Raw genomic sequence first — 922746 nt, 5'->3', positions numbered from 1 at the left:
GTCGGCGTCGACGCGTCCGCGGAGATGATCGCCGCGACGCCGGCCGACCCGCCCGCCGGGGTCGAGTTCGTCCACGCCGACCTGCGCGACTGGACGCCGTCGCGCCCCGTCGACGTGCTGCTCAGCAACGCGACGCTGCAGTGGGTGCCCGGGCACCTCGCGCTGCTGCCCCGGCTGGCCGGACACGTCGCCGACGGCGGCTGGCTCGCCTTCCAGATCCCGGGCAACTTCGCCGAGCCGGCGCACGTCCTGCTGCGCGAGCTGGCCGCCGGCGACCGGTGGCCCGAGCTGCACGACCTCGAGCGTCCGTCGGCGCATGAGCCGGTCGCCTACCTCGACGCGCTGCTCGACCTCGGGTTCGGCGCCGACGTGTGGGAGACCACCTACGTCCAGCTGCTCCAGGGCGAGGACGCCGTGCTGGAGTGGATGAGCGGGACGGGGCTGCGGCCGTACCTCGCCGCGTTGTCCGACGCCGACAGAGACACCTTCGTCGGCGAGTACCGCGACCTGCTGCGGGGTGCCTACCCGCCCGGCGCGCACGGGACCGTGCTGCCGTACCGCCGGATCTTCGCCGTCGGCCGCAAGCCCGCCTGAGCGCGCCCGGGGTGGGGCTGTCCCCCGGGCGAAGCGGGGTGGTGCCGGGATGTCGCCGGGGCACCCTCGGCTCCGAGGATCGAACCATGACCACCGACACCGACATCCCCGCTGCTCCGCGCCCCGGCAGCGACTACGCCCGGCTGTCCCGGAAGATCGCCGACGCCGGGTTGCTGGACCGCCGGCCCGGCTACTACGCCGCCCGCATCGGCCTCGTCGCCGTGGCCTACGGGGCGGCGTGGAGCGGCTTCGCCGCCGTCGGCGACTCGTGGTGGACGCTGCTCTTCGCGGCCGTCCTCGCTGTGGTGTTCGCCCAGGTGGCGCTGGTCGCCCACGACCTCGCCCACCGGCAGGTGTTCCGCCGTCGCCGGCCCAGCGAGATCGCCGGGCGCATCGCCGGCAACCTCGGCATCGGCATGAGCTACGGCTGGTGGATGGACAAGCACACCCGTCACCACGCCAACCCCAACCACGAGGAGCTCGACCCCGACGTGTCGCCGGACATCCTCGTCTGGTCGGAGCGGCAGGCGGGCAGGGCATCGGGGCTGACCCGGATCATCGCCGCGCGGCAGGCGTTCCTGTTCTTCCCGCTCCTCACGCTCGAGGGGTTCAACCTGCACGTCGCCAGCGTCCGCGCGACGCTCGACCCGCGGCTGAAGCGGCGACGGCTCGAGCTCGGCCTGCTGCTCGCCCATTTCGCCGGCTACCTCGCGCTGGTGCTCGCCGTGCTGCCGCCCGGCAAGGCGCTCGCGTTCGTCGTCCTGCACCAGGCGCTGTTCGGCATCTACCTCGGCTGCACCTTCGCGCCGAACCACAAGGGCATGCCGACGCTCACTGAGGAGGACGAGCTGGACTACCTGCGCAAGCAGGTGCTGACCTCGCGCAACGTCAGCGGCGGTCCGGTCATGGACGTCGCGCTCGGCGGTCTCAACCACCAGATCGAGCACCACCTGTTCCCGAACATGCCGACGCCGAACCTCCGGAAGGCGAAGCCGATCGTCAGGCAGTACTGTGCGGAGCTGGGCGTGCCGTACGCGGAGACCGGGCTGATCGAGTCCTACCGCATCGCGCTGCGGCACATGCACGACGTCGGCGAGCCGTTGCGAAGCCACGCACAGTGACGTCCTTCCGGCCAAACAGCAGCGCATCGGCACGAGTTCCGCCAAAACGCCACGCAGAGTGATCGCCGGACGCTACCTTCTCCTCTCGTGGGGGGACACAAACGGGCGCCCAGCGGCGCCGTCCTGGGGCTGCAGCGCGTCCGCCGGCACGTCCTGAAGTTCGTCGCGCTCGCCGCGCTCGCCGTCCCGGTCGCCGCCGTCGTGGCCGACCAAGGGGAGCCGGCGGCCTCCAGGCGCGACGGGACACCGGATGACTCGGAGGGGCAGTATCCGGGGTTCCAGGATCGGGACGGGGGCGCGCGTACGCCTCAGGAGCCGGCGCCGATGTCCGCCACGGGCACCCCGTCACCCCAGCCGACGGCAGGTCGGCCCGGTGTGGACGGCCTGTCGTCGGACCCCTCGCCCACCTCGGCCGGGGGCCCGACGGGGTCCGGGTCGCCGTCCGATGACGGTGGCGCCGGCAGCGCCGACGAGCCGCCGGGGTCGCCGTCGCAGCGACCGCCCGGATCGCCGGACGACGCGCCGCAGGACCCCCCGGCGGGCGAGACCCCCGGCCGGCCCGACGACCCGCCGTCGCCGCCCGGTGAGGACGACGAGCCGCAGCCGTCGCCGTCGTCGCCCGGAACGCCGTCGGACGAGCCGGAGCCGGAGCCGTCGGCCACACCGAAGCCGCCGAAGCCCCCCGCGTCGCCCGAGCCGACCCCGTCGGAGACCCCGAAGCCGTCGCCGCCGTCGGAGCCGCCCACGGACGACGATGACGACGACGGCTCGCTGGTCTGCGTGGTCCTGCTGGGGATCGAGATCTGCCTCTAGGTGCCCGGCCGCTTCACCATCACTCGCCGGTGAGGCGGGGCTTGTGCTCGAGGCCGGACAGGCCGTTCCAGGCCAGGTTGACCAGGTGGGCGGCGACGTCGGCCTTCTTGGGTGAGCGGACCTCCAGCCACCACTGGCCCGTCAGCGCGACCATGCCGACCAGCATCTGCGCGTACATGGGCGCGTGCTTGGTGGCGAACCCGCGGGCCTTGAACTGCGCGGCGAGGATGTGCTCGACCTGGCTGGCGGCGTCGGAGATGAGGCTGGCGAACCCGCCGGTGGAGTGGGCGACCGGGGAGTCGCGGACCAGGATGCGGAAGCCGTCGGTGGACGTCTCGATGTAGTCGAGCAGGGCCAGCGCGGCGCGTTCGAGGATGACCCGCGGGTGCGTGGCCGAGGCGAGCGCCGTCGTGATGCGGTCGAGCAGCAGCTCCATCTCGCGGTCGACCACGACGGCGTACAGCCCCTCCTTGCCGCCGAAGTGCTCGTAGACCACCGGCTTGGAGACGCCGGCGCGGGCCGACACCTCCTCGATGGACGTGCCGTCGTAGCCGCGCTCGGCGAACAGGGCGCGGCCCACGTCGAGCAGTTGCTCGCGGCGTTGCTTGCCGGTCATCCGGACGCGGCTGGGTGTGGCGCGCGGCCTCGTCACGACATCGTCGGTCACGCGCCCCATCATGCTCCCGTGGTGCGACAGTTACGGTCCGCGAACCTCGTCGAATGTCCTCAGTCGGCGATGAGCGTGGCTTCGCCGCCGTAGTCGTCGACGCGCTTGGACTCGATGCGCTCGGGGCTGGGCCAGCGGACGTCCCACGCCCAACCGGCCTTCTCGAGGGCCCAGATGACGCGGGCGCTGGAGTCGATCTGGCCCTTCAGAACGCCGTGGCGCGCGCAGGTCGGGTCGGCGTGGTGCAGGTTGTGCCAGGACTCGCCCATGGACAGGAACGCCAGCCACCACACGTTGCCGGACTTGTCGCGGCTCTCGAACGGCCGCTCGCCGATGGCGTGGCAGATGGAGTTGATCGACCAGGTGACGTGGTGCAGCAGGCCGACCCGCACCAGCGTGGCCCAGAAGAACGCCGTCAGCGCGCCGTGCCACGACCACGTGGCCAGCCCACCGATGATCGGCGGCAGCAGCAGCGACAGCGCGACCCAGAGCGGGAACAGCTTGCTGATGCGCCGGATGTCGTCGTCCTTGATGAGGTCCGGCGCGAACTTGCGCGCGTCGGTCTGCTCGACGTCGAACAGCCAGCCCATGTGGGCGAAGAACATCCCCTTGATGAGCGCCGGCACGGTCTCGCCGTAGCGCCACGGGGAGTGCGGGTCGCCCTCCTTGTCGGCGAACTTGTGGTGCCGGCGGTGGTCGGCGACCCAGCGGATGACCGGCCCCTCGACGGCCATGCTGCCGGCGATGGCCAGCGTGTTCTTCACGCCGCGGTTCGCCTTGAACGCCCGGTGGGTGAAGTACCGGTGGAAGCCGACGGTGACCCCGTGGCCGGTGAACGCGTAGAAGGCCACGGCCAGCACGACGTCGAGCCAGCTCAGATAGCCACCCATCCACGCGATCGGGATCGCGGCCACGAGGGCGACGAACGGCACGGCGATGAAGACGCCGATGGTGATCCGCTCGCCGAGGGTCTGAGTGTCACCCGACAGCGTGCCGCGAGGGAGGTCGCTCTGCGCCGGGGACTGCGGGCTGTTCGCCGTGTCCGTGGAAGCCATGGAGTCTCCGTGTGTAAGGGGAACCTTCCTTACGGCACCGTAACCTACGATGCCGTAGGTCGTATAGTCCGGATCTCCTGATCTGTACCCGCATGATCGGTGGAGATGTGTCCGGAATGTCCGCCATGATGTGTGACATGGCGGAGCTGAAGACCTCGCGAAACGACGACAGCGTCGAGGCGTTCCTGGCCGAGGTGCCCGACCCCGGCCGCCGCGCCGACGCCGTCGCCGTCTGCTCGCTGATGGGTGCGGTGACCGGCGCGCCGCCGGCCATGTGGGGGGTCGGGATCGTCGGCTTCGGTTCCCGGCGGCTCCGCTACGACAGCGGGCGCGAGCTCGACTGGTTCGTGATCGGCTTCTCGCCCCGGAGGCAGGCCCTGACGATCTACCTGCCCGACGACCTCGACGTGTACGCCGACCTGTTCGCCCGGCTCGGCAAGCACACCGTCAGCAAGAGCTGCCTCTACGTGAAGCGTCTCGGCGACGTGGATGGGGCGGTGCTCGAGCAGGTCCTCCGCAGGGCTGTCGACCACGCCGCCGACTGAGGTTCTTCTTCGGTTCGTGTGGTTGCGCTGGGTTCCCCCGTCCCCCTGATGCCCATTCTTAGGCCGCGGGGACCCGCCTCAAGTCGGCGCCCTCTGTGATGCTGTCTCGCTGTGGCTTCCGGGGCTTCGACTTGACCCGGGTCCCCGCGGCCTAAGAACGGGCAGTGATCAGGGGGACGGGGAGAGTCTGGCGACGGGCCGGTGGTTGCTCGCTGGTTGCGGTCGTCCTCGATGTCAGGAACCGTGCTCTGTGGGTCTCGAGGACGGGTTTCGCCATCGAGGACGGTTCCGGCTGTCGACGTCGGGTCGTGGGCGGTGTGGGGAGGGACTTGTCCTCGCTATGGCGGGGAGAAGTCCCTCCTGACGTGTGACGTCCGCGATGCGGCACGGGTTCCTGGTGAACGTGATCATCTCGGCCCGGGCGGACCGCCGGAGAACACGGCGAGGCGTGCCCAGAGTTTCCCCGTCCCCTTGATGGCTGCCAGGTTCTTGGCCGCGGGTGCGCGGGTCAAGCCGAAGCCTCCCAACCACAGCGGCGTAGTGACCACAGAGGGCGCCGGCTTGAGGCGTGTGCACGCGGCTAAGACACTGGGCAGCAGGGGGGACGGGGAGCCGACCTCATCACCCCGGCAGAACCTCGAACCCCCCGGCGGGACGTCCGCCCGGCGAGCCGGAGCGAGCGTCGCGATACCGTAGAGGGGGCGGGCGGCCATGTGACAGCCGAGCGCCGTCTTTCCGCCGTAGTGTAATCGGTTAGCACGAGGGCCTTTGAAGCCCTTTGTCCAGGTTCGAGCCCTGGCGGCGGAGCTCTGAGCGGCATCCTCCGAACGGTCTCGGGCGAAGTTCTCGTCGCCGACCAGGGGCAGGTAATGTCGTGTCCGGACCCGCCACCGAAGCCGAGGAGCACGAACGCGTGACTACGCGCCCGGCCGCCGTCGTTGTTCTCGCCGCTGGCGAGGGCACCCGGATGAAGTCGTCCATCCCGAAGGTCCTGCACGAGGTCGCGGGCCGCAGCCTGGTCGGGCACGCCGTCGCCGCGGCGCAGGAGCTGAAGCCCGACCACCTGACCGTGGTCATCGGGCACGGCCGTGACCTCGTGGCCGCGCATCTCACCGAGACCGCGCCGGGGGTCACCACGGCGGTGCAGGAGCAGCAGCTCGGCACCGGCCATGCCGTCGGGGTGGCGCTGGAGCAGCTGCCCGAGCTCGACGGCGTCGTCGTCGTCACGTACGGCGACGTGCCGCTGCTGACGGGCGACACCCTGCACGCGCTGGCCGACCGGCACGTGGCCGACGGCAATGCCGTCACGGTGCTCACCGCCGAGGTCGCCGACCCCACCGGGTACGGCCGCATCGTGCGCGAGGCCGACGGCGCGGTGCGCGCCATCGTCGAGCACAAGGATGCCGACGCGCAGACGCGGGCGATCAAGGAGATCAACTCCGGCATCTACGCGTTCGACGCCGCGGTGCTGCGCGACGGGCTGAGCCGCATCACCACCCAGAACGCGCAGGGCGAGCTGTACCTCACCGACGTGCTCGGGCTGGCCCGACAGGACGGCCGCCGCGTCGGCGCCGTCGTCACCGACGACCCCTGGCAGACCGAGGGCGTCAACGACCGCGTCCAGCTGGCCGCCATGAACCGCGAGCTGAACCGCCGCGTCGCCGAGAAGTGGATGCGCTCCGGCGTCACCATGATCGACCCCGCCACCACGTTCATCGACGTCACGGTGGTGCTCGAGCGCGACGTCGTGCTGCGCCCGGGCGTGCAGCTGCGCGGCGCCACCGAGGTCGCCGCCGGCGCCGAGGTCGGTCCCGACTCCACGCTCATCGACACCGTCGTCGGGCCCGGCGCCAGCGTGGTGCGCACCCACGCGGACGGCGCGCAGATCGGCGAGGGCGCCACCATCGGCCCGTTCACCTACCTGCGGCCCGGCACCGTGCTCGAGGCGAAGTCGAAGGCCGGCGCCTACGTCGAGATCAAGAAGTCGACCGTCGGCGCGGGCGCGAAGGTGCCGCACCTGACCTACGTCGGCGACGCCACCATCGGCGAGGGCGCGAACATCGGCGCCGGCACGATCTTCGCCAACTACGACGGCGTCGACAAGCACCCGACCACGGTCGGCAAGCACGTCTTCGTGGGCAGCGACTCGGTGCTCGTGGCGCCGGTCGAGCTCGCCGACGGCAGCTACGTCGCCGCGGGGTCGACGGTCGTGTCGGGCACCGAGCCGGGCGAGCTCGCCGTCGCGCGGGGCCGGCAGCGCAACATCGCCGGGTGGGTGGCGCGCAAGCGCCCCGGCAGCAAGACCGCCGCGGCAGCCGAGGCGGCCGCGAGCGACACGGGCGACGGCGACAAGGGGGAGCAGCCGTGACGGGGATCCGCGCGACGGGCACGAAGACGCTGATGCTGTTCGGGGGCCGCGCGCATCCCGAGCTCAACGCGGAGGTCGCCGACCACCTCGGCGTCAGCCTGGTGCCCAGCAAGACGTTCAACTTCGCCAACGGCGAGATCTACGTGCGGTTCGAAGAGAGCGTGCGCGGCAGCGACGCGTTCGTCATCCAGAGCCACACCGCGCCCATCAACGAGTGGATCATGGAGCAGCTGATCATGGTCGACGCGCTGAAGCGGGCGTCGGCCAAGCAGATCACCGTAGTCATGCCGTTCTACGGGTACGCGCGCCAGGACAAGAAGCACCGCGGCCGCGAGCCCATCTCCGCGCGCCTCGTCGCCGACATGTTCAAGACCGCGGGCGCCGACCGCCTCATGGCCGTCGACCTGCACACCGCGCAGATCCAGGGCTTCTTCGACGGCCCGGTCGACCACTTGTGGGCGCTGCCCATCCTGGCCAACCACGTCCAGGACAACTACGCGCCGGCGAACATGACGGTGGTCTCGCCCGACGCGGGCCGGGTGCGGGTCGCCGACGTGTGGGCCGACCGCCTGGGCACGCCGCTGGCCATCATCCACAAGCGCCGCAGCCCCGACGTCGCCAACGAGGTCAAGGTGCACGAGGTCGTCGGCGACGTCCAGGGCCGCACCTGCCTCCTGGTCGACGACATGATCGACACCGCCGGCACCATCACGCAGGCCGCCGAGGCGCTCATGGAGGCCGGCGCGGCCGACGTGCTCGTCGCGGCCACGCACGCCGTGCTGTCCGGCCCCGCGGTCGACCGGCTGAAGAACTCGGCCGGCATCAAAGAGGTCATCGTCACCAACACGCTGCCGATCCCCGAGGACCGGCACTTCGACAAGCTGACGGTGCTGTCCATCGCACCGCTCATCGCGCGGGCCATCCACGAGGTCTTCGAAGAGGGCTCCGTTACCAGTTTGTTCAACGGGAACGCCTAGCGACGACGTTCGGGGCCGGTTTCACATCGGGGCTGCTCGGGGGCTAGACTTGGCGGGTTGCCTCGGCGAGGGTGCGTCTTTCTTGACGACACCGTGATCGACGCGGTGCGCAGTCGGTGCGCGCCCTTGCCCGAGCCCGACGTGCCGCTGACCGCCCACCGCGCTTTCCGAGGAGTTCTCCCGTGTCCGACGTCAAGATCGCCGCCGAGCTGCGTACCGAGTTCGGCAAGGGCGCCGCGCGCCGCCTTCGCCGCGCTGCCAAGGTTCCCGCGGTCCTCTACGGGCACGGGACCGACCCCGTCCACCTGGCGCTGCCGGGCCACGACACCATGCTCGCCCTGAAGACCCCGAACGTCCTCCTCACGCTCGACATCGAGGGCCGGGGCAGCGAGCTGGCGCTGCCGAAGCACGTGCAGCGCGACCCGCTCAAGGGCTTCATCGAGCACGTCGACCTGCTGCTGGTCAAGCGCGGCGAGAAGGTCACCGTCGAGGTGGCGGTGCACGTCACGGGCGAGGCCGCGCCGGGCACGCTGGTCAACCTCGACCAGTCGACCGTCTCCATCGAGGCCGAGGCGACCCACCTGCCCGAGGGCATCGAGGTCTCCGTCGAGGGCCTCGAAGAGGGCACCCAGATCCTCGCCAAGGACCTCACGCTGGCGCGTGGCTCGTCCCTGGCCGGCGACCCCGAGCAGCTGGTCGTCAACGTCACCGCTGCTCCCACCGCCGAGCAGCTCGAGGGCGAGGTCGAGGAGGCCGCCGCCGAGGAGGCGCCGGCCGACGAGGCTGCCGCCGCCGAGGGCGAGGCCGCGGACGCCGAGGCGTCCTCCGACGAGTCCTGAGCTCACTCCGCCGGGCCGGGGAGCCTGTCGATGTCCGACGCGTGGTTGGTGGTCGGGCTGGGCAACCCCGGCCCGACGTATGCCGGCACCCGGCACAACGCCGGGGCCATGGTGGTCGACCTGCTCGCCGAGCGGGTCGGCGTCGCCTTCAAGTCGCAGCGCAAGCACCGGGCCGATGTCGCCGAGATCCGTCTCGGCGGCGTGCCCGGTGTCCGCGCCGTGCTGGCCAAGCCGCACTCGTACATGAACGAGTCCGGCGGGCCGGTCGGGCTGCTCGCCGACTTCTACAAGATCGAGCCGGACCGTCTGCTGGTCGTCCACGATGAGCTCGACCTGCCCTTCGGTACCGTCCGGCTGAAGCGCGGCGGGGGTGACAACGGTCACAACGGGCTGCGGTCGGTGCGGGCCCGGGTCGGCACCGGCGACTACTGCCGGCTGCGCTTCGGCATCGGCCGGCCGCCCGGTCGCATGGACCCCGCGGCATTCGTGCTCAAGCCCTTCTCCACTGTTGAGAAGCGTGAGATCGATCTCGAGATCGACCGCGCGGCCGATGCCGCCGAGGCCGTCGTGGTCGACGGCCTCACGTATGCGCAGAACCACTACAACGTGTAAGCATCCGGTGTCACCGTCGCCCGCGGCGGAGCCGGTTTCGAAATCGACCGATTCGACTGGTCCCATTCGGCCCCACAGCGTATAGTCCGTCCCAGTTTCGCTGGCTTGATGATGAGCCGGTGGGGGGTATCGGAGCCTTGGGGGGGCCATGGCTACGGTCGATCTGTCGTCGGCTGGCGCGCGCACACGTTCGCACGGAACCACGTCCACATTCGATGGGCGCGGTCCCTTGGTGCCGCCTGCGACTCGTCCATTTCGCTATCGTCGGATCACCGCCGCGGGTGACCTGCTGACCGGCGCTCTCGCCGTCGGCACCACCTGGGCGCTCAGCTGGTCGGCACTCGACGTCGCCATCGCCGTCAGCGTCATGGCGCTCGCGTGGCCGTTGGTGCTGACCGCCAAGACCGGCCGGCCCGACCGGCTGTTCGGCGTCAAGAACACCTACCGCGACATCTTCCAGGGGCTGGCCGCCGTCGTGGCCGTCCTAGCCGTCGCCGGTGCGGTGTTCTCGATCCCGCTGCTCGGCACGACGTTCCTCGCGGCGGCCGCGGTGCTGGCCGTCGGCTCGATCGCCGTGCGGGTCGCGGTCCGGCGCAAGCTGCGCCGGCTGCGCACGCTCGGCCGGGCCACGCGGCGCACGCTGCTGGTGGGTCCGGCGGCGGCCGTCGCCGACACCGTCGAGCGGTTCGCCCAGGACGGCGAGCACCCGCTCTCCGTCGTCGCGGCCTGCGTCGAGGGCGACGCCGCCGAGGCGCCCGGAGCGGTCCCGGTGGTCGGCAGCATCGTCGGCGGCCTGCCCGGCCACGACGACGCGCTGCGCGACGAGGAGATCGTCCACGCGGTGCGGCTCGCGGCCCAGCGGGTCCGTGCCCGCACGGTCTGCGTCACGCCCGGCTCGGAGTTCACCGGCGACCGCCTGCGCGCGCTGAGCTGGATGCTCGGCGACATCGGCATCGACCTCGTCACCGACCTCGGGCTGTCCGACGTCGCCGCGCACCGCATGGGACTGGGCACCATGGGCTCCGGCGTGCTGCTGCACGTCAAGCAGGTCCGCCCGACCGGCCTGCGGCTCGCGGCCAAGGTCGCGACCGACCGCGTGCTGGCGGGGTTCATCCTGCTCATGCTGTCGCCGCTGCTGCTGACCATCGGCCTCGCCGTCAAGGTCACCGACCCGGGTCCGGCCATCTACCGGCAGGTGCGGGTGGGCCGCGACGGCCTGTTCTTCACCATGCTGAAGTTCCGGACCATGTACGTCGACGCCGACCTGCGCCGCGCCGAGCTGCTCGACTCCGCCGACGGCGACGGGCCGATGTTCAAGATGCGCCACGACCCGCGCATCACCAGCATCGGCCGGCTGCTGCGCAAGTACTCGCTCGACGAGCTGCCGCAGCTGATCAACGTGCTGCGCGGCGACATGTCGCTGGTCGGCCCGCGGCCCGCCCTCCCCGAGGAGGTGGCCACGTACGACGGCACCGCCCGCCGGCGGCTGGCCGCGATCCCGGGCATGACGGGCCTGTGGCAGGTGAGCGGCCGGTCCAACCTCACCTGGGGCGAGACCGTCCGGCTGGACCTGCGCTACGTCGACAACTGGTCCTACACCGAGGACCTGCAGCTGCTGGGCCGCACGGCCGGGGCGGTGGTCCGCAGCACCGGGGCGTACTGATCTCCCCGGCCGGGGACGAGCGCCGGCTCATGGCCGGTGTATCGTCCTGACGGCCTCTGAGGGGAGTCGGTGTGGCGACGTGGCTGGTCACCGGGGCCGACGGCATGCTCGGCCGCGATCTGGTGACCATGCTCCGGGCGGTTCGCCAGCGGGTCATCCCGGCCACGCGCACGGTGCTGGACCTCACCGACCGCCGCGCGGTCGACGCCGCCGTCACGACCATTGCCCGCATCGGCGCGCACGGCAGCGGCTCGATCGTCGTCAACCTCGACAGCTGGGCCGACGTCGACGCCGCGGAGGTCGACGAGGGGGCGGCCCGGGCGATCAACGTGCACGGTGCCGCCAACCTCGCCCAGGCGTGCGGCCGGTCCGGCCTGCGCCTCATCCACCTGTCGACCAGCTACGTGTTCGACGGCGTCAGCACGGAGCCGTACGCCGAGGACGCGCCGGTCTCGCCCGCCACGGCGTACGGGCGCACCATGGCCGACGGCGAGCGGGCGGTGCTCGAGGCGCTGCCCGAGGCCGGTGTGGTGCTGCGGACCGGCTGGCTGTACGGCGAGTACGGGCGCAGCTTCGTCCGGACCGCCGCCACCGCGGCCACGGAGCGGCCCTTCACCGACGTCATCGACGACCAGTGGGGCCAGCCGACCTGGACCCTCGACGTGGCCGACCGCATCGTCGACATCGGCCGGGCGGCCGGCGTCTCGGGCGTCCTGCATGCCGTCAACTCCGGTGCGACGACGTGGTTCGGGCTGGCTCGCGCCGTCTACGCCGAGCTGGGGCTGGACCCGGAGCGGGTGCGGCCGGTCGCGGCGGACCAGGTGCCGCGGATCGTGCCGCGGCCCGCGCACTCGGTGCTGTCGCAGGAGCGGTGGGCGCGGTTCGGGCTGGCGCCGCTGCGGCCGTGGCGCGAGGCGCTGCGGGCGGCCGCGCCGAGCGTCCTCGGCGTCGAGTGACCGGATGCTGGACGCCTCGTCTCGGATGATGGGCGAGCGCGTGATCGTCCGCCGGTTCGCCCTAGGCTGGGACGTTCGAGACCGGCTTCGAGGAGTTCCGTGGCATCCACCGATGCGATCCTGGCCGCCCGCCTCGCCACCGAGGCGGGCGCGCTGCTGCTCGCACTGCGCCGCGACCACGACCCGGTCACGGGCACTCAGGCGCTGCGCGACGCCGGGGATCGCGCAGCCCATCGACTCCTGGCCGACGCCCTCGCGGCGGAGCGGCCCGGCGACGCCGTCCTCAGCGAGGAGGCGCCCGACGACGCCGCCCGGCTCGTCTCGCGGCGGGTCTGGATCGTCGACCCGCTCGACGGCACCCGCGAGTTCGGTGACGGTCGCGACGACTGGGCCGTGCACGTCGCTCTCTGGCAGGACGGCGAGCTGACGGCGGGCGCCGTCGCCCTGCCCGGCCTGGGCGCCGACGGCGTCACCCTCGGCTCCGACCCGGCCGCCATCGTCCCGCCGCGCGACCCCGCGGCGCCGCCGCGCATCGCCGTCAGCCGCAGCCGTCCGCCCGCCGCCGCGCAGCGGGCCGCCGAGGCCCTCGGGGCGGACCTGCTGCCCATGGGCTCGGCCGGCTTCAAGGTCGCCGCCGTGGTCCGCGGCGAGGCCGACGCCTACGTGCACGCCGGCGGCCAGTACGAGTGGGACTCCGCCGCACCGGTCGCCGTCGCCCGGTCCGCCGGCCTGTTCGCCAGCCGCCTCGACGGCTCGCCGCTGCGCTACAACCAGGCCGACCCGTATCTGCCCGACCTGCTCGTCGCCCGCCCGGAGCTCGCCGACGCGCTCCTGACCGCCGTCGCCGACGGCGCCGTCGCTCAACCGGTGAGGTCTTCATGACGATCCACGAGTACCAGCTCTCCCAGCTCGACTACCTCGAGGCCGAGGCGGTGCACGTCTTCCGCGAGGTCGCCGCCGAGCTGGAGCGCCCGGTCCTGCTGTTCTCCGGCGGCAAGGACTCCATCGTCATGCTCCGGCTGGCCGAGAAGGCGTTCTGGCCGGCGCCCATGCCGTTCCCCGTCATGCACGTCGACACCGGCCACAACTTCCCCGAGGTGCTCGAGTTCCGCGATCGCCGGGTCGCCGAGCTGGGCGTCAACCTCGTCGTCGCGTCAGTGCCCGAGGCCATCGAGCGCGGTCTGGTGGCCGAGGAGCCGAACGGCTCGCGCAACCGCATCCAGACGCCGGTCCTGCTCGAGGCGGTCGAGAAGCACCGCTTCACCGCGCTGTTCGGCGGCGCCCGGCGCGACGAGGAGAAGGCGCGGGCCAAGGAGCGGGTGTTCTCCTTCCGCGACGAGTTCGGCCAGTGGGACCCGAAGAACCAGCGCCCGGAGCTCTGGAACCTCTACAACGGCCGCATCCACCTGGGCGAGAGCATCCGGGTGTTCCCGCTGTCGAACTGGACCGAGCTCGACGTCTGGCACTACATCCAGCGCGAGAACATCGCCGTCCCGTCCATCTACTACGCGCACGACCGCGAGGTGTTCGAGCGCGACGGCATGCTCTTCGCCGACAACGAGTTCTGCCGGCCGCGCGAGGGAGAGACGACCTTCGTGGCGAAGGTGCGCTACCGCACGGTCGGCGACGCGTCGCTGACGGCGGCCGTGAAGTCCGACGCCGACACCGTCGAGAAGGTCATCGAGGAGATCGCCGCCACCCGGCTCACCGAGCGTGGCGCCACCCGCGGAGACGACCGCGTCAGCGAGGCCGCGATGGAGGACCGGAAGAAGGAAGGCTACTTCTGAGATGGATCTGCTCAGGTTCGCCACCGCCGGCTCCGTCGACGACGGCAAGAGCACGCTCATCGGGCGGCTGCTCTTCGACTCGAAGGCGATCTTCACCGACCAGCTCGAGAGCGTCGAGCGCACCAGCCAGCAGCGCGGTGACGAGTACACCGACCTGTCGCTGCTGACCGACGGCCTGCGCGCCGAGCGCGAGCAGGGCATCACCATCGACGTGGCGTACCGCTACTTCGCGACGCCGCGGCGCAAGTTCATCATCGCCGACACCCCGGGGCACATCCAGTACACCCGCAACATGGTCACGGGGGCGTCCACCGCCGACCTCGCGATCGTGCTGGTCGACGCTCGCAAGGGCATGGTCGAGCAGAGCCGCCGGCACGCGTTCCTCGTGTCGCTGCTGCGGGTGCCGCACCTGGTGCTGGCCGTGAACAAGATGGACCTCGTCGGCTGGTCGCAGGAGGTCTTCGAGTCCATCGAGCGCGAGTTCTCGTCGTTCGCCACCAAGCTCGAGGTGCCCGACCTCACCGTCGTCCCGATCTCGGCGCTGCACGGCGACAACATCGTCAGCCGCTCGCCGAACATGCCGTGGTACGAGGGCCCGTCGCTGCTGCACCACCTCGAGCACGTGCACATCGCCAGCGACCGCAACCTCGTCGACGTCCGGTTCCCGGTGCAGTACGTCATCCGGCCGCAGTCGCTGCAGAACAGCGACTACCGCGCCTACGCGGGCCAGGTGGCCGGCGGCGTGATGAAGCCCGGCGACGAGGTCATGGTGCTGCCCAGCGGCTTCACCACCCGCATCGCCGGCATCGACACCGCCGACGGCCCGGTGGCCGAGGCGTTCGCGCCGATGTCGGTCACGGTCCGGCTCGAGGACGAGATCGACGTCTCGCGCGGGGACATGATCTGCCGGCCGCACAACCAGCCGGCCGTCGCGCAGGACATCGACGCCATGGTCTGCTGGATGGCCGAGACGCCGCTGGTGCCCGGCCAGAAGCTCGCCGTCAAGCACACGACACGGTCGGCGCGGGCGGTGGTCAAGGAGCTGCAGTACCGCCTCGACGTCAACTCCCTGCATCGCGACGACACCGCGACGCAGCTCGGCCTCAACGACATCGGCAGGGTGCGGCTGCGCACTACGGTGCCGCTGCTGGCCGACGAGTACCGCCGCAACCGGCAGACCGGCGGGTTCATCCTCGTCGACGAGTCCACCAACCGCACGGTGGGCGCAGGCATGATCACGGCGGCGAGCTGAGCGGAGCGTGGACGGCAAGATCACCGGCCGGGATGCGATAACGCCCCTCGGCGGCTATGCTCGACCCGATTCGCGTCTCGTGGTGGCACCGAGACGCGTGGGGTGATTCGCTCGGGGGGGCCGAGAAGTGCCGATGCGCCGTTGTGCTGCTCGAACGGCGATCGCGTCGTGACCGCGATCAGGACCGGCTTCCACGATCTGCTCGGTCAGGCGGCTGCCGCCCGGCCGGACGCCCCGGCGCTCACCTACCGCAACCGGACGGCGAGCTACGCCGAGGTCTGGCGCACGGCGCAGGCCGCGGCGGCGCAGCTGGCCGGGCTCGGGCTGCGGCGCGGCGATCGCGTGGCGATCTACCTCGAGAAGCGCATCGAGACCGTGGCGGCGTTCGTCGCGGCGTCGGCGGCGGGCGGGGTGTTCGTCCCGGTGAACCACGTGCTCAAGGCCACGCAGGTCGGGCACATCCTCGCCGACAGCGGTGCGACGGTGCTGGTCACGTCGGCCGACCGGCTCGGGCAGCTGAACGCCGTCCTGGCGGGGACGGCGGTCACCGACGTGGTCGTCGTCGGCACGGGACTGCCCGCCGACGCCGCGCACGGGTACCGCGTGCACGGCTGGGACGCCGGCCAGGAGGCCGATGCTGAGCTGGAGCCGTCGCCGGCCATCGACGTCGACCCGGCGGCGATCCTTTACACGTCGGGCAGCACCGGCAAGCCCAAGGGCGTCGTGCTGAGCCACCGCAACCTCATCGTGGGCGCCGAGAGCGTCAGCAGCTATCTCGAGAACAGCGCCCACGACGTCATCCTCAGCGTCCTGCCGCTCAGCTTCGACGCCGGCCTGAGCCAGGTGACGACGGCCTTCTCGGTCGGCGCGCACTGCGTGCTGATGAACTACCTGCTGCCGCGCGAGGTGCCGAAGCTGTGCGAGCGGTACGGCGTGACTGGGCTGACCTGCGTCCCGCCGCTGTGGCTGCAGCTGGCCGAGGTGCCGTGGCCCGAGGAGGTGGCGCGCAAGCTGCGCTACTGGGCGAACACCGGCGGGCGCATGCCGCGGGTGACGCTGGACCGGTTGCGCGGCATCTTCACCGAGGCGCGCCCGTTCCTGATGTACGGGCTGACCGAGGCGTTCCGCTCGACCTACCTCGACCCCGCCGAGGTCGACCGCCGGCCCGACTCCATCGGCAAGGCGATCCCGAACGCGGAGATCCTCGTGGTGCGCCCCGACGGCACGCCGTGCGCGCCGGGCGAGGAGGGCGAGCTCGTGCACCGGGGCGCCCTGGTGGCGCTGGGCTACTGGAACGACCCGGTCCGCACGGCCGAGCGGTACAAGCCGCTGCGCCGCCCGGGCCAGGACTGGCGCACGCCCGAGCTCGCGGTGTGGTCCGGCGACACCGTCGTGGCCGACGACGAGGGCTTCCTCTACTTCGTGGGCCGCAAGGACGACATGATCAAGACCTCCGGCTACCGGGTGAGCCCGACGGAGGTCGAGGAGGCCGCGTACGGCACCGGGCTGGTGCGCGACGCCGTCGCCGTCGGCGTCGAGGACCCCGCGCTGGGCCAGCGGATCGTGCTCGTGGCCACGCCGCCGCAGGGTGAGCTGGACGTCGCGGCGCTGCTGGCCGCGCTGCGCCAGACGCTGCCGCTGTACATGGTCCCGGCCGGGGTCGAGGTCCGCGCCGAGCTGCCGCGCTCGCCCAACGGCAAGTTCGACCGCGGCCTCATCAAGGGGGAGCTGGTCCGGTGAAGCCGCACGAGCACGTCGCCGCCTTCGGCACTGCCGAGGGCGAGCTCCGCGTCGGCGGGATGCCGCTGAGCCGGCTGGCCGAGCGGGTCGGCTCGACGCCGTTCTTCGCCTACGACCGCGGGCTACTGGACGCCCGCATCGACCGGCTGCGTTCCGCGCTGCCGGCGTCGGTGCAGCTCAGCTACGCCATGAAGGCCAACCCGATGCCGGCCGTCGTCCAGCACCTGGCGCACCGGGTCGACCGCATCGACGTCGCCTCGGCGCTGGAGATGCACGCCGCCCTCGACACCGTCATGGCCGCCGGCCGGGTCAGCTTCGCCGGGCCGGGCAAGTCGCCGGCCGAGATCCGCCAGGCGGTCGCCGCCGGCATCATCGTCGAGGTCGAGTCGGCGACGGAGCTGGCGCGCGTCGTCGCGGCCGGCGACGACCTCGGGCTGACGCCGAACGTCGCGGTGCGCGTCAACCCCGACTTCGCGGTCAAGGGCTCCGGCATGCGCATGGGCGGCGGCCCGCAGCAGTTCGGCATCGACGCCGAGCAGGTGCCCGGCGTGCTGCGCGAGTTCGCCGCGGCCGGGGTGAACTGGCTCGGCTTCCACGTCTTCGCCGGGTCGCAGAACCTCAACGCCGAGATCATCGCCGAGGCGCAGCGGCGAACCGTCGACCTCGTCGCCTCGCTGGCCGAGCACCTGCCGGCGCCGGTGCGCTACCTCAACCTCGGCGGCGGCTTCGGCATCCCTTACGTCGGGAAGGACCAGCCGCTCGACCTCGGCCTCGTGGCGGCCGGGCTGGGTGAGCTCGTCGACGGCGCCCTGGCCGACCGGCTGCCCGAGGCGGTCCCCGTCATCGAGCTGGGCCGCTACATCGTCGGCGAGTGCGGCGTCTACGTCACCCGCGTCCTCGACCGCAAGGTGTCGCGCGGCAAGACCTACCTCGTGGTCGACGGCGGCATGCACCACCAGCTCGCGGCGTCGGGCAACTTCGGGCAGGTCATCCGCCGCAACTACCCGCTCGTCGTCGGCAACCACGTCGAGAAGCCGGGCGCCGAGACCGCCACCGTGGTCGGCTGCCTGTGCACGCCGCTGGACCTGCTCGGCGACGACGTCGAGCTGCCCGCCGCCGAGATCGGCGACCTCGTCGTGATCTTCCAGGCCGGCGCCTACGGCCTGACCGCCAGCCCCACGGCCTTCCTCGGGCACCCGGCCCCGGTCGAAGTCCTCGTCTGATCCATGGAGCAAGGAGCGCACATGACCGACACCCTGGACACCGTTCGCACGGTGCTGATCGAGTCGCTGGACCTCTCGCAGGCACCCGACGACCTCCAGGAGGACACCGCGCTGTTCGGCTCGCTGCCGGAGCTGGACTCGCTGGGCGTGCTCTCGCTGGTGTCGGCCATCGAGGAGCGCTTCGACATCACCATCGACGACGACGAGTTCGACGCCGAGCTGTTCGAGACGCTCGGCAGCCTGACGGAGTTCGTCGAGTCCAAGCTGGCCGCGGTCTGAGACCGGCTACCAGCGGACCAGCGTCAGCTCGCTGTAGAGATGATCGATCGACTCGGCGCCGACGTCCTTCGCCCGGAACATCCGGGGGCGAGGACCGGCCAGCTCGACGCCCGGACCGCCGGGCGTGAACCCGAGGACGCGCCGCTCCGCGAGCGTCAGCGGGAGCCCCTGCCGCAGCAGGTGGGCGCTCACCGCCGGCCAGGCCGCCTGCAGGACGCCGGGGTCGCCGCCGGCGTACAGCGGGGTGGCGAAGAACGGCAGTCGCTTGCGCCGGTCGCGGCGGTACACGAGGTAGCCGTGCTCGCCGCCGCGCTCGACCAGCACGTGCTGCGCGGCCGGGGCCTGCCGGTGGTCGCGGTGGATCTCGGCGTCGCGGCCGGTGAGCACGTGGTCGAGGGCGGCCGGCGCCGTCGTCACGCGAGTGCCCCGCTGCGGGCGCGGCAGGTTGGCGACGAGCCTGGTCGCGGTGTCGAGGCGCTGGAAGCCGAGACGCTCGTTCAGGGCGATGACGTTCCCGCTGGGCGACAGGTCGGTGAAGACGTAGCCCTTCTGCCCGAGCAGCGCGCGCACCAGCCGCAGCGAGTGCGCGCGGTACTCCTCGAGCACGCAGAACGCGGCCAGGTTGCAGAACGGCACCCGTTCGCCGGCGATGTCGCGGTCGGAGTAGACGGCCGCGTACACACCGACGACGGCGCCGTCGTCGGACAGCAGCTGGAAACCGCGGTTGGGCGCGTCGGCCTTCCACGGCGGGGCGAGCAGCCGGCCCCACGCGGCGGCGGAGACCCGCTGGTTGAGGTGCTGGTGCAGGAACCGGCTCGCAGCGCCGGTGTCGGCGTCGGAAATCGGCCGCACGACCACGGCGGGCGCTCCCATTCGGTCACCATAGCGCAGCTGATGAGGGGGGAGGTGCGGCGATGCCCAGCGTCGTGATCGCGGCCCACAACGAGGCCAACGTCATCGGGAGGTGCCTGGACGCGCTGGCCGCGCAGCGGTTCTCCGAGCCGATCGACGTGGTCGTGAGCGCCAACGGCTGCACCGACGACACCGCGGCGCTCGCCGCGCGCCCGGGCGTCACAGTGGTCGACCGAGCGGAGGCCGGCAAGCCCGCCGCCCTCGACGCCGGCGACCAGGTCGCGACCGGCTTCCCGCGCGTCTACCTCGACGCCGACATCGTCGTGCCGCCCGACGGCATCGCGACGCTGGTGGCCCGCTTCGGCGTGCTGCCGCGGCCGCTGGCCGTGGTGCCGCGGCGGCGGGTCAACACGACCGGCCGGCCGTGGCCGGTGAAGGCGTACTTCTCCATCAACGACCGGCACCCGGCGTTCCGGACCGGACTGTTCGGCCGGGGAATGATCGCGCTGTCCGAAGAGGGACGCGCGCGGTTCGAGACCTTCCCTGCGCTCATCGCCGACGACCTCTTCCTCGACTCGCGATTCTCCGCCGCGGAGAAGGCCGAGATGAGCGAGGTCGAGGTGGTGGTCGAGGCGCCGCGCACGACCCGCGACCTGCTGCGCCGCCTGGTCCGCGTCCGGCGCGGCAACGCCCAGCTGCGGGCCGCCGCGGCCAGAGGCGAGCTGGACCTGCCCGTGCGCCCGGCCGACCGGTGGGCCTGGCTGCGCGAGGTGGTCCTGCGCGAGCCCCGCCGTGCGCCGGCCGCCGTCCCGTACCTCGTCATCACCGTCGCGGCCGCCCTGCTCGCCCGCCGTCCGGCCAAGGACGGCGACGCCTGGGGCCGCGACGACAGCACGCGCACGGCCTCGCCCGCGGAAGGGACACCCACGTGACCGTCAACCTGTGCTTCCACGGCATCGGGACCTGCGAGCGGGAGCGCGAGCCCGGCGAGGCCCGCTACTGGGTCGCCGAGCCGATGTTCCAGCGGATCCTCGACGAGGCCGCGAAGCACCCGCACGTGCGGCTCAGCTTCGACGACGGCAACGCCTCCGACACCACGGTCGCCCTGCCGGCCCTGAAGGAACGGGGCCTGCGGGCCACCTTCTTCGCCCTCGCCGGGCGGCTGGACGACCCGGTCAGCCTGAGCGCGGCCGACCTGCAGGACCTGCGCGCGGCCGGCATGGAGATCGGCAGCCACGGCTGGGACCACGTGCCGTGGCGAGGGCTCTCGCCCGCCGACGCCCGCCGCGAGCTGGTCGAGGCGCGCGCCGCGATCGCCGAGGCCAGCGGCGGGCCGGTCGCGGAAGTGGCGCTGCCGCTCGGCCGTTACGACCGGCGGCTGCTCGGGCGGCTGCGCGGCGCCGGCTACGACGCGGTCTACACCAGCGACCGCTTCCCGGCCCGCTCCCAGTGGTGGCTGCAGGCGCGCTACAGCGTCACCGCGACGGACACCGTCGAGTCGGTCCGGGCGTTCATCACCCACCGGCCCGGCCCTCGCGACGCCCGCAACGCCGCGGTGAGCGTGATCAAGAGGCTGCGCTGATGGAGGCGTACATGGGTGCTGGGTCCGAGGAACTCGACGTCGCCGTGGCCGTCGTGACGTACAACAGCGAGCGCCACGTCGCCGACCTGCTCGACAGCCTGCCCGCGGCGATGGGTGAGCTCAGCTACTCCGTCGTGGTGGTCGACAACGGCTCGGCGGACGGCACCGTCGCACTTCTCGACGCCCGCACCGACTGCACCGTGGTCCGCTCGGTCAACGACGGCTACGCGGCGGGCATCAACCGGGCGGTGCGCTCGTCCCCGCCCGCCTCGACGGTGCTGGTCCTCAATCCCGACGCGACCCTCGACCCCGAGGCGGGACCACGCATGTTCGACGTCGTGCGCAAGCCGGGGGTCGGGATCGTGGCACCCCGGACGCGCGAGGCCGACGGCAGCCTGTCGCCGACCCTGAGGCGCACACCGACGCTCGGCCGGGTCGGCGGGCTCAGCTTCACTGGGCTCGCGATGTTCGCCGAGCGCATCGAGGACCCGCGCGCGTACGAGTCCGAGCACGAGGTCGACTGGGCGATCGGCTCGATCCTGCTGGTCGACCGCGAGTGCTTCGATGCGCTGGGCGGCCTGGACGAGTCGTACTTCCTCTACTCCGAGGAGACCGACTTCTGCCTGCGCGCCCGCGACCTCGGCTGGGCCACGGTCTACACGCCCGAGGCCGGCGGCATGCACGTGGGCGGCGGGTCGGGCGAGAACGCGACCACCCACACGATGCAGATGATCAACCGGATCCGGCTCTACCGGCGCCGCGCCGGCGACCGCCGGGCGTGGGGCTATTTCGCGCTGACGCTCCTGGTCGAGCTCCGCCGCGGCATTCTCGGCCACCGGAACTCGTGGACGACCCTGCGCGCACTGGTGCGCCCGTCGACCCGGCCGCCGATGCTGGGTGCGAGTGACGCCCTTCTGCCCCGATGAGTACCGTCATGATCAGCTCTGCGAGTTCTGCATGCTTACGCTAAAGTTCGCCCTAGCAGGATTCTTGGGGGGGCCGATGAAACTGCGCACCGAAGGCGTCAGCTGGCGTGAGATCGACGGAGAGACGGTCATTCTCGACCTGTCCTCGTCGACGTATCTGAAGACCAATGCCGCGGGTTCCACGATCATGCGGCTGCTGGCCGACGAACGCACCTCGGACGAGCTCGCCGACGGCCTCGTCGAGGCCTACGGCATCCCTGCCGACCAGGCCAAGGCCGACACCGAGACGTTCATCGCGATGCTTCGCGAGCGGAACCTCCTCGACACCGCAGATTCCTAGAGTCCGTCCCGGCATCGCTCTCGGGCGACCGCCGGAACAGCACCACCCATCCGCAGAAATGAATGAACTGGGGGTTTCCCATGGCGTACGAAGCGCCGACGCTCGAAGAGATCGGCTCGGTCCGCGATCTCACCCTGGCCGACAGCGGTCGTGGCCGCTCGGACCAGGTGCAGTGGTTCCGCTACAACAACGACCCCGGTGGCGTCCTTTCCTGACGCTCCGGCATGCCGGATACTCCGCCGTTCGGTCCGATCTCAGCAGAATTCATCAGAAACCTGTCTGAATCCCCGCAAGGGACGGTAGGCTCCGGTTCGTTACCAGTGGGGGGCATTGGTGGATGCTCCCTTGATCCGTCCTCGTCTGAGGGCACGAAGTAAGGGGGGCAGGGGCATGGCATACGAGCCGCCTGTTTTGGAAGAGGTCGGTTCCGTCCGCGACCTGACGCTGGCGCTGAACGGCTGGGGCTCGTCGGACCAGTTCTTCTGGTTCACGAGCAAGCCCGGCGGTGGCGGCGGCGGGGGGATCTCCTGACGTCAACCGCTCGGCGCGGCGGGACCCACCGTGAGGAGGGTCCCGCCGCGCCACGGTGACGCAGCTGAGTCCGTCGTGGATCATCCGCAGCCCAGATCCGAGTACTACCGGCTGTCCGCGTTCGAACTCGCCACGTCGTGGGTGCACGGGGTGCGCGCGGTGCCGGCCATTCCTGCTGTGCCGGCGACGCCGGTCGCCGCGCTCGAGGACGCCATCCGGCCCGCGCTGCTGCGCGCGCCCTGCTTCGTGTCGTTCTCCGGCGGGCGCGACTCCTCGGCCGTCCTGGCGGCCGCCACGGCGCTCGCGCGGCGCGAGGGCCTGCCGGACCCGGTGCCGATCACCGAGGTCTATCCCGGTGTCGCCGACGCCGACGAGTCCGACTGGCAGCGCCTGGTCATCGAGCACCTGGACATCACCGAGTGGGTCCGGCTCCCCGTGGCGGGCGAGAGCGACCTGCTCGGCCCCGGCGCGCGCGCCGGCCTGCTCCGGCGCGGCGTCGTGTGGCCGCCGGCGTTCCAGGTCAAGGACCCGCTGTTCGCCGCCGTCAGTGGCGGCTCCATGCTCACCGGCGAGGGTGGCGACGAGGTCATCGGCCCGCGCCGCATGACGCCGGTCAACCTGCTGGTGCGGCTGCGCCGGCGCCCGCGTCCGATCCTGCTGGCCGCGGTGGCCTCGTCGCTGCGCCCCGCGCCGGTCCGGCGCGCGGCCGTGCGCCGCCAGATGGTCGCCGACGACCAGCAGCCGTGGCTCCGTCCGGCCGTCGCGCGCGAGCACCGCCGGCTGCTGGCCGTCGACGAAGCGGCCGAGCCGCTGCCCTGGGACCGGTCCATCTGGTGGATCCGGCACCGGCGCGCGGTCGACGCGGTGCTGACCAACTACGATGCGCTCGGCGCCGAGTTCGACGTGCGGGTGGCGCACCCGCTGCTCGACGACGCCTTCCTCGCCGCGCTGGCACGCTTCGGCGGGCGGTGGGGCTTCGCCGGGCGCACCGACCTCATGCGCATCCTCTTCGGCCACCTGCTGCCCGAGGCGATCCTGAGCCGCGCCAGCAAGGCCAGCTTCGACCGCGCCTACATGGGCGAGCCGACCCGCGAGTTCGCGCGCACCTGGGACGGCTCCGGCGTCGACACCGCGCTCGTCGACCCCGAGGCGCTGCGGGCGTCCTGGCTCTCGGACCGGCCCTCGACGCTGTCGGGCACCCTGCTGCAGCAGGCCTGGCTGTCGGCGCGGGCCGTCCCGGCCGGAGGCGTCCGATGAGCGGGGCGGGCTGGTGGCGGGCGGTGCGCTCGGTCCGCGACTGGCCGGTCGCGGCCCGGGCGGTCCTGGTGACGGTGGTAGTCGAGGCCGGGCTCCGGCTGGCCACCCTGCCACGGCTGGCGTCGCTGGTCGGTGTGCCGCTGCGCTTCGACGACGACCCCGTCCCGCCGGCGGCGCCGTCGTTGCCGGCGATCCTCGGCGCGCGCGAGGTGCGGGCGCTGTACGTGAGTGAGCGGGTCGTGCGGCACTCGCCCTTCGGCGACACCTGCCTGCGCCGGGCGCTCGTCGGCGGGCATGTGCTGCGCCGTCGCAAACCGGCGCTGCGCGTGGGCGTGGCGAAGATCGACGGCCGCATCCAGGCGCACGCCTGGCTCGAGATCGACGGGGTCAGCCTCGACCCCGTGGGTGCGGCGACGTACCGGACGTTCGAGGCGATGGGCGGGTAGCGATGAGCACGGAACTGCAGTTGTTGTACGGGCTGCGGGTGGCCTCCGAGGTCCCGCTGCACCAGGAGCGGGCCGACACCGCCGAGGGCGAGCCGGACGTCGACATCCGCTGGGGCGACCCGGTCCCGCTGACGCTGGAGCCGCCGGCCGGGCAGGTGCTGGCGCACCTCGAGACCGACCAGCCGTACTACACGTTCACGCGCACCGACGACGGCGGCTGGGCGCTGCGGTTCTACCGGACCTGCGACTTCGTGGTGGCGCCCGGTGGCCGGTCGGCCCGGGTCCACGTGGTCGAGGGCGCTGACCCCGGCATCGCCGGCATCCTGACGGCCGGTGCCCTGCTGTCGTTCCTCGTCACCGTCCGCGGCGACATCGTGCTGCACGCGAGCGCCGTCCAGGTCGGCTCCGGCGCGGTCGCCTTCGTCGGGCGCTCGGGCATGGGGAAGTCGACCATGGCCACGCTGATGTGCGCGGCCGGCGGCACGCTGATCACCGACGACGTCCTCCGGCTCGACGACGACGGCGACGGCCGGCTGCTGTGCCGGCTCGGAGCGACGGAGCTGCGGCTGCGCAAGTCCGCGGCCGAGCTGGTCGAGCAGTTCGCCGTCGCACCGGCCAGCCGGCTCACCAGCGACGCCCGCGACGCGCTGAGCGTGGCGGCGTCGCACACCGACGCCCTGCCGCTGGCCGGCATCGTCTTCCCGCTGCCGGACCGCGAGCGCGAGACCATCGAGCTGACCCGCATGGGACCCATGGACGCGCTGATCACGCTGCTGCGCTTCCCGCGGCTGCTCGGCTGGTCCGACCCCGAGATCCTGGACCGGCAGTTCCAGCAGGCGGGCGAGATCGTCGAACGCGTGCCGGTGTTCATCGCGCACGTGCCGTGGGGTCCGCCGTTCTCGGCCGCCATCGCGCCAGCCATCGCCGACGCCGTCGGCCTGGGCGCGCGCGTCGGCTAACCCTGCCGGTACAGCGGGGCGGCGCCCGAGGTGGCGCCGGGCCGCACCGGCTCGGCGGTCGTGGTGTCGGCGCGGTTGCGGCTGTGCGCCTGGCCGAGCCACTCGCCGACTTCGGGATCGTCGCCGTCGCGGGCCGCCTGCCGTTCGTGCCGGGCGACCTGCTCGCGCAGGTACTCGACCTCTTCGCGACGGGCCCGCGCCCGGTTCGCGCCGGCCACGATCGCCATGATGCCGAGCAGCAGGAGCAGGCCGGTGCCGATGCCCGCCGCGAAGACGCCCCAGACGGGGGAGTCGAGGTCGTAGCCGAACGCGTCGAGCGCGACGGTGGCGTCACCGCCGGCGATGACGGCGACGACGACCACCGCTGCCGCGGCGGCGATGAGGATCAGTCCGAGCACGATCATGCCGGGTCCCTCCGGGAGGCAGGCTGCGTGTCAGTACACATCTCTTCCCGCCCCCACATCGGGGCAAACCAGGCGTGTCAGCATGTGACAGGGAGGCGAGGACGATGACGACACCCGTGAGCGACCGCAATCTCGACGGCTACGGCGCACCGCTGATCCCGTGGGAGAAGGTGCGGGAACGTCTGGACGCGGGCGTGCCGCAGGCGCCCGGCACCGGCGGGCCGAACCGGCACACCTGCTGGCTGGCGACGGTCCGCCCGGACGGACGGCCCCACGTCATGCCGCTCGGACTGCTCTGGCTGGACGGCGCGTTCTGGTTCAACGCCGGTCCCGGCACGCGCAAGGCGCGCAACCCGGCGGCCGACCCGCACTGCGTCGTCACGGTGGCGCTGGACCCGTTCGACATCGTCGTGGAGGGGACGGCGCAGAAGGTGACCGACGACGCGACGCTGCGGCGGGTGGTCGACGCGTACGCGGCCGACGACGGCTGGGAGGCGACCATCGAGGACGGCGCCCTGACCGCCCCCTTCAGCGCGCCGAGCGCCGGCCCGCCGCCGTGGGAGGTCTACCGCGTGACGCCGTCGACGGTGTTCGCCCTCGGCGCCGAGGACCCGCTCGGCGCGACGCGGTTCACGTTCTAGTCCTCGCCGACCTCGCCGTCCTCACCTTCGCGCATGATGTCGAGGTCGACGTCGCCGTCGATGCCGTCGACGTGCGCGAACGTGTTGACCTGCCAGACATGCCAGCGGTCGTCGGTGGGCCGGCGGAAGAAGCGGTAGTCCCAGAGCCGCCGGTCCAGGCCGTCGCGCACGGGGTAGACGTCGTCCCAGTCGGGGCGGACGTAGAACAGCAGGTGCCGGCCCCAGGCCTCCTCGACCAGCTGCACGAATGCGTCGACCTCGGCGGAGACGTGGTCGGTGGGCGGCCGGTCGCTGCAGTTGCCGGTCAGCTCGAGGTCGATGACCGGCGGCAGCGCGTCGTCGTCGGGCGGGGCCGCCGCCAGGAAGTTCTCGGCCTGCGCCTCGCCGGGCGCGCAGAGCGTGAAGAAGTGGTAGGCGCCGCGGTCGAGGCCGGCCGCCGCGGCGCCCTCCCAGTTCTCGGTGAACCACGCGTCGACCCAGCCCTGGCCCTCGCTGGCCTTGATGTAGGCGAACTGGATGCCGTCGTCCGCGACCGCCTGCCAGTCGATCTCGCCCTGGTGCGCGGAGACGTCGATGCCGTAGCGCTCGCCGTCCTCGAGCGCCGGCCGCCAGTGCGGCACCGCGCCGAACCAGAGGGCGGCGCCGAGCCCCAGCCCTCCGATGACCACCGCGGACACGGTGACGATGATCCTGCGGCGCATGGCCTCACTTTAACCGGCAATCCGGACGTATCGTCAGCTCATGGCACCGGATGTGTGGGCCCGGGGGGACGCGTACGAGGCATACGTCGGACGGTGGAGCCGCCGCGTCGCGGCCGCGTTCGTGCCGTGGCTCGGCGTGCCGGCGGGCATGCGATGGGTCGACGTCGGCTGCGGCACCGGCGCGCTGACGCAGACCGTGCTGGAGCTCGCCGCCCCCGCCTCGGTCCTGGGCGTGGACCCGTCCGAGGGCTTCCTCGAGACGGCGCGCGCCGAGGTCCCGGGCGCCTCGTTCGAGGCCGGCACGGCGGCGTCGCTCCCCGTCGCCGACCGGGCCGTCGATGCCGTCGTCAGCGGGCTGGCGGTGAACTTCGTGCCCGACGCTCCCGCCGCCGTGGCGGAGTTCACGCGCGTGGCCGCGCCGGGCGCCGTCGTCGCCGCCTACGTCTGGGACTACGCCGACGGCATGCAGATGATGCGGCACTTCTGGGCCGCCGCGGCCGACGTCGACCCAGCGGGCGCCCGCCTCGACGAGGGCACCCGCTTCCCGCTCTGCCGGCCGGAGCCGCTGAGTCACCTCTGGCTGGCGGCCGGGCTGGTCGAGGTCGACGTGCGCGGTATCGAGATCCCGACGGTGTTCGCCTCGTTCGACGACTTCTGGCGCCCGTTCCTCGGCGGCCAGGGCGCTGCCCCCGGCTACCTGGCCGCGCTGCCGCCGTCGCAGCAGGAGGCCATTCGCACGGCGCTGCGGGCCCGGGTCCCGGCGATGGCGGACGGCTCGGTCGCGCTCACCGCCCGCGCCTGGGCGGTCCGCGGCCGGCGGATCAGCCGCTGAGGGAGCCGCGACGCACCTGGCCGGGGCCTACCCCGTCGTTCGCGCTGCCCCTGACCGACGAGCCGTGGGGACAGCGCCGATTCGGACTGGTCGATCCCGCGGGCATGTGGGTCGACGTCGTCGAGCAGATCGAGCCGGCACCGGGCTGGTGGGACCCCTACGTCAGCTAGAACGTGTCTGGCGGTCGTCGGCGGTCCGCCGTGGGTCACCCCTGCGGGTGCCGCGCCCTGGTGTCGCTGCCGCCCCGATCTCCATGATCGTCCAGGATTGGTGGGGTCATGACACCACCGATCCTGGATGATCATCGCGGCCGGACACGGGCCGCTGATCAGTCAGGCACTCACCTCCGTGCCAAGGCCCGGTGCACGCTCGAGCCACGTCAAGGTGAGATCTCTGCGGGCAGCGGCACGCCCGCGGTGACCAGGTCCCGTCAGAGACTCCCTAGCGGGACAGGGCGTCCTCGAGCTCCTTCAGGAGCCGCGCCTTGGGACGCGCCCCGACGAGGGCCTGCACCGGCTCTCCGTCGACGAACAGCATGAGGGTGGGCAGCGACATGACGCGGTAGCGGGCGCCGAGGTCGGGGTGCTCGTCGGTGTTGACCTTGCGGATCGCGACGATGCCGTCGAGCTCGCGGGCCAGCTCGTCGAGCATGGGCGCGATCATGTGGCAGGGCGGGCACCACTGCGCCCAGAAGTCGACCAGCACCGGCAGCTCGCTGCGCAGCACCTCGCGCTCGAAGGTCTCGTCCGTCACCGTGACCGTCATCGGCCGCCCTCACCCTCGTGCCGGGCCTGCGCGTCGTGGAGCTTGGCCTGGATGCTCGCGCGGACCTCGGTCAGCCGCGCGAGCACCCCGTCGACCTCGGCCAGCTTGCGCCGGTAGGTCTCGAGGGAGTCCGCGCACGCGTCGCCGGAGTCGTGCCCCGAGCGCAGGCAGTCGACGAACGGGCGGGTGTCGTCGAGGCTGAACCCGATGCCCTGCAGCGCCTGGATCTCCGCGACCAGTCGTAGGTCGTCATCGTCGTACTCGCGGTAGCCGTTGGGGGCGCGCTGCGCCATGAGTAGGCCCTGTGACTCGTAGAACCGCAGGGCCCGGGTGGTGGTGCCGGTCCGCTGGGCGAGGTCGCCGATACGCATGTCTCGACGGTAATCCTTGACGTGTGCGTCAAGGCAAGAACGGCCGTCAGGACGCGGCGCGGCGCTCGCCGGGGATGGCGCTGAGCAGTTCGCGGGTGTAGTCCTCGCGCGGGTCGTCGAAGATCTGGGCAGGCGTGCCGCTCTCGACGATGCGGCCGCGCTGCATGACGTGCACCTGGTGCGAGAGCATCCGGACGACGGCGAGATCGTGGCTGATCAGCAGGTAGCTCAGCCCCAGCCGCTGCTGGAGCCCCGCGAGCAGCTCGAGGATCTGGTTCTGCACGATCACGTCCAGCGCCGAGACCGCCTCGTCGAGGATGACCAGCTCGGGCTCCAGCGCCAGCGCCCGCGCGATCGCCACGCGCTGGCGCTGCCCGCCGCTGAGCTCGTGCGGAAGCCGCTCGGCGGTCTCAGGCGGCAGCGCGACCTGGTCGAGCAGCTCGTGCGCGCGCTGCCGCCGCGACCGCGCGTCGCCGATGTCGTGCACCTGCAGCGGCTCGGTGATCGAGCGCAGCACGGTGTAGCGGGGGTCGAGCGACGAGTACGGGTTCTGGAACACCGGCTGGACCCGGCGGCGGAACGCGAACAGCTCCCGCCGGCTCATGCCGACCAGCTCGGCGCCGTCGAACCGGACCGACCCCGAGGTCGCGTCCTCGAGCCCGAGCAGCAGGTTCGCCGTCGTCGACTTGCCGGAGCCGGACTCGCCGACCAGCGAGACCGTCTGGCGCCGCGGGATGGTGAAGCCGACATCGTCGACGGCGAGGAAGGACTGCTTGCGGCCCCGGCCGGAGCGGATGGCGAACTCCTTGGACAGCCCGCTCACCTCGACCAGCGGCCCGATCTCGGCCGGACGACCCTCCGCGGGGCGGACCAGCTCGCGCGAGCTGAGGCTCGGCGCGGCGGCGATCAGCGCCTTCGTGTAGTCGTGCTGCGGGTTCTCCAGGATGTCGCGGGCCGGCCCGGTCTCGACGATCTCGCCGCGGTACATGACCACGACGGTGTCCGCTCGCTCGGCGGCGAGGCCGAGGTCGTGGGTGATGAGGAAGACGGCGGTGCCCATGCGGTCGGTCAGGGTGTCGAGCTGGTCGAGGATCCGCCGCTGGACCGTGACGTCGAGTGCCGAGGTCGGCTCGTCGGCGATCAGCAGGGACGGCTCGCAGGCCAGCCCCATCGCGATGAGCGCGCGCTGGCGCATGCCGCCGGAGAACTCGTGCGGGAACTGCCGGGCCCGCCGCTCCGGCTCGGGGATGCCGACCAGGTCGAGCAGCTCGACGACGCGCCGGTCGGTCGCTCGGCCGGTGGTGCGCCCGTGCACCTCGAGCGCCTCGGCGATCTGGGTGCCGATCCGTTGCATCGGGTTGAGGTTCGACATCGGGTCCTGCGGGATCAGCCCGATGCGGGCGCCGCGGATCGCGACCAGCTCGCGCTCGCTCGCCGTGGTGAGGTCGCGGCCGTCGAAGTGGATCGAGCCGGAGGTGATCGTGCCGTTGCCCGGCAGCAGGCGGTTGATGGCCGCGGCCGTCGTCGACTTGCCCGAGCCGGACTCGCCGACCACCGCGAGCGTCCGGCCGGCGGCCAGGTCGAGGCTGACCCCGGTGACGGCGGGCACCGGGCCGGCCGGCGTGGCGAACGTGACGGAGAGGTCGCGGATCGAGAGCAGCGGGTCGGTCGTCATGGGTACCTCGTCGGTGTCGTGACGGGGGCGTACAGCAGGTCCTCGACCGCGGCGGCGGTGACCTGGCGGAGGTGGTCGTTGGTCGCAGGCTCGCCCGGCGTCACCAGCCGGTTCGTCGCGACGACGAACGCGATGGCGTGACCCGGGACCATGGCGACGGTGGTCCCGGTGTAGCCGGGGTGGTAGCGCAGCTCGACGGTGTCCGGCCCGGCCCGCAGCGTGTCCGTGCGCCAGCCGAGCGCCTGTCCGGCATCGGGTCCCTCGGCGAGCAGCGCCGGGTCGGTCCCGGCGGCCGCGGCGGCGAACGCCAGCAGGTCCGGCGCCGAGGCGAACAGCCCGGCGTGGCCGCTCACGCCGTCGAGCGCGTGGAACGCGTTGCCGTCGGCGGCGGTGCCGACGACGAGTCCGTCGCGCCAGCGGTCCATGTCGCCGAGCCCGAACGGGACGGGGTACGGCGTCGACGTGGCGAGCATGCGGCGCTCGACGGCGTCGCCGTCCGCACCGGCCGCGAGTTCGTCGTCGGTGCGCGGACCGTAGCCGAGGGTCGGCAGGCCCAGCGGCTCCGCGACCAGGTCGCGGACGGCCGCGCGCAGCCCGCCGCCGGTGACCGCGGCGACGATGCGCCCGAGCAGCATGAAGCCGAGGTCGGAGTAGTGCCGCCCGGTGTCCGGCGGGTAGCGCAACGGCAGCGTGTCGAGCTCCGCGTACGCCGCCTCTGCGTGGGCCGCACGGACGTAGAACGGCCACCACTCCCACAGCCCGGCGCGGTGCAGCAGCAGCTGCCGGACGGTGACGGCGTGGGCGAACGACGGCAGGTGCGCGCGCACGTCGTCGTCGAGCCCGAGTCGCCCGGACGACACCAGCCGCAGGCACATCGCGGTCGTGACCAGTTTCGTCACCGAGGCGAGGTCGTGCACGGTCGCGACGGTCATGGGGGCGCCGGTCAGCCGGTCGCCGGCGGCGTGGGCGTAGGTGCCCGCGGACGTGCGCACCATGACGACGGCGCCGCCCGGTGGCGTCCACGTCGGCCCGGGTTCGAGGATCCGTTCGACGGCGCCGGTGACGGCGGGATGCGCGGCGGGGCCGGGGACCGGCCGGGTCAGCTGCAGCTCGGGCTCGCCGAACTCGTCCTGCACCCGCTCCGCGCCGTCGGCGGCCCAGCCCTGCGACGCGTAGAACCGACGCGACGGCGTGTTGTCGCGGAACACCCAGAGCCGGGCCACCCTCACGCCGCGCTCGCCCAGCCGGCGCACCGCCTCGGCCAGCAACCGGGCGCCGGCGCCGCGGCCCTGGGCGTCGGGGTGCACGTACAAGGAGTGGACGGCGCCCTCGCCGGAGCCGGTGGCCGCGGAGCGCGTGACACCCACGGTCACGCCGTCGTCGACCGCGACCAGCAGCTCGCCGGGCCGGGCGGACTCGGCCGCGCGGCGCCACAGCGCCCGGGCACGCTCGTCCGTCATCGACGCGACCAGGCGCGCCGGCAGCGTCTCGGCATAGCTGGTGCGCCAGCAGGCCAGGAAGACCCGGACGACGTCGTCCAGGTCGGCGGCGGTGGCGGCGCGCACGGATGGCGTCATGGCGTCGCCGCACCGCGCAGCGTCACTGCCGACGGCATCGTCGCCAGCGGGTCGGGCAACCGCAGCGGACCGGCGCCGGGCGTGAACGTGCCGAGGATCCGCGGCGCGGTGGCACCCGTGCCGCCGGGCACCGTGCCGGGCAGGCCGTGTGCGCTGCACCAGCCGATGAGGGCGAACGCGATGGCCTCCTTCTCACCGGCCGGCGCGCCCAGGTCGTCCGACGGGATCAGCCGCGTGTCCGGCAGCGCCCGGCGCAGGCCCTCGACGAGCACCGGGTTGCGCACGCCGCCGCCGGACACCACCACAGTGGTGACGCCCTCGGCCCGGACCGCGTCGGCGACGGTGCGCACGGTCAGCTCGGTGAGCGTGGCGACGAGGTCGGCCGGCTCCGGGGTCAGGCCGGCGCGCGCGACCGCGTCCTCGATATAACCCAGGTGGAACAGCTCCTTGCCGGTGCTCTTGGGCGCTGGGAGCCGGTAGTACGGCTCGGCCAGCAGCACGTCGAGGAGGGCGGGGTCGACGGTGCCCGCCGCGGCGATCCGGCCGCCGTCGTCGTAGCCCGCGGGGTGCAGCCCGTGCGCCGTCACCACGGCGTCGACGAGCGCGTTGGCGGGGCCGATGTCGTACGCGTGCAGCCCGGCGGGGCCCAGCACCGTCACGTTGGAGATGCCGCCGAGGTTGAGCGCCGCGGGGACGCCGTCGAGACCGCGCAGCAGCAGGTCATCGAGGATCGACACCAGCGGCGCGCCGTGCCCGCCGGCGGTGATGTCGCGGATGCGCACGTCGGACAGCACCGGCGTGCCGGTGCGCTCGGCGATCCAGGCCGGCTGGCCGAGCTGCAGCGTGCCGAGCGCCTTGGTGCCCTCGACCCAATGGAAGACCGTCTGGCCGTGCGAGGTGATCAGGTCGGCCGGTCCGCCCGCGTCGAGCGCCGCCGCGGCGGCGTCGGCGAACGCCTGGCCGATGAGGGTGTCGAGGACGGCGACCTCGGCCAGGTCGACCGGTGCCGGCGGCAGCGCCGCCAGCAGCCGGGCCCGCAGCCGCGGCGCGTACGGCGTCGACGACAGGTGCACGACGCGGCCGTGCAGGATGTCGTCGTCGACGGTGAAGTCGACGGTCGCGGCGTCGATGCCGTCGTGCGACGTGCCGGAGATCAGACCGAGGACCCTCATGCGTGTTCTCCCAGTGCGTCGCGCAGCCGCCCGTCCGCGGCCCGCAGCCGCTCGGTGGCCGTCTCGTGGTCGAGGCCGAGCCGCAGCCGAAGGACGGCGGTGCGGACGTCGTAGCCGGAGCTCGCGAGCATCGCCCGCGCCTGGTCGGGGCGGGCGCCGGTCAGCGCGGACACGATCCGCGTCGCCCGGCCGCGCAGCTTGTCGTTGCTGGCCCGGAGGTCGACCATGAGGCCGCGGTAGGTCTTCCCGAGCCGGACCATCGTGATGGTGGAGATCATGTTGAGCACCAGCTTCTGGGCGGTGCCTGCCTTCAGCCGGGTCGAGCCGCTCAGGACCTCGGGTCCGACGACGACCTCGACGGGGTGGTCGACGGCCGCGCTCAGCTCGGTCTGGTGGTTGCACGACACCCCGACGGTCAGCGCGCCGAGCTCGCGGGCCCGCTGGACCGCGCCGAGCACGTACGGCGTCCGCCCGCTGGTGGCGAGGCCGACCACGGCGTCGGCATGACCGATGCCGGCGTCGGTCATGGCCTGCGCACCCGCGTCGGCGTCGTCCTCGGCCCCCTCGACGGCGCCGGCGATGGCCTCCGGCCCGCCCGCGATGACGGCGATCACCTCGTCCGGGCCGACGTTGAAGGTCGGGCGGGACTCCGAGGCGTCCAGCACGCCGAGCCGGCCGGACGTGCCCGCGCCCACGTAGACGAGCCGGCCGCCGGCGCCGACGCGCTCGACGATGGCCTCGATGGCGGCGCTGATCCGCGGCAGCTCGCGGGCGACCGCCGCCGGCACCGTCGAGTCGGCCTCGTTCATGAGCCGCGCGAGCTCGGCCACCGGTGCCTCGTCGAGAGCGGCGTAGCGCGGGTCGATCGCCTCGGTGTCCGGCGGCGTGCGGCCGTCTCCGTCCGTCATCGCGCGCCCGCGCCCCGGCCGCGCCGGTCGTACCGGTCGCGCAACCCGTCGCCGAGCAGGTTCAGTCCTGCGATCAGCGCCACGACCACCAGGCCGGGCGCGAGCATGGTCCAGGGTGCCACGGTCACGAGTGTGCGTGCCTCGAAGATCATCGAGCCCAGCGACGGCGCCGGCGGCGGTGTGCCCAGCCCGAGGAAGCTCAGTGACGCCTCGGTGAGCACGGCCCACGACAACGAGAGCGTGACCTGCACGATGATGATGGACGTGATGTTCGGCAGGACGTGCTTGAGCATGACCGCCGGCCGGCTCTGCCCCGTGCTCACGGCCGCGCGGACGTAGTCGATCTCGCGCAGTGACAGCACCGGCCCGCGGGTGACCCGGACGAAGATCGGCGTGTAGACGATGGCGATGGCCACCGCCACGGTGAACCAGGTGCGCTGGAAGACCGAGGCCAGCGCCAGCGCGAGCAGCAGCGGCGGGAAGGCGAACAGGATGTTCGTCACGCCGCCGATCGCGGTGTCGGAGAAGCCCCGGTAGAAGCCGGCGACCAGCCCGGCCGCGGTCCCCACGATGGCCGAGATGGCCACCGCCACGACGGCGATCCGCGCGGAGTTGCCCACGCCCGCGGCCACCCGCGAGAAGACGTCGCGGCCGAACTGGTCGGTGCCGAACCAGTACTCGGCCGACGGCGCCAGCAGCCGGTTGGGCGGGTCCTGCGCGAGCGGGTCGTGCGGCAGCGCGCCGAGCAGCGCCAGCACGGCGACGACGGCGAGCACGCCCGTGATCACCAGGCCGGCGAGCGTGACCCGGCTGCGGGTCAGGGCGCGCAGCAGCCCGCGGGCGCTGACCCGGGTCGGTGCGACGTCGGGGATCTGGTCGGTGGTGGTCATGCGGCGCGCACCCTGGGGTCGATGATCCGGTACAGCAGGTCGGTGAGGAGGTTGACCAGCACGAAGGCCAGCGCGATGACCAGCACGGTGCTCTGCACCAACGCGTACTCGTTCTGCTGGATGCCCAGCAGAACCTGCCGGCCGATGCCGGGGATGGAGAAGATCTGCTCGACCACCACGGCGCCACCGAGCAGGTAGCCGAACTGCAGCCCGGTCATGGTGGCGATCGGCACCAGCGCGTTGCGCAGCACGTGCCGGATCTGCAGCCGCCGGGCTGGGACGCCCTTGGCGCGGGCGGTCCGGACGAAGTCGTCGGAGGCGACCTCGAGGACCGCCGTCCGGGTGGTCCGCAGGATCGGCGCGGCGACGCCGAACCCGAGGACCAGCGACGGCAGCAGCATCTGCTGCAGGTTCAGCAGCGGGTCGTCGAAGAACCGCGCGAACGGCTCACCGTTGGGGTTGAAGCCGAACCGCGACGCCAGCACCGAGGTCAGCGTCGTGGCCAGCAGGAACGCCGGGACCGACAGTCCGGCCAGCCCGACGACCTGACCGGTGGCGTCGCGTGCGGAGTTCGGCCGCGATGCCGACAGCATGCCCAGCGGGATCCCGATGACCAGTGCCAGCAGGATCGACAGCACCGCCAGCTCGAACGTCACCGGCAGCGCCTGCAGCGTCAGGTCGGCGACGCTGGTCTGCGCCCGCGCCGAGAAGCCGAGGTTCCCGGTCAGGATGTTGCCCAGCCAGCCGAAGAACTGCGTGAGCAGCGGCTGGTCCAGCCCGTAGTACGACTCCAGCGCGGCCCGCTGGTCCGGCGTCAGCGCGGCCGCCTCGGTGCCGAGGTTGGCGGTGATCTGGTCGCCCGGGATGGCCCGGAGCACGACGAACACCACGACGGCCACGCCGAACAGCGTGAACACGGACTGGGCGACGCGGCGGACGACGCCGTTGTGGAGGAGGGTGTCGAGCATGCCGTCGGCCCCGGTCAGCCGGTGAAGCCGGCTGTCCGGAGGTACTGCAGCGAGCCGTTGGCCATCGGGACGAATCCCTGCAGCGTGTTCGTGGTGACGGTGTAGGTGTAGCTGGTGAACAGCCAGACCCAGGCGGCATTGTCCTCGAGGTGGCGGGCGACCTGGTCGTAGATCTCCTTGCGCTTGCCCTCGTCGGTGGCCTGCAGGCCCTGGGCGAAGAGGTCGTCCAGCTCCGGCGAGCTGTAGCCGGCGACCTGGTTGAGGTTGCCGTCGCTGGTGAAGTAGCGGCCGTACATGCCGTCGGGCTCCGGGCGGCCGCCGTTGAGGGCGACGGCGGCGTCGAAGTCGGCGGCGATCCAGCGGTCGACGTAGGCGCCGGACTCCAGCGGGGTGAACGTCAGCTCGATGCCGACCTCGGCGAGCTGGGCCTGCAGGTTCTGCGCCTCGTTCACCGACGTGGCGTACTCGCCCTGCGACACGATGGTGTCCAGCGCGAAGCCGTCGGCCAGCCCGGCGTCGGCGAGGTACTCGCGGGCCTGGTCGAGGTCGCGGGTGGGGCAGGGCCGGGCGTCGGGGTCGGACTTATAGGCCGGCGACGTGATGGGGCCGGTGACCTCGCCCTCGCCCAGCGCGGCGGTGTCGAGGACCTGCTGGCGGTCGATGGCGCACTGGATCGCCAGCCGGGCGTTGACGTCGGCCAGCGGCCCACGGCGCGCGTTGAGCTGCAGGACGTGGTAGCTGAGCTGCGGCGTCTCGGCCACGGTGAGGTCGGGGCCGGTGGCGGTGTCGGCCACCAGCGGGTCGTCGAAGACGGCCATCTGCACGTTGCCGGACTGCATCGCGGAGACGATGGACGACTCGTCCGGGATGACGCGGAACTCGACGGTGTCGAGCAGCGCCGGCTCGCCCCAGTAGGCGTCGTTGCGGGCCAGCGTGACCGACTGGTTCGGGACCCGGGCCTGGAACGTGAACGGCCCGGTGCCGTTGGGCTGGGTGTTCAGCGCCTCCTCGGTGTCGTCGGAGGACAGGATCGCCATGTTGACGGTGGAGAGGTTGGCGAACAGGCCGGAGTCCGGCGTGCTGAGGGTGAGCTCGACGGTGCTCGGGTCGGGCGCGGCGACGGCGCTGACCCGCGCGAGCGTGCTGGCGGCGACGGCGGCGGTCGCCTCGTCGCGGATGGCCTCGAGCGAGTACACGACGTCCGCGGAGTCGAACGCGCTGCCGTCGGCGAAGGTCACGCCCTCGCGCAGCTGGAAGGTGACGGTGAGGCCGTCGGGCGAGACCTCCCACGACTCCGCCAGGCCCGGGACGACCTCGAGGTTCTCGTCGAGCTCGGTGAGCGTGCCGTAGACGTTGCCGAGCAGCTGGACGGCCTGGAACTGGGTGGCGCGCCACGGGAACAGCGTGTCCGGGTCCGACGTCGCGCCGATGACGAGGTCGCCGCCGGCTTGCGCGTCGGCCGTGCCGGCGTCGCTTCCACCGCCGGAGCCCGTCTCGTCGCGCGGCGCGTCGGAACACGCGGCGAGCGTCAGGGACATCGCCACGACGGCGCCGATCGCCGTCGTGCGCAGACCGTTCGACATGACCGTCCTCCTCATTCGCCGATCAGACAGGTATAGACCATACGTCCGAGCCGTCTGATGCGTAAAATTGGTACGCACTCACGCGACGAGGGGGAGACCGATGCCGAGCACGCCGTCCGCCCGCATGGTCCTGGTCGACATCCGGGCCGCCCTGCCCTCGCTGCCGCCGTCGGAGCAGCGGGTCGCCCGGGCGATCCTGGCCGACCCGGTGGGCGTGGCCGGCTGGTCGATGCACCGGCTGGCGGCCGAGGGCGAGACCTCGACCACGACGGTGGTGCGCTTCTACCGGCGGCTGGGCTACAGCCGCCATCAGGACCTGCGGCTCGACCTCACCCGCGAGGTCACCCGCGAAACGTTCGCCCACGCCGGAGGCGCCGCTGCCTCCGGCGACATCGACCGCGACGACCTGCTGTCCGACATCGTCGCGAAGGTCGCGCGGAAGGAGGCGCTGTCCATCTCCGACACCGCCGAGGCGCTCGACCTCGACGCGCTGTCCCGGGCGGTGGCCGTCGTCGCCGCCGCCCGCCGCGTCGACCTGTTCGGGGTCGGGGCGAGCGCCTTCGTCGGACTGGACCTGCAGCAGAAGCTCGTCCGCATCGGCCGGACGGCGCTCACCTGGTCGGACCCGCACTCCGCCTGGACCTCGGCCGTCGTGCTCGACAGTTCCTGTGTGGCGGTCGGGGTCTCGCACACGGGGACGACGGCCAGCACCGTCCGCTTCCTCAGCCTGGCCGCGCGCGCCGGCGCCACGACCATCGCGATCTCCAACCACGCCGACGCCCCGGTCGCCCACGCCGCCGACATCGTCCTCACCACCGCGGCCCGGGAGTCACGGTTCCGCCCGGGAGCGCTGGGCAGCCGGATCGCGCAGCTCATGGTCGCGGACTGCCTGTTCACCGCCGTGGCACAGGCCTCATACGACCGCTCGATCACCGCACTCGGCCAGACCTACGCCGCCGTCCGCGGCGAGCCGGCCGACGCCTGAGGGCCACCACCGCTGCTCATGCCTCCCGCGACCGCGGGAGGTCGCCGTCGGAACCGTCAGGCGGTCTGTTGGGCGGCGGTGGCGCAGCGCGCACGGCCGCTGAGCACCGTGACGCCCGTGGGGTGGGCGCTGGTCGTCGCCGGCTCCGTGGAGAGCGGCGGGTCGATCCAGCGGATCTCGGTGAGGCCGCCGTGGCCGTGGATGGCCGTGACGTGGTCGATGTCGTCGTAGACGGCGACCGACTGCACGTCCGAGCAACACCAGGCGAGCGTGGTGCGGCCGGTCGGGTACTGCGTGCCGTACGCGACGATGCCGGTGCCGGAGACGCCGGTGACGTCGTAGCGGCGGTGCAGGGCGAAGCGGCGCGGGAGTTGAGCGGGCTGGCTCACTTTCTGTTTCCCCGTTCGTTGATCAGGCGTGGCGGCCGGGACCTGGCTGGTCCGACCGGCCGCCACGCCGGCCTGTGGTGTGCGACGACGGCTGCTGCGGCCCACCCCAGCCGACCATGTCCGCCCTCCGCACTCTCTAGGAGATGTCACCAGAGTGACACCGTCCGAGCCCTCGTGCAGCGTCACCGCGTGACGTGTGACACGTTGAAACATCGGCTGGCATGAGACGCGCACCAAAAGCGACATACCGGGGCATCCGTCGTGGCTTGGCTCCAGATGCCGCGGTCAGCGGCCTGGGACGACCGAATGCCGGGTTCACTGATCGAAACACGGTCTGTGCTGCGACAACGAACTGCGGGGGCGCTGCGGGCCCGGTCCGGCGCGCCCACATGTCTATCGGGTGCGGGTGGCTCTCGTCGCCCGCAAGGCCTATCCCGTGACATCCGGGCCGCGACTGTGACGCCGTCGGCTGTGCCAACGGCGCCGCCGCGGCGCGTGCCGGCCGGACGAGGGCACCGGGAGCACCCTCCACACCAGGTAGGCGACGAGCCCGGCCAGCAGGCCGAGACCCAGCAGCACGTGGAAGAGGTGCGGCCGCGGGAAGGCGAGTTGCACGACGAAGCCGACCAGACCGACCAGGAACAGCAGCCACCACCGGTCGGGGCCGTACCCGTGGCCCGGCGAGTTCGCGAACCAGCCGCCGCGCCGGCCGCGGATGCCGGTGACGACGGCGGTGATGCTCGGCCCGGCGATCATCGCCGCGATGCTGAACGCCCCCGCCCACGTGTACTGCGGATGCTGGTTGGACTCGAGGACCGCTCCGGACGGCAGCCGCAGCCAGGCCGGCTCGTGCTCGATGAACACGACCGTGACGCGCTGGTTCGTCGTCAGCTCGTCGAGGTCGTCCTGCGGGCGGAAGTCCACCCACAGTCGGGTCCCGTCGGTGGGTTCGGGTCCGTCGCCGTGCAGCGCCAGCCGCCAGCTCGGGTCGGGGTCCCAGCTCCGCCCATGGTTCACGACCCGCTCGGCGACGGTCGCCTCGCGCTCGGTCAGGCAGATGCCGCTGAAGTCGCGCTCGCATACCGACGCCTCGCCGAGGCGGGCCAGCAGGACCAGCGACCAGACGCCCAGGCCCACCGCGACCAGAGCGAACAGCAGGCCGGCCGTGCCGAGCAGCACCAGGACGGCCGGCCGGTCGAGGGCGCGGCGCAGCAGGTCGCCCACGGGTCAGCGGGAGGCTTCGGGGGCGAGGTAGGCGGCCGCCTGCAGGCGGAACAGTTCGGCGTAGTGGCCGTCGTGGGCCATGAGATCGTCGTGCGAGCCGTGCTCGGTGACCCGGCCGCCGTCGAGGACGTAGATGCGGTCGGCGGTGCGGACGGTGGAGAAGCGGTGCGAGATGAACAGCACCGTCCGCCCGCCCAGCAGGTCGCGCAGCGACTGGAAGAGTGCGTGCTCGGCGCGCGGGTCGAGCGACGCCGACGGCTCGTCGAGGATGACGAACGGGGCGTCGCGGAAGAACGCGCGCGCGAGGGCGATGCGCTGCCACTGGCCCAGTGAGAGGTCCTGGCCGCCCTTGAACATGGTGGACAGATAGGTGTCCCAGCCGCCCGGCAGGGTCTCGATGACGCCGGCGATGCCGGCCCGGCGCGCGGCCGCGTCGATCGCCTCGGTGTCGCCCATGCGGTCGGCGTCGCCGAGGCCGACGTTCTCGCGGGCGGACAGGTGGTAGCGGACGAAGTCCTGGAAGACGACGGCGACCGACCGGCGCAGCCCGGGCCGGGAGTAGGCCGACACGTCGACGCCGTCCCAGCGGATGCTGCCGCGGTCGGGCTCGTAGAGCGCGGCCAGGAGTTTGGCGAGCGTCGTCTTGCCGGAGCCGTTCTCGCCGACCAGCGCGACGATCTCGCCCGCGTTCAGCCGGATAGACACGTCGTCGAGGGCCGGCGTGGCGCTGCCCGGGTAGCTGAAGCGGAGCCCGTCGGCGGTCAGCGTGGTGAACGACGACGGCGCCGGTGCGCCCGCCTCGGCGGTCTCGGCCTCCGGGCGCAGCGCGACGAAGCGGTCGAGGTCGTCGAGGAAGAGGCCGGACTCGAAGATCTGCTGGGCGCCCTTGAACAGCGTGGTGACCTGGGTCGCGAGCAGCCGGATCGCGACGATGGCGGCGCCGGCCTCGGCCAGGGTCACCCGGCCCTGCCCGACCAGCCAGACCAGCGCGATCAGCGTGGCCGCGAGGAACGCCGCGGAGGCGAGGTTGCCGGCCACGGCGAGGCGGGTACGGCGGCGCAGGTGGTGGCGCAGGTCGGTGGTGTACGCGGAGTAGACGGCGTCGAAGCGCTGGCGCAGCGCACCGGTGAGGCCGTAGGCGCGCACCTCCTTGGCTTCGTCGCGGCCGGTCTGCACGAGGCCGAGGTACTGCCGCAGCCGCAGGGCCGGCGTCTGGGCGACGGCGAAGTCGAACTCGAGCCGGCTCTCGCGGCGGCTGGTGAAGAACAGCGGGACGCCGGCGAGCAGCAGGATCGGCAGCAGCGCGGGCTCGAAGCTGATGATGGCGACAGACAGCCCGACGCAGCCGGCGAAGCCGCCGACCATGCCGATGAGGCCCTGCGTGAGGGTGTACGGACGGCTCAGCGCGTTGGTCTGCACCCGCTGCAGGCGGTCGTAGAACTCCGGCGACTCGAACGCCCGCAGGCCCACCGCGCCGGCGACGTCCAGCATCTGCTGCCACGTGGAGCGCAGCACCAGCTCGGCCAGCAGCCGCTGCTGGTTGACCTGCACGGCCGTCGCGACCGCCACCAGTGCCGTCACCGTCGCCAGCAGCACGACGGGGAGCACCACCGGCCCCACACCGCCGCCGTCGCCGACCACCAGGATGGCGTCGAGGACGGCCTTCACGATGAGCACCTGGGCGGCGATGATCGCCGCGCCGAGCAGCTGCAGGGCCGTCGTCACGATGAACGCGCGGTGGTCGGCGGACCACGTGAGCCGGATGCTGTGTCCGAACAGCGCGCGCAGCCGGCCGACCGACCGGCGCTGGCGCCGGGCCGAGGCCGCGAGCTCGACGGGGTCGTCGCTGATCGGGGCGTCGTCGGCCGCACGGCTCCGCGAGGCGGCGCCTCGGGCGTGCCGCGGCGTCGTCATGTGGCCCCCCACGCGAGTCGTCGCCGGTCACCCCCCAGTCACCGGCGTTGCCTCATGGTAGTCCGAGCCGGTCAGCGGCGCACGGCGACGCAGTCGTACTCCACCAGCGCCAGCCGCGGGTCGAACGTCACCGGGAACATGCCCGACACCGTGAAGCCGGCGGCCTCGAGCGCCCGCAGCGTCTCCAGGTGCGTCGGCATGCCGTCGTAGGTCGGCTGGACCGCCGCCTCGGTCTGCAGCGCCAGCACCTCCCGGAGCTTCTCGCCGGTGCCGGTGAGGACCTCGAGGTCCCAGCCCTGGGTGCGGAGCTTGAGGTAGACGCGCGGTGCGTCGATGCCGGCGAGCACGCGGTCCCAGAGGTGGTCGAGCCGGCGGACCTGCACCTGCTCGATGCGCGCGGTCTCGATGACGTCGCCGAAGTCGCGCTGGCCGTACTCGCTGGCCGAGCGCAGGGACGACAGCGAGGTGTTGCGGGCGACGTTGATGCGCGAGGTGGTGTCCGACGTGCCCAGCGCGACCGGCAGCACCCGCCACTTGTCGTCGCCGCGGGCGACGCGGGTGAGCACCTCGCGGTTCTCGGCGACCGGCTCGAACGACACGATCCAGCCGCGGTAGCCGTTGCGCCGCAGCTGCCTGCCGAACTCGCCGTGCCGGGCGCCGACATCGAGGACGACGGTGATGTCGAGGTGTGCGAAGAGCCGGCTCAGGTGCAGGCTCAGCAGCCCGGCCTCGCGCCGGCGCCGGGTCGGCACGACCTCGACCCCGAACCGGCGTAACAGATTGCGCGTCCTGTGCTCGATCAGCGATGCCATGTGCCCCCCAGGCCGGACCGGGGAAGATCGTAGACCCGGTGCACCCGCCTGACTAGGGGGTCCGTGCCGTCTACACTGGCCGCCGGGGGGATGGTCATGACTCATGCGCGCACGCTCGGCGTCACCTGGGGCGACCCGTACGCGGCGTTCACCTACAGCGGCGTGCCGTGGCACCTGTTCGCCGAGCTCGACCGCATGTCGGCGCTGTCCGGCCGGGCCGACGCGAACCAGACGCGGCTCACCGACGTCCTGCACGGCATGGTCGACGTGCGGCGGACGCTGCAGGCCCGGCGGCCGCGGCGCAACGCGCTCTGGCGCTACCTGCCCGCCAACATCGAGCGGCTGAGCCGGCGCTTCGCCGCGCTCACGCCGCAGCTGCCCGAGCACGACGCCGTGCTGCAGTTCGGCGTCGCGGGCATCCCCGAGGGCGTGCCGCTGGTGGCGCACGTCGAGATCCCGGTCGAGGCGGCCGTGTCGACGCCGGTGTTCGCCCGGTCGTACGGGTTCGACCGCTTCACCGACCGCGAGATCGCCGCGGCCATCGCGGGCGAGCGCGAGTTCCTGCGGGCCTGCTCCGTCGTGTGGACCAATTCGCCCTGGACGGCGGCGCAGCTGGTGTCCGAGGACCTCCCCGAGAGCAGGATCCGCTGGTACCCGCCGGGGTGCGGCATGGCCGACCCGGGCGAGATCGAGCGGACCTGGGACCACCTCTCGGTGTTGTTCATCGGCAAGGACTGGGAGCGCAAGGGCGGGCCGGAGCTCGTCGAGGCGTTCCGGCAGGTGCGTGCCGCCGACCCCGAGGCGGAGCTGACCGTCGTCGGCGCCGAGCCCGACGTCGACGAGCCGGGCGTGACGGTGCTCGGCTACCTCGACAAGGACGTCCCCGCCGACGCCGCCCGGCTGGACGCCGCCATCCGCCGCGCGACGGTGTTCTGCCTGCCCTCGGTGTGGGAGAGCACCGGCATCGTCTACATGGAGGCGGCGCTCTACGGGCTGCCGGTGGTGATGCTGGCGGGTCAGGGCCGCGAGGCGCTCTTCCCGGCCGACGGCGGCGTCGTGCTGCCCGACGGCGACCCCGGCCGGCTGGCCGCCACGCTGCTCGAGCTCGGCGCCGATCCCGACCGCATGCGGGCCCAGGGCGCGGCCGGCCGGGCGTACGTGCTCGAGCACTACACCTGGCCGACGGTGGCGGCGCGCGTGGCCGGCTTCGTCGACGAGGCGGTCGCCGCCGTCGCCTAGCAGCTGGACTTCGCCTTGACTGCGTCCACCCATGCCTTACGCTGGGTGATCGGACATTGGTCCATGTTTGCCCGCTTCGGGCGAACCGCCGGGTGGGGGCCCGGCACCGGGGGGATTCTCGTGGGGGGCACGATGATCTGCACAGTTCCGCACGACGGCGGGCCGCCGCGTCATGCCTACTCGGCAGGCACGTGAGCCCGGGCCGTCGCACATGGCACGGGTGAGGGTGCTCCACCTCCTGCCGGACCTGCGGGTCGGGGGAGGACAGACGGTGGTTCTCGGGCTGCTCCGGCAGCTCGACCACGACCGGTTCGACGTCCGTGTGGCGTCGCTGGGCGGTCCCGCGGAGCTGCGGGCCGAGTTCGCCGAGGCGGCCGGCTCGCCGCCGGTCGAGCTCGGCGCGTCGGCGGGCGGCACGGCCGGCGCCGTCGCCGCGGTCACCCGGCTGCTGCGGCGTGAGCGCGCCGACGTCCTGCACGTGCACAGCCCGCCCGATCGCACCGCCGGGCACCTCGCCGCGCTGGCCACCGGGGTGCCCGTCGTCGGCCACCTGCACTCCGAGTGGGTGCACCTGCGCCCGTCCGGCCGTCTCGGCGCCCGGCAGCGGCTGACGGGGTCCGTGCGGCTGGCCGCCGAGCGCCGCGCCGTCCGCCACTACGTCGCCGCGTCGGCCCACGTCGCCGCGTTGTTCGCGGCGGCGACCACGACGCCGATCACCGTCCTGCCGCCGGCCACGGACGTCACCGCGCCGCCGCCGGCCGAGCGCGCCCGCCTGAGAAGCGAGCTCGGCCTCGACCCCGACGTCCCGGTGCTGCTGCACGTCGCCCGCATCGTCGAGGGCAAGGGCCATGACGACCTCGTGCCGCTGCTGCAGGACGTCCGGGCCCGCTTCCCCGGCACGGTGCTGCTGCTCGTCGGCGACGGCGACCGCTCGGCGGCGTTCCGGAGCGCGGCCGACGCGGCCGGACTCGCCGACGCGGTCCGGCTGCTCGGCCGGCGCGAGGACGTGCCGGCCCTCATGGCCGCCGCGGACCTGCTCGTCTTCCCGTCCGCCAGCGAGGGCCTGGGCCTGGTCGTCCTCGAGGCCATGGCCACCGGGCTGCCGGTCGCGGCCTACGACCTGCCGGCGTTCGGCGAGTTCGCCCGCGACGGCGAGACCGGCGCGTTCGTGCCGCCGGGCGCGCGCGAGGAGCTCACCAAGGCGGTCATCGAGCTGCTGGCCGACCCCGCCCGGCGGGCCGCCATGGGACGGGCCGGCCGCGACACCGTCGACCACAGCTTCCGCTGGCCGGTCGCCGCCGCGACGCTGGCCGGCGTGTACGAGCGGGTCGCTGCCGAACGGCGGCGCCGATGAGCACGGCGGACACCCTCACCTCGCTGCCGGTCATCCGCGAGGAGAACGAGCACCACGTCGAGTCCGGCCGGACCACCCGCGTCATCCGCGGGCTGTCCTGGACGCTCGGCTCGCAGCTGTTCTCCCGCGGCGTCAACGTCCTCATGGGCATCGTGCTGGCCCGGATCCTGGTGCCCGAGGACTACGGCGTCTTCGGCCTGGCCATCCTCGTGGTCAACATCCTCATCGGCATCAACGACGTCGGCATGACCATGGCGGTGGTCCGCTGGACCGGCGACATCCGCACGGCCGCGCGCACCGCCGTCACGCTCTCCGTCCTGTTCAGCCTCGGCCTGTACGCGCTGGTGTACGCGGGCGCGCCGGCCTACGCCGCCTACATGAACGCGCCCGACGCGACCGCCATGCTGCGGGTGCTGGCGCTGGTGCTCGTGCTCGACGGCGTCACCGCGGTGCCGTCGGCGATCCTCATCCGCGAGTTCCAGCAGCCGAGGCTGGCGCGGGCCGAGCTGGTGACGCTGCCGATCGGCGTCGGCGTCACGCTCGCCTTCGCGTTCGCCGGGGCCGGCGGCTGGAGCCTGGTCGCCGGGCAGCTGGTCGGCAACGTCACCATGGCGATCGCGCTGGTGGTGCTGGCCGGCCAGTGGCTGCGCCCCGGGTTCGACGCGGCCGCGGCCCGCTCGATGATCGTGTTCAGCCTGCCGCTCGCCATGACGTCGCTGATCGAGTACGTGCTGCTCAATGCCGACTACTTCATCGTGGGCCGGGTGCTGGGGACGTTGTCGCTGGGCTTCTACGTGCTCGCGTTCAACGTGTCGAGCTGGCCGGTCACCGCGGTGACGCAGTCGATCCGGCGGGTCTCGATCTCCGAGTTCGCGTCCATGCAGGACTCACCGGGGCAGCTGGACAAGGCGTTCCGGGCCGGCTTCGTCGTGCTGGTCAAGGTCATGCTGCCGCTGGTCATGGGGCTGAGCCTGCTGTCCGGCCCGTTCCTGCGGCTGGTCTTCGGCCACCAGTGGGCGCCCGCCGCCCCGGTGCTGGCCTGGCTGGCCGTGCTCGGCGGCGTCCGGGTGGCGCAGGGTCTGGTCTTCGACGTGCTGGTGGCCGTCGGGCGCTCCATGGCGACGCTCGTGGTCAAGCTGGTCTGGCTCGCGGCGCTGGTGCCGGCACTGGTCGCGGCCGCGCACTACGGCGACATCAAGACCGTCGCCATGGCCCACGCCGCGGTCGCGGTGCTGGTCAGTCTGCCGATGTTCCTGCTGGCCAGCCGGCTGGTCGGGGTCCGGCTGTCGGCCCTGTGGCCGCAGCTGGTGCGCCCGGCCGTGGCCGGCGTGTGCGCGGGCGTGGCGGCGACGCTGGTGCAGCTGGTCGCCGGCTCGGACCTGATGAGGCTGCTGGCCGGCGGCGCGGTCCTGCTGTTCGTCTACACCGCCATCGCGTTCCCCGGGCTCATGTGGACCTGGCCCGCGGACGCCGGCCGGCACCGGCGGCGGCGCCGCCGGACCCGCCGGGCGGGTCACCGATGAATGGCGACGACGTGCCGGACCTGCCAGCCACTGCCCTCGTACGACGGATCCAGCATGCGCACGCTGTAGGCCAGGCCCGCCAAACGGCCCCGGAACCGCGCCACCGCCGTCGCGACCGTGGCGTCGTCGGGCCCGTCGAACTCGCAGATCAGCGCCGGGCGGTGGGTCTCGAGGATGCCGGCCATGCCGGCGAGCACCGCTGCCTCCGCGCCCTCGACGTCGATCTTGACGACCTTCGGCGGGCGGACGCGGTCCTGCGCCAGCAGCGTGTCGAGGCGGACGGTGTCGACGGCGCGCCGGCCGCGGAGGTCGGGCGGGGTCTGCCCGCCGGCGAGCGTCGCGCCGCCGGGATGCGTGGTCAGCAGCAGCTCGGCGGTGCCGTCGGTGTCGCTCACGGCGGCCGTGACGACCGTGACGTTGCGCAGGTCGTTGAGGGCGGCGTTGCGCTCGGCCGCGGCCGCGATCTCGGCCACCGCCTCGAACGCGTAGGCCGCGCCGTCAGGTCCGACCTCGCGCGCCGCGAGCAGTGCGAAGAAGCCGATGTTCGCGCCGATGTCGTAGAACACGTCGCCGGGCGACAGCAGCTCCTGGACGGCGCGCTGCACCGGCAGTTCGTTGTCGCCGGCCGCATAATCGGCACTGGCCCCCGCCGGATGCAGTTTCAGCCCCGCCGCCGGACCGGAGCTCACGGTGTACGCCCGCCGTCTGCGGCCGCGAAGCCGCTCCACCACACCCACCGCGTCAGACTACTCCGTCCCGATTCGTCCCCCACCAGCGCAGGGAGCCCGCATCGTGCCTGTCAGCCCGCGTGACCTGATGAGGCGTGCCCGGCGGGCCGTCCGCGCGGCCCGCCTGCGGCGATGGCGGCGCGCGCTGCGCCGCCGCGCCCTGGACGTCACGGCCGACTCCGCACTGCGCACGGCGCTGGTCGTCGCGCCGCACCCGGACGACGAGACCCTCGGCTGCGGCGGCACGGTCGCGCTGAAGCGGCTGCACGGCACCCGGGTGCGCGTGCTCGTGGTCACCGACGGACGGCGCTCACACACGTCCGCGGTGATCTCGCCGGACGAGCTGGCGGCCATCCGGGCCGACGAGGCGCGCCGGGCCACCGCCGCGCTGGGGCTGCCGGCCGACGAGCTGGTGCTGCTGGGCGTGCGCGAGGACGAGCTGTCCGCGCACGCCGACGCCGTCGCCGATGCCGTGGCGGCCGAGCTGCGCACCGGCGCCTTCGCCGACGTCCTGGTCACCAGCGGCTGGGACTGGCACGAGGACCACCAGCTGGTGTCCGCCGCGGTCCGCGACGCGGCCGAGCGGGCCGGCGGCACCGTGCGGGTGCTGGAGTTCCCGGTCTGGTCGTGGGTCGACGGGCCGGCCGACCCGAGGGCGGCGCTCGACGGCGTGCGCGCCGGGCTGGTCGACGTCAGCGGCGTCCTCGAGCGCAAGCGCGCCGCCGTCGCCGAGTACCGCAGTCAGACCACGCGACTGTCCGGCGAGGACGACTGGGCGGTCATGGACGAGGCGCTGCTGGGCCGGTTCCTCGGCGATGCCGAGATCTTCGTCGAGCCCGCGGCCGACCGTGCGGGAGCGGGCCGATGACCGGCGGGCACCTCTTCGACGACGACTACACCGACGCCGTGCCGCTGGGCAGTGCCGTCGGCAGCAGTGCGCCCGCCGGCTGGGAGCGGGCCGGCACCGACGTCGAGGGCGTCGTGGGCGTCGACAACGGCGCCCTGCGGATCCGGCCGCTGGCCCGGCCCGGCTGGGGCCGCTCCGGCGTCGCGTACGGGCCGGTCGACCGGTGGCCGGGCCGCGTACTGGGCGTGCACCTGCTCAACGGCCACCACTCCTCGCAGACCTACTACGACGCCGAGACGCTGAAGAAGAAGCTGCGGCGCTGGGCCGGCAACGTCGTCAAGCGGCGCACGGTCAGGCCGCGGCCGAAGCACTACGAGAACCTCGCGGCCGGGTTCTTCGCCGGCCCGGCCGGGCGGCGCCCGCTGGCCGGCGGACACGGCCTGGTGGTGCACGCGGCCACCGGCGACAACGGCGAGCTGTGGCTCGCGCACGACTCGCGGCCGCTGGTTTCGCTGCGCGGGGTGCTGAACACCCCGCTGGCCTTCTACGTCGTGCTGCGCCGGCACGGTGCCGTGTACTACGCGGCGACCATGGCCGGCGACTCCCTGCTGCCGGCGCTGCCGTGGGTGCGGCCGCTGGCGATCGACCCACGCACGGCCCGCGGCCCGCTCTGGCCCGGCGTGCAGCAGCGCATCCTCGGCGAGGTCGGCTACCGCGTCGACACCCGCGTCTACCACCTCGGCGTGGCCGACGTGCCGGAGCTGGCCGAGTGGTACACGACGGCGCACGCCTGCGACCCGCTGACCGGTTCGGGGCCGCTGCTCGACGGCGCCCCGGCGGTCCGCGGCGGCGCCTGGCGGGTGCTGTCCGGCACGGCCACCCGGACGGCGGGCGGCCTGCTCGCCGGCGCCGGCGGCGTGCTGGCCGGGCTGGATCCGGACGAGCCGGCCGGACTCGTGCACGCGCTGGTCACGACCGGGCTGCGCCCGTCGCCGATGCGGCTGGGCTGGCGGGCCGGCAACGGCCGGCGCTGGGAGCTGCGGCTGGGCACCGGCGGCGCGCGGCTCGAGCACGTCGACGGCGACACCCGCACCACCGTCGCCCGCAGCCGCCGGCCCGCGCTGCGCCCGCTGCGCCGGCACAGCGTCCAGCTGTCCGACGACGGCGCGTCGTTCTCGTGGTACCTCGACGGGCGGCGGCTGTTCGGGCGCTCCTTCGACGACGCCCGCGACGGCGACCTCCAGGGTCTGGTCGTCGGGCTCGACGGCGCCGGCAGCCGGCTGCGTGAGCTCGAGGCGCATCCGCGCGCCGTCGCCGCGCCCGGCTGGGCCGAGCCGGCGTGGCCGGAGCTCGCCGAGCCCGGCGCCGAGGTCTTCACCGACACCTTCGACGACCTCCCCGACGGCGTCGTGCTGGCCGGCTGGCGCACCGCGGCCGGGGAGTGGGAGCGCACCGAGGGCAAGGGGCAGGTCCTCGCGGCGCCCGGCGGAGTGCGCGTCGACGCCGACGTCGACCGCCCGAACCCCGGCCGCACGCTGCACACCGTCGCCTGGCCCGAGCCCGGCTACGCCGACCTCACCGTCACCATGACCCCGCCCGGCACCGCGCGCGGCCAGGGCCACGAGGGCCGCTGCGGCCTGGTGGTCTGGCAGGACGACCAGAACTACGTCATCGTCAACCTCTGGCTGGCCAACCACTTCCAGGGCGGCTCACTCAGCAGCTTCTACCGCATCGGCGGCCACGAGGACATGTACGACGCGGTCTGGACGCTGACGGCGGACATGTTCCGCTGGGGCGACCCGTGCACCCTGAACCTGCGCTTCGACGGCGAGCGGTTCGTCGCGTCGATCGACGGCCGGCCCACGCTGTACCGGGCCCTCACCGACGTCTACCCCGACGCCGGCCGGCTGACGGTCAACCGCGTGGGCCTGGTGGCCAACGAGGAGTGGGGCGACGACACCGGCACCGTCTTCCACCGCTTCACCGGCCGCGGCCTGGCCTGACGGCCGCGCCCGACCGAACGACTCAGCGGCGGGCGAGGTCGCGCGCGGCCAGCTTCAGCTCGCCGCCGATGTGCCGCCAGTGTGGCAGCGCCCACCGCTGCAGCACCATGCGGGCCGCCCGGGCCTTCTCGCCGGGCTGCAGCGGCACCCGGCGCACCCCCGCCAGCAGCTCCTTCGTGAGCTTGACCTGTGGCAGCACCAGCTTGGCGCGGGCCTTCGGGTTGTACCAGGCCACCTGCTCCTTGAAGCTCGGGCCGGCGGCGATGCTGCGCTCGTCGTGGTAGCGGCGCAGGAACAGCCGCTCCGGCACCTGGTGGAACTGCCCGTACAGCGACAGCTCGGCCAGCAGGCTGATGTCGGCGCTCGGGTAGGCGCCGATGCCGGGGGTGCGGCGCAGCACGTCGGTGCGGACGACCCCGAACACCGGGTGCCACTCGACCCGGTGCCGCAGCAGCTGCCCGATGCGGTCGCTGGGCCGGCGCGCCCGCAGGTCGAGGTCGTCGTCGTCCAGCTCGCCCGCGACCGCGGAGCTCTCGTCGATCAGCGTCGTGCGCGGGTAGGCGAGGACGGCCGCCGGCCCGGCAGCGTCGAGCAGCTCGACGCAGCGGGCGACGAACGTCGGCTCGCAGAGATCATCGGCGGCGGCCCACTTGAACAGCGGCGCCGTGGCCAGCTCGAGGACGCGGTTGTAGTTCCAGGCCGCGCCGCGGTTCTCGGGGCTGCGGTGGTAGCGGATGCGCTCGTCGGCGGCGGCCGCGGCCCGGCACAGCTCCTCGGTGCTGTCGGTGGAGCCGTTGTCGGAGACCACGATCTCGAGGTCCGGCCCGGTGAGCGCGGTCAGCGAGTCGAGGGTCTCTTGCAGGTAGCGCCCGCCGTTGTAGACGGGCACGCCGATGGAGACCCGTGGCGTGGTTGTCATCGAAGCCGGTGCCTCAGAGCTCTCTCGGTCGGACCGCGAAGTCGTCGAACCGCGCGTCGTCGGTGGACGCGGTCAGACCGTAGTGGCCGCCGCGCAGGTTGGTCGTGGTGTCCTCGAGGGAGTACACCAGCACGTCGTCGACGTAGTACTCGATGGTGCCGTCGAGCTCCTGCCGCACCTCGAGCCGCTGGTCGTCGGCGGGCGCGACGGTGGCGTGCGCCGTCAGGCCCGCGGCGGTGGCGGCCGAGAAGTAGCCGGTGACCCGCTGGACGGTGTACCCCGCCCCGCCGAACCGGCCGAAGCGCAGGAACGTGCCGTTCTCGGAGAACCGGTGCACGACACCGAAGTCGCCCTCGGCCTCGGCCACCGTGACCGCGACGTCGGCCGACTCGCTGCTGGTGTCGAGCATGAGCACACCGTAGTCGTCGGCGGAGTTGTACAGCTCGCCGTCTGCGATGCTCCACTCGTGTCCCTGCCAGCGGTGCCACGGGTAGCGCACGCCGGACGACGGGACCCCGGGCTCCGAGGTGTCGGGGCGGTCGAAGTCGTCGTCGACGTCGAACGTGGAGGTGACCGAGGAGATGACGAGGTCGTCGGCGCGGACCCCGGTGCCGCCGAAGGCGACGCCGTAGGACGTCTCGTGCATGAGGTGCTGGTCGCCGGCGTCGATGACGTGGTCGCCGTTGACCGAGATGAAGATGCTGTCGTCGGGGCGCTGCACGATGCGGACGACGTCGCCCGGCGACGCCTGCACCTGGCGGCGCACCAGGCCGAACGCCAGGCCCTGCGGCTGGCCGTTGACGACCTTCTGCACCCGGTAGTGGCCGCTGGCGCCGGGGTCGGGGCCGAAGCGGTAGTAGTTGTTCTCGTCGACCACCCGGAAGACGGTCCAGAACTGGCCCGTGACCGCCGGCCAGGTGACCTCGAAGGTGCCGAACGCGTAGTCGGTGTCGACGACCGCCATGGTGAAGGCGCCGCCCGCGGCACGGGCCTGGCCGTCGTCGACGGCGGCCGCACCGGTGACGGTGCGCCAGGTCTCGCCGGTCTCGGTGCTGCCGAGGCCGCTCTGGTCCGGCCGCTCGAAGGCGTCGGTCACGCCGCCCGCGCCCGGCGTGACCGGGTTGCGGACCTTGATGGTGCGGCTGTGCGTGTTGTCGGCCGGGGTGCGGTCCTCGCCGGAGAGCGTGGCCGTCACCTCGATGTCGACGTCGTCGGGCTGAGCCGGCAGGTCCAGCGTGAGCTCGACGGCCGCGGTCGCACCCGGCGCGAGGTCGGGCAGGTCGCAGGTCAGCTCGTCGCCGTCGGCCTGGCAGGTCGCGGCGCCGTCGTCGACGGCGGTGATGGCTGCACCCGTCGTGCCGGTCAGCTCGACGCCGGTGGCCGTGGCGGTGCCGTTGTTGCGGACGGTGGCAGTGACCTCGGCGGTCGCGCCGACCAGCCCGCTGGACGGCGCCGTCACCCGCGCGGAGAGGTCCGGCGAGGTGGGGACCTCGCCCACGGCGAAGTCGTCGAAGCGCAGCGACGCGGGCTGGTAGCCGGCGACGCCGTGCGACGTGGCCTGGTGGTTGAAGGTGTCGTCGGTGCTGACGACCAGCTCGCCGTCGACCGAGCAGGCGATGCTACTGGCGGTGGTCGTGCAGGACACGACGTCGCCGGCCTGCGCGCTCACCGTCCGGCTCACGTCGAGAACCGGGTTGCCGAGCGTGTTGGACTGCACCTTCTGCAGCGTGTAGGCGCCGTTGTTCACGCGGCCGAAGCGCCAGTAGTTGGCGCCGTCGGAGAGCCGCAGGACCATCCAGAACTCGTGGTCGGGGTGGGCCACGGCGACCGACGTGGTCGACTCGGCCAGCCCGCTGTCGACGGTGGCCAGCGTGTAGCCGCCGCCCAGGCTGAGCCGGCCGTTGCTGGTGCCGGCCGAACCGGCCAGCAGCTGCCACGGGTGCTCGGTGACGGTGGTGCCGGGGGTCGAGCCGGTGCGCTCGAAGTCGTCGAAGACCACCAGGTCGCCGAGGTCGGCGCGCGCCGTGGCCTGGTCCGACGCGGTGGCCGGCTGCGCGAGTCCGGTGGCGGTGACCGTGACGTCGGCGCGGACGGAGCCCGCGGCGTTGGCGGTGAACGTGGCCGCGGCCCCGGCGTCGGCGCCGGCCGCGATGGTACCCAGCGCGCAGCTCAGCGTCGTGGCCGACGTGACGGTGCAGCCCGGCGTCGTGCTCGCGAGACCGCTGACGGGCGCCGTGCCGCTCAGTTCGAGCTCGGCGGTGACGCCGGTGGCCGTGGCGGCGGAGCCGTTGTCGACGGCGACCGCGACCGTGGCCGGCGCGCCGATGACCGGCGTGCCCTGGACGTCGACGGCGGCGGTGAGGGCGGCGGCCGCGGGTGCGGCGGTGACGAGGTAGTCGTCGAAGGCGGCCGCGGTGCCGTTCCAGGCGGCCAGTCCGGTGCGCGTGGCGGTGGCCTCACGGGTGTCGGCGGAGCGCACCACCTCGACGCCGTTGACCGAGCAGGTGACGGCGGAGGCGGTGCTCGCGCAGCTGAGGACGTCGCCCGCCGCGGGGCTCACCGTCGCGCTGGTGACCAGCGCCGGAGAGGCGAGCTGGTTGTTCGCGACCAGCTGCAGCGTGTAGGTGCCGCCGAAGGAGCGGCCGAAGCGCCAGTAGTTGGCGGCGTCGCGGAAGCGGAGGACGAGCCAGAACTCGTCGGAGGGAGTGGCCAGCACCGTGCGGGCGACCACGTCGGGACGGCCGGCGTCGGCCGAGACGAGCGCGTAGCCCAGCGACGGTGAGGCACGGCCGCTGGCCGCGCCCCAGGCGCCGGCGTGGGTGACCCACGGCTGCCCGGTGCGGGTGGCGGCGAGTCCGCCGGTGCCGCCGAAGTCGTCGTAGACCAGGGCACCGTCGGGCACGGGCTCCTGCTGGGGCTCCTCGGCGGGCTCCTCGGGCTCGAGCGCGACCACCGCGAGGTCGTCGAAGCGGCCGTTGGCGCTGTTCCAGCCGGCGATGCCGACGCCGCGCGCGGCGGCGTTGTAGGTGTGCGTGGTCGACGCGACCGCCGAGCCGTTGACGCTGCAGCGCAGCCCGTCGGCGCTCGACGAGCAGCTCAGCCGGTCGCCGGGCGCGGGCGCGACGGTGGCGTGGTGCTGGACGGCGCCGTCGGCCAGCTGGTCGCCGCGGATCAGCTGCAGCGTGTAGCTGCCGGTGCCGACGACGCGGCCGAAGCGCCAGTAGTCGCCGCCGCCGGACAGCCGCACGACCAGCCACTGCTCCTGCGCCGGCACGGAGACCGTGACGGCCGCCTCGACGTCGGCGGTGTCAGCGGTGACCGCGGCCAGGGCGTAGCCCATGCCGAGTGCCGCCGACTGGCCGGCGACCGTCGAGCTGCCGCGGTGATCGGTCCACGCGTGGCCGCTGTCGGACGTGCCGAGCGGACCGTCGGCGCGGTTGAAGCCGTCGCTGACCCCGGCCGGATCGGCCGTGACCGTCTGAACCGGCAGCGTCGCGACGATCAGCGCGCCTGCCATGACCGGCGCAATGCGCCGCAAGAAGTTGTGCCCCACCCTGACCCCACGCCCCCCGCGTTCGAGTCGACCCCCCAGTCGGACCCCTCAATGGTGGGACCACTGTACTGGTGAAGTGGGATTAGTGCGAGATTTCGGACTCGTCCCCGCGCTGGGGCTCGTTCGAGGCACGTCGCGATGCGCGGGAGCCTGCGCCCAGGCCGAGCCCGTTGCCGTCGATGGCACGGAACAGGTTGTCCGAGGAGTGGTGCGGCTCGACGACCGGCGGCGCGGGCGAGACCGGGCGGGTGGTCTCGGCCGGTTCCTCGGTGGTCTTGGCGGCCTTGCCGTTCTTGGCCCGCCGCTTCGACTTGCCCCGGGCACGGGCCCGCACGATGGCCTCGACGAGGAAGGCCATGCCCACCGAGAACAGCACACCGACGCCGGTGACGCCGACCAGCATGCGGATGCGGCTGGCGTTCTCTTGCAGGACGTCGGTGGCCGGCTGCACGATCTCGCTGGTGATGAGCGTGTTCTCGGGCGCCCCGGCGTCGAGCTGGCGCTGCTGGAGCGTGGTGTTGAAGAAGTCGACGACGTTCTGCGCGCCGGCCACGACGGCGTCGGGCGTGGGGCCGTTGACGGTCAGCATGACCAGCGGGGCGCTGGTGGTGGTGTCGAGGCCGATCTCGAACGTGGTGCCGGTGTCGCGGGTCAGCTCGTGGTACGTGCTCGGCGTGAGCGCGATGTCGGTGACGACACGGGCCGGCACGGCCATGTTGCCGTAGTCGAGGTACGGGTTGCGCTGCCCCGTCTCCTCGTCCTGGCTGACGCTCGGCCCGCGCAGCAGCAGGCTGCCGGTGACGGTGTACTCGGGCTCAGTGGTCGAGTAGAGGTTGAACGCCCCGAACGCCGTCAGAACGAGAAGAGGCACCACGACGACCCACCGGCGTGCGAGTACCCGCAACGCCTCCCACAGGTCCATCCTCAACCCTTCTCGGCCCCACACGGATGACGAGCGAACTCTAGTCCAGCGTAACGAGTCTAGGCCGTGGCGGGTTCCGGGCCGGCCGAGTCGTCATCGCGGCTTGCTCGGTGGCCGCCGCCGGCCGGCGGAGTGACGCGCCGTCTGCGGCGCTCGGGCGACCAGCCGCTCGTAGAACGGCGCGACCGCGGTGAAGCCGTGCTCGGCGACCGCGATGCGCCAGACCGCGGCGGACAGGCCGATGAACAGGAACAACGCGTTCGCGGCTGCGGCGAACCCCAGGCCGTCGAAGGTGCCGAAGCTGACCGCGAAGACGGCGACGGCCGCCGACACCCCGATGCTCAGCTGCCCCTCGGGCGTCGTGGCGCCGCATCGCAGTGCGGCGCCGCGGCCGAGGAACAGCGCGGTGACCAGCAGCGCGACCAGCGCGACCAGGCCGATGAACCCGACCTCGATGAGCATGCCCAGGTACTGGTTGTCCAGCAGCCGGTAGAGCTCGGGCGTGAACGTGGCGAAACCGCGGCCGAACCACGGCGAGCTGGTGATGAACTTGTCCGCCGCCGCGTAGTCCTCGGTGCGCCCGGAGATGCTGGGGTCGTTGCCGATGTTCTCGAACAGCGCGAGGATCGTGCCGAGCGCGCCGGGCAGCACCAGCCGCAGGCCCACCAGGATGAACGGCGTGGCGGCGAGCGCGATCATCCGGCGCCGCCAGCTCCACGACAGCCCGACGATCAGCGCGCCGACGGCGATGGCGACCATGGTCGACCGCGAGATGGCGGTCGGCAGCGCGAACACGATCAGGCCGAGCAGCACCCAGTCCAGCTTTGGGCCCCGGCTCATCGCGCTGACGAGCGCCAGCGGGAAGACCGCGGCCAGGCACACGCCGTACTCGATGGGGTGGATCATCGGCCCGGCCACCCGCCGCAGCCCGGACCGGTCGCCGATGTAGCCGAGGTCGCTGCGGGTGGACAGGCCGGGGAACTGCAGGAACTGGGAGAGGTCGAAGCCGGCGAAGTACTGCAGCAGGCCGATGGTGGCGACGCAGGCGCCGGCCAGGACGACGGCCCGCACCACGAACGACACGTCGCGCCAGGTGCGCAACCGGTCGGCGCAGTACAGGGCGATGCCGCACCAGCCGACGAGGAGCATGAGGCCGCGGTCGGCGCTGCGGATCTCGAGCGGCAGCCGCTCGGCCTGGGTGTGCATGATCGCGTAGCTGAGCAGGATGGCGGCGCCGAAGGCCAGCAGCGCCCAGTGCACGGGGGTGGACCGGCCGGGCAGTGCCGGTTCGCCGATGGCCCGCCAGGCGCACCACAGCACGAACAGCCCCATGCCGGCGATGGTCGCGGGCGTGGCGCTGGAGCCCAGCGGCTTGAAGACCAGCATCGACGGCATGACGAGGATCAGGAACACGAGCAGGCCGACGAGGTAGGGAGGGCGCCGTTCGACGGCGGCCTGCTCGGCCTCGTGTGCGACGACGTTGGTCGTCACGTCCCCGCCCCCCTCGCGAGCGTCCACCTGTGCGGTGGCCATCCGTACCTTGACTATCATGCAGCGCGTGCCCCTGCCGCCGCACACCGAGCCGCCGGTCGTCGTGTACGCGGGCGGCACCGCCTGGGACGCACTGCGCGGCACCGACCAGCAGCTGGCGGGCGCACTGAGCGAGTGGTGCCACGTCGTGTACGTCGACCCGCCGGTGTCGCTGACCACCCTCGTGCGGGCCAGGACGCGGCCGGGGGCGACGGTGACGCGCGTAGGCCCGTCCCTCACCCGGGTGTCTCCGGTCGGCCCGCCGCTGCAGACCAGGCCCGGTGTCCGAGCGCTCACCCACGTCCTGCACCGGCGCGCGATCGCGCGTGCGGTCCGGCCGCTCGGCGGGCGGGCCGACGCCGTCGTCGTGGCGTCGCTGGAGCCGCTGCTGGACGCCGTCCCGTCGGGCACCGCCGTCCTGTTCGGCACCGACGACTTCGTGGCCGGCGCCCGCCTGATGAACCGCGATGCCACGTGGCTGGCCGAGCGCGAGCGGCGGCAGTTGGCGCGCGCCGACGTCGTCGTCGTGGTCTCGTCCGTGCTCGCGGAGCGCTGGCGGTCACTGGGCGCCGAGCCGCACGTGGTCGAGAACGGCTGCGACACCCGCGCCTTCGCCGGCTGCGAGGACGCGGAGCCGGCGCCGGGGCTGCCGGACGGGGGCCACGCCCTGTACGTCGGCAACATCACCTCGCGCCTCGACATCGAGATGTTCGAGCGGGTCGCCGCGTCGGGCGTGCCGCTCGTGCTCGTGGGTCCGGTCGACCCGGAGTGGCAGGCCGAGCGGTTCCGCGCACTGACGGCGCTGCCGAACGTCGTCTGGACCGGGCCGGTGCCGTACGAGGAGCTGCCGCGCTACTACAGCCGCGCCCGCGTGGGCCTGCTGCCGTACGTCCGGTCCGACTTCAACTCCGCCAGCTCGCCGCTCAAGGCCTACGAGTACCTCGCGGCCGGGCTGCCGGTGGTGGCCAGCCAGCTGCCGGTCGGCGCGTCGGTGCTCGCCGAGCACGTGGTCGCGGCGCCGGACGCGGCCGGGTTCGCTGCCGCGACGGCTGCCGCGGCGGAGGCGACGCCCTCGCCCTCGGAGCGGGCCGCCCGGCGCGCGGTCGCCGCCACGTGCGACTGGTCGGTGCGTGCGGCGCAGTTCGCCGCTGCCGCCGGGCTGCCCGCGGCCGGATAGACTTCGCCGGTGGACGTGCTGTCCGCTCTTCTCATCCTCGTGCGTCGCTGGTACATCACCCTTCCCGCGCTCGCGCTGGTCGGTGTGCTCGCCGTCTCGGCCTACTCCGAGTCCGACCAGCGGATGAGCGCGTACGGCTCGGTGCTGGTGATCAAGCCGAACATCGAGGTCACCGACGAGATCCTCGCCCAGAACAGCTATCTGCAGCTGGGCAGCGAGCGGGCACCGGCGAAGCTCGTCATGGACGCGCTCGGGACCGACGGCCGGCGCGCGACACTCGCCGAGGACGGCGCCACGTACTCCGTCGGCTTCGACCCCTCGCCGTTGCAGCTGCCGGTCATCGACGTCTACGCGCGGGCCGGCTCCGCCGAGGCCGCGGTGGCCACGGCGCAGAACGTCATCGACGCGTTCCGCACCGACCTCGAGGCCATGCAGTCCGCCGTCGGCGCGCCGGAGCAGACCTGGCTGCGGACGCAGGTCATCAGCGAGCCCACCCTCGCCGCCGAGTCCGACTACGTCGGCCGGACCCTGACCGTCGGGCTGATCGTCGCCGTCGGGCTGACCGGCACCGTCGCCCTGGCCTTCTTCACCGAGGGCGCGACCGTGCAGCTGGCCGCGGCCCGGGGCCGGGAGGCGACGGCGCGCGTGCGGCGTGGCGGCCGCCGCGCCCGCAGCTGACGGTCCGCCGGCGACGCCTCAGCAGTCGCGCTGGACGATCAGCGCCTTGGGCAGGGCGCCGTTCTCATAGATGACGCGGTAGACCCGGTCGAGGAACGACTCCGGCGCCGTCACGTACTGGACCTCACCGTCGTAGCAGCGGCTGAGCCGGAGCCGCGCCCGGACGCTCTGACTGGCCGTAGAGACGGCGATCAGATGGTCCCAGCCGCGCTCCCGAGCGAGGTCGGCGAAGGCCCGCGCCTCGCCCCGAGTGGTGGGCGGATCGGGGGTGACACAGATCTGTTCGATATCCGGTCGCTCGGGGGTGCATTTGGAGGTGTCATCGATCGAGACGACCACATACGACGCATATCCCATATCGGCCAACTCCCATGCACGATCAATTCGATCGCCGGGTCCGTCGAACATCACGATGGCGTCCGCGGGAGTCGGTTCATCGGTCGGCGGGATGACGAAGAGTACCGCTTCGAGAGTTGCCAACAGGATGGCGGCAATGGCGAACCATGGCCATCGGCGCAAGGTACGAGGCTTCGATCGATCCTGGTCAGCGTCGCGCTCTGGCGAATCCACCGGCTTCCCCCCTCGGCACAAGTTGCCAGACTGTGCCCATATCGCGGTGTTTTTTGCCTTATCGGTGTCGTGTCTACTTCCGTGGGTAGGATAAGCCCTGGTCGCAGCCCGGGCTTGGCCGGCCCGGCCGCCTGAGAAGACCTCAGAGGTGCTGACTTGCGGGCGATTGCGAACCATCCCTGGTGTCCAGCGGAAGGCTGATACATGAGTGCGAACGGCCGATACAAGGCGCGGAATGGTGCCTCCGAGAAGCGGTACTCCGCGCGATCGGTTCGAACCGTCCTCCTGTCCACCGTACTTCTGGCGTCGGCCACCATCATCGGCTCGGCCGCGCCCTCTCCCGACGACACCTTCTCCGCCGAGCCGGTGGCGCGCATCCGCGCCACCGCGGCGACACCGTGGGTCGACTCCTCGGGCGCGACGTGGTCCCCGGACGCCGGGTACGTCGGTGGCAGCACCCACCTGGGCGGGGTCGTCCCGGTCCGCGACACCGCGGACCGCCTCCTCTACTCCTCGCACCGCTGGGGCATGTCCGACTACGAGGTGAAGGTGCCCTGCCCCGCGCGCTACCGCGTCGAGCTGCACTTCGCCGAGGTCATCTTCGACGAGCCGGGGCAGCGGGTGTTCGGCGTCTCCCTCGAGGGGAAGCCGCTGGCCCGCGAGCTCGACGTCGTCGACGCCGTCGGCCCCATGCGCCCGCTCGAGCTCGACCGCGTGCTCGAGGTCAGCGACGGCCTGCTCGACATCGGCTTCACGAAGATCGTCGAAGACCCCATGATCTCCGCCATCAGCGTCGACCGCGTGTCCAGCTGCACCGGCGACGCCAGTCCCGGCACGCCCACGCCCAACGGCGACGTCGTCTACCGCATCTCCGCGGCCGGCAGCGGCTACACCGCGCCCGACGGCAGCAAGTGGTCGTCCGACCGGTACTTCGACGGCGGCCACACCAGCGGGCAGGTCTCCGAGCACGTCGCCGGCACCGACGCCGACCGCCTCTACGGCCGGCACCGCTGGGGCATGTCGGGCTACGCGCTTCCGGTGCCCGAGAACGGCACCTACAACCTGGTGCTGCACTTCGCCGAGACCATCTTCACGGCGCCGGGCAAGCGCGTGTTCGACGTCAGCGCCGAGGGCGACACCCTGCTGTCCGACCTCGACGTGCAGGCCGAGGCCGGCACCGGCCGGGCCTACACCCGCTCGTTCACGGTCGACGTCGAGGACGGCACACTCGACGTCGGCTTCGACGCCGTCGTCGAGGACCCGATGATCTCGGCCATCGAGGTCATCCGCGTCACGGGATCCGACCCGGACCCGGAGGAGCCGACACCGACTCCGACGCCCACCCCGACCCCCACGCCGACTCCTACTCCGACGCCCACCGAGACGCCGGACCCGGAGCCGACCGAGACGCCGGACCCGGAGCCCACCGAGACCGAGGAGCCGCCGGCGCCGCCGGAGGACGACGGGCCGTCCAACGGCGACTACCCCAACGCCTCCAACACCGGCATCAAGCCCGGCAGCACGCTGAAGCCCTCGGGATCCGTCACGGTCAACGAGGACGGCGCCGTACTGAAGGATCTCGACATCACCGGGTCCATCGTCGTCAACGCCGACAACGTGACCATCAGCAACGTGCGCGTCCGTCAGCCGCGGGGCATGGCGATCTTCTTCAACCCCGAGAACCACGGGCTGGTCATCGAGGACGTCGAGCTCGACGGGCGCGGCAACCCCGACGGCATCGAGGCCATCGGCTATGCCCGGTACACGCTGCGACGGGCCAACATCTACGGCTTCGGCGACGGGCCGCGGGCCAACGGCGACGTTCTCATCGAGGACAGCTGGATCCACGACCACGGTGAGTACGCCGACCAGGGTGCGCACCAGGACGCCATCCAGTCGACCGGCGGCAGCAACATCACCATCCGGCACAACGTGCTCGAGATGGACGCCGAGGTCGGCAACGCCGCCATCATGATCGGCACGTCGCACGGCTCCAACCTGCTGATCGAGGACAACATCGTCTCCGGCGGCGGGTACGCGGTCTACGGCGGCGCCTACGAGGGCGGCGGCTCCGAGAACTGGACCAACGTCCGCATCGTCAACAACCGCTTCAGCACGGCCATCTTCGACAAGTCCGGCTTCTACGGCCCGCTCACGAACATCGTCGGTGTGACGCTGTCCGGGAACGTCTGGCACGAGACCGGCGAACCGCTGTAGTTCGGGATGCTCCATGACGACCCGGACGGTACTGTTGCCGTCCGGGTCGTCTTTGGGGGGTGTGGCCGGTGGGGAGTAGTGCGCGCGGCGCGGCCGCCGCCGTGCTCGCCGTCTCCCGGAGCGAGACGCCGCGGGTCGGCGCGTCGCCCGAGGCCGAGGCCGGGTTCGTCGCCGCGGTCCGCCGGCACCGCGTGGCGCCGCTCGCGCACGTGGTCCTGCGCCGGGCCGGCCTGCCGTTGGCCGAGGCGCTGCGCCCCGACCGCAACGCGGCCATGGCCCACCACCTGCGGGCGGTGGCGACGCTCGGCGCCCTCGGCGAGCTGTTCGACGATCTCTCGTGGGTCGCGTTCAAGGGGCCGGTGCTGTCCGAGACGGCGCACCCGGTGCCGGGCATCCGCACCTACCAGGACCTCGACATCCTGCTCGACCCAGCCGACCTGCGCCGCGGGGTCGACCGGCTGCTCGATGCCGGCTGGCAGGTGGTCGACCCGCCCGAGGCGCTGCGCTACCGCGCCACGCCCGGCGAGATGCACGTGCGCACGCCCGCCGGCCTGATCATCGACCTGCACTGGGCCATGCTCAACATGAAGACCGAGCGGGTCGAGTTCTCCATCGGCACCCGCGAGCTGCTGTCCCGGCGCGTCCAGGTGCCGGTCGGGCTCGGGGTGGCCTGGACCCTCGACCCCGTCGACTCCCTGGTGCACGCCTGCCTGCACGCCACCCTGACCGGCGCCGACCGGATGCTGCTGCTCGTCGACGTCGATGCGCTCGCCCGGCGGGTGCAGCGCTGGGACGACGTCGTCGAGCGGGCCCGCGACTGGGGTGCCGGGCCGGCGCTGGCCGTCGTGCTCGGCCGGGCGCGGCGGCTGCTGGGCACGCCGGTCCCGCGCGAGGCCGAGGCCGAGCTGCTCTCGTCGGCGCCCTACCGGCTGGTGCTGCGCGCCACCGACCGGCTCTCGCCCGTCCCGGCGTTGTCCCGCGAGGCCACGCTGGCACGCATCGTGGCCCGCTCGGCCCGCCGCACGGGCGGCGCGTCACTGCGCGAGCTGGTCAGCCGGTTCGGCCACGGCGTGGTCGACCGCGTCGGGCCCGAGCAGCGGCCGCCCGGGCCCACCGACACCGCCACGCGCGCCGACCTCGACGTCTACCTCGCCGGCGTCGAGACCGAGGCCGGCCGCGTCACACCGTGACGACGGCGGCCGGCACACCCAGCTCGGCCAGCGAGCGCGCGATCTCGTCGCGGTAGACCGGGTTGGTCACCGCGACCGTCGACACGTCGAGGTCGCGCAGCGACTCCGGAGCGACGACGCGGTGCCCGCCGCCGGGCAGGTACCTCCCGTGCTTGCGGGGGTTGATGTCGACGGCGGCCAGGGCGCCCTCGGGGTCGACGGCGTTGAGGAAGTTGACCCCCTTGGACCCGGCGCCCCACACGACGACGGTCTGCCCGCGCTCGCCCGCGGCGGCCACGTCGGCGCGCCAGCGCTCGACCGCCTCGTGGTGGCGGCGGCCGAACTCGCCGACGACGGCCAGGTGGCCGCTCGGGTTGCCGAAGCCGGCCGCACCGCTGCCGCCGTCGCCGACGCGCACCTCTGCGGACAGGAACTGGCCGTGGAAGGAACGCTCCAGCGAGACGATCTCGAAGCCGGAGCGCAGCAGCAGCGCCGCCAGCGACTCGGCCGAGAAGTAGGAGACGTGCGGGTAGATGCAGTCCCAGAGCCCGTCGGGGCCGAAGTTGAACTCCGCCGACGGCACCTCGACGTAGTACAGCGCGCCCGCGGGCGCGTCCGGCACCAGCGAGGCCAGCAGCGCGGCCGGGTCGTCCAGGTGCTCCAGCACGTGCCGGCAGGCCAGCAGGCCGTACGGCTCGACCTGGTCGCCGGGGCGGAAGTAGTCCTGCACTAGGCGCACGCCTTCGATCCGGGTCTGCGGCTCCACCGTCGGGTCGTAACCGGTCCCGGTGTTGCCGCCGGCGGCCGCGAGCGCGGCGAGGAAGTCGCCCTTGCCCGAGCCGATCTCGACCACGTGGGTGCCGCGGACGTCGTACTGGCGCACCAGCCGCTCGACCAGCTCGTCGGCATAGGCCTGGAACGTGCCGGAGAAGTGCAGCGAGTTGTCGTAGCTGACGTCGTACTCGACCAGCTCCGGGTCGAACGCCACGTTCTGGACGTGGCCGCAGTCGAGGCAGGCGGCGAGGTCGAGCCGTCCGTGCACGGCGCCGCGGGCGCGCTCGCGGTCGTCGAAGAGCGCGCCCGTGAGCACCGGGGAGGCGCCGAGGTCGGCGACGCCCTTCAGGCGCTCGCCACCGCAGGCCAGGCAGGACGTCAGCCCGCTCACACCGCCTCCAGCGTGGTGGCGACGTCCATGGTCGTGAGGTCGCGGCCGATCTCGTCCAGGTAGGCGGAGTTCATCGCGATCACGAGGTCCGGCCGCAGCTCGATGAGCTCCTTCGGCGCGATGATGCGGTGCCCGCTGCCGGCCATGTAGCGGCCGTGCTTGAACGGGTTGATGTCGACGGCGGCCTCGACCAGTCCGGCGTCGGCGCCGAGGGCGGCGAGGAACGCGACGCCCTTCGAACCCGAGCCCCAGATGACGCTGCGCCCGCCGCCGTCGGCGACGTGCCGCAGCCGCTCGCGCCAGCGGTTCATCATCGCGGCGTGCGCGGCGGCGAACCGGTCGGCGGCCAGCCCGACGGCGTCGAGGTCACCCTCGACGGCCTCGGGCGTGCCCGGCGCCGGCGCGGCCGACGGCCGCGCCTCGACGATGAGGTACTGGTCGTCGTAGGCGGTCCACTGGTTCAGCACCTCGAAGCCGGTGCGCCGGAACAGCCGGGCCAGCGAGCCGGTCGAGAAGTACGAGCAGTGCTCGTAGTAGACGTCCCAGAACGCGCCCTCCTCGAGCACCCGGCGAACGTCGGGCAGCTCGAACAGCACCGCCGTGTCGGTGCGGTCGCCGATGGCGGCGCGCACCGTGCGCATCCAGTCGGCCACCGGGGCGATGTGCTCCAGCGTGTGCCGGCAGATGACGGCGTCGGCGTGCAGCTCCGGATAGTCGCGGGGGAAGAACCCCTGGACCCAGGTGGTGCGGTCGACGACGTCGTCGGGGATCCGCTCCGGGTGCACGCCGGGGTCCACACCGATGCCGTGCGCCGCGCCCGCGCGCACCATCTCGGTGAGGAACTCGCCCTTGCCGCAGCCGATCTCGATGACCGTCTTGCCGGTGAGGTCGTAGCGGTCGACCCACTGCCCGGCGAGGTCGGCGATGAAGTCCTGGAAACGGGCCGAGAATCCCTGGGTCTCCTCGTAGTCCGACGAGTACGCGTTGTGCGCCGGGTCGAACAGCCGGTTGTAGACGAAGCCGCAGGCCGTGCAGAACATCAGGTCGAGGTCGCCGCGCGGGAAGTCCAGCGCCGTCCGCTCGTCGTCGACCAGCAGGCAGCTGTGCACGGGCACGTCGGCGCACTGGTAGAACGAGCGCGCGTCGCCGGAGCCGCAGGCGGGGCAGGCGGTGCTCATGGCAGGATCTCCGGGGCCGGGACGGGACGGATGAAGCGGCCGCCGCGCTGCCGGTACTCCTGCTGCTGCTCCAGGATCTCGGCGAGGAAGTTCCAGGCCAGCACCAGCACGTAGTCGGGCTGCTCGTCGAGCAGCGCCTCGACCGGGCGGATCGGCACGTGCACGCCGGGCATGTACTTGCCCTGCTTCCAGGTGTTCCGGTCGACGACGAAGTCGATCAGCTCGGTGCCGAGGCCGACGTAGTTGATCATCGTGCTGCCCTTGGCGGCGGCGCCGTACGCGGCGATCGTCGCGCCGCTGCCCTTGAGGTCCTCGAGCAGCGAGCGCAGCCCGGAGCGGATGCTCTCGACCCGGTTCGCGAAGTCGGCGTAGTAGCCGAACGTCGTCAGGCCGGCGGCCAGCTCGGCGTCGAGCATGCGGCGCGCGTCGGGCGAGACCTGCTCGCGCTTGCCGATGTGCCAGCGCAGCGTGCCGCCGTGCAGGTCGGGGAAGTACTCGACGTGGTTGAGGAACATGCCGTGCCGGCGGACCAGGGCGTCGACCGACGTGCACGAGTAGTAGCAGAGGTGCTCGTGGTAGACCGTGTCGAACTCACCGTGGTCGACGAGGTCCTTGACCCACGGGTTCTCGACGGTGATCAGGCCGTCGTCGGCGAGCAGCTCGGCCATGCCGCCGACGAAGTCGTTCAGCGCCGGCACGTGCGCCATGACGTTGTTGGCGATGATGACGTCCGCCGGACCGTGCTCGGCCCGGATGCGCCGCGCCGACTCGACGCCGAAGAACTCCTCGATGGTCGGCACGCCGGCCTCGCGGGCCGCGTTGGCCTGGTCCGGCGCGGGGTCGACGCCCAGCACCTTGACGCCGTGGGGCAGGAAGTTGCGCAGCAGGTAGCCGTCGTTGCTGGCCAGCTCGACGACGAAGTTCGACTCGTTGAGCCCCCGGTTCCTCACCAGGCCCTCGACGTGCTCGCGGGAATGGCGCAGCAGGTGGTCGGAGAACGAGGAGAAGTACAGGTAGTTGTCGACGAACAGCTGCTGCGGGGGGACCTCTTCGAGGATCTGCACCAGCGTGCAGCCGGGGCAGAACGCGACGTCGAGCGGGAAGGTCGGGTCGGTCCGGTCCAGCCGGTCGGCGGTGACCAGCGCGTCGGCCAGCGGCGTCTTGCCCAGCGACAGGAACGGCCGCAGGTCCGTGGAGCCGCAGGAGCGGCAGGGGATCGGGTCAGGCATGGGTGGCTCCGTTCAGGGTGGTGACCCGGAGCTGCTCGTCGACGAGACCACTCTCCTGCTGGGCCTTGATGTGCTTGATCCGCTGCAGCCGCGAGCCGGTGAGGTCGTCCTCGGTCAGGCCGGTCTCGAGGTAGGCGGCGTACAGCTCCTCGACGCCGCGGCGCACGGTCCACTGCGGCTGGAAGGACGGCAGCTCGCGGGCGATCAGCGAGCAGTCGACGCGGTAGTTGCGCTTGTCCGGGCCGGCGCCGGGCGCGAAGCTCACGACGGAGTCCGGCACGACCTCGGCGACGATCTCGGCGACCTCGCGGATGCGGTACGTCTCGTCGGTGCGCCCGACGTTGTAGGCCTTGAGGTGCACGAGGTCGCGCGGCGCCTCGACGACCGCCAGGAACGCGCGGGCGATGTCCTCGATGTGCACCAGCGGGCGCCACGGGGTGCCGTCGCTCTTGAGCAGCACCTGGCCGGTGGTGACGGCGTACCCGGTGAGGTTGTTGACCACCAGGTCGCCGCGCAGCCGCGGCGAGACGCCGTACGCCGTCGCGTTGCGCAGGAACGTCGGGCTGAAGTCGTCGTCGGCCAGCGCGGTGAGGTCGCGCTCGCTCAGCACCTTCGACTCGCCGTACGGCGTGACCGGGTAGAACTCCGCGGACTCGTCGAGGACGTCGTCGCCGTGAGCGCCGTAGATGCTGCACGAGGACGAGAACGCGAACCGCGGGACGCCGGCGGCCTTGGCGGTGCGGGCGACGTGCACGGTGGCGAGGTGGTTGATGTCGTAGGTGGTCGACGGGTTGAGGTCGCCCACCGGGTCGTTGGAGATGCCGGCCAGGTGGACCACCGCGTCGACGCCCTCGAAGTGGTCTTCGCGCAGGTCGCGGATGTCCAGACGCAGCTCGGCGTCGGGCTTGGCGCGGTCCGGTGCGAACGCGCAGGTGGAGAAGAGCCCGTTGTCGACTCCGACGACCTCGTGCCCGGCCTGCTGGAACAGCGGGACGAGGACGGTGCCGATGTAGCCGTCGTGGCCCGTGACGAGAATGCGCATCGAGGTGTTACTCCCAGATCTTCCAGGGCGCGTTCCCGCTGCGCCACAACTCTTCGAGGATGTGCTTCTCGCGCACGGTGTCCATGCACTGCCAGAACCCGTGGTGGTGGTAGGCCATGAGCTGACCGTCCTTGGCCAGCTGCTCCAGGGGCTCCTTCTCGAACTGGGTGTCGTCGCCCTCGATGTAGTCGAAGACCGCCGGCTCGAGCACGAAGAAGGCGCCGTTGATCCAGCCCTCGCCGATCTGCGGCTTCTCGGAGAACTCGACGATCTGGTCGCCGTCGGTGACGATGTGGCCGTACCGCGCCGGCGGGCGGACGGCGGTCAGCGTCGCGATGCGCCCGTGGCTGCGGTGGAAGGCCAGCAGCGCGTCGAGGTCGACGTCGCTGACGCCGTCGCCCCAGGTCAGCATGAACGTGTCGGTGCCCACCCAGGGGGCGAGCCGCTTGATGCGCCCGCCGGTATTGGTCGTCTGCCCGGTGTCGACGACGTCGACCGCCCAGTCCTCGCTGACGTCGGAGCGGTGCACCGTCACCTCGCCCCGGCGCGGCCGGACCGTGACGTCGGCGCTGAGCGTCGCGTAGTCCAGCATCCAGCGCTTGATGACCTCGCCCTTGTAGCCGCAGGCGATGACGAACTCGTCGTGGCCGTAGTGCAGGTAGTGGCGCATGATGTGCCAGAGGATCGGGCGCTCGCCGATCTCGACCATCGGCTTGGGCCGGACGACGGTCTCCTCGGCCAGCCTGCTGCCGAGTCCGCCGGCCAGAATGGCGGTCTTCACTGGTTCCCCCCGTTGGTGGTGCCGTTCGCGTTCAGCAGTCCGTGGTAGAGGTCGACGTAGGCGGTGGCCTGCAGCTGCCAGGCCAGCTCGGTCTCGATGCGCTGGCGCCCGGCGGCACCCATGTGCGCGCGGCGGCGCGGGTCGTCGAGCAGCGCGGCGATGGTCTTGGCCATGACGACCGGGTCGCCGTCGGGCACGTACTCGGCGGCCGGCCCGGCGCAGCGCATGGTCTCGCGCAGGTCGGTCGCCACCACGGGCACGGCGTGCGCCATGTACTCGAGCGTCTTGTTCATGGTCGAGCGGTGGTTGAACTCGCAGGGCGGGTCCGGCGTGACGCCGATGTCCGCCGTCGACAGCCAGCGGCCCAGCTCGACCTGGTCGACACGCCCGGTGAACGTCACCCACTCGTCCAGCCCCAGACGGGTGGACTGCGCGCGCAGGTCGTCGAGGCTGTCGCCGTAGCCCAGCAGCGCGAACCGGGTGTCGCGCCGGCCCAGCACGTGCACGTAGTGGGCGGCGGCGTCGAGCAGGCGGTCGACGCCGTCCTGCGGCCCCATGATGCCGATGTAGCAGACCAGGAAGTCGCGGCCGCCGCGCAGTTCCGGATGCGCCTCGCCGCGCTTCATCAGCTCCGGGTCGGGCGAGCTCATGACGACGGCGGTGCGCCCGATGGGCAGCTTGCCGCGGGTGAGGGCGATCTCCTGGTACGACGGGTTCGGGCTCACCACGCGGTCGGCGGTGGCGTACGTGGCCCGCTCGAGCAGCAACAGCGCTCGGTGGAGCAGGCCGCGCTTGCCGAAGCGCGCCTCGTAGACCTCGGGGCACAGGTCGTGCTGGTCGTACACGAACCGCTTGCCGCGCACCTTCCACAGCAGCCCGAGCAGCCAGTAGGTGTCCGGCGGGTTGCACGCCTGCAGGACGTCGAAGCCCTCGGCGCGGGCGGCGCGCAGCGACAGCCGGGCCGTGCGCAGCCAGCAGACGATGAACTCGACCAGGTAGCTGACCAGCCCCGACGTGGCCGGCGGCGGCTGGTACGACCGCACGACCACGCCGTCGAGCACGTGCTCGTCAGGCTCGTCGGCGGTGTCCTTCGGGCAGATGACGGTGACGCCGTAGCCGGCGTCGAGCAGTGCCCTGCACTCGTTGCGGACCCGCCGGTCGTAGCGCAGCGGAATGTTCTGAACGACGATCAGTACCCGCGTCGACGCCCCTGCGCGGCGTCGAGCGACCCCACCGAACACCCCCATGACCCCCCCAGGCCTTTGGTCTCAGTGCGCCGAGCTAGGCCGGGGTCCCCTGCCCGGGCTCGTCGGCGGACTGCTGGCCGTCCTTGGACGCGACGTAGACGGCTGAGGCGCCGGCCGCCGCGAGCAGGCCGCCGACCGCCACCGTGCGGGCGACGTCGCCCGGGCCGGTGTTCGGCAGCTCCGGGCCACCCACGGGAACGTCCTCGTCGTCGCCGGGCGGCGGCTTGGGAGCCGGCGTCTCGGCGGGCGGGCTCGGCTCCGGCGTGTGGTCGTCGGGCGGCGTGGTGGGAGGCTGCGTCGGAGGCTTCTCCGGCGGGGTCTCCGGCGGCTTCGGCGGCTCGGACGGCTCCGGCGGCGGACCGCTGGGCACGGCCGCGTTGGCCTGGGACAACGTGATGGCGGTGACGGTCGGAGCGGCCCAGACGACACCGCCGAGCGCGGCCCCCTTGGCCAGCATCTGACGGCGGTTCAGGCCGGTGGACTGGTTCTGCTGCATCAGCAACGCCTCTCGGTGCGCACGCCCCCCGTGCGACTGGCCAGGATGATACCGGCCAAATGACCGATCTGTCTTGTCGAAGGTACAGAGAGCGGTCACGAGGTCGTTACGATGGCGCCCGTGACTCGATCTGCGCCGGTCCCCGCGCCCGCGGTCCGCGAGATGGACATCGACGGCGAGGTCACCCTCTTCCACGAGCCCACGCAGACGGCCCTCGTCCTCAACGAGACCGCCGGCGACGTCTGGCGCCTGGTCGACGGCGAGCGCACCGCCGACGACATCGTCCGGCTCCTCGCCAGCTCCTACGGCGCCGGTCCCGACGACGTCCGCGGCGGCGTCGAGGCCGCCCTCGCGCAGCTCGCCGCCCACCACGTCGTCGACCTCCCGTCGCCGGGATGACCGAGCGGCTCGTGCTGGACGTCGTCGGCGTTCCCGTCGAGGTGTCCGCGCCCGACGGCGCCCCGGCCGAGGAGCTCTACGCCGCGGCCGCCCTGGTGGCCATCGAGCGGTCGCCGCGGCTGCTGCTGCACGCCGGCGCGGTCGCCCGCGACGGGCGGGCGGTCCTGTTCCCCGGCGAGTCCGGCACGGGGAAGAGCACCATGGTCGCCGCGTGCCTGCGCCGCGGGTTCGACTACCTGAGCGACGAGCTGGTCGCCGTCGAGACGGACACCGGGTGCGTCACCGGGTGGGCCAGGCCGCTCATGCTGACCGCCTGGGCACAGGGCGCGCTGGGCCTCGGCCCCGTCGGACCCGGCACCGCCCTGGCCACCGCCGCGCACGCCACGAAGGCGGCGGTGCCCTGCGACCGCCTCGGCGCCACCGCCGTCGCGGCCACGCTCCCGGTGGCCCACGTCGTCGAGCTGCGCCGCGGCGCCCCGCAGACCCGGCTGGTGCCGCGGCCGGCCGGAGAGGTGCTGGCCCAGGTGCTGAGGGCCGGGTTCAACCACTACCGCCTGGGGGCCGGCGCCTGGGCGGCCGCGGCGGCGCTCGCCAGGGGCGCGCGCGGCTGGCGGCTCGAGGTGTCCGGCCTCGACGAGGGCGCCGACGCGGTGCGCGACCTGCTCAGCCGACGTTCGGGATGAGTCGGCGGACCAGGTCGTCCATCTCGTCCACGACCTCCCGCCAGACCGAGGCCCGCTGGCCGTAGGGGTCGACGATGTCGTCCTCGGGGCTCTCGCCGGCGACGTCGTCGCGGGTGCGGCCCTCGCCGATCTGCTCGAGCCAGTCGGTGAAGCGCTGGTGCCGGCCGCGGGGCGCGGCCTTCTCGACGCGGCGCACGAAGTCCTTGAGCGTGAACGTCTTCACCCAGGCGTCCGGGTGCTCGCCGACGACGGCGCGGACGTGCTCGCGCTCCATGCCCAGCACGAGCGCCGCCGACGCGACCGACGCGGCGGTGACGGGCAGGCTGCGGTGCCCGCCGAGCTCGAGGCCGCGCTCGCGCATGACGGTGATGCCCACCGGCGGCACCGACCCGTGCGCGCCCACCAGCGCGCCGGACCGGCCGGCGAGCGGCGACCCGGCCCGCGGCGCGTAGGCGTCGAGCATGGCGGCGGCGATGGGTGAGCGGCAGCGGCCGGCCGTGCAGACGAAGAGAACGTCGATGCTGGCCCCCACCAGTGCCCGATCCGGTCAACGACGTCCTGAATCCTACGACCGCACGACGAGCCGGTATGCACCCTGGGTCCCGAAGGTGAAACCCCTCATGATCGTTCTCTCATGTGACTTTCACCATACATTGGCCGAATGTGCGCTACGGTCCCGCGCGTCGGCGGCAGGCAGCTGCCGCCGTCCGGCCAACGAAAGGATCGACCGTGCGCAAGCTCATCGGTGCGGCGGTCGGTGCGGTGGCCCTCTCCATCGGGGGGCTGGCACCGGCGGCATTCGCTGAGGACACGGCGGGCGAGGGCTTCATCCTCGCGACCGCTCCATGGAAGACACTCGACACCGGCCCGGGCACCGTCTGGGCGCCCGGGCTGGAACACGACTCCGAACTCTCCGAGTTCACCGGGGCGACTTCGGTGGACCTGATCTGGTCCGCTGACGTCGAAGGCGCCTCGCTCGGCACGTCCGCCGAGACGACGAACCTCGGCGCGGCCGTCACCGCCGGCGCCGAGATCAGCGTGCAGTACGAGCTGGTCGGTGGCGCCGACCCGGCCGCGGGCGCGGTCCGGCTCTTCGCCGTGGTCGGTGCGGCGCCCCTGGCACATGACGCTGCGCCGGACGACGGCAGCACCTCCGGCACGCTCTCGCTCACGGCTGCGGCCGACGGCACCATCGGCCACCTGGGGCTGGTCTACGACACCAGCAACGGCGGCGTCGAGGGCACCGTCCGCTTCAGCGACCTCAGGGTCGGTGGCGAGCCGGTGATCTTCGTCCCCCCGGTCGAGCCCACCCTCGTGCAGCCGACGTGCGAGGATCCGGTCGGCACGCTCACGATCCCGGCAGCGGCCGGCTACGCGTACACCCTCGAAGACGCCCCCGTGGACGCCGGCGAGTACGACGCGGCGCCCGGCGACCACGAGGTCATGGCCTGGCTGGCGGCCGACGACACCGTCCTGGTCCACGGCTGGGTCCTGACGGCGGAGGAGCCGACCGGCTGCTCCGGCGACGACGACGGCACCGACGACGGCGGCGAGTCCGGCACTGACGACGGCGGCACCGAGACCGGGGCCGACGACGGCGGCACGCCCAGCCCGAGCCCGAGCCCGAGTGCGAGCCCGAGCCCGTCCCCGTCGGGCGACGATGACGGCTCCGGTGGCGATGACGGCTCCGGTGGCGACGACGGCACCGGTGACGGCGACGGTGACGAGCTGCCCGACACCGGTGCCGGGGGCTCGCTGCTCTGGGCCGGCGCGGCCCTGCTGGCGCTGGGCGGGGGAGCGGCTCTGGTCGCTCGCTACCGTCAGCGCCTGACCAGCTGATCGCACCACACAGAAGGACGCCCCCGGCACCGCGGCGCCGGGGGCGTCCCCTTGTGCGAGGACGGGCCGGGTCAGTCGACCACGACGGTCTCCTTCCGGTAGTTCGAGCCGCCGCGGACCGGGTCGTACCGGTTCTCGACGTTGCCGGCGACGTCGACGGAGAACCAGTGCACCCGCGTCGACCCGGCGCTCACCGGGATGGGCGCCGCGTCCTCACGCAGCCCGGCCGACTCCACCCGCGGCGACGCGTACGTCGGGCGGCTGCCGTCGAGCGTGTAGTGGATGGTGACCGGCTCGGTCGACTCGAACGTGACGCCCTCGTCGGTGAGCTCCAGCATCGTGCGCGGCGGGCGGCGGTCGTTCTGGTAGGCGCGGGCGACCTCGAGCATGCCGACGAGGCCGTTGGAGAACTCCATGGCCTGCTCGTAGCCCTCGGCGAACGGCGGCTGGAAGCCCTGCTGGTCCCACTCCTGCTCGACCGGGTCCCACAGGTCCGCGCCGACCTCGAAGTCCCAGCCGAAGATGCCCCGGTTGTACCAGTGCTCGTCGGCGGAGTTGCCGGCCGCCGAGTACAGCACGTCGCTCACCGGGCCGGTGCGGCCGGGCCAGACCGCCGTGCCGCGCCAGTCCTGCACGGCGGACAGGATGTGGCTGGACGCGGCCCAGAAGTAGTTCTCCTCGCCCAGGGTCGGGCGGGGCAGCGGAATGCGGCCGTTGGCGACGTACGCCCCGGGCGGCCACATGAAGTAGCCGCCGTAGGAGTGCACGTTCATCGCGAACTTGATGTTCGGGTACTCCTCGGTGAGCCACACCTCGTTGCGCGCCTCCGGCTCGGACAGCTCGGCCGGCCCGGAGTAGGTGTCGCTGATGCACGACGCGGACGCGCCGCTGTAGCCGTCGAACCGCGACCCGACGCTGAAGTTGCGGTTCAGGTCGACGCCCCAACTGCTGGCGGCGCGGGCGGGGTCGGAGTCCTCGGGGCCGCAGTGGTTGGTCATGTTGCGCCGCTGACCCGCGCGGTCGTAGAAGGAGAAGTGGCCGCCGTCGGGGTTGACCGACGGCACGATGAAGATGTCGAGGTCGTCGACCAGCTTCTTCGTCTCGGCGTCGGTGGCGTAGTTGCGCAGCAGCCGCTCGGCCGTCTCGACCGCGACCAGCGGCGTCACCCACTCGCGGGCGTGCTCCTGGCTGTAGGCGAACACGCCGGTCTTCGATCCGTCGCGGTCGCTGCCGATGCGGATGGCCCGGAGCGTCCAGGGCTCGCGCGAGATGTGTGCCGGGGCGTCCAGGCCGTCGGTAAGGTCCTGCGCACCGGCGACGGCGACACCGGTGCCGCCCGTCAGGCGGTAGGTCGACGCCGTCAGCAGCGCCGAGGCCGCCGGCGAGGCGTTGAGGGCCGCGACGACCTGCGCCGCGGTGCTGCTGGGCGCGCCGGCCGCGTCGGTGGCCAGCGAGACCCGGACGGTGCCGCCGTCGACGGCGACCGAGAGCGGGCTGTTCGCCACGCCCGGGTTCGCCGACTCCAGTCGCAGGTCGTTGCCGCCCTCGTGACCCCAGGCGCGCGACGTCACGTAGAACGCCGTCGCGCCGCTGCCGATCATGGCCTGCGCCTTCCGGCGGTAGCCGTTGGACTGGTACGGCAGCTCGATGATCTCGGTGAGCTCCGGGAACTCGGCGGCCAGCGCCTCGATCCGGTCGTACAGCTCGGTCGGGTCCATGTAGTGGTCGACGAAGCCGGTCGCGTAGTGCGGGCCGGGGTCCGGCCGCGGGTCGCCGAGCCACTCGACGACGGGGACGGTGATCGAGCCGCCGCCGCTGCTGGTGATGGTGACCTCGGCGGGGACGTCGTCGACCGGGACCGGCGCGTTGAACGTGTGGTAGATGTACTGGCCCGCGTCGACGAACTCGTCCATCGTGACGCTCTGGCCGTCGTAGCTCACGGTCAGCACGGCGGGGGCGCCGAGTGAGCTCTTCACCTCCACTCCGATGTAGGTGTGGCCGCCGACGCTCTCGAACCACTCGGCGCGCAGCGGGGTCAGCGTCTCCGCCTGGCGGGCGAGCACCTGGTTCGCCCGGCGGACGGCCGCGTTGCGTTCGGCGACGACGGCGGCGGTGTCGGCGGCGCTGACCACGACCTCGCCGACGGCGTAGCCGAGGTCGCGCAGCGCCGCCTGCTCGGCCGGGGTGGCGACGACGTGGACGACGAGGCCGCCCTCGGTGGGACGGGTGTACTCGGTGACGTCCGCGCCGGCCTCGATGAGGCCGACGACGGCGTCCTGGTCGGCGACGGTGACCTCGACGATGTCAGTGGCCTGGCCGGCGGAGTCGACGGCCGAGAGCGGCACTGGGGTGTCGTCGGGATCGGGCTCGGCGCCGGCGGCCAGTGGCAGCCCGGCCAAGAGCAGGGGCAGGGCTGCCAACCAGGCCAGCCGACGGCGGGGGCGGGGGGTCTGCGGGGCCATGAGCCACTCCCGGGGCAGGACTATATGACGTTGTACGCCACATAGTGGCCGCCCTTGTCACAGTTCGCTACCCTTCGCCCCGCTTCAATTTTCACACCGTGTCACCGGCTGAGTCGCTGGAACCTCCGGACCGCCAGCGGCACGAACACCAGCGTCAGCACCAGCGGCCACACGATCGCCGCCGCCATGGCGTTCTGCTCGATCCAGCTGTCGCCGAGCGCCACCGGGTTGCCGAACAGCTCGCGCGCCGCCGTCACCGTCGACGACACCGGGTTCCACGCCGCGATCGCGCCCAGCCAGTCCGGCATCTGCGACGGGGCCACGAACACGCTGGAGATCATCGCGAACGGGAACGCGACGGCGAACAGGCTGCCGGCCGCCTCCTCGTTCGGCGTCAGCAGCCCGATCCAGATGCCGATCCAGATCAGCGCGAACCGCAGCCACAGCAGCAGCGCGAACGCCGCCAGCGTCGCCCAGAACCCGCCGTCCGAGCGCCAGCCGATGACCAGCGCCGTCACCGCCAGCACCGCCAGGTCCAGCGTGGCGCTGACGATGTCGGCCAGCCCACGTCCGGTCACCGAGGCCGACGGCGCCATGGGCATCGAGCGGAACCGGTCGGTGACGCCCTTCGTGGTGTCGAGCACGACGGCGTAGGCGGTGTTCATGAAGCCCATCGCCATGGTCATGCCGAACATGCCGGGCATGAGGTACTCGCGGTAGTCGCCGCCGCCCGGCACGCTCATCGCGCTGCCGAACACGTACCCGAACAGGAGCACCGACACGATCGGGAAGCCGAGCTGCCAGGCGATGTTGGCGGGCTGGCGGACCAGGTGGGTCAGCGTGCGCCGGGCGACGGTCCAGCCGTCGGTCATCGCCCAGTACATCCGCCGCTCGGGGGCATCCAGGGTGGTGGTGCTCATGCCGGAACCTCCGTCTTCTCCGTCTTGTGACCCGTGAGGCGGAGGAACACCTCGTCGAGCGTGGGCCGGCGCAGCCCGATGTCCTCGACGCCGATGCCCTCGTCCTGCAGGGTGCGCGCGACCTCGGTGAGCGCGCTGACCCGCTGGTCGACGGCGGCCGTCACACGCCGGTTCTCCTCGTCGACCTCCGGCTCGCCGGCCGCGACCTTCGCGACGGTCTGGACGGCCACCGGCAGGTCGACCGCCTCGTCGAGGACGACCTCGAGCTGGTCGCCGCCGATGCGCCGCTTGAGCGCCGCCGGGGTGTCGTCGGCGATCACCCGGCCGTGGTCGATGACGGCGACCCGCTCGGCCAGCTGGTCGGCCTCGTCGAGGTACTGCGTGGTGAGCAGCACCGTCGTGCCGCCGGCCACGAGCGACCGGACGGCGGTCCACACCTCGCTGCGGCCCCGCGGGTCGAGCCCCGTCGTCGGCTCGTCGAGGAACAGCACCGACGGGGCGAGGATCATGCTGGCGGCGAGGTCGAGCCGGCGCCGCATACCGCCGCTGTACTCCTTGGTGCCCTTGTCCGCCGCGTCGGTGAGGTCGAACCGCTCGAGCAACTCGTCGGCGCGGGCGGCCGCGCGCGCCGGGCTCAGGTGGAACAGCCGGCCGAACATGCGCAGGTTCTGCCGGCCGGTGAGGATCTCGTCGACCGCGGTGAACTGGCCGGTGAAGCCGATGCGCCGGCGCACCTTGCGCGCGTCGCGGGTGACGTCGAAGCCGGCGACCTCGGCGCGGCCGCCGTCGAGCCGGACCAGCGTGGCCAGGATGCGCACGGCGGTGGTCTTGCCGGCGCCGTTGGGGCCCAGCAGGCCGTAGACCGTGCCCTGCGGCACGGCCAGGTCGAACCCGTCGAGGGCGTGTTTCTCGCCGTATCTCTTCTGCAGTCCCTGGGCGAGGATCGCGTGGCTGGAGGCGCTCAAGGGAGTCCCTTCCGCTGAACCGGGTACGTTGTACGCATTGAAGCGTACACCCTGCGCAGTTCATTCGCGGACTAGTGTTTCCCCTGATGACAACCGACTACAGTGGCGGCGGCGACGTCTCGAAGAGCCTCGAGCTCCTGTGGGGGATGCAGCAGCGTCCGACCCGCGGGCCGAAGCCCGGGCTCACGCTCGAGCGCATCGTCGAGGCCGCCGTCGAGGTGGCCGACGCCGAGGGGCTGGCCGCGCTCTCGATGCGCCGGGTGGCCGCGCACCTGGGCGTCGGCACCATGTCGCTCTACCGGTACGTGCCGGGCAAAGCCGAGTTGCTCGACCTCATGCTCGACTACGTCGCCTGGCCGGACGAGGACGATGCGGGCGGCGCGGGCGAGCCGGCCGACGCCGGCGACTGGCGTGCGGCGCTCGACGAGATGGGCCGCGGCATCTGGCAGCTGTGCCTCGCCCACCCCTGGTACCCGCTGGTCGACCAGGTGCGCCCGCTGCTCGGGCCCAACAACATGGCCGGCATGGACGCCATGCTGCGGCGGCTGAAACCGACCGGCCTCGACGACACGCAGCTGGTCCTCATGATCTCGGTGGTCGACGGCTTCGTGTCCGCGGTCGCGCGGTCACAGGTCAACGCGCTGCAGGCCGAGCAGCGCACCGGCATCTCCGAGGAGGACTTCTGGGCCGCGCAGGAGCCGGTGCTCGTCAAGGTCATGGAGTCGGGGCGGTTCCCGACGCTGGCGAAGCTGCACGAGGACACGTTCACGTTCAGCTACGAGGACGTGTTCGAGTTCGGCCTGAAGGTCGTGCTCGACGGCCTGGCCGTGCTGGTCGAGGGGAGCGCGCCCGCTACGGGTTGACCGGCGGGGCGTCGAGCCCGTGGTCCGGGTCGTGCTGCCAGCGCACCCGGTGCGTGCCGAAGCCGGCGGCGTGCACGCCGTCGTGGCCGTGCGGCCGCCGGCACCGGTACGTCAGCGAGTAGAGATCTCGGCAGGAGTCGGCGTAGCTGGTGTACGCGAACTCCAGGTCGAGCCGTTCATCGATGCTCATGGGATCACCACGCCATGGGGGCTGAGGGTCTGACGCGCCGCCCCGTTGCGACGGATCCATTATCCCACGAGTGTCAGGACATCGCCGAGCCCAGCATCCCGTGCGGGTCGATGACGTACTTGCGGGCCGCGCCGTGGTCGAACTCCGTGTAGCCCTCCGGAGCCCGGTCCAGCGGGATGACCGTGGCATTCACGTTCCTGGCGATCGGTGCGCGGTCGTGCAGGATCGCCTCCATGAGGTAGTTGTTGTACCTCATGACCGGGCACTGACCAGTCGTGAACGACAGCGATTTCGCCCAGCCGAGACCCAGCCGGATCGACAGCGAGCCGACCTTGGCCGCCTCGTCGCCCGCGCCCGGGTCGCCGGTCACGTACAGCCCCGGGATGCCGACGGCGCCGCCGGCCCGAGTGACGTCCATGACGGCGTTGAGCACCGTCGCCGGCCGCTCCGTCTGGGCGTCGGCACCGTGCCCGCGGGCCTCGAAGCCCACGGCGTCGACCGCGCAGTCGACCTCCGGCTCGCCACTGAGCACCTGGGCGATCTGCTCCTTCGGGTCGCCCATGGAGACGTCGATGGTCTCGCAGCCGAACGAGCGGGCCTGGTCGAGCCGCTCCTTCTGCAGGTCCGCGACCATGACGACGGACGCGCCGAGCAGGAACGCCGACGTCGCGGCGGCCAGCCCGACCGGCCCGGCGCCGGCGATGTACACGGACTTGCCGGGGCCCACCCCGGCCGTCACGCAGCCGTGGAACCCCGTCGGGAAGATGTCCGCGAGCATCGCGAGGTCGAGGATCTTCTCCATTGCACGGTCGCGGTCCGGGAACTTCAGCAGGTTCCAGTCGGCGTACGGCGTCAGCACGTACTCCGCCTGGCCGCCGACCCAGCCGCCCATGTCGACGTACCCGTAGGCCGACCCCGGCCGGTCCGGGTTCACGTTCAGGCAGACGCCGGTCTTGCCCTCCTTGCAGTTGCGACAGCGCCCGCAGGCGATGTTGAACGGTACCGATACGAGGTCACCGACCTGGATGAACTCGACACCCGGTCCGACCTCGACCACTTCGCCGGTGATCTCGTGACCCAGGGCGAGTCCCTCGGGTGCGGTGGTGCGGCCGCGGACCATGTGCTGGTCGCTGCCGCAGATGTTGGTGGCGACGACCTTGAGGATCGCCGCGTGACCCAGTTGCCTTCCCACGTTGGCCGGGTTGACGCCCGGCCCGTCCTTGAGCTCGAAGGTCGGATAGTCGATGGACTCGACCTCGACGTGACCGGGTCCCCGGTAGATGACTGCTCTGTTCGCAGGCACGACCCTGCTCCCCTCCTCGAGTGGCGGATGTGACGGAGTTCGGCTGCCTTCCCGGCCACGGTGGCGGGGCCGTCCGAACTCGTCACCGTGCCCCCTCGGGAATCAGGGCGGACGGCACGGACGAGGGATCGCTTCGCAGGCGCTGGGCGTCTCCTGCCCGAATTTTCAACGTAGACCCGCCCCGGGGAGGGGTCAATCGGCGCGGGCCGACTGGTTCGGTTCAGGCCGCGTCGAGGGTGTCGCCGCGGGTGTCGTCGACGGTGTCGGCGCGGACGGCGAGCGCGATGCGGCGCACCGCGCGGCTGGCCCGCTGGCGGGCCGCGGCCCAGCTGATGCCGGCCCGTTCGGCGGCTGCCGCGCCTCCGGCCACACCGGGCGCGGGGGCGTAGATGTCCAGCAGCAGGCCGGCCTCGGCCGCGGTGATCGCGCCGGCGTCGGCCGCCCACGCGAGCAGCTCGGCAAGGCCGACGTCGCCGCCGTCCGCGTCGCCCGGGTCGCAGCCGAGGGCCGCGGCCAGCGTGTCCGGCTCGGTCGGCGTCTCGGCCCGGCGGTGTGCGAGCTCGCGGCTGACCGCGCCGAGGGTGTCCATGGCGATGTTCGCCGCGACCTTGGTGGGCCGCCGCTCGGTCGGGTAGGTGGCGATGACGGTCCACAGGGCGGCGACGGCGGCCTGCTCGAGGCTCTCGCGGCTATCGCGGCCGGTGTGCCCGCCGGCGATGCGGATCGCCTTGCCGAGCATCAGCTGCAGCACGGTCCGTCCCGCCAGCGCGTCGCCGTCGTGGGCGAGGCGCAGGAGGGCGAGCAGGACGGCGTCGGCGGCCGCCCGGCCGGCACCCGCCCGGGAGGCAGCGCCCGCCGTCACCGCCGCCTCGACGTCGCTCAGGTCGCGGCAGCCGGCCAGCGCCGGGTGCCCGGCGGCCCAGCGCGCGACGGCGGCGGCCGAGCCGGAGCCGTCGGCGCACAGCCGGTCCCACTCGTCGTTGAGCCGGCCGGCCACGCCGGTCCCGGTCTGCCGCCGCGCTCCCGTGATCGTGACGCTCATGCGCCCCACGATCACCGGGCACCCTTGCCCGCGGACTTGCCCGCACGCTTGCCCTCACGCTTCTGAGCTGCGGGGCAATGGTTGCCCGGACGGAACTACGGGCGACCGCCCTGGTCCTGCGCGCCCGTGCCGCGAGTCGAGACTCCCAAGTCTCGTCCATTGCTGGATGATGTTGAGGTGGACTGGGGCGACGCTGTGGAACTACGCGGTTTGGTGCAGCGGCTCCGCGCCCTTGCCTCAACGGAGTTGATGCTCGACGCCTAGAAGCGCACGGGGATCTGCCGATGAGCGGGGAACTCTTGATGGGCGTCGCTGGCTACGCCAGCAGGGCGTGGACAGCGCCGACGATGGCGGCGCGGTCGCATCCGTACAGGTCGGCTCCGCCGAACGGGTTGAACTCCAAGAGGCGCAAGCCTGCATCGGTTTCGCACACGTCCAGGACGAACACGGGATCGGGTGGCTCCACTTTGGAAGCCAGATCAGCCGCGTAGCCCCAGGCCGGATGCTCGGGTGAGAGCGCCGCCCCGGCGGTTCGACTCAGGGATGTGTAGTCGCTCCCGGCCACGACCGTCGCTCCAACGACCACGAACCGCCACTCGTGTCCGATGGTGATCTCGGGAGCGACGACTACGGGAAGGGAATCGTCGTCGTAGAAGAACCCATGGTCCAGCGCACGGAGGGTGATCTGGTCGCGCTCCAGCACGCGTCCGCTGAAGGGTTTGAGTGCGCTGTCAGGGCGGACGAAGACGCGTTGTCCGAACTCCGAGGGCGGTCCGGTCTCTACGAGGTCCCCGACTGTCGTGAGCGTATAGCGAGGCGTCACCAGGTATCTCTCAGCCCGAGGCCACCATTCGCTGCATGCGAAGCGAGCGGTTGAGCAGTACGCTCCCGGGGCCCACGGCAGCTCTCTGCCGATCCTGTCGGCGTTCCCCAACGAGCCGTGGAAGACGACGGGTCCATCCGGTCGGGGCCATCGCCCGTCGGACCACCAATCGTCATGCCACGAGACAACCCTTCCTCCGGCATCGGCGACCGCCGTAGCCAGACCTTCATGACCGTCCCGAAAGACGTCCCGCTCCAGAACCCAAGCCGTCACGGAGCAAACCGTATGGGAGTCCGGGCTCGCCAGCCCGTTCTGGAGCGAGCCGACTCCCGTCTTCGAACCCAACCATGGCTCGTCCGTCCGATGTCACAGGCGGCCGCCCTGGTCGAGCAGGGTGATGACGGCGTCGCGGGCGGCGGTGACGGTCAGGCCCGTCGTGTCGAGCACGAGGTCGGCGTCGTCCGGCTCCTCGTACGGGCTGGAGATGCCGGTGAACTCGGCGATCTCGCCGGCCCGGGCCCGCGCGTACAGGCCCTTGCGGTCGCGCCGCTCGCACTCCTCGAGCGGGGTGGCGACGTGGATCAGCAGGAAGTCGCCGTGCGCCTCGACCATCGCCCGGACCCGGGCCCGGGTGGCTGCGAACGGCGCGATGGGCGCGCACACCGCGAGGCCGCCGTGCTTGGCGATCTCGGCGGCGACGAAGCCGATGCGCTCGACGTTGCGGTCGCGGTCCTCCTTCGAGAACCCCAGCCCCGCCGACAGGTTGCGCCGCACCACGTCGCCGTCGAGCAGCGTGACGGTGCGGGTGCCGACCTCGGCGATGCGGTCGGCAACCGCCCGCGCGACCGTCGACTTGCCCGACCCGGACAGCCCGGTGAACAACAGCACCAGCCCGCGCTCCTGCGGCAGCGGCCGCCACCGGCGCCAGGCGTGCCGGCTCGCCGACGGCCAGTCGGCCGGCTCCGCGGCGGTGCCGTCGAGCCACTGTGCCAGCGCCTCGGTCCGCGGCGGCGTGGCCGGCACGACCCGGGTGGCGCCGTAGGCCACGGCGATCCGCTCGGCGAGCTCCTCGTCGCGGCCGTCGCCGTACTGCGGCGCGCGCACCACGACGACCTCGGCCCTGCGGCCGTCGCGGCGCAGCCGGTCGCGCAGCGTCAGCGTGGCCGCGACGACGTCGGCGGCGTCGGGCCCCGGCACGACCCGCGGCCCGTCGAGCACGAGCAGCAGCACCGGCTGGCCGGCCTTCGCCGTCGCCGCCTCGAGCGTGCGCAGGTCGACCGGGTCGCGGGCGACGACGGCGGCTGGGCCGGTCATGGTCACCTCGCCGGGGGCGCGCCGCAGCTCGGGGTACGGCCCGCGCGGCTCGTCGTCGTCCGCGTCGGCGACCGCGCGGCGGACCGGGCCGGTGACCGCGAGGCGGCGCTTGCGCGTGGCGGCGGTCTCGACGGTGAGGACGGCGACGGGCGCGCCCTCGGGGTCGGTGAGGGTGAGCTCGGTGCCCGGGGCGGGCTTCTTGCCCGGCAGCGGATCGAGCTCGACGGCGACGGCCGGCGGTTCCGGGGCGGCGCCGGGGACGGCGATGCCGAGCAGCGCGAGCTCGATGGTGGTGAGGGTGATCGGATCGGGGGTCAGAACAGGACCGGGGGTCGGTTCGGCGGCCACGGCGCACAGCTTAGGGCCGTCGTACGGCCGAGCCCGAAACCGTCTCAGCCCACCAGCGCGCCGACCGCCTCGTCGACCGGGGTGTCCCCGCCGACGAGTTCGAGCGTGAGCCGCGCGGTGCGCACGTCGTCCAGCAGCGCGACCAGGACGGCGGCCACGTCGTCGCGACTCACCCTGCCGCGCGGGACCGACGGCGCCAGCGCCACCGTGCCGGTGCCGGGGTCGTTCGTGAGGCCTCCGGGACGCAGCACGGTCCAGTCGAGGTCGCGGCGGCGCAGGTCGGCCTCGCTGTCGCCCTTGGCCTTCAGGTAGACCTGGAACACGTCCTCGGGGTCGGCCGGTGGCTCGGTCGTGGCGTTGATCGACGACACCAGCAGGTAACGCCGCACCCCGGCCCGCTCGGCGGCGTCGGCCAGCAGCGCCGCCGCGCCGCGGTCGACGGTGTCCTTGCGGGCCGTGCCGCTGCCCGGCCCGGCGCCGGCCGCGAACACGACGGCGTCGGCCCCGCGCACCTCGGCGGCCACCTCGTCGATCGTCGCCTTCTCGAGGTCGAGGACGACGGCCGTGGCGCCCGCGGAGGCGAGGTCGCCGGCCTGCTCGGGGTTGCGGATCAGCCCCACCGCGCTGTCGCCGCGCAGCGTGAGCAGCCGTTCCAGCCGAAGCGCGATCTGGCCGTGTCCGCCTGCGATGACCACCTGCATTCGGCGTAGGTTAATGCATCGCCTACGCTCGCGCGGGTGAGAGCACTCGTCAAGGCCGGACCCGGCGCCGGACTGGAGCTGACCGACGTCTCGATGCCGGTGGTGGGTGCGGGTGAGGCGCTGGTCCGCGTGCTGCGCACCGGCATCTGCGGCACCGATCTGCACATCGTGAACTGGGACCCGTGGGCGCAGGCGAACATCACGCCGCCGCTCGTCGTGGGGCACGAGTTCGTCGGCGAGGTGGTCGAGGTCGGGCCGGGCAGCCGCGGCGTCCAGGTGGGCGACGTCGTCAGCGGCGAGGGCCACATCGTCTGCGAGCGGTGCCGGCACTGCCGGGCCGGACAGCGGCACCTGTGCCCGAACACCGAGGGCATCGGCGTGCACCGCGACGGCGCGTTCGCCGAGTTCATCGCCATGCCGGCCGGCAACCTGTGGCGTCACCCCGACGGCATCGACCTCGACGCCGCCGCCATCTTCGACCCGTTCGGCAACGCCGTGCACACCGCGCTGAAGTTCCCCGTGCACGGCGAGGACGTGCTCGTGGCCGGCGCCGGTCCCATCGGCATCATGGCGGCGCTGGTCGCCAAGCACGCGGGCGCCCGCAACGTCGTCATCACCGACGTGAACCCGTACCGCCTCGAGCTGGCCGGCCGCCTGGGCGCGGGAACCACCGTCGACGTCCGGAAGACCACGCTCGAAGAGGTCCGCCAGCAGCTCGGCATGGCCGAGGGGTTCGACGTCGGCATGGAGATGTCCGGCGACCCGACCGCGCTGCACGACATGATCGAGGGCATGGCCAACGGCGGGCGCATCGCCATGCTCGGCCTGCCGTCGAAGGAGAGCACGGTCGACTGGTCGCGCATCGTGCTGCGCATGCTCACCATCAGCGGCATCTACGGCCGCGAGATGTACGAGACCTGGTACCAGGCCTCCGTCCTCGTGACGGCGGGCGTCGACATCTCGCGCGTGGTGACGCACCGGTTCCCGGCGGCCGACTTCGAGGCGGCCTTCGAGGCGGCCGGCAGCGGGCACAGTGGCAAAGTCATCATCGAGTGGGCCGCGAAGTAGGACGGAGGCAGTCGTCATGGTGTACGGAGCGATGCGCGACGAGCTGCGCAAGAAGCTCGACGAGATCCGGTCGGCCGGGCTCTACAAGCCCGAGCACGTCATCGGCAGCCCGCAGAGCGCCCGCGTCACCCTGGCCGACGGGCGCTCCGTCCTCAACATGTGCGCCAACAACTACCTCGGCCTGGCCGACGACCCCGGTCTCATCGCCGCCGCGAAGGCGGGGCTGGACCAGTGGGGCTTCGGTATGGCGTCGGTGCGGTTCATCTGCGGCACGCAGACCATCCACACCGAGCTGGAGCGGAACATCTCGTCGTTCCTGGGGACCGAGGACACCATCCTGTACGGCTCCTGCTTCGACGCCAACGGCGGACTCTTCGAGACGCTGCTCGGCCCCGAGGACGCCGTCATCTCCGACGCCCTCAACCACGCCAGCCTCATCGACGGCATCCGGCTGTCGAAGGCGCGCCGGCTGCGCTACGCCAACGCCGACATGGCCGAGCTCGAGGCGCGGCTGAAGGAGTCGGCCGATGCGCGGTTCCGGCTCATCGCGACCGACGGCGTGTTCTCCATGGACGGCTACCTCGCGCCGCTGGACAAGATCTGCGACCTGGCCGAGCAGTACGACGCCCTGGTCATGGTCGACGACTCGCACGCGGTCGGGTTCATCGGCGAGAACGGCGGCGGGACACCGGAGCACTTCGGCGTGCGCGACCGCGTCGACATCGTCACCGGCACCCTCGGCAAGGCCCTCGGCGGGGCGAGCGGCGGCTACACCTCCGGCCGCGCCGAGATCGTCGAGTACCTGCGGCAGCGCTCGCGCCCGTACCTCTTCTCCAACTCCGTCGCGCCGTCCATCGTGACGGCGGCCTCGGCGGTGCTGGAACGGCTGGTGTCGGGCGGCGACCTGCGGGCGAAGCTGCGCGAGAACACGTCGTTCTTCCGGGCCGAGATGACATCGCTGGGGTTCGACGTCCTCCCCGGCGAGCACCCGATCGTGCCGGTCATGATCGGCGACGCGTCGCGGGCCGCCCGGCTGTCGGAGCTGCTCTTCGCCGAGGGCGTCTATGCGGTCAGCTTCAGCTACCCCGTGGTCCCGCACGGTGCCGCGCGCATCCGCACACAGGTGTCGGCGGCGCACTCGTTGGACGACCTGCGCGCCGCGACGCAGGCCTTCGTCCGCGCCCGCGCCGCGCTGGACTGAGCTCTTGAGGTTCGTGGTGTTGGGTTGGGTGGCCCCGTCCCCCTGCTGCCCAGTGTCGTAGCCGCGAATCCGCGCCTCAAGCGGACCGGTGGGCGCTGCGCGCCCCGGGGGTCCGCTTGACCCGCGGCTCCGCGGCCAAGAACCTGGCAGCTATCAGGGGGACGGGAGTCTGGCGACGGGTGGGTGGTCGGCAGGTCTGCTTGGTCCTGGGTGTGGCGCGCGTCCTGGGTGTGAGTCGCGCTGTTGGGGCCGATTCGGCTGTTTCGCGCGCGTCAGACCCAGGAGGTGGCGGTGTGGGGAGGGAGTTCTTCCCGCTATGGCGGGGAGAACTCCCTCCTGACGTGTGTCGTGGGCGGGTTACTGCTGCCAGAGCGGTAGTAACTCTCCCGCGACGCCTCGTGGCGGTCCGCGATGTGGGATTTCGGGGCGTTTTCTGGGCCGCCCACCACGATTACCCGAGCCTCGACACGCCTGCAATCGTGTTGGGGCTCGGGTAATCGTGGTGATGTAGCGGATCGTTGATGATCATCGCTGGCCACAGGCCACCAAAACGGGGCGAAACGGACACGGAGGGGGAGGGAGGGGCGAGGCGGAGCCCACGTCGCCACCCCGGCAGAACCTCAGCCCCGAGCGCCGGGGCCGTCCTCGACGTCGACCTCGTCGCCGTGGAGCAGCTCGCCGCAGTGTGAGCACCGGACCTCGGCGTGCACGTGCTTCCCACACGAGCGATGCCGCAGCAGCGTCGGCGGCCCGGCCTCCCCGGCCGTCCAGCGATCGCCCCACGCGCTGATCACCATCAGGACCTCGGTGAGCTCCAGCCCCTTCTGTGTCAGCACGTACTCGTAACGCGCAGGGCGGTCGGAGTACGGCCGCCGTTCCAGCACACCGTTCCGGACCAGCCAGGACAGCCGCTCGGTGAGCACCTTCCGCGAGATCCCGAGGTCTCGCTGGAGCTCGTCGAAGCGGCGGATGCCGACCCAGACATCGCGGATGATCAGCGGCGACCAGGGTTCGCCGGCGATGTCGAGCGTCCGCGCGATCGAGCACACCATGTCGCCGAAGTCGGTCCGCTGCACGGCGCCACCTCCAGACCAGTCAGTTGCTTCAAGGAACTTACTCCGTTAGCGTCAGTTTCTTCAAGGAACTCACGAAGGAGGACGGACGATGCAGTTACCGCCGATCGTGACCCAGGACGCCTGGCAGGACGCCCGCGAGCACCTGCTCGAGAAGGAGAAGGCCGCCACCCGGGCCCTCGACGCACTGGCGGCGGAGCGTCGTCGGCTGCCGATGACCCGGTTCGCCGGCGACTACGACCTGACCGGCCCGGATGGCCCGCGCACACTGCCGGACCTGTTCGAGGGTCGCCGCCAGCTGGTCGTCTACCAGATGATGGACAACGGCCCCGACGACTACTGCGAGGGCTGCGCGGCCGTCATGGACAGCGTCGGGCACCTGGCCCACCTGAACGCCCGCGACACCACGTTCGCCGTGGTGAGCGACATGCCGATCGAGCAGCTGACGGCGTACTGGCGGCGTATGGAGTGGGCCATCCCGTTCTACTCGTCGCGCGACAGCACGTTCGCGGCCGACTGCGGCGCCGCCAGCGGATTCGCGCTGACGGTGTTCCTGCGCGACGGCGACGACGTCTACCGGACCTACAGCACCACGGCCCGCGGCGTGGACCACCTGCGGTTCGAGTTCACCATCCTCGACCTCACCCCGCTCGGCCGGCAGGAGACGTGGGAGGACACGCCCGCCGGCCGGCCGCAGACCGCGCCCTACGAGTGGTGGCGCCTGCACGACGAGTACGCCTCGGCCGAGGTCACCCCGTGACGCCCACGACCGAGTTCCTGTTCCGGCCCGAGGACGCCACCCCGATGAGCACCGACGAGGCCGACCTGATGCCGTGGCCGGCCGCCGCCGAGCAGTTCGCCGCCGCGCCGAAGTACTGGCTGGCGACGGGGCGTGCGGACGGCCGGCCGCACGTGATGCCGGTGCTCGGCGTCTGGCTCGGTGCCACGCTCGCCATCAGCTGCCGGCCGGGCTCGGTCAAGGGCCGCAACCTGCTCCGCGACGGCGCCGGCGGCGGTGGTCATTGCGTCGTCACCGCGGCGACGGACCTCGGCGACCTCGTGCTCGAGGGCACCGCCCGCCACGTCACCGGCCTCGCCCGGCAGGACGCCGTCGCCGCCGCGTTCGCCGCGACGTACGACTGGCGGTTCGCCCTGCGCGACGGCCGGATCTTCGACGACAGCCTGCCGGGCTCGCCGGAGTACGCGTTCTTCGAGATCACGCTGGCCAAGGCCTTCGGTTACGGCCCCGACGGGCTGACGGCGACCCGCTGGCGGTTCTGATCGTCCTCGAGGGCCCCGGTCAGCCGGGCGCCCTCGATGTCGACGTCGGGCAGCAGCCGGTCCAGCCACCGCGGCAGCCACCACGCCCGCTCGCCGACCAGCGCCAGCACCGCCGGCACGATGGTCATCCGCACCACGAAGGCGTCGACGGCGATCGCGACGGCGAGGGCGAAGCCCAGCTGCCGGACGTCGGCCGCCTCGTGGAACACGAACCCGCCGAAGACGCTGATCATGATGATCGCCGCCGCGGTGACCACACGCGCGCCGTGCCCGAACCCCGTCGTGACGGCCCGCAGCGCCGGCTCGCCGTGCACGTACGCCTCGCGCATCCGCGTCACCAGGAACACCTCGTAGTCCATGGCCAGGCCGAACACGATGCCGACCACGATGATCGGGAGCATGCTGTTGATCATGCCGACCTCCTCGACGCCGAGGCCGGTCAGCCAGCCCCACTGGAACGCCGCGACCATCGCGCCGAACGTCGCGGCCATGGTCAGCAGGAACCCGAGCGTCGCCTTCACCGGCACGACCAGTGACCGGAACGCGAGCATGAGCAGCAGGAACGACAGGCCGACGACCACCAGCAGGTACGGCAGCAGGGCCGCGGACATCCGCTCGGAGAAGTCGATGAAGAGCGCCGTCATGCCGGTCACCAGCACCCGCGCACCGTCGGGGGCGTCGTCGCCGCCGAACGAGGACCGGATCGCCTCGACCAGCCGCTCGGTCTCCGGACTGCTGGGACCGCCCTCGGGGACGACGGTGACGACGGCGGTCCGGCCCGCCTCGTCCGGCTCCGGCGGCGTGACGAGCGCGACGCCGTCGAGACCCTGCAGTCCCTCCGCCACCGACGCGGCCGCTGCCTCGACGCCGACGGAGCCGCCGCTGCCGCCGTCGACCAGCACCAGCAACGGCCCGTTGAAGCCCGGCCCGAAGCCCTCGGCGGTGAGGTCGTAGGCCTGCCGCTGGGTGGAGTCGGCCGGGTAGGTGCCCTCGTCGGGCAGGCCGAACCGGACGTCCAGCATCGGTAGCGCGAGCACGGCGAGACCGGCGACGCTCGCCGTCACCGCCACGACCGGGTGCCGGGTGACCAGCCCGGCCCACCGGGTGCTCAGGCGCGGCGCGTCGTCGTCCTCGGGGTCGGTGGCCCGGGACCGCAGCCCGGGCAGGCGCGCCAGCATCCGCCGTCCGGCGAAACCGAACAGCGCCGGCAGCAGGGTCAGCGCGATGACGACGGCGATCGCGACGGTGACGGCCGCGGCGAGGCCCATCTCGGTCAGCATCGGGATGCCCACGACGGTCAGCCCGGCCAGCGCGATCACGACCGTGAGCCCGGCGAACACGACCGCGGTGCCGGCGGTGCCGATGGCCCGGCCGGCGGCCTCGTCGCCGGGGAGGCCCGTGGCCAGCTCGTGCCGGTACCGCGAGGCGATGAACAGCGCGTAGTCGATGCCGACGGCCAGGCCGAGCATGGTGGCGAGGATCGGAGTGATGGTGCTGAGGTCGACGAACGCCGTGGCCGCGGTGACCAGTGCGACGCCCACGCCGACGCCGACGATGCCGGTGAGCAGCGGCATGCCCGCCGCGATCAGCGACCCGAACGTGATGACCAGCACCAGCGCGGCGACGGCGATGCCGAGCAGCTCGCCGCCCAGCTCCGGCTCCGGCTCCGCCGCGGTGCCGCCCAGCTCGACCCGCAGGCCGGACTCGCGGGCGGTCTCGACGGCGTCGTCGAGCGTCTCGCGGGCCTTCGGTTCGAGCGAGAAGAAGTCGACGGCGTAGGTGACCTCGGCCAGCGCGATCCGCCCGTCCTCGGAGACCAGACCGGCCGTGAACGGATCGACGACGGCGGCCACCTGCGGCCCGGCGTCGATCCGCGCGACCGCGTCGGTGATCGCCTGCTCGTGGGCGGGGTCGGTGACGGTGCCGCCGTCGGGCGCCGCGAACACCAGCCGGGCCGCCGCGCCGTCGGGGGAGGAGCCCGGGAACCGCTCCTGCAGCAGGTCGAACGCCTCCTGCGACTCGGTGCCCGGGATCGCGAACGAGTCCGACGTCGGGTTGGACAGCGTGGCCGCCGCCAGTCCGGCCAGCACGATCACCGCCAGCCAGATCGCTCCGACCAGCCGGCGGGAGCGGTAGGAGAACCGCCCGATCCGGTACAGCAGGGTTGCCACGACATCCTCCGACAGTGACTCGGTGTAGAAGGTTCCTTGTTTCTGAGAGTAACTGTCATAATGCGGGTCGCACAAGACCGATCAGATTTCGAGAAGCGGTGGTCGCCGCTGGGTCCGTAGCGTGAACGTGTCACCAGGGAACGCGTCGAGGGAGAGTCCGATGAGCACCGAGAAGAGCTACGACGGCTTCGACGAGGCCGAGCGCGCCGCAATGAAGGAGCGGGCCAAGGAGCTCAAGAAGAAGAAGGGCAAGGTCGATCCCGAGGCCGACCTGCTGGAGAAGATCGCCGAGATGCCCGACGAGGACCGCGTGCTCGCCGAGCGCATCCACGCCCTCATCAGCGCCGAGGTGCCCGAGCTCACGCCGCGGACCTGGTACGGCCAGCCCGCCTACGCCAAGGACGGCAAGGTCCTCTGCTTCTTCCAGGCGGCGGCGAAGTTCGGCACCGACTACGCGACGTTCGGCTTCAACGAGGCGCCGCTGCTCGACAACGGCACCATGTGGCCGACGGCGTTCGGCCTGCGCAAGCTGTCGGCCGAGAACGAGAAGCAGCTGGTCGCGCTGGTGAAGCAGGCCGCCGGACTCTAGAGCTCGGCGAGCAGCGCCGCGACCAGCCGGGCCCGCTCGGCCATCGACGCGACGACCACCTGCTCGTGGACGGCGTGCGCGCCGGCGCCGCGCGGGCCGAACCCGTCGAGCGTCGGCACGCCGAGCGCGCCGGTGGTGTTGGTGTCGGCGCCGCCCGCGGCCGGGGCGCCGTCGATGTCCTGGCCGACGCTCGCTGCCGCTTGTCGCACCGTGGCGAGCAGTGCGGCCGTCGCCTCGCCCGCCGACCACGCCGGCCGCCGCGACATGACCTCGGCGGTCACCGCGGCGCCGGACCTGATGGGGCGCAGCGACGTCAGGCCGTCGAGCACCACCCGCTCGGACTCGGCGTCGGCGAAGCGCAGCCCGATGTCGGCGCGCGCCGCGGCCGGGACGACGTTGGTGCGTCCGCCGCCGGCGACGGTCCCGACGTTGCACAGCACGTTCCCGGGCGCGTGCCGGACGATCGAGCGCACCAGGATCAGCTGGTCGACCAGCTCGTCGACGGCGGAGACGCCCGACTCGGGGTCGAGCGCCGCGTGCGACTCGACCCCCTCGACCGCCAGCCGCAGCCGCGTACTGCCGCGCCGGCCCGCCTTCAGGGTTCCGTCCGGGTGCGGCGACTCGAACCCCAGGGCGGCGACGGCGTCAGCTGCGGCCTCGGTGACCAGGGCGGACGACGTCGGCGAGCCGACCTCCTCGTCGGCCACGACGACGACCCGCACCGGTGGGTGGGCACCGGCGGTGCCGGCCAGTTCGAGCGCCGTCTCCATGACGACCAGGCCGCTCTTCATGTCGTAGGCGCCCGGCCCGTGCGCGACGCCGTCGTCGACCCGCCACGGCATGACGCCGTCGAGCTGACCGGCCGGCCACACCGTGTCGTGATGGCCGAGGAACAGCACCGGCGCCGCGCCGGCCCTCGCGCCCCGCCCGGGGTGCTCCATGACCAGGTGGTCGCCGGTGTCCGACGCGACCCGGCGCACCGTCGCGCCCAGCTCGCGGTGCCGCGCCAGCAGGACCTCACCGAACGCGTCGAGGCGGGCGGGGTCGCCGGTGGGGGTCTCGTGGCGGACGTAGGTCTCGAGCCGGGCGAGCATCGCGCCGAGGTCGGGTGCGGTACCGTTCATCTCGCCACTATACGATTCGTATCCGTGGTCATGGCGTCGTCAGTAGGGTGTTCAGTAGATGACTTACGAATCAGATCACCCGCAGGTTGAGCGGCTCACGTCCGCGGCCGACCTCGCCGGCGCCGCCCGCCTCTACCGCGAGGTCTTCGGCTACCAGGACCCGGCGCACTCGGTGAACCCGCGGCTGCTCGCCTCGCTGGCGGCCAACGGCGGCTCGGTGGTCGGCGTCCGGGGCGACGACGGCGCACTGGTGGCGTTCGCGTACGGGTTCGTCGGCATCGACGGCGGCGAGGTCTACCACTACTCGCAGGCCGCGGTCGTCGACGCGAAGCACCAGGGGCTGGGCCTCGGCCGCGCGCTCAAGCGCGGCCAGCGCGAGGTCGCCCTGGCCTGCGGGCAGACCCGGATGCGCTGGTCGTTCGACCCGTCGGTCACCCGCAACGCGCACTTCAACCTCGACGTGCTGGGAGCGGTCGGGCGGTGGTTCCGGGCCGACTTCTTCGGGCTGCCCGGCACCGACCGCCTCATCGTCGACTGGGACCTCGACGACGAGCGGCGCGCCCGCGAGGCGCCGGCCCCGGCCGGGCTGCCCGCCGACCTCGCCGACCCCGCCGGCTGGCTGCGACCCCGTCCGTCCGGCCCCGACACCTGGCTGCCGCTGCCGATCGAGGCCGGTCCCGAGCAGCGGCGTGAGCTGGGCGCCGTCGTCGGCGGGCTCATCGACGACGGCTCCGTCGCCACATCGTGCGTGGTGGTGTCGCCGTCGACCGCCGCCTATCGCTTCGCCCGGGTCGCGCCATGAGCGCCGCCGAGGAGCTGACCAGCCCGTCGCAGCGCTTCGGCGCGCGGCTGCAGCGGCCGTCGTCGTCGGCGGCGCTGCAGGCGCGGGTCATCGAGCAGGAGACGCGGACGCTGGCCGAGGCGCTCGAGAAGGTGGCGGCCGACGGGTCGGTGGCGGCGGCGGCCGCTTCGGTCGTGGCCGCGCGGCGCCGGTTCGTCGCGGGCACCGGCAAGTCGTTCGCCTACGCGTCGCTGCTGGCCGTCGACCTGTCGGCCGGCCTGTCCAACGTGACGCTGGTCGACGGCACGCTGGTGCGGCACCTCGACGTGCTGGCCGACGTCCGCGACACCGACGTGCTGGTCGCGGTGTCGCTGCGCCGGTACCGCCGCGAGACCGTCGCCCTGGCCGAGCGGTTCGCGGCCGCAGGGGGCGCCGTCGTCGCCGTCACCGACAGTGCTTCGTCGCCGCTGGTTCCCGTGGCCGGCCAGTCGATCGTCGTGCCCACCGCCAGCGCCTCGTTCGCCGACTCGCCGACCGCCGTCGCCGCCGTCCTGCACCTGCTGGCCACTCTCACGACCGCCAGCGCCAAGGGCGCCCGCCGCCGGCTGGCCGAGCGCGACCGGCTCGCCCGCGACCTCGACCTCTACTGGGAGGACTGACCGTGCGCGTCACCCATGCGTCGCTGCACCTGGTGCGGCTGCCGCTGGTGCACCGGTTCCGCACCAGCTCGCACGCCAAGGACCACCTCGAGCACATCCTGGTGCGGCTCACCGACGAGTCCGGCGCCGTCGGCTGGGGCGAGATCGCGTCGCCGTCGGATCCCTTCTACTCGCCCGAGACGGCGGACACCTGCTGGCTGGTGGCGTCGCGGTATCTGCTGCCGGCCGTGGTCGGTTCTCGGTGGGACGACCCGGCCGAGGTGGCCGGGCTGTGGACGAAGGTGCGGGGTCACCGGTTCGCCAAGGCCGGCGTCGACATGGCGGCCTGGGCGCTGTGGTCGCAGTCCGGCGGGGTGTCGCTGGCCCGCGCGCTCGGCGGCGTTCGCGGGTCGGTGGTCGCGGGGGTGTCCCTGGGCATCGAGCCGTCCGTCGACGACCTGCTCGCGGAGGTGGCCAAGCAGGTCGAGGCCGGCTACCCGCGGGTGAAGCTGAAGATCGCGCCCGGCTGGGACGTCGAGCCGGTTCGGGCCGTGCGGTCGGCGTTCCCGTCGCTGTCGCTGCACGTGGACGCGAACGGCGCGTACGGCGAGTCGTCGGCTGAGTTGGCGGCGTTGCGGGCCCTGGACGACCTCGGGCTGACCATGATCGAGCAGCCGTTCGCGCCGCGGAACCTGCTCGCCCATGCGGCCCTGCAGCGCGACATTTCGACGCCGGTCTGCCTGGACGAGTCCATCGAGGTGCTCGACGACCTGCGGGTGGCGGTCGTGCTGGGCGCGCTCAAGGTGCTCAACATCAAGGTGTCGCGCATGGGCGGGCTGGGAGCGGCCGTCGCCGCGCACGACCTCGCGGCCGAGCACGACATCCCGGTCTGGTGCGGCGGCATGCACGAGTTCGGCATCGGCCGGGCCGCCAACGTCGCGCTGTCGAGCCTGCCCGGCTTCACGCTGCCGTCCGACGTGTCGGCGTCGGACAAGTACTACGAGCGTGACGTGGTGGTGCCGCCCATCACCGCCTCCGCGGGCGTGGTGGAGGTGCCGACGGGGCCCGGCCTCGGCCACGACGTCGACGAGGACTTCCTCGCCTCGGTCACCGTCCGCTCGACGACGGTCTCGGCCTGAGGTTCTGCGGGGGTCGTGGGGTTGTGTTGGGTTCCCCCGTCCCCCTGCTGCCCATTCTCTTAAGCCGCGCGGGTGCCCTCAAGTCCGCGCGCTCTGGTGTTGAGTCGCTGCTGTGCTGGGGGCGCTTGGACTTGACCGCACCCGCGCGGCCCAAGAACTCTGGCAGCTATCAGGGGGACGGGGGAGTCTGGCGACGGGTGCGGGGTCGGCGTGCCTGCTGACGTCCACGATGTGGGATTTGGGGGGCGTTTTCTGGGCCGCCCACCACGCTTACCCGAGCCTCATCACGCCTACAACCGTGTTGAGGCTCGCGTAAGCCTCATGATGTAGCGGATCGTTGATGATCATCGCTGTCCACAGGCCACCAAGGCGGGACGAAACGGACACGGAAACCGCGAGGCGTGCCCAGGGTCTCCCCGTCCCCTGATAGCTGCCAGGTTCTTGGCCGCGGGACCGCGGGTCAAGTCCGTCTCTCCGGCGCGAAGCGCCTCTATCGTCGGACTTGAGGCGCGGTTGCGCGGCTAAGAGACTGGGCAGCAGGGGGACGGGGAGCCCCGCCACCACCCGGCAGAACCTCATCACCCCGGCCTGCCCTGAGGCAGAGTGAAGAACTAGCTGGTCAGGGCCCGGTCTCTGGGTTGTCCCCAGCAAGGAACCGGGGGATTCCCCCAGGGCGAATCGGGGGCTTTCCGGGTTACCGCGAGTTCCCGTCCCGGCGAGAGTGAGACCGACCTCACCGACTCTGCCGACGGGACGCACCATGACCACGACCCTGCCGCTCGACCGGCCACCCGCACCGACCCCGCCACTGCCTCCGCCGCCCAGCCGCGGCCTCGTCGTGCGCGTCGCCCGCTGGAGTGCGACCCACAAGTGGCTGGCCCTCGTTCTCTGGCTCGCCTTCGTCGCCGCCGCGATCGTCGGTGGCGGCGCCGTCGGCACGAAGGAGGTGGAGGACGGCGACAGCGGCGTCGGCGCCTCGGCCGGTGCCGACAAGGCGCTCATGCAGGCCGACTTCGACGACCCGGTCACCGAGTCCGTGCTGGTCCAGTCGGCCGGCGGGGGCGCCGTCGACACCGGCTCGGACGCTGTCGGCACGCTCACCGCGAACCTGGCCGCCGCACCCGGCGTCGCATCCGTCGGCGAGCCGCAGGTGTCCGAGGACGGCACCGCGGCCCTCTACGAGGTGACGCTCGACGTCCCCGAGGGGACCGACGCCGAGGAGGAGGACGCCGCCAGCGCGGCCGCCGCCGAGATCGGCCAAGCCATCGACGCCAGCAGCGATGAGAGCCTCGTCGTCGGCCAGGTCGGCGACGCGAGCCTGGGCGACGCGCTGGACAAGGTCTACGAGGACGACCTGCAGCGCGCCGAGTACCTGTCGCTGCCGGTCAGTCTGCTCATCATGCTCGTCGTGTTCGGCGCGCTGATCGCCGCCGCGGTGCCGGTGCTGCTGGCGCTGTCGTCGGTGGTTGCGGCCATGGGACTCTCGGCGTTCGCGTCGTACGTGGTGCCGTCGACCGACATCCTGGCGTCGGTCGTGCTGCTCGTCGGCATGGCCGTCGGCGTCGACTACTCGCTGTTCTACGTCCGCCGCGAGCGCGAGGAGCGCGAGAAGGGCCGCGGCACCATGGACGCGGTCGCGGTCGCCGCCGCGACGTCCGGGCGCGCGGTCGTCGTGTCCGGGCTCGCCGTCATCATCGCGATGGCCGGCATGTTCTTCGCCGGCGAGGCGACCTTCCAGTCGCTGGCCGTGGGCACCATCCTGGTCGTCGCGGTGGCCGTCGTCGGCTCCGTCACGGCGCTGCCGGCGCTGCTCTCGATCTTCGGCCGCTGGATCGACCGGCCGCGGATCCCGCTGCTGTGGCGGCTGCGCAAGCGCGACGGCAGCGAGCCGCGCGTGTGGCGCGCCATCCTCGGCCCGGTGCTGCGGCACCCGAAGACGGCGCTGACGGCGGGCCTGCTGGCGCTGCTCGCGCTGGCCGCCCCGGCGATCGGCATGAAGCTCTCGCAGCCCGGCATCTCCGACCTGTCCAAGGACGTGCCGGCGGTGCAGACCTACGACGCGATCACGACGGCGTTCCCGTCCGAGGGCGCCGCGCACGACATCGGCGTCTGGACGCCCGACGGCTCGCCGCTGGACCAGAACGCCGTCGACGCCGCCGTCGCGCAGCTGAGCGACACCGTCGCCGCCGACCCGGAGTTCGCCGCGGCCGACGGCCTGGTCGCCGACTACTCGGTCGACGGCTCCGTCGCCGAGATCACCGTCCCCGTCCCGTACGAGCACGACGACGACCGCGCCGAGGCCTCGCTGCAGACGCTGCGCGACGACCTGGTCCCGGCCGCCTTCGACGACCTGCCCAACACGGAAAGCGGCGTCACCGGCATGACGGCGGGCAACGTCGACTTCCGCGGCCTGCTGGCCGACCGGATGCCGATCGTCATCGGGTTCGTCCTGCTCATGACCATCGTCGTGCTGGTGATGGCGTTCCGGTCGCTGGCCGTGGCGCTGACCGCGGCGGGCCTGAACCTGCTATCCGTCGCCGCGTCCTACGGTCTGCTCACGCTGGTGTTCCAGAACAGCTGGGCCGAGGGGCTGCTGGGCTTCGAGTCGACCGGCGCGATCATCACCTGGCTGCCGCTGTTCCTCTTCGTGATCCTGTTCGGCCTGTCGATGGACTACCACGTGTTCGTCGTCAGCCGGATCCGCGAGGGCGCCAAGGCCGGCATGACGACGCGAGAGGCGGTGCGCACCGGCATCATCCGCTCCGCCGGCGTCGTCACCAGCGCTGCCATCGTCATGGTCGCCGTCTTCTCGATCTTCGCGACGCTCGGCGCCATCGACTTCAAGCAGATGGGCGTGGGCCTGGCCGCGGCGATCCTCATCGACGCGACCATCGTCCGGGCAGTGCTGCTGCCGTCGATCATGGTGCTGCTGGGGGAGCGCAACTGGTGGCTCCCGAAGCCGCTGAAGCGCCTTCCGGCACTGGATCACTGACGCCGTTTCCATGATCATGTCCCCTCGCGGTCGCTGCGGCGCCGCGAGGGGACATGATCATGAGTCGAGGGTCGCGACTCTGTCGGCGAGACGTCGTAAGCTCGTAGTACCCCCCACCCCAGCAGGTGTGGGGGGCATGTCTGCGTGCCCGGAAGGTCCACATGAGTCTCAGCGGCCTGCTGTCCGCCCTGCTCGGCGACGACGGCGACCCCACCCTGCGCTCGGCCGTCGCCGACGCGCGCACGGGCGCGGTCACCGCCCTCGACCTCACCGCGCCGCCGGCGCTGCGCCCGTTCGTGGCCGGCGCCATCGCGGCCGACGGCGTGGGTGCGGGCCGGACGGTGCTCGCCGTCACCGCCACCGGGCGCGAGGCCGAGGACCTCGCCACCGAGCTGCGCTGCCTGCTGCCGCCGGAGTCCGTCGTCGAGTACCCGGCCTGGGAGACGCTGCCGCACGAGCGCCTCTCGCCGCGCAGCGACACCGTCGGGCGCCGGCTGGCGGTGCTGCGCCGCCTGGTCCACCCCGATGACGAGTCCGGCGGGCCGGTCAAGGTGGTCGTCGCGCCGGTGCGCAGCGTGCTGCAGCCGCAGGTCGCCGGCCTGGCCGACCTCCGTCCCGTCGCACTGCGCCCCGGCGACGACGTCAGCCTCGACTCCGTCGTGGAGCAGTTGGCCGCGGCCGCGTACGTGCGCGTCGACCTCGTGGAACGACGGGGCGAGTTCGCCGTCCGCGGCGGCATCGTCGACGTCTTCCCGCCCACCGAGGAGCACCCGCTGCGGGTCGACTTCTGGGGCGACACCGTCGAGGAGGTGCGGTACTTCACCGTCGCCGACCAGCGCTCGACCGACGTCGCCGAGCACGGCCTGTGGGCGCCGCCGTGCCGCGAGCTGCTGCTGACCGACGACGTCCGCCGGCGTGCGGCCGCGCTCGCCGACGCCCACCCCGAGCTGGGCGAGATGCTCGAGAAGATCGCCGCCGGCATCGCCGTCGAGGGCATGGAGTCGCTGGCGCCCGTGCTGGTCGACCGCATGGAGATGCTCGTCGACCTGCTGCCGGCCGGCACCCACGTGCTGGTCTGCGACCCCGAGCGGGTCCGAACCCGGGCGCACGACATGGTCGCCACCAGCCAGGAGTTCCTCGACGCGTCGTGGGCGGCGGCGGCCGGCGGCGGCAAGGCACCCATCGACCTCGGCGCGGCGGCGTACCACACGCTCGGCGACGTCCGGGCGCAGGCGATCCGCCAGGGGCTGCCGTGGTGGAGCCTCAGCTCGTTCGGGCTGGGCTCGGCCGACGGCGTCAGCGGTCCCGACGGCGACGGCGCGCGTCCGGCGCGTGCCGAGAAGGAGGACCTCGACGCCGACCTGTACGCCGTCGACCTCGGCGAGGACATGGTCACCGCCGGCGCCGTCGACACCCGCGAGCTCGACGTCCGCCCGGCCGAGACCTACCGCGGCGACACCAAGCGCGCCGTCGCCGACCTCTCCGGCTGGCTGGCCACCGGCGGCCGCGCCGTCCTCGTCACCGGCGGCCACGGCACCGCCGAGCGCGTCGTCGAGGTCCTGGGCGAGTCCGAGGTGCCCGCCCGCTACACCGAGCACGTCGACACCGCGCCGGAGCCGGGCGTCGTTCTCGTCACCACGGGCGGGCTGAAGCACGGCTTCGTCGCCCAGGCCGCAGCGCTCGCCGTCCTCACTGAAGACGACCTCACCGGCCAGCGGGTGTCCACCAAGGGCACCACCCGCATGCCCAGCCGCCGGCGCAACCAGGTCGACCCGCTCCAGCTCAAGCCAGGCGACTACGTCGTCCACGACCAGCACGGCGTGGGGCGGTACGTCGAGATGACCAGCCGGACGGTGCAGGGCGCCACCCGCGAGTACCTCGTGGTCGAGTACGCCGCGTCCAAGCGCGGCCAGCCGGCCGACCGCCTGTACGTCCCGACCGACCAGCTCGAGCAGGTCACCAAGTACGTCGGCGGCGACGCCCCGCACCTCGACCGCATCGGCGGCAGCGACTGGGCCAAGCGCAAGGGCCGCGCCCGCAAGGCGGTCAAGGAGATCGCGGCCGAGCTGATCAAGCTGTACGCCGCGCGCCAGGCCGCGCCGGGGCACGCGTTCGGCCAGGACACCCCCTGGCAGCGCGAGCTCGAGGACGCCTTCCCCTACGTCGAGACCGCCGACCAGCTGTCGACCATCGACGAGGTCAAGGCCGACATGGAGCGCGAGATCCCCATGGACCGCGTCATCGCCGGCGACGTCGGCTACGGCAAGACCGAGATCGCCGTCCGGGCCGCGTTCAAGGCGGTGCAGGACGGCAAGCAGGTCGGCGTGCTCGTGCCCACCACGCTGCTGGTCGGGCAGCATCTCGCCACGTTCTCCGAGCGGTTCGCGCCGTTCCCCGTCACCATCCGGGCGCTGTCGCGGTTCCAGTCCGACAGCGAGGCCGCCGAGACCATCGAGGGGCTGCTCGACGGCAGCGTCGACGTCGTCATCGGCACCCACCGGCTCATCACCGGCGACGTCCGGTTCAAGGACCTCGGCCTGCTCATCGTCGACGAGGAGCAGCGCTTCGGCGTCGAGCACAAGGAGAAGCTGAAGCACCTGCGCGCCAACGTCGACGTGCTGACCATGTCGGCGACGCCGATCCCGCGCACGCTCGAGATGTCCATCACCGGCATCCGCGACATGAGCGTCATCACCACCCCGCCCGAAGAGCGCCACCCCGTCCTCACCTACGTCGGCGGCTACGACGAGAAGCAGGTCGGCGCGGCCATCCGGCGCGAGCTGATGCGCGACGGCCAGGCGTTCTTCGTGCACAACCGGGTCGAGACCATCGAGAAGGTCGCGGCCCGGCTGCGCGAGCTGGTGCCCGAGGCGCGGGTGGCGACGGCGCACGGCCAGATGGGCGAGCACGCGCTCGAGCAGGTCATCAACGCGTTCTGGCACCGCGAGATCGACGTCCTGGTGTGTACGACCATCGTCGAGACCGGCCTCGACATCTCCAACGCCAACACCCTCGTCGTCGACCGGTCCGAGCGGCTCGGCCTCTCGCAGCTGCACCAGCTGCGCGGGCGCGTCGGGCGTGGCCGCGAGCGGGCCTACGCGTACTTCTTCTACCCGCGTGAGACGCCGCTGACCGAAGAGGCGCACGAGCGGCTGGCCACCATCGCGCAGCACTCCGACCTCGGCGCCGGCATGCAGGTCGCCATGAAGGACCTCGAGATCCGCGGCGCCGGCAACCTGCTGGGCGGCGAGCAGTCCGGCCACATCGCCGACGTCGGGTTCGACCTCTACGTGCGGCTGGTCGGCGAGGCGGTCTCGGACTACCGCGGCGACGGCGCCGAGGCGATGCCCGAGGTCCGCATCGAGCTGCCGGTCGACGCGCACATCCCGCACGACTACGTCGCCAGCGAGCGGCTGCGGCTCGAGGCGTACCGGCGGCTGTCCGAGGCGGCCGACGACGCCGCCGTCGACGCCGTGCTCGAGGAGCTGGCCGACCGTTACGGCCCGCCGCCGGAGCCGGTCGAGAACCTGCTGGCCGTGGCCCGGTTCCGGGCGCACGCGCGGCGGGCGGGACTCTCCGAGGTCACCGTCCAGGGCACCTACATCCGGTTCGCGCACGTCGAGCTGGCCGACTGGCAGCGGGTGCGCCTCGGCCGGCTGTACCCGAAGTCGCTGGTCAAGGACGCCGTCGGCACCATGCTGGTGCCCCGGCCGCGGCCGACCCAGATCGGCGGGCCGCAGCTGCGCGGCGTCGAGCTCCTGGCCTGGGCGAAGACCGTCATCGACGACGTCATCGCCCACCAGCCCGACCGGGCCGGAAGCAGGGCTGGATAGGATGCGCGCGGGCATCGTCCATCCGCGTAGCCGAACTCGAGTACCGACGAAGAGGATCACCGTGTCGACCATCCGACGCATCGTCATCGCGTCCCTCGCCGCGGCCAGCGCCGTCGCGCTGACCGCGTGCGACTCCGAGCAGATCGGCTCCGCCGTCGTCATCGACGGCGACCGGTTCACCGTCGACGACCTGCAGAACGAGGTCGAGCACGTGCAGCGACTCGAGGGCTTCGACGTCGAGGCCGCGGGCGGCATGCCGGCGTTCCAGCGGACCCTCCTCACTCGCCACATCCAGCACCAGATCTTCCTGCGGCTGGCCGAGGACGAGGACCTCGAGGTCACCGAGGCCGACATCGACGACGCCATCGAGGGCATCGCGGCCCAGGCCCCCGGCGGCGACCTCGACGCGGCGATCGCGCAGGCCGGCTACACCGATGCCGGCTTCCGCGCCGCCGTCGCCGACCAGCTCATCGCGCAGTCGTTCGCTGAAGAGACCGGCGCTGACAACGCCGTCCTCACCCAGACCCTCGCCGACCTCGGCACCGAGATGGGCGTCGAGGTCAACCCGCGCTTCGGCACCTGGGGCGACGACATCGCCGTCAGCGCCGACACCGGGTCGATCTCCGAACCGGCTTCGTGAGCCTGGTCCTGCTGGTCACCAGCCCGCGGGTCGCCCCCGGGCTGTTGTCGGCGGACGCGTGGGAGGTGCTGCGCTCGGCCGCCGCGGTCTACGTCGCCGACGAGTCGCACCCGCAGGTCGCGCCGTTGCGTGCGGCCGGTGTTCCGGTGACGGTGGCAGCTGCGCCGCCCGCTGACGGTGTGTGGCTGCTTCCGCCGGGTTCCGATGGTGCCGAGTTCGCGGATGCGACCGTCGTGGTCGGGTCCGAGGACTTGCCGGGGTCGCGGCTGCTCGACCTCGTCGCCGTCATGGACCGGCTCCGCTCGCCCGGCGGCTGCCCCTGGGACGCCGAGCAGACCCACCGCAGCCTGGCGACGTACCTGCTCGAGGAGACGTACGAGACCCTCGAGGCCATCGAGTCCGGCAACGACGACGACCTGCGTGAAGAGCTGGGCGACCTGCTGCTGCAGGTGGTGTTCCACGCGCGGCTGGCGCAGGAGCGCCCGTCCGGTCCGTGGGGGATCGACGAGGTCGCGGCCGGCATCGCCGACAAGCTGGTCCGCCGGCACCCGCACGTCTTCGGCGACGCCGAGGCGTCGTCCGCCTCCGACGTGGGGGAGCGCTGGGAGCGGCTGAAGCGCGAGGAGAAGAACCGCTCCTCCGCCGTCGACGGTGTGCCGCTCGCCCAGCCCGCGCTGTCGCTTGCCGCGAAGCTCGTCCACCGGGTCGAGAAGGCCGGCGTGCCGGTGCAGGTCTCGTCTCCGCCGGTCGTTCCGTCGTCAGCGGACGAGCTGGGGGACGCGCTGTTCGCGCTGGCCGCGGCCGGGCGCGAGCACGGACTCGACCCCGAACAGGCCCTCCGCGACGCCGCCCGCCGCTACATCGACGCCGTCAAGGCCGCGGAGTCTGTCGGTCGCCCCGTCTAGGGTGCTGTTCATGGAGACAGCGCTCGTCGCGGAGTTCAGTGATCCCCAGGCCGAGGCCCTGCCCTGGGAGCGGGCGCTCGAGGTCATCGAGTCGGCGGAGATGTTCTGGCTGTCCACGGTGCGCCGCGAGGGCCGCCCGCACGTGGCCCCGTTGCCGGCCATGTGGCTGGACGGCAGGCTGCATTTCTGCACCGGGGCGCACGAGCAGAAGGCGAAGAACATCGAGGTCAACCAGGACGTGGCCCTGACCACCGGTACCAACGCGTTCCGGTCGGGCATCGACGTCGTGGTCGAGGGCCCGGTGGCCCGCGAGACCGGCAACGACCAGCTCGCCCGCCTGGCCGCGCTCTGGATGGAGAAGATCGGCTGGCACTTCACCGTCGGCGACGGCGTGTTCCTCGACGAGGGCAACCCGGACCACCAGGCCGTGGTCTTCGCGCTGACCCCGGCCAAGGTGCTGGCCTTCACCAAGCAGCCGTACAGCCAGACCCGCTACACCTTCTGACCGTTAGCGCTCGCCGGGGGCGGCAGAGTACTTGTCGCACGTGTAGACGCTGATGCCAACAGCTTGGCCTCAGCGTCTACACGTCGATGATGGACTCTGCTGACCGGAGCGCGGGCTCGACTAGCGCTCGCCCGGCTGTTCGGCGCGCAGCCCGCGCGCGGTGAGGTCGTGCAGCCGCTCCAGCCACCCCTCCGGCGCCGGTCGTGCACTCGCGAACTGGCCGCTGAGTGAGATACCGATCCCGGCGTTCGCATCATCGAAGGTCAGGCCGCGGGCTTCTAGCCAGTCCGGCACACCGGGCGAACTGAGTTCCGGCCGCCGGTTGACGGCGTACGTCATGTAGGGCGTGCGACGGCGACGGCCCCAGTCCTCCGCGGGCACGGGGTACGGGTCGCCGGGCGATGGTTCCGGACCGAACGCGTCGTACCAGATGTTGCGGAGCCACTCGTCGGTGATCCATTGCGAGTCGGCGACGCGGTGCGGCGGATAGGACGAATCGCGGATGTGGCGGGCGAACTCGTCAAGGAAGGCGTGGAACGAGCCGTCCTCGTCGTCCTCCAACCTGGCGGCGGCCTCTTCGCACTCCTCGATGTAGGCCTCCGGCGTCTCATCGGCCAGGCCGAATCCTCCGCCGAAGTGTTCCTTGAAGTTCTCGCTCGGCGGGGTCATGTGAGGTCCTCCATGCGTTTGCAGTTCGGGTTTCGCTCGCCGACCGGGTAGCACGTCACGAGCGCCCAGCTCGTCGTCCCGAGTCGCTTGAACTGGAGAAATACTCCCGGATCATCGCCTTCGGCGATGGGGTCGTAGGGCACCGCGTACACGGGTGGTGCACCGTGGGCCATCGCGTACGTGCGCGCATCCAGCCAATCGTCCGCCATGGCACGGCTCGATGTCGCCGTGCCTCGGTATCCGTGCGTGTCGCCGGCTGCGAGGCCGGCCGATGTCGCGCTCACGTGGATGCTGATGCGCTTGGTCTTCGCCTTGGTGTTGTTCGTGAGCAGCTCGTCCAAGCCACCGGCGTGGACACGCGCCCATCGAAGGATCGCCTCGAGTGGTTTGGCCATCGCCTCGGCGGAGGCGAATCCACCCGCGATGGGTCCACATCGGTGGTCGGACTCAGCGCCACCGTCCGGCAGGAGCTGCCATGGCCCGTGCCCCGATGGATCCTTCAGCCAGAGCAAGCGTGCGAGCTGGGCCTGCAACGGGATGTGGGGGCCGTGCCGTTCCACGGCGTGACAATCGCTGCCTTTGAGCATCGCGATGCCCTCCAGCCGGTCGGTGTCCGGTAGGTGACCACCGACCGATCCCGGCACGGCATCGATGAGTTCTTCTGACGGCACGGAAACCTGGTTGGCCGTCTGTGCGGTCAGGGTGACGCTGGTATCGACGGTGCCGAGCAGGTCGTCGACGTAGTCGTGCGCGAAGCCGGGCGGAAAGTGGTCGGGGAGCTGCGCGAGCGGGCCGGCCGGGACCAGCGGCGGCGGCGCCGTCAACCCGTGCCAGGGAGCGAGCAGGGCGAGCAGGGCGTGGATCTCCGTCACCAGCGGTCGCCGGGCCTCGGCGAGCTGCCCGTTCAGGTCCGCGTCCAGTTGCCGGCCGACACCGCTGATCTCCTGCACGAGAGCGGGAACGTCGAGGACGGTCCCGGGGACGTGCACGGCGGACAGCGTCTCGGCGATGCCGCGCACCCGCTTCGCCGCGTCGGCGCTCGCACCCTCCGCCTGGCGCTCGAGGTCGACGCAGGTGCGGAGGAGGCCTTCGATGGCCGCACGCAGGGCACCGCGCTCCGGCGGCTGCGCGGGAGGCTGCGTCACCTCCGCCACGCTACCGGCCACCTTGCGCCGATGCAGTCCGGACGGCCCGGAACCCTGGCCAGACCGGTAGCGTTGTCACCAGATAACGACTATCAGCTACGACGACGACGTCGTCGGCGAAAGGACGAGATCCGTGACCTGTCCGAAGTGCAACGGCCAGATGAAGACGTATGACCGGTTGGGCGTGCACGTCGAGCAGTGCGACGACTGCAAGGGCATCTTCCTCGACAAGGGCGAGCTCGAGCAGATCGTCGCCGCCGAGGAGCAGTACAACGCGCCGCCGCCGCCCCTCGACTACGGCGGCCGCCAGGCGCCCCCGCCGCAGCACCCGCAGCAGCAGTACCAGCAGCCGTACCGCGGCCGCCCCGACAGCCCGTCCCCGTACGGGCGCGGCGGCTACTCCGACTCGCCCAGCCCTTACGGCTACGGCAAGAAGCGCAAGCGCAGCATCTTCGACCAGCTCTTCGACTGATCGAGACGTGAACCTGCTGATCTGCGAGCGCTGCGGCGAACGCGCCGACCACCCGCAGGTCGAGAAGACGGAAGCGGTCATCCGGTGCGCCCATTGCGGCCACCGGTGGCCCATCCTGCGCCTCCCGCTCTACTGCCTGACGGGCCCGAGCGGCACCGGCAAGTCCACCGTCCAGCGCCTCCTCGCCGCTGAGCCCGGGCTGGCCGACCGGTTCGTCGTCCTCGAGCAGGACGTGCTGTGGGTCGCCGGGCTGCGTGACGACGGCGCCGAGCACCGGCCGTTCCGGTCCACCTGGCTGCGCATGGCGGCGATGATCAACCAGAGCCGCCGGCCTGTGGTCTTGTGCGGGACGGTGGTGCCGCCGGAGTTCGAGCCCCTGCCGGAGCGGGCGCTGTTCGAGCGCATCGACTACCTGTGCCTCACCTGCGATCCCGACGTGCTCGCCGAACGCCTCCGCGCACGACCGAAGTGGCGCGAGTGGGACGAGCCCCGGATCACCGAGACTCTCGACTTCGCCGCCTGGATCGACGCGAACGCGGCCACCATGGACCCGCCGATGACGCTGCTCGACACCACCGGCGTGCCGATCGAGCAGACGGCGCGCGCTGTCAGTGAGTGGCTGTCGGCTCGGGAGTGACGCCGAGCTCGGTCGCCAGCACCAGGTACATGCCGTGCGACCAGAGCAGCGGCCGGGCACTCGGGCCCCACCGCTCGAGCCACTCCGGCAGCACGTCCGGCGCGAGGACCGGCGGCATCTGCTCGGGCAGCCAGCCGGACGAGTCGGCGGTCGAGGCGATCCACCGCAGCAGCTCCGTTGCCCGCCCTCGCGACCCCATCACCGCGTGGTGCCAGCCCAGGAACGCCGCCAGGATCGGCCACTGCCCGCCGCCGTAGAAGGTGTCGGCAACGTAGCGGTGCACCCCGCCGCCGGGCGTCGTCAGCTCCGACTCCACCCGCGCCACCGTCGCCGCCATCACCGAGCCCGACGGCGAGTACAGCTCGAACGGCACGCCCGCCACCACGAGGCTCGCGTCGACCGCCGTCGACCCCAGCCACTTGCGCAACGCGCCCTCGAAGGTCCCCGACCGCGTGACCAGCTCCGCGATATCGGACGCCGCCCGCGACGCCTCCGGCGCCAGCACGCCCAGCGCCTCAGCCGCCCGCAGGCCGCCGTACACCGAGGCCAGCGTCGAGACGTGGGTCTGGTCGCGGTGCTCCTCCCACCAGTCGCGGCAGGTCCGGGCGCCGACGGCGACGAGGTAGCGCACCGCGGTCTCGGCCGCCGGCGCGTACGGCTCCACCGGAAGCCCCCACCGCGTCAGGTGTGCCCGCAACGCCCACAGCCAGGTGCCGTAGCCGTCGACCTGGTAGTTCCACCAGTCGTCGTCGTGGCGCTCGCCGGCCAGGGTGTAGCGCGCCGGCAGCAGCTCACCGTCCGCCGGCTGCGACCCGGCCGACACCCGCGCGACCAGAGCGGACACCGTCGGCGCCTCCCGCGACAGCACGCGCGCGCACCAGTCGTGAAAGGCGGTCGCCGATTCGACGGCGCCCGCCCGGCTCATGCCCTCCGCGATGAACGCGCCGTCGCGGAACCAGGAGAACCCGTACGGCGTGAAGCCCACCGCCGCGGGGTACGCACCGGAGGCATCCTGCGCCGCCGCGATGGTCGACACGCTGACCCGAGCGAGTCGTCGCAGGTCAGCGGCATCGGCTACGGACAATGGGTTGACAGGCTCGGCCATGATGCCCGAATGTAGCCGATGTAACCGGTTTATGTAACCGGTACCAAAGGAGCGACCAGACCATGGACAGCGCGGAGCAGAAGAGCACCGGACAGCGTCGCCGCACGTCCGCTCGCGCCAGCGTGACCATCCGCGACGTGGCGCGGCACGCGGGCGTCTCGGTGGCGACGGTCTCGCGCGCGCTCCGCGGCAGCGACCTCGTCCACCCGGCCACCCGCGAGCGGGTCGACGCCGCCATCGAGGAGCTCCGGTTCACGCCCAGCCAGCTCGGCCGCTCCTTGGCCGAGCGCAGGCACGCCGCCAACGGCATCGTCTTCCCCGACCTGTCCGGCCCGTTCTACGCCGAGGTCGTCCTGGGCTACGAGGAGGTCGCCGCCACGCTCGGCCGCTCGGTGCTCATCCTCAGCACGCACAACCGCGAGTCAGCCGGCGACATGGTGCTCGACCTCGCCGGCCGGGTCGACGGGCTGGCCGTGTTCGGGCGGACGGTGCACGACGACGTCGTCGCCGAGATCGTGCAGCGCGGCGTCCCCGTCGTGCTCATGGCCCGCACCGAGATCGAGGGCGCCGACTCCGTCCGCACCGAGAACGTCGTCGCCGCGACCTCCGTCGTCGACCACCTGCTGGCCGACGGGCACCGCCGCATGGCGTTCCTCGGCGACCCGGTCGACTCCACCGACGTCGCCGAGCGCTGGGCCGGGTTCCGCGGCGCGCTCGCGCAGGCCGGGGTCGACGTGCCGGAACGGGCCATCCCGGCCGGCTTCAAAGAGGACGACGGCGCCCGCGTGGCGGCCGCGCTCATCGCCGACGGCCTGCCGGACGTGGTCGTCTGCGCGAACGACGAGCTGGCGCTCGGCCTCACGGTCGCGCTGGCCGAAGAGGGGATCGAGGTACCGGGGGAGGTCGCCGTCACCGGGTGGGACGACGTCATGGCGGCGCGCTATGCGGGGCTGACGACGGTCCGTCAGCCGATGCGCGAGATGGGGGCGAGGGCGGCGCAGATGCTCGACGCCCGGATCAGCGGGGACCGTTCCGAACCACGTCACGACGTCCTGACCACCCAGCTCGTGGTCCGCCGCAGTTGCGGGCCGCACTCGAAGGAGGCTCATCGATGAGTCGACGACCCATCATCACCGCGACCGCCCTGGCCGCTGCCACCGCCCTCGCCCTCACCGCCTGCGGCCGCGACTCCGACTCCGGGTCCGGCGGGGACGGCGGCGACGGCAATGCCGCCCCGTCCGCCGACATCAGCGACGGCCCCGCCACCGGCACCATCGAGGTCTGGGCCATGGGCACCGAGGGCGAGCTCCTCGGCGACTTCCTGGCCGACTTCGAGGAGGCCAACCCCGACGCCACCGTCGAGGTGACCCCGGTGCCGTGGGAAGGCGCGCACGACCGCATCGCCACCGCCATCGCGGCCGGCGAGACCCCCGACGTGAGCCTCATCGGCACCACCTGGATGGGCGAGTTCGCCGCGACCGGCGGCCTCGAGGCCACGCCGACCGACGTGTTCGCCGAGGACGACTTCTTCCCCGGCCCGTGGGCGTCCACCGTCGTCGACGGCACCTCCTACGGCGTCCCCTGGTACGTCGAGACGCGCGCGCTGTTCTACCGCACCGACCTCGCCGAGTCCGCCGGCCTCGAGCCGCCGGCCAGCTGGGACGACCTCAAGGCGTTCGCGCAGGGCCTGCAGGGGGCGGGTGCCCAGCAGGGCATCTACCTGCAGCCCGGCCAGGCCGGCTCGTGGCAGACGTTCATGCCGTTCGCCTGGCAGAACGACGCCACGCTGACCGACGGCGACGCCTACACCCTCGACAGCCCCGAGATGACCGAGGCGCTCGAGTACTACATGTCCTACTTCTCCGAGGGCCTGTCGCAGGACACCGTGCTGCAGCCGGGTGCCCTGGAGCAGATGTTCGCCGACGGCGCCATCGGCTCGTTCATCTCCGGGCCCTGGCACATCGGCCTGGTCCGTGGCGCCGGCGCGACGGACAACTTCGACGTCGTCCCGCTGCCCGGCAAGGACGACGCGCCCGGCACGTCGTTCGTCGGCGGCGGCAACCTGGCCGTCTTCACCGACTCCGACAACAAGGACGGTGCCTGGAAGCTGGTCCAGTACCTCACCGAGTCGCAGGTGCAGCAGAGCTGGTACGAGACCGCCACCGGCCTGCCGTCGCGCCCCGACGCTTGGGAGGGCGGCCCGCTGACCGAGGACCCGCTGGTCGCGGTCTTCGGCGAGCAGCTCGAGCAGACCGAGGCGCCGCCCGCCGTCCCGACGTGGGAGCAGGTCGCGACGGTCATCGACGGCAACGTCGAGGCAGCCGTGCGCGGCACCATCCCCGCTGCTGACGCCGTCGCCGACATGCAGTCGCAGGCGTCGTCCATCGGGACCGGGCTGCAGTAGGAGCCCCGGCCATGGCCACCGCCACCACGGCTCCGGCGAGCCGCCCGTCCCCCGTGGGCGGCTCGCCGGGCACCAAACGGCGCCGGTCGCTGCTGCAGCGACGGCAGACCCGCACCGCCTGGCTGCTCGCGCTGCCGTTCCTGCTGCTGTTCGCGGCCTTCACCGTCGGCCCGGTCTTCGCGTCGCTGGTGATGAGCTTCACCGACATGCGCAGCACCGACGTGCGCACGCCGTTCGCCGTCGACCTCGCCGGCATCGACAACTACACGGCGCTGTTCCAGGATCCGCTGTTCCGCAAGGTCGCGCTCAACACGGCGATCTTCGTGGCGGTGGGCGTGCCGCTGACCATGGTGCTGGCGCTGGCGGCGGCGGTCGGGCTGAACCGCATCACCCGGCTGCGGGCGTTCTTCCGGCTCGGGTTCTACCTGCCGGTCGTCACCAGCATCGTCGCCGTCGCCGTCGTCTGGCGCTTCCTGTTGCAGCCGGACACCGGGCCGATCAACCAGCTGCTGGGGGTCGTCGGCATCGACGGCCCGGACTGGCTGGGCGAGCCGTCGCTGGCGCTGCCGTCGGTCATCGCCATGGCGACCTGGCGCAACCTCGGCACGCTCATGGTGATCTTCCTGGCAGGGCTGCAGACGGTGCCGCGTGAGCTGCTCGAGGCGGCCGAGGTCGACGGCGCCGGGCGCTGGCAGCGGTTCCGGCACGTGACGCTGCCGCTGCTGCGCCCGGTGCTGCTGTTCGGCGCCGTCATCACCGGCATCGGCTACCTGCAGTTCTTCGAGGAGTCGTTCGTCATGACCAACGGCGGGCCGCTCAACGCGACCCGTTCCGTGGCCTACTACACCTACGACCAGTTCAGCTTCGGGAACTACGGCTACGCCTCGGCGGCCAGCTACGTGCTCTTCGTGGCCATCGTCGTCCTGACGGCGATCCAGTTCCGCGTGCTCCGGCCGAAGACGTGAGGGGCCGGCGATGACCACCTACACCCCACCCCCGTCCACCATCGACGACGGCGACAGCCTGCGGCCGGGCGACGCGGAGCCGGCCGGGCGGACCAACGCCGAGCGGGCGCCGTCGCGCTGGCTCTATGTCGTGCTGTCCGTCGGCGTGCTGGTCATGGCGCTGCCGTTCGTCTGGATGCTGCTGTCGTCGGTGAAGCCCGAGGCCGAGGTGCGGTCGATCCCGCCGACCTGGCTGCCTGAGACGTTCACGCTGGAGAACTACGGCGAGCTGTTCGACCGGCTGAGCTTCCCGACCTACTTCGTCAACTCGATCGTCGTCGCGGTCGTCGTGACGCTCGGGAACCTGGTGTTCGGCTCGATGCTCGGCTACGCGCTGGCCAAGCTGGAGTTCCGCGGCAAACGGCTGGTGTTCGTCATCGTGCTCGGGACCCTGATGGTGCCCGGCATGGTGACGTTCGTGCCGCTGTTCGTGCTGGTCAGCAACATGGGCCTGACCAACACGTACCCCGGGCTGATCCTGCCGTACCTGGTCGGGCCGCTGGGCGTGTTCCTCATGCGGCAGTACTTCCTGGGGCTGCCGGACGAGCTGATCCAGGCCGCCCGCGTCGACGGCGCCGGCGAGCTGCGGATCTTCTGGAGCGTCATGCTGCCGCTCACCGGGCCGGCCCTGGCGACGCTGGGCATCCTGACGTTCCTGACGTCGTGGAACAACTTCCTCTGGCCACTGGTCGTGGCGCAGACGGAGGACAAGTACACCCTGCCGGTCGCGCTCGCGCTGTACTCCGTCGGCCAGAACGCCACGCAGTACGGACTGCTGCTGGCCGGCGCCGTCGTCGTGGTCGTGCCAGTGGTCGTGCTGTTCCTCGCGGTGCAGCGGTACTTCGTCCAGGGCATCGCGATGACCGGCATCAAGTGATGGTGGAAGGACAGACGCGTGAGCAGTGAGACCGACGCCCGTACCGACTTCGAGACCAGGCTCGGCCGGTCCAGCGGCGTGGCCGGCTCCGACGGCGCCGGCGTGGCGCTCGCGGCGCCCGCGGGCCTGACGGCGAGACCCGGGCGGGCGCAGGTCACGCTGTCGTGGGAGCTGGTCGAGGGCGCGGCCGGGTACCTGGTGCACGTGGGCGCATCGGCCGACGGCCCGTTCGAGCCGCTGGACCACCAGGGCCGCGACGTGCTGTCCGTCCCGCACGGCCCGTACGCCGACACCACCGGCGAACCGGGCGTCGAGCGCTGGTACGCCGTCGCCGCCGTCGCCTCCGTCGACCACGTCGGCCCGCTGAGCTCCCCGGTCGTGGCGGCCCCGCTCGCGGACCCGGGCGCGACGGCAGGTGAGCCGGTCGCCGTCGTCGTCGATGCCGGGTCCGACGAGGGCGAGCTGGACCGGCCCTGGGCGCCGATGATCGGCAGCGAGCACCTCTCGCACGCGCTCTCCACCGACCGCACCGGCGGGCACGAGATCGGCGCGGAGCTGCGGGCGGCGCTGCGGGCCGCGCACGAGGAGCTCGGCGTCGAGACGGTGCGCGCGCACGGCATCCTCTGCGACGACCTCGGCGTCTACCGCGAGGTCGACGGCGAGCCCGTCCACGACTTCACCGGCGTCGACCGCGTCTACGACATGATCCTGTCGCTGGGGCTGCGGCCGATCGTCGAGATCTCCTTCATGCCGCGCGACCTCGCCTCGGACCCGTCGGCGACGGTGTTCGAGTACGGCGCGATCATCTCCCCGCCGAAGGACTGGGACCGCTGGTACGACCTGGTGCGGGCGTTCGTGGCGCACCTGGTCGAGCGCTATGGGCTGGAGGAGGTGCGCGACCGGTGGGCGTTCGAGGTGTGGAACGAGGCCAACCTCGAGGTCTTCTGGTCCGGCACGCCCGACGAGTTCTTCCGCCTGCACGACGTCGCGGTCCGCGCGGTGAAGTCCGTGGACGACGGGCTGCGCGTCGGCGGGCCGTCGTCGGCGGCGGCCGGCTGGGTCGACCAGCTGCTGGCGTCGACGAAGGAGCCGCTGGACTTCGTGTCGACCCACACGTACGGCTCGCCGCCGCTGGACCTGCGGCCGGTGCTGTCGCGGCACGGGTACCAGGGGCTGCCGCTCTGGTGGACGGAGTGGGGCGTCACCCCGACGCACTTCAACGAGGTCAGCGAGTCGGTGTTCGCGGCGGTGTTCCTACTGCGGGGCATGCGCTCGGCCATGGGCCGCATCGAGGCGCTGTCGTACTGGGTGGTGTCGGACCACTTCGAGGAGCTGGGCCGGCCGCCGGCGCTGTTCCACGGCGGGTTCGGCCTGCGCACCGTCGGTGAGCTGCGCAAGCCCCGGTGGTGGGCGCTGGCGATGCTGGCGGCGCTGCCGTCGCGGCGACTGTCGGTGCGGGCGTCGGGGGACGGCGCGGACTCGCTGGTGGAGTCGCTGGCTTCCCTGGACCCCGGCGAGGGCCGGGTGGCGGCGCTGGTGTGGAACGGGACGCTGGACCAGTCCAAGGCGGCCGGGTCGGCCGACCTGGGGCGACGGGTGTCCCTGCGGTTCACCGGCCTGCCGGACGGCGACTACGAACTGCGCCACCGCCGGGTCGACGACGACCACTCGTGCGTCCCCGCGGTCTGGCGCCGGATCGGCGGCGGGGCGGCGTGGCCCACCGACGCGCAGTGGGCCGAGCTGCGTGCCGCGGACCGGCTCGACGAGCTCCACCCGCCCCGCCCGCTGACGGTGGCCGGCGGCGCCGTCGACGTCGAGTTCGACCTGCCCAACCCCTCGATGTCCCTGGTCGAGCTGGTCCCCGTCGTGGGCTGACGCCCGGGGTGTTAGTCCACGCAGAGACAGAACGGGTGCCCCGCGGGATCGAGGAACACCCGGAACGACGTTCCCGGCTGGTGCTCGTGCTTGGTCGCGCCGAGCTCGAGCACCGCCGCCTCGGCGACGTCGAGGTCGTCGACCATCACGTCGAGATGCGTCTGCTGCGGGATCTCCTGGCCCGGCCAGCGAGGCGGCGTGTACCCCTCGACCTGCTGGAAGGAGATGCACTGGCCGTAGTCGGCGCGGACGTCGGCCCAGCCGGGGGAGAGCTCGACCTTCCAGTCCAGTAGTGAGCCGTAGAAGGTGGCGAGAGCGGTCGCGTCGGGACAGTCGATCACGAGACTCGGGAAGCGTGCGATGGCCATGTAGGCACTGTAGGAGCGGTTCCGGACGATCCGCGTCCGGAACTCGTGGATCTTCGATGGCGGCCACGCGCGGCCCGTCGGTCCGGGATCGGGTGCTTGGTCCGGGTAGGCTGCGGTCGTACGAGCGTGCAGCGCCGCCGTCGTCACTGCACCCACGTACGGAGACGACAGCGACCCACCGCAGGAGACGATACGTGGCCACGATCGAAGCAATCGGAGCACGCGAGATCCTCGACTCCCGGGGCAACCCGACGGTCGAGGTCGAGGTGGCTCTCGACGACAGCACCATTGCCCGCGCCGCCGTCCCGTCCGGCGCCTCCACCGGCGCGTTCGAGGCGGTCGAGCTGCGCGACGGCGACCCCGCCCGCTACCTGGGCAAGGGCGTGGACAAGGCCGTCACGGCCATCATGGACGAGGTCGCGCCCGAGCTGCTGGGCTTCGAGGCCAGCGACCAGCGCCTCATCGACCAGGCCCTGATCGACCTCGACGGCACCCTGAACAAGGGCAAGCTCGGCGCCAACGCCATTCTCGGCGTCTCGCTGGCGGTCGCGAAGGCCGCCGCCGAGTCGGCCGAGCTGCCGCTGTTCCGCTACCTGGGCGGCCCGAACGCGCACGTCCTGCCGGTGCCGATGATGAACATCCTCAACGGCGGCGCGCACGCGGACAGCAACGTCGACATCCAGGAGTTCATGATCGCGCCGATCGGCGCCGAGACCTACCGCGAGGCGCTGCGCTGGGGCGTCGAGGTCTACCACACGCTCAAGGGCGTGCTGAAGGAGCGCGGCCTGGGCACGGGCCTCGGCGACGAGGGCGGCTTCGCGCCGAACCTGCCGAGCAACCGCGACGCGCTCGACATCATCGTCACGGCCATCGAGAAGGCCGGCTTCACGCCGGGCGCGCAGATCGCGCTGGCCCTCGACGTCGCGTCCACGGAGTTCTACGCGGACGGCACGTACTCCTTCGAGGGCAAGAGCATCTCGGCCGCAAAGCTCACGAAGTACTACGAGGAGCTGGCCGGCGCCTACCCGCTGGTGTCCATCGAGGACCCGCTGTCGGAGGACGACTGGTCCGGCTGGGCGGCGCTCACCGACGTGCTGGGCTCGAAGCTGCAGATCGTCGGCGACGACCTCTTCGTCACCAACCCCGAGCGGCTCGAGCGCGGCATCAAGGAGCACGCCGCCAACTCGCTGCTGGTCAAGGTCAACCAGATCGGCTCGCTGACCGAGACGCTCGACGCGGTCTCGCTGGCGCAGCGCTCCGGCTTCACCTGCATGATCAGCCACCGGTCGGGCGAGACCGAGGACACCACCATCGCCGACCTCGCCGTCGCCACCAACGCCGGCCAGATCAAGACCGGCGCCCCGGCCCGGTCCGAGCGGGTCGCCAAGTACAACCAGCTGCTGCGCATCGAGGAAGAGCTCGACGACGCCGCCCGCTACGCCGGCTCGTCGGCCTTCCCGCGGTTCCAGGCCTAGGAGCCGCCGTGGCCACGTCGCGTCGTTCGCCCAGCGCCCGCCCCGCGGCGGGCGCTGGCACGGCGCGACGTCCCAGCGCGGGCCGGGCCGGTCGTCCGGCGGCCCGCGCGCCCAAGGGTGGCACGACGGCGGCAGCTCGGCCCCGCGCCGACTCCGCCGACGGCCCGCCACCCCCACCGCCGCCGCGGCGGCCGCAGCCCAAGGGCGGCCGCCCGTCGGTCACCGGCCGGGCCGCCGTGCTCGCGCTGGTGCTGGCGGTGTTGCTGGTGTCCTACGCGTACCCGCTGCGGGCCTGGTTCGACCAGCACCGCGAACGGGTCGAGCTACAGCGCGAGCAGCAGGAGCTGACCGCGTCGGTCGAGCAGCTCGAGCAGGAGCTGCGGCTCTGGGAGGACCCCGCCTACGTCGCCGCCCAGGCGCGTGAGCGGCTCGGGTTCGTGCTGCCGGGCGAGCAGAGCTACATCGTGCTGCCCGACCCCGACGCCGCCGAGGAGACCACCGCCGGCGCCGCCGACGGGTTGCCGCCGGCCGGGCAGGGCGCCTGGTACGAGCGGCTCTGGGCGTCGGTCACCTTCGCCGACAGCCCGCCGCCCGACCCCGACGCACCGGTCGACGACGGAGACAGCGGCGAGTGAGCGCCACGCCACCCACGCAGACCGACCTCGACACCGTCACCCAGCAGCTCGGCCGCCCGGTCCGCGGCGTGCGAGCCGTCGCGGCCCGGTGCGGGCCCGACGGCGCCGGCCATCCGTCCGTCGTCGAGACCGAGCCGCGGCTGCCCGACGGCACGCCGTTCCCGACGCTGTACTACCTGACCTGCCCGCGCGCCGTCGCCGCGACGTCGACGCTCGAGTCGGTCGGCGTCATGCGCGAGCTGACCGAGGAGCTGGCCGCCGACCCCGAGCTGGCCGCGGCCTACCGGGCGGCGCACGAGTCCTACCTCGCGCAGCGTGAGGCCGCCGGACACGTCGAGGAGATCGCCGGCGTCTCGGCCGGCGGCATGCCCGACCGCGTCAAGTGCCTGCACGTCCTCGTCGCGCACAGCCTGGCGGCCGGCCCCGGCGTGAACCCGCTGGGCGACCGCGCGCTGGGGCTCATGGCCGCCACCTGGACGCCGGCCACGTGCGACTGGAGGCCCGAATGACCCGCGTCGCCGCCATCGACTGCGGCACCAACTCGATCCGGCTCCTGGTCACCGACCTCGACGTCGCGGCGAACAAGCAGCACGACCTCGACCGCCGGCTGCGCATCGTCCGCCTCGGCAAGGACGTCGACCGCACCGGCGTGCTGGCCCCGGAGGCACTGGAGCGCACGTTCGAGGCGCTGGCCGAGTACGCCGCCGTCATCCATGACCTCGGCGCCGACCACGTCCGCATGGTCGCCACCAGCGCCACCCGCGACGCCGCCAACCGCGACGAGTTCGTCGCCGGCGTCGTCCGCGTCCTCGGCGTCGAGCCCGAGGTGGTGTCCGGGGCGGCCGAGGCCGGGCTCTCGTTCGACGGCGCCGTCCGCGGGCTCCCCGGCAACGGCACGGCGCCCTTCCTGGTGGTCGACATCGGTGGCGGGTCGACGGAGCTGGCGCTCGGGTCCACCGGCGGCGTCACGGCGGCGCGTAGCGTCGACATCGGCTGTGTCCGGCTGACCGAGCGGCGGTTCCTGACCGACCAGCCCACCGCCGAGCAGATCGCCGCCGCCCGCGCCGACATCGAGGCCGCCCTCGACGAAGCCGCCGCCGTCGTGCCCGTCGCCGACGCCCGCACGCTGGTCGGGGTTGCCGGATCGGTCACCACGGTCGCCGCGATCCATCTGGGGCTGGCCGAGTACGACTCCGCAGCCATCCACCACAGCCGCATCCCCGCCGCCGAGGCCCGCGCCATCAGCGACCACCTGCTCACGCTCACCCACGACGAACGGCTGGCCATCGGGCCCATGCACCCGGGCCGGGCCGACGTCATCGGCGCGGGCGCGCTGGTGCTGCGCTGCGTGGTCGACCGCGCCGGCGTCGACGAGGTGCTGGTCAGCGAGCACGACATCCTCGACGGCATCGCCTGGAGCATGGTCAGCGGCTGAGCGCCCCGATCAGCTGCTCCCACTCTCGCAGGTAGGCCGCGTAACCGTCGGCGAACCGGTCCAGCTCTGCCGCCGCCTCCGGGGTGAGTGCGGTCAGCTCGTAGGTGACGGTCACGTCACTGCCGCCGTCCCCGCCGGGCCGCAGTGACACCCGGACGACCCCGGCCCGCGAACCCGGCGTCACCCGCGCGTAGGAGATGCTCCGGCCGGGGTCGCGCTGCAGGACCACCCAGATCGTGTGCTCGCCGTGGGCGCCGGTCTCGAACGCCGTCCCGGGCGCGGTGTCGTCATCGGTGGGCAGAGCGAACCGCGGCTCCCACCCGGGCGCCCACGCGATCTCACCGCGCGGCGTGAAGAGGACGAACGCCTCGGCCGGCGGCAGGGCGACGTGCAGGGTGCCGGTCAGATGGTGCTGCGCGCCGGTCATACGTGGAACGGTAGCGAACGATCGGCCGGGGCAGTCTTCAACCTCCGTTCAGCTCGACTCTGCGTGTCGGTTCATGCCATACCGTGATCATTCGGACGTGACACGGGGGTCGACTCCACGAGAGAAAGGCCATCACATGCCCGGACCATTGACCCGACGCACCCTCATCGCGGGTGCCTCCGCAGCGGGTCTGGCGCTGACGCTGCCGTCGGCCGCCACGTCCGCCGAGCCCACCGCGTACGCCGCGTTCCGCGTCGTCCGCACCCGGCCCGACACCCCGAGCGTCCCCGAGATCACGCTGCCGGCGGGCTACAGCATCCTGGCCGGCACCCGCTACTCCGTGGCCAGCCGGGCCGAGTACTACACGTTCGTCGTCGGACCGCGCAGCCCCGGCATCGAGATCGCCGTGCGCTGGCCGGACGTCGCCGTCGAGACCGTCGTCCACCAGGACACCCGCCTGGCGCTGCGCCCCGACCCCTCCGACGGCGACCGCTTCACGTTCACGCTGCCCGTCACCCAGACGTCGGCCGACGCCAACCAGCCGACGCTGCAGGTGTGGAGCTTCCCCGAGAACGTGCCCGGCATGAACTGGCGCATCGAGCACAACGACGCCGACCGCGTCGCCGGCCCGTGGACGACGGTGCCGTGGCCGGCCGGCGAGGTCCGCTCCGTCGTGCACCAGCTGGTCGCCGCGAACTACATCTGCCATGCGTCGGGCCTGGTCGCGACGGCGGCCGCGAAGGGCCACCGCTGGGTGCTGATGGGCTTCGAGACCAACAACACGCTGCACGCCGACAACCCGCCGCACTGGCACATCTCGTACAACTCCGGCCGCGACTTCAACGCCAAGACGCACAACCCGCACCTCTGGTTGGACCGCGAGGGCAGGAACTTCTACAACGGCATGGACGTGACCGGTCTGGGCCGGCTGCGGTACTACCCCGGCGACCCGGCCCCGCTATATGACTTCATCGGGACGGCCAACGGCGGCCGCGGCAACCTCACCTGCACGATGACGCTGCGCGAGGACGGCGGCATCGACATCGCCGCGCCCGAGGGCCCGACGTTCGCCATCGCCGCCGGCCGCGACGGCACGCTGGTCGAGGAGGTCACGGTCCTGCGCGACCAGCAGCCGTGGCTGCGCATCGCCACGGTCGACCGGGTGCGCCACGGCGTCACCGCGTTCGAGGTGACCGGCCTGGCCGACCCGCGCGAGAGCGTGTCGACGGTGATCCGCTACGACCGCCTGACCGGCGTCATCACGCGCTAGGCACAATGTGGGGCGTGCTCCTGCCCCATCCGCTCACCGGCCAGCCGTTCCCCAGCCCCGTTGCGCCGGGGACCGGCTGGCCCGGCGACCCGGCCGACGCCGCGACCCCGGTGGCGGCGTCGCCGGACGACGTGGTCCGGCTCGCGGGCGGCGCGACGCTCGCGCAGATCGAGGCGCGCTCGTCGGTCTGCCGCGCCTGCCAGCGGCTCGTCACCTGGCGCGAGGACGTCGCCCGCGAGAAGCGCAAGTCCTTCGCCGACCAGCCCTACTGGGGCCGCCCGACGGTCGGCTGGGGCGACCCGCGCCCGCGCGTCCTGGTGTTCGGGCTGGCGCCGGCGGCGAACGGCGGCAACCGCACCGGCCGCGTCTTCACCGGCGACCGCAGCGGCGACTGGCTCTACGCCGCCCTGCACCGCGCCGGCCTGGCGAACCAGCCGACCGCGACGCACGCCGGCGACGGCCTGGAGCTGACCGGCGCCCGCATCATCGCCGCCGTCCGGTGCGCGCCGCCGGACAACAAGCCGACCCCGCAGGAGCGCGACGCCTGCTCGCCCTGGCTGGACCGCGAGGTGGAGCTGGTGCTGCCGACGGTGCGCGCCGCGGTCGCGCTCGGGTCGTTCGCGTGGGCCGCCGCGCTGCGTACGCTCGGCCGGGCCGGGCTGGCGGTACCCCGGCCGCGGCCCGTGTTCGGGCACGGCGCGGAGGTGACGCTCACGCCGTCGGGCGACTCATCGACGACGGCGTCAGCGGTGCGGCTGATCGGGAGCTACCACCCGAGCCAGCAGAACACCTTCACCGGCAGGCTCACCGTCGGCATGCTCGACGACGTGTTCCGGCGGGCGGCGGCCACCTGATCAGGGCAGGTCGACGCCCAGCTCGCGGGCCAGCGCCGCCTCCGCCATGAGGGCGGCCGCGGTCAGCCGCTCGATCAGCTCGGCGGCGTCGTCGGCGAGGCGCAGGTAGCGGTGCCGGCCCAGGCGCTCCTCGGCTAGCAGTCCGCCAGAGACCAGCAGGTTCAGGTGCTCGGTGGCGGTCGACGGCGCGACACCGGCGGTGCGCGCCAGCTCGGCCGCGGTCCACGCGACGGCCGAAGCGTGAGTGTGGTCGAGCGCACCGTGAAAGGGCTTGTGAATGCGTTCACAAGCGCATAGGCTGGAGACATGAACGGGAGAGCTGGACGCACCGGAACCCCGCACATCCTCATTGTCGGCGGAGGTTACGTCGGCATGTACACCGCGCTCGGGTTGCAGCGCTCGCTCAAGCGGAGCCAGGCCCGCATCACGGTGATCGATCCACGTTCCTACATGACCTACCAGCCGTTCCTGCCCGAAGCGGCAGCCGGCGCGCTGGAGCCGAGGCACGTCGTCGTGCCCCTCCGGCGGGTGCTGAAGCGCTGCAACGTCATCACCGGCGAGGTCACCTCCATCAGCCACGCGAACAAGTCCGTCACCGTCAAACCGGAGATCGGCGACGAGTACGAGCTCGGCTACGACATCATCGTCGTCGCCCTGGGTTCCATCTCGCGGACGCTGCCCATCCCGGGCCTGGCCGAGGTCGGCATCGGCTTCAAGCAGATCGAAGAGGCCATCGCGCTTCGCAACCACGTGCTGGACCGGCTCGACGTCGCGGCGTCCACCACCGACCCCGAGGTGCGCAAGCGCGCGCTCACGTTCGTCTTCGTCGGCGGCGGGTTCGCCGGCGTCGAGGCGCTCGGCGAGCTCGAGGACATGGCCCGCTACGCGCTGCGCTACTACCCGCAGCTGCAGCCGCGCGACATGCGCTGGGTCCTCGTCGAGGCGGCCGGGCGCATCCTGCCCGAGGTCGGCCCCGAGATGGGCGAGTACACCGTCGTCGAGCTGAGCAAGCGCGACATCGAGATCCGCCTCGAGACCCTCCTGAAGTCCTGCGTCGACGGCCACGTCGTGCTGTCCAAGGGCAAGCCGTTCGACTCCGACACCATCGTCTGGACCGCGGGCGTCAAGGCGAACCCCGTCCTGGCCAACAGCGACCTGCCGCTCGACGAGAAGGGCCGGGTGCGCTGCCTGCCGGAGATGCGCATCGACGGCGTCGACGACGCGTGGGCGGCCGGCGACAACGCGGCCATCCCCGATCTCACCGCCGGAGAGCCCGGCGTCTACACGGCGCCGAACGCCCAGCACGCGGTGCGGCAGGCGAAGCTGCTGTCGAAGAACATCATCGCCGACCTCGAGGGCGGGCTGCCGAAGCCGTACAAGCACAAGTACATCGGCTCCGTCGCCAGCCTCGGCCTCTACAAGGGCGTGGCGCACACCTACGGCATCAAGGTCCGCGGCTTCGCGGCCTGGTTCATGCACCGCACCTACCACATGAGCAAGATGCCGACGTTCAACCGCAAGTTCCGCGTCGTGGTCGACTGGACGCTCGCGCTGCTGTTCAAGCGCGAGGTCGTCACGCTCGGCCGCATGCGGATGCCACGCGAGGACTTCCGCCGGGCAGCGCAGCCGATCCCGCTCCGGCCGGCCGAGACGCCGGCCCCGGGATCGGCGGGCGACCGCCCGGAGGAGCACGCCGCCACGGCGGGTGGCCGGCTCCCGCGCGGCTGAGCTACCGCGCGGGAGCACGGCACGGCGCCGGGTCGATCCGGCGCCGCCCGCCGTGGACCTTCGAAGACATGGCAGCCGCCCGGCCGTCTCGCTAGCGTGGCAGACGGGGAACGGGAGGTCGCCATGTCCACTGGGGGAGCGGCCGGACGCATCGCCGGCCTGGTCGAGCGGCTGCTGGGACGGTCATTGCCGCTGGCCATACGCACCTGGGACGGGGCTCAGGCCGGACCCGAGGGCGGTCCGGTCCTGGTCATCCGGTCACGTCGCGCGCTGCGCCGGCTGCTGTGGCAGCCCGACGAGATCGGGCTCGCGCGGGCATGGGTCGCCGGCGAGGTCGACGTCGAGGGTGACCTCGACGAGGCGCTGATCCGCCTGGACGGCACCCTGCGCGACCTCGGCGACCGCGGCCGGTTCACCTCCGCCGACCGCGCCGAGGTGATCCGCCTCGCCGTCGTGCTGGGGGCGCTCGGCCCGCCGCTCAAGCCGCCGCCCGAAGAGGTCGTGCTGGCCGGCGACCGTCACTCGCGCGGCCGCGACCAGGCCGCCATCAGCCACCACTACGACGTCGGCAACGAGTTCTACGAGCTCGTGCTCGGCCCGTCCATGGTCTACTCCTGCGCCTACTGGGCGGGGGCCGACGACGAGACCGCAGCTGACGCCGTCACTCTCGAAGATGCGCAGCGGGCGAAGAACGAGCTGATCTGCCACAAGCTGGGCCTCCAGCCGGGCATGCGCCTGCTCGACGTCGGCTCCGGCTGGGGCTCGCTGGTCCTGCACGCCGCCCAGAACTACGGCGTCGAGGCGGTCGGCGTGACACTGTCGGTGCCGCAGGCCGAGTACGCCAAGCAGCGGGTCGCCGACGCCGGCCTCTCCGACGCGGTCGAGATCCGCGTGCAGGACTGGCGCGACGTCACCGACGGGCCGTACGACGCCGTCGCCAGCGTGGGTATGGCCGAGCACCTCGGCGCCGCCCTGTGGCCCGAGTACGCGGCGCTGCTGTACAGCCTGCTGCGGCCGGGCGGCCGGCTGCTCAACCACCAGATCGTGCGGTCCGGGCGGCCGCGCGCCGGTGGGCTGGCCCGGCCTCGGCGCACCTTCATCGACGCCTACGTCTTCCCCGACGGCGAGCTGATCCCCGTGGGCGACGTCCTGGAGCGGCTCGAGGCGGGCGGGTTCGAGGTCCGCGACGTGCAAGCGCTGCGCGAGCACTACGCCCGCACGCTGCGCGCCTGGGTACGCAACCTCGAGCGCGGCTGGCACCGGGCGATCGAGCTGGCCGGCGAGGGCCGGGCGCGGGTGTGGCGGCTCTACATGGCCGCGTCGGCGGTGTCGTTCGACGCCGCGCGCATCGGGGTGGACCAGGTGCTGGCCGTTCGCCCGTATGGCGACGGCCGGAGTGACCTGCCCCTGGCGCGTCCGGTTGGATGGAGCCTGTGAGCCTCATCGCCGTCACCGTCATCGGGCACGACCGCCCCGGCATCATCGCCGACGCCACCGCCGGACTCGCCGCGCTCGGCCTCAACCTCGAAGACTCCACCATGACCCTGCTGCGCGGGCACTTCGCCATGATGCTGATCTGCTCCGGCGACCGGTCGCCGTCGGAGGTCGAGGGTGCGCTCGCGCCCCTGGCCGCCGACGGACGGCTCCAGGTGTCCGCCCGCGCCGTGCCCGAGGAGGACGGCTCGGGTCATGGTTCGCTGCGGCCCTATGTGCTGACGGTGCACGGGGGCGACCGGCCCGGCATCGTGTCCGCCGTCACCGGCGTGCTGGCCGCGGCCGGCGGGAACATCACCGACCTCACGACCCGGCTGACCGGCGACCTCTATGTCGCCATCGCCGAGGTCGACCTGCCCGCGGACGCCGATGCCGACGATGTCGCCGTCCGGCTGCGCGCGGCGGGCGAGGAGCTGGGCGTGGGGGTCACCCTGCGGCCGCAGGAGACCGACGTCCTGTGAGCATCGCCGACTGGACCGAGGCCGACCTCGGGGTGCCAGGCCACGTCCTGACCGTCGTCCGCGCCCCCTCTGCCGTCTTGTCCACGCCGTCGCCGCTGGTGGACCCCGCTTCGCCTGAGGTGGTGCAGTTGGCCGCCGACCTGGTCGCCACCATGCGGGTCTCGCCCGGCTGCGTCGGGCTGGCGGCCTGCCAGGTCGGCGTCGCGGCGCACCTCTTCGCCGTCGACGTGAGCTCCCACCCCAAGACCCGCACGTCGCACGGCACGTTCGTGCTCTGCAACGCCGAGGTCGTCGAGGCGACGCGCAAGGAGAAGGGCCGCGAGGGCTGCATGTCCGTCCCCGACCTCACCGGCGACGTCAAGCGCGCGACCCGGCTGACGGTGCGCGGCCTGCTCCCCGGCAGCGGTGAGGAACTCGTCGTCGAGACCGACGCGTTCGAGGCGCGGGCGCTGCAGCACGAGATCGACCACTGCGGCGGCTTCCTGTTCCTCGACCGCGTCGCCGGCGCGCACGCGATCTTTCCGCGGCAGACCTACCAGTAGACCCGGCCGCGCGGCCGGGCCGCCGGCTCGGCCCGTCGGCTCGGTCCGCCGGTCCGTGCGCTCGCTTCGTCGCAGGCGGGGACCGCGGGGACGGCTGGTCGGGTCGGTCGCGGGACGGCGGTCGGCACTCGCGGCGGATGCACCTCACCCGCCGGAACGCCGGATGCGGCGCTGATCCGGGGCCGGATCCGGTCTCGACGCGGGTGAGGTGCTCCTCGCCCGGGGCGAGGAGCACCTCACTCAGGGCCGGGTCAGCGCAGCGGGGGCGCGTACGGCGGCAGCGGGCGGTGGTGGGTGGCCTGTTCGTAGGCGTAGGCGAAGCCGAGCAGCTCCGGCTCGCTGAACGCCGGGCCGAGCAGCTGCAGTGAGAACGGGTCGCCGTCCTCGTCGACGCCGGCCGGGACTAGGACGCCGGGGTAGCCGCTGAAGCTCTGCAGCGCCGAGCCGCCGCTGCTCATGAGGATCGCGTCGAGGTCGTTCGCCTCCAGCATGGCGTCGATCTCCGCGCGCATCGCCGCCGGGGCGTAGGCGGCCGCGGCCAGGTAGTCGGGGTCCAGCATGGTGCCGCGGGTCGCTTCGCGCTGCAGCCGCACCAGGACCGCGTCGGCGATGCCGAAACCGGGCTGCGAGCTGGCCGCCAGCACGTCCGCGTGCGACTGCACAGCCGCGTCCGGCCGGTAGGCCTGCAGGTACTCGCCGAGCTGGGTCTTGAACTCGGTCTCGGAGATCAGCTGGTAGTACTGGCCGTTGAGGTTCTGCATCGGCGGCGTCGCGCGCAGGTCGTCGACCACCTCAGCACCCAGGTCCCCCATGACGTCGATGACCGGCTCCAGGTCGGCGTTGAAGTACGTGCGCAGCACACCGATCCGGGCCCCGTCCAGCGCGTCGGTCGTGAGCCCGTCGGTGTAGCTGTCGGGCACCTGCCCGATGCTCGCGGCGGTGCGCGGGTCGGCCGGGTCGTAGCCGGCGATGACGTCGAGCATCCGCGCCGCGTCGGTGACCGTCCGCGTCATCGGCCCGGCGACGTCGAAGGTGAGCGCGAACGGCACCACTCCGGTCCCCGGCACCAGCCCGAGCGTCGGCTTCACGCCAGCCAGGCCGTTGGTGCTGACGGGGCCGCGGATCGAGCCGAGCGTGTCGGTGCCGAGGCCGAGGACCGCGAAGTTCGCCGCCACTGCCGCGGCCGGCCCGCCGCTGGACCCGCTGGGCGAGCCCAGGTTGTACGGGTTCTTCGTCTGCCCATTGACGGAGCTGTAGCCGCCGGCGCCGCCGTGTGCCCACTCGTCCATGTTGCCCTTGGCGAGGATGATCGCGCCGGCCTCGCGCAGCCGCGCCGTGATGGTCGCGTCGACCGCCGGGACCGATCCCTCCAACGTCCGCGACCCCGCGGTCGTCGGCATGTCGGTGGTGTCGACGTTGTCCTTCAGCACGACGGGGATGCAGTGCAGCGGGCCGACCGGGCCGCGGTTGCGGGCGTACGCCCGGTCCAGCGCGACCGCCTGCTGGAACGCGTCGGGCGCGACGGTGATCAGCGTGTTCAGAGCGGGCCCGCGGTCCTCGTAGGCCGCGATACGGCGCAGGTACTCGCGGACAAGCGCGTGGCAGGAGACATCGCCGTCGGCCAGCGCCTCCTCGACCTCCGCCACCGTCGTCTCGTCGACGGTGAACTTCTCCTTGCTGACCGCCGGCGCCGCGGCGGCGGCTGTGACGGCGGTGACGAGCGTGATCGCGGCGGCGACGGCGGCCGCCCGGGACCTGCGAGACATCCGCTGACCTCCTGAGGTCGATTCGTTCGAGCTCGGCGAGAGGAGGCTAGGGAGCGGATATGTCCGGATCATTGCGCCGGTGATACGTGATCCAATCGGCTGCATCCCCGGATTCCCAAGTGCAGACAGCGGCCTCGCCAGGCGCGATACTGATGGGCGGCCCCCGTAGCCCAACTGGCAGAGGCATCAGCCTTAAAAGCTGAAGAGTGTCGGTTCGAACCCGACCGGGGGCACAGACAATATCCACACGTCTGAGTCCGAGTCGTCTGCTCGAGGCCGTTCGCCGGTGGCCCGGCCAGCGCGGCGGCGGATTCTGTCTGAGGCCGGACGTAGCATGACGAACTAATGACTCGCCGCCCAAGGGGAAGAGGCCGCTGAGGGTGAGGTACGAAGACATCACCTTTCTCCGGGATCATGACGCCGCATGGCGCCTGCTGCGTGCCGGCAACGCACCGCTGGTCCTCAGTTTTCTGCACCGGGTCTTCGTGGATGGCAACGCGCGTTCGGTCTCAGCTACCGTGCTGATCAGCCAGCTCGACGATGAGCTCTACGCACTCAACGACCGGCTAGGGGCAGGGACGTTCCCGAAATCCCCCCGTGAGTACCTGAACGACTGGTCCACTCCTGAACTCGGCTGGTTGCGCAAGTACTATCCGGCTGGATCGGATGAGCCGCACTTCGACGCCACTCCCGCAGTGGAGAAGGCCCTGTCGTGGCTTCGTTCACTCGAGTCTCGCTCGTTCGTCGGTACGGAGTCGCGGCTGAACACTCTGTTCGACCTGTTGCGCCAGATCGTCTACGGCGCCGAGGAAGACCCCGACGTCCGCCTGGCCGAACTGCACCGGCGCCGGCACGAGATAGATCTCGAGATCGCACAGGTCGAACGCGGCGACGTCTCCGTACTCGATCCATCGGCGCAGCGCGACCGGTACCAGCAGTTCGCCGACACGGCGCGCGAGCTACTGTCCGACTTCCGTGAGGTCGAGGCGAACTTCCGCCGGCTCGACCGCGATCTGCGGGAGCGCATCGCGGCGTGGAGTGGCTCGAAGGGCGGTCTGCTCGACGACGTCCTGGGCGATCGCGACGCCATCACCGAGTCCGATCAGGGACGCAGCTTCCAGGCGTTCTATGACTTCCTGCTCTCCCCGCAGCGACAGGCGGAGCTGACCGACCTCCTCGATCGGGTGCAGCAGCTGGCGGCGATCGAGGAGCGGGATCCGAGGATCCGGCGGATCCACTACGACTGGCTCGACGCCGGCGAGCAGACCCAGGGGACCGTACGCGTCCTGTCCGACCAGCTCCGCCGGTTCCTGGACGATCAGGTGTGGCTGGAGAATCGGCGGGTGATGGACCTGCTGCACAGCATCGAGTCGAATGCGCTGCGGGTGCGCGATCACGGCACGCCGTCACTGACGTTCGAGCTCGACGCTACCGCGCCGGCCATCGTGCTACCGCTGGAGCGGCCGTTGTACGCTCCAGCAGCGAGGACACCCATTGACAGCCGCGTTGATGCGGGTGACGCCGAAGCGGATCCAGCCGCGCTCTTCGAGCAGGTGTATGTCGACCGCAGCCTGCTGGCGTCCGGCGTCAGGAGGGCGCTGCAGAACCGCAGCCAGGTCGGGCTGGCGGAGCTCGTTCGCACTGCCCCGCTGGAGCATGGGCTCGCCGAGCTGATCGGCTACCTGTCCCTTTCCGACGATGCCTTCTCCGTCGTGTTCGACGAGGACGCGCGTGAGCAGGTCAGTTGGCACGACGACGGCGGCCGCGAGCGGGTTGCCAAGCTTCCACGAGTCACCTACGTCCGGCCTACCGGCGACGACGGAGGCGAGCAGTCATGACGACAGCGGCCTCTGTGCGGCGGGATGAGCCTGACCTCTCAGTCGTGGTCACGCAGCTCATGAAGGGCGTCGTGTACCGAGACGTTCATGAGTCACAGTGGGGCCAGCTGCTTCAGCTGCAGCCACAGGTCCGCGATTACGTCGGTGTCATCGGGCTGACCGTGGTGGTGGACGAGGCGGAGGGCTACGCGTTCCTGCGGTCGCGTCCCGATCTCGGCGATGACGATGGTCCCGGCATCCCGCGGCTGATCCCGCGCCGGGCGCTGTCGTTCCACGTCAGCCTTGTGCTGGCGCTGCTGCGCAAGAAGCTGATCGAGTTCGACGCCACCGGCGGTGACGCCAAGTTGGTCCTTTCCCGTGATCACATCGTCGAGATCGTGCGGGTGTTCATGCCTGCTGGAAGCAACGAGGCGCGCCTGGTCGACCAGATCGACTCCACCATCGGCAAGGTCGTCGACCTGGGCTTTCTCCGACGTATCAAGGGTGCTGATTTGCATTTCGAGGTGCGCCGCATCCTGAAGGCGTTCGTCGACGGACAGTGGCTGGCCGAGTTCGACCAGCGACTGGCCGAGTATGCGGCGGAGTTGCTCGGCGACGAGCCTGAGGAGGTCTGATGCCGGGCCTGTTCAGCGCCGTCGAGCTGCAGGGTTCGGCTGCTCGCCGGACCGGCTTCCGTCTGACCCGGCTGGAGGTCTACAACTGGGGGACATTCCATCGCCGTGCCTGGAGGCTCGATCTCGACGGCGACAACGCCTTGCTCACCGGCGACATCGGCTCGGGGAAGTCCACCATCGTCGATGCGATCACAACGCTGCTCCTGCCGGCCAATCGCATCTCCTACAACAAAGCGGCCGGCGCAGAGGTACGCGAGCGCAGCCTGCGGTCGTACGTCCTGGGCTACTACAAGGCTGAACGCAGTGAGACGACCGGCACGTCCCGTCCGGTCGGGCTGCGCGGGCCCGGCTCCTTCTCCGTCGTGCTCGGCGTCTTCGGGAACGAGGGGTACGACATCGCGGTATCGCTCGCCCAGGTGTTCTGGACGAAGGAGGGCAACTCCGGTCAGCCGGAGCGGTTCTACGTCGCAGCCGACCGGCAGCTGTCCATCACTGAGGACTTCGCCGACTTCGGCAGCGATCTCATTGCCCTGCGGCGGCGGCTGCGCGGTTCCGGTGCACGAGTCCACGATCACTTCCCGGAGTACGGCAGGGACTTCCGCCGCCGCCTGGGTATCGAGTCCGAGCAGGCCATGGAGCTGTTCCACCAGACCGTGTCCATGAAGTCGGTCGGCGACCTGAACGATTTCGTGCGCAGCCACATGCTCGAGCCGTTCGACGCCAAGACATGGATCGAGAAGCTGGTTGGGCACTTCGACGACCTCACCAAGGCCCACGACGCCGTGGTCAAGGCCCGCTCACAGCGCGACGAACTAGAGCCTCTGCTGGCCGACTGCGCAGCATATGACGAGCTGGTCGCAGAGATCGCCGCGCTGACGGCCGAGCGCGACGCGTTGCCGTTCTTCTGCGCCGACCGCAAGGCAAGCCTGCTTCAGCTGCGCATCGGCGAACTGGACAGAGAGATCGCCACGAAGCAGAGAGAACAGGCGGTGCGAGAAACCGCGTTGGCCGAGCTCGATGCCCGCAAGCGGGCCCTCGAGCTCGAGCGGGCCGGCCGCGGTGGCGACCGACTGGCCGATATCGAACGCCAGATCGGGGAGAACGAGAAGCTCCGCGATGAACGGCAGAAGCGGTGGGACCGGTTCAACGACCTGTTGCGCCAGGCCGAGCTTCCACTGCTGGAACAAGCGGACCAGTTCCAGGATCGCCTGAGTCAGATCGCCGTGCTGTCCGAGTCGGCGGACACCGCCGATGCCGAGGTACAGAACCGCCTGGTCGAGGTCGCGACCGACCAGAAGGAGTTCGGACGGGAAGCCAAAGACCTCAACACCGAGCTGGTGAGCCTGCGAGAGCGCCGCACCAACATCCCCGCCCGCAGCCTTGAGCTGCGCTCATGGATGTGCGGCGAACTCGGCGTCGCCGAGGCTGCGCTGCCGTTCGCCGGTGAGCTGATCCAGGTCCGGCGTGAGTGGTCGCAGTGGGAGGGCGCCGCTGAGCGGCTGCTTCGCGGCTTCGGCCTGTCGTTGCTGGTACCCGACGAGCACTATCGAGCGGCGTCGAGTTGGATCAACGGCCGCCACCTGGGTGCCCGGCTGGTGTACTACCGGGTACCGCGGACGCCCGCGCCGATGCCGGCCGACGACCTGTCCGATCGCGCCCTCTTCCACCGGCTGGAGATCGCCGACTCCGACTTCTACCCCTGGATCGAGCGGCAGTTGGCGCACCGAGCCGGGGTCGAGTGCGTCGATTCGATGGACGAGTTCCACCGCGCACGTCGCGCGATCACCCTGGCAGGGCAGATCAAGGAGGCCGGCCGCCACGAGAAGGACGATCGCAGGCGTCTCGATGACCGCAGCCAGTACGTGCTCGGCTGGAGCAACGAGGAGAAGATCGACACGCTGCTCGACCGTGCGTCCAAGGTTCAGCGTCGCATGGGCGAGCTCGCAGGGGAGCGCCAGCGGCTCGAAGCGGCGCTCGCCCGCGCTAGCGAGCGGCGCGGCGTCCTGGCGAGGCTGGACGAGCTGCGCGACTACACCCAGCTCGACTGGGCCGAAGTCGTGACCAAGATCGCGACGCTGGCTGCCGAGCAACAGCGGATCGAGTCCTCTTCCAGCGCGTTGGAGCGGCTTGCGAACGAGATCGAGGGCATCAAGCGAGCGATCGGCGAGGCGGGGACTGCTCGCGACGCCTTGCTTGCTGCCGTTGCACGGCTGGAGGACCGGCGCGGCCGCGACCGGAAGGCGCTCGAACAAGCCCGGGTAGTGCTCGCCGACTCCGGCTACGTGGCCGCGGTGACCATGTTCGACCGATTGGCTGCGCGAATCGGCGCCGAAGCGCTGACCGATGCCGACGTCATCGATCGGTTGGAGGCCAACACGACGAGCGAGGTCACGTCGACGATCGGCGTGCGCACTGCCAAGCAGAACACGGTCGGCAACCGGGCCGTACAGAAGATGACCGCCTTCCGGCGGAGGTACCCACTAGAGACCGGCGAGTTCGATGACTCGATCGAGTCCGCTGGGGAGTACCGCGAGCTCCATCAGCGGCTCGTCCACGACGACCTGCCGCGCTTCGAGAAGCAGTTCAAGACATATCTCAACACCAACACGATCCGGGACGTCGCGGGCTTCCAGGCACAGCTCAACAAGCAGGTCGATCTCATCAGGGAACGAATCGACATCATCAACCAGTCCCTGGTGAGCATCGACTACAACCCCGGCCGCTACATCCGGCTCGAGCAGCACCCGACGCCGAACACCGACGTCCGTGACTTCCGGGCTGAGCTTCGGGCGTGCACCGAGAGTACAGCCGCCGAGGACGACACCGACCAGTACTCAGAGCAGAAGTTCTTGCAGGTCAAGTCAATCATTGAGCGGTTCCGGGGTCGCGAGGGCCACACCGATCAGGACACCGCGTGGGCGAAGCGGGTCACCGATGTGCGCAACTGGTTCGTGTTCTCCGCGTCGGAGCGCTGGCGCGAGGACGACACCGAGCACGAGACCTACACCGACTCAGGTGGCAAATCGGGAGGACAGAAGGAGAAGCTGGCCTACACCATCCTGGCGGCGTCGCTGGCCTACCAGTTCAAGCTCGAGCTGGACGCGGCGCGATCGAAGTCGTTCCGGTTCGTCGTCATCGACGAGGCGTTCGGTCGAGGCTCGGACGAGTCGACGCGCTACGCGCTCAAGCTGTTCGGTCAACTCGGGTTGCAGTTGTTGATCGTCACGCCGCTGCAGAAGATCCATGTGATCGAGCCGTTCGTGAAGGCCGTCGGATACGTGGACAACACCCAGGAAGGTGACTACTCACGGCTGCAGTGCATGACCATCGAGGAGTATCGCGAGCGGCGAGCCGCGCATCTTCTGGCCCAGGAAGCCGCACGGACATGACGTCGTGGACCACGCCGGACGATGTCGAACGCAAGCTCCGGCGCCGATGGGAGTCCGGCGGCCCGCTGCGTGCGTTCGCCGAGGACGTGTCGTGGGAACCGGTCGGCGTACTGCTGCGTGGCCCGACGGCCGGTGAAGTGGCCGCCGGCCTGGACCAAGTGCAGGCGTGGGTCCGAGTCTGGCAACGCGTCGGCGGGCGGCTGGGCCGGCTGGAGTACCGGCGTGTCGGCGGGCGGCTGGTCGGGACGAACGAGCTGCCCGCCCGGCTGTGGGTTGACAGCTACGACGGGCTGTGGTCGGCGGTCGGTGCAGAGAAGCAGGTGCGGCGATTCACTGAGCTGGTGGCGGCTGCGCGGACATCCACTCCACGGCTCGTGGAGTGGATGCTCGGGCATCCACTGCGCGTCCTGGAACTCGAGTCCGAGTGGCCGGCGATCACCAGGACCATCCAGTGGATCGACGTCGGCTCCGATCACGGGCGCTACCTCCGCCAGATCGATGTTCCCGGAGTGGACACCAAGTTCATCGAACGCCACCGCATCGTGCTCGCCACGCTGCTCGATCACCAGCTCGACGTGAACCGGATCGATCTGAGCAAGCCGCGCGCCGATTTCGCTGGACGGTACGGCTTCCTGCGGCGACCGAGGTACGCACGGCTGCGATCGCTGACACCTGGCCGGGCGCTCGTCGACGGCTATGGCGAGCTGATGTTCCGGACGGACGAGCTTGCGCGCCGGCCTCTGCCCGGCGCAACCGTCTACGTCATCGAGAACGAAACGACCTATCTCGCGTTCCCGGCTGTCGACGACGCTCTCGCGTTGTTCGGTGGCGGCTATGCGGTATCCGTACTCGAGTCGCTGAGCTGGTTGAGTGAGCGTGACGTCGTCTACTGGGGCGACATCGACACGCATGGATTCGCCATTCTGGATCGGCTCCGACGCCACTTTCCGCAGGTACGTTCGATGCTGATGGACCGCGCGACGCTTCTTGCACATGAAGGGCAATGGGTCACCGAAGAAGCTCAGCATGTCGCACACCTGGAGAACCTTCGGCCTGATGAGACGGACCTGTACAGCGACCTGGTCGAGGACGTCCTAGGACCGTCGATACGGCTTGAACAGGAGCGCATCTGGTACCCGCTGATCGAGCGCGCTATCGCTGCCGCAGCCACTGGCGTCAACCGCTGACACATCGTCGATAGCTGGGCTCGGCAGCCCGAAAGCAGTGGTGCCCTGGCTAGTCGTCGGCGGCAAAGGTAGATCTTGACGCGGTCGGTGGTCCAGGTGGGGACACCAGTGCCGAAGAAGTCCTGGTCCTCGGTCCAGATTGGGCACTGCAGGACGATCGCGGTGGCAAGGATCGGCCAGTCGTCGGGGTCGCGTTGCTCGATTCGGGCGAGTGCCGTCCGGCGTAGCGGCGAGTAGGTCTCCTCGCCGACTGCATGGACGATGCCGCTGAGTCGTTCGAGAATGGCGAGCGCGGGCCCGGCGGCGACTCCTCGCTTCTCCAGCAGCGCGGGCAGGTAGTTCAGGGCGTCTTCGAAGGCGACTTCAGGCGCGAAGAACGCGGCCGCGCCAGCGTGCTCGGCGATGATCTCCCGCACCCAGCGGCCAAGGACGGCGCGGATGAGGATGTTCGCGTCGAGCACCAGCCGGCGTTCGATCTCCACTAGCGCGCCGTCTTGCGCCGGGCCGCCTTGAAGTCCTCGACGATCTCGTCAGCGTCGACGTGCTCGGCTTCCAGCAGTTCGTCCAGTCGCGCGGCCGCGGTCCGTAGGGCGGCCACTTCCGCGGACAGGTCGCTCTTGGCCGGGATGAAGAATCCGACCGTCTGGCCGTGCCGTGTGACCACGACCGGAGTGTCGGAAGCGATGTAGTCGGCCAGCCCCGCGCGGAACTCGCGGATGCCCACCTTGGTCGTCGCCATCGGAGCCTCCAGGTTGTGTATCGGTGTGTACACAACCTTACGCTTTGCGGTCGTCCTCTGCTACGTGCTGTCCGCCGCTGACGTTCGTGCGTATATCTGCAGGCTACTCAGCGTCGGCTGGCGTGTGGATGTTGTTCGAACCGGACGGGGGCACCGACGGCTGCGGTGAGTCTCTTCGCGTCGCAACGGTGCGAGATCACTGCGCTGACGGTGTGAGGGAACTGTGGTCGGAGCGACAGCATCGTCACACCCATCACGCAGAGATCTCACATCGATGCCGTTCGTACGCACTCCATCGAGCCTTTGACGATCTGGTCAATGCCGACGTGCCCGCGTGACGGATTGGACGGATGCGTCGAAGGTCACGGGACGAGCATGAGCACGAGCGCGAGCAGTACGTGCGGGACGCCGACGAAGAAGGCCAGGAAGAGCAGGATCAGCGGGATCGCGCTCGCGTCGGACGACCGCGCCGCCGCCCGGCCGGGGCCGGGCGGCGGCTGAGGCGGGTGGGGCGGCCGGGGTGGCCGGGGTGTGGCCGTGGTGGGACCGGCGCCGCCGGTGCGCACTCCCATCGACGACGGCGTCACCTGCGGTTGCGCGAGCAGGGCGTCGCGGGCGACCACCAGGCGCCGGAAGGCGAGGGCGTCGCCGCCGGTGTCGGGGTGGCCGCCCCGCAGTGCCTCGCGATGGAACGCGCGGTTCACCTGCTGCGGGCTCGCCCCGACCCGCACGCCGAGCACGTCGTGCGGGTCGGCCCCGCCGAGGCCCGCGATGTCAGCCTTCACGATCCTTCACCTCCACCCATACGACCCCGTGCGGCGGCGGATTGTGACATCAGAGGATTCTGATATGCGCCATTTATGATCGTGATCATGCGGAGCCGTCGTCCTCGCCTCGTTCTCGCGGGAGGCATCGCAGCGGCCGCCGTCATCGCCGGCGCGCCGCTGCCGGACCACCGCGACGAGCCGGTGCCGACCACGGGCGGGCCCGAACGTCCGCTCGCCGCCCCACCGGACCCGCTCGACGACCTTCCGGTGACCCCGGCCCCGGACGACGCGGCAACCGACGACACCACCGACGGCGACGCAGCAGACGGCGACACCCCGACCATCCAGCTCGCGTTCGCCGGCGACGTCCACTTCGAGGGCGCGTACACCGGCGTTCCGGCGCTGCCCGGCTCCACCCTCGGCCCGATGTCGGAAATCCTCACCGAGGCCGACCTCGCCATGGTCAACCTCGAGTCGGCGCTGACGCTGCGGGGCGAGCCGGCGGCCAAGGAGCTCGAGGACCCCACCAACCGGTTCTGGTTCCGCACCGGCCCGGCCGCGCTCGACCTGCTGGCCCGCTCCGGCGTCGACGTCGTGTCGATCGCGAACAACCACGGGGCCGACTACGGCCGGACCGGCCTCGCCGACACCGTCCAGGCGGGCGAGACCGGCGCCGTCGCCGTCGTCGGGGTGGGGCGGAACGACCGGCAGGCGTACGCGCCGCACCGCGTGAGGGTCAAGGGCACCGACGTCGCCATCCACGCCGCCGACGCGTCGCCGCTCGAGAGCGCCGACCCGACCTGGGCCGCCGCGCCCGGCACCGGGCTGGGCATCGCGTCGGCGCGCGGCCCGCAGGAGGCGACGCTCGCGGCCGCCGTCGCCCGGTCGGCACAGGTGGACGACGTCGTCATCGTCTACCTGCACTGGGGCGAGGAGTTCAACGCCTGCCCGACGCCGGTCCAGCAGGACCTGGCCCGTACGCTCGCCGAGGCCGGCGCCGACATCGTCCTGGGGAGCCACGCGCACACCCCGCTCGGCGGCGGCCTGCAGGGCTCGACGTACGTCAACTACGGGCTCGGGAACTTCTACTGGTACCACGGCCGCGAGCCCGACACCGGCGTGCTGCGGCTCGCGGTTCGCGACGGCGAGGTCGTCGGCGACGAGTGGCTGCCGGGGCGGATCCCGCCCGCGGGCGGCGGCCCCGGCCTGCTCACGGGTGACGCCCGCACCGAGGCCGTGAACGAGTGGCACGCATTGCGCGGATGCACCGGTCTGGCGCCGGGACCCGGCGCCGATCCGGCGGCGCCCGCCGAACCGCCCGGCACGCCCACGGCCGCCGACGACGCGCTGCCCGACTTCGCGTCGTCCGTCGAGCCGATCGGTCCCTCGGTGGCCCTCGCCATGCAGAGCCACGACCCCGCGACCTGCCCGGTCCCGCTCACCGACCTGCGCCACCTCGTCGTCACCCACGTCGGGTTCGACGGCCGCGCCCGCCGCGGCGAGCTGGTCGTCCACGCCGACGTCGCCGAGGACGTCGTCGGCGTGTTCCAGGCGCTCTACGAGTCGCGGTTCCCGATCGAGCGCATGCTCCTGGTCGACGAGTACGGCGGCGACGACGACCTGTCCATGGCCAACAACAACACGTCCGGCTACAACTGCCGCCGCGTCGCCGGCCAGCAGCACTGGTCCGACCACGCCTTCGGGCGGGCCATCGACATCAACCCGGTCCAGAACCCGTACGTCGTCGGCGGCGAGGTGCGACCCCCGGCCGCCGCCCCGTTCGCCGTCGTCGACCGGAGCGGGAGCACACCGGCCCTCCCCGGTGTCATCACCGACGGCGACATCGTGCGGCAGGCGTTCGAGCGGGCCGGCTGGGAGTGGGGCGGCGACTTCTCCGACCCCGACTACCAGCACTTCAGCGCGCCCGCGGGACCGTAGGGCGCGCGCTTCGCGAACACTGGCCGAACAGCCCGGAACCACCGGGCATCCGGCCCGGAGGTGCCCCTTAGGCTCCCCCCATGAGGCGTGCGGTGCCCACGGTCGTGTGGCTGATCGCCGTGGTGCACCTGGTCGTCGCGCTGGCGCAGACGGCGGTCTTCCCGAACGCGCGCTCGCCCGACGAGCGCCAGCAGGTCGACCTCGTGCTGCAGGTCGCCGAGGGCGATGCGTGGCCGTGGCCGGACCCCGGGACGGCGTTCCTGACCGAGGGCATCGAGGCCGGCTACTTCATCGCCGCGGACAGTCTCTCCGGACCGCAGCACCTGGCCGACCGCGACGACCTGCCGCCGCGCGGCCAGCGGCTCTCGTACGACGAGGCCGGCGGCGACTCGGCCCCCGTCATCACCTCGGCCGGTGAGCCGGTCCACAACCAGCTCATCCAGCACCCGCCGCTCTACTACCTGCTGGGCGGTGCCGTGGTGGCCGCGGTCCCGGGCTGGGCCGACCAGCCCCTCGACGCCGTGTGGATGCTGCTGCGCTGGGGCAACGCGCTGCTCGTCGCCGCGCTGCCGCTGCTGCTGTTCCTCACCGCGCGTCGCCTGGGGCTCGCGGACCCGCTGCCCGTGGTGGCCGCCGCGACGCCGCTGCTCGTCCCCGAGCTCACGCACATCGAGTCGTCGGTCAACAACGACACCCTGCTGATCGTCCTCTTCGCGGCGGCGACCTACCTGGTGGCGCGCGTCCTCACCGGCGACCTGCGCTGGACGACCGGGGCCGCGCTGGGCGCCGTCACCAGTCTGGCGCTGCTGACCAAGGGCTTCGCGCTGCTGATGCCCGCCTGGATCCTGCTCGCCTACGTCGTGGCGGCGGCGCGGGAGCGGCAGCGCACGCCCGACGCGGCCCGCGGGTTGCTGGTGGCGGCCGCGGCCAGCGTGCCGGGGGCGCTTTGGTGGCTGCGGAACAAGCTCGAGTACGGGACCATCCAGCCGCACGGCACGCAGACCGAGCCGCCGGACCTCACGGCCGTCTACGGCTGGTCCGACGGCGGCTGGGACTGGCTGTCGCGGTTCGCCGAGCGCATGGTGACGCTGTTCTTCGTCAACGACCACGACGCCGACCGCGCCATGGACGCCTCGTGGTGGATGGCCCGGGTCGCCCTCGTCGCGGTGGTCGCCGGCATCGGCGTGACGCTGGCCCGGCGCAGCCTCCCGCGGACGGTCGCGCTCGTCCTGCTGTTCCCGATCCCCGCGCTCGCCGCCATCGTCGCGCGCGGCTCGTACGAGCAGTTCGCCGCGTTCGGCGACGTCGCGGCGGCTCAGCAGGGCCGTTATCTGTTCCCGGGCATCGTCGGGCTGATGGTCGTGGCCGTCGCGGGCGCCGCGGCGCTCGCGCCCGCGCACCGGCGCTGGGTGCTCCCGGGCCTGCTCGCGCTCGCCGTGGCGATCCACGCGGCGTTCTGGCACGACGTGTGGACGCTCTACTGGCTGCCCGCCGACACGGGGGTGGGCAACCTCGGTGGAGTCACCCGCGCCGCCCGGGCCATGGTGGAGTGGTACCCGTTCCCGCCGGCGGTGCTGGGTGTCGTGCTGCTGGCCGGGTCGGCCGCGGCGGTCCTGCTCGCGCGGCACGCGGTCGTGGCGGCCACCGAGCCGGTCGAGCCGGTGCGGACCCGGGAGCCCGTCGCGTGAGGCTCCCGATCCGCGCGCTGCTCCCGCTCGCCGTGCTGACCGCCCTGCTGCTGTCGGCGGTGGCGGCGCTGGTCCAGGCGCCGTACGTGACCGGCGACGAGGCCCCGCACATCGACTACGCCTACCAGGTCTGGCAGGGCGATCTCCCGGTCTTCGAGGACGGTCTCGAGCACCGGCCCGACGGCGCCTGGCTCGCGCCCGTCCAGTGGACGGCGCAGCACCCGCCGCTGTACTACCTGCTCATCGCCCCGCTGGTCGGGCCGCTCGCCGAGGCGGGCCATCCGGAGGCTGCGGTGTACGCCGCGCGGGCCGTGAACGTGCTGCTCTCCGGCCTGCTCGTGCTCGTCGCCCACGGCGCGGCCCGGCGGATCTGCCGGCCGGGGAGCGCCGTCCCGGCCGTGGTCGCGTTCGTGGTCGCGCTGATGGCGGCGAAGTCGCTCGTCGGCGGCTCGGGCTACAACGACCTGCTCGCGGCGGTCTTCGTGACGGCGATGTTCGGCGTCGCGGGGACGGCGGTCCGGCGCGGCCTCGACGCCCGCCTGGTGCTGGCGCTCTCGCTGCTCGCCGGCGGGGCGGCGCTGACCCGGCTCTCGGCCGGAGTGGTCGCCGTCGTCGTCGCGGGCGTGGCGGGGCTGGCCGGAATCGTCCGCGCGCGGCAGGGACGGGGACGGTGGGCGCCGGTGGCCGGCCTGGTCCTCGGCGGCCCGGCGATCGTGCTGGCCGCGGCTGGCTGGTTCTACGCCCGCAACCTCGAGCTGACGGGGAACCTGACGGGGTCGCACTTCGACTGGTCCTACGAGAACCAGGGCCGGTCCCCGAAGCCGCTGCTGCAGGTGCTGGTCGAGGCCGTCACCTGGCTGCGCATGCCGAACCTGTTCTGGTGGTCCGGCCAGCAGCCCCCGCGCACCACCTACGTGATGACCGCCATGGTCGTCACCGCGCTGGTGCTGGTCTGGATCCCGGTTGCGCTCGCCGCCGCCCGCGCCGTCCGCCACCACGCCCGTCCCGCCGACCTCGAGGCCACCGACCGGCGCCTGCTGTGGCTGCTGCTCGTCCTGCCGACGGGGGTGCTGGTGGCGACGCAGGTGGTGTTCGCCTCCAACGGCGGCGGCGTGTACCCGCGCTACCTGCTGCCGGTGCTGCTCCCGATCTGCCTGGCCGTCGCCGCGGGCCTGGTCACCCGCCCACGGCTGCTGGTCCCGGTCTGGACGGCGGTCGCGCTCGCGGACCTCGCCGGCTGGGTCGCGAAGGAGCTGACCACCCCGCCGGCCGAGCCCTGGTACTACACCGACGCGCCGGTCCCGTCCGTCGTGGCCGCGGTGCTCGCGGTGGGCGCCGCCGTCGCGACGGCCCGGGTACTGCTCGACTCGACGGCGAACCGGACGGAGGCGCCGACGGCGAGCGCGCCGGCCAGGAGCGCCAGCACGGCGGCGACCACCAGCTGACCGGACGAGAGCGGGCTCCACCCGGCCAGGCGAGCCGCCGCGTCGGCCGGGCTGTCCTGGTGGCCCCAGTACATGCCGTGGAACGCGAACAGCAGCGCCGCCGCCGCGACCATGCCGCCGCCGGCGACGATCCACGGCACCGCCCGGGCCGGTGGCCGGGCGCCGAGCGCCGACACGACGGTCAGGGCCGCGAGTCCGGCGAACAGGTATCGCCCCTGGACCGCGCTGATCCAGCCGGTGTCGACGTAGGACCGCCACGCGTTGAGCACGACGCTCCACCAGAGCGCGACCGGCAGGAGCAGCAGCACGGCGACGTATCCGCGGGAGTCGCGCCGGACCAGCGCCGCCACGCCCAGCACCGCCACCACCGTCGCGCCACCCCAGAACGCCACGCCCGGAATCCGCAGCTCCAGCCAGCCGAAGTCGCCGAAGAAGGAGCGGGTGAACGCGGTGACGACGGTGGTGGCGAAGTGGCCGATGCCCTCGCTCGGCACCGGCTCCCAGCGCTCGGGGATCCCCACGGGCTGGACGGCGCCATAGACGAGCAGGTTGCGCAGCCACCACCAGCCGCCGACGGCGAACGTGACCACGCCCACCACGAGCACCCGGCTCGCCCGCGGCCACCACGTCCTGCGCAGCTCGGCCAGCAGCGGCCGGGCGACCACGCCGGCGAGGACGTAGGCCAGGACCACCATCGGCACCGCGAACGCCGCCATCACCTTGGTGAGCAGGCCGACGCCGAGCGCGGCCCCCAGCCCGATCGCCGTCGGCCACCGCAGGTCGCCCGTCAGGACCCGGGCCACGAGCCAGGTGATCACCGCGCCCGTCAGCGTCACCAGCGCGTCGTTGGTGACCGCCGAGAGGATGTGCCCGGACATCGGGACGAAGAGCACGCCCGCGGCGGCGACCAGCGCGGCCGGGCGGGCCCGGGGCCGGTCGCCCATCAGGGTGCGCACGGTCGCGGCGGCCAGCAGCGGCAGCGGCGCGAGCAGCAGCAGGTCGAACAGCCGCAGCGACAGCAGCAACTGGTCCCAGCGGGCGTCGGCGGTCCCGGTCGCGTGCAGCCAGGCCGCTGCGGCCGCGTAGTAGAGCGGCGGGTGCTGGGTCATCTGGTCGACGGTGTCGACGGAGGTCGCCGTCATCCCCGGCCAGGGCAGCGCGTTCTCCGCCGTCACCCGGAGTCGCTGCTCGTCGGGGAGCGGGTCGACGTCGGTGTACGGGATCAGGCCGATGCGGATCCAGTGCCGGCCGGGGATGTCGGACTGCAGCGCCGCCTCCTGGCGGGCCAGGATCATCGCGGGCCCCATCAGCGCCTCGCCGGGAGCCGGCCAGCCGCCGCCGTAGGCGAGCCGGAGCACGCTGTTGACGTGCTGCGGCTCGTCGGGGGCCCGGAACGCGGGCGTCAGTACGGCCCAGCAGCCGGCCACCGTCACGACCAGCAGCGCGATGGCCGCGAGCGCGGCCCGGTAGCCGGTGGTCTCACGCATGGGCCGGCCGTCTCCTCCTGGCGGCGGCCGCGAGGCCGAGCGCGACGTCGGCCACCGTCATGAGCACCCGCGACGCCAGCACCGCCACCACGACGGAGCCGCCGGAGAGCTGGCCGGCGAGGACCAGGCCCAGCACGGCCTCGCGCACGCCCACCCCGGCCGGGACCACGATGACGAGGAAGCCCACCGTCCAGGCCAGGGCGTACCCGCCGGTCGCCAGCGCGGCCGTCGCGAGCGTCGTCTCGGCCCCGAGCGCGGTGGCGAGCAGCCAGACGTGCAGCCCCGCCAGCAGCCAGGCGAGCAGCGCCCAGGCCGACGCGCGGGCGACGCCGGCGGCGCTGACCGGGTACTCGAGCGGCGGCCGTCCCAGCAGCCGCAGCGCGACGCCGAGGAGCCGGTTCAGCACGGGCGGCAGCAGCAGCACGACCAGCACGGGCAGCGCGATCAGCGCCGCTCCGTAGGTGGCGCGGACGTCGGCGGGGCCGGCGAGCACCGCGACGACGGCGACCAGCAGTCCGGTCACGATCGAGACCAGCAGCGCCACCGCCATGGCCGTCACAGACCGCCGCCGCGGGATCCGCAGGTCCGCCCCGATCTCCGCCGCGGCGACGAGGTTCCAGATCCCGCCGGGCACGTACTTGCCGAGCTGGGAGACGAGGAACATCCGCGCCGCCGGGCCGGGCGGCACCGGCGAGCCGAGGTCGGCCAGGACCGCGCGCCACGAGGCCAACGTGGCGAGGACGTACACCAGGGCGACGGCGAAAGCGGCCAGCACCGTCAGCGGCGGCAGCTCGGACCAGGCCGCGCGGACGTCGTCCCAGCGGCTCGCGATCGCCCAGACCGCCGCCGCGAACGCCAGGACGAGGAACGCCCGGCGCACCCACGGGTGGCGGGTGAGCGCGAGCAGCCGCCTCATCGGGCGGCCGTCGCCGGCGCCGCGCCCAGAGCGCCGACGAGCGGTGCGACGACCTCGCGGGCGGTGAACCGCTGGGCCGTCTCGCGCCCCGCGGCCCGTGCCTGGGCGAGCTCGACGGGGCCGGCGAGCGACTCGATCGCGGCGGCCAGCGCCTCGGGGTCGCCGGGCGGCACGAAGGTGGCGCCGCCGGCGAACGCCCGCCGTTGCGGCGCGGTGTCGCTGGTGACGACGGCGCACCCGGCGGCCGCGCCCTGGTAGACCTTGTTCGGGACGACGGCGAGCGCCTTGCTCGTCGTGCCGAAGATGCCGAGGCAGACGTCGTGCGCGGCCACCAGGCCCGGCAGGTCGGCGGCATCGACCCAGTCGCGCCAGGTCACCTCGACCGTGCCGTCCGGGTCGATGCCGGCCAGCGTCGCCCGCACCGCCGCCGCGTCCTGCCCCGACCCCGCCAGCGTCGCCCGGACCCGGACGTCGCGGCGGGCGAGCAGCCGCAGGGCCTCGGCGATCACCGTCGCGCCCTGCAGCGGGGTGAACAGGCCGAAGAACACCACCGTCAGCGCAGCACCGTCGGGCCGCGACCCGGCAGCGCGATCTCCCGCGTCGAACCAGGCCCGCGTCGCTCCGACCGGGACGACGACGGCGTCGGCCTGCCTCCGGGCGGGCACCTGCGCGGCGTGCTCGGCCGTGTCGGTGACGACGACGTCGGCCGCGGCGATCGCGAGCCGGTCGAGGCCCGACAGCAGCCGCGTCCGCAGCCCGCCGGAGACTCCCCGGTCGCGGGCGGTGCCGGCGGCGAAGATCAGATGGTCCAGCACGATCGTGGCGGAGCGGAACAGCACCCGGGCGAGCAGCACGTCGAAGTGGCCGAGGTACCCGACGAGCACGTGGGTCGGGCGCTCCTCGCGGCCGAGCCGGCGGGCCCGGCCGGTCAGCGTGAGCCAGCGGCGGCCCAGGCGCGCGACGAGAACCGGCAGCAGCCAGGGCTTGCGGAGGATCTCGACCCGCCGCGCGGTGTCGAGGCCGAGCGGCTCGGCGAGCTCGCGGACCTCGATGCCGCGCTCGCGCAGCCCGTCGATCAGGACCTGCACCCGCGGGTGCGCCGTGGCGTCGTAGGTCCCGAACGCCACGACCCTCACGACGCGACGGCTGTCTCGCTGGCGGCGAGGTCCTCGGCCTCGCGCAGGAGGTCGGCCGCCCCGCCGGACGGCAGCGGGTCGCGCCGGGTGTCGCGCCGGCCGGCGCCGTACTGGAGGGTCTTGATCCGCTCGAGGGTCTCCTCGAGCAGGATGCGGTTGGTGCGCTGCAGATCGACGATGACGAGGAGCGCGAAGCACAGCAGCGCCCCCACGAGCATCGCGCTGCCGAAGACCAGCGACTGGATGTGGCCGTCGCCGTCACCCATGAACCAGTAGGCGAGGAACCGCACGAACGGCACCAGGCCGGCGACCAGCATGGGCACGCCGATCCAGCCGAGAATGACGTTCGGCCGGTACATGAGGTACGACCGGGCGATGGCCCGGCCGGACAGGTACATGTGCTGCCAGTGGTTCTTGAACAGCCGCGACTCGCGGGTCTTCTCGTTCGTCACGATCTGCAGCGACGTGATGGCCAGGCGCTTGTTGCCGGCTTGGATGATCGTTTCCATGCAGTAGCTGAACTGGGTGACGACGTTGAGCCGCAGCAGGGCGGCGCGCGAGTAGGCGCGGAACCCGCTCGCGGCGTCGGGTAGATCCGTGCCCGCGGCGTAGTTCACCACCCGCGACCCGAACCGCTGCATCGCCTTCTTGAACGGTGAGAAGTGCGCGATGGTGCTGGTCTGCCGGTCGGCGATCACCACGTCCGCCTGGCCGGCGATGACCGGCCAGACCAGGTCGGGGATGCGCTCCTGCGGGTACTGGTTGTCGCCGTCGGTGTTCACGACGATGTCGGCCCCGTGCTCCAGTGCGTAGTCGACGCCGTCGCGGAAGGACCGGGCGAGCCCCATGGTGCGCGGGTGCCGGAGCACCTCGGCGCCGTAGGAGCGGGCGACCTCGGTGGTGCGGTCGGTCGAGCCGTCGTCGATGACCAGCACGCGGACCTCGTCGATGCCGGGGATCTCGCGCGGGATCGACTCGAGCACCAGCGGGAGAGTCTCCTCCTCGTTGAGGCACGGGACCTGGACGTACAGCTTCATAGCATCCTCGAACGGGGATTGCAGGGGGAGAAGTCGCCTGCAGGCTAACCACGGTCCGCGGTGCTCACACGGGCGTCACGGCCACTGTTCCCCCAAGGTTCACGACGGGTATACGTACGGCTCATGCGGGCCGAGCGGACGTCGTCGCGCAGCCCGGTCCCGGAACGGCCCGTCGATGATCATGGAGAAGATCGGGTTCCGAGCGACCTGGAAGCCGCCTTTCGCCATGATCAACAGTGCCGGGCCGTGCGCGGTGGGCTGACGTGGTGTCTCTTCGGCCATCTCGGGTCCGTCGTCGGGCCGCTGAGCTGCGCCGACAGGAGCGGACAAGGTCAACATTCCTGGATACATATTGCCGGAAGGGTAGCCTCACCTCTCTGCGGCCCTGAAAGTAGCAGCCCTGTGACCTGCAGGTTTCGGAGATATACAAAATCTGATTTCGCCGCTCAGAACTATGGACAAGCAGATTGGATACCTAATACGCTCGCCGCCACCAACCACCGAGTGGGGTGACAGTGACGGCGGACGAACTCTCGATCGCCCGGGCCATCCAGGCCGGGTTGATCGCCGGGGGCGCGGGTCTGGTGACCTACCTGCCCGACAGCCGGTTCGCGGCGCTCGAGGGGCTGCTCGAGCAGGACCCGAGGCTGCGGGTCGTGCGGTGTGCGCGCGAGGACGAGGGCGTCGCCGTCGCCATGGGCGCGGCGCTGGGTGGCCTGCTGCCGGTCGCCGTCATGGAGGGCACCGGGCTGGGCCTCTGCGGACTCGTCCTCGCCCGCGCCCGGGTCCAGCACACGCCGTTGCTGCTGCTGGTGTCGCACACCGACGGGCCCGGCGAGTCGCGGCCGTTCCACTCGACGGCGATCGCCGCGAGCGCCGCCGTCCTCTCCGGATTCGCCATCCCGGCCCGGGCGCTGGACGACGCGGACCGGATCACCGACGTCGTGGCGCAGACGCTGGTCACCGTCGCGACGCAGCGCTCGATCCACGCGCTCACGCTTCCCGGCCTCGTCCACACCGGGGACGACCAAAGGGCGGTGACCCATGCGACGCGTTGACGCCCTCGCGGCTCTCGTCTCCGAGCTGCCCGCCGACCACCTGGTGGTGGCCGGAGTGGGCGCCACCTCGGGCGGGCTCTGGAGCCTCGGCCCGAGCCCGGCGCACCTCTACAACATGGAGTTCGGCTACCCGTCCGCCGTCGCGCTGGGCCTGGCGCTCGCCCGGCCGGAGCGCACCGTCGTCTCCGTCGAGGGCGAGGGGTCGGCCGTGGCCGGCGTCGCGAACTGGTTCACCATCGCCCGGCTCCGCCCGCCGAACCTGTGCGTCGTCGTCTTCGACAACGGCGTCTACGGCACCGGCCCGGGCACCATCCCGAGTCCGGCCGGCGACGGGGTCCGGGTCGACGACCTCGCGGCGGCCAGCGGCTTCGACGCCGACGCGATCGCCCGGCCCACCACGCCGGACGAGGTGCGCGCGCTCGGCAAGGAGGTCGCGAGCACCCCGGGGCTGAGGTTCGCCCACGTCCGGGTCGGCCGTGACGACGTCCTGTCGAAGGGCCGCGCGGCGGTCGGCGTCACGTTCACCGAGGCCGCCATCGCGTTCGACCTGCACCTGCGCGGCGTCTACAGCACGGAGTCCGGCCAGCAGAACGGAGGCGCCCGATGAGCACGACCACCCAGGACCGGGGGCGGATCTCGCGGCGCCGGCTGCCGTGGCCGAAGCTGCTCATCCTCGTGCTCGTCGGCGTGCCGGTGCTGGTGCCGATCCTCTACGTGGTCGTGTCCAGCTTCAGCGACTCCTTTCCCGGGCAGGCGCTGAACTGGTCGTGGGCGCCCTGGGAGCGGGCCTTCGACAGCGGCCGGACGGTGCAGTCGCTGCTCGTCTCGCTGGTGCTGACGCTGCGGGTGCCGATCTCGATGGCCGTCGCGCTGTGCTTCGCCTGGTTCCTGGTGCGCGTCGACGTCCCCGGCCGCAAGTTCGTCATGTACGCGCTCTGGACGGCGTTCTTCCTCCCGGTGCTGCCCATGACGTTCGGCTGGATGCTGCTGATCAACGGCAACTCCGGCCTGCTGAACCAGCTGCTGGACCGGTTGCCGTTCGTCGACGGGCCGATCTTCAACCTGCAGACCATCCCCGGGATCATGTGGGTGCACATCACCCTCACGACGATCCCGATCATGACGATCCTGCTGGTGCCGGCCATGCGTGCCATCGACGCCAGTTACGAAGAGGCCTCGGACATCGCCGGCGCCCGCACCTCGACGACCATCCGGCGCATCACGCTGCCGCTGCTGGCCCCGGCGGTACTGGTCGCCCTGCTGGCCGGGTTCATCCGCAGCCTCGAGACGTTCGAGGTGGAGCAGATCCTCGGCACGCCGGCCGAGATCTTCGTCTACTCCACCCGCATCTTCAACCTGCTGCGCGCGTCGCCGCCGGACTACGCGCAGGCCATGGCGCTGAGCACGCTGCTGCTGGTGATCCTGGTGGCGGTGGCGCTGCTCTACCAGCGGGTCCAGTCGCGCTACGCCGACAACGCCACGCTCGGCGGCAAGGGCGTGCGGGTGCGGGAGCGCCCGCGCACCGCGAAGTCCTGGCTGGCCGCGATCGCCCTGTACGTCGCCGTGGCGGTGTGCATCGTCGGCCCGCTGGCGATGCTGGTCGCGGGCTCCTTCACCAAGCTGTTCGGGTTCTTCTTCCTCGACCAGCCGTGGACGCTGGCGCACTGGACCTCGGTCCTGACCGACTCCGACTTCGTGGGCGCGGTGAAGAACTCGGCGATCGTCGCGCTGACGGTGGGCCTGGTCGGCACGTTCGTGTTCGCTCTGCTGGGCACGGTCTTCGCCCGCAGCCGGGACCGGCTGACGCGCTGGATCTCGCTGGCCGCCTGGCTGCCGTGGGCGGTGCCGGGGCTGCTCATGGGCGTGGCCTACCTGACGGTGTTCCTCATCGTCCCGGGCCTGGCCTCGTGGCTGCAGACGCTGCTCCCGCTGATCATCGTGCTGCTCGTCCAGAGCCTGCCGCTGGGCAGCATGATGATGCAGTCCGCGGTCACCCAGGTCTCCCCGGAACTGGAGGAGGCCTCGTACGGCACCGGCGCCGGCTGGTGGCGGACCTACTTCCGCATCACGCTCCCGCTGGTCGCCCCCATGGCGGTGACGGTGTTCGTCATCACCTTCATGTCGGCGATCCGGGACATCAGCTCGACGGTGCTGCTGGCCGCGCCCGGCCACTCGACGCTGTCGCTGCTCATGTTCGAGTACGCCAACGGATCCGAACCGGAGGCGGCAGCCGTCGTCGGCGTGATCATCGCGATCATCTCGCTGGCCATGACCGCCGTCGTGCTGCGCATCGGCGAGCGCCTGAGCGTCAACTGACTGATTGCCGAAGTACGTACCTCAGCTGAGGCTCAAGGGGCCGGGAAGGAACGGGAGATGACGGAGACCGCGCAGATCGCCACGTCGCCGAAGGCGGCGGTGCATGACGTGCTCACGGTCGACCGGCTGGTCAAGACCCACCGCGGTCCCGGCCGGCGCGACGACCCCACCGCGGGGGTGCGCGCCGTCAACGGGGTGGACTTCACGGTCCGGCAGGGCGAGATCTTCACGCTCCTCGGCCCGTCCGGGTGCGGGAAGACCACCTCGCTGCGGTGCATCGCCGGATTCGAGGAGCCCGACTCCGGGCGCATCACCGTCGGCGGGCGCACGCTCTACAGCTCCGACGACGGTGTCGCCCTGCCGGCGAACCGGCGCGGCCTGGGCATGGTGTTCCAGAACTACGCCATCTGGCCGCACATGACGGTGCGCGACAACGCCGCCTACCCGCTCACGGTGCAGCGGGGCAAGGCGAAGGTGCGCCGGTCCGAGGCGCGCAGCCGGGCCGACCGCGTGCTCGAGGCGGTCGGTCTGGCCGACCTCGCCGGCCGCCGGGCGACGTCGCTGTCGGGCGGTCAGCAGCAGCGCCTGGCGCTGGCCCGGGCGATCATCATGGAGCCCCCGCTGCTGCTGCTCGACGAGCCGCTGTCGAACCTCGACGCGCGCACCCGCGACGACATGCGCGGCGAGCTCAAGCGCCTGCAGGCCGACATCGGCGTCACCATGCTCTACGTCACCCACGACCAGAGCGAGGCGCTCTCGCTCTCCAGCGCGGTCGCGGTCATGTCGAACGGCGTCATCGAGCAGATCGGCCGCCCGCTCGACGTGTACGAGCGCCCCGCGTCGCGGTTCGTCGCCGAGTTCATCGGGCACTCCAACCTGATCCTGGCCACCCTGTCCCAGGCCGCCGCCGACGGGCATTGTGAGGTCGACACCGTCCTCGGCCGGGTCCGGGGCCGCACGTCCACCGAGACGGCGCCGGGCAGCGAGTGCGTCGTCTGCGTCCGCCCCGAGAGCCTGGCGTTCGTCGACGCCGGGACGCCCGCCGGGCCGGAGCTGAACGTCTGGTCGGGGACGGTGAAGTCGACCACCTTCCTCGGCGAGCTCGTCGACCACGTCATCGACGTCGCCGGGCACGAGTTCTCGCTGCGCGGCAAGCCGTTCGAGGCGCGGGCCATCGGCGCCGAGGTGCACGTGGCGGCCCCAGCCGAGCTGTGCGCGGTGCTGCGGGGCTGATGACCGTGACCACCACCCAGGACTGGCCCGCCGAGGTCGTCGCCAAGATCACCGGCCGGGGCCGCTACCCGTCGGACTACGCCGTGCCGGGCTGCCGGTACGCGAGCGTCGTCCGCAGCAGCGTGCCGCACGCCGAGGTCTCGGCCGGCCTCGCAGCCGCGCGGGCGCTGCCCGGCGTGCTGGTGGTGGCGGACCGGGCGGACCTGGGGCTCGACGGCGTCGTCCGGCAGGTCGGCGACGTGGTGGCGGCGGTGGTCGCCGACAGCCAGGACGCGGCCGACCGGGCGGCGCGGGCCATCGAGGTGGACTACCGGGCGCTGCCGTTCGTCGACGACCCGTTCGCGACGGCGTCCGTGCGGATCGACGATCGGTTTGAGGACAACGTCGTGCGCGAGGTCACGCGGAGCCACGGCGACGTCGAGGCCGCGCTGGCCGCTGCCGCCGTCACGTATGCCGCCGAGTACGTCACCGGCCGGCCGGTGCACTACAACCTGGCCCGGCGCTGCTGCGTGGTCACCGTCGACGCCGACGGCGGGGTCGACATCCTGACCTCGGCCGACGCGCCCTACTTCGCCCGGCACGAGCTGGCAGTGGCGGTGGGGCTGGCCGACGACGACGTCCGGCTGACGGTGTCCGAGCTGCCCACGTCCAGCTTCGGCGGCCGGACCAGCATCAACCCGCTCTTCGAGCCGATCGCGGTCCGCCTCGCGCGGCTCTGCCCGGGGACGCCGGTGCGCCTGGCGTTCTCGCCGGCCGAGGAGCTGGGCGTCAGCCACTCGCGGCACCCGGTGCACTTCGCGCTCACTGCCGGCTGCGACGCCGGCGGCCAGCTCACCGCGCTGAAGGTCCGGGCCACGGTCGACCACGGGCCGTTCCCGTCGTTCGTCACCGACGTCGTGCTGTCCAACTGCCGCGACCGCGCGCTGGACCTGTACGCCGTCGACCACTACGACTTCGCCGGCCGGGCCGTCCTGACGCACAACCCGACGGCGGGCGAGATGCGCGGCATCGGCGTCACCCAGATCCTCTGGGCGGTCGGGGTGCACCTGGACGAGCTGGCCCGGCGGGCCGGCGTCCTGCCCGAGCGGTTCCTGCTGCGCAACGCGACCACGAAGGCCGCCTCGCAGGAGAAGGTCGTCGGCGACGCGAGCGCGACGGTGCGAGCCTGCCTCGACGCCGCCCGCGCGGCGGCCGCGCAAGCCGACGCCGTCGACCATGAGGAGACGGCGTCCTGCCGGCACGGCTGGGGCGTCGCGGCCGGGCTGCACACCAGCGGCCTCGGCACCTTCCACGGCGGCGACGCGTCCGCCGCCACCGTGCGACTGCTCGAGGGCGGCGACGTCGAGCTGGCCGTCGCCGCGCCCGACAGCGGCCAGGGCGCCGCGGCCGCCTACCGGGCCGTCGTCGCCGAGGTGCTGGACCTCGTGCCTGGACGGGTCCGGCTGTCCGCCATCTCGACCCAGACCTCGCCGTACGACCGCTGGGGGTCGGTGGCCTCCCGCGGTGCCTACGTCGTGGCGCCGGCCGCCGCCGCGGCAGCACGGGCCCTGCGCGACCGGGTGCTGGAGGTGGTCGCGGCGCACTGGGGGGTGCGTGCCGCGGACCTGCGGCTGCGGGAGTCGCGCGTGCACGCCCACGACGGCCGGTCGATCGACCTGGCCGGAGTCGCGGCGCTGGCCGGCGCCCCCGTCGAGGCGGCCGGCACGCACACGAGCGAGCAGAACCCCCCGACCTACGGCGTCTGCCTGGTCCAGGTCTGCGTCGCCGCCGACACCGGCGTGGTCCGCGTGCTGCGCGGCATCTCCGCCTACGACGTCGGGCGGGTGCTCGACGAGACGCAGTGCCGCGGCCAGCTGGTCGGCGCGTTCGCCATGGGCTGGGAGTACGCGCTCGGCAGCCAGCTCGCCGTCGACGCCGCGATCCCCGGCCCGGCCGACCCCTACGACTTCCGCTTCGCCCACATGGAGGACCTGCCGCAGGTCGAGGGCGTCCTCGTGACGACCCCCGGCTCCGCGGGCGACGCGCCCGACGCGCCGGCCCGGGGCATCGGGACGCCGGCCATCGTGTCGGTGGCCCCGGCGATCTGCAACGCGATCCGCGACGCCGTCGGGGTCCGGGTGCACCGGCTTCCGGTGTCGGCCGAGGACGTGCTGCGCGAGCTGCTGGAGCCCGCCCATGGCTGAGCGCGAGACCGCACTGACGGTGAACGGGCGGGAGTGCACGTTCGCGGCGCCCTCCGCGGCACTGGTCGACGTGCTGCGCGACGAGCTCGGGCTGACCGGGCCGAAGCTCTCGTGCGGCCAGGGCTTCTGCGGCGCCTGCACGGTCCTGGTCGACGGCGCCGCCGCCAGCTCCTGCTCGGTCCTGGTCGCCGACCTCGACGGCAGCGACGTCACCACCGTCGAGGGGCTGGCCGACGGCGACCGGCTGCACCCGGTCCAGCGCGCCTTCGCCGAGCAGTCCGGCTTCCAGTGCGGCTATTGCACGCCGGGCATGGTCATGACGACGGTCGCGCTGCTCGCGGAGCACCCCGACCCCACCGACGCCGAGATCGCCGCGTACTTCGAGGGCAACCTGTGCCGCTGCACCGGCTACGCCGCCATCGCGGCCGCCGTCCGCACCGCCGTCCGGACCGCCGGGGAGGTGCGCCGTGCTGACTGACGCCGAGGTGCTCACCGTCCCCGACCTCCCGGCCGCCCTGGCCGAGCTGGCCGCGCCGGTGCCGGCGACGGTGTGCGCCGGCGGCACCGACCTGGTGCCGCGGCTGCGCCGTGGCGAGGTCGTCACGGGCCGCGTCCTGCTGTGCCGTCGCCTCGAGGAGCTCGGGCGGATCGACGCCGACGGCGGCAGCCTGCGGATCGGCGCCGCCGTCACGTACCGCCGGATCGCCGAGTCGGCGCTGCTCACCGAGGCGCTGCCGGTGCTGCGCGACCTGTCGGCGCACCTGGCCAACCCGCGCGTACGCAACCGCGGCACCATCGGCGGGCACCTGTGCGCGGCCCGGTCCCGCTACGACGTGCTCACGCTGCTCGCGGCGCTGGACGCCCGGGCCCACGTCGCGTCGGTCCGGGGCACGCGCGTCGTCCCCGTGGCCGACGTCGTGCTGGCCGAGCGGCGGACCGTGCTCGCGCCCGACGAGCTGCTGGTCGACGTCGAGATCCCGGTGGTCCCGGCGGCGCACGAGGTCGGCTTCGAGCGCGTCGGCACCAGCCAGGGGCCGATCGTCAACGTGGCGGCGTGGGCGCGCCCGGAGCGGACGACGCTGGTCGTCGGCGCCGTCGGGGCCCGGCCTATCACGCTCGAGGTCGCCGACCCGCGCGACACCGACGACGTCGCCGGCCGGGTCCGCGCGGCGGCCCTGTCCGACGAGCCCGGCCTGGCGAGTCCCTGGTACCGCGCGCAGGTCGCGCCCACCCTGGCGGTGCGCCTGCTGGGCCGGCTGCGCCCCGCGGGGAGGGCGGGCTGATGGCGGCGCCGTCGTCGCTCACGCACGCGCTGGCCGAGCTCGAGCGGCTGGACGCGGCCGGGCTCCTGACCGAGCTGATCGAGACGCCGTCGCCGACCGGTGCGGAGCGCCCGCTCGCCGAGCGGCTCGCGGCCCGGTTCCGCGCCGCCGGACTGCCGGCCGACGTGCGGCCGGTGGGCGGCGAGTCCGCGAACGTGGTGGTCGGAGGCGAGCCCGACGGCCGGCCCTCCCTGCTGATCTACGGGCAGCTCGACACCACGTTCAGCGGCGACACCGACCAGGACCGGCCACTGCTCGCCGGCCGGGCCGACCCCGAGTTCCGGCCGGTCGCGGAGCGGTCGGGCGACTGGATGCTGGGCCTGGGCGCGGAGAACCCGAAGGGCTACCTGGCCGCCGGGGTGCTGGCGATGCTGGCCCTGGCCGCGGCCGGGCAGCCGCGGAACGTGCAGGTGGTCGGCGGGTTCTGCGCCGCCGGCATGCCCGCGCTGCCGCTCGGCTTCGGCCGCGGCGTCCGGGCGCTGCTGGCCGGCGTCGCGCCGGTCACCGCGGCGATCGTCCCGAAGCCGGGCTTCGCTGCCAGCTGGGAGGAAGTGGGCATCGCGGTCTACCGGCTCACCGTCGAGGGCGGCGTCGGCTACACCGGCATCCGCGGCTACGAACCCGAGGAGAACACCGTCGCCCAGGCCGCCCGCGTGGTCGGCGCGCTCGAGCACTGGTTCGCCGACTACGGCGACCGCTTCGCCACCGAGTACTGCCGGCCGCGCGGCGCGGTCGTCGCTATCAGCGGCGGCGACCCCGCGCGGCCGGCGTTCTGGCCCGAGACCTGCACCATCGACGTCGACCTGCGGCTGCCGCCCGGCGTCGCGGTGCAGCGCGTCGACGACGAGCTGCGCGCGGAGGTCGTGCGGATCGTCGCGCGGCTGGGCGTGGCGGTGTCCGTGGAGCGGGTGCAGGCGGTGCCCGGCGCCACGACGTCGCCCGGCGCGCCGGTCGTGCGCAGCGCCGTCGCCGCCTGGGAGGACCTCACCGGCGACACCCACGAGCCGCGCACCGCGACCAGCGGCTACACCGACGCCGTCGTCCTGCGCGCCGCCGGAGTCGACACCGTCCGCGCCGGCATGCCGCGACCGCCGCGGCGCGACGGCGGCCCGCCGTTCTCGATGGGCGCTGTGCACCTGCCCAGCCTGCTGACCCTCGCCGAGTGGCTGGTCCGCACGGTGACCACCTACGACCAGCACGAAGGAGCGCACCCGTGACCGCGACCACTGCGGACCTGGCGATGAGCGAGCACGACGTCGACGTCGCCGGCGACCTGACGATCCACTACGCCGAGGGCGGGTCGGGCCACCCGGTCATCTGCCTGCACGGCACCGGGCCGGGCTCCAGCGGGCTGGCCAGCTACGTGCGCAACGTGCCGGCGCTGACCCCGCACTACCGCACCCTGGTGCCCGACCTGCCGAGGTTCGGCAAGTCGTCGAAGGTGTTCGTCACCGAGCCGCGGCTGGACTTCACCTCGCGGGCCGTGCGCTCCTTCATGGACGCCCTCGGCATCGAGAAGGCGCACCTGATCGGCAACTCCATGGGTGCCCAGACGGCGATGAAGGTCGCCATCGACGCGCCCGAGCGGGTGGAGCGGCTCGTGCTCATGGCGCCCGCCGTCGCCGGCCACAGCCTGCAGACGCCCATGCCGACCGAGGCCGTCCAGCTGATCTCGGAGTACTACGGGGGCGACGGGCCGTCGCGGCAGAAGATGCGCGACGTGCTCGAGCGACTGGTGTACGACAGGGCGTTCGTCACCGACGAGGTCGTCGAGGAGCGCTACCAGGCCAGCGTCGACCCCGAGACGATCCGGGTCAACGCGAAGGGCCACTGGGGCCGGCAGAGCCTCGAGGGCGAGCTCACCAAGGTCGTCGCGCCCACCCTGCTGGTCTGGGGCCACGACGACCGCGCGACCCCGTTCGACCACGCCCTGCTGCTGCTCAAGAAGCTGCCCGACGCCCGGCTGCACGTCTTCGCCCGGTGCGGCCACTGGGCCAACGTCGAGCGCGCCGACGAGTTCAACGCCGTCGCGCTCGACTTCCTCGGCCGGCCCTGACCGCGCACCCGACCCGAAAGGACCCGACATGGAGATCGCCCTCGGCATCGCGTGCTCGCACGCGGGCCTGATCGCCACCCGGCGCGACCAGGGGTCGCCGGACCAGTCCGGCCGCTACTTCGCCGCCGCCGACCTGCTGCGCGAGCAGATCCGCGACCTCGCTCCCGACGCGATCGTCGTGCTCGGCACCGACCACATGAAGGCGTACACGCTGGCCGGCGGCATCCCGCCCGCCGCCATCGGCGTCGGCACCGTCGCCCACGGCCTCGGCGACGCCGGCGTTCCGGCCCGCGACATCCCCGTGCACGCGGACCTGGCGGCCGGGCTGCTCGAGGCGTACACGGCGGCCGGTGGCGCGCTGACGTTCGCCGAGGAGATCCGCATCGACCACTCGTTCGTGGTGCCGCTGGACTTGTTCGACCCCGAGGCGAGCTTCCCGATCGTGGCGATCACCCAGAACTGCAACGTGCCGCCGCGGCCGACCATGCAGGCCGGCTACGACCTCGGCACCGGCCTGCGGGCCGCGATCGACACGCTGCCCGGGCGGGTGGTCTTCATCGCCACCGGCGGGCTCTCGCACTGGGTGGGCGACGAGCGGCGCCGCGCGTTCATGCAGCGCCAGCCGGGGTCCCGGCTGGCCGACCTCGCGCAGCACCCGGTCGAGCTCGAGGAGACCGGGCCGGTCAACGAGCGGTTCGACAAGGAGTTCCTCGACGCCGTGCAGGCCGGTGACATCGCCGGGTTCCTGCGGGGCTGGCCGGACGACCGGCTCGAGCAGGAGGCCGGCAACGGCGCACACGAGCTGCGGAACTGGGCGACGGCCGCCGGGTTCCTCGGCGACGCGCCCGGCGAGGTGCTGGCATACGAGCCGATCGCGGAGTGGCTGACCGGAGTCGGCATCGTCCGCTTCACGCCGTCCGGGAACTGAGAGGTAGTCCATGACTCTGTCGGAACAGGCCGCTGACCAGACGTCCCCGCGACGCCGCGGCAAGGCGAGCCTCGGCCGGCTCGACTGGTCCACCTGGCCGACCTACCAGGCGGCGGGCCTCGGCCTGCGCGACCACTGGTACCCGGTCATGTGGGCGAAGGACGTCGGCCAGCGGCCGATTCCGATCGTCGTCTCGGGCGAGAAGATCGTCATCGGCCGCAACCGCGGCAAAGTCTGGGCGCTCGCCGACCGCTGCCCGCACCGCGGCGTTCCGCTGCACCTCGGCTCGGTCGAGTTCCCCGGGACCATCAGCTGCGCCTACCACGGCTGGACGTTCGACACCTCGAACGGCGTGCTGTGCGCGGCGATCACCGACGGCCCGCGCTCGCCGATCGTCGGGAAGGTCAGCGTCGCCCGCTACCCGGTCGAGGAGCGGCTGGGCCTGGTCTGGATCTACATCGCCCGCGACCCCGACGACCGCGACCAGCCGGTGCGGCCGCTCGACGAGGACCTGCCGGCCGAGCTCGTGTCGAACGCCACCACCGTCGTCGGCCGGATCGAGCCCGGGCGCGGCGGCAACTGGCGCTACGCCACCGAGAACGGCTTCGACGAGGGACACGCGAAGTACCTGCACCGGCACGCCCTGTGGACGCTCTTCCGCGAGCTGCCGGTCTGGAACGAGACCAAGGTCATGCGCTCCGACGACGGCCGCTGGGTGATCCGCCGGCAGGTCAACTCGTACTGGGAGGAGTCGTTCCCGGGCCTCGGCACGTGGACGCAGCGGCGCTGGTGGAAGTTCAAGCGGACCTCGCACGGGCCGTTCAAGGGCAAGCGGGCCGAGCCGGTGCTCGCGTCGCTGGACCTGCCGGCGAAGGCGTCGGTGGGCCTGCCCGGCGTGGTCCGCATCGCCTACGGCCGCTACGTGCACTACGAGTGGGCCGTCGCGGAGGGAGCCGACTCGCACCGCTACGTGCAGCTGCTGGTCAGCTTCGCCCGCAGTCCCATCGAGCGGCTCTGGTTCCGGCTGAAGTACCGGCTGTTCATCCGCTGGGTGTTCCACGGGCAGTTCACCGGCCAGGACGCCTGGATGGTCGACGTCATGGAGGTTCCGCCGGAGCGGCTGTACCGGCCCGACTCGTCGGTCCTCGAGTGGCGCCGGTTCGTCGAGGACGAGGAAGCCGGCCGTCAGGGCACCGAGTCCGCGGAACCGAACGACTGAGCGGAGGGAGACACGATGCCGCGCAAGAAGACCGAGCTGGCCGTGGACTCGCGGTTCCACGGCGTCGTCGCCGAGCTCGCCTCGACGTTCGACAGCACCGGTGACGCCGTCTATCACGTGCTGCGCGAGAGCATCATCCGCGGCGCGCTCGCCCCGGGCGAGTGGCTGCGGCAGGAGGCGATCGCCGAGGCCATCGGCGTCTCGCGGGTGCCCGTGCGCAGCGCGCTGATCCGGCTGGAGGCCGAAGGGCTGCTGGCCATGCACGGCCGCCGCGGGGCCCAGGTCCGGATGCTCTCGGTGGCCCGCGTCAACGAGATCTGCCGGCTGCGCGTCCTGCTGGAGTCGCACGCCCTGAAGCTCTCGATGGCCCGCATGACCTCTGCTCGCATCGAGCGGCTGCGCGGCCTCGCCGGTGAGCTCGACTCCGGCATCGGGGGCGCCGAGCTCAACGAGGTCCGCGACCGCTTCTACCGCGAGCTGTACGACCACGATCACAACCCCGTCCTCGTCGAGACCATCGAGGGCTTCCGCGGGCAGGTCAGCCGGCCCTGGCCGAACTACCGGCTGCCCGGCGCGACCCCGGACCGCTACCAGGACCTCGTCGCCCTGGTGGGCGACGGCGACCTCGCCGGCGCGGACGCCTGGGTGTACGCCCACGTCGAGAAGGTGCGCGGCCACCTGCACGCGATCGCGGAGACGGAGGAGCAGGCATGAGCGCGTCCACCGCCGTCGAGGAGGCGGCCGCCCGGCTGCGCGGCGCGGAGCACAGCCGCACGCCGTGCGCCCCGGTGCGCGACCTCATCGGCGCCGACGACGTCGAAGCCGCCTACGCGGTCCAGGCCGTGAACCTGCGCCGTCGCTACGACGCCGGCCGGGTCCGGGTGGGCCGCAAGATCGGCCTCACCTCGCCCGCGGTCCAGCGTCAGCTCGGCGTCGACAGCCCCGACTTCGGCGCGCTGCTCGACGACATGGTGGTGCCCGACGGCGGCGCCGTCCCCGCCGGGCGGCTGCTGCAGCCGAAGGTCGAGGCCGAGGTCGCGTTCTGGCTCGCCGCGGACATCGACGCCGAGGTCGCCGACCCGCGGGAGCTGCGCGACGCCGTCGAGGCGGTCGGGGCGGCCATCGAGGTGGTCGACAGCCGCATCGCCGGGTGGGACATCACGCTCGGCGACACCGTGGCGGACAACGCCTCGAGTGGCATGTTCGTCGTCTCCGGGACCCGGGTGCCGCTCACCGAGGTCGAGCCCGCGGGCGTCGTCATGAGCCTGACGCGCGACGGCGACGGCGCCGTCGTCTCCGAGGGGACCGGCGCCGCCTGCCTGGGCGACCCGCTCGCGGCGCTGGCCTGGCTGGCCGCCGCCGCGATGCGGTTCGGCGACCCGCTGCGCGCCGGCGAGGTGGTGCTCAGCGGCGCCCTCGGACCCATGGTCGCCGCGTCGCCCGGCGACCGTTTCACCGCCGGCATCAGCGGCCTCGGCCCGGTGTCGGTCTCCTTCGCGGACAGGGAGGACTGACCATGGCCACGACGGTGGCGATCATCGGCTCCGGGAACATCGGCTCGGACCTGATGGTGAAGATCATCCGCACGTCGCCGGTGCTCGAGGTGGGTGCGCTCGTCGGCATCGACCCGGCGTCCGACGGGCTGGCCCGGGCCGCGCGGCTCGGCGTCCCGGCGGTCTCCACGGGCGTCGCGGGCCTGCTGGACCTGCCGAACGCCGGGGACATCGAACTCGTCTTCGATGCGACGTCCGCGGCGGCGCACCTGCGCAACGCCGAGCTGCTGCGCGACCACCCGGCCCGGATCGTCGACCTGACGCCGGCGGCCATCGGGCCGTACGTGGTGCCGCCGGTGAACCTGCGCGAGCACCTGCACGAACGCAACCTCAACATGGTGACCTGCGGCGGCCAGGCGACCATCCCGATCGTCGCGGCGGTCGCGTCGGTGACCCCGGTGCGCTACGCCGAGATCGTCGCTTCGATCGCCTCCCGCTCGGCCGGCCCCGGCACGCGGGCCAACATCGACGAGTTCACCGCGACGACGGCGCGCGCCATCGAGATCGTCGGCGGGGCGGAGCAGGGCAAGGCGATCATCGTCCTGAACCCGGCCGAGCCGCCCATGGTCATGCGCGACACCGTCATCTGCATCGTCGACGAGGCCGACCGCGAGGCCGTCGACCACGCCGTCACCACCATGGTCGAGAACGTCCGGCAGTACGTGCCCGGCTACCGGCTCAAGCAGCCGGTGCAGTTCCGCCCGATCGACGAGCGGAGCACCGAGTGGGACCTGGTCCGGGCCCGCAAGGGCGGCCCCGGCTGGGTCGTGACGGTGTTCCTCGAGGTGGAGGGCGCCGGGCACTACCTGCCGGCCTACGCCGGCAACCTCGACATCATGACCTCCGCCGCGCTGCGCGTCGGCGAGCGGCTGGTCGAGGAGGTGGCCGCGCGATGACCGTCGACCTCTACATCCAGGACGTCACCCTGCGTGACGGGATGCACGCGATCCGGCACCGCTACTCGCTGGAGGACGTGCGCACCATCGCCGCCGCGCTCGACGCCGCCGGCGTCGCGGCCATCGAGGTCTCGCACGGCGACGGGCTCAACGGCAGCAGCGCCACCTACGGGCCCGGGGCGCACACCGACCTCGAGTGGCTGGCGGCGGCCGCGTCCGTGGTGACGAACGCCAGGCTGACAACGCTCCTGTTGCCCGGCATCGGCACCATCGAGGACCTCGAGCGGGCCTTCGACGCCGGCGCCACCTCGGTGCGCATCGCGACCCACTGCACCGAGGCCGACATCGCCGAACAGCACATCGCCAAGGCCCGCGACCTCGGCATGGACGTCGCCGGGTTCCTGATGATGTCGCACATGGCCGAGCCGGCCGAGCTGGCCCGGCAGGCCGTGATCATGCAGGGCGCCGGCGCGCACTGCGTCTACGTCACCGACTCCGGCGGCCGGCTGACCATGACCGGCGTCCGCGACCGGGTCCGCGCCTACCGCGACGCCCTGGATCCCGGCACCGAGATCGGCATCCACGCGCACCACAACCTGGGGCTGGGTGTGGCCAACAGCGTCGTCGCCGTCGAGGAGGGCACCGTCCGCGTCGACGCGTCGCTGGCCGGGCAGGGCGCCGGTGCCGGCAACTGCCCGATCGAGGTCTTCATCGCCGTCGCCGACCTCACCGGCTGGCGGCACGGTTGCGACCTGTTCGCCCTGATGGACGCCGCCGACGACCTCGTGCGGCCCCTGCAGGACCGGCCCGTCCGCGTCGACCGCGAGACGCTGACGCTCGGCTACGCGGGCGTGTACTCGAGCTTCCTGCGCCACGCCGAGAACGCCGCCGAGCACTACGGCCTCGACGCCCGCTCGATCCTCGTCGAGGCCGGGCGGCGCAAGCTGGTCGGCGGCCAGGAGGACCTCCTCGCCGACGTCGCGCTCTCAGTGCTCGCGAAGAAGGAGGGCACGTGAGCGGCGACGTCGTGAGCGACCTGCTGATCGTGGGGGCCGGGCCGGTGGGCCTGTACGCGGCCTACTACGCCGGCGTCCGCGGCCTGACGACGACGGTGGTCGACTCGCTGCCCGAGACCGGCGGCCAGATCTCGGCGATGTACCCCGAGAAGCCGATCTACGACGTCGCCGGCTTCCCGGCGGTCCGGGGCCGCGACCTCGTCGCCGGGCTGATGGAGCAGGCGGCGGAGTTCGCGCCGGCCTACCTGCTGTCGCGCCGGGCCGAGACCCTCACACGTGCGGACGGCGCGTTCGTGGTGGGCCTCGACGACGGTGTCACCGTGCGGTGCCGCGCGATGGTCATCACGGCGGGGATCGGCACCTTCACCCCGCGGCCGCTGCCGGCCGGCACCGACTGGCTCGGCCGCGGGCTGTCCTACTTCGTCCCGTCCCTGCAGGCGCACGCCGGGCAGGACGTGGTCGTCGTCGGCGGCGGGGACAGCGCCTGCGACTGGGCGCTGAGCCTGCTGCCGATCGCGCGGTCGGTCACCCTCGTGCACCGCCGGGCGGAGTTCCGGGCGCACGAGCACACCGTCCGCCAGCTGCACGCGTCGCCGGTCGAGGTGATCCGCGACGCGGAGGTCACCGGCCTCGCCGGCGCCGAGCGGCTGGACCGGGTCGAGATCTCGGTCCGCGGCAGCGAGACCCCGCTCGTCCGCCGGGCCGACGCGGTCATCGCCGCCCTGGGCTTCACGGCGAACCTCGGGCCCCTGCGCGCGTGGGGGCTGCGGTTGAACAGCAACCGCTTCATCGCCGTCGACACCACCATGTCGACCGGCGTCGAGGGCGTCTACGCGGCCGGCGACATCACCGACTACCCCGGGAAGGTGCGGCTGATCTCCGTCGGCTTCGGGGAGGCCGCCCTGGCGGTGAACAACGCCGCCGTCCACCTCGCCCCCGATCAGCAGCTGTTCCCCGGCCACTCGACGGACGCCGTGCCGGCCCTGGCCGGCCAGTAAGGGAGGCACGCCATGGCCTACGTCATCGGTTCCTCGTGCATCGACGTCATGGACCGCTCCTGCCTGCAGGAATGCCCCATCGACTGCATCTACGAGGGTGCTCGCAAGCTCTACATCAACCCCGTCGAGTGCATCGACTGCGGCGCCTGCGAGCCGGTGTGCCCCGAGGAGGCCATCGCCGCCGACCGTCGCATCGCCGCCGAGCAGCGGGAGTTCGTCGAGGACAACGCCCGGTTCTTCACCGAGGCGCTGCCCGGGCGGAGCGAGCCGGTGGGGACGCCCGGCTCCGCCGCCGCCGTCGGCCCCCTGGGCGTGGACACCCCGCTGGTGTCCGGTTTCGGAGCGCCCTGAGTACGTCAGCACAGCCAACCCACAACCCGATCGGTCCACAGGAGGTCACGATCATGAAGGGTTCCATCAGAAGACGAGGGCTGGCCGCCGTCGCGGCCGTCCTGGCTGCCGGCGTGGTCGCCGCCAGCTGCTCCTCCGGAGACGACGGTTCCACCGCCAGCGAGTCCACGCCCGACGAGGCCACCGCCGAGTGGCTGGAGGGCGCCGACGCCGAGTGGGACGCCGTCATGGAGGAGGCGCGCGAGGAGGGCACGGTCGTCGTCGCCGGCCCCGCGCCGCTCGCCGACGCGATGACCGAGGCGTTCAAGGCCGACACCGGCATCGACCTCGAGTGGGTCGGCGGCAGCGGCAGCGACCTCTCCTCGCGGTTCGAGACCGAGGTCCGCGCCGGGCACGCGTCGATCGACCTGCTCTTCGGCGGCGGCAACGAGCTCGAGACCCTGCTGCCGGACGGCCTGCTCGAGCCGATCAAGCCGCAGCTCATCCTGCCGTCGGTGCAGGAAGGGCCGAACTGGCGCGAGGGCACCTGGCACTGGTACGACAACGCCGGGCAGTACCTGTTCCAGGGCACGACCTACGTGTTCGGCTACGTCACGGTGAACGGCGACATGGTCGACGCGTCGGCCATCGAGACCTGGGACGACCTGCTCGACCCCGAGTACAAGGGCAAGATCATCGCCTACGACCCGCGCAGCAACGGCCCGGGTCAGGGTGCCGTCGGCGCCATGGCCCTGGCGCTGGACTACCCGTACCTCGAGCAGCTCTTCACCGAGCAGGACGTCACGTTCGTCGCCGACAACGACCAGCTCGCCCAGGCGGTGGCGCGCGGCGACCAGCCGATCGCGCTGGCGCTGATCCAGCAGCAGATCGAGAAGTTCGTGGCCGAGGGCATCAACCTCGAGGTCGTCCTGCCCGAGCCGATGCCCGGCTACCTGACCCCCGGCTTCGGCGTGGTGCGCCAGGCCAAGGGCGCGCCGCACCCGGCCGCCGCGCAGGTCTTCCTCAACTGGTACGCGAGCAAGAACGGCCAGCAGACCTACCAGGACGTCATGCTCGAGTCGAGCAACCGCCTCGACACCGACAAGTCGAAGCTGCCCGACTACACGGTGCCGCAGGAGGGCGTCGACTACCTCAACGACGGCCTCAGCGAGGACTACTACGTCACCGATCGCAAGGTCGTGATCGAGCAGGTCACCGAGCTCATCGGCGGCCGCTGACGGGGCCCGCGCCCCGCGGGCGCTACGGCGTGGCCGTGGCGCCCGCAGGGGCGGTCTCGCCGGACGCCGGGGTGGCGTCCCCGTCCTCGGCGGGGGAGCCGGCCTCGACGGCGTCGACCTGCTCCTGGGTGTAGCCGCAGTAGTTGATCGCCTCGCGCTGCCAGTAGCTCACGAGGCGGTCCTTGCCGTCGGCGTGGGCGTCGGCGACGGTGCCCTCGTAGATGCGCCCGTCCTGGGACTCGCGGTTGACGTCGGGCACCTCGGCGCAGACGTGGAAGACCGAGCCGGACCGGGTCCAGTAGACGAGGTTCTCGCCGGTCAGCTGCTCGACGATGTTCGTCTCCTCGGCGTACTGCTCCGTCGACGGTGCGTCGAGGTCGGCGCCGATGAAGCCCGCGATGCCGAGGACGACGATGGCGATGCCGCCGGCGATGCCCTTCTGCTTGCCGTCCATGTCCTTGTTGGTGAAGATCAGGACGATCAGCGGCAGGAACGCGATGACGGTGATGATCGCGCCGAGCTGGTTCTGGACGAAGAACCGGACCGTGTCCTTCCTGGACGCGGGGTCGAGCCGGTTGGCCTTCTTCCACAGCAGCGAGCCGCCGATGGCGAGCGCGCCGATGACGACGATCATGATGATGAGCAGGACCATGTTCACCGGGTCCTGCTGGAGCACCCAGAAGATCGCGAACGCCTCGCCGGCGATGGCGAGCGCCCACAGCCCCGCGGTGAACAACCGCAGACGCGTGGCCTGCTTCTTCGCCTCAGGGGTCGGTGTCCAGGTGGGCTCGTCGGGTAGGTCGGACCCGGCGCCGGACCCGCCGCCGGACGACCGGCCGGTCGCGGCCTCGGGAGCCGACTCGACCCGGACGACTTCCTTCTTCTTCCTGCTCCGCTGCGCCACGATGCTCCTCCCCACGCCGTGATTGGCGGCATGAGCGTAGTGGAGCGGCGGCCCGCGCGCCCGTCAACGCGGGAAAGTGCTCAGCGGGTGATGCGCATGCGGACCAGATCGGTGCGCTGCAGGGACACGCCGTGCGCCACGGGCTGGCCGCGGCGCTCGAACGTGGTCTGGGTCGCCTGCAGCACGGGCGCGCCGTCGGTGAGGTCCAGAGCGCGGGCGTCGGGGCCGTGGACGCACACCGCCTCGAGCTCCGTCGAGGCGTGCACGGCCGAGCCCGGCGCGTGCTGGTTCAGCAGGTCGTACAGCGAGGTCTCGATGCGCAGCATGGGGCTGGGGTCGATGGGCCGGCCGAACAGCTGGGCGGGCACGACCTCGCTCATCAGTGCCGACGGCGAGCCGTCGACCGCGAACAGCCGGCGGATGTGCCAGGCCTTGGCGCCGCCCTCGAGCTGCAGCGCCAGGGCCGCGCCCGCCGGCGGCGTCACCAGGTCGCAGGACGCCTCGAGGAGAGTGACGGCCCGGCCGCCGGTGGCCACGCGGTCGCGGTAGGACTCGATGGTCGACATGTTCAGCGACGCCACCTTGGGCGGCGCGTTCACGAACGTCCCGGACCCCCACTGCCGGGTGACGATGTCCTCGGCGGCGAGGACCACCAGCGCCTCGCGCACCGTCGTCCGCGAGACGTCCAGCGCCTCGGCGAGGTCCTTCTCCGGCGGCAGCCGGTCGCCCGGCGAGAACTCGGACGCGATGAGGTGACGCAACCGCAACAGGGCGCTCTGCGCCGCGGAGTCCCGCCTCATGCTCGACTACCGCCCTTGTGCGAGGTCATCGCTCATCATCGCCGGACCGCCACACCGCCTCCAGCACCCGCAGCGTGTTGCCGCCGAGCACCTTCGCGATGTCCGCATCAGAATATCCGTGCCGGACCAGCCAGCCGGTGATGTTGTGGAAGCTTTCGCCCGGATTCTCCACCCCGTCGACGTACTCCACCAGAGGGTGCTCGAGCCGGCCCTCGTCCTTGTGGGCGTAGTTGCCGGCGTAGGTCCGGTGCACGGCGACGTGGTCACCGAACATGGTGTCCGGGCCGAACGTCACGTGGTCGACGCCGACCAGGTCGACGCAGTACTGGAAGTGGTCCATGAAGGACTCCAGCGAGTGGTGCGGGTGCGCCTCGGACAGCGTCGTGTGCGGCGCCGCCTCGATGCCGATGACCCCGCCGCGTTCGGCGCACGCCTTGATGACCTCGTCGGTCTTGAGCCGCGCGATGGGCCAGACGGCGCGGGCGCCGGCGTGGGTGATCATCACCGGGACCGACGACTCCTCGATGACCTCGAGGCCGGTGCGGTCGCCGCAGTGCGAGATGTCGATGGCCATGCCGAGCTTGTTCATCCGCTCGACCGCGCGGCGGCCGAAGTGGGTCAGGCCGGCGTCGGAGCGCTCGGACAGGCCGGAGCCGAGCATGTTGGCCTGCGAGTAGGCGATGCCCATCTGGCGCACGCCGAACCCGTAGAGCATGTCGATGCGGTCCAGCTCGTTCTCGATCATCGTCGCGCACTCGAGCCCGGCGATCAGCGCGATCCGCCCCGCGGCCTTCGCGTCGCGGATGTCCTGCACGGTGGTGGCGTGGACGACGAAGTCCTGCTTGGCGAGGTCGGCCAGCCGGAAGCCGAGGGCGTAGATCATGTCGTCCCACTTCCAGCCGTGCTGGCTGGTGACGCAGGACGCGCCGGCCATGAAGTTGTCGACGACGGCGGTCAGCCCGGAGTGGGCGAGGCCCTCGTACGCGGTGCGCTGCCGGCCGGTGCGATTGTAGCGGCGGATCTGCTCCGGGTCCTCCGGCAGCACGACGGCGTGCTCGTGCAGCGAGATGACGATGTTCTCCTCGAGCAGCCGGGCGACCCGAGCCCGCTCCTCCGGTCCCAGCCCGCCGTCGTACGCCGGGACGCGGCCGACCTCGGCCGCGAGCGCGAACTCCTGGTAGTCGGTGCCGGCCTTCAGGTAGGAGTAGGCGCGGTAGCCGTCGTATGCGGCGGCGGGGGACGTGTCGGTCACTGTGCTCCTCGTGGTCATGCGGTGGCGGGATCGGCCTGCACGGGCATCGGGTGGTGGCAGGCGAAGGCCTGCCGGTGCCGGTCGTCGGCGGCGAGCAGCGGCTCGACCGTCGCGCACTCCTCGGTCGCCTTCCAGCACCGGGTCCGGAACCGGCAGCCGGACGGCGGGTCGACGGGGCTCGGCGGGTCGCCCTCGAGCAGCCGCCGGGTCCGCCGGCCGCGCAGCTGGGGGTCCGGCACCGGCACCGCGGACAGCAGCGCCGACGTGTACGGGTGCCGCGGGCGGTCGTAGACGTCGCGGCGGGCGCCCAGCTCGGCCAGCTTGCCCAGGTACATCACGCCGACCCGGTCGGAGATGTGCCGGACCACCGACAGGTCGTGGGCGATGAACACGTAGGCCAGGCCGAGCTCGCGCTGCAGGCGCTGGAACAGGTTGACCACCTGCGCCTGGATGGACACGTCGAGTGCTGAGACCGGCTCGTCGCAGACCACCACGTCCGGCGCCAGGGCCAGGGCCCGGGCGATGCCGATGCGCTGGCGCTGCCCGCCGGAGAACTGGAACGGGTAGCGGTCGAGGTGGTCCGGGTCGAGGCCCACCAGCTCCATGAGCTCGCCGATCCGGGCGCTCTGCTGCCGGCGCGGCAGCAGGTCGCGGTGGATCTCGAACGGCTGACGCAGCAGCTCGCGCACGGTCCGGCGCGGGTTGAGCGACGTGTACGGGTCCTGCAGCACGATCTGCACGCGCCGGCGCAGCTCGCGGGCCCGGCGTCCGCGCGCGGTGTGCACGTCCTCGCCGCGGAACCGGACCACGCCGGAGGTCGGCGTCTCGAGGCCCACGATCATGCGGGCCAGGGTGGACTTGCCGCAGCCGGACTCGCCCACGATGCCGAGCGTCTCGCCGGGATGCAGCTGGAAGCTGACGCCGTCGACGGCACGGACGACCGGTGTGTGCCGCCCGGGCAGGACGGCGCGGCGTCCGGCGAAGTGCCGGGTCAGGTTCTCGACCGACAGCACGGGGTCAGACACGGCCATGGAGGACCTCCTCACGACGGTGGCACGCGCTGCCGCGGGCGACCGAGCTGCCCGACGCCCCGCCCGGCGAGGGTGACACCAGCTCGGGCCGCGACGTGCGGCACAGGTCGATAGCGACGTCGCAGCGCGGGGCGAACGCGCAGCCGGCCACCCGGCTGAGCACCGTGGGCGGCGAGCCCGGGATCGCCCACAGCGCCTCGTCCTCGCTGTCCACGCGGGGGATCGAGTGCAGCAGGCCCCTGGTGTACGGATGGGCGGGCCGGGCGAACACGTCATCGACGCGGCCGCGCTCCACGACCCGCCCGGCGTACATGACCGCCAGCGTGTCCGCGGTCTCGGCGACCACGCCGAGATCGTGGGTGATGAGGATCATCCCCATGCCGGACTCGGCCTGCAGGTCCAGCAGCAGGTCCATGATCTGGGCCTGGACCGTCACGTCGAGGGCGGTGGTCGGCTCGTCGGCGATGAGCACCGTCGGGTCGAGCGCGAGTGCCATGGCGATCATCGCGCGCTGGCGCATCCCGCCGGAGAACTGGTGCGGGTACTCCTTCGCCCGCCGCTGCGCCGCCGGGATCCGCACGCGCGCCATGAGGTCGACGGCGCGCGCTGCGGCCTCACGCCGGCGCAGGCCCCGCCGGGTGCGCAGCAGCTCGGCGATCTGCTCGCCCACGGAGAAGACCGGGTTGAGGGCCGAGAGCGCGTCCTGGAACACGATCGCGATGCGCTCGCCGCTGATGCGCCGCCGCTCCTCGGCCGACGTCTGCAGCAGGTCCGTGCCCTCGAACAACACCTGGCCGCCCGTGACCCGGCCGGGCGGGTCGATGAGCCCCATGACCGACCGGGCCGTCACCGACTTGCCAGACCCGGACTCGCCCAGCACGGCCAGCGTCCGGCCGGCGTGCACGTCGAGGCTGACGTCCTGCACCACGGGGCGCACCCCGTCGCGGGTGTCGAACTCCACGCTCAGGTCGCGCACGCTCAGCACCGGCTCAGTCATGGGGGTCCACCCCGGCGTCGCGGAGGAACTGGCGCACCGTCGCCTGGAACAGCTCTGGCTCCTCGAGCTGCGGCGAGTGGCCGGAGTGCTCGAACACGACGAGCCGGCCGTCGGCCACCCGTTCGGCGATCAGCTCCGACGCCGGGACCGGGGTGCGCCAGTCGTGCCGGCCGACGGTGACGAGGACCGGGCAGGCGATCTCGGGCAGCCGGCCGGTGAGGTCGTAGGCCGGCATGTTCACGCCGAACGCGGCGTTGTGGGTGGCGTAGTGGTACTGGGTGCTCGCCGCCTTCCGCTCGACCGCGGCGGGGTCGTAGTGGTGGTCGTAGAGCGGCAGGATCGCCCGCCAGTACCGCTCGAACTCGGTGTTGTCGGCGAAGTTCCCCGTGCCGATGCGCTCGATGGCCCACGGGTCGATCGGCACGACGTCGAAGCTGCGGGCCCGCTCGACGGCGAGGTGGTCGTGCGAGGTGTCCGCCGCGGTGTCGCGCAGCACCAGCGCCCGCACCCGCTCGGGATGGGCGAGTGTGTACTCCATGGCGAGGAAGCCGCCGTACGACCCGCCGGCCATCACGATGTCGCCGAGGCCCAGGCGGCCGCGGATCGCCTCGATGTCGGCGACCCACTGCTCGTGGCTGAACGGGCCGTCGTCGGACGACGAGCCGGAGCCGCGGGCGTCGAACGTCACGATCCGGTAGGCGTCGGCGAACGGGCCGAACGAGCGCAGCGGCTCCGCCCGCGAGCCCAGGCCGGGCGCGCCGTGGTGGACCACGATGGCCGGCGCGTCCTCGGGGCCGAGCTCCTCGATGACGATCCGCGCGCCGTTGATCGTCTCGGTGTGGGTGCGAGAGGTCGTCATGCCGCGATCACGTTCTCCTCGAGGGTGCGCGGATAGGTGGTGAGCCGCTCGGGGCCGTCGTCGGTCACCACCACGGTGTCGGAGATCCGGTATCCGCCGTGGCCGGGGACGTAGACGCCCGGCTCGCTGGACAGCACCATGCCGGGCGCCAGCGGCGTCGGGTCGCCGTCCTCGACCCACGGCGCCTCGTGGTTCTGCACGCCGATGCCGTGGCCCTGCCGGTGGCGCAGGTACTCGCCGAGCCCGGCGTCGCGGATGACCCCGAGGCACTCGGCGTTGACGTCGGCGCACGCGCGGCCCACGCGCATCGCCTCGGTGCCGACGTTCTGGGCGGTCCGGGCGACCTCGAAGTAGCGCCGCTGGTCCGCGCTCGGCTCGCCGATGACGAAGGTCCGCTCGCTCTCGACGAACCGGCTCAGGACCGCGGCGCCGAGCGACAGGATCAGCGTGTCGCCGCGCTGGACACGGCGGCTGCTGGGCAGGCCGTGCGGGTTGGCGGCGTTCGGGCCGGCATAGACCAGACCGCCGGCCAGCTTCGTCGTGAACACCACGCGGTCGTAGCGCTGGTAGACGAGGTCGGTGCCGTGGCCGATGACGTGCCGGGCGATCTCGCCCTCGCGCGGCAGCTCGCCGCCGGCTGCCAGCGCCTCCTCGATGTAGGCGCGTCCGGCCGCGAGCATGGAGTCGCAGATGTCCGCGGCCTGCCGGTGCAGCTCGATCTCCTCCGGCGCCTTGGTCAGCCGCAGCCCGGCGACCACGTCGGAGGTCGCCCAGGTCGCGTCCGGCAGCGCGGCGCGCAGCTTCGCGAACGTGCCGACCGAGACCGACGACGTGTACGCGATGCGGGCGGACCCCAGGCCGCGGCGGCGCAGCAGCGCGGCGAGGTGCTCCTCGGGGCTGGTGACGCCGGGGTACTCGAAGTAGGTCTGCACCGGGGCGTGGCTGCGCTGCTGCTCGGCGTACTCGCGGTCCAGCTCCGGCACCAGGAGGAACCGGTCGTGGTCGGCGCCGATCCAGAGGTACACCGGTCGCTCGGTGACGGCGTAGCAGAACCCCACGAGGTAGGCGACGTCGGCGGGATGGGTGACGAGGAGGCCGTCGTGGCCGCCGGCGCCGAGCCGCTCGACCACACGGTCCAGGGCGCCGAGGTAGAAGGAGTCGGGCAGGTGCACGGTGGCGTCACACTCCTCGGGTGCGCGGGTCGCGCGAGTCGTTGTAGCGGATGCCGGCGATGGTCGCGGCGAGCACGAGCAGCAGGATCGCCAGCGACGGGAAGAGCGTCTGCCACCAGGCCGACGCGATGGTCCCGGAGCGCTGGGCGTTGAGCAGGATGCGTCCCCACGACCACGACGACGGGTCGCCCATGCCGAGGAACGAGAGGCCGGCCTCGGCGATGACGGCCCGGGCCGCGGTGAGCAGCACGTTGACCACCACCAGCGGCATGACCGCCGGCAGGATCTCGCCGGAGATGATGCGCGTCGCGCCGGCGCCGAGGACCCGGGCGCCGTCGATGTACGGCATCGCGGCGACGACCATCCCGTTCGCCCGGATCATCCGAGTCACCTCGGGCCAGGACAGCAGCCCGATGACGGTGATGAGGGTGGCGACGCTGGGCCCGGCGAGCGCCGTCACGAGGATCATCAGCGGCAGCATCGGCAGCGACAGCATGACGTCGGTGGCCGTGGTGACCAGGGGGTCCAGCCGCTTCACGTACGCCGCGACCAGGCCCAGCATGGTGCCGATGAGGATCGCGATGAGCGACGCGACCACGCCCACCAGCAGGCTGATCCGGGCGCCCCAGACCACCTGGGCGAACACGTCCTGCCCGAGGTCGTCGGTGCCGAACCAGTGCGCCGACGACGGCGGCTGCAGGATGTCGGTGCCCAGCCCGCTGGGCGAGTCGACGACCATCGGTCCGAAGACCGCGACCAGCGCGAACAGGCCCAGTGTTCCGACCGACAGCCAGCCTGACGGCGCGGAGAAGAACCCGCCGCCCCGCCGCTTCCTGGGGGCGGCCAGCGCCGCTGCCTGCGGGTCGGCGGTGGGGAGCTGCGACTCGGTGCTCATGTGCGGATCCTCGGGTTGAGAGCCATCGAGAGCAGGTCGGTGAGCAGGTTCGCCAGCACGACCGTGACGGCCAGCACGACGAACGCGCCCTGCAGCACGGGGAAGTCGAGCTGCTGCACCGACTCGAAGATCAACCGGCCGACGCCCGGGTAGGCGAAGACGGTCTCGGTCAGCACCGCGCCGCCGATGAGCGTGCCCAGCTGCAGGCCCATGAGCATCAGCGCCGGCAGCACCGCGTTGCGCAGCGCGTGGCGCCACACGACCCGCCGCGGTGTGAGGCCCCGGGCCCTGGCACTGGTGATGTAGTCCTCGCCCAGCACCTCGGCCATGTTGGTGCGCAGGGTCAGGGCGTACGGCCCCAGCTGGACGAGGACGAGGGAGAACAGCGGCAGCGCCAGATGGTGCAGCAGCGAGGCGTAGGCGGCAAGCCCCCGGGTGTCCGGGTCGATGGCCTGCCCGATGGGGAACCAGCCGAGGTTGGACCCGAACACGACCAGCAGCAGGATCGCGACGCTCGGGATGAACAGCGCGTTCGACGTGATGCCGAAGAACTGCACGGCTCGGTCGACCGGGCCGCCCCGGCCGACCGCCGCGTACACGCCGAGCGGGATGCCGATCAGCAGGGTCAGCACGAACGCCGACCCGGCGAGCAGCAGGGTCCACGGCAGCCGTGACAGCAGCAGGTCGGTGACGGGGACCAGCTGCCGGAACGAGACGCCGAGGTTGCCCTGGACGAGCTGGCCCAGGTAGAGCAGGTACTGCTGGAGCAGCGGCTTGTCCAGGCCGTACTGGCTCCGCAGCGCGTCCTGCATCTCCGGGGTCATGTCGCCCTCGACCACCAGGAGGGTGGGATCCGCCGGCAGCAGCCGCAGCAGGAAGAACGTCACCGTCACGGCGATCCAGATCGTCAGGATCGCGCGGGACCCTCGACTCGCGGCGTACCTCAACACGGTGTGCTACCCACCCTCCGGGTGTGTGTGGACCTGGTGGTCACGGACGGTCCGGGCTCAGCCGGCCCGCTCGACCTGGGACAGCGAGTAGCCGGTGACCATGCCCAGCAGGTCCGACGGCGACGGGTCGAATCCGGTGAACCGGTCGCCGCGGTACGCGAACCGGAAGTTCTCCACGTACAGCGGGGTGAGCAGCGCCTGGTCGTGCACGTAGGCGTCGATGCCCTTGATCTTCTCGACGAACTGGTCCGGCTCGGCCGTGACCGCGGCGTCGTTCACCAGGGCGTCCAGCTCGGGGTCGGCCACCAGGTTGTAGTTGATGCCGCCCGGGTTGGTCGACAGGTAGGTGCTGCGCAGCTGGTCCATCGGGTTGTCGAAGACGCCCCACTGCGACAGGTCGATGTCGTACTCGCCGCCGCGGGTCCGGGCGAGGAACGTGTTCCGCTCGATGCAGGCGAGGTCGAGCTGGATGCCGGCCTCGGCGGCGTCGTCGCGGACCACCTCGGCCACCCGGGTGAGGTTGGCGTTGGACTGGTCGCAGACCACCTCGAAGGCGAGGTCGTCGAGCATGCCGTCACCGTCGGCGTCGGCGTAGCCCGCCTCCTCGAGCATGGTCCGTGCACCCGCCGGGTCGAACGGGTAGGGCTCGAGGTCGGTGTTGTCGTAGTCGGCGAAGGTCGGTGAGATCGGGCCGACCATCTGCTCGCCGTCGCCCTGCAGGATCGTCTCGATGATCGACTCGGTGTCGACCACCATCGACAGCGCCTGCCGGACCGTCTGGTCGGCCAGCACCGGGTTCTGCATGTTGTACGTGAGGTGGGCGAAGCCGAGCGAGCCCACCGTCTCGATGGCGATGTTCTCGTCGCCCTCCAGCGAGGCCACGGCGGACACCGGGACCGGCGTGCCCATGAGGTCGATGTCGCCGTTGCGCAGCGCGAGGATCATCGTGTTGACATCCGGGTAGACGACGTACTCGACGGTCTCGACGGCGGCGCCGCCCTCGGGGGCGTACGGGTAGTTCTCGTTCGCCTTCAGGGTGTAGCGCTGGCCCTTGGTGGCGGACTCGAGGATGTACGCGCCGGCGCCGACCCAGTCGGAGTCGTTGGCGAACTGCGAGAGGTCGCCGGCCTTGCTGAAGATGTGCTCCGGCACGACCCGCATCCAGAAGCCGAGGCCCTCGGCGAACGGGGCGTACGGCTCGCTCAGCGTGAACGCGACCGTCTGGTCGTCGCGCACCTCGATGCCGGTGACCCAGGTGAGCTTCGCCGCCACGTTGCCGAGCTGGTAGTCCATGATCGACTGGGCGGTGAACGCGACGTCCTTCGCCGTCACCGGCGTGCCGTCGGACCACTCGAAGTCGTCACGCAGGTGGAAGACGACGACGCTGCCGCCGTCCTCGGTGGTGTAGTCCTCGGCCAGCTCCGGGACCTTCTGCGCGTTCTCGTCGATGCGCAGCAGGCTGGGATAGGTCGCGTTGAGGATCCAGCTGTCGGTCTTCGAGAGCGACTGCAGCGGGTTGAAGTTCTCCATGTCCGTGGTCGTGCCGATGCGCAGCGTCGCGCCGCCGGCCTGCTCGCCCGAGTCGCCGGAGCCGGTCGACTCGCCGCCGCCCTCGTTGAGCGAGCAGCCCGTGACCGCGACCAGCGTCGCGATCGCGAGTGCCGCGCCGGCCTTCCGGATGCGTCCGATCTTCCCGTTCACCAGACCTCCTTGAGTACGCGCAGGATGTTCAGGCCGATGGCCTTGCTGATGTCCTCGTCGGACCAGCCGTTCTTGACCAGCCAGCCGACGATGTTGGTGAAGTTCTCCGCCGGGTTCTCCACGCCGGCGACGTACGGGACCCGCGGGTGCTCCACGTGGCCGTGCGCGCTGGCGATGGTGAGGTGACCGGTGAAGGAGTCGTGCAGCCCGACGTGGTCGCCGAAGTTGGTGTCCGGGCCGAACGCGACGTGGTCGATGCCGACCAGGTCGACGCAGTACTGGAAGTGGTCCATGACCGACTCCAGCGAGTGCTCCGGGTGCTCCGGCGACAGCGTGGTGTGCGGTGCGGCCTCGATGCCGATCACGCCGCCACGCTCGGCGCAGGCGACGATGACGTCGTCGGGCTTCATGCGGTTGGTGGGCCAGACCGTCCGGGCGCCGGCGTGGGTGATGAACACCGGCACGGACGACTTCTCGATGACGTCTCGGCTGGTGCGGTCCGACGAGTGCGAGATGTCGATCGCGATGCCGAGCTTGTTCATCCGCTCGACCGCCCGGCCGCCGAACGCCGTGAGCCCGCCGTCCCGCTCCTCGGCCAGTCCGGACCCGAGCTGGTTGGCCATGGAGTAGGCGATGCCCATCTGACGCACGCCGAGGCCGTAGAGGACGTCGAGGCGGTCCAGCTCGTTCTCGATCATCGTGGCGGCTTCGAGCCCGGCGACCATCGCGATGCGGCCCTCGGCCTTCGCCTTCTCGAGGTCGGCGACGGTGCGGGCGAGGACGACGTGGTCCTGCTGGGCGACGTCGGCGAAGCGCAGGCCGAGGTCGAAGACGACGTCGTTCCACTTCCAGCCGTGCTCCGACGTCACCGTGTTGGTGCCGTTCATGAAGTTGTCGAAGAACGCGGTCATGCCCGACCGGGCGATGCCCTCGAACCCGAACGCGTTGCGCCCGGTGCCGTTGTACTCCTTCAGCAGCGAGGGGTCCGTCGTCAGGATCTTCGGGTGCTCGTGCAGCGAGATCACGTGCTCGCGCCCCAGGATCTCCGTCACCCGCCGCGTCTGCTCCTCGTCCAGCCCGAGGTCGTACGCGGGCACGCGCCCGATCTCAGGGGCGAGGTCGAACACGCGGTAGTCGGTGTGCGGTTCGAGGTAGTCGAAGCTGCGGTAGCCCCGGTAGCGCGTGCCTGGTTCCTGCATCGGCATCTCCAAGTGGTCCAACCTCTTTTGGTCGGAACCATAACGAGAGGTTGGACCTCTTGTGTGCGGCGTTCGGAAATCGAGAGAAGATCGAATCACGGGTCTCGCCTGCGCTGCGGGCGGTGGCAACCCCTCTGAGCTGCTGCTTCGTCCGTTGACGCCGGGGGCTGGGCGCGGCTCGCGGCGACGAGGAATGTCGTGTGATCGTTACGAGAAGGAAATGCAGCATCCCGCATCATGGGAATTTCTGTGGCGAAATGTCCGCCTCGGCGCGCGGGGCCATGGCCCGGCCGGAGCTCCGTCCCCGCACCCGCGCGACCGGCCGCGTTGGTCCGGCCTTAACCCGGGTGTCCGGATCGGATACAAGATGCCATCTGCGTGGCGAAACCTGGATGAACGGTCTCTTTCGGGCATTGAGCCTGCTCGATCACCCTCCTCACACTGGCTCCCGGCAGGCACGAGACACCGGCTCCCGGAGGACATCAGATGGCGGACCCCACGCGGCGTACGACCCTGCCGTTACGAGGTCTGCTGGTCGCCGGCCTGGTGGCGCTGCTCGCCGCGCTGGCCTCCGTGCTCGCGGCGGCGCCGGCCGGCGCGCACGTCAAGACCACCACCGGCTACTCGGTGATCCGCTCCGACGGTGACCGCATCAGCTACGAGCTGCGGGTGGAGTACGACGTGCTCGCGCGCTCCACCGGCATGGGCCGCGCCGCAGAGGAGGCCTCGACCGACGAGGAGCGGCGCGAGGCGCTGCGCACCGGGAACCGGGCGGTGGCCGACTACGTGGACGACCGCGTCGTCATCTACCTCGACGACGTCGCCTGCGACGGCGAGCTGGAGCGCTCCGACGTCGAGTACCAGGACACCGTCACGTACGCCGTGCTGGACCTGGACTTCTCCTGCTTCGGCGAGAAGGACGGGTCGTACCGGGTGCACTACGCCATGTTCGCGCTGGACGAGGGCATCGTCGACGACCACGTGAACCTGGTCGACTACGAGCTGGGCGAGGCCAAGGGGCAGGCGGCCGTCGACAGCTACGTCACCGAGTTCGTCGCGGGGGAGCGGTCGTGGCTGTCGTCGTCGGCGCGCTTCGTCGAGCTGGGCTTCGAGCACTTCCTCAGCGGCCTGGACCACATCCTGTTCGTGGTCGCGCTGCTGCTCGGGGCGACCTCGGTGGCGTCGCTGGCCAGGTCCGTCGGGGTGTTCACCGCGGCGCACAGCCTGTCGCTCGCGCTGTCCGTCCTCGGCGTGGTGCACGTGCCCGCGCAGTACGTCCAGCCGCTGATCGCGCTCTCGGTCGCCTACGTCGCGATCGACAGCGTGCTGGCCGGCCGGGTCCGGCACCGGATGCTGGTCGTCTTCGCCTTCGGCCTGCTGCACGGGCTGGGCTTCGCCAGCGCGATGCGGTTCACCGACGAGCTGAGCTGGGGCCTGGTGGGGTCCCTGGCCGGCTTCAACCTGGGCATCGAGGCCGGCCAGCTGCTGCTGGTGCTGGTCGCGTTCCCGCTGCTCCTGGCGGCCCGCAGGCTGCCGTCGATCCGACGTCTCCCGCTGTCCACGGCAGTCCATCTCGGAGCCACCGGGGTCATCGCTCTGCTCGGCCTCGTGTGGTTCGCCCAGCGGGTCTCGCTCGTCGTGTGAGCGAGACCCGACCCACCCCTTGCCTGAGGAGGCAACCGCAATGACGATCACCGACCGTCTCTCGCCCGAGGCACTCGCCCGGGCCAGACGGCTCCTGGTGCTGGCGACGGTGCTCATGGTCGGCCTCGTGTTCGTGGCGCCGGTCTCCCGCGTCATCGCCGAGACCGTCGACCCGTCGCGCGCCATCGTGTCCGGCACGGTCTTCGACGACCGCGACGGCGACGGCGTGCGCGACCAGAACGAGCGCGGCGTCCAGGGCGTCCTGGTCTCGGACGGCGCCAGCATCGTGCAGACCGACGGCCAGGGCGGCTACCGCCTCGAGGTCGACCCGGAGCGGCGCATCACCGACCTCGTCTTCATCACCCAGCCGTCCGGCTACGCGGTGCCGAACGACGAGTTCATGACGCCGAAGTTCTGGGCCGACCTCGGCGAGCTGGCCGCCGACGACCAGAAGACCGCGGACTTCGCGCTGACCCGCGTCCCGGGGTCGGAGAGCGCGGAGTTCTCCTTCGCCAACATCGCGGACCCGCACGTCAACCCGCAGCTGCCGGAGCAGATCCGCGAGATCAACGCGACCAAGGACGAGCTCGACTTCATCCAGGTCAGCGGCGACCTCACGAACAGCGCCACGAACGCCGAGTTCGAGGCGTACCTGGCCGCGACGGCGGAGTCGGAGCTGCCGGTCTGGCCGGCCGTGGGCAACCACGAGTACCAGAGCAGCGCGGGCACGAGCTACGCGGCGCGGATCAACAACTACCGCCGCTACGTCGGCCCGGAGTGGTACTCGTTCGACTACGGCAACCGCCACTTCGTGGTCATCGAGAACAACGGCCAGGCCAGCCAGGCGGACCAGTTCGAGCAGCAGCTGCAGTGGTTCCGCCGCGACCTCGAGCTCAACGCCCAGGACAAGCGCGTCGTCGTCATCACGCACCAGCCGATGAACCTCACCTTCGGCGGCAACCGGGCGTACGACGTCTACGGTGACCTGCTCGAGCAGTACGGCGCCGAGCTCGTCCTCGTCGGCCACGCGCACTCCAACGACGCCGAGGCGAACAGCGAGTTCATCCCGACGGCGAAGCACGTGCAGACGAACTCCAGCTCCTACACCGTGGACCAGACGCCGCGTGGCTTCCGCTACGTCCACATGCAGGGGAACCACTTCGAGAACCCGTTCCGGGTCTATGGCATGGACCACAGCCTGGTCCTCACCAACCCGGCGCCGGGCTCGAGCGTCGCCGCAGCCGGTCTGGACGAGATCCAGGTCAACGCGTACCACACGTCCGACGAGGTCACCCGCGTCGTCTACAGGATCGACGGCAAGGGCCCGTGGCACCGCATGACGTCGTCCGGCGAGATGTCGTGGTTCAACAAGTGGAGCGGTCCGCGTCTGAAGCCGGGCGCGCACAGCATCGAGATCCAGGCGCACGGCCCCGGCGGCGCGCTCTGGTCGAAGACGGAGACGTTCACCGTCACCAACGAGAAGCCCGTCGTCCCGTCGGCCACGAACGACTGGCCGCAGCACCAGGGCAACGAGCAGCACAGCGGCATCGCGTCCGAGAACCTCGGCCGTGACCTCGACCTGGCCTGGATCTACCGGACGCCGGGCACGTTCCTCACCGGCTCGCCCACGATCGTCGACGGCGTCGTGTACGCCGGCACGCGGGACGAGAACGCCGAGGACATCAGCGCGGTCCACGCCGTCGACCTCGCCACCGGCACGAAGCTCTGGGAGTTCCCGACCGACTCGTCGGTCAGCCGGACCGTCGCCGTCTACGACGGTGTGGTCTACGCCCAGAGTCTGCGCGCGAACCTCTACGCGATCGACGCCGCCACGGGCGAGCTGCTGTGGAAGCGTTCGCCGGAGGCCGCGCCGGAGCCCTACGTCCAGCGCAAGTGGGGCGGCTGGGGTGTCACGGTGTCCGACGGCAAGGTCTTCTGGACCCACGCCGAGCGCTTCGGCCCGGGTGCCTCGGGTGCCCTCGAGGCGCTGGACCCCAAGACCGGCGAGACCATCTGGCTGGCCCCGATGGTCAACAACGAGATGGCCGGTGGCACGCCCGTCGTCCAGGACGGCCGGGTCTTCGTCGGCAACGGCGGCGGCAACGGTGGCAAGATCCTCGCCTACGACGTCGCGACGGGCACCCGCCTGTGGCAGTCGTCGAACGCCCTCGGCGGCACCGGCGGCGGCGTTCCCTCGGTCGGCGGCGGCCGGGTCTACGTCGGTGAGGACAACTCCGTCGTGGCCCGCGACGTCGTGACCGGCGCGGACCTGTGGATCCACCGCAGCACCGGCCCGTCGCTGCAGTCCAACGACGCGGTCACGTCGACGGCGGCCATCGCCGGCGACACCGTCTACATGGGCTTCCCCGACGGCCGGGTCACGGCGCTGAACGCGGCGTCGGGCGCGGTGGTCTGGAGCACCATGCTGCCGGGCGACATCGACCAGGGTGGTGTGTTCGGCTCGCCGCTGGTCACCGGTGACACCGTCTACGTCGGCGCCAACAACGGTCACATGTACGGCTTCGACCGGGCGACCGGTGCGATCGTCTGGGACTACGAGACCGGTGCGTGGAACGCCACCGGCTTCGCGGCCACCGGCAACACGCTGGTGTTCGGCTCGTGGGACGGCAACCTGTACGCCTTCACGAAGAGCAGCTGATCCATCGCTCCACCCGGAGGGCCGGCCACCGTTCGCGGTGACCGGCCCTCCGGCCGTGAGTTCACCGCACGGTCACCTCCCGTCGCCTCGGGCACCAGGTTCGGGTCACCCGGGACGGGCAACCTGTCGGACAGCTTCGTGCCGATTCACGCCGTCTGTCCGAGGAGTCGCAGGTGCCGTTCTCTGCCCGATCTGCTGGTGTCCGGCTGGTCCCCGCGCTGGTCCTGATCGTGTCCGCGCTGACGACGGGACCGGCGGCAGCGGCTCCAGCGGGGGAGGACCGGCCGGAGTACCTGGGCCGGACCTGGTTCACCGGCGAGTTCCATGCGCACACCGAGGTCAGCGACGGCGTCGAGACCCCGCAGGACGCGTTCGAGCACGTCGCCGGCAACAGCGACGCCGACTTCTTCACGCTGTCCGAGCACGACGTGCTCTACGACCGGCGCAACAGCGACGACTTCACCACCGACTGGCGCGACGCGGTGTCCGACGAGTGGCGCTACCTGCACGAGGTCTCCGACGCGTTCAACGCCGCGCAGGACGACCTGGTGACGATCCCGGCCGAGGAGATCACCTGGTACGACACTTCCGGCCACATGAACCTGTTCAACACCGACTGGTTCACGACGGCGCGCAGCGAGGGCGACTCGCTCTCGTTCGGCGCCGCGACGGGTGACCTCAAGTACGACCTGCCGACGTTCTACGCGCGGCTCAAGCAGGCCCCCGAGGCGATCGCGCAGTTCAACCACCCCGACCCGGCCGGCAAGGGCGACTTCGCCGCCTTCGCGCACCTGGACCGCGAGGTCGACGACCGCATCGACCTCATCGAGGTCAAGAACGCCACCAACCTGGCCCAGTTCCAGATCGCGCTGGACAAGGGCTGGCACCTGGCGCCGGTGTGGAACGGCGACGAGCACGGCGCGAACTGGGTGACCGGCGACGAGTCGCTCACCGGTGTGTGGGCGACGGAGAAGAGCCGCGACGGCGTCTACCGGGCGATGCGCGAGCGCAGCATGTACTCGACGCAGGACCAGAACACCGTCCTCGAGTACGGCGTCAACGGGCAGCTCATGGGCTCGGTCCTGCCGGCGGACACCGGCTCCGTGGCGCTGGACATCGGGCTGACCGACCCCGACGGCGCCGACGCGTTCACGTCCGTGCGGGTCCTGACCAACGGCGGCGCGGTCGCGTACGAGGCGCTGGCGGTGTCCGGGCGTTCGGTGCGGGTGACGCACGAGCTGCCCGCGGCCGACGGCGACTACTTCTACGTCGTGGCCACGCAGGCCGACGGCGACACCGTCGTCTCGGCGCCGGTCTGGGTCGGCGAGACCACCCGCGGCGCCGACTACGCGCCGGTCATCTCTGTCGACCCCGCTGTGCCCGACGCGGCGGCGTACGGCGACACCGTCGCGCTGCCGTCCGTCAGCGCCGTCGACGACAGCGGCGAGCAGCCGGCCGTCACCTACGAGGTGTGGGACGACAACGGGCAGGTCCCGGTCGTCGACGGCCGCTTCACCGTCCGCGGCTACTCCGACCACGTCGTCGTCGTGAAGGCCACCGACGACGCCGGCAACGTCGGCGCCGAGCTGCTGCGCATCCAGGTCGACCAGGACGCCGCGGACCCGGCCGGGGTGTTCCAGTTCTTCGGCACCGTCGCCACGGTCGGCGCCGAGCCGGGGACCGCCGGCCTCAGCGTCACCACCGACGCGACCGTCGGCACGGTGTACGCGCAGGTCCGCCCGGCCGGCCACCGCACCTGGCGCAGCGCCCCGGTGCTGACGTCCACCGGTGACACGACGTACGAGCTCAACACCGTCGGCAAGCCCGGCGAGGTCTACCAGGACACCGTCACCGGCCAGCCGCTGCGCAGCCACGAGTTCGCGCTGACCGGGCTGCGCGACACCACCCGCTACGAGTACCGCTTCGGCGTCGCCGTCGACGGTGCGGCGCCGAGGGCCCAGGACGAGGCGGCGTGGTCGGACGTGCGCGGGTCGTTCGTCGCGGGCGGGAAGCAGAACCGCCCGATCTACCTGCTCGGCTCCGGGCTCCAGCGCGGCGGGCTGGACGCGATCCGCACGCAGGTGCCCGGTGGCGACACCGTCGTGCAGACCGGGGACATGGTCGCGAGCGGCGTGCACCGCGAGTACTGGGAGGACGTATTCGACGACGTCTACGCCGGGCTGGACCTGCAGGTCGCGCCAGTCGTCGGCGACGCGGAGAGCGACGGCGACCTGGAGTACAACCTGACCTCGGCGGACCGCAACGCGATCACGTCGAGCATGTACGCGCTGCCCGGCGGCGGACCTGTCGGCGAGACGAACTACTCGTTCAACCGTGGCGACGTGCACATTGCCGTCCTCAACACGACCCAGGAACTCGACGCGCAGCTGGACTGGCTGGTCGAGGACATCCACGCCGCCGACGAGCCGTGGAACGTCGTCGTCGGGCACGAGTCGTTCTTCGGCGCCGGGACGCCGGGGCCGGGCCAGAACGCGCGGCGGCAGCAGGTCGCGGAGCTGTTCGGCCGGCTCGGCGTCGACGTCTACGTGGGCGGCCACGACGAGGTCTGGTCCCGCACCGAGGTTCACGGCGTCACGTTCGTCACGCTCGGCGCCGCCGAGGCCCGGCAGGGCACCGCGCTACAGGTGACGCGTCGCGGGCTGGAGCTGTCGACGTACACCGTCGACGGCCGGCAGGTGGACCATGCGGTGCTGGCTCGTCCGTCGGGGTCGTGGTCGGTGAGTCATGCGGTGCTCGACGGCGGTGAGCTGGACGGCGTCGGCCTGATCAGCCACCCGGGCGCCCCGCGCTCCGTCACCGTCGAGGCCGTCCGCTCCGACGCCGCCGGCGCCGAGGTGCTCGACTCGCGGCTGGTCGAGGTGACGCTGGACGAGCGTGGCGCCGAGCAGTGGGTCGCGTTCGACCCGCCGCTGGCCGCCGGCGCCAATGACACCGTGACGGTGCGCTTCTGGGACAGTCCGCGGCGCGAGTCGGAGCTGCGCCCGGCGCTGGTGCTGCAGGAGGGCGTGGCCGGCGCGGGCACCGACGAGGACCCGTACCTGCTCGACTCCGCCGACGACCTCGGCAAGATCGCGACCGATCCGGCCGCGTCCTACCGGCTGACCGCCGACCTCGACCTGACCGGTGTGGCCGGCGCGCGGATCGCGGAGTTCGGCGGCGACCTGGACGGCGCCGGGCACGTCGTCACCGGGTTCGTGAGCGCGGCCGGCGGACTGATCGGCGTCAACCGGGGAACCGTGCACGACCTCGGTGTGGTGGGTGCGGACGTGGCGACCGCGACCGCGCGCGGCGGGATCCTCGCCGACAGCAACGCCGGCACCGTCGAGCGCGTCTACACGACCGGCCTGGTCACGGCCGGCTCGCGGGCCGGCGGCATCGTCGGCGACAACGCGGGCGTGCTCCGCGACGCGTACTCGACGGCGCGGGTGCAGAGCTACGGCACCGAGGCCGGCGGCGCCGTGGGCGTCGCGCTGGCCGGGTCGACGACGGAGCGGGTCTACGCCGCCGGCCCGGTCGGCGCGTCCACGCGGAACACCGGCGGCGTGGCCGGCTACGGCTACACCGGGACCGTGCTGCGCGACACCGTCGCCCTCAACCCGACGGTGACGGCGCCCGACTACGCCCACCGCGTGCTCGGCCGGGTGCTCGCCGGCAACACGGCCACCCTCGGCAACAACTGGGCGTCCGAGGGCGTGGTCGCCGCCAAGCAGACGGTCCTCGACCCGCCGGCGGCGACCAACCTCATGGGCGCCACCGCGACGGTCGAGCAGACCCGGGACCCGGCGTTCTTCCGCGACACGCTCGGCTGGGACCTCGACACCGTCTGGGCCTGGTCCGCCGAGGGTCGCCGGCCGGTGCTGCGCGCCGTCGCCGAGGACGTGCCGCCCGGCTCGTCGGAGCCCGGCGTCCCGTCGCTGCCGCAGGATTCTGACGGCGCCTATCTGGTGGCGTCGGTGGCCGGGCTGGTTCAGCTCACCGCGTTCCCGGACCAGCGGTTCCGGCTGGCGGCCGACCTCGACCTGAGCGACCACCCCGGACTCACGCTGGCGCGGACCGGCTTCTCCGGCTCGCTGGACGGCGCCGGGCATCGGCTGCGCGGGTTCACCTCGCCCTCGGGCGGGCTGTTCCCGCTGGTGGCGGCCGGCGGGCGCATCCACGACCTCGCCGTCGACGGCGCCGCCGTCGAGACCGCGGCCGCGAACGTCGGCATCCTCGTCAACACCAGCTACGGCGTCGTCGAGCGGGTCGCGACGTCCGGCATGATCGCCGGCGGCTCCACCGTCGGCGGCGTCATCGGCTACACCTACGGGCAGTTCCGCGACAGCTACTCAACGGCGGACGTGTACGCGACCGGCGGGCGGCAGGCCGGCGGCGTCGCGGGCATCACCGGTGTCGGCTCGCTGACCGAGCGGACCTACGCCACCGGCCACGTCGAGGTGGTCGGCGACGCCAACGCGGGCGGCGTGAGCGGCTACGCCTACACCGGCACGACGCTGCGCAACAGCATGGCGCTGAACTCGGAGGTCGTCGCCACCGGCTACGCCCACCGCGTCGTGGCCCGGGTGCTGGCCGGCAACACCGCGACCCTGTCCGGCAACGCCGCCGCTGACACCGTCGTCGCCGCGACGCAGTCGGTGCCCGCGACCGGCCCCGACACCCTGAACGGCGCGACCGTCACCGCCGCGGCGGCCGCGAGCCAGGGTACCTACGAGGCGATGGGCTGGGACTTCGCCACCGTCTGGTCCTTCGACGCCGCGAAGGGCCGGCCCGTGCTGCGGTAACGCCGGACATCGGCGGCGTGAACAGGGCCGCGTAAGGGGTTGCGGGAGGGCCGGGCGGACGAGGACAGTCCGGACATGCGGTTCGCCGACGATGACGGAGTGGACTCGGGCCTGGTGCCCGACCCGGAGGACTCGCTGAGCCGGACCCGGATGCACCTCGAGAACGGTGTGATGGCCTGGCGCTCCACCAAACGCGCCAGCGTGCCGTCGACCCGCCCGGGCGACCTCGACCCCTGGATCCGCGCCATCAAAGAGTTCTTCGCCGCGCTGCCATACCGGCTCGTCGACGAGTTCGTCGGCCCGGACCCGGATCGCCCGAGCGACACCACCGCGATCCTGCGTTTCGAGCGGACCGATATCGACCGGCTCCGTGTCGGGCTTCGTGGACGGGGTGACGGCGAGCGCCGTGGCCCCGCCGGGCCGGCGCGCACCTCGCCGGCCGCCACCGAGCCGGCGTTCGAGGCGGGGGACGGGCCGGACCTCGAGTTCGTGGCGCTCAGGGAGTCGCTGATCTTCCACCGGTCCCAGCTCGAACGGCGGCTGCCCGGGTACGCGCCGCGATTCTCCGCCCCACGGCCCAAGCGGCACCTGCTCGACGAGTGGGAGCGCGCCGTCGTGCGGCTCTTCGCCGATCACGGCTACCGGCTGACGGGCAAGGACGTCACCGACCACCCGACCCAGCCGGGCTGGCTGTCCTGCGAGCTCCGGTTCTTCCGGATGGACCCGGACGGCGGCGACTGACGCGTCACCTGGCGTTCGTCGGGCGCCGTTACAGTGCGGCCATGGAGTCCGAGGAGAGCCTTCGCCCGGCGCCCGATGCGGCGCTGCTGGCCGGGTCGCTGATGGCCGTCGCCGGGTATCTGCTGCCCTGGTTCAACCAGGACGGCTACGCGTGGTCGTACTCCGGGTGGGCGTACGCGAGCCTCAGCAGCGGCGGCGGCTGGACCCTGCTGACCCTCGCCTTCCTGGCCGTCGCCGTGGTGGCGAGCCTCTGGGCGGCGCGCAGCCTGACCGCCGCCATGTGGGCCGTCGTCGGGACGGTGGGCGCCGGCATCTTCGCGCTCGCGGTGGTCGCGGCCAGCTTCTCGCACGTCAGCGAGGGATCGGCGCTCAACTACCTCGCAAGCATGCCGTTCAACATCGGGCTGCCGCTGCTGGCCGTCGGCCTCGGGCTGGCCTTCGCAGGCGGCTGCCGCGCCATCGCCGTCGCCGTCCTGCGCGAGGCCAAGGAGCCGGTGTCCGAGTGACCACCCTCCAGCAGCAGGTCCAGTCGGCGATCGACGAGCTGGTCGACGATGGCAGTGAGGTGGGTCTGCAGGTCGCCGTCCTGCACCGCGGCGAGCTGATCGTCGACGCCGTCGCCGGCACCCGCGACGCCGCGCGAGCCGAACCCGTCGGGCCGGACACGCTCTTCTGGTCGGCGTCGACGGTGAAGGGCATCGCGTCCGCGGTCGCGCACGCGCTGGTCGAGCGCGGCGAGCTGACGTACGACCTGCGCGCGGCCGAGGTCTGGCCGGAGTTCGCGCGGCACGGCAAGGACGGCGTGACGCTGCGGCACGTGCTGCTGCACACCGCGGGGGTGCCGGCGCCGCCGTACGACACCACCCTCGAGCAGCTCTGCGACTGGGACCACATGTGCGCGGTCCTCGCCGACGCCGAGCCGTGGTGGCCGGCCGGCACCCGATTCGGCTACCACGCGCTGACCTTCGGCTTCCTGGTCGGCGAGCTCGTCCGCCGGGCCACCGGCCGGAGCATCACCGACCGGCTGCGCGACGCCGTCACGGAGCCGCTCGGCGTCGCCGCCGACGTCCACTTCGGCGTGCCCGAGCCGCTGCTGGGCCGGGTCGCGCACCAGCACCGGCCGGTCGCGCCGCTGCCGCGGCCCAAGCCTGGCTCGCCGGGCGACCGCGCGATGCCGCCCGGCCTGCGCATGGACGCCGACGCCGCCAACCGGCGCGACGTGCTGACGTCGGACATCGTTTCGATGGGAACCGTGACGGCGCGTGGGGCGGCCACCGTGTACGGCGGGCTGCTCGGCCCGGTCGACGGCGTCCGGCTCGTCTCTCCGGAGCGGCTGACGGCGCTGGCAACGCCGGCGTACGAGGGCCTGGACGAGGTGATGAACGTGCCGACGGCGTGGGCGTTCGGGTTCGGCCCGCACCGCCCGCCCGGCGGCGCGCCGGGGCGTTCGGGCTCGGTGTTCGGCATGCTCGGCGCCAACGGGTCCGCCGCCTACGCCGACATCGACTCCGGCGTCGCGGTGGCGGTGCTGCGCAACCTCTTCAGCGTCGACTGGAGCGCCGCGGCCACGGTCGACCGGCTGGTCGCCGAGGCGCTCAGCCGGTGATGGCGTCGAGCAGGCCGGGCAGCGCCCGGTCGAGGTCGGCACGGCGCAGCGCGTTCAGGCGGGCGACCCCGACGTAGTACTGGCGGATCAGCCCGGCCTCGCGCAGCACGGTGAAGTGGTGGGTCGCCGTCGACTTGCTGACCGGGAGGTCGAAGTCGCCGCACTTGATGTCGTGGCCAGCGGCGTCGAGCTGCGTGACGATGCTGCGCCGGACCGGGTCGACGACGGCCTCGAGCACGCTCTGCAGGTCGATCTGCGACACGTCGGGGTGCGGCGGCGTCCGGCTCACGCCGTCATAGTACGACAGCTATCGAAGTTTGACAGCCATCGAACAACGGCGCAGAGTGGGCGCATGGCGCTCACGGTGCGGTTCCACGAGCACGGCGGTCCCGAGGTGCTCCGGCTCGACGACGTCGACCCCGGCCGGCCGGGGCCGGGCGAGGTGCTGGTCCGCGTCGACGCCATCGGGATCAACCGGGCCGAGGCGCTCTTCCGCGCCGGGCAGTACATCGAGCCGGTCAAGCAGTTCCCGGCCCTGCTCGGCACCGAGGCGGCAGGCGTCGTCGAGGCGCTCGGGCCGCGCGTCGGCGGGCTGGAGCCCGGGCAGGCGGTGAGCGTCGTGCCGGCGTTCTCGCAGAACGACTACGGCGTGTACGCGGAGCGGGCGGTCGTCCCGGCGCGGGCCCTGCTCCCGCGACCCCAGGATGTCGACGCGGTGTCCGGCGCGGCGGTGTGGATGCCGTACCTCACGGCGTACGGCGCGATGGCCGAGGTCACCGGGCTGCGCCCGGGCGACGTCGCGGTGGTCACCGCGGCCTCCAGCGGCGTCGGGCTGGCGGCGCTGCACACGGCCGCCCGGCTGGGCGCCACGCCGGTCGCCGTCACGCGCACCCCGGCGAAGGCGGACCGGCTGCGCGCCGAGGGCGCGGCCGAGGTCGTCGTCTCGGCCGAGCAGGACGTGGCGCGCCGGGTGCTCGAGCTGACCGGCGGCCGCGGCGCCGCCGCCGTCTTCGACGCGGTCGCCGGGCCGGGCGTCATCGACCTCGCCCGCGCCGTCGCGCCCGGCGGCACGCTGCTGCTGTGGGGTGCGCAGAGCGGCCGGCCGACGCCCTACCCGGGGTTCGAACTGGGCATGCCGGCGCTGAACGTGCGCACGTACACCGTGCACGAGACCACCCGCGACCCCGACCGGCTGCGACGAGCGGCCGCCTACGTCGCGTCCGGGCTGCGCGACGGCGCCTTCCGCGCCGTCGTCGACCGGCTGTTCCCGCTGACGGAGGTCGCCGTCGCGCACCGCTACCTCGACTCCGGCGAGCGCTTCGGCAAGGTCGTCGTCACCGTGCGGCACTGACCCGGGGTGTGTCTCCCGCGGCGTACGGGCCGAGCATCTCGATGCCGTGCTGCTGGGCGAGGGCGAGGGACGTCTTCAATGGCCGGCGTCCCACCGGCGGCCGCGGCCAGGGCGGCGGCCGCGCGCGAGAACCCCTCCATGGGCGCGCCGGGGGAGTGCACCACGAACGCGACCGCGTCGGTGGTCCCCTCGTTGCGGATGGTGTGCGGCGTCTGCCCCGCCAGCGGCACGACGTCGCCGACTCCGGCGACCACCCGCCGGACCGCACCGCTGACGCCGTCGCCGATGTAGAAGGAGAACTCGCCCGCGAGCACGTGGTAGACCTCGCCCGGCGCGTGCCGGTGCAGCACGGGCACACCGCCACCCGGCGGCATGCGGATCTCGACGGCGAAGATCGCGCCGCCGGTCTGGGCCGAGGTGGCGAGCACCGTGAGCTCGTCGGCGCCGAGGGTGAACCGCTCGACTTCGCTACGATCGACAGGTAACTTGTCCATATTGCCGAAACTAGACAGGGAGCCTGTCGATGTCAACCCCGCGGCCCGTCACGGCCGGGCGGCAGCGCCCCGTCAACGTCGCCGTCCTGCTGCGCGACGCCTTCACCACGCTCAACGACCGTGTGCTGCGGCTGCTGGCCGAGAGCGGTCACGACGCGGTGCGCGCCGCCCACGGCGCGATCTTCCAGCACCTCGACGACGGCGGGACGACGGTGAGCCGGCTCGCCGAGCGGGCGCAGATCACGAAGCAGGCCGCCGCCGAGCTGGTCCAGCACCTCGAGGCGCACGGCTACGTCGTTCGACGGCCGGACCCGTCGGACCGTCGCGCGAAGCTCGTGCTGCCGACGGTGAAGGGCCGTGAGGTGGTGGCGATCGCGCAGGGGGCCGTGCCCGAGATCGAGGGGCGGCTGGAGCGCGAGCTGGGCGCCGCCCGGCTGGACCAGCTCCGCGCCGACCTGCGCCGGATCATCGAGCTCGGCTGAGGTCGTCGGAGTGTGCCGCCGGGAGCGGGCGGCGGAACAGTACGACCAGGTTGACGACGATGGCCGGCACCAGCACGGCGAGCGCGGCGACCAGGACGCCGCCGCCGAGCGACGGCCCGCCCGACAGCTGGTCCCAGCGGCCGACCGCGACGGCGCCGGCCAGTGCGGACCAGAGTGCGGTCTCGAGCGCCGGCAGCCCTTCGGCGGCGCGCACGTGGAACCCGCTGGCCATCAGGGAGATGACGGCGATGCCGAGCGCGGCGAGCGGCGTCGTCCACTCGCCGGCGCCGACCGCCATCGGCGCCACGAGGGTGACGGCGGCCACGACCTCGGCGACACCGATGAGGACGACGAGCGGACGGGCGACGTCGTCGAAGCCGACCCAGCGCTCGATGCCGCCGCCGGCCACCTTCGGCAGGCCGGCGGCGAGGAAGAACAGTGCGAGGAAGATCTGGGCGATCCACACGGCCACGTCCACCACGAGACACTCCTGTTCCGACGGGCTAGGCTGTTGATACAGAACCCGTACGATATGAGAATCGGATTATATGGAAACCGTATCTTCTGAGGATCAGGGCGTCAACCGCGGGCCCCTGCAGGCCGCCGTCCGGCGCTCCTTCAACGACGTCGCGCTGCAGATGTCGCTGCTCAACCGCCGGGTCGGCACGCGGCTGGAGCTGAAGGACGCCGACCTCGAGTGCTTCAACCTGGTCTTCACCGAGGGTCCGCTGACGCCGACGGGGCTCGCCCGGCGCTCCGGGCTGCATCCGGCCACTGTCACCGGCGTGGTCGACCGCCTCGAGCGGGCCGGCTGGGTGTCGCGCGAGCGCGACCCGGACAACCGGCGCGCGGTGCTGGTGCGGGCCCTGCGCGACCGCAACGGCGAGCTGTTCGGGCTGCTTGCCGGCATGAACGACGCGATGACCGGCATCCTCGACGACTACAGCACCGAGGAGCTCGAGCTCATCGTCGGCTTCCTGCATCGCACCCTCGAGGCCGGCCGGCGCGCCACCGACGACCTCTCCGCCGACGCCGAGCGATCCTGACTGAGTACGATCCGAGCTGAGGTGATGCACGTGGCGGCCGACGCCGAGGTGGGTCCGGCGCGGGCCCCGTTGAGCAGGGATCGCGTGCTGCGTGCCGCCGTCCGCATCGCCGACGACGGCGGGCTCGGGGCGCTCACCATGCGCCGGCTGGCCGAGGACCTCGGCGCCGAGGCGATGTCGCTGTACTACCACGTGGCCAACAAGGACGAGGTCCTCGACGGCATCGCCGACGCCGTCGGGCGCGAGATCAACGAGGTCGTCGAGTTCCTCGACGTGCCGTCGGCCGGACCGCAGTGGAAGCACGCCGTCCGCCGGCGCATCCTCGCCGCCCGCGAGGTGCTGCTGCGCCACCCGTGGGCGCCCGCCGTCTTCGAGACACGAGCGAGCATGAGCCCCGAGATCCTGCGCTACCACGATCGCCTGCTCGGCCTCATGCGCGACGGCGGGTTCTCCTACGACCACTGCCACCACGCGCTGCATGCGCTGGGCAGCCGCGCGCTCGGCTTCAGCCACGAGCTGTTCAACCCCAGCGGTGGCGCCGCGGCCGCCGCTGACGACGACGCGCTGGCGGGCCTCGCGGAGCGGTTGCCGAACCTCGCCGGCATGCTCGCGCACATCTCGCACGACGACCCCGACTCCACGCTCGGCTGGTGCGACGACCAGGAGGAGTTCGAGTTCGGGCTCGACCTCCTGCTCGACGGCCTCGACCGCCTCCGCGAGCGCTCCTCCTCCTGACTCCGCTCATCCATGGCGATGGTTGAGGGATCCGTGTAGTCAGGGCTGCACTGATCCCTCAACCATCGAGCCGTCACGAGGTCTTTACAACCTTACGTCGTATGGCTACCTTACGACGTAAACCTTACGACGTAAGAACAGCCGCGAGGGGGCGACCATGAAGGCGTTCGTGATCCACTCGTACGGCTCGCCCGACGTGCTGGAGCCGGCCGATGTCGAGACCCCGGTCCCCGGCGATGACGAGGTGCTGGTGCGGGTCCGAGCCACGTCGGTGCAGCCGTACGACTGGCACCACATGCGCGGTGAGCCGCGGATCGCCCGGTTGATGCCCGGCACCCTCGGGCTGCGCGCACCGAAGCTGACCATTCTCGGCGCCGACGTCGCGGGCGAGGTCGCCGCCGTCGGCCGCGACGTCACCGGCTTCGCGCCCGGCGACCGGGTGTTCGCGCTGGTGGCGGGCGGTGGCTTCGCCGAGTACGTCAGCGTCCCGGCCGCCGGCCTGGCGCCGATGCCGCGCACCCTCTCGTTCGAGCGAGCGGCCGCCGTTCCGCTCGCGGGCATCACGGCGCTGCTGGCGGTGCGCGACGACGGCAGGGTCCAGCCGGGTCAGCGGGTGCTGGTCAACGGCGCCTCTGGCGGAGTCGGCACGTTCGTGGTCCAGCTGGCGACGGCCATGGGCGCCACGGTCACGGGCGTCTGCGGAGGCCGCAACGCCGAGCTCGTTCGCGGGATCGGCGCCGTCGACGTCGTCGACCACACCACCGCCGACGTCACGCGCGGCGGCGGCCGTTTCGACCTCGTCGTCGACATCGCCGGCGGGCACTCGGCGCGGGCGTTCCGCCGGATCCTGACGCACGACGGCACGCTGGTCGTGGTGGGCGGGCCGGCCGGGCGCTGGGTACAGCCGGCCGGGCACACGCTCGCCGCCGTCGCGCTCAACGCGTTCGTGTCGCAGCGGATGCTGATGACCGACGTCGTCGGCAGCAAGGACCGGCAGGCGAACCTGCTGACGCTGACGGAGTACCTCGACGACGGGCGGGTCGTCCCCGTCGTGGGCCGCACCTACCCGTTCGCCGAGATCCCCGACGCCATCCGCTTCCAGGAGGACGGGCGCGCCAGCGGCAAGGTCGTCGTCACGTTCTGAGTCACGCTCTGAGGTAGGCGCGGGCGCTGGTGACCAGGCCCTTCGGGTCGTCGGCGTAGAAGCGCAGCTCGGTGAAGGTCACCGGGCCGCTCAGCAGGGTGACGGTCATCGGCTCGAACAGCACGAGGTGCACGTTGACCTGGCTCGACACCCCCACCTGCAGGACGGTGCCGTCCTCGCCGTCGGCGAGCTGCACGGTCTTCGACTCCGGCAGCGTCAGCTTCTGCACCCGGATGGCGTCGATGTCGTTCCAGGTCAGTGCGATGTCGACGGTGACGGCGTTGCGCACCCGCAGCCCGGAGGGGCCGACGGCGTGCGGGTGCACCTTGAGCGCGGCCCAGTAGCCGATCATCCAGATCAGCCCCCAGACGCCGATGACCAGCGCGATGATCTGCGCCGGCGGCCACGGGACGAAGTGCCCGATGAGCAGGTGCGCCACCGGTACCTCGATGGCCGAGCCGATGATGAAGACCCAGATCAGCAGCGAGACGGGTTCGAGGTAGCCGAACGCGACGGCGCCCGGCTCGGGCACCCGCGGGCGGCGGGCGATCAGGACGTACAGGCTGCGCCACACGCCGGCCTCGAACGCGGAGGCCTTCTGGAACAGGCTGGCCTCGCCGGTCCGGGTCGTCTTCGTCATCGGCCGTCCTCGCTCTCGTGAGGGCTGTCGGTGCCGGTCGGGTCGTCGGCGACGGGGTCGGCGGCGGCCGCGCTCGCCGCCTCGATGGAGACGCCGTGGGCGCGCAGCCGCGCCAGCACGTCGTCGAGCCCGTCGACCAGCGCGGTGAGGCGGTCGTCGGGCATGTCCTCGAACAGGATGCGGGCGAACTCGTGCTGGTCGCGCTCGAGTCCGGCGGCGATGGCGGCGCCGTGCTCGGTGAACGAGACCAGGGTGGCGCGGCGGTCGGTGGGGTGCGGCTCACGGGTGACGAAACCGGTCGCGACCAGGGCGTCGACGAGCCCGGTGATGTTGCGCGGGCTGACTCCCAGCGCCTCGGCCAGCGCTCGCTGCGTCGACGGCCCGCCCTCGTGTAGCACCCACAGCAGGTGCGCCCGGGCGTCGGTGAGCCCCTGGGCCGCAAGGCTGCGACTCATGTCGTCGCTGAGGACCACGACCAGCTCGAGGATCCGGCCGAGCGCCTCGGTGTGCTTCTGCGGCGAACTCATTGTGATGCACCTTCACTATGTCGGTGCTTCAAGAGTAGCGAACCGGGCGCGGTGAACGCGAACCAGCACGTCAGAGGCGTGACTGAAATGACCAGAATGACACCGGATAAGGCGTCCGAGAAAGATGTGACAGACATCACCGTCACGACAGGTTTGAACCGCCGAAAAAGTCAGCGGGCAAGAAAAGGGCCACCCTGCCAATTTGGGGGGCAAAACGGCAGGGCGGCCTCGTGGACCAACACTAACCCATGGAACCGGGTTTGTGCATCTGGATCCAGAAAAATTGCTCGACGAGTCTCCGACCAGCGAGTCTTCGACTACGGCGTGATCAAGGTTCGGTACGAACCGGGATCAGCCGCCCGTGCGGAGATCATTCGGCCCGAATCGCCGCAATCGCCTCGGCCAGCCTCGCGACTCCGTCTGCGACTGCGCGTTCGTTCAATGCGGAATATCCGAAGATCAATCCGCCGCGGCCGGTCCGGGAAAGGCGGTAGGGCGTCACCCCGTGCACCCGCACCCCGTGGCGTTCGGCGGCCGCCACGACCGCCTCTTCGTCCAGGGTCGCGGGCAGCCAGGCGACCAGGTGCAGGCCGGCCGAGATGCCGGCGGGCTTCAGCTCCGGCAACCGCGTGGCGAGCGCGTCCAGCAGGGCGTCTCTGCGGCGCCGGTAGATCGGGCGCATGCGGCGCAGGTGCCGGTCGAACTCGCCGTGCACCAGGAAGTCTGCGAACGCCAGCTGGTCCATGACGGGCGACCCGCGGTCGGTCACGATCTTCGCGGCGGCGACCTCGTCGACCAAGTGCCGGGGGAGGAGCAGCCAGCCAAGACGCAACCCCGGCGCGAGCGTCTTGCTGGCCGAGCCCGCGTAGGCGACGAGGTCCGGCGCCAGTCCCTGCATGGCACCGACCGGCGACCGGTCGTAGCGGTACTCGGCGTCGTAGTCGTCCTCGACGACCAGCGCGCCGCGGTCGGCCGCCCAGCGCAGGACCGCCGCCCGGGCCCGCGCCGGCAGCACCCCTCCGGTGGGCCACTGGTGCGACGGCGTCAGCACCAGCGCGTCGGCGTCAAGCCAGCCGAGGACGTCGGTGCGGACACCGTCGTCGTCGAGCGGCACGCCGACGACCTCGAGACCGGCCGCGGCGGCCAGCGGGCGCAGGTCGTCGTCGGCGGACGGGTCCTCGACGGCGATCCGCCGGGCCCCGCGGGCGGCCAGCACCTGGACCAGCAGCGCGATGCCCTGGGCGTAGCCGTTGCAGACGACGACGGCGTCCGGGGTGGCCGCCGTGCCGCGGACCCGGTTGAGGTAGTCCGACAGCGCCTCGTGCAGTTCCGGGACGCCGCGGCCGGTCAGGTAGCCGAACCGCTCGTTCGGCGCCTGCGCGAAGGCACGGCGGATCGACCGGAGCCACGCCGCGCGCGGGAAGTTCCCCACGTCGTAGCGGCCGTAGCCGAAGTTCACCACCGGCTCCCGGCCGGTGGGAGGTGCCGGCCGCGGCGGGTCCGTCGCCGGGGCGGCGGCCACCTCGGTGTACCCGCCGGTCCGGCTGGTCAGGTAGCCCTCGGCGACCAGCTGCTGGTAGGCCTCGACGACGACGCCGCGGGACACGCCGAGCTCGCCGGCCAGGCGGCGGGTGGGCGGCAGGGCCGTGCCGCGTCGCAGCCGGCCGGAGCGGACTCCGTCGCGAACGGCGGCCGCGAGCTGACGATGCAGCGGCTCGGCGGCGGCGCGGTCGAGCGTGACGAGCAGGCTGTGGCCCGTGGAATTGGTCCGGGGTTCCGCCATGCCATTGGACCTTATCGCGAGGTCCGATCGCTGTGAGGCTTCACCCCATGACGACTCACGCGCACCTCCGGGAACAGCTCGGCGACCGCCTCGTCCTGCCGGGCGACCAGCAGTACGACCGTCACCGCACGGTCTGGAACGCCATGGTCGACCGCCGCCCGCGGATGGTCGTCCGCTGCGCGAGCGCCGACGACGTCGTCGCCGCCGTGCGGCTGGGTCGCGACCTCGGCCTGGAGATCGGCGTGCGCTGCGGCGGGCACAGCGTCCTCGGCATGTCGGTCCCGGAGGACGGGCTGATGATCGACCTCACGCCGATGGCGGCCGTCACCGTCGACCCGGCGACGCGGCGGGCCCGCGTCCAGGGCGGCGCGCTGCTCGGCGCGCTGGACGTCGCGGCGCAGGCGCACGGGCTCGCGACCACGGCCGGCAACGTCTCGCACACCGGAGTCGGCGGCCTCACGCTGGGCGGCGGCATGGGCTGGCTGGCCCGGCAGTACGGGCTCACCTGCGACAACGTCATCTCCTACGAGCTGGTGACGGCCGACGGCGAGCGCCTGCGGGTCAGCGCCGACGAGCACCCCGACCTGTTCTGGGGCCTGCGTGGTGGCGGCGGCAACTTCGGCGTCGTCACCGAGTTCGAGTTCCAGCTGCACCCCGTCGGCACCCGCGCCTATGTCGCCGAGCTGACCTATCCGCTCGAGCAGGCCGCGGCCGTGCTGCGCGGCTGGCGCGACCTCAGCGCCGAGGCGCCGCGCGAGGCCACCTTCGCCGCGTCGGTCGGCCGCGGGCTCGCCACCGTCGGCTACGTGTGGGCCGGCCCGACGGAGAAGGCGGCGGACCTGCTGCCGGAGCTGCGCGCCCTGGGGCAGCCGGTCACCGAGAACATCGGCGAGCTCTCCTACGTCGAGCTGCAGACCCGCGAGGACACGCCCGAGGGGCACGCGTACCGGCGCTACTGGAAGGGCCACTACGTGCGCGGGCTGCCCGATGACGCCGTCGACGCCCTGGTCGAGCACGGCGACGCGGACATGGGGATCAGCCTGCAGGCCTACGGCGGCGCGATCGCCGACGTGCCCGACGGCGACTCCGCGTTCAGCCAGCGCGACGCTGTCTTCGAGTACGTCGCCGCGGCCCGCTGGACCGACGCCGCCGAGGACGCCGACCGCATGGCCATGGCCCGTCGCACGGCGTCGGCCATCGAGCCGTTCGCCAGCGGCGCGTACGTCAACGCGCTCAGCGACGAGGGCGCCGCCGGGGTCCGCCGCGCCTACCGGCCGGAGAAGCTGGCCCGGCTGACGGCGTTGAAGACGGCCTACGACCCCGAGAACGTCTTCCACCTCAACCACAACATCGTCCCGGCCGCGCGGTCATGAGAGCGGCGCGCGAAGGGTTCACAGTGTCCGGAGTGGGTGCGATCATGCCCTGTGCACTTCGAAGAGCGGACCCTGGCGCAGTCTGCCTACAGCGACATCCGCACCATGATCGTCGACGGCGAGCTGCCACCCGGGACCAAGCTGATCGTCCGGCTGCTGTCCGAGCGGCTCGGGCTGTCCGCCACGCCCATCAAGTCCGCGCTGGCCGCGCTCGAGCGTGACGGCTTCCTGGTCGCCATCGCGCACCGCGGCTTCCACGTGCCCGAGGTCGGCCTCGCGGACATGCGCGAGATCTACGAGCTGCGCGAGATGCTCGACGGCATCGCCGCCCGCAAGGTCGCGGCCACGCCCGACGCCGCCGGCTTCGTCCGGACCGTCCTCGACCCGCTGCTCACCAAGCAGCGCGAGCGCGGCGGCGACGGCGACCTCGCCGGCCTGCGCGACCTCGACATCGAGTTCCACCGCGCCATCTGGCACGCGTCCGGCAACGGCAGGCTCACCCAGGTGACCGACAACCTCAGCGGCCAGATCCGCCTCGCCTGGTCCGGCCGGCCGTCCGGCGGCGTGCCGCGGACGCTGCGCGAGCACGAGGCGATCATGGACGCCATCGCGGCCGGCGACCCCGCCCGCGCCGAGCGCGCCTCGCGGGCGCACGTCCGGCACTCGGCGGCGGCCTACGAGAAGGCGGTCACCCGGCGCGGCTGACTGAGTCATGGCGCTCTTTCTGCTGCCCTGACCGTCGAAAGAGCGCCATCAGGCGTCGGCCTAGCGCGGGCGGTGGGCGATGAAGAGGTCCCGCGGCGGCTCGTCCTCGTCGCCCTGCCGGGTCAGGACCAGCGCCTCGAATCCGGCGCCCGTGAGCAGCCGGTGCCAGACGTCGCGGCTGAACATGCCGGTGCGGTGCGTCTCGTGGATCGACTCCGTACTGCCGTCCTTCTCGCGCAGCAGCAGCACGTACTCCGTCTGCACCCAGGTGTCGGCGGTGTTGGGGTCCCAGGTCCAGCCGAGGAACCGGGCGCCGCGGCCGTCGTCGGCGTCGTCGCCGCCGTGCTCGGTGCTCTCCTCGAACGTCTCCGTGGTGTGGTCGGGGACGAATACCGCCGCACCGCCCGGCCGGCAGTGGGCGAACGCCGTCGCCACCGTCAACGCGAGGTCGTCCTCGGTGAGCATGTAGTCGACGGCGTCGTGGACGAAGACGGCGTCGAAGTCGCGGCCCAGCCGGAGGCTGCGCATGTCGCCCTCGACGTGCTCGCACTCGGGGTTGAGGCGGCGCGAGACCTCGAGCATCTGCGGCGACAGGTCGACCAGCGTCAGCGCGAACCGCCGCTTCAGGTGGACGGCGTTGTGCCCGCCGCCGCTGCCCAGCTCGAGCACCTCGTGGACCGGGAGCTCGGCGGAGTCCAGTGCGGTCGCGGCGAAAGCGGCGTCGTCGGCGTACTCGTCGGGCGGCGAGATGAGCGGCCACCACTCGGCGAGATCACCGTAGAACCGGTACTCCGCGGTCATGGCGGAATCTTCGCATCAGGCGGCCTCGCCCGAGGTGGGTGGAAGCTTCCGGCGTGGCGCCGGCGGCGGATCGTCGTGCTCGACCTGGGGCCCCTGCGTCGCGAGGAACGCCTCGATCTCGGCGATGCCCTCGGCTGCCTCGCGGCTGACCTCGTCGTTCCTGCGCCGGGCGGGCGGACCCGCCTTCTGCCAGACGGCCGCCACTCCGGCCCCGCCGTAGAACGCGGCGCCGACGACGGCGAAGCCGCTGACGACGACCCACAGGACATAGCGCATCGCGTCGAACATCGCGTGCATGAGGTGTGCCGACCCGTAGCTCACGTTGCTCACCTCCGCGTCATTGCGGCTGCGGTACTCGCTGTTCCCCTTACCCAGCGGGAACGGCTCGTCACCTCTAGGTTACGCCGATTTATATAGCAGGAACAGCGCCAGGCGCCAGGAGGTGTCCGGGATGTGCCCACAGATCGAGGATCATCCAGGATCGGTGGCGTCCTGACCCCACCGATCCTGGACGATCATGGAACAGCCCTTTCGCGGTCGCGTTGGAGCACACGTGGGCCAGGATGACTGGGTGCTCGAAGCCCAGCGCCATCGTTCGACGGTCGCCCCCGAGTTCACCGCCGCCGTCGGCGGATTCCTGACTCGATGGCCGGCGTCTGTTCAGAACAGCTTGTCGACGAGCTCGGTGAGGTGGCGGAGGAGCGGCACGACGAGGGCCTGCTCGGCGGGGGAGAGGTTGTCCCAGGCGCCGGCGAGGTGACCGGCGACGACGGCGCGTTTGGCGGTGAGCAGCTCGGTGCCGCGCTCGGTCAGCTCGAGGACCCGCCGCCGGCCGTCGCCGTCGACCTGGCCGTACTGCACCAGGCCGTCCCTGACGAGGGCGCCCGCGCTGCGGGTGACCGTGGGCTGGCTCAAGCCGGTGAGCTCGGCGACCGCGCCCACGCCGTCGGCGCCGCACTCTTCGATGGCGTCGAGCAGCACGAGCTGCGGCACGGTGATGTCGTCGAAGAGCGGCTGCAGGCGCCCGCGTGTGCGCCGCGACGCGGACAGGAACCCCATGAGCGCGTCGGCGAACTCGCGTGCCTGCCCGTCCGCCGCCACCGTCGCGCCGACGCTTCGCCCGAGCGCGCCGCTGGTGTGGGTGTGGTCGTCCACCGCACCTCCCCCGAGAGCCGTGAGCCGAACCTACCTCGCCCCGCCCGCGACGAGCACGGGCGGGGCGAAGGGCGCAGGGTTCACCGGCGCAGCGCGTACGCGTTCTCGATGGTCTGCTCGACGGTGTTGCCCTCGGTGTCGCCGGCGTGCACCCGCAACCACACCGACCCGGGGCGAGGGCCGGCTTCACGGTGGTCGACGGTGACGGAGAACGTCCCGCCGCCGGTGGCCTCGACGGTGAGCGGCGTCCAGGTCGCACCCTCGTCGAAGCTGGCCCAGGCGGCGAGCTCGACCACCTCGAGCGGCTTCGTGTCGTCCTCGTAGTAGCCGGTGACCTCGACGGTGTGCTGCCGGCCCGCCGGTGCGGTGTTGTCCAGGTCCAGCGCCAGCTCGTAGCCGAGGAAGATGAGCGGCTCGGCCTCGCAGGGGCCGCCGAGACCGACCTCCGGCACGTAGTTGCCGAAGCACATCGTGCCCTCGGGGGTGTCGTCCTCGACCACACGCGCCGAGGTGAACTCCCAGGCCGTGTGGACGGTGCTGGCCCCGTTCTCCTGGTCGAGCGTCATCCGGTAGCGCTGCGCCTCGGGCGCGAGGTCGAAGGCGATGATGCGGCAGCCCGTCGCCAGGAGCAGCAGGGTCAGGACCGCGGCGACGACGGTGGCGCGGCGTCGCCGACGAGCAGTGGTCGTGGTCATCGGTCCTCCTCCGTCCCGGTGGCGCCCGCCGAGAGCGGCGGGATCATCGGCGCGTCGCTGACCAGCCGCGGCTCGATCTCGGTGCCGTCGGCCCGGTAGAGGTGCACCTCGCACCGGTACCGGGGCGGGCTCGACGGCGGATGCTCCGGGTCGTCGGGCCGGCAGATGTGCGACGACGGCGCCAGCATGCCGCCCTCGACCAGCCCCAGCAGCCCGGACTCGTGCCGGCGCGACGTGCCCAGGTACATGAACGGCAGGAACACGTCGCCCATGCGGCAGCCCGAGCAGGCCCGCATGGGCCCGGCCTGGTCGTCGAGGCCGGACCAGCCCGACGACGCGCCGGGCACCTGGGGCCCGCTGTTCCAGGCGACCACGTGCGGTCCCGGGGGACCGTAGACCCGCCGCGTCGACTCCATGAAGAGCCCCAGGTCGGAGTCGTCGTCGTCCTGCAGGTCGATCGCGTGCAGAGCGTCGGCGTCGGCCGATCCCACGAGGACGGTGAGCCGCCGCGGCGTGGTGACGTATGGCAGCTGCAGCCCACCTCCGTCGACCGTCCACACCAAGCGCCGGGCCTCGCCCGCGTCTGCGGCGCCGGCGTGCAGGTCGTGGTGCACGACCGTCAACTCGTCGTCGGCGACCTCGTAGGTGAGGTCGGCCGGCACGGCGCCGGACTCGCGGTAGGAGAGCAGCCGCAGCGACGGCACGGTCGGGTCGCCCCCGACGCGGACCCGCACCGGCCGCAGCGCCAGCTCGGCTTCCAGGGCCGCACCCTCGGACGGCGGCAGCGTGGCGACGGGCAGCGCGAGCTCCGCGTCCCCGAGCGACGGCCGCGCCGTCGTCCCGGCGACGAGGACACCGGCGGCCCCAGCCGAAGCCGCGGCGGCCACTCGGCCGGCGAGTTCCGGCCCGCAGCCGGGTGTGCACAGGTCGTCGGGTGTCATGAGCACCAGCGCGCCCTCGGCGTCGACACCGCTCAGATCGTCGCCGCGCCCGCCGTCGACGACGGGGAGCGGGCGGCGCCGGTCCAGTCTCGGCTCGGTGGCGTCGGCCGAGCGGTAGCGTGGCGTCAGCGTCAGCGGCCGGGCGCCCATGGTCTGCAGGGTGAGTGGCGGCGGGCCGAGGACCAGCTGCGACGTCAGCTCGAGAGTTCCGGTCCCGACCGGCGCCGTCGGCGTGATCCAGAAGTTCTCCGCGCCGTAGTCGCCGGTCAGGGTGGCCTCCAGGCTCCACGTGTCCCCGGGCCCGCCGCGCAGGTAGGCGAGCCGGGTGTCGTAGGCCTCGGTGGGTGACGGCGTCGCCGCGCCGAGCCGGGTCGCCTGCCCGAGGTCGAACCGGACCGCGGTGTCGGCGTCGAGCCGGGCCTGCGGCTCCAGCGGCAGCCCCACGTGCGTCTCGCCGGCCGCGTCCTGCCAGGACAGCTGGGCCGCGACGGTGTAGCTGCCGCGCGGCAGCGTCACGGTCGCCTCCGGGTCGCCGGGGAGCCGGACGGCGTTGGCGCTGAAGTCGATCCAGCCGTCGTTGCGGATGACGAGCCAGCTCTCGATGTCGAGGTCGCTGCTCCCCTCAGGGGCGACTGCGGACACCGTCAGCTCGAACGTCTCCGGCTCGACGAACACGCCGACCACCGTGGTCACCCGGACCGCGCCGCCGTCGCCGGTCGCAGTGACCCGGCCCTGGTAGAGGCCGACGGACTCTCCGGCGGTGGGGTCGACGGCGACCGTGGCTGTCGCGGTGCCGCCGGCGGGGACGGTCAGCGTGCCGGGCGAGACGCCGATCATCCCGGCCGGGGCGGGCGCTCCGGCCGCCGTCGACAGCGAGGCGGCGAGGTCGAGCACCACCGGGTCGGCGCCGGTGTTGGTGTAGGTGACCGTGCGGGTCACCGGCGCCGTCTGCGGATACGGCAGGTGCCCGAACCAGACGCCGCCGTCGGAGAACACGCCCTGGCCGGTGGCGCGGTCGACGTCGAGCCGGCCCGCGCCGGTCTCGTAGGCGGTGCCGCCCACGTCGGTGGCGGTGCTGGTGAGCGCGGCCTTCAAGTCGGCGCCGGTCCAGTCGGGGTGCTGCTGCGCCAGGATCGCGGCCGCACCCGCGACGTGCGGCGTGGCCATGGAGGTGCCGTTGGCCGAGGTGTACAGCTCGTCGACCGGCTGGCCCAGGGAGGTGCCCGCGCCGCGTGCGGCCGCGATGGCGACGCCGGGCGCCGCGATGTCCGGCTTCGTCGCGGCGTCACCGACGCGCGGGCCGCGGCTGGAGAACGAGGCGAGCTCGTCCTGCTTGTCGACGGCGGCGACGGTGAGAGCGGCGTCGGCGGCACCAGGGGCGCCGACGGTGCCACCGTCCGGTCCGGCGTTGCCCGCCGCGATGACGAACAGCGCACCGGACTCGTCGCTGAGCCGGTTCACGGCCGCGCTCATGAGGTCGGTCCCGTCCGTCGGGTCCCCGCCCAGGCTCATGCTGACCACGCGGGCGCCCTGCTCGACCGCCCATTCCATGCCCTCGATGATCCCCGTGCTGGAGCCCGAGCCGCCGTCGCTGAGCACCTTGCCCACCAGCAGCCGCGCGCCCGGTGCGACCCCGGTGTAGCGTCCGTCCGACCCGGCGCCGCTGCCGGCCACGGTCGACGCGACGTGGGTGCCGTGCCCGTGGCCGTCGGTCACCTCCTCACCGGGGACGAAGCTGCGGCTTCCCACGATCCGGTTGGCGAGGTCCGGGTGCTGCGGGTCGATCCCAGTGTCCAGCACGGCGACGGTGACGCCCGTGCCGTCGAAGCCGGCTGCCCACGCCTCCGGGGCGCCGACCTGGGCGACGCTCTCGTCCAGCACCGCCTCGACCGGCCGGTCCAGCCAGATCCGTTCGAGGCCGCGGTCCAGCCGCGCCGCCGACGCTCCGGTCGCCCCGTCGACGGCGGCCCAGAAGTCGGCCGCCCGCGCCGGGTCGACCCGCACCCCGGAGGCGTCGATGCTCTCCAGTTCGGGACCGCGGGTGGCGCCCGGCAACTCGGTCGCGGCACGCCGCTGCCGTGCGCCGCCGTACTGCACGATCAGCGGCAGCCCGCCGGCGCCGGTGAGGCCGTGCTCGGCCAGCAGGGTGACGTTGAACAGCTCCGGGTCCAGCCGGTCCGCCGCCAGCAGTGCTGAGGCGTCGGACGGGACGACGTGGACGTCACCGTCGTGCCGGAAGGTCTGGAAACCGACGGGGGCGCCGCCGGCTCGCGGCGCGGGCTCGATGCGGGCCACCTCGGGCGTGCTGCCCGGCTGGGTGCGCAGGTGCACGCGGTCGCCGGTCACGAGGGTGAGCGCGACGGTGTCGCCCGGCAGCGCCGTCACCGGCTCGGCGGCCGCGGGGGTCAGGGGGATCGCCGCGGCCGGGTCGTCGGCTCGTGGCGCCATGGTGGCGAGGACGACGCCCGTGACGGCGACGGCCGCCAGTGCGGCGCGACGGCGGGGGCGGGGCGGACGGGTGGGGCGATGGGGGGTCATCGTCGCCTCTCCGGCCCGGTCAGAGCGGCTCGTAGCCGTCGTGGCCGGGGCCTCGGTCGTGGGCTGGCGAGGGTTCGGTGCGCTCCGCCGGGTCCGGCGCCGGATCCGGCGGCGGCACGGGGTCGTGCGGTCGCGGCATGGGTCCTCCGGGGCTCGGCACGTAGCGGGTGCCAGTGAGTGTCGACCGGGGCGAATCGGTTGTCACCCGGCAAATGACCTAAAGAATGGCTGCGCGTGGACGGGGGGACGGGGTCAGCGCTGGGTGTCGGCGCCGACCAGTCCGGCCTCGACCGCCAGCACCGCGAGGGCGGTCCGCGAGGTCACCCCGAGCTTGCGCATGGCCGAGTTGAGCTGCGCGGCCACCGTCTTCGGCGAGCGCGACACCGCCCGGGCGATCTCGCGGTTGGTCCGTCCGGTGACCACCAGTCGGACCACCTCGAGCTCGCGGGGCGACAGCTCGTCGCCGTAGCCGCGGCGGCCGCGCCGGGCCGGGACGACGCCGGGCGCCGGCGCCCCGTGCCGGTCCAACGCGCGGGCCACCCGGGCGGCGTCGGCGCGGGCGCCCAGCTCGGCCAGCCGTTTGTGGGTGCGGGTGAGGAGCGCGACGCCGTCGTCCGTCCGGCCCGCGTCGAGGAGGTGCCCGGCCGCGGCCTCGGAGGCGAGCAGTTCCTCGAACGGGCGTGGCAGCCGGGCCCAGCGGGTGGCGGCGGCCGCGGCGAACCCGGCGGCGCCCTCGTGGTCGCCGCCGGCGGCGGCGAGGGCCGCCCGGCACGACGCCAGGGCGGCCGCCGGTGCCGGGGCGTCGCGGTCGCCGAGCCCGCGCTCGAAGGCGGCGACGAAGCCGGTCGCCGCGTCCTGCCGCCCGGCCGCCAGCAGCGCGTCGACCCGCACCGGCGCGATCTCGGCGGCCCAGATCCAGGTGCCCGAGGTCTGCACCGTCGTCGTCGCCGCGTCGGTCAGCTCGAGCGCCGCGTCGGGGCGGCCGGCGGTGAGCTCGCGCCGGGCCAGCGCGGCCGCGGGGATCAGCGGGATGGCGGCGACGCTGTCGGGCCGGACCCGTTCCAGCAGTCCGCGCAGCTCCCGCTCGGCGCCCTGCCGGCCGGTGACGACGCCGAGCATCGCGGTCACCAGCAGCGCGCCCTGCTTCGCGTTCGGCTCCACGTCGTCGTCGGCGGCCAGCGCGGCGGCCCGCTCGGCGAGCCCGTGCCACTGTCCGGACAGCCAGTCGGCCAGCACGACGAGCTCCTGGACGGTCGCGCTCAGCCGGGCGAACCGGGCCGCCTCAGCCAGCTCCAGCGCGCGGTCCAGGTGCCGGCGCGCGGTCGCGTCGCGACCCCACAGCAGCGCGGCGTAACCGACGTTGGCGTGGCCGCGGGCCAGCTGGCAGCGGCCTTCGACGGTCGGCATGTCGCGGGGCAGCCGGGTCACCACGTCCCAGCCGTCCGGCTCACCGAGCACGAGCAGTGCGGCGGCCCGGTCGGCGGTGAGCGACAGTCGGTCGAGGTCCGACCGCAGGTCCGCGGCGGCCCGTTCCGCGCGCTCCAGCCAGCCCCGGTACTCCGCCGCCGGCCGCGGACCCGGCAGCGGGTAGCCGAGCAGGGTCATGGCGACGGCGGCCTCGGCCGGCCGGGGCGTCTGGTGCGGGACGGCCCGCTCCAGCTCGGCGCGGCCGGCCTCGAACTCGCCGGACTGCAGCAGCAGCCGGCCGAGCGGGATCCGCAGCTCCGCCTGGGCCAGCGGGGCGAGACCGCCGCCGTCGAGGATGCCGCGCAGCACCCCGATGACCCGCGCGTGCACGGCGTCGACCGACTCCCGGCGCGCGGTCGCGGCGGTCGCGAGCTTCGTGGCCAGCCGGGCCAGATCCGGTGCGGCCAGGCCACCGGCGGTGACCAGCGGCTCCAGCACGGCCACCGCCGTCGTGTGGTCGTCCGAGGCGGCCGCGGCATCGGCGGCCAGCTCGGCGTTCCGGGCCCAGCGCGCCAGGTCGCCCGCGGTGCGGAAGTGCCGGGTGAGCTGCATGAGCGGCGGTGGGCGCAGGTGCTCCAGTGCCCGCCCGGCGTCCTGGTGCAGCCGCCGCCGCTCGACGCCGGCCATGGCGTCGTACACCGCCCGGCCCATGAGGACGTGCCGGAACACCGCTCGCCCCCGTGGGTCCTCGCCGAGCAGGCCGGAGCGGGCGGCCTCGATCAGCGCCGCCCGGGCCTGCGGTCCCGACAGGCCGGCCGTCGCCGCGATGACGTCGTCGCCCGCCGGCTCGGCCAGGACGGCGGCCGCGTCGAGGACCCGCCGCGCGTCGCCGCCGAGTCGCTGGACCCGTTCGAGGACGGAGTCGCGGACGGTGGGCGGCACGCTCAGCTCGGTGAGGCTGCGCCGCACCCACTCGCCGTCGCGGCGGATGACGTCGTCGCGCTGGCTGAGCAGGCGCACCGACTCCTCCAGTGCCAGCGGCAGCCCGTCGGTGCGGTCGTGCAGGAACGTGGCGAACGCCTCGGAGACCGGCTCGTCGCCCAGCATCGACGAGACCAGCCCGGCCGTCGCCTCGACGTCGAGCAGGCCGAGCGTGATGCGAGCCTGGGCGAGGCCCGCGCGCGGACGCGACGTCAGCCGGCGCAGCAGCGAGCCCGCCGCGACGTCGTCGGGCCGGTAGGTCAGCACCAGGCCGAGGTCGCGGACCGGCCGGTCCGACATCAGGAACAGCAGGAACTCCAGGGTCGCGTCGTCGGCCCAGTGGACGTCCTCGATGACCAGCAGCTCGACCCCGGAGCGGTCGACCAGCTCGAGCAGGGCGCGGAACATCCGGTGCCGCGAGGCGAGCGGGTCGGTCAGCGGCTCCGGCGCCGGCGGGAGGTCGCCGGCCCACTCCGGGAACAGCGGCCGCAGCGCGCCGGCGAGCGGGCTCAGCCGCCGGTCGGCGACCGCGGGGCGGGCCGAACGGAGGGAGTCGACCACCGGGGCGAGGGTCAGCGACTCCCGGAACGGCGGACAGCCGGCGACGAGGGCGCGCCGGCGCTGCCCGGCGGACCCGGCGAGGTACTCCTGGACCAGCCGGCTCTTGCCGACCCCGGCCTCGCCCTCGACCAGCACCAGAGCGGGGCCGCCGGCCAGGGCACGGGCCAGTTCGGCCGACTCGCGCTCGCGCCCGACCAGCGCCGGCGACGCGATGCTCTCGGGCTGGTCCACGACGCACCCCTTCGCTGCGCACCGGGCTGGCGGGTCACAGGAGCCTACCGGGGCGCGCAACCGGGCCTTGCCCGTCACGGCGGCCCGGCGGGCTAGGCTGACCGGAATCGGTGGGGCGGACGGACAGCGGGTGGCCGGCGGCGGGAGGATCGGTGGCACGTCAGCACGCCGATGCCGCTGCGCCCTGCCCCGCCTTCGTCGGGCGCGAGAGTGAGCTGGCCGCCGTCACGTCCGCCCTGGCCAGGCCGGGTCAGCCGGCGTTCGTCCTCGTCGAGGGCGAGGCCGGTATCGGCAAGACGCGGCTGGTGCAGGAGGCGCTGCTCTCGCTCGACCCCGCCACCACGCTGGTCGCCGCCTGCCCGCCGCTGGCCGAGCCGTTCCCGCTCGGCCCGCTGGTCGACGCGCTGCATCGGCTGCCGGTCGACGGCGTCGAGCTGAGTCCGCTCGCGGGGGCGCTGCGACCGCTGTTCCCGGAGTGGGCCGCGCACCTGCCGCCCGCGCTCGAGCCGCTCGAGGACCCCAGCTCCACCCGGCACCGGCTGTTCCGCGCGCTGGCCGAGCTGGTCGAGCGGTCCGGCATCGAGGTGCTGGTGCTCGAGGACGCGCACTGGGCCGACGCCGCGACGCTGGAGTTCCTGCCGCTGCTGCTCGCGTCGGCGGGGCGTGACCTCAGCCTGGTCGTCACCTACCGCGGCACCGACGTCCCGGCCGCGTCGCCCCTGCTGCGGCTGACGGCGCGGCCGCCGGCCGGACTGCGCCGGCTGGAGCTGGCGCTCGAGCCGCTCACCGTCGGCGAGACCACGGCGCTGGTCGCGTCGATGTTCGCCACCGACGACATCTCCACGGAGTTCGTCACGTTCCTGCACCGCCGCACCGAGGGGGTGCCGCTCGCGCTCGAGGAGAGCCTGTCGCTGCTGCGCGACCGCGGCGACATCGTCCGCCGCGGCGACGAGTGGTCGCGCCGCGCCCTCGACGACCTGCAGGTGCCGCCGACGGTGCGCGACTCCGTCCTCGAGCGGGTCGACCGGCTGCCACCGCCGGCCCGGCGCATCCTCGAGGCCGCCGCGGTGCTGGCCGAGCCGGCTGACGGCGTCGTCCTCGCCCGGGTCGCGGGGCTGGGCGACGACGACGCGCGGGCCGGACTCGCCGGGGCGCTGACGTCGGGGCTGCTGCGCGAGGCCGCGCCCGGGCAGTTCGTGTGCCGGCACGTGCTGGCGTCGCGGGCCATCGAGGAGGCGCTGCCGGTGTCCGAGCGGCGGCTGCTGCACGCGCATGCCGCGGCGGCGCTCCAGGAGCTGCCGACCCCGCCGGTGCTGCGGCTGAGCCGGCACTTCCGCGAGGCCGGCGACGTCGCCGCATGGAGCCGGCACGCCGAGTCCGCCGCCGAGCTCGCGCTCGAGGCCGGCGAGGACCGCGCCGCCGTCGTCCTGCTCGCCGACCTGCTCACGGCCGCCGAGCACCCGCCGGAGCGCGAGGCGCGGCTGGCCCAGAAGCTCGGCCAGGCCGCCACCTGGGGCGTGGCGGCGCTGGGCGAGCTGGCGCTGGCCGTCACGACGGCGCTGGCCGCGGCGCTGGAGCGGCTCGACCGGCCGGACGTTCCCGCCGACCGGCGTGGCGAGCTGCGGCTGCTGCTCGGCCGGCTCTGGCTGCAACTGGGCGACTTCGACACCGGCATCGAGCAGGTCGAGGCCGCGGCCGGTGAGCTGGCCGGGAGGCCCGAGCTGGCCGTGCGGGCGATGATCTCGCTGGCGCACCCGCGCGGGCAGGTCTGGCCGGTCACGCGGCACCGCGAGTGGCTGGACCGCGCGACGGAGCTGTTCCCGCAGGTGCCGGACGAGGAGCGGACCTGGCTCGCCGTCGACCGCGCCAGCGCGCTGCTGATGATGGGCGAGGCCGAGGGCTGGACGGCGGCGCGGGAGCTCGACGTCGCCACCGACAGCCTGTTCGAGCGCCGCCAGCTCGGCCGCTGCCGCATGAACGTCGGCCACACCGCCATCGGCTGGGGCCGCGACGCCGTGGCACGACGGCAGCTGGACGGCGCCGTCGAGCTGCTCGCCGCCACCGGCTACCAGCGGCTGATGAACTCCGCGCTCATCACGCGGGCCAACCTCGACTGGCACGGCGGCGCCTGGGAGGGGCTGGCCGGGCAGGTCACCGAGCTGGCCGGGTCCGCCGACACGCTGCCCGAGGCGTTGCTCGAGGCGCGCATGATCCTCGGCCTGCTCGACCTCGCCGCCGGCCGCCGCGACGACGCCGCCGACCAGTTCCGCGTGGTGGTCGCCGAGGCCGTCCGGCGCGGGCTGGTCGACGTGCAGACCGGGCCGGCCGGCGCGCTGGGCCGGCTGTTCCTGGCCGACGACGCCGTCGGCGACGCCCTCGGGGTCACCGAACCGGCCATGACCATGGTGGTCCGCAAGGGCATCTGGCTGTTCGCCACGGAGCTGGCACCCGTGCACACCGACGCGCTGGTGCGGGCCGGGCGCATGGACGACGCCGTCGCGCTGGTCGAGCGGTTCGCGGCCGGGCTCGGCGACCGGGCGGCGCCCGCGCCCCAGGCCGCACTGCTCGTCTGCCGCGGCATCATCGCCGACGGTGACGGCTCGCGTGCCGCCGAGCTGTTCGCCGCCGCCGCGGCCGCCTGGGCCGAGCTGCCCCGTCCGTACCAGGAGCTGCTCGCGCTGGAACGGCAGGGACTGGCGCTGCTGCCCGACGGCGCCGCGCTGGAGCTGCTCGGCACGGTGCAGCAGCGGCTGCGCGACCTCGGCGCCCGCTGGGACGCCGACCGCGTCGCCCAAGTGCTTCGCGCGCACGGCGTCGAGGTCGCGCGGGCCTGGCGGGGCGGCCGCCGCGGCTACGGCGACCAGCTCTCGCCGCGCGAGCTCGAGGTCGCGCTGCTGGTCGCGCAGGGCCGGACCAACCGGCAGGTCGCCGAGGCGCTGTTCCTGTCGCCGCGGACCGTCGACCGGCATCTCAGCGCCGCCATGCGCAAGCTCGGCGTGGCGTCGCGGACGGCGCTCGCGGTGGCGATCTCGACCGACTCCGTGGAGGACGACTCCGCATTGAATGGGTGATCCACCCACTCGCGAACGCGGGTCGCGGCGGCGACCGTGGCCTCATGCACGACACCGAACCGTCCGGCCCCGCCGACCTCGACCCTGAGGCCGCGGCCGACACCGTCGTCGCCGCCGAGCCGGAACCCGCCGACGGCGAGCACTGGGAGCCGCTCTGACGCCCGCCGGCTCCGTGGCGCGGCACGCCAGCGGTGTGAGACTGCTGCGCCGATGATGTGAGATCACTGTCGTGTCCGCGACAGCGACGCCGCATCGTTCCGCAGCGATGCCACAGCCCGCGTCACCAGGGTCGGGCCGACACCGTCGCCGCCGACCCGGAACCCGCCGACGGCGAGCACTGGGAGCCGCTCTGACACCGTCCGCCTGCACATAAATGGGTGATTCGCCCAATCGCAACGGACGGCGGCATACGGGACGGTGGGCGCACGGTGATCCCCCGCCGCGAACCCCGCCGCCCGCCACCCCCGTCGGGCGGCGGGGCGCGGCCCGAGGAGACGAGGCCCCATGCCCCGCACGATCCTGTCCTGGCGTCGCACCCGCGCCCGGCTGCTCGTCCCGATGGCCGCGACCGCCCTGCTGGTGGGGGCCGGAGCCGCGACGGCGCCGGCCACGACCGGCCCGGCGGTCGATGCCACGACCGGCGCCGCAACGTCGGCCACCGGGTCCGCCGCGACCGGTCACACCTACCAACTCACGCTGCTGACCGGTGACGTCGTCGTGCTGCACGTCGCGCCCGACGGCCGGCAGGCGGCGTGGGCGCAGACGAACGCCACCGCGCGGGCGCCCCGGTTCGTCGAGCGCGACGGCCACGTGCTGGCGCTGCCGGACGAGGCCGTCCCGTACGTGCAGGACGGCGTGGTCGACGAGCGGCTGTTCGACCTCACGTACCTCGCCGAGTCGGGGTACCACGACCTCGCCCGCACCGACCTGCCGCTGGTGGTGGCCGCGCCGGACGGTCCCGGGATCCGCAGCGTGCCCGAGGCGCCCTCGGGCACCCGGGCCGAACGCCCCCTCGCCAGCATCGGCGCCCTCGCGGTCAGCGCCGCGAAGGACGACGTGCGCTCGGTGTGGGAGGACGTCGTGGCCGGCGAGGTCGGCCGGGTCTGGTTGAACGGCCGGGTCGAGGCGACGCTCGACGAGAGCGTGCCGCAGATCGGCGCCCCGGTGGCGTGGGAGCAGGGGCTGGACGGCACCGGCAGCACGGTCGCCGTCCTCGACACCGGCTGGGACCCCGCCCATCCCGATCTCGAGGGCCAGGTGGCCGGCGCGCGGAACTTCACCGAGGACGCCGACCCCGAGGGCCAGACCGCGGTCGACCGCCAGGGCCACGGCACGCATGTCGCCGCGACCGTCGCCGGCACCGGCGCGGCGTCCGGCGGCATCCACCGCGGCGTCGCGCCGGGCGCCGACCTGCTGATCGGCAAGGTGCTCGGCGACGACGGCTCCGGCTACGAGGACTGGATCATCGCCGGCATGGAGTGGGCGGTCGCGCAGGGCGCCGACGTCGTCAGCATGAGCCTGGGCACCGACTGGGCCAGCGACGGAACCGACCCCATGAGCCTGGCCGCCGACCGGCTCAGCGCCGAGTCCGACGCGCTGTTCGTCATCGCCGCGGGCAACGCGGGGCCGGCCGAGGGCACCGTCGGCTCGCCCGGAGCGGCCACCTCCGCGCTCACCGTCGGCGCCGTCGACAAGCAGGACCGCGCCGCCGCGTTCTCCTCGCGCGGCCCGCGGGTCGGTGACGGCGCCGTCAAGCCGGAGGTCGTGGCGCCGGGCGTGGGCATCGTCGCGGCACGGGCGGCCGGCACCTCGCTGGGCAACCTGCTGGACGAGCACTACACGTCGCTCAACGGCACGTCCATGGCGACGCCGCACGTCGCAGGCGCGGCCGCGATCCTGGCGCAGCAGCACCCGGACTGGGACGACGAGCAGCTCAAGCAGCGGCTGGTGTCGTCCAGCCTGCCGCTCGACGACGAGCCGGTCTCGTTCCGGGGCGCCGGCCGGGTCGACGTGGCCGCGGCGGTGGGCGAGACGGTCACCGTCGACCAGGGCGTCGTCGACTTCGGCCAACTCGCCATGGACGCGCCCGCCGTCAGCCGCACCCTGACCTACCACAACCCGACCGACCGGCGGGTCACGCTGCGCATCAGCGCAGACGTCACCCGGCCCGGCGGAAGCGGCCACGGCCGGCCGGCGATGCGCGTGCGCAACCCCGTCCTCAGCATCCCGCCCGGCGGCAGCGCCAGCACCCGCGTCGAGGTGTCGGCCGAGGCCAGCACCGGCGGCAGCTACAGCGGGCAGATCGTGGCCCAGGACCCGCGCGACCGCGACACCGCGGTCCACAGCGTCACGACGTTCAGCATCGAGCGGCCCGTGCACACCGTCACCGTCAATGCGACCGGCCACGACGGCGCTGCGGCCACCGGCCCGGTGGACCTGTGGAACATCGAGACCGGTGAGTCGGTGCGCAGGTTCATGCGCGACGGCACGGTCATCGCCGAGGTGCCCGAGGGCGACTACACCGTCGTCACCGCCATCGAGACCGAGGGACCCGACCTCGCCACCGACAGCGTCGTGCTCGCCGCCGAGCCCGAGCTCCGCGTCGACGGCGACCTCGTCCTGGCCTACGACGGGCGCGACGGCGAGCCGCTCGAGGCGGTGACCCCTCGCGACGGCGCGGACAACGGGTTCGACGTCATCTGGGAGCGCCGGGTCGGCGAGCTGTCGATCCGCGAGACCATCGCCCAGAGCTGGGGTGGCACCGACCTGTACGCGATCGAGTCCGATCCCGTCCGTACCGGCACGTTCGAGGTGACGACGGCCTGGCTGCGCACCCAGCCGCTGCTGGAGCTGAGCCTGGACGGCGAGCACCTTCCGGACCCGCGGCCGGCCACTCCGTCGGACCCGTACACCGGCTCGGCGAGCTTGCCGGTCGCCGACGCCGGCACCGGCACCGCGGCCGAGTTCGCCGCCGTCGACGCCCAGGGCGCGGTCGTACTGGTCACCCGACGTGGTGACAGCGCCGAGGCGACGGAACAGCTGGAGCTGGCGGCCGCTGCCGGCGCGGCGCTCGTGGTGCTGGTGGACAGCGGGCCGGGACCGTGGCTGCCGTCGTTCTGGACCGCGCCGCTGCCGGCGTACGCCGTCGACCGCGAGGTGGGCGCGCGGCTACGCGCCGCGCTGGCCGCCGATCCCGGGCTGGAGCTCGACGTCACCGGCCGCAGCGACGCCGAGTACGCCTACCACCTGGTCCACACGGAGGACGGCCTCCCGGACGGCGTCACCTACGAGCCGGACCACGACCAGCTGGCCACCGTCGAGTCGGAGTACCGGCAGGTCTCGGAGCGCCAGGGCACGCGCGAGGGCTGGATCCCGTTCACCGGCACCACCAGCTTCGGGACGACCCTGGGCCTGCAGCGCAACGGCCCGGTGCGCCGCACCGAGTACCTGAGCACCGACGGCGTCGAGTGGCAGCGGTTCGGCCAGCCGCACCAGGAGTTCCTCAACATGTACTGGACCTGGTCGGCCATCGAGCCGTACGCGCCCGGCAGCACCGGCGAGCAGGTCTGGTGGGGCCCGCTGACCGCCCCGGGCATGCCGGCGCTCACCGGCTCCGAGGAGTACGGCCTGCCCGCCGCCCGGTTCCGCGACGCCATCCGCGTGTCCGTCCCGCAGTACCTCTACGGCCCGTCGACCTACGGGTTCATCCAGGAGCAGATGGGCGACACCTCGGAACTGGTGCTGCGCCGCGACGGCGTCGAGGTCGGCCGGGCGGCGTGGTCGGAGGCGCAGTTCACCGTGCCGGGCGCCGCGGGCGACTTCGAACTGTCGCTCACGACGACGCGCGGGCCGGGCAACTTCTCCGACCTGTCGACACGCACGGAGACGACGTGGGGCTTCCGGTCCGCGCGGCCGGAATCGTCGGTGCGTGAGGTGCTGCCGCTGATCCAGCTCGCGTTCGGCCTGGAGACCGGGCTGTACAACGAGGTCCCGGCCGGGACGGCGTACCCCTTGGTCATCCGGCCCACGTACCCCGCGGGCGCCGACGGCCCGGGCGGGTTCACCGCGACCGCCGAGGTGTCGTTCGACGACGGCGTCAGCTGGCGGCCCGTGCCGGTGGCGCCCTCGGGCGACGACGTGCTGACGGCGCAGGTCCCGGCATCCGACGGCGGGTTCGCGTCAGTCCGCGTGAGCGTCACCGACGCCGCCGGCACCACCGTCCGCCAGGAGGTCGACCGGGCCTGGCGCATCGGGACGACGGACCCGGAGTAAGCCGCCCCTCAGCGTGCCCGGCAATGGGGTGTGCCACGTTGTCCCTCCCCAAGGCCCCCATTGCCGGGCACCGTCACGCCCGCGAGCCGACGCTTCGGTCCCACGTCCTCACTCGCGCTCTCCTCGCGCAGGCCGATCGACGTCAGTCGGTGGTGACTCGCAGGCTCAGCTCCATGTGGCCGTCCTCGAGCTGCATGGACATGCCGAACGCCTGCAGCGCCTCGATGGACTGCGTCTCGGCCTCGGTGAGATTGCCGCCGGCGGCCGCGAGGACGTGCTCCTCGATGGCGTCGAAGTTCAGGAACAGCACGGAGTCGGCCTCGGTGACGCCGCTGACCGCCGTGCGGTAGGCGTCGGTGTCGGCCAGGCCGCCGCCCTCGAGCAACTCTGCCGCGTAGTCCTCGGAGGTGGCCAGGACGTAGCCGTCGTCGGTGGTCTGCAGCGGCAGGTCGTCGAGGGGCAGGCCGGAGTCGGCGGCCAGACCCTGCACCCGCTCCCACAGGTCGGCGAACGCCTCGGGGTCGGTGACCACGCGCATGCCGAGGTCGATGCTGGAGAAGTCGCCGTACTGGGCGAGGCCCTCGAGGTCGAGGTCGCTCGCGTCGACGGCGACGGTGAGGTTCTCGCCCAGGGCGGTGGCGATGTCGTCGGGCAGCACGAGGCCGGTCTGGTCCTGCAGCTCGGCCAGCATCTCCTCGGCCTCAGGGACCGACGCGATGGTGGCTTCCCAGTTGTCGCGGATGTACTGGGCGGTGTTGTTGCTGCCCACGAAGAACGTGGTGGAGTCGGGCACGTCGGCCTCGACACCGCCGCCGCTCAGCGCCTGGTACGCGCTGCCGGTGACGACGCCGGCCAGCTCGGCGAACCGGTCGTCGAAGCGGACGGAGAAGGCGACGCTGCGGTAGGTCTCGTCGACGAGCTCGCGGGCCTCCTCGACCGACGGCAGGCCGTTGCCGGACGCGCCGGCGCCGATGCCGAAGGCGCTGGCCGAGCCGTCGAACGCGTCGAACATGGCGGTGCCGGAGAACCAGGCCGACGCGATGCCCTGCTCGCCGAGGAGGTCCATGGCCTCGGTGAACTCGGCGTTGTCGGCCAGCGACGAGTCCGCCGCGGCGGCCGCGTAGGCGTCGGCGTCGTCCTGGGTGTCGGTGAGCAGCAGGTAGCCGTCGACGTAGGCACGGCCGATGGCGCCGCCGTCTCCGGAGCCGCCGGACCCGCCGCAGCCCAGGATGCGGTCCATGGCGGCCGTCGCGTTCTCCTGGTCGCTGGCCTGCAGCGCGACGACGTAGCCGGGCTCGCCGGCGTCGCCCGACGGCGGGAGCATGGCGGCGCCGACGCGCTCGCCCACCCAGGGCTCGACGTCGGTGGCGAAGTCGATGTCGCAGCCGGTGGACGAGGCGAGCTCGTCGATGAACAGCTCGCGCAGGTCGACGTTCTCGTCGGTGATGCCGGTGGCCTCGGAGAACAGCGGGAACTTCTGCAGCAGCCGGAAGGCCTGGATCTTCTGCCCGGCGGACGGGTCGAGGTCGAGGCGGACGTAGCCGATGGCGTCGGCCGGCAGCACCTCGTGGGGCTGCGTGCCGCCGCCGTCGAGCGCCTGCCACGCGAACACGGCGCCGGACCCCGCGATCAGGACGGCCGCCGCGATGCCACCCGCGAGCAGGCCGCGGCGCTTGCGCGGCACGATGGCCGGCTCGGCGGCGGCACCGTCGAGGTAGGCCAGCGGCCGCGTCGGGTCGCTGGGCGGAGTGGCGTCGAACGGCGGCGGCGGCGGCGGGACCGGGCCGGGCTCGTGCCCCTCGGGACCCGTGGGCGGGCCTGGATACGACATGCTGACCTCCGCGATTCCCCCGTGGCGGCGGACCTGACGGCCGCCTTGCCGGGCCCATCGCCCGGTCGCGGGCTCAGGGTAGCGGAAAGTCCGGAATGTTGCCTTGTGGCAACGTGTACGGCACATGTCGGCCGCGCGGCCGCCCGGCCACCGGCTCGGGCCACCGTCCGGACCGCCGATCGGACCACCCCTGTTGAAGATGAGAACTGTTGTGGCAATGTCCCGGGGACTCGTCCATACCGCTCGTGAACAGTAGACTTGCCGAACGAACCTGATTCGCCCCGCCGTGGGGCGTTGGAGGAGAACGATGCAGGGAAACAACCCGATCTTCAGCCGGGCTGAGGGCTTCAACGGACGGCACGCGACCTATGACGCCGCCGCGCCGAGCGCTGAAGAACTACAGAACATGTACGCCGCTCCGTCGGCGACGCCCGTGCAGACCGGGCGGATGACCTACGACGACGTCATCATGAAGACCGGCATCACCTTCGCGGTGCTGCTCGTCGGCGCCGTCATCGGCTGGATGAACACGGGCCTGACGTTCATCGGTCTCATCGTCGGCCTGGTGCTCGGCCTGGTCAACGCATTCAAGCGCAACCCGTCGCCGGCGCTCATCCTGCTCTACGCGGGCTTCGAAGGGCTGTTCGTCGGCGGCATCAGCAACTTCTTCGAGAACACCGCCATCTCGGGGCGCCCGCTCGACGGCATCGTCGCGCAGGCGGTCCTCGGCACGCTCGGCGTGTTCGCGGCCGCACTGTTCGCGTACCGCAGCGGCCGCGTCCGGGTGACGCCGAAGTTCCGGCGCGGCGTCCTGATCGCGCTGGGCGGCTACGCGATCTTCAGCCTGGTCAACCTGCTGTTCATGTGGTTCGGTTCGTCCGACAGTGCCTTCGGCTTCCGCGACGGCTGGTTCGGTGTGCTGATCGGCCTGTTCGCGGTCGGCCTGGCGTCGTTCTGCCTGATCCTCGACTTCGACTTCATCGAGCAGGGCGTCAAGCAGGGCCTGCCGGCGAAGTTCGCCTGGACGGCGGCGTTCGGCCTCACCGTCACGCTGGTCTGGCTGTACCTCGAGATCCTGCGCCTGCTCGCCATCCTTCGTGGTGAGTGAGCGTCCGTAGGCAGTACCACCTGAGCACACCAGAGCGGCCCGCCCCCTGCAGTAGGGGGCGGGCCGCTCTCGTTGGTGTCCGCCCGGCCGACGGTCCGGGGCCGCGTTCGGGCGCGGGCGGACGACTGGGCGTCCGCCTCAGGAGCGCTGAAGGGCGCTGCTCAGCCGAAGTTGCGAGCAGCGCGGCGCAGGTCGGCCTCGTGCACGATGGCCGTGGCGTGGCCGTGGGCCAGGCCGTGCTCGTCGCGGAGCCACCTCACGCGATCGTCGAACCTCAGGAAGGACGGTCCGGCCTCCAAGGCCTTGAACCACTCCGGGAGTTCTCGTCCGGTGACGCTCGGAACCCGGGCGAGAAGATTGCGATGGGTTTCGTCGGAGTGGTTCAGGCTCATGGCTGCCTCCGAGGGCTATAGAGGTCTCCGTACATCGACTGTGCCGCAGGACTCCGCAGGGCACAACCCCTATGGGCAAGACCATCTGCAGATCGGACCCGCTCGTGATCAGCAACGATGCCGCAGGGCTCGCCCGCGAGCTGGATCTGGTCGGCCGTGACCTGCGCCGCCGTCGCCTCGGCGGAGCCGATGCCGGTACGGTCCACCGGCTGGCGCAGGCGCTCGCCGACGCCGCGGCCGATGCTCGCGGCGAGCCGCGCCGGCCGGTGCCGCGGCTGGGCGATCACGCGCTGCCCGACCAGGTCGCCGTCACCGGGCGGGACCTGCTCGACGCGCTGGCGGAGCATCCGGCCGAGGGGCGCCCGGCCGAACTGGACGCCGTCGCCGCCGTGCTCGCGGAGGTCAGGCGAGGCGCTCGAGGATGATCGCCATGCCCTGGCCGCCGCCGACGCACATGGTCTCGAGGCCGAGGGTGGCGTCGCGGGTCTGCAGCCCGTTGACCAGCGTCGTCATGATGCGCGCACCGGTGGAGCCGAACGGGTGGCCGAGCGCGATGGCGCCGCCGTGGACGTTCAGCTTGTCGTAGTCGATGCCGAGCTGGCGCGCGCTGGGGACGACCTGGGCGGCGAATGCCTCGTTGATCTCGACCAGGTCGATGTCGTCCATGGTCAGGCCGGCCCGGGTCAGTGCTCGCCCCGACGCCTCGACCGGGCCGAGTCCCATGATCTCGGGCGAGAGCGCCGACGCCGCCGTGGCGACGATGCGGGCCAGCGGCGTCAGGCCCAGCTCGCGGGCGCGGGTGTCGGACATGATGACGACCGCGGCGGCGCCGTCGTTGAGCGGCGTGCAGTTGCCGGCCGTGACGGTGCCGGCGGGCCGGAAGACGGGGTCGAGCGCGGCCAGCTTCTCGAGCGTGGTGCCCGGCCGCGGGCTGTCGTCGGTGTCGACGACCTGGCCGTCGGGTCGCGTGATGGGCGTGATCTCTCGGGCGAAGAAGCCGTCCTTGATGGCCTGCTCGGCCCGCGACTGCGACAGCAGGGCGAACTCGTCCTGGTCGGCGCGGGTGACGCCGACCGAGGTGGCGACGTGCTCGGCGGTCTGGCCCATCTGGATGTAGATGTCCGGCAGTCGTCCGTCCGCGCGGGGGTCGTGCCAGGTGTCGTTGGACTCCGCGTACCGGACGGTGCGCGCCTGGGCCTCGGCGAAGACCGGGTTCTGGGTCTCGGCGGGGTCGACTCCCGCACCGCCGAAGCCGACGTAGCGCGACACGCACTCGACGCCGGCCGACACGAACACGTCGCCCTCGCCGGCCTTGATGGCGTGGAAGGCCATGCGCGCCGTCTGCACCGACGAGGCGCAGAACCGGTTGATGGTCGCCGCGGGGACGCCGTCGAGTCCGAGCTGGACGGCGATGCGACGGGCGACGTTGCCGCCGTGCTCGTCGCGCGGCTCGGCACACCCCACGTAGAGGTCGTCGATGGTGTGCGGATCGAGGGCGGGGATCTGGTCGAGCGCCGCCCGGATGGTTGCAACGGCGAGGTCGTCGGGCCGCACGTCGACCAGCGAGCCCTTGAACGCCCGGCCGATGGGCGAGCGCGCGGTGGCGACGATGACTGCCTCGGGCATGGCGGGCTCCTTCGACCGGTGTTACTCGCGGGTAACCGTCAGCATACCGCCGACTGTCGGTGCGCACGCCTAGGGTGGACACCCACCCAACCGGGCGGGGTGGTCCACCCGATGGGCGGCACGCCCACCCTCACGGGCGGGCGGCGGGCACCCCACGCGCCGGCTCCGGCGGTTCTCGCCGCCGTCAGACCCGCCCGGTCGGGCCGAGGAAGCAGTCGCTGGGCGACCCACCCCGTGCCCGACGGTGTGAGATTGCTGCGCGATGCGGGTGGCGTTGCTGTCGCTCTGGCGACAGCAACGCCACACCGTTTCCGCACCGAACCCACTCCGTTCACGCAGGCGAGCCACGAGGCCCGCGCACCCAAAGTTGATCATGGAGAAGGTCAGCTATCCAGCGCCGAGCCCCGACCCTCCCCATGATCAACATGGGGTTGGTGTCTCAGGCACCCCCGGCCGGAGGCTGCCGCCGTCAGACCCGCTCGGGTGCGTCCGGGAGCGGCCGGCGACGGCGGTTGCGCAGCTGGACCCAGCGCCCGCGCGGGCCACGGGCCTTGCCGCCGACCGTGGCCGCCGCGACCTCGGTGCCGGCGTGGTCGGCGGCGGCGACCGCGGCGATCGCGATGGGCAGGACGCTGTCGCCGCGGACCATCTCAAGGGAGTCCTCGCCGGGCGCCCACAGGCCGAGCGCCCCGATGAGCGACGGCAGCGCGGCGGCGGCCGCGTGGGCGTAGCCGGCGGACGACGGGTGGAACTGGTCCTCGCTGAACAGCTCGCCCGGTGCGGCCGCGAACTCCGGGCCGAGGATCGAGCCGAGCGACACCGTCCGGCCGCCGGCCTCGACGACGGCGACGGTCTGGGCTGCGGCGAGCTGCCGGCTGGCGCGCCGGGCCAGCCAGCGCAGCGGCGGCCGGATGGGCCGGATGGTGCCGAGGTCGGGGCATGTGCCGACGACCACCTGGCAGCCGGCGTCGCGCAGCCGGCGCACGGCCCGGTCGAGCAGCGCCACGGAGTCGGTGAGTTTGACCTGGTGGGTGATGTCGTTGCCGCCGATGATCAGCAGCGCGACGTCGGGCGCGGCCACCAGCGCCTTGTCGAGCTGGTCGGCGAGGTCGGCGGTCTGCGCGCCGACCTGCGCGACCGTGGTCAGGGCGACCGGCCGGTGCGCGACCTCGGCCAGCCCCGCGGCCAGCAGCGCGCCCGGTGTCTCCTCGGCGGTGTCGACGCCGTAGCCGGCCGCCGCGGAGTCGCCGATGACGACGAAGGAGAGCGGCGGACCGTCGCCGGTGCCGTAGAGGCCGTCGGGGTCGGGCGGGCCGCCGAGCGGGCGCCCGGTGATGGTGCGCCGGGCCAGCTTCGCCTGCAGCCGGAGCAGTCCGTATCCGGCGGCGCCGAGCAGGCTCAGCCCGCCACCCCCGTATGCGGCAGCCGCGGCGAGACGTCGTGCCGTCCGAGCGCTCAGCATGCCGACCACCATTCGACTTTAGCGAACCCGCGAGCGATCCTCTGGCAGTCCATCGGCTCGGCTAATGTCAGCAACGTGGAGTACTACGAGAACGTCGTCGACCTCATCGGCGACACCCCGCTGGTCCGGCTGGGCACCGTCGGCGCCGGGCTGCCGGCCACCGTCCTGGCCAAGGTCGAGTACCTCAACCCGGGCGGCTCGGTGAAGGACCGCATCGCCTCGCGGATGATCGAGGACGCCGAGAAGGCCGGGCTCATCGGCCCCGGCGGCACCATCGTCGAGCCCACGAGCGGCAACACCGGCGTCGGCCTCGCCCTGGTCGCGCAGCGCAAGGGCTACCGGTGCATCTTCGTCTGCCCCGACAAGGTGAGCGAGGACAAGCGCAACGTCCTCAAGGCCTACGGCGCCGAGGTCGTCGTGTGCCCCACGGCGGTCGCGCCCGAGGACCCCGACTCGTACTACTCCGTCTCCGACCGGCTGGTCCGCGAGACGCCGGGCGCCTGGAAGCCCGACCAGTACTCCAACCCGGCCAACCCGCGCTCGCACTACGAGACCACCGGCCCCGAGCTGTGGAAGCAGACCGACGGGCGCATCACGCACTTCGTGGCGGGCATCGGCACCGGCGGCACCATCAGCGGTGTCGGCCGCTACCTCAAGGAGGTGTCCGGCGGCCGGGTGCAGGTCATCGGCGCCGACCCCGAGGGCTCGGTGTACTCCGGCGGCACGGGCCGGCCGTACCTCGTCGAGGGCGTGGGCGAGGACTTCTGGCCCACCACGTACGACGCCGACGTCTGCGACGAGATCATCGCGGCGTCCGACAAGGACTCCTTCGACATGACCCGCCGGCTGGCCCGCGAAGAGGGCCTGCTGGTCGGCGGCTCGTGCGGGCTCGCCGTCGTGGCGGCGCTGCGGGTGGCCGAGCGGGCCGGGCCCGACGACGTCGTCGTGGTGCTGCTGCCCGACGGCGGCCGCGGCTACCTCTCCAAGGTGTTCGACGACGAGTGGATGACGTCGTACGGCTTCCTGCCGCCGGTCGAGGGCGTCACCGTCGGCGACGTCCTGCGCGCCAAGTCCGGCGCCATGCCGGCGCTCGTCCACACCCACCCGGCCGAGAGCGTCGCCGACGCCGTCCACATCCTGCGCGAGTACAACGTCTCGCAGATGCCGGTCGTCCGGGCCGAGCCGCCGGTCATGGCGGCCGAGGTGGCCGGCGCCGTCGTCGAGCGCGACCTCCTCGACGCGCTGTTCACCGGTGCCGCGCACCTCACCGACCGGGTCGAGCAGCACATGTCGAAGCAGCTGCCCATGGTGGGCGCCGGCGAGGCGGTCACCCGCGCGGTCGACGCCCTCCGCTCGGCCGACGCGCTGCTCGTCGTCGACGACGGCAAGCCGGTGGGCGTGCTGACCCGCACCGACCTGCTCGGCTACGTCGCGACGACCTGACGCTCAGGCCTCGTCGAGCACCATGGCCGTGGCGCCGCGGATCTCGACGACGCCGACCGTGACACCGGCCTCGAAGGTGGAGCGGCCGTCGTAGCTCTTCGCCGACCACGTCTCGCCGGCCAGCCGGATGAGGCCGCCGTGGCCGTCGACCCGCTCGATGACGACGCCGTTCTGCCCGACCAGGGCGGCCACCCCGAACGACGACGGCGTCGGCTTCAGCAGTCGTCTCTTCGCGATGGGCCGCACGACGCCGAGCAGCGCGACGCTGACGCCGACGGCCACGAGCAGCTGCACGATGAACTCCGCGCCCATGCCGGCGGCGACGGCTCCGCTGGCGGCGCCGATGGCCAGCATGAGGAAGAAGAAGTCGAGTGTCGTGAGCTCGATCGTCCCCAGGACGAGGGCGGTGCCGGCCCACAACAGCACCCACGCGTGCTCGCTGAACCAGTCCCACAACGACTGCATGGCCGCAGTTTATTGATCCGCGCCGGATTTGTGTCCATTGCGACGATGTCAGGGTGTCGCGGGGCCAGTCGCGGACGAATCGTGACATTGCTCCACGAGCCGCCTCGGGACCGAGAAATTCCTGGTGAGAACCGTGATGTCGGGGTCGCGACGGCGTCGGCTTCCGGTACCGTTCCGGGCGGTTCCGGGGTGGGGCGAATTCCGGTGGGTGCCGTTCTCGCACGCCCGTCGCGCCGCTCCGGTGAACAGTGATCATCGAATGTGAATCCTTGCGCCGAATCGGAGAGAATCGTTGCGTTACCACCTGCGCCACAGCGCCCGCGCCGCGGGCGTGCTGCTGGCCACCGCACTGGCCGGGGCCGGCCTGCTCGGCACCGCCCAGGTCGCGTCGTCGGAGGAGACTCCTGACACCGCGGTGAACCTGCTCGACCAGACCTTCGAGGCCCTCGACGTCCTGCCCCGCATCGTCGGCGGCGAGCCCGCTGCCGAGGGCGACTACCCGTGGATGGTCCGCCTCGACATCGCCGGCGGGCTCTGTGGCGGCGCCCTGTACGCGCCGGACCTGGTGCTGACGGCCGCGCACTGCGTCTCGCCCGGCACCGGCCCGAACACCGACATCACCGCGATGATCGGCTCGGTCGACCTCGAGAGCGAGGACATCGTCGAGGTCGGCGGCAACCACGTGTGGTCCGGCAACGCCGAGGGCATCGGCGGCGGTTACCCGGACTGGGCGCTGATCCAGCTCGACGAGCCGGTCGAGGGCGTCCCGACGCTGCCGATCACCACGACCGGCGAGTACGACGAGGGCGACTTCACCGTGGCCGGCTGGGGCGCCGACGCCGAGGGCGGCGACCAGCAGCAGTTCCTGCTCGAGGCGGAGGTGCCGTTCGTCGGCGACGCCGAGTGCCTGGCGTCCTACCCCGACGGCGAGGGCTGGGGCTTCGTCGGCGAGATCGAGCTGTGCGCCGGCTTCGCCGAGGGCGGCATCGACAGCTGCCAGGGCGACTCCGGCGGCCCGCTGTTCCGCGAGGACGACGAGGGCGAGACCGTCCAGGTCGGCATCGTCAGCTGGGGCAACGGCTGCGCCCGGCCGGACTACCCGGGCGTCTACACCCAGGTGAGCGCTGTCGCGGCGGCCATCCAGGAGACGGCCGAGCTGCGCACCGAGCCGGAGGTCGACGCCACCTCGGCCGAGACCACCATCGACACCCCGGTGCGGATCGAGCTGTCGGGCACCGACCCCGAGGGCGACGACCTGGAGTTCAAGGTCTACGCCCCCGAGGTCGGCGAGCTGACCTACGAGGACGACCCCAGCGTGCTCACCTACACGCCGGCCGAGGGCTTCGAGGGCGAGGACACGTTCTACGTCGTCGTCAACGACGGCAAGATCGACTCCGCGCCGGCCGCCGTCACGGTGACCGTCGAGGGCCAGGCACCGACGCAGGAGCCGACTCCGACGCCGACCGAGGAGCCGACCGCCACCCCGACCGACGACCCGGGTGACGACGACGGCGACGACCAGGGCGAGGAGCTGCCCGACACCGGCGCCGGCGCCGGCCCGGGCGTCGCGCTGGCGCTGCTGCTCGCCGGCGGTGCGGCCGTGGCGCTCGTGGCGCGGCGGCGGCTCGCGGTCCGCAGCTGACCCCGTCACGCCCGAACACGCTCCGCTGAACGACGGCGGTGACGCCCACTCCGGTGGCGCGTCACCGCCGTCGTTCTGTGCGCTCCCGCACTGAGATCGGTCCGAGAACCGTGTGAGAACATGATCCGCATGGGCTCCGGAGTGCGTCGCGCCGGTCATGGTGATCGGGGACGGCGCCGGGTGCTACCTGCGCGTTCCGGCAGCGTCCGCCGCGGCCGGCTCGGGGGCCTGGTGCTGGGGCTGGCGACGCTCGGCATCGTCGGCTGGGCGGTCGCTCCCGACGGCGCCCCCGCACCCCAGCGGCCCGCGCCGCCGCTCGCCGGACTGCCCGCCGACACCGCCGACGCTGCCGGCCCGCCCAAGACCGTCGTCGGGGTGCCCGTCGCCCGGCCCGCCCCGGACGCCACCCCGACACCGTCCGTCACCCCGCCCCCTGAGATCCCCGCCACCGGGCCCGGCACGTTCACCGTCACGCCGGGACAGAGCGCCCAGGCCGGCACCGAGGGGTCGCTGCTCACCTACACCGTCGAGGTCGAGACCGGGCTGCCGTTCGACCCCATCGAGGTGGCCGCCGTCGTCGACACCACACTGGCCGACCCTCGCAGCTGGATCGCCGACGGCCGGCACTCCTTCCAGCGGGTGCCGGCCGGCGGCGACCTCCGGGTCCTGGTCGCCACGCCGGGCACCACCGACGAGCTGTGCGCGCCGCTGCGCACCCGCGGCGAGGTGTCGTGCCGCAACGGCCAGAACGTCGTCCTCAACGCGCTGCGCTGGGCGTCCGCCGTCCCGCACTACGACGGCGACGTCGACGGCTACCGGCAGTACGTCGTCAACCACGAAGTCGGCCACGCCCTCGGCGAGAGCCACGTCGACTGCCCGGCGCCCGGCGAGGTGGCTCCGGTCATGCTGCAGCAGACCTACGGCCTCGAGGGCTGCGTGGCCAACAGCTGGCCCTATCCCTGAATGAGCTTCACCTCTGAAACCTGGTTTTAGCAGCGCCGATCAGATAATCTGACTTTCATGAGGACGATGACTGCGACCGAGGTGTCGCGCAACTTCGCGTCGGTGCTCGACCGTGCCGCGCACGGAGAGACGATCGTCATCACCCGGGGTGGACGCCGGCTCGCGACACTCTCGCCGGCTCCTGTCGGCAATGGCGCCGCCGTGAAGGAGTTCTTGGCGCTTCACGCCCCGGACGAGGACTTCGCCTCAGACGTCGCCGCCGTCCGCGAGCTCGTCACCGAGGACGTGAGTTCGGCATGGCCCGACGCCTGATCCTTGACACCGGACTGCTCACCAACGTGGAGCGCGGCGGTGACGGGCTGAGGGCGGTACTGGCGAACGACGACGACGTGGCGGTGGCGGCGGTGACGATCGCTGAACTGCAACTCGGTGTCGAGCTCGCCACCGACGAGTATCGCCAGAGTCGGCAGGAGTTCGTCGACGGAGTGCGTGCGCTGATCCCGGTGGAGGACTACACCACCGATGTCGCAGTGGTTCACGCCCGGCTTCTCGCTCACGTACGGAGGATCGGCAAGCCGAGGGGAGCACACGACCTGATCATCGCCGCGACGGCCGCCGCGACCGCGCGGGTGCTCGTGACCCGCGACGACCAGGCTCGATTCGACGATCTACCCGGCGTTCACAGCTTCCAGCCCTGACAAGGGAACCGGCCCTGACGACCTGACGGTCGCGGGGCCGGGGATGGGACGTCAGGCTGCGGTAGTCGTTCGGGTTCGTCGCGTCGCGGTCAGGCGACGGCGCCGACGGGGTCGGCCGTGTCCCCGCCGCCCTCTGCCACCGTCCGGAACGCCTGCTCGAGGGAGCCGACGGCGGATGCGAGGACCTCGGCGGGGTGGGCGTAGGGGAGCCGCAGCCGCTGCTCGAACGCGCCGTCGACGCCGAAGCGCGGGCCGGCCGCCAGCCGGATGCCGTGTCGTTCCGCCGCGACCACCAGCCGGCTCGACACCGGGCGGCTGAGATCGCACCAGAGCACCAGCCCACCGTCCGGTACCCGCGCCCGCCACGACGGCAGCCGCTCGGCCAGCGCCGCCAGCAGCGCGTCGCGCCGGACCCGCAGCTCTGCCCGTCGCTCCGGAAGCAGGGCGTCGAGACCGCCGAGCAGCTCGGCCGCCGCCAGCTGCTCCACTACCGGCGATCCCATGTCGACGCCGGCGCGGACGGCCGCCAGCCGGCGGATCAGCGCGCTGCTCGCCCGCGCCCAGCCGATGCGCAGCCCGCCCCACAGTGTCTTGCTGGTGCTGCCGATGGTCACCGTCAGGTCGCCGGCCAGGTAGGTGGCCAGCGGCGGCGGCACCGGCCCGTCCAGCGAGAGCTCGGCGAGGGTCTCGTCGACGACGGTGAGCGTGCGGCCGTGGGTCAGCGCGGCCGCCAGCGCCCGCCGTTCGCCGTCGGACGCGAGCAGGCCGGTGGGGTTGTGGAAGTCGGGCATCAGGTAGGCGAGGCGCGGCGCGGTCTGCCGGACGGCGGCGGCGACGGCATCGAGATCCCAGCCGTCGTCGGCCAGCGGGACGGGGACCGCGCGGGCACCGTGCCGGCCGATGGCGTCCAGCGCGTTCGGGTACGTCGGCTGCTCGACCAGCACGCGGTCGCCCGGGCCGGTGACCAGCTGCAGGACCAGCGAGAACGCGTGCTGGGCCCCGTTGGTGACGAGCACCTGCTCGGGCACGGTGGGCAGGCCGCGCGCCGTCAGCCGGTCCGCGACCGCCGCGCGCAGCTCCGGCAGCCCGAACAGGTGGTAGCCGGAGCCGGGCAGGTGCCGCGGCAGCTGGTCCAGGGCGGCGTCGTAGGCGCGGCGCACCTCGGCCGGCGCCTCGGGCGCGGCGTGCGCGAGGTCGAGCAGGTCCGACCCGTCGGCCGCCCAGGGCGTCCACGTCGGCCCGGTGCGCGACGGCGGCAGCGTGGTCCGCGTGCCCGATCCTTGCCGGCTGACGGCGTAGCCGCCGGTCCGCAGCTCGTCGTAGGCGGCGGTGACCGTCGTCCGGCTGACGCCCAGCGCCGTCGCCAGCTCGCGCTCGCCGGGCAGCCGCGTCTCCAGCGGCAGCCGGCCGTCGAGGACCAGCAGCCGGACGGCCGCCGCCACCCGCGCGTACGCCGGGCCGCCGGCGCCGGACCAGTCGCCGAGGAGCGTCGCCAGTTGCGATCCACTCAGAGTGCGCACCAGTCCACTGTTCCACAAGTGGCTATGGATTCACAGGCCACTGATGGCTGAAGATGGGCCCGTGATGACGCGACGCCTGATCCAGCTCTTCGCCGGCCTGCTGCTCTACGGCTTCAGCATGGCGCTGCTCGTCGAGGCCGGCCTGGGCCTCGACCCGTGGGACGTCCTGCACCAGGGCATCGCCGAGCGGACCGGGCTCAGCATCGGCACCGTGGTCATCATCGTGGGCGCGCTGGTCCTGCTGCTGTGGATCCCGCTGCGGCAGAAGCCGGGCTTCGGCACCGTCGCCAACGCCATCGTCATCGGGCTGGTCGCCGACGCGTCCATCTGGCTGCTGCCGGCCCCCGACCCGATGGCCGCGCGGATCGCGTTCGTCGTCGCGGGCGTGGTGCTCAACGCCGTCGCCACGGCCGCCTACATCGGCGCGCGGCTCGGGGCCGGCCCGCGCGACGGGCTGATGACCGGACTGGTCCGGCGCACCGGACGGTCCGTGCGGCTGGTCCGGACCTCGATCGAGGTGACGGTGCTCGCCACCGGCTGGCTGCTCGGCGGCACCGTCGGCGTCGGGACCGTGGCCTACGCGCTCGCGATCGGCCCGCTGGTGCACGTGCTGCTGCCGAAGTTGCAGGTCCGTGAGCCCATTCGCGTCGCTCCCGTGACCTCGGCAACGTAGAGTCGCATGTCGTGCACGGATTCGAGACGCGAGCCATCCACGCGGGCCAGGACCCCGACCCCCGGACCGGGGCGGTCATCACGCCCATCTACGCCACCAGCACGTACGCCCAGGACGGCGTCGGCGGGCTGCGCGAGGGGTACGAGTACAGCCGCACCGCCAACCCCACCCGCACCGCGCTCGAGGAGTGCATCGCCGCGCTCGAGGGCGGCGTGCGGGGGCTCGCGTTCGCCAGCGGCATGGCCGCCGAGGACACCCTGCTGCGGACGGTGCTGAAGCCGGGCGACCACGTGGTCATCCCCGACGACGCCTACGGCGGCACCTTCCGGCTGGTCAGCAAGGTCTTCGAGCCGTGGGGCATCGGCTGGACCGCGGCCCCGGTCACCGACACCGCCGCCGTGCGCGCCGCCATCCGCCCCGAGACCAAGGTCATCTGGATCGAGACGCCGACCAACCCGCTGCTCAGCGTCGCCGACATCGCCGGACTCGCCTCGGTCGCCCGCGACGCCGGCGTGCTGCTGGTCGTCGACAACACGTTCGCGACGCCGTACCTGCAGCAGCCGCTCGCGCTCGGCGCCGACGTCGTCGTCCACTCGACCACGAAGTACTGCGGCGGCCACTCCGACGTGGTGGGCGGCGTGCTGGTCGTCGCCGACGCCGCGCTCGGCGAGGAGCTGGCCTACCACCAGAACGCCATCGGCGCCGTCGCCGGCCCGTTCGACGCCTGGCTGGTGCTGCGCGGGCTGAAGACGCTCGCCGTCCGCATGGACCGCCACTGCGACAACGCCGAGCGGGTCGTCCAGCTGCTCGAACGGCACCCGCGGGTCTCGCAGGTCCTCTACCCGGGCCTGCCCGGGCACCCCGGCCACGACGTCGCCGTCAAGCAGATGAGCCGCTTCGGCGGCATGGTCTCGTTCCGGCTGGCCGACGGCGAGCAGGCCGCCCTCGACGTGTGCAACCGCGCGAAGCTCTTCACGCTGGGCGAGTCGCTCGGCGGCATCGAGTCGCTCATCGAGCACCCGGGCCGCATGACCCACGCCAGCACCGCGGGCAGCCAGCTCGAGGTCCCCGCCGACCTCGTGCGACTGTCCGTCGGCATCGAGACGATCGACGACATCCTGGCCGACCTCGGGCAGGCGCTGGGCTGAGACTTTCCCCGGTGGCCCAAGGCCAAGTAGGTTGAGCCGTCGCCGTTTGGATCGGGGGAATGCATGAGCTACTACGAGCAGCCGGGCCAGCAGTGGGACAACCCTCAGTGGGCTCCCCAGCCGCCGGTCGGTGAGCCGTCCGGTCTGCGTGGTCTGCGGATCGCGCTGATGGTGCTGCTCGCGCTCATCGCGCTGGTCAGCCTGCTGTCCGTCTTCGCGTTCGCCAGCCGTGTCGTCTTCATCACCGACTACCTCGACACCGGGGTGTTCGACTCGTCCGCGGCCCAGGACGCAGACGCGTTCGTGAACGCGAGCGAGGTCATCTGGGGGCTGGTGTTCGTCGCGACCGCCGTGGTGTTCATCGTGTGGCAGTACCGGCACGCGAAGAACGCCCGCTTCCTCGGGCCGGCCCAGGGCGGGGTCGCGAGCCCCGGCTGGGCAGTCGGCGGCTGGTTCATCCCGCTCGCGAACTGGGTCATCCCCGCCCGCAACCTCTACGTCAACGGACGGGTCTCCGACCTCGACGGGCAACGGGCCGGCACCGGCGGACGGGCACCGGGCATCGTGATCGCGTGGGCCATCTGCTTCGCGCTCGCGGCCCTGCTCAGGGGCGTCGCCAACGCCGCCCGGCCGCTCGACGGCGACCCCGACTTCACCGAGCTGCTGCGTGCGTCGGACGCCTTCTCGCTGATCGCACACCTCGGGCTCGTCGTGGCGGCCGCCCTGGCCATCGTCATGGTGCACATGCTGACCTCGCGGCAGGAGGCGGCGCTCGCCGCCCGCGCGTCGATGATCGGCGGGCAGCCGCAGTACGGCGCCTGGCCCGCGGCCGCGTACGGTCCGGGCCCCTACGGCCAGCCGCAGTACGGTCAGCAGCCCTACGGCCCCGCCGGGCAGTACGGCCCCGCGGGACAGTACGGCCCGTCCGGTCAGTACGCCCAGCCGCAGTACGGGCAGCAGGCCTACGGGCAGCCCCAGTACGGTCAGGCGCCCTCCGGTCAGCAGGCCACCGGCGACTCTCCCTACGCGCAGCCGCCCAGCGGTCAGCAGCCCACCAGCGACTTGCCCTACACGCAGCCCCCGGCCGGCGGCGGCTACAGCCAGCCCTCGTACAGCCAGCCGTCCTACAGCCAGCCGTCGTACGGCCTGCCCGAGTACGGCCCGCCGCCGTCGGGGTCGCCCTCCGAGCAGCCCGCGCCGCAGGACCAGTCCGCGCCACGCGCCCAGGAGCCGTCGAGCCCGAACCCGCCGCCGTCGCCGTTCGCGCCCGCCGCCAACGGGTCGCCGTCGGACCCGCCGGCCGCCGACACGCCGTCGGACACCGACGAACCGCAGGCTCCGCCCGCGCCTCCGCCGCCGGTGCCCCCGTCGGCGCCGCCGGCGTGACGACACCGACGTAGCTGATCCGGGGGGACCACGTTGAGCTTCTACGACCAGCCCGACCCCGGGCAGGGTGGGGTCGCCTGGGCGCCGCAGCCGCCGGCCGTCCAGGTGTCCCACCTGCGCGGCCTGCGCACCGCGCTGACGGTGCTGCTCGGCGTCTCCGCGCTGATCAGCGTCGTCACCATCGTCGCCCTCCTGCTTCGCATCCAGGTCATCGACGACTACGTCGGTGGCACGGCCGATGCCGAGCGGCTCGGCGCCGCCGATGACTTCGCCGTGACCAGCAACCGGGTGTGGCTCGTGATGCTGGTGGTCAACGCGTCGGTGTTCATCGTGTGGCAGTACCGGCACGCCAAGAACGCGCGGATCCTCGGCTCGACGTCGTGGGGGCCGGGCTCGGCCATCGCCGGCTGGTTCATCCCGATCGCCAACGTCTTCCTGCCGGTGCGGCAGCTCTGGGTGGCCAGCAAGTTCTCCGATCCGCGGCAGAACGGCGCCGGCATCGTCATCGCCTGGTGGCTCACCGTGTTCATCGGCGGGATGGTGATGCGGGCCTCCGGAAGCCAGGAGAGCAACACGATCGAGGACTTCCGCTCCGCCGACACCGCCGCCGCCGTGGGCGAGGTGCTGAGCATCGTGTCGGCCGGGCTGGCGATCCTCATGGTCCGCGAGCTCACCCGCAAGCAGGAGACGAGGCTGTCCGAGCGGCTCGCGCTGCTCGGCGGTACGGCGCAGACCGCTTGGCCTGCGTCGTACGGCCAGCAGCTGCCGCCGTCGTACGGCCAGCCGCCGCAGGGTGCGCCCGAGCCGCCGCCGGTGCCGCCGCAGCCCTGACACGCCGACGGCCGGCGACCCGGTGAGGGTCGCCGGCCGTTGCCGGTAGAGCTGCGGTCAGGCGGACTCGGCGGCCTTGCGCAGCACCGGGAGCACCTCGGCGCCGACGCGCCGGATGGTGTCGGCCGGGTCGGCGCTGGCCACCTGGATCGCCACGTAGTCGGCCCCGACGTCGGTCACCAGCGGCAGGTACGCCTCGGTGAGCTGGTCGAGATCGCGGACGATCGTGTACTTGCTCAGGATCTCCTGGCGGTCCATGGCGTCGGCGCGCTCGCGCAGCACCGCGGGGTCGGCCACCTCGAGGCGGCCGGGGGCGCGCAGGCCCCGCATGGAGACCAGCGACTCCCACGCCTCGTCGTCGTTCGCGGCCAGGACGACCCAGCGGGTCGCCATGACCGTGGTGTCCGCGCCGCGGGCCGTGGCGGCCTCGCGGTACGGGTTGATGATGTTGGCGACGGTCTCGGCGGGGTCCTTGACGCTGGTGATCAGGCCCTCGCAGGTGTCGCCGGCGAACGTCGCCGACTTCGGGCCGCCGGCGGCCATCCAGACCGGCACGCGGCCGGTCGGCGGGCTGTACAGCTTCGCCGTCCGGGCCTCGTAGTACTCGCCGTCGAAGTCGAGCTTCTCGCCGTCGAGCAGACTGTGCATGATGGTCAGCGCCTCGCGCATGCGCGCGATCCGCTCACCGTAGCCGGGGAACGCGTACCCCAGTGGTGCCTCGTTGATCGCCTCGCCGGTGCCGACACCGAGGATGAACCGGCCGTTGGAGAGCCGGTCGACGGTGGCGGCGGCCTGCGCGATCAGCGCGGGGTGATACCGGAAGAGCGGGGCCGTGACACTGGTGGCCAGCTCGACCCGGGACGTGGCCTGCGCGACCGCGCCGAACCAGGTCCAGACGTAGCTGGCGGCCGAGACGTCGTCGACCCAGGGGTGGAAGTGATCGGCCCCGGTGACCACGTCGAATCCCACCTGTTCGGCGAGGACGGCGTGCTCCAGCAGGACCTCGGGCTGGTAGGACTCATGGCTGCACAACCAGGCTAGTTTCACAGGCTCACTCTATATCTAATATCTACGCGCGACTAGATGCTCGCGCCGGGCATGGGGCTGGGGCGATCATAGGCACGCAGGTGACAGGATCGACCCCATGAGTACTGTCTCGATGGCGGACGTGGAAGCCGCGCGCGAGCTGCTGCGCGACGTCGTGCGGCCCACCCCGCTCGAGGACTCCCGCTGGCTGGCCGGTCGGGTCGGCGGCCGGGTCCATCTGAAGTGCGAGAACCTCCAGCGCGCCGGATCGTTCAAGATCCGCGGCGCCTACGTGCGCATCGCGCGGCTGTCCGAGCAGGAGCGCGCCCGCGGCGTCGTCGCGGCCAGCGCCGGCAACCACGCCCAGGGCGTCGCGCTCGCGGCCAGCATGCTGCACACCAAGGCGACGGTGTTCATGCCCGAGGGTGCGGCCATCGTCAAAGAGAAGGCCACCCGGGCCTACGGCGCCGACGTGCGCTTCGCCGGCACCAGCATCGACGACGCCCTGCTCGAGGCGCGCGCGTTCGCGGCCGAGACCGGCGCCGTCCTCATCCACCCGTTCGACCATCCGGACATCGTCGCCGGTCAGGCCACCGTCGGCATGGAGATCCTCGAGCAGTGCCCCGACGTGCGCACCATCGTCGTCGGCACCGGCGGCGGCGGGCTGACGGCGGGCATCTCGCTGGCCGTGCACCACCTCAAGCCGGGCGTCCGCGTGGTCGGCGTGCAGGCCGAGGGCGCCGCGGCGTACCCGACATCGCTCGAGGCGGGCCGGCCGATCGCGCTGGAGCGCATGTCGACCATGGCCGACGGCATCGCGGTCGGCTGCCCCGGCGACGTCCCGTTCGACATGATCCGGCAGTACGTCGACTCCGTCGTCACCGTGTCCGAGGAGTCGCTGTCGCGGGCGCTGGTCCTGCTGCTCGAGCGGGCCAAGCTGGTCGTCGAGCCCGCCGGAGCGGCCGCCGTCGCCGCCCTCCTCGACGACCCCGGCGCCTACGAGCCGCCGGTCGTCGCCGTCCTGTCCGGCGGCAACATCGACCCGCTCCTGCTGTTGCGCGTCATCCGGCACGGCATGGCGGCCGCGGGGCGGTACCTGGCGCTGCGGGTCCGGGTGCCCGACGCCCCCGGCGGGCTGGCCCGGCTGCTGTCCGAGCTCGCCGCCGTCGACGCCAACGTGCTCGACGTCGTGCACGAGCGCACGGGGTCGACGCTGTCCATCGAGGAGGTCGAGATCGCACTGCAGCTCGAGACGCGCGGTCCCGAGCACTGCGAGCGCGTGCTGGCCAAACTGCGCGAGTCGGGCTACTCGATTGCCATTTCAAGCAACTGACCTATCAATCTGTGAAGTCGTCTTGACGTTTTGATAGATCTGGCGCCACCATGGGGGCATGAACACGCTCAGTGTGCGCGAGATCCTCGAGCAGGTGGCCGACGGCCGGCTCGACCCCACCCGGGCGGCCGTCCTGCTCGACCGCATCGAGGACGAGAGTGCGGGCGCGCCCGCCGACGCCGTGACGGAGGACCCCGTCGACGCGTCGGTCACCGCGGCGGCCGGTGCTCCGGGGCCGACGGCGTCAGCTGCCGGTCCCGCCGGGGCCCGGTCCGCGGGTGCCCGGTCCGCCGGCTCGGCGGGCGGGGCGGTGACGGCGCAGCAGATCACCCGGGTGCAGGTGCGGGCCACCTCGCGCCGGGTGGTCATCGTCGGCGACCCCAGCGTCGCCACGGTGGCCGTCAACGGCCAGCACACCGTGCGGCGCGACGGCGACGTCCTGCACGTCACCGGCGAGTCCGAGCTGGTGCCGGCCGACGGCGCGTTCGTGCTGCTCGCGGGCGGCCGGTGGCGCGACTTCGCCAGCCGGCTGCAGAACCCGGGCCAGCTGCTCGACCTGCACGTGCGGGTCAACCCGGAGCTGGCCCTGGGCGCCGAGGTCATCGCCGGCTCGCTCCAGGTCGACCACGTGCCGGCGCTCGACCACGTCCGGGTCACGGCCGGCTCGCTGCGGGTGCGCGGCCTCGAGAGCCCGGTCGACCTGCTGGTGCAGGCCGGCTCCGCGCAGGTCGAGACCCGTCAGCTCGCCGGGCACTCGCGCATGCGGTGCGAGTCCGGGTCATTGCAGCTCACCCTGCTCGAGGGGTCCGACGTCCGGGTCCGCTCCGACGTCCAGCTCGGCCGGTTCCGCTCGGTGCCCGAGCGCACCGGCCGCGACCGCGACCGCGACATCGTCCTCGGCACCGGTGCCGCGGAGATCGACGCCGAGGTCGTCATGGGCGACGTCACCGTCCGGCTCCCGGGCGGTGACCGGTGATCGGCGGCTACCCGCAGCACCTGCACCAGGCACCGTCGGACTGCCCGGTCTGTGGTGTGAAGTTGCACGTCACCAGGCTCGGCTGCGAGTCCTGCGGCACGGAGCTCTCGGGCCGGTTCGCGTCCTGCCCGTACTGCTCGCTCGGCGCGCAGGACCAGAAAATCCTTGGCACCTTCCTGGTGTCTCGGGGGAACATGAGGGAGCTCGCACGCGAGCTGGGGGTCAGCTACCCCACCGCGAGGCAGCGGTTCGCCGAGCTGCTCGAGCGGCTCGGGCTCGAGGCGCCGGCCGACCCGGGGGCAGGGCGGGCCGACACCGTCGACCGCGAAGAGGTCCTGCGCCGGCTGGCCGCCGGCGAGCTCGACCTCGACGAGGCGACCACGCTGCTCAGCTGAGCGCTTGAAAATATCAGGCTTGACTTATATAAGTAGTCATTGGCCGTGGTGGCTGGCGGGGTCGGAGTGCGCGGTGCGCCGCGCCGACCTTGTCAGGGGCGCCTGCCACGATGCCTCCACCCAACAGGAGAGGACACCACCGTGAACGCCATCACCGCCGAGGGTCTGGTCAAGACCTTCGGCTCCGGGGAGAAGGCCGTGAAGGCCGTCGGGGGCGTCGACCTCGTCGTGCCCGAGGGCACCGTGGTCGGTCTGCTCGGGCCCAACGGCGCCGGCAAGACCACCACGGTACGCATGCTCACCACCCTGCTCGCGCCCGACGCGGGCCGGGCGGTCGTCGCCGGTCACGATGTCGTCAGGGAACCGCAGGCGGTACGGTCCAAGATCGGCCTGTCCGGCCAGTACGCCGCGGTCGACGAGAACCTCACCGGGCGCGAGAACCTCTGGCTGTTCGGCCGGCTCTACCAGCTGTCCAGCAAGGAGGCGTCGAAGCGCGCGGCCGAGCTGCTCGAGCAGTTCAACCTCGCCGACGCCGCCGACCGCACGCTCAAGACCTACTCCGGTGGCATGCGGCGGCGTCTCGACCTCGCCGGCAGCCTCATCGTGCGGCCGCAGCTGCTGTTCCTCGACGAGCCCACCACGGGCCTCGACCCCAGCAGCCGGCTCGACCTCTGGGACGTCATCCGCGAGCGGGTGGCCGAGGGCTCGACCATCCTGCTGACCACGCAGTACCTCGAAGAGGCCGACGCGCTGGCCGACGACATCGTGGTCATCGACCACGGCGTCATCATCGCCCAGGGCACGGCCGACCAGCTCAAGGCGCAGATCGGCGGCGAGCGCATCGAGGTCATCGTGCACGACCCCGAAGCGCTCGGAAAGGCCGAGCAGGTGCTCAACCTCGGCAGCGGCGGGCAGTGCCTCCGCGACGACCACACCCGCAAGCTCACCGTGCCCACGCACACCGGCTCCAAGGGCCTCATCCAGGTCATCCGCGACCTCGACGAGGCCGGCGTCGCCATCGACGACATCGCGCTGCGACGCCCCACGCTCGACGACGTGTTCGTCAAGCTCACCGGCCGGCACGCAGAGGACGAGGACACGCAGGCCGAGACGGCCCAGGGGAGGGCATCGTGACCACCGACGTCATGCCTACAGCCGCCGCGCCCAGCCGCGTCGGCCTCAACCAGGCGTTCACCGACGCCATGACCATGACGTGGCGCAACATCCGGGCCGGCTGGCGGGTTCCGGACAACCAGATCTACATGTTCATCCAGCCGATCATGTTCGTTCTGCTGTTCGCGTACGTGTTCGGCGGCGCCATCAACGTGCCGGGCGTCGACTACGTCGACTTCCTCATGGCCGGCATCTTCGTGCAGACCATGGCGTTCGCCTGTGCGCCGGCCAGCGTCGGTCTCGCCGACGACATGCAGAAGGGCCTCATCGACCGGTTCCGCTCGCTGCCCATGGCGCGGTCCGCGGTCATCGCGGGGCGGGTCATCGCCGACTTGGTCAACCAGCTCATCGTGCTGGTCATCATGATCGTCTGCGGCTTCATCGTGGGCTGGACGTTCCACAACGGGTTCGGCCAGTTCCTGGCGGCCGTCGGACTGCTCCTGCTGTTCGCGTTCGCCATGCTCTGGGTCGGCGCGTTCATCGGCCTGTCGGTCGGCAGCCCCCAGGTCGCCGCCTCGGCCGGGCTGATCTGGCTCTTCCCGGTCGTCTTCATGTCCAACGTGTTCGTCGACCCGTCGTCCATGCCGTCGGTGGTCCAGGCCATCGCCGAATGGAACCCGGTCAGCGCCATCGCGTCCGGCGCTCGTGAGTTGTTCGGCAACCAGAGCCTGGTCGACTCCGACGCCTGGCCCATGCAGAACCCGGTGCTCGCCTCCCTGCTCTGGTGCCTGCTCATCATCGCCGTCTTCGCACCGCTGGCCGTGCGCAAGTACAAGAAGGCGTCCAGCAAGTAGGTCCCGCACGACGACGCCGCCCGCCCGGTCATCTCGACCGGGCGGGCGGCGTGTGCGCGTGCGGGTGGTGTCAGGAGCCGTAGGGCTTCGCGCTGACGACCTCGACCGTGATGGTGCTGCCGTTCGGCGCCTGGTAGGACGCCTTCTCGCCGACCTTCTTGCCGCTGATGGCCGCGCCCAGCGGCGACTTCAGCGAGTAGACGTCGATGTCGACGGAGTCGTCGAGGGTGGCCAGCTCGCGCGAGCCCAGCAGGAACCGCTCGGAGTCGTCGTCGCCCTCGAACTTGACCTCGACGATCATGCCCGGCTCGACGACGCCGTCGTCCGGCGGGTCGCCGACCTGCGCCCGCTGGAGCAGCTGCTGCAGCTGGTGGATGCGGGCCTCCTGCTTGCCCTGCTCGTCCTTGGCCGCGTGGTACCCGCCGTTCTCGGACAGGTCGCCCTCGGAGCGGGCCTCTTCGATCTGCCGCGCGATCTCGAGCCGCGCCGGCCCCATCAGGTGCTCGAGCTCCTGCTTGAGGCGGTCGAAGGCTTCCTGGGTGAGCCAAGCAACGTTGTCGCTGGTAGTGGTCACGGCAACTGCTCCTCGGGTGTCTATCGGTGGCGCCGCACGCCGTGTGGGTGTGCTTCGCCGCCGGGCGGTTCGCCCGGTCCAAGTGCTGACGGGGAAAGAACTAGAATACAAGCAATGTGGCAAGCCGACGATTGTCGCAGGTCAGCGGCGCGGTTCGCGCCGCGCCGGTGTCATTCGGCCGGGCTACAACCGCGTAGTTCGGGGACCACGCCGTCGCCCTCGAGGGGGATGTCGGCGGGGACGACCAGGTGTTCGTCGGGGCCGGCCGGGACCTGCAGCTCGAGCTGGCCGACGATGATGCGCCGCAGGTCGACGGCGACGAGGTCGCAGGTGACGGCCAGGCCGGCGTCGCGGCGGATCTCGACCCGGGCGGTCAGCACGCCGTCGCGCGGCTCGTCCCAGCCGCGCAGCTCGGCGTCGAGCGTGGTGCCGCTGGAGCGCACGATCAGCCAGACCACCACGGCCGCCACCAGGGCCACGCCGGCCACGACGCCGATGAGCACGCCGCGCGACTCGCGCTGGGTCCGCCGGCCGTAGCGTTCGGCCAGCAGGTCCTGCTGTGCGGTGTCGTTCTCGGCCATGCGGGAATGTCCCCAAGGGGCTGGACGCGTTGTTGTCAGTGTCGTGCGGCACCATTATCCCCGTCGGCGGCGGCCGCGATGAGCCGCCCCGTGCGGGTGGCGCGGTCTCGGGCAGCGGAGACCGGCCGGTGACCGCCGGCGCGCACAGAAGTTTCCGACCACATGGGGTTTCCGGTGTCCGAGCAGCTGCGGCTGATGCACGTTCACGCTCATCCCGACGACGAGTCCAGCAAGGGGGCCGCGTCGACGGCCCGCTACGTCGCCGAGGGCGTCGACGTCCTCGTCGTCACCTGTACCGGCGGCGAGCGCGGGTCCATCCTCAACCCGAAGATGGACCGGCCCGACGTCCTGGCCAACATCACCGAGATCCGCCGGCAAGAGATGGACGCGGCGCGCGAGATCCTGGGCATCCGGCAGGAGTGGCTGGGCTTCGTCGACTCCGGGCTGCCCGAGGGCGACCCGCTGCCGCCGCTGCCCGAGGGGTGTTTCGGCCTCATGCCGGTCGAGAAGGCCGCCGAGCCGCTGGTCGAGCTCATGCGCCGGTTCCGACCGCACGTCGTCACCACCTACGACGAGAACGGCGGCTACCCGCACCCCGACCACATCATGTGCCACAAGATCACCGTCGCGGCGTTCGAGGCTGCCGGCGACCCGGACCAGTACGCCGGCAGCGGCGAGCCCTGGCAGCCGCGGAAGCTGTACTACCACCACTCCTTCAGCCGCATGCGCCTGCTGGCCCTGAACGAGGCCATGGAGCAGCGCGGCCTCACCTCGCCCTACACCGAGTGGCTGGCCGAATGGGACGGCGACAAGAGCTGGGACGACCGCGTCACCACCCGGGTCGAGTGCGCCGAGTACTTCCCGGTGCGCGATCGCGCGCTGCTGGCGCACGCCACCCAGATCGACCCCGACGGCTCCTGGTTCGCTGTCCCGCTCGAGGTGCATCAGCAGGCCTGGCCCACCGAGGACTACGAGCTGGTCACGTCGCACGTGGCCACGCAGCGCCCCGAGGACGACCTGTTCGCGGGACTGCGGTGAGCACGACTCGCGCCGGCGGTGCGACAATGGAACGTCGGGGGATGACGCGAGGAGAAGACGGGTTCTGACGATGGGCATCCTGCAAGCGGTGGCGCTCACCGCGGCGGAGTCGGAGGCGGAGGACTCCGGGATCGGCCCCGGCCTGTACGGCTTCCTGGTCCTGGTCTTCCTGATCGTCGCGCTGGTCGTGCTGTACCGGAGCATGCGCAAGCAGATCCGCAGGGTCGACTTCGACCCCGAGGGCGCCACCGACTCCGAGCGCATGCGCGGGCACCAGGAGCCGCCGGAGCGATGACGGCCGGGTCCGGCGCCGTCGACACGCTGGTCGCGGTGCGGCGCGCCCGCGACTTCATCGACCGGTGCTACGCCGAGCCACTGGAGTTGGCCGACATCGCGGCCGCCGCGGGCTACTCGCGGTTCCACCTGGTCCGGGCGTTCAAGGCGGCCTACGGCGAGACGCCGGGCCGCTACCTGCAGCGCCGCCGGGTCGAGCGGGCCCAGGAGCTGCTGCGCGTGGCCGACCTCAACGTCACCGAGATCTGCCACGTGGTCGGCTTCAGCAGTCTCGGCTCGTTCAGCAGCCTCTTCTCCGAGCTGGTCGGGGTGTCGCCGTCGCAGTTCCAGCGCGACGCGCACGCGGCCGGGCCGCCGTTGATCCCCGGCTGCTACATCCTCATGTGGGGCCGGCCGCTGCCGAGGAAGACGGCAACCACGGAGAAGCCGCCGCCCGCTCCCGCGCCGTAGCGTCGAGTCGACGAGACGACACGCATCGACCGGAGGAGCGGATCATGATCACCAAGCTGGGCGTCGCGACGGCGTACGTGAGCGACTACGACCAGGCGCTCGACTTCTTCATCGGCAAGCTCGGCTTCGAGCTGCGCTCCGACGTCACCATGGAGAACGGGTTCCGCTGGCTGACGGTGGGCCCGCCGGCCAGCCCGCAGTTCCAGCTGAACCTGACGGTGCCCGGCCCGCCCATGCACGACGAGGCGACGGCGGCGGCGTTGCGTGAGCTGATGGCCAAGGGCGCGCTCAGCGCCGGCGCCTGGAACACCGACGACTGCCGCAAGACGTTCGAGGAGTACTCCGCCCGCGGGGTCGAGTTCATCCAGGAGCCGGCCGAGCGTCCGTACGGCGTCGAGGCGGTCTTCCGCGACGACTTCGGCAACTGGTACAGCCTCAACGAACTCAACGACAAGGCACTGGACCAGAAGGCGATGGCGGAGGCGTTCGAGCCCGGCGGGAAGTGAAACGCGCCGCTCAGAACCCCTTGACGCACCCCGGACCTGCTGTTAGGCATGGACGGGTTCGCGCCGGAGGACCAGCCTCACGGGGGGCGCGAGCCGACGAGAAATCGGGGGGTTTCTCATGGTGCAACTGTCGCGTGCACGCACAGCAGCAGCAGTCCTGGCCACGGGGGTGATGGCCGTCTCGGCCGTGTTCACGGCACCGGCCGCCGTCGCGAAGGGCTCGTCCACGCCGAAACCGGTGGCGTCGTTCGACGGCCCGAGGGGAGTGGACGTCGACCGGGACGGCCGCATCGTCGTCGGCGCGGCCGACGGCACGGTGAGCCTGGTGACCGACCGGGGCCGGCACCCGAAGGTCCGCGAGATCGGCTCGGTGCCGGCGACAGGACTCGCGCCGGCGGTCGCGGCGGGACGGCACGACAAGTTCTACGCCCTGACCGGCGGCGGCGAACCGGGCACCGGCGCGGCGACGCTGTACCTGCTGCGCAAGGGCAGGGACGCGAAGCCGATCGCGGACATCGCCGCCTACCAGCAGCGCGACCCGGACCCGTTCAACCAGGAGGGCGAGCCCACCGAGTCGAACCCGTTCGGCGTCGCCGCGCTGAAGGACGGCAGCGTCCTGGTCGCCGACGCGGCGGGCAACGACCTGCTCCGCGTGTACCCGAACGGCCACATCGTCACCGTCGCCCGGCTCAAGCCGCGCACCGTCGAGGTGCCCGCGGGCCTGCCGCCGGAGTTCGACGGCAACCCGATCCCGCCGGTCGGCACCGAGATCACGGCCGAGGCCGTCGCGACCTCGGTGACCGTCGGCCCGGACGGCTACTGGTACGTCGGCGAGCTGCGCGGGTTCCCGGCCACGCCGGGCACGTCGGAGATCTGGCGGATCAAGCCGGGCACCCGCAACGCGGTGTGCAACCCGGAACGCCCGCACAAGGGCGACTGCCGGCGCTTCGCCGACGGCCTGACGTCGATCGTGGACCTCGCTCCTGGCAGCCACGGCAGCATCCTGGCGGTCGAGCTGGTGCAGCAGAGCTGGTTCCAGTGGGAGCTCGAGCTGGTCGACCCGCCCATCGGCGGGCTGTTCCGGGTTCGCCCCGGCGGCTCGATCAGGGAACTGGTGCCCGGCACGCTGATCCTGCCCGGTGGCGCGGATACCGCACCGAACGGAAAGATCTATGTCACCGGACCGGTATTCGGGCCGGGTTCGCTGTCACGCATCGGGTGAATGGATGAATCACCTCTAAGCACGTGCATTGCATGATGAAGCAATTGCGCTTTCGTCATGAGCCGCGTCATATGGGGGTGCCTGAAGAGCCGCGCGAGTTCGCGTTGACAGGTCTGCCCCGATGGGTGCATGCTCTGCGTTGGCCGAGGTCGACGCGGCGAACGCGGCGGCTCCGGCAGGTCAGACTTCACGTGTGATGCAGCTGTCACAGGCCGGGGGGCACTCGCCCTTCGGTGCCGGGCTCTCGACATTGTCGAGTCGCCCAGGCGCCGAAGGGCGATTGACCTTTCTATGGGTAATGTGCCCCGGGCCACTCGCACCGGGCATTCTCTTTTGGGGGCGGGACGGGTATGCCCGGTTTGCGACGGTCTTTCGCGCGGGTCGCGATGGTTCTCCTACTGGTCGGCGCGTCGACGACGGCTGCCGGTACGAGCGCGCTGGCGAACGACGACGACAACGAGCTCGTCGGTGGCTTCGAGATGGACGGCAACGTCTACGAGGGCTTCGACAACGACACGACGGCGACGGGTCCCGACGGCGACCCGGTCGACTGGGGGAGCGCCGAGGTCCTTCCCGGCGTCGACGTGGTCGAGGACCCGCTCGGCGGCACCGACACGACCGTGTTCGACCGCGGGAGCAAGGAGAACGACCTCTCGACGTGGAACGACGACGGGTCCGCGGCGGCGCCCGGCAAGGGTGACCTCGGCCGCGCCTACACCTACAGCCGCGTCTCCGGCGGCGACCAGTACCTGTTCGCCGGCTTCGAGCGCGGCACCGACAACGGCAGCGTCCGCTGGTACGTCGAGCTGAACCAGCAGCCCAACACCGTCAACGGTGAGGACACGGTGGTGCCCGACCGCACCGTCGGCGACCTGCGGGTGAGCTTGTTCAACCAGGGCATCCGCGCGATCCGGGTCGACGCCTTCGAGCGCTGGGACGGCGACAGCTGGGTCTCGGCCGGCGCGACGGGCGACGTCACCGTCCTCGCCAACGACTCCGCCATCACCACGCCCAGCGACGAGTCGCCGCTGGACCGCGAGCAGTTCGTCGAGCTCGCCTTCGATCTCACCGCGCTGATCGGCGAGCAGGACGACTGCGCGTTCGGCGGCTTCGGCGCGCTGTGGGTCCGCAGCGCGCCCGGCGTCAGCCCGAGCTCGGAGCTCAAGGACTACGTCACCGGCGATGTCGATGTCGCCGACCCGTGCGGCGCGCTGGTCATCGAGAAGCAGGACGCCGAGGGCGAGCCGCTGGGTGGCGCGACCTTCACCGTCGAGCCCAACCCGATCCCGGACGCGGCCGACCCCGGCTCGCTGACCATCGTCGACAACGACGTGAACGACGCCGACCCGGCCGACGGCGTCATCGTCGTCGACCCGGCGCTGCCCGGCGACTACACCGTCACCGAGACCGCCCCGCCGCCCGGCTACGTCCCCGACGGCGAGCCGCAGGACGCCACCGTCGAGGCCGGCGGCACCGCCACGGTCACGTTCGTCAACGGCCTCGGCTCCCTCGCGTGGGCCAAGCTCGACGCGGAGTCCGGCGACCCGGTCTGCTGCGCGACGTTCACCGTCGAGGGCACCGGCGGCGCGGCCGACGGCGTCAGCCTGACGGTCGTCGACAACGGCGAGAACGACGCCGACCCGGCCGAGGGCGCCGTGCTGGTCGAGGACCTCCCGACCGGCACCTACACCGTCACCGAGACGGAGCCGCCCACCGGCTACGACCTGCCGGAGAACCCGGTCCGCGACGGCATCGTCATCGACCAGGACACGCCGGACGCCGCCATCGACGCGGCGTTCGAGGACCCGCGGCTGCTCTCCGAGCTGACCGTCCGCAAGCTCGACGCCGACACCCAGGAGCCGCTGGCCGGCGCCACGTTCGAGCTGTACCTCGACGACGGCGACGGCGAGATGGAGGCGCCGGACGGCGACACGCTGATCGGCGACTGCACCACCGGCGACGACGGCACCTGCACCGTCGGTACCCTCGCGTGGGGCACCTACTACTGGTACGAGGCCGAGGCGCCGGCCGGGTACGAGCTGCCCGCCGACCGGCTCAGCGGCATGACCACCATCGACCGCGACAACGCCGGCACCGATCTCGCCGTCTCGACCCTGGCCGACCGTCAGGTCCGCTCGGCGATCCGGATCGTCAAGACCGACGCGACCACCGGCGAGGCGCTGGCCGGCGCGACGTTCGTCGTCCGCCTCGACGACGGCGACGGTGAGTTCGAGACCGGCGACGATGCCGTCGTCGACCCGCCCGGCGAGGTGACCACCGACGCGACGGGCGCGGTCACCGTCGACGGCCTCCTCTTCGGTGACTACTGGGTCGAGGAGACCGGCGCACCGACCGGCTACCAGCTGCCCGACCCGGCGTTCCAGGGCCCGGTGTCCATCGGCCCGGACAACGCCGGCGACACGGTCGAGGTGGCGGTCGAGAACGAGCAGCAGCTCACCGACCTGTCGGTGCGCAAGCTCGACGGCAACTCCGACACCCCGCTGGAGCTGGCCGGCGCCACCTTCGAGCTGTACCTCGAGGACGACACGCTCGTCGGCGAGTGCACCACGGGCGACGACGGCACCTGCACCGTCGAGGACCTCGGCTTCGGGTCGTACTACTGGCTCGAGACCGCCGCGCCGCCCGGGTACGACCTGCCGGACGACCCCACCAGCGAGCTCGTCACGATCACCGCCGAGAACGCCGGCACCGAGATCGAGCCGCTGACGTTCTTCAACCCGCGCAAGCCGGGTGTGCTCTCGGTCCTCAAGCTCGACGCCGACGACGACGCGCCGCTGGCCGGCGCGCAGTTCGACCTGGTGAACGAGGACGGCGACGAGGTCGTGGGCAGCTGCACGACCGGCGAGGACGGCACCTGCTCGATCGGCGACCTCGGCTTCGGCACGTACCACTGGGTCGAGACGGCGGCGCCGCAGGGCTACGACCTGCCCGACGACGTGACGAGCGACTCGATCGTGCTCGACGCGTCCACCGTCGACGACCCGGCCGTGTTCGAGATCCGCGACCCGCGGCTGCTCTCGGAGCTGTCGGTGCTGAAGGTCGACGCGTACGACGGCACGACGCTCGCAGGCGCGGAGTTCGAGCTGCGCGCCGGCGACGAGGACGGCGAGGCCGTCGGCAGTTGCACGACCGGTGACGACGGCACCTGCACCGTAGGGGACCTCGACTTCGGCAGCTATGTCTGGGTCGAGACCGCCGCGCCGCACGGCTACGCGCTGCCCGACGACGCCACGAGCGACCCGGTGGTCATCGACGCCTCGAACGCGGGCGGCGAGCTCACCCAGGTCGTCGTGCACGACCCGCGGCTGCTGTCGGACCTGAGCGTGCACAAGGTCGCCGAGGACACCGGCGAGTCGCTGCCGGGCGCCGTGTTCGACCTGGTGCTCGAGGGCGACGCCGACTTCGTGGTCGGCACCTGCACCACCGGCGACGACGGGCTGTGCTCGGTCGGCGACCTCGACTTCGGCGACTACCACTGGGTCGAGATCACCGCGCCCGAGGGCTACCTGCTGCCGGACGACGTCACCAGCGACACGATCTCGATCACTGCGGACAACGCGGGCACCGACATCGCCGCGGTGACCTTCGTCGACCCGCCGGCCGACGAGCCGCCGACGCCGTCGCCCACGCCGACCCCGTCCCCCACGGAGCCGGGGGCGTCGCCGTCGCCCACTCCTGGTGAGCCGGGCGAGCCGGACCTGCCCGACACCGGTCTGGGCGACCCGCTCCGGCTGGTCGCGCTGGTCGCGGCGGCGCTGCTCGCCGCGGGCGCGGCGGTGCGCTGGCGGGTCCGGCGCACCTGATCGACGACGGACGGCGGGATCTAGGCTGGGGGCACCGGCCCGAGAGGAACCCGATGCCCAACCGCCTCCGCGACGCTCGTAGCCCGTACCTCCTGCAACACGCGGACAACCCCGTGGACTGGTGGGAGTGGGGCGACGAGGCGTTCGCGGAGGCCCGGCGCCGCGACGTCCCGGTGCTGCTCAGCCTCGGCTACGCGGCCTGCCACTGGTGCCACGAGGTTGCCACGTAGACGATCATCGACGAATCTTGACGAAGCCGCAGGTCAGAGGGGTGATCGCGGTTAATTTCGGTTCACGGCGTGCCGCTGCTGGACGCCGTTTCCGCTGCTTGGTGAATCACTTTCGTGTATCACTCGGGCTGGTCCCTCGCGCAGCGTGGAGCGGTCACGTGGACTTGCGAGGGTCGGGGAATCCGAGGCTGACGTAGCCGGGGGCTCTCTTGGTTAGCGCTGCGGCGAGGACAGGCACCTGGGTGTCGTGGTAGTCGTGGACCTCGGCGGTCTGCTTGCCGGGATGGGCGCGGAGCACGCGCCCCGCGTACTGGACGAGTCGTCCCTTGAACGAGACCGGACCGGCCAGGAAGAGGGTGTCGAGCGCGGGACAGTCGAAGCCTTCGCCAACGAAGTGACCGGTTGCGACGACCAGGAGGGGCGGCCCGTCGTCGGCTGGACCAAGTCGTTGGTTGGCCGCGGCGCGTTGCTTGGCGCCCATCCCGCCTTTGAGGATGACGGGGTCCAGTCCCCGCTCGGTGAGTGTGATGGCGAGGTGGTCGACATGGCCGGTGCGTTGAGCGAGGACGAGGCAGTGCCGACCGCGATCCAGGGCATCAACGACATCAGTGAGGATCTGCTCGTTGCGTGCGTCGTCCTCGGCGAGTGCGCGATGGACGCCTGCGATGGCACCCGGCACTGACAGGTCGATCGGATCATCCAGCCGGAACGACGTCGGGTGGACGACAAGGACCGGGCGTGGCCGGTCGGCGCCGGCTCCTTCGAGGGTGTCGGGATCGGTATGAGTAAAGGTATGTCGCACGGGGCCGAGTTGGAAGCCGATCAGGTCGTCGAGGCCGTCGCGTCGGTAGGGGGTGGCGGTGAGCCCGACCCAGTAGCGGGCGGGGATTGCGCGGACGGCGGTCTCGAACGCGGCTGCCGGGACGTGATGGCACTCGTCGACGATGACCTGGCCGTAGGTGCTCAGTTTTTCGGCGAGGTCGGTGCGTCGTGCAAGGGTCTGCAAGGTGGCGATGTCGACGATGCCAGTGAGCTTGGAACGGCCGCCGCCGAGTTGCCCGGGTTTGAATCCGAGCAGGTTCTGGATCTGGCGGCGCCACTGGTCGGCGAGCGTCTTGCGGTCCACGAGCACGAGCGTGGAGACGGCTCGCTGGGCGATGACGGCGCAGGCCATCACGGTCTTGCCGGAGCCGGGTGGTGCGACCAATAGTCCGAGTTCGTGCGGGACCAACGCCCCCACAGCTTCCTGCTGCTGCGGCTTGAGGTCGATTGAGGGCGAGAGTTGCACTGCGTCACCGGTGACTCGCTGGTCGTCGACGTCGATCTTGCTGCCGACTTCCTCGATGAGCTTCGTGGCTGTGTCGCGTAGTCCGCGTGGGATAACGAGGTCGTCATCCAGCGTCTCGTCGTAGGAGGTGATGATGCGCGGGACGTTCCAGGTCGACTGACGGCGGCGCTGGCGATCGTAGAACTCGGGGTTGTACGTGGACGCTGCGTGCTTCAAGGTCGCATAGAGCGAGGGGCTCAGTTCCGACCCGGGAATCCTCACTGCGCCGGCAAGGGTCAGATGCACGATCGGAGCCGGTCTGGGTTGGGTCTTGGTCGACCGGGCGGGCTGCGCGCGGTCGACCCGCGCCCCGACGGTCGGTTCCCGAAGCGCGGAGGAGAGTTTGGCGACTTGCTTCGGGGTGAGGCGCTCCAAGGTGGAGAGGTAATCCCACTGGTCCTCGAAAGGCTCAAGTGTAGCCAGGTCGAGGAACACCGTGGTTCCGAGCCTGCGTGACTTGCCGTGCAGCGGGGCCGCGATCAAGTTGCCAGGGCCTTGCCCGGGCAGTACGTCCTGGGACGGGAACAGCCGGTCGTAGCAGCGCAGGTCCATGCGGCCACGAATCGCGATCGCTTCGCGGACGAGGGCTGTTCCGAGCTGGCGTGCTGTGACTGCCGGAACGGCATCCGTGAAGAAGACCCACACGTGCGCTCCGATCCCGGAGCGGGACACCTCCAGGGCGGCGGGTGCACCCACGGCGCGTGCTGCCTTCAGGTAGGCGAGCGCGTCGAGCATGGCGGCCTGTCCGTCGAAGTCTGCGGTGAGCCAGCAGGTCTGGTCGCCGGGGAGCATCGGGTAGAGGCCGATGTGGACGTCGCCGGTCAGATGCGCGGTGAGCACCTCGGGCGTCAGCGACAGGTAGCGTATGTCGGAGGCTGGTCGGCCCTTGCGCCAGCCACCCTCGACGGCGGGCATCCACCCCGCCTGGCCGGTGCGGGCGTTCTCCCAGCGGACGGCATAAACGTCGCGTCGTGCGCCGAACAGGGTTGCGTAGAACTCGACCTTGGCTCGTGACGAGGAATGCGCGTCCACCGGTCCTGAACCGCCCCGGGGTTTCCGGACACTTGGGATCGTGTCTCTACCCGGTTGGGGTGAGACGGTTTCGTGCAGCGTAGTGGGCGGCTTCGACCTCGGCTGGTGTGAGGTCGTCGATGGACTCGTGGGTCCGTTCGTGGTTGAACCAGTGAACCCAGTTCAGGGTTTCGATCTCGACGTGTTCGAGGTCGCGCCAGGGCCCGTCGGGGCGGATCAGTTCGGTCTTGTAGGCACCGATCTGGGACTCGGCCAGGGCGTTGTCGTAGGCGTCACCGACCGAACCCACCGATGCGTCGACGCCGGCTTGGAGCAGCCGGGTGGTGAACGCGAACGAGGTGTACTGGGAGCCGGCGTCGGTGTGGTGGACCAGCCCGGTCAGGTCGGTGATGCCGGCTTGGCGGCGTGACCAGATGGCGTGCTCGAGGGTGTCGAGCACGAGTTGTGTGCTCATGCTGGTGGCGGCGCGCCAGCCGACGATCATCCGGGAGAACACGTCGAAGACGAACGCCACGTAGACGGTGCCGGTCCAGGTCGCCACGTAGGTGAAGTCGGCCACCCACAGCTGGTTCGGGCAGGTCGCGGTGAAGTCCCGATCGACCAGATCAGCCGCCCGCGCGTCGCGCGGGTCGCCGATCGTGGTGCGCACACGGCTGCCGCGCAGGGCCCCGTGCCAGCCGTTTGCTGTCATCAGCCGCTCGATCGTGCACCGGGCCACGTCGTGACCGGCCCGGCGCAGGTGCAGCCACATCTTGCGCGCACCGAAGCGGGCGATGAACCGCTGCTCACGCGCCGCGGCGATCAGTTCGACGATCTGCGTGTCGCGCAGCGCCCGCTTCGACGGCCCCCGGCGCAGGTTGTCGTAGTAGGTGGACGGGGCGATCTGGACGCCGTGCTCGGACAGCACGCGGCAGATCGGCTCGACCCCGAACCGGTCCTTGTGCTCGCTGATGTAGTCGATGATCACCGGTGTGGGCGGTCGAGCTCCGCCGCGAAGAAAGCCGACGCGCTCTTGAGGATCTCGTTCGCCCGGCGCAGCTCGGCCACCTCGCGCTTGAGCTCCCGGATCTCCGCCAGCTCCTGCGTGGTCCTGCCCGGCCTAGCACCGCCGTCGATCTCGGTCCGGCGCACCCACTGACGCAGCGTCTCCGCCGAGCCGATCCCGAGCTTGCCCGCGATGGTGCGGATCGCTTCGAACTCACTCGGGTAGTCACCCCGCTCCACAGCCTCGCCAACCATCCGGACCGCCCGCTCACGCAACTCCCGCGGGTACTTCGAGGGACGTGCCATGACCTCATCCTCCAACTAATGAAGTCTCCGGACACCCCGGGGCGGTTCAGTCCTGGTGCCTTGTCGAACCAAGCTGTCTGGGCGCCAAGAGCAGGAGCGGCTTCCGCGTCGGTCAGTTTGAGGAGCTTGCGCAGGCGTGCGTTCTCGCGCCTCAAGCTCTCGAGTTCGGCGTGTATGTCGCACATGTGTCAATATCTCCCGGTTCAGAGCCGCGGGGCCCGTCGCCGATCACGCCAATGCTGACAGCAGGTCCTGCGCCAGGAAGCTGACTGAGACCGAAACAGTGTCTGGCTGGCCGACTCCCTCCTCGGCGCGTCCGGCCATCGTCGAACCGAGAGCCTCCGGGCTTGCGAATAGGTCCTTCAGGTAGTTGAGCGCTCGTGTCGTGACCTCCTGGGACAACTCGTCGGAGAGGAGTTCGCGAACGGTCGCGGCGATGTCGGGCGTCTCGGTCGCGACCAGCAGTCGGTAGATGTCGTGGGCGTCCTTGTCGTTGAGGCGGTCGGGAGTGTTGACACGCTCACCGATCTTGTGCAGCTTCGCGACCAGGAGCGCGGCCGATCCGGCGACATTGATAGTGGCACTCCGGCCGTCTCCATTGAGGGACTCGACGGTCATCGGAGACAGGTCGATGATCACCGCCTCAAGGCCCGCCGCGCGGCGGGCCGAGCGCTTGTCATGGGGCGGGATGCGGACACCGCGCCGACTTCCCGAGCCGGCGAGGTGTTCGGGGACCATGAGGTCGACGGGTATTCCGTTGGGCGACATCCAGGCACCGGGTTGCTGGCTGACCGGATTGAGGATGAAGCCCGCTCCGGTCATTGCTTCTTCGAGACGAGGATCCTCGCCGAGCTTCCGCGGGTCGATGGCCAGGTCGGAATCTTTCGTTGCTTCGGCCAGAGCGAAGGCGGCACTGCCGGTGCGCAGGTAGATCGCTTGGGCGCCGATGAGGATCACCGAGGCCTTGTGGGCTTCGAGAGCTGCCACTGCGTCTAGCAGCGCGGCACGTGCCTCAACGATCAAGTTGTTGGCGCCAGGCATCCTCGTTCTCCTTCATCCAGCCCAGCAGATAGTCGCCTTCGGCAGGGTTTCGGCCTGGCCCACCGAGGAGGTCGGCGACAGCCTGACTGGGGGCAACGATGGTGACGTCTCGCCAGGTCGAGGTGCGCTCGAAGACCGCCGGGGAGCGTGGCGCGGCGAGGATGACGTTGGCACCAGTCTCCACGGGCCGCAGGCCGAGGTCCGATGCGATCTTCACCGGGTCCTGTGCGTAGATGAGCCCCATGCGAGCTTCGGCGTACGGCGCGTACGGCTGGGTGGCCAAGGAGCCGCTGACTGCGTAGCGCTGCGACGGCGTCTGGTTGCCGAGTTTCTCGACGAGGTTGTCCAGCCCACGAGGTTCGAGGAAGCCACGCGTCGTGCTGGTGTCGAGGTATCGAGCTTCCTGGCTCCATCGCCGGAGCAGTTCGGGCCAGTCGACGTCCGTGATCGGCCCGCGTTCGACGCGGGTGAGCAGCCTCTCGCCGGCGAGATAGTCGCAGAGGCGGTAGGCCGCGCCCAGCGAGGCGCCGGCCAGGTCGGCGAGATCGGCGACGGAGTACGGCGGAACGAAGTCAGCAAGTGCGCGCACGAGCTTGGCGGCAGGGAGGCCCTTGAGACTGGTCGTTGGCCGTCCGGGACCTCTCCACGGATCGGCGCTCGCACCCCGATCGGACAGCAGGATCAGTGGGTCATCCGATGTCAGCCTTAGGTTCCCTGTTGCGTCGGCGTAGGCGATGCCACGTTCCTGCAATACGCGCTGTTGCTGGGAGCTGAGGTAGCGAGCGATCAGCATCGGCCGCATCCGGGCCGATTTGTCGCTCCGCAGGGCGAGAAGCTGATTGATGGCGGGAAGCAGGCTGTTCGACGTCAGGACGCGTTTGACCTCGACGACGTATGTCACCACGATCTTCCCCTCGCGTACGAGCGCGAGTCGCGAGTCGGCACGGCGATAGGTGTTGGTTGAGTCGTCTAGCCCGCCGACCTCAGTCCTCGTCTTGAGCGTCCAACCCGAAGGGAGGGCTGCCTGCACCCGCGCAGCGGCCGTCAGCAGGACGTCGGCCTCGCTCTTGGGCTCATCGCCGTACCCCTCGGAGGGCAGGATGAGCGTGCGCTGGACTCCAGCCATTTCTCGATAATAGCCGAGTTCCGCACTTAGCGGAAGGTCGCTATTTTCGAGAACTCTCCTCGGTGCATGTCCCTCGCCCGCCGTGGTCGCTCGGGTTGGGGAAGCAGCTCGGTGACGCTCACTTCCTCCTGGTCGGGGGTGGGTCATCACGGGCGGTGGCAGCAGTTCGCGGTCTTGAGATTCTGATAGCCCTTGGCCTTGCCCCAGCCGTATCGGGCCATCACGTCGTGTGCGCCGAGGAGGACGTGGCGAGCGTCGTCCATGATCGTGGTCCGCTTAACCCGGCCCGTTCTCGGTTGAACGTCACCCACACTAGCGCCGGCCCCTCCTAGGGTTGGAGACGTGGGCTCGAATCGCGGCCCGCGAATCTGCTTCGCGTATCACTCTCGTGCACCATGAGGGACGAAGTGTGATAAGCGTGCCACTCGTCAGGAGTTATGGGAATGGCCAACCGCCTCCGCGACGCTCGTAGCCCCTACCTCCTGCAACACGCGGACAATCCCGTGGACTGGTGGGAGTGGGGCGACGAGGCGTTCGCGGAGGCGCGCCGACGCGAGGTCCCGGTCCTGCTCAGCGTTGGGTACGCCGCCTGCCACTGGTGTCACGTCATGGCGCACGAGTCCTTCGAGGACGCCGAGGTGGCGGCGTACCTCAACGCGCACTTCGTCGCCGTCAAGGTCGACCGCGAGGAGCGGCCCGACGTCGACGCCGTGTACATGGAGTCGGTGCAGGCGCTCACCGGGCAGGGCGGCTGGCCCATGACGGCGTTCCTCACACCCGCCGGCAAGCCGTTCTACGCCGGCACCTACTTCCCGCCGCGGCCGCGGCACGGGCTGCCGTCGTTCCGCCAGCTGCTCGAGGCGGTCGACGACGCGTGGACGCAGCGGCGCGACGACGTGACGGAGTCGGCCGAGCGCATCGGGGCCGCGCTCGGCGGCGTCGCGCAGGTGGCCGCGGGTGACGGCCCGCCCGCGGCGGAACGGCTGGACGCCGCGGCCGCCCGGCTGGCCGCCGAGTACGACCCGGCCGCCGGCGGGTTCGGCGGCGCGCCGAAGTTCCCGCCGTCCATGGTGCTCGAGTTCCTGCTGCGCCACCACGCGCGCACCGGCGATCCCCGCGCCCTCGCCATGGCCGGGACGACCTGCGAGCAGATGGCTCGCGGTGGCCTGTACGACCAGCTCGGCGGCGGGTTCGCGCGCTACAGCGTCGACGCCGGCTGGGTGGTGCCGCACTTCGAGAAGATGCTGTACGACAACGCGCTGCTGCTGCGGGTCTACACCCATCTCTGGCGTACGACGGCGTCAGCTGTGGCCGCGCGGGTGGTGCGCGAGACCGCCGGCTTCCTGCTGCGCGAACTGCGCACGGCCGAGGGCGGCTTCGCCAGCTCGCTCGACGCCGACTCGCCGCCGGTCGCCGGTGCCACGCCGGTCGAGGGCGCGTTCTACGTGTGGACGCCGGACCAGCTGCGCGAGGTGCTCGGCGACGACGACGGCGACTGGGCGGCGGCGCTGCTGGCGGTGACGCCCTCCGGCAGCTTCGAGCACGGCGCGTCGACGCTGCGGCTGCCGCGCGACCCCGACGACGCCGAGCGCTGGGAGCGGGTGCGCGGCCAGCTGTTCGACGCACGGCTGCCGCGGCCGGCGCCGGGCCGCGACGACAAGGTGGTGGCCGCCTGGAACGGCCTCACCATCGCCGCGCTGGCCGAGGCCGGCGCCCTGTTCGACGAGCCCGGCTGGGTGTCGGCCGCCGTCGACTGCGCGGACCTGCTGGTCCGGCTGCACCTCGACGAGCGCGGCCGGCTGGTCCGGGTCTCGCGCGACGGCGTCGCCGGCACCCACGCGGGGGTGCTCGAGGACTACGCCGACGTCGCCGAGGGGTTCCTGGCGCTGGTCGCGGTCACCGGCGACCCTGTCTGGCTGTCCTTCGCCGAGCAACTGCTCGACGTCGTGCTCACCCAGTTCCGCGACCCGGCGGGCGGGTTCTTCGACACCGGTTCCGAGACGACCGACGCACGGCTGGCCGAGCTGCGGCGACCGCAGGATCCCACCGACAACGCGACGCCGTCGGGCTGGTCGGCGGCGGCCGGCGCGCTGCTGTCCTTCGCCGCGTACACCGGGTCCGCGCGCCATCGCGACGCGGCGGACGACGCGCTGCGCATCCACGACGCGCTGGCCGAGCGGGCGCCCCGCTTCGCCGGCTGGGGCCTGGCGGTCGCCGAGGCGAGGCTCGCCGGGCCGGTCGAGGTCGCCGTCGTCGGGCCCGCCGACGACGCCCGCACGGCGGCGCTGCACGCGGTGGCGCTGAGGGCGACGTCACCGGGCGCGGTAGTCGTGGCCGGCGACCCGGACGATCCGGCGGCCGCGTCGGTGCCGCTCCTGCTCGACCGGGGTCTCGTCGCCGGAGCGCCGGCGGCCTACGTGTGCCGCAACTTCGTCTGCGAGCTGCCGACCGCCGACCCCGCGGCGCTGGTCCGCCAGCTGGGCGGCTGATTCCGGGCAGTTGATTCCGGGCGGTTGATGAGAACACGCTCATCCCGCCCTCATCCGCAGGCCACGCTCGGCGGCAACCGTGGTGCGGATGAAGCGGATCACAGCGGAGCCTGCGTGAGACACCCGCACCACGCGCGCCCGGCCGACCGCGTCCGGCACCCGGACCGGCTGACCCATCCCGTCACCGGCGCCGAGCTCACCCTGCGCCGCGCCTGGCCGCACGACGACTGGCACGTGCTGCTGGAGTTCGAGACGCCCGGCGGCGGGCGTATCGCCGGGCAGTGGTTCGCCGACGCGATCCGCCGGGCCGAGGTGTTCGCGGCCACGCGCGGCGCGCTGGACGTGCCCGGCCACGGGATCGTGCTGCATCCCGACGGCGCCGACCGGCGGCTGACGGCACCGGCCGGGCTGGTCTCGTGGCCGGGCAGCCGGATACTGGCGCACCGCCCGGAGCAGCGGGCGGTCGTGCGGCTCAGCGGCGACGGCGACGTGTACTACGCGACGGTGGTCCGTCCCGGCGTCGACGCCGGTCTCGGCCGCCGGCTCGGCGGACTGGCCGGGCTGCTGCACGGCACGGCGACGCTGCCCGCCGTGCAGGACTGGCCGCTCGGCGACGGCGTCCTGGTGCTGTCCGCGGTGCCCGGGCCGACGCTGGCCGCGGCGGGCGCGGACCGGTCGGTGGCCGCCGGCGAGCTCGCCGCGGCGTGGCAGCGGCTCGGCGCGGCGCTGCGGCTGCTGCACGACGCGCCGCGGGTGCTGGCGCTGACCAGCGCCGGCACGCACGACGCCGCGGCTGAGGTCACGCTGGCGACCCGCTGGCTCCGCCCGGCCGCCGAGTACGGGCTGCTGCAGCCGGTCGACGTCGAGTCGGTGCTGGCGGACCTGGTCGCCGGCGCGCCGGGGCCGGCTGGGCTCACCTGCCCCGATGTCACCGACGCGCAGGTGGTGCTCCTTCCGGGCGGCGGCATCGGCCTGTTCGGGCTCGAGGCGGTCGCCGTCGGCGAACTGGCCCGTGGCGTGGCGAACCTGCTGGTCCGCATCGAGCTGCGGGTCGCCCAGGGCGAGCTGACGCCGTCGCGGGCCCGGGTGGCGCGGACGGCGGTGCTGAAGGGGCTGGGGCCGGACGAGGCAACGCTGGCGCGGGTGCCGGCCTACGAGCGCGCGGCCAGGCTCCGGCTGGCCGGCGAGTACGCGTTCCGGCCGCGCTGGCGGGGGCTCTCGCGCGCCCTGCTGACGGCCGCTACGCCGTGAGCGGACAGCCCTGGTCCGTTGCTGCGTAATTCTGTAATCATCGCAACATGTGCAACCGCAGTGATGACACCGTCGAGAGGATCCGGGGCTGGCTCACCGGCCGGCTCCCGGACGACTGGTTCGAGGGCCCGCTCGAGGTCACCGTCGACCGCGAGGAGATCACCGTCGTCGGCCGCATCCCGGCCCCGAGCACCGAGGGCGTCTCCGACGTCGAGCGTGAGGCGGCGCTGTCCGGCCGCATCAGCGCGTTCCGCGAGTCCACCCGCGAGCGGCGCATCGAGATCGCCCGCGAGCTCGAGCACCGCAGCGACCGCAAGGTCGCCTGGGGCGTCGACTGCGGCGACCGGCGCGAGCTGTTCACCCGGCTGGCGGCGCCCGTCATGACCCGCCTGCGCCAGCCCGAGCGGCAGGTGCTGGACACCCTGGTCGAGGCCGGGGTCGCGCGGTCGCGTTCCGAGGCCCTGGCCTGGTGCGTCAAGCTGGTCGGGAAGAACGCCGACACCTGGCTCACCGACCTGCGCGAGGCGCTCACCCGCGTCGAGGAGGTCCGCGCCACCGGCCCCGTCACCGAGTGACGGTTCGAGGCGCCCGGGATCAGGTAGCGGCGACCGCGCCGACGCCGAAGGCGGCCAGCCAGATGCCGACGTGGTGGCTGGCGAACCCGGCCAGCGTGAAGGCGTGGAAGACCTCGTGGAACCCGAACCAGCGTGGCGACGGGTTGGGCCGCTTCATGGCGTAGGCGATGGCGCCGAGGGTGTACATGAGCCCGCCGACGATGATCAGCGTGGCCACCGCCGCGCCGCCGTGGCTGGCGAACTCGGGCAGCCAGAACACCGCCGCCCAGCCCAGCGCGACGTAGATGGGCACGTAGAGCCAGCGGGGCGCGCCGGTCCAGAACACCCGGAACAGCACCCCCAGCAACGCACCCGCCCACACCAGCCAGAGCAGCACCGTCGCGTCGTTCTCGGGCAGCACGAGCAGGGTGAACGGCGTGTACGTGCCGGCGATGATCAGGAAGATGTTGGCGTGGTCGAAGCGCCGCAGCACGGCGTGCGCCCGCGGCGACCAGTGGCCGCGGTGGTACACGGCGCTGATGCCGAACAGCAGGGCGGCCGTGACTGTGTAGATGGCGGCGCTGACCCGCACCTGCGTGGTCGGCGCCAGGACGATCAGCACGATGCCCGCGAGCACGGCCACCGGGAACGTCCCGGCGTGCAGCCAGCCCCGCAGGCGCGGCTTGACCGCGGCCACGACCTCGCGCACCTGATCGTCGAACGTCATGAACCCCACGGTACTGCCTTTCCTGGCGTGGGGGACTTGCGCGACATTCGACCTCGCGGTCAGCGTTAGCCGTGCATTCACCGCACATGGGGCGCGGGAGAGTACTCTCTGGCGGGGAAGAAGGGACATCCGGCGAGCAGCCACACGATGCTGGAGGTGCATCGGTCGATGGGTCTGCCCGACCTGGTCTACCGCATCTACGAGAAGCGCATCCAGCGGCACCTCGACCGCGGTCGGCTGCCGCAGCACGTCGCCGTCCTCATGGACGGCAACCGCCGCTGGGCGCGGGCCCTGAGCGCGCCGACCTCCAGCGGCCACCAGGCCGGTGCCGAGAAGGCGCGCGAGTTCCTCGGCTGGTGCGACGAGCTCGACGTCCGCGTCGTGACGCTCTGGATGCTCTCGACCGACAACCTCGAGCGCCCCGAGGACGAGCTGGTGCCGCTGCTCGGCATCATCGAGAACCTCATCGAGGACATCGCGGCCAGCGGGCGCTGGCGGGTCTACCCCATGGGGGCGCTCGACCTGCTGCCGCCGCGCACCGCCACCGTCATCAAAGAGGCCGCCGACCGCACCCGCGAGATCGACGGCATGCACGTCAACGTCGCGGTCGGCTACGGCGGCCGGCGCGAGATCGCCGACGCGGTCCGGGCCCTGCTGCACGAGCACGCCGCGCGCGGGGCTTCGGTCGAGGAGGTGGCCGAGGTGGTCACCGTCGAGGGCATCGCCGAGCACCTCTACACCAAGGGGCAGCCCGACCCCGACCTCGTCATCCGCGCCAGCGGCGAGCAGCGGCTCTCCGGCTTCATGCTCTGGCAGAGCGCGAACTCGGAGTTCTACTTCTGCGAGGCGCTCTGGCCCGACTTCCGCCGGGTCGACTTCCTCCGCGCGCTGCGCTCCTACAGCGAGCGCGAGCGCCGCTACGGCCGCTAGGGCGTGTCCTAGGCCGCCACGGGGTCGCGGCCCAGGAAGGCGAGCAGCCGCGGGCCGGGGCCGTCGCCGTCGGGCACGAGGACGGGTGGCGCGAACCGGACCGGCCGGTCGGCATCGTCGACGAGCAGGGCCGAGACCTCGAGCAGGCGCAGCGCGAACGACGGCGGCAGCGGCCGGTCGGCGCCGCAGGCCCGGGCGACGTCCCAGCCGTGGACGGCGATCTCCAGCGCCCCGGTGACGGCGACGGCCCGTGCGGCGAGCTGCCGGTCCCCGACGGCGACGACGTCCGGCCCGGTGGCCGCGGCGACCCGGCCGAGCAGCAGACACGCCCGTTCCCGCAGCGTCCGTACCGGGTCGGACGCCCCTCCGGCAGCCTCGGACCCAAGCCCGAGTCGCACCCGGCCGGTGCCCGTCGCCTCGATGAGCGCGAGCAGGGAGTCGTCCATGTGCCGCAGCAGCGCGCGCAGGTCCCAGCCGGCGCACGGGGTGGGCCGCGCCAGCAGCGCCGGCCGGACCAGCCCGAGGCTGACCGTCGTGTAGGCGAGGGACCGTTCCAGCAGCTCGAGGGCGTCGCCCGGCGCCGGCGGCCCGGTCATGTCAGGACGTCCGGCAGTCCGAACAGCGGGAACAGGCTCGTGTCGAAGAACTGCGCCACGTGCGTGATGCCGGCCGCGCCGACGGTGACGACCTGGATCGCGAACGGACGGTGGACGCCGTCGTCGCCGCGCAGGTACTGGGCGAGTGCCGGCTGGCCGTTGGCGGAGGTGGGCACGATGCGGAGGTCGCCGGGGGCTTTCATGGGGCACTGGACGAGGATCAGCTCGCCAATGTCGGCCGGCCCGACGAACCAGGCGGCGAACGGCGGCATCTCCCAGACGGCGTCTTCGGTGAGCTGGCGCACGATGGCGTCGACGTCGTAGTTCTCGAACGCCGTGGCGTAGCGGTCGAGCAGTTCTTGAAGCTCCGGCGTCAGCGGCTCGACGACGTCGTCCTCGGAAGGCGCGACCTTGTCGAGCTGGGCGTGCGCCCGCTGCAGCATGCTGTTGACCGCCGCCGGCGACGTCTCGAGCAGGTCGGCCACCTCGGCGGCCTTCCACCTCAGCACGTCGCGCAGCACGAGCACGGCCCGCTGCCGCGGCGGCAGGTGCTGCAGCGCCGCGACGAGCGCCAGACGCACGGTCTCGCGCGACGTGACGACGGTGGCGGGGTCGGGTAACGGCTCCAGCCATGGCACCTCGGACCGTTCCAGCAGGTCGCCGGCCGGTTCGGTGCTGGGCCCGCCGAGGCCGGTCGGCAGCGGCCGTCGGTTGCGGCCCTCGAGCGCCGACAGGCAGGCGTTCGTCGCGATGCGGTAGAGCCAGGTGCGCAGCGACGACCGGTCCTCGAACCGGTCGTAGGCGCGCCACGCCCGCAGGTAGGTCTCCTGCACGAGGTCCTCGGCGTCGTGGACCGAGCCGAGCATGCGATAGCAGTGCGCGAGCAGCTCGCGCCGGTAGGGCTGGGCGAGCTGCTGGAAGTCGCCGTGCGACTCGTCCGTGGTGGTGGTCTGCACCTGTCGCCTCCTGATCCTGTCCCGACCCTACGCCGCCGACGGCGTCCGCTGAGGCGCCGTCGTGGTCGCCTCCGGGGTTCGCCGCCGCCACAGCAGGGTGATGGCCGCCAGCGCGCCGAGCGCGGTGATCCCTGCGGCGACCAGGAACCCGGTCTGCGCGCCCGCCGTCAGGGCCTCCAGCGGGTCGGTGCCGCCGGCGGTGAGGTCGTCGGCCCGGGCGACGGCGACAGCGGTCAGCATCGCCACACCCAGCGTCGAGCCGATGGTGAACGACGTCTCCTCCAGCCCGGACGCCAGCCCGGACTCCTCCGGCGCGACGTCGGCCAGCGCCGCGATCTGCGAGGCGACGAACGCGCCGCCCATGCCCACGCCGAAGAGGAGCAGCCCGGCCAGCAGGTCGCCGGCGAACGTCCCGCCGGCCGAGACCCCGCTGAGCAGCAGCAACGCGACCCCGAGGGCGATCGTGCCGCCGAGCGCGACCGGACCGAACCCGGCCTTCGTCACCAGGTGCTGGCTGAGCGCGACGCTGCCGACCGACGCGACCGTCATGACCGCGACCGCCAGCCCGAACTGCAGCGCGGTGAAGCCGAGCACCTGCTGGGCGTAGATGGTGACCAGCACGAGCATGCCGTCGACCGCGACCCCGGCCACCAGCACGACCAGATTGCCGCCGACCAGCGTCCGCGACCGGAAGATCCGCAGCGGCACGAGCGGCGCGGTCGCGCGCGCCTCGATCCGCACGAACAGCGCGCCCAGCGCCACCGCGGCGGCCAGCAGGACCGCCGTCCGCGCCGTCGGGCGGCCGGACTCCGCGGCGTCGAACATCGTGTAGACGAACAACGCGAGCGCCGCCGTCACCGTCACCGCGCCGGCCAGGTCGAAGCGCCGCGGCACGTCGCGGTCGCGGCTCTCCGGCAGCAGCGCGGGGCTCAGCACCAGGACGAGCACGCAGACCGGGACGTTGACGAAGAAGATCCACGACCAGCCCGGTCCGTCGGTCAGCACGCCGCCGAGCAGCAGGCCCGCCGTCGCGCCGACACCGCCGAGCCCGCCCCAGACGCCCAGCGCCCGGTGCCGGTCCGTGCCCTCCGGGAACACCGTCATCAGCAACGACAGCCCGGCCGGCGTCAGCACCGCGGCGCCGACGCCCTGCAGCGTCCGCGCGGCGACCAGCACCTCGGCCGACCACGCCAGCCCACACAGCAGTGACGCCGCCGCGAACGTCGTGACCGCGGCCATGAAGACGCGGCGGCGGCCCAGCAGGTCGGCCAGGCGTCCGCCGAACAGCATCAGCCCGCCGACGGTGACGCCGTACGCCGTCACCACCCACTGGATGCCCGCCGCCGAGAAGTCCAGGTCGTCGGCGATCGACGGCAGCGCCGTGAACACGCTGGTGGAGTCGAGAACGCCCATGAAGAACGCGGCCGCGACGACGGTCAGCGCGAGCCAGCGCCGATCCGTCGCCGCCGTCATGTCGCGTCCCTCGCCGACGCGAGCTGCGCCCGGTGCTCCGCGCTGATCTGGATGAACTGGACGTAGGTGCCGTCCGGGTCGACCGCCGTGGCGAACAGGCTGCCGTCGCGGTCCTCCAGCGGGGACAGCCAGGTCGCGCCCATCTCGTCCAGCCGGGCCACGACCGCGCGCGCGTCGTCGACGTCGAAGTTGAGGATGATGCGGCCGGGCTCCGGGTTCTTCGGGCCGACGTCGTCGCGCTGGTCGATCATCAGGTGGAAGTCGCCGTAGCGCAGGATCCGGTAGGTGTCGACGCGTGCGTCGTCGGCGGGCGTGACCGCCGCGGCGTACCAGGCGCCCAGCCGGTCGGGGTCGGTGCTGGACAGCAGGATGCTGGCGAGGGTGGCGCCACTCATGATGAATCCTCTCGTCGGGTCTCTCACTAGGACAGACCCGGCGAGCGGCCGAGAGTCATCGGTCGCGGGACGAGGAGATCAGTGAATCGGCGTGACGGGGCCGGATGCCGTCACGGCTGGGGATCGCCGCCCGGGCGCTGGACGGAGCCGATGACCCGGATGCCGTACTGGTCGAGCACGTAGGTCGTGTGGATGTGCTTGCCCGCATGGCCGCGGGCGGCCTCTTCGGCGTTGCCGTACGACGTGAACTCGCGTCCGGACTTGTGACAGGTGGGGCAGTGGGCACGGTAGGCCGGTGCGAAACGCTGCTCGGCCGCCTCGTTCGCCGCACTCATGGACAGGCCTCGCCCGCGAACCCGCCGACCCGTTCGGCCGGCCGGCCGACGGGGTGGTGCAGTAGTGCCGTGAGCATCTCGTCCTCTCAGATCGCCGGTGATCCCCCGCGGAACGGCCGCGCGGTGGGTCACCCTGAGCGGCGAGTGGTGCCGGCCGTCTCGTCCGGCACGGCGGGCATGGTCAGCGACCGGCCCAGGTAGGTGCTCAGCGCGGTGTGGACGGAGCACTCGTTCTGCCGCGACGGCCAGCGCCGCGACTTCGTCCGGCAGATGGTGCAGTGGCCGTTGCTGTCGACGCGGTGCAGCTGCTGGAGCTGGGCGACGCCGCTCAGCAGGCGCACCAGGCGCTCCGAGGAGTCGCGGTCGAGGACGGTGTCACCCTCGAGCAGCCGTCCGGTCAGGTTCTCGAGCTCGTTGCCGATGGCCTGGTAGCGCGGCGGCGTGTTCTCGTCGACCCAGGACGTGGGTACCTGCGGGGCCTCGGACGCCGGCGTGACATCGAACTCGCCGGCCTTGGCGCCGTCGACGAACGCCGTCATCTCGTCGGGCGTGAAGATCAGCGCGGGGCCGTCGGGGTGGCGCGAGTTGCGCACCGCGATGGTGCCGGTGGGCAGCGGAGCGACCTCGACGCAGTTGCCCTGCGCGCCGCTCTTGCTGCTCTTGCGCCAGACGGCATGGGGGATCTCCGAGGCCGTGATGCCATTGACGATCGAGTCCATGCCGCTCATCTCCCAGGGCCGCGTCGACCAAGCAGAAACGTGCACTTGCCGGTGCATACGAATGTAGCACTGATCGCGTGCATGTGCAGATGCACGCGATCATCCGTTCGTACGGTTTGCGCGTGGGGCGTGCGGGTAGCGCAGAGGGCGTGGAGGTGGCGTGAGCAAGATGATCGTTTCGCTGCCGGCGTGCACACGATGTGCGTCGCGGGCGTGCGCCGCGGGCGCGAACCCGAGCAGCGGAATCAGATGTCGCTGCGGAGCTTCGCGAGGATCTGGCGGCTGTCCTCGGGCGTCTCGGCCTCGACGGCGAGGGTGTCGAGGACGCGGCCGTAGGTCTCGACCTCGTCGAGGCGGTCGAGGTAGAGCGCGCCGGTGAGGTGCTCGATGTAGACGAGCGTCGGCAGTTCCTTCTCGGCGAACTTGAGCATGGTGAAGGCGCCTTCGGCGGCGTTGGAGTTGCGCTCGAAGGTGACGATCTGCACCGTGATGTGCGGCAGGCTGCTCGCCTCGAGCAGGGCGGCGATCTGGCCGCTGAGCACCTTGCGGCCGCCGACCGGGCGGTGCAGCACCGACTCGTCGAGAACCACCCACAGGTGCGGCGCGCCGGGGCGGGCGAGGATGCGCTGGCGGCGCCGGCGCACGTCGATGCGCTGCTCGATGTCGTCGGTGGCGTGCTGCGGGCGGCCGTGGGTCATGACGGCGCGGGCGTAGTCCTCGGTCTGGAGCAGGCCGGGGACGAACTGGTGCTCGTAGGACTGGATGAGCGACGCGGACTCCTCGAGCCCGACGAAGTCGTTGAACCAGCCCGGGATGACGTTGTTGTAGCGGTGCCACCAGCCCTGCTGGTTGGACTGCTTGACGAGGTCGAGGAACGCCTCGCGCTCGACGGGGTCGTTGACGCCGTAGGTGGTCAGGAGGTCGGCGACGTCGCGCTCCTTGAAGGAGACCTTGCCGGCCTCGAGGCGGCTCATCTTCGACTCGGAGGCGCGGATGGTGAAGCCGGCGTCGGCGCGCGACAGCTCGGCGGCCTCGCGCAGGCGGCGCAGCTGGGCGCCCAGGACCATGCGACGTGCGGTGGGCGCGCTCGTCCGCGCATCGACCGGGCTGTTGCCAGCCGCGTCAACGCTCGCCATGTGCGCGCCTTCCTCGTCCGATCCACCGCAACCACTCCATCTTAGGGAGTGGCGGCGTCATGATCCAGGCTCACAGGCGGATGCGGGTGACCGTGACACGTTGTGGACGACGCCATTGCGTCGATGATCAACCACACCTACGCTATGGGCGATCGAAACCCGGGTCTAGAGCAAGGACTGACCAATGCCTGATGCTCCTCGAGCAGCTCGCGTACCCGTCGGCGTGGATCCCAGCCGCGCGAGCATCGCTCGCGTGTACGACGCGTTCCTCGGCGGCACCGACAACTACGAGATCGACCGCGAGGTGTTCCGCCGGGTCGCCCAGGCCGCGCCCGAGGCGCGCGACCTCGCCATCGACAACCGCGGGTTCCTCAACCGGGCCACCCGGTTCCTGGCCTCCCGGGCCGGCATCAAGCAGTTTCTCGACTGCGGGTCCGGCCTGCCGACGGCTGAGAACGTCCACCAGGTCGTCCAGCGGTTCGACCCCGAGGCGCGGGTCGTCTACGTCGACAACGACCCCGTGGTGCTGGCGCACGGCCGGGCGCTGCTCGAGGAGAACGCCTACACCCACTTCGTCGCGGCCGACATCTTCGAGCCCCAGGAGCTGCTCGAGAACCCGGTGGTGCGCAAGCACCTCGACTTCTCCGAGCCGATCGGCTTCCTGCAGTTCGGCACGCTGCACCACTTCGAGGGCCCGAAGGAGGGTCCGGCGGAGCTGATGAAGACCTACATCGACGCGCTGCCCACTGGGTCGTACGTCGCGATCTCGCACTTCCTCGACCCCGAGAACCAGTACAGCTCCGTCGCGCGGCACATGGAGGAGCACTTCCGGGGCAGCCCCATGGGCTCGGGCACGTTCCGCACCCACGATGAGATCGTCGAGCTGTTCGACGGCCTCGAGCTGATCGACCCGGGCGTCACCCGGTGCGCCGACTGGTGGCCCGACGGCCCTCAGCTCGAGCCGCTGAGCCAGGCCCAGGAGTGCATCGCCGGTGGTGTCGGCATCAAGCGCTGATCGCCAGTCCCTCTCACTGCCCGTTGCGCCGGCCGGTCCCACCGGCCGGCGCAACACATCGTTCACGGGGCGTTCAGGCGTGTCCTATCGCTGGGGTCATGCCTGACGGTAATCTTGGGAGTGGCGGACGGTGGGTAGCCGGCCGCTCGGGAGGCCCGTCCTACGTGCTGACACCATGGCGCGAACGGAGGGCCGGCACCCGGCCCAGTGGGCTCGGTCCCGGCACTCCGCGCGACACAGACGCCTGATCCATCAGGGTGCATTCAGGCGTGAGGGAGACGGACGTGGCCGCTTCCAAGAACCAGACCCCCCGTCGTCGCACCACCCGGCAGGAGCCGGCTCGCCGCACCTACGTGCTCGATACGAGCGTGCTGCTGGCCGACCCGTACGCGATCCTCCGCTTCGCTGAGCACGAGGTCGTCCTGCCGATCGTGGTGATCACCGAACTCGAGGCCAAGCGCCACCATCCAGAGCTGGGTTATTTCGCTCGAGCGGCGCTGCGGCTGCTCGACGAGCTCAGGGTGGAGCACGGCCGCCTCGACGACCCCATACCGGTCGGCGACGACGACGGCACGGTCCGCGTGGAACTGAACCACACCGATCCCGAGGTGCTACCGGCCGGTTTCCGGCTCGGCGACAACGACTCCCGCATCCTCGCGGTGGCGCGCAACCTGGCCGCCGAGGGCAACGACGTCACGCTGGTCTCCAAGGACCTCCCGATGCGGGTCAAGGCCTCGTCGGTCGGCCTGCACGCCGAGGAGTACCGCGCCGAGACCGTCATCGAGTCCGGCTGGACCGGCATGACCGAGCTCGAGGTGGCCGGCAGCCTGCTCGACGAGCTGTACGAGAACGGGTACGCCGACCTCGAGCAGGCGCGTGACCTGCCCTGCCACACCGGACTGGTGCTGCACAGCGAGCGCGGCAGCGGGCTGGGCCGCATGACGGCGGACAAGCGGGTCAAGCTGGTGCGCGGCGACCGCGAGGCGTTCGGCCTGCACGGCCGTTCCGCGGAGCAGCGCATCGCGCTGGACCTGCTGCTCGACGAAGAGGTCGGCATCGTCTCGCTGGGCGGCCGGGCCGGCACCGGCAAGTCGGCGCTGGCGCTGTGCGCGGGCCTCGAGGCGGTCATGGAGCGCCGGGTGCACAAGAAGGTCGTCGTGTTCCGGCCGCTGTACGCCGTCGGCGGCCAGGACCTCGGCTACCTGCCGGGCAGCGAGTCCGAGAAGATGAACCCCTGGGCGCAGGCGGTCTTCGACACCCTCGGCGCGCTGACCACGCAGGACGTCATCGACGAGGTGGTCGAGCGGGGCATGCTCGAGGTGCTCCCGCTCACCCACATCCGCGGCCGGTCGCTGCACGACTCCTTCGTCATCGTCGACGAGGCGCAGTCGCTGGAGCGCAACGTGCTGCTGACCGTCCTGTCGCGCATCGGCAGCAACTCCCGCGTCGTCCTCACCCACGATGTCGGCCAGCGCGACAACCTGCGCGTCGGCCGGCACGACGGCGTCGTCGCGGTGGCCGAGAAGCTCAAGGGCCACCCGCTGTTCGCCCACGTCACGCTGACCCGTTCGGAGCGCTCGCCGATCGCTGCTCTGGTCACCGAGATGCTCGAGCGCATGCCCGGGTGAGCGAAGTCTCATTTCGTTGATTCGTCAGCTATATCCGGTACTCCCGTGCTACCGCCCCGCCGAGGGTGGTGGCACGGGAGTTTCCGCTGGTGAGCGCATATGAACCTGCCTGGTGACGACGGCGTCAGCTGCGGCCTGCGTGGGTGGACGCGCCCGGGCCTGGAAGCGTCACGATCGCCCGTGTGACACGCCGCGGAGTTGGCAGAGGTCACGATTCCATTGCAAGGTGTTGGGGCCCTACAGGAAAGGTATGCCCCCTCGTGCATCGAAGACGCAGGCGTCTGCGCCGGGTCTCCGTCGGACTCGGCATCCTCGCATCGATCACCGTCCTCGCCACCCTCTTCACGGGGTGGCTCGTCGATTCCACCGGCTCCGCCACCACCGCTGTGACCGCCGAACGGCACCAGCAGGCGGCACTCCCGGAGGTCGGCGCCAAGGCCCAGGCCCCCGAGCGCCCGTCGCTCGAGCGTGATCTCGCCGCGGCAGCCGAGGCCCAGGTGCAGGCCGAAGAGGCCGCCGCCCAGGCCAAGGCGGAAGCCGAGGCGAAGGCGAAGGCCGAGGCCGAAGCGGCCGCCGCCGCGGAGGCCGAACGTCAGGCCGCGGCCGAGGCCGCCGCCCGGTCGCTCGAGCGGGCCATCGACGACCCGCAGTCCGCCGCCCGGACCCTCATGGCCGACTACGGCTGGGGCGACGACCAGTTCCAGTGCCTGGACAACCTGTGGACCCGCGAGTCCAACTGGCGTCACACGGCCGAGAACCCGTCGTCCGGCGCGTACGGCATCCCGCAGTCGCTGCCGGCCGACAAGATGTCCCGGTTCGGCGACGACTACCGCACCAACCCGGTCACCCAGATCGAGTGGGGGCTCTGGTACATCGAGGGCCGCTACGGCACGCCCTGCGGTGCGTGGGCCCACTCCGAGGACGTCGGCTGGTACTGAGCCGACCCGCGCACGACTAAACCTCGCCCCCGTCACCGATGACTCGGTGACGGGGGCGAGGCGCGTCCAGCGTCAGGCCGACGGCGGGCGGGTCATGCTCAGCACGTCGAGGGCCTGGTCGAGCTGCTCCTCGGTGAGCTGGCCGTTGACGACGTAGCCGCGCTCGACGACGACCTGCCGGATGGTCTTGCGCTCGGCCAGCGCCTGCTTGGCGACCTTGGCCGCCTCTTCGTAGCCGATGTAGCGGTTGAGCGGCGTGACGATGGACGGCGAGGACTCCGCGTACTCGCGGCAGCGCTCCTCGTTCGCCTCGATGCCGGCGACGCAGCGGTCGGCGAACAGCCGCGCGATGTTGGCCAGCAGCCGGATCGACTCGAGCACGTTGCGGGCCATGACCGGCAGCATCACGTTGAGCTCGAAGTTGCCGGCCGCGCCCGAGAACGCCACGGCGGCGTCGTTGCCGATGACCTGCGCCGACACCATACACATGGCCTCGGGGATGACCGGGTTCACCTTGCCCGGCATGATCGACGAGCCCGGCTGCAGGTCCGGCAGCGCGATCTCGGCGAGGCCGGCGCGCGGGCCGGAGCCCATCCAGCGCACGTCGTTGGAGATCTTGTAGAGCGAGACCGCGATGGTGCGCAGCTGGCCGGAGAGCTCGACCAGGCCGTCGCGGGCGCCCTGCGCCTCGAAGTGGTTGCGCGCCTCGGTGATGGGCAGCCCGGAGTCGGCGGCGATGCGGCCGATGACGGCGGCGGCGAACCCGGGCGGGGTGTTGATGCCGGTGCCGACGGCGGTGCCGCCCAGCGGGACCTCGGCGACGCGCGGCAGGACGGCCTCGAGCCGCTCGACGCCGTAGGACACCTGCGCCGCGTAGCCGCCGAACTCCTGGCCGAGCGTGACCGGCGTGGCGTCCATGAGGTGGGTGCGTCCGCTCTTGACGACGGCGGCGAACTCGGCGGCCTTGCGGGACAGCTCGCGCTCGAGGTGCTGCAGGGCGGGGACGAGGTCGCGCACGACGGCCTGCGTGGCGGCGATGTGGATGGCCGACGGGAAGACGTCGTTGCTCGACTGCGACGCGTTGACGTGGTCGTTCGGGTGCACCGGCTGGCCGAGCCGCTCGGTGGCCAGGGTCGCGATGACCTCGTTGGTGTTCATGTTGCTCGACGTGCCGGACCCGGTCTGGAAGACGTCGATGGGGAAGTGGTCGTCGTGGTCGCCGGACGCGATCTCGGTGGCGGCGTCGTGGACGGCCTTCGCGAGGTCGGCGTCGATGACCCCCAGCTCCGCGTTGACCTGCGCCGCCGCGCCCTTGATGGAGGCCAGCGCATGGATGAGCGCTCGCTCGATGCGCGTCCCGGAGATCGGGAAGTTCTCGACGGCGCGCTGGGTCTGCGCGCGGTACTTCGCCGCCGCGGGAACCCGTACCTCGCCCATGGTGTCGTGTTCGATGCGGTACTCCTGGTCGCTCATGACCCCATCATGGTGGGTCGTACGCCGGCGGGAGTAGGCGGGGTCAGGGCTGAATCAGGGGAAAACCGGGTGATCAGGGGCACATTGCCTGGGCACTATGTGAACAGGCATACTCCACCTATAAAGAATGAGCCTCCGTTTTACGAGGACCAAGGGAGGGACGGGGCGAGGACCCGACCCGGCGCCCCGGCACGACATGGCCTTCGACATCCGCGACTACACCCGAACGTCCCAGGCCGTGCAGTGGCAGGACCTGCCGCTGGACGAGTTCAGGACGAACCCGCTGCCGCCGGACACCCTGCGCAGCCTCCGCTACATGTGCGACGTCGAGTACCACACCGTCTGCTACCTGCGCGACATGCTCGTGACGCCGTCGCACAAGGACCCGCAGGTCACCGCGTTCATGACGATGTGGAACATGGAGGAGTTCTGGCACGGCGAAGCGCTCGCCGCCGTGCTGGCACTGCACGGCGTCAGCGTCGACTACGACGAGCTCAAGGCCACCCGGCTCAAGCTCGGCTGGCGCGACAAGCTCGACCCGATCAAGCAGTCGCTGCTGGCCAACGTGGTCGGCCAGGACTTCGTCGCCGTCCACATGATCTGGGGCGCGGCCAACGAGTGGTCGGCCATCACCGCCTACAACCGGCTCGCCCAGCTCGATGAGCACCCCGTCCTGACCGAGCTGCTCCAGCGCATCGCCAAGCAGGAGGCGCGGCACGTCGCGTTCTACGCCACCCAGGCCCGCGACCGGCTGGCCCGCAGCCGCAAGGCGCAGAAGATCGCCCGGTTCGCGCTGCGCAAGTTCTGGGGACCGGTCGGCTCCGGCGTCATGGCGGAGACCGAGGTCCGGCACGTGCTGCGCCACCTCATGAGCGGTCCCGACGGACGGCGCGCGGCCCGCACCATCGACGACCACATCGGGCGGATGCCCGGGCTCGAGGGCCTGCGCATCGTCCAGGACGCGCTCGACGCCCGGGGGGTGCTCGCCTGACGTCGTCGCCGTGAGTCAGGGGTGGCGGGCGACGTAGACGTGGTAGTCGACGTCGCGGCCCTGGCGTGGCACCGTCCGCACCACCTGCTCGACCGAGCCGACGGCGTCGGCCAGCACGCCCGCCAGCACCGGCGCCGGCGCCGCCGACCACACCGCGAGCACGCCGCCCGGGCGCAGCGCCCGGGCGGCGAGCGTGAGCAGCGGCCGCTCGTACACGTCGGCGTTGGCCTCGTGCACGAGGAAGTGCGGGCCGTTGTCGACGTCGAGCAGGATGCCGTCGTACGACGACGGCGTCAGCCCCGGCAGGACGGCGCGCACGTCGTCGACGACCACCCGCACCCGCGGGTCGCCGAGGACGGCGTCGAGGCCCGGCACCAGGCCGCGGCGCACCACGTCGACCAGCGTCGGCTCCAGCTCGACGACCTCGACGCGCCGCACGCGGGAGTCGGCCAGCAGTGCCGCGACGGTGCACCCGAACCCCAGTCCGGCCACCAGCACCGTCTCGGGTGACGGGTGCCCGTCGAGCAGCACCTCGGCCAGCAGCCGCTCCGTCGAGGTCTCGGCGGTGTCCATGAGGAAGGTGCCGTTGACGATCAGTTCGTAGACCGGTCCGGAGGGTGTCGAACGACGGCGTACGACCACCTCGCCGTCGACACCGTCATGTCGGGCGAGTGTCTCCGGGGTGTCGAACACGAGAAGAGGGTATGTCCTCGACCGAGGGCGCTCGATGTCGTAGGTTCGACTCACACCCTGACGCTCCGATGACGCAGCGGTCACCTGGAGCGGCAGTCTGCTCCAGGGAGGCGATGTGGGCAGAAGGACCGTCAGCATTGCAGCGGCCGCCGTCGTGCTGGCCGGGCTAGCCGCGTGCGGGGGTGACGATTCCACCCCCACCCTGACCTGGTACATCAATCCGGACAACGGCGGCCAGACGGAACTGGCCGCCCGATGTACCGAGGCCGCCGACGGCGCATACCAGATCAAGACGTCGCTGCTGCCACGCGAGGCGTCGGCGCAGCGCGAGCAGTTGGCGCGGCGACTCGCGGCCAACGACTCGTCGATCGACATCATCAGTCTCGACCCGCCGTTCATCCCCGAGCTCGCCGAGGCCGGTTTCCTCGCCGAGATCCCCGACGACGTCGCCGAGGCGGTCACCGAGAACGTCGTGCAGGGCGCCATCGACGGCGCCACCTGGCGCGACAAGCTGGTCGCCGTCCCGTTCTGGGCGAACACCCAGCTGCTCTGGTACCGCAAGTCGGTGGCCGAGGCGGCCGGTCTCGATCCCGAGAACGAGCCGGTCACCTGGGAGCAGATCATCGAGGCGGCGCAGTCGCAGGACAAGTACCTCGGCGTGCAGGGCATCCGGGCCGAGGCGCTGACGGTGTGGATCAACGCACTGGTCACGTCCGCGGGCGGCGAGATCCTCGACAACCCCGAGGCTCCGGCCGACCAGGTCCAGCTCGGCCTCGAGACCGACGCCGGCCGTGCCGCCGCGGAGATCATCGAGAACATCGCCCGCAACGGCCTCGGCGGGCCGGGGCTGGCGAACGAGGACGAGAACGCGTCCATGCTGCTCTTCCAGGGCGACCGCGGCTCGTTCATGGTCAACTGGCCGTTCGTCTGGGCGGCCACGCTGGCCGGCGTCGAGGCGGGCAACCTCGACCAGTCCCTCGTCGACGACATCGGCTGGGCTCAGTACCCCGCGGTCGCCGAGGGCGAGGACTCGCGTCCGCCGTACGGCGGCATCAACCTCGGCATCGGCGCGTTCAGCGAGCACCCCGACCTCGCCATCGAGGCCGCGCAGTGCATCGTCACGCCGGACAACCAGGCGTACTACATGGTCACCAACGGCAACCCGGCGTCCAACACCGAGGCCTACGACGACCCCGACGTGCAAGAGACCTTCCCCATGGCCGACCTCATCCGCGAGTCGCTCGAGGCGGCGGCGCCGCGGCCGCAGACCCCGTACTACAACGAGGTCTCGACCGGCCTGCAGAACACCTGGCACCCGCCGAGCTCCGTCACCCCGGACTCGTCGCCTGAGGAGGCCACCGTGTTGATCACCGAGGTGCTGAAGGGGGAGAGGCTGCTATGAGCACGACATCGGCGGCAGCCGGCGAGACCAGCGCGGCAGCCGGGGGCGGCGACGGCGGCAACGGCCGGGTCCCGATCAGCGACCGGGCCCGGGCCGAACGGCGCCTCGGCTGGTACCTCGCCGGCCCGGCGTTCGTGGTGATGCTGCTGGTCACCGCCTACCCCATCCTGCAGGCGTTCTACGAGTCGCTGTTCAAGTACCGGCTCACCGACCCCGACGCCCGCGAGTTCACCTGGCTGAACAACTACGTCGTCGTGCTGACCGACCCGATCTGGTGGCGGGCCGTCGGCGTCACGGTGCTGATCACCGTCATCACCGTGGCCATCGAGGCGGTGCTGGGCTTCGCGCTGGCGCTGGTCATGCACCGGGCGCTCAAGACGCTGCGGCCGATCCTGCGCACGGCCATCCTCATCCCGTACGCGATCATCACCGTCGTCTCGGCGTTCGCCTGGTTCTACGCGTTCAGCATCGACTCCGGGTTCGTGAACTCCTGGTTCGCCTGGGCGCCGGGCATCAGCGAGGACACCAACTGGTTCGGCCAGTTCGGCACGTCGGTGTTCGTCATCATCGCGTCGGAGATCTGGAAGACGACGCCGTTCATCTCGCTGCTCCTGCTGGCCGGCCTGGCGCAGGTGCCCGAGGACCTGCAGGAGGCGGCGAAGGTCGACGGCGCCACCTGGTGGCAGCGGCTGTACAAGGTGACGATCCCGAACATGAAGGCCGCGATCATGGTCGCGCTGCTGTTCCGGACCCTCGACGCGTTCCGCATCTTCGACAACGTCTTCATCATGACCCAGGGCGCCAACAACACCGAGGTCGTCTCGTTCCTCGCCTACAGACAGACGATCAGCCGGCTCGAGATCGGCCTCGGCTCGGCCGTCTCGGTGCTGCTGTTCCTCTGCGTCGTGCTGATCAGCTTCCTGTTCATCAAGTTGTTCAAGGTCGATCTGGCCAGCGCGAGAGGGGAGCGGTGATGGACGAGGGTCAGCTCTCGCGCGGGACCAAGGTCTGGTGGTGGGTCGCCGGCGTCGTCGTCATCGTCTACGCGCTGTTCCCGGTGGCGTGGATCGTGTCGCTGTCCTTCAAGACCCCCAGCGACCTCGCCAGCCTGCGGTTCCTGCCGACCGACTGGGTCACCGACAACTACGACAGCATCCTGCGCGGCGACGCCCAGGACCTGTTCCTGTCCTCGCTGCGCAACTCCGTCGGCATCTCGCTGATCGCCACGTTCATCTCCGTCGTCCTGGCGATGTTCGCGGCGTACGCGATCGCGCGTCTCGACTTCCCGGGGAAGCGGCTGATCCTGACGACGGCGCTCGCGGTGGCGATCTTCCCGGTCATCTCGATCGTGACGCCGCTGTTCAACCTGTGGCGCAACATCGGGCTGTACGACACCTGGATCGGCCTGATCATCCCGTACCTCTCGCTGACGCTGCCGATCTCGATCTGGACGATGTCGGCGTTCTTCCGTCAGATCCCGTGGGAGCTCGAGCAGGCCGCGCAGGTCGACGGCGCCACCACGTGGCAGGCGTTCCGCAAGGTCATCGTCCCGCTCGCGACCCCGGGCGTGTTCACCACGGCGATCATCTCGTTCTTCATCGCGTGGAACGACTTCATCTACGGCATCTCGCTGACCTCGACCGAGGCGGCCCGGCCGGTCCCCGCGGCGCTGGCGTTCTTCACCGGCGCGTCGCAGTTCGAGGAACCGACCGGCGCCATCGCGGCGGCCGCGGTGGTCGTCACCATCCCCGTCGTCATCCTCGTCCTGCTGTTCCAACGCCGGATCGTGTCCGGCCTGACCCAGGGCGCCGTCAAGGGCTGACCCCGCTGCAACTGGAGGAGATCCCATGGCTGCCATCACGCTGAAGGACATCAACAAGCGCTACGGCGACGGCTTCCACGCGGTCAAGGACGTGAGCCTCGACATCGCCGACGGCGAGTTCGTCATCCTGGTCGGGCCGTCCGGCTGCGGGAAGTCGACGCTGCTGCGCATGATCGTCGGGCTCGAGGACATCACCAGCGGCGAGCTGCGCATCGGCGACGAGCGGGTCAACGAGAAGGCCCCGCGCGACCGCAACCTGTCGATGGTGTTCCAGAACTACGCGCTCTACCCGCACCTCACCGTCTACGAGAACATCGCCTTCCCGCTGCGCCTGGCCAAGACACCGGACAAGGAGGTCGACGAGCGGGTGCGGCGGGCCTCGGACCTGCTGGAGCTGAACGAGCACCTCGACCGCAAGCCTGCCAACCTCTCCGGCGGCCAGCGCCAGCGCGTCGCCATGGGCCGGGCCATCGTCCGCGAGGCGCAGGCGTTCCTCTTCGACGAGCCGCTGTCCAACCTCGACGCCAAGCTGCGCGGGCAGATGCGCACCGAGATCTCGCGGCTGCAGAAGCGGCTCGGCATCACCACGGTGTACGTCACGCACGACCAGGTCGAGGCCATGACGCTCGGCGACCGCGTCGTCGTGCTGCGCCGCGGCGTCATCCAGCAGGTCGCCACGCCGCGCGAGCTGTACGAGAACCCCGTCAACCTGTTCGTCGCCGGGTTCATCGGGTCGCCGCCCATGAACTTCATCTCGGCGACGGTGTCCGGCGACAGCCTGCACACGCCGTTCGGCGAGTGGAAGCTGCCCTCGTCGCGGGCGGTGGACCTCAGCGGCCACGAGGTCGTGATCCTCGGCGCCCGGCCCGAGGCGTTCGAGGACGCCTCGGTGGTCTCCGACTCCGTCCGCGAGCACGGCGCGGTGTTCGACGCCACCATCGACGTCATCGAGTGGCTGGGCAACGAGCAGTACGCCTACGTGCCCTACGAGGCGCCCGAGGACATCCGGGCGCAGCTGGCCGAGCTCGAGCGCGAGCTCGACAGCGAGGCGCTGCGCACCCAGCTGGTCGTCGCGCTCGACGCCAGCAGCCGCATTCCCGAGGGCACGCCGGCCAGCCTCTGGCTCGACCTGCGCCGGGTGCACGTCTTCGACCCGGAGTCCGGCGAGAACCTCACGGTGTCGGCGCTGGCGTCACGGGGTGAGGCCGAGCCTAACCAGTCCGCGGCCGCGGCCGACGGCGGCCGGCCGGCTCCGGGCCCGGGCACGACGGACCAGCCGGCCGCAGAACCGTCCTGAGGGGTGTCCCGGAGGTCTCCCCGATCCTTCTTCAGGGGTAGATCTCCGGGATTTCTCCTCCGCCCGGACGGCCGGGTCATTGCTAAGGTCATCTGTTGTGGACGAGACACGTGACCAGCGGGCGATGCGGGCCTCCGATGCCGACCGCGAGCAGGTCGCCGACGTCCTGCGGCAGGCCGCCTCGGACGGCCGGCTGAGCCTGTCCGAGCTCGAGGAGCGCATCGAGGCGCTGTACGCCGCCAAGACGTACGCCGACTTCGAGCCCGTGGTCCGCGACCTCCCCGGCGACCTTCCGCTGCCGCCGTCGGCCGCCATCGTGCGCCGTGCCAGTGCCGCGGCGGCCCCGTCGTCCTCGACCTCGCCGTCGGCCCGGGTGGGCGGCGTCGCGTCGGCGCGCAGCGCCAAGGTCGTGTTCAGCGGCATCCAGCGCCGCGGCGACTGGGTGGTTCCGCAGCACTACAGCATCAAGGCGGTGCTCGGCGGCGCCGACCTCGACCTGCGCGAGGCCTCGCTCGAGGCCGCCGAGGTCGAGATCAACATCAAGGCCGTCTTCGGCGGCGTCAACATCGTCGTCCCGCCCGACATCCGTGTCCAGGTCGACGGCGACGGCGTCTTCGGCGCGTTCAACGACGACACCAGCGGCGCCGGGCGCCCCGATCCCGGCGCGCCGCTGGTCCGGGTCACCGGCAAGGCGGTCTTCGGCGGCGTCAACGTGCAACGCAAGCCGGTGGGCCACTGATGAGCCAGGTGCCCGACCAGCCCAAGCCGGCACCCGACCCCGAGTTCCCCGCCGTCCACAGCGCCGCCGACCTGCGCTGCTCCGACGTCGATCGCGAGCGGGTCGCCGAGGCCCTGCGCCAGGCCGCGGGCGACGGCCGGCTCACGCTCACCGAGCTCGAGGAGCGGCTCGAGGCGACATTCAAGGCCCGCACGTACGGCGAGCTGCAGCCCATCACCCGCGATCTTCCTCAAGGTCCGTACCCGCTGCCGGGCGGCAACGCCGTCGCCAACTGGCAGCAGGGCCGGCCGGCCGGTCCCGCTGGTGCCGTGGCCGGGGCCGGCGTCCAGCCGCCGCTGCCGCCGTCGGGCGGACCCGTGCGCCGCTCCGAACGCATCACCAGCGTGCTCAGCAACGAGAAGCGCCAGGGCCGCTGGGAGGTCCCGGCCCGCATGGACATCACCGCCGTGCTGGGCGAGGTGGTGCTCGACTTCTCCGAGGCGGTCGTGCGTACCCCCGAGGTCGAGATCCAGACGGCCATCGTGCTGGGCAGCCTCACCCTGATCGTGCCCGAGGGCATCGAGGTCCGCCTCGACGAGGGCACCAACGTCCTCGGCGAGCGGAAGATGAAGCTGCGCGAGCCGGTCACGCCGGGCGGCCCCGTCTACCACGTGCGCGGTTTCGTGCTGCTGGGCGAGGTCACCGTCCGGCCGCCCCGCGACAAGCGCCGTTTGCCTTTCGGCCACTGACCAGAGGCCTGCACGACCCGGGGGGTTCACCGTCGTGGACGATCGTTTCTCGGTGAGTCCCGTTCGCGTGGTGCGGCGCCTCCTCGTGGGCGTGGTCCTGGTGGCCGCCCTGGCGGTGGGCGCGGGCGCCCCCGCCGCCGCCGAACCCTGGCGCCCCGCCGCCGCGTCGAACATCACGGTCTCCGCCCGGTCCGCCTCCGCCTCCGACCCGTTCGCGGCCGACCCGTTCGCGGCCGACCCGTTCGCGGCCGACCCGTTCGCGGCCGACCCGCTCGCGGCCGGCGCCGCCGCGAGCGACTCCGACGACCGCGACGACTCCGCCTTCGGCTGGGGCCCGTCGGGCATCATCTGGGCCGGCTTCGGCTGGCTCGGCCTCGTCCTCGTCGCGGCCCTGCTCCTGCGCCGTCGCGCCTCCCGCCGCCGCTGAAGATTCGTCGTCGGCGGTGGCTCACTCGTCATTGCCGCACCGCCTCCTCATTCGGTGTGGGGTGTGGGTGCCGGGGTTCGGGATGCCTTGGGTAGCGCAGCGGGTGCCCTGCGAGGGTGCCGAGGCCTTGGGCGCGGTCGGGTGGTGCGGCGCGGCGGGGTTCAGAACGGCGCCACCTCCTCGTTCGGCGTCGGCGGAGGCTTGGCGGCCGGGGTGGCGGGTGCCGGGGGTCGGGTGGTGAGTACGGTGCCGATGGTCTCGGGTTCGACGCGGTAGCGGAGTCCGGCGGGGGTGATCCACCAGGTGGTGCCGGTGGTGTCGGTGACGATGCGGTAGCCGTGCCAGGTCTTGGCCTTGTGGTGCCCGCCGTGCAGCGCCCAGGTGTTGTCGGGGTCGGTGGTGCCGCCGTGGGCGTAGGGGCGGATGTGGTCGATCTCGGCTTCGGTGGCGGGGCGGTGGCAGGTGGGCAAGCGGCAGGTGCGGTCGCGGGTGACGACGTGGGCGGCGAGGTCGGCGGGTGGGGTGTAGGTGGTGCGGCCGTATTCGAGGAGGAGCCCGTCGGCGGGGTCGGTGAGCAGCCGCCGCAGGGTGGCGTCGGCGGCGATGCGGCGGGCGGTGGTGGCGGGGATGGGGCCGTATCCGTCGAGCTCGCCCGGTGCATCGTCGGCGCCGGCCAGTGCGGTGATCGGGACGGTGATGTGCACGGTCGCGGCCCGGCCCCGGCGCTGCCCGAGGACCACCGGCCCCGCCGCGTGGGCGACCTCGGCGTGTGAGGGTGCCTCGTTGCCGGCGTCGGGCGGGCTGGCGGTGGGCGGGCTGGCGGTGGCAGGGCTGGCGGCGGTGCCGGGGTTGGTGCAGGTGGGGTTGCAGCAGCCGAGGTGGCCGGTCTCGAGGGCGGTCCAGGCCAGCCCGGTGAGTAGGTCGAAGCGCAGCTGATCCAGGGTGCGGGGGTCGCCGGTGGTGCGGGTGTGGCGGGCGGCGGCGTCGGCGGCGACCCAGAGCGCGGTGAGGTCTTCGGCCGGGCCGTAGAGGGTGATGGTGGCCATGGCGTCGTCGCCGCCCGGGCTGGCGGGTTCGGGGCGCCCGACCCGGCGCTGGAGGGCGGCCGTGGCGCGGCGTTCCTCGGCGGCGGCGGGGTCGGCGGTGATGACCTCGCGGCGCAGGGTCTGGTCGAGCACCCACCGGGTCCGCGCCGCGGCAACCGGCAGTACGACCTGCTCGACCCGGCGGCGCAGCGCCGGTGAGGGGAGGCAGCGGGTGCGTTCGGCGATGAGGCGTGCCTGGTCGGCGTCGATGAGGCCGGTGTCGAGCGCGGTGAGGGTGTCGGGGAGGTCTTCGAGGAGTTCGAGAGCGAGCGCGACCCGGCTGGTGGCGCGGCCCGGGGTCCAGCGCAGCGCCAGGGACACCTCGTCGCCGGCGGCCTGGACCGGGCGGTGTGCATGCCCGGGGGCGAGGTCGTCCGGGGCGGTGCAGGCCTGGTACTGCGGGCGGGCGGCCAGTTCGGCGAACACGCGCAGCAGGGCGGCCTCGTCGTGGGCGAGTTGGCGTTGCCGGGCCTGCGCGACCGCGACCAGCCCACCGGCGGGCAACCCCGCGAGATCCACCGCCGCGAGCGCGGCGGCCAGGTCCGGGCCTGGCGCCAGCCCCGCCAGGCCTTCGACGAGTTCAACCAGATCAGCAGTCACAGCAGTCCTCCGTCCACGAGCGCCTGCCACCGCCTTGAGCCCGATCGAGGGGCTGGGGTGGACGACCGCGAAACCCGATGACGGGTGCGACCGTGGACGAGGTGAGAACACCTGGCGTGATGTCCTGCTTCGAGGCCCGGGAACCCACTGCTGCCGCTCCCGGTGACGGCTGATCCAACGAAATGATCTTATCGAACACCCGTCCGACCCGCAACCCGAGCCGGGTCACCCGAGCGGCGTCATCTGAGGCAATCCCGAGATGACGCAGCCGCATCTGCGGGTCTATGCTGTCCTTTGTGCCGCAGTTTCGGATATCTGATGCGGCTCGCCTCTTGGGGGTGAGCGACGACTCGTTGCGACGGTGGGCCGACGGCGGGCGGCTGCGGCTCGACCGCGACGACGCCGGGCGCATGGTGGTCGACGGGGCGGAGCTGGCGCGGGTGGCGCGCGAGAACGTGCCCGACGAGTCCGCTCTTCCCACGCCGCGCGAGTCGGCGCGCAACCACTTTCCCGGCATCGTCATCTCGGTGAAGAAGGACGGAGTGATGGCTCAGGTGGAGATCCAGGCAGGTCCGCACCGCGTCGTGTCGCTGATGAGCCGCGAGGCCGCCGACGAGCTCGGGCTCGAGGTCGGCGTCGCCGCCATCGCGTCGGTCAAGGCGACCACTGTCGTCGTCGACCTGCCGGCGGGTCGGGCGTGAGCCGGCGCCCGCGCCTGGGCGCGATCGCTCTCGCCGTCACCGTGGCCGCTCTGCTCACCGCCTGCGGGGGCGACGACGGCGACAGCAGTGCGGCGCCGTCCGAGGACGCGGCCACCAGCGAGACCCCCGCTGCCGAGGAGGCGCCCAGCGGCACGGTCACCGTCCTGGCGGCGGCGTCGTTGACGGAGTCGTTCGAGACCCTCGCCGACCAGCTGCAGGACACCTACCCGGAGCTGGAGATCGTGTACTCCTTCGGCCCGTCCTCCGGGCTGGTCGAGCAGGTCCTGGCCGGCGCCCCGGCGGACGTGCTGGCCACCGCGGACACCAAGACCATGGACCAGGCGGTCGCGGGCGGGGTGGTCGACGGCGAGCCGGAGATCTTCGCCCGCAACACCCTCGCGCTGGCGGTGCCGGCCGGCAACCCCGGCAACGTGACCGGGCTGGCCGACCTCGCCAACCCGGACCTGCGCATCGCGATCTGCGAACCTCAGGTCCCCTGCGGCGGCGCGGCCCAGCGCCTCCTCGACGCGGCCGGGGTGACGGCGGCTCCGGACACCCTGACCACGGACGTCAAGGAGGCGGCGTCGCTGGTCGCGCTCGGTGAGGCCGACGCGGCGCTGATCTACCTGACCGACGCCGCGGCCGAGGGTGACGCCGTCGAGACCGTCGACGTCCCGGAAGCGGACGCCGTCGTCAACGACTACCCGGTCGCGGTGCTCTCCGAGGCAGCGAACGCCGAGGGCGCCCGGGCCGTGCTCGACGCCATCACCGGCGAGCCGGGCCGGGGCATCCTCACCGAGGCTGGTTTCCTGGAGCCGTGAGCCGCACCCGTCGCAGTCAGGACCTGCGGGTCCCGGCGGGGCTGCTGATCCCCGCGGCGCTCGGCGTCGCGATCCTGGTCCTGCCCATGGTGGGCCTGATCGTGCGCGCGCCATGGGGCGACCTCCCGTCGATCCTCGGATCCGACGAGGTCCTGACGGCGCTGCGGTTGTCGCTGGTCACGGCGACGGTGTCGACGGGGGTCGCGCTGGTGTGCGGCGTGCCGGTCGCCTGGCTGCTGGCCCGCACGGACCTGCCCGGACGGTCGGTCCTGCGCGGTCTGGTGACGGTGCCGCTGGTGCTGCCGCCGGTGGTGGGCGGCGTCGCGCTGCTCATGGTCTTCGGCCGGCGCGGGCTGGTCGGCGGCTGGCTCTACGACACGTTCGGGATCAGCCTGCCGTTCACCACCGAGGCGGTCGTGCTGGCGCAGGTCTTCGTCGCGATGCCGTTCCTCATCGTCGCCGTCGAGGGGGCGCTGCGCACGGCCGACCGCCGCTACGAGGACGTCGCCGCCACGCTCGGCGCCAGTTCGTGGACGACGTTCCGCCGGGTCACGCTGCCCGGGGTCGCGCCCGGCGTGCTGGCCGGCGCGGTGCTCTGCTGGGCGCGGGCGCTCGGCGAGTTCGGCGCCACGGTCACGTTCGCCGGCAGCTTCCCCGGGACCACCCGCACGCTGCCGTTGGAGGCCTACGTCGCCATCAACTCCGGCAACAGCGACGTCGCCATCGTGCTCAGCCTGCTGATGATCGCGGTGTCGGTGACCATCCTCGTCGGGCTGCGCGACCGCTGGATCGGTGCCGCATGAGCCTCTACGCCGACCTCGCGCTGACCCGCGGCGACCTCGAGCTGCGCATCGGGCTCGCCGTCGGCGCCGGTGAGGTGGTCGCGCTGCTCGGCCCGAACGGCGCCGGCAAGTCGACGACGCTGCAGCTGCTGGCCGGGACGCTGGTGCCCGACGGCGGGCGCGTGGAGCTCGACGGGGTGACGCTCGACGACGCCGCCCAGGGCGTGCACGTGCGCCCGCGCGACCGCCGCGTCGGCATGGTCGTCCAGGACTACCTGCTGTTCCCGAAGATGAGCGTGCTCGAGAACGTCGCGTTCGGGCTGCGGGCCCGCGGCGTCCCCCGCGAGAAGGCCCGGGCCGAGGCGCGCGGCTGGCTCAGCCGCATGGGCCTGGACGGGTACGAACGACGGCGTCCGGGCCAGCTCTCCGGGGGGCAGGGTCAGCGGGTCGCGCTGGCCAGAGCGCTGATCGTCGAGCCGCGGCTGTTGCTGCTCGACGAGCCGCTGGCCGCGCTCGACGCGGGCACCCGCCCGGCGGTCCGGGCGGAGCTGCGCCGGCACCTCGCGGGCTACGGGGGCTGCACGCTCGTCGTCACCCACGACCCGCTCGAGGCCATGGTGCTCGGCGACCGCGTCGTCGTGCTGGAGCGCGGCCGCGTCGTGCAGCACGGGCCGCCGGCCGAGGTCGCCCGCCGGCCGCGCACCGACTACGTCGCCCGGCTGGTCGGGCTGAACCTGCTCACAGGCGTGGCGTCGGGCCGCACCGCGGAGCTGCCGTCGGGCGCCGTCGTCGCGCTGGCCCACGAGGCGACCGGCCCGGTGCACATCGCGTTCGCGCCGGTCGCCGTCACCCTCAGCCCGCGCCGGCCCGAGGGATCGGCCCGCAACGCCTGGCCGCTGGTCATCGCCGACCTCGAGGCGCACGGCGACCTCGTCCGCGTGACGACCGACGGCCCGGTGCCCGTGCTCGCCGACGTGACCCCGCTCGCCGTCGCCGACCTGGGCCTGGAGCCGGGCGGGGAGGTGTGGGCGTCGGTCAAGGCCAGCGAGATCAGCGTGTACCCGGCGTGACACCATGCTGTCCGTGGCCACCTCGACTCGCGGCAACCCGTCGCTGGGCGACATCCTGCGCAGCGTCGGCGTGCTGGCCGGCGTCATCGCCGCGATCGCCATCGTGTTCAACCTGCTCAACGACCCCGAGCCGCGGCTGCCTCCGCCCGTCGACTACGAGCAGGCGCTTCAGACCATCCGCGGCGAGTACGACTACCCCGTGCTGGCGCCCGAACCGGTGCCCGACGGCTGGCGCGCCACCAGCGTCGACGTCTCCCAGGACAGCAGCGGCGACCGCTGGCGCCTCGGCTTCCTCATCGACGGCGAGCAGTTCGTCGGCATCGAGCAGTCCGACGGCGAGATCGAGAGCTACCGCGACGACCGCCTCGCCGACTTCGTGCCCGACGGCGAGAGCACCGTCGACGGTGTCACCTGGGAGCGCCTGCTCGAGGACGACGACGCCCCTGACCGCGCCCTGGTCCGGGTCGACGGCGGCGCCATCACCATCGTCCGCGGCACCGTCACGTACGAGGCCCTCGAGGAGTTCGTGACGCTGTTGCGCTGACCGGCGCGGCGCGGCATCGTGGGGCGCGTCCCGACCTGGGAGGCTGCCATGAGCGCGCCCGACGACCCCGCCGCGACCCCCGTCGACCAGCTCAAGGAACGGCAGCGGGCCATGTGGGCGGCCGGCGACTACGCGGCGGTCGCGGTGAAGCTCGGCGACGTGGGCCGGCGGATCGTCCGCAGTGTCGGCGTGGGGCCGGGCGACGACGTGCTCGACGTCGCCTGCGGCACCGGCAACGCGGCCATCCCGGCCGCCGTCGCCGGAGCGCGGGTCGTCGGGGTCGACCTGACGCCGGAGCTGTTCGCCGCCGGGCGCGACGACGCGGCGGCCGCCGGGGTCAGCGTCGACTGGCGCGAGGGCGACGCCGAGGACCTGCCGATCGCGGACGCGTCGCAGGACGTGGTGCTGTCGACGTTCGGCTGCATGTTCGCGCCGCGCCACGAGGTCACGGCGCGCGAGCTGGCCCGGGTGCTGCGTCCCGGCGGGCGGCTGGGCCTGTGCAACTGGCGCCCCGACGGCCGGGCCGGCGGCTTCTTCTCCGTCATCGGCCGGCACGTGCCGCCGCTGCCGCCGTACGCCTCGCCGCCACCGCTGTGGGGCGACCCGGACCACGTCCGGCGGCTGTTCGACGGCACCGGGGTGACGCCGGAGTTCGAGCACGACGTCGTCGACCTGCGGTTCGGCTCGGTGCCTGACGTGGTCGAGTTCTACGCGACGCGCTTCGGCCCGATCGTCGCCGCGCGGCGGCTGCTGGAGCCGCAGGGCCGCTGGCCGGCGCTGCACGACGACCTGGGGACCTACTTCGAGCAGGCCACGGCGGCGCGCGACGGCGGCATCGTCTGGGCGCTGGAGTACCTGGTGGTGCTGGGGCGGAAGACCTGACTCAGCCGGCCGCGCCGGAGTCGGGCTCGGCCCGGCCCGCGGCGTCGAGCTTCTCGCGCGCGCCGTCGAGGTACTTCTCGCACAGCGCCGCGAGCTCTTCGCCGCGCTGCCAGAGGGCCAGCGACTCCTCGAGCGTGCTGCCGCCGGCCTCGAGCTTCGCGACGATCTGGATCAGCTCGTCGCGGGCCTCTTCGTAGGTGGGTTCGGCGGCCTGCATGGGCAGCCAACCTACCGGATGGTCGCGGAGATCTCGCCGCCGGACACCAGGATGCGCACGTGGTCGCCGGCCGTGACGTCGGCGGGCTCGCGCACGACGGTGCCGTCGTCCTTCTGCACGACGGCGTACCCGCGCTCGAGCGTCGCGGCGGGCGAGAGCGCCCGGATGCGCGCCCGCGTGTGGTCGACGTCGACGGCGGCGCGCTCGAGCAGGTGCCGCACGGTGCGCCGGGCCCGCTGCACCAGCGCGTCGACCTCTTGCGCGCGGAGGCGCAGGCCGTGGTGCGGATCGGCCAGCGCGGGGCGGGACCGCAGCGACGCGAGGCCGTGCCGCTCGCGGTCGAGCCGGTGCCGGACGGCGGAGCGGATGCGCTCGCGGGCCCGGGCCACGCGGTCGGCCTCTTCGGCGACGTCGGGGACCACGCGCTTCGCGGCGTCGGTGGGCGTGGACGCGCGCGCGTCGGCCACGAGGTCGAGCAGGGGGGAGTCGGCCTCGTGCCCGATGGCGCTGACCACCGGCGTCGTCGCCGCGGCGACCGCCCGGATGAGGGCCTCGTCGGAGAACGGCAGCAGGTCCTCGACCGACCCGCCGCCGCGGGCGATGATGACGACGTCGACCTCGGGGTCGCGGTCGAGCACCCGCAGCGCGTCCATGACCTGGCTGACGGCGTTCAGCCCCTGTACCGCGACGGGCTCGACCCGGAACCGCACGCCGGGCCAGCGGCGGCGGGCGTTCTCGAGGACGTCGTGCTCGGCCTTGGAGTCGCGGCCGCAGATCAGCCCGACGACCCGGGGCAGGAACGGCAACGGGCGCTTGCGCGAGTCGGCGAAGACCCCCTCGGTGGCCAGGATCTTCCGCAGTCGCTCGACCCGGGCCAGCAGGTCGCCGAGCCCGACGGTGCGCAGCTCGTCGGCGGCCAGCGAGAGCGTGCCGCGGGTGAAGTACCAGGACGGCTTGGCGTGCACGACCACACGGGCGCCGTCGGCCAGCGGCACCTCGAGCGTGTCGAGCAGGGCGACCGGGCAGGTCACCGTCAGCGACACCTCGGCGTGCGGGTCGCGCAGCGTGAGGAACGCCGTCGACGTGCCCGGACGGCGGGAGTACTGCGCCACCTGCCCCTCGACCCAGACCGGGCCGAGCCGGGCCACCCACTGGCCGATCAGCTGCGAGATGACGCGGACCGGCGCGGGCTTCTCCGGCGATGTGTCGAGGGCCACGATGGGCACCGTACCCGCTGGGACCGACGTCGTCGGCACCTACCATGGGAGACATGACTGATTCGGGACGAGTGCTCCTGGCCGCCCCGCGGGGCTACTGCGCGGGCGTCGACCGCGCCGTGGTCACCGTCGAGAAGGCGCTGGACCACTACGGCCCGCCGGTCTACGTGCGCAAGCAGATCGTGCACAACAAGCACGTGGTCGAGACGCTCGAGCAGCGCGGCGCCATCTTCGTCGAAGAGCTGTCCGAGGTGCCCGAGGGCGCGCTGGTCGTGTTCTCCGCGCACGGCGTGTCGCCCATGGTGCACGCCGAGGCCGGCGAGCGCGGGCTGCGCACCATCGACGCCACCTGCCCGCTGGTCACCAAGGTGCACAACGAGGCCCGCCGCTTCGCCAAGGACGACCTCGACATCGTGCTCATCGGCCACAACGGGCACGAAGAGGTCGAGGGCACCGCCGGCGAGGCACCCGAGCACATCCAGCTCGTCGAGAGCCCGGCCGACGTCGACAAGGTGCAGGTCCGCGACCCGTCCCGCGTCGTGTGGCTGTCGCAGACCACGCTCTCGGTCGACGAGACGTACGAGACGGTGAACCGGCTGCGCGAGAAGTTCCCGGCGCTCATCAGCCCTCCCAGCGACGACATCTGCTACGCCACCCAGAACCGCCAGGTCGCCGTCAAGGAGATCGCCCGCGAGTCCGAGCTGGTGCTGGTGGTCGGGTCGGCCAACTCCTCCAACTCGGTGCGGCTGGTCGAGGTCGCGCTCGACGCCGGCGCCGACGCCGCGTACCGCATCGACAACGCGTCCGAGATCGACGAGGCCTGGCTGTCGGGTGTGTCGACCGTGGGCCTGACCAGCGGTGCCTCGGTGCCCGAGGACCTGGTCGACGGCGTCGTCGCGTGGCTGGGGGAGCGCGGGTTCCCCACCGTCGAGGAGCACCGCACCACCGAGGAGTCGCTGATCTTCTCACTGCCGCGCGAGCTGCGGCGTGATCTCAAGGCTGGGGCGTCGGCGCCGGAGTAGTCAGCTCTTGCCGTCGCCGCGCTTGCCGATTCCGGAGACCAGCAGGATCGCGCCCCAGATGCCGATGGGCCAGAGGGGCCAGAAGTTCTGCAGCTCGCCCGACGCGATGCTGCTGATGCCCCAGATGGCGAGCATGATGACGGACGCGCCCAGCCACGTCTGCCACTCGTCGAGGTACTCGCGCAGTTCGCGCTTCTTGCGCTCGGCGACCGCCTGCTGCTCCTGCTCCTCGGCCTGACGGCGCTCGCGCTGCAGCGGCTGCGGGAGGTCGGCGGTGAGGCGGTCGAGCTCGCCGTAGGTGCGGGCCGACCAGACCGCCTGCATGCGGCGCTCGTACTCGTCGTTGTCGAGCCGCCCCTCGGCGAACGCGTCGCGCAGATCCTCGGCGACGAGGTCGCGGTCGGTGTCGGCGGCGCGCTGCTCAGGGCGTCGCGCGGGCAGATCGTTCATCCCATCCCCTCCCGTCGGCGTGCCCGCAGCAAGGATACGACCAGCGCGGCCCTGCTCCCATCCGCTGGCGACGGCGTGCGCATGACGTGGTGCTGACAACCGGTCACGACCCCCTTGGCAGACCTGAACGCTTCTGCTAACTTTCTTTCCAATTCGATTCGAGCCTATTTGGCCCGTTAGTCACACCCCCTGTCAACCTGCGCGCGAGCCTGCGTGCGCCCTCGTGGAGGTGATGCGTACCCGCGATCGGATCCACGCGATCCGAGCCCCGTCACGGACTTTCATCACGCGAGGAGTCAGCCCATGAAGACTCGATGGCGTACCGCGGTGGCGTACGGCGCCGCCGCAGGTCTGCTGGTCACGAGCGTCGCGGCGGCGTTCGCCGTCCCGGCGTCGGCCCCTGAGGACGACCCGGCCGCGACGACGGCGGCGGAGGCCGCGTCCGTCCGAGCGACGGCCACCGCCGAGAACGGCTACCGCAACGTCGGCTACTTCACCCAGTGGGGCATCTACGCCCGCGACTACCTGGTGCAGGATCTCGACCTCACCGGTGCGGCGGGCGACCTCACCCACATCAACTACGCCTTCGCCAACATCCACCCGGACACACTGACCTGTTTCTCCGCGAACCGGCCGAATGGGCCGAAGGACTCCCCGGCCGAGGGCGACTACGCCGGCGACGCCTGGGCCGACTTCGGCCGCGGCTTCACCGCCGCCGAGTCCGTCGACGGTGTCGGCGACACCTGGGATCAGCCGCTGGCCGGGAACTTCAACCAGATCCGGGAGGTCAAGGCGAAGTACCCGCACCTCAAGGCGATGGTCTCGATCGGGGGCTGGACCTGGTCGCGGCACTTCTCGCGAGCTGCCGCCACGCCGGAGTCGCGGCAGCGGTTCGTCTCGTCCTGCATCGACCTGTTCCTGCGCGGCAACCTGCCGGTGATCGACGGGCGCGGCGGTCCCGGGTCCGGCGCCGGCGTGTTCGACGGGTTCGACATCGACTGGGAATGGCCCGGCGTGCCGGAGGAGCTCCAGCATCCCGGCAACCACTGGTCGGAGAACGACAAGGAGAACTTCACCGCGCTGCTCGCGGAGTTCCGCCGCCAGCTCGACGCGTACGGCGCGCAGACGGGGTCGTCGTACGAGCTGAGCGCCTTCCTGCCGGCGAACCCCGTCCTCATCGACGCCGGCTGGGACGTCACGCAGATCTTCGACTCGCTCGACTTCGGCAATGTGCAGGGTTACGACCTGCACGGCACCTGGCGGCCGGACCTCTCCGGACACCAGGCCAACACCTTCGACGACCCGGCGAACCCGCTCGAGGAGGCGCAGCGGTTCAGCGTCGACGCGGCCATGAGCTACTACGTCGACCGCGGGGTGCCGCCGTCGCAGCTCACCGTCGGCATCCCGCTGTACGGCCGTGGCTGGACCGGGGTCACGGACGGCGGCAGCGACGGTGCGTGGCAGTCGGCGACGGGCGCGGCGCCGGGGGAGTTCGCCGAGGAGCCCGGCACCGACCGCTACCGGAACCTGCGCGGCGGCCAGATCTTCCACGACGAGGAGGTCCTGGCCTCGTGGTCGTACGACGGCACGGAGTTCTGGTCCTTCGACGATCCGTGGCTGGTGGACAAGAAGGCCGACTACATCACGGCCGGCGGCCTCGGCGGCGCGATGTGGTGGGACCTGGCCGGCGACCACCAGAACGAGCTGGTCGGGCTCATGGGGTCGCGGCTGGCCACGGGCGGCCCGGGCGATCCCGGCGGCGGTGACGTGTCCGGCGGTGACGTGTCGGGCGGGGATGTCTCTGGCGGCGATGTCTCCGGTGGCGACGACGGGGAGCCGCAGGCCTGCTCGGCGCCGGCCTGGGAGCGGACCACCGTCTACGTCGGCGGCGACCGGGTGTCGTACAACGGGCACCACTGGACGGCGCGGCACTGGACCCAGGGCGACACCCCCGCGCCCAGCGAGTGGGGACCCTGGCGCGACGACGGCCCGTGTGCCGGCGGCACAGAGTCCGGCTCCGACACGGGCGCCGACTCCGGCTCCGATTCCGGCTCCGACGACGGCACCGACGCGGGTTCGGAGACCGGCACTGAGGACGGCGGCGATCCCGGCGATCCGGGCGACCCGCCCGGCCACCGCTGGCTGACCGGCTACTGGCACAACTTCAACAACGGATCGACGGTGCTGCGGGTCTCGCAGGTGCCGGCGGCGTACAACCTGCTGGCCATCGCGTTCGCCGACAACCAGCCGGGCACAGCGGGCGGGATCACCTTCACCCTCGACTCCGGCGGGCTCGGCGGCTACACCGTCGCCCAGTTCAAGGCCGACGTCGCCGCGCGCCAGGCCGCCGGTGGCACCGTCGTCATCTCCGTCGGCGGCCAGAACGGCAACGTCAACGTCACCAACGCCACCGAGGCGGCGAACTTCGCGCAGAGCACCTACGCCCTGATGCAGGAGTACGGCTTCGACGGCGTCGACATCGACCTGGAGCACGGGATCAACGCGACGTACATGGAGCAGGCGCTGCGCCAGCTGCGGAACCTGGCCGGCTCCGACCTCATCATCACGATGGCGCCGCAGACGATCGACTTCCAGGCGCCGACGTTCGAGTACTACAAGCTGGCGCTGGCGATCCGCGACATCCTGACCATCGTCAACATGCAGTACTACGACTCCGGCACGATGCTGGGCTGCAACCAGCAGGTGTACGCCCAGGGCACGGTCGACTTCCTGACCGCGCTGGCGTGCATCCAGCTGCAGGCCGGACTGGCGCCGCACCAGGTCGGCCTCGGCCTGCCGGCGACGTCGCAGGCCGCGGGCGGCGGCTACCAGTCGCCGTCGAACGTGACGGCCGCGCTCGACTGCCTGGCGACGGCCACGCGGTGCGGCGGCTTCGTCCCGTCGGATCCGTGGGGACCGATCGGCGGGGCGATGACCTGGTCGGTCAACTGGGACGCCACCAATGGGTACCAGTTCGCCAACACCCTGGGTGCCTATCTCGGCACCGGCTGACCCGGTCAGGGGATGGGTGAGCGTCCGCTGGTGCTCTGGCGCCGGTGGACGCTCACCCATCGCCGCACTCGCCCCGTCGCACGCCGACCGAGTAGCCCTCGACTGAAGTCGATCTTGGAGTTCTTCGGCCATCCAACGGACATTTCGCCCCGCCGGCCACACGCAGCCGACGGCCGTGCTCCAGCCCGCCGCGCTCACCCGCCGGCCGCGCTCACCCGTCGTCGCGCGGGCGGCCGGGCGGCTCAGCCGTCGGTGCCGCTGCGCCGTCGCGACCGGGACCCTTTGCCGGTGGCGGGACCGAGGCCGAACCGGGGATCGACCTGGATGTCCTCGAGGGCGATGAGGGCGTCGTCGACCATCTCGGGCGCCTGGAGCTGGCGGGCGGCCCGCTCGACCTGCGGCGGTGCCTCGATCTCCTCGTCGACCACCTTGAGGTCGGCCATCTTGCGGGCGCTGACCAGGACCCGGCTCTCGAGCGAGCTGACGCCGTCGTTGTAGGCCTTGACCGCGCCGTCGAGCTGGCGGCCGAGCCGGGCGAGGTGGCCGCCCATGGTGGCGAGCCGGGAGTGCAGCTCGCGGCCGAGCGTGAGCACCTCTTGCGCGTTCTGCGCCAGCGCCTCCTGCCGCCAGGTGTAGCCGACCGTGCGCAGCAGCGCGACCAGCGTGGACGGCGTCGCGATGACGACGTTGCGCTCGAAGGCGTGCTCGAACAGCGTGGGGTCGCGCTCCATGGCGGCGTTGAGGAACACGTCGGACGGCACGAACATGACCACGAACTCGGGCGTGGGCGTGAACTGCTCCCAGTACTGCTTGGCGGCCAGCGAGTCGATGTGGGTCTTGAGGTGCCGGGCGTGCGCGGCCAGCCGCTTGTCGCGGGTGGCCTCGTCGCGGGCCTCCATGGCCTCGAGGTAGCCGTTGAACGCCACCTTCGCGTCGACGACGACCTTCTTGCCGCCGGCGAGGCTGACCACGAGGTCGGGCCGGAGCTTGCCGTCGCTGGTGTCGGCGGTCGTCTGCTCGGAGAAGTCGACGTGCTCGACCATGCCGGCGGCCTCGACGACCCGGCGCAGCTGCAGCTCGCCCCAGCGGCCGCGCACCTGGGGCGCCCGCAGCGCCGTCACCAGTTGCTGGGTCTCGAGGCGCAGCTGCTCGGAGCTCTTGCCCATGGTCTCGAGCTGGGTGCGCAGCTCGCCGTAGGCCGTCGCCCGGGCCTTCTCGAGCTGGTGGGCGTGCGTGGTGACCTTCTCGAGCTGGTCGTTCAGCGGCTTGACCATGGCCTCGACCGCCTGGCGGCGGTGCTCGAGCTCGGTCTTGACCCGCTCTTCGGAGCCCTTGAACTGTTCCGTCGCCAGCTCGAGGAACTCGGCGCGGTTCTGCCGCAGCGCGTCGGCGGAGAGCCGCTGGAACTCCTGCGTCAGCCGCTCCTGCTCAGCCCGCAGTAGGGCCAGCTTCTCCTCGCCGCTGGTGCGGGCGTGCGCGAGTTCGGTCTCGAGCCGGGTCTGCTCGGCCTGGGCGTCGAGCATGCGCTCGCGGTCGACCTCGCGCTCGGCGACCAGGTCGTGCTTCTCGCGCCGGACGGTGTCGAGCTCGGTCCGCGCCGCGTCGCGCTCGGCGACGACGGTGGCGGTGGCGGCGGCCGTGCGGACGCGGACGACGAGCGCGCCGACGGCGCCGCCCAGCACCAGGGCGACGAGGGCGATGAGGAGGCCGGGGACGGTCATGGGGATTACTTTGCCGGGGACCTCCGACAAAGTCGGGGAGGCACGGCGAGAACGGGCCCGGATCAGGTGTTTCGTCCGTTTCGGAGATCCACTTCGTGTGGTGGGTCCGGGGCACGTACCCTTGGCACTCGTGAGTCTCACCATCGGCATCGTCGGCCTGCCCAACGTCGGCAAGTCCACGCTGTTCAACGCCCTGACGAAGAACGACGTGCTGGCCGCGAACTATCCGTTCGCCACCATCGAGCCGAACGTCGGCGTCGTCGGCGTGCCCGATGCGCGGCTGGGCAAGCTGGCCGAGATCTTCGACTCCGCGCGGCTCGTTCCCGCCACCGTCAGCTTCGTCGACATCGCCGGCATCGTGAAGGGCGCCTCCGAAGGCCAGGGGCTGGGCAACAAGTTCCTCGCCAACATTCGCGAGGCCGACGCCATCTGCCAGGTCATCCGCGTCTTCAACGACCCCGACGTCGTCCACGTCGACGGCCGGGTCGAGCCCAAGGCCGACATCGAGACCATCAACACCGAGCTCATCCTCGCCGACCTCCAGACCATCGAGAACGCCCTGCCGCGCCTGGTCAAGGAGGCGCGGATGGCCAAGGACAAGCAGGCGACCGTCGACGCCGTCGAGCAGGCCAAGGCGGTCCTCGACGGCGGGCAGACCGTCTTCGCCGCCGGCCTCGACCTCGAGCTGCTGCGCGAGCTGCACCTGCTCACCGCCAAGCCCTTCCTCTACGTCTTCAACATGGACGACGAGGAGCTCGGTGACGATGCGCTGAAGGCCGAGCTGCGCGCCCTGGTCGCCCCGGCCGAAGCCATCTTCCTCGACGCCCAGATCGAGGCCGAGCTGTCCGAGCTCGACGAGGCCGAGGCGCTCGAGCTGCTGCAGTCCATGGGTCAGGAGGAGTCCGGTCTCGACATGCTCGCCCGGGTCGGCTTCGACACGCTGGGCCTGCAGACCTACCTCACCGCTGGCCCCAAAGAGGCGCGCGCCTGGACCATCCGCAAGGGCGCCACGGCCCCCGAGGCGGCGGGCGTCATCCACACCGACTTCCAGAAGGGCTTCATCAAGGCCGAGGTCGTCTCCTTCGACGACCTGGTCTCGACCGGCTCGATGACGGAGGCACGCTCGAAGGGCCTGGTCCGCATGGAGGGCAAGGACTACATCATGGCCGACGGCGACGTCGTCGAGTTCCGCTTCAGTCCAACGTCTAAGTAGCACGTAGGGCACTGGCGGTTCCGACACAGCGGGACCGCCAGGAGGTCGCATCTCCGGACGGTCCCTCGACCGCCTACGCAGGAGGCGACCGTGTCCAAACTGTCCCACACCAGCCCGCCCACCATCGATGTCGAGCCGTTGCTGCCGATGCGGGAGCCGCACTGGTCTGACGGCATGACCGAGGGCGAGCGGGCAGACATGTACGCCCACCTGGCCGGCTGGTTCCGCGGTACCGACCCGGCCGAGTTTGAGAAGGCCCTGGCCGCCGGGCGTGAGCAGTTGAAGGCCGACCGTGCCCGCTGGGCTGCGCTTCGCGCTGCCGCCGAGCGTCGCGCCGCCCGTGAGGCGGCGACCGCGGTCGACGACGAGCCGCACATCGGAAACGCCTACTGGCTCGGCCGCGCCGACGGCATCGCAGCTGAGCGGCGGGAGGCCGGACGATGACTTGCCGTCTGATCCACCTCGACGAGGTGCTCGTGCACCACCACATCCCGCGCAGCGACTGGGAGATGACCCTCGGTAAGGACCCGCGCATCAGGTACGTCTTCGAGTCCGGCGACGTGGTGCTGATCTATGCACCGGACAGCACCGACCCTGACGACGTCGAGTTGCACGTGCCCGACGAGACGAGCGACGAGGGCATCGTCGATGCTGTGCGTCGCGCGGCGCTGGCGGTCGGCCTGTTCGACCGCCAGACGCCGGAGGGCGGTGCGGTGCCGGGGTGGGCGAACTGGACCAGTAAGTGGGATCACGACGACGCGGACGGTTCGTTCGCGCGGGTGCACCGCTGGACCGACGGCCGCGTCTCGGTCGAGCTGCTGGAGGTCATCGACGCCGACGGCACCAGGCGCGTCCAGGACGTCGAGCTCGACCCCGGCGAGGGCAACGACCGGCTGGAGCGGCGCGGCGACCTCTCCGGCTATGCGGCGTCGCTGCGGGCTGCTGCTGACGTGCTCGACGTCATCGGAGGTGATCTCCGGTGACCAGGCTGCCGAAACGCGTCCCTGGCGCGCAGGCGCCGCTGTGGTGGGCGTCGGAGGTCACGCCCTGGGACGTCGACCTGGACGGGTCGCGGTCTCGGTGGCACCAGTGGATCCGCCGCGCTGACGACGGCTCGGTCCTGGCGCAGCTCGACCTGTTCGAGAGCGTCGAGACGGACGGGCAGCGGACCCTCGGCGAGGCCCTGTTGTTCGAGTCCGACATCGAGGCCAACGCCAACGACCCGACGGACATCCGCGAGGTCGCCGAGGTGCTGGAGGCCGCGTCGAGCCTGATGTACGCGATGGCCGCCCTCGGTGTGGACGGGGTGGCGTCATGACGGCCCCGAGCAGGTCCCGCTTCGTCGCCGAAACGATCCGCGCCATGGCTGCCGAGCGTGGCCTCGACCTTGAGGAGCTGTGCGCGGCCACGTCGGACAAGGACGCGGCCGGGCGCGAGCTGTTCGACATGGAGCCGCTGACGGTGCCGCGGCTGTGTGAGTTCGCCGCAGTGCTCGACGTCAAGGCGTCGGACATCGTGGACCGCGCCCTCGGGGACGGCGCGCCGTGAGGCGCCGCGACGCCATCATCACCCTGGTGGTGACACTGGTCGCGATGGCAGTGTTCGTCGTCACCACGCTGCTCGTCGATGGCCGCGAGACCGTGCTCCCAGCGCCGGCGCCGACCGCCGGTGAGGCGCGGCCATGAGCGGGCAGCGCACGCCGGACGCCTGCCCGGTGAAGTGGTGCGACGAGACGCCGGCCGACCACTTCGGGCGTCACCGGCAGTACGTCGGCGAGGTCCAGTTCGACGGCCGTCAGCCCGTCACGAGCATCCACGTGGGCCTGGAGGCACCGCAGGATGCCGCACGGCCGGTCCTCGTCGTCACCGTCGCCGCCGCGCGCCCGTCCCGCTACCAGGCCGCGGAGCTGTCCTGGGAGCAGGCCGACGAACTGGCCGCGATGCTCACTGGCGCCGGGAAGAGGTGGCGAGCCTGAGCCCGCCGAAGCTGACCCGCTGGCTGGGAAGTTCACACGCGCCGCCAATCCGATGAAGCGGCCCCGTGGTCGATACGAGTTCTGTCCGACCCCGAGCACACAATCCGACCCCATAGGAGGGGGAACATCATGCGAAAGACCATCGCGATCATCGCCACAGCCATGCTGGCTTTGGCGGGCTGCTCGTCATCTGGTGACGACGGCGGAGCGACAACCACGGCAGAGCCCCAGGCGGCGCCCAGCGAGCAGGCCGAGACACCGGCCCAGGAGACCGAGGAGCCTCCGGTAAAGCCGACCCCGACGCCAACGCCCGAGGCTCACCCGACCAATGCTGCGGACCGGATCTCGGCCTTCGGCGAGTCCTACGCGTGGAACACGGGAGTGGAAGTCACGGTCTCCCCGCTGCGAGCCTTCGAGCCCGGCGAGTACGCGTCCTTCGAGGACGCGCCGGCCTACATCGCCTACGACGTGACGATCCTGAACAACAGCGAGGACGTGTTCGACGCTGCGACCTACTACGCCACGCTGCTTTCCGGCGGGCGTGAAGGCTCCCAGGTCTTCGACACGGACCAGGGTGTGGACTACCCCACAGCTCAGGTGCTGCCGGGTCAGAGCGTGACGTTCACCGACGCGTGGGGCGTGCAGGACCCGGCGGACATCACGCTGTCCATCGCCCCGTCGTTCGACTACATGGAGTGGCACTGGCAAGGAGGACTCTGATCGTGACTCAGAGCCCCCGCCACGCCCCGAGGGGTGGCGGGGGCTCTGTCATGCTCAGCTACTGGTTGAGGCCTCGCCCGCCCCAGGTGCGGTGCTTCTCGAACAGTGCCCTGGTGTTGTCGATGACGGTCTGCCAGTCGTCGCGCAATGGAGTGACGCCGAGGTCGGTGATCGCGAACTCGACCACGTCCTCGAGCGAGACGCGACCGCTCGGCAAGTGGTTGCGCCGAGTCAGACGACCGTCAGCGGCGAGCAATTCCGTACCCATGTGGATGTGTGGGCGCTGCGGGAGACCAGCCCGGTCCTCGGCTTCACCTGGATGCCAGTGGAACAGGATCACCTCGGCGAACTCGTCGGTGACGATCTGATGCTTGTAGCCGTGCGTCCGGCACCGGTACTTCATCTTGCCGGTGTCGCCTGTCTTGTAGATCTCGTACTCGAATGACACGGTCAGGGCGAGACCGCCCGATCCACCGAGCCCCGCCGGGTCGCCGGGGAACGTTAGCGTGCGCTTTCCCCCGGTTTTGCGGCTGTTCTCTCGGCCGATCAAGGGCTCGTTGGTGATGCAGCTCAGCGCCTTCTGTAGTGGTTCAAGGAAGGCGTCGTACGCCTCTGCGGGCTTACTGCCGGGCAAGGTCGAGCAGGCTCGTCACGTGCATGGTGCGCGCGTCGTCGCTCAGCTTGCCCTTGTCGTGCCGCCTCGCGAACTCGTCGGCGGAGATGCCGAGCCACTTGTGCGCGGCCTCGTCGAGCAGTTCCCATGCCTCGTCGCGGGTCACCACAGCCGGACGGTCGTCGAAGTCGATGCTCATGACCGAACTCCTCTCCTGCCTCTGATGATCCCCTACGCGTCCCACTGTCCCAGGTGGGTCTGACAGTGACAACGCTCGGGGACCGTCTAGTTGTTTCGAATGGGTAACGCTCGCCGGACGAACGGTCAGGTCCACACTTGACCGCTGCGCTTTCGCGGACGGTCCCAGGTGACGGAGATCTCGATGTTCGGCGGCACGGCGCTGACCGATACCGAGCACGAAGACGCATCTAGTTCCGGCAGTAGCGGCCGTAGGCGTTCGGCGAGTTCGAGCGCCTTGCCAGCCAGCCTGCCTGCGACACGCGAACTGGCATCAACGTAGTCGATGCCCTCGCTGTCTTGCCGGGTCTCGGCTGAGTAGTGGATCGCCTCCTGGACGATCTCTGCGTACGCTGCGTCCGCATCCATCCCTTGCCCCCTGGAGTCCGTCAACTCGGGTGCCGGACGCTACCAGGAGGCACGGACACTTCCCTGTCGTCGCAGTTCTGTCACCCCCTGGGAGTAGCGTCCGCCGCGCCAACGACCGATCCTGCCAAGGGGGGCACATCATGACGAAGGTGACGCCGTACCACTCAAGCAACCCGACGGACCCGGACGTGTACCACTGGCACGACAACTGTCCGGCCGGCTCGCAGATCCCGGCCAGGAACAAGGTGTCGGGGAAGGGTTACGGGAACCGGCCGTGCAGGCTCTGCGAGCGCATGGACTGACGGACGGCTGTGAGGATGTCGAGATGAGCGCAGAGGCGTGGTCGGCTCTCGGGAGCGTGCTCGCGGTGCTGGCCGCCGGCGTCAGCATCGGCGTCGCCATCCGCGCGAACAAGCGCTCCAACGAGGCCAACCAACACGCGGATCAGGCGAACAAGATCGCCCGCGAGGCACTGGACATGAAGAAGGAGGCTGTCCGTGAAGCGGCCCGCCCCGAGGTCCGCGTGCTTCTGGCAAGTGCCGGCGCCGCGAAGCCCGAGATCATGTTCTTCGTGGAGCACGACGGCCTAGAAGATCTAGAGGATGTGAAGCTCACCGTCGTCGCGCGACCGAAGGTCGGCTTCTACCCCGACGGGCGGATCGGAAATAGACCGCTGGCGGACGGCAACTTCATCGGCACCGTCCGGGCCGGTACGCCGTGGCGGGGCATCCTCGTGTGGGACGACCCGGACCAGTCGCCGGTCACCGTTCGGGCGGACGTGCGGCAGGGCGACGACGCATGGCTCGTTCGTAGCGTCCTTGACCTGTTCGATGATCGTCGATTCGACAGATGACCTAGTCAGCTGGACTCGCCGAAGCGGCGTCGCCATTTTCGAGCAAGAACCAGAGCCGCTCCTCAAGCCGCGCGTGCTCGGCGGTCCACCGATGAGCCGCTCGGCGTCGCGCTCCCCAGAATCCCAGACCCGTAGACGGCCCCAGCGCCAATGCGGAACGTCCTTGGCCGGGGCCCCAGGGGGAGGGGTGGGTGACCCCCTCCCTACCGCTCCGGGCTCGCTTCTCCCGTCATTGGCAGCCTGAGAGGGAGCCCGTTTTTTTCGCGCCGGGAGGCGACGGGGCCCGCGCGCATCAGGCACCGCCGATGGCGTAGATGCCGCGAGCTGGCGCAGCCTCCGACGGCACCCCAAGCGCGGCCAGCAGGCGCGCCAGCACGATCCTCTGCTGCCGCAGCTCCGCCGCCGCCGGATGCACGCGCACACCCTGCGACGACTCGCTCATCGGCCCCTCCTTGTCGAACACTTCGGCCAGTCGGTCGCACAAGTCGGCGGTGCGGCACGCCTGCAACAGCTGCAACCTGTCCTTCTCGGCCTCGATGACGAACCTGCCCGCGACGTCCGTCCACAACGCGCGGCCGGACTCAGCAAGGCCCGCCGGCGGGTCAGGCGGTCGGTAACCCATATCGGCCCTCCTACAGGGGGTTTCGGTTCAGTCTCGGGAAAACTGCGTGGGGGGTACTCGCCAATGCGAGTGAACGGCGAGGCTAGGACCGGGGGTGGGGGGTGCCTGACCCCCCTTGCCGTGGTGCCGGGCGGCGTGGCCGTGGTGGCGACCACGCCGCCCGGTTGTGTGCTCGACCCGGAGGGCGACGCTGGCCGGTCGACGGCGTGGCGCCGAGTCGCTGTGTGCCTCGCGACCATCGCTCCGCGTGCAGTGCTCGCATCCGCTGAGCGTTGCCGCGGTGACGTTGACGTCGCGCGCTCCGGGTCGAGCGGCTCATGCGGCGTCGGGCCCGTCGCTCCGCAGATCGATCAGCGGGTCCTTCTTCCGCGCCTGCTTGGCTTCGAATGCTGCGCGCCCGCGCTCGAGGCCGCCATTGGACTCGCGCGGGGTCTGCTCGGTCTCCTGGCCGCCGTCGCCGCGCCACTTCCGGAGCGTCGCGCGGGCTCGCTGGTCTCCGTGCTTGGCCGCGTGGCGCATCCGGCCGCGGGTCAGCGGGTCGTCGAGGTCGACGTCATAGGGCTGGTCGAACATGTCGGTTCTCCGTTCAGAGGGTGACGACGCGGGTCGCTGCGCCGTCGCGGTCGGGGAGGTCGGCGTCGCCGGGCAGTAGCGCGGGCTCGGTGCCGGGCTTCTGGGCGCGTTCGATGGTGAACGCGGTGGACTTCTTGCCGTACCACCGCGCGCCGGCCTCGGTGTTCGATGCGGCGTAGGTCTCACGCAGCTGGCGCAGCGTGGGCACCCAGAGGATCGCGCCGGCCTCTCTGGCCCACGCCAGGTATGCGAGACCAGGCTCAGCCGGCATCGGCGGAACGATGCGGTGCTGCTCGCGAGTGCGCACGTCGACCATGACACCGACGCCGCGATACACAAACCACTCGGGCCAGACCTCATCGAGGTTCTCGATCGCGAAGTGCTGCTCGGTCCAGGGCCGGTCACCTGCGGTGTTGAAGGCGTGGGTGGCGAGCTGCTGCGCCTCGCGGATGGCCGCGTAGTCCTTGCCGACGAGCTGCGCCTCTTGCCAGGCGTCGGCGAGCCCGGCGGTGATGGCGCCCGACGGGCTGGCGACGTCCAGGACCCGCGGCTCGAGCTTCTCGAAGCGGGTGATGACGTCCTGGAGCTGGTCGTGCAGGGACCCGAACACCGCGTCGGCGCCACCGCGGATGACGGTGTCGAGCTCCTCGTCGAGCCGGCGGTGTGCCTGATCGAGTAGCTCGATGACGGCCTTGCGCTGCTGCGGTGCCAGGGTAGCGGCGTGTGCCCGCTCGGCAAGGTCGGTGGGGACCTCTTCGCCTGCGCGCAGGACCTCCATGACCTCGGAGACCAGGTCGTCCTGTGCCGCCGGTCGGCGTGCACTCTCGGCGTTCAGCGCGGCCTTGGCGGCAGCGACCGCTGCCTTGGTCTCGGTGTAGTGCGGGATGTCGTCGAGCGCGCGCTTCAGCGCGGGGTTGCCGGACGTCAGGATCGTTGCGAAGGTGGTGGTCATCGGCGGGTTCCTTCCGGTTGGCGCCCAGCTCGGGAGATGCGGGCGACGGTCATGGGGTCGGCGAGGCATTCGTCGCAGAGGTTTCGGTAGCCGCGGATCGAGGCGCCGCAGCCGCGGCACGCAGCCCCGATGGGGCGGCGGGTTACGTGCTGGCCGCAATCGGGCCGTGCGACAGGCTTCGGACCACGGGCAGGCAGCCAGACACCGCACCACGGTCGGCTGCACTGCACGACGTAGACGCTCATCGGGTCGGCTCGCCCGTCTGCGGGTCGCGGCCGTCGGCGATGGCACGCAGGCCCTCACGGAGGTCTGTGCCGTGTGCGGCGGCGACGTCGAGGACCGGCGAAAGGATGTGCTCGACGACGATGCGCAGTGCGCTGGCGCAGACGTAGCCGATGGAGTCGACGCCGACCCGGGCGAGGGTCTCGGCGTTGATGCGGTCGAGTGCTGCCGGGTCGTCGCTGGCTGCGGCGAGGGCGTGGGCGTAGCGGGTGGCTTCGGTCTCGACCTGGTCGAGGTTGAAGATGCCGATCGGCTCGTTGTCGTCGCTGACGACGAAGTAGGTGTGGTCGCTGGTCACTGGTCCTCCAAGTTGCTGATGGTGACGTCCTTGACGGCCGCGATGGCCTCGCAGCGTTTGCCGGCTGTGCAGGTGCAGAACCAGCCCTCGTGGCCGAGGTAGCCGACGCGGTGGGTCCGGCCGTTGTCGTCGGTGACGAGGGCGTCGAGGACGCGGTGCGCGAGCACGAGGTGGCGGAGTTGGATCTTCATCGGGCGCTCTCCGGGTACCTCGAGCGTGTCCATCTGGAGGCCACCCGTGTCCCGTGTCCATCTGTAAAGCGATGGACACGGTGGACACGGGGTTGACCAGCGTGTCCATGGACACGGTTGGACACGCCTTGGACACGGGGACACGGGGTCACTTTTCGGACCCCGATTCGTAGGTCTTGAGCAGGGTGTGCGGGGTGCTCTCGGAGACGAATCCGTCGAGGATGAGGAAGTCGAGTGCCTCGCGGATGGACTTCGCGTTGCCGCGCACGGCGGCGCAGATGCGGCGCTGAGAGAGCGGCCCGTGGGTGTTGAGCGCCTCAACGACCCGGCCCATCAGGACGGTCGGCCGGAAGTCGCCGGTCGTCTTCTCCGTGGGCGGTTCGATGTCGGCGAGGACGAAGCTTTCGTGCTGCGAGTCCAGGACCAGGTCGGCGAACCAGTGCATGCCGCCGGACGACGGCTTGCCGTGTCGGCGGAGCTGGCCCGGGCGGTCCTTGCCGATCTTCACCGTCGACCGTCCGGTGAGGCCGATGCCGAACGGTGTCCTGTTCTCGAGCACGTATGCGGCGCCGTCCAGCCCGTTCAGCTTGTGCACGGCGCCCAGGCTGTACCGGCCGCGCCCCTCTGCCGCCTTGGTGACGTGGTCGAGTGAGCAGACCGCGGGGCCCATGTTCGCGATGCCGGTCGGGAGCATGCGCCCGAACGTGGCGGCGTCCTTGTTCGACAGTGGGTCCAGGCCGTGCAGCACCATGGCCTCGGTCACGCCGTCGATGACGACGAACGTCGGGTGCATGTCTCCGAGGGCCTGCGCTAGGTCCGAGCGGCCCACGACGTCCAGGGGCTGCTCGGGCCGGACGTAGGCGAACCGGTCGCGGATGGACTGCGCCGGGAGCTGCATCGACATGAGTCGGCCGACGACGCCGCCGGCTTCGTCCTCGAAGTCGAGGTAGACGACGCTGTTGCCGCGTTCGATTTCTGTGATCGAGGTGGCGAGCAGCAGCCAGGTCTTGCCGCCCTCGGACTCGCTGGACACGGTGTGCTTGCGGCTGCGGTAGAACATGCCGATGCCGTCGCTGCGGGCGCCGACGGTGGCCTGTGGCGGCTCGTAGGTGCCGTCGAGGACGGAGCTGATGTCCTGGGGCCGCCAAGACCGCACCTTGTCGGCCGGCTCGCTGCTGTCCTTCGGCAACTGGCCGTTTGGGTCGAGCTGCCACTCGGGCGGGTCCGGGTGGTCCGTGCCGTAGGACAGGACGTCGCTACTGCCCGGCGGCGTGCAGCGGATGCAGACGGCGACCGAGTAGCCGTGCTCGCAGGTGTCTGTCTTCACTCGACCACCGCCGTGACAGCAGTGGTTCGCGCGGTGTTCTCGGTGTAGAGCGCCATCCAGAATTCGAAGTCGCGGCCGCGGATGGGTCGGCGCCAGAACGCGTCGATGCGGGTGACGTACTCCTCGAGGGCGGTCATCGGGCGTCACCAGCCATCCGCCGGAGGAGATCCCGTTCAGACCGCTCGTAGGCGCGGGTGAGATCGAGTGCGTGCTGGTCGATGTGGCCGACGATGGTGTCTTCGACCAGTTGCCGGAGCTGGGTCGTTGGGATGGCGTCGACCTCGACCGAGTCGCCGACGAAGGACTTGGCGCGCGAGTCCGTCGTCTTGGTCGGCCGGGTCGGCAGTGACCAGGCCGAGATCTGCTCCTCGGTGACGGCTAGTCGCCGGAAGTTGATCTCGGCGTTCGGGGCGAACTCCCGCAGCCTGGTCTGCACGTGCTGCCAGGCCGCGACGCCCGATGGGTCGTGGTCGCCGAGCTGGTAGACGAAGGTGGGCTTGCCGACCCTGCGGATCGTGGACGCGGTGGACCACAGGAACGACTCCGAGGCGAACCTGCGGGCGATCATCAGCGGCACGTCCCAGGACCTCGTGATCGGCGAGACGATCGAGGAGATGGCCTCCTTCTCCGACCACACCTCGACGTAGACGTCCTGGTCGTTCCACAGCGCCCGCCGGTAGGACGCCGCGGCATGGTCGAGCATCTCCTCGACTCGATCCCACGTGCTGCCCTTGATGTGCCAGCGGGTGCCGTCGGCGATCCACTCGTACGGCAGGTCGCCGGCCCGCCGGAGCTTGAGCACCTCGCGTTGGACGGCGGCGTAGCCCTTCTCCGTCTTCGGCACCGCGCCGAGGGACATGACGCGGTAGAACACGCCGCGAACCGACATCGGATGGTCGGTGGTGCAGACGCGGATGATCGCCTCGTCGAGCGCGGCGAGCTGGTCCTTGGTCCGCCGGGGACGCTTTACCGGACTAGTGCCGTAAACCGTCGCCGTCATCGCACCCACCCCGTCCGGACGGGGACCAGTCGGGCGAGCACGATCGCGACGTCGACACCGCGCTCGCTGGCGCGCTGAGCCGCCTTCTCGGCTGCGGGGAGGTTGAGGTACACCCGGCGCTTGAACCGGTCGTCCAGCGAGCGGCAGACCACGACGTAGGCGCCATCGACGATGCCCTCGAACAGCGCGGCATCAGTGCTGTCGCCGGTCGTCTCGCCTATGCTGAAGGGGACTTCCGCCGCCGTGGTAGTCATCGGAGCGCCGCCCTCGTCCACGGGGCGGCGTTCTCTTTCAAGCGGCAACGCCATGAGCGCCACCGCCGTTCCGTGCGACGGATGGTCGTAGCAGCTGTGCGAGTCGGTCCCGCTGCTCGGTGGTCAGCGGCGGCGCCTGGTCGACGACCTTGCGGATGTGGTCTTCGAGCGCGGCGGCGCGCAGCTCGCGGCGGGCAGCGACCACTTCCGGGTCGTCAGGTGCGCGGTGGCGGACCAGCGCGTTGTGGCGCGCCCGCGCGGAGTACATGGATGGCACGTGTCGGGCCTCCGGGCATGCGAAACTCGCACACCCGCCCCGACGGGGAGTGGCCTACCTCCGGGATGACGCCGCCCGGTCGACTTCGTGCCAGGCCAGTTTAGCTGGTCAGCGGTACGAGATGTCCAAGGACTCGATGCCCCGCGCGTCGCAGCCCTCGACCATCGTGGCCACCTCGGCCTCGGAGAGCGGCCAGTTCACCTGCCGGCGACGGAGCTTGCGGCAGGTGGGGCACGTGAACGTGAACGTGCGGTTCCCACTCGGGTTCACGGTGACGCTGAGCGACTTGCGGTTGATGACCTTCTTTCCCGCGCCGGGCTTCGGCGAGCGACGCAACTCCTGCGCCATCGTGTACTTCACGGTGCGCCGCTCGTACAACGGCCCAGGCGGCGGCTGGCTCTTGACGTAGTTCTCGCGGATCTCCGCCGCCCATGCGGCATCGTGGGGGGTTACCTTCTCGATGACGTCGGCCATGAGGTCCACGTCCGCCTGGGTGAGACGGCGCTCCATCGTCACCACACCAAGCTCCCGCGGTGAGTCCTCGTGGCTGCCGCGACCGGTGCAGACGATGGTCAACTTCACGGCCGCCTCCACTCAATGCTCACGCTCTCGGGATCGAACGTACGCCGCCCGCGCGGTGCTGGGTGGAGTGTGAACTCCGCGAACAGGTCGACGACCGCTCGGCGAATCATCAACGAGGTCAGCGCGTCGAACGCCGCAGCGGGGTCCGGTGCCGTCAGTACGGCCGCCGCGGGACCGGCCGCTCTGGTGAGCCTGGCGCGCCGCGCGTTGACGTCGTCGAGATCGGCCCGCAACTTCTCGACCTTGACTCTGTGCCGCCGCGCGTCGATGAGGTCGGCGTCATAGTCCTCATCGGTCTTAGCGATGCGACGCCGGAGCGTGGTGGCCTCCTTGCCGAGCCGCTCGGCCTCGGCGTCGTCCTTGGGCGACACGAGCAGCTGCGCCAGGTCGGGACGTCGCAGCCGCTCGCGGATGACCCTGAGCACGTAGTCGTCGATGGGACCCTGAGCACGCGTGAGACACCCCCTGGAGCAGCGGTAACGGTCGCCGCTCCACGACACGACGCGCTGGCCACACTGGCATCGGTATAGGCCGGCGCCGAGGTGCTTGCGGTCCGTCCCGACCTGTGTGCGGCGGCGGGGGTCGGAGAGGCGGGTCTGGACGATGTCGAACAGGTCATCGTCGACGATCGCGTCCCAGCCGCCGCGCTGGCCTGTCTCCTTGCCCTGATAAACGGTGCGGCCGGCGTAACGCGGGTTGGCGAGCGCGGTGCGGATTGTCGACGGGTTCCACGGCCGCCCGCTGCGGGTCGAGACTCCGGCCTCCGTCAGCTGGCTCGCGAGCCCGCGCAGCGATTCACCGGCGGCGAACATCTCGAACATCTCCCGGACGACGACGGCCTCCGACGAGATGACGGTGCCGTCGATCTCGTACCCGGTGAGCCGGACACCGAGCGGCGGCCGGCCGTGCTCCGACCGTTGCAAGGCCGCGCGACGTTGCCGGGCGCCCTTTCGCTCGACCTCGGCGCGCGCCACAGATGCCTTGATGCGCGCGAAGAGCCGGCCCGCGTCGGTCGATAGGTCGGCCTCGCCGTTGGCCGTGACGAGGATGAGGTCCCGGTCGGTGGCGGCGTCGATCCAATCCTCGAGTTGGCGTGGCTGACGCGTGAGTCTGTCCAGGTCCCAGCACACCAGGGCATCGAATTCGCCGCGGCCGAATGCGGCGACCATCGCGTCGTAGTGGGGCCGGACCTTGGTCGGCTTGCTGGCCGAGACCTTGTCGATGAACAACGGCTGGATGACGTCCCAGCCGCGCTCGGCCGCGATGCGCAGGCAGTCCTCACGCTGGCGGTCAATGGCCAGGCCATCGCCGTTGGCGTCGAGCGAGATGCGCAAGTACACCGCACATCGGGTCGTTCGGGGTCTTGTGCTCACCGTCGAAGTGTTGCATAGTGACGCCATCAGGTCGAGTTCCGCTTCAACGTGTGAGCTTCCGCCACGACGGCGGACGGGGCGAGCCGACCCTGTGGCTTCATTCGTCCGCGTCGAGGTCGGGAAGGGGCGCGTATTGGCGCGCCCTGACGTCACGGATCATCCAGACCCGGAACGCACCCTGTTCTTGATCTTGGACGAAGAGTTGAGCGAGCGCCGGAACGCGCCAGCCGGTGGTTCCGAATCGCTGGACGACGGCGGCGATGTCGGCATGGTTGAGCACACCGGCCCAGAGCAGTGCTTCGGGGAACTTCCAGCCGCCCCATGCGTCCGGGTGGTCGTGCAGGGCCCGGAGAGAACCGACGCCTCGGACGTCGGGCTGACCTTGCCGTGGGGCCTCGGTCTGCAGCCAACGGTCGAAGTCGTGCACGAGCGCTCGGTCCTCGGCCGTGTCGACCGACAGCAGTACGTTGGTCACCCAGCTCATGGCGTCATCGTCCAGCAGACTCGGGCCTTGTGCCCGGGGGTACATCGGCGACGGGTACGGCGTTCGCGGCCGCCCGGGCGATCTCGATCTGCCGGACGAGGAAGGCCTGCTCGTCCAGCTTCTTGCGGCGCATCCAGGTGGTGACCTCAACGTTGCACTTGCTCGCGTTGCACGAGCGACAGGCGGGCACGACGTTCGTCAGCGTGTAGCGGCCGCCGCGGGAGATGGGCAGCATGCAGTCCTTCTGCAGCTTGGGCTGCGGCTCCGGAGCGCCGCAGTAGGCGCAGCCGCCCCAGGCGGCGACGAGGGCCGACCACTGGTCGTCGGTGAGGTCGTGCTCGACCTTGCCCATGCGACGCTTCCGGCGACGCGCATAGGTCGCGGCTCGGCTGCGAGACGGCACGATCCGAGCGTAGGGCCGCGGATCGTCCGATCCCGGGATTGAGCAGCCATGATCATCCAAGATTCGTGGGGTGATGGCCCCATCGATCCTTGATGATCATGGAAGGAGGGCGGATATCGACACTCAGTCGCCGAGTAACCACAGGTAGGTGTGCGGGCGCCGCATGTGGGTCGCGACCAGCACGGTGAGCGCGCCACAGATCGCGCGGACGTCCGCATTGCCGGTCTCGTCAGCCCACCGCCTGAGCTCGCTCATCAGAACGACCGTCTGGCCGCGATTGAAGCAGGTGTCGCCGACGGGGTCGATGTGAGCGAGCAAGGGGTAGCGGTCGGCGCGGCCTAGCGGCAGGTGGCTCTCGAGGAGGACCCGAGGCTCACCGGGCAGCGTGTCCTCGACGTCCTGGAGTTGCGCGATGTCGCGGAACCGCTCGTCCCGCACCCGGATCGCGATCGGCACTGGGGCTACGCGTCCTCGTCGTCGAGGTCGGGCGGCGGGAGGAGACCGATGACCTTCAGGAGCTGGACCGTCCTCTTCTCGACCACGACGTCCACCGAGGCGAGGAGGGGGAGGATCTCGTCCGGCGACGCCTGTACGCCGGTCACGTCCGCCGCCCAGACGATCAACGCCTCGGTCTCGACGGAGACGGAGACCGGGACGGGGTCGCCGCCGTCGGGGCGGCCGAGGTGGAGCAGGCCGCGGGCGGGCGGCTCGACGGGTGCGAACCGGAGGGTCGCGTGGTCGCGGTCGTGGAGGTCGATGGAGAGGAACCGCTCCGAGACGGCCGAAGTATCCCATCCGCCGTCGCTGTAGACGAAGGTCGCGAAAGTACCCACGGCCGGCAAGCCTAGCCACAACATAAAAAGACCGCGGCGCAGCACCGGTGTGGGACTGCGTCGCGGCCGACCGGCATCAAAAGTGGTGGAAGCACCTCCGCCGGCACGACACAGCATAGCGCCACATGAGGTCAGGTCGCGCGCCGACGGTGACCGCGCACCTTGGCAAGGTTGCCGCAGCGCTGCATCGAGCACCACCGCCGCTGCCCCGGCCGGGAGGTGTCGACCAGCAGCAGCCCGCAGTCGGCGGCCGCGCAGACCCGGATGCGCCCGGCCCACGGGCCGCTGAACAGGTCGATCGCGTCTCTCGCCAGGGTCGAGAGCGCGGCCGCCGCCGTCGGCGCCTCGAAAGACACGCCCATGCCCGATGGCGTCAGCTGCGGCACCAGCGGGGGCGCCGCGGCGGCCGCGTTCAGCACCGCCACGTCGGAAGCGGACACGGATCGGCCCGCCGCCAGCGACCGAGCCCCGACGGCGATGGCCATGCGCACCGGCCGGGCCGCCGCCAGGTCCGGCCCGCCGGCCGACAGACCGTCGACCGACAGGATGACGCCGAGCCAGTGCGACAGGTCGGCGGGCGTGTGGAGGATCTCCCACACCGCCCAGTCGCCGTCGCCGCCGGTGTGGCTGAAGTCGAGCGAGACGCGGCCGGTGAGGAAACGCCGTCGCACGTCGAGGGGGAGATCGGCCCGTCCTTGCATGACACCACTATAACTGGTTACAGTCCCTCCATGACCCACATCACACACATCAACCCCGAGTCCATGCACTCCAACCCGGCGTTCTCGCAGGTCGTGCGGGTGCCCGCGGGAAGTGACCTCGTCTTCGTCGGCGGCCAGAACGGTGTCGACGCCAGCGGGCAGGTCGTCGGGCCGGACCTCGCGAGCCAGACGCGGCAGGCGGTGAAGAACCTGCTGACATGCCTCGACGCGGCCGGCGCGCAGCCCGAGGACGTCGTGAAGTGGACCATCCTCATCCAGGCCGGCGAGTCGGTCCAAGAGGGCTTCGCCGCGTTCGGCGAGGTGTGGGGGCAGCGCCCGAACCCGCCCGCCATCACCGCTGCTTTCGTCGCCGCGCTGGGTGTGCCCGGCGCGCTCGTCGAGATCGAGGCTGTCGCCGCCGTCGGCTAGCGTGACGGCCATGCCGGACGAGAAGGACACCCTCAAGCGGTACCTGCAGGCTCAGCGCGACGGGTTGCGGTGGAAGCTCGACGGGCTCGGCGAGCGCGACGCCCGCTGGCCCATGACGACCACCGGCACCAACCTGCTCGGGCTGGTCAAACACGTCGGCAGCATGGAGTACGACTACTTCGGCCTGGTCTTCGACCGCCCCAAGCCCGAGCCGATGCCCTGGCTCGAGGACGACGCCGAGGTCAACGCCGACCTGTGGGCGACGGCGGAGCAGTCCATCGAGTGGGTTCTCGCCTTCTACGACCGCGCCGTCGCGCACGCCGACGCCACCATCGACGCCCTCGCGCTCGACGACACCGGCAGCGTCCCCTGGTGGCCGGAGGACAGACGGCAGGTCACGCTGCACCAGATCCTCGTCCACATGATCGCCGAGACCGCCCGGCACGCCGGCCACGCCGACATCGTGCGCGAGCAGATCGACGGCACCGCGGGGCTGCGGCCCGGCAACTCCAACCTGCCCGACCAGGACGCCCAGCGCTGGGCCGACTACGTCGAGAAACTGAAGCGCCTCGCCGAAGAGGCCGGCGCCAAGGGCTGAACCTCAGTCCTGGCCGTGCCACGACCGCCAGAGCGCGGCGTAGGCGCCACCCGCCGCCACCAGTTCGGCGTGCGATCCCAGCTCGACGATCCGGCCGGCCTCCATGACGGCGATCCGGTCGGCGTCGTGGGCGGTGTGCAGGCGGTGCGCGATCGCGACCACCGTCCGGCCCGTCAGCACCGCCGCCAGCGAACGCTCCAGATGCCGCGCCGCCCGCGGGTCCAGCAGCGACGTCGCCTCGTCGAGGACCAGCGTGTGCGGGTCGGCCAGCACGAGCCGGGCCAGCGCGAGCTGCTGCGCCTGCGCCGGCGACAGCTCGACCCCGCCCGCACCCACCGCGGTGTCCAGCCCCACGGAGGCCGCCCAGGACCACGCGTCGACCGCGCGCAACGCCTCCTCCACCGACGCATCCGAGGCCGACGGCCGCGCCATCAGCACGTTGTCGCGCAGCGACGCGCGGAACACGTGGTGCTCCTGCGTCACCAGCGCGACCTCGGCCCGCAGGTCCTCCAGCGACAACGACGCCACCGGCACGCCGCCGACGGTGATCGTGCCGGTCCGGGGCGCGTGCACGCCGGCGAGCAGCTTCCCGAGCGTCGACTTCCCGGCCCCGGACGGCCCGACGACGGCGAGCCGCTCACCCGCCGCGATGGTGAGGTCGATGTCGTGGAGGACGTCGTGGCCCGGCCGGTAGGCATGGCTCACGCCATGCAGCTCGAACCCCTTGTCGACGACGGCGTCAGCCTGCGGCCCGTGCGACTCACCCGGGGCGCTCGCCGGAGCCGCCGACGGCCGCACACCCCGCAGCCGGGCCATCGCCGCGCCGCCGACCTGCAGCTCGTTCAGCCAGAACAGCAGGGTGTCGACCGGGTTCAGCAACTGCTGGGTGTACAGCGTCGCGGCGGTCACCGCGGCCAGCGTGACCACGCCGTCGAGGTAGAGCAGCCCGCCGAACACGAGGGTCGCGACCACCGGCAGGATGAACGACACGTCGACGTGCGGCAGGTACACCGTGCGCAGGTACATGGTGAAGCGCTCGGCGCCGTAGGACGTGGCGATGTCGGACTGGACCCGGGCGAAGCGCCGGTCGCCCAGCCGCAGCGCCTCCACCGTCCGGGCGCCGTCGACGGTCTCGGCCAGTCCTTCGGCGAGTCGCGAGTACGACGCGTTCTCGCGCAGGTACGCGTCGCGCGCCCGGCGCAGGTACCAGCGCGTCGCCACCCCCAGGATCGGCGCGCTCACCAGCGCGAACGCGGCCAGTAGCGGTCCCAGCAGCACCAGCCCGCCGAGCGTCAGCACGATCGTCACGACGCTGAGGAACGTGTCCGGGACCGCGTAGCGCACCGCGCGGGCCAGCAGGTCGACGTCGCGGGTGGTGCGGGTGATCAGGTCGCCGGTGCCGGCTGCCTCGACCGTGCCGAGCGGCAGCGCCAGGACCCCGTCGACGAACTCCTCGCGCAGCTGGGCCAGCACCTTCTCGCCGAGCCGTGCCGACGCGAACATCGCCAGCCCGGTGAGCACGGCCTGCGCGACGACGAAGAAGCAGATCAGCGCCGTGATGCGCCCCACGTCGTCGACGCCGGCGCTGACGTCCTGGACCAGCCGGCCGATCAGCCAGGGCCCGGCCAGCCCGGTCGCCGCGCCGAGCGAGTGCAGGACGACGGCGACCGTCAGCTCACGCCGGTGCCGCAGCGCGAGCCGGCGGGCGTGCCGGCGCACCTCCCGCGCCGTCGCGACCGGCAGGCCGGCCGACGACCCGGCCGACGACCCGGCCGGCGAGGTGCCGCTCATGCCGTCCCCTCCTCACGAGCGACCAGCGCCCGGTAGCGCGGGTCGTCCAGCACCGACGCATGCGTGCCGGTGGCGACCACCGTGCCGCCGTCGACCAGGACGACGTCGTCGGCGTGGTCGAGCAGGATCGGGCTGGTCCCGACGACGACGGTGGTCCGCCCGGCCCGGGCCGCGGCCAGCCGGGCGGCGATGCGCGCCTCGGTGTGCGCGTCGACGGCGCTCGTCGGCTCGACCAGCACCAGCACGTCCGGCGAGCTCAGGACGGCCCGAGCCAGCCGGAGCCGCTGCTGCTGGCCGCCGGAGAACTCCTTGCCGCCCGCGGTCACGACGGTGTCCAGCCCGTCGGGCAGCGCCTCCAGCACGTCGGCCGCCGACGCGACCTCGATCGCGGCGAGCAGCTCTTCGGCGGACGACGACGGCGACAGCTCGCTCCGTAGCGGTCCGGCGAACAGCCGCGCCTCGTTGCCGGACACGAGGATGCGCCGACGCACCTCGTCGAGCCCGGCCGCCCGCAGCGGCACACCGTCCCACGTGACGTCGGAATCCACATAGAGGCCCAGCCGGTCGGCCAGCTCGGCCCCGTCGGCCGGCACCGTGCACGCCACCGCGGTGACACCGCCACCCTTCACGACCAGGCCCGACACCGGGTCCACCAGATCGCCACCCGCCGAGGGCAACCGCGCCGCGCCACCCGGCCCGATCGACGGCGTCAGCGCCAGCAGCTCCACGACCCGGCGCGCCGCCACGAACCCCTTCATCGTCGTGCTCGCGAAGAACGTGACCCGGCGGATCGGCGTCGCCAGGAACACCGCGTACCCGTAGAACGCGACCAGCTGGCCGGCGGTGAGGTCGCCGGCCAGCACCGAGCGCGCGCCGAGGTACACGATCACCGCGACCAGCAGCCCGGGTAGCAGCATGCGCACGCCGTCGAACACCGCCTCGGCACCGGCCAGACGCACACCGGCGTGGCGGACCCGCTGCGACTCCGCGTGGTAGCGCCCGGCGAACAGCTCCTCGCCGCCGATGCCGCGCAGCACCCGGAGTCCGCCGACGATGTCGACGGCGTGCGAGCTCAGTTCGGCCTGCTGGTCGCGTAGCCGCGCCTGCCGGTCGTGCAGCGGCCGCAGCAGCAGGGCGACCGCCGCGACCATGAGCGGCACGCCGGCCAGGACGACCAGCCCGAGCTGCCACGACGTCGCGAGCATGACGGCGGCCACCACTGCGATCGCGACGACGGAGCCGATGCCGCGCGAGCTGAGGTCCAGCACGCGGCCGATCTGCAGCACGTCGGCGACGCCCACGCTCATGACCTCGCCGGCCGACGTCTTGCGCGGCAGCGTCGCGCCGAGCCGGGCCGCCTGCCGGGTGACCAGCTGCAGCGTCCGGTACCGCGCGCCCAGCGCGTTGGTCAGCGCGCACCGGTCCTGCAGGATGGCGGCGGCGGCCTGCAGCAGGCCCAGGGCGAGCACCACTCCGCCCCACAGCACCAGGTCGCCGCGGTCGCGTCCGGTCAGCCCGTCGTCGATGGCCCGGCCGACGCCGTACGGGATCAGCGCCTGCGCCGTCGGCCAGAGGCAGCCCCAGAAGGCGCCCAGCAGGACGACCGGCCACTGGGTGCGGGCCAGCCACAACAGGTACCGGCCGGGCGTCAGGCGGCTCGGCTCACCGGGATCCGCATCGGGGAAGCGCCGCACAAGACAGGGGAGCCTAGCCCGGCCCGCACCCGGCGGCAATGCGATTACCGGCCGCGACCTTGACCGGCACCGACCACAGCACCCACGATCGACGGCGATGGAGAAGATCAGACGCTGGCCGATCGAGTCGTCCGCGGTGCGGACCATGGGCTACGACCCCGAGTCGTCGACCCTCGAGGTCGAGTTCAGCTCCGGCGACGTGTACCGCTACTACAGCGTGGCTCCCGCGGACGTCGAGGCGCTCATCCTGGCCGACAGCAAGGGCACCTTCATCAACCAGGTCATCAAGGCCAGGTACCGGTTCCGGCAGATCACGGGGTGATGAGGGCGTCGAGGGCCGCCGGCACGGGCGGGCGGGGCGCGGTGTCCGGCGTGGCGGCGCGGAAGGCGCTCGGGGCGAGGCCGTAGACCGCACGGAACCGGCGGGAGAAGTGGTAGGCGTCGGCGAAGCCGCACTGCACGGCGATGGCCTGCAGCGACAGGTTGCTCATCCACAGCAGCGGCTCGGCGCGGGCCAGCCGCAGCCGTTCCAGCGCGGCGACCGGGCCGACGCCGAACTGCCGCTGGAACACCCGGCACAAGGTGCTGACGGAGACGCCCGCGGCGGCGGCGAGCTCGCCCAGCGGCACCGGCCGGGCCACGCCCGCGGCCCAGGCGGACCGGACGGCGGCCATTGCGGCGACGACGGGTCGCGGCAGCCCGCCGTCGGCGCCCGGATCCGAGGACGGCGACGGCGGCGGCGCGAGGAACGTCAGCACCAACAGGCGCAGCGTCTCCGCGGCCTGCTCGCGCCAGGCCGGGGGACAGGCCGCGCCGAGCCAGAGCAAGTACTGGCAGAGCGCGCCCATGGGATCGGGCCGGCCGCCGAGGTCGCGCACGACCGGCCACATCGCGCCGTCCAGCCCGGACCCCGACAGCGTGAAGTGCACGTACGCGTGCCGGGTGGGGCGGCGCGGGTCCCACCGGAACGAGTCGCGCATGCCCGGCCGGACCAGCAGCAGCGTGCCCGGCGCCAGCGGCACCCGCATGTCGTCCCAGTGCCAGGTCGCACTGCCGGACAGCAGCCAGACGAACTCGTAGGTGCGGGCGTCGCGCGGGCCGAACGTCGAGCCCGGAGGGTAGTCGGCGACGGCGGGCCCGAGGCGGGACACCAGCCCCACCTCGAACCCGCCGGAGACCCCGGACCCGAACGCAGCGACCTCAGCGGTCACAGCCACCGTCGCGATCGGGCCGGATCCGCGGAGTGCGCAGCTGCTCGACCCCCTTGTAGGCATACGGGTCGTCGCCGGCCACCAGCACGACGTCGCGGAAGTCGGCCTGCGCCATGTTCTGGCCCTCGTACGGCAGCGCCCACGGCAGCAGCGACTCGGCACTCATGTAGTGGTCGGCCAGCGCCCGCCGGTAGCCGTGCGCGCCGGTGTTGGGCAGCGACTTGTGCAGCAGGTAGCCGTTGAACAGCAGCACCGACCCGGCCTTCAGCTCGACCGGGACGGCGTCGTCGTCGGTCCACGGGAAGTCGTAGGACTCGACGGTGCAGTCGTAGCGCGGGTCGTCGTGCTCGCGGTTGGGGTAGATGACGCCGCGGCGGTGCGAGCCGGGCAGCACCCAGAGGCAGCCGTTCTCGACGGTGGCGTCGTCGAGAGCGATCCACGCGGCGGTCAGCGAGCGGTCGCGCGTGGGGATGAACATCTCGTCCTGGTGCCAGGCCTGGCCGGGCTTCCCCTCGGCCTTGACGAACAGCATCGACTGCATCGCCTTGACGTTCGGGCCGATGACGCGGGTGAGCGGACCGACGATGCCGGGATGGCGCATCGTGTCGAGCATCAGCGACGACAGCTTGTGCGGGTAGTGGATGCAGAGGAACCGGCGGATCACTTCGTCGTCGGTCTCGTCCGCGGAGGACGCGACCGCACCCTCGATGGCGCCGAGCTCGCCGCGGCAGATCCGGGCCGTCTCGGCTAGCAGTGCGTCGAGTTCAGCGCGGCTCAGCACGTCCGGCAGGATGGCGAATCCGTCCTGCTCATAGCGCTCTTCCAGGACACCTGGCGCCGAGACATCGACGGCGGGCAGGACGACGGCGGCAGCTGGGGTGACGGTCACGGCACACTCCCGAGGACGAGGGACGGACGACACCAGCGTGGCGTCGTCCACCCCGCCGCGGCCATGGCTCCACCACGCAGCATGATGGCGAATCCTGTCACAACGACTCCTTGCGCGCTATGCCTTGACGATTCGCGAAACGTGCGCGTAATCTCGACGCCACCGTACCTAATACGTATGAATTGGAGGACGGGACGTGCCACCCCAGGGGCGACGACGCCGGCCGACCCAGGTCGACATCGCACGCCGCGCCGGCGTCTCGCAGGCCACCGTCTCGCTGGTCATCAGCGGCGGCGCGGCCAGCGACCAGATCGCCGCGTCGACGCGACAGGCGGTCCTCGCGGCCGCGGCGGAGCTCGGCTACGCGGTCAACGTCGCCGCCCGCAGCCTCAAGGGCGGCCGCAACCGGCTGCTCGGCCTCTACACGTTCGAGCCGGTGTTCCCGACCGATCTGCGCGACTTCTACTACCCGTTCCTGCTGGGGGTCGAAGAGGAGACCGCGTCCCAGGGCTACGACCTGCTGCTGTTCAGCTCGGTCACCTCGTCGCCCGACCGGTCCATCTACGCCGGCGGGACCAATCGGCTCAAGCTCGCCGACGGCTGCGTCCTGCTCGGCCGCAACGTTCGCCGCGAAGAGCTGAACGCGCTGGTCCAAGAGGACTTCCCGTTCGTCTTCATCGGCCGCCGCGAGGTCGACGAGGGTGAGATCAGCTACGTCGGGGCCGACTACGTCGCCGCCACCAGCGCCATGGTCGCCGAGCTGCACCGCCTGGGCCACCGGCGCATCCTCTACCTGCGCGCCATCGAGGACACCGAGCCCACCCGCGACCGCGAGCAGGGCTACCGCGAGGGCCTGGCCGCCGCCGGCCTCGAGGTCGACGAGCGGCTCATCCAGGGCCTCGCCGACCCCGCCGACCTGTCCGCCGAGCACGTCCAGCACTGGATCGGCGCCTACGGCGTCACCGCGATCCTGGTCGAGCCGACCGAGGACAACCGGCTGGTCGACGCGCTGACGGCGATGACCGACGGCGAGCGGGTGCGTTTTCCCGAGGACTGCTCGATCGCCCTGCTCGGTGAGCCGCCGTCGTGGACGCCGGAGCTGCGCGACTGGACCCGGTTCTCGCTGCCGCGGGCGGAGATGGGGCGCGAGGCGGTGCGCATGCTGGTCGACCTGCTCGGCGACCCACAGTCGTCGTCGCGCCAGGTCAGCATCCCGTGCACGTTCTTGCCCGGCGACTCCATCGGCCCGGCCCCTGAGGCGGCCGCCCCGTGATCAAGCTCATCCTCCGCCGGCTGCTCATCGGCGTCTTCGTCATGTGGGGCGCCGCCTCGCTGATCTTCGTCATCGTGCGCGTCGCGCCGGGCGACCCTGCCACTGTCATGCTCGGCCCGGACGCCGACCCGGAGCAGGTCGCGCGGCTGCACGAGACGCTCGGACTCGACCGGCCGATGTTCGCGCAGTACCTGAGCTTCCTGGGTGACGCGGTCCGGCTCGACTTCGGCGACTCGCACCGGCTCGGCCGCCCCGCCATGGAGGCGGTGTTCGACCGGCTGCCGGCGACCATCGAGCTGACCCTCGCCGCCACCGCGATCGCCGTCGTCGTCGGGCTCACGCTCGGCCTCGTGGCGGGTGGCCGGCCGGGTGGCGTCGTCGACCGGGTCGTGTCGGCGGCCACCATCGCGCTGCAGTCGTTCCCGACGTTCTGGGTCGGCATCATGCTGATCCTGGTGTTCGCGCTGGGCCTGCGGCTGCTGCCCAGCGCCGGGGTCGGAACCCCGCAGCACATGGTGCTGCCGGCGGTGACGCTCGCGCTGCCGTTCACCGCCATCGTCGCCCGGCTGACCCGCAGCTCCGTCGCCGAGGCGATGCGCGAGCCGTACGTGCAGACCGCCCGGTCCAAGGGCCTGACCGAGCCGCAGGTGCTGGTCGGCCACGCTCTGCGCAACTCGCTGATCCCCGTCGTGACGGTGGTCGGCTTGCAGATGGGCGCGCTCATGGGCGGCGCCGTGATCGTCGAGAACGTGTTCGCCTGGCCCGGACTCGGGTCGCTGGTCGTCGACGCCGTCGCCAACCGCGACTACGCCGTCGTCCAGGCCGTGACGCTGCTGATCGCCGGCATCGTCATGGTGCTCAACCTGGTCGCGGACCTGCTGTACACCCAGCTCGATCCGCGCATCCGGATGGAGGGCGCGTCGTGACCGCCACCGCCACCCTGTCCGCGCCCCTGGCCACCGGCAAGCGGACCAGACGCCGCGCCGGCTGGCTCGGCACGGTCCCCTACGTCGTCATCGGCCTGTACGTGCTGGTGGGGATGGTCGGGCCGCTGCTGCTCGACTACGACCCCGTCCACACGCCGCTCGAGGACCGGCTGCTCTCGCCGGGCTCGACGACGGCCGACGGCGGCACGGCCTGGCTCGGCACCGACGACCTCGGCCGCGACGTGCTGGCCCAGATCGTCTACGGCGCCCGCACGTCGGTGCTCATCGGCGTCGCGACGGTGGGCATCTCGAGCGTCGTCGGGCTGCTGCTCGGCGCCGTCGCCGGATTCGCGCGCGGCTGGCTCGACGCCGTCCTCGCCCGCATCTTCGACGTGCTGCTGGCGTTCCCGGCGATCCTGCTCGCCATCGTCATCGCGGGCGCCTTCCAGCGCAGCGTCCTGCTCGTGGTGGTCGCGCTGTCGGCCACCGCATGGATCTCGTTCGCCCGGGTCACCCGCAGCGTGGCCCTGTCCCTGCGGGAGCGGGCCTGGGTCGACGCGGCCCGCGTGCTCGGCGTCCCGAACCGCTCGATCCTGTGGCGGCACGTCCTCCCGTTCACCGCCGGACCGATCGTCGCGCTGGCGACGCTCGAGTTCGCCCTGGTCGTGCTGGCCGAGGCGGGCCTGAGCTTCCTCGGCATCGGGCTGCCCTCGTCGACGGTGTCGTGGGGCCAGACCATCGCCAACGGCAAGACCTACCTCGAGACGGCGTGGTGGATCTCCACCCTCCCCGGCATCGCGCTGTCCCTGCTGATCATCAACGTCGGGATCCTCGGCGACCAGCTGACCGCCCGGTACGGGCGCGGACGCCGCGACCCCTGAAGCACACACGAAGGAGCCAGACCCATGACCCGATCCAGGGGCCGCCTCGCGGCCGTCGCCGCGGCCGCCGCGCTGCTGCTCGCGGCCTGCTCGACGACGTCGGGCGGCGGTGACGACACGGCCGACGCCGGCGACTCCGGCGAGGCGGCCGGCGGCGACGTCGTCGCTGCCGGCACGTACCCCATCGAGAGCCTCGACCCGCACGGCGCCCAGGGCGCGTCCACCGGCACCCAGTTCGCCGGCCAGGCGATCTTCAGCCGGCTGGTCCGCCCCGCGCCCGACGGCTCGCTGACCGGCGACCTCGCGGAGTCGTGGGAGCCGAACGCCGACGTGACGGCGTGGACGTTCACCCTGCGCGACGACGCCACGTTCAGCGACGGCGAGCCGGTGACGGCCGACGACGTCGTGGCCTCGTTCGAGCGGATGATCACGCTCGACGGCCCCAACGCCGGCAACTTCCCCGAGTACACGATGACGGCCGCGTCGGACACCGAGGTGACCATCACCGCGCCCGCTCCCGACGCCGCCGTCCCGGGCAAGCTGCTCATCTTCTACGTCATCCCGGTCGGCGTCGCGCCCGACGACACCGCGTTCTTCGCCGAGCCGGTCGGCTCCGGGCCGTTCACCGTCGGCGCCTTCACGCCGGGCGACTCGCTCGAGCTGGTGCCGAACGAGAACTACTGGGGCGACGTCCCGCAGGTCGACTCCGTCACCGTCCGGAACATCCCGGAGCTGTCGGCCCGGCTGACGGCGCTGCGCACCGGCGAGGTCGACGTCGTCTGGGGCATCCCCGACGACCAGCTCGGCGCGCTGCAGGGCGAGGACACGCTGACCGTCGAGACCGTGCCCAGCACCGCCGTCTACACGATGTGGTTCAACTCCTCGATCCCGTCGCTGACCACGCCGGAGGTCCGCCGGGCGCTCTGGCAGGCCGTCGACTTCGACACCATCATCTCCACGCTCTACCCGGAGACCGGGACGCTGGCCGAGGCGCCCGTCTCGCCGCTGGTGCTCGGCTACTCGCCGCAGGAGCCGGTCGGCTACGACCCCGAGGCGGCCCAGGCGGCGCTGACGGCGGCCGGGTTCGACTTCTCGCAGTCGCTGCGCCTGCAGTTCGCCAACGCCGAGTTCCGCCCGTTCATCCAGGCCGTCGTGTCCGACCTCGCCGAGATCGGCGTCACCGTCGAGCCGCTGGAGAAGGAGCAGGCCGTCTTCACCGAGGACCTGCTGGCGCTGAACTGGGACATCAACTTCCAGCAGCTCGCCACGCCGACCTACGACGCTGCCAGCAACCTCGGCCGCCTCTACACCTGCGCCGCCGGCCGCAACGGCTACTGCAACCCCGAGCTCGACGCACTGCTCGCCGCGGCCGGCGGCTCCGCCGACGAGGCCGAGCGGACCGACCTCTACGGCCAGGCCAGCGAGATCATCTGGCGCGACGCGGTCGGCATGTACCCGATGGCCGTGAGCCTGGCGTACGCCTGGAACAGCGACCTCGAGGGCTTCACGCCCGACCCCAGCGGCCTGCCGGACTTCTCGACGGTGACGGTCTCGGGCTCGTGAGCGACGTACGGACGGCGCGAGCCGGCGGCTCCCCGGTGGCCCAGCACGAGGCGTTGCTGCAGGTCGACGGGCTCACCGTCGACCTGCCGGGAACGCGCGGGGACCTCCGGATCGTCGACGGCGTGTCGTTCGACGTGCCGGCCGGCACCACGGTCGGCCTGATCGGCGAGTCCGGCAGCGGCAAGACGATGACCGCCAACGCGATCATCGGGCTGCTGCCGGACGGCGCCGGCACCGGCGGCCGGCTGCTGTGGCGGGGCGAGGACCTGCTGCACGCAGGCGCCGGTCGCCGGCGCAAGGCCCGCGGCCACGAGATCTCGATGATCTTCCAGGATCCGCTGGCCGCGCTGAACCCGACGCAGCGCATCGGCCGGCAGGTCGGTGAGATCCTCCGGCGCGACGGCGTCGGCCGCGGCGAGGTGCGCCGGCGGGTGGTCGAGCTGCTCGACCGCGCCGGCGTGCCGGACCCGGCTTCGCGGGCGGGGAACTATCCACACGAGTTCTCCGGTGGGCTGCGGCAGCGGGCCATGATCGCACTGGCCCTGGCCGGCAACCCCTCGCTGCTGCTCGCCGACGAGCCGACGACGGCGCTCGACGTCACCGTCCAGGCCCGGATCCTGACATTGCTGCACTCGATCCAGCAGGACGAGGGGCTCTCGATCCTGCTGGTCAGCCACGACCTGCGGGTCGTCGCCAACGTGGCGTCGCAAGTGGTGGTCATGTACGCCGGACGGGTCGCCGAGCGCGGCCCGGCACCGGCGGTGCTGCGCCGCCCGGCCCACCCCTACACGAAGGCGCTGGTCCGCAGCGTGCCGGCGGTGCGCACGAAGACCGCGCTCGCCGACCCGCTGCCCGGTGCGCCGGCCACCCCGGCCAACCGCCCGGCCGGCTGCCCGTTCCACCCGCGCTGCCCGATCGCCCAGGACCGCTGCCGGAGCGAGGTGCCCGCCGTCCGCGAGGTCGCGCCGGGCCGGTTCAGCGCCTGCCACTTCGCCGAGGAGGTGCTCGCCCCATGAGTCTGCTCGAGATCCGCGACCTGCGGGTGACGTTCGGGCGACGGCGCGATCCGTTCGTCGCCGTCGACGGCGTGAGCCTCGACGTCGGCGCCGAGCAGACCGTCGGACTGGTCGGCGAGTCCGGCTCGGGCAAGACGACCGTCGCCCGCTGCGTCGCCGGGCTGCAGCGCCCCGACGCCGGCACCGTCACGTTCGAGGGCCGGGCGCTGGACCGGGTCGGCCGCCGTCCGTCCCCGCTGCAGCGCGCCGTGCAGATGGTCTTCCAGGACCCGCGCTCGTCGCTGAACCCGCGCATGAGCATCGACGCGATCATCGGCGAGTCCTGGCGCACGCACCCGTCGGCGGCGCCGTCCGGCGACCGGCGCGCGGCCGTCCACGCACTGCTCGCCGACGTCGGCCTCGACGCCGACGTCGCGTCCCGCCGTCCCGGCGACCTCTCCGGCGGGCAGTGCCAGCGGGTCAGCATCGCCCGGGCGCTGGCCGTGCGGCCGCGGCTGCTGGTCTGCGACGAGGCGGTGTCGGCGCTGGACGTGAGCGTGCAGGCACAGATCCTGCGGCTGCTGGTCGACCTGCGCCGCACCCACCACCTGGCCATGCTGTTCATCTCGCACGACCTCGGCGTGGTGCACCAGATCGCCGACCGCGTCGCCGTCATGCGCCGCGGCCTGGTCGTCGAGGAGGGCCCGGCCTCCGACGTGCTCGGCGCGCCCCAGCACGAGTACACGCGGGCGCTGCTCGACGCCGCCCTCGACCTCGACGACGCCGGATCGGTGACCGGATGACCACTCCCGCACCCTCCGGCTGGAACACCTGGGACGTCCGCACCCACACCGGCATGACCCACCTGCCGTCGGGCCTGCGGGTCCGCTTCGGCCTGCTCGACGCCGCGGGCACGCCCGTGTTCGACGGGTTCACCTGGCGCCACGGCCTGGTCCGGCTCGGCCACCACACCGTCGACGGCTCGTTCGCCGAGGTCACGGTCGAGGTCGACGGCGTCGAGCTGCGGCTGGCCATGGCCGGCGGCCCCGGCGACGAGCTGTACGTGCGCGCCGAGTCCGCCGGCATCGTCGTCGTCGACTGGCCGGAGACGCCCGGCTGGCGACTGGACCGCGACGGCGACGACGTCCTGATCGCGCCGCTCGCGTCCGCCGCGAAGGCCGGCGACGCCGGCGCCGTCGTCGAGGAGCACCGGGCCGCCGCGGACGCCGTCCGCCCCCGCTCCGCAGGCTGGTACGGCACCGCCGCCGACGCGCTGACCCGCGCCGTCACCTGGAACACCATCCACGCGCCGGACCTCGACCGCGTGCTGACCCCGACGTCGCGCGACTTCGTCTCCGTCGAGCGGCAGGGGTTCTACGGCACCTGGGCGCTGCACGCGTGGGACACGTTCTTCACCGGGCTGGTCGCGAGCGTGGTCGACCGCGACTACGCCCGCGGCATCCTGGCGCAGATCCTGCCGTTCGCCGACGACGCCGGGATGATCCCGAACCGCGTCAGCGACGAGCGCGGCACCACGTGGGACCGCTCGCAGCCGCCGGTCGGCGCGCTGACCGTCCTCAACGCGTACCTCGCCGGCGGGCTGTCCGACGAGACCCGCGACCGGCGCCTCCTCGAAGAGACCTTCGACGGACTGCTGGCCTGGCACGACTGGTGGCCGGCCCACCGCCGCGGCCCGTACGGGCTGCTGGCGTGGGGGTCGGACCCGATCGACGGCGACCCGGAGTCGGCCACCCTCGACCGCACCAAGCGCGAGTCCGGCCTGGACGACTCGCCCATGTACGACGAGGCCACGTACGACCCGGCGACGCACACCATGGACCTCGCCGACGCCGGGCTGAACGCGCTGCACGTCGCCGACGCCGAGGCCCTGGCCACCATGGCCGCGATCCTCGGCGACGACGCCACGGCCGCCCGGCTCACGGCCGAGGCCGACGACGCGCGCGCCACCGCCGCGAAGGCGTTCTGGGACGACGACGCGCACGCCTACCGCAACCTGCGCGCCGACGGCAGCCACGACCCGCACGTCTCGCCGACGCTGCTGTACCCCCTGCTCGGTGGGTTCCCGGACGAGGCGACAGCGCGGGACATCGCCGACGCCCTCCTGCAACCCGGCGTCCTCGGCGGCGACCGGCCGCTGCCCAGCGTCGCCCGCAACGACCCCGGCTTCGCCGCCACCTACTGGCGCGGCCGCATCTGGGCGCCCATGGCCTACCTGGCCGTGCAGGGGCTGCGCCGCTACGACCTGCGCGACCACAGCCGCGCGGTCAGCGGCGCCCTGCTCGGCCTCTTCCTCGCCGAGTGGGACACCCACAGCGCGGTCCGCGAGAACTACCCGGCCTTCGACGGCGAGGACCTCACCGGCTTCCAGCAGCGCTCCGACGGGCTGATGGCCTGGGGCGGGCTGCTGGCGCACCTCGCGTTCGGCGAGCTGGCCGAGGCACGGACCGACGGCTGGCGCTTCGCCCACCCCGGACGACCGGCCGAGCTGAGCAACCTGCCGCTCGGTGACGGCCGCCTCACGGTGACCGCCGGCGATCGGCTCGTGGTCACGCTCGACGGCGCCGTCCTGCTCGACGCCGCACCGGGCGTCGTCGTCACCGCCTACCGGCGCACGGCCGACGAGGTCGGCGCCACCGTCACCGGCACCGGGGACGTCCGCGTCGCCGTGCCGGGCACCACCAACGGCGAGCCGGAAGTCGTCACCGTCGACGGCGGCACCCGGCGCGTCCAGTTCGTCAGAGAGGGATCCCCCGCGTGAGCAGTGAGACGGCAACGACGACCGACATCCTCGTGGTGGGCGGTGGGCTCGGCGGCGTCGCCGCGGCCCTCGCGGCACTGCGGCGAGGCAGGTCCGTCCTGCTCACCGAGGAGACCGACTGGATCGGCGGCCAGCTGACCAGCCAGGGCGTCCCGCCGGACGAGCACGCCTGGATCGAGCAGTTCGGCAGCACCCGCACCTACCGCGAGCTGCGCGAGAACATCCGCGCCTACTACCGCACCTGGTACCCGCTGACCGACTGGGCCCGCGAGGCCCGCGACCTCAACCCCGGCCAGGGGAAGGTCAGCCGGCTCTGCCACGAGCCGCGCGTCGGCGCCGCCGTGCTCGAGGCCATGGTGGCGCCCTGGATCGCAGCCGGCCGGCTGCGCATTCTCTACCGGCACCGCCCGGTGGCCGCGAGCGTCGACGGCGACCGCGTCACCGCCGTCGTGGTCGAGGGTCCCGACGGCGTCCGGGTCGAGATCCGCGCGCCCTACGTCCTCGACGCCACCGAGCTGGGCGACCTGCTGCCGCTCACCGGCACCGAGCACGTCACCGGGTTCGAGTCGCGGCACGACACCGGCGAGCCCAGCGCGCCCGACGAGGCGCAGCCGGACAACATGCAGGCGTTCTCGTGGGTGTTCGCGGTCGAGCACCGCGCCGGCGAGGACCACACCGTCGACCGCCCCGCCGGGTACGCCGCGTGGCGCGAGTACCAGCCGCCGAAGTGGCCGAACCCGCTGATCAGCCTGCGTGCGCCGGACCCGCGGACGCTGGAGCCGTTCGAGCGGGCCTTCGTCCCCAACGGCGACACCGGCCCGGTCGTCGCCGACCAGAGCAAGGACCCGGGCGACCGCGAGCTGTGGGCGTTCCGCCGCATCGTCGCGCGCTCGGTGTTCCGGCCCGGCTTCGCCGACAGCGACGTCACCGTCGTCAACTGGCCGATGATCGACTACCTGCCCGGCCCGCTCATCGGGGTCAGCGACGAGGAGCGCGACAAGCACCTCGCCGGCGCCCGCGAGCTGTCGATGTCGATGCTCTACTGGCTGCAGACCGAGGCGCCGCGGCCCGACGGCGGCACCGGCTGGCCGGGGCTGCGGCTGCGCGGCGACGTCATGGGCACGACCGACGGCCTGGCGAAGGCGCCGTACATCCGCGAGTCGCGCCGCATCCTCTCGCGGCGCCGCGTCGTCGAGCAGGACCTGTCGCTGGCTGTGCGCGGCGACGCCGGGGCGGTCGAGTACCCGGACTCCGTCGGCGTCGGCATGTACCGCATCGACCTGCACCCCTCGACCGGCGGCGACACTTACATCGACGTCGCCAGCAGCCCGTTCCAGATCCCGCTCGGCGCGCTGGTCCCGCAGCGGGTGCGCAACCTGCTGCCGGCCGGCAAGAACATCGGGACGACGCACATCACCAACGGCTGCTACCGGCTGCACCCGGTCGAGTGGAACGTCGGCGAGGTGGCCGGCGCGCTGGCCGCGCACTGCCTGGCCGGTGGACTGGAGCCGGGCCAGGTGCACGAGTCCGGTGACCGGCTGGCCGCGTTCCAGGACGACCTGGCCGCCGACGGCGTCGAGCTGGCGTGGCCTGCGATCAAGGGGTACTGACATGAACGGCCGAGACCTGCTGAGCGGCGTCATGGTCCCGCTCGTGACGCCGATGAGCGCGCCCGGCGAGCCGTCCGCCGCCGCGGCGTACGACCTGCTCGCGGCGCTGGCTCGGGCCGGCGCGCGCAGCCTCATGCTGTTCGGCAGCAACGGCGAGGGCCCGCTGCTGCCCACGTCCGCCCTGACGGAGTTCGCGGCCGGTGTCGCGGCGCGCTGGCGCGAGCTCACCGGCGACGGTCCGGTGCTGGTCAACGTCACGGCCGCGGGGACGGCCGAGGCGCTGGAGCGGGCCGCCGCCGTCCGCCTGGCCGAGCCGGACGCCGTCGTCGTCAGCCCGCCGATCTACTTCCGGCACCGCGACGACGAGGTGGTCGCCCACTTCGCCGCGTTCGCCGGGCTCGGCGTGCCGGTGGTCGCGTACAACGTGCCGAGCTACAGCGTGCCGATGACACCCGCGGTGCTCGACGAGGTGCTGGCGATGCCGCACGTCGTCGGCATCAAGGACAGCTCCGGCGACCTCGCGCTGCTGGGTCACCTGGTCGCCGCGGCCCGCCGCCGTCCCGACGTCGGGGTCAGCCAGGGGTCGGAGACGCAGCTGGTCGCCGGGCTCGAGGCGGGCGCCGACGGCATCGTGCCCGGCATCGCGAACCTCGCACCGGTGCTCTGTACCGAGCTGTACGACGCGTTCCGGTCCGGGCGCATGGCCGCCGCCGACGCCGCGCAGGAGACCGCCGACCGCGTCCTCGCGCTGCATACCGTCCGCCGCGGCGTGCCCGCCGTCAAGGCCGTCCTCGCCGCCCGCGGCCTCTGCCCGCCGCACGTCGCGGCCCCGTTCGTCCCCGCGAGCCCGGCCGAACGCGCCGGGCTGCTCGACCTGCTCGCCCCGCTCGACGCGCACCTGATCACCCCCCGTTGATCCAAGGAGAGCCCGTGGAACACACCCCGATCAGCCGTCGCACCCTCGTCCTCGGCGCCGCCGCCGGCACCGCCGCGATCGGCGCGCTGGCCTCGCCCGCCGCCGCCCTGCCTCGGGCGGCGACGGCCTCGGCCGACACCGGCGACTTCCACGAGTCGCTGGTGTTCCAGGCCGGCGACGACGGCCTCGCGGTCTTCCACGTCTTCGGGCTGACGACGACGGTGGCCGGCTCGGTGCTGGCGTTCTCCGAAGCCCGCATCACCCAGCACGACGCCGACCCGCACCACATCGCCGTCCGCCGCAGCCGCGACGGCGGCCGCACCTGGGAGCCGCTGCGCTACGTGCGCCGCTCCGACGGCGTCCAGTCCTTCATCAACCCGACGCCGCTGGTCGACCGCGAGACCGGGCGCATCTTCCTGTTCCACGCCGAGTGCTTCCGCGACGCGGGCAACACCGGCGGCTCGCCGGACAGCTCCCGGCTGTACGTCGTGACCAGCGACGACGACGGCGAGACGTGGTCGTCGCCGACCGAGCTGACCCAGCTGTTCGACGGCGACCCGAACGGCCAGACGCTGCACATGCCCGGCCCGGGGCACGGCCTGCAGCTCGCCGACGGCCGGCTGATGCTGCAGGTCTGGCACCGCAGGGCCATCGCGTTCCCGGTCGCCGAGCGGCGCTACGGCGTCACCGTCATCCACAGCGACGACGGCGGCGCCACCTGGCAGGCGGGCGGCGGCGTGCCGCTGGACGGCGCCTACCCGCTGAACGAGGCCCGGTTGATCGAGCGGCCCGACGGCTCGCTGGTGGTGCTCGGCCGGTACGCGTCGGGCGGCACGCACCCGCGCATCACGTCGGTCAGCACCGACCGCGGCGCCACCTGGTCCCCGCCCGTGCTCGACGCGGCGGCCCGGCCGGTCAACGCGATCGACACCGGCATCGTCCGGCTCAGCGGGCTGGGGGAGCGCGAGGACAGCCGGCTGGTGTTCTCGCGCACCGACTCGCCGACGCGCCGCAACATGACCGTCTCGATCTCCTACGACGAGGGCATGAGCTGGCCGTACAGCCGCGTCCTGACCGAAGGCCCGGCGTCGTACTCCGACACCGTCGCGCTGCCGGACGGGCGCATCGGCGTGCTGTACGGCCGCGAGAGCCAGCCCGGCGTGACGACCAGCTTCTCGCGCGACATCGTGTTCGCGACCTTCGACCTGGCCTGGCTGACCGGCGGCGCCGACACCGGCCGCCGCGGCCCGGCCACGCGCCTCGGCTTCGAGGTCGAGGACCTGCCGTCGACGACGTCGCCCGGCCTGACCGTGGTCCGGACGGCGGACGCGGCGGCTAGTGGCGGCGCCGTCGTCGAGGTGCGGGCCACCGACTACGGCCAGTACCTCGAGGCGACCATCGAGATCACCCGCGGCGGCCAGTACGACCTGTACGCGCGGTTCCGGCACCAGGCGAACGCCGGCGTCGTGGTCATCGACGTCGACGGTGAGCGGCTCGGCGGCCCGTTCGACACCTCGACGGTGTCGGTGCGCTCCTTCAAGACCGAGCGGGTGGGCCGGGTGGCGCTGGGCCGGGGGACGCACACCGTCCGGTTCACCGTCGTCGACAAGAACGTCGACGCCAGCGGCGTGCGGTTCGCTCCCGACCTCATCGGGCTGGTCCTCGCGTGATCTGATGGGAGCATGGCGAAGCCGACGCGCTGGCTGTCCGAGACCAAAGAGGGCCACTCGCAGTGGTACATCGAGCGGTTCCGGAAGCTCGCGGCCGACGGCGCCGACCTGACGGGTGAGGCGCGGCTGGTCGACGCCATGCTCCCTCGCGGCGCCCGCGTGCTCGATGCCGGCTGCGGCACCGGGCGCATCGCCGCGGCGCTGCATGCGCGCGGGCACATCGTCGTCGGCGTCGACGTCGACCCGGCGCTGATCGAGGCGGCGCGGACCGACTACCCCGGCCCGCGCTACCTCGTCGCCGACCTCTCCGAGCTGGACCTCGGCGAGACGTTCGACGCCGCGGTGCTGGCCGGCAACGTCATGGTGTTCCTGGCACCGGACACCGAGACCGAGGTGCTGCGCCGGGTGGGCGCGCACGTCGTGCCGGACGGGTTCGTCGTCGCCGGCTTCCACGTGAACCGGCACCTCGCCCTGGCCGACTTCGATGCGGCCGTGCACGAGGCCGGGCTGCGGTTGGAGCACCGGTTCGCCACCTGGGACCTGCGCGCCTGGCACGACGACGCCGACTTCGCGGTCAGCGTGCTGCGGCACCGGGCGGGCCGGTCGAGCTGAGTGGCGGCGGGCGGAACGTCCCCTGGGCGTACGGCGACGGCGCCACGATGACGTGCCGGCCGTCCTGCACCTGGTGCACGAGGTGCGCCTGGGCGATGGACGGGTCGGCGGTGTCGTCGGGGTAGGTCAGCGCCGACTGGCCGGGGCTGCCGAACCAGTAGGCGCCGCTGACCCCGCGGTACACCAGCGTGCGCAGCTGCTGATTGACGGCGGCGGTGTCGTGCGGGTTGGCGACCTGCCGCCAGGCCTGCGTGAGCAGGTGGACCATGTCGTAGTGGATGCCGGCGCCGGAGCGGCCCGGGTCGCTGTGGTGCGCGCCGGCGAACTCGTGCGCGAACCGCCCGGCCAGACCGTCCTGGTAGGTGCCGATGACCGTCGCCCACGACAACCCCTCGGCCAGCGCGCCGGCTCGCTCGAGGAAGCCCGGCACCGACGGCGCGTAGATGGCGTAGACCAGCGCCTGTGACCCGGTGGCCCGGAACCGGCGCAGGAAGTCGAGCAGGCTCGGCTCGACCCACGTGGCGACCATGACGGCGGCCGGGTCGCGCTGCCCGATGACGTCGAGGACCTGCCGCCAGCCGGGCCGCAGGAAGTCGACCCGCTCGACCTCGACCCGCCAGCCGGCCCGCTCGGCGGCCTCGTGCGCCTGCGCGGTGAACGTGGTCAGGTGCGGGTCGGTGGAGTCGACGACGAGCAGCTCGCGGCGGTGCGGCCGCCACGACCCGGACGCCTCGAAGTCACGCAGCGCCCGCACGAACCCGACGCCGTAGCGGCTCTCGGGCGCGCACACCTGGAAGACGTTGCCGAAGCGCACCGGCTCCTCGAGCACCAGCGACTGCGCGCTCTGCGACGTCGCCGAGTGCAGGACCGGGCAGCCGTGGTCCGCGGCCGAGGCGAACACACCGGCGAAGTCGTGCCGGGCCAGCGTGTAGCCCAGCGTCACGGCGTCGACACCGCGTCCGACGAGGTCGTCGATGCCCCCGGCGAGCGACGTGAGGTCGGCGAGGTCGGCCTCGACGGCGACGTGCACCAGCTCGTGCCCGTCGACACCGCCGTGGGCGTTCACCTCGCCGACGGCCAGCTCCGCCGCCCGTCGCCGGCCCTGGCCGTCGGCGGACAGCCGGCCCTCGGCGGGATACACGCCGCCGATGACGATCGGGTGCTTGCGCACCGGTCTCGGCCCCGGCCGGGCCGGCGCCGTCGTCCGCCGTGACACCGCCGCCTCGAGCCGCTGCACGCCGATGGCCGCCAGCCCACCGGCGCCGCCGGGGATGGGCAGCACCAGCAGCCGGGCGTCGACCGCCGTCGACGCCGCGGCCGTGCGGGTGGGCACCTCGAGTTTGGTGAGCAGCCGCTCGACGTGCGTGGCCACCGTCCGGCGCGCCGTGCGCAGCCGCGCCGCGATCTCGGTGTTCGTCAGCCCGCCCGCGACTAGCGTCAGCACCTGCAGCTCGCGCCAGGTGAGGCCGTACGGCGCGGGCGCGGCCTCGGTGGTCACCTCGGCGACCGGGCGCGGGCCGGCGGACCAGACCGGGGTGACGCCGACCGCCACCACCCGGCCCGGCCCGCCGCTCCACAGGAACGCCGCCGGCTCGCCGGCCGCCGCCGCGGCGTGCACGTACGTCAGCAGCGCGGGGTCGGCGTCCGGCCAGCCGCGCGGCGCGCTGCTGAGCACGTCGCGATCGTCGACGCAGGCCCAGCGGGTCGCGTCGGCGGGTGCGCCGAAGACGCGTGCCATGGTCGGATGATAGGCCGGGCCGGCGCGGTTCAGGCCGCCCCGGCGGCCCAGCTGGAGTCGGCCGGCGGCGGCTGGGTGCCGCGCACGTCGGGCAGTGCCATGCGCGCGTGGTCGTCCTCGTCGTCGACCCAGACGGCGGCGATCTCGTCGAGCGTGGCGAACCAGACCCCGTCCTTCGACGAGATGTGCTCGATGAGCCGCTCGTACCAGAGCATGTGGTGCGCCTGCCCGACGATCTGCGGGTGCACGCAGGTGGCGTAGACCGGGTTCTCGACCCGCTCGTAGGCGTAGTCGAAGATGTCGCGCCAGCGCCGGAAGATCGACTCGGTGTCCTGCATCCCCGTCGACGTCCCGGTGTAGGCCAGGGGCGGGAAGTCGTCGAGGTACCAGTTCACCGGGATCTCCAGCACGTGGCTGGCCTTGCCGGCGACATTGCCCTGCTCCCAGTTCACCTGCCAGCGCTGCGGGTGGTACGGCACCAGGTCGCGGGCCATGAGGCTGCTGTCGTAGGTGAAGCCGGACTCCTCGATGATGTCCAGCGTGTTCTCGCTGTAGTCCCAGTAGGGCGAGCGGTACCCCGTCGGGCGGACGCCGAGGACCCGCTTGAACGACTCGAACGCGAGGTCGACCAGCCGGCGCTCGGTGTCGCGGCTGATGGCCGGCGGGATCTCGTGGTAGTAGCCGTGGTGGCCGAACTCGTGGCCGCCGTCGAGGATCTTCTTGCACCACTGCGGGAAGGTGTCGACGGAGTGGCCGGGCGTGAACCAGGTCGACTTCACACCGTAGCGCTCGTACAGCTCGAGCAGCCGCGGCACGCCGACCTCGGCGCCGAACTCACCGCGCGACATGAACGACGGGCTGTTGCGGTTGAACGCGCCGAGCCACAGGCACTGGGCGTCGAAGTCGGTGCCCAGGTTGACGGCGATCTTCTTGCCCTCGGGCAGCTGGAGGTGTCCCATCGGTGTCTCCTTCTGGATCGACGAGATCAGAGGCTGAGGTGCGACGGCCAGGTCTTGTAGAGGTCGGACCGGCGGCGGCGGTCGCGGTAGGTGGGCGCGGCGCCGGTCTCGCGGTTGATCGCCAGCAGGTCGAGGTCGACGATGCCGCGGACCACCGCCTCGGTGTTCGCGGTCGCCTCGGCGACGATCCCCTTCGGCGAGAAGATCGCGTCGCAGGGGCTGAGGATCGAGCTCTGCGCCCAGCCCAGCGGCAGCGGCGCGCCCGGTGCCCCGCCGGTGCTGCAGTGCACGACGTACACCTGGTTCTCGACGGCGCGCGCCTGGGCGGAGTGGCGCACCCGCCAGAAGCCGTGCTCGGTGAACGTGTACGACGGGCTGAGGATGATCTCGGCGCCCTGCTCGGCCAGGGTCGCCGCGCACTCCGGGATCTCCGCCTCGTAACAGACGTTGAAGCCGACCCGGGCGAACGGCAGGTCGAAGGCCTCCAAGACGTCGCCCTCGGACGTGTGCCAGTCGGCCTCGGCCGGGAAGATGTGCGTCTTGGCGTGCTTGACGACGTCGCCGTCGGGCGTGAACAGGTGGGCGACGTTGAGGAAGCGGTCGCCGTCGGCCACCAGGTGCGACCCGGCGACGATGTGCTGGCCGTTGCGCCGGGCCAGCCGCGTGAACAGCTCCAGGTAGTCGTCGGTGTAGCGGTCGATCCGGGTCAGCTCGGCGATCGGCAGGTCCTGCCACCCCGGCAGCGTCGTGAACAGCTCGACGGTGAACAGCTCCGGGTAGACCACCAGGTCGGCGCCCCGGCAGCCGGCGAGGAGCCGTTCGGTGTGGGCGGCGAACCCGCCGAAGCTGTCGACCGGCTGGACGGCGAAGTTGACCGCGGCGATGGAGACGTTCCTGGCCATGTGACCTCCCTCGTGGACGAGTGGAGGCCAGCGTGCGCGCTCGCCGTCGCCGCCGCGTCGGTCAGATGACCGACGACGGCGTCAGCAATCGACCGGCAGGCGCGGGCTACACCTGGATGCCGCGGGTGAGGGCGCCGTCGACGACGAGGTTGGTGCCGCTGATGCGCCGGGCCACGGGGCTGGCGAGGAACACCACGGGAGCGGCGACCTCTTCGGGCGTGCCCATGTGGCCGGTCGGGTTCAGGCCCACCGCGGTGCTGTACAGCTCGGGGTTGCCGGTCTCGATGCTCGCCCAGACGCCGCCCTCGAAGTAGGTGTTTCCGGGCGAGACCGTGTTGGCGCGGATGCCCTTCTCGGCCAGCTGGAGGGCCAGCCCGCTGATGTAGCCGAGGATGGCGGTCTTGGCCGTCCCGTAGGGTCCGGAGGCGAAGTCCGACTCGCGCCCGGACACGCTCGAGATCGCGATGATCGACGGCGACGAGGACCCCTCGAGGTGCGGGAGGGCGGCGCGGACCAGCCGGACGGTGTGCATGACGTCGACGTTCAGGCTGAGCTGCCAGTTCTCCTCGGTGTCGGGGATGGCGAGCGCGCTGACGTTGGCCACCACGGTGTCGAGTCCGCCGAACGCCGCGGCCGACTCGTCCACCCACGCGGCCAAGGCGTCGCCGTCGCCGACGTCGACCACCGTGCCGGTGACGTTGCCGCGGGCGCCGAGCGCCTCCTGGGTGGCGCTCACGGCGTCGGCGGTGCGCCCGCAGAAGCCGACGGTGGCGCCCTCGTCGAGGAACGCCCTGACGATGGCCCGTCCGATGCCGCGGGTGCCGCCGGTGACGAGGACGCGAGTGCCGCTGAGCTGCAGATCCATGGCTGGCCTTTCAGTGGGGGAGGAGGGTCAGAGCGTGGCGGCGCGGTCGCGCAGGTCGGCGTGGATGCCGCCGAACGCGTCGGCGGCGGGCAGCAGCGACTTCGCGGCCTTGACCACGACGCTGTAGTTGGCGTCGACGACGTTGGCGATCGGCACCTCGGCGAGCTGCGAGCACAGCTGGTAGGCGTCCATGGTGTGCAGGCCGTAGAGCTCGGCGACCCAGTGCACCAGCTCGGCGTTGCCGATGCGCCAGGAGTCCTCGAGCGGGCGGCTCGACCCGACCGTCATCCAGTGGGTGTCGTCCTCGAGCCGCGGCCAGCCCGGCGCCCCGCCCTTGACGAGGTCGACGATGAGCGTGGTGGTCATGGCGCCCTCGACGGCGGTGCCGCAGGCCTCGCCCTCTCCCTGGCGGTAGTGGCCGTCGCCGACGGAGAACAGGGCGCCCTCGACGTTCACGCCGAGGAACACCGTCGTGCCGGCGCGCATCTGCGGGGTGTCCATGTTGCCGCCGAAGCGGTCGGGCACCAGCGAGGAGCGCACCTCGCCGCCGGCGGGAGCCACCCCGACCGTGCCGAGCATGGGCGCGACCGGCAGCTCGATGCGGTGGTCACTGTGCCGGGCCGCGAACGCCACCGTGTTGCGGTCGCGGTCCAGCTCGTAGATCCAGGTGGTGTCGGGCAGCGGGTCCTGCAGGGTGACGACGCGGTCGGTGCTCGTCATGCCGCCGAAGAACGGGATGGCCGCCGAGGCGCCCCAGTCGCGCGCCGGTTCGAGGTCGACCAGGTGCAGCACCAGGGTGTCGCCGGGCTCGGCGCCCTCGACCCAGAACGGCCCGGTCTGCGGGTTGACGAACCGGAGGTCGACCTTCTCGCTGGAGAGGTCGTCGGTCGAGCGCAGCACGCCCCCGAACGCGTCGTCGGACCAGAGCCGCAGGGCGGTCCCCGGTGTGACGCGCATGGCCGGAGCGGCGCCGCCGAAGGTGTAGGCGTACTGGTCACGGGAGGGCGTGTACTCGACGACATCCATTTCCGGAAAATATCTCAGCCCGGTCGGAGCCGTACATGGTTGCGGCCTAGATCCTCGATCCGGGCCACGCCGAGCAGCGCGAGCGTGGTGGCGGCCTCCTGCAGCAGCAGGTCGGCGGCCCGCTGCACCCCGCGCTCGCCGCCGGCCATCAGGCCGTAGAGGTAGGCCCGTCCGACGAGCGCCGCGCGGGCTCCGAGGGCGACGGCGGCGACCACGTCGCTGCCGGACAGGATGCCGCCGTCGACGTACACCTCGGCGCGGTCGCCCACCGCGTCGGCCACCTCCGGGAGGATCTCGAGCGGCGTCGGCGCGCGGTCCAGCTGCCGGCCGCCGTGGTTCGAGACCACGATCGCGTCGGCGCCTCCGTCGACGACGGCTCGGGCGTCGGCGACGGTCTGGACGCCCTTGACGATCAGCGGCCCGGGCCAGGCCGACCGCAGCCAGGCGAGGTCGTCCATGGTCGCCGACGGGTCGAACATGCGCGCCACCAGCTCGGCGACGGTGCCCTCGAACCGGTGCAGCGACGCGAACTCCAGCGGCTCGGTGGTCAGCAGGTCGACCCACCAGGCCGGGTGCCGGACCGCCTCGGCGACCGTGCGCGCGGTCAGCGACGGCGGGATGGTGAGGCCGTTGCGGGCGTCGCGCAGGCGCGGCCCCGGGACCGGTGTGTCGACGGTCAGCACCAGCGCCTCGTAGCCGCTCTCGCGGGCGCGTTCGACCAGGTCGCGGCTGGCCGCGCGGTCGCGCCACAGGTAGAGCTGGAACCACCGGCGGCCCTTGGGTACTTCGGCGGCGAGCCGCTCGATGGACGTCGTGCCCATGGTCGACAGGGCGTACGGGAGGCCGGTCCGGGCCGCGACGCGGGCGACGGCCGGCTCGCCCTCGGTGTGCATCATCCGGGTGAAGCCGGTCGGTGCGAAGACGAGCGGCGCCGACGAGGGAGTGCCGAGGATCGTCGTCGAGAGGTCGACGGACGACACGTCCTGGAGCACCCGCGGCAGGAACTCGACCCGGGCGTAGGCCTGCCGCGACCGGCGCAGCGCGAGCTCGCGGCCGGCGGCGCCGTCGGTGTAGTCGAACACGGCCCGCGGCGCCCGGCGCCGGGCCAGGGCCCGCAGGTCCTCGACGGAGGACGCCCGCGCCAGGCGGCGGTCCGTGAGGCCGAGCGGCCCGGCTCCGGGCTGCAGCAGCGGCCGCAGCTCGGACCAGCGCGGCCGGCGGCGAGCGGTCATTCCGGCGGGCTCCCGATCAGCCCCGCGCGCCGTGCCGGGCGGCGATCTCGCTGATGGTGCCGGCGAGGTCGACGTCCTTGCCGGTCACTCCGCCCTCGGAGTGGGTGACCAGCGTGAACGTCACCTTCGTCCAGCGGATGTCGATGTCGGGGTGGTGGTCGGCCGCCTCTGCCGCCGCCGCGACGTCGTCGACGATCCGGATTCCCGTGGAGAAGTCCGGCGCCTCGACGGAGCGGGCGATGGCGGACGTGTCGCCGGACCATCCGGGCAGCCCCTCGAGGGCCGCCCGGACGCCGTCGTCGTCGAGCAGAGTCATGAAGTCATTCTGCGCGCCCCTGAGGGACTTGCGCCTCCTCGAGCTGGTCGCGGCGGAAGATCTTGCGGCCGAGCCAGGTGACGGGGTCGAAGGACCGGTCGACGACGCGCTCCTTCATCGGGATGATCGCGTTGTCGGTGATGTGAATGCCCTCGGGGCACACCTCGGTGCAGCACTTGGTGATGTTGCACAGCCCGATGCCGGCCTGCTCGCGGGCCAGCTGGCGGCGGTCGTTGGTGTCCAGCGGGTGCATCTCGAGCTCGGCGTAGCGCAGGAAGAACCGCGGACCCGAGAAGGCCGGCTTGTTCTCCTCGTGGTCACGGATGACGTGGCACACCGTCTGGCAGAGGAAGCACTCGATGCACTTGCGGAACTCCTGGCCGCGCTCGACGTCGACCTGCTGCATGCGGTAGGCGCCGTCGGCCGGCCGCGGCTGCGGCGCGAACGCCGGGATCGTCTCGGCGACCCGGTAGTTGTACGAGACGTCGGTGACGAGGTCGCGGATCACGGGGAAGGTGCGCAACGGCGTCACCGTGATCGTCTCGCCCTGCTCGAACGTCGACAGCCGGGTCATGCACGCCAGCCGCGGCTTGCCGTTGATCTCAGTGCTGCACGAGCCGCACTTGCCGGCCTTGCAGTTCCACCGCACGGCGAGGTCACCGGACTGCGTCGCCTGGATGCGGTGCAGCGCGTCGAGGACCACCTCGCCCTCTTCGACGGGGACGGTGTAGTCCACCAGCTCCCCGCCGGTGGCGTCGCCCCGCCACACCCTCATCTGCAGGTCGTATCCCACTTCAACGCCTCCTCGGCGGTCACACACTGGTCTCTAGTTGAAGAGCTCACGCAGGTCGTCGGGCATCTGGGGGAGCGGCTCGCGGGTGATGCCGACGCCGTCGCCGTCGACCCGGCAGTGCAGGTTGACCTTGCCCCACGAGTCGTCGGTGGCCGGGAAGTCGTCGCGCGTGTGCCCGCCGCGGCTCTCCGTGCGCTCCAGCGCCGCACGGGCGATGCACTCGCTGACCCGCAGCATGTTGTGCAGGTCCAGCGCCAGGTGCCAGCCCGGGTTGTACTGCCGGTGCCCCTCGACGCTGAGCCGGGTGATCCGCTCGCGCAGCGAGGCGAGGTCCGTGATCGCCTGCTCCATCTCGTCGGCGGTCCGGATGATGCCGACCAGGTTGTGCATGACCTCCTGCAGGTCGTGCTGGACCGTGTACGGGTTCTCGCCGCCCTCGATGCCGAACGGCGCCAGGGCGTGCTCCGAGGCCGCGCTGATCTCGTCGTCGCTGATCTCCGGGCGCTGCTTCAGCCGGGCCGCCGCGTAGGCCGCGTTGAGCCCCGTCCGCCGGCCGAAGACCAGCAGGTCCGACAGCGAGTTGCCGCCCAGGCGGTTGGCGCCGTGCATGCCGCCGGCCACCTCGCCCGCGGCGTACAGGCCCTGGACCGCGGACTCGCCGGTGTCGGGGTCGACGGCGACGCCGCCCATGACGTAGTGGCAGGTCGGGCCGACCTCCATGGGCTCGGCCGTGATGTCGACGTCGGCCAGCTCCTTGAACTGGTGGTACATCGACGGCAGCCGGCGGCGGATGTACTCGGGCGTGCGGCGCGACGCGATGTCGAGGAACACGCCGCCGTGCGGTGACCCGCGCCCGGCCTTGACCTCGGAGTTGATGGCGCGCGCGACCTCGTCGCGGGGGAGCAGCTCCGGTGGCCGGCGGTTGTTCGTCTTGTCCTCGTACCAGCGGTCGGCCTCCTCCTCGGAGTCCGCCGTCTCGGCCTTGAAGAACTCGGGGATGTAGTCGAACATGAACCGGCGGCCCTCGCTGTTGCGCAGGACGCCGCCGTCGCCGCGGACCGACTCGGTGACCAGGATCCCCTTCACCGACGGCGGCCAGACCATGCCCGTCGGGTGGAACTGCACGAACTCCATGTTCACCAGGCTCGCGCCGGCCTCCAGCGCCAGCGCGTGGCCGTCGCCGGTGTACTCCCACGAGTTCGACGTCACCTTGTACGACTTGCCGATGCCGCCGGTGGCGAGCACGACCGACGGCGCGTCGAAGGCGACGAACCGGCCGGACTCGCGCCAGTAGCCGAACGCGCCGGCGATGCGGCCGCCGGTCGTCACCAGCTTCGTGATGGTGCACTCCATGAACACCTCGATGCCGAGGGCCACGGCGCGCTGCTGCAGCGTGCGGATCAGCTCGAGACCGGTGCGGTCGCCGACGTGGGCCAGCCGGGCGTAGCGGTGGCCGCCGAAGTCGCGCTGCGAGATCAGGCCGTCGGGCGTGCGGTCGAACAGCGCGCCCCACTCCTCGAGCTCGCGGACGCGGTCGGGCGCCTCCTGCGCGTGCAGCTGGGCCATGCGCCAGTGGTTGAGCATCTTCCCGCCGCGCATGGTGTCGCGGAAGTGCACCTGCCAGTTGTCCTCTTTCCACACGTTCGCCATGGCGGCGGCGATGCCGCCCTCGGCCATGACGGTGTGGGCCTTGCCCAGCAGCGACTTGCAGACGATGCCGACCTTCGCCCCCGCGTCGTGGGCCGCGATGGCGGCGCGCAGTCCGGCGCCGCCGGCGCCGACCACGAGGACGTCGAAGCTGTGGCGTTCGATTTCAGCCATGGTGGTAGCTCATGCTCCTCAGAAGAACCGCGGGTCGGACCAGGTGCCGGACGCGACCATCCAGATGTAGAAGTCGGTGAACGCGACCCACACCAGCGACGCCCACGCGAGCTGCGCGTGCCGGCCGTTGAGCACCGACACCATGCCCCAGGCGCGGTAGCGCACCGGGTGCTGGGAGAAGTTGCGCAGCCGGCCGCCGATGATGTGCCGGCACGAATGGCACGACAGGCTGTAGAGACCCAGCAGGACGGCGTTGACCACGAGGATCAACGTGCCCAGGCCCATGTGTCCCCATTCGCCCTCGGGCGACTTGAACGCCATGACCGCGTCATAGGTCAGCAGCACGTTGTACGCGAGCGCGACATACAGCGCGTACCGGTGGATGTTCTGCAGGATGAGCGGGAATCGCGTCTCGCCGGTGTAACGGCGGTGCGGCTCGGCGACGGAACAGGCCGGCGGCGACATCCAGAACGACCGGTAGTAGGCCTTGCGGTAGTAGTAACAGGTCAGCCGCAGGCTCAGCGGGATCACGAGGATCAGCACCGCCGGCGAGAACGGCCACCAGTCGCCCACCCAGGTGCCCAGGTGGCTGGAGCCCTCGACGCACTCGGTGGTGACGCACGGCGAGTAGAACGGCGTCAGGTAGGGCTCGGCGAAGTAGTGCTCGCCGGAGAAGGCCCGGTAGGTCGCATAGGCCACGAAGGCGAGCAGCACCAGCGCCGTGAACGTGGGGTAGAGCCACCAGCGGTCCGTACGCAGCGTGCGGGCTGCGATGCGGGCCCGGGTCGGAGACTTGATTCCGGTAGGGGCGGCCATATCTCTTGTGCGCTCTTTTCAGAGGACGGGCGGGACGGGGAACGAACGGGCCTCACGCGACAGCGGGTTTGGGTTGCCGAAGCACGCTTCTCAGCTGAGGCTCAGGAGGCCGGCTCACGCGACGCGGCCGGTCATGGGGCACGCCGGTCGGGGGCACCCAGGCCCTCGTCGTCCGCGCCGGCCCACATGCTGCGGTCGTACGGCTCGTCGGGCACGATCTCCAGCTGCCGGACCGGATGCGGTCCATGGCCGGGCTGGGGGTCGCCGAGCTCGTCGAGGTCGTCGCCGAGCCGTGCCACGTCGCTGACAAGCCGCCGGACGCCGAGGGTGTCGCCGTAGTGCAGGCGCAGGGTGGCCACGGCCGAGTCCAGTGCGGACACGGCTTCAGCCACGGCGGCGCGGCTCTCGTGCACTCCCATCACAGCCTCCCGCGAGCGTCGGCGGTCGCGATAGGCCGCAGCCTGGCACGGGTCCCGGCGCGAATCCAGGGGTTGGCGGCGATGGGATGAACGTCACATAGCCGCACCCTTGATTTTCTGGACGATCATGTTGTGAAATTCGCGCGGCCATGCAAAGACATGGTTGCAAAGAAGTCTTGGGAAGCGCTAGCGTCCCGGTATGCCCGAAGCGCCCCGGCGCCGCATCGACGCGACCACCCTGCGCGGTCTCGCGCACCCGCTCCGCGTGCAGCTCTACGACGCGCTGGTCACCTACGGACCTGCGACGGCGACCATGCTGGCCGAGCGGTTCGGCGAGAGCAGCGCCTCCACCAGCTACCACCTGCGGCAACTCGCCAAGCACGGCTTCGTCGAGGAGGACCCGGTCCGCGGCGTCGGGCGCGAGCGGTACTGGCGCGCCTATCCCGGCGGCAGCCGGCTCGACCGCTACGACCTGTCCGACGGCGCCAGCGGCGAGGCCGCCCGGCTGGTGGTCGACGAGTTCCAGCGCGCGCAGTCGGCCCGGCTCGAGCACTGGCTCGCCGTCGGCTACCAGCAGGTGCCGCGCGAGTGGGGCGCGGCGACCATGAACGCCACCTCGCATCTGCGGCTGCGGCCCGAGGAGCTGGCGCGGCTCAGCGCCGAGCTCACCGCCGTCGTCGACGCCTGGCAGGACCGCGTCGCCGACCGCGACGCGGTCGACGGGGAGCGGATCGTCGAGGTACAGGTCCGCACGTTCCCGGTCGCGGCGCAGGACGTCCCGTGACGGTGGCGGCCCGCGAGGGACGCGGGCTCGGCCCGGCGTTCACCCGGCTCTGGGGCGCCGCCCTCGGCAGCAACCTGTCCGACGGGTTCGCGGCGACGGCCGCGCCGTTGCTGGCGGCGAGCCTGACCCGCGACCCCGTCGTCATCTCGCTGGTGGGCGTCGCGCAGTTCCTGCCGTGGCTGCTGCTCGGTGTGCCGTCCGGCGGCGTGGTCGACCGGTTCGACCGGCGCCGGGTCGCCGCCGTCGCCTGCGGGGTCCGGGCCGTGGTCGCCGCCGTCGTGTGCGTGCTCGTCGCCACGGACCACATGGCCATCGCCGTGCTGATCGCCGCGGTGTTCGTGTTCGGCGCGTTCGAGACCATGGCCGACGGATCGGTGCAGGCCATGGTGCCGTCCATCGTGGGCCGCGACGGCGAGGGCGGCGACGGCGTGGGCGGCGACGGCGTGGGCGGCCGGCTGGTCCGGGCCAACAGCCGCATCCAGGCCACCGAGGTCGTGGCGCAGAACTTCGTCGCCGCGCCGCTGGCCGGCGTGCTGTTCGCGGTGGCCGCGGCGCTGCCGTTCGTGCTGCACTCGGCCGGCTACGTGCTGGCCGCGGTGCTGGCGCTCATGCTGCCGCGCAGCGCCGCGCGCCCGCCCCGTGGCGCCGAGGAGCCCAAGGAGAAGGTGACCCGCCGCTCGCTGGCCGAGGGCTTCCGCTTCCTCGCCGGCCACCCGGTGCTGCGCCGGCTGTGGACGGTCAGCATCCTCCTCGCGCTGTTCAACGCGCTCGCGCAGGCGGTGTTCGTCCTCTACGTGCTGGACCTGCTGGGCGTGCCGACGGCCGTCTACGGCGCGTTCGCCATGGCCGCCGCCGTCGGCGCGCTGCTCGGCGCGGTGGTCGCGCCGCGGCTGGTCCGGCGGTTCGGCCGCGGCCCGGTGATGGTCGCCTCGGTCCTGCTGACCGGGACGTCGTACGCGCTGTGCGGGTTCGTGCCGCACGCGGCCGCCGCCGGCGCCGGGATGCTGCTCGTCGGCGCCGGCGTGGCGACGTGGAACATCGTCAGCGTCACGGTCCGGCAGGAGCTGGTCCCCAGCCGCCTGCTCGGGCGCGTCCACGGCGCCTGGCGCACGCTCGGGTGGGGCCTGATCCCGGTCGGCACGTTCATCGGCGGACTCCTGGGCAGTACCGACCTCCGATTGCCATTCATCGTCGGCGGAATGGGCATCGCCATAGCGGGATTGGTGGTCCGCCGTTCGCTTCTTGTCCTGCCGGACGGCGATTGAACAGGAGAATTTCCGGGAACGTTCGTGTCCGATCCGTTGTGATTTCGTAGCCTGCGGCCCCAGTTGGGTTTCGGGTCGGTAACAGCGCGTCCCCCCACCTTGTGTGTACGTCAGTAGCGGTGATGGTGTTAGCCCCACTCTCATTCTGCGATCCTTGCGATCCGACACACGAGGAGTCAGACCTTGACCACCAAGCGCAGGGGTATGGCGGTCTTCGCCGTCCTCACGGCAGGGGCGCTGGCGCTCTCTGCATGTGGCGGCGGCGACGACGACAACGAGTCCGGCGGCAGCGACAGCACCGAGTCCCCCGCCGAGTCGAGTGGCGACCCCATCACGGTTGCCTCCGACGCGGAGTTCACGTCGTACAACGGCAACTCCGAGACCGGTAACGGCACCTGGAACGCGTTCGTGCTCAACGGTGTCCAGGACGGCTTCTGGGACTACGGTCCGCAAGGCGAGATCGTCCGCAACGAGGCCTTCGGCACGTACGAGACGACCTCCGAGGACCCGCTGACGGTCCACTACACCTTCGCCGAGGACGCCGTGTGGTCCGACGGCGTGGCGATCGACTGCGACGACCTCCTGCTCGAGTGGGCGACCCAGGGCGCCGGCTACGAGACCGCGGAGATCGGCGAGGACGGCAACCCGATCCCGCTGTTCCGCGTCCCCGGCACCACCGGCTACGACCTCGTGGCCAAGCCGACCTGCCAGCCCGGTGACAAGGAAGTGGACTACGTCTACTCCGAGCCGTTCGCCGACTGGCAGCAGGTGACGAACACCAACATGCTGCCGGCCCACATCGTGGCCGAGCAGGCCGGCATGACGCCGGAGGACCTCGTCACGGCGATCCAGAACGACGACCTCGAGGCCCTCGCGCCGGTCGCGGAGTTCTGGAACACCGGCTGGGACATGGAGCCGGGCGCGCTGCTCGACCCGGCCGTGCTGCCCTCCTCGGGCCCGTACGTGATCGACAGCTGGGAGGCGGGCCAGTCGCTGACGCTCGTCGCCAACGAGAACTACTACGGCGACGCCCCGGCGACCGACACCATCGTCGTCCGGTTCATCCCGCAGGACCAGCAGGTCCAGGCGCTGGCCAACGGCGAGGTCGACGTCATCGCCCCGCAGGTCAGCGTGGACCTCGTCCAGGCGCTCGAGGCTCTGGGCGACCAGGTCACCATGATCACCGGTGACGAGATGACGTGGGAGCACCTCGACTTCAACCAGACGCCGGGTGCGGTCATGGAAGACCCGAACCTGCGTCAGGCGTTCGCCATGTGCGTCCCGCGCCAGCAGATCGTCGACAACCTCATCGCCCCGGCCAACCCCGAGGCGGTCGTCATGAACCTGCGCGAGTTCTTCCCGTGGGACCCGGAGTACGACCAGGTCGTGGGCGCTGCCTACGGCGGCGAGTACGACGAGCCCGACATCGAGGGCGCCAAGGCTCTGATCGACGCCGCCGGTGCGGCCGGTACCCAGGTCCGCATCCTCCGGTCCGACCCGAACCCGCGTCGTGCCGACACGGTCGCGGCCATCAAGGCCTCGTGTGACCAGGCCGGCTTCGAGATCGTCGACACCCCGACCCCCGACCTGGGCGCCGGCATCACCGACGTCACCAGCTACGAGGTCGCGCTGTTCGCGTGGGCCGGCTCCGGTGTCCTGACCTCCGGTGCCTCGCTGTACCGCACCGCCGAGGGCCAGAACCCGTACGGCTACTCCAACCCCGACGTCGACGCGGCCTGGGACGAGCTGGTCGTCACCACCGACGAGGCTCGCCAGGTGGAGCTGCTGACCGAGATCGAGACCAACCTCTGGGCCGACCTCTTCAGCATCCCGCTGTACGCGCACCCGGGTGTCACCGCGCACGCTCCGGACGTCACCGGCGTCCAGCAGAACTCCGCGCAGACCCAGGTGTCGTTCAACATGGAAGAGTGGGCACGCAGCTGACCGATGCCGGTCCGGCCGGGAATCCCGGCCGGACCGGCCCGATGGCACGGGCCAGGGGCCGCAACGCCCCTGGCCCGAGCCTTGCGCCGAGGTGCCCGTCCCACCACGATGGGGCCTGAGTGCGCTGACCTGACGAGGGTTGGACCTGATCTGATGACTGTCGACGGGCTGGTGTAGCCATGCTGGTCTTCATCGTGCGCAGGGTGATCATCTCCTTCTTCATCCTGCTGGCCGCGACGTTCGTGATGTACCTGCTCACGGCGAACTCGGGTAATCCCCTGGGTGACCTGCAGGAGTCACGGGCGCCGAACCGCGAGGCGCTGATCGAGGCGCGCATCCGGCTGCTGAACCTCGAGACGCCCGCGCCGCTGCGCTACTTCATCTGGCTCAAGGGCGCCGCGGGCTGCCTGGTCCCCTTCGTGATGGAGTGCGACCTCGGCCAGAGCATCATGGGCCAGGACGTCACCGCCCTGCTCAGCGTCGCGTTCACGCAGACGCTGCAGCTGGTCCTCGCGGCCACCGTGCTGGCCATGGTGCTGGGCATCACCGTCGGCATCGTCACCGCGCTGCGGCAGTACAGCGGGCTGGACTACACCGTCACGTTCAGCGCCTTCCTCTTCTTCTCGCTGCCGATCTTCTGGGTCGCGGTGCTGCTCAAGGAGTACGGCGCGATCCGGTTCAACGACTGGCTCGCCGATCCGACGGTCCCCATCACCGTGGCGGTCGTCCTCGGCGTCATCAGCGGCCTGTTCTGGATGATCGTCATCGCGGGCGACCGGAACAGACGCATCACCACGTTCGTCGCGGCGTTCGTCGCCTCGGCCGGCGCGCTGTGGCTGCTCTCCGAGACCCAGTGGTTCGCCGACCCCGGCCTCGGCATCGTCGTCATCGCGGTCACCTCGGTGGGGCTGGCGTTCCTGACCACGGCCGTCGTGGCCGGGTTCACCTATCGCAACGTGCTGTACTCGGCGCTCGCGTCGGCCGGCGTCGGCATCGTCTGCCACTTCGCCCTGAGCTCCGTCCTCGAGGATCCCAGCACCCTCACCCTCGTGCTGCTGGCAGCGGTGACGGTCGCCGTCGGCGTGGGCATCGGCTACGCCATCGGCGGGTTGCAGCGCCGGCAGGCCATCCAGGCCGCCGTGCTCACCGGTCTCGGCACCGGCGCGCTGCTCTTCCTCGACCGCCTGCTGGGCGCCTGGAGCAGCTACTCCGACCGCGTCAACGGACGCGTCATCGCGACCATCGGCGCGCGCACCCCGAACTTCGAGGGCACGTACTGGGAAGAGGGCCTGGACCGCGCCACGCACCTGGTTTTGCCGACCATCGCCATCGTGCTGATCTCGTTCGCCACCTACACCCGGTACACCCGGTCGAGCATGCTCGAGGTGCTGAACCAGGACTACGTGCGCACCGCCCGGTCCAAGGGCCTCGCGGAGCGCGGCGTCATCGTCAAACACGCCTTCCGCAACGCGATGATCCCCATCACGACGCTCATGGCGTTCGACTTCGCGGGCGTCCTGAGCGGGGCCGTCATCACCGAGAACGTCTTCGGCTGGACCGGGTTGGGCAGACTGTTCACCGACTCGCTCAACCGGGTCGATCCGAACCCCGTCATGGGGTTCTTCCTGATCGCCGGAACCGCCGCCGTGGTGTTCAACATGCTGGCCGACATCGCGTACGCGTTCCTCGATCCGCGCATCCGGTTGTCGTGAGGAGGACGAAACGATGAGCGACCCCACGACTCCCGGCCCCGGCTCCCAGCCGGCGGCCGCCGCCACGGCGGGCGACGCCCAGGGCATGACCGTCGTCGCCCGGACCCAGGCCCAGATGGTCCGGCGCCGGTTCTTCCGGCACCGCGCCGCCATGGGCGGGCTGATCGCGCTGCTGCTGATCGTGCTGCTGGCGTTCAGCTCCATCGGCTTCGCGAGCATCCCCGGCTGGTGGGACAAGGACTACTTCTCCATCGCCACCGTCGAGAACGGCGGCCGGCCGACGCTCAGCGTCGTCCCGACCTGGCTCGGCGGCAGCGGCATGCACCTCGGCGAGCACCCGTTCGGCCAGGACAACGTCGGCAAGGACTACTTCGCGCTGACCATGCGCGGTGTGCAGCAGTCGCTGACCATCGCGTTCATCGTCGGCTTCGTCGGCACGGTCATCGGCACTCTCATCGGCGCCTCCGCCGGCTACTTCCGGGGCCGCACCGAGGCCATCCTGATGCGCTTCACCGACGTCATGATCACCATCCCGCTGCTGGTCGTCGCCGCCGTCCTCGGCCGCCGCTACGGCAGCTCCGGCATCGTGGTGCTGGGCCTGGTCATCGGGCTGGTCACGTGGACCGGACTGGCCCGGCTGGTCCGCGGCGAGTTCCTCTCGCTGCGCGAGAAGGAGTTCGTCGAGGCCGCCCGCGCGGCCGGCACGTCGGCCCGGCGCATCATCGTCAAGCACATGCTGCCGAACATCGTCGGCGTCATCATCGTCGCCGCCACTTTGGCCATCGCGGCGGCGATCCTGCTCGAGGCTGCGCTGTCGTTCCTGGGCTTCGGCGTGCAGGACCCGGACACGTCGCTGGGCAAGCTGATCAGCAACTATCAGACGGCGTTCTCGACCAGACCCTGGCTGTTCTGGTTCCCCGGCGTGTTCATCATCGCGATCGCCCTGTCGGTGAACTTCATCGGCGACGGGTTGCGCGACGCCTTCGACCCTCGACAGAACCGGGTGCGTGACTGATGACGACTCCAGGCATGCCGATCGGCGCACCGCTGCCCGACCCCGCCGCGGGCGGCATCGACCAGCCCGCCGTCACCGAGTCCGCGGCCGAGGTGCACGTCGCCACCAAGCTCGACGAGACCGCGGGCCCCGGCGAGAAGGAGGTCCTGCGCGTCGAGGACCTCACCGTCTCGTTCCCCACCGACGACGGCCTCGTCCGCGCCGTGCGGGGCGTCTCGTACGCCGTCCACGAGCGCGAGGTCCTGGGCATCGTCGGCGAGTCCGGTTCGGGCAAGTCGGTGTCGTCCATGGCGGTCATGGGGCTGTTGCCCAAGTCCGCGCGCATCGCCGGCAAGATCCTGTACCGCGGCGACGACCTGCTGAAGAAGTCGGCGAAGCAGCAGCGCGCGCTGCGGGGCAAGAAAATCGGGATGATCTTCCAGGACCCGATGACCGCGCTGAACCCCGTCTACTCCATCGGCGACCAGCTCGCCGAGGCGGTGCTGTCGCACGAGATCATGCCGCGCAAGAAGGCGCTGGCCCGGGCCGAGGAGATGCTGGCGCTGGTCGGCATCCCGCAGCCGAAGCGGCGCCTCGACAACTACCCGCACGAGTTCTCCGGCGGCATGCGCCAGCGCGCAATGATCGCCATGGCGGTCATCAACAACCCCGACGTCATCATCGCCGACGAGCCCACCACGGCCCTCGACGTCACCGTCCAGGCGCAGATCCTCGAGACGCTGGTCCAGGTGAAGGACGAGGTCAACGCCGCCATCGTGCTCATCACGCATGACCTCGGCGTGGTCGCGGGCATGGCGCACCGGGTGCTCGTCATGTACGCGGGCAAGCCGGTCGAGATCGCCGAGACCGACCGGATGTTCTACCACCCGCGCATGCCGTACACCGCCGGGCTGCTGGGGTCCATTCCGTCGCTCGAGGGCAGCGGCTCCGGCTCACGGCTGCGGCCCATCGTCGGCACCCCGCCGTCGCTGATCAACCTGCCGAAGGGCTGCCCGTTCTCGCCGCGCTGCCCGCTGGCCACGGACGTCTGCCATGAGTCGGAGCCGCCGCTGGCCTCCGTCGACGAGCTCGGCCACGTCGCGGCGTGTCACCATTGGGACAAGCTCGCCGAGGTCGACGACCCGACGGTGTTCTTCCGCACTGAGAGCGAGGCGGTCTGACATGGTGACCTCCACGGAGACCTCGCCCCAGGCGGCGTCCGAGGGCGCCACCGGGCAGCACCTGCTCGACGTCCAGGACCTCGTCATGCACTTCCCGGTCTACGGCGGCGGCCTGCTGCGCCGCGTCGTCGGCCACGTCCAGGCCGTCACGGGCGTCTCCCTGCACGTCGACGCGCGCGAGACCCTGGGCGTCGTCGGCGAGTCCGGCTGCGGCAAGTCCACCACCGGCCGGGCCATCCTGCAGCTGCACAAGCCGACGTCCGGGTCCGTGGTGTTCCAGGGCAAGGAGCTCACGAAGCTCGACGCCCGCGGCATGAACGAGGTCCGGCGCGACCTGCAGATCGTGTTCCAGGACCCCTACGCCTCGCTGAACCCGAAGATGCCGGTCAACGACATCATCGCCGAGCCGCTCAAGGTGCACGGCCGGTGGCGCGGCGGCGGCAAGAAGCGGGTCGCCGAGCTGCTCGAGCTGGTCGGCCTCAACCCCGAGCACGGCAACCGCTACCCGCACGAGTTCTCCGGCGGCCAGCGCCAGCGCATCGGCATCGCCCGGGCCCTGGCGCTGGAGCCGCGGCTGCTGGTGCTCGACGAGCCGGTGTCCGCGCTCGACGTGTCCGTCCAGGCCGGCGTCGTGAACCTGCTCGAGGACCTGCAGGACGAGCTGGGGCTGGCGTACATCTTCATCGCCCACGACCTCTCGGTCGTCCGCCACATCTCCGACCGCGTCGCCGTCATGTACCTCGGCAAGATCGTCGAGACCGGCACCCGCGACGAGGTCTACGAGCGGCCGGCGCACCCCTACACCCAGGCGCTGCTCTCGGCCGCCCCCGCCGCCGACCCCGTCGAGGAGCGCCGCCGCGAGCGCATCATCCTCGCCGGCGACGTCCCCAGCCCTCTCGACCCGCCGAGCGGCTGCCGGTTCCGGACCCGCTGCTGGAAGGCCCAGGACATCTGCGCCGCCAAGGAGCCGCCGCTCATCGACACCGGCGTCGGCCACCCGGTCGCCTGCCACTTCGCCGAGGTCAACACCCGCATCGTCTGAACTCACCGCGTCGTTTCGGAGTGAGATCGCTGTCCCTCTCGCGACAGCGACCTCACCTCGATCCGGCAGCGATGCCGCATCGATGCTTCGGGGCGGGTTTCCACAACGCGAATGACCCGCACGCGTCGTCCACAATCGACGGTTTCTCGGACGCACGGCGCCGCGCGGCGACGCACGATGAACGGCGTGCGCATCCCTGACGAGTTGTTGCTCCTGGCCGATACCCAGGACGGTCTCGTGACCCGGCGTCAGGCCGCTGCCTGCGGCATGTCGCCTGCCGCCATCCGGCACGCGCTCGGTGCCGGCGGGCACTGGCAGCGGCTCGCCGCTGGCATCTACGCGACGTTCACCGGCCGGTTGACTCCTCGGCACCGAGTGCGGGCCGCACTGTTGCGCGGCGGCGCTGCCGCGATGATCAGCGGTGGCCACGCCTGCCGCGCCTACGGACTGCGCTATGTGCCCGACGACGCACCACTGATCTGCCTGGTGCCGGCGGGCGCGCAGCCGGCCGCAATGGCCTTCGCCGAGTTCCGGCGCGCAGCGGCCCTGCCTGCGTCCCGGTGGATCGACGGCGTTCCCGTCGCGCCGCCGGCGCGTGCGGTCATCGACACCTGCCGAGGCCGGTTCCCGCTGCGTGCGGTCCGGGCCCTGCTCTGCGAGGCCGTGCAGTCCGGCCTGACCACGCGCGAGCTGCTGGCCGACGCCGTCGGTGATGCCAGGTGGCAGGGGTCGGCGCTGGTCCGGCTGGCACTGGGCGACGTGCGGGCGGGCTGCCGGTCGGCGCCGGAATGCGAGTTGCGCGACCTCGTGCGGACCTCGCTCGTGCTCGACGAGCCTCTGTGGAACCGTCCGTTGCCCGAGGAGGCCGACGCTCAGCTGACTCCCGATGCTCACTGGCGCGACGCGCGCGTCGTGGTCGAGGTCGACTCGTCGGAGTGGCACCGGCTCGGTGACGGGCCGGAGCGGACCGAGCGGCGACGCGCTCACTACGCCGCCCTGGGGTGGACCGTCGTGCCGGTCTCGCCCTGGCGGCTGCGTCACGAGCCACGGACGGTGCTCGCGGAGATCGAGGCCGCGGTCCAGTCGGGTCATCGCCGGCACGCGGGTCGACGGTGTGACGTCACTGCCGGATCGATGTGAGTTCACGGTGCCCGGGGCCGCAGCGATGCCACATCGTTCGTGACGAGCGGGTGAAGACTCCAGGGGCTCGGTGGCGCGATGCGGGGGAGCGGGGCGGCAGGCCGTAGGATTAGGCGTCATCTCCCCCTTCCAGGAACGAGTTCTCCGCATGTCCGTGCGCAGCCGCGACGACCTCCGCAACGTCGCCATCGTGGCCCATGTCGACCACGGCAAGACCACCCTCGTCGACGCGCTGTTGTGGCAGTCAGGGGTGTTCCGGGCCAACCAGGACGTCGCCGACCGGGTCATGGACTCCGGCGACCTGGAACGGGAGAAGGGCATCACCATCCTCGCCAAGAACACCGCGGTGCGGTGGGGCGACACCACCATCAACATCATCGACACGCCGGGGCACGCCGACTTCGGCGGCGAGGTCGAGCGCGGCCTGTCCATGGTCGACGGCGTGGTGCTGCTGGTCGACGCCAGCGAGGGGCCGCTGCCGCAGACGCGGTTCGTGCTGCGCAAGGCGCTGCAGGGCAGGCTGCCCATCGTCGTGGTGGTGAACAAGACCGACCGCCCCGACGCCCGCATCGCCGAGGTGGTCGACGAGACCTACGAGCTCTTCCTCGACCTGCTCGACGACTCCAGCGACCAGGGCGCGCTCGACTTCCCCATCGTCTACGCGTGCGCCCGCGACGGCAAGGCGTCGCTCGAGCGGCCGGCCGACGGCGCGGTGCCCGACTCCAACGACCTCGCGCCGCTGGTCAGCACCATTCTCGACGCCATCCCGGCGCCCACGTACACCGAGGGCGCGCCGCTGCAGGCGCACGTCACCAACCTCGACGCCTCGCCGTTCCTGGGCCGGCTCGCCCTGTGCCGGGTCCGCGAGGGCGAGATCGCCAAGGGGACCCAGGTCGCGTGGTGCCGCAAGGACGGCACCATCGAGCGGGTCAAGGTCACCGAACTGCTGATGACCGAGGCGCTCGAGCGGGTCCCGGCCGAGAAGGCGGGCCCGGGCGACATCATCGCCGTCGCCGGCATCCCCGAGATCACCATCGGCGAGACGCTGGCCGACGTCGACGACCCGCGGCCGCTGCCGCTCATCACCGTCGACGAGCCGGCGCTGTCGATGACCATCGGTGCCAACACCTCGCCGCTGTCGGGTCGCTCCGGCGGCACCAAGGTGACGGCGCGGCTGGTGAAGGACCGCCTCGAGTCCGAGCTGGTCGGCAACGTGTCGTTGCGGGTGCTCCCGACCGAGCGGCCCGACGCCTGGGAGGTGCAGGGCCGCGGCGAGCTGGCGCTGGCCATCCTCGTCGAGCAGATGCGCCGCGAGGGCTTCGAGCTGACCGTCGGCAAGCCGCAGGTCGTCACCCGCGACGTCGACGGCAAGGTGCACGAGCCGGTCGAGCGGCTGACCATCGACTGCCCCGAGGAGTACCTCGGCGCCATCACCCAGCTGCTGGCGGTGCGCAAGGGCCGCATGGAGCAGATGACCAACCACGGCACGGGCTGGATCCGCATGGAGTTCGTGGTGCCGGCCCGCGGCCTCATCGGGTTCCGCACCGACTTCCTCACCGAGACCCGCGGCACCGGCCTGGCCCACCAGGTCTTCGAGCGCTACGAGCCGTGGTTCGGCGACCTCCGCACCCGGCCCAGCGGCTCGCTGGTGGCCGACCGCTCCGGCGCGGCCACCTCGTACGCCATGATCAACCTGCAGGAGCGCGGCACGCTCTTCATCGAGCCGGCCACCGAGGTGTACGAGGGCATGATCGTCGGCGAGAACTCCCGCGCCGACGACATGGACGTCAACATCACCAAGGAGAAGAAGCTCACCAACGTCCGCTCCAACGCCGACGAGTTCGAGAAGCTCGTCCCGGCGCGGAAGCTGTCGCTCGAGCAGGCGCTGGAGTTCTGCCGCGACGACGAGTGCGTCGAGGTCACGCCCCAGGCGGTTCGGATCCGCAAGGTGGTGCTCGACGCCGCCACCCGGGGTCGTGCCGCGGCCCGGCGCAAGTACGCGAACTGACCCGCTGACCTCCTGTTCAGGAGGTCACAGTCCTGTTGCGAGTGGTGAGGCGGCGAAACTCAGGACTTGCCCTGAGAGGCGAACGGCACATAGAAAGTGACGGGCACATAAATCGGCCGAATGGCCGATGGTGGCAAAGGCGCCGACCAGGTCCGCAGCCATGCCACGCCTCGGGCAGATCCCAGGAGGAATCCCATGCCAGTCTCGCGCCGCACGTCGGTGGTGCTGGGAGCCGTCGCACTCGCCCTCACGCTGGGCGCCTGCGGCGGAGGTGACGACGGAGCCGCCGCCGACGGTGGCAACACCGTCACCGTCCGTGGCTGCAACCCGCAGAGCCCGTTCGTCCCGGCGAACACCAATGAGGTCTGTGGTGGCGACGTCCTGGACCAGATCTTCTCCTTCCTCGTGAGGTACAACCCCGAGGACGGGCAGCCCGAGAACGAGATCGCCGCCGACATCTCGACCGAGGACAGCGTGACCTGGACCATCACGCTGAAGGACGGCTGGACGTTCCACGACGGCACCCCGGTCACCTCGAGCAGCTTCGTCGACGCGTGGAACTGGGCCGCCTCCGGCGCGAACGCCACGCTGAACAGCTACTTCTTCGAGCCGATCGCCGGCTACGCCGAGGTCCAGGGCGAGGTCGACGACGAAGGCAACTACATCGACGGGTCGGCGGCGGCCGAGACGATGTCCGGCCTCGCGGTCGTCGACGACCTCACGTTCACCGTCACGCTGTCCCAGCCCGAGTCGCAGTTCCCGATGCGCCTGGGCTACACGGCGTTCGCCCCGCTGCCGCAGTCGTTCTTCGAGGACCCCGAGGCGTTCGGCCAGCACCCCATCGGCACCGGGCCGTTCCAGTTCGACTCCTGGGAGCCGAACATCGACATCCGGATCTCGGCCTACGAGGACTACGCGGGCGACGTCAAGCCGAGCATCGACGGCGCGACCTACCGCATCTACGAGAACGACGACGCCGCCTACAACGACCTGCAGGCCGACCAGCTCGACATCATGCCGCTGCTGCCGACGTCGGCCCTGGCTGGCGACACCTACAAGATCGACCTCGGCGAGCGGTTCGTCTCGCGGCCGACGGGCGTCCTCGAGACCATGACGTTCGCGCCCAGCGCCGTCGACAGCACCTACGACGAAGCCGGGATCCGGCAGGCCATCTCGATGGCGATCGACCGCCCGCTCATCGTCGACAAGATCTTCTCCGGCGCCCGCATCCCGGCCAACGGCTGGGTCTCGCCGGTGGTCCCGGGCTTCCAGGACGGCGCCTGCGGCACCTACTGCACCTACGACGCCGCGGCCGCGAAGACGCTCTTCGACGACTCCGGCGGCTACGACGGCACCATCACCATCTCGTACAACAGCGACTCCGACCACAAGGCCTGGGTCGACGCGGTCTGCACCTCCATCACCAACGCGCTCGACGTCCCGTGCCTCGGCCGGGGCGTGGTCGACCTCGCCACCTTCCGCGACCAGATCACGGCGCGCGAGATGGGCGGCGTCTTCCGCACCGGCTGGCAGATGGACTACCCGTCGCTCGAGAACTTCCTGGTGCCCGTTTTCGCCACGGGTGCGTCGGCGAACGACGGCGACTACAGCAACCCCGACTTCGACGCCGCGGTCAAGGCCGCCGCCGCGAACCCGGACGCCGAGGCGGCCGCCGCGGGCTACCGCGAGGCCGAGCAGATGCTGGCCGCGGACATGCCGGCCATCCCGCTGTGGAACCGGGTGAACATCGCCGGCTACTCGACCCACGTCGAGAACGTCCAGATCACGATCTTCCAGACGGTCGACCTGCTGACCGTGCGGACGACCACCGGCTGACGCTCGTGCGCGACGCCGTACAGTCTGACGCGGCGCGCGCACGGCGGTGCCGCTGATCGCTGAAGGAAGGTCATGGGTCGGTACGTCGTCCAGCGCCTCGGCCAGATGGTGCCGGTGGTCATCGGGACCACGTTCCTCATCTACGCGCTGGTGTGGGCGCTGCCCGGCGACCCGTTCGCGGCGAAGTGCGGCGACCGGCCCTGCCCGCAGAGCTACGTCGAGCGCATGTCGGCCGCCTACAACCTCGACGACCCGCTGCCCGTGCAGTACGTGAAGTACATGGGCAAGCTGCTCACCGGCGACTTCGGGCAGACGTTCTCGGGGGTGTCCGTCGCCGGCGAGCTGCTGCAGCGCTACCCGACGACGCTCAAACTGACGCTGCTCGCCATCGCCGTCGAGCTGGTCATCGGCGTCGCGGCCGGCGTGCTGGCCGGGATCCGCCGCGGCGGGTTCCTCGACAACCTGGTCCTGGTCAGCACGCTGGTGCTGGTGTCGGTTCCGGTGTTCGTCATCGGACTGCTGGCGCAGGTCACGTTCGGCGTGCGCCTCGGCTGGTTCCCGGTGACCTTCGACGGCACCTTCTTCTCGCTGATCCTCCCCGCCGTCGTGCTGGGCAGCCTGTCACTGGCGTTCGTGGCCCGGCTGACCCGGGCGAACCTGGTCGAGAACCTGCGCTCGGACTACGTGCGCACCGCGATCGCCAAGGGCCTGCCGCGCCAGCGCGTGGTCGGCGTGCACACCCTGCGGAACTCGCTGATCCCCGTCGTGACCTTCGTCGGCGCCGACTTCGGCGGGCTGCTCGGCGGCGCCGTCGTCATCGAAGGCATCTTCAACATCCCGGGCGTCGGCGACATGATCTTCCGCGGGATCAACGCCCACGAGGGCGGCACCGTGACGGCCGCCGTCACCGTCCTCGTCCTCGTGTTCCTCATCGTGAACCTGCTCGTCGACCTGTTGTACGCCGTGCTCGACCCGAGGATCCGCCATGCATGACGGACGGCGGAGCAGACGGCGGGTCCGGCGCCGGCGCGGAGGCGGCCACGCGGCGAGCACGCCCCGCTCGCTGGCCGGCGACGCCTGGCAGGACCTGCGGCGTAGCCCACTGTTCCTGATCTCGGCGGCGATCATCCTCGTGCTGATCGCCATGGCCGTGGCGCCCGGCCTGTTCACGAGCAGCGACCCGCGCGACTGCGACCTGGCGCTGTCCCGGCTGCCACCGAGCGGCAGTGCCTGGTTCGGCTACGACCTGCAGGGCTGCGACATGTACGCGCGGACCATCTACGGCGCCCGGGCGTCGATCCTGGTCGGCGTCCTGACCACCGTCGGCATCGCGATCGTCGGCAGCGTGGTCGGCATGCTGGCCGGCTACCACGGCGGCCGCGTCGACGCCCTGCTCTCGCGGGTCACGGACATGTTCTTCGCCGTCCCCATGCTGCTCGGCGCGATCATCGTGCTCGCGACGTTCCCGTCGGACGTGCACACGCCGGCCTGGCAGACCATCGGGAAGGTCGTGCTGGCGCTCGGCGTGCTCGGCTGGACGACGGTGGCCCGGCTCATGCGCTCGACCGTCATCCAGGTCAAGGAGGCCGACTTCGTCAACGCCGCGCGCGGACTCGGCGCGGGGCCGCGGCGGATCCTGCTGCGCCACATCGTCCCCAACGCCATGGCGCCGGTCATCGTCTACTCGACGATCATCCTCGGGGTGTTCGTGGTCCTCGAGGCGACGCTGTCGTTCCTGGGCATCGGGCTGCAGGCGCCGGTCATCTCCTGGGGCACGGCGATCAGCGAGGCCCGGACGTACGTGCGCCAGTCGCCGCACATGCTGCTGTTCCCGAGCGTGTTCCTGTCGGTGACGGTGCTCGCCTTCATCATGCTCGGCGACGCCGTCCGCGACGCCTTCGACCCCAAGCTGCGCTGAGCGGTGTGGCGCCGGACACGGGTGTGACCGGCGCCACGCCAATGCCGCAAACATCACGTTAACGGACTGCTCCGGCCGAAGATTCCGCAGCTCACACGCCTGCGGGGCGGCAGGATCACAGCAATCAGCCAGTATGGTCACAGTCCGGTTGCGTTGTGAGTCGTCCGTCCGGTCAGGCTTGCCCGCAGCCAGGCCCGGGTTTAGAAATGAGGACGCGGATCGGGATCGCGACCGTACCCGGCTGCGCGCAGATCCGCACCCTGCGGCGAGGCCGATCGGCCACGCCCATGATCACCACAGGGCGCAGGCCCGTTAGAGGAGGATTCCATGCGAGGCTCTGCCCGCAGAGGATTCGCGGTCGCAGCAGTTGGTCTGACGCTCGTGCTCGCCGCGTGCGGTGGCGACGACGACGGCGGCGACAGCGGTTCTGGTGACGAGGGCGGCTCGAGCGAGGGCCCCACCGGCACGGTGTCGATCAACAGCACGCAGCCGGAGAACCCGCTGATCCCGACCACCACCAACGAGGTCGGTGGCGGCAACATCGTCGACGCGATGTGGACCGGCCTGGTCTCGTACGACCCGGAGACCGCCGAGCCCGGCCTGGCCGTCGCCGAGTCGATCGAGCCGAACGAGGACTTCACCCAGTTCACCATCACCATCAAGGACGGCTGGACGTTCCACGACGGCACGCCGGTCACGGCGCAGAGCTTCGTCGACGCCTGGAACTTCGGTGCGGCCGGTGAGAACGCCCAGCTCAACCAGTACTTCTTCGGCCCCGACGGCGCCAACATCGCCGGGTTCGACGAGGTGGCCGGCCAGACCGACGACGCAGGCGCCTTCGTGCCCGGCTCGGCGACGGCCGACGCCATGAGCGGCCTCGAGGTCGTCGACGACACCACCTTCACGGTGACCCTGGGCTCGCCGAACTCGCTGTTCGAGACGATCATCGGCTACTCGGCGTTCTACCCGATGCCGGAGAGCTTCTTCACCGACCAGGCCGCGTTCGAGGCCCACCCGGTCGGCAACGGGCCGTTCGAGTTCGTCGAGGAGATCCCGAACCAGTCGATCAACCTGACGGCCTTCGCCGACTACGCCGGTGACGAGAAGCCGCAGGTCGAGAACATCGAGTACCGCATCTACGCCGACCTCGACGCCGCCTACGCCGACGTCGTGTCGAACCAGCTCGACATCCTCGACAAGATCCCGCCGGTGGGCCTGGCCGGTGACGTCTGGAAGACCGACCTCGAGGGCCGGTCGGCCTCGGCGCCGCTGACCACGCGGTTCACCAGCATGACGTTCCCGCTGACGAGCACCGACGTGTGGGCCGACGCGAACCTGCGCAAGGCCATCTCGAAGGCCATCGACCGCGAGGCCGTCATCGCCGCGGCCTACGGCCCGGGCAACTACGTGCCGGCCAACAGCTGGGTCCCGCCGGGCAACGACGGCTACGTCGAGGGCACCTGCGGCGAGTGGTGCGAGTTCGACGCCGCCGCGGCGAAGGAGCTCTACGACCAGACCGCCGGCATCCAGGGCACGCTGATGATCGCGAGCAACTCCGACGGTGGCCACCGCGAGTGGGTCGAGGCGGCCTGCACGTCGATCACCAACGCGCTGGGCGTTCCCTGCCAGGGCGACTTCGACCCCGACTTCGGGTCGTTCCGCGCCCGGGTCAACGCCAACGAGCTCACGTCGCCGTTCCGGACCGGCTGGGTGGCCGACTACCCGTCGATCCAGAACTTCCTGGCGCCGCTCTACACCTCGAACGGCTCGGCCAACGACGGCGGGTACTCCAACCCGCAGTTCGACGACCTGATCCGCCAGGCCGCCGGCCTGGAGGGCGACGAAGCCCTCGACCTGTACAACCAGGCCGAGACGCTGCTCGCCGAGGACATGGCGGTCATCCCGCTTTGGTACGACAACGGCCAGCGCGGCTGGTCCGAGAACGTCAACGAGCCGGGCTTCACCTGGAAGGGCTACGTCGACCCGCTGTCCATCTCGGTCAAGAACTGACCGGTCCACTGATGGTCTAGAGTCGCAGCGGTCGGTTGCGGGGCGTTCATCTCGTGGCACACGAGATGGACGCCCCGCACGCTGGCGCAAACCGTTGCGCACGGAAAGGTTGGTCATGGGCCGGTACGTCGCGCGCCGCCTGCTTCAGATGATCCCCGTGGTCATCGGCACGACGTTCATCATCTACGCCCTGGTCTGGGCCCTGCCGGGCGATCCGTTCGCCGGCCGGTGCGGGGCCAGGCCGTGTCCTCCCGCGTACGTCGCGGAGATGACGGAGAAGTACAACCTCGACGACCCGCTGCCCATCGCGTACATCCAGTACCTGGGCAATCTGCTCCGCGGGGACTTCGGCGAGACGTTCCAGGGGCTCTCCGTCGCCGAGGAGCTGGTCCGGGCCTACCCGACCACGGTCAAGCTGGCCCTGGTCGCCATCTTCTTCGAGATCCTCATCGGCATCGGCGCCGGCATCATGGCCGGCCTTCGCCGCGGCAGCTACCTCGACAACCTCGTGCTGGTGTCGACGCTGGTCGTGGTCTCGATCCCGGTGTTCGTCATCGGCTCGGTGCTGCAGCTGTTCCTGGGGATGCGCTGGGGGATCTTCCCGGCCACCGTGGGCGGCGATGCGAGCTTGTACAACCTGATATTGCCGGGCTTCGTGCTCGCGTCACTCTCACTGGCCTACGTCGCCCGGCTGACCCGGACGAGTCTGGCCGAGAACCGGCGCGCCGACTACGTCCGGACGGCGGTGGCCAAGGGCCTGCCGCAACGCCGCGTCATCGGCGTCCACACGATGCGCAACTCGCTGATCCCGGTGATCACGTTCATCGGTGCCGACTTCGGCGCGCTCCTCGGCGGCGCGATCGTCACCGAGGGCATCTTCAACATCCCCGGCGTGGGGAACCTCATCTTCCGTTCCATCACCACCAGGGACGGCGTCATGGTCACCGGCGCGGTGACCGTCCTCGTGCTCGTGTTCCTGCTGGTGAACCTGCTGGTCGATCTCATCTACGGCTGGCTCGACCCGAGGATCAGTCATGGCTGACCCCACACCTCCCACCGTCCTCGAGGCCGAGGCGCCCCGGGCGACGGAGACCGCCGTCCGCTCGCTGGGCCGCGACGCGTGGCACGACCTGGTCCGCAAGCCGACGTTCATCGTCTCGGGCGTGCTGTTCGTGTTCTTCGTGACCATCGCGATCGCGCCGGGCCTGTTCACGTCGCTGAGCCCGAACGACTGCGATCTCGCGCTGACCCGGCAGGGTCCCAGCAGCTCCGCCTGGTTCGGCTACGACAACAACGGCTGCGACGTCTACACGCACACCATCTACGGCGCCCGCGCGTCGATCATGGTGGGGGTGCTGACGGCCATCGGCGTGCTGCTCATCGGTGGCATCGCCGGCACCGTCGCCGGGTTCTACGGCAAGGCCACCGACACCGTCGTGTCCCGGGTCGGCGACATCTTCTTCGGCATCCCGCTGCTGCTCGGCGCCCTGATCGTGCTGGTCTCGTTCCCGGGCGACGCCGAGACGCCGGAGCTGGTCACGATCTCGAAGGTCGTGCTGGCGCTGGCCGTGCTGGGCTGGCCGCAGATCATGCGCATCACGCGGTCGTCGGTGCTGCAGGTGCGCTCGGCCGACTACGTCCAGGCGGCCCGCGCGCTCGGCGCCGGCGGCCGCCGGATGATCCTCAAGCACATCGTGCCGAACTCGATCGCGCCGGTCATCGTCGTCGCCACCATCGGCATCGGCGGCTACATCGCGGCCGAGGCCACGCTGTCGTTCCTGGGTGTCGGGCTGCAGCCGCCGGTGGTGTCGTGGGGCCTGGCCATCAGCCGTGCTCAGGACTACGTCCGCACGTCGCCGCATATGCTGTTGTTCCCGGCGTCAGCGCTGTCTCTGTGTGTGCTGGCCTTCATCATGCTTGGCGACGCCATTCGTGACGCGCTCGATCCGAAGCTCCGATGAGCGACTTCACAGGAGGAGGGCCAAGAGTGGCGACCACGCAAGCCGGCATCGCACCACGGCCGGACGAGGCCGGGGTGACCCCGCTGCTCGAGGTCGAGAACCTGCAGGTCGAGTTCCGCACCCGCGACGGTGTGGCCAAGGCCGTCAACGGGGTGTCCTACACGCTGCACGAGGGCGAGACCCTCGCGGTGCTGGGCGAGTCCGGCTCCGGCAAGAGCGTCACGGCGCAGGCCGTCATGGGCATCCTCGACAGCCCGCCCGGGTTCGTCACCGGTGGCGCGGTCCGCTTCCGCGGCCAGGACCTGCTCGCCCTGCCCGACGACGAGCGCCGGGCCTACCGCGGCCGCAGCATCGCGATGATCTTCCAGGACGCGCTGTCGGCGCTGAACCCGGTCTTCCCGGTCGGCTGGCAGATCGCCGAGATGTTCCGCGTCCACGAGGGCCTGTCGAAGAAGGACGCCCGCAACCGCGCCGTCGAGCTCATGGAGCAGGTGCACATTCCGGCCGCCCGCGAGCGCGCCGGCGACTACCCGCACCAGTTCTCGGGCGGCATGCGCCAGCGCATCATGATCGCCATGGCCATCGCGCTCGACCCCGACGTGCTCATCGCCGACGAGCCCACGACGGCGCTCGACGTCACCGTCCAGGCGCAGATCATGCAGCTCCTGAGCGACCTGCAGCGCGAGCGGAACATGGGCCTGATCCTCATCACCCACGACCTCGGCGTGGTCGCCGACGTCGCGGACAAGATCGAGGTCATGTACTCCGGGCGCATCATGGAGCAGGCGCCGGTGCACGACATCTACGCCGCGCCCGCCCACCCGTACACCAAGGGGCTGCTCGAGTCGATCCCGCGGGTCGACCTCAAGGGCCAGGAGCTGTCGGCCATCAAGGGGCTGCCGCCGAGCCTGACGAACATCCCGGCCGGCTGCGAGTTCCGCCCGCGCTGCCCCTACGCACGCGACATCTGCAAGGAGCAGCGCCCGGCCCTGGCCGAGGTCGTTCCCGGCCGGTTCAGCGCGTGCCACTTCGCACAGGAGGTGCTCGAGGGTGACATCGAACCCGCTCGGCAGTGAGGTCGTCCTCGAGGTCGACAACCTGGTCAAGCACTTCCCGCTGACCACCGGCATCGTCGTCAAGCGCCAGGTCGGCGCCGTGCAGGCCGTCGACGGCGTCTCGCTGCAGCTGCACAAGGGCGAGACGCTCGGCATCGTCGGCGAGTCCGGCAGCGGCAAGTCCACCCTGGCTAAGCTGCTCATGCGGCTCGAGGAGCCGAGCAGCGGCAAGGCGTACTTCCACGGACAGAACATCTACGACCTGCAGGGCCGGGCGCTGCGCGAACTGCGCCGGAACATCCAGATCGTGTTCCAGGACCCCTACTCGTCGCTGAACCCGCGCATGACCGTCGGCGACATCGTCGGCGAGCCGTTCGACATCCACCCCGAGGTGGCGCCGCGCGGCCAGCGCCGCAAGCGGGTCCAGGAGCTGCTCGACGTCGTCGGGCTCAACCCCGAGCACATCAACCGCTACCCGCACCAGTTCTCCGGCGGCCAGCGCCAGCGCATCGGCATCGCCCGCGGCCTGGCGCTGCGGCCCGAGATCATCATCTGCGACGAGCCGGTGTCCGCGCTCGACGTGTCGGTGCAGGCGCAGGTCATCAACCTGCTCGAGAAGCTGCAGGACGAGTTCGGGCTGTCGTACATCTTCATCGCGCACGACCTCTCCGTGGTCCGGCACATCGCCGACCGCGTCGCCGTCATGTACCTCGGCCGCATCGTCGAGACCGGCACCGACACGCAGATCTACGAGAAGCCGACGCACCCGTACACCCAGGCGCTGCTCTCGGCGGTGCCGGTGCCCGACCCGTCCGTGCGGGGGCAGCGCCAGCAGATCATCCTCAGCGGCGACGTCCCCAGCCCGGCCAACCCGCCCAGCGGCTGCCGGTTCCGGACCCGCTGCTGGAAGGCCACCGACAAGTGCGCCGAAGAGGACCCCGCGCTGACGGTGCGGCCGGGCAGCGACCACGAGTCGGCGTGCCACTACGCCGCCGTCCGCGAGGACGTCGTCGTCCAGCACTAGGGTGTGTCTCCCGAGTCGCAGTAGGCCATGGGTTCGGGAGACGCACCCTGGCTGCAACGCGACTGCAACGTCCGGTCGCCTACCCTCGTCTCACGACCGGGCGGGCCGCCCATAAACCCAGCCCGCCCATATGCCCGCCCGGTCGAACTCCTGAGCGCTGAGACGAGCCCGGCTGACTCCATGGATGCCCGCCCGGTCGAACTCCTCAGGTGATCGTGCAGGTCAGCCGGCGTGGCCGAGCTCGCCGTCCAGGCCCGTGAGCACGGCGGCCGCCTCGGCGCGGTGGGGTGATCCGGGGGCCAGCCGGTCCAGGCAGGCCCGCCAGATCTGGGTGTCCTCGCGGCCCGCGGGAGAGGTCGCGTAGGTGCGCAGCGCCTCGGTGTCGCCGGACTGCAGCAGCACGTTGCGCAGCCAGCCGTGCAGCCGGTAGCGCAGCGCGACGACCCCTGGCGCCGTCGACCGCGGCAGCAGCTCGCCCTTGTACAGCTCGACGGCGCTGCGGTGGTCGCCGCGGGTCAGCCGCTCGGCGACCTCCATGGCGTCGGTGCGCAGCTCGGTCTGCAGGCGGTACTGCCCGGCGGGGGAGACGAGGTCGGGCACCGCCTTGCGCAGCCGCGACATCTCGGCCCGGACGGTGACCTCGGCGGCGTCGTGCTCGTACAGCTGCCATGCCAGCTCGCCGGCGGGCAGGCCGTCGGGGTGCTCGGCGAGGAGCAGCAGCAGCTCGGTGTGGCGCAGGCTCAGCTCGTGGGTCCGGCCGCGGTGGGTCAGCTGTCCGCGCGGCCGGCCGAGGACCTCGAGACGGCTGCCGGGGGCCGCCATGCCCTCGGTGGCGCCGAGCAACCGCAGCTCGGCCTCGACCGCGGCGACGGCGGAGCGGACCAGGAACGCCGACTGCGGGGCCACCACGGACGCGCCGCCGGTGATGTCGAGGACACCGAGGACGTGCCCGGTGAGGGGGTCGCGGATGGGCGCGGCGGTGCAGCTCCACGGCTGCACGCTGCGGGTGTAGTGCTCGCTGCCGAAGACCTGGACGGTGTCGCCGACGGCCAGCGCGGTGCCGATGGCGTTGGTGCCCACGGCGTCCTCACCCCAGTCCGCCCCGGCGACGAGGTGGATCCGCTCGGCCCGGCGGCGCAGGTCCTCGTCGCCCTCGGCCCACAGCAGCCGGCCCTGGGCGTCGCCGACGATGACCAGCACGCCGGCCTCGGCGGCGTCGTCGATGAGCAGCCGCCGCACCACCGGCATGGCGTAGCGCAGCGGGTGCGTGGCGCGGGCCTCGGCCAGGGCGTCGTCGGTCAGGGTGATGGGCGAGCCGGGGCGGTCGGGGTCGACGTGCAGTGCCGCGGAGCGGCGCCACGACTCGAGGACCACCGGCCGGACCTCGGCGTCGCCGCGCGGGTCGGAGCGCAGGAAGTTCTCGTGGGCTCGCGCGGTGATGCGCCAGCGGCTGACCGGGTCGGCGCCGTGCGGGAGCGCGAGCGAGAGTCTGGGCACGTCACTCCTCCTGGGGAGGTGGTCCGCGGACACGCCTAGAGTAGGACGTCCCGGGACGAGCCGACGGGCGAACCCCGGTGATCGGCGGGCTGTCGGAGGGCCTGCATAGGGTGGAAGCATGCTTCCCGCCCGCCGCCTGCTGCTGGTCCACGCCCACCCCGACGACGAGTCCATCGGCACCGGCGCCACCATGGCCCGCTACGCCGCCGAGGGCGCGCTGGTCACGCTCGTCACCTGCACCCAGGGCGAGCTGGGCGAGATCATCCCGCCCGGGCTGGCGCACCTCGCGCCCGAGCACGACGACACCCTCGGGCCGCACCGCGCGGGCGAGCTGGCCGACGCCATGGCGCAGCTGAAGGTCACCGACCACCGCTACCTCGGTGGTCCGGGCCGCTACCGCGACTCCGGCATGGTGTGGGGTGCCGACGGCCGCCGGGCGGTCGCGCCCGACCAGATCGACCCGCGCTCCTTCTGGGCGGCCGACATGCTCGAGGCCGCGGACCAGCTGGTCGCCGTCATCCGAGAGGTCCGGCCCCAGGTGCTGGTCACCTACGACGAGCACGGCGGTTACGGGCACCCCGACCACATCCAGGCGCACCGGGTGGCCACCTACGCGCACGCCCTGGCCTCCGTCCGCTCCTACCGCGCCGACCTCGGGCCGGCCTGGCAGGTCGCCAAGGTCTACTGGACGGCGACGCCGCGGCAGCTCATGCAAGAGGCGCTGACGGTCGCCCACGAGCGCGGCGACAGCGGATTCGAACACGTCGCCACCGCCGACGACTTCGGCTACGTGGTCGACCAGGCCGACGTCGACGCCGTCGTCGACGGGACCGAGTACCTCGACGCCAAGATGGCGGCCATGCGGGCGCATGCCACCCAGATCGACGTGCAGTGGCCGTACTTCGCCCTGTCCGACCGCGTCGGTCAGCCGCTGTGGGCCCAGGAGCACTTCCGGCTGGCGTTCGGGCAGCGAGGCCCCGTCGACCCGGCTACGGGGTACGAGTCCGACCTGTTCGCCGGCGTCTCGCCGTGACGGTCGCCCCCGGTGCGGCGCCGTCCGTCACGCCGGCCGGACGGGCCGAGGGTCCGCCGTGGTGGTCGCGGGTGCTGTCCGCGCTCGCGGTGACGGGGCTCGGGGCCGTCGCCGTCGTGGTCGCGGTGTGCGGGGCGTTCGTGCACCGATGGCAGAACCCGGTCGGGCTGATCCTGGCCATCGGCGGCGCAGCCGGGGTGGCGATCCTGGCGCGGGCGTGCGCGCGCAGCCGGTTCGGGCTGGCGGTCATCGCGATGCTCTGGCTGGTGCCGGTCATCGTGCTCTCGCGCCCGCGGAACTCCGCGGTGGTCATCCAGGGCGACGAGTTCGGTCTGGTGTTCCTCTTCGGCGGAACGGTCTGCCTGGCCGTCATCTTGGGCATGGGCGTTGAGGCCAGATCGACTCGACGAGTGACGTAAGATGCGCGGGGCAAGACCTGACTACTGACGAATTGCGCATATTCAAACCGATAGGTGCTCGAGCGTGACCGACAACCCAGCTGGCCGAGGCGATGCCGCGGCCGGTTCCGCTGACCACGGCGAAGCCGCCGGTGGTCCGGCGGTGACGTCTGCGGCAGACCCTACCGGGTCGCCCGGAAACGCATCCGCCCGCCCCGAGGCTGAGACCAACGGCACATCGCCCGCCCCAGGCGGCGGTGGTGGCGCGGCGCCCGTGCGCCGCACGACCATCGCTGCCTCGGCGGCGACCCTCGCGGCCAAGCGTGCGGCCAGGGCCCGCGCGGCCGCCGCGAGCAGCGATGATGCCGGTGCCGATCGTGCGAGTGCCGCCGGCGCGGTGAAGGAGGCTACGGCGGCGAGTGCTTCCGGTGCCGCCACCGCGGCGACGCCTCCGGGCGACGCGCCCCGCGACCACGGTGCGAGCCGGAGCAACGGCGCTGACCCGCGCGCTGACCGCGAGTCGAGGTCCGGTGGTGCCGATTCCGCGGCCCGCTCCGGGCACGAGGCGCCGCGTGCCGACGCCGCCGAGCGGTCGCCGTGGGCGCCGCCGCTCGAGCGGTCGCAGCCGTCCGAGCAGCCGCGGCAGGGCAGCGACGAGCAGCCTCGTCCGCAGGCCCAGGAGTGGTCGCCGTTCTCGCGACCGCAGAAGGGCTCCGACTCCGGCCGCGACCAGCAGGCCGCGCAGCCGAGCCCGGAGCCGTCGCCGTGGGCGCCCCCGGCGTGGGCTCAGCGCCCCGACGGCTCCGAGAACGGCGGACGACGGCCGGGTCCGGTCGAGCTGCCGACCCGGCGGCGGTCCGTGATTCCGCCGGCCGGGGCGATGTCCGACGCGCAGCCGCCGGTCCTGCCGGAGACCGAGTCCGCCGGGCCGGTGCAGCCGTCGTCGGCGGCCACGCGCTTCGCCGCGGGCGCCTCGGCGATCGCCGGGGCACAGGCGGCCCGGGCGCGCGCCACCGAGCAGCCGTCGGCAGAGCAGCAGCCGCCGGTCGAGCGGCAGCCCGTCGAGCAGCAGCGCCCGGTCGAGCAGCCGCGGGTCGAGCAGCAGCCGCAGGCAGAGCAGCCGCGCGCCGAGGAAGCCCCCCATACCGAACCGGCCGCGCAGCAGACCGAACCGGCCGCGCAGCAGACCGAACCGGCCGCACAGCAGACCGAACCCGCCGCGCCGCCCGCGGGGCCGGTGCCGCCGCCGTCGCTGAAGACGCGGTTCGCGCGCCCGGCCGAGGAGCCGCCGGCCGAACCGGACCAGCAGGATACCCCGGACGACCGGACCGCCGAGGCGGCTCCCGCCGCGAGCAGCCGGCCCGCGCCAGGCAAGTCGAACGTCAAGGACCGGTCCCGGTCCGGCGAGCAGTCCCCGGCGCTCGACCCGCGGCTGTCGGGCCCGGTCCCGACGGCGGCCGAGGCGCTGGCGGCGATGCAGGCCGCGAGCGCCACCGGCGCGACCCAGGCCGCCCCGCCGCAGGTCGCGAGCGAGCGCCCGGCACCCGGCCGGTCCAACCAGCGCAAGCGGCCGTCCACCGAGGCGCCGCAGGTCGCGGCTCAGAGCGACGACCAGGGCGCCGAGCCGAAGCTCTCCGGCCCGATCCCGGTCCCGGCCGCTGCCGAGCGGCCCGAGGAGCCCGCGGCCCAGGCACCCGAACCGCGGGCTCAGGAGCAGGAGCCCGCCGAGCAGCCGGCACCGGAGCAGCCGGCCGCGGAGCAGCAAGCCCCTGAGCAGGAGACGCCCAGGACGCCGCGTGAGCCGGGCGTCCGGGCCGCGGGCATCTACACCGCCCCGCAGCGCTCCGGCGCCGACCAGCCCACCGACCTGCCGACCGAGGCACTGGCCGCGGGCGACGCTCCGACGATGCCCGCGATGCCGCTCCCGGCCTCGCTCGCGGCGGCGGAGCAGGCGGCGGGCGCGAAGGACGCCGGCTCCGGCTCGAACGGGCCCGGCCGGTCGTCCCGCCGTCAGCAGCAGCGATCGTTCGGCCAGGCGGCCACCGCGGCTGCCCTGCTCGACCAGCCCGGCGGCCGCGGCAACGGCGGCGGCGCCGACGGCGGCTGCTCCGGCGACGGAGACGGCGAGGGCGCGTCCGGCGGTCGCAGCAAGCTGCGCGTCGCGGCGCTGGTCACCGCCGGGGTCGTCGTCGTGCTGGGCATCGGCTACGGCGTCGCCTACGCGGTCGCCGGCAACTCGCTGGCGCGCAGTGCGACGGTCGCGGGCATCGACATCGGCGGCATGACGCCCGAGGAGGCCGAGACCGCGCTCAACGAGCAGCTGCCGGCGCTCGTCGACCAGCCGTTCCACCTGACCATCGGCGAGGGCGAGACCTCGTTCGAGCTGGTCCCGTCGGCGGCCGGCCTGACGATCGACGTGCCGGCGACCATCGACGCCGTCCCGGGCGGCAGCGCCAACCCCGTCTCGCTGTTCCGGGCGCTGCTCGGCGGCGGCGAGACCACGCCGGTCGCGGCGGTCGACCACGCGGCGCTCGAGGCGTCGCTCGCCGAGATCGCCGCGCAGGCCGATATCGAGCCGGTCAACGGCGCCGTGGCCTTCGACGGTGGCGAGGTCGTCACCAGCGACCCGCAGCCCGGCCGTGCGGTCAACGCCGACGCCACCATCGAGCGGCTCGAGGGTGTCTTCTTCGGCGCCGAGTCGCGGGTGCCGCTCGGTGACGTGCCGCTGGTCATCGACGAGGTGCAGCCGGCTGTCAGCGCCGAGGAGGTGCAGCGGGCCGTCGCCGAGTTCGCCGAGCCGGCCATGTCCGGACCGGTCACCGTCGTCGCCGACGACGAGAGCGTCGAGCTGCCGCCGGAGCTCATCGGCCAGGCGCTCACCATGGCGCCCGACGACGCGGGCACGCTGCAGCCGGCGCTCGACGGCGCGAAGCTGAGGGAAGTCGCCATCGACGTGCTGGCCGAGGTCGGGCAGGAGGGCCGCGACGCCACCGTCACCATCGAGGACGGCGAGCCCGTGGTCGTCCCGGCCGAGCGCGGCATGGGCATCGCCCCGGAGTCGCTGAGTGCGGCTCTGCTGCCGGTGCTGACGGCCGAGGGTGACGCGCGCGAGGCCACGGTCGAGCTGTCCGAGGTGGACCCCGCGCTCACCACCGCGGCGGCCGAGGAGCTCGGCGTCACCGAGGTGGTGGCCGAGTTCACCACCCGCTTCCCGCACGCCGAGTACCGCAACGTCAACATCGGTACCGCGGCGGAGCGCATCGACAACACGCTGCTGCTGCCGGGCGACGAGTTCAGCCTCAACGGCATCGTGGGCGAGCGGACCGAGGCCAACGGCTTCACCGAGGGCACCATCATCAACGGCGGCCGGCTCGAGGAGTCGCTGGGCGGTGGCGTCTCGCAGGTGGCCACCACGACGTTCCACGCGGCGTTCCTGGCCGGCCTCGAGGACGTCGAGCACCACCCGCACTCGATCTACTTCGACCGCTACCCGATCGGCCAGGAGGCCACGGTCGCCTGGGGCTCGAAGGACATGCGGTTCAAGAACGACACCCCGTACGGCGTGGTCGTCGACACCAGCTTCACGCGCAGCACGCCCGGCAACAGCGGCGTGCTCAACGTGAAGATCTGGAGCACGGAGTACTACCGGGTCGAGACCTCGGTCTCGGAACGGTCCAACTTCACGTCGCCGCAGACCATCTACGACACGTCGGACAACTGCTCCGCTCAGGGCGGCAGCCAGGGCTTCGACATCACCTCGTTCCGCCAGGTGTTCGACCTCGAGGGCACGCTGGTCAAGGACGAGTCGGACCCGTGGACCTACAACCCGAACCACCGCGTCATCTGCGGCCCCGACCCCGGCGAGGGCAACGGCAGCGGTGGCGGCGGTGACGAGGGCGGCGAGGACGGCGAGTGACCCGGCCGCGCGGCCCGCACCAGCGGAGCGGTCAGCGCAGCCGGCGGTAGTGGTACGCGTGGTGCTCGGCGAAGCCGGCCTTGCGATATGTCGCACGGGCCGGCTCGTTGGGCTCGGCGACCTGCAGGTACACGTCGGTCGCGCCGTGCCCGGCCGCCCACGCCGCCAGCCCGGCGACGATGTGGCCGCCCAGCCCGCGCCGACGGGCCGACGGCGCCACCTCGACCGCCGTCACGCCGAGCCAGCGCCGTCCGCCCGGCGAGTCGCTCACGGCGCCCCGCGCGATGGCGACCCGGACCCCGTCGTCGTCCACCGAGGCGAACCCGGCGGTCGCCGCGTTGACCAGGACGTCGACGGCGTGAGCGGGCAGGTCTCCGCCGCGGTAGTGGTAGCCGGCCAGCCAGTCGTCGTCGGGACGGTCGTCGACGCGCACCGCGGGCAGCCCGGCCCGCTCGGCGCCGAGCACCACGGACACCGGCGCGACCATGACGAACGTCCTGTCCTCGAACGCCGGCCAGCCGCGCCCGTCCAGCACCGGCCCGAGCGAGCGCCCCAGCGGCTCCGGCACCTGGAACGCCGGAACCAGCCCCCGCGCCCGGTACCAGTCCTCGACCCGGGCGACGGCGTCGCCGAGCGGCAGGCCGGGGTCGTCCAGCGGCATGACGGAGTTGGCCCGGCCGGTGAAGCCGCGCGAGGCGCGCAGCAGCCAGCCGCCGAGCCACTCGGTCTCGAGCGCCCGCCAGCCGTGCAGCGCGGCGCCCTCGAGGTCGCGGACCTCGCGCCGGGTCACCGTGAGCTCGGGGATCTCCTTGACGGCGACGACGTCGGTGGCGGCCACGGCGACGACCTCGCCGCCGCGCGTCGGCCGTATCCGCAGCACGTCGCCGGCCGACTCGAGCACGCCGAGCACGTCCGTGGCGCCGTACTGCCCGCCGTGCAGGCGGTAGCGCACGACGACACGCCGTCCGACCAGGTCGGACGGGTTCTGATGCGTACTGGGCTGTCTCATAGGCTGACCTTGGTGCACGATGGACTCAGGGCACCCGCGATACTAGGGCTGAGCACGAGTGAGTAGCCGAACCGGTACCGGAACGGCTTGCGATAGGAGGACACCGCCGTGACGTATGTCATCGCGCAGCCTTGCGTCGACCTCAAGGACCTCGCCTGTGTCGAGGAGTGTCCGGTCGACTGCATCTACGAGGGCGAGCGGATGCTCTACATCCACCCGGATGAGTGCGTCGACTGCGGTGCGTGCGAGCCGGTCTGCCCCGTCGAGGCCATCTTCTACGAGGATGACGTGCCCGGCGAGTGGAAGGACTACACGCAGGCCAACGCGGAGTTCTTCGACGACCTCGGCTCGCCCGGCGGCGCCGCCAAGCTCGGCGCCATCGACAAGGACCACGCCGTCATCTCGGCGCTGCCCCCGCAGGAGCACGAGGGGCATTGATCAGGCCGCAGGGAGTGCCACCGCAGCCGCGGCTGCCCGACTTCCCGTGGGACTCCCTGGTCCCGTACGGCGAGCGGGCGGCGGCTCACCCCGACGGCATCGTCGACCTCTCGGTCGGCACGCCGGTCGACCCCACGCCCGAGGTCGTCCGCGCCGCTCTGAGCGCGGCTGCGGACGCCCCGGGCTACCCGACCACGCTGGGCACGGCCGCGCTGCGTGAGGCGGCCGTGGGCTGGCTCGCCCGCCGCGCGGGCGCACCGGGTCTCGACCCCGGCGCGGTCATCCCGACCATCGGGTCGAAGGAGCTGGTGGCCTGGCTGCCGACGCTGCTCGGCCTGGGCCCCGGCGACGCCGTCGTCTTCCCCGAGCTGGCCTACCCGACGTACGACATCGGCGCCCGCCTGGCCGGGGCGGACCCCGTCGCCAGCGACTCCGTCACCGCGCTCGGCCCGCGTCGCGTCGGCCTGATCTGGGTGAACTCGCCGGCCAACCCGCACGGCCGTGTACTGCCGGCCGCGCACCTGGCCAAGGTGGTCGACTGGGCGCGCGAGCGCGGCGCCGTCGTCGCCTCCGACGAGTGCTACCTCGAGCTGGGCTGGGAGGAGCGGCCGGTCTCGGTCCTCGACCCCGCCGTCAACGGCGGGTCGCTCGACGGCCTGCTCGCCGTGCACTCGCTGTCGAAGCGCTCCAACCTGGCCGGCTACCGCGCCGGGTTCGTCGCCGGCGACCCCGCCCTGGTCGAGCGGGTGCTCGAGGTGCGCAAGCACGCCGGCCTCATGGTCCCCACGCCGGTCCAGGCCGCCATGGCGGCCGCCCTCGACGACGACGCCCACGTCGAGCAGCAGCGCGAGCGCTACGCCCGCCGCCGCGACGTCTTGCGCGACGCGCTGGTGGGCGCCGGGTTCCGCATCGACCACTCGACGGCCGGGCTGTACCTGTGGGCGACCCGCGACGAGCCGTGCTGGGACACCGTCGGCCGGCTGGCCGACCGCGGCATCCTGGCCGCGCCGGGCGCCTTCTACGGCGTCGCCGGCGGCTCGCACGTGCGTATCGCCCTGACGGCGACCGACGAGCGCATCGACGCCGCGGCCAAGCGCCTCACCGCCTGACCTTCTCCCACTCCCCAGCCGCGCTCCTCTAGATGGGGGCCTCGACCCGATCGGTGGGTCCCGGTCGCGGACATCGCCAGGCGTCGTGGTGCCTCGCCGGGGATCGGCCGGCGGCGCGGCGCGCTCCTGTTGTGTCGCGCGGGCAATCGGTGTGGGATCGCTGCGCCGACGATGTGAGGTCACTGTCGTGGACACGACAGTGTTGCCGCATCGATTCCGCAGTGATACCGCAGCGATCGCCGCACGGTGACCCAGCGTCGGCCCGCCGCGCCGCGAGATCGCCGTACCTGGCGGGTGGCGGCACTGTCGCCCCGGCGACAGCACCGCAACCCACGCCTCATCTCCAGGCGGTCAGCTGACGGCGGCCGCGGCGGTCTGGGCGTCGGGGCCGATGCCCAGCGCGACCTCGGAGCCGGAGCAGGCGACGACCGCGGACTGATCGGGGCCGGTGAACACCGTCCGGCCGCCCTCCTCGGCGGCGTCGGCGTCCTGGAACGCGGCGGCGTAGAAGTCGGTGACGGTCTCGCACAGCGGCGCCGCGCCCTCGTCACCACGGTCGGCCAGCACGAGAGCCACCGCGGTCCGGTCGCCGTCGCCCCACACCGTCACCTCGCCGCCGGCCCAGGCCGCGGCCAGCTCCTTCGGGTCCGACCGCGCCACCGACTCGTCGTCGCCGGGCGCCTCGAGCAGGAACAGCAGGTCGGCCGCGCCGAACGTGTCCGAGCGCAGCTCCTGCCACGCCTCGCCCGGCCCGGCGGGGTCGCGGACGTCGACGGCGGCCTCGCCGGCGCGGTACCGGTCCGGGAACAGGATCTGCGCGGTCGTCGCCGGCACCTGGTCGTACGTCGCGTCGACCGCGTCCCAGCCGCCGTCGAGGAACACGTCGCAGGTGAACGTCAGGCCCTCGACGTAGGGGAACTCGAGCTGGCGGGCGATGAAGTGCGGCAGCCCGTCGAGGTCGGCGCTCGTCTGCCCGGACAGCTCCTGCAGCTCGAGCAGCTGGTCCAGCGGCAGGTGCTGGCCTATGAACTGCTGGCTGTAGAGCGACGCGTCGCCCTCGGTGGCGTTGAGCGCGGCGTAGGCGGCGTCGGACCCGGACTCGGTCGCGATGGCCTCCTGGTCCGGCAGGCCCAGCGCGGCGTCGGCCTGGGCGTGCACCAGCTCGTGCGCGGTGATGAACGCGCCCATGCCGTCCATCTCTTCGGAGCCGATGACCAGCTGGTGCGTCTCGGGGTCGTAGAACCCGCCCACCCCGGCGTCGAGCGCGTCGAGCTGCGCCTGGGCGAGGTCGGTGCCGGGCTCGACGGCGCCCAGCGCGGCCAGCAGCCGGGAGTCGACGGCGGCCCGCTCGGGGTCGAGGTCCTCGCGGGTGATCTCGACGGCGCGCCGCTGCACCTCGTCGAGGCTCACGAACTCGATGTCGACGTCGTCGCCGGCGGGCAGCCCGCGCTCCTCCTCGACCAGCTGCGCGATGGCGGCGACCTGCGTCTCGACGTCGCCGTCGGGGATGGATTCGCCCCCGCCGCCCAGGCCGAGCCCGCCGGCGCCGAGGCACTCGAACAGGATCGGGTCGACGTCGCCCATGCCCTCGAGGTCGCCGAGCCCGCCGAGCAGGTCCTCGAGACCGCCCAGGCCGTCCTCGCCGCCCAGCAGGTCCTCGAGCCCGCCGAGTCCACCGGACCCGCCCTCGGACTCCTCCTGCGCCTCGGCCAGCTGCCGGCGGGCGTCGTCGCGCTCGGCCCGCAGGTCGTCGGCGCGCTGGTCCATGACGACGTAGACGAGCCCGGCGATGATCAGGCCGACGGCCAGCGCCACGACGGTCGCGATCTGCCAGGGCGCGGCGCTGGAAGGGGACCGGGCCGGCTGCGGCGACGGCGGGGGCGGCGGCGGTGGCGTGCTCATGATCTCCCTAACGTAACCCGGGGTCAGGCCGTCGCGACCGCCGTCGTGGCGACCCGGGGGTCGCGCGCGGACAGCCGCCAGCCGGCGCCGTCGTCGACCTGGATGACCGACACCGGACCCCAGCCGGACTGCGGCCCCTCGGTGGGACGCACCTGGTGGCCGCGCTTGCGCAGGCCGTCGACGACGCGGGCGGGGACGTCGGGCTCGACCCGCACCCGCGACCCGGCCGGTACCGGCAGGCCGGGCGCCACGGGCGAGGGCTCGACCGTCCAGCGCGGCCGCGCCTGCGCCTCGTCGGGGTCGAGCCCCGCGCCCAGCACGAACGTCGCCAGCTGCTGGACCAGCTGCGGCTGCACATGGCCGCCGCGGGTGCCCAGGACCATGGCCAGCCGGTCGCCGCGGGTCCACAGCGTCGGCGACAGCGTGTGCAGCGGCCGCCGTCCGGGCGCCAGCTCGCCGGGATGGCCCTCGACGAGCGTGAAGCCGCGGCCGCGGTCGTGCAGCAGGAAGCCCGCCGACCCGGCGCCGACCAGCGAGCCGATGCCGTGGAAGTTGGACTGGATCAGCGAGACGCCCATGCCGGCGCCGTCGACCACGCACAGGTAGGCCGTGCCGCCCGCCGCGAGCGCCGGCGCGTGCCGGTCGCGAGCCGCCGCGGGGTCGACGGAGGCGGCGACGGCGTCGAGGCGGGCCGGGTCGAGCAGCCGGCCGATGTCGACCGGGACCCGGCCGGGGTCGACGACGACGGCGTCGCGCTCGGCGGCCAGCGCCCGGTGCGCCTCGATCTGCAGGTGCCACGACTGCGGGTCGCCGGGGTCGTCGGTCCAGCCCAGCCGTTCCAGCACCGCGCAGGCGCCGACGGCCAGGTAGCCCTGCGAGTTCGGCGGGACGGTCCAGCCGGTGGCGCCCCACACGTCGGCGGACAGCGGCTCGACCCAGTCGGCCTGGCTGCGCCGCAGGTCGTCGGGCGTGATGGCGCCTCCGACGGCGTCGGCGACGGCCCGGCCGGGCCCGCCCTCGTAGAACGCCGCCCGCCCGCCGTCGGCGACCAGCCGCAGGGTCGCGGCCAGCTGCGAGCGGACCACCGTCGAGCCCGCGCGCGACGCGGCGAGCATGGGCTGCGCGGCCTCGGCCCCGGCCAGCTCCGCGGCGTTGGCACGGAACGCCGCCACCAGGTCGTCACTGGCCGGGAAGCCCTCTTCGGCCAGCCGGATGGCCGGCGCCAGCGACGCCGCGAGCCCCAGCCGGCCCAGCCGCGACGACAGCTCCACCCAGCCGTCGACGCAGCCCGGCACCGGGATGGCCCCGGCGTCACCGCGCGGGATCTCGTGGTGCCCGGCCGCCCGCAGCGCCGCGGCGTCGACGCCGGAGCCCGCTCGGCCGGACGCGTTCAGCGTCAGCGGAGCGGCGTCGCCCGGCCGGTGCACCAGCGCGAACAGGTCGCCGCCGATGCCGCACGTCTCGGGTGCGACCACGCCCTGCACCGCGCAGGCCGCGATGGCGGCGTCGACGGCGTTGCCGCCGGCCTGCAGGATCTGCACGCCGGCGCGGGTGCTCAGCGTGTGCGGGGTGGCGACGACACCTCCCGTCATGCTCACGACCCTGATCACGACCCTTCGGCGACGTCGATGTGGACGTGGTCCAGATGGCGCAGCGTGATGTTCGTGGTGTCGCCGGACGGGTGGGTGTAGGCGCGCCACCCTTCGTCGGAACGACGGGCCGACCATATCCGCTCGTCGTAGATGATGGTCGTGATGCCCAGCTCCTGGGCGTTGGCGGCGGCCCAGTGCGCGACCGCCCAGCCGCGCCGGTTGACCTCCACGTCGTCATAGGGCTCGAACATGACGTCGAGCGCGCGGCCGTCGTAGTGTGCCGACCCCTCGACGTGCCCGGAGTCGACGCCGCCGGGCTGGAAGCCGCCGATGTCGAGGCCGCCGAACGTGCCGGCCAGCTCGTCGCGGACGGCGCGGGCACGGTCGGTGAGGCCGTCGTCGCCCATGGTCTGCGCCACGTGCTCGCCACGCCCGTACGCGCACGAGAACGTCGCCTCGGAGTTGCCGGTGAGCGCCGACGCCAGCACCCGGGCGTCGGCCTCGTGGTCGGCGTAGGCGTCCGGGTAGGCGCTGCGCTGCACCTCCTGGGCCGCGACGGTGATCTCGAGGTCGCGGTAGTCGGGGATGCGGACCAGGGCGTCGTAGAACGCGCCCGCGGCATAGACGGGGTCCTGCACCTGCTCAGGGGTGCCCCAGCCTTGCGACGGCCGCTGCTGGAACAGGCCCAGGGAGTCGCGGTCGCCGTAGTCGACGTTGTAGATGTCGGACTCCTGGTACGCCGTGGCCAGCGCGATGGTGACGGCACGGGCGGGCAGGCCGCGCTCCACGGCGACGGCGGCGATGGTGGCCGCGTGCCGGGCCTGCTCGGGGCTGAGCGCCACGGTGCGGCCGTCGACGGTGGCGCGGCAGTCGTTGCGCTGGAACCGCAGCGGGTTGTCGTCGCCTCCCACCCACCAGATGAGGAGCGCGGCGATGCACCCGCCGAGGGCGAGTATGGTCCCCATGGTCGCCGTCAGGCGGGCAGCACGACTCATTTGATCGGAAGAACGTCCGTGGCCGGGCCGGTGGTTCCTGGTGGTCCGGGGCCGGTCAGTTCGCGTGCAGGACGGCGTTCAGCCCGCCCCAGTCGCCGGACCGGGCCAGGGCCTCGACGGCGCCGGAGACGCTGTTGCGGCGGAACAGCAGGCCGTCGCGCCCGGACAGCTCCATCGCCTTGACGACGCGGCCGTCGGGCAGCCCGACCTTGGTGCCGGCGGTGACATAGCAGCCGGCCTCGACCACGCAGCCGTCGCCGAGCGAGATGCCGATGCCCGCGTTGGCGCCGATGAGACAGCCCTGCCCGACGGTGATGGTCTCTTTGCCGCCGCCCGACAGCGTCCCCATGATCGACGCGCCGCCGCCGACGTCGGAGCCGTCGCCGACGACGACGCCCGCCGAGATGCGGCCCTCGACCATGGACGAGCCCAGGGTGCCGGCGTTGAAGTTGACGAAGCCCTCGTGCATGACGGTGGTACCGGCGGCCAGGTGCGCGCCCAGCCGCACGCGGTCGCCGTCGGCGATGCGCACGCCCGCGGGCACGACGTAGTCGACCATGCGCGGGAACTTGTCGATGCCGTAGACGGTGACCGGGCCACGGCGCTGCAGCCGCACGCGGGTGCGCTCGAAGCCGTCGACCGCGCACGGGCCGTGGTTGGTCCAGACGACGTTGCTGAGCACGCCGAACACGCCGTCGAGGTTCAGCCCGTGCGGCTGGACGAGCCGGTGCGACAGCAGGTGCAGCCGGAGGTAGGCGTCCTGGGCGTCGGCGGGCGGCGCGTCGAGGTCGGCGACGGTCTCGACGACGGTCCGGCGGACCCCGCGGTCGAGGTCCTCACCCTCGAGGTCGCGCAGCTCGATGTGGGCGTCGTCGGAGGAGATGGGCGGTTTGCCGAGAGCTGGGGATGGGTACCAAACATCCAAGATCGTTCCGTCTGCGGCTATCGTTGCCAGGCCGAAACCCCATGCCCGTCGCTCGTCGGTCATGAGGGTCAGCCTACGGAACGCCGCCACGCCGCACCCCAGGAGGCCTCATGACGGGACGACGGCTGCTCGCCACTCTCGTGGGAGCCGCGACGACGGTGCTGACGGCGACGGGCGGCGCCTACGCCGGTGATGCGGCGGACGACCCGCCCACCGGCCCGCTCGCGGCCGAGATGGCGGCGGCGCTCGAGCAGCAGCCGGGCGGCGTCCAGGTCTCCGACAACGCCATGGCCTGGGACGACGGCGCGGTCGTCGTGGTCTGGCCCAACCCTGGCGACGCCGCCGCGCCCCTCGGGCTCGGCGCCAACGTCCGGCACGAAGTCGCCGAGGCGCTCGGCCTCGCCGACGATGCGCAGGCGCGCGGCAGCGACGTCGAGCCGCGTGGCACGCACCTCTCGTGCCCGGTCGACTACTACTGCTTCTACACCTCGATGAACTGGGACGGCGCGCGCTACCAGTTCTCCAGCACCTGCTCCGGTTCGGCCGCGTCCTGGGGCTTCGACAACAACACCTCGTCGTGGGCCAACCGCAACCTCGACAAGCGCATCAACGCCTACGACAGCTCCGGCGGCACCCTGCTGTGGACCATGGGCGCCGGGCGCACCAGCGCCTACGTCGGCACCGCCAACGACAACCGCATGAGCGCCTGGACCTGCAGCCCGGCGTGAGCTCAGAGGAAGACGGTGTAGGCGGTGACGGCGGGCGACTTCACGTCCAGCAGGCCGGTGTCGCCGGTCAGGATCTCCTCGTAGCCGAGCATGCGCCCGGTAGCGGGGTCGACCAGGAGCACGTAGCGGCGGTCCAGGCCGGAGTCGGCGCTGTCGGTGGCGAACGCGACGGCGTCGCGGCCGCGGCGGTCCGTGGCCGCGCCCAGTGCCACCACGCCGGGCTCGTGCGCCAGCATGGTCAGCGCCGCGGCCTGCACCGGCCCGTCGACCGGGCGGGTGGAGCCGACCTCGTGCAGCGCCTGGAACAGTGCCGCGGCGGGGTCGGTCGCCTGCGGCCACACCGTCAGCAGCTGCTCGCGCAGGGCGGCTGGGTCGGTGGCCAGCTGCGCGGGATAGGCCGACGGGAGGCCACCGGCCGGGAGGGTCTCGTCGAGCAGGACGGTGCCCGCCGCGGCGGACTCGTCCGACGCGCTCCACTCGGCGGTCGGGAACCGCGCCTCGCCCTGGGTCTCGCGCAGGTGCACCGAGCCATCGGCGAGAAGGCGCTGCTCGCGCAGGACCGGCACGACGGCCGTGGTGACAGCGGCCGTGCCGCTCATGGACAGGGTCGCAGCGGCGCCCTCGGCGGGTGCCCGGCCCTCGGCCGGCGCCTGCCCCTCGGCCTGCGCCTGCCCCTCGGCCGGTGCGCCGTCCGAGGCCGTCTCGGTCACCGACAGCAGCCAGGTCTCGGTCGACACCGTCGTATCGACGGCCGCGTACGCCTGCGGAGCGGCGGCGGCCGTGGCGGCCAGGGCCTGCAGCTCCGCCTCGGCCGGAGCGCCGATGCCCAGCTCGCCGGCCAGGACGGGCGGCGTGGCGGCGTGCGCCACCTCCTCGCCGCCGGTCCCGAAGTCACCCACGACGAGGACCGCGGTGGTGACCGCGGCCGCGGCGGCGAGGCCGGCCGCCGGCCACAGCGCCAGCCGCAGCGTCGGGCGTCGCCGCGCGGCCGGCCGGCCGGCGACGGTGTCCTCGAGCAGGCGACGGATGGCGTCGCGGCGCTCGGCGGGCAGCTCGCGACGTGCCGGGAGCTCGAAGGCGAGGTTCATGCCGGTGGAACTCATGAGTGGTGCGCTCCTTCAGGTCGCGGGCCGGATCGCGGCTCCGCGGACTTGGTGGCGGCGGCCTCGGTGAGCCGCTCCATGTGAGCTCGGGCCCGCGCCAGACGCGAGCGTACGGTACCGACGGGGATTCCGAGGGCGACGGCGGCCTCGGCGAACGTGCGCTCGCCCCAGACGCACAGCGCGAGCACCTCCTGCTCCTGCTTCGGCAGCCGCCGGAACACCCGCAGGATCTGCTTCATGCGCCGCTCGTCCTCGGCCCGGGCCTCGGCGTCGGCGGGCACGCCGTCGGTGGCCGGGCCGGTGCCGTTGGTGTGCGGGACGGCGTCGGCGGCGCCCCCGGCGATGACCGCGGGCGGCAGTTTGGCGAGCAGACGGCGGTGCCGGCGGACGGCGCGGGTGCTGTTGCCGGCCACCTTGGACGCCAGGCCGAGCAGCCAGGGCACGAAGCCGGCACCGTCGGTGACGTCCTCGCGCTTGCGCCACGCCTCGAGGAAGACGACCGAGGTGAGGTCCTCGGCGGTCTTCCAGCTGCCGGTGAGCCGGAAGCAGTAGTTGTAGACCACCGTCGAGTGCCGGGTGAAGAGCTCACCGAACGCGGCCGGGTCGCCCTGGCGTGCCCGCGACCACAGGTGCTGGTCGTCGGGGGGAGCGGCCGGCAGGGAGCTCATGATCAGTGGGGTCCACCAGGGTCGGGTCTCGTGCGGTCAGGGTGTCGGTACGCTCGGCTAGCGTTGCCGCCATGAGCCCGACCTCGCCCCTCGCCACGTGGCAGGCTCTCTGCCTCGACGCCAGCGACCAGCCCCGACTCGCCGAGTTCTGGGCGGCGGCGCTCGGTCACCGGCCAGACCCAGACGATCCTACGCACCTGCGCGGCAATGCAGAAGGCGAGCACGTCTGGGTCGACGCCGTCCCCGAGGCCAAGTCGGCCAAGAACCGCGTGCACCTCGACGTCGAGGTGGGCGACCTCGACGGCCTGCGCTCGCTCGGCGCCACCGTGCTGCGCGAGCCCGACGACGAGATCCACTGGTTCGTCATGGCCGACCCCGGCGGCGGCGAGTTCTGCGCGTTCGTGCGCCCCGGCCGTGCCTCGCTGCCCGGCCGGTTCTACGAGGTCGTGGTCGACTCCGCAGACCCGCACGCCCAGGCCGCGTGGTGGGGCGCGCTGCTGGGGCTCGAGCCCGAGCGCGAGCCCCAGGAGCACTACGCCGCGCTCGAGTCCGGCGGCCGGCTGCCGTTCGACTACCTGTGCTTCGTGCCGGTGCCCGAGCCGAAGACGGTGAAGAACCGCGTCCACTGGGACGTCGTCGCCGACGTCGGCGCCCTGACCGAGCGCGGCGCCACCGTCCTGCGCGAGCCCGGCGACGACATCTCCTGGCACGTCATGGCCGACCCCGAGGGCAACGAGTTCTGCGCCTTCGCGCCGCGGTCGTAGGCTCTGACAGCTGTGGGCCACCTTCTCGATCTCGACCTTCCCGCGCCGGCACTGACGGCGCAGCTCTGCGACCTCGCCTCGCCCAGCGGCCACGAGGGGCCGCTCGCCGACGCCGTCGAGGCCGCGCTGCGCGCCGTCGGGCACCTCGAGGTCCTCCGCGACGGCGACGCCGTCGTCGCCCGCACGTCGCTGGGGCGGCCGTCGCGGGTGGTGCTGGCCGGGCACCTCGACACCGTGCCGGTCGCGAACAACCTCCCCACCCGGCTCGCCGACGGCGTGCTCTGGGGGCGCGGCACCGTCGACATGAAGGGCGGCGTCGCGGTCGGGCTGCGGCTGGCCGCGCAGCTGGCCACCCCGGTCAGCGACGTCACCTATGTCTTCTACGACAACGAGGAGGTCGAGGCCGAGCGCAACGGCCTCGGCCGCATCGCCCGCGGCCACCCCGGCTGGCTGGCCGCCGACTTCGCCGTTCTCATGGAGCCCACCTCGGCCGCGGTCGAGGGCGGATGCAACGGCACGCTGCGGGTCGCCGTCGAGCTCACCGGCACCGCCGCGCACAGCGCCCGGTGGTGGCGGGGCAGCAACGCCATCCACGCCGCCGCGCCGGTGCTGCAGCGGCTGGCCGACTACCGGCCGGCCACGGTCACCGTCGACGGCCTCGACTACCGCGAGGGCCTCAACGCGGTCGGCATCAGCGGCGGCATCGCGGGCAACGTCATCCCCGACCGCTGCGAGGTCAGCGTCAACTACCGCTTCGCCCCCAGCCACACCGAGGCCGAGGCGTTCGATCACGTGCGGTCGGTGTTCGACGGCTACGAGGTCCGGCTGCTCGACACCGCGCCCGGCGCCCGGCCCGGCCTCGACCGCCCCGTCGCGGCGGCGTTCGTGACGGCCGTCGGGGGCGAGCCGCGGGCGAAGGTCGGCTGGACCGACGTCGCCCGGTTCGACGCGCTCGGCGTGCCGGCCGTCAACTACGGCCCCGGCGACCCGCAGCTCGCGCACGCCGACGACGAACGCGTCGACATCGCCGAGATCGACGTCTGCGAGGAGCGGCTGCGGACCTGGCTCCGCGGCTGAGTCACCCCCTCGACGCGAGCGGGGCCACTACCCTGGCCGCGTGACGCGACACGAGGAGTTCGGGCGGCCGGCGGAGAAGTACGCCGGGCCGGTGATCAAGCGAGGGAAGCAGTACGACGTGACGACCACTGACCAGCGCCTGCTCGACACCGCCGGACCCGGCGACTGGGTGCACACCGACCCCTGGCGCGTGCTGCGCATCCAGGCCGAGTTCATCGAGGGCTTCGGCGCGCTGGCCGAGCTCGGCCCGGCCATCAGCGTCTTCGGCTCGGCCCGCACGCTGCCCGACGACCCGTACTACCAGCTCGCCGTCGACCTCGGGAAACGACTGGTGGGCGCGAACTACGCCGTCATCACCGGCGGCGGCCCGGGCATCATGGAGGCCGCCAACAAGGGCGCCCACGAGGCCGGCGGCACCTCCGTCGGTCTGGGCATCGAGCTGCCGTTCGAGCAGGGCATCAACGCCTACGTCGAGCTCGCCGTCAACTTCCGCTATTTCTTCGCCCGCAAGACCATGTTCGTCAAGTACGCGCAGGGGTTTGTGGTGTTTCCGGGCGGGTACGGCACCCTCGACGAACTGTTCGAGGCCATGACATTGGTCCAGACCCACAAGGTGACCGCTTTTCCCATCATCCTGGTCGGTGTCGACTACTGGAAAGGACTCGTCGACTGGCTTCGTGACACGCTGGTCGTGGAGAAGAAGATCTCGGCAGTCGACATCGACCTCCTCACTGTGACGGACGACCTCGACGAGGTGATGTCGGTGCTGGCCAGGGCCGAAGAGGCCCGTCGCGCGGCGGGTCGCGGATAGCGTCTGAATTCGCTGTACCGGACGCCTGCTGAGCCGCGTCGCTGCTTGCGTCGCACACCCTCCAAGGGGTAGACCAAGGCAACGATTGGAGGCGGCTCATGGCAGATGCGCCCGTGCAGACCGGAGAGGCCCCCCGCCAGCCCGCGGAACAACCCAGCCTGAAAAGGGTCATGGGGCCCAGCCTGCTGCTGTTGTTCGTCGTCGGTGACATTCTCGGCACCGGTGTCTATGCATTGACCGGCCAAGTGGCCGCCGAGGTGGGCGGAGCGGCCTGGCTGCCGTTCCTGGTCGCGTTCGTCGTGGCCATCCTCACCGCGTTCAGCTACCTCGAACTGGTGACGAAGTACCCGCAGGCCGCCGGCGCCGCGCTCTACACGCACAAGGCGTTCGGCGTCCACTTCGTGACGTTCATCGTCGCGTTCACGGTCATGTGCTCGGGCATCACCTCGGCCTCGACGGCGTCGCGCGCGTTCGCGGCGAACCTGTCCGAGGCGTTCAACGTCGAACTGAGCACCGGCGTCGGCATCACCGGCGTCGCGCTGGGGTTCATCCTGCTGGTCGCGGCGGTGAACTTCCGCGGCGTCGGCGAGAGCGTCAAGGCCAACGTCGTGCTCACCTGCGTCGAGCTGAGCGGCCTGCTGATCATCATCATGATCGGCCTGTGGGCCATCGGCGGCGGCGAGGCCGACCTCTCCCGCGTCACCGAGTTCGACACGCAGGGCCAGGGCGTCTTCGGGGCGGTCACGGCAGCCACGGCCCTGGCGTTCTTCGCCATGGTCGGGTTCGAGGACTCCGTCAACATGGCCGAGGAGTGCAAGGACCCGGTCCGGATCTTCCCCAAGGTCATGCTGTCGGGCCTGATCATCACCGGCATCATCTACGTGCTGGTCGCCATCTCCTCGGTGGCGCTGGTGCCGGTCGACCAGCTCGGCGAGGGCGAAACCCCGCTGCTGCAGGTGGTCGAGGCCGGCGCGCCCGGCTTCCCGCTGAAGATCTTCGCGTTCATCACGATGTTCGCCGTCGCCAACTCCGCGCTGATCAACATGCTCATGGCCAGCCGGCTCGTCTACGGCATGAGCCGCGAGCGGGTGCTGCCCGGTCCGCTGGGCCGCGTGCACCCCGGGCGGCGCACACCGTGGGTCGCCATCATCTTCACGACGGTGCTCGCGGCCGGCCTCATCACGTTCGTCGGCGAGGTGCCGGCCCTCGGCGGCACGACGGCGCTGCTGCTGCTCGCGGTGTTCTCGGTCGTCAACGTCGCCGTGCTGGTGCTGCGGCGCAACCCGGTCGAGCACAAGCACTTCCGCACGCCGACGATCATCCCGATCATCGGTGCCATCACCTGCGCCTACCTCGCCACGCCGCTCACCGGGCGCGACAACGAGCAGTACCGCATCGCCGGCATCCTGCTCGCCATCGGCGTCGTGCTCTGGTTCGTCACCTGGCTGGTCAACCGGCGCCTGCACCGGTCGCAGGGCGACATGGAGGATCCCGAGAACCTGGGCGTCGGCGGTCCCGTCAACTGACGGACCCGGCTCCGTCTCGCGCTCGGGCTGTGGGCCCGGCGGAGGGGCGGGAGGATGCTGCGCCGGCTCCGCTACGCGGCGGTGAAGCATGCCGCGGGCGCTCTTGACGCCGGCTCCGCATCCCGCCCCTCCACCTGGTCAGCCCTGGTGGCGTTCCGGGGCCGGTTGGGGTCAGGCGGTCGGGCGACGCTCAGGTTCGTCGAGGAGGTGATTGCGGTGGGCGAGGGCGGCGGCCTCGCCGCGGCCCGAGACCCCGAGCTTGGCCAGGATGTTTGACACGTGGACGCTGGCGGTCTTGGCGCTGATGTACAGCTCTTCGCCGATCTGCCGGTTGCTGCGGCCGGCCGCCACCAGGAGCAGTACCTCGCGCTCGCGGTCGGTCAGCGCCGGGAAGGTACCGGTGTCGCCGTTCGGGCCCGACGGGGACGGCGGCAGGCCCAGGCGGGCGCGGCGCACGAGGTCGTCGATCCAGCGCCGCACCAGCCCGGCGCCGAGCCGGTCGGCCTCGTCGGCGGCCCGGCGCAGCGGCTCCTCGGCCGCCGCACGGTCGCCGAGCAGGACGTACGCCTCGCCCAGCCGGTGGCCGGCGAACGGTCGCAGGTGTGCCGGTCCCTCGGCCCGCTCGACGGCGTCGAGCGCGCGCCGCCACGCGTCGGGCGCGGGCCCGTCGAGGCCGGCGAGGTGCGCCTCGATGACCGGCGCCCACACCGGCCCCGGCCCCCAGCCGGCGATCGGCTCGAGCCGGCCGCGCAGCCAGTCGGCGTCGGTTCCGGCCCTGGCGCCGTCGCGCGACCGCGCCTCGAGCGCCCAGGCGGCGGCCGCCAGCAGCGGCAGCTCGTAGCCGGGGTGCCGGCCCGGCAGGCCGTCCATGGTGGCGCGGACGAGGTCCCAGGCGACGCCGGGCTCGCCGCGGCCGAGCGCGGCCTCGGCGCCGGCCCGGGTGACCGGCAGCACGTACTGCGGTCCGGGCTCGCGGCCGGCCAGCCGCTCGCGGATCTCCGCCGCCGACTGTGAGGCCGCCCCGACGTCGCCGCGCCACAACTCCAGCCAGGACTGCAGTCCGACCAGCTGCCAGACGTGCCGGCCGGGCGGGTCGAGCTCGAGCGCGCGCGTGATCATGCGCTCGGCCTTGTCCCAGTGGCCCAGCGCCAGCAGCGGCTCCGCGGCGTTGCCGGCCATCATGGTGCCGAGCGTGCGGGCCAGCCCGACGGCGCGGGCGCGGTCGATGCCCGCGCGGGCCACCTCGGCCGCCTCGGCGTAGCGGCCCAGCAGGTGCAGCGAGTCGGACATGTTGATGTGGTAGCCGACCAGCCACTCGGGCCGGTCGCCGGCGAGGCGGTGCGCGGTCTCGAGCGCCTCGAGACCTTCGTCGACCCGCCCCGAGTGCAGCAGGCACGGCCCGAGCACCACGTAGGCGCGGTACTCCGACTCCGCCTCGCCGGTCCGGTGCGCCAGCTCGGCGGCCTCGGCGGACAGCGCGATGGCCTCGGCATGCGAGCCGTCCATCATGAGTCGCGAGACGTACTTCTGCAGCAGGCGTGCCCGGCGCGGCGAGGGCGGGTCGGCCGGGATGAGCTCGAGCGCGCGGCGCACCTCGTCGGTGGCGCCGGCCAGCCCCAGCTCGCTGAGCAGCGTCCCCCGGAAGCCGAGCAGCCGGGCGACGCGGGCGGGCTCGACGGTGCTCGCCTCGGCCCGGGCCTCGGTGAGGGCGGCCTCGACCAGGGCCAGCGCGCGGTCGACCTCGCCGGCGTTGCTGGCGGCCGCGGCCGTGCGGCCCAGCAGCTCGGTGTGGTCGAACCCGGCCGTCGCCTCGGCGTCGGGCACCTGGTCCCACAGTTCCAGCGCCCGCTCGTAGTTGTGCTGCGCCTCGTCGTAGGCAGACAGCGAGCGCGCCTCGGCCGCGGCGCCCAGCGACGCGGTGAAGGACTTGGCGTGCTCGTGCGCGCAGAACCAGTGGTGGGCGGCCTCCGCCGTGAGCGAGCGGCCGGCGGCGCCGGCCCTGAGCTGCCGTTCCAGGGTGCCGGCGTAGAGCGCGTGCAGGCGGGCGTGCTCGCCGGGGAGGAGATCGAGGTGGACGGCCTCGTGGACCAGCGCGTGGCGGAACGCGTAGCCGTCGCCGTCGACCCGCAGCACGTTGGCCGACACCGCCTCGCGCAGGGTGCGGTCGAGGGCGTCGGGATCGACGGCGGCGACGGCGGCCAGCAGGTCGTGACCGACGCTGTCGCGGCCGACGGCGAGCAGCCGGACCAGCCGCTGCGACTCGTCGGAGAGCTGCTCGACGCGGATCAGCAGCAGGTCGCGCAGCGACTCCGGCAGGGTCGTGCCGTCGTCGAGGTCGGCCAGCTGCTCGACGAAGAACGGCACGCCCTCGCTGCGGGCGTGGATGCGCCGGACGGCGTCGGTGGCCGGCGCCGTGCCGGCCAGCCCGGCGAGCTGCAGGGCGACCTCGTCCTCGGTGAGCCGCGGCACGTCGATGCGGTGCACCGTCCGGACCCGCTCGAGCTCGGCGAGCAGGATGCGCAGCGGGTGGTCGCGAGAGACCTCGTCGCTGCGGTAGGTGCCGACGATCAGCACTCGCGCGGTGCCGAGGGCCCGGACGGCGAACCCGAGTAGCTGGCGCGTGGAGCGGTCGGCCCAGTGCAGGTCCTCGAGCACCAGGACCAGCGGGCGGTCGGCGGCGACGTGCTCGAGCAGGCCGGTGACCGCCTCGAACACGCGGCCCTGGCTGGTACCCCCGGGATCGTCGTCGCCGTCGGCGCCGGGGAGGTCGGGGAGCAGCGTGCGCAGGGCGGCACGGCCCGGTCCGGCGGCGGCCAGCAGGCCGGGGACGCCGAGCTGGGCGGCCAGCTCGCGCAGCGCGCCGGCGACGGGGGCGTAGGCGAGCCCCTCGCCGCCGAGGCTGACGCACTGCCCGACGACGACCAGGGCGCCGTCGCGCTCCGCCTCGGCCGCGAACTCCGTGACCAGCCGGGTCTTGCCGACGCCGGCCTCGCCGCCGAGGACGACCGTCGCGGGGACGCCGTCGGCCGCCGCGGCCAGCGCGGACCGCAGTCCGTCGAGCTGGCTCGTGCGACCGACCATCGCGGGACTCGTCGTTGCCAACGCCACGATGTCCATCCTGCTACGCCCGGGCCGCTCCGGGCACACCGGTTTCCCGGCATGGTGCGGCCCCGGTGTCCGGAGGGGAGGACACCGGGGCCGCTCGGGATGGCTGGGATCAGGCCGCGTGGCGGCCGGGAAGGTGGTTGACCACCCAGGCGGTGCCGGACGAGCGGGCCCGTCGGGGCGAGCTCTTGGCGGCACGGCGGGCGGCGCGGGCGAGCCGATCGGCGTCGGCCTCGGCCCGCAGCCGGTCCGCGCGCTCTTCGTGCATGAGCTGGGCGGTGTAGGCGCTGTTCATGACCGGACCTCTTTCGGTGACCTTCATCTGCTGACAGTGAAGAGTCTGGTCCGTAAGGGGTGGTCGCCACATGAGGTGACTGCCGCATCTTCGCAGGTGGAAGGGGCCTTACTCGCGGCCTGAGGGGCGGGTGAGGGGGCCTGAGGTGCCCTGAGGTGGCCTCAGTCGGGCGGTCCGCCGACTGAGGCCTCAGGTGAGGCCGCGCAGCGGGGCCGCGGGCGGGCGGGCGCCCTGGATCGAGGCCACCATGTCGAGCACCTGCCGGGTGGCGGCGACGTCGTGCGCGCGGAACACCCGGGCGCCGTGCCAGGCCGAGATCGCGGTCGCGGCGAGCGTGCCGCCCAGCCGCTCGCCGACAGGGAGGTCGAGCGTCTCGCCGACGAAGTCCTTGCGCGAGAGGCTGACCAGCACCGGCCAGTCCGTCGCGACCAGCTCGTCGAGGCGGCGGGTCAGCTCGAGCGAGTGGAACGTGTTCTTGCCGAAGTCGTGCGTGGGGTCGATGACGATGCCCTCGCGCGGCACGCCCAGCTCCGCCGCCCGCTCGGCCAGGCCGACGGTGTGCGCGAGGACGTCGGCGACCACGTCCTCGTAGCCGACGCGGTGCGGGAGCGTCCGCGGCAGCATGCCGCCGGTGTGGCTGCAGACCAGCCCGGCGCCGTGCCGCGCGGCGACGTCGGCGACGTTCGGATCGGCGCCGGCCCAGGTGTCGTTGACGAGGTCCGCGCCCGCCTCGCACAGCGCGTCGGCCGTGCGGGCCCGGTAGGTGTCGACGCTGACGACGACCTGCGGGTAGGTCTCGCGGATCGCCCCGACCAGCCCGGCGACGCGGTCGATCTCCTCGTCCTCGCTGACCGGCTCGCCGGCGCCCGCCTTCACCCCGCCGACGTCGATGATGTCCGCACCCTCGGCCACGACCTGCTCGACCCGGCGCCACGCCTGCTCGAACGCGAACGTCGCACCCCGGTCGTAGAAGGAGTCGGGGGTGCGGTTCACGATCGCCATGACGGCGAACCGGCCGGGCGGGAACGTCGAGCGGCCCAGGCGCAGGACACCCACGAAAGCTCCTTCGGTCGACTGCTGATCGGCTGCTGGTTCGGTGTCTGTAAGCGTCGCACGAGGTGTCACCGGGCGTGGCGCGGAGGTGGAACGCCGGGCGTGGCACCCTTGAGGCGTGTTCGCCGTCTTCGTCGTCGTGGGCGCCGCCGTGCTGTTCGTCGCGGTGCTGCTGGTGCTGGGCCGTGGCGACCTCCTCCAGCCCGAGGTGCCCGAGGCGCAGGCACGGCTGCTCCCCGACGACGGCGTGGATCCGGCGGACCTCGCGGACCTGCGGTTCTCGGTGGTCCAGCGCGGCTATCGCATGGACCAGGTCGACACCGTCCTCGACCGCCTCGGCCGCGAGCTGGACCGGCGCGACCGGCGCATCGCCGACCTCGAGGCCCGGGTCGGCCACGACGCCGACCCGCTGCCGCGCCGCCGTCCCGCCCCGCCCGCCTCGCCCGCCTCGTCCGACGAGCTCTGACGGTGACCGCCGACGTCCGGGTCGCGCGACGGGTCGCCGTTCCGGCCGACGTCGCGTGGCACGTCCTCACCGACTGGCCGGCCCAGGGCTCCTGGATGCCGCTCACCCGGGTGCGGGTGGCCGGGCCCGGCGACGGGCGCGAGGTGGGCGCGCGGCTGGAGGCCTGGACCGGTGTGGGGCGGGCCGGCTTCCTCGACACCATGGTCGTGACCGCCTGGGAGCCGCCGCGACGGTGCGAGGTGCTGCACACCGGGCGGCTGGTGCGCGGGCCCGGGATCTTCGCGGTGCGCCCGGTCGGCGAGGCGGACTGCGAGGTGGTCTGGGAGGAGTGGCTCGACCTGCCGCTCGGGGTGGCGGGGCGGGTGGGCTGGCCTGTGGTGCGCCCTCTGGTGCGGGCCGGGCTGAGCGTGGCGCTGCGCCGCTTCGCCGGCTACGCCGAGCGCCTGCACCGCCTTCGGTAGCGGCGGGTTCGTCAGCGCGAGACGCAGCCTTCGAGGTGGTCGTTGACCAGGCCGCACGCCTGCATGGCGGCGTAGGCAGTGGTGGGGCCGACGAAGACGAAGCCGTTCTTCTTCAGCGCCTTGGCCAGCGCCGCCGACTCGGGTGTGGTGGCGGGGACGTCGCCGAGCGAGCGCGGCACCGGGCGGCCGTCGGCGTCGGGGGCGAAGGACCAGATCAGCCGGTCGAGCGCGCCGTCGCCGCCGGCGTCCTGCAGGGCGACCAGGGCTCGCGCGTTGGTGATGGCGGCCGCGACCTTGGCGCGGTTGCGCACGATGCCGGTGTTCTGCATGAGCCGGGCTTCGTCGTCGGCCCCGTAGGCCGCGACGACGGCGGGGTCGAAGCCGGCGAACGCCTTCCGGAAGCCGTCGCGCTTGCGCAGGATGGTCAGCCACGACAGCCCGGACTGGAACGCCTCGAGGGTGAGGCGCTCGTACAGTGCGGTGTCGCCGTGGACGGGCCGGCCCCACTCGTCGTCGTGGTAGGCGACGTAGTCGGGGGCGCTGAGGCCCCACGGGCAGCGCAGCAGGCCGTCGGGGCCCTCGACCAGGTCAGCGGCCATGGAACACCATCGCCTGCTTGGCGAGGAACGCCTCGACGGCGGCACGGTGGTCGTCGGTGTCGCCGGTGCGCTGCATGAGGTCGGCCTCGTGGGCGAGTGACTCGTCGAGGCCGTGGGTGGCGGAGAACTCCAGGGCCTGACGCAGCGCCGCGTAGGCCTGCGTGGGGCCGTGGGCGAACTCGTGGGCCAGCTCCATGGCGCGTGGCAGCACGTCGGCGGCCGCGACGACCTCCGTCGCCAGCCCGAGGGCCAGCGCCTCGCCGGCGTCGACCGTGCGGGGCCGGAGCAGCAGCTCGCGCGCTTTGGCCCAGCCGACCAGCCGCGGCAGCGTCCACGACGACCCGGTGTCCGACGACAGCCCGATGGCGGCGAAGGCGAGGTTGAACCCGGCGGTGTCGGCGACGATGCGCAGGTCGCAGGCGAACGCATAGGACGCGCCCGCGCCGGCGGCGACGCCGTTGACAGCGGCGACCACCGGCTTGGGCATGGTGAGCAGCGCCTTGACCGTGGGGTTGTAGTGCTCGCGCACCGTCGCGGCCAGCCCGGAGTCGCCCGAGGCGAGCGCCTGGGCGTGCTCTTTGAGGTCCTGCCCGACGCAGAACGCCCGGCCGGACCCGGTGAGCACCACCGCCCGCACGGCGTCGTCGGCCGCGGCCTCGAGCACCACGTCGCGCAGGGCGACCTTGGTGGCGGTGTCGAGGCTGTTCATGGAGTCGGGCCGGTCGAGCGTGATGACGCCGACGCCGTCGTCGGCCTGGTAGCGCACCGGGGTCACAGGTCACCCTCCTTGGTGGGTCCGGCGGACAGGCAGGCGTCGACGAACCGGCCGGCCGCGGGCTGCAGGCGCGCGGCGTGCTCGTCGAAGAAGGCGGCGGCGTCGTCGCCGGGCCAGACCTCGGGGAGCAGCTCGCGCGGCAGCCCGGGGTCGGTGAAGAGGAACTTGCGCCATTCGTGCACGAGCCGGCTGCGCGCGGCGAACGCCTGCTCGTCGGTGGGCCGGCCGGGCAGCGAGCTGAGCAGCGACCGCGCCTCGGACAGCCAGCGCAGGTAGGACCGTCCGACGGCGTCGAGGTCCCACGCCCGGCGCACCAGTTCGGCGTCGTCGCCCTGGTGCCGCGCGCTGAACCGCTCGGCCCGCAGGTCCTCGGCGTCGAGCAGCGACGGCAGCTCGGGCGAGGGCCGGGCGGCGATCCAGGTGCCGTCGCCGACCGGCGCGTAGCCGAGATAGGCCAGGCCGTTGCGCAGCCGCTCGCGCGCGGCCCGCTGCGCCGACCGCTCGGGCACGACGACGTGCCAACGGCCGTCCCAGTCGCCCCGGCCGTTGGTGCGGTAGATGCGCACGGCCGCCTCCTCGAGGCGGCGGTCGGCGCGCTCGGTGAGCTGATAACCGGGCGAGCCGTCGATGCGTACCGGACGCAGCCAGCCCTGCTTGACCATGCGCGACACGGCCGTGCGCACCGCCGGCGCGGCGACGCCGAGCGGGGCGAGCAGCCGCACCAGTGCGGCGACCCGGGCGCTGCCGCCACGCGAGCGCACGTGATCGCCATAGAGGTCGAACAGGGCGGATCTGGCGTTCACAGTCCACCATCCTGCCAGCCCGCTCCGACAGTCCGGTCCGCCAGTCCGGCATCGCCAGGTGAGGACATACCGACCGCGCTCTCCCCGCGGCGACCAACATGCGGGATAATGACCTCCATCGTGACGCACACGGCTGGTGCTCCCTGGCCATCAGGGGGTTTGGGTGTGCGCCTGAAAAGGAAGGGGTGCGCGGATGGCGGCGATGAAGCCGCGGACTGGCGATGGGCCGCTCGAGGTCACCAAGGAGGGGCGCGGCATCGTCATGCGTGTCCCGATCGAGGGTGGCGGTCGTCTGGTCGTCGAGCTCACGGCCGACGAGGCCGGCGCGCTGGGTGATGCGTTGAAAGATGTTGTCGGCTGACGTGTCGTTGCCGTGAGCATTGAATAGGTGCCCTCGTCCGGCGCCGGCGGCGCTGGGCGGGGGCATTACTCTGCCCGGAGGGACCCGGGACGTCAGGGAACGAGGAGTGCGCGTGTCAGCCGAGAACACAGTCAGCCCCACCGAGGTCGTGGTCGACGCCCGGCCGCTGCTCGACGCCGAGGCCGGCGTCCTGGCGCTCGCGGTGTGGCCCGACGAGGCCCCGGACAGCTCGCCCTGGATCGGCCCCGGTGGCGCCGAGGCCGGCGACTCGCTCGGCCTCGACCTGTTCGCCGCCCTCGACCGCGGCAACGCCTCCGGCAAGGCCGGCGAGGTCGTCTCCGTCCCGGTCTACGCCGAGGGCCGCGGCGCGGGCAGCGTCGACGGCGAGGTCGACGTCACCGAGGTCCTGCTGGTCGGGCTCGGCGACGGCTCATCGGCCGCCTACCGCAAGGCCGGCGCCGCTCTGGCCCGGGCCGCCCGCGGCGTCGACCGGCTGGCGTCCGCCGTCACCGCGACCGCCGACGACCACGCGACCCGCGCCTTCGTCGAGGGCGCCGTCCTCGCCACCTACACGCTCGGCGGCTTCCGCAGCGCGCCGGTCCCGGAGCGCAAGCTGCCGTTGGGCACGCTGGTCATCACCGGCGACGGCGCCCGCGCGGACGTCGTCGCCGCGGCGGTCGCCGTCGCGCAGGCCGGCTGGACCGCCCGCGACCTCGCGCAGACGCCGTCGAACGTCAAGGACCCCGAGTGGCTGGCGGCGCAGGCCCGCCGCCTCGGCGCCGAGCACCGCCTCGACGTGCGGGTGCGCGACGAGAAGGCGCTCGCCGACGAGGGCTTCGGCGGCATCCTCGCCGTCGGCATGGGCTCCGAGCGGCCGCCGCGGCTCATCGCGCTGCGCTACGAGCCGCCGCAGGCCGGCCCCTCCACGCCGCACGTCGTGCTCGTCGGCAAGGGCATCACCTATGACACCGGCGGGCTGTCGCTGAAGCCGCGCGAGGGCATGGTCCCGATGAAGACGGACATGACGGGCGGCGCCGTCGTCATGGGCGTGCTGTCGGCCGTGCGCGAGCTCGGCATCGGCGTGCGGGTCACCGGCCTGGTCGCGGCGGCCGAGAACATGCCCGGCGCCGCGGCCCAGCGGCCCAGCGACGTCATCCGGCAGTACGACGGCACCACCGTCGAGGTCCTCAACACCGACGCCGAGGGCAGACTGGTGCTCGCCGACGGCATCGGCTACGCCGTCGCCGAGCTCGAGCCGACGGTCATCGTCGACGTCGCCACCCTCACCGGCGCCGCGACGACGGCGCTCGGCCGCGGCCACGGCGCCCTCTACTCGCCGTCGGACGACCTCGCCGCCGCGCTGCGCTCGGCCGGCGACGCGGCGGGGGAGCGGCTCTGGCGCATGCCCCTGGTCGAGGACTACCGCTACGGGCTGGACTCGTCGATCGCCGACATCTCGCACATCGACACCGCCCACCTCGGTGGCGGCTCGATCATGGCAGCGTTGTTCCTCCAGCGCTTCGTCGGCGACGTGCCGTGGGCGCACCTCGACATCGCCGGCCCGGCCCGCGCCGACTCCGACAAGGGCGAGGTCACCAAGGGCGGCACGGGCTTCGGCGTGCGGGCGCTGCTGTACTGGCTCGAGGCCGGCGCTCCGGTCTCGTGATGGTCGTTCGGAAGGATCCTGCATGTACGGTCTGAGTGTGCGCTGGTCCCTGGCCGAGGCGCCCGCCGGCGTCGACGCCGCGCTGCGCGAGTACGTCCACGACACCTCGCTGGCCAAGTTCAGCGGCATGGACGGGTTGCGGTTCAAGACCTGGCGCACCCGGCCGGGAGAATGGTTCGAGGGCACCTACGTCTTCGAGACGGCGGCAGCCCGCGACACCTTCGCCACCTGGTTCGCCGAGGTCGCGGCCGACTCGCCCGGCTCGAAGATCATCGGCTCGGCGCCGGTGTTCCAGGAGCCGTTCGACGTCGTCGCTGTCGCCGAGGGCGGCTCCGGCTTCGCCGCCGGACCCGGCCCGGTCTGATCCCCCGTCCCCCTGCTGCCCAGTGTCTTAGCCGCGGGGACCCGCCTCAAGCGGACCGATGACGCTTCGCGCGGAGGGACCGCTTGACCCGGGTCCCCGCGGCCAAGAACTCGGCAGCTATCAGGGGGACGGGGGGAGTCTGCCGACGGTGTGGATGGTGGCTCGCTGGTTGCGGTTGGTCGTCTTCACTAGCGCCAGCCGACTTCACTAGCGAAAGTCGTCTTCTGACCTCGCGCTGGGGCGCAGAAGACGGTTCTGGCTAGACATCCCAGGGGCGTAACTTGTCAAGCGGCCTCTGGTTGATCTTGGCCCCGGTGGGCCCAGGCGGTGTGTTCGTTGTAGTGGGTGTGGTGGCGTAGGCAGCCGTGCAGGATGCCGACGAGTCGGTTGCCCAGGGCGCGTAGTGCCTGGTGGTGCAGGTCCCCGGCGGCGCGGTGCTGGTCGTAGAACGCTCGGCATCCGGGGCTGGCGCTGAGTGAGCAGAATGCCCACTGGTCGATCGCGTCGTAGAGGCGGCGGTTACGAACGTGGCGGGCGAGCACGGCACGTTTCTTGCCCGAGGCGATGGTCAACGGTGACGTGCCGGCGTAGTTCTTGCGAGACTTGGCGGTGGTGTAGCGGTCGGGGTCGTCCCCGAACTCACCGAGCACCCGGGCGCCGAGCACATCACCGAGTCCTGGCAGGGAGAGGTAGATGTCGGCGTCCGGGTGTTGCTCAAAATGGTCGTTGAGCTGGGTTTCCAGCTCGCTGATCTGCCGGTTCAACTCCACGATGATGCCGGCCGTGGCGCGGGTGGTCGCAGCGAACGCGGCCGTCACCGGGCCGGGCGCGGTGAGCTGTTCGGTGCGTAGCGCGGCCTGGATCTGCGCCGCCCGCTGGTCCAGGTTGCGGCGCCGCCCGGCGTGCTTGAGCGCGGAACGGATCGCACCGATCGTCAGCCGGGCGCCGTCGGCTGGAGCCGGGGCACGGCCCAGCACCGCCAACGCGTCACGATCATGCAGGTCGTCGAAGGCCTGCAGGGCGGCCGGGTAGTACTCCCGCAACGCCGAGCGCAGCGCGTTGGTGTGCTTGTTCCGCGCCCAGATCAGGCTCTGGTGGGTGCGGGCGAGCACCTTGATCGCCTCGGCCTGGCCAGTGTCGCCGGCGACCGGGCGGTGGTTGTGACGATCGGTGCGGACCAGATCGGCCAGAAGCTTGGCATCCCCGGCATCGGACTTGGCACCGGACACATGGTGGCGGTCGCGGTAACGGGTCACCGCCAGCGGGTTGATCGCATACACCTGGTAGCCGGCCGCGGTCAGCGCGTCGACCCACAGGCCCCGGTCGATCTCGATCCCGATCACCACGTCGCCCGGCTCGTCGGCATACCCGGCGATCAGCTCGTGCAGCCCGCCGATGCCCGCCAGCCCCTCGGGAAGCCGCCGCGACGCCAACCGGGTCCCGCCCTCGTCCATGACATGCACGTCGTGGTGGTCCTCGGCCCAGTCATCACCCACGAAGATCATCACATCGCCTCAGCCCTCTCGATGTCGTGACACAGGTCGGAGCCACGAGGGCCTCGGCGGCGACCTAATGGATCAGTGCTCGCACGGCACGACACCCCATCAGCGCTACGACAGCCCTCACCGACCGGCCGGGGCACGATCTAGCCCTAGGAATCAACCATCTCCGAGGCGTGGCAGTGCTCACCGGCCGGCGGCTCGACGACCAGCCTTCCCATCGACGCACAACAGCCAACGCAGAAACGCCGGTCGATCCCCATTAGAGCGTGTCTCCTATATGCGCGCCCATGTGATGCAGGCGGACAGCACGACGGCGGCGCGGTAGGTGATCGCGAGCTTGTCGTAGCGGGTGGCCAGTCCTCGCCATTGCTTGATCAGAGCGAAGGAGCGTTCGACGACGTTGCGCTGCTTGTAGGTCTGCTCGTCCAGGGCCGGAGGTCGCCCGCCGGCCGAGCCCTTGCGTTTGCGGGCGGCGATCTCGTTCTTCTTCTGCGGGATCACGGCCTTGATGTGCCGGGCTGCGAGCATCTGGCGGTTGACGCCGGAGGTGTAGGCGCGGTCGGCGATCACCGCGTCCGGGGTGGTGCGGGCCCGGCCCGGCCCCAGGCGAGGGACGCGGATGTCGGCCAGCACCTCGGTAAGCATCACGCCATCGTTGCGCTGCCCGCCGGTGATGACCGCGGCCAGCGGGCGGCCGTGTCCATCCACCGCAAAGTGGATCTTGCTGGTCAGTCCGCCACGCGACTTGCCGATACCGTGACCTGCAGGTTCACGTTCCCCGCCGATCGGGCTAGGAACGAACCCGTCAGGCTGACTCGTGTGATTCGCCCGCGCCCCCCGTGTCCCGCTCCGGGCGCGTGGTGTTCGTGGCGTGCTGGTGGGCACGGTTGATCGTGGCGTCCACCGACACCGTCCAATCGATCTGACCAGCGGCGTCCGCCTGGGCAAGCAGCCCGGCCAGCACCTTGTCCCAGGTCCCATCCTCGGCGTATCGGCGGTGCCGCTTCCAGACCGTCTTCCACGGCCCGAATGGCTCTCGGGGCAGGTCCCGCCACGGGATCCCGGTCCGGTACCGGTAGACGATCCCCTCCACCACCCGCCGGTTATCCCAGAACGGGTGGCCCCGCCGCCCCGCGTTCGACGGCAGCAACGGCTCGATCTGCTCCCACTGAGCATCGGTCAACGACTCAAACCGAGACGAACTCACACTGCGATCATGCAGCGCGACTCATCACAGATATGGGAGACACACCCTAGTGAAGTCGGCTCTGCGTAGTGAAGTCGCGGCTCGGCGTGCTGTCTGCCCCGCCGGTTCCATGATCATGTTCGGTGGCGGCGTGTGAGCGACCGCGAGGGGACATGATCATGGGGGAGTGGCGCCCCAACACGATTGCGCCTGCCCCAACACGGTTGCAGGCGTAGTGCGGCACGGGATTTCGTGGTGAACGTGATCATTTCGGGTCCGGCGAACCGGCACCGAGGGGCGAGGCGTCCCCAGGGTCTCCCCGTCCCCCTGATAGGTGCGCGGCTAAGAGACTGGGCACCAGGGGGACGGGGAGTCGACCTCATCACTCCGGCAGAACCTCATCACCCCGTGTGAGCGACCACCTCGGCGACCACGGTGTCCCACACGGCGCGAGGCGGGTACTGGTGGCCCATGCCCTCAAGCGGAACCAGCCGCGCCCCGGGGATCTCTCGGGCCAGCGCCTCGCCGTGCGGGAGCGGCATCAGGGGGTCGGCGGTGCCGTGCAGGACCAGCGTCGGTGCGGTGATCCCGGCCAGTTGCGCTCGCTCCAACCCGCCACCGGACAGGATCCAGTGGTTGGTCTGGCTGGCGGCGACGTCGGTGGTGCGGTCGTACATGAGGGTGGCGACGGCGCGCTCCTCGGCGAGGTCCGGCGGAATCGTGCCGTCGAACGGGCGCAGGCCCTCCACCATGGCAGAGATGGCCGCGTCGCGGTCGGTCCAGTCCGGCCCGGGGTCCTCGGAGGAGAACAGCTCGGCGAGCTGGGCCGACATGGGCGGCAGGTCGGGGTTGCCGGGCCCGAGCGGGCCGGTGGGGCTGGTCGACTGCAGCGTCAGCGACAGCACCCGCGCCGGATACTCCACGCCCAGCGCCTGGGCGATGCCGGCGCCCATCGAGATGCCGTAGAGGTGCGCGGCGGCCAGGCCGTACCCGTCGAGCACGGCCAGCGCGTCCGTCACCAGGTCGTCGCCGGTGTAGCCGGGTGAGCCGGCCGGGTACGCCGTCGACCGGCCGGTGTCGCGGAAGTCGTAGCGGATGACGAACCGGCCCGGCGCTGCCAGTCGCGAGCAGAACTCCGTCTCCCAGTAGTCCATGGACGCGGCCGCGCCGCCGATCAGCAGGATCGCCGGGTCGTCCGGGGACCCGAAGGACTCGGCGCACAGCTTCGCGTCGCCCACGGGGATCATCCGCTCGGTCATCGTCACTCCCTAGAACTATGAAAAACGTAGCTAGTGCTATTCTTTCCATAGTTCTGAAGGAGGCGCAAGTGACCCGGACCTACGGCGAGGGCTGTCCGATCGCCCTCTCGCTCGACATCGTCGGCGAGCGCTGGGCGTTGCTCGTGGTGCGTGAGCTGCGGCTGGGCCCGCGCCGCTACCGCGACCTGCAGGAGGCGCTGCCCGGCATCACGCCCGCGGTACTTTCGAAGCGGCTCAGGGAGCTCGAGGAGTACGGCGTCCTGCACCGGCGCGAGCTCCCGCCGCCCGCCGCGGCGAGGGTCTACGAGCTGACGGAGTGGGGCGCGAGCCTCGAGCCGGTGTTCCAGGCGCTGGCCCGCTGGGGCGTCCGGTCGCCCGTGCTGCCGCTGACCGGCGAGGTCAGCGCCGACTCCATCATGCTCGGCCTGCGCACCTTCTTCACCGCCTCTGACGCCAGCGGCGACGGCGTGAGCTGGTCGGCCACGTACGAGATCGGGCTCGGCCGCGACGTCTACCGGCTGCGGGTCGACGACGGCCGGCTGACCGAGCTCGCCCGCGGCCCGGCCACCACCGCGCCCGACGTGCTGGTCCGCACGACGAAAGCGGTCTGGCAGGCGGTGCTCGACGGCGCCGAGCCGCTGGCCGACGCCGTCGCCGCCGGCCGGATGTCCGTCACGGGCGACCGAACGCTCCTGCAGCGGCTGGTCGACGCGCCGCGGAAGATCAGGCCGACGCCGGCTCCAGCCGGATGACCACCGACTTCGAGGCCGGCGTGTTGCTGACCTCGGCGGTGTGGTCCAGCGGCACCAGCACGTTCGTCTCGGGGAAGTACGCGGCCGCGCAGCCCGGCGCCGTCGGGTAGGACACGACCCGGAACGACGGCGCCCGGCGGTCGCCGTCGGTCCACTCGCTCACGAGGTCGACCATGGCGCCGTCGGCGAACCCGAGCGACACCAGGTCGGCAGGGTTCACGAACACCACGCGGCGGCCGTCGCGGATGCCGCGGTAGCGGTCGTCGAGCCCGTAGATGGTGGTGTTGAACTGGTCGTGCGAGCGGACCGTCTGCAGGATCAGCCGGCCCGGCGGGACCCGCAGCACCTCGAGCTCGTTGACGCTGAACTGCGCCTTGCCGCTGGCCGTGGGGAAGGACCGCGAGTCGCGCGGCGGGTGCGGCAGCACGAACCCGCCCGGCACCGCCACCTTGGCCTCGTAGTCGTCGAATCCCGGGATCACCCGCGCGATGCGCGCCCGGACCGCCGTGTAGTCGGCCGCGAACGACGCCCACGGAACGCCGCCGCCGTCGGGACCGAACACCCGCGACGCCAGCCCGCAGACGATGCCCACCTCGCTGCGCAGCTGTCTGGATGCGGGGCGCAGCGTGCCGCGCGACGCGTGCACCGCGCTCATGGAGTCCTCGACGGTGACGAACTGCTCGCCGCCGGCCTGCACGTCGCGCTCGGTGCGGCCGAGGCAGGGCAGGATGATCGAGCGCTGCCCTGCCAGCGCGTGCGACTTGTTCAACTTGGTCGACACGTGCACCGTGAGCGGCACCGACTGCAGCGCGGCCGCCGTCAGGTCGCTGTCGGGCGTGGCCGAGGCGAAGTTGCCGCCCATGGCCATGAAGACGCGGACCCTGCCGTCGCGCATGGCCCTGATGGTGTCGACGGTGTCGTGGCCGGGTCGCCGGGGTGCGGTGATGCCGAACTCGGACTCGAGCGCGTCGAGGAACGCGGCCGGCGGCTTCTCCCAGATGCCCATGGTGCGATCGCCCTGCACGTTGCTGTGCCCGCGGACGGGGCACGCGCCGGCGCCGGGGCGGCCGACGTTGCCGCGCAGCAGCAGGAAGCTCACGATCTCGCGGATGGTCGGCACGGCCTTCTTGTGCTGCGTGAGGCCCATGGCCCAGCAGACGATGACGCTCTCGGCCTGACGGACCTCGGCGACGAACGCCTCGATCGCCTCGCGGGGCAGGCCGGTGGCCGTCGCGACGTCGTCCCAGTCGAGCTTCTGCCAGGCCGCGACGGCGTCGTCGTAGCCGGTCGTGTACTGGTCGATGAAGGCGTGGTCGACGGCGTCGGCGTCGACCAGCATGCGGTTGACCGCCTGGAAGAACGCGAGGTCGCCGCCGAGGCGGACCTGCAGGTAGAGGTCGGACAGCAGCGTGCCCTTGCCGACGACGCCGCGCACCGTCTGCGGGTTCTTGAACGTGTGCAGGCCGGCCTCGGGCAGCGGGTTGACGGCGACGATGCGGGAGCCGCGCCGCTTGGCGTGCTCGAGCGCGGTGAGCATGCGCGGGTGGTTGGTGCCGGGGTTCTGCCCGACGATGACGATGAGGTCGGCGTGGTCGGTGATGTCCTCGATGGAGACGCTGCCCTTGCCGATGCCCAGCGTCTCGGACAGCGCCGCGCCGGACGACTCGTGGCACATGTTCGAGCAGTCCGGCAGGTTGTTGGTGCCGAGCGTGCGGGCGAAGAGCTGGTACAGGAACGCGGCCTCGTTGCTGGTGCGCCCGGACGTGTAGAAGACGGCGTCGTCGGGGCTCGCCAGCCCTCGCAGCTCCGAGGCGATGACGTCGAACGCGCGGTCCCAGGTGATGGGCCGGTAGTGGGTGTCGCCGGTGTCGCGCAGCATCGGCTCGGTGAGCCGGCCCTGCTGGCCCAGCCAGTGGTCGGAGCGCCCGGCCAGCTCGGCGACGGGGTGGGCGGCGAAGAACGCGGCGTCGACCCGGCGGACGGTGGCCTCTTCGGCGACCGCCTTGGCGCCGTTCTCGCAGAACTCCGCCAGGTGCGGCTTGCCCGGCTCGGGCCAGGCGCAGCCTGGGCAGTCGAAGCCGCGCTGCTGGTTCAGCACGCGCAGCGTCTTCACACCGCGACGGACCCCGGCCTGCTCGAGCACGTCCTTCAGCCCGTGCACGACGCCGGGTACGCCGGCCGCGCTCGCCGCGGGCGGGCCGACCCGCAGACCGGCCTCGTCGTGATCGTCCTTCGGTGCCCGAGTGGTCATGTACCGACGGTAGCCCCAGGGGCCCGGCGGTGTGCCGCCCGGAGGGCCCTCGTGACGCGGTTGGCTCCGGTGCGGACCGCCCGCTCGATGTCCCAGCGGCGGGATCGGAACTCCGGCGACGGCAGCGAGATGGCCACCGAGCCGATGACGTCGCCGCCGGGGGAGCGGACCGGGGCGGCCATGCACGACAGCCCGGCCTGCAGCTCGCCGATCTCGAGCGCCACGTTGGACTCGCGCACGTGCGACAAATGCCGCTCGAGCTGGTCGGGCTGGACGATGGTGGACCGCGTGAGGTCCGCCATGCCGGACTGGTCGAGGTAGCAGTGCAGCTGGTCGCGGTCCATGCCGGCCAGCATGACCTTGCCGAACGCCGTGGCGTGCGCGGACTCGTCGAACCCGACGTCGAGCAGCTGCACCCGGCGGCGGCGCTCGGAGTCGGCGACGTGGGCGATGACGATGCCGGCCTCGCGGAACACCGCGTAGTAGGCGGCGGCGTCGGCGTCGTGGTGCAGCGCCCGGATGGCCGCCGCGACGTCGTCCTCGACGGCGAGCTGGCGGTGCAGCCCGCGGTCGAGCCTGCGCACGCCGTAGCCGAGCGCGTAGCGGTGCTCACTGGCGAGGTGGACGACGTAGCCGCTGTCGATGAGCGTGCTGAGCAGGTGGTAGGTGGTCGGGAGCGCGAGGCCGAGCTCGTCGGCGATGCTGCGCGCCGTGACGCCGCGCGGATCGGAGGCCACGACCTCCATGACCCGCAGCGCCTTGGTCACCGAGGCGATGGTTCCTGGCGAGGACCGCACCGACACCTGCCCCATCCGTCCAGACTAGTCGCCGTACCGGGTACTGAGCAGACCCCGGCAGAACCCGGAATTGCCCTCGATGCTGATCCGCGTCGTGCGGGCCAGCCGCAGCTTCAGCGGCAGCGACTCGGGCGGGATCGGGGCGCCGTCGTCGTCCACCAGCAGCGGCGCGTCGTCGTCGACGGGGAGCCCCAGCCGAGCCCGGCGGCGGCGCAACCTGACGCCGTCGTCGCCCCGCAGGTCGCCCAGTCGCGCCCGGGTGAGGTCGGCGCCGTCGTGCGCCAGCCGGGAGGCGATTCGCTCCTGCTCGGCGGCGTGCGCCTTGCGCCAGAATGTCAGCCGAAGCTCCTGCAGCTCGCCGTCCGCCAGGCCGTCGAACGCCGCCGCGAACCCGTCGCCGGCGGCCACTCCGCCGTTGATCTCCTCGGCCGCGAAGTGGTCCTCGAGCCGCACGTCGACGGCGTCGACGCCCGGGACGGCGCGGGCGGCCTCGTAGGCGTCGGCGACCATCAGGTAGGCGAAGTTCGGTGCGCAGAAGTAGGTCGGCAGCCGCAGCCGGATCCGCGCGGTCCCGCCCTCGACCCGCACCGACGAGACGAAGCCGAGGTCGGTCACCGGCTCGTCCAGCTCCGGGTCGACGACGGCGTCCAGTGCGCGCAGGACGGCCGCCGTTCCCGGGCCGGCGGAGGGGCTGCCGCCGGCCCGGGCGGCGTCGGCGCCGGCTGGGGGGCGAGCGGCGCACGACGTGGGGGAGGCGCTCATGGTGCTCACGGGGCCACCGAGGCGGCGGGCGCCGGGCTGACCGGCTCGGAGCCGACCGCCTCGCCCTCGCCTTCAGGGACGCCGTCGGGCAGCCGCAGGTCGGCCGGCACGTCGATGTCGTACAGCCGGGCCGCGTTGAGGCCGAGGATCTTCTTCTTGATCTCCGTGGTCAGCGTGCCGTACTCCGACTGCAGGTCCTCGGGGATCTGGAAGTCGACGAACCGCTCGATCAGCCAGCGCGGCGTCCAGATGGCGTAGTCGCTGGCGAACGTGATGCGGTCGGGGCCGATCCAGTAGAGCAGCTCGCCGATCACCTGGGCGAAGTAGCGCGGCCGCGAGTGGATGAACGGCAGCGCCACGGCCAGCCCGCCGTACACGTTCGGCTCCTGCGTGGCGATCCAGCAGAAGTCCTCCAGCCGCGGCAGGCCGACGTGCTCGACGATGAAGCGCAGGCCCGGGAACGCCGACGCGACGTCGTCCACATCGGCGACGTCGAACGCGTCGCGGTTGAGCGGGTAGATGGTCGGGCCCTTGTGCACGTGGATGTTGCGGATGCCCAGCTCCTGGCACTTCTCCAGGTACCGGTAGGACCAGGGGTCGGACAGCTTCCAGCCCTTGGAGTCGCCCTTCCACTCGGCCGTGTAGAGCTTGACGCCGCGCAGGTGCCAGCGCTCGGCCAGCTGTTCCAGCCGCTCCAGCCCGGCCTCGCCGTCGCGCGGGTCCCAGGAGCCGTTGACGATGAACCGGCCCGGGTGGTTCTCGGCCAGCGCGCCGTCCTGCTCGGTGGTGTTGAACCCGTTGACGAAGAAGTCGGTGAGGTACGTCGGCTGGAAGATCGCCTTGTCGACGTAGCCGACCTCGAACAGGTCGTGGATCACCTGGTCCTCGGACTGGCGCTGGAAGTGCTCCAGCGACCACACCTCGTCCTCGGGGCTGAGGTTGCGGTGGTAGTCGTAGAAGCAGTTCAGGAAGCCCTCGCCGTACCGGTTGGCCTGGTTCGCCGGCGTCCCGTCCCAGTAGTGGATGTGCCCGTCCACCACGAAGTAGTTCTGGCCGTCCTTGCTGTACATGGGTGCCTCCTCACAGCGCCGGGACGAGGATGGCCCGCCCGCCCGGGACCAGGCCGTGGTCGAGGTCCGACAGCGCCTGCAGGGCGTCGTCGAACGCGTAGAGCTTCGTGTGCAGCCTGACCATCCCCCGTGCGGCCAGGACCATCAGTTCGTCCAGGTCGTTGTAGGAGCCGACGAGGTTGCCGATGACGTTGATCTCGCTCGAGATCAGGTCGATCGTCGGGACGTCGACGTGCCCGCCGTAGCCGATGACGTAGTACGAGCCGGCCCGCCGGGTCATCGCGACGCCCTCCGCCTCGGTCCCCTTCTCGCCGACGAAGTCGAAGACGACGTGCGCGCCGCCGCCGGTCAGCTCGACCACCTCGGCGACGTGGTCACCGCCGGCCCGGATCGTGTGGTGGGCGCCCAGGCCGGCGGCGAGTTCGAGGGCCTCCGCCGACAGGTCGACGACGGTGACCTCTGCCGCCGTCGTCGCCAGCAGCGTCTGCAGGCCGATGTGGCCGAGCCCGCCGGCGCCGATCACGACGGCGTGCGTGCCCGGGTACAGCAGCGGCCAGGCCTTGCGGACCGCGTGGTACGCCGTCAGCCCGGCGTCGGCCAGCGCCGCGACGTCACGCGGAGCCAGGTTGTCGGCCAGCTTCACGACGGAGCGCGCGCCCGTGAGGAGCAGCTCGGCCATGCCGCCGTCGGTGTCGATGCCGGGGAAGCGCGAGTTCTCGCAGTGCACGTCGTCGCCGCCGCGGCAGGCCCGGCACAGCCCGCAGGTCACCAGCGGGTGCAGGATGACGCGGTCGCCGGCGGCCACGCTGGTGACCGCGGGCCCGACGTCGACGACGGTGCCGGCGTTCTCGTGCCCGATCGTATACGGCAGCGCGACGCCGCTCTTCTGCGCCCACTGGCCCTCGACGATGTGCAGGTCGGTGCGGCAGACGCCGGCCGCGTCGATGCGGACCAGCACGTCCAGCGGACCCGTGGCGGCCGGCTCGGGAACGTCGTCGATGGACGGTTCCTTGCCGTACTCGTGGACACGGACGGCTCGCATCGCACACCCACTTCCCGCTCGCTCCGTTGCGCTGGTGCCAGGCAATCTGCCGTCTGTCCGGGCCGGTTGTGAACCGTGATTATCGGATGGCGATAAGTGGGTACGACTGGTCCATGACGAGCCGTACGGTGGAGCCATGGGGCAGATGACGACGCGGCGGCCCGTGCTGCGGCTCCGGCCGGGCCGGTCGGCACAGCGCCCCGACACGCTGGCGGTCGAGGAGCCGCTGCTGGTCCGCGTCGGCGACCAGATCCTCACCTCCACCATGCGCACTCCCGGTCACGACTTCGACCTCATCGCCGGCTGGCTGGTCAGCGAGGGCGCCGTCGGCGACCCCAGCGACGTCGCCGGCATGAAGGAGTGCATCGACGAGCAGAACACCATCGAGGTGACCCTCGCCCACGGCGTCGCCCCGCCGCGGGCCCGGGCGTTCGAGACCACCAGCGCCTGCGGCGTCTGCGGCGCCGACCGCGTGGTCGACGTCCGCGCCTCGCTGCGCTGGCGGCTGGCCGAGGACCCCACCCGCGTCGACGTCGGCGTCCTGGCCGCCCTGCCCGACCGCATGCGGGCCGAGCAGCGGGTGTTCGACCGCACCGGCGGACTCCACGCGGCCGGCCTCTTCACCGCCGACGGCATCGTCGTGGCGGTCCGCGAGGACGTCGGCCGGCACAACGCCGTCGACAAGGTCATCGGCTCGGCCCTCATGGCCGGGCTGCTGCCGCTGGCCGGGCACGCCCTGCAGGTCAGCGGCCGCGCGTCGTTCGAGCTGGTCCAGAAGGCGGCCGCCGCCGGGGTGCCGGTGCTGGCCGCCGTCTCGGCCCCCTCCAGCCTCGCCGTCGACCTCGCCGACGAGTGCGGTCTGACGCTGGTCGGCTTCGTCCGCGGCGGCGGCATGAACGTCTACACCCACCCCGAACGGGTCCGGGTCGCCCCCACCCCCGACCTCGAGGTCGTCGTCTGAAGCGCTCCGACCGGTCACCTCCGGCGGCCGTCCACGTGTGACGCCACGAGGCCGGCGAGCTGCTCGGCCGGACGCTGGAGCTGCTCCGGAACGGCGGGCTCAGCGGCGGCGCGGTGAAACGCCTCCGGGACGGCGTCGCGGAGGGTCGCGATCCGGCTGCGGGCCTCCTCAGCCGGGATGCCGAGCTTGGTGGCGACCTGCGTCCAGTCCTTCCGGGTCACCTGATCCAGCTCCCAGGCGTCGCCGATCTTCATGGCTGACCGATGACCGTAGCGCTCGCCGTACGGCAGTACGGTGGCGACGTCGTACAAGGGACCGAGCTGCGCACGCGACGCTGCGCCGAGCAGCAGGGAGTAGTTCTTGGCGTGTGCATCGGTGGCGCCGATGAGCACGTTGAAGACGAGCGCATCGAAGAACCGCCGCGTGCTGGCCAGCCGGTCCGGCCCGGCCAGACCACGAAGGAGCCCGGCGATGTCGGCGACGCCCGGTCCACCATCACTCTGGTACTTCATGCTCGGGTGTACCGCCAGCGCCTGGCAGAGGTCCTCCTGGTGGAGCCGCACCCATCGGCCGTCGGCCTGCGCACGGTCGTAGCGGCGGGAGATCAGGATCTCGAGGTCGCCTGTCGTGATGATCTCCGTCTCCGCCGCGGGCAGCCCGGCGAGCCTGGCCGCTCGGAGGCACAGGTGCTCGTTGAGGTGATGGTGGCGCAGGCCAGGGATCGACGGCTTGAGGATGTGCGTGGTGGGGGTCGAATCGGCGGGCACGCCCCACCGGCCGTCAGGACCGCGGAAGAGCGCGACCTTGCTCTGTGCTCCCGCGAGGCTCCATCGGCCGGTGTCCCGGCCCGGGTCCCAGTCGGCCGGATGCTCGGCGAGGCCGGCGAACAAGACCTGGACGTCGTCGTCGGTCAGCCACTGGACGTCGCCCTGCCGGGTGGCGGTGTCGCTCGGCGAGGTGTCCTCGGGAAGGACCTGCACCGCTCCGGCTGCGTCCTGCCGACGTGGGCGAGTAGTGCGAACGGGTTGCGCGGAGACACGCCGAACTGGCGCCCCCACCGCTCGAGGGTGGGCTCGCTGTCCGGAAGCAGGCCGGCGAGGAAGGCTCCGATCGCCTTGGGCGGATGGCTGGACCGGCCGAGTGGGAGCGACAGCGACAGTGGAATCGCGGTCGGTGAGGCGTAGCCGCGGTGATAGGTGCAACCGAGCCGACCAGTGGAGCTCTGGACGAGCGTGCCGACCGCTGTCCCGTCGAGGTATACGGCCAGCCGTCGGTCACTCACGGTCGGTTCCCTCCACCAGTCCGCCGAGCAGGCGGCCGAACGGATCGTGTTCGGCCTTGGGCGCGCCGTCCTCGACAGCGATGTCGACGGCTAGGCCGGCGACGGCGAGTGCGTCGAGAACGAGTTGGGCTTCCAGTCGTGGGTGACCACGCTCGAGCCGGATCACCCAGTCACGGGAGACGCCCACCGCGGCGGCCAGCTCCGCCTGGGTCATTCCGCTGAGACGCCTGGCCTCGCGCACCAGAGCGCCGAGATCGCGCACGGTCCGTGCTCGCATCGGATCTCCCCGTCATGTCGTCGTTCGACCACATTAACAGATGTCGCCGTTCGACGACATTGCGGAATGTGGTCGAACGACCACGTCAGTGCGGGGTGGTCAGCCGGCGGGGACCCAGTAGCGCAGCTTGCCGTGCCGCTCGTCCTCGAACTGCCCGCCCGCGGCCTCGATGACCTTGCGCGACGCGACGTTGTCGAAGTCGCAGGTCACCAGCGCCGGGTCGATGCCGAGCTTCGCCGACCACGGCATGGCCTGCTGCAGCATGGCCGTCGCGTGGCCGCGGCGGCGGGCCGACGGGCGCACGTCGTAGCCGATGTGGCCGCCGTAGTCGCGCAGCCAGGGCGTCAGGTGGTGCCGGATGGACAGCCGGCCCAGGAAGAGCGCACCGTCGACGTACCAGAGATGGGTCGACGGGACCATGCCGCGCGAGCGGGGGGCCTCCTCGCGCTCGTCGTCGATCTGCCGGCGGACGTACGCGGCGAAGCCCTCGGGGCGCACCATGTCGGCGAGCTGGAGATCGTCGGCCCACCGAGGCTCGTAACCGGGCTCGCCGACGGCCTCGAGCCACGAGTCGTGGACCTCGACGGTGGGGCGGACCAGTTCCGGCACGAGACCTATCGTGCCCCGATCGGTGCCGGTCATTCGGCCGGATCGCGGAATCGTGCCGATTCGTGACCGGGGCGTTGCGGCGTCAGTCGGCGCGTTTGACGGCCACCAGCAGACCGTCGCCGACGGGGAGCAGCGCCGGCACCAGGTGGTCGTCCTCGCGGACGAGGCGGACGAGCTCGCGGATGGCGACGGTCTCGGGGTCGCGCTGCGCGGAGTCGGCGACGCGGTCGTGCCAGAGCGCGTTGTCGAACGCGACGGCCCCGCCGGGACGCAGCAGCCGCAGCGCCTGCTGGAGGTAGTCGCTGTACTCGTTCTTGTCGCCGTCGCAGAAGACGAGGTCGTAGGCGCCGTCGGTGAGCCGGGGGAGCACCTCGAGCGCCGGACCGGCGATGAGCCGGGTGCGGTTGGCCGGGACGTTCGCCTCGGTGAACGCCTCGCGGGCCAGCCGCTGGTGCTCGGACTCGATGTCGACGCTGGTGAGGACGCCGTCGGCGCGCATGCCGTTGAGGAGGTAGAGGCCCGAGACGCCGCAGCCGGTGCCGACCTCGACGACGGTGCGCGCGCCGAGCGCCGCGGCGAGCAGGCGGAGCGCGGCCCCGGCTCCGGGCCCGACGGGGACGGCGCCGACCTCGGCGGCCCGCTGCCGCGCGCGGCCGAGGATGTGGTCCTCGTCGAGGTACGCCTCGGCGTAGGCCCACGACTCCGGCGTGATGGCGGTGGTGCTGCCCGTGGAAATGACGGCCTCCTGGTCGGAACGTCCAGTGTCGCGCGCGCACTGTGTCAGTCATGAGCTTAGGCCGTCAAGCATCCGGAGGGTGGGACCGGAACCTCTGCGACGTCCCGGATCGTTCTGAGGTACAGGGAACGTGGGGAATAGATGGGGGGCTTCCCTGATTGGCCACGAAAGGGGCAATGGGTGACGATGGACGTAGCGCTCGTGCCGACGAGCCGTGTCGAGGAAGGACCCCGGGTGGCCGACGTTGAGACCTGGACGCCGCCGAGCTGGGAAGAGATCGTCCGCGAGCACTCCGGACGGGTCTACCGGCTCGCGTACCGCCTGACCGGCAACGCGCACGACGCCGAGGACCTCACCCAGGACGTCTTCGTCCGGGTCTTCCGCTCCCTGTCCTCCTACACGCCCGGCACCTTCGAGGGCTGGCTGCACCGCATCACCACCAACCTCTTCCTCGACTCCGTCCGCCGCAAGCAGCGCATCCGGTTCGACGCCCTGGCCGACGACGCCGCCGAGCGCCTGCACGGCCGCGAGCCCACGCCCGAGCGCGTCATCACCGACAGCATGCTCGAGGCCGACATCCAGAAGGCGCTCGAGGCGCTGCCGCCCGACTTCCGCGCGGCGGTGGTCCTCTGCGACATCGAGGGCCTGTCGTACGAGGAGATCGCGGCCACCCTCGGCATCAAGCTGGGCACCGTCCGCAGCCGCATCCACCGGGGCCGCGCCCAGTTGCGCGCCGCGCTGGACCACCGTGCCCCCGACGACGCCAGCGCGCTCGACGTCGCGAGCGACCGCGAGGCCGACGCGCCGCGTGACCACGGAGACTCGGCATGAAACATCTCGACGAGCGGATCAGCGACCTCGTCGACGACCGCCTCGAACACGACGAACGCGATCGCGCCCTGGTCCACCTGACGGTCTGCGAGCACTGCCGCGAGGCCGTCGAGCTCGAGCGCGACGCCCGCAACGCGCTGCGCTCGCTGCCCGACGTAGCGCCGTCGGCGAAGCTGGTGGCGAGCCTGCTCGCGCTGGCCGAGCCCGGCGAGCCGCTGCCGCCGGCCCCGCCCGCGTCCGCCGCGCACCCGGCCCCGGTGGCCGGCTGGCGCCCGCGCGACTCCCGGCCGGCCTCGGGCCCGTCGGGCTCGCGTCCCGGCTCCCGCTCCGGCCGCCGCGTCCGCGCCGTGCGGGTGGTCGCGCTGGGCATGTGCACCACCGGCGCCATGCTCATCCTGCTGGCCTCGCTGGGCGGCACCGGCGCGAACTCGCCGGGCACGCCCGACACCCCGGTCAGCGTGGTGCCGCCGGTCGAGGAGTTCACCTACGAGCACGCCTACTCCACCGGCGGGCTGCCGTTCGCCGAGCCGTCGTCGCTGCTGGTCACCACCGAGACTCGCTCGGGGGCCGGCTGGTGAGCTCGGGCAACCGCGTCGGACACGGCAGGACCGGCGGGTTGGCCGCCCTGGTCGTGCCGGTCCTCGCCATGCCCCTGCTGGTCGGGGCGCTCGCCGTGTTCGTGCAGGTGGTTCCGGCCGCCTCGCGCGACGTCGGCGACGACCCCCGCGCCGTCCAGCTGCTGCGCCAGTCCGCCACCGCGGCCGAGCACGTCTCGTACCGCGGCACCCAGTACGTCTCCACCTGGTCGGCGCTCACCCAGTCGGCCGCGTCGACCAGCGCCATCGTCCAGGTGAGCCACCGTGCCGGCGGGCAGACCGAGATCGGCCTGCACGACCGTCAGACCGCCATCCTCGACGGCCGCACCGCCTCGCGGTGGCTGGCCGGCGAGGGCCCGGCCGACCTCCTGCTCGGCGCCTACACCGTCCGGCTGGCCGGAGAGGACGCCGTCGCCGGCCGCTACACCGACGTCATCGAGGCGTTCCGCAGCGACGGCTCCGTCGCCGCGAAGCTCTGGCTCGACCGCGAGACCGGGCTGCCGCTGCGCCGCGAGTCCTTCGCGCAGGACGGCTACCCACTCAGCGCCAGCGCGTTCATCGACATCACCGTCGGCGGCCCCGACCTGTGCTGCAAGTCCGGGACCGAGGTCGGCTCGACGGCGGCTTTCGAGGAACGCCAGGACACCATGCTGCGCTGGGACGACATCGAGGACCTCCGCGACGACGGCTGGCACTGCCCCGGCTCGCTCGGCGAGGGCATGGACCTCTACGAGGCGCGGCGGGTCGGCGACGCCATCCAGCTCAGCTACTCCGACGGCGTCATGACCGTGTCGGTGTTCGAGCAGTCCGGCTGGCTCGACCCCGACCGGCTCGATGGCTACGGCACCTCCGACTACGAGGACGGCGTCGTCTACACCCGCCCCGGCCCGCCGGCCCGGCTCATGTGGTCCAGCGACGGCCGCGTCATCACCGTCGTCGCCGAGGCGCCGCTGGCCAGCATCCGCGACCTCCTCGAGCAGCTGCCCCCCGACCCCGCCGCCGAGCCCGAGCAGAAGAAGGACGGCTTCGGCGACCGCATCGCGCGCGGCGCGCAGCGGGTGGGGTCGTGGATCAACCCGTTCGACTGATCCTCTTCATCACGACCGGACGGTGCGCCCTCCGCCGTCGGCTGGGAGAATGACGCCATGAAGGCAGGCTGGACCAGTCTGGGGCACGACACGTCGCCCGACGAGCGGACGGGCGCCGACCCCTGGGCGGGCGGCTCCTGGCAGTACACCGAGGGCACGAGCCGGCCGGCTCCGGAGCTCGCCGACCCGCGCGCGGTCACCAGGCAGCTCGCCGCGGGCGCGACAGGTGCCGGTGCGGCGGGCGCCGCGGGTGCCGGCGCCGGGAACGGCGCGGCGAGCGTCGCCGCGCCACACACCGTCGAGGCGCCCACCCGGTTCATCGAGACCGCACCGCACGGCAACGGCGTCCCGGCCGGCGCGCCCGGCGGGCCGGCGCACGGGCGGCCGCCGAAGAAGCGCCGTGGCCTCGCGACGTTCGGCATCCTGCTGCTGGCGCTGGGCGCGGGCGCGGCGGGCGGCCTGGTCACCGAGGCCCTCGATGACGACTCCGCCGGCGGCAGCGACACCGTCACCGTCATCGGCGCCGACCCCGCCGGGCTGGTCGAGCGGCCGCCCGAGTCCATCGCGGGCGTGGCCGCCAGCGTGCTGCCCAGCGTGGTGTCGGTCAGCGTGGCCGACGCGGGCGGGTCGGGCTTCATCATCTCCGAGGACGGCTACGTCATCACCAACAACCACGTCATCGCGTCGGCCGGCGACGACGGCATCGAGCTGGCGTTCTTCGACGGGCGGCGGCTCGCGGCCGAGCTGGTCGGCACCAGCCCCAGCTACGACATCGCGGTCCTGCGGGTCGACGCCGCCGACCTCCAGCCGGTCGTCTTCGGCGACTCCGACTCCGTGGCCGTGGGCGACCCCGTCGTCGCCATCGGCAGCCCGCTGGGCCTCGACGCCACCGTCACCAGTGGCATCGTCTCGGCCCTCGAACGGCCCGTCACCGCCGGCGGCGAGGACGACCAGTCCTACATCAACGCGCTGCAGACCGACGCCGCCATCAACCCGGGCAACTCCGGCGGCCCGCTTGTCGACAGCGCCGGGCGGGTCATCGGCGTCAACTCCGCCATCGCCAGCCTCGGGCTCGGCGACCAGACCGGCTCCATCGGCCTCGGTTTCGCCATCCCCATCGAGCAGGTGCAGCGCACGGCGCAGCAGCTCATCGCCGACGGCGAGGCCGTCTACCCGGTCATGGGCGTGCTGCTCGACAACGGCTTCGTCGGCGAGGGCGCACGGGTGGCCGAAGACACCGACAACGGCCCCGGCGTCACCCCCGGCGGCCCGGCCGCCGAGGTCGGCATCGAGTCCGGCGACGTCGTCGTCGAGATCGACGGCCAAGAGATCCGCACGCCGGCCGAGCTGATCGTCCGGCTGCGGGCGCACGAGCCCGGCGACGAGATCGAAGTCGTGGTCGACCGCGAGGGCGAGGAGCTCACCTTCACCCTCACCCTGGGCTCGGCCGTAGGTTGACGCAGCACGTAGTCTTGCGTGGACGGATGCACGTACGTAACCGACGTGGGGGCCGGCAGTGTTCGACATTGGTATCGGCGAGGTGTTCGTGCTGCTCGTCGTGGCCCTGCTCGTCTTCGGCCCCGACCGGCTGCCCGAGATGGCCAAGCAGACCGCGGGCTTCGTCCGCGACCTGCGCACCATGGTGGCCAACGCCCGCAAGGACCTCTCCGGCAGCGTCGGCGACCTCGGCATCGACAAAGAGGATCTGAAGACCCTCTCCGACCTGCGCAACCCGAAGTCCTTCGTCCGCTCCAAAGTCCTCGACGGCATCGACCTCGGCCTCGACGACGACGGTGCGTCCTCCAACGGGGTCAACGGCGCCAACGGCACCCGCCCGTCCACGGCGACCACCGGCACCGAGCACGTCGGCGAGGTGGTCGACGTGCCGCCTCCGTCCGCCGACGTCCCGCCACCCCCGGACGACGAGCCCGACGCCGACTTCCCGCCGCCGCCCATGGAAGAGACTCCCGAAGGCCCGCCCCCGGCAGCCGAGGAGCCGGTCGCTGAGCCGGTCTCCGAGCCGGTTGCCGCGGAATCGTCGTCCGACGAGGAGCAGGTACCCGTGAACGCCGAGGCCTCGCGTTCGCCGCGCTTCGACCCCGACGCCACCTGATCTGAGGTTCGTGGGGTTGGGTTAGGTTGGCGGCGGCTGGACGTCCTGGTCTGGTGTTACGTGCTGGTCTGGTGTCACGCGCAAGGGGCGGAATCGGCTCGACGGCGTGACGTGGGACCAGGACGCGACGGAAGACCAGGATGCACCGCAGCGGACCGGCGAGGCGTGCCCAGGGTCTCCCCGTCCCCCTGATAGGTGCCAGGTTCTTGGCCGCGGGACCGCGGGTCAAGCGGTCCCTCCGCGCGAAGTGCCATCGGTCCGCTTGAGGCGCGGGCCTGCGGCTAAGAGACTGGGCAGCAGGGGGACGGGGAGCCTACCCCATCACCCCAAACGAACCGTGACTGTAGCCTTGCCCGAAGTCACCCCTATCGACAGAAAAGTGATTTAGTGATCTAATCACTCTCATGACCACCGGAGAAGCGGGTCGCCGGACGCTGGCTGACGAGCTGGCGGACGGTGTCGTGCAGCTGATCCGCGAGCGCCGGCTCGACGCGGGCGCGCAGATGGACACCGTCCGGTCCATGGCCGATCGGTTCGCTGTCGCGGTGCCGACCATGCGCGAGGCGCTGCGCCGGCTCGAGGCCATGGGCGTGGTGGTGCTGCGGCACGGGTCCGGGGTGTACGTGGGCGAGAACGTGCGTCGCTCGGTGCTGCCGAACCCGCACGGACCGCTGCTGACCAGCGAGAGTCTGGTCGACCTCCTGCAGGCGCGGAGCACCATCGAGCCGCCCATCGCGGCCATGGCTGCGACGGTGCGCGACGCGGACGGGGTGGCGCGCATCACCGAGACGCTGGCCGAGGCCGAGCAGTGCCTCGTCCAGCGCAGCGACCGGCTCTGGATGGTCAACCTCGACTTCCACCGGGCGGTCGCGCAGGCCTCTGGCAACACCGTGCTGGCCGAGGTGGTCGACTCCATCGTTCTGGTGCACGCCCAGGAGCAGCGCGAGATCCTGCGCCTGCACGGCGACGAGGACGAGGACTTCGAAGAGCATCGGCGCATCGCCCGGGCCGTGCTCGGGGGCGATGCCGACGAGGCGTTCCGCGCGAGCAAGGAGCACCTCGACAACGTCATCGAGGCGATCCGGGCCAGAACACCCGAATCCGGACGGTAGGCACCGTACCGGCATACTGGCCTGTCACGGGCACATGCTGACGGGTTACACCCGATGTCATATACGAATGCGCGAGGTGAATCATCGTGAGAATGCGTCATAGTGGGCTGGTCGCTGCCGCGGCCGCGTCGGTGCTCGTCCTGGCCGCGTGCGGCGGCGATGACGACGACGCCGAGGGCGCCACAGGCCCCGGACTGATCAACTTCTACACCGACAAGGGCGCCTGGGAGCCGCAGTTCCTCGACGTGTCCGACGTGTCGGAGCTGAGCCTGGGCCTCGGCCTGGACTTCACCGGCTACTCCGACGCCGACCAGTACTCGGCGTTCATCCGGCAGTCCTTCCGGACCAACGAGAAGCCCGACCTGTTCACCTGGCACACCGGCAGCGAGCTCGAGGACCTCGTCGCCGAGGACCTGCTGGCGCCGACGACGCACATCTGGGAGTCCGCCGTCGGCAACGGCGACGTGCCCGAGGCGCTGCGCGAGCACTTCACCGTCGGTGAGGAGCAGTACTGCGTGCCCATGAACGCCGCCTACTGGGTCATGTACTACAACAAGGCGATCTTCGAGCAGTACGGCCTGGCCGAGCCCACCAGCTGGACCGAGCTCATGACCGTCGCCGACACCCTGAAGGACAACGGCGTCGCCCCGTTCTACGAGACCAACATCCTGTTCTCGTTCGTCTGGTTCCAGACGCTGCTGGCCGGCACCGACCCCGAGCTCTACAACGCGCTGTCCAGCGGCGAGGCCAGCTACACCGACCCGGGCGTCGTCGCGGTCATGGAGCAGTGGCGGACCATGCTCGAGGCCGGCTACTTCGGCGACCCGGGCGACCAGACCACGCCGCAGGACCAGCTGAAGAACGGCAACGTCGCGATGATCAACTTCGGGACGTTCCTCAGCGGCCAGCTCAACAGCGTCGCCATGGAGTCCGGCACCGACTACGACTTCTTCGTCATCCCCAACGTCAACGCCGAGCTGCCGCAGACGTCGCTGATCTTCGAGACCGGCCCCATGTGCACCGCCAAGGACGCCGAGAACGAGACCTCCGCGCTGCAGTACGCCGAGTGGTGGATGGGCGAGGAGGCGCAGACGACCTGGGCCAACGCCCGGGGCGACGTGTCGTTCAACCCGAAGGCCCTGGTGCAGGACCAGCCGCTCGCCGAGCTGAACGAGCAGTCCGCCAGTGGCGACTACCTGCTGCTCGAGCGCTACTTCGAGGCGACGCCGACACCGGTGCTGACCGCGGCGCTCGACGGCTTCAGCGCCTTCGTCACGAACCCGGGCGACCCGATGCCGATCCTCGAGACCATCCAGGCCGAGGCCGACGCCTACTGGAGCAGCGAGGGCTGAGGGGAGCGACGATGTCCGCGCCGGCCACGGCAGCACCTCCCACGTCCGCCCGCGGCTCCGCACCGCGCGAGCCGCGGCGGCGGCACCGCAACACCTACGCCTGGCCGGCGCGGGCCTTCAGTCTGCCCGCGGTCGTGGTCGTCGCGGTCCTGCTGTACCTGCCGTTCCTGTGGACCACTTGGATCAGCCTCACCGAGTACGACGGGCTCGGCTCGCCCGAGTGGGTGGGACTGGACAAATACCGGGCGATGTTCGACGACGCCAACTTCCTGACGTCGCTGCGCAACACCCTGCTCTGGGTGGTCGGCACCATCACGGTGCCGGTCGCGCTGGGGCTGCTGATCGCGATGCTGTCGCACGGGCTGCGGTTCGGGGCGTGGCTCCGGCTGCCGTTCCTCATCCCGTACGCGATCTCCGGCGTCGCCGTCGGCATCGTGTGGGTGTTCGTGCTGCAGAACGGCGGCGGCCTGAGCCAGGCGCTGGACGCGTTCGGGCTGCCGGGGGCCGACACCCGCTGGCTGCTGGACGCGCCGATGAACACCGTCGTCATGATCGGGGCCGCGGCCTGGCAGCAGACCGGGGTCAACGCGCTGCTGTTCGTCATCGGGCTGCAGTCGATCCCGCGCGAGCCCATCGAGGCGGCCCGGCTCGACGGCGCGTCGGGCTGGCGGCTGTTCCGGCACCTGTACTGGCCGATGCTGCGCCCGCTGACGACGGTGGTCGTGGGGCTCGGGCTGGTGGCCAGCCTGAAGACGTTCGACATCGTCTGGATCATGACGCAGGGCGGGCCGGGACGGAACTCCGAGACGCTGGCGGTGACGATGTACGAGGAGACGTTCGTGAACAGCGCCTACGGTTCAGGGTCGGCCGTGGCGGTGTTCCTGAGCGCAGTCACGTTCCTGGCCGCCATCACGTACCTGCGCCGCCAGCTGTCGACCGAGCGGACGGTGTGACATGGCCGCCCGCGTGCTGCGTCCCGCGATCCTGCTGATCCTCGGCGTCGTCTGGCTGGCGCCGGTGTACCTGCTGGTCGTCAACGCCGCCAAGCCCGCCGCACGGTACGCGTCGGACCAGGTCTGGCGGCCCATCGGCGAGTTCGCGCTGTTCGACAACCTGCGCGAGGCGTGGGACCTCGCGGGCCTCGCCGACGCCGTCACCAGCACCGTCATCTACAGCGTGGCCGCGCCGGCGCTCGCCGTGCTGATCGGCGCGGCCATCGGCTTCGGCATCGTGGCGCTGCGTCTGAAGCACGGGTTCTTCTGGTTCGTGCTGGTCTTCGGCGGCACGATCTTCCCGCTGCAGATGATCCTGATGCCGCTGTTCGTCGGCTACGTCGAGGCCGACGTCTTCGACACCCGGCTCGGCCTGGTCGCCATCTACACCGCCATCGCGGTGCCGTTCGCGGCGCTGGTCATGCGCAACTTCCTCGGCGGCATCGCGCACCAGGTGTTCGAGGCTGCGGTCGTCGACGGCGCGTCCACGTGGCGGATCTTCTGGCGCATCTACCTGCCGATGTCCGCCAGCGCGCTGGTGGCGGTGTTCATCCTGCAGGCGACGTTCGTGTGGAACGACCTGCTGCTGGGGCTCGTGCTCAGCCAGTCCGACGAGGTCCGCCCGCTCATGACGGCGCTGACCAGCCTGCAGGACACCTACGGCGGGTCGTCGCTGGTGACGGTGCTGGCCGGCGGCCTGCTGGTGTCGCTGCCGACGGTGGTCCTGTTCCTGTCCACCCAGCGGATCTTCAGCCGGGGCCTCAACCTCGGCCAGTTCTAGGGAGTAACGGATGACTGTGGCCGTGGTGACGGGCGGCGGGGCGGGCATCGGCCGTGCCGTCGTCGAGCGGCTGGCCGGCGACGGCGCGCGCGTGGTCGCGCTCGACCGCGACGCCACGGCGCTGGGCGGACTGGCCGCCGATGCCCTGGTGCACGGCTGGAAGGTCGAGGTCCGGCAGGTCGACGTGGCCGACGACGCCGCCGTCGAGCGTTGCGCCGCGGACCTGGCCGAGCGGTACGGAAGCATCGACACCCTGGTCTGCGCGGCCGGCATCCAGCGCTACGGCACCGTCGAGGAGACCAGCCTGGCCGTCTTCGACGAGGTCATCGGCGTCAACCTGCGCGGCGTCTTCGCCGTCTGCCACTTCCTCATGCCGCTGCTGCGGGCCGACGGCGGCGGCTCGGTCGTCGTCGTGGCGTCGGTGCAGTCGTACCAGGTGCAGACCGGGGTCGCGGCCTACGCGGCGTCCAAGGGCGCGCTGGTCGCGCTGGTCCGGTCCATGGCCCTCGACCACGCCCGCGACGGCGTCCGCGTCAACGCCGTCCTGCCCGGCTCCGTCGACACCCCGATGCTGCGCTGGGCGGCAGAGAAGTTCGCCGACGGCCGGCCCGCCGACGACGTCGTCGCCGAGTGGGGCCGGACCCACCCGCTGGGCCGGGTCGCCCAGCCCGCCGAGGTGGCCGACGCCGTCGCCTACCTCGTGAGTCCGCGGGCCAGCTTCGTCACCGGCACCGACCTGGTGGTCGACGGCGGCCTGCGGGCGGCTCTCGCCGTGGCGCTGCCCGAGGACACGAAGGAGCACTGAGTTCGTGAAGATCGTCGATGTCCGGGCGACCACCGTGACGGTGCCGCTCGAGGCGCCGCTGCGGCACAGCAACGGCGCCCACTGGGGCCGGTTCGTCCGCACCATCGTCGAGGTCGAGGCCGACAACGGGCTGGTCGGGCTGGGCGAGATGGGCGGCGGCGGGCAGAGCGCCGAGGACGCGGTCCGCGGCCTGCGCGACTACCTGGTCGGCCACGACCCCGCCCGCACCGAGGCGCTGCGGTTCATGCTCGCCAACCCCACGGCCAGCCTCTACAACAACCGCACCCAGCTGCTCGCGGCCGTCGAGTTCGCCTGCCTCGACCTGCAGGGCCGGCACCTCGGCGTCCCCGTGCACGAGCTGCTCGGCGGCAGGGTCCGCGACGAGGTCGAGTTCGCCAGCTATCTCTTCTTCCGCTACCCGGGGCCCGACGGCGGCGGCGAGGTGCGCACCCCCGAGCAGCTGGTCGCGCACGCCCGCGAGCTGAGGGAGCGGCACGGCTTCACCGTGCACAAGCTCAAGGGTGGGGTGTTCCCGCCCGACTACGAGCTCGACTGCTACCGCGCGCTCGCCGAGGCGTTCCCCGGCGACCGGCTGCGCCACGACCCCAACGGTGCGTGGTCGGCCGAAGAGGCGGTCCGGTTCGCCGAGGGCATCGCGGGGCTGCGCAACGACTACCTCGAGGACCCGACGTGGGGCATGAACGGCCTGCGCCGGGTCCGCGAGAACACCGCCATCCCGATCGCCACGAACACCGTCGTCGTCAACTTCGAGCAGCTGGCCGCCAACGTCCGCGACCCCGCCGTCGACGTCGTGCTGCTCGACACCACGTTCTGGGGCGGCATCCGCCCGTGCGTCAAGGCAGCCGCGGTCTGCGAGACGTTCCAGCTGGGCGTCGCCGTGCACTCGTCCGGCGAGCTGGGCATCCAGCTGGCCACCATGCTGCACCTGGGCGCCGTCGTGCCGAACCTGTCGTTCGCCGCCGACGCGCACTACCACCACCTGACCGGCGACGTCATCGCCGGCGGGCCGTTCCGTTACGACGGCGGCGCCATCGCGGTGCCCGACGGGCCGGGGCTCGGCGTCGAACTCGACCGCGACAAGCTGGCCGAGTACGCCGAGCTGTATCGGGAACGGGGTGGGTACCCGTACGACCGCGATCCCGGCCGGCCCGGCTGGTATCCGCTGCTGCCCAACTCGGACTGGGCCGACCCCGAGCAGGCCGGCCCCGTGGATCTCGGAGGACGCTGACCGATGCGGCTCATCCCCACCGTCGACGACTTCACCTCCGACCCCGTCGTGCAGGCCTACGACGACATGGTCAACCCGCCCGGCCTGACGAACTTCCTCGGCGCGGTGCAGGTCGACCACGACGTCACGGCCGTGCGCAGCGTCAACTTCGCCCCGGTCTCGCACGGTGACACCGTCACCGGCTCGCTCTGGATCGACGGGCGCCTGCTGCGCTCGTACGGGGTACCGGTGGCGATCCAGTGGCGGCCCGACCGCGTCGTCCGCTCCGCCCGGCTCGGCGACCTGACGGTCGAGTCGACGACGGTGACGCCGCCCGGTGTCGCGGGGGTCGCCGTCGACGTCGTCGTGACCAACACGTCCGCCGCGGAGCGCGGCGTCCGTCTGGGGATGTCGGTGGCGTCGACGGCGACGCAGGCCGGCGCGTGGCGCACGCCCGAGCCGCCGTCCGAGGCGAACACCCTGGCGCCGGTGCCGGGCCGCGCCGCGCTGCTGGGCCGGGCCGCGACCACCGCCGCGGTGAGCGTGCAGGGGCTCGACGCCGACGGCGCCCGCGTGCGCGACCGGACCCTCGAGGTCGACGTCCGGCTGGACCCCGGCGAGCGGTACCGGTTCGGCTACGTGCACGTGGTGGGCACCGACGCCGACGGCGCGCTGGCCGCGTATGACGCCGTCGTCGCCGATGTGCCCGAACAGGTCGAGGCGGCGCGTGCGTTGTGGGACGGTGCGCTCGAGGCGGCCTTCACCCCGGGGAACGACCAGTTCAGCGGCCATGTGCCGACGCTCGAGACGTCGAACGACGCCCTCCGCCGGCTGTACTGGTGGGGCGTCATGGGCGTCATCTGGTTCCGCCGCGACAGCCCTGCCAGCCACCTCGGCCGCGTCTACGACACCCTGATGCCGCGGTACTGGCAGGGCACCACGTTCATCTGGGACTTCAGCCTCAGCTCGATGATCCACGCGTTGCTCGACCCCGAGCCGATGCGCCGGCAGATCGAGCACTGGATCTCCCTCGACATCCACCAGCACTTCGGTACCGAGTGGCAGACCGGCGGCCCGGCCGGCTACTGGTACTCCGTCAACGACTACGCGATGATCCGGCTGGTCCGCGACTACGTCCGCTGGAACGGCACCGCCGACTTCCTCGGCGTCGAGCTGGCCGCGCACGACGGTCCCGCGAAGCCCGTCGCCGAGCACGTCGCCGACTGGGCCACGGCCTGGGAGGGCCTGCGCACCTCGCACGCGCTGGCCGACTACGGCGAGATCGACAACCTGCTCGAGTGCGTCAGCTCCTACGTGCACGAGGTGGCCGGCCTCAACGCCGCCAACGTGTGGTGCCTGCGGGCGGCGGCCGACGTCGCGGTTGCGCGGGGGTTCGGTGACGCTGCCGAGGAGCTGCGGAAGAAGGCCGACGCGCTGGCGCCCGAGGTCGGCGAGCTGTACGTCGAGGGGCAGGGCTTCTGGCACGCCCGGCAGCCCGACGGCCGGCTGGTCCCGGTGCGGCACTGCTACGACTTCACCACCGTCGGGCTGACCCTCGCCGCCGACCTGCCGGAGCGGCGGCGCGAGGAGATGGTGGCGTTCTTCGTCCGCGAGCTGCAGACGCCGTCGTGGATGCGGGCGCTGTCGCCGTACGACGACGACGCGGCGTTCAGCCTGCGCCCGGACCACCAGTGGAACGGCGCCTACCCGGCCTGGCCGGCCGACGCCGCACGCTCGCTGATCGAGCTGGGCCGGCCCGACGTCGCCGCCGCCTGGCTGCCCGGCCTGGCGCGCTCGGCCAACCAGGGCCCGCCCGGGCAGGCGCACTTCGTCGAGGAGGCCGGCGAGCCGGTCAACGGCGGCGCGGTCAAGGCGCCGCCGCAGTTCCCGTACCTCATCGACTGGTCCTGCTCCTCGGCCGGCGCGTGGTCGGCGCTCGTGGTCGAGGGGTTCTTCGGCCTGCGCCCCGAGGTCGACGGGTCGCTGACGGTGTCGTCGCGGCTGGCGTCGGTGGACCGGTCGGCGGTGCTGCGCGGGGTGCGGGTGGGCGGGCGGCTGGTCGACGTGGGCATCGACGGCGCCGTCGACTCACAGCCGGCGCACAGCTCCGGCGCGGGCTGAGCACAGGTTCGCCGCCGACCGTGGGTGGCACGTGCACCGGCCGGTGCGCGGCTCACCCCACCCACGGGAGGACCGATGTCCGACAGCACGAGCACGACACCGACCCGCGACCGTCTGAGGCGCTGGCGCACGCCGATCGTGGCGGCGGCCGTCTCCGGCGGCGTGCTGCTCGGCGGCTACGGCATCGCCGCGGCCGCCGACTCCACGCCCGCCCCGTCGTCGCCGTCCGAGTCGGAGTCCGCGGAGCCGTCCGCGCCGGGGTCGCCCGACGCCACGGAGCCGAACCGGACCCGGCCGGACGCGCCGGGCGGCCGCGGCGAGGGCTGCGACGAGGAAGGACGACCCGCGCCAGACGCCGAGTCCAGCAGCACCGCCACCACCTGACCCGGGTCAGAGGGCTCCTGGCCGGCTCACAGGAACTTCACAGGGTCGGCTCAGGAGCCTCTCAACCTCGGCCCGTAGACCGGATCCATGACCGACACCCTCCCGCCGCGCGTGCTGGTGGTCGACGACGAACCGAACCTCGCCGAGCTGCTCACCTCGGTCCTCAGGTACGAGGGCTGGACCACCGCCACCGCCCTGACCGGCCAGGACGCCGTCCGCACCGCCATCGAGCAGCCACCGGACGCCGTCGTCCTCGATGTCATGCTGCCCGACCTCGACGGCATCGAGGTGATGCGGCGGATCCGGGCGCACCGACCGGACGTCCCGGTGCTCTTCCTCACCGCCCGCGACGCCGTCGAGGATCGCGTCGCCGGGCTCACCGCCGGCGGCGACGACTACGTGACCAAGCCGTTCAGCCTCGAGGAACTGGTCGCGCGGCTGCGCGGGCTGCTGCGCCGGGCCGGGGCGACCCGGGCCCGTCAGGAGGCCGTCCTCACCGTCGGCGACCTGGTCATGGACGAGGAGGCGCACGAGGTCGGCCGTGACGGCGAGCCGATCCACCTCACCGCGACCGAGTTCGAGCTGCTGCGCTACTTCATGCGCAACCCGCGCCGGGTGCTGTCGAAGGCGCAGATCCTGGACCGCGTCTGGCAGTACGACTTCGGCGGCCAGGAGAACATCGTCGAGCTGTACGTCTCCTACCTGCGGCGCAAGATCGACAAGGGCCGCGAGCCGATGATCCACACCGTCCGTGGCGTCGGCTACCAGCTCAAGCCGGCGAGCGGCCCGTGACCCGGCATCCGCTGCGGCGCCGGCTGGTCCTGACCGTCGTGGCGCTGGTGCTGACGGTGACGGCGACGCTCGCGGTGGTGTCGGCGCTGGTGCTGCGCTCGTCGCTGTACGACCAGCTGGACACCCAGCTGCTCGCCGCCGCCGACCGGGCGAAGGGGTCGGCCGGCCCCGGTGGCCACGGGTTCGGCGCGCCGGACGAGCCGCACGCCGTGCCCGGCCAGGCCGCCGGCACCGTCGAGCTCTACTACGACGACGGCCGGGTGGAACAGGCCGGCTACGTCGACGACGCCGGCGAGTTCCAGCCGCTCGACCACGCCCAGGTGGCGGCGCTGACGGCGCTGCCCTGCGACGGCGAGATCCGGTCGGCGGTCCTGCCCGAGCTGGGCACGTTCCACGCCGTGTGCCAGCCGGCCGGGAGCGGCGACTCCGTCGTGACGGCCCTGAGCACCGCGGACGTCGCCGGGACGCTGCGCTCGTACGTCGGGCTGGAGGCCGGGCTGGCCGCCGCCGGGGTCGCCGTCGCCGCCGGTGCCGCGACCGTGCTGGTCCGGCGGTCGCTGCGGCCGCTGGACCGGGTCGCCGAGGCCGCGCGCCAGGTCACCGAGCTCCCGCTGGACCGTGGGGAGGTGGACACGATCCCGCGGGTGCCGCCCGTCCTCGCTGCCGAGCGGACCGAGGTCGGCCGCGTGGGCGCGGCGTTCAACCGCATGATCGGCCACGTAGAGACGGCGTTGTCGGCGCGGCACGAGTCCGAGCAGCAGGTCCGCCGCTTCGTCGCCGACGCCAGCCACGAGCTGCGCACCCCGCTGGCCTCGATCCGCGGCTACGCCGAGCTGGTCCGCCGCTCACCCGACACGGTGCCGCCGTCGGCGACGCACGCGATCGGCCGGGTCGAGGCCGAGGCCGGCCGCATGACGGGGCTGGTCGACGACCTGCTGCTGCTCGCCCGCCTCGACGCGGGCCGGCCCCTGGAGCGGGCGCCGGTCGACCTCGCGGCGCTCGCCGTCGACGCCGTCGCCGACGCCCATGCCGCGGGGCCGGACCACGCCTGGCGGCTGGACCTCGGCCCGTCGCCGTCGCCGATCCTCGTCTGTGGTGACGAGGGCCGGTTGCGGCAGGTGCTGGCGAACCTGCTCGGCAACGCGCGCGTGCACACCCCGGCGGGAACGACGGTGTGGGCGTCCTGTCGCGTCGTGGACGGCGAGGTGGTCGTCGAGGTGCGCGACGACGGCCCCGGTGTGCCGCCCGAGCTGGTGCCCCGGCTGTTCCAGCGGTTCAGCCGCGCCGACACCGCCCGCAACCGGGCCGGCGGGTCGACGGGGCTCGGCCTGGCCATCGCCGAGGCGATCGTGCACGCGCACGGTGGCACGATCGGGGTCGGGGCCGGGCCGGGCGCCGTGTTCACGGTCCGGCTGCCGCTGGACACAGGAGACGCACAGCCGGCTCACGGCCCGCACCGAGGCCGGCCGGTCACGCTCGACTCATGACGATGAACGACGAGGTGAGGAACAGCCGCCGGCTGATCGCGCGCCGGCGGGCGCTCGGGCTGGGCGGGACGGTCGGGCTCGGGATAGTTGCACGATGCACCCGGTTGGGTGGCCGAACTGTCGCCCTGGCAACAGCTGCGCCACCCACGTCCGGCAGAACCCCTTTCCCCACGCGTACTGAGTGGCGCGGGGGTGCTGGCACCCCGCCCGAGTCGCAGGCTGGCACCCTGCCCCGTCGGCCGCCGTCGCCGTAGCGTCGTCGGCGAGGAGAGGGGGCGCTCATGCGGGCGACGTACCGGGTGGTGAGTGGGCTGATCGCGCTGGCGGTGGTGTTCCAGGCCGCGGCGGTCGCGTTCGGGACGTTCGGGGTGATCAACGAGGTCGAGGGCGGCGCGGTGGTCACGTCCGACTCCGACCTGCCGAACGCGGGCCCGATGCTGCACGGGATCGGCGGGACGATGGTCATCCCGCTGCTCGTGCTGGTGCTGCTGATCGTGTCGTTCTTCGCGAAGGTGCGCGGCGGCGTGAAGTGGGCGCTGCTGCTCCTGCTGGCGGTGGCGGTGCAGATCACGCTGGGCTTCGCCGCGTTCGAGGCGCCCGCCGTCGGGCTGCTGCACGGCGTCAACGCCTTCGTCATCCTGGGGCTGGCCCTGACGGCGGCCCGGGCGGCCCGGGTGACCACGACGACCGCGGCCGATGCCGTCCGGGTCTGACGTCCGGCTGCGCCGGAACAACCGGCTGGTCATCGCGTCGCTGGCGGCGCTGGCGGTGCTCGTGACCGTCGGGCTGCTGTGGTCGTCGAGCCGGCTGCCCGCCACCTACTCGGTGATGGGCATGGGGCACGCCGAGTTCGGCGGCGGGCCGGTCGACGAGGTGCACGACGGCCACGCGGCGCACGGCTGGGACGGGCCACCGCGGCAGCCCGGCGACCGGGACGTCGACTCGCTCACCGGACCCGGCGACCGGCCGGCCGACGTCGCCGTCGAGCTGGTCGCGGCCCGTGACGGCGACCGCTACACGCTGAACGGCACGACGCCCGGGCCGGAGCTGCGCGTCGAACAGGGCGACCTGGTCGAGGTCACCCTGGTCAACGAGTCGGTGCCCGACGGCGTGACGCTGCACTGGCACGGGGTCGACGTGCCGAACGCCGAGGACGGCGTCGCCGGGGTCACGCAGGACGCCGTCGCCGTCGGCGGATCGCACACGTACCGGTTCGTCGCCGAGGACGCGGGCACGTACTGGTACCACTCGCACCAGGTGTCGCACTCCCAGGTGCGCGGCGGCCTGTTCGGGACGCTCGTGGTCGCGCCGCCCGCGGGGGAGGCGGCGGACCACGACGTCGTGGCGGCCGTGCACACCTACGGCGACGGGCCGACGGTGAACGGGCGGCGCGACGGGCTGCGGGTCGACGCGGCGCCGGGGGAGTCGGTACGGCTCCGGCTGGTCAACACCGACAACGAGGTCAAGCGTGCGTGGCTGGCCGACGGTGTCGCGTTCCGGCTGCTGGCGGTCGACGGGCGCGACGTGCACGAGCCGTCGCTGGTGACGGATGCCGCGGTGACACTGCCGGCCGGGGCCCGGGTGGACCTCGGCTTCGAGGCGCCGTCCGTCGGGACGGCGGCGCGGGTCGAGCTGGGCGGGACGACGGTGGTCGTGGCGCCGCCGGGTGCCGCCGTCGCGCCGGCCGACGTGGGCGACGCGCCGGCCGAGGACGTCGACCTGCTGCACTACGGCACCCCGGCGCCGCTCGGGTTCGACCCGGCCGCCGCCGACCGCGAGTTCGAGTACCGCATCGGCCGCCGGTTCGGGCTGGTCGACGGGCGGCCGGGCATGTACTGGACGGTCAACGGGAGCATGTTCCCCGACGTCCCGATGTTCGTGGTGAGCGACGGCGACGTCGTGCGCATGCGGATCGAGAACTCCGGCGCCGACAACCACCCGATGCACCTGCACGGCCACCACGCCGTCGTGCTCAGCCGCGACGGTGAGCCGGCCACCGGCAGCCCGTGGATCGTCGACTCCCTCGACGTCGGCCGCGACGAGACCTACGAGATCGCGTTCGTCGCCGACAACCCGGGGATCTGGCTGGACCACTGCCACGACCTGCCGCACGCCACCGAGGGCCTGGTCGCGCACCTGGCCTACACGGGGGTCTACGCGCCGTTCCGCATCGGCGGTCCGGGGTCGAACGAGCCGGAGTGACGGCTGCTCAGTCGTTGCAGCGGTCCAGCAGGACGTAGTCCCCGGAGCCGGTGACGGTCACAGTGCCGGCGCCCGCCCCGCTGAGCACGAGCCGCGCCCCGTTGACCTCCGGCTCGGGGACCTGCGCGAACGACTCCTCGCCCAGGTGCTCGGCCCACGCGGCGACGGCGTCGCTCGGGCCGTCGACGGCACGGACGACGGCGACGAACCCGCCGGTGGCGCAGGTGGACATCATCGGCGGCGCGAGCAGCTCGTAGCCGTCGAGCAGCGCGTGCTCCTCACCGGACGGGGCGAACGGCGCGCCGATGCGGTCGCCGGGGCCGGGCAGCCCGGCGGGGAAGTCCGGCGGAGTGACCGGCGAGTCGCCCTCGGGCGTCGGCGCCTCGGCCTCGAGACCGGGCAGCGGCGACGACGGACTGTCCCGCACCTCGGTGATCCGGACGAACGACAGGTACGGCTCCGGGTGCTCGCTGACCACGAGCTCCAGGTCGAGCCGGTAGGCGCTCGGCCCGAACGCGTGCGCCTCACACTCCAGCGCCTCCGACTCGCCGCCGGGATAGGCGACGTCGGCGACCCGGCAGGCGGACGGCGCCGCATCCTCGTCCGGGTGGTAGGTCAGCGGGTCCAGCCCGGCCGCCCGGACCTGGTCGACGAGGTCGGCGAACACCGCGACCGGATCGCCCGTGACCAGCAGCAGCGCCTCCGTCCCGGCGTCATGCGGGAACGACGTGCCGAGCAGGACGGTGCCCGGCGGGACGGTCAGGTCCGCGGTGATGGCCGTGCCCGGCGGCTCGCCCGTGGGGGTCGCCGAGCCGCCGCTGCCGCCGTCACCACAGGCGACGAGGAGCAGGGTGCTGAGCAGGACGGCGACGCGACGCATCCGCCGACCCTGCCATCAGCCCGCCGGGGAGAGGCTGAGCGACATGCCGGCCAGGCCGCGCTGGCGGTGCGAGAGCCGCCTGGCGACCTGCCGCAGCGTGTCCGATGCGGGCGCGTCGGGCTCACCGAGGACCAGCGGGGTGCCGGCGTCGCCGCCCTCGCGCAGCCGGGTGTCGAGCGGGATCTCGCCGAGTAGCGGCACCGTCGCGCCGAGCCGCCTGCTCAGTCCGTCGGCGACCCGTTGCCCGCCGCCCGTGCCGAAGATCTCGAGCCGGTGCTCGGGGCCGCAGTGCGGGCAGGGGAGGAACGACATGTTCTCGATGACGCCGGCGACCTGCTGGTGGGTCTGCATGGCGATGGAGCCCGCACGCTCGGCGACCTCGGCGGCGGCCAGCTGCGGTGTCGTCACCACGACGATCTCGGCGTTCGGCAGCAGCTGCGCCAGCGAGATGGCGACGTCGCCGGTGCCGGGCGGCAGGTCGAGCAGCAGGACGTCGAGGTCGCCCCAGTAGACGTCGGTGAGGAACTGCTGCAGCGCGCGGTGCAGCATGGGGCCGCGCCACGCCACCGGGATGTCGCGGTCGGGCTTGAACATCTCCGTCGAGATGAGCTTCACGCCGTGCGCCGGCACCGGCATGATCATCCGCTCGACGACGGTCGGCTGCGAGCCCTCGACGCCGAACATGCGCGGAATGGAGTGGCCGTAGATGTCGGCGTCGACCAGGCCGACGTTGACGCCGTCGGCGGCCATGGCGGCGGCGAGATTGGCCGTCACCGACGACTTGCCCACCCCGCCCTTGCCGGACGCGACCGCGTAGATGCGGGTCAGCGAGCCCGGCTTGGTGAACGGGATCTCGCGCTCGGGTGCGCCGCCGCGCAACTGCTGCGACAGCTCCTTGCGCTGCTCGGCCGACATGACGTCGAGGACGACCTCGACACTGGTGGAGCCCTGCAGCGCCATGACCGCCGCGGTGACGTCGCGGGTGATGGTGTCGCGCAGCGGGCAGCCCGCGACCGTGAGGTACACCGCGACAGTGACACGGCCGTCGGCCGCCACGTCGACCGACTTCACCATGTTGAGCTCGGTGATGGGCCGCTTGATCTCAGGGTCCTTGACCCCGGCCAGGGCCGCGGTGACGTCGTCGACGGTGGGGAGCGCGCTCATGTGTCGATGCTACGTCCGCCGCTGCGTCGCCGCGCTTCTGCACCGTCTCGTGGGCGGCGGCGTCTAGGATCTGGACACCATGACCGCCAGCAAGGACACCGACCAGTGGGTCACACCTGAGCAGCTCGAGGTGTGGCGACTGTTCATCCGCGCCCAGTCGCAGGTGCTGCGCCGCCTCGAGGCCGACCTGGTCGCCGTGCACGACCTCCCGCTGGCCTGGTACGACGTCCTGGTACGACTCCTCGAGGCCGACGGCCGCCGGTTGCGCATGAGCGAACTGGCCGAACGGGTCATGCTCTCGCCCAGCGGCCTCACCAGGCTGGTGGACCGCATGGTGGAAGAAGGCCTCGTCGAACGGGCCCAGGCCGAGCGCGACGGGCGCGGCTTCTACGCGGTGCTGACCGACAACGGGTTCGAGCGGCTTCGCGACGCGAGTGGGACGCACCTGCGCGGCGTGCACGACTACGTGGTCGGCCGCTTCGACGACCAGGAACTCCGGACGCTGGCCGAGCTGCTTCGCCGCATCGAACCCTGACGTTCCTTGTCGTGGTGCGTGGGGTTGGGTTGGGTGCCCCCGTCCCCCTGCTGCCCAGTGTCTTAGCCGTGTGCACCCGCCTCAAGTCTGCGCGCCCTGGGGGCGCTTGGACTTGACCCGGGTCCCCGCGGCCAAGAACTCGGCAGCTATCAGGGGGACGGGGGGAGTCTGGCGACGGGCGCGCCGCGACTTCACTTGCGCCCGCCGACTTCACTAGCGAGAACCGTCTTCTGACCTCGCGTGGGGGCGCAGAAGACGGTTCTGCCAAGTGAAGTCGGCTGGTCGTAGTGAAGTCGGGCTGTTGGTGCCGTCGGGAGGGACTTTTCCCCGCTATAGCGAGGAGAACTCCTTCCTGACGGACGCCGTGGGCGAGTTACTACTGCTCTGGCGGTAGTAACTCGCCCTCGACGACAGTCCGGTGGGCCGCAAACCAACGGCGAGGCGTGCCCAGGGTCTCCCCGTCCCCCTGATAGCTGCGGCTAAGACACTGGGCAGCAGAGGGACGGGGAGCCCACCCCCATCCCCCGGCCCAGTGACGTCCGGCAGAGTGGTGTACCGATCCCGGTGAGCGTGTCGCTGTAGATGTGGGTGACGGCCACCGGGTGATCCTTCGAGTGATCTCTCACAACCGACTCGAAGAAGGACACCAACGATGACCGTCAGGACCAGTATCGACCCTGCCCGCCTGCTCGAGGAACAGCTGGCCCAGGCCAGCCCGGATCTGTTGCGCGAGTTGCTGCAGACGTTCATCAACACGCTGTTGTCGGCCGAGGCTGACGCGGTGTGTGGTGCGCAGTACGGCACGACCAGCCCGGAGCGGGTGAACCGGCGGAACGGCTACCGGCACCGCGACTTCGACACCCGTGCCGGCACGATCGATGTCGCGGTGCCCAAGCTGCGTCAGGGGTCCTACTTCCCCGAGTGGCTGCTCGAGCGCAGGAAGCGGGCCGAGCGGGCACTCACCTCGGTGGTGGCGACCTGCTACCTGCTCGGGGTGTCCACCCGGCGGATGGACAAGCTGGTGCAGTCGTTGGGCATCACGGCCCTGTCGAAGTCGCAGGTTTCGGAGATGGCCAAGGACCTCGACGCGCACGTGGAGCAGTTCCGCACCCGCTCGCTGGCCGACGCCGGGCCGTTCACGTTCGTCGCCGCCGACGCACTCGTGCTCAAGGTCCGCGAGGGTGGCCGGGTCGTCGCAGTCCACGCGCTGGTCGCGACCGGCGTGAACGCCGACGGGCACCGCGAGATCCTCGGCATCCACGTGACCACCAGCGAGGACGGCGCCGGCTGGCTCGCCTTCTGCAGAGATCTGACCGCCCGCGGCCTCACGGGGGTCAAGCTCGTCACGTCCGATGCCCACCGCGGGCTGACCTCCGCGATCGAGGCGACTCTGCCGGGTGCGGCCTGGCAACGCTGCCGCACCCACTACGCCGCCAACCTCATGTCAGCGACACCGAAGAACTCGTGGGGCTGGGTCAAGGCCCTGCTGCACTCCATCTACGACCAGCCCGACGCCGAGTCGGTGCATGCCCAGTTCGACCGCGTCGTCGACGCCCTGACCGAGAAACTCCCCGCCGTCGCTGACCACCTCGAACACGCTCGCGCCGACATCCTGGCCTTCACCGCGTTCCCCAAGGAGATCTGGCGACAAATCTGGTCGAACAACCCCAACGAGCGCCTCAACCGCGAGATCCGCCGCCGCACCGACGTGGTCGGGATCTTCCCCGACCGGCCCTCGATCATCCGCCTCGTCGGCGCCGTCCTGGCCGAACAGCACGACGAGTGGGCCGAAGGCCGCCGCTACCTCGGACTCGACGTCCTCACCCGCTCCCAGGCCGTCGCAACAGCCGAGCAGGAGGTGACCGACGAGGAGCTGACCCTGCAAGCCATCACGGCCTGAAGCACAACGACGAGGGATCAGACCTCGTACACCACGTCACCGGACTTGACCCCCGGCCCACCTCACCGCCCCGGCAGAACCCCGAATCGAACGGCGGCGGCGATCTATTGACACCGGGCGACGAAAGTCCCTAGCGTACGCGGGAAAGCCCTTACCATCCCCGCCACCTGCCCCTCTCGGGCGGGTGGGAAGGCGCTTTCCGGTCAAGGAGGCCCGATGTCCCGGAGCACCCGCCGACTCACCTCGATCGTCGCCGCGCTGGCGCTGCTGCTGACCGCCCTCGCCGTCGCGAGCACGGCGGCCACGGCCACCACCCACGAGGAACAGGCGGACCCACGGTTCCGCGCGCTCGTGTTCTCGAAGGTCACCAACTTCTACCACCAGTCGATCCCCGCTGGTCAGGCCGCCATCGAGCAGCTCGGTGCGGAGAACGACTTCGAGGTCGTCACCACCGACGACGCCACGATCTTCAATGACGAGGACCTCGCCACGTTCGACGTCGTGATCTTCAACAACACGAACTCGACACCGGAGAGCGGCGACCTGCTGAACGCCGATCAGCGCGCCGCGTTCCAGCGTTACATCCAGGCCGGCGGCGGCTTCACCGGCCTGCATGCGGCGACGGCGGCCGAGCGGGACTGGGAGTGGTACGAGGACCTGGTGGGCTCGATCTTCACCAACCACCCGCCGGGTACGAACCCCGACGGCACGATCAACGGGCGGGTGAAGGTGACCGACCGCGTCCACCCGTCGACGGCGAATCTGCCGGAGCTCTGGGAGTTCGAGGAGGAGTGGTACAACTGGAATCAGCGTGTGGTCGGTGACGTCCACGTCCTGACCTGGGTCGACACCAAGGTCGGCATCTCCGGGCTGACCGAGGGGCCCAACCACCCGTTCTCCTGGTGCCAGATCTACGACGGCGGCCGCTCCTGGTACACCGCGGGCGGCCACAGCGCCGCCGCCTTCCAGGACGCCGACTTCGTCGAGCACCTCAAGGGCGGCATCGAGTGGGCCGCCGGGGTGGCCGACGGCGACTGCGGCGGCACCGCCGAGGAGAGCTTCGACAAGGTCCAGATCGCGTCCAATCCGGCCGACCCGATGGCGCTGGGCTTCCTGAACGAGAACGAGGTCGTGTTCGTCGAGCGCGGCGGCGCGGTGAAGATCATCGACCAGACGACACTCGGGGTGACGACGGCTGGCACGGTCCCCGTCTACACGCCGGACTCCGACGGGCTGCTGGGCATCGCCGTCGACCCGGACTTCGCGACGAATCGTTGGATCTACCTCACCTACTCGCACGCGATACAACCACGCATCCAGATCTCGAGGTTCACCCTCACCGACCAGAACCAGCTGGACCTCGCCTCCGAGGAGGTGCTGATCGAGATCCCGACGTACCGGCAGCTGAACCGCTCCGGCGTGCACATGGGCGGCGCCATGGACTTCGACGCGGCCGGCAACCTCTACGTCGCGCTCGGCGACAACATCGACCCGTTCGAGTCCAGCGGCTACGCGCCGATCGACGAGCGCAGCGGCCGGGCGCACTTCGACGCGCAGTCGACGTCGGCCAACACGGCGGACCTGCGCGGCAAGCTCATCCGCATCACGCCCACCGACGACGGCGGCTACACCGTTCCCGACGGCAACCTCTTCGACGCCGAGACCCACGACCCGGCGGAGGCCCGACCGGAGATCTATGCGATGGGGTTCCGCAACCCGTTCCGGTTCCGCGTCGACGACGCGACGGGGCACGTCCTGCTCGGCGAGCACTCGCCGGATGCCCGCAGCAACAGCGCGACCCGCGGCCCGCAGGCGCACGGCGAGTGGAACCTCATCACCGAGGCCGGCAACTACGGCTGGCCGTACTGCATCGGCCCGAACCGTCCGTTCCACGACTACGACTACGCGACGGCGACGGCGGGCGCGCCGTTCGACTGCGCGAACCCCGTCAACGACTCGCCGAACAACACCGGTCTGCGCGAGCTCCCGCCGATCACGGGCGCCACGATGTTCGAGAACTATGGCGCCACGCCCGAGTGGCCGGAGTTCGGCACCGGCGGCATCGCCCCGCACGGCGGCCCGATCTACGACTACGACCCGGAGCTGGACTCCGACACCAAGTTCCCGCCGTCGTACGACGGGAAGTGGTTCATCTCCGAGTGGGACCGGCGCTGGATCAAGACGGTCTCCGTCCTCAGCGAGGACCACACCGGCGAGCGGTACCCGTCGGCCCAGGCGGGTGACGTCTACTCCGTCGACCCGTGGGGCATCGACCAGACCTGGATCCGGCCGATGGACATGGACTTCGGCCCGGACGGCTCGCTCTACGTCATCGAGTGGGGCAGCAACTTCGGCGGGGCGCTACGCGGCGAGCCGAACGACGACTCCGGCATCTACCGCATCGACTACGTGGCGGGGGACCGGCCGCCGACGGCGCGAGCCGCGGCCACGCCGTCGGACGGCCAGGCGCCGCTGACGGTCCAGTTCGCCAGCACGGGCAGCGGCCACCCGCAGGGGCTGCCGGTGACGTACGCGTGGGACTTCGGCGACGGCGGCAGCTCCACCGAACCGGACCCGTCGCACGTCTACACCGCCAACGGCACGTACACCGCACGGCTCACCGTCACCGACGAGGAGGGCCGCGAGGCGCTCGCCGCGGTGCAGGTGGTCGTCGGCAACACCCGGCCCGTGGTGACGGTCGAGCTGCCGCCCGACGGCGGGTTCTTCGACTTCGGCGACCTCATCCCGTACGAGGTGTCGGTCGAGGACGCCGAGGACGGGTCCATCGCCGACGGCGGCATCGACTGCGCCGACGTGCTGGTCCAGACGCTGCTCGGGCACGACGAGCACGCGCACCCGCTGGACACCGTCGAAGGCTGCGAGGGCGTCGTCCCGACCATGACCGACGGCGGCCACGGCGGCGACGTCAACCTCTACTACGTGCTCGAGGGCGTCTACGTCGACCGCGGCGGCGAGGGCGTCGGCACGCTCACGGGCGCGTCCGGCGTCGAGCTGCGCACCAAGTCGACCGAGGCGGAGTACTACGACGGCAACAGCGGGGTCACGCCGCTGGCCCGGCCGGGGTCGAGCGCCGGCGTGCGGCTGGGCGAGATCCGGCCCGGCGACTGGGTGTCCTACGACCCGGTGAGCTTCCACGGCATCGACTCGGTGACCGTCGGGGCGTCGTCGGCCGGTCAGGGCGGCGTCATCGAGTTCCGCAAGGACGCGCCCGACGGCGAGGTCCTCGGCAGCGTCGAGGTGCTGAGCAACGGCAGCTGGGACACCGTCCAGGAGCTCGAGGTCGGCCTCGCCGACCCGGGCGGCACGTTCGAGCTGTTCATGGTCTTCCAGGCGCGCGACGGGTACACGCCGGGCGGGCCGGACCTGCTTTCGGCCGACTGGCTGCGCTTCAACGGGCCCGGCGTCGCCGACCCGGACGCTCCGGTGGTGACGGCGTCCGCGTCGCCCGAGTCCGGCCAGGCGCCGCTCGAGGTCACCTTCACCGGGTCCGCGACGAGCCCGGCCGGTCGCGAGATCGTGTCGTACGCGTGGGACTTCGGCGACGGCGGCAGCGGTTCGGGCGCGAGCGCCACCCACACCTACACGACGCCCGGCTCGTACGACGCCGTGCTGACGGCGACCGACAGCGCCGGCAGCGTCGGGCGGGCCCACGTCGCGGTCGAGGTCGAGGAGCCGCCGTCGCAGTGCCCCGTCCGCGACGACGAGTTCGACGGAACGGCGCTGGACACCTGCCGGTGGTCGCGGATCGTCCGCGAGGCGGCCGGCGACTACCGCGTCGCCGACGGCCGGCTCTGGGTGCACACGACGTCCGGAGGCAACTTCGGCGCCAACAACAACCCGCCGGTGCAGAACCAGTTCCTGCAGCCGGTCGACCCGGACGAGGACTGGCTGATCCAGACCAAGGTGCACGCGCCGCTGGAGCAGCGCTACCAGCAGGTCGGCCTGCAGTACTACGAGGACGACGGCGACTACGTGAAGCTCGACCTCGTCGCCGACAACCTGCCCGGCCAGCCGCGGACGATGCGCGTGGAGCTGCGCTCGGAGACCGGCGACGTGCCGTCGACGACGCAGCCGAACCTGCAGCCGGCGCCGGCCAACCCCGGCGACGAGTGGTGGTTCCGGCTGCAGAAGTCCGGCACCACGTTCACCGGGTGGATCAGCGTCGACGGCGTCACCTGGATCGAGATGCCCGGGTCCGTGCAGAACACCGGGATCACCGACGGCGGCTTCGGCCCGCTGCACCAGGGCCGCGGCCAGACGGAGCCGGTGGAGGTCGGCTTCGACCACTTCAGGGTGAACCCGGAGGACGAGCCGGCCGCCTGCCCGGAGCCGGACGAGCGCGACACCGTCGTCGTCGGAGGGCTCGACAGCGGGGTGCCGAACCGGGCGCTGGCCGACGGCTGCACCGTTGGCGACCTCATCCTCGACGACGAGGACTGGGCGAGCCACGCCGAGTTCGTCCGCCACGTCGGCGAGGTGCTCGACCAGCCCGAGGTCGCGGCCCTGATCACGCCGCGGGAGCGGTCCGCGATCCTGCGGGCCGCCGCCGGCAGCGACGTCGGCTCCGCCTGAGTTCCGGTCCGCCGGGTCCGCCACCTGCCGGGGTGGCGGATCCGGCGGTCCCGGCGGTCCCGGCGGTCAGGAGAGAACGGGGGACCAGGCGCCGACGGCGATCGCTGCGGCGACGGCGACCGCGGTGAGCAGGGCCGACGCGGCCAGTAGCGCGACGTCGGCGCGGGTGAAGGTCTGACGGCGCGCCGAGGTCCGGTGGGCCGACGCAGCGAACCCGCGCGCGTCCATGGCGACCGCCAGCTGCGTCCCCCGCCGCACCGCTCCGACCAGCAGGGCGAACAGGCGGCCGCCGAGCACCGCCAGGGCGCGCGCCGGGTTGCGGTCGCCGCCCAGCCCTCGCGCCCGCCGCGCCCGCCCGAGCACCTCCCACTCGGCGGCCAGCAGGGGCGCCAGCCGGAACGCCGCCAACGACCCATAGGCGAACCGGGCCGGCACCCGCAGGTGCTGGACCAGCGCGTCGGCGAGGTCGACGGGGTCGATGGTCAGGATCGCCAGCACGCCGGGCAGGGCGATCGCCGCGACCCGCAGGCCCGCCGTCAGGCCGGTCGCGACGCTCTCCGTCGTCAGCAGCAGTGGGCCGGCCTCGAGCAGCGTCGCGCCGCCCTTGCGGTCGGTGAAGACCGCGTTGCCCAGCGCGACCATGACGACGGCCAGCCCCAGCGGCCAGAGCCGGCGCAGCAGCCCCGGCCAGCCCACGCCCCACGCCGGGACCGACACCAGCCAGGCGGTCAGCAGCAGCGCGGACGACACCGGGTCGACGCTGACCAGCAGGGCCATCGACGGAAGGAGTGCGGCGCCCAGCTTCGCGACGGGGTTCCGGCGCGCCAGCGGGGCCGCCGGGTCGGTCGACAGATGGGTCTGCAGCAGCGTCACGACCGCACCCCCGCGTCGGCGGTGAGCACGCCGTCGGCCACCGTCACGCGCTCGTCGGCCAGCGCGGCGGCGAACGCCTCGTCGTGCGTGACCGCCACGATCGCCGTCCCGCCCGCCCGCAACCCCACGCACAGGTCCAGCAGCTCCGCCCACGTCCGCGCGTCCTGGCCGAACGTCGGCTCGTCCATGACCAGCAGGTCCGGCGCGGTCGCCAGCATTGCCGCGACGGACAGCCGCCGCTTCTCGCCGCCGGACAGCGTGAACGGGTTGGCGCCGGCCAGTCGCTCGAGCCGCAGCCGCGACAGCAGCTCGTCCGCCCGGGCCGCCGCCTCGCCGTCCGGCACTCCGGCTCGCCGCGGCCCGACCAGCAGCTCGTCGCGGGCGGTGCGCGTGACGAACTGGTGCTCCGGGTCCTGGAACACCGTCCCGACCCGACGGCACAGGTCGCGCGGCCGCCACTGGTGCAGCGGCCGGTCCGACCGGTCCAGCAGCACGGCGCCGGTGTCCGGCGGCAGCAGCCCGGCCAGCAGCATCGCCAGCGTCGACTTGCCGCTCCCGTTGGTCCCCGTGACGGCGACGGCGGTGCCGCGCCGCACGGACAGCGACGCCGACGACAGCGCCGGGCGCCGGGTCCGCGGGTAGGTCAGGCCGAGGTCGCGGGCGGTGAGCAGCTCGTCGCCGCCGGGGCCGGGCGTGAACGAGGGAGCGGCCGGACCCCACGGCGCCGGCACCCAGACCCCCGCCGCGGCGAGAGCGGCGCCACGGCGGCCGAACACCTCGGCCGGCGGGCCGTCGTCGGCCACGCCGCCGCCCGGCTCCAGCACGACGACGCGGTCGACCAGCCCGGCGGCCGCGTCGACCCGGTGCTCGACCATGAGCAGCGTCGTCCCGGCGCCGGACCCCTCCGTCAGTGCCGACGAGACCGCGCCCAGCACCGTCGCCGTCCCCGCCGGGTCGAGGTTGGCGGTCGGCTCGTCCAGCACCAGCACGGACGGCCGCCGGACCAGCGCACCGGCCAGCGCCAGCCGCTGCTGCTCGCCGCCGGACAGCGCCGCCGTCGGCCGGTCGCGGTCGTACGGGAACCCGACCTGCGCGAACGCGGCGTCCACCCGCGGCCAGATCTGCTCGGCGGGGACCCCGGCGTTCTCGAGGCCGAACGCGACGTCGTCGCCGGAGCGCGACATCACCAGCGACGACTCCGGGTCCTGCAGCAGCATGCCGACGCGGTCGCGCGCGGTCGCCGCGGGGACGCCGTCGACGAGCACCTCTCCCTTGTGCTCGGCCGCGGTCTCCGGGTCGAGCAGTCCGGCGACGGCGCGCAGCAGCGTCGACTTGCCCGCGCCGGACGGCCCGACCAGCAGGACCCGCTCACCGGCGGCGATGTCGAGGTCGACACCACGGCAGGCCCACGCCTTCCGGCCGGCGTAGCGCCAGCCGAACCCGCGCAGCCGCAGCGCGGCCCCGCCGCCGGAACCCGAAGCTGACGCCGTCATCAGATCTCGCTCTGCGCGCGGCCGGCGGCGAACGGCGCCAGCGCACCGGTGCGGGCCAGCGCCCGGACCAGCAGCCAGCCCAGCCCGCCCGCGACGACGACACCGGCGGCCACCGCACAACCGACGTAGATGAGCTTCCAGTCCCAGGAGTAGGTCGGGACGTAGGTGATGATCTCGTAGGTGCCCATCGCCAGCCCGGCGCCACCGCCGGCCAGCAGGGCCGGGCCGAGCCCCCAGCGGCGGTAGGCCAGCAGCGCGAACACGACCTCCGCGCCGAGGCCCTGCCACATGCCGGACAGGAACACCGACAACCCCCAGGCCGAGCCGAAGAACATCGACACGACGGCGGCCAGGAGCTCGGTGTACAGCGCGGCGCCGGGCTTGCGGACGACCAGTGCGCCGACGACGGCCGGGATCAGCCAGACGCCCGACGCCAGCGGTGCGATCGGCAGTGCGCCCAGGGGCGCGTTGATCACCGAGTACAGCAGGTTGTTCCAGATCGCGAACACGACGCCGAACACGACGGCGATGACGGACGCGACCACGATGTCGACGGTGCGCCAGCGGTGCCGTCGCAGCTGGACGGTCCCCTGTTCACTCATCGGAGGGCTCCTCTCGTACGTGGGGGTACGACGAGGGGGCTCGAACATGACGCAGCGCGCCTCCACGGGACGTACCCGTGGGACGCGCTGCTGCGGTCGAGGTGTCGACTTCCTGCGCCGGCATTACCCGGATCAGGTTCGAGGGTCTGCGGGCGTGTCCCGCACTCTCAGCGCTGCAGCGCTCCCCTGTCGTGGGTATTCAGTTGTCGCGTGAAAGAGATTACACCCGTCTCTCACGACCCGCGATGATCAGCGCAAACGCCCCGGCGCGGGTGTCCGTGCGGCCATGGCCAGGTTACGTTTCGGTGACGACCCGCGCGAAGCGTGGGTATGCTCCATCAGGCGCTCCGATCGGAGCCGCCTCGTGCTCGCCCCCGAGCCGACCACTGAACGAAGAGGTCAGCCGCACATGCAACTGGTCGTTCGCCGACTGGCTGCAGCCGGTTCCGCCGCGCTCGTGACCATCGCCTTGACCGCGTGTACATCCGCGCCGGAACACCCGTCGGTGTCGCCGCTGGCGCAGATCAGCGTCGAGGACGGCCTCGACGAGGCCCCCAACGGCATCGACGAGATGGCTCCGGCCGACGTCCTCGACCAGTCGCTGGCGGCCATGCGCGCCTCCGGCTCCTACCGCGTCACCGGCACCACGGTGGGCGGCAACACCATCGACATCTCCTTCAAGGACGGCGTCGGCTCCGTCGGCACCGTGGGCTCGGACACCACCGTCCAGCTGGTCGCCACGCCGGGTGCGGTCTACGTCACCGGCGACGAGTCGCTGGCCGAGGTGGTCGGCGCCGACGTCGGCACCACGCTGGCCGGCAAGTGGCTGCTCATCTCACCCGAGGCCGCGTCCGGCTTCGCCATCTTCGCCGACGGCTCCACCTTCGCCGCCGCGGTGCTCGGCGCCGACGCCCCCGAAGGGCTGACGGCTGTCCGCGACGTCGACGGCAAGCCGGCGGTCGGCCTGCTGTTCCCCGAGACCGGCGGCACGCTCTGGGTCGCCGCCACGGGCGAGCCGCTGCCGCTGCGGCTCGAGGAGAAGGGCGCGTCGGCCGGCGCCGGCGTCATCAGCTTCACCGACTACGGCACCGAGGTCGCGGTCACGCCGCCGGCCGAGGACGCCGTCGTCGACCTCACCAAGATCCCGGTGCCCACCGAGACCCCCACGCCGGCCCCGTGACGACGCGTCGTCAGCGGCCTGTCGGACCGATGGGTTAATCTTCCCTCGTGGAACTCGTCGGTGCGGTTGCCGTGGGTCTGACGAAGTGGTTCGGTCGCGTCGATCCCACCGGCCTGTCGCACCTGCCCATGAAGGGCCCGGCGATCGTCGCCGTCAACCACACCTCCATCGCCGACGTCCCGCCGGTGCTGGCCACGCTCTACAAGGCCGGCCTGCGGCCCAGCGTGCCGTGCCACCGCGACGGCTGCGGCGTCACCCATGGCCACGTGCGCTTCATGGCCTCGTCGCTGGTGTTCGCCAACCCCTTCATCGGCCCGCTCGCACGGCAGGCCGGCATGATCGAGGTCGGCGGCCGGCAGGCGGGCGCCGCGGCACTCAGGGCCGCGTTCGACGCCCTCGACCGCGGCGAGGTCGTCGGCATCTACCCCGAGGGTGACGTCTCGGCCACGCCCGACGGCTCGCCCCGGCGGTTCCGCTTCGGCGTCGGCCGGCTCGCGGCCGACGCCAAGGCACCGGTCATCCCGGTGGCCCACCACGACGCCCGGCGCATCGGCTCCGGGTCCATCGGGCGCAGCCTCGGCGGCGCCCTCACCTCGGTCGTCCGCCGTCCGACCATCAAGTTGCGGGTCGGCAAGCCCATCCTGCCCGACGAGTTCGCCGGCCAACCGCTGCGCGACGTCGTCGAGGTCATCCAGGACCGCGTCACCGACGTGTGGCGCTCCGTGTCGGGTTCGGTGTCGGGCGAGTCGCTGCCGCGTCTCGACCTGGACCAGAAGGAAAAGCCGTTGTGAACCCGGCGGCGTCGATGCACTGTAGAGGCGGGTCCGCGCCAGCGGGCGCCGTCAGCGATTGGTCCAGATTTTGCCGTTCCGTTCCTTGCCGAGCGAATAGGCCACACTAGAGTCAGAGCGACGAGCCCTGACCCGGGCTCGGGAAGGAGGCGTGTGCGCTATGAACACACTCGTTCTCAACGCCTCCTATGAACCGCTCGCCGTGGTCTCGGTCCGCCGGGCCGTCATCCTCATCCTGACCGAGAAGGCCGTCGTCGAGCACGCCGACACCGAGAAGCTCATCCGGTCGGCCACCCGCGAACTGCCGACTCCGCTGGTCGTGCGCCTGCTCCGGTTCGTGCGCGTGCCCTACCGCCGCAAGGTGCCGTGGTCGCGCAGCGGGGTCCTCGAGCGCGACGGACGGCGCTGCGCCTACTGCGCCGGCCGCGCCAACACCATCGACCACATCGTGCCCACCTCGCGCGGCGGTGCCCAGCGCGGCTGGCTCAACACCGTCGCGGCGTGCGTGTCGTGCAACCAGCTCAAGGCCGACCGCACCCCGGCCGAGGCGGGAATGACGCTGCTCGTCGACCCCTTCGAGCCCAAGGCGCACCGCGCGCTCGTCCTGGCGCTGGGCGTCACGGCGGCAGAGTCGCTGCCCGAGTGGCTCATCGCGTCCACGGCCTGACCCTGCCCCCAGGGCCGCACTCTGCCCTTCTGCCTCCGGCGACGCCGTCGAATGAGCCGTCCGATGATCGTCCGCGCGAGTACTGTCGAAGCCCTAGGAGGTGCGTCATGGTGAGTCCTGTTCCCGGTCTCCCGACCGGCATCGTCGTGGGTACGTACGACGACTACCCCGCAGCGCAGAAGGCGGTCGACTTCCTCGCCGACCAGAAGTTCCCCGTCGAGAACCTGGCCATCGTCGGCAGCGACCTCCGTCAGGTCGAGCGGGTCACCGGCCGGCTGACCTGGGGCAAGGCGGCACTCGGCGGGTTGGCGACCGGCGCCTGGCTGGGTCTGTTCGTCGGTCTGCTGCTCGGCCTGTTCACCGACGAGGGGTGGCTGGCGATCATCCTGCTCAGCGTGCTGTGGGGCGCCATCTTCATGATGATTTTCGGCCTGGTCGGCTACGCGCTGACCGGCGGCCGGCGCGACTTCACCTCGCAGAGCGTCACCGTCGCGAGCCGGTACGAGATCTTCTGCCAGCACCAGCACGCCGACCAGGCCCGCAACGAGCTGGCCAAGCTCTCGCTGCAGACGGGCACGCCCTAGTCACCTAGAGCCAGCCGCGGCGCTTGAAGTTCCAGTACAGGACGACGCAGATCGCCGCCATCACGAGCATGACCGCCGGGTACCCGAACACCCAGTGCAGTTCGGGCATGTCGGTGAAGTTCATGCCGTAGATGCCGGCGATCGCCGTCGGCACGGCCACGATCGCCGCCCATGACGTGATCTTGCGCATGTCGTTGTTCTGCGACACCGACAGCTGCGCGAGGTTGGCCTGCAGCATCGAGTTGATGATGTCGTCGTGGGCGGCGAGCTGGCCGTGCACATGGTCGAGGTGGTCACCGACGCCCTGGAACAACTGCTGCACCTTGGCCTGCGCCGGCTCCGGCGCGTGCTGCATGAGTGTGCGCACCGGCGGACCCAGGGGCACGACGGCCCGGCGCAGCTGCAGCAGCCGGCGCTTGGCCCGGTAGATGCGCCCGGCCTGGTTGCCGCTGGTGTCGTCGAACACCGCCGCCTCGATGTCGGTGAGGTCGGACTCGAACGCCTCGGCGGCCTCGGTGTACTCGTCGACGGTGGCGTCGGCCGTCGCGTACAGGACCGCCGCCGGCCCGTGCGCCAGCAGCTTCGGCTGCTCCTCCAGTCGCTGCACGATCGCCGGGACGGGGTCCGGCCCGCCCTCGCTCAGGGTGACGGCGAAGTCGGGTCCCGCGAACACCGTCAGGCGGCCGGCGTCGCGCACCCCGACCGCCTCGCCGTCGTAGGCGACCCGGTGCAGGACCAGGTAGACCAGCCCGTCGTACAGCCCCGCCTTCGTCCCGTGCCGCTCGTCGCGGGCGTCCTCGACGGCGAGCGGGTGCAGCCCGAAGTCGGACGCGACGGCGCGCAGGTCCTCGTCCGTGGGCTCGTGCAGCCGGACCCAGACGAACCCCAGCCGGTCACGGGCCGCCGCCACGGCGTCGTCGTACTCGCGGCCGGGCTGCAACCGGCCGTCGCGGTACAGCGCCCAGTCCGTTACCGTCACCGTTTCCTCCTCGCCGAGCCGATCCCCAGCGCTAGCGTTACCAGCATGGCCACGTTCCGGCACGAGGATCCGCCGACTCACCGACCCGAGATCTGGCTGGTCCGGCACGGACAGACCGAGTGGAGCCGCGACGGCAAGCACACCAGCGGCACCGACCTGCCCCTCACACCCGTGGGCGAGGAGGCCGCGCGGTCGCTCGCGGCCCGGCTCGACGGCGGCGCGTTCGGCCTGGTGCTGTCGAGCCCACTGCAGCGCGCCCGGGTGACGGCCTCGTTGGCGGGATTCGCGTCCCCCGACCTCGACGACGACCTGCGAGAATGGGACTACGGCCGGTACGAGGGCATCACGACGGCGCAGATCCGCGAGACCGACCCCGACTGGTCCCTCTGGACCGACGGCGCCCCCGGCGGCGAGTTGCCCGACGACGTGGAGCTGCGGGTCGACCGCCTAGTGGCGCGGCTGCGCGCGTTCGACGGCGAGCGGGCGCTGGTGTTCGCCCATGGACACATCCTGCGCGTGGTCGGGGCCCGGTGGGTGGGCCTCCCTGTCGCCGACGGCGCTCGCCTGCGGCTGGACACCGCGACGGTGTCGGTGCTCGGCTGGGACCGCGAGACGCCCGCCATCGACCGCTGGAACGCTCCGTAGTTGGGGTTCGTGTGGTTGCGCTGGGTGGCCCCGTCCCCCTGCTGCCCAGTGTCTTAGCCGCGAATCCGCGCCTCAAGCGGACCCTGGGCGGCGCTGCGCGCCGGTGGGGGTCCGCTTGACCCGCGGCTCCGCGGCCAAGAACTCGGCAGCTATCAGGGGGACGGGGGGAGTCTGGCGACGGGCGCGGGGGCGCGACTTCACTTGCGCCGCCCGACTTCACTACGGAGAACCGTCCTCTGAGCTCTGGCGGGGCCGCGGAAGACGGTTTGGGTTAGTGAAGACGGCCGGCGCAAGTGAAGTCGGGCCGCCGACGGCGTCGGGAGGGACTTTTCCTCGCTATGGCGGGGAGAACTCCCTCCTGACGGGCGTCGTGGGGCGCTTCTTGGGCCGCCCACCACGATTACCCGAGCCTCGACACGCCTACAACCGTGTTGAGGCTCGGGTAAGCCTCGTGATGTGGCCGATCCTTGATGATCATCGCTGTCCACAACCCCGGCCGCACCGCCAGAGATCGGCGAGGCGTGCCCAGGGTCTCCGCGTCCCCCTGATAGCTGCCAGGTTCTTGGCCGAGTGCGTGCGGGTCAAGTCGAAGCCCCCCGACCACAGCAGCAAAGTAAGCACAGAGGGCGCCGACTTGAGGCGCGCGTGCGCGGCTAAGAGACTGGGCAGCAGGGGGACGGGGAGCCAACCTCGTCCCCCATCAGAACCTCGAACCCCCGCCAAACCGGTGCGTTGCGGCGAGGCGCTTGACGCGCTCGGGGCGGAACCGTCAGCGTCGTCGTGTGAGAGGCGAACGAACCTGCCCGCGGTGCGGCGCGTCTGCCCGTCCGCCCGGTGCGTGGTCCAACCGGTGGATCTGCACCGTGCACGGCGAGGTGTACCCGCTGGCGCCCGTCACGGCGCCCAGTGCGCAGTTGGTGCACCAGCTGACCCGCAGCTCGCACGTGCCGCTGTGGCTGCCGTGGCCGCTGCCGCGCGGGTGGGTCGTCGGCGCCGTGATCCATGCCGGCGACGACGCCGCGGGGGTGCGGGCCAGCGGGGTCGGCATCACCGGGCCGAACCCCATGGGCGGGCCGGGCGACTTCCTGCTGGTCGCCGAGGAACAGGGCGTCGGACTCGGAGCCGGGCTGGCGGGGCTCGAGGGCGCCGACCCGGGCAAGGCCGTCGACGGCGAGCCGCACGCGCGGATCCTGGTGCAGGGCCGCACGGTGCCCATGTGGTTCGTCGAGGGGCCGGCCGACCGCGCCGTCTACGTGGGGCACTGGAGCGGCAGCTGGCTCTGGGCCATCCTGTCGCCGCCCTCGGCGGGGGTGCTGCTGCTCGAGGACGTCCACGTGGTCGATCTACGTGATCTCGGCCACGAGGCGGACCTGTTGCCGTACGGAACGCCTCCGCCGTGGCTGGTGCAGGGCTACGATCGATGAGGTCCGGGGACGTCAGCGACCACTCTGAGGGTGCCTCTGTTGCGCATCGACCTGCACACGCACAGCAGCGTCTCCGACGGCACCGACCGGCCTGACGACCTCGTCCGGCGGGCCAAGGAGGTCGGCCTCGACGTCGTCGCGCTGACCGACCACGACACCTTCGACGGCTGGGCGGCGGCGCTCGCCGCGGGTCAGGAGACCGGTGTCGAGGTCGTGCCGGGCGCGGAGATCTCGACCGACCTGCGCGGCCACGGCGTGCACCTGCTGGCGTACCTCGTCGATCCCGAGAACGAGCCGCTGGCCGAGGAGCTCGCCCGGGTCCGCCACGACCGCCGCACCCGGCTGGCGCGTATCGCCGCGGCCCTGACGGCGGCCGAGCTGCCCCTGGACGTCGCCGACATCCTGGCCCACTCGCCCGACGCCGCCACCGTCGGCCGCCCGCACGTCGCCGACGCCATGATCGCCAAGGGCTACGTCCGCGACCGCGAAGAGGCGTTCGCCTGGTGGCTCGGCCAGGGCCGCCCGGGCTGGGCGGCGAAGTACGCCCCGCCCATCGACGAGGCGATCCACCTGGTGCACGCCGCCGGCGGGGTGTGCGTGCTGGCGCACCCGTGGGGCCGCGAGGGCGCCCGCCGCGCGCTGACGCCGTCGTCCATCGAGGCGCTGCGCGACGCCGGGCTCGACGGCATCGAGGTCGACCACCAGGACCACGACGACGCCAGCCGGCGGACGCTGCGGCGGCTGGCCCAGGAGCTCGGGCTGGTCGTCACCGGCTCCAGCGACTACCACGGCACGGGCAAGTTCGACCACGAGCTGGGCGTCAACACCACGGCGCCGGAGGAGTGGGAACGGCTACGATCGCTGGCCGGCGGCGACCACGTCCGCCTGGACCGCGACGAGCCCACACGGAGTCCCTAGGTGAACTGGCAGCTGTTCGGCGAGGTCGTCGTCACGCTCTTCGTGATCATGGACCCGCCGGGCACGGTGCCGGTGTTCCTGGCGCTGACGGGCAACCGGCGCCCGGCCGAGCGCAAGCGGGCGGCCTGGGAGGCGGTCGCCGTCGCGGCCGGCGTCATCGCGGTGTTCGCGCTGTTCGGGCAGACACTGCTCGACTACATGCACATCAGCCTGCCCGCGCTGCAGGGCGCCGGTGGGCTGCTGTTGCTGCTGGTCGCGCTCGAGCTGCTGACCGGCAAGGCCGACAACCCCGAGACCGCGGCCGGCGCGAACGTCGCCATGGTGCCGCTGGGGACGCCGCTGCTGGCCGGTCCGGGCGCCATCGTGGCGACCATGGTGTTCGTGCAGGACGCCGACGGCGGCTGGGACCACCTGGCGCTGGTGCTCGGGGTGGTGGTCGTGCTGCTGTGCATCTGGGCGTCCATGCGGTTCAGCGTCGTGCTGCTGCGGGTGCTGAAGGAGTCCGGCATCCTGCTGGTCACGCGCATCGCCGGTCTGCTGCTGTCGGCCATCGCGGTACAACTCGTCGCCGACTCCGTGCGAGCCTTCGTCGAAGGGGCGGGATGACGACCCTGTCGGTGGGGGCGGGAAGAATGGTCGTATGAGCCAGCCCATCCTCGACGGCATGCCGCGGCGCCTCTACGGCGCCACGCCGACGCGGCTGAACACCTGGCTCGACTGCCCGCGCCGCTACCGGTTCACCTACCTCGACCGGCCGCCGCCGCCCAAGGGCCCGCCCTGGGCGCACAACACCCTGGGCGCCGTCGTGCACAACGCGCTGGCCGGCTGGTGGCGGCTGCCCTTCGAGGCGCGGACGGTGCACCGGGCCGGCGCGTTGGTCGACGAGTACTGGACGGCCGAGGGCTTCCGCGACGCCGAGCAGGCCGAGGTCTGGCGGGTCCGGGCGCGCGACATGGTCACCGGGTACGTCGCCAAGCTCGATCCCGACGACGAGCCGCGCGGCGTCGAGCGCACGGTCGGCCTGGTCCACGGCGGCACGTCGCTCACCGGGCGCATCGACCGCGTCGACCAGCGTGGCGACGAGCTGGTCATCGTCGACTACAAGACCGGCCGGCACGTCCTCACCACCGACGACGCCCGCTCGTCGCTGGCGCTCGCCGTCTACGCCGCGGCCGCCTCGCGCACGCTGCGCACACCCTGCAGGCGGGTCGAGCTGCACCACCTGCCGTCGGGCACGGTCGCCGTCTGGGAGCACGACGAGCGCACCCTCACCCGGCACCTCGATCGTGCCGACGGCATCGCGGCCGAGTGCTCCGAGGCCGACGCCGCGTTCAGGGGCGGCGACATCGGCGACGCCCGCTTCCCGCCGCGGCCGTCGTCGCTGTGCGGCTGGTGCGACTTCGTGCAGCACTGCCCCGAGGGCCGGGCGTCGGTGCCCACCCGCGCGTCCTGGGCCGGGCTCGACGGCGGCTGACCCCGTTCCCGTCACGTCGCGTTGACCAGGGTTTTCGCCGGTCGGTCACGTTTATCCGGGCACGCCCGAGTGCATGATCATGCCGGCGGGTCCACCGGAGCGACGTGGTGGCGTACGCTGAAATCCGGTTCCCCCCCCGACCGAGCAGAAGGAGCGCGGATGCCAGGGCGCTACGGCGTCTCGTCCCGATCGGCCTCGCGCCACGTGTCCCGTCGTCGTTCCCGCGCTCGACTCAGGTTCCGCGGTGCCAGGCTGACGGTCCTCAGCTGCTCCGTCGCCACCCTCGCCGGCGTCTTCGGGCTGGCCGGCACCGCCACCGGCCCCGACGTCCCGGCCAGCGCCGGGGTCCTCCCGCCCAGTCAGCGCGATGTCGGCGACATCTCTCGCGGCACCGACCGCGAGCTCGCCGCCAAGACCGTCGGGCCGGTCATGGTCAAGGTGATCCAGGCTCCGCCCGCGGACCCCAACGTGAAGCCCGTGGCGACGGCCCCGCTCCCGGCCGGCAGCGGCTCCGGGCACCGGGTCGTGTTCGACATCACCCAGCAGACGGTCTGGCTCGTCGACGCCGACGACACCGTGGTGCGCACCTACTTCGTCTCCGGCAGCCGCTACGACCAGCTGCCCACCGGCACCTTCGAGGTGTTCTCCAAGTCCCGCGACGCCGTCAGCTGGCACGGCACCGAGACCATGGAGTACATGGTCCGGTTCTTCCGCGGCGAGAACTCCAACATCGGCTTCCACGACCTCCCGGTCGCCACCGCCACAGGCACCGAGGTGCAGACGCTGTCGCAGCTCGGCACGCCGCTGTCCGACGGCTGCATCCGGCAGGACCTCGAGGACGCCGTCGCGCTCTGGGAGCACACCGAGGTCGGCACCCCCGTGGTGGTCGTCCGCACCTGACGCCGTCGCTCCCCGCGGCCCGACGGCGTCCGGCTCACCTGCCGCTGAGGGCGGCCGGGAGCTCCGCGCGGCTGGTGATGCCGAGCTTGGCGTAGATGCGGGCCAGGTGGCTCTCGACGGTCCGGGTCGAGATGGTGAGGCGGCGGGCGATGTCGCGCGAGGAGATGCCCGCGGCCGCCAGCGGGGCGATCTCCTGCTCGCGCCGGGTCAGCGCGACGGTCTGCTGCCGCGGCGGGTTGGTCCAGATGCCGTAGCCGGCCAGCGTGGCCTCGAACGCCGACGTCAGCTCGGCGTCGCCGTCGGCCACGGCGCGGGCGTAGCCGGCCATCGCCTCGGCGCGCTCGAGGCCGTCGCAGCGCTTGGCCGCGGCGGCCATGCGGTCGGCGACGTCGGCCAGCGTGAGCAGCCGCGCCGTCGGCAGGCCGTCCGCCAGGCCGAGCAGTGCCACGTGCAGCGAGTCGATCTCGGCGGGCGGGAGGTCGGACGCGGCGGCGTCGTCGGCGGCGCTCAGGGCCTGGTCGACGGCGTCGCCCTCGCGCCGGGCGAGCCCCACCCACAGCAGCGTCCGCCGTCGGCGCCCGAAGATCGTGGACGACTCGTGCACCGGCTGGCGCAGCGCCTCCTCGCGGAACCGGGCCGCCTCGTCGACGTCGTTCAGCCAGACTGCGGCCTCGGCGGCCAGCGCGAGTACGGCTGGCAGCAGGCCACGCGGGTCGCCCTCGCGCAGTGACGCGAGGGCGCCGCCCAGGTGCCCGGACGCCTCGAACCAGCGGCCTCGGGCCATGGCGATCTGCGCCTCGACCAGGCCCGGCACGTTGCGCTGGTGGTGCACGTGGATGTCGAGGTCGGACTCGTCGGCGTGCATCCGCTCGGCGCCGTCGACGTCGCCGGCGAACAGCCGGATCACCACCGAGGCGGCCCGCAGCGGCATGAGGTACGCCGTCGCCTCGGACAGCGACTCGCGCGCGGCCTCCATGTAGCGCTCGCCGAGGCGCAGGGCCTCGCCCACCCGCCCCGCCCGCGCCAGCGAGAGCTGCACGGGCGCGGCCAGCTGGATCCGGGCCAGCAGCGGCAGGCAGGTGTCGTTCAGGAACTCGACCGCCTCGTCCAGCGGTGCCCCCGTGCTCCCGGAGTTCATCAGCACCGCCAGCCGGTGCCCGCGCAGCACCGCCGACGACTGTGCGCATTCCTGGACCCGGGGGAGTGCCTCGTCGAGCAGCCGGACCGCCGCGGCGGGGTCGGCCAGCCCGTGGAACAGCACGTCGGCGCCGGTGATGGCCACGTGCGCCTCGAGCGCGGCCGGGCGCGCCGACGGCGGCAGTGCGTGGAACTGGTCGAGGTCGGCCTGGGCGCGGTCGATGGCGCCTAGCACGCGGTGCGCCCGGGCCCGCTGCGCCAGCGCGCCCGCCACGACGGCGTCGTCGGGGTCGGCCAGCAGGGCGAGGTCGGCGAACCGGCGCGCGTCGGCGGCCTGCTGCAGGCGGTTGGCCAGGGCGGCGGCCTCGACCAGCAGCTCCGGCTCGGGCACGGACCCGGCCTCGAGCGCCCACGACACCCAGCGCAGCAGGTCCGGCAGCGACGCGTCGTGCGGGCCGGGCAGGTGCCGGACCACGCGCTCGCGCAGCACCCGGCGCCGGCCGGGCGGCACGAGGCTGCGGATCGCCTCGCCGTAGACGGGGTGCGACAGCCGGGCCGACGGCGGTGCGGCGGCGTTGTCGACGACGAGCATGCCGGCGGCGACCAGTGAGTCGACGGCGTCGGTGTCGGCCAGCTCGAACAGCAGCGGCAGCGGCAGCGACTCCGCCAGCGACACGATCTCGAGGACCTCGCGCTCGCCCTCGGGCCGGCGCCGCAGCTCCGCCGTCACCAGCTCGATCAATCGGCCCGGGACGACCGGCCCGGTCCAGGTCCAGACGCCGTGGTTGTTCAGCAGCTCCTCGCGGCTCAGCGCCGCCCGGACCAGCTCGCGCAGGTAGAGCGGGTTGCCGAGGCTGGCCTCCCACATGCGCCGGTCGGTGTCGCGGCCGATGACCCCGCCCAGCGCCTCGCGCAGCAGCAGTGTGGTCTCGGCCCGATCCAGCGGCGCGACGTCGATCCAGCGCAGCCAGCCGTCCTTCCAGAGCGTGACGAGGTCGTCCGGGATGCCCGGGTTGGGCCGGCTGGTCACCAGCAGCCTCGCCTGCTTGGACATGGCGAGCATGCGCAGCACGGCCGCGCTGGCGCCGTCGAGCAGGTGGCCGTCCTCGACGCGCAGGACGACCGGCCGGCCGCCGGCCTCGGCCCGCAGCCGCTCCGCGGCGGCGCGGAACACCGAGATGGGGCTGGCGTCGTCGTGCGCGGCGACGTCGGTGAGCAGCGGTGCCAGCGCGCCGAGCATGACCGGCTGGGCGCGGCTCGGAGATGTGACGGTCACCACATGCGCGGTCTCGAAGACGGCCTCCTCGAGCCGGCCGGCCAGGGTCGACTTGCCCACCCCGGACTCGCCCACGAGCAGCACGCCGTACGCCGTCGCGGGGTCCTCACCGGTCAGGACCTGCAGCGCGGCGGCGTACTCGTCGTACCGGCCGACGAGTGGCCAGTGAGCCAGCGCGTGAGTGACGTGCATGCACGCCTACGCTAGGGCCAGCCGACCATGATCACCGTGATCCGCGCGGAAGAATTTAGGTAATCACTACGGATGCCGCGTTACGCAGGCCTTCGTAGGTTGGGCACAGGTTGTCACCCGGTTCGCCGGGCGCGACAGCTACGGGACGCCGGCGGGCTGGTACCGCGTCGAACTCCCGTCTCGGCCGGACTCACAGGGGGCGCCTGCGACTCGGCCGAGTGGCTTTCCGATGACCGTCGGCACCCTCCACCCCGAGGTCACACCACCCCTGCGCTGGCGGTCATCGGAAGGCACCGGCTCAGCCGGAACCGAAGGGATCCGGTGACCCTCTCCCCCGTGAGGTCACCGGATCCCTTCGTCGTTTCGTCAGCCCGTCAGGGCGTGGTGGTGGAGTCGGTCTCGGGCGCGTGACCCGAGCTGCCGCCGTCGTCGACCGACTGGCCGCCGCGGGTGCGACGGCGCGAGCGCTGCCGGCGGGGCCGGGCGTCCTCGTCGCCGGTGCGGTGGTCGGAGCGGGGCTCGGACCGGTGCTCCGACCGGGCCTGGCCGCCGCCGGACCCGGACGGCTCGCCGCCGCGGGTGCGCCGCCGGCCTCCGCCACGGCGAGCCCTGGGCTGACGGCTCCGGGCCTTGCCGGTCTCGCCGAGGTCCTCGAGCTTCTCGGCGTCGAGGCCGGCGCGGGTGCGCTCGGACCGCGGCAGAGTGCCCTTGGTGCCCGGCGGGATGCCGAGGTCGTGGAAGAAGTGCTCGCTGCTGGAGTACGTCTCGACCGGCTCCGGGTAGGGGAGGTCGAGCGCGTCGTTGATGAGCTTCCAGCGAGTGAGGTCGTCCCAGTCGACGAACGTGACGGCGACCCCCGACGCGCCCGCCCGGCCCGTGCGGCCGATGCGGTGCAGGTAGGTCTTCTCGTCCTCGGGGCAGGTGAGGTTGACGACGTGCGTCACGCCCTCGACGTCGATGCCGCGGGCGGCGACGTCGGTGGCCACCAGCACGTCGACCTTGCCGCTGCGGAACGCCCGCAGCGCCTGCTCGCGCGCGCCCTGGCCGAGGTCACCGTGAACGGCGGCGACGGCGAACCCGCGGTCGCGCAGCTCGTCGGCCATGCGCTGGGCGGCGCGCTTCGTCTGGCTGAAGATCATGCACAGCCCGCGGCCCTCGGCCTGCAGCAGCCGGGCGACCATCTCGTCCTTGTCGAGCTGGTGCGCGCGGTAGACGAACTGCGCCGTCGTGGGCACCGTCTGGGTGTCGTCGGGGGACTCGGCCCGGATGTTGACGGGGTGGCGCATGTAGCGGCGGGCCAGGCCGATGACGGCGGCCGGCATGGTCGCCGAGAACAGCATGGTCTGGCGCAGCTCGGGGGTCGCCGCGATGAGCTTCTCGACGTCGGGCAGGAAGCCGAGGTCGAGCATCTCGTCGGCCTCGTCGAGCACGAGGACCTTGACGTGGCTGAGGTCGAGGTGACCCTGGGCGGCGAGGTCGAGCAGGCGGCCCGGCGTGCCGACGACGACGTCGACGCCCTTGGTGAGCGCGTTGACCTGCGGCTCGTAGGCGCGGCCGCCGTAGAGGGTGGTGATGCGGACCTTGCGCACCGTGGAGGCGGTGGTGAGGTCGCCGTTGACCTGCACGGCCAGCTCGCGCGTGGGGGTGACGACGAGCGCCTGCGGCTTGCCCGGCTCGTTGGCCAGGCCGTAGTCGCGGTCGCCGGGGGCGACGATGCGCTGCAGCAGCGGAATGCCGAACGCGAACGTCTTGCCGGTGCCCGTCCGGGCCTGACCGATGAGGTCGTTGCCGGTCAGAGCCACCGGGATGGCCATCTCCTGGATGGGAAACGCCTCGGTGATGCCGACGCGCTCGAGCGCCTCGGCGATGGGTGGGAACACACCCAGGTCGGTGAAGGTTGTCAGGGCGTCTCGCCTCATTCGTCGCTGGGACCCCGAGGGCTGCGAGACGGCGTGCACGCGAGGGGCTTTCCGGGCCGCGCGCCGACACTGCGGAGTCGGCGGGCCCAGAGGCCGCGTGGAACGCGTACGGACGTCCGGTTCGTCCCCAGGGGGCGCCCGTTTCGCCCGGACGCCATCTATACCATCGTCCAGTGTAACGGCAAGTCCGTTGGAGTGCTGTTCACCGTCATCGGCGCCACGCCGATATCGTGGCGGCGTGAGCGCGAGTGACGCCTTCGACGACCCCGCCTACCGGGCCGGCGTGGTCGACCTGCTGGGCCTGCTGGGCCTCGGCGAGCTGACCGGTTTCGAGCGCATGGCCGTCGACGCCGGGCTGGCGCCGTCGCTGGCCGACAAGGCCGCGCTGGCCGGCATGGCGGTCACCGAGTTCCACCACTTCGAGCGCATCCGCGAGCGCCTCGACGAGCTCGGCGTCTCCGTCGACGAGGCCATGGCGCCGTTCCGGGTGCCGCTCGAGCAGTTCCACGCCAACACCGCGCCGGCCGACTGGCTCGAAGGGCTGGTCAAGGCCTACGTGGGCGACGGCATCGCGGCCGACTTCTACCGCGAGGTCGCCGAGACCGTCGACCCCGCCACCCGGCAGCTGGTCATCGACGTCCTGGCCGACGCCGGGCACGCCGACTTCGCGGTCGAGCGGGTGCGCGAGGCCGTGGCCGCCGACCCGCGGCTGGGCGGACGGCTCGCGCTGTGGGCGCGTCGCCTGGTGGGCGAGGCGCTGGCCCAGGCCCAGCGCGTCGCCGTCGACCGCGACGCCCTGGCCGTCCTGCTGGTGGGCGGCGTCGACCGCCCGGGCATGGACCTCGCCGAGCTCGGTCAGCTGTTCGCGCGCATCACGAAGAAGCACACCGACCGCATGACCAAGCTCGGCCTGTCCGCATAGCCGGCCGGGGCCGGCTACGTCGTCAGACGGTGCCGAAACCGACCCGGCGCTCGACCGGCTCGCCGATCTCGACGTAGGTGAGGTGCTCGGTGCGGACCAGGAGCCGCCGGCCTCGCTCGTCGGCGAGGTCGAGCAGACCGTTGGGGTCGCTGAGTGCCGAGCGGACCGTGCTCTCGATGTCCTTCGGAGACTGGTTGCTCTCGATCACCAGCTCGCGCGTGGCGTTGTGCACGCCGATCTTGACCTCCACGGCCACCCTCTTTTCTCCCCTCGGCCCAAGGACCTGCTTCTCGGTGTGGTCGGCTTCAGGCTAGTCGAGCCGATGCTGCCGCCCGCGACGTGTGCGCCGCCAGCGTAATCGTCAGGCGTGGGGAATACCGTCGCGCTTGGGGAAGCCGCGGATGCCGCGCCAGCCGAGGGCGGCGACGAGCTCGGCCGCGGCCTCGCGCGGGATGCTGCCGCCGGCCGACAGCCAGTAGCGGGCGGTGACCTGCGCGATGCCGACCAGGCCGACGGCGAGCAGGTTGGACTCCTCGGGCGGCAGGCCGGTGTCCTCGGCGATGATCTGGCTGACCTCTTGCGAGCACAGCTCGGTCAGGCGGTCCAGCCGCTCGCGGACGACGGGCTCGTTGGGGAGGTCGGACTCGAACAGCAGGCGGTAGCCGCCGGAGTCGTTGTCGACGAACTCGAAGTAGGCGTTGACCGTCGCGATGACGCGCTGCTTGTTGTCGTCGGTGGACGCCATGGCCCGGTGCAGGGTCTCGAGCAGCTCGTTCTTGCTGGCGTCGAGCAGCGCGACGTACAGCTCGAGCTTGCCGGGGAAGTGCTGGTAGAGCACCGGCTTGCTGACACCGGCGCGGTCGGCGATGTCGTCCATGGCGGCGGCGTGGTAGCCCTGCGCCACGAACACCTCGCGGGCGGCGCCCAGCAGCTGGGCCCGGCGCTGGTCCCGGGGCATGCGGATGCCGCGGGCCGGGATGGCGGGCACGGTCGTCACAGCACTCCTCGGATTGGATATATGTCGGGATCGTATCGTTCCCGGCATCGCGGCCTCAGCGGTAGTCGTCCTCGCCGTAGCCCACCGACTGGTGTTGTTCCTGCGCATCGGCGGGGTCGACCCCGTCGGGAACCGGCCCGTCGCCGTCGTCGTCCAGGGCCTCGGGATCGTCCAGCAGGTCGCGTGCCTGCTCGGTCAGATCGCCCTCGGCGACCTCGGGATCGTCGCTCCAGCGCTCGACCACGGTGCACCTCCCGGGACCTCGGTGTGCTTCTCACCGACCGTACCCGCTCAGCGTTCCCACAGCCGGTCATGTGCCAACATCAGAGGCGTGGAACGAGTCGAGGCCTGGCCGGGAGAGCTGCGGACGCTCTCGACCGGACGGCGCGTGTTCGTCCGACACACCCTGCCCGGGGGCGACGGCGGCAGCGCGGCCGCCGCTGTGGCCGCGCGCGAGGCGACGCCCATCGTCTACGTCCACGGGCTGGGCGGCTCGTCCACCAACTGGACGGCGCTCATGCGCGAGCTGCGCGACGACGCCGAGCAGTGGGCCGTCGACCTGCCCGGGTTCGGCGAGTCACCGCCCGGCGGCCGGCACACCGTCGCCGAGTACGTCGCCGACGTCGTCGCGTTCCTCGAGACGTTCGACCGGCCGGTGCACCTGGTCGCGAACTCCCTCGGCGGCATGATCTGCGTCTACGTGGCCGCTCGCCGGCCCGACCTCGTGCTGACGCTGAGCCTGGTGTCGCCGGCCATGCCGCAGTACCGGCTGCCGTGGGCCGCCCAGGCGACCGCCGTCATGGCCGTGCCCTGGGTCGGCGAGCGGATCCTGCGCACGGCGGCCATGATCCCGGCCGAGCGGCAGGCCGACCGGCTGGCGGCCATGCTGTTCGGAAACCCCGCGGTGGTCCCGGTGGCGGAGCTGACGTTCGCCGCGGAGCAGCGCGACCGCTGGACCGAGAAGCCCTACGCCGACACCGTCCTGCTGCAGGCGCTGCGCTCGATCGTGCGCCACTACACGCAGCCGGGGCGGCAGTCGGCCTGGCGGGCCGCGAGCCACATCCTGCGCCCGACGCTGGTCATCATGGGCGCGCGCGACGCCCTGGTCGGTGCGTGGGGCCGCACGCGGTGGCGGCGGGCGCTGCGCTACGCGCGGCTGGTCTACATGCCCAACACCGGGCACGTCGCGATGATGGAGCACCCGCGCGCCGTCGCCGAGGTCATTCGCGAGTTCCTCCGCGATGCGTCCAGGATCCGGACATCGACGTCCACCAGGCGAACACTCGATCGGGGAATGCCGCACGCCGTGGCACCGTTGGCAGAGGAAAGAACCCACGCCACGAACTGACGGAGCCGATCGTGTCCCTGCCTCCTCTGGTGGAGCCCGCCGCGGAGCTCACTGTCGACGAGGTCCGCCGCTACTCGCGGCACCTCATCATCCCCGACGTCGGCATGGCCGGCCAGAAGCGGCTGAAGAACGCCAAGGTCCTGGTCGTCGGCGCGGGCGGGCTCGGCTCGCCGGCCCTGCTCTACCTCGCGGCCGCGGGTGTGGGCACGCTGGGCATCGTCGAGTTCGACGAGGTCGACGAGTCCAACCTGCAGCGGCAGATCATCCACGGGCAGTCCGACGTCGGCCGGTCGAAGGCGCAGTCCGCGCGCGACTCCGTCAAGGAGGTCAACCCGTACGTCGACGTCGTGCTGCACGAGACGCGGCTCGACAACGACAACGTGCTCGAGATCTTCGCCGGCTACGACCTCATCCTCGACGGCACCGACAACTTCGCCACCCGCTACCTGGTCAACGACGCCGCCGTGCTGCTGGGCAAGCCGTACGTGTGGGGCTCGATCTACCGGTTCGAGGGCCAGGTCAGCGTGTTCTGGGCCGAGCAGGGTCCGAACTACCGCGACCTCTACCCCGAGCCCCCGCCGCCCGGCATGGTGCCGTCGTGCGCCGAGGGCGGCGTGCTGGGCGTGCTGTGCGCGTCCATCGGCTCGATCATGGTCACCGAGGCGATCAAGCTCATCACCGGCATCGGCGACCCGCTGCTGGGCCGGCTCATGATCTACGACGCGCTCGAGATGAACTACACGACGCTGAAGATCCGCAAGGACCCCACGGCCGAGCCCATCACCGAGCTCATCGACTACGAGGCCTTCTGCGGCACGCTGAGCGACGAGGCCGCCGAGGCCGCCGCCGACGCCACCATCTCGGTCGTCAAGCTCAAGGCCTGGCTCGACGAGCGCGAGGCCGGTCAGCGCGACTTCCTCCTCGTCGACGTCCGCGAGCCCAACGAGTACGAGATCAACCGCATCCCCGGCGCGGTGCTCATCCCGAAGGGCGAGTTCCTGACCGGCGAGGCGCTTGAGAAGCTGCCCCAGGACAAGCAGGTCGTCCTGCACTGCAAGTCGGGCATGCGCTCGGCCGAGGCGCTCGCCGTCATCAAGGGCGCCGGCATGGCCGACGCCGTGCACGTCGGCGGCGGGGTGGCGGCCTGGGTCAACCAGATCGACCCGTCCCAGCCCTCGTACTGATCGCTCGGTTCCGCCCGGCCGCCCTCGCCCTCGTGGCGACGGGCGGCCGGTTGCGGTTCCGACCTCGACCTGTTCGATGCCACCGGGTCCATCGACTGCCGGGTGCCGTGCGAGGCGGTGACCGACTGGGCCTCGTACGCCGACCACGTCGCCTGCATCGACGTGACCGCTGAGCGCGAGCTGCCGTTCGAGCAGCTCGAGGGCGATCCTGAGGGCAGCGGATACGTCCCGCGCCGGCCTGGCATCCGCTGGCCGCCGACAGCCCTCTTCACCGTGGACGAGCTCTGACCCCTTGGCACGGCTGGCCACCTCGGGAATCGGGACGAAACGGACACGTGGGCGACGGTGAGCCGTGCCAAGAGCGTGGCCAGCCGTGCCAAGGGGTCAGAGCAGGTCGCGGCGCTGCATCCAGGTCCACAGCACCCAGCCGGGCGCGATCGGCAGCCAGAACGAGACGATGCGGAACACCAGGACCGCAGTCACCGCCGTCGTCGCGCTGACCCCCAGGGTCGTCACGCCGGCGGTCAGTGCGGCCTCGACGGCGCCGAGGCCACCGGGGGTCGGGACCGCCATGCCCAGCGTGTTGCCGACGAGTTGCACGACGGCCATGGCGGCGATGTTCGCGGCGCCGCCGACGGCCAGCAGGCAGGTGTAGAAGCAGAAGATCAGGCTGGCCGACTGCAGCACGATGCCGGCCAGCGCCACCAGCAGTTTGCGCGGGTTGCTCAGCACGTCGAGCAGGCGGGGGAGACCGCGCTCGGCGAACTCGCTCCAGAGCGCGCGCATGCGCACCCGCACGGGCGGGATCAGCGCCAGGACGGTCGCCGCCGCGAGCACGATGAGCACGATGATCAGCGTGTTGAGCGACGGGTCGATGTCCGGCGCGGCCTCGGACCCGGAGACGACGCCGAGGATGCCGATGACGGGGAAGGTGATGGCGACGTTGCCGACCTGGTTGGCGGCGACGCTCGCGGCGGCCAGCGGCGCGGCCACGCCGGCCTTCGTCAGCACCCGGATGTTGATGGCGACGACGCCGACGGTGGCGGGCGCGAACAGCCGCAGGAAGCCCAGCGAGACCTGCGCGCCGAGGACCCGCCAGAACGGCACCTTCTCGGGCACGAACCCGAGCAGCGCGAACGTCGCCCCGATGTAGCTGGTGAACATGAGAACGATGGCGATGAACAGCCAGCGCCAGTCGGTCTGCGACCACAGCTGGGTCAGCGACACGTCCGAGAGCTGGGTGCCGACCAGGTAGACGGCGAAGACCACGCCGACACCCGTGAGCAGCGACAACGGCCGCAGCCGTTGCAGTCGCACCGGTTGGTCGGGCTCCTGGCCGGTGCTGCTGACCAGGGCGTCGCGCAGCTTCGAGAGGACGTCGCGGCGGCCCTTGAGGTCGAGCCGGGTGGAGCGGGCCAGCGCCACCGGCTGCAGCAGCGGGATGGCCGCGCTGACGACGTCGCGCCCGAGCACCCGGATGGCGGTCTCGATGGTGCGGTCGACGCCGACGACGAGGGCGCAGCCGACCAGGGCCTGGGCGAGGTCGGCGCGGATGGCCAGGTCGGGCGCGGCCACCTCTCCGCCGGACGGGTCCAGCAGCCAGACCTTGCCGGCCTCGGAGATGAGGATGGTCCGCCCCGAGAGGCGCCGGTGCGCCACCTCGTTGCGCCGCAGCCGCGCCAGCTGCCGCCACAGGTCCTCGAGCATGTCGTCGCTGACCTCGTCGGCGGTCATCTTGCCGAGGATGGTGCCGGGCACGTGGTCGTAGACGATGGCGGCGGCGTCGGAGCCGATGCGCAGGACGTTGCGCAGCTTCGGCGTGCGGGCGCCGGCGCGCGAGACGGCGAGGGCCTGCAGCGTGATCTGGTTGACGGCGTTGCGCATCGTCACCATCTGCCGCGGCAGCACCTCTTCGCGGGTGCGGATCTGGTCGGCGGCGCGGACGACGACGCCGGCGCCGTCGTTGTCGCGGTCGAGCACGAGGACCCCGAGCGACCCCTGGGTGCTCTCGGCGATGTAGCGGCGGTACTTGTCGACGGGGTCGGCGCGCAGCGCGGTGATGTCGTAGCCGTTGTCGCGCAGGACGGCGGCCACCTTGTGACCGTTGGGCGCGAGCGACGGCTGCCCGCTGACCAGCCGCACCAGCAGGCCGACGGCCCGGCCGACGCCGAGCGAGACCAGCAGGCCGCCGACGGTGACCTCGCCCTGGAACAGCCAGACGGCGAAGCTGCCGGCGATGGCGAACGCGGCCACCTGGCGGATCCGCGGCAGCTGCAGCCGCGAGACCACCGTCATCATGGCGACCAGCAGCGTCGGCATGGCGGGCACGGCGGTGCCGTCGAACCCGTCGACCACCGGCACGAACGTGTCGTGCAGCCGCTCCGGGGCGGGGCCGGCCAGCCAGTTCGACAGCAGCGCCGCCGCGATCGACGCCAGCGCGCCGGCGGCCAGCAGCTCGACCGTCGTGCGCATGCGCCCGCGGATCATCAGGATGAACACCAGCGCGGGCGGCAGGACGAGGCTGGCCAGCTCCGACGCCAGCGCGATGAAGTCGACCGGTCCGCTGGGCACGACACGGTTGAAGTCGGCGAGGTCGGCCGTCAGCCCGGTGAGCGTCCGCTCGGCCACGACGGCGAGCGCCGCCAGCGCCGTCATGAGGACCAGAACGAACACCAGCCGCAGTCCGTCGATGGGGCGCCGGGTACGACGGGGCAGCGGCGGCTCCTCGACCACGATCTTCGGGGTCGAGACCGGCCGCGCGCGCGTCGTCTCGGTCGTCTCGGTCATCGCAGACCGATCGTCGCACGCGACCGTCGGGCACATGGCGACGACCCGCGAGTCAGAGCAGGTCGCGCCGCCGCATCTGCGTCCACAGCACCCAGCCGGGAAGGATCGGCAGCCAGAACGAGACGATGCGGAAGACCAGCACCGCCGTCACGGCGGCCGACGCCGGGACGCCCAGCGTGCTGACGCCGGCGGTCAGCGCGGCCTCGACCGCGCCGAGACCGCCGGGGGTCGGGACGGCGGTGCCCAGCGTGTTGCCGACCAGCTGGACGACCGCGAGGCCGGCCAGGTTCACCGTCTCGCCGACCGCCAGCAGGCAGGCGTAGAAGCAGAGGATCAGCGTGACCGTCTGGCCGAGGATGCCGCCGACGGCCATGGCCAGCTTGCGCGGGTCGGTCAGCACGTCGAGGAGACGCGGCAGGCCGCGCTCGGCGAAGTCGCTCCACAGCTCGCGCAACCGCGCCCGCACCGGCGGGATGATGCCGACGACCGCCGCGGCCAGCAGCAGCCCCAGCACCACGATGAGCGTGCTCGACGACGGCAGCCCCGGCAGCGAGTTGTACCCCGACACGACGGCGAGCACGGCCAGCAGGGGGAACGTGACGGCGACCTGCGCCACCTGGTTGGCCGCGACACTGGCCGCCGCCAGCGGCGCCGCGACCCCGGACTTCGTCAGCATCCGGATGTTCATCGCGACGTTGCCCACCGTCGTCGGCGCCATGAGCCGCAGGAAGCCCAGCGCGACCTGTGCGCTGACGACCCGCCAGTACGGCACCCGCTCCGGCACGAACCCGAGCAGGCCGATCGCCATGGTGAGGTAGTTGGCGAACATCAGCGCGATGGCCACGATCAGCCAGCGCCAGTCGGTTCGCTCCCACAACTCTCCGAACGACACGTCGGACAGCTGGGTGCCGACCAGGTAGACCGCGACCACGGTGCCGACGCCGGTGAGCAGCGACAGCGGCCGGATCCGCTGCAGCCGCAGCGGCTCGGCCGGCGCGCCGAGGCGGTCGACCAGGCGGTCGCGCAGCCGGATCAGCACCTCGCGGTGGCCCTTGACCTGCTGCCGGGTGCCCGGCGTCAGCGCGATCGGCTGCAGCAGCGGGATGGCCGAGCGCACCACGTCGGGCCCGAGCACGTCCAGCGCGGTGTCGACGACGCGGTCCGGCCCGGCGACGATGCTGGCCGCCGTCAGTGCCTGGGCGAGGTCCGTGCGCATCGCGACGTCCGTGGCCGCCAGCTCGCCGCCCGACGGGCTCAGCAGCCAGATGCCGCCGTCGTCGTCGACCTGGATGGTTCGGCCGGACAGCCGCCGGTGCGCGACGTGGCTGCGGCGCAGTCCGCCGAGCTGGGTCCACAGGTCCGTCAGCATGTCGTCGCTGACCTGGTCGGCGGTGAGGTCGCCCAGCGCCGTGCCGTGGACGTACTCGTAGACCAGCGCCGCGGAGTCGCCGTCGATGCGCAGGACGGTGCGCAGCTCAGGGGTGCGGCCGCCGGCCCGGGCCACGGCGAAGGACTGCAGCGCGATGCGGTCGATGGCGTCGCGCAGCGTCAGCGTCTGCCGCGGCAGCACCTCCTCGCGCGTGCGCAGCCGGTCGACGGCGCGCGCGATGGTGCCGGCGCCCTCGTGGTTGCGGTCGAGGACGAGCACGCTGTAGCGGCCCTCGTCCGTCTCGGCGGTGAGCCGCCGGTACTCGCCGGACGGGTCGGCCCGCAGCGCCTTGAGCCCGTAACCGGCGGCCTCGAGCGTCGCGGCGATCCGCTGCCCGCTGGGGGCAACCGACGGCTGGCCGCCGACGATGCGCACCAGCAGTCCCGCCGCGATGCCGATGCTGGTCGAGATGAGCAGCCCGCCGACGGTCGCCTCGCCGCGCAGCAGCTGCACCGCGAAGGTGCCGGCGATGGCGAAGATCGCGACCTGCCGGAACCGCCGCACGTCCAGCCGCGACACGACGGTGACGACGGCGACCAGCAGCGCCGGGTAGGCCGGGACCGGCGTGCCCTCGGTGCCGTCGATGATGGGCACCAGGCTGTCCTGCAGCCGTTGCGGCGCCGGCCCCGTCAGCCACGACGAGACCAGGGCCGCGGCGACCGACGCGGCGACGCCGGCGATCAGCAGCTCGACGGTGGTGCGCACCCGGCCGCGGACCATGAGCACCGCGACCAGCCCGATGGGGATGACGACGCCGGCCAGGTTCGCCGTGAAGTCGATGATGCCGACGACGCTGCCCGGCACGCGCGTGTTGAGATCGGCGAGGTCGGCCGTGATGGCCGTCATGGTCCGCTCGGCGATGATCGACATCGCGACCAGGCCCGTCAGCACGCCGCTCACGATCAGCAGCGACAACACGTCGGCCGGGCGCCGGGTGCGTGGGGGCAGCGGCGGTTCGTCGACCACGATCTCGTCGGCCGACGGTCCCTCTGCGTCCTGGGGTTCGGTCATCGAAGGAGCATCGTCGCACGGCCGCCGCCTGCCCGGACGCCGACCCGTCGGGCACGATGTCCCGATGGACGACGAGTACGCCGAGGCGGTCCTGAGCGTGGTCGAACAGATCCCGCCGGGCCGGGCCATGTCCTACGGCGCCATCGCCGACGTGGTGGGTTCGGCCCTGGGACGGGGCGGGCCGCGGCAGGTCGGCACCGTCATGTCGACGGTCGGCGGGACGGTGGCCTGGTGGCGCGTGGTAACGGCGGCCGGTCGCCCGCCGCGGGGTCACGAGGTCCGGGCACTGACCGAGTTCGCGGCCGAGGGGACGCCCCTGACGAGGGACGGCGAGCGGGTGGATCTTCGGAGAGCTGGTTGGTACCCAGGCCCTGAGTGACGGGGTTGCGCTGAGGGCCCCCGTCCCCCTGCTGCCCAGTGTCTTAGCCGCGGGGACCCGCCTCAAGTCGGCGCCCTCTGTGGTGCTGTTTCGCTGTGGCTTCCGGGGCTTCGACTTGACCCGGGTCCCCGCGGCCAAGAACTCGGCAGCTATCAGGGGGACGGGGGGAGTCTGGCGACGGGTGGATGGCTGTTCCTGGCGGCGGTCGTCTTCAATAGCGCCAGCCGTCTTCTGAGCTCCGGCGGGGGCGCAGAAGACGGTTCCCGCTATTGAAGACGGATCTCCCGACGTGCTGCGTCCACGATGTGGGATTTCGGGGTGTTTTCTGGGCCGCCCACCAGGCTTGTTCCCGCTTCACGAGGTCTGCAGGCCTATGGGTGTGGGAGAAGGCCTGGTGATGTACGCGATCCTTGATGATCATCGCTGTCCACGGCCCGGCGAATCAGGCGAAACGGGCGCGGGAACGGCGAGGCGAGCCCACCTCACACCCCGGCGAGCCCGGCGCGGCTCTGAGACCCTGTCGGACCCGCGTGGTGGGATGGGATCACTCGGCGAATCGGACAGAAGAGGAGCGGCATTCGGTGAGGCGTCCCGCAGCGGTCCGACTGGTGCGCACCGTCCGGCCCACGCCCCCGCCGGTCCGCCTCGACGACTCCCAGCAGCGCGCCGTCGAGCACCGGGGTGGGCCGTTGCTGCTGCTCGCGGGGCCGGGCACGGGCAAGACGACGACGCTGGTCGAGGCGGTCGCGCACCGGGTCGAGCACGACGGGCTCGACCCCGAGCGGGTGCTGGTGCTGACGTTCAGCCGGCGCGCGGCCGCCGAGCTGCGCGAACGCATCGCCCGCCGCCTCGGCCGCACCATCCGCGAGCCGCTGGCCCGCACGCTCCACTCCTATGCGTTCGGCCTGCTCAGGCGCGAGGCCATCGCTCAGGGCGAGCCGTCGCCGCGGCTGCTGGGGGGTGCCGAGCAGGACGTCCTCATCCGCGAGCTGCTCCGCGGCGACGTCGAGGAGCTGGGGGCCGACTACTGGCCCGACCACCTGCGCCCGGCGCTGCTGACCCGCGGGTTCGCCGCCGAGCTGCGCGACTTCCTCATGCGCGCCGTCGAGCGCGGCATCGGCCCCGACGACCTCGCCGCGCTGGGCCGCGCCCACGGCCGCGACGACTGGCAGGCCGCCGCCCGGTTCGCCCAGCAGTACGGCGGCGTCACGGCGTTCCGCTACCCGCCCACCTTCGACCAGGCCGAACTGGTCCGCGCCGCCGCCGGCCTGCTCCGCGACGACCCCGACCTGCTGGCGCGCGAGCGGCAGGCGCGCGCCGTCGTCGTCGTCGACGAGTACCAGGACTCCGATCCCGCGCAAGAGGACCTGCTCGGGCTGCTGGCCGGCGGCGGGCGCGAGCTGCTCGTCGTCGGCGACCCCGACCAGTCCATCTACGGCTTCCGCGGCGCCGAGCCCGAGGCGATCCGCCGCTTCGCCGACCGCTTCCCCGCCGCCGACGGCTCACCCGGCGAGGTCATGGCGCTGACGGTGTCGCGACGCTGCGGCCCGCGGTTGCTGACGTCGTCGCGGCGGGTGGCCGTGCGGCTCGGCGGGCTCAGCCGGCACCGCGAGCTCCGCCCGGCCCCGCCCGCCGACAACCCATCGGGGGTCGACGGCGTCAGCCCTCCGCTCAGCGACGGCGACGACCGCGCCACCGTGCACCTGCTGGCCAGCGCCAGCCAGGAGGCGGCGTTCGTCGCCGGCCGGCTGCGCGCGGCGCACCTGCTCGACGACGTCCCGTGGGGGTCCATGGCGGTGCTGGTGCGCAGCGCGTCCGCCATCCCGGTGCTGCGGCGCGCCCTGGCAGGCGCCGGCGTGCCGGTCAGCGTGCGCACCGAGGACGTGCCGCTGGTCGACCAGCCGCCGGTCCGCGCCCTGCTGACGGTGCTCGAGCTCGCCACCGGGCTGCGCGAGCTCGACGTCGAGACCGCGCTCGACCTCATCACTGGGCCGCTCGGCGGGGCCGACGCGCTCGCCGTCCGCCGGCTGCGGCAGGAGCTGCGCGCCCACGAGCTCACCTCGGGCGGCGGCCGGGCCTCCGGCGAGCTGCTGGTCGAGGCCATCACCACCCCCGAAGAGCTGCGCTTCCTCGACGACCACGCCGTCGCCCCGGCCGCCCGCGTCGCCGGCCTCCTCACCGCCGCCCGCGAGGCCGCCGACGCCGACGGCGCCACCGCCGAGGACGTCCTGTGGGCGGTCTGGTCGGGCTCGGGGCTCGAGGCGCGCTGGTCGCGCGCCGCCCTCTCCCGGGGACGGGCCGCGCCCGCCGCCGACGCCGACCTCGACGCCGTCGTCGCACTGTTCGACGCCGTCGCCAAGTTCGTCGACCGCATGCCCGGCGCGGGGCCGGCCGGGTTCGCCGAGCACCTGCGCGACCAGCAGCTCCCGGCCGACACCTACCGTCCCGGCGGGCCCCAGACGGCCAGCGTCGCCATCCTGACCGCGCACGCCGCCAAGGGCCTCGAATGGGACGTCGTCGTGGTCGCGGGCGTGCAAGAGGGCGTCTGGCCCGACGTCCGCGAGCGTGGCAGCCTGCTCGGCACCGAGTCGCTGGTCGACCTCGTCGCCCACCGCGACGACTCCGCCGTCACCCGCGCCAGCGCCCGGCTGGCCGAGGAGCGCCGGCTGTTCTACGTCGCCGTCACCCGGGCCCGGCGCCGTCTGTACCTCACCGCGGTGTCCAACGAGGAGTCGCAGCCGTCGCGGTTCCTCGACGACATCGACCCGCTGCCGGCCGACGGCGCCGTCGAGCGGCTGGTCCAGGCGCCCGGCCGCGGCCTCGACCTCCCCGCCGTCGTCGCCGAGCTGCGCGGCGTCGTCTGCGATCCCGCCCAGCCCGAAGAGCGGCGGCGCGGTGCGGCGCACCAGCTGGCCCGGCTCGCCGCCGCCGGCGTGCAGCAGGCCGACCCCGACGACTGGTACGGCCTGCGGCCGGTCTCCGTCACCGACCCCCTCGGCCACCCCGACCTCCCGGTGCGGGTGTCGCCGTCGAAGGTCGAGGAGTTCAACCGGTGCGAGCTGCGCTGGCTGCTCAAGGCCTGCGGCGCCACCGACTCCGACCTGCGCCGCGCGGGCGTCGGCTCGCTCATCCACGACCTCGCCGAGCGCGCGGCCGTCGAGGGCTGGTCCGATGACAAGCTGCTCACCGAGCTGGACAACTCGTGGCCGGGCATCGACGCCGGCGAGGGCTGGGTCGCGGCGCGCGAGTACACCCGCGTGCGCGACATGGTGCAGCGGCTGGGCCGCTGGCTGCGCGACAACCCGCGCACCATGGTCGGCGCCGAGCTCGACTTCGACGTCCGTGTGGGCGACGCCCGGCTGGTCGGGCGGGTCGACCGCCTCGACGCCGACGGCGACGGCCGGCTGGTCGTCGTCGACTACAAGACCGGCGTCTCCGCACCCACCACGAATGAGGTGGCCGAGCACGCGCAGCTCGCGGCGTACCAGCTGGCCATCGTGCACGGCGGGTTCGACGGCGCCACCGGCGGCGAGCGGCGCAGCGGCGGCGCCAGCCTGGTCCAGCTCGGCAAGGACGCCAAGGGCCAGGCGAAGGAGCAGCTGCAGGGCGCTCTGCCCGACGACGACGAGCCCACCTGGGCACACGACCTCATGGAGCGCACGGCCTCGGGCATGCGCCAGCCGGCGTTCCGGGCCGAGAAGGGCGGCTGGTGCGGATTCTGCCCGGCCCGGCCGTCCTGCCCGGTCTGGCCCGAGGGCGAGCAGGTGACGCCGTGACGACGACGACCCTCTCGCCCACGGAGCTGGCCCGCCGCCTCGGCCAGCCCGACCCGACGCCGGAGCAGGAGGCGGCCATCGCCGCGCCGCTCGCGCCGGGCGTCGTCGTCGCCGGCGCCGGCTCGGGCAAGACCGAGACCATGGCGGCGCGCGTGGTCTGGCTGGTCGCGTCCGGCCTGGTCCGGCCCGAGGACGTCCTCGGCCTCACGTTCACCCGCAAGGCCGCCCGCGAGCTGGCCGCCCGCATCCGCCGCCGTCTGTCGCAGCTGGCCGCGCGCGGGCTGGTGCCGCCCGACCTCCTCGACGGCGAACCGACGGTGCTCACCTACGACGCCTACGCCGGGCGCATCGTCGCCGAGCACGCCCTGCGTCTCGGCCGCGAGCCCGGCGCGCGACTCATCACCGAGGCCGTGGCCTGGCAGTACTCCCAGCGGGTCGTGTCGGCCTACGACGGCGACATGGACGCCGTCGGCTACGCGCCGTCCACCGTCGTGCAGAAGGTCCTCGACCTCCACAACGAACTGGCCGGGCACCTCGTCACCCCGCCGCAGATCCAGGAGTACACGGCCGGCCTGCGCGCGCACATCGAGTCGCTGCCCAAGGCCAAGGCACAGCGCACCAAGGACCTGCTCTACGCCGACGTCGCCAAGGGCCTGGCCGTCCAGGACGCCCGGGTGGCGCTACTCCCGGTGGTCGAGGAGTTCCGGGCCCGCAAGCAGGCCGACGAGGTCCTCGACTTCGCCGACCAGGCCGAGCTCGCCGCCACCCTGGCCGACCGGTTCCCCGAGGTCGGCGAGGCCGAGCGGGCCGCGTACGGCGTGGTGCTGCTCGACGAGTACCAGGACACCAGCCACGCGCAGCTGGTGCTGCTGCGGTCGCTGTTCGGCGGCGGCCACCCGGTCACGGCGGTCGGCGACCCGTGCCAGTCCATCTACGGCTGGCGCGGCGCCAGCGCCGGCACGCTGACGTCGTTCCGCCGCGAGTTCCAGGCGATCGGCGACGACGGCGGCAGCGGCGGCCTGGCCCGGCTCGACTCCCTGACCACGAGCTTCCGCAACGGCGCCGAGATCCTGCAGGTCGCCAACCGGCTGTCGCAGCCGCTGCGCGCCCAGGGCCTCGACGTGCCCGAGCTGACGGCGTTCGCCGGGCTGCCGCCGTCCACCGTCGTCGCGTCGCTGCACCTCACCGCCGACGACGAGGCCGCCGACGTCGCGCGCCGCGCCCGGGCGTTCTGGGACGCCTCCGACGACGGCCGCACGGTGGCGGTGCTGGTCCGCAACCGCAGCCAGATCCCGCGGCTCGAGTCGGCGCTGCGGGCCGTCGACCTGCCGGTCGAGGTCGTGGGCGTCGGCGGCCTGCTGGCCACGGCCGAGGTCGGCGACGTCGTGGCCACGCTGCGCGTCGTCAACGACCCGTCCCGCGGCGACGCCCTCATGCGGCTGCTCACGGGGTCGCGCTGGCGCATCGGGCCGCGCGACCTCGACGCACTCGCCCGCTGGGCGCGGCGGCTGGGCCGGCCCGACGGCGACACCGGCGGCGGGCGGCCGGGGCGCGGCCAGGCGGCCGACGGCATCGCGCTCGACGAGGTCGACGAGCTGAGCATCGTCGACGCCCTCGACGCGCTGCCCCAGGGCGACGGCTGGTTCTCGCCCGACGGCGGGCGCCGGCTGCGCACGCTCTCGGCCGAGCTGCGCGAGCTGCGCACCCGCACCGGCCAGTCGCTCACCGAGCTGGTCCACGACGTGCAGCGCACGCTCGGCCTCGACATCGAGCTGGCGGCGCGGCGCGGCCCGGGCGGGCGAGCCAACCTCGACCGCTTCCTCGACGTCGCCGCCGAGTTCGAGAACCGCGACGCCGGCAGCACGCTCTCCGGGTTCCTGGCCTACCTCGAGGCCGCCGAGACCGCCGAACGCGGCTTGGCGCCCGGCGAGGTCGAGGTCTCCGGCGACCGCGTCCAGGTGCTCACGGTGCACGGCGCCAAGGGCCTCGAATGGGACGCGGTGTTCGTCACCGGGCTGGTCGACAAGATCTTCCCGTCCGGCGGCGAGAAGCAGCGGGCCTGGCTCGGCGACCCGGGCGACCTGCCGTACGCGCTGCGCGGCGACGCCGGCTCGCTGCCGCCGCTCGACCTCTCGGGCGCTGCCGACCAGGTGGGCGTCCGCGACGCCGTCGACGCGTTCTACGGCGACGCCGCGGCGGCGGCCCGGCTCGAGGAGCGCCGGCTGGCCTATGTCGCCGTCACCCGGGCCCGGCACATGCTGGTCTGCTCCGGCTACGTCTGGGACGACGCCGTCCGGCCACGTGAGCTGTCGATGTTCCTGCACGAGATCAAGGTGGCGTGCCAGGACGGCGCCGGCGAGGTCGGCGTGTGGGTGCAGCCGCCCGAGGACGACGACACCAACCCGCTCACCCAGAACGTGCGCGAGCTGCGCTGGCCCTACGACCCGCTCGGGCAGCGGCGCGCGCTGCTCGAGGACGGCGCCGCGCTCGTCCGCTCCCAGCAGGGCGCCGTCGACGGCGTGCTCTTCGATCCCGAGCAACCGGCCACCGAGTGGGACGCCGAGGTCGAGCGGCTGCTGGCCGAGCGCGAGCGCCACTCCTCGCTGCGGCCCATCGACGTCGCGCTGCCCGAGCACCTCTCGGTGTCGCAGCTCGTGGCGCTGCGCGAGAGCCCCGAGGGCCTGGCCCGGTCCCTGCGCCGTCCCGTGCCGCGCCCGCCCGCCCCGCTGGCCCGCCGGGGCACGCTGTTCCACTCGTGGCTCGAGTCGCGCTGGGGCGCGCCGCGCCTGCTCGACGTCGACGAGCTGCCCGGCTTCGCCGACGACGGCGCCGCGCCCGACCGCGAGCTGGCCTCGCTGCAAGAGGCGTTCCTGGGCAGCCACTGGGCCGGGCGCACCCCGGTCGAGGTCGAGGCGCCGTTCGAGCTGCTGGTCGCCGGGGTGCTGCTGCGCGGCCGGGTCGACGCCGTGTTCGGCACCGAGCAGGGCGGCATCGACGTCGTCGACTGGAAGACCGGCCGACCGCCGGCCACCGACGAGGAGGCCGCGGCCCGCACCGTGCAGCTGGCGGCGTACCGGCTGGCGTTCGCCCGGCTCTACGGTCTGCCGCTCGACCACGTCGGCGCCGCGTTCCACCACGTGCGCCAGAACGTCACCGTCCGCCCCGCCGACCTCATGGCCGAGGAGGAGCTGACGGCGCTGGTGACGGCCGTCCCCCAGGCGGAGGACTGAGGGGCCGCGGCGAGGTGGGGCTATCGAGCTCGCCGCGGCCCAGTTCCTGGCGGGAACGAATGGGCCCACGATGGTCGCCGGACCCCGCTGCCCTGCAAGGCGCTGGTCCGGCGACCATCGCGCTCCCGCTGCTCCGTCCCCGTCGAGCTGCGCGGGAGCCGTTGTCCCCGGCCGCTGCGCGAGTGTTGCGGCCACGGGACCTATGCCCACCACTGTGGTCAATTGGGGGGTAATCGGCCAGGTCACGCGGCGAAGTGTGACGATCGACCAGATTCTGTGACGGGGCAAGCATCGGGTCCTGCGGGAACGGCCGATCGGCGCACGTGACGGCGACGCGTCACCACGAGCGGGCCGGACGGCGTGCGGATCGCCCGGGGAACCGCCGAAGTGCGCATCATACCTGTTCGCGGGCCGTTTAGCAGTAGAAATGACTCGTTGTCTCGGTCTCGGAGATGCCCCTTGATCGGCATGCCCGCGCGGGCGACACTCCTGTCTCGTGACCCCCGCACTGAAACCGCTCCGCCGCATCGCCGCCTACGCCGTCTGTCTCGACGCGTCCGCGCGCGTGCTGCTGATCCGCGAGTCGGTGAAGTCGGGGACGCCGGGGGTCTGGACCCTTCCGGGCGGCAGCGTCCTGCACGGCGAGCACCCGCGCGACGCCGTCGTGCGCGAGGCGGCCGCGGAGTCCGGGCTGCTGCTGCGCGCCGTCACGCCCATCGACGTGCTCGCCGACACCCGAGCCCGGCCGCACCGCGAGGTCACGCTGCACACCGACCGCATCCTGTTCGAGGCCGAGGTCATCAGCGGCGAGCCGGAGCCGCTCTCGCCCATGGTCGACGACGTCCGCTGGGTCAGCCTCGACGAGGCGGCGACGCTGCAGCTGCGCCCGTTCGTCGCGCAGGTCCTCAAGCTCCCGCTGTCGACGACGGACCTGCCGCCGGAGCAGATGCCCGAGCTTCCCGGCTTCCACATCCAGCAGGCGCCCGACGGCCGCCACACCGTGCAGCGCTTCGCCGCGTACGGGCTGGTCCGCGACCCGCACGGGCGCATCCTGCTCACCCAGGTGGCCGAGGGCTACCCCGACGCCGGCTGCTGGCACCTGCCCGGCGGCGGCACCGACTTCGGCGAGCAGCCCTCGCAGGCGCTGCTGCGCGAGCTGCACGAAGAGACCGGGCAGATCGGCCGGGTGCGCCGGCTGCTCGGTGTGGCCAGCCACCGCGAGCCCGAGCAGCTGGGCCCCGAGGGCTTCGCGATCGATTGGCACGGCGTGCGCCCCTACTACGACGTGGTGGTCGACGAGCCCGCCGAGCTGGTGCTGGCCGACGTCGGCGGCTCCACCGTCGGCGCCCGCTGGTTCGACCCGGCCGAGGTGGTCGCGCTGGCGCTGACCGCCGTCACCACCGAGGCGCTGCGCGCGGCCTCCTGACGCCGTCCGTCCCGCTGTGAGCTGCGGGTTTAGGAATCATTGACGTCTTAGCCGTGACTATTGACGCGGTATTGAGATCGATCTGTTGACGTCGAGGTCATCCATCGGTTGACTCGCTTGTCACCTGGTTTTTCCAGGGTTGACACCTTTCTCCCCCATGCCGTGCAGAAGGGAGTCCACATGTCCAGATCGAGACGCCTGGGCCTGGTAGGAGCGGCGGCGCTGCTCCTCGTGGCCGGCCTGCTGGTGCCGTCGCAGGCTCAGGGAACCGGGGTCGAGCGCTACCGCGTCGAGGGCCTCGACTCGCCTGTCCGGATCAACGTCGACGAGTGGGGCGTGCCGCACATCTTCGCCCGCAGCTCCGAGGACGCGTTCTTCGCCCAGGGCTGGAACGTCGCCCGCGACCGGCTGTTCCAGATCGACCTGTGGCGCCGCCGCGGGCTCGGGCAGCTGTCGGAGGTCTTCGGACCGGATTACGTCGAGCAGGACCGCGCCGCCCGCCTGTTCCTCTACCAGGGCGACATGGAGGACGAGTGGGCCGCCTACGGCGAAGGCGCCGAGGAGATGGCCACCCGGTTCGCCGCCGGCATCAACGCCTACATCGACTGGCTCGAGGACAACCCCGAGGCGCTGCCGCCGGAGTTCCGGCTGCTGGACTACTTCCCGGACAGGTGGGCGCCGGAGGACGCCGTCCGCAACCGCACGCACGGTCTCACGCGCGGCGTCAGCAACGAGGTCTCGCTCGCCCGCGGACTGGCCTGCCGCGGCCGCCTCGACCTCGACCCGCTGCGGGAGCGCTACGAGCCCGACCACACCACCCGGGTGCCCGAGGGGCTCGACCCCTGCAGCATCCCCGCCGACGTCCTGGACGTGTACGACCTGGCGACGTCGTCGGTGCGCTTCACCGGCGACGCGGCGCGCCCGCTGACCGTCGAGGACCGCCCCGACTTCGAGCCCGGCAGCAACAACTGGGTGGTGTCGGCGGACAAGACCGCGACCGGGCGGCCGATCCTGGCCAACGACCCGCATCGCGCGCACGAGAACCCGTCCCTGCGCTACATCACGCACCTGAGCTCCCCGGAGCTGGACGTGATCGGCGCCGGTGAGCCCGGTCTGCCCGGCATCTCGATCGGGCACAACGGGACCGCCGCGTTCGGCCTGACGATCTTCGCGGTCGACGAGGCGGACCTGTACGTGTACGAGCTCGACGAGACCAACGAGCGGTACCTGTACCAGGGCGAGTGGGAGCCGTTCGAGGTCCGGCCGACCGAGATCGACGTCCGGGGCGGCGGCACCGAGACCCACGACCTGGTCTTCACCCGCCACGGCCCGGTCACGCTCGTCGACGAGGAGAACCACCGCGCCTACGCGGTGCGCACGGTGTGGACCGAGCCCGGCACGGCGCCGTACTTCGGCAGCTCGGGCTACATGAACGCGCGCAGCTGGGACGACTTCACCGACGCCATGTCGCGCTGGGCCACCCCCGGCGAGAACCAGGTGTACGCGGACGTGCACGGCGACATCGGCTGGCAGCCCGGCGGGAAGGCGCCGGTCCGGGTCGGCTTCGACGGTCTGTTGCCGGTGCCCGGCGACGGGCGGTACGAGTGGGCCGGCTTCCGCGGCATCGAGGAGTTCCCGTCGCTGTTCAACCCGCCGGAGGGGTTCGCGGCGACGGCCAACCAGTTCAACGCCCAGGACGACAGCCGGTTCGGGTACATCTGGTCCGACCCGATCCGCAAGAACCGGATCGACGAGGTGCTGGCCGCCGACGACGACCACACGGTGCAGGAGTCCGCGGCGCTGCAGAGCGACATCCTCAACATCCGCACCCGCGAGATCATGGGCATGGCCGGCGCCCTCGATCCGGCCGACCCCGTGACCGCGCAGGCGCTGGAGTTCATGCGCGGCTACGACTTCCGCGAGGAGGTCGGCTCGCCGCACGCCCTGCTGTACCGCGGCTACTGGGAGACCCGCATCAACCAGGCGGTCAAGGCCGAGCTGGTGGCGCCGGACGATCTCGACGAGTTCGGCAACCTCGACTGGCTCGTGGTCGAGGACGCGCTGCGCGACCCCGAGGCCTGGTTCGACGGCGGCGCGGCGACCCGCGACGAGCTGCTGCTGACCAGCCTGCGCGACGCGTTCACCGCCGCCCAGGCCGGGCACGGCGACGACCCGTCGCAGTGGGCGTACCGCGGCGTGACGGTGGGCTGGAACCACCGGCTCGGCGACCTGATGCCGGACTGGGACATCCCGTCGGTGCAGATGCCGGGCAGCGGCGGCAACCCGCTGGCCAGCGCCGCGGCGTCGTTCAAGATGGTGCTGGACGTCGGCCGGTGGGACAACTCGATCGCGCTGAACGTGCCCGGCCAGTCCGGGGTCCCGGGCAGCCGGCACTACGACGACCTGGTCGAGCGGTGGTCGACGTGGGACTACTTCCCGCTGCTGTACAGCCGCGGGGCCATCGAGCGGCACACCGAGCAGCGGATCATGCTGGTGCCACGCCACGACCGGGGCTGATCCCACCCGCGGCCGACCCGGGCTCGCGCCTCGTCCGGTTCAGGACGAGGCACGAGCCTCGCCGTTCTCGCCGTTCTCCGGCGGCGTCATGGCGTCGTCGAGCCAGCGGCGCAGCTGCGGCTCGGTGAGCTCGGGCGCGCGGGCCAGGGCGACGGCCTCGACCGCGACCCGGGTGGCGGGGCCGAGCCGCCGGGTGCGCCGGGCGATGACGCGCGCCTTCGCCAGCGTGATGCGGCCGTCGTCGAGGGCCGCGAGCGTGGCGGGCAGGCCGGTGACGAGGTCGACGGCGAGGGTGACGAGCTCCGTCGCGGTGTCGAGGTCGAGGTGCAGGGCCTCGGCGATGGTGACCGGCGTGGCCGCGCCGCCCGGCGGCTCGGCCCGCGAGGCCAGCTCGGCGATGATGCGGGCCTGCATGGCGTCGAGGTGGGAGCCCTGGCGCTGGTAGGCCGCGGCGACGCGGGGGAGGTCGCGGCGGGGGAGCGCGGGCGGGTCGAACGTCTCGAGCACGGCGTTGAGGACGGTGCCGGGGGCCAGGCCGGCCCAGGCCGCGCTGGGGTGATCTCCGGGGCGGATCATGTCCGCAGCGTATCGCACACCTGTTCGAAGTCGCGACCGGATCCGGATGCTCTCACGAACCTCGCAGCTGCTGGCGCACGCGGGCCGCCTCGCGCGTGAGGTGGTCGCGCTCGGGCACGCTGGTGGCGGCGTGGGCGGCGTCGGCGTACAGCTCCGCCGCCCGCGCGAGGTCTCCCGACCGCTCGCACAGGTACGCCGCCACCGCGGCGTAGCGCGGGAGCTCGGGATCGACCCCGTCCAGCGCGGCCAGGCCGGCCCGCGGCCCGTCGGCCTCGCCGACCGCCACCGCCCGGTTGAGCCGCACCACGGGGCTGTCGCCGGTGAGCGGCAGCAGCTCGTCGTACCACTCGACGATCTGCACCCAGTCGGTCTCCGCCGCGCTCGGTGCGTCGGCGTGCAGGGCGGCGATCGCGGCCTGCGCCTGGTACTCGCCCAGCCGATCGCGGGCGAGGGCCGCCTGCAGGACCGTCACGCCGTCGGCGATCAGCCCGGTGTCCCAGCGGGACCGGTCCTGCGACCCGAGCGGCACCAGGCGGCCGTCCGGGCCGGTGCGCGAGGCGCGCCGTGCGTGGTGCAGCAGCATGAGCGCGAGCAGCCCCGCGACCTCGGGCTCGTCGGTCAGCGCGGCGAGCTGGCGGGTGATGCGGATCGCCTCGGCGGCGAGGTCGACGTCGCCCCCGTAGCCCTCGTTGAAGACGAGGTAGAGCACGCGCAGCACCGTGGCGAGGTCCCCGGGCTGGTCCAGCGGCAGCCCCTCGAGCTTCCGCTTGGCCCGGCTGATCCGCTGCGCCATGGTCGCCTCGGGGACGAGGTGGGCGGCGGCGATCTGCCGGGTCGTCAGGCCGCCGACCGCGCGCAGCGTCAGAGCGACGGCAGAGGCCGGCGGCAGCGTGGGGTGCGCGCACAGGAAGTAGAGCCGCAGGGTGTCGTCGCTGGAGGGCGCCGGTCCGGCAAGCGGCTCGGCGTCGACCGCGACCTCCCGCCCCCGCCTCGAGGCCTCGGCCCGGGTGGCGTCGACGAACTTGTGCCACGCGGCCGTGACGAGCCACGCCTTGGGGTCGCGGGGCGGATCGTCCGGCCAGGTCGCCAGCGCCCGGATCAGGGCCTCCTGCACGGCGTCCTCGGCCGACGCGAAGTCGGCGCCGCGCCGCACGAGGATCCCGATGACCGCGGGGACGAGCTCGCGCAGCAGCGCCTCGTTCACTCCGTGCCCAGGAGCTGCTCGGTGAACAGCGGCCGGACCTCGAGCCACTCGCGGCCCGGCTCGCCACCGGCGCAGGGAGCGGCGGACAGCTCTCCGGCCAGCTCGACCGCCCGCTCCCACGAGTCGACGTCGATCAGCATCCAGCCGGCGACGAGGTCCTTGGTCTCGGCGAACGGGCCGTCGGTGACCGGCGGGCGGCCCACGCCGTCGTGGCGCACGAACGTGCCCTCGGGGCGCAGGGCACGCTCGTCGACGAACTCGCCCGTCTCGACCAGCCGGGCGGCGAAGTCGCGCATGTACTGGATGTGCGCGTCGACGTCCTCGGGCGCCCACTGGTCCATCGGCGGCTGTGGGGAGACGGCGTCGGGTCCGCCCCTGTAGTGCTTCAGCAGCAGGTACTTCACGGTGATCCTTCCTGGTCAGGCCTGCCCGGCCTTCCGAGCGACGAGCTCCTCGACGTTGCTGGGCAGGGTGGTCTCGAAGTCGATCAGTTTCACCCACGTCGGGGTCACCACGACCCGCACCATCTGGTCGTACAGGGCCCGGACACCGGCCTCCCACTCGACGCGCTGCTCGGGCGTCATCTGGTAGGTGCTGTTCATCTCCATGTACTCGTCCGGGATGCCGTCGACGACGTCCAGCTCGGCCGTGCCGCGGATCAGCAGCACCTTCGGCGGGTGCACCTCGGTGTCGATGGTCAGCGCGACGGCCGGGTTGCGGCGCAGTGCGTCCAGCTTCGCGGCGTTCGTCGACGTGCACATGACGACCTCGGTGCCGTTCCAGGAGAACCCGATGGGGACGACGCGGGGGGTGCCGTCGGCGGCGACGTAGGCCAGCCGGGCGATGTCGCGGGCCAGCAGCTCCTGGCTGTACGGGCGGTTCAGGATCTCGGTGATCTGGTTCGGCTGCACTGTCATCACTCCCGTCGGCGGGTGGCCCTCGTGGCCACTCGTACCCCGGGGACGGAGCCGGTTCGCCGTTCTCGACACCTCGAGCGAAGAAGTTCGAAGAATCTTCTAGCCCGCCGGGCGCAGCACCGCCAGCACCGGCCGGTGGTCGCTGCCGCCGGCGGCGCCGAGCACGCTGAACGACACGACCTCCCAGGCCCGCGCGTCGGCGAGCACGTGGTCGATGGGCGCGCCCGCCCACCACGGCCAGGTCGCCGGCCAGGTGCCGACGGCGGCAGCGTCGCGTTCGGCCGCGGCGTCGGCGCACGGCGCCAGCGAGCGCAGCGCCGGGTGGTCCAGCGTCGCGTTGAAGTCGCCGGCGACGATCGAGCCCTCGGCGCCCTTGCACCGGCGCACGGCCCAGACGGTGTCGTCGCGCCAGCGGGCCATCGCGTCGCCGGTGGGCGGCCAGGCGTGCACGGCGGTGATCGGCGGGCCGTCCGAGCCCGGCTCCGGCCGGACGGTGAACGAGCCGAGCCCGCCGGACGGGTCCGGCCGCGGCTCGCCGTACGTCCCCAGCGACGTCGCCACCAGCAGCCCCGTCGCCGAGGTGATGCCGGCGTCGACCTGGTGGTGGAAGACCTGGAAGCCACCACCCGCCAGTGTCGCGGCGCGCGACGTCGTCTCCGCGGAGGTCTCCGGCAGCACGACCACGTCGGCGCCGTAGGTCGTGATCAGGCCGGCCACGACCTCCGGGCCGGCGCCGTCGTACAGGGTGTTGAAGGCGAGCACCTGCACCTCGCCCTCGCCGGACGTCGACGACGCGGCCGACGTGATCCGGTCGGACCAGACGCCCCGCGACCACAGCACGCCGGCCGAGAACACCGTCGCGACGGCGACGACCCCGGCGACCGCCGCCAGCGGCCACCGGGCCGGCCGGACGACCAGCGCCAGCACGGCGACGCCCACGGCGGCGGCACCGCCGGCGACCACCGTCAGGCCGCGCAGCGCCACCACCTGGGCCGGGCCGTAGACGCCGGCCATGCCGAACGCCTGCGGCCAGACCACCAGCACCGCGAGCAGCGCGGCCGCCGCGGCCGATCCGGCCGGCCACGCCCAGCCGCGCGGTGTCACGCCGAGACGGAGTCCAGCGCCAGCTCGACCATCTCGGCGAACGTGCGCTCGCGCTCCTCGGCCGACGTCTCCTCGCCGGTGACGAGGTTGTCGCTGACCGTGCAGACGGCCATGGCGCGGGCGCCGAACTTCGCGGCCAGTGTGTACAGGGCGGCCGCCTCCATCTCGACGGCCATGACGCCGTACTGCGTCAGCCGGTCCCGCAGCTCGGGACGGTCGTGGTAGAAGGAGTCGGTGCTGAAGACCTGCCCGACGTGGTACCGGGCGCCGACGGCCTCGGCCTTCTCGACGTAGGCCCGCACCAGCGAGAAGTCCGCCGTCGGGGCGTAGTGGAAGCCCTCGAAGCGCAGTGCGTTCATCGCCGAGTCCGACGCCGCGGAGACGCCGATGACGAGGTCGCGGACGCGGACGTCGGCCAGCAGCCCGCCGCACGACCCGACGCGCAGCAGGTTCTTCACGCCGTACTCGGCGAGCAGTTCGTGGACGTAGATCGAGATCGACGGCTGGCCCATGCCGGTGCCCTGGACCGAGATGCGCTGACCCCGGTAGGTGCCGGTGAAGCCCAGCATGTTGCGGACCTGCGTGTAGCAGGTGACGTCGTCGAGATACGTCTTGGCGATCCACTCGGCACGGAGCGGGTCGCCCGGCAGGAGGACGGTCTCGGCGATCTCGCCGGACGCGGCAGCGATGTGGGTGCTCACGAGTGGAAACCGTATCCGGCGTAGGGTCGTGGGTCGTGCACGAGGCCTATGTCTTGCCCGGACCCCTCGCCCTTTCGCGCTCCACGGTCGACCGCGCCGCCGACCGCCGCGCCGACGCCGCCTGGCTGGACTCGCTGTGGGCCGACGCCGCCACGCGGGTGCTGCTGGTCGGCGACGGCACGGTGCCGGTCGACGGCGACGGCCTGCGGTTCGTGTCGCCGGCCGACGCGCCCGACGGCGACCGCCTCCTGCTCGGGCTCGACGACGGCGTGGCCTTCGTCGCCGTCCACGTCGGCGAGAAGCCCGACGGCGGCGCGACGCTGCGCGAGGTCGGCGCGGCGCTCGGCGACCGCGACGCGGGGCTCGCCGTCCACGCCATCGCGCTGGCCAACTGGCACGCCACGCACCGGTTCTGCCCGCGCTGCGGCGGCCCCACGCGCTCCGAGCAGGGCGGGCACGTCCGGGTCTGCGAGCTCGACGGCTCGCAGCACTTCCCGCGCACCGACCCCGCGATCATCGTGCTGGTGGTCGACGAGAAGGAGCGCTGTCTGCTGGGACGCTCGGCGGCCTGGCCCGGGAAGCGGTTCTCGACGCTCGCCGGCTTCGTCGAGCCGGGCGAGACGCCGGAGCACGCCGTCGTGCGCGAGCTCTACGAGGAGGCCGGCGTGCGGGTGACGTCGTGCACCTACGCCGGAGCCCAGCCGTGGCCGTTCCCGTCCAGCCTCATGCTCGGCTACTACGCGAGCGCGGCCGGCGAGGAGCCGACGCCGGACGGCGAGGAGATCGCCGAGGCGCGCTGGTTCAGCCGCGACGAGCTCACGGCCGCCATGGAGAGCGGCGACGTGCTTCCGCCCAGCGGCATCTCGATCGCCCGGAAGCTGGTCGAGGGGTGGTACGGCCGGCCGCTCCCGGTGGACGCCACCTGGCGTTAGCCGTCAGCCGTCAGCCGGCGATGGCGGTGAGCTTGGCCTTCACCTGCGACGGGCTGGGGTTGGTCAGCGCGCTGCCGTCGGAGAACACCAGGGTCGGCACGACGGCGTTGCCCTGGTTGAGGCTCATGACGAGGTCGGCGGACTTCGGGTCGGTCTCGATGTCGACCTCGTGGAAGGTGATGCCGTCGCGGTTCAGCGCCGTCTTGAGCCGACGGCAGTAGCCACACCAGGTGGTGCTGTACATGGTGAACTGCGACATCGACGCTCCGCTCTCGACATATCGTTGACGTGACAGCCAGTTCAACACCGGCGCCGGTCCGGATTGTTCCGTACCGCGGCGCGATCCGCCTCGCATCCTGTCGGTGCCGGCTGCCAGGATGGAGCGATGCCCACACCCGACGTCCTCGCCGGCCTCGATCCCGAGCAGCGGGCGGTCGCCACCGCGCTCACCGGGCCGGTCTGCGTCATCGCCGGTGCGGGCACGGGCAAGACCCGCGCCATCACCCACCGCATCGCCCACGGCGTGCACACCGGCGCGTTCGACCCGCGCCGCACGCTCGCCGTCACGTTCACTACCCGCGCGGCCGGAGAGATGCGCGGCCGGCTGCGCTCGCTGGGCGCCGAGGGCGTGCAGGCGCGCACGTTCCACTCCGCTGCGCTGCGCCAGGCCCGCTACTTCTGGCCGCAGATCACCGGCTCCGACCTCCCCGAGATCAGCTCCAGCAAGCTGCCCATCGTCGGCTCGGCGGCGTCGCGCTGCCGGGTGCCCACCGACCGCACGGTGCTGCGCGACCTCGCGTCCGAGATCGAGTGGGCCAAGGTCAGCAACGTCCTGCCCGAGTCCTACGTCACCGCGGCCGAGGCCGCGCACCGCGAGGTCGGCGGCGTCGACCCCGACTCCGTCGCCCGCGTCTACGCCGCGTACGAGGACCTCAAGACCGACCGCAACGTCATGGACATGGAGGACATCCTGCTCGCCGCCGTCGGCCTGCTGTCCGGGCATCCCGGCGTCGCCCAGCAGGTGCGCTCGCAGTACCACCACTTCGTGGTCGACGAGTACCAGGACGTCTCGCCGGTGCAGCAGAAGCTGCTCGACCTCTGGATGGGCGAGCGCACCGACGTCTGCGTCGTCGGCGACCCCGCCCAGACCATCTACTCCTTCGCCGGCGCCCAGCCCGACTACCTCGTCCGCTTCCCGCAGCGCTTCCCCGGCGCCACCGTCGTGCGGCTGTTCCGCGACTACCGCTCCACGCCCCAGGTGGTCGACGTCGCCAACGCCGTCCTCAAGCCCGGCCGCGACGCCCTGGCCGGGGTCGTCCTCGAGGCGCAGCGCCCGCCCGGCCCCAAGCCGTCCTTCGTCGAGCACCCCGACGAGCTCGCCGAGGCCGCGTGGGTGGCCGACCAGGTGGCCAAGCTGGTCGCCAACGGCACTCCGCTGCGAGAGATCTCGGTGCTGTTCCGGGTCAACGCGCAGTCCGAGGCCTACGAGCAGGCGCTGGCCAACGTCGGCGTCGCCTACGTGGTCCGCGGCGCCGAGCGGTTCTTCGACCGCGGCGAGGTGCGCCAGGCGGCCATGCTGCTGCGAGCGGCGGTCCGCACGGCCGACGGCGCGCCCGATGCCCCCGACGCCGCGGCGGCCACGGCCGCGGTGCTCAGCTCGGCCGGCTGGTCGCCGGCCCCGCCCGCTGGCGGCGGCCAGGCCCGCGAGCGCTGGGAGTCGCTGGCGGCGCTGGTGTCGCTCGCCGAAGAGGTCGTGGCGGCCAAGCCCGGCGCCACGCTGGCCGACGTCGTCGAGGAGCTCGAGGCCCGGGCGGCCGCCCAGCACGCCCCCTCGGCCGACGGCGTCACCCTCTCGTCGCTGCACTCGGCCAAGGGCCTCGAATGGGACGCCGTCTTCGTCGTCGGCTGCCACGAGGGCACGCTGCCGCTGAGCTACGCCGAGACCCCCGCGCAGATCGAAGAGGAGCGTCGGCTGCTCTACGTCGGCGTCACCCGCGCTCGCGAGCACCTGTCCATCTCGTGGTCGCTGGCCCGCCAGCCCGGCGGGCGCGGCAACCGCCGGCCCAGCCGCTTCCTCGACGGCGTCCGCCCCGGCGGCGGTGCCCGCAGCGACCACCGGCCCGAGCGCGGCGCCGGCGGCCGCGGCCGCAAGTCCGGGGCGCCGGCGCGCTGCCGGGTGTGCGGCGCGCCGCTCGTCGACGCCGTCGACCGCAAGCTCGGCCGGTGCGGCAGCTGCCCGTCGTCCATGGACGACGCGCTGTTCGAGCGGCTGCGCGCCTGGCGGCTCGAGCGGTCGCAGGAGCAGAAGGTGCCGGCCTACGTCGTGTTCACCGACGCCACCCTCATCGCCATCGCCGAGTCCAAGCCGGCCGACGAGGCTCAGCTCGCGGCCATCCCCGGGGTTGGGCGCACGAAGCTGGACCGGTACGGTGAGGACGTTCTTCGGCTGTGTCAGGATCTCGCCGAAGAATTACCGTAAAAATAGGTTGCCCCTTACATGGGGGCCGGAATAGCATGTCCGAGCACCTTGCAATGCAGGGTGCCCACGATCCGGAGAGACCGGCTCGGGATTGACGCCGAAAGGAGGGACGCCCTGATGAAGATCACGACTCTGAACCCGTCTGTGTGCGGTGTCGGCTTCGCGTATGAGCGCGTCCTCCGTGGTGTCTCCCAGAGCGCACGGGTGCGTTCCGTCGCGCCCGTCACCGCCCCGATGACGGGTGAAGTGCGTCCGCAGGCCGATGTCGCGACGACGCACCTCGTCGATGGGGTCAAGCGCGGCGTGCGCGTCCGCACCTGGGGTCCACCGGTCTAGGCATGATCAGACCGGCGCCTTCCAGGCCGCGGACCCCACACCGGGATCCGCGGCCTTTTTGTTTGTCTCGACCGACTCGGAAGGAAGGGAGGTGACCGAACTCATGATGCTGACCAGCGTTCTCGACCGTGCCGTAGCGGCCGACGAGTCCATGCCCTGCAAGAAGGACCCGGAGCTGTGGTTCGCCGAGTCGCCGGCTGACGTCGAACACGCCAAGCTGCTCTGCCAGGAGTGCCCCGTACGGGCACAGTGCCTCGCGGGTGCGATGGACCGGGCCGAGCCTTGGGGTGTGTGGGGCGGAGAGCTCTTCGTCTCCGGAGCCATCGTGGCGCGCAAGCGCCCGCGTGGCCGCCCCAGGAAGAACGAGATCGCGGCGTAGCGGGACCAGCGCGACGCCGAGACACGAGTTCAGGGCACCAACGGCAGCTGCCGACGACCGATGACCCCGATGGATGGACCGACATGACGACCGAGCTCCGGGCCGCGACGCCCACCCCAGACCTTCCGCAGATCACTTCCACCACCGTGAACCGAGACTTCAGGAGCACCGAGATGCATCTCATGAACGAAGCCCTCGCGCGTGCGCACTGTACGGAGCAGCGCGAGCGAGCGCTGCAGGAACAGCGAGTACGGCGCGTGCTGGCCGTTCGCCGGATGGACCGGCGGGCCGCCCGGGCGGCGCAGCGAGCCAGGAACCTGGCCGCCGCGGCCGTCGCGATGCGCAGCCGCACGTACTGATCGGTTGAGGTAGCGCCTGTCCGATGACAGGCTTGCCCCAAAGCCGACCGCGAGGTCCCACGCGGGGGCGAGCCCCGCAAGGGAAAGGGAACCAGTCCTCGTGAGTTCCGGTCGTCACCGCGTCCTGTCAGCAGCAGCAGAAGTACTGACCGACCCCGCACTGTCCGGCATCGTCGACCTCGTGGCCTGGCCCGAGGACGACGACGGACAGCGCGGGGTCGTCGTCATGAACGCCGCCGGATCCGCGCGGCTGCGGCCCGGGGAGCCCGACGAGGTGCTGTCCGGGCGCAACCCCGTCGCCGACCAGGACCCCATGGCGTTCCTTCCACACGGGTCCGAGGTGGCCGACCCGTCGCCGCCGAACGAGCGCAACGCCTACCCGTATGCGGCCGAGCGGCTGCTGTCGGTGTTCTCGGACCCCGTGCGCTCGCCCGACCTCGTCGTCGTGCACACCCCGCGGCACTACTTCCCGGAGTTCGGCGGCCACCACGGCGAGCACGGCAGCCTCGACGTCATCCAGTCCCGCGCGCCGCTGCTGCTCAGCGGGCCGGGCGTGCGGATCGACGGGCTGGTGGCCGACCACGCCCGGCTGCGCGACATCGGGCCCACCCTCGCCTGGCTGGCCGGCGTCGACCCGTCGCCGTCGCACGGCCGGCTGTCCGACGCGCACGGCGCACCCCTCGACGGCGTCGTGCTCGACCGGCTGGTCGGCCGCGGCGCCCGCTGGGTCGTCGGGATCCTGTGGGACGGCGCGCACTGCGGCGATCTGCTGGAGCAGGCCGCGGCCGGCCGGCTGCCGAACGTCGCCCGGCTGCTGTCGCGCGGAGGCGCGCTGACCGGCGGGGCCGTCGCCGAGTTCCCCAGCCTGACACTGGCCAACCACACGTCGATCCTCACCGGCGCCGCCGTCGGCCGGCACGGCGTGCTCGGCAACCTGTTCCTCGACCGCGCGACCGGCCGGCGCATCGACGCCAACGACTCCACCACCTGGCACCGCTGGCCCGAGTGGGCGCGTCCCGACGTCCCGACGGTGTTCGAGCAGGTCGCCGCCGTGCGCCCGGACGCCCTGACGGCATGCGTCAACGAGCCGGCCGACCGCGGCGCCGGCTACTCGACCATGCAGCTGATCCGGCAGAGCGGCACCGGCGACGGCTCAGCCGCGCTGGCGCACCTGATGCCCGACGCCGCCGCGTCGCCGTACCTCGGCAACCGCGCCCACCTGGTCGACGACTACTACACCTGGGCCACCCGCGCCGACGACGTCGGGCTGCAGCAGGTGCTGAGCCTGTGGGAGTCCGCGGCGACGGCGCCCGCCCTCATGTGGTGGGCCAGCGCCGTCACGGACGCCGGGCACCATGCAGGCGGGCCGCGGTCGGCGGTCGCCCGCGACGCCTTCGCCGACTCCGACCGCCGGCTCGGCGCCTTCCTCGACCGGCTCGACGCCCTGGGCGTCACCGACGACGTCGTCATCCTGCTCACCGCCGACCACGGGTTCGAGGCCGCCGACCCCGCGTGCACAGGTGGTTGGGACCAGTCGTTGCGATCGGCCGGCATCGAGTTCGACGATGTCGGGCCGGGGTTCATCTACCTCGGCGCAATGGGTGGGGGGGAACACATGACGACCACGGGGGAGAGCCGCGTGTCCGAAGCGGTGCCGGTGACGTGCGCACAATGCGGAACGACCGCCGAGGACCTGCCGCTGACCTGGGTCAGCAGCGTCGAACGCGGCCGCACGCTCTACTACTGCGACCGCTGTGCGCGCGACAACTTGCGATCCATCGAGGCACGGCTCGACTCCGCCTGGTGGTGAGGGAGGGGCGATGGCGCAGCCGGCCGCTGCCGGGTGCGATAAGGGATGCGGAGCGGCGGTGAATGCTGCGCCGGCTCCGCTTCGCGGCGGTGAAGCATGCCGCGCGCGCTCTTGACGCCGGCTCCGCATTCACCGCCGCTCCGCATCGTGCTGCCTGCGCTGGCAACCCTGGCTCCGCATCACGGTGGTGAATCGCGTTGTGGGTCGGGCAGACGCACCTCGTCGGGCTCTCCTTCGGCGCCTCGCTGGTGCTCGCGGCGTTCCACCGGCACCGAGAGCTGGCGACGTCGCTCACCCTGGTGAGCGGGTACGCCGGCTGGCTCGGCTCGCTCGGCCGGACCGAGGCGGACCAGCGGCTGGCCCGCTCGCTGGAGGCGTCGTGGCTCACACCCGGCGAGTTCGTCGCCGCGATGGCGCCGTCGATGTTCTCGCCCTCGGCAGACGGCGAGAAGGTGGCCCCGTTCCTCGACAGCGTTCGTGAGTTCCGTCCGAGCGGGTTCCGGGCGATGGCACGCGCCAGCTACGCGGACCAGCGCCACGTGCTGGCCGAGATCGATGTGCCGATGCTCCTGCTCTACGCCGGGCAGGACGTCCGCGCACCGGTCTCGCTCGGCGCGGCCATCCACGACGCGGTGATGCGGTCCGAGCTCGTCGTGCTCGCCGGCTCGGGCCACGTCAGCCCGGTGGAGGCGCCGGACGAGGTCACCCGCGAACTGCGCCGCTTCCTGCGATCGGCCGGGCCACCGCCGGGGATCAGGCGGTGAAGCCGGGGAGCCAGCGTTCCAGCTCGGCCCGGAACGGCGCCTCGCAGTCCAGCTGCGACAGCACGCCGATGCCACCGATCCAGACCCGGTGGATGAGCAGGTACGACGGCGGCAGGTTCAGTTTGAGCCCGATGGAGTAGCCGGGCCGGCGGGGGTCGTTGATGCGGGCGAACTGCTCGCGCATCCACGGGCGGTTGAAGTGGAACCGGTCGACCCGGGCCGGCTCGAGGAACGGCGCGAGGTAGTCGTAGAGGTCCTCGGGGTCGAGCGTGATGTGCGCCTTGACGAAGCCCTCTTCGCGCAGGCCGTCGAGCATCTCGTCGGCCTCGCCGGCCAGCGCGCGCCGCATGAGCTGGCCGACGGACGGCGGGAGTCCCTCGGGCAGCCGCGCGACGGCGCCGTAGTCGAGCACGCCGAGCCGGCCGTCGGCCGTGATGCGGTAGTTGCCCGGGTGCGGGTCGGCGTGCAGCAGCCCGGCGCGGGCCGGACCCGAGAACAGGAACCGCACGTAGAGCAGCCCGGCGTGGTCGCGTTCCTCCTTGGTGCCCTCGGCGATGACGTTCGACAGCGGCCGGCCGTCGAGCCAGTCGGACACCAGGACGTGCTCGGCGCCCTCGACCAGGCGCGGCACGGCGAACTCGGGGTCTTCGGCGTAGGCGATGGCGAAGCCGTCCTGCGCGTCGGCCTCCATGCGGTAGTCGAGCTCTTCGACCATGCGGTCGTGCAGCTCCTCGACCAGCGCCTTGGCGTCCATGCCGGGGACCAGTGCGCCGATGGAGCGGCCCAGCCGGGCGACCTGGCGCAGGTCGGAGCGCAGCGCGTCGCCGGCGCCGGGGTACTGGATCTTGACGGCGACCGTGCGGCCGTCGTGCCAGACAGCTTTGTGCACCTGGCCGATGGACGCCGACGCGGCCGGGGCGTCGTCGAAGGACCGGAACCGGTCGCGCCAGTCGGACCCGAGGTCGGCGGCGAGCACGGCGTGCACCGTCTCGGCCTTCATGGGCGGCGCGGACTCCTGCAGCTTGGTGAGCGTGGCGCGGTAGGGCGCGGCCAGTTCCTCGGGGATGCCGGCCTCGAGCACCGACAGCGTCTGCCCGAACTTCATGGCGCCGCCCTTGAGCTCGCCGAGCACCCGGAAGATGTGCTCGGCGGTGCGCTGCTGCACGTCGGCGCTGACCGACTCGGCCGACGCGCCGCTCAACCGCTTGCCCAAGCCCAGAGTGGCCCGCCCGGCCAGGCCCAGCGGCAGCGACGCGAGCTTGAAGGCGCGATTGACGGCGTTGCGAGGCAGATCGCTCACATCACCCATTGTGCCGTCTCGTCCTCTCCGGCCGCCCAGCCGCACCCGCAGCCGGGGTGTGTCGTCCACGTGCGCCGCCTCGGCAGCCCTGACGGCAGCGACACCTCCATGGTGCCCCCGACGGTGGCCGGAACGAAGCCGTCCAGGTGAGCGAGCACCTGTGTGGCGGCCAGACCGGCGACGGCGGCGGCCAGCGCGCCGTCGCAGGCCGGCTCCGGCGGCGGCCGGCGCATCGCCTGGTCGAGCACCAGCGGCCAGTGCGGGTCGCGGTCGGTGCGGTGCAGGTCGTGGCAGCGCAGGCATGAGGACACGCCCGGCAGCACCAGCGGGCCGACGACGCCGGTGAGCTCGATGACGTACGCGACGAGGTGCGGCACGCCGAGCCGGAGCAGCTCCGCGGCCTCTTCGCGGCCGGTGCCGCCGGACGGCGCCAGGACGGCGAACACCTGGCCCCCGCCGTCGTCACCCCGGGCGGATGCGTCCACATCGGCGGCGTCGGCACGCAGCAGCGGATCGAGCGCCGCACGCCGGGACGCGCCGACGGCGGATGGCGAGTGCCCGCCGGGGCTCACGTCGCCGGGCCGAACGGGCTCGCGATCGAGCACCGCGACGTCGCCGACCCCCGAGGCAGCGAGCAGCCGGGCGATCTGGGCGCCGACCCGGCCGGCGCCGTGCACGTCGACCCGGGCCCGTCGCCGGGTCGCGAGGACGCCGTCGCCGCCGTCGGCCGCCCGGGCCAGCAGACCGGCCGAGGACCGGTCGGGACCGCGCCTCGGGTCCGCCTGTTCAGGCGGGGCGAGCCGGTCGCCGTCGACCACCGCACCGGCCGACACGAGCAGCCGGGTGAGCCGGTCGGCGGCGGCGCGGCCGATGCCGAGCTCTTCGGCCAGCTCGCGCAGGCCGGCGAGGTCGGTCTCGCCGGTCATGGCCTCGAGGACGTGTCGTTCGGGCCGGCTGAGCTGGCCGACCACCAGGGCGAGGTCCGGCGTGACGCCGACCTGCAGCGTGGTCTCGTCGCGCCAGGTACGGCTCAGCGCGGGATGGAGGATGGGGCGCACAGCGGCATCCTGCCCCGAACGGCGCCGCCGTGCGTCCCGTTGTCCACAGGCCTCAGACGCGGCCGAGGATGCGGTTGAGATTGGTGGAGCAGACCGGGCAGGTGGCCTTGGCCATGCGGGTGCCCTTGTCGTTCACGACGATGTCGCCCGTCGCCTCGCGCTTCTCCTTGCACTTCACGCAGTAGAACTCGCCCGTGTACGTCTCAGCCATTCGTGGCCTCCCAAATCCTTCGTTGCAGAAGCGGAAGCAGCAGGTCAGCCGCGTCCCCCGTGTGGTTTGACCCGACACACTACGCCAGCGGGCGGATGCTTCGAGGGAGAAATCGACGAGTGTGAAATGCGCGCGGCGGGATCTCAGTTCCGTTGACGGTCGCGCGCCTTCCCCGGACGCGCGCAGGTGTCATCGTTTTCCGAGATCCCGCCGAGCGGGATCAGGCGGCCCGTGCGATGTGTGGTGTGCAAGGGATTCGAACCGCCGGACATGTCAGTGAACGTACGGCGATCCCCGGATGGCGGCAACGGTAACGCCGGGGGACTGTCCCAAGGTTGTGGATAACTCTGTGGACGACTTGTGCAGGACTACCGCCATGCTTGTGGACCACCGGTGCGCAGCATGTTGACGACGGACTCACCTCGCGACGATGGAGGCCCTGACCAGCGCCGATGCAATCCACCACATGTGTACGAAGAAACTGTGGGGAGCACGGCGCACAGAAGCCGACCGACTCGGGCAATGGCGTCGTAGGCGGCATTCTCGGCCAGTTATCCACATTGCATCCACGCATTGCCGGTCGGATGGGTCTACGGTGCATCCATGGAGGCTCCGGACGTCGAGATACGGCGCTCGTTGCGGCGCCGACGCACGGTCACGGCGTTCCGCGAGAACGGCCGCATCGTCGTGTGCCTCCCGTCCCGGCTCAGCAAGGCTGAGGAGCGGCGCTGGGTCCAGGTCATGCTCGACCGCCTGGCCGCGCAAGAGAAGCGCCGCCGTCCCAGCGACGAGGGCCTGCTCGCCCGCGCCGGCGAGCTCTCGCGCAAGTATCTCGACGGCCGCGCCGTCCCCACCAGCGTGCGCTGGAGCGCCAGCCAGCAGGCCCGCTGGGGGTCGTGCACGCCCAGCGACGGCTCCATCCGGCTGTCCGCCCGCCTGCAGGGCCTGCCCACCTGGGTCATCGACTACGTGCTGATCCACGAACTGACACATCTGCTGGTGAACGACCACGGCCCGGAGTTCTGGGCGCTGGTCGGCCGGTACCCGCGGGCCGAGCGGGCGCGCGGCTTCCTCGACGGCTACAGCCACGCGGGCGGCGCGGCCTCCGAGGGCGGCGAGGACGACGCGGACCATGAGGACGACCTCACCGACGATTGACCGGGGGCCCGACGTGGGTAACGTCCGGCCGTGACGGTGACGCAGGCGTTCGTGGGCATCCCTTCGGGCTCGATCACCTGGGAGGGGCTGCTGAGCGGCGCGCTGGCCGTCCCGGCGGTCTTCCTTGCCGCGTTCCTCGCGTTCTGGCTGCAGTCGCGCCACGGCGCGCGCCAGGGCCTGGTCGAGGCGGTCGAGTCGCTGCGCGAGCTGGTCATGCGGGTGGCGTCGTCCGCGCCCAGCCAGGACGGCGCGTGGCTGCCCGGCGGATCGCGCCGGCTCACCGAGGCCGAGGCGCGGCTCTTCGTCGACCTCGGCGAGCGGATCGCCCGGGTGCGGGCCCGCTGCGGGCGGCGCGACCGGGTGCTCGCCGCGGGCCTGCGCGACGCCCACGTGACCGTCATCGACGCCGTCGTCACAGGTGAGACCGTCGATGCCGCCGCCCTGTGGCGCTTCCTCGACGCCTGGCTGGACCAGCGTGGCGCCGTGCGCCGGGGCCGCATCACCGTCGAGGGCCTGCGCACCCGCCGCCGCACGCTGGAGCCGTCGACCCCGGCGAAGGTCTGACGCCGTCGTCGCCCGACGGCGTCAGAGTGCGGCTCGCGCCGCCGCGATCAGCTCGACGACCCCGCCGCCCAGCGGCTCCGGGAGGTCGTCGTAGCCGAACCAGCCGAGGTCGTGCGACTCGTCGCTGATGGCCGCGACCGCTCCGGCCGGTGCCAGCGCGACGTACTGGACGTCGAGGTGGTGCTCGGCGACGCCGGGAGCGCACGGCGCCGCGTGCCGGTCCAGCTGGACCGGCCGCCCGCCCGCGCCCAGGGTCAGCCCGGCGATGCCGCTCTCCTCGGTGGCCTCGCGCAGCGCCGTCGCGGCGAGCGAGGCGTCGCCGTCCTCGCAGTGGCCGCCGGCCTGCAGCCACAGGCCGGCTTTGGCGTGCAGGAGCAGCAGCACCCGCTCGGTGACGGGGTCGAGGACGAGCGCGCTGCCGGTGAGGTGCGCCGGCACGCAGTCGCGCCGCATGGCACGCGGGTGGGCATCGAGGACGTCGAGGTAGTCGCGGCGCAGCCGGTCCTGACCGGCCGACGGCGCGACCCACCCCGACAGCACGGCGACGGCGTCGGCGTGCAGGTGGTCAGCGGTCATCAGGACGGGCTGCCGCCGTTCTCGTCCTCGGGCGGAGCCGGGGTGTCGTCGAGCCCGGACATGTCCCACTGGTCGACGACGAGGAACGCCGCCGGGTCGGCGAGGTCGTCGGCCGACGGCATGAGGTCGGGGTGCGCCCAGACGGCGTCGCGGCCGTCGGCGCCGCGCGCCTCGCGGACCGCGGCCCAGAAGTCGGCCGCCTCGCGCAGCTTGCGCGGGCGCAGCTGCAGGCCGACCAGCGTGGCGAAGGTCTGCTCGGCCGGCCCGCCGGACGCACGGCGGCGGCGGACGGTCTCGCGCAGCGCCGCGGCCGACGGCAGGCGGTCGGCGGTGGCCCGCGTGACGACGTCGTCGACCCAGCCCTCGACCAGGGCGAGCGCCAGCTCGAGACGGTCGAGCGCGGCCTGCTGCTCCGGCGTGGTGGGCACGTCGAAGAGCCCGCCCTCGAGCGCCTCTTGCAGGGCCTCGGGCCGCTGCGGGTCGATCTCGCGCATCTTCTCTTCGATGGCGCTGGTGTCGACGCTGACGTTGCGGGCGTACTCCTCGACCAGCGCGACGATGTGCGCGCGCAGCCACGGCGCATGGCCGTAGAGCCGGACGTAGGCGGCCTCGCGCAGCGCGAGGTAGAGCAGTACGTCGCGGGCGTCGACCCCCAGGCCCTCGCCGAACGCGCGGACGTTGGCCGGCAGCAGCGCCGGGTGGCCGGCGGCCAGCGGCACGCCGATGTCGGCCGAACCGACGACCTCGCCGGCCAGCTTGCCGATGCTCTGGCCCACCTGCGCGCCCCACATGGAGACGCCGACCTGCTGCATCATGCCGACCAGCGGGCCTGCGGCCTGCGCGACCTCGGGCGGCAGCGACTTGCTCATGGCCTCGGAGACGCGCGCGGCCAGCGGCTCGACGAGGTCCTTCCAGGCGGCATGCGTGCCCTCGACCCACTCGGCGCGGCTCCAGGTGCGCGGCGCGCCGCCGGTGGAGGGGAACGAGGTGGCGCCGTCGAGCCAGGTGTCGGCGAGGCGGAACGCGTCGTCGACGTCGCGGCGGTCCGTACCGCTGACGGAGCGGTCGCCGGCAGCCGAGACGACCTCGCGGGCGGCCTGGTTGGCGAGGTTCCAGTTCACCGGCCCGCCGGACCAGGAGAACATCTGGCCGAGCTGAGCGAACATGGCACCGAGGTCGGGGTTGCCGCCGGGACCGCCCGGTCCACCCGCGCCGAACATGCCGAAGAGGTTGCCGAACGGGTCGCCGGGGCCGCCGGGACTGCCCGGACCGCCGGGCTGACCGGGGTCGCCGGAGCCGGAACCGGACTTCTCGGGCCGGTTCTCGTCCGGGTCGTCCTCGGAACGGAAACCGAAGGGGACATCATTCATGGCAGCGCCTCGGGCAGGATGGGAAGCGTTCGGGAGCGCCTCATGCGTTCCACGGTAGTCGTTGAAGGGGAATTCGTGGGCAGACAGCCGCGCGGGGTTCGCGCTGGGCGCAACGGTGCCGACGGGCTGGTGGTGGCCGTCACCGGCGCGGCGTCCGGCGTCGGCCGGCTGCTGGCCGCGCGCCTCGCGGCCAGCGACGACGTCGCCGAGGTCGTGGGCCTCGACGACTCCCGCGGCGACGTCGACGGCGTCACGTGGCGCGTGATGGATCTCACCGACCCCGCCATCGTCACGCGGCTGGCCGGAGTCGACGCCGTCGTGCACACCGCCGTCGACATCGGCATCACCGACGACCCCGCCGTCCGCTCGCACCGCAACGTGCGCGGCACGCAGACCATCCTGACGGCGTCCGCCGCGGCCGGCGTGCGCCACCTCGTCGCCGTCACCAGTGCCATGGTCTACGGCGCCCAGGCCGAGAACCCGGTCCCGCTCGACGAGGACGCCCCGTTGAAGGCCGAGCCCGACGGCTCGATCATCAGCGACCTGCTCGAGATCGAGGACCTCTGCGCGCGGGCGCCGCGGTCGCACCCCGGCATGTCCGTGACGGTGGTCCGGCCGGCCGCCGTCGTCGGGCCGGGCGTCGACACCGTCCTGACCCGCCACTTCGAGGCGCCCCGTCTGCTGGTCGTCCGCGGCAGCGAGCCGGCCTGGCAGTTCTGCCACGTCGACGACCTCGCGTCGGCGCTCGAGTACGTGGTCCTGAACGACGTCGCCGGGCCGCTCGCCGTCGGCAGCGAGGGCCACCTCGACCAGGCGACGCTCGAGGAGCTCTCCGGCCGCAGCCGCATCGAGCTGCCCGCGTCGTTCGCGTTCGGCACCGCGCAGCGGCTGCACCGGCTCGGCGTCACCCCGGCGCCGGCCAGCGAGCTGCACTTCGTCACCCGGCCGTGGGTGGTCGCCGGCGAGCGCCTGCGCAAGGCCGGCTGGCAGCCCGCGCACGACAACGCCGAGGCGCTGCGGGCGCTCATGGACGAGGTCGGCGGACGACACGCGCTGGCGTCGCGGCGCATCGGCAAGCGCGACGCCGCCACGGCCGCCACCATCGGCGCCGCCGGTGCCACCGTCGCGATCCTGGGGACGGCCGTCGTCGTCCGCAAGGCGCGCCGCCGGAAGAGGACGTGACCATGGATGTCATCAGACTGCTCGACGTGCGGCCCGACCCGCTCTCCGTCGACGAGGTCCTGGCCGCCGTGTCCGACCGTGGCGCCGGCGGCACCGTCGTCTTCATCGGCACGGTCCGCGAGCTCGACGGCGGCCGTGACGTCACCAGCCTCGACTACGAGGCGCATCCCTCCGCGGGCGAGACCCTGCGGACCGTCGCCGAGAAGGTCGCCGCCGACACCCACCTGCGGGCGCTGGCCGCCGTCCACCGCGTCGGCCACCTCGAGATCGGCGACATCGCCGTCGTCGTCGCGGTCGCCGCCGACCACCGGCAGGAGGCGTTCGCCGCCTGCCGCCAGCTCATCGACGACCTCAAGGCTCAGGTGCCCATCTGGAAGCACCAGCGCTTCGACGACGGCGGCGAGGAGTGGGTCGGCTCGCCCTGAAACGTCCCGGCCTCCTCATCGCGTCTGTCTGGGTGAGGACGACGAACGGAGGCCGAGTGGCCGGCAGTGCGGAAGGCTTCATGGAGTTCGCCACGGCGTGCAGCGGCCGGTTGTTCCGGACGGCCTGGCTGCTGACCGGCGACTGGCACCTGGCCGAGGATCTCGTGCAAGAGACCCTCGGCAAGGTCTACCGGGCGTGGACGAAGCGGTCGCGACCCGACGACCCGCTCGCCTACGCTCGCACGACGCTGGTGCGCACCTACATCACGCACCGGCGCCGTCGGCGGGCGGCGGAGCACCCCACCGACACCGTGCCCGAGGTCGCCGTCCCCGAGGTCGACGTCGCGCTGCGGATCACCCTCATCGACGCGCTGGCCCGGCTGGAGCCGAAGGACCGCGTGGTCCTCGTCCTGCGCTACTGGGAGGACCGCAGCGTCGAGGAGACCGCGGCCGAGCTCGGCCTGTCCGCCGGCGCCGTCCGGTCGCGCAGCTTCCGCGCGCTCGAGCGGCTGCGCTCCGTCCTCGGCGACGGCATCCGGTGGCCCGATCCCCGCCCCGCCCAGAACGAGGTGAGCTGAGTTGACCTTCGAAGACCAGATCGAGCTGGAGATGCGCGCCGAGGCGCTGCAGATCGATCCGCCCGTCGCCGGCCTCGTGGCCGGTGGGCTCGCCCGCGGCCAGGAGCTGCGGCGGCGGCACCGCGCCCGGATCGCCGTCGGCGGGGCGGCGCTGGTCGTCGTCGCCGGCGCCGGCACGGTGCTCGCGGTCCCGCTCCTCAGCGGCGACGACGGCGGCAGCGGTCACGACAGTCCCGTCGCGGGGTCGCCCGCCGTGCCCGTGCAGGCCGATCCGACGCGTGAGATCGACCCCGACGCCGTCCTCGACGCCGTGGTCGCCCTGCTCCCGCCCGGCGAGATCACTGAGGCCAACGCGAGCAGCCTCGAGTCGAACTCGGCCTGGGTCGACTTCGTCTGGGACGACGGCTCCGGCGCGAGCTGGGTGAGCGGCTCGGTGTCCATGGAGACCGAGCCCGATCCGGGCTGCCCCGTCATCCTCAACGGAGGCACCTGCGAGGTCGAGGCGCTCGGCGACGGCACCACGCTGCGACTGGAGGCCGGGCCCTACTACCCGCAGCCCGACCGCGAGCCGGACCGGCTGCAGGCGCATGCCACGGCCGTCTCGCCGGACGGCCTGACGGTCTATCTCGCCGTCATGAACACGCCGACCGAGAAGCAGTCCGAGCCGACCCGCGCCGAGCCGCCGTTCTCCACGGACCAGCTCGCCGGCGTCGTCACCGACGGCGTCTGGGCCGAGCTGACCGCCGGCGTCGAGCCGCCCGCGCCGCCGGAGGATCCCGGGCCGCAGGAGACGTCCGAAGCGGCGCAGGTGCTGGCCGACGAACTCGGCGCGGGCTGGACTCCCGGCCTGGGCGAGACGGCCGAGGCGGGACCCGCCGTCACCTCGCTGCTCCCCAGCGGGATCGTCGTGACCGCGAACCTCATGGAGTTCGGGCCGGAGCTGAGCATGGCCGAGCACTGCGTCGCCATGGAGGAGAAGGGCCGCATCACGCAGCCCTGCACCACGACGACCGGACTCGACGGCCAGACGGTGCACCTCCAGCGGGCCAGCAATGCCCTCGATGGGCCATACGCGGTGCGCGGGTACGGCACCGACCTCATGGTGATGACCGGGACCGACGACCGGTGGATCCGGGTCACCCTCTCGGTTTCCGACACCGAGGACACCACGGCGGAGCGGCGCGAGCGGATCGAGGCCTGGCTCGAGGATCAGGTCGACGCCGTCGTACGCGCCGCGAAGGCCGGGCTCACAGTAGAGGTGGGCTGACCACGTACTCTTTACGGTGTCGACACTCGTTCACCGTGAGGACCGTCCACACCGATGACCCGCCGATCCGCGACGCTCGCCGTCGCCGGTGCCCTGATCGTCGCGCTCGTCGCGGTCGCCTCCCTGTTCAGCCTGCCCTACGTCGTCTACTCGCCGGGCCCGGTCGAGGACACGCTCGGTGAGTGGAACGGCCAGCAGGTCATCCGGGTCGAGGGCGCCGACACCTTCCCCACCGAGGGCGTGCTCGACCTCACGACGGTCGGGGTCACGTCGGCCGACGCCGAGCTGGACCTCCTGACGGCGCTGCGGGCCTGGCTCGACCCCGACCGCGCGGTCGTCCCGCGCGAACTGGTCTACCCCGAGGGCACCACGGCCGAGCAGTCGCGGCAGCAGAACGCCGCCATGCTGGCCAACTCGCAGCAGAACGCCGAGGTGGCCGCGCTGCGCAAGCTCGGCTACGACGTCCCCGAGAAGGTGGTCGTCGACGCCGTCGTCGAGGGCGCACCGGCCGACGGCGTCCTCGAGCCGGGCGACGTCGTGGTGTCCGTCGACGGCACCCCGGTCGCCGCCCCCCAGGACGTCGTCGACGCCGTCACCGCGCACGAGCCCGGCGAGACCGTCCAGTTCGTCGTCGACCGCGACGGCGAGGAGCTGACCGAGGACATCACCACCATCCCCGCCGAGGACGACGGCCGCGCGCTGGTCGGCTTCAGCCCCACGCCCGGCTTCGACCTGCCCGTCGACATCCAGATCGGCATCGACGAGCGCATCGGCGGCCCCAGCGCCGGCATGATCTTCGCCGTCGCCATCTACGACACCCTCACGCCGGGCGCGCTCCTCGACGGCAACCACATCGCCGGCACCGGCGAGATCAGCCCCGACGGCCAGGTCGGCGCCATCGGCGGCATCCAGCAGAAGATCGCCGCCGCCAACCACGACGGCGCCGAGCTCTTCCTCGCCCCGGCCAGCAACTGCGACGAGGCGGTCGGCGGCAACAACGGCGACATGCGGGTCGTCCCCATCGAAACCCTCGACGACGCCGTCAGCACCATCGAGTCCTTCGTCGCCGGCGACACCGACGACCTCGCCACCTGCCCCTCGTCCTGAGGTCGTTCTCAGGGTTCGTGGGGGTTGGGTGAGGGGCATCTGGCGACGGGTGGGTGACTGCGTCCTGGTCTGCCGTCACGTGCTGGTCTGGCGTCACGCGAAACGGCCGAATTCGGCCCGAACGCGTGACTGAGGACCAGGACGTGACATCAGACCAGGACGGAGCCCACCCAACCTCAGCTGAAGGTCTCGGCCAGGGCGTTGCCGAGCTCGGGCGACAGTTCGGCGCCGCGGATCAGCTCGTCGTCGGCCTCGTGGCCGCGGATGCGCAGGACAGAGGCGCGGGTGCCGTCGCGCATGACGCCGACCACCACGCGGACGTCCGACCGGTCGGGGTGCTGCTGCGCCCAGCTGGCGGCGGCGCCGTCGTCGTCGGGCATCTGCTCCTCGGCGCCGGGCGGCAGCACGATGCGCTCGAGCACCAGAGCGCAGCCGGCGACGGTGTCGGGCCAGGTGATCTCGACCAGCAGGTCCTCGATGGGCCGGCCGGCGACGTCCTGCTCGATGGGTGTGAGCGAGTCGGCCGGGGAGTCCGCCTCGATGCCGATGCGTGCCGCGAGGTCGGGTTCGCGCGTCAGCAGGTCGTTGGTGGACGCCAGCGCGTACAGCCGGGCCGGCTGGTCCCAGCCGTCGCCGCGGACGTGCTGTTCGATCTCCGCGATGGCGCGCACGAGCGCGTTCGGCTGGTCGTTGCTGCTCATGGTGGCATCGTCGCACGGGCGGCGACGGCCGGGGAAACCGGTCACGACCGGGCGACGAACTGGTCACGGTTCGCCCAGAACCGTCCGCCGACAGCGATGTTTCGACCGCGAGTCGGAACCTCGCAGCACGGTGAGATAGTTTTCCAGGGGTGAGCCAGGACATGCCCCGACCCGCCGGACCGTTCCGCGGCGCGCCACAACGACGTTCGCGCGCGCTGCTGCCCACGCTCATCGTGCTCGGCGTGTTGATCGCGTCGTACGTGCTCATCGTGTCGTTCTGGACCGACCGGCTGTGGTTCCAGTCGGTCGACTTCACCCAGGTCTTCACGACTCAGCTGGTCACGCGATCCGGGTTGTTCGTCGTCTTCGGCCTTCTCATGGCCGCCTCGGTCGTGGTCAACGGCATGGTCGCGTACCGCGTCCGGCCGCGCTACCGGCCCATGAGCGTCGAGCAGCAGAGCCTCGACCGCTACCGCGACGCCATCGATCCCGTCCGCACCTGGGTGCTGACGGCGGCCGCCGTCCTGCTCGCCATCATGGCGGGCGCCAGCGCGGCCGGGCAGTGGCAGACGTTCCTGCTCTGGCGCAACGGCGGCGAGTTCGGCCAGAACGATGCCCAGTTCGGCGTCGACCTCGGCTTCTTCGCGTTCGACTACCCCTGGTGGCGCTACGTCGTCAGCTACGGGTTCGCGGTGGTGGTGCTGGGCCTCGTCGTCGCCGCCATCACGCACTACATCTACGGTGGCATCCGGCTTCAGACCGCGGGGCAGAAGGTCAGCCCGGCCACCACGGCGCACCTGTCCGTGCTCATCGGGCTGTTCGTGCTGCTCAAGGCCGTGGCCTACTGGCTCGACCGCTACGCGCTGGTCATGAAGGACAACGAGCGTTTCACCGGCGCCTCGTACACCGACGTCAACGCCGTCCTGCCGGCCAAGACGATCCTGGTCTTCGTCGCGACCATCTGCGCCATCCTGTTCTTCGTCAACGTCTGGCAGCGCAGCTGGACCCTGCCGGGCATCGGGCTGGGCCTGCTGGTCCTGTCGGCGGTGCTGCTGGGCGGGCTGTGGCCGTTCCTGGTGCAGCAGTTCCAGGTGCGCCCCAGCGAGGCCAGCCGCGAGGCGCCGTACATCGAACGCAACATCGAGGCGACCCGCAGCGCCTACGGCATCGAGGACGTCGCGACCAGCGAGTACCGGGCCACCACGGACGTGTCCGAGGGGCAGCTGGCCGAGGACTCCGCCACCATTCCCGGCATCCGGCTCATGGACCCCATCGTCATCCCGCCGGCGTTCCAGCAGCTGCAGCAGGTGCGTGGCTTCTACTCCTTCAGCGACCCGCTCGACGTCGACCGCTACAACGTCGCCGACCCCGACACCGGGGTCGTCAGCGAGCGCGACATGGTGGTCGCCGTCCGCGAGGTCGACGCCGACGGCATCCCGGCCGAGCAGCGCAACTGGATCAACGAGCACACCGTCTACACCCACGGCTTCGGCGTGGTGGCCGCCTACGGCAACACCCGCGAGTCCGACGGCGCGCCCACCTTCGCCGAGGAGGACATCCCGACCGAGGGCGTTCTCGGCGAGTACGAGCCGCGCATCTACTTCGGCGAGAACTCGCCCGGCTACTCCATCGTCGGTGCGCCCGACGGCACCGACCCCGTCGAGTACGACATCCCCGAGGACCCCGAGACGGGCGGCGAGCGGCGCAACACCTACGACGGCGAGGGCGGCGTGCCCATCGGCTCGTTCTGGAACCGGCTGCTCTACGCCACCCGGTTCCAGGAGGCCAACTTCCTGCTGTCCGACCGCATCAACGACGAGTCGCGGCTGCTCTACGACCGCAACCCGCGCCAGCGGGTCGAGAAGGTCGCGCCGTGGCTCACGGTCGACGTCAACCCGTTCCCGGCGGTGGTCGACGGCCGCGTCGTCTGGATCCTCGACGGCTACACCACGCTGAACTCGCTGCCGTACAGCCAGCGGGTGTCGCTCAGCGAGGCCACCAGCGACTCGCGCACGGCCCGGCCGGCGCTGGCGGCGCAGCCCGACGACTTCATCAACTACGTGCGCAACTCGGTGAAGGCCACGGTCGACGCCTACGACGGCACCGTCACGCTGTACGCGTGGGACGACACCGACCCCGTCCTGCAGGCGTGGATGAACGCGTTCCCCGACTCCGTGAAGCCGCGGTCGGACATCCCGACCCCGCTCATGGACCACCTGCGCTACCCCGAGGACCTGTTCAAGCTGCAGCGCAACATGCTCGAGCAGTACCACGTCACCGACGCCTCGACGTTCTACGGCGGCCAGGACCGCTGGGTGGTCCCGGCCGACCCGGCCTCGAACATCGACGTCAAGCAGCCGCCGTACTACCAGAGCATCCAGATGCCCGAGACCGACGCGGCGGTGTACTCGCTCACCACCACGTACACCCCGCGGGGCCGGCCCAACCTCGCCGCGTTCATGGCGGTCAACGCCGACGCCCGCAGCGAGGGCTACGGCCAGCTGCAGATCCTCAGACTGCCCAGCAACACGCAGATCGACGGTCCCGGCCAGGTCGCCAACGACTTCGAGTCCAACGCCGACGTCGCACAAGAGCTGACACTGCTGCGCTCCGGCGACGCCGAGGCACAGCTGGGCAACCTGCTGACCCTGCCCGTCGGCGGCGGCCTGCTGTACGTCCAGCCGGTCTACGTGGCCCGGGCCACGGGCGAGGCGGCCTACCCGCTGCTGCGCCGCGTGCTCGTCCAGTTCGGCGACAGCATCGGCTTCGACGACACCCTGCAGGGGGCGCTCGACCAGATCTTCGAGGGCGAGGCCGGCGTCGAGACCGACGAGGACGGCGGCATCGTCGAAGAGACGCCGCCGGGCGGCGAGGAGACCCCGCCGACCGACGAGGAGTCCCCGACGCCCTCGGAGACTCCGACCGGCACGCCCACCCAGCCGGCCGACCTCACGGCGGCGCTCCAGGACATCGAGCAGGCCTGGGCCGATGCGCGCGAGGCGCAGGCGGCGGGCGACTGGGCGGCCTACGGCGAGGCGCTCGAGCGGCTCGACGCCGCCATCGCCGCGGCTCAGGACATCAGTGGCGAGACCGGCGCCGGCGGCGACACCTCCGGCGGCTGACACCCCCTAGTCGGCGGCTCGATCCCCGGCTTCCTCGACGGCGCGGTAGTACGTGACCAGGAGGAAGTCGGGGATCGGCATGTGGTCCCGCTCCGGCACCCGGTGGAACCCCAGCCGCTCGTACAGCCGGTGCGCGCTGTGCATGCGCGGCAGCGACGACAGCACGACGGCGTGGTCGCGGTGCTCGCGGGCGAGGTCGAGGACGGCCCGCACCAGCGCCGCGCCCACCCCGCGCCCGCGCGCGGCGGGGTCGACGGCGAGCATGCGGAACTCCGACTCACCCGGCCGGGCGACCTCGACGTACGGGCTCGGGGGCCGGCAGTACGTGACGGCGCCCAGCACCGTTCCGTCGGGGTCGGCGGCGACGAGTAGGGTCGCCTCCGACGACCGGCCGGCGATGTCGGAGAGCTCCTCGGCGTACTCCTCGTCGCCGTCGAGGAACCCGTCGACGTCGTACGCCGTCACCGTCAACGCGGCGACGGCGGGATGGTCGGCCGGGCGTGCGGGGCGCACCTCGAAGTCCGTCATGTCGCATATTCTGGACGTGTGACGCGCCGTTCCGCGCGATTTGGCGCGGCGGTACAGATCGCGTAAGCTGAACTCACGCGACGCGGGGTGGAGCAGCTCGGTAGCTCGCTGGGCTCATAACCCAGAGGCCGCAGGTTCAAATCCTGCCCCCGCTACCAGAAGAAGGCCCGGCAGTCATTGGCTGCCGGGCCTTCGTGCATGTCGGGCTCGTCGTCGGCGTTCCCTCACCGCTTCGGGGTGTAGGTCAGCACGACGGCGCCGTTGCCGACCTCGGTCACCTCCGCCAGGTCGAGGAACGTCGTCGCGATCCCCGGCAGCACGGTGTCGCCGGACCCGGCGATGAACGGGAACATCCACAGGTGCAGCTCGTCGAGCTGCCCGCCCTCCAGCAGGGCGCGGCTGAACGGGCCGGTGCCGTACTTCATCAGCGTCCCGTCGCCGGACTGCTTGAGCTCGGCGACGGCCGCCACGGCGTCGTCACCCGGCAGGACCTGCCCGTTCCAGCCGGGGTCGGTCAGCGTGCGCGAGGCCACGTACTTCGGCAGCGGGTTCATGAGGTCGGCCAGGACGCCTGTGTGCCCGGGCCAGGTCGCCGCGAAGACGTCGAACGTCGCGCGGCCGAGGACGAGGGCGTCGGCGGACTCGAGCAGCCGCGTGTTGTAGGCGACGTGCCGGTCGTCCTGGAACCGGGCCTGCGCGGCCCAGAACGCCTCACCGGACACCATGCCGTCGAGGGAGAGATACGTCGATTCGATCAGCTTTCTCATGGCCCGGAATCTAGGCAGGCCGTCCGGCACCCGTCTTGTACCGAACCGCAGGTCGTCGAGCCGCAGGTCACAGGTCCAGGAAGACGCCGCCCCGCCGCAGCTCGGCCGGCGTATGCCCGATGAGGCGCCGTACCGCCCGGGTCAGCTGCGGCTGGTCGTAGAAGCCGGTCGCGGCGACGACGTCGGCGATCGCCGTCCCCGCCCGAAGCAGCCGGGCCGCGTCGCGGGTCCGTTCGATCAGCCGCAGCGCGCGCCGCGACAAGCCGACGGCGCGGAGGAAGCGGCTCTGCGCTGTCCGCTCGGCCACGGACCGCACGGCGCCGCCGTCATGCCGCAGCTCCTCGACCAGCGGGTCGAAGACCAGCAGCCCGGAACGTTCGAGGCGGGCGACGAAGACGTCCAGGTTCTGCGGCGTCGGCAGCTCCCACGCCCGCCCGTCGATCAGTATCCGTCCGCCGGTGAGCGTCGGCAGGGCGGCCTGATGGAGGTTCATCAGCGGCGCGAACGGAATCATCGGCAGGTAGGCGCCCACGCGGAAGTCGACGCCGAAGTACTCCGCGCCCTCCGGGCACGACAGCGTCGTCGCCCGCGTCGCCGGTCCGCGGATGTTCGCGATCGTGGTGCCGCCGATCCGCGCGAACCCGATGCCCGGGGTGAACGACGCGATCGAGCTGAAGTCGGCCGGGCGCTCGCACCGGGCGGTCCAGATGCGGGCCACCTGCCCGGCAGGCCCGGCGACGGTCTGCATGGTCAGACTCATGCGCTCCCACTTCGTGTCGGGTGCCCACCGCATCGTAGCCATCGGGGCATGGTCCACACTGAGCACGAAGGCGGTGAGGCGACATGACCCTGACTCATGAGGAGCTGCAGCGGTCCGCGGCGGACCACCTGTTACTCCATTTCTCCAAGCAGCGTCTCGACGACCTGCTGGTGCTGGACCGGGGCGAGGGGCCCTATGTGTTCGACACCCGCGGGCGGCGGTACATCGACGCGCTGTCCAGCCTGTTCTGCGCCCAGCTCGGCTACTCCTACGGCGCCGAGATGGCCGAGGCGGCCAGCGCGCAGCTGACGCGGCTGCCGTTCAACACGAACTGGGCGACGGCGCATCCGCCGGCCATCGAGCTGGCCGAGCGGCTGACCGGCCTCGCGCCACCGGGGCTGACGCACGCGTTCTTCACCAACGGCGGCTCGGAGTCGGTCGAGGCGGCCTGGAAGCTGGTCCGCGAGCACTACGTCGCCATCGGCCAGCCGCAGCGGACGAAGGCCATCGCCCGCGACATCGCCTACCACGGCGTCACGCTCGGCGCGCTGGCGTTCACCGGCGTCGACCGGTTCAAGGAGCCGTTCGGGACGCCGCCCATCGACGTCACGCACGTGTCGACGACCAACGCGTTCCGGGCGCCCGACGGCGACGACCCCGACGCCTTCCGCACCCGCCTGCTGGCCGAGCTCGAGGCCGCCATCATCGCGGCCGGGCCCGACGAGGTGGCGCTGATCATCGCCGAGCCGGTGCAGAACGCCGGCGGCTGCCTGACCGCGCCACCCGGGTACTGGCGCGGCCTGCGCGAGCTCGCCGACCGCTACGGCATCCTGCTCATGGCCGACGAGGTCATCACCGGCTGCGGGCGGCTCGGTGAGTGGTTCGGCGTCGCGCGCGAGGGCGTCGCCCCCGACCTCGTGAGCCTGGCCAAGGGCATCACGTCGGCCTACGCGCCCATGGGCGCCGTGGTGGCCGCCGAGCGCGTCGTCCAGCCCATGGTCGACGGCGGCAGAGTGCTCCGGCACGGGGTCACCTTCGGTGGTCACCCGGTCAGCGCGGCCATCGCGCTGCGCAACATGGAGATTTTCGAGCGCGACGGCATCCTGGAGAACGTCCGCTCGCTCTCCGGTCACCTCGAGGCGCGGATGCGCGAGCTGCTCTCGCTGCCGATCGTCGGCGACGTGCGCGGCGCCGGCTTCTTCTGGGCGGTCGAGCTTGTGAAGGACGACGCCAACACCACCTTCGACCAGGCCGAGCGCGACGCACTGCTGCGCGGCTTCCTGCCCGGGCGGCTGCTCGAGGCCGGCCTCATCGCCCGCGCCGACGACCGCGGCGACGCCGTCCTGCAGATCGCGCCGCCGCTGGTCAGCGACACCGCCCTGCTCGACGACATCGTCGACGGTCTGCATGACGTCCTCACCGACGCGGGGAAGAAGTTCGCGACTGGGTGAGGTGTCGCGCGGTTGCGTTGGTCCTGGTCTGGTGTCACGTGCTGGTCCGGGGTCACGCGAAGCGGCCGAAACGGGCGCGCAGGCGTGACGTGGGACCAGGACGTGACGCCAGACCAGGACCTCGACACGGCACGGCGTGCTCGGGGTCTCCTCGGCTAACGCCGCGCAGGGCGTCGAACCCCGAAGACGGTGACGAACAGGTAGGACTTGCCGGTCGCGTGCGGCGAGAAGAACTCCACGACCTCGTCGTCGGCGGAGGTCGAGCCGCACGCGCCCAGCCCCAGGGTGTGCGCACCCAGGTGCAGCTTCCCGGCCCGCAGCGCGCTGACCAGCTGCGCCGCGCGGTAGCCACGGTTGCCGTAGCGCTCCAGCAACGGTCGCAGGTCGGCCAGCCAGTACGCGTTGACGTGCGCCTCGGCGCAGTAGGACTGGCCGACGGCGATCCGCGCGGAGTCGGCGCGGAAGTCGCCCGCCCGCAGCAGCTCGACCGCGCCCGACGAAGGGTGGTGCAGGTAGACGCCGGGCGTGAGGCCCTCGACCGCGTGCACGATGAGGTAGCAGTCCAGCGGCGGCAGGGCGTCTGCCGCGAAGGCGCGCGACGACCGGTCCAGCAGCGTGGAGAAGTCGCGGAACGAGAGCTCGGCCGCGGTGTCGTAGCGCCGGGTCGAGCGGCGGCGCGGGATGACGTCCTCGACGGGCTCCGGCGGGACGGCGTCGTCGGGCAGCGGGTCCAGGGGCACCAGGGGTCCCGACGGCGTCGGCTTCGGCTCCGCGGCGGGACCCGCCGAGCGCCAGGCCGCGACCTCGTCGGCCGTGGCCAATGACGACGCCCCGTGCATCGCGCCGATCGCGGGGAACTCCACCTCGCGTGGCGAGACGGGCCGCACGGGCAGGTCCACCGGCGCCGGCTTCGCGACCTCCGGGGCGGGCGGGCCGCCGCGGCCGAGCGCGCACAGTGCGACGGCGGCTTCGCGGACGCCGTCGACCCCCAGCACGTCGTTGACGGCGCCGTCGGCGAACCCAAGCACGAGCGACGCGGGCACCCCGCCCGACGCGGCCACCGCCAGCGCCTGCGACAGCGACGTGCCCGCGTCCCAGAGCGCGTGCCGGTACGCGCGCGCCTTGTAACGCCAGGCGTTGCGCCAGAACGTGCTGGTCACCGCCATGACGACCGGGGCCTCGACACCCAGCGCGGCGCGGACGTCGCCCGCCCGCACCTGCCGCAGGCTGTGGTCCAGCGCCGAGTACTGGTACACCCCGGCGGGCAGGTCCGGCAGGTCGGCGCAGACGAAGTAGAGCTCCAGGTGGTAGCGGGCGCCGGTGCCTCCGGCGGTCCGGTAGGTGATGACGGTGTCGCGGACGGTGACCGTGCGGTCCAGCAGCCCGTTGCTGAGCAGTCCGATGCGGGCCAGCAGAGCGCGGTCCGGCAGCCCGGCGCCGTCAGAACCAGGAGCCGACAGCGCGAGCAGCGCCGGTACAGACGACGGCGCGAACGAGCGCGGCAGGCCGATCGGCTCGAGCGTCTCGTACACCTTGAACGGGTACGGCTCGAGCGACCGGTCCTCCTCCCAGATCGCCGGCTCCAGGTCCGGCGGCGTGCCCATGGCGATGCGGGCGTCGCCGTCGCCCTCGACCCGCCAGTACCTCGTCGCCGCGTGGAACTCGAGGGCGGCCCGGATGTCGTCGTTGCGCCGCGTCATCCAGCGAGCGTAGAGGTGGCCAGCGCGTCGGGGGTGCCGAAGCGGTGCGCCGTGATGCTGACCGCCTGCTCGTGCAGGAACGGCAGCAGCTCGACCCGGCCGGCCTCGGTGACCGGCTGGGCGTAGACGGCGAGGTCGGGACGCCCGCCGACGGCCTCGTACAGCGACGCCGCGTCGCCGCCGACCAGCCGGACCCGGGCGCCGGCCAGGCCGGCCGCCCGCCGGTGCCAGTCGGCCGCGGCCTCGGTGGTCACCGGCACGCCCAGCGCCGTCATCGCCGAGACCACGACGGCAGGCAGCTCGCCGGCCGCCGTCACCGTGACCGGCGCGCCCGCCAGCACCCCGGCCGCGACCACGCGCAGCAGGTCCGCGACCGGGGCTCCGGACTCGTGCCGGACGGTGACCGCATGCGGCAGGTAGCGCAGCACGTTGCGCTCGGCGCTCAGCTGGGACACGTCGCGGGCGACGCCGAACTCGGACGCCCAGGCGGCGGCGTCGCTGCGCAGCGCCCGCTCCAGCGCGTCGGTGCCGGCCAGCCCGGCCCCGTGGGCGGCGGCGAGCAGCGCGGCCGGCCCGGCGGCGAGCGCTCCCGCGGCGGACGCCGTCGACGCGGACGGTGCCCAGTCGGTCAGCCCGACCAGATAGTTCGGCCCGCCCGCCTTCGTCCCGGCGCCGACGGCGGAGCGCTTCCAGCCGCCGAACGGCTGCCGCCGGACGATGGCGCCGGTGGTGCCGCGGTTGACGTAGAGGTTGCCGGCCTGGACGCGGTCCAGCCAGGTCGCCAGCTCGCTCGCGTCGCGCGTGTGCAGGCCGGCGGTGAGGCCGTAGGCGACCCGGTTCTGCATGGTGATCGCCTCGTCGAGCGTCGCGGCGGTCATGATGCCGAGCACGGGGCCGAAGTACTCCGTCAGGTGGTACTCCGAGCCGTCGGCCACTCCGACCTTGACGCCGGGGGACCAGAGCTGCCCCGCCTCGTCGAGCCGCTGCGGCCGCACCACCCACGACTCGCCCGGGTCCAGCGTCGTGAGGGCCTTCAGCAGCTTGCCCTCGGCCGGGCCGATCAGCGGGCCGACCTGTGACGTCGGGTCGGTCGGCGGCCCGACCTTCAGCGACGCGACGGCGTCGACCAGCTGGTCGCGGAACCGCCGTGACCGCGCGACGGAGCCGACGAGGATCACCAGCGACGCCGCCGAGCACTTCTGCCCGGCGTGGCCGAACGCGGAGTGGACGACGTCGCGGACGGCGAGGTCGATGTCGGCGCTGGGGGTGACCACGACGGCGTTCTTGCCGCTGGTCTCGGCCAGCAGCGGGAGGTCGGTGCGGAACGAGCGGAACAGCTCGGCGGTCTCGTAGGCGCCGGTGAGGATGAGCCGGCCGACGCGCGGGTCGGACACCAGCCGGCTGCCCAGCTCGTGCTCGCCGACCCGGACCAGGCGCAGCACGTCGCGCGGGATGCCGGCCGCCCACAGCGCCTCGGCCAGCACGGCGCCGCAGCGGACGGCCTGCGAGGCCGGCTTGAGCACGACGGCGGACCCGGCGGCCAGCGCGGCGAGCACGGACCCGGCAGGGATGGCGACGGGGAAGTTCCAGGGCGGCGTCACGACCGTCAGTGGCACCGGCCGCCGCACGGCGCCGTCGACCCGATCCAGCTCCTCGGCCAGGCTCGCGTAGTAGTTCGCGAAGTCGATGGCCTCGGAGACCTCGGGGTCGCCCTGGTCGACGGTCTTGCCGGCCTCGGCCGCCATGACCTCGACCAGCTCGGCCCGGTGCCGTTCCAGCTCGACGGCGGCCCGGCGCAGCAGCCCGGCCCGCTCGGTGCCGGGCAGCGCGCCCCAGCCGCGGCCGGCCTCCGTCGCCGACCCGAGGACGGCGTCGAGGTCGTCCGCCGTCGTCACCAGGGCCGCGTCGGACGTCGCCGCACCGGCCGTGCTGGCGGCCGCCCGGGCCAGGATGTCGCGGCTCCAGGCGATGTTGCCGGGCACCGCGGGGTCGGTGTCGGGGACGTTCGCGAACGCCGTCTGTGCGGTGCCGGCGACGGGCAGCCGGCGGTCCTGCGTGCGGTGCGGGAGCGGGACCCGCCGGTCCAGCGCGGCGAGCGAGGCGAGGAAGCGGTCGCGCTCGCGCAGGAACAGGTCCTCGCGGTCGTGCAGCCCGGCCAGTGCGGACAGGAAGTTCTCCTCGCTCGCGCCCTCCTCGAGCCGGCGGACGAGGTAGGCGATGGCGACGTCGAACTCGCGCGGGTGGACCACCGGCGTGTAGAGGCGCACCCGGCCGACCTCGCGGCGCACCACGTCGGCCTGCCCCTGCGCCATGCCGAGCAGCATCTCGACCTCGACGCCGTCGCGCACGCCGCGCCGCCCGGCCAGCAGCCAGGCGAACGCGAGATCGAACAGGTTGTGCCCGGCGACGCCGATGTGCACGTTGCCGATGCGCTCGGGCCGCAGCGCGTAGTCGAGCAGCCGCTTGTAGTTGGTGTCGGTCTCCTGCTTGCTGCCCCACGTGGCCAGCGGCCAGCCGCGCAGCGACGCCTCGACCCGCTCCATGGGCAGGTTGGCGCCCTTGACCACGCGCACCTTGACCGGAGCGCCGCCGCGGGCGCGGCGCGCGGCCGCCCACTCCTGCAGCCGGATCATCGACGCCAGCGTGTCGGGCAGGTAGGCCTGCAGGACGATGCCCGCCTCGAGACCCACGAACTCGTCCTGGTCGAGCAGCCGGGTGAAGACCGCCGTCGTGAGCTCGAGGTCGCGGTACTCCTCCATGTCGAGGTTGACGAACGTCGACGACGCCGCGGCCCGCCGGTACAGCGGCGTCAGCGCCTCGACGACGTGCGCGACGGTGTCGTCGAACGCCCACGCCGAGTGCGGCGCCACCGTCGACGACACCTTCACCGACACGTAGTCGACGTCGTCGCGGTCCAGGAGCCGATAGGTGCCCTGCAGCCGGCGGGCGGCCTCGCGCTCGCCGAGCACGGCCTCGCCCAGCAGGTTCACGTTGAGCCGCGCGCCGGTGCCGCGGATGCGGGCGATGGCCTTGCCCAGCTTGGCCGGACGGGCGTCGACGACGAGGTGCCCGACCATGCCGCGCAGCGCCCGGCGGGCGACCGGCACGACCAGCCCCGGCGCGACGCGGCCGGCCAGCGCACCGGTCTTCAGCGCCAGGCGCAGGTGGGCGGGGAGGAACGGCGGCACGTCGGCGGCGAGCTCGCGCAACGCCAGCGCGGCGACGCGGTTGTCCTCGGGCCGGACGACGCCGTCGACGAAGCCGACGGCGAACGGCAGTCCGCTGGGATCGGCGAGGACCTGGGAGAGGCGCTGCGCGGCGGCGTTGGAGGGCACCTTCGCCGACTCGTCGAGCCAGCGGCGCACGGTCGCGACGACCTCGTCGGACAGCGCCAGCAGGTCGTTGACGCCGTCGGCGCGCGGGTCGGTCTCGTTCCAGGTCAGTGCCATGTCCACAGTGTGGTCACCTATTGACGTAAGGTAAAGCGATGTTTTCTGACGGGTACCCGTCAGATTTGCTGACATGTTGGTGGGAGGTCGTCATGCTCGACGTCCGCAGGCTCCGGCTGCTCCGCGAGCTCGCCGTGCGGGGCACCATCGCCGACGTCGCCGCGGCCCTGCACCAGAGCCCGTCGTCGGTGTCGCAGCAGCTCACGCTGCTCGAGAAGGAGGCCGGCGTGCCGCTGCTGCGCAAGGTCGGGCGGCGGCTGCAGCTCACCCCGCAGGCCGAGATCCTGGTCGAGCACACCGCCGCCGTCCTGCAGCGGCTCGAGGAGGCGGAGTCGGACCTGCGGGCGTCGCTGCAGGAGGCCACCGGCACGGTCCGCATCGCCGTCTTCCAGTCCGCCGCGCTGGCGCTCATGCCCGACCTGCTGCACACCCTCGCCGAGCGGCATCCGCGGCTGCGGGTCACCATGACGCAGCGCGAGCCCGAGACCGCGCTCATGGAGACCTTCGCCCGCGACTTCGACCTCGTGGTCGCCGAGCAGTACCCGAACCACGCCGCGCCGTGGCACCCGGAGCTGGACCGCGTCGGGCTCACCCGCGACGCCATCAGGCTGGCCGTCCCGCCGGGCCCGGCCTGGGCGCACATCACCGCGCTGGGCGACACCGCCGGCCTGCCCTGGGTGGTCGAGCCGCACGGGGCGGCCTCGCGGCACTTCGCCGAGCAGGCCTGCCGGCAGGCCGGGTTCGAGCCCGACGTCCGGTTCGAGACCGCCGACCTGACGGCGCAGATCGAGCTGATCGAGACCGGCAACGCCGTCGCCCTGATCCCCGACCTCATGTGGGCGCGGCGGCCGCCGTCGGTGCGGCTGATCGACCTCGACGGCGTCCCGCACCGGACGGTGTTCACCGCGGCCCGGCGGTCCTTGGCGCAGCGCCCGTCGATCCTGGCCTGCCGCGAGGCGCTCGCCGCCGCCGTCGAGAACGGGCTCGGCCGCCGCCCGTCCTGACCGTGCCTGCCGGAACCATCCGGGCGGGTCAGGCCCGGCGCCGGAGCTCGCGGCGGGCCGGCAGCAGCGCGGGCAGCAGCACCGCGGCGGTCAGGACGAACACGACGGGGTAGCCGGCGCCCGCGGCGACGATCCCGGCGCCGGCCGCGCCGACCGCCATGCCGACGTCGTAGGCGGCGTTCCAGATGGCGCTGACAGTGCCGAAGGCCTCGGGCCGCACGCGGCTGTACATGAGCGCGAGCGTGGCGTTCTGCAGCACCCCGAACCCGGCGCCGAACAGCGCGGCCCCGGCGACGACGGCGGCAGGCACGCCGGTCGCGCTGATCCCGAGCAGCCCGGCCGCGGCCAGCAGCAGCCCGGGGACCAGCAGCCGCGCCTGGCCGTGCCGGTCGCCGAGCCTCCCGGCCACCCAGCGGGCGGCGGTCCCCGTCGCCGGCTGGACCAGGAGCGCCACCGCCGCGACGGAGGGAGACGTCGTCGCCAGCGGCAGGAACGTCACCAGGACGCCGATCGCGACCGTCGACGCCGCGAAGACGGCGGCGGGACGGACCAGCCCGGGGTCGCGCAGCCCGGCGAGGACGCCGTGGTCCCCGTGCGAACCGGTCGGGCCGCTCGTGTCGCGCGCCGTCCGGCCGGGGAGCCCGGGCACGGCGACGAGGCTCATCAGGGTGGCGACGGCGGTGATGACGAAGACCGTGTCGTGGCCCCACTGGCCGGCCGCCCAGACGCCGAACGGCAGCGCGACCAGCGACGACAGGCCGCCGACGACGCCGACCAGCGCCAGGCCCTCGCCGCGGCGCCGCTCGGGCAGCAGGGCCGCCGTCAGCGCGCCGCCCGCGACGATCGTGACGCCGAACCCGAGGCCGCGCACGAGGTTCACGGCGACGATGACGGCCATCTCCGACGAGGCCAGCAGCACCAGCGTCGGCGCGCCGAGCAGCAGCAGGCCGGCGGTCAGCGCGAACCGGTAGCCGAAGCGGGCGACCAGTCGCGGGGTGGCGACCTCGCCGGCGATCGACGCGGCCAGCAGCGTGCCGGTGGCCAGGCCCGCATGGCCGGCCGACCCGGCGACCTGCGGGACGACGGACAGCGGCAGGTAGAAGCCCAGCGACGAGCCGACGATGGTGATGAACCGGAGCAGCAGCGCGCGGGTGACGAGCGGCGCCTGCAGTGCGACGGAGACGACGGGAGCGGGAGCGGCGGCGAGCGTGGCGGTGGTCATGCCACGACGCTAGAAAGGAATCGGTCCGGTAGTGAGTGCCAATTCGGCGCTGCAATACCGGACCGATTTGCTGATGTCAGCCCGCGGGGCGGCCCTTCGACCGGGCGTGGACGGCGTCGATGAGGCGGTCGTCGACCTGATCGTAAAGCACGGTGCCGACCCACACGATGAGCGTGACGGAGATCCAGGTGCCCACGCCCTCGAGGTCGAAGTCCTCGCGCGGCGTGAACAGGTCGGTCAGCAGCAAGCCGACCCAGGTGAGCGCCAGCCCGCCGAGGAACGTCGCGCTGGAGGCGTACTTGCGCGCCAGCGACGCCATGATCCCGCGCAGCAGCATGGTGAACAGGGTGAACAGGAGCGTGCCGATCAGCCAGCCGGTGAAGGACAGGCTGAACTTGTCGAACAGCAGGGCGGCGACCATGAACAGGACGCCGTGCGCCGCGGCGGCGAGCACCAAACGGAAGGCCCACTTCATGCTTCGTACTGTGACGCAAAGATCGACGTAGCGCTACTGACCTGCGGATTTTCCTCTCTGTCCGTTTCGTCCACGTCATCGCTCCGCCGGGCCCGCCCCTCCCGGCCCGGCGGAGCGAGCTGGGTCAGGCGACGACGCCGCGACGCAGGCGGAACGCCAGCGCCGCGCCGGCCACCAGGGCCACGCCGAGGGCCACGAGGATGCCGGAGCCGCCGCCGGACCCCGCGCCGGTGTTGGGCAGCGTGGGGTCGTCGATGGGTTCACCGGGGGCCGACGGCGTCGGGCTGGCGGTCGGTGTGGCCGGCTCGCCAATCAGGTAGGCGCGGATCACCGTCTGCTCGACGGCGGCGCCCTCGGCGGTTTCGGCGCTCGCCCGCAGCGAGGCGAACTGCGCGCCGGCGGGCGGAGCGGGAACGGTCGCGGTCGCCTCGCCGCCGGTCAGGTCGACCGGCACCTGCTGCCAGGTGCCGCCGTCGTCGTAAGAGACCTCGAGGGTGGAGGCCGCGGGCTCCGGCAGCGTGCCGTCCGCGTGTTCGAGGGCGAGCCGGACGGGGAACGGCTCGCCGGCCGGCGCCCGGTTCTGCAGATCGACGTCGCCGCTGATCCGCAGCGAGACGAAGGGCAGAAGACCGTTCTCGTTGGCCGCGCCGCTCGTCGACCAGCGAGCGTCCACCTGCGTCGCGAGGGTCCCGTCGCGGGTGACGCTGGTGGTCAGCTCCCAGTCCGCGTCGTCCGGCTCGACCGCGAACGTGCCGCCGCCGTGGTCGGAGTTGGTGCCGACGATGACGCCGTCCTTGCTCAGTGACGTGGTCGACTCCATCCCGGACACGGCCAGTCCATCGAGGTCGTGCCCGAGCGCGGAGGGTGCGAACGGCTGGATCCCGGCTCTGATGGCATCGAGGTGCGCCTCGTAATCCGGCCGTGCGACCGGGCCCAGGGGTGCGGCGTTCCAGTCCCGTTCGTACTGCTGCCCGGCCTCGTACGTGTGGTAGCGGTCGCCGTAGGTGTCGGACTCGCGGAACTCGAGGCCTTCGACGCGTGTCCGCCAGCTGATGCCCTCGGTCGAGTACAGGTCGACGCGCTCGCCGGGGGAGGGGACGACCAGACCCAGGCTCGTGCCGGTGTTCACGGCCGTCCCGAAGCCGTCCGCGTACAGGTTCGTGCGTGGGTCGGGCCGTTCACTGGTGTGGTGCAGGGTCGAGCCGACCTGCGCGAGGTCCTCGTCGTGGACCTCGAAGACCGGCTCCGGGATGTAGCCCTCGTACGGGAGGTACAGGAAGTAGCCGCGGGCCGGAGAGCCGTCCGCCGGCAGTGGTTCTGCCAGCGACGACGTGTAGGTGAACAGGTACGGGTAGGCGGTGACCTCTGGCGTCGGCGTGACGTACAGCTCGAAGTCGTCGAAGGTGGTCCCGACGCCGGCGCCGTGCCGGTAGGCGTCGACGCCCGCGGCGCGCTGGTTGGGGTCGGCGGTGGGGCTGTCCACGGTCGCCTGCACGGGTTCGGCGTCGTGGGCGTCCAGGGTGAGGGTCAGGTCGCCGTCGAGGACCAGCTCGGGCAGGGCGATGAGGGCCAGGCTGCCGAGCCGTGGGTCGGCGGGGTCCGGCGTGAAGATGGTGGTGGTGAGGTCGTACATGCCGGCGGGAAGGTGCACGGTCTCGGGCTCCTCATCGGAGACGAGGATGTCGTGGACCGTCCCGGCGCCCAGGTCGCCGAGGTCGACGACCACGTGGGTCGGTTGCCCATCCCGGTCGATCGCCTCGAGCGTGAGGTCGAACGTGTCGGCCGCCTCGGCGTCGGTGGCGGCCTCCGGCTCCGCGGGCTCGTCGAGCGGCGGCAGCTCGGCCTCGGAGGCGTCGTCATAGCCCTGCTCGAGCAGCGCGGTGACGTCGAACAGCCGCGCGTCGAGGCGGCCCTCGGCGACGTCGTCGAGGGCGTCGGCCGGGATCACGCGGAGGCCGCCGTCGTCGGTGCGTCGTTGGGTGTACGCGACGCCGTCGCGGCCGTCGGCGGGCTCGACGGTGACCCGCTCCACACCGTCGAGCCCGGACCGGACGACGACCCGGTCCCCGGTGAGCAGCGTGACCGTCCGTTCCGCTGCGGCCGGCGCGGCCGTGTCGCCGGGCGGCCCCGCGGATGCGCCGTCCGGTGAGGTGTCGGCCGCGCCGGCCGCAGAGGCCGTGGCGACCAGCGCCGCGGCGGTGAGAACGGTGGCGGTGAGCCGGATCGGCCGCATCGAGTGCTCCCGGAGAGACGAGTTCTGTCGATCTCTACACGGACCGGCCCCGGACGCGGGTTGCATCCGGGGCCGGGGCCGGGGGCGAGATCAGTCGGCGGACCTGACCAGCTGGTCCGCACTCGGCGGCGCCGGCTCGTCGCGCCGGTCGCCGTGACCGGGCCACCAGGCCGCGTGCCCGATGAGCGCCGTCAGCGCCGGCGTGAAGAACATCGCCATGACGAACGCCGCGACGAAGATGCCGAACGAGATGGCGAAGCCCATGGAGACCAGCAGCGCGTTGCCGCCCAGCATGAGCGAGGCGAACGTGCCGGCCAGGATGAGCCCGGCCGCGGCGACCGTGGGGCCGGCGTGCCGGACCGCCATGGCCGCGGCGTCGCGCGGCTCGAGGCCGTTGCGCGACTCTTCGCGCAACCGGGCCACCATGAGGATGTTGTAGTCGGTGCCCAGCGCCACGACGAACAGGTAGATGTAGATGGGCAGCATGAAGATCAGCCCGTCGTCGCCCTGGATCGTCTGGAACAGCAGCACCGACGCGCCCAGCGTCGCGCCGAAGCCCAGGCCCACCGACGCCATGAGGTACCAGGGCGCGACCAGGCTGCGCAGCAGCACGGCCAGGATGACCATGATGATCAGCGCGGCCACCGGGAACACGACGGAGTAGTCGCGGTTCATGGCGTCCTGCAGGTCGACGAAGACCGACGTGGTGCCGCCGACCAGCGCTTCTGTGCCGTCGGGTGCGGCGTCGTGAGCGGTGTCGCGGAGGGGCCCGGCGACGTTGTCCATCGACGCGTCCGAGGTGGGGTCGGAGTCGAGGACCACGCTGAACGCGGCCGTGGTGCCGTCCTCGGACACCGCCGGCGGGGTGGCGACCTGCGCGACGCCGGGGGCTCCGCCGAGCGCGGTGCCGAAGTCGGCGAGGGCGGCGTCGTCGAGCCGGCTGCCGTCGGTGCTGTGCAGGAGCACCGACGTCGGGTCGGTGGCACCCGGCGGCAGGCCCTTCTGCAGCGTCTCGAGCGCCAACGACGACTCCGCCGTGGCGGGCACGCCGGTGTCGGAGAGGTCGAACGTCGGCCGGAACCCGAACGCGAACACCGCGAGCGCGGCCAGCACCAGGCCCGACACGAGGGCGAACCGGACCGGGTGCCGGCCCAGCGCGTCGCCCATGGCCCCGAACCGGGCCGCCTTCGGCTCGTTCTTCCACGCCTTGGAGGGCCAGAACACCTTCGTGCCCAGCAGCGACACGATGGCCGGGACGAGCGTGAGCGCCGCGAGCACCGTCACCGCGACCGCGATGGCCAGCGCCGGGCCGATGGAGCGGAAGATGCCCAGCGTCGACAGGACCAGCGCCATGAACGCGACGATGACCGCGCCGCCGGCCGACGCGATCGCCTCGCCGGCCCGCTCGATGCTGTGCGCCACGGCGGTCTTGCTGTCGAGGCCCTGCCGCAGCGCCTCGCGGTAGCGGAACAGGAAGAACAGGATGTAGTCGGTGCCAATGCCGTAGAGCACCACGATGAGGATGACCGTGATCGACGAGTCGGCCTGCAGGTCGAACGCCTCGTTGGCGAACGCGATGAGTCCGGTCGCCACCTGCGAGATGACGCCCACGACGATGATCGGCATGAAGGCGATGATCGGGCTGCGGAAGATGATGAACAGCAGGCCGAGGATCAGCAGGATCGTCACGATGCCGACGATCGCCTCGGCGTTCGCGGCCGCCTCCTGGGAGTCCAGGCCCTGCGCCGCGCCGCCGGTGACGCCCATGCGCAGGTCGGTGCCGTCGAGCAGCGGCTTCGCTTCTTCGCGCAGGTCGCGGACGCTGTCCATCAGCTCTTCGCCGAACGGGTTGGCGTCCTGCGCCAGGCTGATGACCGCCGTCTGCACCAGCCGGTTCTCCGACGGCGGGCTCGCCACGATGGGGCCGAACTCGGGCAGGCCCAGCTCGCCCAGCTCGCCGGAGATCTGCTCGACGGTGGCGACGTCGTCGTCGGTCAGCGCTGTGCCGTCCTCGCGGTCGAAGACCATGATGGCGGCCATGTCGGTACGGTCGGGGAACGCGTCGGCCTGCAGCTCGGCGGCCTGGATGGACTCGTAGTGGTCAGGCAGGAACTCGGCCTCGTCGGTGGTGGACGTGAGGGCGGGTGCGGTGAGGATCACGGCGACCGCCAGCACGACCCACGCGACGATGATCTGCCACGGGTGACGGGCGACATAACGGCCCAGCGAAGCAAACATGCGACCAGTATCGATGGCTGGTCTGACATCCGCCTGACACTCGGCTGACACGGCCTTTCCGCCGGGTCCGCGGAATGCGGCGGGCCGGAAGATCGAGGAGAAGGGATGTGGTGCGGGTCACAATATCCGTGGCGCCACGAAGAGTGTGACTTCGGCCATTTCCAGGCGTCGTGCGGGTGGTGTTCCGAGTTGGGCGTGCCGGTGGGGTGGCGGGGCGGGGGAGGCCGGCCGTCAGCGGCGCGACCAGCCCCGCTCGGCCTCGGTCAGCCCGCCCCAGATGCCGTACCGCTCCGGAAGGGCCGTGGAGGCCTCCCGGCACTGCTGCGCGACCGGGCAGGACGAGCAGATGTTCTTGGCGATCTGTTCCCTGGCCCGCAGGGTGCTGCCGCGACCCTCGGGATAGAAGAGATCGGTGTCCATGCCCCGGCAGGCGGCGTACGCCCGCCACGCGTCCCGCAGCTCGAACCAGTCCTCTGCGTGCGTGTTCATGTGATCGGCCAACGCGGTCATGCGGCCAGTTCCCCCTTCGCCGTCGTGTCGGGTGATCAGGTCCCTTTGATCGACAAGACAGTGGAAGGGCGCGGCTATGACGCGCCTGACGAAGAATTTCTCGAAGAATTTCTGGGCCGCGGACGAACCGGTCGAAAGGGCAGTCCGAAGGCGTTCAGAGGGGCGGAAATCAGACCGCCGCAGTCCGGCACATCCGGCCCGGAACGCAGCCCGAACGCGGCCCGGCCGTGTCTGGTGGATCTTCGGCGGCGCGACCGTCGCAGGAGTGCGTCTGCCCGCCCTTCGGGCGCTGACGGCATCGCAACGGTGCGAGATCACTGCCCCGTGTGGGGTGCGGAAACTGTTGCCACAGCGACAGCAGCGCTACACCGATCATGCTGGGATCTCACACCGACGTGGCCGAGGCGTGCACCATCGGGCCTCGACACGCCAGGGACTGCCAGGCGGATTGTCGATTCCGCGACCGGCCGCCTTTGATCATCAAGGATTGGTGGGGTCATCACCCCACCAATCCTTGACGATCATGGAAAGGTGCTGATCGAGTTGCCCTTCTCCATGACACGAGAACCGGGGCACCAACAGCGGCGGCCGATGACTGCCTGCGGACGATCCGTCAGACACGCCCTACGGCTGGATGTAGCGGAACTGCTGGTTGACCCCCTGGTGGACCGGGAAGAGGATCAGCCGGCCGTCAGCGGCCACCTGCTCGATGTCGAGGACGAAGCCGTGGTACTTCACGCTCTTGACCAACTGGCTGGACGACGTCTCGGGGTCGAGGTTCCACTGCTGGCTGTTGCTGTCGTCGCAGGCGGCAAGCACGACGGCGTCGATGGGGTGCACGCCGTCGAGGCACTGGCCCGTGGCCCGCCAGACGATGGTGCCGTCGTCGGGGACCTCCCAGCCGCGGCTGGGGGCGTCGGCGCAGTCGCCGGCGCGCGGGATGCCCTGGCCGTCGACCACGAGGCAGCGGGTGCCGTGGTCGCCGAGGTCGACCTCGAACCGGCCGGCCCGCACCACCTCGAGCGTCGCGGCGTCGGTGGTGACCGACCCGAGCTCGTTGGTGAAGACGGCGCGGTAGCGGGTGCCGTCGTCCTCGAGTGCGACACCGGTCAGCGTGAGCACGGCGTCGGAACCGGAGCCGGTGGCGTCGGGGACCGGTGTCCACGGGCCGTCGGACGACGTCGCGGACTCCCAGGCCCAGGTGCCCTCGGGGTTGGCGGAGGCGCTGGCGGTGAACTCGACGTCGGCGCCGGGCCCGACCTCGGCCGACTCGGGCTGCTCGGTGACCTCGGGCTCCCAGTGCACCGTCAGCGTGGCCGGCTCGGTCGCGGCCTCGCCGACGTCGTTGGTGAACACGGCGCGGTACTGGTAGCCGTCGCGCTCGGACCCGACGCCGGTGAGCTCGAGCGTCGACGTGACGCCCTCTTGCCGCGTGGTGGCGATGGCGGTGTCGGGCGCGTCCCACTCGCCGCCGGGCGCGCGGACCTGCCAGGTGATGGTCATGGCGTCGGGGTTGGCGACGGCCGTGGCCTCGAAGACCGCGGTGCCGCCCTCTTCGACGGTGACGCTCTGCGGGTGGGTCTCGACGGTCGGCGAGTACTGCACCGAGATGACCGCGGGCTCGGTGGTGATGGTGCCGAGCGGGTTGGTGGCCTTGACGCGGTAGGCCCGGCCGTCGAGGTCGGCCGTCGGCTCGGTGATGACCAGCGACTCGCTGGTCTCGCCGGCGAGGTCGACCCAGTCCTCCTCGGCCGGGAGCTCGTCGGCGGGGGTCTCGTCCGCCGTCGGCGCGGGCTCGATGATCTCGTCGGCGGTGCCGTCGGTGGACTCGCCCGGCACCGGGTCGGAGTAGCGGTACGGCGTGCCGCTGGTGGTCGGGGTGACCCAGAACCTCGGTCCGGAGTTCGCGGCGGTCACCGCGACCGGCTCGCCGTCGTCGCCGCCGGAGGAGCCCGCGGGCGGGTCGGCGTACTGCCACTGCAGGTCCGGCGGCGGGTTGCCCGACACCGCGACCGTCAGCGTGATGGACTCGCCCGCCACGACGACGGGGTTGGCCGGCGGCTGCTGGTCGATGACCGGAGCCTGCTCGACCGGCGGCTGGGTGGGGTCGGGCGTCGGCTCGACCGTGGGCTCGGAGCTCGGCGTCTCGGACGGCTGCGACGGCTCGACGTCGGGCTGTTCGGCCGGCGGCTCGTCGGTGTCGGGCTCTTCCTGCTCCGGCGGGTCGTCGGCGACGGGCTCGTCGGCCGGCGGCTGCGCGGGCGGGTCCTCGGGCTCTTCGGCCGGGGGCTGCGCGGGCGGGTTCTCGGCGGGCGGCTCGGCCGGCGGGTTCTCGGCCGGTGGCTCGGGCTCGGTGCTGACGATGGGCGCGGCGGCGGGAGGGTCGGCGGGGTCGTCGCCACTGGTCAGGGCCCAGGCTGCGACGGCGATGGCCGCGGCCGCGGCGGCAGCGCCACCGGCGGCCGCGAACTGCCGGGCCTGCTTGCCCCAGCTGGCCGGGTTGAGGAACGCCAGCACACCACCGCCGGCGGCGGCTCCCGCGCCGGCGGCCGCCACCGCACCGGCGGCGACCCCGGAGGCCGGGAGCAGCAGAGCGGGCCAAAGGATGCCGCGCATGTCCGACACGAGCAGCAGCAGCTCGTCGCGCCGCTCGCGGCAGTGCCCGCAAGTGGCGAGGTGGGCGCTCATCTCGCGCGTGTCGTGCGCCGACAGCGTGCCGCGGACGTACGACGCGATCTTCGGCGCGTACGGGCGGCACTCGGGCTGGACCTCGGCGGAGAGGTTGACGGCGAGGTAGGCCTGCCGCAGGCCCTCGCGAGCACGGTAGGCGAGGGCGGCGACGGCGTTCGCCGAGCTGCCCAGGGCGGGCGCCAGCGATGCCGGCGAGCGGCCCTCGATCTCGGTGTGCCAGAGCACCTGCTGCCACCGCTCGGGCAGCGTCTCGAACGCGTGCCGGACCAGCTGGCGGTCGGTGGACCGGGCCATGGCGTCGTCGGCCGTCGGCAGGATGTCGAGGATGGACGGGTCGGTCTGCGAGCCGTCGCGTTGCGAGCCGCGGTGCCGGTCGATGGCGAGGCGGCGCACCACCGTCTTGAGGTAGGGCGCGAACTCGAGGTCGGGACCGCCGCCCTCGCGCAGCCGGGTGAGCACCCGGGTGAACGCCTCGGAGACGACGTCCTGCGCCTCGTCGCTGTTGTTGGTGACGATGCGGGCGACCTTGGAGGCGTCGTCGACATGGCGACGGTACAGCTCGTCGTAGGCGCCCATGTCGCCTTCGCGCGTGCGCGCGATGAGCTGTTCGTCGCTGGCGGCGTCTGCTGGAATCGTCACCTGTTCTCGCTATCCCGGTTCCACCCAGGCAGCTCAGTCCAGGGAACCTCTCCCTGAGTGACGGTACCTGGGCGGCCTGATGGCATGATCGACATTAGCCCCCCCATACAGCCGAGTCACGAGTTCAGGCAATCTCACTCGAGAGTCCGGAACAGCGAACACGTCGACCCGCACATTTGCTGTGCTCAGTTCACCGTTTTCGACCGCCTTCGTCAAGGAGATCCGCTCGACCCGTGCCTGCGCATCGTCGGGTACGAGGGCCAGCGCCATCGTGGTGCCGACCTGGCTCAGCGTGGCCGCCGGGCGGACCCGTGATCGCAGCGCCGACGCCGCCTGCAGGATGCGGGCGATCCGCAGCCACGGACCGTCCGCCGGATCCCACCGGACCACGATCAGGACCAGCGCCGACGGCTCCACCCCGGACAGCCGGTCGAGCTCGTTGACGCGGCCGTAGAGGTAGCCCGCGGTGTGCAGTCCGGACAGCGGGTCGAGGCCGGGCGAACCCCGTTCGGCGGCGACGGCGTCGACCCACGCGTCGACCACGCGGTGCCGTGCCGTCGCGCGGGGGAGCGGGGCGCCGACGGACGCCTCGAGGACGTCCCAGAGCTCGTCCACCTCGTCCAGCAGACAGGTGAGGTCGCCCGTCGTCGCCGACCGCTCCCAGGCGAACACCGTCAGGCCCTGGGAGACGTCCTCGGGATCGGGCTCGGCCGCGCACAGCGCGTCGATCACCGCCTCGACGCCGGGCGGAGGCAGCTCCCCTGTGGTTGCCTCCGCCCGGCCCGTATCGAGAAGGGCGCCGTCGTCGTGTGCGCTCGCCGGCATCGGCCGGTCCAGCCAGGCAGCCAGCAACGATGTCGCCGGCAGGCCGTCGTGGTTGAACACCGTCATCCTCGGAACTCCCCGTTCTCGCGCACGCTTCGGTCCGACCCTTGCACCCACCACGACGGGGACCGGGCCGGATCATGACGCGGGATGGCGAAGAATTTCCCCGGACGCCGCTAGCCGCTCGCTCGGGCTGTCGGGGGCGTGTGTCAGGCTGACCCTGTGCCGGATCGTCTGGTGCGCATGACCCGTTGGCTCTCCGACGCCCGCCAGCGGCTCGCGCAGGCCGCCGCGGCCGGTCAGCAGGCCGCGCCGCCCGGTGGTGTGCCCGGCGCGCTGCCGCCCGCCGAGGGCGTCATCCCCTCGCCCGACGGCACCGTCCCGCCGTCCGCCGGACTGGTGCCGGAGCCGGTCGCGCCCGTGCCGGGACCGGTGCCGCCACCGCCCGCCGAGGTGCACGCGCCCCGGCCGCCCGACCAGCACCCGGTGCCCCGCGTCGTCCGCGACGCCGCCGACTGGAGCTGGCGGCTCATCGTCATCGCCGCGGCGGTGGCCGGCGTCGGCTGGCTCGCGTGGGAGCTGCGCGTCGTCATCTTCCCGCTCGTGGCCGGGTTGCTGCTGGCGGCCGGCCTGCAGCCGCTGGTGCGCCGCCTCTGCCTCGCCGGCTGGCGGCGCGGGCCCGCTGCCGCCGTCGTGTTCGTCGCGTTCCTGCTCGTCGTGGTCGGCTCGCTGACGCTGGTGGGCAACGCCGTCGGCGGCCAGTTCGAGGACGTCGTCGACCAGGCCGAAGAGGGCCTGCAAGAGGTCCGCAACTGGCTGGCCGGCCCGCCGTTCAGCATCGACGAGGCCCAGCTCGACGGCTACATCGACCGCGCCGTCGCGGTGTTCCAGGACGACAGCTCCGTCACCGAGCAGGCGGCCACCGCCGCCACCGTCGCCATCGAGATCCTGGTCGGGCTGGCGCTGGCGCTGTTCGCGCTGATCTTCTTCCTCTACGACGGCGAGCGCATCTGGACCTGGCTGGTGCGGCTGTTCCCGGCGCGGGCGCGGGCCCGCGCGGCGGCCGCCGGCGACGTCGCCTGGCTGACCCTCGGCCAGTACATCCGCGGGACGGTGCTGGTGGCGCTGTTCGACGCCGTCGCCATCACCGTGCTGCTGTTCATCCTGCAGGTGCCGCTGGCGCTGCCGCTCGGCGTGCTGGTGTTCTTCGGGGCGTTCGTGCCGCTCATCGGCGCGTTCGTCACCGGGACGGTGGCCGTGCTGGTCGCGCTCGTGACGCAGGGCCTGCTGATCGCCATCGTCGTGCTGGCCGGGCTCATCGTCGTCCAGCAGATCGAGAGCAACGTCTTCCAGCCGTTCATCCTCGGCCGCATGGTGCGCGTCCACCCGCTGGCCGTCGCGGTCGCCGTCGCCATCGGCACGCTGGCCGGCTCGATCATCGGCGCCATCATCGCGGTGCCGATCGTCGCGCTGGTCAACACCGTCGGCAGCTACCTCGCGTCGACGCGCGAGCAGTCCGGGCCCGCACCGCCGGGCTAGCTTTCGCGCGGCCCGCGGATCCTAGGGTCGTGGCGTGCGTGTGCGACCCGGCCCGGGCGGGCGACAAGCCAGCTTGCGCCGTCGAGCGGCATCCGTCCCATGATCATCAAGGATCGGTGGTGCCATCACCCCACCGATCCTGGATGATCATGGGGAAGTGCAGGTCTACAGTGCCGTGGACCCTGCCCTTCTCCATGATCAATCCCAGGCTGTCCATGTCGCGGCGGAGTCCGTCTGGCGCGCTCTAGCTCGACGCGATCGTGCGGAGAGCGGCGGCGAGGTCGGCGGCCGACGGCGCGCGCTCCGGGTCGATCAACCACTGCAGGACCAGGCCGTTGATGACGGCGAGGGCCAGCGAGCCGACGCGGCGCGCGGTGTCGTCGTCGAGGTCGTCGCGTTCCAGCAGGACGGCGGCGACCTCGCGGCGGGCCTGGTCGTAGGTGGCGGCGAGCTGGTCGCGCAGCTCCGGGGCGTACTCGAACTGGGCGAACGCCTGCACGCTGGCCATCGCGAGCGCCCGGTTGCCGGTGACGCCGCGGATGACGCCGTCGAGGAACGCCTCGAGCCGGTCCGCGGGCGCGTCGCCCGGCCGCGCGTCGATGGCCCGCTCGATCTCCTCGTCCCAGTCGTTGAACGAGTCGATGACGGCGGCGTTGAGCAGCGCCTCCTTCGAGCCGAAGTGGTAGCCGATGGAGGCGAGGTTGGTCTCGGACTCCGCGACCAGGTCGCGCGCGGTGATGTGCGCGTAGCCCTTCGTCGCCAGCAGCCGCTTCGCGCCCTCGAGCAGGTCCTCGCGGTGTCCCATGGGCCGAGTCTAGTGCCGCCCTAGACGCTCGTCATAGACATATGTTTAATACGTTCGTATAGTTCCAGGCATGACGACCACCCCCGTGCGCGCCGGCCGGCGCGAGTGGCTCGGCCTCGCCGTGCTGGCGCTGCCCGCCCTGCTCGCCTCGATGGACCTCTCGGTGCTGTCCATGGCCGCGCCGTGGCTGAGCGCCGACCTCGAGCCGTCGGGCAGCCAGCTGCTGTGGATCATGGACGTGTACGGCTTCCTCATGGCGGGGCTGCTCATCACCATGGGCTCGCTGGGCGACCGCATCGGGCGGCGCCGGCTGCTGCTGGCCGGGGCGGTCGCGTTCGGTGCGGCGTCGGTGCTCGCGGCATACGCGACGACGCCGGAGCTGCTCATCGCGGCCCGGGCGCTGCTGGTCGTCGGCCCGGTGCTGCTGCCGGAGTCGCGGGGCGACGGCGGGCCGGTGGACTGGTGGAGCGCGGTGCTGTCGCTGGGCGCCGTCCTGCCGGTGATCTACGGCGTCAAGGAGATCGCGACGCACGGGTCGGTCTCGGCTTCGGCCGTGCTGGCGGTGGCCGCCGGGCTGGTCGTCGGGGTGCTGTTCGGACGGCGGCAGCTGCGGCTGGCCGACCCGATGATCGACGTGCGGCTGTTCCGGCGGCCCGACTTCGCGGCCGCCATTGGGTCGAACGCGGTGCTGACGTTCGCGACCGGCGGCATGGGCGCGCTGGCGGTGCAGTACGTGCAGGGCGTGCTCGGGCTGCGGCCGTTCGCGGCGGCGCTGTGGATGCTGCCGACGGTCGCGGGGACGATCCTCGGCATCGCGGTGGCGAACGTGCTGGTCCGGCGGGTCCCGGCCGGTGTGGTCGTGGGCGCGGGCATGGGGGTGGCGGCGCTCGGCTTCGCCCTGGTCGCCCAGACGGTGACCCCGTCCTCGCCCGTCGGAGTCGTCATCGCCGCCTACACGGTGCTGGTGCTCGGCGTCGGCATGGCGATCAGCCTGCTCATCGACCTCGTCGTCGGCTCGGCCCCGCCGTCGCGGGCCGGCTCGGTGTCGGCGATGTCGGAGACGGCCGGCGAGTTCGGGGCGGCGCTGGGCATCGCCGTCCTCGGCAGCATCGCGACGGCCGTGTACGCGTCGGAGCTGCGCTCGATCGGCGGCGTGCCCGAGTCGGCGACGGGCAGCCTGGGCGCCGCACTGGCAGCGGGGGAGTCCGTGGCGGCCGCGCGGGCGGCATTCACGCACGGCTTCACGGTGACGGCGACCGCCGGGGCCGGGCTGCTCGCCGCCGTCGCCGTCGTCGCCGGGGTGATCCTCACCCGCCGCCGACTCCGGTGAGCGGAGGCGGGCGCTACTGCTCGACGCGGCCGATGTGGGCGAGCACCTCGTTGTGGAGGCGGCCGTTGGTGGCGAGGGCGTCGGGGCCCAGCGGGCCGGGGACGCCGTCGAGACCGGTGAAGCGGCCGCCCGCCTCCTCGACCACGATGGACGGGGCGGCCATGTCGTGCAGGGCCAGCTCCGGCTCCGTCGCGATGTCGACCGCGCCGTCGGCGAGCAGCATGTAGGACCAGAAGTCGCCGTAGGCGCGGGTGCGCCAACAAGCCCGGGTGAGGTCGAGGAACGCCGGGAGCTGCCCGCGGTCCTCCCATCCGCTCAGCGACGAGTACGAGAGCGACGCCTGCTCCAGCGTGGCGACGTCGGACACCCGGCAGCGGGTCGCCGACGACAGCGAGCGGCCGGTGTAGGCGCCCGTGCCGCGCGCCGCCCACCAGCGCCGCTGCAGCGCCGGGGCCGACACCACGCCCGCGACCACCTCGTCCTCGACCATGAGCGCGATCAGCGTGGCCCAGACGGGGACCCCGCGCAGGTAGTTTTTGGTGCCGTCGATGGGGTCGATGACCCAGCGGCGCGCGCCGTAGCCGCCGGCGCCGAACTCTTCTCCGACGACGGCGTCACGCGGGCGGGCGCGCCCCAGCGTCCGCCGGATGGCCTCCTCGGTCGCCTTGTCCGCGTCGGTGACGGGGGACTGGTCGGCCTTGGTCTCGATGCGCAGGTCAGCGGCCCGGAACCGCGACATCGTCTGCGAGTCGGCGTCGTCGGCCAGGACGTGGGCGAAGCGGAGGTCGTCGTCATGGGCCACGATCGGCCAACCTACACGGTAGGGGTGTCCGGCGGGTACTGGCGGATGCGGGCCGATCCGCGCCGCCGAAGACCCGCCGGACACCCCTTAGTCGCCGGCCTGGCGGTCACGGCTGCCCAGCAACCGGCGGTACGACGCCAGCCGGTCGGGGTCGACGCGCCCCGCGGCGAGCGCGAGATCGAGGGCGCACTCGGGCTCGCCGTCGGCGTGCGTGCATCCCCGCGGGCACTCCTCGGTCTCTGCGGCGAGGTCGGGGAAGGCGAGGATGAGGCGGTCGGGGTCGACGTGCGCCAGCCCGAACGAGCGGATGCCCGGCGTGTCGATGACCCAGCCGCCGCCGGGCAGCGCCAGCGCGACCGCGCTGGTGGAGGTGTGCCGGCCGCGCCCGGTGACGACGTTGACCTGACCCGTCGCCCGGTCGGCCCCCGGCACCAGCGCGTTGACGACCGTCGACTTGCCGACGCCGGAGTGCCCGACCAGGACGGTCACGCGGTCGTGCAGGTGCTCGACGACCTCGGCGACGTCGGCCTCCTCGGTGCCGTCCGGGCGGCGGGTGACGACGGCGGGCACCTGCAGCGGAGCGTACGTCGCGAGCAGCGGCGCGGGGTCGGCGAGGTCGGCCTTCGTGATGCACAGCAGCGGCTCGATGCCGGCGTCGAACGCCGCCACGAGCGCGCGGTCGATGAGGCGGGGCCGCGGCTCGGGGTCGGCGACGGCGGTGACGATCATCAGCTGGTCGGCGTTGGCGACGATGACCCGCTCGACCGGATCGTCGTCGTCGGCGGTGCGCCGCAGCACCGTCGAGCGCTCCTCGACCCGCACGATGCGCGCCAGCGTGCCGGGAGCGCCGGACACGTCGCCGACCAGGCCCACGTGGTCGCCGACGACGACGGCCTTGCGGCCCAGCTCGCGTGCGGTCATGGCCGTCAGCGTCAGATCGTCGAGCACACAGGTGTAGCGGCCGCGGTCGACGGCGATGACCAGCGCCGGCCGGGCGTCGGCGTGCGCCGGGCGGAGCTTGCTGCGTGGACGCGAACCGCGTCCGGGGCGGACCCTGACGTCCCCCTCGTCGTAGGACGAGGCGGCGGTCCGCCGGGCCATCACGCGGCCGGCTCCGCATCGGAGCCCAGCAACCGGGCCCACATGCCGGGGAAGTCGGCGAGGGTCTTCGACGTGGTCGCGATGTCCTCGACCTGGACGCCCGGCACCACCAGCCCGAGGACGGCGCCCGCCTGGGCCATGCGGTGGTCGGCGTAGGTTTGGAACACCCCGGCGCGCAGCGGCACCGGCCGGATGACCAGGCCGTCCTCGGTCTCTTCGACGTCGCCGCCCAGCCCGTTGATCTCCGCGGCCAGCGCGGCCAGCCGGTCGGTCTCGTGGCCGCGCAGGTGGGCGATACCACGCAGGTGCGACGGCGACCCGGCGACGGCGGCCAGCGCGGCCAGCACGGGGGTCAGCTCGCCGACGTCGTGCAGGTCGGCGTCGAGACCGTGGACCGCGCCGGTGCCGCGGACCGTCAGCACGCCGTCGCCGGACAGCGCGACGTCGGCGCCCATGCGGGCGAGGAGGTCGCGCAGGTCGTCGCCCGGCTGCGTCGTCGCCGCCGGCCAGCGCGGCACCCGCACCGTCCCGCCGGTGAGCAGCGCGGCGGCGAGGAACGGCGCGGCGTTGGAGAGGTCGGGCTCGATGACGGTGTCCAGGGCCCGGACGGGACCAGGCTCGACCCGCCAGGTGTCCGCCACGGAGTCGTCGACCTCGGCCCCGCGCTCGCGCAGCATGGCCACCGTCATGTCGATGTGCGGCTGCGACGGGACCGGCTCGCCGTCGTGGTGGACGGTGATGCCCTTGTCGTAGCGGGGCGCTGACAGCAGCAGCCCGCTGACGAACTGCGACGACGCCGACGCGTCGATGGTGACCGGGCCGCCGGCGACCGCTCCGGTGCCGGCGACGGTGAACGGCAGCACGCCGCGGCCGTCGTCGTCGACGCTGACGCCCAGCGCCCGCAGCGCGTCGAGCACGATGTCCATGGGCCGCTTGCGGGCCTGCGGGTCGCCGTCGAAGCGGACGTCGCCGTCGGCCAGCGCGGCCAGCGGCGGGACGAACCGCATGACGGTGCCGGCCAGCCCGGTGTCGACGGCGACCCCGCCGGTGACCGCCGCCGGGGTGACGTTCACGCCGTCGTCGACCGGGTCGATGACGATGCCGAGCGTGCGCAGGGCGTCGATCATGAGCCGGGTGTCGCGCGCGAGCAGCGGATACCGGACCCGGGACGGCCCGTCGGCGAGCGCGGCGAGGATGAGCGCGCGGTTGGTGATGGACTTGGAGCCGGGCAGCTCGATGGTGGCGTCGACCGGCGTGACGGCGGTCGGTGCAGGCCAGAGCGGGGCGGAGGTGTCGGTCATCGGGCACCCAGCCTATCGGGTGCCCGACGACCGCAGCCGTCCGAACTAGCTGTTGTCCACCCAGTCGAAGGTCTTGGTGACGGCCTTCTTCCACGTGCGGTAGATCTTCTCGCGGTGGGCCTCGTCCATGTTCGGGTCCCACTGCTTGTCCTGCGCCCAGTTGGTGCGGATGTCGTCCTCGCTGTTCCAGAACCCGGTGGCGAGGCCGGCCGCGTACGCCGCGCCCAGCGCCGTCGTCTCCGCGACGACCGGCCGGATGACCGGGACGCCGAGGATGTCGGCCTGGAACTGCATGAGCAGCTCGTTCGCCACCATGCCGCCGTCGACCTTCAACGACGTCAGGGCCACGCCGGAGTCGGCGTTCATGGCGTCGATGACCTCGCGGCTCTGGAAGGCCGTGGCCTCCAGCACCGCGCGGGCGATGTGGCCCTTGTTGACGAACCGGGTGAGCCCGACGATCGCCCCGCGGGCGTCGGACCTCCAGTACGGCGCGAACAGGCCCGAGAACGCCGGGACGAAGTACGCCCCGCCGTTGTCCTCGACACCGCCGGCCAGCGCCTCGATCTCGGGTGCGGACCCGATGATGCCGAGGTTGTCGCGCAGCCACTGCACCAGCGAGCCGGTGACCGCGATCGAGCCCTCGAGCGCGTAGATGGCGTCGTTGTCGCCGATCTTGTAGCAGACGGTGGTGAGCAGGCCGTTCTCGCTCATCACCTTCTCCGTCCCGGTGTTCAGCAGGACGAAGTTGCCGGTGCCGTAGGTGTTCTTCGCCTCGCCCGGCGACAGGCAGGCCTGGCCGAACGTGGCCGCCTGCTGGTCGCCGAGGATGCCGGCGACCGGCACTCCGCCGAGCGCGCCGCGCTCGCGGATGTTGCCGTACACCTCCGAGGACGACCGGATCTCCGGGAGCATCGACACCGGGATGCCCATGTCGGCCGCGTGGTCCTCGGCCCACGACAAGGTGTCGAGGTCCATCAGCATGGTCCGCGAGGCGTTGGTCGGGTCGGTGTAGTGCAACCCGCCCTCCGGCCCGCCCGTGGCGTTCCACAGCACCCAGGTGTCCATGTTGCCGAACAGCAGGTCGCCGGCCTCGGCCTTCGCCCGGGCGCCGTCGACGTTGTCGAGGATCCACTTCACCTTCGGACCGGAGAAGTAGGTCGCGAGCGGCAGCCCGGTCCGGGCGCGGTACCGGTCCGGGCCTCCGTCCCGGCCGAGCTCGTCGACGATGCGGTCGGTACGCGTGTCCTGCCAGACGATCGCGTTGTAGACAGGCTTGCCCGTCGTCTTGTCCCACACCACCGCCGTCTCGCGCTGATTCGTGATGCCGACGGCGACGATGTCGCTGGTGACGAGATCCTTCTTCGCCAGCGCCCCCGCGCAGACCTGACGCGTGTTCTGCCAGACCTCTTCCGGATCGTGCTCGACCCAGCCGGCCTGCGGGAAGATCTGCTCGTGCTCCCGCTGGTCGACGGAGACCACCCGGCCGGAGTGATCGAAGATCATGCACCGGGTGGACGTCGTGCCCTGGTCGATGGCGGCTACGTACTGACTCATCCCCTTCTCCTCACATCGTCGTACGGGGCAGGCAGTGCCCGGGTCGGGCGATCAGTAGACGGCCTTGGCCAGCAGAGCGCCGAGGATGCCGCCGATGATCGGGCCCACCACGGGAACCCAGGAGTACCCCCAGTCGCTCGAGCCCTTGCCCGGAATGGGCAGCAGCGCGTGCGCGATGCGGGGGCCCAGGTCGCGGGCCGGGTTGATGGCGTAGCCGGTCGGGCCACCGAGAGAGGCGCCGATGCCGACGACCAGGAGGGCGACGGGCAGCGGACCGAGGTCGACCGGAGAGTTGCCGAACGACAGGATGACGAAGAGCAGGACGAACGTGCCCACGACCTCCGTCAGCGTGTTCCAGACGGGATTGCGGATCTGCGGGCCGGTCGAGAACACGGCGAGCTTCTTGGCCGCGTCCTCCTCGACGTCGAAGTGCTGCTTGAACGCCACCCAGGCGACGACGGCGCCGACGAACGCACCCGCGAACTCACCGAGCAGGTAGGCAGGAACGTCCGACCACTCGGTCGTGCCCTCGACTGCCAGGCCGATGGTCACGGCGGGGTTGATGTGAGCGCCGGAGTCGAACGCCACGTACACACCGGCGAAGACGGCAAGGCCCCAGCCGAAGTTGATGAGCAGCCAGCCGCCGCCCAGTCCTTTGCTCCGGTCCAGGATGGCGGTGGCGACCACACCGCAGCCCAGCAGCGTCAGCATCGCGGTGCCGAGGAACTCGCTCTGGAAGATGTCGCCGAAACTCAGGTCCATGTGAACCTCCGCTTCCGTTGACGACAACGGCCGTGGCGTCCCCGGTGTCCCGGCTGGTCTCGGCAACGTTGCCAAGGGTCCCTTCGGAACTTACTGGTGCGTAGAGCAACTGTCTACGTCCTCCGGGATCAGAGCGGGTAGCGTGTTGTGGGGTGCCGCTGACGGTCGCGTCGACATGTCGCACCTGGGCGGCATTTGAGCCGATTCATGCTCGCTGAGCTGCAAGGAGACGTGATCGACGTGACCGGTGACACGGAGCGGGCCGGGGCCGTCCCCGGCGCGAGCAGCCGGCTGGGACCCGAGGCTCGGAAGGAGAGCTGGGACCGCCTGGGCACGGAGCACTTCGACGTCGTCGTCATCGGCGGGGGCGTGGTGGGCAGCGGTGCGGCGCTCGACGCCGTCACCCGCGGCCTGCGGGTCGCCCTCGTCGAGGCGCGCGACTTCGCCGCCGGCACCTCCAGCCGGTCGAGCAAGCTCTTCCACGGCGGCCTGCGCTACCTCGAGCAGTTCGAGTTCGGGCTGGTGCGCGAGGCGCTGCACGAGCGCGAGCTCATGCTCACCCGCATCGCGCCGCACCTGGTCAAGCCGGTCAGCTTCCTGTACCCGCTGAAGCACCGCTGGTGGGAGCGGCCCTACACCGCCACCGGCCTGCTCATGTACGACACCATGGGCGGCGCCCGCTCGGTGCCGGGGCAGAAGCACCTCACGCGGGCCGGCGCGCTGCGGCTGTTCCCCGGGCTGCGCCACGACGCGCTCATCGGCGGCGTCCGCTACTACGACGCCCAGGCCGACGACGCCCGGCACACCCTCACCGTCGCCCGCACGGCCGCCCACTACGGCGCCGTCGTCCGCTCGTCGACCCAGGTCATCAACTTCCTGCGCGAGGCCGACCGCATCACCGGCGTGCGCATCCGCGACGTCGAGACCGGTGTCGAGCAAGAGGTCACCGCCGACGTCGTCGTCAACGCCACCGGCGTGTGGACCGACGAGATGCAGCGCACGGCCGGCACCCGCGGCCGGTTCCGCGTGCGCGCCAGCAAGGGCGTGCACATCGTGGTCCCGCGCGACCGCATCGCCGCCGAGAGCGGGCTGATCCTGCGCACCGAGAAGTCGGTGCTGTTCGTCATCCCGTGGCGCAACCACTGGATCATCGGCACCACCGACACCGACTGGAACTTCGACCTCGCGCACCCGGCCGCCACCAAGGCCGACATCGACTACATCCTCGAGCACGTCAACACCGTCCTGGCCACCCCCATCACCCACGACGACATCGAGGGCGTGTTCGCGGGGCTGCGGCCGCTGCTGGCGGGCGAGAGCGAGCAGAGCTCCAAGCTGTCGCGCGAACACGCCGTCGCCCGCCCGGCGCCCGGCATGGTCGCCATCGCCGGCGGCAAGTACACGACCTACCGCGTCATGGCCAAAGACGCCATCGACGCCGCCCGCGAGGACCTCCGCGGCTGGATCCGCCCGTCCATCACCGACAAGGTGCCGCTGGTCGGCGCCGACGGCTACCACGCCCTGGTCAACCAGGTCGACCGGCTGGCCGAGGAGCACGGCCTGCACCCGCACCGGCTGCGCCACCTGCTCGACCGCTACGGCTCCATGGTGCACGAGCTGCTCGCCCTCGCCGACGGCCGGCCCGAGCTGCTGCAGCCCATCCCCGGCGCCGCCGACTACCTGCAGGTCGAGGTCGTCTACGCCGTCACCCACGAGGCCGCCCTGCACATCAGCGACGTGCTGACGCGGCGCACCCGGGTCAGCATCGAGTACCCGCACCGCGGCCTCGAGTCCGCCGAGCCCGTCGCCCGGCTCATGGCCGAGACCCTCGGCTGGGACGAGGCGACCATCGCCCGCGAGGTCGACGTCTACCGCAAGCGGGTCGAGGCTGAGCGCGCCTCCCAGACCGAGCCCGACGACCAAGCGGCCGACGGCGTCCGCTCCGCCGCGCCCGAGTTCCGCCCAGGAGTCGCCGAGCCGGTCGGCTGAGTTTCTGAGGTTCGGCGGTGGGGTCCGAGCGTTGGTCGGGCCCCTGCTGTTCGATTGTCGAGGGCGCGGCGGTGCGCCTCAAGTCCGCGCGACTCGGGGTCGGGTCGCTGCTGTGGTGGGGGCGCTTGGACTTGACCCGCACCGCCGCGCCCTCGCCTCTCACAGCACCAGGGCCCCCTCCCCAAAATGGCCCCGGCCCTTGGTCCCGCTGTGGTCCAGTTTCCCCGGCCGCCCACTGTTGATCATGGAGAGGAGCGGCTTTCGGGCCGCGTTTGACCCGCCCTTCTCCATGATCATCGGCGATCGCCGGCGCTATGGCGCCAGAGATCGTCGATGATCACGGGTGGAGGCTCGGCGGGTGACCACCAGCCAGACGGCGACGGCGCAGATCGCGAAGCCGAGGGCGGTGCGCAGGCCGACGGACTCGCCGAACATCGCCCACGCCCAGACGGTGGTCGTCGGCGGGGTGAGGTAGAGCAGGCTGCTGACCCGGGTCGCTCCGCCGCGCCGCAGCACCAGCAGGTACGCCCCGTATCCGCACGCGGTCGACAGCACCAGCACCCACGCGACCGACCACCAGAACCCGGCGCTCCCGGGCGCGTACAGCCGCCCGAACACCGCCGCCTCGGCCGAGAACGCCACCGCAGCGACCGTCACGTGCACCGTCAGCGACACCGGGAGCCCGCCGGCCGGGCGCCAGCGCTGCTCGAGCACCGTCCCGGCGGACAGCGCGAGCATGCCGCCGACCGGCAGCAGGTAGATCCAGGCCTGCCCGCCGGACCCGATGTCGCCGGACACGACGACGGCGACCCCGGCCAGTCCCAGCCACAGGCCGGTCTGCGCCCGCCGGCTCACCGTCTCGCCGAGGACCCGGCGGGCCGCCGTCGCCACGACCAGGGGCTGCAGCGCGGCGATCAGCGCGGTCGTCCCGGCGGGGGTGCCGAGCCCGATGCCGCCGGTGACGCCGCCCAGGTACAGCACCTGTGAGAACAGTCCGACGACGGCGTGCCGGCGCAGTTCGGCGCGCCGCACCCGGAGCAGTCGCGCCCCGACCACCGGCAGCAGGATGGCCGCGGCGATCAGGTAGCGCCAGGACAGCAGCGTGTCGGCCGGCGCGTACTCGACTCCGAGCCGCGACCCGATGAACCCCGAGCTCCAGAAGACGACCAGCCCGGCGGCGGCCGCGACGTCCACGGTCGACGTGCGCGGGGCCGTGCGCTCAGCAGCGATCTCCGTCATGCCGGCGATGTAAACATACCGGTCGGTATACTGTCAGTGTATGGTCCGTCAGCGCTCCACCGAGCTCACCCCGGCCGGGGTGAGGCTGCTCGACGCCGCGAGCGAGCTGTTCTACCGGCACGGCATCCGGGCGGTCGGCGTCGACGCCATCGCCGACGCCGCCGGCACCACGAAGAAGACGCTCTACGACCGGTTCGGCTCGAAGGACGCGCTGGTGGCGCTGTACCTGGGCCGCCGCTTCGAGCGCTCGCGCGCGTTCACCGCCGCCTACCTCGACGAGCACGCGCCCGAGGCGGGCCCGGACCGCGTGCTGGCGGTCTACGACGCCCTGGCCGAGTGGCAGGCCGGCGAGGAGCGCGGCTGCGCGTTCGTCAACGCGTACGCGGAGATCGGCGGGACGGAGCACCCGGGCGTCGCGGTGATCCGGGCCGAGAAGGACTGGATCCGCGACCTCTACGTCCTCGTAGTCACCGAGGCCGGCGTCGACGACCCCGAGCGGGCGGCCGAGCTCGGCCTGCGGCTGGCCCTCCTGCACGAGGGCGCCCTGGTGACCATGACGGCCGGCGGCGTCCCCGATGCGATCGTGCACGCCCGCGCGGCCGCGGCCGACCTGGTGGAGATCGCTCTCAGGGGCTGACGCGGTGCTGCACCGACGTGATGCCGGCCTTGGCCCGCCCGGCCCGGACCTTGGCCCGCCCGGCGGTGACCTGGGCGGCCATGCGGGCCTCGCGCTTGGCCGTCTTGGTGGCCCGCTTGGCGTCCTTGGCGGCGCGCCGGGCCCGCCACGACAGCCCCGGCTTGCCCTCGGTGTCGACGGCGGCCAGCAGCAGCCCGCCGGCGATGCCGGCGTTCTTCATGGCCTGGACGCGCTGGGCGTTGCGCTGGTCGGGGTCCTCGATCGTCCAGAACGGGTGCCCGGCGACCGTGGTCGGCAGCAGCGAGGCGAGCAGGGTGGCCGAGGCCAGCCGCGGCATGCGGCCGGTGGCCAGCGCGAGCCCCGCGCCGACCTGGATGCCGGCGTTGATGCGCACCAGCGTCTTGGGGTCGGTGGGCAGCTGCGGCACCCGCTTCTGCAGCGTGGGGCCGAACCGGTCGGTGAAGTTGGTGGCCGCCGGAAGGTTGGTCTCCGGGTCGCGGAGCGCCTTGGCGCCCTGCACGACGAAGATCGACGCGAGCATGGGGCGGGCGATCATGCGGACGAGGCTCATACCTCTTGACTACCACGAATCCGCTCGTCTACACGCGTGGGCGCCCCAACACGCGCGTGACTGTCACCGGCTGGTGCCAGGATGGAGGCATGTGCGGACGGTACGCGGTCAGCCAGAGCGCCGACGACCTCGCCGACGAGTTCGGCGTCGACAACGCCGAGGTGCGCGAGCGCCTCGACCCCGACTGGAACGTCGCGCCCTCGAAGCAGGTCTACGCCGTCGTCACGCGCGGGAAGAAGGACGAGCCCGAGGTGCCGCCGACGCGCCGGCTGCGGACGTTGCGCTGGGGCCTGGTGCCGTCGTGGGCCAAGGACCTCTCCATCGGCAACAAGCTGATCAACGCCCGGGTCGAGACCGCGGCCGAGAAGCCGGCCTTCCGCAAGGCGTTCGCCGCCAGGCGCTGCATCCTGCCGGCCGACGGCTTCTACGAATGGCGTGGCGAGAAGGGCGACAAGCAGCCGTTCTTCATCCACCCCAAGGACGGCTCGCTGGCCATGGCCGGGCTGTACGAGATCTGGCGCGACAAGAGCAAGCCCGAGGACGCCGACGACGCGTTCGTGTGGTCGGTGGTCATCCTCACCACCGACGCCACCGACGACGTCGGGCAGATCCACGACCGCATGCCCATGCTCGTCGAGCCCGACCACTGGGAGCGCTGGCTCGACCCCGCCAACACCGACGCCGACGACGTGACGGCGCTGCTGTCGCCCGCCGTCCCCGGCATCCTCGACGCCTACCCGGTGTCCACCGACGTCAACAAGGTCGGCAACAACGGCCCGCACCTCGTCGAGCCGGTGGACCTCTGATGGCCCCGGTCCGCACCACCGTCGCCACGCCCATCGGCGAGGCCGCGTTCTGGACCGACGCCGCCGACGAGCCGCGGCTGCGACTGGTGCTCGGGCACGGCTCCGGCGGGGGACCCAAGGCGGCCGACCTCGAGGCGCTCTCACGCGCCCTGCCCGCCGACGGCGTCACCGTCGTCCGGTTCGAGCAGCCCTGGCGCCTGGCCGGCAAGAAGGTCGCGCCGCGCCCGCCGGTGCTCGACGAAGCCTGGCTGGCGGCCCTCGCGACGCTGCCGCGCGACGTGCCGCTGGTGCTCGGCGGGCGCAGCTCCGGGGCCCGGGTCGCCTGCCGCACCGCGGCGGCCCTCGACGCGGCCGCCGTCGTCTGCCTCGCGTTCCCGCTGCACCTGCCCGGCAAGCCGCAGGCCTCGCGGGTCGACGAGCTGACCGGCGCGGCCGAGAAGTTGCCGGTGCTCGTCGTGCAGGGCGAGCGCGACACGTTCGGCGGCCCGGGCGAGTTCCCCGACGGACCGCACCGGCTGGTCACCGTGGCCGCCGCCGACCACGGCATGCGCGTGCTCAAGGGTCATTCGCAGCGCGAGGCGCTGGACCTCGTGGTCGACTCCGTGCGGTCGTTCCTGGCCCCGCTCGGGGAATGAAGCGCACCCCGTCACCGTTCAAGCCATCGCAACGACCGATGCTTGGAGGTTCGGCTGACTGTGAGTGCTACCTGCTTGGAGCGACCGGCGCTCGACGGCGTGGGACGCGACGGCCACGAGGCGTGGAACTCGACCGCGCCGGTAGACTTGTCGGTGATGACAGTTCAGGAGAGTGACGAGCAGCGCACGCAGCGCTTCGAGCGCGATGCGTTGCCGTACCTCGACCAGTTGTACTCCGCCGCCCTGCGCATGACGCGCAACGCCAGCGACGCCGAGGACCTGGTCCAAGAGACGTTCGCGAAGGCCTACGCCTCGTTCCACCAGTTCAAGGAGGGAACGAACCTCAAGGCGTGGCTCTACCGCATCCTGACCAACACGTTCATCAACACGTACCGGAAGAAGCAGCGCGAGCCGCAGCAGAGCGCCACTGAAGAGATCGAGGACTGGCAGATGGCGCGGGCCGAGGCACACACCTCGACCGGCCTGCGCTCGGCCGAGGCCGAGGCGCTCGCCCACCTGCCCGACTCCGACGTGAAGAACGCGTTGCAGGAGATCCCCGAGGAGTTCCGCATCGCGGTCTACCTCGCCGATGTCGAAGGCTTCCCCTACAAGGAGATTGCCGACATCATGGGCACACCCATCGGCACGGTGATGTCCAGGCTGCACCGTGGCCGCCGTCAGCTGCGCGGGCTGCTCGAGGACTACGCCCGCGAGCGTGGGCTGGTGCCGAAGGTCACTCAGGAGGTCGGAGGATGAGCTGCAACGACGACGAAGTCGACTGCGCTGAGGTTCTCGATCGGGTCTACGTCTTCTTCGATCGCGAGCTCGACGACCGCACCCTGACGTACGAAGAGATCAAGGCCCACCTGGACGACTGCCAGCCGTGCCTGTCCACGTACGACATCGAGCGCGTCATCCGCGAGACGCTGGCCCGCGCCTGCGGCTGCGATCACGCTCCCGACGAGCTGCGGCTGAAGATCCGCGCCCGCATCCAGGAGGTCCGGGTGCAGATGACCCGGACGCCCTGACACAGACGTCGCACAGCCGAGAGCCCCGGCCCTGCCATCGCAGGTGCCGGGGCTCTCGTCGTTTCTACGCGCCTCAGGAGTTGGGGCGCTTGCCGTGGTTGGCGGCGCTCTTCTTGCGCGAACGGCGCTTGCGTGCCTTCTTGCCCATGGCGAGCCGGCTCCTTCCGGGATCGGTGTGCTGCTGGCGGGCGAACCGCCGGGGTCCGCGCCGACGGGCGAGCCGTCAGGCGGTGACGCGCGGCGTTTCCGGCGCTGTACCGGCGGTCGCGTCGCCGTCCATTGTCGCATGTCCGGCGGACGGTTCCGGCTGGGGCGGTCGCGGCGGCGCCGTGGGACGGGGGCGGGCCGGACGGGGTCCGCCCGGCTGCCGCTGGGGGCGCTGCTGGGGCCGGGTCGCGGCACCCGCGCGGACGGAGGCCGCCGCCGTCCGCCGTCCCGTCATCGCGGTGGCCAGCGCCGCCGCCACGCCCGCCGCGACCGCGAGGTCGCCCGGGCTGACCGCCTCGGGCCGGGGCGGGAACGCGACCGGGATGGTCTTGCCCAGCCAGGGGAGTCGCGTGGTGTCGTCGACGACGGTGACGCGGCCGGCCTCGGTGTGCTCGGCGACGGTGGTCTCGACGCCGGCCCGCTGCTGCGCGTCGGCCGACACCGGCATGCCGCCGTTGAGCAGGATGACCAGCCCGTTCGCGGCCAGGCCGAGCGCCACCAGCCGGGCACCGTGGTAGCTGCGGTTGAGCCAGGCGTAGAAGCCGAGCGTGAACCAGCACAGCGCCGTCATGACCGGCAGCAGCGGCTCCCAGACCCAGCTGCCGGCGACGCCGACGGCGTAGGCGCCCAGCGCCGTGAGGATGAGCCGGCTGCGCACCGGCGGCCGTTCGCCCAGCCGGCGCAGCCGCCCACCTCGTGCGTACCCCGCCACCAGGCCGGCGGCCAGGGCGAGCAGGAGCAGCGCCATATCATCCATCCTGACCCGCTCCGGCGCCGAACGGACGGACGCCACGCCCGCGAGCCTGCGGGTTCGTGGTGGAATGCACGTCAACGGCGAGAGGAGTCAGCACGTGGCAGAGTCGGTGGCCGCCGAGATGGTGGCCAATGTCCACTCCGTGGCGGTATCCGTGGGTGACCAGGTCGATGCCGGGGCGACCCTGCTGGTCCTGGAGTCCATGAAGATGGAGATCCCGGTGCTGTGCGAGGACGGCGGGCTGGTGTCCGAGGTGAAGGTCGGGCCCGGCGACGTCGTCCAGGAGGGCGACGTGCTGGTCGTCATCTCGTGACGGCGCTGACGCCGGGCCTCGCTGCCGCGGAGTCGCACACCGTCACCGAGGTCGACACCGCACTGGCGGTGGGCTCCGGCGACGTGCCCGTGCTGGCGACGCCGCGGCTGGTGGCGTGGATGGAGGCCGTGACCGTGGCCGCCGTCGACGCTGCCTTGGCCGACGGCGACACCACGGTCGGGACGCGGATCGAGGTGGATCACGTCGCGGCGAGTCCGCTCGGCGCCCTCGTGGAGGTGCGCTGCGAGCTGACCGCCGTCGACGGGCGGACCCTGCGGTTCTCCGTCGCCGCGTTCGACGGCGACGGCGAGCCCGTGGGTCGTGGGACCGTCACCCGCGCCGTCGTGGGGCGCGAGCGGTTCCTCGCCCGCTGGAGTCAGCGGGCGTAAGGGTGAGTCGGCAGGGACGGGGACCACTCGTCCTCGGCCCGCGGGAGCGGGTCGTGCCGAGGGCCACCGTCCGAGACCGTCCAGCGGGCCGCGTAGACCGCGGCGGCGATCGCGACTGCCAGGAGAAGAACGATGTAAGTGCTCATGGCAGTAATTCTGCTACCACCGGGATCCTGCCACCAGTGGCAGGACTGCCAGCAGGCATCGACTTCCTGCCAGACTTCTGGCACACTGGCGGAATGCTGCGAAATGTCGCTGTCGCGGTGCTCGACGGGGTCGCCCCGTTCGAGCTCGGCGTGCTCTGCGAGGCGTTCGGCGTCGACCGGTCCGACCAGGGCCTGCCGACCATGGACTTCGACCTGTGCGGCCCGTCCCAGCAGGTCAGGACGTCCATGGGCTTCGGGCTGGTCATCGAGCACGGGCTCGACCGGCTCGAGTCTGCCGACCTCATCGGGGTGCCGGCCATGCCTCGCAACGACGCCTATCCGGGCGAGCTGCTCGAGGCGCTGCGGGCGGCGGTCGACCGCGGGGCGCGCGTGCTGTCGGTCTGCTCCGGGGCGTTCGTGCTCGGCCAGGCCGGCCTGCTCGACGGCCGCCACTGCACCACGCACTGGATGTACAGCGGCGAGCTGGCCGCCCGGTTCCCCGAGGCCAAGGTCGATCCCGGCGTGCTCTACGTCGACGACGACCCCGTCATCACCAGTGCCGGTACGGCCGCCGGACTCGACGCCGCGCTGCACATCTGGCGCAAGGAGTTCGGCGCCGACGTCGCCGCCATGGTGGCCCGCCGCATGGTCGTCCCGCCGCACCGCGACGGCGGCCAGGCCCAGTTCATCGAGGCGCCCATCCGGGCCACGCCGGCCCGCACGCTGGCCACCGTCGTCGACTACATGACCGCGCACCTCGACCAGGACCTCACCGTCGACGACCTCGCCGCGCTGGCGAACATGTCGCCGCGGACGTTCGCCCGGCGGTTCCGCGCCGAGACCGGCACCACGCCGTACGAGTGGCTGCTGACGGCCCGGCTGGCGGCGGCGCAGCGCATGCTCGAGCGCGGCGACGACGTCGTCGAGACGGTGGCTGCCCGGGCCGGGTTCGGCACGGCCGCGGCCATGCGCCATCACTTCGCGAAGCGGCTGGGCACCACGCCCCAGGCATATCGGGCGGCGTTCTGCGATCGTCGTCCCGGTGAGTTGGCGTCCTAGGGACGGGTCTCGGCGGCGGGGCCGGTGGATGCTGCGCCGGCTCCGCTACGCGGCGGTGAAGCATGCCGCGGGCGCTCTTGACGCCGGCTCCGCATCCACCGGCCCCGCCACCTGGTCAGCCCTGGTTGCGTTCTCGGTGTCGGCTCCGCTCTCAAATGCCGGTGGTGGAGCGGGGGTAGGCGATCTTCGGGTCGCACTGGACGTTGACGAGGTACGGCACACCGGCGTCGAACGCGCGGCGCAGCGCCGGGCCGATGTCGCCGGGCTCCGTCACGGTCTCGCCGGCGCCGCCCAGGGCCTCGACGACGACGTCGTAGCCGGTCTCGGGGCGAAGGTTGGCGGCGACGTCGTAGCCGTACAGGAACTGCATGGGGTGCTTCTCGAGGCCCCACGCGCCGTTGTTGCCGACGACCATGACCACCGGCAGGTCGTGCCGGACCAGGGTGTCGACGTCCATGAGCGACATGCCGGCCGCGCCGTCGCCGTAGAGCAGCACGACCTGGCTGTCGGGCCGGGCCAGCCGGGCAGCGGCCGCCGCACCCGCGCCGGCCCCGAGGCAGCCGTACGGGCCGGGGTCGAGCCAGCAGCCGGGGCGGCCGGGCTCGATCAGCTTGCCCGCCCACGAGACGAAGTCGCCGCCGTCGCCGATGACCACGGCGTCGTCCTCGAGCACCCGGTTCAGCTCGCCGTAGACGCGGGCCGGGTGGATCGGCTCGCCCTCGGACGCCAGCAGTGGGGCGTCGCGCTCGACGGCGGCCGCGGCCTGGTCGCGGAGGCCGTTGGCCCAGTCGTCCCAGCGCCGGGTGGCTCGCAGTGCGTGCAGGATGCCGTCGAGGACGAGCGAGAGGTCGCCGGCCGCGCTGGCCGTGAGCTCGACGTGCGTGGCGAGGCCCTGGGTGGAGTCGGCGATGTGGACGACGCGGGCAGGGGCGGCGCCGTCGGCCCCGCCGAAGGTCCCGAAGCCGAGCCGGAAGTCCAGCGGCGTGCCGACGACCACGACGAGGTCGGCGTTCTTGAAGGCGGCCGACCGGGCGCGGTTGACCAGTAGCCGGTGGCCCTTGGGCAGCGTGCCGCGACCCATGCCGTTGGCCACGACGGGGATGCCGGTCTCTTCGGCGAAGTGCAGCGCGGCCGACTCGGCGCCGTCCATCCAGACGTCGGAGCCGAGCACGACCACGGGGTGCCGCGACTCGTAGATGGCGGTGGCGATGGCGGTGAGGTCGTCGGGGTTCGGCTCGGGCCGCGGCGCGGGCGGCGTGAGGTCGAGGCTGACGTCGGCGAAGCTGTACAGCTCGTCCATGGGGACGTCGACGAAGACCGGGCCGCGGTGCGCCGACCGGGCGATGCTGAGGGCGCGGTCGACGACCTCGCCCACCTCGGCCGCCTTGTGCGCCGTCGTCGACAGCTTGGTGACGGGGTCGAGCAGCGGCGGGTGGTCGAGCTCCTGCAGTGCGCCGGTGCCCCAGCGCCAGGCCGGGGCGCGTCCGCCGACCGCCAGCAGCGGGACGCCGCTGAAGTAGGCCTGCGCGATGCCGCTGACGCCGTTGGTGACACCGGGGCCGGCGGTGAGCACGACCAGGCCCGGCTCGCGGGTGAGCTTCGCGGTCGCCTCGGCGCCGAAGACGGCGGTCTGCTCGTGCCGCACGTCGATGATGCGCGTGGGCGACTCGGCCTTGACCACGGCGTCGTACAGCGGGAACACGTGCGCTCCGGAGAGCGTCCACATGGTGCCGACGCCGTGCGCCTCGGCGACGGCCAGGGCGTGCTGGCCCGCGTGCCCGCTGAGGGCGAGGTTGTTGCGCTGCGAAGTACTCACGGGTTCACCGTACCGGAATCCACGTGCCGATCATGGCGTAGCGGCGAGACCGCCTCGGACAGGGCCCTGAGCTGGGCGTCGTCGAGCTCGAGCAGCTCGGCCGGCGGCGCGTACAGGGCCCGCAGCAGGTTCGCGCGCATGGTGACGCCGTGCGGCGTCAGCACCACGAGGCGGGCCCGGCGGTCGGTCGGGTGCACGCGGCGTTCGGCGAGGTCGAGGCGCTGCAGGCGGTCGACGGTCCAGGTGGCGGTCGACGCGTCGCACTGCCACTCCGCGGCGAGCTCCTTCATGGTCCGGCCGGCCTCGGCGTCGAGCGAGTGCAGCGCCTTGTACTCGTTCGGGGTCAGTCCGAGGTGGGCCAGGACGGCGTCGCGCTCGGGCCGCGAGCGCACGAGGAGGTCGAACAGCACCCGCCAGGTCTCGGTGGCGAGCGCGGTGTGGTCGTCGGAGGTCACGAGGACAGCGTACTACTTGGATGACTCCAATAGTTTGACGGATCCAAGTAATTGTGCCTACGGTGGCGGCATGAAGGTCAGCATCAGCATCACGAACTACTCGTGGCCCGGAGGCGGCCTCACCGACGAGCTCACCCACGTCGTGCGGGCCGCCGACCAGGCCGGCATCGACACCGTCTGGGTCGCCGACCACCTGGTCCAGGGCGATCCGACCTGCCGCCTCGAGGACGACATGCTCGAGGCGTACTCCACCCTCGGCTACCTGGCCGGGCGCACCGAGCGGATCCGGCTGGGCACCATGGTCTCGGCCGCCACGTTCCGGGCGCCCGCGCTCCTGATCAAGGCCGTCACCACACTCGACGTGCTGTCGCACGGGCGCGCCTGGTTCGGCGTCGGCGCCGGCTACCACGGCGAGGAGGCGGCCATGATGGGCCTGTTCCTGCCGCCCACCGCCGAGCGGTTCGAGCGGCTGGAAGAGCTCCTGCGGCTGGCGACCCAGATGTGGGCCGGCGACGAGTCCCCGTTCGAGGGCCGGCACTACCACCTCGAGCGGCCGCTCAACGTGCCCAACTCCGTCACCCGGCCGCACCCGCCGATCGTCATCGGCGGATCCGGCGAGAAGGTGACGCTACGACTGGTCGCGCAGTACGGCGACGCCTGCAACCTGCCCGACATCCCCGACGACGGCGTCACGGTCCGGCACAAGCTCGACGTGCTGGCCCGGCACTGCGACGCCGTCGGGCGGCCATTCGACGCCATCGAGAAGACACTGGCGACGGCGCTGGCGCCGGGGGAGTCGGCCGCGTCGTTCGTCGAGCGCTGCGGGGTCGCCCGCGAGCGCGGCTTCGACCACGTCAGCGTCATCACCCGCGGCACCCCGTGGACCGAGGAGGCCGTCGCGACGGTGGCCGCTGCGGTCGACGGGGTCTAGGGCGCGGGCTCGACTGCGGACCCGGTCGCCGCGACCCGCCGGAGCAGGCCGTCCGGGTCGTACCGCCGGTGCAGGTCGCGGACCCGCTCGCCGGTGGCGCCGGGGAACGCCCCCTCGAAGCTGACCCCGTCGGGCCGGCTCTCGAAGTTGCGGTAGGCGCCGTCGGCGTACGGGGTGAGCAGTGCGGCCGCCGCGTCGAGCTCGGCGCCGCCGCCCGGCGGGAACTGCGTCAGCACCGCCAGAACCTGCTGGTGCCGGTGGGTGTACGCGGTGGCGTCCGGCGCGACGTCGTTGATCGCGCCGCCGAGCGCGCGCAGCTGCAGCAGCGTCCGACCCGGAGCGGCCGCGACGTCCATGAGGGCTCGCGCGCTGTCGTCGGTCAGGGTCGGGAGCAGCGCGTTCGTCGTGGTGGCCGGCTGCTGCCCGGTGTTCGGGTGCAGGTGCCCGGTCGAGACGAGCGCGGGGTACGGCACCAGCTGCGCGGCGACGTCCAGCGGCCGGACGCCGAGCTCGGCCAGCGGCGCGATCAGGTCGCGCACGCGGTCCTGGTCGTCGCCGGCCACGACGGCGATGAACTGGGCGGCGAAGCCGGTGCCGTCCGGGAAGACCATGGCGTTGCCGGTCAGCTCGCGCGGCGCGGCGGCCAGATACTCCGACCAGCGCCGCAGCGTCTTGCCGTCGCGGTCGGCCTCGACCATGACCTGCCCGAAGCCGACGGCGCGCAGCGGTGTCGCCTCGATCTCGAAAGCGAGGGCGACGCCGACACCGTCGCCGGCACCCCGCATGGCCCAGAACAGGTCGGGATCGTGCGTGGCATCGGCGTGCACCAGCCGGCCGTCCGGCAGGACGACGTCGACGGCGCGGATGTGGTCGATGGTCAGGCCGTACGACCGCGCCAGCCAGCCGATGCCGCCGGCGGTGGCCAGGCCGCCGACGCCGACGTTGCCGTGGTCGCCGGAGCTGATCGCCCAGCCGTGCGGCGCGAGGGCCGCAGCCACGTTCGCCCAGCGGGCGCCCGCGCCGACGCGGATCACGCGGGCGCCGTCGTCGATCACCTCGACGCCGTCGATCGCCGAGACGTCCAGCACGATGCCGCCGTCGTTCGATGACCGGCCGGACAGTCCGTGGCCGCCGCTGCGCACCGAGAGCGGCAGGCCGGAGTCGTGGGCGACCTCGAGGGCCGCCGCGACCTCGGCGGCGTTCTCGGGCAGCAGGATCAGGGCGGGCGCGGCGACCCGCGTATAAGTGGAACGCAGCAGCGGGTAGCGGCGGTCGCCGGGCCGGACGGCGCGCTCGCGCAGGACGTCCGGCAGTACGAGCTCGGTCATGCGGCCGCCCCGCGGAGCTCGGCGACGCGGGCGCGGACGGCGGGGACGACCTCGGACGTGAACAGCTCCAGCTGTGCCGCCGGGTCGGTGATCGTCCACAGGACGAAGGTGTCGAAGCCGAGATCCACGGCCCACTCGGTGAGCGTGTCGACCCACAGGTCGACCGGCCCGACCAGCCCTTGCCCGCCGCGGTACGGGCCGATGGCGCCGAGCACGTTGTAGAGGCGGCGGACGTCGCGAGGGTCGCGCCCGGCCTCGCGCGCGGCGGCGTCGACGATCGCCTGCCGGTCCGGGACCTCGGCGGGCGGCACGTAGATGTTCAGCGGCGACACCCACCCGTCGCCGGCCCGGCCGGTGACGGCGAGCATCTTCGGCTTCTGCGCGCCGACCCAGATCGGTACCCGGCTCGGTGGCACTGGGCCGGCCTGGTAGCCGGCGATGTGGTGGTGCTCGGTGCCGGTGCGGATCGCCTGGCCGTCGAGGGCCGCGCGGAGGATGCCGAGCGCCTCCTCGGTGTACTCGACCATGGCGGCCCCGTGGTGCGGCGTGGCGCCCATCGACGCGACGGCGGCCGCGCTCGGCCCGCCGCCCACGCCGAGCGTCACCCGTCCGGGCGCGATGGTGGCCAGCGACGCGGCCGCCTTGGCCAGCATGGCGGGCGGGCGCAGCTGCAGGTCCGCGACGTCGGGGACGACGGCGATGCGCTCGGTGCGCGCGACCAGCGTGGTCAGCATGGTCCAGACGTCGAGGTACCCGGGCTGGTAGGCGTGGTCCTGGACGGCGAGGTACTCCAACCCGGCGCGGTCGGCCTGCCGGGCGAGCTCGAGCGCGGACCCGAAGTCCGCGGCGGTGGGGTCGAGACTGACCCCGAAGGTGAGGGGATGTCCGTAGTCGGTCACGTCCCCATGATCGGCCGCCGGACGGCGCGGCGCGAACCGACGGTGAGCGACTTATCTTTCGTAAGTGGTCACGGCGAGTGCGGGAAGGTGAACATCCGGTCGGGGTCGTACCGGCGCTTGACGGCGGCCAGCCGGGGGAGGTTCTCGCCGTGGTAGGCGAGCGGCGCGTCGTCGCCCAGCTCCGGGTCGGGGAAGTTCGGGTAGACGCGGCCCGAGCCGTCGCCGTGCGCGATCGCCCAGGACACGTCCGGCCAGGCCGAGGACACCGCGGCGCCGTGCTCGAGCAGGAACCGCTGGCCGCGGTGGGCGAACGCCGTCGCGCCGGCGGGGACGCGGTCGTAGGCGCCGCCCATGGCCGCGAACGCGAGCCGGCGCGGGCCGTCGCCGTCGCGCAGGCCGAGGTCGAGTGCGGCGCAGAGCGCGTCGATGGTGGTCCGGCGCAGCGGCCGGGTGAAGAACTCCGACCGGATCCGCCGCCCCTCCGCGACGTCGTCCAGCGGGTCGCGGCCGGCCAGCCCCGCCTTGAGTCCGGAGTAGGGGACGCCGCCGCGCAGCTCGAGGTCCGCCCCCACGGCCGCGCGGAATCCGTCGAGCAGCTCGCGGGTCGGCGCCTCCGCGAGCAGCGAGGCGCCGCCGATCGCCACCTCGACCGGCCGGCCGGGCGTCGCCAGCACGGACAGGTCGACGGTGAGCTCGTCCGGCGCGTCCGGGGCCCAGTCCTGCCAGGCCTCGACGACGTCGGCCAGCGGGGCTCGTGGCTTGCCGACCGCCACGAGCGTCGTCGCCGGCTCCGCCACAGTGGCGAAGTCGAGCGAGGTGACGACGCCGAACTGGCCGCCGCCGGCGCCGCGCAGCGCCCAGAACAGGTCCGGCTCGCTCTCGGCGGAGCAGTCGACCACGCGGCCGTCGGCCAGCACCACCCGCGCCGCCACCAGCCGGTCGCAGGTCAGCCCGTACCGCCGGCCGAGCAGGCCGATGCCGCCGCCCAGCGTCAGCCCCGCGATCCCCACCGTCGGCCCGCACCCGGCCGGCAGTGTCCGCCCGTGCCGGTGCAGCGCGTCGTACACGCCGGCCAGCCGGGCGCCGGCGCCGATGGTGGCCACCCCGCCGGCCGCCAGGCTGACGCCGTCGAGCCCGCCGAGGTCGAGCACGATCCCCTCCGTCGACGAGCGGCCCGCGAAGCAGTGCCCGCCGCCGCGGGGCACCAGCGGCATGCCCGTCGAGCGGGCGTGGGCGACCGCGCGGACGACGTCGGCCTCCGACCCGCAGCGGACCACGAGCCGCGGCCGCACGTGCGCGAACCGCACGTCGGCCGGGCGTCGCGCATCGTCGTAGCCGGGGGAGCCGGGCTCGTACACCTCGCCGTCGACGTCGATCATGCCTGCGACAGTACGGCCGCCGGCCCGGGCGCCGATTGAACGAACCGGCCAGCCCGCCTCAGCGCTGGCGGTACAGCCAGGGCGCGCTGGAGCGCAGCGCCGCCTGCAGCGCGAGCATGAGGTCCGACCGGACCGCCGGCATCGCCTTGACGGTGCTGGCGGCGTTCTGCGCCGGGGTGCCCTGCACGCCGAGCAGCAGCTGCAGGTGCAGCGCCCGCAGGTAGTCGAGGGTGTTCTCGCGCGCCGCGGCCCGCTTCGAGGGCGGCCGCGAGTCCTCCTGCCAGGCCTGCGACAGCCGCTCGAGCCAGCCCTCGAGGGAGTCGATGGCGACGAGGTCGCGGTGCAGGATCGACATGGAGGCGTAGGCGAGGCGCTGCTCCTCGCCGGCGGAGAACCGGTGCCGGGTCGGCGTCGTCAGCCGCTCGGCGACCACGTCCAGCAGCACCCGCAGCTCGTCGGCGCCCAGGTGCCGCGACGCGCTGAGGGCGCCCAGGACGTCGGACCCGTGCACGACGGCGTTGGCCCAGCCCTGGGCGGGGGTCCAGCCGCGGAGGTCGCGCTCGCCGAGGAACCAGCCGACGGCCTGGTCGGCCCAGGTGAGCACGGCGGCCGGGTGGAGTCCGTGGGTGACGTTGTCGCGCGCGATGACCTCGGAGAGCACGCTGGCCGAGAACGACCGTCGCAGCACGGAGTCGGTGCCCTCTTCGCCCAGGCCCTTCTTCAGGCCGAGCACCAGGCCGTCGCCCAGGCCGATGAGCAGCTCGTCGTAGACACCCTCGCGGATCCAGGTCTGCAGCACGGAACGGGCGATGTCGTCGCGGACGTGCGGGTCGGGGTCGCCCAGCATGGTGACCAGCTCGATGGTGAGCTCGTCGAGCGCAGCGCCCTGAGGTAGCCGGAAGCCGTCGGCGACGACCTGCTCCCAGTACGACTGCTGCACGGGAGCAATCCTCGCAGAACCACCTTGGTGGAGGGAAGCGAGGTGACGAGAGCTACGCTCAGGTGGTGCCGTCGCTCAACGACGTCGTCCAACGTCACACCGATCTCTCCGAGGCCGATCTCGACTGGCTGCATGCCCTGATCGCCGACTGGCAGCTGCTGGCCGACCTCTCCTTCGCCGACCTCGTCCTGTGGGTGCCCGACCGCGACGGCGACGGTTACCGCGCGGTCGCCCAGATGCGCCCGACCACGGGCCCGACGGCGTACGTCGAGGACCTCGTGGGGACGTACCTGGTCAAGGGCCGCCGCCCGCTCATCGACACCGCCTACGTCGAGGGCCGCATCCGCCGCGAGGGCGATCCCGAGTGGTGGGACGACGTCCCGGTGCGGGTCGAGGCCATCCCGGTGCGCCACGAGGGCCGGGTCATCGCGGTCATCGGCCGGCACACCAACCTCATCGCCGTCCGGACGCCGAGCCGGCTCGAGCTCTCCTACCTCGAGTGCGGCAGCCAGCTGGCCACGCTCATCACCGAGGGCCGGTTCCCGCACTCCACCCGCACCGACATGGGCCGGCGCGGGGCGCCGCGGGTCGGCGACGGCCTCATCCGCCTCGACGCCGACGGTGTCGCCGTCTACGCCAGCCCCAACGCGGTGTCGGCCTACCGCCGGCTCGGCCTGGCCGCCGACCTGGTCGGCGAGCACCTGGGCAAGGCCACCGCCACGCTGGCGCCGCCGCCCGGGGCGCGCGACGAGCCGCTCGAGGACGTCCTGGGCGGCAAGCAACACATCCGCACCGAGATCGAGGGCAACGGCGCGGTCATGACGCTGCGGATCATCCCGCTCGACCCCGGCGGCCAGCACGTCGGCGCGCTGGCGCTGTGCCGCGACGTCACCGAGGTCCGCCGCCGCGAGCGCGAGCTGCTGACCAAGGACGCGACCATCCGCGAGATCCACCACCGGGTCAAGAACAACCTGCAGACGGTGGCGGCGCTGCTCCGGCTGCAGGCGCGGCGCATCGCCTCGCCGCAGGGCCGGGCGGCGCTCGACGAGGCGGTCCGCCGGGTCGGCTCCATCGCCATCGTCCACGAGACCCTCTCGCAGACCGTCGACGACACCGTCGCGTTCGACGACGTCGCCGACCGGTTGCTGGCCATGGTCTCCGAGGTCGCCGCGACGACGTCCGACGTCCGCGCCACCCGGTCCGGGACGTTCGGCATCCTGGGCGCCGAGACGGCGACGCCACTGGCCATGACGCTCACCGAGGTGCTGCAGAACGCCGTCGAGCACGGCCTGGACCGCCGGGGCGGCGCGGTGCTGCTGACGGCGGAGCGCTCCGACGGGCGGCTGCTCGTCACGGTCGACGACGACGGGGTCGGCCTGCCGGACGGGTTCGACGCGGCCACGACCGGCAACCTCGGGCTGCAGATCGTCCGCACACTCGTCGTCGGCGAACTGGCCGGGACGCTGTCCATCGGCCCGCGCGACGAGGGCGGCACCCGCGTGGTCCTCGACCTCCCCGTCGCGGCACCGTCGCCGAGCTGACGGCCCGCGCGCCCGTCGAGGACCCCGGACATACCGACGCCCCGCCGAATCCGGGGTTCTGGCGGGGCGTAGCGTTCAGTGCAGTGTGTGTCGGTGCCGGCTGCTCCGGCGTCAGTAAGCGCGGGCGCGAGCTCGCGCGTTGCGACGCTTCAGGGCGCGGCGCTCGTCCTCAGACAGCCCACCCCACACGCCGGCGTCCTGGCCGCTCTCGAGCGCCCAGCTCAGGCAGGCCTCGCGCACGTCGCAGCGACGGCAGACGGTCTTGGCCTCCTCGATCTGGAGCAAGGCGGGACCGGTGTTCCCGATCGGGAAGAACAGCTCGGGGTCCTCGTCTCGACAGGCGGCACGGTGGCGCCAATCCATCGTTCTCACAGCTCCTTATGGTGTGGTGCCGGACGGTCAGCCGTTCGGCCACGTTGCACTACGTGAATTCGTTCACGAATCCCTGCCCGACCCTGTGGCTCCATGGGGCCGAGGGGGATGACGCGAAGTCTTGCGGCGGCCTACCGCGCGCTCGTGGCGCACATGTAACCGCGTCGCCCTACCAGGGTGACAAGTTCGTGATGCATCTACAAGGGCTTTGTGTAATCCGTCTCATGAAGGTCGGTGTAGCGTCGGTCACAACATCGGTTCAAAACAGCCAAGATGGGACCATAACCGGCGCTCCTTGCCGTGGCAAGGGTCCTGCGGACCTGCATCTTCGAGGTCCTTCCGGGTTTCGGACTTCGGATCGACGGGTACCCGCCTGGTCAGTACGCGATCAGTACGCGATCCGCAGCGCCCGGGGCACCGACGTCAGCGTCACCTCGGTGCGGTCACCGATGTAGTCGCCGTCGACCTGCACCGGCTGCGGCGTCGGCGCGCGCAGCACGATCGACGTGCGGTCGTGCAGCGACACGACGGCCCGCCCGTGCGGCCCGCGCCGCGTCGTGAGCTGGGCCAGATGCAGCAGCGTCGGCGCCAGCCGCAGGCTGGTCAGGCCGAACACGTCGAGGCCGGCGTTGAGGTCGGCGAACGGGGTGGGCCGCAGCGGCCGGGCGCCGAGGTAGGTCCACGGCGTGCAGTTGGTGATGATGACGACCGCCAGCCCGGCGATGGGCAGGCCGCCGTCCGCGGTCAGCTCGATGACGCCGTGCCGCCGCTCGGGCTGGGCGAAGAAGCGGCGGACCGCGGTGCGGATGTATAGCTGGACGGTGGACACGCGGCCGCGCTCGCGCTCCGCCTCGACGGCCTGGATGACGTCGGCGTCCAGGCCGAACCCCGCGGTGAAGGTGAAGTAGCGGTCGTCGAGCCGGCCGAGCCCGATGCTCTGCCGCCGTCCCGAGCGCAGCGCGTCGAGCAGCAGCCCGGTGGCCTCGATGGAGTTCTCGGGGATGCCGAGGTTGCGGGCCAGCACGTTGGTGCTGCCGCCCGGGATGATCGCGATGTCGGGGATCTGCTCCCCCGGGACCGGCGCCGGCTCGAGCAGGCCGTTGACGACCTCGTTGACGGTGCCGTCGCCGCCCACCGAGACGACGAGGTCGACGCCGTCGGTGCGCGCCTTGCGGGTCAGCTCCGTGGCGTGGCCGCGATGGGTGGTCTCAGCGACCTCGAGGTCGAGGTCGTTGCTCAGCGCCGCCAGCAGCACGTCGCGCGTGCGCACCGACGTCGTCGTGGCGTTGGGGTTGAGGACCACCAGAGCGCGCATAGGGGCCAGCCTACGATCCGGTGCTCCGTCGCCGGTCAGCGGAACATGCCCTCGCGCAGCTGGATCAAGGTGCGCGCGAGCAGCCGCGACACGTGCATCTGCGAGATGCCGATCTCGCCGGCGATCTGCGACTGCGTCATGCCGCGGAAGAACCGCAGCACGATGATGCGCCGCTCGCGGTCGGGCAGCCCGCTCAGCAGCCGGGCCAGCGTCTCTCGGTTCTCGACGCCTTCGAGCGCCTCGTCGTCCTGGCCGATGGTCTCGATGGTGCTGGGGGCGTTGTCGCCGGGCTCGGGGGAGTCGAGCGAGACGGTGCTGTAGGCGGCTGCCGTCTCCAGCGCCTCGAGCACCTCTTCCTCGGTGGTGCGGGTGGCCTGGGCGAGCTCGGCGATGGTGGGCGAGCGGCCCAGCTGCTGCAGGAGGTCCGTCGTCGCGGTGCTGATGGACAGCCGCAGCTCCTGCAGCCGGCGCGGCACCCGGATGGCCCAGCCCTTGTCGCGGAACCAGCGCTTGATCTCGCCGAGGATGGTCGGCGTGGCGTACGTGGAGAACTCCGCGCCGCGGCCGGGGTCGTAGCGGTCGATCGCCTTGATGAGGCCGATGGTGGCCACCTGCACGAGGTCCTCGTACGGCTCGCCGCGCCCGGCGAAGCGGCGGGCCAGGTGCTCGGCCAGCGGCAGGTGCAGCGTGGTGAGCCGGTTGCGGACCTCGGCGCGCTGGGGGTCGTCGGGGCCGAGGCCCGACAGCAGCTCGAGCAGCGCGCGGCTGGTGGCGCGGTCGACGGTGCCGCGGGTGGTCTCGCCGGGCTCGCGGTCGTCACGGTCGTCGCCGTCGTCGAGCACGGGCGATTCGACCGCGGCGACCACCGGTCTGACGACGTCGATGGCCGGACCAGCGGGCTCCTCGACGGCCTCGCTGGTCAGACGCACCTCCGCAGCTCCCACCGCCCGACTCAACCCCGCTTCTTCCGCAGCATGATGGAGACCCGGCCGTCCTCGACCCGCGAGGCGACCTCGCCGGCCAGCGCGGACAGCACCGTCCACGCGAAGCTGTCGCGACTGGGCAGATCGGTCTGGGCCGCCGGCACGGACACCACCACATCGAGGATGTCGGTGTGCAGCTGGAAACTGCAGTGCATGTTCGAGCCCTGGACGGCGAGAGGGAGCAGCATGGCGCCCGCTTCGTCGACGGCGATGCGCAGGTCCTCGATCTCGTCGAGCGTGAAACCGATGCGAGCCGCCAGCCGGGCGGCGGTGGTCCGCAGCACGGTGAGGTAGGCGCTGGACGCCGGTACCTGCAGCTCAACCAGGTCACCGAACGACGAATCGGACTCGCTCACCAAACCTCCTCGTGGGTGTTGCTCCCCGAACAGGGTGTCACACCCGGGGCGGAGAGTCCTCACGCCGCCGGGTGGCCTCGGTCGGGACACTCCGACGCATCCTGCCATCCGAGCCGGTCGGAGTGAACCCGGAGCGGCCTGTGGGACTGGTTAGGCTCTGGGGATGTTCGCCGCCTACGCCTCCGCCCTGGACGCCGACGACCCGCTCTCCGGGCTGACCGTGGGGGAGCGGCCCGAGCCGTCCGTCCCCGGCGACTGGACGACGGTGACCGTGCGGGCGACGGCACTCAACCACCACGACCTGTGGTCGCTGCGCGGCGTCGGCCTCGACGAGAAGCGGCTGCCGATGATCCTCGGCTGCGACGCCGCCGGGGTCACCGACGACGGCGCCGAGGTGCTCGTGCACGCCGTCGTCTCCGACCCCGACTGGCGCGACGACGAGACCCTCGACCCGAAGCGGTCGCTGCTGTCCGAGCGTTTTCAGGGCACGTTCGCCGAGCGGGTGGCAGTCCCGCGGCGCAACCTGGTGCCCAAGCCGTCCGCGCTGTCGTTCGAGGAGGCCGCGTGCCTGCCCACGGCCTGGCTGACGGCGTACCGCATGCTGTTCACGCAGGCGCAGGTGGTGCCCGGCCAGACGGTGCTCGTGCAGGGCGCGGGCGGCGGGGTGGCGACGGCGCTGGTGGCGCTGGGTGCTGCCGCGGGGGCGCGCATGTGGGTGACGTCGCGAGACCCCGAGCGGGCGTCGCGGGTGCTGTCGCTGGGGGCTGCCGAGGTGTTCGGCTCGGGTGAGCGGTTGCCGGCGCGGGTGGACGCCGTCATGGAGACGGTGGGAGAGGCGACCTGGCAGCACTCGCTCCGGTCGCTGCGGCCGGGCGGCACGGTGGTCGTCTCCGGCGCCACGTCCGGCTATGCGGCGCCCACGGAGCTCAACCGGGTGTTCTTCCTGCAGCTGCGCGTCCTGGGGTCGACCATGGGCACGCGGGACGAGCTGGTGCGGCTGCTGGCGTTCTGCGAGCGGACCGGCCTGCGCCCGCCGATCCACCAGGTCCTGCCGCTGGCACAGGCCCGGGACGGGTTCGCGGCCCTGGAGAACGGCGACGTGTTCGGCAAGGTCGTCTTCACACCCTGATCGTTGTTGGGATGCGGGTGGTTGCGTTGGTGGCCCCGTCCCCCTGCTGCCCATTCTCTTAGGCCGCGCGGGTGCCCTCAAGTCCGCGCGCCCCGGGGGCACTTGGACTTGACCGCACCCGCGCGGCCTAAGAACGGGCAGCTATCAGGGGGACGGGGGAGTCTGGCGACGGGTGCGGGGTTGCTGCGTCGTCGGGAGGGACTTTTCCTCGCTATAGCGGGGAGAACTCCCTCCTGACGGGCGTCGTGGGCGAGGTACTACTGCCTGAGCGGTAGTAACTCCCCCTTGACGCCTCGTGGTGTCCGCGATGTGGGATTTGCCGGCGATTTTGGGCCGCCCACCACGTTTACCCGTGCATCACGAGGCATGTAATCGTGTTGAGGCTCGGGTAATCCTGGTGATGAACGCGATCCTTGATGATCATCGCTGTCCACAGCCTGGCAAACGGGACGAAACGGGCACGCCTGGGAGGCGTGCCCAGGGTCTCCCCGTCCCCCTGATAGGTGCCGGGTTCTTGGCCGCGGAATCGCGGGTCAAGTCCGCCCTCCGGCGCGAAGCGCCTCCATCGTCGGACTTGAGGCGCGGTTGCGCGGCTAAGAGACTGGGCACCAGGGGGACGGGGAGTCTACGACGTGGCGCGGGGGACGCGGCGGTCCTTGACCGGGGTGCGCGGTGCCTCGACGCCGAGCCAGGGGTACCAGCCGCCGTTGAGCACCAGGTACGCCAGCAGCCCGTACCCCGTCTGATCAGGATGGAGGCCGTCGTCGGAGCGGGCGCGCTGCCAGGAGGCCTTCGCCGACAGGGGGCGGAACGTCTCGATGTACGGCACCGAGCGCGCGGCGCAGACCGCCGCCCACGAAGCGTCCAGCTCGCCGATCCGGGCCACCATCGCGGCGTCGCCCACCGGGGGCGGGCCGACCACCAGGGTCGGCACGCTCACCGAGGACAGCCCGAACTCCAGCGCCGCCACCGAGCGCGCCACCGGGACGCCGCGGTAGGCGTCGGCGACGCCGGGCGCCAGGACGACCCTGTGCTCGTCGCCGCGGGCGAAGCGGGGCGCGCACTCGAGCGGCATCCGCACGACGACCTCTTCGGTCGCCTCGCCGCGGACGCCGAGGGGGTACGCCGTCAGCGACACCCCGGTGGACGACGGCGTGCGCGCGGCCACCCGGCCGACCCAGCCGAGCGCCTTCGGGTCACCGACGCCGGCGACGAAGGAGTCGCCGAACACGCAGACGCGGACGTCGCGCGGGTGTGCCACTCAGCCGTCCTCGTCCTCGTCGTCCGTGCGGGCCAGCCAGGTGGCCAGCCGTTCGACGGGGGTCTCGAACTCGGGGTTCTGGTCGACGAACTCGCGCAGGCGTTCTGCCAGCCAGCCCAGGGTGACCTGTTCGTCACCCCGGCGCTCGTCGAGTTCCTCGATGCCGCGGTCGGTGAAGTACATCAGGCGAACGCCGCGTCGTGCAGGGCCTTCTGCTGGTCGAGGTGGACGTTGTGGTTGCCCACCGCCGGCGACGTGCTGGCCGGCCGCGTGACCGGCCGGAGCGTGAGGCCGTCGGGCAGCTTCGGCGCCAGGTGCAGCGCCATGAACGGCCACGGGCCCATGTTCTCGGGCTCGTCCTGGACCCAGCGGATCTCGCGCGCGTTCGGGTACTTCGCAAGCTCCGTGGCGAGCTCCTGCGCCGGCAGCGGGTAGAGCTGCTCGACCGGGAGGATCGCCGTGTGGTCGTCGGAGCGCTTGGTCCGCTCGGCCAGCAGCTCCCAGGTGATCTTGCCGCTGCACAGCAGCACGCGGTCGACCTTGGCGGCGTCGAGCGGCTCGGGGTCGGGCAGCACCGGCCGGAACGTGGTGGTGCCGGTGAAGTCGTCGGGCGCGGACACGGCCCGCTTGTTGCGCAGCATGGACTTCGGCGTGAAGACCACCAGCGGCCGGTGCTCGGCGCCGAGCGACTGCGAGCGCAGCAGGTGGAAGTGCGACGCCGGCGTGGACGGCTGCGCCACCCGGAACGCGTCCTCGGCCCCCATGAGCAGGAACCGCTCCATGCGCGCGGACGAGTGGTCGGCACCCTGCCCCTCGTAGCCGTGCGGCAGCAGCAGCACGATGCCGGAGTGCTGGCCCCACTTGGCCTCGCCGGCGGTGATGAACTCGTCGATGATGGTCTGCGCGCCGTTGGCGAAGTCGCCGAACTGCGCCTCCCACAGCACCAGCGCCTCGGGCCGGGCGACGGAGTAGCCGTACTCGAAGCCCATGGCCGCGAACTCGGACAGCAGGGAGTCGTAGACGTAGAACTTCGCCTGCTCGGAGTCGAGGTTCTGCAGCGGGATGTAGGACTCGCCGGTCTTGCGGTCGACCACCGACGCGAACCGCTGGACGAACGTGCCGCGGCGGCTGTCCTGGCCGGCCAGCCGGACCGGGCGGCCGTCGAGCAGCAGCGCGCCGAACGCGGTGATCTCGGCCGTGGCCCAGTCGATGCCGCCGTCGGTGAGAGCCTGCGCGCGCCGCTGCACCTGCGGCAGCACCTTCGGGTGGATGGTGAAGCCCTCGGGGAAGGTGAGGTAGGCGTCGGCGACGCGCTTGAGCACCTCGGGCGTGGTGGCCGTGACGACCTCGCCCTGCGGCACCGGCTTGACCGGGTAGCTGGGCACGGTGGTGACGCTGGTGGGCGCCGTCTGCCGGGTCTCGGCGAACACCCGCTCGAGCTGCTGCTGGTAGTCGAGGAGGACCTGCTCGGCCTCTTCGATGGTGATGTCGCCGCGGCCGATGAGCGCCTCGGTGTACAGCTTGCGGACCGGCCGCTTGGCCTCGATGAGGTCGTACATGAGCGGCTGCGTGTAGCTGGGGTCGTCGCCCTCGTTGTGGCCGCGCCGGCGGTAGCAGACCATGTCGATCACGACGTCCTTCTTGAACGCCTGCCGGAACTCGAAGGCCAGCCGGGCCACCCGGGTGCACGCCTCGGGGTCGTCGCCGTTGACGTGGAAGATGGGCGCCTGCACCATGCGCGCGACGTCGGTGGAGTACATGGACGAGCGCGACTGGTCCGGCGACGTGGTGTAGCCGACCTGGTTGTTGACCACGACGTGGACCGTGCCGCCGGTGCGGTAGCCGCGCAGCTGCGAGAGGTTCAGCGTCTCGGCCACGACGCCCTGGCCGGCGAACGCGGCGTCGCCGTGCACCAGGATCGGCAGCACGGGGAACTCCTCGCCGCGGTCGAGGATGTCCTGCTTGGCCCGCGCGATGCCCTCGAGCACCGGGTTGACGGCCTCGAGGTGGCTCGGGTTGGCGGTCAGCGAGACCTTGATCTTCGAGCCGTCGAGCGCGGTGAACTCGCCGTCGGCGCCCAGGTGGTACTTGACGTCGCCCGACCCCTGGACGGTGCGGGGGTCGATGTTGCCCTGGAACTCGCCGAAGATCTGCGCGTAGCTCTTGCCGACGATGTTGGCCAGCACGTTGAGCCGGCCGCGGTGCGCCATGCCGATGCAGGCCTCGAGCAGCCCGGCCTCGGCGGCGGCCTCGACGACCTCGTCGAGCACCGGGATGAGCGACTCGCCGCCCTCGAGTGAGAACCGCTTCTGGCCGACGTACTTCGTCTGCAGGAACGTCTCGAACGCCTCGGCCTGGTTGAGCTTGAGCAGGATGCGCAGCTGGTCCTCGCGCGGGGTGAGGTCGACCGGCTTCTCGACCCGCTCCTGGATCCAGCGGCGCTGCTCGGGCTCCTGGATGTGCATGTACTCGATGCCGACGGTGCGGCAGTAGGCGTTGCGCAGCACGCCGAGGATGTCGCGCAGCAGCATGAACCGCTTGCTGCCGCCGAACGAGCCGGTGGCGAACTCGCGGTCGAGGTCCCACAGGGTGAGGTTGTGGGTGCTGACGTCGAGGTCGGGGTGGGTGCGCTGCTTGTACTCGAGCGGGTCGGTGTCGGCCATGAGGTGGCCGCGCACGCGGTAGGCGTGGATGAGCTCGAGCACGCGGGCCTGCTTGCTGACCTCGTCCTCGTGGCTGGTGGTGACGTCGGTCGCCCAGCGGATGGGCTCGTACGGGATGCGCAGCGCGCGGAAGATCTCGTCGTAGAAGCCGTCCTGGCCCAGCAGCAGGCCGTGCACGATGCGCAGGAAGTCGCCGCTCTGGGCGCCCTGGATGATGCGGTGGTCGTAGGTGCTGGTGAGCGTCATGGTCTTCGAGACGCCCAGTCGCGACAGCGTCTCGGGGGCCGCGCCCTGGTACTCGGCCGGGTACTCCATGGCCCCGACGCCGATGATGGTGCCCTGGCCCTTCATGAGCCGCGGGACGGAGTGGACCGTACCGATGGTGCCGGGGTTGGTCAGCGTGATGGTGGTGCCCTGGAAGTCGGCGACCGTCAGCTTGTTGTCGCGCGCCCGGCGGACGACGTCCTCATAGGCTGCCCAGAACTCGGCGAAGTTGAGGTGCTCGGCGCCCTTGATGGACGGCACCAGCAGCTGCCGGGTGCCGTCGGACTTCTTCATGTCGATGGCGAGGCCGAGGTTGACGTGCTGGGGCTTGGACAGCGCCGGCTTGCCGTCGATGTCGCCGAAGGCGTAGTTCATGTCCGGCATCTGGTGCAGCGCCTTGACCAGCGCGTAGCCGATGATGTGCGTGAACGACACCTTGCCGCCGCGGGACCGGGCGAGGTGGTTGTTGATGACGATGCGGTTGTCGACCAGCAGCTTGGCCGGGACGGCGCGCACGCTGGTGGCCGTGGGGACCTCGAGGCTGGTCTCCATGTTGGCGGCGGTGCGGGCCGGCGCGCCGCGCAGCTGCACGAGCTCGGGCTGGTCGGCGGCGGTGTCCTGGGCCGGCGGCTGCGCGGTGGGCTTGGCCGGCTGGGCCGGGGTCGGCTTCGCGGGCGCCGGGGCGGCGGCCTTCGGCTGCGACGGAGCGGCGGCGGACGAGGTGGTCACGGTGGTCCTCGCGGGTGACGTGGCAGTGGCGGTCGTGGCGGAGGTCTGCTGGGAGGCGGTGGCGCGGCCCGGTGGCGCGGCGGGGGAGCTGCCGGCGCCCTTGCGCTCGGCGAAGAACTCCGCCCACTGCGGGTCGACACTGGAGGGGTCTTCGAGCCAGCTCTCGTAGAACTCCTCGACGAGCCACTCGTTCGGTCCGAATCCCGATTCCGGGCCGGTGGGGGCCACTGTCGCGTTCGCCTTCTTCCGTTCGAATCTGCGCGGCTGCTCTGGTACAGATTAGTCGCGGTCACCGACTCCGCGCATCGGCGCAATCGTGTCCTAGGTCACGCGGGCGCGACAAGTCGACGACAGGTCGACGACGAGTCGGCACGGTGGCGGCGCGGTCCGATTGATCATCACCCAGCCGCGTCACCCCTCGCCACCGGTTCCGCCGATTCCGCGCGAACCTCGCGTCAGGGGCATCCCGGAGCCGTCCCGGAGATGCGCGAGCGGCCCTTCAGCCCCTCCCCGTACGGCGTTACGCTGGCCGCGAACCGTCCAGGCCGGAGGCGCTGTGATCGACCAGTACGTCGCCCAGCTGCGGCGCGAGGTGCGTGAACCGTACCTCCCGCGCCGCAGCATGATCGGCGAGATCCGCGACGGCCTGCTCGACGCCGCCGACGCCCATCGCGACGCCGGCGCCACCGACGCCGAGGCGCAGCGCCTCGCCGTCGAGGAGTTCGGGCCGGTCGAGGTGGTCGCCGACGGCGTGCGCGCGGAGCTGGCGGCCGTGTCGGCCCGCTACCTGGCCGGGCTGGTCGTCGTCCTCGGGTCCGCGCAGTTCGCGCTGTCGACCTACACGTGGACCACCGCGGCGGCCGCGCAGGGCTGGCCGGAGCCGCCGCCGTGGTACGGGGTGCTCTCGCGCGCCGTCGACCTGTCCAGCTTCGCGTTCCTGGGACTGGCCGCCCTGGCGGTGCTGGCGCTCGGCCGCGGCGCCCGGCTGTTCGACACCCGCCGCGTGGTCCGCATCGTCGCCGTCGCGACCCTCGTCGACGTCGTGCTGCACGTGGTCAGCGGCGCGATCCTGAGCGCGTACGCGCCGGCGAGCCTCGCGATGTGGGACGGCCCGGAGCTGGTCCTGATGTCCCTGCTCTCGGTGGGGTCGACGGTCTGGATCGGCTGGCTGGCCCTGCGCTGCCTGCGGCTGACCTCACGCCGGCCCGAGGATGGCGTTCATGACGGAGCTCATCTCGCTCCAGGCCTGCTGCTGCGCGGCTAGGTAGGCCCGGCCCGACCGGGTGATCTCGTACGTGCGGCGCTTGCGGCCGCCGACGGTGTCCCAGGCGCTGCGCAGGTAGCCCAGCCGCTCGAGCCGCCGCAGCGCCGGGTAGAGCGTGCCGGTGGGGAGGTCGACGGCGCCCTCGCTGCGTTCGTGCAGCGCCTCGGAGACGCCGTAGCCGTGCAGGGGCCGGTCCCTGACGACGGCGAGGATCAGCGCGTCGAGGTTCCCCCGGAGGGCGTCGGCCTTCATGTCGGCAGTCTACTCATCGTCATGTAGTCTCGCTACATGTAGACAGTCGAAGCGCAAGGTGAGGGGGCACGGCATGGACGTGCTGGAACTGTCGCGGCTGCAGTTCGCGTCGACGGCGATCTTCCACTTCCTGTTCGTGGTGCTCACGCTGGGCCTCGCGCCGGTCGTGGCGTTCTTCCAGACCCGCTGGGCCATCAGCGGCAAGGAGGTCCACGAGCGGCTGACCCGCTACTGGGGTCAGCTCTACGTCGTCAACTACGCGATGGGGATCGTCGTCGGGCTGGCCATGGAGTTCCAGTTCGGCCTGCACTGGAGCGGGCTCATGACCTTCGCCGGCGACGTGTTCGGCGCGCCGCTGGCCACCGAGACGCTGGTCGCGTTCTTCCTCGAGTCGACGTTCCTCGGCATGTGGATCTTCGGCTGGCACCGGCTGAACCGCTGGGTGCACACGGCGCTGATCTGGCTGGTCGTGCTGACGGCGTACCTGTCGGCGTACTGGGTCATGGTGGCCAACGGGTTCCTCCAGGACCCCGTCGGCCACGTGGTCGAGGACGGCGTGGCCCGCATCGACGACGTCGGCGCGCTGCTGACGAACCAGCAGGCCATCGGGGCGCTGCTGCACATCGTCCCGGTCTGCCTGCTGACGGCGTCCGTGGTCATGCTCGGCATCTGCTCGTGGCACTTCCTGCGCGGCACGCCGGATGTCGACTTCTTCCGGCGGTCGCTGCGGGTCGCGGTCGTCATGGGCGCGGTGGCCGCGGTCTTCGCCGTCGGGTTCGGGTTCGCCCAGTTCGCCTACCTGACCGACGAGAAGACGCAGGTCATCGACGGCGGCCACTGGGTCTCGTTCGCCTGGCCGCTCATGGAGATCAGCGGGACCCTCTACATGATGATCTTCTCCGGGCTGCTGTTCTTCCTCATCATGAACGGGTTCGACCGCGCCCGGCCGGCCTGGCTGCGACGGTTCTGGCACCGGTTCTACGTGTGGACGCTGCCGTGGCCGTTCGTGGTGGTCGCCTGCGGCTGGCTGATCCGCGAGGTCGGCCGCCAGCCCTGGGTGGTCTACGGCGAGCTCACCACCGCCGACGCCGTGTCGGCGCACTCGGCGGGCACTGTTCTGACCAGCCTCGTCCTGTTCGGCGTGCTGTTCGCGACGCTCGCCGTGCTGGACTGGTGGCTCATCGCGCGGCTGGCCCGGCGCGGCCCGCACGACCTCGCGCTCGGGTCCGACGGCGTGAGCGTGGACGAACCCGAGCTCGTGCTCGCGGGGAGGGACTGATGGAGACGACTTGGCTGGTGGCGCTCGGCCTCATGCTGACGGGCTGGTCCGTGCTCGACGGCGCCAACCTCGGCCTGGGCATGTCGTTGCGCCGCATCGGGCGCAGCGGGCCGGAGCGGCGGCTGCTGCTGACGGCGCTCGGTCCGTTCCTGCTCGGCGGCGAGGTCTGGCTGGTCGCGTCGGCCGGCCTGCTCATCGGCGCGTTCCCGGCGCTGGAGAAGGACCTGCTGACGGCCTATTACCCGCTGATCGTCGGGCTGGTGATCGCGTGGGTGCTGCGCGACATCGGCGTCTGGTTCCGCAGCCGGCGGCCGTCGAGGTCGTGGCAGGGCGGGTGGGAGTCGGTCGTCGTCGCGGCCAGTACCGTCATGGCGTTCGCGTGGGGCCTGCTGCTCGGCAACATCGTGCAGGGGGTGCCGACCACCGGGCGCCCGGGGGTTGAGACACTGGTCGGGCCGTATTCACTGTTGTGGGGGGCCGTCGTGGTCGCCGTGTTCACGCTGCACGGCGCGGTGTTCGCCGCGCTGCGGCTGCCGCGTGGCCGCCGTGTGCGCGCCGCCGGCACCGTCCGCAAGGCCGGTACCGCCGCGTTGGCGCTGCTGGCCGCCGTCGGCGTCCTCACCCCCGCGTTCAGCGTCGACCTCGCCCGCCCACTGCCGGCGGCCATCATGGGCGTGGCCGCCGTCGTCGCCGTCACCTTGACGCTGCGGCTGTTCGAGCGCGGCCGCGAGGGCTGGGCGTGCGCGTGCACCGCCGTGGCGGCCGCCGCGCCACTGCTCGCCGCCGGGCTGGCCTCGGCGCCGCGGCTGCGTGCCGGGCTCGCATCGGCGGACTCGCTCGACCTGCTGGCCACCGTCGTGTTCCCGGCGATCCCGGTGCTGATCGCCGTCCAGGCCTGGATGTGGTGGACGTTCCGGCACCGTGTGGGGCCCCGATCGGCGGTGTTCTTCTGAACCAGCTCGCCCGCCGGCTGCTCGCCGGACTGCCCGCCTTCCGCGTCGTGGCCGCGGCCTTCACCCTGCTGGCCGCGGCCGGCGCCGTCGTCATCCTCGTGCAGGCCGAGCTGCTGGCCCGGCTGCTCGCCGACGGCGTCCTCGACGGCCCGTCCGTGGGGTCGGTCGCCGCGGTGCTCGGGCTTCTGGCCGGCGTGTTCGCCGTCCGGGCCGGGCTGTCGTGGGCGCAGCAGGCGCTCGCCCAGCGGGCCGCGGCGTCGGTCAAGGCCTCGCTGCGGCGCCAGGTGCTCCGGCGAACCCAGGAGCTCGGCCCCGGCTGGCTCTCCGGCCAGCACACCGGCGGCCTGACGACCACGCTCGGGCGCGGCCTGGACTCGCTCGACCCCTGGTTCACCGGCTACTTCCCGCAGCTGTTCGTCGCCGCCGTCGTGCCGCTGGCGGTGCTGGTGCGCATCGCCGTCGCCGACCTCGCCTCGGCCGTGATCATCGTGGTCACGCTGCCGCTGATCCCGGTCTTCGGCATCCTGGTCGGCCTGTCGACCAAGCGGGCGACGGAACGCCAGTGGCGGGCGCTCGAGCGGCTCGGCGGGCACTTCCTCGACGTCGTCGCCGGGCTGCCGACGCTGCGCGCGTTCGGCCGCGCGAGGTCGCAGGCCCAGGCGGTACGGCGGATCGCCGACGAGCACCGCTCGGCCACCATGCGCACGCTGCGCATCGCGTTCCTGTCCGCGCTGGTGCTGGAGCTGGTCGCGACGCTGTCCGTCGCACTGGTCGCCGTGCCGGTCGGGTTGCGCACGCTGGACGGCGGGCTGACGTTGTCGACGGCGCTGCTCGTGCTCCTCCTCGCGCCGGAGGCGTACCTCCCGCTGCGGGCGCTGGGGTCGCAGTTCCACGCCAGCACCGAGGGGCTCGCCGTCGCCGAACGGTGCTTCCAGGTGCTGGACGCGCCCGAGCCGGAGGGCGCCGGCGCGCTCCACCGTGGGGCTGCGCCGGGCTCGGAGGTCGCCGTCGCGTTCGAGGACGTCACCGTGCGCTATCCGGGGCGGGACGAGGCGGCGCTCGACGGCGTGTCGCTCACGGTCGCGGTGGGGGAGCGGGTGGCGCTCGTCGGGCCGAGCGGGGCCGGGAAGTCGACGTTGCTGAACGTCCTGCTCGGGCTGGTCAAGCCGACCACGGGGCGGGTCGTCGTCGGTGCGGGCGAGGTGGCGTGGGTGCCGCAGCGGCCGCACCTGTTCGCGCGCACCGTCGCCGAGAACATCCGGCTCGGACGGCCCGACGCCAGCGACGAGGACGTGGTGCGGGCGGCGCGCCTGGCGCACGCCGACGAGTTCGTCTCGGCGCTGCCGCAGGGCTACGACACCCCGCTGGGCGAGCGCGGCGCCGGGCTGTCCAGCGGGCAGCGGCAGCGGATCGCGCTGGCCCGGGCGTTCCTGCAGGACGCGCCGCTGCTGGTGCTCGACGAGCCCACGGCCGGGCTCGATGCCGGCAGCGAGGCGACCGTCGTCGAGGCGACGGCGCGGCTCATGGCCGGGCGGACGGTGCTGGTCGTGGCGCACCGGCCGGCCATGGTGCTCGACGCCGACCGCGTCGTGACCCTCGACCACGGCCGCATCGCCGGCCCGCAGCTGCCCGCGGGGGTGCTCTGATGGTGCGCCGTCTCTGGGGTCTGCTGCGCGCCCACGTCGGCCGGCTGCTCGTCGCCGTCTCCGCGTCGGTCGCCACGGAGGTGGCCGCGCTGGCGCTCATGGGGACCGCCGCCTGGCTGCTCGCCCGGGCTGCCGAGCAGCCGCCGCTCGCCGCGCTGTCCATCGCGATCGTCGCCGTGCGGGCGTTCGCCACCGGCCGCGGCGTCTTCCGCTACGCCGAGCGGCTGGCCAGCCACGACGCCGCGCTGCGGGCGCTGGCGACGCTGCGCGGCCGGGTCTACGACGCGCTGGTGCCGCTGGCGCCGTCGGGACTGCCCGCCTATCGCAGCGGCGATCTGCTCAGCCGCATGGTCAACGACGTCGAGGCCGTGCAGGACCTGGTCGTCCGCGTCATCGTGCCGGTGAGCACGGCGGTCGTCGTGGCCGCCGCGGCGGTCGGGTTCACGGCCGTCGTGCTCCCGTCGGCGGCCGTGGCGCTCGCGGCCGGGCTGGTCCTGGCCGGGCTGGTCGTGCCGTTGCTCATGGTCGCGTCGGCGCGACGGACCGCCCGCCGGCTGGCGCCGGCCCGCGCCGAGCTGGCCGCCCACCACACCGACCTGCTGCAGGGCAGCGCCGACCTCGCGGTGTTCGGCGCGACGGCGGCCGCCCTGGCCGACGCCGAGCGGGCGAGCGAGCGGCTGGCGTCGTTGGAGCGCCGGACCGCGCTGACGACGGCGCTCGGCGGGGCGGCGGCCGTGCTGGTCCAGGGCGTGACGACGGTAGCCGTGACGGTGCTGGCGCTGGACGCGCGGTCGGCGGACGGTGGCCTGGCCGGCGTACTGGTGCCGGTGCTGGCGCTGGTCGCGCTGATCTCGTTCGAGCCGGTGCTGCCGCTGGTGCCGGCGGTGCAGCGGCTGCTCGAGTCGCGGGCGGCGCTGCGCCGGGTGCTGGCGGTGCTCGACGCGCCGGCGCCCGTGGCCGAGCCGGTCGCCGCGTTGCCGGCGCCGGACGGACCCGTGACCATGTCGCTGCGCTCGGTCTCCGTCCGCTACCCGGGTGCCACACGGGACGCCGTCGACGCCGTCGACCTCGAACTGACCCCGAGCCGCCGCGTCGCCGTCGTCGGCGCCAGCGGGTCGGGCAAGAGCACGCTGCTGGCCTGCCTCATGCGCTTCATCGAGCCGTCGGCAGGGACCGTCCTGCTCGACGGGCGCCCGATCCAGGAGTACGACGGCGACGACGTGCGCGCCGTCGTCACCGGGGTCACCCAGGACGCGCACCTGTTCCACACGTCGATCCGCGAGAACCTGCGGCTGGCCCGGCCGTCCGCGTCCGACGACGAGCTGATGGCGGCGCTCGCGACGGCGCGGCTGGACGACTGGGTGGCGTCGCTGCCGGCCGGGCTGGACACGCTGGTCGGCGAGGGCGGCGGGCAGGTGTCCGGCGGGCAGCGACAGCGGATCGCGCTGGCCCGGGCGCTGCTGGCCGACCCGCCGATCGTGCTGCTCGACGAGCCGACCGAGGGCCTGGACCCGCAGACCGCCGATGAGCTGATGACCGACCTGCTCACCTCGACCCGCGGCCGGACGACGGTCATCGTCACCCACCGCCTGGCCGGGCTCGACGCCGTCGACGAGATCGTGGTCATGGACGCCGGCCGCGTGGTCCAGCGCGGCACCCACGCCGAGCTCGTCGCCGCCGACGGTCCCTACCAGGACCTCTGGTGGGCGTCGCACCCCGCGCTCAGATAGCGTCGAGCGCCCGGGAGAGATCGGCCCACAGGTCGTCGACGTCCTCGATGCCGACCGACAGGCGCAGCAGCGACTCGTCGACGGTCTCGCTCTCGGTGGGCCAGCGCCGCCGCCGCTCCAGCGACGACTCGACGCCGCCGAGGCTGGTCGAGTGCACCCACAGCTCGACGGTGTCGACCACCTTGTCCGCGCCTGCCGCGCCGCCGGCCACCTCGATGGAGCACATGGTGCCGAAGCCGGGGTAGCGGACCAGGTTCACCGACGGGTGGGCGCGCAGTCGCGAGGCCAGCTCCGTCGCGGTGGCCTGGGCCTTCTCGAGCCGCACGGCCAGCGTCCGGATGCCGCGCGCGGCGAGGAACGCCTCCATGGGGCCGGGGATGGCGCCGTGCAGGCGGCGGTGCGCGTCGAGGCGGTCGTACACGTCGTCGCCCCCGACCACGAGCGCGCCGAGCACGACGTCGGAGTGGCCGGCCAGCAGCTTCGTGACGCTGTGCAGGACGATGTCGGCGCCGAGCTCGAGCGGGCGCTGCAGCAGCGGCGTGGCGAACGTGTTGTCGACGACGGTGAGCGCTCCGGCCTCGCGGGCCGCCGTCGCCGCCGCCTCGATGTCCGCGACATCGAGGTTCGGGTTGGTCGGCGACTCCAGCCAGACCATGGCGGCGCCCTTGGCGGCGGCCGCGATGCCCGCGGTGTCGGTGACCGGCAGCTGCCGCAGCGTCAGCCGGCCCTGGGCGGCCCGTTCGCGCAGCTGGTCCAGCACGCCCAGGTAGGCGGTGTCGGGCGCGACGACGACGGCGCCCTCGGGCAGCAGCGAGATGACCGCGCTGGATGCCGCCAGGCCGGACGCGAAGGCCAGCGCGCGGCCGCCCTCGAGGTCGCCGAGGACGGCCTCGAGCGCGGCCCACGTGGCGTTGCCGTAGCGGCCGTAGCCGACCTCGCCGCCGGCGTGGTACGTCGAGGCGAACTCGACCGGCTGGTTCAGCGGCGCGTCGGGCTCGCGGGCCGGGCGGCCGGCGGCGACGACGCGGGTGGCGGGGGACTGGGGCATGTCGTCAGTATCGGTCACGAGGTCGTGGCGGCGAGCGTCAGTGTCACCGTCGCCGTCCGCGACTCGCCCGGCGCGATGCTGACCTGCGTCCCCGTCGTCGCCCGCGCCCCGGACACCCCGGCGTCGGGCCAGCTGGTCGCGGGCTCCAGCGCCAGCACGTACGCCCCGGAGTACCACGGGAAGCCGGCCCGCCCACCCGCCTCCAGCCAGTACCACGCGTGCGGCATCAGCGACGTGTCCCAGGTGAGGTCGGCGCGCAGGCCGAGCTCGTCGTTGACGATGCCGGCGCGGCCCTCGGCGAAGTCGGCCAGGAACGCCAGCCGGCTGACTCCGGAGCCGGGCGGCGGCACCCGGTCGAGGCCGTCGCCGGGCCAGGTCGCGGGCGTGGTGGGGTCGAGCCAGACGGTGCGGGCGGCCGTCTCGATGCGGGTGTTCGGCCCGACGAGCGGCGCCCCGAACGCCGGGTGCTGGCTCCACATCACCTCGACCGGCTCCGCGCCGTCGTTGGTGACCGTCTCCGTCACCGTGACCGACGGGCCGGCCACCGTGACGCGCTTGACGACGGAGAACGGGCTCCGGACGAGGTCGGTGCGGAGGACGACCCCGGCGGCACCGGGGCTGACGCCGTCGTCGATGGCCCAGTCGTAGGAGGCCAGCCAGGCCTCGCCGTGCATGCCCCACTCGACGCCGTGCTCCTGGCTGGGCGCACCGGCGTTGGGGAACACCGTCTGCCAGCCGCCGGGGTAGGCCTGCGAGAGCAGCGCCTCGCTGCTGCCGACGGTGGTGTGCTCGCCGCGTGTGCGCAGGCCCCAGCGGGTGTGCCACATGACGTCGACGTCGAGCGGGCGCCAGCGGACCGAGAGGACGTCGCCGCCCTTGCCGGGGACGACGTCGACCTCGAGCTGGTCGGACGTGAGGTGGACGATCTCCCAGCCGCGGTGCGTGGAGACGCGTGGGTTGGTCACGCCGGTTACCTTAGGGCTCCGGGTGCCTCGCGTCGTAGCGGAGGAAGCGGCGCTGGGTCAGGGCCAGCGTCGTCACGACGACGATGCAGGTCAGCCTGCCGATGATCGCGGCCCACGCCTCGCTGCTGAGCTCTGCGAGCGAGCCGAGGACGAGGTCGCCCAGCCGCGGCCCGCCCGCCACCACGACGATGAAGACGCCCTGCAGGCGCCCCCGCAGCTCGTCGGGCGTGGCGGCCTGCAGGATGGTCATGCGGAACACGGCGCTGACGGTGTCGGCGGCGCCGGCCAGCACCATGCAGAACACCGCCGGCCAGAGCGCCCAGTGCACGGTGCCGTCGTCCGGTTTCGACACGATCACCAGCACCAGGCCGAACGCGATGACCGACATCGCCCACGCGATGATCGCGACGACGACGGCGAGTCCTTGTCGTCTGACGTGCCCCAGCGGCCCGGAGAACAACCCGGCCAGGAACGCGCCGACCGCCATCCCGGCGACCAGGATGCCCACCGTCGTCGACCCGCCGCCGAGGACCGCCGCCGCGACCGCGGGGAACAGCACCCGGGGCATCGCCAGCACCATCGCGCACAGGTCGACGAGGAACGTCATGCGCACGTTCGGCCTCGTCCGGAGGTAGGACAGCCCTTCCATGACCGAGCGCAGCCCTGCTCGCCGGACGTTGCGCTGGGGCGGCATGGGCGGCAGAGCCAGCAGCGTCGTCAGCGCGACGGTCAGCAGCACCGCCTCGATGCTGTACGTCCAGCCGTAGCCGACGGTGTCGATCAGCACGCCCGCCAGCAGCGGTCCCACCGTCAGGCCCAGGCTCATGGACATGCTGCCCAGCGCATTGGCGGCCGGCAGCAGCGTTCCGGGGAGCAGCCGCGGGATGATCGCCGTCCGGGCGGGGGAGTTGACCGCGAAGAACCCGTTCTGGACGGCCACCAGCGCGTACAGCAGCCAGACGTTCCCGAGCTCCATCCAGGCCTGCACGGCGAATCCGCCGGCCACCACCAGCAGGCCGAACGAGCTGACGATGACCACCCGCCGCCGGTCGTACGCGTCGACGATCGCCCCGCCGTACAGCCCCAGCGCCATGAGCGGGACCAGCGCGAACAGCCCCACCAGCCCCACGTTGAACGTCGACCCGGTGAGGTCGTACACCTGCAGCCCGACGGCGACGGTGGTCAGGTGGGTGCCGATGCCCGAGAGGGAGATGCCGATCCAGAGGCGCCGGTACGGAACGCTGACCTTGAGCGGTGTCAGGTCCAACAGCAGGCGGCGCACCTGCACATCTTCCCAGTGCGGTTCTCGCGCTGCTGCGCCAGGCCATGGATCGGCGCTGACAGTAGCCCAGGCAGCCGGGATGGTAGATTTCTGGCATGAGAACTGCCATCGATGCGGCCGGGCGAGTCGTCATCCCCAAGGCGCTGCGCGATGCCTTGGGCCTCACAGCTGGTCAGTCCCTCGACGTCGTCGAGCGCGACGGCCGGTTGGAGATCGTGCCGGCGCCGACGCCGATGCGGCTGGTGGACCAAGGCGACGGCCCGGTGGCAGTGGCCGACGTCGACATGCCTGAGCTGACGGCTGACATGGTTCGCGACGTGCTGGAGCAGACCCGCCGGTGATCGTCGTCGACTCCAGCGTCGTCATCGCCGGCTTCGCGAGCTGGCACGAACACCACTTGGTGAGTCTGAAGGCGCTCGCGCGCAACCCGCGGCTGGTGGCCCAGGCCGCGGTCGAGTCGTACTCGGTCCTCACCCGGCTACCGCCACCCCACCGGGCCCTGCCCGGCCTCGTTCACGATTTCCTGGCCGATCGTTTCGCCGAGCCGTATCTCGGGCTCTCGGAACGTGGCTATCGCGCGCTCCTGGCGACTGCGGCGAACGGGCTCATTCTCGGCGGTCAGACATACGACGCGCTGATCGCCTTCACTGCCGCGGAGCACGACGCCACCCTGGTGAGCCTCGACCGGCGCGCCGTCACCGCCTATGAGACGGTCGGGGCCTCGGTGGAGCTGCTGGGCTCCTGAGGGCTCAGACGGGGTCGAGGTCGGTGCCGCGCGACACCGGCTCCCAGGCGTGGAACTCCGCCCGCAGCCGCTCCAGGCTGTCGCGTACCGCGTCCGCCGCGTCGTGGCCCAGGGGCAGGCGCAGCGGCGGGTCCTCGGCGTCGAGGGCGGCGCGGATGGCGGCGGCCGCCTTGGCCGGGTCGCCGGGCTGGGCGCCGTCGAAGCCGGCCTGCATGGCCCGGATCGGGCCGACGACGGCGTCGTAGGCGGGGTTCGCGGCGGTCATGCGCATCGCGTCGCCGTGCAGGCCGGTCCGGAACGCGCCCGGCTCGACGATCAGCACCCGGATCCCGAACGGCGCCACCTCGGCCGCCAGCGCCTCCGAGTAGCCCTCCAGCGCGAACTTGGTCGCCGAGTACGCCGACACCGCGGCGAACGACAGCCGCCCGCCCATGCTGCTGATCTGCACGATCGCGCCGGAGCGCCGCGCCCGCATGCCCGGCAGGACGGCGCGCACCAGCGCTGCCGGCCCGAAGAAGTGCACGTCCATGAGGTCGCGCAGCTCCTGCTCGGTGGTCTCCTCGGCCGCGCCGGTCAGCGCCCGGCCGGCGTTGTTCACCAGGACGTCGATGCGGCCGAACGCCTCGGTGGCGGCGTCGACGGCGGCGGGGACGCGGGCGGTGTCGGTGACGTCCAGCTCGAGGGCGGCGACCCGGCCGGGATACCGGTCGACCAGGTCGTCCAGCGCGCCGGGCTTGCGGGCGGTCGCGACGACGGCGTCGCCGGCCTCCAGGGCGGCTCGCGTGATGGCGCGGCCGAAACCGGACGTCGCGCCGGTGACCAGCCATACCCGGCCGGTGACGTTCGTGATCATGGGATCGACCCTACGGAGCGCCGGCCGCCCGGGAATGTACGTCCTTGCGGACCTCGCGGGCGTACCGGCCGGGCGGGACACCGACGTGGCGCTTGAAGTGCCGGGTGAAGTGGCTGAGGTCGAAGAACCCCGCCTCGTGGCCGGCGTCGCTCACCGGACGTCCGGCCAGCAGCAGCCGCTTGGCGTGGTCGACGCGCAGCTGCAGCTGGTAGGCGTGCGGCGGCAGGCCGACATCGGCGGTGAAGAGGCGCGTGAGGTGGTACGGGCTCAGCTCGCTGACGCGGGCGAGGTCGGCCAGGCTGACGGCGCCGGCGCGGTGCTCGTGCAGGTACGCGCGGGCCCGGCGGACGGAGCGGTGGGCGGGTGGGAGCGGCCGGTCGCCGGCGACCCCGGCGTGCCGGCGCAGCAGCCGGCTCACGAACCCGAGCAGCCGCACGTCCTGGTCGAGCACCGAGACCGTGGCCGGGGCGCTGCTGAGGGCCGCGTGGGTGCGGGCGAACCGGGCGACGGTGGCGTCGTCGTCGATGGTGAGGTCGCGGAAGAACGGCAGCGCCGTGGACCGGCCGGCGATCTCGTCGGCCGCGGCGCCCAGCGCGCCCGCGTCGACGTAGAGCGTGAGGTGCTCGGAGTCGCGGTCGCGGTGGTCCGGGTCGACGGGCGTGTGCGCCTCGCCCGGCATGACGACGGTGAGCCGGCCGGCCGGGACGACGTGGAACGCGCGGCGGTAGTGCAGGCCGCCGGGGACCCCGAGGTTGAGGTTGAGCTGGTACTGCTCGTGCGTGTGCCGCGGAATGGCGATCGGTGGCCCGGGCGGATAGGAGTAGCGCTCGAGCAGGACGTCCTGGCGCAACAGGCCAGTCGCGTCGGGCGTCACACCGTCAGCCTAGTCGCGGCCAATGCGGGCCCGAACCCGTCGCCGTCGTCACCCAGGGTGACAATGCACGGTCGCATCACGATTCGATAACGCAAGTGGCCCCGAACCCCGCGCGAGGCGGGGCCGGGGCCACTCGGTTCAGCTGGTTACTGTTGTGACCTGGGTTGATCAGGCCGTCGTGTTGCGACGGGCGCGGACGGCGACAGCAGCGCCACCGGCCAGCAGCAGCGCGACGCCGCCGACGATCATCCAGGTGGTGCCGGACGAACCGGTGTCGGGCAGGTCGCCGTCACCGTCGTCGTCCCCGCCGCCGGCGTTCTCCACCGTGAAGGTGGCGACGGCCTCGGAGTCGGACAGCTCGGGGTCGCCACCGTCGAGGGTCGCCGAGGCGGTGATGGTGTACTCACCCTCCGGCAGGTCCTCGGCCGGGTCGAACGTCCAGTTGCCGGCGTCGTCGATCTCGAACTCGCCGGCCCACTCGTCGACGTCGTCCTCGCCCTCGGCCCGCAGACCCAGGCGGGGCTGCGCGTCGGCGGCGTCGGCGGTCTGCTCGAGCAGCAGGCCGATGGTGGCGCCGCCGAACGAGGTGCCCTCGAAGTTCACGTCACCGGCGACGGTCGAGCCATCCTCCGGAGCCGTGATGGTGACCTCGGGAGCGTTGATGCCGAGGTCCGCGACGGTGGCCTTCTGGGTGTCGTCCTCGAAGGTCTGCGTCACGACGGCGTCGAACCGCGCACCGACCGGCAGGTCGCCGCTCGGGGTGAGCGCCCAGGCGCCGTCCTCGCCGACCTCGGCCGTGCCGTACTCGGCGTCGCCGACCGTCAGGGCGATGGTGGCGCCGGGCTGGCCGGTGCCGGTGAACTCCGGACGCGCGTTGCCGGTGGTCTGGCCGTCGGTCGGGGACGTGACGGCCAGTTCCTCGACCGCCGGAGCCTCGTTGACGGTCCAGCTGCCCTCGGCCGCCTCGGACTGCGAGTGCGCACCGTAGAAGGCCCGCACCGAGTAGCTGTGCTCGCCCGGCTCCAGGTCGCCGTCGAGCGCGACCGAGAAGGAACCGTTGGCCGCGACCGCGCCCTCGACCGGCTCGCCGCCGTCGACGGAGACCTCGACCCGGTGGTCCGCGCCGGCACCTTCGACCGTGCCATCGAAGGTGACGCTCGGACCGGACTCGCCCTCGGGCGAGGTGACGGTCGGGGTGGCGATCTGGACCGCGAGCTCCCAGGCGTCGCCGAAGTACTCCTCCTGGCTGAACTCGCTACCCGTCATGGCGTAGGCGAAGCTGGAGTGGACCTCGGGGTCCCAGCCGACGCAGTCGATCGGGGCGCCGGCGCTACCACCGGTCAGCGTGCCGACCGCGGCGGTGCCGGAGAGGAAGGAGCCACCGCTGTCGCCCTGGGCGCTGCAGGCGGTGGTGAAGAAGCCCGTGACCGGGACGTCGTCGACCAGCACCGGCTGCTCGACGAAGGTGATCTCGCCGCACTGGTAGCCGGTGGAGGCGCCGGAGCGGCAGATCGGGGCACCGACGACCGGGGTGACCTGGTCGGTGACGGCGACCTCGCCGTCACGCGGGTCGCCCGTGCCGCCACCCCAGCTGGAGACGACCGGACGCGGCGTCCAGGCCGGGTTGGTGACCGGGAAGAGACCGGAGTCGTGGTTGTCGCCGAAGTGGAACTCGCCGCCCGAGCCGATCTGCTCGCCCTGCGGCCACGGACGGACGTCGTCCGGGTCCGGCGGCCACGGCTGGTCCACGTCGAACAGGTACCAGTCGAGGTCGGCGTTGTCGGCGTTGCAGTGGCCGGCGGTCGTGACGACCGGCGAGCCGTCGGCGGCGTAGCCGTTGAAGCCGAGGGAGCAGCGACCGCTCTCGGGGCTCATGTAGCCGTAGCCGCCCTTGAGGTCTTCGTGCGCCACGACCTCGTCGGGGGCGCCCGACGTGTCGGGCTCGCCGACCTCGACCTCGGCGCCGACCGCGAGGGCGGCGTCGACGTCGGCCTCGGCGTCGACGTACAGGGTGACGTCCTGGCCGCTGATGACAGTGGCGTTGACGGACACGCCGGCGTCCTCGAGCTGAGCGACGACGTCAGCGGTGACCTTGGCGGACGCCGCGTTGGCGAGGTACTCGGCAGGCGAGATGCCGAGATCGCGTTCGATGGCCTCGACGAGGCCGGAGGGGAGCTCGTCGGCCTGGGGGGCGAACGCCTCCGCAGCGAACGTCTGCAGGGTCTCGGTGACGGACTCTTCCTCGGCGGATGCAGCCGTGGTGGAGACGATGATGCCGGTGCTCGCAAGGGCGCAGGCAGCCAGCACACCAGAGACCCGTGCAGCGCCGCGACGGCGCAGCAGGGCTGTGCTCACAGTAACTCCAAAATGAAATGTCATTGACACGGAATGGTTCCGGTGCTCCGCCGGCGGGGTGGATCTACCGACGGGACCCCGGAGCCTGTGTCACCCTACAGCACCGTTCAGCCGCATATTCAAGTACTCGGCACCTATCAGGGCGAATGTCCGACATCACTCACTGTGACCAGAAATTTGAATGCTCAAGCGGTGAATAGTGCAAATCGGGCACAACCACGGCATTGACCACCGGTGTCATGACTCAAACGCCAGGTCGCACCGGCGTGTCGCCGGATCTCGTCGCACGCGTGGTCAGCGCGACGGTCAGCGTCGCCCGGTCAGCGCCGCCCGGTCAGCGTCGCCCGGTCAGCACCGGGTCAGGGTGCGGTGCGACGGCGCCAGGCGAGCGCCGCGGCGACGGCGCCGCCGGCGGCCACGATGCCCAGGGCCGCGGCCAGCACGCCGCCCGGCAGGCCGGACCCGCTGCCGGCGCCGGCGCGGTCGGCCTCGGCGGCGGAGGGCGCGTCGTCGGAGGCCACCTCGAGGGTGACCGGTGCCGACGGCTCGGAGGTGAGGTCGTCGAGGGTCTGGGTGGCGACGACGACGTGCCGGCCGGCGGCCAGCGGCGCGTCCAGCCGGACCACCCAGCTGCCGTCGGCGCCGGCCTCGGCGCGCAGCTCGGGTGCCGCGGCGACGTCGGCGCCGGACGCGGCGACGCGGACCGCCACGGCCGCGCCCGGCAGGCCGGCCCCGCGCAGCGTGCCGGCGTCGGCCGCCGGGATCCCGCCCAGCGGCGCGCTGACGACGGGGGCGCTCGGTGCCACGCCGACGCCGGCGACGGTGACGGCCGCCTCGCCGCCGGACGCGCCCCGGTCCGTGCCGCCGTCCGCACCGTCGCCCGCGGCGAAGCCGGACGCCGTCAGGCCGGAGGCGGTCCCGGACTCGGTTCCGGCGAGGCCGTCGGGGAGGTGCTGGGTCAGGACGGCGTCGAACCGTCCGGCGGGCCGGGTCGGCACCGCGCGCAGCGACCAGGTGCCGTCGTGGCCGACGATCGTGCTGGCGAGCACCTCGCCGCCGACGGTGAGCCGGACGGTGGCGCCGGGCTGGCCGGTGCCCTCGAAGGCGAGCCGGCCGTCGGTGTTGACGTGACCGGCCGCCGGCCAGCTCACGCCGAGCTCCGCGACGGCCGCGACCTCGAACTCGCCGGTGGTCGCGCGGGAAGTGACCTCGCGGCCGCCGGTCGAGGGCCGGAACGTGGTCGTCGCCTCGTATCCGTGGGTGCCGGGATCCAGCGGTTCGCCGACGGTGGCGCTCCAGCGCCCGGCCGGGCCGACGCTGGCCTCGGCGGTGGGCCCGTCGTCGAAGCGGACGGTCACGACGGCGCCCTCGGCGGCGTCGGCGGTCCCGGTCACGGTCGGGGTGGTGCCGGCGACGGCGCCGTCGGCGGGCGCCGTCACCTCCGGCCGTCCGACTCGGACCGCGAGGTCGAAGTCGTCGCCGTAGAGGCCCTCGACGCCGTCGGCGCCGATCATCGGGTAGCCGATGGCGAGGTCGTCGCCGCCCGCCGCCGGGTCGCCGTCGGCGCAGGACAAGCCGGTCCAGGTGGAGCCGGAGTTGAGCCCGAGCGCGTACTGGCCGACGACGACGGCGCCGCCGCTGTCGCCGGGGAGCACGCAGGCGTCGAAGAGGAAGCCGGTGACGGCACGGCCGCTGACCGGCACAGTGGCCTGCGCGTCGAGGATGTGGCCGCAGGTCCAGCCCGACGCGACGCCGGCCGAGCAGACCGGTGCGCCCGCGACGGCGGTGACGGCGTCGTGCACGGCGAGCGCGGACTCGTCACCGGCGCCGGGACTCCACGCCGCGACCTCGGGTGCGATGTCGCCGTCGACCTCCAGCAGGGCGGCGTCCTGGCCGTCGCCGAACGCGGCGCTGCCGGGCACGAACGCGCCGAGCCGGTCGCCGATCAGGGCGGGCCAGGTGCCCACGGCTTCGGCGGACAGCGGGGCCGGCGGGGTCAGCGAGCGGGCCTCGCCGGTGAAGGGGCCCTCGGGTCCGGCGGTGCAGTGTCCGGCGGTGAGCAGCACCGGGTCGTCGTCGGCATCGGTGCCGGCGAACGCGGTGGAGCAGTGGTAGTCGGCATTCTGGTCGCCGACGGAGAACCCGCTGCCGCCACGGTGGTCGTCGCCGGCCTGCGCCGACAGCCGGGCCTGGCCGGCCGGGGCGCCGCGGACCGGGGCGCCGACGGCGACGACCCGCTCGGCGTCGCGGTCGGCGTACACCAGCTTGTCCTGCGCGCGGGCCGCCGTCAGGGCGTCGGCGAGCACGTCGCCGACCTGCACCTCGGCGCCGGCGGTGCGGGCCGCGATGGTCGCGTCGCGGTCGGTGACGGCGACGTGCAGGGTCTGGTCGTCCAGCCAGGCCGAGCGGACCGTGTCGCCGAGCGAGCCGACGACCTCGCCGGCCAGCCGTGCGGCGGCCGCCGTCGCCAGGTACTCCTCGGGTGACAGGCCGAGGTCGCGGCGGACCGCCTCGGCCAGGCCGGGCGGGAGCTGCGCGGCGCGGTCGGCGAACTCGGCCGGGTCGAAGGCGCGCATGCGCGTGGCCGGCGCGGCCGCCGTCGTGTCGTCCTCGAGCGCGGCGGAGGGAGCTGCGGCGACGGCGAGGGTCCCGACGGCGGCGGCTGCGGCCAGCGCGGCGGACGCGATGCGACGGCCGAACGACGAACGGCTCACCGGCGTCCCGACTCCCCTCGGACCGAAGTCCCCCGAAACCGGGATCGTCCCGGTCGAATCGCTGCTCAGCGGCGGTGTGCGCCGCTCCGCCGACCGAGGCTACCCGCGAGGAACCTCGGCCCGGCCCGTGATGTGTCAGGAATCACCCGTACGGTCGACCCCCTGTCGCCGGCCGGTGCATCACGCGCTAATATAAGTACGTTATGGATTCCGTCGAGCTCGCCTCCGCCCTCGAACGGCTGGTCCGGCTGTTCCGCCAGGTGACCACCGCAGGCGACCTCTCGCTCACCGCCGCCGCCACGCTGGCCACACTGGAGCGCACCGGCCCGCGCCGGCTCACCGAGCTGGCCGTGCAAGAGGGCGTCACCCAGCCGGCCATGACCCAGCTGGTCGGGCGGCTGCACGACGCCGGGCTGGTCGAGCGCTCCGCCGACCCCGCGGACGGACGGGTGGTGCGGGTCGGGATCACCACCGCGGGCAGCGACGCGCTCGCCGCGCGCCGGGCCGAGCGCGCCGACCGGCTCGCCGAGCTGCTCGCCCGCCTCGACCCCGCCGAGCGCGCGGCGCTGGCTGCCGCCGTCCCCGCCATCGACGCCCTGACGGCCGGGGTCCACAACGCGCCGGCCGCCACCGCCACCGACCACCGCACCGGAGCCCCCGCGTGACCACAGCACCAGCCACCGCCAGCCCGTTCCGCCAGCCGAAGGCCGTCTACGCCGTCGCGTTCGCCTGCGTCGTGTCGTTCATGGGCATCGGCCTGGTCGACCCGATCCTGCCGGCCATCTCCAGCGACCTGGACGCCACGCCGAGCCAGGTGACGCTGCTGTTCACCAGCTACCTCGTCGTCACGGCGGTGGCGATGCTGGTGACGAACTGGGTGTCCAGCCGCATCGGCGCGAAGAAGACGCTGATCGCCGGCCTCGCGCTCATCGTCGTGTTCGCGGCGCTGGCCGGCGCGTCGGACAGCATCGGCGGCATCGTCGGCTTCCGGGCCGGCTGGGGCGTGGGCAACGCGCTGTTCATCGCGACCTCGCTGGCGGTCATCGTGGCGTCGGCGAGCGGCGGCTTCGTCGGGGCGATCGTGCTGTACGAGACCTCGCTCGGCCTGGGCATCGCGGTCGGCCCGCTGCTGGGCGGTGCGCTCGGCGAGGTGAGTTGGCGCGGCCCGTTCTTCGGCGTCGCCGTGCTCATGACCATCGCGCTGATCGCGACCGCCGTCCTGGTCGAACCCCAGCCGCTACCGGCACGACGCACCGGCCTCGCCGAACCCCTCAGAGCGCTGCGCCACCGCGGGCTGCTCGCGATGTCGCTGACGGCGCTCTGTTACAACTGGGCGTTCTTCACGGTGCTGGGCTACGCGCCGTTTCCCATGGGCCTGGGCGCCATCGAGCTGGGCCTGGTGTTCACCGGCTGGGGCCTGCTGGTGGCGGTCTTCTCGGTGTTCGGGGCGCCCTGGCTGCAGCGGCGGCTCGGCATCGCCCGCACCCTGTACGCGAACCTGGCCTGCTTCGCCGTCGTCGTGCTGGTCATCGCCATCTGGACCGACCACGTGCCGGTGCTGGTGACGGCTGTGATCGTCGCGGGCGTGTTCATCGGCATCAACAACACCGTCACCACGCAGGCGGTCATGACGGTGTCACCGGTCGACCGGCCGGTGGCGTCGGCGGCGTACGGGTTCGTGCGGTTCATCGGCGGCGGGCTGGCGCCGTTCGCCGCGGGCAAGCTGGTCGAGGCGACGAACGTGCACGTGCCCTTCTTCCTCGGCGCGGCCGTCCTGCTGGTGGGCATCGCGATCCTTGCCACCGCGCGCGACCACCTCGCCGTCGCCGAGCGGGTGCAGGCGGGTGAGCCGATCGAGGCCCCGGCCCCGCGGCTCGAGGCGGTGGGCCCGGATCGCTCCGGGCACGACGGCGTCATCGTGGCGGCGGTCTCGGGGGCCGACGGCGCCGAGGTGGCCCGCGTCGCCGCCCGGCTCGCGACGCTGAACGGCCGCACCGTCGACGTCCTGCACGCGCAGGAGGCCGTTCTCACCGGTGAAGGCGCCGTCGATGGTGAGGACGACGCCGCCGCGCGGGCCACCGTCCGGCAGCGGCTGGACGAGGTGTCCGCGCTCGGCGTCCCGGCGGTCGGTCACCTGCTGCGCGGCGCTGCCGGCCATGGCACCGTCGGCCGGCTGATCGCCGAGCACGCCGAACAGGTGGGGGCGCGGGCCATCGTCATCGGCACGCCGAGCCACGGCGGGCTGGCCGCGCTCATGGACGAGAGCGCCACCCAGGAGCTGTGGCGGCACGCTCACTGTCACATCGTGATCGTCAACGACGACTCACGGGTGTGACGGCGCCGGCTCCTGCCCCTCGATCTCGAAGGTGAGCTCGTCGGCGTAGCAGTACCACCAGTCCTCGCCCGGCTCGTAGGACCGGATGATCGGGTGGTCGGGGTGCTCGTTCGCGTGCGCCGTGGCGTGCTTGCCCGGCGAGCTGTTGCAGCAGCCCACGTGCCCGCAGGCCATGCAGAGCCGCAGGTGCACCCAGCGCCCGCCGATGCGCAGGCACTCTTCGCAGCCGGTGCCCGACGGCGTCACCTCGGCGACGGTGTCCAGGTGCGTGCAGGTCCTCATGGCGGTCATGTTCTCACGACGGCGAGGGCGGCCAGACCGGCGCCGGCCAGCTCGGCCCGCACGACGCGCAGGGCGAGGTCGCGGTCCGCGCGATCGCCCGCGGGGTCGAGGATCTCGGCGGCGAACTCCGTCAGGTCGGACAGCGCCCGCACCGTCCGGTAATAGGCCAGCCGGTCCGGATCCGGTTCGACCGGGCCGTACCCGTCGGCGAACCACGCCAGCTCGTCCGGACCGACGGGCGCGTAGCCGGGCAGCCCGCCGACGACGAACATGAGGTCGCGCTCGGGCGGGGCCAGCGCGGCGTCGTCCCAGTCGATCAGCCAGACCGTGCCGTCGTCGCCGAGCAGGACGTTGCCCAGGTGGGCATCGGTGTGAGCGACGACGGCGTGAGCGGTGCGGTCGCGCAGCCGGTCGCCCAGGACGGCCGCCCGGGCGACGAGCGCGCCGAGCAGCTCCGCGCCGTCGCGCCAGGCGGCGGCCAGGTCGTGGACCAGATCGTCGCCGTCCGCGGCGGCCAGCCGGGCGGTCACCGTCGCCGTCGTCGCCAGCAGTGCGTCCGGGCGGTGGTCCTCGACCGGCAGCTCCCGCACGACGGGGTCGTCGGCCGGTACCGCGTGCACCCGCGCGAGCAGCGCGCCGTACGCCGTCCACTGCTCCGGCGTCATGGCGGTGTCGACCGCCCGCCGGTCGGCGACCCACGGCTGCAGCGAGAGCCGCCGGCCCTCGTGCTCGCTGCAGAGCGCGCCGTCGACCGTCCGCACCGGCGCCGGGACGCCGCCGACACCCAGCTCGGCCAGCCGGGCGGGCAGGAGCAGGCCGGCCGCCGACCCGCCGCCGGTCCACTTCACCGCGTAGCGCGCGCGATCGGCGTCGGTCACCCTCCACACCGAGGCGGCCGCGTCGGCGCCGTGGCCGATCGGCGTCGCCTCGCTGAACCGGAGGCCGAAGTCGGCGCCGATCCGGTCGCGGAGGTCGTCGAGTCTCACCCGGCCGCGACCGTCACCGTCGGCTCGTGCCGCACCGGCATCCGCACGGACGAGGCCAGGAAGCAGAGCTCGTGCGCCCGCTCGTGCAGCTTCGTGGCCTCGTCGACCATGTCCGGATCGGCGACGGTGACGACCGGGCGCAGCACCACCTCGGTGAACGCGCCGCCGCCGTCGGGCGTCATCTCCATGGTGCCGCCGGCGGTGTCCTCGTAGCCGACCACGACGACGCCGGCGACCGCGCACAGGTGCAGGTACTGCAGCAGGTGGCACTCCGAGAGCGCGGCGACGAACAGCAGCTCGGGGTTCCAGCGGTCCGCCTCGCCGCGGAACGCCGGGTCGGAGCTGGCCGCGAGGACCGGCCGGCCGTCGGCCTCGATGTCGTGGCTGCGGGAGTAGCCGCGGTACGACGCGGTGCCGGTGCCCTGGTTCCCGGTCCAGCGGACGGTGGTCGTGTAGTGGTGACTGGTCATCGCCTCTCCCGGGGTCGTGGTTACGCTGCGAGCATGACAGGCTCCCGCGTGGTCGCCGTCGGCCACCACCAGCCCGACCGCGTGCTCACCAACGCCGACCTGGCCACCATGGTCGACACCAGCGACGAGTGGATCCGCTCCCGGGTCGGCATCGAGACCCGCCGCATCGCCGCCGACGACGAGACCGTCGACTCCATGGCCGCGAACGCCGCGGCGAAGGCGCTCGCCCACGCCGGCCTCGCGCCCGGCGACATCGACTACCTCGTGGTCGCGACGTGCACCGCCATCGACCGGTCGCCGAACATGGCCGCCCGGGTCGCCGCGCGGCTGGGCATGACGACCCCGGCCGCCATCGACGTCAACACCGCCTGCTCCGGGTTCACCCACGCGCTCGCGACCGCCGACCACGCCATTCGTGCGGGCGCGGCGACGAAGGCGCTGGTCATCGGCTCGGAGAAGCTCACCGACTTCACCGACTGGACCGACCGCTCCACGTGCGTGCTGGTGGGCGACGGCGCCGGCGCGGTCGTGCTGGTCGCGGCCGACGAGCCCGAGGTCGGCCCGGTGACCTGGGGATCAGTGCCGGAGATGTCGAACGCCGTGCGCATCGAGGGCCGGCCCGGCACGTTCGGGCAGGAAGGCCAGGCGGTGTTCCGCTGGGCCACCACCGAGCTGCCGCGCATCGCCCGCCTCGCCTGCGAGCGCAGCGGCGTCGCGCCCGAGGACCTAGGCGGCATCGTCCTGCACCAGGCCAACCTGCGCATCATCGAGCCGCTGGCCGCGCGCATCGGCGCCACGGACGCCGTCGTCGCCCGCGACGTCGTCGAGTCCGGCAACACATCGGCGGCGAGCATCCCGATCGCGCTGTCGAAGCTGGTCGAGCGGCGCGAGGTCCCGGCCGGGGCACCGGTGCTGCTGTTCGGGTTCGGCGGCGGGCTCTCCTACGCGGGGCTGGTCATCCGCTGCCCGTGACCGCGGCGGCCACACCGCCGCCGTCGTCGCCGCGGTCCTGGCGGTAGACGTAGTGGAGCGGGTCGTCGAGGGGGTTGTCCGGCTCCATGGGCCCTTCGGCGACGCGGCGGAAGCCGGCCTTCTCGAGCGCCCGCCACGAGGCGGTGTTCGCGGCGACGACGGCGACCAGGATGGTGCCGGTGCCCGGCCGCGTGGCCCAGGTGTCGGCGACGGCGGCGCGGATCATCGCGGTGCCCAGTCCCTGGCCGACGCGGCCGGGGTCGCCGACGAGGTAGTCGATGGTGACGGCCTCGTACGGCACCTGCGTCAGGGCGGCGAACTCCTCGAGGTAGTCGGCGTAGTCGACCAGCCGCGACCGCTGCACCAGGCCGACGGGGACGCCGTCGTCCATCGCCAGCAGGTCCTCGCCGGGCTCGGTCCCGTCGACGGAGCCGCCGAAGTCGCGCTCGAGGTCGTCGGGCCCGGTCTCGTGGTTCCACCAGTGGGCGACGTGCGGATGCTCGAGCCAGGTGCGCAGCAGCGGGAAGTCGTCGCGGCGCAGCGGACGGAAGGCGATGGTCATCGGCGCAGCCAGCGGGCGCGCCAGCCGTCGTCGGCGCACCGGTCGCGCAGCGCCTCCAGAGCCGCGAGCAGCGCCGCGCGGTCGTGCTCGGGCCCCACCGCCGCCAGCAGTGCGTCGGTGCCGGCGCGCAGGTCGCGGGCGGTGCTGTGGGCGAGCCGGCGGCCGGTCGGGGTCACCTCGATGCGGTTGGACCGGCGGTCGGTGGCGTCGACCGTCCGGGTCACGAGGCCGCGTCCCTCGAGGTCGTCGAGGTCGGCGACGATGCGGTTGCGGTCGTAGCCGATGGCGCCGGCCAGCTCACCCTGGGTGCGCCAGGGCGGTTCGGCCGCGGCCGCGAGGATCGCGTACTGCCAGGTCGTGAGGCCGTGCCGGCGGGCGATGGACGTCTCGAGCGCCGTCAGCGTCTTGGCGAGTGGCAGCACGAGGCCGGCGAGGTCTGGGCCGGCCGTGCGCGTGAGGACCATGGCGCCAGGATAGGCGAGAGGTCGGAAAGATGGCCCTGACCTGCGATTTTGCGGACGCCTCCGGTCAGGCGTCGTCGCCCGGCCGCACCGTCGACCCCGTGACCCGCAGGCCGTACTGGTCGATCACGTGGCAGGCGTGGTTCTTCTCCTCCGCGTGCGCGCGGGCGGCGTTCTCGGCGGTGGTGTAGCGGGAGAAGTCGCGGCTGGTCCACGGGCACGTGGGGCAGTGGGCACGGTATCGAGCAACGTCCACGCACGAAGACGTTAGCCGTGGTCGCGCGACCTCGCGCGTCGAACGGCTCAATGGGTGAGACGCGGCTTTCGTTCTGGGTGCGATGGGGCGACGGGACGGCGTCAGCCGTCCGCGCCGGGACGGTGCAGACGGGCCGCCCGGGCGCGCAGGTACCGCTGTTCGGGCAGGCTGGTCGTCTGGGCCGCGGCCGTCCGGTAGTGGTCGTGGGCGCCCTGGACGTCGCCGCTCAGCTCGAGCAGGTGGGCGCGGACCGCGGCGTAGCGGTGGTGGCCCGCGACGCGCGCGTCGCCGGCGATGGTGTCGAGCAGAGTGAGTCCGGCGCGAGGCCCGCGCGCCATCGCGACGGCGACGGCCCGGTTGAGGGTGGCGACGGGATCGGGCGCGATCCGGTCGAGCACGGAGTACAGGGCGACGATCTGCCGCCAGTCGGTGTCGGCGAAGGACGGGGCCTCGTCGTGGACGGCGGCGATGGCGGCCTGCAGTTGGTACGGGCCGGGCAGGCGACGCGGCAGGACCTCGCTCAGCAGGGCGACGCCCTCGTCGATGGCGGGCCGGTCCCAGCGCCCGCGGTCCTGCTCGGCCAGCGGGATCAGGTCGCCCCCCGGGCCCGTGCGGGCGGCCCGCCGGGCGTCGGTGAGCAGCATCAGCGCGAGCAGGCCGGTGACCTCCGGATCGTCCGGGGAAAGCCGGAGCAGCAAGCGGCCGAGCCGGATCGCCTCGGCGCACAGGTCGTCGCGGCGCAGGTCGGTCCCGGCCGTCGTGGTGTGGCCCTCGGTGAAGATCAGGTAGACGACCTGGAGGACGACGCCGAGGCGCTCGGCCCGCTCGGCGGCGCCGGGGGGCCGGAAGCGGGCGCCAGCCTCCTGGATGCGCTGCTTGGCACGGCTGATCCGCTGCCCGACCGTGGCCTCCGGGACCAGCAGGCCGTGGGCGATCTCGCGCGTCGTCAGGCCGCCGACGGCGCGCAGCGTGAGCGCGACCTGGGCGGGCGGCTTCAGCGCCGGATGGCAGCACAGGAAGAAGAGCGTGAGGGTGTCGTCGCGGTCCGACGCCACCGGCGCCGCGTCGGCGGCGGGTGACAGCAGGTCCTCGGGCAGCGAGCGGAACGCGTCCTGCTGCTCGCGCCGCCGACGGGCCTGCTCGCTGCGCAGCAGGTCGGTCATGCGCCGGGTCGCGACGGTGGTCAGCCAGCCAGCCGGGCGGGTTGGCCGGCATGCCGTCGGCCGGCCACTGGGTCGCGGCGGCGATCAGGGCCTCCTGGACGGCGTCCTCGGCCACGTCGAACCGGCCGAACCTGCGGGTGAGCGCGACGAGGACCTGCGGCGTGAGCGTGCGCAGCAGGTCCTCGACGCCGTCGTTGCCCGTCACAGGTCCGCGGCGCCGCCGTCCATGACCGGGCGCAGCTCGACCCGGGTCTGCACGATGGCGGCGAACCGGGCGGCCAGCTCGACGGCGCGGTCGTGCGAGGCGACGTCGACGATGCCGAAGCCGGCCAGGACCTCCTTCGACTCGGCGTACGGGCCGTCGGACGCGACGGGCCGGCCGTCGCGGATCTCGACCGTCATGGCGTGCGTCGGGTCGGCCAGGCCGTAGCCGGTGACCAGCTCACCGGTGGCGGCGAGGTCGTCGTAGAAGGCGCCCATGGCCTGGAAGTGCGCCGCGATGTCCTCCTCGGACCAGGTGGCCTCGCCGGACCCCAGCCCGAGCGTGTCCCAGTCGGTCACGTCGCCGAAGGTCATGATCATGTACTTCATCGGGCCGGGTCCTCCACACGCGTCATCGTCGACTCGTAGCCGCCGCCCGGCCACTCCCAGGCGCCGGTGTTGGTGCTGCCGTCCGCACTGAACGTACCGACGAACCTGGCCGGCGAGCTCGTGTCGCCGAACCAGATCGTCAGGATGTCGCCGCTCAGCTCGTAGGTGTACTCGAGGATCTCGCCGCCGGCGCCGAAGAAGTGCGACCGGAGGGTGCCGCTGTCCTGGTCGTAGCCGATGTACTCGACGCCGCGGTTGGCCTGGCCGTCGTGGACCAGGTCGACCTGCTGCACGAGGAACCGTCCGCCCTCCATCCAGGCGTAGGTGACGGTGCCGGACAGCCCGCCGCCGGTGACGGCCCAGGTGCCCACGAGACGGTCGAGGGTGTGCAGGTGGTCGGTCATGATGGTCTCCTCTTCGAGTCGGCGGTCGGTGGGTCAGCGGGCGATCTCGCGGCGGCGTGCGACGGCGACGCCGGCGGCGAGCAGCAGGAACACGATCGGCAGGGCCGGGCTGGTGTGCACCAGCACCATGGTGGTGAGGACGGCGCCGGTCATCAGGCCCGCGAGGCCGAGCGCGGCCGCACCGGCCAGCCGGGGGACCAGCACCCCCAGGGCGCCGGCGAGCTCGATCGCCGCGATGACGTAGCGGAACCACTGGCCGGCGCCGATCTCGGCGAACAGCTCGACCATCTGAGGGTCCCCGGCGGCCTTCAGCGTGCCGGCGACGACGAACTGCGCGGCGAGGAACACCTGCACGCACCAGAGCGCGATGCTCGCGGCCCGGCGGCGGGTGCGCCCACCGGCGGTGGCGGCGGGAACGGCGGTGGCGGTCGTGATGCTCATGTCGGTCTCCTCTGACGATGGGTGCCTTCACACCGTCTGTCGGAGGCCCCGACGGGTTTTCGACCGTTCTCGGAAAGATCTTCGAGAAAATCGTGGAGGAGCGCCAGCCGTCAGCGGATCACCCTGAACCGCAGGTGGGTGGCGTTCGGCGTGTCGACCACCATGGTGCGCTCGAGCTGGACCCGGCCGCCCAGGTGCTCGAACAGCCGCGTCCCGCTGCCGAGCAGGACCGGGGCCAGGTGGATCTGGATCTCGTCCATCAGCCCGGCGGCGAGGCACTGCTGGGTGGCGCTGGCGCCGTGGACGCCGACCACCTTGCCCGCCGCCGCCGACTTCGCCTGTGTCACCGCGCTGTCGATGCCGTCGGCGACGAACGTGAACACCGACGGCGCCCGGACCGTCCCGGGAGCCGGCGGGTTGTGGGTGAGCACGAAACACGGCGCCGGGCCGGCGGGTCCGCCGTCGCCCCAGCCGCCATCGCCTTCGGCCAGGTCATAGGAGACCCGGCCCATGAGGATCGATCCGAGTCCCTCTCCCATCGCGGCCAGCAGCTCGCTGTCGCGCGGGTCCGGCTGGTGCAGCCACCTGTGCAGGACCTCGCCGCCGTCTCCGAGCTGCTGCTCGCGGGTGACGTTGGGCCCGGTGACGAACCCGTCCAGCGACATCGAGATTCCGGCGATGACCTTGCTCATGGCAGCTCCTTCGCGTCTGGCGCCCTTGGACAATTGTGTCCTATGGAAACAGTATCCGCAAGACACAATTTGAGATCGCAAAGCGCTGCGCCATCAGAGGTGGTGTCGTCGAGTGATCATTCGATCACGAGGCGATGATCGACATCGGTGCTGAACTGGGTGCCCGCGGTAGGATTCGAACCTACGGCCTTCTGCTCCGGAGGCAGACGCTCTATCCCCTGAGCTACGCGGGCTCGGGCCAGCAAAGGCTACCAGCACCCGGCGGCGCGGAGCGAACCGATACTCGTGTGCCCGCCCGCCGTCCGTCTCACAGCACGGTGAGGATGCGCGGCCCCTCCGCGGTGATCGCCACGGTGTGCTCGACGTGCACGCTGCGGCTGCCGTCGTCGGTCACGAGCGACCACCCGTCGTCGGCCATGTGGTAGCCGTCGTGGCCGCCGGCCATGAGACTGGGCTCGATGGCGATGACCAGGCCCGGCTGCAGCCGGAAGCCGCGCCCCGGCCGCCCCTCGTTGGGCACGAACGGCTCCTCGTGCATGGCCCGGCCGATGCCGTGGCCGCCGAAGTCGTTCTGCATGCCGTACCCCGCGGCCCGGCCGACCTCCGACATGGCGTGACCGATGTCACCCATGTGCCCGCCCGGCTGGGCGGCGGCGATGCCCGCCGCGAGGGTCCGCTCGGCGGCATCGATGAGCGCGAGGTCCTCGGCCTGCGCCGTCCCGACGACGAAACTGATCGCCGCGTCCGCGTGCCAGCCGTCGACGTGCGCGCCGCAGTCGACACTGAGCAGGTCGCCGTCGCGCAGCTGATACGCCGTGGGCAGGCCGTGCAGCATGATGTCGTTGACCGACGTGCAGATGACGCCCGGATACGGCGTCGCGCCGAAGCGCGGGTGATACCCGAGGAAGGACGACCCCGCCCCGGCGCCGTCGATGACCTTGCGGGCTACCTCGTCCAGCTCCAGCAGCGAGACCCCCGGGGCGGCGTGCGCCCGCACCTCGGCGTGGACGGTGGCCACCACGCGCCCGGCGGCGCGCATGCTCTCGATCTCGGCGGCGGTCTTCAACTCGATCATGCGGCACCTTCGCGGACGGCGTTCCCTGACGGTCGGCGATAACTATACCGGTATTGAAATCGGCGCCCACGGCCGGACCCGGTTGCTCGACCGGAGTCCTGCCTGCGGAGCGCATTGCTATGGTGCCCTCATGATCGAGCAGTGGGTGGCGGCACCATCGGCGACAGCCGAGCCCGCCCACGTTCTCTCGGGGCCGGCACTGCTGGCCCTCGAGCTCGCGCGGACCGCGCGCGGGATCCGCGGTCTCGACGTGCTGCGCCGCAGCGTCGACCGCGCTCCGCCGACCTGTTCCTGACCCCTCCTCACCGCGTGCCCGACGACGCGCGTGAATCAGCGCGCCCCGATGCGGGTGCGCTCACCGCCATACCCAGGGACAGGACGATGAACGCTCACGCACACGACCCCCACGCCACCATTCCCTCCCACGTCGAGGCCCGCATCCAGGACGCACTGGCCGAGGCCGCGGCCATGCGGCGACGCCAGCTCGACGACCTTCCGGCCGCCGACGGCGACGCGACCGAAGCTGCGTACCGTGCCAGGGTCGCCTACCTCCTCAGCGAGGTCGAGGCCGCTCAGGCCAGGCTCGCCCGCGGCGCCTTCGGCGACTGCGAACGATGCGGCGCCGTCATTCCGCCCGAGCGCCTCGAACTGCGGCCGTGGACCAGACTCTGCGTCGGCTGCGCGAGCCGATGACGCGCGCGACATGGCGAGCGCGCACGGGCGGGAGTCGAGCGCCGGTCAGCGGGCGCGACCCTCGGCGAGCATGGAGACGGAGGTCTCGACTCGCTTCGCTCGGGTCTCGGGCTTCTTCGCCCCGGTGACCTGCAGGACGTGCCACTGCTGCTTGCTGTGCGACAGCGTCTGCCAGAACTCCTTCGCCGCCGGGACGGCGTCGAGGGCAGCGGCGAGGTCGGGTGGCAGGTCGACCTCGCGGGGCGCGTCGTCGAGCACGATGTCGACGTCGTAGGTGTCGCCGACGGTGACACCGGCCTCGGCGCGCCGGTCGATGCTCATGCCGACCATGTAGCGCTCGCCCATGCGCGCGATCGAGCTGCGGTAGGTATAGCCGGCGACGGTGACGGCGACCTTCGGGCGCTTCCCGCCGCCCAGCCCGTCGACGACGGCGTCGGGGACGACGAAACCGGCCTTGTTGCCGCCGCTGGACTCGAGTATCGAGGTGAACTCCACCCGCCCAGCCTGACACGAGGGCGCGGTCAGTTCCGCATCGTCGCGGCGGCGATGCGGGCGAGCAGGAGGCCGACGGCGTCGCGGGCCAGGTCGTCCGCGCCTGCCGTCACCGCCCCGGGAGGGCCGCCGCCGAGCAGGACGACGGGCCGGGCGCCATCAATGCCGGTGGTGACCACCGTCGGCCACAGGAGGACGCCGTCGACGAGGCGGTTGCGCAGGCCGTCGAGCGCCAGCCGCTCGGAGTCGGGGTCGCCGTCGGTCTGCTCGACGAGGACGGCGTGGTCGTGGCGTTTCGCGGCCCGGCCGACGGCGGCGGCGAGGGCGGCGAAGAAGGGGGAGTCGAGGTCGGGGACGGCGAGGGCGACCACGCCGACGCGGCCGCTGCGCAGGGCGCGGGCGGTGATGTTGGGCCGGTAGTCCAGGGCGGTGATCGCCGCCTCGACCTTGGTGCGCGTGGCCGGAGTGACGTTCGGGTGGTCGTTGATCACGTTCGAGACCGTCTTCAGCGAGACCCCGGCCCGCTCGGCCACGTCGCGCATCTTCGCCACCATCGAGACTCCGATCGTCACGCGAAAGGTTGATTCATCACGTTACGCAACGCGATGAAGCTCCGCAACGCGTTATGTTGAGGTCGTGGACGTCCAGGTGCGGCCGATGCCGATGGACACGCTCGTCGAGCTGGTGAACGGGTGGGGCGCCGAGCCTCGCCGCGCCGGCGCGCGCTCGGATGTTCCCGCCCGGGCCGGCCATGTCCACGGCGCCGGCCTGCCGCGCGACCTCGCGGACCGGCTGACCGACGCCGACCTCGTCGCCTTCGCCGACCTGGTGTTCGCGATCTTCGACCTGCCGACGACGGCGGAGCGGGTCGGGCGGATCTCCGCCCTGCTCGCCGGCCTCACCGTCCGGCCCGACCTCGTCATCGACGACGGCGGCGGCGACGGCGACGGCGGCGGCGGCGTCCGCGTCCGCCCGGTCTGGCGTACGACCGCCGACGACGCCCTGCTCGCGGCCGCCCTGCTCGCGCTGCGTGACCAGCTGACCGGGCGCGACCCCGGCCGCCTGGGCATCTGCGTCGACGGCGGGTGCGCGGACGTCTACGTCGACGTCTCGCCGGCGGGCCGGCGCCGGTTCTGCTCCGTCCAGTGCCAGAACCGCGCCCGCGCCGCCGACTACCGCCGTCGTCTACGCGCCGCGCGCTGAGCCCGCCGCGCGGTGCTCGAACAGCCCGAGGTAGCGCTGGGTGTGTGGAGAAACTGTCGCCGGAGCGACAGCAGCGCCACACGGATCAGGCAGAGATCTCACACTGAAGCGGCTCATGCGCGCACCCTCGGGCCTTGGCCCGCTTCGCCCGTCAGCTGCCGACGACCGGCGCGATGTTGTGGTTCGACCGGAACAGGTTCGCCGGGTCGTACACCGCCTTGATCGCCGCCAGCCGGTCCCACGTGGCCGGCGGATAGGCGCTGCGGGCGTGCTCGGGGCCGTCGTCGCTGACGAAGTTGACGTACGAGCCGGGGACGCCCTGGTCGAGGGCGGTGGTGAGGTCGTCGACCCACTGCTGCCGGGCCGGGCGGTCCTGCGGGCCGAGGACCATCGACACCACGTTGACCATGACGTTCGCGGCCCGGTGACCGTAGGCGGTCGCGTCGTTCGACACCCGCGAGATCGCGCCGCCGAGCACCCGCAGCTGGACCAGCCGCAGCGGCGCGTCGGACCTGCTCAGGTGGTCGACGATGGTCTCGGCGGTCGCGAGGTCGACGTGGTCGAGGTAGCCGGTGGTGCCGACCGTGACAGGCCGCGGCATGTCCGGGTCGTCCGGCGGGAACAGGCCCGGGTACGGCATCGGGCGGACCAGGTCGGCCACCGGCGCGGCGATGTCGCGGAACGGCGCGACGGCCTGCTGGCCGGCCGCGTCCGGGCCTGCGTAGCAGAGCGTGCCCATGATGACGAGCTGCCCGCGCAGGTGTTCGGGCACGAACGGCAGCGGCGGGGCAGGCATGACGGTGGCGATGGTGCTGAGCTCGTCCGGTGCGGCGGCGGCCGCGGCGGCGAACGCCGCGATGTTCTCGGCCGTGGCCGGCAGCAGGAGCAGGCCGCCGACGACCGACGGGAGCTCGTGCAGCCGGTACCGGAACCGGGTGACGACGCCGAAGTTGCCGCCGCCGCCCCGCAGCGCCCAGAACAGGTCCGGCTCGGTGTCCGCGTCCACCCGCAGGATCCGGCCGTCGGCGGTGACGACCTCCGCGGCCAGCAGGTTGTCGACGGTCAGGCCGTGCAGCCGGGAGAGGTGGCCCACGCCGCCGCCGAGGGTGATGCCGCCGATGCCGACCGAGCCGGTGTCGCCGAACCCGGTCGCGAGGCCGTGCTCGGCGACCGCCGTCGTGTAGGCGCCCGCTGTGAGGCCGCCGCCCGCCCACGCGGTGCGCCCCTCGAGGTCCACATCGAGCCGGGTCAGGCCGCGCAGGTCGACCACGAGGCCGTCGTCGATCACGGCGTGGCCGGCGCCGCCGTGCCCGCCGGCGCGCACGGAGAGGGAGATGCCGCCGTCGCGGGCGATGCCGACGGCGGCGGCCACCCCGGCAGTGTCGTCCGGCCGCACGATCACCGCCGGGCGCCGGTCGAAGCCGCCGGCGAGCAGCCGCCTGGCGGAGTCGTAGTCGTCGTCGCCGGGCGCGATGACGGCGCCGCCGGTCGCGGAACGGAGCTGGGAGAGCTGGATGCTGGTGCCGATCATGATGAAGGAACCGTCCTCGTCGCGGGATTTCGCTGTCTCTCGCTTGACGATGCGGCCGCGCGAAGTGTGACTCCGCGGGCCGGACGTCACACTCCGGCCCGCTCGATCGTCATCGGTGCGGGAGGAGATGCCCGATGACCGATCCGAGCCTGACGGCGATCATGAGCGAGCGGCGCCGGCTGATCAACGTGGCCTACCGGCTGCTCGGCTCGCTCACCGACGCCGAGGACGTCGTCCAGGAGACCTACGCGCGCTGGTACGCCATGACGGAGGCGCAGCGTGATGCGATCGACGCCCCCGCCGCCTGGCTGACCACCGTCGCCGGCCGCATCTGCCTCGACCAGCTCGGCTCCGCCCGGGCGCGGCGCGAGAGCTACGTCGGCGAGTGGATCCCCGAGCCGGTGCCTGACCGTGCCGAGTGGGTCACCGGCCGGCCGCCGACCGAGACCAGCGAGGCCGCCGACCCGGCCGACCGCGTCACCCTCGACGAGTCGATCAGCATGGCCTTCCTCGTCGTCCTCGACTCCATGACCCCGGCCGAGCGCGTGGCGTTCGTGCTGCACGACGTGTTCCGCTACTCCTTCCCCGAGGTGGCCGAGATCGTCGGGCGGACGCCGGCCGCCTGCCGCAAGCTGGCCTCGTCGGCCCGCCGCCGGATCGACGCGACCCAGGCGCCCGCCGTCCCGGCCGATCGCCATGCCGAGCTGGTCCGCGACTTCAAGGACGCCTGGGCGGCGAAGGACATCCAGGCGCTCGTCGGGCTGCTCGACCCCGGCGCGACGACCATCAGCGACGGCGGCGGGCTGGTCCCCGCCGCGCTCGAGCCGGTCCACGGCGCCGAGACGATCGCCCGCTTCCTCGTCGAGGTCGCGGCGCCGCTGCCCGGCCTGCGAGCGCTGGAGCGGACGGTGAACGGCCGGCCCGGCCTGGTGCTGCAGGTCGACGGCGTCACCGCGACGGTCATGGCGTTCGAGGTCGACGGCGACCGGATCACCCGGATCTGGGCGGTCCGCAACCCGGAGAAGCTCCGGAGCTGGGGCGCCGACCATACTCGGTCGTGAGGAGCCGCCGGCCTGGCCGCTGCCGCCCCTGCGCCGTGATCATCAAGGATCCGCCACATCAGGGTGTGGTGGATCCTTGATGATCATGGAACGGCGACCGGAGCCGCCGGCGCCCGTAGGTGACGCGGCGGACGAGCACCTCGAAGGGGCTGCGGCGGCCGGTCGCCCGCATCCGGTCGGCGGTGACGACGGGGCCGCGTCCTCGAGGGGCGCGCACCGACCAGCGTGATCAGTGCCGCGTAGCCGAACCCGCCCAGCACACCGGTCCAGTCGTGCAGCGGCCCGCGGTGACGGTGAGCAGCCGGCGGTACCGCTCGGGCCGCTCCAGGACACGCGCCCGGCCCGCGACCAGTCCGACGAGGAACGGGGCGGCGAAGCCGATGGGGCCGAGCAGCATGATGAACGGCTGCACCTGCACCCGCTCGGTGACCATGGCGACCAGGTCCGGTGGCAGCATCGACGCGTCCGGCGGCTCGGTCGAGACCGACATCGAGTCGCCCGACGGCAGCATCCCGAGCGCGAAGAACGCGGCCGCGAGCGTGATCAGCCAGCGGTTGCGCCAGCGCACCGTCCAGGCGCCGAGGAGCAGCAGCACGCCGTAGGCGGCCAGGATGTCGCCGACGTAGAGCAGGATCGCATGCAGGAAGCCGACCGCGACCAGCACCAGCGCCCGCCGCCACAGCAGGCGCCGGGCGCCGCGCGGGCCGAGCGCCTCGTTGCGGCGGACCAGCTGGGCGACGCCGTAGCCGAAGAGCAGGCCGAACATCGGGAACGCCCGGCCATCGACGAACGTGGCGATCACCCAGGTGACGGCGGAGTCGAGCGCCGAGCCGTCCGTGGGGAAGCCGCCGCGGACGCCGGTGCCGCCGCTGCCGCCGTCGCCGCGCAGGAAGTAGTGCGTGTTCGCCAGCGCGATGAACAGCAGCATGACGCCGCGCGCCAGATCCGGACCGAGCGCCCGTTCCGCGGTGGCGGTCGGTCCGGCCGGGCGGGCCCGAGAGGTGGTGGCCACGGTGTCGAGCCTCGCCGCGGGCGTACCGGCGCCGCATCGGCCTGAAGTCGAGGGGCGGCACGACCAACGGCTAGACCGGCCGCGTCGTGCGTCGCCACCCTGCCGCCCACCCTCCTGATCAACGCGAATGTGGGCCGGAGGGGTTGCGCATAAGTCTATCTAGATAGATATTGAGCGGGTGAGGCGTTCTCGACGGCCGTCGCCGCAGACGGCGGCGGTGCTGCTGGCCCTGGCCGACCGGCCGGGCGAGTGGAGTCACGGCTACGACCTGTGCCGGGCGCTCGGCCTGCGGGCGGGCACGGTCTACCCCATCCTCATGCGCCTGGCCGAGCGCGGGCACCTCGAGACCGCCTGGGAGCAGGACCCGCCTCGTGGCCGGCCGCCGCGGCACCTCTACCGGCTCTCGTCCGCCGGCGCCGAGTGCGTCGCGGCCCTGGCCACGGCCGACGACGGCGCCCCGGTCGCGGCCCGCCGGCCCGTTCCGAGGACCGCCTCGTGAGCCCGGGCCGGGCGGCCGCCGTCACGGGCGCCGTCGTCCTCGCGGCCTGGACGGTGCTGGGGTGGCGGCTCGCCGGCAGCGGCGACTCGGCTCCCACGGTCGTCGAGGCCGCCTCGACCGTGGGGTTCGTCGGACTCCCGTACGTCGTCGCGGCGATGATCCTGGCGCACCGCGTCGTCCGGGCCGCGCGCGGGCCGGACCTGCCGGCGCGGGTGGTCGCGGTCGCCACCGCGGGCCGGCCCCGCGGCGTCGACTGGGGCGCGGCACTGCGGGCCGAGCTGGCCCACATCGACGGGCGAGCCGGCCGGTGGCGGTTCGCCGCCGGCTGTGTCGAGGCGGCGCTGGTCGGCGGGTCCGGCCGACTGGCGCGGGCGACGGCGGTGCCGGTGTTCGTGGTGTTCGCGGTCCTGACCTTCGCGGGCTCCCGGTTCATGCTGGCCGGTCAGCGGGTGGGTCTGCTGGCCGGCATCTACCTGGTCGCTCTCGCGGTCGGCGCCGTCGCGGCCGCCGTAGGGTGGGCCGGCCGCTCGTTCCGCGCCGGGCTGGTCAGCGGTGCGACCGCGCTGGCCGCCGGGCTGGCCGGGGTCGTCGCCGTCGCCGCGATCGAGGCGGTCACCTGGTACCAGCGCGCCGGCGTCTGGATCATCGACGGCGACGTCCCGGCGGGCGGTATCGCGAGCCCCGGCGCCGCCGTCACCGACGCCGTCGTGGGCATGACGTCGTTCGGCCTGCTCTTCGCACTGCCGTTCCCGGTGCTCGGGGCGGCGCTCGGCGCCGCGGCCGCGGGTGCGGCCGCAGCCGTGCGCCGCCGGGTCAGTGCAGGATCACCGAGCGGGTGAGGTTGCGAGGCTGGTCGGGATCGACGCCCTTGGCGAGGCCGGCGGCGACGGCCAGGCGCTGGACGCGGACGAGGTCGGCGACGGGGTCCAGGGGGTCGGCGACGACGGTGGCGCCCAGCGCGGCGACCTCGTCGGCCAGGCCGTCGGGGCGCAGGCCGCCCAGGAACCAGACCAGGCTGGCGCCGTCGGCCAGGCTGATCGGGCCGTGGCGGTAGTCCATGGCGGGGTAGGCGTCGGCCCAGCTCAGCGACGCCTCGCGCAGCTTCAGCGCCGCCTCCTGCGCCAGCCCGGTGGTCCAGCCGGTGCCGAGGAAGGTGTACGGACGGCGGTCCAGCAGGTCGTCGCCGATGGTCCAGGCCAGCGCGCGGTCGAGGTCGGCGAGCGCCTGGTCGACAGGGGAGCCGAGGTGTGCGCGCAGCACCATGAGCGCCGTCGTGGCGAACCGGGTCTGCACCACGGACGTCTCGTCGGCGAAGTCGAGGACGACCAGCTCGTCGGCGGCGTCGGCGACCTCGGCGCCGGGCACGGCCGTGACGGCAGTGGTCGGCACCCCGCGCAGGCGGTCGAGCAGGTGCAGGACCTCGGTGGTGGTGCCGGATCGGGTGATGGCGAGGACGCGGTCGTAGGACCGGCCCTCGGGGTACTCGGACGCGGCGAACGCGTCGGTCTCGCCGTGGCCGCTCGCCTCGCGCAGGACGGCGTACGCCTGGGCCATGAACCACGAGGTGCCGCAGCCGACGACGGCGACACGGTCGCCCTCGCGTGGCAGCACGCCCGCGTTCTCGTGGGCCAGCCGGGGCGCACGCCGCCAGCAGTCGCCCTGACTGTCGATCTCCTTCAGCACGTGGTCGCCGCCCAGCACCATGGTCCTCCGTCGGTGTCGATCGTGCGTGGCTGAGTATGAGCGAAATGAGATGGTATCAGTCACATTAGCGCAGGTCGATGAGCGGGCGTGAGCGTTCATGACGTTTTTCGCCCGATAACGCTTGACATCAAGCAGGCTCCGTATACAGGATGTGCCCATTGGGGTGCATTCGCCGCCCTTGGTGAGTCCCTCAGAGCGTTGACCTGAGCGTGTCGAAGCCGCCGATCCTCTGGCGGCCACCCGAGTTCCGTCGAACTGATCCACCGGGGTCCGCCGTATCCACCACAGCTTCGCCATGCCTTGCGGACCCCGCTGAGCCGAATGGTCCACCGAACCTCAACAGCAGGAGGTAGTCATGGCACCTGAGTCCGAATCCTCGGGCCTGACCCGGCGCGCGCTCATCGGCACGGGCGTGGCTGCGGGCGCCGGCCTGGGCATGGTCGGTCTGCCCGGCGTCGCCGCGGCCGACGACGACGATCCCATCGGCCGGGCTCCGGAGCGGCGCAAGGGCGAGCGGTTCATGGGCGGCGTCCCCTTCGAGCGGCACGAGGTCGTGCGGGTGGGGATCATCGGCCTGGGCATGCGCGGCGGCGGCATGCTCGACCGGTTCCTGGCCACCGCCGGCGTGCGGGTCACGGCGCTCGGCGACATCAACCAGACCAAGCTCGACGAGGGTGCGGCGGCGGTGCGCGCCGCGGGTCAGCCAGACCCGGCGCTCTACAAGGGCGAGCACGCGTACGAGAAGCTGGCCCGGCGCGACGACGTCGACTTCATCTACACCGCGACGCCGTGGGAGTACCACCACCCCATCTGCATCTCGGCCATGGAGAACGGCAAGCACGTCGGCACCGAGCTGCCGCTGGCGATGAACCTGGACGACCTCTGGGACATCGTCCGCACGTCCGAGCGCACCCGCCGGCACGCCTTCATCTTCCACAACCGCTCCTACGGCCTGGACCAGCTGCGGATGCTGCGCTTCGTCGAGGCGGGCCGGCTGGGCAAGCTGCTGTACGGCTCCGGCGGCTACGTGCACGACCTGCGCGAGCTGAACTTCAGCGACGATCACGAGCCGGCCGGCTGGCGGCGCAAGTGGCACACGCGGCTCAACGCGAACCTGTACCCGGTGCACGGCCTGGCCCCGATCTCGAACGCCATGAAGATCACCCGCGGCGACCGCTACGACTGGCTCATCGCGGTCGCGTCGCCCGAGGCCGGCTACTCGGAGTACCGCGCCGCGAACATGCCGCCCGACCACCCGTCGTGGCGCGAGCGCTACGTCACCGGCGACACCAACATGTGCTTCATCCAGACCGTCCAGGGCCGGTTCATCCGCTCCGAGCACGACGTGTCGGCGCCGCACCCGTACACCCGCGCCAACACGCTGCAGGGCTCGAAGGGCAAGCTCACCGAGGACGACCGGACGACGGCGTTCGCCGACCGCTGGCAGGTCTACGTCGAGCCGGACCACGAGAACCACCGCTGGCGCTTGTTCTCCGACTACGGCGCCGAGTACGACCACTGGCTGTGGAAGGCCGGCATCTCGAACAACGCCGACCAGCTCGTGGTGTACCGGACGATGCAGCTGCTGCGGCTCGGGCTGCCGCCGGACATCGACGTCTACGACTCCGCGACGTGGACGGCGCCGATCCCGCTGAGCCACGAGTCGGTCAAGCGCGGCAGCCGGGCGGTGAAGGTCCCCGACTTCACCCGCGGCCACTGGCGCGAGGACCGGCCGAACATCAACTCGGAGCAGCCCGCCGAGATGTGAGATGTGACGCCCCGGCGTCCACGCACCGCGCCCCCGGTCACCGTCGTGGCCGGGGGCGCGGTCGTGCGTGCGGTCGTGCGTGCAACCGGGTCAGCGGCCGACGGCGTAGCCCTGCATGCCGCGGGGGTTGGCGGCGGCGCGGAGGAACCCGCCGGGCTCGTGCCCGGCGGCCGACAGCCGGCCGAGCGACCAGTCGTCCTCGACGGTGACGAGGTGGCCGCGGCGGCGCAGCTCCTGCAGGACCTTCTCGCCGACCCGGCCCTCGATGTACAGCGCTGCGGGCTCGCTGCCGCGTGGGTAGAACGAGGACGTGAAGTGCGTGGTGTGCCAGGCGGGGGCGTCGATGGCCTCCTGCAGGCCGCGCCCGTGGTGGACCAGGCGCAGCAGGAACAGCAGCGACCACTGGTCCTGCTGGTCGCCGCCCGGCGTCCCGAACGCGAGCCGGGACCCGTCGGGCCGCAGCACCAGGCTCGGCGTGAGCGTGGTGCGGGGCCGCTTGCCAGGAGCCAGCGAGTTCGGCAGTCCCTCCTCGAGCCAGAACATCTGGCCGCGGGTGCCCAGCGAGAAGCCCAGGCCCGGCACGGCCGGCGAGCTCTGCAGCCAGCCGCCGCTCGGGGTGGCCGAGACGACGTTGCCCCAGCGGTCGGCGACGTCGAGGTGGCAGGTGTCGCCGTGGGTGCCGGCCCACGTGGGCTCGCCGCTGCCGCTGCCGAAGGGCTGGCCGGCGGCGGCGACCGGACGGGGGAGCCGCGGCTCGCGCCCGCCCGGCCGGCCGGGACGCAGCGGACCAGCGTCGGCGGCGGCCGGGTCCACGAGCCGGGCCCGCTCGGCGTTGTACGACGGCGACAGCAGCTCGGCCAGCGGCACGTCGGCGGCCGCGGGGTCGCCGTAGAACGCCTCGCGGTCGGCGAAGGCCAGCTTGGCCGACTCGACGACCAGGTGGACGAAGTCCGCGCTGTCGGGCTCGGTGGAGCCGATGCCGGCGGCGTCGAGCAGGGCGAGCTGCTGCAGGAACACCGGTCCCTGGCTCCACGGCCCGGCCTTGAGGACGGTGTGGCCATGGTGGTCGTACGCGACGGGTTCCTCGACGGTCGCGCGCCACGCGGCGAGGTCGTCGGCGCTGAGCAGCCCGCGGTGCGCGGCACCGCTCTCGTCCATGACCTCCCTCGCCGCGAACGCCGTCATGGCCTCGGCGACGAATCCCTCGTAGTAGGCCCGCCGGGCCCGCTCGATCTGCTCGTCGCGGTCGGCGGAGCCGGCCTCGGACTCGTCGACGATGCGCTGATAGGTGGCGGCGAGCGCGGGGTTGGCGAACCGGTCGCCCGAACTTGGTGCGTCACCCGAGGTCAGCCACAGTTCGGCCGAGGTGGGCCAGTGCGAGCGGAACCAGTCGGCGGACTCGCCGATGACCCGCGCCGCCGACGTGCCCAGCGGGAACCCGCCGCCGGCGTAGTCGATGGCGTAGGACATGACGTCGCGCGGGCGCATGGTGCCGTAGCGCTGCAGGAGCAGCATCCAGCCGCCGAACGCCCCGGGCACGACGGCGGGCAGCAGCCCGGTGCCGGGGATGAGCTCGACCCCCAGGTCGCGGACGGTGGCAGCGGTGGCCGCGGCGGGGGCGACGCCCTGGCCGCACACCACGAACGGCTGCCCGGCCCGGGCATCCCAGCCGACGACGGGAAGGTCGCCGCCCGGTCCGTTCATCTCCGGCTCGACCACCTGGAGCACTAGGCCCGCGGCGACGGCGGCGTCGAAGGCGTTGCCGCCGCGTTCCAGTACGGACATGCCGGCCTGCGACGCCAGCCAGTGCGTCGAGGCGACCATGCCGTAGATGCCGGTGAGCTCGGGTCGGGTCGTGAATGTCGTCATGGCCTCTCGTTCCTCGTCGTGTGCCCGGCTCGCGTCACACCCACCCCGGAGCATGATGTCATCCGGTGGCGGCGCCGATCTGGTCGAAGATCTGCGCCTCGACGGTGTCGATGCCGCGCCGGACCGCGCCGAGGGCGATGGCCTGGTCCTCCAGCGAGGTGACGTGGACGCGCGGCGGCGCCGGTACCGCGGCGTCGAGCTGCTGCTGCAGCCAGGGCACGTACGCGCCGAGCTGCTCGCCCACCTCGCCGCCGAGCACGACGATCTGCGGGTTGAGCACGGCCGCGATGCTGGCCAGCCCGCGCGCGAGGTGGCCGAGGACGGCGTCGACGATGCCGGCGGCGGTGCGGTCGCCGTCGTGGGCCGCGGCGAGCACGGAGGAAGCGCTGACCTCGCCGCCGTCGACCGGGCGCAGGCTGGTCTCGTCGCCCCGGGCGATCGCCTCGGCGGCGAACGCGCTGAACGCCGTCGCGCCGGCGGCCGCCTCGAACGGGCCGAGCCCGGCCGCGGCGGCGGTGGTGGGGAGGTCGCGGACCACCGGCAGGTAGCCCACCTCGCCCGCGGCGCCGTCGGCCCCCGCGTACACCGTCCCGTCGATGAGGAAGCCCATGCCGACGCCGACGTCGATCTGCACGTAGGCGGCGTTGCGCAGCCCCGCGGCCTCGCCGCGCCAGTACTCGCCGATGACCGCGAGGTGGACGTCGTGCTCGAGCAGCACCGGTGCCGCCAGGGCGTCGGACAGCAGCCGGGCGAGCGGCCGGCCCTCCCACCCGGACAGCTGCGGCACCAGTCGCACCGTCCCGGACTCGCGGTCGACGATGCCGGGCGTGCCGACGACGACGGCCCGGACGGCGGACCAGTCGATCTCGGCCTGCGCCACGACGTCGCGCACCGTCTGCCGGACCGCCCGCACCACCTCGTCCTGACGGCCGCCGTGCGGCGTGGGCCGCCGCGCCGAGCCGAGGATGGTGCCGTCGAGGTCGGAGAGCAGCGCGAGGATCCGCGAGGACTCGACGTCGACCCCGACCACCAGCCGCCGGCGCGCGTTGAACTGCAGCAACCGGGCCCGCGGGCCGGGCCGGCGGGGCCGGTCGGTGCCGCCGTCGAGCGACTCGGTGATGAGGCCCTCGGCCAGCAGGGTTTCGACAACCTCGTTGACGGTTGGCTTGGAGATTCCGCTGGCGCGCACGACGTCGCTGCGCGGCATGGGGCCCTCGCTGCGGATGACGCGCAGGACATGGGCCAGGTTGAGGCGTCTGAGGACCGAGGGCGATCCCGCCGCGGTGTCCCCCGGAGGTGTGACCTTCACCACGAATACCCCTTGACAGGATAGGTAGGTTTCTTATCTAGTTATACCCGATTCGCTCACGTTCGGCACGGATGCGAGAGGTGTGAGACATGCGTACTCATCGAAGCACCGGCGTCCGCCGCCGGTGGCGTGCAGGGGCCTCGTCCGCGGTGGCGCTGATCGTCCTGGCGGCCTGCGGAGGCTCCGGCGACGACGGTTCCGGCGCGGGTTCCGAGGAGGGTGGCGCCGAGGGCGCCGCCGAGATCACGATCTCCATGGTCGAGGACGCCGACACGCTCGACCCCACGTTCGGCCAGACCTTCGGCGGCCGCTACGTGTTCATGCACATGTGCGAGAAGCTCTACGACCTCAGCCCGGACCTCGAGATCGTGCCCCAGCTGGCGGCTGAGCTGCCCACGGTGTCCGAGGACGGCCTGACGGTGACCATCCCGCTGCGCGAGGGCGTGCAGTTCAACGACGGCGAGCCGTTCGACGCCGAGGCCGTGAAGACCTCGCTGGACCGGCACCGCGAGACCGAGGGCTCGGCCCGAGCGGGCGAGCTGGGCCCGGTGGCCGAGGTCCGCGTCGCCGACCCCATGACGGTCGAGATCGCGCTCCAGCAGCCCTATGCGCCGCTGACGGCGATCCTGGCCGACCGCTCCGGCATGATCATGTCGCCGGCCAAGCTCGAGGAGCTGGGCGAGGACTTCACCCAGGACCCGTCCTGCGTCGGCCCGTTCGACCTCGTCGAGCGCGTCGTCGGCGACCGCATCGTCCTCGAGAAGTCCGACCTGTACTACGACGCCGACCAGGTGCACATCGACCGCGTCACCATGCGCCCGATCCTCGACGACACCGTCCGCGTGGCGAACCTGCGCTCCGGTGAGATCGACGTCATCGACCGCATCCCCACGACGGAGTACGCGCAGCTCGAGAGCGCCGACGGCATCACCGTCGACACCCTGCCGTCGCTGGGCTTCGACACCCTCATGCTCAACACGGTCGACGGGCCGTTCGCCGACGTGCGGGTGCGCGAGGCGTTCGAGCTGGCCCTGGACCGCCAGGAGATCAACGACACCGTCTACGGCGGCCTGCACTCCACGAGCTGCCAGCCGTTCCCCGGCGCGAGCCCGTACTTCCTCGACGACCTCGAGTGCACCGAGCGCGACCCGCAGGCCGCCATGGACCTGCTGGCCGAGGCGGGCGTGGCGACGCCGGTCGCGATCGACCTGGTGCTGCTGAACAACACCCTCAGCACCCGGCGCGGCGAGCTCATCCAGGCGCAGGCCGCCGAGGCCGGCTTCGAGGTGAACGTCCGCCCGACCGAGGTCGGCACGCTCATCGACGACGCCGCGGCGGGATCCTTCGACGCCGTGGTGCTGACGTGGTCCGGCCGGGCCGACCCGGACGGCAACTTCGCCACCTTCGAGCACACCGACGGCGGGCAGAACTTCGGCAAGGCGTCCGACCCGGACGTCGACGCCGCCATCGAGGCCGCGCGCACCGTCAACGACCCGGCCGAGCGGGCCACCGCCTACGCGGCTGCCTGGGAGCTGGCCCGGGCGCGGCACAGCGAGGTGGTCCTGATGAACCCGAACCTGCTCACCGGCTGGCGCGACTCCGTGCAGGGTCTGCAGCTCGTCCCGGACGGCCTGATCCGGCTCAAGGGAGTGTCCGTCACGGAATGACGGGGAGCGTCCGCCACGCAGCGACCGAAAGGACGGGTCGATGACCGCGTACGTGATCAGGAGAGCGGGCTGGGCCATCGTCACCCTCCTGCTGGCCTCGGTCGTGGTGTTCCTCGGCGCGCACGCCCTGCCCGGCGATCCGGCCCTGGCGCTGGCCGGGCAGGAAGGTGCGCGCGACCCGGAGCTGCTGGCGGCCATCCGCGAGCGCTACGGGCTGGACCAGCCGCTCCCCGCACAGTACGTCGCCTGGCTGTCCCAGGTGCTGCAAGGCGACTTCGGCCAGTCGATCCGCACGTCGCTGCCGGTCGCGGACATGGTGGCCGACCGGATCCCGGTGACCCTCCAGCTGGCGGCGTGCAGCCTGCTCGTCGCCATGCTGGTGGGCATCCCGATCGGGGTGCTGGCGGCCATGTACCGCGGTCGCTGGCCCGACCACCTCGGCAACGCGCTGACGCTGACCGGGATGTCGGTGCCGAACTTCTGGGTCGGGCTGATCCTCATCGCGGTCTTCGCGGTGCAGCTCGGGATCTTCCCGGCGTCGGGGTTCGTGGCGTTCGCCGACGACCCGGTGGCGAACCTGCAGCACCTGGTGCTGCCGTCGGTGGTGCTGGGCATGGGGCTGTCGGCGGTGATCATGCGCCAGACGCGGTCGTCCATGGTGCAGACGCTCTCGGCCGACTTCATCCGGACCGCGCGCGCCAAGGGGCTGTCGGAGTGGTCGGTCGTGGTCCGGCACGCCCTGCGCAACAGCCTGCTGACCGTCACGACGATCCTGGGCCTGCAGCTGGGCCTGCTGATCGCCGGCTCGGTGGTGACGGAGCAGATCTTCCTCATCCCGGGCTTCGGCAAGCTGATCATCGACGCCGTCTCCACCCGCGACTACCCGGTGATCCAGGCCGTCACCCTGCTGGCCGCCGTCGCCTACATCGTCGTCAACCTGCTGGTCGACGTCCTCTACACCGTCCTGAACCCTCGAGTCCGGCTGGAGGCGAAGGCAGCGTGAGCGCCGTGACGACCGTCGACACCCCATCCTCCGAGCCGGTGGTCCGGAGGCGCGGCGTCCTGCGCCGCATCGCCGGGCACCGCACCGGGCGCATCGGCCTCGTCCTCGTGGGCGGGGTGGTGCTGGTCGCCCTGCTGGCGCCGGTGCTCGCGCCGTTCGGGGCCGAGGAGATCACCGGCTCGCCGGCGCTCTCCGGCCCGTCCGGGGCGCACTGGCTGGGCACCGACGAGCTCGGCCGCGACGTCGCGTCGCGAATCATCTGGGGCAGCCGGACGTCGTTGCAGGTGGGCGTGCTGGCGACGCTGCTCGCGCTGCTGGTGGCGCTGCCGCTCGGGCTGGTGGCCGGGTACTTCCGCGGCGGACTGGACACCGTCGTCATGCGGCTGACCGACACCGGGCTTGCGTTCCCGTTCATCGTCCTGGCGGTCGGCCTGACGGCGATCCTCGGGCCGTCGATGGTCAACGCCGCCATCGCCATCGGCGTCTCGCAGGTGCCCATGCTCATCCGGGTGGTCCGCGGCGAGACGCTCTCGGTGCGCGAGGAGGACTACATCGCCGCCTCGGTGGCCGACGGCGCCGGCAGCGCCCGGATCCTCGGCCGGCACGTCCTGCCGAACATCGTCAACACGTTGATCGTGCAGGTCACGGTGTTGATGCCGTTCGCGATCATCACCGAGTCGATGCTGTCGTTCCTCGGCCTCGGCGTGCAGCCGCCGACGCCGTCGTGGGGGGTCATGCTCACGGCCGCTCAGGCGTACACGACGACGGCGCCGTGGCTGGCGGTCTTCCCGGGCCTGGCGATCTTCGTCGCGGCGCTCGGCTTCAACCTGCTCGGCGACGGCGCCCGCGACGCCCTGGACCCACGGAGGGCACGATGACCCCGGTACTCGAGGTGGACGGGCTCTCCGTCGGGTTCCGCTCCGGCGACGGCGAGGTGCTGGCGCTCGACGACGTGTCGCTGCGGGTCGAGCCGGGCGAGATCGTCGGTGTCGTCGGCGAGTCCGGCTGCGGCAAGAGCACCCTCGGCCTCTCGATCATGGGGCTGCTGCCGGGCAGCGCGTCGGTGCGCGGCGGCGGCGTGCGGCTGTCCGGGCGCGACCTGCTCACCCTGCCGCCCGGCGACCTGCGCCGGCTGCGGGGGAGCGAGGTCGGCATGATCTTCCAGGAGCCGATGACCTCGCTCAACCCGGTCATGCCGGTGGGCCGCCAGATCGGCGAGGTGCTGCGTCGGCACCGCGACCTGGGCCGGACGGCGGCCGCGGCGCGCGCCGTCGAGCTGCTCGACCTCGTCGGCATCCCCGACGCTTCGAACCGTAGCCGTGCGTACCCGCACCAGTTGTCCGGCGGCATGCGGCAGCGCGTGATGATCGCCATCGCGATCGCCTGCGAGCCGAAGCTGCTCATCGCCGACGAGCCCACGACGGCCCTCGACGTCACTGTCCAGGCGCAGATCCTCGACCTGCTGCGCAGCCTGCGCGACCGCGTCGACCTGGCGATCATGCTGATCACACACAACCTCGGCGTCATCGCGACCATGGCCGACCGGGTGTCGATCATGTACGCCGGGCGCAAGGTCGAGGAGGGCCCGACCCGCGACATCCTCGACACCCCGCGACATCCGTACACCGCGCGGCTGCTCGCCTCGACGCCCCAAGCGGCCCGATCGGCGACGGTGTCCGCTGCGGCTTCCGGGGGGATCGCGGGCGGGCCGGAGCACGGCGGGCGGCGGCTGGCCGAGATCCCCGGCCGGGTGCCCACCATGACCGCGCCGGCGACGGCGTGCACGTTCGAAGCCCGCTGCCACCGCGGCGTCGACCAGTGCGGCCGGGTCCGCCCCGAGCTGGAACCGGCGGGCGGGGGCCTGGTGGCCTGCTTCAACCCGGAGGAGTCGTGGTGAGCCCCGAGGGGACGGTTCTGCGGGCGAGCGGCCTGGTCAAGGAGTTCCAGGTCGGGTCGCTCGGCCACCGGTCGGTGCTGCGCGCCGTCGACGGCGTCGACCTCGACCTCGCGGCGGGCGAGACGTTCGGCCTGGTCGGCGAGTCCGGCAGCGGCAAGTCGACCCTGGGCAAGGTGCTGCTGCGACTGCAGACGCCGACCGCCGGGACGGTGGAGTTCGAGGGCCGCGACATCTCCCGCGCCGGGGGACGTGAGCTGCGCGCCGTCCACCGCCGGCTGCGGATGGTCTTCCAGGATCCGTACTCGTCGCTGGACCCGCGGATGTCCATCGGCGACATCGTCGCCGAGCCGCTGCGGCTGCACCGGGTGGCCAGGGGGCGCTCGCTCGAGGAAAGGGTGAGTGAGCTGTTCGACCATTGCGGGCTGGCGGCGGCGTGGCGGCACCGCTACCCGCACGAGCTCTCCGGCGGGCAGCGCCAGCGGGTCGGCATCGCGCGCGCCCTGAGCCTGCAGCCGTCGGTCCTCATCGCCGACGAGCCGGTCTCGGCGCTCGACGTGTCGGTGCAGGCCGGCATCCTCAACCTGCTCAAGGACCTGCAGGCCGAGCTGGGGTTCACCTGCCTGTTCATCTCGCACGACCTCAGCGTCGTGGAGTTCATGTGCGACCGCATCGCCGTCATGTACCTCGGCCGCATCGTCGAGGTGGCGAAGGCGAGCGAGCTGTTCGCGCAGCCCCGCCATCCGTACACGCAGGCGCTGCTGTCCGCGGAGCCGCCGCTGCACGCCGTCGACGGGGCGGCCCAGCGGGTGGTGCTCAGCGGCGACATGCCCAGTGCGCTCGACCCGCCGCCGGGGTGCCGGTTCCACACCCGCTGCCCGGTCGCCGAGGCGGTCTGCCGGACCGACGACCCCGCGCTGGTTCCGCGCGGCGACGACGGCCACCCGGTCGCCTGCCACCTGGTGCTGGCCGACGGAACGGGTCCCCGTCTGTGACCGCGGGAACGGTCATCGCGCTGGACGTGGGCGGCACCGTCATGAAGGGCGCCGTCTTCGACCGGGCGATGAACGTGCTGGCCGAGACGTCGCGGCCGACACTGCGCGACCGCGGGCCGGACGCCGTCGTCAAGTCCGTGCTCACCGCGTTGGAGGAGCTGGCAGCGCATCCGCGAGCGCGGACGGCAGCGGCGGCCGGGCTGGTCGTGCCGGGCATGGTCGACGCGCAGACCGGGACGGCGCTGTGGTCGGAGAACCTCGGCTGGACCGACGTGCCCTTCACCGAGCTGGCTGTCGCGCGCACCGGGCTGCCGGTCGCGTTCGGGCACGACGTCCGGGTCGCCGCGCTGGCCGAGTCGCGGCTCGGTGCGGCCCGCGACCGTGACGACGTGGTGTTCCTCGCCATCGGGACGGGGATCGGCGCGGCCCTCATCGTCGACGGCAACCTGCTGGAGGCGGGCGGCTACGCGGGCGAGATCGGGCACGTGCGGGTGGCGGGCTCCGAGCCGTGCGCCTGCGGCGGGCACGGCTGCCTCGAGACCGTGGCGTCGGCGGCCGCCATCGCCCGGCGGTACGGCGAACGCAGCGGCCGCGTCGCCGACGGGGCCGCGGAGGTGCTGGCCCGGGCCAGGGGCGGTGATCCGGTGGCGCGCGCCGTCTGGCAGGAGGCGGTCGAGTACCTGGCACAGGCGCTGGCCATCGGCTCGTCGCTGGTCGGGCCCGAACTGGTGGTCGTCGGCGGCGGGCTCTCCCTGGCCGGCGACGACCTGCTCGTGCCGCTGGCCCGGCGCCTGGACGAGCTACTGACCCTGCAGCGCCAGCCGTCGCTCGCCCCGGCCGCGCTGGGCGACCGGGCAGCCTGTCTGGGGGCCGGCCTGCTGGCCTGGGAGCTCGCGTAGTGCGGGGGCTGGCCGGTCGCGGAGTGCTCGTGACGGGCGGGACCAGCGGCATCGGCCTGGCGACCGCGCGGCGCTTCCTGGCCGAGGGGGCGCGGGTCTTCGTCTGCGCCGACGACGCGGCCGCGGTGGACGCGACGGTGGCCTCGCTCGGTGTCGGCGGCATGTGCTGCGACGTGAGTCGTTCCGCGGACGTGGATGCGATGGCGGCAGCGGCGTCGGACTGGCTGGGCGGCGTGGACGTGCTGGTCAGCAACGCCGGCATCGCGAGCCGCTCGCCGTTCCTCGACATCTCGGCGGAGTCGTTCGACCGCGTGGTCGCCGTCAACCTGCGCGGCACCTTCCTCGTCACCCAGGCCGTCGCGCGCGGCATGGTCGCGCGCGGGCGAGGTGGGGTGATCGTGACCATGTCCTCGACCAACGGCCTCGGCGGCGAGGAGGACTATGCGCACTACAACGCCACCAAGGCCGGCGTCCTGCTGCTCACCCGCACCATGGCCGTCGAGCTGGGGCGGCACGGGATCCGGGTGAACGCCCTGTGCCCCGGCTACATCGCGACCCCGCTCAACGCCGCCATCGCCTCGGGGTTGGGGGAGGGTTTCGTGGAGACGTACGTGCGCGACCGGATCCCGCTCGGCCGGGCGGGTCTCGCCGAGGACGTCGCGGGCGCGTGCGCGTTCCTCGCCTCCGACGACGCCGCCTTCGTCACGGGGACGGAGCTCGTCATCGACGGGGGACAGCTGGCGGTGATGTAGAGGTTCTGCGGGGTCTCGCGTGGTTGCGCGGGGTGGCCCCGTCCCCCCTGCTGCCCATTCTCTTGTCCGGGTGCATCGAGGACGGTTCCGGCCGTCGCGGTCGGGCCGGCGTCCTGGTCTGCTGTCACGTCGTGGTCTGGTGTCACGCGAAACGCCCGAACTCGGCCGGAACGCGTGACGTGAGACCAGGACGTGACGCCAGACCAGGAGGCACCGCCGCGGAAGCGGCGAGGCGTGGACGAGGAGGCAACCCCTCAACCCCGGCCGACCGGTATTAGTATTGGGCGCATGGTGCGAGTCCCGTTGACCCTCGACGAGCGTGAGCGTGGCGAGCGGCTGGGCCTGTCACTGCGCGAGGCGCGCGGCGACCGCAGCATCGTCGACGTCGCGACGCAGGCGGGGATCTCGCCCGAGACGCTGCGCAAGATCGAGCGGGGCCGCATCCCCACGCCGGCGTTCTTCACCGTGGTCGCCGTCGCCGACGTGCTCGGGCTCAAGCTCGACGAGCTGCTGGCCGGTCTCGCCGCGGATACCGAGAGGATCCCGGCCGGCGATTTGGCTACGCTTGCTCGGTGACCCCCGAACAGCTCTCCAGCGCGGTACGTGACGTTCTCACCGCCGCCGTCGACGCAGGTGACCTCGCCCTGCCCGACGGTGTGCCCACCCAGGTGAGCGTCGAGCGACCGCGCAACCGCGACCACGGCGACTACGCCACGAACGTCGCGCTCCAGCTGGCGAAGAAGGCGGGCACCAACCCGCGGGCGCTGGCCGAGCTGCTCTCGGCGCGCCTGCGTCAGGTCGACGGCATCGAGGCCGTCGACATCGCGGGGCCGGGCTTCCTCAACATCACCGTGTCGGCCGCGGCGCAGGGCGAGCTGGCCCGCACCGTCGTCGAGGCGGGCGAGGCGTACGGCCACGGCACGGCGCTGGCCGGCACCACCATCGACGTCGAGTTCATCTCGGCCAACCCCACGGGGCCGCTGCACCTCGGCCACGTCCGCTGGGCCGCCGTCGGTGACGCGCTGGCGCGGGTGCTCGAGGCCGCAGGGGCCGCCGTCACCCGCGAGTTCTACATCAACGACCGCGGCGGCCAGATGGACAAGTTCGGCGCGTCCATCATGGCCCGGGCGCACGGCGAGGCGGTGCCCGAGGACGGCTACCACGGCGAGTACGTCAACGACCTCGCCAAGGCCGTCGTCGCGCAGGAGCCCGGCATTCTCGACCGCCCGCGCGACGAGCAGCTCGTCGCGTTCCGCGAGGCGGGCTACCGCCTGCAGCTGGCCGAGCAGCAGTCGCAGCTCGAAGAGTTCCGCACGCACTTCGACGTCTGGTACTCCGAGCGCAGCCTGCACGACAACGGCCGGGTCGAGCACGCCCTCGACGTGCTGCGGCAGCAGGGCCACCTGTTCGACGCCGACGGCGCGCTCTGGATGCGCACCACCGACTTCGGCGACGACAAGGACCGCGTCCTGCGGCGCAGTAACGGCGAGTACACCTACTTCGCCGCCGACGCCGCCTACTACGTCGACAAGCGCGAGCGCGGCTTCGACATCTGCGTGTACCTGCTGGGTGCCGACCACCACGGCTACATCGGCCGGCTCAAGGCGCTTGCGGCGTGCGCGGGCGACGACCCCGAGTACAACATCGAGATCCCCATCGGCCAGCTGGTCAAGATCGTGCAGGACGGCCAGGAGCTGCGGCTGTCCAAGCGCGCCGGCACCATGCTCACGCTCGGCCAGGTGGTCGAGGCGGCCGGCGTCGACGCGCTGCGGTACTCGCTGTGCCGCTACCCGGCCGACTCCCCGCTGACGCTCGACGTCGCCCAGATCACGAAGCAGACCTCGGACAACCCGGTCTTCTACGTGCAGTACGGCCACGCCCGGCTGGCGTCCATCCTGCGCAACGCCGCGGAGCTGGGCGTCGACAAGGGCGAGCTGAAGCCCGAGCTGCTCGACCACGAGCGCGAGTCGCTGCTGCTGGGCGCGCTGGCCGAGTTCCCGCGGGTCGTCGCCACGGCGGCCGAGCTGCGCGAGCCGCACCGCGTCGCGCGCTACCTCGAGGACACCGCGTCCACCTTCCACAAGTTCTACGACGTCTGCCGCGTGCTGCCCATGGGCGACGAAGAGGCCACCGACGTGCACCGCGCGCGGCTGTGGCTGGTCGAGGCCACCCAGGTGGTCCTGGCCAACGGCCTCGCGCTGCTCGGCGTCGTCGCACCGGATCGGATGTAACCCATGCGCGCACACGAAGCCGGCGCCTTGCACGCGGAAGCCGGCCACCGCGGCCCGTCCTGGCTGCGCGAGCCCGACGATGTCAACGCGCTCTTCCCCGGCCTCTGGGCCGACGGCGTCGAGCGCGACGACGACGGCGTCCTGCGGGTCGGCGGCCTGTCGGTGAAGGAGCTGGCCACCGAGTTCGGTACCCCGCTCTACGTCGTCGACGAGACCGACTTCCGCCGGCGGGCGCGGGCGTTCAAGGACGCGTTCGGGGGCATCCTCGGCGGGGCCGACGTCTACTACGCCGGCAAGGCGTTCCTGTCGGTCGCGACGGCGCGCTGGATCGCCGAGGAGGGGCTGAGCCTCGACGTCTGCTCCGGCGGCGAGCTGGCCGTGGCGCTGCGGGCCGGCTTCCCGCCCGCCCGCATCGGCCTGCACGGCAACAACAAGTCGGTGTCCGAGCTGGTCCGTGCGCTCGACGCCGGCGTCGGGCGCATCGTGCTCGACTCGTTCGAAGAGATCGACCGGCTGGCCACGCTCGCCGCGTCCCGCGACGTCCGCGCCGACGTCCTCATCCGCACCAAGGTCGGCGTCGAGGCGCACACGCACGAGTACATCGCCACCGCGCACGAGGACCAGAAGTTCGGCTTCTCCATCGCCTCCGGCGAGGCCGCCGAGGCGGTCCGGGCCGTACTGAAGTCGCCGTCGCTGCGGCTGCTGGGCCTGCACTCGCACATCGGCTCGCAGATCTACGACACCGCCGGCTTCGAGGTCGCGGCCCGCCGGGTGCTGCGGCTGCAGGCCGACATCCGCGACGAGCACCGCGTCGAGCTGCCCGAGCTCGACCTCGGCGGCGGCTTCGGCATCGCCTACACCAGCCAGGACGACCCGCAGCCGCCCGCCGTCCTGGCCGCGGGCATGGCCGAGATCATCGAGCACGAGTGCGCCGGCTACGGCCTCGCGGTGCCGCGGCTGAGCATCGAACCCGGCCGCTCCATCGCCGGCCCGTCGACCTTCACGCTCTACGAGGTCGGCACCGTGAAGTCTGTTCCGCTCGACGGCGGCGCCTCGCGCCGGTACGTGGCCGTCGACGGCGGTATGAGCGACAACATCCGCACCGCCCTCTACGACGCCGACTACTCCTGCACGCTCGCCTCGCGCGGCTCCTCGGCCGCGCCGGTGCTGTCGCGCGTGGTCGGCAAGCACTGCGAGAGCGGCGACATCGTCGTCAAGGACGAGTTCCTCCCCGACGACGTCGCGGCGGGCGACCTCGTCGCCGTCCCCGGCACCGGCGCCTACTGCCGCAGCATGGCCAGCAACTACAACCACCAGCCGCGTGCCGCGGTGGTCGCCGTCCGCGACGGCGACGCCCGGCTGATCATGCGCCGCGAGACCGAGGACGACCTCCTCACCCTCGACGTCGGCTGATCAACGGCCGCGTAGGGTCAGCGACTGGAACCACCCAGCCGCGCCGAGCGGCACCCGGTGGAAGTCGACGACGTCGAAGTGCTCGCCGGTGAAGGCGAGCAGCTGCTCGTCGGTGCGCCAGGAGAAGAACCGCGGCGGGTCGTGCCGGTCCGTCTCGACGACGCCCTCCGAACCGTCGCCGCCGTAGACGCCGAGGAAGAACAGCCCGCCCGGGCGCAGCAGCCCGTTCACCGACGACAGCGCCGCCGGCAGGTCGGCGTTCGGCACGTGCAGTAGGCAGTTCAGCGCGTATGCCGCGTCGAACGACCCCGCCGGCAGGTCTGGCGCGACCACGCTCATCACTCGAGCCGACAGTCCCTTCGCCGCGCAGGCGGCGACCATCTCGGCCGTCAGGTCCGTCGCCACCACGTCCAGCCCGTTCGACTGGAAATACAGCGCGTCCTGGCCGGTGCCGGCGCCGATCTCGACCAGCGTTCGCGCGCCGGCCGCCCGCAGCCGGTCGAGGAAGGCGGCCCGCTCGGCCAGCTTCCAGTCCGTCTTGGCCATCGCCTCGCGATACTCCACTCCGCCGGCGTAGGCGGCGCGGAGGTCGTCGGCGACGTCGTCGAAGCGGGCGCTCATGGGTCCATTCTGGCGGTGTGTCCGCCCACGGCGGACACGGGAGTAGCGTGCGCGGTACCCGGCGTTGACCCCTGCATCTCGAGGTTGGGGAGGTGCGCCATGGCCGAGGAGCTGGACGCGTATTCGCAGGTGGTGACCAGTGTCGCGCGCACGCTGCTGCCGTCGGTCGCGAGCCTGGCGGTCCAGGGCGAGCGGCGCGGCCGCACCGGCGTCGTCGGCACGGGCTCGGCGGTGGTGTTCACCGGCGACGGGTTCCTGCTGACCAACGCGCACGTGGTGGGCGGCTCCAGCCGCGGGACGGCGGCGTTCGCCGACGGCACCGAGGTCGGCTACACCGTCATCGGCCGCGACCGGCTCTCCGACCTCGCCGTCGTACGTGCCGACGGCGACACCCCGCCGCCGGCCACGCTCGGCGACGCCGACGAGCTGGTGGTCGGGCAGCTGGTGGTCGCGGTCGGGAGCCCGCTGGGGCTGTCCGGCTCGGTGACGGCCGGCGTGGTCAGCGCGCTCGGCCGGTCGATGCCGGCGCAGAGCGGGCGCACCGTGCGCATCATCGAGGACGTCATCCAGACCGACGCCGCGCTGAACCCGGGCAACTCCGGCGGAGCGCTGGCCGACGCGCACGCGAAGGTCGTCGGCATCAACACCGCCGTCGCCGGGGTCGGGCTGGGCCTCGCCGTGCCGATCAACGCGACCACGAACCGCATCGTCACGACACTGCTGCGCGACGGCCGCGTGCGCCGGGCGTTCCTCGGGGTCGCGACGTCGCCGGCGCCGGTGCCGCCGTCGCTGGCCGAGCGGATCGGCCGGACCAAGGGCGTGCGCATCGTCCACGTCGAGCCGAACAGCCCGGCCGAGGTCGCGGGGCTGCGGCCCGGCGACCTGGTCGTCACGGTCGGCGGCGAGCCGGTCGACGACGCTCAGGCGCTACAGCGGCGCATGTTCGCCGAGGCCATCGACGTGCCGCTGCCCATCACCACGTTCCGCAACGGCGCCATGGTCGACGTCATCGCCCGGCCGGTGGAGCTCGTGGACCAGTCGTGACAACTGTCATGCCCAGGACCGGACGGCGGTGACCTCCGCCCGGGCCGGCGCGGGCGGACGCTGGAGGCATGACAGGACGACCCACAGCTCCGCACGCGGTCCGGCTGGCCGGGCTGCGCAAGACCTACGGCGACACCGTCGCCGTCGACGGCCTCGACCTCGAGGTCGCACCCGGTGAGATCGTGGCCCTGCTCGGGCCCAACGGCGCCGGCAAGTCGACCACCGTCGACCTCATCCTCGGCCTGAGCCGCCCCGACACCGGCACCGTCGCCGTCTTCGGCCGCGGCCCGCGCGACGCCGTCGACGACGGCCTCGTCGGCGCCATGCTGCAGGACGGCGCCATGCTCGAGGACGCCACCGTCGGCGAGATGGTCGCGCTGTTCGCGGCCGTCCAGCCGCACCCGCTGCCCGTCGCCGACGTGCTCGCGCGGGCCGGCCTCACCGACCTGGCGAACCGCCAGGCTACCGAGCTGTCCGGCGGGCAGGCGCAGCGGGTCAGGTTCGCGCTCGCGCTGGTCCCGGACCCCGACCTCGTGGTCCTGGACGAGCCGACCGTCGCCATGGACGTCGCGACCCGGCGAGAGTTCTGGGCGGCCATGCGCCGCTTCGCCGCCGCCGGCAAGACCGTGCTGTTCGCGACCCACTACCTCGACGAGGCCGACGGGTTCGCCGACCGCATCGTCCTGCTCCGCGACGGCAGCGTGGTCGCCGACGGCACGCCGCGGCACATCAAGTCGATCGTCGCCGTCCGCACCGTGCGCGCCGTCGTGCCGGACCTGCCGTCGTCGGCGCTGACCGAGCTGTTCGGGACCGACGGCGTCACCGTCGCCGACACCGGGGCCGGCCACGAGGTCCGGATCCGCACGGCCGACGGCGACGGCGTCCTGCGCACGCTGCTGGCGCACTCGCCGGGCGCGCACGACATCGAGGTGACGGGCGCCGACCTGGAGGAGGCGTTCGTGACGCTGACCGATGGGAGGACGGCACGATGAACGCGACCTACACCCTGCTGGAGATCCGCCGGCTGTTGCGCGACCGTGCCGCCCTGGTCCTCACCGCCGGCCTGCCGACGGCACTGTTCCTGCTGTACAACGCGATGTGGGGCGACGACACCGGCGCCACGACGTCGCTCATGGTGATGATGGGCGTGTTCGCCGGCCTTGCCTCGACGGTGTCCGCGGGCGGCCGGGTCGCGCAGGAGCGGCACGCCGGCTGGACCCGCCAGCTGCGGCTGTCGCCGTTGCGCCCGCTGTCCTACGCGCTGAGCAAGAGCGTCGTCGCGCTGGTGCTCGGCATGCTGGCCGCGACGTTGGTCTTCGTCGTCGGGCTGGCCGTGCAGGGCGGCGGCGCGGACCTGCCCGCCATGGCCGAGTCGTTGCTGCTGCTCTGGGTGGCGAGCATCCCGTTCGCGCTGATCGGCGTGCTGCTCGGGCAGGTCGGGTCGGCCGGCTCCGCCCAGCCGCGCGGCATGGTCGTGCTGCTCGGCAGCGCGTTCCTCGGCGGCGTGTTCGTGCCGATCGACCAGCTGCCCAGCGGCATGGAGGCGGTCGCGCAGTGGTACCCGTCGTACTGGCTCAACGCGCTGGCGCAGGCCCCGTTCGGCGAGTCGGTCGACGTCCTGCGCGGCGTGCTGACGCTGGTCGTGTGGACCGTCGTGCTCGCCGGAGTGGTCCGCTGGCGCTACGGCCGGGCGGAGCGATGAGCCCGCGCGCTACCTTGGCGACGATGTCTCCCACGCCGGTCCGTCCCGACGCGGTCCCCGCGGCCACGCCCGCCGCGCGGGACGGCGAACGGCGGCTGCCGGTGGTCGTCGGCGTCGTCTGGGCCGTCCTGCTGACACCGACGGCCGCCGGCGTGTACCAGCAGCACTACCCGCTGGGCTGGGCGATCCTCGGGTACGCGTCGGTCGCGGCGTTCCTCGGGGCGTTCTTCTACGTCTTCGCGCGGGCGGCCGCGGCCCGGCGGCGTGGGGAGCCGCCGCCATGCGCGATCCGTCGCGGCGGGTTCGTCGTGCTGTGCGTGCTCGGCACCCTGGTGGTCGGGTTCGCGGGCGAGAACGGCGTGGTCGTGTGGTTCGCGCTGAGCCAGATCGCGCTCGTGCTCATGCGGCCGCGCGAGGCCTGGGCCACCATCGGCAGCATCTGCGTCGCCGTCGTGCTGGTGCCCCGGACGCTCGGTCTGGACTGGGAGGTCAACGTCTGGTTCCTCGTCGCGATCTTCGGGTCGTCGTGGGCCACCGACGCGATCTTCCGGCTGCGCGACACCAACCTGCGGCTCGTGCGCGCGCAGGAACAGATCGCCTCCATGGCGGTCGAGCAGGAGCGGCTGCGCTTCGCCCGCGACCTGCACGACGTCGTCGGCCACAGCCTCACCGCCGCGACCGTCAAGACGCAGCTCGCCCGCCGCCTCGTCGACACCGACGACGACCGCGCCCGCGCCGAGCTGCGCGAGGTCGAGGGCCTGCTGCGCGAGGCACTGAAGGACGTGCGCGGCACCGTCGCCGGCTACCGCGAGGTCACGCTGCCGTCGGAGCTGGTCCGCGCGGCGACGGTGCTCGAGGCGGCCGGGGTGACGGCGGACCTCCCGCGCGCCGTCGACCACGTCCCGGCCGGGCGGAGCGAGCTGTTCGGCTGGGTGCTGCGCGAGTCCGTCACCAACGTCGTCCGGCACAGCCACGCGCAGTACTGCCGGGTCACCGTCACGGCCGATCGCATCGAGATCTGGAACGACGGCGTCTCCGGCGCGGCCCACGAGGGGTCGCCGGTCTCGTCCGGCCTGGTGGGACTGCGCGAGCGCGTCGCTTCGGCCGGCGGCACGCTGCAGGCCGGCCCCGACGGCCGGGGCGGCTGGACGGTGTCCGCAATGATGGTGGCGTGATCCGTTTGCTGCTCGCCGACGACCAGGCGCTGGTTCGCGGTGCGATGGCGGCGTTACTGTCGTTGGAACCCGACCTCGACGTGGTGGCCGAGGTCGCCCGCGGCGACGAGGTCGTCGCCGCCGCGCTGGACGCGCGGCCGGACGTCGCACTGCTGGACGTGGAGATGCCAGGGTTGGACGGCATCGCGGCGACGGCGGTGCTGCGCGAGCAGCTGCCCGGGTGCCGCGTCCTCGTCGTCACGACCTTCGGCCGGCCCGGCTACCTGCGGCGGGCGATCGAGGCCGGGGCCAGCGGCTTCGTCGTCAAGGACAGCCCCGCCGAACAACTCGCCGACGCCATCCGCCGAGTCCACTCCGGCCTGCGCGTCGTCGACCCGGCGTTGGCGGTGGAGTCTCTTGCGGCCGGTCCGTCCCCGCTCACCCCGCGCGAAGCCGACGTCCTGCGCGCGTCGCGCGACGGCTCCGCGGTGGCCGACGTGGCTGGTCGGCTCTACCTGTCCGAGGGGACCGTGCGGAACTACCTCTCCAGCGCCATCGGCAAGACCGGCACCCGCAACCGGGTCGAGGCGGTCCGCGTGGCCGAGCAGAACGGCTGGCTGTAGCGAGCTGGGGCGGACAGAACGGAGGCTCCGACCCGCATCGCCGGCCCCGCCGCCCCGGTGGCGAGACCCTCGATACGGGGCGGAGCCCCGCCCCCCTATCCGCCAAGACGGCGTTGTTGTCCGGGTATGACGACCCTGCGATGTGACCTGCGTCACAATGTGGGTCCGTGGAGTTGAGTTGGGGTTCCCCCCGTCCCCCTGCTGGCCAGTGTCTTGGCAGCTATCAGGGGGACGGGGGGAGTCTGGCGACGGTGGGTGGTGGCTCGCTGGCTGCGGTTATCGGGAGGGACTTTTCCTCGCTATAGCGGGGAAACTCCCTCCTGACGTCTCGTGGCCGTCCACGATGCGGGATTTGGTCGCGTTTCTTGGGCCGCCCACCAGGCTTACCCGAGCCTCAACACGCCTGCAATCGTGTTGAGGCTCGGGTAATCCTCGTGATGTAGCGGATCCTTGATGATCATCGCGGTGCACAGCCCGGCGGGCCGCAAGATGACGGCGAGGCGTGCCCAGGGTCTCCCCGTCCCCCTGATAGCTGCCAAGGTTCTTGGCCGCGAGTGCACGGGTCAAGCCGAAGCCCCGCGAGCACGCGGTTGAGCAACCACAGGGGGCGCCGGCTTGAGGCGGGTGCACGCGGCTGAGACACTGGGCAGCAGGGGGACGGGGAGCCCACCTCAGCACCCCGGCAGAACGTCAGGTCGAGCGCAACCGACGCCGGGCCAGCCACGCATACCCCGTCCCCAGCAGAGCCAGCGCCACCAGCGCACCCAGCCACGCCACCGGGTTGTGGCTCCACAGCGCGTCGTCCGGGGCGTTCGGGACGAGGTCCGTCACGTTCACGGTCGAGGCGGCCGCGGCGTAGCCCCAGCGGGCGGGGACCAGCCAGGACAGCTGCGACACCACAGCCTGCCCCGTCACCTCGATGAGCCCGCCGCAGAGGACCAGTTGCGCCATGATCGCGACCACCAGGGGCGGCATGGTCTGCTCGGGCGTCGAGACCAGGGACGAGATCAGCAACCCCAGCAGGGCCGACACGATGGCGGTCGCCGCCAGGGCGACGCCCACCTCGACGGCCCCGGTGCCAAACAGCACGCCGTCCTCGGGCCCGGCCCGGAACCAGTAGACCAGCCGCAGCAGGATCAGCGTCTGCACGACGACGACCCCGCAGAACACGGCGATCTTCGCCGCCAGGTACGCGTCCGGCATCAGTCCCGCGGCGCGCTCGTGCCGGAAGATGCGGCGTTCGGCGACGAGGTCGCGGACGGTCGCCGCCATGCCCATGAAAGCGGCCCCGACCACCAGGACCACCAGCAGCCGCATCGCCTCGGTGCTGCGCGGGCTCAGCGGACGGCCCAGGCCCGACTCGTCGGGGATGGCGAAGGTGAGCAGCGCGAGGACCATGGGCAGCACCAGCAGGAAGCCGGCGTAGCCGCGGTCGGCGGCGATGAGCCGGAGCTGACGGCGGGCCAGGACCCAGGTCTGCTGGCGGCGGCGCTGCTGGTCGATGGCCTGTGGGCCGACGATCGCCGTGGCGGTGGGCGGGCGGCCGTAGCCGCTCGCGCGGTCCAGCAGGGTCAGTGGGTTGAGCCGGTGCAGCCACGCGCGCACGTCGGCGGACGAGACGGACGGGCCCGACGGCGGCGGGGGAGGCGGCGCCGCGGCGTTCAGCCGCTCGAAGATGTCGGCCCAGTCGCCGGTCCCGAAGTGCGCCGAGATGCCCGACGGCGGGCCGAAGTACTCGACGCGGCCGCCCGGCAGCATGATCAGGACGTCGTCGCAGAGGTCGAGGTGGGCGAGGTCGTGCGTCGTGACGATGACCTGGCGGCCGCCGTCGGCCAGTTCGCGCAGGCCGGTCATGATCTGGCGCACCAGCGCGGGGTCGAGGCCGGCCGTGGGCTCGTCGAGAATCAGCAGCGACGGCCGCGTCAGCAGCTCGAACGCGATGGCGAGCCGGCGCTGCTGGCCGCCGGACATCCGCCGCACCTGGGTGTCGGCGTGCTCGGTCAGCGACAGCTCGCGCAGCACGTCGTCGATGCGCCGCTTCCGCTCGGCCGCCGTGGTGTCCTGCGACAGCCGCAGCTCCGCGGCGTACTGCAGCGCCTTGCGGGCCGTGAGCTGCGCGTGCGCGATGGTGTGCTGCGGCACCACGCCGATGCGCCCGTGCACCTCCTCCTGCTGCCGGTGCGGGTCGATGCCCTGGTAGCTGACCGTGCCCTGCGACGGCTCCAGCTCGCCGCTGATCAGCCGCAGCAGCGTCGACTTCCCGGAGCCCGACGGCCCGATGAGCGCCACCAGCCGCGGCCCCGCGACGTCCAGCGAGACGCCCGACGTGAGCACCTTGCCGCCCGGCAGCGCGTAGTGGACGTCGGAGACGTCGAGGCCGCCGCTCGACGGCGAGTCCGGCACCGGCAGCAACCCGTCGCGCGTGACGACGAAGCGCACCTTGCCGAACGTGACGACGTCGCCCTCGGCCAGCTGCGCGGTCTCGACGTCGGCGCCACGGACGAACGTCTGGTGGTGCTTGTCGAGGTCCTCGAGGTACCAGCCGTCCGCGTTCGGCGTGAGCCGCGCGTGGTAGCGGGCGGTGAGGAGGTCGTCGATGACGATGTCGTTGTCCGGCGCGCGGCCGACCCGGATCACCGACGGCGGCCGCGGCGGCTCTCCGGCAGCGACGCCATCGGCGACGGCGACCGGTGCGGCCAGCGATACCGCGGGACCGGACGGACCGCCCAGCGTCAGCTCGACGCCGTCGTCGACCAGCACCTCGGTGACCCGGACGCCGCCGCGCCAGGTGCCGCCGGAGCTGTCGGTGTCGCGCGCGATCCAGCCGCCGTCATAGGAGACGGTGAGATGCTGGCGTGAGACGCGGGACTCGGACACGACGACGTTGGCGCCGGCCGCCCGCCCGATCCGGACGACTCCGGCGGACGGCGGGAAATGCTGCGTCACCCCGCCGACGGTGACCCGCAGCACGCTCACGCGCGGAATGATACGGGGTCGCGATGCACGAGAACGGCAATGAAGGACTTGCGGCGGCGCCACGTATGGTGAGACGGATGTCTCGCATCATGGATGCACGGCGCGAGATCGTCCGGACCTCCCGGACACTGGTGCGGTGGCATTGACCGGGGTGAAGGGGGAGTGATGGCCAGCCTGCGCGTGGCACTGCTCGGATGCGGTGTGGTGGGCACGGAGGTCGCCCGCCTCCTGCACGAGCACGCCGACGACCTCGCCGCCCGGGCCGGCGCCCGGCTGGAGCTGGCCGGCATCGCCGTGCGCCGCACCGGCCGGGTCCGCGACATCCCCGGGGCCGGGCCCGAGCTGTTCACCACCGACGCCCGCGCCCTCGTCGAGCGCGACGACGTCGACCTCGTCGTCGAGGTCATCGGCGGCATCGAGCCGGCCCGCGGGCTGCTGCTCGCCGCCATGCAGCGCGGTGCCTCCGTCGTGACGGCGAACAAGGCGCTGCTCGCCGAAGACGGCGTCACGCTGCACACCGCTGCCGAGAAGCACGGCGTCGACCTCTACTACGAGGCCGCGGTGGCCGGCGCGATCCCGCTGCTGCGCCCGCTGCGCGAGTCGCTGGCCGGTGACCGCATCAAGCGCGTGCTCGGCATCGTCAACGGCACCACCAACTACGTCCTCGACCGCATGGACAGCGAGGGCAGCAGCTTCGCCGAGGCGCTCGAGGAGGCGCAGTCGCTCGGGTACGCCGAGGCCGACCCCACCGCCGACATCGAGGGCTTCGACGCCGCCGCGAAGGCCGCCATCCTGGCCGGCATCGCGTTCCATTCGCCGGTGGTCGCCGCCGACGTGCACCGCGAGGGCATCGCCGACGTCACTGCCGCCGACGTCGCGTCGGCACAGGCCATGAACGCCGTCGTCAAGCTGCTGGCCATCTGCGAGCTGTCGCCCGACGGCCAGGGCGTCGGCGTGCGGGTGCACCCGGCCATGCTGCCGCGCACCCATCCGCTGGCCAGCGTCCGCGGCGCCTACAACGCGGTGTTCGTCGAGGCCGAGGCGGCCGGCCGGCTGATGTTCTACGGCCCCGGCGCCGGCGGCGCGCCGACCGCGAGCGCCGTCCTCGGCGACCTCGTCACCGCCGCGCGCAACCGCATCGGCGACGCCGTCGGGCCGCGCGGGTCCTGGTACGCCGACCGCCCGGTGCGTCCGATGGGCGAGACCGTCACGCGTTACCACATCAGCCTCGACGTCGACGACCGTCCCGGCGTGCTCGCGGCCGTCGCCGCGGTGTTCGCCGAGCACGACGTGTCCATCGAGACCGTCCGGCAGCGTGCCGAGGGCCCCGACGACGCCGAACTGGTGATCGTCACGCACCAGGCGACCGACGACGCACTGGCGGCGACTGTCGACGGACTCACGCGACTCGATACCGTTCGTGCTGTCCTTTCGGTGATGCGCGTAGAAGGCGAGTGACCACCATGGCTGTCGTGACTCAGTCTCGGCTGTGGCGTGGCGTGATCGAGGAGTACCGCGACCGGCTTCCGGTGACGACGGCGACACCGGTGGTGACGCTGCGCGAGGGCGGCACGCCGCTGGTGCCGGCGCCGTGGCTGTCCGAGCAGACGTCGTGCGAGGTGTACCTCAAGGTCGAGGGCGTCAACCCGACCGGCTCGTTCAAGGACCGCGGCATGACGGTCGCCATCTCGAAGGCCGCCGAAGAGGGCGCCGAGGCCGTGGTCTGCGCGTCCACCGGCAACACCAGCGCGTCGGCCGCCGCCTACGCCGTTCGCGCCGGCATGCGCCCGGTCGTGCTGCTGCCCGACGGCAAGATCAGCGGCCCCAAGCTCGCCCAGGCCGTGGTGCACGGCGGCGTCATCGCGTCGGTGCAGGGCAACTTCGACGACTGCCTGCGCCTGGCCCGCGAGCTGGCCGAGACGTACCCCGTCGCGCTGGTCAACTCCGTCAACCCGTACCGGCTGGCCGGGCAGAAGACGGCCGCGTTCGAGGTGGTCGACGACCTCGGTGACGCACCCGACCTGCACGTGCTGCCCGTCGGCAACGCCGGCAACATCTCCGCCTACTGGCTGGGCTACAGCGAGTACGCCGCCGACGGCCCCGCGAAGCGGCGCCCGCGCATGTGGGGCTTCCAGGCCGCCGGCGCCGCGCCGTTCGTGCACGGTGGCCCGGTGTCCGCGCCCGAGACGGTGGCCAGTGCCATCCGCATCGGCAACCCGGCCTCGTGGGACCTCGCCATCACGGCGCGCGACGACTCCGGCGGCCTCATCGACGCCGTCACCGACGAGCAGATCCTGGCCGCGCAGCAGGAGCTGTCCGGCCGCGAGGGCCTGTTCGTCGAGCCGGCGTCGGCGGCCGGCGTGGCGGGTCTGCTGCACTACAGCCGCACCGGGCGCCTGGACGCCGGGCAGCGCGTGGTCGTCACCGTGACGGGCCACGGGCTCAAGGACGTCGACACCGCCAGCGCGTATTACGGCGAGATCCGCCCGTACGTCGTCCCGGCCGAGGCCGGCGCGGCCGCGAAGGCGCTGGGCCTGGCGTGACGACGGCGTCCGTCCGCGTCCGCACGCCGGCCACCAGCGCCAACCTCGGTCCCGGGTTCGACACGCTCGGCCTCGCGCTCGGCCTGCACGACGAGGTCGAGGTGACGGCGACGTTCGGCGGTCCGCCGGCGCCGCTCGAGGTGACGGTCGACGGCGAGGGCGCGGCGTCGGTGCCGCTCGACGAGCGGCACCTCGTCGTCCGCTCGCTGCGCGCCGCGTTCGCCGAGCTCGGCGAGCAGCCGTCGGCGCTGCTGCTGAGCTGCCGGAACGCGCTTCCCCACGGCCGCGGGCTCGGGTCGTCGGCGGCGGCCATCGTCGGCGGCGTCGTCGCGGCCCGCGCGCTGACCGGGCTGACGGCACACGACGACGCCCTCGCGCTGGCCGACCGGCTCGAGGGACACCCGGACAACGTCGCCGCGTGCCTGCTCGGCGGGCTCACCGTGGCCTGGCGCGGCGACGACGGCGCCGCCCGCGCGACCCGCGTCGACGTGCACCCCGACGTCGTGCCGATCGTGTGCGTGCCGTCGTTCGAGGTGTCGACCGAGAAGGCCCGCGGGCTGCTGCCCGACAGCGTCCCGCACGCCGACGCCGCGGCCAACGCCGGTCGCGCCGCGCTGCTCGTCCACGCCCTGGGACACCGGCCCGACCTGCTGCTCGACGCCACCGCCGACCGCCTGCACCAGCACTACCGCGAGCCGGCCATGCCGCCGACGTTCGCGCTGGTCACGGCGCTACGGGCGGAGGGTCTCGCGGCTGTCGTGTCCGGCGCCGGGCCGACCGTCCTGGTGCTCGCGGACGGCGACCGCACCGGCCGCGTCCGGGCGCTCGCCGAGGGGTGGGACGTCCGCGCATTGCAAGTGGACACGCGGGGTGCGGTTGTGGAATCCGCCACGGTGTGAGCGTGCCCGACGGGGGTGGGTCAAACGGCTGACGACGTGCTACGCTCGCTGTGCACCGACGTTCTGCTGGTCGGTATCCCATGGTGGTGACGTTCGTCGCCGAAGGCCATGGTCTTCGCCCATCTCCCACGGTTCGCACGTGCGGATTCGGCAGACGGGCGGCCCATCAGTTCGCGTCGTGCCCTTCCTCGGGAGCCACCCGAGGTGTTCGACGCATCGGCTTGTCTGTAGCCGATGCCGGTCCAGGGAAGGACCCTGAGTGACTAATACCGAGATCCCCGGCGTCACTGGGACGCCGGACGTTCAGGCGTCGTCCGACGACGCCGCCGCGGCGAAGCGCCCCGCGCGCCGCCGCGCAGCCGGCCTCGAGGGCATGGTTCTGGCTGAGCTGCAGCAGCTCGCCGCCGGCCTCGGGCTGAAGGGCACCGGCCGCATGCGCAAGGGCGAGCTGGTCGAGGCCATCAAGGCGGCTCAGTCCGGCGGCTCGGCGCCGGCCGTCGCCGACACGCTTCCGGTCGAGTCCGCCGCGCAGGCCGTCACGGCCACCGCTCCCGCCACCACCACCGGCCGGTCCCGCCGCCGGGCCGAGCGCCCGCAGGCGGCCGCGGAGTCCCGTCTCGACGAGGTCGTCGTCGCCGCCGAGGCTGCGGCCGACGCGCCGGCCGAGGCGCCCGCGCAGGCCGACGCACCGGCCGAGGCCCCGGCCCGCGAGGAGAGCCCGCGCCGTGGCCGCGCCCGCGGTGGCGACCGTGCCGACCGCAACGCCGACTCCCGTGGTGACGACGCCCGTACCGACAGCCGCGGCGCTGACGACCGCGCCGACGACCGCAACGACGCCCAGGACGGCGACGACGAGCAGGGCGAGCGCCGCGAGAGCCGCCAGGACAACCGTCGCAGCCGCCAGGGTGGCCGCGACGGCGGTCGCGACGGCGAGCGTCAGAACGACCGCGAGGGCGGCCGGCAGCAGCGCGAGCGTCAGCCCGACCGCGACGGCGCCCGCCAGGACGCCGACGGCCGCCAGGGTGGCCGCGACGACGCCCAGGACGATGACGACGACCGCGGCCGCCGGCGGCGCCGGCGCGACCGTCGCGGCAACACCCGCAACGACCGGAACGATCGCAACGACCGGAGCGACCGCGGTGACCGCAACGACCGCGACCGCCGGGGCGGCGGCGTCGGCCGCGAGCGCATCGAGGAGCCCACGGTCTCCGAGGACGACGTCCTCATCCCGGTCGCCGGCATCCTCGACATCCTCGACAACTACGCGTTCGTGCGCACGTCGGGCTACCTGCCCGGCCCCAACGACGTGTACGTGTCGCTGGCCATGGTCCGCCGCTACGGCCTGCGCAAGGGCGACGCCGTCACCGGCGCCGTGCGGCAGCCGCGCGAGGGCGAGAAGCAGCAGAAGTTCAACGCGCTGGTCCGCGTCGACACCATCAACGGCGCCGACCCCGAGGCCGCCAAGCAGCGCCCGGAGTTCTCGCGGCTGACCCCGCTGTACCCGCAGGACCGCCTGCGCCTCGAGACCGACGCCACCAACATGGCGACGCGCATCATCGACCTCATCGCGCCCATCGGCAAGGGCCAGCGCGGTCTCATCGTCTCGCCGCCCAAGGCCGGCAAGACGCTGATCATGCAGGCGCTGGCGCACGCGATCACGCAGAACAATCCCGAGACGCACCTCATGGTGGTCCTGGTCGACGAGCGGCCCGAAGAGGTCACCGACTTCCAGCGCACCGTCAAGGGCGAGGTCATCGCGTCGACGTTCGACCGCCCGCCGGTCGACCACACCATGGTCGCCGAGCTCGCCATCGAGCGGGCCAAGCGGCTGGTCGAGCTGGGCCACGACGTCGTCATCCTGCTCGACGGCATCACCCGCCTGGGCCGGGCCTACAACCTGGCGGCGCCGGCCAGCGGCCGCATCCTGTCCGGTGGTGTCGACTCCAGCGCGCTGTACCCGCCGAAGCGGTTCTTCGGCGCCGCGCGCAACATCGAGAACGGCGGCTCGCTGACCATCCTCGCGACCGCGCTGGTCGAGACCGGGTCCAAGATGGACGAGGTCATCTTCGAGGAGTTCAAGGGCACCGGCAACATGGAGCTGCGGCTGCGCCGCGACCTCGCCGACAAGCGCCTCTTCCCGGCCATCGACGTCGACGCGTCGAGCACCCGGCGCGAGGAGATCCTGGTCTCCCGCGAAGAGCTGGCCATCATGTGGCAGCTGCGCCGCGTGCTCTCCGCGCTCGATCCGCAGCAGGCCATCGAGCTGCTGCTCGACCGGCTCAAGAAGACCAAGAGCAACGCCGAGTTCATGCTCACGGTCCAGAAGACGACGCCGGCCATCGGCGGCAACGGCTCCAAGGACGCCGACTGACGTTCCCGGGCGGGGCCGGCACGGTTTGGCCGTGGCGGCCCGCACCTGGAATACTGATCCGCTGGCTCCGGTTCACGGTGCGACGCCCCGTCGTGCCGACCCGGCGGCCCATGACACGCCAGGAGTACAGAGCATGAAGTCCGACATCCACCCGGCCTACGTGGAGACCACGGTCACCTGCACCTGTGGCAACACGTTCACCACCCGGAGCACGGCGGCCAACGGCGTCATCCACGCCGACGTCTGCTCGGCCTGCCACCCGTTCTACACGGGCAAGCAGAAGATCCTCGACACCGGCGGCCGGGTCGCGCGCTTCGAGTCGCGCTACGGCAAGAAGAAGGCCGACGCGAAGTAGTTCTTCCGGGGCGGGGCGTGCGAGGTTCACTCGCACGCCCCGCCCTCTTTGCGTCGTCGGGTCCAGGGGAGAGGGGGTCGAGCATGTTCGAGGGCGTTGAGGCGCTGGTCGCCGAGCACGCCGAGCTCGAGCAGCGCATGGCCGACCCGTCGGTGCACGCCGACCCCGCGCTGGCCAGGCGGCTGGGCCGCCGGTACGCCGAGCTGTCGGCCATCGTCAAGGCGTACGCCGACTGGCGCCAGGCCGGCGACGACCGCGCCGTCGCGCTCGAACTGGCCGCCGACGACCCCGCCTTCGCGGCCGAGGCCGACGAGCTGGGCGCCCGGCAGACCGACGTCGCCGAGCGGTTGCGCATGCTGCTGCTGCCGCGCGATCCCAACGACGACCGCGACGCGATCCTCGAGATCAAGGCCGGCGAGGGCGGCGCGGAGTCGGCCCTGTTCGCGGCCGACCTGCTGCGCATGTACCTGCGCTTCGCCGAGCAGTCGGGCTGGAGCACCCAGGTGCTCGACGCCGAGGAGTCCGACCTCGGCGGCTACAAGGACGTCTCCGTCGCGGTCAAGGCGCGCGGCACGCCCGAGCCCGGCACCGCGCCGTTCGCCCGGCTCAAGTACGAGGGCGGTGTGCACCGCGTCCAGCGGGTGCCGGTCACCGAGAGCCAGGGCCGCATCCACACGTCGGCGGCCGGCGTGCTGGTGCTGCCCGAGGCCGAGGACGAGGCCGAGGTCGCGATCAACCCCAACGACCTGCGCATCGACGTGTTCCGCTCGTCCGGGCCCGGAGGCCAGAGCGTCAACACCACCGACTCCGCCGTCCGCATCACGCACCTGCCCACCGGCATCGTCGTCTCGTGCCAGAACGAGAAGAGCCAACTGCAGAACAAGGAGCAGGCCATGCGCATCCTGCGGGCCCGGCTGCTGGCCGCGGCGCAGGAGGAGGCCCAGCGCGAGGCGTCCGACGCGCGGCGCAGCCAGGTGCGCACCGTTGACCGCTCCGAGCGGGTGCGCACGTACAACTTCCCCGAGAACCGCATCTCCGACCACCGCACCGGCTACAAGGCGTACAACCTCAACGACGTCATCGACGGCGACCTCGGCGCCGTCGTGCAGTCGCTGGTCGACGCCGACGCCGAGGCGGCCCTGGCCGCCACCAGCGAGGCCGGCGTGGCCGCGACCCGGGAGGACGGCGGGGCATGACGACGGCGACGCCGCTGCTCGAGCAGCTCCGCGCGGCCACCGGGCGGCTGGCCGCGGCCGAAGTGCCGTCGCCGCGGCACGACGCCGAGGCGCTCGCCGCGCACGTGCTGGGCATCGAGCGCGCCGCGCTGCTCGCCCAGCCCGAGCCGGACCCGTCGTTCAGCACCCGCTTCGAGGAGCTGGTGAGCCGCCGCGCCGGGCGCGAGCCGCTGCAGCACCTCACCGGCCAGGCGCACTTCCGGCACCTGACGTTGCAGGTCGGGCCTGGTGTGTTCATCCCGCGGCCCGAGACGGAGCTGACTGCGGGCGCCGCCATCGACGAGGCGCGGGCCGTGGTCGCGGCCGGCCGGGTCCCCGTGGTCGTCGACCTCTTCGCCGGCTCCGGCGCCATCGCCATCTCCGTCGCCACCGAGGTGCGCCCGGTCATGGTGCACGCCGTCGAGCGCGAGGACGACGCCGTCGCCTGGCTGCGCCGCAACGCCGCCGGCAACTCCGTCATCGTGCACCGCGACGACGTCGCTCTGGTCGCACAGCGCAGCCTGTCCATGCTGCACGGGCAGGTCGACGTCATCGCCGCGAACCCGCCGTACATCCCGGCCGACGCCACCATCCGCGACCCCGAGGTGGCCGAGTACGACCCGCCCGCCGCGCTCTGGTCCGGCGGCGACGGCCTCGACGCCATGCGGGTGCTCGCCGACGTCGCCGCCCAGCTGCTCAAGCCCGGCGGCCTGCTGGTCGCCGAGCACGCCGACGTGCAGGGCGAGGCCGCGCCCGAGGTGTTCCGGCGCCACGGCGGCTGGACCGACGTGGCCGATCACCTCGATCTTGCGGGCCGCCCGCGGTACGTCACGGCCCGGCGTGCGGGATGATGTCCCCGTGAGTCCCTTGTACGACTGCGATGACCTGACCCAGCACAAGCGCGGCGTCGCCGCCGCGGCCCGCGCCATCCGCAACGGCAAGCTCATCGTGCTGCCCACCGACACCGTCTACGGCATCGGTGCCGACGCGTTCACGCCCGAGGCCGTCGCGGCGCTGCTGCAGGCCAAGGGCCGCGGCCGCGACATGCCGGTGCCGGTGCTGGTCGGCTCGCCCGCCACGCTGGGCGGCGTCGCCGTCACCGACAAGACCATCGACGCGCTGGTCGAGGCGTTCTGGCCGGGCGGGCTGACGCTCATCTGCCGCCAGCAGCCCTCGGTGCGCTGGGACCTCGGCGACACCGGCGGCACCGTCGCCGTGCGCATGCCCGACCACGAGGTCGCCATCGAGGTGCTGAAGACCACCGGCCCGCTGGCCGTCAGCAGCGCCAACGTCACCGGCCACCCGCCGGCGCAGACGGCGCGCGAGGCCCGCGACCAGCTCGGCGACAGCGTCGCCGTCTACCTCGAGGCCGGCCCCACCGACAGCGACACGCCGTCGACCATCGTCGACGTCACCGGTGCGGTTCCGCGGGTGCTCCGGCAGGGCGCCCTGAGTCTCGCCGATCTCCAGGCCGTCGTTCCCGAGCTGCAGGGCCCGGAAGCCTGAGGAAGGTCGCCCGGTGCGCGAGTATCTACTGACCTTCTTCATCGCCGCTTCGGTCACGTACCTCGTGGTGGGGCTGGCGGGCCGGTTCGCCTACTGGGTCGGCGCCGTGCCGCCCACCCGCGACCGCGACGTGCACCGCGAGCCCGTGCCGCGGCTGGGCGGCCTGGCGATGCTGGTCGGCCTGCTGGTCGCCATGCTGGTGGCGAGCTATCTGCCCCGCATGCGTGACGTCTTCGCGGAGTCCAGCGACGCCTGGGCGCTCATCCTCGCGGCGGTCGTCATCTGCCTCATCGGCGCGGCCGACGACATCTGGGAGCTGTCGGCGCTGGCCAAGTTCGCCGGCCAGGTGGTCGCGGCGGGCCTGCTGGTGGCGCTCGGCGTGCAGCTGCTCTACCTGCCGCTGCCCGGCGGCACGTTCGTGCTCGACCAGACCCAGGGCGCCATCATGACGGTGGTGCTGGTGGTCGGCGCCTCCAACGCGGTGAACTTCGTCGACGGGCTCGACGGACTGGCCGCCGGCGTGGTCGGCATCGGCGCGGCCGCGTTCTTCGCCTACGCCTATCTGCTGTCGGTGCAGAACAACAACAGCTCCTACATGACGACGTCCGCGCTGGTGTCGGTGGTGGTGGTCGGCATCTGCGCCGGGCTGCTGCCGCACAACGCGCACCCGGCGAAGATCTTCATGGGCGACTCCGGCGCGATGCTCATCGGGTTGCTGCTGGCCGCGGGGTCCATCAGCCTGACCGGCCGGCTACCCAGCCAGGACGTCGACACCTCCAGCTTCCTGCTCACGCTGCTCCCGCTGGTACTGCCGCTCGCGGTCATCCTGCTGCCGTTCCTCGACATGATGCTGGCCGTCGTGCGCCGCACTCGGGCGGGCAAGTCGCCGTTCGCGCCGGACAAGATGCACCTGCACCACCGGCTGCTCGAGATCGGCCACTCGCAGTGGCGCGCGGTGGCCATCATGTGGGTCTGGGCGGCGCTGGTCTCCGGCGGTCTGGTGGTCGTGGCGCTCGTCGGCGGCTGGACCACCTACGTGCTGCTGGCGCTCGCCGTCGTCGTCATGATCGCGTTCACCACCGGCCATCCGCGGCGGCTGTTCCGCCGGGGCGCCGCGGCGTCCGCGGTGTGAGAAATGGCACGTCGGGCCAGGGTGCGGCTCCGGGACACTCCGCACCAGGCCGTAGGCTGGGCCCCGTCATGACCGAATCCGCACCCCAGCCGGCCCGCCGGCGGCAGCCCTTCGCGGCCGCCCGGCCCGCCCTGCTGCTCACCCTCGTCGTCGGCGCCGGTTGCGCCGTGGCCGCGGCCGTCGTCGCCGGCAGCGCGGGCCTCTGGGCCTCGATCGCCGCGACGGTGCTGGTCATCGCGTTCTTCGGTAGCGGCGCATTGCCCGTCGTGCTGGCCCGCTACCTGCCGTCCAACGGCATGGCGGGCGCCGGCGTGCTGATCGTGACGTACTCGCTGCGGCTCGCGCTGATCTTCATCGTGCTGGGCGTGCTGACCTCGGTCGACGGCGTCGACACCCGCTGGCTCGGGTTGACGCTCATGGCCTGCGCGCTGGTCTACACACTCACCTACGCCGTCACCATGTTTCGCGAGAACGCCCAGCGTACGGGCACTCCGGCACCCAGCGGCGGGCCGGAATGACCTTGGTCGTGACGGGGTGCGCGGCTGGTAGTGGGACCCGATTTCACTACCCGCTGGGCCACCCAGTAGTATTCGAGTCGCCATGAGCCCGGACGATCCCGATGACACACGTCGGACGGATCAGACCAGTGCGTGGGATGCCTTCTCGCTGGTCGTGTCCGGAGTAGCGGTATGGGGTGGCGTCGGCTGGCTCGTCTCCGAGTGGCTCAACAGTCGCGTCTTCCTCGTACTGGGGCTCCTGGTAGGGATGGGCTCCGCTCTGTACCTCGTGTGGGTCAGATACGGTAAGCCCTGACCTGGACCTCCTCGTCGGGCGCGTCCGCGAGCGCGCTGAAGAAAGGACCCCGTGAGCACTCGGATCGCTGCCGAGTCGGGATTCCACAGTCCCGGGCCGGCTGACTTCGAATTCCCGCCGCTGTTCGGCGAGGGTACGTTCTTCACCAAGCCGATGCTCGTCATCGTGCTCGGCACCATCGCCGTCGGCGCATTCTTCTATTTCGCGGCCCGGCGCAGCACACTCGTGCCCGGCAAATTGCAGTTCGCCGGTGAAGCGGTCTACGGATTCGTGCGCGACGGAATCGCACGCGACGCCATCGGCCGCGAGGGCATCAAGTACGTGCCCTACCTCGTGACGCTCTTCGCCTTTATCGCCGTCCTGAACATCTCGGGCATCATCCCGGTCCTGCAGCTGCCGGCCACCTCGAAGATCGCGATCCCGCTGTTCCTGGCCCTGATCTCGTGGGTCATCTACAACTACGTGGGCATCAAGCGGCAGGGTTTCGGCGGGTACTTCAAGAACATGATGTTCCCGCCCGGAGTGCCCAAGGCGATCTACCCGCTGCTGGCGCCGCTCGAGTTCTTCTCGACCTTCATCGTGCGGCCGTTCACGCTCACCCTCCGTCTCACGTTCAACATGTTCGCCGGACACCTCGTCCTGTTGCTGACGATTCTGGGTGGCGAATACCTGATCTTCGAGTACCAGGGTGTGGTCGGCGTCGCCGCCGGCAGTGTGTCGATTCTGTTCAGCATCGTGCTGACATTCTTCGAGGCATTCGTCCAGATCCTCCAGGCTTACGTTTTCGTCCTGCTCTCCGCCATTTACATCGGCGGCGCTCTCACCCACGAGCACTGAGCTTCACTTAAAAGGAAAGGGAGAAAGATGGAAGGCTCGCTCAACATGGTCGGTCTCGGCCTCGCGGCCATCGGCCCGGGCGTCGGCATCGGTCTGATCTTTGCTGCCTACATCAACGGCGTGGCCCGCCAGCCCGAGGCGCGCAGCGTCCTCCAGGGCATCGCGATCCTCGGCTTCGCCCTCGCAGAGGCGCTGTTCATCATCGCCATCGGCCTCGCGTTCGCCATCTGATCATGGCTCTCTCGATGGCACCGATCGCGGTGATCGCGGCGGAGGAGGGTCCCGACCCGCTGCTGCCGCACACTTCCGAGCTGATCGTCGGTCTGGTCGCCTTCGCTCTGCTGTTCTTCTTCCTCCGCGCGAAGGTCTACCCGATCTTCGAGAAGACCTACGCGGAGCGGGCCGCCGCCATCCAGGGCGGCGCCGAGAAGGCCGAGCAGGCACAGGCCGAGGCCCAGCGCCTGCTCGAGGAGTACCGCGCCCAGCTGGCCGACGCCCGCGGCGAGGCGGCTCGCATCCGCGAGGACGCCAAGCAGCAGGGGGCGGCCATCATCGCGCAGGCACGCGAGGACGCCGAGACCGAGGCCAAGCGGGTCACCGCTCGGGCCGAGGCGCAGCTGCAGGCCGAGCGCGAGCAGGTCCTGCGCCAGCTGCGCGGCGAGGTCGGCTCGCTGGCGACCACGCTGGCCGGCAAGGTGGTCGGCGAGTCGCTGCAGGACGACGACCGGTCCCGCCGTGTCGTCGAGCGGTTCCTGGCCGACCTCGAGACCGCTCAGGCCTCCGACGCCGCCGCCCCGGCTCCAGGGGACTCGTGAGCATGGCCGATTCTGTGAACGGCGAGCTGCGGCAGCGGTTCGAGAGCATCGTCGACCAGGCCGCCGACCGCGCGTCGGCGGTCGGCGACGCTCTGTTCGCGTTCGCGAACCTGCTCGACTCCCGTCCGTCGGTGCGCCGCGCGCTCACCGACACCGGCCGGACGCCCGACGACCGCGAGGCGCTGGTGCGCCGGCTCACCGACGGGCGCATCGAGCCGGCCGCGACGGACGTCCTCGCCGCTGCCGCGCGCGAGCGGTGGGCTAACCCGGGCGACCTCACCACCTCGGTCGAGGAGTTCGGCCTGCAGGCCGCGCTGCTCGCCGCCCGGTCGGCGGGGCGCCTCGAGGCCGTCGAGGAAGAGATCTTCCGCTTCGGGCTCGTCGTGCGCGACAACCGCGACCTGCGCTCGGCCCTGATCGACCGCGCCGCTCCCGCCGACGCACGGCGGCAGCTGGTGCGGTCGCTGCTGCAGGACAAGGCGGCTCCCGAGACCGTCACGCTCATCGAGCACGCGGTCCTCGACCGCCGGGCGCGTAGCCTGGAGGCGGAGCTGGCCCGTATCGCCGACTTCGCGGCCCGGCTGCGCGAGCGCCGGGTGGCCGTGGTCCACGTGGCCGCCCCACTCGCCGTCGAGCACCGCGAACGGCTGGAACGGGCCCTGGCGGCCCGCGCCGGCGGTCCGGTCCTGCTGAACGTCGTCGTCGAACCGGACGTCGTCGGCGGCATCCGGGTCGAGCTCGGTGACGAAGTCGTCGACGGCACCGTCACCAGCCGCCTCGACGCCGCCCGCCGCCAGCTCGTCGGCTGACCGGCCCACACCCAGACCTGAGACCACCGTTCGAGCCAAGAGAGCAGGAGCAACGATGGCGGAGCTGACAATCCGTCCCGAGGAGATTCGCGAGGCGCTCGACGCCTTCGTCGAGTCCTACCAGCCGGCGGCCGCCGTCCGCGAAGAGGTCGGCCACGTCGTCATCGCCGGCGACGGCATCGCCCGGGTCGAGGGCCTGCCCTCGGCCATGGCCAACGAGCTGCTGGAGTTCGAGGACGGGACCCTCGGCCTGGCGCTGAACCTCGACGTGCGCGAGATCGGTGTCGTCGTGCTCGGTGACTACGCCGGCATCGAGGAGGGCCAGACGGTCCGCCGCACCGGCGAGGTGCTGTCGGTGCCCGTCGGCGACGCGTTCCTCGGCCGTGTGGTCGACCCCCTGGGCGCCCCGCTCGACGGCCTCGGCGAGGTCAAGGCCGAGGGCCGCCGCGCACTCGAGCTGCAGGCCCCGACCGTCGTCCAGCGGCAGAAGGTCGCCGAGCCCCTGCAGACCGGCATCAAGGCCATCGACGCCATGACGCCGATCGGCCGTGGCCAGCGCCAGCTGATCATCGGTGACCGGCAGACCGGCAAGACCACGGTCGCCGTCGACACCATCCTCAACCAGCTCGAGAACTGGAAGAGCGGCGACAAGACGAAGCAGGTCCGCTGCATCTACGTCGCGACCGGTCAGAAGGGCTCGACCATCGCCGGCATCCGGCAGCAGCTGGAAGAGGCGGGCGCGCTCGAGTACACCACCATCGTCGCCTCGCCGGCGTCCGACGCCGCGGGCTTCAAGTACCTGTCGCCCTACACCGGCTCGGCCATCGGCCAGCACTGGATGTACCAGGGCTACCACGTCCTCATCGTCTTCGACGACCTGTCGAAGCAGGCCGAGGCGTACCGCGCCGTGTCGCTGCTGCTGCGCCGCCCGCCGGGCCGCGAGGCGTACCCCGGCGACGTCTTCTACCTGCACTCGCGGCTGCTCGAGCGCTGCGCGAAGCTCTCCGACGACCTCGGCGGCGGCTCGATGACGGGTCTGCCGATCATCGAGACCAAGGCCAACGACGTCTCGGCGTTCATCCCGACCAACGTCATCTCCATCACCGACGGCCAGTGCTTCCTCGAGTCGGACCTGTTCCACTCGGGTGTCCGCCCGGCCATCAACGTCGGCATCTCGGTCTCCCGCGTCGGTGGCGACGCGCAGATCAAGGCGATGAAGAGCGTCGCCGGCACACTGCGCCTCGACCTCGCGCAGTACAACGAGCTCAAGGCGTTCGCGGCGTTCGCGTCCGACCTCGACCCCACCAGCAAGGCGCAGCTGAACCGCGGCGAGCGGCTCACCGAGCTGCTCAAGCAGCCGCAGTCGGCGCCGTTGTCGGTCGGCCGCGAGGTCGTCTCGATCTGGTCGGGCACCACCGGCAAGCTCGACGACGTCCCGGTCGAGGACATCCGCCGCTTCGAGGGCGAGTTCCTCGACACCGTGTCGCGCGAGCACGCCGCCGTCCTCGAGAACATCGAGTCCAGCGGCAAGCTGGCCGACGAGGACGTCAAGACGCTCGAGCAGGCCATCGAGGACTTCAAGCAGTCCTACGTCACCGTCTCGGGCCAGCCGCTGGTCAAGGACGAGCCCGTCTCGGCTCTGGGCGAGGGCGAGGAGGACCTGACGGTGCTGCGCCGGCGCACGCGCGACGCGCAGGGCATCCAGGAGGCCGCTCGTCCCGACGCGGGCGAGTGAGCGTGACCGTCATGTCGTACCGAGGCCCTGAAGGGAGGTCGCACGCGTAATGGGAGCTCAAATTCGCGAGCTGCGGCAACGCATCCGCTCCGTCGAGTCGATCAAGAAGATCACGCGCGCCCAAGAGCTCATCGCGACCTCGCGGATCGCGCGGGCGCAGCAGTACGCCGAGGCCGCGCGGCCCTACAGCCAGGCGCTCGTGCGGGCCATGGAGGCCGCGGCCGAACGGGCCCGTCTCGACAACCCGCTGCTCGAAGGCGTCGAGCAGCCGCGTCGCTCGGCCATCCTCGTGGTCAGCAGCGACGGCGGTTTCGCCGGCGCCTACACCGCCAACGTCATCCGGCAGAGCGAGGCGCTGGCCGGGCTGCTGCGCGAGCAGGGTCAGGAGACGGTGCCCTACGTCGTCGGCCGCAAGGGCGTCAGCTGGTTCACGTTCCGCGGCCGCGAGCTCGGCGGCCAGTACGTGGGCTTCACCGGCCGGCCGGCCTACGCCGACGCCCGGCGCATCGCCGACGACCTGCTCGAGGCCATCAACACGCCCTCCGACGAGGGCGGCGTCGACGAGATCCACATCGTCTCGACGCACTTCGTCAACATGGTCTCGCAGCAGGTGCGGGTCCGCCGGCTCTTCCCGATCATGGTCGAGGACGTGCCCGAGGAGCTGCAGCACGCCGAGGCCGGCGCGGTGCGGTCGGGCCAAGGCGGCGCCGGCTCCGGCGACGGTGCGGGCAACGGCCGGCCGGAGCGCACCGACGTGCTGCCGCTCTACGAGTTCGAGCCGTCGGCCGACGAGGTCCTCGACGCGCTGCTCCCGCAGTACGCCGGCAACCTCGTCTACACCGCGCTGCTCGACGCGGCCGCGTCGGAGTGGGCGGCCCGTCGCCGGGCCATGAAGAACGCCACGGACAACGCCGGTGAGCTGCAGGAGTCGCTCACTCGTGAGTCCAACTCGGCTCGCCAGGCCGAGATCACCCAGGAGATCAGCGAGATCGTCGGCGGCGCGGACGCGCTGGCGGCCGCAGGGAGCGAGTAGGAATCATGACTGCCACGGTTGAAGAGACCGCCGTCGCCACGGGCCGGGTGGTCCGGGTCATCGGACCTGTCGTCGACGTCGAGTTCGGCGGCGGCCACATGCCCGCCATCTACAACGCGCTCGAGGTCGACGTCACGCTGGCCGACGAGGCCGGCGGCGACCGCACGCTGACCCTCGAGGTCGAGCAGCACATCGGCGACGGCCTGGTCAAGGCCATCTCGATGCAGCCCACCGACGGCCTGGTCCGCGGCGCTGTCGTCCGCGACACCGGCAAGGGCATCGCGGTGCCGGTCGGCGACGGCGTCAAGGGCCACGTGTTCAACGCCCTCGGCAAGCCGCTCGACGTCGACGAGTCGAAGATCGAGGTCAGCGAGCGCTGGGAGATCCACCGCGACCCGCCGCCGTTCGCCGACCTCGAGGGCAGCACCCAGATGCTCGAGACCGGCATCAAGGTGCTCGACCTGCTGAGCCCGTACATCCAGGGTGGGAAGATCGGCCTGTTCGGTGGCGCCGGTGTCGGCAAGACGGTGCTCATCCAGGAGATGATCACCCGTGTCGCCCGCAACTTCGGTGGCACCTCGGTGTTCGCCGGCGTCGGTGAGCGCACCCGCGAGGGCAACGACCTCTGGGTCGAGATGGGCGAGGCCAACGTCCTCAAGGACACCGCGCTGGTGTTCGGCCAGATGGACGAGCCGCCGGGCACCCGCATGCGGGTCGCGCTGTCGGCGCTGACCATGGCCGAGTACTTCCGCGACGTCCAGAAGCAGGACGTGCTGCTGTTCATCGACAACATCTTCCGGTTCACCCAGGCCGGCTCCGAGGTCTCCACGCTGCTGGGCCGCATGCCCTCGGCCGTCGGCTACCAGCCGACGCTGGCCGACGAGATGGGCGAGCTGCAGGAGCGCATCACCTCGACGCGTGGTCACTCCATCACGTCGATGCAGGCCATCTACGTCCCGGCCGACGACATCACCGACCCGGCGCCGCACACCGCGTTCGCGCACCTCGACGCCCGGACGGTCCTGTCGCGTCCCATCTCGCAGCTGGGCATCTACCCGGCCGTCGACCCGCTCGACTCCTCGAGCCGGATCCTCGACGCCGCGTACCTCGGCGAGGACCACTACCGCATCGCCACCCGGGTGAAGGAGATCCTGCAGAAGTACAAGGAGCTGCAGGACATCATCGCCATCCTCGGTGTCGACGAGCTGACCGAAGAGGACCGCGTCACCGTCAACCGGGCGCGGCGCCTGCAGCGGTTCCTGTCGCAGAACATGTTCGTGGCCGAGTCGTTCACCGGCCAGCCGGGCGTGTTCGTCCCGCTGTCGGAGTCGCTCGAGTCGTTCGACGCCATCACCAAGGGCGAGTACGACCACCTGCCCGAGCAGGCGTTCAGCTACGTCGGCAACATCGAGGACGCGGAAAAGAAGGCGCGCGAGCTCGCTTCCTGATCGCTTCTGGTTGCGTTGCGTGGAGGGCTGGGTGGTTGCTCTGTCGGCTGTCGCGAGTGTGGCGGTGAAGCATGCCACACTCGCTCCTTTGACGCCGACTGCCGCAAGCACCCAGCCCTCCCGTACGTCCGGTTGCGTTCAGGTCGGATGCTCACGCGCTCGAGTCCGCCTTCGATGTCCGACCTGGGTTTGTGAAAGGTAAGGGAATGACGTGGCCGAAGATCTGAACGTCGAGGTAGTGGCCGCCGACCGCAAGGTGTGGTCGGGCGAGGCCTCCATCGTCATCGCGCGCACGCCCGAGGGCGAGATCGGCATCATGTCCGGGCACGAGCCGGTGCTGGGGCTGCTGGTGGCCGGTCCGGTCACGGTGCGCTCCACGAGCGGCGAGGCCGTCGTGGTGGCGGTGTCGGGCGGGTTCCTGTCCGTGTCCGAGAACACCATCGCGATTCTGGCCGAGCAGGCCGAACTGGCCGACGAAATCGACGTCGCCGCTGCTCAGGCCGAGCTCGCGGAGCTGGGCGAGGACGGCGACGGCGCGCGGCAGTGGGCGCAGGCGCGACTCGACGTCGCGGGCAGCCGGTAGATCTGAGAACATCGGTATCACGCTCGGGGGAGGTGATCGGTGGCGCTGGTGTCGTGGACCCTGCTGGTGCTGGGTGCGCTCGCGCTCGCCGCTGTGCTGGTCCTCCTCGCCCTGTACGTCCGCCGGGGCATCCTGCAGCGTGACGGTGGCTTCGACATGTGTGTGCGCGGCGACAGCCACGACGGCTGGTCCGGCGGCTGGGCGTTCGGCATCGGGCGCTACCGCGAGGACACCCTCGAGTGGTTCCGCACGTTCAGCTTCGCCACGTGGCCGAAGCGGAGCTTCCGCCGCCACGAGCTGGTCGTCGAGCGCCGCCGGCAGCCGGACACCGAGGAGAGCTACGAGCTGCCCGCGGGCCACGTCGTGCTGGTCTGCACGTCGTCCGGCGCCTCCGTCGAGGTGTCCATGACCGAGGACGCCGCCACCGCGTTCGTCACCTGGCTGGAGGCGGCGCCGCCCGGGGGCCAGTTCGTCGGCTGAGGCCCTCGGGGCGTACCGTTCGACAGAACGGCGGAAAGGGTACAGCGCGCGTGGAGAGATTTCGGGTCACCGGTGGCAGCTCCCTGCGGGGCGAGGTCCGGGTCAGCGGCGCCAAGAACAGCGCCCTGAAGCTGATGGCGGCGGCACTGCTGGCCGAGGGCCGCACCGTGCTGCGCGACGTCCCCGCCATCACCGACGTCGACTACATGGGCGAGCTGCTGCGCCAGCTCGGCGCCGACGTCCACCGCGACGGCGGTACCGTCGCCATCGACATCCCCGCGAAGATCGACCACGAGGCGCCCTACCACCTGGTGCGCCGGCTGCGGGCGTCCATCTGCGTGCTCGGGCCGCTGGTGGCCCGCTGCGGCGCGGCCAACGTGGCGCTCCCCGGCGGCGACGCCATCGGCTCGCGCGGGCTCGACATGCACATGTCCGGGCTCGAGAAACTGGGCGCACAGGTCGAGATCGAGCACGGCTTCGTGGTCGCCCGGGCGCCCCAGGGGCTGCGCGGCACGAACATCTGGCTCGACTTCCCCAGCGTCGGCGCCACCGAGAACATCCTCATGGCGGCCGTGCTGGCCAAGGGCACCACCGTCATCGACAACGTCGCCCGCGAGCCCGAGATCGTCGACATCTGTCGCATGCTCGGCGACATGGGCGCCAAGATCGACGGCGCCGGCACGTCGACGCTGCGGGTCGAGGGCGTCGACACCATGAACCCGACCGAGCACACCACCATCCCCGACCGCATCGTCACCGGCACCTGGGGGGTCGCGGCGGTCATGACCCGCGGCGACATCACCATCCCCAACGGCCGCGGCGAGCACCTCGAGATCGTGCTCGACAAGCTGGCCGCCGCGGGTGCCACCGTCGAGTCCGGCCCGGCCGGGCTGCGGGTGGCGATGTCCGGCCGGCCGCGCGCCATCGACGTCGTCACGCTGCCCTACCCGGGCTTCCCGACCGACCTGCAGCCGATGATCGTCGCGCTCGACGCCGTCGCCGAGGGCACGGCGATGATCACCGAGAACGTGTACGAGGCCCGGTTCATGTTCGTCAACGAGCTGGTCCGCCTCGGCGCCGAGGTCCGCATCGACGGCCACCACGCCATCGTCCGGGGCCGGCCCGGCCTGTCCGGCGCGCCGGTGGTCGCCACCGACATCCGCGCCGGCGCCGGTCTGGTGCTGGCCGGGCTGCTCGCCGAGGGCGAGACGCTGGTGTCCGCCGTCCACCACATCGACCGCGGCTACCCCGACTTCCTCGGGCAGCTGCAGGGCCTGGGCGCCGACGTGGTCCGCGAGCCCGATCCGGACCACTTCGATGACTGAGGTCTCGGAGGAGGCTCCGAGCCGGGGGGAGCGGTTGCGGGGGTGGGTGACGCCGGGCCGCGCCGCCCTGACGGTGTACGTCGTCGTGCTGATCGTCTACAGCGGCGTCGAGGGCATCCCCATGGACCGCGTCGGCCAGACCGGCTGGATCATCGCCGGCATGATCGCGGCCAAGATCGGCCGGCCATGGCGCGAGCACGTGCGCACGTTCCTCGACTGGCTGCCGCTGCTGGCCGCGCTCATCATCTACGACCACACCCGCGGCATCGCCGACACCCTGGGCATGCCGCTGCGGGTGGGCGAGCTGGCCGACGCCGAGCGCTGGCTGTTCGGCGGGACCGTCCCCACGGTCTGGCTGCAGGAGCACCTGTTCGAGTCGTCGGTGCGCTGGTGGGACGTCGGCGCCGCGATCATCTACTTCAGCCACTTCGTCGTGCCCTGGGTGCTGGCCGCCGCCTTCTACATGTGGTCGCGCCCGCTCTGGGTCGGCTACATCCGCCGCGTGCTGCTGCTCACCTATGCCGGGCTGCTGACGTACGTGCTGCTGCCGGCCGCGCCGCCGTGGTTCGCGTCGGCCCGCACCGGCGACATCGACGACCCCGTCTACCGGCTGGTCGGCCGCGGCTGGAACGAGCTGGGGCTGCGCAGCGCGCACGCCTGGCTGTCCGACGCCCAGGGCGGCGCCAACGAGGTCGCGGCGCTGCCGTCGCTGCACGCCGGGTTCGCCATGCTGGTGGCGGTCACGCTGTGGCCGCTCGCGAAGCACTGGTGGCTCAAGGTGCCCATCGCGCTGTTCCCGCTGTCCATGGCGTTCACGCTGGTCTACGGCGGCGAGCACTACGTCATCGACGTCCTCATGGGTTGGCTGTACGTCGCGGTGATCATGGTGGCGGCGCGGCAGTACGAGCTGTGGCGGGAGCGACGGCGGCAGCTGCCCGTCCCGCTGTCGGCCGGCACCCCGGCGCCCGTCGAGCCGGCGCTGCGCACCGAGCCCGACGCCGTCCGGGAACCGGAACAGAACGAACGAGCGGGAAGGCAGTGAGCATGGCAGGCAGCGTGGCGGTCGTCGGGGCCGGCCTCATGGGATCGGGCATCGCCCAGGTGGCGGCCGTGGCCGGGTGGGACGTCGTCCTGCGCGACCTCGACGACGACGCCGTCGCCCGCGGCCGCAGGGCCATCGAGGCCAGCACCGCCAAGTTCGTCGAGAAGGGCCGGCTCGACGAGGCCGGCCGCGACGCCGCGCTGGCGCGCATCACCACGACGACCGACCTCGACGCCGTCGCCTCCGCCGACATCGTCGTCGAGGCCGTGTTCGAGAGCGTCGAGGTGAAGAAGGAGCTCTTCGCCGCGCTCGACCGCGTGTGCCGCGACGACGCCGTCCTGGCCACCAACACCAGCGCCATCCCGATCACCACCATCGCGTCGGCCACCCAGCGGCCCGAGTCCGTGGTCGGCACGCACTTCTTCTCCCCGGTGCCGCTCATGGCGCTGTGCGAGCTGGTCCGCGGCCTGCGCACGTCCGACGCCACGCTGGCCGCGGCCCGCGCGTTCGCCGAGTCCGCCGGCAAGACCTGCATCGTCGTCAACCGCGACGTCGCCGGGTTCGTCACCACCCGCCTCATCACCGCGCTGGTCGTCGAGGCGGTCAAGCTCTACGAGTCCGGTGTGGCGTCGGCCGAGGACATCGACCTCGCCTGCAAGCTGGGCTTCGGCCACGCCATGGGCCCGCTGGCCACCACGGACCTCACCGGTGTCGACGTGCTGCACCACGCCACGTCGAACATCTGGGACGAGACCGCCGACCCCAAGTTCTTCCCGCCCGAGCTCATGCGGCGCATGGTCGACGCCGGCGAGCACGGCCGCAAGACCGGCCGCGGGTTCTACTCGTACTGATCACTCGTACTGACGCCGCCGCGAGGCGAGCGGGTCGATGACGGTGCCCGTGCCCGCGGCGCGGCGGGCCCGGCGCTGGATCGGCGTGCCGTTGCCGGTCACGTCGCGACGCCGGGGGAGCAGCAGCCGCGTCGTCACCAGCTTGGCGCGGTCGCGACGGCGTGAGCTGCCGCGCCGGGCCAGGTCGGCGGCGCCGATGAGGCCGGCGTCGTTGCCCAGCGCCGCGCGCACCACCTGCGCCTCGGGCCGGAAGCCGCGCCCCGTCAGCGTGCGCCGGAACGTCGTGCGGGCCGGGTCGAGCAGCAGGTCGCCGACGTCGGACACCCCGCCGCCGATGACGAACAGGCCGGGGTCGAATGCGGCCGCCAGGTTGGCCAGGCCGACGCCCAGCCAGTGGCCGATGTCCTCGAGCAGCTCGAGCGCGGCCGGGTCGCCCTGCGCGGCCAGCGCGCTGACCATGGGCCCGGTGATGCGCGACGGGTCGCCCTCGCAGGTCTCGGCGATGCGGTAGGCGACGGGGGAGCCGTTGGCGACCAGCTCGCGGGCTTCGCGGACCAGCACGTTGCCGCTGGCGTACTGCTCCCAGCAGCCGCGGTTGCCGCACTCGCACCGATGCCCGCCCGGCACGACGACCATGTGCCCGAACTCGCCGGCGACGCCGAACCGGCCACGGTGCAGGACGCCGTCGAGCACGACGCCGCCGCCGATGCCGGTGCCGAGGTTGACGCACACCACGTGCGACTCGCCCTGGGCGGCGCCGAAGCGGCACTCGGCCCAGAGGGCGGCGTTGGCGTCGTTGTCGACGACGACGGGCAGCCCGATGCGCCGCTGGACGGCGTCGCGCAGCGGCTCGTTGCGCCAGGCCAGGTGCGGGGCGAACAGCACGGAGGACTGGGTGCCGTCGACGAAGCCGGCGGCGCCGATGCCGACGGCGAGGATGTGGTGACGGGCGCCCAGCTCGGCCACGATGTCGGCGATGGTGTCCTCGACCACACGAGCGCTCTTGTTCTTGCTGGGCGTCTCGCGGCGGGTGCGGTCGATGATGGTGCCCTCGGGGTCGACCACGCCGGCCGCCACCTTGGTGCCGCCGATGTCGATGCCGATGGTGGGCCGCAGCGCCAGCCGGGACACCCGCGTCCGGGTTGGAGACATGCCCACAGTATGGCCGGACGGTGTCGTGGGACCGGTCAAGGGGCCGGTGCCTGTCCGGGCGGAGCGAGGATGCCCAGCGCGTACGCCGTCGTTACGGCCGCCGTCCGGTCGTCGACACCGAGTTTGGCGAACACGCGCAGCAGGTGCGTCTTCACCGTCGCCTCGCCGATGTGCAGCGACCGGCCGACCTCGGCGTTGGACAGCCCGGTGGCGACCGCGGCCAGCACCTCGCGCTCGCGCGGGGTGAGCGGCGGCACCGACGGCGCGCGCAGGCGGTTCACCAGCCGGGCGGCCACCGGCGGCGCGAGGATCGTCTCGCCGCGGTGCGCCGCCCGGACGGCCGCGGCCAGCTCGAGCCGCGGGGTGTCCTTGAGCAGGTAGCCGGTGGCGCCGGCCTCGACCGCGCGGACGATGTCGGAGTCGGTGTCGTAGGTCGTCAGCACCAGGACCTTGATGCCGGGCAGCTCGGCGAGGATGCGCGCCGTCGCCTCGGCGCCGTCGAGCCGGGGCATCCGCAGGTCCATGAGGACGACGTCGGGGCGCAGCTGGCGGGCCATGACCAGCGCCTCCTCGCCGTCGCCGGCCTCGCCCACCACCTCGAGGTCGTCCTCGGCGCCGAGCATGCCGGCCAGCCCCGTCCGCACGACCGGGTGGTCGTCGACCAGCAGCAGCCGCAACGTCGTCACGGCCGCCCACGCTACCCGCGCGGGACGGCGACCGTCGCGCGCACCGTCGTCCCCGCGCCGGGAGTGCTCTGGATCTCGAGCAGCCCGCCCACCTGCTCGACCCGCGCCCGCATGCCGCGCAGCCCGTACCGGTCGCGGGTGGTGGCGTCCGGTTCGAAGCCCTGCCCGTCGTCGACGACGGCGACCGTGGCGGCGCCAGCGGGGCCCGGCCGGAACCGCAGCGCGACGGTGACCCGGCGGGCTCCGGCGTGCTTGCGCACGTTCGTCAGCGCCTCCTGCGCCGTCCGCAGCAGCACCACCTCGACGTTCGCGGGCAGGACCGGCGCCGTGCCGTCGACCTGCACGGCGACGTCGAGCCCCGTCTCGTCGGCGAACCGGGCGGCGATGCGCTCGATCGCCTCGGGCAGCGTCGCGTCCTGCAGGCCCACCGGGGCCAGCGAGCTGACCAGCGCCCGCGCCTCGGCGAGGTTGTCGCGCGCCGTCTGCTCCAGCAGCGCCAGCCGGTCTCGGACGGCGCCGGGGTTGCGGTCCAGCGCCACCTCGATGGCCTGCGCCAGCGTGAGGATGCTGGTGAACCCCTGGGCCAGGGTGTCGTGGATCTCGTGCGAGAGCCGCTCCCGCTCGGCCAGGACGCCGCGCGAGTGCTCGGTCTGGGCGAGCTCGGTGCGGGCGCGCTCGAGCTCGTCGATGAGCGCGGCCCGCTTCTCGGCCTGGATGAACACACTGGTGATGAAGAGCCCCATCAGCAGCGACAGCCCGATCTGCAGGCCCGCCTGCGGCGCGACGTCGCGGATCTTCTCGGTGTTCCAGCCGTCGTGGCCGACCTCGATGAGCGCGAGCCCGGTGAGCAGCACGAACGTGGCGACGACGGCCCAGCGGGTCGACAGGAACACCCAGATGTGCGGGATCAGCCCGAACAGCAGGAAGTAGGCGTCGTAGATGCCCATGCCGATCAGCAGGTACAGCCCGGCCCAGCTGACCAGCAGCTGCACCACCGCCTGCCAGCCGCGCTCCTCGGTGCCCACCAGCCGCCGCCCGATCAGCAGGTAGACGACCACCAGCACGCCCACCGTCAGCAGCCCGGTGAACCGGTCGCGACTCGACAGGTCGCCGGAGCTGCCGATGATCAGCGCGAGCAGGCCCAGCAGGCCCAGGTAGACGGTGTGCCAGCCGATGGTGGTGCGCTGCCAGAACGCGTCGAGGTCGGCGAGGCTGCTGCGTGCGGGGCCGCCGCTGACCCCGTCGTCGCTCAGCCGGCGTCCCGTCGCTGCCACTGGAACGTCTTGACGCAGGCCACCAGGCCCACGATCAGCCACAGCGACAGGATCAGCGCCGTCGGGCCGTGCTGCCATGATCCGGACACCTCCAGTCCCTCGAAGTGGTCGGGCAGGAACACCGAACGCATCCCCTGCGCCAGCCACTTCAGCGGGAACACCGATGCGACGTTCTGGAGCCAGCTTGGCAGGTCGTTGAAGACGAAGAACACGCCGGAGATGAACTGGAGCACGATCAGGGGCCCCACGACGACGGCGGACGCGCTCTTCGCCGACTTCGGCACCGACGAGAACGCGATGCCCAGGACGGCGCTCGCTGCGCTGCCGAGCACGTAGCACCAGGCGAACGTGAGCCACTTCGACGGCTCCGTGGGCAGCTCGACCCCGAACGCCAGCACGGAGACGACCAGCAGCAGCGCGATCTGGCTCAGCCCGACCACGAGGATCATGCCGACCTTGCCGAGGAAGTACGACACTGGCGGCATCGGCGTGCCGCGCAGCCGCTTGAGCGTGCCGTCCTCGCGCTCGATGGCCAGGCCGATCGCCAGCGTCTGGAAGGCGACCAGCATGATGCCCGACGCGACCATGCCGGGCAGGAAGTAGCGGGCGAAGTCGACGCCGCCCTGCTGGCCGCCCAGGTCGACGTCGTCGCCGCCGAACACCACCGCGAAGATGCCGAGCAGGATGACGGGGAACAGGAAGGAGAAGATGACGGAGTCGCGCTCGCGGAAGTAGGTCTTCAGCTCCAGCGAGGTGCGGGACCTCGCGATGGAGGCGGGGTTCACGGTGGTGCTCACGACACGACCTCCAGGGTCCGGGCGTCGGCGCCGTCGCCGATCAGCCGCAGGTACACGTCCTCGAGGGTCGGCCGGGTGACGGCGAGGCCGGGAACTTCGCCGCCGAGCCGGCCGGCCAGCTGCGCGACCAGCGCGGTGGGGGTGGCAGTTCGCTCGGTACGCGACCGGCCGTCCTCGGTCCAGTGCACGGTCGCCTGGTCCTGGTCGCGGCCGCCGAGCCGGTCGGGAGTGTCGAGGGCGACGATGCGCCCGGCGGTGATGACGCCGACACGGTCGGCCAGGTGCTCGGCCTCGTCGAGGTAGTGGGTGGTGAGGATGATCGTCGTGCCGTCGGCGGCCAGCGCGGTGATGAGCGCCCAGAACTCTCGCCGCGCCTCCGGGTCGAACCCGGTGGTGGGCTCGTCGAGGAAAAGCAGCTCCGGGTTGCCCAGGATGCCCAGCGCCACGTCGAGCCGGCGGCGCTGTCCCCCGGAGAGCTGCCGGGCCCGGGTGGCCCGCTTGGCCTCCAGCCCGACGGCCGCGATGACCTCGTCGGGGTCGCGCGGGTCGGGATAGTAGCCGGCGAAGTGGTGCACCAGCTCCTGGACGGAGAGCTCGTCGAGCCCCGCGGAGGTCTGCAGCACGATGCCGATGCGGGCCCGCCACGCGGGTCCGGAGCGGGCGGGGTCCGCGCCGAGGACGGCGACCTCGCCGGCGTCGCGGTCACGGTAGCCCTCGAGGATCTCGACGGTGGTCGTCTTCCCGGCGCCGTTCGGGCCGAGCAGGGCGAAGACCTCGCCGTGCGCCACGTCGAGGTCGAGCCCGTCGACGGCGGCCACCCCGGCGTAGGTCTTGCGCAGTCCGCGGACGCGGATGGCGGTGGATGTCGCTGCGGTCATGGCTCCACGATGCCGGTGCCGAGCGGCCGGCACGAGCACCGCGCGGTGGGGCGCAGGGTCCACCGTCCGGTGGACGCCTGAGGTCGTCTAAGGCGTCCTCAGGGGGCCTTAGGCGGCGTCTGAGGCGGGCTTAGACGCAGCTCAGGGCTCGCAATGCGGCAGTCTCCCGATGTGTCACACGGTGCCTCAGCACGATGCTCGATGACAGAGGGAAACGAGTACGGCGAGGAGCCAGAGCATCATGAGCATCAACGGGGACTACGCAGCATTCATCGTCCACGACCAGCGGTCGCGCGACCTGCAGGCCGAGGCACGCCGCGACGGCCTGGCGCGGCAGGCGCGGGCCGTGTTCCGGCGGGGCAACGGCCGCAAGGCCGCCCGCGCGGCGCGTGCGCAGGCCCGCGCCACGGCCCGCAGCCGGGCTCGCACGGCTTGAGACCGGGTCCGGATCTGCCCGGGGGAAACCACGATGAGACTGTCGGTCGCGGGTGGCAGGATGAGTGACGTGCCCATCCACGTCGCCCGCGCCACGGGTCTCGTCGGCAGGGAGCGGCAGCTCGCCGACCTGCGCGAGGCCTACGCCACCGCGCGCGGGGGCGAGCCGGTCACCGTCCTCGTCGGGGGCGAGGCGGGCATCGGCAAGACCCGGCTCACCGAGGAGTTCGTCGCCGAGGTGGTGGCCGACGGCGCCCGCGCGGTCATCGGGCAGTCGGTGCCGCTCGACGGCGAGGGGCCCGCGTTCGCGCCATTGGTCGGCGCGCTGCGCGGGCTGTACGCCGAGTTCGGGGCAGAGCGCCTGCTCGAGCTGGCCGGGCCGGGCGCCGACGCGCTGGCCGGGCTGGTGCCCGAGCTGGGCGTCGCGCCGGTCGAGGGGCCCGAGGGTCGCGGCCGGCTCTACGAGGTGGTCTCGTCGCTGCTCGAGCGCGTCGCCGCCGAGCGGCCGCTGGTGGTGCTGCTCGAGGACCTCCAGTGGGCCGACAGCCCCACCCGCGACCTCCTGCGCTTCATGGTGCGCGGCGTGCGCGAGTCCCGGCTGCTGCTCGTCGTCACCTACCGCACCGACGAGCTGCACCGTGGTCATCCGCTGCGCCCGCTGCTGGCCGAGCTCGACCGCCTGCGCCAGGTGCACCGCATCGAGCTGCCCCGCCTCGACGCCGACGAGGTCGTGCTGCAGCTGCGCGGGCTCCTGGGCCGTCCGCCCGAGCACGCCCACGTGCAGCGCATCGTCCAGCGCAGCGAGGGCATCCCGTTCTTCGTCGAAGAGCTGGCCTGGGTCGACGTCGACGGCGGCTGTTCCGAACTGCCCGGCTCGCTGCGCGACCTGCTGCTGGTCCGGGTCGAGCCGCTGACCGAGGACACCCAGCGCCTGCTGCGGCTCATGTCGGCGGCCGGCAACCGCGTCGACCACTCGGTGCTCGAGCTCGTGGCCGAGGAGCAGTCCGGCGCGCTCGAGGCGGCGCTGCGCGAGGCCGTCTCGGCCGGAGTCATCGTGGTCGACGGCGACGGCTACGCCTTCCGGCACGCGCTGCTGCGCGAGGCCCTGCACGACGACATGCTGCCGGGCGAGCACGCGCGCATGCACGCCCGGTACGCGCAGGCGCTCGAGGCACACCCCGAACTGATGCCGCACGGGCCTACCGCCGCCGAGGTCGCGCACCACTGGTACTCCGCGCACGACGTCGAGCGCGCGTTCGCCTGGTCGCTCACCGCCGCCGACGAGCTGGTCCGCAGCTACGCCCACGCCACCGCGCAGCAGCTGCTCGAGCGTGCGTTGGAGTTGTGGGACCAGGTCGCCGAACCCGAGAAGGTGGCCGGCAGCGACCGCCCCCACGTCCTCATCCGCGCGGCCACCGAGGCCTACGCCGCCGGCGAGTTCGAGCGCACGCTCTCGCTGGTCAAAGAGGCGCTGCGGCTCGTCGACCGCACCGCCGACCCCGCCCGGGCCGGCTGGCTGCTCGCGCAGCTGGGCAGCGTGACCAACCGGCTCGGCCGCCCCGGCGCCATCGAGGCGCTCATGGAGGCGCGCGAGCTCATCCCGGCCGAGCCGTCGGTGCAGCGGGCCGAGGCGCTCGACTGGCTGGCCACCATGCTCATGCTCGACTGGCGGTTCGAGGAGTGCCTCGAGGTCGCCGACGAGGCCGAGCGGGTGGCCGCGGCCATCGGCCTCGACCGCATCGTCGCCTCCGCCCACGTCACCCGCGGCACCGCCTGGGTGCACATGGGCGACGCCGAGCGGGCGCTCGCCGAGCTGCGGCTGGCCGGAATCACGGCCACCTCCGAGCCCGACCACCTGCACCGCTACTTCGTCAACCTCTCCGACGCCTACACCCTGCTCGGGCGCTACCGCGACGCCGTCGACGTCGCCACCGAGGGCTACGAGCTCGCCCGTCAGCGCGGGCGCAAGCGCACCTCGGGCGTCGTGCTGGCCGGCAACGCCGCCGAGCCCATGCTGGCGCTGGGCGACTGGGAGCGGGCCGAGCGCATGATCGAGCGCGGCCTCGAGCTGGTACCGCCGCCCAACCACGAGCGGCACATGATCGGCCTCAAGGCCTGGCTCGGGCTCTGGCGCGGCGAGGTCGAGGCGGCGGCCACCGCGGTCGAGCGGCTGCGCGCCGGCATGACCCGCCGGGCCGTGCTCCCGCAGGACAGCCGGCTGGTGGCGCGGCTCGAGGCCGATGTCGCGCTGGCTCAGGGCGACGCCGAGCGGGCCTGGGGCGCGGTCTTCGCCGAGGTGGGCAGTCGCATCGACGCCGCCGTGCCGGGCTACGACCTCCCGCTGGCGTTCGCCGGCGCCCAGGCGCTCGGTGCGCGCATCCGGGCGGCGGGCGGCACCCAGGGCCTCGAAGCCGACGTCGAATGGCTGCGGGCGCTCACCGACCACGCGGCGCGCGGCTGGCCGGTCGACCTCTGGTCCCTGCTGGTCGACGCCGAGCTGAGTGGGCTGGGTGGCACCGACGCCGCGGCCTGGCAGCGGGCGCTCGTCGCGCTCGAGGCGGCCGAGGGCCCGGTCCACCTGGTCTCGTACGCCGGCTACCGGCTCGGCCGGGCGCTGATCGAGGCCGGCGACCGCGACGGCGCCCTCGAGGCGCTGCGGGCCGCGGCCGCCTCGGCCGACGCGGTGGGCGCGGGGCTCTTCCGCGCCTGGGTCGACGACCTCTCCCGGCGGGCGCACCTGCCGCTGGTCTCGGGCGTTCCCTCGCCGCGGGTCGCGCCGTCCGGGCTGACGGTGCGCGAGCACGAGGTGCTGCGGCTGGTCGCCCAGGGCCGCAGCAACCGCGAGATCGGCGAGACGCTGTTCATCAGCTCCAAGACCGCCAGCGTGCACGTGTCGAACATTTTGGCCAAACTCGGCGCGTCGGGCCGCGGCGAAGCGGCGGCCATCGCCCACCGCGACGGCCTGCTCGACACCGCGGCGTCCTAGGGCGTGCTCTCGCCGCGCCAGCGGCACAGGCCGCCGTCGCCGGGGGTGACGTCGGCGGCGTAGGCCTCGGAGTCGAGTTCGGGCCGGTAGCCCAGCTCGGCGGTCGCGTTGGCGTAGTCGAAGACCCCGCGGGTGTTCGCCGACACCCCGAAGTAGCAGCCATAGCGCACGTCCGCCTCGAGGGCCGCCAGCACCAGCCGCCGCAGGTCCGACGGCGCCAGCCAGCCGATGAGGTTGCCGGTGTCCGTGGGCCGCGCCAGCACGCCGCCCAGCCGCAGGCACAGCACCGACAGTTCGCCGCCGTCGGCGACGCTGCGCCCGTACGCCTCGGCGAACACCTTGGTGGCGCCGTAGGCGCAGCACGGCCGTGCGGGCCAGGCCGGGTCGATGACCGTGCCCGCCGGCAGGCCATCGGCCACGTAGCCGCCCACGGCGTGCACGGAACTGGCAAGCACCACCCTGCCGACGCCGGCCTTCCGTGCGGCGTCGAGCAGGGTGACGACGGCGTCGGCGTTCGGCCCGCGCAGCTCGCTCCACGCGGCGCCGGGATGCGGGTTGGCCGCCAGGTGCACGACCGCGTCCATGCCCTCGACGGCCGCGGCCGCGACGTCCGGGTCGGTGAGGTCGCCGGTGCGGACCTCGGCGCCGTCCCAGCCGGCCACCTCGCGGGTGTCGACGACGCGCAGGTCGAGACCGGTCAGGCCGGAGCGGAGGTGCCCGGCGACCCCGCCGGCCGCCCCGGTCACGAGGACAGCGGTCATGGCGGCACGGTACCGCGCGGCCCGAGTTGATCTTGTCGATGGGTGCAGCTAAGATCACTTATATGTTCGAAGACGCCGATCTGTCTGCTCCGTTGCCGGGTGATGCTCCGGTGATGGATGCCGAGCTGCGTGCCCTGTTGGATGGGGTGGCTGCCTCGTATGCGGAGGGTTCGGCGGCGGTGCTGGACATCGATGCGGCTTCGGTGGGGCCGGAGTTGGCGGCGCTGCTGGCCCGGCTGGCGGATCGGCGAGCATCGTCGACGACGGATGTGTATGACGCGGTCGAGAGGGTTGCCGGGTGGGGACGGCTGGCCGCGTGGGTGGCCGCGGGCGAGGCGAAGGCGTTGGCCGAGCTGGCCGCGCGTGCCGAGGTGCGGCCCGCTGAGACGGGGTATCGGTCGGTGAACCCGGTGACGAACGCGGCGGTGGTGGTGGCGGGGCGGTGTCAGCTGACGGCCAAGCAGGCCGAGGGCATGGTCGGGCCCGCAGTGCAACTCTTACGCGACTTCCCGGAGACGTGGGCGGCGTGGTGGGCGGGGTTGATCGACTGGCGGCGAGTCCGGGCGATCCTGGACGAGCTGGGCGGGCAGGACCCGGGTGTGCGCCGGCGGGTGGAGGCGGCCGTGCTGCCGCGGGCGCCGCAGCTGGACTCGGTGGCGTTGCGGAAGCTGATCCGGCAACTCCTGCACGAGTTGGCGCCGGTGTCGGCGGCCGAGCGGCACCAGGTCGCCCGCGACTCCCGCTATGTCGTGGTGACCCCGGCCAGTGATGGGATGGCGCAGCTGGAGGCGCGGTTGCCGGCCGAGGATGCCGCCGCCCTGAACACCGCGCTGAACGCCGCCGCCGCGGACTTGAAGCGGGCGGACGCCGCGGCGGGTGGGCCGGTCAGGTCGAAGGACCAGCGCCGCGCCGACGCGCTCGCCGAACTCGGGTGGGCCGCGCTGACGGCGTGTGCCGACGGCGCCACCGGCCACGCGATGTTCGGCCATCCGACCGCCGCGACCGCACCTGGCGACACCGCCACCGCCGCCGCCGTGGCCGCTCCCGGAACCACTGCGCCGCGGCGGCGGGCGCGGCCGGTGAGCGTGCACGTGACGATCCCGTTCGGGTCGCTGGTGGGGTTGAGCGATGAGCCGGGTGAGCTCGAGGGCTACGGGCCCATCTCCGCCGATGTCGCTCGCACGCTGGCCGATGAAGGGGTGTGGACCTGGCTGCGCACCGATCCCGGCACCGGACACCTGCTCGACATGGGGCGCACCCGGTATCGGCCGTCCCAGGCGCTGGCCGACTTCATCACCGCGCGGGACCGGACCTGCCGGATGCCCGGCTGCCACCGGCCCGCCCGCGGCTGCGACATCGACCACATCAAGGAGTTCGCCGCCGGCGGGACCACCTGCGCGGCCAACTGCCACACCCTCTGCGAGACGCATCACCTGCTCAAGCACCGCGGCGGGTGGACCGTCACCCGCGGGCCCGACGGCACCACCCGATGGCGAAGTCCCACCGGACACATCTTTCGAAGACCGCCGGAACGGATCGGGCCGATCGTGAGGAGGAGGCCGGGCGGTCAGCGCGCGACGACGGCGGCACGGACCTTGTCCTCGTCGACGACGATGCCGAGGCCGGGGCCGTCGGGCAACAGGTAGGCGTCGGGGTCGGCGACGATCGGCTCGGCCAGCACGCTGTTCGCCAGCTCGAGCGTGCCCGGCGAGTACTCGAAGAAGGGTGCGTCGTCGGCGGCGGCCGCCACGTGCAGGCCGGCCGCCAGGGCCAGCCCGAGCGCCGCCGAGTGGTGCGGCAGGATCGGCCGGTAGGCGGCGTTGACCAGGGTGGCGATCGCGTTGCCCTCGGTGATCCCGGTGCGGCCGATGTCCGGCTGGTACAGGTCCAGCGCGTCGAGGGCCAGCCAGTCGGCCACCTCGTAGCGGTGCCGGTGCGCCTCGCCGGCCGCGATCGGCAGGTCGGCGGCGGCCGCCAGCGCGGCGTAGCCGCGGGCGTGCTCGGCCGGCAGCGCCGACTCGAGGAACCAGGCCCCGCGGGCGGAGAGCTCGCGGGCCAGCCGCAGCGCCGACGGGCCGTCCAGGCGGCAGTGCACGTCGACGGCGAAGTGGGCGTCCGGCAGGGTGGCCGCGGCCCGCTCGAACACGGCGAGCGACTCCTCGACGGACGGGCCGAGGTGCAGCTTGAACCGCCGGATGCCGCCGTCCCAGTGCGCGCGCAGCTCCTCGGGCGTGGTCGCGGTGCCGACGGACGTGAGGTAGCTGGGGATCCGGCGCCGGAACGCCCCGCCCAGCAGCGTGGCCACGGACAGGCCGGTCGCCCGCCCGAGCAGGTCCCACAGCGCGATGTCGACCGCCGCCAGTGCGTCGGCCTGGTGCCCGCCGAGATGGCCGCGCTCGCGCATCAGCTCGCCCAGCCGGAACCGCAGCGGCCGCACGTCGGCGGCGTCGGCACCCAGCAGCGCGGGCGTCAGCAGGTCCTCGACGATCGCCGCGACCACCCGCGGCCCGACCGGCACCAGCGCCTCGCCCCAGCCGACCAGTCCGCCGGACGTCTCGATGCGGACGAACACGGTCTCGCGGCTGGGGGAGTAGATGGTCGGCCGCTCGTGCGGCGCGCGGTAGTCCGGGCCGCCGCGGTCGGGCGCGCCGTCCAGGCCGAGCCGCAGCGCCAGCGCCTCGACGGCCACGATCTCCAGGGTCTTCACAGGCTCTCCGTCTCCTCGTCGTGGAACCGCCACCGGCCCGCACCCACCGTCCGCACGCGCCACGCGTCACCCACGTCCGAACCCACCGGGACGTGCACCTCGGCCGTCGCCCCCGCGGGCACCTCGACCTCGAGCTGCACACCGTCGGCCGTCCGCGACCACGCCACGGACGCCCGCCCGCGCACGGTCTCTCGAACCGCCCGGGCCCAGGTCAGCGGGCCGCGGGCGTCCGGCCGCACGACGAACCGCGCGAACCCGGCGTCGCCCGGGCGCAGGCCCGCGACGTGCTCGTACAGCCACTGGACGACGGTGCCGAGGAAGTAGTGGCCGCGCGAGCGCGAGTCCGGCTTCCACGACTCCCACATGGTGTCCGCGCCGAGCCCGATCCAGTACCGCCAGCCCGGCTCGTCCGGCTGGGTGACGACGGCGTGCGCGCGGTCGCCGTGCCCGTACCGGGTGAGGACCGGCAGCAGCACGCTCGTGCCGAGGCAGCCGGTGTCCAGACGGTCGCCGCGCTCGGCCAGCGACGCGGCGAGGCCGTCGGCCACCGCCTGCTCATACTCGGGCGGGACCAGCCCGAACGCCAGCGGCACCGCGTTCGAGGTCTGCCGGTACCCCGGGTCGGTCGCGGTGCGGTACACCCCGGCCGAGCGGTCCAGGAAGGTCGCGTTCAGCGCGTCCCGGCAGGCGGCCGCGGCGTCGCGATACCGCGGAGCGGCGGCGTCGTCGCCGACCAGACCGCCAAGCTCCGCCGCCGCCTCCAGCGCCCGGTGCAGATAGGCGGTCGCGGTGAGGCGGCGGTCCTCGGGCGGGACGACGTACCCGGGCGCCAGCCAGTCGCCCAGCTCGCTGGTGGCCAGACCGTCGCCGTCGAGGCGCCCCAGCTCCCAGTCCAGGTACCGCGTCACGCCTGCCCAGTGCCGCGCGACCAGCCGCTCGTCGCCGTAGGCGCGGTACAGCTCGCGGACCAGGTACGGGTAGACGGTGGTCCACTCCGGCGACGGCGCCAGCTGCTCGTACCCCCAGCCGCCGCTCGGCACGACGACCGGCAGCGCGCCGGACGGCCGCTGCGCGTCGGCGAGGTCGCCCGCCCACTTGGCGAGGAGCCGGCGCAGGTCGAACATCGCCAGCAGCGTCGGCAGCGCGACCTGGACGTCGCCGGTCCAGCCGTTCTTCTCGTACAGCGGGGTGTCGGTCGGGATGCCGTGCAGGTTGTTCACCACGGTCCGGTGCATCATCGCGTGCAGCCGCTCGTACAGCGGCTCGGAGCAGCCGAACTCGCCGGACGTCGCGACGTCGCTGTGCAGGATCCGGGCGACGACGGCGTCAGCTGCGGGAACGCCGTCGACGCCGTCGACCTGCAGGTAGCGGAAGCCCTTGTAGGTGAACCGCGGCTCCCACGTCTCGCCCGGCTCGCCCGCCGCCACGTACTCGTCGCGCTGGAAGCGGCGGTGCCAGACCAGCGCGCTGATGGGCGCGACGGTGCCGTCGGACGCCAGTTGCTCGGCGTAGGTCAGGGTGACGGTGCGCCCGGCCGGCGCGTCGACGGCGATGCGGGCCCGCCCGGCCATGGTGCGGCCGAAGTCGAGCACGTGCCGGCCGGGGGAGAGCGACGTGACGGACACGGGCCGGACGGTCTCGGTGACCCGGATCGGCTCGTGCTGCTGCGCGACCAGGCGGCCCGCCGGCGCCGGCAGCACCGCCGCGGGTCCCCACGTCTCGCCGCCCACCCGGCGCGCGTCGTACGTCTCGCCGGTGTACAGCGAGTCGCTCCGGGTCGGCCCGTCCGCGACCTCCCAGGAGCCGTCGGACACCACGACCGTCTCCGACCCGTCAGCGTGCGTCACGACCAGCCGGAACAGCAGCCGCGGCTCGCCGTGCCAGGACGCCCGGTGCCACCACCAGATGGTCGGCGTGGTCAGCCCGTGGAAGCCGCGGCCCAGCTCGGCGGTGACGACGTTCGGCCCCGCGGCGACCAGGTCCGTCACGTCGTGCGTCGCGTACAGCACCGTGCGGTCGTACGCGGTGAACCCGGGGTCCAGCACCGCCGAACCGACGCGCCGCTCGCCCAGGTGCACCTCGTGGTACGCCAGCCCGGCCACGGACAGGCGGGCCCGGACGGCCTCGGCCGGCAGCGTGAACGAGCGGCGCAGCAGCGGCGCCGGGCGCTCCGGCGAGGCGACGACGACGGGGCCCGGCGGCGGCTCCGCGACCGGGGCGGGAGCGCCGGAGGACGTCGTCCAATGCGGGCCGGTGACCAGCGTGGCCGTGGCGCCGTCGTCGAACTCGACCCAGAGCCGCCCGGCCAGCACCGCCGGCTCGCGGCCGGGGTTCGCTCGCACCGTCAGGACCACGCTGCCCGCCGCCGCCCGCACGAGCTCCGTCACGTCGGCCGACGCCCCGACGCGCTCGTCCTCGCCGTAGCGAATGGTGCCGCCGAGCACCTCGTGCCAGCCGAGGCTGAGCCGGAAGTCGTCGGCGTACATCGCGACGAGGGCCCGCCGCACCGGCCGCCCGGCCGGCAGCGTCAGCACGCCCCGGTAGCGGGCGCCGTCCGGCGGCACGGCGAGCCAGCCGGCGCCGTCGAGCCCCAGCGCCGCCGCGGGCCAGGGGACGGCGCCGATCCAGCGCGCGCCGCCCCAGTCACCGCCGAGCATCCCGGTCTCCCACCAGGACGGCTCGCTCGTCACGGGTGAGTCGCCGCCGGCCGGCCACACCCGGACCCGCCACTGGTAGCGGGTCGACGGCGTCAGCGTCGGCCCGTCGTACTCGACCCCGAACGTGCGGTCCGACGCGACCCGGCCACTGTCCCAGACGTCGTCGACCACCACCTGGTACGCGACGGGGTCGCCGTCGGACACGACCCACGAGAACCGCGGTCGCGGCTCGTCCAGGCCCAGCGGGCAGGGTGCGTCCTCGACCTCGAGCCGGCTGATGCGCATCGTCAGCTCTTCACCGCCCCGGCGATCCCCTCGACGAAGGTGCGCTGGAGGAACAGGAAGACGATGACGATCGGGATGGTGCTGATGCAGGCGCCCGCCGCGAGGCCGGTCCAGTCGGTCGACTCCTGGCCGAAGAAGCTGAACATGCCCACGCCCAGCGTCCGCAGCTCCGGCGCGCCGAGCGTGAACACCAGCGGCACGAAGAACGCGTTCCACGAGAACACGAAGTTCATCAGGGCCACTGTGCCGATAACGGGCTTCGCCAGGGGCAGCAGCACCCGCCAGAAGGTCCGGACGTAGCCGGCGCCGTCGATGCGCGCGGCCTCCTCGAGGTCGCGGGGGATGCCGGCGAAGAACCCCATGAACAGCAGGATCGGCACCACCAGCCCCGGGCCGGCCTGCGCCAGCGCCGCCCCGAGCAGCCCGTTGTTCAGACCGAGGTCGTTGATCAGCAGGAACACCGGGATGATCGTGTAGCTGTGCGGGATGAACATCGTCACCACCAGGACGGCGATGATCACCTTCTTGCCCGGCAGGTCCGGCTTGGACAACGCGTAGCCCGCGGTCGACGACGCCAGCAGCGTCAGCACCACGACGGCGATCGAGAACGTCAGCGTGTTCAGCGTGTAGTCGCCGAACTTGGCCGTCGTCCAGGCCCGCTCGAAGTTCTCGAGCGTCCACTCCTTCGGGATCAGCGACAGCCCGCCGAGCAGCATCTCGCTCTGCGTCTTGAACGCCGCCGACACCATCCAGATGAACGGGTAGACCCAGAGCAGGCAGAACGGGATCAGGAACAGGTGCCACAGCTTCGGGCGCAGCTTGTACCAGCGGTTGCGCCGGTCCGGGCGGACCGGCGCCTCCGGCGAGGTGGCAGAGCGGACCAGTTCGGTGGTGGTCACAGCGCGCCCCCTCGGGCCCGGCCCCGCAGCAGCGGCGCCTGCAGCAGGGTGATGAACAGGGTCATCAGGCCGAACACCGCGCCGGCCGCGCAGGCGAAGCCGTACCGCGGCGCCTGCAGGTACGGGTCGAACGCGAACCGGTAGACGTAGGTCGGGACCACGTCGGTGGAGTAGTTCGGCCCGCCCTGCGTGGTCGCCTGGACCAGGTCGAACGTGTTGAGGCTGCGCTGGAACACCAGCAGCAGGATGACGACGGCGATCGGCACCAGCATCGGCAGCACCACGTAGCGCAGCGACTGCCGCGAGCTGGCGCCGTCGATCAGCGCCGCCTCGTGGATGTCCTTCGGGATCGTCTGCAAGGCAGCCAGCCAGTAGATCAGCGTGATGCCGAAGCCCTTCCAGATGTCGATGCCGATCAGCGTCGGCAGCGCCGTCGTCGTCGAGCCGAGGAAGTTGACCGCCTGGTCGACGATCCCCACGTCCGTCAGTGCGGTGTTGACGACGCCGCGGATCGGGTCCAGCAGCACCGCGAACACGATGCCGATGACCGCGGTCGTCGTGACCACCGGCAGGAACAGCGCGAGCCGGTAGACGTTGCGCCCGCGCAGCCAGGCGTTGTTCAGCAGGATCGCCAGGATCAGCGCCAGCGGCAGCTCGATCAGCAGGGCGGCGAAGGAGAACAGGAACGAGTGCCAGAACGCCTGCCAGAAGTCGCCGGACCCCAGGACCTCGCTGAAGTTGTCGAAGCCCACCCAGTCGGTGGGGGCGCCGACGCCGTCCCAGTCGAAGAACGCGTACCACCAGCTCGCCAGCAGCGGCCAGATGGAGAACCCGCCGAACAGCACCAGGCCGGGGACCAGGAACGCGTAGCTCCAGGCGTGCCGGCGCCAGCGACCGGCGGCACGGGGCCGCCGGGTCGCCGCGTACGTCGAAGCCATGGACTACTGCTCCGGGGTGTAGTTCTCGAGCGGGTCCCAGTCCGGGAACGTGATGTCCTCGAGCGTGCCCGTGCCGGCCGCGACCTGCTCGTCGAGGAACGTCTGCAGCTGCGCGTCCAGCCCCTGGGCGATGGGCAGGAACGGCTTGTCGTTGATGATCGCGTCGACGGCGGCGTCGACGAAGCGCAGCTCCGGGCGCTGGGCCCGGGCCTGCAGGATCGCCGCGCCGCCCTCGCTGGCCAGGATCGGGTTCGGGATCAGCCGGACGGTCTCGTCGGCCACCTCGAGGATCGCTGCCTGGTCCGGGTTGTCCATGGCCTGGTCCTCCCAGGCGCCCTCGAGCGCGGTCAGCGTGCCGAACTCCTCGTAGTAGGCCTGGTGGAACTCCGGCGACGCGAGGAAGTCCATGACCTTCCACGCCTCGTCCGGGTGCTCGGTCTCCGAGGACATCGACCAGATCGGGGCGAACGACTGGCGCAGCGGTGTGTAGGCGACGCGGCCCGTGTCCGGCACCGGCATCGGCGCGACCACCATCTCGATCTCCGGGTTGAGCTTGCGGATCTCGGCGACCTGGTAGGTCGGCGTCGGGTACATGGCAATGGTGCCGGCGGCGAACTCGGTGAACGGCCGGTTGGCGTCCCAGCTCTCCCAGCCCGGCGCCATGACGCCGTCGGCCTGCATGCGCCGGTGCATCTCGACGGCCTCGACCAGCCCGGGCGACGCCGTCGCCGGCTTGCCGGTGCGGAAGTCGATGCCGTCGCTGAGCACCGAACCCGGCACCGCCGTCTGGGCGAACATCTCGACGCCGCCGGCCTTGGCGTTGAACGGCGCGTACCCGAACACCGAGCCGCCGCCGTTGGCCGTGATGGTGCGGGCCATCTCCTCGAACTCGCTCCACGTCTCCGGCGGGGCGTCGTAGCCGTTCTCGCGCAGGATGGCCATGTTGACGACCAGCGGCCGGGCCTCCCACTTGCCCGTGACCAGCGGCAACGTGTACAGCTCACCGTTACGGTGCAGGCCCGACGTCGCCGGGTTCATGGTGCCCTCGGGGAACCGGTCGAGGAACTCGTCGGTGACGAACTCCTCCAGCGAGTGCGTCCAGCCGCGCTCGTACATCCGGTCGAAGCCGTCGGCCTGGGCGCGGAACACGTCCGGCGGGTCGCCCTGCTGGAACATCAGCTCGACGGCGGCGAGCTGCTGGTCGGCCGGGTTCTCGAGGACCTCGACGGTCAGGCCCGGGTTCTCCTCTTCGAGGAGGTCGAACTGGGCGCGGTAGAACTCGCTCGCGCCGGGCGGGTCGGGGACCAGGGCGACGGTGACGGTGACGTTCTCGCCGCCGGAGGCGTCGTCGGTGCTGCTGTCGTCCTCGCCGGAACCGACGAGGTTGCAGCCGGTGGCCGTCAGGGCGACGGCCGAAACGGCGGCCGCCCAGCGCAGCGTGCGTCGTGTGCGGGACATGGTCTCGGGGACTCCTTCGTCGGTGGAACGAGACGGGTCAGGGCTGCGCCGTCGTGTGCCGGGGCCCCAGGTAGCCGAGGCCGACGCTGATCGAGTCGGCCACTTCGATGACGGTGCTGGCGAGGTCGGGATCGCCGCCGGCGAGTCCCAGCGCGGAGAGCGGGCCGGAGATGGACAGCGCGGCGACGATCTGCCCGGACTGGTCGAGGATCGGCGCCGCGACGCACGAGCGCCCCAGCGCCAGCTCCTCGATCTCGGTCGCGTAGCCGCGGTGGGCGACCTCGGCCAGCTCGGCGTCGAGGTCGTCGTGGTCGCAGACGGTGCGCGGGGTGTAGCGGTGCAGGTCGGGGACGAGGTCGCGGCGTTCTGCCGGCGTGAGGGCCAGCAGCAGGCACTTGCCGATGCCGGTGGCGTGCAGCGGGTTGCGCTGGCCCATCAGCGTGTAGGACTTCGGTGCCAGCCGGCCCTCGAAGTTACAGAGGTAGAACAGCGACGAGCCCTGGCGGACCGCGACGTTGACGCCGAGGCCCAGCGACCCGGCCAGGTTCTGGGCCGCCTGGCGGGCCTCGCGGTGCACGGGGTGCTGGTTGATCGCCACTCCGGCCAGGGTCAGCAGGGCCGGTCCCAGCTGGTACATCGAGCTGATCGGGTCGCGCTCGACGAACTGTAACGATTCAAGAGTAGACAGGAGTCGGGACGCGGTGGATTGCCCGAGCCCCGCATGCTTGGCGACGTCGGAGACGCGCAGGGCCCGGCCGTCGAGGAAGGCACTGAGAACAGTCGCCGCCTTCTCGACGCTCTGGTTCGTGGCCTGGTCCGTTGCCACTGCGCTCCTGAGATTGAAGGAACCGTGCATCATGTGGGAGAGTTACGCATATGGTGCATGAAGTCAAGCCCTGTTCGGATGACAGATGTTGATTCGTGATATCGAGACCTTCGTCCTCAAGCTGCGCTCCGACGAGGCCTATCTCGGTGCCCTGCGCGACGGCAGCGCGATCGGTCCTGCCTACACCGTGCGCGAGCCCTGGCGCAGCCTGTACTCCGACCGGTTCGAGGCGCTCCTGGTCAAGGTGACGGCCGAGGACGGCACGACCGGCTGGGGCGAGGCGCTGGCCCCGGTCGCGCCCGAGGTGCCGGCGGCGGTGGTCGACCTGCTGCTGGCGCCGGTGCTGCGCGGCATGGACGCGACCCGGCCGCGGCCGGCGTGGTCGCGGCTGCGCGACCTCATGCGCGAGCGCGGGCACCTGGTGGGGCACCAGGCCGACGCCCTGGCCGCCGTCGACATCGCCCTGTGGGACCTGGCCGGGCGGCTCACCGGCCGGTCCGTGGCTGACCTGCTCGGCGGCGCCTTCCGCGACCACGTCCCGGTGTACGTCTCGGGGCTGCCGCGGACCAAGGACGACGAGCGCGCCGCGCTGGCCGCGGACTGGGTGGCCCGCGGCGCCACCGGGGTCAAGCTGCACCTGGGCCACGGCGTCGAGGCCGACCTCGCGACCGTCGACGCGGTCCGCACCGCCGCGCCGTCGCTGCGGGTCGCCGTCGACGCGCACTGGGTCTACTCGGTCACCGACGCCGGCCGCCTCGCCGCGGGTCTGGCCGAACGTGGCGCCTGGTTCCTCGAGGCGCCGCTCGCGCCTGAGGACCTCATCGGCCACACCGAGCTCACCCGCACGTCGCCGGTGCCCGTCGCCGTCGGCGAGGCGCTGCGCAACCGCTACGAGTTCGGCCAGTGGCTCGACGCCCGGGCTCTGCGGATCGCGCAGCCCGACGTCGGCCGCACCGGCATCACCGAGGCGATGGCCATCGCCGAGCTCGCGGCCGCCCGGCACGTCCCGGTCGCGCCGCACCACTCCACCGGACTCGCCATCGCCCTGGCCGCAGGCCTGCACGTCAGCGCGGCCGTCGAGTCCCTCGAGGTGTTCGAGTACCAGCCCAAGTCCACCGACGTCGGCCAGCGCATCCTGCGGCACCCGATCGCGTTCGGTCCCGGCGGCTTCCCGTTGCCGGCCGGTCCGGGGCTCGGGATCGACGTCGACGAGGAAACCGTCCGCACGCTCGCCGAGGAGTCCCGAACCGTATGACCCACACCGTCCACGGCCTGGTGCCGATCCTGGCCACCCCCTTCCTTCCCGACGGCTCGCTCGACCGGCCCGGGCTTCGGCGGCTGGTGGAGTTCCAGCTGACCAGCGGCGTCGACGGCGTCGCGGTGTTCGGCATGGCCAGCGAGGGGTTCGCCCTGACGCTGGCCGAGCGCCAGGTCATCCTGAGCGACGTCCGCGAGATCGTCGCCGACGCCGTCCCCGTCGTCGCCGGCGTCAACGGCACCTCGTCGGTCACCGCGCTCGAGCAGGCCCGCGAGGCGGCCGACGGCGGCGCCGACGCACTCATGGTGCTGCCGCCGTTCATGGTCAAGCCGGGCCCGGACCAGCTGGTCGAGTTCTACGGGCTGGTCGGCGAGTTCGCCGCATCGACCGGCACCGAGGTGATGGTCCAGGACGCGCCCGGCGTCACCGGCGTCACCATGTCGGCCGCGCTCATCGTCGAGCTGAGCAAGCTCGACGGCGTCACCTCGGTCAAGGTCGAGGCGCCGCCGACGGTGCCCAAGGTGGGCGCCGTCGCCGATGCCGTCGCCGCCGAGGACGACGGCTTCGCGGTCCTGGGCGGCCAGAACGCCCAGTTCGTCCTCGACGAGTACGCGCGCGGCTCCATCGGCACCATGCCGGCGTGCGAGTTCCCGGACCTGCTGGCGCCGGTGCTGGCGACCTGGAACGCGGGGCAGCGGGCCGAGGCCCGGGCCGCGTTCGCGCGGCTGCTGCCGTTGATCGTGCACGGCCTGCAGCAGGGCATCGCGTGGGCGGTGCACAAGGAGGTGCTGGTGCGCCGCGGCATCATCGAGCACGCCACGGTCCGGCTGCCGGCCAAGACGCTGGACGCCGGCGGGCGGGCGCTGCTCGACGACATCCTGGCGCCGCTGGACCTGGGGATCGTGCCGTGAGGGTCGTGCTGGTCGGCGCGTCGAACCCCATCGGCGCCGCCATCGCCGAGCGGTTCGCGGCCGGCGGCGGCAGCGTGGTGGGCGTCTCGCTCGAGCCGGCCGGCAACGCCGCGCTGACGGCCGACCTCACCGCCGACTGCACCGACCCCGAGCAGGCGCAGGCGGCGGTCGACGAGGCCGCGCAGCTGCTCGGCGGCATCGACGTGCTGGTGCCGGCGGCCGGCGTGATGCCCGTGGCGCCCGCGCACCGGACCACCGACGAGCAGTGGTACCGGGCGATCTCCGGCTGCCTCGACACGTTCTTCCTGACCGCGCGCGCCGCGCTGCCCCGGCTGGTCGACGGCGGCGGCGCGATCGTCGCGATCTCGTCGGTCAACGGGTTCCTGGCCGCGCCCTGGCTGCCCGGCTACGCCGCGGCGAAGGGCGGGGTCGACGGGCTGGTCCGCCAGCTCGCGCTCGACTACGCCCGCTCCGGCGTCCGGGTCAACGCCGTCGCCCCCGGCCTCGTGGGCGGGGAGAAGTACGCCGACGCGGCGGCCGGCTACCCGATCGGGCGGACCATCCGTGCGGACGAGGTGGCTGCGGCGGTCGAGTTCCTCGCCGGTCCGGCGGCGTCGGCCATCACCGGCGTCGTCCTGCCGGTCGACGGCGGGCTGTCGATCGCCTCGCCGGCGGCGTTCGCCCGGGCCGACCTGCGGGCCCGGCTGGAGGGCGATGGCTGAGGCGCATGACTGAGGCGCATGGTTGACGGCGATGGCTGAGGTCCGGGTCGGGGGCCGGTACGGCCGGCTCTACGGGTGGCTCGACTGGCCGGCGCGGCTGGCCGGGCTCAACCTGCTGTGGCTCCTGGGGGTCCTGGCGGGGCTGGTGCTGTTCGGCCTGGCCCCGGCCACGGCCGCGCTGTACGCCGTGCTGCGGGGGTACGTGCTGGACCGCTCGCCGCGGATGTGGCGCGACTTCTGGGCCGTGTGGCGGGCGTCGCTGGTGTCGTCGCAGCCGGTGCTCGGGCTGCCGATCCTGACGGTCTGGGTGGTCGTGTTCTACCTGCTGTTGTCGCGGTCGACGCCGTTCGCCTGGGCCATGGCGGTGGTGGCCGCCGGCTACCTCGCGACGCTGCTGCAGCTGCCCGCCGTCGTGGCGCACCTGGACCTGCCCGTCGTGCGGTCGTGGCAGGTGACGGCCGAGGTGGCCTGGCGGCGGCCGCTGCCGACGCTGGGCGTGGCGGTGCTGGTGGCTGGTCTCGCGGCCGGCGCCTGGTCCACGACGCCGGCCGCCCTCCCGCTGCTGTTCCCCGCCCTCCCGGCCCTCCTCGCCACGCTGACCGTGCAGCGCGGCCTGTCGCCGTGACCCGTCGCTCAGCCGGCGCGCCGGGCCCGGACCGCGGCCGCCAGCTCGTCCAGCAGTGTCGCCGTCGTGTCCCAGCTCATGCAGGCGTCGGTGACGCTCTGGCCGTAGACCAGCGGCGTGCTCTCGATGTCCTGGCGGCCGGCGACCAGGAAGCTCTCGAGCATGACGCCGGCGATGCCGTGCTGCCCGCCGGCCACCTGCGCCGCGATCTCGCGGGCGACGACGGCCTGGCGCTCGTGGTCCTTGCCGCTGTTGCCGTGGCTGGCGTCGAGGACCAGCCGGCCCGGCAGCTGCGCCTTGTGCAGCAGCGCCAGCGCGTCGCGGACGTGGTCGGGGCCGTAGTTCGGGCCGGCGCTGCCGCCGCGCAGGATGACGTGGCAGTCGGGGTTGCCTGCGGTGCTGACGGCGGCGGCGCGGCCGTCGTGGTCGACGCCGAAGAAGACGTGGCCGTGTGCCGCGGCGGTGCAGCCGTCGATGGCGGCCTGGACGTCGCCGCTGGTGGCGTTCTTGAAGCCGACCGGCATGGACAGGCCGGAGGCGAGCTGGCGGTGCACCTGGCTCTCCGGCGTGCGCGCGCCGATGGCGCCCCACGAGACGGTGTCGGCGATGTACTGCGGGCTGATCGGCTCGAGGAACTCGCAGCCCACCGGCAGCCCGGCCCCGAGGACCTCGAACAGCAGCTCGCGGGCCATGCGCAGGCCCCTCGGCACGTCGAAGGTGCCGTCCAGGCCGGGGTCGTTGATGAGGCCCTTCCAGCCCACCGTCGTGCGCGGCTTCTCGAAGTACACCCGCATGACCACGGCGAGATCGTCGCGCAGCTCGTCGGCGACCGGCTTCAGCCGCCGGGCGTAGTCGAGCGCCGCCACCGGGTCGTGCACCGAGCACGGGCCGACGACGACCATGAGGCGGTCGTCCTCGCCGGCCATGATGCGGCGGACCTCGGCCCGGCTGGAGCGCACCAGCGCGGCGTGCTCCTCGTCCATCGGCAGCTCGGCGAGCATGCCGGCGGGCGGGATGAGCGGCTGGAAGCCGGTGACGCGCAGGTCGCCGGTGGGGGACTGGGGCTCGGACATGGGTGCTACGTCTCCTCTGCGTCGAGCGGGACGTCCCGTCGGTTCCCCTGCGAGCCGGCCCGTCTCATGACGAAGGGCAGAGACGACGACGTCTCTGCCCTGCTGGCTCCGGGTGGTTCGTGGCTAGCGCATGACACGCCAGGCTCCACCCGGAGCCTGCGCAAAATACGGATACCGACGAACCATGGTCACGACGGCGACTATAGCCGACCGGCCGCGGCGGGTGCGGCGTGGTAGCCCAGGCCCGACGAGATGCGGTCGGCGTGCTCGATCACCGTCATCGCCAGCTCGTCCTGGCGGTCCGGCAGGTTCATCGCGGTGAGCGGGCCCGACACCGACAGCGCGGCGACGATGCGGCCGGTGCGGTCGCGGATCGGCGCCGCGAGACACGTGCGCCCGAACGCCAGCTCCTCGAGCTCGGTGGCGAAGCCGCGCTCGCGCACCTCGGCCAGCGCGTCGGCCAGCTCGGGAGGCGTGGTGACGGTGCGCGGGGTGTACCGGGCGTACTCGGTGCCGATCAGCTCGGCGACGGCGTCCGGCGGCAGCTCGCAGATCAGCGCCTTGCCCAGCGCGGTGGCGTGCAGTGGCCCGCCCCGGCCGACCAGCGTCGAGGGGCGCGGCGACAGCCGGCCCTCGAAGTGGCACAGGTAGAACAGCTGGTCGCCGTGCCGCTCGGCGACGTTGACCCCGAGGCCGAGCGTGGCCGCGAGCTCCTGGACGAGCTGGCGCGACTGCTGGTGCACCGGCGACTCGTTGAGCCCGATGCCGGCCAGCGACACCACCCGCGGCCCGATGCCGTAGAGGTTGCTGCGCGGGTCGTGCGCGAGGAACCCCAGGCCGACCAGCGCGCCGGCCAGCCGCGACACCGTCGACTGGCCGAGGCCCGTCGCGGCGACCAGCTCGGAGATGCGCAGCTGCGGGCGCTCCTCGGTGAAGACGGAGAGCAGCGACAGCGCGCGCTCGACGCTCTGCGTGCCGCCCGTGGACTCGCGCCCGCGCGCACGGGGAGTCATCGACCGGTCCCGGAGGAGGTCACCGTTTTGACCAGCGCATGAAACACGCGCTTGACACATAACAACATGTGCGTAGTGTATGCACATGTTGCATACCATCTCCACCCGATGCATGGAGGCATTGTGGCATCCGGTCGAGCGGGCGTAAGGAACACCCACACGCCCTCGACGACGGCACCGCGGCGCATCGGTGACGGCGCCTTCGCGGTGGCCCTCACCCTGCCGGGACTGGCCCTGCTCGTGGCCGTGGTCCTCTATCCGCTGGTGTCGGCTCTCGTCACCGCGTTCTTCGAGCAGAGCCTCGTGATCCCCGGGCGCGAGTTCGTCGGGTTCGAGAACATCCAGGCGGTCCTCGAGAGCGACTTCTGGCGGATCTTCCGGCAGACGCTGGTCTTCACCGTCGGCAGCACCCTGGTGCCGTTCGTCATCGGCTTCGGCCTGGCGCTCGCGCTCAACACCGGCCTGCGTGGGCAGAAGGTCTTCCGCGGCGTCTTCCTGGTGCCGTGGCTGGTGCCCGGCGTCGTGGTGTCGTTCCTCTGGATGTGGATCTTCAACGCCAACTACGGCGTGGCGAACGGCCTGCTCGAAGGACTCGGCATCATCGACGAGCCGCACGCGTGGCTGGCCGAGCCGGGCACCGCGATGGCGGCGGTCATCATCGCCAAGACCTGGGCCAGCTTCCCGTGGATGATGGTGATGCTGCTGGCCGGCCTGCAGACGGTGCCGCCGGAGCTGCACGAGGCGGCCGAGGTCGACGGCGCCGGCACCATCAGGCGGTTCTTCTCCGTCACGCTGCCGCACCTCAAGGGCATCGTCGGCCTGGTGCTGCTGCTGGAGTTCATCTGGAACTTCCAGCACTTCGACATCATCTACGTGCTCACCGGCGGCGGCCCGGCCGGCACGACGCAGACCTTCGCGACGTCGGTCTACGAGACCGCGTTCCGCGGCTTCGACCTCGGCCGCGCCGGGGCCCTCGGCCTGCTCTGGATGATCATCCTGCTGGTGCTGGTGGTCGTCTACGTCCGCTTCTCCGAACGAGGTGAGCAGGAGTGAGCGTGACCACGTCCACCCGCCCGTCGCCGCCGCACACGCGGCCGGACGAGCCGGCCCGCAGCCGGCGCCGTCGTCGCTCGCCGCGCGACCGGCTCGGCCCGCGCATCTCGGCCTGGGTCGCCATCGTCGTGTTCGGCGCGTTCGCGCTGCTGCCGGCCTACTGGCTGCTGGCGACGTCGTTGAGCCCGCAGGACCAGGTCTTCCAGTACCCGCCGTCGTTCTTCCCCGGCGACATCACGTTCGAGCACTACGCCGACCTGGCCGACAACCCCGACCTGTTCCGCTACCTGGTCAACAGCGTCATCGTCTCCGTCGTCACGGCGGTGCTGAGCGTCCTGGTCTCGGCCTACATGGGCTACTCGTTCTCGAAGTTCCGCTACCGCGGCCGGCGCTCGCTCATGTACCTGGTGCTGTCGTCGCAGATGTTCCCGCAGGCGCTGCTGCTGGTCACGCTGTACGCCGTGTTCAGCGCGTACGGCCTGCTCAACAGCTACGCCGCGCTGATCCTGTCGTTCACGACGTTCACGCTCCCGCTGTGCGTCTGGATGCTCAAGGGGTTCTTCGACACCATCCCCGACGAGCTGATCGAGGCCGCGCGCGTCGACGGGGCGTCGCGGCTGCGCATCATCCACTCCGTCGTCCTGCCGCTGTCGGCGCCGGGCCTGGTGGCCGCCGGGCTGTTCGCGTTCGTCCGCGGCTGGAACGACTTCATCTTCGCCCTCACCCTGGCCGGCCCGGACAAGCAGACGCTGCCGCCCGGCCTGGTGAACACGTTCGTCGGCGAGGCCCAGACGGCCTGGCCGCAACTCATGGCGGCGTCACTGGTCGTGTCGCTGCCCGTCGTCATCGGCTTCATCGTCCTGCAGCGCTATCTCGTCGGCGGCATCACTGCCGGCGCCGTCAAGGGCTGACCAGTCCTTCAGTCTTCGGAGGTCACCGTGAGCACCACCTACTCCCGTCGCCGCCTGCTCCAGTTGATGGGCCTGGGCGCGGGCGCCGTCGGCTTCGGCGGCCTGGCCGCCTGCGCGCCGTCGGCGAGCGACGACGACAGCAACGCCAGCAGCGGCTCCAGCAGCACGCCCACCAGCGGCGGCGAGGCGCAGGACTTCTCCTTCGCGTCGTGGTCGCTGAGCGAGGAGGCGCCCAAGCCCGTCATCGAGGGCCTCGTCGGCGCGTTCGGCATGGACGCCGGCGTCTCGATCTCGCCGGTCACCTACCCGTACAACGAGTACCTCAACCAGCTGACGCTGCAGATCCGCGGCGGTCAGTTCAGCGGCGCGGCGCAGGTCGACGTCGCCTGGCTCGGCGCGCTGGCCGCGCTGGGCAAGCTGACCGACCTGAGCACGTTCGCCGACGGCCGCGGCTACACCGACGCCGCCCTGCAGGCCGGGCAGTACGACGGCACGCAGTACGGACTGCCCTGGACCATCGGCGCCATCGGCCTGGTCACCAACACCGAGCTGATGCAGCAGGCCGGCGTCACCACCACGCCGACGACCATCGAGGACTTCGAGGCGATGCTGCGCGAGCTCAAGGGCCTCGGCGACGGCATCGTGCCCTACGCCGCGTCGACCAAGGTGGCGCAGCTCAAGGACATCCTCATCTGGATGCAGACGTTCGGCAGCCCGCTGATCGAGAACGGCCAGGTCACCATCGGCGACGACGCCAGCATCGACGCCGTCACCTGGTACAAGAAGCTCTACGACGACGGCCTCATCGCGCCCGACGTCGACCGCTTCGACGCCCGCGCGCTGTTCAGCCAGGGCCGCGCCGTCATGTACGACGACGCCATCGTCGGCAAGAGCGCGGTCGTGGGCGAGTCGCCCGACCCCGACTTCGCCAGCAAGCTGGACCCGATCTCGCGGCCGGTCGTGCAGGACGGTGACGACCCGCGGGCGCTGTTCTGGGGCCACGCGATCGTCGTCGTCGACGGCGAGGGCTCCGGCACGGCGGCGGAGTTCGCCCAGTGGGTCACGTCGGACGAGCCGACCACGGTCGACTTCTTCGAGAAGCTGGGCCTGCCGCCCACCACGCAGGCGGCGCTCGACTCCGACGCCGTCACCGGCGACGCGTTCACCGCTGCGTTCAGCGAGCGGGTCACCGCCACCGCCACCGTCAACCCGTTCTGGCAGTTCCCGCAGTACGCCCAGATGGAGTCCGCCGTCGCCGAGCAAGTGCAGGCGGTGCTCGTGGGCAGCTCGTCGCCGGCCGACGCCATGGCCGCCGCGGGCGAGGCGGTGCAGGCGCTGATCTGACCCCACTTCCTCACTGCGTCGACGGGGGGGCGTAGCGGGGTGCCGATCCTCCATTCGTCGACGCATCGAGGAGTCCCACCATGCCCCTGCCCCGCGCCAGCCTGCCCCGCGCGGCACTCGCGGCGGCCGCCGTCGCCCTCGGCCTGACCGGGGTGGCGGTGGCCGCGGCACCGGCCACCGCCGTCCAGCCCGAGGTCGTCGCCACGACCACGCACGCCTCGTACACCGAGACCGGCACCTGGTCGCAGGCACGCGACCCCGGCTACCAGGGCGGGCGCACGCGGTTCACCCGTGAGGCCGGCGCGACGGCGACCTGGACGCTCGAGCTGCCGGCCGACGGCAGCTACCAGCTCGACGCCTGGTACACGGCCTCGGTCGAGAACGACAAGAAGGTGACGTACGGCTGGACCGGACTGGCCGAGCCGGTCACCGTCGACCAGTCCGTCGGCGGCGGGTCCTGGCGCCACATCGGCACCGTCGAGGGCGAGGCCGGCGACGAGGTCAGCATCACCGTCACGGCGGTCACCGCCGGCGCCATCACCCGCACCGACGCGATCCGGCTGGCCCTGCCGCGTTGCGACCTGGCACCGGAGGCGCCGCCGCCGGGCGAGCCGGCTCAGCGCGAGTTCGCCGGCTACACCCTCACCGAGACGCCCACCCACGTGGCGGTCGAGACCGACGGGTGGGCGATGCGGATCGAGCGGGACGGGTTCCGCTACGCGCTGGAGCGCGACGGCGAGCAGGTGGCGGCCGCCCACCCGGAGTCCGGGCTGCTCAGCGGCCCGTCCGGCGGCGAGCTCTGCGGCGTCGTCTCGACCGAGGTCACCGGCGCGAGCGACGACGGCGTCAGCCTGCGGGTGGTCTTCGCCGACGGCCTGCCGGCGACGGTGACCGTCCGGCCGGACGCGGCGTCGCTCGGGCTGTCCGTCGTGCCCACCGGGCCGGACGCGGGCGCCGTCGGCCGCATCGTCGCGCGGGTCGCCGGCGGCATGAACCCGGCGTACGGGCTGGGCGACGACGGCGGGGTGCGCTCGCGCAACCTCAACGTCTACGGCTCGGACTTCGAGGAGATCTACGGGCAGAACGGCGGCCCGGTGTACCGGTTCGTCAGCACGTTCACCGTCTTCCCCGACCGCGGCCTCGGCCAGGTGGTCTTCGACCGCGGCCGCATGAGCGCCCAGGTCGACGCCGACGCCACCGCCCTCGGCGTGCACGCCGCGACGATGCCGGACCTGCGCTACTTCTTCGGTGACATGCCCACGGTGTACGAGGCGTTCCGCGACGCCCGGGCCGACGCCGGCTACGTCGACACCGAGCCGGACTACGACTTCTTCGGCGTCGGCTACGAGTCCTACGGCGCGCTGGCCTACAACACCAACCAGCAGACCATCACCGAGTCCGTCACCCGCTACCTCGACGAGGGCTACCCGCTGCGCTGGGCCGTCACCGGCTCGGGCTTCTGGCCCTACGGCGACGGCGGCGGGCAGGGCACGACGTCGAGCTTCGGCATGTGGGGCGAGAAGTACCCCGACCCGGACACCTACAAGGAGTTCTTCGCCGAGCGCGGCATCGACCTGATCCTCGGCCTGCGCCAGAGCTTCAAGGCGCTGCCCGAGGACGGCGGGCAGTACGACCCCGAGCTGGACGGGCCGTGGGTCCTCGAGGGCCTCGAGAGGGGCTACTTCATCGAGGACGCGCCGGGCGAGGCGAAGGTCTTCACCACCCCGAACTTCCCGGGCTCGCCGATCTACCTCGTCGACCCCGACGACGCCGAGGCGGTCGCGTGGTTCGCGGACCTCATGGAGCTGTGGGGCGCCGACGGCTACAAGGAGGACCACATGTTCGACGGCGGTGACAACGACTACTACGACAGCGCGCTGGTCAACGCCGTGAACGAGGCGTTCGCGGAGCGCGGCGACCTGGTGATGGTGCGCAACTCGGCGTTCTCGGTGCCGGGGTCGATCCTGCGCATCAACGACACCGACTACAACCACGCGGCGTCCGACCGCGACCGGACCGCCGTCAACAGTCTGGCGTACCCGGCCAGCGGGCAGCCCAACTTCTACCCCGACATCGTCGGCGGCCGGCCCATGCCGGACCTGGAGACGAACCGCGCCAAGCAGGTGTTCCTGGCCCGCAACGCGATGTTCGCCGCGGTGTCGCCGTCGATGTCGTTCGGCAACGAGCCGTGGCGCATCTCCGACCCGGCGCTGCGCGAGGCCACGCTGAAGGCGGCGCGCTGGCACGACCGCTACCTGCCCTACATCTACAGCGCGGCCGCGGAGAGCTGGCGCACCGGCTACCCGGGGACGGCGACGCCACTGCCGATCGCCTACCCGGACGACGCGGCCACCTACGACCTCGTGTCCTACACCGCCAAGCAGTACCAGTGGATGCTGGGCCCGTCGCTGCTGGTCCACCCGCTGTTCGGCTCCGACGTCACGACGGCGCAGGCGCGCGACGTGTACCTGCCGGCGGGGGAGTGGATGGACCTCGAGACCGGGGAGCGCTACACCGGCCCGGTCACGCTCGAGGACCACCCGCAGCCGGTCGGCACGGTCCCGGCGTTCGTCGGCGGCACCGGCATCCTCACCGCGCAGCGCGACGGCGGCGTGGTGGCCGAGGTGTACCCCGTCGCGCCCGAGGGCGCCACGTACACCTCCACCGCGCCCGACGGCGAGACGACGTCGTCCGTCACCGCGGCGAACACCGGCTGGGACGCGGTCCGGGTGCTCGACACCACGACCGGCGCCGAGGTGCCGGCCGAGCGCGACCCCGTCACCGGCGCCGTCGTGTTCGCCGTCGTCGCCGGTCACGACTACCAGGTGCTCGACGACGCGTGCCCGGCCGGTGATCCCGCCGGCGGCAGCATCGTCTTCGGCGACCAGGACTCGGGCGTCCCGAACCGCGACGGCGGTGACGGCTGCACGTTCCTGGACGAGGTCTGGGCGGGCGCCCCGTTCGAGGGGCATGGGGCGTTCGTCCGGGCGGTCCGCGAGACGACGCTCGCCTGGCAGGCCGCCGGGTTGCTGAGCCGAACCGAGAGCCAAGCGGTGCTGGCCGCCGCTGCCCGATCCGATGAGGAGCGTGGATGACGATGATGCGAACACGACTGCTGACGGGGCTCGCCGGCCTCGTCGCCGGGACGATGGTGGCGACCGGCGCGGCTCTCCCGGCCGACCGGATGCCCGCCGCGGCCGCTGCAGCCGGGCCGGGTGTCACCGAGACCGCGGACACCGTCGTCGTGCGCGGTGACACGTACACGATGACGATCGTCAAGGACGGGTTCCGGTACGGCTTCGCCGACGCCGCCGGCCGCTCGACGCTGCCACCGCACGCCGAGTCGGGGCTGCGCGTGAACGACGCCGACGCCGTCGGCACGGATCTCGTCAGCAGCCCGAGCGCGGCGACCGCCGTCCTGGACGTCGAGCTCGAGGACGGCGAGACCGTGCGGGTGCACGTGCACCCGTCGGCCACCACGGTGCGGATCACCGTCGACGAGCTCGGCGCGACGCCGGCCACCGTCGACCTGCGCACGGCGCCCGCCGGGCCGGCCTACGGGCTGGGCGACTACGGCGCGCACGCCGACGGCCAGCCCGACCAGGGCACGCCGTGCAGCGGCAAGGTCGAGGCGCGCCCGACGCTGGAGCTCACCGGGATCGTCCTGGACAACGTCACCAACCAGGGCTCGTGCAAGCGCTTCATCAGCACGTTCATGGTGTTCCCCGCGCAGGGCGTGGCGCAGGTGCTGTTCGACGAGGGGCAGAAGCGGGTCGCCCTGACGGAGACGGAGAACCGCCTCGGCGTCGCGGGCGTGGACCGCGTCGACGCCGTCCACTACTTCCTGGCCGGCGACCTGAAGCAGGTCTACTCCGACTACCGCGACGCGCGCGTCGAGCACGGCTACACCGACGTCGAGCCGCGGCCGGACCTGTTCGAGCTGGGCTGGGAGGCCTACGGCGCGCTGGCCTGGAACACCTACCAGACCTCGGTCGAGGAGACGGTCCAGGGCTTCGTCGACCACGGCTACCCGCTGGGCTGGGGCATCGTCGGCTCCGGGTTCTGGCCCGGGCCGCGCGGCCGCCCCGCCGAGGGCACCACGAACAGCTTCGGCATGTGGGACGACACCGAGGAACCGGGGCGTGAGGACGCCCAGCCCGGGCTGCCGAACCCGCGTTACCCGGACCCGGACCGGCTCAAGGCGTTGTTCGCGGAGAACGACATCGACCTGCTGCTGGGCGCGCGGAACAACGTCAAGGCCCTCCCGGCCGACGGCGGCAACCACAACCCGGTCCATGACGGGCCGTTCACGGAGGAAGCCGCCGCAGCAGGCTTCCTCCTGCAGGACGCCGACGGCACGCCCACGGTCGTGACCCGCGCGCAGTTCCCCAGCGGCCCGAGCTACGTGCTCGACGGGTCCGACGAGGACGCCGTCGACTGGTTCGTCGAGCGGATGCGGGCCTGGGGCGTCGACGGGTTCAAGGAGGACACGATGCTCTACGAGCCCGACCTCCACCTCGACGGCAACTGGAACCCCCTGCAAGTGGCGTTGCACGACGACGGAAACCTGATGATGGTGCGCAACGCGGCCTACTCGGTGCCCGGCGACGTCGTCCGCATCAACGACACCATCTACGGCACTGGCGAGGTCTTCCACGAGGACCCGGACCGGATGCCGGTCAACCTGCTGAACATCGCGGCGTCCGGAGCGGCCAACATCTCCCCGGACATCATCGGCGGCACACCCGGGCCGTCGATGTCGGACCCGGCCTACATGTCGTACGTCATGCGCAACGCGCAGTTCAACGCGATGGCGCCGGTGATGACGTTCGGCAAGGGTCCGTGGGAGCTGGGCCGCTCCGACTACGCGGAGTCGGTGAAGGACCTGGCCCTGTGGCACGACGCGCTGCACCCCTACGTCTACGACGCCGTTCTCGACGGCAACGCGAGCGGCTTCCCGTACGCCATGACGCCGCTGCCGATCGCCTACCCGGACGACGAGAACACCTACGGCCTGGTCAACGACGAGACCCGGCAGTACGAGTGGATGTTCGGCGAGTCGTTGCTGGCCACCCCGGTGTTCGGGGCCGATTTCGACACCGCGCAGGCCCGCGACGTGTACCTGCCGGACGGGCGCTGGATCGACTACTCCACAGGGGCGGTCTTCGACGGCCCGCGCACGCTCGAGGACTACGCCGTCGGCACCGACCGCGTGCCCGCGTTCGTGGGTGGCAAGGGCGTGCTGGTGACGCGCGACCGTTCCGAGGCGGGCGAGGTCACCGGGTTCAGCGCCGAGGTCTACCCGGTCTCGCGGTCGTCGCGCTACGAGTGGACCGACGGCTCCGCGGACAGCACGATCCTCAACGCGAACACCGGCTGGGACCCGGCCCGGTTGCGCGTCACCGATCGCACCACGGGCGACACCGTCCCGTTCGAGGTCGACGACGTCACCGGCGCGTTCCGGTTCGCCTTCGAGCCCGGGCACGACTACGTGCTCAGCGGCGGCGGCCGGGCCCAGCACTCGCTGCCGGTCGAGACCGCGGCCCCGGCGGCGGCGCCGGCCGGAGTGTCCGCCGAGACCGGCGACGACGGCCAGGTCACCCTGAGCTGGGACCCGGTGCCCGATGCCCGTGCGTACCTCGTCGAGGTGACCGGCGCCGCCACGTGCGCCGAGGGTCTGATCGGCAGCACGACCGGCACGTCCCTGGGCCTCGGCGGCCTGGACCGGGCGGCCGGCACGTACACCGTCGCTGCGGTGAACACCGTCGGCGCCGGGCCGGGATCCGAGCCGGTGGTCGTCACCGCCCCCGACGGCGGCCGCGCGGTCGTCACGGTCACCGACGAGGGGGCGCCGGCGACCTGCGATCCGGAGACGCCGGCCTACGCCGAGACCGGCGCGTGGGCCGGCAGCGCCCTGGCCGGGTTCGACGGCTCCAGGTCCCGCTTCAGTGCGACGGACGGCTCGACCGCCACCTGGTCCGCGAAGCTGCTGGACGGCACCTACGACGTGTCGGTCTGGTTCCCGTTGCACACCAACAGCACGCCGGCCGCCACCTTCACGGTGACGCACGCCGGCGGCGAGTCCGACACCGTGCTCGACCAGCGGGCCGACGGCGGGCGCTGGGTCTCGCTCGGGGAGTACGAGTTCACCGAGGACCAGCTCGGCTCGGTCACGCTGACCGTCGGCGACGCTCCGGGGAACGCGCGCGGCGACGCCGTGCGGTTCGCCCCGGTCGTCGAGGAACCGCCGCACCCGGGCACCGGCACGTGGGCGGCGTCGTCGTCGCTGCTCGAGGACGTGCGGATCGAGAACCAGACCGTGCGCATGGTCGTGCGCACCAGCATCGGCGGCGACGATCTGCGGATCCGGCTCACCAACGCCTTCGGCCTCACCCCAGTCACGTTCGGCGAGGTGACGGTGGGCGCGCAGCAGGACGGCGCCGCGGTGGTCGACGGCAGCATCCGGCCGGTCACGTTCGGCGGCCGGGCGACGGTGACGGTGCCGGCCGGCGGCTCGGTGGTCAGCGACCCGGTTCCCGGCTCCTGGGCACCGGCCTCGGACGTCGTCGTCAGCGCGTACGTGCCCGGGTCGGTGCAGACGGTCTCCGGGCACCTGCGGCCGACGGCGACGACCTACCTGGCCGGCGGCCGGCACGCCACCGAGGCCGGGGGAGCGGCCTTCACCGACGAGCTGGAGCACTGGTTCTGGCTGGACCGCGTCTCCTTCGACGACACCGAGGCCGCCGGCGCGATCGCCGTCGTCGGAGACTCGCTGACCGACGGCGGCGGCGACGTGCCCGACACCAACCTGCGCTGGCCCGACCACCTGGCCCGCCGGATCCTGGAGCTGCCGGAGGCGGAGCAGTCGGGGGTGCTCAACGCCGGGATGTCGGGGAACCGGATCCTCTTCGACGACTACGGCCCGCGCACGCTCGACCGGCTGGACCGCGACGCCCTGGACCAGCCGGGCGTGCACACCGTCCTGCTCTTCCAGGGCATCAACGACGTGTCCCGCAGCGTGACGACGTCGGCGCCGCTGATCGACGGCTACCGCGAGATCGCCGAGCGGGCGCACGCACGCGGGCTGCGGGTCGTCGTCGGCACGCTGACGCCGTTCGGCGGGGCGTCCGCCTACACGCCGGCGAAGGAGACGGTGCGCCAGGAGGTCAACGCGTTCCTCCGCACCGACGAGGCGTTCGACGGCGTCATCGACTTCGACGCCGCGCTGCGCGACCCCGCCGACCCCACGCGGCTGCTGCCGGCCTACGACAAGGGCGACCACCTGCACCACACCGACGCCGGCCGGGAACGACTCGCGGCCACCGTCGATCTCGCGCTGCTGGCGCCGCAGACGACCAGCTGACCTTCCACGATCGTTCGGTAGCTCCTGGATGTGACCACCCGGAGGCATCATGCTTCGACACCGATCATTCGTCGTACCGGTGCTGGCGGCGCTGTTCCTGGCGTCGATCCCGCAACTGCCGCAGCCGCCGGCAGCTGCGACCCCGGACATCGCCGTGGCCGACCTGACGGTGGAGTATGCGCACGAGCCGCTGGGAATCGATGAGCCGCATCCCCTCCTGAGCTGGGTGCTGGAGTCCTCGGAGCGAGCACAGGTGCAGGGCGCCTATCGGCTCCAGGTGGCGTCCACGGCGGATCGGCTGACCCGAGACCGGCCGGACGTCTGGGACTCCGGCTGGGTGTCGTCGTCGCAGTCGGTCAACGTCGCGTACGCAGGTCCGGATCTGGGGTCCGGCGGACGATATTTCTGGCGGGTCCAGGTGGCCGACGGCGACGGTGATCGGTCGGGGTGGAGCGACACGTCCTGGTGGGAGATGGGGCTGCTCGACGAGTCCGACTGGGAGGCCGAGTGGATCGGTATGCCCGAGGGGCCCGACAATCCGGCCGGGGCCTCCTGGATCTGGAACCCCGAGGGCGATCCGGCGAGCTCGGTGCCCGCCGGCACGCGCTACTTCCGCCGGACGGTGGAGTTGCCGGCGCAATCCGTGGAGCGGGCCGTGATGGTCCTCGCCGCGGATGACACGTTCGTGTTGTACGTCAACGGCACGGAAGCCGCCCGCTCGCACTCGAGGGTCTTCGGCGGTCGCATGGCCATCGAGGTCGACCTGGCCGACCTGCTGACCCCTGGGTCCAACACCCTGGCGGTGTTGGCCCGCAACCGGTACGTCGGCCCGGCGGGCCTGGTCGCCAAACTCGTCGTCGAGCTGACCGGCGGTCAGCGCGTCGAGGTCCTGACGGACTCGTCCTGGCCAGTGTCGCAGCAGAACGAGCCGGGCTGGAACCGGCCGGGTTTCGACGACTCCGGCTGGTCCGAGGCGCTCGAGGTCGCGGCCTACGGGGAGGGGCCATGGCCGAACCAGGTTCGGCTTCGGCCGACCCATCCGCCGGCACCGCTGCTTCGCCAGGAGTTCACCGTCACCAAGCCGGTCAGCCGTGCACGGCTCTACGTGAGCGGGCTCGGATACGGCAACTACTTCCTCAACGGTGAGCGGATCGGTGACCGTCACCTGGATCCGGCGTTCACCGACTACAACAGGCGGGTGCTGTACTCGACCCACGACGTGACCGACCAGCTCAGGCCGGGTGCCAACGCGATCGGCGCCGAGCTGGGCCGAGGTCACCTCGGGTTCGTCGTCCCGGCCGGGGGCGCGGATTTCGTCGACGACACCAAGCTGCTGCTGCAGCTGGAGGTCGAATACACCGACGGCACCACCCAGACGGTGGCCTCGGACGGAAGCTGGCGGGTGACCGAGGGGCCGACCGTCTACGACAACATCGCCACCGGCGAGACCTACGACGCCCGGCGCGAGCAGCCGGGTTGGGCGACGCCCGCCTACGAGGCGGCGAACTGGTCGAGCGCCGCGGTCCTCTCGCCGCCGGCGCCGCTGGTTCGGGCGCAGTCGATCCCCCCTGTGACGGCGACCGACGTCGAGCCGGTGCGCATCACGGAGCCGAATCCCGGTGTCCACGTGTTCGACATGGGCCGGACGACGGCCGGCTGGGCCAGGCTGTCGGTCTCCGGTGCGGCCGGCACCGAGGTCAGAATGCTGTACGGCGAGGAGCTGAACGACGACGGGACGGTGAGCAATCTCGGGCACTACGACCCCGACCGCAGCGACGCGGCCGGGCAGCTCGACATCTACATCCTCGACGGCCAGGGCACGGAGGTCTGGGAGCCCTCGTTCAGCTACACCGGTTTCCGGTACGTCCAGGTGGAGGGCCTGCTTGAGCCGCCGACCACCGACACCATCACGGGCCGCGAGGTCCACAACGCCGTCGACTCGGTCGGCGACTTCGAGTCGTCCAACGAGTTCTACGGCCGGATCCACCACGCGATGCGTGCCACCATCCTCAACAACCTGCACGGCATGCCGACTGACAGCCCGACCTTCGAGCGGCGCGGCTGGTCCGGTGACGCGCACGTGGCGCTGCCGACGATGCTCTACAACTTCGACATGGCCGCCTTCTTCAAGAAGTGGCTGGACGATTTCGAGGACAACCAGGTCGACACCGCACAGAACCGGAGTGACGACCGCGCGCGAGGGCTCGGGAGGGTGACCGTCGTCGCCCCATGGCCGAACGACTCCCGCTCCACCAGCATCTCCGCTGCTTGGACCGGAGTGCTTCCGGCCCTGGTCTGGTCGCTGTACACCGACTACGGCGACCGCACCGTGCTGACCGATCACTACGAGTTCCTCACCAGGTACATGGACTTCATGGAGTCCCTGCTCGACGACGGGATCATGAGCGTCGAGCAGTACGGGGACCACGCGTCACCGTTCGGATCCAACCCCGAGGAGGACAGGCGCCTGGTCGGCACCGCCTACTTCTACAAGTCGCTGCGCGAGATGGCACGCATCGCCACCGTTCTCGGCAACACCGCCGACGCCGAGCACTACACCACCGTGGCCGACCACGTGCGGGACCGTTTCAACGCCGTCTATTTCGACGAGGACGACGGCTACTACGACACCTTCGAGGGGTTCGAGTACAAGCAGACGTCGAATGCCGTGCCGATCGCCTTCGGCCTGGTCCCCGAGGCACATCAGGCGTCGGTGGTCCAGAGCCTGGTCGACGACATCGAGGCCCGCGGCTGGCATCTCAACACCGGAATCCTGGGCACCAGCGTCCTGCTGCCGGTGCTGTCCGAGCACGGCCACCATGACATCGCGCACCGTCTCGCCGGCCAGACCACGGAGCCCAGCTGGGGCCACTGGATCGAGAACGGAGCGACGACGATTCCGTCACGCTGGCCCATCAGGCCCGGCTCCAACAACCACTACATGCTGGGAACCGTCGACGAGTGGTTCTACAGCCACGTCGCCGGCATCTCCCCGGACCCGTCCGGGCCGGGTTACGAGAGGTTCGTCGTCCGCCCCTACCCCGGGGGCGTCGACGAGGCCAAGACGACGTACGAGTCGATCCGCGGCGAGATCGAAACCGAGTGGGAACACGCCGACGGCACCTTCGCGCTCGAGGTCACCATTCCTGTCAACGCGACGGCGACCGTCCACGTCCCCACCTCGGATGCCGGCAGCGTCACCGAAGGCAGGCGTCCAGCCGACCGTGCCGACGGCGTCCGGTTCGTCGAGGAGCGAGACGGATGCGCCGTCTACGAGGTCGGCTCGGGCAAGTACCGCTTCCGCTCGGACCTCTAGGGGCTGGGGCCGGACGCCGTACCCCGTCCGGCTGCCAGCGACCCGCCCGACCCCCCACGCGTCAGGAGGACACCGTTGTCCGCACCACTTCGCCGGCTCGCCGGCCTCGTTCTCGCCGCTGTCCTGCCGGTGGCGGCCGTTGCGGGACCTGCTCCGTCGGCCGTCGCCGCGACGCCCGCCGCCGACGCCGTCGCGCCGATCGACTGGGACCGGTTCGACGCCGGACTGCCCGGCGACGCGCAGGCCGAGCGCACCCGCGCGATCCTGCTCAACTCCAGCGAGTACACCCTGCGGACCTGGTTCCCGGCCCGCTACGGGGCCCAGACCGGTGAGTACCTGGACCTGGGCGGCGTCGGCGAGGGGCACATCCGCCCGCCCGGCAGCGCCGCCCTGGGCCTGGCCACCGTCCTCGCGACCGGCGCCTACGACGCCGCGGCCACCGGCGTGCCCGAAGAGCAGGCCCGCGAGGTGGCGGTCCGGCTCATCACGTCCATCGCCTACCGGCACGAGGCGAACTCCGCCGGCGGCTGGGGCACCGAGTGGCAGAGCGCGCTCTGGGCGTTCAACGCCGCGTTCGGCGGCTGGCTGCTCTGGGACGACCTCTCCGGCGCGGACCGCGAGCGGCTGGCCCGCATGGTGCGCGCCGAGGCCGACGTGTTCCTCGACTACACCGTGCCCTACTACCAGCGCCCCGACGGCACCGTCGTCACGCCCGGGGACAGCAAGGCCGAGGAGAACGCCTGGAACGCGGCGTTCCTCAACCTGGCCGTCGCGATGATGCCGGCGAACCCGAACGTCGCGGTCTGGCAGGACAAGGCGCTGGAGCTGATGATCTCGGCCTACTCGCGGCCGGGGGACCAGCTCGAGGACACCGAGGTCAACGGGAAGCCGCTGAGCGACTGGCTGAACGGCTCGAACATCTTCGCCGACGGCACGCTGGTCAACCACAGCCGCATCCACCCCGACTACTTCACCAGCATCGCCAACAGCGTCGGCGCGCCGCTCGCGTACGCGCTGGCCGGCCGCGACACCCCGCGGGCGGCGCTGCACAACGCCGGCGTCGTCTACGAGGCGCTGGCCGACCACGTGTTCGCCGCGCCGCCGAATGCTGCTCCCGGCGGCACCATCTACGTGCGCGACGCCGCCGGCGCGGCCACCGCGGACGTCTACTACCCGCAGGGCAACGACTGGGGCACGTCGCGGCAGATGCACTTCCTGCTGCTGGACACGCTCGCGGACTCCTACGGGTTCGACGCGGGCAGCGACGTGCCGGCCGCCGACTGGGCCGCCGCGCACGCTCAGCGGGTGCTGGACATGCAGGCCCGGTTCGACGACGGCCGGACCTACGGCGCGGCGTCGGAGGACACCTACTCCGGCCGCGAGCAGTGGGTGGCGCTGCTGGCCGCCCGCACTTACCTGACGCACTGGCTGGACCACAACACCGACGTCGCGTTCACGAACCAGGCCTTCCCGGTGCGCCCGGGCGACCGGCCCGGCGCGACGCTCACGCTCGCCGCGGCGGCGTCCTACCCGCGCGGCGTCGCGACGCCGCTGTCCGTCACCGTGCGCAGCACCTCGGCGGCGCCGCTGAACCGGCTGGCGATCGATCTCGAGCTGCCCGACGGCTGGACGGCCACCCCGGCGTCCGGTTCGGCGGCCGGCGGCGTGCTCGCCCCCGGCGCGACCGCGACCGTGACGTGGCAGGTCACCGCGCCGGCCGACGACACCACCCCCGGCGCCGCCACGCTGGGCGTCACCGCCCGGTACCGCCACTACGGCACCGAGCGCGAGCTCGGCCAGACCAAGGCGGTCGCCGTCCCGCCGGGCGTCAACGTCGCCCTGGGCCGGCCCGTGACGGTCTCGTCGCAGCTGCGGGCGAACACCGGCGGCGCGCTGGCCGTCGACGGCGGGTTCGCCGACGCCAGCCGCTGGCTCTCGGCCGAGAGCGACGCCGCGCCCTGGCTGGTCGTCGACCTCGGCCGGCCTGTCGACATCGCCGAGGTCGACGTCTACTCCGGCTACGTCAACACCAACCACGACCCGACCACGACGCTGAAGGACTTCACCGTCGAGGTCCGCACGCCCGCCGGCTGGCAGCAGCTCGCCGCGTTCACCGGCAACGTCGACCACCGCGTGGTGGCCGACGGCGCCGGCGTCACCGGTGACCAGGTCCGGCTCTCCATCACCGACCCGTCCGGCAGCACCATCGACGTCACGCGGGTCTTCGAGGTCGAGGTCTACGAGGAGGGGTCCTGATGCGTGCTCCGCTCGCGCTGGCCTTGCCGGCGCTCCTGATCGCACCGCTGGCGCTCACCGCCGTGCCCGCCGCAACGGCCACGCCCGCCGCACCGGCCGCCGCCGAGACGATCTTCGCCGACGACTTCAGCGGCGGCCTGGGCGGCTGGCAGGCCGTCACCGGCGCGACGTCGGAGTGGACCGCCGCCGACGGCGTCGTCGGCATCGACACCCGGCAGCAGTCGTCGGGGCGGTACCTGGCGCCGTCGGCCGCCGTCGAGCTGCCCGCGCAGTACGAGGTGACCACGCGGGTCCGGTTCGAGGCCGCCTCGGCCAGCCCGACCGTCAACCTGCTGACCGACTGGCGCGCGCCGCTGGCGGCCAACCAGCGCAACCTGGCCGCGCAGCTGACCGGCGCCGGGACCATCCAGGTAGCCCGCCCGCTCGGCAGCGGCACCGTCTGCTCCGGCCCGGTGCCGACCCGGCTGAACGAGTGGCACGACCTCACGATCCGCCGGGCCAACGGCGTCTCCGTGGTCGAGGTCGACGGCGAGCGGGTCGCCGCCGTCGCGTCCCCGCAGGCCGGCGGCACCGTCGGCCTCGGCGTCTACCACGCCAAGGCCTCGTTCGACGCGATCGAGGTACGCACGCTCGACGAGGTGCCGGCCGACCACCCGACCGAGGCCACCGGCTGCGACTGGAGCCCGCCAGGCGACCCCGACGACGACCAGCCGGTACTGGTGAACCAGAGCGGCTACAACGTCGACCAGGCCAAGCGGTTCACCGCGCCGCTGGCCGAGGACGGCGCCGCGTTCACCGTCGAGGACGCAGCGGGCGCCACGCTGTTCGAGGGGACCGTCGACGGCGGCGTCGGCGACTTCACCGGCTTCCGGCCGGCCGGGACCGGGCCGTATACCGTCACCGTCACCGGCGAGAACGGCACCGCGACCTCCGTGCCGTTCGGCATCGGCGCGGACTGGATCGAGCGGGTCTCCTACCGCAACGCGCTCGGCTTCATGACCGACGTGCGCTGCTACTACGGCGACTTCGCCGCGTTCGTGCACGGCGGCACCGACGGGCAGAACTGCTCGCTGGGCGTGGCCTGGCGCGACTCGCACCAGATGTCCTACGAGCTGCCCACGCTCATCGACCTGTACCTCGCCAACCCGTCGGCGTTCCGGCGCATCACTGACCCCGACGCGGTGTACGAGGGCCTGCCGACCCAGCTGCCCGCGGACACCCCCGAGATCGTCCGGCTCATCCACTGGGCGGTCGAGGTGTACCTCGACGCCGACGTCAACCACACGCTGCTGAAGGAGCAGCTCGCGGCGTTCCTGGCCGCCTACCCGTACTTCGAGGAGTGGATCCCGCGGTCGGTCTACGAGCGCGCCCGCGACCACCTGTTCCCGATCTGGGGCGACGACGCGAAGAACCGGTACGCCTGGCACGACTACACGCCGCACACCGCCGACCTGTTCCAGACCTACACCCAGATCGGCACCGGCAAGGGCGAGTTCCCGGTCGGCCACTCCGTGCTGCCGAACCTGCACATGTACGACGTGGCGTTGCGCGAGGGCCGGTCCGACGCGTCCGCCTACCTGACGGCGGCGCGGAACCAGGCGGCCTGGATCATCGCGAACGTCGACCCCGCCGACCCCGCGATCAGCAAGGGCCAGCGCCAGGGCGAGTACCACCTGATCACCGGCCTGGCCCGGTTCCTGGCGACGCACCCGGACCAGGCGCCGGCCGGCACCGCGGAGTTCGTCGCGGCGTGGGCGCGGGTGGCGGCGGATCGCTCGGACAACCTCTGGGACTTCCGCCGCTACTCCGACCAGCGCTGGACGATCCCGTCGTTCACCGGCGGCGGCGCCGAGGACCCGAACGAGACCGGCAACGTCGCCGGCTTCCCCGCCGCGGCGCTGGCCGCCGCGCAGGTGCTCGGCGACGACCCGCTGGCCGCGCGGCTGCGCGAGATCGCCACCGCCCACGTCGACAACGTCTTCGGCCGCAACCCCACCGGCCGGCACGCCGCGTTCCGCGGTGCCACCGAGGAGTGGGGCTTCGAGGGCGTCGAGCTGGGCTGGTACTCCGAGTACCAGGGCGGCGCGGGCCGGCTGCAGGGCGCGCGCGGCGTGCTCGACGGCAGCCCGAAGAACGCGCACTACCCGTACCACCCGGAGGTCGGCAACATCGGCCACTCCGAGGGCTGGGTCACCTTCAACACCGCCTGGAACGAGGCGCTGGCCTGGCGCGCGGCCGACGCGTCGTCGGTCGCCGTCGTCGACGCGTCCGGCTCGGCGGTCACGGAGATCCCCGCGGGCCGCACGGCCATCGTCCGGCTCACCGCGCCACTGAACCTCGACCCGGCCGCGCTCGACACCGGCGAGGTCCGGGCCGTCGTCGGCGACGGAGACCCGGTCACGCTGACGGTGCGGCAGGACGGCGCCAACGCCACGACGTCGAGCGCGACGCTGGACCCGGCGGCGCTCGGCGCGGCGCCCGGCGACGTCGTCACGGTGTCCTACGGCTACGGCGCCTTCGCCGAGCAGGCCTCGGTCGCGGTCGTGCCGGCGACCGCGACCGACGCCGTCGCCGGACTGCCGACCACCGACCTGCCGTCGCGGGTCGCCGTCGCCGGTGAGGACGTCGTCAGCCTGGACGGGGAGTGGGACTTCCGCACCGACCCGGACGGCGAGTGGGACACCATCACCGTCCCCGGCAACTGGGACGTACACGACCGATACGCGAACCACCGCGGCAAGGCCTGGTACCAGCGCTCGTTCGAGGCGTCCGCCCCGGCCGGCGGCGAACGGGTGCGGCTGGAGTTCGGTGCGGTGTACTGGGACTCGCGGGTGTGGCTCAACGGCCGGCTGCTCGGAGAGCACCACGCCGGCTACACGCCGTTCGGGTTCGACGTCACCGACCTGCTCGCCGACGGCGAGAACGTCGTCACCGTCGAGGCCGACAACCGCTTCGCCCAGGGCGCCTGGTGGCCGTGGGGCGGCATCTCGCGGTCGGTCTCGCTGGTCACCACCGGCGACGTGCGCATCGATCGGCAGACCGTCGTGGCCACCCCCGACCTCGACCTGGGCACCGGGACCGTCACCTCGGCGGTCGTGCTCTCCAACAGCGGCGACACCGACCGCACGGTCACCGTCACCGGCAGGCTCACCGACCCCGATCGCGAGGAGACCCTGCCGGCCGCCGGCGGCGCGCTGACGGCCACGGTCACGGTGCCGGCCGGCGGGACGGCGACCGCGGAGCTGACCGCGCGGCTGGCGGCCGGGTCGTACGAGTTGTGGTCCGTCGACCACCCGGCGCTCTACCGGTTCGAGACGACGCTGGACGGCGCGGCCGGCGGGCACGCCGTCAGCGAGCGGTTCGGCATCCGCAGCGTCGAGATCGACGGCACCTCGATCCTGCTCAACGGCGAGCCCGTCCGGCTGTCCGGCTACAACCGCGTGCAGGACGACCGCGTGTCCGGCAACACCGAGCCGACCGCGCTGGTCCGCCGCGACCTGGACCGGATGAAGGGCGCCGGGGCGAACATGATGCGGCTCAACTGCGTGCCGCAGGCGATCGAGCTGCTCGACTACGCCGACGAAATCGGCCTGCTGCTCATCAGCGAGGTGCCCGTGTGGGGCGGCAACCGCGACATCTCACCGGCCGGGTACGCCTCCATCCAGGCCGAGCTGACCGAGATGGTGCACCGCGACGCCAACCACCCGAGTGTGTTCGCGTACTCCGTCGGCAACGAGATCGCCGCGCACACCCCGGTGGGCCGCGAGTACGACCGGGTGATGGCGCAGTTCGTGCGCGAGCTGGACCCGACCCGCTTCGTCACCCAGGTCAGCAACTCCTACGTCCACGCGCAGCAGCCCGAGGACGACGGCTCGTACTACATGGACTTCGTCAGCATCAACTCCTACGGCGGGTTCACCCAGAACGCCGACCACGCTCACCGGCTGTGGCCGGACAAGCCGATCTTCTTCTCCGAGTACAGCCCGGACAGCTTCACCTTCCCGGTCACGCGCGAGCACCTGGACTTCCGCACCGGAGCCGGATCGCTGACCCCGGCCTTCGCCGACCGGCCCTGGCTGGTCGGGTGGTCGCAGTGGACGTACAACGACTACCGCAGCGACTACGGCGGCTCCTCGCCCAACCAGGTGCGCGGCTGGGGTGTCGCCGACGTGTGGGGCCGGCTGAAGCGGGCGTACACGCAGGTCCAGGCCGCGAACGCCCCGGTCGCCGGGCTCGCGGTGACCGACGGTTCCGGCGGGTCCGGCGGCGCCGGGCCGCGGATCGGCATGCTGTCGCTCACGCCTCGCGGCGACCTGGCGTCGGACGCCCCGGCCTTCACTCTGCGCGGCTACCGGCTGGCCTGGCAGGCCACCGACGCCGCGGGCGACGTGGTCGACGGCCGCCTGCTCGACCTGCCGGACGTCGCGCCGGGCGACCCGGTGCTCCGGCTGCCGGTGCGCTGGACCGACGACGGCACCGCGGTGACCCAGCGGGTGAGTCTGCTCTCGCCCACGGGACACGAGGTGGCGGTCGCGACGGCGGCCGTGCGGGCACCGGCGGCGCCGCACGTGGAGTCGGTCGTCGAGGCGGCCGGCTCGGTGCGGGTCCGCTACGCGACGGTGCCGGGCGCCGACTCGTACCGCGTGACGGCGCGGGTCGACGGCGAGGTCGTCGCCACCGTCGAGACCGTCGAGGCGTTCGCCGACCTCACGGGGCTGCCCGCCGGCGCGCCGGTCGAGGTGGTCGTGGCGGCGGTCAACGGCGCGGGCACGACGGCGGCCGCCGCGGTGACCGCCGAGCCGGCCGGCGCCGAGGCCGGGGCACTGCCTCCGCGGCTGGCCACGGTGGTCCCGGTCGAGTCCGGGCTCGTGCTCGGCTACTCCGACGGGCGTGCCGGAGGCCGTTACGAGGTCGAGGTCACCGACGCCGGCACCGGCGAGGAGGTGCGCCGGTACGAGACCGCTCTGCGGGGCTCGACCCGCGTCGAGCTCGACGGCGGGCGGGCGTACGAGGTGCGGCTGCGCCGCATCGAGGCCGACGGCACGGCCGGAATGTGGAGCGAGCCGCTGGCCGCCACCACGCTGACGGCGCGGTCGGTCCCCGAGCTCACGGCCCACGGCGTGCTGGCCGGCGCCACGACCGCCGGTGTCCGGGTGACGCCGCCCGCGGGCGTCGAGCGGTACCACGTCCGGGTCGCCGGGCCGGGCGCCGCGGGACGCGGCGAGTTCACGGTCGAGCGGGCCGCGGTCGGCCTGCTGCCGATCACCGGCCTCGAGTCCGGCCGGGCCTACACCGTCACCGTCCGGGCCGAGACCGCGACCGGGCTGTCCCGTCCGTGGACGGCGCAGTTCCGCACCGCCTCGGCCGCGGGTGCGCAACCGCCGGCGGCGCCGAGCGGGCTCGCCGTCGACGACGGGGTGCTCAGCTGGGACGCCGTCGACGGCGCGGGCGGCTACCTGGTCACCCGGGCGGCCTGCGGCGCCACGACGACGGCAGCGGTCACCACGGACACGTCGGTCGTGATCGGCCCGGCCGGGCGCAGTGGCGGCAGCTACACGGTGGCGTCGCTGGCCGACGGGCGCATCGGCACGCCGTCCGAGCCGGTCGTCGTCGACGAGCCGCAGAACTGCACCGTCACCGTCACCGTCGGCGACACCGAGCCGCGGCCCGACGGCACCGTCCCGTTCGCCGCGGCGGGCACGTGGTCGGCCAGCAGCCTGCCCGGGCCCGACGGCGCCGGCTCGCTGTACAGCAACACGCGCGGCGACACCGCGACCTGGACGGCGCTGCTGCCCGAGTCCGGCCGGTACGAGGTGCAGGCCTGGTTCCCGGCCGACGCCAACACCACGACCAACGCCCGGTTCGCCGTCACGCACCCGGGCGGGACCGCCGAGGTCACCGTCGACCAGAAGGCCCAGGGCGGCTCGTGGGTGCCGCTCGGCACCTGGGAGTTCGCCACCGGTACCGGCGCCACGGTCGTGCTCACGGCCGTATCCGGCGGCTACACCCGCGCGTCCGCCGTCCGCTTCGTCCCCGTCCCGTGAGCTCGAGGAGACTCCCATGACCAGACTCCGCAGGCTCGCCGTCCCGGTGACCGTGGCCGCCCTCGCGGCCGCCGGCCTCACCGTCGGGCCGGCCGCCGCCGACGACGAATGGCTGTTCGCCGACGACTTCTCCGCCGGCATGAGCGGCTGGCGGGCCGTAACCGGCGCGCTGGACGAGTGGACCGTGGGCGGCACCGAGTTCAGCTACACCACCGTCGACACGATCACGGAGGCCTCGGGCCGCTACATCACGCCGGACCCGGCCGTCGTGCTGCCGGAGCAGTACGAGATCCGGGTGCGGGCGCGCATCGACGCCTTCGGCGCCGCCGACGCCGTGCCGCTCAATGTGTTGACCGACTGGACGGACACCTCCGGACCCCGGTCGGGCAACGTGTCGCTGCAGGTGGCCGGCCTGTCCACCATCCGCATGGCCCGGCCGATCGGCGCCGCCGAATGCGTCGGATCCGCTCCCGCACTGGAGACCGGGGAGTGGTTCGACGTCACGATGCGGCGGGCGGGCGGCATCCTCGCGGTCGAGGTCGACGGCGAGAGGGTGGCGGCGGTCCGGGCCGGCGGCACCGGCGGCAGCATTGGCCTGGGCGTGTACCGGTCCCGCACGTCCATCGCCTCGATCGCCGTCTACCCGCTGACCGAGGTGCCCGACGACCACCCGGCCCAGCCCACCGGCTGCGACTGGACCGGCCCCGGGACACCGGGCGAGGCACAACCGGTCATCCTCAACCAGAGCGGCTTCAACACCGGCCTGCCGAAGCGGTTCACCGCGCCGAAGGCCGAGGACGGCGCCACGTTCACCGTCGTCGACTCGTCCGGGGCGGAACGGTTCGCCGGGACGGTGACAGGCGGGATCGGCGACTTCAGCGACTTCCGGCCGCCCGCCGGCGAGGGCGACTACCGCGTGCTCGTCTCGGGTGCCGCGGGGGAGGGCGAGTCGGTGCCGTTCGGCATCGGCCCGGCCTGGATCGAGCGGGTGTCCTACGAGAACGCCCTCGCCTTCATGACGGGATCGCGCTGCTACTTCGGCAACGCCGCAGCCTCCGACGTGGGCTGGCACACGCCCCGATGCCGGTGGAGCGTCATGTGGCGCGACGGCGACACCTACTCGTTCGAGGTGCCCACGCTCATCGACCTGTTCTCGGCCAACCCGAGCGCGTTCGAAGGGCTGCGCTTCGACGACGCCGTCTACGCCGGCATGGCCTACGAGCTGCCCGCCGACACCCCCGAGGTGGTGCGGCTGATCGCCTGGGGCGTCGACCGGATGCTGGCGCACGACGTCAACCACACGCTCTGGAAGGAGCAGCTGGCCGCGTTCCTGCGCGCCTACCCGGACCTGGCCGAGTGGATCCCCGCCCAGATGTACGAGGACGCCCGCGACTACCTGTTCCCGCTGTGGGGGCACGCGCCGCACGACCGGTTCACGTCCGCCTACGACTACACCCCGCACACCGCCGACCTCTTCCAGACCTACACGCAGGTCGGCACCGGCAAGGGCGAGCTCCCGCCCGGCCACTCGATCCGGGCGAACCTCGACATGTACGACGTGGCGCTGCGCGAGGGCCGGGACGACGCGCCGGCGTACCTCGACGCCGCCCGGCGCAACGCCGCCTGGATCGTCGAGAACCTCGACTGGACCGACCCCCGCACCACCAAGGGCCAGCGGATGTCCGAGCACGTGACCGTGACGGCGCTGGTCGACTTCCTGCGCCGGCACCCGTCCGAGGCGCCGGCCGGGACGGAGGCGAAGATCGCGGACTGGGCCGCGGTGGCCGTCGGGCGGTCGGACAACCTCTGGGACTTCCGCAAGTACTCCGACGACCGGTGGACCATCCCGTCGTTCGCCGGTGGCGGCGCCGGCGACCCCAACGAGACCGGCAACATCGCCGGCCTCGCCGCGCCGGCCCTGGCCGCGGCGAGCGTGGTGGACGACCCGGCGCTGGCGGGGCGGCTGCGCGAGATCGCCGTCGCCGCCGTCGACAACGTCTTCGGCCGCAACCCGACCGGCCGGCACGCGTCGTACCGTGCGGCGACGACGCAGTGGGGCTTCGAGGGCGCCGAGCTCGGCTGGTTCAGCGAGTACCAGGGCGGCGCCGGGCTGCTGCAGGGGGTGCCCGGCGTGCTGGACGGGTCGCCGAAGAACGCGCACTTCCCCTACGCCCCCGGCGTCGGCAACATCGGGCACAGCGAGGGCTGGGTGGCGTTCAACACCGCCTGGAACGAGTCGCTCGCCTGGCTGGCCGACGCCGAGACGTCGCTGCGGGTGGTGGACGGCGCGGTCGAGCTGACCGCACCGCTGGACCTCGACACGACGGCGCTGGACAGCGCGACGGTGCAGGTGCGGGTCGGCTCCGGCGCGCCGGTGGAGCTGCCGGTCCAGCAGGTCTCGGCGTCGTCGTCGGTGTTCCGCGGTTCCCTCGACACCGACGCGCTGGGCGCCTCGCCCGGCGACGTCGTGACGGTGACGTACGGGCTGGGCTCCTTCACCCGGACGGCGACGATGACCGTCGTGGCCGCCGACGCCTGCCCGGACGGCCACCCCGACGGGGTGACGGTGAGCTTCGGCGGCGTCGACTCGGGCGTGGCGAACCACGACGGCGGCGACGGCTGCACCTTCCTCGACGCGGTCGACGCGCGGGGGCCGTTCGCCGACCACGGCGCACTGGTCCGGGCGGTCCGCGACACCGCGGTGGCGTGGCGCGACGCGGGCCTGCTGAGCCGAGACGAGAGCCAGGCGCTGCTCACCGCGGCGGCCCGGTCGGAGGCCCTGTGAGCGACCTGATCGAGACCGCCCGGGCCGTCGCGGACCGGACCGCCGTCTGCCCGGTCACCATCTGGGGCTACGGCATCGGCGGGACGCTGTCCGGGCTGGTCCGGGCGTCGGCGGTGCTCGGCGAGCCGGCCCACGCCGACCGGGTGGCGGAGCTGGTCGAGCCGGCGCTGAGCGCGGCGCCGGACCCGGCCGACCACCTGATCCCGGTGGAGGCGCTGCTGGCACTGCGCGATGCCCGCCCGTCGGCCGCCGTCGACGCCGCCTGCTCGCGGTGGGTGTCCGCGGTGTTGGGCGCGCCCGAGGCCTGGCCGGGCGGCCCACGGGTGCACCGGCCCGACCTCGAGCCGTGGTCGACGACGCTCTGGGTCGACTGCATGCACACCGACGGGCCGGGGCTGGCGGCGCTGGGCCGGCCGGCCGAGGCGGTCGCGTACGCGCGGGCGTACGCGGCGGTGCTGCAGCGCGACGACGGCCTGTTCCACCATGGGTACGACGTCGCGGCCCGGCGCGGCAACGGCGTCGCCTGGGGCCGCGGGCAGGCGTGGGCGCTGTTCGGGCTGGTCGACACGCTGCACGCCGTTCCGGATGCCGAACTGGCGGCCCGGCTGGACCGGCTGGTCACGGCACTGGCGTCCCACGAGGACGGCGGCCGCTGGCACACCGTCGTCGACGACCCCGGCTCGCCGGTCGAGCACAGCGTCGCCGCGTACGTGGCCTGGGGGCTGCGGCGGGCGGTGCGTCACGGGCTGGCCGACGCCTCGTACACGGCCGTGGCCGACCGGGCCTTCGCCGCTACCGTGGGGGCGCTCGACGACGGCGCGCTGGTCGTGTCCGAGGCCACGCCGGTGGGCGACCACCAGAACTACGTGCGCCGGGCCACCGGGGTGTTCCCGTGGGGCCAGGCGCCGGTTCTGCACGCCGTGCTGGACCGCATCGAGGAGGAGCAGCACCGATGAAGGTCCAGACGGTCGAGACGTTCGTCCTGAACGCGGCGCCCGAGGAGGTCTACTGGGGCGCCCGCACCTGGAGCGCCGACCACGGCCGCCCGCTGGTCGAGTACCCGCCGGCGGCCCGGCGCCGCTACGTCTACAGCGACACCATCGACACCGTGCTGGTGAAGGTGACGACGTCCGACGGCGTCACCGGCTGGGGCGAGGCGAAGGCGCCGGTGGGCGGGCGGGCGACCGCCGCGATCATCGACGACCTGCTCGCGCCGCTGGTGCTGGGGAGCGGCCTGGTCGAGCTCACCGCCACCTGGGAGCGGATGTACGCCGGCATGCGGGTGCGCGGCCACGACTCCGGGTTCTGGCTCGAGGCGCTGGCCGGCGTCGACATCGCGCTCTGGGACGCCTGGGCGCGCACGGTCGAGCGACCGCTCTGGGCCCTGCTCGGCGGCCGGTTCCGCGACGCCGTCCCGGTGTACGCGTCGGGCGTGCCGGCTGGGTCGGCCGACGACGCCGGCCAGGAGGTCGTGCGGGCCGAGGCCGAGCGGCTGCGCTCGCGCGGGTTCCGCGCGGTGAAGGTCGCCATCGGGGTGTCGCCCGAGGACGACATCGCCTCCGTGAGCACCGTGCGGTCGGTGTTCGGGCCGTCGGCCTCGGTGTTCGCCGACGCCGCGGGCCAGTACGAGCTGCCGCAGGCGCTGCGCGTGGGGCGGGCCCTGCAGGAGCTGGGCGCCGGGTTCTTCGAGATGCCGCTGCCGCCGGAGGACATCCAGGGCTACGCCCGGCTGGCGGCGGCGCTGGACGTGCCGCTGGCCCTGGACAGCCTCGCGACCCGGCACCGGGCGCTGGCGTTCCTGCGGGCCGACGCCCTGCACGTCCTGCAGCCCGACGTCTGCCGGGCCGGCGGCGTCACCGAGACCATGCGCATCGCCGCCCTCGCCGACGCGTTCGGCGCCCAGGCGACGCCGCACGTCAGCATCGGCTCGCCCATCCACGTGGCGGCGAGCGTGCAGTGCGCGGCGGCGATGCCGAACTTCGCGATCATGGAGTACTGGATCGGCAGCAACCCGCTGGCCGTGGTCGCGGCCGATGCGCTCACGCCGTCGGAGTCCGCCATCGCCGTCCCGTCGGGCCCCGGGCTCGGCATCACGGTCGACGAGGACGCCGTCCGGCGGCTGGCCTCGTGACGGTCGGCGCCTGGACGACCGCGACGGCGTTGCTCGACGAGGTCCGGCTGGCCGATGTGACGGTGCGGATGGTCGTCCGGCCCAGCATCGGCGGCGACGGGGTGCGGCTGCGGCTGTCGAACGTGTTCGGGACGGCGCCGGTGACGTTCTCAGCGGTGACGGCCGGCTCGCGCGAGGTGACGTTCGGCGGCGGCGCCGGTGCGGTGACCGTGGCCGCCGGCGGGTTCGCGGTGAGCGACCCGGTGCCGTCGTTCGCGGTGACGGGCGGCACGGACGTGGTGGTCGGCCTGCGGGTCGTGGGCGTGGTGGAGACCGTGACGGGTCACCTGCGGTCCTCGCAGACGACGACCGTCACCACGGCCGGCGGCTCCTCCGACGAGGTGCTGCACTGGTTCTTCCTCGACCGGCTGACGCTGGACCGGCCCGAGGCCGACGGCGCCGTCGTGGTGGTCGGCGACTCGCTCACCGACAGCGACGGCGGCGTGCCGGACCGGAACCTGCGCTGGCCGGACCGCGTGGCGGCGGCGCTGCGGTCATCGGCCGGCGGGCTGCCGTTCGCGCTGCTCAACGCCGGCATGGCCGGCAACCGCGTCACGGTCGACGGCTTCGGCCCGTCGCTGCTGGTGCGGCTGGACCGCGACGCGCTGACCCAGCCGGGCGTGCACACCCTCATGCTGTTCGAGGGCATCAACGACCTCTCCCGCGGCGTGACGGCGGCCGGGCAGCTCATCGCGGCCTACGACGAGGTCATCGCCCGAGCCCGGGCCCGCGGCCTCGCCGTTCTGGCCGCCACCATGACCCCGTTCCACGGCGCCGAGGAGTGGACGCCGGAGCGCGAGGAGATCCGGCAGGCGGCCAACGCCCACCTGCGCACGGCCGCCGACCTGGACGCCGTCGCCGACTTCGACGCCGCCCTGCGCGACCCGGCCCGCCCGGACCGGCTGCGGCCCGAGTACGACTCCGGTGACCACCTGCACCTCACTGACGCCGGCCGCGCCCGCCTCGCCGAGGCCGCCCTCCCCGTACTGTGCGGCCTGACCCCCGCCCCAACATCGCGTTGATGGGGCGGGCAGCGCCGCTTCGCCTGGGTGAGGCGACCCGAGATGCGGTCAGGCGCGCAGGTTGATCAGCGTCGGGCCGGTGCGGGTGCCGTCGGAGCGGGAGAGGGCGACGACGCAATGGCCGGCGGGGATGCGGGTGACGATGTCGGACACCGTCCAGCGCGGCCGCTCGACCCGGCGCAGGTTGGTGCCCTTGGTGACGCCCCAGTTGCGCGTCTCGCCGTCGGAGCGGTTCCAGCCGCCGCGGCTGTCGCGGGAGCTGCCGCTGGTGCGGGCCAGACCGGACGCCTCGCCCTGGCTGTAGCTGATCTCGGCCACCCAGTGGTCGCCGAACCAGTCGGAGAACACCTTGGCGTCGACGGGGTCGATGCCGCCGAACACCGCCTTGCACCCGACCGAGCCGAACACCGTCGCGCGTACCTGGACGGGGAAGTCGCTGATGGTCTGGGCCAGCAGGATGAGCCCGGCGTTGTTGGAGCGCAGCTTCTGCACGCCCCGGGCGACGTAGTCGTCGACGAAGCGGCCGGCCTCGTCGATGGCGAGCGCCTTGAAGATGTTGCGGTTGGTGTCGGGCGCGGACGTGACCTGCACGAACTGCGACACGACCAGGCGGGCGAGGATGCGGGTGGCGTCGGGGAACTCGGCCTCGGGCAGCGACACCCGCACGCGCGTCGGCTTGTTGATGTCGTGCATGCGGAAGGTGTTGTCGCGGTCGAACAGCTCCATGAGCCGCGGCCGCGCCAGCAGCTGGAACCGCTCGACCAGCGACGCGGCGGGGTCGGCGTTGCGGGTGGCCTGGTCGCGGCGGCTGTCGAGCAGCGCCTTGGCCTCTTTGCCCTCGGCCCCGCGCAGGCTGGCCTTGACCTGGTCGGTCATGCCCTGCTCGGAGCGCAGCAGCGCCAGCATCTCGCGGATCTTGGGCCAGCGACCGAACGCCAGGTGGAACGGCGCCAGGCACGCGTAGAGCGCGTTGCGCGAGCCGTCCATGAAGTAGGCCATGTCGTCGGTGACGTACGGGGGCAGCATGGCGCTGGCGAGGCGGTCGGCCGCGGTGTCGGGGTGCTGGGTGCCGCCGTAGAGGTCGAACCCGGTGGTCGGTTCGAGCGGGTCGATGGTGACGTCGAACCAGCCCTCGTGCGCGAAGTCGTCGCCCTTGGGGTCGACCACGACGACGCTGGCCTGCCCGGCCAGCGCCGACAGCGACAGGTGCTCGACGATGGGCAGCGCGAAGCCGCGCGTCTTGCCCGACCCCGGCGGCCCGATGACCAGCAGGGACGTCCGCAGCACGTCGTGGTCGATGCCGAAGTCCTGGGTCATGACGGTGTCGGCGTGCGGGTCCTGGACGGTGCGGCCGAGCCGGACCTGGCCGGCCGCGAGGTTGTGCTTGGCGATGCGCGGCACCGGGAGGTCGTGCAGCGCGGACGGGTGCGAGAGGGCGGCCGGGCCGTAGCGCACGATCTCGTCAGCGAGCTGGGCGAGCGCATACGGGTCCTCGGCCCGGGTGTCGAGCGCCCAGCTGATGCGCGCGGCGTCGACGTCGGAGAGCCGGCCGTCCTGGACCAGCCGGTCCATGGCGACGGCGGCGTCGGGATGGGCGTCGCGCAGCACGTCCCAGGGGGTGTCGCCGCGGCGGCGTCGTCGGATCGGCATGGGGGCTCCTACGCGTTCTTCCGCAGATAGGCGTCGAGCTTCTTGATGCGTGCCGCCAGCGCCGGGTGGGTGCTGAACAGCCGTGCCCGCAGCACGAAGTTGCGGCGGTCGTCGTCCATGCCCTGGCGCAGCCAGTCCTCGAACACCTCGATGAGCGCGTGGCCGTAGCCGAGGTTGGCGGCGACGCGGTCGGCGCGGTACTCGCTGCGCCGGGCCAGCCACGGCAGGATCACCGGCGTCAGCAGCACCAGCGCCACCGTCGGCGGGGCCCACGTCTGGCCGGACTGCACCGCCGTCGCCATGAGCACCGACACGAAGAACACCACGAACAGGATGAGCGACCAGGTGATGACCTTGGCGATGAACGAGGCCAGCGCCGGCATGCGCGCCACCACGGCGAAGATGGTCGAGAACAGCACGACCACGATGCGCAGCACCAGCCGCAGCACGCGGGTGAGCAGCCTGGCCGGCACGGAGTACCAGTAGGTCAGCAGGTTGCTCCACGCGTGCCCGCCGAGGTGGTGGCCCAGCTCGTGCGCCAGCACCGCGGCCAGGTGGTGGTGCGGCATGGCCTCGAGCGTCTTGCGGGTGACGGTGACGATGTGCCCGGACGCGGCGTAGGCGTTGAGGGCGTCGCTGTCCTCGATGAACAACTGGTACTTGCCGCCGTCGCGGCCCGCGGCGCGGTTGACCTCGTGCCAGGCGTGCTCGATGCGATCGCGCTCGCTGGGCGTCGGCCGGCGGGCGCGCAGCATGAACCGGGCCACGCCGACCTCGACCGGCCGGTAGAAGATGAGCACGCCGCTGAGCAGCCACAGCACCATGACGAGGATCGGCACGACGGTGGTGTTGCCGACCAGCGCGCCGATGCCCAGCCCGCCCAGGCCCACCACCGTCAGGCTGAAGAGGAACCACGGCAGCCCCAGCACCAGCGAGGCCAGCGTGGAGAGGTCGGCCGTGCGCCGGTGCTTCAGCGGGCGCGGCGTGGTGGCCTGGGCCGACCAGCGCCCGCGCAGCCCGGTGGCCGGGGGTGGTTCGGGGTCGTCGAAGCCGCCCGGGGGCCCGGTGGGGCGCACGCCGGACGTACGGCCGTCGTCGCTCATCGCCGCCTCCGATGAACTCGTCCTGGGTGACTGCCGCGGCCCGGGGATGGCCGCGCACCTGTGAAAGTCACCATAACCGCTGGCTGTGACAGTGTCAGTCAAGATCGTGAGCGGTGGACGGCCGGGCGCCATAGGGTCGACCTGTGGGGGGCCGCGCACGCCGGCGGCGACTGGGGGCCGCAGGCTCCCACGAGCCGTCGGCCGATCGTGCGCGGGAGACCGCGGGCCGACCGTGCGCGGCCCCCACGTAAGGATCGAATGGTGTCTCAGATCCACGAGCTGACCGGGCTGGAGCTGGCCGCGGCCGTCCGCAAGGGCGAGGCGTCGCCGTCGGAGGTCGTCGAGCACACGCTCGAGCGGGCCGAACGCCTCGACCCGTCCATCGGCGCCTTCGTCACCCTGACCCCGGACCTCGCCCGCGAGCAGGCCGCCGAGGCGGAGTTGTTGCTCGGCCGGGCCCGCTCCGGCGACGAGCTGCCGCCGTTCCTGGGCGTGCCGTGCCCGGTCAAGGACCTCGCCATGGTGGCCGGCGTGCCGTTCCGCTCCGGCAGCGCGGCCCTCGGCGACTTCGTCGCGCCCGCCGACGACGGCGTCGTCACGCTGCTGCGCCAGGCCGGGACGCTCATGGTCGGCAAGACGAACACGCCGGAGTTCGGCCTGCCGCCGTACACCGAGCCCGACATCGCGCCGCCGGCCCGCACACCCTGGGACCTCTCGCGCTCGGCGGGCGGCTCCAGCGGCGGGTCCGCGGCGGCGGTCGCGGCCGGCATCGCGCCCGTCGCGCACGGCAGCGACGGCGGCGGCTCGATCCGCATCCCGGCCAGCGCCTGCGGACTGGTCGGGCTCAAGCCCACCCGCGGCCGCGTCAGCCCCGGCCCGTACCGTCCCGAGGGCGCCGGGCTGGCGACGAACGGCGTCCTCACCCGCGACGTCCGCGACACCGCGGCACTGCTCGACGTGCTGTCGCACCACTGGCCCGGTGACCTGCACGTGCTGGCGCCGCCGCGCACCACGTTCCTCGACGCGTGCGAGCGCGAGCCCGGCCCGCTGCGCATCGGCCTGCTGACCACCCCGGTCATCTCCGCCGGCGCCCCCGTCGACGACGCGTGCCTGGGTGCCGCGGTGCGGACGGCGCGGCTGCTCGAGGACCTCGGGCACCGGGTCGAGCCGGCCGCCGTCCCGTTCGAGGCGGAGCGCTGGGACTCCTTCGAGTCGATCTGGTCGGTGCTGGCGCTCAGCGCCCCGATCCCGCCGGAGCACGAGCCGCTGCTCCTCCCGTTGACGCGCTGGCTGCGCGAGAAGGGCCGGTCGGTCAGCGGCATCGAGTTCGCGTCGGCGCTCGGCCTGATCCAGACGACGACGCGCGAGGCGGCGGCGACGTGGGCGGCCTACGACGTCATCCTGAGCCCGACCCTGGCCCAGCTGCCCGCGCCGGTCGGCTCGCAGCGCGACGACGCCGACCCCGCCGGCGACTTCGCCCGGCAGATGGCGTTCACGCCGTGGACCAGCGTCTGGAACCTCACCGGCTGGCCGGCCATCAGCCTGCCGCTCGAGTGGGCCTACGGCGACCGCGGGATCCTGCCGGTGGGCGTCATGCTCGGCGGGATGCACGGCGCCGAAGAGACGCTGCTGTCGCTGGCCGCGCAGCTCGAGGCGGCCCGGCCGTGGCGCGACCGGAGGCCGTCGACGTGGTGAGTTTCGGCTACTTCCTGGTCCCGGACGCGTCCCAGCCGCTGCTGGACGTCGCTCGCTCCGTCGAGTCGCTCGGGCTCGAGTACGTCGGCATCCAGGACCACCCGTACCAGCGCCGGTTCGTCGACACCGTCGCGTTGTCCGGGGCGATCCTTGCCGCGACGTCGTCGTTGCGGGTCTTCCCCGACGTCGCCTGCCTGCCGCTGCGCCCGCCCGGAGTCCTGGCCAAGACGGCCGCGTCGCTCGACGTGCTGTCGGGCGGACGGTTCGAGCTGGGGCTGGGCGCCGGGGCGTTCTGGGACGCGATCGAGGGCTACGGCGGGCAGCGGCGGACGCCCGGCGAGGCCCTGGCGGCGCTCGGCGAGGCCGTCGAGGTGATCCGGATGCTCTGGAGCGGCGACCGGGGCCTGCGGTTCGAGGGCGCGCACTACCACCTGCGCGGCGTGCACTCGGGTCCGCTGCCGGCGCACGACATCGGCATCTGGATCGGGGCCTACCAGCCGCGGGCACTGGCTCTGACCGGCCGCGTGGCCGACGGCTGGGTCCCGTCGATGTCCGCTCAGGTGGCGGCTCGGCTGCCGGAACTGAACGACCGCGTCGACGACGGTGCCGTGTCGGCCGGCCGCGACCCCTCGGCGGTGAGGCGCGTCTTCAACGTCGGCGGCACGATCACGGACGGCTCGTCCGAGGGCTACCTCAACGGCCCGGTCCCGCAGTGGGTCGACGAGCTGAGCGCCCTGGTCACGGAGCACCGCGCCGACGTCCTGGTCTTCGGCGGCCCGCCGTCCCAGCTGCGCACCTTCGCCGAGGAAGTCGTCCCCGCCGTCCGCGCCGCCACGCCATGATCATCAAAGAAAAGGGTCGCCCTGGCAGCCCGTTTCTTTGATGATCATGGGCGAGGGGTCACCAGGTGCCGAGAGTCAGAGTCTCGTCGGGCTGGGGAGCGGGGAGCGTGAGCGTCGTCGACCCGCCGTCGGGCCAGGTGATGGTGGCCTCGTCGCCGTCAGCCGCCACCGCGACCGAAGGCGCGTCCGCCACCGCCGCCGGGTCGGCGGACAGAACGATGACGGCGGCGTAGAGGCGGCCGTACGAGGCGGGGCCGGGGGTCGCGGCCCAGGGCCAGGCGGACCAGTGGCCCAGCGGGTGGGCTCCGGCCGACGGCTCGACCCCGGTTGCCGAGACGTCGCCGACACCGATGACCAGGCTGGTCAGGCCCTCGTCGGCGACCACCTGCGCAGCCGCAGCGGACGCCGTCGGCGCCGCATCGTCCGACGCGATCGACCAGCCGCCGAACCGGAGCACCCACGGGCCGGGGTCGGCCTCCCACACCCCGTCCGGGTCGTCGGCGAGGTCGACGGGGTCGAGCCGGGCCAGCCGCACCTCCAGGGCGCCGCGCACCGCTGACGCCGTCGTCAGCCAGGGGCCTGTCCGGAACGCGTCGGCGTCGCCCACCGTCGGCGACGGCGAGGTCTCGCGCCAGTGCGCCCGCGCCCGCGACGCGAGCACGTCACCCACCCCGTTCGCAGCCACGGAGAACCGGCGGAGCGGGCTGCGGTGGCTCGGCCGGCCGCCCTCGTCCAACAGCGCGATGTGGGACTCGCCGGGATGCGCCACCCCCTCGCGCGACAGCGACGGCGCCGCGTGGGTCGCGTACCCGTGCCGCGCGTAGAAGGCGACGTCATCGGCGACGCGAGGTCCGTAGACGTGGTCGCTGCCGTGGTTGACCAGCCGCACCACGCCGTCCGCCGTCGTCCCCGACAGCAGCCAGCCCGCCGCGGGCACCGGCACCGACACGTCCCGGGTCTCCACGACCAACGGCTGCTCGCCAGCCGTCCACACCGGGTGCGACGGCGGCAGCAGCAGGCCGGCGAACCCCTTGCTGGACCAGTACGGCGACCCGGCGCCCGTGTACAGCTGCCGGATCGGCGGGAACGCGCCCCGCCAGCCGATCGGCTGCAGCCCGGCGTCGTCCACCGCGCCGGACGACACGAACCAGCGCAGCACCCCGCTGGCCAGCCGCCGCGTCCGTCCCGGCGGCAGCGGCGTCGCGTCGAACAGCGCGCCGGTCCAGAACGGGCCGAGCATGGCGTAGCGGTAGGTCAGCGACCGCCCCTGCAGGACCGGCGCCCCCGACGGCGCGACGAAGTGCTGGGCGTCCTCGAGGTAGCGCCGCAGCCGCTCGCGGTACGACGACGGCGCCTCCGTCCCGGCGATCCGATGGAACCACAGCGGGTACACCTGCAGCGCCCAGCTGCTGTAGTAGTCGAAGTGGCGCAGCCCGACGGGCGGCGTGCCGCCGTCGGAGTACCAGCCGTCGCCGGCGTAGAAGCCCTCGTGGACGGCGAGGTTCCGCTCGATCTCGTCCTTGCGCCAGGGCCCGCCGACGGAGCGCAGGAACGCCTCGACGACGTTCTGGAACCAGACCCAGTTGTTGGTGTGGGCGAACGTCCCGAGGATCTCGGCCATCCAGTCGACGACGGTCTCCTGGATGCGCGCGGGGAGGCGGTCCCAGAGCCAGGGCCGGGTCTCGTGCAGCGCGATGGCGATGGACGCCGCCTCGACCTTGGCCTGGCCGCGCTCGCCGAACCGGGGCCAGCGCTCGGGCGACGACGGGTCGGTGCCGGCCGCGAGCCCCTCGGCGTACCAGTCGAGGAACCCGTGCGGGTCCTTGCCGCCGGCCCCGCCGACCCGGAACCCGGCCAGCAGGAACGAGCGCGCGAACGCCTCCATGCGGTCGCTCCAGCGGCCGCTCGCGCCGGACGGCCCGGGCAGCGCGATCAGCGCGTGCCGCGGTGACGCGTAGGGCCGCAGTGCCAGCAGCTTGTGGTCGGCGACCGCCTCCCAGTGGTCGCGGGTCCACCCGGTGTGCGGCGAGCGGGCATGGTCGTCGGCGGGCAGATCCAGCATCGGGCGTCCTCCCGGGGGACGGCGGATAGCGTTTTCCCGCGACTGTTGACACGGCGATTGAAACCATACAACACTCATAATATGGACGATGGAGTCACATTGCAGGCAACAGCTCCCACATTGCTGACGCGACGTGCCGTGATGGGCATGCTCGTCGGCGCCGCGGTCCTTCCGCCGGTCCTGGGAGCCTTCGGTCAGCCGGCGCACGCCGCCCCGGCCACGACGGCGGACGATCCGACCGTCCTCACCGACGCACTGCGTCGCACCGAGAAGCCGAACCTCGCCTTCCGGCAGGTCGCCCAGCTGTCCAACGACAACTACCGGGTGACCTTCCACGAGGCCACCTGGGACGGCGGGCGCAGCTACGTCCGCGACCTCGAGCTCCGGACGGACGACGGCTGGGTCGCCGTCACCGACCCGGAGCGCCGCTTCGACGAGCAGTGGGTGGTGCTCACCGGCACCGAGCGGCCCAGCCCGCGCTACTACTACAGCTCCGCGACGTCGAACTGGGTCGCCTTCGACGGCCTGCGCCAGCTCGGCCCGCGCACCGTCGAGCTCACGTCGGCCCTGCCCGGGGTCTGCGACCTCACGGTGCGCTGGTCGCTGGACCGGGAGCACCCGGAGATCCACCACACCGTCACCGCCCAGCAGGCCGGGCACTTCATCGTCGGCTACCAGAGCCTCGACACCGGCACCCCCGACGACGCCGAGGAGGTGCTGTGCGGGATCCGCCAGCACGCCCGCGTCATCGGCAGCCCCGAGGCGCTGAGCAGCTGGGAGCTGTTCGCCCCGATGAGCCTGGTGCAGCGGACCATCGCCGGGCGGACCGTCACGTCCGGCGTCTACATCCCAAGCGACGTCATCGCCTACGAGCACGAGCGCGATCTCGGCCCCTACCGGCAGCCGTTCGGGATGAGCCTGCTCAACGACGAGGCGCACGTGCAGCCCGTCGCCTACGCGCCGCAGGCCGGCGACCGGTCGCTGCTCGAGCCGGGCCAGAGCCTCGGCTACGCGTTCGGCGTGCAGGCGCACGCGGGCGTCCTCTACGACGCCTACGTGGCGTTGTGCCGTGGCGAGTACGGCCTGACGGCGTACCGCGAGAACGTGTACGACACCTCGCTGACGCAGACCGCGTTCAACATCATGAACCTGGTCGGCATCGAGCCCGACGGCGACGACAGCGAGACGTTCGTGCCGTCGTTCTCCGGCTGGTGGAACCGGGCCAAGGGCTTCGCCGACTCCGAGAACGACCAGGCCGTGCGGACCGCCGTCGCCGGCGTTCTGTTGTCGGCGAACTACCTGCTCTCGCCGCCGGACCGGGCCGGCGACTTCTACGACCGCCGGGCCCGGCAGATGATGGAGTACCACGTCTCGCGGCGCAGCCACGGGCACACGCCGATCATCGGCCGCGACGTCTACAACGACTCGTCGGCGACGGTGTACGGGCTGGGCGGTGTCGCCGTCGACGCCAACACGCTCGTCCCGCTGTACCGGCAGACCCGCGGGCAGAACGCGGCGCTGCACAAGCTGGCGCTCGACACCATCAAGGCGCCGCCGTTCCGCGACACCCGCACGCCGTGGAACAACGCCCTGCAGGCCTACGTGCTGACCGGCGACGAGGGCTGGCTGGCCGAGGCGAAGGCGCTGGCACGGCGCTACCTGCGCGACCAGATCCTGACCCCGTACTCCAACAACCAGGGCGACGGCGTCTTCGTCTTCACCTACTCGCGGCACTGGCTCGAGCTGTTCGTCATGTACGAGCTGACCGGCGAGCGCGACTTCCTCGACGCCGCCTACCGCGAGGTGCAGCGCTTCGTCACCCAGACGATGGTGCGCCCGGTGCCCGACGGCACCATCGAGGCGCCGACGCCGTACATGATCAACATGCAGTTCGACGACTGGAACGGCCACCTGCTGCCGGACTACCCGCTCGACGACATCGAGGCGGAGGAGGTGCCGGCCTGGTACGTCTCCACGACCGGCCAGACCATCGAGCAGCTGATCACGTACCGCATCCAGGAGCCGAAGCCGCACCCCGGCGGAGGCATGGTGCTCAACAACATCTGGGCGCCGTTCCTGCTGCGCCTGGCGCACGATGCCGGCGACGACTTCCTGGCCGACTTCGCGCACAACCTCGTCATCGGCCGCTTCACCAACTACCCCGGCTACTACAACCGGCAGTTCAGCGCCCAGCACCTGAAGCCGGACTTCCCGCTGGTCGGCCCGCCCGGCGAGAGCTGCATCTACTACCACCACGCGCCGGCCCAGCTCGGCCTGACGCTGGACTACCTGTTCAGCGAGCACTACGTCCGCTCGAACGGGCGCATCAGCTTCCCGCGCCAGTTCGAGTGCGACTTCGTGTTCTTCAAGTTCAGCACCTACGGCCACGAGCCCGGCACGTTCTTCGGCGAGGACGGCGTCTGGCCGTACCTCCCCGAGGGCATCGTCGACGTCGACCACCCGCAGCTGAACTGGCTGACCGGCGTCGGCAACGACTCGCTGTACCTGTCGCTGACGAACTCGCGCGACGCCCAGGTGGCGGCCACCGTGACGTTCGACCAGCAGCTCACCGGCATCGACCCCCGCAAGCGCTACGACGTCCAGGTGCTCATGGACAACGGGCGCTGGAAGCACTACCGGCTGGCGGACGGGAGGCTGCCGGTGACGGTGTCGGCGCGGGGCCACACGGTGGCGATCGTCCGCGGCGCCGGCCGGCCCGCTCCGTGGCACTGGCTGCCGGAGTCGGAGGACCGCGGCGCCGTCAGCTACGCGTTCGACGACGCACTGCCCGGCGCCGAGGGCGGCCTCACCCGCGGCATGCTGCTGGTCCGCCCGGACCGCTCGGCCGTCGACGCCTACGTGCAGAGCGACTCCGTCGAGGCGGCGACGCTCGCGTACTGGGTCAACGGCGGGCCGGAGCAGACCATCGCGGACAAGCCGTACCCGAACGAGTGGACGGTCCCGCTGTCGGCCCTGACCGACACGTTCGCCTACGAGGTGCGCACGCCGTCGGCGACGTCGCAGCGCCGCACGCTGCGGCTGCCGTCGTCGCTCACGGGTGTGGCTTCGGCGGGTGCGGGTGCGTTCGGGGCGCTGTCGGCGCAGGCCACGGCCTCGCCGGGGGACGAGCTGACGGTAGGGGTGCGGCTGACGGCGGCACCGGCGGCCGGGCTGGCGGGCGTGTCGGTGGCGATCGATGTGCCGGCGGGCTGGACGGCGACCCCGGCGGAACCGGTCGCCGACACCGTCGCGGCGGGAGAGTCCGTCACCGGGACGTTCACGGTGACGGTGCCGGCCGACGCCGCGTTCGCGGTGCCGCACACGCTGGCCGCGACGGCGACCTGGTCCGGCGGCGGCTCGGCGGAACTGGAGCCGGTCACCGTCGAGCTGGTCGACCCCGTGCGGCTGACCGCCATCACGCCGTCGCCGGCCGTGGTCCCGGAGCCCGGCGGCTCGATCGACCTGCGCATCGCCGTCCTCAACCGCGGCCCGCTGCCGGTGACCCGGACGGTGACCATCACCGGCCAGTTCCACTGGTCGTTCAGCGAGACGGTGTTCGAGGTCGAGGTACCGCCGCGCTCGGAGATCGAGCACGTCGTCCGGGCCACCACCCGGCCGACCATCCCGACCGAGCAGACGCACTTCGTGTCGGCCAACCTCGACGGCCGGCCCAAGGTGACGATCAGCCTGCGGGTCGAGGACCCGGACATCTTCACCATCACGAACAACGACTACCCGCCGCGCTACGACCAGACCGGCAGCTGGCTGATCAGCGGCCTGGCCGGGGCCGACGGCGCCGCCTCGCGCTACAGCCCCGAGGGCGTCGCCGGCGGCACGGCGACGTGGACGCCAGACCTCCCCGAGGCCGGCACCTACGCCGTCGACGTCTGGTACCCGTCGAACTTCGAGACGGCCACCAACGCCGTCTACGTCGTCACCCACCTGGGCGGCGAGACCGAGTTCGTCGTCAACCAGCAGGAACAGCCGCGTGCCTGGCGCGAGCTGGGCTCGTTCGAGTTCGCGGCGGGCATGGGCGGCAACGTGCGGATCGAGGTCCGCGACGCCAGCACCGGCTACACCCGGCTGAGCGGCGCCCGCTTCCGCCGGCTCTGAGACCAGGTCCGGCTTGGGTGCGTGGGGTTGCGTTGGGTGACGGGGGGAGTCTGGCGACGGGTGGGTGGTCGGGGCCTGCTTGGTCCCATTTGCTGGCGATTCAGGGGCCGTCACGAGGATTCCTCCCACTTCACGAGGCCTGCAGCCCTCGTGAAGTGGGAGGAATCCTGGTGATGTACGCGATCCTTGATGATCGTGGCTGTCCACAGCCTCGCCGAACGTACAGATTCGGCGAGGCGAGCCCACCTTACAACCCGGCCAACTCGTCAGCCGGGGAGCGCGGTCACCGTGGCGTGGTAGCCCAGGTTGGACGAGATCTGGTCGGCGTGCTCGATGGCGATCATGGCGAGCTCGTCCTGCCGGGCCGGGAGGTTCATGGCCGACAGCGGGCCCGACACCGAGAGCGCCGCCATGATCTGCCCGGAGCGGTCGCGGATGGGGGCGGCGACGCAGGCCCGGCCGAACGCGAGCTCCTCGAGCTCGGTGGCGTAGCCGCGCGAGCGCACCTCCTGCAGCCGGCCCTCGAGCTCCTCGAACGTGGTGACGGTGTGCGGGGTGTAGCGGGCGTACTCGGTGCCGATGAGGTCGCGCAGCTCGGTCGGCGCCAGCTCGCTGACCAGCGCCTTGCCCATGGCGGTGGCGTGCAGCGGCCCGCCGCGGCCGATGAGCGTGGACGGGCGCGGGGCGTTGGCGCCCTCGAAGTGGCACAGGTAGAACAGGCTGGCGCCGTGCCGCTCGGCGACGTTGACGCCCAGGCCCAGGGTGGCGGCGAGGTTCTGGGCCAGCTGGCGCGACTGCTGGTGCACCGGCGACTGGTTCAGGCCGATCCCGGCCAGCGTGATGACCCGCGGGCCGATGCCGTACAGCCCGCTACGGCCGTGATGGGTGAGGTAACCGAGGTTGACCAGCGCCCCGACCAGGCGCGACACCGTCGACTGGCCCAGCCCGGTGGCTGTCACCAGCTCGGAGATGCGCCGCTCCGGGTGCTCCTCGGTGAACGCGGACAGCAGCGAGAGCGCCCGCTCGACACTCTGGGTGCCGCCGGCGGACTCGCGGGCTGCTACTCGTGGCACGTCGTAACCCCACATCTTGCTCGGAACGGTCATCTACATGGTAGATGAAAGCCCGCACTAAACCCGTCAACCTGCCTGGCGATCGCGCTCCTGAGCCCGGAGCGCGCGGTCGAGGTCGGCCAGGCCCTCGACGACCAGCCTGCGGGCGGCGTCGGGCAGCTCGGCGCCCTCGAGCCAGGTGCGCACCGCGGTGGCCGTGGCGGCGTCGGCGAGCACCCGCGGGAACAGCCCGATGATGATCGCCTGGGCGCTCTCGCTGGTCCGCTCGGCCCACACCCGCGGGACGGCGTCGAGGTAGGGCTGGACGTACGGGCGGACGAGCTCGCGCTGCTCGGGGTGGGCGAACCCGCGCACCGTCGCCGTCAGCTGGGCGTTCGGCAGCTCGTCGGACTCGACGGCGGCCTGCCAGGCGGCGGCCTTCGCGGGGTAGGTGGGCACGGCGGCCCGGGCGTACGCGGCCTGCCGCTGCCCGGTGGCGGTGTTGTCGCGCTCGAGCTCGGCGTCGACGGCGTCGTCACCGGCCGCGCCCAGGACGACCAGCCGCTGCAGCAGCGCCCAGCGCAGGTCGGTGTCCATGACCAGCCCGGGCAGCAGCGCCTCGTCGCCGTCGAGCAGGGCCCGGATCTCGGCGACGTGCTCGTCGCTGGCCGCAGCCGCCACCCAGGCGCGGGTGAACGCGAGCTGACGGTCGCTGCCGGGCTCGGCCGACCCGGCCAGCTGGCGCAGCGCCGCGGCCCAGCGCGCCGACAGCACGATCCGGTTGGCCGGCAGCGCGTAGAGGTCGATGGCCGCGCGGGCGGAGCTCAGCACGTGCTGCACCACCCCCATGGACGTCTCGCCCTCGACGCCGCCCAGCACCAGCTCGACGAACGAGCTGGCCGACATCTCGGCGTCGCGCAGCATGTCGGTGGCGGCGGTCCAGCACAGCGCCCGCGGCAGCGGGTCGAGCGACCCGATGGAGCTCACCACCGTCGCCAGCGAGCGGTCGTCGAGGCGGACCTTCGCGAACGTGAGGTCGTCGTCGTTGACCAGCAGCAGGTCGGGCTGGGTCTCGCCGCGCAGCTCGGGGATCTCGGTGCGCGGGCCGGTGAGGTCGAGCTCGACCCGGCGGCGCCGCACCAGGGCGCCGTCCTCGGTGTAGTCGTAGAGCCCGACGGCCACGCGGTGCGACCGGATGGTCGGGTGCTCCGGCGCCGCCGTCTGCTCGACGGCGACTGACGTGTAGGCGCCGTTGCTGTCGACGGTGACCACCGGGCGCAGCGTGTTGACGCCGGCCGTGCGCAGCCACTCCTCGTTCCAGGCCGAGAGGTCGCGGCCGCTGGTGGTCTCGAGGTGCCCGAACAGGTCGGTGAGCGAGGTGTTGCCCCACGCGTGGTCGGCAAAGTAGGCCCGCACGCCCTCGAGGAACTCGTCGCGCCCGACCCAGGCCACCAGCTGCTTCAGCACGCTGGCGCCCTTGGCGTAGGTGATGCCGTCGAAGTTGACCTGGACGTCCTCGAGGTCGCGGATGTCGGCGGAGATGGGGTGCGTGGACGGCAGCTGGTCCTGGCGCAGCGCCCACAGCTTCTCGGTGACGGCGAACGTCGTCCAGCCGTCGGTCCACCGGGTGCCCTCGGCCAGCGACAGCACCGACGCCCAGGTGGCGAACGACTCGTTCAGCCACAGGTCGTCCCACCAGCGCATGGTGACGAGGTCGCCGAACCACATGTGCGCCATCTCGTGCAGGATCGTCTCGGCGCGGCGCTCGTAGGCGGCGTCGGTGACGCGGCTGCGGAAGACGTAGTCCTCGTGGTGGGTGACGGCACCGGCGTTCTCCATGGCGCCGGCGTTGAACTCCGGCACGAACAGCTGGTCGTACTTGGCGAACGGGTACGCCAGCCCGAAGACGTCCTCGAAGAAGGCGAAACCGCGGGTGGTGACGTCGAACAGCTCGTCGGCGTCGAGGTGCTCGGCCAGCGACTTGCGGCAGTACAGCGCCAGCGGAATGGTCTTCTCCTTGCCGACGTGCTCGGAGCGCTCGACGTGGTACGGACCCGCCACGATCGCCGTCACGTACGTCGACAGGCGCGGCGTCGCCTCGAACGTCCACCGCTTCTTGCCGTGGCTGGCCTTGCCGGCCTTGCCCGGCGAGTTCGACACGACCTCCCAGGTGGACGGCGCGTCGACGAGGAACGTCACCTCGGCCTTGAGGTCGGGCTGCTCGAAGCAGGCGTAGACGCGGCGGGCGTCGGCGACCTCGAACTGGGAGTACAGGTAGACCTCGTCGTCGACGGGGTCGACGAACCGGTGCAGGCCCTCGCCGGTGCGCATGTAGGCGGCGTCGGCGACGACCTTGACCTCGTTCTGAGCGGCCAGGCCTTCGAGCCGCACGCGGGCGCCGTCGAACACCTCGGCGGGGTCCAGCGCGGTGCCGTTGAGGACGACCTCGTGGACCGTGGGCGCGATCAGGTCGAGCCAGGTGCCGGCGCCCTCGGTCGCCGCGAACGACGCCGTCGTGGTGGACCCGAAGGTGGTGTCGCCACGGGTGAGGTCCAGTTCGACGGTGTAGCGCACCGACGCGGGGTCGACGACGGCGGCGCGCTCGCGTGCCTCGTCGCGGGTCAGGTTCGTGCCAGACATGGCCTGATCCTGACAGAACATCCGCCGTCCCGCTGGCTCTGGGCCCCGGGAATCGGACGTGGCCCCCGGTGGTTCGACCACATCGAGACACCGTTGACACGTCAATCGTTACGAGAGGGCGCCCCCACATGAGCGAGACCACCCCCGTCGACTTCTGGTTCGATCCGATCTGCCCGTGGGCCTGGATGACGTCGCGCTGGATGATGGAGGTGGAGCAGGTGCGGCCGGTCGAGGTGACCTGGCACGTCATGTCGCTGTCCTACCTCAACGCCGAGCGTGACCTGGGCGAGAAGTACAACCAGCTCATGGCCGACAGCTGGGGTCCGGTCCGTGTGATCACGGCGGCGAAGGAGCTGCACGGCGATGAGTGGGTGAAGCCGCTCTACGACGCCATGGGCACCCGCTTCCACCTGGGGAAGCAGAAGGACCGCTCCGTCGTCATCGCCGAGGCGCTGGCCGAGGTCGGTCTGCCGGAGTCGCTGGCCGCCTACGCCACCAGCGACGAGTACGACGAGGCGCTGAAGAAGAGCCACCACGCCGGTATGGACCAGGTGGGCACCGAGGTCGGCACGCCGGTCATCGCCGTCGAGGGCTACGCGTTCTTCGGCCCGGTCATGTCGCCGGCGCCGCGCGGGGACCAGGCGGGCCGCGTGTGGGACGGCGTCCAGGCGCTGGCCTCGTACGACGGCTTCTTCGAGCTCAAGCGGACCCGGACCCGCGAGCCCATCTTCGACTGACCGCCGCCCGGCGCCCGGCGGGCATGCGGCAGACTGACGCCATGCGCGTCCACGTCGGCTCCGACCACGCCGGGTACGAAGTCAAGAACCGCCTCGTCGAGCTCCTGCGCGACGGCGGCCACGAGGTCGTCGACCACGGCCCGTTCGTCTACGACGAGCTCGACGACTACCCGACGTTCTGCCTGCGGGCGGGCGAGGGCGTGGCCGCCGACCCGGGCAGCCTGGGCGTCGTCCTCGGCGGGTCCGGCAACGGCGAGCAGATGGCCGCCAACAAGGTCAAGAGCATCCGGTCGGCGCTGGCCTGGTCCGCCGAGACGGCGAAGCTGGCCCGCGAGCACAACGACGCCCGGGTGCTCGCGGTCGGCGCCCGCATGCACCCGTTCGAGGACGTCGCGGCGTTCGTCGAGACGTTCCTGGCCACGCCGTTCTCGGGCAGCGAGCGCCACGCCCGGCGCATCGCGATGCTCAGCCGGTACGAGGTGGACGGCCAGCTGCCGCCGCTGCCGGCCCCGGCCGACTGACGTCTACTGCTGCGTCTTGGGGCGGGGCGGGAGCGGGGTCTTCGCGATCCGCTCGAGCGCGGCGGCGATCTCGGCCTTGCTGGGGCGCGACACGTCGCGGGCGCGCAGGGCCCGGGACACGCCGACCTGCGAGCGCCGGTCGACCTGGTCGAGCTTGCGCACGCCCTTCTCGCGATCGTTCACAGGAAGGACGGTACGTGCCCGAGGGCCATACGATCCACCGGCTGGCCGGTGAGCTGACCGCCGCGTTCGGCGGCCGGCGGGTCGGCGTGGCCAGTCCGCAGGGCCGCTTCGCCGCAGGTGCCGCCGTCGTCGACGGGTCCCGGCTGCAACGGGCGGAGGCGCACGGCAAGCACCTGTTCATCGGGTTCGCCGGACGGCGGTGGGTGCACGTCCACCTCGGGTTGTACGGGAAGTTCGACGTCGTGGCTGCGCCGGCGCCGTCCGGTCCGGTCGTCGGCGAGGTGCGGATGCGGCTGACGACGGCGGATGCGGGCCGTTCCGCGCACGCCGACCTGCGCGGGCCGACGCGGTGCGAGGTGATCGACGACGCGGAGAAGGCCGCCGTCGAGGCGCGGCTCGGGCCGGACCCGCTGCGCGGCGACGATCCGGCGCGGGCGCTGCAGCGCATCGGGCGCAGCCGGGCGCCCATCGGCGTGCTGCTCATGGACCAGGCGGTCCTGGCCGGCGTCGGCAACGTGTACCGGGCCGAATCGCTCTACCGCGCCGGGATCGACCCCGCCCGGCCTGGGTCGTCGGTGCCGGAGCCCGTGCTGCGGGAGATCTGGGCCGATCTCGTGGGGCTGATGGCGCGCGGCGTCGAGACCGGCCGCATCGACACCGTCCGGCCGGAGCACGAGCCCGAGGCGATGGGCCGCCCGCCGCGCGTCGACGACCACGGCGGCGAGGTCTACGTCTACCGCCGCGCGGGGCAGCCGTGCCTCGTCTGCCAGACCCCCGTCGCGGCCGGAAGAGCGGCGGCCAGAAACCTGTTCTGGTGCCCGAACTGCCAGCATTGACACGCCATGGCCTGCAATTCTGTGTGATCTTCCTCCCACGCTCTCTTTGCCGCTAGGGTCCTCGTGTGACGACCCGATCGGCTGGCGTGCTCGGGCTTGCCGGGGTGTTCTTCGGTGGGCGTCCGGCCAGCGCGCTGACGCGGCGACTGATCCGCGAACCGGTCGTCATGGCCATCCTGCTGGCGACCACCCTGCTGCTCGGGCTGTCCATGGTGCAGTGGCAGTCGATCGTCCCGGCCATCGCCCTCGTGCTGCCGCTCCTGTTCGGCGGGCTGTTCGTCCCGCCGCGGGCGCTGGCCTGGCTGGTCGGCACCGTGGGCTTCTGCCTCATCGCCGGCGGTGTCGTCATCGGCGGCGGGCGGACCTTCGTCGCCGTCACCGCCGTCGTCGGCATCACCGCCATCGTGTCGCTCGGCCTGGCGCGCTCCCGGGCCCGGCTGGGCCTGCAGGGCACCATGGGCGAGTCGATGCTCGTCGACCTGCGCGACCGGCTCGCCGCCCAGGGCCGCATGCCGCAGCTGTCGCGCGGCTGGAAGATCGACCTCAAGCACCACGCCGCCGAGCGGTCCAGCTTCTCCGGCGACTTCGCCGTCGCCTCACGCTCGACCGACGGGCAGTTCCTCGAGCTGGCGTTGGTCGACGTGTCCGGCAAGGGCCACAACGCCGGCACCCGGGCGCTGCTGCTGTCCGGCGCGTTCGGCGGGCTGCTCGGCTCGCTGCCGCCGGAGCAGTTCCTCCCCGCCGCCAACGCCTACCTGCTGCGGCAGCGCTGGCCCGAGGGGTTCGCCACCGCCGTCCATCTCGTGGTCGACCTGCTGACGGGTGAGTACTGGGTCCGCTCGGCCGGGCACCCGCCGGCCATCCACTTCCACGCCGGCTCCGGCCGCTGGGTCACCCTCGACACCGAAGGTGGCCTGCTCGGCGTCTACGAGCAGAAGCACTACGAGCCCGTCACCGGGTACATGCGGCCCGGTGACGCGCTCATGCTCTACACCGACGGACTGGTCGAGGCGCCGCGGCGCGACCTCACCGACGGCATCGACAAGCTGCAGGGCGAGGCCGAGCGCCTGGTAGCGCGCGGCTTCGACGGCGGCGCCGAGAAGCTCATCGACGCCGTCGCCTCCTCCGATGCGGACGACCGCGCCCTGCTGCTGCTCTGGCGGACTTAGCTCGCGGACTTGAATTCGTTCTTCGGGTGCCTGGGATTGGGTGGCCCCGTCCTCCTGTTGCCCACACCGCGGACAGATGTGGAGCTGGACGTGCCTGCCCCTTCGCATCGTCCTGGTCTGGTGTCACGTCCTGGTCCGGGGTCGCGTGAAACGCTCGAAATCGGCCGGCGAGCGTGATGGCAGACCAGGAAGCGGGCGGGAGGCGATCTCCCGTCGCGCGTGGAGGGCGAGTTACTACTGCTCTAGCGGTCGTAACTCGCCCTCGACACCGTGAGGCGTGCTCGGTCTCTCACCGTCTTTTGATAGCTGCCCGTTTTTCGATCCCCCGGGTGCCCTGAGCCAAGTCCAAGCGGCCGGGCTCAGCGGCCGCGTGGGTAGGCCGCCACCACCTCGATCTCGATCAGCCAGCCGGTCACCGGCAGCGTGTCGACCTCGAGGTTGGTGCGCGACGGCCGGGCCGCGTTGGCGAACTGGACCGGCGCGTAGGCCGGGATCACCTCGCCGGTCACCCGGTTCACGTTGGCCATCCACTTGCGGTAGGCGCGGTTCCAGCCGTTGTAGTCCGCGCGGGTGGTGCCGGGCGGCGCCTCCTGGTAGATCCGCATCGTGATGACGTCGGCCAGCGAGAGCCCCTGCGACTCCAGGTTCTCCTTGATCCGGGCCATGGCGTTCATGCCCTGCGCCTCGGTGACGGTGACGCCGGCGGGCAGCACGCCACCGGGGAACTGCGCGGGGTCGATGTAGCGCTCCGGCGTGCCCGCGGGTGCGGCGGTGTTGAGCGCGCCCGGGCCGATGCCGCTGGAGAAGTAGAGCGGTACCTGGTTGCCGACGGCGACGCCGTTGGCGATGAACGGGTCCGGAGCCTGCTCCGGGGCGGCGAGGTTGAACCGCACCTCGGCGGGGCGGGGCGCGCCGATGCCGGTGACGGCGACGACGCTGCCGGTGAGGGCGAGCGTGGTGAGGCTGGAGACGACGGCGACGGCGGTCAGCCGGCGGCTGGGCTTGCGCATGAGGGGTCCTTTCGCGGGTCGACGGGGTCAGCTGGCGGCGGCGGTCGCGGCGACCCGCTCGTGCAGGGCGGTGACGGCCAGCCGGGCCGACTCGAACGCGCCGGCCTGCCAGGCGATGAGGTAGCTGAGGTGGTCGCCGGCGAAGTAGGTGTTGCCGTCGGGGCGCAGCAGGTGGTCGTAGGCCGCGCCGCGTCCGCCGGGCCAGCTCACCCAGCCGCCGAGGCTGTACGGCTCCTTCGGCCAGGCGATGGAGATGGAGGTCTCGAGCTCGTCGCGGTACTTGGCGCCGTGGATCTTCACACCCTGGGCGACGGCGCGGGTCTCGCGGTCGGCGACGGCGAGATTCGTGTAGGAGCCGGAGTAGTAGCCGACGACGACACCCTTGCGGCCGAGGAACCCCGACGACGGGTACCAGATCCCGGAGATGTCCATGTTCGTCGCCGTGATGCCGCCGAAGATCTTGTCGTCCTCCTCCCACCAGCGCCGGGCGTACTGCAGGCCGATCTTGCCGGTGTTCGCCGCCGTCGGGACCGCCAGCGCGTCCTTGGTGGTCTGGCTGAAGTTGGTGGGGATGGCCTTCAGCACCATGGGCGGGATGGTGGCGACGCAGTAGTCGGCGTCGACGATGCGCGTGCGGCCGTTCAGGCGGTAGCTGACCCGGACGCCGTCGGCGGTGTTCTCGATGCGCGTGACCGGCGCGTTGTACGTGATGCGCCGCTTGCCGCCGACCGCACTCGCCAGGGCGGCGGAGATGCGGTCCATGCCGCCCACCGGCTGCCACATCATCATCGCCTGGTCCCAGCCGAACTCGAACGAGAACCGGCTGCCGAACTGGCTCTGCAGGATCGCCGTCATCGACGGCGGCGTGCCGACGACGCCCGCGTCGTGCCCGGCGCCCGGGGCGTCGACGTAGCCGCGCCGGCCGTTGCCGAGGTACTTGCCGCCGGACAGTCCGCCGAAGTTCTCGGCGAACGCGACCACCCGGTCGGCGTCGGCCGGGCTGAGCACGTCGTCGAGGGCGCCCTGGTCGGCGGCCTGCGCGAGCAGCTCGGAGATGTAGCCGTACACGTCGGCCTTGGCCTGCCGGTGCGTGACGGCCGTGCTGGCCAGCTCGCCGTAGTTCGTGCTGCCCGTGTTCTCGTGGAAGTACAGGCTCTCGGCGTTGGCGTTGACCAGCGCCTCGATCGGTACGCCGAGCTCGCGGCAGTAGTCCAGCGTGACGTGGTGGTTCGGGATGCGGGCGGGGCCGGCGTTGAAGTAGAGGCCCTCGTCGAACCGGCAGACCTGGGTGACGCCGTCGGTGTCGGTGAGGCGGTCGCCGCGCCGGATCGTCTTCGCCCGGCCGCCGGGGCGGTCGCGCGCCTCGAGGACCGTGCAGTCGTAGCCGGCCTTGCCCAGCTCGTAGGCCGCCGTGAGCCCGGCGGTGCCGGCGCCCAGGATCACGACCTTCGTGCCGCGGGCGCGGGCGGCGTCGGGGAGGTCGGCGGCGCGCGGCGGGGCGAAGTCCCGGGTGCCGGCCGCCTGGGCGGCCTCGGCGGGGGAGGCGAACAGGCCCAGCGCCTCCATGGTGCCGTAGAGCGCCGAGGCGCCGCCGACGGCGCCGACGCGGGTGAGGAAGCTGCGCCTGGTGTGGGTATGGGGTGTACCGGCGGTGGTGGTCACGACTGGCCTCCTTGTCGGTCCGCCCGGCTGGGGGTGCCGGGCGCAGAGGCAGTCTTGGGATCGGTCGTTATGACCTGGTTTCCACCGGGTTAGGTCGTGATCACCGAGTGATCAGGGCGTCCCAGGCGGCCATGGTGAGGTCGACGGTGCGCAGCAGCGCCGCCCGCGGGGCGCCCTCGAGCGCCCGGACGGCCAGTCCCTGGACCTGGGCGTCGTAGTGCTGGGCCAGGGTGTCGTGGTCGTCCGACGGCAGCGGCTCGCCGGCCGCCGCGGCGGTGTGGAAGCGGCTGCGCAGGGCGGCGATGCGCTCGTGGCGGCTGCGCTCGAGGTACTGGACCACCGCGGTGTCCGACGGCGGGCAGCTCAGCGTCGCGCGGGTCAGCAGACAGCCCCGGGGGCCGCCGCGCCGGGTGAACAGGCCGACGTTCTCGCGCAGCAGCGCCGCCAGCCCACTGCGGGCGGTCGGCGCCTCGGTCAGCGCGATGCCGGGCCGGCCGCCCTCGCGGGCCTGGTACCGGTCGGCCGCCTCGAGGAACAGCGCCGACTTGGAGCCGAACGCGGCGTAGAGGCTGGGGGAGCCGATGCCGAGATGCTCGGTGAGGTCGCTGATGGAGGTGTCCTGGTAGCCGCGGGACCAGAACAGCCGCATGGCGTCGTCGAGCGCGGTGTCGCGGTCGAACGAGCGAGGCCTTCCGCGGGCCATGGGTCACCTCCTCCCTTTCTGTGTCGATCGCTACATTAACCCCTTGACGCGGGCGGGCGCCAGTGCTCAATATGTAGCGACCACTACAGAAAAGGAGCACGACATGTCCGGCGTGACGAAGGTGAGCAGCAACGACGACCTCGAGTGGTACCGCCGCCTCGACCAGGACCTCCTGCTGGCCGACGCCATCGACCAGCGCCACGACGCCGCCATGACCGTCGGGTTCGTCCGCTACGGCGCGGGCGAGTCGAACCCGTGGACGGTCTCCTACGACGAGGCGCTCATCGTGACCAAGGGCCGCTACAGCGTCGAGAGCGGCGGCGTCGTCACCACGGCCTCGGCCGGCGAGGTCATCTACCTGCGCGCCGGCACCGACCTCGTCTACCGCGCCGAGGAGGAGAGCGAGGTCGTCTACGTGTCGTACCCGCACTGGATGGCGGCCACCGAGCAGTCGCCGCACAAGGACCGGCTGGCCGAGTTCCAGCCCGTGACCGACTTGTCGTGAACGGACGTTCACGCTAGTGTCGTGAACAACCGTTCACGTTTCGATCCAGGGAGGACTCGTGTCCGAGCCGTTCATCTTCATCTCAAGTCACCGCGTCAAGGAGGGCCGGCTCGAGGAGCTGCGCGTGCTCTGCGCCGAGTACGCCGACTTCGTCGAGGCGCACGAGCCCCGCGCCATGGGGTTCCGGCTCTCCATGGACGACGACGGGCCGCGGCTGAGCCACGTCATCGTCCAGCCCGACGCTGCCGCCATGGACGAGCACATGAAGCTGGCGCACCAGCGCATCGGCGCCGCACTCGAGCTCGTCGACACCACCAGCATCGAGGTGCACGGCGAGCCTGGGCCGGTGCTGGCCGAGGCGCTGCGGCACAATGCCGAGATGGGCGTCCCGGTGACCATCGCGTCGGAGCGGCTCGGCGGGTTCGCCCGCCCGGCCGCCGCCTGACGGACCGGCCCGGGAGCCGCGCATGCCCGTTCGGCGCACCGCCGAGGCGCGGCAGGAGTTGCGCGCGTCGCTGCTCGATCACGCCCGCCGGCTGATCGAGCGCGACGGGGCGGCCGCGCTCACCATGCGGGCGCTGGCCGCCGAGGCCGGGTGCGCCGTCGGGCTGCCGTACAAGGTGTTCACCGGCCGCGAGGAGATCGTGGCCGAGCTCGTCGGGGCCGAGTTCCGGCGGCTGCGGCGCGAGTTCGACGCCTGGGTGGGGTCGGCCGGCACCGGCACCGTCGGCGGCAACCTCGCCCGCTACGCCCGCATCTTCGTCACGGCCGAGACACCGGTGTTCCGGCTGGTCGGCGAGGGCGGAGACGCCGCGCTCGACTCCGCCGTCGGCGCCGTCGCCGAGTCGTCCGGGCTGCTCGAGTCGTTCGGCACGACGGTCGCCGACTACCTGGCGGCCGAGAAGCGGCTCGGCCGGGTCGACGCCGGCGTCGACGAGCAGGCCTTCGGGTTCCTCGTCACCGGCGCGATCCACAACCTCGCCGCGGTCGGCGACGGCTATCCGCGGCCCGGTCTCGACGGCATCGAGCGGCATCTGCACGCCGTCGCCGAGCGCATCGTCGTCGTCCCCTGAAAGTTCTCCCGCCGTCGGCGCCCGGGTGTTGTATATGAGGGCAGTCGCCGTTCGTCGTCATGACGAGGGCGGCACCGGGCCGCCCACGGTGACCTTCGAAGGGGGAGGACCGAGATGCAGTACCTGCTCTTGATCTACGCCGAGCAGCGGACCGAGGTTCCGCCGCAGGACCAGCTCGAGGCCGAGATGGCGGAGTGGTTCGCCTACACCGAGGACGTCCGCAAGTCCGGCGTGTACGTCGACGGCAACGCGCTCGAGCCGGTCAACACCGCCACGACCGTGCGGCTGAAGGCCGGCGAGCGGGTCGTCACCGATGGGCCGTTCGCCGAGACCCGCGAGGTGCTCGGCGGCTACTACCTCATCGACGTCCCCGACCTCGACACCGCGCTCGACTGGGCCGCCAAGTGCCCGGGGGCGAAGTACGGATCCATGGAGATCCGGCCCATCACGGTGTTCGACCAGGGCTGACGACATGAGCGGGTGGGCGGCCGACCCCGCCGAGGCGGTCTTCCGCGAAGAGTGGGGCCGGCTGCTCGCCACGCTCGTCCGCTGGGTCGGCGACTTCGACCTCGCCGAGGAGGTGGCGGCCGACGCCATCGCCGCCGCCGTCGAGCGCTGGCCGGTCGACGGCGTCCCCGAGAAGCCGGGCGCCTGGCTGCTGACGACGGCGCGTCGGCGGGCCGTCGACATCCTGCGCCGGCGGCAGAACTACGCGGCCAAGCTGGCCGTGCTCAAGGTCGAGGCCGAGCGCGACGAACTGGTCCGGCTGTCGGCGCCCGCCGCGGGCTCCGCCGGGTCCGGGGCGGATGTCATCGGCGACGACCGGCTCCGGCTGTTCTTCACCTGCTGCCACCCCGCGCTGGTTGCCGAGGCACGGGTCGCGCTGACGCTGCGCTACCTCGCCGGGCTGTCGACGGCGCAGGTCGCGCGGGCGTTCCTGGTGCCCGAGGGCACCATGGCGCAGCGGCTGGTCCGGGCCAAGCAGAAGATCGGCAAGGCCGGCATCCCGTACCGCGTCCCGTCGGCCACGGAGCTGCCCGGCCGCCTGCCGGCGGTGCTCAGCGTCGTCTACGTCGTCTTCACCGAGGCCTACGCGGCCAGCAACGGCGCCGCGCTCATCCGCCCCGAGCTGGCCGACGAGGCGATCCGGCTGGCCCGCATCCTGCACCGGCTGCTCCCGGCCGAGGCCGAGGTCACCGGGCTGCTGGCGCTCCTGCTGCTGGTCGACGCGCGGCGCGAGGCCCGGGTCGACGGCGACGGCGACCTCGTGCTGCTCGAGGACCAGGACCGCTCGCGGTGGGACCAGAACAAGATCGCCGAAGGGCGGTCGCTCGTGCTCGAGGCGCTGCGGCACCGCCCGCCCGGGCCGTACGCGCTGCAGGCGGCCATCGCGGCGGTGCACGACGAGGCGTCCTCGGCCGACACCACCGACTGGGTGCAGATCGTCGGGCTCTACGACGTGCTCCGGGCGACGGCGCCGTCCCCGATCGTCGACCTCAACCGGGCGGTGGCGATCGCCATGGCGCACGGTCCGGCCGCCGGGCTGGGCCTGCTCGACGAGCTCGCGGACGGCGGCGCACTGGACCGCTTCCACCCGCTGCACGCCGCCCGCGGCCGGCTGCTGGACCGGCTCGGCCGCCCGGCCGAGGCGATCACGGCGTACCGGCGGGCGGTCGAACTCTGCGGCAACGATGCGGAGCGGGCGTTCCTGCTGCGCTGCCTGGGCGCGGCGGAGGGGCGGGCGGCGGCCGGCTGAGGAGAATCGTCGAATGACCCTCGACCGCTTCATGCCGATCCACGATCCGGATCTCTTGGACAGGGGCGAGCGCGTCCTCGGGCCCGAGTTCAGGGAGATGAGCGAGCGGGTGCTGCGGGCCACGGAGCTGACCTCGCGCCTCAACGTGCTCCCGTTCGACGACGAGGCGGGCAAGGCGGCCCTGTTCGAGCAGATCCTGGGCCGCCCGCTCCCGGCACGGGTGACGATCTACCCGCCGTTCTACACCGACCACGGCCTGCGCCTGGACCTCGCGGAGCGGGTCTTCATCAACCAGGGCTGCACGTTCCTCGACTACGCCGGCATCCGCCTGGGCGAGGGCGTGATGGTGGGCCCGAAGGCCACGTTCATCACCATGGGCCACCCGGTCGACCCCGAGGAGCGTCGCCAGTACCTCTCCGGCGCGCCCATCGACATCGCCGAGAACGTCTGGATCGGCGCCGGCGCCACGATCCTGCCCGGCGTCAGCATCGGCCGCGACGCAGTCGTCGCTGCCGGGACCGTCGTGGCCGACGACGTGCCGGCGGCGAGCCTGGTGGCGGGAGCCAAGGGCACGGTGCGCCGGCGCTGGTAGCGCGCTACGAGGTCGAGCCGGGGACGTCGACCAGCTGCCAGCGCCCGCCGTCGCCGCCCGTGCGCCGGCGCCGCAGCCACCGGTCGCCGGCCACGCCCAGGCCGATGCCGCCGGCGACGGCGGGCAGCGCCCACATCACCGTGCCGAGCGGGCCGTCGTCGCCCGGTGGGGTCGCGGCAGGTGCGGCAGCCGCGGCGTCGGCGGCCTCGGCCTCGGCGCTCTCCTCGGCCGCCTGCAGGCCGGTCCGCCCGACCAGCCCCAGGTCGACCAGCAGGTCGTGCAGCACACCCACGTCGGCGGGCCGGTGCCAGACGCCGGGGTCCTCCCAGGGGATCGGACCGGCGCCCATCGACTGCACGGTGTTGATCCACTCCGGCCGGCCGTCGTCGTCGAAGGTGATGCGGTCGACCCGCCAGGGCTGCACGTCGTGGACCATCCAGGTGACGACCAGCTGGTCGCCGCCGATGCCGGGCTCGAAGCCGGGTCCCGCGGCCGGCACCGGCTCGACGGCGAGCTGACTCATCAGCGTCGTGTAGGCCGCGTTCGTGGCGTGCAGGGCCTCCGTCCGCCCCGTCGACGGCGACACCAGCAGCACGCTGGTGGGGCCGCCGGCGGACACCGGCGCGGACGCGGCCAGGGTGGCGCCGAGGGCGAGGACGAGAACGGCGGCCGGGCGGGCGAGGCGCATGACGTCTCCAGAACTTCTCGAGGGTCTGTGCCTCATCTACACCGCCCGCACTCAGCCGGTTCCCAGGGCCGACGCGGCGATCTCGGCGGCGCGGTCGCGGCCGGCCCCCTCGAGCCGGAAGGTGACGCCGTCGTCGTCGAGCCACACCAGGGTCGGGCCGGCGACCCGCGCCGACTCCGGCCGTTCGGTGCCGTCGGGCGCCAGCAGCACGAGGTCGTGCGGCATGCCGAACCACCAGGCCTCGTGGCCGGCGACGACGATCGGCGTCGCCGTCGTGCCCAGGACCGCCGACTTCACGTACACCGGTGAGATCGGGTCGGCGAACTGGTCCAGCCGGATCGTGTCGTCGCCGTCGCCCCAGGTCAGCGACAGGATCCGGCGGTCGGCCGACACCTCGACGCCGTCGGGCGGGCCGAGGGCGGGCGGGACCACCGGGGTGAGCCCGGCCAGCTCCGCCGCCTCGTCCAGCGAGAGGTCCGCCGACGCCGTCGGGGGAGCGCCGGCCGACGGCTGCGACGGTCCGGGCCGCACGGCGACCGCGCCGATGCCGAGCCACTCACTGACGGCGGCTCGCACCGGCGGCGTCAGGCCGAGCGCGACGACGACCGCGAGGGCGGCGACGGCGATCCGGCGGCGCACGTGCGGCCGCGGCCCGCGCCGCGGGACCGGCGCGGTCGCCGGTGTGTCGTCCAGCCGGCGCAGGACGGCGGTCGCGACCGCGTCGGGTGCCGGGCCGTGGTCGTCGAGCGCGGTACCGAGCGTGCTTCCCCAGGCGCGCAGCTCGCGGTCGAGGACGTCATCCATGGTCCACCTCCTGAACCGGGCCGGGTGCGGGCTCGAGTCCGGCGCGCAGCTTCCGCAGCGCCCGGTACAGCCGCGACTTCACCGTGCCGCGCGGCCAGCCGAGCACCGTCGCCGTCTCCTCCTCGTCGAGGTCGAGCAGGTAGCGGCAGACGACGACCCGTTGCTGCGGCTCGGGCAGCGTCCGCACCGCGGCCAGCAGTTCGGCGCGCCGCTCCGCCGTCAGCGCCGAGGCCGCCGGGTCGTCCGCCGCGGCGGCCGACACCGTCAGCGCCGCGGCGTCGAGCACCGCCGACCGGCCGGCCGCCGCCCGGTAACGGCGCGCCGAGCGGGTCGCGTTGCGCGCCTCGTTGAGCACGATGCGCAGCAGCCACGGCCGGAAGGGCGCGCCGTCGTGGAACGAGCCGAGCGTCCGGTACGCCTTGACGAACGCGACCTGCACGACGTCGTCGGCGTCCGCCCCGGCGCCCGCGAGGACGGCGAGCCGGCGCGCGTCGGCGGCATACCGGCGCACGAGGACGGCGTACGCGTCGCGGTCTCCGGCGCGCACACGGGCGATGGCGGCCTCGTCGGCCCCGTCGGTCTGATCGGCGATGGCTGGTCCGTCCGTCGTGGTTGCACCCTTCCTACACCGGTCGGCGGCGCCGGGTTCCCGGTTCGGCCGGTGTGCTAGAAACGGCCCCGTGCAGCTACTTCACAAGGGCAAGGTCCGCGACGTCTACACCGATCGGCCCGGCGAGCTGATCCTGGTGGCCTCGGACCGCGTGTCCGTCTACGACGTCGTCCTGCCGACGCCGGTCCCGGACAAGGGGAAGGTGCTGACGGCGTTGTCGCTGTGGTGGTTCGACCAGCTCGCCGACGTCGTCCCCAACCACGTCATCTCCGCCGACGACGTGCCGGACGAGTGGCGCGGCCGGGCCATCCGCTGCCGGCAGGTCGAGATCGTGCCCGTGGAGTGCGTCGCGCGCGGCTACCTGGCCGGATCCGGCTGGACGTCCTACCAGGAGTCGGGGACGGTGTCCGGGGTGGCGTTGCCGGACGGCCTGCTCGAGGGGTCGCGGCTGCCGGAGCCGGTCTTCACGCCGACCACGAAGACCCCGCCCGAGCTGGGCCACGACGAGCCGATGACCTTCGACGAGGTGGTGGCGCTGGCCGGTGCTCCGACGGCGGCGGCGCTGCGCGACCTGACGCTGACCGTGTACCGGCGGGCCGCCGAGATCATGGAGCAGCGTGGCGTACTGCTCGTCGACACCAAGCTCGAGTTCGGGCTGTCCGCCGACGGCGAGCTGGTGCTGGCCGACGAGGTGCTCACACCGGACTCCTCGCGGTTCTGGCAGGCCTCGCAGTGGGTACCCGGCCGGCGCCAGGTCTCCTACGACAAGCAGGTGGTGCGCGACTGGGCGCAGGACCTCGGCACCTGGGACAAGACCCCGCCCGGCCCGGCCATCCCCGACGAGGTGGTCGAGCGGACGCAGGCCGTCTACTTCGAGATGTACGAGCGGATCACCGGCCGGCCCTGGTCGTAGGCCGCGAGGATCGTCTCGGCGCGCAGGTTCAGCATCTCGTTGTCCGGGCCGCGCCCGCGGTCGACGGCGGGCGGTTGCCGGGCGCTGCTCCACGTCGGGCCCGAGAACCGGCCGTCGCGTCGTCGAGCCTTGCGCAGTACCTCGACGGCATCGGCGGCGCGCGGGTCGGCGAGCAGGCCGAGCTCGTGCAGCAGCCGCAGCCCCTGGCCGATGTCGTAGTGCCAGTACGGCGGGTAGTGCAGTCGCAGCCACGACGGGTGGATGACGGAGCCGTCGTCCAGGCGGCGGAACAGCCGGTGCTCGAGGAGCAGCTCGGCGGCGCGACGGGCGGCCAGGTTCGCCTCGGCGTGGCCGGTGGCCTGGGCGAAGGCGGTCAGGCCGAGGGCCGGGGTCACGGTCTCGTGGAAGGACGAGCGGTGCGCATCGGGATGACGGTCGCAGTTCCAGCCGCCGTCGGGCCACTGCCAGGCGAGCAGGCGCTCGGCCAGCAGGGCGACGCGCGGGTCGGCGGCCCAGCCCAGCCGGCTGCAGGCGTAGAGCGCGTTGCCCTCCTGCGAGGCGTGCGCCCGGTAGCGCCCGCGGATCCGTTGTACCGCGGCGTCGTGGGCCCGGCCGGTGAGCCAGACGAGGACGGCGTTGACGGCGCGCTCCGTCCGGTCCGGCGTGGGTTTCACGCCGAGGCCGGACAGGTCGGCCAGCTCGACCAGACGCCAGTGCGCGCCGTTCCACTTCGCGTACGGGTGCACGCCGGCAGGGACGGACAGCAGGGTCCTGACGTGCGGGTGCTCCATCGGGTCGATCATCGTGTCGCTAGCGGAGCGCGCGGTAGTGCTCGCGCTGCGCGGCGTCGAGGTGCTCGATCGCGTAGCGGAGCATGACGCGCGGCATGGCGGCGGCGTGGCGGTCGAGGAAGGCGCGCAGCCGGTCGGGGTCCTTGTCGCCGGCGGCCCGCAGCCAGCCGCCGACGGCCTTGTGGACGAGGTCCTCGGGGTCGCCGAGCAGCAGCTCCGCGATGCCGTACGTGTCGTCGAGGTCGCTGGACTTGATGAAGTACGCCGTCGCGACGACGGCCGTCCGGCGCTCCCACCAGCGCGGCGACCGCGCCAGCTCGTACAGCACGTCGCGCGGCCGGTCCGCCAGATACCCGCCGACGACGTGGATCGCGGCGAGGTCGACGAGGTCCCAGTTGTCGATGCGATCGTGTTTGCGCAGGTAGAGCTCGTACAGCTCGGTGCGGCGCTCGGGTGGGGTGCGCTTGCGGCGGGCCTGCTTGTCCATGACGCTCAGGGCGCCGGCCCGCAGCTCGTGGACGTCGGAGTCCAGCAGCCGCTCGATCTCCGCCGGCGGCAGGTCGATGAACTCCTTGGCCAGCTCGAACACCGTGCCCATGCGCACGCCGATGAACCGGTCCGACCCTGTCTTGAAGTAGCGCTCGTACCCGCGCTTCTCCTCGTCGGACTGGTGCTCCCGTAACCGGCGCTCGAACTCCTCCGCGCTGAGGTCCGCCATGCGCCCGAATCGTACCGGTCTTGCCGCCGGGCAAGCGGCTTGTCACGTCATTCGGTCTCGAGGGCTAACTTCCGGGCTACCGCTTTGGTCCAGAGTGCAGGGGTTCTAGATCCCTGATACTCTACGGAGGCGCAGTTGTGGCATGGGAGGTCTACGTCCTCGAGGACGTCAGTCAGTGGCTCCTCGAACTCGACGGGAAAGCATTCGACCGTATCCAGGACGCTATCGATCAGCTGGAGGACGTCGGTCCCGGCCTGGGTCGGCCAATGGTCGACACCATCCAGGGCAGCCGGCACCCGAACATGAAAGAGCTGCGCGCCGGGTCGGTGCGCATCCTGTTCGTGTTCGACCCCGACCGGCGGGCGGTGCTCCTGGTGGCCGGCGACAAGGCCGGTCTCTGGTCACAGTGGTATCGAAGGGCCATTCCAGTGGCCGACCGCAGGTACGACGCCTGGTTGGCCGAACTGGCTGCAAAGGAGGACGACGATGGACGGTGAACTGAAGTGGGTGCGCTGGGAGGACATCAAGGCCCAGCGGCCCACCACGTCTGAGGAGCGCGAAGATGCGCGCCGCGCGAACGATGCCGAGATCGCGGCGTGGCACCTGGCCGAGATCCGCCGGGCCCAGCAACGGACCCAGGCGCAGGTCGCCGAGGTCATGGGCGTGGGGCAGCGGCGGGTCTCCGACATCGAGTCGGCGGAGCTGGCCCGCACCGAGGTGGCGACCATCGACTCCTATGTGTCGGCGCTGGGCGGCCGCCTGCGGCTGGTCGCCGAGTTCGGCGACCAGGTCATCCCGCTGCGCTGAGCGAGTCGGGCGGGTGACGTGCCGCCCGCCCGGCACGCGGCGCTCGCGGCCGAGTCACCGCGCCCGCGAGGGTCAGGGCAGGACGGCGGTCGCCTCGATCTCGATGAGCTGGCCCGGGAACGCCAGCGCCGCCACCCCGACGAGCGTGGCCGCCGGCGGGCCGTCGGGCCGCACGATGATGTCGGCGGCGCGGCCGAGCCCGGCGCCCACCTGCTGGAGGGTGGTCTCGTCGTAGCCGGCCACGTAGATGCCGAGCCGGACGACGTCGGCGAAGGTCGCGCCGGCCGCGGCCAGCGCCGTCGCCACGTTGCGCAGCGTCTGCTCGGTCTGGGCAGCGAGGTCGCCGGCGCCGACCAGGGCGCCGTCGGCGTCGGTGGGGACCTGGCCGGCGACGATCACCTGGCGCGAGCCGGTGGCGACGACGACCTGGGAGTACATCTGCGGCTCGGCGAGGCCGGCCGGATTGATCAGCTGCATCGGCATGGCCGCAGCGTACGGACCGGCACCGACAAGGTCGGTCAGGGCAGGACGGCCGTCGCCTCGATCTCGATGAGCTGGCCCGGCAGCGCGAGCGCGGTGACCCCGACCAGCGTCGCCGACGGCGGTCCGTCGGGTGCCCGCACGATGTCGGCGGCCCGCGCGAGACCGGCCGCGTACCGCCCGATGCTGGTCTCGTCGAACCCGGCGATGTAGATGCCGAGGCGGACCACGTCGGCGAAGGTCGCGTCCGCCGCCGCGAGCGCCGTCGCCACGTTGCGCAGCGTCTGCTCGGTCTGGGCGGCGAGGTCGCCGGCGCCGACCAGGCTGCCGCCGTCGTCGATGGGGAGCTGGCCCGCGACGAACACCTGCCGCGAGCCGGTCGCGACGACGACCTGGGAGTAGCGGGGTGGGACGGGCAGGCCGGGCGGGTTGATCAGTTCTCGGGGCACGCCCTCACCCTAGGGTGGCGGCCATGACCGTCCTGCGCTCCATCGCCCTGTTCGTGCTCGCCGCGGTGGCGGAGATCGGCGGCGCCTGGCTGGTCTGGCAGGGCGTGCGCGAGCACCGGGGGCTGCTGTGGGCCGGCGCGGGCGTCATCGCGCTCGGGGTGTACGGCTTCGTGGCGACGCTGCAGCCGGACCCGAACTTCGGGCGCATCCTGGCGGCGTACGGGGGCGTGTTCGTGGCCGGCTCGCTGGCCTGGGCCGTGGTCGCCGACGGGTTCCGGCCGGACCGCTACGACGTGGTCGGCGCGCTGGTCTGCCTGGTGGGCGTCGCGATCATCATGTACGCGCCCCGCCCCGCGTGAGCTCGTAGATGGTCTCGACTCCGTCCTCGTCGTCCCACTGCTCGCCGACCTCGACGAACCCGTACTGCTGGACGAGGTTGCGCGAGGCCAGGTTGGTGGGGCTGACGGTGGCCCGGACGACACGCACCTGCGGGTCGTGGTCGGCGCGGTCGAGCATGAGCTCCAGCGCGGCGCGCGCGTACCCGCGCCGGCGGTGGGCGGGATCGATGGCGTAGCCGACCTCGACCCGGCCGTCGCCGTCGGGCGGGCCGTGGAACCCTGCGCGCCCGACGGCGACCTGGCGGTCGTCGTCCCAGACGATGCCGGTGATCCAGGCGGCGCTGGCGGGATCGACCGCGACCTGCTCGCGGCGCATGCGCCACACGCTGCTCCAGTGCGGGCCCGCGCAGTACGGCGTCAGCTCGACGGGCGACTCCTGGTTGGCCGCCACGATGTCACCAGCGGCGAGCGCCGTCAGCGCGGCCTCGTTGAGCTGCACGATGCTCACGTGCTTCGGCTCGGTCATCACTTCGGTCATCGGGGCACATCGTGCTCGCCGAAGCGCGAGAACACAAGGCGGCCCGCTCAGGCGTCCGGAAGTGGCTCGCCGGTCTCGAGGAGCGTCTTCAGGCTCGCGACCAGCACCGGCCAACCGTTGCTGATGCTCTTCAGCACCTCGCTGCCCACCGGGAAGCCGTCGTGGACCACGGTGAGCCGGACCATGTCGCCCATCGGCTCGAGGTCGAACGTGACCTTGGACCGCTGCTCCTTCGCCCACTGCGCCACCTCGGCCGGGTCGAAGTCGTGCGCGGCCGCGAACTCCGGGGTGAACGTGTGCCAGGTGTAGGAGAGCCGGCGGTACGGGTCGGCCTCGAGCACCCGCTGGTGCTCGTCGTCGGCGATGGTCGCGCCGGCCTCGTGCCAGACCATGGGCGACCCCTTGGCCCAGTCGGTGTCGAACTCGACCCCCCAGTAGCGGCTGGTGAACGCCTTGTCGGTGAGCGCCGTCCAGAGCTGCTCCGGCGTGGTCCTGATGTACGTGGTGTAGGTGAACTCGGTGTCGCTCACGGGTACGGCCTCCAATGCCGTCTTCAGATCGGCGAGCGCCTGTACGCGCCCGCGGTGGTACCGGCTGATCCAGCGGTCGGCGATCGCGTTGATCGGCTCGGCGTTGAGGAAGTGGTACTTCTCGCGGCCACGCTTCTCCGTGGTCACGAGACCGGCCTGCTCGAGGACGGCGAGGTGCTTGCTGACCGACTGCCGAGCCATGTCGAGCCCGGCGCACAGCTGGCGCAGCGTCTGGCCGTTGTCGCGGTTCAGGCTGTCCAGCAGCGCTCGCCGGCTCGGGTCGGCCAGCGCCTTGAACACGTCGTCGTCCATCGTCTTCCCCTGGTCGCTTCAGGCAGCCATATGGCTGCCTTTCGCTCTGATCCGACAATAGGCAACCTTTCGGCTGCCTGTCAACCGCGGGGTGCCACCCTGATGATCATGGAGAAGGTCGGCTCTGGAAGCGCGGGAAAGCCGACCTTCTCCATGATCAACTTCGGGGCGAGGTGGACTCGTCTCGCAGCGACCTCGGGGTCGCGCTGAGACGACCGTCGGGGCCCGGGAAGATGGGCGGGTGGATCATGTGGTGCGCAGGGTCGTCCCCGACGACTGGCAGGCCTACCGGGAGCTGCGGCTCGAGGCGCTGAAGGACTCGCCGCTCGCGTTCGTCGAGCAGTACGACGACGCCGCGGCGCGGCCCGAGCTGTTCTGGCGCGAGCGGGTCGAGGGCGCTGCCGACGGCGTCCTGTCCTGCATGTTCGTCGCCGAGGCCGAGGGGCGGCTGGTGGGCAAGGCGAGCTGCTTCGTCGAGGGCGAGAACGCCGACAAGGTCAGCGGCCACGTCGTCGGCGTCTACGTGACGCCGCAGGCGCGCGGCACCGGTGTGGCGGCGGCGCTGCTGTCGGCGACGGTCTCGTGGGCGTTGACCGAGGCGCGGGCCGACCGCGTCCGGCTCTTCGTCATCGAGACCAACGACCGCGCGGCCGCCTTCTACCGCCGCATCGGCTTCGTCGCCACCGGCCGGACCATGCGATACCCGCCGGACCCGACGTACATCGAGTACGAGATGGAGTACCGGCCCCATGGAGTGTCTGACTGATCATCGAATCCGCGACCGCCCACGTGATCGTCCAGGATCGGTGGTGCCCACGCGCCCCCAATCTTGGATGATCATGCACCACCGGGGCCCGGTGTCTGATGGAACCGTAAAGAAGGAGGGGGTCCGTACTCGTCCGGTTCCGCGCCGGCCGAAGATCTGCCAGAAGGATCAGAGCTCGGTGAGGGTCAGGCCGGCTGGGCGGCGATGTGCTGGGCGACGACGGTGTCGTTCTGCAGCACGTGCTCGACCAGCTCGCGGAAGTCCTCGAGCCGAGGGTGCCGCTCGGCCTCCGACGGCGACAGCTTCTGCCCGAACAGCGGCTCCGCCGCGAAGGACGCCGCGGCGGGCATGAGCTGGACGGCCGGACCCGGCTGCCCCGGCACCGGCCCGATGCGGCACCCGAACGTCACGTGGTCGCTGTGGTCCTCGCGATCCCACGTCCCGAACACCGCGTCGAGCAGGACGTCGTTGCCCTCGTGGTGGTGGCAGCTCGCGTAGTAGACGGCGTACGGCGCGCCGTCGCGGTGGACGAATCCGGTGATGCGGCGGAACGGCCGGCCGCAGTCGGGGCAGGTGTGCTCGGCGATCTGCAGGTTCGGCGCGATGCTCAGGGTCACCGGCGCATCCTCCCACCAGGACGTGAACGCCAGGTCAGCGGAGGTCGACGTAACAGTGGGCGTCGACGGGGCCGGAGGGGAACCGGAGCGTGACGGTGCCGAAGCGGGTCCAGCCGAGCCGGTCGTAGAGGCGGACCGCGGCGGCATCCTTCACCACCACATCGAGGAGCGGACGGCGGCCGAGCCGCGCGCACTCGTCGACGACGGCGGCGACCAGCCTGGCGCCGAGGCCCGACCCGCGGGCGGCCGGCGCCACGAACAGCCGGCCGAGGACACCCAGCCGGTCGAGCGGCTCACCGGACTCACGACTCCACAGCAGGGCGGGTGCGTACGACGGCGACGGCTCACTCAGAGCGACGTGCCCGGCCACGGACCCATCGGCCGATGCCGCGACCCAGGCGCCGAGCAGGCCGGGCGGGGTGAGGAACCCGGCCGGATCCGCGATGTCGTCGACGGGGTAGCCGTCGCGGGCCTGGACGCCGGCCAGGACGGACGCGCAGGCGGGGAGATCGTCGTCGGTGCGGGGACGGACGGCGAAGGAGGCGGACATGGAGCGGGTGACGGGAATCGAACCCGCATGACCAGCTTGGAAGACGGGCACGGTCTCGTGTTCGTGCAGGTCAGGGTCTTCCGGCGGCTCATTCACGGTCTGTTTTACCTGCGGCGATCCGCAATGTCGTTCGCCCTGGGGCACGTAGCGGGCACGGCTCGCGGCCCTCCTGTGGCTGGGATCTGCCTCATCTGTCAGTCGCCCCCGCCGGGTGCGCCAACACCCGGACGGGGACTTGATCCACCACCAGAACCAACCTGGAGGAAGACCCGTGGTTACCGTACCGACCCCTGAGAAGCGTGAAGAGATCACCCGTGTGCCGTTCGTTCATCCCGAGGTCGGGGAGATGGCGGCGTTCTTGGGTACCGAAGGTCCGATCATCGACGTGCAGGTGAAGCCGGAAGCGTCGGACATGTTCTGTGAGTTCAGCCTGACGCCGCTGGAGGCGCGTGAGCTGGCCGAGAGTCTGCGGGCGATCGCGGACGAGGCGCAGCGCGCGGGCTGGTCGAGGAAGATGCTGGCCGACGTTCGCAAGTATTACCTGCCCGACGCGACCGATGACGAGATCCGGGACCGGCTGGATGCGTTGACCGAGCGGCTGGGGGAGCGCCTTCATGGCTTCCGTGGGCAGCTGTCGAGTCAGGCCGGTCGTCAGCTCCTGGCCGAGGACGCCGCTGCCGCCGCGGGGCAGGCGTCGGGTGCGCTCGGTGAGGTCGTCGAGCAGCTGGCGCGGCTCGGTGAGGTGTCCGGGCGGCTGGTCGAGGCCCAGGCGGCGTTTACTGACCTGGAGCGTCTGCATCGGGCGTCGATCGACAAGGCCGGGATCCGCAATACGTAGTCATTGAGTGTGAATGTGCAGCTAGGAGGCGTGCGAGTGAGTGTCCGCTATCATGAGGGCATGACGGTTCCGGCGTTTCGCGATCCGGCCATTGTGGTCACCGCGACGCCTGCCGACCCCGAGCGGGAGCGTGCGGAGTGGCGGGCGTGGTGGTCCACCCTGCCCGCGGTCGAGCGGGACTGGCCGGCGGCTGACGTGCTCGCCGAGATCCGCGACGAAGACTAGTGCCACAGCGCTACGTCCTCGATGCCTCCGCCGGTATCGAGATCCTCAATCGCACGCCTTCTGGCCTGGCCCTGACCGCGCACACCTTCCGGCCCGGTGCCGAGGAATGGACCGTGGATCACTTCTACGTCGAGGTCGCCAAGGTGATCCGCCGTGACGTGCTCCGCGGCATCCTCACCGACGCCCAGGCCGGGGCGCTCGTCGACGGCCTGGTCCGCTGGCCCCTGTCGGTCACACAGTCCGCGCCGCTCCTGCGCGACGCCTGGACCATGCGGAACAACATCACCATCCACGACGGCCTCTACGTCGCCCTCGCCCGCCACCTCGGCGCCACCCTCGTCACCGCCGACCAGAAGCTAGCCGAAGCGCCTGGCTTGAACGTCGCGGTCATGAAGCCCTGAACGCTGTGGCGCCTGATCCAGAGGCGGCTAGCTCAGATCCACCTTCACCGTCCGGCTATCTCCATCCTGCCACGCGTCCTCATCCATAGGCTCTTCTTCGAACACGACTGCCTCCGCCGCAAGCGGGAGCGACACAGACCACTCGCCGCGGTTGGGAGCACCGAGATCGGCCAGGACACTCTCGCGCAGGATCTCTCGGCCTCGCGCTGTAGCTGAGTAAACGACATTGCCCTCGAACACCACGGCGGTGCCATTAATCTCCCACGATTGTCCGCGTCGACGAAGCTCCTTAACTTCGATGACGGGCCGACCATCGTCCGCCTTTGCCTCGGTTCCCTCCAGGTGATAGCCAGCGAGGCGTTCATAGAAGAGAACGACTTGGTTGACGAAGGACACATTCGGGTTGTGCTTCTCGATTCGCGCCCTGAACCTCTCGTCCAGTAGGTGTCCATATTCCGGGTGGCGAGGCAGGCGGTAGCTCGCGAATTCCTGGCACAACAGGTCAATCGATTCCTCGTCGGTTATCGGTGTGGAGCTGCCGATTTGCGCTACCCCATAGGTACCGCGTCGCAGCACCTTACCTTTCGTCCTCTCAAGACTTCGAGTCCAGGCTGGGCGCTGAATCACCTCGGCGAGTAGAATCGCGCGAATAAGATCTGCGTCACTGGAGTGGACTGCGGCTCTTTGGGCCGCGTACGTCCAGAGGTCGGGACCAAGATCCTTGCGTGCTCGTTCGAAAAGCGCATCTTCGGAGTGCTGGGTGACAACAAGGTTCCGGAGGAACACGGCGAGGATTGCCGCCAGTGCACCCGTCCACAGTGCCACGACCGTGTCCTCCTGACTTGGGATTAAGTCCTTCCACGTGGAGCTGGTTCTAAAGGCAAGGAACGCCGTTGCGATGAGAAGTACGCACGTGAGAAGGTTAAAGGCAATCAAGTTCACCCATGCTGAGGAATGTTCACGTCGGCGCAGCAGTTCGACGATCGCGCGAAGATTGGTCAATAGGATGTGTGTGCCGACGGTAATGGCTGCCGCCCTGGAAGCCGAGGCGTCGATTCGTCCTGCGGTTACCGTCACGAAGACAACTGTCACGTATACGGGGATCACTCTGAATGCGAGGTAACGAGCCAGGCTCGTGCTTAGGAAGTTGTCGACGGCGTCCGTCATAGTGACATAACTTTCCGGCCACTGATTTCGGATCGCCGAATAGAAGACGTAAAGGAAGAGCGCGCCCGCTACTCCAATTCCCACCGTTTCCATCTCTGCATCCCGCCTGTACTCGACGAAGGAGGTCCTGGTGGCGGGGACGGTAGCGGCCCCCCAGGACTCAACTGCGCTCACGGGATCAGAGTGGAACGCTCAGACTTGGGCGTCGTCCTCATAGCTGCCAGTCGTTTGGCTGGAGCGGAACGGGTCAAGGGTCGGCGTAGCCGATCACGTAGTGACGCCGAAGGCGCCCTTGAGGCGTGAAGCGGAGGCCAAAAGAATGGCCGCTATGAGGGGGACGCCGCCACGGTGACTGTGCGCGCGTGGACAAGCTGGTGCCGTTCGTCACGTGCCCGCCGGCCGACAGGGCCCGGAACGGCCGCCAGGCCGCACGCCCGGCCCGGAGGCCGGGCGGGCACGGCGCGCGCAGCGCGCCGCTTGATCTCCAAGAGGTCGATCCGGCAACCGGCTGCGTCACAGGTCGTGCTGCGTCACAGGTGTGCTCCGTCGGTTAGGCGTTGTGGGCTCTGAGGCGGTCCGTTAGGTGCTCGACGGTCGAGTGTCGGCAAGCAGGACGCTTCAATCGCTGCGCGGTGTCTGGACCGGCGATGTTTCGCGGACATCTTCGGACCGGACGTCTGGCTCGGCGATCAACGCGACCGCCAATGATCAAGATTGGCGTCGAGGAGTTTTAGCGCCTTGAGTCGACGAGCGGTGTCTGGGTGGACGTGGACAGCCGAGCCCTTGGTGGGTTCAGGCAGGTCGTCCCCAAATCCATCAAATTCGAGGGCTCTTCGAGAGTCTAGTTCCCGCCATTGTTCGCCTGGCTGAATTAGGAGGCGCGTGTCGCCTTTTCGCTTGTTCCAAAGCTGGGTAGCTTGGGAGATGGCATTTGTGACGGTCGAGTTCGTAAGATTCAGCATGCCGCTTAGAACCGTATTGGGGTCCTTCCACAGAAACATCGCTTCCACACCCTCGGCGGAGATCATGGCCTCGGTTGACGTCCAGTCCGGTTGTCGATGCAAAGGCTTCACCCAACGTAAGGATCTACCTTCCTTTACCTGGACCATCCAATCGAACATGGGAGCGCGGTGAGCGGCTGTATCTCGTGTTCTTTGCAGCCAAGCGAGCCAATCGGGTGGTCCGGCCTGGATCGATCGACTTATGGCAAGGAACACATCGTTTTGGGCCTGGCGAGGTTCCGTGCCGGGTGGCTCAAGGTATCTCGATTCTTGCTTCTGATTTCGCATGCACGATTCAATTACTCGCCAGTCTGCGGTGACGATGTCAGCTCGGACTGCCGCGACGCCGATGATGGTCGCCGCAAGTCGGTCAAAACACTGCGCGAGGTGGTAGAAGACGTGTTCCTGCGCGAGATTGGCGCGCCGATCCCTTCTTCGCTCGTGGGGCCCGCGCTGGATGGCTTTCATGAAGGTGCTCGTTGACGCCCCAGGGATTCGGCCGGCCGCCGTCAGCTGCTGGTGCATCCACGTGTTGTCCGCAAACGTAGCTTCTCTGTGTTCCTGGACCTGGAGCGCTGCTGCGATGATCGATTCCGATGTTCCGATTAGCGAAGCGAGCGTGTATTCACTGATTAAGGCGACGCGCTTCCAGTCCAGGTAGCCATGCCACCAGCCGAAGCCGCCGCGCTCGATGTCGAGGTCCGACAGCATCATCTGCGAAAGCTCATTCACGGCGCCTACAGCCGTTGAGACGTTGCGTTCGTATTCTTCCGTAGCAGCCACCAGGTTGCCCTCCCGTCTGCGTAGTGAGCTTGTGGGCCAAGTGTTCTCGTGACCCCGGACGTTTGTAGCGCCCACTCAGCGGGTTGGCGAACCATGTATGCGCGACGATGGTGAACCGGTTGCAGGCGGCTGGCCATCACCCGAGTTCGCGGCCTATCCGATGGCTGTCGGAAACGAGGACGCGCGGTTCGGCGGGGGCTTTGCTGATGTTCGATGCCGTGCACGCCGGCCTGTGACGAGGCGCACGGTAGCGAGGACGTCTCGGACAGTGACGCCGATCCAGTGCCGCTAGCGCTGGCGAGTGACGGCTGCTGTGCCTGGCCTTTACGTCTCAGCGGTGAGTTTGCGTGGCCTTTGCTGGTGCCATCGTTGGATGGTTTCTGGACGCCAGAGGCGTTGTGGGCCGACGCGCATGTCGGGTTCTGGCATCTGGTCGCGGGCGAGATAGGCCCGCACGGTCGAGGCCGTGATTCCCAGGTATTCGGCGACGTGGTCGGTTGTCCACCAGCCGCGGCTGCCCTCAACGTGCATGCTGGTCGGCTCGGCGCCTTGCTCTAGATAGATATGGCGGCCGGTCTGCGCGGCGCTGAACGCCTTGGTGATTCGACGCTGTAGTCGTGGGGGCAGTACGTTCAGCATCTCGGTCTGATCCCTGAACGCCCAGGCCTCGAGTTCGTCGTCGGCCAGCTTCAGGGCGGCGATCTGTTCCGGTGTGAGTGTGCCGCCGTCGAACACGAACAGGAGCTTGTCGCCTTCGCTCTCGCTAGGTGCCCAGTCGGTGACCAGGAGCTGGCGGACGGTGGGGTCGAATCCGAGTTCTTCCCGGACCTCGCGCATGCAGGCTTCGAGGGGCGTCTCGGCCGGTTCGACGTAGCCGCCGGGGATATCCCAGCCGTCCTTGTACGTAGGTTTGACGAGCAGGACCCGGCCCTCGCCGTCGAAGAACAGGGCGCCCGCTGCGACTCGCGGGCGTGTCATGGGCGGCGGCTCCTGATCGACCATGGCGTCAACCATACGGATCCGCGCTGGCTCAGCCGATGCCGAGCCTGTGAGCTAGTTCGGCGAGTTCGAAGCTGGGTTGGCCGCGCTGTGTCCTGATCCAGGTCTGCACGAGGTTGCGGCTGAGGTAGTGGTAGCGGACCTGCTCGGGCGCGAGCTGCTCGGCATCGAGCAGTGTCGCCAGGGCCTCGTCACGCCTGTTCGCGGTGCTCCAAGCCCGCGCAACTTCGAGGGAGTGACGTACGCGCCGCTCGGTCGGCACCGCGCTCGTGTCGATCTGGGGTCCGAGGTCGATGGCGATCTGGATGTCGCCCAGCTCCATAGCTGTCGAGACGCGGTGAATCGCAACGTTGGTGGGGCCGAACGCGGTCCAAAGATGGTTCGCGTCGCCACCCATCCGATGCGCCGCGCCGTCAGCTCCAGTGAGGAACGCCTGGACGGTATGGCGGTCATCCGCACGGGCTGCGGCCATCGAGCCGGATAAGAGCAGCGTCCCGTATACGGACAGCATCGCGGGCGAGGGATCGGACAGATGCGGCTCGAAGAACTCGATCGCATCGTTGGTCATCTGTACTGCTGCGGCGTAGGCCCCGGTTGCCTGGAGGGAGTGGGCGACGGAGCGGAACAGCGAACCGATCACTGTGGGGTTGCCGCTTCGGTAGGCGGCGTCGATTCCCCGATCTGAGGCGTTCCACGCGAGGTCTGCTTCTCCGAGCTTGGTGAGCGTTCCCGCGGCCACTTGGTAGGTGAGTGCAAGCAGCCCAAGCGCTCGTTGTTGCCGGTCGCCTTGGTACTCGTGTGCTGCGATCTTGGCGTCGGGAATCAGGGTGACGAGCCTGTGCGTCGCGTAGCCGAAGCGCGAGTCTTGGTAGGCGGTCCATGTCGCCGCGATGTCAGCCTCCAGCGCGTCCAGGTCCCGCGCGTCGCCGAGCGGCTGATGGGCGGCAAGCCGTGTGAGCTGCCGATAGTCCATGAGGACTGACCGGAGCGCCGGCACGTCGACTGGCCACTGTCGGTGGTCCATTCTGCAAGCGATGGCTCACCGAGCAGGTCGCCCAGCGAGACATCGAGGGCGCGGGCGATGTTGGCCATGACCGAATAGCGGTCGAGCTGAATGCGACCGTTCTCCACTTTGCTCAGCCAGTCGGCCGTCCGCCCGACCAGCTCGGCCAGGACATCCTGCGAGAGCCCGCGACGCTGCCGGTACCAGGCGATCCGTCGGCCAAGTGCGATCTCACTAGTCATCCCGCGCATGAACGGATTGTCGCACTGCGTGCTGACAAGTACCCCGGAAGGAATTTCCGGGTCATTCGCCGCGCCCGTTCCTACCGTCGATTCGTGCAACACCGACCAGGCGAGAGAGAGGACTGGTCAAGTACAGCACTTCGCTGTACTGTGTTGAGTACAGCGAAACGCTGTACAGGTGAGCCGCAGGTTTGCGGCACGATCAGGAGGAGGCAGGTCATGGCGTTGATCAAGGGTCACCGGTTCCCGGTGGAGTTCGGTGAGGCGTTCCCGCGTGGTCTGGTGATGGTGGGTGAGATCGAGCCGGACCTGGAGTACCAGTCGCAGGAGGACCGGGCGCGCGGCAAGGAGCAGCGGCAGCGGATCGACGACATCACCAAGCTGCGGCAGTGGAGGGCCACCGTGACCGACCCGGATGAGGCGAAGGCGAAGCGGGCGAGCTTCGAGGTGATCTTCACCGCTGAGGTGCAGCCCGCCCCGCTGCCGGATGAGGTGCTGCCGGGGATGCGCCCGATCGAGCTGGTGGGCGTGACGGCGTCGCCGAAGGTGATGGGTCAGGGCGAGTTCAAGTACCTCGGTTATGAGTACCGGGCTACCGGGGTGAAGGCTCCGAACGGTGCCCCGCGCCCGCCCGCCGCTGCTGGTGCTCGCGGCCAGGGCGACTCCGTCAAGCAGGGCGAGCAGAAGGCCGGCTGACGGATGCCGACCGAGCGTGAGGCCTATCTGAGCGTGAGCGCGCAGGTGGCACTGTCGGCGTCCTGGTCTTCCGCCCACGAGGTCGTGATCATCAACGGCGTCCACGGCACGTACCCGGCGCTGTCGATGCACCTGACCGTCGAGCAGGGCGCGGAGCTGGCGGCGTCGCTGATCCGCTCCGTCCTGGCCAGCGACCCGGACGAGCTGTCGGCGCGGCTGGTGGACGCGGCGGGGGAGGCGTTGGCGCATCACTGGCGCGACGCCATCCCCACCACCTCGGCACCGGCCGGAGCGTCGACATGACCGCGACCGTCGAGCACGAGCCGTGGTGCGAAGACCAGGCGACCGGCCATGAGGGGCCGTGCCGGTTCTACGGCGACAGCCTGTCCGCGCGGGGTGTCGTCGTCACCTCGACCGCCGAAGCCGTCGACGGTGGTGCAGTGGTGGTGTTGACCACGACCGGCCGCGACGGACGACCTGTCCGGCTCGAAGTCGCTCCGGCTGTGGCGTCGTCGTTCGGACGGTCGCTGACGCGGCTGGGGTCGACGTTCGAGGACCGCGCTCCGCGCCGCTCACCACTCGCCACATCCACGACGGCGACTGCCCGCGGTGGTGTTGTCGTCTCGCGATGAGTCCCCACCGGGGACGGGTGCAAGGCCTAGGAAACCGTCCCCGTCCCCGGTGGCCCCAACCACACCCCCACGAGGGAGGGGATTGGTGTGCCCAAGCTTATGTTCTGGCGACTCCCCGTCGCCCTGCTGACCGTCCTGGCGGTCCTGGTGCTGACGGCCGCGCAGCTCGCCACCGCGGTCACCGATGTCGAGGCGGAGCGATCTGACGCCGCCGAAGCGGCCGATATCGCGCGGTGTGGTGGCCGGTCATGAACGGCGAACCGGTCCTGTTCGGGCTGCTGCCCTTCGACACGACCGAGAAGGCGTATGCGTTCCCTTGCCCGGTCTGCGACAAGGTCCGCTCCACCGCACCCGACCAGCCGTGCCGGGACTGCGCCCCGATCGTGAAGCCCGCTCGGCGACGGACGACCAAGGGTCGTGGTTCCCGGTGAACCGGCCGCGGGTGCTGTCCTGCGACGGCTGTCCCGCCACGATCACCGATGCCGGCACGGCCGGTGCCTGGTTCGTCTTCGACACCGCGGACCTGCCGGGGAACGCTCGCTGCCCGGAGTGCCTGCCCGGCCAGGCCCGTGCTGGCGGTGATCTCGCATGTCTGCGCTGACTCGCTGCTCCGTCTGTGGCCGTGCCGTGGATGCGGTGGAGGTGTGGTTCCACCCCGGCACCGGCGAGGCGACCTGCCCCGACTGTCACGAAGCCGTCCGGTCCCGGCATGCCCGGTTGACCGCGCTGAGAGGTGAGTTCCGATGAGAAGCCGTCCACGACTGCACACCCGGCACTGCAACCGCTGCGCTTCCCGTCTGAACGGGGCGGGGATGCCGCTGCACGGTGCCGGAACACTGTGCCCGACCTGCTGGGTCACCATCCGCACGGAACGGTTCGAGGCCCGTGCCCGTGCCGCCGTCGCCGCCACGCTCGCTGACGAGCAGGGCGGGTGGTGACGATGAGCAACCTGCTCACGCTCCTGAAGACGCTGCTGGCGCTGCCGCGCAAGCGGGTGAACGGCGCGGCATCAGTGCTGACCGGCTGGTGGCTCATCCGGCTGCTCTGGCGGCTGCGCCTCCTCGTCGCGGTGACCCTGGTCGTGCTGTTCGCCTACTCCAGGTGGGGCTGGGTCGGCCTCGTCCTCCTGGCCGTGCTGCCGCCGCTGCTGTCGTTCGCGTGGCGGGTGCTGCATCCGCAGTCACACACCTGGTTCGTCAACGCCCTGACGGCCCGGCATCGGCTGCGCCACACCTACGGCTCCCGCTGGGACGCGGTCATAGTCGCGTGCGACCTGCACCGGCCGGTCCCCGGCGGCGCGCACCTGACACCGGAGCTGGTGAAGGTGTCGTTGGTCCCGGTCGGTGACGTGCTGCACGTGCGGTTGCTGGATGGGCAGGCACCGGCCGACTTCGCCCGCCAGGCCGACGAGCTGGCGCACGCGTTCGGCGTCCCCGAAGTCCGCGTCACGAACGCCGGCCCCGGCCGGGTCGAGCTGGTCCTCGTGCTGCTCGACGTGCTCGCCCAACCCGTCACCCTGACCGACGTGCCCGCGGTGACAGACCTGCGCAAGGTGCGGTTCGCGATCGGGGAGGACGGGCTGTGGCGCACGAGGAACTACGCGAACATCGCGGCCGAGGTCGGCGGCGGCGTCCCTGGCTCCGGCAAGACCGCAGGGGAGACGTCGCTGGCGTGTGGGCTGATCCAGAACCCGGCCGTCCAGTACGTTGTCGTCGATGGCAAGGGCGGTGAGGACTGGTCCTGGATCGCGCCTCGAGCAGCCGCCTACTGCGCCGAAGACGAGGACCTGAACGCGGTCCTGGCCGTGGTCGAGCAGGTGCACGGGCTGATGCGGCACCGGCTCAAGACGCAGAAGGCCACGCGGGGTGAGGCGAACTTCTGGAACCTGCCCCTCGACCCCGCTCATCCGGCCGTGTTCCTGGTCGTGGACGAGGTGCAGACGTTCACCGACACCAAGGGCATGGACAACGAGACGAAGCAGCTCGCCTGGCAGATCACCGCCCGGTTGTCGGCGCTGGTGAAGAAGGGCCGCTCCGCCGGCATCATCACCCGGCTCCTGACCCAGAAGCCGACCAGCGATGCGCTGCCGACCGCGATCCGCGACAACGCGTCGGTGCGGACGGCGTGGCGGGTGATGTCCAAGGACGCCGCCGAAGCCATCCTCGGCCCGATCGTCCGTGACGCGGAAGTGTCCCCGGTCGACATCCCGGAGGCCATGCGCGGCGTCGCCGTGGTCGCCACTGATGCGGGGCGGCTGGAACGGGTCCGGTTCCCGTTCGTCGACGAGCACACCGCCGAAACCATCGCTGCTCGGGTGGCGGGCCTGCGCCGCGAGCTGACCGAGTTCGGCGCACCCACCACCGACAACGAGGACCAGGAGGCCGAGGACGACGCCGCGGGGGTGCGGACGTGACCATCGCGGTGCTATCGGCGGGGCTGCCGGATGACGCCACGCTGCGCGAGCTCGCGGCCGCGAAGGGCGTGTGCGTGCGGCCGATCCTGCAGCACGTCACCGACACCCTCACCGGCGCCTCGAAGACGGTGGTGATCGCGTGCGGGGCCACCCGCGCCAAGGTCTGCCCCTCCTGCGCAGACACCGCACGGCGACTCAGGATCCAGCAGTGCCGCGAGGGCTGGCACCTCACCGAAGACCCACCCAAACCCGACCCCGACGACCCCGACCCGACCGACGACCGTGGGGACGACGGCGGCGACCAGACCGACGAGCACGACGAGAACGACGGCCGGCGAGTGCGGTCCACGCGGCGGCGGCAGGACGCGCCGGACCTCCCGCGGCTTGCGGTGTCGGACCGCACCACGGGCCGGGTGTTCGAGACACCGGACGGCAAGGTCTACCGGCCGTCGATGTTCGTCACCCTCACCCTGCCGTCCTACGGACGCGTCACCGGCGAGGGTGTGCCCGTGGATCCGAGGTCGTATGACTACCGGCGAGCCGCGCTGGACGCGATGCACTTCCCGAAGCTGGTGGACCGGTTCTGGCAGAACCTCCGCCGCTCCACCGGCTACTCGGTGCAGTACTTCGCCACCGTCGAACCCCAACGCCGCCTCGCCCCGCACCTGCACGCCGCCATCCGCGGAGCCATCCCCAGGAAGCTCCTGCGTCAGGTCGTGGCGGCGACCTACCACCAGGTGTGGTGGCCACAGCTCGACGAACCCGTCTACACCGACCCGGACACGCTGCCGGTGTGGGACGAGCTGGCCCTGGCCTACGCCGACCCGCAGACGGGCGCCGTGCTGCCGACATGGGACGAGGCGCTGGACGCCCTCGACGACGACCCCGACGCCCAGCCGGCGCACGTCATCCGCGCCGGGACCCAGGTCGACATCCAAGGCGTCATCGCTGGAACACCGCTCGCGGACCGGGTCATCGGCTACCTCACCAAGTACCTGACCAAGTCCATCACCGACCCCCTCCACGACGACGACAGCGACGGTGACGCCCCCGTCTCGGCCGCACGGCGTGCGCACATCGACCGGATCGCCGACGAGGTCCAGTGGCTGCCGTGCGCACCGACGTGCGCGAACTGGCTCCGCTACGGCATCCAGCCCAAGGACGCGAAGGGCGGCATGGAGCCCGGCCGCTGCGGGTCGAAGGCGCACGACCGGGACCACCTCGGGCTCGGCGGTCGTCGGGTCCTCGTCTCCCGGCGGTGGACCGGCAAGACGCTTGACCAGCACCGCGCCGACCGTGCCGCCGTCGTCCGCGCCGTTCTCGCCGAGGCCGGGGTCGAGATGGACGACCACGACGAGCTTTCGGCAACCGCCACCACGCCCGACGGCAGGCCGCGGTTCGTCTGGACCGTCACCCACCCCGGCGACGTCGACGGCCCGTCCTACGCCCGCCTCATCAGCCACGCCATCGCCCAGAAACAGCGCTGGCGAGCCCAGTACGAGGACGCGAAGACCCGCGCCGGACCTGCGGCGCTGGAGCTTTCGGCAACCGCACAACCTGCCGCTACCCCGGCGGCATGACAGAGAGGAACGATCATGATGGATCGGCTGTTGACCGTGGAAGAGGCTGCCGAGCTGCTCGGTACCGGGCCGCGGTTTCCCCGGCGGCTGATCGCTGAGCGCCGTATCGACTTCGTGAAGGTCGGTCGGCTCGTCCGGATCCCGTCGTCCGCGCTTGCCGCGTGGGTGGAGGAGCGGACGGTGGAGGCGACTCGGCGTACTCGCAAGGATCCGTATGGGCGGGTGCTCTGATGGCGGCGCGGCGGCGGTTCGGGCGGGTGCGGAAGTTGCCCTCGGGCCGGTTCCAGGCTCGATATCACGGCCCGGACGGTCAGGATCGGCCCGCGCCGTACACGTTCGCGACCAAGACTGATGCGAACGTGTGGCTGGCAGACAAGGAGCTGGAGATCCGCCGCGGTGACTGGCTCGACCCGGCGGGCGCGATGATCCCGCTGAGGGAGTTCGCGGCGGCGTGGATCGTCGAACGGCCGAACCTGCGGCCTCGCACGGTGGAGCTGTACGAAGGTCTGCTGCGGCTGCACATCGCACCCCAGCTCGGCAGGCTCGGCCTCGGTGACCTCACCCCGGCGCGGGTGCGGAGCTGGCGGAAGGAACGCCTGGACGACGGGGTCGGGCCGGTGACCGTCGCGAAGGCCTATCGCCTGCTGAAGACCGTCATGGCGACGGCGGTGGAAGACGGCCTGATCCGCCGGAACCCGTGCCAGATCAAGGGCGCGGGGACAGAGGCCAGCCCGGAGCGCAGGACCGCGACGCTGGCCGAGGTGTTCGCCATCGCCGACGCGATCCAGCCCCGCTATCGGGCGCTCGTGCTGCTGGCGGCGTTCGGAACGCTGAGGTGGGGTGAGCTGATGGGCCTGCGACGGCTCGACGTCGACCTGGACGAGCGGACGGTGCGGATCGAGCGAGCGGTGCAGCAGGTCAAGGGCAAGCAGATCGTCTCGACGCCCAAGACAGCCGCCGGCCGACGCGTCATCGCCATCCCGGAGGTCATCGTCCCGGAGCTGCGGTCGCACCTGACCGAGTTCGCCGAGCCGGGACCGGACGGCCGTGTGTTCATCGGCCCGAAGGGCGCGACACCGACGCGAACGAACTTCCACACCGTCTGGCGTCAGGCGGCGACCGCGGCCGGTGTCCCGGAGCTGCACTTCCACGACCTTCGGCACACCGGCGCGACGCTCGCCGCGACAACGGGGGCCAGTCTGCGCGAGCTGATGGAACGCCTCGGGCACGCCAGCCCTCGCGCGGCGATGATCTACCAGCACGCCACCAGGGAGCGTGATCACGCCCTCGCCGCGGCGCTGGACGCCCTCGCCCAGGCCTACCTACGTGAACGGCCTCAGGCCGATGAACGGGCACGCGACGGGCACGATGATGCCGAAATGGCGTCCTGAGAGGTGGCGATGACGGAGCACGTACCCGCTGAGCTGCGGGGCAGAAATGGAGCGGGTGACGGGAATCGAACCCGCATGACCAGCTTGGAAGGCTGGGGCTCTACCATTGAGCTACACCCGCGTAGGGCCAAGGGCCCCGCGGAACAGGGTACCCTGTGATCTGGCCTAGACTTGTCCGGGCACCCGGGGCGTAGCGTAGTGGCTAGCGCGCCTGCTTTGGGAGCAGGAGATCGCAGGTTCGAGTCCTGTCGCCCCGACCAGCCCGCCTTCGCAACACCGACAGCAACACGACCATGCACGGCCGTTGCGATCGTGCCCGACACCATCCCACACAGGAGACACGTCAGCGTGAAGAGCGTCGTCGAGACCCTCAACCCGACCAGGGTCCGGCTCGCGGTCGAGGTTCCCTTCGCCGAGCTTGAGTCGAACATCCAGTCCGCGTACAAGCGGATCGCCGCCCAGGTGACGGTGCCGGGGTTCCGCAAGGGCAAGGTGCCGCCCATGGTCATCGACCAGCGCATCGGGCGGCCGGCGGTGCTCGAAGAGGCCGTCAACGAGGCGATCCCGCAGATCTACCAGGACGCCATGCGCGAGAACGAGCTGACGCCGCTGGCCCAGCCCGACATCGACCAGCCGCAGTTCGGCGAGGGCGAGGACCTCAAGTTCACGGCCGAGGTGACGGTCAAGCCGAAGATCACGCTGCCCGAGTGGGAGGGCCTGGAGGTCCAGGTCGACGACATCACCGTCGGCGACGACGACCTCACCGAGCGCATCGACGTGCTGCGGGCGCGGTTCGGCACGCTGGTGACGGTCGAGCGGGCGGCCGCCGACGGCGACTTCGTCCAGATCGACCTCAACGCGACGAACGGCGGCGAGCCGGTCGACGGCGGCCAGGCCAGTGGCGTGTCGTACCAGATCGGGCGCGGCGGCATGGTCGACGGGCTCGACGAGGCCCTGGCCGGGATGTCCGCGGGCGAGTCCAAGTCCTTCAAGACGACGCTGGTCGGCACCCACGAGGGCGAAGAGGTCGACGTCGAGGTGACGGTCAACGCCGTCAAGGAGCAGCAGCTCCCCGAGCTCGACGACGAGTTCGCCCAGCTGGCCAGCGAGTTCGACACCCTCGACGAGCTGCGCGCCGACATCCGCGAGCAGTCGCTCAACGGCAAGCGCATCGAGCAGGCCATGGCCGCCCGCGACAAGGTGCTCGCCCAGCTCATCGAGAAGGCCGGCGACATCCCGCTGCCCGAGGAGCTCATCTCGGCGCAGATCGAGGACCACCTGTCCGACGGCCACGGCGACGAGGACCACCGCGCCGACTTCGAGAAGCAGCTGCGCGAGAACCTCACCTCGCAGTTCGTGCTCGACGAGCTGGTGAAGACCGAGAGCATCGAGGTCTCGCAGGACGAGCTCAGCTCGTACATCATCCAGCAGGCCATGCGCTCGCGCATCGACCCGAACCAGCTCGCCCAGCAGCTGGTCGACCAGGGCAACCTGCCCGCCGTCGTCGCCGACGTCGCGCGCGGCAAGGCGCTGGCCCTCGCGGTCGAGAAGGCCAAGGTCAGCGACGCCTCCGGCAACGCCGTCGAGCTGAACCGGCTGCGCGAGGACGGCACCCTGGCCGACCTCGACGAGCTCGGCGCCGTCGCCGCCCCGGCCGTCGACGGCACCTTCGAGTTCGCCGAGCTCGACGACACGGCGGCCGACACCGAGACGGCGGCCGACGCCGCCGACGAGGCCGCGGCCGACGACGACACGGCTGCCGAGGACACGGCCGACGCCGAGGACGAGAAGAAGGCCTGACGCAGGGCCGCGCAGAACGCAGGACCACACGCGATCAGGTGACCACGCCCACGGCTGGTCACCTGATCGCGTTTGCGCACCATATGAGGTCGCGGCGCACGCCGTCAGCGAACACCGGCCATGCGGCGGATGGTCGCCACGGCCTTTGTGGTTACTGTCGTTGGCACAACGAAGAAGACACACGAACCAACGGTCTCGACGACCAGTCAGCAAGCCCCAAGGAGATCACGGTGAGCACACGCCCCGAGACGTCGGGCCCGTCCCTCATTCAGGCCCACGCGCCCGCACCAGCCGTCGGTGGTCTGGACGACCACATCTACAACCGGCTGCTGAAGGAGCGCATCATCTTCCTCGGCTCCGAGGTCCGCGACGAGAACGCCAACGCCATCTGCGCGCAGCTGCTGCTGCTGGCGGCCGAGGACCCTGAGCGCGACATCAACCTCTACATCAACTCGCCCGGCGGCTCGGTGTCCGCGGGCATGGCCATCTACGACACCATGCAGTACGTCAAGCCCGACGTGGTGACGCTGGCCATGGGCTTCGCGGCGTCGATGGGCCAGTTCCTGCTCTGCGCCGGTGCGCCCGGCAAGCGCTACGCCCTGCCGCACGCCCGCATCCTCATGCACCAGCCGTCCGGCGGCATGGGCGGCTCGGCCAGCGACATCCGCATCCAGGCCGAGGCCATGCTGCGGACCAAGCGCGAGATGGCCGAGCTCATCGCGCACCACACCGGCCAGCCGATCGAGCGCATCGAGGCCGACTCCGACCGCGACCGCTACTTCACGCCGCAGGAGGCGCTCGAGTACGGCTTCGTCGACCACGTGGTCGAGAGCGCCTCGCAGGTCTCCCAGGGCGGCGGCACGGCCTGACCCGGCCGCGCCCCCCCACGAGCCACACGAGCGACCATCCCGACAGAGGAGACCCAGTGAACTACTACATCCCGCAGTGGGAGGAGCGCACGTCCTACGGCTTCCGGCGGATCGACCCGTACGGCAAGCTGTTCGAGGAGCGCATCATCTTCCTCGGCACCCCCATCACCGACGACGTCGCCAACGCCGTCATGGCGCAGCTGATCTGCCTCGAGTCGATGGAGCCCGACCGCGACATCGAGATCTACATCAACTCGCCCGGTGGATCCTTCACAGCCATGACGACCATCTACGACACCATGCAGTTCATCAAGCCGGACGTCCGGACGGTGTGCATGGGTCAGGCGGCGTCCGCGGCGGCGGTGCTGCTGGCGGCCGGCGCCCCCGGCAAGCGGCTGGCGGTGCCGAACGCGCGCATCCTCATCCACCAGCCCTACACCGAGGGCACCTACGGTCAGGCCAGCGACATCGAGATCCAGGCGAACGAGATCCTGCGCATGCGGGCGCTGCTGGAGAAGATGCTCTCCGACCACTCCGGCCGCAGCCTCGAGCAGGTCCGCACGGACATCGAGCGCGACAAGATCCTGACGACGCAGGAGGCCATCGACTACGGCCTCGTCGACAACTTCACCGCGTCGCGCAAGGCCAGCCTCGTCAGCTGACCTCCTTCGGATCGGGCCCGGCCACGACGCGCCGGGCCCGATCCGCTCTCCGGGTGCCCGTTTGCGCGCCAGACGTTGTAACGTCGAAGGCAACGCAGGGCTCGCGAGGGCCGGCGATACGCACGACGTCGATCCGCGACCAGGGCCCGGGACCAACGGCTCGCTCCGTGGATCCTCGGCCGCACGGCCGAGATCGCAGCTGAAGACGGAAGGACGTACCGCGTGGCACGCATCGGCGACGCTGACCACCTGCTCAAGTGCTCGTTCTGCGGTAAGAGCCAGAAGCAGGTCAAGAAGCTCATCGCAGGCCCCGGGGTCTACATCTGCGACGAGTGCATCGATCTCTGCAACGAGATCATCGAAGAGGAGCTCAGCGAGACCGCCGAGGCCGGCGGGCTGTCCGAGCTGCCGAAGCCGCGCGAGATCTACGAGTTCCTCGAGCAGTACGTCATCGGCCAGGACGTCGCCAAGAAGGCGCTGTCCGTCGCCGTCTACAACCACTACAAGCGGGTCCAGGCGCGCCAGTCCGCCGCCGCCCGCGGCCACGGCAAGGACGACGCCGTCGAGCTGTCGAAGTCGAACATCCTGCTCATCGGCCCGACGGGGTGCGGCAAGACCTACCTGGCGCAGACGCTGGCGAAGATGCTGAACGTGCCGTTCGCCATCGCCGACGCCACCGCGCTGACCGAGGCCGGGTATGTGGGTGAGGATGTCGAGAACATCCTGCTGAAGCTGATCCAGGCCGCGGACTACGACGTGAAGAAGGCCGAGACCGGCATCATCTACATCGACGAGGTCGACAAGATCGCCCGTAAGAGCGAGAACCCGTCGATCACGCGGGACGTGTCCGGCGAGGGCGTGCAGCAGGCGCTGCTGAAGATCCTCGAGGGCACGACGGCGTCGGTGCCGCCGCAGGGCGGGCGCAAGCACCCGCACCAGGAGTTCATCCAGATCGACACCACCAACGTGCTGTTCATCGTGGGTGGCGCGTTCGCCGGGCTCGACGACATCATCCAGGGCCGCATCGGCAAGCGCGGCCTGGGCTTCGGCGCGCAGATCCAGTCCAAGTCCGAGCGCGAGGCGGTCAACACCTTCGGCGAGGTCATGCCGGAGGATCTGCTGAAGTTCGGGCTGATCCCGGAGTTCATCGGCCGGCTGCCGGTCATCACGACGGTGTCGCCGCTGGACCGGGCGGCGCTGATCCGGATCCTGTCCGAGCCGCGCAACGCGCTGGTGAAGCAGTACATGCGGTTGTTCGAGCTCGATCACGTGGAGCTGGAGTTCACCGACGACGCGATCGAGGCGGTCGCGGACCTGGCGCTGCTGCGTGGCACGGGTGCGCGGGGACTCAGGGCGATCCTCGAAGAGGTGCTGCTGCACGTGATGTACGAGGTGCCGTCGCGCGACGACGTGGCCCGGGTGGTCATCACCCGCGACGTGGTCGACGCGAACGTGCTGCCGACGCTGGTCCCGCGCGAGGGCCCGCGCAAGCGCGAGCGCCGCGAGAAGTCCGCCTGACGTCTGCGGTAGACCTTGGCCGATCCGACGAAGACGCCGGACCCCGTACGCGGTTGACTCCCGCCCATGACTGACACCCTCGTCCTGCGCGGCGGCACCGTGTTCGACGGCCTCGGCTCGCCCGGCGTGGTGGCCGATGTCGTCATCGCCGACGGCGTCATCCGCGCGGTCGCGCCCGGGGCGGCCGCCCACGAGACCGGCGCCCGCGTCGTCGACTGCGCCGGCCTGTACGTCGCGCCGGGCTTCGTCGACGCCCACTCGCACAGCGACATGGTCCCGCTGATGGCCGACGCGCAGCCGTTCAAGCTGCTGCAGGGCGTCACCACCGAGGTCGCGGGCAACTGCGGGTTCAGCTTCGCCCCGCTGGACGAGACGTCCGCGGCCGTCGTCGACGCCATGTACGGCGAGCTGGCGTGCGCCATCCCCTCCCCGCCCGGCTCGTTCGCGGCCTTCCTCGATCTGGTCGAGCGGCACGGCCCCACCAACCACCTGGCCTATCTGGTCGGGCACCACACGCTGCGGCTCACCGCCAACGGCGCCGGCGACGAGCTGCGCCCCGGCGCCGTCGAGCGTATGCAGGCGCTGGCCGCCGAGGCGTTCGAGGCCGGCGCCGTCGGCTTCTCGACCGGGCTCATCTACCCGCCGGGCTGCTTCGCCGACCTGGCCGAGCTCGAGGCGATCGCCCGCGTCGCCGGCGCCTATGGCCGCACCTACGCCACCCACATGCGTGACGAGGGCCGTCACGTCGAGGAGGCCATCGACGAGGCCGTCGCCGTCGCGCGGGCCGGCGGCGTGCGGCTGCAGATCTCGCACTGCAAGGCCGCCGGCCGGGCCAACCACGGCAAGAGCGCAGCCCTCCTGGAACGCATCGAACGAGCCCGGCTGGCCGGCGTCGACGCCATGGGCGACCAGTACCCGTACCTCGCCGGCGGGACGGTGCTGCTCGCGCTGCTGCCCAACCGCGCGGCCGAGGGCGGCGCCGCCGCGATGACCGCCCGGCTGGCCGACCCCGCCTACCGCGTCGCGCTGCGGGCCGACGCCGAGCGCGGCGACCCCGGCGACGGCATGTGGGCCGCGACCACCCCGGCGCAGGTCATCGTCACCGGCCACCGCGACCCGGCCGCCGTCGGCCGCACCGTCGCCGACCTCGCGGCGGCCGACGACGGAACCGACCCGTTCGACACTCTCTGCGACCTCGTCGCCGCCGACCCCGCCGCCATGATCGTCATCGAGATGATGGCCGAGCCGGACGTCCGCGCCATCATGGCCAGCCCGCTGGTCGGCATCGGCTCGGACAACGGCCCGCCCCTGGGCCTGCAGCACCCGCGCACCTACGGCTGCTTCCCGCGCGTGCTGGGCACCTACGTGCGCGAGCGGCGGGTGCTCAGGTGGGAAGAGGCGATCCGCAAGGCGACCAGCCTCATCGCGCGCCAGTTCGGGCTGGCCGGACGGGGTGTGCTGCTGCCCGGCGCGCACGGCGACGTCACCGTCTTCGACCCGGAGCGCATCGGCCACGCCGGCACCTACACCGACCCCGCCGTGACCCCCGAGGGCATCGAGACCGTCGTCCTCGGCGGCCGGGTGGTCGTCGACGGCGGCACCTTCGGCGGCGAGCGGGCCGGGCGGGTCCTGCGCGCCTGACGGCGGCCGCCCGAGCGTCCGTCCGCCCCGACGAGTTCTGCCGGCGGGGGTCGTCGGATCGGACAAAGACGTGACCCTTGCCACAGCGCGAGGCTGTGCCCAGCCGACCGCGAGGTCCAGGCTGCGGCAAGTCCCACGAGGGAAAGGGAATTCGTGCGGATCACCGCCCCTCCGAAGGAGATGGTCATGCGCATCGGCCCGAAGGTCGCGTTCGCCGCGGCCCTGACACTGCTCCTCGCGGCGTGCGGCGGCTCCGACGGCGACAGCGCCGGCGGGTCGGGCGCGTCGGGTGGGGACGCCGAGCCCGTCGCCGACGGCGCCTTCACGACCGCCGTCGCCGCCGATCCGGGCAACCTGCACCCGCACCTGACGGCGCTGTCGGCGACCCGCGCCATCGACGCGTACCTGTACGACAAGCTGGTCTACTTCACCACCGACGGCGAGGAACTGCCGTGGCTGGCGGAGTCCTGGGACGTCACGCCCGACACCGTCACCTACACCCTGCGCGACGGCATCACCTGCTCCGACGGGTCGCCGCTGACCGCGACCGACGTCGCCGCGAACTTCCAGTTCATCGCCGATCCCGCCAACCAGTCGCCGATGCTCGGCGTCATGGTGCCGCCGGGGCTCACCGCGACCGCTGACGACGCCGCACGCACCGTCACGCTGACCGCCGCGGCGCCGGACCCGTTCCTGCTGCAGAGCACCGGTGAGCTGTTCGTCGTCTGCAAGGCCGGCCTGGACGACCCCAGCCTGCTCGAGGACGGCGGCGTCGGCACCGGCATGTTCGAGTTCACCGAGGTGGTCCGAGAGGACCACTACACGTTCGCGCGCCGCGACGACTACGCCTGGGGCCCCGACGGCGCCGCGGCGGCGGACGCGGGCACGCCGGCCACGGTGAACGTCCGGGTCATCGCGAACGAGTCGACCGTGGCGAACCTCATGGTCTCCGGCGAGCTGAACTCCGCCTCCGTCACCGGCCCGGACCGGCAGCGGCTGGAGGAGACCTACGAGCAGCTCGCGCTGCGGGCGATCGTCGGCGAGATCTTCTTCAACCAGGGTGAGGGGCACCCGGGCGCCGACGACGAGGTCCGCGCGGCGCTCGCGCAAGCGCTGGACTACGAGGAGCTGATGTCGGTCATCACCGGCGGCCAGGGCCAGCGATCGGAGTCGCTCACGATCCTCGCGCCGGCGGCCTGCCAGTACGACGCCGTCGACGGCAACCTCCCGGAGCAGGACACCGAGGCCGCCGCCGCGGTGCTGGAGGGCAGCGGCCTCGAGATCGACCTGATCTACAACAGCACGCGCGGCGACACGAATGTCGCGGCGGCCGAGCTGATCGCGTCGACCTGGACCGAGGCCGGCGTGCCCACCACGGCCCGCGGCCTGGCGCCCACCGAGTACAACGAGGTGGTCTTCGCGACCGGGTCGTGGGACGCCGCGCTGCTGCCGGTGAACCTGCGCCTGCCCAACCAGATCGTGCCGTTCCTGTCCGGTCCGGTTCCGGCCGACGGCGGCACCAACCTGGCGCACCTCGACAACCCGGAGTACGACGCCGCCGTCGCCGAGGCGATGGGGCTGTCCGGCCAGGACAGCTGCCCGAAGTGGCAGGAGGCCGAGGAGGCGCTGTTCGCCGCGAACGACGTGCTGATCTTCGCCGACGAGACGATCCCGTTCTTCCTCGCCGGCGCCACCGCGGCCATCGGCTCCGACGGCCTCATCCCACCGACGCTGCGGCTGACGGCCTCGTGACGTCGGCGCACCTCGTCGCCCCACCCACGCGGACGCGGGTCTCCGCGTGGGTGGGCAACCCGTGGGCCCGGTTCCTGCTGCGCCGGGCCGGGCGGCTGCTGGTGTCGCTGGCGGTGCTGGTGGCGCTGGCGTTCCTGATGATCCACCTGATCCCCGGCGACCCGGTGCGGGCCGCGCTCGGCCTCACCGCCCCGCCGGACCTCGTGGAGGCGCGGCGCGAGGCCCTCGGGCTGAACGACCCGATCGCCGTGCAGTTCGTGGACTACGTGCGGTCGCTGTTCGCCGGCGACCTCGGCGTCTCGATGACGTCGGGCATGCCGGTGTCGGAGACGATCGGGCAGCGGCTGCCGGCGACGGCGTCGCTCGCGGTGGCCGCGTTCGTCGTCGTCATGCTCGTCGCGATCCCGCTGGGCCTGGCCATGGCCGTGCTGACCAGGGGCGGGCGCCGGCGCGGCGCGGAGCTCGGCTTCACCTCCACCAGCGCGGTGGCGGCGGCGATCCCGGAGTTCCTGCTCGCCGTCGGCCTGGTGTTCGTGTTCGGGGTGACGCTCGGCTGGTTCCCGGTGGCGGGGCGCAGCGACGCGGCGTCGTACGTGCTGCCGGTCGTGGCGCTGGCGCTCGGCCCGGCGCTGCTGATGGCCCGCATCGTCCGGGTCGAGGCGCTCGCCGTCATGGACCAGGACTTCGTCCGCACCGCGCGGGCGAAACGGCTGCCGCCGCTGCGCGCGTATCTGCGCCATGTCTTCCCGAACGCGCTGACCTCGACGCTGACCATCGGCGGGCTGCTGCTCAGCGGCATGATCGTCGGCACCGTCCTGGTCGAGAACGTGTTCGCCTGGCCCGGCATGGGCATGACGATCGTCTCGTCGATCCTGTCGAAGGACTACCCCGTCGTGCAGGGCATCGTGCTGGTCTACGGCGCCGCGGTCCTGCTGGTGAACCTCGTCGTCGACGTGCTGCTGGCGCTCGCCGACCCGCGCTCCACGATCAGGGAGGGCTGATGGGGCGGGACCAGTGGAAGGCGGCCCTGCACAACCCCGTCGGCGCGGTCGCGGCCGGGCTGCTCGTGCTCCTGGCGATCCTGGCGATCGTCGCGCCGCTGCTGTGGGGCGACGCCGCCGAGGAGACCGACCCCGCGGCGCTCTCGCAGGGCTCGACGGCGGAGCACCCGCTGGGCACCGACGCGCTGGGCCGCGACATCATGCTGCGGGTCCTGGTGGCGACGCGGTACTCCCTCGGACTGGCACTGCTGGCCACGGCGATCTGTGTGGTCGTGGGGGTGCTCCTGGGCGTGCTGCCGGCGGTGCTCGGGCGGCGGGCCGGCCGGCTGGTGACGGGCACGGTGAACCTGGCGGTCGCGTTCCCCGGCCTGCTGCTGGCGCTGTTCTTCGCGGTGATCTTCGGCGTCGGCGCGCGCGGGGCGGTGCTGGCGATCGGGCTGGCCGGCGCCCCGTCGTTCGCCCGGCTCGTGCAGACCAACGTGGCGGCGGTGTCCGGACGTGACTTCGTGGCGGCCGCGCGGGTCGCCGGCGTCGGCCGGTTCCGGCTCATCGTCCGGCACCTGCTGCCGAACGTCGGCGAGCCGCTGGTGGTCAACGCCACGGTCCTGGCCGGTGGCGCGCTGCTGGCGTTCGCCGGGCTGTCCTTCCTGGGCCTGGGCGTGCAGCCGCCGGCCTACGACTGGGGCCGGCTGCTGGGCGAGGGCCTGGACCGCATCTACATCAACCCGGCCGCGGCGCTGGCCCCCGGTGTCGCCGTCGTGGTCGCCGGGCTCGCCTTCACCCTGCTCGGCGAGTCGATCGCGCAGGTCGTGGGGGTGCGTGCGGTGCGACGCCGCCGTCCTCCCGAGGGGACGGCGTCAGCTGCGGCTCCCGCGGCACCCGCGCAGGGTGACGGCAGCGCCGTCCTCGTGGCCGACGACCTCCGGGTCGGCTTCCCCGCGCCCGGCGGCTGGACACATCCCGTCGACGGCGTGAGCCTCACCGTCCGCCGCGGCGAGACCGTCGGCATCGTGGGCGAGTCCGGCTCCGGCAAGAGCCTCACCGCGCTCGCCGCCGCCCAGCTCGCCCCGGACGACGCGCACGTCACGGCGGCCCGGCTCGAGGTCGCCGGCGCCGAGCCGCGGGGACGGCCCGAGGCCGAGGTCCGCGAGCTGCTCGGCACCAAGGTCGCCATGGTCTTCCAGGACCCGATGACCTCGTTCAACCCGTCGATGCGGGTGGGCGCCCAGCTGGCCGAGGTGACCCGGGTGCACGAGGGGCAGGGCCGCCGCGCCGCCCTGGCCCGCGCCGTCGACCGGCTGCGCACCGTCCGGGTGCCGGCGCCGGAGCGGCGGGCGCGCCAGTACCCGCACGAGTTCTCCGGCGGCATGCGCCAGCGCGCCATGATCGCGATGGGCCTGATGAGCACGCCGGAGCTGATCATCGCCGACGAGCCGACGACGGCTCTCGACGTCACCGTGCAGCGGCAGGTGCTGCGGCTGCTGAAGGACGTGCAGTCCGACACCGGGGCGGCCGTCGTCCTGATCTCGCACGACATCGCCGTCGTCGCCCAAGTGTGCGAGCGGGTCGTCGTCATGTACGCCGGCCGCGTGGTCGAGGAGCTGCCGGTCGGGCAGCTGGGCGCGGCCGCGCACCCGTACACCCGGGCGCTGCTGGCGTCCGTGCCCGACCTGGCGACCAACCGCGAGCGGCCGCTGGCGACGATCCCGGGGCGTCCGCCGGACCCCGCCGACCGGCCCGAGGGCTGCGCGTTCGCCCCGCGGTGCGGCTTCGCCGACGACGCCTGCCGGGTCCGGCCGAGCCTCGCCGCCGCCGGCTCCGTCCCGGGACAGCGGGCCGCCTGCTGGCACCCGCGCACGCAGCCGCTGGACCTGGCGCTGGACGCACTGGACACTGCGGGAGGACGGGCATGAGGGAGCTGTCGTTCGAGGGCACGACCGTCCGGTTCGGCACCGGCCGGTCCGCGCTGACCGCCGTCGACGGCGTCGACCTCACGGTGCCCGCGGGGTCGGTCGTCGGGCTGGTCGGCGAGTCCGGCTCCGGCAAGTCGACGCTGGCCAAGGCCGCCGTCGGGCTGGTCCCGACGACGTCCGGGGAGATCCGGCTGGACGGCGCGCCGCTGCGGACCCGCCGCGAGCGCCGTCGGCTGCAACTGGTCTTCCAGGACCCGCACGCCTCGCTGGACCCGCGGATGACCGTCGGCGAGTCGATCGCCGAGGCGCTGCGCGGCCGTCGCGGGCGCACCGCCCGGGCCGCCGAGGTCGCCCGGTTGCTCGAACTGGTCGACCTCGACCCGGCGCGCGCCCGGTCGCTGCCGTCGGGACTGTCCGGCGGGCAGCGGCAGCGGGTCGCGCTGGCGCGTGCGCTGGCCGCCGAGCCCGAGGTGGTGCTGGCCGACGAGATCACGTCGGCGCTCGACGTCTCGGTGCAGGGCGCGGTGCTCAACCTGGTCCGCGACCTGCAGCGCCGGCTCGGGCTGACGATGCTGTTCATCTCGCACGACCTCTCGGTGGTGCGCTATGTGAGCGACGTCATCGCCGTCATGTACCTGGGCCGGATCGTCGAGGCCGGCCCGGCGGACGCCGTGCTGTCGGCGCCGAAGCACCCGTACACCCGCACGCTGCTGGACGCCGCCCCGGCGTTCGGCGTCGGGCTCGACGACCCCGTCCCCGCCGACGACCAGCGCCTCGACACCGAGGCGCCCTCGCCGCACGACCCGCCGCAGGGCTGCCGGTTCCACCGCCGCTGCCCGATCGGCCCGCTGACCCGGCCGGAGCGCACGATCTGCGCCGAGGCCGACCCGCAGACCGGCGCGGCGGACCGGCCGCACCGGTCCGCCTGCCACTTCGCCACCGACCTGATGGAGGTGCCGGCACCGTGACCCCCGACGATGTGCTCGCGCTGACCGTTCCCGCCGAACCGGCCCTGTCGCCCGGCGGTGCCCGGGTCGCCTACGTGCTGAAGGGCAGCGACGCCGAGGCGGACGAGAACGTGTCGTCGCTCTGGCTCGTGTCCGCGGGTGGAGGTGACGCGCGGAGGCTCACGCAGGGCCGCGCCGACGCGTCGCCGGCCTGGTCGCCGGACGGCTCGCGGCTGGCGTTCCTGCGCGCCGCCGACGGGCCGGCGCAGGTGTGGCTGCTGCCGATGTCCGGTGCGGGCGAGGCCGTCGCGCTGACCGACCTGCCGAAGGGCGCCGGCGCGCCGGTGTGGAGCCCCGACGGCACCCGGATCGCCTTCACCGCGCCCGTCGACACCACCGGGCAGGCCGACACCGACCCGATCGTGATCGACCGGCTCGGCTACAAGGCCGACGGCGCCGGGCTGCTGCGCGGCCTGCGCCCGCACGTGCACGTGGTAGACGTCGCGACCGGCGACACGACCCAGCTGACCAGCGGCGACTGGGCCGCCGGGCCGGTGGCCTGGTCGCCCGACGGGTCCCGGCTCGCGTTCCCCGCGGCGACGGCGGACGACGCCGACCTGACGGGCGCGTCGTCGGTGTACGTGGTGCCGGCGGACGGCGGGCCGCTGGGCGAGCCCGTCGGAGAGCTGCGCGCCGCCGGCCCGGTGACCTGGACCCGGGACGGCGGCGCGCTGGTGGTCGTGGCCCAGCGGGAGGTGGTGGTCGGGCACTACCGGCTGTTCCGCGTGCCGCTGGACGGCGGCCCGGCGGTCGACCTCACCGTGGGCCTGGACCGCAACGTCATGCCCGGCGGCCCCGGGTATCCCGGCGACCTGCCGCAGCTCGCCGGGCCGGCGGGGGAGACCGTCGTGTTCTGCGCCCGCGACCGCGGCTGCACGCACGTCTTCGCCGTCCCCGTCGAAGGCGGCGAGGTGCGGCCGCTGCTCGGCGGTGCCGGCCGGGTCGTGTCGGGACTCTCCGTCGCGGGTCCGCGGGCTGCCGCCGTCGTCGGCGGACCCGGCTCGTACGGCGAGGTCGTCCTCGTCGACGTCACCACCGGCGCCGAGAGGGCGCTGACCGCGCACTCGCCCGCGGACCTCGACCTGCCGGTCGCGGAGGAGCGCGTCTTCACCGTCAGCGACGGCACCGAGGTGCACGGCTGGCTGCTGCGCCCGTCGTCGGCCGCGAGCGACGACGGGCGCAGTCCGGCTCCACTGCTGCTCGACATCCACGGCGGCCCGCACAACGCCTGGAGCCCGGTGCCCGACGGCGGCCACTCGTACCACCAGCTGCTCGTGCGGCAGGGCTGGTCGGTGCTGCTGCTCAACCCGCGGGCCAGCGACGGCTACGGCGAGGTCTTCTTCGCCGCCGCCGTGGGGCAGTGGGGGCTGGCCGACGAGCGCGACTTCCTGGAGCCCCTGGACCAGCTGGTGGCCGAGGGCGTCGCCGACCCGGACCGGCTGGCCGTCACCGGGTACAGCTACGGCGGCTACATGACCTGCTGGCTGACCGGCCGCACGGACCGGTTCGCCGCCGCGATCCCCGGCGGCATCCTGAGCGACATCACCAGCTTCGCCGGCACGTCCGACGCCGGGCATTACCTGGCCGTGCACGAGACCGCCGTCCCGTTCAGCGACCCCGAGAGCGCCGCCGCGCAGTCGCCGTACACGCACGTCGAGAACGTCACGACGCCGACGCTGATCCTGCACGGGCTGAACGACGACCGGTGCCCGCCGGGGCAGGCCGAGCAGTGGTTCGCCGCTCTGCGCGCCCGCGGCGTCCCGGCCCGGCTCGTGCTCTACCCAGGCGCGTCGCACCTGTTCATCCTGGCCGGGCGCCCGTCGCACCGGCTCGACTACGCCCGCCGCATCGTCGACTGGGTCACCGAGCACACGTCGAAGAAGGAGCACGCGATGACGACCACCGCCACCACTCTGGACCGCGACCACTGGCAGCAGCGGCTGAACGAGCTGGCCGAGCGCTACCGCGTCCCTGGGGCCACGCTGGGCATCGCCCGCGGCGACGAGACGCTGGAGCTCGCCTACGGCGTCACGAACGTCGAGACCGGCGTCGAGGTCACCACCGACACGCTGTTCCAGATCGGCTCCATCAGCAAGGTGTGGACGGCGTCGGTGGTCATGGCGCTGGTCGACGCCGGCAAGCTGGACCTCGACGAGCCCGTCGTCACCTACCTGCCCGAGCTGACGCTGGCCGACGCCGACGCCACCGCGCGCGTCACCATGCGGCACCTGCTCACGCACACCAGCGGCATCGACGGCGACTTCTTCCTCGACACCGGCCGCGGCGACGACTGCCTCGAGAAGTACGTCGCCGCGCTGGCCGGGCTGCCGCTGAACCACCCGCTCGGCGCCACGTGGTCGTACTGCAACTCCGGGTTCACCACCGCCGGCCGGGTCATCGAGAAGCTCACCGGGCAGACCTGGGACACCGCGATGCGCGAGCTGCTCTACACGCCGCTCGGGCTGACCCACACCGTCACGCTGCCCGACGACGCGCTGCTGTACCGGACCGCCGTCGGGCACATCCACGAGGACGACGAGCCGTTCCGGCGGGCACCGGTCTGGGTGCTGCCGCGCTCGGCCGGCCCTGCCGGGCTGATCACGTCCACCGTCGCCGACGTGCTCGCCTTCGCCCGCCTGCACCTCGCCGGCGGGGTGGCCGCCGACGGCACGCGCGTGCTGGCAGCCGACACCGTCGCCGCCATGCAGGCCGAGCAGGTGAGGCTGCCCGACCCGTACACGCTGGCCGACTCGTGGGGGCTGGGCTGGTTCCGGCTGGACTGGAACGGCACCCGGCTCATCGGCCACGACGGCAACACCATCGGCCAGTCCGCGTTCCTGCGGGTGCTGCCGGAGCAGAACGTGGCGGTCACGATGCTCACCAACGGCGGCCACACCCGCGATCTGTACGAGACGCTGATCCGCGAGATCTTCGCCGAGGTCGCCGGCGTCGAGATGACCGTGCCGCTCGGCCCGCCCGAGGAGCCGGTCGAGGTGGACCTCGCGCCGCACGTCGGGACGTACGAGCGCACCAGCGTCCGGCTGGACGTCTGGCAGGGCGAGAGCGGCGCGAAGCTGCGGATGACCCAGACGGCCGAGCTGGCCGGCCTCGACAACGAGCCGAAGGAGCTGGACCTGGTAGCCGTGCGCGACGGGCTGTACGTCACGCGGCTGCCCGGTAACGAGACCTGGCTGCCGGTGACCTTCTACCAGCTCGCCGACGGGACGCCGTACGTCCACCTCGGGGTCCGAGCCACACCGAAGGTCTCCTGACGACGTGGGGGATGTGGAGGGGGAGCTCCGCGAAACTCTCGCGGCGGCTGGCGTGACGGGGTACCTGCACGCCGTCGACATCGGGTCCGGCGCCGAGGTGGGACTCGACCCCGACGCGCCGGTCGTCACCGCGAGCGTGTTCAAGCTGCCGGTGCTGGTCGAGCTGTGCCGGCAGTTCGCGGCCGGAGAGCGGGCGCCCGCGGACCGGCTGAAGATCCCGGCCGGGTCGCGGACCTTCGGTCCCACCGGGCTGTCGGTGATGCTGGACGAGGCGGAGCTGTCGCTGCGCGACCTCGCCTATCTGATGATGAGCGTCAGCGACAACCACGCGACGGACGCGCTGATGGCGCTGCTCGGCCGCGAGCGCATCAACGCCGGGATGGCGGCTCTCGGGTTGCCGGGGACGGTGCTCGAGGAGGACTGCGCCGGGCTGTTCCGGCTCATCGACTCCGATGGTCTCGACGCGGTCCTCGACCCCGAGACGACGAACAGGAGCACGCCGCGGGAGACGACGGCGCTGTTGCGGCGCGTCTGGAGCGCTGACGGCATCCCGGGGGCGGCCTGCGCGGAGATCCGCCGGATCCTCGCACTCCAGGTCTGGCCGCACCGCCTCACCTCGGGCTTTCCGGACGATGATGTGAGGGTGAGCGGCAAGACGGGCACGTTGTCGCACGTGCGCAACGAAGTCGGCGTCGTCGAGTACCCCGGCGGCGGGACGTATGCGGTCGCGGTGTTCCTGCGGCTGCCCGGGCGCGAGTTCCGCAACCCGGTCGCCGACGGCGTCATCGGCACGGCCGCGAGGATCGCCGTCGAACACCTGCGAGTGGTGGTCCCCTGGGAGGCTCATGCGGCATCGACGGCGACGCGGGGCCGGAGGTCCCGCCGAGTCGTCGGTCCAGACCGATGGCCGACCGGCGCAGGGGAGGTGCCGCCGCATGAGCCGACCGGCTGATGTCACGGTGAGCGCCGTGGCTGAGATGACCGCCGACCTGCGCACGCTGGTGGAGTGCGAGTCGCCGTCGGCCGACACCGCCGCGGTCGCCGCGTCGGCCGACGTCGTCGCGGCGCTGGGCGCGCGGCTGACCGGTGTGGCGCCGGAGCGCATCGTCGTGGACGGGCGGACGCACCTGCGCTGGCGGTTCGGGCCGCCGGGCCCGCGGACGCCCGGCGTGCTGCTGCTCGGCCACCACGACACCGTCTGGCCGGTCGGCTCGCTGCTGGCGCACCCGTGGCGGGTCACCGACGGGCGCGCGTACGGGCCGGGCTGCTTCGACATGAAGGCCGGGCTGGTGCAGCTGGTCCACGCGCTGGCCGGCATGACCACGCTCGACGGCATCACCGTGCTGGTCACCGGCGACGAGGAGCTGGGCGCGCTGACGTCGCGGCCGCTGCTGCACGAGGAGGCCGCCCGGGCGTCGGCCGCGTTCGTCCTCGAGGCGTCCGCCGACGGCGGTGCGCTGAAGACCGCGCGCAAGGGCGTCGCCTGGTACGAGGTGCACGTCACCGGCCGGGCGGCCCACGCCGGGCTGGAGCCGTGGACCGGCGTCAACGCGGCCGTCGAACTCGCGCACCAGGTGCTGGCCATCGGCGCGCTGGACCGCGGGCCCGACGGCGCCACCGTCACCCCCACCGTGGCCACCGCGGGGACCACCGCGAACACCGTCCCGGCGACGGCGTCCGTGCACGTCGACTCGCGGGTGCCGACGGCGGACGAGGCGCGCCGCGTCGACGAGGGGCTGCACGCGCTGCGCCCGGTGCTCGACGGCGCCCGGGTCGAGGTCGTCCGCGGCCCGCGGCACCCGCCGTTCGAGCCGTCGTCGTCGGCCTCGCTCTATGCGCTGGCTCGTGACGTGGCGGCCGCGCTGGGCCTCGAGCCGCTCGGCGAGGCGCACGTCGGCGGTGCGTCGGACGGCAACATCGTCGCCGGCGACGGCACTCCGACGCTGGACGGGCTCGGCGCCGTCGGAGCCGGGGCGCACGCGCCGGGCGAGTACGTCGTCGTCGACGAGATGCCACGGCGGGCCGCGCTGCTCGCCGGGCTGGTCGACGCCGTCCGCTCGTCGGCCTGGACGAACCGGGCCGGCGCGGATCGGGCCGGACGACCATGACCGGCGTCCCGGAGCGGAGGACCATCGACGACATGGCCGCCCAGCCCGCCGCCGTCGCGCAGATCGTCATCCGTGAGCTGTCCGCGCTCGCCGACCTCGAAGAGGTGTACGCGCTGTTCGACCGCATCTGGAAGCCGGACCGCTCGAACCCGCCGGTCACCGTCGAGCACCTGCGCGCCCTGACCCACGCCGGCAACTACGTGGCCGGCGCCTACGACGGCGACGAGCTGGTCGGGGCGTGCGTCGGGTTCTTCGCCGCGCCGCCCGGCCGGTCGATGCACTCGCACGTCGCCGGCGTCTCGGCCGCCACCCGGGGCCGCCACGTCGGGTTCGCGCTCAAGTCGCACCAGCGCGACTGGGCACTCGAGCACGGCCTGGCGGAGATCACCTGGACGTTCGACCCGCTGGTGCGCCGCAACGCCTACTTCAACCTGGCCAAGCTGCAGGCCCGTCCGAGTGACTACCTCGTCGACTTCTACGGCGACATGGACGACGCGATCAACGGCGGCCAGGGCAGCGACCGGCTGCTGGTGCGCTGGCGGCTCGAGGATCCGGCAGTGGTAGCGGCCTGCGCTCGCGGCGGCGGTGCGGGCGCGGTCGTCGCGCCCGGCGTGGTCGCGGCGCTGACGGAGTCGCCGTCGGGCCGGCCGGTGGCGGCGCCCCGGTCGGTGTGGGCCCGGGCCGGTCGGGTGCTGGTCGGGACGCCGTCGGACATCGAGGCGCTGCGCGGCACCGACCCCGAGACCGCCCGTCTGTGGCGGTCGGCGGTGCGCGACGTGCTGGGTGAGCTGATCGGCGGCGGGGCGCGGGTGACCGGGTTCACCCGCTCCGGCAGCTACGTGGTGGAAAGGACGGATGCGTGAAGGTCGCCGGGTTCGAGCTGCGGCGCATCGCGATGCCGCTGGTCGCGCCGTTCCGCACGTCGTTCGGCGTCGAGACGGCGCGCGACGTGCTGCTGGTCCGGGCCGCCACGCCCGACGGCGACGGCTGGGGCGAGTGCGTGGCGATGGCCGCGCCGCTCTACTCGCCCGAGTACGCCGACGGGGCGGCGCAGGTCATCGAGCGATTCCTGGCGCCGCGGCTGTTCGCGGCGGGGGAGTCGCTGGGGCCGCTGGACGTCGCGCGGCTGCTGGAGCCGGTGCGCGGGCACCGCATGGCGAAGGCCGCGCTCGAGACGGCGGTGCTCGACGCCTGGCTGCGGGTGCGCGGGGAGTCGTTCGGGTCGTACCTCGGGGCGGTGCGCGACCGCGTGCCGGCCGGGGTCTCCGTCGGCATCATGGACTCGATTCCCGCCCTGCTGGACGCCGTCGCCGGCTACCTCGACCAGGGGTATCTGCGGATCAAGCTGAAGATCGAGCCGGGGTGGGACGTCGCGCCCGTCCGCGCGGTTCGGGAGCGGTTCGGGGACGACGTGCTGCTGCAGGTCGACGCGAACGCCGCCTACACGCTGGCCGACGCCGCCGTGCTCGGGGCGCTCGACGAGTTCGGCCTGCTGCTGATCGAGCAGCCGCTGGCCGAGGACGACCTGCGCCAGCACGCCGCGCTCGCGCAGCTGATCCGCACCCCGATCTGCCTGGACGAGTCGATCGAGTCGGCCAAGGACGCCGCCGACGCGCTGCTGCTCGGCGCCTGCCGGATCATCAACGTCAAGCCCGGGCGAGTCGGCGGCTACCTCGAGGCGCGGCGCATCCACGACCTCGCGCAGGCGCACGGCGCGGCGGTCTGGTGCGGCGGCATGCTCGAGACCGGGCTCGGCCGGGCCGCGAACGTCGCGCTGGCGGCGCTGCCCGGGTTCACCCTGCCCGGCGACACGTCGGCGTCGGACCGCTACTTCGCCCAGGACGTGACGGAGCCGTTCGTGCTGGCCGACGGACACGTGGCGGTGCCGACGGGCCCCGGCCTCGGCGTCGAGCCCCTGCCCGACGTCCTGGCCGCCCTGACCACGTCGACCACCTGGCTCCCCGCCTCCTGACGCCTCCAGTTTCGTAGCCCGGCACCAAGCGGGCGGCGCGGATTGTAGAGTTCGACGAACTCCTGACCGTCGTCCCTGTGTTGGGGTTCAGAGGTGTTGCGCATGACCCGGCGACCGAGGGCCACGCTCGGCCGTGTCCTCGACGATCTGGGGTCGACGCTGCTCGAGGTCGTCGCCGGGCGGGTCGACCCCGGCCGGTCCGTGGGCGGCGTCGTCATCCACGACCCGCTCGACCCGCCGTCCATGCCGTCCGACGCGCTGGTGCTGGGCGTCGGCCTGGCGGCGTCGGCCGAGATCGCCGACGTCGTCCGCACAGTCGCCGCCGACGGCGCCGTCGGGCTGGTCCTGCGGGTCCCCGTCGACATCGACGCCGGCGTGCGGCGGGCCGTCGCCGAGGAGGGGCTGGTCCTGTTCGGGCTGACCCGAGGCGCGTCGTGGGCGCAGGTCGCGGCCCTGCTGCGCAGCCTGCTCGCGCTCGACGACCTCGGCGGCGTCGACGACCAGACGCTGGCCGGCGCCGGCGCGGGCGACCTGTTCGCGCTGGCCGGGGCCGTGTCGGCGCTGCTGGACGCGCCGCTCACCATCGAGGACCTCAACTCGCGGGTACTGGCGTTCTCGGCCGACCAGGAGCGCGCCGACGAGTCGCGGAAGGAGACCGTCCTCGGCCGCCAGGTCCCCGAGCGCTACCTGCGCCGGCTGGAGCAGCTGGGCGCGTTCCGCGCGCTCTACTCGACCGACCGGCCGGTGTACCTGCCGTCGATCGAGGGCGCCGAGCTGCCGCGGGTGGCGATCCGGGTCCGCGCTGGGGACGAGATCCTCGGCTCGATGTGGGCGGCGGTCAAGGAGCCGCTGACCGCGGAGCGCGAGCAGGCCTTCGTCGACGCCGCCAAGCTGGTCGCGCTGCACCTGCTCCGGCACCGCGCCGGCGCCGACGTCGAGCGGCGGCTGCGGGCGGAGCTGGTGGCGACGGTGCTCGAGGGCGGTCCCGCGGCGGGCGAGGCGGCCAGCCGGCTGGGCCTGGCCGGCGGCCCTGCCTGCGTGCTGGCGCTGGCCGTGCCCGGCGAGGAGGCCGAGCCGTCCTCCGTCGAGGCCGACCTGCAGCGGGTCGCCGGGGCGTTCGCGCTGCACCTGGCCGCCGTCCACCCGCGGTCCGCGGTCGCGCTCGTCGGCGGTGTCGTCTACGGCGTCATCCCGCTGGCCGCCGACGGCCCCGACGCCGACCTGCGCGCCGTCGCCGTCGCCGAGGAGTTCCTCAGCCGCATCGGCGCCCGCAGCCACGTCGTCGTCGGCATCGGCGGGGTCGCGGCCGGGCCGTCGGACCTGCCGCAGTCGCGCGCCGACGCCGACCGCGCGGTCCGGGTGCTGCGAGCGAGGTCGGCGGGGGCGCGGCAGGGCGGCTCGCGGGTCGCGCGGCTGACCGACGTGCAGATCTCGGCGTTCCTGCTCGAGCTGGGCAGCGCCATGGCGGCCGAGCGGCGGGTCCCGTCGGGCCCGGTGGCGCGGCTGGCCGCGTACGACCGGCAGCACCGCTCCCAGCTGGTCGGCACCCTGCGGGCCTGGCTGGAGGCGTTCGGCGACGTGACGGCGGCCGCGGCGGCCACGCACGTGCACGCGAACACGTTCCGGTACCGGCTGCGGCGGGTCGGCGAGATCGGCGGGCTGGACCTCGGCGACGCCGACGCCCGGTTCGCGGCGATGCTCGAGCTCCGGCTGCGCGCGATGGTTGATCACCCTTCGCCCGACTCGTAAGGTCAGGTCCCGTGCCCGAACCTGCGGCCCGGCCGCGCGACCTGAGTCCGGCGGAGATCGGGTTCGTCCGCCAGCGACCGGTGCCCTGGCTCAACCCCGGCCTGCTCGCCGGCACCGCCGTCCGCGTCCTGCTCGCGTACCTGTTCGGCGGCTACCTCGACAAACGCGAGCTGCAGGCGGCGCTGCCGGACCGCGCCTACGACCACTCCGCCGCCGACGAGCTCTGGTTCGACTACACCGCCGACGTCGGCGACGGGTTCGACGCCACCTACTCGGTCGCGTCGCTGCTGGCCCGGCCGGAGCTCATGCTCGACGACGGCCGCCTGCTGCCGCGCGGGTCGCTGCTGGTCCTGGGTGGCGACCAGGTGTACCCGACGGCGTCCAGCCCGGCCTACGAGCAGCGCTGGAAGGGCCCGTACCGCGCCGCCCTGCCGGACCTCGCCGCCGTCACGCCGTCGCTGTACGCGCTGCCCGGCAACCACGACTGGTACGACGGGCTGACGGCGTTCCTGCGGCTGTTCGCGCAGGGCGACACCATCGGCGGCTGGCGGACGCGGCAGGCGCGCAGCTACTTCGCGCTGGAGCTGCCGCACAAGTGGTGGCTGTTCGCCGTCGACATCCAGTTGTCGTCGTACATCGACGAGCCGCAGCTGGACTACTTCGGCCGGGTCGCCGAGCGGCTGACGCCGGAGGACCGGATCATCCTGGCGCCGGCGCAGCCGTCGTGGGTGAAGACGCACGAGCGGCCCGACGCCTACGACAGCGTCGACTACTTCATCCGCACGGTCATCGAGCCCACGGGCGCCCGGGTGCCGCTGCTGCTCTCGGGCGACATGCACCACTACGCCCGCTACACCGGCTCCGGGCCGGACGGGCGCGGCCGCCAGCTGCTCACCTGCGGCGGAGGCGGCGCCTACCTCGTCGGCACCGACCACCTGCCCGACGCCGTCGCCGTCCCGCCCGAGGAGACCATCGCCCGGCGGCGCAGCACCCCGCAGCAATACGAGCTGGCCGCCGCGTACCCGTCGCAGCCGGCCTCGCGGCGCCTCGGCTGGCAGATCTTCTCGCGGCTGCCGCGGCGCAACCCCGGTTTCGTCTGGCTGCTCGGGCTCATGCAGACGCTGCTCATGCTCGCGTTCGTGACGTCGCCGGACCACCTGGTCACCCCCGCGACGGTGACCGGCGTGGTCGCCGTGCTGGTCGGGACCGCCGTGTTCACACTGGTCCTGGGGGTGCGGTCGCGCAAGCACCTGACGGCGGCCGTGCTCCATGCCGTGCCACACGTGGCGCTGGCCCTCGGGGGAGCGGCGGCGTGGTCGGCGCTGCCGCTGTCGGAGCTGGCGAACCCCTGGGCGACACTGCTGGCCTTCGTCGTCTACGGCCCGGTCATCGGGCTCGTCGACGCCTGGGTCGTGGGTGCGTATCTGCTGGTCGCGCGCTACGTCGACGTCAACGTCAACGAGCTGTACGCCGGTCTGGGCATCGAGGACCACAAGAGCTTCCTCCGCTTCCACCTCGGCCGCGACGGGTCACTGACGGTGTACCCGGTCGCGGTCGAACGCGTGGCCCACAGCTGGCGGGCCGACCCGGGCGGTGCCCCCGGCTCGCCCTGGATCGTCCCCGACGACCCCCTGCACGCCACCCTCGCCGAGCCCCCCGTCCGCATCGACGGTCCGGGACGTCCGCTTCCTTGATCATCAACCTTCTCGGTCGTCCGAGCAGCACGAAAGGTTGATGATCATGGGCACTCAACCGTGTGAGTTGGCTGCGGCAACCGTGTGGCATCACTGTCGCCCCAGCAACAGTTGACTCACACGGTTGGCGCAGCGATCTCACACCGTTCAGGTCGGAATGGCCCCGTGCAGGTCGGCGACGCCGCCGGAGCGGCTCCTGATGGTCCCCTTTCATGATCATCAACCTTCTCGGTCGTGATAGCAGCACGAATGGTGGATGATCATGGTCGCTCCCGCGCGGCGGGGCGCGCACGACGGGCCGGGACGTCCCGCTGGGTAGGGTGGAATTCTGCCGAGCCGGGGGAGGCGCCATGCGGTTCCTGCACGACCGGGTCCCCGACCAGGACCTCACCTACAGCGACGTGTTCCTCGTGCCGAACCGGTCCCAGATGGGGTCGCGGCTCGACGTCGACCTCACCACGGACGACGGGACCGGCACCACCATCCCGCTGGTCGCGGCGAACATGACCGCGGTCTCGGGGCGCCGCATGGCCGAGACGCTGGCCCGCTGCGGCGGGCTGGCCGTCATCCCGCAGGACATCCCGCCCGACGTCGTCGCGGGGGTCATCGCGTGGGTGAAGGGGCGCCACCTCGTCTACGACACCCCGCTCACCATGCCGCCGTCGGGCACCGTGGGCGAGGCGTACAACCTGCTCCCCAAGCGCGGCCACGGCGCCGTCATCGTCGTCGACGACGGGCGCGCGGTCGGGGTGGTCACCGAGGCCGACTGCCAGGACGTCGACCGCTTCACCCAGCTGCACTCCGTCATGTCGACCGAGGTGCTCACACTGCCCGACGGCATCGCCCCCGAGGACGCGTTCAACCAGCTGCACGACGGACGGCACCGGCTCGCCCCGGTGGTTGGCCCGGACGGGCGCATCGTCGGCATCCTGACCCGGGAGCGCGCGCTGCGGGCCACGCTCTACGCCCCCGCGGCCGACGACGGCGGCAACCTGCGTATCGGGGCGGCGGTCGGCATCAACGGCGACGTCGAGGGCAAGGCGAAGGCGCTGCTGGCCGCCGGCACCGACGTGCTGGTGGTCGACACCGCACACGGCCACCAGGAGCGCATGCTCGACGTGCTGCAGCGGGTGCGGTCGCTGGACCCGCAGGTCCCCGTCGTCGCGGGCAACGTGGTCACGGCCGAGGGTGTCAGCGACCTCGTCGCGGCCGGGGCCGACATCGTCAAGGTCGGCGTCGGGCCGGGCGCCATGTGCACCACGCGCATGATGACCGGCGTCGGCCGGCCCCAGTTCTCCTCGGTCCTCGAGTGCGCTCGCCGGGCCCGCGAGCTGGGCGTGCACGTGTGGGCCGACGGCGGCGTGCGGCACCCGCGCGACGTTGCGCTGGCGCTGGCCGCGGGGGCCGACAACGTCATGATCGGGTCCTGGTTCGCCGGCACCTACGAGTCGCCCGGCGACGTCCTGCGCGACGGCGAGGGTCGCATGTACAAAGAGAGCTTCGGCATGGCGTCGGCGCGGGCGGTCAAGCTGCGCACGGCCGAGGACTCCGCATTCGAGCGGGCCCGCAAGGGCATCTTCGAAGAAGGCGTCTCGCAGGCGCGGATGTACCTCGAGCCGTCGCGGCCCAGTGTCGAGGACCTCGTCGACACCATCGTCGCCGGCGTGCGCAGCGCGTTCACCTACGTCGGCGCGCGGACGCTCGAGGAGTTCCGCGAGCGCGCCGTCGTGGGTGTGCAGAGCGCATCGGGGTACACCGAGGGCATGCCCGTGGACGTGAGCTGGTGACCTCCCCGCACACCGCAGCCCAGGCCGTCCGGTACACCCGGTACGGCGACCCCGACGTGCTCTCGCTCGACACCGTCGACCTCCCCGAGCCCGGCCCCGGCGAGGTGCGCATCGCCGTCCGCGCGGCCGGGGTGAACCCGTACGACTGGAAGGCCCGCCGCGGCCTCTACGCCGGCGACGAGGCACCGGCCCGGCCGGCCCGGGTGGGACTCGAGTTCGCCGGCACCGTCGACGTCGCCGGCCCCGACGTCACCGGCTGGGCCGCGGGTGATCCCGTCTTCGGGCTGGCCGGCGGCTCGGCCGCCACCCACATCGTCGTCCCGGCCGCCGAGCTGGTCGCGAAGCCCGACGAGATGTCGTTCGTGCAGGCCGCCGCGCTGCCGGTCGCCTGCGAGACGGCATACCGCGCCATCCGGCTGCTCGACGTGCGCGACGGCGACACCGTCCTCGTGCACGCCGCCGCCGGCGCCGTCGGACTGGTCGCGACGCAGCTCGCGCTGGCCCGCGGCGCCCGGGTCATCGGCACGGCGGGGACGGCCAACCACGAGTTCCTGGCGTCGCTGGGAGCCGAGCCGGTGCTCTACGGCGACGGCCTCGCCGACCGCGTGCGAGCCGTCGCCCCCGGCGGGGTCGACGCCGTGCTGGACGCCTCCGGACGCGACGTGCTGCCGGTGTCGGTCGAGCTGGCCGGTGGCCCCGAACGGGTCGTCACCATCGCCGACGGCACCGCAGAGCGGTACGGCGTGCGAGCGACGTGGAGCGCCGACCTCCCGCTGCCGGAGGTGTTCCGGACGGTGCTGCCGCTGGTCCAGCAGGGCGTGGTGAGCATGCCCATCGCGGGCACGTTCCCGATCGAGCAGGTCGCCGAGGCGCAGGCCGTCAGCGAGACCGGTCACCTGCGCGGCAAGCTCGTCCTCACCGTCGGCTGATCACGCCCGACAGCTTCTCCAGCAGCTCGCCCGACGGCACCGAGCCCGGGGCGACCCGCTCGCGCGCCGCGACGACGGCCAGCTGGCGGACCAGCTCGTTGCCCGGTGCCTCCACTCCGTGCAGCCGGGCCAGCAGAACGATCTCGCCGTTGAGGTAGTCGGCCTCGATGCTGCCGGTGCCGCGGAGCAGGCTCTGCACCGCCGAGCCGCTGGGAGCGCGGCCCTCGAACTGCGGCATCCTCAGGATGTCGCCGCGGCGCTCCTGGTCCAGGCCGGCGTCGACGACGTCGATGCCGGCGGTCGCGAGCACGGACTCGCCCTCGGCCTGGAGCAACGCGGTCACCTGCTTCGCGCCGTCGTCACCCGGGCCGCACAGGGCCGCGACCGCGTTGCCGAGGTTCATGATCAGCTTGCGGTACTTCCACCGCATGATGTCCTCGCGCGGCTCGGAGACGAAGCCGGCCTTGACGAGCGCCGCCGCGACGGAGCGGGCGCCGTCGTCGATGCCCCCGGGATAGCGGCCGATGTCGAGGATGCCCGGCACCGGCGCCGAGCGCGCCTGGACGACTCCGGGCTGGACGTGCGCCGCCGGGAACATCACGCACACGCCGTAGACGTGCGAGAACAGCCGCAGCGCCAGCCGCTCGTTGGCCACGCCGTTCTGGATGCACACCACCGGAGTGGACGGCCCGGCGACCTCGCGCAGCGCCTCGAGGGCGTCCGGGGTGTCCTGGCCCTTCATGGTGAGGATCACGACGTCGCCGGGGCCTACGCCGGCCTCCGACGGCGACCCGTACGTGGGCACCGGCACCGTCGTCGCGCCCTCAGGTGACTCCACCCTCAACCCGGACGAGCGGATGGCGGCCAGGTGCGCGCCGCGGGCGATGAGCTTGACGTCGAACCCCGCCGAGTGCAGGCGTGCGCCGAGGACGCCGCCGATCGCGCCGGCGCCGTAGATCACGAAGGCCATGGTCCGTACGCTATCGGGCGGCGTTGCGCAGTAGAATTCCGCGGCGTGACCGAAACCTCTCGTCCCGAGCCCGCTGAGCTCGCTGAGCCCGCCCTGCCGTCCGTCTACGACCCGGCAGCGGTAGAGGCTCCGCTCTACGAGAGCTGGGTCGAGCGCGGCTACTTCGAGGCCGACGAGAAGAGCGACCGGCCGGCGTTCTGCATCGTCATCCCGCCGCCCAACGTCACCGGCTCGCTGCACCTCGGGCACGCGTTCGAGCACACGCTCATCGACGCGCTGGTCCGGCGGCGGCGCATGCAGGGCTACGAGGCGCTGTGGATGCCGGGCATGGACCACGCCGGCATCGCCACCCAGAACGTCGTCGAGCGCCAGCTGGCGGCCACCGGGCAGTCCCGGCACGACCTCGGGCGCGAGGCGTTCGTCGAGAAGGTCTGGGAGTGGAAGGCCGAGTCCGGCGGCAAGATCCTCGCGCAGATGCGCCGGCTGGGCGACGGCGTCGCCTGGAGCCGCGAGCGGTTCACCATGGACGACGGCCTGTCGCGCGCCGTCCAGACCATCTTCAAGCGGCTCTACGACGACGAGCTCATCTACCGCGCCGAGCGCATCATCAACTGGTGTGTGCGCTGCCACACCGCGCTGTCCGACATCGAGGTGGAGCACAGCGACGACGACGGCGAGCTGGTCTCGATCCGTTACAGCGACGACGTCGTCGTGGCCACCACGCGCGCCGAGACGATGCTCGGCGACACCGCCGTGGCCGTGCACCCTGACGACGAGCGCTACAAGCACCTCATCGGCACCGAGGTCGACCTGCCGCTGACCGGCCGGCGCATCCCGATCGTCGGCGACCCGCACGTCGACCCGTCGTTCGGCACGGGCATGGTCAAGGTCACGCCGGCGCACGACCCCAACGACTTCGAGATCGGCCGGCGCCACGACCTCCCCATGCTCACGATCATGGACGAGCAGGGCATCATCACCGCGCACGGCCCGTTCCAGGGGCTGGACCGCTTCGAGGCCCGGCCGGCCGTCGTCGCGGCGCTGCGCGAAGAGGGCCGCATCGTCTCCGAGAAGCGGCCGTACGTGCACGCCGTCGGCCACTGCTCGCGCTGCAAGACCGTCGTCGAGCCGCGGCTGTCGCTGCAGTGGTGGGTGCGCGTGGGCCCGCTCGCGAAGGCCGCGGGCGACGCCGTGCGCGACGGCCGCGTGGCCATCCACCCGAAGTCCATGGAGTCGCGCTGGTTCGGCTGGGTCGACGACATGCACGACTGGTGCATCTCGCGCCAGCTCTGGTGGGGGCACCGCATCCCGGTCTGGTACGGGCCCGACGGCGAGGTCGTCTGCGTCGGCCCCGACGACGACGCCCCCACCGGCGAGGGCTGGGTGCAGGACGAGGACGTGCTCGACACCTGGTTCTCGTCGGCGCTGTGGCCGTTCTCGACGCTCGGCTGGCCCGACGAGACGCCGGCGCTGGAGAAGTTCTACCCGAACCAGGTGCTGGTCACCGGCTACGACATCCTGTTCTTCTGGGTCGCCCGGATGATGATGTTCGGGCTGTACGCCAACGCCTCGCTCGGGGCCGAGAAGGCGATTCCCTTCCACACCATCGCCCTGCACGGCATGGTCCGCGACGAGCGCGGCAAGAAGATGTCGAAGTCGTTCGGCAACGCCGTCGACCCGCTCGACTGGATGGACGCCTACGGCTCCGACGCGCTGCGCTTCACGCTGGCCCGCGGCGCCAACCCCGGCGCCGACGTGCCCATCGGCGAGGACTGGGTGCAGGCGTCGCGCAACTTCTGCAACAAGCTCTGGAACGCCACGCGGTTCGCGTTGATCAGCGGGGCGCGCGTGGGCGAGCTGCCGCCGTCGTCGGAGCTGACGGCGGCCGACCGGTGGATCCTGTCGCGGCTCAACACCGTCCTCGCCGACGTCGACGGGCTGTTCGAGGACTACCAGTTCGCCAAGCTCAGCGACACGCTCTACCACTTCGCCTGGGACGAGTTCTGCGACTGGTACGTCGAGCTGGCCAAGACGTCGCTGGCCGCCGGCGGCGCCGCGGCCGAGAACACCCGGCTGGTGCTGGGCCACGTGCTCGACCGCCTGCTGCGCGTCCTGCACCCGGTGACGCCGTTCGTCACCGAGGCGCTGTGGACGACGCTGACCGGCCAGGAGTCGCTGGTGGTCGCCGACTGGCCGGCGCCCGACGCGGCCCGGCACGACCCCGCCGCCGAGGCCACCGTCGCCGAGCTGCAGCGGCTGGTCACCGAGGTCCGCCGGTTCCGCAGCGACCAGGGCCTCAAGCCCGGCCAGCGGGTGCCGGCCCGGGTCAGCGCCGCGGTGTCCGACGTGTTCACGTTCACCGAGCACGAGGCGGCGTTCCGGTCGCTGACCCGGCTGACCTCGCCGGATTCGGGCTTTGCCACGACGGCCCAGGTCGTGGTCGGCGCCGTCACCGTCGAGCTGGACCTCTCCGGCGCCGTCGACGTCGAGGCCGAGCGCAAGCGGCTCAGCAAGGACCTCGCCGCGGAGCGGAAGGCGCTCGAGCAGGCGACCCGCAAGCTCGACAACGAGCAGTTCCTCGCCAAGGCGCCCGAGTCCGAGGTCGACAAGGTCCGCGGCCGGCGCGTCGCCGCCGAGACCGAGATCGCGCGGCTCGAGGCGCAGCTGGCCGGCCTGCCGCAGGGATCTGGTCCGCAGTGAGCGCTGACGCTGAGCTGCTCCGCGGCATCGAGGCCGAGCTCATGGCCCGGCGTCCGGAGTCGCTGGTCGAGCCGTCGCTCGAGCGCATCCGCGAGGTACTCGACCTGCTCGGCAACCCGCAGCGGGCCTACCCCGTCGTGCACATCGGCGGCACCAACGGCAAGACGTCGACGGCGCGCATGGTCGACTCGCTGCTGCGCGAGCTGAACCTGCGCACCGGCCGCTACACCAGCCCGCACCTGCAGTCGATCACCGAGCGCATCGTCGTCGACGGCGAGCCGATCGCGCCCGAGCTGTTCGCCGCGACGTACGAGGAGATCAGGCCCTACCTCGACCTCGTCGACTCCAAGCACGACGTCCGGCTGGGTTACTTCGAGGCGCTGACGGCGCTGGCCTACGCCGCGTTCGCCGACACCCCGGTCGAGGCCGCTGTCGTCGAGGTCGGGATGGGCGGCGCGTGGGACGCCACCAACGTCGCCGACGGCCGGGTCTCCGTCGTCACCCCGATCGCCGTCGACCACGTCGAGTACCTCGGCGACACCATCGAGGAGATCGCGACCGAGAAGGCCGGCATCATCAAGCCCGGCGGGTACGCGATCCTGGGCCCGCAGACGGCGGCCGCGGCGGAGATCCTGCTGGCGCGGATCGCCGAGGTCGGCGCCACCGTCGCCCGGCAGGGCCTCGAGTTCGGCGTGCGCGACCGCGAGATGGCCGTCGGCGGGCAGGTCATCGGCCTGCAGGGGCTCACCGGCCCGTACGACGAGGTGTTCCTGCCGCTGCACGGCGAGTACCAGGCGCACAACGCGGCGGCGGCGCTGGCCGCGGTCGAGGCGTTCGTCGGCGGCGGGCGCGAGCCCCTGGACGCCGACCTGGTGCGGGCCGCGTTCGCGCGGGTCACGTCGCCGGGGCGGCTCGAGGCGCTGCGCCGCGGCCCCGTCGTCCTCGCCGACGCCGCACACAACCCGGCCGGCGCGGCGGCGCTCGCGGCCGCCCTGACCGAGGAGTTCGCCGGCACCGCGCTGGTCGCCGTCGTCGCCGCCATGGCCGACAAGGACGTCGAGGGCATCCTCACCGAGCTCGAGCCCGTCGTCGAGGCCGTCGTCGTCACCGAGAACTCCTCGCCGCGCACCATGCCGGCCGACCAGCTCGCCAACATCGCCGTCGACGTGTTCGGCCAGGACCGCGTCCACCAGGCCGTGCCGCTGCCCGAGGCGATCGCCGCCGGGCTGGCGCTGGCCGAGCGCGAGGAGTCGCTGGGCGGCTACGGCGTCGTGGTCACCGGCTCCGTGGTGACGGCGGGCGACGCGCGGGTCGCGTACGGGGCGGCGTCGTGAACCGCATCGCCGCCACCATCCTGTCGGTCCAGATGATCGTGGTGCTGCTGGCCGTGCCCGTGGCCATCAACATCGCCGACGTGAGCCGGGGCGCGGCCTGGCTGGCCGGCGGCGGCATCGCACTGCTGTGCGTCCTGGGCGCGGCGACGGTGCGACGGGGGCGCGTGGGGTACGTGCTCGGGACCGCGGCCCAGGTGGGCTCGATCGCCGCGGGCGTCGTGGTGCCGGCCATGCTCATCCTGGGCGGCATCTTCGCCCTGCTCTGGTTCGTCCTGCTGCGCATCGGCCCGCAGATCGAGCGCGAGAAGGCGGCCCGCGAGCAGCAGCAGGGCGAGTGATGGCGGGCGGTTCGGTGGCGCTATGGCCCCACCGAACCGCCCGCCATCACTCTCTGCCCGCGAGGTAGGCGGCTTCGATCTCGCGGAGTACGGCGGCGGGCTCGGTGCGCAGCCGGGCGGGTGAGACCGGCAGGACGCGCCAGCCGTGGGCGGCGTATCGCGCTCGGCGTTCCTCGGTACGGGCGGGAGCGTCGCCGAAGCCGTGGAAGCTTCTGGAGTCGACCTCGACGACCAAACGGGCCTGTTCCCAGCAGGCGTCGGGGTGGATGCCACGGTGGCCCGGGAGTGGCTGGTTCCAGCGGGGTTCGGGCAGGACGCGGCTGGTGCGGACGAGGTCGCGTAGTTCACATTCGGGTGCGGAGCGGCAGCCCGCCTCGATGTCCCGCATGGCGAGCCTGGCCAGCGCGCCGCCGCGGCGTGGGGCGGCGGCGACCTCGGCGCGTAGCGCGGTGAGTGTGGTGCGGCGTCGTTGGACGGCTTCGCACATGAGGGCGCGGGCGTTGCGCAGAGCGAGGTCGTGGTGGTGGCCGGGGTGGTCCCAGCAGCGGGGGCAGCCGTCGGTGCGGGAGCAGCGCGGACGCCAGTCCGCCGGCAGCCGCTCACAGCGCACCACGGTCTCGACGACGGCCCGAGCCGGCGGAACCACGGGAACGATGCCGGGAACCGGACCATTTTCGGCCTGGTCGATGAGCACGTCCAGGGGCAAGTCGACGAGATCGTCGTCGATCCAGAGCTGAGGTACGGGTGGCCGCGTCGTCCGGTTCACCCGGACGAAGCCCTTGCTCCGGAGGGCCGACTCCCACGGCACCAGCACGTCGATCTCGTCATCGGCAGGCGGGCCGTATGCCAGCCCGCTCATGCCGCAGGCCCAGGCGCCGCTGATCGCGGCCCTCGGGCCGCTGTGCAGGATCGCGGCGCGGCGCCGATGGATCGGCGTGAGCGGCCCGTTGAAGGTGGCGTAGACGCCGGGCAGGACGCGCTGCCACGGCCCGCCGGGCCGGATCGCGTGCTTGACGGCGTCCTTCGTCATGCCGGAGGCGAGCGCCTGCCGGCGAGTGATCAGCCCGTCCTGGGCCCGAGCGAGTGCGAAAGCGTGATCATGGTGCACGACGCGATCCTCCGTGGCCGGGGTCGCGGCGAAGGGCGCGTTCGCGCCCCTGTGGACAACTGATGGCGGGTGGTTCGGTGGCGCTATGGGCCCACCGAACCACCCGCCATCCCGGAACTCAGAGGCCGGGGAACCAGAGGTCGAGCTCGCGCTTGGCGGCCTCGGGGGAGTCCGAGGCGTGCACCAGGTTCTCGGAGTTCGACAGCGAGAGGTCGCCGCGGATGGTGCCGGGGGCGGCCTTGCGGCCGTCAGTGGCGCCGTTCATGGCCCGGACGACGTCGATGGCCTGGTCGCCGTCGAGGACCAGCGCGACCAGCGGTCCGCCGGTGACGAACTCGCGCAGCGCGGGGTAGAACGGCTTCTCGACGTGCTCGGCGTAGTGCGCGTCCGACAGCGTGGGGTCGATGGTGCGCTGGTCCATCGCGACGATGGTCAGGCCCTTGCGTTCATAGCGGGCCAGAATCTCCCCGACCAGGCCGCGGCGGACGGCGTCGGGCTTGATCAGGACGAGCGTGCGCTCGGACACGGGTGCTCCTGTGCGGTCGTGTGGATCGGCAATGTGCCGACACTAACCAATCCCCGCGCGCGCACGCGGGTCAGGTGGTCATCACTGGTCCCCGACACGGCGATGAAAGCCTCGTGAAAGCGGCCGCCGGTAGCGTCCGGGGTGTTGGGTACGCATCCGGACTGTGGACGCACTGTCCGGTATGTGGGCACAGCGGACATGACGGGGAACGCGCGACAGCGGCATGACCACGGTCGTGCGTCCGAGGTAAGGTTCCCCCGAACGTCCAGGGGGCAGCGGGGTTGCTTGGCGTGTCGAAGTGTCCGGCGACGCGGCGTCCGACCGGTCGCCTCGGCCGGTCCTCCGATACGGTCCCCACGCTGCGCCCCGCCGCTCCGACCGGTTCGGGGCGGGCAGCGACACCAGCGGTGTGCGGACGGGCGACGAGGCGGGAGCGGTAGAGACACCTCATGGCGGGGACAACTCAGACGACTGACGCGGCCAACGAGCGCCAGCGCGCACGCGAACAGCGAGGCATCCGGAGCAACCAGCGGGTCCGGGCCGAGAACACCCGGCTGCCGTCGCCGCCGCGCCAGCGGCGCCCGGCGCTGGCCGCCCTGGCGGTCCTGCTCATCGTCGGGGGCGCGGCCGTCGCGGCGCTGCTGGCCATGCGCGTCGACGAGCGCACCCCGGTGCTGCGCCTGGCCGCCGACGTCGGCGCGGGCGAGCAGATCACCGTCGAGGACCTCGAGACCACCCAGGTGGCCGCCGAGGGCACCGAGCTGATCCCGGAGTCGCAGGAGAGCCTGGTCGTCGGCCAGTACGCGCGCGTGACCCTCCGGGCCGGCCAGCTGCTCGACACCACCATGATCGAGCAGACGTCGCCGTTGTCCGAGGGCCAGGTCGCCGTCGGCGCCTTCCTCGGCCAGGGCTTCCTGCCGGCCGGCGGCCTGCAGCCCGGCGACATCGTCGACCTCGTCTCGATCATCACCGGCGAGGGCGACACCATCGTCGAGGGCGCCCGGGTCGCCACGGCCCGCGCGTCCGAGGGCGGCGACGCCCAGGGCGGCACCGGCTCGCTGGTCACGCTCCTGGTCGACCGCGGCGACGCCGCCACCGTCGGCGGGCTCGCCGCCACCAACCAGCTCGTCGTCACGCTCGTCGAGCGCGGCACCCCCTTCGAGTCCGAGGGGGAGTGACGGGGTGCTGATCGCGTTCGCGTCCGCCAAGGGCTCCCCGGGGGTGACCACCACGGTCAACGCCCTCGGGGCCATCTGGCCGTCCGACGTGGTGGTCGCCGACTTCGACCCCGCGGGCGGCGACCTCGCGCTGCGCCACCGCGACGCCGAGGGCGAGCCGCTCGACCCCGAGCGCGGCCTGCTCTCGCTGGCCGCCGCCGCCCGCCGGGGCGTGGCCGAGGCGAGCATGGCCGAGCACCTGCAGACGGCCGACGGCGGCCTCGACCTGCTGGCCGGCGTGGTCCGGCCCGAGCAGCTCACCGGCATCGGCGCGGTGTGGCCGGCCATGGCCACCATGCTCAAGACGCTGCCCGTCGACGTCCTGGTCGACTGCGGGCGCATCGTCCCGGGCACGCCGCTGCTGCCGGTCATGAACGCCGCCGACGCCGTCGTGTTCGTCGTCCGGCCGGGCATCGAGTACTACGCGCACCTGCGCGAACGCCTGCGCTGGCTGGCCGAGCCGCTGCAGATCGGCAAGGCCGGCAGCATCCCCGTCGGCATCGCGCTGATCACCGACAGCGGCGACACCGCGAGCGCCCGCGACCTCGACCGGCTGCTGCAGCACGACGGCCACCAGGTCACCGTGCTCGGCCGCGTCGCCGACGACCCCAAGGCGGCCGGTGCGCTCGCCGGGCGGTGGAACCGGCGCATCGACCGGTCGCTGCTGGTGCGCTCCGCGCGCGAGCTCAGCGACTCCGTCCGGCGGCTGGCCCAGGCCCACGCGCGCATCCCGAGCAGGAGCTGACCACAGTGGACCAGAACCTCGTCCGCACCCTCCGCGAGGAGGTGGCCGACACCCTCGCCCGGCAGCGCCGCGACGACGCCTCCAACGGCATCCCGCCCATGTCCGGCGAGGACGAGCGGCAGTTCGCGCGCGCCGTCATCAGCCGGGTGCTCGACGCGCACGCCCGGGCCGAGATCGCGGGCGGCCGCACGCCGCCGTCGGCCGAGGAAGAGGAGGAGATCTCCTCCGGCATCCACGCCGCGCTGTTCGGCGTCGGCCGGCTGCAGCCGCTGCTCGACGACCTCGACGTCGAGAACATCGACATCAACGGCTGCGACAACGTCTTCATCCAGTACTCCGACGGGCGCGAGGTCAACGGTGCGCCGGTCGCCGAGAGCGACGACGAGCTGGTCGAGCTGGTGCAGATCCTGGGCGCCTACTCCGGTCTCACCAGCCGCCCGTTCGACTCCGCGAACCCGCAGCTGGACCTCCGCCTGCCCGACGGCAGCCGGCTCTCGGCCGTCATGGGCGTGTGCGCCCGGCCGGCCATCTCGATCCGCCGCGCCCGGCTGTCGCGGGTGCACCTGGACGACCTGGTCCGCTACGACACCGTCACCGAGGACCTGGCGGCGTTCCTGGCGGCCGCCGTGGCCGCGCGCAAGAACATCATGATCGCCGGGGCCACCAACGCCGGCAAGACGACCATGCTGCGCGCGCTGGCCAACGAGATCCCGGCGGCCGAGCGCATCATCACCGTCGAGCGCGCGCTCGAGCTGGGTCTGGGCGAGTTCGCCGACCTGCACCCGAACGTCGTCGCGTTCGAGGAGCGGCTGCCCAACTCCGAGGGCCAGGGCGCCATCACCATGGCCGAGCTGGTCCGCCGCAGCCTGCGCATGAACCCCAGCCGCGTCATCGTCGGCGAGGTGCTGGGCGACGAGATCGTCACCATGCTCAACGCCATGAGCCAGGGCAACGACGGCTCGCTGTCGACCATCCACGCCAACAGCTCCATCGAGGTGTTCAACCGCATCTCGACCTACGCCATCCAGTCGGTCGAGCGGCTGCCGGTCGACGCGACCATGATGCTCATCGCCGGCGCCATCGACTTCGTCGTGTTCGTCGAGAAGCGCAACGAGTTCGCCGAGGGCGGCCGGCTGCGCCGGTTCGTCTCCAGCATCCGCGAGATCAACGGCGTCGACGGCCGGGTGCTGTCCAGCGAGATCTTCGCCGCGGGGCCCGACGGCGTCGCCGTCCCGGCCGCGCCCATCGCCTGCATGGACGACCTCATCGCGGTGGGCTACGACGCCAACGCGAGCCGGGTGATCGCGTGAGCCCCACGATCCTGCTCATCACCCTCCTCGGCGCGGCCGTGGGGGCGGCGGTGCTGCTGCTGATCATGGCGATCCGCGGCAGCGAGCCCAAGCCGCCGTCGCCGGGCTCGTCGCGCCCGCTGATCGAGAAGCTGGGCCGGCAGACGGTGTACGGCGTCATCGCCGGCGTGGGAACGCTGCTGCTGACCCGCTGGCCGGTCGCCGCCATCGGCGCCGGGTTGCTGGTGGCGTTCTGGCCGGCGCTGTTCGGCGGGGCGAAGGAAGAACGGACGTCCATCGCGCGGCTCGAGGGGCTGGCGTCCTGGACGGAGTCACTGCGCGACACCATCGCCGGCGCCGTCGGCCTCGAGCAGGCCATCCCGGCCACGGTCTACGCGGCCGCGCCGTCCATCCAGCCGCAGCTGCGCCTGCTGGCCGACCGGCTGCGCATCCGCATGCCGATGCCCGAGGCGCTGGAGCGCTTCGCCGACGACCTCGACGACGCCAGCGCCGACCTCGTGGTGTCGGCGCTCATCCTCAACGCCCGGCTGCGCGGTCCCGGCCTGCGCCAGGTGCTCTCGTCGCTGGCCGACTCCGCGCGGGCCGAGCTCGACATGCGCCAGCGCGTCATGGCCGGCCGGGCCAGCACCCGCCGGTCGGTGCAGATCGTCGTCGGCGTCAGCCTCTTCTTCATGGTCGGCCTGTCGATCGTCAATCGCGACTTCGTCGAGCCGTACAACTCCGCAGCCGGCCAGATCGTGCTGGGCGTCGTCATCGGCATCTTCGCCATCGGCTTCCTCTGGATGCGCCGGCTGGCGAAGTTCGAGACGCCCGGCCGGTTCCTCGTCACCGCCGAGCCCGCGGAGGTGCGGTCGTGACGCTCATCCTGGTGGCGGGCGCCATCGCCGGCGTCGGGGCGCTGCTGCTCGGCTACGTGCTGTCGGTGCCGCGCATCAACCCGGCCGCGGCGCTGGCCCGGCTCGACGCCGAGCGCAGCCGGGCCCGGCGCGACCGCCTCACGGCGGCCACCAGCAGCGGCAGCACCGGCGAGTCGGCGTCCATGCGCAAGTTCGGCGGGCAGCTGCGTCAGACGCTCGAGGGCTTCGGCCTGCGCCTGGGGTCGCTGCGCGCCGACCTCTCGTTGCTGGGCAAGACCATCGAGGGGCACCTGGCGACGACGGTGCTGTGCGGGCTGGCCGGCTTCCTCATGCCCGTCGTGCTCACCGCGATCCTCTCGCTCGCGGGCATCGGGCTCGGCATCGCGGGCGGGACGATCATCGGCCTGATCCTCGCGGTGGTGTTCGCGGCCATCCCGACGCTCACCGCCCGGTCCAGCGCGTCGGACCGGCGCCGCGACTTCCGCCACGTCGTCGGCTCGTTCCTCGACCTCGTCGCCATGAACCTGGCCGGTGGCCGCGGCGTGCCCGAGGCCCTGCAGGCGGCGTCGTCGCTCAGTGACGGCTGGGCCATGGTCCGCATCCGCGACACCCTGCTGACGGCCCGGCTGCACGGCGTCACCCCCTGGGCGGCGCTCGGCGAGCTGGGCGACGAGGTCGGCGTCGACGAGCTGCGCGACCTCGCCGCCGCGCTCGCGCTGGTCGCCGAGGACGGCGCCAAGGTGCGCGAGTCGCTGGCCGCCCGGGCCGGCTCGCTGCGCCGCCGCGAACTGGCCGAGATCGAGGGGAAGGCCGGGCAGCGCTCGCAGTCCATGCTGGTCGCCCAGCTGGTGCTGTGCTGCGGCTTCCTGCTCTTCCTCGTCTACCCCGCGCTGATGGGGGTGCTGGAACAGAGTTGACGATCCTCGCGAACCGACCCCGACCCATCCCACATGACCAGGAGACGTCCTTCATGAAGAGCCCCCACACCCCGATTGGCTGGCTGCTGCTGAGCCTGCAGGTCCACGTCGAGCGCGCCCGCCGCGCGCCCGAGCGCGGCGCGTCGGCCATCGAGTTCGTCATCATCACGGCGATCCTCGTGGCGCTGGCCGCGGCGGTCGGTGTGGTCATCTACCGCCTGGTCACCGACGAGGCCGAGTCCATCGACATCCCGGACGCCCCCGGCGGCGGCGGGCTCTGATCTCCTGATCCGCGACACCGAGCACCCACACCATGCGACCCGGGCACAGTCACCACCGGCCGAGGCCGGCACGTCACGAAAGGACACTTCGCGATGCGTAGACGACTGTTGACTCTTGCCGCCGCACTGGTGGCGGTCACCGCCGCCGGGCTCTCTCTTCCGGCTCAGGCGGAGGAGACGGCCGAGGCCGCGAACGCGACGCCGGTGGTGAACTCGCTGATCTTCGGTGGAGTGGGCTCCAACATCAGCTACAGCGCCATCTGGGACCGCGGGTTGCCGGACCGGCTGTTGATCGACCCCGACCAGTCGGTGCGGGTGACGGCGTTCTTCGCCCCCTCGGGGACGACCGACGGCGTCCACGCCGGGACACCGGTCACGTACCGGTGGTACTACTGGTGCGCCGAGGGCAAGGAGTACCTGACCGATCCCGTCGAGGACTTCATTCCCGGCATCCCGGGCTGGAGCCCGGTCCAGGGGCCGACCTGGCCGACGCTCGCCGTGGACGCCACGCTCACCGTCCCGGAGCACTGCAAGGCCAAGTCGCTCTACCCCGACGACAACATCGGCCGGTTCAACATCGAGTTCCGGGGCACCGGATCGCAGTACTCCGCGTCGGGCCCGCATGTCCTCAACGCCCCTCTGACGATGCCCGAGTTCGAGCTCGACGCGAACGGCGACGTCGTCCTCTACTCGATCGTGAGTGAGGACGAGGTGCAGGTGATCCAAGAGACGGGCAACTGGCTCGACACCGCCGGCAACACCGTGCGCTACTTCTTCACAGCATGCGAGCCGGCCCGCGAGTTCCGCGACTTCCTGCTCGGCCAGGGCGCCTCGCTGGGCGGCCTCGCGACCTCGAGCGCCCCGCTGCAGACGCTGGTCGAGGAGGGCGCGCTCGCTGCCGTGGAAGAGACCGGCGGACAGGACGTCGCCGTCAGCATGAACGCCACGAAGTGGGCCCTGATGTCGGGACCCGACCTGGCCCAGATCTTCGGAGACGACCCCGGCAGCTCGATGTGTGGCGTGTGACCTGACATGAACGATGAGCGGAGGTGTGGAGCATGACCAGGACGGCAGCCGTTGCCGGTTCGCGTCGTGCTCGCGCACGGGGGCGGCTGCGGTCGCGGCCCGAGCGGGGTGCGAGCTCGATCGAGCTCGCGCTCTACACGCCGTTGATGTTCTTGATCATCTTCATCATCGTGCAGTTCTCGCTGACCTGGCACGGCAACCAGATCGCGGCGGCGGCCGCTCGCGAGGCGGCCCGGACGGCGCGCATCGGCGGCGGCACGCCGGCGGCGCTGGCGGCGGCCGAGGTGCGCGGGCGCGAGTACGCCGAGGCGGTCGGCAACGGTCACCTGGTCATCACGTCGATCGACGCGGTGGCCGTGGGCGACAACGTCCGGATCACCGTCCGGGGCCGCTCCACCGAGATCATCAACAACCTGGCGCCCGAGGTCTCGCAGACCATCGAGGGCCCCATCGAGCAGTTCGTCCCGGACCTGTGATCACGCGACTACGAGCCGCGCGCGCGGCGAGGAGAGAGGAGGGATCCATGGCCATCGAGGTCGTGATCCTCGCCCCTGTCCTCATCGCGGTCATGATGCTCATCGTCGGGCTGGGCCGCTACGTCGACCGGCGCGGCGATGTCGAGGCCATGGCGCGCGACGCGGTGCGCTCGGCCTCGCTGCAGCGCGACGCCGGGTCGGCCCGGCAGGCGGCGCAGGCCATCGTCGACAGCACCCGGCCCGACGGCGTCACCTGCGCGCCCGTCCAGCTCGGCGGGACGTTCGCCCCGGGCGAGATCATCAGCGTCGAGGTCCGCTGCCAGGTGTCGTTCAACGGCCTGGGGTTCGTCGGCTTCCCCGGCGAGGCCACGCTCGTGGGCGAGAGCGCCGCCCCCATCGACGAGCTGCGGAGGACGTCATGAGGACGCGGCTCGTGCGCTCGGAGCGCGGCGCCATCAGCGCCATGATCGTCACGCTGATCGTCATGTTGTTCATGCTGGCCGGGCTGGTCATCGACGGAGGGTTCGCCATCAACGCGCGACAGCGCATCTTCGACGACGCGGAGCAGGCCGCCCGCGCCGCCGCCAACCAGATCGACCTCGAGGCGCTGCGCGAGACCGGCCAGGTGGTGCTGCTCGAGGCCGACGCCGAGGCCGCCGGGCGCGCCTACATGACCGCCCGAGGCTACGACGCCGGCCGGGTCCAGGTCGACGCCGCCGCCGGCGAGGTGACGGTCACCGCGAGTGACACCGTCGAGACGTCGCTGCTCCAGCTGATCTTCATCGACAGCTTCGACATCGAGGGGACGGCCACGTCGCGGCCCGCCGTCGGGATCGTGGGGGAGAACTGATGAGCGACAACGGCAGCAGGGGGAGGCGCGCGGCACGGCCGCAGGGGCGCACGACGGAGCGCACCTCCCGGCCGGTCTCGCCGGTCGAGGCATCGGCCACGGCCACGGCGTCGCTGCGCGAGACCGGGCCGCAGCGCTTCCAGCAGCGCGGCGTCCCCGAGGCCCGGCGCAGCCTGCCGCAGGCCCTCGCCGCCGGCTTCGCGCTGGCGCTGCTGGTCATCGGCGTGCCGGTGGCGCTGCTGATCCTGGGCGGCCCGCCGCCCATCCCGACCTCGCTGCCCGGCCGCGACGACCTCACCGCCACCATCGGCCCCGAGCAGCTGGTCGGCGTCCTGCTGTGGATCGTCTGGCTGGCCTGGCTGCAGTTCACCATCTGCGTGCTCACCGAGCTGCGCAGCGCGGTCCGCGGCGTGGGCCTGCCCAGCCGGGTGCCGTTGTCCGGGCCGACCCAGCGCTTCGCCCGCGCACTGGTCGCGTCGGTGCTGGTCGCCACCGCCGCGGTGGGCCAGGCGGCCGCAGCCGCACCGGCCGCCGCCCCCGAGGCGCCGCCCACCACCACCATCTCCGCCGAGGCCTACGACGGCCAGGCCGACGTCACCGTCCAGCAGGAGGCGCCGCCGGCCGCGGCGCCCGCCGCCTCCGAGGAGGTCGAGTACCGCCTGGGCGACATGGTGCTCGACCCCGAGGAGGGCGCGGAGCTGGTCGGCCAGAAGGTCTACATCGTGCAGCCGCCCGACGGCCGCTACCACGACAACCTCTGGGACATCGCCGAGCGCACGCTGGGCGACGGCCGCCGCTACCAGGAGATCTTCGAGCTGAACCGCGGCCGCGAGCAGCCCGACGGCCACGAGCTGTCGCTGGCGCGGCTCATCTACCCGAACTGGCTGCTCATCGTGCCGGCCGACGCCGCGGGCGTCGACGTCGTCACCGCCGAGACCCCGGTGGCAGAGACCCCGCCCGCGCCGCCGGCCACCCCGCCGCTCACGCCGGACCAGCCGGGCGGCCAGGAGGGCATCGGCGAGGCCGGCGCCGGCCTGTTCGCGGACTTCGTCGCCACCGGCGAGGCCGAGGCGGTCAACACCAACCCGCACGCGGGGCTCATCGACGCCGGCCTGCTGGCCGCCGGGCTGCTCGCCTCGCTCGAGCTGATCCGGCGCCGGCGGCGTACCCCGGAGCCGGGCGACGACGAGGTCGAGGCCGAGGTCGCGCTGCGCATCGGCGCCGACCCCGACCGCGCCCGCTGGCTCGACTACGCGCTGCGCCACCTGGCCGCGTCCTGCCAGGAGGCGGGCCGGCCGCTGCCGCCGGTGTACACCGCGGTGGTCGAGAGCGCCTCCGTCGAGCTGCTGCTCGCGCCGGCCCGCGTCGACGCGCCGGAACCCTGGACGGTCCTCGACGAGGGCCGGCGCTGGATCGTCGCGCGCTCCGACATCGCCGTCGATCCCGAGCTGCGCGGCCGCGTGCTGGCGCCGTACCCCGGCCTGGTGTCGCTGGGCCGCAGCGGCGACCGCGACGTGCTGGTCGACCTCGAGGCCGCCGGCGGCCCCATCTGCATCGACGGCGACCCCGAGGCCACGTTCGAGGTGGTCACGGCGCTGGCGGTCGAGCTGGCCACCAACCAGTGGTCCGACCACCTGCGGGTCACCGCCGACGGGCTCCCCGAGACGCTGGGGGTCTTCGACCCGGGCCGGCTGCGGCTGGTCGACGGCGTCGAGCCGCTGCTGCCGGAGCTGGCCGCGCGCCGTGCCGACCGGCTGGGCGCCGACGTGCTCACCGGCCGGGTCCGCCCGGGCGGCGCCGGGCACTGGATGCCCGAGTACCTCGTCCTCGGCACGCCGCCCACCGGCGAGCTGGCCGAGCAGCTGGTCGCCCTGACCGACGCGGCCGGGCGGTCGCCGCTGGGCGTCATCTGCGCGGGCGACGTGCCGGGCGCGCGCTGGCGCATCCACGTCGACGCCGCCGGCACCCTCGAGCTGCCGGCCCTGGGGCTGTCGGTGCGGGCCAACCAGCTGTCCTGGCGCAGCATCGAGGCGCTGGTCGGGCTGGTCGACCCCGACCGCAGCAACGACCCCGACCCCGCCGGCCCGAACTTCAACGAGGCCTGGCTGCCCGAGATCCGGCCCGAAGTGCCGCAGGTGCGCACGCTGGTCACCGAGGCCGAGCTGGCCACGGCGCCGGTGCGCGTCTACATCCTCGGCCCGGTGGTCGTGCAGGCGCGCACCGAGATCGAGGCCGAACGCCGCGCGCTGGCCACCGAGATCGTCGTGCACCTGGCGCTGAACCGCGAGGGTGTGCACCCGACGGTGCTCGCGGCGGCCGTGTGGCCGCGCGGCGTCACGGCCGCGGTGCGCGAGTCCACGTTCGCCCGGGTGCGCGAGTGGCTGGGCTTCGACCGCGCCGGCTCGCCGTACCTGCTGACCACCGAGGACGGCCGGCTGAAGCTGAGCGAGAACGTCGTCCTCGACTGGGACGTGGTGTGCGCGCTGCTCAGCCAGGCGCGGCAGGTGCGGCGCCCGTCCGAGGAGGCGGACCTGCTGCGCCGGGCGCTGCGGGTGGCCCGCGGCCCCGTGCTCAGCGAGCGCCCGCAGGGACGCTACGCCTGGATCGCGCGGGCACGCGTCGAACGCTCGGCGTCGGACCTGCTGGTCGACGCGGCGCACCGGTTGTCCGTCATCACCCGCGACGGCGGCGACCCGGCCACGGCGGCAGCCGCGGCCCGGGCCGGGCTGCGGGTCAGGCCGGCCGAGCAGCTGCTTTGGCGCGACCTGATCCTGGCCCAGCACGCCGTCGACGGGCGCGGCGGAGTCATGGCGGTGGAGGGCGAGATGAGCGAGACCCTCACCGGCATCGGTGGCATCGAGCTCGCGCCGGAGACGGCCGCGCTGCTCGAGGAGCTGGTGCCGAGCAATGGAGGGAGACACCGCGATCTCGCTTAGTCGAGCGCAACCGAATGTGCCGAAGGAGGTACCCCGAAACACCTCGGGATGAATTCATGAATGGGCACGGTATTTCACCTGTTCGGAGCCTGGCAATCGGGCCTCCGGTCAATACCGCATTGCCTCGATAGATCACCCCGAGAGAAATTGGAAAAAGGTCGCTCTAGCAGTTGCAAAACGCTAGACGGCCGGTAGAATTGCCAGTGTCGTGCCACACCCGACGCGGTGGGGCGAAGTTATTCACGAGGGAGTAGAACAATGGGTGTTGGTGCAGAACTAGGTACTCTTGCCGAGCTTCACCGCACGTTCACCACGAACGCCGAGGCTGCTGAGAGCATCAAGTCCGAGGTCGACGGCGGCGTGGCCAACGCGGTGTGGACCGGCCGTTACGCCGACGACTTCCGCAATGCGTGGGAGGACTACAAGAAGAACCTCGACACGCTTCGCGACGCTCTCAACGGCGCTGCGGACGACGTTCGGATCAACCACAACAACATCGCCGAGGCCACCGGCGAGCCGGACCGTATCTGACGGTCCTCACGTGGTGTTCGACGCGCGGCCCACATCCCATTGCGCGGATGTGGGCCGCGACGTCGAATTGCGCTCCGCGGGGCGCGAGTAGGATGTTCGATAACCGAGTCGTGAGACCGGACACGGAACCTGGGACGGAAACGTGCGGCTGTTGCTGAGTGCCACGGCATCGGGTGACGGCGATGTCGTCGATCTCGCCATCGACTGCGAGGACGACGCCACGATCGCCGACATCGCCCGCCAGCTGGCTGCGCGCGTGCGCCCGGCTCCACAGCCGCACATCGTCCGCACCGCGGGCCGGCACCTCGGCGTCGTCGGCGAGAGCGTCCTGCCGGACCACCCCGAGGACACCGCACTGGGCCTTCCGCCCACCCTGTACCTCGGCGGCGTCCCGCTCGACGCCGCCACCAAGGTCGTCGAGTCCGCGCTGCGCAACGGTGCCCTGGTCGGTGTCGGAACGCCGCTGCCCGACGCGTTCGGCGAGCGCACCGGCGTCGTCCAGGTGCGCACCGTCTCCGGGCCGGGTTCCGGGCACGTCGCCTACCTCGCGCCCGGCAGCCACGAGATCGGCAGCCGCGTCGGCGTGGGCGTGCGCCTGCAGGGCGAGGACGCGCCGCCCGTCGCGGCCCGGCTCGACGTCACCGTCGACGGCGTCGTCACGCTCACGCCCGACCCGTCGCTGGTGGGCGTGCTGGTGCCGCCGCCGCTGCGCGACCGGCTCCTCGAAGGCCCCATCGTGGTGCCCAAGGACGAAGAGCAGCCGAAGAAGAAGCGCCGCCGGGCCCGCCGCTTCAAGGCGAAGATGCGCGAGCTCGACCGCCTCAAGCACCCGAACCTCACCGTCGACCCCGAGGCCGACCGCCCGTACCTCCACCTCGACCGCGTCCCCGTCGAGGGCCCGGTCGACTGGCCCGCGGGCGCGGCGCTCGTGGTCGGCGACGTCATGCTCGAGCTCGCGCTGCCCGCCGAGCCGGACGCGTCGTTGTCGCCCAGCCCGGGCGGGGCGACGCTGGACTACAACCGGCCGCCCCGGCTGCTCCCGCCGCCGCGCCAGACCGAGTTCCGGCTGCCCACCGAGCCGCGCAAGCCCGACAAGGAACCGATGCCCTGGGCCATCTCGCTGGCCCCGGCGCTGATGGGCGGCGTGATGTTCTACATCACCAGGTCGCCGTTCAGCCTGATGATCATGATCCTGTCGCCGCTCATGATGATCTCGCGGTACCGCAGCTCCAAGACGCAGACGCAGACGCGCTACCACGACGAGATGAAGAAGTACGTCGACCGCATGCGCCACATCGAGAACCAGGCCTACGTGGGCCTGGTCACCGAGCGCTCGGCGCGGCGCCGCGACGTCCCCGACCCCGCGGCGGTGCTGCTGTTCGCCACCGGGCCGCGGTCGCGGCTGTGGGAGCGGCGCCGCACCGACTCCGACTTCATGCTGGTCCGGGTCGGCAGCGCCGACGTCGCCAGCGAGGTCTCGATGACCGACCCCGCCCGCGAGGACCACGAGCGGGTGTTGCACTGGACCGCGCCCGACGTGCCGGTGTCCGTGCCGCTGGAGCAGGCCGGGGTCACCGGCGTGGCGGGACAGGGCGACCAGCGCCGGCAGGTGGCCGGCTGGATGATCGCTCAGGTCGCCACCCTGCACAGCCCCGCCGACATCGGCATCGTCGTCCTGTCCGACCCCGAGGGCGAGCGCGCCTGGAACTGGATGCGCTGGCTGCCGCACGTGCGCCGGGGCGAGGACTCCGACGTCATCGCGGGCATCGGCGCCGACGAGGAGACCACCGGCCGCCGCATCGCCGAGCTGATGTCGATCATGGAGCAGCGCAAGTCCGTGCTCTCCGACCGCGGCGGCGGCATCATGTCCTCGCGCGAGATCAGCTTCCCGCCGCTGCTGGTCGTGCTCGACGGCGCCCGCCGCATCCGGCTCATGCCCGGCCTGGTGACGCTGCTGCGCGACGGCCCGCGCATGAACATGTACTTCCTCTGCATCGACGCCGACGAGCGGCTGCTGCCCGAGGAGTGCAAGGCGGTCGTGTCGGTGGGCACCGAGACCGCCACGGTGCGGCTGACCGGCCAGCCGACGGTCGAGGGCATCCGCCTCGACGTCGTCTCGCCGCAGTGGTGCGAGCGGCTCGGCAGAGCGCTGGCGCCGGTCAAGGACGTCAGCTCCGAGGACCTCTCGTCGTCGCTGCCGTCCTCGAGCCGGCTGCTCGACGTCCTCAAGCTCGACCCGCCCACCCCCGAGGCCATCCAGACCTGGTGGACCAACGTCGGGCGCACCACGAAGGCGGTCATCGGCGAGGGCATGGACGGCCCGTTCTCCGTCGACATCCGCGCCGACGGCCCGCACGGCCTGGTCGCCGGCACCACCGGTTCCGGCAAGTCCGAGCTGCTGCAGACGCTCATCGCGTCGCTGTCGGTGGCCAACCGGCCCGACGAGATGACATTCGTGCTGGTCGACTACAAGGGCGGCGCGGCGTTCAAGGACTGCAACAACCTCGCGCACACCGTAGGCATGGTCACCGACCTCGACGGCCACCTCACCACCCGGGCGCTCGAGAGCCTGGCCGCGGAGCTGCACCGCCGCGAGCACCAGCTGGCCAAGGCCGGCAAGAAGGACATCGAGGACTACCTGGCGGCCAAGGAACCCGACGACGAGCCCATGCCGCGGCTCATGATCATCATCGACGAGTTCGCCGCGCTGGTCACCGAGCTGCCCGACTTCGTCAAGGGCCTGGTCGACATCGCCCGGCGAGGCCGTTCGCTCGGCGTGCACCTGCTGCTGGCCACGCAGCGCCCGGCCGGTGTCGTCAGCGCCGAGATCAAGTCCAACACCAACCTGCGCATCGCGCTGCGGGTCACCGACGGCAACGACAGCCAGGACGTCATCGAGTCCAAGGACGCCGCCGAGATCTCCAAATCCACCCCGGGCCGCGCGTACGCCCGGCTGGGCGCGTCGTCGCTGGTGCCGTTCCAGTCCTCCCGCGTCGGTGGCCGCCCCCATGCGCCCGGCGCCGCCGTCAGCGTCGACCTGCGCCGGCTCGAGTGGGGCACCCTCGGACGGCCGCCGCAGAAGGCCGACGACGGCGGCAAGGAGGAGGACGTCTCCACGCCCACCGACCTCGAGAGCCTGGTCACGGCCATCAACGAGGCGTCGCAGCGCAGCGGCATCAGCGCGCCGCCGCCGCCGTGGCTGCCGCCGCTCGACGACGTCGTCACGCTCGACGAGGTGCTGGCGCACGCCGACACCGTCGTCGAGTCCGGCCGCGACATCCGCCTCCCGTTCGGCATCGTCGACGTCCCCAGCCAGCAGCGCCGCACCGTGGCCTCGTACGACCTCTCCGGCGGCGGGCACCTGGGCATCGTCGGCGCGCCGCGCAGCGGCCGGTCCACCGCGCTGCGCGCCGTCGCCGGCCTCATCGGCCGCCAGGTCTCCCCGCGCGACGTGCACCTCTACGGCGTCGACTGCGGCAACAACGCGCTGCTGCCCATGGTCGGCCTGCCGCACACCGGCGCCGTCGTCAGCCGCGACCAGCCCGAGCGGCTGTCGGCGCTGTCGGCCCGCATCCGCGCCGAGATCGGCCGCCGGCAGCAGATCCTGGCCGAGCAGGGCTACGCCGACCTCAGCGAGCAGCGCGCCGCGGCGGCGCCCGACGCCCGGCTGCCGTACATCCTGGTGCTGTTCGACCGCTGGGAGGGCTTCGTCCAGTCGTTCGAGAACTTCGACAGCGGGCGGCTCGTCGACCAGTGGATGCAGATCCTCCAGGAGGGTCCCGGCGTCGGGGTCAAGGTCGTCATGGCCGCCGACCGGACGGTGCTCGTCGGGCGCATCTCGGCCCTCATCGAGGACAAGCTGATGCTGCGCATGACCGACAACGCCGACTTCGGGCACATCGGAATGAACCCGAAGAAGGTCCCCGAGACCATGGAGCCCGGCCGCGCCTTCCGGGCCGAGGGCCTGCGCGAGACCCAGATCGCGCTGCTCACGGCCGACGCCGACGGCACCGCCCAGGTGTCGGCGCTGCAAGAGATCGCCCGCGAGGCCAAGGAGCGCCACGCCGACGTCGCGCGCCGGTTCCTGCCCTTCCGCGTCGACCAGCTGCCGGCCCGCATCAGCTACGCCGCCGCGATGGAGCTGGCCGAGCGGCCGCTGGCGCCCACGGAGCTGCCGCTCGCCGTCGGTGGCGACACCCTGACGCTGCGGGTCCTCGACGCCATCGACCACGGCCCGGGCATCCTGGTGCTCGGCCCGCGCCGCTCCGGTCGCAGCACGGCGCTGCTGACCATGGCCCGGTCGATGATCGAGCGCGACTGGAAGACGCTGATCATCACGCCGCGGCGCAGCCCGCTCGGCGACCTCGCCGGCCGCCAGGGGGTCGAGGCCGTCATCAACCTCGAGGCCGACAAGGACGAGGTCACCAAGCTGTACGAGGCCATGGTGCCCGAGAAGGGCGGCCGGCCCACCGCCGTCCTCATCGACGACCTCGAGCTCATGGGCGTCGACGGCTGGATGGTCGACCTGCTGACCAAGCACCTGCCGAAGCTGCGCGACACCGGCAGCGTCGTCGTCGGCGCCGGCACCACCGACGACCTCGGCAGCAGCTACCGCGGGCCGGCGGCGGTCCTGAAGAAGTCCCGCTCCGGCGTGCTGCTGTCACCCGGGGCCCCGGCCGACGGCGACCACTTCGGCATCAAGCTGCCGCGGTCGCTGACCGGCGGCATGCCACCCGGGCGCGGCCTGTTCTCCGCCGCCGGCCAGTGGCAGCTGGTCCAGGTGCCGGAGACGACGGTGGAGAACTGAACGACATGACAACGGGGAAGCTGAGACGAAGGTGAGCCAGCACATATGAGCGACGAAGTCGACAACCTGTACAAGCAGGCGCTCGGCGACGAACTGCCGACCCTGCGCGGTCACGCGAGCATCTGCAGCTTCGCCTTCTTCGAGGCAGAGGACGCCCTCGAGAAGGAGGCGTGGACCAGCAGCACCGCCGACACCTTCTCCACGGCACTGACCGGACACCACACCACGGCCGGCGAGGCCGGCAGCAGCGCGGGCACGGCGCTGGAGACCAGGCACGACAACGAGCCGGACAAGGTGCCGGCCGACGACCCCCGCGCCCACTGGGCGGGCTGATCCCGCACCCGTGCACCCGTCTGGAGAATGACCCGTGGCCAAGGCCCAGATCATCGTCGAGGAATTCCGCAACGTCGTCACCGGCATCGAGAACGGCAAGGAGCGCCTGAGCGACGCCAAGCTCGGCCTCTCGAACGCGCTGACCAAGTACGACATCAACCACGACCTCGGCAACCAGGTCCAGAACGCCATCGAGTGGGCCGACACCGAGCTCCCCGGCGTGCGCCGGCGGCTCTCGCTGGCCGAGTCGCTCGAGAACTCCAACCCCCAGTGGCCGGCCGGGACGGTCGAGATCGAGGAGACCGCGATCTCCACGGTCTCGCCCGAGGAGGCCCAGCAGAACGGCGAGGACGCCGCGCAGGCGCTCATCGACTCGCGCGGCGACATCCCCCAGGAGCTGATCGAGCAGATCGCGGCGAACGCGAACGACCCGTACTTCGCCGCCGGCCTGGCCAAGAACCTCTCGCCGGAGCAGATGGCGAACCTGCTCAACACCTACGACGCCCTCGCCGAGGCCAGGGGCGAGCAGGACCACGACATGAGCGACGAGCGCAACCAGCTCATCACCGGGCTGGGCACGGTCTTCGGCACCGCCACGCGCAACACCGGCGACCTCGCCATGCCGCCCGAGTACGCCGACCAGTGGTCCAGCGCCATCACCGCCCCCGTGCACGAGCAGGGCGGCGAGGCGCCGGAGAACCAGGCCCAGTACCTCGCGCTGCTGATGTCGCGGGGCGTCTACGCCCGCCCGTTCCTCAACGAGGTCGGCGACGACCTCTACGAGTACGAGGCCGAGGGCGAGAACGGCGCCGTCTGGGGCCCCAAGGGCAACCACATGGACCCGGTCATCGACCCCGCCACCGGCCGTGAGGTCACCGACGTCATGTCCACGTTCATGGTCGCGCTGTCCAACAACCCGCTGGCCGCGCAGGACTTCTTCTCCCAAGGCGGGACGGAGGAGGTCGACGTCGAAGGCACCAAGATGCAGATGAACTCGCGGCTGCAGTACTTCCTGCAGGAACGTGACTGGGGCACGGTCACCTACGGCGACGACGGCGGCAACCTCGGCCTCGCCCTGCAGGCGGCCACCACGACGTACCGCAACGGCGAGGAGACCGGCGCCACCTCCGCCACCATCGCCTCGCAGACGTTCACCCTCCTCGGGGACGTCACCGGCGACGACGCCGACGGCGGTGTCCTCGGCATGGGCGCCAATGACGGCTGGGACATGTGGAACGGCCTGCGCGGGCCGGTGGCCGACATGCTCGCGTCCTACGGGCCGGACCTCATGCGGGTCGCCCGGACCGGGCAGCCCGACGGCGCCATCAACAACGGCTGGACGGTCGACCCCGAGACAGAGCTGCTCGGCGACGGCGCACCCTACGGCGCGGCGATGAACCCCGAGATGATCCAGCAGCTCCTCAGCACCTACGGTGAGGACGGCCAGCAGGAGCACATCGACACCGTGCTCGCCGGCGTCGGCGCCGCGTCGCAGTGGCGCATGTCGCAGGCGCTGCAGGACGCGCTCGACGACGGCACCCCGCCGCCCGCCCCCGTCGCCATGCTGCAGGGCCAGAACGTGCCCGGGCTCACCACGGCCACGAACGAGATGGCCGCCACCCTGGGCTGGGTCATCAACGGGGCCTACCGCGGTGCGCTCGACGACGAGGAGCTGGAGCAGAAGGCGGCCGAGGCGCGCTCGGAGATCTTCGGCGCGCTCACCTCGCTGCCCGGGCTGGAACCCGCCGGCAAGTGGTCGGCGTTCGCGTACGGCCAGATCACCGGCCAGATCGAGAGCGCGCTGGGCGAGTCCGAGGGCACCGCCAGCGGCGACTACGCCGAGCTGTCGTCCAGCGAGAAGGAGGATCTCGAGCAGATGATCCTCAACCAGATGCTCGCCAGCGGGTACTTCGACCAGCAGTACATCGACGAGGCCAACCAGGGCGGCAACCGCTACGGCGCCCCGCCGCCCGAGGCCATCGTGCCGGGGAGCAACCCGCCCGAGTTCGACTTCGAGAGCGAGGCCTACAACCAGTGGCTGCGCGACAAGTTCCCCATGGACGACTTCCTCAACTCCAACGTGTACCCGCCGTTCAACGAGCACCTGAACGCGGGCGCGGACCTCGCCAGATGAGACTGCTGAAGACCGCCGCCGTGCTGGTGGCCGCCGTCCTGGCGGTTGCCGGCTGCGGCGGCGACGACGAAGGAGACACTCCCGTGGACACCACCACGATCCCCGCCACCGCACCCGGGGGCGACCTGCTGTGCGACTTCCTGCCGGCCGAGAGCGCCGCGCTGGCCCTCGGTGGCGAGGTCGCGGCCGAGGGCGGCCAGGTCTCGCGCGACTCGCAGGGGGCGCTGAGCGGCGCCGGCTGCCGGGTCACCGTCGACGGCGGCAGTGACGTCGCGCTGCGGGTGCTGGTCGACTTCATGATGGGCAGCGCCCGCACCGGGTTCGAGGACGGCCTGGCCGACCCCGAGACCTACCACCAGCTCCCCGACGACCAGGGCCTCGGCTACACCTTCGCCGACGGTGAGGCCGCCCAGGCGCGGCTGTCCAGCGGCGACTACATCGTCGAGGTGCACATCGACGCCCCGGCCGAGGGGCGCGACGGCGAGGCCGACGCCGCCGCCATCGCCCAGCAAGTCACCCAGACCCTCGAGATCCCGCAGGAGTGGACGCTGCAGGGCACCCCGCCCTCGCGCTGACCGTGCGCTGACGCCGTCCGGCCTGGAGTTGGCCGGGCCGGACGGGTCGGTCGTCAGGCCGGGCGGAGCTGCTCGGCGGCGGCCGCCACCGCGGGGTCGTCGCTCTCGCGCAGTGCCGCCCACTGCTCCTCGTAGCCGGCCGGCGGGGCCAGCTCGCCGGTGCCGCGGGACGCGGTGGCCACCGTCGCGGCGGTGAGCTCGGTCAGCTCGGCCGCCTGCTCGCCGTCGCCGGCCGCCACGACCGCCCGGACCATGGTCTCGGGGTCGGCGGTGTGGGCGACCTCGCGGGCGTAGTAGGGGTCGTGCCGGTTCTCGCGCAGCTCCGCGACCAGCTGACGGGTGGTCTCGTGGTCGCCGAGGCCGAAGCGCTCGGCCGTGACCCGGCCGGCGTCGTAGGACTCCTGCGGCGGGCGGGTGGTGATCTGGGACTCGTCGCCGACGTACGGGCGCGGCACCTGCGGGCGGTGGTCGGGCTGCGTGCTGACGCCCCCACCGCCGAGGAGGTCCTGGGCCATGGCCAGCCGGCGACGCAGGCCCGGCAGCTCCGCGCTGATCCACTCGGAGACCTGCTCGAAGCGGGCGGTCTCGGAGGTCTCGAGGCGGACCCCCGACAGGATGGTGCGCATCTCGTCCTGCAGCGCGACGATCTGCTCGCCGGCCCGCTCCATGGCCGCCACGAGCCGCGTCATGGCCTCGACGTCGATCGAGACGGTGCTCGGCGTCGGGGTGGGCGGACTCGGGTCCGGGATCTGGTCGGGAGCGCCGTCGTCGGGCAGGCCGGGCTTGGTGGGCAGCTCGGGGTCGCCGAAGTCGTCGGTGACCTCGGTGGGGGCCTCGGGGTCGCCGTCGCTCTCGGCGTACTGCGGGTCGTCGCCGGTGTCGTCGGTGTCGGAATCGGCGTCGGGCTCGGACGGGGTGTCCGTGGTCTCGTCGGAGGAGCCGCCCCCTCCGCCACCCCCGGAGTATCCGCCACCGCCGTCGGCCGGCGGCTCGTAGTGCTCGGCGTAGGTGCCGTAGTCGACGCTCTCGGAGTCGTCGGGGACGTACTCCTTGTCGATCCTGCCGCCGGCCATCTTGTCGACGTCGGCGGCGCCGGTCTTGCTCGGCCCCGGGCCCAGGCTGTCGGTGAGCTTCGCCATCACGCGTGCACCTCCAGCGGCTCGTCCGGGCCGCGAGTGTCGAGCGCGGTCTGGATGATGTCGACGCAGCCGTCGGCGATGCCGCCGGCCAGGCGTGCGTGCGCGGCCAGGCCGGTGGAGAACTCGTCGGCCAGGCGGCTCACCCACGCGCCCTCCTCCATGGCCCGCTGGGCGGGGTCGAGCAGCGACGCGCAGTCGTCGGCGACCAGCTGGGCGCGGCGCAGCGCCATCTCGAGCTCCTCGCGGCTCGCCGTGCCGGGATCGTCCGGCGGCCTGGGCCCGGGGTTCTGCGGGGCGGGCAGGGCGACGACGTCGGGCGCGGTGTCCACGCCGGGACGGTCGGGGTGCAGCTCCAGCGGCCGCGTCCCGTGCGGCGACGGCGCGAAGCCGTCGGTGACCACGTGCGTGGAGTCGGGCGCGGTGTGGATCGGGCGGGCACCGTCGTGCTCGGTCATTCCTGCTGCCTCTCATCGCAGACGAGTGGATGTCCGGTCGTGCCCCAGACCCGGTCCTCTGTGATGGTTACCATACCCGTGACCGCACGAGACCACCTGTGAGTAGGACCTCCATGCCCGTCGAGTCCCTGTTCGACCAGCTCGAGCCGTTGCTGGCCAGGGTGGCGAAGCCCATCCAGTACGTCGGCGGAGAGCTCGGGGCGACGCTCAAGGACTGGGACGGCGCGCAGGTGCGGTGGGCGCTGATGTATCCCGACGCCTACGAGGTCGGTCTGCCCAACCAGGGCGTCCAGATCCTGTACGAGCTGCTCAACGAGCAGGACGGCGTGCTCGCCGAGCGCACGTACGCCGTCTGGCCGGACCTCGAGGCGCTCATGCGCGAGCACGGCATCGGCCAGTTCACCGTCGACGCGCACCGCCCGGTCGCCGCGTTCGACCTGCTGGGCATCTCGTTCGCCACCGAGCTCGGCTACACGAACCTGCTGACGGCGCTCGACCTCGCGGGCATCCCGCTGCTGGCCACCGAGCGCGGCGACGACCACCCCGTCGTCATCGCGGGCGGGCACGCGGCGTTCAACCCCGAACCCGTCGCCGACTTCCTCGACGCCGCGGTCCTGGGCGACGGCGAGGAGATCGTGCTCGCCGTCACCGAGGTGGTCCGCGAGTGGAAGGCCGAGGGCCGGCCCGGCGGCCGCGACGAGCTGCTGCTGCGGCTGGCCGCGGGCGGCGGGGTCTACGTTCCGAAGTTCTACGACGTGTCGTACCGGCCCGACGGCACCATTGCCGCCGTCGTCCCCAACCGCCCGGGCGTGCCGGACACCGTCCGCAAGCACACCGTCATGGACCTCGACCAGTGGCCCTACCCGCGCAAGCCGCTGGTGCCGCTGGCCGAGACCGTCCACGAGCGCTACAGCGTCGAGATCTTCCGCGGCTGCACGCGCGGCTGCCGGTTCTGCCAGGCCGGCATGATCACCCGGCCCGTCCGCGAGCGCTCCATCGAGACCGTCGGCGCCATGGTGGCCGAGGGCCTGCAGAACTCCGGCTTCACCGAGGTGGGGCTGCTGTCGCTGTCGAGTGCCGACCACTCCGAGATCGGCGAGATCGCGAAGGGCCTGGCCGACCGGTACGAGGGCACCAACACCTCGCTCTCGCTGCCCTCCACCCGCGTCGACGCGTTCAACGTCACCCTGGCCGACGAGCTGTCCCGCAACGGCCGCCGCTCCGGCCTCACGTTCGCCCCCGAGGGCGGCACCGAGCGCATGCGCCGCGTCATCAACAAGATGGTCAGCGAGGACGACCTCATCCGCACCGTCAGCACCGCCTACAGCAACGGCTGGCGGCAGGTGAAGCTCTACTTCATGTGCGGGCTGCCCACCGAGACCGACGAGGACGTGCTGGCCATCGCCGGCCTCGCGAAGCGGGTCATCGAGGCCGGCCGCAAGGCGTCGGGCCGCGGCGACATCCGCTGCACTGTCTCGATCGGCGGGTTCGTACCCAAGCCGCACACCCCGTTCCAGTGGGCCGCGCAGGCCGACCATGAAGTCGTCGACGCCCGGCTGCGCAAGCTGCGCGAGACGGTGAAGTCCGACCGCCAGTTCGGCAAGGCCATCGGCTTGCGCTACCACGAGGGCAAGCCGAGCATGATCGAAGGCCTGCTCTCCCGCGGCGACCGCCGGGTCGGCCGCATCATCCGGGCCGTCTGGGAGGACGGCGGCCGCTTCGACGGCTGGGGCGAGTACTTCTCCTACTCGCGCTGGGTCGCCTGCACCGAGACGGCGCTGGCCGGCGAACCCGTCGACCTCGCCTGGTACACGACGCGCGAGCGCGACCGCGACGAGGTGCTGCCCTGGGACCACCTCGACAGCGGCCTCGACCGCGACTGGCTCTGGGACGACTGGCAGGACGCCCTCGACGAGGTCGAGCTCGACGACTGCCGCTGGACCCCCTGCTTCGACTGCGGCGTCTGCCCGTCCATGGGCACCGAGATCCAGACCGGCCCGACGGGCCGCCCGCTGCTCCCGCTCACCCCGGTCTGAGCACGAGGCCGGCCGCGGCGCGACCGGTGAGAACTCGGATCCCGGCGTGGTCCACACCTCGATCCACGTCCGCCGAAGTTGATCTTGGAGTTTTCGCCGGATTCAACGGACATTTCGGCACGCAACTGCGCGGTTTCTCCAAGATCAACGTGGGTGGGCCCAAGGGCGGGGCGAGGCGGTCATTCCGGACCTGTGGGATCGCGGGTGAATTGCGCGGGGGAGGACTCGTACGCTGGACACCGTGCGGATCCTCGTCGTCGACGCGTTCACCGATCGTCCCTTCGGCGGCAACCCCGCGGGAGTCTGTCTGCTGGACCGCCCGGTCACCGACGAGTGGATGCAGGCCGTCGCGGCTGAGATGAAGCATTCCGAGACGGCGTTCGTCGAGCCGGTCGAGGGCGACGAGGCGGCCCGGGCCACGCCGTCGGTCGACTACCGGCTGCGCTGGTTCACGCCGGCGGTCGAGGTCGACCTGTGCGGGCACGCGACGCTGGCGACGGCGCACGTGCTGTTCGAGCGCGGCGAGGCCGGGCCCATCCGGTTCAGCACCCGCAGCGGCGTGCTCACCGTCCACCGCGACCGCGCCGGCACCGTCACCATGGAGTTCCCGGCGCTGCCGCCCGAGCCCGCCCCGGAGCCGGCCGGCCTGGCCGAGGCGCTGGGCACCGCGATCGTCGCGACGGGGCGCAGCCGGTTCGACGTGCTCGCCGAGGTGGCCGACGAGGCCACCGTCCGCGGCCTCGCCCCGGACCTGGGTGCGCTGGCCGCCGTCGAGGCGCGCGGCATCATCGTGACCGCCCGGGCCGACGACGCCGCGCCGTACGACTTCGTGTCCCGCTACTTCGCCCCGTCCGTCGGCGTGCCCGAGGACCCGGTCACGGGGTCGGCGCACTGCGTGCTCGGGCCGTACTGGGCCAAGGAGCTCGGCCGGTCCGACGGCGCGCCACTGACCGCCGTGCAGCTGTCGGCGCGCGGCGGCACCGTCCGGGTCGCGACCCGCGGCGACACCGTCGAGCTCACCGGGAGCGCCCGCACCGTCCTCGAGGGCGAGCTCCACGCGACCTGAACCTCGATCGACGACGGCGTCAGGCCGGCCTGATGTTGTGGTTGCGCCGGAACACGTTCGCGGGGTCGTAGCGGGTCTTGACGGCGGTCAGCCGCGTGTAGCCCTCGGTGCCGAACCCGGACACCACCCGGCTGTGGCCCTCGTCGCCGATGAAGTTCAGGTAGACGGCGCCGGTGCTCCAGGGCCGGACGGCGGCGCAGACGGCGTGTGCCCAGGCCATGCCGCGCTCGTCGTCGGCGGGGTCGGTCCACAGCCCGAACGGGTGCACCACCCAGGCGGCGTGCCGCCACGGGATCGGGTAGCCGCGCGGGCCGCGGGCGATCGCGCCGCCCATGCTGAACAGCACGTGCTGCGACGCCGACGGCACGATCATGTGCGCGGCCTGCGCGCAGAACGCCTCGACCGCCTCGTCGGGCAGCTCCTCGAGGTGCTCGGCGGACCAGTAGTTGCGGTACCCGGGCGGGTCGTCCATGGCGGCCTGCAGCTCGTCGTACGGCAGCTCGGCCACCATGGCGCCCGCGGGGCCGGCGTCGAACAGTGGCGCCGCCAGCGAGCGCAGCGACGCCTCGTCGCCGGCGTGCACCAGCACGACCGCCAGCGCCAGCCGGCCGACCAGCTCGTCGGGCACGAAGTCCTCGCCCTCGGGGCCGGTGAGGTAGATCGCGCCGCCGCCGAGCGTGTCCGGACCGGCCTGGACCACGTCGCGGAAGAGCCGGACGATCTCGGGCCCGCGCTCGGGCGCCCACAGCAGGAACCCGAGCGTGGACCGCTCGAGCGGGTGCAGCCGCAGCGTCATCGAGGTGACGACGCCGAAGTTGCCGCCGCCGCCGTGCAGTGCCCAGAACAGGTCCGGGTGGCTGTCCTCGGCGGCCCGCACGATCTCGCCGTCGGCCGTCACCACCTCGGCCTCGACCAGGTTGTCGCAGGCCAGCCCGAACAGCCGGTCCAGCCAGCCGGTCCCGCCGCCGAGCACGAACCCGCCGACGCCGGTGGTCGAGACCCGGCCGCCCGTGGTGGCCAGGCCGTGCGGCCGGCAGGCGCGGTCGAGGTCGGCCATGGTGGCCCCGCCGCCGACGGTGACCGTGCGGGCCTCGGGGTCCACACTGACGGCGTTCATCCGGCGCAGGTCGACCACCAGCCCGCCGTCGGTGAGCGCCTGCCCGGAGACGCTGTGCCCGCCGCCGCGCACCGCCAGCTCGAGGCCGTGCTCGCGGGCGAACGCCACGGCCAGGGCCACGTCGGCCCGGCGGGCGCACTGCACGATGACGGCCGGGCGGCGGTCGATCATGGCGTTGAAGATGGTCCGGGCGTCGTCGTAGCCCGGGGAGTCCGGAGTCAGCAGCTCACCTGCCAGCAGCGAGCGCAGACTGCCCAGGGTCGCGTCGTCGCGTAGATCCGTCATCGCTCTGCCCCCCAACAACGGATGACTGGGATGGAACGTACGCCCGCCGCGGGCGCGTGACAATGGGTGATCGAATGACAATCCGTTCAGCCCGACCGCCGAGAGGACCAGAACCCTGAGCAGCGCGCCGCACCAGCAGCTCCCCGCCGTGCAGAAGCTCCGCGTCCGCTTCGCCAAGCGCGGCCGGCTCCGGTTCACCAGCCACCGCGACTTCCAGCGCGCGTTCGAGCGGGCGCTGCGCCGCGCCGACGTGCCCATGGCCTGGTCACAGGGGTTCACGCCGCATCCGCGGGTCTCCTACGCCGGCGCCGCGCCCACCGGGGCGGCCAGCGAGGCCGAGTACCTCGAGCTCGCGGTCACCCGGGTCTGCGACCCCGCCGAGGTGCGGGCCGCCCTCGACGCCGCGCTGCCGCCGGGGCTCGACGTCGTCGAGGTGGTGGAAGCCGCCCCCGGGGCGCTGGCCGACCGGCTGCAGGCGTCGAGCTGGGCGGTCGAGCTGCCCGGCGCCCTGCCGGCGCAGGTCGAGGCGGCGGCCGCGACGTTCCTGGCCGCGGCATCGGTGCCGGTGGAACGGCTGACGAAGAACGGCGTGCGCAAGCTCGACCCGCGGGCCGCCGTGCTGCGGCTCGAGGTCGACGCGGCGGCCGACCCCGTCACGCTGCGGGCGGTGGTCCGGCACCAGTCGCCCACGGTGCGGCCCGACGAGGTGCTGGCCGGCCTGCGCCTGGTCGCCGACTTCAACCCGCCGGAGCCGCCGCGCCCGACCCGCCTCGCGCAGGGGGTGTGGGACGAGGCCACGGGCGAGATGTCCGATCCGCTGGCCGACGCGCCCGAGAGGCGTGACGCGTGACATTCCTCCACGTGATCTAGGGCACACCGTAAGGCGGGCGTGCTGACCTGCGGCGATGGAGTTCGGTCAGGATCGATGTGACGGGTTGCGGGTGGCCGTGGTCACGGTTTTCAGACGGACATGTGCGATACTCGGAACTGGTCGAGCGGTACACGCCGTTCGGTCCGACGACGTCCTCGCCGACGTCCCGCGCGTGGTCGACTCGGCGCCACCGCCTCACCGGATCGGTGAGCGGCAGGCGACGGCGATCCCCGCGGAGATGCTCGGCACGGTGGGCCCGCCACAGCGGCCCAGCCGCGAGGCGCCCCGGCACGGGTGCGCCGCCGCGGCGGGCGCTGCGCACGGCCTGACGACGCACAGGTCCGGTGGACGTCGCCGATCACAGGCTTTCCACCTGTGGCGGCCGTCTCCCGGGCGCTCCAGGTGGCCCGATGTATTGCCCCCAGCGAGTGGGCTGCAGCGCGCCGGCCACGGCGCGGCGCCCCGCCCGCCGGGCCGACAGGAGTGCACCACATGCAGGAAGAGAATCGCGGCACGTCCGGAGACACCAGCTCGTCGGCGCCGGCCGCATCCGGCACCGAGACGACGCAGCCCCGCCGCCGGCGGGCCGCCAGCCGGGCCGCGGGTCCGCCCGCCGCCGAGCCCACGCTCCACGACGCCGGCGCCCCGGTCACCGCCGCCGCACCCGTCACCAGCGACGACGCCCCGGTTGCCGACGGCGACGGCTCGCTCGCCGACGGCGTTCCGGCCAAGAAGGCCGCGAAGAAGGCGGCGGCCAAGAAGACCGCGGTGAAGAAGGCCGCCAAGAAGGCTCCCGCCAAGCGGACCGCTCGCAAGGGCGCCACGGCCGAGCTCGCCGAGACCGACGAGACCGCGCCGTCGCTGCTGCCCGCCCAGGGCGCCGACCCCGTCGACACCGTCGCCGCAGCCGAGCCCGTCGTCGCGGTCGAGGCCGCTGCCGAGCCGGCGGTCGCCGAGCCGGTCGCCGTCGAGCCCGCCGAGGCTCCGGCGCCGCGCAAGCGGTCCCGGTCGCGCAAGACCGCACAGCCCGCGCCCGAGCCGCTCCCGGTCGAGCCCGAGGCCGACGCGGACGCCGTCGAGGACCCCACCGAGGACCTGCTCACCGAGACCCCGGCGTTCGCGCCGTCCGGCCTCGAGAGCGCGGCCACCGAGGCCCGCGCCTCCGCCGTCCTGTTCCAGGCCCCGGCGTTCTCGGCCGCCCCGCTGTTCGCCGCGCCCGACCCCGAGGCCGCTCAGCCGGCCCGCGGCCGCCGGCGCGCCAAGCCCGAGCCGGAGCCCGAGCCCGAGGTCGAGGAGGCGGAGGAGGAGCCCACCGTCACCGCCGAGACCGCGGACGTCGACGACGACTCCGACGACGACGGCGATGGCGACGGCACCCGCCGCCGGCGCCGCCGTCGCGGTGGCCGCGGCCGGCGCCGTCGCTCCGACGAGACCGACTCCGCGTCCGACGACGACTCCGACGACGAGCAGGGCCGGAACGAGGACGACGAGCAGGCCGAGGACGGTCACGACGACGCCCAGGGCGACTCCGACGACGACCACGCCGACTCCGACGACGACCAGGGCGGCAGCCGCCGTCGTCGCCGTCGCCGGCGCCGCCGCAACGACGACGGCGACGAGTCCCGTCCGGACGACCCGCCGAACACCGTCGTGCGGGTCCGCGAGTCCCGTGACGTCGAGGACGAGGTCACGTCGGTCAAGGGCTCGACCCGCCTCGAGGCGAAGAAGCAGCGCCGTCGTGAGGGCCGCGAGGCCGGCCGGCGCCGTCCGCCCATCCTGTCCGAGGCCGAGTTCCTGGCCCGCCGCGAGGCCGTCGACCGCGTCATGGCGGTCCGGCAGTCCGGCGACCTCACCCAGATCGCGGTGCTCGAGGACGACGTGCTGGTCGAGCACTACGTCAGCCGCGCCTCGCAGCAGTCGCTCATCGGCAACGTCTACCTCGGCCGCGTGCAGAACGTGCTGCCGGCCATGGAGGCGGCGTTCGTCGACATCGGCCGCGGCCGCAACGCCGTCCTGTACGCCGGCGAGGTCGACTGGACGGGCCTGGGCAAGAACGACGGCCCGAAGCGCATCGAGGACGTCCTCAAGTCCGGCCAGTCGGTCCTGGTGCAGGTCACCAAGGACCCCATCGGCCACAAGGGCGCCCGGCTGACCAGCCAGGTCAGCCTGCCCGGCCGCTACGTCGTGTACGTGCCCGGCGGGTCGATGAACGGCATCAGCCGCAAGCTGCCCGACACTGAGCGCACCCGGCTCAAGAAGATCCTCAAGCAGGTCGTCCCCGAGGACGCCGGCGTCATCGTGCGCACGGCCGCCGAGGGCGCGTCCGAGGAGGAGCTGACCAACGACGTCGGCCGGCTGCAGGCCGAGTGGGAGGCGCTGGAGAAGAAGGCCTCCAGCGGCAACGCCCCGCAGCTGCTGCACGGCGAGCCCGATCTCGCCATCAAGGTCGTCCGCGACCTGTTCAACGAGGACTTCACCAAGCTCGTGGTCTCCGGCGACCGCGCCTGGGACACCATCGAGGAGTACGTCTCGAGCGTCGCCGGGTCGCTGCGCGAGCGGGTCGAGAAGTGGACCGGCCCCGACGACGTCTTCGCCGCGTTCCGCATCGACGAGCAGATCGCCAAGGCCATGGACCGCAAGGTCTGGCTGCCCAGCGGCGGCTCGCTGGTCATCGACCGCACCGAGGCCATGACCGTCGTCGACGTCAACACCGGCAAGTTCACCGGGTCCGGCGGCAACCTCGAGGAGACCGTCACCAAGAACAACCTCGAGGCGGCCGAAGAGATCGTGCGCCAGCTACGGCTGCGCGACATCGGCGGCATTATCGTCATCGACTTCATCGACATGGTGCTCGAGGCCAACCGCGACCTCGTGCTGCGGCGGCTGGTCGAGTGCCTCGGCCGCGACCGCACGAAGCACCAGGTCGCCGAGGTCACGTCGCTGGGCCTGGTCCAGATGACGCGCAAGCGCATCGGCACCGGCCTGCTCGAGGCGTTCAGCGAGCCGTGCCCGCACTGCAAGGGCCGCGGCCTGCTCATCCACGCCCACCCGGTCGAGTCCGGCAACGGCTCGTCGGGCAACGGCTCCTCCGGCTCGGCGGGCTCCTCTGGCTCGTCCGGGTCCGACGAGGGCCGCGGCAGCCGCTCCGAGCGGCGTGGACGACGGCGCAAGGCCGAGCCCGCTCCGGCGGCCGCGGTCGCGCAGCCGGCCGAGGCACTGACGCCGAAGCTCGAGGCGTCGGCCAGCCCCGGCGAGGCGTCTCCGGCCGACCTCATGCCGGTCGGCGCCAACGGCAACGGCCACGGCGAGCACGACGAGCCGGAGACCTCGCAGCAGTCCACCGAGACCGAGGCGACATCGTCGTCAGCCCCGCCTCCGCCGCCACCCCCGCCGCCCGCGCAGACGCTGGTGACGGGCCCGGCCGAGACCGAGGCCGCCGTCACGGGACAGCCCGCCGAGACGACGGAGCCGGCGCGCCCGCGCCGCACCCGCCGTCGCGCTGAGCGGCCCGCCGGCAGCCCCGTCTCCTGAGGGCCGGGCATGATCCGGCTGAACGAGCTCCTGAGTTTGACCCGACCCTGACCAATTCCGTACCCTAGGGCGTCGGCGCTCTTCGCGCCCATACCCGCGTGCCCGCTCAACGGCGTCGGCATGCGCGCCCGAAGCCCGAGTGAGAGAGTGAGTCCGCGGTGTACGCGATCGTCCGCAGCGGCGGTAACCAGAGAAAGGTCTCCGTCGGAGACGTCATCGACGTCGACCGGCTCGACAACGCCGAGGTCGGCGCCACCGTCACGCTGCCGGCGGTCCTGCTCGTCGACGGCGAGACCGTGACCACCGACGCCAGCAAGCTGGCCGGCGTGTCCGTCACGGCCGAGATCGTCGGTGCCACCAAGGGCCCGAAGATCCACATCCTCCGGTACAAGAACAAGACCGGGTACCGGCGGCGCCAGGGGCACCGCCAGAAGTACACCCAGGTCAAGGTCACCGGCATCGAGACGAAGTAGGCAGGTACCTCGAGATGGCTCACAAGAAGGGCGCCTCGTCCAGCAAGAACGGGCGCGACTCCAACGCTCAGCGGCTCGGTGTGAAGCGCTTCGGCGGCCAGCTGGTCAACGCGGGCGAGATCATCGTCCGCCAGCGAGGCACCCACTTCCACCCGGGCGACAACGTCGGCCGCGGCAAGGACGACACCCTGTTCGCCACGTCCTCCGGCGCCGTCGAGTTCGGCGTCAAGCGTGGCCGCAAGGTCGTCAACATCGTCGTGCCGGCGGGGGAGTGACCCCCGCTCCACGCGAGCAACACACCTGAATCATCAGGGCGGGCCGGTCACTTCGACCGGCCCGCCTTTTTCTGTGCCGAGGACAAAGAGAAGAGACATGGCGATTCCGTCGTTCGTGGACCGCGTCGTGCTGCATCTGGCAGCGGGCGACGGGGGGCACGGCTGCGTGTCGGTCCACCGCGAGAAGTTCAAGCCGCTCGGCGGTCCCGACGGCGGCGACGGCGGGCGCGGCGGCGACATCGTCCTCGTCGTCGACCCCAACACCACCACGCTGCTCGACTACCACCGCTCGCCGCACCGCAAGGCGACCGGCGGCGGGCAGGGCGCGGGCAGCAACCGCGACGGCGCCAACGGCGAGGACATCGAGCTGAAGGTCCCCGACGGCACCGTCGTCAGCACGCGCGACGGCGAGGTGCTGGTCGACCTCGTCGGCGCCGGCACCCGTTACGTCGCCGCTCAGGGCGGCAACGGCGGGCTGGGCAACGCCGCGCTGGCCAGCAAGCGCCGCCGGGCGCCGGGTTTCGCGCTGCTCGGCGAGCCGGGCGAGGCCAAGGACGTCATCCTCGAGCTGAAGAGCGTCGCCGACATCGGCCTGGTGGGCTTTCCCAGCGCGGGCAAGTCCAGCCTCATCGCCGCCATCTCCGCGGCCCGGCCGAAGATCGCCGACTACCCGTTCACCACGCTGGTCCCGAACCTCGGCGTCGTCGAGGCCGGCGACGTCCGCTACACCGTCGCCGACGTCCCCGGGCTCATCGAGGGCGCCAGCGAGGGCCGCGGCCTGGGCCACGCGTTCCTGCGCCACGTCGAGCGCTGCAAGGCGCTGCTGCACGTCGTCGACCTCGCGACCATGGAGCCCGGCCGCGACCCGCTCACCGACATCGACCTCATCGAGTCCGAGCTGGAGAAGTACGGCGGCCTCGACAAGCGCCCGCGCATGGTCGCGCTGAACAAGATCGACGTCCCCGAGGCGCGCGAGCTGGCCGAGCTGGTCCGCGCCGACGTCGAGGCCCGCGGCTGGGAGGTCTTCCCGGTCTCGGCCGCCACGCACGAGGGCCTGCGCGAGCTGACCTACGCCATGGGCTCGCTGGTCGCCGCCGCCCGGGCCGCGGCGCCGGCTCCGGAGCCGACCCGCCTGGTGCTGCGCCCTGCCGCCGTCGACGACTCCGGGTTCACCGTCACCGACGAGGGCGAGCGCTATCGCATCCGCGGTCTCAAGCCCGAGCGCTGGATCCGCCAGACCGACTTCACCAACGACGAGGCGGTCGGCTACCTCGCCGACCGGCTGGCCCGCCTCGGCGTCGAGGAGGCCCTCATCGCGGCGGGCGCCAGGGCCGGCGACGAGGTGGTCATCGGCGGCGAGGACGCGGTCGTGTTCGACTGGGAGCCCAGCGTCCACGCCGGTGGCGAGCACCTCGGCCCCCGGGGGACGGACTCCCGGCTGTCATGAACGACGGGGTGAGCGGCGCGGCGGGCGGCGGATCGGCAGGCGCGCGCGGCGCCCTCGCGGCGGCCCCGCGGGTCGTCGTCAAGATCGGCTCGTCGTCGCTCACCACGGCACACGGCGGGCTCGACGAGACCCGGGTCGCCATGCTGGTCGACGCGCTGGCGAAGGCCAAGGCGTCGGGCCGCGAGGTGGTGCTGGTGTCGTCGGGTGCCATCGCGGCCGGCCTGGCTCCGCTGGGCATGGCCAGCCGCCCGCGCGACCTCGCCCGGCAGCAGGCCGCCGCCAGCGTCGGCCAGGGCCTGCTGATGGCCCATTACACCTCGGCGTTCACCGGGCACGGGCTGCAGGTGGGCCAGGTGCTGCTGACGGTCGACGACGTCACCCGCCGCTCGCACTACCGCAACGCCTACCGGACGCTGCACCAGCTGCTGCAGCTCGGCGTCGTGCCGATCGTCAACGAGAACGACACCGTCGCCACCCACGAGATCCGCTTCGGCGACAATGACCGGCTGGCCGCGCTGGTCGCCCAGCTCGTCCACGCCGACCTCCTGGTGCTGCTCTCCGACGTCGACGGCCTGTACGACGGCAACCCGCACCGGCCCGGCGCGACCCGGCTTCGCGACGTGGTCAGCCTCACCGACCTCGACGGCGTCGACATCGGCTCGGCGGGGCGGTCCGGGCTGGGCAGCGGCGGCATGGTCACGAAGGTCGAGGCGGCCTCCATCGCGACCGGGTCCGGGATCGACGTCGTCCTGGCGTCCGCCCCGGAGGTGTCCGCGGTGCTGGCCGGTGACGCCGTCGGCACCTGGTTCCACCGGCGGGCCGGACGGCGCTCCACCCGGCTGCTCTGGCTCGAGCACGCCACCGACGGCAGGGGCGCGCTGACGCTCGACGCCGGTGCGGTGCGCGCGGTCGTTGAGCGCGGGGCGTCGCTGCTCCCGGCCGGCATCACCGGCGTCACCGGCACGTTCACCGCCGGCGACCCCGTCGACCTGCTGGACGAGGCCGGGCGCACGGTCGCCCGCGGCCTGGTCAACTACGACGCCGCCGAACTGCCCGCACTGCTCGGCCGGTCGACGAAGGAGCTCGCCCGCGAGCTCGGACCGGAGTACGAGCGCGAGGTCGTCCACCGCGACGACCTCGTCCTGCTCGGCCGGCCGCGCCGCTGAGGCCGCCACTAGAATGGGCCGGGTGACCACGACCACTGTTGCCGACCTCGGCCGCCGGGCCCGCACGGCCGCCGCCGACCTGGCCGTCCGCACCCGCGCCGAGAAGGACGCCGCGCTGCACGCCATGGCCGACGCGCTGGTGGCGAACGCCGCGGCGATCATCGAGCGCAACGCCGCCGACGTCGAGCGGGCACGCGAGAACGGCACCGCCGACGCCATGATCGACCGCCTGCGCCTCGACGAGTCGCGCATCGCCGGCATGGCGAGCGGGCTGCGGCAGGTCGCCGGCCTGCCCGACCCCGTCGGCGAGGTCGTCCGCGGCTACACGCTGCCCAACGGCCTGCAGGTCACGCAGCGGCGGGTGCCCATGGGCGTCGTCGGCATCATCTACGAGGCCCGCCCCAACGTCACGGCCGACGCCGCCGGGCTGGCGCTGAAGAGCGGCAACGCCGTCCTGCTCAAGGGCTCGTCCAGCGCGGCCGCGTCCAACGAGGCCATCGTCGGCGTGCTGGCCGCGGCGGCCGAGAAGGCCGGGCTGCCGGGCGACGCAGTCCAGCTGGTGCCGGGCGGACACGACCAGGCCAAGGAGCTCATGCGCGCCCGCGGCCTGGTCGACGTCCTCATCCCGCGCGGCGGGGCCGGGCTCATCCGCAGCGTGGTCGAGGAGTCCACCGTCCCCGTCATCGAGACCGGCGTCGGCAACTGCCACGTGTACGTCGACGCCGACGCCGACGTCGCCATGGCGATCGAGATCCTGCTCAACGCCAAGACGCAGCGGCCCAGCGTGTGCAACGCCGCCGAGACGCTGCTGGTGCACGCCGACGTCGCCGCCGCGTTCCTGCCGGCCGCGCTGGCCGCGCTGCGCGACGCCGGGGTCACCGTCCACGGCGACGAGCGCGTCCGGGGCTACGACGACGCCGTCGTGCCGGCCACCGACGACGACTGGGCCGCCGAGTACCTCTCGCTCGACCTCGCCGCCGCCGTCGTCGACACCCTCGACGACGCCGTCGCGCACATCCGGCAGTGGGGGAGCGGTCACACCGAGGCCATCGTCACCGGCTCGCTGGCGGCGTCGCGGCGGTTCGCGGCGACGACGGACTCCGCCGCGGTCATGGTCAACGCCTCCACCCGATTCACCGACGGCGAGCAGCTCGGCTTCGGTGCGGAGATCGGCATCTCGACCCAGAAGCTGCACGCCAGGGGGCCCATGGGGCTGCCGGAGCTCACCACGACGACCTACGTCGTCACCGGTGACGGGCACGTGCGGGGCTGACGATAAGCTTGCCGACCATGGACACCGTCGTGCTGATGGCCGAGGAGGCGCACTCCTCGTCCGAGGGGTTCCCCGCCTGGGGCTGGGGACTCTCCGCGTTCGCCATTCTCGTCGTGCTGCTGCTCATCGTCATGAGCTTCGGCAAGGGGCGTCCGCACGCCTGAACAGGGGACTGGCACGACGGTGTCGTCGGTGAGCAAGCCGAAGCGGCTCGGGGTCATGGGCGGGACGTTCGATCCCATCCACCACGGGCACCTGGTGGCGGCCAGCGAGGTGCAGCACTGGTTCCACCTCGACGAGGTCGTCTTCGTGCCCACGGGCGAGCCCTGGCAGAAGACCGACCGCGAGGTCACGCCGGCCGAGGACCGCTACCTCATGACGGTCATCGCCACGGCGTCGAACCCGGTGTTCTCGGTCAGCCGGGTCGACATCGACCGCGGCGGCCCCACGTACACCGTCGACACCCTTCGTGACCTGCGCGCTCACTACGGCGAGGACACGGAGCTGTTCTTCATCACCGGCGCCGACGCACTGGGACAGATCCTGTCCTGGCGCGACCACGACGAGCTGTTCGAGCTGGCGCACTTCGTCGGCTGTACCCGGCCGGGACACGACCTCTCCGCCACCGGACTGCCCGAGGGCACAGTGACGCTGGTCGAGGTGCCCGCGCTGGCCATCTCGTCGAGCGAGTGCCGGCAGCGGGTCGTCGGCGGCACTCCGATCTGGTACCTCGTGCCCGACGGCATCGTCCAGTACATCAACAAACGCGGCCTCTACGTCGATGCATGAGACGCTGGAAGCCGCCCACCATCGACTTCGGGAAGTGAGGGACGCCGCTTGAGCGCAACCGAACGTGCCATCCAGCTCGCGGTCGCCGCCGCCGAGGCGGCCTCCGACAAGCTGGCCGACGACATCGTGGCCTTCGACGTGTCCGAGCGCATGGCCATCACCGACGTGTTCCTGGTCTGCTCGGCGTCCAACGACCGGCAGGTCCGGTCCGTCGTCGACGCCGTCGAAGAGAAGCTGCGCGGCCTGCACGCCCGCCCCGTCAGTCGCGAGGGCGAGCGCGAGGGCCGCTGGGTGCTGCTCGACTACGTCGAGATCGTGGTCCACGTCCAGCACGCCGAGGAGCGCGTCTTCTACGCCCTCGAGCGGCTGTGGAAGGACTGTCCGACCATCGAGCTGCCGGCCGAGGTGAACGCCGGTCGGGGCCCGCGCTCCGGAGACGAGGCGTGAGCCGGCGCATCGTGCTGTGGCGGCACGGCCGCACCGAGTGGAACGCGGCCGGGCGGTTCCAGGGCCAGACCGACGTCGCCCTGGACGATCTCGGCCGCGAGCAGGCCCAGGAGGCCGCGTCCCGGCTCGCCGCGCTGGCGCCGAACCTGCTGGTCTCCTCGGACCTGCAGCGCGCCCAGGACACCTGCGCGCCGCTGGCCGGGCTGGTCGGCCTCGACGTCGAGCTCGACCCGCGGCTGCGCGAGACCTACGCCGGCGACTGGCAGGGCTGCACGACGGCCGAGATCGCCTCGCGCTGGCCCGACGAGTACAAGGCCTGGCGCGGCGGCGACCCGCTGCTGCGCGTCGGCGGCGGCGAGACCCGCCAGGAGGTGGCCGAGCGCATGTTCGCCGCCGTCACCGACGCCGCCGCCCGGCTGCCCGAGGACGGCCTCGCCGTGCTCACCTCGCACGGCGGCTCCTCGCGCCTGGGCATCGCCGCTCTCATCGGGCTGCCGCTGCACCGCTTCACCAACGTGGGAGGGCTCTCCAACTGCTCGTGGTCCATGCTCCGCGAGGGCGACGACGGCTGGATCCTGGTCGAGCACAACGCCGGCACCCTGCCCACTCCGGTGGTGATCGAAGAGGGGTGACCTGGTAGCCTCTGCGAGGTCGTTCGGCCTGCTTTTCGCAGGCCGGATACCGCGGGTGGTCCGATTATGAGGTTCACCCCGCCGTCGGCTAAGCTTACGAAGCCGATCGGCACGGGGCTGTGGCGCAGCTGGTAGCGCACCTCCATGGCATGGAGGGGGTCAGGGGTTCGAGTCCCCTCAGCTCCACGTACGTCAACCATCCGGAACCTGTCTCGCGTGAATGCGGGGCAGGTTCTCTGTTTCCGGGTGGTCGTTCTCACGCGGTCACGCGCCGGTGTCCGACCTCCCGCGCGCGGGGCATCCCGGTCACCCTCGGGAGGGATGTGCGGTGCGTCGACGATGCGGAGGGTGGAGGCATGAGCACGATCTCGCCCCACCCTCCGGCCCGCTCGCTCGCGCCATGGTGGCGGTCCCTCCACGAGCCCGTCACCGGTGTGCCGGTCTGGACTCGCCGCGCGGCGCTGGCGATCCCGCTCGTGGTGCTGCCCTCGACCATCTGGCGGATCGTCACCGTGTGGTTCCTCCCTCTGCCGGACGGTATGAGCACCGGCGACGCCAGCGGAGACCTGCCGACGTGGTTCCCCCTCGAGGTCTACGTCCTGGTCCTCTCGCTGGTGTCGGAGGGACTGGCCCTGCTCTGCGTCGGACTGATCACGAGGTGGGGCGAGAGCTGGCCACGGTGGGTCCCCGTCCTGCGCGGGCGGCGGATCCCGGTCCCGGTGGTGCTGGTGCCGGCCCTGCTCGGTGCGACGATCCTGACCGCCTTGTGGGGATGGACCGGCGCGACGTTCCTGCTCGGCCGCAACGTCCAAGGTGAGCGGCTCCCGGGCAACGCACCTCTGCAGATCGACAGCCTCGACGGTGTCGTCGCGTTCGTCTGCTACGCCCCGCTCGTCCTGTGGGGGCCGCTGCTGTTCGCCGTCGCGTTGGCCTACCGGCGGCGCCGCCGCTCCGGGTGATCGGTCTCACACTGCCGCGGGTGCGGATCCTGCTCGCGAGCGCTCAGGCCAAGGAGTAGTCCGGCACCTTCTCGTCGGTGGCGAACCAGTCCGTCACCTTGAGCATCGCCCCGACGGTGAGCCGGTTGGCGAAGGTGAGGTCGCGCATGCGGATCCGCAGCGGCGACGGCGGGGCGAGGAACGGGCCCGCGTTGGTCCTGCGCGCCGACTTGGTCAGGTGGGCCATGCGCTGGTCGTAGGCGGCGAACGCCGCGACGTGGTCGCCGCCGTGCGCGACCAGCTCGCCGGCGAGCACGTAGGAGCCGATGAGCGCCAGGCCGGTCCCGAACCCGCCGAGGGTGTTGGCGTAGCCGGCGTCGCCCACCAGCGCGGTCCGGCCTTTGGTGAAGGTCGTCATGGTGGTGCGCGCGAGCCCGTCGAGGTAGAAGTCCGGGGCCTCGAGCGCGGCATCGACCAGCTCGGGCACGCGCCAGCCGGCGCCGCGGTAGTGGTCGGCGAGGAACCGCTTCTGCGAGTCTACGTCGCGGCGGTCGTAGCGCGCCTCGTCGGCGGAGAACACGAAGAGCAGCGGCGCCTTCGGGCCGCCGAGCACGGCGTAGCGGCCCGGCTCGTTGTAGCCATAGCCGACGGCCCGGCCGCCCGGCAGCTCGGTGACCAGCCCGTCGGCGGACACGCTGGCGTCGACGACGGCGTAGTAGTAGCCCTGCGGGTGGACGTGGTCGGACTCCGGGCCGAACGCGAGCGAGCGCACCGCCGAGTGGATGCCGTCGGCGCCGATGACCAGGTCGTAGCTCTCGGTGCCGCCGCCGGCGAAGCCGACCTCGACACCGGCCTCGGACTGTTCGAGGCGGACGATCTCGTCGTCGAAGACGAAGCGGGCATGGGGCGCGGCGTGGGCGTGCAGGACGGTGGCGAGGTCGCCGCGCAGGATCTCGACGTCACCTCCGGTGAACTCGCCGGGCATCACGACCTTGACCCGTCCGTTGGCGTCGACGAAGCGGATGTCGGTGCGCGGTGTCTGCGCGGCGACGATGTCGTCCCAGATGCCCATGCGGTCCAGCACGCGCCGCTGGGTCCGGCCCTTGAAGTCGACCGCCTGCCCGCCCGGGCGCACGAGCGGCGCCTTCTCGACGACGGTGACGTCGTAGCCGTTGCGGCCGAGCCACAGGGCCAGGGCGGGTCCGGCGATGCTGGCTCCCGAGATCAGGACCTTCGTCATCATGCGCTCCTTGATTGCGTCTATTGGACGCAGATAAAGTTAGCGTATGATGGACGCAATTACAAGGGAGGGGTCGATGAGCGACGTCGTAGCCGTGCTCTGGTCGGACGAGCCGCGGCGCAAGCCGGGCCCACGGCCGAGGTTCACCATCGACGACGTCGTCGGCGCGGCCATCGCGATCGCCGACGCCGAGGGACTCGACGCCGTCACCATGCAGCGGGTGGCCGACGAGCTCGGCGCCGCGAAGATGGGCGTCTACCGCTACGTCTCGGCCAAGGAGGAGCTGGCCGCCCTCATGCTCGACCGTGCTCTGGGCGACCCGCCCAGCGCGGGCACCGGCCCGTGGCAGTCGCAGCTGCGGGCCTGGGCGCTGGCCATGCACGAGCGGATGAGCGCCCGGCCGTGGACGCTCGAGCTCACCGTGGGGCGCCGTACGCCCGGGCCGCGCGAGCTGGCCTGGTTCGAGTACGGCCTCGCGGCGCTGCGCGGCACGCCGCTGGACGGCCCGGACCGGATGGACGTCCTCGCGGTGCTCGCCAACCACGTGCGCGGCGGCGTGCAGCAGGAGGCCGGTGCGACGGAGCCGGAGCAGGCCCTGCTCGAGTCGTTCCAGCAGGTCCTGGCCGCGCACGCCGACCGGTTCCCCGAGACGGTGGCGGCCTTCGCGGCCGCGCAGGAGAGCGGCCGCCAGGACAACGCCCTGCGGTTCGGCATCGAGCGCATCCTCGAGGGCGTGACCGAGTACGTGGCCAGAGCCGGCCGCGAGGCCTGACGCCGTGAGCCTCTCCGACCGCCAGCGCGAGCTGCTGACGCTGGACCGATGGCGCTGGCTCGGTGACGTCGTCGGCACCTGGTACGAAGGACCGCTCACGGCCGAGGACGGCAGTACTCCGGATGACCTCGCGATGGTCGAGAACGAGATCGGGCGCCCGCTGCCGGTCGAGCTCGCCGAGTGGTTCGCGCTCGTCGGCAACCGGCTCGAGGACGTCCAGGACTCCCCGGGCCGACCCGGCCGGCTGTACCTCGACGACGACGGGATCTGCGTCTGGGTCGAGAACCAGGGCGTGTGGTCCATCGTCGCGGGCCAGGACGGACTCTGCCGCTCCACCGAGGAGGAGCGATTCCCGATCGAGCCGGTCACCGTCGGCGCGGCGGTCCGCGGCATGGTGCTCAGCGACATGCTCTTCGCCGTCGGGCATGGCCCGCTCGGCCGGCTCGCCGGCTCGGTCCGCGGAAACAGGATCGAGGACGTCACGGCCGAGATGCTCGCCGCCGTCCGGGCCTCCTATCCGGTGCTGCCGGTCGTGCCCAACCCGTACTTCGCCGCCGTCCCCGTCCACGGGGACCCGGACACGATCGTGCGCGGCGATCTCGAGACCGGGATCGGGCTGTTGTGGATGACGGCGACGGTGGCGGCCCGGGAGCGACTGGACAGGCTCATTCCCCTTGGCCCGCCGTCCACACCGTGAGACGGTAGGAGTGTGACGCTGCACACAGACATCCCGACGCGGGCTCAGCTCCAGCGGCTGATCGCGGCGCGCGATCCGGTCAGCGTCTCGATCTACGTGCCGACGAGCCCGCTGACGCAGCAGGCGCAGGCGGGGCGCATCGAGTTCAAGAACCTGGCCGCCGAGGCGACCCGGCAGCTCGAAGAGGCCGGCGCCGACCGCGCCGCCACCGCCACCGTCCGCGAAGAGCTGGACGACCTCGTCGAGGACGACGACTTCTGGGCCGAGCAGGCCCGCAGCCTGGCGGTGTTCGCGGCACCCGTGGGCCTCGCGGTGTTCCGGCTGCCGAACGAGCTGACCAGCGTCGTCGAGGTGGGGGACCGGTTCTACGTCAAGCCGCTGCTGCGCGCCGTCACGTTCCCGCAGGCCGCGTTCGTCCTCGCGCTCGCCGTCGGCTCGGTACGGCTGGTCGAGGTCACGCGCGACGGGCCGCCGTTCACGGTCGACGTGCCGGGGCTGCCCAAGGATGCGGCCTCCGCCGTCGGCAAGGCGTCGATCACGGAGCGCTCGCCGATCGGCCGGCTCCAGGGCTCGGAGGGGCAGAAGACCCGGATGGGACAGTACGCCCGCAAGGTCGACCAGGCGCTGCGCGGCGTGCTCACCGGCCTCGAGCTGCCGCTCATCCTCGCCGGCACCGAGCCGCTGAGCTCGATCTACCGCTCGCTCAACAGCTACCCGCACCTGGTCGAGCCGGGCATCACCGGCAGCCCCGAAGGCGCCACCGACGCCGAGCTGGCCGAACAGGCGCGGACGGTGCTCGACGAGGTCTATGCGCGCGAGCTGGCCGACCTCGGCGACCTCTACGAGCAGCGCTTCGACCAGGGCCGCGCCTCCGCGGACCTCTCGACCATCGCCCGCGCCGCCACCTACGGCGTCGTCGACACGCTGGTCGTCGACATCGACGAGAAGGTGCCGGGCCACGTCGATGACGAGTCCGGCGCGGTGACGCTCGCCGCCGACGACGCCGTCAGCTACGGCGTCGTCGACGAGATCGCCCGTCGCGTCCTGCTGAGCAGCGGCCGCGTCCTGGCCGTGCGTGCCGACGAGGTCCCCGGGGAAGGGCCGGTCGCGGCCGTCCTCCGGTACGCGTTCTGAGTGTCCAGCGCACTGCTGATCGTCGGCGGCCTGGCCGGTCTGCTGGCCGGTGCCGAGCTGCTGGTCCGCGGCGGCACCGGTCTGGCGCTGCGGCTCGGGATCGCGCCGATCGTCGTCGGGGTGACGGTGGTGGCGCTCGGCACCAGCCTGCCGGAGCTGGCAGTCGGCATCGACGCCGCGCGGCAGGGCAGCGCCGGACTCGCCGTCGGCAACATCGTGGGCACCAACCTGGTCAACCTGCTGCTGATCCTCGGCCTGAGCGCGGCGATCCTCCCGATCGCGCTCGACCGCCGCACCGTCCGGTTCGACCTCCCGCTGATGACCGCGGCGGCCCTGCTGCTGCTGGTCCTGGCGCTCGACGGCGAGTTCGGCACCGTCGACGGCGTGGTGCTGGTGGTCTTCGGGGTGGGCTACACGCTCGGGGTGCTGTACGCCAGCCGCCGCGAGTCCGCCGCCGTCCGGGCGGACTACGACGCCGAGTACGCCGCGAAGGGCGCGGGCCCCCGGGCGGCCCGGCCGTGGCGCGACGTGCTCAGCCTGCTCGCCGGCATCGCGCTCATCGTGGTGGGCGCGACGCTGCTCGTGGACGGCGCCGTCGACGCCGCCCGGGCGTTCGGCGTGAGCGACGCCGTCATCGGCCTGACGATCATCGCCATCGGCACGTCGGCGCCCGAGCTGGTGACGACGATCCTGACGACGATGCGCGGCGACCGCGACATCGCCATCGGCAACCTGCTGGGCTCCAGCGTGTACAACATCGCGATCATCCTCGGCGTCACGATCCTGGTCGCGCCGGGCGCCGTCCAGGTGCCGGACGAGGTCCTCGAGGGCGACCTGCTGCTCATGGTCGCCGCGGCGCTGGCCTGCGTGCCGGTGTTCATGACCGGGAGCCGCATCACCCGCCTCGAGGGCGGGCTGTTCGTTGCGGCCTACGCCGGCTACCTGGGCTGGCTGCTCTTCACGCAGACCTGACGGACATGTCGACACGGCCCACGCTCCGGCGTCGTCCTGGGTTCATCTCGCGTATCGGCGGGCCCTAGCGCCGCGCCCGGCCCGGCGCCAGCGTGTTGAAGAGCTCGATGGAGTCGTACAGGTACGGCTCGATCTCGAAGCCCTCCGGGTCGTCGCGGTCGTACTTCATCGCGTACGTGTCGATGCTGAGCCGGCCGTCGGCGGTGACGCGGACGACGGAGTAGCTCTGCTCCTGCAGCACGGTGTCGTACGTGGTGCTGGACTTGTCGATGAACGAGTAGTCCGGGGCGACGTTGTGGAACAGGCTCGCGTCGTACTGGATCCGCTTGTACCACTTCGAGCTGCCCGCGGTGCCGTTGACGATGTAGAGCGGGGCCTTCGGGTTCGAGAACAGCTCGCGGCCGTCGCGCTGCGTCGAGGCCGGCGTGGCGTCCGCGCCGCCGCGCACGAAGCCGCGGGAGAAGCTGTGGTCGTGCCCGGTGATGACCACGTCGATGCGCAGGTCCTCGAACACGGGCGCCCAGTACTCCCGCAGCCGGTCGATGTCCTCGTCGTCGACGTGGTCGGTGGCGGCGTACATCGCCTTGTGGAAGGTGACGATGCGCCAGGTCTGCCGAGCCCGGGCCATGTCCCGGCGCAGCCACTCGACCTGGGCCGCCAGCTCCTCCGGGTCGTCGCGGTCGCTGTTGAGCACGGCGAAGTGGGCGTCGCCGTAGTCGAAGGACCAGACGTTTTCGAAGACGGTGTCCGGGAAGTCGAAGTGCGGGTCGAGCAGCTCGTCGCGGTCGTGGTTGCCCTGGACGGTGAGGAACATCCGCTCGGACAGCCCGGCCTGCGCGCCGCCGTAGAAGGTGTCCAGCTGGCCCTCGGCGTAGCCCTTCTCGGTGAGGTCCCCGGCCGCCAGGGTGAAGGCGAACTCGTCGCCGTGCTCCTGCTCGGCCGTGCGCATGTTCCGGATGAACGCCGCGTTGTCGTCCTGGACCTGCGGGTCGGTGTAGTAGAGGAACGAGAAGTCCTGGTTCTGCCCGACGGCGGTGCGGAAGCGCCCCTCGGCGCTCCAGACGCCGGCCTCGAGGTCGCCGACCCGGTAGACGTACTCGGTGTCGGCCTTCAGGCCGTCGACGTGCACGGTGTGGAAGTTGCGGATGCCGTCGAGGACGCCCTCGTTGGCGCTCATGTGCACTTCCTGAACCCGCTGGGTGCCGCGCACGGTCTCGAACTTCCGGTTGCCGGTGTCCGTGCGGGCGATCTGCACGGCGGGCTGGTCCAGGCCGATGTCGAGGGTCTCCCAGTTGATGGCGACGGTGTGCGCGGGGTCCTCGGTGACGGTGGCGCTGATGTGGGCCGGCGTCGGGTCGTCGGAGAGCGCGTACCTGGTGTACAGCGGCGCGAACCGCCACCCGCTCTCCTCGCCGCCCTCGAGCCGCACCTTGGCCCAGAACGTGTACTTCGTCGCCGGCTCCAGCCCGTCGAACACCTGCGGCCCGACCGGCCGCCAGGCGAGGTCGTCGTCGCCGGGCATCGCCTCGGACTGCACGATCGCCACCTCGGCGGCGCGGGCGGTGGCGCCGTCGTTGGTGACGTCACCGATCTCGACGGTCAGGGTGCTGTCGGTGGTCCGCGTGGCCGTGATCGAGAACTCGATGGGCGAGGAGAAGCTGGTGAAGTCGAACGGGTAGGGCTGCGGGCCGAACCCGCGCAGCGCCGGGTAGGTGACCTCGGCGCCGTCGACGGTCGCCGTCTGCAGCTCCCACGCCGACTCGAAGTCCCAGCCGAGCGACTCGTACGTCGTCACCGACTGCAGCTCGGACTCGGTGACCGGCTCGCCGTTGAAGGCCGGCGCGACCATGCCGGCCCAGGCCAGGACGTTCTCGGCGGACCCCTCGGGGAGGACCCGGCCGTACGCCGAGTTCACCGAGGAGCCGCCGGTCACGATCGGGTTGGCGGCGACGGAGTTGCGCAGCACGCCGTCGCGCAGGTCGCCGACGAGCCCTCCGACGCGGGTGTAGCCGTCGACCGGCCCGGCCGCGAAGGAGTTCTCGATGACGGTGCGCGGGTTGAGCACCCGGCCCGCGAGCCCGCCCTGGCTGTCGGCCTCGCCGACCTCCTGGACGTGCGCCAGCGAGTAGCTGTTGCGGATCGTGGGGATCGCGGCCTCGGCGGGGTCGGGCTCCGGGATGGTGCCCGAGGTGTCGACCGGGATGCGCCCGGCCAGCCCGCCGACGCTGTGGTCCGACGCGACGACCGACCCGGTGGTGTAGACGTTCTCGATGGTGCCCCACAGCATGCCGGCGACGGCGCCGGTCGTCTGCCCGCCGCGGACGTCGATGTCGAGGAACGCGGTGTTCTTGATGACCGCCTGGACGTTGGAGTCGCCGAGGTGGGTGAAGAACCCGACGGTGCCGATGCCCGGCTGGTCGATCAGCAGGTTCGAGATCGAGTGGAAGTCGCCGTCGAAGGTCCCGTAGAACCGGCCGAAGGGCTCGTAGCCGGTGATCCCGGCCATGTCGATGTCCGCCGTGAGCTTGTAGTAGCCCGTCTTCGGGACGTCCTCCGCGCCGTAGTGGTGGCTGAGATACAGCAGCTGCTCCGGCGTGCCGATCTCGTAGACGCCGTTCACCAGCGCCGGAGCGTCGGCGGCGGTCTCGGCGAAGGTGGCCGGAGCGAGCAGGCCGGCGAACGCCGCCGCCACCGCGCCCGCGGCCAGGAGCCGTCGTCCAGGTGCCCTCATGTCTGTCGTCCCCCCACGTGCCACTGGTCAGAGTCGCGTCGGATTCTGCTCAGCCCGGCTGAACGCTGAGTCAACCGCCGGGGGACAGCGGGCGCCTTGACATGGAACGCTGTGCCGCAATACTTCGAGAAATCGATTACTCGTTCGTCGACCGCTGTCACCGACCCCCAGGAGGACACGTGTCCAGACGTTTGTTGACCACGGCTGCGCTCGCTCTGCTGCTCGCCGGATCGGCCGGGATCGCAGTCGCGGAACCCGTCACTCACAGCACCACGTACACCTTCGAGAACGACGCCCTCGGCGCCGTTCCCGCAGGCTGTTCTACCCCGGCCGGACGGGTTCCCGCGCAGGTCACCGACGTGCGCGCCCACAGTGGCGAGCGCTCGCTGCTGCTGCAGGACGACAGCCCGGCCGCGCAGGCCGTCGTCGTCTGCCCGACCCCGGTCATGGCCGGCGCCGACCTGCGCCTGCGGCTCTACCCCGAGCGGCTCGGCCAGGGCGTACTGGTGTCGCTGCTGGGCAGCTTCGAGGGGAAGCCGCAGACCGGCGTGCCCGTGTTCCACCTGTGGGCCAAGCCCGACGGCTCGCTGTGGTGGTTCGACGGGTTGGGGCAGGACGCGCTCGGCTGGACCCAGATCGGGGCGGCGGGGACGCTGGCCCTGGGCGAGTGGAACTCCGTCGCCGTGCAGGTGCCCGCCGACATGAGCCGGGCGGGCGTGTACGTGGGCGACCACCCGGGCGACCACCCAGGTCAGCGCCCTCGGCGTGAGGACTACGTCGGGGCCGCCGGCCCGGTCGGGGTGAGCCCGGTCGCGTCGGTCACCGGCTTCCAGGTGGCGAGCACCGGCAGCGCTCCCGTCGGCGACGAGGTCTACCTCGACGACGTCGTCATCGCTGACAGCGCGCACGTGAGCCGGCCGCCGCAGGACCGCACGTTCCGCGTCGGCGACCCGGTCATCGTCGACCAGACGTCCGAGGGGCTCATGCAGATGCCCAACACGGCGACTACGCTGACCACGGCGGACGGGCGCCAGGAGGTCCTCGTCGGGTACCCGGTGCACGGCGACGCCACCCACGACACCGGCACCGCCCTGGCCGCCTCGACCGACCGCGGCCGCACCTGGACGCAGGCCGACGAGCGCAACCCATTCCCGGACGAGCAGTCGTTCTACCTGTCCACGCTGAGCAACGGCGACCTGTTCGCCGTCAACTACCACACGTTCATGGTCGAGGGGTCGGGCGAGACCCGGGCGATCGTCCCCACCGCTGTCTCGCACGACGGCGGCCGCACCTGGACCCACCGCGAGGGCGTGATGCAGGCGCCGCAGGCCATGCGCCCGATCTCCGACGCCACCAGCCGGCCGGGCTTCCGGCTCGGCGGCTTCGTCCTGATCCACTCGATCGTCGAGGGCGACGACGGCACGCTCTACCAGTCCGGCTACGGCTACTACAAGGACGACCCGAAGTCCCGCGCCGTCCTGCTGGCCTCGACGGACGGCGGCGTGAACTGGGAGGTCCGCAGCACCATGGCCGTGAACCCGGACCTGTCGGACCACCCGCGCTTCGAGGGCTTCACCGAGGCGGCGCTCGCGCAGACGGCGAGCGGCGATCTCCTCGCCGTCATCCGCACCGGCAACTACCAGTCGCTGTACCAGGTGACCTCCGGCGACGACGGCCACACCTGGACCGCGCCGGAGCCGGTGGTCGCCGGGCCGGACGACCTCCCCGTCGTCGGCGTCTTCCCGGACCTGCTGGCCATGCCCGACGGGACCATGGTGCTGTGGATCGGCCGGCCGGGACAGTCGCTGCTCGCCTCGCCCGACGGCGAGGGCGGGTCGTGGACCACGCCGGTCACGGTGGACTACCTGAACTCGGGGAACGGGTCCCTCGTGTCGCTCGGCCGCAACCGGATCCTGACGTTCGGCGACCGCGGCGCGGACTGGACGCCGAACACGCCGGCGACGAAGGCGATCTGGGCGCGGCCCGTGGAGCTGCGGATGTGACGTGACCACGCCCCGGCCGCCCCTGTCGTTTCCGTCCAAGACGGCGGGGGCGGCCCGGGTCTAGCGTGGTCGCACCACATCGAGCACGAGGAGAAGGCACCATGCGCAAGCTCGTCTACACCGGGTTCACGTCGCTCGACGGCGTCATCGACTCCCCGGGCGGCGGTCCCGGCGAGCCGCACCGCAGCGCCGGCTGGGTCTTCAAGGACCTCGAGTTCGTCCCGGAGGCCTGGACGCTCAAGGGCGAGGAGCTCGAGGACACGTCGGCGCTGATGTTCGGCCGCAAGAGCTACGAGCTGTTCGCGCCGACCTGGCCCGGGTCCGAGGACCACGCCGCCTACAAGGAGCTGCCCAAGTACGTGGTGTCGACCACGCTGCCCGACGACGCCGTCGTCGACGACTGGGGCCCCATCACGTTCCTGCGCTCCCTGGACGACGTCGCGGCGCTGAAGCAGAGCGACGGCGGCGCGATCTACATCCACGGCAGCGGCGTGCTGGCGCAGCGGCTGGGCGACGCGGACCTGATCGACCAGTACAACCTGCTGGTCTTCCCGGTGCTGCTCGGCGCCGGGAACAGCCTGTTCGGCCGGGCCGACCGCGACAAGCGGATGCTGAGCCTGCGCGAGTCCGACGTCTACTCGAACGGGATCATGAAGCTGGTCTACGACGTCAAGCGCTGATCCAGGTCGAGCGCGATCGCCCCGCCGACGCCGTCGCGGAGCTGCCCGGCCGTGCGCCCGACATACGCTCGCAGCGCCCGGGCGAGGTGCGGCTCGTCGAAGTAGTCGAGCTTCACGACGACGTCGGCGGCCGTGGTGCCCGCGGCCAGCAGCTCCGCCGCGGTGCGGGCGCGCTCGATCTGCCGGACGGCGCCCTGGGTGAGCCCGGTGGCGGCGCGGAACCGGCGTTCGACGGTGCGCCCCGACGCGGCCGGGTGGTGGCCGCGCAGGACGTCGGTGACCATCGGGTCGCGGACGACGATCCCGGCCCGGACCAGCCGCTCGACCAGCGCCTCGGCGTCGTCGGCGCCCGGGGTCTCCCAGCGGCTGCCGTCGAGCCGGAAGGTCCGGTGCGTGGTGTCGGGGAGCACGACGCCGCCGTCGACGATGTCCGGCGGGGGCAGCACCCGCAGCGAGGTCCCCAGGGCGAAGTCGATGCCGGTGAAGGTGGCGCCCTCGGGCACGGGCGCGGTGCCGGCCCTGGTCTCGGGGCCGGTGACGCTCGTGTGGGCGACGCCGTCCTGCTCCCAGAACACCAGGCCCCACCGCACCGCCGCCACGGACGTCATCCGCGTGACCTGCTCGCTCGTGCAGGTCCACACGGAGTCGACCCACGGCGAGTCGGACGCGCGCGTCTCGAACCGCAGCTCCACGGCCGAAGGATACTGCGGGGTCAGCGCGTCGTCCGCAGCTGCAGCGCCCGGACGAGGGCGCCCACGGCCGCGAGGGACAGCACGGTGCGCACGGCGTTCGCCACCACCCACGTCGTCTCGAACCGCTCGCGGACGTCGGCGAGCGCGGCGGCATCGGTCAGGTCGCGGACCGCGTCGATCTCGTTGTTCAGCGGGACGTTGATCGCCATGGTCATGACGAACACGACGCCCATGAGCACGAGGGCGGCGACGGCCCAGCGCACGGCGGCCGCGGGGTCACGCCGTCGCTGCGCCAGCGGGGCGACGACGGCGAGGAACAGCGCGAGGGTGTAGCTCACCGAGAACACCGGGTTGTCGTTGTAGCGCTGCAGGGTCGTCACGAAGGTGTGGTCGTCGGCGCCGGCCAGGTTGGGCATGACGGCGGCGGCGAAGGTGAGGTTGAGGGCGGCCACGAGCACCAGCGCCAGCAGCGTCACCCAGAGGACGGTTCCGATCCAGCCGCGGCCGGCGGTGCCCTGGCGGCCGCTCTCCATGGTCAGTTCGCTCATACGTCCACTCTCGCGGCACGGATTCGGCGCGACAATGACAGGGAGTCGCCGTTTCCTGCTCGTTCGTCCAGATGACCTGGACGAAAGGTCACCCGTGGGTCAGCCGAGCACGAACGGCAGCCGTGCGGCGATGTCGCCCAGGGCCGCCCGCTCCGCCGCGGCCGGGTCGCGCCGTCCGGTGCCGACGAGCAGTGCGTCGGTGTCGGTGAACGACGGCGGGAACGTCACCCCGGCGACCCGCTCGAGCATCGCCCGCGACCACACCAGTCCGTCGGCGGCCGGACCCGCGCCGGCATCGGGGCGGTGCGCCATCAGGTCGAGGTGGTGCAGGGTCCACTCCAGGACGTATGCCGACAGGTAGTCGCCCGCCGTCAGCACCAGGTCCTTGGTGGCGACGGGGAGCGCCGGGTCGGCGAGTGCGGCGGCCCGCCCGGCCGCGGCGCCGACGTCGTCGAGGTGGAACCGGAGCAGCCCCGGATCGCCGTAGGCGGCGGCGAGCCGCACGATGAGGGCGTCGAGCGGGTCGTCCGCGGTCGGCGGATCGACCAGCGACCAGTAGCCGGCGTCGTCCACCACCGGCGCGGTCCCGGCCGGGGTGGCCAGCGTGATCAGGACGTCCTGCGCGTCGATGACCAGGTGACACACCAGGTCGCGCACCAGCCAGCCGGCGCAGCCCGACGGCAGCGCGAAGTCCTGGTCGGGGGTGGCTGCGACGGCGGTTCGCAGGGCGGACCAGGTGCGGGTGAAGAGTTCCACCGCGGCACCGTAACGCCGGATCCGAACGACAGACAACCAAGCGGTCATACCCGGCGACAACCATCGAGTACCCGAGTTCGCCCACCGTTCATGCGTTCTTCCGTCGCCGGAAATCCGCCTCCCCTTTGCTGTGCTGGGCGGCCCAGCGGGCCGTCGTCATCGATGGGGGAGAGCAAGCATGAGCGCGCGCAAGGCGCATGGAGCAGGCGTCGCCGTCCTGGCCGCCGCGGGGCTGGCCCCGCTGGTCGCGGCCGTCACGCCGGGCATCGTCGCGGCGGCGGCAGACACCGAGGTCTCGGGTGTCGTCATCAACGAGGTCTCTCAGCGGGTCAACCCGGACTGGGTCGAGTTCCACAACACCGGCGACGAGGCGGCCGACCTGTCGGGCTGGAAGTTCCAGGACGACCAGGACCGCGGCCCCGAGGACTACGTGTTCCCGCCGGGGACCGTCATCCCGGCCGGCTGGTACCTGGTCCTCGACGCGGCCGAGGGCGACACCCGCGGCTTCGAGTTCGGCCTGGGTGCCGAAGACACCGTCCGGCTGTCCGACCCGACCGGCACGCTGGTCGACAGCCTCAGCTGGACCGAGCACGCCGCCACGACCTACGGCCGCTGTCCCGACGGCACCGGTGAGGTCCGGCTCACGGCCGCCCCGACCCGCGGCGAGGCCAACGACTGCTCGTCGCCGGCCCGCATCAACGAGGTCGCCTCCGGCTTCGTCGAGCTGGTCAACCCGACCGACGCGGACCTCGACCTGAGCGGTGTCGTGGTCCGTGCGGCCGGCGCCGACGACGGCTACGTGGTCACTGCGGGCGGGGTCATCCGGGCCGGCGGGTTCGCGTCGATCGACGTCTCGGTCCTCCCCTTCGCGCCGTCCGAGGTGGACGGCATCGAGCTGGTCGACGCCGACGGCACGGTGGTCGACGAGCAGGGCTGGGACACGTTGCCGGCGCCCAGCCTGGGCCGCTGCCCGGACGCCACCGGCCCCTTCGCCGTGACGGCGTCGGCCACCCCGTCCGCCGCGAACGACTGTGTCCCCGTCGCGGGCCAGGACGTCGTGAAGGTCAACGAGGTCGAGTCCGACGAGGGCGACCCGGGCGACTGGATCGAGCTCGTCAACACCGGCGCCGAGGCCGTCGACCTGTCCGGCTGGCTGGTCCGCGACAGCGACGACACCCGCTTCAGCACCATCCCGGACGGGACCGTCGTCGAGGCGGGCGGGTTCTACGTGCACGAGGAGACTGCGCTCGGCTTCGGCCTGGGTGGCGGCGACCAGGCCCGGCTCTACACGCCGAACGGCACCCTCGCCGACTCGTACACCTGGGAGGAGCACGCGGCGACGACGTACGGCCGCTGCCCCGACGGCACCGGCGAGTTCCGGACCACGACCACCCCGACCAAGGGTGCCGCGAACGACTGCGGCCCGGCCGTGCGCATCAACGAGATCGAGTCCAGCGACGGCGAGCCGAGCGACTGGGTCGAGCTGGCCAACCCCAGCGCCGAGGACGTCGACATCGCCGGCTTCCAGGTGAAGGACGACGACGACACCCACGTGTGGACGGCGCCCGCGGGCACCGTCGTGCCGGCCGGCGGCCACTACGTGGTCGAGGAGACCGACCTCGACTTCGGGCTCGGCGGCGCCGACACCGTCCGGCTGTTCGCGGCCGACGGCTCGGCGATCGACTCGTACGCCTGGGCCGACCACGCGGCGACCACGTACGGCCGCTGCCCCGACGGCACCGGCGCGTTCGCCGTCACCGTCGAGCCGACCAAGGGCGCGGTCAACTCCTGCGAGGGTGACGCCGTCCCGCCCGCTCCGTGGCCGGGCGGGCCGGCCGTCACCGTCGTGGACGCCGAGGACGCCTTCGACGGCGACCTCAGCGGCATCGACTACGCCCCGTCCGGAACCGCCGAGCCGGGCGTCCTCTGGGCCGTCGACAACGGCCGCGGCCGGCTGCACCGGCTGGAGTGGGACGGCACCGTCTGGGCGAACAGCACGGATGACGGCTGGTCGGCGGGCAAGCCGCTGCACTACCCGGGCGGCGTCGGCACCCCCGACAGCGAGGGCGTGACGGTGACCGGCGACGGCTCCGTCGTGGTCGGCACCGAGCGCGACAACGACGCCGACGACGTCAGCCAGCTGAGCCTGCTGCGCTTCGACGTCTCCGGCGCCGAGGCGGCGCTGTCCGCGACGACGGAGTGGGACCTCACCGCCGACCTGCCGACGACAGGCCCCAACGCCGGCATCGAGGCGGTCGAGTGGGTCCCCGACGACGTCCTGACCGGGCTCGGCCTCGTCGACGAGTCCACCGGCGGGGCGTACGACCCGGACGGCTATCCGGCGCATGGCGACGGCGTGTACTTCGTCGGCGTCGAGGGCACCGGCCAGGTCTACGCCTACCTGCTGCTCGACGACGGCGGCATCCGGCAGCTCGCGGCGATCGACCCCGAGCTGGCCGGCGTCATGGCGCTGGACTTCGACCTCGCCACCGGCACCCTCTGGGCGGTCTGCGACGACGGCTGCGAGGGCGCGTCCTCGCTGCTGCGGGTCGGCGACGACGGCGCGTTCGCGGTGACCGGCCAGGTCGCCCGTCCGGCCGCGATGGCGAACCTCAACTCCGAGGGCTTCGCGATCACCCCGGTGGAGCGCTGCGCCGACGGCGTGCGTCCGGTCTACTGGACGGACGACGACGACACCGACGGCCACTCGCTGCGGGCCGGCACGCTGCCCTGCCCGGAGGACCCGGGCGAGCCGGGCGACGACGACGGCTCCGACGCGGGCACCGACGACGGCGGCGCGGCGGACGGCTCGGACACGGGGGCGGGCGACGGCGCGGACGCCGGCGCGGAGCCGGGTGGCGAGTCCGGCGCCGACGACGGCACGGAGGACGGCGGCACTCTGCCCGACACCGGCGCGACGGCCGGCTGGCTCGTCGCCGGCGGCCTGCTGCTGACGCTGGCCGGATTCGCCCTGGTGGCGGCCGACCGGAGGCGCCGCGCCGTCAGCTGATCCGCACGCTCGCGATGAGCCCGTCGCGGAGCTGGAAGGCCATGGGGCCGGTGCCGTTGAAGCCGTTGCCCGTGACCTTCAGCGTGGCGACGTAGCTCTCCGGCTCCGCTCCGGGCTCGATCGCGAGCAGCTCGAAGTGCGACTGCTTGCCGATGTTGTCGGTGCCGTCCCAGCTGCGCACGCCGTCGTGGCCGTGGAACTCGCGGCCCCAGTCGTTGAGGTAGGCGTCGTCGGTGAAGGCCGCGACGAACGCGTCGGTGTCGCCGCTGTTGGTGGCGTCGATGAAGGCCTGGATGGCCGCGGGCGTCTCGGTGCTCATGTCCGGCAGGCTACGTCGGGTGGGCCGGTCCGGCCGGAAAACCGGGTGCCTCGCGGTGCCCGATGGCCGAGAATCCACGGGTGGCCATGAACGCCGACGGCACCGCACGCGGCCAGGGCTCGCGATCCGCTCTGACGGCGGCGGCCACGCATGCCTTCGGCGCCATCCCGCCGCCGGCGCTGGTGCTGCTCGGCATCGTCAGCGTCCAGCTGGGCTCGGCCATCGCCAAGCACCTGTTCAGCGAGGTGGGCAGCTTCGGGACGGTGTCGCTGCGGCTGTTCTTCGCGGCGCTCGTGCTGATGCTGGTGTGGCGGCCGTCGGTGCGCCTGAACCGCGAGGCGTGGACGGTGGTGCTCGGCTACGGCCTGGTGCTCGGCGTCATGAACCTGTTCTTCTACCTCTCGCTGGAGCGGCTGCCGCTGGGCATCGCGGTCACCATCGAGTTCCTCGGTCCGCTGGGGGTGGCGCTGGCCGGGTCGAGGCGCTGGCTGGACGCCTTCTGGGCGCTGCTCGCGGCGGGCGGTGTGGTCCTGCTCATGGAAGGCCGCGGCGACCTCGACGCCCTCGGGGTGGTGTTCGCGCTGGCCGCGGGCGCGTGCTGGGGGCTGTACATCCTGGTCGGCGCCGCGCTCGGCCGGCACACCACCGAGGGCAACGGCCTGGCGCTGGGCATGGCCGTCGCGGCCGTGGTGGCGGTGCCGTTCGGTGTGGCCGACAGCGGGACGGCGCTCATCCAGCCGTGGGTGCTCATCGCGGGGCTCGGCGTGGCCCTGTTGTCGTCGGTGCTCCCGTACACGTTCGACCTCGAGGCGCTGCGCCGCATGCCGCCGCGCGTGTTCGGCATCCTGATGAGCCTCGAGCCCGCGATGGCGGCCCTCATCGGCCTCGTCGTGCTGCAGGAGGCGCTGAGCTGGTCGCAGTGGCTCGCGGTGCTCTGCGTGGTGGCCGCGTCGGCCGGCGCGACCCGCGGCGCCCGCCCGCCGCCCGACCCGGCTCAGGGCTGAGCCCGGCCGCCGTCAGCCGGTGAGTGTCACCCGCCAGGGCCGGACGGCGACGGTGAAGAGGCCGTCCGCGACGCTGAGGTCGTCCTCGGTGGCGAGGCGGACGATGTCGGCGTGACGGTCCGCGCCCGGCAGCCGCAGGACGGTGACGCCCTCGCCGTCGGCGTCGCCCAGTGGGCCGGCGGCGACCAGGTGCCCCGCGGCCCGCATGCGGCCGAGGAACGCGACGTGCTCGCGGAACCGCGGGTCGTCGAAGATCCGGCCCTCGACGCCCGCGTCCCGGGCCGGCCGGTGCATCAGCAGCGCCCAGGTCGCGGCGTCGCCGGTCCGGGCGACCTCGTCGCCGAAGCGGCCGAGCACCACGGGCCAGCCGTGGTCGTACTCGGCGCGGGCCGCGGCCGGGTCGGCGTAGGGCTCCCAGCCGCTGTGGCGCAACGTCACCAGCGTGCCGTCGTCGACGGCCGCGAAGGAGACCTCGACCAGCCCGGCGGCGTCGGCCGGGCGGCCCGGATGCCAGCTGAACGCGACGGCGTCCGGCGGGTCCCACCGGCTCACCGTCCCCCACACGGACTCCTCGCCCGTGACCGAGCGCTCGACGAGGAGGCCGTCCTCGAAGGCGACGGTGGCGGCGCGGTCGTGGTAGACGCCGTGGTCTGCGAGCGGCCACCAGCGGCCGATGCCGCCGGTGAACACGTCGAACGCGACCGCCGGTGCGGCCCGGACCAGCACCTCGCGGCGCAGCGGCGGGACGGTACTCATGGCTCTTCCTCCAGGTCCGGTGGCGCGACGCGGGCGACCTCGGCGGCGAACGCGTCCAGCGCGACGTCCCAGGTGCCGGCCAGCCACTGCTGCACGGCCGCCAGCCCGCCCGGCGCCAGCGCGTAGAGGTTGCGCGTGCCGGCGCTGCGGTGCTCGATGAGCCCGGCGCTACTGAGCACGCGCAGGTGCTTGCTCACGGCGGGCCGGCCGACCGGCAGTCGCTCGGCCAGCTTGCCGACGGGCGTCGGGCCGTCGCGCAACAGTTCGAGGATGCGCCGCCGCACGGGCTCGCCGAGGGCGTCGAACGCCGCATCCGCTGATTGGTTACTCATGGGCAACGGTTACTCTACAGCAACCATTGCGTTCCGGCGAGTGGCGGCCTCGCCTGGCCGAGGCTTCCCGGGTCCGGCCCTCGGCCGTCTCTTCGATGGCGCGAGCCGACTTCAATAGCGGGAACCGTCTTCGGAGCCCGATCGGAGGCGCAGAGGACGGCTTGCGCTATTGAAGTCGGCTCGCGCTATCGAGGACGGCTCGCGCTATCGAGGACGGCTCGCGCTATCGAGGACGGCTCGCGCTATCGAGGACGGCTCGCGCTATCGAGGACGACTGTCGCTATTGAAGTCGGCTTGCGCCATCGAGGACGGCCGGCTGCGGCCGTCAGGGCCAGGTGGGCTGGGTGACCAGGCTGGTGCCGAGCGGGTAGTCGCCGGTCTCGGGCAGGATGCGGCGCAGGTAGGCCTGGTTGGCGGCGCTGACGCTGAGGCCGTCGCCGCCGTAGTGCTCGCAGCAGAGCATGCCCTGGAAGCCGGACGACAGCGCCAGCTCGACCAGTTCGCGGTAGTTGACGAACCCGGACTCCAGCGGGGCGGGCAGCGCCGTCACCGTGCCGGTGGCGGCGTGCTCGTCGCGGGCGTAGTTCTTGACGTGCCAGTAGTTGGCGTACGGCAGCGTCGCCCGGCCGATCTCCCACCAGTCCTCGACCGGCCGGTGCAGGCGCACGAGGTTGCCGATATCGGGGTTCAGCCCCACCGAGGGCAGCCCGATGTCCGTCACCAGCCGGACCGCCGAGGACGACGAGCCCAGGTAGGTGTCCTCGTACAGCTCCAGCGAGAGCAGGAGCCCCACCGACGCCGCGTGCCGGCCGAGGTCGCGCAGGCGCTCGACCGCCAGGGCGCGCACGGTGTCGTCGTCGGGGTCGACGTGGCCCTGGCCGGTCCAGAACCAGAGCCGGGACCGCTGGTCGTCGGTGAGCGGCTGGTGCAGGCTCGCGCAGACCACGGAGGCGCCCAGTTCGGCGGCGGCGTCGATGGTGCGGTGGGCGTGCGCCAGGTTCTCGGCGCCGCGGACGGCGTCGATCACGCTGCGCCGGACGATGTTGACCGACGCGACCCGCAGGCCGGCGGCCCGTACGGCGCCACCGAGCTCGGCCCGCCGGCCGGGGGAGAGGTCGGCGACCCGCACCCAGCCGTCGGCCAGCTCGACGCGGTCGAACCCGGCCCTCGCGACCTGCGTCAACGCGCGCTCCCAGGCTTCCGCGGGGGCGTCCTGGGCGACCTCGCCGGTCCGGGAGACCGCGGGAAACTGGAGCAGCGCGGCGCAGATCGGCCAGTCGGTGGCGGAGAGCGGCATCGAGGTCCTCTTTGGGGTCGAAATGGTCGGCTACCATGGTCGAAACCTGGATGGCCAACTGTCAAGAGTTTATTGTCAACAATATCTGGGAGGGTGCCCGATGGGCCTGTCCGAGGTCATGGGGCCCCTGGCGATGCAGCCGGCGCTCTCGAAGAACGTGGTCGACACGCTCCGCGAGATGATCACCAGCGGGACGCTCGAGGCCGGTCAGCACCTCAAGGAGACCGAGATCGCCTCCAGCCTCGGCGTGAGCCGCGGCCCGGTGCGCGAGGCGCTGACCCAGCTGGCCAACGAGGGCCACGTCGAGCTGCGCCGTCACCGGGGGGCGTTCGTGCGCCGGCTGACCCGGCGCGACGTGCACGAGGTCTACAGCCTCCGGCTGGCGCTCGAGCGGCTCGCGGCCGAGCGCGCGGCCCAGCACATCACCCCACGGCAGCTGGCGCAGTTCGACGAGGTGCTCGACCGCATGCGCGCCGTCACCGACGACTACACCCCCGACGAGGCCGCCGCGCTGAGCCTGGCCTTCCACGACCTCGTCTACGAAGCGGCGAACCACAGCCGGCTGATGCAGTCGTGGCTGTTCATCCGCAGCCACGTCGCGCTGTTCCTGCGCACGCGCAACGCCGCCCACCACGACTTCGTCGACGTCGGCTACAAGGAGCACAAGCTCATCCGCGACGTGCTCGCGGCGGGCGACAGCGCCCGGGCGGTCACGCTGATCGAGGAGCACATCCAGCGCCCCTACAGCTACCTGCTCGCCGACCTTCCCGAGGACGACACCGAGGACTGACGACGGCGCCCGCTCGGCACCGTGGGGCGCAGTCGACGTAGATATTGTCAACAATTAACTCTTGACAGTAATCTCCCGGCAACAACAGAATGGCCGGACGTCGACCAGAGAGAGGCCCTGTGAGCAGCTACGCGATCGTCACCCTTCCCGGCGACGGGATCGGTCCCGAGGTCACCGAGTCGGCGCTGGCCGTGGTCCGCGCCGCGGCGGCCGCCCACGGCGGGGTGGAGCTCGACGTCACCGAGCACGACGCCAGTGCGGGACGGTGGCAGCGCACCGGCGTGGCGCTCCCGGACGAGACGCTGACCGCCTGCGCCGCGGCCGACGCGATCCTCATGGGCGCGGTCGGGCTGCCCGAGGCGCGCCACCCCGACGGCCGCGAGGTCAACGGCGACGTCATCCTCCGGCTCCGGTTCGAGCTCGACCTGTACGCCGGCATCCGGCCGATCCGCTCGTTCGCCGGGGTGCCGACGCCGCTGGCCGGCGACGCGCCGATCGACTACGTCATCGTCCGCGAGAACGTCGAGGGCCTGCTCGCCTCCAGCGGCACGTGCATCCGCGAGGAGGTGGCCACGGACACCCTGACCATCACCGACACCGGCACCCGCAAGGTGAGCGAGGCGGCCTTCGCCCTCGCCGAGCAGCGCGCCGGGAAGCGCAAGGTCACCTGCGTCGACAAGTCGAACGCCGTCGCGGCGTACGCGTTCTTCCGCCGCGTCTTCGACCGGGTCGCGGCCGGGCACGACACCGTCGAGGCCGACTACGCCTACATCGACGCGATGACCGCCTACCAGGTGCTGCGGCCCGAGACGTTCGACGTGGTGGTCACCGAGAACATGTTCGGCGACATCATCTCCGACCTCGGCGGCGCGACCGTCGGCGGACTCGGGCTGGCGCCGTCGGGCGACGTCGGCGACGAGCACGCCATGTTCCAGCCCAGCCACGGCTCTGCGCCGGGCATCGCCGGGCGCGGCGTCGCCAACCCGGTCGCGACCATCCTGTCCGCGGCCATGATGCTCGACTGGCTGGGCCGCCGGCACGACGACGCCGCCGCCCGCGAGGTGGCCGCCGTCGTCGACGCGGCCGTCGTCCGCGTTCTCGCCGACCGGACCGTGATCACTCCCGACCTCGGCGGCACCGCCACCACCACCGAGCTGACCGCGGCCGTCGTCGCCGCCCTCGGCTGAGCAGAGGAGCACCCCGACCATGAGCGCACCCCACGTCGCGCGCCGGATCGACCACGTCGGTCTGGTCGTCCGCGACGCCGACGCCGTCATCGCCTGGCACACCGATCGGTTCGGGCTGGTCACCGTGCACGACGAGGTGATCCCCGGCGACGACCAGAACGTGCGGCTGGTGTTCCTCGCCCCGCCGGCGGACCAGGACGGGACGGCGCTGCAGCTGGTCTCGCCGATCGCCGACGGGCCGATCGCCCGGTACCTGGCCGAGCACGGCGAGGGCCTGCACCACGTCTGCTACGCCGTCGACGACGTCGAGGCCGCGCTGGTCGCGGCCGGCGACGCCGAGACCCGGCCGTTCGTCGGCGGCAAGGGCCGGCGCTGCGCCTTCCCCACCGGCGTGCCCGCCGGCGTCCGCCTCGAGCTGGTCGAGGAGGAGTGGTGAGCACCGCCGTCGCCCCGGACCCGCAGACGACCCCGCACCCGATCCCGCACCCGATCCAGAGAGAGGACCACATGGCCGCTGGCCCCCGCCCCGACCTCGCCGACGTCAAGGCGCTCACGTTCGACGTCTTCGGCACCGTCGTCGACTTCCGCAGCACGATCATCGCCGAGGGCCGGCGGCTGAGCGAGAAGCACGGCATCGAGGTCGACTGGCCGACGTTCGCCGACGAGTGGCGGGCCGAGTACCGCCCCGGCATGGACCGCGTCATGGCCGAGGAGGGCTCGCACGACGGCGCCTGGGCGAACGTCGACACCATCTACCGGCAGGCGCTCGACATGCTGCTGGGCAAGCACGGCATCACCTGCCTGAGCGAGCCGGAGAAGGTCGACCTCAACCTGATCTGGCACCGGCTCGACCCGTGGGGCGACTCCGTCGAGGGCCTGGAGCGACTGCGCAAGCGGTTCATCCTGGCGACGCTGTCCAACGGGAACGTGCGGCTGCTCGTCGACCTGGCCCGCTACGCGAAGCTGCCGTGGGACATGATCCTCAGCTCCGAGATCGTCCGCGCCTACAAGCCGGACCCGCGGACCTACCGCTCGGCCGTCGACTACCTCGACCTCCAGCCGCACGAGATCATGATGGTCGCCGCGCACCAGTACGACCTGCGTGCCGCCCAGGCCCAGGGCTTCCGCGCCGCGTTCGTCATGCGCCCGCTCGAGCACGGGCCCGCCGCGACCGTCGACCTCACCATCGACGACTCGTTCGACGTCGTCGCCAACGACATGGTCGACCTCGCCCGGCAGTTCGGCCTCTGACCCCGCACCCACCCGCGACGCAGCCCGCGCGCCCCACAGACCCCCCGTCCATTGGCACAGTCCAACGAAGGAGCTCGGCCATGACCCTCGCACCAGCATCCCGGCGCCGGAAGCGCGCCCGCCTCGCCGCGGCCGCCGCCGTCGTCTGCGCCCTCGTGCCGGCGGCCGCCTGCCAGGCCGACACGACCGGCAGCACCGGGGGCGGCGGAGGCGGCGACGACTTCCCGTCCGAGCCGTTCACCATCACCGTCCCGTCCGGCCCGGGTGGCGGCCTGGACCAGCTGGGCCGCTCGGTCCAGCAGGCGCTCACGCAGTCCGGTCTGGTCGAGGACAACATCCAGGTGTTCAACAATCCCGGCGCCGGCAGCATGCTCGGACTGAACCAGTTCGTGCGCGAGGAGTCCGGCGACCCGTACCAGCTGCTCGCGGTGAGCGCGGTGCTCCTGGGCGCGGAGAAGACGTCGGACATCGAGGTCACGCTCGAGGGCGACACCACGCCGATCGCCGAGCTGGCCTCGGAGTACCTGACCATCGTCACCCGGCCCGACGCGCCGTACGCCACGCTGCAGGACCTGGTCGGCGCGCTGAAGAGCGACCCCGGCAGCGTCAACGTCGTCGGCAGCGTCGCGGGCAGCCTCGAGCAGGTGCTGATGGGGCTGCTGGCGCAGTCCGAGGGCATCGACCCGGCCGAGCTCAACTACGTGCCGTACGAGAACGCGAGCGAGCAGGTGACGGCGCTGCTGTCCGGCGACGCCGACGTGTCGGTCATGGGCATCTCCGAGATCCTCCCGCAGATCGCCGACGGCTCCGCGGTGCCGTTGGTGGTGTCCAGTCCGGAGCGGCTCGACGGCGTCGACGCGCCGACGTTCGAGGAGGCCGGCCTGAGCGCCGACCTCACCATGGCGAACTGGCGTGGCGTCGTCGGTCCGCCGGACATCTCCGACGAGGACCGCGACAAGGTCGTCGACCTCATCGACCAGATGCGCGGGACCGATGAGTGGGCCGAGATCCTCGAGGCCAAGTCGTGGGCCGACACCTTCAAGGGCGGCACCGAGTTCGGCGACTACATGCAGACCGAGTCCGACCGCATCGGCCAAGCGCTCGCCGGACTGGGCCTGATCGATGGCTGACACCCGGCAGGCCGCCGCCGCCCCGCAGTCGCGCGTGGGCCGCTACGAGCTGGTGATCGTCGGGGTGGTGCTGGTCGCGGCATCCACCGCGATCGGCTACCTCGCGCTCCAGCTGGCGGCCCGCCGGGACTTCGAGGCGGACAGCTCCGGCACCTTCCCGCTCATCGTCGGCGCCGGACTGATCCTCTTCAGCGTGCTCTTCCTGATCCAGTCGATCCGCCAGAGCGACCCGCAGCTCATCGCGCACCTGGCCGGCGAGCGGCGGTCCACCCGGATGCGGGTCGTGCTCTGGATCGCCCTGGTGCTCCTCGGCTACGCGCTGCTCGTCGGCGGGATCGGCTACCCGGCGGGGACGGCGGTCCTGTTCGTCGTCGTCGCGCGGCTGCTGGGCGAGAAGCGCTGGTGGCTCAACATCGTCGTCGGTGTCGTGCTCGCGCTGGCCATCTACTACGGGTTCACCGAGCTGCTGGGCGTCCAGCTGCCCGCGGGCCTCCTGGAAGCGGTGCTGTGATGGGCGGGGACCTGTTCGTCAACCTGCTCGACGGCTTCGGCACGGTGCTGCAGCCGCAGTACCTGGTCTACGGCGCGCTCGGCGTGCTCATCGGGACCTTCGTCGGGGTGCTGCCGGGTGTCGGCCCGCCGCTGACGATCGCGCTGCTGCTGCCGCTGACGTACACGTTCGAGCCGACCGCGGCGTTCCTGGTGTTCGGCGGCATCTACTTCGGCGCGCTCTACGGCGGATCGATCACGTCGGTCCTGATGAACACGCCGGGGGAGTCGTCACAGGTCGTGACGGCCATCGAGGGCTACGCCATGGCGAAGTCTGGCCGGGCCGGCGTGGCGCTGTCGATCTCGATCATCGGCGCGGTCATCGCCGGCACCATCGCGACGCTGGGCCTGACGTTCCTCAGCCCGGTGCTGGTCGAGGTGGCCAGCCAGCTGCGCGCGACGGACTACTTCGCGCTCATGGTGTTCGCGTTCGCCAGCGTCACCGCGCTGGTCGGGCACTCCCTGGTGCGCGGCATGCTGAGCCTGTTCATCGGGCTGTGGGCCGGGCTCATCGGCATCGACTTCGTCAGCGGCGACGCCCGCTTCACGTTCGGCATCGCGCAGCTCAGCGACGGCATCGACGAGGTGCTGGTCGTGATCGGGCTGTTCGCGGTGGCCGAGGCGCTCTACGGGGCCGCCCGCACGCTGGCCGGAGGCGACACCGTCGTCCCCCTGACCGGTCGCTTCTGGCCCAACCGGGGTGAGCTGCGGCGGGTCTGGAAGCCGTGGCTGCGCGGCTCCGGGCTGGGGTTCACGTTCGGGGCGCTGCCGAGCGGCGGCGCCGAGATCCCGACGTTCCTCAGCTACGGCCTGGAGAAGCGTCTGTCGAAGAACAAGAAGGAGTTCGGCAAGGGCGCGCCCGAGGGCATGGCCGGTCCGGAGGCCGCGGCCAGCGCCTCGTTCTCCGGCGTCATGGTGCCGCTGCTGACGCTGGGCATCCCGACGTCGGCGACGGCGGCCATCATGCTGTCGGCGTTCCAGATCTACAACATCCAGCCCGGGCCGCGGCTGTTCGAGTCCAGCGGCACGATCGTCTGGCCGCTGATCGCCAGCTTCTACATCGGGAACATCCTGCTGTTCGTGATCAACATCCCGATGATCCGGCTGTGGGTGAAGATCCTGAAGATCCCGGCGCCGTTCCTGTTCTCAGGGATCCTGGTCTTCGCCACCCTGGGCGTCTACAGCATCCGCAACAGCTACATCGACCTGCTGATGGTGTACGCCATCGGCGCCATCGGGCTGCTGATGCGGCGCTACGACTTCCCGATCGCGCCGGCCATCCTCGGGGTGATCCTCGGCCCGCTGGTCGAGACGCAGTTCCGGCGGGCGCTCGAGCTGGGCGACGGCGACTTCCTGGTCTTCCTGCAGCGCCCGTTCAGCGCGATCGTGCTGGGACTGGCCGCCGTGATGATCGTGCTGCCGCTGGTGAGCCGCCGCTTCGGCCGGGCCCGCGACGCCGTCGACGACGGGGACGTGGACGCGGCCGGGCTCGCACCCAGCGAGCCGAGCGCCACGAGCGACACGAAGTAGAGCGGGAGTCCGGCGGCGTACGTGCGCGCCGCCGGACTCCCTGTCCTTCTCGACGAGCGTCAACCTCGGCCGCTGCTGGCGCGGGCGCGCCGGGCGATCGCGTCGATCGACACCGCGAGCAGCAGCACCGCTCCGGTGACGATGTAGCGCACCGAGGAGTCCACGCCGATGCGGTTGAGGCCGCTGTTGATGGCGGTCAGCACCAGCACGCCCAGCAGGGCGGAGTACGCCGAGCCCCGTCCGCCGAAGAGGCTGACACCGCCGATGACGGCCGCCGCGATGGCGGTGAGGTTGACGTCGTTGCTGCCGCTGGCCTGCGACACCGACGTCAGCCGGGCCAGGAACATCAGGCCGCCCGTCGCGGCCAGCAGGCCGGTCAGCGAGAACGCCGAGATGTAGATCCAGTTGACGTTGATGCCGGAGCGGCGGGCCGCCTCGACGTTGCCGCCGACGGCGTACAGGTGCCGGCCCCACGTGGTCTTGCGCAGCACCAGGTCGAGGAGCACGACCAGCGCGATGAAGAAGACCACCGCGAAGCCCCAGCCGCGGTCGATGTTCAGGTAGTACGTGAGGAAGCCGAGGCCGGCCAGCATGACCGCCGACTTGATCAGCACCAGCGTCAGCGACTGCGCGGGCAGCCCGGCCGCCGTCCGCCGCCGGATCCCGATGATGCTGACCAGCGCGTACAGCGCGGTGACCACGACCACGACGATGTAGGACACCGCCGGGCTGAGGAAGTCCTCGCGGGCGAACTGGGCCAGCGGCGACGTGCGGGGGAGGTTGATGGTGCCGGTGTCGCCGAGCACCACGTACTGCAGGCCGACGAAGCCGAGCAGGCCGGCCAGCGTGATGACGAAGCTCGGCACGCCGATCTTGGTGAAGATCAGGCCGTACGCGATGCCGATGGCCGCACCCGTCCCGGCGCCGGCCAGCAGGCCGAACACCAGCGGCACGTCGTTCTGCACCACCAGCACCGCGGTGATGGACCCGGCCAGTCCGCTGATGGAGCCGACGGACAGGTCGATCTCGCCGAGCAGCAGCACCAGCACGATGCCGACCGCGATGATGCCGTACGGCACCGCGTTCAGCGTGATGTTGACCAGGTTGCTCGACGACAGGTACGTGACGTCCTGCAGGTAGAAGACCAGGCCGATGACGAGCAGGCCGACGACCACCGGCAGCAGGCCGAGGTCACCGTCGCGGACCCGGCGCCGGAACGCGTCGGCGGCGCCGCGCAGGCCGGTGTCCTGGGCGAGCCGCTCGTCGAGCAGTTCGGACCGGGCCGCGGTCTCGTCGGAGGGCGCGGTGCGCGTGGTGCTCATGCCTCGTCCTCCCGAGTGGCGGTCTCGCCGGCCGGCGGCTGGGTGTGGCGGGCGTTGCGCTCGGCCACGACGTTGTCCGACGCGCCGGTGATGGCGGCGACGAGCTGCTCGGTCGTGACGTCGACGGTGCGGAACTCGGCCTCGTTGCGACCCAGTCGCAGCACCACGATGCGGTCGGCGACGGCCTGAACGTCGGCCATGTTGTGGCTGATCAGGACCACGCCGAGGTGCTGCTCGCGCAGGCGCTCGACGAGGTTCAGCACCTCGGCGGTCTGCGCGACGCCCAGGGCGGCGGTCGGCTCGTCGAGCATGACCACCTTGGGGCTGCCGACCAGGCTGCGGGCGATGGCGACGGTCTGCCGCTGCCCGCCGGAGAGGCTGGCGACGGGGATGCGCACCGTCGGGATCTTGGCCCCGAGCTCGCGCAGCAGCCGCCACGACTCCTTCTCCATGGCGACCTCGTCCATCCAGGCGTTCAGGCCGAGCTCGCTGCCGAGGAACAGGTTGGCCACGACGTCGAGGTTGTCGCAGAGCGCGAGGTCCTGGAAGACCGTGGCGATGCCCAGCGACTGCGCGGCGCTGGGGCTGTGGACGTGCACCTCGCGGCCCTCGACCCGCATGCTGCCGGAGTCGGCCTGGTACACGCCGGACATGATCTTGACGAGGGTCGACTTGCCCGCGCCGTTGTCGCCGACGAGGGCGACCACCTCGCCGGGGTGGACCTCGAAGTCGACGCCGGCCAGCGCCTGCACGGCGCCGAAGTGCTTCCCGATCCCGGTGAGCTCCAGGACCGGCTGTGTCGTTCTGGCGGGGGACCCGCTCTCGTGCGTGGCGACGCTCATCCGCACCATCTCCTCACTCGTCATCAAGGGTGGCACCCGACCGGGAGGTCCGTCTCGGTCGGTACCACGCTCTCGCCCAAGGGATGAGAGCGTGGCACCGGCCGGGGGATTCCCGGCTCACGGTGCCACCCTCGATGTGTCTCGTTTCGAAGGATCAGCTGAGCCCCGCGGCCGCGCAGGCGTCCGCGTAGTCGGCGGTGCAGATCTCGTCGACGCTCCAGAACTCGTCCGCCACGACGGTGTCGCCGACGTTGTCCTGGGTGACCACGATCGGGTCGAGGATCAGCGACGGCACGCCCTGGAAGTCGGTGGTGTCGGCGACGTCCTCGCCATTGACGATCGAGATGGCCATCTGGGCGGCGCCCTCGGCCTCGCCCTTGATCGGCTTGTAGATGGTCATGTACTGCTCACCGGCGACGATGCGCTGGATCGCGGCGAGCTCGGCGTCCTGACCGGTCACCGGCGGCAGCGCGTCGGCGGCCAGTCCGGCCCCCGTCAGTGCCGCGATGACGCCGCCGGCCTGGCCGTCGTTGGCGGCGTAGACGCCGGCCAGCGTGGCGGGGTCGATGGTGTCGAGCTGGTCGGTGGTGAACGCCTGGGCGTTGTCCGGGCTCCAATCCGGGTTGTCGTACTCGGCCAGGACGGTGAGGTCGCTCGCGTCGATGACGCTGTGCGCGCCGGACTTGAACTGGGCGGCGTTGGGGTCGTCGGGCGACCCGTTCAGCATGAGGATGTCGCCGGGGCCGCCGACGGCGTCGACCAGCGCCTGCCCCTGCAGCTCGCCGACCTTCTCGTTGTCGAACGAGGTGTAGTAGTCCGCGCCCTCGATGAAGCGGTCGTAGGCGATGACCGGGATGTCCGCGGCCTGCGCGTCGGCCACCAGGGACGCCGCGGACTGGCCGTTGACCGGGTCCAGCACCATGACGTCGACGTTCTGGGAGATCGCGGAGTCGACCTGCTCGGCCTGCTGGGCCTCGTCCTGGTCGGCGTTGAAGTAGACGACCTCGCAGTCGGAGCACAGGTCCTGGATCTTGGCCTCGAACAGCGGCTTGTCGAACGCCTCGTAGCGGGCCGTCGCCGACTCGGGCAGCAGCAGCGCGATGGTGGCGGCGCCTCCGCCGGTGGTCTCACCGTCGCCACCGCCGCCGGACTCCTCGTTGGCGCCGCACGCCGCGAGCGTGCCGGCCGCCAGGGCGGCGATGGTCAGGACGGCAGCCCGTCGAATGGGCTGGTGCACGTTAACCCTCCTTTGGGTCGCCACGGATCGTCGGACCGGTCCGGGTGGGACGAGTCTGCTGCTCCCCTCCGATTGCCGTCAAGGCTCAAATACATTACGCGTTTACATCTTGTTTATCTGTTCGCATTTCGACGGCAATGTGCGAATTCTCCGTGAGACTGGCGATCAGTGCGCCCACCGACTCGGTCCTCTCGCCGAGCGGTGAGAGGCTGATCCGGGTCCGCCGCGCCGCGCCGGGCAGGACCGCGCGGCGGAAGCCCCGCACGACCGGGCGCAGCCAGGCCTCCCCAGCGCTGGTCAGCGGCCCGCCCAGCACGATCTCGGCCGGGTCGACGACCATGGACAGCCAGCCCAGCCCGCGGCCCAGCGCCTCGCCCGCGTCCTCGAGCACCCGCGCCGCGACGGGGTGTCCCTCGGCGATCAGGTCGTGCAGCCCGGCCGGGCCGACCTCGCGGCCCAGCGCCGCCGCCAGCGCGGTCCCGACCGCCGCCGCGGAGCCGACGGTCTCGAGGCAGCCGCGGCGCCCGCACCGGCACACCGTCGTCAGGCCCGGGTCGAGCGGGAGGTGGCCGATCTCGCCGGCGGACCCGGCGGCGCCGCGCACGAGGCGGCCGTCGACGGCGACCCCCGCGCCGATGCCCGTCGCGACCTTGACGTACACCAGCGGCCCGGCGCCCGCTCCGGCCCGCCGCGTCAGGGCGAGCGCGCCGAGATTCGCGTCGTTCTCGACGACCACCGGCCGGTCCAGCGCCGGGCCCAGCCGCTCGCGCAGGGCGACGCCGTCGAGCGCGGGCAGGACCACCGCCTCGGTCAGGGTGCCCGTTCGCACGTCGACCGGGGCCGGGACCGCGACGGCGACGCCGGTCACCTGGTCCGCGGTCAGCCCGGCCCGCTCGCGCACGGTGGCCGCCAGCGCGGCGATGGCCGCGATGGCGGCGTCCGGCGTGTACCCGGGGGCGAGCTCGGCCGACGACTCGGCCAGCAGGTCGCCGGCCTCGGTCCCGGCGACGGCCTCGACGTGGGCACGGCCGAGGTACAGCCCGATGCCGTACCGCAGCCGCTGCGGCGAGCGCCGCACCATGCGGCTGCGCCGGCCGTTGGCGACGCCCTCGCCGACCTCGAGCTCACCCTCGTCGGCGAGGTCGCGCACGAGTCCGGAGACCGTGGCCGGCGCGAGGCCGGTCAGCCGCGCGAGCTCGGCCTGGCTGATCTGGCGCCCGTCCTGCAGGGCCGACAGCAGCCGCCGCCGGTTGGCCAGGCGAAGCGCGGAGAGCGATCCAGGGCGCGTTGTCGTCACATTCCGAACGCTACACCGCCGCGCAAGCGCCAGTTGCGCCCAATAGTCCCGCCCTAGCGGCCGGGCCGCGAATGCTCGGTGAACGGCTGCCGCTCGGCACGGTGCGCGACGGTGTCGAGCCCGACGGCGAGGGCGAGCACCACACCAGTGGCGATCAGCCGGATGGCCGACGAGGCTCCCAGCAGGTCCAGGCCGTTGGCCAGCGAACCGACGACCAGGGCGCCCAGCAGCGCCGACCACACCGTGCCCCGCCCGCCGAACAGGCTCGCACCGCCGATGGCCGCCGCCGCGACGGCGGTGAGCATGAGGTCGGTGCTGCCCGACGACTGGTTGACGGCGAGCAGCCGCGACGCCGCCAGGATGCCGCCGATGACCGCGAGGACCGAGGCGAGCGCGAACACCGTCATGCGGATGCGGTCGACCGCGATGCCGGCCCGCCGCGCCCCCGACGCGTTGCTCCCGGTCGCGACGGCGTGCCGGCCGAGGGCGGTGCGGCGCATGACGACGTCGCCGCCGGCGATGAGCAGCAGGAACACGACGACGGCGAGCGGCACGCCGCGGTCGGCGTTGAACACCAGGACCGCCACCGGCGCGACGGTGCCGGCGAGCACCCACGGCCAGACCCGCCGCGGCCGGTCCCCGCGCACGTGCGCCACGACGGCCACGACCGCGCCGGCCATGATGACGGCGGCGATCAGCCACCCGGCCGCGGGGGTGAGGAAGGTGCCGGCGATCGCGACCAGCTGCGGGTCGTCGATGTTGACGGTGCCGGTGTCGCCCAGGACCAGCTGGAGGGCGCCCTGCCAGGTCAGCAGCCCCGCGAGCGTGACGACGAACGAGGCGACGCCGACGCGGGTCACGATGGTGGCATGCAGCAGGCCGACCAGCGCGCCGGTGAGCAGCCCGGCGACGATGGCGAGGACGGCGGGCCAGTCCTGCTTCACGCTGAGCACGGCGGTGACGCCCGCCCCCAGCCCCGACACCGCGCCGACGGACAGGTCGATCTCGCCGATCAGCAGCACCAGCACCACCGCCACCGCCACGGCGCCGACGGCCACGATCTGCAGCATGAGGTTGGTGAGGTTCACCGCGGACAGGAACCGCGGGTTGATCAGCGTCATGACCAGCCAGATCACGACCAGCGCGAGCGGCGGGGCGAGGCGGCCGAGCCGCGCCGGCGACACGTGCGCGCTCACGAAGCCGGCCCGCCCTCGGTGAGGCCGGCCGCCGCGCACTCGGCCGCGAGGCCGTCGCAGATCTCCTCGACCGACCAGAAGCCGTCGGCGACCACGGTGGCGGCGATGGTGTCGCGGGTGACGGCGACCGGCTCGAGCATGAGCGCCGGGATCGAGGCGTACTCGTTGTCGACCCAGCTGTTGCGCAGACCCTCGGGCGGCTCGCCGGTGCGGGCCAGGCTGACGGCGAGGTCGGCGGCTGCGTGGGCCTCGGTGCGGACCGCCTTGTAGACCGTCATGTACTGCTCTCCGGTGAGGATGCGGCGCACGGCGGCCAGCTCGGCGTCCTGTCCCGTCACCGGCGGCAGCGGGTCGAGCCCGGCGGCCTTCATCGCCGCGATGGCGCCGCCGGCCACGCCGTCGTTGGCTGCGTAGACGCCGGCGACCTGGTCGCGGCCGAGCGTCGCGAGCGCCCGCTCCATGGCCTCCTGCGCCTGGTCCGGCGACCAGTCGGGGATGTCGACCTCGGCTCCGACGGGTGCCCCACTGGCCTCGAAGACCATGCGGGCGCCCTGCCGGAACTGGGCGACGTTGGCGTCGGTGGGCGAGCCGTTCAGCACCACCAGCGAGCCGGGGCCGTCGATGCTGCTGACGCCCCGGGCGGCGACGGCGTCGAGCAGCACCGACGCCTGCAGCCGGCCGACCTGCTCGTTGTCGAAGCTGATGTGGAAGTCGACCGGGGCGTCGAAGACCAGCCGGTCGTAGCTGACGACGGGGATGCCGGCGGCGTCGGCGTGCCGGGCGATGACCGACGCGGCCCGCGAGTCGACGGGGTCGAGCACCAGCACGTCGGCGCCGTTGGTGATGGCGGCCTCGGCCTGCGCCTGCTGGTGGGCGGCGTCCTGGTCGGCGTTGCTGACGATGGTCTCGCACTCGGGGCAGACCTCGGCGACCCGCTCGACGAACGCCGGGCGGTCGTGCGACTCGTAGCGCGCCGTCTTGTTCTCCGGCAGCAGGAACGCGATGCGGTAGGTGCCGTCGTCGCCGCGGGCGCCGTCGCCGCTGGTCACAGCCCCGCAGGCGGACGCCCCCACGGCGAGGGCGAGCACGAGGGGCAGTGCGGCGGCGGCGAGACGTCGGCTCATCGGTGGTCCGTGGTGAACCGGTAGCCGGCGCGCGGCTCGGTGACGATCAACTCAGGGCCGTCGTCGCCCTCGAGCTTCGCCCGCAGCCGGCCCACGTAGACGCGGGTGTACTCCGTCTGCGTCTCGTAGCCCGGCCCCCACACCCGCTGCAGCAGCTCGGCGTGCGAGAGCAGCTTACCGGGGTTGGTGGCCAGCTCGCGCAGCAGCGCGTACTCGGTGCGGGTGAGGTGGACCCGCCGGCCCGCCTTGGTGACCAGCTGCGCGTCGAAGTCGATGCGCACGTCGCCCACCCGGACCTGGGGTGCGGCGTGGCGCGGCGCGTGCGGCTGCCGGGCCCGGCGCATGGTCGCGTGGATGCGGGCGAGCAGCTCCTCGATGCCGAACGGCTTGGTGAGGTAGTCGTCGGCGCCCAGGTTCAGCGCCTTGACCTTGTCGGTCTCGCCGCGTCGCGCCGACAGCACGATGATGCCGACGTCGGAGCGGTCGCGCACGGCCCAGCACAGGTCGAACCCGTCGCGGCCGGGCAGCATGAGGTCGAGCAGGACGACGTCGGGCGCGGCCTCGTCGAGCAGGCGCAGCAGGTCGGCGCCGTCGTAGGAGACGACGACGCGGTAGCCCCGCGCGGTCAGGTTGGACCGCAGCAGGTCCACGATCATGCGGTCGTCCTCGACGATGAGGACTCCGGGCGCGTCAGCCACGACCCTGTGCCCCCGCCGCGTCGGCGAGCTCGCGGTCGGCGGTGTCGCCGTCGACCGGCTCGATCGGCAGCGTCACGCGGAAGACCGGCCGCGGCCCGGCCAGCAGGTCGCAGTGGCCGCCGTGCGCCTCGGCGATGCCGCGGACGATCGTCAGCCCGAGCCCGGCGCCGTGGCTGCCGTCGCCGCGGACCCGGGGCTCGAAGATCCGCTCGGCCAGCTCCGGCGGGATGCCCTCACCGTCGTCGCTGACCAGGATCTCGACGGCGGACGCGTCGGCGGCCGCCACCGCGGTGACCTGGACCCAGCCGTCGGCGCCGCCGTGGCGGACGGCGTTCTCGAGGAGGTTGACGAACACCTGCTCGAGGCGGTCGTGGTCGGCCCAGATGGACGGCACGCTCGCGGCGACGCTGACCTGGATGCGGTCGCGGTCGGGGACGCAGGCCGCCGCCGCCTCGAGCACGAGCCGCAGATCGGTCCAGTCGCGGCGCAGCCGCAGCAGGCCGGACTCGATGGCGGAGGAGTCGAGGAGGTCGCCGACCAGGCGCTCCATGCGCGCGGACTCGGTGGTGATGGCCGCGAGGAACCGGTCGACGGAGTCGGCGTCCCAGGTGAGGTCGCGCTGCTGCAGCGTGGAGGCGTACCCGTGGATCGCGGTCAGCGGCGTGCGCAGCTCGTGGCTGAGCTGCTGCAGCACCTGGCGCTGCAGCTGCTGGGAACGGCGTGCCGCGGCCGCCTCCTGGCGGGCCCGCTCGAGCACCTCGCGCTCGAGCGCCAGGGCGAGCGAGCGGCGGGCGTCGTCGAGCAGCTCGACGGCGTCGCGGCCGGGCTCGGCGGGGTCGTCCCAGCGGGCCAGCAGCAGCCCGGTGCCGCCGGGGATCGGCAGCCCCGCGATGGCCAGGCCGTCGCCGAGGCGCTGCGGGCGGTCGACGTCGCCGGGCGCGGCCTCGGCGAAGCGGCGCAGGTCGGCGCCGTCGGACTCGAGAGTCTCGTCGATGCCGATGTGCACCCAGCGGGGCTCGCCGCCGGTGATCTCGGTGACGTCGGTGAGCAGCATGCCGGCCGTGCGGGCGCCCAGGCCGCGGCAGAGCGCGAGCAGCGCGGCGGACAGCCCGCCGTCGACGCGGTCGGGTCCGGCCAGGGTCTCGAGCATGGCCCGCAGCGACTCGAGGATCTCGTTGCGGCGGCTGACCTCTTCGATCAGCTGCTCGCGCTCGATGGCACTGGCCGCGTGCCCGGCGTAGAGCGAGACCAGCTCGCGCCGGTCGGCGTCGAGGCGGCCGGCCGACGTGCTGAACCCGGTGATGGTGCCCAGGACGCCGGCCGAGCCGACGATGGGCGCGGACCAGGCGCTGCGCACGCCGGCCTCGGACGCGAGCCGCAGGTACCCCGTCCAGGCCGCCTCGTCGCTGAGGTCGTCGGTGACGACGAGCTGGCCGAGCGAGGCCGCCGTGCCGACCAGGCCGCCGGCCGTGCCGATGGGGAGCAGCTCGGCGTCGTCGGCCAGCGCCGGCGGCACGCCGATGGCGGCGCTGCGGCGCAGCATGGAACCCCGTGGCGTGTGGTCGAGCAGGTGCACGCAGAGCATGTCCTGGTCGAGCGCGGCGGCGGTCGCCGACACGACGAGCGGCAGGGACGCGGCGGGGTCGGCGGCCGAGAGCTGGTCGACCAGGCTCTTGAGGCGGTTCAGCTGCCGCCGGGCCGCGGACTCGGTCTCGATGCCCGACATCAGCGCGGCGATGTCGTCGGAGTGCACCTCGGCCGGCGACGCCTCGGCGACGATGCGGCCGTGCCGGAGCACCACGATGCGGTCGGCCAGCGCGAAGACCTCGTCGAGATCGTGGCTGACCAGCAGGATCGCCCGGCCGGCGTCGCGCAGCTCGCCGAGCACGCGCATGATCTCGGCCCGGCGCAGCACGCTTAGCGAGGCGGTGGGCTCGTCGAGGATGTAGATGTCCGCGTCGGCGGAGAGCGCCCGCGCCAGCGCGACCTCCTGGCGCTGGCCGCGCGAGAGGGTGTCGACGCGGGCGTGCACGTCGGTGAGCTGCGAGCCGAACCGCTCGAGCGTCCGGCGGGCGTCGGCGGCCATGCGTCGCTCGGCCAGCAGCACCCGCGACCGCTCGCGGCCGAGGAAGACGTTCGCCACGACGTCGAGGTCGTCGCACAGGCCGAGGTCCTGCCAGACGACGGCGACCGGCCGGCTGACGTCGACCTGGCCCTCGTCGATGTCGATGTCGCCGGCCAGGCAGCGGACCAGCGTGGACTTGCCGGCGCCGTTCTCGCCCACGACGGCGACGATCTCGCCGCCGCGCAGCTCGAAGCTGACGCCGTCGAGCGCCCGCAGCCGCCCGTAGCGCTTGGTGACGCCGCGCATCACCAGCATGGGCGCGGCCGTGCCGCGGCGGCCGTCGCCGTCGGTCATGCCCCCCATCTTGACCGACGGCGACCCGATCGTGCCATCGCGCACGCTGGTCAGGTGGCCAGGAGTGCCCGAACCGTGTCCTCCAGCGGGGTGACCGGGCGGCCGAGCAGCCGCTCGAGGTCGGTCGTCGGCGCGCCGAACTGCGGCAGCCGCAGCAGCGGCAGGATGAACGCCATGGGGCCGGCGTCGTCGTCGGAGATCTCGCGGTGGATGACGGGGGTGCCGGACGCCTCGCTCAGCGCCTGCGCCAGCTCCGGGTAGGTCCAGCCCGGGCCGCGCAGCTCGTAGACCGCGCCCTCGTGCCCGTCGCCGGTCAGCACGGCGCTCGCCGCCAGCGCGAGGTCGGCGTACGGCGCCGTCACCAGCGGATGCTCGATGCGCGGGGCGGCCAGCTCGCCGGCGGCGGTGGCGGCGGCGAGCAGCTCGGGCCGGACCAGCTCCTCGGTGTAGAACGTGTTGCGCAGGAACGTGTGGGAGAGCCCGGCGTCGCCGATGGCCCGCTCCGTCGCCGTGTGGTCGGCCAGGAAGCTCTGCGCGTCCTCGGCGGTGATGGCGCTGGTGTAGACGACGTGGCCGACGGAGGCCTTCGCGGCGGCGTCGACGACGTGGGTGTGCTGGCGGGCCCGCACGCCCGGGGTGGTGTCCGACGCCGAGACGAACAGCAGCCGGTCGGCACCGGCGAACGCGCGCTCGAGGCTCGCGGGGTCGTTGTAGTCGGCCCGGCGCACCCCGACGCCGCGGTCCGCGAACGGCTTCGCCTTCTCGGGGTGGCGCGCGACGACGGCGACCTCGGCGGCCGGCACCCTCGTGAGCAGGTCCTCGACCACGACGGGCCCGAACCGCCCGGTCGCCCCGGTCAGCACGATCATGTCTGTCTCCCTTTCGCTGGGTCTGTTCCCACAACGAAAGCGACGTTACGCTGGAGGCTCACCTGCGGAAAGTACGTACCTTCAGGTAACTAAGGGAGGCCGATGTGAGCGTCGAGGTCAGCGCCGGTCTACAGGCGCTCGATGGTGACGTGTTCGACACGAACTGCCCGTCGCGGGGCGTGCTCGACCACGTCACGAGCCGCTGGGGCGTCCTCGTGCTGGCGGCCCTGGTGGAGCGGCCCATGCGTTTCAGCGAGCTGCACCGCCGCATCGGCGGGGTCAGCCAGAAGATGCTCGCGCAGACGCTGCGCGCCCTGGCGGCCGACGGGTTCGTCGACCGCCTGGTCACGCCGGCCGCGCCGCCGCAGGTGACCTACCGGCTGACGGCGCTCGGCGACCAAGTGGCCGGCCACGTCGTCGGGCTGGTGGGCTGGATCGAGCGGCACCTGCCCGACATCCTGGCCGCGCGTGAGGCGGAGCCGGTGGGTTCCTAGTCCTTCTCGTCCTCGTCCTCGGCGGCGGTGTCCTCGGCGGAGGGGTTGCCCGGCGACGGCGTCTCGGGCGGCACCGGGGGCGTCGTCGGGTTGCCGGGCGACTGCGTGCCGGACTCGTCCGGAGACTTCGTGGGGTTGCCCGGCGACCCGGTGCCGGGTGCGTATGGCGGCGACGTCGGGTTGCCCGGCGACTGCGTGCCTTCGTGTTCGCTCATGGGTGTTCCCCCTTTCGCCCCGCCGGTACCCCGACGGCACCGGTCGAAACGCCCCGGCCAGCCCTCCAACCCCAGAATGATCACGTTCACCACGAAATCCCGTGCCGCACTACGCCTACAGGGGTGTTGGCGCTCGGACAATCGTGGTGGTGTGCGCGGCAACCGCTTTCCTGTCGTCCAGGTAGGCCCCTCATGAGGACTTCCCGAGCCTCAACACGATTGCACGCGTAGTGCGGCACGGGATTTCGTGGTGAACGTGATCATTTCAGAGGGGGCCGCGGCGTTCCTGGTCGCGGAAGCGGCTGGGCGGCATGCCGACCCGGCGGGTGAAGATGCGCGTGAAGTAGCCGGGGTCGTCGTAGCCGGTGCGGGCGGCGACGGCGACGACGGGCAGGTCGGTGGTGGCCAGCAGCTCCTTCGCCCGCGTGAGCCGGGCCCGCAGCACGAACTCCTTGGGGCTGCAGCCGGCCGCCCGCCGGGTCGTCTCGCGCAGCGCCGTCTCGGTCATGCCGAGCGTCCGGGCGTGGGCCGCGACGGTCACCGGGAGGCAGGCGTCGCGCAGCAGCACGGCCAGCACGGGAGCATCCAGAACGGGGTCGGGGACGGCCGCGCGGCGGGTGGCGAGGATCAGCTGGTGCAGCGCGGCCGCCGCGAGCACGTCGGTCGAGGGGTCGTCGGGGCGGCAGGCGCGGGCCAGCGCGCCGAACGCCACGTCGAGTGCGGCGGTGTCGGCGACGGTGCTCACCGGCTCGTCGCGAGGGACGTAGCCCAGATCCTGGTAGGCGCGGGCGGCCGGGCCGTCGAACAGTGCCCACCACTCGTTCCAGCCGCCGGCGTCCGGGCCGTAGCCGTGCTCGACGCCGGGGAGCAGCCAGAACAGGGTCGGCGCGACGAGCTCCAGCTCGCGCTCACCCCACCGCAGCCGCCCGGTGCCGCGGGACAGGAACACGACGGCGTAGCAGTCCAGCGTGCGGGCGGGCAGCGTCGCCACGCGCCCGGCCGTCGTGCCCACGCCGAGGCAGACCAGGCCGAGCCGCCGGTGCCGCGAGTCGGGTGTGAGGTACCGCGTCCACGATGCGACGCCGTTCATGACTCCAGAGCGTAGAGCTCCGTCGCCGTCGCGCCCGTCACCTGTGCCAGTTCGGCGGCCGGGAGCGGCCCGAGCAGCCGGCGCAGGGTCTCGGCGGGCGCCGGGTACGGCTCGACGTCGAGGACGTGCGGGAAGTCGGTGCCCCAGAGCAGACGCGCCGGGCCGAACGCCCACCAGCAGGCCCGGACCAGCGGCGCCAGGTCGGCGTACGGCGGGCCGGTCGCGGACAGCGCGTACAGCCCGGACACCTTGACCCACACGTTCGGCAGCCGCGCCAACGCCGTCAACGCGGCCAGGCCGTCCGCATCCGAGGCGCGGCACCGGCCGAGGTGGTCGACGACGACGCGGACTTCCGGATACCGGGCCGCGAGGGCGGCCACCGACGTCAGCTCCGACGGCTCGACCAGCAGCCCCACGACGAGCCCGAGGTCCGCCGCGGCCCGCCAGATCGCCGCGTCGTCCGACGGCCCGACGAGCCGGAGGCCGCGGTACCCGGGCACCGTCGCGACCAGCTCCCGTACGGCATCGGCCGCCCCCGGGCCGGGCGAGGCCAGGCAGACCCCGGCGACCCGGCCGGGCGAGGCGGCCAGCACCGACGACAGGTACGTGTGGTCCGTCCCGTACACCCGCGACTGCACCAGGACGGCGGCATCGACGCCGGCCGCGTCCATGAAGCCCAGCAGCTCCGACGAAGGCCGCGCCGACGACGGCGACGGCACTCCGTCGGCCGGGGCATAGGGGCCGGCCGACCAGACGTGGGCGTGCGCGTCGACGATCATGGCGCCGGCAGCACCAGCCGGCCGCGGTCGGCCGCCAGCCGACCGCCCTGGAAGACGAGGTGCGGCCGTTCCAGCGACGAGAGGTCGGTGACGAGGTCGCCGTCGAGCACCACGAGGTCGGCGACCGAGCCGGGCGTCAGCGTGCCGTAGTCCGGGCCCAGCTCCAGCGCCGACGCGGCCAGTCCGCCGGCCCGCCACACGACGTCCTCGGCGGGCAGGCTCCAGAGCTTCGCGGCGGCGGCGAGCAGCCCGGGGAACTCGCGCACCCGCGGGCCGTGCTCGTCGCTGGTGAAGAACGCGCGCCTGGCCAGGCCCAGCCGGGTGAGCAGCTCCCAGCGGTCGACGGGGAGGTCGGGCCGGTCGTCGAGGTCGCCGTCGTAGTCGGCCAGCGGCACCATGGCGGCGGGCAGGTTGAGGTCGACGTAGGCGCCGCGGGCGACCAGGTCGGCGGCGACGTCGGGGTCGGCGTCGATGTGGCCGGACTCGGCGGCCAGGAAGTTGGCGTGCGCGATGATCCGGACCCCGGCGGCGACGGCGTTGCGGATGCCCTCGGTGGCGTTGCAGTGGGCGACGACGTGCAGCCCGAACCGCTCGGCCTCGGCGACGGCCGCGGCCAGCTCATCGACGGTGTACTGGGCCCGGTGCCGGTTGGAGTGCGGGTCGGACGAGCCGCCGGTCGCGACGATTTTGACGGCGTCGGGCCGCCGGTGCGCAAGCCGCCGGATCGCCAGGCGCAGCTCGTGCGCGGTGTCGGCGGTGACGCCCAGGTAGTCGGCGTGCCCGCCCGTGGTCGTGAGCAGCGGCCCGCAGGCCAGCAGCCGCGCGCCGGCGACCAGCCCGGTGTCGAGCAGCCGGCGCAGCTCGAGCGTGACCCCGCCCGCGGCGCCGGCGTCGCGCAGTGTCGTGACGCCTGCGGCCAGCGCCACCTGCACCGACGCCAGCCCGAGCGCGGCGTGCTGCGACGGCACCTGCGAGGCGACGTCCCAGCCGGGATCGCCGGCACGGGTCTGGGTGACGTGCACGTGCCCGTCGATCAGGCCCGGGATCAGGGTCTGGCCGCGGCAGTCCCACTGCTGGGCGTCGCGGGCGCCCGGCAGCACGGACACCTCCGAGGCGCGCCCGGCCGCCACGACGCGTCCCGACTCGACCAGCACGGCGGCGTCGAGGACCGGCCGGGAGCCGGTGCCGTCGACGAGCCGTCCGGCGCGGAAGAGGTGTGCCGTCATCGGGCCGACACGGTACCGGACCGGCGCCGGACGGCGTCGAGCACGGCCTCGGGCTGGGCGAACAGCGCGGGCAGCCCGCCGGTGTGCACGAACACCGGCGTCCGGTCCGCCGCGATCGACCCGTCCCTGATCAGCCGGAGCAGCCCGGCCATGCCCTTGGCGGTGTAGACGGGGTCCAGCAGCAGCGCGTCGGCGCGGGCGCACAGGGCGATGGCGTCCCACGCGGCCTCGCTGGCGATGCCGTAGCCGGGCGGGCCCTCGTCGATGATCGCGAAGTCGCCCGGCCGCAGCGGACTCGACAGCCCGACCATCGCGGCGGCGTCGCGGGCCAGCGTCGCCAGCCGCTCCGGCACGGTCGTCGCGTCGTCGCCCACCCACGGCCGGCAGGTGACGCCGGTGACCTGCCAGTCCAGCCCGAGCAGGGTGGCGGCGAGCTGCAGCCCGGCGGTCACCGACCCCTCGGAGGTGGCGACGACGGCGGCCCGCTCGACCCCGCGCGCGGCCAGCTGGCCGGCCAGCTCCGCGGCGCAGGCGAGGTAGGCGAGCAGGCCGAGCGGGTGCACCGACGAGTGCAGCACGTAGGGCTTCCGGCCGGCGGCCCGCAGCTCCTCGGCCAGCTCGTCCATGAACGCCGACGCCGCGAACCGGTCGGTCATGAACGGGTCGCCGTCGAACCAGCGGATGTCGGCGCCGACCAGCTCGGTGATCAGCCGGTTCCCGCTGGGGCCGGGGTCGGACGCGCCGGTGCGCAGGACGATGACGGGGTCCAGGCCGGCCTTGCGGGCGGCCGCCGCGCACAGCCGGGCGTGGTTGGACTGCGCCGCGCCGCCGCCCCCGACGAACACGTCGCAGCCCTGCTCGACGGCGGCGCCGGTGAAGTACTCGAGCATGCGCACCTTGTTGCCGCCGAACGCGAGCCCGGTCAGGTCGTCGCGCTTGACCAGGATCGACGGCAGGCCCAGCGCGGCGGCGAGCCCGGGCAGCTCCTGCAGCGGCGTGGGCGTGACCGCGAGCGGGACGCGCGGCAGCCGGTCGAGGGCGGCGGTGAGGTCGGCGGTGGTGATCACGGGGTGATGCCTTCCCTGTCGGTGACGATGACGTCGGCGTCGGAAGCGGCCCAGACCAGCTTCACCGACCGCTGCGGGGTCACGTACTCCAGCGCGTACTCGCCCGATCGCGGCGAGCCGTGCACGTGCACGTCGCCGGTGAGCAGCACCGGGCGCAGCTCCTTGTACAGGGCGACGGCGTCAGCTGCGGCCTTGCGCCGGGCGGCGTCCCAGGTGCCGAGGTCGGCGCCGAAGCCCAGCACACCGGCCATCGACGTGACCAGCCGGAACCCGTCGGACACGGGCTCCGGGAACCGCGACCCGGGCAGGTCGGTGACCCAGCCGCTCATGAGGTGCGCCCCGAACGCTCGGAGGAAGCCGTCCTGGATGACCAGCCGGTCGCGCGGCCCGGTCTCGTCGCTGGTCCACACGACGTCGGCCAGCTCCGCGACCGCCGTATCCACCCGCCCGCCCCCACCCGCGCAGGCCTCCACCGTCACGTGCGGGAACTCGTCGCGCAGCAGCCGCAGCAGGCCGTAGTAGCCCTCGGTGTGCGCGACCGACCACTCCGAGTCCGCCGGACCGGGGTCGGTGATGGGCCGGTTGAGGTCCCACTTGAGGTAGGTGATCGGCAGCTCGGTCAGCAGCCGCCGCAGCACGCCCGCCAGATGCGAGCGCACCGCCGTCAGCCCGAGGTTCAGCACCGTCTGGTGCCGCATGGTGACCAGCGGCCGGTCGCCGACTCGATACACCCAGTCCGGGTGCGCGCGGTAGAGGTCGCTGTCGAGGTTGACCCCCTCCAGCTCGACCCAGAGCCCGAACCGCATGCCGAGCTCCGTCACGGCCGTCGCCAGCGGCAACAGGCCGTCCGGGAACGCGTCGCGCCGCACCGTCCAGTCGCCCAGCCCGGACCGGTCCGACGAGCGGGTGCCGAACCAGCCGTCGTCGATGACGAACGCCTCGACGCCCAGCTCCGCCGCGGTTCGCGCCAGCTCCAGCTGGTGGTCCGCACGCAGGTCGAACCGAGTCGCGAACCAGGAGTTGTAGACGATGGGGCGGTGGTACGGATCGGTGGCGCGCGGGTTCACCAGCCGCTGGTGCCGGTGCCACGCGCGCGCCACGCCCCACTCGCCGTCGGGGCTCCACACGCCCCACGACCGCGGGGTGGTGAAGGTCCGGCCGGGCGTGAGCCGGACCGTCGTCGTCTCGTCGTCGATGCCGGCCGACACCCGCAGCAGCCCGCCCGGGTCGGCCTCGGCGGCGATGGTCCACGAGCCGCTCCACGCCAGCTGGACGCCGAACGCGTCGGCCCGCCCGGGGACGGTGACGGTCATGGCGGGGGCGTGCAGGTGCCCGGTGACGCCGTACCGGCTGCCGATCTGCAGCACGCCCTGCCGCAGCGGTACGGCCTCGGGGCCGAACTCGTGGCTCCACGACCCGGCCGGGTAGTGCAGTACCGCGCCGTCGGGGGCGTGCACGGACCACGCCGCGCTGAGCACCCGGCCCAGGCGCACCTCGTGGTCCGTGCTGACGTTGCGGACGTCGACCCACCGCTCCACGACGTCGGAATCCGGCCGCACGAGCACGTGCTGGACCAGCTCGAGCCGCCCGGTGTCGTCGCGGAACAGCACCGCCAGCTCCGTCGCCGACTGCTCGTGCGAGACGTACGTCCAGACCGCGCCGCTCAGCCCGTCGTCGTGCTCGACCAGCAGCTCGCTGCGGTGCACGTGCCGGGTGCCGTTGGAGGCGTACTCCAGCGGCGCGAGGTCGGCCGGCGTCTCGTACGAGTACCGGATGGCCGGCTTGGGCCACGGCCCGGTCGCGCCGCCGGCCGCGCCCCAGTACTCGAGCGCGAGGGCCTGCGGCGAGCCGGTCTCGCCGAACAGCCCGACGACGTACTCCGAGGTCGCGGTGCGGAGGGTCCAGTGCACGTCAGAGGCCTCCGGCGACGGGTCCGAAGCTCCGCCCGGACAGCGGGACGGGGTTGCCCTGCAGGTCCTGCTGGCGGTGCGGCAGGTCGTACGACGGGGCGGAGTGGTAGCCGGCCGACGTGGGCAGCAGCCGGCCGGTGATGATCCGGGCGGTCGCCGCCAGTGTCGCGGCGCCGTCCGGCGTGCCGCGCACGGCCCGGTAGGTGAACGTGTTCTCGTCGATGACGTCCTCGACGAAGAACGCGCCCTCGAGGCCCTTGGCCGGCGCCGTCACGCCGCTGACGATGACCTTGCCGCCGGAGCGCAGCCCGTGCCCGCCGGACACCGTCACCGTCGCGAACCCGTCCGCGACGGACAGCGCGGTGATCCCCGGCTCCGCGAAGGCCTCCTGCACGTCGACGGCGTCGGTGTCGGCGACGTTGCCGGGACCGCCGAGGCGCCCGCCGGTGTCGGCGGCGAGGTCACCGGGCGCACCCGGAGCGGCCGCGGACACCTGCGCCGCCGTGTAGTTGCGCTGCACCCCGTTGGCGTACACCGCGACCAGCCGCTGCGACGAGTTGGCCCGCTGCGCCCAGTGGTTGACGTCCAGCGGCTCCGGCACGACGTCGCCGAACACCGTCGGGAACGTGGCGCCGGGCGTCGCGACGTCGGCCTCGATGCGCAACAGCTCGCTCTTGCCGGCCAGCGTGCAGCCACGCAGCCGAGTCAGCCGGGCGAAGTAGCGCATGACCAGCCCGGTGAGGTCGGCCGTCAGGGGCGGCTGCGACGCCGTCGGCACCAGGAACGTCGAGAAGCTGCGGGTGTTCGCGGTGCCGTTGATGGCGTACCAGCCGTCGCGGACCCGCCAGGTGCCGTTGAACGCGGCCGACGGCCCGGTCAGCCCGCCGAACTGGAACGACGCGCCCGGGCCGAGGTAGACCTCGGTGCCGTCCCATTGCACCGTCGCGAGCACGTGCTCGACGCCGTCGACGACCTCGGTCACCGAGGGGTCGACGGTGAGCGCCTTGGCGCTGGCCGCCAGCGTCGAGTTGCCGCGGAACGACATGCCGCGGACGGTACTGGTCGTGCTCGACCCGTGGAAGGCACAGTGGGTGAACGCGTGGTCGCCGGTGATGGCCAGGAACGGCAGCGTCTGCGCCGGGCCGGAGTCGTTGTAGAACAGGTCGAACGCGAACGAGTGCGGCTGGCCGTTGTAGTGGGTGAGCACCACGCCGCCCGCGGTCTGCGTCTTGCCGTACCACATGGTCCGCTCCGACGTGACTCGCGGCCGGAACTCCTGCACGTCCATGACCTGCTTGGTCGTCATGACGTTCGACACCGCGCAGCTCTGGAACGTGATGGCGCGCGAGTGGCCCTGGATGGTGATGGCCGGGCCCTGCTTGGCCGACGGCTGTGGGGTGTCCTGCCAGATCCAGGTGTCGACGAAGGTGACGTCGGCGCTCTTGACGTCGACGACGTTCGCCCAGGCGCCCCGGCTCAGGCGGCTGCGGCCGGGCTTGGTGCCGACGACGCGCACGTGCGAGTCCGGGTGGACGTTGCCGCCCAGCTGCATGACGTCCTGGCCCGCGTTGTCCAGCTCGCAGTCGGTCAGGGTGACGTCCATCAGCTCGTACCGGCTGCCCAGCAGCGCCGTGTACGCCGTCGCCGGGTTCGCCGTGGCGTACACGTAGAGGGTGTCGCCGTCGACGAACCAGTCCTCGGGGCCGGTCACGTCCGCGAGGCTCGGCTGCGGGGCGACGTAGCGGCGCGACGGGAAGTCCATCCAGTCGCGGATCAGGTGGTTGCCGGCGGGCGAGCCGAGCGCCGTCAGGTCGCGCCGCCACACGCCGCCGCCGAGGTCGGTCCAGTCGGTCGTCACCCCGCGGACGCTGGTGAACCCGGAGCCGGCGATGAGCAGGCAGTGCTCGCCGTTGATCAGGCTGGACCCGCCGTCGAGGCTGCGCACGCGGGTCAGCTTGTAGGTGCCGCCGTAGTTGAGCTGGATGTTCGTGGCGGCGCAGAACTGGGCGGTGACGTCGATGAGCGTGGCGCTCGCGCGCAGCTGGATGTTGCGGCGGGCGCCGCGGATCACCAGGTTGCGGACGGTGAGCCCGGCGGCCGACGGCGCGTCGCGGGGGTCGTCGGGCGGCCCGGTGTAGAGGCCGATGTCGAACCGCGGGCCGAGGCTCTGCGGCACGTACTGCAGGTCGTCGTAGGTCTCGGCCGGGTTGCCGGCGGAGTGGACGTAGAGCGTGCTGGTGGCGATGGTGAAGGCGTAGTCGCCGGGCGCGACGACCTCGGCGACGGTGGGCCGGATGTAGTTGCCGGCCGCCCCGTTCAGCACCAGCATGAACCCGCTCCAGCCGCCGGCCGGCGTGGGGAGGGTGCGGAACCAGCGGTCGGCGGTGCCGTCCCGGGTCCAGTCGGCGGGCGTGCCGAGGCAGCCGGCCAGCAGGTCGATGACGGGGTCCGGGCCGCGGCCGTACGCCTTCACCGTCGTGCCGGCCGCCTTGCCGGTGAGGTCGAGCGGGGTATGGAAAACACTGTGACGCTTCAGATTCAGGGTGTCGCCGGCGCGCATCGCGGCGACGGCGGCGGGCAGCGTCGCGAACGGCTGCTGCAGGTTGCCCGAGCCGCTGTCGTCGCCGTCGGCGCTGTCGACGAAGTACGACCGCGGGTTCGGGGTGGTGGTGGCGACGGCGGGGACGCGGCCGGCGAGCGGCGCGACCGCGACCGCGCCGAGGCCGGAGCGCAGGACCGTGCGGCGGGAGAGAACCATCGAGGTCTCCTTCGGAGGATTCAGTCGACGACGGGGCCGAAGCTGCGGCCGGTCGCGGGGACGGTGATGCCCTGCAGGTCCTTCTGGCCGGCGGGCAGGGAGTAGCTGGGGGCGCTGCGCCAGCCCGCCGACGTCGACAGCGGCTTGCCGGAGAGCATCTTGGCCGCGCTCAGCGTGGCCGCGCCGTCGGGGACGCCGCGCACGGTGCGGTAGGTGAACGTGCTGGGGTCGATCACCTGCTCGACGTAGAACGCGCCCTCGAGGCCGGTGGCCGGCGCCGTCACGCCGCGGATGATGACCTTCTTGCCGCGGACCAGGCCGTGCCCGGGCGCGGTGACGGTGGCGACCTCGTTGCTGACGGTGATGGCGGTGACGTCCGGCTCGGCGAACGCCTCCTGGACGTCGGCGGTGTCGGTGTCGGCGCGGTTGCCGGTGCCGCCCCACTTGCCGCCGGTGGCGGTGTCGAGGGTGCCGTCGGTGATGACCTGGGCGGCGGTGTAGCTGACGGTCCCGCTCCCGTTGCCCAGGGTGACCAGGCGCTGCGTGGAGTTGCCCCGCTGCGCCCAGTAGTTCTCGTCGAGCGCGTTCGGGACCATGTCGTCCCAGTCGATCGGGAACGCCGCGTTGGCGGTGCCGACCTGGGCGTCCATGCGGATGATCTCGGTCTTGCCCGAGAACGTGCAGCCGCGCAGCTGGTTCAGCCGGGCGAAGTAGCGCATGACCAGGCCGGTGAGGTTCGCCGTCGTGGGCGGGGCGGACGCCGTCGGCACCAGGAAGGTCGAGAAGCTGCGGGTGTTGGACGTACCGTTGATCGCGTACCAGGCGTCGCGGACCCGCCAGGTGCCGTTGAACGCCTTGGAGGGGCTGGTGGGGTCCAGCCCGCTGATCAGGAACGACGCGTTCGGGCCGAGGTAGATCTCGGTGCCGTCCCACTGGATGGTGGCCAGGTTGTAGGTGACGCCGCCCTCGGTGATGACGGTGGACGTGTCACAGGTGAGCGCCGTGAGGTTGGTGGCGAACGTCGAGTTGCCGCGGTAGTGCATGGCCCGGACGGTGCTCGACATGCTGTTGGAGTGGAACCCGCAGTGCGTGAACAGGTGGTCGCCGGAGATCGCGACGACCGGCAGCCCCTGCCCGGCGCGCGCGTCGTTGTAGAACAGGTCGAACGTGTAGCTGTGCGGCTGGCCGTTGTAGTGGCTGAGCACGACGCCGGTGCCGTTGGTGTTCTTCGAGTACCACATGGTGCTCTGCGAGGTGATCTTCGGGACGAACTCCTGCACGTCCATGGTCGGCTTGCCGGTCAGCATGTTCGAGACCGTGCAGCTGGTGAAGTCGACGTCGCGGGTGTGGCCCTGGATCGTGACGGTCGGCCCGATCCGGTTCGACGGACCCGGCGTGTCCTGCCAGATCCAGGTGTTGCTGAACGTGACGTTGCCGCTCTTGATGTCGACGGCGTTCTCGAGGCCGCGGCTGATCCGGCTCAGACCGGGGACGGTGGCGCCGACGGTGACCTGCGAGTTCGGGTGCACGTTGCCGCCGAGCTGGAACGCGTCCTCGCCGGCGTAGTCGAACTCGCAGTCGCTGAGGTTGGCGTTGATCAGCTCGTACCGGCCGCCGAGCAGGACGGTGTACGCCGAGGCCGGGTTCGACGGCGCGTAGACGGTGAGCACGTTCGTCGCGGACAGGTGCCAGTCCTCCGGACCGGTGACCGCCCCCGCCGAGGTCTGCGGCGGCGTGAACCGGCGGGACGGGAAGTCCATCCAGTCGCGGACGAGGTGCGCCCCGGCCGGAGAGCCGAGGCCCGAGATGTCCCGCTGCCAGCGGTTGCTGCCCAGGCTGGTCCAGTCGGCGACGACGCCCTTGACGTTGGTCGACCCGGACCCCGCGAACAGGATCGTGTGCTCGCCGCTGACCAGCCCGGACCCGGCGTCGTAGGCACGCACGCGGGTCAGCGTGTAGGTGCCGCCGTAGGAGATGGTGATGCCGGTGCTGGCGGAGAACTGCGACACGACGTCGGTGAGGGTCGCGCTGGCGCGCAGCTGGATGTTGCGCCGCGCGCCGCGGACCACCAGGTTGCTGACGCTGCAGCCGGCCGCCGCCGTGGCGTTGCGCGGGTCGTCGGGCGGGCCCATGAACAGCCCGATGTCCATGCGCCCGCCGGCCGTCTGCGGCGGGTACTGCAGCGTGCTGAACGCCGACGCCGGGTTGGTGGCCGACTGCACGTAGAGCGTGCTGGTCGTCGTGTTGAAGTGGTAGTCGCCGGGCGCGGTGACGGCGGCCGCGCTGGTCTTGATGTAGTTGCCGGCCTTGCCGTTGATGACCAGCAGGAAGCCGCCCCAGCCGCCGCTCGGGGCGGGCAGGGTGCGGAACCAGCGGGCGGCCGTGCCGTCCTGGGTCCAGTCGCCGGTCGCGCCCTTCGCGTTGGCGAGCAGGTCGATCACCGGGTCGTTGCCGCTGCCGTACGCCTGCACCGTCGTGCCGGCGGCCTTGTTCGTGAGGTCGAGGCGCTCGGTGAAGACGCTGCCGCGGCGCAGGTTCAGCGTGTCTCCGGCGGCCATCACGAGGAGTGCCTTGCCCAGGGTCTTGAACGGGGCGCCGCTGCTGGTGCCGGCGTTGGTGTCGAACCCGTTCTGGCTGTCGACGAACCAGGAGGTGGCGAGCAGCCCGGCTGAGGCGCGCAGGCGTCGGTCGAGGGGGAGGATGGCGGCGGCGCCCAGGCCGGTGGCGAGCACGGTGCGACGGGTCGGTTCCATGGCAGCTCCTTCGATGACGGCGGTGTCTCGGCTGCTGATCAGGGGAGATGGACCTCCACGGCCACGGGGAGGTCGAGGACGTGCGGGCCGGCGTGGACGGTGAACGTGCCGGGCTCGGTCGCCCAGCCGTCCGCGGTCCAGTGGGCGAACGCACGGGCGTCGAGCCGGACGGTGACGTCGCGCGTCTCGCCGGCCTCGGCGCGGACGACGGCGTGCCCGGCCAGCCAGCGCACCGGCCGGTCGACGGCGCTCTCGGTGCGGGACAGGTAGAGCTGGACGACGTGCTTGCCGGCGCGCGGGCCGATGTTCGTGACGCCCATGGTGACGTCGACGCCGTCGTCGACGACGGTGGCGGACGCCTCGCCGAGCGACCAGGTCGTGTAACCGAGGCCGGAGCCGAACGGCAGCGCCGGGGTGGCGCCGGCGCGCAGCCAGGCGCGGTAGCCCACGTGGACGCCCTCGTCGTAGGCGAGCGTGCCGTCGACCGGCGTCGTCGACAGCACCGGCACGTCGGCCTGCGCCGCGGGCCAGCTGGTGGGGAGCCGGCCGCCGGGCTCGCGGACTCCCAGCAGCACGTCGGCCAGCGCGTGGCCGAACTCCTGCCCGCCGAACCAGGTCAGCAGCACCGCGGCGACCTCGTCGCGCCAGGGCAGCAGCACGGGGGAGCCCGCGTTCACCACGACGACCGTGCGCGGGTTGACCGCCGCGACCGCCCGGACCAGCTCGTCCTGCCCGGCCGGCAGGTCCAGCGACGTGCGGTCGATGGTCTCGCGCTCGAGCCGCGGGCTGGTGCCGACGACGACCAGCGCGGCATCGGCCGCCCGCGCCGCCTCGACCGCGGCCGCCAGCTCGTCCGCCGGCTCCGCAGTTCCGAGGTCGGTGCCGAGGATCAGCCAGAACGCCGGCTTCAGCTCGCTCGGGTCCGGCAGTTCGACGTCCACCACCAGCTCGACCTCGCGGCCGGCCGTGAGTGAGACCGGGGCCGACGCCGACGGCGGCATGGCCAGGCCGTCGGGCAGTTCGAGCGTCTCGTTCAGCACCGTCGCGCCGTCCACCCGCAACCGGACGCCGCGCACCGCGCACACGCCGAGGTGCGCCGTCGCCGTCGTCGCCGGGAGGTACCGAGTGACCAGCCGCACCGACGCGCCCTGCGGCGGGAGGTCGCGGATGAGGTGGCTGATGTCGGCCGATGTCCTCAACTCGCTGCGGACCACGGCACCGGTGTCGTCGCGGATCTCGACCCGCAGGCCCGGCTCGCCGGACTCCGGGTCGCTCAACCGGTCCAGCGGCAGCGGCGTGATGCGGTCCTGCGCCAGCACACCCAGCGACCACGTGACATCGACGCCCGGCAGCGCGGCCCGCAGCCCGTCCAGCGGCGACACGACGCGCGGCGGCAGCACCAGGGCACTGCCCCCGCCCTGCGTGCTCGGGGCCAGGCCGTGGTGCCCGACGACGGCGACGGAGCGCAGCGCGGCGGGGTCCCAGGGCAGCTCGCCGCCCGGGTTGCGCACGAGCACCGTGCTCTCGGCCGCGACCTCGCGGGCGAGCGCGGCGCCGTCGGGTGCCGTCGGAATCGCGGCGGGGTCGACGGCGGGCGCGAAGCCGTCCAGCGCCCCGGCGCGGGCGGCCAGCCGGAGCAGCCGCAGCACCTTCTCGTCGATCGCCTCCTCGGGCACCGAACCGGCGCGGACGGCGTCGACCAGCGCCTGACCCCAGTAGCCGTCCGGCCCGGGCATCTGCAGGTCGGTGCGGGCCCGTGCCGACGCCTCGGTCGAGTACACCCCGGACCAGTCCGACACGACGACGCCGTCGAACCCCCATTCGTCACACAGAGGCGACGCCAGCAGCGGGTTCTCCGTCATCGGGGCGCCGTTGACGCCGTTGTAGGCGGCCATGACCAGCCACGGCCTCTCGTCGACGACGGTGCGCTCGAACGCGGCCAGGTACAGCTCGCGCAGCGCCCGGCCGGACACGACGACGTCGGCGGTGCGCCGCTCGGTCTCGAAGTCGTTGCCGACGTAGTGCTTGGGGCACGCGCCGACACCCCCGGACTGCACGCCGCGCACGTACGCCGCGGCCAGGTCCGACGTCAGCAGCGCGTCCTCGGAGTAGGCCTCGAAGTGCCGGCCGCCGAGCGGGCTGCGGTGCAGGTTCACCGTCGGGCCGAGCACGACGTGCACGCCCTTGCGCCGCGCCTCGGCCGCCAGCACCGCGCCGAACCGGTACGCCACGTCGGCGTCCCAGGTGGCGGCGAGTGCCGTCGCCGACGGGAGGTTGAGGCTGGGGTCGCGCTCGTCCCAGGTCTCGCCGCGCACGCCGCACGGGCCGTCGGACACGACGACCCGACCCAACCCGATGGCCGGCTCCGGGTGCGTGCTCCACAGGTCCGCGCCGGTGAGCAGGCGGACCTTCTGCTCCAGGCTCAGCTTCCCGACCAGCGGGAGCAGGACGTCATCGGCGGGGGTCATCGGTTCCTCCACGAGGTGACGAGCTCGGCGACGGGCTCGGGCCGGCCGCTGCGGGCGGACGCGATGGCCTGCAGCACCGTGAGGGTGGCGAACAGGCCGTCGACGTGGTCGATGGGCGGCGGGGTTCCGTCGCGCAGGCTCTGCAGGAAGTCTCGGCTCTCCTCGAGGAAGCCGGGCTCGCCGCCGCGGAACACCTGGGGCTCCTGGCCGGCGCGGGCGTAGGTGAGCGTGGTGAGCCGGTCGGTCAGCGTCACCGAGGCGTCCTCGGCGAACAGCTGCAGGAACATCTTGCTGGTCAGCGGCGGCCTGCTGGCGTCGCCCTGCACCCAGCTGCCGGCCGCGCCGCCGTCGAAGCGCACCGTCGCCGTCAGGTTGTCGACCACACCGGACGGCTGGTAGTAGTTCCCGCCCGCCGCGTACACCTCGAGCGGGTCCCGTCCGGACACGAAGCGCAGCAGGTCGGCGGAGTGGCAGCCCTGGCTGAGCACGTTGCCGCCGCCGGTGACGGGGTCGTTGGTCCAGGCGCCGGCCGGCCAGCGGTCGTCCATCATCTGCATCGTCACGACGATGGGGTCCGGGATCAGCTCCCTGGCCTTGCGGACCATGTCGGTGTAGCGCACCTTGAAGCCGACCATGAGCCGCAGGCCGGTCCGCTCGACCGCCTCGCCCACCCGGCGGCAGTCGTCCACCGTCAGCGCCAGCGGCTTCTCGACCAGCACGTGCTTGCCCGCCTCGAGCGCGCGGACGCACAGGTCGGCGTGCGAGTCGTGCTGTGTGGCGATGTAGACGACGTCGACCGACCCGTCGGCGAAGACCTTCTCGGGATCGGCGGTGGCGTACTCGCCGCCGAACTCGCGCGCAAGCTCCTGGGCGCGCTCCTCGGCGACGTCGCAGAACGCGATCGTCTCGACGTCGTCGAGCTGGGCGAGGCAGCCGGCATGGACCCGGCCGAACGCGCCGCAGCCGACGATGGCCGCTCTGAACGACATGGTGTGACCTTCCGGGATGGGGCGGGATCTAGCCCTTGACGCTGCCGAGGGTGATGCCCTTGACGAAGTAGCGCTGCAGGAACGGGTAGACCGCGAGGACCGGCAGCGCGGCGAGGAAGATCTGCGCCGCCTTGTAGGTGCGGTTCGAGATGTCCTGGAGGAGCTCCAGCTCCTCCGGCGAGCGCACGCTCAGGGTGTCCTCGACGACGAGCGTCTGCAGGTAGCTCTGCAGCGGGTAGTTCTCCGGCGAGTTCATGTAGATGATGCCGTCGAACCAGCTGTTCCAGTGCGCCACGATGGTGAACAGCATGATCGTGGCCAGCGCCGGCTTCGACAGCGGCAGGTACACGTTCCACAGCACCCGCCAGTGCCCGGCGCCGTCGACGAACGCCGCCTCCTCCAGCTCGCGCGGGAGCCCGCGGAAGAAGTTGAGCAGCAGGATCACGTTGAACACCGGCACGGCCTTGGGCAGGACGAGCGCCCAGATGCTGTCCAGCAGGCCGGTCGACTGCACCACCATGAACGTCGGGATCAGCCCGCCGCCGAACAGCATGGTGATGACGAAGAACCAGACGTACACCGTCCGGCCGCGCAGGACATGCGACTCCTTGGACAGCGCGTACGCCACCAGGACCGTCAGCACCATGTTCACTGTCACGCCGAGCACGACCCGCTCGACGCTGGTGCCGAACGAGCGCAGGAACTGCGGGTTGCTGAACGCGTACTCGTAGGCGGCCGTGGTGAACTCCACCGGCCACAGGACCACGCGCCCGGTGCTCGCCGCCGCGCTGGAGCTGAAGGACAGCGCCAGGATGTGCAGCAGCGGGAAGAGGCACAGCAGCGCCAGGAGCCCCAGCAGGACGTAGTTGACGACGACGAACACACGGCGGCTGTCGACGCGTTTGGCCGTGGCGACGGGCATGGTGGCCTCCTCTCAGAAGATCCGGTAGCGGGCGAAGCGGTAGGCCAGGAAGTACGAGAGGCCGATGAACAGCAGTGACACCACGCTCTTGAACAAGCCGACGGCGGCCGCCGCGCTGTACTGGAAGTCGATGAGGCCCAGCCGGAAGACGAAGGTGTCGATGATGTCGCCGCTGTCGTAGACCTGCGGGCTGTACATCACGAAGACCTGCTCGAACCCGGCGTTCAGGACGTTGCCCAGGCTCAGCGTGGCCAGCAGCACGATGATCGGCGCCATGCCCGGCAGCGTGATGTGCCACGTCTGCCGCAGCCGCCCGGCCCCGTCGACCGACGCCACCTCGTACAGCGACGGGTCGATGGCCGTGATCGCCGCGAGGTAGACGACCGTGTTGAAGCCGAACTCCTTCCAGGTGTCCGACACCACCAGCGTGTACGGGAACCAGTCGTTGTCGCCCAGGAAGTAGATCGGGTCGACGCCGAAGATCCCCAGGAACTGGTTCACGATGCCGTTCGACGGCGACAGGACGTCGATCAGGATGCCGCCCAGGATCACCCACGACAGGAAGTGCGGCAGGTAGATGACGGTCTGGACGCTACGCCGGAACGCCGCCTTGCCGACCTCGTTCAGCAGCAGGGCCGTGAGCAGCGGCGCGATCAGCCCGGCCACGATCTTCATGCTGGCGATGAAGATCGTGTTCCAGACCACCTGCCGGGTGTCGGGCAGGCTGAGGACGAACTCGAAGTTGTCCCAGCCGACCCACTCGGAGCCGAAGAACCCGAACGCCGGCACGTAGTCCTGGAACGCCATCACGATGCCGACCATGGGGCCGTACTCGTAGATGACCACCAGCACGATCGCCGGCAGCAGCATCAGGTGCAGCGGCCGCGAGCTGACCCGGCTGCGACGCCGTCGCCGCTTCGGAGGTGCCGGGGGGCTCGGCTCGTGGCCGGCCGCCCGGCGCTCCTGGGTCTCGGTCACGCCTGCTGCGCGCGCCACTCGTTGACCTCGTCGGTGACCTGGTCGCCGCCGATGCTCTTCCACTCCTCGACGAACGCGTCGAAGTCGTCGACGGACGACGTGCCCTGGATGATCTTGACCAGCGTCTCGGCCTCGAGGCTGTCCATGCTGGACTTGCGCTGCGACATCGTGCGCGTGGGTACCCCGTAGAACTCGTTGGACATGTACCGGTCCTCGGTCCGGTAGAGGTCCTGGACCGCCCGGCCGCAGTTGGGGCCGTAGTAGCCGACGTAGCCGCGGTACTGCACGCCGGTGAACGGCTGCCCGTCGAGGATCGGCTTGATCTGGCCGTACCAGAACCGCGGCTCCGGCCGGTAGCTCGCCAGGTCCGGGTTCGGCTCGTCCAGCAGCTTGGTGACGGTGAGGTAGGCGTCGGTGTTCTTGTACGCCCGGTAGGTGGCGATCTTGTTGAGCGTCCAGAAGTTGGGCTCGACGCCGTCGGAGATGAACGCCGTCTGCACCTCGTCGGACGGGGTGAAGTAGAAGGTCTCGATGAAGAAGTCGAGCATCTTCAGCAGCGCCTCGGGGTGCTCGTAGCCCTTGCGGACGACCCAGTAGCCGCCGCCGCTGCGCACGTTCGGCTGGTTCACCTGGACCCGCGCGACGTCGCCGTCGATGGACAGGCAGGGGATCGCGATGACCTCGGCGTCGGGGTAGGAGTCCTTGAGCACGTCGGTGCCGCTGGTCGCGGAGCCGCGGCCCTGCAGGATGCCGACGCGGCCGGTGCCCCAGTCCTCGAAGAGGGTCTCCTCGGTGATGGTGCCGAGCTCGGGGTGCAGCAGGCCGGCCTGGTACATCTCCTGCAGCCGGCCCAGCGCCGCCTTCATCTCCGGCTGGATGCTGCCGTAGGCGAGCTCGCCGTCCTTCTCGATCCAGATGCCCCGGTAGGCGTGGTAGCCGTTCCAGAACGCCTCGAGGTAGGCGAGGTCGCGCGGCCCCTGCGGCGCCACGGCGATGCCGTAGCGCCCGGGCGTGCCCTGGCCGTCGGGGTCCTGCGTGGTGAACGCCTCGGCGACGGCGATCAGGTCGTCCAGCGTCTCCGGCACGTCCAGGCCGAGGTTGTCCAGCCAGTCCTTGCGGATGAACCAGAGCGGCGCTTGCTCCTTCTGCTCGGTGAACGGCAGCGCCATGAGCTTGCCGTCGTAGACCGCCGACTGCAGCGGGATGGGGCCGCCCTCGAGGATGGTGGCGCGCACCTTGTCCGACGCGTGCTCGCGGAAGACGTCGGCGAGGTCCTCGACCAGGTCGGCGCGGACCAGCTGGTCGAGCTGGGCCTGCGTGGCCTCGAAGAAGTCCGGCAGGTCGCCGGAGCCGATCATCAGGTTGACGCGCTGCTCCCACTGCGACTGGTCGACGGCGAACTGCGTCGTGACCTTGATGCCGTGCTTGCTCTCGTAGGCCCGCGTCCAGATGTTGTCCTCGATCGAGTCGCCGTCGGGGAACTTCACCGGCGTGCTGGTGCGGGTGATCGTCGAGATGTCGATCGGCGGGTCGAACGCGTCGTCGGCCTTCGCCATCCACTGCTCGACCGTCATCTGCTGCTGGTCGGCCGGGATCATGTCCTCCGACAGGTTCGCGACCTGGTCGGCCGGCACCTCGAAGAACTCCGAGCCGAGGCCCTCGCCCGCGCCGCCGTCCGACCCGGACCCGCCGCCGTTCGAGCACGCCGAGATGAGCCAGGGGGCGAGGCCGGCGGCGCCGACGAACGCGGCGCCCCGCAGGAACATCCGGCGGTCGAAGCTGCCGGACGCGATGTGCTGTCCCATCAGTTCTCCTCCTCCGTCATGAGCAACTCGCCGTTCGCTCGGGCCCGCGTCTCGTGGTATTCGCGCAGGGTGTCGGCGTCGGGCGGATACGTGCCGCGCAGCGGCGAGCCGCCGCGGATCTTCGCCTGGATGAACTCCTCCAGGCGTTCTTGGTCGTGGGCCGGCAGCGCGATGACCGGCACCAGGTGGCGGGGGATGCAGACCACGCCGTCGGTGTCGCCCACCAGCACGTCGCCGGGGTAGACGGCCACGCCGGCGCAGGCGACCGGCACCTGCAGGTCGACGGCGTGGTGGCGCGCCAGGTTCGTCATCGCCGAGGCGCCCGTGGCATAGACCGGCATGCTGAGCTCGCTGATGCCGGCCATGTCGCGCAGCGTCCCGTCGGTGACGACGCCCGCCGCGCCGCGGACCGCCATGCGGGTGAGCAGGATGTTGCCCGCGGACGCCGCACGGCCGTCGCCGCGGGAGTCCATGACCAGCACCTGCCCGGGGCCGATCTGCTCGACCGCCCGGCGCTGCGGGTGGTCGTAGTCGTCGTAGACCTCGATGACGTCGAGGTCCTCGCGCGCCGGGATGTAGCGCAGCGTGAACGCCTCGCCGATGAGCCGGGGCGCCAGAGGTGTGTGGTTGGCCAGTCCGGCCAGGAACGTGTTGCGCAGCCCGAGCTTCAGCAACTGCGTCGAGATGGTGGCCGTGCTCGCGGACCCGAGCGCGGCCAGATGGGCGGGGTCGAGGCGCTCCTGCAGGTCGGTCATGCCTGCGGCTCCGCGCCGCGGAACATCTCGAGCAGCGTCCGGGTGGCGCCGTCGATGTGCGCGCGCGTGAGGCGTTCGGCCTCCGCGGCGTCGCCGGCCTCGGCCGAGCGGAGCATCGCCTCGTGCTCCGCGGCCTCCTGCTCGAACGTGGCCCGGACCCGCCAGCCGGCCGTCGCCACGAACGCCGTCAGGTCCTGGAGCTGGTCGAGGAAGCCGCACAGCAGGTCGTTGCCACAGCCGGCGTAGAGCTCGCGGTGGAACCGCCGGTTCGCGATGACCAGCGAGGTCGTCTCGCCGCGCCGCCGCAGCGTCTCGGCCTCCTCGAGGGTCTGCCGTGCGGACGTCCAGTCCGGGACGTCGTGCCGCTCGACCGCCAGCCGGACCGCGGCCGGCTCGACGGTGGAGCGCGCGGTGTAGACCTCGCTCACCGTGTGCTCGTCGAGGCGGCGGACGCTGACACCCTGGTAGGCGTTCATCTCCACCAGCCCGGTCGAGCGCAGCAGCTTCAACGCCTCGCGCACCGGGGTCTTCGAGACGCCGAGCATCTCGCCGAGCTCGCGCTCGACCAGTGCCCGGCCGGGCGGCAGCGTGCCCTCGAGGATCGCCCGGCGCAGCGAGTCGTAGACCCGGTCGGCCCGGGACGCGGGCTGCTCGAGCGCGGGGAGCGCCGTCACCTGATCCACCACTCTGTCCTCCTGCGGGTTGCATGCCTGACGTACGACGATCGTGGCATGCCGGGATTGTGGTATACCAGTATTCCAGTGTCAAGTGGAGGTGGTTCGAGTGGATCTGTCCGGCCTCGTCGCGCTGGTCACGGGCGGTGGGCAGGGCATCGGCGCGGCCATCGCGTCGGCGTTGATGGCCGGCGGTGCGCGGGTGGCGGTGTTCGACGTCGCTGCTCCGCTTGCTTCGTCGCCGGACGGTGCGCTGCTCGCCCTGGATGTCGACGTCACCGACGAGGCCGCCGTCTCGGCCGGGCTGGACGCCGTCGTCGCCCGGTTCGGTGAGCCCGGGCTGCTGGTCAACAACGCCGCGGTCACCGCGTCGGACCCTGATTGGCGGGGTCGGCCCGTGCTGGAGCTGCCGCTGGCCCAGTGGCGCCGCGTCCTCGACGTCAACCTCACGGGCGCGTTCATCTGCGCGCAGCAGACCGCTCGCCGCATGGCCGCCGCCGGGCGCGGCGGGCTGATCGTCAACATCGGCTCGGTCCAGGGGGTGCGGCCCACGCGCGGCTCCGCTGACTACGCGACCAGCAAGGCCGGGCTGGTCATGCTGACGCACTGCCTGGCCGGCGAGCTCGCCCCACACGGCATCCGCGTCAACGCCGTCGCACCGGGACCGATCGCTCCCGCCGGCGCGGAGTCCGGCCCGTCCGGCACCCTGACCGGCACCTGGGGCACTCCCGAGGACGTCGCCGCGGCGGTCGTCTACCTGGCGGGGCCCGGCGGCCGCTTCGTCAACGGCCACGTCCTCATGCTCGACGACGGCGCCTCCGTCCTGCTCCGCGATCCCCCCGCTCGCTCGGACTCGTTTGGTGTCACCGGTGATACCATCGATTCATGAGCGAAGTCACCATCCGGGACCTCCGGCACCACGGCGGCGAGGTGCTGCGCCGGGTTGCCGCGGGAGAGTCGGTGACGGTCACCCGCGACGGCGATCCGGTCGCCGAGCTCCGGCCGCTGCCGAGGCGGCCGCTGCCCGCCGGTGAGCTGCTCCGTCGCTGGCGAGGGCTACCCGATGTCGACCCGCAGCGGTTGCGCGACGACATCGACGCGGTTCTGGATCCGTCGTTGTGAGCACCCGGCATCTGCGCGGCGTACTCGACACCAGCACGGTCATCATGTTGCCGCGGCTGACGGAGCCGAGTCGGCTTCCAGCCGAGCCACTGATCACGGCCGTCACACTCGCGGAGCTGTCCGTCGGTCCGCTCGTCGCTTCGACCGAGCGAGAGCGCGCTGAGCGCCAGGCTCACGTCCAGCAGGCCGAGGCCGACTTCGATCCGCTTCCCTTCGACCGTGCCGCGGCCCGGACATTCGGCCGGGTGGCGGCTTCGTTGCGTCGCGCGGGCCGCAAGCCGGCGGCTCGCGCCTACGACGCGATGATCGCGGCGATCGCGCTCTCGAACGAGCTGCCGGTCTTCACCTGCAACCCGGATGACTTCGCCAGGATCGACGGTCTGGACGTGGTCGCGGTGCCGATTCCGGAGCCGGCCGCCGACGTGGCCGAGCCGGGCGGCTGACGGAAAGTCCAGGGGGCGGGGCGGGTTAGTCCATGGCCGGGGCGGGCCGCGGGCCGACACAGTGGACGCATGCTGACGTCGAACGGCTACGTGCTCGACGAGTCCGAGCGCCGCCTGGGCGAGCTGGAGCCCGTCCCGGACCGCGAGCGCCACGACCGCGACGCCTTGTGGGAGCGGCTGCGCCGCGACGGCTACCTGTTCCTGCGCGGCGCGCTGGACCCGGACGTCGTCAACGGGTTCCGGGCGCACTACTTCGAGAGCTTCGCGGACATCGGGCTGACGGCGCCGGGCACCGAACCCGCCCAGGGCGTCGCCGACGCCGACGCCACGGCCGATCCCGCAGCGCTCCGCCACATCCTGTTCCGCCAGGTCGTCCCCGGCGCGGAGTACGCCGCGTTCTGCGCCCAGCCGGCCGTCCGCGACTGGTACGCCTGGTTCCTGGGCGAGGAGCCGCTGCTGCACCGGCGCAAGCTGCTGCGCTGCACCCGCCCCGGCGAGACGGGCGTCGGCGCGGCGACGCAGGCGCACTACGACCTCGTCTACCTGCGCGACGGCACCGACCGGGTGCTGTCGTCGTGGATTCCGCTGGGCGACTGCCCGATCCCGCGCGGCGGCCTGACGTACCTGCAGGGCAGCCACCACTGGGTCATGGCGCAGGAGCGGGCCGGCACCCTGAAGCTGCCGGCCGCCTCGATCACCGCGGACCTGCCCGGCCTCGCCGACGAGCACGACGCGCGCTGGCTGGTCACCGACTACGCGGCCGGCGACATGGTCGTGCACTCGGCGCACATCGTGCACGCCGCGCTCGACAACGTCGACGCCGGCGGGGTGATGCGACTGTCGACGGACATCCGGTACCAGCGGGCGGCCGAGCCGATCGACTGGCGCTGGGAGGACCACTGGTACGACGGCGACATGAGCAAGTGGCGGGAGGCGTCGTGACGCTCACCTCCAACGGCTACGTGCTCGACGAGTCCGCCCGGCGGCTGGGCGAGCTCGACGCCGTCCCGGACCGCGAGCGCCACGACCGCGACGCCCTGTGGGAGCGGCTGCGCCGCGACGGCTACCTGTGGCTGCGCGGCGCGCTGGACCCGGACGTGGTGAACGGCTTCCGCGCCTACTACCACGACGCGCTGGCGCCGTCGGGCGTGTGGGAGGGCGACGAGGACCGCGCCGAGTACCGCCGGCTGCTGTTCCAGGAGGTCGTCCCGGGCCCGGAGTACGAGGCGTTCTGCACCCAGCCCGCCGTCCGCGACTGGTACGCCTGGTTCCTCGGCGGCGAGACGTTCCTGCACCGGCGCAAGCTGATCCGGCACGTGCGGCCGGGGGAGTCCGGTATCGGCACGGCGACCCAGGCGCACTACGACCTCGTGTACCTGCGGGAGGGCACCGACCGGGTGCTGTCGTCGTGGATCCCGCTGGGCGACTGCCCGGTGTCGCGCGGCGGCCTCACGTACCTCGAGGGCAGCCACCACCGCGTGCTCGCGCAGGAGCGGGCCGGCACGCTGCAGCACCCGGCGAAGTCGATTACGGCGGACCTGCCGGGACTGGCCGACGAGCACGACGCGCGCTGGCTGGTCGCGGGCTACGCGGCCGGCGACATGGTCGTGCACTCCGCCTTCACGGTGCACGCGTCGCTGGACAACGTGGACGACGACTACCGGCTCTCGACCGACATCCGCTACCAGCGTGCCAGCGAGCCGATCGACTGGCGCTGGCAGCAGCACTGGCACCTCAAGGACGGCCTGTAGGCGTCCGCTCTGTGAGACGGCTCACATCAGGGGCAAACCATCGCGGAGCCGGCTCCGTACTCCTCTGGACCGAAGGAGGAGATCATGTTCAGGATCCGCAGCCGCACGCTCGTGAGCCTGGCACTCGCCCTGACACTGGTGGCAGGCTCGACGGCGTCCGCTCAGGCGGGCTGGGCGCCCCGTGACACCAAGCCGCCGACCGTCCCGGCGAACCTGCGCACCACCGCCGTGTCGCAGACGACGGCGAGCTTCGCCTGGAACCCGTCCACCGACAACGTCCGCGTGACGGAGTACGCGCTCTGGGCGCCCGGCCTGCCGATCGTGCGGGTGCCCGGCAACCAGACGACGGCGCAGGTCGTGGGCCTGCACCCGAACACGTCGTACACCTTCAAGGTGCAGGCGTGGGACGGCTGGAACTGGTCGTTCCCGAGCAACGACCTCACCGTCACCACCCAGCGCGAGACGACGCCGCCGACCACGCCGGGGAACCTGCGGCTCGGCGACAACGACTTCGGCACGCCGGTCGACGGTGTGACGGCGTCGACGGTCCTGCTGCGCTGGGACCTCGCCACCGACGACTTCGGCCCGGTCGAGTACGAGGTGCTGGTGAACGGCGCGCCGACGGACGACGCCTGGTCCATCGCCCCGGCCGGCAGCCCGGCCCGGACCGCCCAGGGCGCCTGGGTCCGCCAGCTGGAGCCGGGCAGGACGTACCAGTTCGCCGTCCGCGCCCGTGACGGCTCCGGCAACGTGTCGGCGCTGAGTAACACGGTGACCGCCACGACGGATCCGAGCGGCGACGATGTCGCTCCCACGAGGCCCACCCTGCTGTCGGCTGGCAGCATAGGCACGAGTTACTGCCCTGAGGAGCTCTGGCTGCAATGGACCGCGTCGACGGATGACGTTGACGCGGCGACGGCCATCGAGTACGAGATCCGCGTGAACGGCACCATCATCGACGTCGCCCGCGGTGCCACGCGGTGGGTCAGCTACACCGACGTGTCCGGCGCCAACACTGTCACCATCGTCGCGGTCGACCGTGCGGGCAACGCGTCAGTCCCGAGTAACCCGATCACCGCCGACGTCCAGTGGGGCACAGACTGCCCCGCTTAGAACGTGTTGGGAACGTGAATGTGGTGCGGCGTGCCCAAGTGACGGAACGAGGTGGTTGGTGCCAGGGTCCGGGACGCGCCCGAAACCCAGGACGCCGACCCATCTGATCAGTCGTGTCGTGTCGCGCGGGTGAACGATGTGGCATCGCTGCACCTGGTGGGTGGCCGAACTGTCGCCCTGGCAACAGCTGCGCCACCCAGGTCCGGCAGCAGTGTCACACCGTCGAGGCCTCGCCGCATTGCCGGTGCACGCAAGCGGGCACGCGCCCACGAATCGGGTCGAGGAGCCCTTTCCCCACATGTACTCAGTCCGGACGGCGGTGACCACGACGGCGCCCCTGCCGCACCCGGTGCGGCAGGGGCGCTGCGTCTCCGCAGAGCTTTCGTGACGGGTCAGCGCAGCGACGGCTGGCCGGGCTCGTCCTCCTCCTGGGCGGAGAGGTCCAGGACGGAGATGCCGGTCGCCGCGTTGGCGCCGCGGCCGATGGCCTCGTAGACGTCCGGCCGGGACGACTTGAGGAAGCGAGCCCACACCACCCCGATGAGGGCGGCGATGACGAACAAGCCGGGCAGGATCCAGCGCTCGGGCGCGTCCGTCGCGACACCGATGAGGATGTCGTAGTTCGAGATCGCCAGGATCACGACGATGAGCAGCAGGATCGTGGCAAGCCCCGGTGCGATGACCCGCCGCCAGGCGTTCTCACCCGACGGGTGCCGCCAGAAGAACGCGAGCACGGCCACCGAGGTGAGCGCGACCAGCGAGAGCACGCCGAAGCCGCCCGTGGTGCCGAGGTTGAAGAACAGCTGCACCAGTGGGTCGAGGTCGAAGAACGCGTAGACCAGGATGACGATCAGGCCGATGGCGCTCTGCACGATCGACGCGGCGACGGGGGCACCCGACGACGGCGACGTGCGGCCGAGCGCGCCGGGCAGCACCCGCTCGCGGCCGAGGGCGAACACGTACCGGGCGACGGTGTTGTGGAAGGAGATCATCGCGGCGAACACCGAGGTGATGAAGAGCGTCTCGCCGATGTCCACCCACGTCGTCCCGAGGAACTCCTCGGCCTGGATGAAGATCACGCCGTTCTGGAACTCCTGCGCGAACGGGACGATGTTGTCCGGGCCGGCCGCCACCGTCATCGCCCACGACGCCAGCACGTACACGGCCGCGACGACCACGATCGAGATGTAGGTGGCCAGGGCGATGGTCCGCTTCGGGTCGCGCGACTCCTCGGAGTACACGACCGAGGCCTCGAAGCCGACGAAGCCGAGCACCGCGAGCACGAGGATCGCGCCGGCGCCGGACTCGAACAGGTTGCCGACCTGCAGCGCGTCGAACGTGACGTCGCCGTCCGCCGGGTTCAGGAGGCTCGCGAACGCGTAGATGAGGATGATGGCCATCTCGGCGAGCAGCAGCACGGCGAGGACCGTGCCGTTGACGTCGATGCGCAGCACGCCGAGGATGCCGACGATCGCCCAGGCGATCAGCGCGATGACCCACCAGTCGAGCGTGATGCCGAACCACTCGTCCAGCTGCGGCGCGGCCGCGACGCCGATGATGCCGTAGAGGCCGACCTGGAGCAGGTTGTAGGCGAGCAGCGCCATGTAGGCGGCGGCGACGCCGGCCGGACGGCCGAGGCCGTGCGTGACATAGGTGTAGAACGCACCGGCATTCGTGACGTGCCGCGACATCGCGACGTAGCCGACGCTGAACAGCGCCAGCAGGGCGGCGATGGCGGCGAAGGCGATGGGCAGGCCGATGATGCCGGTGACGGCGAAGCCGGTGGTGACGACGCCGGCGACGACGGTCAGCGGCGTCGCGGCGCTGAGGACGAAGAACACGACGGCGGGGACGCCGAGCCTGTTGCTGGCGAGCGTCCGCGACACGCGGTCGGCGCCCAGGCGGCTCGAATGGGACACGGGGGACTCTCCTTGAGGGGTTCGCGGATCTCCGTCGATGGGGGTATCGAGGTCGCGCCGGAGGTCTCGCTATCGGGGGCTGAGGGTGGCGTCACCCACAGCTGCTTCGGTATGGGCCAGGACCTCGCGCATCGACATCGGCATCGAGCCCACCGCGGCGGCGATGTGGCGCAACGTGACGGCGTCGCCGTCCCACCACACCCCCTTGGTGAAGCCGGTCACCGCGACCAGTCCGGCCAGCATGGCGTCGTGGAAGTCGAGCGGATCGCCCCGGTTGACCAGCCCGTAGAGCCGGTCGCTCGGCCAGGCGGCGACCTTGGGGTCGACCGGCAGATACCTGACCGAGGTGCCGAAGAGCTTGCGGCTCTTGACGGGTTCGATCTCACCCTCACGGGTCAGCCGGACCGCCACGCGCTCGAGCGCGCTCTGCCCGAGGAACGACAGCCACGTGCGCAGCGACCGGTTCTGTTGATCGGCCGTGAGCTGGCGGACGATCCTGTATCCGAGATCATCGGCCGGTGGCTGAGCGCCCGTCAATGACAGTGTTCCCGACGCCACGTGCAGGTTGTTGTTGAGGATCAGCTCGCCCAGCAACGCCCCAGCCAGCCCGAGCCCGGCGGCTCTGCTGTGCAGCCGGAGCTTGCCGCTGCCGACGTCGTGGACGATGTGGAAGAAGTCATTGGCCAGGAGCACGCCGCCTGCACCTCCACCCCGGGCGCGAGAGCCGGGATGCGACGGGACGTCCGGGGCCATACGGGACATGGACAGGCGCGCTCCCACCCCTGAGGCGCGCGGTTCTGACCGGTTGCGGTGCTCGCGATTCCGCGTTCCGATTCACGCCCGGTAGTTTGTCGGCGTTTGTCCGCCAAGACAAGAGGCAATTTCAGCGGTAATGCGTGGTGGGTCCGTGACGCCTTACCTAGTGGCGTTGCGTCCGCAATGTCTTGACGACATCCGCACCGGGCGGCGAGTCTATGGACTTGTGACGGTCACGCCGGTTCAGACGCATCCACTCCAGCGCCTCTCCGCGGACGAGATCCGCGCCGCACGCGCCCTCCTCGACGACCACGGACTGGTCTCGCCCACGACGAGGTTCGCGCTGCTCGGGCTGGAAGAACCGGACAAACTGACGGTGCTCGGGCACCGGCCCGGCGACCCGGTCGACCGCCGCGTCCGCGCGGTCCTGCTCGACCTCGCCACGGGCGCCACCCGCATCGTCGTCGCGTCGCTGAGCCGGCGCGCGGTCGACTCCGTCGAGGAGGTCGACCCGGTCACCGACGGCCAGCCGGCGATCCTGCTGGAAGAGCTGATGACGGTCGACGAGATCGTGAAATCGGACCCCGGCTGGTGCGAGGCCATGGAGCGCCGAGGCATCACCGACCTCACCCTCGTGCGCCCGTGCCCGCTGGCGGCCAGCAACTTCGGCATCCCCGCCGAGCGCGGCCGGCGCGTGCTGCACGTGCTCTCGTTCCTGCAGCACCGGCCCGAGGACCACGCCTGGGCGCACCCCATCGACGGCGTGGTCGCCTACGTCGACCTCATCGAGAAGAAGGTCATCGAGCTCATCGACGACGCCGTCCTCCCGATCCCGGACGAGGAGGCCAACCACGACGACCCGGCCTACACCGGACCGCCGCGCACCACGCTGAAGCCGATCGAGATCACCCAGCCGGAGGGGGCGAGTTTCACCGTCGACGACGACGTCGTCACGTGGGAGAACTGGACCTTCCGGGTCGGCTTCGACCCGCGCGAGGGCCTGGTGCTGCACCAGCTCTCGTGGCGCGACGGCGACCGCGTGCGGCCCGTGGTCTACCGGGCCTCGCTGGCCGAGATGGTCGTTCCGTACGCCGACCCCAGCCCGGTGCGCTTCTGGCAGAGCTACTTCGACGTCGGCGAGTACCTGCTCGGCCAGCAGGTCAACTCGCTCGAGCTGGGCTGCGACTGCCTCGGCGAGATCCACTACTTCGACGCCGTCATGGCCGACGCCGAGGGCGAGCCGCGCGAGGTCCGCAACGCCGTCTGCCTGCACGAAGAGGACTTCGGCGTGCTCTGGAAGCACACCGACATCTTCACCGAGTCCGCCGAGACCAGGCGGCAGCGGCGGCTGGTCATCTCGTTCTTCGTCACCGTCGGCAACTACGACTACGGCTTCTACTGGTACCTGTACCTCGACGGCACGATCCAGCTGGAGGTCAAGGCCACCGGCGTCGTGGCGACGTCGTCGTACAAGCCCGACAGCGCGTACGCCTCGGAGGTGGCGCCGGGCCTCGGCGCGCCGTACCACCAGCACCTCTACTGCGCGCGCCTCGACATGATGGTCGACGGCCTCGACAACGCCGTCGACGAGCTCGAGGTCCAGCAGCTGCCCATCGGCCCGGCCAACCCCAACGGCAACGCGTTCACCCGCAAGACGACGCGGCTGCGCTCCGAGGCCGAGGGCGCCCGGACGGCGGACCCCATGGCCGGGCGGACGTGGCAGATCTCCAGCTCCGACTCCCGGAACCGGCTCGGCCGGCCGGCCGCCTACGAGCTGCGCCCCGAGGGCCGGCCGCTGCTGCTGGCCGACCCCGCGTCGGCGACGGCCAGCCGGGCGGCGTTCGCCACGAAGTCGCTCTGGGTCACCCGCTACGACCCCGCCGAGCGGTACCCGGCCGGCGACCTCATCAACCAGCACCCGGGCGGCGCAGGGCTGCCGGCCTTCGTGGCGGCGGGCCGCTCCATCGAGGACCAGGACATCGTCCTGTGGCACACCTTCGGCGCCGTGCACTACCCGCGGCCCGAGGACTGGCCGGTCATGCCGGTGGACTACTGCGGCTTCACGCTGCGCCCGGTCGGCTTCTTCGACCGCAACCCGACGCTCGACGTGCCCAGCGGCCAGACCGACCACTGCGGCCACGGGGGCCACGGCGGCCACGAGGGCCATCACCACGACTGACGATCCTTCGTCGGAGGTCGGACGGGGCGGGGCGATCTTCCGTCATCTGTCGGGTGCCATGTCACCGGGTGCCCGGTAGCGTCACCGAGCACCATTCTCATCACGGGCCGGGTCAGACTCGCGTCCGTGACGAGGTACGTGCAGGTGAGACGGAGACCGCATGAAGAAGATCGTCGCCGCGCTCGCGCCGACGGCCCTGGCGGCAGGCCTCTTGACGGTGCCCATGGCGGGCGTCCCGTCGGCCAACGAGGCGCTGCCGCAGTGGCCGGAGGTGGGCAGTGCGCGAGTCGTCCCGCTCCAGGAGACGGGGGCGCCGAGCGAGCGCCTCAACCTCATCGTCATCTGTGACGGCTACACGGCCGACCAGATGGACCGGTGCGAAGAGGACGTCGACCGCAACCAGGCCATCCAGTGGGGCGTCGAGCCCTTCCGCACCTACCGCGACTACATCAACGTCTACCTGCTGCAGATCGTGTCGCAGGACTCCGGCGTGCGCCGCGACCCGGAGGAGGACGCGTCGGACCAGGTCAAGGACGGCAAGAACACGCCGCTGCGGCTCTGGTACTCCGACGGCCTGACCAACCCGCTGGCCCGCGGGATCACCTACGGCCCGGCGCTGGCCGGCGCCACCGGCTCCTGCCCCGGCCACCCCAACCCCGCGTATCCGCTGGCGCCGGGCATCCTCGGCGATCCGCGCTGCAGCGGCAACCAGCAGCGCCAGATGTACCTGAACTCCTACGTCGCGCCCGTGCTCGGGCTGGCGCCGGGCGTGTTCACCGGGCAGGGCCCGCAGAACGTGCAGACGCTGGCCATCTCGAACACGTTCACCTACGGCGGCATCGGCGGCCGTGACGCGACGGCGTCCGGCGGCAGCCCGCAGTCGCCGCTGATCTCGCTGCACGAGCTGGGCCACTCGCTGGGCACGCTGGCCGACGAGTACCCGTACTCCAACCGGCCGACGCCGGGACCGCCGCACGGCAACAACGAGCCCAGCTCGTTCCACCACACCCGGCAGACGTCGGAGCAGATGGTCGCCAACCAGCACAAGTGGTGGCGCTGGCTCGGCGAGGAGAGCCTCTCGGGCGGCCCCATCCGCGGCGCCGACCCGGACGGGTACGAGAGCGGCACCTACAACGGCTCCAACGTCTGGCGGCCGAGCTCGCACTCGATGATGCGGTGGATCGGCTTCTACTTCGACCAGGTCGGCCTCGAGCACATGGTCGCGCGCATCACCGGCCAGCGCGACAAGGGCCAGATGAGCCTGCTCTCCACGCCCGCGGGCACCGTCGCACGGGACGGCGTCCTCTGGCTGCAGACCCCGCACCCGCGCTTCCACGACCTGCAGGTGACGTGGCGCAGCGGCGGTCCGGCCGGCCCGGTCCTCGCCACCGGGACCCGCCACCTGGACCTGGGGGCGCTGGGCCTGGAACCGGGCACCACCGTCCACGTCGAGGTCCGCGACCCCGTCGGCCCGGACGGCATCGACTGGGTGCGCAACCCGTCGACGGCCACCTCCGCGACCAACTCCGGCTACAACGGCGCGCGGTTCGTCCAGACGCGTTCGTGGACCGTCGGCTCGGACCCGGCGGCGGCCGACACCGTCGCGCCGGAGATCACCGGGTCGAGCCCGACCGTCCGGCCGGTCGCCGGTGACGAGGTCGTCTACGTCGAGACCTCGCACGCCGCCGACCGCGTGTTCGGCGTCGCGTGGACGCTGAACGGCGCGGCCGTCCCGAGCTCCGGCGACGGACGCGTGCTGGACCTCGGCTCGCTGGACCTGCCGGCGGGCACGCACGAGCTGACGGCGACGGTGACCGACCCGGCCGCTCCGGGCGCGTCGGACACCGTCACCTGGACCGTCGACAACGCCATGCCGACGGCGCCGCGCACGCTGTCCGAGCCGCTGGCGACGATGACGTCGGACGACGGCCACGGCATCTACTTCGACGGCTGGGACATGCTGCTCACGCCGCAGGACGACCGCACCGGCTGGGACGGCGAGCCCTACGTCGTCGGCGAGCTGCGGCTCAACGGCGACGGCTGGTTCAACTACTTCGGGTTCCCCGAGAAGCCGATGCCGGTCTCGCCGTTCGAGTTCCGCCACTCCGGCCAGGACGTCAAGGCGCTCACCTACGGCAACCTCGGCACGGGTGGCCTGTCGAAGGCGACGTTCGAGCAGTCCTACGGTCCCGACGACCCGAACGGCCCGTTCGTCCCGGGCTACGGCACGCACACCGTCGAGCACCGTGCCGTCGACCCCGCCGGCAACATCGGCGCGGCGGAGTCGTACACCGCGACGGTGGTCCCGGGCGCCGAGCTCGAGTGCACCCAGACCATCACCGGGCCGCGGGCCGGGTCGCTGCTGGTCACCAGCGGCGTCACCTGCCTCGACGGCGCGACGGTGGCGGGCACGGTGACCGTCCGCAACGGCGCGTCGCTGGTCGTGAAGGACAGCACCGTGGCCGGCAGCCTGCTGGCCGACGGCGCCGGTGAGATTCAGGTGCTCGGCTCCACGCTGGCCGGCCAGGTGCGCATCGGCGACACCGTCGAGGGCGTCACCGCCGTCGGGTCCTCGTTCCGCGGGTCGGTCGCCCTGACCGGCAACGGGCGGGTTCCCGGCAACGCGTCGGAGGAGCGGTACACCCAGTACGGCGAGGCGTACGGGCCGATCCTGGCGGGCAACTCGTTCGCCGGCCGGCTCACCTGCTCCGGCAGCAGCGCTCCGGTCCGCGACTTCGGCGCGGACAACGAGATCCGCGGCACCGCGACCGGGGAGTGCTCGGGGCTCTGAGCGACACCTGATCGAACCGCGTCGACGGGCCCGGGCCGCACATGGCGGCTCGGGCCCGTCCTACCTGGTCACAACGGTCTGGTACGGTCCGGCGGGCGGGCGTACGGTGACGGCATGCCGAGTGCGGTCGCCAACGGCGTCGATCTGTACTACGAGGCACACGGACACGGTCCGGTCATCCTCGGCATCCACGGCAGCCCGAGTTCGGCCGCCCTCTGGGAGCCCGCCGCGGTCCGGCTCGGCACCCTCGGCACCTGCGTCGTCTACGACCGCCGCGGCTACGGCCGCAGCTCCGCTCCGGAGCCGTTCGAGACCACCGACCTCGACGACCAGGTGGCCGACGCCGCCGCCCTGCTGGACCGCCTCGGCGCGGACACGGCGGTCGTCGTGGGCCGGAGCACGGGCGGGCTGATCGCGCTGGAGCTGGCCCACACGCGGCCGGAGCGGGTCGACGGCCTGGTGCTGCTCGAGCCGGCCCTGTTCACCGTCGACGGCGACACCCGCGCGTGGGCGGCGGAGCTGCGGGCGAAGGTCCTCGCGGCGACCGGCGACGACCCCGCCCAGGCCGCCGAGGCCGTCGTCCGGGTGGCCCTCGGCGACGAGACCTGGGAGCGGCTGGAGCCGGACGTACGGGAGCTGCTGCGGGCCGGCGGCCGCGCCGTGCTGGCCGAGATCCGCGGCCGGGGCCTCGACCTCAGCGCGGCGCCGCTGGAGCTGACAGGCGACGACCTCGCCGCCATCGACGTGCCGACCCTGCTGGTGTCGGCGTCGGAGTCGCCCGCCCCGCTGCGCCGGGTGGTCCCGCGACTGGCCGGCGGCCTGCCACGTGCGTCGGCCGCGGTCGTCTCGGGTGGGCACCTCATCGACCCCGCGCACCCCGTCGTGCTGGAGTTCGTCCGCCGCATCACCCTCGGCTGATCGCCCGGGCGCACGGCTACGCTGCGGGCGTGGGGTTCACGCGGGCGGAGCTGGAGGCGTTCCGCGACGGCACACTCCCGGACCTGCTCGGGCCGGACGTCCGGCTGCTGTTCGTGGGCATCAACCCCGGCCTCATGACGGTGGCCGTGCAGACGCACTTCGGCCGGCCGGGCAACCGGTTCTACCCGGCGCTGTACCGCGCCGGCATCGTCGACCGCCTCATCGACGTCACCGGCGGCACGTCGCCCGAGGACGACGCGTACCTCACCGGCCGCGGCCTCGGCATCACCAACCTCGTCGCCCGGGCGACCGCGCGGGCCGACGAGCTGATGGCGGCCGAGCTGCGGGCCGGGTCCGTGGCTCTGGCGTCGCGGGTCGCGCGGATCGCGCCGCGGGTGGTCGCGGTGCTCGGCATCACCGCCTACCGGACGGCGTTCGCCCGGCCTCGCGCCGTCGCGGGGCGCCAGCCCTCGGATCTGGCCGGGGCCGAGCTGTGGGTGCTGCCGAACCCGAGCGGCCTCAACGCCCACGAGACCGCCGACAGCCTGGCGACGGCGTACCGGGCCGCCGCGGTGGCCGCAGGTGTCGCCGTCGTCCCCCGTCCGTGAGATGGGGGTTGAGGAGCAAAGCCCGGTTTGACTACTGTCGCCCGATGAGCCGTCAGAACCAGTTCCGGGGCGTGGTCTACGTCTGCCTCGCCGCGGTGTTCTTCTCCGTGAACGCGTCCATGTCGAAGGTCGCGCTCGGGTCCGGGGTGGAACCGTCCGTGCTGGCGGCGCTGCGCTCGACCGGCGCCGCCCTGATCCTGCTGGTCGCGGTGCTCGTGCTGGCCCCGGGCCGGCTGCGGATCGGGCTGCGGGAGCTGCCGTTCCTGATCGCGCTGGGCGTCGCCGGCGGCGCCTTGGTGCAGTGGCTCTACTTCACGGCGATCGACCGGCTCCCGGTGGGCATCGCGCTGCTGCTGGAGTTCACGGCGCCGGCCATGGTGGCACTGTTCAGCTGGGCCGTCCTGCGCCAGCGCATCCGCCGCCAGACCTGGCTCGGCATCGGCGTCGCGCTGATCGGGCTCGCGCTGGTCGCGCAGGTCTGGACCGACATGGGCCTCGACGCGGTCGGCGTGCTGGCCGCGTTCGGTGCGGCGGCGTGCCTGGCCAGCTACTACCTCATCGGCTCGCGGATGACCGGCCACCGCGACTCGCTCTCGCTGACCTTCTGGATGTTCGCGTTCGCGGCGCTGTTCTGGGCGGTCGTGCAGCCCTGGTGGACCGTCGACCTCGCGCCCCTGGGCCGCTCGACCTCGCTGCTCGGCGCCCTGGACGGGTGGAGCGTGCCGGCGTGGACGACGGTGCTGTGGATCATCCTGTTCGGGACGATCGTGGCGTACGGGCTGAACCTCGCCGCGCTGCGGCACATCTCGCCGACCGCCTGCGGCGTCATCGGCATGTCCGAGCCGGTCGGGTCCGCGGTCGTCGCCTGGGCCTGGCTGGGGCAGAACCTCACGGCAGCGCAGATGGCGGGCGGGCTGATCGTGCTGGCCGGTATCACCGTGGCGGAGGTCGGCGGGACGGGCTCGGAGCCGCCGCCCTCGGCTCCCGAGGGCGCCGAGCCCGACGCCGTCCCACTCTCGCCCGAGGCCGCCGCCGCGCCCCACTGACGGCAGGGTGAGTTAGAGGCTCTCGAAGGCAGGCCCGAGCTCGGCGGCGGGGTCGCTCAGGGCGTCGACGTAGGCGGACCAGTGCAGCAGGGCTGTCACGGCGACCGCGTTGCAGCCGGGCCAGTCCATGGTCACCAGGCGGGTGCCGAACCGGGTGTCCAGTCCCCAGGTCGACAGCGAGCCCTGCTCGTCCTGGCCGGCGACGATGGCGTTGGCGGCGGCCACCGCGCGGTCCAGGTAGCGGTCGTCGCCGGTGGAGCGGTGCAGGGTGAGCAGCGAGACCAGCCAGTGGCCCGTGTGCACCTCCATGGGCCAGTAGCAGCGGTACTGCTCGAGCACCGTCGGCGTCGGGCAGTGCGGCGGGACGGGGGACTCCTCGGGCGCCCACACCACGAACTGGTCCTCAATGTAGGCGTTCAGCCGGGCGGCCAAGGCCACCCGATCGGGGACGTCGCAGCGGCCGGAGAGCAGGTAGCGGATGGTCTCGTTGGTGTCCCAGTGCTGCAGGTTGCTCCACGGCGGCGTCTCGGGGATGTCCTCGTACATGCCCTCCCACCGGCCGTCGGCGACGGGACCGGCCAGGAGCCAGGCCTCGCCCTTGGCCGCGGCAGCCGCCCGCTGCTGCGCCGTCCCGGGCGCGTCGGGCAGCTCGCCGAGCAGCGTGAGCAGCCACAGCGGGGTCACGACGGCGGAGGTGTAGCCGATGCTGGGCTCGCCCGTGCGCGGGTCGACGCGGAAGGGCCAGGAGCCGTCCGGGTTCTGCAGGTCGACCATGACGTCGCCGATGCGGGCGGCGCGGTCCAGGTACCGCGAGTCGCCGGTGCGTGCGAACAGCCGCAGCATGACCTCGCCGACGCGCGCGGCCCGGAACACGGTGACGTGGTCGCCCTCGACCCAGCCGCCGAACCCGCCCTCGAGCACCGTCGAGGGCGACAGTCCGCCCAGGCGCCAGTCGTCGGGAAGGCGATGCTCCAGCAGCCACCGCCCGTACTCCAGCGCCTGCCGTTCCGCCTCGGCCGCCTGCGGGTGGTCCGGGAAGCGGTCGGCGTAGGTCAGGTAGGCGTGGATGTAGCTGGCGTGGTGCTGCGCGGGGAACGCCAACCGGCCGCGCAGCCCCGTCACGGTGTCCTCGAACGAGCTCCACGCGCTGCGCGGGTAGCCGTCCTCGTAGCCGTCGACCTCGTCGCGGGCCGGCTGGAGCAGGTAGCCGACGGCGCGGTGGACGGCGCCGGTCCAGTCGGCGGGGGCGGGCCTGACGCCGTCGAACCCCGGCACCTTCCAGAACTGCCGGTGCTTGCGGACGGCGACCTCGCGCTCGCCGTCGAAGCCGCGGACCAGCACGTCCACCGGGCCGAGGGGGAGCAGCGGCCAGGCCTCGGCGAGGTCGGCGGCCTCGGTCGGGAAGGACCCGGTCCAGACGACGCGCTCGCGGTCGGCGACGGCGACCTCGAAGCGGGTGGCCGCGGGCACCGGCGCCCACCGCAGGACCGGCGGCCCGACGAACCGGGGCGAGAACGCCGCCGGTCCCTCGAACCGGATGACGCGTGACTGGTCGACCCAGGCACTCATGCGGCCACCTCCGGGGTGGGGTCAGAACCAGGTCTCGACGATGTCGGTGACGACGCCGCCGGCCCCGGCGAGCGGGATCGCCCGCCATTTGTCGAAGGTGGTGCACGGGTGCGAGATGCCCAGCTGGACGCGGTCGCCGACGGCGATCGAGCTGCCGGCCGCGACGGCGAGGAACGCGTGCTGGTCGTTGAGCGCGGTGACCTCGGCGCCGTCCAGCGGCTGCGCCGTCGTCGCGCCCCGGGGGAGGACGGCGAGCGGGATCGGCAGCCCCTGGTCGAACGAGGCGTCGCGGCGGCCGACGTCGAGGAAGGCGCGGTCCGGCTCCGGCCGCGACACGACGGTGCCCCAGACGGTGAGCGCGGCCCGCAGCCGGACCGGCGCGTCCGGCCCGTCGAGCGGCGAGTTGCGGTGGAACATGCCGGAGTCGTGCGTGACGTAGCAGCCGCTGCGCACGACCACCCGCCCGCCGCCGCCCAGCACGTCGGCCACGACGTCGTAGAACATGCTCCCGCCGGCCGACAGCACGAGGCCGCCGTCGAGCCCGTCCGACGGCACGTCGTCGCGCAGCTCCTCGCCCGCCGCCCGCAGCGACTCCAGGTAGGCGCGGACGGCGGCCAGCGACGGCGGCGTGCGGTCGCCCGCCACCGAGCCCTCGTAGCCGGCGACGCCGGTCAGCCGCACGTTCGGCGCACTGTCGACGGCGGCCCGGACGGTGTCGCGGTCGGCCTTCGTGCGGGTGCCGGTGCGACCGCCGGGCGTGCCCACCTCGAGCAGGACGTCGACGACGGCGCCCGTGGGAGCCGCGGCCGCCTGCAGGATCTCGACACCGTCGACGGAGTCCACCCACGCGCGGAAGCCGAACCCGTCGCCGCCGGCCAGCTCGCCCGCGATCCAGGCCGCCTCGGCGGGCTGCACCAGCTCGTTCGCCAACTGCACCGCCGGCACTCCGTGCGCGCGCATGATCCGCACCTGGGCGGGTGTCGCCGCGGTGATGCCGGTGGCGCCGGTGGCCAGCTGGCGGCGGAACAGCGCCGGCGCCATGGTCGTCTTGCCGTGCGGCTGCAGCTCCACGCCGTGGTCGCGGCACCACGCCGCCATGGTGGCGAGGTTGTGCTCCAGCGCGGCGTCGTCGAGGACCGCGAACGGTGTGGGCAGCTCGTGGATGGACTGACCTGCAGTCGGATGCGTCACGGGCGTCACGGTACCGGGAAGGTTCCCCGCAGGTTGACCGAGGAGTAGGCGATGTGCCTGGTCAGCGGGTCGGTCGCCAGCGCGGCGTCGGTGACCGGCAGGTGCGCGTGCGTCTCGTTGTAGAGCCGCACGAACGCCTCGGCGAAGTTGACGCCCGCGGCCCGGCCCGACTCGCCGTTGTACGACTCGACCAGCTTGCGGGCGAACACGCCGTGGTACCCCTGGCTGACGAACTGGTCCATGGCGGCCAGCTTCGTCCCGACCACGTCGGTGATGTCGACGTAGGTGTCGTTGCGCAGCCCGTTCAGGCTCAGCGCGTCGAGGTTGTAGACCGGCAGCCCGGTCAGGAACACCTGCCGCACGGGGACCTCGTCGCGCCCGTCGAGGTTGCGCAGGTAGAGGCCGGCCCGCGACAGTGCGGCCAGCGCCATGCCGGTCGCGACGTAGTGCGGGTCGAAGTACGCCGGGTTGCGCGGGTGGTCGGCGATGACGATCTCGGGCTGCTCGATCGCGATCTGCTCGGCGATCTGCTCGACCATCTCCTCCTGGACCGTCGCGTACGTGTCCTCGTGGTCGAGCGTGATGATCTTGCTGATGCCGATGATGTCCGCGGCCCGCTCGAGCTCGTTCTTCTTGTTCGCGACGATGTCGTCCAGGCCCGCGGTCGCGATGTCGTCGTCCGGGTGGTCCTTGCGCCACTCCTCGGCGTACTTGTTCGCGTGGATGCGCCCGCCGTGGCTCAGGATCAGCGCGACGACCTCGTCGCCGCGTGCCGCGTGCAGCGCGAGGGTGCCGCCGCAGTTCGTGATCGTGTCGGCCGGGTGGGCATAGATCGTCATGATCTTCATGGAGGTCTCCGGTGTGTCCGAGGTGCGCCAGCGCCTGGCAGGAGCACACACGGAACCTCATTCCATGTCAAGGTTCTGTGGGGTCTCGCGTGGTTGCGTTGGGTTCCCCCGTCCCCCTGCTGCCCATTCTCTTGGCCGCGCACCTGCGCCTCAAGCGGACCGATGGCGCTTCGCGCGGAGGGACCGCTTGACCCGCAGGCGTGCGGCCTAAGAACGGGCAGCTATCAGGGGGACGGGGGGAGTCTGGCGACGGGTGCGGGGGCGCGGCGGCCGCTTTGCGTCCGCGATGTGGGATTACGGGGCGGTTTTTTGGGCCGCCCACCACGTTTACCCGTGCATCACGAGGCCTGTAATCGTGTTGAGGCTCGGGTAATCCTGGTGATGTACGCGATCCTTGATGATCATCGCTGTCCACAGCCACCGAAGCGGGACGAAACGGGCACGGAAGGGGCGAGGCGTGCCCGGGGAGCCCACCTCACCACCCCGGCAGAACCTCATCACACCCGGCCAACCTCAGGCGCGGTCGAGAACGACCAGGTCGCTGGCGTAGTCGCCGACCAGGCCGACCCGCAGGCCGTGGTGCATGAGCAGCGCACCGCTGTACCGCGCCCCCGTCCCCGCATCCACATACACGGCCGCCGGGTCGAGGCCGCGCAGCCGCAGCAGCACCGTCCGGCGCAGGTGCCGCACGGACGGCGCGAAGGCGAACACGGCGAGCTGGTGCCCCGACGGCGACCGGTAGCTGAGCGCCGTCACGTCGTCGGGCGCGTCGCTCAGCCGCCGCATCGAGCCGAACTGCACCGTCTCTCGCACCCGCTTGTACTGGGCGACGTACTCGGCCGCCTCGGCCAGCTCGGCGTCCGGCCACACAGCCAGGTTCCCGCCGATCCCCAGCAGCCCGGTCATCGCCGAGTGGAAGCGGAACCGCAGCGGGATCTCGCGCTTCGTGAGGTAGGTGGGGGAGTCGGTGACCCAGGCCATCATGGTGTGCGGCGAGTGGGCGTAGGCGTACCCGTGCTGGATCGACAGCCGCTCCAGGGCGTCGGTCTGGTCGCTCGGCCAGACCCACTCGGTGCGCGACAGCACGCCGAGGTCGGCCCGGCCGCCGCCGGAGGCGCAGCTCTCGATCCAGACGTCCGGATGCAGCGCCCGCAGCCGGTCGATCACCTCGTAGAACCCCTCGACGGACCCGATCCAGCCGTCCGACGCCTCGGTCAGCGGCCGGTTGAGGTCCCATTTCAGCGCGTCGATGGGCGCCGACGACAACAGCGCGTCCAGGGTCTCGACGAGGTGGTTGCGGACGTCCGCCATGCCCAGCGCCAGCAGGTGGGTCTGCCGGGCGAGCGTGCGCGGGCGGGTCGGCCACTGGTGGATCCAGTCCGGGTGGGCGCGGAAGAGGTCGCTGTCGGGGCTGACGGCCTCCGGCTCGACCCACACGCCGAACCGCATGCCGAGCGCGTGCACCTCGTCGGCCAGCGGCTTCAGGCCGTCGGGGAAGGCCGTGGGCGACGGCGTCCAGTCGCCGATGCCGGCGCTCTCGTCGTCGCGGCCGGTGAACCAGCCGTCGTCGAGGACGAACAGCTCGGCGCCCAGGCCGGCCGCCCGCCGGGCCAGCTCGAGCTGCGACTCCGGGCGGACGTCGAAGAACGTCGCCTCCCAGCTGTTGTAGAGCACCGGCCGGACGACGCCGGGGCGCGGCACGACGAAGCGGCGCTCGTAGGCGTGCCAGCGGTCGGTGAGGTCGTCGTGGCCGGCGGACGTGTAGACGCCGACGGTGACGGGGGTGGTCCACGACGCGCCCGGCGCCAGCGGATGCCGCAGGTCGAAGTCGTTGACCCCGGCGGTGACATGCAGCCGGCCGTCGTGGGCGAGCTCGGCGGCCAGGCGCCACGAACCGCTCCACGCCAGCGCGACGCTCCAGACGGCGCCGGCCTCGTCGCCCGCGCCCGCGTCGAGCGCCAGCCAGGGCTGGGCCGCGTGCCCGGGGATGCCGCGCCGCGACTCGAGCACCAGCCGGCCCGGCCCGAGCGGACGGCGCGTCACCTGGGTCTCCGCCGCGTACATGCCGGCCAGCCAGGTCGCCTCCCAGCGCGGCTGCCACGGCAGCCCCCAGCTCGCGGAGTACGCCCGGTCGAGGACGACCGCGGTGTCGCCGTCGTTCACCAGCGTCGTCCACCGCTCCAGCGCGCCGCCGCGGACGCGGTAGTGCAGGTCGGCGGCGAACGGGTAGTGCCGGTCGGCGAGCCGGACCGTCAGCTCGTCGCCGTCCGGGCTCACCGCCGACGACGTGACGGCGAGATCGAGCGCCCGGACGCCGTCGGCGAACTCCACCTTGAGCGCGGTCTCGTCCAGCCGCCGCCCGCCATGAGCGACCAGCTCCTCGGTGTGCGCGCGCGGGCTGGACCACGTGTTGGAGCCGAAGTCGCGCGCGTCGTCGGCCAGCAGGACGGCGACGTCGTCGGGTGGGATCGGGCCGCCCCAGTGCAGGTGGCGCAGGTCGCCGTCAGGGGTGACGGCGAGCGCGTAGGCGAACCCGTCGCCCCGCAGCAGGAAGGCGTTCCGGTCGGTGAGGTGCTCCACGGCAGGCACGCCGCAGCCTAGTCATGGCAAGACGTTCCATGTCAACGGATGCCCCCCGTCCGCGTCAGGACGACGGCCACACCTGGTGCTCGCCCGGCCCGGCCGACAGCTCGCCGTACTCCACGCCACCGCCACCCGGCTCGGCGCCCGCATACGGCAACAGGACGGCGATCGCCGCGCCCTCGCGGTGCTCCAGCTCGACCCGGATCGCGTCGGACCCGTCGACCACGACCTGGGCGACGAAGGCGGCCGCCCGCAGGTCGCCGGCCTGCTGCTGGACCCCGATGTAGAGCAGCTCGAGCAGCTCCGGCGCGGCCGGCGCCTCGTCACCGTCGCCGTCCCACGCGCTGACCAGCCGGCCCTCGCGGTCGTGGCCGACGATCATGCCGTAGGGGAAGAACGCCCCGTGCGCGTCGAGCTGCTGGCGGGCGAAGGGGAGGACGCCGGTCAGCAGCGCGTCGAGCTCGCGCTGGGCTTCGGCGGAGACGGCGTCGCGCCAGGAGGTCATGAGGCCGCATCCTCCCCCGCGCGGGCGTCACACGTCCAGGACGACCCGGGCGGCGGGGGAGAGCCGGTCGTACACCGCCTTGCGGACGTAGCCGGCCTGGTCGAGCTGCTGCGGCTCGTCGCGGCGGCAGTAGGACATGGTGAGGCCGCGTCGCGGGACGCCCGTGCGGTTGAGGGTGCCGCCGTGCCACAGGTGCGCGTTGAAGATCACGACCGTCCCCGCCTCGCCGAGCAGCAGCCGCTCGTCCGGGTGCGCCGCCGTCGGGTCGGCGAGGTCGTCGGCCGGGACGCGGCCCCACCGGTGCGAGCCGGGCACCACCCGCGTCGCGCCGTTGTCCGGGGTGAAGTCGTCGAGCAGCCACATCGAGTTGCAGATGTGGTAGTCGCCCTCGTCGACGGGCTTGCCCCAGTCGGAGTGCAGGTGCTGGTGGCCCTCGCCGGGGAGGGCGGCGCGGAAGTTCAGCGAGTTGACCCGGACGTTGCCGACCACGTGGTGCGCGGCGGCCAGGACGGCCGGCTCGGTGAAGATCGACTCGAACACCTCGCCCTTGTTCACCAGGTCGGCCAGGATGGCGGCGCCGGCCTGCCCGCCGATCTCGTGCCCGGCGGCCGAGCCCTCGAACCGCCGCAGCTCGTCGGTCCGTGCGCGCAGCGCCTCGAGCCGCTCGCCGGCGAACAGGCCGGGCAGCGCGAGGAACCCGTCGGCGTCGAGCTGGGCGCGCTGCTGGTCCGTCAGCGCGTCCGTCGTCGCCCCGAGGTCGGACAGCGCGGTCTGCAGGCTCGGGTCGGTGGTCGTGGTCATGACGGCGGCTCCTGTCGGTCCGTCGGGTGGTTCGTGGCGTCCTCCATCGCACCCCGCGGCTGGTCCGGCGGGCAATGCAGCAGCCGTCCCGGTGTTTGCACGGATCGACGACGGCGTCGGCTCACCTCCCGCTCGGGACCCGGCCGCGCGGGCCCACCGGGCGTCGACCATTCCGAAACCGGCGCGGAGCCGGTAGCATCCAGCGGCACCATGACCAGTCCACCGGTGGAGCGCTTCCCGGGCTCCGCGCTGAGCAGGGCCGAGGCCGCCGCGCGGCAGTGGCCGAGCCCGCCGCGCCCGATGTTCGTGTCGGCCGGCGCCTACGCCGCGCCGCGGCTGCGGCACGCCGCCCCGCACCGGTACGCGGTGTGGAAGCTGGCGTACTACCGCTCCGGCTCCATCGATGCACTGGTCGACGGGGTCGGCTATCCCGTCGCGGCCGGGTCGGTGCTCGTCGTCCCGCCGCACGCCGACCACGCCGAGCTCGCCCACACGGCGTACTCGAACTACTTCGTCCTGGTCAACGCCCGGCCGGACCAGCCCTGGCCGCGGCTCACCACCGACGACGGCGAGCAGCGGCTCGGCGCGGCGTTCGCGGCCCTGGTCCGCGAGAAGTCCGACCCCGACGAGCACGCCCGCGCCATGGTCGACGCCCTGGTCCGGCAGGTCGACATCCTGCTGCGCCGCGACCTCGCCCGGCGGCACGACTCCGCCGCGCGCGCCGTCGTCAACGCCGTCGAGCAGCTCATGGAGGAGCGCTACGCCGAGCACGTCGGCATCGACGCCCTGGCCCGCGAGGTCGGTGTCTCGGGGTCGACGCTGCGGGCGCACTTCGCCGCGGAACTGGGCACGTCGCCGCAGAGCCGGCTGCTCGACATCCGGCTGCGTCACGCCGTCTCGCTGCTGCAGACCTCGGACCTCACGCTGGCCTCCGTCGCCGAGCGCTGCGGCTACCACTCCGCCAGCCACCTGAGCCGGCACGTCAAGGCGGCCCTGAACGCCACGCCCGGCGAGATCCGGCGTCGCGGCCGGCTGCCGTCGCCGTAGGCGGTCCGTGCAACGCTCCCGGTGCGGGGTGTATTGAGCGGACCGCCGCGCTGCGCTGTGCTGACGTCCATGCCGACGACGCCGCGGAAACTGCTGCCGTACGTGTCCACTGCAATCGCGGCGTACGTGGCCGCCTCGGTCGTCGCGCACCCCGAGCCGACGCCGCCCATCGAGGCGGCAGCTGCCGCCGTCGCCCCCAGCGGGAACGGCGCGAACCCCGCGGACCCGGTCACCGCGCTCGGCCCGACGTGGGGGATGGTCGGCTACGCGCCCGGCAACATCGCCGCCGTCCCGCAGCCGTTCGGCTACGACACCGTCATCGACGGCGAGACCACCAAGCGGATCTTCCTGAGCTTCGGCGCCCAGCCGGACGTCTCGACGGCGGCGTCGGTGTTCTACACGGCCACGTCCGACGACGCCGGGCAGCGCTTCCTCACATCGGAGCAGACGCCGTGGACGGCGCTGAACATGGTGCGCCTCGACGACGGGTCGTTCCTGTCGGTCGAGTTCATCCCTGACTGGGTCGACTCGACGCACGTGCAGATCCGCACCTGGCGCTCCACCGACCAGGGCGAGACGTGGACGCTGACCCAGGGCGACTACACGGCGCCGGAGCCGATGGGGTTCCTGCGGGTCTGGCGCGGGCCGATCCTGCTCTCCGACGGGACGGTGATCGTGCCGGCCTACACGGAGTACGCGAGCGACACCCGCAACGCCAGCCTGATCCTGCAGACCGACGACCTGGGCGCGACGTGGACGCTGCGCTCGACCATCGTCGAGCCGACCACCGATCTCGGCACCAACGAGGTGGGTCTCTCGTACACGACCGACGGCCGGCTCATCGCCGCCATGCGGCCGGACACCCCTCAGCCGTACCACCTGCGCCAGGCGTTCTCCGACGACGACGGCCGCACCTGGTCCGCCCCGGAGGTCGTGACCGGGCCGGACGGGCCGGTCGGCAGCATCAGCCCGGTGCTCACCCTGCAGCCGAACGGCATGCTGCTGCTCAGCTACGGCCGGCCCGACAACAACCTGCTGGTCAGCACCGACGGCACCGGCCGCTCGTGGGCGCAGCACGAGTTCGTCTTCGGCAACGCCCCGGCCACCAGCGGACCGGCCCGCGACATGGGCTCCAGCGGCAACACCGGCCTGACGACCGTCGAGGCGAACCGCTCGATCGTCTTCTACGACCGCTGCCACAGCAACAACCTCTGCAAGCCGTACAACGAGCAGTACAGCATCTGGGGCGCCTACGTCGACGCCGTCACGCCCGGCGGCGGGAAGATCGACGTGGCGACGAAGCTGCGGGCCGGCACCGCCACCATCAGCGGCGACGTCGCCCCGGCCGACCCGGTCTTCCCGGAGACCCGTCTCGAGGGTGCCGTCGACGGCAGCTCGGAACGGCACGCCGCCGCGGTGCTGCGGGGCGGGGAGGGCGCCGGCCCCCCGTCGCTCGTCGTCGAGCTGGACCGGACCTACCTGCTGGACCGCATCGGCCTGATGCTCGGCCACGACCGGCCGTACAGCGCGAGTGTGCAGCTGTCCGAGGACGGGCGACGGTGGACGGCGCCGGTCGTGCGGGCCACCCGGACCCGCGACCACGCGCTGCGCTACACCGACATCGAGCCGCAGCAGGCGCGGTACGTGCGGGTCACGGGCGTCGCCGGCACCGACACCCCGGTCACCGAGCTGGAGCTCTACGCCGCCGACGTCGACACCTTCGAGAACGACCCGGTGTTCGGCGTGCCGCGCGGCTGGACCGACGCGCTCAACGTCACCACCACCGACGTCGACCTCGCCGGCTTCGAGAGCCGGCGGTCGCTGCGGTTGTTCGACAACTACGTCGACCAGGTCGCGAAGATCACCCGGCCGGCGCCGGAGCGCGACCGCCAGGTAGCGACGTTCGAGCTGGGCAGCTCCGAGTGGAACTACCGCGGGCAGTTCGTCTTCGACGTCGTCGGCCGCAACGGCGACAGCTCCACCGTGCGCTGGCACTTCCTGCTCACGCCCGGGGCGTACCCGGCGCCGGGCTCGAGCGGCACTCCCGCGAAGCCGACCCTGCAGGCGTGGAACGGCTCGCGCTGGCTGCCGGTCGGCACGCTGGACGAGCCCGTCCACCCGCACACCTGGCGAACGGTCACCGTCGATGCGACGCTGGACGGCGCCACCGTCACGATCGGCGGCCAGTCGTTCACCACCACGACGACGTTCCAGCCGGCCACCGCCCTCGCCGGTATGTCGTTCACGTCCGCAGGCACCGGCGTCACCAGCACCACCTGGTTCCTCGACGACGTCCGCATCAGCGGCAACTGAAGGAGAGACCCCTTGCTCGACCTCGACATCGTCGACGCCCATCACCACCTGTGGGACCTCTCCCAGCCGTACCCGTGGCTGCAGGAGGCGGCCGGGCAGTTGCAGGTGCACGGCGACGACACCGCGATCCGCCGCGACTACCTGCTGGCGGACTACCTGGCCGACGCGGCGCCGCTGCGGCTGGTCGCCTCGGTGCACGTCGACGCCGGCGCCGCCGACGCCCTCGCGGAGGCGCGCTGGCTGCAGGACCTGGCCGACGGAACCGACGGGGCCGGCTTCCCGCAGGCGATCGTGGCCGGCGCGGCGCTGCACGACGACGGCGTCGCCGACCGGCTCGCGGCGCTGGCCGAGCTGCCGAACGTCCGCGGCGTCCGGCACAACCTCAACTGGCACCCGGACCCGAAGCTCACCTACACCGACCGCCCGGACCTCGTCAGCGACCCGGCCTGGCTGCGCGGCTTCGCCCTGCTGGCGCGGCACGGGTTCTCGTTCGACCTGCAGGTCTACCCGGACCAGCTGGCCGACGGCGCCCGGCTCGCGGCCGCGCACCCGGACACGGCGGTGATCCTCGACCACGCCGGCATGCCGCTGGGCCGCGACCTCGACTCCGTCCGGGCCTGGCGCAAGGGCCTGGACCTGCTGGCCGAGCAGCCGAACACGTCGGTCAAGATCTCCGGGCTGGGCATGACCGACCACCGCTGGAGCGTCGGCTCGCTGCGTCCGCTCGTGCTCGAGGTGATCGAGGCGTTCGGCGTCGACCGCGCGATGTTCGCCAGCAACTTCCCCGTCGACTCCCTCTACTCCTCCTTCGGTGAGCTGTACGAGGCGTTCGATACGATCACAGCCGACTTCTCCGCCGGCGAGCGTGCGGCGTTGTTCGCGGGGACCGCCCGGCGCGTGTACCGCATCGATGACGTCCGCCCGAAGGAGGCCGCCGCATGACGACGCCGACCATCACCGCGCTGCGGGCCTACGTGCCCGACACCACCGGCGGCGCCGACTACCACGCGCAGCGGGCCGGGCACTGGATCGACGACCACATCGCCAGCCCCATGGCGAAGTACCCGGAGTACCGCGAGAGCCGGCGCTCGTTCGGGCTGAGCCTGCTCGGCAACGTCGTCGTCGAGGTCGAGGCGTCCGACGGCACCGTCGGCTTCGCGCCCACCACCGGCGGCGAGCCGGCCGCCTGGATCATCGAGAACCACCTGTCCCGGCTGGTCGAGGGCGCGCCCGTCACCGACCTCGAGCGGCTCTGGGACCAGATGTACCTCTCGACGCTCTACTACGGCCGCAAGGGCCTGGTGGTCAACGCCATCAGCGGCGTCGACCTCGCGCTCTGGGACCTGCTCGGCAAGGTGCGCGGCCTGCCGGTGCACGCGATGATCGGCGGCGCCGTCCGCGACGAGATCCCGTTCTACGCCACCGGCCCGCGCCCCGACGTCGCACAGAAGCTGGGCTTCATCGGTGGCAAGCTGCCGCTGCAGCACGGCCCGGCCGAGGGCGACGAGGGCATCGCCAAGACCGTCGCCCGGCTGGCCGCCGCGCGCGACGCCGTCGGGCCGGAGTTCTGGCTCATGCTCGACTGCTGGATGTCCCTGACGCTCGACCACGCCGTCAGGCTCTCCCGCGCACTCGACGGCGTCGGCCTGCGCTGGCTCGAGGAGCCGCTGCTGCCCGACGACTACTGGTCGCACGCCACGCTGCGCGAGCGGATGCCGGCCGGCATGCTGCTGAGCAGCGGCGAGCACGAGTCGACGCGCTACGGCTTCCGGGCGCTGCTCGAGCTCGGCAAGGTCGACCTCGTCCAGCCCGACGTGGGCTGGTGCGGCGGGCTGACGGAGCTGCTGCGCATCTCCGCCCTCGCCGAGGCGCACGGCGCCATGGTCGTGCCGCACGGGTCGAGCGTGTACTCGTACCACTTCGTCGCGACCCGGCAGAGCAGCCCGTTCGCGGAGTTCCTCATGATGCACCCCGACGGCACCGAGGTCGTGCCGATGTTCTCGCCGCTGCTGGTCGACGAGCCGGTGCCGGTGAACGGGCGGCTGAAGGTGGCGGAGCTGGACCGGCCCGGGTTCGGCGTGCGCCTGAACCCGGGCCGGCCGCTGCGCCGTCCCTACCCGCGCTAGTCGACGTCGGTGGTGTTGTAGCGCAGCGCTATGGCGGCGTTGCGGTCGGTGTCGTAGACGACGGTGACCAGTCGCGTCGTGCCAATAGCGGCCGTGCCCGGATACCCGGAGTCCCAGTTCGAGCCCGGGTTGTAGAGCACGTGCTTCGGGGTGTCGGCCCAGAGCACGTTGGTCCGCCGCAGCGCGATCACGGTCGGCCGGTTGGTCGGCGACGTGCTGGCGTTCGGCTGGCTCCACAGCGTCGGCACCAGGTTCGTGCCCGGGATGAACTCGACCTCGGGCCCGTGCATCGCCACGCCCAGCGAGGTCGGCGCGGTCCAGGTCGTCATGTAGGTGTTGTTGTAGGAATCGGTCTGCACGCCGGCGGTGCTGGCGCCCGACGTCGACGCCGTGCGGATGATCGCGCGGACGTGCCCCGGCTCGATCTCGGTGATGGCCGGCTCCTGGTAGTTCACCGTGGGGCTGCTGGCGATCGTCTTCTGCCGGCCCGTGACCCGGCCGTCCCAGGTGACACCGCCGTCGACGCTGGCCACCACGATCGAGGCGTGCGTGCTCGACCCGTTGGGCGTGCCGTACAGGGGGATCAGGAGCTGGCCGTTGTCCAGTTCGGCGATCTTGGCGCTGTTGATCGGTCGCGGCATCGTGCTCGAGAAGACCTGGACGGGTGCCGAGAACGCGGCGTTGTCGGCGTCGCGCCGCTTCACCTGCGTCTGCACGAAGGCGCCGGTGTTGCCGTCGGCCACGAAGTACGACAGCAGCAGCCGGCCGCTGCTCAGGGTGGTCAGCGACGGGTCGCGGAAGTCGTAGTTCTCGAGGTCGGCGACGATGAACGGCGTCGCCTGCTGCCAGGTGGCGCCGCCGTCACGGCTGCGCATCATCCGCAGCTGGCTGGCCTGCTGCGAGTGGGCGCTGGACCAGCGGTACACCATCAGCAGGTCGTCCGCGTCGCCGTGCGGGTCGCGGGTCAGGTCGGGGAAGTAGGCCCGGCAGGTGGTGCCCAGCGCCGAGTCGCCGCACGGGCCGCCCGGCACGGCGACGGACTGGACGATCGCCGCCGGCGCCATGTCGCCGGCGGCCTTCGGTTCGGCGGCCGTGTCCGCCGTGGTGGCCGTGGCCGGGAGCCCGGCGAGTGCCACGGCGAGTGTCGCCGCGAGTCCGGCGACGATCGAGATTCCCTTGCGTGCATCGAGTCGTGTCATGACCGCACCTCCGACGCCGAGTCAAGTGTGACGAGGAAACCCAGCACGGCATTCCATGTCAATGGCCTCGAACGATCGTGCGGCCCTGCTTGACATGGAATGCCGTTGTGCGTTTCCTGGGACGGTGGCGGACCCCGTGAACCTCCTCGTCGCCCAGCCGGTGCACGAGGAGTGGCTGGCCCGCGTCCGCGCCGCCGTGCCGGATGCCGTCATCGATCTCCGCGACCCGATCGTCCCCGGCGAGAAGCTGCCCGAGGCCGAGCTGCGCCACCGCACCGTCCTGTTCACCGACCACCCGCCGGCCAACGCCGAGGCGCTGGCGTCACTGCGCTGGCTGCAGCTCGGGTCGGCCGGCTACCAGCAGCTGGCCGGGGCGCCGCTGCCCGACGGCGTCCGGGTCGCCAACGCCAGCGGCGTCAACGACATCCCGATCGCTGAGTGGTGCGTGCTGATGATGCTCACGCTCGGCCGGCGGCTGCCCGACGCGCTGCGCGACCAGGCCGCCCGCCGCTGGAACCGCGACGTCGCGTACCAGGTCGAGGTGCGCGGCCGCCGGGTCGGGATCTTCGGCTACGGCAGCATCGGCCGCGAGGTCGCCCGGCTCTCCCGCGGCCTGGGGCTCGAGGTCTGGGCGCTCTCGCGCAGCGGGTTCGGCCCGCGACCGGACCGCTTCGGCGCGGCCGGCGCCGACATCGCGCCCGACCGTGGGTTCGGGCCGGCCGAGCTGCCGGAGTTCCTCGCCGGGTTGGACGTCCTCGTCATCACCGCGCCACTCACCGACGAGACCCGCGGCACGTTCGGCGCGACCGAGCTGGCGCTGCTGCCGCCGCGCGCCGTCCTGCTCAATCCGGCCCGCGCGCACATCGTCGACGAGACCGCGCTGCTGGACGCGCTGGGGTCCGGGCGGCTGGCCGGCGCCGCGCTGGACAGCCAGTACCGCGAGCCGATGCCGCCGGACGACCCGTTCTGGACCGCACCGAACACCGTCGTCACCCCGCACGTCTCCGGGTCGACGGGGAGTCCGCACTTCACCGCCCGGCTGTGGGAGCTGTTCGCGCTGAACCTCGGCCGGTTCCGGTCCGGCGAGCCGCTGCTCAACGAGATCGCCGACCGCGACTGGCGATAACGCCCGTATTGACATGGAATGACCTTCCGTGTCTTCTGGTCTGCCACCGACCCCCAGGAGGCAGCCCATGCGTGTGTCCCGGCCTCTCGCGCTGACGGCGGGGGTGACCGTCGCCGGCGTCGTCGCCTCGCTGATCCCGGCCACCGCGCCCTCGGCGCGCGACATCGACGTCCCCACCGACGGCGCCGACCCCAACGGCTACGTCATCGCCCAGCACGACCCGACCACCGTCTTCGAGCCGCCGCCCGGCGTCATCGGCGGCAACGCCACGGTCGAGGCCTTCGACGCCGTCGACGCCGATGGCCTGCCGGTTCGCCGTGTGCAGATGACCTGGCAGTCCAACGAGGACGTCGCAGCCGCCGACAGCGAGGCGTCGATGGTCCTGTCCGACGACGGTGGCTACACCTTCCCCAGCGGCCTCAACACCGACACCGGCGCCGGCTGGTTCTCGAAGCTGCGCGACGGGTCGCTCATCGGGGTCGAGTTCATCCCGCGGCGCGTCGTCGACGAGCACACCGTCGAGCTGATCGCCCGCCGCTCCACCGACAACGGCAGCACGTGGAAGGACCTTCCGTCCACGTTCACCACGGACCTGTCGTTCGACGGCTCCAAGTTCGACCGCGGCATCCGCGTGCACCGCGACATCTTCTACGCCGGCGACGGCGCGCTGCTGATGACGTACTACACGACCTACGCCGGCGACCCCGGCTACCGCACCGAGCTGGCCCGCAGCACCGACGGCGGCGCGACCTGGAACCGGTACGCGACGGTCGCCCAGTTCACCGACGGCCGGACCATGGGCGAGTCCGGCATCGAGCGGGCCGCCAACGGCGACCTCGTCGCCGTCCACCGCACCGGCATTCCGGGCGGCGCCAACTTCGGGCCGCTGTACGTCAACCGCTCCAGCGACGACGGTCGCACCTGGACCCGTCCGGAGCCGCTGCAGCTGACGACGGCGTCCGGCGAGCCCGCGCCGGCGACCGGCGTCATGCCCGTGCTGCGGCTGCTGCCGAACGGGATCATGACGCTGACGTTCGGCCGCCCGGACAACTGGATCGCCATCTCGCCCGACGGCCTCGGCCACAGCTTCGAGCAGGCGCAGACCACCTACGTCAACCACCCCCGGGTCAACGCGGCGTTCCAGCGCAACCACGGCTCCTCCGGTAACGGCGCGCACGCCGTCGTGGCCGCGAACCGGGTCATGATCGTCGGCGACAACTGCGCGCCGAGCTGGGGCTGCCCCGAGACCGACGCCGGCTTCACCGTCGACGGCGAGTACCGGGTCTGGAAGAAGTTCGTCGACGTCGTCGGCCCCAACGTCGGCAAGATCGACCTGCTCGGCAAGGTCGAGGCCGGCACCGTCACGATCGACACGAACATGACGCACACGCCGCCGAAGCTGCCCGAGACCAGCCGGCTCGGCGCCATCGACGGCAGCACCGACTGGGCCTCGGCGGCGATGTTCCGCTCGGTGCGCGGCGAGGGCGTCTACACGGTGCACCTGGACCGCGAGTACACGCTGAACCAGATCGGGCTGGCCCTGCAGTACGGCGCGCCCGGCGCCGCCCGGGTCGAGGTGTCGGCCGACGGCGCCTCGTGGACCGAGGTCGTCGACACCGGCACCATCACGTCGTACACGCAGACCTACTACCCGGTCTCCGACGTGCGGGCCCGGCACGTGCGGGTCACCGTCGCCGACACCGACCCGCAGGGCCCGGAGTTCCTCGGCGAGCTCGAGCTCTACTCCACCACCGACTCCTTCGAGAACGACCCGGTCGGCCAGGTGCCGCGCGGCTACACCAGCGCCATCGGCGCCACCGTCACCGACTTCGACGTCGACGACTCCCGCCACGTCATGCGGCTGGCCGACGCCTGGACCGACAAGATCGCGACGGCGCGCTGGGTGTCGGACCCGGCGGACGAGCAGACGCTGGCGTTCCGGGTGAACTCGATCGGCTACGCGCGCGGCTTCGCCTTCACCACGATGGGCTCCACCGACGACGACTCGGAGGTGCCCGCCTACCACCTCAACATCGGCGCCGACGGCAGCATCGGCTGGTACTCGTACGAGACGAACACGTGGACGAAGATCGCGCCGGCCGGCAGCGCACCCCAGCGGGCCTGGCACGACCTCCGGGTCGAGGCCGCCCTCGACGGCGCCGAGGTCTTCCTCGGCGGCGAGTCGGTCGGCACCGTCGAGCCGTCGACGCCCGGTCTCACCGCCTTGACCGGCCACCAGTTCTCCTCCAGCGGCACCCCCAGCCAGTACGACCACTTCCTCATCGACGACGTCGAGCAGTCCTGAGGTGATCAGCGGCGCGGCCGGGGCCTCCGGGCCCCCGGTCGCGCCGTCGGTGTCGGCGGTCGGTGCTTGGATGTCGTCATGCCCGCGGAGGGTCGCGACGAGAAGCTTGCTCGATTGATTGTGAGCCGTGTCCTTGGGCTGGACGTCAGTTGGCGGCGCACTCGACCGAGCAGGGCCACGCCTTCATGTGGATCGGGATGGCGACTGAGAGTTCGGTTCAACTGGCGCTCAAGAACCGGGGCCAGGGAGCCTTCGCTGGCGCAATCTCGAGTCTCTCCACTATCGACGTGTAGACGCTGACGCCAAGCAGTTGGCATCAGCGTCTACACGTCGACATCGGACTCTCGCGATCGGTCGCGACACGCCGGTGCAGCGGCCGTCCACAGGCGACCGACCAGGCGTGAGTCGTCCACAATCGGGCCGATCCGGGTGGCATGCTGCGGGCCGTCGCCACGACGATGTCGGCATGGACGTCGGCGCGTTGATCAAGAAAGCTCGATACGAGGCGGGGCTCTCCCAGGGTGAGCTGGCCGAGCGGGCGGGCGTGAGCCGTTATGCCATCTCGCACTACGAGTGCGGCGTCCTGCTGCCGTCGATCCCCGCACTGCGGTCGATCCTCGAGGCCACGGGCAAGCAACTGCACGCCGAGCTGGAGCCGCTCGACGCCGACGTCAGAGCGGCGATCGCCCGGCTCGCGGGCGCGCCGATGGAGGACCGCCCGTCGGCGAGGCACTGGGCGTGGGTGCACACGTTCGTCGGCCCGGCTTACCGGGTCGAGGGCGTCGCGGCGGCGGAGCTGCTGGGTGCACCGGTGCCGGTGGATCACCTCGACCTCGCGCTCGCCGACGCGCCCGAGTCCTACGCAGTCCTCGTGCAGCAGCCCGGATGGTCGTGGCCGGCGCTGTCAGTGCGGCGCGACACCTGGCCGTTCGGTTGGCCGAAGGCGGGCTCGAACGACGACGAGAGCCGGGTCGCCGACCTGGGTACGCGTCTGCGTGACCTGCTTCGAGAGCAGTGTCCCGACGGCGTGTTCTGGATGGCTTCGGTCGGCTACCGGGCTCGGGTGCGGCTGGTGCCGCCGGCCGAGGTGGAGCGGTACGTCGAGGTGGCGACGCCGCATGGGGTCATACGGGTGGCGCCGCTGCACGAGATCGAGAGCACCGACCCGCGGGTGACGCGGGTGCTGCGGGTCCTGCGCGAGACGGCAGAGACGGCGGTGGCGCCGGTCGGGGACACGGCCGGCGACACCGCCGTCGGACTCAGCGGCTAGTGGGCCGAGCCGTCGGCCTTCATCGAGGCCAGGACGTCGCGGGCCGCGTCGAGGGTGCGGTCCACGTCCTCCTCGGTGTGCGAGCCGGAGATGTGGTTGCGCTTGAGCGACATCGGGATCATCAGGAAGCCGGCGTCGGTCATGCGGCGGTGGAACGTGGCGTAGGCCTGGTCGTCGTTGCGCATGAGGTCGCGGTAGCCCTTGATCGGGCCGGCGGTGAAGTAGAGCGAGAACACGCCGCCGAAGCCGGCCACCGTCGCCTGCAGGTCCAGCTCGGACACGATGCCCTCGAGGCCGGAGCGCATCCGCGCGCCCAGCGCGTGGGTGCGGGTGTAGAAGTCCGGGTTCGAGCGCAGGTGGTCGATGGTCGCGATCGCGGCCGTCGCGCCGAGGGCGTAGCCGTTGAAGGTGCCGGCCAGCAGCACGTCGCCCTTCTGGCCGTCGAAGCGCTCCATGAGCGAGCGCGGCCCGGCCAGCCCGCCGATCGGGTAGCCGTTGGCCATGCCCTTGCCGAACGTCGTGAGGTCGGGCTGGACGCCGCAGACCTCCTGGTAGCCGCCCAGTGCGTGCCGGAAGCCGGTGATGACCTCGTCGAAGATGAGCAGGGCGCCGTGGTCGGCGGTCAGCGCGCGCAGGCCGTCGACGAACTCCTGGGTGGGCACCAGGGCGCCGACGTTGTGCGGGATCGGCTCCATGATGACCCCGGCGATCCGGTCCGGGTACTGCTCGAACAGCGCCTTGACGGAGTCGAGGTCGTTGAACTCGGCGATCAGCGTCGACTCGAGGACCGAGTCGAGGATGCCGGCCGACAGCGGGTCGCGGCCGTACGCCAGCTCCGGGCGGGAGATGACGTTGCGGGCGACGGCGTCGTGCCAGCCGTGGAAGCCGCCCTGGAACTTCACCAGCAGCTGCCGGCCGGTGGCCGCACGGGCCAGCCGCACCGCCTGCGCCGTCGCCTCGGAGCCGCTCATGGTGGCGATCATCATCTCGGCCGACGGGATCGCCTCGGTGACGCGCGTGGCCAGCTCGACCTCGAGCTCGGTGACCCCGAGGCCGAACAGGTCGAGGGCGCCGACGGCGGCCCGGACCGGGTCGTCGACCACGGGCGAGTTGTGGCCGAGCAGGATCGCACCGAACGCGGCGTGGTAGTCGAGGTAGCGGTTGCCGTCGAGATCGACGACGTAGGCGCCGTCGCCACCGCCGAACGCGTACGGGTGACCCACGTAGCGCGTCGCGGAGTTCACGCCGCCCGGAATGACCTCAGCGGCGGCCTGGTGCAAGGCCCAGCCGCGGGTCGCCGTGTTGCGTGGATTGTGGTCGGAGGCTGCCGTGCCGATCCCCGGGGACATCGGACTCCTGTTCCCGCGTCGCGGCCCGGCACATGGCCGTCACGCGACGCCTCTCGGTGGTGTCGTTGTCCGGAAGCGTAGGTTGCTTCGTCAAGCATGGCAAGACGTTCCATTTTGCGTTGCGTTACGCGATCGTCATAGCGGCGGGCCTTGACACAGCGGTGCCGCGACCCAAAGATGACTCGGCATGGCACGCCATTCCGTGATTGACGACAGCCGCCCGCTCGGCGTGGTGATCGTCGGGGCCGGCTTCATCGCCGACCACCACGGCGCCGCGCTGCGAGCCAGCGCCCGCGCCCGGCTCGCCGGCATCGTCGACGTCGACGCCGGCCGCGCCAGTGCGGCCGCGACCGCCGCCGGCGGCGTGCCGTGGACCACCGACCTGGCCGAGGCGCTGGCCCGGCCCGACATCGACGCGGCGATCGTGTGCACGCCGAACATGACGCACGAGCCCATCGCACTGCAGATCGCCGCCGCTGGCAAGCACCTGCTGATGGAGAAGCCGCTCACCATCACGGTCCCGTCCGCCCACGCCGTCGCCGACGCGTTCGACGAGGCCGGCACCGTCGTCATGGCGGCCCACACGCACCGGTTCTACGACTACGCCCGGGCGGTGAACGACGCGATCGCCGACGGCGCCGTCGGCCGCCCGGTGTTCGCCCGGTTCGCGCTGCTCGGCGGCTGGATCTGGCCGGACTGGCGGGCCTGGGTGCTCGACCCGGCGAAGTCCGGCGGGCACGCGCTGCACAACGGCGTCCACCTGCTCGACCTGGTGACGTGGTGGCTGCGCGACGAGCCCACCGTCGTCTACGCCAGGGGCCGCGCCCAGACCGCCGCCGAGCTGCGAATCTACGACTACCTGGAGATGCACGTGGAGTACGCCGGCGGCGCCGACGCGGTCTGCGAGATGAGCCGCGGGCACCGGCCCTCGACGCTGGACCGCCGCGACGTGCTGGTCGCCGGCACCGACGGCGTGCTGCAACTGCCCGCCGACGGCTGGGGCTCCACCGTCGTGACCGAGTCCGGCACCAGCCTGCTGCACCCGCAGGCCGCCAATGGGTTCGCCGTGCAGCTCGACGCGTTCCTCGACGCCGTCGCCGACCCCGCCGCCGAGCGGGCGATGACCCCGGCCGACGGCGTTCGCGCGGTCGCGCTGGGCGTCGCGACCGAGCTGTCCATCGAGCGCGGCGAGCCGGTCACGCTCGACGAGGTCATGCAGGGGGTGCACGCATGAGTGACACGACTCTCGGCGTGCTGCTGCTCGGCTTCGCCGGGCTCGGGCCGGACCAGGACCACCAGAGCGCGATGTACCGGCCCGCCTTCGAGGCGCATCCCGGCTTCGAGGTCGTCGCGACCGCGGCCGACGCCGGCGCCGTGGACGACCCCGCCGTCGACGTCGTGAGCGTCTGCGTCGAGCCGGACCGCCGTGCCGACGCCGTCATCGCCGCCCTGCAGGCCGGCAAGCACGTCCTGGTCGACAAGCCGCTGGCGCTGACCGCGGCCGACGCGGCCAAGGTCGCCGCCGTCGCCGCCGAGACCGGGAAGGTCTGCCTGCCGGCTCACCACCAGCGGTTCCACCCGATGATCGCGGCCGCGCGCGGCGCGGTCGCCGGGGGCAAGGTCGGGCTGCCGTGGAACGTGCAGGCCGACTTCCTCGTGGCCGGTGGCACCCCGTCGCCGGCGGGCGAGCTGGCCAACTTCGCCGTCTACCCGGTCGACGTGGTGCTCGCGCTCACCGGCCTGCGGGTCCGCCGCGTGTACGCCCGGCTCACGACGCACTGGGCCGAGGGCGCCGGCGACGACTTCGCGCTGCTCTTCCTCACCCACGAGAACGGCCTGACCAGCACCATCAGCGTCGGCCGGACCAACGAGCTGGCCGACACCCGGCCGGCCGGACTCGCCGTGCACCGCTACCGCGTCAGCGGCTCGCACGGCGTCCTCGACATCGACGCCTCGCGCCCGGCTGTCGTCCTCCGCCGGGGCGAGGCGTCGAGCAATACATCGGGGACTGGCGTCGGACCTCGCGGCCGGCTGTCGTCGACTTGGCACGGCCCGAGCACCGTGGACCGCCTACTGGACGAGCTGCACGCGGCGATCACCGCCGGCCGCCCGCCCAGCCCGTCCGCCGCCGACGCCGTCCACATCGCCGAGATCGTCGACGCGGCCCGCACGTCGGCCGCGTCCGGACAACCCGTCGACCTCCAGGAAGGCAGCCGATGAAGCTGGTCACCTATACCCGCGACGGCGTCACCCGGCACGGGTACGTCGCCGACGAGGCCGCGGCCACCGTGGCCGAGCTCGGCGACGGCGACCTCGGCGCGCTGGTCGCGGCCGGCGCCGGCACCACCACCGGCTGGCGGCCGGGCGACACCGTCGGGACCCACCGGCTCGCCGACGTCACCGTCCGCGCACCGATCACGCGCCCCACGAAGGTGCTGGCGGTGGCCGCGAACTACCAGGACCACGTCGCCGAGGGCGGCGGGGCTCCGCTGGACAAGCAGACCCTGGCGCCGCGGCTGTTCCTCAAGCCCGGCACGTCGATCGCGGACCCGGGCGCCGACATCGCCCTCCCGTCCGTCAGCACCCAGGTCGACTGGGAGGCCGAGCTGGTCGTCGTCGTGGGCGTGGGCGGCAGGGACATCCCGGTGGAGCAGGCCCTCGAGCACGTGGCCGGCTACGCCGTGGGCAACGACGTGTCGGCCCGGTCGGTCGACTACGGGTACGAGCGTGACACCTCGTCCCCCGCGGTCGGCTTCTTCGACTGGCTCGCCGGCAAGTGGCCGGACGGGTTCGCCCCGTACGGCCCCTACCTCGTCACATCCGACGAGGTGCCCGATCCGCAGGACCTCGACGTCGAGCTCGAGGTCAACGGCACGCTCCGGCAGAAGGGGAGCACCGCCGACATGATCTTCAGCGTGGCCGAGCTGGTCTCGTTCGCGTCGCGGCTGATGACACTCGAGCCCACCGACATCATCCTGACCGGGACGCCGGCCGGGGTCGGTGCGGCGTCCGGAACCTTCCTCGCCTCGGGTGACGAGATGACGGTGCGCATCGCCGGTCTCGGAGCCCTCACCAACCGCGTCGTCTGAACCCACCAAACCCTGAGAGGTAGCTGTGAGACGTTCCCGAGCGCAACGCGCAGCCCTGATCTCCGCCGGCATGGCGATGGTCCTCGCCGTCGCGGCCTGTTCCGATCCGACCCAGAACGAGGACACCAGCGGTTCCGGTGACGACGGCGCCAGCAGCGGCTCCGAGGACACGACGCTCAACGCGTACCTGTACCAGCCGCCGGCGGCGAACTGGAGCCCGATGGCCCCGGCCAGCGGCCCCGACGGGGTCGTCATGAACCTCATCTACGACTCGCTGCTGGGCGTCGACCCGGACTACAAGCTGTACCCGCGCCTGGCCGCCGACCTGCCGGAGATCTCCGAGGACGGCCTCACCATCACGTACACGCTCCAGGAGGGCCTGACCTGGAGCGACGGTGAGCCCTTCACCGCCGAGGACGTCGTCTTCACCTACAACCTCATGGCCGACCCGGACACGGGCAGCACCGCGTCGGGCCGGTTCGCCGACGTCGTCGGCGGTCCCGAGGTCGCGGCCGGCACCGCCGACACCGTCACCGGGTTCACCGCCCCCGACGACACCACCTTCCAGATCCAGCTGTCCAAGCCGAACATCGGCCTCGTGGGCCTGACCGGCAACATCTGGATCGTGCCGCAGCACGTGCTCGCCGACGTGCCGGTGGACGAGATGGACACCGCGGAGTTCTTCACCCAGAGCCCGAACGTCGGCATGGGGCCGTACATCTTCCAGGAGTACGCCACCGACCAGTACGTCCACCTGGTGAAGAACCCGTCGTTCCGCGAGGGCGAGGTGGACATCGACGAGATCTACCTGCGGCCGGTGACCTCGGACGTCGCCACCGCCCAGCTGGGCACGGGTGAGATGGACCTGGTGCAGATCGCCGCGCCCGACCTCGAGACGGTCGAGGCGATGGACGGCATCGAGGTGGGCTCCGGCCCCGGCGCCGGCTACATCCGCACGTCGGTGAACGAGCTGAAGCCGTACCTGCAGGACCCGCGCCTGCGCCAGGCGATGCTGTACGCCGTCGACCGGCAGCAGCTCATCGACGAGGCGCTCGGCGGGAACGCCACGCCGGTCAACGCCAGCTTCATGAACGACGCAATGCCGGACGACCTCGAGACGTACGACTACGACCCGGACAAGGCCCGCGAGCTGCTGGCCGAGATGAACTGGGACCCGAACCAGGTGGTCCAGCTCTCCTGGATCGCCGGCCAGCGCGACCGCGACACGGCGGCCACCATCCTGGAGAGCCAGCTCAACGAGGTCGGCATCAAGCTCGAGCTCAACCAGGTGCAGCCGGGCCAGCTGACGGACATGATGAACAACCAGTCCTACGACATGACGCTCTATGGTGGCGGCAACTACGCCACCGAGCCGTTCGCCGTGTTCGCCATCAACGCCTGCAGCACACACTTCCCGGCCGGCGGCAACCTGTCGTACTGGTGCAACGAGGAGTTCGACCAGCTGATGCTCGAGGCCAACGCGACGGTCGACGAGGCCGCCCGCTACGACCTCTACCAGCAGGCAGCGCGCATCGAGAACGCCGAGGTGCCGATGATCTACCTGTACAACCCGGACACCATCTGGGCGCACACCGACGCGCTGAAGGGCTTCGTCCCGAACGGCGACTTCACGAACCCGTTCTGGAACGTCCAGGAATGGACGCTGGAGCGCTAGGTTCCGCACGACCCGCGGATGCCGGGCGGCCGCCACGCGCGACCGCCCGGCACCGCGGCCGGACGAAGAGGAGGTGAGCGGTGACGGCGTTCGTCGTCAGACGGATCCTGGTGAACATCGTCGTGTTCATCCTGATCGGGATCGGCGTGTTCCTGCTGGTCCGAGCCGCCCCGGGCGACCCGGTGCGGATGATGATCAGGCCCGAGGACATGCAGGAGGGCGGCGAGGCGTTCATCGCGGCCCGGCGCGCGGAGCTCGGGCTCGACGACCCGATCCTCATCCAGTACGGCCGCTGGTTCCTGGACGCACTCACGGGCAATCTCGGCGACTCGTTCGTCAACCGGCAGCCGGTCAGCGGCCTGCTCCTCAAGCGGCTCGGCCCGACGGTGCTGCTGATGTCGACCGCGCTCGCGATCTCGCTGCTGATCGCGATCCCGCTGGGCACCATCGCGGCGGTCCGCCGCAACACCAGCGTCGACTACGCGGCCGCGGCGCTCAGCCTGGGCGTCATCTCGGTGCCGTCGTTCTTCCTCGGCATCGTCTCGATCTACATCTTCTCGCTGCAGCTGGGCTGGCTGCCGTCGTCGGGGATGTCCACACCCGGCGGCGGGGGCGGGACGGACGTCCTGCAGCACCTGATCATGCCGGCGGCGATCCTCGGGCTGGCCAGTGCCGGACCCTTGACGAGATACGTGCGCGGCAGCCTGATCGACGAGCTGTCCGCCGACTACGTCCGCACTGCCGAGGCCAAGGGCGCCGCGCCGGGACGGGTGGTGACGCGGCACGCGCTGCGCAACTCGCTGATCCCCCTCATCACGATCATCATGATCAACGTCCCGCAGATGCTGGCCGGCGCCGTGGTCCTGGAGCAGGTCTTCGCCTGGCCGGGCATGGGGCAGCTCGCGGTGCGCGCGGTGACGGCGCAGGACTACCCGGTGATCGTCGGCTTCGCGCTCTACGTCGCCGCGCTGGTGCTCATCTGCAACCTGCTCGCCGACATCGCCTACGCCGCCGTCGACCCGAGAGTGAAGGTGACGTGACATGAGCGACCTGCGCCCGTCCCTCGACACTCCCGAGGTGGCCGCCGCCGAAGGTGCGCTGGCGGCCGAGGCCACCGGCGAGGCCGTCACGCGGTCGACTCGCCGCTCGCCGCTGGGCATGGCGGCGCGCCGGTTCCGGCGCAACAAGATCGCCGTCGCCGGCAGCGTGTTCCTGCTTCTCATCCTGCTGCTGGCGGTGTTCGCGCCGCTCATCGCGCAGCAGTCGCCCACCGCCGTCGACCTCGGCGCGATCCGGCGTGCGCCGTCGGGCGAGCACTGGCTCGGCACCGACGCGTCCGGCCGCGACGTGTTCGCCCGGCTGATCTACGCGGCCCGGGTCTCGCTGCTGGTCGGCGTGGGCGCGGCGTTGCTGGCGGTGCTGCTGGGCACCATCGTCGGCGCGGTCGCCGGGCTGTTCGGTGGCTGGGTGGAGACCGTCCTCATGCGGACGGCGGACATGATGCTGTCGTTCCCGAGCATCGTCATCATCATCGTGCTGGCCGGCATCCTGGGGCCGAGCATCCCGATCCTCATCCTCTCGATCGCCGTCACCACCTGGCCGACGACGGCGCGGCTGGTCCGCGGTGTCACGCTGGCCGTGCGCGAACGCGAGTACCTGCACGCCGCCCGGGTGGCCGGGGCGTCGCGCGGCTGGATGCTGCGCAAGCACATCGTGCCGGCCGCCATGGGCCAGATCGTGGTCGTCGGCACCATCACGGTCGCCGGCGCCATCCTGGCCGAGGCGGTGCTGTCCTTCCTCGGGCTCGGCGTCCAGCCGCCGCAGGCCAGCTGGGGCAACATGCTCAACGACGCGCAGAGCCTGACCGTCATCCAGTCCATGCCGTGGCTGTGGCTGCCGCCGGGCCTGGCCATCGCCGCGACGGTGCTCGCGGTCAACTTCGTCGGCGACGGGCTGCGCGACGCCGTCGACCCGCGGCAGTCGGGGAGGTCCTGATGACGCTGGACGCCACCACCGAGCCGCTGCTGGTCGTCGACGACCTCGCCGTCGAGTTCCGCACCGACGAGGGCGTGGTCAAGGCCGTCGACGGAGCCGCGTTCACCATCGACCGGGGCGAGATCGTCGGCGTCGTCGGCGAGTCCGGCTCCGGCAAGAGTGTCACCGCGATGTCGATCCTCGGCCTGGTGAAGTCGGGCCGGCGGGTGCGCGGGGCGATCCGGTTCCGCGGCCGCGACCTCGCCGCGCTGCCGGCCAAGGAACTGCGGGCCATCCGCGGCGCCGAGATCGCGATGATCTTCCAGGACCCGATGACCGCGCTCAACCCGGTCGTCACCATCGGCCGGCAGATCGTCGAGGCGCTGCGGCTGCACGACAAGAAGATGTCGAAGGCAGCCGCCCGCGACCGCGCGATCGAGCTGCTGGCGCTGGTCGGCATGCCCGACGCCCCGGCCCGGTTCAAGCAGTACCCGCACGAGTTCTCCGGCGGCATGCGCCAGCGGGCCATGATCGCCATGGCGATCGCCAACGGCCCGAGCCTGCTCATCGCCGACGAGCCGACGACGGCGCTCGACGTCACCATCCAGGCGCAGGTGCTCGACCTGCTCAAGATCGCGCAGCAGGAGACGCAGGCGGCGACGCTGCTCATCACGCACGACCTGGGTGTGGTGGCCGAGCTCGCCGACCGCGTCGTCGTCATGTACGCCGGCCGCGTCGTCGAGCAGGGCGATGTCACCACCGTCTTCACCGCGCCGCGGCACCCGTACACCGTCGGGCTGCTCGAGAGCCTGCCCCGGCTGGACCGCGACGTCGACGAGCTGCACCCGATCCCGGGCAGCCCGCCGAGTCTGCTCGCCCCGCCGCCGGGCTGCCCGTTCCACCCGCGCTGCCCGCTGGCCCGCGACCGCTGCCGCACCGAGCGGCCGGACCTGCGGGTCGTCGGCAACGGCACCGCGATCCACCGGACGGCCTGCCACTTCGCCGAGGAGCTCGCGGGCGTCCCCACGGAGGTGACCCGATGACCGTCGAGACCGCGGCCGCCGACCGGCTCGAGCGCCTGGGCGAGGAGGTCCTGCGCGTCGAGGACCTGAAGATGCACTTCCCGATCCGCGGCGGCGTGTTCCGCCGCGAGGTCGGGGCGGTCCGCGCGGTCGACGGCGTCTCGTTCGCCATCGACCAGGGCGAGACGCTGAGCCTGGTCGGCGAGTCCGGCTGCGGGAAGTCCACCACCGGGCGCATGGTCGTGCGGCTGCTCGAGCCGACGTCGGGGCGCATCCTCTACAACGGCCACGACCTCTCGACCATGAGCGAGGCGGACCTGCGGCCGTGGCGCAGCAAGACGCAGATCGTCTTCCAGGACCCGTACGCGTCGCTGTCGCCGCGGATGACGGTGCACGACATCATCGCCGAGCCGCTGCGGGTGCAGGGCAAGTACCGGCAGGGCGGCGCCGACCGAGTGTCCGAGCTGCTCGACCTCGTCGGTCTGCAGCCCGAGCACGCCAACCGATACGCGCACGAGTTCTCCGGCGGCCAGCGCCAGCGCATTGGCATCGCCCGCGCGCTCTCGCTCGACCCGGAGCTGCTGGTGCTCGACGAGCCGGTGTCGGCGCTGGACGTGTCGATCCAGGCGCAGGTGGTGAACAAGCTGCGCGAGCTGCAGCAGCGGCTGGGGCTGGCGTACCTGTTCATCTCGCACGACCTCTCGATCGTGCGGCACGTGTCGCACCGGATCGCCGTCATGTACCTCGGCGTCATCGTCGAGACCGGCACCCGCGACGAGATCTTCACCGCGCCGCAGCACCCGTACACGCAGGCACTGCTGTCGGCCGTGCCGGTGCCGGACCCGCGGCTGCGCGGCGCCCGCGAGCGGATCACGCTGAAGGGCGACGTCCCGAACCCGGCCAACCCGCCGTCGGGCTGCCGGTTCCGGACCCGCTGCTGGAAGGCGCAGGCCAAGTGCGCCGAAGAGGTGCCGCTGCTCGAGGACCGGCTGGGCACCGGCCACCCCAGCGCCTGCCACTTCCCGGAGCTGCTGAACGTGCTGCCGGTCTCGGGAGCCGCGTCGTGACCCTCGATCTGCTGATCACCGGAGGCACGGTCGTCGACGGCACGGGCGCCGACGGCGTGCGGGCGGACGTCGCGGTCGCCGACGGCGTGATCGTGGCGGTCGGTGGGGTGGCCGCGGAGGCCGAGGCCGCGCGCGTGATCGACGCCGCCGGCAAGGTCGTCTGCCCGGGCTTCGTCGACCTGCACACGCACTCCGACCTCACGCTGCTGTCCGCCCCGGAGGCCCGCAGCGCCGTTCACCAGGGCGTCACGACAACGGTGATCGGCAACTGCGGGCTCGGTGTCGCGCCGCTGCCCGCGGGGGCGAACGTCGCCGCCGTCAGGGCCGCCGTCGGCTACCTCGACCTCGACCCGTCCGTCGACTGGGACTGGACGTCGTGGTCGGAGTACGCCGACACGCTCGCCGCCGCGCGGCCGAGCGTCAACGTCGCCGGCCTGGTCGGGCACCTGCCGCTGCACGCCGGTGTCGTCGGGTTCGAGGACCGGCCGGCGGCCGAACGCGACCTGGCGGCCATGGCGTACCTGCTGGCCGAGGCGCTGGACGCCGGCGCCGTCGGGCTGTCGACGGGGCTCATGTACGCGCCGCTGACCTTCGCCGGCCGGGCCGAGCTGGTCGCCCTGGCCGAGGTGGTGGCCGACCACGACGCCCTGTTCGCCTGGCATCTGCGCGACTACGGCGACGACGTGCTGCCCGCCGTCCAGGAGGCGCTCGACGTCGCCGCGGCCACCGGGGTGCGCACCCAGCTCTCGCACCTGACCGCCGTCGGCCGGCGCAACTGGGGCAGCGTCGCGAAGGCGCTCGAGCTGATCGACACCGCCCGCGACGAGGGCCTCGACGTCGCCGTCGACATGTACCCGTACCTCGCCGGCAACGCCCCGCTGTCGCAGCGGCTGCCCGCGTGGGCGCAGGCCGGCGGCGAGGACGCGATGCGCGCCCGGCTCGCCGACGCCGACGTCGTCGCCCGGATCCGCGAGGCCTGGTCCGGCCAGGCGGTCGGCTGGGACGAGATCACCGTCAACTCCGCGCCCGGCGCGCCCGAGGTGGTCGGCTGGACGGTGACCGAGCTGGCCGCGTCGAGCGGGACCGATGCCGACACCATCGCCGTCGACCTCATCGCCCGGTTCGGCAACGCCGTCTCGATGGTGGCCGGCGGGCGCGACGGCGGCGACCTGCGCGCCGTCCTGTCGCACCCCGCGTCCGTCATCGGCTCCGACGGCCAGGCGCTCGACCTGACCGGGCCGACCGCGGAGGGCAACCCGCACCCCCGGTCCTACGGCACCTACGCGCGGCTGCTCTCCGAGTACGTCGCCGACGGCACGCTCACGCTGCCCGAGGCGATCCGCAAGTGCACGTCGGGTGCGGCGCACCGGGCGGGGATCACCGATCGTGGGACCATCACCGCAGGGCAGGCCGCGGACATCGTGATTCTCGACGCCGGCCGGCTCGCCGATCGCGCCACGTTCGCCGACCCCCGGCGCTATCCCGCCGGCGTCGACACCGTGATCGTCAACGGCGAGCCGACGGCCGGCCAGGGGGACCACACCGGAGCGCGGGCCGGACACGTACTCAGAGCAGGGACGAGGGACAAGGGGCAGCGACCATGAGACCTGTCGCGAGAACAACCCGGCGGACGTCGGTCGACGACGACCGGCCGGCGTCGGCCAACTACCACGCGAACGCGCTGGCGCGCGGGCTCGCGCTGCTGGAACTGCTGTCCAACGGCGACGAGCCGCTGACACTGGTGGACATCAGCGAGTCGACCGGCTTGCCGAAGAGCACGCTGGTCCGGCTGCTCGCGGTGCTGGCGGAGATGGAGTACATCGTCCGCGTCGACGAGCGCCCTTCGTACCGGCTCGGGCACAAGGTGCTGCGGCTGTCGAACGCGTACATGTCCTCGCTGGACCTGTCCGTGGTGGCCGACCGCTACCTCGCGCCGCTGGCCGTGCGCACCGGGCAGACGGCGAACCTCGGCATGCTCGACGGCGAGCAGGTCATCCACGTCGGCGTGCACGAGCCGGACCGGCCGATCCGGTTCCGCGCCAGCCCCGGCGTCCGCGACCACGGCTACTGCACCGGCCTGGGCAAGATGCTGCTGTCGCGGCTGCCCGTGGACCGGCTGGCCGAGCACGTGCCGCCGGACCCGTTCACCAAGTTCACCGACGACACCATCACCACGCTCGACGAGCTCGCCCGCGAGCTGCGGCTGATCGAGCGGCGCGGCTACGCGTTCGACGACAACGAGCGCAGCGTCGGCCTGCGCTGCGTCGCCGTCCCGGTCGAGGTCGACGGCGAGTGCCTGGCGGCGGTCAGCGTCTCGGGCCCGTCCGGCGAGTTCGGCCCGGACCGCCAGCAGTTCTACCTCGAGCGGCTGAACGAGACGGCGGCCGAGCTGGCCGGCGACCCCGACACCGCCGCCGCCATGCGCATCGTCCACAGCTCGCTGCGTCCCGCCCGCTAGGCGTAGCCGACGTACGTTTCTCAGCTGAGGCTCAGGAGGCCGCATGTTCGACGTCCACACCCACTGCCACCAGCCCGAGCACTGGGGCCCGGAGTGGCGGGCCCACTGGGCGCCGGTGTACGGACAGGAGGAGGCGCACGCCTTCACGCCCGAGGAGTACGACGAGGCGATGAAGGGCGTCTCCGTCGCCTGCGTCTTCGGCCTGCGGGCGACGGCGGCCGGAGTGGCGACGCCGAACGAGTACGTCGAGTGGTTCTGCAAGAACACCAGCACGAACACCATCGGGTTCATGGCGCTGGACCCGACGGACTCGGACGTGCTCGACCAGCTGGCCGACGGGGTCGCCCGCGGGCTGCGGGGCATCAAGCTGTACCCCGTCCTGTCCCTGTTCGACGCACGGGACGAGCGGTTCGACCCGTTCTACGAGGCGGCGACGGCGGCCGGCCTGGTGATCCTGTGGCACATGGGCGCGACGCCGAGCCCGGCCGGGTCGCTCATGGTCAGCCAGCCGCTGGTCGTCGACGAGGTTGCCCGCCGGCACCCCGACCTCACCATGGTCATGGCGCACATGGGTCACCCGTGGCAGCGCGAGGCCATGGTCGTGTGCCGGAAGAACCGGCGGGTCTTCACCGACGTGTCCGCGTCGTGGGCGCGCCCGTTCGACGGCTACCACGCACTGGTCCGCGCGCAGGAGTGGGGCGTGGTCGACAAGCTGCTGTTCGGCTCGGACTTCCCGATCTGGACACCGGCCCAGGCCGTGGAGGGACTCCGCGAGATCGCGGCGATGCGCCCGCCGACCATGCCGTACGTGCTGCCGTCGACACTGGACTGGCTGATCGACGGCGACCCGCGCGAGGCGCTGGGGCTGCTGTGATCGAGACCCGCGCAGCGGTGTTGTGGCGACTGGGTGACGCGCCTCCGTACGCCAGTGGTTCGGCGCTGACGGTGGAGTCGTTGACGTTGGCGCCGCCCGACGCCGGTGAGCTGCTGGTCCGTGTCGAGGCGGCCGGGCTCTGCCACTCCGACCTGTCCGTCATCAACGGCAGCCGGCCGCGGCCGACGCCCATGGTGCTGGGGCACGAGGCGGCCGGCGTGGTCGAGGAGGTCGGTCCCGGGGTCATCGACGTCGCGCCCGGCGACCACGTCGTCATGACGTTCGTGCCGTCGTGCGGCCACTGCGTCGAGTGCGCCGGCGGTCGCCCGGCGATGTGCGTGGTCGGCGCGGCCGCCAACGGCGCCGGCCGGCTGGTCGCCGGCGGCACCCGGTTCGGCCGCTCCGGCGTGGAGTTCGCCCACCACCTGGGCGTGTCGGCGTTCGCCGAGCGCACCGTCGTGTCGCGCGGCTCGGTGGTCGTCGTCCCTGACAGCGTGCCGTTCGACGTCGCCGCGATGCTCGGCTGCGCGGTGCTCACCGGCTTCGGCGCCGCCGTCAACACGGCGGGCGTCCGGCCGGGGGAGTCGGCGGTCGTGTTCGGGCTGGGCGGGGTGGGGCTGTCCGCGGTCATGGGCGCCGCCCTGGCCGGCGCGCACCCCGTCGTCGCCGTCGACACGGTGGCGTCGAAGCTCGAGCTGGCCCAGTCGTTGGGGGCGACCGCTGTGCTGGACCCCGGTGCGGTGGATGACCTGGTGGAGGCAGTGCGCTCGGCGACCGGGGGTGGTGCCGACCACGCGTTCGAGTGCGTCGGCAGCGCCGCCGTCCTCGAGACCGCGTTCGCCGTCACCGCCCGCGGCGGCTCCACCGTTGCCGTCGGCCTGCCCGACCCCTCCCATCGCAGCTCGCTCCCCGCCGTCACCCTCACCGGCGAGGGCCGCGTGCTGCGCGGCTCCTACATGGGCTCGGCCGCGCCGGCGCGCGACATCCCCCGGCTCATCCGCCTCTGGGAGGCGGGCAAGCTGCCGATTGAGCAGCTCCGCACCGGCGTCATCGGCTTCGACGGCCTCGCCGCCGCCTTCGACGAGCTCGCCGCCGGCCGCGCCGTACGCCAGCTCCTCCGCCCCACCGCCGCGTAGGGGCGCCCGCGCGGTCGATGGTTGAGGGATCCGTGTCGCTCTGGCGACACCTTTCCCTCAACCATCGCGGGCGCCATGGGCGCGGAGCGGTTCGTCAAGGGCGGCCTTCGTAGGCGGCCGTGAGGGCGTGCAGGTCGAGCTTGACCATCGACATCATCGCGGCGGCGGTGCGGCCGGCCTTCTCGGGATCCGGGTCGCTGAGGTACTGCAGCAGCTGCACCGGCGTCACCTGCCAGGACACGCCGAAGCGGTCCTTCAGCCAGCCGCACTGGGTGGCCTTGCCGCCGTCGGCGAGCAGGGCGTCCCAGTAGCGGTCGATCTCCTCCTGCGTCTCGCAGCTCACGAACAGCGAGATGGCGTCGTTGAACTCGTCGTGCGGGCCGCCGTTGAGGGCCATGAACTCCTGCCCGGCCAGCTCGAACGTCGCCGACTGCAGGGTGCCGGCGGGGAACGGGCCGCCCTCGCCGTAACGGCTGAGCGACGTGATGCGGGCGTCGTCGAAGATGGAGGTGTACAGGGTGAGCGCCTCTTCGGCGTCGTCGTCGAACCACAGGAACGGCGTGATCTTCTGGCTCATGGTCGTGCCTTTCGCTCTGTCGCCGGCCTCCCCGGCGGTTCGTCAGTGAGTCGGAGCCGGCGCGCCGTTCTCGACGACCCTCACGACGATTCGTCACCGGACGGCGGCTGATCGAGGGTCCGGCGCAGCAACCAGTCCGTGCCGGTGCGGATCAGCGCGTACCGGGCGGCGCCGCCGCGGCCGTGCAGGGTGAAGAGCATGCGCCGCTCGGTGCGGTCGTGCTCCTCCCACCAGCCGGTGTCGGCGACGGACTTGTCGGCGTCCTCGTAGCCGAGGTGGTCGAGGTCGTGATCGGGCACCTCGACGGCGAGCCGGTTCTCGCCCGGTTCGCGCGGCAGCCCGCGGGGCACGGCCCACGAGCGCAGGACGCCGCCCTCCTCCAACCGCAGGTCGAAGTGGTGACGGGGCCGGCGGTGCTCGTGCAGCACGAACGCCGGCCGGTCCCCGTCACTCTCCACGCGCTATTCGTACCCCATGCGGCGACGCGCGAGCAGCACCATGGCGGCGCCCGCACCGAGCAGGCCGACGGCGACGGCGACCCGCCCGGCTCCGGTGCCGGTGTCCGGCAGCTCCTCGCCCGGCTCGTCCGGCTCGTCCGGCCCATCCGTGGGCGACGGTGTCGGCTCACCCGTGGGCGACGGTGTGGACGTCGGCTCCTCGGTGGGCGACGGCGTGGGCGTCGGGGTCGGCGTCGGGTCCGCAACGATGTCCAGCGGCTCGTCGAGCGGGACGGTCACCGGGACCTCCGTCGGCGCGCCGCCGGGCGGGGTGATGACCAGGTCGTAGTCGCCGGCCGGGACGTCGGGGAGCAGGAAGTCGCCGTTCTCGTCGGTGGTGGTCTCGGCGACGGGGTCACCGTCGGGGGTCTCGAGCACGACGTCGGCGTCCGGTACCGGGTCGCCCGACGGGTCGGTGACGGTGCCGGGCACGTCGTGGACCTCGGGCTCGGGCTCGGAGGCGGTGAGGTCGAAGTCGACCCCCGTCACCTCCGCGGCGACGGCGTCCGCAGGCAGCTCCGTCGGCCCCACCGGGAAGAGCCCGTCCGGCACCGTCATCGTCACGTCGTACTCGCCGGGCGCGACGCCCTCGAAGACGTAGCCGCCGTCGTCGCCGGTGACCGCGGTCGCCACGACCTCGCCGCCAGGAGAGGTCAGCGTCAGTTCCACACCGGCCTGCGGCGTCGTCCTGTCCAGCGTGACCGTGCCGGCGACCGAGCGCAGCTCCGTCGCGAACCAGGTGTGGTAGACGGGGAAGCCGGTCTGCCAGGCGAACTCGACCGTCAGCGTCGACAGCGCGACCGTCGGCCGGAACCAGCCCGACGCGCCGCCGGTGTCCGGGCCGTTGCCGGTCAGCGTGACGGAGCTCTCCCCGCTCGCGGCGGCGGGCAGGTCGAAGCCGTCGCCGCCCGCGGGCGGGCCGGAGGAGCAGACGCTGCCGCTCGGCCGCGGCGACGCGTCGCAGTAGTTGAACGCGCCCTCGAAGCCCAGGTCCGCGGCGGCGACCGGCTCGCCCGAAGCATCCAGCGCGCTGACCATGGCGATGTCGGAGTCGATGTCGCCGAGCGCGAACCCCCAGCCGCCGGCCGGCGTGGGCGTGTCGAACGTGTAGACGGTGGTCGACGGCGACCCCGTGGCGTCGGCGGCCGGGCGCAGGTTGAGGTACGGCTGGTCCCGGCTCGACCCGAACACCTCGCCCCACGGCGTCCCGGCCGAGATCCAGTTCGACGCGCCGGTCGGCACGGTCGCGGCCGCACGCGAGTCGCTGCTGAACGAGACCGCCGGGAAGCCGGGCGGCAGCGTCACCGTCCCCTCGTAGGCACCCGCGCCACCGCTCAGCGTCACCTCGGCGTACGACCCCTCCGCGTACGCCGATCCCGCGACGCCGAGCGCGAGCGCCGCCGCCCCGGCGGCGGCGGCCACCGCCCGCACCATCCCACGTGCCATGTCCCCGTATGTCCCTTCGTGCCGTTCTAGCAGCTCAACGGGGTCATTGAACTCCTGGGCGGCGGCCGCCACCACCGATTCGCGCAAACGTGTCACACGCTCGACAGCGCCGCCGTCGGGGGCATCCGCGCCGCCCGCGCCGCCGGGTACGCCCCGGCCAGCGCGCCGACCACCATGGTCGCGCCGGCCGCGCCCGCCAGCACCCACACCGGCAGCGCGAACGGCCAGCCCCGCGACCCGGCGAAGGCCGCCGTCGCCGCACCGCCGAGCAGCGCCCCGCCGACCCCGCCGAGTGCCGCCAGCAGCACCGACTCGCCGAGGAACTGCCGGCGGATGTGCGCCCGGGTCGCGCCGAGCGCCCGCCGCAGCCCCACCTCGGAGCGCCGTTCCAGGACGGCGATCACCATGGTGTTGGCCACGCCGATACCGCCGACCAGCAGCGCCACGCCGCCGAGCGCCAGCAGCAGCGTCGTCAGCGTCTCGTCGGTCGCCGCCTGCGCCTCGAGCGCGTCCGACGGCCGGCTGACGGCGACCTCCTCCGGCGTCGCGGGGTCGACCGTCGTCGGCAGCAGTGCGCGGACGTCGTCGATCGCCGTCTCGTCGACCCGCTGGTAGATGGTGGTCGGCGAGCCGTCGAAGTCCAGCAGCGACGCGGCAACCGGCCAGCCGACCAGCGCCGACGAGTCCAGCTCCGGCGCCAGCGGCACGGGGTCGAGGACGCCGGCGACGGTGAACCACTCGCCGCCGAGCCAGACCTGCACGTCGCCGTCGGTCCGCGACACCCCCAGCAGGGCCGCCGCGTCCGAGCCGAGGACGACCACCGGGAACGCGCCCAGCGCGTCGTCCAGCCAGCGTCCCGACGCGACCGTCGCGCTCACCGTGTCGAGCAGGTCGGTGCGGGCGGCGCTGACGGCGATCGCGTTGGTCTGGTTCGGGTCGATCTCGTCGGTCCGGTACACCGCGGTGTCCGCGACGACGCCGACCGCGCTGACGGCGCCGACGTCGTCGAGCCGCGCCACCATGTCGACGCTCTCCGGCGGCAGCGACGCCTCGCCCACGAAGGACTGGCCGGGCGCGACGGTGAGCAGGTTGGTCCCGAGGCTGCGCAGCTGCTCGTGCACCTGCTCGCGGCTGGACGCGGAGATCCCGACGACGGCGACCATCGCCGCGATGCCGACCGCGATGCCCAGTGCGGACAGGACGGCGCGCAGCGGACGGGCGCGCAGCCCCGAGAACGCCACCCGGACTGTGTCGCGCGGGCGCAGCCGCGAGCGCGGCGCAGTCACGACGGCCCCAGGGAGTACTCGTCGGACTCGATGCGCCCGTCCAGGATGTGCACCTGCCGCGGCAGCTCGGCGGCCACGCCGTGGTCGTGCGTGATGACGATGACGGTGGTGCCGCCGTCGTGCAGCTCGTGCAGCAGCTTGAGCACCGCCGCGCCGGACGCGGAGTCCAGCGCGCCGGTCGGCTCGTCGGCCAGCAGGAACGACGGTCGCCCGACCAGCGCCCGCGCGACGGCGACCCGCTGCCGCTGCCCGCCGGACAGCTCGTTCGGCCGGTGGTGCGTGCGGTCGGCCAGCCCGACCCGGGCCAGCGTCCGTGCGGCCCGCCGTCGGCGCTCCCGCGGCGACATCCCGGTGTAGAGCAACCCGTCGGCGACGTTGTCCAGCGCGCTGACGCCGGGGGAGAGGAAGAACTGCTGGAACACGAAGCCGATGCGGTGCGCTCGCAGCGCCGACAGCTGCCGGTCGCTCAGCTCGGCGACGTCCTGGCCGTCGATCGACACCTCGCCGGCGTCGGCCCGGTCCAGCGTGCCCAGGATGTTCAGCAGCGTGGACTTCCCCGACCCCGACGGCCCCACGATCGCGACGAGCTCGCCCGGCGCGACGGTGAGGCTGACGCCGTCGAGCGCCCGCACCGGCGGCCGGCCGGGGTAGCGGCGGTGCACGTTGCGCAGCCGGACCACCGGCCGCGCCGTCGACACGCTCATCGCCCGGCCACCCCCACGACGTCGCCCTCGGCGATGCCGTCGCCGGTCACCTCGACCCGGCCGTCGGCGAACAGCCCCGGCTCGACCGGGACCACCGACGTCGCGCCGTCGTCGCCCACGAGCTCGAGCCCGTAGCCGCCGCCGGCCGTCGCCAGCAGCGCCGTCACCGGGACCACCAGCACGTCGACCCGTTCGCCGACCGGCAGCACCACGTCCACCGGCGACCCGGCGAGCGCGGCGTCGACCGGTGCGGCCAGCGCCACCTCGATCTCGACGACGGCGTCCTCGGCGCTGGCCGCCTCCTCACCGGAACCGGCGCCAGCGGCCGCGCTCGCGCCGGCCGCGGAGGGCGCCTCCACCACCGTCGACGCCGTCACCGTCCCGGCCGCCTCCGCGCCGTCGGGCAGCACGACGGTGACGGCGGCGCCGACGGCGAGCAGGTCGCGGTCGGCGACGTCGACCTCGAGCGTCGCCACCTGGTCGGTCCCGGTGACGTCGAGCACCGGCGTGCCCGGCGTGACCGGCGTGCCGACGTCGGCGTGCACCGTCCCGACCCGCCCGCCCTCGGGCAGGAAGACCACGTCGCCGCGGCCCACCGTTCCGGTCTCGTCGCGGCCGAGGTCCTCCTGCCACTCCTCGACGGCCTCGGCGGTGTTGTAGGTGTACTCGTCGTCGGCGGTGAACCCGGTGTAGCCGAGCGCGACCAGGTTCGCCTCCAGCTGCTCGACGTCGACGCCGTAGTCGCCGGATCCGAGGTCCCGGTACATCGGGATCACCCCGAGCAGCGCCGTCACCGGCCGCTCGTCCAGCCGGTACAGCTCGGTGCCACGGGTCACCTCGGTGTCGGCGGCGGCGACGCGGGTGACGGTGCCTCCCTGGCCGGCCGGGTCACCGGCCTGCGCCGCCTGGACGGTGAGCGCCTCGCCGTGGCCGAGGGTGCCGGTCCAGGTCTCCGACGAGGCGATGGTCTCGCGGGTCACGGTCGCCGTCGCCACCGGCGCCGCCGACTGGGGCGCGGGCTCGCCGCCGTCCTCCTGGGTGAGGTACCAGGCCGCGCCGCCCGCCCCGGCGACGCCGATCACGCCGAGCGTCAGCCAGAGCAGCCGGGTCCGGGAGCGGCGCGGCCGGTCCAGGTCCGCGTCCGGGTCGTCCAGGCGCCCGTCCTCGAGCGTGGTCGTCACTGCGGACCACCGCCGGCGCGCATCCGGATCGGGGCACCCTCGAGCAGCGGCTGGCACGTGCTCATCGCGGTCTGGAACTCCGCCGACTCCGGGTTCACGCCCTGCGGCACCGACAGCGTGCCGTCGGCGCCCGGGTCGGCCATGTCGATGCCGTTGTCGCGCATGCAGCCGGTGAACGCCCGCAGCGACTCCAGCTGGCTCGCGTCCAGCTGCGGCGGCTCGCCGCCGTTGGGCAACAGGGCGCGGCACTCCTCGGCGGCGGCCTGCGCGTTCGGGTCGCCCTGGGGGAGGCGCAGCTGCATGCCCGGCTGGCCCGGGTCGGGGTCCGGCAGGTCGACGCCGTGCTCGCGCATGCACTCGTAGAAGTCGAGCTCGGCCTGCTCGGGGTCGACCTCGCTGCGGTCGCCGCCGCTGCCGCCGTCGTCACTGGCGCCGTCGCCGCTGCTGCCGCCGTCGCCCGCCCCGTCGCCGGAGTCGGCATCGCCGTCGGCGGCTGCGGTGCCGGCCGCGGACAGGTCGTCGCCGCCGTCGTCGGAGCCGCAGCCGGTCAGCGCGACGGCGAGCAGGAGCGCGAGGGCCGGCAGCAGGCCGGACCTGCGCCGGGTGGATCGGGTCATGATGTCCTCCGGGGACGTGTCGGATGTCGGTCGTTGCCGTACACCCGCCACGCTCCCGGCGCCGGATGAGACGTCCTTAGGCCCGGTCTAAGAGCGGGCTGAGAATCGGCAGCTCCAGGGTCAGGACGGCGCCGCCGCCCTTGCGCCGGCCGGCCGCGACCGTGCCGCCGTGCAGCTCCGCAGCCTGCGCGACGATGGCGAGGCCCAGCCCGGAGCCGTGTCGTTCGCGGGCCGCCTGGCCGCGGTAGAACCGGTCGAAGACGCGCGGCAGGTCGAGGTCGGAGATGCCCGGCCCGCGGTCCAGGACCCGGATCCGGGCGGCGCCGCGATACTCGTCCAGCAGCACGTCGACGGTGGCGCCGGGCGCGCTGACCTGGACGGCGTTGCGGACCAGGTTCGCGACGGCCCGCTCCAGCACGACCGGGTGGACGACGGCCTCGAACGAGCGACCGGCGACGACGACGGTGACGGCGGGCGCGACGCGGCGGGTGCGGGCCACCGCGCGGTCGACCAGGGCGCGCAGATCCGTCTCCAGCGGCGGCTCGGGCTCGGTGCCGCCGCGGGCTAGCTCGACGATCTCGGCGACCATGTCCGACAGCGCGGCCGCCTCGGTCTCCAGGTCGCGCAGCAGGCGGGCGCGCTCCGACGGCGTCAGCGTGCGGCCGGGCTGCTGCTCGCTGCGCAGCAGGACCCCGAGGTCGGTGCGCAGCGTCGTCAGCGGGGTGCGCAGCTCGTGCCCGGCGTCCTCGACCAGCCGGCGCTGCTGGGTGCGGGCGTCGTCGAGTGCGGCCAGCATGGCGTTGACGGAGCCGGCGAGGCGGGCCACCTCGTGGCGCTCGTTGCCCGGCGGGTCGATCCGGTGCGCCAGATCCTTCGTGGTCGCGACCTGCTCGGCCGCGTCGACCAGCCGGTCGATGGGCCGCAGCCCGGTGCGCGCGGTAGTCCAGCCCAGCGCCGCGGCCAGCGCGACGCCCGCCCCGGTGATCCCGGCCAGCAGCCAGGCGATCCGGGTGAGCGTCTCGTGCACGCTCTTCAGCGGCTGGACCAACCGCAGCGCCCCGCCGTGCTCCAGGGCCGCCGTCATGACCCGGACGTCCTCGCCGCCGACCACCTCGTTGCGCAGCAGCGGTCCCTCGAGCTCGCCGGCCAGCATCCGCCGTTCCTCGTCGTCCAGCACCAGCGACTCCGGGCCGTTGCCCGGTAGCAGTCCCGGCTCGACGGCGCCGTCGGACGTGATGGTCTGCACGCCGAGCGGGTCGTTGCCGAGGAACAGGGAGAGTCGGTGCCGCGCGCCCTGGGGCACCTCCGCCGCCGTCCGCGCCATCTCCTCGACGTCGGGAACGCGGGAGAGCAGCCGCTGGTCGATGTCGTCGAGCAGACTGGAGCGGATCAGCAGCCAGGCGGCGACCGACGCCGCGACGATCGCCAGCGCCACCGCCACCGATGTCAGCACCGCGAGGCGGGCCCGGAGGGTCACGATGTCTCCGCACGCAGGGAATAACCGACGCCGCGGACGGTGTGGAGCATGCGCGGCTCGCCGCCGGCCTCGAGCTTCTTGCGCAGGTAGCCGATGTAGACGTCCAGCGAGTTCGTCGAGCCGTCCAGGTCGCAGCCCCACACGCCCTCGTAGAGCTGGCCGCGTGTGAGCACCTGGCGCGGATGGCGCATGAGCAGCTCCAGCAGGCCGAACTCCGTCCGGGTCAGCGTGATCTCCCGGTCACGACGGCGGACCTGCCACGTCCGCGGGTCCAGCCGCAGGTCGCCGACCACGAGCGGCGGGTCGTCGCCGCTGGCCGACGTGCGCCGCAGCATCGCGCGCAGCCGGGCCAGCAGCTCCTCGTGCGCGAACGGCTTCACCAGGTAGTCGTCGGCGCCGGCGTCCAGCCCCAGGACTCGGTCGCGGACGGCGTCGCGCGCGGTCAGCATGAGGACGGGCGTGCGGTCGCCGTCGCCGCGCAGCCGCCGGCACACCTCGATGCCGTCCAGGCGCGGCATCACCACGTCGACCACCAGCACGTCGGGGCGCACGTCCGGGACGCGGCTCAGCGCCTCGACGCCGTCGGCCGCGGTCGTGACGGCGTAGCCCTCGAAGCGCAGCGATCGCGCCAGGGACTCCCGGAGCACCGGCTCGTCGTCGACGACAAGGACCCGCACCCTCGCAGTGTGGAGGGCGAGGTTAAGAGCAGCCTGAGAAGGCCGGGCGCGCTCAGGCCTCGAGCCGGAACGGCGGGTACTTGTCGGTGACCAGCGTGACGGCATAGCCGGTGACCCGGTTCTGCCAGCGCAGCACGCCCTCGACGTAGTCGAACAGCCCGCGTGGGTAGCGGCCGGTGAACAGCACGGCGAACCAGGCGATCACGATGGCGAAGAACGCCCCGATGCCCAGGAAGAACAGCACGATGTAGTGCGGGATGGCCAGGAACCACTTCACCAGCGGCAGAAACCGGTTGAGCTCCGCGGGCACGTCCGGGTACCGGTAGTCCAGGCGGACGGACTGGTGCTCGTCGGTGGAGGGGTAGCGGTCGTTCATCAGCGCCAGGTAGCAGACCACCCGCGTGATGAACCGCTGCAGCTCGAGATTCCAGTCGAACCACCAGCGCGGGTACTTCTGCCGGAACAGGATCAGCAGCAGCGGGCCGAAGAAGAGCAGCCCGCCGGCGCCGGCCGCCGCCGCTTCGCCCTGTTCGTAGGACCACTGCCAGGTGCCCCCGGCCACACTGCCGAGGACGATGAGAATCGGGATCGCGACGATGAGGCGGAAGAACGTCGTCAGCCGGTCCAGCTGCCGGTCGGGGTAGTCGACCGCGAGCGTGACGGGGTAGGCGGGCGGTTCGATCGGTGGCGTCGGTGGCATCTGCTGCATGGCGCACCATCCAAGGTCGGTGTCGTGAGCCCGTGATCAGGCCTCTCACCAGGTCTACTACCGTTCTGGCGATGTAGCGGCCGGTTCGGCCGAAGAGATCGTCGGGACTCGATTTGACTCCGCCGGGCCGATCTTTGTAAGTTCTCCGTCGGCTCGTGAGAGCGCGGGACGCCGCAAGGCGGACCGGACTCACAGAGTCACCCCTGCCAAGCAGAACCAGATCGGCCTACGGGCTTGATCCGGCGAGGGCGGTGGGGTAAGCTAGACGGGTTGCCCGGGCGAGGATCATTCGATCGACAGCCAGCCGAATTCGAGAAACGCGAATTTGACTCGGCAGACCGGGAAAACCTAAAGTAACACCAGCGCTTCACGGAGATTTCCGAAAGGAAATCGAGTGGATGTGCC

Annotated in this window: 837 protein-coding genes, 7 tRNA genes, 10 pseudogenes, 1 riboswitch and 1 other annotated feature (1 of these 856 only partly in view); of the genes and pseudogenes, 492 read left to right on the top strand and 362 right to left on the bottom strand. The window is 72.5% G+C overall.

Annotation, left to right across the window (positions count from 1 at the left end):
• From HD601_RS04240 to HD601_RS04230, 3 genes are all read left to right on the top strand, one after another.
• On the top strand, nt 1-594 hold the 3' portion of the coding sequence (locus HD601_RS04240) for a methyltransferase domain-containing protein (protein ID WP_184819651.1). 174 nt of this gene lie to the left of the window's left edge; only the last 594 of its 768 coding nucleotides appear in the window; its start codon lies beyond the left edge, outside the window; the stop codon is at nt 592-594.
• A gap of 86 nt (nt 595-680) precedes the next feature.
• Nucleotides 681-1715, top strand: a complete 1035-nt coding sequence (locus HD601_RS04235; protein ID WP_184819648.1) for a fatty acid desaturase family protein — start codon at nt 681-683, stop codon at nt 1713-1715.
• Nucleotides 1716-1802: 87 nt separating this feature from the next.
• Entirely contained in the window at nt 1803-2528 is a 726-nt protein-coding gene (locus tag HD601_RS04230; protein ID WP_184819646.1) for a hypothetical protein, read from the top strand.
• 19 nt (nt 2529-2547) lie between these two features.
• Here the strand turns inward: HD601_RS04230 and HD601_RS04225 are convergent, their stop codons facing one another.
• Entirely contained in the window at nt 2548-3144 is a 597-nt protein-coding gene (locus HD601_RS04225; protein ID WP_246400631.1) for a TetR/AcrR family transcriptional regulator, read from the bottom strand.
• A gap of 110 nt (nt 3145-3254) precedes the next feature.
• The gene (locus HD601_RS04220) at nt 3255-4250 is read right to left on the bottom strand and encodes an acyl-CoA desaturase (protein WP_184819642.1); all 996 of its coding nucleotides are present in this window, start codon (nt 4248-4250) and stop codon (nt 3255-3257) included.
• A 137-nt stretch (nt 4251-4387) separates the two neighbouring features.
• On the opposite strand from HD601_RS04220, the gene HD601_RS04215 reads away from it, so the two are divergent.
• The 14 genes from HD601_RS04215 (at nt 4388) to HD601_RS04150 (ending at nt 18491) form a co-directional block, all read left to right on the top strand.
• Nucleotides 4388-4795, top strand: coding sequence for a DUF1801 domain-containing protein (locus tag HD601_RS04215; RefSeq protein WP_184819640.1), 408 nt, complete (start codon nt 4388-4390; stop codon nt 4793-4795).
• A gap of 734 nt (nt 4796-5529) precedes the next feature.
• Nucleotides 5530-5602 (top strand) — tRNA-Gln (locus tag HD601_RS04210).
• 160 nt (nt 5603-5762) lie between these two features.
• Nucleotides 5763-7163: a bifunctional UDP-N-acetylglucosamine diphosphorylase/glucosamine-1-phosphate N-acetyltransferase GlmU gene (gene glmU / locus HD601_RS04205; protein ID WP_246400630.1), complete on the top strand. Its 1401-nt coding sequence runs from the start codon at nt 5763-5765 to the stop codon at nt 7161-7163.
• On the top strand, nt 7160-8140 hold the full coding sequence (locus HD601_RS04200) for a ribose-phosphate diphosphokinase (protein WP_184819636.1): 981 nt from the start codon (nt 7160-7162) through the stop codon (nt 8138-8140). Before glmU ends, HD601_RS04200 begins: the two co-directional genes overlap by 4 nt.
• 182 nt (nt 8141-8322) lie before the next feature.
• Entirely contained in the window at nt 8323-8979 is a 657-nt protein-coding gene (locus tag HD601_RS04195) for a 50S ribosomal protein L25/general stress protein Ctc (protein WP_184819634.1), read from the top strand.
• A 30-nt stretch (nt 8980-9009) separates the two neighbouring features.
• The gene (gene pth, locus HD601_RS04190; RefSeq protein WP_184819632.1) at nt 9010-9591 is read left to right on the top strand and encodes an aminoacyl-tRNA hydrolase; all 582 of its coding nucleotides are present in this window, start codon (nt 9010-9012) and stop codon (nt 9589-9591) included.
• A gap of 232 nt (nt 9592-9823) precedes the next feature.
• Entirely contained in the window at nt 9824-11254 is a 1431-nt protein-coding gene (locus tag HD601_RS04185) for an exopolysaccharide biosynthesis polyprenyl glycosylphosphotransferase (protein WP_184819630.1), read from the top strand.
• 71 nt (nt 11255-11325) lie between these two features.
• On the top strand, nt 11326-12210 hold the full coding sequence (gene rfbD / locus HD601_RS04180) for a dTDP-4-dehydrorhamnose reductase (protein WP_184819628.1): 885 nt from the start codon (nt 11326-11328) through the stop codon (nt 12208-12210).
• Between the two features lie 99 nt (nt 12211-12309).
• Entirely contained in the window at nt 12310-13092 is a 783-nt protein-coding gene (locus HD601_RS04175; RefSeq protein WP_184819626.1) for an inositol monophosphatase family protein, read from the top strand.
• The gene (gene cysD, locus HD601_RS04170) at nt 13089-13997 is read left to right on the top strand and encodes a sulfate adenylyltransferase subunit CysD (protein ID WP_184819624.1); all 909 of its coding nucleotides are present in this window, start codon (nt 13089-13091) and stop codon (nt 13995-13997) included. The genes HD601_RS04175 and cysD overlap by 4 nt, the downstream gene beginning before the upstream one ends.
• A gap of 1 nt (nt 13998) precedes the next feature.
• On the top strand, nt 13999-15249 hold the full coding sequence (gene cysN, locus HD601_RS04165; RefSeq protein WP_184819622.1) for a sulfate adenylyltransferase subunit CysN: 1251 nt from the start codon (nt 13999-14001) through the stop codon (nt 15247-15249).
• A gap of 168 nt (nt 15250-15417) precedes the next feature.
• Nucleotides 15418-16989, top strand: coding sequence for an acyl-CoA ligase (AMP-forming), exosortase A system-associated (locus HD601_RS04160; protein WP_221440524.1), 1572 nt, complete (start codon nt 15418-15420; stop codon nt 16987-16989).
• The gene (locus HD601_RS04155) at nt 16986-18212 is read left to right on the top strand and encodes a pyridoxal-dependent decarboxylase, exosortase A system-associated (RefSeq protein ID WP_184819620.1); all 1227 of its coding nucleotides are present in this window, start codon (nt 16986-16988) and stop codon (nt 18210-18212) included. Before HD601_RS04160 ends, HD601_RS04155 begins: the two co-directional genes overlap by 4 nt.
• Before the next feature lie 21 nt (nt 18213-18233).
• Entirely contained in the window at nt 18234-18491 is a 258-nt protein-coding gene (locus HD601_RS04150; RefSeq protein WP_184819618.1) for an acyl carrier protein, read from the top strand.
• Between the two features lie 6 nt (nt 18492-18497).
• Here HD601_RS04150 and HD601_RS04145 read toward each other — a convergent pair whose 3' ends face one another.
• Nucleotides 18498-19364: a hypothetical protein gene (locus HD601_RS04145; RefSeq protein ID WP_184819616.1), complete on the bottom strand. Its 867-nt coding sequence runs from the start codon at nt 19362-19364 to the stop codon at nt 18498-18500.
• A 41-nt stretch (nt 19365-19405) separates the two neighbouring features.
• Between HD601_RS04145 and HD601_RS04140 the strand changes: the two genes are divergently transcribed.
• The 9 genes from HD601_RS04140 to HD601_RS04100 all read left to right on the top strand — a co-directional run bounded on the left by HD601_RS04140 (nt 19406) and on the right by HD601_RS04100 (nt 25384).
• A complete protein-coding gene (locus tag HD601_RS04140; protein ID WP_184819614.1) occupies nt 19406-20275 on the top strand; it encodes a glycosyltransferase family 2 protein in 870 nt (289 codons plus the stop codon).
• Nucleotides 20272-20925, top strand: coding sequence for a polysaccharide deacetylase family protein (locus HD601_RS04135; protein ID WP_221440523.1), 654 nt, complete (start codon nt 20272-20274; stop codon nt 20923-20925). Before HD601_RS04140 ends, HD601_RS04135 begins: the two co-directional genes overlap by 4 nt.
• An 11-nt stretch (nt 20926-20936) precedes the next feature.
• Nucleotides 20937-21851, top strand: a complete 915-nt coding sequence (locus HD601_RS04130; RefSeq protein WP_184819612.1) for a glycosyltransferase — start codon at nt 20937-20939, stop codon at nt 21849-21851.
• Between the two features lie 76 nt (nt 21852-21927).
• Nucleotides 21928-22191: a PqqD family protein gene (locus HD601_RS04125; protein ID WP_184819611.1), complete on the top strand. Its 264-nt coding sequence runs from the start codon at nt 21928-21930 to the stop codon at nt 22189-22191.
• Nucleotides 22192-22271: 80 nt separating this feature from the next.
• Entirely contained in the window at nt 22272-22406 is a 135-nt protein-coding gene (locus HD601_RS04120) for a lasso RiPP family leader peptide-containing protein (protein WP_184819609.1), read from the top strand.
• 175 nt (nt 22407-22581) lie between these two features.
• Nucleotides 22582-22722: a lasso RiPP family leader peptide-containing protein gene (locus HD601_RS04115; RefSeq protein ID WP_184819607.1), complete on the top strand. Its 141-nt coding sequence runs from the start codon at nt 22582-22584 to the stop codon at nt 22720-22722.
• 75 nt (nt 22723-22797) lie between these two features.
• Nucleotides 22798-23979 (top strand): asparagine synthase-related protein, encoded by a 1182-nt coding sequence (locus tag HD601_RS04110; protein ID WP_184819605.1) that lies wholly within the window; start codon nt 22798-22800, stop codon nt 23977-23979.
• Nucleotides 23976-24425: a lasso peptide biosynthesis B2 protein gene (locus HD601_RS04105; protein WP_184819603.1), complete on the top strand. Its 450-nt coding sequence runs from the start codon at nt 23976-23978 to the stop codon at nt 24423-24425. The genes HD601_RS04110 and HD601_RS04105 overlap by 4 nt, the downstream gene beginning before the upstream one ends.
• 2 nt (nt 24426-24427) lie before the next feature.
• Entirely contained in the window at nt 24428-25384 is a 957-nt protein-coding gene (locus tag HD601_RS04100) for a hypothetical protein (RefSeq protein ID WP_184819601.1), read from the top strand.
• On the opposite strand, the gene HD601_RS04095 is transcribed toward HD601_RS04100, so the two are convergent.
• Nucleotides 25381-25788: a hypothetical protein gene (locus HD601_RS04095; RefSeq protein ID WP_184819599.1), complete on the bottom strand. Its 408-nt coding sequence runs from the start codon at nt 25786-25788 to the stop codon at nt 25381-25383. The genes HD601_RS04100 and HD601_RS04095 overlap by 4 nt on opposite strands.
• Before the next feature lie 104 nt (nt 25789-25892).
• On the opposite strand from HD601_RS04095, the gene HD601_RS04090 reads away from it, so the two are divergent.
• Entirely contained in the window at nt 25893-26429 is a 537-nt protein-coding gene (locus HD601_RS04090; RefSeq protein WP_184819597.1) for a pyridoxamine 5'-phosphate oxidase family protein, read from the top strand.
• On the opposite strand, the gene HD601_RS04085 is transcribed toward HD601_RS04090, so the two are convergent.
• Nucleotides 26426-27130 carry a GH25 family lysozyme gene (locus HD601_RS04085; protein ID WP_184819595.1) on the bottom strand — a complete coding sequence of 235 codons (705 nt, stop codon included), beginning with the start codon at nt 27128-27130 and terminating at the stop codon, nt 26426-26428. The two genes, HD601_RS04090 and HD601_RS04085, sit on opposite strands and share 4 nt — an antisense overlap.
• 40 nt (nt 27131-27170) lie before the next feature.
• Between HD601_RS04085 and HD601_RS04080 the strand changes: the two genes are divergently transcribed.
• Both HD601_RS04080 and HD601_RS35400 read left to right on the top strand, forming a co-directional pair.
• The gene (locus HD601_RS04080; RefSeq protein ID WP_184819593.1) at nt 27171-27962 is read left to right on the top strand and encodes a class I SAM-dependent methyltransferase; all 792 of its coding nucleotides are present in this window, start codon (nt 27171-27173) and stop codon (nt 27960-27962) included.
• A 41-nt stretch (nt 27963-28003) separates the two neighbouring features.
• A pseudogene (locus HD601_RS35400) lies at nt 28004-28132 on the top strand (VOC family protein); the annotation flags it as partial.
• A gap of 271 nt (nt 28133-28403) precedes the next feature.
• On the opposite strand, the gene trxA reads toward HD601_RS35400, so the two are convergent.
• Genes trxA through HD601_RS04035 form a run of 9 tightly spaced genes read right to left on the bottom strand, consistent with a single transcriptional unit; the run spans nt 28404 to nt 37871 of the window.
• On the bottom strand, nt 28404-28727 hold the full coding sequence (gene trxA / locus HD601_RS04075) for a thioredoxin (RefSeq protein WP_184819591.1): 324 nt from the start codon (nt 28725-28727) through the stop codon (nt 28404-28406).
• Entirely contained in the window at nt 28724-29098 is a 375-nt protein-coding gene (locus tag HD601_RS04070) for a MerR family transcriptional regulator (protein WP_184819589.1), read from the bottom strand. Before HD601_RS04070 ends, trxA begins: the two co-directional genes overlap by 4 nt.
• Before the next feature lie 46 nt (nt 29099-29144).
• Nucleotides 29145-30773 (bottom strand): ABC transporter ATP-binding protein, encoded by a 1629-nt coding sequence (locus HD601_RS04065; RefSeq protein ID WP_184819587.1) that lies wholly within the window; start codon nt 30771-30773, stop codon nt 29145-29147.
• Complete coding sequence (locus tag HD601_RS04060; RefSeq protein WP_184819585.1) at nt 30770-32350, bottom strand: GNAT family N-acetyltransferase; 1581 nt, start codon at nt 32348-32350, stop codon at nt 30770-30772. Before HD601_RS04060 ends, HD601_RS04065 begins: the two co-directional genes overlap by 4 nt.
• A complete protein-coding gene (locus HD601_RS04055; protein ID WP_184819583.1) occupies nt 32347-33522 on the bottom strand; it encodes an anhydro-N-acetylmuramic acid kinase in 1176 nt (391 codons plus the stop codon). The genes HD601_RS04060 and HD601_RS04055 overlap by 4 nt, the downstream gene beginning before the upstream one ends.
• Entirely contained in the window at nt 33519-34430 is a 912-nt protein-coding gene (gene murQ, locus HD601_RS04050; RefSeq protein ID WP_184819581.1) for an N-acetylmuramic acid 6-phosphate etherase, read from the bottom strand. Before murQ ends, HD601_RS04055 begins: the two co-directional genes overlap by 4 nt.
• Nucleotides 34427-35320, bottom strand: a complete 894-nt coding sequence (locus tag HD601_RS04045; protein WP_184819578.1) for an ABC transporter permease — start codon at nt 35318-35320, stop codon at nt 34427-34429. Before HD601_RS04045 ends, murQ begins: the two co-directional genes overlap by 4 nt.
• Nucleotides 35317-36288, bottom strand: a complete 972-nt coding sequence (locus HD601_RS04040; protein ID WP_184819576.1) for an ABC transporter permease — start codon at nt 36286-36288, stop codon at nt 35317-35319. The genes HD601_RS04045 and HD601_RS04040 overlap by 4 nt, the downstream gene beginning before the upstream one ends.
• A gap of 14 nt (nt 36289-36302) precedes the next feature.
• Nucleotides 36303-37871, bottom strand: a complete 1569-nt coding sequence (locus HD601_RS04035; RefSeq protein ID WP_221440522.1) for an ABC transporter substrate-binding protein — start codon at nt 37869-37871, stop codon at nt 36303-36305.
• Nucleotides 37872-37971: 100 nt separating this feature from the next.
• Between HD601_RS04035 and HD601_RS04030 the strand changes: the two genes are divergently transcribed.
• Nucleotides 37972-38856 carry a MurR/RpiR family transcriptional regulator gene (locus tag HD601_RS04030; protein WP_184819574.1) on the top strand — a complete coding sequence of 295 codons (885 nt, stop codon included), beginning with the start codon at nt 37972-37974 and terminating at the stop codon, nt 38854-38856.
• A gap of 56 nt (nt 38857-38912) precedes the next feature.
• Here the strand turns inward: HD601_RS04030 and HD601_RS04025 are convergent, their stop codons facing one another.
• The 4 genes from HD601_RS04025 to HD601_RS04010 form a co-directional block, all read right to left on the bottom strand.
• A complete protein-coding gene (locus HD601_RS04025; RefSeq protein WP_184819573.1) occupies nt 38913-39245 on the bottom strand; it encodes a hypothetical protein in 333 nt (110 codons plus the stop codon).
• A gap of 429 nt (nt 39246-39674) precedes the next feature.
• The gene (locus HD601_RS04020; protein WP_184819571.1) at nt 39675-40469 is read right to left on the bottom strand and encodes a hypothetical protein; all 795 of its coding nucleotides are present in this window, start codon (nt 40467-40469) and stop codon (nt 39675-39677) included.
• Between the two features lie 3 nt (nt 40470-40472).
• On the bottom strand, nt 40473-42383 hold the full coding sequence (locus tag HD601_RS04015) for an ABC transporter ATP-binding protein (protein WP_184819569.1): 1911 nt from the start codon (nt 42381-42383) through the stop codon (nt 40473-40475).
• Nucleotides 42384-42454: 71 nt separating this feature from the next.
• The gene (locus HD601_RS04010; RefSeq protein ID WP_184819567.1) at nt 42455-43195 is read right to left on the bottom strand and encodes an FkbM family methyltransferase; all 741 of its coding nucleotides are present in this window, start codon (nt 43193-43195) and stop codon (nt 42455-42457) included.
• A 96-nt stretch (nt 43196-43291) separates the two neighbouring features.
• Here HD601_RS04010 and HD601_RS04005 point away from each other — a divergent pair, with 96 nt between their 5' ends.
• The 3 genes from HD601_RS04005 to HD601_RS03995 all read left to right on the top strand — a co-directional run bounded on the left by HD601_RS04005 (nt 43292) and on the right by HD601_RS03995 (nt 47311).
• On the top strand, nt 43292-44434 hold the full coding sequence (locus HD601_RS04005; protein WP_184819565.1) for a glycosyltransferase family 4 protein: 1143 nt from the start codon (nt 43292-43294) through the stop codon (nt 44432-44434).
• Nucleotides 44435-44654: 220 nt separating this feature from the next.
• Nucleotides 44655-45788 carry a glycosyltransferase gene (locus HD601_RS04000; RefSeq protein WP_184819563.1) on the top strand — a complete coding sequence of 378 codons (1134 nt, stop codon included), beginning with the start codon at nt 44655-44657 and terminating at the stop codon, nt 45786-45788.
• The gene (locus tag HD601_RS03995) at nt 45785-47311 is read left to right on the top strand and encodes an oligosaccharide flippase family protein (RefSeq protein WP_184819561.1); all 1527 of its coding nucleotides are present in this window, start codon (nt 45785-45787) and stop codon (nt 47309-47311) included. Before HD601_RS04000 ends, HD601_RS03995 begins: the two co-directional genes overlap by 4 nt.
• Here HD601_RS03995 and HD601_RS03990 read toward each other — a convergent pair.
• Nucleotides 47302-48048: an FkbM family methyltransferase gene (locus HD601_RS03990; protein ID WP_184819559.1), complete on the bottom strand. Its 747-nt coding sequence runs from the start codon at nt 48046-48048 to the stop codon at nt 47302-47304. The genes HD601_RS03995 and HD601_RS03990 overlap by 10 nt on opposite strands.
• A gap of 79 nt (nt 48049-48127) precedes the next feature.
• Between HD601_RS03990 and HD601_RS03985 the strand changes: the two genes are divergently transcribed.
• Together HD601_RS03985 and HD601_RS03980 are read left to right on the top strand one after the other, a co-directional pair.
• On the top strand, nt 48128-48907 hold the full coding sequence (locus HD601_RS03985) for a PIG-L deacetylase family protein (RefSeq protein WP_184819557.1): 780 nt from the start codon (nt 48128-48130) through the stop codon (nt 48905-48907).
• Nucleotides 48904-50889 (top strand): oxidoreductase, encoded by a 1986-nt coding sequence (locus tag HD601_RS03980; protein ID WP_184819555.1) that lies wholly within the window; start codon nt 48904-48906, stop codon nt 50887-50889. Before HD601_RS03985 ends, HD601_RS03980 begins: the two co-directional genes overlap by 4 nt.
• Nucleotides 50890-50911: 22 nt before the next feature.
• Here the strand turns inward: HD601_RS03980 and HD601_RS03975 are convergent, their stop codons facing one another.
• The 4 genes from HD601_RS03975 to HD601_RS35395 all read right to left on the bottom strand — a co-directional run bounded on the left by HD601_RS03975 (nt 50912) and on the right by HD601_RS35395 (nt 57774).
• Complete coding sequence (locus HD601_RS03975; RefSeq protein WP_184819553.1) at nt 50912-51808, bottom strand: glycosyltransferase family 2 protein; 897 nt, start codon at nt 51806-51808, stop codon at nt 50912-50914.
• Between the two features lie 13 nt (nt 51809-51821).
• Nucleotides 51822-55325: a CARDB domain-containing protein gene (locus HD601_RS03970; protein WP_184819551.1), complete on the bottom strand. Its 3504-nt coding sequence runs from the start codon at nt 55323-55325 to the stop codon at nt 51822-51824.
• Between the two features lie 118 nt (nt 55326-55443).
• Complete coding sequence (locus HD601_RS03965) at nt 55444-56283, bottom strand: hypothetical protein (RefSeq protein ID WP_184819549.1); 840 nt, start codon at nt 56281-56283, stop codon at nt 55444-55446.
• Nucleotides 56284-56376: 93 nt separating this feature from the next.
• Nucleotides 56377-57774: an O-antigen ligase family protein gene (locus HD601_RS35395; RefSeq protein ID WP_184819547.1), complete on the bottom strand. Its 1398-nt coding sequence runs from the start codon at nt 57772-57774 to the stop codon at nt 56377-56379.
• Between the two features lie 58 nt (nt 57775-57832).
• Between HD601_RS35395 and HD601_RS03955 the strand changes: the two genes are divergently transcribed.
• Together HD601_RS03955 and HD601_RS03950 are read left to right on the top strand one after the other, a co-directional pair.
• The gene (locus HD601_RS03955; RefSeq protein ID WP_184819545.1) at nt 57833-58990 is read left to right on the top strand and encodes a glycosyltransferase; all 1158 of its coding nucleotides are present in this window, start codon (nt 57833-57835) and stop codon (nt 58988-58990) included.
• A 9-nt stretch (nt 58991-58999) separates the two neighbouring features.
• Entirely contained in the window at nt 59000-59668 is a 669-nt protein-coding gene (locus HD601_RS03950; RefSeq protein WP_184819543.1) for a hypothetical protein, read from the top strand.
• A gap of 18 nt (nt 59669-59686) precedes the next feature.
• Here the strand turns inward: HD601_RS03950 and HD601_RS03945 are convergent, their stop codons facing one another.
• Nucleotides 59687-60238, bottom strand: a complete 552-nt coding sequence (locus HD601_RS03945; RefSeq protein ID WP_184819541.1) for a YdcF family protein — start codon at nt 60236-60238, stop codon at nt 59687-59689.
• A 204-nt stretch (nt 60239-60442) separates the two neighbouring features.
• Here HD601_RS03945 and HD601_RS34570 point away from each other — a divergent pair, with 204 nt between their 5' ends.
• Both HD601_RS34570 and HD601_RS03935 read left to right on the top strand, forming a co-directional pair.
• Entirely contained in the window at nt 60443-62455 is a 2013-nt protein-coding gene (locus HD601_RS34570; RefSeq protein ID WP_184819539.1) for a malectin domain-containing carbohydrate-binding protein, read from the top strand.
• Nucleotides 62456-62523: 68 nt separating this feature from the next.
• On the top strand, nt 62524-63645 hold the full coding sequence (locus HD601_RS03935; protein WP_184819537.1) for a nucleotidyltransferase family protein: 1122 nt from the start codon (nt 62524-62526) through the stop codon (nt 63643-63645).
• Here the strand turns inward: HD601_RS03935 and HD601_RS03930 are convergent.
• From HD601_RS03930 to HD601_RS03900, 7 genes are read right to left on the bottom strand one after another with little or no spacing between them, the layout of a single operon-like run.
• Nucleotides 63635-64789 carry a methyltransferase domain-containing protein gene (locus HD601_RS03930; protein WP_184819534.1) on the bottom strand — a complete coding sequence of 385 codons (1155 nt, stop codon included), beginning with the start codon at nt 64787-64789 and terminating at the stop codon, nt 63635-63637. The genes HD601_RS03935 and HD601_RS03930 overlap by 11 nt on opposite strands.
• The gene (locus HD601_RS03925) at nt 64786-65967 is read right to left on the bottom strand and encodes a class I SAM-dependent methyltransferase (protein WP_184819532.1); all 1182 of its coding nucleotides are present in this window, start codon (nt 65965-65967) and stop codon (nt 64786-64788) included. The genes HD601_RS03930 and HD601_RS03925 overlap by 4 nt, the downstream gene beginning before the upstream one ends.
• Entirely contained in the window at nt 65964-67196 is a 1233-nt protein-coding gene (locus HD601_RS03920; protein WP_184819530.1) for a class I SAM-dependent methyltransferase, read from the bottom strand. Before HD601_RS03920 ends, HD601_RS03925 begins: the two co-directional genes overlap by 4 nt.
• Entirely contained in the window at nt 67189-68238 is a 1050-nt protein-coding gene (locus HD601_RS03915; RefSeq protein WP_184819528.1) for an NAD-dependent epimerase/dehydratase family protein, read from the bottom strand. The genes HD601_RS03920 and HD601_RS03915 overlap by 8 nt, the downstream gene beginning before the upstream one ends.
• A 7-nt stretch (nt 68239-68245) precedes the next feature.
• Complete coding sequence (gene rfbF, locus HD601_RS03910) at nt 68246-69019, bottom strand: glucose-1-phosphate cytidylyltransferase (RefSeq protein ID WP_184819526.1); 774 nt, start codon at nt 69017-69019, stop codon at nt 68246-68248.
• Nucleotides 69016-70266: a glycosyltransferase family 4 protein gene (locus tag HD601_RS03905; protein WP_184819524.1), complete on the bottom strand. Its 1251-nt coding sequence runs from the start codon at nt 70264-70266 to the stop codon at nt 69016-69018. Before HD601_RS03905 ends, rfbF begins: the two co-directional genes overlap by 4 nt.
• 34 nt (nt 70267-70300) lie before the next feature.
• Entirely contained in the window at nt 70301-70762 is a 462-nt protein-coding gene (locus HD601_RS03900) for a hypothetical protein (RefSeq protein ID WP_184819522.1), read from the bottom strand.
• A 120-nt stretch (nt 70763-70882) separates the two neighbouring features.
• Between HD601_RS03900 and HD601_RS03895 the strand changes: the two genes are divergently transcribed.
• Nucleotides 70883-71161, top strand: a complete 279-nt coding sequence (locus tag HD601_RS03895) for a PqqD family peptide modification chaperone (RefSeq protein ID WP_184819520.1) — start codon at nt 70883-70885, stop codon at nt 71159-71161.
• Entirely contained in the window at nt 71158-71844 is a 687-nt protein-coding gene (locus HD601_RS03890; RefSeq protein WP_184819518.1) for a hypothetical protein, read from the top strand. The genes HD601_RS03895 and HD601_RS03890 overlap by 4 nt, the downstream gene beginning before the upstream one ends.
• Here HD601_RS03890 and HD601_RS03885 read toward each other — a convergent pair.
• The gene (locus tag HD601_RS03885; protein WP_184819516.1) at nt 71825-72376 is read right to left on the bottom strand and encodes an arsenate reductase/protein-tyrosine-phosphatase family protein; all 552 of its coding nucleotides are present in this window, start codon (nt 72374-72376) and stop codon (nt 71825-71827) included. The genes HD601_RS03890 and HD601_RS03885 overlap by 20 nt on opposite strands.
• A gap of 197 nt (nt 72377-72573) precedes the next feature.
• On the opposite strand from HD601_RS03885, the gene HD601_RS03880 reads away from it, so the two are divergent.
• Nucleotides 72574-73683 (top strand): LPXTG cell wall anchor domain-containing protein, encoded by a 1110-nt coding sequence (locus HD601_RS03880; RefSeq protein WP_184819514.1) that lies wholly within the window; start codon nt 72574-72576, stop codon nt 73681-73683.
• Nucleotides 73684-73754: 71 nt separating this feature from the next.
• Here HD601_RS03880 and HD601_RS03875 read toward each other — a convergent pair whose 3' ends face one another.
• The 3 genes from HD601_RS03875 to HD601_RS03865 form a co-directional block, all read right to left on the bottom strand.
• Entirely contained in the window at nt 73755-76103 is a 2349-nt protein-coding gene (locus tag HD601_RS03875) for a M14 family zinc carboxypeptidase (protein ID WP_221440521.1), read from the bottom strand.
• 143 nt (nt 76104-76246) lie between these two features.
• The gene (locus HD601_RS03870; protein WP_184819510.1) at nt 76247-77065 is read right to left on the bottom strand and encodes an ABC transporter permease; all 819 of its coding nucleotides are present in this window, start codon (nt 77063-77065) and stop codon (nt 76247-76249) included.
• On the bottom strand, nt 77062-78030 hold the full coding sequence (locus tag HD601_RS03865) for an ATP-binding cassette domain-containing protein (protein ID WP_184819508.1): 969 nt from the start codon (nt 78028-78030) through the stop codon (nt 77062-77064). The genes HD601_RS03870 and HD601_RS03865 overlap by 4 nt, the downstream gene beginning before the upstream one ends.
• 86 nt (nt 78031-78116) lie before the next feature.
• Between HD601_RS03865 and HD601_RS03860 the strand changes: the two genes are divergently transcribed.
• Nucleotides 78117-78893, top strand: a complete 777-nt coding sequence (locus tag HD601_RS03860) for a TetR/AcrR family transcriptional regulator (RefSeq protein ID WP_184819506.1) — start codon at nt 78117-78119, stop codon at nt 78891-78893.
• On the opposite strand, the gene HD601_RS03855 is transcribed toward HD601_RS03860, so the two are convergent.
• The 6 genes from HD601_RS03855 to HD601_RS03830 form a co-directional block, all read right to left on the bottom strand.
• Nucleotides 78883-79083 (bottom strand): hypothetical protein, encoded by a 201-nt coding sequence (locus tag HD601_RS03855; protein WP_184819504.1) that lies wholly within the window; start codon nt 79081-79083, stop codon nt 78883-78885. The genes HD601_RS03860 and HD601_RS03855 overlap by 11 nt on opposite strands.
• 73 nt (nt 79084-79156) lie before the next feature.
• Entirely contained in the window at nt 79157-80386 is a 1230-nt protein-coding gene (gene fdhA / locus HD601_RS03850) for a formaldehyde dehydrogenase, glutathione-independent (protein ID WP_184819502.1), read from the bottom strand.
• A 220-nt stretch (nt 80387-80606) separates the two neighbouring features.
• Nucleotides 80607-81428 carry a hypothetical protein gene (locus HD601_RS03845; RefSeq protein WP_184819500.1) on the bottom strand — a complete coding sequence of 274 codons (822 nt, stop codon included), beginning with the start codon at nt 81426-81428 and terminating at the stop codon, nt 80607-80609.
• A 316-nt stretch (nt 81429-81744) separates the two neighbouring features.
• Complete coding sequence (locus HD601_RS35390; protein WP_343076481.1) at nt 81745-82251, bottom strand: ATP-grasp domain-containing protein; 507 nt, start codon at nt 82249-82251, stop codon at nt 81745-81747.
• Nucleotides 82252-82617: 366 nt separating this feature from the next.
• Nucleotides 82618-83913 (bottom strand): adenylyl-sulfate kinase, encoded by a 1296-nt coding sequence (gene cysC / locus HD601_RS03835; protein ID WP_221440520.1) that lies wholly within the window; start codon nt 83911-83913, stop codon nt 82618-82620.
• Between the two features lie 44 nt (nt 83914-83957).
• Nucleotides 83958-84614, bottom strand: coding sequence for an NAD(P)H-binding protein (locus tag HD601_RS03830; RefSeq protein ID WP_184819496.1), 657 nt, complete (start codon nt 84612-84614; stop codon nt 83958-83960).
• A 36-nt stretch (nt 84615-84650) separates the two neighbouring features.
• Here HD601_RS03830 and tdh point away from each other — a divergent pair, with 36 nt between their 5' ends.
• A complete protein-coding gene (gene tdh, locus HD601_RS03825) occupies nt 84651-85682 on the top strand; it encodes an L-threonine 3-dehydrogenase (RefSeq protein ID WP_184819494.1) in 1032 nt (343 codons plus the stop codon).
• Between the two features lie 19 nt (nt 85683-85701).
• The gene (locus tag HD601_RS03820; RefSeq protein ID WP_184829423.1) at nt 85702-86883 is read left to right on the top strand and encodes a glycine C-acetyltransferase; all 1182 of its coding nucleotides are present in this window, start codon (nt 85702-85704) and stop codon (nt 86881-86883) included.
• Between the two features lie 620 nt (nt 86884-87503).
• Here the strand turns inward: HD601_RS03820 and HD601_RS03815 are convergent.
• Complete coding sequence (locus HD601_RS03815; protein ID WP_184819492.1) at nt 87504-87959, bottom strand: winged helix-turn-helix transcriptional regulator; 456 nt, start codon at nt 87957-87959, stop codon at nt 87504-87506.
• An 88-nt stretch (nt 87960-88047) separates the two neighbouring features.
• On the opposite strand from HD601_RS03815, the gene HD601_RS03810 reads away from it, so the two are divergent.
• Complete coding sequence (locus HD601_RS03810; RefSeq protein WP_184819490.1) at nt 88048-88716, top strand: DUF899 domain-containing protein; 669 nt, start codon at nt 88048-88050, stop codon at nt 88714-88716.
• Nucleotides 88713-89237 (top strand): pyridoxamine 5'-phosphate oxidase family protein, encoded by a 525-nt coding sequence (locus HD601_RS03805; RefSeq protein WP_221440518.1) that lies wholly within the window; start codon nt 88713-88715, stop codon nt 89235-89237. Before HD601_RS03810 ends, HD601_RS03805 begins: the two co-directional genes overlap by 4 nt.
• Here HD601_RS03805 and HD601_RS03800 read toward each other — a convergent pair.
• Entirely contained in the window at nt 89195-91408 is a 2214-nt protein-coding gene (locus HD601_RS03800; RefSeq protein WP_184819488.1) for an MMPL family transporter, read from the bottom strand. The genes HD601_RS03805 and HD601_RS03800 overlap by 43 nt on opposite strands.
• A 160-nt stretch (nt 91409-91568) precedes the next feature.
• On the opposite strand from HD601_RS03800, the gene HD601_RS03795 reads away from it, so the two are divergent.
• Nucleotides 91569-91997 carry an iron chaperone gene (locus HD601_RS03795; RefSeq protein WP_184819486.1) on the top strand — a complete coding sequence of 143 codons (429 nt, stop codon included), beginning with the start codon at nt 91569-91571 and terminating at the stop codon, nt 91995-91997.
• Here the strand turns inward: HD601_RS03795 and HD601_RS03790 are convergent.
• On the bottom strand, nt 91994-93121 hold the full coding sequence (locus tag HD601_RS03790; RefSeq protein ID WP_184819484.1) for a M20/M25/M40 family metallo-hydrolase: 1128 nt from the start codon (nt 93119-93121) through the stop codon (nt 91994-91996). The genes HD601_RS03795 and HD601_RS03790 overlap by 4 nt on opposite strands.
• A 58-nt stretch (nt 93122-93179) precedes the next feature.
• Between HD601_RS03790 and HD601_RS03785 the strand changes: the two genes are divergently transcribed.
• From HD601_RS03785 to HD601_RS03750, 8 genes are all read left to right on the top strand, one after another.
• Complete coding sequence (locus tag HD601_RS03785) at nt 93180-93923, top strand: GNAT family N-acetyltransferase (protein ID WP_184819482.1); 744 nt, start codon at nt 93180-93182, stop codon at nt 93921-93923.
• Complete coding sequence (locus HD601_RS03780) at nt 93920-94561, top strand: SIS domain-containing protein (RefSeq protein ID WP_184819480.1); 642 nt, start codon at nt 93920-93922, stop codon at nt 94559-94561. Before HD601_RS03785 ends, HD601_RS03780 begins: the two co-directional genes overlap by 4 nt.
• A 2-nt stretch (nt 94562-94563) precedes the next feature.
• A complete protein-coding gene (menC, locus tag HD601_RS03775; protein WP_184819478.1) occupies nt 94564-95679 on the top strand; it encodes an o-succinylbenzoate synthase in 1116 nt (371 codons plus the stop codon).
• A 760-nt stretch (nt 95680-96439) separates the two neighbouring features.
• Nucleotides 96440-98671, top strand: a complete 2232-nt coding sequence (locus tag HD601_RS03770; protein ID WP_184819476.1) for an MMPL family transporter — start codon at nt 96440-96442, stop codon at nt 98669-98671.
• Nucleotides 98672-98832: 161 nt separating this feature from the next.
• Nucleotides 98833-102504, top strand: coding sequence for a transcription-repair coupling factor (gene mfd / locus HD601_RS03765; RefSeq protein ID WP_184819474.1), 3672 nt, complete (start codon nt 98833-98835; stop codon nt 102502-102504).
• A 61-nt stretch (nt 102505-102565) separates the two neighbouring features.
• Nucleotides 102566-103144 (top strand): SurA N-terminal domain-containing protein, encoded by a 579-nt coding sequence (locus HD601_RS03760; RefSeq protein WP_184819472.1) that lies wholly within the window; start codon nt 102566-102568, stop codon nt 103142-103144.
• Entirely contained in the window at nt 103141-104049 is a 909-nt protein-coding gene (locus HD601_RS03755) for a MazG family protein (protein ID WP_184819470.1), read from the top strand. Before HD601_RS03760 ends, HD601_RS03755 begins: the two co-directional genes overlap by 4 nt.
• A 10-nt stretch (nt 104050-104059) precedes the next feature.
• Entirely contained in the window at nt 104060-104554 is a 495-nt protein-coding gene (locus HD601_RS03750) for a pyridoxamine 5'-phosphate oxidase family protein (RefSeq protein WP_184819469.1), read from the top strand.
• Between the two features lie 120 nt (nt 104555-104674).
• Here the strand turns inward: HD601_RS03750 and HD601_RS03745 are convergent, their stop codons facing one another.
• Together HD601_RS03745 and HD601_RS03740 are read right to left on the bottom strand one after the other, a co-directional pair.
• The gene (locus HD601_RS03745; protein ID WP_184819467.1) at nt 104675-105223 is read right to left on the bottom strand and encodes a hypothetical protein; all 549 of its coding nucleotides are present in this window, start codon (nt 105221-105223) and stop codon (nt 104675-104677) included.
• Nucleotides 105220-106377: a hypothetical protein gene (locus tag HD601_RS03740; RefSeq protein ID WP_184819465.1), complete on the bottom strand. Its 1158-nt coding sequence runs from the start codon at nt 106375-106377 to the stop codon at nt 105220-105222. Before HD601_RS03740 ends, HD601_RS03745 begins: the two co-directional genes overlap by 4 nt.
• Before the next feature lie 124 nt (nt 106378-106501).
• On the opposite strand from HD601_RS03740, the gene HD601_RS03735 reads away from it, so the two are divergent.
• Nucleotides 106502-106840 (top strand): zf-TFIIB domain-containing protein, encoded by a 339-nt coding sequence (locus tag HD601_RS03735; RefSeq protein ID WP_184819463.1) that lies wholly within the window; start codon nt 106502-106504, stop codon nt 106838-106840.
• Nucleotides 106841-106847: 7 nt separating this feature from the next.
• Nucleotides 106848-107477 (top strand): AAA family ATPase, encoded by a 630-nt coding sequence (locus HD601_RS03730; RefSeq protein WP_184819461.1) that lies wholly within the window; start codon nt 106848-106850, stop codon nt 107475-107477.
• On the opposite strand, the gene HD601_RS03725 is transcribed toward HD601_RS03730, so the two are convergent.
• Complete coding sequence (locus tag HD601_RS03725) at nt 107449-108582, bottom strand: glycoside hydrolase family 15 protein (RefSeq protein WP_184819459.1); 1134 nt, start codon at nt 108580-108582, stop codon at nt 107449-107451. The genes HD601_RS03730 and HD601_RS03725 overlap by 29 nt on opposite strands.
• A gap of 62 nt (nt 108583-108644) precedes the next feature.
• Here HD601_RS03725 and HD601_RS03720 point away from each other — a divergent pair, with 62 nt between their 5' ends.
• From HD601_RS03720 to HD601_RS03700, 5 genes are read left to right on the top strand one after another with little or no spacing between them, the layout of a single operon-like run.
• The gene (locus tag HD601_RS03720; RefSeq protein ID WP_221440517.1) at nt 108645-109697 is read left to right on the top strand and encodes a LacI family DNA-binding transcriptional regulator; all 1053 of its coding nucleotides are present in this window, start codon (nt 108645-108647) and stop codon (nt 109695-109697) included.
• Nucleotides 109694-110986 (top strand): sugar ABC transporter substrate-binding protein, encoded by a 1293-nt coding sequence (locus HD601_RS03715; RefSeq protein WP_184819457.1) that lies wholly within the window; start codon nt 109694-109696, stop codon nt 110984-110986. The genes HD601_RS03720 and HD601_RS03715 overlap by 4 nt, the downstream gene beginning before the upstream one ends.
• Nucleotides 110987-110997: 11 nt before the next feature.
• A complete protein-coding gene (locus HD601_RS03710) occupies nt 110998-111951 on the top strand; it encodes a carbohydrate ABC transporter permease (protein WP_184819455.1) in 954 nt (317 codons plus the stop codon).
• A 10-nt stretch (nt 111952-111961) separates the two neighbouring features.
• On the top strand, nt 111962-112867 hold the full coding sequence (locus HD601_RS03705) for a carbohydrate ABC transporter permease (protein ID WP_184819453.1): 906 nt from the start codon (nt 111962-111964) through the stop codon (nt 112865-112867).
• Nucleotides 112868-112885: 18 nt separating this feature from the next.
• Nucleotides 112886-114742 (top strand): GH39 family glycosyl hydrolase, encoded by a 1857-nt coding sequence (locus HD601_RS03700; protein WP_184819451.1) that lies wholly within the window; start codon nt 112886-112888, stop codon nt 114740-114742.
• Between the two features lie 11 nt (nt 114743-114753).
• On the opposite strand, the gene HD601_RS03695 is transcribed toward HD601_RS03700, so the two are convergent.
• On the bottom strand, nt 114754-115110 hold the full coding sequence (locus HD601_RS03695; RefSeq protein ID WP_184819449.1) for a VOC family protein: 357 nt from the start codon (nt 115108-115110) through the stop codon (nt 114754-114756).
• A gap of 194 nt (nt 115111-115304) precedes the next feature.
• Between HD601_RS03695 and eno the strand changes: the two genes are divergently transcribed.
• The 4 genes from eno to HD601_RS03675 are packed head-to-tail and all read left to right on the top strand — an operon-like array spanning nt 115305 to nt 118655.
• Nucleotides 115305-116585 (top strand): phosphopyruvate hydratase, encoded by a 1281-nt coding sequence (eno, locus tag HD601_RS03690; RefSeq protein WP_184819447.1) that lies wholly within the window; start codon nt 115305-115307, stop codon nt 116583-116585.
• Nucleotides 116586-116593: 8 nt separating this feature from the next.
• Nucleotides 116594-117220 (top strand): septum formation initiator family protein, encoded by a 627-nt coding sequence (locus HD601_RS35385; RefSeq protein WP_184819445.1) that lies wholly within the window; start codon nt 116594-116596, stop codon nt 117218-117220.
• Nucleotides 117217-117729, top strand: a complete 513-nt coding sequence (locus HD601_RS34565; protein ID WP_184819443.1) for a DUF501 domain-containing protein — start codon at nt 117217-117219, stop codon at nt 117727-117729. The genes HD601_RS35385 and HD601_RS34565 overlap by 4 nt, the downstream gene beginning before the upstream one ends.
• A complete protein-coding gene (locus HD601_RS03675; protein WP_184819441.1) occupies nt 117726-118655 on the top strand; it encodes a Ppx/GppA phosphatase family protein in 930 nt (309 codons plus the stop codon). The genes HD601_RS34565 and HD601_RS03675 overlap by 4 nt, the downstream gene beginning before the upstream one ends.
• Here the strand turns inward: HD601_RS03675 and HD601_RS03670 are convergent.
• A complete protein-coding gene (locus HD601_RS03670; protein ID WP_184819439.1) occupies nt 118645-119082 on the bottom strand; it encodes an SRPBCC family protein in 438 nt (145 codons plus the stop codon). The genes HD601_RS03675 and HD601_RS03670 overlap by 11 nt on opposite strands.
• Before the next feature lie 148 nt (nt 119083-119230).
• Here HD601_RS03670 and HD601_RS03665 point away from each other — a divergent pair, with 148 nt between their 5' ends.
• Both HD601_RS03665 and HD601_RS03660 read left to right on the top strand, forming a co-directional pair.
• The gene (locus HD601_RS03665) at nt 119231-120352 is read left to right on the top strand and encodes a hypothetical protein (protein ID WP_221440515.1); all 1122 of its coding nucleotides are present in this window, start codon (nt 119231-119233) and stop codon (nt 120350-120352) included.
• A gap of 5 nt (nt 120353-120357) precedes the next feature.
• A complete protein-coding gene (locus HD601_RS03660) occupies nt 120358-121206 on the top strand; it encodes a uracil-DNA glycosylase family protein (RefSeq protein WP_184819434.1) in 849 nt (282 codons plus the stop codon).
• Nucleotides 121207-121257: 51 nt separating this feature from the next.
• On the opposite strand, the pseudogene HD601_RS35380 reads toward HD601_RS03660, so the two are convergent.
• Nucleotides 121258-121434: pseudogene (locus HD601_RS35380) on the bottom strand (ArsR/SmtB family transcription factor); the annotation flags it as partial.
• A 144-nt stretch (nt 121435-121578) separates the two neighbouring features.
• On the opposite strand from HD601_RS35380, the gene HD601_RS03650 reads away from it, so the two are divergent.
• The 4 genes from HD601_RS03650 (at nt 121579) to HD601_RS03635 (ending at nt 125431) form a co-directional block, all read left to right on the top strand.
• Nucleotides 121579-122934 carry an NAD(P)/FAD-dependent oxidoreductase gene (locus tag HD601_RS03650; RefSeq protein WP_221440513.1) on the top strand — a complete coding sequence of 452 codons (1356 nt, stop codon included), beginning with the start codon at nt 121579-121581 and terminating at the stop codon, nt 122932-122934.
• Nucleotides 122935-123057: 123 nt separating this feature from the next.
• Nucleotides 123058-124371 carry an SAM-dependent methyltransferase gene (locus HD601_RS03645; protein ID WP_184819430.1) on the top strand — a complete coding sequence of 438 codons (1314 nt, stop codon included), beginning with the start codon at nt 123058-123060 and terminating at the stop codon, nt 124369-124371.
• Nucleotides 124368-124889 (top strand): ACT domain-containing protein, encoded by a 522-nt coding sequence (locus HD601_RS03640; RefSeq protein WP_184819428.1) that lies wholly within the window; start codon nt 124368-124370, stop codon nt 124887-124889. The genes HD601_RS03645 and HD601_RS03640 overlap by 4 nt, the downstream gene beginning before the upstream one ends.
• Nucleotides 124886-125431 (top strand): peptide deformylase, encoded by a 546-nt coding sequence (locus HD601_RS03635; RefSeq protein ID WP_184819426.1) that lies wholly within the window; start codon nt 124886-124888, stop codon nt 125429-125431. Before HD601_RS03640 ends, HD601_RS03635 begins: the two co-directional genes overlap by 4 nt.
• 251 nt (nt 125432-125682) lie before the next feature.
• Here the strand turns inward: HD601_RS03635 and HD601_RS03630 are convergent, their stop codons facing one another.
• Entirely contained in the window at nt 125683-127197 is a 1515-nt protein-coding gene (locus tag HD601_RS03630) for an amidase family protein (RefSeq protein ID WP_184819424.1), read from the bottom strand.
• Nucleotides 127198-127356: 159 nt separating this feature from the next.
• On the opposite strand from HD601_RS03630, the gene HD601_RS03625 reads away from it, so the two are divergent.
• From HD601_RS03625 to HD601_RS03605, 5 genes are all read left to right on the top strand, one after another.
• A tRNA-Leu gene (locus HD601_RS03625) sits at nt 127357-127430 on the top strand.
• A 147-nt stretch (nt 127431-127577) separates the two neighbouring features.
• Entirely contained in the window at nt 127578-129035 is a 1458-nt protein-coding gene (locus HD601_RS03620; protein WP_184819422.1) for a DUF3375 family protein, read from the top strand.
• Nucleotides 129032-129649, top strand: coding sequence for a DUF4194 domain-containing protein (locus HD601_RS03615; RefSeq protein ID WP_343076383.1), 618 nt, complete (start codon nt 129032-129034; stop codon nt 129647-129649). The genes HD601_RS03620 and HD601_RS03615 overlap by 4 nt, the downstream gene beginning before the upstream one ends.
• A complete protein-coding gene (locus HD601_RS03610) occupies nt 129649-133038 on the top strand; it encodes an ATP-binding protein (RefSeq protein WP_184819420.1) in 3390 nt (1129 codons plus the stop codon). Before HD601_RS03615 ends, HD601_RS03610 begins: the two co-directional genes overlap by 1 nt.
• On the top strand, nt 133035-134225 hold the full coding sequence (locus HD601_RS03605) for a Wadjet anti-phage system protein JetD domain-containing protein (protein ID WP_184819418.1): 1191 nt from the start codon (nt 133035-133037) through the stop codon (nt 134223-134225). Before HD601_RS03610 ends, HD601_RS03605 begins: the two co-directional genes overlap by 4 nt.
• Before the next feature lie 122 nt (nt 134226-134347).
• Here HD601_RS03605 and HD601_RS35375 read toward each other — a convergent pair.
• The 3 genes and pseudogenes from HD601_RS35375 to HD601_RS03590 all read right to left on the bottom strand — a co-directional run.
• A pseudogene (locus HD601_RS35375) lies at nt 134348-134641 on the bottom strand (PIN domain-containing protein); the annotation flags it as partial.
• 65 nt (nt 134642-134706) lie between these two features.
• On the bottom strand, nt 134707-134964 hold the full coding sequence (locus tag HD601_RS03595; protein ID WP_184819417.1) for a type II toxin-antitoxin system Phd/YefM family antitoxin: 258 nt from the start codon (nt 134962-134964) through the stop codon (nt 134707-134709).
• Nucleotides 134965-135326: 362 nt separating this feature from the next.
• The gene (locus HD601_RS03590; protein WP_184819415.1) at nt 135327-135749 is read right to left on the bottom strand and encodes a J domain-containing protein; all 423 of its coding nucleotides are present in this window, start codon (nt 135747-135749) and stop codon (nt 135327-135329) included.
• A gap of 87 nt (nt 135750-135836) precedes the next feature.
• Between HD601_RS03590 and HD601_RS03585 the strand changes: the two genes are divergently transcribed.
• Nucleotides 135837-137669 (top strand): CapA family protein, encoded by a 1833-nt coding sequence (locus HD601_RS03585; protein WP_184819412.1) that lies wholly within the window; start codon nt 135837-135839, stop codon nt 137667-137669.
• Nucleotides 137670-137749: 80 nt separating this feature from the next.
• Nucleotides 137750-139357: a glycosyltransferase family 39 protein gene (locus HD601_RS03580; protein ID WP_184819410.1), complete on the top strand. Its 1608-nt coding sequence runs from the start codon at nt 137750-137752 to the stop codon at nt 139355-139357.
• A gap of 1282 nt (nt 139358-140639) precedes the next feature.
• Here the strand turns inward: HD601_RS03580 and HD601_RS03575 are convergent.
• The 5 genes from HD601_RS03575 to HD601_RS03555 form a co-directional block, all read right to left on the bottom strand.
• Nucleotides 140640-142289 carry a DUF2142 domain-containing protein gene (locus tag HD601_RS03575; RefSeq protein WP_184819408.1) on the bottom strand — a complete coding sequence of 550 codons (1650 nt, stop codon included), beginning with the start codon at nt 142287-142289 and terminating at the stop codon, nt 140640-140642.
• Nucleotides 142282-143205: a lysylphosphatidylglycerol synthase domain-containing protein gene (locus HD601_RS03570; RefSeq protein WP_184819407.1), complete on the bottom strand. Its 924-nt coding sequence runs from the start codon at nt 143203-143205 to the stop codon at nt 142282-142284. Before HD601_RS03570 ends, HD601_RS03575 begins: the two co-directional genes overlap by 8 nt.
• Nucleotides 143202-144341 (bottom strand): glycosyltransferase, encoded by a 1140-nt coding sequence (locus tag HD601_RS35370; RefSeq protein ID WP_184819405.1) that lies wholly within the window; start codon nt 144339-144341, stop codon nt 143202-143204. The genes HD601_RS03570 and HD601_RS35370 overlap by 4 nt, the downstream gene beginning before the upstream one ends.
• A complete protein-coding gene (locus HD601_RS03560; RefSeq protein WP_184819403.1) occupies nt 144338-145378 on the bottom strand; it encodes a glycosyltransferase family 2 protein in 1041 nt (346 codons plus the stop codon). Before HD601_RS03560 ends, HD601_RS35370 begins: the two co-directional genes overlap by 4 nt.
• 99 nt (nt 145379-145477) lie before the next feature.
• Nucleotides 145478-145660, bottom strand: coding sequence for a hypothetical protein (locus HD601_RS03555; RefSeq protein ID WP_184819400.1), 183 nt, complete (start codon nt 145658-145660; stop codon nt 145478-145480).
• Nucleotides 145661-145893: 233 nt separating this feature from the next.
• Here HD601_RS03555 and HD601_RS03550 point away from each other — a divergent pair, with 233 nt between their 5' ends.
• Genes HD601_RS03550 through HD601_RS03465 form a run of 18 tightly spaced genes read left to right on the top strand, consistent with a single transcriptional unit; the run spans nt 145894 to nt 163724 of the window.
• Nucleotides 145894-146436, top strand: a complete 543-nt coding sequence (locus HD601_RS03550) for a thiamine pyrophosphate-binding protein (protein WP_184819398.1) — start codon at nt 145894-145896, stop codon at nt 146434-146436.
• On the top strand, nt 146423-147043 hold the full coding sequence (locus HD601_RS03545; RefSeq protein ID WP_184819396.1) for a thiamine pyrophosphate-dependent enzyme: 621 nt from the start codon (nt 146423-146425) through the stop codon (nt 147041-147043). Before HD601_RS03550 ends, HD601_RS03545 begins: the two co-directional genes overlap by 14 nt.
• Nucleotides 147040-148752 carry an ABC transporter permease gene (locus tag HD601_RS03540; RefSeq protein ID WP_184819394.1) on the top strand — a complete coding sequence of 571 codons (1713 nt, stop codon included), beginning with the start codon at nt 147040-147042 and terminating at the stop codon, nt 148750-148752. The genes HD601_RS03545 and HD601_RS03540 overlap by 4 nt, the downstream gene beginning before the upstream one ends.
• A 57-nt stretch (nt 148753-148809) precedes the next feature.
• A complete protein-coding gene (locus HD601_RS03535; protein WP_184819392.1) occupies nt 148810-149985 on the top strand; it encodes an ABC transporter ATP-binding protein in 1176 nt (391 codons plus the stop codon).
• A complete protein-coding gene (locus tag HD601_RS03530) occupies nt 149985-152168 on the top strand; it encodes a xanthine dehydrogenase family protein molybdopterin-binding subunit (protein WP_184819390.1) in 2184 nt (727 codons plus the stop codon). The genes HD601_RS03535 and HD601_RS03530 overlap by 1 nt, the downstream gene beginning before the upstream one ends.
• Nucleotides 152161-152646: a (2Fe-2S)-binding protein gene (locus HD601_RS03525; protein ID WP_184819388.1), complete on the top strand. Its 486-nt coding sequence runs from the start codon at nt 152161-152163 to the stop codon at nt 152644-152646. The genes HD601_RS03530 and HD601_RS03525 overlap by 8 nt, the downstream gene beginning before the upstream one ends.
• Complete coding sequence (locus HD601_RS03520; protein WP_184819386.1) at nt 152636-153451, top strand: FAD binding domain-containing protein; 816 nt, start codon at nt 152636-152638, stop codon at nt 153449-153451. Before HD601_RS03525 ends, HD601_RS03520 begins: the two co-directional genes overlap by 11 nt.
• Complete coding sequence (locus HD601_RS03515; RefSeq protein WP_184819384.1) at nt 153451-154707, top strand: M20/M25/M40 family metallo-hydrolase; 1257 nt, start codon at nt 153451-153453, stop codon at nt 154705-154707. The genes HD601_RS03520 and HD601_RS03515 overlap by 1 nt, the downstream gene beginning before the upstream one ends.
• Complete coding sequence (locus tag HD601_RS03510) at nt 154704-155546, top strand: alpha/beta fold hydrolase (RefSeq protein WP_184819382.1); 843 nt, start codon at nt 154704-154706, stop codon at nt 155544-155546. Before HD601_RS03515 ends, HD601_RS03510 begins: the two co-directional genes overlap by 4 nt.
• A 28-nt stretch (nt 155547-155574) precedes the next feature.
• Nucleotides 155575-156474, top strand: coding sequence for a DODA-type extradiol aromatic ring-opening family dioxygenase (locus HD601_RS03505; protein WP_184819380.1), 900 nt, complete (start codon nt 155575-155577; stop codon nt 156472-156474).
• A 10-nt stretch (nt 156475-156484) separates the two neighbouring features.
• Nucleotides 156485-157693: a Rieske 2Fe-2S domain-containing protein gene (locus tag HD601_RS03500; RefSeq protein ID WP_184819378.1), complete on the top strand. Its 1209-nt coding sequence runs from the start codon at nt 156485-156487 to the stop codon at nt 157691-157693.
• Between the two features lie 15 nt (nt 157694-157708).
• Nucleotides 157709-158407 (top strand): GntR family transcriptional regulator, encoded by a 699-nt coding sequence (locus HD601_RS03495; RefSeq protein ID WP_184819376.1) that lies wholly within the window; start codon nt 157709-157711, stop codon nt 158405-158407.
• Nucleotides 158404-159207, top strand: coding sequence for a 2-keto-4-pentenoate hydratase (locus HD601_RS03490; protein WP_184819374.1), 804 nt, complete (start codon nt 158404-158406; stop codon nt 159205-159207). The genes HD601_RS03495 and HD601_RS03490 overlap by 4 nt, the downstream gene beginning before the upstream one ends.
• Before the next feature lie 2 nt (nt 159208-159209).
• Nucleotides 159210-160142: an acetaldehyde dehydrogenase (acetylating) gene (locus tag HD601_RS03485; protein ID WP_184819372.1), complete on the top strand. Its 933-nt coding sequence runs from the start codon at nt 159210-159212 to the stop codon at nt 160140-160142.
• Entirely contained in the window at nt 160139-161158 is a 1020-nt protein-coding gene (dmpG, locus tag HD601_RS03480; protein WP_184819370.1) for a 4-hydroxy-2-oxovalerate aldolase, read from the top strand. The genes HD601_RS03485 and dmpG overlap by 4 nt, the downstream gene beginning before the upstream one ends.
• Nucleotides 161155-162156 carry an FAD-dependent oxidoreductase gene (locus HD601_RS03475; RefSeq protein ID WP_184819368.1) on the top strand — a complete coding sequence of 334 codons (1002 nt, stop codon included), beginning with the start codon at nt 161155-161157 and terminating at the stop codon, nt 162154-162156. Before dmpG ends, HD601_RS03475 begins: the two co-directional genes overlap by 4 nt.
• A 12-nt stretch (nt 162157-162168) precedes the next feature.
• Nucleotides 162169-162507 carry a ferredoxin gene (gene fdxA / locus HD601_RS03470; RefSeq protein WP_184819366.1) on the top strand — a complete coding sequence of 113 codons (339 nt, stop codon included), beginning with the start codon at nt 162169-162171 and terminating at the stop codon, nt 162505-162507.
• Between the two features lie 53 nt (nt 162508-162560).
• Entirely contained in the window at nt 162561-163724 is a 1164-nt protein-coding gene (locus HD601_RS03465) for an ABC transporter substrate-binding protein (protein ID WP_184819364.1), read from the top strand.
• 22 nt (nt 163725-163746) lie between these two features.
• Here HD601_RS03465 and HD601_RS03460 read toward each other — a convergent pair whose 3' ends face one another.
• The 11 genes from HD601_RS03460 to HD601_RS03410 form a co-directional block, all read right to left on the bottom strand.
• The gene (locus HD601_RS03460; RefSeq protein WP_184819362.1) at nt 163747-164628 is read right to left on the bottom strand and encodes a hypothetical protein; all 882 of its coding nucleotides are present in this window, start codon (nt 164626-164628) and stop codon (nt 163747-163749) included.
• A gap of 80 nt (nt 164629-164708) precedes the next feature.
• Nucleotides 164709-165428, bottom strand: coding sequence for a GntR family transcriptional regulator (locus tag HD601_RS03455; protein WP_184819360.1), 720 nt, complete (start codon nt 165426-165428; stop codon nt 164709-164711).
• Nucleotides 165429-165453: 25 nt separating this feature from the next.
• Nucleotides 165454-166680 (bottom strand): membrane dipeptidase, encoded by a 1227-nt coding sequence (locus HD601_RS03450; RefSeq protein WP_221440511.1) that lies wholly within the window; start codon nt 166678-166680, stop codon nt 165454-165456.
• A 14-nt stretch (nt 166681-166694) separates the two neighbouring features.
• Nucleotides 166695-167711 (bottom strand): ABC transporter ATP-binding protein, encoded by a 1017-nt coding sequence (locus HD601_RS03445; protein ID WP_184819356.1) that lies wholly within the window; start codon nt 167709-167711, stop codon nt 166695-166697.
• Nucleotides 167698-168708: an ABC transporter ATP-binding protein gene (locus HD601_RS03440; protein ID WP_184819354.1), complete on the bottom strand. Its 1011-nt coding sequence runs from the start codon at nt 168706-168708 to the stop codon at nt 167698-167700. Before HD601_RS03440 ends, HD601_RS03445 begins: the two co-directional genes overlap by 14 nt.
• Entirely contained in the window at nt 168701-169567 is an 867-nt protein-coding gene (locus tag HD601_RS03435) for an alpha/beta fold hydrolase (RefSeq protein WP_184819351.1), read from the bottom strand. Before HD601_RS03435 ends, HD601_RS03440 begins: the two co-directional genes overlap by 8 nt.
• Nucleotides 169564-170739 carry a M24 family metallopeptidase gene (locus HD601_RS03430; protein ID WP_184819350.1) on the bottom strand — a complete coding sequence of 392 codons (1176 nt, stop codon included), beginning with the start codon at nt 170737-170739 and terminating at the stop codon, nt 169564-169566. The genes HD601_RS03435 and HD601_RS03430 overlap by 4 nt, the downstream gene beginning before the upstream one ends.
• A gap of 7 nt (nt 170740-170746) precedes the next feature.
• Nucleotides 170747-171634 carry an ABC transporter permease gene (locus tag HD601_RS03425; protein WP_184819348.1) on the bottom strand — a complete coding sequence of 296 codons (888 nt, stop codon included), beginning with the start codon at nt 171632-171634 and terminating at the stop codon, nt 170747-170749.
• Nucleotides 171631-172584 carry an ABC transporter permease subunit gene (locus tag HD601_RS03420; RefSeq protein ID WP_184819346.1) on the bottom strand — a complete coding sequence of 318 codons (954 nt, stop codon included), beginning with the start codon at nt 172582-172584 and terminating at the stop codon, nt 171631-171633. Before HD601_RS03420 ends, HD601_RS03425 begins: the two co-directional genes overlap by 4 nt.
• 57 nt (nt 172585-172641) lie before the next feature.
• Nucleotides 172642-174285, bottom strand: a complete 1644-nt coding sequence (locus tag HD601_RS03415) for an ABC transporter substrate-binding protein (RefSeq protein WP_184819344.1) — start codon at nt 174283-174285, stop codon at nt 172642-172644.
• Nucleotides 174282-175484 carry a dipeptidase gene (locus HD601_RS03410; RefSeq protein WP_184819342.1) on the bottom strand — a complete coding sequence of 401 codons (1203 nt, stop codon included), beginning with the start codon at nt 175482-175484 and terminating at the stop codon, nt 174282-174284. Before HD601_RS03410 ends, HD601_RS03415 begins: the two co-directional genes overlap by 4 nt.
• A gap of 486 nt (nt 175485-175970) precedes the next feature.
• Between HD601_RS03410 and HD601_RS03405 the strand changes: the two genes are divergently transcribed.
• The 6 genes from HD601_RS03405 to HD601_RS03380 all read left to right on the top strand — a co-directional run bounded on the left by HD601_RS03405 (nt 175971) and on the right by HD601_RS03380 (nt 186936).
• A complete protein-coding gene (locus HD601_RS03405; RefSeq protein ID WP_184819340.1) occupies nt 175971-177128 on the top strand; it encodes a HupE/UreJ family protein in 1158 nt (385 codons plus the stop codon).
• 40 nt (nt 177129-177168) lie between these two features.
• Nucleotides 177169-179787, top strand: coding sequence for an outer membrane protein assembly factor BamB family protein (locus HD601_RS03400; protein WP_184819338.1), 2619 nt, complete (start codon nt 177169-177171; stop codon nt 179785-179787).
• Nucleotides 179788-179960: 173 nt separating this feature from the next.
• Nucleotides 179961-184589: a CehA/McbA family metallohydrolase gene (locus tag HD601_RS03395; RefSeq protein ID WP_184819336.1), complete on the top strand. Its 4629-nt coding sequence runs from the start codon at nt 179961-179963 to the stop codon at nt 184587-184589.
• 75 nt (nt 184590-184664) lie between these two features.
• On the top strand, nt 184665-185330 hold the full coding sequence (locus tag HD601_RS03390) for a hypothetical protein (protein ID WP_184819334.1): 666 nt from the start codon (nt 184665-184667) through the stop codon (nt 185328-185330).
• A gap of 41 nt (nt 185331-185371) precedes the next feature.
• Nucleotides 185372-185836 carry a hypothetical protein gene (locus tag HD601_RS03385; protein ID WP_184819332.1) on the top strand — a complete coding sequence of 155 codons (465 nt, stop codon included), beginning with the start codon at nt 185372-185374 and terminating at the stop codon, nt 185834-185836.
• Complete coding sequence (locus HD601_RS03380; RefSeq protein WP_184819330.1) at nt 185833-186936, top strand: serine hydrolase; 1104 nt, start codon at nt 185833-185835, stop codon at nt 186934-186936. The genes HD601_RS03385 and HD601_RS03380 overlap by 4 nt, the downstream gene beginning before the upstream one ends.
• Here HD601_RS03380 and HD601_RS03375 read toward each other — a convergent pair.
• Nucleotides 186926-187225: a helix-turn-helix transcriptional regulator gene (locus HD601_RS03375; RefSeq protein WP_184819328.1), complete on the bottom strand. Its 300-nt coding sequence runs from the start codon at nt 187223-187225 to the stop codon at nt 186926-186928. The genes HD601_RS03380 and HD601_RS03375 overlap by 11 nt on opposite strands.
• Before the next feature lie 63 nt (nt 187226-187288).
• Here HD601_RS03375 and HD601_RS03370 point away from each other — a divergent pair, with 63 nt between their 5' ends.
• Entirely contained in the window at nt 187289-188287 is a 999-nt protein-coding gene (locus tag HD601_RS03370; RefSeq protein WP_184819326.1) for a zinc-dependent alcohol dehydrogenase family protein, read from the top strand.
• Here the strand turns inward: HD601_RS03370 and HD601_RS03365 are convergent.
• Entirely contained in the window at nt 188233-188781 is a 549-nt protein-coding gene (locus HD601_RS03365; RefSeq protein WP_221440510.1) for a cupin domain-containing protein, read from the bottom strand. The genes HD601_RS03370 and HD601_RS03365 overlap by 55 nt on opposite strands.
• 29 nt (nt 188782-188810) lie before the next feature.
• On the opposite strand from HD601_RS03365, the gene HD601_RS03360 reads away from it, so the two are divergent.
• Nucleotides 188811-189263, top strand: coding sequence for a MarR family winged helix-turn-helix transcriptional regulator (locus tag HD601_RS03360; RefSeq protein ID WP_184819324.1), 453 nt, complete (start codon nt 188811-188813; stop codon nt 189261-189263).
• Here HD601_RS03360 and HD601_RS03355 read toward each other — a convergent pair.
• A complete protein-coding gene (locus HD601_RS03355; protein WP_184819322.1) occupies nt 189247-189744 on the bottom strand; it encodes a DoxX family protein in 498 nt (165 codons plus the stop codon). The genes HD601_RS03360 and HD601_RS03355 overlap by 17 nt on opposite strands.
• A gap of 67 nt (nt 189745-189811) precedes the next feature.
• Between HD601_RS03355 and HD601_RS03350 the strand changes: the two genes are divergently transcribed.
• From HD601_RS03350 to HD601_RS03340, 3 genes are all read left to right on the top strand, one after another.
• On the top strand, nt 189812-190309 hold the full coding sequence (locus tag HD601_RS03350; RefSeq protein ID WP_184819320.1) for a MarR family transcriptional regulator: 498 nt from the start codon (nt 189812-189814) through the stop codon (nt 190307-190309).
• Between the two features lie 24 nt (nt 190310-190333).
• On the top strand, nt 190334-191044 hold the full coding sequence (locus HD601_RS03345) for a TetR/AcrR family transcriptional regulator (protein ID WP_184829415.1): 711 nt from the start codon (nt 190334-190336) through the stop codon (nt 191042-191044).
• 157 nt (nt 191045-191201) lie between these two features.
• Nucleotides 191202-192188: an NAD(P)-dependent alcohol dehydrogenase gene (locus HD601_RS03340; RefSeq protein ID WP_184819318.1), complete on the top strand. Its 987-nt coding sequence runs from the start codon at nt 191202-191204 to the stop codon at nt 192186-192188.
• Nucleotide 192189: 1 nt separating this feature from the next.
• On the opposite strand, the gene HD601_RS03335 is transcribed toward HD601_RS03340, so the two are convergent.
• From HD601_RS03335 to pdxR, 3 genes are all read right to left on the bottom strand, one after another.
• Entirely contained in the window at nt 192190-192828 is a 639-nt protein-coding gene (locus tag HD601_RS03335) for a hypothetical protein (protein WP_184819316.1), read from the bottom strand.
• Nucleotides 192825-193355 carry a MarR family winged helix-turn-helix transcriptional regulator gene (locus tag HD601_RS03330; RefSeq protein WP_184819314.1) on the bottom strand — a complete coding sequence of 177 codons (531 nt, stop codon included), beginning with the start codon at nt 193353-193355 and terminating at the stop codon, nt 192825-192827. Before HD601_RS03330 ends, HD601_RS03335 begins: the two co-directional genes overlap by 4 nt.
• A 370-nt stretch (nt 193356-193725) precedes the next feature.
• Entirely contained in the window at nt 193726-195138 is a 1413-nt protein-coding gene (gene pdxR, locus HD601_RS03325) for a MocR-like pyridoxine biosynthesis transcription factor PdxR (RefSeq protein WP_184819312.1), read from the bottom strand.
• Between the two features lie 47 nt (nt 195139-195185).
• Here pdxR and HD601_RS03320 point away from each other — a divergent pair, with 47 nt between their 5' ends.
• The gene (locus tag HD601_RS03320; RefSeq protein ID WP_184819311.1) at nt 195186-196511 is read left to right on the top strand and encodes an FAD-binding oxidoreductase; all 1326 of its coding nucleotides are present in this window, start codon (nt 195186-195188) and stop codon (nt 196509-196511) included.
• Nucleotides 196512-196562: 51 nt separating this feature from the next.
• Entirely contained in the window at nt 196563-197216 is a 654-nt protein-coding gene (locus tag HD601_RS03315) for an FCD domain-containing protein (RefSeq protein ID WP_184819309.1), read from the top strand.
• Between the two features lie 60 nt (nt 197217-197276).
• On the opposite strand, the gene HD601_RS03310 is transcribed toward HD601_RS03315, so the two are convergent.
• The 6 genes from HD601_RS03310 to HD601_RS03285 all read right to left on the bottom strand — a co-directional run bounded on the left by HD601_RS03310 (nt 197277) and on the right by HD601_RS03285 (nt 206526).
• Nucleotides 197277-198017 carry a class I SAM-dependent methyltransferase gene (locus tag HD601_RS03310; protein ID WP_184819307.1) on the bottom strand — a complete coding sequence of 247 codons (741 nt, stop codon included), beginning with the start codon at nt 198015-198017 and terminating at the stop codon, nt 197277-197279.
• Nucleotides 198018-198032: 15 nt separating this feature from the next.
• Nucleotides 198033-198347 carry a hypothetical protein gene (locus HD601_RS03305; protein WP_184819305.1) on the bottom strand — a complete coding sequence of 105 codons (315 nt, stop codon included), beginning with the start codon at nt 198345-198347 and terminating at the stop codon, nt 198033-198035.
• Nucleotides 198348-198677: 330 nt separating this feature from the next.
• Complete coding sequence (locus HD601_RS03300; RefSeq protein WP_184819302.1) at nt 198678-199172, bottom strand: MarR family transcriptional regulator; 495 nt, start codon at nt 199170-199172, stop codon at nt 198678-198680.
• A gap of 80 nt (nt 199173-199252) precedes the next feature.
• Entirely contained in the window at nt 199253-199867 is a 615-nt protein-coding gene (locus HD601_RS03295) for a hypothetical protein (protein WP_184819300.1), read from the bottom strand.
• A complete protein-coding gene (locus HD601_RS03290) occupies nt 199864-203346 on the bottom strand; it encodes a S8 family peptidase (protein WP_184819298.1) in 3483 nt (1160 codons plus the stop codon). Before HD601_RS03290 ends, HD601_RS03295 begins: the two co-directional genes overlap by 4 nt.
• Before the next feature lie 252 nt (nt 203347-203598).
• Complete coding sequence (locus HD601_RS03285; protein WP_184819296.1) at nt 203599-206526, bottom strand: AAA family ATPase; 2928 nt, start codon at nt 206524-206526, stop codon at nt 203599-203601.
• Nucleotides 206527-206678: 152 nt separating this feature from the next.
• On the opposite strand from HD601_RS03285, the gene HD601_RS35365 reads away from it, so the two are divergent.
• A complete protein-coding gene (locus HD601_RS35365; protein WP_184819294.1) occupies nt 206679-209597 on the top strand; it encodes an AAA family ATPase in 2919 nt (972 codons plus the stop codon).
• Nucleotides 209598-210101: 504 nt separating this feature from the next.
• Nucleotides 210102-213869, top strand: a complete 3768-nt coding sequence (locus HD601_RS03275; RefSeq protein ID WP_184819292.1) for a S8 family serine peptidase — start codon at nt 210102-210104, stop codon at nt 213867-213869.
• Between the two features lie 142 nt (nt 213870-214011).
• On the opposite strand, the gene HD601_RS03270 is transcribed toward HD601_RS03275, so the two are convergent.
• The gene (locus tag HD601_RS03270; RefSeq protein ID WP_184819291.1) at nt 214012-215700 is read right to left on the bottom strand and encodes a DUF3352 domain-containing protein; all 1689 of its coding nucleotides are present in this window, start codon (nt 215698-215700) and stop codon (nt 214012-214014) included.
• Nucleotides 215701-216007: 307 nt separating this feature from the next.
• On the opposite strand from HD601_RS03270, the gene HD601_RS03265 reads away from it, so the two are divergent.
• Nucleotides 216008-216808 carry a Bax inhibitor-1/YccA family protein gene (locus HD601_RS03265; protein ID WP_184819289.1) on the top strand — a complete coding sequence of 267 codons (801 nt, stop codon included), beginning with the start codon at nt 216008-216010 and terminating at the stop codon, nt 216806-216808.
• A 161-nt stretch (nt 216809-216969) separates the two neighbouring features.
• Here the strand turns inward: HD601_RS03265 and HD601_RS03260 are convergent, their stop codons facing one another.
• Nucleotides 216970-217200, bottom strand: a complete 231-nt coding sequence (locus tag HD601_RS03260; protein WP_184819287.1) for a DUF4287 domain-containing protein — start codon at nt 217198-217200, stop codon at nt 216970-216972.
• A 104-nt stretch (nt 217201-217304) separates the two neighbouring features.
• On the opposite strand from HD601_RS03260, the gene HD601_RS03255 reads away from it, so the two are divergent.
• Complete coding sequence (locus HD601_RS03255; RefSeq protein ID WP_184819285.1) at nt 217305-217625, top strand: hypothetical protein; 321 nt, start codon at nt 217305-217307, stop codon at nt 217623-217625.
• Here the strand turns inward: HD601_RS03255 and HD601_RS03250 are convergent.
• Together HD601_RS03250 and HD601_RS03245 are read right to left on the bottom strand one after the other, a co-directional pair.
• Complete coding sequence (locus HD601_RS03250) at nt 217603-218826, bottom strand: acetyl-CoA C-acetyltransferase (protein WP_184819283.1); 1224 nt, start codon at nt 218824-218826, stop codon at nt 217603-217605. The two genes, HD601_RS03255 and HD601_RS03250, sit on opposite strands and share 23 nt — an antisense overlap.
• A 469-nt stretch (nt 218827-219295) precedes the next feature.
• Nucleotides 219296-220288: an SGNH/GDSL hydrolase family protein gene (locus HD601_RS03245; protein ID WP_184819281.1), complete on the bottom strand. Its 993-nt coding sequence runs from the start codon at nt 220286-220288 to the stop codon at nt 219296-219298.
• A 75-nt stretch (nt 220289-220363) separates the two neighbouring features.
• Here HD601_RS03245 and HD601_RS03240 point away from each other — a divergent pair, with 75 nt between their 5' ends.
• On the top strand, nt 220364-221731 hold the full coding sequence (locus tag HD601_RS03240) for a cystathionine beta-synthase (protein ID WP_184819280.1): 1368 nt from the start codon (nt 220364-220366) through the stop codon (nt 221729-221731).
• Nucleotides 221732-221734: 3 nt separating this feature from the next.
• Here HD601_RS03240 and HD601_RS03235 read toward each other — a convergent pair whose 3' ends face one another.
• The gene (locus HD601_RS03235) at nt 221735-222196 is read right to left on the bottom strand and encodes an NfeD family protein (RefSeq protein WP_184819278.1); all 462 of its coding nucleotides are present in this window, start codon (nt 222194-222196) and stop codon (nt 221735-221737) included.
• A gap of 364 nt (nt 222197-222560) precedes the next feature.
• Here HD601_RS03235 and HD601_RS36225 point away from each other — a divergent pair.
• The 5 genes and pseudogenes from HD601_RS36225 to HD601_RS03215 all read left to right on the top strand — a co-directional run.
• Nucleotides 222561-223349: pseudogene (locus tag HD601_RS36225) on the top strand (S1 family peptidase); the annotation flags it as partial.
• A complete protein-coding gene (locus HD601_RS36220; RefSeq protein ID WP_425503474.1) occupies nt 223335-223838 on the top strand; it encodes an Ig-like domain-containing protein in 504 nt (167 codons plus the stop codon). The pseudogene HD601_RS36225 and the gene HD601_RS36220, both read left to right, overlap by 15 nt.
• A gap of 180 nt (nt 223839-224018) precedes the next feature.
• Nucleotides 224019-224801 (top strand): DUF3152 domain-containing protein, encoded by a 783-nt coding sequence (locus HD601_RS03225; RefSeq protein WP_221440508.1) that lies wholly within the window; start codon nt 224019-224021, stop codon nt 224799-224801.
• A gap of 57 nt (nt 224802-224858) precedes the next feature.
• Complete coding sequence (locus HD601_RS03220; RefSeq protein ID WP_221440507.1) at nt 224859-225113, top strand: type II toxin-antitoxin system Phd/YefM family antitoxin; 255 nt, start codon at nt 224859-224861, stop codon at nt 225111-225113.
• Nucleotides 225098-225499, top strand: coding sequence for a PIN domain-containing protein (locus HD601_RS03215; RefSeq protein WP_184819272.1), 402 nt, complete (start codon nt 225098-225100; stop codon nt 225497-225499). Before HD601_RS03220 ends, HD601_RS03215 begins: the two co-directional genes overlap by 16 nt.
• A gap of 89 nt (nt 225500-225588) precedes the next feature.
• Here the strand turns inward: HD601_RS03215 and yczR are convergent, their stop codons facing one another.
• A complete protein-coding gene (gene yczR / locus HD601_RS03210; RefSeq protein ID WP_221440506.1) occupies nt 225589-227019 on the bottom strand; it encodes a MocR-like transcription factor YczR in 1431 nt (476 codons plus the stop codon).
• A 64-nt stretch (nt 227020-227083) separates the two neighbouring features.
• On the opposite strand from yczR, the gene yczE reads away from it, so the two are divergent.
• The 4 genes from yczE to HD601_RS03190 all read left to right on the top strand — a co-directional run bounded on the left by yczE (nt 227084) and on the right by HD601_RS03190 (nt 231057).
• Nucleotides 227084-227692 (top strand): membrane protein YczE, encoded by a 609-nt coding sequence (gene yczE, locus HD601_RS03205; protein WP_221440505.1) that lies wholly within the window; start codon nt 227084-227086, stop codon nt 227690-227692.
• An 11-nt stretch (nt 227693-227703) separates the two neighbouring features.
• Nucleotides 227704-228840, top strand: coding sequence for a cystathionine gamma-synthase (locus tag HD601_RS03200; protein ID WP_184819268.1), 1137 nt, complete (start codon nt 227704-227706; stop codon nt 228838-228840).
• Between the two features lie 63 nt (nt 228841-228903).
• A complete protein-coding gene (locus tag HD601_RS34550; RefSeq protein ID WP_184819266.1) occupies nt 228904-230226 on the top strand; it encodes a DUF4328 domain-containing protein in 1323 nt (440 codons plus the stop codon).
• Nucleotides 230227-230259: 33 nt separating this feature from the next.
• Nucleotides 230260-231057 (top strand): DUF4328 domain-containing protein, encoded by a 798-nt coding sequence (locus HD601_RS03190; protein ID WP_184819264.1) that lies wholly within the window; start codon nt 230260-230262, stop codon nt 231055-231057.
• A 57-nt stretch (nt 231058-231114) separates the two neighbouring features.
• Here HD601_RS03190 and HD601_RS03185 read toward each other — a convergent pair whose 3' ends face one another.
• Nucleotides 231115-232089, bottom strand: a complete 975-nt coding sequence (locus tag HD601_RS03185; protein WP_221440504.1) for a TIGR03557 family F420-dependent LLM class oxidoreductase — start codon at nt 232087-232089, stop codon at nt 231115-231117.
• Nucleotides 232090-232201: 112 nt separating this feature from the next.
• Here HD601_RS03185 and ilvA point away from each other — a divergent pair, with 112 nt between their 5' ends.
• From ilvA to HD601_RS03160, 5 genes are all read left to right on the top strand, one after another.
• On the top strand, nt 232202-233416 hold the full coding sequence (gene ilvA / locus HD601_RS03180) for a threonine ammonia-lyase (RefSeq protein ID WP_184819260.1): 1215 nt from the start codon (nt 232202-232204) through the stop codon (nt 233414-233416).
• A 58-nt stretch (nt 233417-233474) separates the two neighbouring features.
• Nucleotides 233475-234392, top strand: a complete 918-nt coding sequence (locus HD601_RS03175) for a hypothetical protein (RefSeq protein ID WP_184819258.1) — start codon at nt 233475-233477, stop codon at nt 234390-234392.
• The gene (locus HD601_RS03170; RefSeq protein WP_184819256.1) at nt 234389-234787 is read left to right on the top strand and encodes a DUF2089 family protein; all 399 of its coding nucleotides are present in this window, start codon (nt 234389-234391) and stop codon (nt 234785-234787) included. Before HD601_RS03175 ends, HD601_RS03170 begins: the two co-directional genes overlap by 4 nt.
• 141 nt (nt 234788-234928) lie before the next feature.
• Nucleotides 234929-235921: an ATP-binding cassette domain-containing protein gene (locus HD601_RS03165; RefSeq protein ID WP_184819254.1), complete on the top strand. Its 993-nt coding sequence runs from the start codon at nt 234929-234931 to the stop codon at nt 235919-235921.
• Between the two features lie 11 nt (nt 235922-235932).
• Nucleotides 235933-236754, top strand: coding sequence for an ABC transporter permease (locus tag HD601_RS03160; protein WP_184829409.1), 822 nt, complete (start codon nt 235933-235935; stop codon nt 236752-236754).
• A 70-nt stretch (nt 236755-236824) separates the two neighbouring features.
• On the opposite strand, the gene greA is transcribed toward HD601_RS03160, so the two are convergent.
• Together greA and HD601_RS03150 are read right to left on the bottom strand one after the other, a co-directional pair.
• Complete coding sequence (gene greA / locus HD601_RS03155; protein ID WP_184819252.1) at nt 236825-237328, bottom strand: transcription elongation factor GreA; 504 nt, start codon at nt 237326-237328, stop codon at nt 236825-236827.
• 170 nt (nt 237329-237498) lie between these two features.
• Entirely contained in the window at nt 237499-237909 is a 411-nt protein-coding gene (locus HD601_RS03150; protein WP_184819250.1) for a DUF4307 domain-containing protein, read from the bottom strand.
• A 174-nt stretch (nt 237910-238083) separates the two neighbouring features.
• Here HD601_RS03150 and mca point away from each other — a divergent pair, with 174 nt between their 5' ends.
• The 7 genes and pseudogenes from mca to HD601_RS03115 all read left to right on the top strand — a co-directional run.
• The gene (mca, locus tag HD601_RS03145; protein ID WP_184819248.1) at nt 238084-238947 is read left to right on the top strand and encodes a mycothiol conjugate amidase Mca; all 864 of its coding nucleotides are present in this window, start codon (nt 238084-238086) and stop codon (nt 238945-238947) included.
• 70 nt (nt 238948-239017) lie between these two features.
• Entirely contained in the window at nt 239018-239242 is a 225-nt protein-coding gene (locus HD601_RS03140) for a hypothetical protein (protein WP_184819246.1), read from the top strand.
• A complete protein-coding gene (locus HD601_RS03135) occupies nt 239239-239691 on the top strand; it encodes a helix-turn-helix transcriptional regulator (protein ID WP_184819244.1) in 453 nt (150 codons plus the stop codon). Before HD601_RS03140 ends, HD601_RS03135 begins: the two co-directional genes overlap by 4 nt.
• Nucleotides 239692-239735: 44 nt before the next feature.
• Nucleotides 239736-240197 (top strand): VOC family protein, encoded by a 462-nt coding sequence (locus HD601_RS03130; protein ID WP_184819242.1) that lies wholly within the window; start codon nt 239736-239738, stop codon nt 240195-240197.
• Nucleotides 240198-240315: 118 nt separating this feature from the next.
• Nucleotides 240316-241419 (top strand): ScyD/ScyE family protein, encoded by a 1104-nt coding sequence (locus HD601_RS03125; protein ID WP_184819240.1) that lies wholly within the window; start codon nt 240316-240318, stop codon nt 241417-241419.
• Between the two features lie 386 nt (nt 241420-241805).
• A complete protein-coding gene (locus tag HD601_RS03120; protein ID WP_184819238.1) occupies nt 241806-245243 on the top strand; it encodes a SpaA isopeptide-forming pilin-related protein in 3438 nt (1145 codons plus the stop codon).
• A gap of 53 nt (nt 245244-245296) precedes the next feature.
• Nucleotides 245297-245467: pseudogene (locus tag HD601_RS03115) on the top strand (DUF255 domain-containing protein); the annotation flags it as partial.
• Between the two features lie 160 nt (nt 245468-245627).
• Here HD601_RS03115 and HD601_RS03110 read toward each other — a convergent pair.
• The 4 genes from HD601_RS03110 to HD601_RS03095 form a co-directional block, all read right to left on the bottom strand.
• Nucleotides 245628-247832, bottom strand: coding sequence for a TOTE conflict system archaeo-eukaryotic primase domain-containing protein (locus HD601_RS03110; RefSeq protein WP_184819236.1), 2205 nt, complete (start codon nt 247830-247832; stop codon nt 245628-245630).
• A 46-nt stretch (nt 247833-247878) separates the two neighbouring features.
• A protein-coding gene (locus tag HD601_RS03105; RefSeq protein WP_184819234.1) for an IS3 family transposase occupies nt 247879-249122 on the bottom strand; the annotation gives its coding sequence in 2 pieces (ribosomal slippage) (nt 247879-248834 and nt 248834-249122; 1245 coding nt in all).
• Nucleotides 248707-248835: a sequence feature (AL1L pseudoknot), on the bottom strand. (Overlaps the previous gene by 129 nt.)
• Before the next feature lie 228 nt (nt 249123-249350).
• Nucleotides 249351-250163, bottom strand: a complete 813-nt coding sequence (locus HD601_RS03100; RefSeq protein ID WP_184819233.1) for a GSU2403 family nucleotidyltransferase fold protein — start codon at nt 250161-250163, stop codon at nt 249351-249353.
• A complete protein-coding gene (locus HD601_RS03095) occupies nt 250135-251289 on the bottom strand; it encodes a hypothetical protein (RefSeq protein WP_184830331.1) in 1155 nt (384 codons plus the stop codon). Before HD601_RS03095 ends, HD601_RS03100 begins: the two co-directional genes overlap by 29 nt.
• A 443-nt stretch (nt 251290-251732) precedes the next feature.
• Between HD601_RS03095 and HD601_RS03090 the strand changes: the two genes are divergently transcribed.
• The 3 genes from HD601_RS03090 to HD601_RS03080 all read left to right on the top strand — a co-directional run bounded on the left by HD601_RS03090 (nt 251733) and on the right by HD601_RS03080 (nt 255604).
• Nucleotides 251733-253778, top strand: a complete 2046-nt coding sequence (locus HD601_RS03090) for a thioredoxin domain-containing protein (protein WP_184819231.1) — start codon at nt 251733-251735, stop codon at nt 253776-253778.
• 114 nt (nt 253779-253892) lie between these two features.
• Complete coding sequence (locus tag HD601_RS03085; RefSeq protein ID WP_184819229.1) at nt 253893-255029, top strand: hypothetical protein; 1137 nt, start codon at nt 253893-253895, stop codon at nt 255027-255029.
• Nucleotides 255030-255076: 47 nt separating this feature from the next.
• Entirely contained in the window at nt 255077-255604 is a 528-nt protein-coding gene (locus HD601_RS03080; protein WP_184819227.1) for a hypothetical protein, read from the top strand.
• A gap of 19 nt (nt 255605-255623) precedes the next feature.
• Here HD601_RS03080 and trhA read toward each other — a convergent pair whose 3' ends face one another.
• On the bottom strand, nt 255624-256310 hold the full coding sequence (gene trhA / locus HD601_RS03075; RefSeq protein WP_184819225.1) for a PAQR family membrane homeostasis protein TrhA: 687 nt from the start codon (nt 256308-256310) through the stop codon (nt 255624-255626).
• 168 nt (nt 256311-256478) lie between these two features.
• On the opposite strand from trhA, the gene HD601_RS03070 reads away from it, so the two are divergent.
• A complete protein-coding gene (locus tag HD601_RS03070) occupies nt 256479-257240 on the top strand; it encodes an isoprenyl transferase (RefSeq protein WP_184819223.1) in 762 nt (253 codons plus the stop codon).
• Between the two features lie 8 nt (nt 257241-257248).
• On the opposite strand, the gene HD601_RS03065 is transcribed toward HD601_RS03070, so the two are convergent.
• From HD601_RS03065 to HD601_RS03035, 7 genes are all read right to left on the bottom strand, one after another.
• Complete coding sequence (locus tag HD601_RS03065) at nt 257249-257836, bottom strand: TIGR03086 family metal-binding protein (protein WP_184819221.1); 588 nt, start codon at nt 257834-257836, stop codon at nt 257249-257251.
• Entirely contained in the window at nt 257833-258792 is a 960-nt protein-coding gene (locus HD601_RS03060) for a sigma-70 family RNA polymerase sigma factor (protein WP_343076382.1), read from the bottom strand. The genes HD601_RS03065 and HD601_RS03060 overlap by 4 nt, the downstream gene beginning before the upstream one ends.
• 27 nt (nt 258793-258819) lie before the next feature.
• The gene (locus HD601_RS03055) at nt 258820-260265 is read right to left on the bottom strand and encodes an MFS transporter (protein ID WP_184819219.1); all 1446 of its coding nucleotides are present in this window, start codon (nt 260263-260265) and stop codon (nt 258820-258822) included.
• Complete coding sequence (locus HD601_RS03050; protein ID WP_184819217.1) at nt 260262-260660, bottom strand: VOC family protein; 399 nt, start codon at nt 260658-260660, stop codon at nt 260262-260264. Before HD601_RS03050 ends, HD601_RS03055 begins: the two co-directional genes overlap by 4 nt.
• A gap of 110 nt (nt 260661-260770) precedes the next feature.
• Entirely contained in the window at nt 260771-260995 is a 225-nt protein-coding gene (locus tag HD601_RS03045) for a hypothetical protein (protein ID WP_184819215.1), read from the bottom strand.
• A gap of 128 nt (nt 260996-261123) precedes the next feature.
• Nucleotides 261124-261714: a DUF397 domain-containing protein gene (locus HD601_RS36215; protein WP_184819212.1), complete on the bottom strand. Its 591-nt coding sequence runs from the start codon at nt 261712-261714 to the stop codon at nt 261124-261126.
• Between the two features lie 245 nt (nt 261715-261959).
• Nucleotides 261960-262850: a helix-turn-helix domain-containing protein gene (locus tag HD601_RS03035; protein WP_184819210.1), complete on the bottom strand. Its 891-nt coding sequence runs from the start codon at nt 262848-262850 to the stop codon at nt 261960-261962.
• Between the two features lie 184 nt (nt 262851-263034).
• Here HD601_RS03035 and HD601_RS03030 point away from each other — a divergent pair, with 184 nt between their 5' ends.
• The 3 genes from HD601_RS03030 to HD601_RS03020 all read left to right on the top strand — a co-directional run bounded on the left by HD601_RS03030 (nt 263035) and on the right by HD601_RS03020 (nt 266431).
• Entirely contained in the window at nt 263035-263865 is an 831-nt protein-coding gene (locus tag HD601_RS03030) for an SAM-dependent methyltransferase (RefSeq protein WP_184819208.1), read from the top strand.
• Nucleotides 263866-264149: 284 nt separating this feature from the next.
• Nucleotides 264150-265493: an RNA 5'-3' helicase PhoH2 gene (gene phoH2 / locus HD601_RS35355; protein WP_184819205.1), complete on the top strand. Its 1344-nt coding sequence runs from the start codon at nt 264150-264152 to the stop codon at nt 265491-265493.
• A gap of 260 nt (nt 265494-265753) precedes the next feature.
• Nucleotides 265754-266431 carry an aggregation-promoting factor C-terminal-like domain-containing protein gene (locus HD601_RS03020; RefSeq protein ID WP_184819203.1) on the top strand — a complete coding sequence of 226 codons (678 nt, stop codon included), beginning with the start codon at nt 265754-265756 and terminating at the stop codon, nt 266429-266431.
• 72 nt (nt 266432-266503) lie between these two features.
• Here the strand turns inward: HD601_RS03020 and HD601_RS03015 are convergent, their stop codons facing one another.
• Nucleotides 266504-267904, bottom strand: coding sequence for a class II fumarate hydratase (locus tag HD601_RS03015; RefSeq protein ID WP_184819201.1), 1401 nt, complete (start codon nt 267902-267904; stop codon nt 266504-266506).
• A 196-nt stretch (nt 267905-268100) separates the two neighbouring features.
• Here HD601_RS03015 and HD601_RS03010 point away from each other — a divergent pair, with 196 nt between their 5' ends.
• Nucleotides 268101-268895, top strand: a complete 795-nt coding sequence (locus tag HD601_RS03010; protein ID WP_184819198.1) for a ferritin family protein — start codon at nt 268101-268103, stop codon at nt 268893-268895.
• A 15-nt stretch (nt 268896-268910) separates the two neighbouring features.
• Here HD601_RS03010 and HD601_RS03005 read toward each other — a convergent pair whose 3' ends face one another.
• Nucleotides 268911-269588 (bottom strand): spermine/spermidine synthase domain-containing protein, encoded by a 678-nt coding sequence (locus HD601_RS03005; RefSeq protein WP_221440498.1) that lies wholly within the window; start codon nt 269586-269588, stop codon nt 268911-268913.
• A 115-nt stretch (nt 269589-269703) separates the two neighbouring features.
• On the opposite strand from HD601_RS03005, the gene HD601_RS03000 reads away from it, so the two are divergent.
• The 7 genes from HD601_RS03000 to HD601_RS02970 all read left to right on the top strand — a co-directional run bounded on the left by HD601_RS03000 (nt 269704) and on the right by HD601_RS02970 (nt 276003).
• Nucleotides 269704-270990, top strand: a complete 1287-nt coding sequence (locus HD601_RS03000; RefSeq protein WP_184819194.1) for an extracellular solute-binding protein — start codon at nt 269704-269706, stop codon at nt 270988-270990.
• Complete coding sequence (locus HD601_RS02995) at nt 270987-271964, top strand: carbohydrate ABC transporter permease (protein ID WP_184819192.1); 978 nt, start codon at nt 270987-270989, stop codon at nt 271962-271964. Before HD601_RS03000 ends, HD601_RS02995 begins: the two co-directional genes overlap by 4 nt.
• Nucleotides 271964-272812 carry a carbohydrate ABC transporter permease gene (locus HD601_RS02990; protein ID WP_184819190.1) on the top strand — a complete coding sequence of 283 codons (849 nt, stop codon included), beginning with the start codon at nt 271964-271966 and terminating at the stop codon, nt 272810-272812. Before HD601_RS02995 ends, HD601_RS02990 begins: the two co-directional genes overlap by 1 nt.
• A 25-nt stretch (nt 272813-272837) precedes the next feature.
• Nucleotides 272838-274109 carry an ABC transporter ATP-binding protein gene (locus HD601_RS02985; RefSeq protein ID WP_184819188.1) on the top strand — a complete coding sequence of 424 codons (1272 nt, stop codon included), beginning with the start codon at nt 272838-272840 and terminating at the stop codon, nt 274107-274109.
• Nucleotides 274110-274206: 97 nt separating this feature from the next.
• Nucleotides 274207-274848 carry a DUF1707 domain-containing protein gene (locus HD601_RS02980; protein ID WP_221440497.1) on the top strand — a complete coding sequence of 214 codons (642 nt, stop codon included), beginning with the start codon at nt 274207-274209 and terminating at the stop codon, nt 274846-274848.
• Nucleotides 274848-275576 (top strand): DUF1707 SHOCT-like domain-containing protein, encoded by a 729-nt coding sequence (locus tag HD601_RS32945; RefSeq protein WP_221440496.1) that lies wholly within the window; start codon nt 274848-274850, stop codon nt 275574-275576. Before HD601_RS02980 ends, HD601_RS32945 begins: the two co-directional genes overlap by 1 nt.
• Before the next feature lie 52 nt (nt 275577-275628).
• Nucleotides 275629-276003 (top strand): hypothetical protein, encoded by a 375-nt coding sequence (locus tag HD601_RS02970; protein WP_184819186.1) that lies wholly within the window; start codon nt 275629-275631, stop codon nt 276001-276003.
• 161 nt (nt 276004-276164) lie between these two features.
• Here HD601_RS02970 and HD601_RS02965 read toward each other — a convergent pair whose 3' ends face one another.
• Nucleotides 276165-277688, bottom strand: coding sequence for a DUF222 domain-containing protein (locus tag HD601_RS02965; RefSeq protein WP_184819184.1), 1524 nt, complete (start codon nt 277686-277688; stop codon nt 276165-276167).
• 284 nt (nt 277689-277972) lie between these two features.
• Here HD601_RS02965 and HD601_RS34535 point away from each other — a divergent pair, with 284 nt between their 5' ends.
• The 6 genes from HD601_RS34535 to HD601_RS02935 are packed head-to-tail and all read left to right on the top strand — an operon-like array spanning nt 277973 to nt 282488.
• Nucleotides 277973-278389, top strand: a complete 417-nt coding sequence (locus HD601_RS34535; RefSeq protein WP_425503370.1) for a TOBE domain-containing protein — start codon at nt 277973-277975, stop codon at nt 278387-278389.
• Complete coding sequence (modA, locus tag HD601_RS02955) at nt 278386-279210, top strand: molybdate ABC transporter substrate-binding protein (protein WP_221440494.1); 825 nt, start codon at nt 278386-278388, stop codon at nt 279208-279210. Before HD601_RS34535 ends, modA begins: the two co-directional genes overlap by 4 nt.
• Complete coding sequence (locus tag HD601_RS02950) at nt 279207-280013, top strand: ABC transporter permease (RefSeq protein WP_221440493.1); 807 nt, start codon at nt 279207-279209, stop codon at nt 280011-280013. The genes modA and HD601_RS02950 overlap by 4 nt, the downstream gene beginning before the upstream one ends.
• A complete protein-coding gene (locus tag HD601_RS02945; RefSeq protein WP_184819180.1) occupies nt 280010-281062 on the top strand; it encodes a sulfate/molybdate ABC transporter ATP-binding protein in 1053 nt (350 codons plus the stop codon). Before HD601_RS02950 ends, HD601_RS02945 begins: the two co-directional genes overlap by 4 nt.
• Nucleotides 281063-281075: 13 nt before the next feature.
• Nucleotides 281076-281606 carry a DUF4245 family protein gene (locus tag HD601_RS02940; protein WP_184819178.1) on the top strand — a complete coding sequence of 177 codons (531 nt, stop codon included), beginning with the start codon at nt 281076-281078 and terminating at the stop codon, nt 281604-281606.
• Between the two features lie 48 nt (nt 281607-281654).
• Nucleotides 281655-282488 carry a class I SAM-dependent methyltransferase gene (locus HD601_RS02935; RefSeq protein ID WP_184819176.1) on the top strand — a complete coding sequence of 278 codons (834 nt, stop codon included), beginning with the start codon at nt 281655-281657 and terminating at the stop codon, nt 282486-282488.
• Nucleotide 282489: 1 nt separating this feature from the next.
• On the opposite strand, the gene HD601_RS02930 is transcribed toward HD601_RS02935, so the two are convergent.
• Nucleotides 282490-282705 carry an exodeoxyribonuclease VII small subunit gene (locus tag HD601_RS02930; RefSeq protein ID WP_184819174.1) on the bottom strand — a complete coding sequence of 72 codons (216 nt, stop codon included), beginning with the start codon at nt 282703-282705 and terminating at the stop codon, nt 282490-282492.
• 11 nt (nt 282706-282716) lie between these two features.
• A complete protein-coding gene (gene xseA, locus HD601_RS02925; protein ID WP_184819172.1) occupies nt 282717-283922 on the bottom strand; it encodes an exodeoxyribonuclease VII large subunit in 1206 nt (401 codons plus the stop codon).
• 44 nt (nt 283923-283966) lie between these two features.
• On the opposite strand from xseA, the gene HD601_RS02920 reads away from it, so the two are divergent.
• Entirely contained in the window at nt 283967-284944 is a 978-nt protein-coding gene (locus HD601_RS02920; protein WP_184819170.1) for a 4-hydroxy-3-methylbut-2-enyl diphosphate reductase, read from the top strand.
• On the opposite strand, the gene HD601_RS02915 is transcribed toward HD601_RS02920, so the two are convergent.
• Nucleotides 284945-285394: a DUF1707 SHOCT-like domain-containing protein gene (locus HD601_RS02915; RefSeq protein WP_184819168.1), complete on the bottom strand. Its 450-nt coding sequence runs from the start codon at nt 285392-285394 to the stop codon at nt 284945-284947.
• A 303-nt stretch (nt 285395-285697) separates the two neighbouring features.
• Between HD601_RS02915 and HD601_RS36210 the strand changes: the two genes are divergently transcribed.
• Nucleotides 285698-288406, top strand: a complete 2709-nt coding sequence (locus HD601_RS36210) for a glycosyl hydrolase family 18 protein (protein WP_221440491.1) — start codon at nt 285698-285700, stop codon at nt 288404-288406.
• A gap of 242 nt (nt 288407-288648) precedes the next feature.
• On the opposite strand, the gene HD601_RS02905 is transcribed toward HD601_RS36210, so the two are convergent.
• Nucleotides 288649-290127, bottom strand: coding sequence for a DNA recombination protein RmuC (locus HD601_RS02905; RefSeq protein WP_184819166.1), 1479 nt, complete (start codon nt 290125-290127; stop codon nt 288649-288651).
• Nucleotides 290128-290257: 130 nt separating this feature from the next.
• On the opposite strand from HD601_RS02905, the gene ychF reads away from it, so the two are divergent.
• The 8 genes from ychF (at nt 290258) to HD601_RS02865 (ending at nt 294035) form a co-directional block, all read left to right on the top strand.
• Nucleotides 290258-291340, top strand: a complete 1083-nt coding sequence (gene ychF / locus HD601_RS02900; RefSeq protein WP_184819164.1) for a redox-regulated ATPase YchF — start codon at nt 290258-290260, stop codon at nt 291338-291340.
• 90 nt (nt 291341-291430) lie between these two features.
• Nucleotides 291431-291784: a hypothetical protein gene (locus HD601_RS02895; RefSeq protein ID WP_184819162.1), complete on the top strand. Its 354-nt coding sequence runs from the start codon at nt 291431-291433 to the stop codon at nt 291782-291784.
• On the top strand, nt 291781-292323 hold the full coding sequence (locus HD601_RS02890; RefSeq protein WP_184819160.1) for a hypothetical protein: 543 nt from the start codon (nt 291781-291783) through the stop codon (nt 292321-292323). Before HD601_RS02895 ends, HD601_RS02890 begins: the two co-directional genes overlap by 4 nt.
• Nucleotides 292320-292658, top strand: a complete 339-nt coding sequence (locus HD601_RS02885; RefSeq protein ID WP_184819158.1) for a hypothetical protein — start codon at nt 292320-292322, stop codon at nt 292656-292658. The genes HD601_RS02890 and HD601_RS02885 overlap by 4 nt, the downstream gene beginning before the upstream one ends.
• Nucleotides 292659-292702: 44 nt before the next feature.
• Nucleotides 292703-292888: a hypothetical protein gene (locus tag HD601_RS02880; RefSeq protein WP_184819156.1), complete on the top strand. Its 186-nt coding sequence runs from the start codon at nt 292703-292705 to the stop codon at nt 292886-292888.
• Entirely contained in the window at nt 292885-293025 is a 141-nt protein-coding gene (locus HD601_RS02875) for a hypothetical protein (protein WP_184819154.1), read from the top strand. Before HD601_RS02880 ends, HD601_RS02875 begins: the two co-directional genes overlap by 4 nt.
• Complete coding sequence (locus HD601_RS02870) at nt 293022-293315, top strand: hypothetical protein (RefSeq protein WP_184819152.1); 294 nt, start codon at nt 293022-293024, stop codon at nt 293313-293315. Before HD601_RS02875 ends, HD601_RS02870 begins: the two co-directional genes overlap by 4 nt.
• Before the next feature lie 129 nt (nt 293316-293444).
• Entirely contained in the window at nt 293445-294035 is a 591-nt protein-coding gene (locus HD601_RS02865; RefSeq protein WP_184819150.1) for a hypothetical protein, read from the top strand.
• A gap of 58 nt (nt 294036-294093) precedes the next feature.
• On the opposite strand, the gene HD601_RS02860 is transcribed toward HD601_RS02865, so the two are convergent.
• The 3 genes from HD601_RS02860 to HD601_RS02850 all read right to left on the bottom strand — a co-directional run bounded on the left by HD601_RS02860 (nt 294094) and on the right by HD601_RS02850 (nt 295254).
• The gene (locus HD601_RS02860; RefSeq protein WP_184819148.1) at nt 294094-294669 is read right to left on the bottom strand and encodes a hypothetical protein; all 576 of its coding nucleotides are present in this window, start codon (nt 294667-294669) and stop codon (nt 294094-294096) included.
• The gene (locus tag HD601_RS02855; RefSeq protein WP_184819147.1) at nt 294656-294847 is read right to left on the bottom strand and encodes a hypothetical protein; all 192 of its coding nucleotides are present in this window, start codon (nt 294845-294847) and stop codon (nt 294656-294658) included. The genes HD601_RS02860 and HD601_RS02855 overlap by 14 nt, the downstream gene beginning before the upstream one ends.
• A 125-nt stretch (nt 294848-294972) precedes the next feature.
• On the bottom strand, nt 294973-295254 hold the full coding sequence (locus tag HD601_RS02850; RefSeq protein ID WP_184819144.1) for a hypothetical protein: 282 nt from the start codon (nt 295252-295254) through the stop codon (nt 294973-294975).
• A gap of 140 nt (nt 295255-295394) precedes the next feature.
• Between HD601_RS02850 and HD601_RS02845 the strand changes: the two genes are divergently transcribed.
• Both HD601_RS02845 and HD601_RS02840 read left to right on the top strand, forming a co-directional pair.
• Nucleotides 295395-295556, top strand: a complete 162-nt coding sequence (locus tag HD601_RS02845) for a hypothetical protein (protein WP_184819142.1) — start codon at nt 295395-295397, stop codon at nt 295554-295556.
• A 23-nt stretch (nt 295557-295579) separates the two neighbouring features.
• Nucleotides 295580-296107, top strand: coding sequence for a hypothetical protein (locus HD601_RS02840; RefSeq protein ID WP_184819141.1), 528 nt, complete (start codon nt 295580-295582; stop codon nt 296105-296107).
• 292 nt (nt 296108-296399) lie between these two features.
• On the opposite strand, the gene HD601_RS02835 is transcribed toward HD601_RS02840, so the two are convergent.
• The 17 genes from HD601_RS02835 to HD601_RS02755 all read right to left on the bottom strand — a co-directional run bounded on the left by HD601_RS02835 (nt 296400) and on the right by HD601_RS02755 (nt 306259).
• Nucleotides 296400-296729, bottom strand: a complete 330-nt coding sequence (locus HD601_RS02835) for a terminase (protein WP_184819139.1) — start codon at nt 296727-296729, stop codon at nt 296400-296402.
• Nucleotides 296730-297044: 315 nt separating this feature from the next.
• Nucleotides 297045-297302 (bottom strand): hypothetical protein, encoded by a 258-nt coding sequence (locus HD601_RS02830; protein WP_184819137.1) that lies wholly within the window; start codon nt 297300-297302, stop codon nt 297045-297047.
• Nucleotides 297303-297315: 13 nt separating this feature from the next.
• Complete coding sequence (locus HD601_RS02825; RefSeq protein ID WP_184819135.1) at nt 297316-298254, bottom strand: hypothetical protein; 939 nt, start codon at nt 298252-298254, stop codon at nt 297316-297318.
• A 241-nt stretch (nt 298255-298495) separates the two neighbouring features.
• On the bottom strand, nt 298496-298834 hold the full coding sequence (locus HD601_RS02820) for a hypothetical protein (RefSeq protein WP_184819133.1): 339 nt from the start codon (nt 298832-298834) through the stop codon (nt 298496-298498).
• A complete protein-coding gene (locus HD601_RS02815) occupies nt 298831-299025 on the bottom strand; it encodes a hypothetical protein (RefSeq protein WP_184819131.1) in 195 nt (64 codons plus the stop codon). Before HD601_RS02815 ends, HD601_RS02820 begins: the two co-directional genes overlap by 4 nt.
• Nucleotides 299026-299173: 148 nt before the next feature.
• Nucleotides 299174-300352: an AAA family ATPase gene (locus HD601_RS02810; protein WP_221440489.1), complete on the bottom strand. Its 1179-nt coding sequence runs from the start codon at nt 300350-300352 to the stop codon at nt 299174-299176.
• Nucleotides 300349-300489, bottom strand: coding sequence for a hypothetical protein (locus tag HD601_RS02805; protein ID WP_184819129.1), 141 nt, complete (start codon nt 300487-300489; stop codon nt 300349-300351). Before HD601_RS02805 ends, HD601_RS02810 begins: the two co-directional genes overlap by 4 nt.
• Nucleotides 300486-301352 (bottom strand): hypothetical protein, encoded by an 867-nt coding sequence (locus tag HD601_RS02800; protein ID WP_221440488.1) that lies wholly within the window; start codon nt 301350-301352, stop codon nt 300486-300488. Before HD601_RS02800 ends, HD601_RS02805 begins: the two co-directional genes overlap by 4 nt.
• Nucleotides 301349-301606 carry a hypothetical protein gene (locus HD601_RS02795; protein ID WP_184819127.1) on the bottom strand — a complete coding sequence of 86 codons (258 nt, stop codon included), beginning with the start codon at nt 301604-301606 and terminating at the stop codon, nt 301349-301351. The genes HD601_RS02800 and HD601_RS02795 overlap by 4 nt, the downstream gene beginning before the upstream one ends.
• 37 nt (nt 301607-301643) lie before the next feature.
• On the bottom strand, nt 301644-301874 hold the full coding sequence (locus HD601_RS02790) for a hypothetical protein (protein ID WP_184819125.1): 231 nt from the start codon (nt 301872-301874) through the stop codon (nt 301644-301646).
• 117 nt (nt 301875-301991) lie between these two features.
• A complete protein-coding gene (locus tag HD601_RS02785) occupies nt 301992-302477 on the bottom strand; it encodes a hypothetical protein (RefSeq protein WP_184819123.1) in 486 nt (161 codons plus the stop codon).
• Nucleotides 302462-303805, bottom strand: a complete 1344-nt coding sequence (locus HD601_RS02780) for a recombinase family protein (protein WP_343076381.1) — start codon at nt 303803-303805, stop codon at nt 302462-302464. The genes HD601_RS02785 and HD601_RS02780 overlap by 16 nt, the downstream gene beginning before the upstream one ends.
• 130 nt (nt 303806-303935) lie before the next feature.
• Nucleotides 303936-304322: a squamosa promoter-binding protein 15 gene (locus tag HD601_RS02775; RefSeq protein WP_184819120.1), complete on the bottom strand. Its 387-nt coding sequence runs from the start codon at nt 304320-304322 to the stop codon at nt 303936-303938.
• A gap of 4 nt (nt 304323-304326) precedes the next feature.
• On the bottom strand, nt 304327-304674 hold the full coding sequence (locus HD601_RS02770) for an HNH endonuclease (RefSeq protein ID WP_184829394.1): 348 nt from the start codon (nt 304672-304674) through the stop codon (nt 304327-304329).
• Nucleotides 304675-304848: 174 nt separating this feature from the next.
• On the bottom strand, nt 304849-305181 hold the full coding sequence (locus HD601_RS02765) for a hypothetical protein (RefSeq protein ID WP_184819118.1): 333 nt from the start codon (nt 305179-305181) through the stop codon (nt 304849-304851).
• Between the two features lie 5 nt (nt 305182-305186).
• Complete coding sequence (locus HD601_RS02760; RefSeq protein WP_184819116.1) at nt 305187-305558, bottom strand: hypothetical protein; 372 nt, start codon at nt 305556-305558, stop codon at nt 305187-305189.
• 131 nt (nt 305559-305689) lie between these two features.
• Nucleotides 305690-306259, bottom strand: coding sequence for a CGNR zinc finger domain-containing protein (locus HD601_RS02755; RefSeq protein ID WP_184819114.1), 570 nt, complete (start codon nt 306257-306259; stop codon nt 305690-305692).
• Nucleotides 306260-306289: 30 nt separating this feature from the next.
• On the opposite strand from HD601_RS02755, the gene HD601_RS02750 reads away from it, so the two are divergent.
• Both HD601_RS02750 and HD601_RS02745 read left to right on the top strand, forming a co-directional pair.
• Entirely contained in the window at nt 306290-306688 is a 399-nt protein-coding gene (locus tag HD601_RS02750) for a RidA family protein (RefSeq protein ID WP_184819112.1), read from the top strand.
• 10 nt (nt 306689-306698) lie between these two features.
• Nucleotides 306699-307286 (top strand): DinB family protein, encoded by a 588-nt coding sequence (locus HD601_RS02745; RefSeq protein WP_184819110.1) that lies wholly within the window; start codon nt 306699-306701, stop codon nt 307284-307286.
• 3 nt (nt 307287-307289) lie between these two features.
• On the opposite strand, the gene HD601_RS02740 is transcribed toward HD601_RS02745, so the two are convergent.
• The gene (locus tag HD601_RS02740; RefSeq protein ID WP_184819108.1) at nt 307290-309077 is read right to left on the bottom strand and encodes an ABC transporter ATP-binding protein; all 1788 of its coding nucleotides are present in this window, start codon (nt 309075-309077) and stop codon (nt 307290-307292) included.
• Complete coding sequence (locus HD601_RS02735) at nt 309074-310771, bottom strand: ABC transporter transmembrane domain-containing protein (protein ID WP_184819106.1); 1698 nt, start codon at nt 310769-310771, stop codon at nt 309074-309076. The genes HD601_RS02740 and HD601_RS02735 overlap by 4 nt, the downstream gene beginning before the upstream one ends.
• Before the next feature lie 97 nt (nt 310772-310868).
• Here HD601_RS02735 and HD601_RS02730 point away from each other — a divergent pair, with 97 nt between their 5' ends.
• A complete protein-coding gene (locus tag HD601_RS02730; protein WP_221440486.1) occupies nt 310869-311093 on the top strand; it encodes a KTSC domain-containing protein in 225 nt (74 codons plus the stop codon).
• Here the strand turns inward: HD601_RS02730 and HD601_RS02725 are convergent.
• The gene (locus HD601_RS02725; protein ID WP_184819104.1) at nt 311083-311988 is read right to left on the bottom strand and encodes a helix-turn-helix domain-containing protein; all 906 of its coding nucleotides are present in this window, start codon (nt 311986-311988) and stop codon (nt 311083-311085) included. The genes HD601_RS02730 and HD601_RS02725 overlap by 11 nt on opposite strands.
• Nucleotides 311972-312871, bottom strand: a complete 900-nt coding sequence (locus HD601_RS02720; RefSeq protein WP_184819101.1) for a phytanoyl-CoA dioxygenase family protein — start codon at nt 312869-312871, stop codon at nt 311972-311974. Before HD601_RS02720 ends, HD601_RS02725 begins: the two co-directional genes overlap by 17 nt.
• 196 nt (nt 312872-313067) lie before the next feature.
• On the opposite strand from HD601_RS02720, the gene HD601_RS02715 reads away from it, so the two are divergent.
• The 11 genes from HD601_RS02715 to HD601_RS02665 are packed head-to-tail and all read left to right on the top strand — an operon-like array spanning nt 313068 to nt 326096.
• The gene (locus HD601_RS02715; protein ID WP_184819099.1) at nt 313068-314144 is read left to right on the top strand and encodes a substrate-binding domain-containing protein; all 1077 of its coding nucleotides are present in this window, start codon (nt 313068-313070) and stop codon (nt 314142-314144) included.
• On the top strand, nt 314141-315070 hold the full coding sequence (locus tag HD601_RS02710; protein WP_184819096.1) for an ABC transporter permease subunit: 930 nt from the start codon (nt 314141-314143) through the stop codon (nt 315068-315070). Before HD601_RS02715 ends, HD601_RS02710 begins: the two co-directional genes overlap by 4 nt.
• Complete coding sequence (locus HD601_RS02705; RefSeq protein WP_184819094.1) at nt 315067-315951, top strand: ABC transporter permease subunit; 885 nt, start codon at nt 315067-315069, stop codon at nt 315949-315951. The genes HD601_RS02710 and HD601_RS02705 overlap by 4 nt, the downstream gene beginning before the upstream one ends.
• A 24-nt stretch (nt 315952-315975) precedes the next feature.
• Nucleotides 315976-317514 (top strand): ABC transporter substrate-binding protein, encoded by a 1539-nt coding sequence (locus HD601_RS02700; RefSeq protein WP_184819092.1) that lies wholly within the window; start codon nt 315976-315978, stop codon nt 317512-317514.
• A complete protein-coding gene (locus HD601_RS02695; protein WP_221440485.1) occupies nt 317511-318530 on the top strand; it encodes an oligopeptide/dipeptide ABC transporter ATP-binding protein in 1020 nt (339 codons plus the stop codon). Before HD601_RS02700 ends, HD601_RS02695 begins: the two co-directional genes overlap by 4 nt.
• A complete protein-coding gene (locus tag HD601_RS02690; RefSeq protein WP_184819090.1) occupies nt 318527-319312 on the top strand; it encodes an ABC transporter ATP-binding protein in 786 nt (261 codons plus the stop codon). The genes HD601_RS02695 and HD601_RS02690 overlap by 4 nt, the downstream gene beginning before the upstream one ends.
• Entirely contained in the window at nt 319309-321288 is a 1980-nt protein-coding gene (locus HD601_RS02685) for an MGH1-like glycoside hydrolase domain-containing protein (RefSeq protein WP_184819088.1), read from the top strand. Before HD601_RS02690 ends, HD601_RS02685 begins: the two co-directional genes overlap by 4 nt.
• Nucleotides 321285-322898 carry an FAD-dependent oxidoreductase gene (locus HD601_RS02680; RefSeq protein ID WP_184819086.1) on the top strand — a complete coding sequence of 538 codons (1614 nt, stop codon included), beginning with the start codon at nt 321285-321287 and terminating at the stop codon, nt 322896-322898. Before HD601_RS02685 ends, HD601_RS02680 begins: the two co-directional genes overlap by 4 nt.
• Nucleotide 322899: 1 nt before the next feature.
• Complete coding sequence (locus tag HD601_RS02675) at nt 322900-323814, top strand: dihydrodipicolinate synthase family protein (RefSeq protein ID WP_184819084.1); 915 nt, start codon at nt 322900-322902, stop codon at nt 323812-323814.
• Nucleotides 323815-323828: 14 nt separating this feature from the next.
• Complete coding sequence (locus HD601_RS02670) at nt 323829-325484, top strand: exo-alpha-sialidase (protein WP_184819082.1); 1656 nt, start codon at nt 323829-323831, stop codon at nt 325482-325484.
• 12 nt (nt 325485-325496) lie between these two features.
• Nucleotides 325497-326096 carry a class I SAM-dependent methyltransferase gene (locus tag HD601_RS02665; RefSeq protein ID WP_184819080.1) on the top strand — a complete coding sequence of 200 codons (600 nt, stop codon included), beginning with the start codon at nt 325497-325499 and terminating at the stop codon, nt 326094-326096.
• On the opposite strand, the gene HD601_RS02660 is transcribed toward HD601_RS02665, so the two are convergent.
• The 11 genes from HD601_RS02660 to HD601_RS02610 all read right to left on the bottom strand — a co-directional run bounded on the left by HD601_RS02660 (nt 326059) and on the right by HD601_RS02610 (nt 336983).
• Complete coding sequence (locus HD601_RS02660) at nt 326059-327834, bottom strand: ABC transporter substrate-binding protein (protein WP_184819078.1); 1776 nt, start codon at nt 327832-327834, stop codon at nt 326059-326061. The genes HD601_RS02665 and HD601_RS02660 overlap by 38 nt on opposite strands.
• A gap of 29 nt (nt 327835-327863) precedes the next feature.
• Nucleotides 327864-328793 carry a polysaccharide deacetylase family protein gene (locus HD601_RS02655; RefSeq protein WP_184819076.1) on the bottom strand — a complete coding sequence of 310 codons (930 nt, stop codon included), beginning with the start codon at nt 328791-328793 and terminating at the stop codon, nt 327864-327866.
• A 26-nt stretch (nt 328794-328819) separates the two neighbouring features.
• On the bottom strand, nt 328820-329695 hold the full coding sequence (locus HD601_RS02650) for a carbon-nitrogen hydrolase family protein (protein ID WP_184819074.1): 876 nt from the start codon (nt 329693-329695) through the stop codon (nt 328820-328822).
• 106 nt (nt 329696-329801) lie between these two features.
• Complete coding sequence (locus HD601_RS02645) at nt 329802-330560, bottom strand: SDR family NAD(P)-dependent oxidoreductase (RefSeq protein ID WP_184819072.1); 759 nt, start codon at nt 330558-330560, stop codon at nt 329802-329804.
• A 27-nt stretch (nt 330561-330587) separates the two neighbouring features.
• Nucleotides 330588-331586 carry an acetamidase/formamidase family protein gene (locus HD601_RS02640; protein ID WP_184819070.1) on the bottom strand — a complete coding sequence of 333 codons (999 nt, stop codon included), beginning with the start codon at nt 331584-331586 and terminating at the stop codon, nt 330588-330590.
• A 14-nt stretch (nt 331587-331600) separates the two neighbouring features.
• A complete protein-coding gene (locus HD601_RS02635; RefSeq protein WP_184819068.1) occupies nt 331601-332818 on the bottom strand; it encodes an alpha-hydroxy acid oxidase in 1218 nt (405 codons plus the stop codon).
• A gap of 16 nt (nt 332819-332834) precedes the next feature.
• On the bottom strand, nt 332835-333134 hold the full coding sequence (locus HD601_RS02630; RefSeq protein WP_184819066.1) for a 4a-hydroxytetrahydrobiopterin dehydratase: 300 nt from the start codon (nt 333132-333134) through the stop codon (nt 332835-332837).
• 4 nt (nt 333135-333138) lie between these two features.
• Nucleotides 333139-333927 (bottom strand): succinate dehydrogenase/fumarate reductase iron-sulfur subunit, encoded by a 789-nt coding sequence (locus HD601_RS02625; RefSeq protein WP_184819064.1) that lies wholly within the window; start codon nt 333925-333927, stop codon nt 333139-333141.
• A 33-nt stretch (nt 333928-333960) separates the two neighbouring features.
• Nucleotides 333961-335748 carry a fumarate reductase/succinate dehydrogenase flavoprotein subunit gene (locus HD601_RS02620; protein WP_184819062.1) on the bottom strand — a complete coding sequence of 596 codons (1788 nt, stop codon included), beginning with the start codon at nt 335746-335748 and terminating at the stop codon, nt 333961-333963.
• A gap of 18 nt (nt 335749-335766) precedes the next feature.
• Entirely contained in the window at nt 335767-336564 is a 798-nt protein-coding gene (locus tag HD601_RS02615; RefSeq protein WP_184819060.1) for a hypothetical protein, read from the bottom strand.
• Between the two features lie 131 nt (nt 336565-336695).
• Nucleotides 336696-336983, bottom strand: a complete 288-nt coding sequence (locus HD601_RS02610; RefSeq protein ID WP_184819058.1) for a hypothetical protein — start codon at nt 336981-336983, stop codon at nt 336696-336698.
• A gap of 199 nt (nt 336984-337182) precedes the next feature.
• Here HD601_RS02610 and HD601_RS02605 point away from each other — a divergent pair, with 199 nt between their 5' ends.
• The 17 genes from HD601_RS02605 to HD601_RS02525 all read left to right on the top strand — a co-directional run bounded on the left by HD601_RS02605 (nt 337183) and on the right by HD601_RS02525 (nt 358857).
• Nucleotides 337183-337767 carry an ArsR/SmtB family transcription factor gene (locus HD601_RS02605; protein WP_184819056.1) on the top strand — a complete coding sequence of 195 codons (585 nt, stop codon included), beginning with the start codon at nt 337183-337185 and terminating at the stop codon, nt 337765-337767.
• Complete coding sequence (locus tag HD601_RS02600; RefSeq protein WP_184819054.1) at nt 337764-339032, top strand: MFS transporter; 1269 nt, start codon at nt 337764-337766, stop codon at nt 339030-339032. Before HD601_RS02605 ends, HD601_RS02600 begins: the two co-directional genes overlap by 4 nt.
• A 183-nt stretch (nt 339033-339215) precedes the next feature.
• The gene (locus HD601_RS02595; protein ID WP_221440483.1) at nt 339216-340976 is read left to right on the top strand and encodes an ABC transporter family substrate-binding protein; all 1761 of its coding nucleotides are present in this window, start codon (nt 339216-339218) and stop codon (nt 340974-340976) included.
• Nucleotides 340977-341155: 179 nt separating this feature from the next.
• Nucleotides 341156-342688 carry an ABC transporter permease gene (locus HD601_RS02590; protein WP_184819051.1) on the top strand — a complete coding sequence of 511 codons (1533 nt, stop codon included), beginning with the start codon at nt 341156-341158 and terminating at the stop codon, nt 342686-342688.
• A 13-nt stretch (nt 342689-342701) separates the two neighbouring features.
• Nucleotides 342702-343703 (top strand): ABC transporter permease, encoded by a 1002-nt coding sequence (locus HD601_RS02585; protein ID WP_184819050.1) that lies wholly within the window; start codon nt 342702-342704, stop codon nt 343701-343703.
• On the top strand, nt 343703-344863 hold the full coding sequence (locus tag HD601_RS02580) for an ABC transporter ATP-binding protein (RefSeq protein ID WP_246400277.1): 1161 nt from the start codon (nt 343703-343705) through the stop codon (nt 344861-344863). The genes HD601_RS02585 and HD601_RS02580 overlap by 1 nt, the downstream gene beginning before the upstream one ends.
• A 1-nt stretch (nt 344864) precedes the next feature.
• Nucleotides 344865-345905, top strand: coding sequence for an ABC transporter ATP-binding protein (locus HD601_RS02575; RefSeq protein WP_184819048.1), 1041 nt, complete (start codon nt 344865-344867; stop codon nt 345903-345905).
• Nucleotides 345906-346016: 111 nt separating this feature from the next.
• Nucleotides 346017-347045: a type IV toxin-antitoxin system AbiEi family antitoxin domain-containing protein gene (locus tag HD601_RS02570; RefSeq protein WP_184819046.1), complete on the top strand. Its 1029-nt coding sequence runs from the start codon at nt 346017-346019 to the stop codon at nt 347043-347045.
• Nucleotides 347046-347193: 148 nt separating this feature from the next.
• Entirely contained in the window at nt 347194-349053 is a 1860-nt protein-coding gene (gene typA / locus HD601_RS02565) for a translational GTPase TypA (RefSeq protein WP_184819044.1), read from the top strand.
• Nucleotides 349054-349248: 195 nt separating this feature from the next.
• Nucleotides 349249-350889: a peptide ABC transporter substrate-binding protein gene (locus HD601_RS02560; protein ID WP_184819042.1), complete on the top strand. Its 1641-nt coding sequence runs from the start codon at nt 349249-349251 to the stop codon at nt 350887-350889.
• Between the two features lie 72 nt (nt 350890-350961).
• Nucleotides 350962-351882 (top strand): ABC transporter permease, encoded by a 921-nt coding sequence (locus tag HD601_RS02555; protein WP_184819040.1) that lies wholly within the window; start codon nt 350962-350964, stop codon nt 351880-351882.
• Nucleotides 351875-352807: an ABC transporter permease gene (locus tag HD601_RS02550; protein WP_221440482.1), complete on the top strand. Its 933-nt coding sequence runs from the start codon at nt 351875-351877 to the stop codon at nt 352805-352807. The genes HD601_RS02555 and HD601_RS02550 overlap by 8 nt, the downstream gene beginning before the upstream one ends.
• A 327-nt stretch (nt 352808-353134) precedes the next feature.
• Nucleotides 353135-354817 (top strand): peptide ABC transporter substrate-binding protein, encoded by a 1683-nt coding sequence (locus tag HD601_RS02545; RefSeq protein WP_184819038.1) that lies wholly within the window; start codon nt 353135-353137, stop codon nt 354815-354817.
• A gap of 115 nt (nt 354818-354932) precedes the next feature.
• Nucleotides 354933-355859, top strand: coding sequence for an ABC transporter permease (locus HD601_RS02540; protein WP_184819036.1), 927 nt, complete (start codon nt 354933-354935; stop codon nt 355857-355859).
• A complete protein-coding gene (locus HD601_RS02535) occupies nt 355852-356778 on the top strand; it encodes an ABC transporter permease (protein ID WP_184819034.1) in 927 nt (308 codons plus the stop codon). The genes HD601_RS02540 and HD601_RS02535 overlap by 8 nt, the downstream gene beginning before the upstream one ends.
• 26 nt (nt 356779-356804) lie before the next feature.
• Nucleotides 356805-357854 carry an oligopeptide/dipeptide ABC transporter ATP-binding protein gene (locus HD601_RS02530; RefSeq protein WP_221440481.1) on the top strand — a complete coding sequence of 350 codons (1050 nt, stop codon included), beginning with the start codon at nt 356805-356807 and terminating at the stop codon, nt 357852-357854.
• Nucleotides 357829-358857 (top strand): dipeptide ABC transporter ATP-binding protein, encoded by a 1029-nt coding sequence (locus HD601_RS02525; protein WP_184819030.1) that lies wholly within the window; start codon nt 357829-357831, stop codon nt 358855-358857. The genes HD601_RS02530 and HD601_RS02525 overlap by 26 nt, the downstream gene beginning before the upstream one ends.
• Before the next feature lie 222 nt (nt 358858-359079).
• Here HD601_RS02525 and HD601_RS02520 read toward each other — a convergent pair whose 3' ends face one another.
• A complete protein-coding gene (locus HD601_RS02520) occupies nt 359080-360354 on the bottom strand; it encodes a sigma-54-dependent transcriptional regulator family protein (RefSeq protein WP_184819028.1) in 1275 nt (424 codons plus the stop codon).
• 118 nt (nt 360355-360472) lie between these two features.
• Here HD601_RS02520 and mshB point away from each other — a divergent pair, with 118 nt between their 5' ends.
• The 3 genes from mshB (at nt 360473) to HD601_RS35340 (ending at nt 365701) form a co-directional block, all read left to right on the top strand.
• A complete protein-coding gene (gene mshB, locus HD601_RS02515) occupies nt 360473-361387 on the top strand; it encodes an N-acetyl-1-D-myo-inositol-2-amino-2-deoxy-alpha-D-glucopyranoside deacetylase (RefSeq protein WP_184819026.1) in 915 nt (304 codons plus the stop codon).
• Nucleotides 361384-361806 (top strand): DUF6113 family protein, encoded by a 423-nt coding sequence (locus tag HD601_RS02510; RefSeq protein ID WP_184819024.1) that lies wholly within the window; start codon nt 361384-361386, stop codon nt 361804-361806. Before mshB ends, HD601_RS02510 begins: the two co-directional genes overlap by 4 nt.
• Nucleotides 361807-362059: 253 nt before the next feature.
• Complete coding sequence (locus tag HD601_RS35340) at nt 362060-365701, top strand: VanW family protein (RefSeq protein WP_184819022.1); 3642 nt, start codon at nt 362060-362062, stop codon at nt 365699-365701.
• A 31-nt stretch (nt 365702-365732) separates the two neighbouring features.
• Here the strand turns inward: HD601_RS35340 and HD601_RS02500 are convergent, their stop codons facing one another.
• Nucleotides 365733-366710 carry a GNAT family N-acetyltransferase gene (locus tag HD601_RS02500; RefSeq protein ID WP_184819020.1) on the bottom strand — a complete coding sequence of 326 codons (978 nt, stop codon included), beginning with the start codon at nt 366708-366710 and terminating at the stop codon, nt 365733-365735.
• Nucleotides 366711-366818: 108 nt separating this feature from the next.
• Here HD601_RS02500 and fdxA (HD601_RS32935) point away from each other — a divergent pair, with 108 nt between their 5' ends.
• Nucleotides 366819-367148, top strand: coding sequence for a ferredoxin (gene fdxA / locus HD601_RS32935; RefSeq protein ID WP_343076380.1), 330 nt, complete (start codon nt 366819-366821; stop codon nt 367146-367148).
• Between the two features lie 14 nt (nt 367149-367162).
• Nucleotides 367163-368257: a succinyldiaminopimelate transaminase gene (gene dapC / locus HD601_RS02495; RefSeq protein ID WP_343076379.1), complete on the top strand. Its 1095-nt coding sequence runs from the start codon at nt 367163-367165 to the stop codon at nt 368255-368257.
• 351 nt (nt 368258-368608) lie between these two features.
• Here dapC and HD601_RS02490 read toward each other — a convergent pair whose 3' ends face one another.
• From HD601_RS02490 to dapD, 4 genes are all read right to left on the bottom strand, one after another.
• Nucleotides 368609-370159 (bottom strand): hypothetical protein, encoded by a 1551-nt coding sequence (locus HD601_RS02490; RefSeq protein WP_184819016.1) that lies wholly within the window; start codon nt 370157-370159, stop codon nt 368609-368611.
• A 23-nt stretch (nt 370160-370182) separates the two neighbouring features.
• The gene (locus HD601_RS02485) at nt 370183-371751 is read right to left on the bottom strand and encodes a gamma-glutamyltransferase family protein (protein ID WP_184819014.1); all 1569 of its coding nucleotides are present in this window, start codon (nt 371749-371751) and stop codon (nt 370183-370185) included.
• 14 nt (nt 371752-371765) lie between these two features.
• Nucleotides 371766-372716, bottom strand: a complete 951-nt coding sequence (locus HD601_RS02480) for a VldE C-terminal domain-containing protein (protein ID WP_184819011.1) — start codon at nt 372714-372716, stop codon at nt 371766-371768.
• Between the two features lie 85 nt (nt 372717-372801).
• Nucleotides 372802-373734 carry a 2,3,4,5-tetrahydropyridine-2,6-dicarboxylate N-succinyltransferase gene (dapD, locus tag HD601_RS02475; protein WP_184819009.1) on the bottom strand — a complete coding sequence of 311 codons (933 nt, stop codon included), beginning with the start codon at nt 373732-373734 and terminating at the stop codon, nt 372802-372804.
• Nucleotides 373735-373781: 47 nt separating this feature from the next.
• Between dapD and HD601_RS02470 the strand changes: the two genes are divergently transcribed.
• Nucleotides 373782-374399, top strand: coding sequence for a peptidase inhibitor family I36 protein (locus tag HD601_RS02470; protein ID WP_184819007.1), 618 nt, complete (start codon nt 373782-373784; stop codon nt 374397-374399).
• 2 nt (nt 374400-374401) lie between these two features.
• Here HD601_RS02470 and HD601_RS02465 read toward each other — a convergent pair whose 3' ends face one another.
• Nucleotides 374402-375502, bottom strand: a complete 1101-nt coding sequence (locus tag HD601_RS02465; RefSeq protein WP_184819005.1) for a hypothetical protein — start codon at nt 375500-375502, stop codon at nt 374402-374404.
• Nucleotides 375499-376170: an RNA polymerase sigma factor gene (locus tag HD601_RS02460; RefSeq protein WP_184819003.1), complete on the bottom strand. Its 672-nt coding sequence runs from the start codon at nt 376168-376170 to the stop codon at nt 375499-375501. The genes HD601_RS02465 and HD601_RS02460 overlap by 4 nt, the downstream gene beginning before the upstream one ends.
• A 71-nt stretch (nt 376171-376241) precedes the next feature.
• On the opposite strand from HD601_RS02460, the pseudogene HD601_RS36205 reads away from it, so the two are divergent.
• The 5 genes and pseudogenes from HD601_RS36205 to HD601_RS02440 all read left to right on the top strand — a co-directional run.
• Nucleotides 376242-376556 (top strand): annotated as a pseudogene (locus HD601_RS36205) (VOC family protein); the annotation flags it as partial.
• Nucleotides 376536-376919, top strand: a pseudogene (locus HD601_RS36200) (VOC family protein); the annotation flags it as partial. The pseudogenes HD601_RS36205 and HD601_RS36200, both read left to right, overlap by 21 nt.
• 27 nt (nt 376920-376946) lie before the next feature.
• The gene (gene dapE, locus HD601_RS02450; RefSeq protein WP_184818999.1) at nt 376947-378011 is read left to right on the top strand and encodes a succinyl-diaminopimelate desuccinylase; all 1065 of its coding nucleotides are present in this window, start codon (nt 376947-376949) and stop codon (nt 378009-378011) included.
• Nucleotides 378012-378051: 40 nt separating this feature from the next.
• Nucleotides 378052-378822 (top strand): LOG family protein, encoded by a 771-nt coding sequence (locus tag HD601_RS02445; protein WP_184818997.1) that lies wholly within the window; start codon nt 378052-378054, stop codon nt 378820-378822.
• A gap of 170 nt (nt 378823-378992) precedes the next feature.
• The gene (locus HD601_RS02440) at nt 378993-380348 is read left to right on the top strand and encodes an APC family permease (protein ID WP_184818995.1); all 1356 of its coding nucleotides are present in this window, start codon (nt 378993-378995) and stop codon (nt 380346-380348) included.
• A gap of 171 nt (nt 380349-380519) precedes the next feature.
• Here the strand turns inward: HD601_RS02440 and HD601_RS34520 are convergent, their stop codons facing one another.
• From HD601_RS34520 to folP, 3 genes are all read right to left on the bottom strand, one after another.
• Entirely contained in the window at nt 380520-383429 is a 2910-nt protein-coding gene (locus tag HD601_RS34520; protein ID WP_184818993.1) for a helix-turn-helix transcriptional regulator, read from the bottom strand.
• A gap of 136 nt (nt 383430-383565) precedes the next feature.
• Nucleotides 383566-383748: a hypothetical protein gene (locus HD601_RS02430; protein ID WP_184818991.1), complete on the bottom strand. Its 183-nt coding sequence runs from the start codon at nt 383746-383748 to the stop codon at nt 383566-383568.
• 189 nt (nt 383749-383937) lie between these two features.
• Complete coding sequence (gene folP, locus HD601_RS02425) at nt 383938-384750, bottom strand: dihydropteroate synthase (protein ID WP_184829382.1); 813 nt, start codon at nt 384748-384750, stop codon at nt 383938-383940.
• A gap of 169 nt (nt 384751-384919) precedes the next feature.
• Here folP and HD601_RS33350 point away from each other — a divergent pair, with 169 nt between their 5' ends.
• The gene (locus tag HD601_RS33350; protein ID WP_184818989.1) at nt 384920-385267 is read left to right on the top strand and encodes a DivIVA domain-containing protein; all 348 of its coding nucleotides are present in this window, start codon (nt 384920-384922) and stop codon (nt 385265-385267) included.
• A 2-nt stretch (nt 385268-385269) separates the two neighbouring features.
• The gene (locus tag HD601_RS02415; protein ID WP_184818987.1) at nt 385270-385728 is read left to right on the top strand and encodes an SRPBCC family protein; all 459 of its coding nucleotides are present in this window, start codon (nt 385270-385272) and stop codon (nt 385726-385728) included.
• 11 nt (nt 385729-385739) lie between these two features.
• On the opposite strand, the gene HD601_RS02410 is transcribed toward HD601_RS02415, so the two are convergent.
• Genes HD601_RS02410 through HD601_RS02400 form a run of 3 tightly spaced genes read right to left on the bottom strand, consistent with a single transcriptional unit; the run spans nt 385740 to nt 387905 of the window.
• The gene (locus tag HD601_RS02410) at nt 385740-386327 is read right to left on the bottom strand and encodes a DNA-3-methyladenine glycosylase I (protein ID WP_184818985.1); all 588 of its coding nucleotides are present in this window, start codon (nt 386325-386327) and stop codon (nt 385740-385742) included.
• Nucleotides 386317-387102, bottom strand: coding sequence for an enoyl-CoA hydratase-related protein (locus tag HD601_RS02405; RefSeq protein WP_221440478.1), 786 nt, complete (start codon nt 387100-387102; stop codon nt 386317-386319). The genes HD601_RS02410 and HD601_RS02405 overlap by 11 nt, the downstream gene beginning before the upstream one ends.
• Nucleotides 387099-387905 (bottom strand): PaaX family transcriptional regulator C-terminal domain-containing protein, encoded by an 807-nt coding sequence (locus HD601_RS02400; RefSeq protein ID WP_184818983.1) that lies wholly within the window; start codon nt 387903-387905, stop codon nt 387099-387101. Before HD601_RS02400 ends, HD601_RS02405 begins: the two co-directional genes overlap by 4 nt.
• A gap of 193 nt (nt 387906-388098) precedes the next feature.
• Here HD601_RS02400 and HD601_RS02395 point away from each other — a divergent pair, with 193 nt between their 5' ends.
• From HD601_RS02395 to HD601_RS02385, 3 genes are all read left to right on the top strand, one after another.
• Complete coding sequence (locus tag HD601_RS02395) at nt 388099-388266, top strand: DUF3117 domain-containing protein (protein WP_069114398.1); 168 nt, start codon at nt 388099-388101, stop codon at nt 388264-388266.
• 112 nt (nt 388267-388378) lie between these two features.
• Nucleotides 388379-389932 carry a leucyl aminopeptidase gene (locus HD601_RS02390; protein ID WP_221440477.1) on the top strand — a complete coding sequence of 518 codons (1554 nt, stop codon included), beginning with the start codon at nt 388379-388381 and terminating at the stop codon, nt 389930-389932.
• Nucleotides 389933-389954: 22 nt separating this feature from the next.
• Nucleotides 389955-390296 carry a hypothetical protein gene (locus HD601_RS02385; RefSeq protein ID WP_184818981.1) on the top strand — a complete coding sequence of 114 codons (342 nt, stop codon included), beginning with the start codon at nt 389955-389957 and terminating at the stop codon, nt 390294-390296.
• Nucleotides 390297-390580: 284 nt separating this feature from the next.
• Here HD601_RS02385 and HD601_RS02380 read toward each other — a convergent pair whose 3' ends face one another.
• The 3 genes from HD601_RS02380 to HD601_RS02370 form a co-directional block, all read right to left on the bottom strand.
• Complete coding sequence (locus tag HD601_RS02380) at nt 390581-391801, bottom strand: IS110 family RNA-guided transposase (protein WP_184818979.1); 1221 nt, start codon at nt 391799-391801, stop codon at nt 390581-390583.
• Between the two features lie 270 nt (nt 391802-392071).
• Nucleotides 392072-393005 (bottom strand): IS5 family transposase gene (locus tag HD601_RS02375; protein ID WP_425503369.1). Its coding sequence is split into 2 segments (ribosomal slippage): nt 392072-392624 and nt 392623-393005, totalling 936 coding nucleotides; the frame shifts between segments, so codons are not numbered across the junction.
• 380 nt (nt 393006-393385) lie between these two features.
• Nucleotides 393386-394243 carry an alpha/beta fold hydrolase gene (locus HD601_RS02370; protein ID WP_184818977.1) on the bottom strand — a complete coding sequence of 286 codons (858 nt, stop codon included), beginning with the start codon at nt 394241-394243 and terminating at the stop codon, nt 393386-393388.
• A gap of 68 nt (nt 394244-394311) precedes the next feature.
• Here HD601_RS02370 and HD601_RS02365 point away from each other — a divergent pair, with 68 nt between their 5' ends.
• Nucleotides 394312-394995 carry a winged helix-turn-helix transcriptional regulator gene (locus HD601_RS02365; protein WP_221440476.1) on the top strand — a complete coding sequence of 228 codons (684 nt, stop codon included), beginning with the start codon at nt 394312-394314 and terminating at the stop codon, nt 394993-394995.
• Here HD601_RS02365 and HD601_RS02360 read toward each other — a convergent pair.
• From HD601_RS02360 to HD601_RS02340, 5 genes are read right to left on the bottom strand one after another with little or no spacing between them, the layout of a single operon-like run.
• Entirely contained in the window at nt 394967-397246 is a 2280-nt protein-coding gene (locus HD601_RS02360; protein WP_184818973.1) for an FdhF/YdeP family oxidoreductase, read from the bottom strand. The genes HD601_RS02365 and HD601_RS02360 overlap by 29 nt on opposite strands.
• Complete coding sequence (locus HD601_RS02355; protein WP_184818971.1) at nt 397243-398058, bottom strand: IclR family transcriptional regulator; 816 nt, start codon at nt 398056-398058, stop codon at nt 397243-397245. The genes HD601_RS02360 and HD601_RS02355 overlap by 4 nt, the downstream gene beginning before the upstream one ends.
• Nucleotides 398059-398067: 9 nt before the next feature.
• Nucleotides 398068-398805, bottom strand: a complete 738-nt coding sequence (locus HD601_RS02350) for an iron-sulfur cluster assembly protein (protein ID WP_184829376.1) — start codon at nt 398803-398805, stop codon at nt 398068-398070.
• Nucleotides 398806-398810: 5 nt separating this feature from the next.
• Nucleotides 398811-399875, bottom strand: a complete 1065-nt coding sequence (locus HD601_RS02345; RefSeq protein WP_184818969.1) for an amidohydrolase family protein — start codon at nt 399873-399875, stop codon at nt 398811-398813.
• 10 nt (nt 399876-399885) lie between these two features.
• Entirely contained in the window at nt 399886-400917 is a 1032-nt protein-coding gene (locus HD601_RS02340) for an NAD(P)-dependent alcohol dehydrogenase (protein WP_184818967.1), read from the bottom strand.
• 136 nt (nt 400918-401053) lie between these two features.
• Between HD601_RS02340 and fdhD the strand changes: the two genes are divergently transcribed.
• On the top strand, nt 401054-401878 hold the full coding sequence (fdhD, locus tag HD601_RS02335) for a formate dehydrogenase accessory sulfurtransferase FdhD (RefSeq protein WP_184818965.1): 825 nt from the start codon (nt 401054-401056) through the stop codon (nt 401876-401878).
• A gap of 14 nt (nt 401879-401892) precedes the next feature.
• Here fdhD and HD601_RS02330 read toward each other — a convergent pair whose 3' ends face one another.
• The 5 genes from HD601_RS02330 to HD601_RS02310 all read right to left on the bottom strand — a co-directional run bounded on the left by HD601_RS02330 (nt 401893) and on the right by HD601_RS02310 (nt 404782).
• Complete coding sequence (locus HD601_RS02330) at nt 401893-402858, bottom strand: HipA domain-containing protein (RefSeq protein WP_184818963.1); 966 nt, start codon at nt 402856-402858, stop codon at nt 401893-401895.
• Complete coding sequence (locus tag HD601_RS36195) at nt 402789-403160, bottom strand: HipA N-terminal domain-containing protein (protein ID WP_184818961.1); 372 nt, start codon at nt 403158-403160, stop codon at nt 402789-402791. Before HD601_RS36195 ends, HD601_RS02330 begins: the two co-directional genes overlap by 70 nt.
• The gene (locus tag HD601_RS02320; protein ID WP_184818959.1) at nt 403153-403437 is read right to left on the bottom strand and encodes a helix-turn-helix domain-containing protein; all 285 of its coding nucleotides are present in this window, start codon (nt 403435-403437) and stop codon (nt 403153-403155) included. The genes HD601_RS36195 and HD601_RS02320 overlap by 8 nt, the downstream gene beginning before the upstream one ends.
• Before the next feature lie 99 nt (nt 403438-403536).
• Nucleotides 403537-404046, bottom strand: a complete 510-nt coding sequence (locus HD601_RS02315; protein WP_184818957.1) for a GNAT family N-acetyltransferase — start codon at nt 404044-404046, stop codon at nt 403537-403539.
• Nucleotides 404047-404128: 82 nt separating this feature from the next.
• The gene (locus HD601_RS02310; protein WP_425503473.1) at nt 404129-404782 is read right to left on the bottom strand and encodes an O-methyltransferase; all 654 of its coding nucleotides are present in this window, start codon (nt 404780-404782) and stop codon (nt 404129-404131) included.
• Between the two features lie 186 nt (nt 404783-404968).
• Here HD601_RS02310 and sigE point away from each other — a divergent pair, with 186 nt between their 5' ends.
• The 17 genes from sigE to HD601_RS02225 all read left to right on the top strand — a co-directional run bounded on the left by sigE (nt 404969) and on the right by HD601_RS02225 (nt 422666).
• On the top strand, nt 404969-405613 hold the full coding sequence (gene sigE / locus HD601_RS02305; protein ID WP_184829372.1) for an RNA polymerase sigma factor SigE: 645 nt from the start codon (nt 404969-404971) through the stop codon (nt 405611-405613).
• Nucleotides 405610-406191: an anti-sigma factor family protein gene (locus tag HD601_RS02300; RefSeq protein ID WP_184818955.1), complete on the top strand. Its 582-nt coding sequence runs from the start codon at nt 405610-405612 to the stop codon at nt 406189-406191. The genes sigE and HD601_RS02300 overlap by 4 nt, the downstream gene beginning before the upstream one ends.
• A complete protein-coding gene (locus HD601_RS02295; protein ID WP_184818953.1) occupies nt 406188-407297 on the top strand; it encodes a sigma-E factor regulatory protein RseB domain-containing protein in 1110 nt (369 codons plus the stop codon). The genes HD601_RS02300 and HD601_RS02295 overlap by 4 nt, the downstream gene beginning before the upstream one ends.
• A 57-nt stretch (nt 407298-407354) precedes the next feature.
• Nucleotides 407355-408755, top strand: coding sequence for a S1C family serine protease (locus HD601_RS02290; RefSeq protein ID WP_184818951.1), 1401 nt, complete (start codon nt 407355-407357; stop codon nt 408753-408755).
• Between the two features lie 58 nt (nt 408756-408813).
• Entirely contained in the window at nt 408814-409410 is a 597-nt protein-coding gene (locus HD601_RS02285) for a twin-arginine translocase TatA/TatE family subunit (protein WP_184818949.1), read from the top strand.
• 404 nt (nt 409411-409814) lie between these two features.
• Nucleotides 409815-410522, top strand: coding sequence for a FadR/GntR family transcriptional regulator (locus tag HD601_RS02280; protein ID WP_184818947.1), 708 nt, complete (start codon nt 409815-409817; stop codon nt 410520-410522).
• An 86-nt stretch (nt 410523-410608) separates the two neighbouring features.
• Nucleotides 410609-411874: an extracellular solute-binding protein gene (locus tag HD601_RS02275; RefSeq protein ID WP_184818945.1), complete on the top strand. Its 1266-nt coding sequence runs from the start codon at nt 410609-410611 to the stop codon at nt 411872-411874.
• Between the two features lie 11 nt (nt 411875-411885).
• On the top strand, nt 411886-412827 hold the full coding sequence (locus tag HD601_RS02270; RefSeq protein ID WP_184818943.1) for a carbohydrate ABC transporter permease: 942 nt from the start codon (nt 411886-411888) through the stop codon (nt 412825-412827).
• 1 nt (nt 412828) lies between these two features.
• Nucleotides 412829-413647: a carbohydrate ABC transporter permease gene (locus HD601_RS02265; RefSeq protein WP_184818941.1), complete on the top strand. Its 819-nt coding sequence runs from the start codon at nt 412829-412831 to the stop codon at nt 413645-413647.
• A 10-nt stretch (nt 413648-413657) separates the two neighbouring features.
• The gene (locus tag HD601_RS02260) at nt 413658-414452 is read left to right on the top strand and encodes an SDR family NAD(P)-dependent oxidoreductase (RefSeq protein ID WP_184818939.1); all 795 of its coding nucleotides are present in this window, start codon (nt 413658-413660) and stop codon (nt 414450-414452) included.
• A gap of 4 nt (nt 414453-414456) precedes the next feature.
• Nucleotides 414457-415701, top strand: coding sequence for an enolase C-terminal domain-like protein (locus tag HD601_RS02255; protein WP_184818937.1), 1245 nt, complete (start codon nt 414457-414459; stop codon nt 415699-415701).
• A 3-nt stretch (nt 415702-415704) separates the two neighbouring features.
• Nucleotides 415705-417801: a glucosidase family protein gene (locus HD601_RS02250; protein ID WP_184818934.1), complete on the top strand. Its 2097-nt coding sequence runs from the start codon at nt 415705-415707 to the stop codon at nt 417799-417801.
• Between the two features lie 75 nt (nt 417802-417876).
• On the top strand, nt 417877-418185 hold the full coding sequence (locus HD601_RS02245) for a hypothetical protein (protein ID WP_184818932.1): 309 nt from the start codon (nt 417877-417879) through the stop codon (nt 418183-418185).
• An 87-nt stretch (nt 418186-418272) separates the two neighbouring features.
• Nucleotides 418273-418977 carry a response regulator transcription factor gene (locus HD601_RS02240; protein WP_184818930.1) on the top strand — a complete coding sequence of 235 codons (705 nt, stop codon included), beginning with the start codon at nt 418273-418275 and terminating at the stop codon, nt 418975-418977.
• Nucleotides 418974-420464, top strand: a complete 1491-nt coding sequence (locus HD601_RS35335; RefSeq protein WP_184818928.1) for an ATP-binding protein — start codon at nt 418974-418976, stop codon at nt 420462-420464. The genes HD601_RS02240 and HD601_RS35335 overlap by 4 nt, the downstream gene beginning before the upstream one ends.
• Before the next feature lie 281 nt (nt 420465-420745).
• Nucleotides 420746-421177, top strand: a complete 432-nt coding sequence (locus HD601_RS02230; protein WP_184818926.1) for a hypothetical protein — start codon at nt 420746-420748, stop codon at nt 421175-421177.
• Nucleotides 421161-422666, top strand: coding sequence for a multicopper oxidase family protein (locus HD601_RS02225; protein WP_184818924.1), 1506 nt, complete (start codon nt 421161-421163; stop codon nt 422664-422666). Before HD601_RS02230 ends, HD601_RS02225 begins: the two co-directional genes overlap by 17 nt.
• A gap of 7 nt (nt 422667-422673) precedes the next feature.
• Here HD601_RS02225 and HD601_RS02220 read toward each other — a convergent pair whose 3' ends face one another.
• Together HD601_RS02220 and HD601_RS02215 are read right to left on the bottom strand one after the other, a co-directional pair.
• Entirely contained in the window at nt 422674-423546 is an 873-nt protein-coding gene (locus HD601_RS02220) for a hypothetical protein (protein ID WP_184818922.1), read from the bottom strand.
• A 15-nt stretch (nt 423547-423561) separates the two neighbouring features.
• The gene (locus tag HD601_RS02215) at nt 423562-424710 is read right to left on the bottom strand and encodes an Mrp/NBP35 family ATP-binding protein (protein WP_184818920.1); all 1149 of its coding nucleotides are present in this window, start codon (nt 424708-424710) and stop codon (nt 423562-423564) included.
• Nucleotides 424711-424789: 79 nt separating this feature from the next.
• On the opposite strand from HD601_RS02215, the gene HD601_RS02210 reads away from it, so the two are divergent.
• From HD601_RS02210 to HD601_RS34510, 3 genes are all read left to right on the top strand, one after another.
• On the top strand, nt 424790-425245 hold the full coding sequence (locus HD601_RS02210) for a MarR family winged helix-turn-helix transcriptional regulator (RefSeq protein WP_184818917.1): 456 nt from the start codon (nt 424790-424792) through the stop codon (nt 425243-425245).
• A 652-nt stretch (nt 425246-425897) separates the two neighbouring features.
• Entirely contained in the window at nt 425898-427145 is a 1248-nt protein-coding gene (locus tag HD601_RS02205) for an IS256 family transposase (RefSeq protein WP_184818915.1), read from the top strand.
• Between the two features lie 216 nt (nt 427146-427361).
• Nucleotides 427362-431738 carry a ThuA domain-containing protein gene (locus tag HD601_RS34510; RefSeq protein WP_184818913.1) on the top strand — a complete coding sequence of 1459 codons (4377 nt, stop codon included), beginning with the start codon at nt 427362-427364 and terminating at the stop codon, nt 431736-431738.
• A 66-nt stretch (nt 431739-431804) separates the two neighbouring features.
• On the opposite strand, the gene HD601_RS02195 is transcribed toward HD601_RS34510, so the two are convergent.
• From HD601_RS02195 to HD601_RS02185, 3 genes are read right to left on the bottom strand one after another with little or no spacing between them, the layout of a single operon-like run.
• Nucleotides 431805-432605 (bottom strand): energy-coupling factor transporter transmembrane component T family protein, encoded by an 801-nt coding sequence (locus HD601_RS02195; protein WP_246400543.1) that lies wholly within the window; start codon nt 432603-432605, stop codon nt 431805-431807.
• A 2-nt stretch (nt 432606-432607) separates the two neighbouring features.
• Nucleotides 432608-434104, bottom strand: a complete 1497-nt coding sequence (locus HD601_RS02190) for an ABC transporter ATP-binding protein (protein WP_184818912.1) — start codon at nt 434102-434104, stop codon at nt 432608-432610.
• Nucleotides 434104-434706 (bottom strand): ECF transporter S component, encoded by a 603-nt coding sequence (locus tag HD601_RS02185; RefSeq protein ID WP_184818910.1) that lies wholly within the window; start codon nt 434704-434706, stop codon nt 434104-434106. Before HD601_RS02185 ends, HD601_RS02190 begins: the two co-directional genes overlap by 1 nt.
• A 92-nt stretch (nt 434707-434798) precedes the next feature.
• A riboswitch (TPP riboswitch) is annotated at nt 434799-434904 on the bottom strand.
• A 259-nt stretch (nt 434905-435163) separates the two neighbouring features.
• Between HD601_RS02185 and HD601_RS02180 the strand changes: the two genes are divergently transcribed.
• The 4 genes from HD601_RS02180 to HD601_RS02165 all read left to right on the top strand — a co-directional run bounded on the left by HD601_RS02180 (nt 435164) and on the right by HD601_RS02165 (nt 437928).
• Nucleotides 435164-435886: a hypothetical protein gene (locus HD601_RS02180; RefSeq protein ID WP_184818908.1), complete on the top strand. Its 723-nt coding sequence runs from the start codon at nt 435164-435166 to the stop codon at nt 435884-435886.
• Between the two features lie 71 nt (nt 435887-435957).
• A complete protein-coding gene (locus tag HD601_RS02175) occupies nt 435958-436677 on the top strand; it encodes a 1-acyl-sn-glycerol-3-phosphate acyltransferase (protein WP_184818906.1) in 720 nt (239 codons plus the stop codon).
• A 160-nt stretch (nt 436678-436837) separates the two neighbouring features.
• Nucleotides 436838-437344, top strand: a complete 507-nt coding sequence (locus tag HD601_RS02170) for an HNH endonuclease (RefSeq protein ID WP_184818903.1) — start codon at nt 436838-436840, stop codon at nt 437342-437344.
• Nucleotides 437345-437451: 107 nt separating this feature from the next.
• A complete protein-coding gene (locus tag HD601_RS02165; RefSeq protein ID WP_184818901.1) occupies nt 437452-437928 on the top strand; it encodes a YflT domain-containing protein in 477 nt (158 codons plus the stop codon).
• 4 nt (nt 437929-437932) lie between these two features.
• Here HD601_RS02165 and HD601_RS02160 read toward each other — a convergent pair whose 3' ends face one another.
• Entirely contained in the window at nt 437933-438907 is a 975-nt protein-coding gene (locus tag HD601_RS02160) for a CorA family divalent cation transporter (protein WP_184818899.1), read from the bottom strand.
• Between the two features lie 45 nt (nt 438908-438952).
• Between HD601_RS02160 and HD601_RS02155 the strand changes: the two genes are divergently transcribed.
• The 6 genes from HD601_RS02155 (at nt 438953) to HD601_RS02130 (ending at nt 444268) form a co-directional block, all read left to right on the top strand.
• Nucleotides 438953-439552, top strand: coding sequence for a histidine phosphatase family protein (locus HD601_RS02155; RefSeq protein WP_184818897.1), 600 nt, complete (start codon nt 438953-438955; stop codon nt 439550-439552).
• A 782-nt stretch (nt 439553-440334) separates the two neighbouring features.
• The gene (locus tag HD601_RS02150; protein WP_184818895.1) at nt 440335-440976 is read left to right on the top strand and encodes a DUF6758 family protein; all 642 of its coding nucleotides are present in this window, start codon (nt 440335-440337) and stop codon (nt 440974-440976) included.
• A gap of 39 nt (nt 440977-441015) precedes the next feature.
• A complete protein-coding gene (locus HD601_RS02145) occupies nt 441016-441894 on the top strand; it encodes a PHP domain-containing protein (protein WP_184818893.1) in 879 nt (292 codons plus the stop codon).
• A complete protein-coding gene (locus HD601_RS02140; RefSeq protein WP_184818891.1) occupies nt 441895-442500 on the top strand; it encodes a MarC family protein in 606 nt (201 codons plus the stop codon).
• Between the two features lie 34 nt (nt 442501-442534).
• Nucleotides 442535-443368 (top strand): RecB family exonuclease, encoded by an 834-nt coding sequence (locus tag HD601_RS02135; RefSeq protein ID WP_184818889.1) that lies wholly within the window; start codon nt 442535-442537, stop codon nt 443366-443368.
• Nucleotides 443369-443527: 159 nt separating this feature from the next.
• Nucleotides 443528-444268, top strand: a complete 741-nt coding sequence (locus tag HD601_RS02130; protein WP_184818887.1) for a L,D-transpeptidase — start codon at nt 443528-443530, stop codon at nt 444266-444268.
• Between the two features lie 34 nt (nt 444269-444302).
• Here the strand turns inward: HD601_RS02130 and HD601_RS02125 are convergent, their stop codons facing one another.
• Nucleotides 444303-446873 (bottom strand): LuxR C-terminal-related transcriptional regulator, encoded by a 2571-nt coding sequence (locus tag HD601_RS02125; protein ID WP_184818885.1) that lies wholly within the window; start codon nt 446871-446873, stop codon nt 444303-444305.
• 374 nt (nt 446874-447247) lie between these two features.
• The gene (locus tag HD601_RS02120) at nt 447248-448792 is read right to left on the bottom strand and encodes a DEAD/DEAH box helicase (protein ID WP_184818883.1); all 1545 of its coding nucleotides are present in this window, start codon (nt 448790-448792) and stop codon (nt 447248-447250) included.
• A 190-nt stretch (nt 448793-448982) separates the two neighbouring features.
• Here HD601_RS02120 and HD601_RS02115 point away from each other — a divergent pair, with 190 nt between their 5' ends.
• The gene (locus tag HD601_RS02115; protein WP_184818881.1) at nt 448983-449714 is read left to right on the top strand and encodes a ferritin-like fold-containing protein; all 732 of its coding nucleotides are present in this window, start codon (nt 448983-448985) and stop codon (nt 449712-449714) included.
• Nucleotides 449715-449736: 22 nt separating this feature from the next.
• Here the strand turns inward: HD601_RS02115 and HD601_RS02110 are convergent, their stop codons facing one another.
• From HD601_RS02110 to HD601_RS35330, 3 genes are all read right to left on the bottom strand, one after another.
• The gene (locus HD601_RS02110) at nt 449737-449964 is read right to left on the bottom strand and encodes a DUF3107 family protein (protein WP_184818879.1); all 228 of its coding nucleotides are present in this window, start codon (nt 449962-449964) and stop codon (nt 449737-449739) included.
• Nucleotides 449965-450075: 111 nt separating this feature from the next.
• Entirely contained in the window at nt 450076-450672 is a 597-nt protein-coding gene (locus HD601_RS02105; protein WP_281386428.1) for a TetR/AcrR family transcriptional regulator, read from the bottom strand.
• A gap of 94 nt (nt 450673-450766) precedes the next feature.
• Nucleotides 450767-450955 carry a hypothetical protein gene (locus HD601_RS35330; protein ID WP_184818875.1) on the bottom strand — a complete coding sequence of 63 codons (189 nt, stop codon included), beginning with the start codon at nt 450953-450955 and terminating at the stop codon, nt 450767-450769.
• An 87-nt stretch (nt 450956-451042) separates the two neighbouring features.
• Here HD601_RS35330 and HD601_RS34505 point away from each other — a divergent pair, with 87 nt between their 5' ends.
• The 3 genes from HD601_RS34505 (at nt 451043) to HD601_RS02085 (ending at nt 453531) form a co-directional block, all read left to right on the top strand.
• Nucleotides 451043-452059, top strand: coding sequence for an alpha/beta fold hydrolase (locus HD601_RS34505; RefSeq protein WP_184818873.1), 1017 nt, complete (start codon nt 451043-451045; stop codon nt 452057-452059).
• Between the two features lie 11 nt (nt 452060-452070).
• Nucleotides 452071-453243 (top strand): adenylyltransferase/sulfurtransferase MoeZ, encoded by a 1173-nt coding sequence (gene moeZ / locus HD601_RS02090; RefSeq protein WP_184818871.1) that lies wholly within the window; start codon nt 452071-452073, stop codon nt 453241-453243.
• Between the two features lie 117 nt (nt 453244-453360).
• Nucleotides 453361-453531, top strand: coding sequence for a hypothetical protein (locus HD601_RS02085; protein ID WP_184818870.1), 171 nt, complete (start codon nt 453361-453363; stop codon nt 453529-453531).
• A 96-nt stretch (nt 453532-453627) separates the two neighbouring features.
• Here HD601_RS02085 and HD601_RS02080 read toward each other — a convergent pair whose 3' ends face one another.
• Both HD601_RS02080 and HD601_RS02075 read right to left on the bottom strand, forming a co-directional pair.
• A complete protein-coding gene (locus tag HD601_RS02080; protein WP_184818869.1) occupies nt 453628-456030 on the bottom strand; it encodes a flippase-like domain-containing protein in 2403 nt (800 codons plus the stop codon).
• Between the two features lie 52 nt (nt 456031-456082).
• A complete protein-coding gene (locus tag HD601_RS02075) occupies nt 456083-458470 on the bottom strand; it encodes a lysylphosphatidylglycerol synthase transmembrane domain-containing protein (RefSeq protein WP_184818867.1) in 2388 nt (795 codons plus the stop codon).
• 64 nt (nt 458471-458534) lie between these two features.
• On the opposite strand from HD601_RS02075, the gene HD601_RS02070 reads away from it, so the two are divergent.
• The 5 genes from HD601_RS02070 to HD601_RS02050 all read left to right on the top strand — a co-directional run bounded on the left by HD601_RS02070 (nt 458535) and on the right by HD601_RS02050 (nt 469798).
• Nucleotides 458535-458849, top strand: a complete 315-nt coding sequence (locus HD601_RS02070) for an MGMT family protein (RefSeq protein WP_184818865.1) — start codon at nt 458535-458537, stop codon at nt 458847-458849.
• A 581-nt stretch (nt 458850-459430) separates the two neighbouring features.
• Complete coding sequence (locus HD601_RS02065) at nt 459431-462625, top strand: UvrD-helicase domain-containing protein (protein WP_221440470.1); 3195 nt, start codon at nt 459431-459433, stop codon at nt 462623-462625.
• Entirely contained in the window at nt 462622-465855 is a 3234-nt protein-coding gene (locus HD601_RS02060; RefSeq protein ID WP_184818861.1) for a UvrD-helicase domain-containing protein, read from the top strand. The genes HD601_RS02065 and HD601_RS02060 overlap by 4 nt, the downstream gene beginning before the upstream one ends.
• Before the next feature lie 496 nt (nt 465856-466351).
• A complete protein-coding gene (locus HD601_RS02055) occupies nt 466352-467281 on the top strand; it encodes an NUDIX domain-containing protein (RefSeq protein ID WP_184818859.1) in 930 nt (309 codons plus the stop codon).
• A 180-nt stretch (nt 467282-467461) separates the two neighbouring features.
• Nucleotides 467462-469798: a penicillin acylase family protein gene (locus tag HD601_RS02050; protein WP_184818857.1), complete on the top strand. Its 2337-nt coding sequence runs from the start codon at nt 467462-467464 to the stop codon at nt 469796-469798.
• 39 nt (nt 469799-469837) lie between these two features.
• Here HD601_RS02050 and HD601_RS02045 read toward each other — a convergent pair whose 3' ends face one another.
• The 6 genes from HD601_RS02045 to deoD form a co-directional block, all read right to left on the bottom strand.
• The gene (locus HD601_RS02045; protein ID WP_184818855.1) at nt 469838-470374 is read right to left on the bottom strand and encodes a DUF222 domain-containing protein; all 537 of its coding nucleotides are present in this window, start codon (nt 470372-470374) and stop codon (nt 469838-469840) included.
• 52 nt (nt 470375-470426) lie between these two features.
• On the bottom strand, nt 470427-471578 hold the full coding sequence (locus HD601_RS02040; RefSeq protein ID WP_184818853.1) for a DUF6596 domain-containing protein: 1152 nt from the start codon (nt 471576-471578) through the stop codon (nt 470427-470429).
• Complete coding sequence (locus HD601_RS02035; protein ID WP_184818851.1) at nt 471575-471982, bottom strand: YciI family protein; 408 nt, start codon at nt 471980-471982, stop codon at nt 471575-471577. The genes HD601_RS02040 and HD601_RS02035 overlap by 4 nt, the downstream gene beginning before the upstream one ends.
• A 15-nt stretch (nt 471983-471997) precedes the next feature.
• Nucleotides 471998-472489: a pyridoxamine 5'-phosphate oxidase family protein gene (locus tag HD601_RS02030; RefSeq protein ID WP_184829368.1), complete on the bottom strand. Its 492-nt coding sequence runs from the start codon at nt 472487-472489 to the stop codon at nt 471998-472000.
• A gap of 105 nt (nt 472490-472594) precedes the next feature.
• On the bottom strand, nt 472595-473599 hold the full coding sequence (locus HD601_RS02025; protein ID WP_184818849.1) for an endonuclease/exonuclease/phosphatase family protein: 1005 nt from the start codon (nt 473597-473599) through the stop codon (nt 472595-472597).
• Entirely contained in the window at nt 473596-474300 is a 705-nt protein-coding gene (gene deoD, locus HD601_RS02020) for a purine-nucleoside phosphorylase (protein ID WP_184818847.1), read from the bottom strand. The genes HD601_RS02025 and deoD overlap by 4 nt, the downstream gene beginning before the upstream one ends.
• 35 nt (nt 474301-474335) lie before the next feature.
• On the opposite strand from deoD, the gene nudC reads away from it, so the two are divergent.
• Nucleotides 474336-475232: an NAD(+) diphosphatase gene (gene nudC / locus HD601_RS02015; protein WP_221440468.1), complete on the top strand. Its 897-nt coding sequence runs from the start codon at nt 474336-474338 to the stop codon at nt 475230-475232.
• 10 nt (nt 475233-475242) lie between these two features.
• On the opposite strand, the gene HD601_RS02010 is transcribed toward nudC, so the two are convergent.
• Nucleotides 475243-475491, bottom strand: a complete 249-nt coding sequence (locus HD601_RS02010; protein ID WP_184818845.1) for a mycoredoxin — start codon at nt 475489-475491, stop codon at nt 475243-475245.
• 126 nt (nt 475492-475617) lie between these two features.
• On the opposite strand from HD601_RS02010, the gene HD601_RS02005 reads away from it, so the two are divergent.
• The 6 genes from HD601_RS02005 to HD601_RS01980 all read left to right on the top strand — a co-directional run bounded on the left by HD601_RS02005 (nt 475618) and on the right by HD601_RS01980 (nt 481359).
• Nucleotides 475618-477711 (top strand): ATP-dependent DNA helicase UvrD2, encoded by a 2094-nt coding sequence (locus HD601_RS02005; RefSeq protein ID WP_184818843.1) that lies wholly within the window; start codon nt 475618-475620, stop codon nt 477709-477711.
• 117 nt (nt 477712-477828) lie between these two features.
• Nucleotides 477829-478047 (top strand): hypothetical protein, encoded by a 219-nt coding sequence (locus HD601_RS02000; RefSeq protein WP_184818841.1) that lies wholly within the window; start codon nt 477829-477831, stop codon nt 478045-478047.
• A 103-nt stretch (nt 478048-478150) separates the two neighbouring features.
• On the top strand, nt 478151-478426 hold the full coding sequence (locus tag HD601_RS01995; RefSeq protein WP_221441520.1) for a WhiB family transcriptional regulator: 276 nt from the start codon (nt 478151-478153) through the stop codon (nt 478424-478426).
• A gap of 83 nt (nt 478427-478509) precedes the next feature.
• Nucleotides 478510-478785: a hypothetical protein gene (locus tag HD601_RS01990; protein WP_184818839.1), complete on the top strand. Its 276-nt coding sequence runs from the start codon at nt 478510-478512 to the stop codon at nt 478783-478785.
• Nucleotides 478786-478885: 100 nt separating this feature from the next.
• Nucleotides 478886-480595 (top strand): alkaline phosphatase family protein, encoded by a 1710-nt coding sequence (locus HD601_RS01985; RefSeq protein ID WP_184818837.1) that lies wholly within the window; start codon nt 478886-478888, stop codon nt 480593-480595.
• 197 nt (nt 480596-480792) lie between these two features.
• Nucleotides 480793-481359: an alpha/beta fold hydrolase gene (locus HD601_RS01980; protein WP_184818835.1), complete on the top strand. Its 567-nt coding sequence runs from the start codon at nt 480793-480795 to the stop codon at nt 481357-481359.
• Here HD601_RS01980 and HD601_RS01975 read toward each other — a convergent pair.
• The 3 genes from HD601_RS01975 to HD601_RS01965 are packed head-to-tail and all read right to left on the bottom strand — an operon-like array spanning nt 481349 to nt 483928.
• On the bottom strand, nt 481349-482659 hold the full coding sequence (locus tag HD601_RS01975; RefSeq protein ID WP_184818833.1) for an AarF/UbiB family protein: 1311 nt from the start codon (nt 482657-482659) through the stop codon (nt 481349-481351). The two genes, HD601_RS01980 and HD601_RS01975, sit on opposite strands and share 11 nt — an antisense overlap.
• Nucleotides 482656-483717, bottom strand: coding sequence for a hypothetical protein (locus HD601_RS01970; protein ID WP_184818831.1), 1062 nt, complete (start codon nt 483715-483717; stop codon nt 482656-482658). Before HD601_RS01970 ends, HD601_RS01975 begins: the two co-directional genes overlap by 4 nt.
• Nucleotides 483718-483769: 52 nt before the next feature.
• A complete protein-coding gene (locus HD601_RS01965; RefSeq protein WP_092623275.1) occupies nt 483770-483928 on the bottom strand; it encodes a DUF5679 domain-containing protein in 159 nt (52 codons plus the stop codon).
• A gap of 603 nt (nt 483929-484531) precedes the next feature.
• Here HD601_RS01965 and HD601_RS01960 point away from each other — a divergent pair.
• The gene (locus tag HD601_RS01960) at nt 484532-485086 is read left to right on the top strand and encodes a M48 metallopeptidase family protein (RefSeq protein WP_184818829.1); all 555 of its coding nucleotides are present in this window, start codon (nt 484532-484534) and stop codon (nt 485084-485086) included.
• Nucleotides 485087-485116: 30 nt separating this feature from the next.
• Nucleotides 485117-485650 carry a hypothetical protein gene (locus tag HD601_RS01955; protein ID WP_184818827.1) on the top strand — a complete coding sequence of 178 codons (534 nt, stop codon included), beginning with the start codon at nt 485117-485119 and terminating at the stop codon, nt 485648-485650.
• 21 nt (nt 485651-485671) lie between these two features.
• Here HD601_RS01955 and HD601_RS01950 read toward each other — a convergent pair whose 3' ends face one another.
• Nucleotides 485672-486226, bottom strand: a complete 555-nt coding sequence (locus tag HD601_RS01950) for an NUDIX hydrolase (protein WP_184818825.1) — start codon at nt 486224-486226, stop codon at nt 485672-485674.
• On the bottom strand, nt 486226-487596 hold the full coding sequence (locus tag HD601_RS01945) for a zinc-dependent metalloprotease (protein WP_184818823.1): 1371 nt from the start codon (nt 487594-487596) through the stop codon (nt 486226-486228). Before HD601_RS01945 ends, HD601_RS01950 begins: the two co-directional genes overlap by 1 nt.
• Nucleotides 487597-487671: 75 nt before the next feature.
• Here HD601_RS01945 and HD601_RS01940 point away from each other — a divergent pair, with 75 nt between their 5' ends.
• From HD601_RS01940 to HD601_RS01920, 5 genes are read left to right on the top strand one after another with little or no spacing between them, the layout of a single operon-like run.
• Nucleotides 487672-488778, top strand: coding sequence for an NAD-dependent epimerase/dehydratase family protein (locus tag HD601_RS01940; protein ID WP_221440467.1), 1107 nt, complete (start codon nt 487672-487674; stop codon nt 488776-488778).
• Nucleotides 488779-488780: 2 nt separating this feature from the next.
• Nucleotides 488781-489203, top strand: a complete 423-nt coding sequence (locus tag HD601_RS01935; protein ID WP_184818819.1) for a molybdenum cofactor biosynthesis protein MoaE — start codon at nt 488781-488783, stop codon at nt 489201-489203.
• 56 nt (nt 489204-489259) lie between these two features.
• On the top strand, nt 489260-489781 hold the full coding sequence (locus tag HD601_RS01930; RefSeq protein WP_221440466.1) for a SigE family RNA polymerase sigma factor: 522 nt from the start codon (nt 489260-489262) through the stop codon (nt 489779-489781).
• Between the two features lies 1 nt (nt 489782).
• Complete coding sequence (locus tag HD601_RS01925; protein WP_184818817.1) at nt 489783-491048, top strand: hypothetical protein; 1266 nt, start codon at nt 489783-489785, stop codon at nt 491046-491048.
• A 54-nt stretch (nt 491049-491102) separates the two neighbouring features.
• Nucleotides 491103-492155: a YlbL family protein gene (locus HD601_RS01920; RefSeq protein ID WP_184818815.1), complete on the top strand. Its 1053-nt coding sequence runs from the start codon at nt 491103-491105 to the stop codon at nt 492153-492155.
• A 176-nt stretch (nt 492156-492331) separates the two neighbouring features.
• On the opposite strand, the gene HD601_RS01915 is transcribed toward HD601_RS01920, so the two are convergent.
• Nucleotides 492332-492856, bottom strand: a complete 525-nt coding sequence (locus HD601_RS01915) for a PPA1309 family protein (RefSeq protein WP_184818813.1) — start codon at nt 492854-492856, stop codon at nt 492332-492334.
• A 161-nt stretch (nt 492857-493017) separates the two neighbouring features.
• Here HD601_RS01915 and HD601_RS01910 point away from each other — a divergent pair, with 161 nt between their 5' ends.
• Nucleotides 493018-495978: a UPF0182 family membrane protein gene (locus HD601_RS01910; RefSeq protein WP_184818811.1), complete on the top strand. Its 2961-nt coding sequence runs from the start codon at nt 493018-493020 to the stop codon at nt 495976-495978.
• A 6-nt stretch (nt 495979-495984) separates the two neighbouring features.
• Here the strand turns inward: HD601_RS01910 and HD601_RS01905 are convergent, their stop codons facing one another.
• Nucleotides 495985-496506: a GNAT family N-acetyltransferase gene (locus HD601_RS01905; RefSeq protein ID WP_184818809.1), complete on the bottom strand. Its 522-nt coding sequence runs from the start codon at nt 496504-496506 to the stop codon at nt 495985-495987.
• Between the two features lie 81 nt (nt 496507-496587).
• On the opposite strand from HD601_RS01905, the gene HD601_RS01900 reads away from it, so the two are divergent.
• Nucleotides 496588-496664, top strand: a tRNA-Met gene (locus tag HD601_RS01900).
• 66 nt (nt 496665-496730) lie between these two features.
• Here the strand turns inward: HD601_RS01900 and HD601_RS01895 are convergent.
• Together HD601_RS01895 and HD601_RS01890 are read right to left on the bottom strand one after the other, a co-directional pair.
• Complete coding sequence (locus tag HD601_RS01895; protein ID WP_184818807.1) at nt 496731-497273, bottom strand: dihydrofolate reductase family protein; 543 nt, start codon at nt 497271-497273, stop codon at nt 496731-496733.
• Between the two features lie 67 nt (nt 497274-497340).
• Complete coding sequence (locus tag HD601_RS01890) at nt 497341-498075, bottom strand: helix-turn-helix domain-containing protein (RefSeq protein ID WP_184818805.1); 735 nt, start codon at nt 498073-498075, stop codon at nt 497341-497343.
• 41 nt (nt 498076-498116) lie between these two features.
• Here HD601_RS01890 and HD601_RS01885 point away from each other — a divergent pair, with 41 nt between their 5' ends.
• Nucleotides 498117-499484 (top strand): aspartate aminotransferase family protein, encoded by a 1368-nt coding sequence (locus HD601_RS01885; protein WP_184818803.1) that lies wholly within the window; start codon nt 498117-498119, stop codon nt 499482-499484.
• A gap of 155 nt (nt 499485-499639) precedes the next feature.
• Here HD601_RS01885 and HD601_RS01880 read toward each other — a convergent pair whose 3' ends face one another.
• Nucleotides 499640-501184: a SagB/ThcOx family dehydrogenase gene (locus HD601_RS01880; protein ID WP_184818801.1), complete on the bottom strand. Its 1545-nt coding sequence runs from the start codon at nt 501182-501184 to the stop codon at nt 499640-499642.
• Nucleotides 501181-504633 (bottom strand): bifunctional proline dehydrogenase/L-glutamate gamma-semialdehyde dehydrogenase, encoded by a 3453-nt coding sequence (locus tag HD601_RS01875; protein ID WP_184818799.1) that lies wholly within the window; start codon nt 504631-504633, stop codon nt 501181-501183. The genes HD601_RS01880 and HD601_RS01875 overlap by 4 nt, the downstream gene beginning before the upstream one ends.
• Nucleotides 504634-504725: 92 nt before the next feature.
• On the opposite strand from HD601_RS01875, the gene HD601_RS01870 reads away from it, so the two are divergent.
• A complete protein-coding gene (locus tag HD601_RS01870; protein ID WP_184818797.1) occupies nt 504726-505637 on the top strand; it encodes a LysR substrate-binding domain-containing protein in 912 nt (303 codons plus the stop codon).
• A 28-nt stretch (nt 505638-505665) separates the two neighbouring features.
• On the opposite strand, the gene HD601_RS01865 is transcribed toward HD601_RS01870, so the two are convergent.
• The 7 genes from HD601_RS01865 to HD601_RS01835 form a co-directional block, all read right to left on the bottom strand.
• Nucleotides 505666-506859, bottom strand: a complete 1194-nt coding sequence (locus tag HD601_RS01865) for an MFS transporter (RefSeq protein WP_184818795.1) — start codon at nt 506857-506859, stop codon at nt 505666-505668.
• 76 nt (nt 506860-506935) lie between these two features.
• Complete coding sequence (locus tag HD601_RS01860; RefSeq protein WP_184818793.1) at nt 506936-507334, bottom strand: hypothetical protein; 399 nt, start codon at nt 507332-507334, stop codon at nt 506936-506938.
• Nucleotides 507335-507458: 124 nt separating this feature from the next.
• The gene (locus tag HD601_RS01855; RefSeq protein WP_184818791.1) at nt 507459-509567 is read right to left on the bottom strand and encodes a hypothetical protein; all 2109 of its coding nucleotides are present in this window, start codon (nt 509565-509567) and stop codon (nt 507459-507461) included.
• A gap of 90 nt (nt 509568-509657) precedes the next feature.
• Entirely contained in the window at nt 509658-511805 is a 2148-nt protein-coding gene (locus HD601_RS01850) for an MMPL family transporter (protein ID WP_184818788.1), read from the bottom strand.
• Nucleotides 511806-512036: 231 nt separating this feature from the next.
• Nucleotides 512037-512294 carry a WhiB family transcriptional regulator gene (locus HD601_RS01845; protein WP_184818786.1) on the bottom strand — a complete coding sequence of 86 codons (258 nt, stop codon included), beginning with the start codon at nt 512292-512294 and terminating at the stop codon, nt 512037-512039.
• Nucleotides 512295-512939: 645 nt separating this feature from the next.
• Nucleotides 512940-515645: a sigma-70 family RNA polymerase sigma factor gene (locus tag HD601_RS01840; protein ID WP_184818784.1), complete on the bottom strand. Its 2706-nt coding sequence runs from the start codon at nt 515643-515645 to the stop codon at nt 512940-512942.
• A gap of 33 nt (nt 515646-515678) precedes the next feature.
• Nucleotides 515679-516536: a hypothetical protein gene (locus tag HD601_RS01835; RefSeq protein WP_184818782.1), complete on the bottom strand. Its 858-nt coding sequence runs from the start codon at nt 516534-516536 to the stop codon at nt 515679-515681.
• A gap of 177 nt (nt 516537-516713) precedes the next feature.
• On the opposite strand from HD601_RS01835, the gene HD601_RS01830 reads away from it, so the two are divergent.
• Entirely contained in the window at nt 516714-518009 is a 1296-nt protein-coding gene (locus tag HD601_RS01830; protein ID WP_184818780.1) for an AI-2E family transporter, read from the top strand.
• A 244-nt stretch (nt 518010-518253) separates the two neighbouring features.
• Here HD601_RS01830 and HD601_RS01825 read toward each other — a convergent pair whose 3' ends face one another.
• Nucleotides 518254-518814, bottom strand: a complete 561-nt coding sequence (locus tag HD601_RS01825; protein WP_184818778.1) for a TetR/AcrR family transcriptional regulator — start codon at nt 518812-518814, stop codon at nt 518254-518256.
• A gap of 70 nt (nt 518815-518884) precedes the next feature.
• Between HD601_RS01825 and HD601_RS01820 the strand changes: the two genes are divergently transcribed.
• Complete coding sequence (locus tag HD601_RS01820; protein ID WP_184818776.1) at nt 518885-520144, top strand: MFS transporter; 1260 nt, start codon at nt 518885-518887, stop codon at nt 520142-520144.
• A 13-nt stretch (nt 520145-520157) separates the two neighbouring features.
• Here the strand turns inward: HD601_RS01820 and hisN are convergent, their stop codons facing one another.
• From hisN to HD601_RS01795, 5 genes are all read right to left on the bottom strand, one after another.
• Nucleotides 520158-520949, bottom strand: coding sequence for a histidinol-phosphatase (gene hisN / locus HD601_RS01815; protein WP_184829360.1), 792 nt, complete (start codon nt 520947-520949; stop codon nt 520158-520160).
• An 84-nt stretch (nt 520950-521033) separates the two neighbouring features.
• A complete protein-coding gene (gene rsgA, locus HD601_RS01810; RefSeq protein ID WP_184818774.1) occupies nt 521034-522047 on the bottom strand; it encodes a ribosome small subunit-dependent GTPase A in 1014 nt (337 codons plus the stop codon).
• Entirely contained in the window at nt 522047-523348 is a 1302-nt protein-coding gene (gene aroA, locus HD601_RS01805; RefSeq protein ID WP_184818772.1) for a 3-phosphoshikimate 1-carboxyvinyltransferase, read from the bottom strand. Before aroA ends, rsgA begins: the two co-directional genes overlap by 1 nt.
• A 45-nt stretch (nt 523349-523393) precedes the next feature.
• Complete coding sequence (gene glpK, locus HD601_RS01800; protein WP_184818770.1) at nt 523394-524902, bottom strand: glycerol kinase GlpK; 1509 nt, start codon at nt 524900-524902, stop codon at nt 523394-523396.
• 51 nt (nt 524903-524953) lie between these two features.
• Nucleotides 524954-525664, bottom strand: a complete 711-nt coding sequence (locus HD601_RS01795) for an MIP/aquaporin family protein (protein WP_184818768.1) — start codon at nt 525662-525664, stop codon at nt 524954-524956.
• A gap of 240 nt (nt 525665-525904) precedes the next feature.
• Here HD601_RS01795 and HD601_RS01790 point away from each other — a divergent pair, with 240 nt between their 5' ends.
• Nucleotides 525905-527653, top strand: coding sequence for an FAD-dependent oxidoreductase (locus tag HD601_RS01790; RefSeq protein WP_221440465.1), 1749 nt, complete (start codon nt 525905-525907; stop codon nt 527651-527653).
• Between the two features lie 312 nt (nt 527654-527965).
• Here HD601_RS01790 and HD601_RS01785 read toward each other — a convergent pair whose 3' ends face one another.
• Complete coding sequence (locus tag HD601_RS01785; protein ID WP_184818764.1) at nt 527966-528892, bottom strand: DMT family transporter; 927 nt, start codon at nt 528890-528892, stop codon at nt 527966-527968.
• Nucleotides 528893-528932: 40 nt separating this feature from the next.
• Between HD601_RS01785 and HD601_RS01780 the strand changes: the two genes are divergently transcribed.
• Nucleotides 528933-529529 (top strand): TetR/AcrR family transcriptional regulator, encoded by a 597-nt coding sequence (locus HD601_RS01780; protein WP_184818762.1) that lies wholly within the window; start codon nt 528933-528935, stop codon nt 529527-529529.
• On the opposite strand, the gene HD601_RS34500 is transcribed toward HD601_RS01780, so the two are convergent.
• The gene (locus HD601_RS34500; protein WP_184818760.1) at nt 529519-530100 is read right to left on the bottom strand and encodes a DoxX family protein; all 582 of its coding nucleotides are present in this window, start codon (nt 530098-530100) and stop codon (nt 529519-529521) included. The two genes, HD601_RS01780 and HD601_RS34500, sit on opposite strands and share 11 nt — an antisense overlap.
• A gap of 89 nt (nt 530101-530189) precedes the next feature.
• Between HD601_RS34500 and HD601_RS01770 the strand changes: the two genes are divergently transcribed.
• The 4 genes from HD601_RS01770 (at nt 530190) to rsrA (ending at nt 532569) form a co-directional block, all read left to right on the top strand.
• Nucleotides 530190-530906, top strand: a complete 717-nt coding sequence (locus tag HD601_RS01770; protein ID WP_184818758.1) for an SOS response-associated peptidase — start codon at nt 530190-530192, stop codon at nt 530904-530906.
• Nucleotides 530906-531541: an alpha/beta hydrolase family protein gene (locus HD601_RS01765; protein ID WP_184818755.1), complete on the top strand. Its 636-nt coding sequence runs from the start codon at nt 530906-530908 to the stop codon at nt 531539-531541. Before HD601_RS01770 ends, HD601_RS01765 begins: the two co-directional genes overlap by 1 nt.
• 156 nt (nt 531542-531697) lie before the next feature.
• On the top strand, nt 531698-532297 hold the full coding sequence (locus tag HD601_RS01760; protein WP_184818753.1) for a sigma-70 family RNA polymerase sigma factor: 600 nt from the start codon (nt 531698-531700) through the stop codon (nt 532295-532297).
• Nucleotides 532294-532569 (top strand): mycothiol system anti-sigma-R factor, encoded by a 276-nt coding sequence (gene rsrA / locus HD601_RS01755; protein WP_184818751.1) that lies wholly within the window; start codon nt 532294-532296, stop codon nt 532567-532569. Before HD601_RS01760 ends, rsrA begins: the two co-directional genes overlap by 4 nt.
• A 73-nt stretch (nt 532570-532642) precedes the next feature.
• On the opposite strand, the gene HD601_RS36190 is transcribed toward rsrA, so the two are convergent.
• Both HD601_RS36190 and HD601_RS01750 read right to left on the bottom strand, forming a co-directional pair.
• Nucleotides 532643-532717 carry a 50S ribosomal protein bL37 gene (locus HD601_RS36190; RefSeq protein ID WP_370246331.1) on the bottom strand — a complete coding sequence of 25 codons (75 nt, stop codon included), beginning with the start codon at nt 532715-532717 and terminating at the stop codon, nt 532643-532645.
• A 75-nt stretch (nt 532718-532792) separates the two neighbouring features.
• On the bottom strand, nt 532793-533524 hold the full coding sequence (locus tag HD601_RS01750) for a DUF5317 domain-containing protein (RefSeq protein ID WP_184818750.1): 732 nt from the start codon (nt 533522-533524) through the stop codon (nt 532793-532795).
• 127 nt (nt 533525-533651) lie between these two features.
• On the opposite strand from HD601_RS01750, the gene HD601_RS01745 reads away from it, so the two are divergent.
• Together HD601_RS01745 and HD601_RS01740 are read left to right on the top strand one after the other, a co-directional pair.
• Nucleotides 533652-533843, top strand: a complete 192-nt coding sequence (locus tag HD601_RS01745) for a biotin/lipoyl-binding carrier protein (RefSeq protein WP_246400526.1) — start codon at nt 533652-533654, stop codon at nt 533841-533843.
• Entirely contained in the window at nt 533840-534232 is a 393-nt protein-coding gene (locus tag HD601_RS01740; protein ID WP_184818746.1) for a thioesterase, FlK family, read from the top strand. The genes HD601_RS01745 and HD601_RS01740 overlap by 4 nt, the downstream gene beginning before the upstream one ends.
• Here HD601_RS01740 and HD601_RS01735 read toward each other — a convergent pair.
• Nucleotides 534220-534378, bottom strand: coding sequence for a hypothetical protein (locus tag HD601_RS01735; RefSeq protein ID WP_162605615.1), 159 nt, complete (start codon nt 534376-534378; stop codon nt 534220-534222). The two genes, HD601_RS01740 and HD601_RS01735, sit on opposite strands and share 13 nt — an antisense overlap.
• A gap of 93 nt (nt 534379-534471) precedes the next feature.
• Here HD601_RS01735 and HD601_RS01730 point away from each other — a divergent pair, with 93 nt between their 5' ends.
• On the top strand, nt 534472-535437 hold the full coding sequence (locus HD601_RS01730; RefSeq protein WP_184818744.1) for a GlxA family transcriptional regulator: 966 nt from the start codon (nt 534472-534474) through the stop codon (nt 535435-535437).
• A gap of 151 nt (nt 535438-535588) precedes the next feature.
• On the opposite strand, the gene HD601_RS01725 is transcribed toward HD601_RS01730, so the two are convergent.
• Nucleotides 535589-537253: an acetolactate synthase gene (locus HD601_RS01725; RefSeq protein ID WP_184818742.1), complete on the bottom strand. Its 1665-nt coding sequence runs from the start codon at nt 537251-537253 to the stop codon at nt 535589-535591.
• Nucleotides 537250-537708, bottom strand: coding sequence for a MarR family transcriptional regulator (locus tag HD601_RS01720; RefSeq protein WP_184818740.1), 459 nt, complete (start codon nt 537706-537708; stop codon nt 537250-537252). The genes HD601_RS01725 and HD601_RS01720 overlap by 4 nt, the downstream gene beginning before the upstream one ends.
• Before the next feature lie 70 nt (nt 537709-537778).
• Here HD601_RS01720 and HD601_RS01715 point away from each other — a divergent pair, with 70 nt between their 5' ends.
• Nucleotides 537779-538639 carry an LLM class F420-dependent oxidoreductase gene (locus HD601_RS01715; RefSeq protein ID WP_184818738.1) on the top strand — a complete coding sequence of 287 codons (861 nt, stop codon included), beginning with the start codon at nt 537779-537781 and terminating at the stop codon, nt 538637-538639.
• On the opposite strand, the gene HD601_RS01710 is transcribed toward HD601_RS01715, so the two are convergent.
• From HD601_RS01710 to HD601_RS01695, 4 genes are all read right to left on the bottom strand, one after another.
• On the bottom strand, nt 538636-539967 hold the full coding sequence (locus tag HD601_RS01710) for an FAD-binding oxidoreductase (RefSeq protein WP_184818736.1): 1332 nt from the start codon (nt 539965-539967) through the stop codon (nt 538636-538638). The two genes, HD601_RS01715 and HD601_RS01710, sit on opposite strands and share 4 nt — an antisense overlap.
• On the bottom strand, nt 539964-540866 hold the full coding sequence (locus tag HD601_RS01705; RefSeq protein ID WP_184818734.1) for an LLM class flavin-dependent oxidoreductase: 903 nt from the start codon (nt 540864-540866) through the stop codon (nt 539964-539966). The genes HD601_RS01710 and HD601_RS01705 overlap by 4 nt, the downstream gene beginning before the upstream one ends.
• 68 nt (nt 540867-540934) lie before the next feature.
• Nucleotides 540935-542245 (bottom strand): FAD-binding oxidoreductase, encoded by a 1311-nt coding sequence (locus HD601_RS01700; RefSeq protein WP_184818732.1) that lies wholly within the window; start codon nt 542243-542245, stop codon nt 540935-540937.
• A 58-nt stretch (nt 542246-542303) separates the two neighbouring features.
• A complete protein-coding gene (locus HD601_RS01695) occupies nt 542304-543185 on the bottom strand; it encodes a DUF2785 domain-containing protein (protein ID WP_184818730.1) in 882 nt (293 codons plus the stop codon).
• Between the two features lie 65 nt (nt 543186-543250).
• On the opposite strand from HD601_RS01695, the gene HD601_RS01690 reads away from it, so the two are divergent.
• Entirely contained in the window at nt 543251-544726 is a 1476-nt protein-coding gene (locus tag HD601_RS01690) for a histidine kinase N-terminal domain-containing protein (RefSeq protein ID WP_184818728.1), read from the top strand.
• Nucleotides 544727-544837: 111 nt separating this feature from the next.
• Here HD601_RS01690 and HD601_RS01685 read toward each other — a convergent pair whose 3' ends face one another.
• The 4 genes from HD601_RS01685 to HD601_RS01670 all read right to left on the bottom strand — a co-directional run bounded on the left by HD601_RS01685 (nt 544838) and on the right by HD601_RS01670 (nt 547752).
• Nucleotides 544838-545089, bottom strand: coding sequence for a WhiB family transcriptional regulator (locus HD601_RS01685; RefSeq protein ID WP_053203257.1), 252 nt, complete (start codon nt 545087-545089; stop codon nt 544838-544840).
• 397 nt (nt 545090-545486) lie between these two features.
• A complete protein-coding gene (locus tag HD601_RS01680) occupies nt 545487-546413 on the bottom strand; it encodes a diacylglycerol/lipid kinase family protein (RefSeq protein ID WP_184818726.1) in 927 nt (308 codons plus the stop codon).
• 35 nt (nt 546414-546448) lie between these two features.
• Nucleotides 546449-547342, bottom strand: a complete 894-nt coding sequence (locus HD601_RS01675) for an RNA polymerase sigma factor SigF (RefSeq protein ID WP_221440463.1) — start codon at nt 547340-547342, stop codon at nt 546449-546451.
• A gap of 23 nt (nt 547343-547365) precedes the next feature.
• The gene (locus HD601_RS01670) at nt 547366-547752 is read right to left on the bottom strand and encodes an ATP-binding protein (protein WP_221440462.1); all 387 of its coding nucleotides are present in this window, start codon (nt 547750-547752) and stop codon (nt 547366-547368) included.
• A gap of 163 nt (nt 547753-547915) precedes the next feature.
• Here HD601_RS01670 and HD601_RS01665 point away from each other — a divergent pair, with 163 nt between their 5' ends.
• Nucleotides 547916-548881, top strand: coding sequence for a zinc-binding dehydrogenase (locus HD601_RS01665; RefSeq protein WP_184818720.1), 966 nt, complete (start codon nt 547916-547918; stop codon nt 548879-548881).
• 625 nt (nt 548882-549506) lie between these two features.
• Here HD601_RS01665 and HD601_RS01660 read toward each other — a convergent pair.
• From HD601_RS01660 to HD601_RS01650, 3 genes are read right to left on the bottom strand one after another with little or no spacing between them, the layout of a single operon-like run.
• Complete coding sequence (locus tag HD601_RS01660) at nt 549507-550142, bottom strand: GDSL-type esterase/lipase family protein (RefSeq protein ID WP_184818718.1); 636 nt, start codon at nt 550140-550142, stop codon at nt 549507-549509.
• Nucleotides 550143-550325, bottom strand: a complete 183-nt coding sequence (locus tag HD601_RS01655) for a DUF6104 family protein (RefSeq protein ID WP_184818716.1) — start codon at nt 550323-550325, stop codon at nt 550143-550145.
• Nucleotides 550325-554026, bottom strand: coding sequence for a multifunctional oxoglutarate decarboxylase/oxoglutarate dehydrogenase thiamine pyrophosphate-binding subunit/dihydrolipoyllysine-residue succinyltransferase subunit (locus tag HD601_RS01650; protein WP_184818714.1), 3702 nt, complete (start codon nt 554024-554026; stop codon nt 550325-550327). Before HD601_RS01650 ends, HD601_RS01655 begins: the two co-directional genes overlap by 1 nt.
• A gap of 328 nt (nt 554027-554354) precedes the next feature.
• Between HD601_RS01650 and HD601_RS01645 the strand changes: the two genes are divergently transcribed.
• Nucleotides 554355-555062, top strand: a complete 708-nt coding sequence (locus tag HD601_RS01645; protein ID WP_184818712.1) for a permease prefix domain 1-containing protein — start codon at nt 554355-554357, stop codon at nt 555060-555062.
• Here the strand turns inward: HD601_RS01645 and HD601_RS01640 are convergent.
• Nucleotides 554994-555314 (bottom strand): PadR family transcriptional regulator, encoded by a 321-nt coding sequence (locus tag HD601_RS01640; RefSeq protein ID WP_131988574.1) that lies wholly within the window; start codon nt 555312-555314, stop codon nt 554994-554996. The genes HD601_RS01645 and HD601_RS01640 overlap by 69 nt on opposite strands.
• Before the next feature lie 73 nt (nt 555315-555387).
• On the opposite strand from HD601_RS01640, the gene HD601_RS01635 reads away from it, so the two are divergent.
• Genes HD601_RS01635 through cydC form a run of 4 tightly spaced genes read left to right on the top strand, consistent with a single transcriptional unit; the run spans nt 555388 to nt 560922 of the window.
• On the top strand, nt 555388-556593 hold the full coding sequence (locus HD601_RS01635) for a cytochrome ubiquinol oxidase subunit I (protein ID WP_184818710.1): 1206 nt from the start codon (nt 555388-555390) through the stop codon (nt 556591-556593).
• On the top strand, nt 556593-557546 hold the full coding sequence (locus HD601_RS01630) for a cytochrome d ubiquinol oxidase subunit II (protein ID WP_184818708.1): 954 nt from the start codon (nt 556593-556595) through the stop codon (nt 557544-557546). The genes HD601_RS01635 and HD601_RS01630 overlap by 1 nt, the downstream gene beginning before the upstream one ends.
• Nucleotides 557498-559192, top strand: a complete 1695-nt coding sequence (gene cydD, locus HD601_RS01625; RefSeq protein WP_221440461.1) for a thiol reductant ABC exporter subunit CydD — start codon at nt 557498-557500, stop codon at nt 559190-559192. The genes HD601_RS01630 and cydD overlap by 49 nt, the downstream gene beginning before the upstream one ends.
• A complete protein-coding gene (cydC, locus tag HD601_RS01620; RefSeq protein ID WP_184818706.1) occupies nt 559192-560922 on the top strand; it encodes a thiol reductant ABC exporter subunit CydC in 1731 nt (576 codons plus the stop codon). The genes cydD and cydC overlap by 1 nt, the downstream gene beginning before the upstream one ends.
• On the opposite strand, the gene HD601_RS01615 is transcribed toward cydC, so the two are convergent.
• From HD601_RS01615 to HD601_RS01605, 3 genes are read right to left on the bottom strand one after another with little or no spacing between them, the layout of a single operon-like run.
• Entirely contained in the window at nt 560915-561970 is a 1056-nt protein-coding gene (locus tag HD601_RS01615) for a trans-sulfuration enzyme family protein (protein WP_184818704.1), read from the bottom strand. The two genes, cydC and HD601_RS01615, sit on opposite strands and share 8 nt — an antisense overlap.
• A 14-nt stretch (nt 561971-561984) precedes the next feature.
• On the bottom strand, nt 561985-562935 hold the full coding sequence (locus tag HD601_RS01610; RefSeq protein WP_184818702.1) for a DUF4432 family protein: 951 nt from the start codon (nt 562933-562935) through the stop codon (nt 561985-561987).
• Between the two features lie 10 nt (nt 562936-562945).
• A complete protein-coding gene (locus tag HD601_RS01605) occupies nt 562946-564217 on the bottom strand; it encodes an MFS transporter (RefSeq protein WP_184818700.1) in 1272 nt (423 codons plus the stop codon).
• 95 nt (nt 564218-564312) lie between these two features.
• Between HD601_RS01605 and HD601_RS01600 the strand changes: the two genes are divergently transcribed.
• Both HD601_RS01600 and HD601_RS01595 read left to right on the top strand, forming a co-directional pair.
• Nucleotides 564313-564558, top strand: coding sequence for an AbrB/MazE/SpoVT family DNA-binding domain-containing protein (locus tag HD601_RS01600; protein WP_184818698.1), 246 nt, complete (start codon nt 564313-564315; stop codon nt 564556-564558).
• Entirely contained in the window at nt 564555-564962 is a 408-nt protein-coding gene (locus tag HD601_RS01595; RefSeq protein ID WP_184818696.1) for a PIN domain-containing protein, read from the top strand. The genes HD601_RS01600 and HD601_RS01595 overlap by 4 nt, the downstream gene beginning before the upstream one ends.
• 4 nt (nt 564963-564966) lie before the next feature.
• Here HD601_RS01595 and HD601_RS01590 read toward each other — a convergent pair whose 3' ends face one another.
• The 4 genes from HD601_RS01590 to HD601_RS01575 form a co-directional block, all read right to left on the bottom strand.
• A complete protein-coding gene (locus HD601_RS01590) occupies nt 564967-565815 on the bottom strand; it encodes an oxidoreductase (protein WP_184818694.1) in 849 nt (282 codons plus the stop codon).
• Nucleotides 565816-565825: 10 nt separating this feature from the next.
• The gene (locus HD601_RS01585; protein WP_184818692.1) at nt 565826-566689 is read right to left on the bottom strand and encodes a helix-turn-helix domain-containing protein; all 864 of its coding nucleotides are present in this window, start codon (nt 566687-566689) and stop codon (nt 565826-565828) included.
• Nucleotides 566690-566857: 168 nt separating this feature from the next.
• Nucleotides 566858-569044 carry an LPXTG cell wall anchor domain-containing protein gene (locus tag HD601_RS35325; RefSeq protein WP_184818690.1) on the bottom strand — a complete coding sequence of 729 codons (2187 nt, stop codon included), beginning with the start codon at nt 569042-569044 and terminating at the stop codon, nt 566858-566860.
• Between the two features lie 359 nt (nt 569045-569403).
• The gene (locus tag HD601_RS01575) at nt 569404-571758 is read right to left on the bottom strand and encodes a hypothetical protein (RefSeq protein ID WP_184818688.1); all 2355 of its coding nucleotides are present in this window, start codon (nt 571756-571758) and stop codon (nt 569404-569406) included.
• A 203-nt stretch (nt 571759-571961) separates the two neighbouring features.
• On the opposite strand from HD601_RS01575, the gene HD601_RS01570 reads away from it, so the two are divergent.
• Together HD601_RS01570 and HD601_RS35320 are read left to right on the top strand one after the other, a co-directional pair.
• Nucleotides 571962-572423 carry a MarR family winged helix-turn-helix transcriptional regulator gene (locus HD601_RS01570; protein ID WP_184818685.1) on the top strand — a complete coding sequence of 154 codons (462 nt, stop codon included), beginning with the start codon at nt 571962-571964 and terminating at the stop codon, nt 572421-572423.
• A complete protein-coding gene (locus HD601_RS35320) occupies nt 572420-574093 on the top strand; it encodes an MFS transporter (RefSeq protein ID WP_184818683.1) in 1674 nt (557 codons plus the stop codon). The genes HD601_RS01570 and HD601_RS35320 overlap by 4 nt, the downstream gene beginning before the upstream one ends.
• On the opposite strand, the gene HD601_RS01560 is transcribed toward HD601_RS35320, so the two are convergent.
• From HD601_RS01560 to HD601_RS01550, 3 genes are read right to left on the bottom strand one after another with little or no spacing between them, the layout of a single operon-like run.
• On the bottom strand, nt 574082-574375 hold the full coding sequence (locus HD601_RS01560) for a UBP-type zinc finger domain-containing protein (protein WP_184818681.1): 294 nt from the start codon (nt 574373-574375) through the stop codon (nt 574082-574084). The two genes, HD601_RS35320 and HD601_RS01560, sit on opposite strands and share 12 nt — an antisense overlap.
• Nucleotides 574376-574380: 5 nt before the next feature.
• Nucleotides 574381-575361, bottom strand: coding sequence for a phosphotransferase enzyme family protein (locus HD601_RS01555; protein WP_184818679.1), 981 nt, complete (start codon nt 575359-575361; stop codon nt 574381-574383).
• Entirely contained in the window at nt 575358-575831 is a 474-nt protein-coding gene (locus HD601_RS01550; RefSeq protein WP_184818677.1) for an OsmC family protein, read from the bottom strand. Before HD601_RS01550 ends, HD601_RS01555 begins: the two co-directional genes overlap by 4 nt.
• A gap of 33 nt (nt 575832-575864) precedes the next feature.
• Between HD601_RS01550 and HD601_RS01545 the strand changes: the two genes are divergently transcribed.
• On the top strand, nt 575865-576803 hold the full coding sequence (locus HD601_RS01545; RefSeq protein ID WP_184818675.1) for a beta-ketoacyl-ACP synthase III: 939 nt from the start codon (nt 575865-575867) through the stop codon (nt 576801-576803).
• On the opposite strand, the gene HD601_RS01540 is transcribed toward HD601_RS01545, so the two are convergent.
• From HD601_RS01540 to map, 10 genes and pseudogenes are all read right to left on the bottom strand, one after another.
• Nucleotides 576787-577365, bottom strand: coding sequence for a GNAT family N-acetyltransferase (locus tag HD601_RS01540; protein WP_184818673.1), 579 nt, complete (start codon nt 577363-577365; stop codon nt 576787-576789). The two genes, HD601_RS01545 and HD601_RS01540, sit on opposite strands and share 17 nt — an antisense overlap.
• On the bottom strand, nt 577362-577829 hold the full coding sequence (locus HD601_RS01535) for a MarR family winged helix-turn-helix transcriptional regulator (RefSeq protein WP_184818671.1): 468 nt from the start codon (nt 577827-577829) through the stop codon (nt 577362-577364). The genes HD601_RS01540 and HD601_RS01535 overlap by 4 nt, the downstream gene beginning before the upstream one ends.
• A 64-nt stretch (nt 577830-577893) precedes the next feature.
• Nucleotides 577894-578082, bottom strand: a complete 189-nt coding sequence (locus tag HD601_RS01530) for a hypothetical protein (RefSeq protein ID WP_184818668.1) — start codon at nt 578080-578082, stop codon at nt 577894-577896.
• A gap of 101 nt (nt 578083-578183) precedes the next feature.
• Nucleotides 578184-579450, bottom strand: a pseudogene (locus HD601_RS01525) (RNA polymerase sigma factor).
• A complete protein-coding gene (locus tag HD601_RS01520; protein WP_184818666.1) occupies nt 579447-579836 on the bottom strand; it encodes a YciI family protein in 390 nt (129 codons plus the stop codon). Before HD601_RS01520 ends, HD601_RS01525 begins: the two are co-directional and overlap by 4 nt.
• Entirely contained in the window at nt 579833-580240 is a 408-nt protein-coding gene (locus tag HD601_RS01515) for a hypothetical protein (RefSeq protein ID WP_184818664.1), read from the bottom strand. Before HD601_RS01515 ends, HD601_RS01520 begins: the two co-directional genes overlap by 4 nt.
• A gap of 33 nt (nt 580241-580273) precedes the next feature.
• Nucleotides 580274-580681 (bottom strand): DoxX family protein, encoded by a 408-nt coding sequence (locus HD601_RS01510; RefSeq protein ID WP_184818662.1) that lies wholly within the window; start codon nt 580679-580681, stop codon nt 580274-580276.
• Nucleotides 580682-580791: 110 nt separating this feature from the next.
• Nucleotides 580792-581373: a dihydrofolate reductase family protein gene (locus tag HD601_RS01505; protein WP_184818660.1), complete on the bottom strand. Its 582-nt coding sequence runs from the start codon at nt 581371-581373 to the stop codon at nt 580792-580794.
• Between the two features lie 160 nt (nt 581374-581533).
• Nucleotides 581534-581606 (bottom strand) — tRNA-Arg (locus HD601_RS01500).
• Nucleotides 581607-581680: 74 nt separating this feature from the next.
• Complete coding sequence (gene map, locus HD601_RS01495) at nt 581681-582448, bottom strand: type I methionyl aminopeptidase (protein ID WP_184818658.1); 768 nt, start codon at nt 582446-582448, stop codon at nt 581681-581683.
• A gap of 130 nt (nt 582449-582578) precedes the next feature.
• Between map and HD601_RS01490 the strand changes: the two genes are divergently transcribed.
• Together HD601_RS01490 and HD601_RS01485 are read left to right on the top strand one after the other, a co-directional pair.
• Nucleotides 582579-582743 (top strand): hypothetical protein, encoded by a 165-nt coding sequence (locus HD601_RS01490; RefSeq protein WP_184818656.1) that lies wholly within the window; start codon nt 582579-582581, stop codon nt 582741-582743.
• A gap of 86 nt (nt 582744-582829) precedes the next feature.
• Nucleotides 582830-583141 carry a TraR/DksA family transcriptional regulator gene (locus HD601_RS01485; protein WP_184818654.1) on the top strand — a complete coding sequence of 104 codons (312 nt, stop codon included), beginning with the start codon at nt 582830-582832 and terminating at the stop codon, nt 583139-583141.
• A gap of 45 nt (nt 583142-583186) precedes the next feature.
• On the opposite strand, the gene HD601_RS01480 is transcribed toward HD601_RS01485, so the two are convergent.
• Together HD601_RS01480 and HD601_RS01475 are read right to left on the bottom strand one after the other, a co-directional pair.
• A complete protein-coding gene (locus HD601_RS01480) occupies nt 583187-583636 on the bottom strand; it encodes a YdeI/OmpD-associated family protein (protein ID WP_184818652.1) in 450 nt (149 codons plus the stop codon).
• Between the two features lie 26 nt (nt 583637-583662).
• Nucleotides 583663-584205 carry a LacI family DNA-binding transcriptional regulator gene (locus tag HD601_RS01475; RefSeq protein WP_221440459.1) on the bottom strand — a complete coding sequence of 181 codons (543 nt, stop codon included), beginning with the start codon at nt 584203-584205 and terminating at the stop codon, nt 583663-583665.
• Between the two features lie 64 nt (nt 584206-584269).
• Between HD601_RS01475 and HD601_RS01470 the strand changes: the two genes are divergently transcribed.
• Nucleotides 584270-584836: a CGNR zinc finger domain-containing protein gene (locus HD601_RS01470; protein WP_221440458.1), complete on the top strand. Its 567-nt coding sequence runs from the start codon at nt 584270-584272 to the stop codon at nt 584834-584836.
• A 151-nt stretch (nt 584837-584987) separates the two neighbouring features.
• Here HD601_RS01470 and HD601_RS01465 read toward each other — a convergent pair whose 3' ends face one another.
• The gene (locus HD601_RS01465; protein WP_184818650.1) at nt 584988-586367 is read right to left on the bottom strand and encodes an FAD-binding oxidoreductase; all 1380 of its coding nucleotides are present in this window, start codon (nt 586365-586367) and stop codon (nt 584988-584990) included.
• Nucleotides 586368-586501: 134 nt separating this feature from the next.
• Here HD601_RS01465 and sigJ point away from each other — a divergent pair, with 134 nt between their 5' ends.
• Nucleotides 586502-587428: an RNA polymerase sigma factor SigJ gene (gene sigJ, locus HD601_RS01460; protein ID WP_184818648.1), complete on the top strand. Its 927-nt coding sequence runs from the start codon at nt 586502-586504 to the stop codon at nt 587426-587428.
• 229 nt (nt 587429-587657) lie between these two features.
• Here the strand turns inward: sigJ and HD601_RS01455 are convergent, their stop codons facing one another.
• Entirely contained in the window at nt 587658-588440 is a 783-nt protein-coding gene (locus HD601_RS01455; protein WP_221440457.1) for a DUF418 domain-containing protein, read from the bottom strand.
• Nucleotides 588441-588618: 178 nt separating this feature from the next.
• Between HD601_RS01455 and HD601_RS01450 the strand changes: the two genes are divergently transcribed.
• Nucleotides 588619-588939 carry a helix-turn-helix transcriptional regulator gene (locus HD601_RS01450; RefSeq protein ID WP_184818646.1) on the top strand — a complete coding sequence of 107 codons (321 nt, stop codon included), beginning with the start codon at nt 588619-588621 and terminating at the stop codon, nt 588937-588939.
• Nucleotides 588936-589778, top strand: a complete 843-nt coding sequence (locus tag HD601_RS01445; RefSeq protein WP_184818644.1) for a hypothetical protein — start codon at nt 588936-588938, stop codon at nt 589776-589778. Before HD601_RS01450 ends, HD601_RS01445 begins: the two co-directional genes overlap by 4 nt.
• On the opposite strand, the gene HD601_RS01440 is transcribed toward HD601_RS01445, so the two are convergent.
• Nucleotides 589753-590643 carry an SIS domain-containing protein gene (locus HD601_RS01440; RefSeq protein ID WP_184818642.1) on the bottom strand — a complete coding sequence of 297 codons (891 nt, stop codon included), beginning with the start codon at nt 590641-590643 and terminating at the stop codon, nt 589753-589755. The two genes, HD601_RS01445 and HD601_RS01440, sit on opposite strands and share 26 nt — an antisense overlap.
• Before the next feature lie 355 nt (nt 590644-590998).
• Here HD601_RS01440 and HD601_RS01435 point away from each other — a divergent pair, with 355 nt between their 5' ends.
• Entirely contained in the window at nt 590999-592411 is a 1413-nt protein-coding gene (locus HD601_RS01435) for a Gfo/Idh/MocA family protein (RefSeq protein ID WP_184818640.1), read from the top strand.
• Between the two features lie 90 nt (nt 592412-592501).
• Here the strand turns inward: HD601_RS01435 and HD601_RS01430 are convergent, their stop codons facing one another.
• Both HD601_RS01430 and HD601_RS01425 read right to left on the bottom strand, forming a co-directional pair.
• Nucleotides 592502-594280 (bottom strand): gamma-glutamyltransferase family protein, encoded by a 1779-nt coding sequence (locus tag HD601_RS01430; RefSeq protein WP_184818638.1) that lies wholly within the window; start codon nt 594278-594280, stop codon nt 592502-592504.
• Between the two features lie 58 nt (nt 594281-594338).
• Nucleotides 594339-595487: an ROK family protein gene (locus HD601_RS01425; protein ID WP_184829347.1), complete on the bottom strand. Its 1149-nt coding sequence runs from the start codon at nt 595485-595487 to the stop codon at nt 594339-594341.
• A 191-nt stretch (nt 595488-595678) separates the two neighbouring features.
• On the opposite strand from HD601_RS01425, the gene HD601_RS01420 reads away from it, so the two are divergent.
• The 10 genes from HD601_RS01420 (at nt 595679) to lysA (ending at nt 606443) form a co-directional block, all read left to right on the top strand.
• Nucleotides 595679-597256 (top strand): ABC transporter substrate-binding protein, encoded by a 1578-nt coding sequence (locus HD601_RS01420; protein ID WP_184818637.1) that lies wholly within the window; start codon nt 595679-595681, stop codon nt 597254-597256.
• Between the two features lie 40 nt (nt 597257-597296).
• Complete coding sequence (locus tag HD601_RS01415; protein ID WP_184818635.1) at nt 597297-598259, top strand: ABC transporter permease; 963 nt, start codon at nt 597297-597299, stop codon at nt 598257-598259.
• Between the two features lie 5 nt (nt 598260-598264).
• Entirely contained in the window at nt 598265-599137 is an 873-nt protein-coding gene (locus HD601_RS33315) for an ABC transporter permease subunit (protein ID WP_184818633.1), read from the top strand.
• Entirely contained in the window at nt 599134-600156 is a 1023-nt protein-coding gene (locus tag HD601_RS01405; protein WP_184818631.1) for an ABC transporter ATP-binding protein, read from the top strand. The genes HD601_RS33315 and HD601_RS01405 overlap by 4 nt, the downstream gene beginning before the upstream one ends.
• Nucleotides 600153-601148 carry an ABC transporter ATP-binding protein gene (locus tag HD601_RS01400; protein ID WP_221440456.1) on the top strand — a complete coding sequence of 332 codons (996 nt, stop codon included), beginning with the start codon at nt 600153-600155 and terminating at the stop codon, nt 601146-601148. Before HD601_RS01405 ends, HD601_RS01400 begins: the two co-directional genes overlap by 4 nt.
• On the top strand, nt 601145-602047 hold the full coding sequence (locus HD601_RS01395; RefSeq protein WP_221440455.1) for an ROK family protein: 903 nt from the start codon (nt 601145-601147) through the stop codon (nt 602045-602047). Before HD601_RS01400 ends, HD601_RS01395 begins: the two co-directional genes overlap by 4 nt.
• Nucleotides 602047-602799, top strand: a complete 753-nt coding sequence (locus HD601_RS01390; RefSeq protein ID WP_184818629.1) for a glucose 1-dehydrogenase — start codon at nt 602047-602049, stop codon at nt 602797-602799. Before HD601_RS01395 ends, HD601_RS01390 begins: the two co-directional genes overlap by 1 nt.
• 288 nt (nt 602800-603087) lie before the next feature.
• The gene (locus tag HD601_RS01385; RefSeq protein ID WP_184818627.1) at nt 603088-603375 is read left to right on the top strand and encodes a helix-turn-helix domain-containing protein; all 288 of its coding nucleotides are present in this window, start codon (nt 603088-603090) and stop codon (nt 603373-603375) included.
• Nucleotides 603372-605030: an arginine--tRNA ligase gene (argS, locus tag HD601_RS01380; RefSeq protein ID WP_184818624.1), complete on the top strand. Its 1659-nt coding sequence runs from the start codon at nt 603372-603374 to the stop codon at nt 605028-605030. The genes HD601_RS01385 and argS overlap by 4 nt, the downstream gene beginning before the upstream one ends.
• A 3-nt stretch (nt 605031-605033) precedes the next feature.
• Nucleotides 605034-606443: a diaminopimelate decarboxylase gene (gene lysA, locus HD601_RS01375; RefSeq protein WP_184818622.1), complete on the top strand. Its 1410-nt coding sequence runs from the start codon at nt 605034-605036 to the stop codon at nt 606441-606443.
• On the opposite strand, the gene HD601_RS01370 is transcribed toward lysA, so the two are convergent.
• Nucleotides 606444-607064: a class I SAM-dependent methyltransferase gene (locus HD601_RS01370; RefSeq protein WP_184818619.1), complete on the bottom strand. Its 621-nt coding sequence runs from the start codon at nt 607062-607064 to the stop codon at nt 606444-606446.
• A 99-nt stretch (nt 607065-607163) separates the two neighbouring features.
• Here HD601_RS01370 and HD601_RS01365 point away from each other — a divergent pair, with 99 nt between their 5' ends.
• The 5 genes from HD601_RS01365 to HD601_RS01345 all read left to right on the top strand — a co-directional run bounded on the left by HD601_RS01365 (nt 607164) and on the right by HD601_RS01345 (nt 611587).
• The gene (locus tag HD601_RS01365) at nt 607164-608108 is read left to right on the top strand and encodes a S1C family serine protease (RefSeq protein WP_184818617.1); all 945 of its coding nucleotides are present in this window, start codon (nt 607164-607166) and stop codon (nt 608106-608108) included.
• 68 nt (nt 608109-608176) lie between these two features.
• Nucleotides 608177-609100 (top strand): ABC transporter ATP-binding protein, encoded by a 924-nt coding sequence (locus tag HD601_RS01360; protein WP_184818615.1) that lies wholly within the window; start codon nt 608177-608179, stop codon nt 609098-609100.
• Nucleotides 609097-609810: an ABC transporter permease gene (locus tag HD601_RS01355; RefSeq protein WP_184818613.1), complete on the top strand. Its 714-nt coding sequence runs from the start codon at nt 609097-609099 to the stop codon at nt 609808-609810. Before HD601_RS01360 ends, HD601_RS01355 begins: the two co-directional genes overlap by 4 nt.
• Nucleotides 609811-609833: 23 nt before the next feature.
• Nucleotides 609834-610985 (top strand): sensor histidine kinase, encoded by a 1152-nt coding sequence (locus HD601_RS01350; protein ID WP_184818611.1) that lies wholly within the window; start codon nt 609834-609836, stop codon nt 610983-610985.
• Nucleotides 610982-611587 (top strand): response regulator, encoded by a 606-nt coding sequence (locus HD601_RS01345; protein ID WP_184818609.1) that lies wholly within the window; start codon nt 610982-610984, stop codon nt 611585-611587. Before HD601_RS01350 ends, HD601_RS01345 begins: the two co-directional genes overlap by 4 nt.
• 690 nt (nt 611588-612277) lie before the next feature.
• On the opposite strand, the gene HD601_RS01340 is transcribed toward HD601_RS01345, so the two are convergent.
• Nucleotides 612278-614563 carry an ATP-binding cassette domain-containing protein gene (locus HD601_RS01340; protein ID WP_184818607.1) on the bottom strand — a complete coding sequence of 762 codons (2286 nt, stop codon included), beginning with the start codon at nt 614561-614563 and terminating at the stop codon, nt 612278-612280.
• Between the two features lie 165 nt (nt 614564-614728).
• On the opposite strand from HD601_RS01340, the gene HD601_RS01335 reads away from it, so the two are divergent.
• The 22 genes from HD601_RS01335 to HD601_RS01230 all read left to right on the top strand — a co-directional run bounded on the left by HD601_RS01335 (nt 614729) and on the right by HD601_RS01230 (nt 636354).
• Nucleotides 614729-616021, top strand: a complete 1293-nt coding sequence (locus HD601_RS01335) for a homoserine dehydrogenase (protein WP_184818605.1) — start codon at nt 614729-614731, stop codon at nt 616019-616021.
• A 14-nt stretch (nt 616022-616035) separates the two neighbouring features.
• Nucleotides 616036-617106, top strand: coding sequence for a threonine synthase (thrC, locus tag HD601_RS01330; RefSeq protein WP_221440453.1), 1071 nt, complete (start codon nt 616036-616038; stop codon nt 617104-617106).
• Nucleotides 617103-618005 (top strand): homoserine kinase, encoded by a 903-nt coding sequence (thrB, locus tag HD601_RS01325; RefSeq protein ID WP_184818602.1) that lies wholly within the window; start codon nt 617103-617105, stop codon nt 618003-618005. Before thrC ends, thrB begins: the two co-directional genes overlap by 4 nt.
• Before the next feature lie 259 nt (nt 618006-618264).
• Nucleotides 618265-620376, top strand: coding sequence for a transcription termination factor Rho (gene rho, locus HD601_RS01320; protein ID WP_184818600.1), 2112 nt, complete (start codon nt 618265-618267; stop codon nt 620374-620376).
• A gap of 133 nt (nt 620377-620509) precedes the next feature.
• A complete protein-coding gene (rpmE, locus tag HD601_RS01315; protein ID WP_092623147.1) occupies nt 620510-620731 on the top strand; it encodes a 50S ribosomal protein L31 in 222 nt (73 codons plus the stop codon).
• A gap of 83 nt (nt 620732-620814) precedes the next feature.
• A complete protein-coding gene (gene prfA / locus HD601_RS01310) occupies nt 620815-621927 on the top strand; it encodes a peptide chain release factor 1 (RefSeq protein ID WP_184818598.1) in 1113 nt (370 codons plus the stop codon).
• Complete coding sequence (gene prmC, locus HD601_RS01305) at nt 621924-622796, top strand: peptide chain release factor N(5)-glutamine methyltransferase (protein ID WP_184818596.1); 873 nt, start codon at nt 621924-621926, stop codon at nt 622794-622796. The genes prfA and prmC overlap by 4 nt, the downstream gene beginning before the upstream one ends.
• A gap of 7 nt (nt 622797-622803) precedes the next feature.
• Entirely contained in the window at nt 622804-623451 is a 648-nt protein-coding gene (locus HD601_RS01300) for an L-threonylcarbamoyladenylate synthase (protein WP_184818594.1), read from the top strand.
• Nucleotides 623452-623464: 13 nt separating this feature from the next.
• Nucleotides 623465-624583, top strand: a complete 1119-nt coding sequence (locus HD601_RS01295) for an MraY family glycosyltransferase (RefSeq protein WP_184818592.1) — start codon at nt 623465-623467, stop codon at nt 624581-624583.
• Nucleotides 624584-624651: 68 nt separating this feature from the next.
• On the top strand, nt 624652-625101 hold the full coding sequence (locus tag HD601_RS01290; protein WP_184818590.1) for a hypothetical protein: 450 nt from the start codon (nt 624652-624654) through the stop codon (nt 625099-625101).
• Nucleotides 625102-625447: 346 nt separating this feature from the next.
• A complete protein-coding gene (gene atpB, locus HD601_RS01285; protein ID WP_184818588.1) occupies nt 625448-626233 on the top strand; it encodes a F0F1 ATP synthase subunit A in 786 nt (261 codons plus the stop codon).
• Nucleotides 626234-626260: 27 nt separating this feature from the next.
• Nucleotides 626261-626464 carry an ATP synthase F0 subunit C gene (gene atpE / locus HD601_RS01280; protein ID WP_046771352.1) on the top strand — a complete coding sequence of 68 codons (204 nt, stop codon included), beginning with the start codon at nt 626261-626263 and terminating at the stop codon, nt 626462-626464.
• A gap of 14 nt (nt 626465-626478) precedes the next feature.
• Entirely contained in the window at nt 626479-627048 is a 570-nt protein-coding gene (locus tag HD601_RS01275; RefSeq protein ID WP_221440452.1) for a F0F1 ATP synthase subunit B, read from the top strand.
• Nucleotides 627049-627050: 2 nt separating this feature from the next.
• The gene (locus HD601_RS01270; RefSeq protein WP_184818584.1) at nt 627051-627857 is read left to right on the top strand and encodes a F0F1 ATP synthase subunit delta; all 807 of its coding nucleotides are present in this window, start codon (nt 627051-627053) and stop codon (nt 627855-627857) included.
• Nucleotides 627858-627912: 55 nt separating this feature from the next.
• Nucleotides 627913-629592, top strand: coding sequence for a F0F1 ATP synthase subunit alpha (gene atpA, locus HD601_RS01265; protein ID WP_184818582.1), 1680 nt, complete (start codon nt 627913-627915; stop codon nt 629590-629592).
• Nucleotides 629593-629641: 49 nt separating this feature from the next.
• Nucleotides 629642-630625: a F0F1 ATP synthase subunit gamma gene (locus tag HD601_RS01260; RefSeq protein WP_184818580.1), complete on the top strand. Its 984-nt coding sequence runs from the start codon at nt 629642-629644 to the stop codon at nt 630623-630625.
• A 5-nt stretch (nt 630626-630630) separates the two neighbouring features.
• On the top strand, nt 630631-632073 hold the full coding sequence (atpD, locus tag HD601_RS01255) for a F0F1 ATP synthase subunit beta (RefSeq protein WP_184818578.1): 1443 nt from the start codon (nt 630631-630633) through the stop codon (nt 632071-632073).
• Nucleotides 632074-632284: 211 nt separating this feature from the next.
• Nucleotides 632285-632656, top strand: a complete 372-nt coding sequence (locus HD601_RS01250) for a F0F1 ATP synthase subunit epsilon (protein WP_184818576.1) — start codon at nt 632285-632287, stop codon at nt 632654-632656.
• 39 nt (nt 632657-632695) lie between these two features.
• A complete protein-coding gene (locus HD601_RS01245) occupies nt 632696-633136 on the top strand; it encodes a DUF2550 family protein (RefSeq protein WP_221440451.1) in 441 nt (146 codons plus the stop codon).
• Nucleotides 633137-633186: 50 nt separating this feature from the next.
• Nucleotides 633187-634461: a UDP-N-acetylglucosamine 1-carboxyvinyltransferase gene (murA, locus tag HD601_RS01240; protein WP_184818574.1), complete on the top strand. Its 1275-nt coding sequence runs from the start codon at nt 633187-633189 to the stop codon at nt 634459-634461.
• Nucleotides 634454-635503 (top strand): phosphatase PAP2 family protein, encoded by a 1050-nt coding sequence (locus HD601_RS01235; protein WP_184818572.1) that lies wholly within the window; start codon nt 634454-634456, stop codon nt 635501-635503. Before murA ends, HD601_RS01235 begins: the two co-directional genes overlap by 8 nt.
• A gap of 2 nt (nt 635504-635505) precedes the next feature.
• Nucleotides 635506-636354 carry a 3-hydroxyacyl-CoA dehydrogenase family protein gene (locus HD601_RS01230; RefSeq protein ID WP_184818570.1) on the top strand — a complete coding sequence of 283 codons (849 nt, stop codon included), beginning with the start codon at nt 635506-635508 and terminating at the stop codon, nt 636352-636354.
• Here HD601_RS01230 and HD601_RS01225 read toward each other — a convergent pair whose 3' ends face one another.
• From HD601_RS01225 to HD601_RS01205, 5 genes are read right to left on the bottom strand one after another with little or no spacing between them, the layout of a single operon-like run.
• A complete protein-coding gene (locus HD601_RS01225; RefSeq protein WP_184818568.1) occupies nt 636355-637506 on the bottom strand; it encodes an ROK family glucokinase in 1152 nt (383 codons plus the stop codon).
• A 35-nt stretch (nt 637507-637541) separates the two neighbouring features.
• Nucleotides 637542-638192 (bottom strand): response regulator, encoded by a 651-nt coding sequence (locus tag HD601_RS01220; RefSeq protein WP_343076377.1) that lies wholly within the window; start codon nt 638190-638192, stop codon nt 637542-637544.
• An 11-nt stretch (nt 638193-638203) separates the two neighbouring features.
• Nucleotides 638204-639466 carry a histidine kinase gene (locus HD601_RS35315; RefSeq protein WP_184818566.1) on the bottom strand — a complete coding sequence of 421 codons (1263 nt, stop codon included), beginning with the start codon at nt 639464-639466 and terminating at the stop codon, nt 638204-638206.
• Nucleotides 639442-640263, bottom strand: a complete 822-nt coding sequence (locus tag HD601_RS01210) for an ABC transporter permease (RefSeq protein WP_184818563.1) — start codon at nt 640261-640263, stop codon at nt 639442-639444. Before HD601_RS01210 ends, HD601_RS35315 begins: the two co-directional genes overlap by 25 nt.
• A complete protein-coding gene (locus HD601_RS01205; protein ID WP_184818561.1) occupies nt 640260-641141 on the bottom strand; it encodes an ABC transporter ATP-binding protein in 882 nt (293 codons plus the stop codon). Before HD601_RS01205 ends, HD601_RS01210 begins: the two co-directional genes overlap by 4 nt.
• A 241-nt stretch (nt 641142-641382) precedes the next feature.
• On the opposite strand from HD601_RS01205, the gene HD601_RS01200 reads away from it, so the two are divergent.
• Together HD601_RS01200 and HD601_RS34475 are read left to right on the top strand one after the other, a co-directional pair.
• On the top strand, nt 641383-641577 hold the full coding sequence (locus tag HD601_RS01200) for a hypothetical protein (RefSeq protein WP_184818560.1): 195 nt from the start codon (nt 641383-641385) through the stop codon (nt 641575-641577).
• Nucleotides 641578-641637: 60 nt separating this feature from the next.
• Entirely contained in the window at nt 641638-644562 is a 2925-nt protein-coding gene (locus tag HD601_RS34475; protein WP_184818558.1) for a helix-turn-helix transcriptional regulator, read from the top strand.
• Here HD601_RS34475 and HD601_RS01190 read toward each other — a convergent pair.
• Nucleotides 644559-645323 (bottom strand): NAD-dependent epimerase/dehydratase family protein, encoded by a 765-nt coding sequence (locus tag HD601_RS01190; RefSeq protein ID WP_184818556.1) that lies wholly within the window; start codon nt 645321-645323, stop codon nt 644559-644561. The genes HD601_RS34475 and HD601_RS01190 overlap by 4 nt on opposite strands.
• A 62-nt stretch (nt 645324-645385) precedes the next feature.
• Between HD601_RS01190 and HD601_RS01185 the strand changes: the two genes are divergently transcribed.
• Nucleotides 645386-646969 carry an HNH endonuclease signature motif containing protein gene (locus HD601_RS01185; RefSeq protein WP_184818554.1) on the top strand — a complete coding sequence of 528 codons (1584 nt, stop codon included), beginning with the start codon at nt 645386-645388 and terminating at the stop codon, nt 646967-646969.
• Here HD601_RS01185 and HD601_RS01180 read toward each other — a convergent pair.
• From HD601_RS01180 to HD601_RS01155, 6 genes are read right to left on the bottom strand one after another with little or no spacing between them, the layout of a single operon-like run.
• Nucleotides 646891-648030 (bottom strand): enolase C-terminal domain-like protein, encoded by a 1140-nt coding sequence (locus tag HD601_RS01180; protein ID WP_184818552.1) that lies wholly within the window; start codon nt 648028-648030, stop codon nt 646891-646893. The two genes, HD601_RS01185 and HD601_RS01180, sit on opposite strands and share 79 nt — an antisense overlap.
• Nucleotides 648027-650972 carry an alpha-L-rhamnosidase gene (locus tag HD601_RS01175; RefSeq protein WP_184818550.1) on the bottom strand — a complete coding sequence of 982 codons (2946 nt, stop codon included), beginning with the start codon at nt 650970-650972 and terminating at the stop codon, nt 648027-648029. Before HD601_RS01175 ends, HD601_RS01180 begins: the two co-directional genes overlap by 4 nt.
• A gap of 2 nt (nt 650973-650974) precedes the next feature.
• The gene (locus HD601_RS33295; RefSeq protein ID WP_221440450.1) at nt 650975-651871 is read right to left on the bottom strand and encodes an ABC transporter permease subunit; all 897 of its coding nucleotides are present in this window, start codon (nt 651869-651871) and stop codon (nt 650975-650977) included.
• Entirely contained in the window at nt 651868-652809 is a 942-nt protein-coding gene (locus tag HD601_RS01165; protein ID WP_184818548.1) for a carbohydrate ABC transporter permease, read from the bottom strand. Before HD601_RS01165 ends, HD601_RS33295 begins: the two co-directional genes overlap by 4 nt.
• A 3-nt stretch (nt 652810-652812) precedes the next feature.
• Nucleotides 652813-654267, bottom strand: coding sequence for an ABC transporter substrate-binding protein (locus HD601_RS01160; protein WP_184818547.1), 1455 nt, complete (start codon nt 654265-654267; stop codon nt 652813-652815).
• 37 nt (nt 654268-654304) lie between these two features.
• Nucleotides 654305-655093 (bottom strand): IclR family transcriptional regulator, encoded by a 789-nt coding sequence (locus HD601_RS01155; RefSeq protein ID WP_221440449.1) that lies wholly within the window; start codon nt 655091-655093, stop codon nt 654305-654307.
• Nucleotides 655094-655178: 85 nt separating this feature from the next.
• On the opposite strand from HD601_RS01155, the gene HD601_RS01150 reads away from it, so the two are divergent.
• The 4 genes from HD601_RS01150 to HD601_RS01135 are packed head-to-tail and all read left to right on the top strand — an operon-like array spanning nt 655179 to nt 658609.
• Complete coding sequence (locus HD601_RS01150; protein WP_184818545.1) at nt 655179-656348, top strand: mandelate racemase/muconate lactonizing enzyme family protein; 1170 nt, start codon at nt 655179-655181, stop codon at nt 656346-656348.
• Nucleotides 656345-657262 (top strand): dihydrodipicolinate synthase family protein, encoded by a 918-nt coding sequence (locus tag HD601_RS01145; RefSeq protein ID WP_184818543.1) that lies wholly within the window; start codon nt 656345-656347, stop codon nt 657260-657262. The genes HD601_RS01150 and HD601_RS01145 overlap by 4 nt, the downstream gene beginning before the upstream one ends.
• The gene (locus tag HD601_RS01140) at nt 657259-657984 is read left to right on the top strand and encodes an SDR family oxidoreductase (protein ID WP_184818541.1); all 726 of its coding nucleotides are present in this window, start codon (nt 657259-657261) and stop codon (nt 657982-657984) included. The genes HD601_RS01145 and HD601_RS01140 overlap by 4 nt, the downstream gene beginning before the upstream one ends.
• A 31-nt stretch (nt 657985-658015) precedes the next feature.
• Nucleotides 658016-658609, top strand: a complete 594-nt coding sequence (locus HD601_RS01135) for a DUF624 domain-containing protein (RefSeq protein ID WP_184818538.1) — start codon at nt 658016-658018, stop codon at nt 658607-658609.
• An 8-nt stretch (nt 658610-658617) separates the two neighbouring features.
• Here HD601_RS01135 and HD601_RS01130 read toward each other — a convergent pair whose 3' ends face one another.
• Together HD601_RS01130 and HD601_RS01125 are read right to left on the bottom strand one after the other, a co-directional pair.
• On the bottom strand, nt 658618-659682 hold the full coding sequence (locus tag HD601_RS01130; protein ID WP_184818536.1) for a 3-deoxy-7-phosphoheptulonate synthase: 1065 nt from the start codon (nt 659680-659682) through the stop codon (nt 658618-658620).
• Between the two features lie 200 nt (nt 659683-659882).
• A complete protein-coding gene (locus tag HD601_RS01125) occupies nt 659883-660695 on the bottom strand; it encodes an IclR family transcriptional regulator (protein ID WP_184818534.1) in 813 nt (270 codons plus the stop codon).
• Nucleotides 660696-660803: 108 nt separating this feature from the next.
• On the opposite strand from HD601_RS01125, the gene HD601_RS01120 reads away from it, so the two are divergent.
• From HD601_RS01120 to HD601_RS01065, 12 genes are all read left to right on the top strand, one after another.
• Nucleotides 660804-661748, top strand: a complete 945-nt coding sequence (locus tag HD601_RS01120) for a carbohydrate ABC transporter permease (protein ID WP_184818532.1) — start codon at nt 660804-660806, stop codon at nt 661746-661748.
• Nucleotides 661749-661750: 2 nt separating this feature from the next.
• Nucleotides 661751-662659 (top strand): carbohydrate ABC transporter permease, encoded by a 909-nt coding sequence (locus HD601_RS33290; protein ID WP_221440447.1) that lies wholly within the window; start codon nt 661751-661753, stop codon nt 662657-662659.
• 66 nt (nt 662660-662725) lie between these two features.
• On the top strand, nt 662726-664003 hold the full coding sequence (locus tag HD601_RS01110; RefSeq protein ID WP_184829334.1) for an ABC transporter substrate-binding protein: 1278 nt from the start codon (nt 662726-662728) through the stop codon (nt 664001-664003).
• Between the two features lie 80 nt (nt 664004-664083).
• Nucleotides 664084-667098, top strand: a complete 3015-nt coding sequence (locus tag HD601_RS01105; RefSeq protein ID WP_184818528.1) for a golvesin C-terminal-like domain-containing protein — start codon at nt 664084-664086, stop codon at nt 667096-667098.
• The gene (locus tag HD601_RS01100; protein ID WP_184818526.1) at nt 667095-671366 is read left to right on the top strand and encodes a GDSL-type esterase/lipase family protein; all 4272 of its coding nucleotides are present in this window, start codon (nt 667095-667097) and stop codon (nt 671364-671366) included. Before HD601_RS01105 ends, HD601_RS01100 begins: the two co-directional genes overlap by 4 nt.
• Nucleotides 671367-671415: 49 nt before the next feature.
• Nucleotides 671416-674682, top strand: a complete 3267-nt coding sequence (locus tag HD601_RS01095) for a family 78 glycoside hydrolase catalytic domain (RefSeq protein WP_184818524.1) — start codon at nt 671416-671418, stop codon at nt 674680-674682.
• Nucleotides 674683-674757: 75 nt separating this feature from the next.
• Entirely contained in the window at nt 674758-676938 is a 2181-nt protein-coding gene (locus tag HD601_RS01090) for an NEW3 domain-containing protein (RefSeq protein ID WP_184818522.1), read from the top strand.
• Nucleotides 676938-682982, top strand: coding sequence for a golvesin C-terminal-like domain-containing protein (locus HD601_RS01085; protein WP_184818520.1), 6045 nt, complete (start codon nt 676938-676940; stop codon nt 682980-682982). The genes HD601_RS01090 and HD601_RS01085 overlap by 1 nt, the downstream gene beginning before the upstream one ends.
• 16 nt (nt 682983-682998) lie before the next feature.
• Nucleotides 682999-685767 carry an early set domain-containing protein gene (locus HD601_RS01080; RefSeq protein ID WP_184818518.1) on the top strand — a complete coding sequence of 923 codons (2769 nt, stop codon included), beginning with the start codon at nt 682999-683001 and terminating at the stop codon, nt 685765-685767.
• On the top strand, nt 685764-686723 hold the full coding sequence (locus tag HD601_RS01075; RefSeq protein WP_184818516.1) for a glycoside hydrolase family 88 protein: 960 nt from the start codon (nt 685764-685766) through the stop codon (nt 686721-686723). The genes HD601_RS01080 and HD601_RS01075 overlap by 4 nt, the downstream gene beginning before the upstream one ends.
• A complete protein-coding gene (locus HD601_RS01070) occupies nt 686720-687898 on the top strand; it encodes a mandelate racemase/muconate lactonizing enzyme family protein (protein ID WP_184818514.1) in 1179 nt (392 codons plus the stop codon). The genes HD601_RS01075 and HD601_RS01070 overlap by 4 nt, the downstream gene beginning before the upstream one ends.
• Entirely contained in the window at nt 687895-688959 is a 1065-nt protein-coding gene (locus tag HD601_RS01065) for a GDSL-type esterase/lipase family protein (RefSeq protein ID WP_184818512.1), read from the top strand. The genes HD601_RS01070 and HD601_RS01065 overlap by 4 nt, the downstream gene beginning before the upstream one ends.
• Nucleotides 688960-689007: 48 nt before the next feature.
• On the opposite strand, the gene HD601_RS01060 is transcribed toward HD601_RS01065, so the two are convergent.
• A complete protein-coding gene (locus tag HD601_RS01060) occupies nt 689008-690609 on the bottom strand; it encodes a type IV secretory system conjugative DNA transfer family protein (protein ID WP_184818510.1) in 1602 nt (533 codons plus the stop codon).
• An 8-nt stretch (nt 690610-690617) separates the two neighbouring features.
• On the bottom strand, nt 690618-691712 hold the full coding sequence (locus HD601_RS01055; protein WP_184818508.1) for a M48 family metalloprotease: 1095 nt from the start codon (nt 691710-691712) through the stop codon (nt 690618-690620).
• Nucleotides 691713-691970: 258 nt separating this feature from the next.
• Between HD601_RS01055 and HD601_RS01050 the strand changes: the two genes are divergently transcribed.
• Both HD601_RS01050 and HD601_RS01045 read left to right on the top strand, forming a co-directional pair.
• Nucleotides 691971-693407, top strand: coding sequence for an amidase (locus HD601_RS01050; RefSeq protein WP_184818506.1), 1437 nt, complete (start codon nt 691971-691973; stop codon nt 693405-693407).
• On the top strand, nt 693377-694249 hold the full coding sequence (locus HD601_RS01045; RefSeq protein WP_221440444.1) for an LLM class flavin-dependent oxidoreductase: 873 nt from the start codon (nt 693377-693379) through the stop codon (nt 694247-694249). The genes HD601_RS01050 and HD601_RS01045 overlap by 31 nt, the downstream gene beginning before the upstream one ends.
• A 58-nt stretch (nt 694250-694307) precedes the next feature.
• Here HD601_RS01045 and HD601_RS01040 read toward each other — a convergent pair whose 3' ends face one another.
• Nucleotides 694308-696311, bottom strand: a complete 2004-nt coding sequence (locus HD601_RS01040) for a DUF2264 domain-containing protein (protein WP_184818503.1) — start codon at nt 696309-696311, stop codon at nt 694308-694310.
• A 141-nt stretch (nt 696312-696452) separates the two neighbouring features.
• Between HD601_RS01040 and HD601_RS01035 the strand changes: the two genes are divergently transcribed.
• Nucleotides 696453-700424: a golvesin C-terminal-like domain-containing protein gene (locus tag HD601_RS01035; protein ID WP_184818501.1), complete on the top strand. Its 3972-nt coding sequence runs from the start codon at nt 696453-696455 to the stop codon at nt 700422-700424.
• 266 nt (nt 700425-700690) lie between these two features.
• On the opposite strand, the gene HD601_RS01030 is transcribed toward HD601_RS01035, so the two are convergent.
• Both HD601_RS01030 and pepN read right to left on the bottom strand, forming a co-directional pair.
• The gene (locus HD601_RS01030; protein ID WP_221440443.1) at nt 700691-701530 is read right to left on the bottom strand and encodes an IclR family transcriptional regulator; all 840 of its coding nucleotides are present in this window, start codon (nt 701528-701530) and stop codon (nt 700691-700693) included.
• Nucleotides 701531-701563: 33 nt separating this feature from the next.
• Complete coding sequence (gene pepN, locus HD601_RS01025) at nt 701564-704116, bottom strand: aminopeptidase N (RefSeq protein WP_184818498.1); 2553 nt, start codon at nt 704114-704116, stop codon at nt 701564-701566.
• 128 nt (nt 704117-704244) lie between these two features.
• Between pepN and HD601_RS01020 the strand changes: the two genes are divergently transcribed.
• Nucleotides 704245-704853: a DsbA family protein gene (locus tag HD601_RS01020; RefSeq protein ID WP_184818497.1), complete on the top strand. Its 609-nt coding sequence runs from the start codon at nt 704245-704247 to the stop codon at nt 704851-704853.
• 41 nt (nt 704854-704894) lie between these two features.
• Entirely contained in the window at nt 704895-705374 is a 480-nt protein-coding gene (locus HD601_RS01015; RefSeq protein WP_184818495.1) for a ribose-5-phosphate isomerase, read from the top strand.
• Nucleotides 705375-705377: 3 nt separating this feature from the next.
• Here the strand turns inward: HD601_RS01015 and HD601_RS35310 are convergent, their stop codons facing one another.
• Nucleotides 705378-705557 carry a hypothetical protein gene (locus HD601_RS35310; RefSeq protein ID WP_184818493.1) on the bottom strand — a complete coding sequence of 60 codons (180 nt, stop codon included), beginning with the start codon at nt 705555-705557 and terminating at the stop codon, nt 705378-705380.
• A gap of 14 nt (nt 705558-705571) precedes the next feature.
• Between HD601_RS35310 and HD601_RS01005 the strand changes: the two genes are divergently transcribed.
• Together HD601_RS01005 and HD601_RS35305 are read left to right on the top strand one after the other, a co-directional pair.
• Entirely contained in the window at nt 705572-706393 is an 822-nt protein-coding gene (locus HD601_RS01005) for a DNA-formamidopyrimidine glycosylase family protein (RefSeq protein ID WP_184818492.1), read from the top strand.
• Between the two features lie 65 nt (nt 706394-706458).
• Nucleotides 706459-707562 carry a SpoIIE family protein phosphatase gene (locus tag HD601_RS35305; RefSeq protein ID WP_184818490.1) on the top strand — a complete coding sequence of 368 codons (1104 nt, stop codon included), beginning with the start codon at nt 706459-706461 and terminating at the stop codon, nt 707560-707562.
• 359 nt (nt 707563-707921) lie between these two features.
• Here the strand turns inward: HD601_RS35305 and HD601_RS00995 are convergent, their stop codons facing one another.
• From HD601_RS00995 to HD601_RS00985, 3 genes are all read right to left on the bottom strand, one after another.
• Nucleotides 707922-708572 (bottom strand): Rid family hydrolase, encoded by a 651-nt coding sequence (locus HD601_RS00995; protein WP_184818488.1) that lies wholly within the window; start codon nt 708570-708572, stop codon nt 707922-707924.
• 27 nt (nt 708573-708599) lie between these two features.
• The gene (locus HD601_RS00990) at nt 708600-710234 is read right to left on the bottom strand and encodes an FAD-dependent oxidoreductase (protein WP_221440442.1); all 1635 of its coding nucleotides are present in this window, start codon (nt 710232-710234) and stop codon (nt 708600-708602) included.
• A 100-nt stretch (nt 710235-710334) separates the two neighbouring features.
• Nucleotides 710335-710937: a TetR/AcrR family transcriptional regulator gene (locus tag HD601_RS00985; protein WP_184818486.1), complete on the bottom strand. Its 603-nt coding sequence runs from the start codon at nt 710935-710937 to the stop codon at nt 710335-710337.
• On the opposite strand from HD601_RS00985, the gene HD601_RS00980 reads away from it, so the two are divergent.
• The 6 genes from HD601_RS00980 (at nt 710882) to HD601_RS34470 (ending at nt 714863) form a co-directional block, all read left to right on the top strand.
• Nucleotides 710882-711442: a hypothetical protein gene (locus HD601_RS00980; protein ID WP_343076376.1), complete on the top strand. Its 561-nt coding sequence runs from the start codon at nt 710882-710884 to the stop codon at nt 711440-711442. The two genes, HD601_RS00985 and HD601_RS00980, sit on opposite strands and share 56 nt — an antisense overlap.
• A gap of 58 nt (nt 711443-711500) precedes the next feature.
• Nucleotides 711501-711887: a hypothetical protein gene (locus HD601_RS00975; RefSeq protein WP_184818482.1), complete on the top strand. Its 387-nt coding sequence runs from the start codon at nt 711501-711503 to the stop codon at nt 711885-711887.
• A gap of 22 nt (nt 711888-711909) precedes the next feature.
• Nucleotides 711910-712515, top strand: a complete 606-nt coding sequence (locus HD601_RS00970) for a TetR/AcrR family transcriptional regulator (RefSeq protein WP_184818480.1) — start codon at nt 711910-711912, stop codon at nt 712513-712515.
• A gap of 114 nt (nt 712516-712629) precedes the next feature.
• The gene (locus tag HD601_RS00965; protein ID WP_184818478.1) at nt 712630-712983 is read left to right on the top strand and encodes a YciI family protein; all 354 of its coding nucleotides are present in this window, start codon (nt 712630-712632) and stop codon (nt 712981-712983) included.
• A gap of 4 nt (nt 712984-712987) precedes the next feature.
• A complete protein-coding gene (locus HD601_RS00960; protein ID WP_184818476.1) occupies nt 712988-714271 on the top strand; it encodes an RNA polymerase sigma factor in 1284 nt (427 codons plus the stop codon).
• Nucleotides 714272-714302: 31 nt separating this feature from the next.
• The gene (locus HD601_RS34470) at nt 714303-714863 is read left to right on the top strand and encodes a DapH/DapD/GlmU-related protein (protein WP_184829320.1); all 561 of its coding nucleotides are present in this window, start codon (nt 714303-714305) and stop codon (nt 714861-714863) included.
• Between the two features lie 4 nt (nt 714864-714867).
• Here the strand turns inward: HD601_RS34470 and HD601_RS00950 are convergent, their stop codons facing one another.
• From HD601_RS00950 to HD601_RS00940, 3 genes are read right to left on the bottom strand one after another with little or no spacing between them, the layout of a single operon-like run.
• Nucleotides 714868-715551 (bottom strand): hypothetical protein, encoded by a 684-nt coding sequence (locus HD601_RS00950; protein WP_184818474.1) that lies wholly within the window; start codon nt 715549-715551, stop codon nt 714868-714870.
• 51 nt (nt 715552-715602) lie between these two features.
• The gene (locus HD601_RS00945) at nt 715603-716355 is read right to left on the bottom strand and encodes a hypothetical protein (protein ID WP_184818473.1); all 753 of its coding nucleotides are present in this window, start codon (nt 716353-716355) and stop codon (nt 715603-715605) included.
• Complete coding sequence (locus HD601_RS00940) at nt 716348-716902, bottom strand: RNA polymerase sigma factor (protein ID WP_221440440.1); 555 nt, start codon at nt 716900-716902, stop codon at nt 716348-716350. The genes HD601_RS00945 and HD601_RS00940 overlap by 8 nt, the downstream gene beginning before the upstream one ends.
• Before the next feature lie 133 nt (nt 716903-717035).
• On the opposite strand from HD601_RS00940, the gene HD601_RS00935 reads away from it, so the two are divergent.
• Nucleotides 717036-717878, top strand: coding sequence for a phosphoribosylaminoimidazolesuccinocarboxamide synthase (locus tag HD601_RS00935; protein ID WP_184818471.1), 843 nt, complete (start codon nt 717036-717038; stop codon nt 717876-717878).
• Here the strand turns inward: HD601_RS00935 and HD601_RS00930 are convergent.
• Complete coding sequence (locus HD601_RS00930) at nt 717833-718669, bottom strand: hypothetical protein (protein ID WP_184818469.1); 837 nt, start codon at nt 718667-718669, stop codon at nt 717833-717835. The genes HD601_RS00935 and HD601_RS00930 overlap by 46 nt on opposite strands.
• A gap of 19 nt (nt 718670-718688) precedes the next feature.
• Nucleotides 718689-719387, bottom strand: coding sequence for a DNA alkylation repair protein (locus tag HD601_RS00925; protein WP_184818467.1), 699 nt, complete (start codon nt 719385-719387; stop codon nt 718689-718691).
• A gap of 137 nt (nt 719388-719524) precedes the next feature.
• On the opposite strand from HD601_RS00925, the gene HD601_RS00920 reads away from it, so the two are divergent.
• Nucleotides 719525-719884, top strand: a complete 360-nt coding sequence (locus HD601_RS00920; protein WP_184818465.1) for a type II toxin-antitoxin system RelE/ParE family toxin — start codon at nt 719525-719527, stop codon at nt 719882-719884.
• A complete protein-coding gene (locus HD601_RS00915) occupies nt 719874-720194 on the top strand; it encodes a helix-turn-helix domain-containing protein (protein WP_184818463.1) in 321 nt (106 codons plus the stop codon). The genes HD601_RS00920 and HD601_RS00915 overlap by 11 nt, the downstream gene beginning before the upstream one ends.
• 72 nt (nt 720195-720266) lie before the next feature.
• Here the strand turns inward: HD601_RS00915 and HD601_RS00910 are convergent, their stop codons facing one another.
• Entirely contained in the window at nt 720267-720677 is a 411-nt protein-coding gene (locus tag HD601_RS00910; RefSeq protein WP_184818461.1) for a RidA family protein, read from the bottom strand.
• 35 nt (nt 720678-720712) lie between these two features.
• A complete protein-coding gene (locus HD601_RS00905; RefSeq protein ID WP_184818459.1) occupies nt 720713-721123 on the bottom strand; it encodes a Rid family hydrolase in 411 nt (136 codons plus the stop codon).
• A 23-nt stretch (nt 721124-721146) separates the two neighbouring features.
• Here HD601_RS00905 and HD601_RS00900 point away from each other — a divergent pair, with 23 nt between their 5' ends.
• Nucleotides 721147-721482: a YnfA family protein gene (locus HD601_RS00900; protein WP_184818457.1), complete on the top strand. Its 336-nt coding sequence runs from the start codon at nt 721147-721149 to the stop codon at nt 721480-721482.
• On the opposite strand, the gene HD601_RS00895 is transcribed toward HD601_RS00900, so the two are convergent.
• Together HD601_RS00895 and HD601_RS00890 are read right to left on the bottom strand one after the other, a co-directional pair.
• Complete coding sequence (locus HD601_RS00895) at nt 721457-721999, bottom strand: GNAT family N-acetyltransferase (protein WP_221440438.1); 543 nt, start codon at nt 721997-721999, stop codon at nt 721457-721459. The genes HD601_RS00900 and HD601_RS00895 overlap by 26 nt on opposite strands.
• A 47-nt stretch (nt 722000-722046) precedes the next feature.
• Nucleotides 722047-722841 carry an ArsR/SmtB family transcription factor gene (locus HD601_RS00890; protein WP_184818455.1) on the bottom strand — a complete coding sequence of 265 codons (795 nt, stop codon included), beginning with the start codon at nt 722839-722841 and terminating at the stop codon, nt 722047-722049.
• A gap of 253 nt (nt 722842-723094) precedes the next feature.
• Here HD601_RS00890 and HD601_RS00885 point away from each other — a divergent pair, with 253 nt between their 5' ends.
• Nucleotides 723095-723607 (top strand): GNAT family N-acetyltransferase, encoded by a 513-nt coding sequence (locus HD601_RS00885; protein ID WP_221440437.1) that lies wholly within the window; start codon nt 723095-723097, stop codon nt 723605-723607.
• A 185-nt stretch (nt 723608-723792) separates the two neighbouring features.
• Here HD601_RS00885 and HD601_RS00880 read toward each other — a convergent pair whose 3' ends face one another.
• Nucleotides 723793-724224: a hypothetical protein gene (locus HD601_RS00880; RefSeq protein ID WP_184818444.1), complete on the bottom strand. Its 432-nt coding sequence runs from the start codon at nt 724222-724224 to the stop codon at nt 723793-723795.
• A gap of 34 nt (nt 724225-724258) precedes the next feature.
• On the bottom strand, nt 724259-724774 hold the full coding sequence (locus HD601_RS00875; RefSeq protein ID WP_184818441.1) for a GNAT family N-acetyltransferase: 516 nt from the start codon (nt 724772-724774) through the stop codon (nt 724259-724261).
• 271 nt (nt 724775-725045) lie between these two features.
• Between HD601_RS00875 and HD601_RS00870 the strand changes: the two genes are divergently transcribed.
• From HD601_RS00870 to HD601_RS00860, 3 genes are read left to right on the top strand one after another with little or no spacing between them, the layout of a single operon-like run.
• Complete coding sequence (locus tag HD601_RS00870) at nt 725046-725612, top strand: hypothetical protein (RefSeq protein WP_184818439.1); 567 nt, start codon at nt 725046-725048, stop codon at nt 725610-725612.
• 60 nt (nt 725613-725672) lie between these two features.
• The gene (locus tag HD601_RS00865; RefSeq protein WP_184818437.1) at nt 725673-725837 is read left to right on the top strand and encodes a hypothetical protein; all 165 of its coding nucleotides are present in this window, start codon (nt 725673-725675) and stop codon (nt 725835-725837) included.
• Nucleotides 725837-726238 carry a PIN domain-containing protein gene (locus tag HD601_RS00860; protein ID WP_184818435.1) on the top strand — a complete coding sequence of 134 codons (402 nt, stop codon included), beginning with the start codon at nt 725837-725839 and terminating at the stop codon, nt 726236-726238. The genes HD601_RS00865 and HD601_RS00860 overlap by 1 nt, the downstream gene beginning before the upstream one ends.
• A 27-nt stretch (nt 726239-726265) precedes the next feature.
• Here HD601_RS00860 and HD601_RS00855 read toward each other — a convergent pair whose 3' ends face one another.
• From HD601_RS00855 to HD601_RS33280, 4 genes and pseudogenes are all read right to left on the bottom strand, one after another.
• Entirely contained in the window at nt 726266-727579 is a 1314-nt protein-coding gene (locus HD601_RS00855; protein ID WP_184818433.1) for a Gmad2 immunoglobulin-like domain-containing protein, read from the bottom strand.
• Between the two features lie 515 nt (nt 727580-728094).
• Nucleotides 728095-729189: a hypothetical protein gene (locus tag HD601_RS00850; RefSeq protein WP_184818431.1), complete on the bottom strand. Its 1095-nt coding sequence runs from the start codon at nt 729187-729189 to the stop codon at nt 728095-728097.
• A gap of 324 nt (nt 729190-729513) precedes the next feature.
• Nucleotides 729514-730191 carry an NUDIX domain-containing protein gene (locus HD601_RS00845; RefSeq protein ID WP_221440436.1) on the bottom strand — a complete coding sequence of 226 codons (678 nt, stop codon included), beginning with the start codon at nt 730189-730191 and terminating at the stop codon, nt 729514-729516.
• A 28-nt stretch (nt 730192-730219) separates the two neighbouring features.
• Nucleotides 730220-731433 (bottom strand): annotated as a pseudogene (locus HD601_RS33280) (helix-turn-helix domain-containing protein).
• 219 nt (nt 731434-731652) lie between these two features.
• On the opposite strand from HD601_RS33280, the gene HD601_RS00835 reads away from it, so the two are divergent.
• The 9 genes from HD601_RS00835 to HD601_RS00800 all read left to right on the top strand — a co-directional run bounded on the left by HD601_RS00835 (nt 731653) and on the right by HD601_RS00800 (nt 738145).
• Complete coding sequence (locus HD601_RS00835; RefSeq protein WP_221440434.1) at nt 731653-732129, top strand: hypothetical protein; 477 nt, start codon at nt 731653-731655, stop codon at nt 732127-732129.
• 3 nt (nt 732130-732132) lie between these two features.
• Entirely contained in the window at nt 732133-732432 is a 300-nt protein-coding gene (locus HD601_RS00830) for a hypothetical protein (protein WP_184818429.1), read from the top strand.
• Nucleotides 732429-732761, top strand: coding sequence for a hypothetical protein (locus HD601_RS00825; RefSeq protein ID WP_184818427.1), 333 nt, complete (start codon nt 732429-732431; stop codon nt 732759-732761). Before HD601_RS00830 ends, HD601_RS00825 begins: the two co-directional genes overlap by 4 nt.
• An 87-nt stretch (nt 732762-732848) precedes the next feature.
• Nucleotides 732849-733013, top strand: a complete 165-nt coding sequence (locus tag HD601_RS00820; protein WP_184818425.1) for a hypothetical protein — start codon at nt 732849-732851, stop codon at nt 733011-733013.
• A gap of 560 nt (nt 733014-733573) precedes the next feature.
• Nucleotides 733574-733699 carry a hypothetical protein gene (locus tag HD601_RS34465; RefSeq protein WP_281386239.1) on the top strand — a complete coding sequence of 42 codons (126 nt, stop codon included), beginning with the start codon at nt 733574-733576 and terminating at the stop codon, nt 733697-733699.
• A gap of 2 nt (nt 733700-733701) precedes the next feature.
• Nucleotides 733702-735174 (top strand): FtsK/SpoIIIE domain-containing protein, encoded by a 1473-nt coding sequence (locus HD601_RS00815; protein ID WP_184818423.1) that lies wholly within the window; start codon nt 733702-733704, stop codon nt 735172-735174.
• On the top strand, nt 735171-736754 hold the full coding sequence (locus HD601_RS00810; RefSeq protein WP_184818420.1) for a replication initiator: 1584 nt from the start codon (nt 735171-735173) through the stop codon (nt 736752-736754). Before HD601_RS00815 ends, HD601_RS00810 begins: the two co-directional genes overlap by 4 nt.
• 15 nt (nt 736755-736769) lie before the next feature.
• Nucleotides 736770-736985, top strand: coding sequence for an excisionase family DNA-binding protein (locus HD601_RS00805; protein ID WP_132103604.1), 216 nt, complete (start codon nt 736770-736772; stop codon nt 736983-736985).
• Complete coding sequence (locus HD601_RS00800) at nt 736985-738145, top strand: tyrosine-type recombinase/integrase (protein ID WP_184818418.1); 1161 nt, start codon at nt 736985-736987, stop codon at nt 738143-738145. The genes HD601_RS00805 and HD601_RS00800 overlap by 1 nt, the downstream gene beginning before the upstream one ends.
• 47 nt (nt 738146-738192) lie before the next feature.
• Here the strand turns inward: HD601_RS00800 and HD601_RS00795 are convergent.
• A tRNA-Gly gene (locus tag HD601_RS00795) sits at nt 738193-738266 on the bottom strand.
• A 63-nt stretch (nt 738267-738329) separates the two neighbouring features.
• Between HD601_RS00795 and HD601_RS00790 the strand changes: the two genes are divergently transcribed.
• The 19 genes from HD601_RS00790 to HD601_RS00700 all read left to right on the top strand — a co-directional run bounded on the left by HD601_RS00790 (nt 738330) and on the right by HD601_RS00700 (nt 763819).
• Nucleotides 738330-738405: transfer RNA gene (locus tag HD601_RS00790), tRNA-Pro, on the top strand.
• Between the two features lie 88 nt (nt 738406-738493).
• Nucleotides 738494-739945 (top strand): trigger factor, encoded by a 1452-nt coding sequence (tig, locus tag HD601_RS00785; protein ID WP_184818417.1) that lies wholly within the window; start codon nt 738494-738496, stop codon nt 739943-739945.
• A gap of 266 nt (nt 739946-740211) precedes the next feature.
• Nucleotides 740212-740814 (top strand): ATP-dependent Clp protease proteolytic subunit, encoded by a 603-nt coding sequence (locus HD601_RS00780; RefSeq protein ID WP_343076473.1) that lies wholly within the window; start codon nt 740212-740214, stop codon nt 740812-740814.
• Nucleotides 740815-740870: 56 nt separating this feature from the next.
• Nucleotides 740871-741476 (top strand): ATP-dependent Clp protease proteolytic subunit, encoded by a 606-nt coding sequence (locus HD601_RS00775; protein ID WP_184818412.1) that lies wholly within the window; start codon nt 740871-740873, stop codon nt 741474-741476.
• A gap of 222 nt (nt 741477-741698) precedes the next feature.
• Nucleotides 741699-742994: an ATP-dependent Clp protease ATP-binding subunit ClpX gene (gene clpX / locus HD601_RS00770; protein WP_184818410.1), complete on the top strand. Its 1296-nt coding sequence runs from the start codon at nt 741699-741701 to the stop codon at nt 742992-742994.
• 66 nt (nt 742995-743060) lie between these two features.
• Nucleotides 743061-744635, top strand: a complete 1575-nt coding sequence (locus HD601_RS00765) for an N-acyl-D-amino-acid deacylase family protein (RefSeq protein WP_184818408.1) — start codon at nt 743061-743063, stop codon at nt 744633-744635.
• Between the two features lie 186 nt (nt 744636-744821).
• Nucleotides 744822-746387, top strand: coding sequence for an ABC transporter substrate-binding protein (locus tag HD601_RS00760; protein WP_184818406.1), 1566 nt, complete (start codon nt 744822-744824; stop codon nt 746385-746387).
• The gene (locus HD601_RS00755) at nt 746384-747388 is read left to right on the top strand and encodes an ABC transporter permease (RefSeq protein ID WP_221440433.1); all 1005 of its coding nucleotides are present in this window, start codon (nt 746384-746386) and stop codon (nt 747386-747388) included. The genes HD601_RS00760 and HD601_RS00755 overlap by 4 nt, the downstream gene beginning before the upstream one ends.
• Nucleotides 747388-749301: a dipeptide/oligopeptide/nickel ABC transporter permease/ATP-binding protein gene (locus tag HD601_RS00750; RefSeq protein ID WP_184818404.1), complete on the top strand. Its 1914-nt coding sequence runs from the start codon at nt 747388-747390 to the stop codon at nt 749299-749301. Before HD601_RS00755 ends, HD601_RS00750 begins: the two co-directional genes overlap by 1 nt.
• The gene (locus HD601_RS00745) at nt 749298-750269 is read left to right on the top strand and encodes an oligopeptide/dipeptide ABC transporter ATP-binding protein (RefSeq protein ID WP_184818402.1); all 972 of its coding nucleotides are present in this window, start codon (nt 749298-749300) and stop codon (nt 750267-750269) included. The genes HD601_RS00750 and HD601_RS00745 overlap by 4 nt, the downstream gene beginning before the upstream one ends.
• The gene (locus HD601_RS00740) at nt 750266-753580 is read left to right on the top strand and encodes a serine hydrolase (RefSeq protein ID WP_184818400.1); all 3315 of its coding nucleotides are present in this window, start codon (nt 750266-750268) and stop codon (nt 753578-753580) included. Before HD601_RS00745 ends, HD601_RS00740 begins: the two co-directional genes overlap by 4 nt.
• Before the next feature lie 52 nt (nt 753581-753632).
• A complete protein-coding gene (locus HD601_RS00735; protein WP_221440432.1) occupies nt 753633-754532 on the top strand; it encodes a serine hydrolase in 900 nt (299 codons plus the stop codon).
• Between the two features lie 16 nt (nt 754533-754548).
• Nucleotides 754549-755688 carry a M20/M25/M40 family metallo-hydrolase gene (locus HD601_RS00730; protein WP_184818396.1) on the top strand — a complete coding sequence of 380 codons (1140 nt, stop codon included), beginning with the start codon at nt 754549-754551 and terminating at the stop codon, nt 755686-755688.
• On the top strand, nt 755685-756551 hold the full coding sequence (locus HD601_RS00725; RefSeq protein WP_184818394.1) for a GNAT family N-acetyltransferase: 867 nt from the start codon (nt 755685-755687) through the stop codon (nt 756549-756551). Before HD601_RS00730 ends, HD601_RS00725 begins: the two co-directional genes overlap by 4 nt.
• The gene (gene menC / locus HD601_RS00720; protein ID WP_184818391.1) at nt 756548-757660 is read left to right on the top strand and encodes an o-succinylbenzoate synthase; all 1113 of its coding nucleotides are present in this window, start codon (nt 756548-756550) and stop codon (nt 757658-757660) included. Before HD601_RS00725 ends, menC (HD601_RS00720) begins: the two co-directional genes overlap by 4 nt.
• 102 nt (nt 757661-757762) lie before the next feature.
• Nucleotides 757763-759409, top strand: a complete 1647-nt coding sequence (locus tag HD601_RS00715; RefSeq protein WP_184818389.1) for a PucR family transcriptional regulator — start codon at nt 757763-757765, stop codon at nt 759407-759409.
• 11 nt (nt 759410-759420) lie between these two features.
• Nucleotides 759421-761103, top strand: a complete 1683-nt coding sequence (locus HD601_RS00710; protein ID WP_184818387.1) for a metallophosphoesterase — start codon at nt 759421-759423, stop codon at nt 761101-761103.
• Nucleotides 761104-761453: 350 nt separating this feature from the next.
• Nucleotides 761454-762890: a GuaB1 family IMP dehydrogenase-related protein gene (locus HD601_RS00705; RefSeq protein WP_184818385.1), complete on the top strand. Its 1437-nt coding sequence runs from the start codon at nt 761454-761456 to the stop codon at nt 762888-762890.
• Entirely contained in the window at nt 762887-763819 is a 933-nt protein-coding gene (locus HD601_RS00700; protein ID WP_184818383.1) for an alcohol dehydrogenase catalytic domain-containing protein, read from the top strand. Before HD601_RS00705 ends, HD601_RS00700 begins: the two co-directional genes overlap by 4 nt.
• Here the strand turns inward: HD601_RS00700 and HD601_RS00695 are convergent.
• The gene (locus HD601_RS00695; RefSeq protein ID WP_184818381.1) at nt 763806-764789 is read right to left on the bottom strand and encodes a ketopantoate reductase family protein; all 984 of its coding nucleotides are present in this window, start codon (nt 764787-764789) and stop codon (nt 763806-763808) included. The genes HD601_RS00700 and HD601_RS00695 overlap by 14 nt on opposite strands.
• Before the next feature lie 45 nt (nt 764790-764834).
• On the opposite strand from HD601_RS00695, the gene HD601_RS00690 reads away from it, so the two are divergent.
• Genes HD601_RS00690 through HD601_RS00680 form a run of 3 tightly spaced genes read left to right on the top strand, consistent with a single transcriptional unit; the run spans nt 764835 to nt 769161 of the window.
• Nucleotides 764835-767489 (top strand): valine--tRNA ligase, encoded by a 2655-nt coding sequence (locus tag HD601_RS00690; RefSeq protein ID WP_184818380.1) that lies wholly within the window; start codon nt 764835-764837, stop codon nt 767487-767489.
• The gene (locus HD601_RS00685; protein WP_221440430.1) at nt 767486-768823 is read left to right on the top strand and encodes a bifunctional folylpolyglutamate synthase/dihydrofolate synthase; all 1338 of its coding nucleotides are present in this window, start codon (nt 767486-767488) and stop codon (nt 768821-768823) included. Before HD601_RS00690 ends, HD601_RS00685 begins: the two co-directional genes overlap by 4 nt.
• On the top strand, nt 768820-769161 hold the full coding sequence (locus HD601_RS00680; RefSeq protein ID WP_184818379.1) for a DUF4233 domain-containing protein: 342 nt from the start codon (nt 768820-768822) through the stop codon (nt 769159-769161). Before HD601_RS00685 ends, HD601_RS00680 begins: the two co-directional genes overlap by 4 nt.
• A 46-nt stretch (nt 769162-769207) precedes the next feature.
• On the opposite strand, the gene HD601_RS00675 is transcribed toward HD601_RS00680, so the two are convergent.
• Entirely contained in the window at nt 769208-770269 is a 1062-nt protein-coding gene (locus HD601_RS00675) for a hypothetical protein (protein WP_184818378.1), read from the bottom strand.
• 118 nt (nt 770270-770387) lie between these two features.
• A complete protein-coding gene (ndk, locus tag HD601_RS00670; RefSeq protein ID WP_184818377.1) occupies nt 770388-770795 on the bottom strand; it encodes a nucleoside-diphosphate kinase in 408 nt (135 codons plus the stop codon).
• 449 nt (nt 770796-771244) lie between these two features.
• Between ndk and HD601_RS00665 the strand changes: the two genes are divergently transcribed.
• The 16 genes from HD601_RS00665 to HD601_RS00590 all read left to right on the top strand — a co-directional run bounded on the left by HD601_RS00665 (nt 771245) and on the right by HD601_RS00590 (nt 789790).
• Nucleotides 771245-771973 (top strand): SAF domain-containing protein, encoded by a 729-nt coding sequence (locus tag HD601_RS00665; RefSeq protein ID WP_184818376.1) that lies wholly within the window; start codon nt 771245-771247, stop codon nt 771971-771973.
• 4 nt (nt 771974-771977) lie between these two features.
• Entirely contained in the window at nt 771978-772757 is a 780-nt protein-coding gene (locus HD601_RS00660; protein ID WP_184818375.1) for a CpaE/TadZ family protein, read from the top strand.
• 5 nt (nt 772758-772762) lie between these two features.
• Nucleotides 772763-774067, top strand: a complete 1305-nt coding sequence (locus HD601_RS00655) for an ATPase, T2SS/T4P/T4SS family (protein ID WP_184818374.1) — start codon at nt 772763-772765, stop codon at nt 774065-774067.
• Nucleotides 774064-774924, top strand: a complete 861-nt coding sequence (locus HD601_RS00650) for a type II secretion system F family protein (protein ID WP_221440429.1) — start codon at nt 774064-774066, stop codon at nt 774922-774924. The genes HD601_RS00655 and HD601_RS00650 overlap by 4 nt, the downstream gene beginning before the upstream one ends.
• Nucleotides 774921-775841, top strand: a complete 921-nt coding sequence (locus HD601_RS35295; RefSeq protein ID WP_184818373.1) for a type II secretion system F family protein — start codon at nt 774921-774923, stop codon at nt 775839-775841. The genes HD601_RS00650 and HD601_RS35295 overlap by 4 nt, the downstream gene beginning before the upstream one ends.
• A 53-nt stretch (nt 775842-775894) precedes the next feature.
• Nucleotides 775895-776122, top strand: a complete 228-nt coding sequence (locus HD601_RS00640) for a hypothetical protein (RefSeq protein WP_184818372.1) — start codon at nt 775895-775897, stop codon at nt 776120-776122.
• A gap of 93 nt (nt 776123-776215) precedes the next feature.
• A complete protein-coding gene (locus HD601_RS00635; RefSeq protein WP_184818371.1) occupies nt 776216-777148 on the top strand; it encodes a hypothetical protein in 933 nt (310 codons plus the stop codon).
• Between the two features lie 32 nt (nt 777149-777180).
• The gene (locus tag HD601_RS00630) at nt 777181-777624 is read left to right on the top strand and encodes a TadE family protein (protein ID WP_184818370.1); all 444 of its coding nucleotides are present in this window, start codon (nt 777181-777183) and stop codon (nt 777622-777624) included.
• A 47-nt stretch (nt 777625-777671) separates the two neighbouring features.
• A complete protein-coding gene (locus HD601_RS00625; protein WP_184818369.1) occupies nt 777672-778046 on the top strand; it encodes a TadE family protein in 375 nt (124 codons plus the stop codon).
• On the top strand, nt 778043-778474 hold the full coding sequence (locus HD601_RS00620; RefSeq protein ID WP_184818368.1) for a pilus assembly protein TadG-related protein: 432 nt from the start codon (nt 778043-778045) through the stop codon (nt 778472-778474). The genes HD601_RS00625 and HD601_RS00620 overlap by 4 nt, the downstream gene beginning before the upstream one ends.
• Nucleotides 778474-781410 carry an AfsR/SARP family transcriptional regulator gene (locus tag HD601_RS00615; protein ID WP_184818366.1) on the top strand — a complete coding sequence of 979 codons (2937 nt, stop codon included), beginning with the start codon at nt 778474-778476 and terminating at the stop codon, nt 781408-781410. Before HD601_RS00620 ends, HD601_RS00615 begins: the two co-directional genes overlap by 1 nt.
• Nucleotides 781411-781668: 258 nt before the next feature.
• Entirely contained in the window at nt 781669-781941 is a 273-nt protein-coding gene (locus tag HD601_RS00610) for a WXG100 family type VII secretion target (protein WP_184818364.1), read from the top strand.
• 142 nt (nt 781942-782083) lie between these two features.
• Nucleotides 782084-786748: an FtsK/SpoIIIE domain-containing protein gene (locus tag HD601_RS00605; protein ID WP_184818362.1), complete on the top strand. Its 4665-nt coding sequence runs from the start codon at nt 782084-782086 to the stop codon at nt 786746-786748.
• A gap of 45 nt (nt 786749-786793) precedes the next feature.
• Nucleotides 786794-787081: a hypothetical protein gene (locus tag HD601_RS00600; RefSeq protein ID WP_184818360.1), complete on the top strand. Its 288-nt coding sequence runs from the start codon at nt 786794-786796 to the stop codon at nt 787079-787081.
• 34 nt (nt 787082-787115) lie between these two features.
• A complete protein-coding gene (locus HD601_RS00595; RefSeq protein WP_184818357.1) occupies nt 787116-789215 on the top strand; it encodes a DUF6571 family protein in 2100 nt (699 codons plus the stop codon).
• Nucleotides 789212-789790, top strand: coding sequence for a hypothetical protein (locus tag HD601_RS00590; protein WP_184818355.1), 579 nt, complete (start codon nt 789212-789214; stop codon nt 789788-789790). The genes HD601_RS00595 and HD601_RS00590 overlap by 4 nt, the downstream gene beginning before the upstream one ends.
• Nucleotides 789791-789843: 53 nt before the next feature.
• Here the strand turns inward: HD601_RS00590 and HD601_RS00585 are convergent, their stop codons facing one another.
• Both HD601_RS00585 and HD601_RS00580 read right to left on the bottom strand, forming a co-directional pair.
• On the bottom strand, nt 789844-790929 hold the full coding sequence (locus HD601_RS00585; protein ID WP_184818353.1) for a hypothetical protein: 1086 nt from the start codon (nt 790927-790929) through the stop codon (nt 789844-789846).
• A complete protein-coding gene (locus HD601_RS00580; RefSeq protein WP_184818351.1) occupies nt 790929-791384 on the bottom strand; it encodes a hypothetical protein in 456 nt (151 codons plus the stop codon). The genes HD601_RS00585 and HD601_RS00580 overlap by 1 nt, the downstream gene beginning before the upstream one ends.
• Nucleotides 791385-791497: 113 nt before the next feature.
• Between HD601_RS00580 and HD601_RS00575 the strand changes: the two genes are divergently transcribed.
• Nucleotides 791498-793420: a TIGR03960 family B12-binding radical SAM protein gene (locus HD601_RS00575; protein ID WP_184818349.1), complete on the top strand. Its 1923-nt coding sequence runs from the start codon at nt 791498-791500 to the stop codon at nt 793418-793420.
• A 241-nt stretch (nt 793421-793661) separates the two neighbouring features.
• On the top strand, nt 793662-794486 hold the full coding sequence (locus HD601_RS00570) for a PhzF family phenazine biosynthesis isomerase (RefSeq protein ID WP_184818347.1): 825 nt from the start codon (nt 793662-793664) through the stop codon (nt 794484-794486).
• 19 nt (nt 794487-794505) lie between these two features.
• Here the strand turns inward: HD601_RS00570 and HD601_RS00565 are convergent, their stop codons facing one another.
• Complete coding sequence (locus tag HD601_RS00565; RefSeq protein WP_184818345.1) at nt 794506-795888, bottom strand: FAD-binding oxidoreductase; 1383 nt, start codon at nt 795886-795888, stop codon at nt 794506-794508.
• Nucleotides 795889-796036: 148 nt separating this feature from the next.
• On the opposite strand from HD601_RS00565, the gene HD601_RS00560 reads away from it, so the two are divergent.
• The 13 genes and pseudogenes from HD601_RS00560 (at nt 796037) to HD601_RS00500 (ending at nt 807751) form a co-directional block, all read left to right on the top strand.
• Nucleotides 796037-796738 carry a TIGR03936 family radical SAM-associated protein gene (locus tag HD601_RS00560; protein ID WP_184818343.1) on the top strand — a complete coding sequence of 234 codons (702 nt, stop codon included), beginning with the start codon at nt 796037-796039 and terminating at the stop codon, nt 796736-796738.
• Nucleotides 796739-797251: 513 nt separating this feature from the next.
• Nucleotides 797252-800290 (top strand): Rne/Rng family ribonuclease, encoded by a 3039-nt coding sequence (locus tag HD601_RS00555; protein ID WP_184818341.1) that lies wholly within the window; start codon nt 797252-797254, stop codon nt 800288-800290.
• A gap of 158 nt (nt 800291-800448) precedes the next feature.
• Nucleotides 800449-800763, top strand: a complete 315-nt coding sequence (gene rplU / locus HD601_RS00550; RefSeq protein WP_116952530.1) for a 50S ribosomal protein L21 — start codon at nt 800449-800451, stop codon at nt 800761-800763.
• Between the two features lie 14 nt (nt 800764-800777).
• Nucleotides 800778-801038 (top strand): 50S ribosomal protein L27, encoded by a 261-nt coding sequence (rpmA, locus tag HD601_RS00545; RefSeq protein ID WP_184818339.1) that lies wholly within the window; start codon nt 800778-800780, stop codon nt 801036-801038.
• Between the two features lie 103 nt (nt 801039-801141).
• Complete coding sequence (obgE, locus tag HD601_RS00540) at nt 801142-802485, top strand: GTPase ObgE (RefSeq protein ID WP_184829305.1); 1344 nt, start codon at nt 801142-801144, stop codon at nt 802483-802485.
• Nucleotides 802482-803651 carry a glutamate 5-kinase gene (proB, locus tag HD601_RS00535; RefSeq protein ID WP_184818337.1) on the top strand — a complete coding sequence of 390 codons (1170 nt, stop codon included), beginning with the start codon at nt 802482-802484 and terminating at the stop codon, nt 803649-803651. Before obgE ends, proB begins: the two co-directional genes overlap by 4 nt.
• Nucleotides 803652-803661: 10 nt before the next feature.
• Nucleotides 803662-804924 (top strand): annotated as a pseudogene (locus HD601_RS00530) (glutamate-5-semialdehyde dehydrogenase); the annotation flags it as partial.
• A gap of 17 nt (nt 804925-804941) precedes the next feature.
• A complete protein-coding gene (locus tag HD601_RS00525) occupies nt 804942-805088 on the top strand; it encodes a hypothetical protein (protein WP_184818335.1) in 147 nt (48 codons plus the stop codon).
• A 19-nt stretch (nt 805089-805107) separates the two neighbouring features.
• The gene (gene nadD, locus HD601_RS00520; protein WP_184818334.1) at nt 805108-805713 is read left to right on the top strand and encodes a nicotinate-nucleotide adenylyltransferase; all 606 of its coding nucleotides are present in this window, start codon (nt 805108-805110) and stop codon (nt 805711-805713) included.
• A 48-nt stretch (nt 805714-805761) separates the two neighbouring features.
• A complete protein-coding gene (gene rsfS / locus HD601_RS00515; protein ID WP_184818332.1) occupies nt 805762-806160 on the top strand; it encodes a ribosome silencing factor in 399 nt (132 codons plus the stop codon).
• Nucleotides 806157-806792 carry a histidine phosphatase family protein gene (locus HD601_RS00510; RefSeq protein ID WP_221440426.1) on the top strand — a complete coding sequence of 212 codons (636 nt, stop codon included), beginning with the start codon at nt 806157-806159 and terminating at the stop codon, nt 806790-806792. Before rsfS ends, HD601_RS00510 begins: the two co-directional genes overlap by 4 nt.
• A gap of 113 nt (nt 806793-806905) precedes the next feature.
• Nucleotides 806906-806978: transfer RNA gene (locus HD601_RS00505), tRNA-Ala, on the top strand.
• Between the two features lie 170 nt (nt 806979-807148).
• Nucleotides 807149-807751: a hypothetical protein gene (locus HD601_RS00500; protein ID WP_184818328.1), complete on the top strand. Its 603-nt coding sequence runs from the start codon at nt 807149-807151 to the stop codon at nt 807749-807751.
• 43 nt (nt 807752-807794) lie between these two features.
• On the opposite strand, the gene HD601_RS00495 is transcribed toward HD601_RS00500, so the two are convergent.
• Nucleotides 807795-808970 (bottom strand): FAD-dependent monooxygenase, encoded by a 1176-nt coding sequence (locus HD601_RS00495; protein WP_221440425.1) that lies wholly within the window; start codon nt 808968-808970, stop codon nt 807795-807797.
• 76 nt (nt 808971-809046) lie between these two features.
• Here HD601_RS00495 and HD601_RS00490 point away from each other — a divergent pair, with 76 nt between their 5' ends.
• Genes HD601_RS00490 through HD601_RS00475 form a run of 4 tightly spaced genes read left to right on the top strand, consistent with a single transcriptional unit; the run spans nt 809047 to nt 812545 of the window.
• Nucleotides 809047-809742, top strand: coding sequence for a TetR/AcrR family transcriptional regulator (locus HD601_RS00490; protein WP_184818324.1), 696 nt, complete (start codon nt 809047-809049; stop codon nt 809740-809742).
• Between the two features lie 4 nt (nt 809743-809746).
• Nucleotides 809747-810439, top strand: a complete 693-nt coding sequence (locus tag HD601_RS00485) for a hypothetical protein (protein ID WP_184818322.1) — start codon at nt 809747-809749, stop codon at nt 810437-810439.
• 12 nt (nt 810440-810451) lie between these two features.
• Nucleotides 810452-811573, top strand: a complete 1122-nt coding sequence (locus tag HD601_RS00480; RefSeq protein ID WP_221440424.1) for a baeRF11 domain-containing protein — start codon at nt 810452-810454, stop codon at nt 811571-811573.
• Entirely contained in the window at nt 811574-812545 is a 972-nt protein-coding gene (locus tag HD601_RS00475; RefSeq protein WP_221440423.1) for a calcium/sodium antiporter, read from the top strand.
• 64 nt (nt 812546-812609) lie between these two features.
• Here HD601_RS00475 and HD601_RS00470 read toward each other — a convergent pair whose 3' ends face one another.
• Complete coding sequence (locus HD601_RS00470) at nt 812610-815276, bottom strand: purple acid phosphatase family protein (protein ID WP_184818320.1); 2667 nt, start codon at nt 815274-815276, stop codon at nt 812610-812612.
• 179 nt (nt 815277-815455) lie between these two features.
• On the opposite strand from HD601_RS00470, the gene HD601_RS35290 reads away from it, so the two are divergent.
• Both HD601_RS35290 and HD601_RS00460 read left to right on the top strand, forming a co-directional pair.
• Complete coding sequence (locus HD601_RS35290; RefSeq protein WP_184818318.1) at nt 815456-817279, top strand: exo-alpha-sialidase; 1824 nt, start codon at nt 815456-815458, stop codon at nt 817277-817279.
• 101 nt (nt 817280-817380) lie between these two features.
• On the top strand, nt 817381-817959 hold the full coding sequence (locus HD601_RS00460) for a dihydrofolate reductase family protein (RefSeq protein WP_184818316.1): 579 nt from the start codon (nt 817381-817383) through the stop codon (nt 817957-817959).
• On the opposite strand, the gene HD601_RS00455 is transcribed toward HD601_RS00460, so the two are convergent.
• The 3 genes from HD601_RS00455 to HD601_RS00445 form a co-directional block, all read right to left on the bottom strand.
• On the bottom strand, nt 817941-818651 hold the full coding sequence (locus tag HD601_RS00455; RefSeq protein ID WP_184818314.1) for a helix-turn-helix domain-containing protein: 711 nt from the start codon (nt 818649-818651) through the stop codon (nt 817941-817943). The two genes, HD601_RS00460 and HD601_RS00455, sit on opposite strands and share 19 nt — an antisense overlap.
• Before the next feature lie 20 nt (nt 818652-818671).
• The gene (locus HD601_RS00450) at nt 818672-819199 is read right to left on the bottom strand and encodes an anthrone oxygenase family protein (protein WP_184818312.1); all 528 of its coding nucleotides are present in this window, start codon (nt 819197-819199) and stop codon (nt 818672-818674) included.
• 99 nt (nt 819200-819298) lie between these two features.
• Nucleotides 819299-819955, bottom strand: a complete 657-nt coding sequence (locus tag HD601_RS00445) for a maleylpyruvate isomerase N-terminal domain-containing protein (RefSeq protein WP_184818309.1) — start codon at nt 819953-819955, stop codon at nt 819299-819301.
• 178 nt (nt 819956-820133) lie between these two features.
• Between HD601_RS00445 and HD601_RS00440 the strand changes: the two genes are divergently transcribed.
• Nucleotides 820134-822965, top strand: coding sequence for a lamin tail domain-containing protein (locus tag HD601_RS00440; protein WP_184818307.1), 2832 nt, complete (start codon nt 820134-820136; stop codon nt 822963-822965).
• Here HD601_RS00440 and HD601_RS00435 read toward each other — a convergent pair.
• Nucleotides 822958-823284: a nuclear transport factor 2 family protein gene (locus tag HD601_RS00435; RefSeq protein WP_184818305.1), complete on the bottom strand. Its 327-nt coding sequence runs from the start codon at nt 823282-823284 to the stop codon at nt 822958-822960. The genes HD601_RS00440 and HD601_RS00435 overlap by 8 nt on opposite strands.
• An 86-nt stretch (nt 823285-823370) precedes the next feature.
• Here HD601_RS00435 and HD601_RS00430 point away from each other — a divergent pair, with 86 nt between their 5' ends.
• On the top strand, nt 823371-824288 hold the full coding sequence (locus tag HD601_RS00430) for an EamA family transporter (protein WP_184829299.1): 918 nt from the start codon (nt 823371-823373) through the stop codon (nt 824286-824288).
• 12 nt (nt 824289-824300) lie between these two features.
• On the opposite strand, the gene HD601_RS32920 is transcribed toward HD601_RS00430, so the two are convergent.
• The 3 genes from HD601_RS32920 to HD601_RS00415 form a co-directional block, all read right to left on the bottom strand.
• Nucleotides 824301-825044 (bottom strand): SRPBCC domain-containing protein, encoded by a 744-nt coding sequence (locus HD601_RS32920; protein ID WP_221440422.1) that lies wholly within the window; start codon nt 825042-825044, stop codon nt 824301-824303.
• A complete protein-coding gene (locus tag HD601_RS00420; RefSeq protein WP_184818303.1) occupies nt 825041-825376 on the bottom strand; it encodes an ArsR/SmtB family transcription factor in 336 nt (111 codons plus the stop codon). The genes HD601_RS32920 and HD601_RS00420 overlap by 4 nt, the downstream gene beginning before the upstream one ends.
• Before the next feature lie 325 nt (nt 825377-825701).
• Nucleotides 825702-826673, bottom strand: a complete 972-nt coding sequence (locus HD601_RS00415) for a sugar phosphate isomerase/epimerase family protein (RefSeq protein WP_184818301.1) — start codon at nt 826671-826673, stop codon at nt 825702-825704.
• A gap of 100 nt (nt 826674-826773) precedes the next feature.
• On the opposite strand from HD601_RS00415, the gene HD601_RS00410 reads away from it, so the two are divergent.
• The 7 genes from HD601_RS00410 (at nt 826774) to HD601_RS00380 (ending at nt 833110) form a co-directional block, all read left to right on the top strand.
• Nucleotides 826774-827463, top strand: coding sequence for a GntR family transcriptional regulator (locus HD601_RS00410; RefSeq protein ID WP_184818299.1), 690 nt, complete (start codon nt 826774-826776; stop codon nt 827461-827463).
• Between the two features lie 119 nt (nt 827464-827582).
• Nucleotides 827583-828650: an isocitrate/isopropylmalate family dehydrogenase gene (locus HD601_RS00405; protein ID WP_184818297.1), complete on the top strand. Its 1068-nt coding sequence runs from the start codon at nt 827583-827585 to the stop codon at nt 828648-828650.
• Nucleotides 828651-828669: 19 nt separating this feature from the next.
• Entirely contained in the window at nt 828670-829086 is a 417-nt protein-coding gene (locus HD601_RS00400; RefSeq protein ID WP_184818295.1) for a VOC family protein, read from the top strand.
• The gene (locus HD601_RS00395) at nt 829083-829901 is read left to right on the top strand and encodes a haloacid dehalogenase type II (RefSeq protein WP_221440421.1); all 819 of its coding nucleotides are present in this window, start codon (nt 829083-829085) and stop codon (nt 829899-829901) included. Before HD601_RS00400 ends, HD601_RS00395 begins: the two co-directional genes overlap by 4 nt.
• 80 nt (nt 829902-829981) lie before the next feature.
• Nucleotides 829982-831031, top strand: coding sequence for a Bug family tripartite tricarboxylate transporter substrate binding protein (locus HD601_RS00390; RefSeq protein WP_184818293.1), 1050 nt, complete (start codon nt 829982-829984; stop codon nt 831029-831031).
• Entirely contained in the window at nt 831024-831542 is a 519-nt protein-coding gene (locus tag HD601_RS00385) for a tripartite tricarboxylate transporter TctB family protein (RefSeq protein WP_184818291.1), read from the top strand. Before HD601_RS00390 ends, HD601_RS00385 begins: the two co-directional genes overlap by 8 nt.
• Nucleotides 831542-833110, top strand: coding sequence for a tripartite tricarboxylate transporter permease (locus HD601_RS00380; protein WP_184818289.1), 1569 nt, complete (start codon nt 831542-831544; stop codon nt 833108-833110). The genes HD601_RS00385 and HD601_RS00380 overlap by 1 nt, the downstream gene beginning before the upstream one ends.
• Nucleotides 833111-833169: 59 nt before the next feature.
• On the opposite strand, the gene HD601_RS00375 is transcribed toward HD601_RS00380, so the two are convergent.
• From HD601_RS00375 to HD601_RS00335, 9 genes are all read right to left on the bottom strand, one after another.
• On the bottom strand, nt 833170-834432 hold the full coding sequence (locus HD601_RS00375; protein WP_184818287.1) for a sugar ABC transporter permease: 1263 nt from the start codon (nt 834430-834432) through the stop codon (nt 833170-833172).
• A complete protein-coding gene (locus HD601_RS00370) occupies nt 834429-835274 on the bottom strand; it encodes an ATP-binding cassette domain-containing protein (RefSeq protein ID WP_184818285.1) in 846 nt (281 codons plus the stop codon). Before HD601_RS00370 ends, HD601_RS00375 begins: the two co-directional genes overlap by 4 nt.
• Nucleotides 835275-835428: 154 nt before the next feature.
• On the bottom strand, nt 835429-836511 hold the full coding sequence (locus HD601_RS00365) for a substrate-binding domain-containing protein (RefSeq protein WP_221440420.1): 1083 nt from the start codon (nt 836509-836511) through the stop codon (nt 835429-835431).
• A gap of 94 nt (nt 836512-836605) precedes the next feature.
• The gene (locus HD601_RS00360) at nt 836606-837808 is read right to left on the bottom strand and encodes an ROK family protein (protein WP_184818283.1); all 1203 of its coding nucleotides are present in this window, start codon (nt 837806-837808) and stop codon (nt 836606-836608) included.
• Between the two features lie 53 nt (nt 837809-837861).
• Entirely contained in the window at nt 837862-839004 is a 1143-nt protein-coding gene (locus HD601_RS00355; RefSeq protein ID WP_184818281.1) for an ABC transporter permease subunit, read from the bottom strand.
• The gene (locus HD601_RS00350) at nt 839001-840128 is read right to left on the bottom strand and encodes a substrate-binding domain-containing protein (RefSeq protein WP_184818279.1); all 1128 of its coding nucleotides are present in this window, start codon (nt 840126-840128) and stop codon (nt 839001-839003) included. Before HD601_RS00350 ends, HD601_RS00355 begins: the two co-directional genes overlap by 4 nt.
• Nucleotides 840125-840826, bottom strand: a complete 702-nt coding sequence (locus HD601_RS35285; protein ID WP_221440419.1) for a response regulator — start codon at nt 840824-840826, stop codon at nt 840125-840127. The genes HD601_RS00350 and HD601_RS35285 overlap by 4 nt, the downstream gene beginning before the upstream one ends.
• Nucleotides 840819-843245: an ATP-binding cassette domain-containing protein gene (locus tag HD601_RS00340; protein WP_184818277.1), complete on the bottom strand. Its 2427-nt coding sequence runs from the start codon at nt 843243-843245 to the stop codon at nt 840819-840821. The genes HD601_RS35285 and HD601_RS00340 overlap by 8 nt, the downstream gene beginning before the upstream one ends.
• 50 nt (nt 843246-843295) lie before the next feature.
• Nucleotides 843296-844114: an NAD(P)H-binding protein gene (locus HD601_RS00335; RefSeq protein ID WP_184818275.1), complete on the bottom strand. Its 819-nt coding sequence runs from the start codon at nt 844112-844114 to the stop codon at nt 843296-843298.
• Between the two features lie 104 nt (nt 844115-844218).
• On the opposite strand from HD601_RS00335, the gene HD601_RS00330 reads away from it, so the two are divergent.
• Nucleotides 844219-844608, top strand: a complete 390-nt coding sequence (locus HD601_RS00330) for a winged helix-turn-helix transcriptional regulator (protein WP_184818273.1) — start codon at nt 844219-844221, stop codon at nt 844606-844608.
• Here HD601_RS00330 and HD601_RS00325 read toward each other — a convergent pair.
• The 15 genes from HD601_RS00325 to HD601_RS00255 form a co-directional block, all read right to left on the bottom strand.
• The gene (locus HD601_RS00325; RefSeq protein ID WP_184818271.1) at nt 844605-844823 is read right to left on the bottom strand and encodes a hypothetical protein; all 219 of its coding nucleotides are present in this window, start codon (nt 844821-844823) and stop codon (nt 844605-844607) included. The two genes, HD601_RS00330 and HD601_RS00325, sit on opposite strands and share 4 nt — an antisense overlap.
• Nucleotides 844824-845088: 265 nt before the next feature.
• A complete protein-coding gene (locus HD601_RS00320) occupies nt 845089-845913 on the bottom strand; it encodes a helix-turn-helix transcriptional regulator (protein WP_184818269.1) in 825 nt (274 codons plus the stop codon).
• Nucleotides 845910-846692 (bottom strand): amidohydrolase family protein, encoded by a 783-nt coding sequence (locus HD601_RS00315; RefSeq protein ID WP_184818267.1) that lies wholly within the window; start codon nt 846690-846692, stop codon nt 845910-845912. The genes HD601_RS00320 and HD601_RS00315 overlap by 4 nt, the downstream gene beginning before the upstream one ends.
• Nucleotides 846689-847918 (bottom strand): amidohydrolase family protein, encoded by a 1230-nt coding sequence (locus tag HD601_RS00310; protein ID WP_184818265.1) that lies wholly within the window; start codon nt 847916-847918, stop codon nt 846689-846691. The genes HD601_RS00315 and HD601_RS00310 overlap by 4 nt, the downstream gene beginning before the upstream one ends.
• Nucleotides 847915-848985, bottom strand: a complete 1071-nt coding sequence (locus HD601_RS00305) for a pyridoxal-phosphate dependent enzyme (RefSeq protein WP_184818263.1) — start codon at nt 848983-848985, stop codon at nt 847915-847917. Before HD601_RS00305 ends, HD601_RS00310 begins: the two co-directional genes overlap by 4 nt.
• Nucleotides 848982-850895 carry an alpha-galactosidase gene (locus tag HD601_RS00300; RefSeq protein WP_184818261.1) on the bottom strand — a complete coding sequence of 638 codons (1914 nt, stop codon included), beginning with the start codon at nt 850893-850895 and terminating at the stop codon, nt 848982-848984. Before HD601_RS00300 ends, HD601_RS00305 begins: the two co-directional genes overlap by 4 nt.
• A gap of 1 nt (nt 850896) precedes the next feature.
• The gene (locus HD601_RS00295; protein ID WP_184818259.1) at nt 850897-853653 is read right to left on the bottom strand and encodes a hypothetical protein; all 2757 of its coding nucleotides are present in this window, start codon (nt 853651-853653) and stop codon (nt 850897-850899) included.
• Nucleotides 853654-853673: 20 nt separating this feature from the next.
• Nucleotides 853674-856406 (bottom strand): hypothetical protein, encoded by a 2733-nt coding sequence (locus tag HD601_RS00290; protein ID WP_184818257.1) that lies wholly within the window; start codon nt 856404-856406, stop codon nt 853674-853676.
• Nucleotides 856407-856444: 38 nt separating this feature from the next.
• Entirely contained in the window at nt 856445-858874 is a 2430-nt protein-coding gene (locus HD601_RS00285) for a beta-glucosidase family protein (RefSeq protein ID WP_184818255.1), read from the bottom strand.
• Nucleotides 858871-859863: a Gfo/Idh/MocA family protein gene (locus HD601_RS00280; RefSeq protein ID WP_184818253.1), complete on the bottom strand. Its 993-nt coding sequence runs from the start codon at nt 859861-859863 to the stop codon at nt 858871-858873. The genes HD601_RS00285 and HD601_RS00280 overlap by 4 nt, the downstream gene beginning before the upstream one ends.
• Before the next feature lie 28 nt (nt 859864-859891).
• Complete coding sequence (locus HD601_RS00275) at nt 859892-860785, bottom strand: carbohydrate ABC transporter permease (protein ID WP_184818250.1); 894 nt, start codon at nt 860783-860785, stop codon at nt 859892-859894.
• Between the two features lie 12 nt (nt 860786-860797).
• Entirely contained in the window at nt 860798-861655 is an 858-nt protein-coding gene (locus HD601_RS00270; RefSeq protein ID WP_184829290.1) for an ABC transporter permease subunit, read from the bottom strand.
• Nucleotides 861656-861759: 104 nt separating this feature from the next.
• Nucleotides 861760-863568, bottom strand: coding sequence for an extracellular solute-binding protein (locus tag HD601_RS00265; RefSeq protein ID WP_184818248.1), 1809 nt, complete (start codon nt 863566-863568; stop codon nt 861760-861762).
• A complete protein-coding gene (locus HD601_RS00260; protein ID WP_184818246.1) occupies nt 863568-864323 on the bottom strand; it encodes a ribonuclease activity regulator RraA in 756 nt (251 codons plus the stop codon). The genes HD601_RS00265 and HD601_RS00260 overlap by 1 nt, the downstream gene beginning before the upstream one ends.
• On the bottom strand, nt 864320-865006 hold the full coding sequence (locus tag HD601_RS00255) for an FCD domain-containing protein (RefSeq protein ID WP_221440417.1): 687 nt from the start codon (nt 865004-865006) through the stop codon (nt 864320-864322). The genes HD601_RS00260 and HD601_RS00255 overlap by 4 nt, the downstream gene beginning before the upstream one ends.
• A 100-nt stretch (nt 865007-865106) precedes the next feature.
• Here HD601_RS00255 and HD601_RS00250 point away from each other — a divergent pair, with 100 nt between their 5' ends.
• The 6 genes from HD601_RS00250 (at nt 865107) to HD601_RS00225 (ending at nt 869426) form a co-directional block, all read left to right on the top strand.
• Nucleotides 865107-865886: an SDR family oxidoreductase gene (locus HD601_RS00250; protein WP_221440416.1), complete on the top strand. Its 780-nt coding sequence runs from the start codon at nt 865107-865109 to the stop codon at nt 865884-865886.
• Nucleotides 865883-866119 carry a type II toxin-antitoxin system Phd/YefM family antitoxin gene (locus HD601_RS00245; RefSeq protein WP_184818242.1) on the top strand — a complete coding sequence of 79 codons (237 nt, stop codon included), beginning with the start codon at nt 865883-865885 and terminating at the stop codon, nt 866117-866119. Before HD601_RS00250 ends, HD601_RS00245 begins: the two co-directional genes overlap by 4 nt.
• Nucleotides 866116-866562, top strand: a complete 447-nt coding sequence (locus HD601_RS00240) for a type II toxin-antitoxin system VapC family toxin (RefSeq protein ID WP_221440415.1) — start codon at nt 866116-866118, stop codon at nt 866560-866562. The genes HD601_RS00245 and HD601_RS00240 overlap by 4 nt, the downstream gene beginning before the upstream one ends.
• Before the next feature lie 69 nt (nt 866563-866631).
• Nucleotides 866632-867504, top strand: coding sequence for a phytanoyl-CoA dioxygenase family protein (locus tag HD601_RS00235; RefSeq protein ID WP_184818240.1), 873 nt, complete (start codon nt 866632-866634; stop codon nt 867502-867504).
• Complete coding sequence (locus tag HD601_RS00230; RefSeq protein WP_221440414.1) at nt 867501-868313, top strand: phytanoyl-CoA dioxygenase family protein; 813 nt, start codon at nt 867501-867503, stop codon at nt 868311-868313. Before HD601_RS00235 ends, HD601_RS00230 begins: the two co-directional genes overlap by 4 nt.
• A gap of 84 nt (nt 868314-868397) precedes the next feature.
• Nucleotides 868398-869426, top strand: coding sequence for a fibronectin type III domain-containing protein (locus HD601_RS00225; RefSeq protein ID WP_184818236.1), 1029 nt, complete (start codon nt 868398-868400; stop codon nt 869424-869426).
• Nucleotides 869427-869818: 392 nt separating this feature from the next.
• On the opposite strand, the gene HD601_RS00220 is transcribed toward HD601_RS00225, so the two are convergent.
• Complete coding sequence (locus HD601_RS00220) at nt 869819-871312, bottom strand: APC family permease (protein ID WP_343076471.1); 1494 nt, start codon at nt 871310-871312, stop codon at nt 869819-869821.
• A gap of 102 nt (nt 871313-871414) precedes the next feature.
• Nucleotides 871415-872038: a GOLPH3/VPS74 family protein gene (locus HD601_RS00215; RefSeq protein ID WP_162605255.1), complete on the bottom strand. Its 624-nt coding sequence runs from the start codon at nt 872036-872038 to the stop codon at nt 871415-871417.
• 289 nt (nt 872039-872327) lie between these two features.
• Here HD601_RS00215 and HD601_RS00210 point away from each other — a divergent pair, with 289 nt between their 5' ends.
• From HD601_RS00210 to HD601_RS00190, 5 genes are all read left to right on the top strand, one after another.
• Complete coding sequence (locus tag HD601_RS00210) at nt 872328-874280, top strand: primary-amine oxidase (RefSeq protein WP_343076374.1); 1953 nt, start codon at nt 872328-872330, stop codon at nt 874278-874280.
• Nucleotides 874281-874440: 160 nt separating this feature from the next.
• Complete coding sequence (locus HD601_RS00205) at nt 874441-877071, top strand: M64 family metallopeptidase (protein ID WP_184818229.1); 2631 nt, start codon at nt 874441-874443, stop codon at nt 877069-877071.
• A 114-nt stretch (nt 877072-877185) separates the two neighbouring features.
• Nucleotides 877186-877989 (top strand): alpha/beta fold hydrolase, encoded by an 804-nt coding sequence (locus HD601_RS00200; protein WP_184818227.1) that lies wholly within the window; start codon nt 877186-877188, stop codon nt 877987-877989.
• A 29-nt stretch (nt 877990-878018) separates the two neighbouring features.
• Nucleotides 878019-878597 carry a uracil-DNA glycosylase family protein gene (locus HD601_RS00195; RefSeq protein ID WP_184818225.1) on the top strand — a complete coding sequence of 193 codons (579 nt, stop codon included), beginning with the start codon at nt 878019-878021 and terminating at the stop codon, nt 878595-878597.
• Nucleotides 878598-878641: 44 nt separating this feature from the next.
• Nucleotides 878642-879643, top strand: a complete 1002-nt coding sequence (locus tag HD601_RS00190; RefSeq protein ID WP_184818222.1) for an EamA family transporter — start codon at nt 878642-878644, stop codon at nt 879641-879643.
• Nucleotides 879644-879655: 12 nt separating this feature from the next.
• Here HD601_RS00190 and HD601_RS00185 read toward each other — a convergent pair whose 3' ends face one another.
• The 6 genes from HD601_RS00185 to HD601_RS00160 form a co-directional block, all read right to left on the bottom strand.
• Nucleotides 879656-881212, bottom strand: a complete 1557-nt coding sequence (locus HD601_RS00185) for a prenyltransferase/squalene oxidase repeat-containing protein (RefSeq protein ID WP_184818220.1) — start codon at nt 881210-881212, stop codon at nt 879656-879658.
• Between the two features lie 21 nt (nt 881213-881233).
• Nucleotides 881234-882403, bottom strand: a complete 1170-nt coding sequence (locus tag HD601_RS00180; RefSeq protein ID WP_184818218.1) for an alanine racemase — start codon at nt 882401-882403, stop codon at nt 881234-881236.
• Between the two features lie 5 nt (nt 882404-882408).
• Entirely contained in the window at nt 882409-883251 is an 843-nt protein-coding gene (locus HD601_RS00175; RefSeq protein ID WP_184818216.1) for a PIG-L deacetylase family protein, read from the bottom strand.
• Between the two features lie 513 nt (nt 883252-883764).
• Complete coding sequence (locus HD601_RS00170) at nt 883765-885840, bottom strand: alpha-galactosidase (protein WP_184818214.1); 2076 nt, start codon at nt 885838-885840, stop codon at nt 883765-883767.
• A 55-nt stretch (nt 885841-885895) separates the two neighbouring features.
• Nucleotides 885896-886339: a hypothetical protein gene (locus HD601_RS00165; RefSeq protein WP_184818212.1), complete on the bottom strand. Its 444-nt coding sequence runs from the start codon at nt 886337-886339 to the stop codon at nt 885896-885898.
• Between the two features lie 27 nt (nt 886340-886366).
• On the bottom strand, nt 886367-887140 hold the full coding sequence (locus HD601_RS00160) for a phytanoyl-CoA dioxygenase family protein (protein ID WP_184818210.1): 774 nt from the start codon (nt 887138-887140) through the stop codon (nt 886367-886369).
• Nucleotides 887141-887350: 210 nt separating this feature from the next.
• On the opposite strand from HD601_RS00160, the gene HD601_RS00155 reads away from it, so the two are divergent.
• The 4 genes from HD601_RS00155 to rhmD all read left to right on the top strand — a co-directional run bounded on the left by HD601_RS00155 (nt 887351) and on the right by rhmD (nt 892626).
• Nucleotides 887351-888187, top strand: a complete 837-nt coding sequence (locus tag HD601_RS00155; RefSeq protein WP_184818208.1) for a helix-turn-helix domain-containing protein — start codon at nt 887351-887353, stop codon at nt 888185-888187.
• A gap of 69 nt (nt 888188-888256) precedes the next feature.
• A complete protein-coding gene (locus HD601_RS00150) occupies nt 888257-890500 on the top strand; it encodes an exo-alpha-sialidase (RefSeq protein WP_184818206.1) in 2244 nt (747 codons plus the stop codon).
• Between the two features lie 12 nt (nt 890501-890512).
• Nucleotides 890513-891442, top strand: coding sequence for an amidohydrolase family protein (locus tag HD601_RS00145; protein ID WP_184818204.1), 930 nt, complete (start codon nt 890513-890515; stop codon nt 891440-891442).
• Nucleotides 891439-892626 (top strand): L-rhamnonate dehydratase, encoded by a 1188-nt coding sequence (gene rhmD, locus HD601_RS00140; protein ID WP_184818202.1) that lies wholly within the window; start codon nt 891439-891441, stop codon nt 892624-892626. The genes HD601_RS00145 and rhmD overlap by 4 nt, the downstream gene beginning before the upstream one ends.
• On the opposite strand, the gene HD601_RS00135 is transcribed toward rhmD, so the two are convergent.
• Nucleotides 892623-893825, bottom strand: a complete 1203-nt coding sequence (locus tag HD601_RS00135) for a sialidase family protein (RefSeq protein WP_184818200.1) — start codon at nt 893823-893825, stop codon at nt 892623-892625. The two genes, rhmD and HD601_RS00135, sit on opposite strands and share 4 nt — an antisense overlap.
• Nucleotides 893826-893949: 124 nt before the next feature.
• On the opposite strand from HD601_RS00135, the gene HD601_RS00130 reads away from it, so the two are divergent.
• The 3 genes from HD601_RS00130 (at nt 893950) to HD601_RS00120 (ending at nt 898526) form a co-directional block, all read left to right on the top strand.
• A complete protein-coding gene (locus HD601_RS00130; RefSeq protein ID WP_184818198.1) occupies nt 893950-894951 on the top strand; it encodes an NAD(P)-dependent oxidoreductase in 1002 nt (333 codons plus the stop codon).
• Nucleotides 894952-895018: 67 nt separating this feature from the next.
• Nucleotides 895019-897256 carry a discoidin domain-containing protein gene (locus HD601_RS00125; RefSeq protein WP_184818196.1) on the top strand — a complete coding sequence of 746 codons (2238 nt, stop codon included), beginning with the start codon at nt 895019-895021 and terminating at the stop codon, nt 897254-897256.
• Nucleotides 897257-897722: 466 nt separating this feature from the next.
• Nucleotides 897723-898526, top strand: coding sequence for a helix-turn-helix domain-containing protein (locus tag HD601_RS00120; protein ID WP_184818194.1), 804 nt, complete (start codon nt 897723-897725; stop codon nt 898524-898526).
• On the opposite strand, the gene HD601_RS00115 is transcribed toward HD601_RS00120, so the two are convergent.
• Entirely contained in the window at nt 898523-899875 is a 1353-nt protein-coding gene (locus HD601_RS00115; RefSeq protein WP_184818192.1) for an aspartate aminotransferase family protein, read from the bottom strand. The genes HD601_RS00120 and HD601_RS00115 overlap by 4 nt on opposite strands.
• A 187-nt stretch (nt 899876-900062) precedes the next feature.
• Here HD601_RS00115 and HD601_RS00110 point away from each other — a divergent pair, with 187 nt between their 5' ends.
• The 12 genes from HD601_RS00110 (at nt 900063) to HD601_RS00055 (ending at nt 913170) form a co-directional block, all read left to right on the top strand.
• Nucleotides 900063-901109, top strand: a complete 1047-nt coding sequence (locus HD601_RS00110) for a Gfo/Idh/MocA family protein (RefSeq protein WP_184818190.1) — start codon at nt 900063-900065, stop codon at nt 901107-901109.
• A complete protein-coding gene (locus HD601_RS00105; protein ID WP_184818188.1) occupies nt 901106-902095 on the top strand; it encodes a Gfo/Idh/MocA family protein in 990 nt (329 codons plus the stop codon). The genes HD601_RS00110 and HD601_RS00105 overlap by 4 nt, the downstream gene beginning before the upstream one ends.
• Nucleotides 902092-902964: a fumarylacetoacetate hydrolase family protein gene (locus HD601_RS00100; RefSeq protein ID WP_184818186.1), complete on the top strand. Its 873-nt coding sequence runs from the start codon at nt 902092-902094 to the stop codon at nt 902962-902964. The genes HD601_RS00105 and HD601_RS00100 overlap by 4 nt, the downstream gene beginning before the upstream one ends.
• Nucleotides 902965-903034: 70 nt before the next feature.
• The gene (locus HD601_RS00095; RefSeq protein WP_184818184.1) at nt 903035-904639 is read left to right on the top strand and encodes an ABC transporter substrate-binding protein; all 1605 of its coding nucleotides are present in this window, start codon (nt 903035-903037) and stop codon (nt 904637-904639) included.
• 80 nt (nt 904640-904719) lie between these two features.
• Entirely contained in the window at nt 904720-905679 is a 960-nt protein-coding gene (locus HD601_RS00090; protein ID WP_184818182.1) for an ABC transporter permease subunit, read from the top strand.
• 1 nt (nt 905680) lies between these two features.
• Nucleotides 905681-906634 carry an oligopeptide ABC transporter permease gene (gene opp4C, locus HD601_RS00085; protein WP_184818180.1) on the top strand — a complete coding sequence of 318 codons (954 nt, stop codon included), beginning with the start codon at nt 905681-905683 and terminating at the stop codon, nt 906632-906634.
• On the top strand, nt 906634-907656 hold the full coding sequence (locus tag HD601_RS00080) for an ABC transporter ATP-binding protein (RefSeq protein WP_184818178.1): 1023 nt from the start codon (nt 906634-906636) through the stop codon (nt 907654-907656). Before opp4C ends, HD601_RS00080 begins: the two co-directional genes overlap by 1 nt.
• Entirely contained in the window at nt 907653-908702 is a 1050-nt protein-coding gene (locus HD601_RS00075; protein WP_184818176.1) for an ABC transporter ATP-binding protein, read from the top strand. The genes HD601_RS00080 and HD601_RS00075 overlap by 4 nt, the downstream gene beginning before the upstream one ends.
• Entirely contained in the window at nt 908699-910306 is a 1608-nt protein-coding gene (locus HD601_RS00070; RefSeq protein WP_184818175.1) for an amidohydrolase family protein, read from the top strand. Before HD601_RS00075 ends, HD601_RS00070 begins: the two co-directional genes overlap by 4 nt.
• A complete protein-coding gene (locus HD601_RS00065) occupies nt 910303-911160 on the top strand; it encodes an IclR family transcriptional regulator (RefSeq protein ID WP_184818173.1) in 858 nt (285 codons plus the stop codon). Before HD601_RS00070 ends, HD601_RS00065 begins: the two co-directional genes overlap by 4 nt.
• A gap of 43 nt (nt 911161-911203) precedes the next feature.
• Nucleotides 911204-912034: an amidohydrolase family protein gene (locus HD601_RS00060; protein WP_184818171.1), complete on the top strand. Its 831-nt coding sequence runs from the start codon at nt 911204-911206 to the stop codon at nt 912032-912034.
• The gene (locus tag HD601_RS00055) at nt 912031-913170 is read left to right on the top strand and encodes a zinc-binding dehydrogenase (RefSeq protein ID WP_221440413.1); all 1140 of its coding nucleotides are present in this window, start codon (nt 912031-912033) and stop codon (nt 913168-913170) included. Before HD601_RS00060 ends, HD601_RS00055 begins: the two co-directional genes overlap by 4 nt.
• A 94-nt stretch (nt 913171-913264) precedes the next feature.
• On the opposite strand, the gene HD601_RS00050 is transcribed toward HD601_RS00055, so the two are convergent.
• The 10 genes from HD601_RS00050 to HD601_RS00005 all read right to left on the bottom strand — a co-directional run bounded on the left by HD601_RS00050 (nt 913265) and on the right by HD601_RS00005 (nt 922341).
• On the bottom strand, nt 913265-913747 hold the full coding sequence (locus tag HD601_RS00050; protein ID WP_184818168.1) for a VOC family protein: 483 nt from the start codon (nt 913745-913747) through the stop codon (nt 913265-913267).
• Nucleotides 913748-913827: 80 nt separating this feature from the next.
• Nucleotides 913828-914205, bottom strand: coding sequence for a DNA polymerase ligase N-terminal domain-containing protein (locus HD601_RS00045; protein ID WP_221440412.1), 378 nt, complete (start codon nt 914203-914205; stop codon nt 913828-913830).
• Between the two features lie 3 nt (nt 914206-914208).
• On the bottom strand, nt 914209-915690 hold the full coding sequence (locus HD601_RS00040; RefSeq protein WP_184818166.1) for a carboxypeptidase regulatory-like domain-containing protein: 1482 nt from the start codon (nt 915688-915690) through the stop codon (nt 914209-914211).
• Between the two features lie 92 nt (nt 915691-915782).
• Complete coding sequence (locus tag HD601_RS00035; protein WP_184818164.1) at nt 915783-916976, bottom strand: FtsX-like permease family protein; 1194 nt, start codon at nt 916974-916976, stop codon at nt 915783-915785.
• A complete protein-coding gene (locus tag HD601_RS00030; RefSeq protein WP_184818161.1) occupies nt 916973-917680 on the bottom strand; it encodes an ABC transporter ATP-binding protein in 708 nt (235 codons plus the stop codon). The genes HD601_RS00035 and HD601_RS00030 overlap by 4 nt, the downstream gene beginning before the upstream one ends.
• Entirely contained in the window at nt 917677-918861 is a 1185-nt protein-coding gene (locus HD601_RS00025; protein ID WP_184818159.1) for a peptidoglycan-binding protein, read from the bottom strand. Before HD601_RS00025 ends, HD601_RS00030 begins: the two co-directional genes overlap by 4 nt.
• Entirely contained in the window at nt 918858-919478 is a 621-nt protein-coding gene (locus HD601_RS00020; protein ID WP_184818151.1) for a hypothetical protein, read from the bottom strand. The genes HD601_RS00025 and HD601_RS00020 overlap by 4 nt, the downstream gene beginning before the upstream one ends.
• Before the next feature lie 76 nt (nt 919479-919554).
• Nucleotides 919555-920955, bottom strand: a complete 1401-nt coding sequence (locus tag HD601_RS00015; protein WP_184818149.1) for an ATP-binding protein — start codon at nt 920953-920955, stop codon at nt 919555-919557.
• The gene (locus HD601_RS00010) at nt 920952-921632 is read right to left on the bottom strand and encodes a response regulator transcription factor (protein ID WP_343076373.1); all 681 of its coding nucleotides are present in this window, start codon (nt 921630-921632) and stop codon (nt 920952-920954) included. Before HD601_RS00010 ends, HD601_RS00015 begins: the two co-directional genes overlap by 4 nt.
• A 52-nt stretch (nt 921633-921684) precedes the next feature.
• Entirely contained in the window at nt 921685-922341 is a 657-nt protein-coding gene (locus tag HD601_RS00005) for a DUF4389 domain-containing protein (protein WP_221440411.1), read from the bottom strand.
• Nucleotides 922342-922746 lie beyond the last annotated feature (405 nt).

The organism is Jiangella mangrovi, assembly GCF_014204975.1.
GTDB lineage: Bacteria > Actinomycetota > Actinomycetes > Jiangellales > Jiangellaceae > Jiangella > Jiangella mangrovi.
Note: the sequence above shows the minus strand (reverse complement) of the source record. Positions and strands in the feature narration are given on the sequence as shown.

Excerpts from the sequence above, each read along its gene's own strand:
- HD601_RS01570 (WP_184818685.1), top strand. The coding sequence starts at position 571,962 with ATGGATTCCGTCGAGCTCGCCTCCGCCCTCGAACGGCTGGTCCGGCTG.
- HD601_RS01715 (WP_184818738.1), top strand. The coding sequence starts at position 537,779 with ATGAAGGTCAGCATCAGCATCACGAACTACTCGTGGCCCGGAGGCGGC.
- HD601_RS00390 (WP_184818293.1), top strand. The coding sequence starts at position 829,982 with ATGACCCTCGCACCAGCATCCCGGCGCCGGAAGCGCGCCCGCCTCGCC.
- HD601_RS02395 (WP_069114398.1), top strand. The coding sequence starts at position 388,099 with ATGGCGGCGATGAAGCCGCGGACTGGCGATGGGCCGCTCGAGGTCACC.
- HD601_RS00380 (WP_184818289.1), top strand. The coding sequence starts at position 831,542 with ATGGGCGGGGACCTGTTCGTCAACCTGCTCGACGGCTTCGGCACGGTG.
- HD601_RS02660 (WP_184819078.1), bottom strand. The coding sequence starts at position 327,834 with ATGGCACGCGTCTTCGGCGCACCCGCCGACGCGACCCGCTGGGCCTGC.
- HD601_RS00800 (WP_184818418.1), top strand. The coding sequence starts at position 736,985 with ATGGCGGCGCGGCGGCGGTTCGGGCGGGTGCGGAAGTTGCCCTCGGGC.
- HD601_RS03705 (WP_184819453.1), top strand. The coding sequence starts at position 111,962 with ATGACCACCTACACCCCACCCCCGTCCACCATCGACGACGGCGACAGC.
- HD601_RS01885 (WP_184818803.1), top strand. The coding sequence starts at position 498,117 with ATGACCCTGACTCATGAGGAGCTGCAGCGGTCCGCGGCGGACCACCTG.
- HD601_RS00350 (WP_184818279.1), bottom strand. The coding sequence starts at position 840,128 with ATGAGCCGACGTCTCGCCGCCGCCGCACTGCCCCTCGTGCTCGCCCTC.
- HD601_RS01860 (WP_184818793.1), bottom strand. The coding sequence starts at position 507,334 with ATGAAGTGGGCCTTCCGTTTGGTGCTCGCCGCCGCGGCGCACGGCGTC.
- HD601_RS00060 (WP_184818171.1), top strand. The coding sequence starts at position 911,204 with ATGTTCGACGTCCACACCCACTGCCACCAGCCCGAGCACTGGGGCCCG.
- HD601_RS00600 (WP_184818360.1), top strand. The coding sequence starts at position 786,794 with ATGAGCGACGAAGTCGACAACCTGTACAAGCAGGCGCTCGGCGACGAA.
- HD601_RS01515 (WP_184818664.1), bottom strand. The coding sequence starts at position 580,240 with ATGACCGACCACCTGCACACCCTCGACCGTCTCGTGGGCACCTGGGCC.
- HD601_RS01895 (WP_184818807.1), bottom strand. The coding sequence starts at position 497,273 with ATGAGAAAGCTGATCGAATCGACGTATCTCTCCCTCGACGGCATGGTG.
- HD601_RS03585 (WP_184819412.1), top strand. The coding sequence starts at position 135,837 with ATGCGGAGCCGTCGTCCTCGCCTCGTTCTCGCGGGAGGCATCGCAGCG.
- HD601_RS03900 (WP_184819522.1), bottom strand. The coding sequence starts at position 70,762 with ATGCAGCAGAACCAGTCCACCGGCCTGAACCGCCGTCAGATGCTGGCC.
- HD601_RS00575 (WP_184818349.1), top strand. The coding sequence starts at position 791,498 with ATGCCCGTCGAGTCCCTGTTCGACCAGCTCGAGCCGTTGCTGGCCAGG.
- HD601_RS01125 (WP_184818534.1), bottom strand. The coding sequence starts at position 660,695 with ATGACTCCCCGTGCGCGCGGGCGCGAGTCCACGGGCGGCACGCAGAGC.
- HD601_RS00190 (WP_184818222.1), top strand. The coding sequence starts at position 878,642 with ATGAGCCGTCAGAACCAGTTCCGGGGCGTGGTCTACGTCTGCCTCGCC.
- HD601_RS01545 (WP_184818675.1), top strand. The coding sequence starts at position 575,865 with ATGACAGGCTCCCGCGTGGTCGCCGTCGGCCACCACCAGCCCGACCGC.
- HD601_RS02645 (WP_184819072.1), bottom strand. The coding sequence starts at position 330,560 with ATGGATCTGCAGCTCAGCGGCACTCGCGTCCTCGTCACCGGCGGCACC.
- HD601_RS03385 (WP_184819332.1), top strand. The coding sequence starts at position 185,372 with ATGGAGTCCGAGGAGAGCCTTCGCCCGGCGCCCGATGCGGCGCTGCTG.
- HD601_RS02775 (WP_184819120.1), bottom strand. The coding sequence starts at position 304,322 with ATGAGCTGGGTGACCAACGTACTGCTGTCGGTCGACACGGCCGAGGAC.
- ilvA (WP_184819260.1), top strand. The coding sequence starts at position 232,202 with ATGAGTACTGTCTCGATGGCGGACGTGGAAGCCGCGCGCGAGCTGCTG.
- HD601_RS03015 (WP_184819201.1), bottom strand. The coding sequence starts at position 267,904 with ATGAGCGACCAGGAGTACCGCATCGAACACGACACCATGGGCGAGGTA.
- HD601_RS02890 (WP_184819160.1), top strand. The coding sequence starts at position 291,781 with ATGACTTGCCGTCTGATCCACCTCGACGAGGTGCTCGTGCACCACCAC.
- HD601_RS03515 (WP_184819384.1), top strand. The coding sequence starts at position 153,451 with ATGGCGGCGCCGTCGTCGCTCACGCACGCGCTGGCCGAGCTCGAGCGG.
- HD601_RS00095 (WP_184818184.1), top strand. The coding sequence starts at position 903,035 with ATGGCGATGGTCCTCGCCGTCGCGGCCTGTTCCGATCCGACCCAGAAC.
- HD601_RS04095 (WP_184819599.1), bottom strand. The coding sequence starts at position 25,788 with ATGATCGTGCTCGGACTGATCCTCATCGCCGCCGCGGCAGCGGTGGTC.
- HD601_RS00825 (WP_184818427.1), top strand. The coding sequence starts at position 732,429 with ATGACCGCGACCGTCGAGCACGAGCCGTGGTGCGAAGACCAGGCGACC.
- HD601_RS03925 (WP_184819532.1), bottom strand. The coding sequence starts at position 65,967 with ATGAGCACCGCCTGCCCCGCCTGCGGCTCCGGCGACGCGCGCTCGTTC.
- HD601_RS03120 (WP_184819238.1), top strand. The coding sequence starts at position 241,806 with ATGGTTCTCCTACTGGTCGGCGCGTCGACGACGGCTGCCGGTACGAGC.
- HD601_RS01600 (WP_184818698.1), top strand. The coding sequence starts at position 564,313 with ATGAGAACTGCCATCGATGCGGCCGGGCGAGTCGTCATCCCCAAGGCG.
- HD601_RS03090 (WP_184819231.1), top strand. The coding sequence starts at position 251,733 with ATGGCCAACCGCCTCCGCGACGCTCGTAGCCCCTACCTCCTGCAACAC.
- HD601_RS01850 (WP_184818788.1), bottom strand. The coding sequence starts at position 511,805 with ATGTTTGCTTCGCTGGGCCGTTATGTCGCCCGTCACCCGTGGCAGATC.
- HD601_RS01225 (WP_184818568.1), bottom strand. The coding sequence starts at position 637,506 with ATGTCTCCAACCCGGACGCGGGTGTCCCGGCTGGCGCTGCGGCCCACC.
- HD601_RS04010 (WP_184819567.1), bottom strand. The coding sequence starts at position 43,195 with ATGGCATCGCTGATCGAGCACAGGACGCGCAATCTGTTACGCCGGTTC.
- HD601_RS03310 (WP_184819307.1), bottom strand. The coding sequence starts at position 198,017 with ATGACCGCGGAGTACCGGTTCTACGGTGATCTCGCCGAGTGGTGGCCG.
- HD601_RS03275 (WP_184819292.1), top strand. The coding sequence starts at position 210,102 with ATGCCCCGCACGATCCTGTCCTGGCGTCGCACCCGCGCCCGGCTGCTC.
- HD601_RS02830 (WP_184819137.1), bottom strand. The coding sequence starts at position 297,302 with ATGTTCGACCAGCCCTATGACGTCGACCTCGACGACCCGCTGACCCGC.
- trhA (WP_184819225.1), bottom strand. The coding sequence starts at position 256,310 with ATGACGTTCGACGATCAGGTGCGCGAGGTCGTGGCCGCGGTCAAGCCG.
- HD601_RS00285 (WP_184818255.1), bottom strand. The coding sequence starts at position 858,874 with ATGACCCCCGCCGATGACGTCCTGCTCCCGCTGGTCGGGAAGCTGAGC.
- HD601_RS02930 (WP_184819174.1), bottom strand. The coding sequence starts at position 282,705 with ATGCAGGCCGCCGAACCCACCTACGAAGAGGCCCGCGACGAGCTGATC.
- HD601_RS03530 (WP_184819390.1), top strand. The coding sequence starts at position 149,985 with ATGACCGTGACCACCACCCAGGACTGGCCCGCCGAGGTCGTCGCCAAG.
- HD601_RS03545 (WP_184819396.1), top strand. The coding sequence starts at position 146,423 with ATGCGACGCGTTGACGCCCTCGCGGCTCTCGTCTCCGAGCTGCCCGCC.
- HD601_RS01200 (WP_184818560.1), top strand. The coding sequence starts at position 641,383 with ATGAGCATCAACGGGGACTACGCAGCATTCATCGTCCACGACCAGCGG.
- HD601_RS01910 (WP_184818811.1), top strand. The coding sequence starts at position 493,018 with ATGCCCCGACCCGCCGGACCGTTCCGCGGCGCGCCACAACGACGTTCG.
- HD601_RS03985 (WP_184819557.1), top strand. The coding sequence starts at position 48,128 with ATGAGGCGTGCCCGGCGGGCCGTCCGCGCGGCCCGCCTGCGGCGATGG.
- HD601_RS04015 (WP_184819569.1), bottom strand. The coding sequence starts at position 42,383 with ATGACGACGCCGCGGCACGCCCGAGGCGCCGCCTCGCGGAGCCGTGCG.
- HD601_RS02990 (WP_184819190.1), top strand. The coding sequence starts at position 271,964 with ATGGACGAGGGTCAGCTCTCGCGCGGGACCAAGGTCTGGTGGTGGGTC.
- HD601_RS04045 (WP_184819578.1), bottom strand. The coding sequence starts at position 35,320 with ATGACCACCACCGACCAGATCCCCGACGTCGCACCGACCCGGGTCAGC.
- HD601_RS00965 (WP_184818478.1), top strand. The coding sequence starts at position 712,630 with ATGCAGTACCTGCTCTTGATCTACGCCGAGCAGCGGACCGAGGTTCCG.
- HD601_RS00565 (WP_184818345.1), bottom strand. The coding sequence starts at position 795,888 with ATGACGGATCTACGCGACGACGCGACCCTGGGCAGTCTGCGCTCGCTG.
- HD601_RS01030 (WP_221440443.1), bottom strand. The coding sequence starts at position 701,530 with ATGACCGTTCCGAGCAAGATGTGGGGTTACGACGTGCCACGAGTAGCA.
- HD601_RS02300 (WP_184818955.1), top strand. The coding sequence starts at position 405,610 with ATGAAACATCTCGACGAGCGGATCAGCGACCTCGTCGACGACCGCCTC.
- rpmA (WP_184818339.1), top strand. The coding sequence starts at position 800,778 with ATGGCTCACAAGAAGGGCGCCTCGTCCAGCAAGAACGGGCGCGACTCC.
- HD601_RS02795 (WP_184819127.1), bottom strand. The coding sequence starts at position 301,606 with ATGACTACCACGGCGGCGGAAGTCCCCTTCAGCATAGGCGAGACGACC.
- HD601_RS00665 (WP_184818376.1), top strand. The coding sequence starts at position 771,245 with ATGGCGGGGACAACTCAGACGACTGACGCGGCCAACGAGCGCCAGCGC.
- HD601_RS00490 (WP_184818324.1), top strand. The coding sequence starts at position 809,047 with ATGAGCGACGTCGTAGCCGTGCTCTGGTCGGACGAGCCGCGGCGCAAG.
- HD601_RS01145 (WP_184818543.1), top strand. The coding sequence starts at position 656,345 with ATGACCCACACCGTCCACGGCCTGGTGCCGATCCTGGCCACCCCCTTC.
- HD601_RS01960 (WP_184818829.1), top strand. The coding sequence starts at position 484,532 with ATGGAGGCTCCGGACGTCGAGATACGGCGCTCGTTGCGGCGCCGACGC.
- HD601_RS02815 (WP_184819131.1), bottom strand. The coding sequence starts at position 299,025 with ATGAAGATCCAACTCCGCCACCTCGTGCTCGCGCACCGCGTCCTCGAC.
- HD601_RS02230 (WP_184818926.1), top strand. The coding sequence starts at position 420,746 with ATGCGGGCGACGTACCGGGTGGTGAGTGGGCTGATCGCGCTGGCGGTG.
- HD601_RS03455 (WP_184819360.1), bottom strand. The coding sequence starts at position 165,428 with ATGAGGCGGGACTCCGCGGCGCAGAGCGCCCTGTTGCGGTTGCGTCAC.
- HD601_RS00275 (WP_184818250.1), bottom strand. The coding sequence starts at position 860,785 with ATGCCCGTCGCCACGGCCAAACGCGTCGACAGCCGCCGTGTGTTCGTC.
- HD601_RS03440 (WP_184819354.1), bottom strand. The coding sequence starts at position 168,708 with ATGACTGAGCCGGTGCTGAGCGTGCGCGACCTGAGCGTGGAGTTCGAC.
- yczE (WP_221440505.1), top strand. The coding sequence starts at position 227,084 with ATGACGCGACGCCTGATCCAGCTCTTCGCCGGCCTGCTGCTCTACGGC.
- HD601_RS02805 (WP_184819129.1), bottom strand. The coding sequence starts at position 300,489 with ATGACCGCCCTCGAGGAGTACGTCACCCGCATCGACGCGTTCTGGCGC.
- HD601_RS02550 (WP_221440482.1), top strand. The coding sequence starts at position 351,875 with ATGCATGACGGACGGCGGAGCAGACGGCGGGTCCGGCGCCGGCGCGGA.
- HD601_RS03220 (WP_221440507.1), top strand. The coding sequence starts at position 224,859 with ATGAGGACGATGACTGCGACCGAGGTGTCGCGCAACTTCGCGTCGGTG.
- HD601_RS01510 (WP_184818662.1), bottom strand. The coding sequence starts at position 580,681 with ATGAGCATCACGACCGCCACCGCCGTTCCCGCCGCCACCGCCGGTGGG.
- HD601_RS00620 (WP_184818368.1), top strand. The coding sequence starts at position 778,043 with ATGAGGACGCGGCTCGTGCGCTCGGAGCGCGGCGCCATCAGCGCCATG.
- HD601_RS01730 (WP_184818744.1), top strand. The coding sequence starts at position 534,472 with ATGCTGCGAAATGTCGCTGTCGCGGTGCTCGACGGGGTCGCCCCGTTC.
- HD601_RS02555 (WP_184819040.1), top strand. The coding sequence starts at position 350,962 with ATGGGTCGGTACGTCGTCCAGCGCCTCGGCCAGATGGTGCCGGTGGTC.
- HD601_RS02640 (WP_184819070.1), bottom strand. The coding sequence starts at position 331,586 with ATGGATGTCGTCGAGTACACGCCCTCCCGTGACCAGTACGCCTACACC.
- HD601_RS03445 (WP_184819356.1), bottom strand. The coding sequence starts at position 167,711 with ATGGCCGTGTCTGACCCCGTGCTGTCGGTCGAGAACCTGACCCGGCAC.
- HD601_RS03580 (WP_184819410.1), top strand. The coding sequence starts at position 137,750 with ATGAGGCGTGCGGTGCCCACGGTCGTGTGGCTGATCGCCGTGGTGCAC.
- HD601_RS01700 (WP_184818732.1), bottom strand. The coding sequence starts at position 542,245 with ATGATCGACGTCGACGGCGAGGTGTACGAGCCCGGCTCCCCCGGCTAC.
- HD601_RS01870 (WP_184818797.1), top strand. The coding sequence starts at position 504,726 with ATGCTCGACGTCCGCAGGCTCCGGCTGCTCCGCGAGCTCGCCGTGCGG.
- HD601_RS00370 (WP_184818285.1), bottom strand. The coding sequence starts at position 835,274 with ATGAGCGTCGCCACGCACGAGAGCGGGTCCCCCGCCAGAACGACACAG.
- HD601_RS04100 (WP_184819601.1), top strand. The coding sequence starts at position 24,428 with ATGAGCACGGAACTGCAGTTGTTGTACGGGCTGCGGGTGGCCTCCGAG.
- HD601_RS03465 (WP_184819364.1), top strand. The coding sequence starts at position 162,561 with ATGAAGGGTTCCATCAGAAGACGAGGGCTGGCCGCCGTCGCGGCCGTC.
- HD601_RS01635 (WP_184818710.1), top strand. The coding sequence starts at position 555,388 with ATGGACGTGCTGGAACTGTCGCGGCTGCAGTTCGCGTCGACGGCGATC.
- HD601_RS01820 (WP_184818776.1), top strand. The coding sequence starts at position 518,885 with ATGACGACCACCCCCGTGCGCGCCGGCCGGCGCGAGTGGCTCGGCCTC.
- HD601_RS02880 (WP_184819156.1), top strand. The coding sequence starts at position 292,703 with ATGGCTGCCGAGCGTGGCCTCGACCTTGAGGAGCTGTGCGCGGCCACG.
- sigJ (WP_184818648.1), top strand. The coding sequence starts at position 586,502 with ATGACCGATCCGAGCCTGACGGCGATCATGAGCGAGCGGCGCCGGCTG.
- HD601_RS03695 (WP_184819449.1), bottom strand. The coding sequence starts at position 115,110 with ATGGCCATCGCACGCTTCCCGAGTCTCGTGATCGACTGTCCCGACGCG.
- dapD (WP_184819009.1), bottom strand. The coding sequence starts at position 373,734 with ATGACCGACGAGCGACGGGCATGGGGTTTCGGCCTGGCAACGATAGCC.
- HD601_RS36215 (WP_184819212.1), bottom strand. The coding sequence starts at position 261,714 with ATGGACTCGATCGTCAATGGCATCACGGCCTCGGAGATCCCCCATGCC.
- HD601_RS02570 (WP_184819046.1), top strand. The coding sequence starts at position 346,017 with ATGACCCGCACGCGTCGTCCACAATCGACGGTTTCTCGGACGCACGGC.
- prfA (WP_184818598.1), top strand. The coding sequence starts at position 620,815 with ATGTTCGAGGGCGTTGAGGCGCTGGTCGCCGAGCACGCCGAGCTCGAG.
- HD601_RS02755 (WP_184819114.1), bottom strand. The coding sequence starts at position 306,259 with ATGCAAGGACGGGCCGATCTCCCCCTCGACGTGCGACGGCGTTTCCTC.
- HD601_RS03830 (WP_184819496.1), bottom strand. The coding sequence starts at position 84,614 with ATGCAGGTGGTCATCGCAGGCGGACACGGCCAGATCGCGCTTCGGCTG.
- HD601_RS00985 (WP_184818486.1), bottom strand. The coding sequence starts at position 710,937 with ATGGCCCGCGGAAGGCCTCGCTCGTTCGACCGCGACACCGCGCTCGAC.
- HD601_RS01060 (WP_184818510.1), bottom strand. The coding sequence starts at position 690,609 with ATGCCGATCCGACGACGCCGCCGCGGCGACACCCCCTGGGACGTGCTG.
- opp4C (WP_184818180.1), top strand. The coding sequence starts at position 905,681 with ATGAGCGACCTGCGCCCGTCCCTCGACACTCCCGAGGTGGCCGCCGCC.
- HD601_RS03095 (WP_184830331.1), bottom strand. The coding sequence starts at position 251,289 with ATGGCTGGAGTCCAGCGCACGCTCATCCTGCCCTCCGAGGGGTACGGC.
- HD601_RS00580 (WP_184818351.1), bottom strand. The coding sequence starts at position 791,384 with ATGACCGAGCACGACGGTGCCCGCCCGATCCACACCGCGCCCGACTCC.
- HD601_RS00815 (WP_184818423.1), top strand. The coding sequence starts at position 733,702 with ATGAGCAACCTGCTCACGCTCCTGAAGACGCTGCTGGCGCTGCCGCGC.
- HD601_RS00805 (WP_132103604.1), top strand. The coding sequence starts at position 736,770 with ATGATGGATCGGCTGTTGACCGTGGAAGAGGCTGCCGAGCTGCTCGGT.
- HD601_RS04005 (WP_184819565.1), top strand. The coding sequence starts at position 43,292 with ATGACTCATGCGCGCACGCTCGGCGTCACCTGGGGCGACCCGTACGCG.
- HD601_RS02700 (WP_184819092.1), top strand. The coding sequence starts at position 315,976 with ATGACCCGATCCAGGGGCCGCCTCGCGGCCGTCGCCGCGGCCGCCGCG.
- HD601_RS03270 (WP_184819291.1), bottom strand. The coding sequence starts at position 215,700 with ATGTCGTATCCAGGCCCGCCCACGGGTCCCGAGGGGCACGAGCCCGGC.
- HD601_RS00525 (WP_184818335.1), top strand. The coding sequence starts at position 804,942 with ATGGACACCGTCGTGCTGATGGCCGAGGAGGCGCACTCCTCGTCCGAG.
- HD601_RS03500 (WP_184819378.1), top strand. The coding sequence starts at position 156,485 with ATGACTCTGTCGGAACAGGCCGCTGACCAGACGTCCCCGCGACGCCGC.
- HD601_RS01630 (WP_184818708.1), top strand. The coding sequence starts at position 556,593 with ATGGAGACGACTTGGCTGGTGGCGCTCGGCCTCATGCTGACGGGCTGG.
- HD601_RS00715 (WP_184818389.1), top strand. The coding sequence starts at position 757,763 with ATGACCCGGCGACCGAGGGCCACGCTCGGCCGTGTCCTCGACGATCTG.
- HD601_RS03125 (WP_184819240.1), top strand. The coding sequence starts at position 240,316 with ATGGTGCAACTGTCGCGTGCACGCACAGCAGCAGCAGTCCTGGCCACG.
- HD601_RS02840 (WP_184819141.1), top strand. The coding sequence starts at position 295,580 with ATGAGCGCAGAGGCGTGGTCGGCTCTCGGGAGCGTGCTCGCGGTGCTG.
- trxA (WP_184819591.1), bottom strand. The coding sequence starts at position 28,727 with ATGACGGTCACGGTGACGGACGAGACCTTCGAGCGCGAGGTGCTGCGC.
- HD601_RS00080 (WP_184818178.1), top strand. The coding sequence starts at position 906,634 with ATGACGCTGGACGCCACCACCGAGCCGCTGCTGGTCGTCGACGACCTC.
- HD601_RS01205 (WP_184818561.1), bottom strand. The coding sequence starts at position 641,141 with ATGACCGCAGCGACATCCACCGCCATCCGCGTCCGCGGACTGCGCAAG.
- HD601_RS03965 (WP_184819549.1), bottom strand. The coding sequence starts at position 56,283 with ATGGACCTGTGGGAGGCGTTGCGGGTACTCGCACGCCGGTGGGTCGTC.
- HD601_RS03100 (WP_184819233.1), bottom strand. The coding sequence starts at position 250,163 with ATGCCTGGCGCCAACAACTTGATCGTTGAGGCACGTGCCGCGCTGCTA.
- HD601_RS01865 (WP_184818795.1), bottom strand. The coding sequence starts at position 506,859 with ATGACCACCGCCACGCTCGCCGCCGCTCCCGCTCCCGTCGTCTCCGTC.
- HD601_RS02835 (WP_184819139.1), bottom strand. The coding sequence starts at position 296,729 with ATGGGTTACCGACCGCCTGACCCGCCGGCGGGCCTTGCTGAGTCCGGC.
- HD601_RS02580 (WP_246400277.1), top strand. The coding sequence starts at position 343,703 with ATGACGACTCCAGGCATGCCGATCGGCGCACCGCTGCCCGACCCCGCC.
- dmpG (WP_184819370.1), top strand. The coding sequence starts at position 160,139 with ATGACCGTCGACCTCTACATCCAGGACGTCACCCTGCGTGACGGGATG.
- HD601_RS03955 (WP_184819545.1), top strand. The coding sequence starts at position 57,833 with ATGCAGCGCGTGCCCCTGCCGCCGCACACCGAGCCGCCGGTCGTCGTG.
- HD601_RS00970 (WP_184818480.1), top strand. The coding sequence starts at position 711,910 with ATGCCCGTTCGGCGCACCGCCGAGGCGCGGCAGGAGTTGCGCGCGTCG.
- HD601_RS01095 (WP_184818524.1), top strand. The coding sequence starts at position 671,416 with ATGCTTCGACACCGATCATTCGTCGTACCGGTGCTGGCGGCGCTGTTC.
- HD601_RS00630 (WP_184818370.1), top strand. The coding sequence starts at position 777,181 with ATGACCAGGACGGCAGCCGTTGCCGGTTCGCGTCGTGCTCGCGCACGG.
- HD601_RS02585 (WP_184819050.1), top strand. The coding sequence starts at position 342,702 with ATGAGCGACCCCACGACTCCCGGCCCCGGCTCCCAGCCGGCGGCCGCC.
- HD601_RS03295 (WP_184819300.1), bottom strand. The coding sequence starts at position 199,867 with ATGACCACGACCACTGCTCGTCGGCGACGCCGCGCCACCGTCGTCGCC.
- HD601_RS04140 (WP_184819614.1), top strand. The coding sequence starts at position 19,406 with ATGCCCAGCGTCGTGATCGCGGCCCACAACGAGGCCAACGTCATCGGG.
- HD601_RS02355 (WP_184818971.1), bottom strand. The coding sequence starts at position 398,058 with ATGGGGCAGGTGTCGGTGCGGTCCTCGCCAGGAACCATCGCCTCGGTG.
- HD601_RS02685 (WP_184819088.1), top strand. The coding sequence starts at position 319,309 with ATGACCACTCCCGCACCCTCCGGCTGGAACACCTGGGACGTCCGCACC.
- HD601_RS00105 (WP_184818188.1), top strand. The coding sequence starts at position 901,106 with ATGAGTGACACGACTCTCGGCGTGCTGCTGCTCGGCTTCGCCGGGCTC.
- HD601_RS01845 (WP_184818786.1), bottom strand. The coding sequence starts at position 512,294 with ATGAACACGCACGCAGAGGACTGGTTCGAGCTGCGGGACGCGTGGCGG.
- HD601_RS01785 (WP_184818764.1), bottom strand. The coding sequence starts at position 528,892 with ATGACGGAGATCGCTGCTGAGCGCACGGCCCCGCGCACGTCGACCGTG.
- HD601_RS02855 (WP_184819147.1), bottom strand. The coding sequence starts at position 294,847 with ATGAGCATCGACTTCGACGACCGTCCGGCTGTGGTGACCCGCGACGAG.
- HD601_RS00430 (WP_184829299.1), top strand. The coding sequence starts at position 823,371 with ATGAACGCCGACGGCACCGCACGCGGCCAGGGCTCGCGATCCGCTCTG.
- HD601_RS03970 (WP_184819551.1), bottom strand. The coding sequence starts at position 55,325 with ATGGCAGGCGCGCTGATCGTCGCGACGCTGCCGGTTCAGACGGTCACG.
- HD601_RS00280 (WP_184818253.1), bottom strand. The coding sequence starts at position 859,863 with ATGTCGTTCAGAGCGGCCATCGTCGGCTGCGGCGCGTTCGGCCGGGTC.
- HD601_RS02575 (WP_184819048.1), top strand. The coding sequence starts at position 344,865 with ATGGTGACCTCCACGGAGACCTCGCCCCAGGCGGCGTCCGAGGGCGCC.
- HD601_RS04035 (WP_221440522.1), bottom strand. The coding sequence starts at position 37,871 with ATGTCGAACGGTCTGCGCACGACGGCGATCGGCGCCGTCGTGGCGATG.
- HD601_RS02205 (WP_184818915.1), top strand. The coding sequence starts at position 425,898 with ATGACCGTCAGGACCAGTATCGACCCTGCCCGCCTGCTCGAGGAACAG.
- HD601_RS00065 (WP_184818173.1), top strand. The coding sequence starts at position 910,303 with ATGAGACCTGTCGCGAGAACAACCCGGCGGACGTCGGTCGACGACGAC.
- HD601_RS02125 (WP_184818885.1), bottom strand. The coding sequence starts at position 446,873 with ATGCACGTCACTCACGCGCTGGCTCACTGGCCACTCGTCGGCCGGTAC.
- HD601_RS02540 (WP_184819036.1), top strand. The coding sequence starts at position 354,933 with ATGGGCCGGTACGTCGCGCGCCGCCTGCTTCAGATGATCCCCGTGGTC.
- HD601_RS04060 (WP_184819585.1), bottom strand. The coding sequence starts at position 32,350 with ATGACGCCATCCGTGCGCGCCGCCACCGCCGCCGACCTGGACGACGTC.
- HD601_RS03250 (WP_184819283.1), bottom strand. The coding sequence starts at position 218,826 with ATGCCCGAGGCAGTCATCGTCGCCACCGCGCGCTCGCCCATCGGCCGG.
- HD601_RS01750 (WP_184818750.1), bottom strand. The coding sequence starts at position 533,524 with ATGGCGCTGCTCCTGCTCGCCCTGGCCGCCGGCCTGGTGGCGGGGTAC.
- HD601_RS03630 (WP_184819424.1), bottom strand. The coding sequence starts at position 127,197 with ATGTCTCGCAGGTCCCGGGCGGCCGCCGTCGCCGCCGCGATCACGCTC.
- HD601_RS00030 (WP_184818161.1), bottom strand. The coding sequence starts at position 917,680 with ATGAGCGTGTCGACGGCGCGGCCGGTGGTCCGGCTGCGCAACGTGCAC.
- HD601_RS03345 (WP_184829415.1), top strand. The coding sequence starts at position 190,334 with ATGCACGTGGCGGCCGACGCCGAGGTGGGTCCGGCGCGGGCCCCGTTG.
- HD601_RS00420 (WP_184818303.1), bottom strand. The coding sequence starts at position 825,376 with ATGAGTAACCAATCAGCGGATGCGGCGTTCGACGCCCTCGGCGAGCCC.
- HD601_RS00900 (WP_184818457.1), top strand. The coding sequence starts at position 721,147 with ATGACCGTCCTGCGCTCCATCGCCCTGTTCGTGCTCGCCGCGGTGGCG.
- HD601_RS03390 (WP_184819334.1), top strand. The coding sequence starts at position 184,665 with ATGCGGTTCGCCGACGATGACGGAGTGGACTCGGGCCTGGTGCCCGAC.
- HD601_RS03575 (WP_184819408.1), bottom strand. The coding sequence starts at position 142,289 with ATGCGTGAGACCACCGGCTACCGGGCCGCGCTCGCGGCCATCGCGCTG.
- HD601_RS03130 (WP_184819242.1), top strand. The coding sequence starts at position 239,736 with ATGATCACCAAGCTGGGCGTCGCGACGGCGTACGTGAGCGACTACGAC.
- HD601_RS03915 (WP_184819528.1), bottom strand. The coding sequence starts at position 68,238 with ATGCGCATTCTCGTCACGGGCCACGACGGCTACATCGGCACCGTCCTC.
- HD601_RS00745 (WP_184818402.1), top strand. The coding sequence starts at position 749,298 with ATGAGGGAGCTGTCGTTCGAGGGCACGACCGTCCGGTTCGGCACCGGC.
- HD601_RS03290 (WP_184819298.1), bottom strand. The coding sequence starts at position 203,346 with ATGACCCCCCATCGCCCCACCCGTCCGCCCCGCCCCCGCCGTCGCGCC.
- HD601_RS04030 (WP_184819574.1), top strand. The coding sequence starts at position 37,972 with ATGCCGAGCACGCCGTCCGCCCGCATGGTCCTGGTCGACATCCGGGCC.
- HD601_RS04070 (WP_184819589.1), bottom strand. The coding sequence starts at position 29,098 with ATGCGTATCGGCGACCTCGCCCAGCGGACCGGCACCACCACCCGGGCC.
- HD601_RS00925 (WP_184818467.1), bottom strand. The coding sequence starts at position 719,387 with ATGGCGGACCTCAGCGCGGAGGAGTTCGAGCGCCGGTTACGGGAGCAC.
- HD601_RS00470 (WP_184818320.1), bottom strand. The coding sequence starts at position 815,276 with ATGAGGGCACCTGGACGACGGCTCCTGGCCGCGGGCGCGGTGGCGGCG.
- HD601_RS02915 (WP_184819168.1), bottom strand. The coding sequence starts at position 285,394 with ATGAACGATCTGCCCGCGCGACGCCCTGAGCAGCGCGCCGCCGACACC.
- HD601_RS02010 (WP_184818845.1), bottom strand. The coding sequence starts at position 475,491 with ATGTCGCAGTTCACCATGTACAGCACCACCTGGTGTGGCTACTGCCGT.
- HD601_RS02825 (WP_184819135.1), bottom strand. The coding sequence starts at position 298,254 with ATGACCACCACCTTCGCAACGATCCTGACGTCCGGCAACCCCGCGCTG.
- HD601_RS03360 (WP_184819324.1), top strand. The coding sequence starts at position 188,811 with ATGTCAACCCCGCGGCCCGTCACGGCCGGGCGGCAGCGCCCCGTCAAC.
- HD601_RS02220 (WP_184818922.1), bottom strand. The coding sequence starts at position 423,546 with ATGCGTCGCGTCGCCGTCCTGCTCAGCACCCTGCTCCTCGTCGCCTGT.
- HD601_RS03245 (WP_184819281.1), bottom strand. The coding sequence starts at position 220,288 with ATGCTGAGCGCTCGGACGGCACGACGTCTCGCCGCGGCTGCCGCATAC.
- HD601_RS00005 (WP_221440411.1), bottom strand. The coding sequence starts at position 922,341 with ATGCAGCAGATGCCACCGACGCCACCGATCGAACCGCCCGCCTACCCC.
- HD601_RS02935 (WP_184819176.1), top strand. The coding sequence starts at position 281,655 with ATGAGCGCGCCCGACGACCCCGCCGCGACCCCCGTCGACCAGCTCAAG.
- HD601_RS01950 (WP_184818825.1), bottom strand. The coding sequence starts at position 486,226 with ATGACCGCTGACCACCTGCACGCCGACGCCGTCGCCGTGCTGTCGGGG.
- glmU (WP_246400630.1), top strand. The coding sequence starts at position 5,763 with ATGAAGTCGTCCATCCCGAAGGTCCTGCACGAGGTCGCGGGCCGCAGC.
- HD601_RS03410 (WP_184819342.1), bottom strand. The coding sequence starts at position 175,484 with ATGCAGGAACCAGGCACGCGCTACCGGGGCTACCGCAGCTTCGACTAC.
- HD601_RS01040 (WP_184818503.1), bottom strand. The coding sequence starts at position 696,311 with ATGCTGGATCTGCCCGCCGACGACCATGCCCGCTCGCCGCACACCGGG.
- HD601_RS03980 (WP_184819555.1), top strand. The coding sequence starts at position 48,904 with ATGACCGGCGGGCACCTCTTCGACGACGACTACACCGACGCCGTGCCG.
- HD601_RS04090 (WP_184819597.1), top strand. The coding sequence starts at position 25,893 with ATGACGACACCCGTGAGCGACCGCAATCTCGACGGCTACGGCGCACCG.
- HD601_RS02945 (WP_184819180.1), top strand. The coding sequence starts at position 280,010 with ATGAGCCTCTACGCCGACCTCGCGCTGACCCGCGGCGACCTCGAGCTG.
- HD601_RS00705 (WP_184818385.1), top strand. The coding sequence starts at position 761,454 with ATGCGGTTCCTGCACGACCGGGTCCCCGACCAGGACCTCACCTACAGC.
- HD601_RS01615 (WP_184818704.1), bottom strand. The coding sequence starts at position 561,970 with ATGCCCCAGTCCCCCGCCACCCGCGTCGTCGCCGCCGGCCGCCCGGCC.
- HD601_RS01405 (WP_184818631.1), top strand. The coding sequence starts at position 599,134 with ATGACCCCGGTACTCGAGGTGGACGGGCTCTCCGTCGGGTTCCGCTCC.
- HD601_RS00320 (WP_184818269.1), bottom strand. The coding sequence starts at position 845,913 with ATGAACGGCGTCGCATCGTGGACGCGGTACCTCACACCCGACTCGCGG.
- HD601_RS01735 (WP_162605615.1), bottom strand. The coding sequence starts at position 534,378 with ATGAGCACTTACATCGTTCTTCTCCTGGCAGTCGCGATCGCCGCCGCG.
- HD601_RS02605 (WP_184819056.1), top strand. The coding sequence starts at position 337,183 with ATGCCCGAAGCGCCCCGGCGCCGCATCGACGCGACCACCCTGCGCGGT.
- HD601_RS00100 (WP_184818186.1), top strand. The coding sequence starts at position 902,092 with ATGAAGCTGGTCACCTATACCCGCGACGGCGTCACCCGGCACGGGTAC.
- proB (WP_184818337.1), top strand. The coding sequence starts at position 802,482 with ATGAACGACGGGGTGAGCGGCGCGGCGGGCGGCGGATCGGCAGGCGCG.
- HD601_RS01965 (WP_092623275.1), bottom strand. The coding sequence starts at position 483,928 with ATGGCTGAGACGTACACGGGCGAGTTCTACTGCGTGAAGTGCAAGGAG.
- HD601_RS04055 (WP_184819583.1), bottom strand. The coding sequence starts at position 33,522 with ATGAGGGTCCTCGGTCTGATCTCCGGCACGTCGCACGACGGCATCGAC.
- HD601_RS02240 (WP_184818930.1), top strand. The coding sequence starts at position 418,273 with ATGACCGACACCCTCCCGCCGCGCGTGCTGGTGGTCGACGACGAACCG.
- HD601_RS03920 (WP_184819530.1), bottom strand. The coding sequence starts at position 67,196 with ATGCCTGACCCGATCCCCTGCCGCTCCTGCGGCTCCACGGACCTGCGG.
- HD601_RS00245 (WP_184818242.1), top strand. The coding sequence starts at position 865,883 with ATGAGCGAAGTCACCATCCGGGACCTCCGGCACCACGGCGGCGAGGTG.
- HD601_RS00910 (WP_184818461.1), bottom strand. The coding sequence starts at position 720,677 with ATGCCGATGCAGCTGATCAATCCGGCCGGCCTCGCCGAGCCGCAGATG.
- glpK (WP_184818770.1), bottom strand. The coding sequence starts at position 524,902 with ATGAGTCAGTACGTAGCCGCCATCGACCAGGGCACGACGTCCACCCGG.
- HD601_RS02045 (WP_184818855.1), bottom strand. The coding sequence starts at position 470,374 with ATGATCCGCCCCGGAGATCACCCCAGCGCGGCCTGGGCCGGCCTGGCC.
- HD601_RS03675 (WP_184819441.1), top strand. The coding sequence starts at position 117,726 with ATGACCCGCGTCGCCGCCATCGACTGCGGCACCAACTCGATCCGGCTC.
- HD601_RS00440 (WP_184818307.1), top strand. The coding sequence starts at position 820,134 with ATGAGCGCGCGCAAGGCGCATGGAGCAGGCGTCGCCGTCCTGGCCGCC.
- HD601_RS02905 (WP_184819166.1), bottom strand. The coding sequence starts at position 290,127 with ATGACCGTCCCCGGCCTCCTCATCGCCCTCGTCGCCCTGGTGCTGGGC.
- pdxR (WP_184819312.1), bottom strand. The coding sequence starts at position 195,138 with ATGGCGGAACCCCGGACCAATTCCACGGGCCACAGCCTGCTCGTCACG.
- HD601_RS36210 (WP_221440491.1), top strand. The coding sequence starts at position 285,698 with ATGAAGACTCGATGGCGTACCGCGGTGGCGTACGGCGCCGCCGCAGGT.
- HD601_RS02260 (WP_184818939.1), top strand. The coding sequence starts at position 413,658 with ATGACTGTGGCCGTGGTGACGGGCGGCGGGGCGGGCATCGGCCGTGCC.
- HD601_RS00590 (WP_184818355.1), top strand. The coding sequence starts at position 789,212 with ATGAGACTGCTGAAGACCGCCGCCGTGCTGGTGGCCGCCGTCCTGGCG.
- HD601_RS01425 (WP_184829347.1), bottom strand. The coding sequence starts at position 595,487 with ATGCCGCGCAGCGACGTCGTGCGCGCCAGCGGAATCTCCAAGCCAACC.
- HD601_RS02170 (WP_184818903.1), top strand. The coding sequence starts at position 436,838 with ATGAACACACTCGTTCTCAACGCCTCCTATGAACCGCTCGCCGTGGTC.
- HD601_RS02500 (WP_184819020.1), bottom strand. The coding sequence starts at position 366,710 with ATGAGACAGCCCAGTACGCATCAGAACCCGTCCGACCTGGTCGGACGG.
- HD601_RS02225 (WP_184818924.1), top strand. The coding sequence starts at position 421,161 with ATGCCGTCCGGGTCTGACGTCCGGCTGCGCCGGAACAACCGGCTGGTC.
- HD601_RS00615 (WP_184818366.1), top strand. The coding sequence starts at position 778,474 with ATGAGCGACAACGGCAGCAGGGGGAGGCGCGCGGCACGGCCGCAGGGG.
- HD601_RS03615 (WP_343076383.1), top strand. The coding sequence starts at position 129,032 with ATGACGACAGCGGCCTCTGTGCGGCGGGATGAGCCTGACCTCTCAGTC.
- HD601_RS02635 (WP_184819068.1), bottom strand. The coding sequence starts at position 332,818 with ATGACCGCTCGCCGCCGGCCGCGCTGGTCCGAGCTGCGGCCGCTGCTG.
- HD601_RS01120 (WP_184818532.1), top strand. The coding sequence starts at position 660,804 with ATGCATGGAGGCATTGTGGCATCCGGTCGAGCGGGCGTAAGGAACACC.
- HD601_RS01185 (WP_184818554.1), top strand. The coding sequence starts at position 645,386 with ATGTTCGAAGACGCCGATCTGTCTGCTCCGTTGCCGGGTGATGCTCCG.
- HD601_RS04085 (WP_184819595.1), bottom strand. The coding sequence starts at position 27,130 with ATGCGCCGCAGGATCATCGTCACCGTGTCCGCGGTGGTCATCGGAGGG.
- HD601_RS03995 (WP_184819561.1), top strand. The coding sequence starts at position 45,785 with ATGAGCACGGCGGACACCCTCACCTCGCTGCCGGTCATCCGCGAGGAG.
- HD601_RS02560 (WP_184819042.1), top strand. The coding sequence starts at position 349,249 with ATGCCAGTCTCGCGCCGCACGTCGGTGGTGCTGGGAGCCGTCGCACTC.
- HD601_RS03555 (WP_184819400.1), bottom strand. The coding sequence starts at position 145,660 with ATGGCCGAAGAGACACCACGTCAGCCCACCGCGCACGGCCCGGCACTG.
- HD601_RS00315 (WP_184818267.1), bottom strand. The coding sequence starts at position 846,692 with ATGATCGTCGACGCGCACGCCCACGTCTGGTCGGCCGGCCCCTATGCC.
- HD601_RS00160 (WP_184818210.1), bottom strand. The coding sequence starts at position 887,140 with ATGACCACGACCACCGACCCGAGCCTGCAGACCGCGCTGTCCGACCTC.
- HD601_RS00125 (WP_184818196.1), top strand. The coding sequence starts at position 895,019 with ATGCGTGTGTCCCGGCCTCTCGCGCTGACGGCGGGGGTGACCGTCGCC.
- HD601_RS00115 (WP_184818192.1), bottom strand. The coding sequence starts at position 899,875 with ATGTCCCCGGGGATCGGCACGGCAGCCTCCGACCACAATCCACGCAAC.
- HD601_RS03790 (WP_184819484.1), bottom strand. The coding sequence starts at position 93,121 with ATGAACGGTACCGCACCCGACCTCGGCGCGATGCTCGCCCGGCTCGAG.
- HD601_RS03495 (WP_184819376.1), top strand. The coding sequence starts at position 157,709 with ATGCCGCGCAAGAAGACCGAGCTGGCCGTGGACTCGCGGTTCCACGGC.
- HD601_RS01505 (WP_184818660.1), bottom strand. The coding sequence starts at position 581,373 with ATGAGCAAGGTCATCGCCGGAATCTCGATGTCGCTGGACGGGTTCGTC.
- HD601_RS03795 (WP_184819486.1), top strand. The coding sequence starts at position 91,569 with ATGAGCACCGAGAAGAGCTACGACGGCTTCGACGAGGCCGAGCGCGCC.
- HD601_RS04150 (WP_184819618.1), top strand. The coding sequence starts at position 18,234 with ATGACCGACACCCTGGACACCGTTCGCACGGTGCTGATCGAGTCGCTG.
- HD601_RS00460 (WP_184818316.1), top strand. The coding sequence starts at position 817,381 with ATGCGCAAGCTCGTCTACACCGGGTTCACGTCGCTCGACGGCGTCATC.
- HD601_RS01020 (WP_184818497.1), top strand. The coding sequence starts at position 704,245 with ATGAGCGAGACCACCCCCGTCGACTTCTGGTTCGATCCGATCTGCCCG.
- HD601_RS01135 (WP_184818538.1), top strand. The coding sequence starts at position 658,016 with ATGGCTGAGGTCCGGGTCGGGGGCCGGTACGGCCGGCTCTACGGGTGG.
- HD601_RS03670 (WP_184819439.1), bottom strand. The coding sequence starts at position 119,082 with ATGACCGGCGCGCAGCACCATCTGACCGGCACCCTGCACGTCGCCCTG.
- HD601_RS00375 (WP_184818287.1), bottom strand. The coding sequence starts at position 834,432 with ATGAGCACCACGCGCACCGCGCCCTCCGACGAGACCGCGGCCCGGTCC.
- HD601_RS01880 (WP_184818801.1), bottom strand. The coding sequence starts at position 501,184 with ATGACGCGGCGCAACGACGACATCCGGGCCGCCCTCGAGTTCCACGCG.
- HD601_RS01260 (WP_184818580.1), top strand. The coding sequence starts at position 629,642 with ATGGGAGCTCAAATTCGCGAGCTGCGGCAACGCATCCGCTCCGTCGAG.
- rpmE (WP_092623147.1), top strand. The coding sequence starts at position 620,510 with ATGAAGTCCGACATCCACCCGGCCTACGTGGAGACCACGGTCACCTGC.
- HD601_RS00625 (WP_184818369.1), top strand. The coding sequence starts at position 777,672 with ATGGCCATCGAGGTCGTGATCCTCGCCCCTGTCCTCATCGCGGTCATG.
- HD601_RS02480 (WP_184819011.1), bottom strand. The coding sequence starts at position 372,716 with ATGGGGACCATACTCGCCCTCGGCGGGTGCATCGCCGCGCTCCTCATC.
- HD601_RS02630 (WP_184819066.1), bottom strand. The coding sequence starts at position 333,134 with ATGACTCTGCTCGACGACGACGGCGTCCGGGCGGCCCTCGAGGGGCTG.
- HD601_RS02410 (WP_184818985.1), bottom strand. The coding sequence starts at position 386,327 with ATGGCCGCTGACCTGGTCGAGGGCCCCGACGGCCTGCTGCGCTGCCCG.
- HD601_RS00260 (WP_184818246.1), bottom strand. The coding sequence starts at position 864,323 with ATGACCGACCTGCAGGAGCGCCTCGACCCCGCCCATCTGGCCGCGCTC.
- HD601_RS02465 (WP_184819005.1), bottom strand. The coding sequence starts at position 375,502 with ATGAGTTCCACCGGCATGAACCTCGCCTTCGAGCTCCCGGCACGTCGC.
- HD601_RS00295 (WP_184818259.1), bottom strand. The coding sequence starts at position 853,653 with ATGGTTCTCTCCCGCCGCACGGTCCTGCGCTCCGGCCTCGGCGCGGTC.
- HD601_RS01795 (WP_184818768.1), bottom strand. The coding sequence starts at position 525,664 with ATGGACCTGAGTTTCGGCGACATCTTCCAGAGCGAGTTCCTCGGCACC.
- HD601_RS01640 (WP_131988574.1), bottom strand. The coding sequence starts at position 555,314 with ATGAAGGCCGACGCCCTCCGGGGGAACCTCGACGCGCTGATCCTCGCC.
- HD601_RS01440 (WP_184818642.1), bottom strand. The coding sequence starts at position 590,643 with ATGGTGCTGGGCGGCGACCACGTGCTGAAGGAGATCGACAGTCAGGGC.
- HD601_RS03810 (WP_184819490.1), top strand. The coding sequence starts at position 88,048 with ATGCAGTTACCGCCGATCGTGACCCAGGACGCCTGGCAGGACGCCCGC.
- HD601_RS03365 (WP_221440510.1), bottom strand. The coding sequence starts at position 188,781 with ATGGACAAGTTACCTGTCGATCGTAGCGAAGTCGAGCGGTTCACCCTC.
- HD601_RS00120 (WP_184818194.1), top strand. The coding sequence starts at position 897,723 with ATGGACGTCGGCGCGTTGATCAAGAAAGCTCGATACGAGGCGGGGCTC.
- HD601_RS32945 (WP_221440496.1), top strand. The coding sequence starts at position 274,848 with ATGAGCCAGGTGCCCGACCAGCCCAAGCCGGCACCCGACCCCGAGTTC.
- HD601_RS03265 (WP_184819289.1), top strand. The coding sequence starts at position 216,008 with ATGCAGGGAAACAACCCGATCTTCAGCCGGGCTGAGGGCTTCAACGGA.
- mfd (WP_184819474.1), top strand. The coding sequence starts at position 98,833 with ATGAGTCTCAGCGGCCTGCTGTCCGCCCTGCTCGGCGACGACGGCGAC.
- HD601_RS02545 (WP_184819038.1), top strand. The coding sequence starts at position 353,135 with ATGCGAGGCTCTGCCCGCAGAGGATTCGCGGTCGCAGCAGTTGGTCTG.
- HD601_RS01655 (WP_184818716.1), bottom strand. The coding sequence starts at position 550,325 with ATGTACTTCACCGACCGCGGCATCGAGGAACTCGACGAGCGCCGGGGT.
- HD601_RS03715 (WP_184819457.1), top strand. The coding sequence starts at position 109,694 with ATGAGTCGACGACCCATCATCACCGCGACCGCCCTGGCCGCTGCCACC.
- HD601_RS01780 (WP_184818762.1), top strand. The coding sequence starts at position 528,933 with ATGGTCCGTCAGCGCTCCACCGAGCTCACCCCGGCCGGGGTGAGGCTG.
- HD601_RS00760 (WP_184818406.1), top strand. The coding sequence starts at position 744,822 with ATGCGCATCGGCCCGAAGGTCGCGTTCGCCGCGGCCCTGACACTGCTC.
- HD601_RS01085 (WP_184818520.1), top strand. The coding sequence starts at position 676,938 with ATGCGTGCTCCGCTCGCGCTGGCCTTGCCGGCGCTCCTGATCGCACCG.
- HD601_RS01765 (WP_184818755.1), top strand. The coding sequence starts at position 530,906 with ATGGCCCCGGTCCGCACCACCGTCGCCACGCCCATCGGCGAGGCCGCG.
- HD601_RS02490 (WP_184819016.1), bottom strand. The coding sequence starts at position 370,159 with ATGAGCACGCCACCGCCGCCGCCCCCGCCGTCGCCGCAGCCGGCCCGG.
- HD601_RS02850 (WP_184819144.1), bottom strand. The coding sequence starts at position 295,254 with ATGGATGCGGACGCAGCGTACGCAGAGATCGTCCAGGAGGCGATCCAC.
- HD601_RS01335 (WP_184818605.1), top strand. The coding sequence starts at position 614,729 with ATGGCCAGCCTGCGCGTGGCACTGCTCGGATGCGGTGTGGTGGGCACG.
- HD601_RS00205 (WP_184818229.1), top strand. The coding sequence starts at position 874,441 with ATGAAGAAGATCGTCGCCGCGCTCGCGCCGACGGCCCTGGCGGCAGGC.
- HD601_RS03750 (WP_184819469.1), top strand. The coding sequence starts at position 104,060 with ATGGAGACAGCGCTCGTCGCGGAGTTCAGTGATCCCCAGGCCGAGGCC.
- HD601_RS03560 (WP_184819403.1), bottom strand. The coding sequence starts at position 145,378 with ATGAAGCTGTACGTCCAGGTCCCGTGCCTCAACGAGGAGGAGACTCTC.
- HD601_RS00865 (WP_184818437.1), top strand. The coding sequence starts at position 725,673 with ATGACGGTTCCGGCGTTTCGCGATCCGGCCATTGTGGTCACCGCGACG.
- HD601_RS02350 (WP_184829376.1), bottom strand. The coding sequence starts at position 398,805 with ATGAGCGCCTCCCCCACGTCGTGCGCCGCTCGCCCCCCAGCCGGCGCC.
- HD601_RS03405 (WP_184819340.1), top strand. The coding sequence starts at position 175,971 with ATGGCGGACCCCACGCGGCGTACGACCCTGCCGTTACGAGGTCTGCTG.
- HD601_RS02615 (WP_184819060.1), bottom strand. The coding sequence starts at position 336,564 with ATGGCCGCCCCTACCGGAATCAAGTCTCCGACCCGGGCCCGCATCGCA.
- HD601_RS00980 (WP_343076376.1), top strand. The coding sequence starts at position 710,882 with ATGGCGTCGTCGAGCGCGGTGTCGCGGTCGAACGAGCGAGGCCTTCCG.
- HD601_RS02070 (WP_184818865.1), top strand. The coding sequence starts at position 458,535 with ATGGACGACGAGTACGCCGAGGCGGTCCTGAGCGTGGTCGAACAGATC.
- cysD (WP_184819624.1), top strand. The coding sequence starts at position 13,089 with ATGACGATCCACGAGTACCAGCTCTCCCAGCTCGACTACCTCGAGGCC.
- HD601_RS02340 (WP_184818967.1), bottom strand. The coding sequence starts at position 400,917 with ATGCGAGCCGTCCGTGTCCACGAGTACGGCAAGGAACCGTCCATCGAC.
- HD601_RS01230 (WP_184818570.1), top strand. The coding sequence starts at position 635,506 with ATGGCAGGCAGCGTGGCGGTCGTCGGGGCCGGCCTCATGGGATCGGGC.
- HD601_RS00325 (WP_184818271.1), bottom strand. The coding sequence starts at position 844,823 with ATGAGCGAACACGAAGGCACGCAGTCGCCGGGCAACCCGACGTCGCCG.
- HD601_RS02655 (WP_184819076.1), bottom strand. The coding sequence starts at position 328,793 with ATGGGACACCTCCAGCTGCCCGAGGGCAAGAAGATCGCCGTCAACCTG.
- HD601_RS02610 (WP_184819058.1), bottom strand. The coding sequence starts at position 336,983 with ATGGGAGTGCACGAGAGCCGCGCCGCCGTGGCTGAAGCCGTGTCCGCA.
- HD601_RS03235 (WP_184819278.1), bottom strand. The coding sequence starts at position 222,196 with ATGCAGTCGTTGTGGGACTGGTTCAGCGAGCACGCGTGGGTGCTGTTG.
- HD601_RS00270 (WP_184829290.1), bottom strand. The coding sequence starts at position 861,655 with ATGCTGCTGCCGGCGATCGTGCTGGTGGTCATCTACGAGTACGGCCCC.
- HD601_RS00155 (WP_184818208.1), top strand. The coding sequence starts at position 887,351 with ATGACCAGTCCACCGGTGGAGCGCTTCCCGGGCTCCGCGCTGAGCAGG.
- HD601_RS03050 (WP_184819217.1), bottom strand. The coding sequence starts at position 260,660 with ATGAGTGGCGCCACCCTCGCCAGCATCCTGCTGTCCAGCACCGACCCC.
- HD601_RS01990 (WP_184818839.1), top strand. The coding sequence starts at position 478,510 with ATGACGACCGAGCTCCGGGCCGCGACGCCCACCCCAGACCTTCCGCAG.
- HD601_RS01420 (WP_184818637.1), top strand. The coding sequence starts at position 595,679 with ATGCGTACTCATCGAAGCACCGGCGTCCGCCGCCGGTGGCGTGCAGGG.
- HD601_RS00915 (WP_184818463.1), top strand. The coding sequence starts at position 719,874 with ATGGACGGTGAACTGAAGTGGGTGCGCTGGGAGGACATCAAGGCCCAG.
- HD601_RS01350 (WP_184818611.1), top strand. The coding sequence starts at position 609,834 with ATGTCTCCCACGCCGGTCCGTCCCGACGCGGTCCCCGCGGCCACGCCC.
- HD601_RS03570 (WP_184819407.1), bottom strand. The coding sequence starts at position 143,205 with ATGAGGCGGCTGCTCGCGCTCACCCGCCACCCGTGGGTGCGCCGGGCG.
- cydC (WP_184818706.1), top strand. The coding sequence starts at position 559,192 with ATGGTGCGCCGTCTCTGGGGTCTGCTGCGCGCCCACGTCGGCCGGCTG.
- HD601_RS01465 (WP_184818650.1), bottom strand. The coding sequence starts at position 586,367 with ATGATCGGCACCAGCATCCAGCTCTCCCAGCTCCGTTCCGCGACCGGC.
- HD601_RS02290 (WP_184818951.1), top strand. The coding sequence starts at position 407,355 with ATGAAGGCAGGCTGGACCAGTCTGGGGCACGACACGTCGCCCGACGAG.
- HD601_RS00695 (WP_184818381.1), bottom strand. The coding sequence starts at position 764,789 with ATGGCCTTCGTGATCTACGGCGCCGGCGCGATCGGCGGCGTCCTCGGC.
- HD601_RS03070 (WP_184819223.1), top strand. The coding sequence starts at position 256,479 with ATGGGTCTGCCCGACCTGGTCTACCGCATCTACGAGAAGCGCATCCAG.
- HD601_RS02050 (WP_184818857.1), top strand. The coding sequence starts at position 467,462 with ATGTCCAGATCGAGACGCCTGGGCCTGGTAGGAGCGGCGGCGCTGCTC.
- HD601_RS02985 (WP_184819188.1), top strand. The coding sequence starts at position 272,838 with ATGGCTGCCATCACGCTGAAGGACATCAACAAGCGCTACGGCGACGGC.
- HD601_RS03845 (WP_184819500.1), bottom strand. The coding sequence starts at position 81,428 with ATGAGCGTCACGATCACGGGAGCGCGGCGGCAGACCGGGACCGGCGTG.
- HD601_RS00435 (WP_184818305.1), bottom strand. The coding sequence starts at position 823,284 with ATGAGCACCGAGACGCCCGCGGCCATCCAGGCCTTCATCGACGCCACC.
- HD601_RS03610 (WP_184819420.1), top strand. The coding sequence starts at position 129,649 with ATGCCGGGCCTGTTCAGCGCCGTCGAGCTGCAGGGTTCGGCTGCTCGC.
- HD601_RS02185 (WP_184818910.1), bottom strand. The coding sequence starts at position 434,706 with ATGAGTGAACAGGGGACCGTCCAGCTGCGACGGCACCGCTGGCGCACC.
- HD601_RS02870 (WP_184819152.1), top strand. The coding sequence starts at position 293,022 with ATGAGCGGGCAGCGCACGCCGGACGCCTGCCCGGTGAAGTGGTGCGAC.
- HD601_RS03425 (WP_184819348.1), bottom strand. The coding sequence starts at position 171,634 with ATGAGCACCGAGTCGCAGCTCCCCACCGCCGACCCGCAGGCAGCGGCG.
- typA (WP_184819044.1), top strand. The coding sequence starts at position 347,194 with ATGTCCGTGCGCAGCCGCGACGACCTCCGCAACGTCGCCATCGTGGCC.
- HD601_RS01160 (WP_184818547.1), bottom strand. The coding sequence starts at position 654,267 with ATGTCCCGCACACGACGCACGCTGCGCTGGGCGGCCGCCGTTTCGGCC.
- HD601_RS32920 (WP_221440422.1), bottom strand. The coding sequence starts at position 825,044 with ATGAGTACCGTCCCGCCGCTGCGCCGCGAGGTGCTGGTCCGGGCCGCA.
- HD601_RS02000 (WP_184818841.1), top strand. The coding sequence starts at position 477,829 with ATGAAGATCACGACTCTGAACCCGTCTGTGTGCGGTGTCGGCTTCGCG.
- HD601_RS00875 (WP_184818441.1), bottom strand. The coding sequence starts at position 724,774 with ATGTCCGCCTCCTTCGCCGTCCGTCCCCGCACCGACGACGATCTCCCC.
- HD601_RS01685 (WP_053203257.1), bottom strand. The coding sequence starts at position 545,089 with ATGGATTGGCGCCACCGTGCCGCCTGTCGAGACGAGGACCCCGAGCTG.
- HD601_RS03215 (WP_184819272.1), top strand. The coding sequence starts at position 225,098 with ATGGCCCGACGCCTGATCCTTGACACCGGACTGCTCACCAACGTGGAG.
- HD601_RS03525 (WP_184819388.1), top strand. The coding sequence starts at position 152,161 with ATGGCTGAGCGCGAGACCGCACTGACGGTGAACGGGCGGGAGTGCACG.
- HD601_RS03055 (WP_184819219.1), bottom strand. The coding sequence starts at position 260,265 with ATGACGGCGGCGACGGATCGGCGCTGGCTCGCGCTGACCGTCGTCGCG.
- HD601_RS03905 (WP_184819524.1), bottom strand. The coding sequence starts at position 70,266 with ATGGGGGTGTTCGGTGGGGTCGCTCGACGCCGCGCAGGGGCGTCGACG.
- HD601_RS02650 (WP_184819074.1), bottom strand. The coding sequence starts at position 329,695 with ATGGCCAGGAACGTCTCCATCGCCGCGGTCAACTTCGCCGTCCAGCCG.
- sigE (WP_184829372.1), top strand. The coding sequence starts at position 404,969 with ATGGACGTAGCGCTCGTGCCGACGAGCCGTGTCGAGGAAGGACCCCGG.
- HD601_RS01915 (WP_184818813.1), bottom strand. The coding sequence starts at position 492,856 with ATGAGCAGCAACGACCAGCCGAACGCGCTCGTGCGCGCCATCGCGGAG.
- HD601_RS00725 (WP_184818394.1), top strand. The coding sequence starts at position 755,685 with ATGACCGGCGTCCCGGAGCGGAGGACCATCGACGACATGGCCGCCCAG.
- HD601_RS34475 (WP_184818558.1), top strand. The coding sequence starts at position 641,638 with ATGAGTGACGTGCCCATCCACGTCGCCCGCGCCACGGGTCTCGTCGGC.
- HD601_RS04235 (WP_184819648.1), top strand. The coding sequence starts at position 681 with ATGACCACCGACACCGACATCCCCGCTGCTCCGCGCCCCGGCAGCGAC.
- HD601_RS01535 (WP_184818671.1), bottom strand. The coding sequence starts at position 577,829 with ATGGTCCTCACGCGCACGGCCGGCCCAGACCTCGCCGGCCTCGTGCTG.
- HD601_RS01875 (WP_184818799.1), bottom strand. The coding sequence starts at position 504,633 with ATGGCACTGACCTGGAACGAGACCGACCCGCGCGCCGACGGCGTCAAC.
- HD601_RS01935 (WP_184818819.1), top strand. The coding sequence starts at position 488,781 with ATGGATGTCATCAGACTGCTCGACGTGCGGCCCGACCCGCTCTCCGTC.
- HD601_RS00835 (WP_221440434.1), top strand. The coding sequence starts at position 731,653 with ATGGCGTTGATCAAGGGTCACCGGTTCCCGGTGGAGTTCGGTGAGGCG.
- HD601_RS00235 (WP_184818240.1), top strand. The coding sequence starts at position 866,632 with ATGCTGACGTCGAACGGCTACGTGCTCGACGAGTCCGAGCGCCGCCTG.
- HD601_RS03770 (WP_184819476.1), top strand. The coding sequence starts at position 96,440 with ATGACCACGACCCTGCCGCTCGACCGGCCACCCGCACCGACCCCGCCA.
- HD601_RS34500 (WP_184818760.1), bottom strand. The coding sequence starts at position 530,100 with ATGAGCCTCGTCCGCATGATCGCCCGCCCCATGCTCGCGTCGATCTTC.
- HD601_RS02865 (WP_184819150.1), top strand. The coding sequence starts at position 293,445 with ATGCGAAAGACCATCGCGATCATCGCCACAGCCATGCTGGCTTTGGCG.
- HD601_RS02005 (WP_184818843.1), top strand. The coding sequence starts at position 475,618 with ATGCCCACACCCGACGTCCTCGCCGGCCTCGATCCCGAGCAGCGGGCG.
- HD601_RS02250 (WP_184818934.1), top strand. The coding sequence starts at position 415,705 with ATGCGGCTCATCCCCACCGTCGACGACTTCACCTCCGACCCCGTCGTG.
- folP (WP_184829382.1), bottom strand. The coding sequence starts at position 384,750 with ATGGCGATCGTGAACCGCACCCCCGACTCCTTCTACGACCGGGGTGCG.
- HD601_RS03490 (WP_184819374.1), top strand. The coding sequence starts at position 158,404 with ATGAGCGCGTCCACCGCCGTCGAGGAGGCGGCCGCCCGGCTGCGCGGC.
- HD601_RS00945 (WP_184818473.1), bottom strand. The coding sequence starts at position 716,355 with ATGGATGACGTCCTCGACCGCGAGCTGCGCGCCTGGGGAAGCACGCTC.
- HD601_RS01110 (WP_184829334.1), top strand. The coding sequence starts at position 662,726 with ATGGGCCTGGGCGCGGGCGCCGTCGGCTTCGGCGGCCTGGCCGCCTGC.
- HD601_RS00765 (WP_184818408.1), top strand. The coding sequence starts at position 743,061 with ATGACTGACACCCTCGTCCTGCGCGGCGGCACCGTGTTCGACGGCCTC.
- HD601_RS00845 (WP_221440436.1), bottom strand. The coding sequence starts at position 730,191 with ATGGTCGATCAGGAGCCGCCGCCCATGACACGCCCGCGAGTCGCAGCG.
- HD601_RS01175 (WP_184818550.1), bottom strand. The coding sequence starts at position 650,972 with ATGCGCATCAGCCGGCTCGAGGTCGAGGACGCACCCTGCCCGCTGGGC.
- HD601_RS01590 (WP_184818694.1), bottom strand. The coding sequence starts at position 565,815 with ATGATCACGAACGTCACCGGCCGGGTATGGCTGGTCACCGGCGCGACG.
- HD601_RS00165 (WP_184818212.1), bottom strand. The coding sequence starts at position 886,339 with ATGACCTCCTGGCGCGACGCCGTCTCCGCCGAAGCCCAGCGCGAGCTC.
- HD601_RS02440 (WP_184818995.1), top strand. The coding sequence starts at position 378,993 with ATGGGGCCCAGCCTGCTGCTGTTGTTCGTCGTCGGTGACATTCTCGGC.
- HD601_RS03160 (WP_184829409.1), top strand. The coding sequence starts at position 235,933 with ATGCCTACAGCCGCCGCGCCCAGCCGCGTCGGCCTCAACCAGGCGTTC.
- HD601_RS02430 (WP_184818991.1), bottom strand. The coding sequence starts at position 383,748 with ATGAACAGCGCCTACACCGCCCAGCTCATGCACGAAGAGCGCGCGGAC.
- HD601_RS03975 (WP_184819553.1), bottom strand. The coding sequence starts at position 51,808 with ATGACAACCACGCCACGGGTCTCCATCGGCGTGCCCGTCTACAACGGC.
- HD601_RS34510 (WP_184818913.1), top strand. The coding sequence starts at position 427,362 with ATGTCCCGGAGCACCCGCCGACTCACCTCGATCGTCGCCGCGCTGGCG.
- HD601_RS00895 (WP_221440438.1), bottom strand. The coding sequence starts at position 721,999 with ATGACCGAAGTGATGACCGAGCCGAAGCACGTGAGCATCGTGCAGCTC.
- HD601_RS01100 (WP_184818526.1), top strand. The coding sequence starts at position 667,095 with ATGACGATGATGCGAACACGACTGCTGACGGGGCTCGCCGGCCTCGTC.
- HD601_RS03080 (WP_184819227.1), top strand. The coding sequence starts at position 255,077 with ATGTGCAACCGCAGTGATGACACCGTCGAGAGGATCCGGGGCTGGCTC.
- HD601_RS03335 (WP_184819316.1), bottom strand. The coding sequence starts at position 192,828 with ATGACGAAGACGACCCGGACCGGCGAGGCCAGCCTGTTCCAGAAGGCC.
- HD601_RS01365 (WP_184818617.1), top strand. The coding sequence starts at position 607,164 with ATGGCCGAGGAGCTGGACGCGTATTCGCAGGTGGTGACCAGTGTCGCG.
- HD601_RS02730 (WP_221440486.1), top strand. The coding sequence starts at position 310,869 with ATGGAGAAGATCAGACGCTGGCCGATCGAGTCGTCCGCGGTGCGGACC.
- HD601_RS02675 (WP_184819084.1), top strand. The coding sequence starts at position 322,900 with ATGAACGGCCGAGACCTGCTGAGCGGCGTCATGGTCCCGCTCGTGACG.
- HD601_RS00050 (WP_184818168.1), bottom strand. The coding sequence starts at position 913,747 with ATGAGCCAGAAGATCACGCCGTTCCTGTGGTTCGACGACGACGCCGAA.
- HD601_RS01290 (WP_184818590.1), top strand. The coding sequence starts at position 624,652 with ATGACCGAATCCGCACCCCAGCCGGCCCGCCGGCGGCAGCCCTTCGCG.
- HD601_RS02590 (WP_184819051.1), top strand. The coding sequence starts at position 341,156 with ATGCTGGTCTTCATCGTGCGCAGGGTGATCATCTCCTTCTTCATCCTG.
- HD601_RS01855 (WP_184818791.1), bottom strand. The coding sequence starts at position 509,567 with ATGCGGCCGATCCGGCTCACCGCCACCGTTCTCACCGCCGCGGCGCTG.
- HD601_RS00890 (WP_184818455.1), bottom strand. The coding sequence starts at position 722,841 with ATGGACGACGACGTGTTCAAGGCGCTGGCCGACCCGAGCCGGCGAGCG.
- HD601_RS01130 (WP_184818536.1), bottom strand. The coding sequence starts at position 659,682 with ATGTCCGAGCCCCAGTCCCCCACCGGCGACCTGCGCGTCACCGGCTTC.
- HD601_RS01920 (WP_184818815.1), top strand. The coding sequence starts at position 491,103 with ATGACCCGCCGATCCGCGACGCTCGCCGTCGCCGGTGCCCTGATCGTC.
- HD601_RS01015 (WP_184818495.1), top strand. The coding sequence starts at position 704,895 with ATGCGCGTCCACGTCGGCTCCGACCACGCCGGGTACGAAGTCAAGAAC.
- HD601_RS00750 (WP_184818404.1), top strand. The coding sequence starts at position 747,388 with ATGGGGCGGGACCAGTGGAAGGCGGCCCTGCACAACCCCGTCGGCGCG.
- HD601_RS01770 (WP_184818758.1), top strand. The coding sequence starts at position 530,190 with ATGTGCGGACGGTACGCGGTCAGCCAGAGCGCCGACGACCTCGCCGAC.
- HD601_RS01680 (WP_184818726.1), bottom strand. The coding sequence starts at position 546,413 with ATGCGCGCTCTGGTGGTCCTCAACCCCAACGCCACGACGACGTCGGTG.
- HD601_RS00950 (WP_184818474.1), bottom strand. The coding sequence starts at position 715,551 with ATGCGCCTCGCCCGCCCGGCCGCCGTTCTCGTCCTCGCCCTCGGCGCC.
- HD601_RS02320 (WP_184818959.1), bottom strand. The coding sequence starts at position 403,437 with ATGCGAGCACGGACCGTGCGCGATCTCGGCGCTCTGGTGCGCGAGGCC.
- HD601_RS02135 (WP_184818889.1), top strand. The coding sequence starts at position 442,535 with ATGAGCCAGCCCATCCTCGACGGCATGCCGCGGCGCCTCTACGGCGCC.
- HD601_RS02190 (WP_184818912.1), bottom strand. The coding sequence starts at position 434,104 with ATGACGGCGTCAGCTTCGGGTTCCGGCGGCGGGGCCGCGCTGCGGCTG.
- HD601_RS02080 (WP_184818869.1), bottom strand. The coding sequence starts at position 456,030 with ATGACCGAGACGACCGAGACGACGCGCGCGCGGCCGGTCTCGACCCCG.
- HD601_RS34570 (WP_184819539.1), top strand. The coding sequence starts at position 60,443 with ATGAGTGCGAACGGCCGATACAAGGCGCGGAATGGTGCCTCCGAGAAG.
- pepN (WP_184818498.1), bottom strand. The coding sequence starts at position 704,116 with ATGTCTGGCACGAACCTGACCCGCGACGAGGCACGCGAGCGCGCCGCC.
- lysA (WP_184818622.1), top strand. The coding sequence starts at position 605,034 with ATGCGCGCACACGAAGCCGGCGCCTTGCACGCGGAAGCCGGCCACCGC.
- cysN (WP_184819622.1), top strand. The coding sequence starts at position 13,999 with ATGGATCTGCTCAGGTTCGCCACCGCCGGCTCCGTCGACGACGGCAAG.
- HD601_RS03370 (WP_184819326.1), top strand. The coding sequence starts at position 187,289 with ATGGCGCTCACGGTGCGGTTCCACGAGCACGGCGGTCCCGAGGTGCTC.
- HD601_RS03780 (WP_184819480.1), top strand. The coding sequence starts at position 93,920 with ATGAGCGCCGCCGAGGAGCTGACCAGCCCGTCGCAGCGCTTCGGCGCG.
- HD601_RS03745 (WP_184819467.1), bottom strand. The coding sequence starts at position 105,223 with ATGACCCCGCCGAGCGAGAACTTCAAGGAACACTTCGGCGGAGGATTC.
- HD601_RS04040 (WP_184819576.1), bottom strand. The coding sequence starts at position 36,288 with ATGCTCGACACCCTCCTCCACAACGGCGTCGTCCGCCGCGTCGCCCAG.
- HD601_RS03330 (WP_184819314.1), bottom strand. The coding sequence starts at position 193,355 with ATGAGTTCGCCGCAGAAGCACACCGAGGCGCTCGGCCGGATCCTCGAG.
- HD601_RS01890 (WP_184818805.1), bottom strand. The coding sequence starts at position 498,075 with ATGGCTACGATGCGGTGGGCACCCGACACGAAGTGGGAGCGCATGAGT.
- prmC (WP_184818596.1), top strand. The coding sequence starts at position 621,924 with ATGACGACGGCGACGCCGCTGCTCGAGCAGCTCCGCGCGGCCACCGGG.
- HD601_RS01035 (WP_184818501.1), top strand. The coding sequence starts at position 696,453 with ATGGGCATGCTCGTCGGCGCCGCGGTCCTTCCGCCGGTCCTGGGAGCC.
- HD601_RS00930 (WP_184818469.1), bottom strand. The coding sequence starts at position 718,669 with ATGGAGCACCCGCACGTCAGGACCCTGCTGTCCGTCCCTGCCGGCGTG.
- mshB (WP_184819026.1), top strand. The coding sequence starts at position 360,473 with ATGCTTCCCGCCCGCCGCCTGCTGCTGGTCCACGCCCACCCCGACGAC.
- atpA (WP_184818582.1), top strand. The coding sequence starts at position 627,913 with ATGGCGGAGCTGACAATCCGTCCCGAGGAGATTCGCGAGGCGCTCGAC.
- HD601_RS03870 (WP_184819510.1), bottom strand. The coding sequence starts at position 77,065 with ATGAGCACCACCACCCTGGATGCCCCCGAGCGGCGGATGTACTGGGCG.
- HD601_RS00830 (WP_184818429.1), top strand. The coding sequence starts at position 732,133 with ATGCCGACCGAGCGTGAGGCCTATCTGAGCGTGAGCGCGCAGGTGGCA.
- HD601_RS01995 (WP_221441520.1), top strand. The coding sequence starts at position 478,151 with ATGATGCTGACCAGCGTTCTCGACCGTGCCGTAGCGGCCGACGAGTCC.
- HD601_RS34520 (WP_184818993.1), bottom strand. The coding sequence starts at position 383,429 with ATGGTCGGTCGCACGAGCCAGCTCGACGGACTGCGGTCCGCGCTGGCC.
- HD601_RS01275 (WP_221440452.1), top strand. The coding sequence starts at position 626,479 with ATGGCACCGATCGCGGTGATCGCGGCGGAGGAGGGTCCCGACCCGCTG.
- HD601_RS01540 (WP_184818673.1), bottom strand. The coding sequence starts at position 577,365 with ATGACCATCGCCTTCCGTCCGCTGCGCCGCGACGACTTCCCGCTGCTG.
- HD601_RS00075 (WP_184818176.1), top strand. The coding sequence starts at position 907,653 with ATGACCGTCGAGACCGCGGCCGCCGACCGGCTCGAGCGCCTGGGCGAG.
- HD601_RS03595 (WP_184819417.1), bottom strand. The coding sequence starts at position 134,964 with ATGGCGACGACCAAGGTGGGCATCCGCGAGTTCCGCGCGGGGCTGGCC.
- aroA (WP_184818772.1), bottom strand. The coding sequence starts at position 523,348 with ATGACCGACACCTCCGCCCCGCTCTGGCCTGCACCGACCGCCGTCACG.
- HD601_RS02360 (WP_184818973.1), bottom strand. The coding sequence starts at position 397,246 with ATGACCACTCGGGCACCGAAGGACGATCACGACGAGGCCGGTCTGCGG.
- HD601_RS01070 (WP_184818514.1), top strand. The coding sequence starts at position 686,720 with ATGAAGGTCCAGACGGTCGAGACGTTCGTCCTGAACGCGGCGCCCGAG.
- HD601_RS03535 (WP_184819392.1), top strand. The coding sequence starts at position 148,810 with ATGACGGAGACCGCGCAGATCGCCACGTCGCCGAAGGCGGCGGTGCAT.
- murQ (WP_184819581.1), bottom strand. The coding sequence starts at position 34,430 with ATGACGGACGGAGACGGCCGCACGCCGCCGGACACCGAGGCGATCGAC.
- HD601_RS02470 (WP_184819007.1), top strand. The coding sequence starts at position 373,782 with ATGACGGGACGACGGCTGCTCGCCACTCTCGTGGGAGCCGCGACGACG.
- HD601_RS00265 (WP_184818248.1), bottom strand. The coding sequence starts at position 863,568 with ATGGGACAGCACATCGCGTCCGGCAGCTTCGACCGCCGGATGTTCCTG.
- HD601_RS01430 (WP_184818638.1), bottom strand. The coding sequence starts at position 594,280 with ATGACGACATTCACGACCCGACCCGAGCTCACCGGCATCTACGGCATG.
- HD601_RS01830 (WP_184818780.1), top strand. The coding sequence starts at position 516,714 with ATGACCCGTTGGCTCTCCGACGCCCGCCAGCGGCTCGCGCAGGCCGCC.
- HD601_RS03350 (WP_184819320.1), top strand. The coding sequence starts at position 189,812 with ATGGAAACCGTATCTTCTGAGGATCAGGGCGTCAACCGCGGGCCCCTG.
- HD601_RS02270 (WP_184818943.1), top strand. The coding sequence starts at position 411,886 with ATGTCCGCGCCGGCCACGGCAGCACCTCCCACGTCCGCCCGCGGCTCC.
- HD601_RS00335 (WP_184818275.1), bottom strand. The coding sequence starts at position 844,114 with ATGATCGTGCTGACCGGGGCGACCGGGCGGTTCGGGCCCGTCGTGGTC.
- HD601_RS01835 (WP_184818782.1), bottom strand. The coding sequence starts at position 516,536 with ATGACGGTGTTCAACCACGACGGCCTGCCGGCGACATCGTTGCTGGCT.
- HD601_RS01385 (WP_184818627.1), top strand. The coding sequence starts at position 603,088 with ATGGTGCGAGTCCCGTTGACCCTCGACGAGCGTGAGCGTGGCGAGCGG.
- HD601_RS04115 (WP_184819607.1), top strand. The coding sequence starts at position 22,582 with ATGGCATACGAGCCGCCTGTTTTGGAAGAGGTCGGTTCCGTCCGCGAC.
- HD601_RS03710 (WP_184819455.1), top strand. The coding sequence starts at position 110,998 with ATGGCCACCGCCACCACGGCTCCGGCGAGCCGCCCGTCCCCCGTGGGC.
- HD601_RS01710 (WP_184818736.1), bottom strand. The coding sequence starts at position 539,967 with ATGACCGAGCTCGTACTGCCGGACGTCCTGCGCGAGCGCGCCGTCCGG.
- HD601_RS01490 (WP_184818656.1), top strand. The coding sequence starts at position 582,579 with ATGATCGAGCAGTGGGTGGCGGCACCATCGGCGACAGCCGAGCCCGCC.
- HD601_RS01435 (WP_184818640.1), top strand. The coding sequence starts at position 590,999 with ATGGCACCTGAGTCCGAATCCTCGGGCCTGACCCGGCGCGCGCTCATC.
- HD601_RS00290 (WP_184818257.1), bottom strand. The coding sequence starts at position 856,406 with ATGGAACCGACCCGTCGCACCGTGCTCGCCACCGGCCTGGGCGCCGCC.
- HD601_RS00495 (WP_221440425.1), bottom strand. The coding sequence starts at position 808,970 with ATGACGAAGGTCCTGATCTCGGGAGCCAGCATCGCCGGACCCGCCCTG.
- HD601_RS02165 (WP_184818901.1), top strand. The coding sequence starts at position 437,452 with ATGGTGAGTCCTGTTCCCGGTCTCCCGACCGGCATCGTCGTGGGTACG.
- HD601_RS02245 (WP_184818932.1), top strand. The coding sequence starts at position 417,877 with ATGTCCGACAGCACGAGCACGACACCGACCCGCGACCGTCTGAGGCGC.
- HD601_RS01165 (WP_184818548.1), bottom strand. The coding sequence starts at position 652,809 with ATGGCTTCGACGTACGCGGCGACCCGGCGGCCCCGTGCCGCCGGTCGC.
- HD601_RS03140 (WP_184819246.1), top strand. The coding sequence starts at position 239,018 with ATGGGCATCCTGCAAGCGGTGGCGCTCACCGCGGCGGAGTCGGAGGCG.
- HD601_RS02105 (WP_281386428.1), bottom strand. The coding sequence starts at position 450,672 with ATGCCCCGGGACCAGCGCCGGGCCCAGCTGCTGGGCGCCGCCCGCGAG.
- HD601_RS00610 (WP_184818364.1), top strand. The coding sequence starts at position 781,669 with ATGGGTGTTGGTGCAGAACTAGGTACTCTTGCCGAGCTTCACCGCACG.
- HD601_RS00385 (WP_184818291.1), top strand. The coding sequence starts at position 831,024 with ATGGCTGACACCCGGCAGGCCGCCGCCGCCCCGCAGTCGCGCGTGGGC.
- HD601_RS02210 (WP_184818917.1), top strand. The coding sequence starts at position 424,790 with ATGACCGCCAGCAAGGACACCGACCAGTGGGTCACACCTGAGCAGCTC.
- HD601_RS03320 (WP_184819311.1), top strand. The coding sequence starts at position 195,186 with ATGACGACTCACGCGCACCTCCGGGAACAGCTCGGCGACCGCCTCGTC.
- HD601_RS02155 (WP_184818897.1), top strand. The coding sequence starts at position 438,953 with ATGGCCACGTTCCGGCACGAGGATCCGCCGACTCACCGACCCGAGATC.
- HD601_RS00960 (WP_184818476.1), top strand. The coding sequence starts at position 712,988 with ATGAGCGGGTGGGCGGCCGACCCCGCCGAGGCGGTCTTCCGCGAAGAG.
- HD601_RS02845 (WP_184819142.1), top strand. The coding sequence starts at position 295,395 with ATGACGAAGGTGACGCCGTACCACTCAAGCAACCCGACGGACCCGGAC.
- HD601_RS03435 (WP_184819351.1), bottom strand. The coding sequence starts at position 169,567 with ATGACGACCTCTCGCACCCACACCGAGACGATCAACGGCGCGCGGATC.
- HD601_RS04080 (WP_184819593.1), top strand. The coding sequence starts at position 27,171 with ATGGCACCGGATGTGTGGGCCCGGGGGGACGCGTACGAGGCATACGTC.
- HD601_RS01235 (WP_184818572.1), top strand. The coding sequence starts at position 634,454 with ATGACTGAGGTCTCGGAGGAGGCTCCGAGCCGGGGGGAGCGGTTGCGG.
- HD601_RS01150 (WP_184818545.1), top strand. The coding sequence starts at position 655,179 with ATGTTGATTCGTGATATCGAGACCTTCGTCCTCAAGCTGCGCTCCGAC.
- atpD (WP_184818578.1), top strand. The coding sequence starts at position 630,631 with ATGACTGCCACGGTTGAAGAGACCGCCGTCGCCACGGGCCGGGTGGTC.
- atpE (WP_046771352.1), top strand. The coding sequence starts at position 626,261 with ATGGAAGGCTCGCTCAACATGGTCGGTCTCGGCCTCGCGGCCATCGGC.
- HD601_RS03260 (WP_184819287.1), bottom strand. The coding sequence starts at position 217,200 with ATGAGCCTGAACCACTCCGACGAAACCCATCGCAATCTTCTCGCCCGG.
- HD601_RS03725 (WP_184819459.1), bottom strand. The coding sequence starts at position 108,582 with ATGGCCGAGCCTGTCAACCCATTGTCCGTAGCCGATGCCGCTGACCTG.
- HD601_RS04145 (WP_184819616.1), bottom strand. The coding sequence starts at position 19,364 with ATGGGAGCGCCCGCCGTGGTCGTGCGGCCGATTTCCGACGCCGACACC.
- HD601_RS01360 (WP_184818615.1), top strand. The coding sequence starts at position 608,177 with ATGACAGGACGACCCACAGCTCCGCACGCGGTCCGGCTGGCCGGGCTG.
- map (WP_184818658.1), bottom strand. The coding sequence starts at position 582,448 with ATGATCGAGTTGAAGACCGCCGCCGAGATCGAGAGCATGCGCGCCGCC.
- HD601_RS00500 (WP_184818328.1), top strand. The coding sequence starts at position 807,149 with ATGAGCACGATCTCGCCCCACCCTCCGGCCCGCTCGCTCGCGCCATGG.
- HD601_RS03030 (WP_184819208.1), top strand. The coding sequence starts at position 263,035 with ATGCCTGATGCTCCTCGAGCAGCTCGCGTACCCGTCGGCGTGGATCCC.
- HD601_RS04125 (WP_184819611.1), top strand. The coding sequence starts at position 21,928 with ATGAAACTGCGCACCGAAGGCGTCAGCTGGCGTGAGATCGACGGAGAG.
- HD601_RS00185 (WP_184818220.1), bottom strand. The coding sequence starts at position 881,212 with ATGAGTGCCTGGGTCGACCAGTCACGCGTCATCCGGTTCGAGGGACCG.
- HD601_RS01945 (WP_184818823.1), bottom strand. The coding sequence starts at position 487,596 with ATGAATGATGTCCCCTTCGGTTTCCGTTCCGAGGACGACCCGGACGAG.
- HD601_RS00410 (WP_184818299.1), top strand. The coding sequence starts at position 826,774 with ATGGGCCTGTCCGAGGTCATGGGGCCCCTGGCGATGCAGCCGGCGCTC.
- HD601_RS03175 (WP_184819258.1), top strand. The coding sequence starts at position 233,475 with ATGAACACGCTCAGTGTGCGCGAGATCCTCGAGCAGGTGGCCGACGGC.
- HD601_RS03400 (WP_184819338.1), top strand. The coding sequence starts at position 177,169 with ATGACGATCACCGACCGTCTCTCGCCCGAGGCACTCGCCCGGGCCAGA.
- HD601_RS00175 (WP_184818216.1), bottom strand. The coding sequence starts at position 883,251 with ATGAAGATCATGACGATCTATGCCCACCCGGCCGACACGATCACGAAC.
- HD601_RS00200 (WP_184818227.1), top strand. The coding sequence starts at position 877,186 with ATGCCGAGTGCGGTCGCCAACGGCGTCGATCTGTACTACGAGGCACAC.
- HD601_RS02745 (WP_184819110.1), top strand. The coding sequence starts at position 306,699 with ATGCCGGACGAGAAGGACACCCTCAAGCGGTACCTGCAGGCTCAGCGC.
- HD601_RS01665 (WP_184818720.1), top strand. The coding sequence starts at position 547,916 with ATGTTCGCCGCCTACGCCTCCGCCCTGGACGCCGACGACCCGCTCTCC.
- HD601_RS00585 (WP_184818353.1), bottom strand. The coding sequence starts at position 790,929 with ATGGCGAAGCTCACCGACAGCCTGGGCCCGGGGCCGAGCAAGACCGGC.
- HD601_RS03485 (WP_184819372.1), top strand. The coding sequence starts at position 159,210 with ATGGCCACGACGGTGGCGATCATCGGCTCCGGGAACATCGGCTCGGAC.
- HD601_RS34465 (WP_281386239.1), top strand. The coding sequence starts at position 733,574 with ATGCCGCTGCACGGTGCCGGAACACTGTGCCCGACCTGCTGGGTCACC.
- pth (WP_184819632.1), top strand. The coding sequence starts at position 9,010 with ATGTCCGACGCGTGGTTGGTGGTCGGGCTGGGCAACCCCGGCCCGACG.
- rsrA (WP_184818751.1), top strand. The coding sequence starts at position 532,294 with ATGAGCTGCAACGACGACGAAGTCGACTGCGCTGAGGTTCTCGATCGG.
- HD601_RS02665 (WP_184819080.1), top strand. The coding sequence starts at position 325,497 with ATGGCGAAGCCGACGCGCTGGCTGTCCGAGACCAAAGAGGGCCACTCG.
- HD601_RS03860 (WP_184819506.1), top strand. The coding sequence starts at position 78,117 with ATGACAACCGACTACAGTGGCGGCGGCGACGTCTCGAAGAGCCTCGAG.
- rhmD (WP_184818202.1), top strand. The coding sequence starts at position 891,439 with ATGACGACGCCGACCATCACCGCGCTGCGGGCCTACGTGCCCGACACC.
- HD601_RS34550 (WP_184819266.1), top strand. The coding sequence starts at position 228,904 with ATGAGCTACTACGAGCAGCCGGGCCAGCAGTGGGACAACCCTCAGTGG.
- fdhD (WP_184818965.1), top strand. The coding sequence starts at position 401,054 with ATGGGGCAGATGACGACGCGGCGGCCCGTGCTGCGGCTCCGGCCGGGC.
- HD601_RS01485 (WP_184818654.1), top strand. The coding sequence starts at position 582,830 with ATGAACGCTCACGCACACGACCCCCACGCCACCATTCCCTCCCACGTC.
- HD601_RS01270 (WP_184818584.1), top strand. The coding sequence starts at position 627,051 with ATGGCCGATTCTGTGAACGGCGAGCTGCGGCAGCGGTTCGAGAGCATC.
- HD601_RS02120 (WP_184818883.1), bottom strand. The coding sequence starts at position 448,792 with ATGAGGCGAGACGCCCTGACAACCTTCACCGACCTGGGTGTGTTCCCA.
- HD601_RS03065 (WP_184819221.1), bottom strand. The coding sequence starts at position 257,836 with ATGACCGGGCCGCCGGCGCCGGGCGACGCCCTCGAGCTGCTGGAACGG.
- HD601_RS02380 (WP_184818979.1), bottom strand. The coding sequence starts at position 391,801 with ATGATCTTCGTGGGTGATGACTGGGCCGAGGACCACCACGACGTGCAT.
- HD601_RS01560 (WP_184818681.1), bottom strand. The coding sequence starts at position 574,375 with ATGAGGACCTGCACGCACCTGGACACCGTCGCCGAGGTGACGCCGTCG.
- HD601_RS02690 (WP_184819090.1), top strand. The coding sequence starts at position 318,527 with ATGAGTCTGCTCGAGATCCGCGACCTGCGGGTGACGTTCGGGCGACGG.
- HD601_RS34470 (WP_184829320.1), top strand. The coding sequence starts at position 714,303 with ATGCCGATCCACGATCCGGATCTCTTGGACAGGGGCGAGCGCGTCCTC.
- HD601_RS02995 (WP_184819192.1), top strand. The coding sequence starts at position 270,987 with ATGAGCACGACATCGGCGGCAGCCGGCGAGACCAGCGCGGCAGCCGGG.
- HD601_RS02130 (WP_184818887.1), top strand. The coding sequence starts at position 443,528 with ATGCCAGGGCGCTACGGCGTCTCGTCCCGATCGGCCTCGCGCCACGTG.
- HD601_RS00225 (WP_184818236.1), top strand. The coding sequence starts at position 868,398 with ATGTTCAGGATCCGCAGCCGCACGCTCGTGAGCCTGGCACTCGCCCTG.
- HD601_RS04130 (WP_184819612.1), top strand. The coding sequence starts at position 20,937 with ATGGGTGCTGGGTCCGAGGAACTCGACGTCGCCGTGGCCGTCGTGACG.
- HD601_RS01355 (WP_184818613.1), top strand. The coding sequence starts at position 609,097 with ATGAACGCGACCTACACCCTGCTGGAGATCCGCCGGCTGTTGCGCGAC.
- HD601_RS00020 (WP_184818151.1), bottom strand. The coding sequence starts at position 919,478 with ATGACCCGATCCACCCGGCGCAGGTCCGGCCTGCTGCCGGCCCTCGCG.
- HD601_RS00640 (WP_184818372.1), top strand. The coding sequence starts at position 775,895 with ATGAAGAGCCCCCACACCCCGATTGGCTGGCTGCTGCTGAGCCTGCAG.
- HD601_RS02750 (WP_184819112.1), top strand. The coding sequence starts at position 306,290 with ATGACCCACATCACACACATCAACCCCGAGTCCATGCACTCCAACCCG.
- HD601_RS01760 (WP_184818753.1), top strand. The coding sequence starts at position 531,698 with ATGACAGTTCAGGAGAGTGACGAGCAGCGCACGCAGCGCTTCGAGCGC.
- HD601_RS34535 (WP_425503370.1), top strand. The coding sequence starts at position 277,973 with ATGCTGTCCTTTGTGCCGCAGTTTCGGATATCTGATGCGGCTCGCCTC.
- HD601_RS03150 (WP_184819250.1), bottom strand. The coding sequence starts at position 237,909 with ATGGCCGAGAACGACACCGCACAGCAGGACCTGCTGGCCGAACGCTAC.
- HD601_RS01050 (WP_184818506.1), top strand. The coding sequence starts at position 691,971 with ATGGTGTCTCAGATCCACGAGCTGACCGGGCTGGAGCTGGCCGCGGCC.
- HD601_RS03505 (WP_184819380.1), top strand. The coding sequence starts at position 155,575 with ATGGAGATCGCCCTCGGCATCGCGTGCTCGCACGCGGGCCTGATCGCC.
- HD601_RS02280 (WP_184818947.1), top strand. The coding sequence starts at position 409,815 with ATGACCACCGGAGAAGCGGGTCGCCGGACGCTGGCTGACGAGCTGGCG.
- HD601_RS00555 (WP_184818341.1), top strand. The coding sequence starts at position 797,252 with ATGCAGGAAGAGAATCGCGGCACGTCCGGAGACACCAGCTCGTCGGCG.
- HD601_RS03855 (WP_184819504.1), bottom strand. The coding sequence starts at position 79,083 with ATGAGCATCGATGAACGGCTCGACCTGGAGTTCGCGTACACCAGCTAC.
- HD601_RS00340 (WP_184818277.1), bottom strand. The coding sequence starts at position 843,245 with ATGACCGACGGCGACGGCCGCCGCGGCACGGCCGCGCCCATGCTGGTG.
- rsgA (WP_184818774.1), bottom strand. The coding sequence starts at position 522,047 with ATGGCCCGGCGGACCGCCGCCTCGTCCTACGACGAGGGGGACGTCAGG.
- HD601_RS02385 (WP_184818981.1), top strand. The coding sequence starts at position 389,955 with ATGTACGGTCTGAGTGTGCGCTGGTCCCTGGCCGAGGCGCCCGCCGGC.
- HD601_RS02265 (WP_184818941.1), top strand. The coding sequence starts at position 412,829 with ATGGCCGCCCGCGTGCTGCGTCCCGCGATCCTGCTGATCCTCGGCGTC.
- HD601_RS03890 (WP_184819518.1), top strand. The coding sequence starts at position 71,158 with ATGACCGAGCGGCTCGTGCTGGACGTCGTCGGCGTTCCCGTCGAGGTG.
- HD601_RS02370 (WP_184818977.1), bottom strand. The coding sequence starts at position 394,243 with ATGACCGAGCGGATGATCCCCGTGGGCGACGCGAAGCTGTGCGCCGAG.
- HD601_RS00150 (WP_184818206.1), top strand. The coding sequence starts at position 888,257 with ATGCCGACGACGCCGCGGAAACTGCTGCCGTACGTGTCCACTGCAATC.
- HD601_RS00995 (WP_184818488.1), bottom strand. The coding sequence starts at position 708,572 with ATGCGCAAGCCCAGCCGCCGGCTGACCGCCGTCGCCGTCGTCTCCAGC.
- HD601_RS00135 (WP_184818200.1), bottom strand. The coding sequence starts at position 893,825 with ATGACACGACTCGATGCACGCAAGGGAATCTCGATCGTCGCCGGACTC.
- HD601_RS02215 (WP_184818920.1), bottom strand. The coding sequence starts at position 424,710 with ATGAGCGCGCTCCCCACCGTCGACGACGTCACCGCGGCCCTGGCCGGG.
- HD601_RS03650 (WP_221440513.1), top strand. The coding sequence starts at position 121,579 with ATGTACACCGCGCTCGGGTTGCAGCGCTCGCTCAAGCGGAGCCAGGCC.
- HD601_RS01370 (WP_184818619.1), bottom strand. The coding sequence starts at position 607,064 with ATGAGCGCCCGCTTCGACGACGTCGCCGACGACCTCCGCGCCGCCTAC.
- HD601_RS00635 (WP_184818371.1), top strand. The coding sequence starts at position 776,216 with ATGCGTAGACGACTGTTGACTCTTGCCGCCGCACTGGTGGCGGTCACC.
- HD601_RS02920 (WP_184819170.1), top strand. The coding sequence starts at position 283,967 with ATGGGAGACATGACTGATTCGGGACGAGTGCTCCTGGCCGCCCCGCGG.
- HD601_RS01745 (WP_246400526.1), top strand. The coding sequence starts at position 533,652 with ATGGTGGCCAATGTCCACTCCGTGGCGGTATCCGTGGGTGACCAGGTC.
- HD601_RS03605 (WP_184819418.1), top strand. The coding sequence starts at position 133,035 with ATGACGTCGTGGACCACGCCGGACGATGTCGAACGCAAGCTCCGGCGC.
- HD601_RS00110 (WP_184818190.1), top strand. The coding sequence starts at position 900,063 with ATGGCACGCCATTCCGTGATTGACGACAGCCGCCCGCTCGGCGTGGTG.
- HD601_RS01190 (WP_184818556.1), bottom strand. The coding sequence starts at position 645,323 with ATGACCGCTGTCCTCGTGACCGGGGCGGCCGGCGGGGTCGCCGGGCAC.
- HD601_RS02075 (WP_184818867.1), bottom strand. The coding sequence starts at position 458,470 with ATGACCGAACCCCAGGACGCAGAGGGACCGTCGGCCGACGAGATCGTG.
- HD601_RS02460 (WP_184819003.1), bottom strand. The coding sequence starts at position 376,170 with ATGAGCTCCCTGCCGGCCGCTCCCCCCGACGACCAGCACCTGTGGTCG.
- HD601_RS01520 (WP_184818666.1), bottom strand. The coding sequence starts at position 579,836 with ATGAAGTACATGATCATGACCTTCGGCGACGTGACCGACTGGGACACG.
- HD601_RS03010 (WP_184819198.1), top strand. The coding sequence starts at position 268,101 with ATGGCCTTCGACATCCGCGACTACACCCGAACGTCCCAGGCCGTGCAG.
- HD601_RS04225 (WP_246400631.1), bottom strand. The coding sequence starts at position 3,144 with ATGACCGGCAAGCAACGCCGCGAGCAACTGCTCGACGTGGGCCGCGCC.
- HD601_RS03720 (WP_221440517.1), top strand. The coding sequence starts at position 108,645 with ATGGACAGCGCGGAGCAGAAGAGCACCGGACAGCGTCGCCGCACGTCC.
- HD601_RS02620 (WP_184819062.1), bottom strand. The coding sequence starts at position 335,748 with ATGGCTGAAATCGAACGCCACAGCTTCGACGTCCTCGTGGTCGGCGCC.
- HD601_RS03340 (WP_184819318.1), top strand. The coding sequence starts at position 191,202 with ATGAAGGCGTTCGTGATCCACTCGTACGGCTCGCCCGACGTGCTGGAG.
- HD601_RS02485 (WP_184819014.1), bottom strand. The coding sequence starts at position 371,751 with ATGACGGGAGGTGTCGTCGCCACCCCGCACACGCTGAGCACCCGCGCC.
- HD601_RS00040 (WP_184818166.1), bottom strand. The coding sequence starts at position 915,690 with ATGGCACGTGGGATGGTGCGGGCGGTGGCCGCCGCCGCCGGGGCGGCG.
- fdxA (WP_184819366.1), top strand. The coding sequence starts at position 162,169 with ATGGCCTACGTCATCGGTTCCTCGTGCATCGACGTCATGGACCGCTCC.
- HD601_RS02345 (WP_184818969.1), bottom strand. The coding sequence starts at position 399,875 with ATGTACAGCAAGGACGGCCAGAACTACTTCGTGGTGGACGGGCACATC.
- HD601_RS00400 (WP_184818295.1), top strand. The coding sequence starts at position 828,670 with ATGAGCGCACCCCACGTCGCGCGCCGGATCGACCACGTCGGTCTGGTC.
- HD601_RS01905 (WP_184818809.1), bottom strand. The coding sequence starts at position 496,506 with ATGACGGACTTCGAGGTGCGCCCCGCACGCCCGGCCGACCATCCCGCC.
- HD601_RS02535 (WP_184819034.1), top strand. The coding sequence starts at position 355,852 with ATGGCTGACCCCACACCTCCCACCGTCCTCGAGGCCGAGGCGCCCCGG.
- HD601_RS02770 (WP_184829394.1), bottom strand. The coding sequence starts at position 304,674 with ATGGGCAAGGTCGAGCACGACCTCACCGACGACCAGTGGTCGGCCCTC.
- HD601_RS01825 (WP_184818778.1), bottom strand. The coding sequence starts at position 518,814 with ATGGGACACCGCGAGGACCTGCTCGAGGGCGCGAAGCGGCTGCTGGCG.
- HD601_RS04120 (WP_184819609.1), top strand. The coding sequence starts at position 22,272 with ATGGCGTACGAAGCGCCGACGCTCGAAGAGATCGGCTCGGTCCGCGAT.
- HD601_RS00415 (WP_184818301.1), bottom strand. The coding sequence starts at position 826,673 with ATGCCGCTCTCCGCCACCGACTGGCCGATCTGCGCCGCGCTGCTCCAG.
- HD601_RS03645 (WP_184819430.1), top strand. The coding sequence starts at position 123,058 with ATGTCCACTGGGGGAGCGGCCGGACGCATCGCCGGCCTGGTCGAGCGG.
- HD601_RS01550 (WP_184818677.1), bottom strand. The coding sequence starts at position 575,831 with ATGACCAGTCACCACTACACGACCACCGTCCGCTGGACCGGGAACCAG.
- HD601_RS03045 (WP_184819215.1), bottom strand. The coding sequence starts at position 260,995 with ATGAGTGCGGCGAACGAGGCGGCCGAGCAGCGTTTCGCACCGGCCTAC.
- HD601_RS03035 (WP_184819210.1), bottom strand. The coding sequence starts at position 262,850 with ATGGCGAGCGTTGACGCGGCTGGCAACAGCCCGGTCGATGCGCGGACG.
- HD601_RS03540 (WP_184819394.1), top strand. The coding sequence starts at position 147,040 with ATGAGCACGACCACCCAGGACCGGGGGCGGATCTCGCGGCGCCGGCTG.
- HD601_RS03135 (WP_184819244.1), top strand. The coding sequence starts at position 239,239 with ATGACGGCCGGGTCCGGCGCCGTCGACACGCTGGTCGCGGTGCGGCGC.
- HD601_RS04105 (WP_184819603.1), top strand. The coding sequence starts at position 23,976 with ATGAGCGGGGCGGGCTGGTGGCGGGCGGTGCGCTCGGTCCGCGACTGG.
- HD601_RS01055 (WP_184818508.1), bottom strand. The coding sequence starts at position 691,712 with ATGAGCGACGACGGCCGTACGTCCGGCGTGCGCCCCACCGGGCCCCCG.
- HD601_RS02800 (WP_221440488.1), bottom strand. The coding sequence starts at position 301,352 with ATGACGGCGACGGTTTACGGCACTAGTCCGGTAAAGCGTCCCCGGCGG.
- HD601_RS01415 (WP_184818635.1), top strand. The coding sequence starts at position 597,297 with ATGACCGCGTACGTGATCAGGAGAGCGGGCTGGGCCATCGTCACCCTC.
- HD601_RS03785 (WP_184819482.1), top strand. The coding sequence starts at position 93,180 with ATGACTTACGAATCAGATCACCCGCAGGTTGAGCGGCTCACGTCCGCG.
- HD601_RS01080 (WP_184818518.1), top strand. The coding sequence starts at position 682,999 with ATGACCAGACTCCGCAGGCTCGCCGTCCCGGTGACCGTGGCCGCCCTC.
- HD601_RS04220 (WP_184819642.1), bottom strand. The coding sequence starts at position 4,250 with ATGGCTTCCACGGACACGGCGAACAGCCCGCAGTCCCCGGCGCAGAGC.
- HD601_RS00450 (WP_184818312.1), bottom strand. The coding sequence starts at position 819,199 with ATGAGCGAACTGACCATGGAGAGCGGCCGCCAGGGCACCGCCGGCCGC.
- HD601_RS04065 (WP_184819587.1), bottom strand. The coding sequence starts at position 30,773 with ATGACGACCGACCCGCTGCTCTCGATCCGCGACCTCTCCGTCACGTTC.
- HD601_RS02790 (WP_184819125.1), bottom strand. The coding sequence starts at position 301,874 with ATGTACTCCGCGCGGGCGCGCCACAACGCGCTGGTCCGCCACCGCGCA.
- HD601_RS01105 (WP_184818528.1), top strand. The coding sequence starts at position 664,084 with ATGCCCCTGCCCCGCGCCAGCCTGCCCCGCGCGGCACTCGCGGCGGCC.
- HD601_RS02740 (WP_184819108.1), bottom strand. The coding sequence starts at position 309,077 with ATGAGCGGCACCTCGCCGGCCGGGTCGTCGGCCGGGTCGTCGGCCGGC.
- HD601_RS00310 (WP_184818265.1), bottom strand. The coding sequence starts at position 847,918 with ATGACGGCACACCTCTTCCGCGCCGGACGGCTCGTCGACGGCACCGGC.
- HD601_RS04215 (WP_184819640.1), top strand. The coding sequence starts at position 4,388 with ATGGCGGAGCTGAAGACCTCGCGAAACGACGACAGCGTCGAGGCGTTC.
- HD601_RS03660 (WP_184819434.1), top strand. The coding sequence starts at position 120,358 with ATGTGGGGCGTGCTCCTGCCCCATCCGCTCACCGGCCAGCCGTTCCCC.